We start from the raw sequence: 862,729 nt of genomic DNA on the forward strand, positions 1-862,729 counted from the left end.
TTCAGCCGCGCTCCAGTTACAGCGGTGATAGCGATCGAGATGGTTATCGCAATAAGCTGTTCTGGGGGGGCGTTGAGCACAAATTTAACGATCAATTCGATGGCTACTTCCGTGGCTACGGTTATGCCAGTAATGCCGACTATGACCAGGGGAACTGGGGTTATGACGGCGGAAATGACGAGCATCAGAATTACACCCAGTCGTGGGATACGGGGCTGCGCTTCAATTCCGGTATCTACTCTTCACAACTGGTCGCCAATTACCAGCGTATTAAGGACTACAACTACAGCAGTCTGAATGGACGCTATGCGACAGGTTACAGCCTTGATGACATGGAGCAACGCTATGTTCAGTGGGGCAACAACGTTATTGTCGGGCACGGTGCTGTCAGCGCAGGCGTCGACTGGAAGCAAGAAAAGCTGATGTCCTTTGGCGAGTATGGGACAGACAACTATAAGCGTGATAACACGGGCCTCTATTTGACCGGGCAACAGCAGATTGACAGCGTGACGCTGGAAGCCTCTGGTCGTGAAGACCATGACGATCAGTTTGGTTGGCATGGCACCTGGCAAACGGCGGCGGGTTGGCAGTTTGTTGATGACTATAAAGTGACGCTCTCTTATGGCACCGGCTTCCTTGCGCCTTCACTGGGGCAACAGTTTGGTGCGGAGCGTTTTGGCATTGCCTCTAACCCTAATCTGAAGCCTGAAGAGTCGAAGCAATGGGAAGCCGGACTGGAAGGGCTGACCGGTCCGCTTGACTGGCGCTTGTCGACCTATCGCTACAAAATCCAGAATCTGATCGACTACAACAACAATACCTACTTCAACGTCAAATCTGCGACTATCAAAGGGCTGGAATGGACGGGAAACCTGACAACAGGTCCGGTCGATCACCGCTTAACGTTGCAGTATGTTGATCCGCGCGATGATGAAACCGATCAACAACTTTATCGCCGCGCCAAGCAGCAGGTGAAGTATGAGCTGAGCGGGCAGGTCTACGAACTGGGCTGGGATGTGACCTATCAGTACATCGGCGAGCGCTACGATTACGACTATGACAATTCCCGTAAGGTGAAAATGGGCGGGCTGAGCGTGTGGGATATCGGACTTTCATATCCGGTCACCTCACATCTCACAGTTCGTGGTAAAATAGCCAACCTGTTCGATAAAGATTACGAGACAGTTTATGGCTACCAAACTGCAGGACGGGAATACACCTTGTCTGGCAGCTACACCTTCTGATCCACGCCCCACCGTGCTGGTATTTGATTCCGGTGTCGGTGGGTTGTCGGTCTATGATGAGATCCGGCATCTCCTGCCGGATCTCCACTATATCTACGCTTTCGATAACGTGGCTTTTCCTTATGGGGAAAAGAGCGAGGCATTTATCGTTGAGCGCGTTGTTGAGATCGTGACGGCGGTACAGCAGCGTTATCCTCTCTCTCTGGCGGTTATCGCCTGTAACACGGCCAGTACGGTCTCTCTTCCGGCTTTGCGTGAGAAGTTTGCTTTCCCGGTCGTGGGCGTGGTGCCGGCGATCAAACCGGCGGCGCGACTGACGGCGAATGGTATTGTTGGGTTACTGGCAACTCGCGGGACGGTGAAACGTCCTTATACGCATGAGCTGATTGCGCGCTTTGCGAATGAGTGCCAGATAGCCATGCTGGGGTCAGCGGAACTGGTGGAGTTGGCGGAAGCGAAGTTGCACGGTGAGCCAGTGCCGCTGGAAGAGTTGCAACGGATTCTGCGTCCGTGGCTGCGGATGCCGGAACCGCCTGATACGGTGGTGCTCGGGTGCACCCATTTTCCACTGTTACAGGAAGAACTCTTACAGGTCCTGCCTGAAGGGACGCGGCTGGTGGATTCCGGCGCGGCCATCGCACGTCGCACGGCCTGGTTACTGGAACATGAAGCGCCGGATGCGAAATCAACGGATGCCAATATTGCCTATTGCATGGCGATGACGCCGGAAACTGAGCAATTATTGCCCGTTTTGCAGCGCTACGGCTTTGAATCGCTCGAAAAACTGGCGGTTTAAACCTGTTTTGGGTAAATATTACGCACTCGGAAAATTATTTTAAATTTCCCCTTGTCAGCCCGAAATAACTCCCTATAATGCGCCTCCACTGACACGGAACAACGGCACGCAAGCCGCCGGGTCAGCAGGGTTCTCCGGTGAAAATCAGTGATGAACACCGACAGAGAAAAGCAAAAATAAATGCTTGACTCTGAAAGAGGAAAGCGTAATATACGCCACCTCGCGACAGAACGCTAAAGCGCGTCGCAACTGCTCTTTAACAATTTATCAGACAATCTGTGTGGGCACTCAAAGTGACATGGATTCTTAACGTCTTCGGACGATAAATGAATACCAAGTCTCAAGAGTGAACACGTAATTCATTACGAAGTTTAATTCTATGAGCATCAAACTTAAATTGAAGAGTTTGATCATGGCTCAGATTGAACGCTGGCGGCAGGCCTAACACATGCAAGTCGAACGGTAACAGGAAGCAGCTTGCTGCTTTGCTGACGAGTGGCGGACGGGTGAGTAATGTCTGGGAAACTGCCCGATGGAGGGGGATAACTACTGGAAACGGTAGCTAATACCGCATAACGTCGCAAGACCAAAGAGGGGGACCTTCGGGCCTCTTGCCATCGGATGTGCCCAGATGGGATTAGCTAGTTGGTGAGGTAACGGCTCACCAAGGCGACGATCCCTAGCTGGTCTGAGAGGATGACCAGCCACACTGGAACTGAGACACGGTCCAGACTCCTACGGGAGGCAGCAGTGGGGAATATTGCACAATGGGCGCAAGCCTGATGCAGCCATGCCGCGTGTATGAAGAAGGCCTTCGGGTTGTAAAGTACTTTCAGCGGGGAGGAAGGGGATGTGGTTAATAACCGCATTCATTGACGTTACCCGCAGAAGAAGCACCGGCTAACTCCGTGCCAGCAGCCGCGGTAATACGGAGGGTGCAAGCGTTAATCGGAATTACTGGGCGTAAAGCGCACGCAGGCGGTCTGTCAAGTCGGATGTGAAATCCCCGGGCTCAACCTGGGAACTGCATTCGAAACTGGCAGGCTTGAGTCTCGTAGAGGGGGTAGAATTCCAGGTGTAGCGGTGAAATGCGTAGAGATCTGGAGGAATACCGGTGGCGAAGGCGGCCCCCTGGACGAAGACTGACGCTCAGGTGCGAAAGCGTGGGGAGCAAACAGGATTAGATACCCTGGTAGTCCACGCCGTAAACGATGTCTATTTGGAGGTTGTTCCCTTGAGGAGTGGCTTCCGGAGCTAACGCGTTAAATAGACCGCCTGGGGAGTACGGCCGCAAGGTTAAAACTCAAATGAATTGACGGGGGCCCGCACAAGCGGTGGAGCATGTGGTTTAATTCGATGCAACGCGAAGAACCTTACCTGGTCTTGACATCCACAGAACTTGGCAGAGATGCCTTGGTGCCTTCGGGAACTGTGAGACAGGTGCTGCATGGCTGTCGTCAGCTCGTGTTGTGAAATGTTGGGTTAAGTCCCGCAACGAGCGCAACCCTTATCCTTTGTTGCCAGCGGTCCGGCCGGGAACTCAAAGGAGACTGCCAGTGATAAACTGGAGGAAGGTGGGGATGACGTCAAGTCATCATGGCCCTTACGACCAGGGCTACACACGTGCTACAATGGCATATACAAAGAGAAGCGACCTCGCGAGAGTAAGCGGACCTCATAAAGTATGTCGTAGTCCGGATTGGAGTCTGCAACTCGACTCCATGAAGTCGGAATCGCTAGTAATCGTGGATCAGAATGCCACGGTGAATACGTTCCCGGGCCTTGTACACACCGCCCGTCACACCATGGGAGTGGGTTGCAAAAGAAGTAGGTAGCTTAACCTTCGGGAGGGCGCTTACCACTTTGTGATTCATGACTGGGGTGAAGTCGTAACAAGGTAACCGTAGGGGAACCTGCGGTTGGATCACCTCCTTACCTGAAAGAACCTTTCCTTTGCAGTGTCCACACAGATTGTCTGATGAAAAACGAGCAGTAAAACCTCTACAGGCTTGTAGCTCAGGTGGTTAGAGCGCACCCCTGATAAGGGTGAGGTCGGTGGTTCAAGTCCACTCAGGCCTACCAGATTTTCCCTGAATACTGCGTTGTGAAACGACTCGCATACTTTAGTATGCTTCGCCATTCCACGCCTTGTCTCAGGAAAAATTATCGGTACAGAGGTTCTGACTACACTGTATGGGGCTATAGCTCAGCTGGGAGAGCGCCTGCTTTGCACGCAGGAGGTCTGCGGTTCGATCCCGCATAGCTCCACCATACTGTAGAACGTAATCAAGAAAACTTCAGAGTGTACCTGAAAAGGTGCACTGCGAAGTTTTGCTCTTTAAAAATCTGGATCAAGCTGAAAATTGAAACGACACACAGTCAATGTGTGTTCGAGTCTCTCAAATTTTCGCAACACTGACGGTGTTTTACGAAACATCTTCGGGTTGTGAGGTTAAGCGACTAAGCGTACACGGTGGATGCCCTGGCAGTCAGAGGCGATGAAGGACGTGCTAATCTGCGAAAAGCGTCGGTAAGGTGATATGAACCGTTATAGCCGGCGATGTCCGAATGGGGAAACCCAGTGCAATTCGTTGCACTATCGTTAAGTGAATACATAGCTTAACGAGGCGAACCGGGGGAACTGAAACATCTAAGTACCCCGAGGAAAAGAAATCAACCGAGATTCCCCCAGTAGCGGCGAGCGAACGGGGAGCAGCCCAGAGCCTGAATCAGCATGTGTGTTAGTGGAACGGTCTGGAAAGGCCGGCGATACAGGGTGACAGCCCCGTACACAAAAGTGCATGTGTTGTGAGCTCGATGAGTAGGGCGGGACACGTGGTATCCTGTCTGAATATGGGGGACCATCCTCCAAGGCTAAATACTCCTGACTGACCGATAGTGAACCAGTACCGTGAGGGAAAGGCGAAAAGAACCCCGGCGAGGGGAGTGAAAAAGAACCTGAAACCGTGTACGTACAAGCAGTGGGAGCCTCTTTTATGGGGTGACTGCGTACCTTTTGTATAATGGGTCAGCGACTTATATTCTGTAGCAAGGTTAACCGAATAGGGGAGCCGAAGGGAAACCGAGTCTTAACTGGGCGTTAAGTTGCAGGGTATAGACCCGAAACCCGGTGATCTAGCCATGGGCAGGTTGAAGGTTGGGTAACACTAACTGGAGGACCGAACCGACTAATGTTGAAAAATTAGCGGATGACTTGTGGCTGGGGGTGAAAGGCCAATCAAACCGGGAGATAGCTGGTTCTCCCCGAAAGCTATTTAGGTAGCGCCTCGTGAACTCATCTTCGGGGGTAGAGCACTGTTTCGGCTAGGGGGTCATCCCGACTTACCAACCCGATGCAAACTGCGAATACCGAAGAATGTTATCACGGGAGACACACGGCGGGTGCTAACGTCCGTCGTGAAGAGGGAAACAACCCAGACCGCCAGCTAAGGTCCCAAAGTCATGGTTAAGTGGGAAACGATGTGGGAAGGCTCAGACAGCCAGGATGTTGGCTTAGAAGCAGCCATCATTTAAAGAAAGCGTAATAGCTCACTGGTCGAGTCGGCCTGCGCGGAAGATGTAACGGGGCTAAACCATGCACCGAAGCTGCGGCAGCGACACTATGTGTTGTTGGGTAGGGGAGCGTTCTGTAAGCCTGCGAAGGTGTGCTGTGAGGCATGCTGGAGGTATCAGAAGTGCGAATGCTGACATAAGTAACGATAAAGCGGGTGAAAAGCCCGCTCGCCGGAAGACCAAGGGTTCCTGTCCAACGTTAATCGGGGCAGGGTGAGTCGACCCCTAAGGCGAGGCCGAAAGGCGTAGTCGATGGGAAACAGGTTAATATTCCTGTACTTGGTGTTACTGCGAAGGGGGGACGGAGAAGGCTATGTTGGCCGGGCGACGGTTGTCCCGGTTTAAGCGTGTAGGTGTGTGTTCCAGGTAAATCCGGTTCACTTTAACACTGAGGCGTGATGACGAGGCACTACGGTGCTGAAGTAACAAATGCCCTGCTTCCAGGAAAAGCCTCTAAGCATCAGGTAACATCAAATCGTACCCCAAACCGACACAGGTGGTCAGGTAGAGAATACCAAGGCGCTTGAGAGAACTCGGGTGAAGGAACTAGGCAAAATGGTGCCGTAACTTCGGGAGAAGGCACGCTGATGGTAGGTGAAGCGACTTGCTCGTGGAGCTGAAATCAGTCGAAGATACCAGCTGGCTGCAACTGTTTATTAAAAACACAGCACTGTGCAAACACGAAAGTGGACGTATACGGTGTGACGCCTGCCCGGTGCCGGAAGGTTAATTGATGGGGTTATCCTTAGGGAGAAGCTCTTGATCGAAGCCCCGGTAAACGGCGGCCGTAACTATAACGGTCCTAAGGTAGCGAAATTCCTTGTCGGGTAAGTTCCGACCTGCACGAATGGCGTAATGATGGCCAGGCTGTCTCCACCCGAGACTCAGTGAAATTGAACTCGCTGTGAAGATGCAGTGTACCCGCGGCAAGACGGAAAGACCCCGTGAACCTTTACTATAGCTTGACACTGAACACTGGTCCTTGATGTGTAGGATAGGTGGGAGGCTTTGAAGTGTGGACGCCAGTCTGCATGGAGCCAACCTTGAAATACCACCCTTTAATGGCTGGTGTTCTAACGTGGGCCCCTAATCGGGGTTGCGGACAGTGTCTGGTGGGTAGTTTGACTGGGGCGGTCTCCTCCTAAAGAGTAACGGAGGAGCACGAAGGTTAGCTAATCCTGGTCGGACATCAGGAGGTTAGTGCAAAGGCATAAGCTAGCTTGACTGCGAGCGTGACGGCGCGAGCAGGTGCGAAAGCAGGTCTTAGTGATCCGGTGGTTCTGAATGGAAGGGCCATCGCTCAACGGATAAAAGGTACTCCGGGGATAACAGGCTGATACCGCCCAAGAGTTCATATCGACGGCGGTGTTTGGCACCTCGATGTCGGCTCATCACATCCTGGGGCTGAAGTAGGTCCCAAGGGTATGGCTGTTCGCCATTTAAAGTGGTACGCGAGCTGGGTTTAGAACGTCGTGAGACAGTTCGGTCCCTATCTGCCGTGGGCGCTGGAGAATTGAGGGGGGGCTGCTCCTAGTACGAGAGGACCGGAGTGGACGCATCACTGGTGTTCGGGTTGTCATGCCAATGGCACTGCCCGGTAGCTAAATGCGGAAAAGATAAGTGCTGAAAGCATCTAAGCACGAAACTTGCCCCGAGATGAGTTCTCCCTGACCCTTTAAGGGTCCTGAAGGAACGTTGAAGACGACGACGTTGATAGGCCGGGTGTGTAAGCGCAGCGATGCGTTGAGCTAACCGGTACTAATGAACCGTGAGGCTTAACCTTACAACGCCGAAGCTGTTTTGGCGGATTTGAGAGAATATTTTCAGCTTAGATTCAGACGCAAGTGCGCAATAGTTTGCACAGCAGCAAGGCGGCAAGCGAAGTAAAGGAAGGAGCATACAAAGGTATGTGACTGAGTTTACGAGAGCAGCCAACGCGGCTGATGTGATAAATTATTGCGTACAGAGCACCAAGAATTTGCCTGGCGGCTGTAGCGCGGTGGTCCCACCTGACCCCATGCCGAACTCAGAAGTGAAACGCCGTAGCGCCGATGGTAGTGTGGGGTCTCCCCATGTGAGAGTAGGGAACTGCCAGGCATCAAACAGTGAAGAAGCCCATCCTGACGGATGGGCTTTTTTGCGTCTGTGCACCACGGAAAATGCCGGATGGCGGCCTCGCCTTATCCGGCCTACGGCAAGGGGGAACCCTCTGTATAACGCTATCCCGCCATAATACAAGCCATACTGCGGCAGATGCGGTAAACTAACCGCGATTTTGCATCAGGAAAGCGTCTATGAATCACTCCCTTAAATCCTGGAATACCTTTGGCATCGATCAACATGCCAATAAGATTGTTTGCGCCGAAAATGAACAACAGCTACTCAGTGCCTGGCAATCCGCAAATGCGTTGCAACAACCGGTACTGATACTGGGTGAAGGGAGTAACGTTCTGTTTCTTGATACCTTCCGTGGAACGGTAATCGTCAACCGTATCAAAGGCATTGAGGTGACAGAGCAACCCGATGCATGGCTTCTGCATGTCGGTGCGGGTGAAAACTGGCATCACCTGGTACAGCACACGCTACAGCTTGGCATGCCGGGTCTGGAAAACCTGGCGCTGATCCCCGGCTGTGTAGGTTCTTCACCGATCCAGAATATTGGTGCTTACGGCGTGGAGCTCCAGCGAGTTTGTGATTACGTTGACTGTGTTGAGCTGGCGACAGGAAAATCGCAGCGCGTCAGTGCGGCAGAGTGTCGATTTGGCTATCGTGACAGTATCTTCAAACATGAATACCAGGATCACTTCGCGATCGTTGCAGTGGGTCTGCGTCTGACTAAGCAATGGCAGCCAGTGTTGACCTATGGTGACCTGACGCGTCTGGATCCGGTCACGGTAACGCCTCAGCAGGTGTTTGATTCGGTTTGCCATATGCGCATGACGAAACTGCCCGATCCAAAAGTGAATGGTAATGCAGGCAGCTTTTTTAAAAACCCCGTGGTGGTGGCTGATGCGGCACGGGCATTATTGTCCCAATTCCCGAATGCGCCTCATTATCCTCAGCCTGATGGTTCAGTAAAGCTGGCGGCAGGTTGGCTCATAGACCAGTGTCAGTTGAAAGGTCGTGGGATCGGGGGGGCTGCAGTGCATCGTCAACAGGCACTGGTGCTGATCAATGCGGATAATGCGACAAGCGAAGATGTTGTCCAGCTTGCACACCTGGTTCGTACAAAAGTGGGTGAAAAATTTAACGTCTGGCTGGAGCCTGAAGTGCGCTTCATCGGGCAAACAGGTGAAGTCAATGCTGTGGAGATCATTGCATGAAGGATAATACCGTTCCTCTGACGCTTATCTCCTTGCTGGTCGATGGCGAGTTTCATTCCGGCGAGCAGCTGGGTGAACAGTTGGGGATGAGTCGGGCTGCCATCAATAAACATATCCAGACCTTACGTGACTGGGGCGTTGACGTCTTTACCGTGCCGGGCAAAGGATACAGTTTGCCGGAGCCGATTCAGTTACTGGATGCCGACCGTATATACAGCCAGTTGGATAGCGGTACGGTGGCTGTGCTTCCGGTTATCGATTCCACCAACCAGTACCTGCTGGACCGTATCGATTTGCTACAGTCAGGCGATGCCTGCGTGGCGGAATATCAACAGGCAGGCCGTGGGCGTCGTGGACGTAAGTGGTTCTCCCCCTTTGGCGCAAACCTTTATCTTTCGATGTTCTGGCGTCTGGAGCAGGGACCGGCCGCAGCGATCGGCTTAAGCCTGGTGATCGGTATCGTGATGGCCGAGGTGCTGCGCGATCTGGGCGCTGATAAAGTGCGGGTGAAGTGGCCTAACGATCTCTATCTGCTGGATCGTAAACTGGCTGGGATCCTGGTCGAGTTAACGGGTAAGACGGGCGATGCTGCGCAGATCGTCATTGGTGCTGGCATTAACATGGCGATGCGTCGTGTGGAAGAAAACGTGGTGAATCAGGGATGGATTACGCTGCAGGAAGCCGGGATTACGCTCGATCGCAACACGCTGGCCGCGAGGCTCATTCGCGAATTGCGTACCGCGTTGGAATTATTTGAGCAGGAAGGACTGGCGCCTTATCTTTCCCGTTGGGAAAAACTGGATAACTTTATCAATCGTCAGGTAAAACTGATTATCGGCGAAAAAGAGATATACGGTATTTCGCGAGGGATTGACGCGCAGGGTGCATTACTCCTGGAACAGGATGGCATTATAAAACCATGGGTTGGGGGAGAAATCTCCCTGAGAAGCGCAGAATAATGAAAAGGGAGCTTTTGCTCCCTTTTTTAATTATTTCCGCAGGCGAACCTGTTCGACGGCATGATTCGCGCTCTTGGTCATGATGAGACTTGCGCGCTCACGCGTGGGTAAAATGTTCTGCTTTAAATTCAGCCAGTTAATTTCTTTCCATAATGAGGTGGCGGTATTGATTGCCTCCTCTTCCGTCAGTTTCGCATAGTTATGGAAATAAGAGTCGGGGTCGGTAAACGCCCCCTCGCGGAATTTAAGAAAACGATTGATATACCATGTCTGCAGTAACTCTTCCGGCGCATCAACATAAATAGAAAAATCGACGAAGTCCGAAACAAATACATGATGTGGGTCGTGCGGATAGTCCATCCCGCTCTGCAAAACATTGAGTCCTTCGAGAATTAATATATCGGGCTGGGCAACGGTTTTATCCCCGTCAGGGATCACATCATAAATCAGATGCGAATAAACCGGAGCGGTGACGTTTGGTACACCAGATTTGAGATCGGAGACAAACTTGACCAGACGGTGCATGTCATACGATTCCGGAAAGCCTTTCTTCTTCATTAACCCGCGGTCTTTTAATACCTGGTTTGGATGAAGAAAGCCATCGGTGGTGATGAGCTCAACGCGGCGATGTTCTGGCCAACGACTCAGTAACGCCTGTAATACACGCGCGGTGGTGCTTTTTCCTACCGCCACGCTGCCAGCAATACTGATGATATAAGGAATGCGCTCACCGTTAGTGCCCAGGAACTGTTCGAGAACAGCCTGACGGCGCAGGTTCGAGCTGATATAGAAGTTAAGCAAACGCGACAGGGGTAAATAGATCTCTGCAACTTCTTCCAGCGATAAATCTTCATTAATCCCTTTTAACCGCGCGATCTCTTCTTCAGTGAGGGTCATCGGCACGGAATCACGAAGCGCAGCCCACTGGTTGCGGTTAAACTGTAGGTAAGGCGTCATTAACGTTTGCTCTTTTATACTCATAAGCATGTTTCTGGCTGTCATTACACCATCAGGGCGGTGATAAAAAGCGCATCATCCCCGGCATGCAATGGCACGTCACATTTCAGTTAATTTGGACAATGGGCAGGAGGGTAACACCAGATGGAAGGGAATAATAAGAAAAAATCTCTTCCTCGTGCCATTACCTGAAAAGTAATGTGACCCATATTCCAGATGTACAGGCGATGGTTTGACGCGTGAGAAGTGCCAACTGGCACAGGTGGGAGGAAATGGGCAGCCGAGTAATGTCGAAATTTTATGCTAAGCTGACTGAAAATACGTCATTTATTGGCCGTATAGCGCAAAATGTGAGCAATAGAACATTTTATGCAATTTTTTAGTTGCATGAGTTCGCAGGTCTCCATAGAATGCGCGCTACTTGATGCCGACTTAGCTCAGTAGGTAGAGCAACTGACTTGTAATCAGTAGGTCACCAGTTCGATTCCGGTAGTCGGCACCATCAAGTCCGGTGGGGTTCCCGAGCGGCCAAAGGGAGCAGACTGTAAATCTGCCGTCACAGACTTCGAAGGTTCGAATCCTTCCCCCACCACCACTTTCTGGCAGCGATTGCTGTCTGAGCTGGTTAAGAAAATAATCGGCTCGAATGAGAAAAGAGACTTGTCTCTTTTTTTGTTACAGAAAGAACTGGGTAGCCGAGTTCCAGGATGCGGGCATCGTATAATGGCTATTACCTCAGCCTTCCAAGCTGATGATGCGGGTTCGATTCCCGCTGCCCGCTCCAGACGTGCTGATATGGCTCAGTTGGTAGAGCGCACCCTTGGTAAGGGTGAGGTCCCCAGTTCGACTCTGGGTATCAGCACCACTTCACTTCTCCTCCCCGTGTTTTCTCTGTAACGACTCAGTGATTCAACAGTCAGGCATATCGCCTGGTTGATGTGGTGATATCACCGATTTATCCGTGTCTTAGAGGGACAATCGATGTCTAAAGAAAAGTTTGAACGTACAAAACCGCACGTTAACGTCGGTACTATCGGCCACGTTGACCATGGTAAAACAACGCTGACCGCTGCCATCACTACCGTACTGGCTAAAACCTACGGCGGTGCTGCTCGCGCATTCGATCAGATCGATAACGCGCCGGAAGAAAAAGCTCGTGGTATCACCATCAACACGTCTCACGTTGAGTATGACACCCCGACTCGCCACTACGCACACGTAGACTGCCCGGGCCACGCCGACTATGTTAAAAACATGATCACCGGTGCTGCGCAGATGGACGGCGCGATCCTGGTTGTTGCTGCGACTGACGGCCCGATGCCGCAGACTCGTGAGCACATCCTGCTGGGTCGTCAGGTAGGCGTTCCGTACATCATCGTGTTCCTGAACAAATGCGACATGGTTGATGACGAAGAGCTGCTGGAACTGGTAGAGATGGAAGTTCGTGAACTGCTGTCTCAGTACGATTTCCCGGGCGACGACACCCCAATCATCCGTGGTTCTGCTCTGAAAGCGCTGGAAGGCGACGCAGAGTGGGAAGCGAAAATCATCGAACTGGCTGGTTTCCTGGATTCTTACATTCCGGAACCAGAGCGTGCGATTGACAAGCCGTTCCTGCTGCCAATCGAAGACGTATTCTCCATCTCCGGTCGTGGTACCGTTGTTACCGGTCGTGTAGAGCGCGGTATCATCAAAGTTGGCGAAGAAGTTGAAATCGTTGGTATCAAAGAGACTGCGAAGTCTACTTGTACTGGCGTTGAAATGTTCCGCAAACTGCTGGACGAAGGCCGCGCGGGTGAGAACGTAGGTGTTCTGCTGCGTGGTATCAAACGTGAAGAAATCGAACGTGGTCAGGTACTGGCTAAGCCGGGTTCCATCAAGCCGCACACCAAGTTCGAATCTGAAGTGTACATTCTGTCCAAAGACGAAGGCGGCCGTCATACTCCGTTCTTCAAAGGCTACCGTCCGCAGTTCTACTTCCGTACGACTGACGTGACGGGTACCATCGAACTGCCGGAAGGCGTAGAGATGGTCATGCCGGGCGACAACATCAAAATGGTTGTTACCCTGATCCACCCGATCGCGATGGACGACGGTCTGCGTTTCGCAATCCGTGAAGGTGGCCGTACTGTAGGTGCGGGCGTTGTTGCTAAAGTAATGAGCTAATCGCTGATAACATTTGACGCAATGCGCATTAAAAGGGCATCATTTGATGCCCTTTTTGCACGCTTTCGAACCAGAACCTGGCTCATCAGTGATTTTATTTGTCATAATCATTGCTGAGACAGGCTCTGAAGAGGGCGTAGAGCACGGAATGCCCAAATGCATTTCGGCACAAGGTTGACTGGTTAGCCTCGCATTCGCGGGGTGAAATTATTTGTAGAATACTTCTGACAGGTTGGTTTATGAGTGCGAATACCGAAGCTCAAGGGAGCGGGCGTGGCCTGGAAGCGATAAAGTGGATCGTGGTTGTGGCATTGCTGATCGTGGCAATTGTTGGCAACTATCTTTATCGTGACATGATGCTGCCGCTGCGTGCGCTGGCCGTAGTAATTCTGATTGCTGCAGCGGGTGGTGTCGCGCTGTTGACAACAAAAGGTAAAGCCACCGTTGCTTTTGCCCGCGAAGCGCGTACTGAAGTACGTAAGGTCATTTGGCCGACTCGCCAGGAAACATTGCACACCACGCTGATTGTGGCTGCGGTTACCGCAGTAATGTCACTGATCCTGTGGGGACTGGATGGTATTCTGGTTCGCCTGGTTTCCTTTATCACTGGCCTGAGGTTCTGAGATGTCTGAAGCTCCTAAAAAGCGCTGGTACGTCGTTCAGGCGTTTTCCGGTTTTGAAGGCCGCGTAGCCACATCGCTGCGTGAGCATATCAAATTACACAATATGGAAGAGTTGTTTGGTGAAGTTATGGTTCCAACCGAAGAAGTGGTTGAGATCCGTGGCGGCCAGCGTCGCAAGAGCGAGCGCAAATTCTTCCCGGGTTACGTGCTGGTACAGATGGTGATGAATGACGCCAGCTGGCACCTGGTGCGTAGCGTACCGCGCGTAATGGGCTTCATCGGTGGTACTTCCGATCGTCCGGCGCCGATCAGCGATAAAGAAGTCGATGCGATCATGAACCGCCTGCAGCAGGTGGGTGATAAGCCGCGTCCGAAAACGCTGTTTGAACCGGGTGAAATGGTACGTGTCAACGATGGTCCGTTTGCTGACTTCAACGGCGTTGTTGAAGAAGTTGACTACGAGAAGTCCCGCCTGAAAGTGTCCGTCTCTATCTTCGGTCGTGCGACCCCGGTAGAACTGGACTTTGCTCAGGTCGAAAAAGCCTAAGTAGCGATCAAAAAAGCGGCGATTTAATCGTTGCACAAGGCGTGAGATTGGAATACAATTTCGCGCCTTTTGTTTTTATGGGCCTGGCCCGTAGAACGAATTTTTATATCACGGGGAGCCTCGCTGAGGCGTTATCACCCAACAGAGGAAATTGAGAATGGCTAAGAAAGTCCAAGCCTACGTCAAGCTGCAGGTTGCAGCTGGTATGGCAAACCCGAGTCCGCCGGTTGGTCCTGCTCTGGGTCAACAGGGTGTTAACATCATGGAATTCTGCAAAGCGTTCAACGCGAAGACTGATTCCATCGAAAAAGGCCTGCCGATCCCGGTTGTTATCACCGTTTACGCTGACCGTTCTTTCACCTTCGTTACCAAAACGCCTCCGGCAGCAGTTCTGCTGAAGAAAGCGGCTGGTATTAAGTCTGGTTCCGGTAAACCGAACAAAGACAAAGTAGGTAAAATTTCCCGCGCTCAGCTGCAGGAAATCGCGCAGACCAAAGCTGCCGACATGACTGGTGCCGACATTGAAGCGATGACTCGCTCCATTGAAGGTACTGCACGTTCCATGGGCCTGGTAGTGGAGGACTAAGAAATGGCTAAACTGACCAAGCGCATGCGTGTGATCCGTGAGAAAATTGATGCGACCAAACAGTACGACATCAATGAAGCTATCTCTCTACTGAAAGAACTGGCTACCGCTAAGTTCGTAGAAAGCGTAGACGTTGCCGTTAACCTCGGCATTGACGCGCGTAAATCTGACCAGAACGTACGTGGTGCAACTGTACTGCCGCACGGTACTGGCCGTTCCGTTCGCGTAGCCGTATTTACCCAGGGTGCAAACGCTGAAGCTGCTAAAGCGGCTGGCGCTGAACTGGTAGGTATGGAAGATCTGGCTGACCAGATCAAGAAAGGCGAAATGAACTTTGACGTAGTTATTGCTTCCCCGGATGCAATGCGCGTTGTTGGCCAGCTGGGCCAGGTTCTGGGTCCGCGCGGCCTGATGCCAAACCCGAAAGTCGGTACTGTAACCCCTAACGTTGCTGAAGCGGTTAAGAACGCTAAAGCGGGTCAGGTTCGTTACCGTAACGACAAAAACGGCATCATCCACACCACCATCGGTAAAGTGGATTTTGACGCTGACAAACTGAAAGAAAACCTGGAAGCTCTGCTGGTTGCGCTGAAGAAAGCAAAACCGACTCAGGCGAAAGGCGTGTACATCAAGAAAATCAGCATCTCCACCACCATGGGTGCTGGTGTTGCCGTTGATCAGGCTGGTCTGAGCGCATCTGCGAACTAAGATTAGCTTTACGTGGGCGGTGGATTTGTCTACAATTCTACCCCCACGATTCTGTTGAAAGAGACAGACACTATGTGAATCGTTTGAATTGCCGCTAACGTGGCTGAGATTCAAATGACGAAGGCATAGAAAGATTTGTTCGTTGGAGCCTGGCCTATCCAGGCCTCCGTCGAAGACCGCAGGTGTTTCGTAAGAGACTTAATCCCCTGCGTAGACGGTGACAGAACGCTAAGATTATTTTTGGATACTCTGGCTTGTTTCTGCTCACCGTATTAAGACGCTCTTTTCGTTGGAAAGAGTGAAGTGAGTTCCGGAACATGAGTTCCGGCAAACATCCAGGAGCAAAGCTAATGGCTTTAAATCTTCAAGACAAACAAGCGATTGTTGCTGAAGTCAGCGAAGTAGCCAAAGGCGCGCTGTCTGCAGTAGTTGCGGATTCCCGTGGCGTAACTGTAGATAAAATGACTGAACTGCGTAAAGCAGGTCGTGAAGCTGGCGTTTACATGCGTGTTGTTCGTAACACCCTGCTGCGCCGCGTCGTTGAAGGTACTCAGTTCGAGTGCCTGAAAGACACGTTTGTTGGTCCGACCCTGATTGCATACTCTATGGAACACCCGGGCGCTGCTGCTCGTCTGTTCAAAGAGTTCGCGAAAGCGAATGCAAAATTTGAGGTCAAAGCCGCTGCCTTTGAAGGCGAGCTGATCCCGGCGTCTCAGATCGACCGCCTGGCAACTCTGCCGACCTACGAAGAAGCAATTGCACGCCTGATGGCAACCATGAAAGAAGCTTCGGCTGGCAAACTGGTTCGTACTCTGGCTGCTGTACGCGATGCGAAAGAAGCTGCTTAATTGCAGTTATCTTTTTAAAGCATCTGCTTACGTATAAACTTATTCTGATATTCAGGAACAATTTAAATGTCTATCACTAAAGATCAAATCATTGAAGCAGTATCCGCTATGTCCGTAATGGACGTTGTAGAACTGATCTCTGCAATGGAAGAAAAATTCGGTGTTTCCGCTGCTGCTGCTGTAGCTGTAGCTGCTGGCCCGGTTGAAGCTGCTGAAGAAAAAACTGAATTCGACGTAATTCTGAAAGCTGCTGGCGCTAACAAAGTTGCTGTAATCAAAGCAGTACGTGGCGCAACTGGCCTGGGTCTGAAAGAAGCTAAAGACCTGGTAGAATCTGCTCCGGCCGCTCTGAAAGAAGGCGTGAGCAAAGATGACGCTGAAGCACTGAAAAAATCTCTGGAAGAAGCTGGCGCTGAAGTTGAAGTTAAATAAGCCAACCCTTCCGGTTGCAGCCTGAGAAATTAGGCTGATGGCTGGTGACTTTTTGGTCACCAGCCTTTTTGCGCTGTAAGGCGCCAGTAGCATTTCACACTGTTTGACTACTGCTGTGCCTTTCAATGCTTGTTTCTATCGACGACTTAATATACTGCGACAGAACGTCCGTTCTGGGTAAATCGCAATGAAATGGTTTAAGCGTGATAGCAACAGGCATTGCGGAAAGTATTCGATTTTCCGGTCAACAAAATAGTGTTGCACAAACTGTCCGCTCAATGGACAGATGGGTCGACTTGTCAGCGAGCTGAGGAACCCTATGGTTTACTCCTATACCGAGAAAAAACGTATTCGTAAGGATTTTGGTAAACGTCCGCAAGTACTGGACATACCTTATCTCCTTTCTATCCAGCTTGACTCGTTTCAGAAGTTTATCGAGCAAGATCCTGAAGGGCAGTATGGTCTGGAAGCTGCCTTCCGTTCCGTATTCCCAATTCAGAGCTACAGCGGTAATTCCGAGCTGCAATACGTCAGCTACCGCCTTGGCGAACCGGTGTTTGACGTTCAGGAATGTCAGATCCGTGGCGTGACCTATTCCGCACCGCTGCGCGTAAAATTGCGTCTGGTGATCTACGAGCGCGAAGCGCCGGAAGGCACCGTTAAAGACATTAAAGAACAAGAAGTCTACATGGGCGAAATTCCGCTCATGACTGACAACGGTACCTTTGTTATCAACGGTACTGAGCGTGTTATCGTTTCACAGTTGCACCGTAGTCCGGGCGTCTTCTTTGACTCCGACAAAGGTAAAACCCACTCTTCGGGTAAAGTGCTGTATAACGCGCGCATCATTCCTTACCGTGGTTCCTGGCTGGACTTCGAATTCGATCCGAAGGACAACCTGTTCGTACGTATCGACCGTCGCCGTAAACTGCCTGCGACCATCATTCTGCGTGCGCTGAACTACACCACCGAGCAGATCCTGGATCTGTTCTTCGAAAAAGTTATTTTCGAGATTCGCGACAACAAGCTGCAGATGGAGCTTGTGCCGGAACGCCTGCGTGGTGAAACCGCCTCCTTCGATATCGAAGCTGACGGTAAAGTGTACGTTGAGAAAGGCCGCCGCATTACGGCGCGTCACATTCGCCAACTGGAAAAAGATGATATCAAACACATCGAAGTTCCGGTTGAGTACATTGCAGGAAAAGTATCCGCAAAAGATTACGTTGATGCTTCCACTGGCGAGCTGATCTGCCCGGCGAACATGGAGCTGAGCCTGGATCTGCTGGCGAAACTGAGCCAGTCTGGTCACAAACGTATCGAAACCCTGTTCACCAACGATCTGGACCACGGCCCGTACATTTCTGAAACCGTACGCGTCGACCCAACCAACGATCGTCTGAGCGCGCTGGTAGAAATCTACCGCATGATGCGCCCGGGTGAACCGCCGACACGTGAAGCGGCTGAAAGCCTGTTTGAGAATCTGTTCTTCTCTGAAGACCGTTATGACCTGTCTGCGGTCGGTCGTATGAAGTTCAACCGTTCTCTGCTGCGCGACGAAATCGAAGGTTCCGGTATCCTGAGCAAAGACGACATCATTGAAGTGATGAAGAAGCTCATTGATATCCGTAACGGTAAAGGCGAAGTCGATGATATCGACCACCTCGGCAACCGTCGTATCCGTTCCGTAGGCGAAATGGCGGAAAACCAATTCCGCGTTGGCCTGGTGCGTGTTGAGCGTGCGGTGAAAGAGCGTCTGTCTCTGGGCGATCTGGATACCCTGATGCCTCAGGACATGATCAACGCCAAACCGATTTCTGCCGCAGTGAAAGAGTTCTTCGGTTCCAGCCAGCTGTCTCAGTTTATGGACCAGAACAACCCGCTGTCTGAGATTACGCACAAACGTCGTATCTCTGCACTCGGCCCAGGCGGTCTGACTCGTGAACGTGCCGGCTTTGAAGTTCGAGACGTACACCCGACTCACTACGGTCGCGTATGTCCTATCGAAACACCTGAAGGCCCGAACATCGGTCTTATCAACTCCCTGTCCGTGTACGCACAGACTAACGAATATGGTTTCCTTGAGACGCCGTACCGTCGCGTTGTTGATGGCGTGGTGACTGATGAGATTCATTACCTGTCTGCTATTGAAGAAGGTAACTTCGTTATCGCTCAGGCGAACTCCAACCTGGATGACGATGGCCACTTCGTAGAAGATCTGGTTACCTGCCGTAGTAAAGGCGAATCCAGCTTGTTCAGCCGTGATCAGGTTGACTACATGGACGTTTCCACCCAGCAGGTGGTTTCCGTCGGTGCGTCCCTGATCCCGTTCCTGGAACACGATGACGCCAACCGTGCATTGATGGGTGCGAACATGCAACGTCAGGCGGTTCCGACTCTGCGCGCTGATAAGCCGCTGGTTGGTACCGGCATGGAACGTGCTGTTGCCGTTGACTCCGGTGTAACCGCGGTGGCTAAACGTGGCGGTACCGTTCAGTACGTGGATGCGTCCCGTATCGTTATCAAAGTTAACGAAGACGAGATGTACCCGGGCGAAGCAGGTATCGACATCTACAACCTGACCAAATACACCCGTTCTAACCAGAACACCTGTATCAACCAGATGCCGTGTGTGTCTCTGGGTGAGCCGGTTGAACGTGGCGACGTGCTGGCTGACGGTCCGTCTACCGACCTCGGTGAACTGGCGCTGGGTCAGAACATGCGCGTGGCGTTCATGCCGTGGAACGGTTACAACTTCGAAGACTCCATCCTCGTCTCCGAGCGTGTTGTCCAGGAAGATCGTTTCACCACCATCCACATTCAGGAACTGGCGTGCGTGTCCCGTGACACCAAGCTGGGGCCAGAAGAGATCACCGCTGACATCCCGAACGTGGGTGAAGCTGCGCTCTCCAAACTGGATGAATCCGGTATCGTTTATATCGGTGCGGAAGTGACCGGCGGTGACATTCTGGTCGGTAAGGTAACGCCGAAAGGTGAAACCCAGCTGACGCCGGAAGAGAAACTGCTGCGTGCGATCTTCGGTGAGAAAGCGTCTGACGTTAAAGACTCTTCTCTGCGCGTACCAAACGGTGTTTCCGGTACGGTTATCGACGTTCAGGTCTTTACGCGTGATGGCGTAGAAAAAGACAAACGTGCGCTGGAAATCGAAGAGATGCAACTGAAGCAGGCGAAGAAAGACCTGTCTGAAGAACTGCAGATCCTCGAAGCTGGCCTGTTCAGCCGTATCTACGCTGTGCTGGTTTCCGGTGGTGTTGAAGCTGAGAAGCTCGACAAACTGCCGCGTGACCGCTGGCTGGAACTCGGTCTGACCGACGAAGAGAAACAAAATCAGCTGGAACAACTGGCTGAGCAGTACGACGAACTGAAACACGAGTTCGAGAAAAAACTCGAAGCGAAACGCCGCAAAATCACTCAGGGCGACGATCTGGCACCGGGCGTGCTGAAGATCGTTAAGGTATACCTGGCCGTTAAACGCCGTATCCAGCCTGGTGACAAGATGGCAGGTCGTCACGGTAACAAGGGTGTAATTTCTAAGATCAACCCGATCGAAGATATGCCGCACGATGCTAACGGTACGCCGGTAGACATCGTACTGAACCCGCTGGGCGTACCGTCTCGTATGAACATCGGTCAGATTCTGGAAACCCACCTGGGTATGGCTGCGAAAGGTATCGGCGATAAGATCAACGCCATGCTGAAACAGCAGCAGGAAGTCGCGAAACTGCGCGAGTTCATCCAGCGTGCGTACGATCTGGGCGCTGACGTTCGTCAGAAAGTTGACCTGAATACCTTCAGCGATGAAGAAGTTCTGCGTCTGGCTGAAAACCTGCGCAAAGGTATGCCAATCGCAACGCCGGTGTTTGACGGTGCGAAAGAAGCGGAAATCAAAGAGTTGCTGAAGCTGGGTGACCTGCCGACTTCCGGTCAGATCACGCTGTTCGACGGCCGTACGGGTGAGCAGTTCGAGCGTCCGGTAACCGTAGGTTACATGTACATGCTGAAACTGAACCACCTGGTCGACGATAAGATGCATGCGCGTTCTACCGGTTCTTATAGCCTGGTTACTCAGCAGCCGCTGGGTGGTAAGGCTCAGTTCGGTGGTCAGCGCTTCGGGGAGATGGAAGTGTGGGCGCTGGAAGCTTATGGCGCGGCATACACCCTGCAGGAAATGCTCACCGTTAAGTCTGATGACGTGAACGGTCGTACCAAGATGTATAAGAACATCGTGGACGGCAACCATCAGATGGAACCGGGCATGCCGGAATCCTTCAACGTACTGTTGAAAGAGATTCGTTCGCTGGGTATCAACATCGAGCTGGAAGACGAGTAACTCTCGCTCAAACAGGTCACTGGTGCTGGCGTAACCGCCAGCACCAGATTGTGCTAACTCCGACGGGAGCAAATCCGTGAAAGATTTATTAAAGTTTCTGAAAGCGCAGACTAAAACCGAAGAGTTTGATGCGATCAAAATTGCTCTGGCCTCGCCAGACATGATCCGTTCATGGTCTTTCGGTGAAGTTAAGAAGCCGGAAACCATCAACTACCGTACGTTCAAACCAGAGCGTGACGGCCTTTTCTGCGCCCGTATCTTTGGGCCGGTAAAAGACTACGAGTGCCTGTGCGGTAAGTACAAGCGCCTGAAACACCGTGGTGTGATCTGTGAGAAGTGCGGCGTTGAAGTGACCCAGACTAAAGTACGCCGTGAGCGTATGGGCCACATCGAGCTGGCATCCCCGACAGCTCACATCTGGTTCCTGAAATCACTGCCGTCCCGTATCGGTCTGCTGCTCGATATGCCGCTGCGCGATATCGAACGTGTTCTGTACTTCGAATCCTATGTGGTTATCGAAGGCGGCATGACAAATCTGGAACGCCAGCAGATCCTGACTGAAGAACAGTATCTGGATGCGCTGGAAGAGTTCGGTGACGAATTTGACGCGAAGATGGGTGCGGAAGCTATTCAGGCCCTGCTGAAGAGCATGGATCTGGAGCAAGAGTGTGAAACTCTGCGCGAAGAGCTGAACGAAACCAACTCAGAAACCAAGCGTAAGAAGCTGACCAAGCGTATCAAACTGCTGGAAGCGTTCGTACAGTCTGGCAACAAGCCAGAGTGGATGATCCTGACCGTTCTGCCGGTTCTGCCGCCAGATCTGCGTCCGCTGGTTCCGCTGGATGGTGGTCGTTTCGCAACGTCCGATCTGAACGATCTGTATCGTCGCGTGATCAACCGTAACAACCGTCTGAAACGTCTGCTGGATCTGGCGGCGCCGGACATCATCGTACGTAACGAAAAACGTATGCTGCAGGAAGCGGTTGACGCCCTGCTGGATAACGGTCGTCGCGGTCGTGCGATCACCGGTTCTAACAAGCGTCCTCTGAAATCTTTGGCCGATATGATCAAAGGTAAACAGGGTCGTTTCCGTCAGAACCTGCTCGGTAAGCGTGTTGACTACTCCGGTCGTTCTGTAATCACCGTAGGTCCATACCTGCGTCTGCATCAGTGCGGTCTGCCGAAGAAAATGGCACTGGAACTGTTCAAACCGTTCATTTACGGCAAGCTGGAACTGCGTGGCCTCGCCACCACCATCAAAGCCGCGAAGAAAATGGTTGAGCGTGAAGAAGCTGTCGTTTGGGATATCCTGGACGAAGTTATCCGCGAACACCCGGTACTGCTGAACCGTGCGCCAACCCTGCACCGTTTGGGTATCCAGGCGTTTGAACCGGTTCTGATCGAAGGTAAAGCTATCCAGCTGCACCCGCTGGTTTGTGCGGCATATAACGCCGACTTCGATGGTGACCAGATGGCTGTTCACGTACCGCTGACGCTGGAAGCCCAGCTCGAAGCGCGTGCGCTGATGATGTCTACCAACAACATCCTGTCTCCTGCGAACGGTGAGCCAATCATCGTTCCTTCTCAGGACGTTGTATTGGGTCTGTACTACATGACCCGTGACTGTGTTAACGCCAAAGGCGAAGGCATGGTGCTGACTGGCCCGAAAGAAGCTGAGCGTATTTATCGCGCTGGCCTGGCCTCTCTGCATGCGCGCGTTAAAGTGCGTATCACCGAATACGAAAAAGATGCTAACGGCGAGTTCGTTGCGCACACCAGCCTGAAAGACACGACCGTTGGCCGTGCCATTCTGTGGATGATCGTACCGAAAGGTCTGCCTTTCTCCATCGTCAACCAGGCGTTGGGCAAGAAAGCGATCTCCAAAATGCTGAACACTTGCTACCGTATTCTGGGTCTGAAACCGACCGTTATTTTTGCGGACCAGACGATGTACACCGGCTTTGCTTATGCAGCGCGTTCAGGTGCATCCGTTGGTATCGATGACATGGTCATCCCGGAGAAAAAACACGAGATCATCTCTGAAGCGGAAGCGGAAGTTGCTGAGATCCAGGAGCAGTTCCAGTCTGGTCTGGTAACCGCTGGCGAACGCTACAACAAAGTTATCGATATCTGGGCCGCGGCGAACGATCGTGTATCCAAAGCGATGATGGACAACCTGCAAACCGAAACCGTGATTAACCGTGACGGCGTAGAAGAGCAGCAGGTTTCCTTCAACAGCATTTACATGATGGCCGACTCCGGTGCGCGTGGTTCTGCTGCACAGATTCGTCAGCTTGCCGGTATGCGTGGTCTGATGGCGAAGCCAGATGGCTCCATCATCGAAACGCCAATCACCGCGAACTTCCGTGAAGGTCTGAACGTACTCCAGTACTTCATCTCCACGCACGGTGCGCGTAAAGGTCTGGCGGATACCGCACTGAAAACAGCGAACTCCGGTTACCTGACGCGTCGTCTGGTTGACGTTGCACAGGACCTGGTCGTCACTGAAGACGACTGCGGTACCCTGGAAGGCATCACCATGACGCCGGTTATCGAAGGTGGCGACGTGAAAGAGCCGCTGCGCGATCGCGTTCTGGGTCGTGTGACTGCGGAAGACATTCTGAAGCCGGGTACGGCGGACATTCTGGTTCCACGCAATACGCTGCTGCACGAACAGTGGTGTGACCTGCTGGAAGCGAACTCCGTTGACTCTGTGAAAGTCCGCTCTGTTGTATCCTGTGACACCGACTTTGGTGTATGTGCGCACTGCTATGGTCGTGACCTGGCGCGTGGCCACATCATCAACAAAGGTGAAGCCATCGGCGTTATCGCGGCACAGTCCATCGGTGAGCCGGGTACACAGCTGACGATGCGTACGTTCCACATCGGTGGTGCGGCATCTCGTGCGGCTGCTGAATCCAGCATCCAGGTGAAAAATAAAGGTAGCATCCGTCTGAGCAATGCGAAGTCGGTTGTGAACTCCAGCGGTAAACTGGTTATCACCTCCCGTAACACTGAGCTGAAACTGATCGACGAATTCGGTCGTACCAAAGAAAGCTATAAAGTGCCTTACGGCTCTGTGATGGCGAAAGGTGATGGTGAGCAGGTTGCTGGCGGTGAAACCGTAGCAAACTGGGATCCGCACACCATGCCGGTTATCACGGAAGTGAGTGGTTTTGTCCGCTTCACTGACATGATCGACGGTCAGACCATTACGCGTCAGACCGACGAACTGACCGGTCTGTCTTCTCTGGTGGTTCTGGATTCCGCAGAACGTACTGCGGGTGGTAAAGACCTGCGTCCTGCGCTGAAAATCGTTGATGCTCAGGGTAACGACGTTCTGATCCCGGGTACCGATATGCCTGCGCAGTACTTCCTGCCAGGTAAAGCGATTGTTCAGCTGGAAGATGGCGTACAGATCAGTTCTGGTGACACCCTGGCGCGTGTGCCGCAGGAATCCGGCGGTACCAAGGATATCACCGGTGGTCTGCCGCGCGTTGCGGACCTGTTCGAAGCACGTCGTCCGAAAGAGCCGGCAATCCTGGCTGAAATCAGCGGTATCATTTCCTTCGGTAAAGAAACCAAAGGGAAACGTCGTCTGGTTATCACCCCGGTAGACGGTAGCGATCCGTACGAAGAGATGATTCCGAAATGGCGTCAGCTCAACGTATTCGAAGGTGAACGTGTAGAACGTGGTGACGTGGTTTCCGACGGTCCGGAAGCGCCGCACGACATTCTGCGTCTGCGTGGTGTTCATGCTGTAACTCGTTACATCGTTAACGAAGTTCAGGACGTATACCGTCTGCAGGGCGTTAAGATTAACGATAAACACATCGAAGTTATCGTTCGTCAGATGCTGCGTAAAGCCACCATCGAAAGCGCAGGTAGCTCCGACTTCCTGGAAGGCGAACAGGTTGAATACTCTCGCGTCAAGATCGCTAACCGCGAACTGGAAGCGAATGGCAAAGTGGGCGCAACGTTCTCCCGCGATCTGCTGGGTATCACCAAAGCGTCTCTGGCAACCGAATCGTTCATCTCTGCCGCATCGTTCCAGGAGACCACGCGTGTCCTGACCGAAGCAGCCGTTGCGGGTAAACGCGACGAACTGCGTGGCCTGAAAGAGAACGTTATCGTAGGTCGTCTGATCCCGGCGGGTACCGGTTATGCGTACCATCAGGACAGGATGCGTCGCCGTGCTGCGGGTGAACTCCCGGCCGCACCGCAGGTGACTGCAGAAGATGCCTCCGCCAGCCTGGCAGAACTGCTGAACGCAGGTCTGGGTGGTTCTGACAACGACTAATCGTTGACTGCCCGGCGGTGAAAATTGCCGGGCAAAGGAAGCGTAGGTCGGGTAAGCGTAGCGCCACCCGACAACAAAAAACCCGCCTTGGCGGGTTTTTTTACGTCTGCATTATTTTAGTTTGTAGGCCGGATAAGTCGCTTGTGACGCCATCCGGCAAAACATGATGCGTATTAATTTACCGGCGGCAAGCGGCGATACAGCTCAATCATGTCGCCCGCCAGATCCTGAATCACCATCGCGTTCATCAGATGGTCCTGCGAGTGGACGGTGATCAGATTCACCGGAAGCTTACCGGTTCCTTCATCAATACCGATCAGCTGCGTCTGGATTTTATGCGCCAGCCTGACGAAATCGCGCGACTCTTCCATCGCCTGTTCTGCACCGGCAAAGTCGCCCTTGCGGGCCAGTTGCAGGGCAGTCAACGCCTGACTACGCGCCGAACCGGCATTAACCAGCAGCTCCATAATGATGGTTTCTAACTCTTCCATGTTATGACTCCATCAGCTTCAGGGCTTTTTCCAGAACGGCATCGCCTTTCATCATGCCGTAATCCATCATGTCGATCACCGCGACCTTCTTACCAAGCGGATCGGCCAGTGCCTGCAATTTCGCCTGTTCGTACTTGACCTGCGGACCCAGCAGGACGATATCCGCCGTGGCAATAATCTCTTTAAATTCAGCGACGGGCACGGCTTTGATTGTCACCTCGACCCCTTTCTTTTGAGCGGCGTCTTTCATTCGTTGTACCAGCATGCTGGTGGACATACCGGCGGCACAGCATAAAACGATATTCTTCATAGTTCGCTCTCACGGTTCGTTGATACCTCATCTTTAGTCTGAGGCTGTGATGAGAACAACCGCCTTACCGTGAATGTGTGTAAAGCATCACAAAGAAATCGCACAAATAATGAAACCGGTTGCGGTTTTTCTCAAATTGGAAAAAGCCCATCGTAACGGGTGTTGCAGAGAAGGAGAAAGACTAGCGATTCGCGATGATGATCCGGTTTTTTCCTTCCTGCTTGGCTTTGTATAGCGCTTCATCAACGCGCATGATCAGTTGTTCCTGAGCCTCCAGATTCCATTCCCCGAGTCCGGCGCTAAAGGTGACGTGCAGACCCTCTTCACGCCAGGAGCGCTTCTCGACCTCAATACGCCAGCGCTCCACCAGGGTATGTGCGTTGTTCAGTGGCTCACCCGAGAACAGCACGGCAAACTCCTCGCCGCCATAACGATAAACGGAAACGGCGGCAGGTTGCATGATCTGAATCCCTTCGCGCGCGACGTTGCGCAGGACGATGTCACCATTCAGATGGCCCCAGGTATCGTTGATAGACTTAAAGTTATCAATATCCACCAGTGCCAGGGCGAACGGTTGATGATCGTTCATCAGCGCGGCGATATCGCTGTCGAATGCGCGGCGGTTTTTGCAACCGGTCAGGGCATCAATGGTCGCTTGTCGAACGTAAGCCAGTTCGCGCTCTTTATTGGACTCGATAGCTTTGCTCAACATCGCTTCAAGGCGTGGTGCGCGTTTAACATCGCCGGTCTTGATCGCGTTGATGATGTTCATCAGCACCGTGCGTGAAGCGTGGCGTAGATAGAGACCAAACAGCGCAATGATGATCGCCGCGAGGGCAAATCCCCAGACCACAATGTTGGTCTCGTGGCGTGTCAGGTCGACGAGGGTTGTCTCTGAAACCCGATAAATCACAAACCAGTCCGGGTTGGTGAACGAATAATAGTAGTACCAGTCCTCGGTGTCCGGGTCGTAGAGGTGTCCTTCACCGCTGGTCATCCGGCTCATGATTTTTTTACTGACATACTGTTTAAACAGCGCGCCCGTATCCGGATGCAGCACCACTTTTCCATCACGGTCGACCACAAAAAATTCGCCCTGGACGGGAGCCACCATCTGACGCAGCGCGTAACCCATCGACGTCAGATCAAGGTGAAACGCAATCGTACCTTTCATTTTCCCTTCGGGAGAGATGACCGGTTTGAAGATCGTGACCGTTGGGTGGTGCGTGAAATAATCAATATAGGGCGCGGTATAATTGCTGAACGTACTGGCTTCAGCCTGATCCATAAACCAGGGGCGCGATTTCACATCGAACGTTTTACTGCGTTCGGTGTTCTGCACCTGGGGGGCGCGCAGATAATGACCTTCGGTATCCACCAGTGAGATCGAGGAGACTGACGGCATCAGCGTCTGCAATTGCATGATGGTTTTCAACCCCTCTTCCGGATCGAGGCTCACCGTGTCGTTCAGGTGGTCATTGCGAGAAAAGTAAGTCGCCGCACGACCCAGAATATAATCATTTTCGCGCAGCAAAGACTCGGTATAGTTCACCGCCAGGTTATGAGTGAAGTTCCGATTAATGCCATGATAATCTTCAAGAAAATCACTCTTCTGCGTAAAGGTAATGAATATGGCGATCAGTACAAAGCTGAGTATGATTCCCGTAAAGCTCACCAATATAGGCGTCGTGAATGAAAGTTTTCTGTTATGACCAGCCATTACGTTAACGTATCCAGAAAGTGTAAATCCTGAAGAGAAGTGCGAAGTGAAACCAGCAACGTGGCTCTGCATATCAGGAAAGAATGTAGGCAATTATAATATCGTGAAGATAAGTCGAGATGATTTATCTTAAGATGTGTCCCTCTCTGTGGCCATTTAGGGCTGAAATTGGTGTTTAATATTGCTGATTTCGGCGAAGGCAGGGCGAAACGAGGAAGAAGCTTTTCGCCCTGGACAGCGCTACGGCTGACGGTGATACGTTAAAAAAGTGAGAGGCTGACGACAACCTCTCGTTTTCTCTTTTTCGTCGCGGCTCGTAAAAGGGTTACCCGTTTGCATGACGGTTCATAGCCTTTGCGAAGCGCGCCCCAGATACGCATCCCAGTCCTTCCACACCGGTTGTAGCCCCTGCGCGGAGAGCGCGTTGGCGACGGTTTCTGGGCGACGGTTGTCATGTGGCGCAAACTGTTCCAGTTCGGGATGATCGTCCGCATACCCGCCGGGCTGGGTTTTCGAGAACGCGCTGACATTGTTAATCGCCAGCGGGATCACGTGGTCGCGAAACCAGGGCGATTCCCGTGTAGACAGCGACAACTCAATCTCCGGAGCCAGCAGACGGAACGCGCAAATGGTTTGCACCAGTTGGCGCTCATCCATGAGTGAGGCGGGTTCAATACCGCCAGCGCATGGACGCAGGCGCGGAAACGAAATCGAGTAGCGACTCTGCCAGTAGTGCTGCTGAAGCCACAACAGATGCTCAGCAACCATGTAGCAATCCACCCGCCAGTTGTCGGAAAGGCCAATCAGCGCACCGAGTCCGATCTTGTCGATACCTGCGCGTCCCAGTCGGTCCGGGGTTTCCAGACGCCAGAAGAAATCCTGTTTTCTCCCTTTCAGATGGTGCTGCGCATACATCGCTTCGTGATAGGTCTCCTGATAGACCATCACCCCGTCGAGCCCCAGCGTTTTCAGTTCGGCATATTCTGCCTCGGCTAACGGCTGCACTTCCATGTGCAGCGACGAAAACTGCTGGCGAATGGTAGGCACGTGGCGACGAAAATAGTCCATCCCGACCTTTGCCTGATGCTCGCCGGTGACCAGCAGGAGATGTTCGAAACCCAACTCGCGGATCGCCGCGCACTCCCGGACAATTTCCGCCTCATCCAGCGTTTTGCGCTTGATGCGGTTGCTCATCGAAAAACCGCAGTAGCTACAGTCGTTAGCACACAGATTGGAGAGATACAGCGGGACGTAAAAGCTCACCGTATTGCCAAAGCGCTGGCGGGTGAGCGTCTGTGCCCGCTGCGCCAGCGGTTCGAGGTATGTGCTCGCGGCAGGAGACAGCAGCGCCATCATATCGTCGCGACTGGGGCGGGACGCATTTAGCGCTCGTTCGACATCAGCAGACGTTTTGCTATTGATGCGCAGGCGGATGTCGTCCCAGTCGAGTTGTCGCCAGCGGTCAGTGAACGTTTTCATGCCGAAGCCTCCAGGAAACCGGTCAGCGGGCTGGTGGCCTGCGCCTGGCGGCTGCGACGACCCGGTCCGGCCTGCCGCGCCAGAAGACCCGCTTCCACCGCCAGACGGAAGGCGCGGGCCATCATCACCGGATCGTCTGCTACGGCAATCGCTGTATTCACCAGCACCGCATCTGCGCCCATTTCCAGCGCCTGCGTGGCATGGCTGGGTACGCCAATTCCTGCATCCACTACCACCGGAACGGTGGACTGCTGGATAATGATCTCCAGCATGGCCCGGGTTTCCAGGCCCTGATTAGAGCCAATCGGCGCGCCGAGCGGCATCACCGCTGCGCATCCCACCTCTTCCAGCCGTTTGCACAGCACCGGATCCGCACCGCAATAGGGAAGCACCACAAATCCTTGTTTTACCAGCGCGTCGGCGGCTTTCAGCGTTTCAATCGGGTCCGGCAGCAACCAGCGCGCATCGGGATGAATTTCCAGCTTCAGCCAGTGGGTACCGAGCGCCTCGCGCGCGAGTTGTGCGGCAAAGATCGCCTCTTCCGCCGTTTTCGCCCCGGACGTGTTGGGTAGCAGGGTGACGCCCGCGTCGAGAAGCGGGGCCAGAATGGCGTCATTGTGTTGGCGTAAGTCCACACGCTTCATGGCCAGCGTCACCAGTTGACTGCCAGAGGCGCGGATCGCGTCAATCATTAAGGCCGGTGACGCAAATTTACCCGTGCCTGTGAACAAATGTGAATCAAACGTTTTGTCTGCAATACGTAACATTTCAGCCCCCTGCGATAACCTGAAAAAGCAGGATCTGGTCGCCTTCCTGCACGATGTGCTGCTCCCACTGTTCGCGGGGCAGGATCTGTTGATTCAGCGCCAGCGCGGCACCGGGTTTTAACTGCTTCAACTGAGTCAGTAGCGTATGTACAGAGAGTCCGTCTGCGCACTGCATCGGCTCATCATTGAACTGGATTCGCATGTCGTCCTCCACATACCGGACACCCGCTGGCGCGGCGTAATGCCAGACTGCGCCACTGGCTGGTTTTACCGTCAAACAGACGCAACTCGCCAGCGGGCGTGTCCATACCGCTGAGGAGTTTGATCGCCTCCAGCGCCTGTAACGTCCCCATCACACCGACGACGGGACCGACAATGCCCGCCGTACGGCAGTTGCGTTCGGGCTCTGCGGCGTCCGGCCACAAACAGCGGTAGCAGCCTTGCGTCCAGGGTGGCGTCAGTACCATCAACTGGCCGCCAAAACCGACCGCGCTGGCGGTGATAAGCGGGGTATCAAGCGCCACGCATGCGGCGTTAATCTCCTGACGCGTTGCCATGTTGTCGGTACAGTCGAGTACCACATCCGCTTGCGCCACCGCATGGCTGAGCGCCTCGCCACTCAGACGTTGCGGTAGCGAGAGCAGGTTGATATCCGGATTGAGTCGCGCCAGTCGCTGCTGTGCGACCTGCGATTTCGCGCGGGCAATGTCATCCGTGGTGAACAGGATCTGCCGTTGCAGATTACTGAGATGAACGTCATCGTCGTCAGCCAGCACCAGCGTACCGACACCGGCACCCGCCAGATACAGCGCGGCCGGGGAGCCTAATCCCCCCAGCCCGACGATCAGTACGCGGCTGGCGAGCAGCTTTTGTTGTCCGTCGATGGCGATATCGTCCAGCAGGATCTGACGGCTATAGCGCATAAAGTCACGGTCATTCATCGCCTGCTCCTGCTATCGCCAGCAACTGCGCGGTTGCCGCGCGCCAGTCCGCCGCCTGGGTAATGGCGCTGACCACCGCAATGCTTCCTACGCCAGTCGCCAGTACCGCCGGTGCGCGCTCCAGACTGATCCCGCCAATGGCGACGGTTGGGTAATCGTGCAGACGGTCGATATGCCGTGCGAGTTGTTCCAGTCCCTGCGGCGCAGATGGCATCTGCTTGGTCTGTGTCGGGAAGACATGGCCCAGTGCGATGTAGGAGGGACGTGCCGCCAGCGCCACGTCGATCTCCATGTCGTCGTGCGTCGAGACGCCAAGGCGTAATCCCGCCGCCTGGATCGCGTTCAGATCGGTGGTTTCCAGGTCTTCCTGACCCAGGTGCACGCCATACGCACGGTGTTTGATCGCCAGTCGCCAGTAATCGTTAATAAACAGGCGGGCATTAGCGTTCCGCCCCAGTTCGATGGCGGCCATCACGTCGGCTTCCACGTCTTCATCGCGCTTATCTTTGATGCGCAACTGAAGCGTGCGCACGCCAGCGTCGAGCAGACGTGCGATCCACGCCACGCTGTCGACAACCGGATAGAGGCCAAGACAAAACGGAACCGTTGGGAAATCAGGCTGAACCATCAGGCTTCCTCCCGTTTGAGGTAGATTTCACCGCCTTTGGCGCGGAAGTTTTCTGACATATCCGCCATGCCCACTTCGATGGTTTGCGCTGCCGCGTAGTCGCGGACCTCCTGGCTGATTTTCATTGAGCAGAATTTCGGGCCACACATGGAGCAGAAGTGCGCCACTTTGCCGGACTCCTGTGGCAATGTTTCATCGTGGTAGGCGCGGGCGGTGAACGGATCGAGCGCCAGGTTGAACTGATCCTCCCAGCGGAATTCGAAGCGCGCTTTCGACATCGCGTTATCACGAATTTGCGCACCCGGATGCCCCTTCGCGAGGTCGGCGGCATGAGCAGCAATCTTGTAGGTAATCAGCCCCTGTTTTACATCCTCTTTGTTCGGCAGACCGAGGTGCTCTTTTGGCGTGACGTAACAGAGCATCGCGCAGCCAAACCAGCCGATCATCGCCGCGCCAATCCCCGAGGTGAAATGGTCGTAACCCGGTGCGATATCGGTGGTCAGCGGCCCGAGTGTATAGAACGGCGCTTCGTGGCAGTGCTCCAGCTCTTCGGTCATGTTGCGACGGATCATCTGCATTGGCACATGACCAGGGCCTTCAATCATCACCTGCACATCATATTCCCAGGCGATCTTCGTCAGTTCACCCAGCGTATGCAGTTCCGAGAACTGCGCCTCGTCGTTGGCGTCCTGAATGGAACCGGGGCGCAGGCCGTCACCGAGCGACAGCGCAACGTCATACGCGGCGCAGATTTCGCAAATCTCGCGGAAGTGCTCATACAGGAAGTTTTCTTTGTGATGAGAGAGACACCATTTCGCCATGATCGAACCGCCGCGCGAGACAATCCCCGTCAGGCGTTTTGCGGTCATCGGCACATAGCGCAGCAGCACACCGGCATGGATGGTGAAGTAGTCTACGCCCTGTTCAGCCTGCTCCAGCAGCGTATCGCGGAAGGCTTCCCAGGTCAGATCTTCGGCGATCCCGTTAACCTTCTCCAGCGCCTGGTAGATCGGTACGGTGCCGATCGGCACCGGGCTGTTACGCAGGATCCACTCGCGGGTTTCGTGAATGTAGCGGCCAGTGGAGAGATCCATCACGGTGTCCGCTCCCCAGCGTGTTGACCACACCAGTTTCTCCACTTCTTCTTCGATAGAGGAGGTGACGGCAGAGTTACCGATGTTGGCATTCACTTTCACCAGGAAGTTACGGCCAATAATCATCGGCTCAGATTCCGGGTGGTTGATGTTGGCGGGAATGATCGCCCGTCCGGCGGCCACTTCGTCACGCACAAATTCCGGCGTGATGTTTTCCGGTAGTCGCGCGCCGAATCCCTCGCCCGGATGCTGCTGGCGTAACACTTCGCTGCGGATACGCTCACGGCCCATGTTTTCACGGATGGCGATAAACTCCATTTCCGGGGTCACGACGCCCTGGCGGGCGTAGTGCAACTGGGTTACGCACTTGCCCGCTTTGGCGCGTTTTGGCGTCAGTAGTCCGGTGAAGCGAAGTTTATCAAGGCCATCATCGGCCAGGCGTTCTTTGGTGTACGCCGAGCTGCGGTCGGTCAGTTCCTCGCTGTCATGGCGAGCATCAATCCACGGTTGACGCAGCTTCGCCAGACCCTGCTGAACGTTAATCGCCACTTCCGGATCGCCATACGGGCCGGAGGTGTCGTACACAGGCACCGCTTCGTTCTCTTCAAACTGCGGATTCTCTTTGCTGCCGCCGATGAGCGTCGGGCTAAGCTGGATCTCACGCATCGGAATGCGGATATCCGCTTGTGAACCCGTGATATAGATTCGTTTTGAGTTCGGGAAAGCGGTGCCTTCCAGGGTATCGATGAAGTGTTGTGCTTGCGCGCGTTGTTCGCGGCGGGACAATTTAGGTGTAGTTGCAGACATAGCTCATTCCAAAAAGTAAGGAGATGGCTTGTCAGACGACGGAGGAGTAATAGATGTGCGCCGCCCATAAAGGCTTACGCATAAAGCAGAATTACTCTTGTTCCCTTCGCAGGTTTTAACCTGATCAGGTTCCGCGGATCCCGAATTAACGGTCTCAGCCTTTTCCACTTCATCTTTCGCGCTGCCTCTTCGTTGGCTTTGCCCGCTTACTCCCGTCACTTACTGATGTAAGCTCCAGGAGGTTCACTGACGTGCCGCCTTGACGCATCACGAATGCTATTGTGGAAAATAAGCACTCCGACAAGATAACGCCCCTCCGAAGAGGGGGACGTTTGTAAATTACGCGCTAAACGCGCAGAACTCAAGCAGGACGTTTGATGACGGCGTTGTCGTGCATGGCGTCAAATACCAGCATGATAAGCTTATCTTCAAGGGCAAACCGGGCTTCCAGCGCTTCGCCAAGATCGGACAGAACCTGTTGAAACTCCAGGCAGTTATCGTGATCTATCGCCGTTTCCAGGCTGGAGTCATAATAGTCCATGATGCGTTGTGTGTTAGCTTCCAGTAGCGGCCAAATTTTTGTCGCTTTTAAAAGCTGCCCGTTGCCTTCCAATTTATGAAGAATACGTTCATAAATACTGAAGTGTCCGGTGGAGAGATAATCGACCAGGCTCTGACAAAAATCATCCAGCGCTTTTTCATTCAGCTGCATGTACGATTCTTTGCCAGGCTTAATGCCAACCAGATTGTAGTAAGCCACGAGCAGGTGCTTACGTATATGTAGCCAGCGATCAACCAGTTTGTTACTTCCTCTGACGCGCTCTGTCAGGTCTTCCAGCTGGTTTAGCATGATTGACTCCGCAAGTGTAGATTTTAAAACTGCTCACGCAGGAATTGTAAAAATAATGTTATCAACATGCCAGTGAAGCAAAGGTAGTGCAAGAGCTATGGATCGTATTATTGAAAAATTAGACAGCGGCTGGTGGATAGTCAGCCATGAGCAAAAATTATGGTTGCCTCACGGCGAATTGCCACATGGCGATGCGACAAATTTCGATCTTGTCGGGCAGCCTGCGCTGCGTATCGGAGAGTGGGAAGGCGAGCCCGTCTGGCTGGTACAACAGCACCGGCGGCACGAAATGGGATCGGTTCGCCAGGTACTCGATCAGGATGTGGGCCTGTTTCAACTGGCGGGGCGCGGTGTGCAGCTGGCCGAGTTTTATCGATCGCATAAGTTCTGCGGTTACTGCGGACACCCCATGCATCCCAGTAAAACCGAATGGGCGATGCTCTGTACCCACTGCCGCGAACGTTACTATCCGCAAATCGCCCCCTGCATTATTGTCGCGATTCGCCGTGATGATTCCATCCTGCTTGCCCAGCACGTACGCCACCGTAACGGCGTGCATACCGTGCTCGCCGGATTCGTTGAGGTGGGCGAAACCCTGGAGCAGGCGGTAGCGCGTGAGGTAATGGAAGAGAGCGGCATCAAAGTGAAAAACCTGCGCTATGTGACCTCGCAGCCGTGGCCTTTCCCGATGTCGCTAATGACCGCATTTATGGCGGAGTATGACAGCGGCGAGATAGTCATCGACCCGAAAGAGCTGCTGGAGGCTAACTGGTATCGTTACGATGATTTACCGCTCCTGCCGCCGCCAGGCACCGTTGCACGGCGTCTGATCGAGGATACCGTGGCAATCTGTCGGGCTGAGTATGAATGAATCACGTGATACACTTCATCCTTCAAAGTGGCCCTTCGTTGACTGCCTTCAATCACCCCAGTCACTTATCTGAGTAAGCTCCTGGGGATTCATTCAGTTGTCGCCTTGCTCCACTCTGAATGATTTTGTGTATACACTGACGGCCTGACGCAATAAGGAACTGCAAAAATGACCGAACTGAAAAACGATCGTTATCTGCGTGCGCTGCTGCGCCAGCCCGTTGATGTTACCCCGGTATGGATGATGCGCCAGGCGGGCCGCTATTTACCGGAATATAAAGCCACCCGTACTGAGGCGGGTGATTTTATGTCGCTGTGCAAAAATGCTGAGCTGGCCTGCGAAGTGACACTCCAGCCGCTGCGCCGTTATCCGCTTGATGCGGCGATCCTCTTCTCCGATATCCTGACCATTCCGGATGCAATGGGGCTGGGCCTCTATTTTGAAGCCGGCGAAGGCCCGCGTTTCACTGAACCCGTGGCCTGCAAAGCCGACGTCGATAAATTGCCAATTCCTGATCCGGAAGATGAACTCGGCTACGTGATGAACGCGGTACGCACGATTCGTCGCGAACTGAAAGGCGACGTGCCGCTGATTGGTTTCTCCGGCAGTCCGTGGACGCTGGCGACCTACATGGTCGAAGGCGGAAGCAGCAAAGCCTTTACCGTGATTAAAAAGATGATGTACGCCGACCCGAAAACGCTGCATGCGCTGCTCGATAAGCTGGCGAAGAGCGTCACGCTGTATCTCAATGCTCAAATCAAAGCGGGTGCGCAGTCGGTGATGATTTTTGACACCTGGGGTGGCGTGCTGACCGGGCGCGATTATCAGCAGTTCTCGCTCTATTACATGCACAAAATTGTCGATGGCCTGCTGCGTGAGAATGAAGGGCGTCGTGTGCCCGTCACGCTGTTTACCAAAGGCGGCGGACAATGGCTGGAGGCGATGGCGGAAACCGGCTGCGATGCGCTCGGACTCGACTGGACCACCGACATTGCCGATGCGCGTCGTCGTGTCGGGCACAAAGTGGCTTTGCAGGGCAATATGGACCCGTCGATGCTCTATGCGCCTGCGGCGCGTATCGAAGAAGAGGTGGCGACGATCCTCTCCGGTTTCGGTCAGGGCGAGGGCCACGTTTTTAACCTCGGCCACGGCATTCATCAGGACGTGCCGCCAGAACATGCTGGCGTTTTTGTGGAGGCGGTGCACCGCTTATCTGCGCAGTATCATAAATAGGGCGTCAGTATGGATCTCGCGTCGCTACGTGCTCAGCAGCTTGAACTGGCCTCATCGGTGATCCGTACGGATCGTTTCGATAGCTCGCCACCGGATCTGATAGCCGGCGCCGACGTGGGGTTTGAGCAGGGCGGAGAGGTGACGCGAGCCGCGATTGTGTTGCTGAAATATCCCTCGCTGGAACTGCTCGAATACCAGGTGGCGCGCATCGCCACCACCATGCCCTATATTCCTGGCTTTCTCTCCTTTCGCGAAACTCCCGCGCTGCTGGTTGCGTGGGAACAGTTGTCGCAAAAACCGGATTTGGTGTTTGTGGATGGGCACGGCATCTCCCACCCGCGCCGCCTCGGCGTGGCCAGCCACTTTGGGCTGCTGGTGGATGTACCGACCATTGGCGTGGCGAAAAAGCGGCTGTGCGGCACATTTGATCCCCTCGGCGCTGAACCTGGCGCACTGGCGCCGCTGATGGATAAAGGCGAACCGCTGGCGTGGGTCTGGCGCAGCAAAGCGCGCTGTAATCCTCTGTTTATTTCTACCGGCCATCGCGTGGGGCTGGACAGCGCTCTGGCGTGGGTACAGCGCTGCATGAACGGCTATCGTCTACCCGAGCCGACCCGCTGGGCGGATGCCGTGGCATCAGAACGTCCGGCGTTTATGCGATGGCAGGAAATTCAACCCTGATTGATGTACACTGCCGCTAATTTCTGATTTGAGAATTCATCATGTTACAAAACCCGATTCATCTGCGTCTGGAACGTCTGGAAAGCTGGCAGCATGTCACTTTTATGGCCTGTCTGTGTGAGCGCATGTACCCGAACTATGCCATGTTCTGCCAACAGACCGGGTTTGGCGATGGGCAGGTGTACCGTCGTATTCTGGACCTGATCTGGGAGACGCTGACGGTCAAAGACGCGAAAGTGAATTTCGACAGCCAACTGGAGAAGTTTGAAGAAGCGATCCCGACGGCTGATGATTATGACCTGTACGGAGTTTATCCGGCCATTGATGCCTGCGTGGCGTTAAGCGAATTGGTGCATTCTCGTCTGAGCGGTGAGACGCTGGAACACGCCATTGAAGTCAGTAAGACCTCCATTACCACGGTTGCGATGCTGGAAATGACCCAGGCTGGTCGAGAAATGAGCGATGAAGAGCTCAACGGTAACCCGGCGGTGGAGCAGGAGTGGGATATTCAGTGGGAAATATTCCGACTTTTAGCAGACTGCGAAGAACGCGACATTGAGCTGATAAAAGGGCTTAGAGCAGACCTGCGTGAGGCTGGTGAGAGCAATATCGGTATAAATTTGCAGCAGTAAGACACGAAAACGTGATTTAACTTCTGAATTGTCGTACCTGGAGGCTTCCCTTCCGCCCCCCGTCTGGTCTACATTTGGAGGGCGAAAAAAAGTGGCTATCGGTGCGTGTATGCAGGAGAGTGCTTTTCTGGCATTTCCGTCGCACTCGATGCTTAGCAAGCGATAAACACATTGTAAGGATAACTTATGAACAAGACTCAACTGATTGATGTAATTGCAGACAAAGCAGAACTGTCCAAAACCCAGGCTAAAGCCGCTCTGGAATCCACTCTGGCTGCTATTACTGAGTCTCTGAAAGAAGGCGATGCTGTACAACTGGTTGGTTTCGGTACCTTCAAAGTGAACCACCGTGCTGAGCGCACTGGCCGCAACCCGCAGACCGGTAAAGAAATCAAAATCGCCGCAGCTAACGTACCGGCGTTTGTTTCTGGTAAAGCACTGAAAGACGCAGTTAAGTAAGACCGCGTGGCTGTGAACAGTTTTAATGAAGGGGCGGTTTCGCCCCTTTCGTCTGTCTGGCGTCGCATGTTGACGTTAGCGGGCGTGCTGTTGCTGACGGCCTGTAGCCATAACAGCTCTCTTCCACCGTTTACCGCCAGTGGGTTTGCTGATAACCAGGGCGCGGTGCGTATCTGGCGCAAAGATGCCGCAGATGGCGTCCATTTGCTTTCCGTCTTTAGCCCGTGGCGTAATGGCAGTACCACAACCAGCGAGTACCGCTGGCAGGGTGATTCCCTTTCACTGATAGAACTCAATATTTATAGCGAACCGCCGGAACATATCCGCGTGCGTTTTGACGATCGTGGCGAGCTGAGCTTTATGCAGCGCGAAGTCGATGGCCATAAACAGCAGTTGTCGAACGATCAAATCGAATTATACCGTTATCGTGCCGAGCAGATCCGCCAGACCAGCGATGCATTGCGTCAGGGGCGGGTGGTATTGCGTCAGGGACGCTGGCATGCCGCTGAACATGCGGTTACCACCTGCGAAGGCGAGACGATTAAGCCGGATTTAGACGCCAGGGCGATGAGTCATATTGAGCGCCGCCAGAGCCGTTCATCTGTTGATGTCAGCGTGGCGTGGCTGGAGGCGCCCGAAGGGGCACAGCTTCTGCTGGTGGCGAATTCCGACTTCTGCCACTGGCAGCCGAAAGAAAAAACGTTTTGAATGCCTGATGGCGCTACGCTTATCAGGCCTACAGCGTGTCTGACGTAGGCCGGATAAGGCAAAGCCGCCATCCGGCCATCAGCGATTTACCAGTGTCCCATTCCCATGTGGCCGCCACGACCACCGCATCCGCCGTAACCCATCCCCATATCGCCAGAGACACCGGCCTGAGCCATGGCGACGTCCCGTTTCACTCGCTGTTCATCCAGTGACTGTCTTAAGGATTCCATTTCTTTCGCCACCGCATTGATTTTGGCGGTATCCGGCGGATTCGTCGCTAACAGCGCGTTGTACTCATAGCGTTTGGACATCAGTTGTTGGCGCAGGGCGTTAGTCTGGTTGTAAAAATCATTGTGGATTTTCTGCGCGGTAGCCTGCTGCTCCGCGCTCAGCCCACTGCCATTCTGTTGCCACATGCCGCCGCCGTTCCCCCAGTGGTGCCGCGCCAGTGCGGGGCTGGAGCCCAGTACCATCAGAGACAGGGCGATCAGTGCCAGGCCTGCTTTCGTGTTCCGTTTCATCATTTATCCTCCTGTGGGTGGTCTTATCTTCCGTATTGCATCTTCCGTGCCAGGCCGATTTTTCCCACCCGGCGCGGGTTCTGGCGACGCGCGGCGCAGTAAGTCGAGTAAAAATGACTCGCCAGAAAGATGAATCGGGTCATTTTTACCCGGTGGTGTCGGCAGTTTGTGTCACAAGACCGGGATACGGGCCGCGAAAAGTGGCATGATTTCTGCTGAAACAAGGAAGGGATTGAACCACTGAGAGCAGATGAGAATTATGCGAGGACATAAGGATACGGTCGCCCGATGGTTGAGCGGGGTGCTACCCGCCGTCATCCTGATTCTGGTTGGGCTATTTGCCGTGATGGTGATCCGCGATTACGGGCGTGAAAGTGACGCGGCGCGTCAGACGCTGCTGGAAAAGGGCAGCGTGCTAATCCGCGCGCTGGAGTCGGGGACACGCGTCGGGATGGGCATGCGGATGCATCATGCCCAGCAGCAAACGCTGCTCGAAGAGATGGCGGGGCAGCCTGGCGTACTGTGGTTTGCCGTGACGGATGCGCAGGGCAACGTGATAATGCACAGCGATCCCGCCCAGGTCGGGAGAACGCTCTACACGCCAGCAGAAATGCAAACATTACATCCGGGAGAAGAGGCGCGCTGGCGTCCGGTTGACGCGACGGATGCGCAAGGGGAACCCGTTCCGGCGCTGGAGATCTATCGTCAGTTCCAGCCGTTGTTTTTCCCGGGGCGGCACGGCATGCGCGGGATGTCGCGTGGTAATGGCGGAATGTCTGACGCTGTCCATCAATCTATTTTTATCGCCTTTGATGCCAGCGATTTGGCCGTGACGCAGGCGCGTGAGTGGCGCAATACGCTGATCATGCTTTTCGCGCTGACCACCGTGCTACTGGCGACCCTCCTGACGTTTTTCTGGTATCGACGATACCTGCGTTCTCGCCAGCTTTTGCAGGATGAGATGAACCGTAAAGAGAAGCTGGTGGCGCTCGGACATCTGGCGGCAGGCGTCGCGCATGAGATTCGTAATCCACTGTCGTCCATCAAAGGGCTGGCAAAGTACTTTGCTGAGCGCGCGCCGGCGGGCGGTGAAGCACATGAACTGGCGCAGGTAATGGCAAAAGAGGCTGACCGTTTAAATCGGGTGGTAAGCGAACTACTGGAACTGGTGAAGCCCGCACATTTATCCCTGCAGTCGGTGGATCTCAATGCGGTGATTGGTCATTCTCTGCAACTGGTCAGCCAGGATGCGCAGAATCGGGCGATCGATCTGCAATTTGTGCCTGACCCTGCGCTACCGCTCATTCAGGCCGACCCGGACCGGCTGACGCAGGTACTGCTGAATCTTTATCTGAATGCAATTCAAGCCATCGATAGTCAGGGGACCATTCGCGTGGAGGCCAGCACAAGCGGAGCCGATCGCGTTAAAATCACCGTTGCCGACAGCGGGAAAGGGATTGCGCCGGAACAACTGGCCGCCATTTTTACCCCTTACTTCACGACCAAAGCGGACGGTACGGGGCTGGGACTGGCGGTGGTACAGAACATCATTGAACAGCATGGCGGGACGATTCAGGCCGACAGCCTGCCAGGCAAGGGCGCAACGTTCACCCTTTGGCTCCCGGTGACGTTAACACGTAAGGATTCGCAAGGATGATTCGCGCAAAGATCGACATTCTGGTGGTGGATGACGACGTCAGCCACTGCACCATTTTACAGGCATTACTACGAGGATGGGGCTATGACGTCGCGCTGGCCTACAGTGGACGAGCCGCACTCGAGCTGGTGCGTGAGCACGTCTTTGACCTCGTGCTGTGCGATGTACGCATGGCGGAGATGGACGGCATCGAGACGCTGAAAGAGATCAAAGCGCTGAACCCGGCCATTCCGGTGCTGATCATGACGGCGTTTTCCAGCGTGGAGACGGCGGTAGAGGCGCTGAAAACCGGCGCGCTGGATTACTTAATCAAACCGCTGGATTTTGATCATCTACAAACGACGCTGGAAAACGCGCTGGCGCATACGCGAGAGTCCGCCAGCGAGCTGCCCTCCGTTTCCGCCTCGCAGTTTGGGATGGTTGGCAAAAGCCCGGCGATGCAGCAACTGTTGAGCGAGATTGCGATGGTCGCCCCTTCGGATGCGACAGTGCTGATTCATGGCGACTCCGGCACCGGGAAAGAGCTGGTGGCGCGCGCGTTGCATGCCAGTAGCGCGCGGAGCGACAAACCGCTGGTGACGCTGAACTGCGCGGCACTCAACGAGTCGCTGCTGGAATCGGAGCTGTTCGGCCATGAAAAAGGGGCGTTTACCGGTGCCGACAAACGCCGGGAAGGACGTTTTGTCGAAGCCAACGGCGGCACGTTATTTCTTGATGAGATTGGCGATATCTCGCCGATGATGCAGGTGCGGTTACTGCGGGCGATTCAGGAACGCGAAGTTCAGCGCGTGGGCAGCAATCAGACGCTCTCGGTTGATGTCCGTCTGATTGCCGCGACCCACCGTGACCTGGCGCAAGAGGTGCAGGCCGGGCGCTTTCGTCAGGATCTCTACTACCGCCTGAACGTGGTGACGATTGAAACGCCAGCGCTGCGTCAGCGGCAGGAAGATATCCCCCTGCTGGCTGACCACTTTCTCCAGCGGTTTGCTAAACGCAACCGTAAGGCGGTGAAAGGGTTTACCCCGCGAGCCATGGATCTACTGATTCACTACGACTGGCCGGGGAATATTCGCGAACTGGAAAATGCGATTGAACGTTCGGTGGTCCTGCTGACCGGCGAATATATCTCTGAGCGCGAGTTGCCGCTGGCGATTGCGAGTCAGCCGCTGCCGCTTGTGACGGATCAGGCCATTCAGCCGTTGGTCGAAGTCGAAAAAGAGGTGATTCTGGCGGCGCTGGAGAAAACGGGCGGCAACAAAACGGAAGCCGCCCGTCAGTTAGGGATTACGCGAAAGACGCTGTTGGCGAAACTCTTGCGTTAGTGCTGTTCACGTTCGATGGCGCGCCAGCCGATATCTTTACGGCAGAAACAGTCGTCCCAGTGGATAGCGGTCATTAAGGCATAGGCACGTTTCTGCGCGTCGGCCACGGTGTCACCCAGCGCGGTAACGCACAGCACGCGACCCCCGCTGGTGACGACCTGATCGTCATCGGCAAGTTTGGTCCCTGCGTGGAACACTTTACCGTCTGCCACATCTTCCAGCGGCAGACCGTGGATCACGTCGCCGGTGCGATAATCACCAGGATAGCCGCCTGCCGCCATCACGACGCCGAGCGAGGCGCGTTCATCCCACTCGGATTTTTGCTCATCCAGTTTGCCTTCGCAGGCGGCCAGGCAGAGTTCAACCAGATCGGACTTCATGCGCAGCATGATAGGCTGCGTTTCCGGGTCACCAAAGCGGCAGTTGAATTCAATCACCTTCGGATTGCCCTGTTGGTCGATCATCAGACCGGCATACAGGAAACCGGTATAGGTGTTGCCTTCTGCCGCCATGCCTTTCACGGTAGGCCAGATGATGCGTTCCATCGTGCGCTGGTGGACGATATCCGTGACCACCGGAGCTGGGGAGTAAGCACCCATCCCGCCGGTGTTCAGGCCGGTATCGCCATCGCCGACGCGTTTATGATCCTGACTGGTCGCCATCGGCAAGACGTGCTCGCCGTCGACCATTACGATGAAACTCGCTTCTTCGCCGTCGAGGAACTCTTCAATTACGATGCGATGACCCGCATCGCCAAACGCGTTGCCTGCCAGCATGTCATGCACGGCGGCTTCGGCTTCTTCCAGCGTCATTGCGACAATCACGCCTTTACCGGCAGCCAGACCGTCAGCCTTAATGACGATCGGCGCGCCTTTCTCACGCAGATAAGCCAGCGCTGGCTCGATCTCCGTAAAGTTCTGGTATTCAGCCGTCGGGATCTGGTGACGTGCAAGGAAATCCTTGGTGAACGCTTTGGAGCCTTCCAGTTGTGCCGCGCCTGCGGTTGGACCGAAGATGTTCAGGCCCGCCGCACGGAAGGTATCGACCACGCCTTTCACCAGCGGCGCTTCCGGGCCGACGATCGTCAGGTCGATCTTTTCACTCTGAGCAAAACTCAGCAGCGCCGGAATGTCGGTTGCGCTGATGGCGACGTTTTGCAGCGTCGGTTCCAGCGCGGTACCGGCATTACCTGGTGCGACAAACACGGTGGCCACTTTTGGTGACTGAGCGGCTTTCCACGCCAGAGCGTGCTCGCGCCCGCCGTTTCCGATAACTAATACTTTCATGTCTCGCTCCATTAATGGCGGAAGTGGCGCATGTCGGTGAAGATCATTGCAATGCCGTGTTCGTCAGCGGCGGCAATGACTTCATCATCACGGATGGAACCGCCAGGCTGGATAACACAGCTCACGCCAACGGCGGCGGCGGCATCAATACCATCGCGGAACGGGAAGAAGGCGTCGGAGGCCATGGCGGAGCCTTTCACTTCCAGACCTTCATCAGCGGCTTTGATCCCGGCAATTTTGGCCGAGTAGACGCGGCTCATCTGGCCTGCGCCAATGCCGATGGTCATGTTCTCTTTGGCGTAAACAATGGCGTTGGATTTAACGAACTTCGCGACTTTCCAGCAGAACAGCGCGTCACGCAGTTCCTGTTCGGTCGGCTGGCGCTTCGTCACCACGCGCAGTTCACCGGCAGTGACCATGCCCAGGTCGCGGTCCTGAACCAGCAGACCGCCGTTAACACGTTTGAAATCCAGGCCCGGCACGCGTTCAGCCCACTGGCCGCAGGTCAGGACGCGAACGTTCTGCTTGGCGGCGGTGATTTTCAGCGCATCTTCGGTGGCGGACGGGGCGATGATCACTTCAACAAACTGACGGGAGATGATGGCCTGCGCGGTTTCAGCATCCAGTTCGCGGTTAAAGGCGATGATACCGCCGAAGGCAGAGGTCGGGTCCGTTTTATACGCGCGATCGTAAGCATCCAGAATTGAGGTGCTGACCGCGACGCCGCAGGGGTTGGCGTGCTTGACGATCACGCAGGCCGGCTCGCTAAACTCTTTTACACACTCCAGCGCCGCGTCAGTATCGGCGATGTTGTTATAGGAAAGCGCTTTTCCCTGAACCTGCTGAGCGGTCGCGACGGAGGCCTCTTTCACATTCTCTTCTATATAGAAGGCTGCCTGCTGGTGGCTGTTTTCGCCATAGCGCATGTCCTGCTTCTTAATAAAGTTCAGGTTCAGCGTACGCGGGAAGCGCCCCGCGGCGTCTTTGCTTTCACCGTGATAGGCCGGAACCATTCTGCCGAAGTAATTGGCAATCATGCTGTCGTAGGCGGCGGTGTGTTCGAAGGCTTTAATCGCGAGGTCGAAACGGGTGTCGAGGGTCAGAGAGCCGTCGTTGGCATCCATCTCGCTAATAATGGTGTCGTAGTCGCTGCTCTTCACAACGATAGCGACATCTTTATGGTTCTTCGCGGCGGAGCGCACCATCGTCGGCCCGCCGATATCGATGTTCTCTACCGCATCTTCCAGTGAGCAGCCTTCACGGGCAACGGTTTGGGCGAACGGATAAAGGTTAACAACCACCATATCGATGGGGGCGATGCCGTGCTGTTCCATAATCCCGTCATCCTGACCGCGACGACCGAGAATGCCGCCGTGTACTTTTGGATGCAGGGTCTTCACACGTCCATCCATCATTTCCGGGAAACCGGTGTAATCGGAAACTTCGGTCACCGGCAGACCTTTCTCTGCTAACAGACGGGCAGTGCCCCCTGTCGACAGCAGCTCCACACCACGTGTGGAAAGTGCCTGGGCGAATTCGACGATACCGGCTTTGTCAGAAACACTGAGCAGAGCGCGGCGGACTGGACGACGTTGTTGCATGGTAAATCCCCTGGATTTGACGATTACAGAGAGCGTTAGCTGAATTTTTCGTAAAAAACTCAGCTAACGCCCCTTACGGGGCATCCTTGTTTTGCGGTGGCATTGTAACGAAAACGTTTGCGCAACGCTCGCGAATTTTTCTTTTTCAATTCTGGCGCTAATTTTCTCTCTATAACGATCCCATACGACAGGGAAGATCCGGCAAATGATCCCTGTGATTGTGGATAAGTCTGTGTGTAAAAGGGTATAAAGCGGGGTTTTGCTGGGGAATGCAGCAGTCAGTCATTTTTCTGACATTTTTCTATTGCGGATGCTCGGGAACTCCCTATAATGCGCCTCCATCGACACGGCGGATGTGAATCACTTCACAGAAAAACGCCAGTGAGATTGAAGAGAAAAATCCTGAAAAAAGATTGACTCTGAAAGAGGAAAACGTATTATACGGGACCTCGCGACAGAGCGCTAAAGCGCGTCGCAACTGCTCTTTAACAATTTATCAGACAATCTGTGTGGGCACTCAAAGTGACATGGATTCTTAACGTCCTCGGACGAAAAATGAATACCAAGTCTCAAGAGTGAACACGTAATTCATTACGAAGTTTAATTCTTTGAGCATCAAACTTAAATTGAAGAGTTTGATCATGGCTCAGATTGAACGCTGGCGGCAGGCCTAACACATGCAAGTCGAACGGTAACAGGAAGCAGCTTGCTGCTTCGCTGACGAGTGGCGGACGGGTGAGTAATGTCTGGGAAACTGCCCGATGGAGGGGGATAACTACTGGAAACGGTAGCTAATACCGCATAACGTCGCAAGACCAAAGAGGGGGACCTTCGGGCCTCTTACCATCGGATGTGCCCAGATGGGATTAGCTAGTTGGTGAGGTAACGGCTCACCAAGGCGACGATCCCTAGCTGGTCTGAGAGGATGACCAGCCACACTGGAACTGAGACACGGTCCAGACTCCTACGGGAGGCAGCAGTGGGGAATATTGCACAATGGGCGCAAGCCTGATGCAGCCATGCCGCGTGTATGAAGAAGGCCTTCGGGTTGTAAAGTACTTTCAGCGGGGAGGAAGGGGATGTGGTTAATAACCGCGTTCATTGACGTTACCCGCAGAAGAAGCACCGGCTAACTCCGTGCCAGCAGCCGCGGTAATACGGAGGGTGCAAGCGTTAATCGGAATTACTGGGCGTAAAGCGCACGCAGGCGGTCTGTCAAGTCGGATGTGAAATCCCCGGGCTCAACCTGGGAACTGCATTCGAAACTGGCAGGCTTGAGTCTCGTAGAGGGGGGTAGAATTCCAGGTGTAGCGGTGAAATGCGTAGAGATCTGGAGGAATACCGGTGGCGAAGGCGGCCCCCTGGACGAAGACTGACGCTCAGGTGCGAAAGCGTGGGGAGCAAACAGGATTAGATACCCTGGTAGTCCACGCCGTAAACGATGTCTATTTGGAGGTTGTTCCCTTGAGGAGTGGCTTCCGGAGCTAACGCGTTAAATAGACCGCCTGGGGAGTACGGCCGCAAGGTTAAAACTCAAATGAATTGACGGGGGCCCGCACAAGCGGTGGAGCATGTGGTTTAATTCGATGCAACGCGAAGAACCTTACCTGGTCTTGACATCCACAGAACTTGGCAGAGATGCCTTGGTGCCTTCGGGAACTGTGAGACAGGTGCTGCATGGCTGTCGTCAGCTCGTGTTGTGAAATGTTGGGTTAAGTCCCGCAACGAGCGCAACCCTTATCCTTTGTTGCCAGCGGTCCGGCCGGGAACTCAAAGGAGACTGCCAGTGATAAACTGGAGGAAGGTGGGGATGACGTCAAGTCATCATGGCCCTTACGACCAGGGCTACACACGTGCTACAATGGCATATACAAAGAGAAGCGACCTCGCGAGAGTAAGCGGACCTCATAAAGTATGTCGTAGTCCGGATTGGAGTCTGCAACTCGACTCCATGAAGTCGGAATCGCTAGTAATCGTGGATCAGAATGCCACGGTGAATACGTTCCCGGGCCTTGTACACACCGCCCGTCACACCATGGGAGTGGGTTGCAAAAGAAGTAGGTAGCTTAACCTTCGGGAGGGCGCTTACCACTTTGTGATTCATGACTGGGGTGAAGTCGTAACAAGGTAACCGTAGGGGAACCTGCGGTTGGATCACCTCCTTACCTGAAAGAACCTTTCCTTTGCAGTGTCCACACAGATTGTCTGATGAAAAGTGAATAGCAAGGCGTCTTGCGATTGAGACTTTGTGTCCCCTTCGTCTAGAGGCCCAGGACACCGCCCTTTCACGGCGGTAACAGGGGTTCGAATCCCCTAGGGGACGCCACTTGCTGGTATGTGAGTGAAAGACGCGTGCCTTAATATCTCAAAACTGACTTGTGAGTCATGTTTGAGATATTTGCTCTTTAAAAATCTGGATCAAGCTGAAAATTGAAACGACACATCTTTAATGATGTGTTCGAGTCTCTCAAATTTTCGCAACACTGAAGTGTTTTACGAAACATCTTCGGGTTGTGAGGTTAAGCGACTAAGCGTACACGGTGGATGCCCTGGCAGTCAGAGGCGATGAAGGACGTGCTAATCTGCGAAAAGCGTCGGTAAGGTGATATGAACCGTTATAGCCGGCGATGTCCGAATGGGGAAACCCAGTGCAATTCGTTGCACTATCGTTAAGTGAATACATAGCTTAACGAGGCGAACCGGGGGAACTGAAACATCTAAGTACCCCGAGGAAAAGAAATCAACCGAGATTCCCCCAGTAGCGGCGAGCGAACGGGGAGCAGCCCAGAGCCTGAATCAGCATGTGTGTTAGTGGAACGGTCTGGAAAGGCCGGCGATACAGGGTGACAGCCCCGTACACAAAAGTGCATGTGTTGTGAGCTCGATGAGTAGGGCGGGACACGTGGTATCCTGTCTGAATATGGGGGGACCATCCTCCAAGGCTAAATACTCCTGACTGACCGATAGTGAACCAGTACCGTGAGGGAAAGGCGAAAAGAACCCCGGCGAGGGGAGTGAAAAAGAACCTGAAACCGTGTACGTACAAGCAGTGGGAGCCTCTTTTATGGGGTGACTGCGTACCTTTTGTATAATGGGTCAGCGACTTATATTCTGTAGCAAGGTTAACCGAATAGGGGAGCCGAAGGGAAACCGAGTCTTAACTGGGCGTTAAGTTGCAGGGTATAGACCCGAAACCCGGTGATCTAGCCATGGGCAGGTTGAAGGTTGGGTAACACTAACTGGAGGACCGAACCGACTAATGTTGAAAAATTAGCGGATGACTTGTGGCTGGGGGTGAAAGGCCAATCAAACCGGGAGATAGCTGGTTCTCCCCGAAAGCTATTTAGGTAGCGCCTCGTGAACTCATCTTCGGGGGTAGAGCACTGTTTCGGCTAGGGGGTCATCCCGACTTACCAACCCGATGCAAACTGCGAATACCGAAGAATGTTATCACGGGAGACACACGGCGGGTGCTAACGTCCGTCGTGAAGAGGGAAACAACCCAGACCGCCAGCTAAGGTCCCAAAGTCATGGTTAAGTGGGAAACGATGTGGGAAGGCTCAGACAGCCAGGATGTTGGCTTAGAAGCAGCCATCATTTAAAGAAAGCGTAATAGCTCACTGGTCGAGTCGGCCTGCGCGGAAGATGTAACGGGGCTAAACCATGCACCGAAGCTGCGGCAGCGACACTATGTGTTGTTGGGTAGGGGAGCGTTCTGTAAGCCTGCGAAGGTGTGCTGTGAGGCATGCTGGAGGTATCAGAAGTGCGAATGCTGACATAAGTAACGATAAAGCGGGTGAAAAGCCCGCTCGCCGGAAGACCAAGGGTTCCTGTCCAACGTTAATCGGGGCAGGGTGAGTCGACCCCTAAGGCGAGGCCGAAAGGCGTAGTCGATGGGAAACAGGTTAATATTCCTGTACTTGGTGTTACTGCGAAGGGGGGACGGAGAAGGCTATGTTGGCCGGGCGACGGTTGTCCCGGTTTAAGCGTGTAGGTGTGTGTTCCAGGTAAATCCGGTTCACTTTAACACTGAGGCGTGATGACGAGGCACTACGGTGCTGAAGTAACAAATGCCCTGCTTCCAGGAAAAGCCTCTAAGCATCAGGTAACATCAAATCGTACCCCAAACCGACACAGGTGGTCAGGTAGAGAATACCAAGGCGCTTGAGAGAACTCGGGTGAAGGAACTAGGCAAAATGGTGCCGTAACTTCGGGAGAAGGCACGCTGATGGTAGGTGAAGCGACTTGCTCGTGGAGCTGAAATCAGTCGAAGATACCAGCTGGCTGCAACTGTTTATTAAAAACACAGCACTGTGCAAACACGAAAGTGGACGTATACGGTGTGACGCCTGCCCGGTGCCGGAAGGTTAATTGATGGGGTTATCCTTAGGGAGAAGCTCTTGATCGAAGCCCCGGTAAACGGCGGCCGTAACTATAACGGTCCTAAGGTAGCGAAATTCCTTGTCGGGTAAGTTCCGACCTGCACGAATGGCGTAATGATGGCCAGGCTGTCTCCACCCGAGACTCAGTGAAATTGAACTCGCTGTGAAGATGCAGTGTACCCGCGGCAAGACGGAAAGACCCCGTGAACCTTTACTATAGCTTGACACTGAACACTGGTCCTTGATGTGTAGGATAGGTGGGAGGCTTTGAAGTGTGGACGCCAGTCTGCATGGAGCCAACCTTGAAATACCACCCTTTAATGGCTGGTGTTCTAACGTGGGCCCCTAATCGGGGTTGCGGACAGTGTCTGGTGGGTAGTTTGACTGGGGCGGTCTCCTCCTAAAGAGTAACGGAGGAGCACGAAGGTTAGCTAATCCTGGTCGGACATCAGGAGGTTAGTGCAAAGGCATAAGCTAGCTTGACTGCGAGCGTGACGGCGCGAGCAGGTGCGAAAGCAGGTCTTAGTGATCCGGTGGTTCTGAATGGAAGGGCCATCGCTCAACGGATAAAAGGTACTCCGGGGATAACAGGCTGATACCGCCCAAGAGTTCATATCGACGGCGGTGTTTGGCACCTCGATGTCGGCTCATCACATCCTGGGGCTGAAGTAGGTCCCAAGGGTATGGCTGTTCGCCATTTAAAGTGGTACGCGAGCTGGGTTTAGAACGTCGTGAGACAGTTCGGTCCCTATCTGCCGTGGGCGCTGGAGAATTGAGGGGGGCTGCTCCTAGTACGAGAGGACCGGAGTGGACGCATCACTGGTGTTCGGGTTGTCATGCCAATGGCACTGCCCGGTAGCTAAATGCGGAAAAGATAAGTGCTGAAAGCATCTAAGCACGAAACTTGCCCCGAGATGAGTTCTCCCTGACCCTTTAAGGGTCCTGAAGGAACGTTGAAGACGACGACGTTGATAGGCCGGGTGTGTAAGCGCAGCGATGCGTTGAGCTAACCGGTACTAATGAACCGTGAGGCTTAACCTTACAACGCCGAAGCTGTTTTGGCGGATTTGAGAGAATATTTTCAGCTTAGATTCAGACGCAAGTGCGCAATAGTTTGCACAGCAGCAAGGCGGCAAGCGAAGTAAAGGAAGGAGCATACAAAGGTATGTGACTGAGTTTACGAGAGCAGCCAACGCGGCTGATGTGATAAATTATTGCGTACAGAGCACCAAGAATTTGCCTGGCGGCTGTAGCGCGGTGGTCCCACCTGACCCCATGCCGAACTCAGAAGTGAAACGCCGTAGCGCCGATGGTAGTGTGGGGTCTCCCCATGTGAGAGTAGGGAACTGCCAGGCATCAAATAAAACGAAAGGCTCAGTCGAAAGACTGGGCCTTTTGTTTTATCTGTTGTTTGTCGGTGAGCGACTACTCTGAGAGCAGGACAAAATCGTCGGGAACGATTTTGCACAGCACGGAGTGCTGCCCGGAGGGTGACGGGCAGGAAGCCCGGCATACAACTGCCAGGCATCAAACAGTGAAGAAGCCCATCCTGACGGATGGGCTTTTTTGCGTCTGTGTGCACCATGGAAAATGCCGGATGGCGGCCTCGCCTTATCCGGCCTACATGAATCCTTACCAGTCCACATTTCGTCGTGAAACTTTCTCACCTTTAACATGCAAGCTCGACATTGGCGTGATTTCTGGGTATCTTCAGCTATCTGGATGTCTAAACGTTTAAACGTATGTAATGAGGTTATCAGGTTATGCCGATTCGCGTGCTGGACGAGCTACCCGCCGTCAATTTCTTGCGTGAGGAAAACGTCTTTGTCATGACGACTTCCCGCGCTTCAGGTCAGGAAATTCGTCCACTAAAGGTGCTTATCCTCAACCTGATGCCAAAGAAAATCGAAACGGAAAATCAGTTTTTGCGCCTGCTGTCGAACTCTCCACTACAGGTAGATGTTCAGTTACTGCGCATTGATGCCCGTGAGTCGCGTAATACGCCAGCCGAGCATCTGAACAACTTTTACTGTAATTTTGAGGATATCTGCGATCAGAACTTCGATGGGCTGATCGTCACCGGTGCGCCGTTGGGTCTGGTGGAGTTCAATGATGTTGCCTACTGGCCACAGATCAAACAGGTGCTGGAATGGGCGAAAGATCATGTCACCTCAACGCTGTTTGTCTGTTGGGCGGTACAAGCCGCACTCAATATCCTCTACGGTATTCCGAAGCAGACCCGCACCGATAAACTCTCTGGCGTTTATGAGCATCATATCCTTCACCCTCATGCCCTACTGACGCGGGGTTTTGATGATTCATTCCTGGCCCCGCATTCGCGCTATGCTGACTTCCCGGCGGTGCTGATCCGTGATTACACCGATCTTGAGATCCTCGCCGAGACTGAAGATGGTGATGCCTATCTGTTTGCCAGCAAAGATAAACGCATTGCGTTTGTCACCGGCCATCCGGAATATGACGCCAACACGTTGGGCAGCGAATATTTCCGTGATGTGGAAGCCGGGTTAAGCCCCGACGTTCCGTACAACTATTTCCCGAAAAACGATCCCCAAAACAAACCTCGCGCCACCTGGCGAAGCCACGGTAATTTGCTGTTCATCAACTGGCTCAACTATTACGTCTATCAGATCACGCCATATGATCTGCGTCACATGAATCCAACGCTGGATTAATCGTCTGCCGCTGACGATCCTAAAGCGTTTCAGCATATTGAATCAGGCACCTTCGGGTGCCTTTTTTATTTCCGAAATGCACCTCATCTTGTAATTAAACTTTATTTTTATTGTTATCAATAGGTTAATTGATAATTTAATTAAAAATGGAAATTGTTTTTGATTTTGATTTTGAAATGAGTAGTCTTAGTTGTGCTGAACGAAAAGCGCACAACGATCCTTCGTTCGCATTGGGAATGCTGTGTTATCAATGACGAGGAGTTACAGAATGAATCAACAGGCAACGACGACCGATGAGTTGATCTTCACCAAGCCTTATGGTGAGTCAGAGAGGCAGATCCTGACTGCTGAAGCGGTCGAATTTCTCACTGAACTGGTGGCACGCTTTACGGCAAAGCGTAACAAGTTGCTCGCGGCTCGTATTCAGCAGCAACAGGATATCGACAACGGTATATTGCCTGATTTCATTTCGGAAACCGTTTCCATTAGAAATGACAACTGGAAGATTCGCGGTATTCCGGAGGATTTACAGGATCGTCGGGTCGAAATTACCGGGCCGGTTGAGCGCAAGATGGTTATCAATGCGCTGAACGCGAATGTGAAGGTTTTTATGGCCGATTTTGAAGATTCGCTGGCGCCGGAATGGAGCAAAGTGATCGACGGACATATTAACCTGCGCGACGCGGTAAATGGCACCATCAGCTACACCAATGAAGCCGGTAAAATCTACCAATTGAAGCCCGATCCGGCATTACTGATTTGTCGCGTGCGCGGCCTGCACCTGCCGGAAAAACATGTGACCTGGCGCGGTGAAGCGATCCCCGGCAGCTTGTTCGACTTTGCCCTCTATTTCTTCCATAACTACAAAGCGTTGCTGGCCAAAGGCAGCGGTCCCTATTTCTACCTGCCAAAAACGCAGGCGTGGCAGGAAGCGGCCTGGTGGAGTGAAGTCTTCAGCTATACCGAAGATCGTTTCAATCTGTCTCGCGGCACAATTAAAGCCACATTGTTGATTGAAACCCTGCCGGCAGTGTTCCAGATGGATGAGATCCTGCACGCGCTGCGCGATCATATTGTCGGTCTGAACTGCGGTCGCTGGGATTACATTTTCAGCTATATCAAGACGCTGAAGAATCACCCGGATCGCGTTCTGCCGGACCGTCAGGTGGTGACGATGGATAAGCCCTTCCTCAGCGCCTATTCGCGTCTGCTGATTAAAACCTGCCACAAGCGTGGCGCCTTCGCGATGGGCGGTATGGCGGCATTCATCCCGAGCAAAGACGTTGAACGCAACAATCAGGTGCTCAGCAAAGTGAAAGCGGATAAATCGCTGGAAGCCAATAACGGTCACGATGGTACGTGGATTGCGCATCCTGGTCTGGCGGATACCGCGATGGCGGTCTTCAACGAGGTGCTGGGCGAGAACAAAAACCAACTGTTTGTGACCCGTGATGAAGACGCGCCGATTACCGCAGAACAGTTGCTGGCGCCGTGTGAGGGCGAGCGCACCGAAGAGGGGATGCGCGCCAATATTCGCGTTGCGGTGCAGTACATCGAAGCGTGGATTTCCGGCAACGGTTGCGTACCGATTTATGGCCTGATGGAAGATGCGGCGACGGCGGAAATCTCCCGTACGTCAATCTGGCAATGGATCCATCACGAGAAAACTCTGAGCAATGGTAAACCGGTCACTAAGGCGCTGTTCCGCCAGATGTTGGCTGAAGAGATGCGGGTCATCCAGGACGAACTGGGTGAACACCGCTACAGCAGTGGCCGTTTTGATGATGCCGCGCGCCTGATGGAACAAATCACCACCTCTGATGAATTAATCGATTTCCTGACGTTGCCAGGCTACCGCCTGTTGGCTTAATTGCCCAGGCTATTTTGTTCGCCATTTTGGCCCCGGGCTGTGTTCAAAATCCTCATGTCGGTTTTTGTGCGCAGGCCGTGACCAAACTGCCTTCACCGATAACGCCTGGGAAGCCAGGAAGATAATATGGAGCATCTGCACATGAAAACCCGTACCCAACAGATCGAAGCGTTACAGAAAGAATGGACACAACCGCGCTGGGAAGGCATTTGTCGCCCGTACAGCGCGGAGGACGTGGTGAAATTACGCGGCTCGGTTAACCCGGAATGCACGCTGGCACAGCTGGGCGCAGCCAAAATGTGGCGCCTGCTGCACGGTGAATCAAAAAAAGGCTACATCAATAGTCTCGGCGCGCTGACCGGCGGCCAGGCGTTGCAGCAGGCGAAAGCAGGTATCGAGGCGGTGTATCTGTCGGGCTGGCAGGTGGCGGCGGATGCTAACCTGGCATCCAGCATGTACCCGGACCAATCGCTCTACCCTGCAAACTCTGTTCCGGCAGTGGTGGATCGGATCAACAACACCTTCCGTCGTGCGGATCAGATTCAGTGGTCCAGCGGTATTGAACCCAACGATCCGCGCTATGTGGATTACTTTCTGCCGATCGTGGCCGATGCGGAAGCCGGGTTTGGTGGCGTATTGAATGCCTTTGAGCTGATGAAATCGATGATTGAGGCCGGTGCAGCGGCTGTTCACTTCGAAGATCAGCTGGCTTCGGTGAAGAAGTGCGGCCATATGGGCGGCAAAGTGCTGGTGCCGACTCAGGAAGCGATTCAGAAACTGGTGGCTGCGCGTCTGGCGGCTGACGTCATGGGCGTACCGACGCTGGTGATCGCCCGTACCGATGCGGATGCGGCGGATCTGATCACCTCCGACTGCGACCCGTACGACAGCGAATTTATTACCGGTGAGCGTACCAGTGAAGGGTTTTTCCGTACGCATGCCGGCATTGAGCAGGCGATCAGCCGTGGTCTGGCCTATGCCCCGTATGCCGACCTGGTCTGGTGTGAAACGTCCACGCCGGATCTGGAACTGGCGAAGCGCTTTGCCGATGCCATTCACGCCAAATATCCGGGCAAACTGCTGGCCTACAACTGCTCGCCGTCGTTCAACTGGCAGAAGAATCTGGACGACAAGACCATCGCCAGCTTCCAGCAACAGTTGTCTGATATGGGCTACAAGTACCAGTTCATCACCCTGGCGGGTATCCACAGCATGTGGTTCAACATGTTCGACCTCGCGCACTCCTATGCGCAAGGTGAAGGTATGCGCCACTATGTTGAGAAGGTTCAGCAACCAGAATTTGCGGCGGCTAAAGACGGTTATACCTTCGTCTCTCACCAACAGGAAGTGGGCACCGGTTACTTCGATAAAGTCACCACCATTATTCAGGGTGGCGCATCATCGGTGACCGCGCTGACCGGTTCGACCGAAGAATCGCAGTTTTGATTAATGCCCGGTGGCGCTGCGCTTACCGGGCCTACGAAGGGATGTAGGCCGGATAAGCGAATGCGCCATCCGGCATGACGTTGTGCCGGATGGGGAGAAGCGATGACGCGTGGCCTGGAGTTACTGATTGCTCAGACGATTTTGCAAGGCTTCGACGCCCAGTATGGTCGATTTCTGGAAGTGACCTCCGGCGCGCAGCAGCGCTTTGAACAGGCCGACTGGCATGCCGTGCAGCAGGCGATGAAAAGCCGTATTCACCTCTACGATCACCATGTGGGTCTGGTGGTGGAACAACTGCGCTGCATTACTGGCGGCAAAAGTACCGACGCCGCATTTTTGCTGCGTGTAAAAGAGCATTACACCGGGCTCCTGCCGGATTACCCGCGCTTCGAGATTGCGGAGAGTTTTTTTAACTCCGTATATTGTCGGTTATTTGACCACCGCTCGCTCACCCCCGAGCGGCTCTTTATTTTTAGCTCCCAGCCGGAACGCCGTTTTCGGACGATCCCGCGCCCGCTGGCGAAAGATTTCTTCCCCGATCATGGATGGGAACCGCTGCTCACCCGCATTCTCAGCGATCTGCCGCTGCGTCTGCCCTGGCAGAACAAAGGGCGCGATATTCGCTACATCATCATGCATCTGCGCGAAACCTTTGGCGAAGAAACGTTGCAGCACTGTCATCTGCAGGTGGCTAACGAACTGTTTTATCGCAACAAAGCGGCATGGCTGGTTGGTAAACTCATCACGCCGACGGCGACGTTGCCTTTTTTACTGCCGATCCATCGCACCGATGAGGGTGAACTGTTTGTGGATACCTGTCTGACCACCACGGCAGAAGCCAGTATCGTGTTCGGCTTCGCTCGCTCCTATTTTATGGTGTATGCGCCGCTGCCCGCCGCACTGGTGGAATGGCTGCGCGAGATCCTGCCGGGAAAAACCACCGCTGAGTTATACATGGCGATTGGCTGTCAGAAACATGCGAAGACCGAGAGCTATCGCGAGTATCTGTTGTACCTGCGCAACTGCGATGAGCAGTTTATTGAAGCACCGGGCATACGCGGCATGGTGATGCTGGTCTTTACGCTGCCGGGCTTCGACCGGGTATTTAAAATTATCAAAGATAAGTTCGCGCCGCAGAAAGAGATGTCCGCCGCTCACGTTCGCGCCTGCTATCAACTGGTTAAAGAGCACGATCGCGTGGGGCGCATGGCGGATACCCAGGAGTTCGAAAACTTCGTGCTGGATAAACGCCAGATCGATCCAGCGCTGATGGCGCTGTTACTTAAGGAAGTGCCGGAAAAGATTACCGATCTTGGCGAGCAGATTGTCATCCGTCATCTCTATATTGAGCGGCGGATGGTGCCGCTCAATATCTGGCTTGAGCAGGTGGAAGGCCAGCAGTTGCGGGATGCGATAGAGGAGTACGGCAACGCGATCCGCCAGCTTGCCGCCGCCAATATTTTTCCCGGCGACATGCTGTTCAAAAACTTCGGCGTCACCCGTCATGGTCGCGTGGTGTTCTACGATTACGACGAAATCTGCTACATGACGGAAGTGAATTTCCGCCATGTCCCACCGCCACGCTATCCGGAAGATGAGCTGTCGGGTGAGCCGTGGTACAGCGTGTCGCCGGGCGATGTGTTTCCTGAAGAGTTTCGTCACTGGCTGTGCGCCGACCCGCGAATCCGGCCGCTGTTTGAAGAGATGCACGCCGATCTGTTCAGCGCCGACTATTGGCGCGGCCTGCAGACGCGGATTCGCGAAGGGCATGTGGAAGATGTTTACGCCTATCGCCGTCGCCAGCGATTCAGCGTACGGTTTGCCTGATTCCTGTAGGCCGGATAAGGCGCTTACACCGCCATCCGGCAATATGCGCCGATCTGCCTGATGGCGCTACGCTTATCAGGCCTACCATACTCCAACCGTAGGCCGGATAAGACGTTTACGTCGTCATCCGGCAATATGCGCCGATCTGCCTGATGGCGCTATGCTTATCAGGCCTACCATACTCCAACCGTAGGCCGGATAAGACGTTTACGTCGTCATCCGGCTGGATGCTTGCCTGATGGCGCTACGCTTATCAGGTCTACTGAAAATGCCTCTCAGGGGTATTTTGCTTACCGGATCCCGCCGTATGCCAGCGTCACCTCTTTCGCCGCCTTGATAACCATCGCGCCAAACTCGGTAACGCGGTCGTCGGTGATGCGTGAAATCGGGCCGGAGATGGAGATCGCCGCGAACGGCTCGCGATGCTCGTCATAAATACACGAGGCCACGCAGCGCAGGCCGAGCGCATGCTCCTCATCATCAAAGGAATAGCCGCGCTTGCGCGTCTGGGCGAGGTCGTCCTTCAGATGAACCGGGGAGACCAGCGTCGCGTGGGTGTACGCATGCAGCCCTTTGCGGTGCAGTAATTGAGTCACCTGATCTTCACTCAACTGCGCTAAAAACGCTTTACCTGCGCCCGAGGCGTGCATTGGCAGCTTACCGCCAATCGGTGCAGACATGCGCATCAGTTGGGTGCATTGCACCTGGTCAATGATAATCGCCTGATGGTCACTCTGATCCAGTACCGCCAGGTTCACCGTCTCGCCGGAGTCTTCCATCAGTTTGCGCAGAATCGGATGGACGATTGCCAGCAGATTGCGGCTCTGTAAAAAGCTGCTGCCGACGATGAACGCGTGCGGGCCTATCGCCCAGTGCCCAAGATCGCCCACCTGACGCACAAAGCCCTGCTGTTGCATGGTGCTCAGTAAACGGTGGGTGGTCGAGTTCGGCAAGCCAGCCTGCTGTGCCAGTTCGGTCAACGCCACGCTGCCGTTGGATTCCGCGATCCATTCCAGTAGTTTCAGGCCACGGGTCAGTGACTGAACCTGTCCGGCGGCGGGGACGGTCGTCGCGGCGGGTTTTCTGCCGCGTTTGGCGGGAACGGGTGCAACCATAGCGGACTCCTTTTCTGTATCGTGGAAATCATTTTCGTTTTATTCAATTATAATGCAAGAAGTCTTGTACTGATCGGATGAGTGAAGCTGAACATGTCTCATGTTGCCCGTTGTTTGCTTTTCGGTTACGACGGTTTATGCCAGTATGGCTTGTTGAGCTTTTTTCGGTCTGGTTGAGCGTTGTCGGGAGCAAGTGTGAGCAGCAAAGTTGAACAACTGCGTGCGCAGTTAAATGAACGTATTCTGGTGCTGGACGGCGGCATGGGCACGATGATCCAGAGCTACCGCCTGAGTGAAGAGGATTTCCGTGGTGAACGCTTTGCCGACTGGCCGTGCGACCTGAAAGGCAACAATGACCTGCTGGTGCTGAGTAAGCCAGAGGTGATCGCCGCTATTCACAACGCGTACTTTGACGCGGGCGCGGACATCATTGAAACCAACACCTTCAACTCCACTCCTATCGCGATGGCGGATTACCAGATGGAATCCCTGTCGGCGGAGATCAACTTTGCCGCCGCGAAACTGGCGCGCGCTTGCGCCGATGAGTGGACCGCTCGTACCCCGGAAAAACCGCGCTATGTGGCGGGTGTTCTCGGCCCAACCAACCGCACCGCGTCGATCTCGCCGGATGTGAATGACCCGGCATTTCGTAATATCACTTTTGACCAGTTGGTGTCCGCTTATCGCGAATCCACCAAAGCGCTGGTGGAAGGCGGCAGTGACCTGATTCTAATTGAAACCGTCTTTGATACGCTGAACGCGAAAGCCGCGATTTTTGCCGTTAAAGAAGAGCTGGAAGCGCTGGGCGTCGACCTGCCGATCATGATTTCCGGCACCATCACCGATGCTTCAGGCCGGACGCTTTCCGGTCAGACAACGGAGGCGTTTTATAACTCCCTGCGCCATGCCGAACCTCTTACCTTCGGTCTCAACTGTGCGCTGGGACCGGATGAACTGCGCCAGTATGTGCAGGAGCTTTCACGCATTGCTGAATGCTACGTGACGGCGCACCCGAACGCCGGGTTGCCCAACGCTTTCGGTGAATACGATCTGGATGCCGATACGATGGCGGGTCAGATCCGCGAGTGGGCCGAAGCAGGATTCCTGAACATCGTCGGCGGCTGCTGCGGCACCACGCCGGAACACATTGCGGCGATGAGCCGCGCCGTCGAGGGATTGGCGCCGCGTCAGTTGCCGGAGATCCCCGTTGCCTGCCGCCTGTCCGGTCTCGAGCCGCTGAATATTGGCGATGACAGCCTGTTTGTGAACGTCGGTGAACGTACCAACGTCACCGGTTCCGCTAAATTTAAGCGCCTGATCAAAGAAGAAAAATACAACGAAGCGCTGGATGTTGCCCGTCAGCAGGTAGAAAGCGGTGCGCAGATTATCGATATCAATATGGATGAGGGGATGCTCGACGCCGAAGCGGCGATGGTGCGCTTCCTCAACCTGATCGCCGGTGAGCCGGACATTGCTCGTGTGCCGATCATGATTGACTCCTCAAAATGGGAAGTCATCGAGAAAGGGCTGAAGTGTATTCAGGGGAAAGGCATCGTTAACTCCATCTCCATGAAAGAGGGGGTTGAGATCTTCACCCACCACGCGAAGCTGCTGCGTCGCTACGGTGCGGCGGTGGTGGTGATGGCTTTTGATGAACAGGGCCAGGCGGATACCCGCGCGCGTAAAATCGAGATTTGCCGCCGGGCGTACAAGATCCTCACCGAAGAGGTGGGTTTCCCGCCGGAAGACATTATTTTCGACCCGAATATTTTCGCGGTAGCGACCGGGATTGAAGAGCACAACAACTACGCGCAGGACTTTATCGGCGCGTGTGAAGACATCAAACGCGAGCTGCCGCATGCGCTGATCTCCGGCGGCGTGTCCAACGTGTCGTTCTCGTTTCGCGGTAACGATCCGGTGCGCGAAGCCATTCACGCGGTGTTCCTCTACTACGCCATCCGCAACGGTATGGACATGGGGATTGTGAACGCCGGACAACTGGCGATTTACGACGATTTGCCTGCTGACCTGCGCGACGCGGTCGAGGACGTGATCCTCAACCGTCGTGATGACGGCACTGAGCGACTGCTGGAACTGGCGGAGAAATACCGTGGCAGCAAGAGCGATGAGACGGCCAACGCCCAGCTGGCGGAATGGCGCACCTGGGAAGTTAAAAAACGCCTCGAATACTCGCTGGTTAAAGGCATCACCGAATTTATCGAGCAGGACACCGAAGAGGCGCGTCAGCAGGCCGCCCGTCCGATTGAAGTGATTGAAGGGCCGCTGATGGACGGTATGAACGTCGTCGGCGACCTGTTCGGCGAGGGTAAGATGTTCCTGCCGCAGGTGGTGAAATCCGCCCGCGTCATGAAACAGGCGGTGGCGTATCTCGAACCGTTTATCGAAGCCAGCAAAGAGAAAGGCTCCAGCAACGGCAAGATGGTGATCGCCACCGTGAAAGGCGACGTTCACGATATCGGCAAGAACATTGTTGGCGTGGTCCTGCAATGTAACAACTACGAAATTGTCGATCTTGGCGTGATGGTGCCGGCAGAGAAGATCCTCAGAACCGCGAAAGAGGTGAATGCGGATCTGATCGGCCTCTCCGGGCTGATTACCCCGTCGCTGGACGAAATGGTCAACGTGGCGAAAGAGATGGAGCGTCAGGGATTCACTATTCCGCTGCTGATTGGCGGGGCGACGACCTCGAAAGCGCATACGGCGGTGAAAATCGAGCAGAACTACAGTGGTCCCACGGTTTATGTGCAGAACGCCTCGCGCACCGTCGGCGTGGTCGCCGCGCTGCTTTCCGATACCCAGCGCGATGACTTTGTCGCCCGTACCCGCAAAGAGTATGAAACTGTGCGCATCCAGCATGGGCGTAAGAAACCCCGCACGCCGCCGGTGACACTGGCGGCAGCGCGTGAAAACGATCTGGCGTTCGACTGGGAAAACTACACCCCGCCGGTGGCGCATCGTCTGGGCGTGCAGGAGGTCGAAGCCAGCATCGAAACGCTGCGTAACTACATCGACTGGACCCCGTTCTTTATGACCTGGTCGCTGGCCGGGAAATATCCACGCATTCTGGAAGATGAGGTGGTAGGCGTTGAGGCGAAGCGCCTGTTTAACGATGCCAACGACATGCTGGATAAACTGAGCGCGGAAAAGTCGCTGAATCCGCGCGGCGTGGTGGGGCTGTTTCCGGCAAACCGCGTGGGCGATGATATCGAAATCTATCGCGATGAAACGCGTACTCACGTGCTGACAGTCAGTCATCATCTGCGTCAGCAGACTGAAAAAGTCGGTTTTGCCAACTACTGCCTGTCTGACTTCGTGGCGCCGAAGCTGTCCGGCAAAGCGGACTACATCGGTGCCTTTGCGGTAACCGGAGGTCTGGAGGAGGATGCGCTGGCAGAGGCGTTTGAAGCCCAGCACGATGATTACAACAAGATCATGGTGAAAGCGCTTGCTGACCGTCTGGCGGAAGCCTTCGCGGAATACCTGCATGAGCGCGTGCGTAAGGTCTACTGGGGCTATGCGGCCAACGAGAACCTCAGTAATGAGGAGTTGATTCGCGAAAACTACCAGGGGATTCGTCCTGCGCCGGGGTATCCGGCTTGTCCGGAGCACACTGAGAAAGGCACCATCTGGCAGTTGCTGGATGTGGAAAAACATACCGGTATGAAGCTCACTGAATCCTTCGCCATGTGGCCTGGCGCATCGGTCTCTGGCTGGTACTTCAGCCATCCGGACAGCAAGTACTACGCGGTCGCGCAGATTCAGCGCGATCAGGTGGAGGACTATGCTTTCCGTAAAGGGATGAGCGTCTCTGAAGTTGAACGCTGGCTGGCCCCTAACCTGGGCTATGACGCCGACTAATCGGTCCGGGAGTCTCCCGCCAGCTTCAGCCCGTCGGCGGCGCTGGTGGGAAACGTAATGGCAGCGGAGGCCATGTAACATGTTTAGCCAGCTCAAAGCCCGCAATAAAATTCTCTTATTCTGGGGACTGATGGATCTGCTGGCGCTGGGCGTCTATTTCTGGCAGTCCTCGCTTCAGGGTAACGTTCCCTTTTATTCGGATGTGGTCAATTTCACTCGCACCTTTTCCGCTTATGGGGCGAGTGAAGGACCCGGCGCGGCGATCCAGATCGTCTTCCTCGTAGGCCTGTTGATGAAGATTTCGCTCATCTACACCGCCTATCTGTTTCTGTTTAAAGATAAATTGAATTATATCCTGCTGGGCATTCAGGAGGTTTTACGCTTTGCGTCACTGACCTGCTCGGTCTCACTGTTTCCGCTGTTTTTCTCGCTCATCGGGAGCCATTCGGCAGCGCTGGCGCTGTCCGGATTTCTGTTATCCGAATGCGCCAAAGTGGGGTCGCTATGGTGGTATCACTCGCGTTCGGCATGACGTGAGCGGGGAAATCCCGACAGGATGTCACGAAACTGTCATCTTTCCTTACAACTAACAGGGTGCTCGCCGGGCACCCTGTCTCTTTCTTGCGTTTAAACCCTTATACTGGAAGAAGGCTCATGAGCGTTGCTTGACGGATGGCGACGTATACGCCTTATCCGGCCTACCGGGCTTATTTGTAGGCCTGATAAGCGCAGCGTCATCAGGCATGATGCTGGCGCCATGAGTCCCGGAAACCTATAACAATAAGGAGTACCTGATTCCGTGTTAACTCTGCTTCACCTGCTTTCTGCTGTCGCCCTGCTGGTCTGGGGTACCCATATTGTGCGTACTGGCGTCATGCGGGTGTTCGGCGCTCGCTTACGTACCGTTCTGAGCCGTAGCGTTGAAAAGAAACCGCTCGCTTTCTGCGCGGGGATTGGCGTGACTGCGCTGGTGCAAAGCAGTAACGCCACCACCATGCTGGTGACCTCGTTTGTCGCTCAGGATCTTGTCGCGCTGACGCCTGCGCTGGTGATTGTGCTTGGCGCTGACGTGGGGACTGCGCTGATGGCGCGTATCCTCACCTTCGATTTATCATGGCTGTCGCCGCTGTTGATCTTTATCGGCGTGATCTTCTTCCTCGGACGTAAACAGTCACGCGCCGGACAACTGGGGCGCGTGGGGATCGGCCTTGGCCTGATCCTGCTGGCGCTGGAGCTGATTGTCCAGGCCGTCACGCCCATGACGCAGGCCAACGGCGTACAGGTGATTTTCGCCTCGCTGACCGGCGATATCATGCTGGATGCGTTAATTGGCGCGATGTTCGCGATCATCAGTTACTCCAGCCTGGCGGCGGTATTGTTGACCGCCACCCTGACGGCGGCGGGGATCATCTCCTTCCCGGTGGCGCTGTGTCTGGTGATTGGTGCCAACCTTGGCTCCGGCCTGCTGGCGATGCTCAACAACAGCGCGGCCAATGCCGCTGCCCGCCGCGTGGCGCTCGGCAGTCTGCTGTTTAAGCTGGTGGGCAGCCTGATTATTCTGCCGTTTGTTCATCCACTGGCGAATCTGATGGATCAACTGCCGCTGCCGAAAGCAGAGCTGGTTATCTATTTCCACGTCTTCTACAACCTGGTGCGCTGCCTGGCGATGATTCCTTTTGCCGAGCCGATGGCGCGCTTTTGTAAGCGCATCATCCGCGACGAACCGGAACTGGATGCACACCTCAAACCGAAGCACCTGGACGTCAGCGCGCTGGATACGCCGACCCTTGCGCTGGCCAATGCCGCCCGTGAAGCGCTGCGCATCGGCGATGCGATGGAACAGATGATGGAAGGGCTGAAAAGGGTGATGCACGGCGAGCCGCGCGAAGAGAAAGAACTGCGCAAAATGGCGGATGACATTAACGTACTCTACACCGCCATTAAGCTCTACCTGGCGCGGATGCCGAAAGAGGAACTGGCGGAGGAGGAGTCGCGCCGCTGGGCGGAGATCATCGAGATGTCGCTCAACCTTGAACAGGCGTCGGATATTGTGGAGCGCATGGGCAGTGAAATTGCCGACAAGTCGCTGGCGGCGCGTCGGGCGTTTTCGATTGAGGGCTTAAAAGAGCTGGATGCGCTCTATGACCAACTGCTCAGCAATCTGCAACTGGCGATGTCGGTGTTCTTCTCCGGCGACGTGACCAGCGCCCGCCGGTTGCGTCGTAGCAAACATCGTTTCCGGATCCTGAACCGTCGTTACTCGCATGCCCACGTAGACCGTCTGCATCAGCAGAACGTACAAAGCATCGAGACCAGTTCCCTGCACCTGGGGTTACTGGGCGATATGCAGCGTCTGAACTCGCTGTTCTGTTCTGTGGCTTACAGCGTGCTGGAACAGCCGGACGAAGACGACGAGCGGGATGATTATTAACCGGCGGTAATGCCGAATGGTGTGGCGATTACCCGGCCTACAATGAGCACAATCTGTAGGCCGGATAAGGCGTTTACGCCGCCATCCGGCAACGTCGATTAAAAGCAGTGACCAGCCTCAACGGCAACCGCGTCTTCACCTGCGTTAAAAATATACGTGGTGTTCGGGCCACCAAGCACCGCCTGGCCTTTGCTCACGTTAATCCAGTTCCCTTCCGGCAAACCGATCACCGTCAGTTCTGGCGCGACAACCAGTAGTTCGCGAATACGCTGTTCACGCGTTTCGCCCTTATGACCTTCCGGCAGCGCGTTGGTGAAATGTGGGTTAATCTGTAGCGGGAACAGGCCCAGTGCATCGAAACCTTGCGGATCGACAATCGGCATGTCGTTGGTGGTGCGGATGGTCTGGCAGGCGAGGTTCGCACCTGCGCTCCAGCCGATGTACAGCGCACCGCGTTTAACCACGTCAACAATTGGCGCCAGCAACCCGCGTTCGCGGCTCTCTTTCAGCAACTGGAAAGTATTCCCTCCGCCGACGATCACCACTTCCGCATTTTCAATCGCCGCCAGCGGATCGGCTACGTTGTGAATGCCCACCACCCTGACGCCCATCGGGGCGAAGATCGCTGCCGTTTTTTCCGTGTACTCATCCCAGGTCTGGGTCACGCCTGCGAAGGGAATAAACACCGCCGAGCGGCGACCATTCAACTGTTCCGCAATCAGCGGCAGCGCGTGTTCCATCCAGCCTTTGCCTGGCAGCGTCGAGTTACTCAATAAAAGCAGTTCCATCATTTCTCCGTGAAATCAGAAAATTACAAACCGCGATAATGTACCACTGACAGTGTAGCGTCTTACTGACATGGCTCACGATGTTGGCTGGGGAGAGTGGACAAAACAACGTGAGATAAGAAAGAGCCGTGAGGAGAGAAATCAATGGCTGGATGAATAGAAAAGTGGCTCGAATTATTCTGTATAGGCCTCCAGAATATTGTTAAATTGACAGAGTAACGAAACCGCCTGGTCATTTTTTCGATAGCGAGTATGAGAATGCCTGTATCGGTGGTTATAATTGCAGGAATATCGAGCCTGCAGCGGTAGTTGCTAAGTGGCAAACGGTTTTAAATTGTTCTCGTGAAAGACTTTATAACCGAGTTATTTAAGGTAAATTTAATTTAAGAATGCGTTTTTACAAGGAATTTGATATGAGTAAAAATAAAAAGCCTCAACGTCCCGTCTCGTTTAACGTTAATTCTTTATCAAATAATGTGTTTCGTTATAGTTGGTACGAGAATGACAGTCCGTCTACTCCTGCAGGAGAGCCATTGCCGCATAAGGGAAAGGAGACTCAGATTATGAATTCTTTTGCACCGCCAACAAGACCAGGAAAAGGTGGAGACAATGGATCAGGTAACTCTGGAAAGTAACTGGGAAGGCTTGCTTTTCGATATCCGCCGTTCCGTCCGCTACCATAACAGACGTAGAGCTTTTTATGACAGATTAGATCAGTTCACAAATGTTATTTCACTGATTTTTGGTTCAACGGCTATTTATAGCGTTCTTGGGGAACATAATAAGATGTGGGCTGTTCTCAGTGGCGCAGTTGTGAGTGTTTTTGCGGCTATTAATCTTGTTATTGGTTCATCACAGCGCTCACGTAACCATTTTGATTTATCCAAAAGTTTTGTCGATCTTGAATCTAAAATGATTAAAGAATCCGAGCCCACTGAACAACTTTTGCGTGAAGCAACCTCCTTGCGTCTCTCGATTGAGAAAGATGAACCCCCAGTGCTTCGCGTTTTGGATAGCATTTGCTACAACGAACAGTTGTTGGCGATGGATTATCCTGTAAACCAAATGATTAAAATCAGTTTCTGTCAAAATCTGTTTGCTCAGTTTTTTGACTGGCGAGCCAGTACGCTACGGAAAATGCCAACATAAGCTAAGCGTATGTCTGGGTTGCACTATTCATGTCCGTTGTGTGTATGCTGCGTAACTGCAAAATAGTAAAGAGCGCCCATTGGCGCTCTTTTTACCCCTTCTTACCCGGCCCGGGCAAATTCAGCGGCTTCAACGATCAGCGCGTCATCCGGGCGCACGCCGGTGTACATCGCGAACTGTTCGACAGCCTGCAACGCAATCACTTCTGCGCCGCTGATGGTCTTTTTACCCAGCTTTTGCGCCAGCTTAATCATCGGGGTTTCCGGCGGCAGGGCGACGACATCGAACACCACGCTGGCGTTGGCGACCATGGGTTCACTGTACGCCAGTTCATCGCTCTCTTTGCCACCGGCCATGCCGACGGGCGTGACGTTGACCAGAATGTCACAGGCAATACCTTCCGGCAGCGGCTGCCACTGAAAACCATACTGTTTTGCCAGCGCCGGACCGCTGTCCCGGTTGCGAGCGGCGATGATTACATCGCGAAAACCGGCGTCGCGAAAGGCGGCAATTACCGCTTTGCCCATCCCGCCGCTGCCGCGAATCATCACCCGCGCAGCGGTGTCGAGCTGGTGGCTGGCAATCAGGCTTTTGACCGCGATGTAGTCGGTGTTGTAGCCCGTCAGCCTGCCGTCGTCATTGACGATGGTATTGACGGAATCAATCACTTTCGCCGACGGATCGACGGCGTCAAGAAACGGCATGCAGCTCTCTTTGAACGGCATCGAGACCGCGCAGCCACGAATGCCTAACGCGCGAACCCCTTTCACCGCCGCTTCAATGTCCTGGGTGGTGAACGCCTTGTAGATGAAATTTAAACCCAGCTTTTCATAGAGATAATTATGAAAGCGGGTCCCAAAGTTGCCGGGCCGACCGGCAAGCGACATGCACAACTGGGTGTCGCGGTTAATCATGTTAAATCTCCTCGGCATGCGACAGTAAATACTGTTCGGCTTCCTTAGACCAAATCCCGTGATGGCGTTCCAGAATAGCGCACAGTGCGGGGTCGTCAATCTGGTTGAGGGCGGTTAACGGTAACGCTTTCCCGGTATAGACCAGCTTTTTACCGCCGCCCACTTTCGGCAGCTCCAGCGTGGTCTCCCCTGCGGCATTCAGCCCAAGAATGTGTGTCACCACTTTGGCCGCCTGCACTTTTTTCTCTTCAATCAGCTTGACCGCCGCGCGCATGTCGTCAGTATTCCCGCCCGAGGTGCCTACATAGTGGGTGAAGGCGTAATGTACGTCGTAGAAGTTGATCGGGGCGCTGAACTGCTTATCCTGCGGGCCGGCAAAGAAGTTCATGCAGCCGTCGGGGGCGAGCAGGGAAGAGGCCAGGGTAACCAGTTGTTCATTCGGCACGAAGACAAAAATATCATCAAAACCGTGACCACCACTCAGCGTCATCAGCGTGTCGTACGCCGCATCCTGCGCGTGCAGATAGTGGATCAGCGTCTGCGGCTCAGAAGGATAATGTTTACGGGCATAGCTCAGCTTGTCGTGGTTGGTATCGGTGACCACCAGTAGCGCCGGATTGACGGGACCATGCAGCGCGTAGTCGATCGCCAGCAGCCCCATCGGTCCCGTTCCGCCGAGGATCAGCGTGCGACCCTGCGGGCGAATCCCCATGTTGTGGTTATAGGTGCCTTCCTGCAGGTGATAGTTAGCGTTGAATGCGCCGATCACGCAGGAGAGCGGTTCGACCAACGATCCTTCAAAGTAGGTCTCGCCTTCGTAAGCCAGCAGACAGTCCTGCTCCATCACCACATTGGGGATCACGACGTGCGTGGCTTCGCCGCCCACCCACGGGAAGGAGTAGCCGGGGCAATCCGGGCGATCCGCCAGTTGCAGGTTCGCCTGAATCACATAGCGCTGGCCGGGCTGAAACTTGTGCTGCCACTTTTTCCCCACGGCAATAATATCGCCGCAGAACTCGTGGCCGATGATGATCGGGTGGGTCGCCACATCGTCTGGCACCTTTTTATGACTCTCACCCTGATTGGCCTCTTTCCAGGAAGAGAGGCACAGGCTGTCGGTGACCACCGTTGCCAGAATTTCATCGTCCTGCATCTCGGGAAGTTCAAACGTTTCCAGGCGCAGATCGCGTTTGCCATAAAGGCGCAGAGCTGTCGTTAACATATATACCACCTCATGTTGAGCGAGAGCCCCGGCTTATCACCGGGGCGAAAAAATCAGGACAGGAAGCCCAGTGCGTTACCGATAATCCCCAGACCAAACAGGGCGAAAATCAGCCATACTGGGTTAATTTTTTTGTTGAGCAAACGCACCATCAGCATCGTCAGGCCCAGCGCCAGCAGGCCGGGGCAGAGCTGGTCGAGGATATTTTGTACGGTCATCGTGACGGTGCCGCCGTCTGCGCCAGGGGTTTGCGATACCACCAGTGGCACGTTGATGCTGGTCCACTTGGTGACCAGTACCCCCATCACGAACAGGCCGAGAATCGATGCGCCTTCGGTCAGTTTTTGCAGCAGGTTACCGCCCATGTCGCTGACGATGTTGACCCCTTTGTTGAAGCCAATCTGCAAGCCGTACCACTTCATCGCCAGACGAACCGCGTTGAAAATAAAGAAGAACAGCAGCGGACCGAGCACATTGCCGGACAACGCCAGCGACGCGCCGAGCGCAGCGGTGATCGGTCGCAATGTGCCCCAGACCAGCGGGTCGCCAACGCCCGCCAGTGGGCCCATCAGGCCCACTTTGATGCCGTTGATGGCGCCATCGTCAATTTCCGCCCCATTTGCACGCGCCTCTTCCATGGCGGCGGTTACGCCAATCACCGGGCCGCACACTGCGGGCGTGGTGTTGAAGAACACCAGATGACGCTTGAGTGCCGCCACCTGATCTTCTTTCAGCGGGTACAGGCGCTTGATGGCGGGGATCATGTCGTAGCAAAAGCCCAGCCCATGAATACGTTCAAAGTTGAAAGACGCCTGCTGCAGGTTGGAGCGAACAAACATGCTAAACAGGTCAGATTTGGTCAGTTTTTTCTGTTCCATGATGGGCTCCGTTAGTCATCAAGCTGGTCAAGGGCGGTGGAGGCGGTGGCCTGCGCCTGCGGTTCGGCTTTACGCCACTGCGGATTCAACTGGATGTAGACCAGCGCAATAATCGCGCCGACGCCACCAAAGGCCAGCAGGCTCAGGTCGAGGTAACCACCGGCGATAAAACCGAGGAAGAAGAAAGGCATCAGGTACTTCACGCCCATCATGCGCAGCACCATGGCGTAACCAACCACCACGATAAAGCCACCGGCAATTTGCAGGCCGCGAGTGACAAATTCCGGGATGGCGTTCAGCATGTTGCTGACCATATCGGCACTGACAAACAGCGAGACAATCAACGCCGGGATGGCGACGCGTAGCGCCTGTACGCCCAGCGCGGAGACGTGGAGGATGTCGATAGTGCGAAAACGTGCGTCTTCTGCGGCCTTATCCGCCGCATGCTGGAACACCACGGTGATAGTACGGGCGAAGACGGTCAGGACCTGGCCTGCCGCCGCCACTGGCAGCGCGATAGCAATACCGGTCGCGATGCTCTGCTGGCCGACGATAACCAGAATGGCGGAGATAATACTGGCGAGCGCGGAGTCCGGAGACTGCGCGGCACCGACGTTCATCCAGCCAAGCGCGATCAACTCCAGCGTCCCGCCGAGCATCACCCCGGTTTTTAAATCACCGAGGATCAGGCCGATAACCGTACAGGCAATGAGCGGGCGGTGGGTCTGAAATTCATCCAGCACGCTGCCCATCCCGGCAATACAGGAAAATATAAATATGGCGATAATTTGTAGGGTACTGATTTCCATAATGGGTCACCTTAAAGTGTGAACATCCCTGCCTGTTAAAGCATACGTACACAGGCGCTTTTATTTATTCAGCGAACGACTGTTCTTTTATTTTTTCGAGAATATTAATAGATGGATCGGAGGCGACCACGCGCAAATCCAGGGTGACGCCAAATTTATCCAGTTCGCGAAACGCATTAATATCATCGTCATCTAAGGACACGGCTTTGGTTAATTGTTTTTTACCCGGTCGCCAGGCCATGCCGCCAATATTTAAGGTGGCAATTTTCACGCCTTGTTTGACCATCGCCAACGCATCCTGTGGGCGGGTAAATAAATAAAATACCGTTTCGTCCTGGTACTGCGGATTATGATAAACCGCGACGGCTTTTTCGATATTCACCACATTGACCTTCATCCCCGGCGGGGCGGCCTGACGTAATAATGTCCGGCGCACTTCATCGTGATAAACCTCGTCATTACAGATAATAATCCGCTGGGCATTCGCCACCTTCGACCAGACGGTGGTGACCTGACCGTGGATCAGGCGGTCATCAATACGGGCAAGGGTAATATTCATCAGAAATCCTCTTCGGTCGTTTCCAGATGCTGCCAGACCACGCAGGTTTGTTGTGCAATGGTCGTCAGGTGTTCGCACAGTTCATCCACATTCATACTGCTCTGGTTATCCACCAGTTCCAGCGCCAGCGGCAGGGAAAGTCCGCTAATCACCCGAATGTTCGGATTGCGCATCGCAAGCGTTGCCGCGGCGTTCCACGGACTGCCGCACTGCAGGTCAACGGCTATCAGCCATTCACTATCAGTGTGAGTACTCACCAACTTTTCCAGCTTGCTAATGATGTCGTTGGCGTTCTCGCCGGGGACAAAGGCCACCGCTTCAACGTTGGCGTCACCGTAAACCATCTGCACCGATTCCAGCATGGCGCAGGCCAGTTTGCCGTGAGCACAGAAGATTGCATTAACCATAACGCCTCCTTAGCCGCGCGTTTTTCCGCCCGCAATGTTAGTGGTTACTCCGGTAATGTAGCTGGCGCGTTCGGACAGGAGATAACAAACGAAATCAGCAACTTCGGTCAGACGTCCTGAGCGACCAATGGGGATGGCGTTCTTGCTATAGCCTTCGCGCAGCTGATCAACGGTGATATTGCGGGTCCATGCCAGCGCCTCTTCATATTCCGGCGTGCGCAGTCCGGTTTTTTCCAGAATCCCGGGAGCAATACCGACCACGCGAATGCCGTGTTTGCCCAGCTCTTTTGACCAGGAACGGGTGAAGCTATTCAGTGCCGCTTTCGTTGCGGCATAGCAACTCTGGCCTTCTGACCCTTCCAGCCCGCTTTCAGAAGAGACGTTGACGATGACGCCGTTACGTTGTTTCACCATCTGGCGCGCCGCCGCTTGTGACATTAAGAACACGCCTTTCTGGTTGATATTGACCATTTTTTCAAACGCGGCTTCGTTTAATTCATATTTTCCCGCCGGGGCTTTTTCATCAACCAGCAGGCGAGGAAAGTTAACGCCGGCGTTATTGACCAGACCGTCAATTCGGCCGAAGCGCTGGATAATTTCATCCACGGTGTGATTAACCTCTGTGGCGCTGGAAATATCCGTCGGCCAGAAGTGATAACCATTATTGCCTTCATGTTTTGCTTCACCGCCGTGAATATCCGCCATCTGGACATTCGCGCCTTGTGCTAATAATTCTTCGACAATCGCTAAGCCAATTCCGGATGCGCCGCCGGTAACAATAATGACTTTATCCTGTAGATTTAACCACGTTTGCATAATTAACTCCCAGTTTCAGAGAAGGGGATCCTGCATAAAATAAATTACGTCAGGATCAAGATGAATATATTTACTTCAACAACAATTCAGCGGTATGGCTGTTAGTGACTAAACCATTAATATATTTTCCACGTAATGCGCCGAGAATACCGCTTAGCTTTGCTTCACCCATTGCGATGCCGATGGAATAACGCGCCTGCTTTAATTTGTTGGTTTCGATGGAGAGCGTTTTTTCGCTCATATTGGTTTCCACCGTCACGCCGTTGATATCGTAAAAGCGCGAACAAATGTCTCCGGCAACCTGGCGGGCGTGCAGGTCGTCACTCTCTTCGCTGCCGTAAAAGGCATGCCAGTTTGCGCCGTCGCGAATCGCCGGAGAGCCGATCCCCACCAGTGCGACATCCAGATTCTCCCAGTAGGCAGAAATCGACTTAAAGTGCTGGGACTGCATAATGCCGTTACGAATTAATGGGTTTTCCAGCAGCGCCGGAAAATCGGCCAGGTGTGACTCTCCTTTCAGCTTTGCCGCCGCGCCGTAGGTCAGCGTATTGACGTGATAGCGGCTTTCAAGCTTGCCGGACGGCCCGCCGATGATCGGCACACAAATCAACTGACGTGACTGGCTGGCTGGCGACAACCCTTCGACCAGCGCACAAACCGCGCGTCCCCAGGAAAAACCGATGATGTCGCCGGGTTCCAGCAAACGTTCCAGCAACTGCGCGCCATGCACGCCCATCATCGCAAGTTGTTCCTCTTCCTGCTCGCTGTCGCAGGTGATCACCACCGCCTCTTTAAGACCGAATCGTTGTTTGAGTTGCTGTTCCAGCCACAGGTTTTCGTTGTAGTCGTAGTTGATGGCAATGGTGACGATACCCTGTTCGCGACCGCGTTTGAGCAGGCGACTGATAGTAGTGCGATAAATCCCCAGTTCACGGGCGATCTGTGCTTGCGTCATATCCTGTTCGTAATAGAGCTGCGCTATTTTTACGATCAGGCGAATGTCATCACTGTTTTCCGTCGCCATCTGTAGACTCCTGCACATTTGTGCAAATCACGAACTTGCCTTCCTGATCTGATATAACCTCATAAAAGCGGGAGTTCAAAGCGATTTTCTCTTCTTTCCGCGCCCTGAACTGGCGGTTTGTGTTGCACATATGATGCGCGGGTCGATCGTTGTTGGCACAGATGTGCACACAATCCTAATGTCTTGATTCTGCTGATTTTCATTCAACAAAATTGCAGACAAAGATCGGCGACACTTTTGTGTCGAAAGGTGTGGCGGATCACAAATAGCGCAGAGGCCATTGTGCACGATTATTTTTTATCGCCAGCAAGGTAGGGTATATTTCGCATTCAAAGGAGAAATTATGCTGCCCGACTCATCATCCATACGACTCAACAAATACATCAGTGAAAGCGGAATCTGCTCGCGTCGCGAAGCGGATCGCTTCATCGAGCAAGGAAACGTTTTCATCAATGGCAAGCGCGCTACCATTGGCGACCAGGTGATGCCTGGTGACGTCGTGAAGGTGAATGGTCGGCTGATTGAGCCGCGTGAAGCGGAAGATTTGGTCTTTATCGCGCTGAACAAGCCGGTGGGGATCGTGAGCACCACCGAAGACAGCGAACGTGACAACATTGTTGATTTCGTTAACCACAGCAAGCGCGTGTTTCCGATTGGCCGTCTGGATAAAGACTCCCAGGGACTGATCTTTCTGACCAACCATGGCGATCTGGTAAATAAGATCCTGCGGGCCGGTAACGATCACGAAAAAGAGTATCTGGTCACGGTCGACAAACCGGTTACGGATGAATTTATTCGTGGGATGAGTGCGGGCGTGCCGATTCTGGGCACCGTCACCAAAAAATGTAAGGTGAAGAAAGAGGCGCCGTTTGTCTTTCGCATTACCCTGGTTCAGGGGCTGAACCGTCAGATCCGGCGCATGTGCGAACATTTCGGTTATGAAGTGATGAAGCTTGAACGTACGCGCATCATGAACGTTGGCCTCTCCGGCCTGCCGCTGGGTGAATGGCGTGACCTGACGGATGATGAGCTGATTACGCTGTTTAAGCTTATCGAAAATTCCTCTTCGGAAGCGAAACCGAAGGCGAAAGCAAAGCCGAAAACGGCGGGAATCAAGCGCCCGGTGGTGAAAATCGAAAAGGCGGCGGAGAAAGAAAAATCACGCCCGGCGGCAAACGGTAAACGCTTTACCTCGCCGGGGCGTAAGAAGAAAGGGCGTTAACGTCTGCCGCGCGTTGGCGTATTTGCGGACCAGGAAAAAGAGGCTTCCGCATCCGGTTTATAAGCCTGTTTTTTCTTCAACTGACGGGCTTTTTTTGCCTCGGCCTCACGCAAGACCATCAGCTTGTCAATGTACTCTTTCTTCACGTTGTTGGTCTCAGCGTTGGTCAACTGACGACCATGCGCGATACGGGCGCGATCAAGCAGCGTTTTTAGTTCGCGCTGTTCGCGCTCGGTCATCTCTTTTTGGGTAATGCGGGGGAGTGCCATACGGGTGCCCTCTGTCTGCCAGGTGATTTCAGTGTACGGCAATACGCCACGGGCGGATAGCGTTCAGTCAGCAATACGCAGTTTTCCTGCGAAATCCTGTTGTGTATAACCCGTTGTTTTAAATCCCTTATCCGTAATGATGTGATCAATCTCTTTGAGCGTGGCGATACACATCACGCCGTCCTGACCAAATTTAGTGTGGTCGGCGAGAATCACGGATTTTTTACTCATCGCAATCATCGCTTTGGCAACGTACGCCTCATCAAAGCTCTTCACGAGTATGCCATGCTGTGGCGAAATGCCGCCCGCACCAATAAAACAGATATCGGCGTGAATCGCATTAATCTGCTGGCATACCGAGACGCCCAGATTGGCGCGGAAATGGTAATCGTATTCGCCGCCTAAGACATAGACACGCGCCTGGAGATTATGCTCTTTTATTTTATCGGCAATGAGTGCGGAATTGGTAATAACGGAAAATGCGAGAGGGGGTAAGTGTTCGGCAAGAATAAGATTCGTGGTACATGAATCAATAAACAGCGTATCGTGCTCGCTGACCATTCCCGCAGCGACTTTGCCAATCGCCATTTTTTCTTCGCGATGCGCATCGATTCTTGCGCCAAATGCGTCTTCCTGGACAACCTGTTTTTTGACGGCGCCACCGTGAATTTTGGTGATCTGACCTTCAGACTCCAGTAAAGAGAGATCGCGGCGAATAGTTTCTGAGGTCACATTTAACGTTTCTGATAATTTAATAACGGTCACTTCACCGAATTTGTTTAATTCATCAAGAATATGTTTTCTTCTTTTAATCGGGTTCATTATTTTCCGCCTGGGTCGAGCTTTGCCGCATGGTAACTGGATGCGCAGAGCAACGCAACCACTCCAGCGCGCAGACGATGCCCTCATCATCATTCGTGGTTGTCACATAGCGGGCCTGACGTTTCACGCTGTCTGGCGCGTTGCCCATCGCGATGCCGAACCCGGCAACGGCAAACATACTGATGTCGTTCTGCTGATCGCCAATGGCGGCAATCTCAGCGGTTGGTCGATTTAATTGCCGGGCGATCTCATTTATCGCATAGCCTTTATTAATCTCGCCACGCTGAATATCAATATAATTCCCGCCAGTGATTGTCGCTTTATAGTCAGCAGGCAACAGGCTGTTTATTTCCCTGCACAGAGAGTCGATCCTTGCGTGTTCTGCCACCAGCGTGATTTTAAATATATCGCGACGATTAAAGATATTCCCTGGTGCGGCGTTAATAAGCGGTAACTCAAATAAGCTGGCCTCATACGATGTCCACGGAGCAATAAGGCTGTCGTAACGGTGATAAATCGCCTGTGCGGTGAAAAAATGGTGAGGATAGCGGGACAGCGAAATATGCCGATCAATCTCTCTGAGATCCATTCGGGTGAGTGCGGCAGAATGCAAAATGCGCTGTTGCGTCATTTCAAGGATTTGTCCGCCGTTGAAGCCAGCACACCAGCCAAACAGCGTCTCAACCTGCTGCTGTTGTAACAGGCGCGCCATTGAGGAGACCGGTCTGGCGGAACAGGCGGCCAGCAGACCGCCGCGCTGGCGAAATTCAACCAGCGCCTGATGTGTGCGTGGACTGATAGTCTTCTGCGACGTCAGTAATGTTCCATCCAGATCGGTAACCAGTAGCATTATTGTTCTCTGTCGTTATGCATGCGCGATAAACGGTGTCACGGCCTCTTTGGCGGCATTGCAGACCATATTGTCGATTGCCGTGCCGACGACCAGAATATTGACCCCGGTGTCCTTAAACGCTTTGGCATTGGCGAGGTTAATACCGCCTTCTGCCAGCGTCGGGACGTCCACCGCGCTAACCAGCGCCCGAAGACGGTCTTTAATCATCTGCGGGATATCGCCTGCCGCCACGCCTTCATAGCTCATCCCGGTCATCAGGCCGATCATATCGACCCCAATCTCCTGCATGCGCTTCGCCACGCTGGCGACCTCTTCCGGGGTGCGTGCCGGAATGCCGAAGGTATGCAGATCATCGGGATGGCCAATGTAGGCATCAACGGTCAGGCCATATTCATGGGCGAGGTTGACGATGTCCTGTAGGTCGTCCCAGTCAGATTTGTGAGTGTGTAAACCGTCGGCCCCGGCGCGGGCAATCTCCAGAATCTCCGTTTCACTGAGCGGCACGGGCAGCGTTTCGGTAAACCCACCCGCAATCCCCACAGTGATGAAGATGTCGTCCGGTACCACATTACGCACACCGTGTACCGCTTCAGCCATCTGACCGTTGGTGATTTCGTGGCGGATTTGCTCCGCCGCGTGCATGTTGCTCACCCCCTTGTGTCCGCGAGCCAGCGCCAGCGCAGGATGGTTCGGCTCGAGCAGTTTCACGCCAGCTTCACACACCGCTTTTGCCAGGCGCGCATCGTCGCCGGTGATCCCTGTGCTGAGGATGGTTTGCCCGCCGTGCAGCGCGATGGCATCCTTCACTTTCTGTAACGCTTTGGCGCGTTTTTTATTCATATCGCCTTTAAACATGGTGTACCTCTGGTGTTGGTGCATTTATTAACGGGCAGACGCTACAGATTCACTCTGTACGACAGCCTTAAAACGGTTCGCAATAATTGTGGTAATGCAGGTCATAATCATGACGATGGCCATCACGATCGCCATTTGCAGCGCATTGCTGGATAAGAACGGCGAGGCGAAAGCCGGAACGTAGGCCACCCCTTTGACGTTAAAGAAGCCGAGCATCATGCCGCCCATCCCCGCCCAGAAAATGGCGGAGCCAAAGACGATTTTGTTGGCGAACATGAAGGGGTAGGCGGATTCCACGAAGGTCCCGAAGCCCAGGTTGATAAGCAGGCCCGGTGTGGCAACGGCCGCTTCGCTTTTTTCGCGTGGCGCGATGACGTTCGCCAGGTTGATGCCGGCTGCGACCATGACCAGACCGACCATGTCCACGGCGCCGAGGAAACTGACGCCCGATTTTTCCATCTCCAGCAGCACCAGCGGCAGGATGACCGCGTGATAGACGCCGCCCAGAATGGCTGGCCAGATAACCAAACCGGCCAGCAGCCCGGCAAGAATCGGACTGAATGCCAGCGTGCTTTCGATAGCCAGTTTGATGTAGTTACCTGCGGAGAGCGCCAGTGGGCTCAGCAGATAGTGCATGATCAAGCCGGCAGCCAGACCCGAAATCCCGCCAGCGACGATGTTGACGGTGGTCATCGGGAAGCGCCAGTTCAGGCACAGTTCAAACAACCAGCGCACAAAAATCCCGGCCATCACACCGCCGATAATCCCGCCGATCAGGCCGCCTTCAACGGAAAGCACCCCGGCGACGACCCCGGCCACAATCGAAACTTCATCGAGTTCGGAAATCTGTTTTGCCGCCAGCACGGCAACCAGCACCGGAAGCCCTTTCAGCAGGATTTCAAAGATATCGTTGAGTTTTTCCAGCCCGGGAATGTGGCTCAGGGCGAGTACGATCGCCATTGCGATAAAGCCCGGCAGCGCTGGGATCATGATGCTGCGGATGTTAAAGCGCTTGAGCAGACTTTTTCCGGAACCGCCCTGTGAAGGCGACGCGCTGCCCAACTGGGGTTTGTACTTGATACCCCAGTGTTTACACAGTGAGGCCACGAAGGAGACTGCGCGGGTGCGGCTGGTGGTGCCGGTTGTACCTGAAGTCGCAACCACATTGGCACCTTTTGCGGCGACCAGCGCCATCGAGGTGCCGCCGGTGCCGACGATAGGGGTTTTCATCTCCACGGCGGCATCAAAAACGGCCTGGTTTGCTTTTACCGGATCGGCGCTCATCACCACGATCCCGTCGATCTCACCGCTACGGATCATCCCGGCTATCTGACGATCGCTCTCGACGACGGAGGCATTCACCTCGGCGAGTTTTCCCTGAAAGATGCGTTGTGGTTTTGTGTTGTTTTCTGCGGTTAAGGCATAGACGGATGCGGGAGTGTCAGGTTTAGCGACATCCATCGAGGCGTCTGCCGCGATGAACTGCACGGCGGCGACTGTAACACCCGCGGCTTCGCACTGCTGATAAATCTCCTGGAGTAACTTCTCTGGCTCGGCGCCACCCAGGTTGTAGAGGTTGCCTCCACTGCTTCCAATAATCGCAATTTTTTTCATAGCGGCCTCAAAGGTAGGGTAAGGGGTTATCTGTGTTGTAGTGGAATCATATTCCCAATCAAAACAAAATAAAGCAACATCTAGAGATCGTGGAAAACTGTCGATAAAATACGATCGCTTATTTAACTAATTGAATATAATCAATAAAATATTATTTTTGTTTTGTGTTGATATTTGTTGTTTTGTGATGTGGTTCAAACAAGAGGGAAGAAGAGGAACAGGGGGAATCCCCCTGTTCTGAGGAGATCAGTTTTCTTTGACCAGTTTACGCGGCTCATTATCAATCGGCTTACCGGACCAGTAGCCAGCCAGCAGGGAACCGGAAAGGTTGTGCCAGACGGAGAACAGCGCGCCAGGCAGTGCGGCGAGCGGTCCGAAGTAGATTTTACCCAGCGCGGCGGCGAGACCTGAGTTTTGCATTCCCACTTCGATTGCCAGTGTGCGGCAGGTTGACTCGTCAAAACCAAACAGACGCCCGCCCCAGTAACCGCCGAGCAGGCCGATGGTGTTGTGCAGGATAACGGCGATAATCACCACAAAGCCGACGGACGCGATATGCGCGGCGGAACCCGCGACCACTGCGCTGATAATCGCCAGAATGCAGACCATCGAAAACGCGGGCAGGTAAGGCTCGACCGCCTTCACCACGCGCGGGAACAGGTGGTGGATCACCAGGCCCAGAGCAATCGGGATCACTACAATCTGCAGAATACTGAGCAGCATGCCCATCACATCAACCTGAATATGCGCATCGACATACAGACGCGTCAGCAGCGGCGTGGCAACCACACCCACCAGCGTGGAAACGGATGAGATCGTCACCGAGAGCGCCACATCCCCTTTCGCCAGATAGATCATGACGTTAGATGCCGTGCCGCTGGCCACGCTGCCCACCAACACCATTCCGGCGGAGAGTTCCGGCGGCATGTTAAACGCCAGCGCCAGTATCCATGCCGCCAGCGGCATGACCAGATAGTGCAGGAAGATCCCCGCCGCAACCGGCGCGGGGCGCGAAAGCACGCGTTTGAAATCATCCACCTTCAGGTGGACGCCCATGCCGAACATAATCAGCATCAGCAGTGTCGTTACCCACGGGCCGACAGGGATGAAGGTGGATGGCGTGTAATAGGCAATAACCGAGAGCAGCAGCGCCCATAACGGGAACAGCCTGGTGAGAGTGGCGAGCATGTTGTTTTCCTTGCACGTATGTTGTGTTTGCTTGTTATAAACCGGTCAGGATCGAGCCAAACCATAGTTAGGTTTTATATTGTGAAGGTATATTATTCAAACAAATTATACACTTTATCCTTCAAGCTGCCTCAGCGTTGGCTGTCTTCGTTCACCCCTGTCACTTACTTATGTAAGCTCCAGGGGATTCTCTCAGTTGCCGCCTTGATGCAACTCGAATGATTTTGTGTATATGTTCAAGTTCTGACTTTGAGATTTTCCCAACTCAGGCCGAATCGTGCCAGATACTTACGCAGACGGTCGGCATCGTTGGGATTGGCTTTCTTTTGTCGGGAGACGGCGAAGAGTTCACGTCCGGCTTCGGACAACGATGCGCTGCGGCGACAGACGTCGAGCACGGTTTCCAGCTGGCGGCGATCAAAGAGGTCGAGTTCCATCTCCAGTTCCGGTTGTGACGACGCGTCCCCCCAGCTTTCCTGCAACAGCGCAATCTCTTCTTCGACGAGGGCAAGCGTAATACGCCCTTTCTCGGCCAGCGTCGCCATTCGCGCGACGGAGGAGCTCAGCTCGCGGAAATTGCCGCGCCACTGCGCCTGCGGCGAACAGGCAAACGCCAGATAGCGTTCGCGCGCCTCTTTATCAAAGCGGATCTGACTCTGTCGACTGCGGGAGAAACGTTGCAACTCATACTCCACGTTAGGAGCGATATCTTCACGTCGCTGCGCAAGGCCGGGCAGGGGAAAGCGCCACATGTTAATTCGTGCGTAGAGATCTTCACGAAAACGTCCTTCGGCGACCCACTGCGGCATATCGCGATGGGTTCCGGCAATCAACTGGAAGTCGCTGTGCACCTCTTTATCGGAGCCAAACGGGAAGAAGGTTTTCTCCTCGATCGCTTTCAGCAGCATGGCCTGTTCATCCAGCCCCAGTTCAGCGATCTCATCCAGAAACAGCACGCCGCCATCGGCTTCGCGCAACAGCCCGGTTCGCGACGACAGTGCGCCCGTAAAAGCACCTTTCACATGACCAAACAGTGTCGACATGGCGTTATCACCGCGCAGCGTCGCGCAGTTCACTGCCACCAGTTTTCCACCCACCAGATGTCGCGACTGGCGAAGCTGAAAAATCCGTGTGGTGAGGAAGGATTTCCCCGCGCCAGTAGGGCCGGTGAGCAGGATAGGATCGCCAGAGCGCAAGGCAACGCGCTCAATGCGGTCAATCAGTTTGTTGAACGTCGCATTGCGCGTCTCGATACCGGCTTTGAGGAAGGAGACCGACTGCTGCTGCTCACGCTGAAAGCGACTGGTGAGCGTGGCATAGCGGCTTAAATCGAGATCGATAACCGAACAACTGCCAGCGGCAACGTCCTCTTGCGGCGCACCCTTCGGCGCGGGACAGGTTTGCAGCAGGCTGGCGGGCAGATAACGGGCTTCCGTCAGCAGGAACCAGCAAATTTGCGCCACGTGGGTGCCGGTGGTGATGTGTACCAGATACTCTTCGTTCTCGGTATCAAAAGTGTAGTGAGTAGCAAAGTCGAGGAACGCGGCATAGACCTCTTCGAAATCCCACGGATCGGCAATGGTAATCGCATGCGGGCGGACCTGGGTATGCGGGGAGAGCAGGTTGATATCCTCTGCCAACTGCTGGCACATCCCGGTGTCGTGTGGCTGGTGGATAAGCTCCAGCCGATCAACCGGGAAATCTGGCTGTTGACACAGTCCGACGGTAGGTCGCCATTTCTTGAGGCGGTTTGCCCGCTTACCGCGTTTGTCCAGCACCGTGCCCAGTACGCCAATCACCACCCGCCGTTTTTTCATGTTTTATCCAAAAAGATAAATATCGATATTGAAAGATAAAAAATAAGGAAGGCATCTGCAATCACCATTATTAGCGATAAAAATTAATTCCTTATTAATCAGTTAACTAAAAAATAATTTCATCTTTTTTCCGTTCTGGCACGCTTCTGGCAATAACTCTCTCGTCAATACGTTGAAAGCGCAGGGGGTTAAACCCCGCCGGCACGTCAGGAACGGCAGCGGCTGTTTTCCGGAGGTGTTCCGTCAACCAATGACACCTGAACAATGGGTTCGATTCCCGATTCATTCTCCCAATGAAACTGGTTGTTAATCATAGAAATAAAACGGGCACTGCGCAGTCAGCAGGCCCCAGAACAGGTCGCCGGTTTTGATGCCGCGCCGCAGGCAAAAGGGAATTCCCCTGCAGCTTCGCCTCCGCACCCGCACCTGACTTTGATAAGGAAAAGCGAAAAATGATGAAGAAAATCACTATCCGCAAAGGACAATTAGGTCTGTTAGCGAAAAACGGCGACTACTATCAGGTTCTGGAGGCGGGAGAACACCGTCTGCCATGGTTCAATACGCCAGAGGTGCTGGTGGTTAATCTGGATGGCAGCGAAGTGCCGGAAGCGTTGGCGAATTATTTACGCCGCTTTCAGCCGGACTGGGTGACGCGTTACGGTCTGGCCGTTGATCTGAGCGACAGCGAAGCGGGCGCGTTGTACATGAACGAGGTGTTGCAGGAGATCCTGCCGCCGTCAACGCGCCGTTTGTACTGGCGAGCCGATGAGGCGTTGAAACTGGTACGTATGGATACGCGTCAGGTTCAGGTGCCCGCAGAGGTCATGAATGCGGTTCTGCAACCGCGACGTAACGGTGCGGTAAAAGGTCGAGAAGCGATGCTCACCGTGCAAGTTCCGGCCTGGCATGCGGGGGTGCTGAAAATTGACGGTGAGACGCAGGCGCTGTTACCGCCGGGTCTGACGGCGTACTGGAAAGTGAATCATCTGGTTGACGCTGAAGTGGTGGATACCCGTTTGCAGGTACTGGAAGTGGGTGGTCAGGAAATTTTGACCAAAGATAAGGTCAACCTGCGCCTGAATCTGGCGGCAAACTGGCGTTACCGCGACGTGCTGCAGGCTTTTGCGCAGCTCACTAAACCGCTCGATCATCTGTACCGCGAACTGCAGTTTGCACTGCGTGAAGCCGTCGGGACGCGTACGCTGGATGAGTTGCTGGAAGATAAGCAGGTCATTGACGATGTGGTCAGCGCGCAGGTGAAAGACCGTATGGCGCCCTATGGCATCGATGTGGCCTCGCTGGGCGTGAAGGACATCGTGTTGCCGGGGGACATGAAAACGATTCTGTCTCGTCTGGTTGAAGCGGAAAAATCGGCGCAGGCCAACGTAATCCGCCGTCGTGAAGAAACGGCAGCGACGCGCTCGCTGTTGAATACGGCGAAAGTGATGGAAAACAACCCGGTGGCGCTGCGCTTAAAAGAGCTGGAAACCCTCGAAAGAGTGGCGGAGCGTATCGATAAAATCTCGGTATTCGGTGGCCTGGACCAGGTTCTGCATGGCTTAGTGAACATTAAAGGATGAGAAACATGGCGCATAACGACTATGAGCTATTGGCGTCGCAAAACGCGGCGCCGGTGAAAATGTGGACGCACGGCGTCCCGGTGGAGCCCGAGGCGCGCCAGCAACTGCTGAATACGGCGAAGATGCCGTTCATTTTTAAACACCTGGCGGTGATGCCGGATGTGCATCTGGGGAAAGGGTCAACCATCGGCAGCGTGATCCCAACCAAAGGGGCGATCATTCCGGCGGCGGTGGGGGTGGATATCGGCTGTGGGATGATTGCGGTGCAGACCTCGCTGCTGGCCGGCGATCTGCCGGATAACCTCAGCGGGTTGCGAAGCGCGATTGAGCAGGCCGTTCCACACGGGCGTACCAATACCCGTTCCCGTCGCGATAAAGGGGCGTGGGACACGCCGCCAGAGGAGGTGAGTACTCACTGGGGGACGCTGGCGCCGCGTTTTAAGCGCTTGACTGATAAATATCCTTCGCTGCTGAAAACCAATAATCATCAGCATCTGGGAACGCTGGGAACCGGTAATCACTTCATTGAGGTTTGTCTGGATGAGCAGCAGCGCGTCTGGGTGATGTTGCACAGCGGCTCGCGTGGCGTGGGGAATGCCATCGGCAACGTCTTTATCACGCTGGCGCAGCAGGATATGCAGCAGCATATCGCGAATCTCCCTGACCGAAACCTGGCGTATTTCCAGGAAGGGAGCCAGCACTACAACGACTACATCGACGCGGTGGAATGGGCGCAGGATTTTGCCCGGCAAAACCGGGAGGTGATGATGTCCCGCGTGCTGGCCGCGCTGTCGCGCATCGTGAGTAAACCGTTTATCACGCAGCAGGAAGCGGTGAATTGCCACCATAACTACGTGCAAAAAGAGCGTCACTTTGGTGAAGAAGTACTGGTAACGCGTAAAGGTGCTGTTTCCGCGCAGAAGGGCCAGATGGGGATTATTCCGGGGTCGATGGGGGCGAAAAGCTTCATCGTACGCGGGCTGGGGAATGAAGAGAGCTTCTGTTCCTGCAGCCATGGGGCGGGCAGAACCATGAGCCGAACGGCGGCCAAAAAACGCTTTACCGTAGAGGATCAGATCCGCGCGACGGCCCACGTTGAATGCCGTAAAGACAGCGAAGTGATCGATGAAATTCCAATGGCCTACAAAGACATTGATGCCGTGATGGCGGCGCAGTCTTCGCTGGTGGAGATCGTGCATACGCTGCGGCAGGTGGTGTGTGTAAAAGGATAAAAGAAGATGACGAAAAATGCAGTGAGTGTCGCGATGCGCGAACGGGTCAGGCGGCAACTCAAAGACGTGGAAACGCGCTACGGCGTCAGGGTGCTGTATGCCTGCGAATCGGGGAGTCGCGGCTGGGGATTTGCCTCACCGGATAGCGATTACGATGTGCGGTTTTTGTATGTTCATCCGCCACAGTGGTATCTGCGGGTCGACGCACCGCGGGACGTGATCGAACTGCCGATAGACGATGAACTGGACGTGTGCGGCTGGGAGTGGCGTAAAGCGCTGGGACTGCTGAAGGGCGCTAACCCGACGCTAATCGAGTGGCTGGATTCCCCGGTGGTTTATCAGCAGGATGATGCCACGGTCAGCGCACTTAAAACGATGATACCGCAATGGTTTTCTCCGCTTCGCGCCCGCTGGCACTATTACTCGATGGCGCGAAAAAACTTTCGCGGCTATTTGCAGGGAGAAGACGTGCGGCTGAAAAAATACTTCTACGTCCTGCGTCCACTGCTGGCGGTGCGTTGGGTCGAAGCAGGTAAAGGCGTTCCGCCCATGCGCTTTGCCGAACTGCTGGCGGGAAGCGAGCTGGATGCGCCGTTACGTCAGGAGATAGACGAACTGCTGGCGCGTAAACAGCGTGCGGGAGAGGCGGAGTATGGTCCGCGCCGTCCGTTGCTGCATGCGTTTATCCACACTGAACTGGCACGAGGCGAAATCTCGCCCACGTTGCCGGATAGTCGTGAAGGTGACGTGAAGGCACTGGATAGGCTGCTTTATGAGACGGTGATGGTATGACAACGTTGCCCGATGGCGCTGCGCTTATCGGGCCTACGTGGGCTAAATTTGTAGGCCGGATAAGGCGCGGAGCGCCGCTATCCGGCATTGACGCTATATTACTCAAATAAATTCTGGTGCAGTTTTTGCACCACTTGCTCGGCTTCGGTGCCAGGCACCAGGAAACAGAGGTTATGGCTGGAGGCACCATAGCAAATCATACGGATATTGAACGGTTCCAGCACGCCGAACACCTCTTTGCCGACGCCGCAGGCTTTCGACAGATCGTTACCAATCAGCGCGACCAGCGCGAGACCCTCTTCAACCTCCACCCGACACAAGGCAGACAGTTCCATCAGCAGCGACTGCGTCAGCAGCGTATCGCCGGTGGAGGTGGAGCCGGTGGTATCCAGCGTCAGCGCCACGCTCACTTCGGAGGTGGTGATCAGATCGACCGAGATATTGTGGCGCGCCAGGATACCGAACACTTCGGCCAGGAAGCCACGGGAGTGCAGCATATTCAGGCTGTGCAGTGTTAACAGGGTTTGTTTACGACGCAGTGCCAGCGCGCGGAACAGCGGGGGATTCTGGGTTTTGTTGCAGACCAGCGTACCGCCCGCTTTCGGATCTTTACTGGAGCCAACGAAGACCGGAATATCGCTGCGCACGGCGGGCAACAGGGTGGCCGGGTGCAGCACTTTCGCACCAAAGGTGGCCATTTCCGCCGCCTCTTCAAAGGCGATTTCATCAATGCGCTGCGCCGCAGGCACCACGCGCGGATCGGTGGTGTAGATACCCGGAACGTCCGTCCAGATATCGACGCGCGCGGCATGGAGCGCTTCGGCCAACAGGGCCGCCGTGTAGTCGCTGCCGCCGCGTCCGAGGGTGGTTGTGCGCCCTTTGCCTTCACTGCCGATGAAGCCCTGAGTGATCACCAACCCTTCGTTCAGACGTGGGGTCAGTTGCAGCGTGGCCAGTTCTGCCAGCGCCGCGACGTCAGGTTCGGCACGACCAAAGCGATCGTTGGTACGCATCACTTTACGCACATCGAACCACTGCGCCTGAACGTGACGCTCGCGCAGGATTTCAACAAACAACAGGGTGGACATCAGTTCGCCGTGGCTGACCAGTTCATCCGTCAGCGCGGTGGAGGTGGCGAGTGAGGCCGCTTCCGCCAGCGTGGTGATATTTTCCAGCAGACGTTCGATCTCTTCACGAATAACGTTTGGATAACGCAGACGTTCCAGGATATCGAACTGAATTTTGCGGATGGCGTCGAGTTTCTCAAAGCGTTCGGTGGGTTCCAGACCTTCAGCCAGTGCAACCAGCAGATTGGTGATGCCTGCGGAAGCGGAGAGCACCACTAAGCGCACGTTGGCATCGGAAAGCACCACGTCGGCGCTGCGGTTCATGGCATCAAAATCGGCGACGCTGGTACCGCCAAATTTGGAAACAACGATTTCTGTCATAACAACCTCGTGTCAGGGAGTGAGAAAGCGACCTGGGCACAAAGGCAGAACAGAAACCGGTGCAGGCGCAAATACCGTATTACATTTCGTCCTTCAGTCTGCCTCTTCGTTGGCTGCACCTGGGATATTCGGCCCATCCCTGGGCCTTACCCCTACGGGGCCGCAGTAAACTGCGTTCAAATCTGTTCCTGACAGATTTGTCACCACAGTCACTTACTTCTGTAAGCTCCTGTGGATTCACAGGTTTGCCGCCTTGAAGCATACTGAATGACGTTATGTATATAAATAAAAGGCATGGCCTGGACTGTCAACGCCGGGATTATGCGGATTTTTCATGCTGGCAAGTGGCTGAGTAACCGTACTTATAACAACCCTGTTTTTTCACGGCATTTGACCGTGACCAGGCAACGGCACTAAAACAATCACACTTTTCTGTGACTGGCGTTACAATCGATCCCAGTCACAATTCTCAAATCAGAAGAGTATTGCTAATGAAAAACATCAATCCAACGCAGACCTCTGCCTGGCAGGCACTACAAAAACACTTTGACGACATGAAGGACGTTACCATCGCGGATCTGTTCGCGAAGGATAGCGACCGCTTCAGCAAATTCTCCGCCACGTTTGACGATCTGATGCTGGTGGATTACTCCAAAAACCGCATCACCGAAGAGACGCTGGCGAAATTGCAGGATCTGGCGAAAGAGACCGATCTGGCGGGTGCTATCAAGTCCATGTTCTCCGGCGAGAAAATCAACCGTACTGAAGATCGTGCCGTGCTGCACGTGGCGCTGCGTAACCGTAGCAATACCCCGATTATCGTTGACGGCAAAGATGTGATGCCGGAAGTCAACGCGGTGCTGGAGAAGATGAAATCCTTCTCTGAAGCCATTATTTCCGGTCAGTGGAAGGGGTATACCGGTAAAGCGATCACCGACGTGGTTAACATCGGTATCGGCGGCTCCGACCTCGGCCCGTTCATGGTGACCGAAGCGCTGCGTCCGTACAAAAACCACCTGAATATGCACTTCGTGTCTAACGTCGACGGTACCCATATCGCCGAAGTGCTGAAGAAAGTGAACCCGGAAACCACGCTGTTCCTGGTCGCCTCCAAAACCTTCACCACCCAGGAAACCATGACCAACGCCCACAGCGCGCGTGACTGGTTCCTGAAAACCGCCGGTGATGAAAAACATGTGGCGAAACACTTCGCCGCGCTGTCGACTAATGCCAAAGCGGTCGGTGAATTCGGTATCGATACCGCCAATATGTTCGAGTTCTGGGACTGGGTGGGCGGTCGTTACTCGTTGTGGTCCGCGATTGGTCTGTCGATCATCCTGTCCGTCGGTTACGACAACTTTGTGCAGCTGCTGTCCGGCGCGCATGCGATGGATAAGCACTTCTCGACCACGCCTCTGGAGAACAACCTGCCGGTGCTGCTGGCGTTGATTGGTATCTGGTACAACAATTTCTTTGGTGCCGAGACCGAAGCGATCCTGCCGTACGACCAGTATATGCACCGTTTCGCGGCTTACTTCCAGCAGGGCAACATGGAGTCCAACGGGAAATACGTTGACCGTAACGGCAACCCGGTGGATTACCAGACGGGTCCGATCATCTGGGGTGAGCCGGGAACCAACGGTCAGCACGCGTTCTATCAGCTGATTCACCAGGGAACCAAAATGGTGCCTTGTGATTTCATCGCCCCGGCGATTACCCATAACCCGCTGTCCGATCACCATCCGAAGCTGCTGTCTAACTTCTTCGCCCAGACGGAAGCGCTGGCGTTCGGGAAATCGCGTGAAGTGGTTGAGCAGGAATACCGTGACCAGGGTAAAGATCCGGCCACGCTGGACCACGTGGTGCCGTTCAAAGTGTTCGAAGGCAACCGCCCGACCAACTCCATCCTGCTGCGTGAAATCACCCCGTTCAGCCTGGGTGCGCTGATCGCGCTCTATGAGCACAAAATCTTTACTCAGGGCATCATCCTGAACATCTTCACCTTCGACCAGTGGGGCGTTGAGCTGGGTAAACAGCTGGCGAACCGCATTCTGCCGGAGCTGAAAGATGATAACGCGATTGAAAGCCACGACAGCTCGACTAACGGATTGATTAATCGTTATAAAAACTGGCGTTAATCTGGCGCAGTGCCGGATGGCGACGCTAATGCGTCTTATCCGGCCTACTTTCTACCGTAGGCCTGATAAGCGAAGCGCCATCAGGCATTGAAGTGCCGATGGCGTATCCGGCCCGGTCCATACCGTAGGCCTGATAAGCGAAGCGCCATCAGGCATTAAAGTGCCGATAGTGTATCCGGCCCGATCCATACCGTAGGCCTGATAAGCGAAGCGCCATCAGGCATTGAAGTGCCGATGATGTATCCGACCCGGTCCATACCGTAGGCCTGATAAGCGTAGCGTCATCAGGAAAATTAATAATGAAATGAGCCGATATTATTATCGGCTTTTTTTATAAGATAATTCCGGTTGTCCGTGTTGTTTCCCACAATTCTATATTGAGCATAATCCTAAAATAATAAATAACCGCAAAATAACTCCGTGTTATTTTAGGATAATACGGATCCTTTAGCTAAATATATTTAATGTTAACATGTTGTTTTTAATGGTTATTATTATTTTTATAAAAATGAATTGTTCAGCAAAAGTCCAATTATCCTAAAACCCTCTTGCTATTTCCCCCTGCCGTAATTCGCATGCTTTAGTTGTGTATACTCGATCCCGCCCGAAACGCTTTTGGGTAAATCTCCATTCATTCAATGAAGGGAAATTGTTATGAAAAAAGTTCTGTATGGCATTTTTGCCATATCTGCGCTTGCGGCGAGTTCTGTCTATGCAGCCCCCGTTCAGGTGGGTGAAGCGGCAGGGTCGGCAGCAACGTCGGTGTCGGCGGGTAGCTCCTCCGCATCCAGCGTGAGCACCGTAAGTTCGGCGGTGGGTGTCGCTCTCGCGGCAACCGGCGGCGGTGATGGTTCCAATACCGGGACCACCACCACAACCACCACCAGTACCCAGTAAGATCGGTACATTTAATCCTAACCACACTTCGGTGTGGTTATTTTGCCCCTCTGGAGAAGAGTCGTGAAGCGACCTGCACTCATACTACTTTGCCTGCTGTTACAGGCATGCTCAGCCACCACAAAGCAACTGGGCAACTCACTGTGGGACAGTCTGTTTGGCACGCCCGGCGTACAGCTAACGGATGATGACATTCAAAACATGCCCTACGCCAGCCAGTACATGCAGCTTAACGGCGGGCCGCAGCTGTTTGTGGTGCTCGCTTTCGCAGAGAACGGGCAGCAGAAATGGGTGACGCAGGATCAGGCCACTCTCGTGACTCAGCACGGTCGTCTGGTGAAGACGCTGCTTGGCGGCGACAACCTTATCGACGTGAATAACCTCGCGAATGACCCGCTGAATAAACCGAATCAGATAGTCGACGGCGCCACCTGGACCCGCACGATGGGCTGGACCGAATACCAGCAGGTGCGCTATGCCACCGCGCGTTCGGTCTTTAGATGGGATGGCAACGACACGGTAAACGTCGGCAGCGAAAAGACCCCGGTTCGCGTGCTGGATGAAGCCGTCACGACCGATCAAGCACGCTGGCATAACCGTTACTGGGTTGATGACGAAGGGCAAATCCGCCAGTCGGAGCAGTATTTGGGCGCGAACTATTTCCCGGTGAAAACCACGCTGATTAAGGCGGCAAAATCATGATGAAACGGACTATTGCGGCGCTGATCTTCAGTTTGAGCGCGTCATCTGTTTTTGCTGCGGGAACCGTTAAGGTCTTTAGCACCGGTAGCGCGGAACCGAAAACGCTTACCGGCGCTGAACATCTTATCGACCTGGTGGGACAACCCAGGCTGGCGAACAGCTGGTGGCCAGGCGCGGTGATCGCGGAAGAGAACGCGACCGTGACAGCGCAGAGTCAGCAGCAGGCGTTGCTGGGGCGTCTGGCGACGTTAAGCGGCGAAGAGAGCGCAGAGGATGCCGCCGCCATTAACGCGCTGCGCCAGCAGATTCAGGCGCTGAAGGTGACCGGTCGACAGTCGGTAAACCTCGATCCGGACATAGTGCGGGTCAGCGAGCGCGGCAATCCGCCATTGCAGGGCAACTACACGCTGTGGGTGGGCGAGCAGCCGACTGAGGTCATGCTCTTTGGTCTGATAAGCCGTCCCGGAAAGCAGCCGTTTATGCCGGGACGCGACGTCGTCAGCTATCTCGAGGGACAAGAGCGGCTCAGCGGCGCCGATCGCAGCTATGCATGGGTGGTTTATCCCGATGGACGAACGCAGAAAGTGCCGGTTGCGTACTGGAATAAGCGTCACGTTGAGCCGATGCCCGGCAGCATCATTTTTGTCGGGCTGGATGATTCGCTCTGGAGCCGCGAACCGGACGCGCTGAACGCCGATATTCTTCACACCCTGACGCAGCGGATACCCGAATAATGAAAAAAACACATCTGCTTAGCTTACTGGCGCTGGGCATCAGCGCCGCCTGCCATGCCGAAACGTATCCGTCGCCGATTGGGCCCTCCCAGTCGGATTTTGGCGGCGTGGGATTATTACAGACCCCAACCGCGCGCATGGCGCGTGAAGGGGAATTGAGTCTTAACTATCGCGATAACGATCAGTACCGTTACTACTCCGCGTCCGTGCAGCTTTTCCCCTGGCTGGAAACCACGCTGCGCTACACCGACGTGCGGACCAAAAAGTACAGCAGCGTCGAGTCGTTCTCCGGCGATCAGACCTACAAAGATAAGGCGTTCGATCTGAAGTTGCGGCTGTGGGAAGAGAGTTACTGGACGCCGCAGGTGTCGGTCGGCGCGCGGGATATCGGCGGGACCGGCCTGTTCGATGCGGAATACCTCGTGGCGAATAAAGCCTGGGGACCGTTTGATTTCTCGCTTGGCCTCGGCTGGGGGTATCTGGGAACCAGCGGTAACGTTAGCAATCCGCTCTGTTCGTACAGCGATAAATATTGCTACCGTGATAACAGTTATAAACAGGCTGGCTCCATTGACGGCAGTCAGATGTTCCACGGTCCGGCGTCGCTGTTTGGCGGTGTTGAGTACCAGACGCCGTGGCAACCGCTGCGACTGAAGCTGGAATATGAGGGCAACAACTACCAGCAGGATTTTGCGGGCAAGCTGGAACAGAAAAGCAAGTTTAACGTCGGCGCCATTTACCGCGTCACCGATTGGGCCGACGTTAACCTCAGCTACGAACGCGGCAATACCTTTATGTTTGGGGTGACGCTGCGAACCAACTTCAACGACTTACGACCGTCGTATAACGATAACGCGCGGCCGAAATACCAGCCGCAGCCGCAGGACTCGATCCTGCAACACTCGGTGGTGGCAAACCAACTGACGCTGCTGAAATACAACGCCGGACTGGCTGACCCGCAGATTCAGGTGAAGGGCGACACGCTGTATGTGACCGGCGAGCAGGTGAAATACCGCGACTCACGTGAAGGGATCGAACGGGCAAATCGGATCGTCATGAACGATCTCCCGGAGGGGATCCGCACGATCCGCGTGACGGAAAACCGCCTCAACCTGCCGCAGGTGACCACTGAAACGGACGTCAGCAGCCTGAAACGCCATCTGGAAGGCGAACCGCTGGGGCAGGAAACGCCGCTGGCGCAAAAACGCCTTGAGCCGATAGTGCCGGAAAGTACCGAACAGGGCTGGTATATCGACAAATCGCGCTTCGATTTCCATCTCGATCCGGTGCTGAACCAGTCCGTGGGCGGGCCGGAAAACTTCTACATGTACCAGTTGGGCGTAATGGCGACGGCGGATCTGTGGGTCACCGACCACCTGCTGACCACCGGCAGCCTGTTTGGCAACCTCGCCAATAACTACGATAAATTTAACTACACCAACCCGCCGAACGATTCGAAGTTGCCGCGCGTACGTACCCGCGTGCGTGAATATGTGCAGAACGACGTTTACGTGAATAACCTGCAGGCCAACTACTTCCAGTACTTCGGTAATGGTTTCTATGGTCAGGCCTACGGCGGCTATCTTGAAACCATGTACGGCGGGGCGGGAGCGGAAGTGTTGTACCGTCCGGTCGACAGCAACTGGGCGTTTGGGCTGGATGCCAACTACGTGAAGCAGCGTGACTGGCGCAGCGCGCAGGACATGATGAAATTCACCGACTACAGCGTGAAGACCGGACACCTGACGGCCTACTGGACGCCGTCATTTGCCCAGGACGTGCTGGTGAAAGCGAGCGTGGGTCAGTACCTGGCAGGCGATAAGGGCGGCACGCTGGATATCTCTAAACGTTTCGACAGCGGCGTGGTGGTCGGTGGTTACGCCACCCTCACTAACGTCTCGCCGGATGAGTACGGCGAAGGGGATTTCACCAAAGGCGTTTATGTGTCGATTCCGCTGGATCTCTTCTCTACCGGCCCGACCCGCAGCCGTGCGGCAGTGGGCTGGACGCCGCTGACGCGTGACGGGGGCCAGCCGCTCGGACGTAAGTTCCAGCTGTATGACATGACCAGCGATAAAAGCGTGAATTTCCGCTGAGGTTGTTTTGCCGGATGGCGCTGCGCTTATCCGGCCTACATTCCCGTAGGCCCGGTAAGCGAAGCGCCACCGGGCGATTCTTCTGGTTTGCATAAAACATAAACAAAAAATATAGATCCCCGTCACATTTTTGCGTTATACAGGAACCTCACTACTGAGAACGAGGTGCTGTTATGACGTCACTCTCTCGTCCGCGCGTGGAGTTTATCTCCACGATCCTACAGACCGTGTTGAACCTTGGGCTGTTGAGTCTGGGCATGATCCTGGTCGTATTCCTCGGTAAAGAGACGCTGCATCTGGCAGATGTGCTCTTCGCGCCTGAACAGGCCAGCAAGTACGAGCTGGTGGAAGGGCTGGTTGTTTACTTTCTCTATTTCGAATTTATTGCGCTGATTGTGAAGTACTTTCAGTCAGGCTTTCACTTTCCGCTGCGCTATTTTATTTATATCGGGATCACCGCGATTGTCCGGCTGATTATTGTCGATCACAAGTCCCCTCTCGATGTGCTGATCTATTCGGCGGCAATCCTGCTACTGGTGATCACACTCTGGATGTGTAATTCAAAACGCTTAAAGCGCGAGTAGGTCGGATAAGGCAATGTGTGTCGTGGTTGCCTGATGGCGCTGCGCTTATCAGGCCTACTATGGGCTGGAGCGCGAGAAAAAAGTGAGTAGGTCGGATAAGGCAATGTGTGTTGTGGTTGCCTGATGGCGCTGCGCTTATCAGGCCTACTATGGGCTGGAGCGCGAGAAAAAAGTGAGTAGGTCGGATAAGGCAACGCTGCCATCCGGCAGATAAAAAAAAGGCGCTCCGAGGAGCGCCGAATTACAGTCACAAGTTGGATAAAACAAGTTGAGGGTGCAGTGGCATTACAGGGACTTCGATGAAACTTAACCTTTGACTCCGCCCGCCGTCAGGCCGTTGACCAGCCAGCGCTGCGCCAGCAGGAAGACCAGGGTGATCGGAATCGCAGACAGCACGGCCGCAGCGGCAAAATCGCCCCACAGGTAGTTTTGCGGGTTGAGGTATTGCTGCATCCCGACGGCCAGGGTGTAACTGTCCACATCACGTAGCAACAGTGAGGCAACCGGCACTTCGGTAATGGCGGCAATGAACGACAAAATAAAGACCACCGCCAGAATCGGCACCGACAGCGGCAACAGCACCAGGCGGAACGCCTGCCACGGGGTTGCGCCATCCAGTGCGGCCGCTTCTTCAAGCGACCCGTCGATGGTTTCGAAATAGCCTTTGATGGTCCACACATGCAGTGCGATACCGCCGAGATAGGCGAAGATCACCCCGCCGTGGGTGTTCAGACCGATAAACGGAATGTACTGACCAAGGCGATCAAACAACGCGTACAACGCGACCAGCGACAGCACCGCCGGGAACATCTGGAAAATCAGCATCCCTTTGAGCAACGTGGCTTTACCGGGGAAACGCATACGGGCAAAGGCGTAGGCGCAGGTCGTAGACAGCGCCACGATGCCAATCGCGGTGATCCCGGCGATTTTCACCGAGTTCCACAGCCATAACAGAACCGGGAAGGGGGGCGGCGTGATGCGGCCATCAGCATGTTCAACGCTGAAGCCCAGCGCCAGCCGCCAGTGCTCCCAGGAGATGGTTTCCGGGATCAGGCTGCCGGTGGCAAAGTTACCTTCGCGCAGTGAGATGGCGATAACCATCAGCAGCGGAAACATGATCGCCGCGATAAAAATCAGGAGTAACAGGTGCGTCGTGAAGAGACGCAGCTTTTGAGATTTCGGTTGTACCATAGCCATAATTTTTTTACTCCTTAACATCGCTCCAGGCTATTTCACTTGCCATTCTGAACGCTGGCAGTGCTCAGAATCCTCACGTACTGCGTGTACGCTCCGGTTCTTCCGCGCTGGCAGCATCCAGACTGGCTGCGCCAATTACGCCTGGTAATTCTGATTAATCAAACTTCATGCGTGTGGCTTTCAGGTTCACGATGGCAAGCGCACCGACCAGCAGGAAGATCAGCGTGGCGATTGCCGCCGCCAGGCCGAAGTCCTGGCCACCGCCGCCTTCAAAGGCGATGCGGTAGGTGTAGCTCACTAACAGGTCGGTATACCCGGCTGGCGTGGTCGTTCCGAGACGATCCGGACCGCCGTTGGTCAACAGCTGAATCAGCACGAAGTTGTTAAAGTTAAAGGCAAAGCTGGCGATCATCAGCGGCGTCAGCGGCTTAATCAACAGCGGGAGCGTAATCTTAAAGAAGTTCTGGAACGGACCGGCACCATCCATTGCCGATGCCTCGTACAGGTCGTCCGGTATCGCTTTCAGCAGACCCATGCACAGGATCATCATGTACGGGTAGCCCAGCCAGGTATTGACGATAATAATCATCGAACGCGCGGTGGTCGGGTCGCTGAACCACGCTGGCTTGATGCCAAACAGCGCGCTTAGCATCATGTTGATTTCACCAAAGCTCTGGTTGAACAGCCCTTTGAAAATCAGAATCGAGATAAACGACGGTACGGCGTACGGCAGAATCAGCAGGACGCGGTAAATCGCTTTACCTTTTAGCGACTCCCACTGCACGAGACACGCCAGCACCATCCCGACCGCCACGGTCAGGATGACGGTGAGCACCGAGAACACCACGGTCCAGACGAAGATGGCGAAAAACGGCTTCTGGATCCCTTCGTCAGTGAAGACGCGGGTAAAGTTATCCCAGCCGATGGTCACGGTGTAGCCCGGACTGAGCTTTTCGTCACCCCAGTTACCGTCTGCATTGATGGACTGGTAGTAGCCAATGTCGTTATTGGGACGGTACTTCACGCCGCTCTGGTTGTTGGTCAACATGCCGTCATCGGCGAGTGTGTACAGCGGCTGCGTGCCGGAGAACTGGCGCAGCGAGCTCATGATCACTTTGCTGTCATCGGGCAGCACGGCGGTAATCTGGTTCAGCGCCTGGCGATTCTGGGTGATGATGCGCAGCGTCGCGCGCTCGCCTTCTGGCAGGGCGTCTGTTTCTTTCAGCGCCAGCTTTTGTTCGCTGCCAAATTTAAAGGCGTCGGAGAGGTAATTCTTGCCGGTTTCGCCGTCGGTGAGGGCCAGTTGCCACTCTTCACCGGCCGGATAGAGCCCGAAGTTATAGGATTTACCCGCCTGATACGAGCGGTCCATTAGCACCTGTTGGGCGCGTTCAAAAGTCAGCTGGTTGGTGCTGCTGTAGTTGGTAAAGGCAATGGCGATGGTGCAAATCAGCGGGAACAGCACGAACAGCCCCATGCCCGCCATGCCAGGATAAACGTAGCGCCAGGCGTAGGTCTTACGGTTGGCGAAAATGTACAGGCCAGCAGAGCTTAAAATCAGCGTCATGATGGCGAACAGATATTCCCCTTGTGCATACATTAAAACAACAAGGTAACCCACCAGCAGGCCCAGCAGACCAATTACGGACCACTTCAGCGTGTCGCTTTGCCACCAGTGACTCTTTTTAACGGCATCCATGGGGATCTTCCTCTACAACGGTGAAATCTTGTCGTAAATGTGCCGGATGGCGGCATAAATGCCTTATCAGGCCTACAGGCGTTTGTAGGCCTGATAAGCGTAGCGCCATCAGGCACATCGACAGCATTACTTGGTGATACGGCCCTGCGCGTCTTTCAGTGCAGCATCAACCGTCTGACGACCGCTGGCGGCATTGATGACCGCTGTACGCACGGCATACCAGAACGCAGACATCTGCGGGATGTTCGGCATGATTTCGCCTTTCTGGGCGTTATCCATGGTGGCCGCGATGCGCGGGTCTTTCGCTAACTGCTCCTGATAGGATTTCAGCGCCACGGCACCCAGCGGTTTATCCTTGTTCACTTCTTCCAGACCCTGATCGGTCAGCAGGTAGTTTTCAAGGAACTCTTTCGCCAGTTCTTTGTTCGGGCTGGCGGCGTTAATACCGGCACTCAGCACACCGACGAACGGTTTAGACGGTTTGCCTTTGAAGGTCGGCAGCAGGGTAACGCCGTAGTTCACTTTGCTCTTGTCGATATTCGACCAGGCCCACGGACCGTTGATGGTCATCGCCGTATCGCCTTTGTTAAAGGCCGCTTCTGCGATGGAGTAATCGGTGTCCGCGTTCATGTGTTTGTTCTTGATGAGGTCAACCAGGAAACCCAGGCCTGCTTTTGCGCCTGCGCTGTCGACGCCCACATCTTTCACATCGTACTTGCCGTTTTCAAACTTAAAGGCGTAACCGCCATCGGCAGCAATCAGCGGCCAGGTGAAGTACGGTTCTTGCAGGTTGAACATCAGGGCGCTCTTACCTTTCGCCTTCAGCGCTTTATCCAGCGCGGGGATCTCTTCCCAGGTCTTCGGCGGGGTTGGCACCAGGTCTTTGTTGTAAATCAGCGACAGCGCTTCTACCGCGATGGGGTAGGCGATCAGTTTGCCGTTGTAACGCACAGCATCCCAGGTGAACGGATAGAGTTTGTCCTGGAACGTTTTTTCCGGGGTGATTTCAGCCAGCAGGCCAGACTGTGCGTAACCGCCAAAACGATCGTGCGCCCAGAAGATGATGTCCGGACCGTCACCGGTTGCCGCGACCTGCGGGAATTTCTCTTCCAGCTTGTCCGGGTGTTCGATGGTCACTTTGATGCCGGTGTCTTTCTCGAATTTTTTCCCGACTTCGGCCAGGCCGTTATAGCCTTTATCGCCGTTAATCCAGATAACCAGTTTACCTTCTTCGATTTTGGCCAGAGCCGGTGCGGAAATCATCATTGCTGCAAGGGCGGACAACGCGAAAGCGCATGCGCCAGTCTTGATCTTCATATCTGCCATCCTTTTGGTGATGTGCTCGTGGTATGACTTCAGTGATTCAACGTGACTCAGTCTCCTTATTTGACATCCTCTTTCCATCCTCCTTACCCCTACGCCCCACCCGCTCTTTATGTGATCTGTGTTGCATAAATGTGAGTAATGCGTACTGGCGCACATAAAAACAGACTCATTTTTGCGAGGGATATCACGAAATTACCCGATCTCCCCCGGCCAGGGTCTCAGACTTCCTTCCCTCATCCTCCCGACTCCTCCCCCATGAAAAAGCCGGGGGTGGAGGATTCACGCAGGCAGTGAATCCCGCATAGTCAGGCCATCATGAATGTTGCTGTCAATGACAGGTTGTAACGAAGGGAGAAGGCATGGCGAGCGTACAGCTGCGAAATGTAACGAAAGCCTGGGGTGACGTGGTGGTATCGAAAGATATCAATCTCGACATTCACGAAGGGGAATTCGTGGTGTTTGTTGGACCGTCAGGCTGCGGCAAATCGACCCTGCTCCGTATGATTGCCGGACTTGAAACGATTACCAGCGGAGACCTCTATATTGGGGAAACCCGCATGAACGATATCCCACCTGCGGAACGTGGCGTCGGTATGGTCTTCCAGTCCTACGCGCTCTATCCCCATTTATCCGTTGCCGAAAATATGTCGTTTGGCCTGAAACTGGCGGGCGCGAAAAAAGAGGTGATGAATCAGCGTGTTAACCAGGTTGCGGAAGTACTGCAACTGGCGCACCTGCTGGAGCGTAAACCGAAAGCCCTCTCGGGGGGGCAGCGCCAGCGTGTGGCGATTGGCCGTACGCTGGTGGCGGAACCGCGCGTGTTCCTGCTCGATGAACCTCTCTCTAACCTCGATGCCGCGCTGCGTGTGCAGATGCGTATCGAGATCTCCCGTCTGCATAAGCGCCTTGGGCGCACGATGATCTACGTCACCCACGATCAGGTCGAAGCGATGACGCTGGCCGACAAAATCGTGGTGCTGGACGCCGGTCGCGTTGCGCAGATCGGTAAACCGCTGGAACTGTATCACTACCCGGCAGATCGCTTCGTCGCGGGCTTTATTGGTTCGCCGAAGATGAATTTCCTGCCGGTGAAAGTCACCGCGACCGCCATCGATCAGGTGCAGGTGGAACTGCCGAACCGTCAGCACGTCTGGCTGCCGGTCGACAGCCGCGATGTGCAGGTGGGCGTAAACATGTCGCTAGGTATTCGTCCGGAACACCTGCTGCCCAGTGAAATCGCCGATGTCACGCTGGAAGGCGAGGTTCAGGTCGTCGAACAGCTTGGTCACGAAACACAGATTCATATCCAGATCCCCGCCATTCGTCAAAACCTGGTGTATCGCCAGAGCGACGTGGTGTTGGTAGAAGAGGGCGCCACATTCGCTATTGGCCTGCCACCAGAGCGTTGTCATCTGTTCCGTGAAGATGGCACTGCATGTCGTCGGTTGCATAAAGAGCCAGGCGTTTAAGGCGTCCCATTAAAAAAAAGCGCAAAGCCCTACGGTGAAGCGTTCAAAGAAAAGCAATGATCTCAGGAGATAGAATGATGATTACTCTGCGCAAACTCCCCCTGGCGGTTGCCGTCGCAGCAGGCATTATGTCTGTTCAGGCAATGGCAGTGGATTTCCATGGTTATGCTCGTTCCGGTATCGGCTGGACGGGTAGTGGCGGCGAACAACAATGTTTCCAGGCAACCGGTGCTCAAAGTAAATACCGTCTTGGTAACGAATGTGAAACCTATGCGGAACTGAAACTGGGTCAGGAAGTCTGGAAAGAGGGTGATAAGAGCTTCTATTTTGACACCAACGTTGCCTACTCTGTGGCTCAACAGAATGACTGGGAAGCTACTGACCCGGCGTTCCGTGAAGCTAACGTACAGGGTAAAAACCTGATCGACTGGCTGCCAGGCTCCACCATCTGGGCGGGTAAGCGCTTCTATCAGCGTCATGACGTTCACATGATCGACTTCTACTACTGGGATATCTCGGGTCCTGGTGCCGGTCTTGAAAACATCGACCTGGGCTTCGGTAAGCTGTCTCTGGCTGCCACCCGCTCTCAGGAAGCTGGCGGCTCGTACATCTTTAGCAGCAACGATGTCTACCGCGATTACAAAGACACTGCCAACGACGTGTTCGACGTGCGTTTAGCCGGTCTGGAAACCAACCCGGACGGCGTGCTGGAACTGGGTGTTGACTACGGTCGCGCGAACAAAACTGACGGTTACCACTACGTTGACGGCGCAACCAAAGACGGCTGGATGTTCACCGCTGAACATACCCAGAGCATGCTGAAAGGCTACAACAAGTTTGTCGTTCAGTACGCGACTGACGCGATGACCACTCAGGGTAAAGGGATCCCACAGGGTACCTACACTATCAATGACAGCGATAACATCACGACCAACAACAACGGTTCTCTGGTGCGTATCCTCGACCACGGCGCGATCTCCCTGGGCGACCGTTGGGATCTGATGTACGTCGGTATGTATCAGGATATCGATCGTGACGATAAAAACGGTACAACCTGGTACACCGTGGGTGTGCGTCCGATGTTCAAATGGACACCGATCATGAGCACCCTGATGGAAGTCGGCTACGACAACGTGAAATCTCAGCGTACCGACGACACCAACAACCAGTACAAAATCACCCTGGCGCAACAATGGCAGGCTGGCGACAGCATCTGGTCTCGCCCGGCTATCCGTGTCTTCGCAACCTACGCGAAGTGGGATGAAAAATGGGGTTACGACAACGGCATCGCTTACAGCGATACCAGCGCGCATACCTTCAGCCGTGGTGACAACGATGAGTGGTCCTTCGGTGCCCAGATGGAAATCTGGTGGTAATCCAGCACTAACCTGACGTAACGAGGGGCGAAAGCCCCTCCCAAACTGCTGCAATGCCGAATGGCGCAAGCTTATCGGGTCTACGGCACCAGTTTGTAGGCTGGATAAGGCGTCCGCCGCCATCCGGCATCATCTGGTTTAGCGCGCTATTGCCTGGCCACCGCTGAACCCACGCTTTCTGAGGTGATAACAATGAAAATGAAGAAAAGTCTCGTCGCCCTTTGTTTATCCGCAGGGTTATTTGCCAGTGTGCCGGGCATCAGCCTGGCTGATGTTAACTATGTGCCGCAAAATACCAGCGCTGCGCCGACAATTCCGACGGCGGCGCTCCAGCAGTTAACCTGGACGCCGGTTGACCAGTCTAAGACGCAAACGACGCAGCTTTCGACTGGCGGTCAGCGTCTTGACGTGGCCGGCATTTCCGGCCCGGTTGCCGCGTACAGCGTGCCAGCGAACATCGGTGAGTTAAACATCACGCTCTCCAGCGAAGTGAACAAACAAACCAGCGTGTTTGCACCCAACGTCCTGATTCTCGATCAGAACATGACGCCTTCTGCATTCTTCCCAAGCAGCTATTTCACCTACCAGGAGCCTGGCGTGATGAGCGCGGATCGTCTGGAAGGCGTTATGCGCCTGACGCCAGCGCTGGGCCAGCAGAAACTTTATGTTCTGGTCTTTACGACCGAGCAAGATCTCCAGCAGTCCACCAAACTGCTCGACCCGGCGAAAGCTTATGCCAAAGGCGTGGGTAACTCTGTTCCGGATATTCCGGACCCGGTTGCCCGTCATACCACCGACGGCTTGCTGAAGCTGAAAGTAAAAACCAACAGCAGCTCCAGCGTGCTGGTGGGGCCATTGTTTGGTTCTTCCGGCCCTGGCCCGGTGACGGTCGGTAACACCGCTGCGCCTGCGCCGACCTATGCTGCACCTGTTGCCGCGCCGGTGGTTGCACCTGCGCCCGCGAAGAAAAGCGAGCCGATGTTGAATGACACCGAAAGCTACTTTAACAAAGCGATTAAAGACGCCGTCGCCAAAGGCGACGTTGATAAAGCGCTGAAACTGCTTGATGAAGCTGAACGTCTGGGATCGACATCTGCCCGTTCCACCTTTATCAGCAGTGTAAAAGGCAAGGGGTAATGTTCTCCCCACATTGCTGATTTGCAACAACTGGTGCGTCATCTGGCGCACCTTTTTTTTAGCATTTCCTGCGACTTGTTACGCTTCTGTTGCGCAACAGATCACTTAATTATGTTTCCATCTCCCGTAAGCTCTTTTCTGCGATACAATGCCTTTCAGTTATGAAACGGAGAGTCAGGCATGTCACACCCCGCGTTAACGCAACTGCGTGCGCTGCGCTATTTTGAAGAGATCCCCGCCCTGGACCCAGAACAGCTCGACTGGCTGCTACTGGAAGATTCCATGACAAAACGTTTTGAGCAGCAGGGAAAACGGGTCACTGTGACATTGATCAGGGAAGGATTTGTGGGTCAAAACGAGGTGGTGGAAGAGCTAACCCGACTGCCAAAAGAAACCCGCTACTGGCTGCGTGAAATCCTGTTATGTGCCGATGATGAACCCTGGCTGGCCGGACGAACCGTGGTGCCTGAATCCACGCTGTCTGGCCCCGAACTGGCCTTACAAAATTTGGGCAAGACCCCGCTGGGGCGTTATCTGTTTACATCATCGACGTTGACCCGAGATTTTATTGAAATTGGTTGTGATGCCGGGCTGTGGGGACGCCGTTCCCGACTGCGACTGAGCGGTAAGCCGCTGATGTTGACCGAACTGTTTTTACCCGCATCACCGTTGTACTAAGAGGAAAATAAAATGGAGTGGAGTCTGACGCAGAATAAGCTGCTGGCGTTTCACCGCTTAATGCGTACGGATAAGCCCATCGGCGCCTTACTGCTGCTCTGGCCGACGCTGTGGGCGCTGTGGGTGGCGACCCCTGGGGTTCCTCAATTGTGGATCCTGGCGGTGTTTGTCGCCGGGGTCTGGCTGATGCGCGCCGCCGGATGCGTGGTGAATGACTATGCCGATCGGAAATTCGACGGGCACGTTAAACGCACGGCGAACCGCCCGTTGCCCAGCGGCGCGGTGACGGAGAAAGAGGCCAGGACGCTGTTTGTCGTGCTGGTGGTGCTCTCCTTCTTGTTGGTGCTGACGCTCAATACCATGACTATTCTGCTGTCGATTGCGGCGCTGGCATTGGCGTGGGTCTATCCGTTTATGAAGCGCTACACCCACCTGCCGCAGGTCGTGCTGGGGGCGGCGTTTGGCTGGTCGATTCCGATGGCCTTCGCGGCGGTGAGTGAATCGGTGCCGTTGAGCTGCTGGCTGATGTTCCTGGCTAACATTCTGTGGGCGGTGGCCTACGACACGCAGTACGCGATGGTTGATCGCGATGACGATCTGAAAATCGGTATTAAATCGACGGCCATTCTGTTTGGCGAATATGACAAGCTGATTATCGGTATCTTGCAGGTGGCGGTGCTGGCGCTGATGGCGCTGATTGGTTGGCTAAATGGCCTGGGGCTGGGCTATTACTGGTCTGTACTGGTCGCTGGCGCGCTGTTTGTCTGGCAGCAGAAGCTGATTGCCAACCGTGACCGCGAAGCCTGCTTTAAAGCGTTCATGAACAATAACTACGTGGGACTGGTACTGTTTATCGGTCTGGCGATGAGTTACTGGCATTTATAAAACATCTTGCCTGATGGCGCTGCGCTTGTCGGGCCTACCAGACCGTAAGCCGCTGTAGGCCAGATAAGGCGGAACGCCGCCATCCGGCAATCTGATATAAAAAAAGCCGGTCATCTCGACCGGCTTTTCTATGTATTACTCGCCTTGTGTTGCGCTCTCGATGGTGAGGCGTACATCCGAAGTAATTAACTCCGCCAGCATCTGATACACCTTCATCGTTTCGCCCGGTTCCGCATCGCCGGTATCGCTGATGTAACCCTCGTCACGCAGAGTCAGCACCAGTGAGCTGAATACCGCCTTGTCGAAGAATTCCGGCGCGTTGATACCGTGCAGCACGGACAGTCGCTGCGCCACGGTGCGGCTCTCTTTCTCCAGCGTCCCGCGGTTGATAGACGGGTTGGCGCTCAGCAGCCAGAAGGTGATGGCATAGCGTTGCAGCGTTTCGCGCGCGCCCGCCGCCAGCAGTTGCAGCGTGCGGGAGTGGGCCGGGTTGATATGCAACTCGTCGTCCTGAACGGTGATCAGCCCCTGACGCTGCATTTCAGCCGTCAGCGCATCAATCACGCCCGCCAGCTCATCGCGCTCCCAGCGCAGGAACAGCTCAGCTTTCAGCATCGGGTAGAGCACGTCAACGTGTTGCAGCAGCGCTTCGCGGGAAATATGACGATGCTGGGTGACGATCGCCGCCATCAGCGACGGCAGCACCAGCATATGCGCGATATTATTGCGATAATAGGTCATCAGCACCGCCTGTTCGCGCGGCAGAATGATGATATCGCCAATGGTATCCTTCTCGACTTCGAACTTGTTCATCTGCAACGCGTGATCGATAAGATCGCTGGCGCTGACGGACGGTACGGTCGAATCAGAGGAATACGGCACATTACGCATCAGATCCAGATAACAGTTGAGCTGCTCGGTCAGTTGCTCGCGGGTCAGCGAACGCTGACGAGAGGCTAACAGCGCGGTGCAGCACAGGTTCATGGCGTTAGCCGCCCCCGCGTTGTTAATACGCACCATCAGCTCTGCCGCCATCCTGTTCACCGTTGGCGTCAGCCAGGCCGGACGCACGGCTTCGATAGGATCGATAGACTCGCGCCACTCCGGTACGTGGTGATTCAGGTACGTCATCAACGGCATTGGCTCGCCAAAGTTCACGTAGCCCTGACCAAGATTACGCAGCTTGCTCAAGCCACGCAGCATCTGCGGCAGACTCTCTTTCTCTTTGGTTGCCCCGCGCAGCTCTTTGGCATAGGTTCCCACTTCCATCACGTGCTCGTAACCGATGTAAATCGGCACCAGGGTGATCGGACGGGTGCCGCCGCGCAGCATCGCCTGGATGGTCATCGACAGCGTGCCGGTTTTCGGGTCCAGCAAACGGCCGGTACGGGAACGACCGCCTTCGACAAAGTATTCAACCGAGTAGCCGCGGCTGAACAGTTCGCCCAGATACTCACGGAAAACGGTGGAATAGAGCTTGTTGCCCTTAAAGGTACGACGAATAAAGAACGCGCCCAGGCGGCGGAAGATCGGGCCTGCCGGCCAGAAGTTCAGGTTGATACCCGCGGCAATGTGTGGTGGCACCAGCCCCTGGTGATAGAGCACGTAAGAGAGCAACAGATAGTCCATGTGGCTGCGGTGGCAGGGAACATAGACAATTTCGTGACCGTCGTGCGCCAGTTGGCGGACGCGTTCCGCGTTGTGAACGTTAATCCCCTGATAGAGCCGGTTCCAGGTGAAGCCCAGAATACGGTCGGTCAGGCGAATCATCTCGTATGAGAAATTGGCGGCGATCTCTTCCATCAGCGCAATCGCATTTTGTTGCGCCTTTTCATGAGAGATTTTCTTGCTGCGCGCCTCATCTTCTACCGCACGGGCAATCGCTTTGGACGCCAGCAGCTTGTTGAAGAGATCCTGACGCGCAGGCAGACGTGGCCCCACAGCAGCCAGACGCTGACGGGCAAAGTGCATACGCGCCACGCGAGCCAGTTTTTGCGCAATGATTTTATCCGTACCGTGCTCATCAGCCATTCGGCGCAGGGAGACGGAAGGAGAGAAGCGGACAAAGCTGTCGCGCCCCAGCCAGGAGACGGCAAAGAATTTCTGGATGCCGTTAAGCATGCGCAGCGGCGGGTTAACCTCACCCTTCTCACGACCCGGTGAGCGTCCAAACATCACCGACACTGGCACCATTTGCACATCCAGGTCCGGATTGCTGCGATGCAGGTCGAGATAGTTATGGAACAGCTTGATGGACTCTTCCTTCGGCGTGTAATAGGTGAACACCCGCGGTCCGCCGTGAATGAACACATAGCGCGGCAACTGCGTGCCATCGATCTCCAGCGGCACTAACGGGTCGGGGAGATCGTGCGCCAGACATTGCGCGCGCAGCGTCATCAAGTCCGCTTTGGAGTTGTACGGTAAAACGTACATAATTGGACGAGAGGTATCGAGTCCCAACTCCGGGGCAGGATCTGCCGGAATAGACTTGCTTTTTACCAGTATGCTTAATGGTAAATTCAGGATTTTGTAGTAAATTCGTGGCCAGCCGGACATAAACGATGTAAAGCCTCTGGTTAATAATGCAATTGCGTTGCAAGGATATCAGAAAGTCATGTGAATTTCTGGTGTATCCCGTCATACTTCGCGCCGCGTTGCCCTGACTCGAATCACATGAGTTAACAAGACAATGTCATTGACGCCAATAATGTAAAAAGGTTCTTTTAATGGCTAATAATACCACTGGATTCACCCGAATTATCAAAGCTGCAGGCTATTCCTGGAAAGGTTTTCGCGCCGCGTGGATTAACGAGGCCGCGTTCCGTCAGGAGAGTGTGGCGGTTCTGCTGGCCGTGGCTATCGCCTGCTGGCTGGATGTGGATGCCATTACGCGCGTGCTGTTGATTGGCTCCGTCATGCTGGTCATGATCGTTGAAATCCTGAACAGCGCCATCGAGGCCGTGGTGGACCGTATCGGCTCTGATTATCACGAACTCTCCGGTCGCGCAAAAGATATGGGATCGGCGGCGGTGCTGCTCTCTATCATTGTGGCGCTGATCACCTGGGGCCTCCTGCTGTGGACACATTTTCGCTAAGGTTTTTTCGACCCTGATTCCATAACAAGTTAAATCTGTTGTTGAATGTGCAGTTTGTGGTTCCAAAATCACCTTTAGCTGTATATACTCACAGCATAACTGTATATACACCCAGGGGGCGGAATGAAAGCGTTAACGGCCAGGCAACAAGAGGTGTTTGATCTCATTCGGGATCACATCAGCCAGACAGGTATGCCACCGACGCGTGCGGAGATTGCACAGCGTTTGGGGTTCCGTTCCCCAAACGCGGCTGAAGAACACCTGAAAGCGCTGGCGCGTAAAGGGGCGATTGAAATCGTCTCCGGCGCTTCTCGCGGCATTCGACTGCTGCAGGAAGAAGAAGAGGGTTTACCGCTCATTGGTCGCGTTGCGGCGGGCGAACCTTTGCTGGCGCAGCAGCACATCGAAGGCCATTATCAGGTGGATCCGTCTCTGTTTAAGCCGAATGCCGATTTCCTGCTGCGCGTCAGCGGAATGTCGATGAAAGATATCGGCATTATGGATGGCGATCTGTTGGCAGTACACAAAACCCAGGATGTGCGTAACGGCCAGGTGGTTGTGGCGCGTATCGATGACGAAGTGACGGTCAAACGCCTGAAAAAACAGGGCAACAAAGTTGAGTTGCTGCCTGAAAACAGCGAATTTAAACCTATCCTGGTTGACCTTCGTGAACAAAATTTCACCATCGAAGGATTGGCCGTTGGCGTCATCCGTAACGGTGAATGGCTGTAGTATTCCTGTAGGCCGGATAAGGCGGTTACACCGCCATCCGGCACTCTCACCACTCTCGTTATAATCTCTTCTCAGGCTCGTCCCATGCCGTTTTTTTCTTCTGCTGACAAAGCGCTCTGGCGTCTCGCCTTACCGATGATTTTCTCCAATATCACCGTTCCGCTGCTGGGACTGGTGGACACGGCGGTCATTGGTCACCTGGACAGCCCCGTGTATCTCGGTGGCGTGGCGGTGGGGGCGACGGCAACGAGTTTTCTGTTCATGCTCCTGCTCTTTTTACGCATGAGCACGACCGGGCTGACGGCGCAGGCGTTCGGCGCGAAGAATCCTCAGGCGCTGGCGCGGGCTCTGGTGCAACCGCTGATCCTGGCGTTGGGCGCAGGGGCCGCGATTGCACTCTTTCGCACACCGATTATCGATCTGGCGCTGCACATTGTGGGTGGTAGCGAAGCGGTGCTGGAACAGGCAAGACGGTTTCTGGCCATTCGCTGGCTGAGCGCCCCGGCGTCGCTGGCGAATCTGGTACTGCTCGGTTGGCTACTGGGCGTACAGTACGCGCGTGCGCCGGTGATCCTGCTGATTGTCGGCAATATCCTGAACATTGTGCTCGACCTCTGGCTGGTGATGGGACTGCACATGAACGTGCAGGGTGCCGCGCTGGCGACGGTGATCGCGGAATACTCGACGCTGCTGATCGGTTTGTTGATGGTGCGTAAAGTGCTGCACCTGCGCGGCGTCTCCCTCGCCATGCTCAAACAGGCCTGGCGGGGAAACGTTCGTCGCCTTCTGGCGCTCAATCGCGACATCATGCTGCGTTCATTGCTGCTGCAACTTTGCTTTGGCGCTATCACCGCGCTGGGGGCCAGGCTGGGCAGCGATATCATCGCCGTTAACGCCGTGTTGATGACGCTGCTGACGTTTACGGCCTATGCGCTGGATGGCTTCGCCTACGCCGTGGAGGCGCATTCCGGTCAGGCCTATGGCGCCCGCGACGGCAGTCAGCTACTGGAAGTCTGGCGCGCAGCGTGCCGCCAGTCAGGTATCGTCGCGCTGCTGTTTTCACTGGTCTATTTGCTCGCAGGCGAATCGATCGTTGCGCTGCTGACATCACTCCCACAAATCCAACAACTGGCCGACCGCTACCTGCTCTGGCAGGCGATTTTGCCTCTGGTCGGTGTCTGGTGCTATCTGCTGGATGGCATGTTTATCGGCGCAACGCGGGCGGCTGAAATGCGTAACAGCATGGCGGTGGCGGCCGCCGGGTTTGCACTGACGCTGTTGGCGCTCCCCGTGTTGGGTAATCACGGTTTGTGGCTGGCGCTGGCCGTTTTCCTTGCATTGCGCGGGCTGTCATTAGCCTGGATCTGGCGGCGACACTGGCGAAACGGGACCTGGTTTGCCACTTCATGATGGTTAAAGATTCTGAATAGTGAATTTAACCCAGAATCTATGACTACACTTAATCTCACGTCCAGCAGAAAATGAACGCGGTTGGGCGGTTTACTCTCACTATTCACAGCCTAATAAAGAGGACTTTATGATGAATAAAGACGAAGTCGGCGGTAACTGGAAACAGTTCAAAGGTAAGGTGAAAGAGCAGTGGGGCAAACTGACCGATGACGATATGACCGTCATTGAAGGTAAGCGTGATCAACTGGTTGGTAAGATTCAGGAACGTTATGGTTACGCGAAAGACCAGGCGGAGAAAGAGGTCGATAGCTGGGAAAAACGCAACGACTATCGCTGGTAACCCCTACTCTTACCCGTGAGTACAAGGATGTACACCCCTCTGTTTGCTTCGGGCGGCATAGCGTGCCGCCCACGCCCTTAACGGGGTTTCTTCTTAACCTGAATCGAATGATCGTGCTGGCACTCGCCAGGATGACGACAGGCTTCTACTTCCACGCAGGCTGAACATAATCCGTGTGCTTCAATGACATTGTGGCGCAGGGCAAATCCCATCTTTGCCGCCAGCGTATGCATAATGTCTTCCACGCCTTCCGCACACTCTTCCTTTACCGCGCCGCAGCGGTCGCAGATAAACATCGCGGAAGTATGGGTTGGCTGATCGAACAGGTAGCACAACACATAGCTGTTGGTGGATTCGACCTTATGCACAAACCCTTGTTCAAGCAGAAAATCGAGTGCGCGATAGACCGTTGGCGGCTTGGCCTGCGGTTCGGATTCACGCAGCAGGTCGAGCAGGTCGTAAGCGCTAATTGCGCCTTCCTGCAGGCTCATCAGACGCAACACTTCGAGGCGCTGTGGGGTCAGGCGCACATTGCGTTGCGCGCACAGTTTTTCAGCTTGCGCCAGCAACTCTTGCGTTGTGGTCTTTTCCATTGGGCACCTCGGATCGCGTGGAGTAAGAAAACCCTCACTTTACCATGTTCTGGGAGAAACGCCGAGTTCCTGGCCGGAACGCTAATTCGCTCGCTAATCTTTCCCTGATTTACAAACTCTTCTATATATATTGAGGCATGTCACAAAAATAAACGCCCCGGCGAGAGAAGGACAGGGGCAAAACAGACGACTTTTTCCTTGTTAATCACAGCAATGCTCCAGCTCTGACCGGTTGATACTGGCAGAGACGATTTTCACCTGCGAATAAAATGGGCTTACTGTGAATAAAAATTTGAATCTTTTGGTGGTGGCGATAACGGGCTCGCTGTTGGCGTCTCAAACGGCGAGTGCTGCGAATTCCTGGACAGAGGCGCGTAATGACGCGATGGGCGGAACGGGCGTGGCGTCGGCAAACTATGGCAGCGGCGTACTCATCAACCCGGCATTATTGGCGAAGTCACAGCCGGATGATGACATTACGGTGATCTTCCCGGCTATCGGTGGGCAGATGTCCGACAAGGATAATCTGCGCGATAAGATTGATGATGTTACCGACGACGTGAACAACTACCGCCGTTCTCTGGACAATATCAATCCACTCGATCTCTTTGTTCCCGGCAGCGCAGGCTACCGGCAGGTGTCTAATGCCGCAGGCGATCTGGCTGACCAGCTTGAATCTCTGAAAGGGAAAACGGCCAGTGCAAAAGCCGGCGGCGGGCTTGCGGTCAGCATTCCGAACGATGTGTTAGCCGTGGCCTTTGTGGCGAAAGCCAACGCCCGCGCCCGCGTGAGTTCGTCTATCGATCAGGGCGACATCGACACGCTGCGCGGCGTTGAAGCCGTGCCTTCCAGCATCCTGGCGGTGGATCCCGATAACCTGAAGTCAAAAGGGTTTGGCCGCGCCGCCATTGTCTCTGATTACGGTGTGGCGGTGGCGCGACAGTTCGACCTGGGCGGCGTACCGGTTTCGGTTGGCGTGACGCCGAAACTGCAAAAAACCTGGCTCTACAACTACACGGTCTCGATTTACGATTTCAACAGTGACGATATCAACAGCAGTCGCTATCGCAACGATGATACCGGCTTTAACGTTGATGCGGGTCTGGCCGCCGACTTTGGCGAACACTGGACGGTTGGTCTGAGCGGGCAAAACCTGTTCTCTCGTGATATCGATACAAAAGAGGTGGCGGGCGTTCGCGATACTTACCAGATTCGTCCGTTGGTCACCGCCGGTGTGGCGTGGCAGAACGATCTGCTGACGCTGAGCGCAGACGGTGATTTAACCGAAACCAAGGGCTTCAAAAGCGAGGAAAACTCACAGTATGTGGGTGTCGGTGCCGAAGTCCGACCGCTCGACTGGCTGGCCGTCCGCGCCGGTTATCGGGCTGACGTGAAAAACAATGACAGCAATGTCTTCACCGGCGGTGTCGGGTTTGCCCCGTTCAACCGGGTACATCTTGATTTGATGGGGCTGTACGGCGAGGACGAAACCTGGGGCGCAGGCGCGCAGGTCAGCGTGACGTTCTGACCGGATGGCGGGGCAGTATGCCCCGTCTTTCAGCCATGAGCTGCTTTAGTCAGCGTATCGTTAATCCATTGATTTACACTTTTCCCGGAGACTTCGGCGGCGATGTTAATCGCCGAATGCACCTCCGGAGAAATACGCAGACTGATCTTTCCACTTGCCGGGCGCAGAGGTTCTCTGCCTTGTTCAGCACAGTAAGAAAGGTAATCATCGACCGCTTCTTCGAAGGCATTGCGAAGATCGGAAACGTTGTCGGCATGGAAACCAATCACATCACGTATACCGGCAACATGCCCGACGAAGCACAAATCTTCGTCACTGTAATCAATTTTGGCGGCATAGCCTTTATAAGTCATGGTGTTCATGGGATCACTCCTACTGCGATAAGAAAGGCCATAGCATCCTTTTTATGATATCATTTTTTGATATCACATCAAGGTGAATCGTATCCCTTTCCTGCCTGTGCTATAGTAGCGCCCCCAATTCACCGGATGCTCAAAAAATAACCATGTCACCAGAATCACAATCCGCCTTTCCGGCCCGCCGTTTTTCCATCGCGCCTATGCTCGACTGGACGGACAGACACTGCCGCTACTTTCTGCGCTTGCTGTCTCGCCAGACGCTGCTCTACACCGAGATGGTGACGACAGGGGCGATTATTCATGGCAAAGGGGATTACCTGGCGTACAGCGAAGAAGAGCATCCGGTCGCTCTGCAACTGGGCGGCAGCGATCCGGCAGCGCTGGCGCACTGTGCGAAGCTGGCGCAGGCGCGCGGCTACGACGAAATCAACCTCAATGTCGGCTGTCCGTCCGATCGCGTGCAGAACGGCATGTTTGGCGCCTGTCTGATGGGCAATGCGCAACTGGTGGCGGATTGCGTAAAGGCGATGCGTGATGCGGTGTCGATTCCGGTGACGGTGAAAACCCGTATTGGTATTGATGACCAGGATAGCTATGAATTTCTCTGCGATTTCATCAGCACGGTGTCCGGTCGCGGTGAGTGCGACATGTTCATTATTCACGCCCGCAAAGCCTGGCTCTCCGGGTTAAGTCCGAAGGAAAACCGTGAGATCCCGCCGCTGGATTATCCGCGCGTTTATCAACTGAAACGCGACTTCCCGCACCTGACGATGTCCATCAACGGCGGTATTAAGTCGCTGGATGAGGTGAAGGCGCATCTCGAACATATGGACGGCGTGATGGTGGGGCGCGAGGCTTATCAGAACCCGGGTATTTTGGCTTCTGTCGACCGCGAAATTTTTGGCTCCCCGACGGCTGATGCCGATCCGGTTGCGGTGGTGCGGGCCATGTATCCCTATATCGAGCGCGAATTGAGTCAGGGTACGTATCTCGGCCACATTACACGCCATATGTTGGGTCTGTTTCAGGGGATACCGGGGGCGCGCCAGTGGCGGCGTTACCTGAGCGAAAACGCCCATAAAGCCGGTGCCGATATCAATGTGCTGGAGCACGCGCTGAAGCTGGTGGCCGATAAGCGTTAGATTTTCACTAAAAGTTAGTCAATTTCACCACGCCCTGCAAAAGTTTGCGGGGCGTTTTGTTGATAAATCAACAAATTAAGTTTGGCATGATTTTTGTAATGGTTTGAGCAGGAATTCATTATGGGAGAACATCATGCTGGAACTACTTTTTGTGCTTGGCTTCTTTATCATGCTGATGGTCACCGGCGTCTCGCTGTTGGGTATTCTGGCTGCGCTGGTTGTTGCCGCGTTCGTGATGTTCCTTGGCGGCATGTTTGCACTGATGATCAAACTGCTGCCGTGGCTACTGCTGGCTGTTGCGGTGGTGTGGGTGATCAAAGCGATTAAGTCGCCAAAAGTCCCGCAATATCAGCGCAATAACCGTTGGCGTTACTAAAGATGTGAGGGGTGCGTCACAACCTGTGATTTTGGCGTCAGAACCAAATAGGAATTGATCATCAAATCTGTCAGTATTGCGCGACTAACAGATTCATCGAGCTGTACCCTACATACAGCCGAACAAAAAAAGAAAGGGCTTCCCAATGGGAAGCCCAATTTCTTTCTCCCCGTCATAAGTAAAACCGCAGGTGTGTTGGCTGCTGTCACTCACCCCAGTCATTGACTTCAGAGGATTCGTTCCATTGCCGTCTTCCTGCAACTTGAATGATTTAGGGGCGCCGGACAGTCAAGGAATCAGCAAACTGGAACCCTGCGTCGCCCGACTCTCCAGCACTTCATGTGCGCGCTGCGCCTCTTTCAACGCATATTTCTGACTGTCTGCCACATCCACTTTGATCACACCGCTGGCAATCAGCGAAAACAGTTCGTTGCTGGCTTCGGTCAGTTCTTCCGCGGTGGTGATATAGCCCTGAAGAGAAGGGCGCGTGGCGTACAGGGAGCCTTTCTGATTCAGAATCCCCAGGTTCACGCCGGTCACCGGACCCGATGCGTTGCCAAAGCTGACCATCAGCCCACGACGTTGCAGACAGTCCAGCGAGGCTTCCCAGGTATCCTTGCCGACAGAGTCATACACCACGCGGACTTTTTTGCCGCCAGTTATCTCTTTTACCCGCTCAACAATGTTTTCTTCGCGATAGTTAATCACCTGCCATGCACCAGCATCCAGCGCCCGCTGCGCCTTTTGTGCGCTACCGACGGTGCCAATCAGTTTCGCACCCAGTGCTTTCGCCCACTGACAGGCAATCAGCCCAACACCGCCTGCGGCCGCGTGGAACAGGAACGGTTCGTCGGGCTTGATTTCGTAAGTTTTGCGCAGCAGATAATAAACGGTCAGTCCCTTCAGGAAAGAGGCGGCGGCCTGCTCATACGAGATGGCATCAGGCAGGATAGCAGCCTTATCGGCCGGGACGTTGTGGACCGAACTGTAGGCGCCGAGCGCGGATTGCGCATACACCACGCGATCGCCTGCTTTAATATGACTGACGGCGCTGCCGACTTTGCTGACGACGCCAGCCGCTTCGGTCCCTAAACCGCTGGGCAGCGCGGGAGGCGGATAAAGCCCGCTGCGAATATAGGTGTCGATAAAGTTAATACCGATCGCTTTGTTTTCGACCTGGATTTCGTTCGCCGCCGGATCGGCGGGGGTAAAGTCCACAGCCTGAAGCACGTCAGGGCCGCCATGCTTGTGAAATTCAATTCGTGTTGCCATGATTTCTCCAGTATCATCGGAAGATTAGCGTCAACTCACTTTTATCTCGGTAACTCCATTCACTATGGCAGGAAATAAACCCTTCAACAAACAACAGACTGATGTCCGTGACCGCGACCTACAGGTTGCCGGACTGAAAGTACCGCCGCACTCGATTGAAGCGGAACAGTCGGTGTTGGGCGGTTTAATGCTGGATAACGAGCGCTGGGACGATGTCGCCGAGCGCGTGGTGGCGGAAGATTTTTATACCCGTCCACACCGTCACATCTTCACCGAAATGGGACGATTGCAGGAAACCGGCAGTCCGATTGACCTGATTACGCTCGCGGAATCGCTGGAGCGACAAGGGCAACTGGACAGCGTCGGCGGTTTTGCTTATCTGGCTGAACTCTCCAAAAATACGCCAAGTGCGGCGAACATCAGCGCATATGCTGATATTGTGCGCGAACGTGCGGTGGTGCGCGACATGATCGCCGTCGCCCATGAAATTGCCGATGCGGGGTTTGATCCGCAGGGGCGCACCAGTGAGGACTTGCTCGATCTCGCCGAGTCCCGCGTATTTAAAATCGCGGAAAGCCGCGCCAATAAAGACGAAGGCCCGAAAAACATTGCCGATGTACTCGACGCCACCGTCGCGCGTATCGAACAACTGTTCCAGCAACCGCACGACGGGGTGACGGGCGTTAACACCGGCTATGACGATCTCAATAAAAAGACCGCTGGCCTGCAGCCGTCAGATCTGATTATCGTTGCGGCACGTCCGTCGATGGGTAAAACCACGTTTGCGATGAACCTCGTCGAAAACGCCGCGATGTTGCAGGATAAACCGGTTCTTATCTTCAGTCTCGAGATGCCCTCTGAGCAGATTATGATGCGTTCTCTGGCATCACTGTCCCGCGTGGATCAGACCCGTATTCGTACCGGACAACTGGACGATGAGGACTGGGCGCGGATTTCTGGCACGATGGGCATTCTGCTGGAAAAACGTAACATTTATATTGATGATTCCTCCGGTCTGACGCCAACGGAAGTGCGCTCCCGCGCGCGCCGTATCGCCCGCGAACACGGCGGCATCGGGTTGATTATGATCGACTACCTGCAACTTATGCGCGTGCCGTCGCTGTCCGACAACCGTACGCTGGAAATCGCTGAAATTTCCCGCTCGCTGAAAGCGCTGGCGAAAGAACTGCATGTGCCGGTTGTGGCGCTGTCGCAGCTCAACCGCTCGCTGGAACAACGCGCCGATAAGCGCCCGGTCAACTCCGACCTGCGTGAATCCGGTTCCATCGAACAGGATGCCGACTTGATCATGTTCATCTACCGCGATGAGGTTTATCACGAGAACAGCGATCTGAAAGGTATTGCGGAAATCATCATTGGTAAGCAGCGTAACGGCCCCATCGGCACGGTGCGACTGACCTTTAACGGACAATGGTCGCGCTTTGATAATTATGCGGGCCCTCAATACGACGACGAATAAATTTCCTTCACCCTTCACGCCGCAGGTGCGTTGACTGCGCTCGCTCACCCCGGTCACTTAGTTAACTAAGCTCCCGGGGATTCGCGGGCTTGTCGCCTTCCTGCAACGCGAATGGTTTTGGAAATTCTTTTTTTAATGAAGGAATACAAATGCAAGCGGCAACTGTAGTGATTAACCGCCGCGCTCTGCGACACAATCTGCAACGTCTGCGTGAACTGGCACCTGCCAGCAAGCTGGTTGCGGTCGTGAAAGCGAACGCTTACGGACACGGTCTGTTAGAGACCGCGCGAACGCTCCCCGATGCTGACGCCTTTGGCGTGGCGCGTCTTGAAGAAGCTTTGCGTCTGCGAGCGGGTGGGATCACGCAGCCCATCCTGCTGCTGGAAGGCTTTTTTGAGGCGACCGATCTGCCCACCATTTCCGCGCAGCGCCTGCATACGGCTGTTCATAATCAGGAACAACTGGCTGCACTGGAAGCCGCCGAACTGGATGAACCGGTAACCGTGTGGATGAAGCTCGACACCGGCATGCATCGTCTGGGTGTCCTTCCCGAGGAGGCCGACGCCTTCTGGCAGCGCCTGACGCAATGTAAAAACGTGCGCCAGCCGGTCAATATCGTCAGCCATTTTGCCCGTGCGGATGAGCCGGAATGTGGTGCGACCGAACGGCAGCTTGATGTGTTTAATACCTTTTGTGAAGGCAAAGCGGGCCAACGCTCAATTGCCGCGTCCGGCGGGATTTTACTCTGGCCGCAGTCGCATTTTGACTGGGTGCGACCGGGCATCATTCTCTACGGCGTGTCGCCGCTGGAAAACCAGTCCACAGGGGCTGATTTCGGTTGCCAGCCGGTAATGTCGCTGACCTCCAGCCTGATTGCCGTGCGCGAGCATAAAGCGGGTGAGCCGGTCGGCTATGGCGGAACGTGGATCAGTGAACGTGATACGCGCCTGGGCGTCGTGGCGATGGGCTATGGCGATGGTTACCCGCGCGCTGCGCCATCCGGTACGCTGGTGCTGGTGAACGGTCGCGAAGTGCCGATTGTGGGCCGCGTGGCGATGGACATGATTTGCGTTGATCTCGGGCCGCAGGCGACAGACCAGGCCGGTGACCCGGTGATTTTATGGGGAGATGGCCTCCCGGTTGAACGCATTGCGGCAATGACGAAAGTCAGTGCTTACGAACTGATCACCCGCCTGACCTCACGGGTGGCGATGAAATACGTGGATTAAGTACACCGGTTCCTGCCGGATGGCGCTAACGCTTATCCGGCCTACAAGCGTTTCCCGTATATCGCGCACGGACTGTAGGCCGGATAAGGCTATTACGCCGCCATCCGGCAATATTCCCACCAGATGCTCGATCTTCCACTCCATCCGGTTTATTGTGTCTTAACCCCTGCCTGTAAACCTGGAGAACCATCGCGTGTTTCAAAAAGTTGACGCCTACGCTGGCGACCCGATTCTGTCGCTCATGGAGCGGTTCAAAGAAGACCCGCGTAGTGACAAAGTGAATCTGAGTATCGGTCTGTATTACAACGAAGACGGAATTATCCCGCAGCTGAAGGCCGTGGCGGAAGCCGAAGCGCGCCTTAACGCGCAACCGCACGGTGCCTCGCTGTATCTGCCGATGGAAGGGCTAAATACCTATCGTCATACTATCGCGCCATTGCTGTTTGGGGCTGACCATCCGGTTCTCCAGCAACAGCGAGTAGCGACAATCCAGACATTGGGCGGCTCTGGCGCGCTGAAAGTGGGGGCCGATTTCCTCAAGCGCTATTTCCCGGATTCCGGCGTGTGGGTCAGCGACCCGACGTGGGAAAACCATATTGCCATTTTTGAAGGGGCTGGATTTAACGTCAGTACTTACCCCTGGTATGACAATGCGACCAACGGCGTGCGTTTTAACGATCTGCTGGCGACCCTGAAAACACTGCCTGCGCGCAGTATCGTCCTGCTGCATCCTTGCTGCCACAACCCGACCGGTGCGGATTTAACGCATGCGCAGTGGGATGCGGTTATCGAGATCCTGAAAGCAGGCGATCTGATCCCGTTCCTCGACATTGCTTACCAGGGCTTTGGCGCTGGAATGGACGACGATGCTTATGCTATTCGCGCAATTGCCAGTGCAGGACTGCCCGCGCTGGTCAGCAATTCCTTCTCGAAAATCTTCTCTCTGTACGGCGAGCGCGTCGGCGGGCTTTCTGTCGTCTGTGAAGATGCGGCTACCGCAGGCCGTGTGCTGGGGCAACTGAAGGCGACCGTACGCCGTAATTACTCCAGTCCGCCGAACTTTGGTGCGCAGGTGGTCGCGACGGTACTCGGTGATGACGTGCTGAAAGCCAGTTGGCTGGCGGAAGTGGAGGCGATGCGAACCCGTATTCTGGCCATGCGTCAGGAACTGGTGAACGTGCTGACCACCACGATTCCGGGACGCAATTTCGACTATCTGCTGCAACAGCGTGGTATGTTCAGCTACACCGGACTGAGTGCGGCTCAGGTCGATCGCCTGCGCGACGAGTTTGGCGTCTATCTGATCGCCAGCGGGCGCATGTGCGTGGCCGGTCTGAACGTGACGAATGTGCAGCGCGTGGCGAAGGCTTTTGCTGCGGTGATGTAATCTGTAGGCCAGATAAGCGCAGCGTAATCTGGCAAAACGCCACTGCCGGATGACGGAAAATCGCCTTATCCGGCCTGGTGATGGTCTCTTCCCTACTTATGTGATCCTCCTCCTTTTCCGGGACAAAACCGCAGAAAATCCTTCCTTTCACTTGTCGCCGGGGTTATGGTCAGAGAGTTTTTTGAACAATCGGTCTAATAAAATGATAACTAAATGACTTAACAGGGAAAAATATGCGAAGGCTCACACTGGCGCTGAGCGCCCTCTGCTTGTTATTCACGTTAAACCATTCCGCCAGCGCGCTGGCCTCTTCTCCTTCTCCGCTGAATCCAGGTACAAACGTTGCGAAACTCGCGGAACAAGCCCCCATTCACTGGGTTTCCGTGGCGCAGATCGAAAACAGCCTGGCTGGTCGTCCGCCGATGGCCGTTGGTTTTGACATTGATGACACCGTGCTGTTTTCCAGTCCCGGCTTCTGGCGCGGTAAGAAAACCTGGTCCCCGGACAGCGAAGCGTATCTGAAGAACCCGGCATTCTGGGAGAAAATGAACAACGGCTGGGATGAGTTCAGTATTCCCAAAGAGGCCGCGCGTCTGCTGATCGATATGCACGTCCGTCGCGGCGACAGCATCTTTTTTATCACCGGACGTTCGCCGACAAAAACCGAAACCGTGTCGAAAACGCTGGCCGATAACTTCCACATTCCAGCGACAAATATGAATCCGGTGATTTTTGCCGGAGATAAGCCCGGTCAGAACACCAAAACGCAGTGGTTGCAGGATAAAAATATCCGCATGTTCTATGGCGATTCGGACAACGACATCACCGCCGCGCGCGATGCGGGCATTCGTGGGATCCGAATCCTGCGCGCCTCAAACTCGACCTACAGACCGTTGCCGCAGGCTGGCGCGTACGGTGAAGAAGTTATCGTAAACTCGGAGTATTAAAAAACGGGGCGATTGCTGTTTTTTTAAACAAAATTGATCTGCCAGCTTTTACCTTTTGCTGTCTTGCTGCACACTGAGTATACCCGTCATACTTCAAGCTGCTTATACGTTGGCTGCACCCGCTCACCCCGGTCACTTACTCAAGTAAGCTCCCGGGGACTCACAGGTTTGCCGCCTTTAAGCAACTCGAATTATTTTGGGTATAGATGACATTTCAGTGGAGCATCACGCTTGCAAGGGGAATAACGATGACCAATTCAGAGTTACTGCAATACTGCATGGCGAAAAGCGGCGCGGAGCAGAGTGTGCACAGTGACTGGAAAGCCACGCAAATCAAAGTTGAAGATGTGCTTTTTGCCATGGTGAAAGAGGTGGAAGATCGCCCGGCGGTATCTCTGAAAACCAGTCCCGAACTCGCGGAACTGTTACGCCAGCAGCACAGTGATGTGCGTCCGAGCCGACATCTCAATAAGGCGCACTGGAGCACAGTCTACCTCGACGGCTCGCTGCCGGATTCACAAATCTATTATCTGGTGGATGCGTCGTATCAACAGGCGGTCAATACGCTACCGGAAGAGAAACGCAAACAGTTGCAATGAACAACGCCGTTCACATCTTACATGAACGGCGTTTTGCGTTTTACAGCATCGGTTTGAGGAAGCGGGCTGTATGCGACGCTTCACATTCTGCCACGGTTTCAGGCGTACCGGAGACGAGGATTTCTCCACCGCCGCTACCGCCTTCCGGTCCCAGGTCGACGATCCAGTCCGCCGTTTTGATGACGTCCAGGTTGTGCTCAATCACCACGATAGTGTTGCCCTGATCGCGTAACTGATGGAGCACGTCCAGCAGTTGCTGAATATCAGCAAAGTGCAGACCGGTGGTCGGTTCATCCAGAATATAGAGTGTCTGACCCGTACCGCGTTTTGACAGTTCACGCGCTAACTTCACGCGCTGGGCTTCACCGCCGGAAAGCGTCGTTGCCGACTGGCCGAGACGAATGTAGGTCAGCCCCACATCCATCAGGGTTTGCAGCTTACGCGCCAGCGCCGGGACGGCATCAAAGAACTCACGGGCTTCTTCGATAGTCATATCCAGCACTTCGTGGATGGTTTTGCCCTTGTACTTAATCTCCAGCGTTTCGCGGTTATAGCGTTTGCCTTTGCACTGGTCGCATGACACGTAAATATCCGGCAGGAAGTGCATCTCGACTTTAATCACGCCATCGCCCTGACAGGCTTCGCAACGCCCACCGCGAACGTTAAAGCTGAAACGTCCTGGCGTATAGCCGCGTGAGCGCGACTCCGGCACCCCGGCAAACAGTTCGCGCACCGGCGTAAACACTCCGGTGTAGGTCGCCGGGTTAGAGCGCGGCGTCCGTCCAATCGGACTCTGGTCGATGTCGATAACCTTGTCGAAATGCTCCAGCCCCTGCACGTCGCGGTACGGCGCCGGTTCGGCGATCGTTGCGCCGTTCAACTGGCGCTGAGCAATCGGGAACAGCGTATCGTTGATCAACGTCGATTTACCGGAGCCCGACACGCCGGTGATGCAGGTGAACAGCCCCACTGGCAGCGTCAGCGTCACGTCTTTCAGGTTGTTGCCGCGCGCGCCGGTCAGTTTCAGCACTTTTTCCGGATTCGCCGGCACGCGCTGTTTCGGCACTTCAATCTTGCGCTTGCCACTCATGTACTGGCCGGTCAGGGATTCCGGTACCGCCATAATGGCTTCCAGCGGACCTTCGGCAACCACTTCGCCACCGTGGACGCCGGCTCCAGGACCGATATCAATCACGTGGTCGGCGGCGCGAATCGCATCTTCATCGTGCTCCACCACAATCACGGTATTGCCAAGATTACGCAGGTGGATCAGCGTCCCCAGCAGACGTTCGTTATCGCGCTGGTGAAGACCGATGGACGGTTCATCCAGCACGTACATCACGCCGACCAGTCCGGCACCAATCTGGCTTGCCAGACGAATACGCTGGGCCTCGCCGCCGGAGAGCGTTTCCGCAGAGCGGGACAGCGTCAGATAGTTAAGGCCGACGTTGACCAGGAACTTGAGGCGATCGCCAATCTCTTTGAGGATTTTCTCTGCAATCTGTGCCCGCTGACCCGCGAGTTTGAGATTGTTGAAGAAGTCCATCGCATGGCCGATGCTCATGTCGGAGATGGTCGGCAGCGGTGTATTCTCAACGAAGACGTGGCGCGCTTCGCGACGCAGACGGGTTCCTTCACAGCTGGCGCACGGGCGGTTGCTGATGAACTTGGCTAACTCTTCACGTACCGCACTGGATTCCGTCTCTTTATAGCGGCGTTCCATGTTGTGCAGCACGCCTTCAAACGGATGGCGGCGCACGGAGGTATCGCCACGATCGTTCATGTACTTAAATTCAATATTCTCTTTGCCGGAACCGTACAGCACCACTTTGTGCACGTTTGCGTTCAGGCTGCCCCACGGGGCTTCAACGTCGAACTTATAGTGCTCCGCCAGCGATTTCAGCATCTGGAAGTAATAGAAGTTCCGACGATCCCAGCCGCGGATGGCGCCGCCCGCCAGCGACAGCTCAGGATTCTGGATCACGCGATCGGGATCGAAATACTGCTGTACGCCGAGGCCATCGCAGGTTGGACAAGCCCCCGCCGGGTTGTTAAAGGAGAACAGGCGCGGTTCCAGTTCGCGCATGCTGTAGCCACAAATTGGGCAGGCGAAGTTGGCGGAAAAGAGCAGCTCTTCTGCTTTTTCGTCGTCCATATCGGCAACCACCGCCGTCCCGCCGGAAAGTTCCAGCGCGGTCTCAAACGATTCCGCCAGACGGGTACTGAGATCGTCACGCACTTTGAAACGGTCGATCACCACTTCGATGGTGTGTTTCTTCTGTAGTTCCAGCTTGGGCGGATCGGAGAGGTCACACACTTCGCCATCAATACGGGCGCGGATATAACCCTGGCTTGCCAGGTTTTCCAGCGTTTTAGTGTGCTCGCCCTTACGCTCTTTAATGACCGGCGCCAGCAGCATCAGACGCTTGCCTTCCGGCTGCGACAGGACGTTATCCACCATCTGGCTCACGGTCTGCGCCGCCAGCGGGACATCGTGATCCGGACAGCGCGGTTCGCCAACGCGGGCAAACAGCAGACGCAGGTAGTCGTGGATCTCGGTGATGGTACCGACCGTGGAGCGCGGGTTATGAGACGTCGACTTCTGTTCAATTGAGATGGCGGGCGACAGCCCCTCAATATGATCGACATCCGGCTTTTCCATCAGCGACAGAAACTGACGCGCGTAGGCAGAAAGGGATTCAACGTAACGACGCTGCCCTTCGGCATACAAGGTGTCGAAAGCGAGCGAGGATTTGCCTGACCCCGAAAGCCCGGTCACGACAATCAGTTTGTCGCGGGGGATGACGAGGTTGATGTTTTTGAGATTATGGGTGCGGGCGCCCCGAACTTCGATCTTATCCATTCACCTTTCCCGGATTAAACGCTTTTTTGCCCGGCGCAGCAGGGTGCCACCGGCGATCACAAACGGTTAATTATGACACAATAAAACCTGAATGGATATACAGTATTGGAATGCAAAACGCAGAGTCCTGTGTAACAATGTCCGGCTGAAGTTGTTTCGCGGAATCCGCGTCGCAACGTAGTAAAATCGCTATTGGTAATGCTACAATCGCGCGTTTACACTTATTAAGAAACGTTTTCAGGAGATTCAATCATGGCCAGCAGAGGCGTAAATAAGGTTATTCTCGTGGGTAATCTGGGCCAGGACCCGGAAGTACGCTACATGCCGAATGGTGGCGCTGTCGCCAACATCACGCTGGCTACTTCCGAATCCTGGCGTGACAAGCAGACCGGCGAGATGAAAGAGCAGACGGAATGGCACCGCGTTGTGCTGTTCGGCAAACTGGCGGAAGTGGCCAGCGAATATCTGCGTAAAGGTTCTCAGGTCTACATTGAAGGTCAGCTGCGTACCCGCAAATGGACCGATCAGTCCGGCGTTGAAAAATACACCACGGAAGTGGTGGTGAACGTGGGCGGCACCATGCAAATGCTGGGTGGCCGTCAGGGTGGCGGCGCACCGGCTGGTGGTCAGCAGCAGCAGGGCAGTTGGGGTCAGCCTCAGCAGCCACAGGGCGGTAACCAGTTCAGCGGCGGCGCGCAGTCTCGCCCGCAGCAGCAGTCTGCACCGGCAGCGCCGTCCAATGAACCGCCGATGGATTTTGACGACGATATCCCGTTCTGATCCTCGTTGATTGCCTACTGATGTATTCAGTTAAAGAGCCCCGTCAATGCGGGGCTTTTTTTGTCAGTTTTTCTCTCGCCTTGTAAATAAAACAACATACTTTTCAATAAGATAATTAAATTTCCTGTGATCAAATCGTAGGTGGGATTATTGTAGCGCGGCGATTTTTTTTGCACCAAAACGCGATAAATTTTGCACTGCCAGAAGGTGCCAAAAAGACACATTCTGCACAGTGCAAAAATGAACGCAAAGAGTGTTTAGTGATGCTCTTGCTGAGCCGGATAACGTTTGTAGAGAGTCGACAGGCCGACCCCATATTTGAGAGCTATATCACGATGTGAGCAGCCGGACTTAATTTCCCGTTCAAACGCATCCCAGTGCTCATCAGTATACTTAGGCTTACGTCCGCCAATCCTCCCCTTAGCGCGGGCAACCGCTAACCCTGCCAGAGTGCGTTCACTATTCAGATCAGACTCATATTGTGCCGCAGAGAGAATATTACGGAAGTTATAGCGCCCACTGGCAGTGCTCAGGTCAACGCCATCTGTAATAGAACGAATATTAACATTGCGTTCTGCGAGGCTCTGAAAGGTCAATAATGCGTGCAGTACATTGCGACCGATACGATCTAACTTCCAGATGACCAATTCGTCACCGGGTTCAAGCATCTCAACCACTTTCTTCAAGATTGGTCGATTCGTCTTACGGCCAGAAGCCTTTTCCTCAAAAATTAACTTACAGCCAGCAGCTCTGAGCGCCTGCATCTGAAGCTCGGTGTCCTGATGGTTACTTGATACTCGTGCATACCCAATAATCATAAAGCGATCTCCTGCTCATCCTTCTGTTCGTCAGTAGAACCAGGTTATCAGAGTTTCACTTTTGACAAAGAGCTACGCGAGCATTACAAGCCAACACCATAAAAATTTATTTATATTCAAGGGGATTTCTAGAGCCTCATTACATACATAACCAAGGATTCGTGTAGATTAGCACCTTCCAGCAACAGATAATTGAAGGATTTTCATGAACGACTTTACTAAAGAGCCAAAAATCGAGTGTCTCGAAGACGGAACTCAAATTATTTATCACATGGGGCAAAAGATTACGATGAGCCCTGATGGAAAAGTCACAACCCAGCATAAGGCCGGTCATGTGATAACGATGCAAAAGGATAACGTGGACATCAGCCTTAACTGGGATGCGATAAAGCACATTAATGTTCAGGATATCAATTTGATAAAATCAATAGACTCTAAGGTCGTTGAAGGTGGGACTGTAACAGAAATCACCTTTATAAATGATTCAAGATTCTTGTGTATCTATGATCAGCTAGGTCTACCAAAAGGCGCTAAATCAGAAGGAAGTAATACCATTAAGATCTCAGCCGAAGGCGATGAATTGACAGTGGCAATGGCAGAGTCCAGCTCAACTACAACGCTGCATTAACCCGAATGGTCACCTATATAGGTGACCATTTTCAAAGGTTGGTTTAAAAGAGGCTGCAAAACGAGACGTCGGCACCGGGGCGAATCAGATTCCGGATATGAACTCTTTTGCTTCGGGTTCTTCTGGCGCTGGGCAATGGTTCCGGCTTCCCAGTGGGGTGCTGGTTCAATGGGGCGTTATTGCCAATACCCTAACAACAGGGGGCTATAACGTTACCTACCCAACGCCATTTAGTGAGTCACCTTCATTTTCACTTGCGGTAACTGCATCAACGCCGATTCTTGCCACCGCAGTTAATACGACCACTACAGTGTTAAATGGTGTGAGCACATGGAATTTATCCGGTGCGAGACAGACAAACAGTGTGCTCTGGATTGCCATAGGAAAATAAGATGACAACTAAATACTCCTTCTCTCCTTCACAATCTCTCTTTTATGCCAACGCACTAAAGGAAAGCGTCTACGACCCTGCAGGGATATGGCCAGAAGATGCATTTGAAGTTAGCGATAGCGTCATGATGGAATTCACCAGCGCGCCGCCAGTGGGTAAAAAATTAGGGGCGGCAGATGGCATGCCAGTCTGGATAGATGAGCCACCACCTTCAGCCGAGGAACTGAAGGAGACGGCAGAACAGAAAAAATCTGCATTGAAGAAAATTGCTGATTCCGAAATATCCTGGCGGCAGGATGCGGTTGATGCCGGGATCGCGACGGAAGAAGAAACCGCCGCGCTGGGTGACTGGAAAAAATACCGGGTTCTGCTGATGCGCGTTGACACAGTAAAACCCGACTGGCCTACGCTTCCGGGGGAACAGGCCAGTTAATGTCCGGTGCGGTTGCTGTATCGGTTGCAGTAACCGCATCAATATAATCAAGCGTCGCATTGAGTTTATTTTTTTCTGCGTCACTCAACGCTCGCCCTGCCTGCAATTTCAACTGAATGATACTGATAGACTGCATCGCAGAACTTATTAATTGTTGACGCTGTAGTTCCGCTTCGGCTTTAGCAGCGGCCTGCTGCGCCTCAGTATCTGTTACCCACTTTTTCCCGTCCCATTTATCAAATGCTGACACTGGCGCGGCAGTGGTGAATCCCTCTTTGACTGGCCCGATGTAATCCACGACTGACCCTTGTTTATTCTCAACCGAATAGACTGTATCCCCACGGTGATCTTCTTCCTGTCTCCAGTCAGTGCCGGTGAATAGGGAGACCTTTTCTGCAACTGTTTCACCCGGATCAATATCGGTGGAGTTACCTGGCATGCTCACGCCAACATTAATAAACTCATCTGACCAGCCAGTATATTCCCCTGTTAATTCATCGTAATAAAAACAGCGAATATCACCGGCCTGTGTCGCCAGGCCATTTTCATCAAATACAGGTTTCATTATTTAGCCCTTACCAGAAAGTTAAATGCAATGTTACGTGAACGGTTTTCACTGGCAGTAGGAACCTGTCTGCTTACATCGAGCGTCATAGTTACAGGTCTTGTCGCCGATCCAATAACAGAACCATTAGTTGGGGTTACTAAACTAGTGCCATTCGCAAATACACCAACACCCTGGCCAAGGACGGAGCAGGTGTCATTGTTTGTTGTCCCACCAAAACTACCTGTGATGTTTCTTATGGCATCACCTTGCGCAGACAACAGGGCTCGACCACTATCCACTCCCCTTCCGTCATCCCATGTGCGCAAAAACTCTCCCCTAGCCTCTGGAATAACTAAAGATGGGAAAACCAAAGCTAACTGTGGATATGTTGTTGCTGAAAATGATGCCCCATTAAATTTCATGAAAACCATATCAGCCCATTCAGGCATCACGGTGTTCGGCATGGCTGCCGAAGGCCAGAAAAACGGAATTCCTATGGGCGGTGCGCCTGCTCCCAAACCAAGGTATGTGAGAAGGTTTGCTATAGAGGACTGACCGATAACACTGCGTCCAATATCTGAAATATCAGTAAGCGCTGCAGCATTAGCGCCAGTAAAATAGGGCAACTTATTATTGGCACCGACCAGGCTGGCCAACGCACCTAAAGTGTCATTCTTTGCTGCAAAGAGTAGTTGAAGTGCGGCAAGCAATTGCCCGGCGCTTGAATCAGGTGCATTACCCGCAGCAGCAAGCACAGCGATAAGCTCTTCCTGCGTATCACGAACCGCATCCTGCACATTGTTGAGATGTGCCGCAGTAACGATTGTCCCCAGCTCACCGGTCAGCGGATTGCCATCATGAAATGTGTTATCCGGTGTATCGACCGGAGGCATTAGCGAATGCATTATTCGTTCTCCTGATATGCAAAATAGCAAAAGGTATGGGCAGGTTTGAGGTCGCGAAAAACGTCCTCAATGACCGGATCGCCAAATGCCGTCAACCTTTCACCGGCAGCAGAACTGCCAGCACGGAAATGGTAAACCTGTGTGCCCGAGTTCTGGACGTTCACACGCCACACCCAGATAATGTCTTCCACCCAGAGACGATCACCTGCCCGGTTCACGCCAGCCCGGAATGGTTGTGGCTCGTCAATCGTGATGGAGTAACCCAGGCTTGCAGCCAGCTGGATGAAATAAGGGATACTGAGGCCACCCACCTCTGCCAGCTTTGCCAGTACACGTTGCTGGCGCTGCTGGTAGGTCGCACCTTCTGGTGGAATAAGGGCAAGAACCCTTTCCCAGTCAGCGATAAGGCTGCGGGCGTAAAAGGGAGTAATCCCTCCCTCAGCGAGGTCGGCACTGGTATCAAGGCCGCGAAACATAGCCGCCTCAGAACGCAGGGAAGCATCAAGAAATGGCTCCCCCGGACTGTAAGAGACTTGGGGTAAAAGCAGATTCAGGAGGTTGTAATAGCTCATAGCAGCTCAACCTCCACATTTCCCAGACGAAACCATTCAACCTGTTCTTCGTCAATCACGGGCTGGATATTCGCGGCGGGTGTGACAATTTCATAATCCGAAATACCCGGAACAAGCGAAATCAGCGTACCCGCCTGGCTTCGGATAAATGCCACACCGGGCTCGCGCCTGGAGTCGTCATCCTGCAAAACGGAGGTAATGGCCGTGGTCGCATCGGCGAGGGTAATACCGTCCAGGGCCACCTTAACCAGTACGTTAAATGTGTGGATGGCTGGCATGATAACCTGCGTATTTTTGGCGGTGACCGGTCGAAGGTCATCGATATAGGCCTGCGTTCTGTCAATCACGTCCTGTGACGGTAAGCCGCCCGCAGAGGTGACAACCACATCCACCGTACCAAGCCCGCGCCGCAGGGGGTACACATATGCCGCTGAGACACCGCTAACCTCCAGCGCCCAGCGTTTGTAATCGTATTTATTGCCGCCTGCGGGCGGTCGACGGATAATTTCAAGCAGGCGGCTAAGCAGCTCGGCATCGCTTTCCTCATCGGTTCCACCACTCATCACCCCCACGCTGACCGTACTGTCAAACCCGTCCGGTGTGGTGGTCAGGGTTGCGGTGGTGGTCGCTGTGGTATTCCCTGACGCACCAGCCAGGGACGAAACCGCGTTGACGGTGGCGGTGCCGCCTGCACCGATGGTGATATCCTGCGTGGTTGTCCATGACACACTGTCACGTTTAAACACCAGCCCCGCAGCTGCCGTGGAGCCGGAATCACCGGTAAAAACGGCTGTCCCGGAGGCGCTGTTCGCGGCCTTTTTGGTCAGGCCACGCGTGCGGGCATGAAGATACAGATATTCGGCGTCTGCCGTGTCGGGGAAAATCTGGCGGACAATCCAGCCCTGGTGCTGATACAGTCCTTCGGCCACGCTGGCCACTGAGGATGCCCGCACATACCAGTCGCTGTCCGGGCCCAGCTTTTCGTCGGACAACTGCAGGAGGTTTTTGATATCCCGCAGGAGGTCATCACGAATTTGTGCGGCAGTTTTGGTGATAAATGGCATCAGCTGACCTTAACCGGAAGTTTCCAGGTCTGCGGCGTTCCGCTCGCAGCCGTGACGGTAACCAGCAACAGCACCCAGCCTGACCGGTAATGCTCTGCGCTGATATCAATGGACGTGGCGCGACCATCATCAATGATGGGTTGCAGCGCCTGCTGTGCATACTGAACGGCCAGCTTTCTGACGCGCGAAACATCTTTCTCGCGCCGGAGTGTGTGCAACAGAGAACCCAGGGACGGGTCAGCCCACCATGAGCCAAGCGGCGTCATCAGCCGCAGATAAACAGCGTTAGCAAGGGTGTCGGTGGTTTCCCCGGAGTAATCACCGGTGGTCGGATCAATAAGCATTTCCATGCCGCTATACTGGCGGCACGGGAAGATAAATTCGCGGTGAAGGGGTTCAGTGGGATGGATACCCGGACGGGGAAAACAACGTTACCACAAATTACATCGGCTGGTCAGGTTTCTCCGTGGTTCCCGCATCACCACCATGATGATGAGTGTGGTTATCATAAATATCCCGCATTCCGGTCATCGTCGATTTGCCGTCAGAGATTTCATCACTGCCTTTTAACAGGGGTGTTTCAAACTTCGCCTGATTCGTTGCCGTTATATCGAAATCAACCGTATTAACCTGGAATTTATTTTTCGCGTTCACAATAAATTCATCGCAGCTCACTTCGATAATTTTGCCGCGCTTTAAAATAATATGGCTGCCCTCATCGGTATAGATAGCCAGCTCACCGCTTTTGAGGTTCTTCAGCCGGTACTGTGCATGCTCGGTGGCAATCACGATACTGTGACTTGTTTTGCCGTTAAGCGGCAGCATGATGGCTTTGGTGCCTTTAGGCGGGTTCGAGGTGAAGCCGTATTGCTGGAACATTTCCACATCCTGCAGGGTTTCGGTTGCCAGTGCCTTGCCCTGAACAGTCTGAATATCCCCACCGCTGTTAACGCGGATTAAAACGCCCCTGAAGGCCATTCTTATACGGTTTAACGCCCCGTTAATACGGGCATCAATTCTGTTCCACATCGATAATCTCCAGGTCTTTATTCACTTTGGCGCGGCGTTTGCGGGACTTACGTTTTTTCGGGTAAGCGTCCGGTATCCAGATGCCATCCTCTTTCAGGCGCAGTGTGGTGACGGTGTTATCCGGACGACCGCCGGAAAACTCACGCCCCATCAGGAAATAGATCGCATCAATGCTGTGCGGCTCACTGCGCACACGGATACGCTGGCCGGGCTCCCAGAGCTGGCCGCTCTCCATGCGGTGGCCTTTTACAATGGCGGTGAGGTCGTACCCGCTCAGGCGGGCGTCGGCTATAGCCTTGCGGGCGCGGTAGTCCACCTGCGCCTGATTGTCCGCATCACCGGCAACCATAATCTGGGGCCGGTAATAAGGCACAGTACCGTCACGAACAACAGTGCGCAGCCCGTGAAACCCGTTCTCTGCCGAACCGGTGTTGTTAAATATTTCATCCAGATCGTCGCTGCCATCGTCGTCTTCAGCGGCAGTCTCCGCACCGTCCACGTCAATTACTTCCAGTTGGCTGGACTTTTTCCCCTGGCCGTGCCCCTGTGCCAGTACCGTAAGCTCAGAGAAAGAGCCGGTAATGGATGACCGGTCACTCAGATCAAGCACGTTATTTCCGCGCCCGTCACGGTTGAGTATCAGCGTGGCAACCGGATCTTTTGTATAGTCCGGGCCACCGATGACCAGCGTGCCATCCGGTTCAAACCATGGCCACAGCCCCCGCGCAGCAGCGGCACGCTCCAGCGTATCCCAGGCCCGTTCGCCGGGTTCAACACTGACCTTGTCATTACGTGTGGAGGACTCCGCTTCAAGGCGAATATTTGTTATGCCCAGCGGCCTGACGACCTGTGCGATCACCTCTTCTAGGCTGAGCTGTCGGGACGTGAAGACTGGCGAGGCGCAGTCAACCAGAATCGCCGCACCATCGCGCCCGGAGAGGGACAATGATACCTGCTGGCGGGACACGCGCCGCTGGATGGTATCCACGCGCCCGGACATGACCACATCGTTACCCACCCTGACCAGCACCGGTACGCCGCGCGTAATGGCAGACGGAAACACGCCATCAGGAAGGCCCAGCGTCACACTCCAGGCATCGGACGGCACCAGAAAATCAGAATCAATCTGGTATCGGCTCCAGGCGCTGTGGATTTTACCGTCGATGACCAGACTCACGGTGTTCTGCGTATCCTTATCTTGAGTAGGCATTGAGCACATCCCCCGTTTTCAAACTGTTGGGGTCACGCAGCGACGGATTCAGGCGCAGCAGCTCGGCGGCACGGGTGTAATCCTCATACCAGAGATGGGCGAGCAGATGCAGGTTGGTGTCAGCCTGAACCGTCCGGGTGGTCAGCGGCGGTCGGCTGGTGATTACTGCGGCCCCCAGTTCCTGAACCGCCAGGGCAATATCTTTCAGGCTGCCGACAACCGGCTGCCATGCAATCCCGCTGGCGGTTTCACCGGCGCTGACATTCTGAGTGTCATCGGCGAACGCTGTACGGGTCTGCTCTATGGCCTCCTGCAGTGCTGTGCGGGTATCACTGGTGATTTGCTCAATATCGATCGGCGACAAAATATCGCTGATGCTCTCATCGCTGAGAATATCCGAGGCATCGAGCGCGAGCTGCAGGGCAACCTGGATTTTGACAGCACTAACCAGTTCAGTGATATCCGCCGTGGATGAACCTGACGGGATAGTGACAGGGGCGGTGGTCTGCCCCGTCACCAGTTGTTCAGGCATGGCGGCCACATCCTTAAGCTGTGCATGACCATTTTTCCAGTCGGCCATCACGATACCCGCCGTTCCTGCCACATCCGAGGACTGCGCGTAGCTTCCCGGATTGTTACTGACAGATGATTTTGACGTGAGCGAGGTCAGGCTCAAAGCGCTCTGCAGATCGCTCATAAAGGCTTTGGGATAGTTCACAAAATCTGTGGTGGTACTGACGAAACCGGTCAGATCTCCCTTAAGAACGGTCACCATGTTCAGTGCGGTGGTGGCCAGTGACTTCGCCCGCTTCATCCACTTTTTAGCCGTTCTCAGCGGAGAAAGCAGGTCATCAATGGCGGTCTGCGCCTGGCCAAGTGCAGATTGTACCTGGTTAAAAATGATATCAGCTTTGGAGAGCGGGAAATCGCTGCCAAAAAAGGCGACGTTGAGACCACCCTGCAGGAAGGCCACCTCCACGGTACAGTAATCCACGTTCTCCGCGTCATGCGATGCCTGATACTCAATACACTGCATGCCCGGCATGGAGCCAAAGACCGGGTGGATAAGCTCCGCGCTGCCGCGTGTATCGAGAGCGGCCAGAAACGCCTGCAGCCGGGTGTCATAATCATCGCCCCAGAAAAGGGCTGTTACCCGGAGGTTGCGTGGCTTTCGCCCTAAATCATCTACATCGCCGCCATCCACATACGGATACTCGTAAGTGGAAATATCCCGGCTGGCGCTGTCACGGGTGTTGATTACATCAAAACGGACGCCCCGGAAGGACGCATCCTGCATCGAGTCTTCCCAGCTCACTGTGGGCCTCCCGTGGAACCACGAACGGACTGTTCGCCGTTATACTCGTTGACTGCCTGCGCAACCGTCCGCCCGTCCAGCATCAGATTGGTGGTGATGGTCACAGGCTGGGGTTTCTGCTGGGCTGGCAGCAGATAAGAAGGAACGCCAGTTGTTGCCGGAGTTTGTCCTATAGATGACGGTGGATTCCACCATGAACCGGCATCAACCTGGGAAGCGCCCTTGTCAGGCACTGTCCCTTTCGTTTCATCCTGAGCCAGTTGGTTTAACCACTCTTCGTTTTCAGTGGCATACCCTCGACCGAACTGATACCAGGGCTGATAGAGCTTACGGGCTTTATCTATCCGTTCCTGGCTGTATTTCGCCCTAATCTGTGCCCATTTTGCAGGCCCGTTGATGAGTTCATCATCCTCATCAGGTGTCGTCATTGTTGCAACGGTTGTGGCGGTCATGCCCAAACCCAGCATCTTAAATACACCGCCAAGAATACCGGAGCCACCGGCACCAGGGGGAACGGGCGGGACGGGGATATTTTTAGGTAATTTGTTAGCCCCACCCGTTAGTAAATTAAGACCAGCAAAAGTAACCGCTGCCGCTGTCATGCCCTTAATTGCAGTGGTTGCTCCTGAAACAGCCGTTGTTAACTCTGGATATTCCTTCGCATAATCCGCAAGTTTTGTTGCGAGATCGCCATATAAATCAGCGACCGGTTTCATGGCATCCTGCTCGGCAAACATTTTTTCGGATTCAAACTGTTGGGATTTATATTGATTACCCGAAGACATTACATCAAATGAAGCATCACCTGCGCCTGCAGAATTTTCAGTACCTGCAATCTGTTCTTTTATAAAGTCCTTTTTCATCAGACTTGTTTTTAATGCTGTTGATGCTTGCTGGTCAGCGATTATTTTCGATGTTATTGAAGCGACGACAATATCAAGAGACGCAAGAATGTCTTTTTCCTTATCTGTTCCTTTATATTTTTCAGCCTGTACACGTAATTTTTTAACTCGTGGGTCAGCTGATACTATGCCAGATACAGCATTGGTAAATGCATCGTAAGTTGTTACCCCCTGAAGTCGTTGTTGTGCTAAATAATCAGTATATTTTAATTTCTCGCCATTCTTACCCCTGAATCGATAATTCTTCATGGCATTTTGAGTATCAGCGCTCGTATATTTATCAAGGAAGTTATTTACGTTTGTAGATGCTGCACTATTATCACCGGCAGTCTCGGAATTAGCTTGCAGTAATGCAAGAACGATATCTAAATCCTTGAGGCCTGACATACCAATTCCTTTGGCTTTTGTCAGCGTCAGGGCAAGAGAACCCGCCATATCACTTAATTCATATTTCCCATTTTCACCAGACCTAATCGCTTTATCAAATACCGCAGGCAGGTCCTCCATCTTAATGTCAAAGTTTTTAACCGCTGCAATGGCGATGTCGGAAAGTGCTTTTGGATCTGCTCCTGATGCACTGGCGTAACGGGCTATGACAGGTAATGCAGTCATAACTTGATCTTCTTTCAGACCGCCAGCAAACAAGTTAGACATTGTGTTCTGCGCCGCCTCCGGAGTGCCGCCGCCTTTCCGCACAGCATTGCGAATAGCATCATTGATCTCTGGTACTTTCTTCAGGCGTTCCGGGGCAGAGAGATTGTTATACGCCGTATTTGCAATCTCCAGGTTACGGCTTTCATAAGCCATCTGCCGCTGTACCGGGTCTTTAATAATCATACCCGCAGCGGTCAAACCACCCGCAACAGCCGCCACCGTTGAGCCTGCGGCCTTCATGCGCTGCATGCGCGTCATGGAGTCATTAACGCCGACCAGTTCGGTACGCAGGTTTTTTACACGGTCTGTCATGGCACGAAATGCACGGCTCTGCTCGTTGGCTGACAGCATACCTGTGCGGGTCAGGCGGTTATATGCCGCCATGGTCTGCTGAATTTCCCGCTGGATCTCACGCTCGGAACGAATGCCCAGCGTAGACCGGGCCGAACTGGCGCGGCGGTACTCATCCTGCAGGGTACGGGAAGCTCGAATCGCGCTGGTGGTGTTCTGCTGCCGGGATTTTGCCAGTTCATCATCTGCTTTTTGCGCCGCTCTGGTATCGCGGGTGATGCTTTGCAGCGCCTGTTTCAGAACCTTAGAGCCAGTATCGCGGGCAAGCAGCTGCAGCGCCAGTTGTAGATTACGCGCCATGGATTATCTCCGTTTACCGCCTTTTTTCCGGCGTTGCGATTTGAATGAGCGGGTGGTGCGGGTGGTGGTTTGCCCGGTTTTATGTCCATGTAACCGGGCAAGCGCATCGGTGTAACCGTCGAGTTCCGTGCGGGTCATTCCGCCGATTTGCTGCTCGCTGATGCCGTACCGTCCGAGGGCGAGGACGAGGGTTCGGTAACCGCTGAGCTGCTGTTCGAATCCATCCGCTTTTTTTTAATGGCTTCAATCTGCGCATCAATAATGTCGAAATCGTCATCATTGAGTTCATCCAGCAACAGCTCCGGGGTGATAGCCTCTTTCGGCAAATCACCGAGCGCCGTTATGGCCTGCGCCATGACAGCGACGCGGTAATACATTCCGGCTGCAGCACCTTCCGTGGTGCCACAGGCCTCATCCGTGAGGCGCAGTGCTTCGATGGTATCCCTGACCACCGGTATACGCACCATAAAGTCCGTATGTACTTTGTCGCCGACCTTAACGCCGTACAGCAATGCGTGCTTTTCCATTTACTCCTCCACGCGGCGCAGCGAATTCATGGTGATATCACGCTTCGCTTCGTTATCCACGGTGTACTGCGCACCCACCTGCGTGCTGAAACAGTCCAGGTACGATACCCGCTTACCGCTGCTGTTGAGCGGGTACTGCGTGATTTTCGCGCCTTCGATTGCGCCCCAGTCGAGATCGCCGGACTCAGGGATAACCACGGTGACGGTCAGCTGGATCTCTTCGATGCCACGGGAAAAGCCTTTTGCCCGCCCGGTTTTGTTCATCGTTTTGACCAGCTTACGTCCGGTGGTCACATCTTCCTTGAGGTCAGTGACTTCGATTTCCTGACCGTCAACTTCCATGACGATTGCGCCAACATATTCTTCAAGTGCCATTCTGTATCACTCCTTACAGCAGCAGGTCGATGCGACCGGCGAAGACGTGGAGACCATTCACCACATCAGACGGGATGCGGGCATTCAGCTGGTTCACGTCCTGTGAATCGCGCTCGACGATAAGACCGTCTTTATTGGCATCAACTTCTTCGATGATCTCCAGCTCTTCCAGCTTATAGAGCACATCCAGCAGCTCACTGCGCACCTTGGGAGGCGTCCTTGCGCTGAGCTTGTCGCGAGGGAAGCGCAATGCAATGCGCTCACGGCAGGCCTTGCGTACATAATCCAGCGTGCGGATGGTGGTGATATCCAGCAGCGCCACATCGTCCACGCCCTGGGCGTTTCTGGTGTAGGTGCTGATGGCACGCACGATCTGCACTTTATCTCCGGGGCCAATCTCAAACGGGGTAAGGCCGTTATGTAGGGCACTTTCCTGTTCAGTGCGTCCCGGTCGGCTTTCCAGTGCGGTGACGTCCAGCGTGCTCATGGCCAGCGTATTCAGCGGACGGGCCGGGTCTTCTTCGCTGGCGATGACGGCTGCATAAGCTGCCGCAATCTGCGCCGGTGTTTTCACCGAACCGTTGTGCCAGCCCAGGGTGATGCGCCCCTCATTCAGGGATTCCGCGAGAGCAATACCGGTGGAGAGCGATTTACGCCAGCCCCCGACACCAATCGCGCCACGCTGTTCCATTGCATTACTGACATTGGTCAGATGGTTACGCAGCACCGTCATTGCATCCTGCGTGGCGAATGGGCAGACCACGATGTTATGACCTGCCGTAAACGCAGCGGCCAGCGCCGGTGCGATATCCGGATCAACATTCCCGCTGCTCATTGCCGTGGTGGCTGCGGTCACACCGGGTGCGGTGACACTGGCCGATAATGCAATGTCATTGCCGATGGTACCTTTGTGGCGACTCGTCAGCGTGACCACACCATCTGCCGCCTCCGCAGTGACGGGAAGCCCGTCTTTCTGGGTAATCAGCCCGACAAGCGCTGTGGCAATGGCCGCTGCAGTATCAGCAGCGGAAATACCCACATCAATACGGGTGCCGTTGATGATGACGCTCAGCGTACCGTTGCCGGAGGCCGGGCCAGTAATGGTGACTTTGCCCGTTGCGGATGTCGCTGTGGCTGCATCCGCGACCCCAATCATCTGCAACTGCAGGTAGGGATTGGCTCCGATTGCATCTGTCGCCATCAGGTGTCCCAGTGAGCCACGGCCAAAGTACGTTGCCGCCTGATCATCAGAGAAAATATCCTGGATGGTCAGCGGTGCGGCTGTGCCACTGCCGAGCATCTGCACCACCATCAGCACCTTCTGGGTGTTACCCGGCAGGGTGCGCACCGCAAGGCGCGTGTTGAATTCAATGTACTGCCCTGGCTTACGGTTTGAGCCGATGGTGTCAAAACTGATATTAGGACTGGACACTGCTCACCTCCGTGGTGACTGTCGGCGCTTTGGCCTTGTTTTTACCGGTGGCCGTCACCTCAATAAGATCTCCGGCCATCAGCTGACGCTGGTAGTAGGCGGAGTTATCCACCTCCAGGGGGGCCGCGTCGGTGATATAGCGGCGCGGGTTATCTTCGCGCGGCACCTTCAACCCCGGAGCGGCTGTAACGTTAATCTTGCTCATGGTTAATCATGTCCTCAGCTGCATTATCTTTGTCCGGCTTTTTCAGGTCATAACTCAGTCGCGTACTCAGCCACTGAGGATCGTCCTCTGAGGTCGTACCGCCGTAGTCGCGAAAGAGACTGTCCGGATGGCCATCAGGTGCATTCGTCAGCGGGAATTTCCCGTTCTCCAGTGAGGACTCAATCCATTTGGTGTCGAACTCACAGGCAAAAACGGACAATGCCTGGCGCTCAACCTCCGTGTTGAAGAGCGTGCGCACACGACCTGGCTGTAACGGTGCAATCCGTATACCTGTATCAGCCATATCCTGGCCGGAGAGCAGACGACGCACGGCTTCAACCATCCGGTATGTTCCGACTTCACTCTCATTCACGCCCCCTGTACGGGCAGCTTCCTCGCTGCGAACATTGCGTTCACCGACAATCACAGCAAAACGCCCGTGGGTGACGAACTTCTGCTTTGATGTGCTGTAAGGCTCAGTTTTTTGCACACCGCCAAATGTCACCCAGATGGCGGGCAACTGGCGCAGTACCTCTGCAGGTTCGCCATCCATTTCACCCCCATACGAGCGAACATGTCTGGCCATACGGCCCATCCCTGCCTGCAGTCGGTCGACGATGGCGCGTTCAATATCGGCGATCACCATCAGAAACCGCCTCCACGAGTCTGGTCACGACCAAAGACGCGGCCACCTGATACCACCCGTGCTCCGGTGCCACTTTTCACCACATCCCCGCTGGCTGTACGCCCCAGGTTGATTTTGCCGCCTGCAATTTTCTCCAGATAGCGGATGGTGTCCTCATACCGCTCCCGGATTTCGACCGTCATCTGGGTATCAGAACCGCACAGCAGATAACGGGCGATATTGCAGCAGCGGATGACCAGAACACGGGGTTCATCCGCCCATGGCACCGGGTAACGGCCGCAGAGATAACCGTCAATTTCAGCGCTGGCCTGTTCAAGGGCACCATTCAGCACGTCATCATTGATAGTCCCGGTATAGTTGCGGTCAGTAAGTGAAATACACTCGCGCTCACCAAACGCCCGTACCATGTCCTCGCGGTTCGCATACATGGCTTACCCCTTTTTCTTGCCCGCAGAGACGGTCTCGTCAGAGGTCGCGTTATCATTCACACTGTCTGACGCTGGCCCGGCATCTGAAACAGGCGCGGGGGCCGCATCCAGTTTCACCTGCAGAGCATCACGCTCGGCGGTGATCGCCGTGATGGTGCAGTTGGCTGCATCAAGTTGCTGTTTAAACGACTCAATATCTTTGTTGAGCTGGATATTCCCGGTCTCCAGCTCACTGACGCGCGACTGCAGGGCATCCCGTTCTGCGGTCAGCTGAATGGTGCCGGAAGTATCCTGCTCCGGAACGTCTGGCACCCGCACCACGATGAGGTTGGGATCGCTTTCCAGCACGGCGAGTTCTTTCGCCGTGAACTGGTCATCCGGCCAGGTGCGACCGGCGGCGCTGTGGGCGATACCGAGACGGCGGAAACCGTCACGGCGGGCTGTGATTTGAATAGGCATTATGCATCCACCCCTGTTGAGCCATACGCCATCTGCCAGAAACCGTAGCCACCGTTGGCGCGGGCTTCTGCACCGAAGATGAATTTCTTGCGCATGAAGACGTTGTCGGCGGTGTAGTCGGTCTGCTCGACAAAGACCGGCTTTTTACGCTCCTGATAAACCAGCGGTTTCACCGGTTTGCTGGTATCCAGCAGGAACCAGGCGGTGTCAGAGGTCAGTTCCGGCACGACCAGCACTTCCGCCGTCCCCTTGTACGGGTTCGAGGTGTTGTCCGGTAAGCGTTCAGCTGTCATGAGGTAATTCGCGTCATCTTCCAGCGCGGGCGGGACGACCAGAATAGTCGGGCGAATTTTCAGCGACGCGCCTTCATCATCCTTGAGACTGCGCATGGCAACTCTTGCCGCACCGTAACTGGCCTTGGCTGCGGCAAGTGACGTCACGCTCAACTTCTTCGTGCCTTTATTGGACACAGACTGCCCGCCAACGAGGTGATCGGTATCAAAGAAGGGCTGACCGTCATAACAGAGGTTTACGAAGCCGCCACTCAGCAGGGCAAACACGATATCTGATGGCAGCTCTGCCGCAGACTGACCCGCCGATTTGGCCTGCAGGCCATACCCCATAATCTGGTCGTCTTCAATATCGTTGCGATCAACTTCAACCGTCGCTTCCCAGTCCTTGTTGCGAATGGTGTAGTTGAACGCGGCCAGTGATTTGACCACTTTATCGCCAATCCACTCGCGCATTTTCGGGAAACGGCTCAGCCAGCTATAGTCGTTTTCCTTTCCGGTGGACGGCACCAGCATGGCCACCTTTTTCCAGTCCGAAGGGGTCTGATCGAACGCCCCCTGGAAGGTGGCTTTCAGATTAATGAAAATCTGACGTACATTTTTTACGTTAATTAACACGGTCTTCTCCTTTAAATCAGAACCCAGACGCCATCACCTTCAAGACCCAGCACCTTGCCAGCCACAGGGCGGGCATTGGTATCGCTGGTTTTCGCCACGGTCTGGCTGTCCACCACATAGCAATCCCTGCCAACCTGCGCCTGCGTCACCGCGTCAGCAGTGCTGTTTGCAAGAAACCAGGCTTTACCACGGCGTACCAGCACACTGGCATCGCCTGCCAGACCGGCGCTGTTATCCACCCATCCATCGCAGATACCCAGCGTCACGTTGGCGGCTGTCGCACTCCCCGGCACGGCAAAACCGGCAGCGTTGGCTGACACAATGTGCCCGCCGAAATGTTCAGTCGCCGCAGCGACCGGGACGGCAAACAGCTGGCCGTCGCGATAAGGTGTTTGACGATCCATTACGGGCTCCTTTATTTGGTGTATTTCGCCACTTCGTCCGGGTCATTACCGAACATCGAGCAAATGGCCGGGTCGATAGCGTCATCGTCTGTCTCGTTCTGACGTGGTGGCAGTCCTGCCGGGGGCAGGCCCAGCGTCTGACTGGTGGTCAGGGCGGCAATCTTCGGCGCTTTCTCAATAAACGCTTTCAGGCTGGCCGGGTTGGAGCTGGCCAGGGATTCCGCCCATGCCTGCTGCGCCGGTAACAAACGGCCATCACTGAGCGCAACGGTAATCAGCGCATTCGCTTCCTGCGTGGCCAGTGCCGCCGTGTTCGGGGCGCTGGCGCGTTCCGCTGCCTGCTGAACGGCTGCGTTCATGGTTTCCACTGACACGAACTTCGCCGGGTCTGGGGTGGCAACCTGTGCCGTGAGGGTGGCAATGGTCTGTGTGTTCTGGTTCAGAATATCCAGCAGACTGACGGAGGCAGCGGCTGTACCTTTCCCTTCGGAGAGCTGGTCAATGAGCTTGTTCAGCTCGGCAATAATGTCCTCCTGGGTGGCAGTAATCGGAAGATTCAGCATCCAGCGCAGACGTTCGAGAAGTTCATCCATTTCGGTATTACCCTCAGTGGTCAGATGGGTGCTCATCAGGGAGGCGGCGGCGAGTAACACTTCCTCCATCCCGTCAAGAGCCGGAGTATTGGTCAGGGCGGCATTAAGGATCTCCAGCACCTGACCGGTTTTGTCATAGGAAAAAACGGGGGAAATAAAACGATACTCTCCGGCCTCCACCATCGCGGCAGCGGTGGCTGTCCATTCCACGTCGACGGCAAAGAGACCTTCGCCATCACGCCACTCCAGCTTTTTGAAAAATGCGGAAGCCGGTGCAGGCTGACCATTTTTGGCCGCGCGAAGCGTCTGGTGCTCGTAGTCCAGAACATACGGGGTGTCACGCGCGTCAGCTGCAGCAATCAGACGCTCAGCTATCTCCCGCGTCATGAGCCACGTCGCGCATTCGGTCGGTCTACCGTCACGGGCACGGAACTCTCCAGCCGGAAACAGCTGGATGACGCCTGGCGTGGCGGTATTGATTTCCTGGGTGAGTGAAGCAATGAGTGTCTTTTTCATGGTGCCGACGATACGGCACCCGTGAGGTGTGGATCAGATGAAGGGGTTCAGTGGATTTGCCACCTGGCCGGATGATAATGAAGGGAATTAATGAGAGTAGCGGCGCATCAGACGCCAGGGCTTTTTAAACCGCTTTTAAAAACGCGTAAACACGGTTGAGGCGAATCACTCTACCACAATCGTATTGAACGCGTCAGGGAGGCTTACAGCGCGAATCTGCCCTCAGTCAAAAATCAGTTTAAGATACTGCTCAGCGGTATTCTCCATGCGCTCCACATCGTCCTCGGTCAGATGCAGAAACGGACGGGCGGGCATCTTAATTTTATATGCCCCGATGGTGTTCCACTGCTCGAAGTTAGCCCGTGATTTTTTTGCAAAGCGATTGTTCAGCGAACCATCTTTGTTCTGTCGGTAATACGCTTTCTGGCTGCGGGCGGCAATACTGATTTCGCCACCCTCCTGGTGGATAGGGGCATATTTAACATTGGTGCCGACCGTTGCCTCATCATTGGTGCTGTACTGCGTGATGCTGGCGGCCAGCCGCCCCGACTTCTGCAGAATTTTACCGCCATGCCGCTTGCGGGCATAGGCAGGGCTCCATCCCATCCACGCAGGCCGCCCCTGCTGCGCAAAGTTTTCCTCGACCGCATCACCCATGGCGGCGGCCATCTCGCGCATCAGCGGTTCGCGGTGCTCCAGCTTTTTAATCAGATCGCCGAGCGACCGCTCAAAGTCACCGATATCGTACTGAATGGCATAACTCATGGCATCTGCTCCAGCAGCTGCGTCGCGCGGTCTGACAAAATATCGTCCGCTTTGACCGTGGCACCACCATTAACCAGCGACAACCGCCACCCATCAACGGCAGGAATTCCCCGTACCGCACGGGTGGCATTCTGCCCGGCCAGCAGCCACACCAGTGACTCATCATCCAGCCAGACACCGGCAGGCTGACGCAACAGTGACGGAAGCTCTGACCACATCGGCCCCGGAGACTGCCGCACATCCTCTTCATGAATACTGAGCGTCACAGGATGACTGACGCCATGCTCTTCAAGGCGGTTCAGTAATGCAGGCGGAACGCCGCCGACGCGTTTCAGGTCGCCACGGGAATTCTCCCGCACGCTGACCGCATCCACCCAGCGGCGAACGTCATCGCTGACGGCATCAAGAACCGCCGGTTCAGACAATGTTTCCTGAATAGCCTGTGCGGCAATACGTGGCGTGGTCGTGGCGGATTTGTCCATCAGACGCTGACCGAGGGAGGACAACCAGCCCTGGCCGGGGTTGTGGCCGAAGCCCGCATCGGGCGTGTAAAGCTCACCGTTAAAGCGAAGCGCCTGCACTTCGCGGGTATCGTTCGGCCCCCATGCCTGCTGTACGGTGACAATATCCTGCGACCAGGATTTCACCTCTATACCCAGCCTGTCGGCATCGGCCTGTGTCCGGGCACGTATGCGGCAGCGGCAGTGATAACCATCCGGCGGATACATAAACTGCCAGACCGGATCATCATAGCGGGCAGTAAAACCATTGAGCGCGGCGTGACGTGGACGTGTGCGCATGTCCATCACGGCCACGCGCTCCCAGATGGGGCGGAATTCCGCATTCGCCATCTGTTCGGCGTACCGGCCTGCACCGTAAGCAGCCTGCATGTTGGTTTCGAAGATGGTACGCAGGCGGCGGGGTGTCAGTTGTTTACCCTCCAGCACGCCATCCTCATCCGCCACCAGTTTAGCGCGGTCGGCCAGCCACCCCTTACGGGCCAGCACCGGCGTAAGCTGGCGTTCAAAATCCCGCAGTGTGCCGCCGTTGCTGATGTGGTCTCGCATCGCCTGATGCACATCTTCCAGCACATCCTGTTTGAGCACGCCTGCCACCGTGAACGCCGTTGCATGAGCGCGCGCTTCCACATCGTGCCAGTTAAAGCCGGTGGTGTAGCCCTTTGACTCGAAATAGGCAATCGCCTCTTCCGGCTTAAGACCGATGGCATAGCCCAGATCAACATCAGCTGTCGGCATTGAGTCGTCCCCATACCTCGCTGACAAACAGCGCCTGGCTAATCAGTTGCTGCAGGTGCGCGTCATCAAGCTGCGGGTAGCTGGCGGCGATAATATCCAGCGCCTCATCCGGGGTCTGTCCCTGCTGCAGCGCAGCCACCAGAGGCGCAATCAGCTTCTCCATCGCCTGGCTGATAGCGGCTCCGGGACTGCTGGCATTATCCAGTGCATCCTGTGCCGGGTCAGTGATTTCACCCGTGGTGCTGAGTGCCGTGAAATGCCGGAATACCGGCGCATGACTCAGCGCCACAGGTGCCATCGGGGAAGATGGTGCTGTCGGGGTCAGTACTTCCTCGTTATCTTTCGGCTCCGGAATGCCCACTTTCTTGCGTACCCAGGACACAGGAATGCTGTTCATCCCGGCCTGAACCAGGGTGGAGACACCGGTTGCAAAGGTCTCAATGCTCTCCAGTTCACGGGTATCGAACACCAGACGAGGCTGGCGGCGCGTGCTGACGTCATAGCCATTGATGGCGAGCAACATCCGGATCACGCCCCGGTAAAAGCCTTCAATCTGTTTCGCATCGGCGGTCAGCAGGTCATGGCGCACCTCGTTATGTACGTTACCCAGCGCGTTGGTTGATGTTTTACCATCCGCCTGCGTGGTCAGCGTCCCCCCCAGAATGACTTTGGATACCGTGCGTTCCGCCCAGTTAATCATCGCCATAAACGGATCAGACTGTCCCTTCGCGGCTTCCTTGAATTCAATTCTGGTGCCTTCCGGAATAATGCCCGAAGCGTTATGGCCGATACTGACCAGCGCCTGCATCAGCCTGTCCTGCTCATCCTGTGAGGCACCCGACATATACGTACCGATTCGGGGAGGGAGACCGTAAATCTCCAGAAACTCCGCCATATCGCGGACACTGTAGTTTTTAAAGAGATACGGCCAGACCAGTACGCGATAGAGACCGGACTGCGCGATGTATCCCGATTTGGCGTTGTGGGTATGTACCAGCCAGCCGAACGGCCACAGTTCTTCCCCGTCCACGGAACCGGTGTTAAGGCGGATTTCATCCCCCGCTGCGGGTGTGGTACGGAACCAGCGATGCGGGCGCAGTTTGATTCTGGTGGGCAGCCAGACGTTGCCGTCACGTTCCCACTTCTCAATCTCCTGCGCTGCAAAACCATGTCCGATGGCCTCGGCAGCGTTCAGGGTAACGTCTTCCATCTCCGGCAGGTCAGCGAACCAGCTGCCCACCATGGCGGTCAGCTCTTTTTCTTCAGCAGTGGCGTTCGGTGGTGGCTCAATACTCCAGTCCAGCGTCAGCAGCGCGTTTTTTCGCTTGGCCATCTCGGAGAAAATGTGGCCGTCACGCTCTACCATATCTTCAAAAAGGTCAGCCTGTGCCGACAGGTCGCCCTGTTCGGCGGCTTCCAGAAGACGCGGCAGGCGTGCCAGCGTCATTCCGCGTGAGGGATGTGTCGGCCAGTCCCTTTGCAGTTCGAAGGTACGGGATGACTGAGGGGCTTTGAGCACCTCTTTATTTAGCGGGCGACCAAACTGATCGACTATCTGAACCATTCTTTACCATCCTCCGGATGAGCCGAACCTGTCACCGCGATGACCGTGGCGCGGGACAGCTTTAAAATCAAAATGACCAGCCCCTGATACGGCCAGCGCCCACAACATATGCAGGGCATCAGGCCCGTCATCATGGTCAGCTTTGGGAAAGTGCCGGAGCTGGTCAATAAGGGTGGTCTGCGAGGCATGCAGACGAATAAGGCCATTCGCCATATGCGGTTGCAGGGATTCGATGCGCAGAATTTTGTCCGTACCGGGTATGACGGCACGGGCCGGAACCGGAATACCAAGCGCGGCGGAGCGCTTCACCAGTTCGGTGCGCAGGAACTCCTGGAACTGAACGGACTCCACCGCCCAGACCAGGCACCCGTATTCACGCTGCAACTCGATAACGTCAGAGATAATTTTATCCGGCACCCGCTTGCGGATACGGGCTTCCACCACATCGAGAATACCGGTGAAGCGGTTGAAGCCTCCGACCAGCAGGGCGGAAGGATCGCGACGGTTGTTACCGAGCTTACCCAGACTAGGGTCACACGCACCATAAAAACGCCACTCGGCCAGACGATTCACCCAGAAGGTGATGCACCCGTTAAACGGCGCATCTTCACCGCTGACCGGGTCATTCTGGTATTCCGCATCAAAGGTGCTGTGGCCGTCACGGGCACGAATGAGCATCAGCGCATACAACGGGCGGGCGGCCCATGACACCACCGCACCTTCGTCCATTTCAGCCTGATGCTCGCGATAGTACGCCAGCGCCAGCATCTCACCGTCTTCGTCGTTGTTGCGTAATATCTCTTCCCACTTATCCCATAGCTCCATGTTATGCGGCCAGCTGATAAGCGCTTTGAAACGGGCCCGCTTCCAAAGCGGGTTTTTCAGCGTGCGGGACAGCACGGAATCGTAGTGGAGGATCGTGCCGATATAGACCACATCGAATTTTGCACCGGCACCACCCAGCGGCAGCACGGTTTTTTTCAGCCAGTTATCCAGCTTGTCGCGCTGCTCAGGATTACGTACCAGCTCATCGTTCTCGATATCATCCAGCACGGCTAGGTCAGGGCGGTACGGGCCATGGCGCAGGCCACGCAGTTTTTTACCGCTGCCCGCCACCTGCACCTTGATATCGTTGCGGGTCAGAATGGTGCCCGCCTGCCACACACGACCGCCGCCGGTCGCCTCCGGAAAGTCCATCAGCAGGCGCGGGTTAAACTGCAGCTCCGCTTTGATAGCCTCCAGCATGGGATAGGCTTGGTCAATGGAGTCCATAATGATGACCGGGTAATGCTTGAGAGACAGCACAATGCACCAGATAACAAAGAGCTGGCTCACGATAGTGGATTTGGCTTCGCCACGCGGAGCGGCAATGGCATCGTTCTGGCCGCCAGTCGCCTGAACAATCTCCGGCAGGCGCTTATAAAGGTATTTATGCAGCTCGCTGCGGGCAGCGTGGCGGACATAGTGCGGAAAATAATGCTGCACAAAGTATTCAAACCCCGCCACCGGATCTGCAACGAGGGCACGGCGCTCAGCAATCGCAGTGGCAGACGGATCAAACCCCACGTCCTCCGCTTCAATGGTGCGACGCAGACTGGCGGAAAGCTCCGCCAGTTCGGCGAGGAAATCTTTGCTGGATAATTTGCTGGTTCTGGCCACAGGGTTACTCCTGAACTGCCTGTTCTGTAATCTTTTTTTCCTGCTTTGCCGAAAACTCCGCTTTGAGTACCGTTGTCAGACCATAGATTGCCGCGAGAACCCACCAGCCTGACCAGGCCGCAAACACCACCATCGCGATATCAGTCAGCAGATCGTAAGCGCGGCGAAATAAGGTGCGATGGACATAATCCTGAGCGGCCTTTTCCACGGCAGACGGAATAAGAAAGCCGATGAGGTTCACCACACCAAAAAACCAGAGTGCGAAGCAGGCAATGTTAATCAGTCGCTCTTCACCGAGGTACACACCGAAGAACAGTGAGAGAAGAACAATCGCATCGAGCAGAAGACTAATCAGGAATTTCATTGGGCGTTTTCTCCCTGTGTGTTAATGCCGCTTAAAGCGTCGTTAACAGCCTGTTCAAACCTGTCTTTTGCGCGCCACCGGTTGTTACGCATGGAAAATTCGAGATTTTCGACCCGGCCATCAACAAGATGGACTCTTACTTCATCGCGAAACTCAGGGGCTTCCACACATGCTACCTGGCTTGCCATCACGCTTACGCGTGAGTTAACGCGGATCAATCTGTCAGCCATAATTTTTCTCCATCTCTTTACCAAAGGGTTCAAGGATTTCAACGAACGCCCCAAGGTGCTTCGGATAATGCTCAGCCACAAAGGCACTCAGCTTCTGAATCACATCCAGCGCCACGGCCAGTTGACTGACTTCCGGCAGAATTTTCTTGTTCGCGGCCACCGCCTTGTTAAAGGCATCCGCCAGGCTTGCCAGCAGCTCCACGCGTTTATCGGCAGGTAACTGTGAGTCGGTGGTCAGCAGTTCCAGCGTTGCCTGATACTGCGTCATCAGACCCGTCAGGATAGCCCGGCCAATATCTTCAAGGCCGTTGCCCGCCATGAGGTGAGCGGCCCGCAGTTTGTCCCAGTCATCGCCTGCGTCCTGGGCTTCCTTTTTCCAGCGCCGCGCGGTGGCAAAAGCCACGCCAGCCTGTGCGGAAGCAATCTCCAGCGACATCTGGCCGAAGATGTAAGATCGTCGCAGCCTTTCCCGTGTTTCCTGCGGATGCGCCATATCAGAGCTCCAGTTTTGCGCGAATAAGCAGGATCGCGACGGCAATCAACCCACCGGCAAGCCCGCCTGTCATTGCTCCGGCAGTGGCTCCACGCCGGGCCGCATCGTCACTGATGGTGGTCAGACGCACGTCGATGCGACTGAGCTTGTCATTAATACCGCTGAGAATGTCCGGATTCACCGGAGCCTGCAGCCTGTCGAGCTGTGCTGAGATGTGGTTCAGTGTGTCCTGCTCGCCCTGGCTAATGGTGATGCGACGGCTGCGGCGCTTTTGTCTGGCTTTCATTTGTCCTGTTTCCTGTCCAGTTTGTTATCGATGCGCTCAATAGCCGCGCGAAGTTCCCTCATCTGATCCATAAGGGCGGTGTAATTACTCCGGGCATCCTCACGCCGCTGGTATTCATCCCGGATACGATCAACCGCCTTTTCAAGGTCGGCGATATCCTTCTGAAGACGACGTATCCAGATGGTGCCGAACGTCGCAGCCAGCGCCAGCGCTATCTGAAATGCCATATCAAGCGTCATGATGGTCTTCACTCCCTGTAATACTCATTAATCGCCTGGAGCCTGTCCTCAAGAAGCTGGCACCACTGGCCGTACTCCGTTGAAAACGTGATTATTCCGCCAGCGGAGAGTCCGCCACCGGTGCGGCCGGTCGTTCCGGGATAAGCAGCAGCGCTGCCGGAGGTTTCGGACAGGTGCTGACCAGCGGTGATGCCACCGGTTGCGGGGTAGCCGAGGGCTTCCCGGAAGAGCTGCAGGCCATCAGGGCCAATGCCGGTATAACCAGGGCCATCATTTTTAAGTGCATCACTCAGTCTCCTGTTCAGATCGCGGACGGTCTTATCGTGGGCCTTTTGTTTTTCATCCAGTTGCAGGGTCAGCGTATCCGCTTTCTTGTGCCACGCATTTTCAGCGGCCCGCGCCGAGCTGAGGTCTGCGGCGTACTGATTTGCTGCACTCAGACGCTCCTGATCCCACTGGCGCTGTTTTTCGTTGAACCCATCGGTAAGAGTTTGCTTTTCCTGGCTGAAGGCCAGCGCCTGAGTGGCGAGCTCGCTGTGGGTAATGAAGGTGCCGAACCAGACACCGCCGCCCGCCAGCACCAGGACTACCAGCAGGGATTTCCAGTTATCCTTAAGGATTGTCAGTGCCGTTTCCCACATGGGGCACCTCCCTGGCTCGTTTGATGGACATATGCTTTGACGCCTGGCTCTGGGCAACCCATGCACCGAGATAGGTGAGATAAAGCTCACCAGGCACATCCGGACGGGTGACTGTGAGCCAGATCAGAACGAAGGAACTCACCAGAAAAGCGCCGATGACAATAGTGTCGGACGTTGAAAGCCGCCCCGACGAGGGATTAGTAATAAGATCGCGAACTCTCATAATGCCGCCCTGGCCACTTCCAGCCGCGCAAGCCTGTCGGCCTGACCTTCAGCGGGGGGATTGATGCGGCGGGTGACAGCCAGAAAATCGCCTTTGTCGGCCAGCTCGTTGCAGCCGTTCGTCTGCCAGTACCACGCCGCACTCCGGGCAGCATTGACATAATCCAGCAGCAAATCGGGGGTCGCGATGAGATCAAGCCCCAGCGCTTTGCCACAACGGAAATAGTTGTCGCGGAATGTCACCTGAATCAGCCCACGACCACGATAACGCCAGCCGTCGCCGGAGGCTTCATCGCCGTTACCACCGCGCCCGGCATAAGCACGGTTCGCCAGCTTCTCCGGGTTACGGGTGTAAGCACGCGCGAAAGCAACCTCAGCCGGTTCGATGACGCCGTTTTTGTTGGTGTCAAAACCACTGCGGAAGATTCGCGCCACGCGCTCTGCATCGGTGTAGTAGAGGTTTTCGCTCAGGCGGCTGAAACAAGTGCTCTCATGCCCGGTCTGGGCGATAAAGGCAGCGAGCCGCGCCGGTGTATTAATCTGGAATTCAGCAGCGGCATTACTAAACGGCTCAAACCAGCGCTGCGCCATAACTGGTGACAGACCAGCGGCCAGCTGAAATTGGGGGAGTGTTAAAAGCATAACGCCATCCGGGTAATAAGGGATGGCGTCAGTATTTCATCGGGTTAGGAGAGGAATCAGGTGAAGGGGTTCAGTGGCTTATTTTGTTACATCTATTATTTCTAGCTCACCAGGTTCAGACTCATCCTCTTTTTTTACCATGTACTCGCCTTTTGACTTGGCAGCCTCAATCATAGGGAGATACTTATATACTATTTTCCATACCTCTTCATCCTGCTTAAAGTCGAGGTTTCGGCAAGAAAATCGTTCATTCATAGGATCTGATGAATCAGTCTTGTCTGGATTTGCAATTAATAAAATTTTCCTCCAGGCACATGATTTAGTCTCATTTTTCGCAATAAAATTATATCCGCCCGATTTAGCGCTACCAGTCTGATACCCAAAAGCTAAATTCCTTTGAACCTGATAACCATCCTTAATTGCTGCGTTTATAAATTCATCTTCACTATGGAAACGATCGGATGCATTAACCCCTTTTAAGACCTGTTTAATTGATTCACCATCATCTTTCTGGGGGCTATTGTTCGCTATCGCGCTAAAACTGAATAAAATAATCCCAGAAATAATAATATTCTTCATATGTATGTATTCCTAAAAGAGAGAATCCTGTACCGAAGTGCTGTTATTCTTTTGCGCCGCCAGTAACTGCCACCCAAAGCGATCACTGAAACCATACTTGGGACACAGCAAAGTCATGGCCATCAGGGATGACGTACCCTGATCGCGAACGTCGGAGAACTCAGTCAGAAAGCGACGGTTGCGTAGTTCACGAAGGGCGCGATCACAGCGCGGGAGATAAAGGACTTCACCGCCGAAGTTTTTGATAAGCAACTGTGTTTTCTCATCGCCGATGGTATCGCGTAATAACGCTGCGCGGTTTGCGCCCATCGCACGCAGGCCTTTGCCAATGGGAAACGTGGTGCCACCAAACGCAGACAATAACTGCTCGGTGGCGGGGAACCCTATCAGGTCAGCTATCTGTACCACTGCTGGCGGCAGCAGCTCCGTCACCTGTTCCAGATTCATTATTACTCTCCCGTTTTTTGCGGCGGCTGGCATCAATAATCAGGGCCTGCATTAATTTGGTTAACTGCTCAGTGGTTAACCATTCAATGCGTTTGACCTGAAACATATGATCGCACATTTTCTCGGCATAATTCCACGGACGATTTGCATCTGCAAGCAACGCATGAATTTTAGCGAGAATGGTTTCACGGGATTTTGCCACTTTCGGTCGGCGACCGTGTTTTGCTGACTGACGGGGAAAACCCTGCTCATGCATATATTCGCGCACGGCCTGCAGCTCGTCGAGCGTGCATTTTGTTGAAGATGTTTTACCGCCACATAAACGCGCCAGAACACTGCGGTATGTAACATCATCCCATCCCAGATGAGCCTGACCTGCTTTGATGGCTCCGATAAGACCTTTTTTTGCCGGAGTGGACATATTGCCTCCTGTTGGTTGCCATTATCGCAGGCACTTTGCAAAGTACCTGCTGTAATGACTCACTCGGTGGGCTCCAGCCTGCTGACTGAAACACCACCAATTTTCCCTTCAACCCTGACGACCAGCCGCCCGTTTCGCATATGCCATGCCGCTGAGCGGGTCGTTACTGACTCCCGTTCCGGCATCCCCGGTGTTGGGTGGTAGACGAAACGGGAACCGACAGGGAAACGCTCGTTAAACCTCTTCGCGGATAGATTCCTCAGTAGCTTGTTCATCGTTTTCCTCCAGTCCGGCATCAGTGATGATGAGACTCACAGGCCACAGGAGGATCACCATAAAGTACCGGCAACCTCTCAGTGGCTTCGAGCAAAAGTGCGAGAGAATATCCGCCCAGCACCAGCCGAGGTGCAGCCATAAAAGCAGCAGTAACACAACAACGGCAGCGCTCATCATTTGATTCCCCGCAGTTTCTTGAACGACTCAATAGCTTTTTTCATATCGGCCTGCTCACCTTTGTCCCGAACGGTACGGTTGCTGGCGTCGTAGTATTTAAAGCGGAGCTTAAGAGGCACAGACATAAGCTCCACCACCTGGCTGTTATCTCGGAAGAACCACACGCGGCGGGTGCCGTTATCGTGGAGCTGACAACCCGACACGCTATGCATGGTTCACCTCCACAACAGGGTTGCGCTTGCGCAGAACGGCAATCGACACGCTTTCCCAGTCCTGATACAGAAACAACAGGCCAAGCTCATCGGCGCGATCAAACTCTCTGGTAGCACCAACGCTGTTTTCCCAGCCATTCAGCAGGAATACGGCGTCCGCCTGCGCCAGCATGGCCAGCGTGATTTGCAGATACTGGTCATGCCGAAGACCATCAGGAAGAATGGCCGGATTGAGCACTGTGAAGCCACGATCTTCCAGAATTCTGGCCTCGGCATTGAACTCTTCACGGTTAAAGTTGTGATACCCGGTCATCGGCCCGGCGATGAAAACAACGGGTTTACGTTGTTGTTCGCTCATGCTGCCCCTCCCTTCACCTGCACGGACTGGCGGTCGATGCGCTCAATCTCTGCCGCGATAAGCGCACCAGCTTTCACCAGGTCGCGGCGCGGGGTTGTTGGCTTCCACCACGATGGTGACCATGGCCACTCCCCTGGCTCAACCTCAGACTGATAAACGCCGGGGTTTGAGGGGAAAACCCATCCACGGGCATTTACATGCATTGCGTAACAGGCTGCAGCACCTGCAATCTCTCCACTTGTATGATGGTCATCATGTTCCGGCGTCCAGCCCTCTACCGATTGCTGGCGCTGGCGTTCAGCGATGATGTCGTTGATCGCCGATGACGCAGTTAATTGCCGTACCATAGCTGACTGCACATCCAGCTCGGTAGCCAGGCGACTGACCAATTTTGCTATCTCAATAATTGGCGTGTCATTGCCCATCGCGGCGGCAAACTCATGACCGGCGCGAACCAGCTCTTTGATAGCTGACTTGTCCTGCTGAGGTGAGTTTTTCATTTGGTTCCTCCGATGAGATCGATATTAGCTTTTGAACCATTCACCGCGTGGTGCAGCTGTGCGTTGCGACCGGCCTTGTACCCCTGATATGCCGCATCGTCCGTGCCTCTGGCCTTTCCGGGCTTGCGGGCTTCAAGTGTTTTCATTCCCGAACTGAATTTTCTTTCGCGCCAGGCCTCCATCAGCGTGGTTTCCGCCTCGGTCACTATAAAATCACTGACAACGGCATAGGCTCCGTTGACCCAGGCAGAGCAGAACGTGTCAGCGCGGGCAACCTTCGTCGCGGGCTTGATGTTTTTACGGAGTGTGGCGATGTATTCACGGCGGGCCTTCACCAGTTGTTTGCCGAGTACCTCAAAGGAATAGGCAGCAACCTGCGGGCGTTCATCCGGGCCGTAATAGGTGATGGTGCGTTTTGCTGGTTCGCCCCAGTTGTAACGTCCGTGGGAAGTGTAGAAGCGGACACCAAAGACCCGCGCAATCATTTCTGCCAGAAATGCCATGTATTCCGGCATTTTTTCGGCATGGGTCGGGACTTTCTGCGTTGAGGCTTCACTGATATCAGTGAATTCAGCATCAGACTCAGACAGCCTGTGCGTCTCCATCAGGCGCTGCGCACGACTCATGGCCAGCGCCGCTTCTTCCGGGCTGGAATTATTGCGGGCCATTGCCAGGAGCTTTTTAATACGCTGGAGGTGTTTCTCTTTATTGTTTTCCATGTCATTAGCCCTCAGCCTTTTCCGTTACCGGAAGTTTGCCAAGTAAACTCAGTGCCAGAATAATTCCCATCCGGACACCTCTATGTTCCTTCGTTCCTGCCTTGATGGTTACTTCCGGGGAAATAACCAGATCGGTGTCTTTGTGTTTAATAACCAGGTTCAGTTCTTCGACCTTTTCCTCGTGCCATGCCATGAGTACCTGTAATACATCTGTATCATCATCGTGGCTCGCCACTGCCACGGGAATAAGGTGTGTAATATCCACGCCGCCGCTGATACCGTTGACCATCACCACCGTTGCGCCGTGGCCCAGTTCCCATGCTTCAGAGCGTGTCATGGTGAAATGGGCGGCATCCGGTTTACCTTTGACTGAGTGATAAGTAAAAGAAGAACCCAAGGGAAAGGCTGCATTAAATTGAGCTGCGCTCATTTGTTTCAGATATTCAGACATCATTATTCTCCTGAATTTGGCGTAAGCCAGCCCCTGCGGGTTTACGCCATTTTTAAAAGGATTTTAAATTACGGTTATTTTCAGTTAACGGGTTTCAGCGATTTAATATTCGCGAAATAGGGCTCCAGATTAATTTCAACAACCGTTACTGACTTCATATCACGTGCAACATCCACCGTTCTCACCAGGCGGCCACCGCGAAGAAACGGTGACGGCTGGTAGATAAAGGTGCTGCCAACAGGGTTTAACCCGTTAAACTGTTTCGCTTTCATCCGGAACACCCCAGCCGCGATGCACGGCGTTAGAACAGAATTCAATGCGTGAACCCGCCCACTGGCGATTAACAGCATTGTGGGCAAATACCAGCGCTTTACTCCATACCTCCGCCGCTTTCTGAAAATCGCCGCGTTGCTCGGCGAGAACCGCACCCGATGCATACGACATAAACGGGGAACACGGTTTACCGATATCGCTGGCGCGAACAATGGTCACCATCTCACACCCCCACGCCAGCGATATCGAGGGGGATAGTGCGGTACTGATCGCTTTCACCCACACGCTCGTAAACACGAATGTAGGCGCGACTGCCCACTACCTGCACGGCTTCGCCGATGGCTTCCATCGCCTTAATCCAGCGCTCATCCTTGATATCCAGACGGCGGAGCGCCAGCACCGCGCCAGTATTCACTTCACCTTCTTTCTCTGTCTGGAAGGCGCGGGAGATGATGGCCCGGATTTCATCACGGGCACCTTCAGTCCAGTCGGCCAGACACTCATCAATCAGTGCTTTTGCCGCCTGCAGGCGTTCATCAAAAGCAATGCGATCCTGCATGGCCCGTTGCACCTTATAGCGGCCATCATAGCTGTACAGCGTGACATTGCCTTTTTTGCCGCCAAGGCTGACGCCATACTGACTGGCAGAGATATCTACGAACGCGCCAATATCGGAAAAACCGCTGAGTTTGAATTCGGTCAGGGCCGAGTTCAGAGCAAGTGCTTTTTCAACGATGCCACGTACCAGATCGTCACGCATCTGGTCGGTATCCCTGATGATGCTGACCGGGGTCAGAACGCCCTTGGCGTCAATCCAGTAACCCTCTGGCGCGGTTTTGTCAGTGAACTGTTTGTTTTCAGTGGACATTCTTTTTCTCCTTGCTGGTTTTGTTTAATGCATTACGGATTTTTTCATTCACATGCCCTGCGAGACCGTAGCCAACAGCTGCTGCGACTGCCTGCAGGCGATCACTGTCATTACTGTCCGGCTCAACACGGCACTGCACATCAAGCCCTTTTCCTAAATCGGTGAGGGTGATAATTACTTTGGCCATCTCACTGCTCCTGCGGCATCGCCTCTGTGGTGACGCTGTTGTGGGTGACGTATTTAACAAACATGGCATCGCAGAACGGACAGGTAGTGGTGCTGTCCCATACATCGCCCTGCGGTGCAGCCGGTGTTTCAATCCCTTCCTGACAATGCGGGCACGAAAACATCAGCACTTTCCCGCCACGCTCTTTCACCCTGGCGATAAACGCCTGATATTGCTGTTTCACGGCTTACCTCCTAATGAATGGACTCAGACCAGACGACACGGCATCCGCTTTCGTCCTGATACATGCCCTGGCGAAACCGTCCGTGACGGTCGTTGCCGGTGATATCGAAACGCGCCAGCCCCTTTTTCTTCACCTGCTCACACCAGGCATGGCGGGCAATGCGAATGACTGGCTGCGCATTGCGAAGGGAGACGCTTTTTACCTGAACGCCCTGCGAAGAAAGAAAAAGAATCAACGCCTCTGCCCGCATCAGTGCAGAGATGACGCCCGCATTGGTGATGTTGTCTGAAAGCCTGACCATGGTTGAATCCTCAGTTAATCAGCATTTCTGCAAATTTACGGACAGCACCTGCACTGACCGCCTGACCACTGATTTCGCTGTGACGGCTGACACCGCGAACCAGCTTGAAAAGACGGCGGGCGTTGCCGTGGCTCGCCTTAAACAGCGCCGCGCTTACATCTGTTCCGGCAGCATCAGGCAACATGCTGACGGCGATATCACAGATATCTTCCTGCGGCAGTGAATCGCCGATATTGAGTGCCAGGCCGACGCGGCTATACAACTGCTGGTATTCACCACGCTTCCCCTTGAGGTTAATGATGAGGCGCGGCATACCTGCCAGAATCAGACCGATACCGGACTTATCATGGATACGGCGCAGGGTTTCCAGCGCCCGGTATGGCAGATTCTCCGCCTCATCGACCATCAGCAGACGACCAGATTCACGCAGTGCGGAGATGCAGGATTCGCTGAGTTCGTGCATATTCCCGCGCTTACTCAGCCCCAGCAGGCTGCAGAGTTCCTCCAGCACCACACGGGCGGTGTAGCCGGGGTCGGCCTCAATCAGCAGTGCGTCGCGATGCTGCGCGGCGTACTCGCGCAGGATCATGGTTTTGCCTAACCCTGCGGCACCGTAAATGACGTTCAGGTCACCATCCAGATGCGCCAGGCGGATCACTTCAATCCCTTTGCGCGAGGTCACGGTGGAGATAAAGCGGGACGTGATACGGCGGGATTTTTCTTTATCCGCCTCACGGGCAATGAAGCTGCGGGCCAGCTCATCAATACTGCGTACATCACCTGCATATTTCCCCTGCAGGTACTGGTTAATGACTGCCGGACTTTTGCCCATTGCGCGGGCTACCTGTGTCTGGCTGTAGCCCTTACGCCCCATCAGGTCATTCAGTTCTGCTTGTATGCTCATTTGTCTCTCACTTACCGGTATTGCCGGTTTTTCTCAGGTATTCATCACGGTCTGTTTCGAGGAAGAAATAATGTTCTTCTTCTGTGATGCGGCTGTATTCCGCAGGGATAAAACTGGTCAGGTCATCAAACCGCTGCCCCGGCAGGACAGAGCGGCCCTCGGCCTCAATCTCCTGACGTTTGTCCTCAACGCGGTTAAGGCGGCGCTGGCGACGTTTTTCAACGGCCACGTCCATCGCGCTGACCGGAATGGCGGCGCGTTTGTTGCCGTTCCAGATGGCCGTGCAGACATAAGAGCCATCCATCCGCCGGACAATGACCGACTGAGGATCGTGAATATCAAAGGCCACGCGAACCTCTTCGCTGTCGACCTGAATCAGCTCTTCGGAGAAATAGTCGTTGTTGAACAGGCGCAGCCAGCCACGCTGGGCGGTGCGTACCATCTCCGGCATGAAGGCTTCGCGCAGCTCAACATCGGTCAGATACTCGATCTCGTCTCCCTCAGCTTCCAGAACGGCGCGGCGGTAAGCCGCAGGTGTCATGTGCCGCCCGTTGCGCTTTGGCAACTCACGGTGTTCATGGCCGTTGTTGTAGGCGTCGACTTCTTCGGCGATGGCGTCAAGCAGCTGCTGCCATGACGGCAGTTTGCCGAGCGCTGCACGCTGTACCGGCGTCAGTTCGCGACCGTTCTCCTGCGCCTTAACAGCAGACTGGATGGCGCGGGACGTGATGCGGGCATGTTCACGGTCAGCACTGTCACCGCTGAAGGTGTCGAACTGCATGGCCACGCGGCGGGGAACACCTTTGTTAAGCCGTTCGATGATGCCGCGCGACTGTGGACGCCCCGGAATACTGGTCGGGTGATCAATACCCAGGCGGCTGAAAATACCCGTCACATCAGCATCAAGCGTTTTGTTGGTTTCACCGCCGCCGTTATCGGAATACACAAACAACGGTTTGCCAAAATGGCGCATGGCGTAGCGGTAAGCATCGGCCACCGCGATGACACTTTCGGACAGCGCCAGACTCCAGCCCGTAATGAAGCGGGTGCGGCCATCAATAATGAGTGTCAGTTCCGGTGTGAACGGGCGACCATGGTCAGGGTGCGCGACCTTCATTTCCAGTGACTTACCATCCGCAATCCAGCAGCCATTAACCGGCATCTGTGACCAGTCACGTTTCTGGAAGCATTCATAAGCCAGTGCAGCAGAGCCGCTGACACGACCACGTGCTTTTTCGCGGCGCGGTAATTTCTCCATAGCTCGACGAACGGTGTCATAAGAAGGACATGCAGCAGCCATTGCAGGCTGGTCTGCATAGACAATGCTCCATTCAGCTTTAAAGCTGCGGTACGCTTCGCGCAGGTTCGGGCCTTTGCGGTTACGCCAGTGCGCCAGAAAATCCGGGAGCCACTTAATCTGCTCTGGTTTCTTCGCTTTGAGGTGGCCGGGAGCCAGCATGGCCATCCGTTCAACACCAGGTTTTGTGGTTTCAAAAATGGTCAGCCATTCCTGCAGTGCTCTGGTTCCAACACCAGCACGGTTTGAACCCTTGCGGGCGTTGGCCATTTCCGCCGCTTTCAGCAGGTGTGCGGGCAGAGTGCCCTTGCGGGACTCCATTGATACGTAACTGACTGCATCAGTACGGGACATGCCCGCGTCACGCAGCTTTTCGATCTCCATGGCCAGCGTGGCGCGGGCATCGGCGATCTCTTTTTGCTTTGCTGTCAGCGAGCCCACTTCACGCTCAAGCAATGCTGGGCACTGGCGAATCAGTTCCAGTTCGTCGCGCTGTCTGACAGTGGATGTTTTGCGCGGACGGACTGGGTTTGAATCGAGTTTGTTTCCCAGAATGCTTTGATACATCTGCTCGCGTATTGCCTGCTGAGCTTCGTGGGGAAGGTTGTCAATGGGATAGATGAGACCGCCACCGACGCCTTTCCTCTTTTGAGACGCCCACCCCTCTTTTTTAGCTCGTTCACGTATGTTCCGAGATGTGCCAGGCAACCCTGGCAAACTCATCTGAGCAAGTTCCTCAGCGCTAAAGTGAGTTTTTATACTCATAAGAAAATTCCCTTACTCGAAATTACTTATGTACATGAACAAAAGAGTCGTTAAAATCATTCTGGTAACGACTAGGCCAGATGATTTGTGGCGCGACACCAATCGCTTGCGCGATGATTAGCTGTCCTTTCGGCCATTTTCTGTCCAGAGCGTTATTAAGGGCAGTTGGGGTTTTATAACCGTGATGCTTTGAAAGCCCACGGAGTGACCAGCCACGTTTGTGCAAAGCCGCGACAATATCAGCTCGATGCCAGTCGTGATCCTGATGTGTTTGCGGATTTTTTTGCGTCATCTTTTTTGCTCATTTAGTGAAATCATGAACAAAGACTAAGCGCAAATAAGATGAAAATCAACTCGGACGAGCTGATTAATTTACTCATCCGAGTTGGTCATCCAACTTAAACGAGAGTATTTATTGTGAAAAAAGAAGAAAATCAGAAAGTTAAATCAAACTTGGATGCGATAGGAAATGAGTTATCAACGCATCCAAGTAAGGGGAATCAACTCGGATGCGATGGTTTTCATGAGCGATTGCGAGAGCTGTTGGCAAAATTCAAGAGCACTAACGCGTTTGCGGTTGCTGCAGGTGTGTCTCCATCAGGCATTAACCGCTTGCTGGATGGTGGCTTCCCCACGTTGCCAATCCTTTTAGCATTAGCGAAAGCAGGTAATGTCAGTGTGGAATGGTTATCGACTGGGCAGGAGGTTCAAAGCAATAAACAAGAACTAGTGACACCTCCTAGTAACATGGCAGTAGATGTTAAAGGTAACGATGTGGATTTGAGCGAGTTTGTTTTTGTCCCTCGCTATAATGTCTCTGCCGCTGCAGGGTACGGTGCATGGAACGATGAAGAGACACCAATGTTTACAGTCAGTTTCCGCCGATATTGGGTCATCAATCACTTGAAGGCAGATCCATCAATGCTTTCTGTTATCGGGGTGTATGGAGATTCTATGGAAGGTGTCCTAAATGATAAGGATATTATCCTTGTTAATCATGGAGACAGAGACCCACGAGAGGGGATTTACGTTCTGCGTATCGATGGGCAGCTTATTGTTAAGCGGGTTCAACGCATCCCAGGATCGATGCTACGTGTGAGCAGCACTAATCCAGCGTATGAGCCCTTTACAATCAATCTCGACAATGTTCCTACTGATTTTGACATTGTAGGAAAAGTCGTCTGGTATGGAAGGGTGATTTAAAACTGTCTTAAAAAGCAGTTAATAACGATCAGCCTGATGTCAAAGCAGTGCAGAATTATCCGCGTTTTTTAACATAAACTCTCATTTTTCGGCGAGCCGTGCAAAATCATCATTGCGCCTCGCACCCCGCGCAGTTCAAGGCCTCAGCTTGTTTTCCGTCACTCGCTCCCTCTATGCAGAAACGATCACTCCCCCACATTATCGGCTCGCGCAAGCCGGAGATTGCCACCCATCTTCTGGGTTCGGCAGCCGTCAATATTTTACGCTACGCAAAGGTGCCGTGGTCGTTCGTTAATCCGTCATCGTATAACCAAAAGGCCTCCACATAGCGGGAGGCCTTTTTGTTAGCGGATTCCGCCGGTTACTTGCGGCGGAACTTACGGGTGAGCGGTTTCTCAATTTCAACAATGAAGAACAGGACGATGCCGATGGCAAAGGTGATGCCCCAGTAACGCAGCGGCAGTGCTTCGGTACCAAACAGCATCTGCAGGAACGGCACGTAGATAATCGCCAACTGCAGCAGCAACAGAATACCGCTGACCAGCCAGATGCCTTTATTCATCAGCAGACCGCGACCCAGTGAGAAGCCGTCGGAGACGCGGCAGTTAAGCATGTATACCCACTGCGCCGTCACCAGCGTCTGCAACAGAACCGTACGGATGAATTCCGGGCTGTGGCCGCGCGGCTGCAGCCAGGCTTCCAGCATAAAGGCACAGGCGGCAATCAGCGTACCGACAAAACCGACGCGCCAGATAGCAAAGCCATCCATCACGTTCTCGTTACTTTGACGCGGTGGGCGGCGCATGATGTTGCGCTCACCGGCCTCAAACGCCAGACCGAATGACAGCGTGGCGGAGGTCGCCATGTTCATCCACAGGATCAGCACCGGGGTCAGGGGGATCAGATTGCCCGCCAGCAGCGCGACGATGATAAGCAAACCCTGCGCCAGGTTAGTGGGCATGATAAACAGAATGGTTTTCTTCAGGTTATCGTAGACGCGACGCCCCTCCTGTACCGCGCTGGCGATGGTCGCGAAGTTATCGTCCGTCAGCACCATGTCGGCGGCTTCTTTCGTCACTTCGGTGCCTTTAATGCCCATCGCGATCCCCACGTCGGCCTGCTTCAGCGCCGGGGCATCGTTCACGCCATCGCCGGTCATGCCGACGATCTCGCCTTTATCTTGCAGGGCTTTTACCAGACGCAGTTTATGTTCCGGACTGGTACGGGCAAAGATATCGTAAGTGACGGCGGCTTCAGCGAGTTCAGCATCATCCATCTGCTCGAGCTCATAGCCCGTCACGGCGTGGTGGCTGTTATGGATGCCCAACATGCCACCGATGCTCATGGCGGTTTGTGGGTGATCGCCGGTGATCATTTTGACGCGGATCCCGGCCTGCTGACAGGCGCCGATCGCCGCAATGGCTTCCGGGCGCGGCGGATCCATCATTCCGGCGATACCGAGGAAAATAAGTCCCTCGCTCAGACAGTCATGGGTCAGCGCATTGGCATCGGCACGCGTGGGTTTCCAGGCGGCGGCCACCATCCGCAGGCCTTCTTTGGCATAGCGGGCAATTTCGGCCTCCCAGTACGGCTGGGTAAACGCTTCCGTACCGTTCGCGGTTTGCTGCAACCGGCAGAGTGTAAACAGCACATCCGGTGCCCCGGTCACCAGCACGCGCTCGTCGTTGCCGATGCGATAGTGCGTCGCCATATATTTGTACTGGGAATCGAACGGGATTTTACTGCGCAGTTCGCTCTCGACGGCGGGCAGCATGGCCTTGGCGGCCAGCACTTTCAGCGCCCCTTCAGTGGGGCCACCGGTGATCCCCCAGTGACCCTGATCGTCGCGAATTAGCTGGCTGTCGTTACACAGGTCAATGGTACGCAGATAATTTTCAAGCAGACTGCCTGGCGCAATCTCTGCCAGCGCGTCGTTCTCCTCGACGTGGATCTCACCCGTTGGCTCGTAGCTGTTGCCCTGCACGCGGTAATTTTTATCCGCCGTGATGATGGCTTTGACCGTCATCTCATTCATGGTCAGGGTGCCGGTCTTATCGGAACAGATAACCGACATGGCTCCCAGCGTTTCAACGGTAGGCAGCTTGCGGATGATTGCGTGTTTGCGGGCCATGGTCTGTACGCCCAGCGACAGGATGATCGAGATAATCGCCGGTAAACCTTCCGGTACGGCCGCAACAGCAAGGCTGATTAACGAAAGCAGCAGTTCGCCCATCGGCATATCGCGCAGCAGCAGGCTGAAGATAAACAGCCCGACCATCATGGTGAGAATGAGGGAGAAAATCGCTTTGCCGAGTTTATCCATCTGCACCAGTAGCGGCGTGCGGTGCTTCTCGATCCCGGTCATCATCTGGTTGATATGACCCAGTTCCGTCGCTTCCCCGGAGGCGATCACCACGCCAAGCCCGGCACCGGCGCTAATGGTGGTACCAGAGAACAGCAGGTTTTTGCGATCGCCCAGCGGCAGTTCGCCTGTCAGCGCGTCTGCCGTTTTATCCACAACGGTAGATTCACCGGTCAGGATGGCCTCTTCAACCCGCAGGTTATGGGCCTCCATGACGCGAAGATCGGCGGGGATGCGGTCGCCCGCGCGCAGTACTACGATATCGCCAACAACCAGATCGGTGGTCGCGACCGTCTCATGTTGCCCGTTTCGCACCACCACGGCAGAAGCGGAGAGCATATTGCGGATACTTTTCAGTGACTTTTCCGCGTTGTTTTCCTGAATGTGACCGATCAGGGCGTTGATCACTGCGACGCCGAGGATGACGGCTGTATCCACCCAGTGCCCCATCACGGCGGTGAGCGCCGCTGCAGCGATCAGGACGTAGATCAGGACATCGTGAAAATGGGCCAGAAAGCGTAACCAGGCGGGTTTACCGGCTTTTTCAGGCAGTGCGTTAAGGCCATCCCTGGCGAGGCGTGTGCTGGCTTCATCATGAGTTAATCCGGAAGGTTGGCTCTGTTGATTTTTCAGAACCTCCTCAACGGTCAGCTGGTACGGCTTTTTTCCAGCGCATGGCGCAGAATGGAGACGATTGCTGTTCGGCATTCTGGTCAAAGTAAAATTCCTCGAAGTATTAAATTTTAATATTTTGAAACACACGCATACTATTTTAATAATGTCTGTAGATGTTTGACATTAATCAATGGTCTTTCTGTAATTATTATTTTATCTTTGAGTGAAGATGATGTTTTCCCATTCAACTCATGGGGTTAAATGGAAGTGTAAATTTAAGAAAGGAGGTTTTATGTTTGGAATTTATAATGCCAAGAAATTGATTTTATTGATTATTTTTGCAATTGTCGTGGCGGCAATTAGCGGTATTTCAACCTATGCCTTTGTAAAATATCTGGGGTAAGAATAATAAAAACAGTCTTCCTTACATAACTTTTAAATCCTGAATAATAATGACAATAGGAAAGTTAAAATAACAGAGGAATATATTTTAAGCCGCAGTATGATAAATAAATAGATCGCGCCAGATAAACGCATCACAGATGCGGACTTGTTGAAATCGGAGTGGGAGGCGCTTGTTCCGCAAGAGACAGGGGCGGGATTTTCTGGAAACAATAAAAAAGCCTCCGTCAGGGAGGCTCAGGTGAAATCAGGTCAATACCATCGGCCATTCCGGCGGAGTTTGACTCATCACTTCGACCATCACGGATTCAATGTTGTTCCAGATGGCGGAGAGATCCATCAGGGTGATGCCGAGTAACCCTGTCGCAAACCAGCAGGCGGCAACAACCCCGAGTCCACTGCTGATCACCGCCAGACCGATGTAATCTGAGCGACGAAAACGAATATTCAATGTGCTGGCTAAAAACATGAGCACAGCGCTCAGCAGTTGCCAGCGGAGAAGAACCACGCCAGTGGTTAGGGTAGCCATGAAACATTTCCTCTGAGAGTAGCAGGTGCCCTGGACAGCGCGGCGTTTTCACGGGAGGCGTGGAACACTCTGGCTATCGACGGGCAATCACATCAATACCAAATGAAACGTTGTTTTTGTTTCATAATATTTGTGAACTATATCACGGTTGGCCGTTCATCTTCCAGTCTGCGCGCCTCTTTTTTGCTTGTTTTTTAACCACACTATAATTGTTGTTATTGGTCGACAATGAACACGCTTTGATCGTGGTGTAACCAGACGGATGTGATTTAAAAAAGATGTATTGATTCTACCTTTTCTGTTTTGTCCTAAATAAGCATTTAGAGAAATTTAGCTTAATTTCATTTTGTGTATGAACCGACAAAACTTTCATAAAACACTACCTCTTTCGGAGAATGGATTACCCTTAATAAAATTAATCGGCACTGTAGGTTTGCTTTACGGTCGAATATTATCACCATCCTGCAATATCAGACTTTTGCTAATAAAAGTCTGTTGCTAATATTGATAGATTCATGCAACGTAACCACCTGTGTGATTTAGCATCCTGCCTTGATGATAACAGGCACATAAAATGCAGGGATATAGGGCTTAAATGAATCATCGGGCGCGACGCAAGGTGCTGAGGTTTCTCGGGATAATCATGGTGGTTTTGCTCCCCGTGATGCTGGCGCTATGGTTTTCCCACCTGCAAGCCACCTCTCAAACCAGTAAACAACTGAGCACCTTTGCCCGTCTGGCGTTAGATAAAACGGAGCTGGTTGTTTTGCAGGCGGATTTAGCGCGTGATGCCGCTGAACAGTACCAGGGACAAGCCTGTACGCCAGCGCATCAACAACGGATGTTGAATATTATCCGTGGGCGCCTGTATATCAACGAGTTAATTTATGCGCAAGGCGATCATTTTTTATGCTCGACGATAATGGCACCATCGGCACCCTATATTATGCCGACGGCAGACTATAAACGAAAACCCAACATCTCCATTTATTACTTTCGCGATACGCCTTTTTTTACCGGTTATAAAATGACGTATATGCAACGCGGAAACTATGTCGCGGTGATCAATCCACTGTCATATAGCGAAGTGATGTCCGAAGACCCCGAACTGGCCTGGGGGGTATATGACACCGTGACCAATACTTTTTTCTCCGTTAGCGAGCAGGCCTGGGTGGCCCAATTGTTGCCACTGCTCCAGCGTCATCAATCTGTCTTCCAGCAGGATGACCGTTTTTACACCGTCACCCACTCGGATAAACGACCCATTGCCGTGATTGTATCGACCTCGATGCAGCGGTTTTATCAGAACCTGTATCAGCAGTTGCTGGTCACTCTTCCGCTGGCGATCATCTGCAGCATTCTGCTGTTAATGTTCTGGTCGCGGGCGCGCCAGCAATACTACTCCCCGCGTCGTATGCTCCAGCGGGCGCTTAAGCAGCGCCAGCTCTGTCTGCACTATCAGCCGATCATTGATATTAAGAATGAGAAATGCGTGGGGGCGGAAGCGCTGCTGCGCTGGCCGGGCTGCAAGGGTCAGGTCATGAGTCCGGCCGAGTTCATCCCGCTGGCGGAAAAAGAGGGGATGATCGCGCAAATTACCGACTACGTGGTGGAAGAAGTGTTCAGCGATATGGGGACGTTCCTGGCGGCCAACCCACAGTTGTATATCTCTATTAACCTTTCCGCATCGGATTTCCACTCTTCGCGACTGATTGCCATGATTGCGGATAAAGCGCGCGAACACGCCGTGCTTGCGCAACAAATTAAAGTGGAAGTGACAGAACGAGGATTCATCGATGTGCCGAAAACCACGCCGGTGATCCAGGCATTTCGTCAGGCAGGTTATGAAGTGGCGATTGATGATTTCGGCACCGGCTACTCTAACCTGCACAACCTCTATTCACTCAACGTCGATATTCTTAAAATCGACAAATCCTTTATCGATACGCTGACCACCAACAGTACCAGCCATCTGATTGCGGAACATATCATTGAGATGGCGCAAAGCCTGCGTCTTAAAACCATCGCGGAAGGCGTGGAAACGGCGGATCAGGTGAGCTGGTTGCTTAAACGCGGGGTGCAGTACTGTCAGGGGTGGCATTTCGCGAAGGCGCTGCCACCGCAGGACTTCATTCATTGGTTGCAGCAACCGCCCGCACTCCTGATGCAGCGCGGACAGTAACACTACAGGCTGTGACGGTAGTCGCTGGGGGTGCGATCAAATTCCCGGCGAAACACGCGGGAAAACGTCTGCTGCGACACATAGCCTAAATCCATCGCAATATCGAATATTGGTCGTTCGGTGTTGCGCAGTTCGACGGCGGCTAACAGAAGTCGGCGCTGGCGGATGTAGTCACCCAGCGTCTGGCGCATCACCGTACGGAACATCCTCTGTAAATACCACTTTGAATAACCTGATTTTTTCGCGACCACATCAATATTCAGCGGTTGGTCGATATGTTCATCAATCCATTCAATAAGGGTCTGAATTATTTGCTGATGGGACATATTGCTGCCTCCTTCTCAGTGTTCGATTCGTCTTTTGTCTGCGGGCGAGTATAATTCCTCAAGTTAACTTGAGGTAAAGCGATTTATGGAAAATAAATTACCCCGCATAAAAGCGATGCTCACGCCGGGCGAAGTGGCAAAGCGCAGCGGCGTGGCGGTTTCCGCCCTGCATTTCTATGAAAGCAAAGGGCTGATCAGCAGTATCCGCAACAGCGGCAATCAGCGCAGATATCGACGTGATGTGCTGCGTTATGTCGCGATTATCAAGATTGCCCAGCGGATAGGCATCCCGCTGGCGACCATCAGCGAAGCGTTGGGCGTGCTGCCGGAAGGTCATACGCTCAGCGCCAAAGAGTGGAAGCAACTCTCTTCGCAATGGCGCGAAGAACTGGACCGCCGCATTCATACGCTGGTGGCGTTGCGTGACGAACTGGATGGCTGCATCGGCTGTGGTTGTTTATCGCGTAAAGACTGTCCGTTGCGTAACCCCGGAGATCGATTGGGTGAAGAGGGCACGGGCGCGCGCCTGCTGGAGGATGAACAAAACTAAAGCGCCGCAAGGACGCTTTAGTTTGTTTTCCGGTCTTTGTCTTTCTCTCTATCCCGCTGGTACACGGGAGGGTTTCCCCCGACGTCAACACCCCTCATTCGAGCACGTGGTGGAGGTTCCGGTTTGTGTTGATACTGTAAGTGTAAGCCGTATCATCTCGTTTGCCAGTTAATCTGGCGATTTTTTAGGCGAATTTTTTTCGTCATCTCCCATAATTTACTAGAGTGAGTAAGAGGAAATGACGGGAGAACACCATGCTGACGGTGCATCATTTAAACCAGTCCCGCTCACAGCGCATTCTCTGGGCGCTGGAGGAGTTGTCGCTGCCTTACGAGATTGTTCGTTATCAGCGAGAGAAGAACATGCTCGCCCCGCCTGCCCTGAAGAAAATCCATCCGCTGGGTAAATCTCCGGTAGTGGAAGATAACGGTGCAATCATTGCGGAATCGGGGGCCATTCTCGACTATTTGCAGGACACTTATGACCGCGAAGGGCGGTTTAAACCGGATGACCCGGAGTCAACGCGCCAGTACCGCTTCTGGCTGCACTATGCCGAGGGATCACTGATGCCGTTGCTGTTAATGAAGCTGGTCTTCGTCAGCCTGGGTAAACCGCCGATGCCCTTTGGTTTGCGCACGCTGGGCGGCGCGCTGGGGCAGGGCGTACAAAAAGCGTATCTCAACCCACAACTGGAAACCCACGCGCGCTTTATTGACGCGCATCTCGCCGGGCGGCCATGGTTTGCCGGGGAGCATCTCAGCATGGCGGATATCCAGATGAGTTTTCCCCTGTTTGCACTGCTGGCGCGCGGCGGTATTGCCGAGCTCCCCCACATCCGCGCGTGGAAAGAACGCGTAGAGATGCGTCCCGCCTGGCAACGTGCCATTCAGCAGGGTGGACCTTTTGACATTCCCGGCGGCTGATGGCGGTTTTTTTAGCCGTTTTCTGCCCTGCATCTGCGACGCGACCCGGCAAATTATGTTGCCGGATTGCGCATTGACGATAACGTTTGCGCATCAGTTGGTGATTTCTTCAGCGTTAGCGCAAGAAATGAGTAAAAAGCGGCAAAGTTCAGTTGAAAATCCCCGTATGATCGCTGGATAATCGTTTGCTTTTTTTTACTACCCGTTTTTTTATGCGCGGAGCTAAACGTTTGCTTTTTGCGACACCCCTTTTTGTCGCGATCAGAGCACAGGGAGTTGACGTTGCGCTGGCAGTGGATTGTCCACCACGCATAAGAACGAATAATAAACTCTCAGGGGATGTTTTCTATGTCTACGCCTTCAGCGCGTACCGGCGGTTCGCTCGACGCCTGGTTTAAAATTTCACAACGTGGAAGCACTGTCCGTCAGGAAGTGGTGGCAGGTTTAACAACGTTTCTGGCGATGGTGTACTCCGTTATCGTCGTGCCTGGCATGCTGGGCAAAGCGGGATTCCCGCCCGCGGCGGTGTTCGTCGCGACCTGTCTGGTGGCCGGTCTGGGTTCTATCGTCATGGGGCTGTGGGCAAACCTGCCGCTGGCGATTGGTTGCGCCATCTCTCTGACCGCCTTCACGGCGTTCAGCCTGGTACTGGGTCAGCAGATCAGCGTTCCGGTCGCACTGGGCGCGGTGTTCCTGATGGGTGTGCTGTTTACCATTATCTCCGCGACCGGGATCCGCAGCTGGATCCTGCGCAATTTGCCGCAGGGCATCGCGCACGGCACCGGCATCGGTATCGGTCTGTTTTTACTGCTGATCGCAGCGAACGGCGTGGGTCTGGTTATCAAGAACCCGCTGGACGGTCTGCCGGTAGCGCTCGGTCACTTCGCTACTTTTCCGGTTATCATGTCGCTGATTGGTCTGGCGGTGATTATCGGTCTGGAGAAACTAAAAGTGCCGGGTGGCATTCTGCTGACCATTATCGGCATTTCTATCGTCGGCCTGCTTTTCGATCCAGCCGTGAAATTCTCCGGCATTTTTGCCATGCCGTCGCTGAGCGATGAAAACGGCAAATCGTTGATTGGCAGCCTGGATATCATGGGCGCGTTGAATCCGGTTGTTCTGCCAAGCGTCCTGGCGCTGGTGATGACCGCCGTGTTTGATGCCACCGGCACCATCCGCGCCGTAGCGGGTCAGGCGAATTTGCTGGATAAAGACGGGCAGATTATCGACGGCGGTAAAGCGCTGACCACGGACTCCCTGAGCAGCGTGTTCTCCGGTTTGGTGGGCGCAGCGCCGGCAGCGGTCTATATCGAGTCAGCGGCTGGTACGGCAGCGGGCGGTAAAACCGGTCTGACCGCCATCACCGTCGGCGTGCTATTCCTGTTGATCCTGTTCCTCTCTCCGCTCTCTTATCTCGTTCCGGTGTATGCAACGGCGCCTGCGCTGATGTACGTCGGTCTGCTGATGCTGAGCAACGTGGCGAAAATCGATTTCGCTGACTTCGTGGATGCAATGGCGGGTCTGGTGACAGCCGTATTCATCGTACTGACCTGTAACATCGTGACCGGTATCATGATTGGTTTCGCCACCCTGGTGATTGGCCGCGTGGTTTCGGGTGAGTGGCGCAAGCTGAACATCGGCACCGTGGTGATTGCCGTGGCGCTGGTGGCGTTCTATGCCGGCGGCTGGGCCATCTGATTGTGAAATGTACGCCGAAAATGGGTGGCTTTTGCCGCCCATTTTTATTTTCAGCACACACTCGTTGTCTTTTGCGATACTCTGAAAAAGGTAAAATCAAGGCACGACGCCTCTCAAACACATAAGAAACATCGCAAACAGGGAACGCATGGAAATCTTCTTCACAATACTCATCATGACCCTTGTGGTCTCGCTGTCCGGGGTATTTACGCGCGTATTGCCCTTCCAGCTCCCTTTACCCCTCATGCAGATTGCGATCGGCGCGCTGTTGGCGTGGCCCACGTTTGGTCTGCACGTCGAGTTTGACCCCGAACTGTTTCTGGTTCTGTTTATCCCGCCGCTGCTGTTTGCTGATGGCTGGAAGACGCCAACGCGAGAATTTCTTGAACATGGGCGAGAGATTTTCGGTCTGGCGCTGGCGCTGGTCGTCGTCACGGTGGTCGGGATTGGTTTCCTGATTTACTGGGTGGTGCCGGGTATTCCGCTGATACCCGCCTTTGCGCTGGCCGCCGTGCTGTCGCCAACCGATGCGGTGGCCCTTTCCGGTATTGTCGGCGAAGGTCGCATACCGAAGAAAATCATGGGCATCCTGCAGGGCGAGGCGCTGATGAACGACGCCTCCGGCCTGGTGGCGTTGAAATTCGCCGTTGCCGTGGCGATGGGGACGATGATTTTTACCATCGGCGGCGCGACCGTAGAATTCTTCAAAGTCGCGATCGGCGGCATCCTGGCGGGGTTTGTGGTGAGCTGGCTGTACGGTCGCTCGCTCGGCTTCCTCAGCCGCTGGGGCGGTGACGAACCCGCCACGCAGATAGTCCTGCTGTTCCTGCTGCCGTTTGCTTCTTATTTGATTGCCGAACATATTGGCGTGTCGGGCATCCTGGCCGCCGTCGCGGCGGGGATGACCATCACCCGTGCGGGCGTGATGCGCCGTGCGCCGCTGGCGATGCGTCTGCGCGCCAACAGCACCTGGGCGATGCTCGAGTTTGTCTTTAACGGCATGGTGTTCCTGCTGTTGGGCCTGCAGTTGCCGGGCATTCTGGAGTCCTCCCTGGTGGCGGCAGAAGCCGACCCGAACGTCGAAACCTGGATGCTGTTTACCGATATCGTGCTGATTTATGTGGCGCTGATGCTGGTGCGCTTCGGCTGGCTGTGGACGATGAAAAAATTCAGCGTGCGTTTTCTGAAAAAGAAACCGATGGAGTTTGGCTCCTGGTCCACGCGCGAGTTGCTGATCGCCTCCTTTGCAGGGGTTCGCGGGGCCATCACCCTGGCGGGTGTCCTGTCTATCCCGCTGCTGCTGCCGGATGGCAACGTTTTCCCGGCGCGTTACGAACTGGTTTTCCTGGCCGCTGGCGTGATTCTGTTCTCGCTGTTTGTCGGCGTCGTGATGCTGCCGATTCTGCTGCAACATCTGGAAGTGGCCGATCATTCTCAGCAACTGAAAGAAGAGCGGATTGCCCGCGCGGCGACGGCGGAAGTGGCGATTGTCGCTATCCAGAAAATGGAAGAGCGTCTGGCGGCGGATACCGAGGAGAACATCGATAATCAGCTCCTGACCGAGGTGAGTTCCCGCGTCATCGGTAACCTGCGTCGTCGTGCTGACGGGCGAAACGATGTCGATAGCTCGCTTCAGGAAGAGAACCTGGAACGCCGATTCCGCCTCGCGGCGCTGCGTTCAGAGCGGGCGGAGTTGTATCACCTGCGCGCCACCCGTGAAATCAGCAATGAGACCCTGCAAAAATTGCTGCACGATCTCGACCTGCTGGAAGCGTTGCTGATCGAGAATCAGTAAACCCAGCGTGTTGCCTGATGGCGCTATGCTTACCGGGCCTACGGTTCGTGCATTTCGTAGGCCGGATAGGGCGTTGGTCCGATGCCTGATGGCGCAGCGCTTATCAGGCCTACGGCTCGTGTATTTTGTAGGCCGGATAAGGCGTTAGCCGTCATCCGGCAATTTAGTTTGCGAGCCGTATTCCTGAATGAGTTTGTCACTCTTGCCGACTCTCTCAACACCTCCTATTTTTGCGAAAAAAGGAGGGGAGATGTCTGATTATCGGCGTAACTACATTAACGGCGGGACATGGTTTTTTACCGTTAATTTGCGTAATCGCAGAAGTGATCTTTTAACAACACAAATTACGGTGCTCAGAGAGGCTATCTGGAGGGTTAAAAGGAGCAAACCATTTCAGATCAACGCCTGGGTCGTTCTGCCCGAGCATATGCACTGTATCTGGACTCTGCCTGACAACGAGTATGATTTTTCAGCACGTTGGCGGGCTATTAAAAAGACTTTTTCAAAGTCGCTTGCGTTGCGGCAGGCCTGGCAGCCCCGTTTCTGGGAACACACTATACGGGACCAAAATGATTACCAAAGACATGTTGATTATATTTATATCAATCCCGTTAAACATGGTTGGGTAACGCAGGTAAAAAATTGGCCGTACTCCACGTTTCACCGCGATGTGAAGCGAGGTTTATACCCGCAGGAGTGGGCAAATGACATGGCGTCGTTACAGGCGGGTGAACGAGTGTAGGTGTTATGCCTGATGCCTGATGGCGCTGCGCTTATCAGGCCTACGGTTCGTGCTTTTCGTAGGCCGGATAGGGCGTTGGTCCGATGCCTGATGACGCTGCGCTTATCAGGCCTACGGCTCGTGCTTTTCGTAGGCCGGATAAGGCGTTAGCCGTCATCCGGCGGTACGATGCTTATCGGTCAACAGAGGTTAACCAAAACCCTTCGCAACAGGACAGCCAGGCTTTGGCGCTGTGTGAGAGATACACCCCTTCGCGCCAAATCATCCCGAGTTGCCAGCGTAACTCACTTTCCAGCGGGATCCAGCGCAGCGTATTTTTATCCAGCCGTTCGCAAATGGGTTCCGGCAGAATGGCGATCCCCACTCCCGCCTGCACCATCGCCGCAAGAAAGTCCCACTGTCCGCTGCGCACCGCGATACGCGGCTTCACCTCATGCTCACTGAACAACTGCATCAGTTGGCGGCTCAGCGCGAAATCCTCGTTGTAGATCAACAGAGGATGCTCGGCCAGCGCTTCGGGCGATATGGACTGGCAGGTGGTCCACTGACCGGAGCGTGGCACCAGCACGCAAAGGGGATGGTTGAATACCGGTAACGTCGCCAGACCGCTCTCTTCTTCCACGGGTAGCGCGGTCATCGCGACATCCAGTTCCCCGTTCATCACCGCCTGCTGCACCGTCAGGCCGCCAAACTCAGAAACCTTAAGCTCCACGCCGGGGTAGCGCTGGCGAAACAAGCCGATCGGTCCGGCCATCAGCATACCAACCATCGGCGGGATGCCGAGACGTAGCAGTCCTTTATTGAGGTGGTTGATGTCGCTCAGTTCGGCTTCCAGTTGGCGAAACTCGGCCAGAATCGCCAGTCCGCGTTCGAACACGACGCGACCGGTGTCGGTGAGCAACAGTTTGCGACCATCGCGGATCAGCAGCGTACAGTTCAACTCATCTTCCAGGTTTTTCAGCATTTTACTGATGGTCGGTTGGGTGACAAAAAGCTTCTCCGCTGCGCGGGTGAAGCTCTGTTGGCGCACCACTTCAACAAAATAACGCAGCGTTCTGATATCCATGAGTATTCCTTCCGACTATGCCTGTAATGATTTTAATTCATTTCAGTCATCGGCGGGGTCTCTCTATACTGGCGTTCCGTATTATTTTTCAGGATGTTCCCTCATGGCTGTGGCGATAAGCCGCGTTACGCCTGCCGTTATGCAACGACTCCAGGTTCCGGTTCAGGTACTGCTGTATGCAGGTTTATTTATCGTTGCGCAATATCTTGTCTCCTGGCTGCATCTGCCGCTACCGGCCAATCTGGTGGGGATGGTGCTGATGCTGGCGCTGATTGTCTGTCGCATCCTGCCGTTGAGCTGGGTTCGCGCCGGGGCGCGCTGGCTGCTGGCGGAGATGCTGCTGTTCTTTGTTCCGGCGGTGGTGGCGGTAGTGAACTATGCCCATCTGCTGCTGGTGGACGGTTGGCGGATTTTTTCGGTCATTGCGATCAGCACGTTGATGGTGCTCGGTGCAACGGCGTGGGTGGTGGATAAGGTCTATCGCTATGAGATAAGCAGGATAAACCGTGACTAATCTCCAGCTCAGCGTGCTTTGTCTGGCGATCACGTTGATTATCTATTTCGCCAATAAACGCCTGTACCGTCGTTTTCGTAAGCTGCCGTTGATGCCGCTGGTACTCACGCCCGCGCTGCTGGTGTTGATGCTGGTATTGGGTCATATCTCATGGCAAAGCTACATCGGCGAATCCCACTGGCTGCTGTGGCTGCTTGGTCCGGCAACGATCGCCTTTGCTGTGCCGGTTTACGACAATTTTGCCATTATCAAACGTCACTGGATGTCGCTTACCGCAGGCGTGGTGACGGCAACGGTGGTTGCGGTCACCAGTTCCGTCTGGCTGGCACGTTTATTCACCCTGCCGGATGAAATTCAACGCAGTCTGGCGGTGCGTTCGGTGACCACGCCATTTGCCCTGGCGGCGGCCGAACCGCTGGGCGGGCAGCCAGATTTAGTAGCGCTGTTCGTGGTGGTGACCGGCGTCTTTGGCATGGCGGTCGGCGATGCGCTGTTTTTACGTCTGTCAATTCGTGAAGGGATGGCGAAAGGCGCGGGATTTGGCGCAGCGTCGCACGGGGCCGGGACGGCGCGCTCGTATGAGCTTGGTCAGCAGGAGGGCGTGGTTGCCAGTCTGGTGATGATGCTTTCCGGGGTGGTGATGGTACTGGTTGCCCCGCTGGTGGCGAGGCTGATGTTCTGAGACATCGGGTAGCGAAGCGCTACCCGATGTAGAGTAAGTACCTACTTTTGCCTCTCGTACAATTCATGACCATGAATCGCTAGTGTTGGGACAATGTGGCGGCATGCGCTCTGGCCGCGCTAATCGCATTATCGTCAAAGATGTTTTGCTCAAACCCGTTGGAAACATCTACCACCCGGTAGATTTTCCAGTTGCCGTCTTCCTGACGTAAATAGTCGCGAAGTTTGAGTTTTTTCCCATCCTGAATACCCAGCCAGACATCCAGCACTTTACCTCCCGCATCATCCCTGGCCGTTCCGACGTCGAGAGCGGGTATCCATTCGGCAGCATAATCCTGGCAGTAGGTGAAATAGTCCGCGTCTACGATCTCTTGTTCCTCGATATCCTGAATGGTTTTAAGTCGGGTCAGTGTCTCTTTTGCGACGTATTGCTGCATTTTGGCGGAATTCAACGGATTTTCGTGATTATCAGCGACAAAATCTGTCAGGTAAAAATGATAGAAATCTCTGACGGTTGCTTCAGGTGTCTGTGCATGAGTGATGCAACTCATCAGCAGGAGTGATACCAGTAATAGTGCGCGCATTTTGGCGTGATCGACCGCTGTATTGATATTCCATTCCATCGTGATTTCCGTTTTTAGTATGGTGAAAACCACAAATAATCCACTGATTAAAAATGATTTTATTGCAAAAGATGCCATAGATGAAAAGTATGCAAATTGTTAGCGCGTCGGGAATATGGATGACGTTAAGAAGGGTGATTAACGTGTTGATAGTAAAAGAGGGCTTCTTTCAGCGTCGCTTAACGCAGGGTCAGCCATTGAAATATCCCCTCCAGATATGAAGGGGATAAGGTTGATTAATGGGCGCGGCCTTGTTCGACCCCGAAGCCCGTCTGGGAACGGATAAACTGAGCACGGAACTGCTCGCGTTCGCGATTCCCTTCTGCCGAGTTATCGGTCGCAGAGAAGAACCAGATCCCAAGGAATGCCACGGAAATGGAGAACAGCGCCGGGTATTCATACGGGAAGATAGCTTTTTCGTGGCCGAGGATTTGTACCCAAATGGTGGGGCCAAGCACCATCAGCACCACGGCAGTCAGCAGGCCTAACCAGCCGCCCAGCATTGCGCCACGCGTAGTCAGTTTCGACCAGTACATGGAAAGCAGGATGATCGGGAAGTTACAGCTGGCGGCGATGGCAAACGCCAGACCGACCATGAAGGCGATGTTCTGATTCTCGAACAGCACGCCGAGAATAATGGCGATGACGCCCAGCACCAGTACGGTGATTTTCGACACCCGCAACTCTTCACGCTCGGTCGCCCCTTTGCGGAACACGTTCGCGTACAGATCGTGAGAAACCGCGGATGCGCCCGCCAGCGTCAGGCCAGCGACGACTGCCAGAATGGTGGCGAAGGCTACCGCTGAGATAAAGCCGAGGAACAGGTTGCCGCCCACCGCATTCGCCAGGTGTACCGCCGCCATGTTGTTCCCGCCAATCAGCGCGCCCGCCGCATCTTTATACGCCGGATTCGCACCGACCAGCATAATGGCGCCAAAGCCGATGATGAAGGTCAGGATGTAGAAGTAACCCATAAAGCCGGTGGCATAGAACACGCTCTTACGCGCTTCGCGGGCATCACTGACCGTAAAGAAACGCATCAGAATGTGCGGTAAGCCCGCCGTACCAAACATCAGACCGAGGCCCAGCGAGAGCGCGGAGATCGGGTCTTTCACCAGCCCGCCCGGACTCATAATCGCAGAGCCTTTCGGGTGGACCGCCATCGCTTCGGTGAACAGGTTATTGAAGCTAAAGCCGACGTGTTTCATGACCATAAAGGCCATAAAGCTGGCGCCGAACAGCAACAGCACGGCTTTGATGATCTGCACCCACGTGGTCGCCAGCATGCCGCCAAACAGCACGTACATCATCATCAGTACGCCGACCAGCACCACCGCGATGTGGTAGTTCAGGCCGAACAGCAGCTCAATCAGTTTGCCCGCGCCGACCATCTGCGCAATCAGATAAAGGGCAACCACCACCAGCGAGCCACAGGCCGACAGAATACGGATTGGGCCTTGCTTGAGGCGATAGGAGGCCACATCGGCAAAGGTGTAGCGACCGAGGTTACGCAGACGTTCAGCGATCAGGAACAGAATGATCGGCCAGCCCACGAGGAAGCCCAGCGAGTAGATCAATCCGTCATAGCCAGACGTAAACACCAGCGCGGAGATCCCAAGGAACGACGCTGCCGACATGTAATCGCCGGCAATCGCCAGTCCGTTCTGGAAGCCGGTGATATTCCCGCCCGCCGTATAATAGTCGCTGCGTGAACGTACGCGTTTAGAGGCCCAGTACGTAATACCCAGCGTAAACACGACGAAAATCAGGAACATAATAATCGCCTGCCAGTTAGTTGGCTGGCGTTGTACCGCACCGCTAATGGCATCCGCCGCGTTGGCCGCGAAGGGTAGTGTGGCGGCAAGCGCCGTCAGGACTCTCTTCATGATGCGTTAACCTCGCGCAGTACTGCATTGTTCAGACGGTCGAATTCGCCGTTCGCCCGCCAGATATAGATACCGGTCAGAACGAAGGAGATCAGAATCACTCCCACACCAATCGGAATACCCCGGGTGACGCTGGTTCCCTCGTGAAGCGGGGTTCCCAGCCAGCCAGGCGCAAAGGCAATCAGTAGAATAAAGCTGATATAGACCACCAGCATGATGATCGACAGTATCGTGGCAAACCGTTGCCTTTTTTCAACTAACTCCCTGAAACGCGCATTGTCTTCTATCCGCTGATAAATGGTGTCATTCATCACAGAGTCTCCAGAGGTTCCCCTCGTCTTTCGCGCAGCAGGCATGACCTGACTGCTGTCGCAGTCCTGCAACGCGAAATCCTTTGGGGAGGTTTTATCATTTCCCTCTCTCATGTAGAGAAAGGGTAGGGGGTATTGTTTATTTTGCCGGATGGCGGCTAAAGCTTTATCCGGCCTACAAAGGTTGCTGAACCTGTAGGCCCGATAAGCTTTGCGCCATCGGGCATTTCACCGTGGTGGTTATGATGGCATCGCGATAGCCTGCTTTTCTTCGAGCAATTTCTCTACCACGCCAGGATCGGCGAGGGTCGAGGTATCGCCCAGATTGCTGGTATCGCCCGCCGCAATCTTGCGCAAAATACGGCGCATGATTTTGCCGGAGCGGGTTTTCGGCAGTGAGTCGGTCCAGTGCAGCACGTCTGGCGTCGCCAGCGGGCCAATCTCTTTACGTACCCAGTTGCGCACTTCGGCGTACAGCTCAGGGGACGGCTCTTCGCCGTGATTCAGCGTCACATAGGCATAAATCGCCTGCCCCTTGATGTTGTGCGGGATGCCGACTACCGCCGCTTCGGCGATCTTCGGATGTGCGACCAGCGCGGATTCAATCTCCGCCGTGCCCAGACGGTGACCGGAGACGTTCAGCACGTCGTCGACGCGGCCGGTGATCCAGTAGTAACCGTCTTCGTCACGACGCGCGCCGTCGCCGCTGAAGTACATGTTTTTAAAGGTTGAGAAGTAGGTTTGCTCAAAGCGTTCGTGATCGCCAAACAGCGTACGCGCCTGCCCCGGCCAGGAGTCGGTGATCACTAGGTTGCCTTCGGCGGCCCCTTCTTGCGGATGGCCTTCGTTATCCACCAGCGCCGGTTGCACGCCGAAGAACGGACGCGTGGCAGAACCGGCTTTCAGTTCGGTCGCGCCGGGCAGCGGGGTGATCATGAAGCCACCGGTTTCGGTCTGCCACCAGGTATCCACCACCGGGCATTTTTCGTTACCGATCTTCTTCCAGTACCACTCCCACGCTTCCGGGTTGATGGGCTCGCCAACCGATCCCAGAATGCGCAGCGATGAGCGGTCAGTGCCCTCGATCGCCTTATCGCCTTCCGCCATCAGGGCGCGGATCGCCGTCGGCGCGGTATAGAGAATGTTGACCTTATGCTTATCCACCACCTGACTCATACGCGCCGGGGTTGGCCAGTTTGGCACTCCTTCAAACATCAGCGTGGTAGCGCCGCAGGCTAGCGGGCCATACAAGAGGTAACTGTGTCCGGTGACCCAACCCACGTCGGCGGTACACCAGTAGATATCGCCCGGATGGTAGTCAAACACATACTTAAAGGTCGTTGCGGCATACACCAGATAGCCGCCGGTAGTGTGCAGCACGCCCTTCGGTTTACCGGTGGAGCCAGAGGTATAGAGGATGAACAGCGGATCTTCGGCGTTCATCTCGGCGGGTTGATGCTCAGCACTGGCTTTTTCAATCAGATCGCTCCACCACAGGTCGCGACCTTCCTGCCACTCAATGTTGCCGCCGGTGCGCTTGAGGACAACCACATGTTCGATGGTTTTCACGTTCGGGTTTTTCAGCGCATCGTCGACGTTTTTCTTCAACGGAATGCTGCGACCGGCACGTACGCCTTCGTCGGCGGTGATCACCAGCTTCGAACTGGAATCAATGATGCGCCCGGCAACAGCTTCCGGTGAGAAGCCACCGAAGATTACGGAATGTACGGCACCAATGCGGGCGCAGGCCAGCATCGCGACTGCGGCTTCTGGCACCATCGGCATGTAGATAGCAACCACATCGCCTTTTTTAATGCCCAGATCCTGCAACGTATTGGCGAAACGGCAGACATCGCGATGCAGTTCGCGATAGCTAATCTGTTTGCTCTGCGAGGCGTCATCGCCTTCCCAGATGATGGCGGTGCGCTCGCCATTTTCCTGCAGGTGACGATCGAGACAGTTTGCCGCCAGGTTCAGCGTACCGTCTTCGTACCATTTAATGGACACATTGCCCGGCGCGAAAGAGGTGTTCTTCACTTTCTGGTACGGCTTGATCCAGTCGAGAATTTTTCCCTGCTCGCCCCAGAAGGTATCTGGTTCGTTAATAGATTGTTGGTACTTCGCTTCGTACTGCTCCGGATTTATCAGGCAACGATCCGCAATGTTTGCGGGAATAGCGTGTTTGTGAATCTGGCTCATGGCTTTTGTTCTCCTTGTAGGATGTTAATAATATGTCTCACAAACGTTAAATGTAGGGGCTTTGGCAGTTTTGTTTAGCTTTTGCGCGACAGATCACGCAATACAGGAATAGTGCAAATTAGCGGCAATACGTTTTTTGAAGGAAACCAACAAAAGTTGCTAAAATCTTTCTGTTACAGAGGGTTATGTTAATTTTTCAAGAAAGGCGATCGAGGTCATAAAAGGAGAAAGGCGTAGAGAAAAAACGGCTTGACTAACTCTAAAGTGGTATTTTACATACACTTACAATTGATTAAAGACAACATTTTGTGTGTGGTTTTTTGTTACATCTAGATTAGGGCAATGTCATGGCGGTGTGTGTGGTTATCGTCATGGATAGAATAAAAAAAGAACCGTCATTGAACACAATGGCGCAATCTGGATGAGACCTCTATGGCAAGGATTACACTACGCGCACGCCGTTTCTTCAGCCTGATCGTACCGCTGTTTTTCATTTCTGCGGTTTATGCTGAGCAAACGCCCGAACCCGCAAAGACCGTTACCGTTGAAGCGAAGAATGAAGTCTTCGCCCCTCAGCATCCCGATCAATACCTCTCATGGAAAGCGACCTCTGAACAATCAAAGCGTGAAGACGCCTTAGCAGAAGATCCCCGTCTGGTGATTTTGTGGGCGGGATATCCGTTCTCCCGTGATTACAACAAACCGCGTGGGCACGCCTATGCGGTGACCGACGTGCGTGAAACGTTACGTACCGGTGCGCCAAAGACCGCTGAAGACGGCCCATTACCGATGGCCTGCTGGAGCTGCAAAAGCCCGGACGTGGCGCGTCTGATCCAGAAAGACGGTGAAGACGGCTACTTCCACGGCATGTGGGCGCGCGGCGGCCCGGAAGTCGTTAACAACCTGGGCTGCGGCGATTGCCACAACACGGCGTCACCCGACTTCGCAAAAGGCAAACCTGAGCTGACGTTGTCTCGTCCGTACGCCGAACGCGCGATGGAGACCATCGGCAAACCGTTCGATAAAGCCGGTCGTTTCGACCAGCAGTCGATGGTTTGCGCACAGTGCCATGTGGAATACCACTTTGACGGTAAAAACAAAGCCGTTAAGTTCCCGTGGGATGACGGCATGAAGGTCGAGGACATGGAGAAATACTATGACGCCATTACCTTCGCAGACTGGACCAATCCACTGTCAAAAACGCCGATGCTGAAAGCGCAGCATCCGGAATATGAAACCTGGAGCGTCGGCATTCACGGTAAAAACAATGTGACCTGTATCGACTGTCACATGCCGAAAGTGCAGAACGCCGAAGGCAAACTCTATACCGATCATAAGATTGGCAATCCGTTCGACAACTTCCCGCAAACCTGTGCGAACTGCCATACCCAGGACAAAGCTGCCCTGCAAAATATCGTTGCTGAGCGTAAGAAGGCGATTAATGGGCTGAAAATCAAGGTCGAAGATCAACTGGTCCGTGCTCACTTCGAAGCGAAAGCGGCCTGGGATGCGGGTGCAACGGAAGCGGAAATGAAGCCGATTCTGAGCGATATCCGTCACGCGCAGTGGCGCTGGGATCTGGCCATTGCCTCTCACGGTATCCATATGCACGCTCCGGAAGAAGGTCTGCGGATGTTAGGTATCGCGATGGACAAAGCCGCCGATGCCAGGACGAAACTGGCGCGTCTGCTGGCAACCAAAGGCATTACCCATGAAATCGCCATACCGGATATCTCCACCAAAGAGAAAGCCCAGGCGGCCATTGGTCTGAACATGCAGCAGATTAACGCCGATAAACAGGACTTTATCAAAACGGTGATCCCGCAGTGGGAAGAACAGGCACGTAAAAACGGTTTGTTAAGCCAATAACCTCAATTTGCCGGATGACAGCGCAAGCGCTTTATCCGGCCTACAGAAGTCTTGTAGGCCTGATAAGCGTAGCGCCATCAGGCATTATGCAACGGAGTGAATATGAGCGTATTCCGTTCGTTATTAACTGCTGGGGTGCTGGCGTCAGGTCTGTTATGGAGCCTGAGTGGGATAACCGCCACGCCAACGCCGCAGGAGTCTGAACGCTGGACGGTCACCCAACAGCGTAGCCCGGATGCCGCGTGTCTGGACTGTCACAAGCCGGATACCGAGGGGATGCATGGTAAACATGCGTCCGTGACCAATCCGAACAATAAACTGCCGGTCACCTGTACCAACTGTCATGGCAAGCCATCGCCTCAGCACCGTGAAGGGGCGAAGGATGTGATGCGCTTTAACGAGCCGATGTACAACGTGGAACAGCAGAACAGCGTTTGTCTGTCCTGCCACTTGCCTGAGCAGTTGCAAAAAGCGTTCTGGCCGCACGATGTCCACGTGACCAAAGTGGCCTGCGCCAGTTGTCACTCACTGCATCCGAAGCAAGACACGATGCAGACGTTAAGCGATAAAGGACGGGTTAAGATTTGCGTCGATTGCCACAGCGATCAGCGTAACAATCCGAACTTCAATCCGGCGTCTGTTCCTTTGCTTAAGGAGCATCCATGAGTTGCTCTCGTCGCCAGTTCATCACCGGCGTCGGCGCGCTGGTGGCCGTCAGCGGTACAGCAGGACGCGTGGTGGCGAAAACGTTGAATATCAACGGCGTGCGATACGGCATGGTGCATGATGAATCATTATGCATCGGCTGTACCGCCTGTATGGATGCCTGTCGGGAAGTCAACAACGTGCCGGAAGGGGTGTCGCGACTCACCATCATTCGCAGCGAACCGCTGGGCACGTTTCCGGATGTGAAGTACCGCTTCTTCCGCCATTCGTGCCAGCACTGCGATCATGCGCCGTGTGTTGACGTCTGCCCGACCGGGGCATCGTATCGCGATGCCGCGAATGGCATCGTGGACGTGAACCCGGATCTCTGCGTCGGCTGCCAGTACTGCATCGCGGCGTGTCCGTACCGTGTGCGCTTTATCCATCCGGTCACGAAAACGGCGGATAAATGCGATTTCTGCCGCAAAACTAACCTGAAAGCGGGCAAACTGCCGGCCTGCGTCGAGTCCTGCCCGACGAAGGCGCTGACGTTTGGCAATCTGGACGATCCTGACAGCGATATTTCCCGACTGCTGCGGCAGAAAACGACGTATCGCTACAAGCTGGCGCTGGGTACCAAACCGAAGGTCTACCGCGTTCCCTTTAAATATGGGGAGGTGAGCCAATGACAAACGCATCTGCTTTCCATTTTGAATCGCTGGTGTGGGACTGGCCCATCGCCATCTATCTGTTTCTGATCGGTATCTCTGCCGGACTGGTGACGCTGTCTATCCTGCTGCGCCGTTACCATCCGGAGGCGGGCGGAGCGGACAGTACGCTGCTGCGCACCACGCTGGTGGTGGGGCCGGGGGCGATTATTCTCGGTCTGCTGATTCTGATCTTCCACCTGACGCGCCCCTGGACCTTCTGGAAGCTGATGTTCCACTACAGCTTTACGTCGGTGATGTCGATGGGGGTTCTGCTGTTCCAGTTGTATATGGTCGTGCTGATTGTGTGGCTGGCTATCATCTTTCAAAAAGAGGTCATTGCCCTGCAACAGCGTTGGTTCCCTCGTCTGGGACTGGTGCAAAAGGGGCTGACGCTGTTGACGCCGTTCAACCGTGGACTCGAAACGCTGATGCTGGTGCTGGCCGTGCTGCTGGGCGCCTACACCGGTTTCCTGCTTTCGGTGCTGAAATCCTATCCGTTCCTGAATAACCCGATCCTGCCGGTGCTGTTCCTGTTCTCCGGGATCTCTTCCGGGGCGGCGGTGGCGCTGATTGCGATGGCGTTACGCCAGCGTGGTAACCCGCACAGTGCCGAGGCGCACTTTATTCACCGCGTGGAGACCCCGGTGGTGTGGCTGGAGATCTTCCTGTTGGCGGCCTTCTTCGTGGGGCTGGCTCTGGGGGATGACGGCAAAATGCGCGCGCTGTCGGCGGCGCTGGGCGGAGGCTTCTGGACCTGGTGGTTCTGGATCGGCGTTGCGGGGCTGGGACTGCTCGTTCCGATGCTACTGAAACCCTGGGCCAGTCGTGGTTCAACGTTTCACGGTGTGCTGGCGGTATGTGGCGCCAGCCTGACGGGCGTACTGTTGCTGCGCTTTTTCATTCTTTATGCTGGACAGCTCACGGTTGCATAGGCCTGGCTGTGAGGGAAAGGTGATTTCTGGACGTACTCCTTCCTGAAGCCGGTTTTCTGGCGCTGCTGGTCAGTCTCGGGGTCAATGTGTTGACCCCGCTTGCCGTACTGGCAGGTGTTCGCCTGCGCTGGCAGGGGGTAATGCGTCTGGCGAGCGCAGGCGTCTGGGCGCAATTTGCGTGCCTGCTGCTCGCCTTCTCGATTCTGGTATTCTGCTTTCTGACCAGCGATTTCTCGGTTCTCTATGTGGCGCAACACAGCCACAGCCTGTTGTCGTGGGGGCTCAAACTGGCGGCGGTATGGGGTGGTCATGAAGGATCGCTGCTGCTGTGGGTGCTATTCCTGTCCGGCTGGAGCGCGCTGTTTGCCTGGTGTTATCGTCGCGAATCGGATCCCCTGTTCCCGCTGACGCTCGGCGTGCTCTGTGCGATCACCGCCTTTCTGCTGCTGTTTATCGTGTTCTGGTCCGATCCGTTTGTCCGCATTTTTCCGCCAGCGATAGAAGGGCGCGATCTCAACCCGATGCTGCAACATCTGGGGTTAATCCTTCACCCGCCGTTGCTGTACCTCGGTTACGGCGGTCTGATGGTCGCCGCCGGTGTGGCGCTGGCGTCGCTGCTGCGTGGGGATTTCACGAAGATGACGGCCTGGGTGTGCTGGCGCTGGGCGCTGCCTGGCTGGTGTGCGCTGACGCTTGGCATCATTCTCGGCTCCTGGTGGGCGTATTGCGAACTGGGGTGGGGCGGCTGGTGGTTCTGGGACCCGGTGGAAAACGCCTCTTTATTACCCTGGCTTTCCGCCAGTGCGCTGTTGCACAGCCTGTCTGTGTCGCGCGAACGCGGCCATTTCCGCCACTGGTCGCTGCTGCTGGCGATCATCACGCTGATCCTCTCTTTGCTGGGAACGCTGATAGTTCGCTCCGGCATACTCGTTTCTGTACACGCCTTTGCGCTGGATAACGTGCGCGCCGTGCCGTTGTTTGCCCTTTTTGCCATTCTGAGTCTGGCCTCGCTCGGCTTGTACGGCTGGCGGGCACGGGCTAACCAACAGACAGTCCGTTTAGGCGTCTGGTCACGCGAGATGCTGATTCTGGCGGCGCTGCTGCTCTTTTGCGCGGTGCTGCTGATCGTGCTGATTGGTACGCTTTACCCGATGATTTATGGCTTGCTGGGGTGGGGACGACTCTCTGTGGGCGCACCGTATTTTAACCGTGCTACCTTGCCGTTTGGCCTGTTGATGCTGGTCGTGATCGCTATCACGATGGTCAGAAGCCGGAAGGGGTCCGTACGCCGCCAGCTTCCGGCGCTGCTGGCGCACGCTGGCGTGCTGGTTTTTGCCGCGGGGATTCTCTTTTCCAGCGGTAGCCGCCAGGAGATAAGCCTTAACCTGAGTCCGGGTCAGCAGGTTGAACTGGCGGGTTACACCTTCCGCTTTGAACGGCTGGATCTGGCCGCGAAAGGGAACTACACCACCGAAAAGGCGCTTATTACGCTGTGGCAGGGCGACAAACGAACAGGCAGTCTGACACCTGAGCGGCGCTTTTATTCCGCCCGCCGCCAGCAGATGATGGAGCCTGGCATCCGCTGGGATTTGCTTCACGACTGGTATGCGGTGATGGGCGAAAAAACCGGCGAGGATCGTTATGCCATGCGTCTGTACGTGCAGAGCGGTGTGCGCTGGATCTGGGGCGGCGGGCTGTTGATGATTGCCGGGGCGCTGCTCAGCGGCTGGCGGGGGAGAAAGCGCGATGCGTAGTCTTATCTGTAATGTGCCGGATGGCGGCGCTCACGCCTTATCCGGCCTACGATTTACGCGCTGCGCAGGTCTGATAAGCACAGCGTCATCAGGTACTCTCATGGCGTTTATCCTACTGTTGGTTATCTCCTTTTCCGCTCATGCTCAGGTGGTTGATACCTGGGCTTTTGATAACCCGCAGCAGCAGGAAAAGGCGCTGTCGATCGCCAGCCAGCTACGCTGCCCGCAGTGTCAGAACCAAAACTTGCTGGAATCCAATGCGCCGGTTGCCGTCAGCATGCGTCATCAGGTCTATACGATGGTGGCAGAAGGGAAAAATGAAGCCGAAATCACCGCCTGGATGACTGAGCGCTATGGTGATTTTGTCCGCTATAACCCGCCGCTCACCGGACAAACATTGCTGCTGTGGGCGCTGCCGTGCCTGCTGTTGCTGCTGGTGGGCGGGGTGCTCTGGCGGGTCAGCACGCGTCAGCGTAAAGAGGAGGACGAACCATGAGTTTGCCCGAACGTTCAGACGCGCCTTTTCGTCCGCTGCCGCTGAAGTGGCTGGCGCTGGCCGTTGGGCTGATGATCATCGTTTGTCTCAGTGGCTACCTGCTGTCGCCAAAATGGCAGGCCGTGCGTGACGAACAACGACGGCTGGCCGATCCGCTGCATGAATTTGCTGAAACATCGACACCGGAAGTCCAGTTGTTAGCCCTGCAAAAACAGATTCGTGCCAACCCGCAGGACAGCGAAAAGTGGGCGCTGCTCGGCGAGTATTATTTGTGGCGTAATGACTACGATAATGCGTTGCTGGCTTATCGTCAGGCGCTGCGTAGCCGTGGGGAGAATGCGGAGATCTATTCGGCGCTGGCGACCGTGCTCTACTACCAGGCCGGGCAACACATGACGGCGGCAGCCCGTGAGATGATTGACAAGGCGCTGGCGCTCGATGCTTCGGAAGTCACCGCGCTCATGCTGCTGGCGTCGGATGCATTCATGCAGGCGGATTACAAACAGGCGATTTCGCAGTGGCAAAAAGTCCTGGATTTGAATTCGCCGCGGGTAAATCGCGCACAGCTGATAGACTCGATTAATATGGCGAAGTTGTTACAGAATCGGCAGAAATAGTTTTGTGATTTACGTCATTTATCTGTTTAAAAAACAGGCAAATGAACCTCGCAGCTAAAATAATTGATAACGGTTATAATTCAAAAATGCAGATTTAAAAACCTTTCCATAACAAATAGTTATGCAATGCAAACCCGATAAATTCGCGTTATTATGCATTATCCCAGTGAAAAGCCCTGTTCTTAAAGGGTTGCGTAAGATGCCCTGCAAATGGTACTGATTATGCGCGTTAAAAAACTCTACAAACCAACGCAACACAATTCATACCCTTTCAGTATGTAACCATTCCTGTTTTTTTGTACCGGAGTGGCGCTCCATTGAGGAAGTCCGTCGTTATGAAAAGTTTTAAATTCAGCCTGGCCTGGCAGATCCTGATTGCCATGGTGCTGGGCATCTTACTCGGCAGTTATCTGCATTATCACAGCGACAGCCGCGAATGGCTGATTGCAAACCTGCTCTCTCCGGCAGGGGATATCTTTATCCATCTGATTAAAATGATCGTTGTGCCGATTGTGATCTCTACGCTGATTGTCGGGATTGCCGGTGTCGGTGATGCGAAACAACTGGGACGTATCGGCGCAAAAACCATTCTCTATTTCGAAGTGATCACGACTGTCGCCATTATCCTCGGGATTACGCTGGCGAATGTATTTCAGCCGGGATCCGGCATTGATATGTCGCAACTGGCGACCGTGGACATTTCGAAATACCAGAGCACAACGGCAGAGGTGCAGAGCCACGCGCATGGCCTGATGGGCACGATTCTGTCGCTGGTTCCGACGAACATTGTTGCCTCGATGGCGAAAGGCGACATGCTGCCGATTATCTTTTTCTCGGTGCTGTTTGGTCTGGGGCTCTCCTCACTGCCAGCAACGCATCGTGAGCCGCTGGTAACGGTGTTCCGTTCGATTTCCGAAACCATGTTTAAAGTAACACACATGGTGATGCGCTATGCGCCGGTCGGGGTATTCGCGCTGATCGCCGTGACCGTGGCGAACTTCGGTTTTGCCTCACTGTGGCCGCTGGCGAAGCTGGTGCTGTTGGTGCATTTCGCGATCCTGTTCTTCGCGCTGGTGGTGCTGGGTATCGTCGCGCGCATTTGCGGGCTGAGCATCTGGATCCTGATCCGCATTCTGAAAGATGAGTTGATTCTGGCGTACTCTACCGCCAGTTCCGAAAGCGTTCTGCCGCGGATTATCGAGAAGATGGAAGCCTATGGCGCGCCAGCCTCGATCACCAGTTTCGTGGTGCCGACCGGTTACTCGTTTAACCTCGACGGCTCGACCCTGTACCAGAGTATTGCCGCGATCTTCATTGCGCAGTTGTACGGTATCGACCTGTCGCTGTGGCAGGAAATCGTGCTGGTGCTGACGCTGATGGTGACATCGAAAGGGATTGCCGGCGTACCGGGCGTCTCCTTCGTGGTACTGCTGGCAACGCTTGGCAGCGTGGGGATCCCGCTGGAAGGCCTGGCCTTTATCGCGGGTGTGGACCGTATTCTCGACATGGCGCGTACGGCGCTGAACGTGGTGGGGAATGCGCTGGCGGTGCTGGTTATCGCCAAGTGGGAACACAAGTTTGACCGCAAAAAAGCGCTGGCGTATGAGCGCGAAGTGCTGGGCAAATTCGATAAGACCGCCCAGTAACGGTTAGCGGATTGCCGGATGGCGCTTCGCTTATCCGGCCTACAAAGGATGTGTAGGCCTGATAAGACGCGTGAGCGTCGTCATCAGGCAATCCGCCATCCGGCAATTCGATTCATCCGTTCGTCAACTTCTCAAACTCTTCGCAGCCGGTATCAAACCCTTCGGTGCAGCTCAGATTTAACCAGTGCAACGCCTTCTGTTTATTCTTCTCAATAAAGCCCTGTTCGCCGTTCAGAAACATCATTCCCGCCCAGTATTCGGAATATCCGGTGCGGGAGATGGCGGAGCTGCGTTTGAAGTACCAGGTTGCTTTATCATCGTCAGCCTGAATCCCGACGCCGTTGGCGTAGATCAGACCGAGCAACATCTGCGCATCAACGGCAACATCGCTCTCCAGATTTTCAGAGGCGTTTTGCAGCAGGGAGATGGCTTTCGGGTAATCGGGTTTACCGGCCTGAGTATTGACCAGAATTCGCGCCAGCGTAATTTCGCCCGCTTTACTACCCGCCCGGGCGGCCTTTTCCGCCAGCATTTTCGCTTCCGGGTAATCCAGACTGACCGGGTTAGTGATTTTAATTTGCGCCAGCAGCGCACAGGCATCCGCATCGCCATTGTCCGCGGATTTCTGTGCCCAGTATTCGGCTTTGCTCAAATCGCCGAAGCTAAACCAGCTGTCAGCAAGGTAGTATTGCGCGCGTTTGTCACCTGCCTCTGCGGCCTGCAAATACTGGCTTCCAGGCTCAGGATCGGCAGCACGGGCAAAGAATGTCATCAATAACATCAATGCAAGAAGTGGTTTCATTAGTAAGTTTTAATTAGGGTACGGAATCGACAGTATAAAGAGATCGTATGGATAAAAAAACAGCCTCCGGGAGGAGGCTGTTGAGATGCATCAACGTTGGGGTTAACCCATTGCGGTTTCGCGCAGACGGGCCTTCAGCTTGTTGTATTCATCAATCACGTACTGCTCGGCGGCGGATTGATCGGCAATCGGCTCCACGCGCACGGCGCAATACTTGTACTCCGGCGTTTTGGTAATCGGGCTTAAGTTCTCGGTCACCAACTCGTTACAGGCGCCAATCCACCACTGGTAGGTCATATAAATCGCCCCTTTGTTCGGGCGTTCGCTGACCTGCGCGCGGGTGATGATTTTGCCTTTGCGCGAGTGAACCCAGACCAGCGCTTCATCTTCGATGCCCAGACGCGCTGCGTCGGCGGCGTTGATTTGCGCATAGCCCGGTTCGTCCGCCAGCGCGGCCAGGGCCGCACAGTTACCGGTCATCGAACGACAGGAGTAGTGGCCGACTTCACGCACCGTTGACAGTACCATCGGGTACTCGTCGGTGAGTTTATCGATAGGCGCCACCCAGTCGCAGGTGAAGAACTGTGCCATGCCGTTCGGGGTATCAAACTTCTCTTTAAAGAGGTAAGACGTCCCCTGGTCGGCGTCCGACGTATCGCGGCAAGGCCACTGGATGTAACCCAGTTCACCCATCTTCTCATAAGTGGCACCGTAGAAATCCGGGCACAGATGACGCAACTCATCCCAGATCTCCTGGGTGTTGTTGTAGTGCATCGGATAGCTCATCCGGGTGGCAATTTCACTGATGATTTGCCAGTCCGTTTTCAGGTCCCACTTCGGCTCAACGGCTTTAAAGAAGCGCTGGAAACCACGGTCAGCGGCGGTAAAGACCCCTTCATGCTCGCCCCACGACGTCGACGGTAAAATAACATCCGCCGCCGAGGCGGTTTTGGTCATAAAGATGTCCTGCACGATGACCAGTTCCAGATCCTCAAAGCCTTTGCGCACCGCAGAGAGTTCCGCATCGGTTTGCAGCGGATCTTCACCCATGATGTATGCCGCACGCACTTCGCCATGCGCCGCACGGTGCGGCAGCTCGCTGATGCGATAGCCAGTGTGCGCAGGCAGACTGTCCACGCCCCAGGCTTTGGCGAATTTCTCGCGGTTGGCCGGTTCTTTCACATACTGATAGCCCGGATAGGTATCCGGCAGCGCACCCATATCGCACGCGCCCTGAACGTTGTTCTGGCCACGTACCGGGTTAACGCCCACGCTGGGCTTACCGAGGTTGCCGGTCAGCATCGCGAGGCTGGTCAGCGAGCGCACGGTTTCCACGCCCTGATAGAACTGGGTTACACCCATGCCCCACAGGATGGTCGCGTTTTTCGCCCCGGCATACATCCGCGCCGCCTGACGAATCTCACTCGCGCTGACGCCGGTTATCTCCTCGACGGACTCTGGCGTATAGCCTTCGACAATCTTGCGGTATTCTTCAAAGCCTTCCGTACGCGAGGCCACAAACGCCTGGTCGTACAGGTTTTCTTCAATAATGACATGGCCTATTGCATTCAACAGCGCGATATTCGAGCCGTTTCGCAGTGCGATGTGCATGTCGGCAATGCGCGCGGTTTCAATTTTGCGCGGATCGCAGACGATAATTTTCGCCCCGTTACGTTTCGCGTTAATCACATGATTCGCCACAATAGGGTGGGAATCCGCCGGGTTATACCCGAAGATAAACACTAAATCGGTGTTATCAATTTCGTTAATTGCATTACTCATTGCGCCGTTACCGACCGACTGGTGCAGACCTGCAACCGATGGGCCGTGTCAGACGCGAGCGCAGCAGTCAACGTTATTGGTACCAATAACGGCGCGCGCAAATTTTTGCATGATGTAGTTGGTTTCATTCCCGGTACCACGAGACGAGCCGGTCGTCTGGATGGCATCAGGGCCGTATTTCGCTTTGATGGCGCTCAGGCGCTCGGCGACGTAGTTCAGCGCTTCATCCCAGGAAACAGATTCCAGTTTGCCGCCACGCTGGCGACGAATCATTGGGGTTTTCAGGCGCGGGGTCAGGATCTGGGTATCGTTAATAAAATCCCAGCCGTAATAGCCCTTCAGACACAGGGTACCCTGATTGGTTTTCCCCTGCGCCGCCTCAGCCCGGACGATTTTGCCGTTATCGACCACCAGGTTTATCTTGCAACCTGATGCGCAATACGGGCAAACCGTGACGACTTTTTTCATCGGTCTCGCTCCAGTTAATCAAATCGCGCATACACGCTTGTCGCCCTGAGTATGCATCTTTTATGCCACATTTAAATTGGGGGCTTTCCCTGATATTACGGGTAATTTTTGGTCAAAACCCTGACGAAAAACAGGCTGTCGTCATATTTGACGTGACGAATCTGCGCGAATGACAACGGAGAGCGTGGCGGTTTGTCCGGGGGGGGTATGTTTCCCGCATAATTCGATGCGCATTTCCTGTGACTCAGTCCGGAGATAGCGTTACGGCTTGACGTTGGGTTGGGGAGTTCCACCCGGTTGTAGATGAGCAAGTGGGCCACTTACGATCTTAGCCGTGCGCACTGTGACATTGATTTATCGAACATAATGCCTGAGCCTGCTGTGATTACTCACTCATGAAGACACCGCGAATATCGCGGTTTTTTTTGATGAGGCAGGCGGTGCGTAGAGTCGATATTATCCGTAACGATAGGCTGTCTCTTTTATCTGAACTCAGCTACTGGCCCGTAACACCAGCTGTACTGGTAACAGAATATTTTCCACTCCGCAGGGGGCGACAAGTTGTTCCACTGCGCGTTTTCCCAGTGCCTCTTTGTCAATAGACAGTGTCGTTAATGCCGGTGTGATATGGCTGGATAACTCAATATCATCAAATCCGACAACAGCGATGTCTTCTGGCACGTTGAGTCCATTTTTCTGACAGTAATTCAGGGTCACCATGGCTGCTGCATCATTGTAACAAAACACGGCATCCGGAGGTTCTGGAAGGGACATCAGTTCATCCAGCGCATATTCGAGCGAGAGAGTCAGTTCTGTCAGGGCCGGTGCCGTAACCTCGTACTGAGGAGAGATCAACATACCGGCATCAAATAAGGCCTGACGGTATCCTCGCTCACGTTGTCGGATACTATAATGCGCCAGACTACCGGCCAGAAAAGCTATCCGTCGTCGCCCCTGTTTAATCAGGTGGTGTGTCAGCATCATACTGCCCTGATAATTATCCGGGTTAATACTGCACATACCAGGAATTGCATGATCTATCAGCACTATTGGCAGGGGCATTTTCCGTAACTCAGCCATGATTTCCGGCTCAATAAAACCCACACACAGCAGGGCATCAGGTGAATGCTGGATAACCTGTTGGGTCACATTATCGGTTGGCCCCATAGCAAGAAAACTGAGCGCAATATTACGTTCGCGACAGGCATCTTCCACAGCCAGCAGGACAGGGGAATAAAAATTCATTGCACTTGTTGTATTATGCTGTCGATGGAGAATGAAGAGGACCTTTTTAATTTTCTCGTCATGAAGACGTGAAAAATCATATCCCAGATCCTGAGCTGCCTGCAGTATACGCCGTCGGGTTTCCTCCCCCAGTCCGGGGCGGTGATTCAGCGCACGCGATACGGCCCCTGCCGAAACTCCCGCATGTTGTGCAATATCCCTTACTCTGACACTCTTCGACATTCCTGATCTTTCCTTGTTTGTGTATTCAAAATAATGTTCTGTTACCGGTTAACGCAGCCCTGTGCATATCACGTCCTAGCCAGGCTGCACCCCGTACGCCACTGCTGTCACCGTGCATGGCCGGAACAATGGGCGTTGAGCAGGAGGTGTTGAAAATATACTGGCTCACCTCATCGGTCAGTTCATTGAAGATGGCCGGCACCCGGGATAAACCGCCACCGACCACGATAATTTCCGGATCGTAAATGTTTATCACTGAGGCAAATGATCGGGCCAGTTGATCCCTGAACAATCTGAACAGAGATTTGGCTGTCGGGTCGCCTTGCGCAATGTGCGTAAATACACCCTGAGCATCCACCGGATACTGATTGCGCTGGTTAAACTGTCGGGCCAGGCCAGTACCGGAGATAAACGATTCTGTGCAGTTTAGCTGACCACAATAACATTTTACTGCCGCACCATCCCGTTGCGCATCATAATGCGGCAGGGGATTATGTCCCCATTCTCCGGCGTTGCCATTTCTTCCCCGCCAGAGTGTTTTCTTCATCGAAAGCCCACCTCCACATCCCGTCCCCAGAATGGCCCCGAAGACAATATCAGCCTGCGCCCCTGCACCGTCTATTGACTCCGATAAGGTGAAACAGTTGGCATCATTGTCCCAGGCAACTGACTGCTGGAGGGCGCGTTCCAGGTCTCGTATCAGTGGCTGTTGATTCAGAACCACAATATTGGAGTTCTTGATGAGTCTGGTTCCCGCATCCTCAGTGCCGGGCAAGCACAAACCAATGCTGACGGGATCCATGTAATCGTTTCGCAGGGTCTGAATAAAATCAACCAGCGAGGTCAGAAAGGCACGGTAGTCCGTTTTCACTGTGCTTATCCGCTGAGTGATGAGTGCCTTTCCTGTGGTATCCAGGATCACCGCTTCGGTTTTGGTTCCACCAATATCCAGTCCCATGCTTAACATTTGTCGTCTCCGGCTTTTAACATTTTACTAAACAAAAATATTTTTAACTATCCTATGTGCAATTACGTCAATTAAAAGCCAAAAAATGTACACAGGTGATGGTAATCACATAAATAGAATAACTAAAATTAAATGTTTTACTAAACAAGTTATCGAAGCATATCATCGATTAGAAAGCTAATGATTAATGCAGGAAGCAATATGAACGCTAATAATTTTGATTATGAACAGACAGTGATGTGCATCATTATCAACGCTGGCGCGTGTCGGAGTTACGCCATGCAGGCGCTTGCGCTGGCAAAGGCGGGGAACGCTGATGAGGCAATGCTCATGATGGAACAGGCAAATGATGCCCTGAAACAGGCACATGAGGTTCAGACGCAATTGATTGGTCTGGATGAAGGCGCAGGAAAAGTTCCGGTTCATCTGATTATGGTGCATGCCCAGGATCATCTGATGAATGCGATTTTGCTTAAAGACCTGTCCACTGAATTTATCGATATCTACCAGAAACTGTCAGCCCAGGAGGCGCGATGAAGATTCAAGCCCAGTTTATGGCGTTCCCGGATGATTTCTGGTGGGGTAGCGCCTGGTCTGCAGAGCAAGCGGAAGGCCGCGGCAATACCGGTAAAGGCCGTACCCAGTGGGATATGTCATGGGACAAATACTCACACCGCTTTTATCAGGGAATTAATACCGATACCACGACCGATTTTTTCCATCGTTACATCGATGATATCCAGCTCATGAAGCAAACCGGTCATAATTCATTCCGCCTGTCGATATCGTGGGCACGATTGTTCCCGCAGGGCATCGGAGATATCTGCCAGGAAGCTGTAACATTTTACCGGGCAATGTTAAGTGAGATGATGGCAAACGGTATTAAACCCTTTGCCAACCTGTATCACTTCGATATGCCGGAAGCCATGATGTTGATGGGCGGCTGGGAAAGCCGCGCCGTGATGGATGCTTATGTTCATTTCTGCGACACCTGTTTCAGGGAGTTTGGCGATCTGGTCTACCACTGGTTTACCTTTAACGAACCCCTTGGTCCCGTGCTGGGCGGTTATATGGAAGATTTCCATTATCCAAACGTTATCGACTTTAAACGCGGTGTACAGGTTGGCTTTAACACAATTCTGGCCAGTGCTCTCGCCATCAAAGCCTTTAAATGCCATCAGCTCAACAGCAAAATTGGCATTATTCTCAATCTCAGTCCGACTTACCCGCGAAGTGAAAATCCACTCGATGTGGAAGCGGCTGAATATGCTGATTTATTCTATAACCGCAGTTTTCTTGACCCGTCGATCAAAGGTTCGTTCCCGGGTAAGCTGGTCGAAACGCTACGAGAACACAATCTTCTGCCACTGTTTACCGAACAGGATCTGAACGATATTCGTGAAAACACCGTTCAGATCTTAGGCCTCAATTATTACGAACCTCGCCGGGTCAAGGCTCGTACCTCAGCAGTAAATCCCCGCTCTCCTTTTATGCCGGAATGGTATTTCGAAAGCTATGTCATGCCGGGCAGAAAATTTAACCCGCACAGGGGATGGGAAATTTACGAACAGGGGATTTATGACCTGTGTATCGATATCCGTGACAATTACGGCAATATCGAAGCCTTTATCTCTGAAAATGGAATGGGTGTCGCCAATGAAGAACGATTCACCCATGCGGGCCAGGTTCAAGACGACTATCGCATAGGGTTCATACAGAACCATCTGGCGTATCTGCATCAGGCAATAGCCGATGGATGCAATATTAAAGGTTACCACCTGTGGACCTTTATTGACTGCTGGTCATGGCTTAACGCCTACAAAAACCGTTATGGGCTGGTCAGCCTCAATATCAACACGCAGCAACGTACCATCAAAAAGAGCGGCGAGTTCTATCAGGCACTGAGCCAGCAGAATGGATTCTTTTTTAACGGGTTGTATGTGGATTTTTGAGGTCATAAGCTATGAAACTCCTTGATCAAGCTGTGAACATTGCCCAGCGAATAGGTGGGCAGGTGCACTTACGTTCATTACGTGATGCTTTTGCCACTCTGATGCCATTTTTTGTGCTGGCAGGTCTGATGGTGTTGATGAACAACACACTTATCAAACCGGATGGTATTTTGTCGGGATTCATCAGTAATGCACATCTTTTACACTGGCAGCAGGTGGGCAATTCCATCGTCAATGGCTCGCTGAACTTCATTTCGGTCCTGATTGCTGGAGCGATTGCTTACCATCTTTGTCAGAATAAGGGGTACGCCGATCCCATCGCTCCCGTTCTCCTTTCCATTGCTACCGTTGTGATTTTCATGCCAGAAAGCGTTCAGTTGACAGACACGCTGACACATAAAAGCGTCACGGTAACGGGCGGGATATCTTTTGCTTCCACTGGCTCTGCCGGGATGTTCGTCGGGATTTTAACGGGGCTGGTCGTGACGTCACTCTTTATTCGTCTGGCCGGAGCAAAAAAACTCCAGGTAAATATCAGTGGCAGTGCTATTCCGCCTGCGGTTATGCGCTCATTCAATACTCTCATTCCCATCATGCTCACCATGATTATCTTTGCACTGTTCTCCTTTGCGGTTCAAAGTCTCAGTGGGTTAGATGTTAACACCCTGATTGCCACGCTAATTCAAGAACCTCTGAAATCTGTCACGACCAGTCTGCCAGGATTTCTGCTGATAACGACGATAGCGAATCTGTTTTTTTCAGTGGGTATTCATCAGGGCGTGATTTCCGGCGCTTTGCTGGATCCCTTCCTGCTTAACAACATGCAGGAGAACACGCTGGCGTTTGCACAACATCAGGATATTCCGAATATTATCTGTATGGCATTTAAAGACACGTTCGGTGTTATGGGGGGATCCGGGAATACCATTGCGCTGTTGATTGCGATATACCTGTTCAGTCGCAAAGCTGATTATCGTGATATTGCCAAACTATCGACCGCTCCGTGTCTTTTTAATATCAGCGAGCCAATTATTTTTGGTCTGCCTATTGTGTTTAACCCAGCGTTAATTATTCCCTTCGTCCTGTCTCCGGTTATCAGCCTGACCACGGCCTATTATGCGACGGCATGGGGATTGATTAACCACGTTACGGTACAGATCCCCTGGACCACACCGCCGGTTATTTCCGGTTTTCTGGCCACAGGTGGCGACTGGAGAGCATCGGTCCTTCAGGTTCTGCTGATTGCCGTCACTATTTGCATCTATCTTCCTTTCCTTAAATTTGCTGAGCGCGTCGCGCAGGCGCAGGTAACATTATCCTGAGGGTAAAATTATGATTCACATTATGCTTGTTTGTAACGCCGGTATGTCGACCAGTATGCTGATGAATAAAATGATTGAGGCCGCGAAGCTTCAGGATGTTGACGCAGAAATATGGGCTATCCCTGACGCCAGACTGAATGAAGAGTGGAAAAAAGCGGATGTCATTCTGCTGGGGCCGCAGGTCAGTTATCTGAAGTCCCGGGTGGAGACGATCACGGCCGGGAATGTTCCTGTGGAAGCGATCCCGATGCTGGATTATGGCCGTATGAACGGTCCAGGGGTACTGACCATGGCGTTGCAGATGAAGCAATAACACCCGCCTCATCCAGCATGCAGGATACGCAGGTCTCCTGCATGCTCCTTCCATTCGTGTGGAGATTGCACCGGCACTTCGTCAGGCGTGAATTTGAGATTCCTCCGCTGGTTGCATCAGGTTGCGGTGACTAACGTAGAATCCGTCCCCTTTTGAGGCTGGTTTTATGAAACGCACCCCGACGCTCTTTTTATTCAGCCTGCTGTCGCTGGCGACCGTGCCGGCGCAGGCCGATATTATTGATGATGCCATCGGCAACATTCAGCAGGCGATCAACGATGCCTATAAGCCTGACAGCGGGCGGGATTACGAGGATTCGCGTGATGACAGTTGGCAGAACGACATGAGCGACGATCGCCGCAGACAGTATGACGACCGTCGCCGCCAGTTTGAGGACAGACGGCGTCAACTGGATGAACGCCAGCGCCAGCTCGATCGCGAGCGCCGCCAACTGGAAGATGAAGAGCGCCGAATGGAAGAGGACTATGAGCGTTAACACAGCCGTGCACTGGCGTATTTTGGCTGAATGGCCTTATCCATAAGGCCGGTTAACCCGTCTGATCGTGTGTGTATTTAGCGGCTGACCCCTAACTTTTCCGGGACGATCTCTTCCAGTAGCTGTACCAGTGCTGGATCCATATAACGGTAATCATCCGGGATATCGAGTACGTGAAGGCGTTTGTTTTCGAGGATACGGTGATATTCCGCCATCAACCGATTCTTGTGTTTCTGCTCCATCACACAGATGACATCGGCCCAGCGCAGTAAGTCTTGAGAGACCGTTTTTTTTGCATTTCGGCTGGTGCCCGCGGAACGAACATTAAGCGTGGAATAACGGCGGAACACCTGTTCCGCCGTGGGGCTTCGCCATTGATTACGACTGCATATGAAAAGAACGTTCATCGGCAAGCTGATACTCTTCCAGACCGCGTTTCGCTAACTGCCGGTTGGTGATACGTGGATACTCAATGCCCAATTGTGCGGCACGCAAGACTTTGTCAGAACGCGTGTAGAGCATCTTCCAGTTTTTTTCGCCACGAAAACGTAATTGCGCGGTGTGAACATCACGGGACTTATTGCGTCGCTTTTGCGCAATACGCCAGTCCCGTTTACGGGGTATTTCCATTGTTTTATCTCTCTCAGATTGATCGGGTTCAGCAGCCGCGATAATACGGAGAGAGCGAACGGTATGATTTTAGAGCATTTTCAGGACATTAATCCACCACAATCTGCATCCCGTCATAGCCCGCTTCAAATCCGGCCGGGAGCGGGTTATCCATCAGCCAGACGTCGAACTGGTGGCTGATATGGGTGAGGATCACCTGCGGGCAGCGAATCACCTCATTGAGCGCCATCACCGTGGTTAAATCACTGTGGTTGCGAGGGGGCTGGGGACGTGGCGGATGGCTACAGTCGATGACGATCGCCTGCGGCTGATTGTTGAGCAGAAAGGTGAGCGTTTTATCGGGCAGTCCGGCGGTGTCCGACAGCCACGCCACGCGGCTGTGCGCCGTCTCCAGCAGATAACCCAACGTCAGCTTTGAGTGATTCAGCGGCAGCGGTGTGACCTGTAATCCCTGTAACTCAAACACCACAAACGGCTCGACGGTGTGGCTAAAGTCCAGAATGCCGGGGTGCTTAAACAGATCGTCGCAACCCTGTTCGTCCGGCGGGCCGTACACCGGGATGGACGCCCCAACGCCCCAGCGCAGTGGAAACAATCCCTGTACGTGGTCCATGTGGTAGTGGGTGAGTAAAAACTGTCGAAAGCTGCCCGCCGGCCAGTCATCCATCAGGTGCGGTATGCCGGCATCCAGCAGTGTCACCGTATCGTTGAATTTGACCACGCCGCTACACGGGCGTCGGCGATACTGTTCCTGCAAACGTGCGCGACGACAGGCGGCGCAGTCGCAGCCAAACGCCGGCACCCCTTGCGCGCCGCCCGTGCCGCTTAGTGTAATGGTCAAACTCATCGTGACTCCCCTTGTCGTATCGTGCCGGATGGCGACGCGAGCACAACGTATCTCACAATACTTTCGTGAAACGAAAATGGCTCTGTTCGTAGCCTTCGCGCAGATAAAAACGGTGAGCGTCATGACGTTTCACGCTGGTGGAGAGTTCCGTCATCTCCGCTCCCGCCTCGCGGGCTTCCTGTTCCGCCCATGCCAGTAACTGGCTGCCGATTTTTAGCCCCCGCGCCTGCGGCATCACCACCAGTTCCTGAATCTCGCCAATCCAGTTGGCGTGATGTAAATGATACTGCAAATGCAGGCCAATCAACCCAACCGCCTGACCGTCAAGCAGCGCCAGCTGATAGCGCAGTCGGGCATCCTGCAGGTTCGCGATGAACCCGGCGCGAAAGGCCGGGTAATCAAACGTGGTTTGTTTCAGTTCGCAGATGAGCGCGTACACGGCCTCGGTGTCTTGCGCCGTGGCGCGACGAAGTTCACAGGCAGACATGGCGTGGCTCCTTGCGTCCCATTAACGTTAGCAGTGTATCGACGGACTGGCGCAAACTGCCGTCGTTATTTAACGTATGGCAGTCAAACGGGGCATAGCGGGCGGCGCGTTCAAGACGGGCGGCGATCTCCGTTTCGCTTTCTCGTCCTCGCGCCTGTAAGCGCTGGCGTAAAATGGTGGGGGAGACCTGCAAACAGACCGGCAGCAGCGCCGTTCCGTAGCGCGCCTGCGCCTGTGGGAGGTGCGCGCGCGAGCCGTTGACCACGACGTCGAAGCCGCCGTTGAGCCAGAGATCGATCTCCACGCCGACACCATAGTAAAAGCCGTTAGCATGCCAGCTTAGCGCCAGCAGGTTATGCCCGGCGCGGGTGAAAAACTCCTGTTCGCTCAGGGCAACATGATTCTCGTTCCCGGCGTTAGCCGCGCGGGTGATGTAACGATGCGCCACCAGCAGTTGCGCATGTTCCTGCTGACGGAGTGCCGTCAGCAAACTGTCCTTTCCGGAGCCGGACGGCCCCATCAGCCAGATCAGTTTTCCCATACTCAGAACACCCTCTTTCCCTGACGCCAGACGTGGTCGATGTGGACGTGATCGCCCTTGCGGTGCGCCAGTACCAGATCGGCGCGTTTACCTTCGGCGATCACCCCGCGATCGCTGAGACTGAGCGCCCGTGCCGGGTTGGCACTCACCAGGCGGATCGCCTGCGGCAGGGTAAAGCGGTTGGTCGCATCGTCCGCGACGCGAAACGCCGCATCCAGCAGGCTGGCAGGGTAGTAATCTGACGAGAGAATATCTAGCAGGCCCAACTCCGCCAGCGTATGCGCCGCGACGTTGCCGGAGTGAGAACCGCCGCGCACGATGTTCGGCGCGCCCATCAGCACGTTCATGCCGTGCTGGCGTGAGGCTTCTGCGGCTTCGAAGGTGGTGGGAAATTCGGCGATCACGCTGCCAAGCTGATGTGACTCAAGCACATGTCCGGGGGTGGCGTCATCGTGGCTTGCCAGCGCAATGTTGCGCTCGCGGCACAACTGCGCGATGGCGGTCCGGTTGGGCTGTGACCAGCGTTCGGCAAGCTGAAGCTGTTCCTCTTCGTAACGCGCCATCTGTTCATCAGTCAGCGAATACTTGCCCTGATAATACTCACGGTACTTCTCGCGGTTGGCGAACTGGCGCTGGCCTGGCGAGTGATCCATCAGCGAAACCAGCGTGACCGGTTCACGACCCACCAGTTTCTCAAACAGCGGTAACGTGGTGTGATGCGGCAGTTCGCAACGCAGATGCAGGCGGTGTTCGGCACGATTCACCCCACGCTTTTGCGTCTCCTCCACGGCGTTGATCATTTTCTCCAGGTTTTCCAGCCGATCGCCGCCGTCGCGGACATCGCCAATCGCTACCGCGTCCAGTACGGTGGTGATACCACTGGCGACCATCAGCGCGTCGTGGCTGCTCATCGCCGAATGTGCGGGCCAGTCCACCTTCGGGCGTGGGGTGAAAAATTTGTCGAGATTGTCAGTGTGAAGCTCAATCAGCCCCGGCAGCAGCCAGCCGCCTTCGCCGTCGAGCGCCTGTGGAAGACGGCTCTGACTTTGCGCAAACGCGCGAATCACACCATCCTGCATTTCCAGCGATCCCTGCACCACTTCATCTTCCAGCACCAGCTTTACATTGTTGATAATCATGGTGTTGTTCCCATCAGGTGCAAACGATCCGCCACGCGGTCGCGCACTGTTTGATCGTGAAAAATGCCGACAATGGCCGCACCGCGCGCTTTTGCCTCTTCAATCAGCGCCACTACGGCGGCACTGTTTTTGGCATCCAGCGACGCGGTCGGTTCGTCGAGTAACAGAATCGGGTAATCGACGATGAAACCCCGCGCAATGTTGACGCGCTGTTGTTCACCGCCGGAAAAGGTTGACGGAGCGAGGTGCCACAGGCGTTCCGGCACGTTCAGACGGGTCAGCAGGTTTGCGGCTTTGGCGGCGCACTCTTCGCGCGGTACGCCGAGATCCAGCAGTGGCTGCATAACGACATCCAGCGTGCAGACGCGTGGGATCACCCGCAGAAACTGGCTCACCCAGCCGATCGTCGCGCGGCGCACTTCCAGCACTTTACGCGCCGGAGCCTGCACCAGATCCACCCACTCGTCGCGATGGCGAATATGGATGTGCCCTTCGTCGGGCAGATAGTTGGCATACAGCGAACGCAGCAGCGTGGACTTCCCGCTGCCGGAGTGACCGTGCAGTACGACGCATTCCCCGTTTTTTACCTCCAGCGAGGCGTTTTGCAGCACCGGCAGGCGCACGCCGTTTTGCTGGTGGAGCACAAAGGTTTTACTGACGTTTTCAACGCGGATCGCGTTCATTTTTAGCCTCTTTAAGCATTTGTGCATTCAATTGCCTGATGGCGCTTTGCTTATCAGGCCTACGAAATGTGTAGGCCGGATAAGACGCGTTAGCGTCGCCATCCGGCAAAACAGCGACATCAATTCTGTAAAACCGATGACACCAGCAACTGGGTATACGGATGATGTGGATCGTCGAGCACGCGGTCGGTTAATCCACTTTCCACCACCTGACCCTGTTTCATCACCAGCAGACGATCCGCCAGCAGTCGCGCCACGCCTAAATCGTGGGTGACAATCACCACCGCCAGATCCAGTTCCACCACCAGGCCGCGCAGCAGGTCCAGTAGCTTCGCCTGTACGGAGACGTCCAGGCCGCCGGTCGGTTCATCCATAAACACCAGCTTCGGATGCGTGACGAGGTTGCGAGCGATTTGCAGACGTTGCTGCATACCGCCGGAAAAGGTGGTCGGTAGGTCGTCGATACGCGAGGCCGGAATTTCGACCTCCTCCAGCCAGCGCTGAGCCGTGGCGCGGATCTCACCGTAGTGGCGCGCACCGGTCGCCATCAGGCGTTCGCCGATATTGCCGCCCGCCGAGACCTGGCGGCGCAGGCCGTCCAGCGGGTGCTGATGCACCACGCCCCATTCGGTGCGCAGCAGGCGACGACGGTCGGCCTCGCTCATGGCGTACAGCGAACGGTTCTGGTACTGAATCTCGCCCGACTGCGGCGTCAGGCGTGAAGAGATCGATTTCAGCAGGGTGGTTTTGCCGGAACCGGACTCCCCGACAATGCCCAGCACTTCACCAGGCCACAGGTCAAAAGAGACATCGCTGAAGCCTTTGCCCGGCGCGTAGAGATGGGTCAGGTGATTAACCGAAAGCAGCGGTTGCGTCATTGGCTGAGTGCCTCGCTCTGTTGGCGGCAGTAGTCGGTGTCGGAGCAGACAAACATGCGTTTGCCGGTGTCATCGAGCACCACTTCGTCAAGATAACTGTGCGTCGAACCGCAGATGGCGCAGGGTTCGTCCCAGGTCTGTACGGTGAACGGATGATCGTCGAAGTCGAGGCTTTCCACGCGGGTATACGGCGGCACGGCATAAATGCGTTTTTCGCGTCCCGCGCCAAACAGCTGGAGGGCGGGCATCATGTCCATCTTCGGGTTATCGAATTTCGGGATCGGCGACGGGTCCATCACATAGCGGCCATTCACCTTCACCGGGTAGGCGTAGGTGGTCGCGATGTGGCCGAAGCGGGCGATATCTTCATACAGTTTTACCTGCATGATCCCGTACTCTTCCAGCGCATGCATGGTGCGGGTCTCTGTCTCGCGCGGCTCGATAAAACGCAGCGGTTCGGGGATGGGCACCTGAAAGATAATGATCTGATCTTCTTCCAGCGGCGTTTCCGGGATCCGGTGGCGAGTCTGAATCAGGGTGGCATCTTCTGTGCGCTCGGTGGTACTAACGCCGGTGACGCGTTTGAAGAAGTTGCGGATCGACACGGCATTGGTGGTGTCATCTGCACCCTGATCGATGACTTTCAGCACGTCCGGTTCGCCAATCACGCTGGCGGTAATCTGGATCCCGCCGGTTCCCCAGCCATAGGGCATCGGCATTTCGCGGCCGCCGAACGGCACCTGGTAGCCTGGGATCGCCACCGCTTTGAGTATCGCGCGGCGGATCATGCGTTTGGTCTGCTCGTCCAGATAAGCAAAATTGTAGCCGGAGAGATTAGTGGTCACGGGCGGCCTCCTGTTGCAAGCGTTTGAGCAGTTCCAGCTCGGCCTGAAAATCGACGTAATGGGGGAGTTTGAGGTGCGAAACAAAACCCGCCGCCTCGACGTTATCCGCGTGCGCCAGCACGAACTCTTCGTCCTGCGCCGGTCCCGTGACCGTTTCATCGTAGTCGGGTGCCTGTAGGGCGCGGTCCACCAGCGCCATTGCCATCGCTTTGCGTTCGCTCATGCCGAACACCAGTCCGTAGCCGCGGGTAAAGTGAGGCGCGTCGTGTTCCGGGGCGACAAAGCCGTTGACCATTTCGCATTCAGTCATCAGCAGTTCGCCGACGTTGACCGCAAATCCCAGCTCTTCCGGCACCGTTTCCAGCGCAACGTAACCGCTCCGGATCTCAGCCGCGAACGGGTGATTGCGCCCGTAACCGCGCTGGGTAGAGTAGGCCAGCGCCAGCAGATAGCCCTCATCGCCGCGCATCAGTTGTTGCAGGCGCGAGGCACGAGAGCAGGGATAAACCGGCGGCGTACGGGTGATATCGTCCGGCGCGGCGCCGTTATCTTCTTCCGGCTTCGCCAGCCCCTGATTCGCCAGCAACGAAAAGACGTGCGGGGCGGCGTCCTGCGTACTCTCTGCCGTCCGCAGCGGCGGCGTTTCGCCATTCGCCAGCAGCGTAAAATCAAGCAGACGATGGGTGTAGTCGTAGGTTGGCCCTAACAGTTGCCCGCCCGGAATATCTTTATAGACGGCGGAGATACGGCGTTCCAGGCGCATTTCCGCGCTGTTCAGCGGCTCACTCACCGCCAGCTTCGCCAGCGTAGTGCGATAAGCGCGCAGCAGAAAGATGGCTTCGACGTTATCGCCGCTGGCCTGCTTGAGCGCCAGCGCCGCCAGTTCACGATCGGCAATACCGCCTTCGGTCATTACCCTGTCGACAGCCAGATTCATCTGCTGTTCGATCTGCGCCACGCTCAGTTCGACCACCGCATCGTCGCCCCGGCGTCGGTGCTCCTGTAACGCATGGGCGTTGGCGATGGCCTTCTCGCCCCCTTTGACGGCTACGTACATCAGCACACCTCCACATGGGTGGTTCGCGGAATGGCCAGCAGCCGTTCGCCGCAGGTGAGGATAAGATCGATGCCCAGCGGGAACGGATGCGGGCGCTCGGTGAGTTCGTGAATCAGGCACTCTGGCAACTGCGGCGCAATCATCCGCTCTTCGGCGATCCCCGCGCCGGTCAGGCGTAGCATCCGCCCGCCGCTCAGGCTGGAGACCTGCACGATCAGCGTGGCGCTGGTCTCCGGTGCAACGGCGGAACCGGCGGAGAGGGCATTAAGCTGTTCGCTGCTGATCTGCTCGTCGGCCACGGCAAAGGTTGCCAGTTGCGGTTGTTCGACCATTGGCGCGTTGGTGTGAAAACGCAGGTTCTGGCTGGCGATGTCATTATTAAGCGCAGGCGACAGCCAGACCGGCGTATCGCCATCGACCAACGTCAGCAGGACGCTGGTGGTCGCCAGATTCAACGGTTGCCAGCCGTGTTTCAGTTGATGCAGGGCAACAATCACCCCCGGTTCGCTCATCGCTTTCAGCAGGCGGCGAAAGCTTTGTTGGGCGTCCTGGACGGGCAGGGTAAAGGCGGTCTGTAGGGTCATTCGTTATCTCCGCGTACCAGCGTAAAGAAGTCGACCCGGCTGGCGTTGACTTCGGCGCGACGTGCGGTAATTTCCGCCTCGCGTTCTGCTTCCAGCGGGCTAATTAAGGTTTCCATCAGGTTCTGGAAATGTGTCTGTTCCTGCAGTAAGGCGTCGATGACGGCGCACTGCTCGGCGTGATGTTTGTTGCGTCCCAGCAGGTAGCTGTAGCCCAGCGTGCCGCTTTTCAGGCGTACCACTGCGCGGGTCAGCGTGGTGTCTCCGGCAAAGAAACGGTTGCCGGTGCCGCCCATGCGCGCCTGAATTTGCATCAGCCCGGTTTCCGGGGCGCGAATCAGTTCATATTCCGGCGCCAGCTTTAACGCGTGGAGCCGCGCATTCAGGGTATCGGCCTTGCTGAAAGCCAGCGCGCGCATCCAGCGCTGGCGGGTGGCGGTATCGAAATGCATTCAGTGCTCCATAGTGAATTCGATCATGTCGGCGCGGGTCAGGCTGACGGAGTATTCCATCGCACGTTCTTCGCCTTCACGGTGGTTCAGGGTGCGCACGCAGAGCAGCGGCGCCATGTTGGGGATTTCCAGGACCTTGCTCTCTTTCGCCTGTGCACGGCGGGCGCTGATGCGTGTCTGCGTGCGTTTGAGCGTGAGGCCAGACTGCTCGCGCAGATAGTCGTGCAGCGAGCCGTGGTTAAAGCCTTGTAGCAGCGGCCAGAGGGTGAGGTCGGAAAAGTAATGGTCAATCAGACACAGGGCAATGCCGTTCACCCGTCGCAGGGTACGCAGGTGGATGACGTTGGCGCCTTCCTGCGTGCTGAGCGCATCGGCAACGTGACGGGAGGCCGGGCGCAGCACCGCCAGCAGTTTTTCGCTGGTGGGATGGCTACCCTGATCCAACAGGTTCTGGCTGAAACGGGCCTGGGCGTTAAGCGGATAGTCGAACGGGCGCATCAGCACCAGCACGCCGACGCCCTGACGACGCTGTACCCAGCCGCGCTCAACCAACTGGTCGATGGCGCGGCGCAGGGTGTGACGATTAACCTCATAACGCGCGGCAAGCTGATGCTCGGCGGGCAGGTAATCGCCGCAGCGATAATGTTGACGTAGCTCCTGCTCAAGTCTCGCGGCAATCTCCTGATAACGCGTCGGATAACTGGTCGGATGTGTAGACAAGTGCATAGCAATCAATGCCTCGCTAATCAGATAAAGTGCTTACGTAAACGCTGGGAGAGAAAATCCAGCAGGCTGACGGTCACGATGATCAACACCATCAGGGCGCAGGTTTGCGGGAACTGGAAACCGCGAATCGCCTCCCACAACGTGACGCCAATGCCGCCAGCGCCCACCATCCCCACGACGGTTGCCGAGCGGACGTTGGATTCAAAGCGGTACAGTGAGTAGGAGATCAGCAGCGGCATCACCTGGGGCAGCACGCCGTAAAGAATCTCTTCGATTTTGTTGGCGCCGGTGGCGCGAATGCCTTCAACCGGACCGGGTTCAATGGCTTCCACCGCTTCGGACAACAGTTTGGAAAGTACGCCGGTGGTGTGGATAAACAGCGCCATGACGCCTGCAAAGGGACCGAGACCGACGGCGACCACAAACAGCATGGCAAACACCATTTCGTTGATGGCGCGGCAGGCGTCCATCAGACGACGCATCGGCTGGTAGACCCACCAGGGCACGAGGTTGTCGGCGCACATCAGGCCGAAGGGAATAGAGAGGAGCACGGCCAGCGCGGTGCCCCAGACGGCGATTTGCAGGGTTACGGCCATTTCGCCGAGGTAGTCCCGCCACTGGCTGAAGTCCGGTGGGAAGAAATCGGCGGCGAATGTCGCCATGTTGCCGGAGTCCTGAATCAGCGTGAGCGGGGCCATTTCGGCACCTTTCCACGACACGACCAGCACGGCGAGCAGAATGGCCCAACTCACGAGCGAGAACCAGCTGCGTTTCGGAGGTGGGACGGTGATGGTTTGCATGAAGTTCTCCGTGGTCTGTCATTGCCGGATGACGCTACGCTTATCCGGCCTACAGGTGGAACGTAGGCCCGGTAAGCTGCATAGTTGCTTCCTGTAAATGTGTGTTGGCACCAGGCCGGATAAGACGCGTTTGCGTCGCCATCCGGCATTCACGCCTTTGCCGGATGGCGGCGTTGCCTTATCCGGCCTACACATTACTGTCATTGCCGGATGACGCTACGCTTATCCGGTCTACAGGTGGAACGTAGGCCCGGTAAGCGCAGCGCCACCGGGCATAGCATTACTGCACCGCTTTGTTCACGCTGGTCATGGCGCTCAGCGCGGCGGTCAGACGGTCGAGATCGTCCAGTTGCGCTTTAATCGTGGAAGATTTGCTGGTCTTCTCTTCAGCGCTCAGGCCTTTGTTGTCCTGCACGTTCTGCATCTCTTTAAACAGCGCGAGCTGGCGAATCGGTACCAGTTGCAGATCGCTGGAGGCGCGGAACGGTGCCCAGCCCAGACGTTCCAGTACGATTTTTTCTTCCGGCGTTTTGCCGTAGTTCATGAAGAAGTCGTACACCTTGTCCTTGGTGGTTTCAGAGAGGTTCTTACGCCAGACGATCGGATCGCCCGGGATCAGCGGCGACGTCCAGATCACCTTCAGTTCTTTCAGCTTGTCCGGCGCGGAGGTTTTCAGCTTATCGAGGTTCTCGGTATTGTTAGTGGCGACATCCACCTGCTTGTTGGCGACCGCGAGGGCGTTGGTTTCATGACCGGCGTTGACGGTGCGTTTGAAGTCACTGGCGGCGATATTGTTTTTGGCAAAGACGTAATAGCCAGGGACGAGATAACCGGAGGTAGAGTTAGGATCGCCGTTACCGAAAGTGAGATCTTTACGTTTAGCGATCAATTCATCGAGGTTGTTGATCGGGCTGTCTTTGTTCACGATCAGCACGCTCCAGTAACCCGGAGAGCCATCGGCGGCGACGGTCTGAGCGAAGACCTGGCCGTTGGCGCGATCCACGGCTTCCATTGCCGAGAGGTTGCCGTACCAGGCGATATCGACTTTATTAAAGCGCATACCCTGGATGATCCCGGCATAGTCCGGCGCGAAGAAGGCGTTCACTTTTACGCCCAGCGTCTTCTCCATGTCCTTCAGGAACGGGTCCCATTGGGGTTTCAGGTTTTGCTGTGATTCGGTCGAAATAATGCCAAAGTTCAACGCTTTTTCCTGCTCTTCAGCAAAGGCGGGACTGAGCAGAGTACTGAGGCTGAACATGCTGGTGAACGCCAGCGCGGCTACCGTTTTATAGCTCATCTATCATCCTTATTTAGCATTGTTCCAGGCTATTTCACCTGCCAGCCTGGTCTTTTTGAATTACGCAGCCTGCGCGTTCTGTTCGACGCGGTTCATGCTGCGGTAGAGATGGTCAAACCGTTCGTTATCAAAGAGCTGGCTGCTGCCGTCATAGAAGACGTGTCCCTGACGCAGTGCGACAATGCGTTCGCAGTAGCGCAGGGCGTAATCCACCTGATGCAGCGTGACGACGACGGTAATGCCGTCGGTCTGGTTGATGTCGCGCAGGGTATCCATCACGATGCGCGCAGATTCCGGGTCCAGTGAGGCAATCGGCTCGTCGGCGAGGATCACTTTGGCCTGTTGCATCAGCGCCCGGGCAATGGCCACGCGCTGCTGCTGGCCGCCGGAGAGCGTTGAGACGCGCTGGTGCGCAAAATGTGCCATCCCGACGCGGGTCAGTGCCTGAAGCGCGCGCTGTTTCTGCTCTGCGCTAAACCAGCTAAAGCAGGTGCGCCAGAACGGCGTACTGCCGAGCGCGCCAATCAGCACGTTCTCCAGCACCGTCAGGCGATTCACCAGATTGAATTGTTGGAAGATGTAACCGGTATGCGCGCGGCTCTTGCGGATATCGCGCGCCAGTCGGCCTTCATGCTGAACGGTGCGACCGAGCAGTTCGACGTGGCTACCTGGCGATTTATCGCCGGTAATTAAGCCGCTCAGATGACGTAAAAGGGTGGATTTGCCGGAACCTGACGGCCCAAGCAGAGCCACCATCTCACCGGAACCGATGTTCAGATCAACCGCATGCAGCGCCTGATGCTGATTAAACGTTTTGGAGAGTTTCTCGACGCGAATGATCGTTTCCATGATGCGGCCTCTCTATAAAAAGTGGCCCCATCGTGGCGGATCAATATGACGTTTGGGTTAAGGGGACGTGACTTGCCGATGAAGAGTTAAGGTGAGTTTGATGACAAGACGGGAGGCACGCCTCCCGCGGTGTTACTCGGTTGGCTGGGGTTGTTTAACGACATTGATCATCCACGGTATGCCGTAGCGATCGCTGACTTTGCCAAAGCCATGTGCCCAGAAGGTTTCCTGCCAGTCCATTTCGATTTGACCCTCAGCGGCGAGATGGTCAAACCAGCGCTTCCCTTCATCGACATTTTGCGTGTCGAGGACCAGCGTGAATCCAGAATAGTGGGCGTTGTCCGATGAAATGGCATCACTCATCATGATGTCGCTATTGGCGATACGCAGGTTGGCATGGGCGATAGCGGTATCGGGGAATGTCATTGCGGACGGGCAACCGTCTTCGCTGTCCTGCGCCGATTTGGGCATTTCACCGAAGCTGATTTTATAAAGGAGTTCTGCACCCAACGTCTTTTGATAATACGCGATGGCGTCAGCACAGTTTCCGGCAAAAGAGATGTAGGGACTTAACGGCATAATCTTTACCTCAGGTAAGAGAAGCCACTTAAGTGTAGTTACCCAGGGCCCGGTAAGCGAAGCGCCACCGGGCAATTTACATCAGTTCTTTTTCACGAATTCTGATTTCAGTTTCATCGGGCCAAATCCATCAATTTTGCAATCGATGTTGTGGTCGCCTTCCACCAGACGAATGTTTTTCACTTTCGTGCCGATTTTCAGCATCGAGGAGCTGCCTTTCACTTTCAGATCTTTCACGACGGTGACGCTGTCGCCATCAGCCAGCAGATTGCCGTTGGCATCTTTCACGATCGGTGCGTCGTCTTCGTGCGCCGGTTCCGCATCGTTCCATTCGTGGGCACATTCCGGGCAGATGTACATGCCGTTATCTTCGTAAGTGTATTCGGAGTTGCATTGTGGGCAGTGGGGTAATGACATGTCGATTTCCTCAAAAGTCAGCAAGGGCAAAAGCGCCCAAAAAAGGCAGATTGCCGAAAAAGGACGCAATTATACACAAAATCCTTAACGTTGTCGGGACTACTCTGTTTTTAAGGTAAATGCCGGACTGTGACCGTAAGCCGACGACCAGGCAAAAAAATCGAGGTAATATTTTTAAGGGAAATTGCTACCGTTTGTTATTTGAGATAAGGTGACAAGAAATATTTGAAATAATTGGTTGGTTGATTTTCAGTTTAGGCTCTTTCACGTCTTTACCCCTTATTTCTGGTAGGTGTCGTTAACCTAAACTGGCCTGGTTTTTTATAAAACTGAACTACGCTTTTTTACTTCCTTACGTCACTGAGCGTTATTCAAAAGACAGTAATTAAAATAATAATTTTATATTTATCAGTAAATTAACTAATAAATTCATTTTCCATACGTAATTATTAAAGCCGAATATTCACTAATAAAACGAAACGGCTAAATAAAAGCAATAAAATTTGCGTTAAGGAAACACTTTTTATGTACACACAGACAATATATGAATTAAGCCAGGAAGCGGAGCGCTTGCTGATGCTCTCTTTAGAGCATCTTAAGACCGTAAAAAAAATGCCAATGGCAACTCTGGAGGGCGCTTCCTCATTAAAGCGTGAGGATGACCTTAACGTTCAGCCCATGCATTTCAGCTCCCGTGGGGTTGATATCCAGCAGTCCACGCTGAACAATGAGTTGCGAAAAATCTCGCGACTGGAAATGGTGCTGGCGATCGTCGGTACCATGAAAGCGGGAAAATCGACAACGATCAATGCCATTGTCGGGACGGAAGTCCTGCCCAATCGCAATCGTCCGATGACGGCGTTGCCGACGTTGATCCGCCATACACCCGGTCAGAAAGAACCGGTGCTGCATTTTTCCCACGTTGCGCCCATCGAAGCGCTGATGAAGAGCCTGCAAGAGAGCATGCATGCCTGCGATCGGCAGAATCTGACGCAGGTGCTGGAAATTGATAAAGACATGAACGGCCTCATGCAGCGCATCGAAAGAGGGGAAGCGTTTGAGCGCCACTATCTCGGTGCGCAACCGATCTTTCACTTTCTGAAAAGCCTCAACGATCTGGTGCGCTTATCGAAAGCGCTGGAGGTCGATTTTCCTTTTTCTGCCTATGCGGCGATTGAGCATATTCCAGTGATTGAGGTGGAATTTGTGCATCTGGCGGGACTGGAGAACTCTCCGGGCCAACTGACGTTACTGGATACGCCGGGGCCAAACGAAGCCGGGCAGCCGCACCTGCAAAAAATGCTCAATGAGCAACTGGCTCGCGCCTCCGCCGTGCTGGCGGTGATGGACTATACGCAGCTGAAATCGATTTCCGATGAAGAGGTACGCCAGGCCATCGCCGCGGTAGGAAAATCGGTGCCGCTGTATGCGCTGGTGAATAAATTTGACCAGAAAGATCGCAACAGTGATGACGAAGAGCAGGTGAGGGCGTTGATTTCCGGCACCCTGATGAAGGGCTGTATTAACCCGGCGCAGATTTATCCGGTCTCTTCGATGTGGGGATATCTGGCCAACCGGGCGCGTCATGAGCTGGCAAACCACGGCCGTCTGCCGGATCACGAGGAGCAGCGCTGGGTGCAGGACTTTGCCGAAGCGGCGCTCGGTCGGCGCTGGCGAAGCACCGATCTGGATGATATCGAACACCTTCGCCACGCTGCGGACTTGCTGTGGGAAGATTCGCTGTTCGAACAGCCGATCCGAACCTTAATTCATGCCGCTTATGCCAATGCCTCGCTGTATGCGTTGCGTTCCGCCTCGCATAAATTACTGAATTACGCCCACAGCGCTCGCGAATATCTGGATTTCCGCTATCACTGTCTGACGGTGGCTTTTGACACGCTGCAACAAAATATCGTGCGTCTGGAAGAGGACATGCAGCAACTGAAGGTGAGTCAGGACAGCGTCAGTGATGAGATCCACCATGAGGTCGAACTGGCGTTAACGTCGGCCAACAGCTTTCTCAACCAGCAACAGGCCACGATTTTGCGCAACATCGAGACCTTTTTCAGCCGTGAGCAGATTCTGCAACTGTCGAGCGGCGATAGCTGGTCGCCACTGCCGCAGGCGGAGCTTGACGGGGAGATGCTGGTGCTGCACGACGAAACGCAGGCGCAGGTGATCCTCAGTAAGTTGCGTGCCGCCTGTGAGGGCGTCCTGCTGGCGGCGCAGGAAAATATCAGCCGCGATCTGGCAATACGTTTTGAACAACTGGAAGCAACCCTCAGCCGCTCACTGAATGAGGCGATGCGCCCCATCGAAATGCGGGTGAAAGAGGAGTTGAGTCATGCGGGATTTCGCCCCAGAATCAGCTTCCCGGCCTTTCATGCCTCGATGTTTAACTTCACGACGCGACAGTTGTTCAACGATGCGATCGCCCAGCAGGACCACGTCGAAAGTGACGAATCCCGCGTGGGTGGGGTGCGTGAGACCTTCTCCCGCTGGCTGAATCAGCCGAACTGGCGCTGGAATGACTATGTTGACGCGAAAACACGCTATCTGATTGATATCAATGCGCTGCACCAGAGCCTGGTGGAGTACGTCAGCCACTTCTGCCAACAAATTCGTAAAGCTTTAGCCGCGCAGGTCGATGTTTCCGTTACGGCAGGTATGGCAACCTTTTTTGCCGATTTCTCATTGTGCCTGGCGGGATTGCAGGAGAGCCTGCGCGAGAGCTTGCTGGTTCGCCAGCAAAATGAATCGGCTGTTCAGAATCTGAGTCAGCAGTTGCAGCACAGTATTGCCGCCAGCGCCTGGATTTATGAAGACTCTCGCCTGCTCCGTGACGACATTCAAACCCTTTTTGTGGCCGAACACACATGACAAACGCGTTACTGGAAGGCCCCGGACGGACGCTGGAGTGTATCCACCCGAAGTTTATGGTCGATCTGGTTCAGGGAGAAGAACCGAAACGGGCAGGCGGTACGCTGCAACAGCAGCAGTTCCGCGAACGCCTGACGCAGGAGATCCTCTCCCGGACGCAGTTACGGGCGTGGGCCATGGCCGGAATGTTCAGCGAACATCCGATGATGCGCCTGAAACTGGTGGAAAAACTGGCGGGCATGCTCGATCCGGGCCACCTGGCGCTGACGCGAATCTCTGCGCGATTGCAGGTTTTGCAACAGACGGACCTCTCTCGCGGGCCGACCATTCCCGGACTGGCTCAACAGCTTACGTCGCTGAGCGAATGGTTTCGCCAGCGCAGCGCCTGGAAGGAGAAGGCGCTGAGCCTGCGTGGTCTCACGGTACAGGCCGGGGAACACAGCGAGCAGGTGTTTACCCGCTGGCTGGCGGGGGCGTATGAGGGGTGGTCGTTACCGGGCCGCTGCTTTATTGCGCTGGAAGAGTTGCGCTGGGGGCCGTTTGGCGATGCCTGTCGTCTGGCGAATCCGGACGTGGCGGCGATGCTGAAAGACAATCTCCGGGCGATGGCGGCAAACTATCTGGCCCACAGCATCAATGCCGCGCCCACGACGCGTCACTACTATCACCAGTGGCTAAATACCACTGCGACCGCCGGTTCAGGCGAGTACAGCGATATGCTGAGCTGGCTGGGAGACTGGTGTGAGGCGGATAAACATCCGGTGTGCTGGTCGGTGACGCAGCGCTGGCAGACGGTTGCGCTGGGTATGCCGCGACTCTGTTCGGCAAAACGGCTGGTGGATGCGATGGTTGAAGAGGTATTTCCCCCCTCTCCCCTCATGCTTTGAGAGGAGAGGGGGGTAATGATTAGTGGTTTGCGGATTCCGCTGTCGCTTCTTCCGCCGCTGCTGGCGCCGGAAGTCTGGCGAAGCGTTTGGCGTAGAGCGCGGTAATAATCGGCACCAGAATCGCCGTGACCACGACGCTTGCTGCAACCAGCGCCGTCGCAGAGGCGGCGACCGGTTCAAACGCCGGGTTGATTTGCGCGATAATCACCGGGTTGGCGACGGCGGCACCTGCCGCAGAGGACGCCGCGACACCCGCAGTACCATTACCACCACCGATCACGCGGTCAGCAATAATCAGCGGAATACCAGTGATGATAATGACCGCCACGCCCAGCAGGATACCCAGCAGACCGGTATCAACAATCACGCCCAGGTTGATGGTGTTACCCAGCGCAAAGCCGAAGAACGGAATCAGTACCGGCGTTGCTTTGCTGAAGAACGCACGCAGATCGTGGTCAAGGTTGCCCAGCGTGAAGCCTACCAGGAATGGCAGCACCGCGCCGATGAAGTGATGCGGTTCAAAGGAGCCCAGACCCGCCGCGCCCAGAATCACCATCGTCATCAACGGACCGGATTCCAGAGACATCAGGACGAACGCACCGGACTCTTCTTTCGTACCGTACTGGTTCATCAGACTGGCATACAGACCGCCGTTGGTCATATCCATCGCGGAAACAATCGCCAGTACGGAAAGACCGGCAAAGAAACCGGTCTGAATACCGGTATCCGGAATAAACGAGGCAGCAATCATAGCCACTGCCCACGCCACGGCAATTTTGGTAATTACCAGCGTGCCGGATTTACGCAGGACCGTACCGGTCGCGCGTAAATCAATTGATGCCCCAATACAGAAGAACCACACCGCAAGAATCGGTACCGTGCCGGTAATCATGCCTTTTGTAAAGGAACCAAAATAAGCACCGGTATTCGGTGCCAGGGTATTTACAACCGCACCCAGTAGCAATGGAATCAACATCATCCCACCAGGGATGCGTTCAATGGTGGCTTTAATTCTCATAAATGTCCTCACTTCTTGCCCGTGGAACAAACGGGTAAGGTGGCAAAAAAATATTAAAATTCAGATTGTTGTATCTAACCAGAAAGCAGGTTGAACCTGCTTTCTCTTTATGTTGTATGCAGCGATTGCGCCTGGTACCGGCGTTTTTCGCTTCCCGGTGGTATTACATCGGCTATTATCTTGCATTCATCGGAATGCTGATTCAATCAAAACGAAACAGTGTTTTAGTTATCTTTGTCACATAATCAATCTAAACATTCCAGTGTGGTCTGAATATTTAAAATTACCGTAAAGAATTTGTGAAAAATGAGATGAAATTACCTGGCAGAATAATAATAACGACAGTGACTTTTTATTAAGGAAGCGAAATAAAATAGAGATTGAAATTGTAAAAAAGAACAACACTGCGCTTTAAAAAAAGAGACTCAGGATCACCTTATTTACCTCCGTTGACGAAACCTAAACATATATGTGAAGTTGATCACAATTTTAAACACTGGTAGGGTAGATAGGTCATTAACCGCCCAAGTCAGGCGTCAACAGGTTCGGTTGTACAGGCCTTAACCAGTCCGTGTAAGTAAACCTGCTACGCTTGTTACAGGGGTTGCACCTGAGCAACCCCGCGCTCGACGGTGACGTTCGCGCTTACTGCGCTAATGGAATCAGTATGCCGCGAGACAGGGCTTAGTCTACGAGGACAGCTATGCTGAAAAGGAAAAAAGTAAAACCGATTACGCTTCGCGACGTCACGATTATCGATGACGGTAAATTGCGAAAGGCGATTACCGCAGCGTCGCTGGGTAACGCGATGGAGTGGTTTGATTTTGGGGTTTATGGGTTTGTTGCCTACGCATTAGGTAAAGTGTTCTTCCCGGGGGCCGACCCCAGCGTGCAGATGATTGCCGCCCTTGCTACCTTCTCTGTTCCCTTTCTGATTCGTCCGCTTGGCGGTTTGTTCTTCGGTATGCTTGGCGATAAATATGGTCGCCAGAAGATTCTTGCCATCACTATTGTGATTATGTCGATCAGTACCTTCTGTATCGGCCTGATCCCGTCCTACGCCTCGATAGGCATCTGGGCACCTGTCCTGCTGCTGTTGTGTAAGATGGCACAGGGCTTCTCTGTCGGCGGTGAGTACACCGGCGCGTCTATATTTGTGGCCGAGTATTCCCCGGACCGTAAACGCGGCTTTATGGGAAGCTGGCTGGATTTCGGCTCCATTGCCGGGTTCGTGCTGGGTGCGGGCGTGGTGGTACTGATTTCGACGGTGGTCGGGGAAGAGAACTTCCTGGAATGGGGCTGGCGTATTCCGTTCTTTATCGCCCTGCCGTTAGGGATTATCGGACTCTACCTGCGTCATGCGCTGGAAGAGACGCCGGCATTCCAGCAGCACGTTGAAAAACTGGAACAGGGCGATCGTGAAGGCTTGCAGGACGGACCGAAAGTCTCCTTTAAAGAGATTGCCACTAAGCACTGGCGCAGCCTGCTGGCCTGTATTGGCCTGGTGATTGCCACCAACGTCACCTACTACATGCTGCTGACCTATATGCCGAGCTACCTGTCGCATAACCTGCATTACTCTGAAGATCACGGCGTGCTGATTATCATCGCGATTATGATCGGGATGCTGTTTGTCCAGCCAGTGATGGGGTTGCTGAGTGACCGCTTTGGCCGTCGTCCGTTCGTGATCATGGGCAGTATCGCGCTGTTTGCGCTGGCGATTCCGGCCTTTATCCTGATTAACAGCAATATCATCGGCCTGATTTTTGCCGGTCTGCTGATGCTGGCGGTGATCCTCAACTGCTTTACCGGGGTGATGGCTTCTTCGCTGCCGGCCATGTTCCCAACGCACATTCGTTACAGCGCGCTAGCGGCGGCATTTAATATTTCGGTACTGATTGCCGGTCTGACGCCAACGCTGGCGGCCTGGCTGGTGGAAAGTTCGCAGAATCTGATGATGCCAGCTTACTACCTGATGGTGATTGCCGTGATTGGTTTCATTACCGGTATCACTATGAAAGAGACCGCGAACCAGCCGCTGAAAGGGGCAACGCCTGCCGCCTCGGATATTCAGGAAGCGAAAGAAATTCTCGGTGAGCACTACGATAACATTGAGCAGAAAATTGAGGATATCGATCAGGAGATTGCTGACCTGCAGGTGAAGCGTACGCGCCTGGTGCAGCAACATCCGCGGATTGACGAGTAAGCCTTAAGGTTTGCTTAATCTCTGACTGGCACACTCTCTTCCATACCCTGGAGGAGAGTGTGATGAAACAGCGTATTTATGAAAGTGTAACGACCGTATTCAGCGTACTGATTGTCAGTAGCTTCCTGTACATTTGGGTCTCAACCTACTAAACCTTCTTCAATATCACCGACGCGCGGGTTCCGGTTGTTCCACTGCGATTTTGCAGGAAAAACTGGCCGTGATGCAGCTGCGTAATGCGGCTGACAATGCTTAACCCCAATCCGATTCCGCCGTAACGGCTGTCCATGCGTACGAAGGCTTTGCTGAGTTCGCCGCACTTGCTCTCGTCGATCCCCGGCCCTTCATCTTCTACCGCCATGGTTGCCTCATCATCGGCATTCAGCGTAATGGCGATGGTGGTTCCTTCCGGGCTGTAGCGATGGGCGTTTTCCACCAGATTGCGCAGCAGCATCCGCAGTAATGTCGCGTCGCCCTGCACGATGACATCGCCGTGGCTGTCGGGCAACAGTAGCGTCTGTTCGCGCTGTTCCAGCATGGTGCTCAGCTCATCGTAAGACGGCAGGATCACATCTTCCAGCAGCCTGACCTGCTGATAATTTCCCGATGAAAAGGACTGGCCCACGCGGGCGAGTTGTAAGAGCTGCGAGACGCTGTCCATCATTTGATCAAGACGACCAAGCAGCGGTGCGACATCCACGTTATGCGCTTTTGACAGCAGCTCCAGATGCAGACGGACACCCGATAACGGCGTTCGCAGCTCATGCGCAACGTCGGCGGTAAACAGGCGTTCGTTCTCGATGGTCGCGGTCAGTCGATTCACCAGTTGGTTGAGTGCGGAAACAACCGCTTCAATTTCGACCGTCGAGCTGTGAATTTCGATGGGGGAGAGATTATCCGCCGTGCGGGTCTCTAACTCCTGTTGCAGATTGGCGAGCGGGCGGGTGATGCGGCGAACGGCCTGATAGCAAATGAACAGCGTTAACCCCACCATAAACACGCTGGGGACGATCAGACTGGCGACCGCCTCGCGGATTTCATGCATGATGTGGCGATCGTTATTACGGTTATCCCGCAGCGCCTGTTCAAACAACTGGATCTGCTCGGTGCTTTCGTGCCAGAGCCAGAAGGTGCTGATAAGCTGGAAAACCAGCAAAATCATGCCGATGGTTATCATCAACCGCCGACGCAGGGTCATTGGCTGGCGCAGAAAACGCTTCAGATTCAATTAGCTTTCCTCAGTCGCGGTCGTCACCAACATGTAGCCAAAGCCGCGCACGGTACGAATACGGGATTTTCCTACTTTATCGCGCAGGTTGTGAATATGCACTTCCAGGGTGTTGGTCGACGGTTCGTTATCCCAGTTATAGATGTCGTTATAGAGAATTTCCCGGTGCACCGGACTTCCCGCTTTCAACATCAGGCGTGACAGCAGCGCGTACTCTTTGGGGGTGAGGATTAACTCTTCTCCCGCTTTCCACACCTGCCGACGGCCCATGTTCAGCGTCAGGTCGCCGACGATCAGCTCACTCTCGCCCTGGTTATTGTGACGACGCAGCAGCGCGCGAATACGGGCGTGCAACTCTTCCAGCGCAAAAGGCTTCACCAGATAATCATCCGCCCCGACGTCCAGTCCGGAAATCTTATCGCCGAGCGTGTCACGCGCGGTGAGGATCAGCACCGGCAGGGTATATTTTTTCTGCCGGATGCGGGTAAGAAAATGCAGGCCATCTTCGTCAGGCAGACCGAGGTCCAGCACCACCAGACTGTAATGACCGGTCTCCAGGCATTGCTCAGCCGCGCGGGCGGTCGACACACCATCGCAGGCGTATCCTTCAGTTTGCGCCGCCAGAATCAAGCCCTGCAAAAGCAGCGTATCGTCTTCAACAATCAGTATTTTCATTCAGCGGTTCTCCTGCAAGGCTGCAGAATATCATCTGCGGCCTGATATTGCGTGGTCTGTACGCCGGTCAGTCCCAGCATGGTTGAGAAAAGATTGTCCTGCGAGTAATCCTGAGTACGCGCCTGTTTTTGCAGGCAGTTTGCATCAACCTGGTAGCGCTGCTGATAATCCTCTGACAGCCACAGCAGCATCGGCACATGCTTCTGTGCATCTGGCGCAATGGCATACGGCAGACCGTGCAGATACACGCCGTTTTCGCCCAGCGACTCGCCGTGGTCGGAAAGATAGACCAGACTGGTGGTGAATTTGTCCTGATGCGCTTTCAGAATATTAATTGTTTTATCAACAATATAGTCGACATACAGCACGGTATTATCGTATGTGTTCACTAATTGTTCCTGTGAACAGGTCTGGATTTCATTGGTATCGCAGGTCGGGGTAAATTTCCTGAACTGCGGCGGGTAACGGTTGTAATAGGTGGGGCCGTGGCTACCGATGGTATGCAGCACGATCACCCCGTCGCCCGGCAGGTTGTTGATGTACTCCTCCAGACCGTGGAACAGCACCTCGTCATAGCATTCGCCGTCGATGCATTCCCCTTTCAGGTTTAGCGCCGTCATATTCTGATGCGGTACGCGATCGCAGGCGCCTTTACAGCCGCCGTCGTTGTCGTTCCACAGCACGTTAATCCCCGCGCGCTGGATGATATCGAGCATGCCTTCCTGATGCTGCGCCAGCTCTTCGTCGTAATGCTTGCGCGGCATGTCGGAGAACATGCAAGGCACAGACACCGCGGTGGCGGTGCCGCACGACGTGGTGCGCGGGAAGTAGACTACATTATCTTTTGCCAACAGAGGGTTGGTTTCACGCGAGTAACCGCCGAGCGAGAAGTTTTCGCCACGTGAGGTTTCACCGACGATCAGGATGGTCAGATTTTTGCGCCCCTCCTGCTGCATCTGTGGATTGCGATGTGCGTCTTCACCGATGCGTACCAGCGGCAGGTGCGCGAGGCGTTGATGGGAGTACCAGGAGGAACTGGCGACAATGCCGTTTGACGGGCTGAGGGCTTTGACCAGTTCCTTATTGTTGCGAAACAGTGAGGCGTAATCTTTATAGAAAAAGGCCGCCACCAGGACAATCAATAACACCGACACCAGTACGTTGGCGGCGCGATACAATACGCTGCGCAGGGCAGGCGTGGTCGGTTTGATTTTGATCCAGCAGACGACGAGCGCCGCCACAATGCCGCTAAGACCGAGAGTGAGCACCATTCGCGGCGTCATCAGGGCGAACGTTTCGGCAGGCGTGGTATCCATCATATTGGCAATCATCGAGCGGTCGATGATGATGCCGTAGGTCATGATGAAGTACTGCGCCGACGCGGCCATCAGAATAAACAGGCAGGCCAGCAGGCGGTTTAGCCACAGGAAAGAGGCCAGCGTGAGGACAATATTGATGACGCTGAACGCCACCACCGGCATCGACAAGAAGACCAGGATGTTACGCAGGGAATCCAGCGGCAGGGCCTGCACAACCTGCTTGTAGAACGCGATGTTCAGACAAACAGACAAATAGAATGAAACCAGTAGTAACCAGGCCAACAGGCTGAGAGTGGGTCTTTTGATAATGCGCTTTAACATGGTGGAGCTTCCGTAGACTAAGTAGCGCCGATCCTCGCAAAGTAAAGTTAAGCCAACCTTAAGAACTTAAGGTTGGCTTAATGAGGGAAAAATGACGGGTTAGTTACGGTTAACCGGCGCATCCAGCGGGAAGGGATTTTTATGGATCCGGTTGTAGTTCAGGGCGTACAGCGCAGTGATGATCATCAGGGTCACAAACGACCACATCACCTCTTTCGCGCCGGAACCGACCACTGCCCAGATGCAGTATATAAAGGCGACAAAGGTCACCAGCAGATAGAGCGGACGCGCTTTGCCGAAGTGTCCGTGGCCGAGCAACAGCAGTGCGGCGCAGGTGTACAGATACGGCACCAGCGTAAAGATAACGGACACCGAGGAGACGAGCCCAAACTCTTTCGCGGCGTTGGGCGACATGCTGCTGAACTGGAAGACCGTCATCAGGATACCGACGATAATCAGCCCGGCAACCGGCGTACCGGCCTTATTCACGCGGGCAAAAATGGGTGGGAAAAGACCGTCATCGGCAGCGGCTTTTGCGGTCTGTCCGGCCAGCAGCGTCCAGCCGCCCAGTGAGCCTAAACAACCCGCGGCCGCGCAGAAGGAGACAATCGCGCCAGCGGTGTTACCCAGCGCCATGCGTGCCGCGTCACCGAATGGTGACGCCGAGACGCGCAGCGCGGCGTTGGGGATCATCCCCATGATGGCGGTCGTGGAGAGCACATAGCACACGGCAGCAATCAACACGCCGCCAATGGTGGCAATCGGCACATTGCGTTTCGGGTTTTTGACCACGCCTGCCGCGACCGAGGCGCTTTCGACCCCGATGAACGACCACAGCGTGACGTTAAGGGTGCTCTGAATCGCGCCGAAGGTGTTCATACCGCTCACGTTCCAGGCGGCCATATAGGTTTCGCCACGGAACCAGAACCAGCCAAACACTGCGATACCGACGATGGGCACCAGCGCCAGCACGGTGGCGACGGCCTGAACGCGGGTGATCATTTTCGGACCGACAATATTGAGCAGAACGAAGATCCACAATACCACCACGCAGGTCAGCGTCAGCACCAGCGGATCTTTCAGGATCGGGAAGAAGTAGCTCAGGTAACCTACGCCGATAACTACCATCGCGATGTTACCGATCCAGCAGGCCAGCCAGTACAGCACGTTGGTCTGGTAACCGAGGAACGGCCCAAAGCAGCGGCGTGCGTAAGCGTAAGAACCGCCGGGACTGGGATCTAAGGACGACATTTTCGCGTAGACCATCGACAGCGCCAGCGCGCCGATAATCGTGACTAACCATCCGTAGATTGCAATCCCGCCGGTGGCGGCCAGGTTAGCAGGCAGCAGGAAAACCCCTGAACCCATGATATTCCCCGACACCATTAAGGTGACGGGGATTAAGCCCACTTTGTGAGCATCAGCATCCGAGGACATAAATAAACTCCTGAAAGGAACAATAAATGATGTCCTATAATACCCCTTCAGATGTCGGTTGAATTATGTCCGGTACGGCTTATCGCTAATGCTGATATTATCGTGGCTCATTGTAAAGTGATCAAAAATCACGCTACGGCACGGTCTTTAAACTGGCTGACATAATGCAGCGGGGTCATGCCGTAATACTCTTTGAACACAGAGATAAAGTAAGATGTACTGTTATAACCGCACAGTTCAGAGACCTGGGATATATTCTTTCCATCCATCAAGAGCTGATTAACGGCGTAGCGCATGCGGCAAGTGGTGATGATTTGACTGTAGCTGGTATTTTCGCTTTTGAGTTTCTTCTTTAGCAAACTCGGACTAAGACAGAGACATCGGGCGACCTGATTAAGATTCCAGGCTTTATGAATATCACTCTCAATAATATGGTAAACGCTGTCGCTGACGCGACTTCGCAGCATATGCATGAGCAGGGGTATGAACTTCTTACTGTCGAGGAAACGTGACAACACGGTGAACAGTAGGGCGCGCGTGCGTTCCTCTTCACCAGGACTGTCGGTATGGGCAATGCTGTGTTGCGCCGCTACCCGAAAGACATCGGGAGTCAGGCAATCGGCAGTTAATACCGGGGAGGAACTCCGTTGCCAAAGTGGAATAGCTGTGAGATCTTTATTTAAGAAACGTAAGTAATCTTTAATGATATCGCGACTAATATGTGCGACCAGTGCGTTATTAATTGCTGAGATATCGATGATGTTATTTTCACAGGCGATGAGTGCCATATGATTCGCTTTTAAATTGATAGCCTCTTTACCATTTACACGTAGCCAGACGTCTTTTTCGGTTAACACAACGATGCAAGGATTATTGCTGAAAATTCTCATACCCCAACTCCTGAAATATGAACATAAAATACCCTTTCTCGCCAAAGGGGAGAGATAAAGCAGATATTTTGATTTGTATGACGAATGAAGTCCACAATAAAATAATGGTTTTAGTTAAAATTACAATAGGCACCCGATAATTGCGATGTACAGAAATTTTTACGCGATGGAAACCATGCATTATGGATAAAAAAGCGCGGGGGGCACCCGCGCAAAAAGGTATGACAATGTTAGTTTTTTTCAGCAATACTCAGGAAACGCTCGTCATCACCTTGTGGCCAAAACCAGGCTGCGTCAGGGTGGCCATGTCATGACGCAGTCGTCGGAACAGACTTACGCCTTCACGCACATCACGTGGTAAACGCCCTCAATGATTTCAGTGCCTTCGGTTTCGTGCTCGAAGCCAGGGAAGTGACTATCCCAGGATTGCAGAGCGCGGAGATAAGCAACCTGTGGACTGTTTTCATCACCAAAGTTCTCGCCGGAGAGCAGCATCGGAATGCCCGGCGGATAAGGGATGACGGAGTTCGCCGCGATACGTCCCGGCAAATTCTCAATGGCAACCATTTCGATATTGTCATTAACGATGGCGTTATAAGCCTCACGCGGCGTGATCTCAGCAACTGGCAGGCCGGAATAAGCAGCGTTCAGTTGCGCGCCAGGGTTGTTCTCACGCAGCCAGGCAAACATCTGGTCACCCAGATCGTGAATCCCCATGTTGGCATAAGTTTGGGGATGTTCCTCCACCAGTTCCGGCATGACCTGCGCCAGTGGGGTGTTGGCATCGTAGTGATGTTTGAAGGAACACAGCGTGTTGATCAGCGTCCCCCATTTCCCCCGGGTGATACCCATCGAGAACAGGAACATAATCTGAAAATCGGTGGTGCGGGTTGGCACGATACCGTGACGTCCAAGCCAGGCAGTGACCAGCGCAGCAGGTACACCCGTCTCTTCCAGTTCGCCATCGTCGCCCATCCCCGGCGCGAGAATGCTGACTTTGATCGGGTCGAGCATGCTCCAGTTATCGGGTAAGTCCTTAAAACCGTGCCAGGATTCGCCTGGACGCATCACCCAGCAGTTCTGGTCAGTGGCCAGCAATTTTGCCGGAGCGTCAGCAAAATCGAATGTTTCACCGGTCTGTGGATCGGTAACCACCTCTTTGTTCCACGGTTTGAAGAACCAGTCGCCGTCGGCGCTGAACGCTTTATACAGACGCGCCATGGCCTGGCGGAAGTCGATGGCTTCATCGATCACTTCCTGAGTCAGCGACAGGCCGCTGTTGCCGTCCATCATCGAGACCGCGACGTCGTTGGATGCGCAAATGGCATACAGCGGCGAGGTGGTGGCATGCATCATGTACGCCTGATTGAAGCGGGAGAAATTCACCGCGCCACGACCTTCCCGCACATGAATATAAGAGGCCTGAGAAAGCGCGTTCAGCAGTTTGTGCGTGGAGTGGGTGGCAAAAACGGTAGGGCCGCTGTGATCGCCCGGTTCGCCGCGCATCGCATAGTGATCGGCGTAAATCGGATTGAAGCGAGCATACCCGTACCAGGCTTCATCGAAGTGGATTCGGTCGGTGGTTTGCGCCAGTAACGCCTGCGCGGATTTGGCGTTATAGCAGACACCGTCGTAAGTGCAGTTGGTCACCACGCTGTAAGAGGGCTTTTGCCCCACTTTATCGTTGGTCAGCGGGCTTTCGCTGATTTTTTTCTGTAGCGTTTCCGGCTGCATTTCCTGCGGGTAGATAGGGCCGATGATGCCGTAGCGGTTACGACTCGGCACCATATACACCGGTTTCGCCCCGGTCAGGATCAGCCCCTGTTCAATCGATTTATGGCAGTTACGGTCCAGTACCACCACGTCATTATCGGTCATACAGGCCTGCATAATGGTGCGGTTAGAACCGGAGGTCCCGACCACCACGGACCAGGAGCGGTCTGCGCCAAATACCCGAGCGGCGTACTTTTCACTTTCGCCAAAGGCACCGGTGTGATCGAGCAGGGAGCCCAGCGATGCGCGTTCAATCCCCATGTCGCTGCGGAACAGGTTTTCGCCGTAATAGTCATGATAGAAGCGACCGGCAGGCGTTTTGGTAAAACCTACGCCGCCCTGGTGGCCCGGCGCGGCCCAGGAGTATTCGTGGATATCGCTGTACTTCATCAGCGCGTTGAACAGCGGCGGTAACAGTTGCTGGCGATAACGGGTCATTGCCGCAATGGCGCGGCCGGCGATAAAGTCAGCGGTGTCTTCGAGGATCCAGGCGAACTCATCGACAAGCTCCAGCATATCGCGGTCCAGCGAGGCGGTGGCTTTCTCTCTGTCGCCTAACAGAAAGACCGGCACGTTTTGCTGGCGCTCATGAAGCTTACCGATCAGTTCTCTGACGCTCTGATGTTCATCAGGATGTTCCATTTGATAGCTGAACATCAGGCAATCAATGGCTTCGTTTGCCGACAGGATGGCGTAGCCGTCGTCGAAAGACGTGGACTTAATGACGGTAATGTTTTGCCGACTTAAGGCGTCTGCCAGACGTTCCACGGCCTTGCCGACCCAGGTGTCCTGATGCAGAAATTCACTTTCAACAATTAATACTTTCATCATCTTTTACCCGGTTGTGGAGGAATCTGTGATGCGGGCAAGTATTATCCTGACAAAAAAAGGTGTAAAGAGGGCGTAAAACGACGGGTTTACGAAATTAATTGTTTATAAACAACGAATTAAAATGATTTTTCTGCTGTTTTTTGCAGCGGTTTATCGACAGCTGAACTATTTTTTGAGCTGATAGTGATATTACGCATTACGTCCGCATCGCAGAGCAGGGCGCGGACGTAATGAATACACAGGGGAGAGCGCACATTGTCGCAGGGCGTTGTGACTTATCCGGCAATTAACCGGTAGCGCTTGAGTTGTCGGTAATGCACGCGCGCCAGCAACATCACCGAGGTTAACGCGCCCAACAGCGCGTAGAACATGTCTGACTGGGTATCCCACGGGTCGCCCTGGGTGCCAAGAAAATCATCCGCGCCTTGCCCCATCGCCAGTGCCGCCCACCACTCAATCAGCTCGTAAGTGGCGCTGATTGCCAGCGCCACGCAGCAAACCAGAAATGCCAGCATCTTGTTGCCGCGAATGATTTTTCCACGCACCAGAATTTCGCGCGCCACCAGTGCCGGCACCAGCCCCTGGAAGAAATGGCCCAGTTTGTCGTACGGATTGCGGCTTAAGCCCAGCCACTCCTGCACCTCAAAACCGATGGGCACTTTGGCGTAGGTATACATCCCGCCCACCATCAGGATGATGGCGTGGAAGAAAATCAGCGTATAAAGCAGCGGGGTAAGCGGATAGCGCGTTGCGGTTGCCAGCAGCAGCGGTACCACAATGATCACCGGCGTAACTTCCATCAGCCAGGTGATTTTGTCACCCGCCGAGATGCCGGTGTAGATCAGAATAAGCGTCAGTATCAGAGCAGCAACAGTGAGCAGGCCAGGATTCAGTGTGCGGATCATCGTGATTCTCTAAGTCAGGGAAAAGACGACTATTCACCGATGCCGATAAAAATTCAACGCCTGTAATAGGGGAAAATAGGTGGCCCGGGGGGATCACCGGACTGCACTCAAACGTTGAGAACAGTCCGGTGCCGGGCCGAAGAGGTTATTTCGCGCAGTTAGCGCACTGCTTGCTGACTATCTGCTGGAAGAAATCGTTGCCTTTGTCATCCACCAGGATGAACGCCGGGAAATCTTCCACTTCAATTTTCCAGATAGCTTCCATACCCAGTTCCGGATACTCCACGCATTCCAGATGCTTGATACTCTGCTGCGCCAGGACCGCTGCCGGGCCGCCAATGCTGCCCAGATAGAAGCCACCGTGTTTCTGGCAGGCATCGGTCACCTGCTGACTGCGGTTGCCTTTCGCCAGCATGATCATGCTGCCGCCGTGTGATTGCAGCAGATCAACATAGGAATCCATGCGGCCTGCGGTGGTCGGTCCTAATGAACCTGACGGATAGCCCGCCGGTGTTTTCGCCGGACCCGCGTAGTAGATAGGGTGATCTTTAATGTACTGCGGCAACCCTTCGCCAGAATCGATACGCTCTTTCAGCTTCGCATGCGCAATATCGCGACCGACGATAATGGTTCCGGTCAGCGACAGGCGGGTTGAAACCGGGTACTGCGAAAGCTGCGCCAGGATCTCTTTCATCGGGCGGTTAAGGTCAACTTTCACCGCTTCACCTTCGCCAGCCTGACGCAGGGCTTCCGGAATGTACTGGGCAGGGTTGTGCTCCAGTTTTTCGATCCAGATCCCTTCGCGGTTGATTTTGGCCTTGATGTTACGGTCCGCCGAGCAGGAGACGCCCATACCGACCGGGCAGGAGGCACCGTGACGCGGCAGGCGGATCACGCGGATATCATGGGCGAAATATTTGCCGCCGAACTGCGCGCCGAGACCGAGTTTTTGCGCCTCTTCCAGCAGTTCCTGTTCCAGCTGCGTGTCGCGGAACGCCTGACCGTGTTCGTTACCGGTGACAGGCAGCTCATCGTAGTAGTGCGTGCTGGCGAGCTTCACGGTTTTCAGCGTGCTTTCTGCGGACGTGCCGCCAATCACAAAGGCGATATGGTACGGCGGACAGGCTGCGGTGCCGAGGGTACGCATCTTCTCAACGAGGAAATTTTTCAGCTTGCCCGGGGTGAGCAGCGCTTTGGTTTCCTGATACAGATAGGTTTTGTTGGCAGAACCGCCGCCTTTTGCTACGCACAGGAACTTATATTCATCGCCATCAACGGCGTAGAGATCAATCTGTGCCGGCAGGTTAGTACCGGTGTTCACCTCTTTGTACATATCCAGCGCGGCGTTCTGTGAATAGCGCAGATTGTCTTCGATATAGGTGTTGTACACCCCTTTCGACAGCGCTGCTTCATCACCGCCACCGGTCCAGACACGCTGGCCTTTTTTCCCCATGATAATGGCCGTGCCGGTATCCTGACAGGTCGGCAGAATCCCTTTGGCGGCGATTTCGGAGTTTCTCAGGAATTGCAGCGCGACGTATTTATCGTTTTCGCTGGCTTCGGGGTCATGGAGAATGGAGGCGACTTGTTGCTGATGTTCGGGGCGGAGCATGAAGGAGGCATCGTGGAAGGCTTGTTGCGCCAGCAGCGTCAGGGCTTGCGGCTCAACCTTCAGTATGGACTCTCCTTCAAACTCACCCACGCTGACATAATCGGAAGTGAGCAGGTAGTACTCTGTTTTGTCTTTCCCCATCGGGAAAGGTGCCTGATAGAAGAACGCTTTATTTGACATGTGCTTCCAGCCTGTTGATTTCTTTTAATAGCATAAGTGACGCGCCGCCCGGTGAAGAGCGACGCGCGGGAGACCTTTACAGGAATCCGTACATGGCAGCAAAGATCCAGCCAAAGACGCAGGAGACGCTCACGCCAATCAAACCTGGCAGAATAAAGCTGTGGTTGATGACGAAGCGGCCAATGCGGGTGGTACCGGAACGGTCAAACTGAATCGCCGCCAGATCGCTTGGGTAGGTCGGCAGAATGTAGTAGCCGTAGCACGCCGGGGCAGATGCCACGATGTAGGCCGGGTCAACGCCGATCGCCAGCGCGACAGGAACGATAGCCGCCAGCGCCGCTGCCTGGGAGTTAACGAACTTGGAGACCAGCAGCAGAACAATCGCATAGGCCCACGGATACTCTTTCACCATCTCGCCCAGCACGCCCTGGATTTCATCCATATGCGCGCCGAACATGGTTTCTGCCATCCAGGCGATACCGTATACCGCCACAATCGCGATCATACCTGAACGGAAGACTTCGTTTTTAGAGATTGAAGCGGGATTGGTTTTGGTCAGGATAATAATCAGCGCGCCGGTCAGCAGCATGAACATCTGGATAACCAGCACCATTGACAGCGCTTTGCCGCCAAAGGAAGGACGCAGCTCGGAGAAGGCACCCAGAATGGCCACAATCGCGATAGAACCCAGGAAGATCCACATCGCCAGCCAGTTGCTTTTCGGCAGCTTTTTGTCCAGCAGCGTTGCGGTGTCACCATACACGTAGTGATGGTTTTCCGGTACGGAGATGAATTTCTGGAAGTCTTCGTCTTTATCCAGATCTTTACCACGGAACCAGCTGAAAATACCGATTGCCAGGATACCCAACAGCGTGGACGGGATGGTGATCGCCAGCAGGTCAAGGAATTCCAGGTGCTTGCCTTCAAACGTCACATTACCCAGCATGGCAACCAGAGAAACCACCGCGACCGATACTGGGCTGGCGATAATCCCCATTTGTGCGCCGATGGAGCTGGCGGCCATTGGACGTTCCGGGCGGATGTTGTTTTTAATCGCCACGTCGTAAATGATAGGCAGGATCGTGTAAACCACGTGGCCGGTACCGCAGAGAATAGTCAGGGTACAGGTTACGAACGGCGCAACGATAGAGACATATTTTGGGTTGCGGCGCAGCAGTTTCTCTGCGATCTGCAACATGACATCCAGGCCACCGGAGGCCTGTAGGGTGGCCGAGGCTGCGACCACGGCGATGATCACCAGCATTACGTCAACCGGTGGTTTACCCGGCTGGAGGTGGAAAACGAAGACCAGAATGACCAGGCCGATACCGCCTAACAAACCCAGCGCGATACCGCCCTTTCTGGCACCATAAAACAAACATATTAATATTATGAGAAGTTGTATACTAAATAGCATTTATTTACCCTCGCGATAAAACCAGTCAATTTTGATAAATGGATCACAGCCATGTTCTGTTTTTTGTGTAGTGGGCGCAGAGCCTGGCTAATATTCGTTTCGTCTGAAAGTGTGATGAGTTTCTAAACATTGAATAAAAGTTTTTCATAAGGAACATGGAAACTCTTATCGTTTTTTTCAGGCTGTTTTCAGAGAGCAAAACTCTCTGGCGATGGGCAGTGTTGAAAAAGGAGAGCAGAAGCAGGTCCGGGATCTTTTTTGTATCTTTATGAAAAACATGAACATATCATCTGCTCACAGAGTGTGCTTATCCCTAAGATGTAGCATGATCTCCATTGCTACCGTTTATCGTTTTTGTTAATCCGTCTGGTTATTTCCAGACTACTCCTTTGTGGTTAAAAATACACACTCTGTGCGGTGGATAATACTTTATTAACTTTTGTTAGTGTTTTTGAAATTAAAAACAACGCGATGTCGGGTAATAATAACGCATTGAAAAATGTGAGATGATGCAATTATATTTGATCTGGCACAATTTCTGAATTTTCAGGCAGTAACCTTAACCTTTTTATTTTTTCATTATTGTAATAATTGTTACCAATATATAACGAAATAACACAAGGCTAAGATTTATCTTCTACTGGCAATATTGCTTAAGTAAAGAATAATGCTCTGCCTGAATCCGGTAGCGATAAACCGGTCTACCCGTGACGCCATAATGGATACTGGTGACCAGAATATGGCAGTTAACCAGCCAGATGAGGTATTTGCGGCAGGAGACGCGGGAGATATTCACCGCATTTGCCAGTTCATCGGTTGAAAACTCATAATCCTGATGCGCATCGATCCACTGACACAGCGTGCGCAGCGTTTGCGGCGTTAAGCCTTTCGGCAGACGGCGGGTGTCCTGCTCATTGGACGCGCTGCCGTGGATCAGTTGATCCAGCTCTGACTGCTCATAATACTGGTGCTTGTCCATGTCCCTTTTCTTTTGCAACCAGCTGGTGAGCGCTTCCTCAAAACGTGAGGCCTGAAACGGCTTGATTAAGTAATCAACGACGCCATAGTGCAGCGAGTCCTTAATCGTCATGGCATCGGCGGCAGAAGAGATGACAATGACATCGATTTTGCAGCCGGCGGCATGCAGAAGGGGAAGCAGGTCCAGCCCATTCTCTTTCTGCATGTAAATATCCAGCAAAATCAGGTCTATCTGAACGTCGCTATGAAAGATAACCTCTTTGGCTTTCTCCAGCGTTGAGGCGGTTCCGCAGCACTGAAAACCGGGGATCTGTGCGACATAGCGGCGGTTTAACTCCGCGACCATGGCGTCGTCATCGATAATAAAGACATTGATCATGTGCTGGCCCTCTCCCCATCCCAGGGTATTTGTACAAAAAATTGTGTGAAAACGCCAGGTTCGGATTCCACAAAAATATTGCCGCCAAGACTTTCAACTTGTTGTTTAACAAGCGCTAAACCGACGCCGCGTTCAGTTCCTTTCGACGAGACGCCTTTCTCAAAAATCGCGTCGAGGCGGTGCGGTTCGATGCCGGGACCATCGTCACTCACTTCACAATGCAACCAGCCATTGCGATAGTATAAGGAGACGTTGATTTCACCTCCTGACTGCTGTGCTAACGCGTCGATTGCGTTTTCAATCAGATTTCCGAGCGCGGTAATCAATACCGCAATTTGATCTTCATTGCCGCTGTCCGGTAATTGGCTGTCATGGCTAATCACCAGTTTGTGCCCTGAATCGGATGTGCGATTAATCTTACTGAGTAAAAAGCCCGCAATGACCGGCGATCTAATTTTGCCTAACAGTGAGCCGATCTCTTCCTGATAGTTATTAGCCGTTCTAATAATATAGTCTTCCAGTTGCTTATAACTCTTCAGATGTAACAATCCCAGAATCACATGTAATTTATTCATGAATTCGTGGGATCGTTCACGGAGTGAGTCGGCATAGTTCACCATGCCATCGAGTCGCTGCATCAACTGGCGAACTTCCGTTTTATCCCTGAAGGTGGAGATCGCGCCAATAATCTTGCCGCCGCTGCGAACCGGAACGGTATTAATGAGCAGCAACCGGTCTTTGATGTTGATCTCTTCATCGCGGTGCGGCGTACCGTCGCGCAAAACTTCGCTGAGATCCACCACCTGCGACCAGGCGTGGCTGAGCGTGGAAAACTGGGGATCGTCCTGTGACTTACGGTAGTTCAGCAACTCCTGGGCGGCATCGTTGATTAACGTCACTTCGCCTTTGTCGTCAACGGCGATCACCCCTTCCTTGATCGACTGTAGCATCGCCTGGCGCTGTTCAAACAGGGTGGAAATCTCATACGGCTCCAGACCAAACAGGATGCGCTTGAGCACTTTCACCAGCCCCCAGGTACCCAGCAGGCCAACCAGTACGCCAAAAAGTACGGACCAGATAATACTGCCACGGCTGTTGTTAATCTGTTCGGTGACCCGACTCAGTTCCTGACCGATCGCGACCACTCCAATCTGGCGGTGATTGTCGTCATAAATGGGGGTGAAAACGCGCAGCGCCTGGGCGAGAAAGCCCCGGTTGATGGCGATATTCTCTTTGCCATCTAACGCCCGCAAAATATCGTCACCTTTAAATGGCTGCCCGATGCGCTGGGCTTCCGGGTGGGAATAACGCAGGCTTTTCATGTCGGTAACGACAATAAACAGCATATCGTTACGCTTGCGCACCGCTTCGGCAATCGCCTGAATCCCGCTATCCTCAGGTTTTTTCATCAACCCTTCGCGGATCTCCGGCGAATCGGCCAGCGTTCGGGCAACGGCCAGCGCCTTGTTAGCCAGGGCATCACGCGTCATGTGGCTGATTTGTGAGAAGTAGAACAGGTGTACGACCAGCAAGACAGAAAACAACACGGCGCTGACCATCAATATTACCGTCGTACCGAGTTTCATCGGCCGTGTACGTAGCGTGCGGCAAGGCAGAGAGTGTCTCATTGTGGTCCCAGGTTCACTGTTCGTGTGGGTATTATCCCTATTGGGACGCGTAATTCAAAGGTGGCAGGGAAATTCACCGCAGCAGGAGCGCTAATATCAGACAATTATTGCGCATGTCGTCAGCAACCTGCGGCAATATAATCGCCATTGGCGCTAATCGGGATCACCGTTAAGAACAGGATTGTGGCAAAAAGAATCAGCACCACGCCCCCGACAATTCTGGCTGCAGGTGCCAGCCATTTCAGGGCCGGATGTCCTGTGCCGAACCATGAGAGCGTCTGATTTCGGGCATAGCGCACCGCCAGGGACAGCCCCATGATTGACAGCGCGGTGCCAAAGGACATGGTCATCACCGCCGCAATGCCCCAGGTGACGATGCCGAGGGCGTTGGAAAATAACAGGATCATGATCGCCCCACTGCATGGCCGGGCGCCGATGGCGAGAATCACCCCCAGTCGGGTTTTCCAGTTGCCGTCCACCAGCGTCTGCCCGACGCCGTGATGCCCGCAGCCGCACTTCTCATCATGGCTATGCAGGGGCGTAAACCGGGTGAAGGTGATGGGACGCAGGGATTTTAAAGCATGATAGATCATAAAAGCGCCAAACCCGGCGATCAGCAGCGCACTGATTTTCTCAACGTACCACCGGCTGGTGCTCAAATCACCAGATGCCAGGTTAAAGCCAATCGCGAGGATAAACACAAACAGAATCGCGCTGACGCCTTGCATCAGGCTGCCAACAAAAGGCACGACCCGCGCAGCCAGCAGGCTCTCCTTATTGGTGCTCAGATAAGTCGTCACGATGAACTTTCCATGTCCCGGCCCGACGGCATGCAGCACGCCGTACAGAAAAGCCCCCGTCAGTAACCAGAAACCACCGCTGTATTGATGATTATTCAACTGCAACAGGTACATCACCAGGTAACGATGCAGCGTGATTTGCGTCGCCAGACACCATTGGATGAATGCCCCCCAGTGAAGATGCAGAGTATAGCCTACCCCGAACAGTGTCAGGGTCAGGAGTCCTGCCAGCGAAAGGCGCAGAGAGTGATGGCGTCCGGATGCGATCATGATTCAGTCTGGCGATAGGTATGATTACACAGTATAGCCTGGTTAAGGGGTGAACCCCGCTGCACCGTGCAGACTTTCTCCTTTTTGCATAATAAATAATTATATTATTGATTGGTTTTCATAAAAAGTTTATATGATGTCAGCATGCAGGAGATAACGTCTGTCCTGGAATAATCGTGTTTTATCTCGCCACAAAAATAAGACGTTCAGGACGCTTGCCTGACGGGATATATAATCGTAGTATACTGTTGTATACAGCGAATAATCGACTGTTGTTCCAATTTTATATATTGTATGTGTATAAAAAGTTCACCTTCAGTTAAATCACTGCTTTTTATCAGGTCGAAAATGATAAGCCTGTCATAATTTCCTCACTTTATTTCGTCATAAAAATTCGCTTGATCATAATCAACCATCAGTCACGTTTAGGGAAGGTGCGAACAAGTCCCTGATATGAGATCATGTTTGTCATCTGGAGCCATGGAACAGGGTTCATCATGAGTCATCAACTCACCTTCGCCGACAGTGAATTCAGCAGTAAGCGCCGTCAGACCAGAAAAGAGATTTTCTTGTCCCGCATGGAGCAGATTCTGCCATGGCAAAACATGGTGGAAGTCATCGAGCCGTTTTACCCCAAGGCTGGTAATGGCCGGCGACCTTATCCGCTGGAAACCATGCTACGCATTCACTGCATGCAGCATTGGTACAACCTGAGCGATGGCGCGATGGAAGATGCTCTGTACGAAATCGCCTCCATGCGTCTGTTTGCCCGGTTATCCCTGGATAGCGCCCTGCCGGACCGCACCACCATCATGAATTTCCGCCACCTGCTGGAGCAGCATCAACTGGCCCGCCAATTGTTCAAGACCATCAATCGCTGGCTGGCCGAAGCAGGCGTCATGATGACCCAAGGCACCTTGGTCGATGCCACCATCATTGAGGCACCCAGCTCGACCAAGAACAAAGAGCAGCAACGCGATCCGGAGATGCATCAGACCAAGAAAGGCAATCAGTGGCACTTTGGCATGAAGGCCCACATTGGTGTCGATGCCAAGAGTGGCCTGACCCACAGCCTAGTCACCACCGCGGCCAACGAGCATGACCTCAATCAGCTGGGTAATCTGCTGCATGGAGAGGAGCAATTTGTCTCAGCCGATGCCGGCTACCAAGGGGCGCCACAGCGCGAGGAGCTGGCCGAGGTGGATGTGGACTGGCTGATCGCCGAGCGCCCCGGCAAGGTAAGAACCTTGAAACAGCATCCACGCAAGAACAAAACGGCCATCAACATCGAATACATGAAAGCCAGCATCCGGGCCAAGGTGGAGCACCCATTTCGCATCATCAAGCGACAGTTCGGCTTCGTGAAAGCCAGATACAAGGGGTTGCTGAAAAACGATAACCAACTGGCGATGTTATTCACGCTGGCCAACCTGTTTCGGGCGGACCAAATGATACGTCAGTGGGAGAGATCTCACTAAAAACTGGGGATAACGCCTTAAATGGCGAAGAAACGGTCTAAATAGGCTGATTCAAGGCATTTACGGGAGAAAAAATCGGCTCAAACATGAAGAAATGAAATGACTGAGTCAGCCGAGAAGAATTTCCCCGCTTATTCGCACCTTCCTTAGCCCTTTATGATGACTTATTAATAATAACTATGGATGACATGTGAGAAATAAAGATGGAAATAAAAAAGTGGCTTAACACAACACTATCCCGACGGGATGCGGTGACCGGCACCGCAAAAATAGGTGCCGCCGTTGCGCTCAGTAACGCAATTACGTTGCCTTTCTCTGCCAGCGCACAGGCCGAAACGACCACGACATCAACGCAAGGCGGTACTGGTGAAACCGTTCGCCACAGCGCCTGTCTGGTTAACTGCGGCAGTCGTTGCCCGCTGAAAGTGATCGTTAAAGATGATCGCATTGTCCGTATTGAACCGGAAGACGCAAAAGACGACGCGGTATTTGGCGAGCACCAGATTCGTCCGTGTTTGCGCGGACGTTCCAGTCGCTGGCGGGTATATAGTCCGGACCGGATTAAATATCCGATGAAACGCGTCGGTAAACGCGGCGAAGGGAAATTCAAACGTATTTCCTGGGATGAAGCGACCGCATTTATCGCGGCAGAATTAAAACGCGTGACGGAAAAATATGGCCGTGAAGCCATTTATTATAATTATCAGTCAGGCGCGTATTACCATACCCAGGGAACACCTGCCTGGAAACGCCTGTTGAATCTCACTGGCGGCTATTTAAATTACCATAACACCTATTCCACCGCGCAAATTGCCACCGCCACGCCATACACCCATGGCGTTTATGTCGGGAGCCACTTTACCCAAATTGCCCATTCCGATCTGGTCGTGCTGTTTGGTCTGAATTTGTCTGAAACGCGCATGTCCGGTGGCGGACAGGTGGAAGAGTTACGCCGTGCGCTGGAAGCCTCAAAGGCGCGGGTGATTATTATCGATCCGCGCTATACCGACTCGGTGATTACCGAGCATGCCGAGTGGCTGCCGATTCACCCGACGACCGATGCTGCGCTGGTGGCCGGTATCGCGCACACGCTGATTACCGAACAGTTAATTAATGAAGCTGAGGTGAATAAGTACTGCGTGGGTTATGACAGCAGCACGCTGCCCGAAGGCGCTGCGCCGAATGCCAGTTATAAAGACTACGTAACCGGTAAGGGCGATGACGGTATCGCTAAAACCCCAGAATGGGCGGCGGATATCACCGGTATTCCGGCAACGCGCATTCGCCAACTGGCGCGCGAGATCGCCTCGGCCCGCGCCTGCTACATTTGTCAGGGCTGGGGGCCGCAGCGTCATGCCAACGGCGAGCAAACCGTGCGCGCCATTCAGACACTGCCTGCGCTGACGGGCCACTTTGGCCTGCCGGGAACCAACAACGGCAACTGGCCTTATGGTACCCCGTATGGCGTGCCGCTGTTACCGATTTTGACCAACCCAATCAAAACCTCTATCCCGTGCTATCTCTGGACGGATGCGATTCAACGTCCGGAAGTCATGACGGCCACCACGATGGGCGTGAAAGGGGCGGACAAACTGAAAACCGGCATCAAGCTGTTCTTCAACCAGGCCGGTAATACGTTGTTGAACCAGCACGGTGAAACCAACCGTACGCGTAAAATTCTCGCGGATGAAAGCTTGTGCGAAACCATTATCGTCATTGAAAACCACATGACGCCGAGCGCGAAGTACGCCGATCTCCTGCTGCCGGAAACCAGCTATCTCGAAGCGGAAGATCTGGTGGACAGCTCTTATGCCGCGGGTTCTCACAACTACATGATCGCCCTACAAAAAACGGTCACGCCGATGTGGGAGGTGCGTAGCACTTACGATATCTGTGCCGATATCGCCGGGCATCTGGGCTTGCGCGAGCAGTACACCGAAGGACGTACGCAGGCGCAGTGGGCAGAAATGCACTATCAGCAGATCCGCGAAAAACGTCCGTACCTGCCGGAATGGCCGGTAGCAAAAACGATGGGGGTTATCGACCAGCGCACCGCGACGGACAAACAGAGCCTGGCGTTTGCTGATTTTCGCGCCGATGCCGTGGCGAATCCACTGACTACGCCATCCGGTAAGATTGAGATCTACTCGCAGGCGCTGGCCGATCTCGCCAAAGCGTGGACGTTGCCGGAAGGCGATCGCATCCCGGCGGTGCCGGAGTTCTGCGAAGTGAAAGAGTCGCACCTGAACAAAGTGCTGACCGCGAAATATCCGCTTCAACTGAGCGGTTTTCATACTAAAGGCCATACCCACTCAACCTATACCAACGTGCTGATGCTGCATGAAGCGGTACCGGATGAAGTGTGGATCAACCCGATAGATGCCAGCGCGCGTCAACTGAACTCAGGCGATCTGGTGCATGTGTTCAACGATCGCGGCGTGGTGGCGATCCCTTGCAAGGTGACTCAGCGTATTCTCCCGGGCGTGGTGGCGATGCCGCAGGGGGCGTGGACCCGTCTGGACAGCAACGGTGTGGACGTTGGCGGGTGCATCAACACCCTGACCAGTCATCTGCCGTCGCCGCTGGCGAAAGGGAATCCGCAGCATACCAACCTGGTTGAAATCAAACGCGCTTAAGGAGTGATCTGCAATGAAACAGTATGGCTTTTATGTTGACTCCTCGCGCTGCTCAGGCTGTAAAACCTGCCAGGTCAGCTGTAAGGATAATAAAGATCTGGATGTCGGTCCGAAATTCCGTCGGGTCTATGAATACGGCGGCGGAAGCTGGGTGAAAGAGGGGGAAAGCTGGCACAACGACACCTTTACCTACTATCTCTCTATCGCCTGCAACCACTGTGATGAGCCGGTCTGCGTATCCGGTTGTCCGACCGGGGCGATGCACAAACGTGAAGAGGACGGTCTGGTGCTGGTCGATGACAGCATCTGTGTCGGTTGCCGCTATTGCGAAATGCGCTGCCCGTATGGCGCGCCGCAGTTTGATGCTAAGGCCAAAGTGATGCGCAAATGCGATGGCTGCCTCGACCGACTGGAGCAAAATCTGCGTCCAATCTGTGTGGACTCCTGTCCGCAGCGGGCGCTGGATTTCGGCCCCATTGACGAACTGCGGGCGAAGTACGGCACCGAGAACGAGATTGCGCCGCTGCCCGCCGCGTCGTTTACCCATCCCAACCTCATTATTAAGCCGCACCCGAAGGCCAAACCGACGGGCGACAAGGAAGGGGCCATTGTGAACATGGGGGAGGTGCGCCATGCATGAGTTACCGCTGGTCTTTTTTACCGTCTTTACCCAAAGTGCGGTCGGCGCATTTATTCTGCTGCTGATTGGCGGCACGCTGGGGCAGATTGACGCGCGGCGGATGGCCATTGGCCTGTTCTCCGTCATGTGTCTGTTTGGCGTAGGGGTACTGCTGGGGATCATCCACGTCGGGCAACCGCTGCGTGCATTGAATATGCTGCTGCGCGTAGGGCATTCGCCGATGAGCAACGAAATTGTGCTGTCGGCGGTGTTTGCCACGCTCGGCGGACTGGGTTCCCTCGGTCTGCTGCTCAACCGTGGCGCGACCGCAGTGTGTAAAGCGCTGGTGTGGCTGGCTGCAGTAGTGGGCGTGGCCTTTATTCTGGCGATCCCGCAAATCTACCAGTTACCGACAGTGGTCACCTGGCGCACTTCGTATACAACGGCGATGATGGTGCTGACGCCGCTGATTGGCGGCGGCATTCTGGCCGGACTGTTTGGGCTGCGTCTGGGTCTGCTGGTCAGCGTGTTGGCAATACTCGCCAGCTTCTGCCTGCGACCAGGCTATGTTTCGACGCTGATGAGTGCGGATGGCGCCTTAACGGCGGCGCAAACCAGCTGGTTTACCGCACAGGCGGTGCTGCTGGCCGTGGGTATTGTTGGCGTGGTGGCCTGGGCGCGACTGAAGTCCAGTGTTACCGTTCTGGCGATGACCGCACTGATTGTCATCGTGGCGGAGTTAGTGGGCAGGATTGCGTTCTACAATTTGTGGACGCTGCCGATGTAACCTGTGAGCGGCCTCGGCCGCTCTTTTTCTGTAGGCCTGATAAGGTGTCAGCCGTCATCAGGCACGTTCAGGAGTATTTAGAGATGTCTTCTCTTGCCGTATTACCCCGTATCCTTGGTGCACTGTTTTACTATTCTCCAGGGCGACCGGAGGTGAAAGCGCTGTTCGATAGTCTGCCCACGCTTCCCGATCTCTACCCGTGGCGCGATCCGGCGCAGATTGCCAGGCTCTGTGCCGACTGGCCGTTGCCGGACGATGATGAACTGGCGTGGCAATTTTCCGTGCTGTTTGAAGGGCAGGGCGATATGCCCGCGCCGCCCTGGGGTTCCGTCTGGCTGGAGCGCGATAATCTGCTGATGGGCGATACCACCGCGGAATACCGTGCGTTTTTACAGTCTCAGGGAATGGCGTTTGACGCGCGTCAGAGTGAGCCAGAAGATCAGTTTGGCCTGATGCTGTTAGCCAGCAGCGCGCTGCTGGAAGCAGGCAAAGATGCGGCGGTTAATCAGCTATTCGAGGTGCATCTGCTGCCGTGGGGATATCGCTATCTGGAACGGTTGCAGGACAGCGCTGTGAGCCCGTTCTATGCCCGCCTTGCCGCCGTAACCGCGCGTTATCTGCAGGATATGGAGCAGCAACGGGCGCTGCAACCAGTAGTGAAACGGTTGTACTTCGGATGAACAAATCAGAGAAATATTATCAGGCGCTGATGACGCATCGGCACGTCAGTCGGCGCGGGTTGTTTCGCGCGTTTGTCAGTGCGGCAAAACACACTGCACCCCAGGCGGCGGTGTCTCAACTGGCGCATCCGCTGCCGCCAGGTGCCGTGCCTGATGCGCAGTTCGTCGCGCAATGTACCCGCTGTAACCAGTGCATTAATGCTTGCCCGATGGGGATTCTGAACCGGCATGAAGACGGCTATCCGCAACTGGCGATTGAGTATGCCAGTTGCGATGGCTGTGGCTTGTGTATCGCCGCATGCCCGAGCGACGCGCTGTGCGTACAGGCTCGTTTTGATACCGGCCTGCGCCCGACGTTCAGCGCTGCCTGTGTTAATCCGTTACGCTCGTGCAATCAGTGTATCGAGGCATGCCCGGAACAGGCCTGTGCTATCGGCGCGGCGGGGATCCCAGTGCTGGACAGCGAGCGCTGTACCGGATGCGGCGAATGCCGGGTGCAATGTAACGCTGATGCCATCAGCCTGAGATAACCTTTCCGCCTGGATTTGCGAGGCGGCTTCCCGTTTTGATATTAATGCACACCCTGCCTGCTCACTCTCTTGTTTTTACTCACTGTTTAGACGTACTTTGCGTCAACGACAACTCAGGTGCAGAGCCTGCAACCGGTAAGAGTTGATGTAATGACATTGACGTTACGGAGGTGTATGATTATTGCTCAATTCTGTCCCGGAGAGACTCTCATGCCCCCAAAAACTCACGTCCCGGTGAAGCGCGAAACGCTGAATTTGCGCATTAGCCCCGTGGAACGCGAACTCATTGATCGTGCCGCGAAGGTCAGAGGCAAAAATCGCACTGACTTTGTCTTAGATGCTGCACGCGCAGCAGCAGAGGAAGCGTTGCTTGAACATCGCATTATCATGGTTGATCCTGCCCGCTATCAGGATTTTTTGGCGCGACTTGATGCGTCCCCAGTGCCGAATGCAGCTTTACGTGAGACGATGCAAACTCCTGCACCATGGGAAAAGACGAAATGATCTCTGCGCCACAACCGCTTGAGATGAAACATCAACTGGCGACATTTCGTTGTGGTATTGCCTCCATGGATAACTGGCTTAAACAACGGGCAATGAAAAACCAGACGACCGGAGCTTCGCGAACGTTTGTTTGCTGCGAAAATGATTCTGTCTGTGCCTATTATTCGCTGGCTTCCAGTGCGGTGATGATGGTCGATGCGCCAGTCGGGTTCCGACGTAACATGCCCGATCCCATTCCTGTCGTGATATTAGGTCGTCTGGCCGTTGATACCTCGCTTCAAGGACAAGGAATTGGCCGAGCGTTGGTCCGTGATGCCGGAATGCGGATTATCCATGTTGCCGAAACAATAGGTATTCGTGGGTTGTTAGTTCATGCCTTGTCGAATGAAGCCAGAGAGTTCTATCTTCGTGTCGGTTTTGAACCCTCACCAATGGACCCGATGATGTTACTGGCGACGTTAAAAGATTTGCAGGCAAGTCTTTCATACTGACCGTAGAGCTAAATATCCAATAATTTCCTGAATGACTATTTTGTTTCCGGTGTTATCGGGAATTATCTTAATCTCCTTTCTATTTTTATATCTTATATCCGTTAAAGAACCATCATGTATTTAAGATTAATCGCACTGATTTGCGAGATATAAAACCACCTTTCCTCTCCTTGCGAGTTAACAATGCGTATGTATTCCACAGCAAATGTAGTGCTTTGTGCGTAAATTTGTATTTGGTAGCATTTTCATCAGTTCAAAGGAGTGGTGATAATTAATATTATTGCATATTTAATTATCACTGAAACAATTCCAGAACAAAACCAAGAGTTGATTACAGCAGAACGAAATAGTGATTGCGACGTGATGACTCTTTATTTCTCAGGATATTGGTACAAACAGGATATTGTTATGAAAATGAATAAAGTTGCTATGGCTGTTGCTTTCACCGCTGCTCTGGGTTCTATGTCTGTGTTAGCTGACACGACGAACGGTGTGATTGAATTCCAGGGTGAACTGGTGAATACCGCCTGTGGTCTGGCACCTGGTTCAAGCCCGGTGACCGTTGATTTTGGTCAGATTCCTGTTTCTGCGCTGGCTAACGGTGCACGCGCCGGGAACGTACACCAGAATATCGAACTGCAGCACTGTGACATCACTGTGGCGCAAACTGCAGAAGTCACTTACACCCCGACCAGCTTAAACCTGGCTGATGGTTCTCTGGCGGCATTCACCTCTGGCACCGCCTCTGGCGCGGGTATCGGTCTGCGTGACAGCGCCAGCCAGGATGTCGTGTGGGGTACGGCAACCACGCCTGTTCAACTGGTTAACGGTACTAACACCATTCCGTTTGTCGCTTATTTGAAAGCAGAAAGCGCAAGCGCAACTGTGGCTGCGGGTTCTTTCCAGTCCACGGTTAACTTCGAAATTGCATACCAGTAATTAGCCTGACGTTTAGCGTGCGGGACGCGTTCCCGCACTTTCTTCATCGTCGATGATTGTACCAGGGAGGGACAGAGTGAAAATTAACAATACGCTCCTCATCGCATTCTCTTTTTGCGCTCTGGTCGGGTCGGCTTCGGTTTTAGCATCCACCGTCACGCCAGGTAAATTAGCGATGAGCGGTGAGTTGATTGAGGCGGCATGCAGTCTTGATCCGAACAGTCGGGATATTGAAGTTGAGTTTGGCGATGTTTCTGCCAGCCTGATTAATCGCAATGATGAAGGCAATATTACGCGGCCAGTACTGGTCCGCCTGACCGGTTGTTCCGTGGTGAAACGGGGCAACGATGGTTCACTTTATCCTTATGCCTCGGTCACCTTTATAGGTAATGCGGCGGCATCCGATCCCACCACGCTATTAGTCAGTGGTGAAGCCGATGGTTTTGGCATTCGTCTACGTGACAATCAGGGTGAAATATTAACGCTGGGTCAGCCCTCACCGGGATATGAACTGAGCGAGACTGATAACGTTTTAAAATTTTCCGCATCGCTGGTACCGGTTCAAAAATATATAAGAGCGGGCGAGTTTACTGCCGTTGCGCAGTTTTTTATGGATTACCACTAACAGCATAAGAATAACGTCGCGGGACGCAGAACGTATTTAACGGATTTATTCGGGACGAAAATCATGTCGGTAAAATTAAAAACCCCTATAACGATGATTGCTCTTCTGGTGATGAATAGTTGCTACGCGGCGACGGCCAGTGCCGAGGAGAGCGTTGAGTTTAATACCGATGTCCTGGATGCTGCAGAGCGTACCCAGATTGATTTGTCGCGTTTTGCGACCGACAACTATGTCACCCCTGGCGATTATTTGCTGGATATCCGTATTAACGGTCAGCCGGTCGGCCAGGAGAAAATTCGTTACATTGATGCTCCCGAAGGCAAGCGTACGTTGCCGTGCATCAGCGGCGACCTGCTGGATAAGCTGGCGCTAAAGGATGAGGCCCGCGCGCAGGTCACTCAACTCTATGAGAATTGCTACTCACTGCAAAGTCTGCCGGGGGCGAAGTTAAGCAACTATGCCGGCGTGCTTGAAATTACCGTACCGCAGGCGTGGATGAAGTATAACGATCCGAACTGGACGCCGCCTGAACGCTGGGATGAAGGGATCGCGGGCCTCTTGTTCGACTACAGCCTCAACGGGCAACTCACCCGCCAGTTCAACGACCAGGAAAACTACAGTGCGATCTCAGGCTATGGCCAGGCGGGGGCGAACATCGGCGGATGGCGTCTGCGCGGTGAGTATCAGACCAGCTACTACAGCCAGAACCATCAATTCGATTTCGACTGGAACCAGATCTACGCCTACCGCCCCTTGCCGATGATCGCGGCGAAACTGACGCTGGGTGAGATCTACCTGAATTCGCAGGTTTTCGATACCGTGCGTTTTACCGGGATCAACCTTGCCAGTGATGAGCGGATGCTGCCACCGGCGTTACAGGGCTATGCCCCTGAAATTCACGGTATCGCCCGCACTAACGCCAAAGTGACCGTCAGCCAGAGCGGGCGCGTCATCTATGAAACCACCGTGCCCGCCGGACCGTTCAACATTCAGGATTTACGCAGTTCGGTGCGCGGTACGCTTGATGTGCGCGTTGAAGAGCAGGACGGCTCGGTGTCTACCTTCCAGGTGAACACCGCCAACATTCCGTATCTCACGCGTCCGGGCTACGTTCGTTACAACATCTCAGGCGGTACGCCGTCCCGCTACAACCATAAAATGCAGGGCCCGACGTTCCTCTCCGGCGATTTCTCCTGGGGGGTCAGCAACGCCTGGTCGCTGTACGGCGGCTTACAGTCTTCCGGTGAAGAATACACCGCAGCTTCGTTGGGGATCGGGCGCGATCTCTACGCATTTGGCGCCATCTCCGTTGATGCCACCGAATCATGGAGTCGCGAGTCTGACGGCAAACGGCTGAAAGGAACTTCTTACAAGCTGAGTTACGCCAAAACTTTCGACGAATACAACAGCTCCATTACCTTCGCGGGTTACCGTTTCTCGCAGGAAGACTTCCGCTCCATGTCGCAATACCTCGATGAACGTTACCAGGGATACGACCATCTGGGACGCGAAAAAGAGCTCTATACCATCACCGGGAATAAAACGTTCTGGGCTGGCGAAGCGGGGAAGGCGACGACCGTCTTTCTTACCTGGACGCACCAGAACTACTGGGATAAGCGCAGCCAGGATCGCTACGGCATGTCTGTGGGACGCTCTTTCCGGATTGGCGAGATCAACGGCATCTCCGCCAACCTTTCCGCTTACCGTACCGATTACAAAGGGCGCAAAGACGACTCGATCTCCTTCTCGCTGTCGGTGCCGATTGGCGACAACAAATGGGCGGGACTGGATATCCAGACTAACAACGGCAAAACCAGTCCGATGGCGTCTTACACCGACAACAGTGATTACAACAATTTGTGGCGTATTCGTGCCGGCGCCAGCCAGAGCGGTAACGCCAGCGTTGACGGTTATTACCAGCATCGTTCGCAACTGGCGGAAATTAATACCAACGCCAGCTATCAGCAGAACCAGTACATGGCGCTGAGCACCACCTTGCGCGGCGGCTTCACGGCAACCCGTCACGGCGCGGCGATGCATAACAGCGGCGCAACGATCAATACGGCACGCGTCATGGTGGATACCAACGGCATTGGCGGCGTTCCGCTCAACGGCAAGAAGTCGAGGACTAACCGCTACGGCATTGCCGTGGTGCCGGATGTGGTGAGCTACAACAGTTTTGACACCCGCGTGGACGTAGATGCGATGGACAGCGATGTCGAACCGGCAAAAGCCATCAGTACAACGACCCTGACGGAAGGCGCGATTGGCTATCAGGCCTTCGGCATGGCGAAGGGGATGAAGATGATGGGAACGTTGCGCCTCGCGGATGGCAGCGTACCGCCATTCGGCGCGGAAGTTTACAACACCGATGGGGTGAGCGTTGCGATGGTGCTGGAAGACGGGCAAGCCTGGCTTGCCGGGGTCAATGCTAACGAAACGCTGAACGTGATGTGGGGCGGCAAACAGCAATGTCAAATCACGATCCCGCCAGCTGCAAACGACGGGCGAGCGAATGGGCTGCTGCCGTGTCGTTAATCCCAACGCAACGAGTTATCTCACTGTAATAAAAGGCCAAAAATGAGCAAGAAAAGACATAACGGATATCTGATGGCAGCGTGGGTGCTGAGCATGATTGGCGGCTACGCGCAGGCAGGAGTCTCTCTGGATCGGACCCGCGTCATTATTACGGAGAAAGAGGCCTCGTCGAGTGCCAATCTGTCCAACACCAGCCCGGATATTCCCTTCCTGGCCCAGTCGTGGGTTGAGGATGAAAAAGGCAACAAGATCACGTCGCCGCTGATTGTGTTACCTCCGCTACAGCGGATCAACGGAGGCCAGAAAGGCATCGCACGCGTCACCAAAACCGCCGGGATCGAAAAACTGCCGCAGGACAGAGAGAGTCTGTTTTACCTCAACGTCAGAGAGATCCCGCCGAAGCCCGATAAGCCGAACACGCTGCAACTGGCCATGCAGTCGCGCATCAAGCTGTTTTACCGCCCGGCGGCGGTGATCCCGAAGACCCGGAGTGAGGTCTGGCAGGACCAGGTGGTGTTCCATAAAAACGGCAGCCAGATGACGGTACAGAACCCAACGCCTTACTACGTCACGATCCTTGGGCTGTCCAAAGGGGCCGGACAGAAGATCACCCAATTTCCAGGGATCATGATCGCGCCCAAATCGAGCCAGCAGTTTGCGGTGACGGACGGGAATGTCAGCCAGTTTTCCATGATGTACGTGAACGATTATGGCGGACACCCGGAGCTGAAGTTTCGTTGTGATGGCAACACCTGCAAAGCGCTCCCACCCGCGCAGCAGGGCTAACCAGGAGGAACCTGACAATGCAACATCCTTTATCTACTGTGGCCCTCCTCGCGATGGGCGTGGCGTTTCAGTGCGGGGCGGATGTACTGGCGCAGCCACAACATAACGCTCAGGAACATGTCAGCGAAGATAGCGGCATTGTCCGGTTTCACGGCTCTGTATTTGCTTCCCCCTGCGTACTGATGACACAAGGGCGCATTCAGGACGTCGAGATGGGCGAGATCAGCGCGCAGAATTTTCGCCAGGCGGGCGATCGCAGCGAGCCGGTACGTTTCAAATTGCATTTGAAGGATTGCCTGAAAGGGGCATCGCAGTCGCGAGGGAGTCTGGCTTCCAGAACCACCGGGAATGACTGGCGTGCTTACAGCACCGGAGAGCAGGCGGTGCAACTGACGTTTGTCGGCGAGTCCGACCTTAATAACGGGCAGCTATTACGCACCAGCGGTACGACCCAGGGCGCGGGCGTGCGCCTGCTTGATAAGGACGGGAATGCGCTGGATGTCGGTCAGACCCATGCTCCCTGGTTAGTTAACGCCGGTGACAGTGAACTGAATTTTATGGCGGCGCTGGAATCCACCGGTTTGCATGTAAGCGCGGGCGACTTTAGCAGCCTGGTTCGCCTGAAGATGGAGTACTTGTAATGAAACTGTCAGGTCTGTTCCGCCGCAAATTGCCGGTCTTACTGGCGCTCAGTACGCTCAGTTTGCCGGGCGTAGCGTGGTCCGTGGTGGACGGTGAAATCGAACCGGTGAATGGGACCTACGACTATCTGATTAATATTAATAATCATGACATTACCAACAACCAGGCTGGCGCGATCGTGACCGATGAATTTGACCTCGCCGGGATGTTCAGTGGGCGCGCTTACTGCTCACAGTCGATGAGTAATCAGCCGGTCTATTTCATGGCGCAAGCGACGTTAACGCAGTCCGGCATGACGCCGGGATACCTCAAGCTTAATGACTATATGGACGTTAAAATTGAAATCTATATCGGTGGTAATCTGCGACAGTTTTTAACCGTGCCATTTGATAACGTCTCAAACGAGGTTAATCAGAACTTCTGCAACGTTCCCAGCACCATTTTGCAAGATCAATTCGCTTCCGGTGCGAGGGGGAAAGTGACCTTTATGATCACCAAACCGATTATCAACGGGGTGAACCTGCAAGGCTCTGAAATCGCAAAACTCTTTGGTCGCCTGGGGCCAGGCGCCATGGGGCAAACCCCGCTGTCGCGCATTACCATCGCCTCCGGGGTTATCACCGTACCGGATAAATGCATCGTCAATCAGGGGACGCCGATCGTTGTCGACTTCGGCAACATTCCGGGGAACGGTAACCGGCTGAACGGCACCAATTACAGCCAGAACGTGCCGATTCATGTGAAGTGCGAGGGCGGCAGTTTTGCCCAGGGCGCACTGAATATCAAGTTGGGGATCCAGCAGGCTAATCCGGCGTTTGATGACGGCAAATACCTGAGTACGCAGGGGACAACGGACCGTTCCGAGTTGGGTATTGCGCTGCGTGACCGTCAGGGTAATCCGGTGGCACCCAACACCTTCTATAACGTGCCGGGGTTTGCCAATAACGAAGGCGACTGGAACCTGACTGCCGCACCGGTGGCGAAATACGTCACCTCAGTCATTCCGGAAGGCGAGTTCCATGCATCTGCAACGGTTGTGGCTGAATTCCAGTAGGAGGGAATATGCATCGCATAACAATGATCTTTGCCTGTTTATTGACGACGTTCGCTCCGGCTCCGGTATGGGCGCTGGGGGAGTTGCTTGGCGGCGATCTCAGTTTCACCGGCGTGGTGATGGCCTACCCGTGCAGCATTGCGCCCGAGTCAGAGCGGGTGCCGGTCGATTTCGGGAAAATATCGACAAAGTCATTGTATATCAACGGAAAAACAGTACCCATTCCGTTCACGATCAAATTAGAGGATTGCTCGCCAAACGTCTTTAACACTGTGACGGTGACGTTCAGCGGTATTCCCAACGGCAACCTGGCGGACCGCCTGGCGATCAGCGCGACGTCACCGGGGAATGCGGGCGGTGTCGGGATCGGCCTGCTGGAGGAGGATGACACGCCGGTGAGCCTGAATGTGGCGACCCGACCGACTGCGATCAGCGACACCGTTTTGCGGCTTAACTTCCAGGCGTTTGTGGAAGCCGAGCCGGCGGCCTTAGCAAACGGCACCCTGACCACAGGACCCTTTACCGCCACGGCGAATTACACATTGAACTATCAGTAACGTCATCAACAGGGAATTGAGGCATGGAGTATCAGTGTTTTCTTTACAATAAAGATCTCTATTTTTCGCAAGGAATAAAAACGGTGATTGCCAGTTTGCTCGCGGAGCAGACGGACGTTTTATACTCCTTAACGGATGACTATACGCAGCTTATTAAGCAGTTACAGACTCGCGTTAATGATGACTGCTGCCTGTGGATCCTGTGCGATCTGGACAGCCTGCCGCGTGAACGGATTCGTGCGCTGCAACTTATGAATAATTTCTATCAGCGTGAAAATAAGAATCTGATCATTTTATTAAGCGAGCACAACATGCCGCTGTTTTTCACGCTTTATGCGCTCTTGCCAAACGCCCACTGGTTATTGAAAAGCGAGAATCTCGCCAATACCACCCCTTTTTTTCAGGATTTATTAGATCAACGACGCCAGGGATGCTGCTTTAGCTATTCATTGGTGAATTACACGCGCAGAAGACTGCACCACCGGGACGTGAATTATACGATTTCCGGCAATGAATGGTGGCTGATGGAAGAGATATTCAAAGGAAAATCGTTGTCGCAGATTTCCTGCGAAGTGAATATCGATGTCCGACGCCTGAGCTATATCAAGCGGCACTTAATGAAACGACTGAATATCAGAAACAACATTGCGTTATTTACGGTGTTCAAGGGAATTATGCCGTGACCCCGTGATAAGTCTTTTCGGCAGTGATATACGCCGAACTATCGGTGCAAGTGATTGCACTAATTTAAACCCTAAGTAAGGAAAACAGAGATGAAAAAATTAACTGCGATCGAAGTGGCAAACGTTGTGGGCGGAACCTGTAAAACCTGCGAAACAACGTATCAGAACGTCACCATTGGTGGTGTGACCTCCTGTAAGGAACTGACAACCTGCAAGGATAAGCACGGTACTACCACTTCAATGAAGGATGCAAATGCCAGCAAGTGTGGTGGGATTCCAAACCGCTACTAATAGGCTATAGCCTGGAGGTACCCGCGCCTCCAGGTTTATTTTTTCCGCTGCGAGAAGACTATGGCGACTCCATTTAAACGTATCACCATTATTAGCTATTCACTGTTTCTGGTAGTTATCTCTTCGCTGATAACGGTGCTTTGCTATCACATTTTTGTCTTTAATACCTTTGCCACGGATGATTCACAAACGCAGGCTTTTCGTGAAGTCAGCGCGGCGCAAATTGCGAATAGTCCGATCAAAGACGCACACAGTATTATCGAAGTGATGTCTTACGGTTGCCATTATTGTGCGGCAAACGAAGAGAATCTGGCGGAATTTACCCGCACGCTGCCGCCGGGCAGTTCGTTTACCTCGATTCATATTACCAGTGAAAATAGTGGTCTTGCCGCTTATGCGCCGATTTTTGCCACCCTGGAAGAGATGGGGATTGAAAAGAACGTTCGTGATAGCGCCTATAACGCCGTAATTACGCGCAATGTCGATCTCGCTGATGAGAAGGCGCTGAATGCCTGGCTGGAAAAAAACAATATTGATACGGCTAAATTTAACACCTTGCGCCAGAGTGACGCGGTAAAAAATCGTCTCAGCACAATGGCGGCCATTACCGCACACTATGACATTAACGCGACGCCGATGTTTATTATCAATAAACGCTATGTGGTGGCTCAGGACAGCGAATTTCCTCAATTTGCGCAGCGCATGCTGCAATTGCTGAAAGAGGATAAATAACCCCCGTGGTCAGATTTTTTATTATCTGGAGCGTGTTTAGTTTTAAAAACAGCGCGGGATGGCTGTATGACGCGAAACGTGATTTTTCTCAGGGAAGGCTGCTTCTGCTGCGAAAAATGGTGCGTTACCTGCCGCTGCCTGTGTTGCTGACCGTGGCGAAAGGACTCTGTGCGCTACGGTTGCTGGGGCGTTCATTCCGTCTACGCAATGCCGTGGCAAACGAAAACACTCGCTGCCTGATCGGGCAAACCGGCCGGGTGGACGCGGCCTGGGTCGCCGTGCGTCGCCGCCTGCTGGAAGAAGCCGCGACCTGGGGACAAAACCCGGTGCTGTTACAGCAAGTCCGCGCCTGCGCGGCTGAACTCGATGCCGTTGTCGCGCCACTGCATCAGCAGAACATACCTTACATTCTGGCACCGTTACATACGGTGTCGGACGTACTGGCGGCGATGGTCGGCGCCTGCGTTACGCCAGGCAAAGCCAGCGTGGTGGTCTCTTCCAGCGCTGAACTCTATAACGCGCAGACCCGCGCGCTTGGCGGTATCGACCTTACTTACTGCTCCATCCATCAGCAGAACAAAACGCTGGCTGGCAGCCTGATGGGGCTCATCACCGAGGTCGCCACCGGGCAGCAGAACATGATTATTTTTCCCGATATTTCGCCGGACTACACCTTACAGGCCGAAGGGGCGCTGGCAGCGAAATTGCCGTGTCGTTTATTTGGTCGCAGCGCGAAGTTACACAATGGCGTGGTTCGCCTTTCCGGGGTGATTGCGGCGCAGGTGGTGTTTTATCACCTCAGTTACGACAACGGCCTGCACATCCACATTCATCCGCCGGTGAGCAGTCAGAACGTCACCCACGCGCTGCCTGACATTATTGAATCCACTCTGCGTGAATATCCGCAGGAGTGGCTCCTTTGGCACAGCCATTCTCTCTTCTTTATTAATCATTAATGATAAAAATGACAACCACGATCCCGAATCAGATCTTTCAGGAAGAGACCAACGAATGCGGCCTGGCGTGCGTGGCGATGCTGGCACAGACGCAGGGGCAGCCCGTTTCGCTGGCAACATTGCGCGAGCTGTTTCCGGCTTCCGATCATGGTACTTCGCTGGATACGCTGATGAGCATCCTGGCGCGACTGGGCATTGCGACGACGCCGGTGCTGTTTGAGCACGATGAGCTGAGCAGTCTGCCGCTGCCGGCCATTTTGCACTACGGCGCGAGCCACTATGTCCTGCTGGCCTGGCGCAAAGGCAACCATGTCTGCGTGATGAACCCGGCGATTGGCGAGCAGTGGCTGCCGTTTGCCGCGCTTAAGCAGGAGATCAGCGGCTATGCCCTGATTGTCGAACCTGAGCAGGCGGCTGTCGCCGACCCGGATTTACCGTTGCCGACAACCGCGCAGAGCGCGCCGCGGGCGATGAGTATGCAGGAGACCGCGGCGGTGCCGGGGATCTATCGGCTGATGCTGTTAACCTTCCTCGTCTCGCTAACGCTGTTTCTGATGCCAACGATGGTGAGCAACGCCATCAACCAGGCCTTCTCCAGCGTGGAGAGCAGCAGCTTCCCCTACGGCTGGTTTATCCTGGCGTTTGTCGTCTCTTCACTGATGGCGCTTGGAGTGCGGGTGGTTAGCGAACGCTTTATCAAACGCTTTGTGCTGATCCACAGCGGCGTGGGATTTTCCCGCCTGCTCCGCAACCCGCTGCGCTTTTTCGAAAAACGGGCGCCGGGGGAGATCTTCAGCCGCTTCACGGCCTGGCAGATTGGCCTGCTGCAAAAAATTGAACTGGATAACGGCCTGCGCTCCGACTGGGTGATCTGCGCGATCGCACTGGCGGTCATGTTCTGGATTGCGCCCGTGCTGGCGGCGATCTCCGCCGTCGGCGTCACGGTGATGGGGATCATCAGCATCTGGGCGGTGATCCGCGACCGCTGGTTCACCCAGCAACTGCAGTTGAAAAGCGCCACCCTGAACGATTTTTTCATGGAGACCATTCAGGGCATTTTGACCGTCAAAACCGCCGGACTGGAAGGTCAGCGACAGGGGCAGTTTGCCAACTTCAGCCGCGATCTATTTTCGTGTCTGCAACGCCAGAAGGTCTATCAGCAGGTGAAGGAAGGGTTGTATCAGCTCACCGGGAGTCTGGAGATGGTGGTGTTCATGCTGGTGGTCCTGCCGATGGTGAACAGCAAAATGATCTCACTGGGCGATTTTTTTGCCTATAGCTTCCTGCGGCAAATATTCACCTCCTACGTTACGCGGATTTTCTACAGCATCATTCAGAAATCTCAGTTGAATGTGATAGACACCCGCGCCCATGCGCTGTTTGCGCCGCGAGACGAAGATGCACCCGCACCGCTGGCGGCACAACCTCCCGCCGATACGGTGCCGGACCTGACGTTTGAGTCGCTGTGCTACGGCTACGATCCCGCAAGACCGGTGCTGTCGTCGGTTTCGCTGTCGCTGCGCGCGGGCGAGCAGATTGCCATTGTCGGTGAGTCCGGCGCAGGCAAGAGCACCTTACTGCGGCTGATTGCCGGACTGTTTTCTCCTCAGGCGGGAGGTTGTTATGCCGCCGGGACGACGCTCCCGGCGCAACAACTGGCGCAGTTTGTCTGCCTGCAAAGTCAGGAGGACATTCTGTTTAATGCCTCGGTTCGCGAAAACATTACCCTGTTCGATGCGCATTATCGTGAACGCGACCGTGGGCGGATTGAGGCACTGCTGGAGTCCCTCGCGCTGGGCGAGGTGGTGCGTGGATTACCAGGCGGTATCGACGCCCTGATCCGTGAAAGCCATGCGGCGCTTTCGCTCGGTCAACGTCAGCGGTTATTGCTGGCGCGTGCGCTGTACAGTTCACGTCCGATTTTGTTGCTCGACGAACCGACCGCCAATCTTGACGACGACACGGCAGCCATTGTGATGGAGACGATTCACGCGCATTGCCAGAAAGCTGGTAAGTCACTGATTGTGGTCACTCACAGCGACGCGATTCTGTCGCGGTTCCAGCGGGTTTATCAACTCACTGAAGGCAAACTCAGCCCGCTGGAGGTCAACGTATGACGCTGAAATCCCGTTGGTTGCCGATCGTCTGTGGTCTGGCGCTGGCCGTCGCGATCGGTGGAACGTGGATGACGATGGCCTCGACCTCGCCGCAAGAGAATTTACCGCTGGAGACCATTGGCACTGGCGATATCGAAAAGGTGGTGCTGGTGACGGGGGTTCTGAAACCGGCGGTACAGGTTAACGTCGGCGCGCAGGTCAATGGACAACTGCGCAAACTGTACGTGCGCCAGGGCGAGAAGGTACAAAAAGGGCAACTGCTGGCGGAAATTGACCCCACTTTGCAGGAGTCAGATCTGAACAACACGCGCGCACAGTTGGCCAGCGCCAAAGCGCAAAAGCTGTCGGCGCAGGCGACGCTGTTACGTTATCGCCAGGAGCTGAACCGCCAGAGCATGATGCTGCGCGACGGTTCCGGCGTACGCAGTGAATATGAGCAGGCCAGGGCGCAATACGATGCGCAGGTGCAGCAAATTGACGTGAGCGACGCGCAGATTGTGCAGGCGGAGATGGCGGTAAAAACGGCGCAGGCCAACCTCAGCTATACCCGCATTGTGGCGCCTATCGACGGCGAAGTGCTGGGTATCGTCACCCGGGAAGGGCAGACCATCGTCTCCTCACAAACGGCACCGACCATTCTGGTACTGGCGGATCTCGATACCATGCAGGTGCAAACGCGCATCTCTGAAGCTGACGTGCAAAAAATCCGTCCCGGTCAGCCGCTGCGTTTCTACGTCATCGCCAATCCGGATAAACGCTACACCAGTACGATGGGCTTCGTGCAGCCAGCGCCGCAGGAAGCGCTGGAAGCGCCCGGCGAGGGCGGAATGGGCGGCAATCAACAGGCGATGGCGGTGTACTACACCGGCACCTTTGAAGTGCCTAACGCTGAGCGCGAGCTCAAAACGTCGATGACGGCACAGGTATTTATTCAAATCGCCGAAGCAAAGAACGTCTTGCGCGTGCCGGTCGCCGCGCTCGGGCAGGCGCTGGACACCGAGCGATACACCATCACCACCGTGGAAGAGGGGGAAACGCGCACCCGCACGATCCGCATCGGGATCAACGATCGGCAGTACGCCGAAGTGCTGGAGGGATTGCAGGCCGGCGATCGCGTGGTGCTGGCGCAGGACACGGTGCGAGGGTAGCGGATGGAACCGATTATCGTCTTACGCCAGGTCTGCCGGACATTCAGCGCGGGGAGCGAAACGCTCGCCGTGCTGAGCGATATTTCACTGACCATCCACGGCGGTGAGATGGTGGCGATTGTGGGCGCCTCTGGTTCGGGGAAGTCGACGTTGATGAACATCATTGGCTGTCTGGACAAGCCTTCTTCCGGCGAGGTGTTGATCAATGGAACGCCGGTGCATGATGCCGACAGTTTGCATCTGGCCGATCTGCGCAGCCGCTATCTGGGGTTTATTTTTCAGCGCTATCACCTGATGCCGTATCTGACGGCGGAAGAGAACATCGCCATTCCCGCGCTGTACACCGCGATGTCAGAAACCGAACGCAACGCGCGCACCCAGCGGCTTGCGTGCCAGCTCGGCCTGGAAAACCGGCTCCAGCATCGTCCCGCCCAACTTTCGGGTGGGCAACAGCAGCGCGTGAGTATCTGCCGGGCGCTGATCAACGGTGCGCATATCATTCTGGCGGATGAACCCACCGGCGCGCTCGACAGCGTCAGCGGCAAGGCGCTGATGGACGTGCTGCATCAGTTACATGCGGCGGGACACACGGTTATCATCGTCACCCACGATCGCGACGTCGCCCGACAGGCGCAGCGAATTATTGAGATCAGCGACGGGCGGATGATTAGCGATGTTCAGCACGTCGCCGCCCGCCCCCCGATTGCGCTGCCGGAGCAGGATAACGGACGCGCCTCGCTGGGACGCCGCCTTCGTGAGTCGGTCCGCATGGCCTGGCGTTCGCTGCTCGGGCACCGGATGCGCGCGTTTCTGTCCATGCTGGGGATCATCATCGGCATCGCGTCGGTGGTGTCATCGATGGCGGTAGGCGAAGGCGCACGACAGGCGATCATGAGTGAAATAGGCAAGCTGGGAAGCACCACGCTGGAGATCCATCCCGGAACGGGGTGGGGCAGTAAGCGCCCGGATATGGAGCGCGCGCTGTCGATGGATGATGTGCGCAGCTTACAGGCGCTGCCGTGGATCATGGGCGTCTCGCCGGTGGTCAGCAGCACAACGCTCGCGGTACGCAAGGGACTTGACTCCTCCATGATGCTCTCCGGCGTTTCTCAGGATTTTTTCGCTCTGCAAGGACTGCGTTTTGTGCAGGGAAATGGCTTCACCGCGCGCGACGTCGCGGAAGGCGAACCGGTGTTGATCCTTGATGAAACCGGGCGCGATACGCTGTTTCCCGGTGGTGAAAACCCGCTTGATGAGATAGTCCAGATTGGCGGCGCGCCGTGGCGGGTAATCGGCGTGGCGACACGACCCGGCCCGAAGGTGGTGGGGGGATTTATGACCGCCTGGGTTCCGCATACGTCATTACAGCAGCGGCTCACCGGCGAAAAACCACTGGAATCGTTGATTCTGCGTTTTCAACCGCCGCTGGAGCCGCATGAGGCGGCACAACGAGCGGAGCGTCATCTGCTGCGGGAACATGGCCAGAAAGATTTCTTTATCCAGACCGACGATCAACTGGCGAACGCACTGCAAAAAACCTCTGACTCTCTGTCGCTGTTGATCACCGCCATTGCGGCGATCTCCTTGCTGGTGGGGGGCGTCGGGGTGATGAACATCATGCTGGTGTCGGTGACTGAGCGGACCCATGAAATTGGTATCCGCTTATCGGTTGGCGCGCGCCCTTCGGACATCATGAACCAGTTTCTGATTGAGGCGGTGATGATCTGCGCCCTCGGCGGCCTGCTGGGGGTTTTTGGATCGTGGGTGGCAGGGCATCTTTTCGCTTTTGCGACCGATGCGTTCTCGATGGTGTTCACCGTGTTCCCGGTGTTGATGGCCTGTGGGTTTTCCGCCCTGATTGGTCTGACGTTTGGCTATTTTCCGGCGCGCAGAGCGGCTCGCCTCAATCCAACCGAGGCGCTGGCTCGCGAATGAAAAGACTCCTTTTGTTACCCGCATTTTTGTTGCTGGCAGGTTGTAGTTCGCTGACCCGCAGCGACTACCAGCGTCCGCTGCTGTCATTGCCCACCCAGTGGCAACCCGCTACCGACATGGTGTCGGAATACGGCTGGCAGCGTTTTGGCGATCCCCGGCTATCGCGGGTGATTGAACAGGTGCTGGAGAGCAATAACGACCTGGCTGCGGCGGCCATCACCGTGCAGCAGGCGCGCGTTGCTGCGGGGTTAACCGACACCAATATGACCCCCGACGTGTCGGTCAGCGGTTCCGCCAGCAACAGCAAAAACGTGCGCCGCGGGGCATCGTCACAGGAAAGCTACAGCAGCGGCATGACCATCTCCTGGGAACTGGACCTGTGGGGAAAACTGGCGCGAACCCGTGAACAAAGCGAATGGGAAGCGGTGGCGAGCGAGCAGGATTACCATGCGACGGTGCTCACCACGATGGGTACCACCGCCCAGCTTTACTGGCTTATCGCGCTGTATAACCAGCAGATTCGCAATCAGCGTGACGGTCTGGCTATCTCGCAACAGACCGTGCAGCAGGAGCTGTCATGGTTTAACGCCGGGAAGGTCGGTCAGCTCGATGTGTTGCAGTCGCAGCAGGCCCTGCTGGAACGAGAGAATCAGTTGCGAACGCTGGTTCAGCAGCGTCAGAACACGCGCAATGCGCTGGCGCTGTTGCTCAACAGACCGGCGGAACAGCATACCGATGAAGCGCCCGCGCTGGATGCCAGGCAGCAGGTGCCGATCGTGCAAAAAACACCGCTGCGGGTCATCGCGCAGCGGCCTGACATTCAGGCGGCGGAGTCACGCCTGCGTGCGGCGCTTGCGGGTTACGACGCCTCGCGACTGCAGTTTTATCCCGCACTTTCTCTTGATGCCTCGCTGAATGCGGGCAGCCAAGTCTTCAGTCAATGGTTCAGCGACCCGATCCGCTCGATTGGCGGCGCGCTGACGCTGCCGTTTATCCAGTGGAATACCCAACAGCTCACCGTGAAGCAGGCGGATCTCGCGGTAAAACAGGCGGCAATAACCTTTCGCTCGACGGCCTATGCGGCGCTCGCCGAAGTGGATGAGGCGATGGAGAACCGCCTGAGCGCCGATGAACAACGCGCGCGACTTCACCAGTCGCTGGCCCTCAGCCAGCGGCGTTTAACCCTGACGGAAAGCCGCTACCGCGCGGGCGCCGTGGATTTTCAGACGTTGTTGAACGCGCAGGACGATCTGTTGACGTTAGAGAACGCCCTCGCACAAACCCAATACGACTACCTCTACGCCACGCTGCAGCTCTGGCTGGCGCAAGGGGGTGGCGAAACGCAATACAGGATAATGAAACATGAAGCTGAATAATGAATTTAAGCGGGTCGTCGTTACCGGGTATGGCGCCGTGACCCCACTTGGCGCGACGGCGGATGAGAGCTGGCAGGCGATGATGGATAACCGTCTGGGCTATCGCTATGTCGATAAAACGGCGCTGAATATCAAAACCCATTTTCTCGGGCTGGTGGATAACGAACCGAGCCTGGCGGGTATTCCTGCGGTTATTCGGCGTCGGCTACCGCGCTTTGCCCGGCTGACCGTCGGCGCGGCGCGTCAGGCGATGACGATGGCTTTTGGCGTCAGGCCGCCGCAGGAGTATTACAGCACGCTCGACTGCGGCGTGATCATGGGAACCGGCTGGGCAGGGCTGGACGAAAGCTACGATGCGCAAAGTGAATTTGCGACCACGGGCGTTGCTTCACCGTTTAACTGTTTTTACTCGATGCCCAGCGTCACTACCGCTGCCTGTAGTCAGTTCTGGGGGCTCAATGGTTATCAGAACACGGTCATTGCCGCCTGCGCGACGGGGACGATCGCCATTGGCGATGCTTACGAGGTGATCCGCAGCGGCAGGGCGAAGATGATGCTGGCCGGTGCCGGGGAGTCTCTCACCAGCCATTGCGCAGTGTGGAACATCGACGTGCTGGGCGCACTGAGCAAGGAAGCGTCGGATCCCCGGCGCGCCAGCTGCCCGTTCAGCGCGCATCGTAGCGGCTTTGTGCTGTCGGAAGGGGCAGCGGTGCTGTGTCTGGAAGAGCGCGAAGGGGCGCTGGCGCGTGGCGCGACGATTCTCGGCGAGATTACGGGCTACGCCAACTTCTCTGACGCCTGGGATTTCACCTCGCCAGCGGAAGACTGTCTTGCTCGCGTACAAACCATCACCCATGCGCTGCAACAGGCGGAGCTGAAGCCGGATCAACTCGACTACATCAACGCCCACGGCACCTCGACGCCGCTGAACGATGTCAATGAAACCCAGTCGCTAAAAATGGCGCTGGGTGATGCCGTATGGTCCATTCCGGTTTCCAGCACGAAATCGTATTCCGGACACTTAATTTCCGCAGCGGGCACTTTCGAGAGCATTGTCTGCCTGCAGACTATTGCCAATGGCATCATCCCTGCGACGGCCAATTTCCAGCAGGCGGATGAATGCTGCGATCTCGATTATGTGGTTGAGGGTCATCGTGCAGGCAATATCCGCCGCACGCTGAACCTGAGCTTCGGTTTTGGTGGCGCGAATGCGGCGTTGATTCTGGAGAAGCACGAATGATGCCACTTCATTATGGTCAACAGGATGCCCGGCGCTGGGCCGCGTTTTCGGGTGACTACAATCCGGTGCATTTTGACGAGGCGTGGGTGAGAGCGCGAGGGGGAAGTGGGCTTAGCGTGCATGGTATGCGCGCCTTGCTGGACGTAAAGCGGTTTATCAGCCCACCGGCCGACGACGCCCCGTATCTGAAATGTACTGTACGTTTACGCCGACCGCTGTGGCGGGATACCGCCTATCGCCTGACGCGTGATGTGAATAAACGTGTTGCGGCATCGGTGCGCGAGTTTTCTGCCGAAGAGGCCTGCCTTTCCTGCCAGCTCACACCAGAGAACCACCTGCCGTTAGTCGATGGCGAAAGCCAGCGGGTGCTGGATACCTCGGCGCTGGCCGCGCTGCATCAGACATTCATGCCGCTGCTTCCCGACGCTCAGCAGTGGCATTTTCTCGATGCCTTGCTGTTTCGTCATCTTCTTCAGGATCCCGCGCTGTTACGCCAGCAGGCCATTGCCGCCATTCTGCCGACGTGTCAGACGATGGATGCGCTGTTTTCTCACTTTCCCGTCGTACAGACCCATCAGGAAGTCATTTTCGACAGCCATCTGCTGGCCCCCTGGCAAGCAGAGTCGCTGCCGGAAAACCTTGAGATCGACACGTTGCCCGCCCTGGTGGTTGGCGACCTTGCGAGTGGCGCGGTGGTGGTGCGAATCGCCGCGCGAACCTGTTATCAACATCACTACATTAGCAATGCCGTGACGCTTAAAGTCGGCGCGCTGACAAAAGGAAAATCGAATGAGCCAGCATGAAATGATCTACGACAAAATCAGTGAAATGATCTGCGACGCAAAAGACCTGTCGCCGGAGGCGCTGACGCCCGAGACGACGCTGCCGGAACTGGAACTGGACAGTCTCGACTACGTTGAGCTGATGGTGCTGGCGAAGCGTGAATTTAACGTCACGCTTAATCCCGAAATGTTTATGAAAAATCCAACCATGACGCTTCGCGAACTCAGCCAGCGCATTGCGCAGGAAATGGCAGGTTGATATGGCAAAGAAATGGATGCTCATCACTGGCGGTAGTCGGGGAATCGGTCAGGCGCTGGTGAGCCACCTGTTGCCCGAATGGAACATTGTCTTTACCGGCCGTAACGAGGCGGGTATCGCCCGCACGCTGGACATCGCGAAAAGCCAGAGTACATCGACCTGGGTGAAAGGATGTCGCTGCGACGGCGGCGACGAAGCCAGCGTTGCGCAGTTAGCCACGTCGCTGCTTGAAGCGTATGGCGCGCCCGCCGCCATCATCCATAACGCTGGCATGACGAATGATGCGCTGCACATCCACCAGAAAGCGAGCGACTGGCAGGAGGTGCTGGGAAATAATCTGGTCGCGGTGGTCAACTGGAATCGTATCCTGCTGCCCGCCATGATGACCCAGGGCAGTGGATCAATCGTGTTTATGTCGTCTGTGACGGCCATTAAAGGCAACAGCGGGCAGACGGCCTATGCAGCCAGCAAGGCGGCGATGATTGGCCTGACGCATTCGCTGGCGCGTGAAGTGGGGCGCTTTGGCATTCGGGTTAACTGTCTGGCGCCGGGATTGATTGAAGGCGAAATGGTTCAGGCCATTCCGGAAGCCCGATTGAAAGCGATGCGGCAGAATATTCCGCTGCGCCGTCTCGGGCGCACGCAGGATGTCGCCCGCGCGGTCGCGTTTCTGGCCGGGGAAGGGAGTAGCTATCTCACCGGTCAGACACTGGTGCTGGATGGCGGTTTGTCTACCTGAGAAAGGGAAACCGCGAGAACGATGTCTCGCGGTTCAGGGCAGGCTGAGTTGATTTATTCTCTGAACCAGGGCGCGTCGCTCTTTGACGGACTCCTGAAAGATCTGCAACAAAGCCCCACTATTTTGCTGCACAATGCCCGCCAGTTCGGGGGCGATTTCTGCGGTTTCCCCAACGCGCGCTTTAAATTCTGACGACAGCGTGACGCCCTGTAACAACGACGCCAGCCAGATACTGGCTTTCAGAATCCTCACCTCCGGAGGATGCGCGGCTTTTGCCATCACCGTCTTTTGGATTTGACACCAGCGGGCAATATCCCGAATGGCTTCAATAGGATCGAGTTCATCCCAGACCGCATTTTCTTCCCCGGTATGTGCCGGTGCGGCACACAGCGCCAGAGACGTCAGGTTGTGCAACAAGCCACCTATTTCAATTTTCAGGCACTGGACTGGGGGAATCCCCATTTCTCTTGCCAGGAAACCAGATATACGGCCGACGACCAGGGAGTGCTGGACGCCGTTCTGGCTGAACCCATCAATAATAAACGCCAGCATGGTGGCGATATCGCGAAAGTTATGCAAAGAGATGGCGTCGTTATGGATGCGGGGAATGTCCTCGATGTAATCATCGAATTCTGTGGATTTAATTTTTAACCAGAAGTGTTCGCAGATTGCTATTTTTCTGAATGCGTTAATAAATTCGGGGTTATACAGGATGTGTTCGCCGCCCACAATGATATTAATAATCTCATCTTTTGCCGATATTATATCGCTGGCGCGGTAATGGGCGATTAAAACATCCAGACGATCCGCCAGATAAACGACATGACTCTCCTTGGGCACTTTTTCACCGTTAACGTGGTCGCCTTTCCCGTCATCCCAACGGGTGTGGTGATAGCGAACAATGGGACTTAACGGGGTCAGCAAAGGGACGCTGGCCAGTAATTCAGCGCCGACTGCCGCGTGGTTATTGAGTTCATTGTCGTAATAGCTCAGGGGCTGAAGGCGTGACTCTTCGTTCAACCCTCCAATATCATGAAGCAGGGCCGCCAGCAGGGTTTTCCTGCACTGTGCAGGCGTGAACCGGGATTCCCGGGCCAGGTGCCAGGCGATAAATGCCGTTCTGACATGATGCAGGTTAAGCCTGGGGTTAATCATGTCTATTATTTTTGAGATGCAAGCCAGTGATTCTATTAATTTTATATTCATATAATGAGAAACTTAACTTTCGCTGTGCTTCGTGAAAGAAAACCACGCAGATTAATCTCGTTTGCAACCATATTGCGGGAAGGCGTGGTTACCAAATAGTATGACATTTTTATTGAGTTTTTTTAGAAAAATTATTTTATCGTTCGGGCCTTTGCCAAATAACAAATTATTAGCAATCTCATCATCAACATTGTCAGTATTATCATGTATAGTTTTAACACTCATTATCTTATACAGATGCGCATTGGCATTGTACGTTTCATATTTCATTTTGAGCGTCCGCGATATTAAATACTTTTTTTCGTTATGTGTGAGAAGACCATCAATATTGATAAGAAGTTGTTCGTCCGTCATGTGTGCAAAAATTAACCCTTCGGCCCGAATGCTGTCGCCGTTGATACTCTGAATGACAGAAAACTGTGACTCGCAAGAGAAAACCGGAGACCGGGTTAAACAGTAAACGGTGCCGATCAATAAGAGACCGACACAGCTCAAAAGCAAGATGGCTTGTTTAGGCATTATTTTTTTCTCTGTAATAAAAACTCATGCAACTGTCTTTATCACATTTGATCAGGAGCAATTGCACAGTATCGCCCAGGGCACCTTTTACCTGCTGCCTGTAAATGTACAACTCCTTTTGCTGTGAACAATCGAACGGTTGCGGGACAAAATCAAAACTTTTTGTCACTTCTTGCAACGAGAGTGAGGGAGGCATAAAAATGACGCACTGGCCCTTAATGACTTTTTGTATATCGGTGTCGGCTCTGAATGACTCGGGATTTATTATGAGAAGGAGAAAGGCGATCGCCAGGGCGATAATACGGGTAAACCGCTTAAGACAGGTTTTTTGCGGTTCAACGGGTTGTGTCTCCGGCTCCTTTTCTTCGAGGAAGGGGGTTCGATACTCACGATCGTTATTGATAATGGCATCTTCCGCTATTTTGAAACCAATACGGGGAACCGTGACAATGATTTCTTTTGCGACACCCAGATCGCTCAGGTTTCTGCGTAATGTTGAGATATATTGATTTAGATTACTATTTGACGCTCTGGCACCATATTTATCAAAAACGGCCTGAAAGATTTCATTTCTCGAAAGGATATCGCCGTGGTGATTGAGCAATTCTGCCAGCAGGCGCGTAGAGGTTTGGGATAATTCAACGCAATCCCCAGTCAACAGGTTAACGAGAGACGCATCCTCCGTGTCAAAAGTGATAAATCCCTCAATGTCGAACCTCATGCTCATCTCCACCCTAAACCTTGCTTTTTTCTAACATGCAGTTTTATTTTAATAAAACAGCATAAATGTTAGATAAAAATTCTGAATTTGCATTCATCTTAAGCTAATGTTGCTGGTTGACACAGGAGAACACATACTGCTAACACCTTCAAAATCCAGGAGTCTGCAATGAAACTCTCGCTGTGTTCATATAACCCGGGTGCAGCACATCCAGGCTACAACGTATCTCATGACAATCTGCAGATGTTAGCGGCGGAAATGGGAATAAGTGACCTGGCGATGATCAGGGGGCCGGAACAATTTTTTATTCTCAATCTATTAAAAGATCACAGTACTCAAGGCCTGTCGACCAGGGAGCTTGCCGATCTGTGTGGCGTCTCAATTTATAAAGTCAGACACTTACTTCTTCCGCTGGAGAAATATGGTCAAGTTATAAGAGATAAAATGCAAAAACACCATCAGTGGTTTTTGTCAAAGGATTCCGCAGATATTGATTGGCATTCTAACAAGCGGTATTTTCATTTGCAACAATGACCAGGAAGTCAATTAGATAACTCTGATGGCAGGAAAAATCCTGATTATTATCTCGCAGAATGTTAGGAAAAATCCCAATAAAATTTTAATATTCTCACGCTAGCACTATTGCCTTTTGTCCATTTTGTTTATGTATTGTACATACCACGCGTGCGGTCCGTATTTTACCGGTAAAGACAAGAGTAACGCTTAACTTTTTTTAACGGTGTATTACATTTTTTGAATGGCTTGCTTGTCAGATACCCGTGAAACAGAGTGTCAACGGGCAGTCACTTTTAATCCCAAATACGGTGACATCGCAATAATAAACAGGGGGGGAACAGTATTGAGACAATTTTTACTCACGCGAATACACCTTCCAGAAGGAAGTTATCACTGCTGTTGAGTCCTTTATGCCGTAAGGGTTAGCGTTGAGGTCTGGTGATGAGCATCAACGCGGCGAGTCAGAGACTTATAATATGACGATTCCAGACCACAATAAAAAGGCACTGTTGAATACAGTAAAGAGAATTACGGTGAGGAAGGCGTATTTTATCTCTTGGTCTGGCAGACGGCAGATTATCGAACGGAGTGCGATGGAGAGTCCGTTTCGCCAAAAGCAAAAAACCAGCCCATAGGCTGGTTTTTCTAAATAATGGTGCCCGGACTCGGAATCGAACCAAGGACACGGGGATTTTCAATCCCTGTGACAAAATGTTAAATTCCATAGAAGAATGATCGGTATTTGTTGAATCGCATCCTGATTAATTTTCAGGTGCTAAAATGCATTTACAATCAATCGATTATCCAACGTTGGGTGTTAAGCCTCGTATTATACCTGTTGTTTCCACTAAGGGTGGCGAGGGTAAGTCTACTCAGTCAGCTAATCTTGCAGGATTTCTGGCCGATGCAGGTATCAAAACACTTCTGATTGATGGCGACCATGCTCAGCCAACGGCCAGCAGTATATTCCCGCTTGAATATGAAGCCCCTGGTGGTTTGTACGAACTGTTGATGCAGACAGTTGATCTCTCAAATCCCGATAATCTGATCTCCCGTACGTCGATCAATAATCTGGACATTATCGTTTCCAACGATCCTCGTAATTTTCTCCCAACTGCAATGCTGAATGCGCCTGATGGGCGAGTTCGCCTCCGAAATGCTCTTTCACATCCCCTTTTTAATTCATATGGCGTGATTATTGTCGATTCACAAGGCTCACGGTCAGTGATGTCTGAGTTAATTATCCTGGCCTCCACCGGAACCATGGTGGGTATTGCCAAACCGATTCTTCCTGATGTCAGGGAGTTCATGCGCGGAACAGTCGCGCTGATGGAAGAATTGCTGCCTTATTGTGCGTTTGGCATTCAGCTTCCAGTCACAAAATTGCTCATCAACTGTATGGAATACGACAATCTGTCTGTTGAGACCCTCGCTGAAGTCAAAGCGATCGTTGAAGATAAACGCTACAGCGCCCATGCAGACAAAATTCATATCGACCTGCTGGAGACATGTATCTATGACCTGACTGTCTATGTCCTTGGGCATGTTAAGGGCGTACCGGTACATCGTCTTGAAAAAAATACCCGGCGTAAAAGCGACTCAGCGTTTACGTCAATGTATCAATTGGCTTGTGAACTTTTCCCAGAGTGGAAAACGAATTTTGATGCGTTAGCTAATGCGGGGGGCGAGGAATGACCTCTAATAACCGCAGAAATGTTTCGGGGCTGTTTTCTCAGGATGCTGAGCAGAGCGTCATTGGTGGCCTGATGCTGGATAACGACTGCTGGGATGAAGTGGCGCTCCGTCTCGATTCCGATGATTTTTATTTCAAGGTTCACCAGGTCATCTTTCATGAAATGACGCGTCTGGTTGCAGCAGGGCGTCCGATTGACCTGATCACACTTGCTGAGAGCATTGAAAACCGTGGTAAGGATGCGCTTGAGCAACTTGGCGGATTCGCCTATCTGGCCGAACTTTCAAAAAATACTCCGAGTGCGGCCAATATCGTCGCTTACTGTGACATTGTTGCCAGGTACAGCCAGGGGCGACAGTTGGTCGCCATTGGTGCTGAGATAACCGAAACTGTTAAGGCATCCGGTGCTGATATCGGGGCGGTGATGGAAACCGCAGAGCAAAAAATTACCCGGCTGGCAGAACGTTCAGAACCACAGCAGGCCGTGACGCTGCTTGACGGCATGGAAAAACTCCTTACAGAGCTGGAACGTCGTTGCAATGTGCCTGATGGTATTACTGGTACGCCTACGGGATTTGAAGATTTTGATGCCATGACCAGCGGGCTGCAGGCAGCTGACCTGATACTTATAGCAGCAAGGCCTTCAATGGGGAAAACTGCCTTTCTGATCAGCCTGATTTTGAATTCACTTCTGAAAAAAGCCGATACACATGCGCAGTTTTACAGCCTTGAGCAGCCCACCGAGCAGATCCTCATGCGTATGGTCGCTTCACTTGGCAGTGTAGATCTAACACATTTAAAAAATGGCCAGATGGATGATGAGGAATGGGCGCGCGTTTCAAACGCGTCTTCACTATTGATGGGTGACCTTAAAGACCGCCTCATCATAGATGACACAGGCTCATTGACCCCCGCCATGCTCAGAATTCGCGCCCGTCGTAACGCCCGCCGTTATGGTCACCCTTCAGTCATCGGTCTTGATTACCTGCAACTGATGCGTTGTCCGGATCAGGAGAACCGCACACAGGAAATTGCTGAAATCTCGCGGTCACTCAAAGCGCTGGCGAAAGAAATGGGTTGTCCGGTTGTTGCCCTTTCGCAGTTGAATCGTCAACTAGAGAGTCGTGCTGATAAACGGCCGAACAATGGCGATCTTCGTGATTCCGGTGCACTGGAACAGGATGCTGATGTTATTGTCTTTATCTATCGTGATGAGGTCTATCACGAAAACACTGAAGACAAGGGGGTTGCTGAAATTATTGTCAGCAAACAGCGTCAGGGACCGATTGGTACGATCCGACTGCAATACGAAGGCCGTTATACGCGTTTTTCTGCTAACCCTGGTCATACCGGGAGGTTTGCATGAGCAACGTCCGTAGTCTTAACCTTGGCGACGCCATGTTGCAGCGTGGAAAATCACCGGCTCAGGCTGCTGATAATAATACTCCCACCGTTACCCAGCCAGTAAATGAAATGGCAATGGTTCTTACCCTTGACCAGCTTCGCCCGAATCCGGATAACCCGCGCAAAGGACGCAATCCTCGTTTTGAGGAAATTAAAGCTTCCGTCCGTGCACGAGGATTGGATTCGATTCCAAAAGTGACCCGTGATCCGGATGGTGATGATGTTTATATCTTTAGTGACGGGGGAAATACCCGGTATCAGATACTCTGCGATCTCTGGCAAGAGACTGGTGATGAACGTTTTTATCGCGTTCACACGATCTTCAAACCCTGGCCTGGACGTCTAAAATGTCTGGTTGGTCACCTGGCTGAGAATGAGGTCAGGGGAGATCTTACCTATATAGAAAAGGCATTCGGTGTTCATAAAGCGCGGGTAATTTATGAAGAGCAACTGGGCCGGAGTGTTACCTTACGAGAACTTTCGGATCTGTTGGGTAAGGAAGGTTATCCTATTGATAACTCCAGCGTAAGCCGGATGGAAGATACGCTTAATTACCTTTATCCACATATGCCCCAGTTGCTTGAGAGTGGCATGAGCCGTGGTCAGGCAACACCACTCCTGAGCCTTCGTTCTTCAGCTATGAAGGTCTGGAAATCTTTCAGCGGTGACGTAAACCCAGAATGTTCTCTTGATGATGTGTTTGGTGCAGTTTGCCGGTGTTTTGATGAACCTGAAAGCTATGCCCTTGATATTTTCAGGGATGAGTTTATCGGTCAACTGGTTAAGGCTCTTCCCCATCCAAGCCTGAATTATGACCGCTGGTTAATTGAACTTGATCCTCGTGAACAAAAACGCAGGGAACAGTTTGGCGAGCCGCCTCCACTGCCAGCACCTACACCTGCGTCTGAACAGTCAGGTGGTCGGGAACGCACATCACCACCAATTACGACTCTGCCAGCAGATACTTCATCCCAGCCCCCTGTTACTGGTCTGCGTAGCGGTACGCTGACTACTCCAGGGCGTCCGGAAGCTGTACCAGAACTTCAGGACAATACTGCACTTCCCGGCGGTATGTCTGTTGGAAGTGAGCCGCGTCGTGAAGTTCAGAATGACCTGTTTGGCGGAAATCCTGTGATTACCGGTCAGACAGAGAATCCTGATAACGATGGAGAGTGGCAATTTAAGTCAGATGTTAATGCCAACTCGCTCGTTTCTGCTTTTGGCGAACAGGATGAAACTTCCACACCTTCAGTTAGCTCAGTGGCCTTCGCCGCAACCGGGTTGGAACCGGTCAATGATATCTGGCACATCTCCGCTTTACAGGACGACATCGAGCACCTGCAGGATATGGCTTATCGGCTTACTTTCGAAATTGCCGAAGCGATGGGCTGCGCGGACTGTGTTCGGGAGGATAAAGACCATCATTCAGCTGGTTTCTCCATTTCAGAGAACGCCAGTGAGTTTACTCTTTTCCTCGCCGGGCTATCAGGTTCACTGCCTAACAAACAGTTCAATATGTTCATGTTCTGCCTGAATTTTTTTGGCTCTCAGGAACCTGCAGATACTGCCGTTTTCGATGATGTCACTGTTGTAAAAACAATGCGCCTTATCCGCGTTATACGGCGTCTGCGTGAGCTGCAGCGTCTGGTTGTGAAGGGAGGGGAAAATGTCTGAGGACCTGAATGATGAAATGGCTCAGGCCAGTACCGCTATTTTCACCCAGCGCGGCATCGATGCTGTCAGGGCAAAAGTGCACTCGTTACGCCCGTCAAAAGAAATCTGTGAGTGCTGCGGCGCGGACATTCCCGCTGCCCGTCAGCTGGCAGTGCCGGGCGTAGAGTTGTGTGCCGCTTGTCAGGATGTGAAGGAGAAGCAGGATGTTCACCGTGCTGCCGGCTGCAGGGGGCTACACCATGTCTGAAAATACAAAAGTGATTGCACGTATCCGGCGACTGATGGCGCTGGGTACCCGGAACAGTAATCCACACGAGGCGGCCCGTGCAGTGGCTCTGGCTCAACGGCTGATGCAGCGTCATGGCCTGACCCCTGACATGCTTTCTCTTCATGATATCCAGGAATCCGTCTGTCAGAACCTGACCAGTAATGCTGAAAAAGTGCCAGCCTGGCTAAGTTCACTCGCAACAGTGGTATGCATGGCCACGGGCTGCCGTTGCTGGTTTGGCTGGCATATTCACACTAGTTGCAGTGGTGTAAAAAGCGTCCGCCGATCTCTGCACTTTTATGGTTTCAGCGGGAGAGCCGAAGTTGCGCTCTATATCTATACCGTTTTACAGCGGCAACTTCGTGCAGACACTGACGGTCAGATTGCCGGATACCGGAAGCGCCGTATTCTTAAGAACACGCTTCGTCGCAGAGCCGATCAGTTTCGTGAAGGGTGGGTATCTGGCGTCTGGCAGGTACTGCAGTCATTTGCGCCTTCAGAATGTGAGAATTCCATGCTTCAGCGCTGGCTTGCCCAGCGTCACACCGGCGACACCTTGGGGACTGTAAACGTCAGGGCGGCCGGTAAATGCCGTGGCGACAGAGCAGCACGCGTAGCGGGCTGGCTCGCGGGGCGGGATACTGAAGTTCATCAAGGCCTGACTGGTGCGAAGGCTCAACAGCAGATTACGGCGGGAGGCTGTACACATGAGTAACATTATTTTATGGAGTGCCTGCCTGTCGGGCTGGCTTTTTGATGTTCTGCTTGTTGCCGATCAGATGATATCAGGAGGGGCCCTATGAGCCAGCACAACCTTTCACAGGCCACCACGGCCATCCTTTCATCACTGCTGATGGATGTTAAAAACGGCAATATCCGCCGCTGTGAGTCGCTGGGAATGTCACTCGAGGAGATACGCGCACTGAGTCAGCTGAGCCTTGATGAGCTGCATTATTTGAGCCAGTCACACGTTTCTGTGCTTGATGTTAGCCTGAATCACGAAAATTTTTGGCTGATGCTCAACCAGGCACGTAATGAGCAGAAACGAATGCTGATGATAGACCGGGCGCTTGAGCTTGGCGGTTCAATGGAACTGATTGATAAATACTTCGGCCTGTCTCCATCAGAGGTTAGCGCACGGCGTCGTCTGATGGGGATAGAGTCTCGCCAGGGCCGCACACAGTCTCTGACGGAGCCACAGGATTCGGCACTATGGATCGAGTGGAAGGCTGCCGGGCTATCATCCCCGGACTCTCATCAGGCTCTGGAAGCGATGATGCTTGCCGCTGAGCAGCATGGCCTGTCACTGACCGCAGTCTGGAGCAGGGTCTGCCAGTGGTGCCGGGAGACAACTCCATCCCGCAAGAGTGAATCACAACAGCGCAAGGAAGCATGATGCAGATGACCGACTTTTCTTCACGTCAGTACGTTTCCCCCTCGGTTCGTCGCAGGGCGCAACGGCTGTTCAGCGCAGTGTGCTGCGGTGAGAAGGTGTTCCGTCGGTTGACGATGAACGGCTATCTCAAGATAGATGTTGGGCCGTTCTGGCGCATCCTCAGTAAGGATGGAGGTAAACACTGGTGGCTGATGGATCATGAGACCTATAACCGTGAAATACGGCGGTAACGGAATGCCGCTGCTGACCGTACAGTGCCGGGTTTATCCCGGCATTGTGCTGTCTCAGGTTGAAGAGGAGAGCAGAAAATGACCATTCCGGCAGACAGCATAGTTGCTCATACACTGTCCAGGATGCAGCGTAGTCTCGAACGGCGTACAGACACTGGTGATGTCGGTCAGGAGCGCAGCGGGCTTCTTTTTATGGGAAATGTACATGATGCGTTTCCCCGACAGCTGTTTCTGGATACCCGTCTTTCGCCACTGGATAAAACCGCCTGGGTGATGATCCGGTTGTATGCACAGCAGAATGAAGGTGCTGTTTTCCCGACTTATGATGAGCTCCAGGTTCAACTGGCGTCGGCACATTCAGAGAAGGCCTCCAGAGATACGGTCAGCCGCGTTCTGCTGATGCTGCGTCTTACAGGCTGGCTCAGCCTGTGTAAGCGTGTTCGCGACGACCATGGTCGTGTGCGAGGCAATATCTATGCACAGCATGATGAGCCGCTGGGCTACCGTGATGCTGAGACTTTTGATCCGGGCTGGCTGACCCTTGTTGAAGAGAGTTGCCTGAGCAGGAATAAAGCCGTCCGTATGACGGCGCTGGCTGTAGTCAATGACATCCTTCATGATCCGGGAATGCGCCACCGTCACAGCCGCCTGGCCATTATTGAGAGCCGACTAAGTGCACCTGCCACACCAGAACAAATGGCTCGTCAGCGACAGGCTGTGCAATCGAGTCCGAAATCAGGACTCAGTAAAAAACGCATAAAAAACAGCCCGAATTCACTGAGTCCGGAAAACGGACTCAGTTCCCTTAAACCTGATAATTCACAGAGTCCGGAAAATGGACTCAGTAAAAAATCAAGGAGTTACGCCGGAGTCCGAAATTCGGACTGTAACGTACGTTCTTTCACACACAGTGTGAATAAAAAAACGTACGTACCGTGTGGTGAGCAATTCCTGCCAGATGATTTTCTGAACGCTCTGAACAGTGAAGACAGGCAGATGCTGAGTACGCAGATGGCTTCGCTTCCGGAGACAATGGCAAAAGCCCTTGCTGACATGCTGCGTGAACAACAGGCCCTTGGAAGGCTCAACAATCCGGTGGGCTGGATGTTCTCTATGCTTCGCAGGGCGCGAAGTGGTGAGCTGAAAATTTCAGAGGATACGGCGACTGCCAGTTCTGGTGGAACAATTTCCCGCCCGGTTGAATCACGTACTGTACCCACAGCCGACGTCCCTGTTCAACCTGCGAAACGCCCGTCTCAGGGGCAGGTAAGGGCGATGATTGCGGCTATTCGGCAACAGGTCCAGAAATGATTATGGCATCAAAAATCTGTTTTTGATTAAAAAGTGAGCTTGCTGCGGGGCGCAGCAAGTACAAAAAATGAGCAGAACTACTGGGCGCAATAGTGGTTAAAAAATGACCTTGTTGCGGGGCGCAACAAGTACAAAAAAGAATCATGTTTCGATGTGTTGTGGTTGAGGTCTTGCGGGAAAGTATTGCAGCTGGTTAAAAAATGAGCTTGCTGCGGGGCGCAGCAAGTACAAATTTTAACCAACTTACAATTTCGTTCTTGGAATTATGAGTTTCGCGTTGTTGGAGATACCGGTGTTTCAGGACTATGCCTGCTCATCTTAACTGAGCACAGGTGACAACGATGGCAGAAAAAAATGAGAAAAGAACTGGTGCGCTGCAGTCTGAAATGACGATCGCACTGCATACGAATTACGCAATCGGGCTATGGCAAGGGCGTCAGCCTGAAAAACAGGACGGTGAAAAGCCTGCAAGGCATGGAATTATCGGTATGCCTCAGTTTTTCCACCGTGCGACTCTGATTAACCAGGATTCCCTGCGCAATAATCCATGGGCTGATGTTGCTATGTTTAACCTGGAAGAAAAGATCAAGGTTGCATCAGATTCTATGACTGCTTTGATTCAGCAACTTGATGCTGAGATGTCAATGTTGCCGCCTGGTATTACATTGACAGAAGTTGCATCTGTTGAGCCACTCGATATCCAGGTATTTACACGAACCCCTCTGGGTTACAGGTGTGTGTTTCTGTTAGTAGGATTCGATCAGTTTGCGAAAAAGGCACTACAGGCATCGCATTATGGATTAATTACACGTTCTCGCCGTGATCATCATCTTAGCGAAGGTGGCAGATTAATTCGTCAGGTCTATGGCTCTGTTTTATCTTATCGCCGTATTGATGCTACCCGGTTTGATGCTGTGGAAAACAACGAAACATGGAAACAAGCATGCGAGGTGGCGGGAGAGCCAGATTTGTCTGTTCTTCTTGGTGAAAAGCGCTCAGCTTTCTCACCGCCGGTTAATGAATCGAGCGTAAACCTGCTTCGTATGCGATATCGGGCTGCCTGACCGGGGAACCACCATGCGGTTGTTTATCTGCGAAAAGCCCTCACAGGGGCGAGATCTTGCGAATGTTTTGGGTGCCACCCGACGTGGCGACGGTTTTCTAACTGGCCCTGGCGTCACTGTTACCTGGGCAGTAGGGCATTTGCTGGAGACCGCACCGCCTGAAGCATACGGTCAACAGTATGGCAAACCATGGTCGCTCTCTGCTCTGCCGATCCTGCCTTCCCCATGGCAGGTGGTGGTAAAAAAGGAGACGCAGTCTCAGTTCAAGGTTATTGAGCGGCTGCTGCGCCAGGTCGATGATGTGGTTATCTCCACTGATGCGGACCGGGAAGGAGAAGTAATTGCCCGTGAATTGCTGGAATACTGCCGCTGGGACGGTCCTGTACAGCGGCTTTGGCTTTCTGCCCTTGATGAAATGAGCATCCGTGCAGCTCTCCAGGATCTGCGACCGGGTGCCGAAACTCTTGGAATGTATCATGCTGGACTTGGTCGCGCTCGTGCCGACTGGCTCATTGGAATGAATCTGTCCCGTCTGTATACACTGCTTGCAGTACAGTCAGGATTCGACGGTGTGATTTCTGTCGGGCGGGTGCAAACTCCCACTCTGGCACTGGTTGTCCGACGTGATCGGGAGATAGCGACATTCATCCCTAAACCTTTCTGGCAGGTTAAGGCGCTTCTGAGTGCGGGAGGGAGAACTTTTCCGGCGCAATGGGTACCTGCAAAGGTTTATACCGACGAAGAAAAACGCTGTGTACACCAAAATATAGCGCAGCAGGTAGCGCATCTTTGCCGGCAGGCTGGAGCAGCGACCGTAACAGAATGTGAGACGAAGCGTGAAAAAGCGGCAGCACCGCTGGCTTTTTCGCTCGGCACTTTACAACAGGCCTGTGGCCTGCTCTGGGATATGTCACCCCAGCAGGTGCTTGACACTGCACAGAGCCTCTATGAGAAACACAAGGCAACCACTTATCCACGAACTGATTGTGGATACCTTCCTGAGTCTATGCGTGAGGAAATCCCCTCGGTTCTTTCCGCTATTGGTCTGTCTGATCCAGAGTGTAGTTCTCTTCTTTCAGGTCTAAATACTTCGTTTGTTTCGCGTATATGGAACGACAAAAAAATCACAGCTCACCATGGCATTATCCCTACCCGAAACGCGTTTAAGTTTTCTGCGTTAAGTGAGGCAGAGCGAAGGGTATACACCCTTATCCGCCGAAATTATCTGGCACAATTTCTTCCCCTGCACGAATCTGATATTACTCGTCTGCAGTTTGACATTGGCGGGCAACTGTTCCGCACAACAGGAAGGACGGAGATTGTAATGGGCTGGAAGGTCCTTTTCAGTAAGGAGGAAGAGGATAGTCCAGGGGATGATGATCTCAGTATTGAACTTCCTCCTCTCAGGAAGGGTGACCGTTGCGGAGTAAACGGTGCAGAGGTCGTGCAGCAAATGACTCGTCCGCCGGCTCACTATACTTTCGCAACACTCATCGGCGCTATGATGAACGCGTCAGCGTTTGTTACCGATATTGCTCTTCGTAAGGTACTGAAGGACAACGCCGGATTAGGCACGGAAGCCACCCGTGCTGGTATCGTTGAGCAACTGCTGAACCGCAGATTTATTGTGCGCAAAGGTAAGCAGCTTCGCGCGACTGATCTTGGTGCTGATGTCATTGATGCTCTGCCCTCGCAGTTAACCGACCCGGGAATGACTGCACTTTGGGAACAGGCTCTGGATGAAGTAGCAGAAGGACGCCTTACCCTGAATGATTTTTTGCAGCGACAGGTCGGATGGACCCGTAACCTTGTCAGCATGGGAGGACAGCAGCGGGTGAGCATTAGAATACCACCCACACCATCGTGCCCTTTATGTGGGGGGAAAACTCGCCTAAAAAAAGGACAGAAAGGAGATTTTTGGGGGTGTACTCGTTATCCTGATTGCAAAGGAATCATCAACAACGACACCCAGAAACGTAAAAGCGCGCGTAGCTCTAAGGCTGTAAAACCAAAGAATAATTAATTCCTTGTCTCTCATTGCGGGGACAGGATGCCTTTGCTATTGTTGCGACGGCTCTGAAGCCGCACCCCGTGACTGCGGGTCCTGTGAGCATCAAATGCAGTGCTTGCAGGATACAGTCTTGTTGGCCGCGTCCACACCTGAACGTGAGTCAAAAAGGCACAAAACTCCGTGAAACCGTGCCGGGTCCTGAACACACCCCCGGAGCAACTGCGTAAGCAGGTCAACATCAGGTCTAATGGTGCAGACCTCACAGGCGGTGCCGAAAGGTGCCGCTTTTTTTATTTTTTGGCATTGATGATTTTTTACGCACACCGGCGTTGACATCTGCTGCGTCTGAATAAATGATAAAGAGGCTAATCGTTGTCATCGACAACTGCCAATGCCCTGGTGATTTGAGAAGGGCGCCTTCGGGTAATCACATGCCAATGCCACATAAAACCTGAGAGTGGCGCCTTCGGGTGGTAAACCTGTTTAACCTCTGAGAACAGGTACTCCTGGCGAGTTGAGGTCCATTTCACAAATACAGCCAGTCGGCAAAAATTTGCTGACTTCCCTGCGGGAAACGTTATCCCGCAAGGGATAGATGTTTCTCCGCAACCAGTTTAGTTTTCACTCCGGAGATAACATCATGACTGCTACTACAACTGCATCTTCTTCCACCACCTCTTCCTCTGCCAGCCAGAAAAAAGAGTATTTCAATCTTAACGTAAGCGGTATCGGCTACCTGAGCTCGATTCGTCGTGTACAGGGCCAAAACGGTGAATTTACCTGCGCTGTCATTAATGCCCTGACTGGTCCTACCGACAATGCGTCATACACTCGTTTCGATGTCACTGTTGCGGGCCCAGAGGCTACAAAACTCATCAACCGCTGCCAGAAGGCCGTGGATGAAGAGGAAAAAGTATTGCTGGGGTTTGTGCTGAGCGGCCTGAAAGCTGACGTGTTTACCCTTCAGTCGGGTGAACATTCCGGTGAATCCAGACCTTCTCTGAAGGCTCGCCTGATTAAGGTCGAGTTCATTAAGAAAGGCCAGGAAGTCGTTTACACAGCGCCAAATGCATCTCAAACCCCGGAACAAGGTTCTGCGGCTCCTAAAGACTACGATCCGAACTCGTTTTAATTCTTTTTTCTTACATCCGGTAAATCTCTTTCGGGAGATTTACCTCTCTCGATAACGTAACGGAGCTCTCGCATGGGAAATCCTTTCGGTTTACTGGCTTCAGAAGCTGGGTATCAATTACAGATCCAGGTTCTGTCCAGTCAGCGCGGTTTTTATATCGGAACCGCGAACGAAATGGGACCCGTGTCCCGTGAGTCAGTCGAATACTACAAAACCAGTCTGCAGGCCGATATTGCTCTTGAAAAAGGGGAATGGACGCAGCGTGAATATGATTAGGTACAGGAGATTACATCATGGCAAGTCGCGGAATTAACAAAGTTATTCTCGTTGGCCATCTCGGTCAGGACCCCGAAGTACGTTATATGCCCAATAGCACAGCTGTTACAGGGTTCAGTATTGCAACGTCGGAGTCATGGCGTGATAAACAAAGCGGTGAAATGAAGGAAAACACTGAGTGGCATCGCGTTGTGTTGTTTGGCAAACTCGCCGAAATAGCCGGTGAATATCTGAAAAAAGGTTCACAGGTATACATTGAAGGCCATCTGCGGACCCGCAAATGGACTGATAATGGCGGGGTTGAACGCTGGACAACAGAAGTTGTGGTTGGTGTGAACGGTACGATGCAGATGCTGGGTAGTCGTAATGCTCCAGCAGGTACCGGTAATGCTCAGCAGCCTGGGTCGGCGCAAGGAGGTTGGGGGCAGCCTCAGCAGCCTCAGCCTCAGCAGTCAGCTGCGCCACACAATCCTGCTAATGAACCTCCGATGGATTTTGATGATGACATACCGTTTCTGGGGCATGGTTATGGGATCTGCCGAAAAGCGATCTACGCCATTTCCTGATTGGATTTTACAGAGGCGCCAGTTTGACTGGCGCTTTTTTATTCAAGATAATCATGGCAGGAGCGGGGTACTTTTTTAATGCCAGTTATACTGAGAATTAACGGATTCAAATTTTTCTTTTACTCGAACGAGGGAAATCCTCTAGAACCCGCTCATATTCATGTCCGTAACGCTGATGGTGAAGCGAAATTCTGGCTTGAAGATGAAGTTAAACTGAGCAGGAACGATGGCTTCGATGCCCGGACTCTTAAAGAGTTGACTAAGATGGTTCAACATAACCAGACGATGTTTGTGGAGGCCTGGAATGACTATTTCAGCTAAAAATGTACGATTTGATGAGACCACCATGTGGGTCGAATTAAACGATGGCAGGGTGATGGGCGTACCAATCGCCTGGTTTCCTCGTCTGCTGAATGCCACAGACAAAGAACGTAATGACTATGAACTGAGTAAACGTGGTATTCACTGGGATAATCTCGATGAGGATATCTCAGTCGATGGCTTGCTCGCTGGCCGTGGTGACGTGACCCATGTTCCACATCGCGTAGCCTGATAATGACTAAGTTGCAGACTAAGGCGCCGGATTTCCCGGCGCTTTTCTTTTTAAATGTATTAGCTCAGGCTTGACCTGACAGTTTTCTCCGTACTCCGCCAGCACACAATCAAATCTGACAGTCTGCTTTGAGCGAAAAGCGGACATTTCATCTTTGCCCACGAACAGCTGAAATCAGCTTTAACAAGCTCTTGTAGAATCTAAGTTGAGATGTCCGTCCCGGGGATGCGGATAATAATCCTGAACGAAGAGCTGTACTGGCACGTCTCCGTTCAGGCGCCACACAGAGTGATCCCTGGCTTAAATCGTTACTTCATACTGTCAGCGATGGTATCAACATTATGTCTGAACGCTTTCGTATAAGTATCCGCCGGGCCACCTTTTGGTGAGAGCGCTTCAGGGTACAACTCACCACCAGGCTTCGCACCGGTTGCCCTGGCGATTTGTTTGACCAGACGCGGGTCGAGCTGATTTTCCATGAACCAGGTTGTAACATGATCCGCTTTAATCTGTTCAATTAACTCGGCAACATCTTTTGCACTGGCTTCGCTTTCAGAGGAAAGGCCTTGCGCCGAGAGGAAACGGACGTTATATGCGCGGCTAAAGTAACCAAACGTGTCGTGGCTGGTCAGGACAATGCGTTTTGCTTCAGGAATACCACTGAAACGGTTTTTCGCCCAGTCATCAAGTGCTTTCAACTGCGCAATATAGTCCTCACCGGATTTTCTCAACGCCTCCTTATCTTCAGGATCTGCACTGATAAGCCCATTCACGATGTTCTGTGCATACTGTGCGCCATTCGCCGCGCTGTTCCAGGCATGAGGATCAACCACGGTTTCACCATCCTCATCCATAGTATGCGTTTTAACACCCTCAGAGGCGACGATCAGTGTGCCTTTGAAGCCTGACGCCTTAATGAGTCTGTCCAGCCTGCCTTCCAGCCCCAGACCGTTGACTACTACAATATCCGCGCTGGCGATAGCGGCGCTATCCTGCGGTGATGGTTCAAAGGTATGCGGATCGCCGTCAGGCCCGACAAGCGCTTTCACGCTAACGTGCTCTCCTCCCACTTGTTGCACCATATCGCCAAGAATGGAAAAGCTGGTGACCACATTAATGGTTTTCGCGCTGGCGCTGTGCGCCATGAACCCCATACTGAGTGCCAGAAAAAGTGCTGTACGTTTCATTATCACTCCTTACCAAAAAAATGGCGCAACAGAGTGACAACCAGTCTGCTACGCCCGCCAAATAAAATAGAAAAAAAGAAAAAGATACTGGCACAGAGCACGACAGATGGCCCTGCGGGTAACGCGATAGCCCAGGAAATACTGAGCCCAAGCCACGAGCACAGGACACCCACCACACCTGCCAGCAGTAGAATTCCTGGTAAAGTTTGCATCCAGCATCGTGCAGCAACCGCTGGCAGCATCATCACACCGACAACCATCAGCGTGCCGAGCACCTGAAAACCCGCCACCAGATTGAGAACCAGAAGACCCAGAAACAGCGTGTGAAACAGAGTGGGCAGGCGCTTTTTATTGACCTCAAGCCACGTACTGTCAAATACCTCGCTCACCAGTCCCCGGTAGCATACCGCCAGACTAAGCAGGGTTAGTGTCGCTACCGCAGCGACGAAAATTAGGGACGCCCGGTCGACCGCCAGAATCGAGCCGAAGAGAAGATGCAGCAGGTCCACGCTGGATCCGTGTAACGACACCAGCGTGACACCGAGCGCCAGCGAGCCAAGATATAATCCGGCAAAGCTGGCATCTTCCTTAAGCGGCGTTTGCCTGCTGACCCATCCGGCTACCAGTGCAACAACAATACCGGCGATAAATCCCCCTGTCGCCATTGCAAACAGCGACATGCCACTGAGCAGATAACCAATGGCTACGCCGGGCAAAATAGCGTGTGACAACGCATCACCCACCAGGCTCATTCGCCGGAGAAATAAGAAAACGCCCAGTGTGGTAGTGCTAAGCGACAGCGCCAGACACGCCACAAGCGCCCGACGCATAAAGCCATATTCAATAAAAGGCTGAATAAGGAAATGTAACGTCATGACACACACTCCTTGTGCACTTGCGTTTGCCAGTAGCTGCGCTCACTTTCCAGACGCAATACAGAAGGAAAATAGCGCTGCACCCGCGTGGTATCGTGCAGAACGGCCAGAATCGTTTGTCCCCGTTGATGCATTTCTTCGATCAATGACATCAGGACATGACTGGTGTTTTCATCTACCCCGGTCAACGGTTCATCCAGCATGATCAATGGAGCCTGCTGTAACCAGACTCTGGCAAAAAGCATTCTCTGAAATTGCCCACCTGAAAGCGTCTCAATAGGGCTTTTTGCGAGATGCAGCAACCCCACACGCTCAAGTGCGGCCGCAATTCGCAAGCGCTCGCTGCGGCGGATACTGCGAAAAAGTGACACTCGCGGCCAGAGCCCCATGCTCACTACATCCTGGACGACTATCGGGAAATCGGACTCCAGGGTATTTCGCTGGGCAAGCCATCCCGTGTCCGGACGCCCGTGTGGCCAGATAATATGGCCATTCACAGGAGGGAGAAAACCGGCCAGAGTTTTGAGTAACGTCGATTTGCCGCACCCATTTTCACCGACGATTGCAGTCATGCTGCCAACTGCAATATGTCCACTGATGATGGATGTCACGGGAGAATGGTTATAACCGACGCTGAGTTCCTGAAGCTCAATCATGGCAGTGCGATCGCCCACTGAACGGCAGCCCATAAAACACTTAAAATGAGTATGCCCACGCCCAGTCGCAGGAGAAGAGAGAGTGAAAAAAGCGTTGGAGAAAGCATACGAGCCCCTGGAATGTATGTTATAACATAACATTAAATCAGCACAGCAATGATTGTAAAGAAGGGCCAGCGCGGAAATGTGTGACGGAATGTTACAATCTTCTTTCGTTTTCTCCGATTCGTCCCGCTTATTTATTCTACGACCTGCACAAGATAGTCAAGGTCCGAGTGTCAAAGCGTCAATGATTCAATGCCCGGAAAAACTCACGTTTGCCACGAGCGAATAACACATTGATGTCAGGTTACAGTGAAGGATTGTCGTATGTTGTTCATTCAGGATAACTCAAATGAAAATTCATAAAATTATCGTTGCATCCCTGGCAGTGACCTCATTCAGTGCGCTGGCATTTAAATCTGAACTCTCCCCGACGACCACGATCTCCACGAATAAACTCACTGCGATTGAAGCCAGTATTTTTAGCAGTTTTAACCTCAGCCACTCAGGCCCATCGCTCGCCGGAACCTGTAATGCCTCTCCGGTCACAGGTTACGGTTGCGCATTCTGCACTATGCTTCGAAGCCATCTGAATTAAGAGGGCAGAGAGCAAGCTACCTGCAATTACATTACAGATTGCGAAACTGAAAAAAGTGCAAAAACAACCATTCTAAATAAAGTTTGAGCGCGATTTGAGAAGTGGTCAGAACAATTTAACGTCCGCTCCTGGCACAGAGCTGCCTGTCAGATTAGGTTTGGCTCTGTGCCATAGCTGTATCAGGTCAAATCTAAGCGAATACATTTTAAAATATTGCCAACTGGCTGGATAAATCGGTCTCGTGTAGCTCCTTTCCCTGCGCCCGAAAACGGTGAAAGCCCTTGAAACTGGTTATCCTGGTCTTTCGCGGTTGCCCCACCGAGGAAATTTTCTTCAGTTCTCAGTAATAGTTTTGCATTGTCCGAAAAGGCATCCCCGCCAGAATATCCGACTTGTTTCGGACAACTCCTGGGGATTCCTGATGGTAAAAATAAACCTGCAGACACGTTATCGGCTTGGGGCCATCACGCTATGTCTGCTTGCCGCTGGCTGCACAGACTTTAGTTCTCGCTCTGGACCCATGAGCAGGCTTCAGGGCTCTCCCCGTGTTCAGGATCTTTATCAAAACCGTTCCCCTGAAGTTGTTCGTTACGATCGTTACACACTTGCCAGTACGCTACCTGTAGATGCTCAGCGTGACCCACTGAATCAGATTATCGATATCAGGATGCCTTTGCAGATGGTGAATACGATTGGGGAAGGTATGCGATACGTGATGCTTGAATCAGGTTATTCACTGTGTTCAGGCGAACCGGGTGTATTCTCTGAATTGTTCGTTAAACCATTACCGGCTGTGCAGCGTTCAATAGGACCTGTGAAGCTTGGAGATGCTTTACAAATCCTGGCCGGGCCTGCCTGGCGTATGCGCGTAGATGACCTGAATCGAGAAATTTGTTTCGTTCTGCGTGATGAATACCGACATCTTGCCCTCTCAACAACAGGTCCCTTGCAGGCGAGTGTAGCAAGTCAGGGAACAGGGAAATCGGCTTCTACAGGTACACTACTTAACAGTTCTAAGGGACTTTCTGGTACTGGAAATAACAGCTATCCGTTGCCCCCGGCTCGGCCGGAAAGTTCCATTTTGTCACCAGGGACACCAAAAGTTACCTCTCAAGCTGTTTCTCCTTTATCTGTTGCAACGACAGCAAAAACACCTCGTAACCCGTTCTCTGCCAGCGAGCCTGGGGAAAAATCTAAGGTTCCGGTGCAGAAAACACAGGCAAGTCCCGCAGCTAAGTTAACATCTGGCAAGGTAAAACCATCAACAGAGTTGGCTCCTGCGCCTGCGCCTGCGCCGTCAGCATTGTCAGTTGCGTCAACACCTCTGAATAAAGCTGCTCTTGGTGTGCCTTTAACTCCATCTGGTGCAGTGAAACCAGGTGGAACAGTTCAGAACAGTAATCCACCTTCCACTGTTATCTCTCCTACTGCTCCGGTCAGCGGAAAAACTGTTTTCACTCCGGGAGCATTGCTTTCCTCGTTACCAGACGGACAGGCCTGGACCGCGCAGGCAGGCACTACGTTAAAAGAGACTCTGATCCAATGGGCTACATCGGTTCGCTGTGAGAGTGGCAGTAGTCCTACCTGGGTAGTTATCTGGCCAACGCCTGTGAACTACCGCATCGATGTACCATTTACGCTGCGCGGTAATTTCGAGTCGGTTATCGTGCAGCTGTTTAGGTTATATCGCCCTGCAGAAAAACCCCTCTATGCAGCACCAAATCGTCTTCAGTGCCTGGTATTCGTGGACGATAAGCCGATTCAGGACGGGAAATGATATGGGATATGCGCTGCCAGTTTTCGCGCTTTGTCTTGTCATCATCTTGATAGCCGGTGATGCACAGCACCACTCATCAGAGCATGTACGGCTTGCGCTGCAGCAGACTCAGCCTGAACAGCTTGCAGCAGACATGCTTCGGACTGCTGATGTCGTAAATAACTGGCGTCACGGGCGGTCCATAACAGATGGCCCCGTATCAACCGCACTGACTGGAATGGTGCCGTTACCAGACAGTCGTATCAAAAGCATTATTCAGAACGGTCGCCTGTGGATCTGGGTACCTGAAACAGACGGTGTTTATGCCGCGTTGCGCGCCCGCTCAGTGACTTCTGCGCTTGCCCTGACCGTCAGAGGCGGTCGTCTGCGGATGGCGGATGGCACTGATATGAACCTGTCTCTGCCGTCCGGTGTGACGGAAGGCAGCATTGTTTATCTTAACTAACAGAATCAGGGAGCTGCGGATGCCGCGTATACCTTTCTGCCTGACAGTACTTACCGCTGCGTTTGTGCTGTCATCATGTTCGCTGAATGAAATCAGCAAAATAGACAAGGAAGCCGTTGGGCAGGCCGATACGGCTCAGCGAGTGTTGCAGAGTCGTCAGTCCATATCACAACCAACTGTTGTCTGGATGGATAAGCCCTGGGTAAACCTGCAGCCAGTCACGCCGGTGGTCTCCACTCCGGACGAAAAGAATCTGCCTCCCTGTCAGATAACGATTAATCGTCCTGACGGCATTTCACTGCCTGAGCTGGGACAGCGCATCACTGCGCTATGTGGTATACGAGTCTCCATCACACCAGATGCATTTGCTGCGCTGAGCAACGTGAGTACCGGCAGCGTGGTAACTTCTCAGATGAGTGGTCAACTGCCGGCGCCGGATGACAATGGTCGGGTTCCCCTGGCACAGATGGGGGCTACGTCAGCTCAGCCCGTCTCCGTTCAGCCATCACCGGCGCTCATGCGTGGCCTTAAATTCCAGGGAGATGTTCGTGATCTGCTCGATGTCGAAGCCAGCGGGTACGGGCTGTCATGGCGCAGTGACGGAAACGGAGTTTATTTTTATCGACAGGATACCCGCACTTTTCAGCTCGTTATCCTGAATACGAAAGTAAACAGTAGCGCATCAATTAACTCCGGCTCTGGCAATCAGCTGGGCAGCGGTGGCGGCACATCGGGGGGGACTAGCGGAGACATTAGCTCTAATCAGAAGACCGATTATGGCATGAACAGCGACCTGTACGACGACATTCGTAAAACCATCGAGCAGATGCTGACGCCAAAATCTGGTCGTTTCTGGCTTTCAGCAGCTACTGGCACGTTGAGTGTTACTGACACACCGGACGTTCTGGAGCGTATTGGTCGTTACATTGAGTATCAGAATAAGGTTCTAAGCAGGCAGGTCCAGCTCAACATACAGATTGTCAGCGTCAACCAGACGCGTAATGAGCAACTGGGTCTTGACTGGGGGCTCGTATACAAATCCCTGCACAATTTTGGCGCCACTCTGACCGGTTCAATGGCCAATGCTTCGACTTCAGCAGGCAGTGCCGGCATTTCGATTCTCGACACGGCAACAGGCAATGCCGCCAAATTTTCCGGCTCCAGCCTGCTGATTAAAGCGCTTTCCGAGCAGGGCAACGTCAGCATGGCGCTGAACCAGACCGACCCAACAGCAAATTTGACGCCGGTAGCTTATCAGCTCTCAAACCAACAGGGCGTTCTGACAAGTTCCAGTTCAACTGCAACAGCTAATGTCGGGGTTACTTCCTCACAGACCGTAACCACAATCACCACCGGTTTGTTCATGACCATGCTGCCGTTCATCCAGGAAAACGGTGACGTGCAACTGCAGTTCGCTTTTAGCTATACCAGTCCACCGCAGATAGAGAAATTTATCAGTAGGGACGGGAATACCCGTAACGATATACCGAATACCTCGACACAGGGGCTGGCACGTAAAGTTAACCTGCGCTCAGGCCAGACACTGGTATTAACCGGATCTGAGCAACAGAACCTTTCTGCAAACAAGCAGGGAACATTCACACCCGACAACTTTATCCTGGGCGGTGGCCAGAACGGTACGCGCGGTCGTAACACGCTCGTGATTATGATCACCCCTGTTCTGCTGAGGTAATCCATGTCATCAAAGAAAAAATCTTCACTCCGTAGCGGCATTCGCGTCACCCACAACCGTCGCGACTGGATGGCAGGACTTCATTGGGAGCAGCAGCGGAGCGCACTGTTAACGCGATTCCGGGGAAAAGCCTCACCTGACACGCATGTAGTAGTTGCCGGCAGGCGTAACGCATCAATGATGGGGGTCGTTTCCCCCGGGCGTGTGCGACGTAGCCCTTACTCTCTTGCAGTAGCATTCCTGCTGTCTGAAGGGGGAAATACATGGGGGATATACCGCCTCAGCCGCAACGAAGATCTCTGGGTTTTCTTTGCAGCCAGCGGTGGGCAGCTTTCTGTCATGGGTGATGTGACCGGTTCACGCGCGAAGATAGAATCAGCAGCAGAAAACTTCCTGCGTTTTAACGATGCTGATACACCGGGTCTGCGCTGTGCTGCAACCGCAGATGATAATTGTGATGCAACCTCGCTCACTGACAGGCTGAACCGTTCGCAACTGAAGCGTTGCCGCCTGGGTAAGCGCCTGACGACGATGTCGCTTATTATGCCTGCTGCGCTTATTACACTCGTGGCAGCAGCAGGAATTTACTGGTACGACGACGTTCAGCAAAAAGCGGAACAGGCTGCTGCAATGGCAGAGTTTCGCGCCCGAATGGCGATGTCTGCTGATAAGCCAGCTGCGCCAGCCCGAGCGCCACATCCATGGGCCTCTCAGCCACCAGTTTCGCTTTTACTTGGTAATTGCTGGCTGACACGCGAACCACTTTTCGCCTCGGTGGCTGGCTGGCGCTTTACGGACGGTGAATGTGTCCCTGAAGGCCTGCGCTTGCGTTACCTCGCCACACCTGGTGCTACGGTGGAGGATTTCTCCCACCGCGCGAGGGTGCTTCTTGGGCATTCTGCTGTTTTCAACCTTCAGGAGGGAGGTAAAAACGGCGACGTATTCATTCCCTTCCGGAAATACAGCGTAAGTGAGTATACCGACGAGGCCTTGCCTGGCGCGGATGCCCAACTGATGCGTTTCATTTCGCACCTGCAGCGCCGCAACCTGGAAGTCAAGTTCAGTGAAGTGAAACCGCCAGCGGTCGCGCCAGGACAAGAGAAAACCATGCCCGTACAGGACTGGCGCGAATTCACTTTTACTGTCAGCTCGCGTTTGCAGCCTGAACGTCTGCTGCAGGATTTTGATGCGACCGGGCTCCGCCTGAACAGCGTGTCAATCACCATGAGCCCGCAGGGGCAGTTCGACTACACCATGAAGGGGAGCATTTATGCGCAGAATTAATCCCGCGGGAACGGGCCTGCTGCTGTCCGCTCTGTTCTGCGGGCAGGCAGTGGCAACCGTAACCAGTGATGCGCTTCCGCCGAACGTTACGCTTGGCGAACTTGAAGCAGCTCAGGCGCGCAACCTCATTCTGGAGCAGAAAGTGCAGACGGCGCGTCTGGAGCAGCAGCTGCGTGAAAGCCAGTCCGGACAGAGTACTGACAGGAATTATCTGTCTACTGCCGCCCAGCCTGCCATGCCGCTTATGGCGCAGCCAGCTCCTTCACAACAGACTGCCAGTGCAGTCGGTGAAAAGCGGACCGGTGGTGTGCGCCTTCAGGAGATTTACGGCCGTGGCTCGCAGTTGCGTGCACGCATTGTTCTGCCTGATGGCGGAGTCACAGAAGTAGCAAAAGGCGATCAGCTTCCCGGAACCTCAAAGCGGGTCACGGAGGTTACGTCCACGATCGTACGCCTCAGCGACAATTCTGAACTTTCATTCTGAGGTGATGATGTCTCCTGATAAAGAAATCATGGATTTTGTCTTTGCCGAGCAGCATCCGTCTGGAGGGGTTACGCTACTCATCGACGGCAACCGGCGAAAAGACCCTGACATACAGCGCTGGGTTATGGATGTCACCCGGACATGGGCTGATGCAAAAACTGAGTTTGTTACACTCAGCGAACTGAACCGGCGGCGTGAAGTGGCAGAACGTCAGGGCCGTGGGCTTAACCAGGGTGTGAGCGAGGCGGATCTAAGTAACCGTGACGTCAGTGTGTCGCAGGATAAGGTCATCAGCTATATGAGGCTGGGTAACGACTTTAATGCCTCTGATATTCATATGGAAATAAGCGGTGATCGCAAGATTTGCATCGTTCAGTTGCGTATTCACGGCGAGCTGGAGGTGGTGGATGAAGTGAAAGATGTGGAGGGTATGACGCTGGCCTCCACATCTTATCTTTCCATGTGCGACGTGCGCGAGCAGTCATTCTTTGCCGGTCGTGAGCAGTCAGGGCGCATCGATGCAAAGTTCGCCCGCCGCGCCGGCCTCTATGGCGCCCGCTACGAACACCGTCCTACTCCGGATGGGCTGATAGTGGTCATGCGTCTGATCCCGGATGACGGGGACAATATACCGACGCTGCCGCAACTGGGTTTTTTGCCTGAGCAGATTAAGCTCATCATGCAGATCCTGCGTATGCCGGAAGGCATGACGCTGCTGACCGGGCCTACTGGTTCAGGGAAGAGCGCCACGCTGCGCGTGTTCAGTGATATCTGGCTGAAACTGACCGGCGGTAAAAAGCGCCTGCTCACGCTGGAAAACCCGCCCGAGGGGCGTATTCCGGGTGGTATTCAGACCCCCGTTATGCCTGAAGACAATTCACCGGAGGCCATCAGCCGCGCCTGGAGTAACGGAAACGCCTCTGCACTTCGTCTCGATCCGGATGCCATCCTGAACGGTGAGATCCGTGACCTGTATTCCCTTCTCGCCGCCATTTTCGCCAGTGAAACCGGCCACCTGGTGCTGTCGACCCTGCACACCCAGAGCCCTATCGGCTCCCTGCGTCGTATGGAGCATTTCGGTATTGATCGCCACCTTCTGGCGGATGCTGCACTCATCACCGGCCTGATTGGCCAGCGTCTGGTGCCGCTGTTGTGTGAACACTGCCGGGTACCGTGGGAAGTCAAAGTCCCTGAGCTTGATGAAGAAACCCGCGCGCGTCTCGAAAAATATTGTTCTGTCGCGGGCTTGTGCGAACCGAAAAATCTCTTCTTCCGCAACTATGAGGGATGTGAACACTGCCGGAAAACGGTACCACTGACCGGACGCATTATCAGTCGTGGCGTTACAGGGCGAACAGCTATTGCCGAAGTTGTCCGGACAGATGCTCGCCTGATGCAACTTTGGCTTTCACATGGGCCTTCAGTTGCCAGAAAGTACTGGATAAACCAGGGGGGGATTACTCGCCGCATGCATCTGTTGCGTTATCTGGCAGAGGGTCTTGTTGATCCGCTGGAAGGCGATCTCATCTGTCCGCTGGATGAGGATGACATCATGGATTGTGAGGTGCCTGATGGAAAGTGACAGCCATTTTTATCCATCCCGGGAAATGTCGTTCCCTGAAAGGATTCGCTACCGGCTTGTCAGAGCCACTTTTACTGGGAAATACCGCCAGCCATTTTACGAAACGCTGCGCTTTCTTCTTGAAAACCGTAAGGCCCTGAAAGACGCGCTGACCATGATCGGCGATGTACATACTGATTTTGGCAGGCGCTGGCATCCTTATTATGAACTTGTTCAGGACTGCATCGAGGGTGTGAACGACAACCGTCCTGGCCGCGCGCTGCAGGATGTTCTGGCTGCCTGGGCACCTTACGAAGAGGCCGCGCTTATCAGCGCCGGAATGGAAACCGGTAATATTCCTGCCGCGCTGATGCAGGCTGATAAGTTGATTGTTGCCCGTCGGCGAATTCTTGGGCAGGTAATTTTTGCGTCAGTATTTCCTGCCGCGCTTGCCATCCTGAGTACGGGGCTACTACTGGCCAACAATCTCGCACTTGTTCCCACCATGAGCAAAATGTCCGATCCAGCTCGCTGGACCGGTGCACTCGGGTTTATGAATGGAGTAGCGAAGTGGAGTTCCGAGTGGGGTGTTGCTTCTGCCGCTACAGCCGCAGGGCTTGTGCTGCTGTCTTTCTGGTCGTTGCCCCGCTGGCGCGGCCGTCTCAGGCGCTGTGCTGACTGGTTACTACCATGGTCTGTTTATAAAGACCTGCAGGGAGCTGTATTCCTTATGAATATTGGCGCGCTTCTTGGTTCGGGTGTCCAGGAACTCAAAGCTTTGCAGATCCTTAACGGTTTTGCACCGCCCTGGCTGCAGGAACGCATCGAGGCAGCGATGGAGTGCATGAGTGAAGGCGATTCACTTGGCAGAGCTCTGCGTAACAGCGGATATGATTTTCCGAGCCGTGAGGCTGTGAACTATCTCTCTCTTCTGGATAAGGGGGATGGTGCTGCTTCGCTCATCACCAATTATGCGGACCGCTGGCTGGAACAGGCGCTCGCGCGCGTCGCGCGTCGGGCGAATGCCACCAAACTCTTTTCTCTCGTTCTGATTATGAGTTTCTTCTTACTCATCCTGATGATGGTGATGCAGATTCAGGACATGAACACTTTCAACTTACACTAAGGAACCGCCATGTCAGCTCAGACATTACCACATCGCCAACATCAGCCTGACCGGGGCTGGGGCATTCTTGAACACGGTACCATTGCGATCGGGACGATTATCGTACTGGCTATAGTTGGTGCTCTGGTCTGGAGTCTTTGGGGGAAAAAGTCCGTTGCCGTTGAGGTTTCAAATCTCCAGACCGTCGTGACAAACGCGCAGCAGCTTAAGCAGGCGCAGGGGGGATATAACTTTACGAGCGGTACAACTATGACGGGAACGCTTATCCAGCAGGGGGGCGCACCAAAGGCTGGCTGGACTATCCAGGGAACAGCCAGTTCCGGTACCGCTACGATGTGGAACGGTTATGGTGGTCAGGTCGTTCTGGCACCTGTGGCATCGAATGGATTTAACAATGGATTTTCAGTTACATCGCAGAAAGTTCCGCAGGCAGACTGCATCTCTATCACTACTCAACTCGGTTCCGGTGGAGCATTCAGTGCTATCACCATTAACAGTACCGATTACAGTGACGGTCTGGTCAGTGCAGAAGAGGCAGGCAAATCCTGCTCATCAGACAGCGGAATGACAGGTAACAATACACTGGTCTTCACCCATAACGGCTGATGACATGCTGCGCCTGTCCGCTTTTCTGCTGCTGATTTTGGTTTGCCCACGGGTGGATGCATTCTGCTTTGAATCGGCGGGCGCTAAATACCACATTGACCCGCTACTGGTTAAGGCAATAGCCATAGGTGAAAGCAGCCTGCGACCGGATGTCACAAATATTAATCGTGACAAAAAGACCGGGCAGGCACTCAGTACCGATTATGGACTGATGCAGGTTAATTCATCGCATATCGCTTCGCTGATAGCGCAGGGTTACATTCGCAGCTCACAGGACCTCCTGAACCGTCCGTGCCTCAACGTTCAGATAGGTACCTGGATACTGGCGAAGCATTTTCAGGTATGCGGCATAAGCTGGAACTGTCTTGGCTCTTATAACGCAGGTTTTCGTAAGGACCGGCACGAAACTCGCGAGTCCTATGCCAACCGGATTTATGCCATTTATCGTCGGCTTTTACTTAATGAACGGGGAATAAAACTGTGACACTGCTGACGCTGAGTATGCCCTGGGCAACTGTCATTATCATTTTTCCTCTATGCCTCAGCTTATTCAGTTTTATGAGGAGCCTGGTTCGTCTCAGCCTGATGATATTGGATGATGATCAGGAATGGTTTGCTGTTTTTTTCGCCCCTGCATCCACCGGCTTCATCTGGCTTTACGCTACAGCGGCAACTGGCATGATGCTGTCCCCTGTGCCGCTACTGGAGCGACTGATGTCTCTGTTGTTCTGCCTCTTTCTTTTCAGGTTGACGCTTACCGATGCGTTCACAGGATTTCTGCCTCGAGAATTGACGATAAGGTGTCTTATTGCCGGTCTTGTTTCCGCTCTTATCGCTCCCGGCTTTATAGGGCACTTCCTCACAGCTACCACTGCGCTGGTGATTTTTGGCGTCTGGCGTTATGTCACCTTTAGGATTCATGCCCGTGAGTGTCTGGGGCTTGGCGATGTCTGGTTGGCCGGTGCTATTGCGGCCTGGTTGGGAGGGCGAGAGGGGCTTAATGCTCTGCTGATCGGCGTGGTGCTCTTTGTGCTCTGGCAGATATCTGTTCGTCGCATAACTGAAGGAGGGCCGATGGGACCCTGGCTGTGCGCCGGCGCGATTTCTGTGACCCTGTTTAAATTGTATCAACCGCTTATTACATGGTGATGCCTGTGTTCACATATAAAACGACTGACCGGGGCTGGGCTATCCTCAGCACTGGTGCTTCATTGATTATTCTCCTGGTGGTCAGCGTCTGGGGCTTTACCCTTATCAGTGACTGGATGCAAAAACGGACCTGGCTGAATACCGCGTCACAGGTATCTCGCTTTACACAAGCTGTGAAGAGCTACACTGGCCGTTATTACGATACTTTGCTTTCAAGTGCCACCACCACGACCCCGGTTACGGTTACACCCGCTATGCTGAAAAACACCGGATTTCTGGAGCAGGGGTTCAGCGAGACGACAGTAGACGGACAGGCTTATCTGGCTGCTGTTGTTCGTAATGCCACTAATACAGATCAGCTGCAGGCACTGGTTTACACTCAAAACGGCGCGGCACTGCCTTTTCTCGCACTGCGCCAGATATCAATGGATATCACCTCGGGTATGGGCGGCTATATATGGACATCAGGTACTGCTACCGGCGCTATGGGCAGCTGGACTATTCCTCTTTCACAGTTTGGGATAAGTACAACTCAGGGACATATTGCGGCTTTACTGACCACAGATGAACTGGGCGCTGCTCGCGGTGAAAATGATCGCCTTTATCGTTTTTCGGTAACCGGCAAGCCAGACCTCAACACGATGCATACCAGTATTGATATGGGAGGTAACAATCTTAATAACGCAGGCACGATTAATGCCGTAACGGGTAATTTCAGTGGCGATGTGGCGGCCACTGGAAATATAACTGCGAATGGAACTGTTACAGGACAGAATGTTACTGCCGGTTCAAACGTCACCGCAGGAAATACAATAACGGCTAACAACGACATACGTTCAAATAATGGCTGGTTCATAACTCGAGGGAGTAAGGGATGGCTAAATGAAACGTATGGCGGCGGTTTTTATATGTCAGATAATGACTGGGTTCGAGTCATAAATAATAAGAATATTTACACAAGCGGTCAGGTTCGTGGCGGAAGTGTGCGGGCTGATGGAAGACTTTCTACAGGAGAAGTTTTGCAGCTCGACGGAGTCAATACTGCTGGCGCAGTTTGTTCACCAAACGGCCTTGTAAGCCGCGACGCCACTGGAGCCATACTTTCCTGTCAATCCGGTGCGTGGAAATCATCCCAAAACAAGTTCTCGATACAGGCTTTCGATGTGGGGAAAAATGTCACTAACAGTGATATTGGAATCCATGCTTATTGCTCATGGACGAACTTAAATGGTTCACCTTTTGGTGGATTTCAGAAGGTATATGCAGATAGTTCAAATCGCTGGTTTGTTACCAATACGCGATGGGGTGATTACGAATCAGGAGGGACAATCACTGTCACTTGCTTAAATCTACCTGGTGCCGGAATTTGACTGTCAATCCGGTGTGTGGAAATCTCAAGATTCTGGTCATTACACTGATGTCGCAATGTGGGAAACCACCTCAACAAAAGGAGTTACATATCAGGTCCCAGGTGTTCATAAATACTGCTTTATTTCTGGATTAATGTCGGCAGGTGACAATGGTACATGCCGTGTATATCCGTCCGGTTCTTCGTGGTGGCTTGACCTGATCGGTTACAACGGAAGCAGCACTCAAAGATGTTGGGTAAGCTGTATCGATTGAACTGTCAATCCGGTGTGTGGCAAGGAAATGAAATTTCTACTGTTTACCCAGGATTTATTGACTATGGATCACATGTAGAAATGTTCGGAACCATATACGGTATTGGCGACGATAGCTGTGTCAACAGCGGATTTCCGGTACTGGTAAGCCAGGTTCTATCGCTTACAGGAAGTGTATCTGATCTTAGTTCTCTGGCTAATGCTGGAGTAACCTCTGCTTACTTTACAGTCATAAATGGAAGCCAATTTCGCGTTTGCGTAAAAAACAAAGATTCAAGCCGCAGCAACAACATTGCGTGGCGTGCATTAGCAATTAAATAAACCTGTCAATCCGGTGTGTGGACAGCCGCATCAAAAATCAAAATGCAAACCGTTTTTGGCGAAACCACCTGCGCCAACAAAGCGGTTGCATCTGCTTATTGTCCGTCAGGTACAGTGGCAATAGGTGGTTCTTATGCTTTAAAAAGTTGGTCTGATGGTTCCAACCATAACTCACCCGACTCAATGGTTCTTGATCCTGTAAATGACCGGTTTTACATCGTTTTACCGAACAATTCGAAAGGTGCAGCGTGCTTCCAGGCTATAGCAAACTGCGCCACTAATTAGACGCCAAATCAGTTGTCAGAAACAGACGGCAACGCAATTCGCTTGCCCATTACCAACCTTTGGAGCCGACAAGGTCCATGTGCCATTTGAGTTTCTTACCAAAACGCAGGCACGGTAATTGTTGTAATCGAATCGTGTCTGAGACAATGCACAATATTTATGTTGCCCAATATTACGTGATTGACCGGAGCCGATATCAGGAGAGAAGAACAAATCACCGATTTCAGCATTGTTTTTCCACACACCGGATTGACAGTAGTATGTGATATATTTCTAATCTTTTTAGGAATATGCGATGCAACTCAGACAGCGAATTAAGAAAATGGAGCTGGGTGTAGCTCTTGATAAATATTACGGTTGTGCATCTGTGCAAAAGCGGGGCCATCTGCAGGAGTTTTATCGGATAAATGTTATAAAGCGTTCAGCTCTTGCCAGGCGATACATGCATGAGATTACTTCGGTTGATATTGCAGAATACCGTGATCAGCGACTCTCTGAAGTAAGTGGTAAAACGGGGCGAACTAATAGCCCTGCAAGTGTCCGACTTGAACTTGCGTTGCTATCTGCCCTTTATAACCTTGCTCGAATTGAATGGGGAACATGTACTCATAACCCTGTTGAGCATGTACGAAAACCACCGGCCTCCAAAGGGCGAACCCGAAGATTGACATCTCAGGAGGAGCGAAAGATTGGCAGGGCGCTGGCAAAACGAAATATCGAGTTGGCAGCCATTTTTCATTTGGCCCTTGAAACGGCTATGCGTCAGGGGGAGATCCTCTCACTTCGCTGGGAGAATATCGACCTGCACATTGGCATCGCTCATTTGCCTCTCACTAAAAATGGGAGCGTAAGGGATGTTCCGTTGTCTTTTAAAGCCAGAAAGGTATTAAGAGAGTATTCCGGCCCTCTATCCGGACCTGTTTTCAGTTATACATCCAATGGGTTTAAAAGCGCCTGGCGAGAAGTTATACAGGCTTTAGGCATTGTCGATTTGCATTTTCATGATCTACGACACGAAGCTATAAGCCGTCTCTTTGAGCTCGGAACACTGAATGTTATGGAAATTGCAGCGATATCAGGACACAAGAGCCTGACGATGCTAAAACGCTATACCCACCTTCGTGCGACGCAGCTGGTTAGTAAACTCGATATACGTAAACGACAGGCGCAGAAACTGGCGGCGATCTTTGTTCCGTATCCTGCTGAACTTGAGAGCAGCAATAACGGTATTGTTTTACGCTTCCCTGATCTTGAACATCCTTCACTTGAAGCGCAAACAAAGGAAGACGTTATCCAGAAAGCCTCTTTTGAGCTTCTCAGAATTCAGGCTCTTGCTGCTCGTTCTGGAGAACGACTCCCCCCACCAGGCAATATCAAAGCCAATGACCCAACTCGTGTGCTTATTAATCCGCTCTGAAATTCTGTGAACCCCTGGATTCAAACACATCATAAACAAGGACGTTTTTGGCTGCGCTGTTATGAAAGTGGCCTTTCCAGATGATCCCCTCCGACCTGGTTTCCCCGCCGAAAAAAACTTCAGAAATGGCAGATGAGTTAATCATCGCCATAGAATGACGTTTTTTGCACCTTATGGCTGTTCTGCGCAGCTATAAGGATTTTGAAATGTCAGTCAGTCAAGTCGTCCCGGAAGAAGTTATACCTGAAAATCCAGAGGTTACTTCTTCGAAAGTTGTGCCTGCTGAGCCAGAGGCTCGCCGGTTGGTTCCCATTAACCTGAAAAAAATAGTCCGGATTGGAGGTCTGGGATTCCTCATTGTTTCTCTTGTTGGTTCTGTGGCCACGATTGTGATCATGGCACAGCAAATCTCTGATCTGAGTATTCGGGTGAACTCCCTGGATGCCGCTTTTCGCAGCGGTCAGATGAGCCAGTTGTCTGGTTCGGTTACTTCGCTCGAAGCTCAAAGCCGGAAACACGAGAAGCAGCTCGAGTCTGTCTCATCAGGGCTTGAATCAGTACAAAACCAGTTAGCTGATTTCCAGGAGGAACATTCAAAATTAACAGGAAGCATTAACAAACTTTCCTCAGAAGCCCTGGCGCGGCGTACCGCGATAGACGAACACTCTGAACGTATTGATGACATTAACTCACGGTTGTCACAGGTTGAATCGCGAGTTGCCGGGCTGAGCAAAGCTGAAAGCAACACTTCTCAGAAAGAATCGAAGCAGAACCAGCAACCAGTCACTAAGAGCAAAACATCTTCAAAATCCGGGACAGGCCAGATCGTAAAAAAGCCTGAGCGGTCAGTCAGGCGCGCAGCTGTTGAAGCACCGTTTGTACTGACCGGCATTGAGCGGCGCGGCGGGCAGATGTTCGCAGTCGTCATCCCCCGTGGAAATTCCCAAATATCAGATATGCGGTTGCTTTCACCGGGAGACGGGATGCTGGGGTGGACGCTTCGTTCTATCCAGGACAGTGGTACCGCTGTTTTCAGCGTGAACGGTGCCCAACAGAGTTTACAGGTTCAATAAGAGACCAGACATATGAAGCATCAGATGAGAAGAATTTTGATGGCAGGTGTACTTTCCTTGCCGCTGTGTGTGGCGGCATCAACAGTTACCACTCAATCGAATCAGAGTCAGCAAACATCCCTGCAGGCATCATCAGCAAACCAGGTTCAGACGCAGCAACAGGGTCAACAATGGGGGCTTTCAGATGAGGACTGGAGTCGCTATCAGTCGTTGATGAAAGGAGCCAGAGGCATTATGTCCCCTGGTCTTGATCCTCTCACTGCCCTGGGCGTCGAGACAGATAATTCATCTGAGCGCCGTCGGCTGGCTGAATTGTGGGTAAAACACGAATACGCCCGTACCGAGAAAGAACTCGCATTTCAACGAGAAATAAACACTGCCTGGCTTCGTCTTTATCCTGAAACATTGGCCGTGAATATGGGGAATGCCGCGGGTATCGCTCATGACACACAAGGAAGACTGGCGTTATTTGTCAAAGAGTCATGTTCACGCTGTGATGCTCGGCTTGCTGCTGTTATCGCCGACAACAGACCGGTAGATATTTACCTTGTCGGAAATGACGTGAGCGACGAAAAAATCAGATCATGGGCAATAAGCCATGGCATACCAGTCGAAAAAGTGCGTAATCGGCAAATTACCCTAAATCATGATCGCGGTTTGTGGCAGCGCTATGGGCAAGGTCAGATGCCAGTTATTTTGCAGCAGGGAGAAGAGGGATGGCAAATTGCCGCATTCTGAAACTGGCTTGCTGTTTATGGTTTGTCAGCACTGGTTGCCTGGCGGTCGTGAATGTAAATAGCAGTGTTCAGGTAGTTCCGCAGGCTTATCGGGTCATTGCTGCTGCCGAGCGCGTTCCGGCAGAATCGCTTTACTCGCTGGCGATGGCCGAAAGCACCCGTAAAACCGCATGGGGGTCTAAACCATGGCCCTGGACTATTAATGTAGCAGGGAAAGGATACCACTTTGAAACCCGCGAGGAGGCCTTTGCGGCACTTCTTGGATTTATGCAGCGCTACCCTCTCAAGCGTATCGATGTCGGTGTAGCCCAGGTCAATCTTGGGTGGAACGGGCATCTTTTCCCATCCTTTCGTGATGCTTTTGATCCCTACACAAATCTTCGTGCAGCGGCCCGAATTCTCCGTGCCTGCTATGACGCTCAGCCTGGAAGCTGGATTAAAGCTGCTGGCTGTTATCACCACCCGGCCGGTGGTAAGCCGGCAGCAAAATATATGGCTATCGTACGCCGCAAGCTAAGTCAGATCGCACCTGATATTAAGGTCCCTGAAGGGGGGCCGGTTGCTCTGGCCAGTCACTCATTAACCTGGGTTGAACCTCAATGAAAAAAAATATCGATAAATATTTCAATGGCATCTTTTGTGTATCACTGCTTACAGCAGCGTTTAGTTGTTTTGCTTCGCTGACAGTGGTCGGGGATCTGGGCGGGGAGTCAACCAGACCATTATTCGAGGCGATTAATTCAGGTGAGGAGTCGCATTTGTCCGATGTTTCTTCCTTGCCTGAACCACCGTCATCGCTGTCTATTTCCGATATGTTGCCCGTTAATACACCGGAAATGACACCCGGAAAGGTGACGTCTCGCCCTCTGCAGTTACCCGGTTTGCCCCCTGTTTTTGTGATTGGCGATGATGATATTTCCCGAGCCTGGCTGCGGCAGCGTGGTGCTGAACTGAAAGGGATGGGCGCCACAGGAATGGTAGTGAATGTTACGACTGAAAGTGCGCTCAACACGCTTAGAGGACTCTTGCCAGGTACTGAGATGGTCCCTGTTCGCGGCGGTGATTTGGCACAGCGATTGAAACTGACGCATTACCCTGTCCTGATTACCGCTGATGGATTAGCGCAATGACCACAGTGGTTTTCATATTATTGGCTTTCATTTCACTCACAGCTTTTTGGCTGCGGTGTAATACAAGAAGTGCCCGTGTCCGCAGACATCAGCGTAATCGACAGACGGCTAACAGGGTGTTGCTAAAACTGCCTGAGCTGAAAGCGGGGCAGCAGGTTTTATATTTACGGAAGATTAATCCCTATGTTTTCGAGGAGATGATTCTGACCGCCATAGAGCGGCGAGGAATACCGGTCAGGCGTAATCCGAGTTACAGCGGTGATGGTGGTATTGATGGTCAGTTCTGGATTGGTCAGGAAAGGTGGCTTGTCCAGGCTAAACGATTTGCCAGTGCTGTTCGTCCTGAACATGTCCGCCAGTTTGGTGAGTTAGTCCGACAAGAAAAATGCAGAGGTCTGTTTGTACACACAGGACGAACAGGTTTTATCAGTTTTAAGTATTTCAGTGATTACCCGGAAATTTTGCTCATAAGCGGGTCTTCCCTTTTGCTACTGCTGTCTGGTGAATCCGTTGAACATGTTCTCCGGCCATTAAAAAAGAGGTAATACAGATGAATTTTTCCACATCAACATTACCGTTTATTGGTTCGGTGTGGCTTTTGGTTTCTTTCCGGATTTTCATATTCCGGTCTGTATTGATTTCTTTGCTGATGTTTGGGTTATTTCTTTTCTTTTATTTATTTCTAGCCGTATTCCGCAAGGCCACAGATTCTGCTCATTTATTCCTCAAACTCAATGATAAAACTTTTGCTCTGTTCCAGGGGAGGGCTTTTATATGAGCGACAAGTACGTGATGGAATCCCTCCTTCGCCCGGCGGTTGAACTGTATTCCGCTGCGGCGGCGGGTAGCGCAACCTTTATTTGCCTTACGGCCCCTTGGGCTGTCGCGCTCGCACCATCGGTCAGTTGGGTGACCGCCGCGGGGTTTGGTGTACTGGCGCTGAAGCGTACATCTGAGGGGATGAAAATACTCCGTTACCGCCAAAACATTCGCCGTTTGCCCCGATATGTACTGACCAGCGAGCAGATCCCCGTCAGCCAGCGGCACTTGTTCCTTGGCAAGGGCTTCCAGTGGTCTCCCCGCCATACGCAGCGTCTTCTGGAAGCGAGGCGTCCGGAGTGTGAGGTCTACGTACAACCTTCTGTTATTTATCGCCTGGCACGCGATCTGGAAAAAAAGATGGAGTACAGCTTGCCGTGGTTGTGCAGGCTGACACGAACTGATTCGGCGCTCAACCCGTTTCGCCCGTTGCCTCCTGTAGGAGGAAGCCCCATTTACCATGGTGTGGAACTGGATGAAACTACGGTCACCTATGATCTCGGAGAACGTGTAGGGCATACACTGGTTATCGGCACCACACGAGTCGGTAAAACCCGGCTTGCTGAGTTACTTATCACACAGGATATTCGCCGTAAAAACGCTGCAGGCGAGCATGAAGTTGTCATCGTGTTTGACCCGAAAGGAGATGCCGATCTGTTGAGGCGAATGTATGCCGAGGCACACCGTGCTGGTCGTCAGGATAACTTCTGGGTGTTCCACCTCGGATGGCCAGATATAAGCGCTCGCTACAATGCCGTTGGACGGTTCAGCCGTATCTCGGAAGTAGCATCACGTGTTGCAGGACAGCTCTCCGGAGAGGGCAATTCTGCTGCATTTCGGGAATTTGCCTGGCGATTTGTCAATATTATTACCCGCGCGCTGGTCGCACTTGGCCAGCGTCCTGATTACGGTCTCATACTGCGTTACGTGACAAACATAGGTGAACTGTACGAAACCTATGTTGAGAATATGCTGAGTGAAAAGGCACCACAGTTGCTGAGTACAGTCGAAGCGCTGTTAGGTAGCGGTATAAGCGAGAAGGATCTGCCGCGTCACATGCAGGGCAGGCCTAATGGCATGAATATCTGGGCTATTGAGCAGGTACTGGCCAGCGAAGAAGGAAAAAAACTGTGGGACCCGGTGCTGGATGGGCTACGTAGCGCTGTGCAATATGATCGAACGTATTTCGACAAAATTGTTGCGTCACTGCTGCCGCTGCTTGAAAAGCTTACAACTGGTAAAACGGCCGCATTGCTGGCACCTGACTATACGGACCTGAACGATCCGAGACCGATCCTGGACTGGCATAACATTATAAAATCGCGCGGCGTGGTTTATATCGGCCTCGATGCACTATCCGACCCTGTTGTCGCAGCAGCAGTCGGCAACAGCATGTTCGCTGATCTCGTTTCCGAAGGTGGACACATCTATAAATTCGGTCTCGGTGATGAGGATGGCAGAAAAAGTTCGAAAGTGGCGATAAATCTTCACTGTGACGAGTTTAACGAGTTAATGGGTGATGAGTTTATTCCTCTCATCAACAAAGGGGGTGGTGCGGGCTTCCAGGTGACTGCATATACGCAGACTCTTTCGGACATCGAGGCCCGTATAGGCAGCAGTGCTAAAGCGAATCAGGTAGTGGGGAACTTCAACTCATTGATAATGCTCCGTGTGCGTGAAAAAAACACTGCCATGCTCCTGACCGACCAATTACCGGAAGTTGACGTCTACCAGAAAACCCTTACATCGGGTGTCACTGACGTATCCCGGCCGGGAGAGGGTACTGATTTTAACAGTAACGTTCAGGACCAGGTCAGTCTGGTTAAAGTCCCGATGCTCAACCCTTCAGACGTTATCAACCTGCCGAAAGGGCAGGCATTTGCCCTGCTTGAAGGAGGGCGCCTGTGGAAAATCAGGATGCCGTTGCCGGCTGATAACGACGATCCTTACATGCCCGCGAGCCTGAAGCAGCTGGCTGACAACATGGAGCAGAATTACCGAACTGGAGAATCCTGGTGGACAGGCGGTGATGCGGCATATTCGGGGGGGCAAAATGTCTCAGCATGACAGAGATACTGCCAATCGCAGTTCGCCATCCCGACAGAAACAATCCGGACCATTCGGCATGTTGCTCTGGGATTTGCCTGTCAGTTTAATTGGCATTCTGCTGGGGTCGCTTCTGGTTAGCCTGCTGATCGAATATGCCTGCATTGCCTTACTCTGGCCTGACGAAGGTGCTTCACACAGCTACCGGGTGATGGTTGCAGAAAGCCACTGGTTGTCGGAAGGGTACACGCGGAGTTTACTGATGGCAGCGCCGGTTGAGACGATTTCGCGGTGGGTACATACCGCCTGGAACTGGTTGTTTGTCGATAGCGGATTCAGCCATTGGCTTCAATCATTCAGGGAAACTGGTCAGAAGGGGACTGGAGTTATCCCAACGATTAACCGGTTCGGTGACTCACTAATCGGCTGGCTTGGGGAGTACCTGCAAGCTACGCTCTGGGTAACTCTGATTTTCTTCATCAGGGTGATGATCCTTTTCCTGAGTCTGCCTCTGTTCGGCCTGGTGATTATCACCGGCATAGTTGAAGGGCTGGTCCGTCGAGATTTGCGTCGTTATGGAGCTGGATATGAATCGAGCTTTGTCTACCATCACGCCAAACGTTTTATTAAACCCGCACTTTACGGCCCCTGCATGTTGTATCTGGCCTGGCCGACTGCTGTCTGGCCAAATCTCCTGTTGCTGCCATCAGCATTATTACTTGGCGGTGTTCTGGCCATCGTCACGGCGTCCTTTAAAAAATACCTATAGCCCAGGAAGTAGCTGTTTCGGGAATTCCCCGGAGCCCGCTTGATGTCGCGGGCTTTTTTTTTGAAGGTTCATCTGTATTAACTGGCTCACTTTGTGGCATTTAATTTTCTGACCTTCATAAATATTTTCCTGCTGCCAGCATGTCCTGTTTGCGTCAATCTCCCGACGACAAGTTATTAGGGAGAGTCGCAAATGCGTCACACCACAATCATCCTGGCAATGTTATTGCCCGTTCTGCCGGTGCTGACCTGCCAGGCGTCAGAAAAAGATGAGCTGGCACTCGTGATGCGCCAGCTGGATCAGGTTCAGGCTGGCCTTGATCGCGCCCGCGTCGTAGCCAATCAGAATCAGGACGCTCGCTTTTATTTCGACTATCAGCAGGCAACCCGTGACATCTCAACGATGAGGCAGGGCATATCCACTTATCTCGAGCCGTCGCGCGCGCAGCCAACAGCACCCTCCACTTTAGTCACCGGGCAGTACCGTGCTGAGGAGCCCTCATGGCGATGAATGGCTCTCAGCTAAATGGATGGAGTGCGGGCACCGGAAGCAGCCTCACGCCCGGGCAACTGAACCTCTTGATCCTCGGTACGCTCGCCATCGTCGTTCTCCTTTTCAGCGCATGGGCACTGGTGCAGGCCTACCGTGGCCTGGTCAGTAAATCAGTGACGTTCAGGCAGTTCAATGAGCTGCTAATTCGACTGATTGTGCTTTATCTGCTGACCCTGTTTCTGTTTTTCCACTGAAAGGATGACTCAATGAAATTCACTTTCTTCAGGCATTTTCGTTCTGCCTATTCCCGTGCGGGATATTTGTTGCTTACCGGTCTCTTAACTGCAAGTCAGGCTATGGCAGACTTGCCAGCTGTTGAACAGCCAACATCTGGAGGCGGTGGCGGAACCTACAACACCGTTATGGGCTACATCAAAATGGGGGCACTTGCGATAGGGCTTCTCGTATGTGTCGGTGCTTTTTTTGCCGTAGCGCATGCCGTGATTACCGCATTTCACGATATCCGTCGTGGTAAGGGGGAATGGACTCAGTTCCTGGTCTATCTGGTTGTCGGCATCATCCTCATCCTTTTGGTTATTTACCTCGCAACTAAAGCTTCAGATATCCTGTAAGGAGCCCATATGGCCGTCATTGATTTCCTCCCTGACAGACTGAACAACCCCCCCGTGGTCTGGAAAGGGTTCACATCCGGGGAGTTTGTGCTGGCGGCCGTCATCGGTGTTATTGCCGGTATCCCTCTGGCAATACCGTTAGCTCTGGTTCCTTTTGTCGGATGGCTGGCTTTTCCGACGTGCATGCTGCTGATGCCTCTGTTGGTCATTTTTTTTGGCGGCAACTGGATTGCCAGCTACAAGCGCGGTAAGCCAGAAAATTATATCTGGCAACGTCTGGAGGAATTGCGCTGCCGTGCACGTATGTCCCGAACCATGATTCTGGATAGCAGGGCGTGGGAACTTAAACGAACGAAACCTGTTCCGTTGATGCGCGGAGGGAAAGTATGAGTCGTTTTCGTAACGGTATAACCGCCCGCGATAATCATATTATTTCGCTACGTATCGCTTGTGTTTTGCTGGCTTTGGGACTGTTCGTCACCAGTCTGGGATGGATGCGAGCACCCTCGGAGCTGACAATTCACAACCCACCTGACCTGCGTTCCGGCAGTACCCGAAAATGGTGGGAGGTCCCGCCATCTACGGTTTACAGTTTTGCTTTTTACATTTTTCAGCAACTGAATTCCTGGCCGAAAAATGGGGAAGCTGACTACACAGCCAAAATTGCCCAAATGAGCCCGTATTTGACGCCGTCCTGTCAGGATTTTCTCAATAAGGACGCCGAGATGCGCAAGAATAATGACGAGCTGCGCGATCGTGTACGCGTGGTATACGAAATCCCCCGTCGTGGTTACAGTAACCGCAGCGTGACCATCATTGATGAAGATCATTGGGTGGTACGGCTGGACCTGGTAGCTGACGAATATTTCCATACCGAACCCGTTAAGCGTGCCCTGGCGCGTTATCCAATGAAAGTGGTTCGCTGGGAAGGTGACCCAGAGCGAAATCCGTTTGGACTGGCACTGGATTGCTATGACAGCGCGCCACAAAGACTTGAGGCGATCTCCTTGCCTGAGCCAGAACAAAAGTCGGGAGCATTCAATTGAAAAAATTCTCAGTGATCCTGCTGACCCTGGTACTGGTCTCAGCCGGAGCTCGTGCTGTTGAGCTTATGAAATGGGAACGGATACCTTTGCAGATTCCCCTGACTGTAGGGCAGGAGCGAATCGTTTTTGTAAACAAAAACGTGCGAGTGGGGTTTCCGCCCACACTCAACGACAAGCTGCGTATTCAAAGCTCCGGAGGTGTAGTTTATCTCGATGCGAAAGAAGCCTTTCCGGTGACGAGACTGGAACTTCAGAACAAGGAAAACGGGGAAATACTTCTACTTGATGTTTCTGCTGCCCCCGGTAAAACCACGCGGGAACCTGTCAAAATTGTCTACGACGGAGAAGTGGCTACCGCTTCGGCGACCGATAAACAGACGGTCAGCAGTGATGGGGACAGTGCCGGCCGTCAGTCGTCGGCAGAGGCAAATGCAGAAAGCCGGAGGCCCGCAAAACTCAATGCGCCGCTGCCCGTTGTCCTGACTCGTTATGCCGCACAGAACATGTATGGACCGTTGAGAACGGTAGAGCCCGTACCGGGAGTAAGTCAGGTTTCACTGAAGCTTCCTCCCCGGATCACCACACTTATGCCCTCTGAGTCCGTCAGCGTCACGCCGATGGCTGCCTGGAGTCTGCAGGGCAGCAGTGTAATTGCGCTGCAGGTGCGTAACCGATCAGCAGTAAAGGTCATCCTCGATCCTCGTTCGCTGCAAGGTCAGTTTACTACTGCGACTTTCCAGCACCGTTGGCTGGGGCGTGCCGGTACACCGGAAGACACGACAGTTCTATATCTGGTTACTACAGGACGTCCCGAAAGTGCCTTTATTGCTGAACAGCGTTTACCCGAATCTGAAGGAAAGGAGAGTAAGCGGAGTAACCGAGGAGCACATAAATGAAAAAGCCTGCTTCAAACCTGCTTGTGAAAATTGCTGTTCCCGTCGTAGTGGTGGGCGCCATCATGATTGGGGTTAAATCCTGTACAGATAAAAACGATAAAAATGAAGCAGGCCAGAAAACCTCTAATGTCGCCCTGAAGGACCTTACACCAGAAGATCTCAAAGCGCTGGGTGTGGAAGGTGACACCGCGCAGGATACTTTGCGTACCCTGGTTGGTAGTTACCGTAAGGTTCAGGGGCGCCTTGACAGCCTTGAAAGCGATAATAAAACGCTTGCTGATGAAAATAAGGAGCTGAAAAAAAATAGCACCAATGTTGATCAGCAAATCAGCCAGGCTGTGGGGCAAGTTCGTTCCGAAGAGGCTCAAAAACGTGCACAACTGAGTTCTCAGGTTACTGATCTGAGTTCGCAGGTGAACCAACTTCTTGACCAACTCAAAAATGGCTCCTCCGGCTTAACGGCAGGAAATAAAGGTAACGTTGCAGGCAGCGATATTCCAGTGGGACTGGGTTATGACAATGGACTGACCGGAGGCACGGGAAATCTATCTCAAACAGATGGCAACGGGTTGCAATGGGTTGAGCCGAAAGATGGTATTGCCACGGATGCGAATGGTCGACCTGTCTCAGATAAAAACAGTAATAACGCGACTGGTTTTTCTTTTGCCACCTCCTTTGGCGCTGCAGGTGATGCAGCCAGGCAGGCAACGTCAGCAGTAAGTACAACGGTCCAGAACAACATTCCCGGATCTGAAAAAAATGCTGCCCCTGTTTATACCCTTCCGGAAAACTCCACGCTTGTGGGTAGTCGGGCCATGACCGCGCTGTTGGGACGTATTCCCATTGATGGCAAGGTGACTGACCCTTACCCGTTCAAAGTGATGATCGGAAAAGACAACCTGACGGCAAATGGCATTGAATTGCCTGATGTACAGGGGGCGATCGTTTCGGGAACCGCTACGGGGGACTGGACGCTTTCCTGCGTACGCGGCGCCATAACAAGCATCACTTTTGTTTTTACTGATGGCACCGTTCGTACGCTTCCTTCACTTGAGGGGCAAGGCAGTAATGGTGGTAATCAGAACAGCCAGGGTGGGAATAACAGCAGTATTGGCTGGTTATCAGATGACAATGGCATTCCATGCATTTCAGGTACCCGAAAATCAAACGCTTCTACTTATCTGCCAACCATTGCCGCACTTGCAGCTGCCAGCGCAGCTGGGGACGCCGTGGCTGAAAACCAGAATACCAGCCAGACCAATGGCTATGGTGGTGTGACGTCTACGCTGACGGGGGATGCCGGTCAGGCCGTGTTGGGTAAGGCGTTATCCGGCGGTATGCGTGAGACCGTTGACTGGGTTAAAGCGCGATATGGTCAGACTTTTGACGCGATCTATGTACCGCCTGGACAGAAAGTGGCTTTACATATCACTCGTCAGTTGGCGATTGATTATGAAGAAAAAGGCCGCAAGGTGAAATATGACGATTTCAGCCTCGCTGGTAGCAGCACGGGCATGGACTGATGGGGATAAAGATGCAGAACAATAAAAACCTCGAGTATCGGGTGGACTATACGCCACTGGGTGGCCGTCTCTTTGCCGGTTTTGTCAGGTGTGATAATGGCAAATGGGAAGGTAGCAGGCATGAAGTCACCGAACAGGCCCTGCTCGCTGTCGGAAAGAAGCTTCTGAGCGAGGGAAATGGAATGCAGATGCAGCTGCCTGATGGACGAGTGATTCGTCTGTCAGCTGTCATCAGTGATTCGGATGAAGCGGAGGTGCATGTTGCTCAGTTTTAATCATCTGGCCACCGTTATGTTGGTCGTTGTATCGCTTGCCCTCTCGGGTTGCAGTACGTCAAAAGAGGAAATGTTGCCGCCTGGCGACAGCACCATGCTTGAATTATGGAACGATGGTGCATCGTCAACTCATGCTACCAACGAGAGCAGAACAACACTTCGCCGGCCAGTTACAGACAGCGAACGTGAGATCAGTCAGCAGGTCAGTAACAGCTACAGCCGCACCCAGGAAAATGAAATTCAGCAGACGTTTCCGCGTCTGCCAAATCCTGACATGGTCATGTATGTTTTTCCGCATCTGGCTGGCGGGAACACGCCGGTTCCAGGCTACAGCACCGTCTTTCCTTTCTACAGCCAGGTACAGTATGCGTTGCCTGGTGAGCGAACGGAGGATCTCTGATGGCTTTCCCTTTATTTAGCCGACGTCGAGCGTCTCAGGATGCTCATCAGTACGGTAACGGTCCGTTTTCCGTCAGTGGGTATGAACCGCTTACCCGGGAAGGGCAACTGACTCATTCAGATGAAGCGCGTCTGTATTCCACGGCACCTTCCATTATCGATCATGTTCCCTGGGGTGAGTATTTGCCAGAGCATGAATGTATTCTGCTTGACGATGGCGTATCCGTTGGGGCCGTGTATGAGATTATCCCTGTGGGCACTGAAGGGCGCCCGGAAACACGTCTGGACGAGATCTGCAATATCGCTGAGAACGCCCTACAGGACAGTCTCCCTGAACTGGATGATCACCAATGGGTGGTACAGTTTTTCTGCCAGGATGACTCTGATCTCTCTACTTATATGGATACTATCAGAGGCTATGTCAGGCCAAGAGCTCAGGGAACTGCATTCACGAAAGCCTGGCTGGCTGAACAGGAGCGCCACCTAGAAAATGTGGCGGTGGAACAGGGGCTTTTTGTAGACGAGGCTGTCACAGGGGCCGCCTGGAGAGGGCAAATTCGCAGAACGCGCATGGTGGTTTACCGTTGGGTTGAGACACCTTATCGTGACCCCATGCCACCGGAGGTGCTGCTGAAACAGGTCTGCGATCGCCTGACTGCAGCACTGAGCGGTGCCGGTATCCGGTGCGAAAAGCAGAACGGCGAGCAAATCCATAGTTGGCTGTTGCGCTGGTTCAACCCGGCGCCGGCGTGGGTCGATAAGAAAACATTGTATCGTTGCGCAAAACACTCCGATCATGCACCGGGCGATTTGCCTCTTCTGAATGATTTCAGCGAAAGCCTCTGGTTTACCCGCCCGCGAAGTGATGCCGAAAGCGGTGTGTGGTGGTTTGATGATGTGGCACATAAAGCTGTTCCGGTTGCCCGCCTGCGTACTGCACCTTCTACCGGTCATCTGACGGGGGAGGTAAAACGTGGTGATAATGTGAATGCCATTATGGATCTGCTTCCGGAAGGGACAGTTCTGGCCATGACCCTGGTGGTTCAGCCTCAGGACAAGCTTGAAGAAAGTTTTGCGAGCCTTAGCCGCAATTCAATGGGGGAGAATGTTGATTCCCTGCGTGCTCGCGAAGACGCTGCTACAGCGCGTAATTTCCTGGGAAACAAACACAAGCTTTACCGTGCGGCCATCACACTGCTTATCAAGGCTCAGGACAAGGAAACACTCGATAAACGGTATCTTGATCTCAGCAGTAAATTACTGAACTGTGGGATGGAACCGATAAATCCAGAACACGATATTGGTCCTCTCAGCAGTTATATGCGTGCGTTACCTATGTGCTTTAACCCTCAAATGGATAAACACAACTGGTACACGCGCCTTATGTTTGTACAGCATTTTGCATGTCTCGCCCCTATTTATGGTCGCGACACCGGTACTGGTCACCCGGGGGTTACGTTCTGGAATCGTGGTGGTGGCCCCCTGTCCGTAGATCCACTTAATAAAAATGACCGTACCCAGAATGCGCACCTGCTGCTTTTCGGGCCGACAGGTGCCGGTAAATCTGCCACTGCGCTCGATAAACTGGCTCAGATGGTGGCAATCTACCGCCCCCGTATATTTTTGCTGGAAGCGGGTAACAGCTTCGGTCTGTTTGGAGATTACTGTAATTCGCTGGGGCTCTCAGTGCACCGTGTCAGTATCAAGCCTGGTAAGGTTATTTCACTTGCTCCGTTTGGCGATTCACATCTGCTCATGCAGGCGAAACCTGAGACGTTAGTGACAAGCGAAGAGGCCCTCCCTGACATTGATGAAGATGATGAGGACAAGGACGAAGAACGTGACATTCTGGGTGAAATGGAGATTGCAGCGCGGTTGATGATCACCGGTGGTGAAGCAGCAGAAGAGGAGCGAATGACACGCGCCGACCGCGGTATGATTCGTGAGGCGATACTCATTGCGGCTCGTAAAGCGTTTGACGAAAACCGCCAGATGCTACCGGAAGATTTAATGTTCTCGCTTGAGAACATTGCCCGCGATGTCAGCATGGGAGAAGACGGCCGCGAGAAACGCACGCCAGCGCGACGTGCGCGAGCTGAAGAGATGGCAGAAGCATTACGCATGTTTACCGAAGGTTTTGAAGGGGAGTTGTTTAACCGTCCGGGCGCGCAATGGCCAGAGGCAGACGTGACTATTGTTGATTTAGGTACGCTGGCGCGTGAAGGCTATGAAGCTCAGATGGCCGTTGCTGTCATCTCGCTGCTTAATACGATTAACAACATCGCAGAAAGGGAACAGTTCAGCGATCGGGATATCATTGTGCCAATCGACGAAGCGCATATTGTAACTGCTAACCCGCTGTTGGGCCCGTATGCAACCAAAATTGTCAAAATGTGGCGTAAGCTCGGATCATGGCTGTGGTTGTTCACACAGAACCTGGAGGATTTCCCTGACACTGCGAAAAAAATGCTCAATATGGCGGAGTGGTGGATCTGCCTCGTTATGCCACCTGATGAAGTTGAACAAATAGCGCGATTTAAGACGCTCACAGAAGAGCAGAAGGCGATGCTGTTGTCCGCGACAAAACTTCCGAGAAAATACACAGAGGGAGTTATTTTGTCCCGTAAGGTACAGGCGTTGTTTCGTGCGGTCCCCCCCAGTTTGTACCTGGCGCTGGGAATGACTGAAAAAGAGGAAAAAGCCGAAAGACGGGCCATTATGAATGAATTAAATTGCTCGGAGCTTGAGGCCGCATTTCACGTTGCGCGCCGCCTCGATGAGAAACGTGGCATTGGCACTATTCAGGGGACAATATGAAAAAACTGATTATGGCGACGCCGATCGTTGTACCGGACAAGGCATTTATTGCCTCTGTTATTTTTACCGTTCCGCCACAGGGTTCTGCCTCAGTCGGTGTGGCTGACAGTGAGTCGATTAAGCATCTGCAAGGGGAGATCGTTAAGAGACTGGAGCAGCCTGTATTGCTGTCGGTCTATCCTCACCGGGTTGGCCGGCGCAGCTGCGTTGCAGTCCACCTCAGCGACGTGCATGAGAAAACCCTGGATATCCTGATAACTGTTACCGGCAATACACTCTGGCCAGCAGAACAGGAGTACCGGTCGGGTATCCGATGGAATATCTGTGTACCCGATGCAACCGATATGCTCTGGGTTCTTAAGGAAATCGACAGGGTGACCTGTGACACCGGATGTGACTTATAACCCTCCGACCTTGCCAGACAGCGGTGTGTTTTCCGCTGTCTGGTAAGGGGGGAGGCTGCGGGTGCGGGCGGCAAAGAGCCCGCGTGTATTAAAGTTCCTGCATTTAAAAAATGACATTTCCAGCGATCTGAGATTTATGCTGACGTACAGATAATGAATTACCAGGGCAAGATTAATTATCATTTTTCACGTCAGAATTAATTACTGACCCCTCCTTAAAGAGAACGCACCCTGAATAGGTTTTTCACACTCAGGGAGTGTTTTTCATGAAAATGCCATTTTGCTGCCTGGCAGCACTGTTCCTTTCCGTCGGTGCCAGTGCCGGCACAGTGATATATACCGACTCCTCTCATACCATAGCAGCAAATCCTGGTCCGGATGTCTCCGTTGTTGAGCTCGATGCGCCCGAACGTGCACAGGCGGACATTTTCGGTCAGTTATCTGCCGATCCCGTTCTTGCAGAACAACGTGCCCGGGCAGTGATCTCTTCCCCGAATTTCCGGCAGCAGCAACAACAACTGGCGGAAGCTTATGCGGGTGTCACTCATGCCTGGTCCCTCGGCCTGGAAAAATACCCGGCTGTGGTTTTTGATGACGTCTTTGTTGTCTACGGTACGACTGATGTCAACGAGGCAACCCGTCAGCTCGCTGCCTGGAAGGAGAAGAACCGATGAAATCTTTCTCCTTCCGCCCACGTCGACTGGCGATCGCCACATTGCTGGTTTGTTCCGGCACCATGGCCAGCGTCAATACAGCGAATCTTCTGGCCAGCGCGGCAAGTACAGACTGTATCAGCTGGCGTGTCAGTGGTATCTGCTACTGGTTATTGTGTACCCCATTTGGTTGCACGGTGAAAACCTCGGTGAAAGTGACACATTTCATTCCGGAGGCTGTGGTATCGGCTTACCTCAACCCCGGAGATAACCCCTGGACTGAAATGTCCACAGTTAGTAACGCCGCCAGCGGTGCTGAAGGTTCTCTGCTGGAAAGTATGACGGGTGTGAGTACGGGGGGCGGTCGTCAGGAGATGAAAGCTCCCGGGGAACGTAAGCAGAACCTGCATTTCTATTACGGCGACGCCTATGGCCATCCAGCAACAAAAGTCATTGGCGGTATGGTGCCGGGCTATTCATGCGACAGTGCTGCCACTCCTTTCATGCCCTATTTCAACAGCTCACTGGATGCTCTGGTCTGGCGAACGGGTGTCCCGGAGACCCTTTATCCCGAAGCACTCATCCCCGGGCAACGAGAAATCGGGGAAACCACATCCGGCAATATGTGGGGGAACGTTTATCCACGTAGCGGGTTTGTCACCCAGACAGACAGTTACAAATCAGCAGCGGTTGTAGTTCAGCGTGTCGCTGACGTCATTACCCGCTCCGGCCAGCTCCACGTCTACAACCCCCTTACGGGACAGAAGTCCCCGGGTTACTGGCCACCCGAGCCGGTAAAAGAAAATACCGGCACCAAAAACCACAAATGGCAGCGACTTTCGCCTCAGTTGTCCCAGACCTGTGCAGTGTTTCCCGACACCAATGGCCAGATTGCCCAGGACGGTAACTATGCCTGGGCATTGTGGCAACCGTACAGCTGCTGCAAACGTCGCGGCCAGACGTTCCTTTCCAGCACCGATTTCTCATAAAGGTTCAGAACATGAAAAAAGCAGGACTTTTACTGATTTTTGCCTCGCTGCCGGCAATGGCAACTGATATCTCTTTGTCTTCATCGGGGGCGTCAGTTAGCGGTAACGCTATCAGCGATGGGCTCTTTTATTCTATTGGTGGCGGTTCGGTTATTTCACCCCCGCCCAGTCGTAACAATATGTCCAGGATAGGCATTAATGGTGGCCTTAGCAGTGATCTGATGTGTGGCAATTTCGACATCAAAACAACCGTTGGCAACCAGCTGAATGGTATTACCAGCGGGTTTAAGGATCTGATGGGGAATGTGATTCAGGGGGCGACTGGTGCTGTCATGAGTATGCCGGCAATGGCTATTCAGCGCGCAAACCCCGGGCTGTATGAAATGCTCACCAATGGCGTTCTGCAGGCCGGTTTGAGCTTTGATAAAGCGATGTTGAACTGTCAGAGCATGTCGAAGAAGCTGGCTGATTATACCATTGGCAATAAATGGCAGCAGGTAGCTGTCTCTGAAGAGTACAAAGATATTGTGGCCACAAGTGGCGGCGATGCGGTTTCCAGCGACCAGAAACTGCAAAAAGCAACTGGAGAGGAAGGCGTGACGTGGGTTGGTGGGCAGAAAAGAGGCGGCAAGGGGCAGCCCGCAATTCAGCCCACTCGGGATCTGGCCAAAGCTGGTTATAACATGATGAATAATTTGCCAGTGACCAGTAACAGCAGCGTCGGCTCCTCGAGCTGCAATGGTACCGCATGCCAACGTTATAAATCTTCTGAAGAGGCCGCTGCGGCCGTTGTTAAAGTGCTTGGTGATCGCTCCATCAGGACTTGCCGGGAAACCAGTGAATGTACCAGTGGTGGAACCGATAACCAGCCGGGCAGTGCTGTCGCTGGTACTGGCTTTTCTCCCATCCTTGAGGATGCCACGAAAGAGAATCTGGAGCAGCTTAGTAAGCTGGTTAGTGGTGAGCTGCAGCCCACCACTGATAACCTTTCCGCACTGAAAACCGGCAGTCTGGTTGTCACCCGCGGGGTAATTCAGGCATTACGTGACGATCCGGACAAAGCGGCCCTGGTTCAGCGGCTTGCCGGCGAACTGGCGATGTCCGATACCGTTGAAACCGCGCTAACAATGCGCAGGATGCTCACCACTGGTGAATCCGAACCTAATGCTGCAGAGCAGCCGGAAGCCATTGCTGAGGGTGATCGCCGCATCGATGCCCTCGATCGCGAGCTGACGGCGCTGCGTAATGAGATGGAGTTACGCAAATCTATAAGCAATAACAGCCTGCTGACGGCACTGGAGCGGCAGGGGACAAGGAATCAGGATAACCGTCTGCAGCAGAAAGCCGGTAACGAGGACCAGGGCTTCAGCCAGATGGGCCAGTCTCAGTCTTCCGGAGCAAACTGATATGAGACTTTACCCGTTCAGCGGCCATATTGGCCGCATTCTCCTTATGGTGCTGCTCATTCTGTTGATGACGGCCAGCATGTTTGCTATCGCAGCGGTATTTATGGCTTACGACCCTGATGGCCACATCACACGGCGCTGGTTGCATGACAGCCGATGGGGACTGTTTGCCTGGCGACTGGTTCTTTATGGCTGCCCTATTACCGCCTGGATATTGAAGGTACGCCCACAGGCATTAATCCGCTGGCCGGATGGGCGTCCGCGTCTTGTGCGTATGGAACTGATGGGGGTGTTGTTCCTGGTAGCCACGGAATATGTGGCCTGGACAAGCGCTGTGTAAGGAGAGGACGATGACCGCAAACAGTTTTCTGGAATATTTTCTCGTTCTCTTTGGCTGGGTAATGAACAATGCCATGTGGAGCATTCTCAGCAGTACAGGCCTTTTTGCATTGCCACTGGTGGTCAGGGTTCTTGGCGTCTGGCTGAAAGTGAGGGAGGAGGGGGCTGACGAGGGGAACAAAGGGCTTCTTGCCCTTCCGCGAATCGAACATGCACTGTATGTGTCTTATCTTGTGATGCTCTTTTGCTGTATTCCGCTGTTGCCGGTTGATATCAGCACAATCAAGTTCGACAGCTCGCGCGCTAAACAGTGCGGCGTCAGTGTGCCGACGCCACAGAATTCTGGCTACAAGGGACTCGTTAACGATTTTGACGGTCGTACGGCCGAGGTTCCAGTTTGGTGGTATCTCCTGCATATGATGTCGAAGGGCACAACGCAGGCAATGATTGCGTCAATCCCATGCGGTACGAATTTGCGACAGATGCGTTTTGACGTTCAGAACACGAAACTGCGTGATCCTGTGTTGTTGCAGGAGGTCCAGGAATTTGCAGATCAATGTTACTCGAGAGCATATTTCAGACTGAAAAACAGCAACAGCCAGCTCAGTGATGCCACCATCAACTCCGTGGGCTGGATAGGTAGCAGCTACTTCCTGAATACTTCCGGATATTATGACTACTACACGGCTATGACGCCACGTAGCCAGTGGCCTTACAACAGCAGCCGGGACAGTGGCTATCCGGATACTGGTGCAGGTGGATATCCAACATGTAAGACGTGGTGGTCCGATGGTACTTCCGGGCTTCGCAAACGAGTTCTGGCCAGTTTTAGTGATAACACACGTAAGGAGATGCAGCGTCAGTTCCCCGGAAAGCAGTGGGAAGAAATTGCGTTACGCTGGCTTGTCAGCCCACGCAACGCAGATCTCTCCGGCGCCGGTACCACTTATGCTGTTGGCAGTAGCGACACAACCACCGGAGTAGTTGGTAATCTTACACGCCTTACCTCGTCTATTGGTCTTGGACTGAAACAGGCCGAGGCGTTACCTGGTTTTGATGCAATGAAGCAGGCACTGCCGATGATCCAGGCATTATTGCTGATGATGATAATCACGGTCATTCCTGCGTTAATGATGTTCAGCGCCTACGATCCGAAAACCATTTTTACCATCTCCTTCGCGTTATTCGCTCTTCAGTTCATTACGTTCTGGTGGGAACTGGCAGGTTGGCTTGATGACAGATTGATCACCATCCTCTATGACAATATGGCTGAGCAGGGGATTGCAAACAGCTCGGTGCCTTTCGCGGCTTTCTTTAGCTCAACGGCTGATGGATGGATTATGAACCTGGTACTGGGGATGATGTACCTGGTCTTTCCGATGTTCTGGGTTGGTATGCTGAGTTGGGCTGGAGTTCGAATTGGTAATATGGCTAACAACTTTAGTGATGCTTCTAAAATGCCTACGGATGCTGGCTCGGAAGCAGGTAAAAAAGCTCAAGGGGTGGCGATTGATGCAGCTTCAGGCGGGATTAAATCAGGATTAAGCAAAGGATAACTGATGGCTATATGAAGCGGTGGTTATGCCATCGCTTCATAAGATTAAAAATTGTTAGAACCACCGTTAATACCTTTTTTCTCCCAGCTGTAACGGATAGGAGATTTATATTGGTCCTGTTTGTCTTTTGTGACGTCCGCTTTAGAGGTAGAGGCGAGCACAGATGAAATCACACAACCAATTTCTTGTGTTGCACTCGAAAGTTTTACCGGCTCAGGTTTTTTCCGCTTCAGCTTGGATTCATCACAAACGATATTGCGACGTTTTGTGGTGAAACGCGCAAAGGTGCTGCTCAGGTCATCTTTATTGAAACCGTCCTCGCTCATGGTAATGACTCCTCATTTTGTCTAATAAATAAGCTACTAAAAATCCCCTATACACGCAAATTATTAAGCACTATAGGGGAGGGCACCGGCTCACAGGCGCGTTCCTTGGCGGCGAGCTACAGTGCGCGGCGGAAGGCCTTAGGCCTTCACACGGGCCTGTATTTCCACTTTCATTTCTTCGCCTTCCCGTCGTGGCGTGCCAGGGCCAGCAGCTCTGCCTGCAGCGCACGGCCATCCTCCCGGGTTTCCTTCAGCTCCGCTTTGGTGTCCTGCAGCTGCGCCGCCAGGTGTTCGCCGGTGGCGGTCAGACGGGCTACCTGCTCGCGCAGCGGCAGCGCCTCCGCGCGCAGCCCGCGTACCTCATCGAGCAACCGGTCACGTTCGGTCACCACCTCCCGAAGCACCGCCAGTTCACTTTCCAGTGCGGTCACTTTCGCCAGCGCCTCGTCGCGCTCCTGGTCGGCCCGGGCGATATCGGTGTCGGCCTGTTCCCGGGCCGCCAGTGTCCCGGCTTCTGCCTGTTTCACCGCGGCCTGCCACAACAGGGCCAACTGGCCGGTGAGCAGCTGCGCCAGCTCTGGCGGCAGAGCCGGCGTCTGTTCGCTGGCCAGTGCGCGCTGGCGTGCCCGAAATTCCCGCATCACCGGGGAAATGTGGGACAGGGAGCCGCCACCGAGGTGCTGGCGGACCTGTTCGTTGGTCGGGTTCGGGTTGCCGGCGGCAATGAGTGCGGCGGCGGCGTCCTCGATCCGACGGACGGTGTCAGCAGGCAGGTTAGTCATGAAATACTCCGTTAAGAAGGTATGCATACATTTTAACCTGACTGTAGTTTGTACACAATACAAATAATACATACAATACAAGACCAACGTGCACCATCTCTACTTTCGTGGTCAGATCCGAAAACTCACTTAATAGGAAATGCTGTACCTGAGCCGTCAGGCTGGCCGGATGATATAGTGGATTTTCGAACCGGAACGGGAGGGTTAAATGGGAAATTATTCAGATTTTGAAACCGATTTTGTTCAGCGAACACTGGCGCTTATCGATCATTATAACGAAATGATTGAGGTGCTGGGCAAACCATTCAGGGAGCAGTACAACTACACGTTGACCCTGAATTGCCTTCTGGGTCTTATCGTGTTACCGAAAGAGAGGGCGCTCTCTTTCCTGCCTGCCGACCGTTTAACGCGGCAACTTAAAGCAGAAATGGGATTACGTGAGTCACAGCTGCCCGGACCGGAAATGAACCTGCGGGAGTTGATCCATAAGATGCGGAATTCAGTTGCTCATTTCTGTGTCCAGGTAGAGTCAGCCAGCGATGCACACCTTGTAGACTGGATTGTTTTCAGGGAATCCCAGGGAGATGGAGAAGTCTACGCCAGCTTCAGCGCTCCGGAGCTTTTACCCTTTCTGAAATATTATGCGACCCTGCTGCTCGACAATATGGCTCGGCGTCGAGCCCCCGCTGTTAACATATTGGATTTGTGAGGGATTTACACCATGTTGATTCTCGATTGCTCCTCACGAACTCAGGCGTTGCATACATTATCTGCCGGGTTTGCCTGTCCCCCTGAAAAGCTGAAAAAAGTGCTGCTTTCGCTCGATCTTGAAAGTATCTACGAGCTTAATCCTCGCCAGTTGGTTGATGCACCTCAGTATCTGAGAGACTACGTCTGTGCGGAACTGGGCGAACCGGGACCATTCACCCGGGCTCTGTGGTTTCATGGCACCCGGACTTTCGCCGGTAATACTTTTCCGGCGGGGTTACTGGCGCTAAATCAGTCAGAATCCCTCGCCATGAAAATGCTGCTCAACCTGGCCCCGAATGAGATGGTCCGTAAACACCTGCAGGAATGGGATGTTCCGGGGGGCGTCCCGGATGAGATGTTTCAGCTCAGAACCGGCGATAAAATTCACTGGGGACCTTATGGCCATTTAGTCCGGGAATTACATTTTAACGCCAGTGAAAATGGACTGCATGATTACCTCTGGCTGCCGGAGCTGGTAGAGGATGTCTGTAAGGCCTACCAGAAGAAATACGGCCACGATCTTAAACCGCATTATCTCAGCGTGCTTCATCCCTGTATTGTCTGGTTCGAGGCGGATATTGTTTATGAAAAAGGGGTTCTTGAAACGGCTCTGGCATATGCCTATACATCAGTCCGTGACCTCCCGCCGGACGGAAACGCAACTTTCGGCATAGACTGTGACGGGAAATCTGTGTCCAGGTCGGCCATTGCCAGAATCGAGTTTCTGCAGCCCGGGCAGATGTAATCTCTAAAAAACGGGTCTGTGATCCGGCCCGTTTGTTCGTTGCCGTGAACCCAGTATTGAGGTCATTAAAGCCTTAAGCGGATCACTTGCAGCTGGCTGCAGAAAGGTTTTACATTGACCAGGATTATGCCGTTTCCCTTCCTACTGCCTGGTAAAGGATCTCTGAATGCACTTTTATGTGGATGAAACAGGCCAGACTGGCCGAAACCTTTTTGACAAAACCCAGCCAGTCCTCTCCTACGGAGTGCTGTCGTCTGATGCTAATCTGGATAAGGTTGCTGAAGCGGATCTTGCCGTATTACGCAAAACGCTTGGCGTGCAGCGCCTGCACGCTGCGGAACTGGGCTTGCACCGCCTTTCTGACCTTGTGGATACGCTGCTGGTTCTGCAGAAAAAGCACCGGATACGGTTTGACATCTGGCAGGTAGTAAAGCGCGATCATGCCATTATTTCGTTCTTCGACCAGGTATTTGATCAGGGAATGAATCCAGCCGTTCCCTGGTCTGCATACTGGACCCCTCTGCGCTACCCCCTGCTGCTGAATCTGGCCAGCCTGTTTGATGATGAACTTGCTTCAAACGCATGGACGGCAAGGCTGGAGGCGCATGATGAGCGGGCGTCGGAACTTTTTTGTACCGTCAGTGATGAACTGATCAGCAGGACGGCAGCCAGCGCGCTGGACCACCGGTCGAAGCAGCTGATCACCGATGCCCTGAACTGGGCGTCAGCCAATTTTGAACAGCTGGGCTATAACTGTAAAACCAACAAGGAAAGGCTGCGGATTATGCCCAATATGATTGGCTTTCAGTCCGTATTGCACGGGATCTGTTCCCGCCTGGGGGCACCAGAAAGAAAGGCCAGTATCATTGTTGACCAGCAGTCACAGTTCAACACCACCCAGCGTGAACTTAACGAGTTTTACTACCAGATACGGGAGATGCCCTGGGAACTGGGGCCCGGATTACCTGTTATGAACATGAAAAATATGCCGGCTGAACCACTTGTATTCCAGTCCGGTACCAAGAGTGCAGGTCTGGAGCTGGTAGATATTTATCTCTGGACATTCAAGCGATTCATGGAAGACAAGGCGCTGACAAAGCCACTTTCCCGCCTTGTTTATACCAATCTGAAAACAGCCAGGACCAACAGCGTGTCAATCCAGTCGGTTGCCAGTCGATTTATGGAACTCCTGGGTAAACTCCCGGTACCAAGCGCAGAGATCATGAGGCAGGCGCAGGAACTGCGGGACTTTGATGAAGCCAGACGCATGCCATATGTGGTGTCGGGATCACCCGACTGATGCCGGATAGTTATCTGCTTTCAACTGCCCCCTCTCAGGGGCAGGTTTTCAGGTTAACCGGCAGCTGTGATCCACGACGCCGCTTACAGTCATGCTGCGATGCCAGAATGTCAGCAACCTGATAATCGGTCCCCATCGCCACATCGTGCAATAGCAGGATAAAGTCCCCGTCACTGCCGCCCCTGCGCGAATCCAGATACCGCTGCAGCCATCGGGCATGATAAAGAACGTGGCGCTGTTCGCGCTGCAGCCATTTCAGCGGCAGACGGGACGTCATATCGTCAAGGCTGCGCATTTCCTGATGAAGCGGCGCAATAACAGCGGAAAATTCCTCTCTCAGTATCCGGGCAGGTTTCTTCTGTCCGAACAGCGCGGCCATATTGCTCAGGACATCCTCGATCGTCCGGCTGACTTTCTGGGCCTGATCACGGGAGGCCTGATAACGCGTAAACCAAAACTTACAGTAGAACCCCGCAGCGGCAAGCAGCGCCGTAAGGATCGGTCCAATCAGACTTGTGTCCACAATATTCTCCTTAAAGATGGTCATGAGGCCACCCGAAGCAGCCGATGACGCAAATATACCTCGTTTTAGCAATTAGTGCTATCCGTGAGTGCAAAAAGTGCTATTCGTTGTTTTTGGTATTGATATTTTAATTGATATATGCATTTGGATTTCCCTTCAGTTTTCTCCCCTGAGATCCGAAAAAAGTATAAGTCGGATCTCCAGACTACTGCTGCGTTGTTTTGACTAAAATGGCGGAGGTGGAACCAGGAGAGTAAAATAATCTACTGATGTAAGAATAAATCTTACATTGAAAAACGGAGGGGTTATGGCCCGTACGATGACCGTGGACGTGGGTGATGAGCTGCGTGAATTCATCGATTCCCAGGTTAAGGCCGGTGATTACCGAATCCAGAGCGAGGTTATGCGTGACGCGCTGCGTCTGCTGCGCGATCTGCTGGCCGAAGGGATCAGCAGCGGCGAGGCGAAACCATGGAACAAGGATGCATTCCTGAAAAACGCCAGTGCCAGGGCGGAAAATGAAAGGGATCGAGCTGATGCGAAAAGAGAAGAAGACCTGTAAGTTATCTGGGACTACAGCTTTAGACAGTTCGGAGTTGTCCAGGCGGATGCATATATAAAAAAACGCTCCCGGACGGGAGCGTAAGCCAGTGACTTCGGCGTCAAATGAGGGTCTGACAAGTGGAGCTGCGGGTTAATTCTGGGTGATCTGGCTGCGATGCTTTTCCGCCTGTTGCTGATGAATAACGGAAGACTGGCCATTATTCGCCTTCTCATGCACAACAGCGGCTTTCTCATGCTCGCTCATTTCGGAAAATGGCTTAGCAGTTTCTTGGGTGTTCTCAGGTTTGGCTTTCATCATTTTTTTATGCATTTCAGCCATGTCCTGATGGGCGGCAGAATTGCCGTTTTGCATCATTTCATGGGACATAGCGGCCTGATCGTGACCGCTCATATCCATCATTTTCATGCTCTCCCCCTGAACTGCACTTTTTTCAGCGGATGACTGCATCTGATGGGCAGGCGCCTGGGCATTATTTACATGGTCATGCATGTTCATTGTCTCTGCAGCCCAGGCAGATGAAGCGACAGCCATCATGGCAATAAAGGATACAAGAATTTTTTTCATGGTTGGGTCTCCGGTGTTTTCATACCCGAACAATCAATGCTTATAACAGAGAAAGCATTTGATCTCAGGGCTGGTTAATCATCACGCCAGGAACCGGGCGATTGAATTATCACGTTGCTCCTGATTTATGACTGATTATAAAAAACCGCCTCTGTTTATCGCGTGACTAAATGATGACATTTTTGTCACCTTCCGGATTTTTCCTGAATAACAGTATTAATCCGTTAACAGACGCACACTGAACACAATTTCCCGCCCCTGCTGTTCTGCTGACAGCTCGCCGCCGTGAGCATGAATGATCGACCTTGTAATTGATAATCCCAGCCCCGCGCCTTCCGTGTTGTGGACCCTAGATGAGTCTGCGCGATAGAACCGGTCAAACAGGCGTTCCAGATTAGCGGGAACCGGGCCAGACATCGTATTCGTAATCATCACGTTCACACAGTCACTGTCACGCTCAAGGTGTATCGCTGTACAGGTGTTATCGGGAGAATACTTGATTGCATTGGAAAGCAGGTTACTGAAAGCTCGTCGCAGCATATCGCTGTCTCCGGCAACAACGCCCTCTCCTTCAACCGTGATTGTCTTTCCTGTTTCGTCTGCCAGGGGCTCGAATAACTCACGTAATTCATTCAGTTCGGCTGCCAGATCTACATCATGTTTATCCAGCTGCAGCAGACCATGCTCTGAACGTGCCAGAAAAAGCATGTCACTGGTCATTCGTGACAACCTTTTCAGTTCTTCCAGGTTAGCGAATAAAATTTCGCGGTAATGCGAAACATCCCTTTCCTTAGCCAGTGCAAACTGCGTCTGCATCATCAGATTACTGACTGGTGTGCGCAGCTCATGCGCGATGTCAGACGAGAAATCTGACAGTTTCCGAAATGACCCCTCCAGGCGATCGAACATGTTATTGAATTCCTGCATGGTCTCAGAGATTTCCGGTGGGGCCAGATCGGGATTAAGACGCTGATCAAGGCTGTGTACGGTCATGGAGGAAGCCAGACTGGTCATTTCCCGTAACGGTTTCAGACCAATACGTGTGGTCAGCCAGCCCAGAAAAACAGAAATAAAGACCAGACCGATATTGAACCAGAACAGCCAGGTACTGAGTTTGTCCATAAACAGGGTGTGATACCCAGTATCCGTGGCAACCGTAATGATGACATGTTTGCTTTTACCCTGTTCCGGCGTCACGGCAACCCGCCGCGAGATACTGCGGTACACGGTGTTATTTTCTTCCGTCTGGATCATATAGTCGAGAATATCACCCGACTTATTAAGCAGGACCGCTGGAACAACAGAATTTTTGGCATAGAGTTCAACAATTTTTTCATTTTCCATGTTTTTTATAGAAATGAATAAGCCATTGTGCCCCACCATCGCATCGTTTATTTTTTCTGATAATGACTTAATATCCGTTTTGTTCCTGAACGTCTCTGTTTTAAGAAACTCTTCGGTGAGCTGAAGTTTACCTGTCAGAAAATCGCGGTCCTGATTATCGAAATAGCCATTAAGGGTGCTAATCAGGATAAAACTTGATAACCACCATACCGTAAGCATCACCGCAGAAAAAATCAGGCTCAGGCGTGTGGTCAGGGAAATTTTGAACCTCACTCTTCTCTGATCTCCAGGACATATCCGGCACCGCGAACGGTATGGATCAGTTTTGGCTCAAAGTCATCATCAATTTTACTTCTCAGACGTCTCACGGCGACATCAATCACATTCGTATCACTGTCAAAATTCATGTTCCAGACCAGGGACGAGATAAGACTCCTGGGTAACACTTCTCCGGTGCGTTGCAGCAGCAACTCAAGCAGAACGTATTCTTTACCGGTGAGATGGATCTTCTTCCCCGAACGGATCACGGTCCGGCGCACCATATCAACGGTCATATCGGCGATGGTGCAGACTGTTGCGGCCTGCGAGCGTGCCCGGCGCAGTAGGGTTCTTACACGTGCAACCAGCTCCGTAAAATCAAAGGGCTTAATCAGGTAGTCATCTGCGCCAAGCTCCAGTCCTTTCACTTTGTCCCGCACGTTGTCCTTTGCGGTTAAAAACAGGACCGGTTCTTCGTGCCCGGACTCCCTCAGTGCGCTGATGATTTGCCACCCGTCGAGGAAAGGCAGCATCACGTCCAGTATTATCAAATCATACTGTCCCTTCGACGCGGCCCCGAGACCATCGCGGCCATTATTAAAGAGATCGGCCTGATAGCCTTCCTCAACCAGTCCCTGCTGCAGGTAACGACCTGTTTTTTGTTCGTCTTCAACGATTAAAATACGCTGCATGGTCAACTCGCTGATATGAAAGTAAAAATCTCACGCATGAGCTTTGGCTGTCCCCTAGCTGACCTGAGACGGAGCAAGCATTCCGAGCCACGCTACGGCGCCCAGAATGATAATCGCAACAACGAATTCTGTCAGGATGCTGTTTCGCATCAGGGCAACGCTGCGATCATAATTCCCTTCCCTGACCATAACTTCAAGCCGGGGACCCAGGTGAAACCGGTTTGCTGCAGCCAGAAGAAGCATCAGAACAAACAGAGCCGTCTTGGCAAGCAATATCCTCCCCCAGGAACTGTTGAATAAGGGAGTTAAGTTACCCTCAGCAATATACAGATAGTTGACCAGCGCACTCAGGATCAGGGCTACAACAATCACCGTTCCTGCCGTGGCAAATTTTGCCAGGGAGTCAGATATCACAATGACGCTCTGTGCATTATGCTCGTTTCTGCGCATCAGCAGGATAGCAAATGCAACCAGAGCACCTGTCCAGGCACCTGCAGCGCCGAGATGGGTCAGATCGCTCAGTAAATGGAGATAGTAATGCAGACCGTCATGCATAACGGCGTGTCCTCCCCAGGCAAGTGTAGCCAGCGCCACGCCCCCACTCATCGTCATCAGCAGGCAGGACAATACTCTCTTATTAGTGTAAAGGAACAAAGCACCGAGTGTGGTAAACAGGGCACAGAGCCTGACAATCCAGCTAATACCCACATCAGTTTCTTCTATCACCATCTCGATAACATGGATGGATAATTCTCTGAGGTCAGTTACTCCACTCATGGCATTAGATACCAGGAGCATATTAATGCCAGTAAGAATGATGCCTGTAACAACAGCAAAGGTTATAAACGACCTGAAATTAGTCAGGTTATAGGTTTCATGTCTGACACCGCTTATTCCATATATCTGAAAAAATGGCAATCCAAATATTACCATCAAATCCAGATAAAGAAGAAAACGAATAACAATCATAATCAGGTCGTTCATAATATTACTTCACTGTAAAGGTGTAATTACCGGTAATAGGGTGCGTATCTGAAGAAACCGCGCGCCAGTCAACACGATAAGTGCCAGCGGGTAAAGGCTCTCGCGGAATAATGACCATCGATTTAGGGTCAGCGCCTGGCGCCACTTTTGCCGCGACCGGCATCGGAGAATGTGATGACATGCCTTTCATACCCGTCATCGTTAATTTTGCACCTGAGAATTTCACGGTCAGATTTTCCGAGAAATTAAGCTGAATCTTTTCCGGGGCCGCTACGGCTGAATCAGCCTGTGGCACAGAGCTTTTTAATTCCGGATGGGCCATAGCAGAGAAAGCAACGCCCATAACGAGGCCACCTGTAAGAATGGCTTTATTTAAAATCGACATTTTATTTACCTGTTTAGTTGAGTGTTTTATATCAGTGCGTTAAAACCAGATTCTGGCTCCCGCCAGGAATACTACCTGATGGTCTTTCTCACCTTCTCTTTTCGCCATATCGGATGTTTTCCCGTAAAGTTGATTCCAGGAAACGCCTATATAGGGTGCAAACTCACGGCGTATTTCATAGCGCAGCCGGAGCCCCAGCTCTGTGTCAGTCAGTCCCCTGCCGCGACCCCGCGATTCATCATCCTGACTGTAGAAATTCACCTCATAGGATGGCTGGAGTATGAGCCGGTTAGTCAGTAAAACGTCGTATTCTCCTCCCAGACGAAGGGCTGCTTTTCCGCCATTACTGACAAAACCCGTAATTTCAGACTCAAAATTATAGAGTGCCAGCCCCTGAAAACCGACAGCAGCCCAGGTCCGGGCAGAAGCAGGTCTGAAATCCTGCCTGACACCCGCAACCAAATCCCACCATGGGCCAACCGCATGTCCCCAGAGTAACTGCGCTTCAGCCGCCTCCGTTTCCCCATTGCTTCGTTCACCTTCACTCTTTAGCCAAATCCGATCTGTGTCGCCTCCAATCCAGCTGTTAACACTCCAGCTGAAATTGTTGGTGTTATCCGACCGTTGCCATTCCAGTTGATCCAGCAGAACCAGATAATTAATCGCACTGTCGTGAATCGCATGCCCCTGTAAATTGCCGAATGCAGCCTTCCGGTCGGCATCGGTAACAGGCGGAATTGGCGTTCTGCTCTCAGTTACAATGGGCTCCATTGACGTCATCTCAGTGAAATTCTCATCTGCTGGCATCTGCATGGCAGACATGTCGTGCCCGGCGTGGGGATCTGCAGAGACGGAGCCCGCCGCAATAGAAAGCTGTGAGGTAAACAAACCGGCGACCAGAACAGGTATGGCCTTCAAATTTCTCTTCATTCGCATCATTCCTCCACCCGGACTTCACGAAACATTCCCATTTCCATGTGATAGAGCAAATGGCAGTGATACGCCCAGCGGCCAAGCGCATCTGCTGTCACTCTGTAACTGCGTTTTGTACCAGGGGGAACATCTATTGTGTGTTTACGAACCATGAAATTACCGTTTTCATCTTCCAGATCGCTCCACATACCATGCAGGTGAATGGGGTGAGTCATCATGGTATCGTTGATCAGCGTGATCCTGAGCCGCTCACCGTATTTCAGCAGCACCGGTGCGGCATCTGAAAACTTGATTCCGTTAAATGACCAGGCAAACTTTTCCATGTGGCCGGTTAAATGCAGTTCTATGGTACGGCCAGGTTCACGTCCGTCAGGATCCTCAAAGCGGCTTTTCAAATCCGCGTACGTGAGAACCTTTCTTCCGTTATTTCGAAGACCAATACCCGGATCATTTAATTTCGGAGAGACGCTCATCGCCTGCATATCAACCAGTGGGTTATCCGTTTCTGACGCAGGATGACTTTGCATACCCGGCATTCCGGCCATCCGGGAATGATCCATACCGGCCATGCTGCTGTGATCCATGGGCGCGGAGGATGTCCCGCTATCCGGAAGGTCAGCACCGTCCATAGACATCATCTCTCCGCTGTTATCCATGCCTCCCATCTGGCTGTGGTCCATTCCTGCCATATCATGTCCCATTCCCCCCATACCCATATCTTCCATGGTCAACAGAGGACGGGGATCGAGGGGGGGAACGGCAGCACTTAACCCCTCTCTCGTGGCCAGTGTCCCTCGAGCGTAACCGGTCCTGTCCATGGATTGTGCGAAGATGGTATAGGCCTCACCCTGAGGCTCCACAATGACATCATAGGTTTCGGCAACGGCAATCCTGAATTCGTCAACGGTAACCGGGTTTACATACTGGCCATCTGCAGCCACGACCGTCATTTTCAGCCCGGGGATACGGATATCGAAATAGGTCATTGCCGAGCCGTTGATAAACCGTAAGCGTATCTTTTCACCGGGACGGAACAGTCCGGTCCAGTTTTTCAGCGGGGCCTGCCCGTTCATGAGATAGGTGTAGGTGTAGCCACTGACATCCGCGAGGTCAGTCGGATTCATTTTCATTTCAGCCCACATTTTCCGATCGGCAATGGTGGCTGACAGCCCCCTGGTATTCACGTCGCGGAAAAAAGAGCCAACGGTTGGTTTATTGAAATTGTAGTAATCCGACTGTTTTTTTAATTTTTTCAGCAGGCTGTGAGGATTTTCATCGGTCCAGTCAGACAACATGACCACATGCTCACGATCGTAAGCAAACGGTTCTGGCTCCCTGGCATCGATGATAATGGCACCGTATACCCCCTCCTGTTCCTGCAGACCGGAATGGCTGTGGTACCAGTAAGTCCCGTTCTGCTTAACCTTAAAGGTGTAAACGTAGGTATCATCAGGCTCTATGCCCATAAAACTCAGCCCCGGAACACCATCCATATTGGCCGGAAGAATAATGCCGTGCCAGTGAATGGACGTCTGTTCATTAAGACGGTTTTTGACCTTCAGGGTAATGGTGTCACCTTCTTTCCAGCGAAGAACGGGCCCCGGCAGGCCTCCATTGATTGTTTTGGCCTGACGCTCACTGCCCGTGATATTGACGGCCGTTTCACCAATGGTCAGGTCAAACTGAGTACCCTGCAGGGATGCGGCAACTGGCAGGCTCAGACTGGAACGCGCATTGAAACTCCATACGCCAAGACTTCCGGCTACGCCAGAGAGGGTTAACCCCTTCAGGAAAGTTCGTCGAGACGTTTTCAACAGCATGCGCATTCCCTTATTTAAAGTATGGTTACTGACAGAATTCGAGAACCGATTTAAATTAAATTACTGGTTCATCCACTTACAATGAAATGAATCTAGCACACCTTAAGAAACAAATTCATTACAATCGTGTAATGTACATAGCTGTATTACATTTACGTCATCTTCCCCACAGGTTGATTATTTTTATATATGATCATAAGGACATCTTTTATGTACCTCAGAAGGTAATTACACATGAATATATTAATCACGACCACTGCGTTTACAGCTTTATTTTGTGGGGCAGCTTTTGCTCAGTCCAGTGATATTGCCCATGAAGCACATCGATTTGTTAATAATGCCTCAGCCGTCAGTCATGTGAATTCCTCGACGCATGAAAACTTACCGGACAGGGTTAATAAAAACAACACGCCCTCATTCTCTGAAATGAATGAACATGAAAGGGCCATTGTTGCTCATTCATTTATGAACAACAGCGCGTCCTATGCGCATCAGAAAATGATTGAGGAACATAAAAAAATGCTGTCCGGCAGTGATGCAAATTCAAAGACCTCGTCTTCTTCTTTTAACGAACTGAATGCCGGAGAAAAAGCCGCTCTCGTGCATGAGCAGGTCAATAATGCCGGTGCGGAAGCACATCAGACGCAGGCAAGAAAGCTTCGCGGGCTGTATTCGACCAGGTAACTGCAGGCGGGTTAGTGCTTAGCGTCAGGTGCGCAGCAGGGCTTTACTGACGGGTTACGTAGCAGGACATGAGCCCCATATTGCTCTGCCGTAACCTGTTTCAGTCCCGTTAATCATCACCGTCGGGCTGGTCATACAGTTCCCAGAGCTTCAGGAGCAAACGGGAAACAAGATATGTTACAAAAATGACGACCATCAACGGTGCTCCCGATTAACTGACAGATGACACGCCTCCTGAAAACCCCTAGCATACGCCGCAGTGTTCATGCTAACGGCGAATTCCAGTAAATGTATTCTACCGATGTCGTAAAAGAAAATGCCTACCTTTCAGCCACCCGCTCGGGGCTGGAATCGAACGAGATCGCTACTCTTCAGCGCTCCTTGCCTTCCCGGTTTAATCTGCGGCATTTGAAAAAAAATGAATCATTAAAACTCGTACTGCAAAAGAAAGCGGGAAAATCACGTGTCGTGGCCTATAAATTTACGTCCGGTTCATTTAATTACACGGCGTATCGTATATCAGATAAAAAGTTCTATAACCTTTCCGATACTTCCGGGAAAGGCAGTCTCGATTATCCGTTACCGGCCACAGCAAGACTCAGTTCGCCTTTCAATCCTGCAAGACTTAACCCGGTATCGGGAAAAGTGAGTCCCCATAATGGCATTGATTATTCCATGCCCATGAACACGAAAATAGTCAGCGTCATCGACGGAAAAATCACCCGGGCCGAATACAACAGTACCATGGGATATTTTGTTGAAGTAACGGGAAAAGCCGGTGTTAAAACTCGCTATCTCCACCTCAATAAAATACTCGTTACTAAAGGGGCCAGGGTTACCCGGGGAGACGCTATTGCGTTATCCGGTAACAGCGGACGTTCATCCGGTCCTCATCTGCATTACGAGCTGGTCATCAATAACAATCCTGTTAACTCACTGGCGTTCCGGGCAGCGGCACCCGCTGATAACAAACTTGAACAGCATGCCTTTGCGCATGCCAGAGACTACGAACGATACCTGGACTGATAACGGGGCCGCGACGCGGCCCCGTCTGCCGGATTAATTTTTTTTATCGTTTTCACTTCCTTGATGTTGATGATCTCCATGCCCTCCGTGGCCGTGGAAAAGATGCATTAGCGGGCAGACCAGCAATAACAGATATGGCCAGTAACCTGCCACATGTGACCAGTGTTCGCGCAGGAGGGCAAATGCCGCGATCGCGGCGACAGCAATAAGCGCATAGGTGGTACTTTTCATACTGGACTCCTTCTGTTCGTAACAGCCCCTTCACTCAGTGTTATTTCCCGAGCCTGACACTTTTCAGACGCAACGCATTCACAATGACGCTGACGGAGGAAAGAGCCATGGCCGCCGCCGCAATAACTGGCGACAGCAGTATTCCATACACAGGATAAAGCAGACCTGCAGCCACAGGCACGCCAAGTGCGTTGTAGATAAATGCAAAAAACAGATTCTGTCGGATATTTTTCATGGTGATTTCTGACAGATGACGGGCCCTGTTCAGTATCATCAAGTCGCCTTTGAGAAGGGTGACTCCGGCACTTTCAATTGCCACATCTGTACCCGTTCCCATGGCTATACCCACGTCAGCCGCTGCCAGCGCCGGGGCATCATTCACACCGTCTCCGGCCATCGCAACCACATGGCCAGACGCTTTCAGTCGGGTTATCACTGCTTTTTTGCCATCCGGCAGAATCCCGGCTTCAACCTCATCTATTCCCAGTTTCCGTGCGACTGCTTCAGCGGTAAGCTGGTTATCCCCGGTGAGCATAACGATGCGGATCCCCGCCTGACGCAAAGCTTTAAGCGCATCCGGCGTGGTTGCTTTCACGGGATCCGAGATAGCTATCAGGCCTGCAAGGTGCCCGTCTGTGGCCACATAGATAACGGTAGCGCCTTCCATCCGCAACGTATCCGCAACGGCCTTTTGATTATCAATAACGATACTGTTTTCCTGCATAGCCAGTTCATTACCAATAACAACCCGTTGACCTTCGACATCGCCTGAGACACCTTTACCCGACGGCGCATTGAAATGAGTGACTGCGGGTATTGCGATCCCCTTTTCCTGTGCTGCTTTAACTACTGCCATACCCAGCGGATGCTGCGAGCCTTTTTCCACTGCGGCCGTTACACGCAAAAGAGATGTTTCCCCACCCGGATTGAGACTGATAATCCCTGTCACCGTCGGCGAACCTTCCGTGAGCGTGCCTGTTTTGTCGACAACCAGCGTGTCCACTTTTTCAAGACGCTCAAGGGCTTCGGCATTCTTGATTAACACCCCGGCCTGGGCTCCTTTGCCCACCCCCACCATTATCGACATCGGCGTGGCCAGCCCCAGCGCGCAGGGACAGGCAATAATCAGGACCGACACAGCCGCAATGAGACCGTGCGCCATCCTGGGCTCGGGCCCCCAGACAGACCAGATCATGAAAGCAACAACCGCGATAAGTATCACCAGAGGAACAAACCAGCCTGAAACGCTGTCAGCCATTCTCTGGATGGGGGCCCGCGAACGCTGTGCATCAGCGACCATCTGAACAATTCGTGAGAGCATCGTTTCATCACCGACTTTCTCTGCACGGATGATAAGACTACCTGTCTGATTAATGGTCCCCCCGATGACAGGGTCACCCTCCGTTTTGGTAACAGGCATAGATTCCCCGGTCACCATCGATTCATCAACGGTTGTTTTGCCTTCGACCACGATACCGTCGACCGGAATACTCTCTCCAGGTCTGATGCGGAGCTTATCGCCAGGCAGGACATCTTCCGCATTAATATCCGTTTCATGACCGTCTTGATCCAGCCGCCTGGCGGTTTTGGGGGCAAGGTTAAGAAGCGCAGTAATGGCACCTGAGGTTTGTTCCCTTGCCCGCAATTCAAGGACCTGTCCCAGCAGAACAAGCACCGTAATAACAGCTGCGGCTTCAAAATAAATGGCCACCAGGCCATCCATGTTTCTGAACGATGCAGGAAACCAGGAGGGGAAGACGGTTGCAATGACGCTGTAAACCCAGGCTACGCCGGTCCCCATTGCAACAAGGGTAAACATATTCAGGGAGCGGTTACGTAACGACATTCCGGCCCGGGCGAAGAATGGCCAGCCACACCACAAAACGACAGGAGAGGCCAGAAGTAACTGCAGCCATGTGTTGTACTGTGGCGGTACTGTATTCCTCAAAGCGGGAAACAGATGAGAACCCATTTCGAGTATCAGAACCGGAAACGCCAGCAACAACCCCAGCCAGAAGCGTCTTGTCATGTCGCGAAGTTCATCACTCGTCCCCGTGGATGCCGTAGCTACGAGCGGCTCCAGTGCCATTCCACAGACAGGACAGCTTCCGGGACCACTACGGCGTATCTCCGGATGCATCGGACATGTCCACACACCTTCAGAAATCTCTTTCTCCGCCTGGCGGTGAGACTGTTTTATCTTATCAGGGCTGACTTCATGGTGGTCGTGGTGATGGTGATGTTCACTGGCATCTTCGGTAAAATAATGATCGGGATGGGCTTTAAATTTGCTCTCACAGCTGGCGGAGCAGAAATAAAGCTGATGGTCCTGGTATCGAATGCTGCTGTGCGCCTTGTCAGGCAGGATGACCATCCCGCACACGGGATCTCTCACCTTATGCAATGCGTGACTCTCGTCCGGGGATGATGTCTGCTCAGAAGCAGTCTGGTTGTTATGTTCCACTGCATTGTCATTTTTCACAGTAACTCTCCTTATGCATATCTGAAGCATTTTCTGTCTTCAGGATATGTCATGGATGCGATTACCACGAATGCCGCCGGCATAAGAGTGCCTGCTGCCGGCGTCCCGTTATCAGCCGTTCCGCTGACTATTCGATTCGCTGGAAGACTTTTTTACTGCCCTCCGGTGAGAATGCGATAACATCGTAAGCCTCTTTTCGGGCCCCCATCTCCATTCCCGGACTTCCTGCTGGCATACCGGGGGTGGCGAGACCGTATATACCCGAACCAGACTGCATGGCCTTATGTATCGTTGCCGCAGGCACATGGCCTTCAATGATCAAATTACCTACAACCGCGGTATGACAACTTCGTAGTCCAGCAGGAACAGCATGCTTTTCTTTCAGGGCTGACAGCGCCTGATCATTCATGACGTGAGTTCGCACTTCGAACCCGTCTTTTTCCATCGCTTTGCCCCACAGGGAACAACAGCCACAGTTTTCAGATTTGTACATATCAATGACTTTTTCACTCGCCATTGCAGGCAGTGACAGGCCGAGAGCCAGGGCCATTAGAACCACTTTTTTCATACTCACCTCTGTATATTATCGATATAAACCCTGACGTCAGGGTGAATCAGTGCAGAAGGACGCCCACTGGGGGCGCCCTTTCAGGGTTATGACACGCTTTTTTTATGTCTGCGCAGCCAGATTAATTTGTAGGCGGCAGGAATAATGAACAGGGACAGCAGCGGAGCCGTGATCATCCCACCAATCATTGGCGCAGCAATACGGCTCATGACTTCTGAACCTGCGCCGGTTCCCCAGAGTATTGGCAGCAGACCCGCAATGATCACCGCCACGGTCATGGCTTTCGGCCGGACACGCAGTACGGCACCATGATAGAGGGCTTCATCAAGACCTTCCGGTGTGAACGTCTCTTTACGGGACAATTCCGGGTGCGCTTCAATGGCATGACGCAGATACATCAGCATGACCACGCCAAACTCTGCTGCCACCCCGGCCAGGGCGATAAACCCGGTTCCGGTCGCCACTGACATATGGAAGCCCTGCCAGTACAGGAACCATATTCCGCCAACCAGGGCGAACGGCAGGCTCATCAGGATCAGCAGGGCTTCGTCAACCCGGCGGAATGCCAGATACAACAGGATGAAAATGATCATCACCGTCATCGGCACCATCAGCTTCAGTTTCTTGTTGGCATGCTCAAGCAGTTCAAACTGTCCGGAGAATGCCACACTGGTTCCCGGTCTCAGTTTCACTTTCTCGCTGATGGCCGTCTTAATGTCGTTAACCACCGACACCATGTCCCTGCCGCGGGCATCAACATAAATCCAGCTGGCTGGCCGGGCATTTTCGGTTTTCAGCATGGTTGGTCCAGAAACGACGTTAATATCCGCGACATCGCCCAGCGTGATCTGCTGCTTCATCGGGGTCAGGATCGGCATCTGTTTCAGCGCCTGCGGACTGTTCCGGTAATCCTGCGGGTAGCGAATGTTAATAGGGTACCGGGCCACCCCTTCAACCGTCTCACCCACCATAGCACCTCCGATTGCTGAAGAGACGAACAGCTGGACATCACCTACCGTCATCCCGTAGCGGGAGGCTTTCTCCCGGTTGATATCGATATCGATGTAGCGCCCGCCCTCAAGTCGCTCAGCCAGGACAGACACCACGCCAGGCACGGTTTTGGCTACCGCCTCGATACTCTGCGCCGTCGCGTCGATATCGGACAGAACAGTCCCGGACACTTTGATACCTATCGGGCTTTTGATCCCGGTTGAGAGCATATCAATACGGTTACGGATAGGCGGCACCCAGAGGTTTGCCAGACCCGGTAAACGGACTGTCCTGTCGAGTTCATCAATAATCTTGTCAATTGTCATGCCGGGACGCCACTGATCCTCAGGTTTGAGCTGGATCGTGGTTTCCACCATTTCGAGCGGCGCGGAATCCGTTGCGGTCTCTGCTTTACCGGTCTTGCCAAATACAGAAGCCACTTCAGGAACGCTTTTGATTAACTTGTCTGTTGTCTGCAGGAGCGCTGCAGCTTCTGCCGGAGAGACGCCAGGCAAGGTCGACGGCATATACAGCAGATCGCCCTCGTTAATCTTCGGCAGAAATTCACCGCCCACCTGACTCAGTGGCCAGATAACCGTGAAAATGGACAAGGCCGCAACCAGCAGGGTTGTTTTTGGCCAGTGGAGGACCCGCAGCAGCAAAGGATGATACGCTTTGATCAGCACCCGGTTCAGGGGGTTACTTGTCTCGGCAGGAATTTTCCCCCGGATCCAGAATCCCATCAGAATAGGAATGACGATGATGGCCAGTGCGGCCGCTCCCGCCATGGAGTACGTTTTCGTGAATGCCAGCGGGCCAAACAGACGACCTTCCTGCCCTTCCAGGGTAAAGATAGGAATAAAGGACAGGGTGATGATCAGCAGGCTAATGAACAACGCGGGTCCCACTTCCACGGAGGCGTCGGTAATCACCTTCCAGCGGGTGGCGTTGTCAATCTGCTCACCCGGATGCTGATGATTCCACTCCTCAAGCCGTTTGTGCGCATTTTCAATCATCACAATGGCGGCATCCACCATCGCACCGACGGCAATCGCTATCCCTCCCAGCGACATGATATTGGCGTTCAGTCCCTGGAAGTGCATGACGATAAAGGCGATACACAGGCCAAGCGGCAGAGAGATAATCGCCACCAGGGCAGAACGTACGTGCCACAGGAACAGAGCACAGACGATGGCCACCACGATAAACTCTTCCAGAAGTTTGGAACTGAGGTTATCAATCGCCCGGTCGATTAACTGGCTGCGATCGTAGGTGGTCACGATTTCAACGCCTTCCGGCAGGCTGGCCTTCAGCGTCTCCAGTTTATCCCTCACTGCCGTGATAACGTCGCGCGCATTTTTACCCGACCGCAGGATCACCACGCCGCCAGCGACTTCTCCCTGGCCGTTCAGCTCGGCAATACCACGCCTCATTTCGGGCCCGGTCTGCACGCGGGCAACATCCCGCAGATAAACCGGCACGCCGTTCTCACCTGTTTTCAGGACGATGTTATTAAAATCATCAATGCTCTGAAGATAACCGCTGGCACGGACCATATACTCCGCTTCGGCCATTTCAACGGATGAGCCACCGGCCTCCTGGTTAGACGATTCAAGTGCCTGTTTCACTTCGGGCAGGCTGATACCGTACTGGGACAGTTTTACCGGATTGACCTGAATCTGGTACTGTTTCACCACGCCGCCAACCGAAGCGACCTCAGCCACGTTCGGGATGGTTTTCAGCTCAAATTTCAGGAACCAGTCCTGCAGAGAGCGCAGTTCTGAAAGGTCGTGTTTTCCGTTGCGATCGACAAGGGCATATTCAAAAATCCAGCCCACACCCGTGGCATCAGGACCGATTTCAGAACTCACACCGGCAGGCAGTTTTCCCTGAACCTGATTCAGATATTCCAGCACGCGGGAACGGGCCCAGTACAGATCGGTGCCGTCTTCAAAAATGACATACACATACGAATCCCCGAACTGTGAAAAACCACGCACGGTTTTTGCGCCAGGTACGGACAGCATGGTGGTGGTAAGTGGATAGGTGACCTGGTTTTCTACAATCTGCGGGGCCTGGCCGGGATAGCTGGTTTTGATAATGACCTGCACATCTGACAGGTCAGGCAAGGCATCGACCGGCGTGTTAATAATCGTCCATGTACCCCAGATGCTGAGAAACAGGGCCCCCATCATGACCAGGAAACGGTTGGCGACAGAGCGCCGGATAATCCATTCAATCATCGTCGTCTCCTCAGTGCCCTGAATGCATATTTACAGGCTGGTCAGACATTGCTGGCATACTGCTTTCTGTTTTTTCAGGGTGGCGCATACGTTCCAGCGCGCCCGTAATATTGGCTTCGGAGTCAATGAGGAACAGGCCACTGACCACCACGGTATCGCCTTCATTCAGGCCGGAACCGATGCCGGACTGTTGCTGTGATTCATGCAGAACGTGGATCTGTTTCGGCACAAACTTGCCTTCATCATCAACAGTAATCACGCGCTGTTCTTTGCCGGTATCGATAACGGCCTGGCTTGGTATCAGCAGCATCTCCTGGCTCTTGGTATTCAGTTTCAGATAGGCATTCATGCCCGGCTTGAGAAACTCATCCTTATTAGAAACCTGGAGACGGACCTGAAGCGTACGGGTTGTCTGATCCACGCTGGGAAGAATGTTCCATTTTTCGACATGGAATGTTTTATCCGGATAAGCCGGTACCGAAATTTCAAACTGCGACGTATCTTTCAGCAGATATGCGATAGATTCTGGCACTGCAGCGCTGATCCAGACCGGGTCCATTCCCTGAATCTGAGCCACCACCTTATCTTTCGAAATATTCATGCCGGTGCGCAGGTCAAATGCAGTAATGACACCATCAATAGGTGCTTTAATGGTAAAACGGGTCTGAATGCTCCGGGTAGAACGCAGTCTCTGAATATCCTCTTCCGGCATACCTGCCAGGCGAAGCCGTTCCAGAACGCCTTTAATTTGCGTGGAAGTACCACCGGTGCTGGATAACAGAAGGAATTCGCTCTGTGCTTCCACCCAGTCCGGAATGGTAATATCGATAAGTGGCGTCCCCTTCTTCACATGATCGCCAATCGTCATGGGGTAGACTTTTTCGACAAACCCGTCAGAACGCGCCTGCACAATAACAAACTGATACTCGTTATAGCTGACATTAGCCGGGATTGTCTGAGAATAATTCAGCATTCCTCGCGTGACTTTTTGCGTTTTTAATCCCAGATTCTGAACCTGGGTTGGGTCGATACGGATCCCGCCACTGCTTTTATCGCCACTGTCATCAGCATATTTTGGCACCAGGTCCATATCCATAAAGGGCGATTTTCCGGGTTTATCAAATTTGGTATCCGGTTTCATAGGGTCATACCAGAAAAGTACCTTTTTCTCCGGTGCCTTTTGTTCTGCTGGTACTGTTTTTTGTGATGAGTTTAAATACTGCCAGGCAGTAACCGATATCAGCCCCCCTGCTATGAGGCTGCTGATAATTATTGCAGCATATTTTATCTTTAAAGAAGCCATACAATTTCTCGCTGAAAAATCAAAACACCTGGCATATGCGCACGATCATTCATTCACAGTAATCCCATAATGAATGTTCAGGCGCACTGGATGTATTCGCTCCGGACTGTTAATCAGGATTGCGTAACGTTAATGCTTTTGAGTAAGGAGATATTGCCCTGCTGAATAAACGAGAAATCGACATGGTTGCCGGTTTTCAGGGCATTGATAGCGTCGTCTGCATTAACAAAAGTGAAGCGCATGGTCATTGCAGGCCAGCCCACCGCCGGGATTGCTTCGTGCGAAATGGTGATTTTTTTACTATTCATATCAATGTCTTTAACGATACCGGTGCCCTTGATAACCTGCTGTACCGAAGCATCACTGGCAGCATTCATATCGCCATGCTGATGTGTTTCAGCATGAAGACCGGCAGAAAACATGACAGAGAAGGCACCAAATAAAACGGCTTTAAGTGAATTACGCATTTTAATTTCCTGATTAATTGAATAAATTTACTCTACCCAACCGCCACCCAGCGCGGTAAACAGATTAATTTCGTTAACCTGTCGGGAATAGGTAAGATCGAGAATGGTTTGCTGCGTCGCGAAGAGGGAACGTTCTGCATCCAGCACTTCGATGTAACTGACAGCACCACTTGCATACAATCCTCTGGCACGCTGTAGAGTTATCTGAAGTGAATCAAGATAACGCTGCTGTGACTCAAGTTGCTGGCTAAGGCTGTCGCGCAGCGCAAGCGTGTCGGAAACATCCTTAAAGGCTGACTGAATTTTTTGTTCGTAATTAACCACGGACTGTTGCTGGCGAATTTCAGCCAGCTTCAGATTGGCTTTGTTCCTGCCAGCATTAAATATAGGAATTTCAATTTTAGGAATAAAATTCCACATTCCACTTCCTGACGTAAAGAGGCTGGACAGCTCCGTACTGCTTGAGGAGAGACCACTGGTCAGGGTAATGGACGGGAAAAAAGCCGCTCGCGCTGCGCCAATATTGGCATCAGCCGCTTTCAACTGGTATTCCGCTTCCATAATATCCGGACGCTGCAGCAATATTTGTGACGACAGATTTGGTGGCAATTTTACTGGTGCGATCTCCCCACCTTTAATCCCTTTTTCTGACGGAACTGCGCGGTACGTTCCCAGCACCAGTTGCAGGGCATTGTTTGCCTGAGCCAGATCGCCTTCTCGTTTGGCTATTTCGGCGCGGGTACTTTCGATTTGCCCCCTGGCTTGTTCAAGCGCCAGAACGTTCGTACTCCCGGTCACCAGTTGTTGCTCAACGAATGCATAAGACTGTTCATAATTTTTCAGCGTTTCCCGCGCAATACGGAGTTGTTCGTACGCCAGTTGCTGGCTGAAATAGCTCTGTGAAACGTTGGAGACCAGCAGGATGTGTACGGCACGACGGGCTTCTTCGCTGGCAAAGTAGTTCTGGCGATCAGCCTCACTCATGTTCTTAAGTTTGCCAAAAAAATCGAGCTCATAGCTGAGCTCCAGACCCGCGTCGTACTCCTGTGTGGTCGGCTTGTCACCTTTCAGACCACCGTTGTATGTGATCCCGGATGAGGCATTCAGTTGGGGATAACGATCTGCATCCGTGACGTTGAACTGGGCCCGGGCCTCTTCAACCTTCAGGGCAGCCATTCTCAAATCACGGTTATTATTCAGGGCTTCACCGATCAGCCTGCTGACCTGGGGATCGACAAAAAAGTTTCGCCAGCCCGTATCCTGATAGCTGTTTACCGCAGGCGTCAGACTGTTTTTAGACAATGAAAACTGCTGGGGAACCGGAGCTGGCGGACGCTGATATTCAGGTGCCAGAGAAACACAACCAGCCAGGATGAATATGGTACTGATGCTGAGTAATTTTAATTTGAACATAACGCTTCTCGTACAGGCAGACCTGGTAAATGGTTCAAACGAAGTCCAGAGTATTGATAGGGGTACTTTACCTAACGCTCTCTGTTTGCCGGGTGACAGGATAATGACAATGTTGTCATTTTTGCTGTAATCCGTTGATAACGATCGTGGGCGCAATAGAATGACATTAGCAGCCAGCCGGGGAGCAAGATGAAAATATTGATCGTCGAAGACGAAATTAAAACAGGTGAATATCTCAGCAAAGGGCTTACAGAGGCAGGGTTCGTAGTGGATCACGCTGATAATGGTCTTACCGGATATCATCTCGCCATGACAGCCGAGTATGATTTAGTCATTCTGGATATCATGCTACCTGATGTGAACGGCTGGGATATCATCCGCATGCTGCGCACTGCCGGAAAGGGTATGCCGGTCTTACTGCTGACAGCCCTCGGCACGATCGAACATAGGGTCAAAGGACTGGAACTGGGTGCGGACGATTATCTGGTTAAACCCTTTGCGTTTGCCGAACTGCTCGCCCGGGTGAGAACCCTTCTGAGGCGGGGAAACACGATGATCACGGAAAGCCAGTTTAAGGTGGCTGACCTCTCGATTGATCTCGTATCCAGAAAAGTCAGTCGCGCCGGAAACCGCATTGTGCTCACCAGTAAAGAGTTTAGCCTGCTGGAATTCTTCATTCGCCATCAGGGAGAGGTTCTTCCCCGCTCCCTGATTGCCTCTCAGGTCTGGGACATGAATTTTGACAGCGACACTAATGCGATCGATGTCGCAGTAAAGCGACTCCGCGCTAAAATAGACAACGATTACGAGACAAAGCTGATCCAGACAGTCCGGGGCGTGGGCTACATGCTGGAGGTCCCGGATGCATAGCAAACCTTCCAGACGCCCTTTCTCACTCGCTCTGCGGCTGACCTTTTTTATCAGCCTGTCCACGATACTGGCTTTTATCGCCTTCACCTGGTTTATGCTGCATTCTGTTGAAAATCATTTTGCCGAGCAGGATGTCAGCGATCTTCAACAAATCAGCACCACACTGAACCGTATACTGCAGTCCCCGGTGGATCCGGATGATAAAAAAATAAGCAAAATAAAGGAATCAATTGCCAGCTACCGCAACGTTGCCCTTTTGCTCCTCAATCCCAGGGGTGAAGTGCTCTTTAGCTCAGCTCAGGGGGCGGCACTACGCCCGGCAGTGAATTCAGCAGATTTTAGCGAGCACAGCCGCGCACGGGATGTCTTTCTCTGGACGGTGGAGGATCCTGCGGGACCGATGGATACCGGGTCCGAAATGAAGATGGAAACATACAGGATTATCGCCTCCTCTGGTCAGGCGATATTTCAGGGCAAACAGCAGAACTATGTCATGCTGACTGGCCTATCCATTAATTTCCATCTCCATTACCTCGATGCGCTGAAAAAGAACCTGATTGCGATTGCCGTCGTGATAAGCCTGTTGATTGTTCTGATCATTCGAATCGCTGTCCGTCAGGGGCACCTGCCCCTTCGTAATGTCAGCAATGCCATTAAAAACATCACCTCCGAGAATCTTGATGCGCGACTGGAACCGACACGCGTTCCCATTGAGCTGGAGCAACTGGTTATCTCGTTCAATCATATGATTGGAAAGATTGAGGATGTCTTTACCCGCCAGGCCAATTTCTCTGCCGATATCGCGCATGAGATCAGAACGCCCATCACCAATCTGGTGACGCAGACTGAAATCGCACTGAGTCAGGATCGAACACAGAGGGAACTTGAGGATGTCCTCTATTCCAGTCTTGAAGAGTATAACCGGATGACCAAAATGGTCAGCGATATGCTGTTCCTGGCACAGGCAGATAATAATCAGCTGATACCTGACAGGGTCATGTTTGACCTCAGAGCGGAAGTCATGAAAGTCTTCGAGTTTTTCGAAGCCTGGGCCGAAGAACGCAATATCACGCTCAAATTTAACGGGATGCCCTGCCTGGTTGAGGGAGATCCACAAATGTTCAGAAGGGCGATCAATAATCTGTTATCCAATGCCCTGCGTTATACCCCGGAGGGACAGGCAATCACCGTCTCAATAAGAGAGCAGGAGAGCTTTTTTGACCTTGTGATTGAAAATCCGGGGAAACCAATCCCTGAAGAGCATTTATCAAGGCTGTTTGACCGTTTTTATCGGGTAGATCCGTCCAGACAACGAAAAGGAGAAGGCAGCGGCATCGGCCTTGCGATTGTGAAGTCCATCGTGGAAGCACATCACGGAAGAGTGCAGGTGGAATCGGACGTACGTTCAACTCGTTTTATCCTATCCGTGCCCAGACTGGAGAAAATGATTCCGGAAACCCAGTACTGAGAATAAAGATTTAAATGACAAAGATGTCATTAGCCTGTCATGCAGCAAACAGAAGCCATTCGATATAATTAGTGCAACTTATCAGGAAGGCATTATTACTTCATCCATACACGGCATCAGCACAAGCCAGGAGTTGTATTAAAGCCTCATCCTGGCGGAATAAGGTCTGTAGAGTTGTCAGTTGTACTACTGAGGACACAGATCGAAATTCACGGACATCACTAATTCAGAAATGGAGAGTTACCATGAAAAATATCGTCTTAGCATCAGTGTTAGGTTTGAGCTTAATTTCTACGGCCTGGGCCACTGAAACTGTAAATATCCATGAGCGTGTCAATAATGCTCAGGCTCCGGCCCATCAGATGCAGTCTTCTTCAACTCCAGCCGCCATCCAGGGGGCAGCTCCACGGATGGCCGGTATGGATCAGCATGAACAGGCTATTATTGTTCATGAAACCATGAACAATGGTTCAGCAGATGCACATAAAAAAATGGCGGAAAGTCATCAGAAGATGATGGGAACTGGCACCGTTAACGCTTCCCGTCCGGCGACTTCGTTTGCGGCGATGAATGAACATGAAAGAGCAGCTGTTGCCCATGAATTTACGAATAACGGTCAGTCCGGCCCCCATCAGGCTATGGCTGATGCACACCGCCGCATGATCAATGCGGGCTGATGACAACTGAAGTTTCCGTGCGGTTACCCTTTCCTTGATAGATTGTCCCTTATACGGATATGTTGTTATTTTTTGCCCCCTTCAGGGGGCTTTTTTGTCTGACTCAGCTAAACTTATCCGGTAACCATCTGAAAGGGTTTATTATATGAAAATCACAAATTCGCTTTTTGTTATACTGATGTTATCCCTGCCAGCGATTTCCGCAGAACATTCAGAAATGAAAATGTCAGATATATCCTCATCGGCATCGTCACAGGAATATATGTCCGGCATGAAAGGTATGCATGACAAAATGATGGCCGCTGTAAAAGAGTCCGATCCCGACAAGGCTTTTGCGAAAGGCATGGTAGCACACCATGAAGGGGCAATAGCAATGGCTGAGACCGAGCTAAAATACGGAAAAGATCCGGAAATGAGAAAGCTCGCGCAGGACATCATTAAAGCTCAAAAAGGTGAAATTGAGCAGATGAATACATGGCTTGGTAATCAAAAATAATGATTGCGGAAATAATATATTGCGCGTACAGTCAGAGTGTTCCCGGGCACGGGAACCTGTTAATCGTTAATTAATCAAAACCCGATTCATTTCGGGTTTTTCCTTTTACCCCCCCCAACGCATGCACTGCACCGAGTGAAATTCACCTGAGCCAATTCTGCTTGCTTATTATTTCGATGGGAATTGCTGATTTTAATTAAGTCTATGTTTTAAAGGTGTTTCTCATGCCTGGGTTTGGCAGGGGTTCGTCCTGTTCTCTGGTCATGCGCAATGGCAATTCGCAGTCAGGGCTCAAGACTACTTTTACCTCTTTTTTAACAGAAAGTTTCTGGACCCGATACTTGCCGGAAACATCATCTGCTGTTCATCCCGACCAATAAAACGAAGGTATCACTCTCGTTTGAATCTCACTTACTTTCCATTTTGTAATAAAGAATCAAGTTTTCCAGTGATATATCAATACCAACTTTTTTTAATAACCTTTTTCGCGCAGTGTATATTTCTTTCAGCATATCTTCATAACCCTGACCAAGGTGAATTTGTTTATGGCAATTGCAACACAGAGATATGATATTTTCTTCAACATCAAGAGATGTGTCAAAAGCATCTTGCCTGGACATAGGTACAATGTGATGAGGTTCTGTGTAATTTAAGGATGAATTTCGCCTTCTGAATGTTGGGTGGTCACTATCGACTTCACATCTGTAACCTGCTTTATTCAGCGCATTTTGGGATACGCCTTTACTCCTGGGATACGAGAGGCCATTTTTTACTTCTATTGCATTTTTCTTTGGTTTGGCTTCCCCTGTATATTCAAACGTCTGAACGTTGTCAAAGATATTACTTTTCTCTATGGCATTGATCAACTCATCGTCAGAGTAATACTCACTGCTGGCCATTTCTGTTGTACCAAAAAAATCCAGTTCGTTAATTGCCTGAACAAGTTCCTCACGAATTGTCCATAAGTTTCTTTTGGGTTTTCCGCCGATTTCTTTACTCTTCATTACGGTAATGAATTTTGTACCGGATGCGATATTTCCGACACCTTTAACCTCGAATCTACCAAGTTCTTTTTGAACTCTGCCACCCAGTCCGTTTATGACTCCATTAGCACTCATGCTGTGCAGGTCGTACTTCTTACCAATATCGAAGCATGTGCAGGAATGATTTGGCTCAATAAACCATTTTTTTAACGCTGCAATACTTTTTGTGTCAAAAACTTTATCATTTGTTAATAAAGTTTTCCATTCTTCCACACTGATATCAATGTCACAGACATACTCTCCATCAATCACTTCGCATATTTTTTTAATCACATTCATTCCCCTGTTATACAGATAGTCATAATGAAAATATAAAGCTCGCTAACCGGTATGGTTGCGTAAGGACCGTAGTCTCTCAGAGACCGTGCTTTCTTTTTTTTCAGGCCTGGACACTAAAGGGTCTGTTGCACCCCGAAAAAATTTGTTGCGGGGATTGCTCATTGAGATGAGCCTCTGCTCGATCATACCAGGGGTCGTCTCAGAATTCGGAAAATAAAGCACGCTAAGGCGTAGTCACCCCGTGACTCCCCCGCGCCGATGCAGCGAGCTTCGTTCCGTCTTGCAGTGACGCAATCAGCGGGCAGGAAACGTTCCCTTTCCGCGCATGGCAGGCGCACACCAGTTCAGACAGCACGGCCTCCATGCGTGCCAAGTCGGCCATCTTCTCGCGCACATCCTTGAGCTTGTGCTCGGCCAGGCCGCTGGCTTCCTCGCAATGGGTGCCATCCTCCAGCCGCAGTAGCTCGGCGATTTCGTCCAGGCTAAAGCCCAGCCGCTGGGCCGATTTCACGAACCGCACTCGTGTTACATCCGCCTCGCCATAGCGGCGAATGCTGCCATAGGGCTTGTCTGGCTCCGGCAGCAGGCCCTTGCGCTGGTAGAACCGGATGGTCTCCACATTGACCCCGGCCGCCTTGGCAAAAACGCCAATGGTCAGATTCTCAAAATTAATTTGCATATCGCTTGACTCCGTACATAACTACGGAAGTAAGCTTAAGCTATCCAAACCAAATTTGAAAGGACAAGCGTATGTCTGAACCACAAAACGGGCGCGGCGCGCTCTTCGCCGGTGGGCTGGCCGCCATTCTTGCGTCGGCCTGCTGCCTGGGGCCGCTGGTTTTGATCGCCTTGGGGTTCAGCGGGGCATGGATCGGCAACCTGACGGTGCTGGAACCCTATCGCCCGATCTTCATCGGCGCAGCGCTGGTCGCGCTGTTTTTCGCCTGGCGGCGCATCTACCGCCCGGCGCAAGCCTGCAAACCGGGTGAGGTCTGCGCGATTCCCCAAGTGCGAGCTACTTACAAGCTCATTTTCTGGATCGTGGCCGCGCTGGTCCTGGTCGCGCTCGGATTTCCCTACGTCATGCCATTTTTCTATTAATCACAGGAGTTCATCATGAAAAAACTGTTTGCCGCCCTCGCCCTCGCTGCCGTTGTTGCCCCCGTGTGGGCCGCCACCCAGACCGTCACGCTGTCCGTACCGGGCATGACCTGCTCCACCTGCCCGATCACCGTCAAGAAGGCGATTTCCAAGGTCGAAGGCGTCAGCAAAATTGACGTGACCTTCGAGACACGCGAAGCGGTTGTCACGTTCGATGATGCCAAGACCAGCGTGCAGAAGCTGACCAAGGCAACCGGAGACGCGGGCTATCCGTCCAGCGTCAAGCAGTGAGCCACTGAACCCGAACCTGGGGCGATCATGGGACTGATTACACGCATTGCCGACAAGGCTGGCGCGCTTGGCAGCGTTGTTTCCGCGATGGGATGCGCTGCCTGTTTCCCGGCTATCGCCAGCCTGGGCGCGGCCATCGGCCTTGGCTTTCTACAGGAATACGAAGGGTTGTTTATCTCCAAGCTGCTGCCGCTGTTCGCAGTCGTGGCTTTGCTGGCGAATGCACTGGGCTGGCTGAGTCATCGGCAATGGTACCGCAGCCTGCTCGGGATGGTCGGCCCAGCCATCGTGCTGGCGGCCATGCTCTTGTTTTTTGGCAATTGGTGGACGGCGAACCTCCTCTATGTCGGTCTGGCCTTGATGATCGGGGTGTCGATCTGGGATCTGCTCTCACCGGCCAACCGCCGCTGCGAACTACCACCCAAACACGGCTAACTGCATTGGCAGTTGCCGAAACGAAAAGGAACGATGCAATGTATTTGAATATCACCGGAATGACCTGCGACTCGTGCGCGACACATGTCAAGGACGCCCTGGAGAAAGTGCCGGGCGTGCTGTCGGCGCTCGTGTCCTACCCGAAAGGCTCCGCGCAACTCGCCACCGATCCCGGCACCTCGCCAGAGGCGCTGACCGCCGCTGTGGCCGGCCTCGGCTACAAGGCCACACCCGCCGATGCCCCATCCACTTCAGCGCGGGGCAGACTGCTTGGCAAGGCGCTGGGATGGCTGGGCGGTGGCGACAAGGCTGGTGGTGATGGGGACGGACTGCACGTCGCCGTTATTGGCAGCGGCGGAGCCGCGATGGCGGCGGCGCTGAAGGCCGTCGAGCAAGGTGCGAACGTCACGCTGATCGAGCGCGGCACCATCGGCGGTACTTGCGTCAATGTCGGCTGCGTGCCGTCCAAGATCATGATCCGCGCTGCCCATATCGCCCATTTGCGCCGTGAAAGCCCATTCGACAGTGGCATCGCGGCGACTGTGCCTGCGATTGATCGCAGCAAACTACTGGCCCAGCAGCAGGCGCGCGTCGATGAGCTGCGCCACGCCAAGTACGAAGGCATCCTGGACAGCAACCCGGCCATCACCGTGCTGCATGGTGAAGCGCGTTTCAAGGACGACCAGAGCCTTGCCGTCCGTTTAAACGATGGCGGCGAGCGTGTGGTGGCGTTCGACCGCTGCCTGGTCGCCACGGGTGCCAGCCCGGCCGTGCCGCCGATTCCGGGCCTGAAAGAGTCACCCTACTGGACTTCCACCGAGGCCCTGGTCAGCGACACCATTCCCGAGCGCCTGGCCGTGATCGGCTCGTCTGTGGTGGCGCTGGAACTGGCGCAAGCCTTTGCCCGGCTGGGCAGCAAAGTGACGATCCTGGCACGCAGCACGCTGTTCTTCCGCGAAGACCCGGCCATCGGCGAGGCCGTTACAGCCGCGTTCCGTGCCGAAGGGATCAAGGTATTGGAATACACGCAAGCCAGCCAGGTCGCGCATGTGGACGGCGAATTCGTGCTGACCACCGGGTACGGTGAAATACGCGCCGACCAGCTGCTGGTCGCCACTGGCAGGGCACCGAACACGCGCAGCCTGGCATTGGAAGCGGCGGGAGTCGCTGCCAATGCGCAGGGGGCCATCGTCATCGACAAGGGCATGCGCACCAGTACGCCACACATTTATGCGGCTGGCGACTGCACCGACCAGCCTCAGTTCGTCTATGTGGCGGCAGCGGCCGGCACCCGTGCTGCGATCAACATGACTGGCGGCGATGCGGCCCTGGACCTGACCGCAATGCCGGCCGTGGTGTTCACCGACCCGCAGGTCGCCACCGTGGGCTACAGCGAGGCGGAAGCACATCACGACGGGATCGAGACCGACAGTCGCACCTTGACCTTGGACAACGTGCCGCGTGCGCTTGCCAACTTCGACACACGCGGCTTCATCAAGCTGGTCATCGAGGAAGGTAGCGGACGGCTCATCGGCGTGCAAGCGGTGGCCCCGGAAGCGGGTGAACTGATCCAGACGGCGGTGCTCGCCATTCGCAACCGTATGACCGTGCAGGAACTGGCCGACCAATTGTTCCCCTACCTGACCATGGTCGAAGGGCTGAAGCTCGCGGCGCAGACCTTCAGCAAGGACGTGAAGCAGCTTTCGTGCTGCGCCGGATGAGGAAAAGGAGGTGTTCAATGAGCGCCTACACAGTGTCCCGGCTGGCCCTTGATGCCGGGGTGAGCGTGCATATCGTGCGCGACTACCTGCTGCGCGGATTGCTACGGCCGGTCGCGTGCACCACGGGCGGCTACGGCTTGTTCGATGACACCGCGTTGCAACGGCTGCGCTTTGTACGGGCTGCCTTCGAAGCGGGTATCGGCCTGGACGCACTGGCGCGGCTGTGCCGGGCGCTGGATGCTGCGGACGGTGACGGTGCGTCTGCGCAGCTTGCCGTGTTGCGGCAACTCGTCGAGCGTCGGCGCGAGGCCCTGGCCAGCCTCGAAATGCAACTGGCCGCCATGCCAACCGAACCGGCACAGCACGCGGAGAGTCTGCCATGAACAGCCCAGAGCACTTGCCGTCTGAGACGCACAAACCGATCACCGGCTACTTGTGGGGCGCGCTGGCCGTGCTCACCTGTCCCTGCCATTTGCCGATTCTCGCCATTGTGCTAGCCGGCACGACGGCCGGCGCGTTCATCGGGGAGCACTGGGGTATTGCAGCCCTCACGCTGACCGGCTTGTTTGTCCTGTCTGTGACGCGGCTGCTGCGGGCCTTCAAGGGAAGATCATGACCGCTTCCCAGCCAGCCGAGAGTGGGCAGCTTTGAGCTTCGCTACCAATCTGGAGGAGTACCACCATGAACGCAAACGCCCCGAACACTGCCAGTTGCACCACCTGCTGCGTATGCTGCAAAGAAATTCCGCTCGATGCCGCCTTCACCCCGGAAGGCGCGGAATACGTCGAACATTTCTGCGGGCTGGATTGCTATGAACGCTTCCAGGCACGCGCCAAGGCCGCGACAGAATCTGACATTGCGCCTGTCCCTGGCGGTTCGCAGCCGTCAGATTGAGGCATACCCTTCACATACTGGAGATAACGTCCTCTATGAACAGCCTCTTCCAATTTCCAGTGTCGCGGTCGCTAAAAATCTCTTTCGGCTCATCGATGCCAAAACCGGAGAAGCCTTTGACATCGAAGAAGAACTGTGGGCCTATGAGCGTCTGACGGCCGCAGTAGTGAACGACATTATTCACGAACATAATTTTTCTCGACTTCGTCTGGCTAAGCCCGGCGATTTCCCGTTCGAGACACTGACCAGCTTTGCAGTAATGCAGCTGCTTTTAAATTTACATAATCCCCAGAATAAGAATCCCTACAAGCAGGATCTTCTTGACCACTTTCATCATGACATTGAAATGCATTTTGAAGAATATATAAAAAGCATTCAGTCACTGCCTGGCACCCAGCCCGCACTAATGAACGACAGTTTTTATCAAAAATTGCTTCGCGTAGCCAACGCGTCCTCATCCAGAGAGGATAAATGTCGGGCGATTTTTACTTTGTTCAGCCTGCTGGCTATTCTCAATAAACCCACGCCTTATGACATGATCAATGTCTTCCGGAATAAAATATTCAGTCGGACGAGCGTGATTGAAATAATACACACCGGCCACGCTTTTGACAGTACTAACCCCAGGCCAGTCTTTGCGATAGCCCCGAATATATTTTGTTTATACACAAAACAGAATAGAATATATCTGCCGTTGTCTCATAATTTCACTTTGTGTTTTATTATTGGCTCACCATTAACATTCCGTCCCCGGATAGACGTTTTTTCACCACGACCCGAACTGCTAAAGTGTTGTGACGATCGCCACTTAAATTTCTACAAAGTTTCTTTTGATTACATTGATAATGTCATGAGCACCATCGATATGTACAATGTAGGAAATTCAAGCACTTTCTATTCTGCTTATCAGCTCAGCGACGTTGAAAAATACCTCGATTTGCAGGAAAAAGATCACCAATATTACTATACGCCTGCAGACCCCGTGCGATGGCTCCCTCAGCAGCCGGATTCATTATGAACCCAGAAAACCAGCAACGTATACGGGAGATGATTGAATCCGGAGAATTTAACGGGTATACGCTGGTCAGCGGAGAAGACTGGCAGCTCCCCACGGCACGCGAAACTACCTTCGTTCGGGGGCTGATCCCCCTGACTGACATCCAGCTGGCCAACCGGCTGAATGTGGACGAACGTACCGTCCGCAAGTGGAAATCCGGCCAGACCCGGATGGTGTTCACCACATGGTGTTGCCTGTGCTGGCTGGCCGGGCTGGGGATGCTGCTGGATAACCTTCTCAGCGATTAAAGAGACGCTTCCAGATACGTCTGAGAATGAAGCGTCTCTGGTATCGCCAGCGGGAACGGTAGATATGGGGCAGGTCGTCATAGTTTTTCCAGAATAGGGTCCAGCCCTGATACCCTTTGTCCACTAAAAGGATGTAGCCGCCGGTACTGACGATGCCATATGCGATGGCGGTGAGGATGAGAAATACAGTCATACGATGTTCCTTATGTAAAACTGTATTTAGGAAATCTGATGCGGCCTTTAAGGCCGGTCTGTAAAAAAACTGAAAAAAGTTTCTCTTTCCTTATAGTTGCCATTTAAGCCTCAGTCAGCCGTAAAATTTGCACTCCATGCAATAATCCCCAAATCACAACAATCCGCCTCTTTTCTTGATTCTGCTGCAATAATCCTTCTTTCTTTCTCCGCAGATCCGATTTCTGTTAGAAGCGGATCATGGCTATTATTTGCACATTTTTTGGGACAAAATCAGAAAATGTGATATAATTTAATTAATTAGATAGTAAGCCACCCTCCGCACTTCAAACCGACCTAACGGGTCATTCCAGATAATCTCTCCCTCAGCATTTCCGAAAAACAAGCCATTATGGATTTTTCGGAAGTGTGGGAAAGGTGCGTCCGGTAATTGCGGTTGGTGACTGTTATCTGGCTAATCACTTCAGGCGGGCAACGGAATGTCCTGCGGGTGATGATAAATAAAGTAATTAGTAGAAAGCTTACGATAAGGAAATCAATTATGAGCAACACAACGACATACGCTAATCAGTGCAACAGCTTTTCCCCTTCATCAATTGTGGAAATGCTTTCAGGTTATGGCTGTAAAAAAATGTGGTTATACCGCACGACGAATACGCAGGGGGAAACACTTCTTGTGCTTCTCGATGAGGAGAACGGGATATACGAGGAAATGGCCAGCCGCCTTGATGCTCCAGATATGAAAGAGTGGTCCATTCAGTATTCTGACGGCGGTTATAAATCCCGTACGCTTCCTGAAGGGGCGTTTGAGATCGATTTGGGTTGTCCTGACGAAGCGGCATGGTATATGGATCTTTTATAGTCACCAGGTCATAAGGTGAACTCCTGACAGGCGGGATTTCTCAATAGAGCAGCGTAACAACTAAGGAGTTAAGGATGGGGCGTTCCACTAAGGGGATTATCAAGGGAAGGGAGTTTCCTTCCAAAAAAGCAGCTGTGGGGCATTTCATGGATCAGCGTGAAACAGTCAAAGAAGCGGGCCCGCTGAAAGAGGGAGAATTGTTTGATGAATTACGCGAGCTTTATCTGCGTTACTGCGAAGTGACCAGCTTTGATCTGAATGGCAGGATTATCTATGCCTTCAGTGTGGATTATGAGCCGCGACAGAACGGTCAGACCTGGGCATCTCACCTGTGCTACTGGGTACATTTCTCGCCGAAGCAGAGTTTGTCCTTTTCGGTCAGAGAAGCGGTGGATGAAATTGCAAAAACTGCTGCTGAACAAATTTAATGGCGGGCGGGATTTATGATTAAAGGAATTCCATTGCATTCTTTTGAATACCTGCATTACATCGTTGATAGTCTTGGATGGATGCTGCCAGTTTATTTATATCTCTTCAGTTTTCTTTACGCATTTATTCATGAATCCGGACATGCCCTTATGGCCATGTGCCTGGGAACTCGGGTAACCCGCTTTCAAGTGGGGAAACCTGTGTTGTTCCGGTTCAAAAGGGGCAGACTTATCCTGAAGTTTGGATTGCTTTTTCCAGACGGAGGTGTCAGTTACCACTATGCGAATGATGCCCCCAGGTGGAAAGTTATGGCGGCGGCGCTGGCCGGTCCATTATTGCCCGTGATTCTGTCAGTACCAGTTTTTACTCTTACCGGTATTCAGCCACTAACGGTCATTGCTGGGTTAATTGTGATGATGCTGACTCTGGTTAACCTAAATCCCTTCATGATGGAAACAGATGGCCAGAAAGTTCTCAAGCATCTGCATGCCATAGTTCAGGGGCGGAAAGTCCTGGATTCCTGAGCAACTGTTACACGAGTTCCATCTACTTAGTTGAAAGGAATGCTGATGAAGATGTCTCTTCCTGGTCTGCCGGGCGAATATGTTGCCCAGTCACAGCAGCTTCCTGTGGCTATCGACTAGGCCACAACAATTTCTTGGCTGTTCTTCACTTCATTCCCAACCAGATACATTGAATATTGAATGTAAAATTCATTTCTATTATTCTAGAAATATAGAAATAACAATCATGAGAACGAATATGGAACTGAACTTTGCGGCGTCGGTGCTGAAAGAGCTTGGCCATGTGACAAGGCTCGGGATTTATAAAAGACTAATCAAAGCCGGACCTCAGGGCGTGGCCGTGGGTGATCTACAGAAGCAACTCGAAATCCCTGCATCCACACTGAGTCACCATCTTTCATCTCTGATATCTGTATCTCTGGTTCGTCAGGAGCGGCAAGGAAGAATACTGTACTGTCACGCCTGCTATGAAAACCTTGGCGCGCTGATTGCTTTTCTGACAGAAGAATGCTGCTCAGGGGCAGATGGACTGTACGATACCAATGGCGATCTTGGAGGAAAAAATGAGCACTGAACTTAAGAATGTTAATGCAAGCCTGTTCGATACCTCAATTACAGAGGCAAGATTCGGCATTCCTTCTGTTCCACACCCTCCCCGTATCCTCATGCTGTACGGCTCTGTACGTGAACGTTCATACAGCAGACTGGCAACTGAAGAAGCGGCAAGGTTGTTGACTGCCATGGGCGCAGAAGTTCGGATCTTCAATCCTTCTGGCTTGCCTCTTCCTGATGATGCGCCTGATTCGCATCCCAAAGTCATGGAATTGCGTGAGCTGGTTCGTTGGTCCGAAGGGATGGTGTGGTGTTCACCTGAACGCCATGGTGCAATGACCGGCATAATGAAGGCTCAAATCGACTGGATACCTCTATCGGAAGGGGCAGTTCGCCCGTCGCAGGGGAAGACGCTTGCCGTCATGCAGGTCTGCGGTGGCTCTCAGTCTTTCAATGCCGTAAACCAGATGCGCATTCTTGGCCGCTGGATGCGGATGATCACCATCCCAAATCAGTCCTCCGTGGCAAAAGCCTGGCAGGAGTTTGATGAAGATGGACGGATGAAACAGTCGTCTTATTACGACCGCATTGTGGATGTGATGGAAGAGCTGGTGAAATTCACGCTGCTGACAAGAGGTAATTCAGCCTATCTCGTTGATCGCTACAGCGAACGAAAAGAGTCAGCAGAAGAACTTTCTCGCCGAGTAAATCAGAGCAAAATTTGAGGGCTGGTATGAGTGATGTAACGGCATTCAACAACTGCATGAGTGTGTTCTGGCGGCAACATGAAGCCGAACTCTCTCGCTTTCTGACATCGAAGACAGGTGATAGCGAAAAAGCAGCAGATCTTCTGCAAGAGCTATTCCTGCGTGCCCGTGCTCATTCAGACAATTTCTGCGAAATGGAGAATCCGCGAGCCTGGCTGTATCGGGCGGCGAGGAATCTGCTGATTGATGAGTACCGCACCACCAGGGAATTCGTTGAGCTGGAAGAAGAGGCCCCACTGCCTGATGTATCCCATGATGCGATCTCAACGCTGGATATTTGCCTGCCTGAAACATTACAGGCGTTACCCGAAGATGAGCGGTGGCTGATTGAAGAGTCCGATCTTAACCGGCGTCCCCAGCAGTCCCTGGCCGATGAACTGGGAATCACGCTTACGGCGTTTAAATCCCGTTTACTACGGGCCAGAAAGCACCTGAAAGAAGCGATGACAGAACTTTGCCAGATTGAGGCAGATGACACTTCTCCCGTCTGCTGCCACAAAAAAATGAATTAATCGCGCATCTTTTTCCCACCATCTTCGTTTACCTCAGTGTAAAGCCAAATGACTAAACACTGAGGTAAACAGTCCATGTCAAAAATTGAGATCTTTGAAGCAGCAGGTTGCTGTGCAACCAGCAGCGTTGTGGTCAGCGACGAAGCCGTCAAATGGAACGCCAGCGCCGAATGGGCGAAAAAGAATGGTGTTGATATTCAGCGCTACAGCCTTGCGAAAAACCCGCAGCAGTTCCTGAATACACCTGTGATCAAAGAGTTTCTGAACACTTCAGGGATGGAGTCCCTCCCTGTTACCTTGCTCGACGGCAAGCTGGTGATGGCAGGCAAACTGCCGACTCGTGAAGATATCGCCCGTTGGGCCGGTATTCCGCTTACTCAGGACTGGAGTGAAGACAGCACCCAACCACGTTGCTGCAGCATTCCACGTATGCCTTAATTCCAGAGGAGCTATTGCTGATGAATATGCCATTTTTAAAAGACATCCCCCCGTTCATCTTCTTCACCGGTAAAGGTGGAGTGGGTAAAACATCCCTCGCTTGTGCTACTGCGGTATGGCTGGCCGATCAGGGTAAGAGAACGCTTCTGGTGAGTACCGATCCGGCTTCCAATGTCGGCCAGGTATTTAGCCAGACTATCGGCCACCGAATTACAGATATCAGTACCGTACAAAATCTTGCTGCGATGGAAGTTGACCCTATGGCTGCGGCACAGGCTTATCGTGACCGTGTGCTTGACCCCGTTCGTGAGCTGATGCCAGCCGATGTGGTCAGCAGCATTGAAGAGCAGCTTTCAGGTTCATGCACCACGGAAATTGCTGCGTTTGATGAGTTTACCGGTCTTCTGACCAATCATCAGTTGCGGGAAAAATATGACCATATCGTATTTGATACCGCGCCAACCGGTCACACTATCCGCATGCTTGAGCTACCGGGAGCCTGGAGCGGTTATCTGGAAGCGAACCCCGATGCCGCTGCAAACCTCGGGCCTCTGGTGGGGCTTGAGAAACAACAGCACCAGTACTCAGATGCGGTTAAAGCGCTGTCTGATGCAGCTCTCACACGATTAGTGCTGGTTGCCCGCGCCCAGGCTTCGACACTGAAAGAGGTTTCCCATACCCACGATGAGCTGTCTGCTATCGGTTTGCAACATCAGCACCTTGCCATTAATGGTGTACTACCGCCGTTTGCGGGTGAGGATGATCCACTGGCGCAAAGTATTCTGGCTCGGGAAGAAAAAGCATTACAGGCAATGCCTGATAATCTGGCTAATCTTCCCCGCTCACAGCTGTATCTGAAGCCATTTAACCTGGTCGGTCTGGAAGCATTGCGGGAGTTATTTACAGAGAGCAAAGCCGCACCGGCTCTCCCTGCTACTACGCTGAATACTCTGGATTTGCCGAAACTTGCTTCACTAGTTGGTGAACTGAGCCAGACTGGCAAAGGGCTGGTCATGACGATGGGGAAAGGCGGCGTGGGCAAAACGACCGTTGCGGCATCAGTCGCGGTATCGCTGGCGAAACGTGGCCACAAAGTCCACCTGACCACATCCGATCCGGCAGCACATCTGTCTTACACGTTGGATGGCTCGCTGCCCAATCTTCAGGTCAGCCGTATCGACCCGAAGGTAGAGACAGAACGTTATCGCCGCTTTGTCCTGGAAAATCAGGGCAAAGGATTAGATGCAGAAGGGCTGGCGGTGCTGGAGGAAGACCTCCGCTCGCCATGCACTGAAGAGATCGCCGTCTTCCAGGCATTCTCCCGAATCATCAAAGAGGCAGACGACCATTTTGTCATTATGGACACCGCGCCAACGGGCCATACGCTCCTGCTACTGGATGCGACTGGAGCCTATCACCGGGAAATGGTGCGTCAGATGGGGCAAACACATGACCACGTCATCACTCCAATGATGCAATTGCAGGATCCGGAGAAGACGAAGGTGATTATCGTGACGCTTGCCGAAACGACACCTGTACTGGAAGCTGCAAACCTGCAGTCCGATCTGCGCCGGGCCGGGATCGAGCCGTGGGCATGGGTTGTTAATAACAGCCTGGCAGCTGCTGAACCGTCTTCACCTTTCCTGAAGACCAGGGCTAACCGCGAGCTGCCTCTCATCTCTGATGTGGAAGAGCAGTATGCAGAGCGTATTGCATTAACAGCGCTACAGAGCGAAGAGCCGGTTGGTATTGACCTGCTGGAAGAAATGGCGAAGTAACAATGAAGGGGGCGTTTGCCCCCTTCATGCTTTGCTGTCGTTCTATTTCCCCGATGGATAACAAAGTCCTCTGTCATTTTCCAAAAAGAATCTTTTCGAGTTCGATTAACTGTTGCTGAGATTGCTCATTGAGATGGGCCTCAGCCTGGTCATATAAAAAATATGGGTACAGGAAGCACATATTTGTCTCCCTGCATGAATGAAAACAAAAGATGGTATGGAAGATTAGCCTGCTTGTTGGGTCATAAGCTTTTGTATTTACCTTTCCTTTAGCTTTTCAAGTAACCTTAAAAAAGATGCCAACGGGAACAGAGCAATGAAAATCGTTAACGCAGAAGAAAAGCACATCCCCGCCATATGCGATATCTACGCCCATCATGTTATTCATGGTACCGCCAGCTTTGAAACTGAACCACCGGATACCCATGAGATGCTTGCCCGCCTGAAAAAGATCCGCAATCAGGCGCTGCCGTGGGTTGTCGCGTTAGAGGAAGAAAAGGTCATCGGGTATTGTTATCTCACTCGTTACCGTGAACGCTACGCCTATCGCCACACCCTCGAAGATTCAATTTATATTCACCCGGATGCGCAGCGTCAGGGGACAGGAAAAGCGTTGCTGCGCCACGTCATTGCCTGGGCAGAAACACACGGCTACCGGCAGATGATAGCCATTATCGGCGACAGCAATAATGAGGGTTCGCTGAAAGTCCATCAGCAGGTCGGATTTACAGAAAAAGGCACGCTGAAAGACATTGGTTTCAAGCATGGTCGCTGGCTGGACACGGTTTTGCTGCAACGAAATCTGGGGGAAGGGAACAGCTCGCTGCCATAAGATTCAGGCCTTATGCTCTGAAACAGGAAAAAGGGGGCATTCGCCCTCCTTCATATTTATTTCCGTCTTTAACTATTTCTGACGCCGATATTGAGAGAGTTTTCTTCTACCTACCGGAAATATCATCCGTTTTTCTCTTTCTGAAACCAATGCTTAACAGTTGAAAGGTAAGTTTGTATTCGAGCACATAGGTTGCTGGAGGGGAATAAATCCCGTCTCCCCGAACTAAATTGTGACGTTTGCAACCGGGATACCGGAACCTGAGGAGATGCAAAAACGGTGAACACACCTCCACTTCTACTTAGCAGCAAGATTACCTGGTGCGTTGGTTTGGCCCAGTTAATTAACTGGGGGATTACCTACTACCTGTTGGGTGCTTTTGGTAGCGCCATTGCTAATGACACGTCGTGGGGGCAACCTCTTATCTTCTCAGGGTTGACGCTGGCTATGGGCATCATGGGGCTCATTTCACCGATATCCGGGCGATTATTAGCATCGATGGGGGGAAGAAAAGTCCTGCAGCTTGGTGCTCTCCTGAACGGCCTTGGATGCCTGCTCCTGGCAACGAGTCACTCCCTATACATTTACTTAATGGCCTGGCTGGTGATGGGCATAGGTATGCGCCTTTCACTTTATGATGCAGCTTTCGCTGTTCTCGTAAATCTTGCAGGGCCGACAGCCAGAAAATCTATTACACAGGTGACCCTGCTCGGAGGTCTGGCTTCTGTTGCCTTTTGGCCAATTGGCGAGGGCTTACTGAGCCTGCTGGGCTGGCGATGGGGTGTTGGCTGTTACAGCCTGTTCGCCCTGATAAGCATTTTGCTTTGTATTTCTTTGCCAGATAACAAAAGAGAACGAGGTGTAGCCCCCCGCGAATCGACGGAACAGGGCATCCAGCATCTTGAGCGGGACTATCTGAAATGCGGGTTGTATGCAGCATTGATGGCATTGCTCAGTTTCCTGTCCACAGGAATTTCAACCCATTTACCTCTGATTCTGGCCAGTGCTGGTGTCCCGGTACTTGTTGGTTCCTTATGGGGGGTGGGACAGGTCAGTGCACGTCTTGGCGATATAGCGATGGGGAGTCGAGGATCTGCTCTGGGGCTGAACCTGATAGTGGGGATTTTGCTTCCTTGTTGTTTCATGATCAGCCTGCTGGGACAGACATCCATCGTGGGGACCGGCTTGTTCGTTCTTGGATATGGTGCCGTCAACGGTCTATCTACTCTGGTGAGAGCAACATTACCATTAACTCTGTTTGACCCGCGCCTGTACGCCAGTCGCATGGGAACATTGCTCATGCCGAGTTTTTTTCTGTCGGCACTGGCCCCTTCACTCTATGCCAGCTTTCGCGAACGATTTGGGGATACTGGCATGCTGATCATTTCACTGGTATTTGCGTGTGTGGCAGCAATCATAGCCATATGGATCTATTTGATTGGAAAAGATAAACAGGCACTACAAAGAGTGCCTGTTGATATAACATCGAACGTTAATGAGTAGGCAAGCGCGTACGAGTCTCACAACTGCACTACACGCCTTTATCCAGTTGTTCCAGTTGCTGTTGTAAAGAAAGGCGATCTAGCTTCTCAAACGGCAAACTCAGAAACAGTCTGATGCGACTGGCTATTTGCTTCTCGACGTCCACAAATGCCTGGTACATTGCTTCCGAATCGCCCTCTGCGAGTGCGGGATCTTTGAATCCCCAATGGGCCGTCAGCGGTTGGCCTGGAAATACCGGGCATCCTTCTCCAGCCATTTTGTCACACAAGGTGAAAATGAAATCCATTTTTGGTGAGTCGACTTGCTGATACTGCAGGAGACTTTTACTTGAAAGGCTGGAGATGTCAAACCCCTGACTTTTCAATACTTTTAGCGTCAAAGGGTGCGGTGATGAAGCGGGATGGCTGCCGGCGCTAAACGCCTTGAAAATCCCACCACCGAGCTGATTCATTAAAGCCTCAGCAAAAATACTTCTGGCAGAGTTGCCTGTGCACAGGAAAAGGACATGGTACGTTTTATCCATCATTTCAGCCTCTGAGTAAAAATCGCATAAGCTCTGTCACCAGGCAGCAATAAATAGAGCTGCCTGGTGAAATGGAACTACTTGATTACACGCTGCCCATGTGCGTCGATCACCTTTTCACCGTCTTCTTTAGTAAATTCACCTCTCTGTGCATCAGGCAAAATATCCAGTACCACTTCCGATGGGCGGCACAGTCGGGTTCCCAGTGGTGATACAACAATGGGTCGGTTAATCAGGATCGGATGCTGCAACATAAAGTCGATTAACTGATCATCAGTAAATTTATCTTCGGCGAGTCCCAATTCTTCATAAGGCTCAACGTTTTTACGAAGCAGGGCTCGTACTGAAATACCCATATCTGCAATGAGTTTGACCAGCTCATCGCGTGAAGGTGGATTCTCAAGATAGAGAATTACGGTCGGCTCAGTACCGCTGTTTCGGATCATCTCCAGCGTATTACGCGATGTGCCGCAGGCCGGGTTGTGATAAATGGTGATGTTGCTCATATCAGTATCTCATTACAAAGTGAAAGAGAGACGTAGCGCCAGCGCGGCCAGCGTTACAAACAGCACAGGCAGAGTCATGACGATCCCGGTGCGGAAATAGTATCCCCAGGTGATGGTCATATTCTTCTGTGAAAGCACATGCAGCCAGAGTAGCGTTGCCAGGCTGCCGATAGGTGTTATTTTCGGTCCCAGATCGCAGCCAATCACGTTGGCATAAATCATCGCCTCTTTGATAACGCCTGTTGCGGTGCTGCCATCAATAGAGAGAGCGCCAACCAGCACGGTAGGCATGTTATTCATGATGGAAGACAGGAATGCAGTCAGGAAGCCAGTACCTAAGGTAGCAGCCCAAAGACCTTTATCAGCAAGTACGTTCAGCACGTTAGACAAGTATTCTGTCAGCCCTGCGTTGCGTAATCCGTAGACCACCAGATACATCCCCAGTGAGAAGATCACGATCTGCCAGGGCGCACCGCGCAGCACTTTACCGGTGTTAATCCCATGACCTTTTTTGGCCACCGCAAACAGGATTGCGGCTCCCACTGCCGCGATTGCACTCACAGGAATTCCGAGTGGCTCGAGTACAAAAAAACCGACTAACAAAAGGACTAAAACAATCCAGCCCGTTTTGAATGTTGCTGGATCTTTGATGGCTTTTGCGGGTTCTTTCAGTCGCGCCAGCTCATAAGTGGGCGGGATATCTTTGCGGAAAAAAAGATGCAGCATCACCAGCGTGGCGACAATGGCGGCGATATCCACTGGCACCATCACCGACGCATATTCTGTGAATCCCAGACGGAAGAAATCAGCCGAAACGATATTGACCAGGTTCGATACGATAAGTGGCAAGCTGGCGGTATCGGCAATAAACCCTGCGGCCATTACAAACGCCAGCGTGGTGCTTTTACTGAACCCCAGCGCTAGTAACATGGCGATAACGATCGGCGTCAGAATTAACGCCGCGCCATCGTTGGCAAACAATGCCGCCACCGCCGCGCCGAGCAGAACAATATAGGTAAATAGCAGACGTCCACGCCCATTGCCCCAGCGGGAAACGTGCAGGGCAGCCCATTCAAAAAAGCCGGACTCATCCAGCAACAGACTGATGATAATGACGGCAATAAAGGTGGCCGTGGCGTTCCAGACGATATTCCACACCACCGGAATATCGGCGATATGAATCACACCCGATGCCAGAGCCAGTACGGCACCCAGCGTGGCGCTCCAGCCAATGCCTAATCCCTTTGGCTGCCAGATAACCAACACGATGGTCAGGATAAAAATGGCTCCTGCCAGTAACATATAACCTCCCGAAAGGGCAGCAAAGCTGCCCCGAATAATGACAATAATTAACCAGCGAGTTGTTTGAGTTTGTCGATGCCGGTCGGTTCTGACGCCAGTACAGGAACAAGAGCTACGCGACTGGCATGCTGGAATTTAACGCTCTCGATCTGCGGAAGTTCCTGTTGTGCCCGCAGACGAAGCAGCGGTGAACGGGTATCGGCAATGGAAAGGCTGTTATTGATAATCCAGCCCCAGGGATGAATCCCTGCGCGTTCAAGGTCGGCCTGCAAATTTGCCGCCTCAAGCACAGGCGTGGTTTCCGGCAGCGTGACCAGTAACACTTTGGTTCGCTCCGGGTCCTGAAGCTGCATCATTGGCGTGGTGAAATGGCCTTTATCGCCCATTTTCTTAGCAATTTCGCGGTGATACGCCCCGGTGGCATCCAGCAGTAGTAGCGTATGCCCGGTGGGTGCCGTATCCATGACCACGAAGCGCTTACCCGCTTCACGAATCACCCGTGAAAAGGCCTGGAAGACCGCAATCTCTTCGGTGCAAGGAGAGCGTAAATCTTCTTCCAGCAGGCGTTTTCCTGCTTCGTCCAGTTCGCCTCCCTTAGTGTCAAGAACATGCTGACGGTAGCGTTCCGTTTCCTCGTGAGGATCGATCCTGCTGACCTGCAGATTCTTAAGGCTGCCATTGAGGGTTGTGCTGAGATGCGCCGCAGGATCAGACGTTGTCAGATGGACATCAAATCCCATTTCGGCCAGTCTGACGGCAATGGCAGCAGCCATCGTGGTTTTCCCCACGCCACCTTTGCCCATCAGCATGATCAAACCATGTTCATTACGGGCAATGTCATCAACTAGCGCAGAGAGCGATGGAATATCAGGACGTTGCTGAATGTAGTCTGCAGAAGATAATACTGCTTCTGGCTGAGTGGAGAGAAGCCCGCTGAGTGCAGATACACCGACCATATTAACCGGTTGAAGGAATAGCGTGTCAGTTGGAAGGCCAGAAAGATCAGAGGGAAGATGAGCTAGCGCTTCCTGTTCACGTTCCCATATTGCTGCAGCCAGTGTATCGGTAGCGGCTTCAGTTTTTGGAAGAACGCCATTAATGACCAGATACTGATTTTTAAGACCGATGGCGGCAAGTTCCAGATGAGTTCTGGCGACTTCCAGTAGCGTTGATTTCTGCAACCGCGCGACTAAAACCAGTCGGGTGCGTGTTGGGTCAGACAACGCTTCAACGGCATGAGCATATTGTTCACGCTGTTTTTCCAGTCCCGCCATTGGGCCCAGACAAGATGCGCCATCTGGATTACTCTCTATAAAACTGCTCCATGCACCAGGCAACTGGAGAAGGCGGATAGTATGGCCAGTAGGTGCTGTATCAAAAATGATATGATCAAAGCGGGTCAGCAGAGAGGCGTCAGTCAGCAATCCAGTAAACTCATCAAATGCAGCAATCTCGGTTGTGCATGCACCCGACAGTTGTTCGTTGATGCTGCTAACGACGTCATAAGGCAGGACGCCTTTAATTGGGTCAACGATTCTGGCCCGGTACTGCTGTGCAGCTGCCTGAGGATCAATCTCAAGAGCCGATAATCCCGGAACAGAGGCTATTGGTTGAATGGTGTTGCCTATCGTCTGGCCAAACACCTGGCCAACGTTTGAGGCCGGGTCGGTACTGACCAGCAATACTCGTTTACCCTGTTCTGCAAGACGGATCGCTGTGGCGCAGGAAATAGAGGTTTTACCTACACCACCTTTACCAGTAAAAAACAGATAAGGGGGTATATTTTCTAAAAATTTCATTTGTCCTCCTGGCATACTTAACAACAAGAAGTATTACCACCGCAGCAGCCTGAAGGCGCTAATCCTACTTTCTCCAGCGGAATCCCAAACCACCGTGCAAGTTCAGCCCGTTTCGGATAACGTCCGGCCATCACTGTTTCGCCATCCAGTAACAGTAGTGGCAGTCCTTCCGCACCGGAAGCCTCAATGAATGCTTTAACTTTCTCGTTCTGGACAAAGCTCATCGGTTGCTGTGCCAGATTGTAACGATCTACCTGAACACCTCGTTGTTTAAGCCATTGTACATCCGCAGAAAAATCAACCAGAGCCTGATCGACATCAGTACCGCAGACACCGGTGCTACAACACATCGCTGGGTCGAATACCGTTAGCGTTTTCATCCTTAACACCTCACATGTGGAAAATCATATATATTCAGGCAAATTTTTAAATACAAATAGCCTTACTGCTGTTAGTGCAGTTGACTGAAGCCAGTTTACGGGCGATGGCCTGAAGATCGTCCTGTTGGCTTAACCTGGCCTGCTCAATAATCTGCGCAGCCCATGAAGGAATGTGTGGGGATAAGCGGTAATGAACCCATTTTCCGTGCTTACTATCAAGCAAAATCCCGCTTTCCCGCAACATTGCCAGATGCCGGGAGATCTTAGGCTGTGATTGATCAAGTGCAGTGCAAAGATCACAGACGCACAACTCCCCCATGGTTCTGAGTATGAGAACAATACCCAGACGTGTTTCATCAGACAGATTCTTAAAGAGTTGTAGGGAAGTAAGCGACATCATTCCTCCTGTTCGTTTGGGTAACGATATCTCCAGCGGAGATGAAAATCAACAACATATACGCATAAGCGAATGTATTTGATAAATGTCAAAACAATGACAAGTTCGTACACCCATACTACCTCTGTTTTCTTTTGTTATGTCTTTTTATTCATATTTATGTAAACAATAAATTGAAGGGTAACTATGAATACCGATGATGACGACTATCCAAAAGATTCCCAAAAACGGAAACTTATATCTACATTAGCCATTGTGACTGGAGCTGCGCTTGTTATAGCTCCTATGACCTGCCCCCAGAGTTAGATACAACCTTCAGTTAGTAATGTCGGTTGGTTTTTCTTCATATTTCCCGTTTCGCCAGCCCGCTGCAAATTCAGCCGGCGTCAGGTAATTCAGTGATGAATGTGGTCGACACTCGTTATAATCCAGTCGCCAGTCATTAATGATCTTCCTGGCGTGAACAATATCGCTGAACCAGTGCTCATTCAGGCATTCATCACGAAAGCGTCCGTTAAAACTCTCAATAAATCCGTTCTGCGTTGGCTTGCCGGGCTGGATAAGTCGCAGCTCCACACCATGCTCAAAAGCCCACTGATCGAGTGCGCGGCAGGTAAACTCCGGGCCCTGATCGGTTCTTATCGTAGCCGGATAGCCGCGAAACAGCGCAATGCTGTCCAGAATACGCGTGACCTGCACGCCTGAAATCCCGAAGGCAACAGTGACCGTCAGGCATTCCTTTGTGAAATCATCCACGCAGGTCAGGCACTTGATCCTGCGACCTGTGGCCAGTGCGTCCATGACGAAATCCATTGACCAGGTCAGATTGGGCGCCATCGGGCGGAGCAGCGGCAGACGTTCTGTTGCCAGCCCTTTACGACGTCGTCTGCGTTTTACACTCAGGCCATTAAGTTGATAGATGCGGTAAACCCGCTTGTGGTTAACGCAAAGACCTTCACGTCGCAGAAGCTGCCAGATACGCCGGTAACCAAAACGGCGGCGTTCAAGTGCCAGCTCTGTGATGCGTAGAGACAGCTGCGCGTCAGCAGCCGGACGCTGAGCCGAATATCGGCAGGTTGACAGGGACAGACCTGCCAGCCCGCAGGCACGACGTTGCGACAGACCCTTAGCCTCGCACATGACTTCCACGGCTTCCCGCTTCTGGTCTGTCGTCAGTACTTTCGCCCAAGAGCCACCTGAAGCGCCTCCTTATCCAGCATGGCTTCAGCAAGCAGCTTCTTGAGTCTGGCGTTCTCTTCCTCAAGCGACTTCAGGCGCTTAACCTCAGGCACCTCCATACCGCCATACTTCTTACGCCATGTGTAAAAGGTGGCGTCGGAAATGGCGTGCTTACGGCAGAGCTCACGGGCAGAAACGCCGGCTTCGGCCTCGCGGAGAATACATATGATCTGTTCGTCGGAAAAACGCTTCTTCATGGGGATGTCCTCATGTGGCTTATGAAGACATTACTAACATCACGGTGTATTAATCAACGGGGAGCAGGTCACCTACTCAGGCAGCCCCCAGACTTACTGAAAAAAAACAGCACTGGTGTATGGTCATAGATCTGCGTAAATGCGTGGGTTGTCAGGCATGTACTGTCAGTTGCAAAATCGAGAATCACGCACCGCCGGGGCAATTCAGAACCTGGGTCGCCGATATTGAAGTTGGTCAATATCCAAAAACCAAAAGACAGTTTCTTCCGCGTCTATGTAACCATTGTGAAAACCCTAGCTGTGTCCCTGTTTGTCCAACAGGTGCTACGTTTAAACGCAATGATGGCATTGTTCTTATCAATCAGGATATTTGTTGGGGCTGTGGTGCCTGTGTTACTGCCTGCCCTTATGATGCTCGTTTTATTAATACTGAAACCAAAACAGCTGATAAATGTACCTTTTGCGCGCATCGCATAGAACAGGGGCTCGTCCCAGCCTGTGTCGAAACTTGTGTCGGTGCAGCAAGGGTTTTTGGTGATCTGAATGACAAAGAAAGTGAAGTGCATAAATTATATTCAGAGCATATAACAAATGTTTTGAATCCAGCAACGGGTAACAAGCCTCAGGTATTTTATATTGGGTTAAACAATGAAATGACTGTAGGAGAAGAAATAAAAAGTAAGACTTGGACGAAAGAGTTTTCTGATGTTTTCGATCAGGAACTCCCCTGGGTAAATCAGGAGTAAATCATGATGACGACCATTTTAAATATTGCACATCAATCTCCATTTGGCTTGCTTTTTATTAATTACTCGCTATTGTTAGGTGCATCAGGAGGTCTCGCTGTTATCTGGTCCTTCCTTAACTGGGGGAGTCAGTCAAAGACTAACCTTTTACCTGTGGCATTGGCTTTTGCATTAGCATTTGGAGGCATATTAAATGTATTAGCAGAGGTACAGCAACCCGGCCGGTTAATTTATGGATTTATATATGGTTGGGAACACTGGTACGGTTCAATAATAAAATATGGTGTACTGATTTTACCCCTGTTTTGCCTGTTACTAATCCTGCAACTCACGCCATTAAAGCTGTCTGTTTTCGTTGATAAATTAACGAAAATCCTTCTTATAGGAACTGGGATATTTTTAGGGATGTACTCTGGAATATTCATGACTAATGAGCATGGTATTGCACTCTGGAATACCCCACTGTCTGCAGTCTTAATGTTACTTAGTGGACTTTATACTGGATTCATAGCCTACAGTTTAGTTTCTAAACATACTAATGAACAACCGGCAGTAATTTCATCTTATTGCGGGCTTGGTGTGATGCTTATTACTATGTTTATTTTATTGCTATTCACATGGTGGGGGCATGTCTTTGCGGGAGAAACTATCAGCACCTCCTTTGGTTTACTTGATTCTAACTATTTAGCAACGCAGATAATTACTGTGGGAGCGTTGGTTTTAGCTTGCGTTATGATTGCTGTAATTAGATCTAAAAATAAAATCCACTACATAATTATCATTATTCTATCTGCTATCTCTGCCTGGGGTGTTCGTTTTCTTTTGTTGGTTGGGGGGCAGGGAACGAGTCGTAGCAGCGCCGGAGTCTTTACTTATCACCCTGAACCAAAAGAATATTTATATTCTTTTGGTAGTATATTTTTCATGGCAGGTATTCTTGCTTTAGTCATATTGTTTTATGAGAATTTCCAACACAAATATCCGGCACATACAGGAGGAGAAATTAAATGAACAGACGTCATTTTCTTACAGGTTGTGCCGCGCTAGGTGTAGGTGTTGGTGCCAGTATTTATGGAAAAGTATTTTACCGTGCAGGTACATTCTTAGATGCAGGAGAGCAAGCAAAATCAACCTTTTATGGTCAGTCAACTGAACCTGAATGGCTGCTTGATAAAGAAACTGGCCAGCATGTTATAAATCCCAATTATATGGTACGTCATTCTGTATGTCTTCAGTGTCATGGAGAGTGTGGACTGAGAGCCAAAGTGAACCGTAAAACCGGAAAACTGGAACGCTTACAGGGTAATCCATATCATCCGAACACATTGATTGATTATAAGGATATGAATATCCCGGTGGTGGACACTGCCAATACTCCGGGTACACTATGTGCCCGAGGGAACGCGGGTCTACAAACTGCTTACGACCCATATCGACTGACAGTTCCCCTGAAGCGCTCTGGCCCGAGAGGAAGTAATAAATGGGTGCCTATTGAGTGGGAAAAACTGATCGATGAAGTGGTCAATGGTGGAAAGATTTTCGCTGATACAGGTGATGAGGCTAGTCAAAACCTTGAGATAAAAGGATTCCGGGCATTATATGAAAAACGTGATGAATGGATTGATGATAACAATCATGACTTAGGGCGAGTATCTAATAAGCTTGTTATACAAAGCGGACGTATTGTTAAAACGCGAAAAGATTTTCAGACTCGTTTCGCGAAATCCTTTGGCACAGTTAATAATTACGAACACACTAATATATGCGAATTAAGCCATCACATTGCTACGAGTGCTGTATATACTGAGCATAATAATTTTAAAGCAGATCTTTGTGAGTCAGAGTTTGTTTTATATTGGGGAACCGCGCCTGGAGAAGCTAATTTCCCTATGCAGACATTAGGGAAATACTCAGCAGAGGCGCGTTCAAAGGGCTGTAAAATTGCTGTTATTGATCCAGTATTACCCCGAACTATAACGGATGACCCAAATATGTTCTGGCTTGCTCCGCGACCAGGTACTGATGGTGCTATCGCAATGGGGATGATAAGCTGGATTATAGATCATAATCGCCATAATACGGATTTTTTAAGTTACCCTAATCAGTCTTCTGCCAAAAATGCTGGTGAAACTTGTTTCACGGATGCCAGTTATCTGATTATTACCGATGAAACACATCCTAATTTTGGGAAATTTATTACTTCTAGTGAAGCTGCCTTGGGGGACAGTAACGACAGTGTCGTAATTAATCTCACTGGTATTCCAGAATTAGCGGAAAAATGTGTTAAAGCAATACTGGATTATAGCGGGAGTGTTAATGGTATAGGGGTTGCTACAGCATTTCATTTATTAAAGACATCAGCGAATGATTATTCTCTAGAGTATTATGCCGATATCAGTGGTGTTCGCATTGACGATATTGTCAATTTAGCTGACGAGTTCACTAAGCATGGACGAAAAGCATCCACAGAGTTTTATCGTGGAATTGCACAGCACCCGAACGGTTATTATACAGGTTTTGCAATAAATCAGTTGAACGTCTTAATCGGTAATTTGAACTGGAGTGGTGGTGGTTCCCTCGGGGGAGGTGGATTCCCTTATGACAAAGGGGTATATGACCTGACTGCTATTCCTTCTCTGGTGCCAGCTCAATTTGGTATTAAAATTACCCGTGAAGATGGCTTTCGCTATGAAGATTCTACTGAATTTAAGACAAAGGTTGCTCGTGGCGAAGCCCCCTACCCAGCTAAAAGGCCGTGGTTCCCTTTCACTAAAGATATTTTCAGTGATATCTTGCCTTCAGCACTGGAAGGTTATCCGTATACAGCCGACATTCTGTTGTGGCATATGTGTACGCCTTTATACAGCGCTCCAGGCATGGGTAAAGAAGATATTATTCGAGGGGTTTGTGATCCAACAAAAATACCATTAATTATTGCCAGTGATATTGTCGTTAGTGATACCAGCATGTATGCAGATTATATTATCCCTGACATTACATATCTGGAACGTTATGTCCAGCATCCGATGCTTGAAGCAACTATGGTCAAGGGGACTGCTGTACGTTATCCCGTTATCGAGCCGCTGACTGGAAAAAACCAGGCGGGACAACATTTTTGTCTTGAGACTTTCTTTATTGATATAGCTTCGAAATTAAACATGGCTGGGTTTGGGAAAAATGCTATCCCTGACAGTAATGGAACTCTATGGCCTCTCGAAAAAATGGAGGATTACTATCTGAAAGGTACTGCAAACGTTGCTTATAGTGGAACACCAGTATCGGATGCTACTGATGATGATATAAAAATTGCCGGTCTTGAAGATTACCAGAAGAAGTATTTCAGTAGTCTTAAGTCTGATGAATGGAGAAAAGTACTTTTTTTAATGTCACGCGGTGGTCGTTTTGAGCCAGTTACTACCAGACGGAATGGTACGCAATTGAAAAATCAATTCAATAATCGTATCAGAATGTACAATGAAAAAATTGCTCAGGGTCTAAATAGTTTTACCGGTGAACGTTTTTCAGGAACTGCACTTTGGCAACCATCTCTCACTATGATGGGGAAAAAAGTGGATGAGCTCGATCAGGGCAAAGGTATGGATTTTACAATATTGACCCGAAAAAGTGCACTTCAGACCCAGTCCCGACTGTCTTCCAACAGTTTTATCCGAGAGATACAGCCGACAAACTGGGCTGAAATTAATACCGAGGATGGGAAAGCTCTCGGTTTGAAAACCGGTGATAGTGTATGGGTCGAAACTGTTGAAGGGCGTAGGCGTTGTGAAGTAAAACTCAGAGATGGGGTTGCACCCGGAGTGATCAGCTTTATCGTTGGCTATGGCCATTGGGGTTACGGAGCAACCGATATTGATATTGGTGGGAAGCGAATTAAAGGCAGTAAAATCCGGGCTGCGGGGATAAATTTAAATCCAATAATGCGACTGGATCCAGATGTATGGGGGATGCCGCTTATGGATCCAATTGGTGGCAGTAGCAGTTTCTTTAATACACGAGCTAAAATTATCAAAGCGTAGGGGGCAAGTATGTGTGAAGTGGAAGAGTTGAGAAGAACCTGTGATATTGCTGGATCCTTACTACTCAAAAGCCCTGAACAAGAGCTTATTGACTGGATAAAGCAATGTACAGGGCAAAACCTTGCGATTAAAGAATGTCAGCAGGCGTTTTATGACTATTTCTGCTTCCCACAATCTGGTTTGTTTTGTCCACCCTATAATCATGTCTTTAGTAATGGCTTACGTCATGGAGACATCTGGCAATTTCCTGCAGCAAGCTTTGATGGGGGAGCAGAAGAAGAGGATTTCTATCAAAAATTCAATTTTGCTCCCTCTATGCTTAACATCAAATTGCCGATGGTACATAAACATGTTCCTGGTGACCATTTTGGTGTGGAATTGCTTTTTATAAGTTGTGTGCTGACAAATGAAAATTTAAACACCCCCGAGACCTGGAGTATTTTAAAGGGATTTATATGTGCACACTTACCTGCTCTACAGGGGTATACCCATTTATTAGGCAGCCAAACTGAACCCTATATTAAAGTCGTAGCTGAATGTCTGGAGGAGTGCTTGTCAGGACTTGATTATTTACTTTCGATTGATTCTTGAACCAAAATGTAACTACATAGATATTCTCAGAAACAGAGCCAGATTAAAATATTAATCTGGCTCTCAGTGCTTACCAGGTTGGCGCATTACTTGGTATTCTGTGGCGATTCAATCCTTAATGGTTAGGGGCAGTGTCTGGAACAAGTGCTGAAGCGCCTGAGCCAATCAGTATATTGATATTGGATAAATCATTCCGACATTCTGATCTTAAGGTTTCTGTAGTTAAGGCAAATAATGTATCTTTTGAGAACGCTGAGAAACTTGAAGAAAAACATTCCAGGTTGTATGTCGGATTTATATTAAGCTATACATCTACGGTTAATGGTGTATCTTTTACAAAATACGAAGTTTGCGAGTTTCAGAGATGGAATTATGATAAATGTCGTGGTTATTTAAGATTCATTTTTTATTTTCTGGGTTCTGTCAGAACGAAAATAAACTGCCAGGGCGTATCATTCAATGAGGATATTATTGATGGTTTGATGACATGTAGGTTATTTCCATCAACAATTAAAGGCATGTTATCAGAAACTTGGTTTATTGCTGATCGAATAGGTCATATAGAAAGTAATTACGATGTAGAGATAAATTCAGTTGAGTATTTAAACAGATTTAACAGACTTATACGTTTATTGTGTTTCGGTAGTTCTGTGACAATTTTAGATATTGAATATACAACGAAAGACTTTTCATATGGATGGATTATAAAGTACTCATGTAATGGGGAATATCATACGGAGTTTTACCATAGTCTGGCCACTGGTCTGGACGATATTTATGATAAGTTCATCGTCGAGAATCCATCATAAAGGTGACTATTGATTACATGTAAATCATTAAAGGTACCCTTCAAATTTTGGAGGGTTTCCTGCAGACTCGTCTTCCATGTCACAGATAAAAACTTGATAAAGGATCACGCTCCGATCTAATATCTTGCTCGTTGTACCGTTGCGTTGTATGCAACATGCCAATGCCTCGGCGATCTGAGAGAGGCGCCTTCGGGTGATCGCCATGCCAATGCCACCGTGACCTGAGAGGTGGCGCCTTCGGGCGGTAACTTCGTTTACCCTTTGAAAACGAAGATCGCATACAGTTTGAATCTGGCGATGAAGGTCCCTTTCACTTCTGTATCTGTTTTTCAGATACGTCTTGCAGCCGTTGTCTGGCCGCAATTTTCTTATCGTTTTCACTCTTTATGACGCTGCTGGCCGTTGCGAACTTTGCGGCGTGGGTATGACCATTTGGAACATTTGGGCATCTTCCACGACTGCATTGAGAGCAGAGGAGCGCGGCGTCACTTGTGCACGAGTGAAACGAGTACCAAGTGACGCGCGCAGCGCATAACAGGCAGAGCTGACGCACTGCCATTTCGACAACTTTTTTACCAACTGACCAACACGTACTTAAAGGTTTTAAGGGCCTTAAAAACGTACTTCATTCACTTCTTGTTCATTTATCAACCAAACGTCTTTCTCGTAAAAACGGGTAAGGACTTCATTCTGAAAGGAGAAAATCGACACGATATCGATGGCGACACCAGTCAACATACTGGTGTGTGGAAGCAGACTGATTAATTTCAGCCCGGTGCAAACCGCGAACAGGTCAGAGACCTGGGGAGCTTCGCAATAACTCAACATTTCGCCGCCCCGATGCACAGATATCTGTCGAGACGCAGGAAGCACAACCATAAACCGTGCCGTCGGGGTGAAATTCATCGTCTGTAGCTGTGGCGCAGCCGGTGTCAGTGCTTTTCCGTTCACGCAGACGGAAAAGCACTGACACCTGTTTAAATGGAGGGTTGTTTATGGCAAAACTGAATAAAAATCTTAAAACGCTTGCCAGGCAGGCAGGGGGAAGTTTTAAAACCGTTTCTGACCGAATGAAAATTGCGGACAGGTTTGCCGAACGTTTATTAAAACTTAATGTTCAAATCAGAGATATTAAAAATATCAAGACGGGGCATATCGAGTTGTATATGAAGAGCCGCCTTTCTGAAGATATTTCCAGACGCACACTTCAGAACGAAATGGCAGCTATCCGGGCTTTGTTACGTGTTGCGGGGAAAACATTCATGGCAAATCCTTCTCATGATAAACTGAGCAATCAGGCTCTGGGTATTTCGGAAACGAGCCGGGATGGAACTAAGGTTGCTATTCCCGATGCTTATTTTCGGCAGGTATTGACGAGTGTAGAGCAAAAGGATGATGGCGTTGCATGTGCAATGAGATTATCCAGATTACTCGGGTTAAGAACAGAAGAAACAGTACAGTCTGCTAAATCGTTGCGTACCTGGAAAAAAGCTTTACTCAATGGTGACGAAAAAATACGTGTTGTATTTGGGACAAAAGGAGGACGACCAAGAGATACAACGGTATTAGATCGTGAATCAACTCTGGCTGCAATCAATGCGGCCCTTAAACACTTGAATGAAAATAATGGAAAGTTGATTGATAAGCCATCATTACATACGGCTATTGAACGTTATCGCAATGTTGTCCGTGAGTCCGGATTAACAGGAAAATATGCGCCTCATAGTTTACGCTATGCCTACTCTGTTGATGTCATGAATTATCATATGAAAAGAGGTTTCACTAAAGAAGAGGCACAGGCTCTGGCATCAATGGATTTGGGACATGGCGATGGCAGGGGACAATACGTGGCTCGTGTTTATAATAAGGTAGAGGGTAATGAGTAAAAGCATTTTTGTTTCTGGTGAGGATTTGGTTATTGGTCGTGTGTTTTTGGGATGGAAGGAAAGGATTTCACGTATTATCGATAGGGGGCATTACGAGGTGGCTTGTTCACAGGAGGTTCATGCGCATTACGGAGACAAATTTACCCGTACTGATGCCTGTCTGTATTTCATCCGTGGCGCACTGTCTGAAACTTTCAGGAAATCACTGAGAGAAAAAGAAAACGCTCATGAAATGTAAAAATATGATCCTTTTTTCTGGTCAATTTAAACATGACACATTTTCTCAGGATATTCTCAGCAGTAGTGACTTTCCGTTAAGGGCTTCATCGTCCTGGTTCAAACCACAATGTGGGAAGATCTTTGCGTTGACACTATTGCCTGAGGTGCGGGAATTGTGTACGCTTAATTTGCTAACGTTGTCTCTGACAACTGCCAATGCCTGAGTGATTTGAGACAGGCGCCTTCGGGTAATCACATGCCAATGCCATCATAACCTGAGAGATGGCGCTTTCGGGCGGTTCAAACCTGTTTAACCTTTGCAAACAGGAACCTGATTACAGGTTAAGGTCCTTTTCTACATCACTTCACACTACCAAACACCTGATTTACTCATCCGGCATTTTTGGCCTGATTCTCACCCTGAGGGATACTTTCCCTTTGGGACGGTTCCCTTTTTTCATAAGGAATCGTACCCATGCATTACACCAGAATGATCAATCCGCTCGCGTTACTGAGTTGTGACTCACCCGCTTCTGCAAAAATCATTGTGGATTACGTAAAAACTCAGCTTAACGTTCGTCTGGATAACAAACTCATGGTCGACGCAGATCCTCAGGTTCCTGCTGACGGCCTTCCTGATTACCTGACTTTTCTCAGACATGTCGCGCATACAGTTGGTTTTGCAACTGAGCATGGCTTCATAAAACATACCTTTGTCGAAGAAGCAGTGAGCGAGCTTACGCTTCTGGGGACAGATGTTCACAGTTTTCACTGGAGTACAGCTTTTCTTCAGGGCGTTACCAGGTCTCGCGAGGAAAAAGAGCTGGACGAAGCTACAGAGCAATTGCGCGAAATGTTTTATCAGAGCGCCCATTTCTCAGACATCGCCTGACGGCCTTATTAGTCGAAGATTTTCTCACCCTAACGGGACTTCTGTCCCGGTCAGGGACAGGATTCCACAACTCTTTAAGGAATCCTTTATGAACGAGTTAATTCTCACCGAAGATTTTCACATCCGTGCCAGCGAGCGTAATGCTCACAAAGTTGCACTGGCTAAAGCGGAAGGCGAGCTGCTGAGTATCGCAGCGCTTCGCCGCCTTGACCTAAATACCGGGACAGATGAAGACGGCTTTCCGTATTATGTCTGGGATATGGCTTCTGTTGCCCGGGAACTGGCTGAACTGTATGTTCGAAAACTTATACCGGGATCATGGGAGGCATTCTTTAACGACCTCTGCCGCATGGCAGAAGGTATTGATAAAGAAGCCTGGATATATTTCTACAAAAGCGCAGTCAAAGACGAAGAGGCCTTTCTGTCTATGGAACGCAGCGATGCTGATTTCTGACGTGATGCACTGAACCCTATGGGGACTTTCTCCATACGGAGGTGGTTGTGTTTTCTGAATGAAGCCAGCTTATAACTGATGTACCAACCCATGCGGGGACAACCTCCCTGCATCTGCGGTGATGGTTTTCTCCGCATTAACTAAGGAGAAAACCATGAGCAGTATAATACTGTTGTTTATCACCCATACCACGCGCGTCCTCAGCCGCATTTCAGAAGCAATGCGGCAGCAGCAGGCCGAATGGTTCACCAACCGTAGCGGTCACAGCAGTTTCCGCGCCGAGGTCGTTCAGTCTGAAGGGGGTTTTACCGCCATCATTTCACGCAGAACGGGCTACAGTTCGCGTGACTGGCAGTATCAGCAACTGGCCAGCGCCGGTCAGTTTGCCTCCGCACGTAAGGCTTTACGGGCGGGACGGCAGATGGCGCAGCAGATGGCCTGGCTGCGTTACCGTTTCGACTGAATCAGTTCTGACTGATTAACACTTCCCGGAGGGACCTTCCCTCCAGGGGAAGTCTCCTCCTTATTAATTTAAGGAGTCCTGATGATTCGCTTTACCTCAACCGAATTACGCCCTCTTTTATCACAGCAGGGCGGTATGCAAAGGCCACTGCTGCTTGAAAAGAACCTTGGTATATACATCCGGGTTCCGGATGACCGAAACCCCGGCGAATGGCTCAGGGCATGGGCGGAAGGTTGTAATCCCTCGAAAGATGCAAACTGGTCGGAAAATGCAGACCTGTTAATTCCCGGGAAGGAATACGCTTTTCAGACCTTTATGGAGCAGAGCAAATTCGACGCCGTTCTGACCGAACACCACGATCTTTTTATGATGCCATCGGCCGGTCCACTGGGGACTGGTATGACAATTCGTAAAGAGACCCGTCCGCCAGAAAAGGTGTATGTCCTGGTGGAGGAATATCGCAGCAATATTCGTTGGCTCTACGATCAGTCTCTCCGGCATTTACCTGCCTGTGTGGGGAATGCGGAACGTCTGAGCTGGCGCTCGCAGGCGCTGTATGTGCTTGACAGGGTAATCCGTCTCGACTGTAAACGGGCAAAACCTGCTGATCGCGCGATATTTGAGAGTGCGGTTCGCAGCGTGCGCAGCAGCGTCAGCGAGGTGATGTCTGATGGCTCTTTCCGTTACGCGGCAACCCGCCGTTAGGTTGTATTACTGACTATCTCTGACTTTTTTCCACTCCCGGTGGCGCATTCTTCCGCCCCCGGGGAGGATGCGCCCTTTTTTACAGGTTGCATCCTTATGAACAAATCCATTCGCGGCCGTAAGGCCGCGCCGGCTCAGAAAGCCGATCTTTACCAGCAGGTCACCGACAAAATCATTGCTGCCCTGGGAAAAGGGGTTCCACCGTGGCGCCGGCCGTGGCGTTCTGCACAGAACGTACATGGCAGCGCGTTACCGGTGAATGCCACAACCGGCCGCCATTACAGCGGAGTGAATATACCCTTGCTGTGGATGTCTGCTGAAGAGCGGGGATTTCCATCCGATCGATGGCTGACATACCAGCAGGCGAAAGCCGTGGGTGGTCAGGTGCGCAAGGGTGAAACCAGCTCGATGGCCATTATCTACAAACCGTTTGAGAAACAGGCGACGGATGGCAACGATAACAAGCTGTTCGATAAAGACGGTAATCCCGTCATGGAGTCGCTTGCGATGCTGAAGCCGCTGCAACTTTTCAATGTCGCCCAGTGTGATGGACTGCCGGATGCTGTTGCCGGCATGCCGCCAACAGAGGCAGAAGAGGAGCGGCATTCCATACTCAGTGAACAACAACAGGGGCAGGTACTGTCAGTACTGAATGCAACCGGTGTGGTTTGCACATCGTACCGACAAAACCGGGCGTATTATCAGCCATCAACCGATCGAATTGTGATGCCTACGACTTCGCAGTTTAATTCTGAAGCTGATTACTGGTCCACGCTACTGCATGAACTGGTTCATGCAACCGGCCACAGCCGCCGCCTTAGCCGTGAAGGGATAACATCTTCTTCGCGAAAATTCGGTGATCCGGTTTACGCCTTTGAGGAGCTTATTGCCGAAACCGGCAGTGCTTTTCTTTGTGCAGAGCTGGGTATTTACGGTGATGTTCAACATGAAAGCTATCTGGCCAGTTGGCTGAAGGTACTTCGTGACGATAAAAAAGCCTTTTTCCGCGCCTGCCGGTTTGCCCGGGAAGCGTCGGAATTTTTACTGCAGCCACTGAACCGACAACCGGAACAGAACAAGGCTGCTTAACAATAAACTTGATGGCCCTGGTCATCAGCATCCCCTGAGGGTATCTCCTCAGGGAGATGCCCTCTGTCTAAACTAAAGAGGAGTAATAACTATGTTTTCATGGTGCAAAAACCGTCTGGAAATCACTGCGAAATCTGTTTGTATTGACGTGATGCAGTCCTGGATTGCCGGCACTGAAACTCCGCGTTATCGACATGCCATACGGCAGGCCATAAAGCTGTTTCTTGCTGGATGTGCCGGGATACTTAAGCCAACAAAAGCGACAGAGTTTACTGCTTATCCGATGCTTACGGCCGCCGGTACGGGGGCTTCTACTTCGGCAAACCAGGCGTTCCAGCATTTCCTGGAATTAATGGAAAAGGATGCGTGGCTCGACAGCGCTACTATTGCACGTATGGAGAAGATCTGGGTTCAGTCCGGCCTGGAAACACTTAAATGGGAGAGTATTCCAGTTTCATCGCGCCAGATAATGTCCCAGTTGATGGCTGTTCACTATGCTGACTGGTTTGGTGTTGCCAGCTTCGGGGAACAGTTCGATCCGCAGGAGCGTTGGGAATGGCTCAGTATAATGCCGGCCGCGAGTTGTCCCTGCGATATGCTGATGATAATGCCGTCACGTCTTGCAACTGAGTTGAACGGTAACAGTGGTTTGTTCCGGGGCTTAACACAACTGCAGATCTTTACACGCAGCTGTATGGTGTGGAGTTCCCGGCTGGTCATAAAGCCAACTGGAGCCGTGAATCACTGGGCACGATATTACTGACGTTCGATACCCCCTGGTACCCGCCATCTGGAGAGGTTATGGGTGAGATGTCAGAGCTGTTTGACTGTGAGATCCGTCATTACTGGAAATCAGTGGATGAAGGTTTTTCCGGATATAACTGTTTTGACCGCGGTGATCACGTTGACAGTGGCCCCTGGCCGGAAGAAATGCAGCAACTGAGCAACGGTGAAACAGCAAGAATGTACCTTGTCTCTACGGAAACCACAGCGGTAACGCCATATGCGGCGCCAGCGGCACAATACGGGAGCATTCGGGCCTGACACTAAACCAGGATAACCCGGGCTAACCGGTTCAACATACTGGCCACAACACTTGTTGTGGCTTTTTTTCACCCTGACGGGAAACACTGTTTCCCTGTCAGGGGCGTGTTTCCCGTTAAAGGAGACATGCATGAAAAATCTAATAAACCATGAAAAGGCGTTCATTTCGCTTTTCAACCAGACTGCTCGTTATCACCATCGACATCAGGTTTTTGAAGACTTCATCAGTTGCAGCGTTATTGCTCTTCAGAATGCCCTCAGTTTCTGCGAAAAGCGGGAGCAGAAATATCTGCGCATAGTTGCACGTTATGAAAAGAAGGATGTAGTCCGTATGGCAGAATTGCTGGCCCATGTTGTCAATGGGCTGGATGATTCACCGGGGGATTTTCTTGGACAGGTTTTCATGCAGCTTGAACTGGGTGATAAATATCGTGGTCAGTTTTTTACCCCATGGGATGTGGGCATCATGATGGCGCGCATGCAGCTCGGCAACGTTGCTGATAATTTTGCGGACAAGCCTTTTATTACCCTGGCGGAGCCAGCCTGTGGCGCGGGATGTATGGCGCTCGCATTTGCCACTGTGCTGCGCGATGCCGGTTATTCACCACACCGGTATTTGTGGGTTTCAGCTACTGATATCGATCCGCTGGCTGCGGGGATGGCTTATATTCAGTTAACGCTGTGTGGAGTGCCAGGTGAAGTGGTTATTGGCAACTCTCTTTGCGATGAACGCCGTCGTGTGTTGCATACGTTTGCGCATTACCAGGGCAACTGGCCCGGTCGTTTACGTCATGTCCTGAATCAGGCCGCCTGAATAATAAAAAGCTCCCTCCCGGGGGCTTTTTTATTGGGTATAGAGATTGAATGGTTGATGAGGCAGCATCTTGCTACTGGCCGTTATAGTAGTCTTATCTGAGTTGGCATTTCTCCGCGAACGAATTTAATGGTGAGCGGAGCATCAGTTCTGACCTGCAAAAGTGCTTTTACTTCCTCTTCAATTTCAGGCCAGTACAGGCCTGTTTTCTTATATGCAGGGAAAAAGAAAAACCTGATAACGGCAACGATCCTGTTCATCCAGTTTGCCTTCACGGACTTGTGGATGTCTTCAAACTCATCCAGTGTCATAGCGCCAATTTCCTTCCCGTTGGCTTCGACTACCCAGTACACATCTTTCATTCCGTCACCTCATCGTTCAGGCTTTTCCGTTTATCTACATCGTCTATTAAGGTGTTTGCCTGGAGATGACGAAGTGCGAATTCCAGTGAGGGAAACTCCATCGTTTCCTGACGTGACATAAAGCGATCTGTGGCGATGCCATATGTACCTGTTTCGATATTAAAAACGAAGCTGTGGCAGCAGTCCACCGCGGGGTAGTTATAAATCATTAATGATTTTTCTTTTCGCTCATCAGCAATAAGGTACGGCAGAACAAACTCCACCATCCGGATTGTTTGCTCCAGTTCTTCTTCAGACTTTGTTGTGAAACCGATCCCGTAAACTGACTGTCCGGTATAAATATTGCCGAAGGCAGTCAGACGCAGACCTGCGATCGTACCGACCCATTTATCACGGTATGCTCGCATGGTGGTTGAGGCATCCTCACTCATACTAAATATTCCATGCCAGTTGGGAGCATCTCCCCAGCTCGCTATGACGAGTTCATCTCTCTGATTTTCCAGGTCTGCAAGGTGGTCTTCGGCTATTTCCAGATTTCGTTCTGCACGTCTGACTGAGCGCTCTCGCTTTGCAATAACCTCTGAGGCATCGCTAATTAGCTTTTCAATGGCTTTGATATTTTCACCAGTTGGTAAACTGGACATATCAGTCTCCTGCGGCCGTGGAGAAGGTGACTTGCTCATTGCCCGACCTCCCGACTAACCTTCGTACCGCGTGCGACTTCCGGAATTTGTTTCCACAGGCGCGCGGTCCATTCAGGTTTAAGATGCTCCGGATTGGAGGAACGATAAATTGCGGTCACGTTGCTGCGTTTAGCATCGCCTGTGACTTCTATTGTCAGACGATCATTAGCTGCCCAGTTCCGGCTCATGCGATAATAAGACCCAGGTTGGGCTGACCAACTGGCACCTTCTGAAATTGCCGATGCTGACCAGCCAGCATTTCCCTGACCATTGTTTCTTGCGGCTGAAACGTCTTCATCAGAAGGAAAACCATAATGCTGCTTCAGGCGTAGTGCAGCAGTATCTACGCCGACTGGCAGGCTGAATGCCTGGGCAATCTCATTACGTTCAGCCTCTTTTTCAGAAGGATGCTGCTCACCAGGTGATATCATCGTGCTGACATCTGACAGTTGCCGCTGAAACTGATTGAGCTGGTTCTGGCTACACCCAGCAAGAGCCATAAGTACAAAAGAGATACCTGAGCAAAGAATGAGTTTTTTCATAGTGTTCTCCTGAGGACTTCCAGGGCTGTCAGTAAACAGCCCCTTCATTTTGCTGGATCAGAAAGTGAATTGAAGTTGTGCAACCGCCCCGTAGGTACGATCAGTGCCTGCGATGCCCGTGATATCCAGGTGAACCACATCAAACGGAGAGAACCCCAGGCCGGCAGTGAAAGCATTGCCTTCTCCGGAAGCCATGTTCTGGCGGTATCCCGCGCGCACCTGCATCCAGTTCCAGGCATTAATCTCGGCACCCAGACTTGCAAACTGACGCTTATTATCACTGGTGAAACCACTCGCCTCAGTCAGGTCGACATCGAGCGCGGTTGTGATGAAGCTGTTGTGCCATGAGGCGCCGGCAGTGGCCTGCGGTTTAATCCTGAACGTTCCCTTTTCACCATTTACTTCTTTGGTATCGATTGAGCGGGGGATGATATTTTGTACGGCCAGACCAAGAGTCCAGTTGTCGTTCAGGTTTGTGGACAGACCGACGTCGGCGTTAAAACCGGTTTTGGTATTGCGGTACTCGCTGGAGTCAATGTCGTTTTTGTCAAAATTACTGACGGAAACGTTGTAGTTAAACAGGTCAACGCGCTGGTATTTTGGTGTGATACCAAAGGACCAGGCATGTCCTGCAGTTTCGAACTCATGCGCCATGGCCACTCCGACATCGGTGATCACAGCCGCACGACCGTAGGCTCTTGACGTAAGTGAGTCAGTATCCACTGCAGAAGGGGGGATTGTGCCATCGGCGACCTTGTCGAGGTATTCCAGGTCGTGATCGCTGACCTTACCATCGACAGAGACAGTACCCCATGATTTCACCACAACGGCGAACGGTAGTGTCTGGTTCGGCACAGTTGCAATAACTGAAGCCCCGACCTGGCCGTTCGCATGTGTGTTTTTCAAATCCTGAAGCTTACTCTTGAGTGCCGCGGCGCTTTCGCTGACACCGGACTGATTAGCGACGGCGCTGTCGAAACGATCCCAGAGGTCCTTAACATCATCCGCTTTATCCACGGTTTTATCCGGGTCAGAGACCTGGGCGCCCACCGATGGCAGCACCAGGCTGAAATCATCGGTTGGTCCGGACGTAGTTAACAGAGCAGGGTTAGACAGAGCCGCAGTACCGTAGTGCGCGGATGCCACGCCGGTGCCACCCATAGCATCACCGCGTGCCTCCATCCAGTTCGTCGCAGCATTAACCGACGGCGCTGCGGAAACCAGAAGAGCAAGGGAAACGCAGCGTGTAATCATTGAAATTGAAGCTTTCATCATTTATATCCTTTGTCGTTTATGGTGTTTAAGGCAAAAAAATCCCCTGGCGCTGGTGCACCAATAAAACAATGTGTCTGACTGATTATTTCACTTAATATTGAGGGCTGTTATTTGGCTAACAAATTTACTCCATTCTGGTGTTATAAATTCCTCAGGGAAAAGAAAAGGTTCTCTTTCCTCTTCGGTCCATATATTTTGAGAAAACTTACCTGACTCTGTTTGTTGAAGTTTCTGAATTTCCCACAGTGCAGCGGCCGGAAGTATCTTTCCTTCTCTCAGCGCATCCAGTAAATAACCGGATGCATAAAATGTGTCGAAACTGTTGAGAATATGCGCTCTGAAGAGAATGTTGCTCATACTCAGGAATGAATTAAGTTGTGTTTTATAAGTACCTGAAGATGGACAATGCCCGATACATTCAACTACACGAATTGTTGTGTTATTAACGGTTTTATAGCGCCGAATAAAAATGAAAACATGTCCGGATTCGTCTTTGATATCTCCTGAGGTGTATTGATTCTCTCTGACCAGGAATATGTCAGGACGGGTCAGGTTGTCGTCAGATGTATATTCCTGAATTCTTTTTTTAATTATCATGGCAACCTGAATCCATTCGCTGAAAGCGGTCAGGTACACTGGCCGGGGATCACTTCCTTCCAGCCATCTGGTACTTACACAGAACCAGTCAGATAGCTGTTTCAGCAAAGGTGCAGTTAAGTAATCCATCGTTCTTTCACGGCTTTCCAGAACGCTCAGACCGATATTCCAGTCCGAGAGCAGGCGAGCCACGTCCAGTACCGACAGGCGGTGCTCATCCATCAGCAGCCAGAACCGTTCGTGGATATGTGTGATCACAGCCTGTCGGGGGATAAGCGTCTCGCGCATGATACCCTCGACGAGAATATTGACCAGTTCAGCTGATGAAATACCCAGGCGTCCTGATACCAGTGTGACGAAATCCCTGACAGCTGGTTTAAAACGTATTGCAATAGGGCTGCCAGACGTTTTCTTTCCGTCCGAAAGCTGGGCTACCAGCTGCTGCATATTTTCATCCCGTTCAGTGATGATACTGGCAAGGATGGAGGTGACGTTCAGACGGTTCATATAATTTCCCGGTGTTGGCTAATACATTAATTCGACTTAAGTTATTAATTATTGTATCCACTGTGGATACGTTACCGCGCACCAGAGTGGATGTATAACGATGAAAATCGATCGTTCAGATCGACTACATTGATGTAGCCAGTGTGACAACGGGTGAAAAATCAAAACAGGGGAAATTATTTTTCCGGATTGAAAGTTTTTCGTATGACAAGAACGGGCCATAACGTTCTGGACGGTACACGCCAGCGCCACTGTGCAAGAAGAATTTCCAGTTGCATAACTGCACGCGCAGCGGGTGTGAAGGGGACATGTATGACATGGCTTCGGTAATGTCCGGCCTGAATCTGAAGATGCCTTCTGATACGTTTAATTCGATAAGAGGTGAGGAGATGGGAGGCAATCACGATGGTGTTCTCTCTGCCACTGAGAGCGTCCTCTATACTGGTTAGCACTCCATTCCAGAACCAGGCCACACGTTCGGATGAAATACTGACGGTTGGCTGGTTTGGCGACAGATGCACGAATATCCTTGAGCTGCGCTTATGGTAGCTCAGGATGCAGGGCTGGCTGATGAGTCTGCGCTGCATCCAGTTCACCACTCTCAGAGAAAAAGGGGATATCAATACAAGCCCCCAGAGATACACCATCCCATCCTGATACCCCGTAATTAAAGCGATGAGCCCGTAACTCGCAAGACCCCAGCAGAGGATAATTCCAGAGACCACTAATCTTTGCATTCCTGTAGCTTCCCTCAGATTTCTGATGGCGCTTAAGGAAGCATGCTGATTAATTCTCTTCATCTGAAAACTGTGAACCGGCCTTTAAGGATTAATGCAAGTTCGTTTTGTTTAATCAGGAACTAAGGCTTTTGACTTGCAAAATACAACCGTCTCCATAGCGTAGCGTCAATTCGGTATTTGGTTATGGGGTGCTTATGCGTGGACTGAAATGGTTAACAGGCCTTGGGCTGGCAGTCGGAACGGAATACTCAGTAAGGCCATCCGTGCAGCCGGCACAAGCGGGAGGGTTCCGGAACGTACTGTCCGGTCAGTTGTTACTGGGAACTGCGGAGCGACAGAAGAACGTCCGGATGTTGCGGGAAAATTGCCCACTGTCACAGTCAGCCTTTGACGAATTCTGGCTAAAACCCTTAGAGCAAATGGCTGCTCGCGTTCAGGAAGTACCGGCAGCCTGGGCGGGGCCGTTCGCCACACCAGGGAGCTTTACTGACCTCAGTTTATCCGTGGCCGCAAGTGCCGTGAGGCTGGTACGCGGTATGATGTTACCTCCGGGAGCGACGCCTGAGGAGCAGGCAGAGCAGGGGCCTGCCTGGATATGCGCAGTGTTCTGGGCTGGGCTTTTTCATCATCTTGACTGGTTGTCGCAGATTGAAGGGAGCCTGGCGAACGGAAAAGCCTGGTGTCCGGGGATGGAAATACCCGGTGCAAACTGGCGGGTGCGTCCCCGGCAGGGGAGAACGGCTTCAATGAACGGCATGTACATTGCCAGTAAACTCATCCCGGATGCTGCGGCTATCTGGCTTCAACGCTGGCCGGCGATTTCAGGTGCGCTATTTTTGTACCTCAGCGGACAAAAAGCTCAGTCTGGAATTCTCAACAGCATCATCAGCGATGCGCTTGCCAGCGTTGCCAATAAATCAGGAACCGTTTCTGGTACAGCAAGCCCCTCTGAAAGCGATAAGGTGATCACCTCAGGGGAGGAAGGGGAGGAAGGATCCAGAACAAACAATATCCCAAATTTAATAGACGACGATATGCATCAAACGTCCAGTCACAAAAATATAACACCGGTTCCAGAGCCAATTAACAATGCTTCAATAGGTTACGATACTAACCAGACAGGTGATTATGCTGCTAAGGATGTTACCGGTCAGGTTACGTTGCTTTCGGCATTTGATAATCATGATACACAGTCATCCGATGAACGAACAGGTGATGAAACTGTCCCGGATGAGTCGGTATCAACCGCAGAATTTCTTAGCGTGCTTGACCAGATGTCGGGCTCTGGTGCTCCTGTTGTTGAAGAGAAGGTTGAAACTACTTCTTCTGAAGAGCCTTCGCTGGTCGGGATGGAATCTGGCACTCCAGGAGAAAAGTTTCTGGACTGGCTGAAATCCTCAATCCTTGACGGTACGGCTAGTGTCAATGAGGGCGAGAGTTTTGCACATATTCTGGCTCAGTTTGTATTCATTGTTTCACCTGAGTGTTTTTTTAAATATTTATCGCTGAATACAAACGAGTCACTGGATAAATCAGAGTTACAAAAAAGCTTTGAAGCTCTGAACGTTCATTATTCACGAAATGGTAAAGGCCTCTGGCATTACCATAAATACGATACGCCGGACAAAAGCGGTCGTTACACCAAAATGTCAGGATACATGCTGAGTGCTGACATTATTTACAGAAAAGGAACCTGTCCACCGGACAGCGTATGGCTTGCACGAAGAAATTAATACTATTGTTTAAGTCAGAATAACAATATACGAGGTGAATATGAACAATGCATTTGAAGAAGTGCTGGATGATTATTTTTTCAGTAAATCTTTGCGCCCGGCTACGGAGTGGAGCTACAGGAAGGTAGTCAGATCATTCATTTCCTTTAGCGGGAAAGGTATTTCACCTGAGCAGGTTGATAAAACGCTGGTTTTAACGTGGCGCCGAAAAATTATCCATGAGGAAGGACTGAGCAGAACGACATGGAATAATAAAGTGACTCATATGCGCGCTATATTTAATCACGCCATCGTTAATGGGCTTGTAACGATGAGGGAAAACCCTTTCAACGGCGTAATCACCCGACCCGATGTCAAACGCAAAAAAACACTGACTGATGTGCAGATGAATAAAATTTATCTGCACATGCTGGCAAGGGAAGAGGATGAACGGACTGGTATGATGGAGTTAAGAAAAAGCGCCTTACGGCCAGCATGGTTCTGGCTAACGGTACTGGATGCATTGCGGAGGACAGGAATGCGCCAGAACCAGTTGCTGCACATTCGCCTGGAGGATGTAAATTTTGAGCACCGCTGGATTAATCTCCGGCCTGAGGGTTCCAAGAACCATAAGGAGCACCGGGTTCCGATTACTGAAAACCTCCGTCCCAGACTTGAAAGGCTCTATAACCTCTCCCTTGAGCGTGGCGCGAAGATGCAGGACCAGTTGTTTAATCTTTCTCGCTTTGATGGCCGGAAGAATGAAATCAGCAGCAACATGGATTATCCGCCGTTGCGTGCGTTTTTCAGACGGCTTTCACGAGAATGCGGTTTTACAGTCAGTCCGCACAGGTTCCGACACACCATCGCGACTAACCTGATGCGTTTGCCGGATCGTAACCTGAAGATGGCACAGGACCTGCTGGGTCATTCAACACCGGCGGTCACGCTGGAGTATGTTGAAAGTGACCTGGATAAGGTACGGGACATGCTGGAGGAGCTGGATGCTGCATAAGACTAATCTTAAGTTAAATCTAAGTTGATGAAATTAAAAATGGAAAAAAAAGGGATGTTTGCTTTACAAAAGATTGACACAGGGAAGATCTGAGGGTAAATACGTTCGTGAAGTAAATTGTGGACGTGAGAAATCCAGAGGATGGTACCAACATCCTCTGGATTTAAGTCCCGTGTTCAACTGATGCGGTAACACAAGTACCATCATCATGCCGTCTGGGGACTGCTGTCTTGCCCGTTAAGGATCTCATCTCTTAACGAACAGGCTCTGAAGAAGTGGTGCCCGGACTCGGAATCGAACCAAGGACACGGGGATTTTCAATCCCCTGCTCTACCGACTGAGCTATCCGGGCAACGGGGCGCATTAAACCGTAATCATGCCCGACAGTCAACCAAATTTAGGGAAAAGCTGTTCAACTGCTTAAGTTTGCGGCAATCTGTGCGTTTTCAGCGCCAGGCGGCGCTGTGCCTGATGGTTTCAGCGTGGGCGGGGTTGCTGGTTTAGGTCAGCGCGCCTCCCTGACGACACTGGGCAAAGCGCAGAATATCTTCTGCCAGACGATGCGCCGTCTCTACATCCGCATGGCTGCGATTGACCAGCATGCGGCTCAGACAGCCTTCCAGCACCAGTTCCATCTGTTTGGCCACCATCGCCGGATCGTCAATCTCCAGCGTGGTCAGCAGTTCGTGGGTAAAGTCGTGCGCCGCGCTTTTCTGCTGATCCGCCAGTTGGTGAATCGGGTGCGACGGATCGGGATAAAACGTACAGGCGGCGATGAACAGGCAGCCCGGGTAGCGGTTATTACTCACGCATTCAGCCAGCGCATTGTAGCGGGCCAGTAGCTTTTGTTCGGCACTCAGGGAGTCATCCAGCAGCAGCTGGCGACGCCAGATATCCACCTGCTGGCTGAGATAGCGCAGCGCGTCATACAGAATGGCCTCTTTGTCCGGCCAGAAACGCTGCATTTCGTCGAGCGGATAATCAACGCGCTCAGCCACCATCTCCAGCGTGGTGTTCGCAATCCCATGGATCTCTACTAATTTTAGGGCTTCTCCCAGGACATCTTCACGTTGCACGGTCATTCCTCCGTCTTTACCTCTGAAAGTGTCGCTCACGGTTGGCGATCGCGCAAATGCGCGCTAAACGTTGCCGCATCCATAAAGCCCGTTACCCGTGCTTGCGGGTGTTCCTGGCCTTGCGCATCAAAGAACAGGATGGTTGGCAATCCTAACACCTGCAAATGCTTCAGCAGCGCCACATCCTGCGCGTTATTGGCGGTGACGTTAGCCTGTAACAGCACCGTATCGCCCAGCGCCTGCTTTACCTGCGGATGGCTGAAGGTGTACTTTTCAAACTCTTTACAGGCGACACACCAGTCGGCGTACAGGTCCAGCATCACCGGTTTGCCTTTCGCCTCGGCCAGTGCCTGATTGAGTTCCTCAACGCTTGCCACCGGTCTGAAGTCCAGATGCGCCTGCGCCTGAGTCACCGTTGTGCCAAACGCCCAGTCCTGGAGTGGACGTACGCTGACCAGCGCTGCCGCCAACAGGATTATCTGTACAATGCGCATCCAGCCACGCGTTGCTTGCAGACTGGTGATAAACGCCCAGCCAAAGAAGGCTACGCCCAATAGCGACCACAGGCGTAAGCCCCACGTATCGCCGACGATTCGCTCCAGCAAAAAGACCGGCAGCGCGAGGATAACAAAGCCAAATGCTGTTTTGACCTGCTCCATCCATGGCCCGCTTTTCGGCAGCAGACGGTTACCAAAGACGGTGACCAGCATCAGCGGCAGCCCCATCCCCAGTGCGTAAAGGTACAACGTACCGCCGCCGAGCCACAGATTTCCACTCTGGGCGATGTACAGCAAGATGGCGCTGAGCGGCGCGGTCGTACACGGCGAACAAATCAACCCGGCAATTGCGCCCATAGCAAAAACGCCGCCCGCAGAACCGCCCTGCTGACGGTTACTCATCAGCGTGAGGCGCGTTTGCAGCGATGAGGGCAGTTGCAGGGTGAACAGACCAAACATCGACAGGGCAAGCAGGGTAAAGACCGCCGCCAGACCGATTAAGACAAAGGGATGCTGAAGGGCTGCCTGGAATTGCAATCCGGCGGCGGCCACCACCAGACCCAGAGCGGTATAGGTCAGCGCCATCCCCTGCACATAGATGAACGTCAGTAGCAGCGCACGTCCGGTAGAAAGACGTTGTTTACCGCCAAGTACGATGCCGGAAATCAACGGATACATCGGCAGTACGCAAGGGGTAAAGGCGATTCCAATGCCGATCAGCAGCGCCCACAGGGCGGAGAAGGGAAGTTGTGCGGGCGCGTTTTCCGGTTGCGGCGACTGTGCCGCAGCTGGTGTAGCCGGTTTCGGCTCTGCGCTGGCGACGACCTCGCTTAACGGCAGGATTTTGCTTTCCGGCGGATAGCAAAATCCTGCGTCGGCGCAGCCCTGATATGTGACCGTCAGCGTCGCGCCTGGCTGTGCCTGGTTGATGGTCACCGGGATCGTGAGCGTATCACGGTAGATTTCGCTTTTGCCGTAGAACTCATCTTCATGCCAGACGCCCGCCGGCAGAGTGACTTCCGCGATTTCTGCCTGAGCAGGGGTAATACTGATCTGCTTGCGGTACAGGTAATACCCATCTTTCACCTGCCAGGTGAGATTCAGATCGTGTTGATTTTGCTGAAAATCAAAGGCAAAGGCCTGGTCAGCAGGGACAAAATTTGAGCGACCCGGCGCGTCGAACAGTCCGGCAAAAGTCGATGTGCTGCAAAGAAGCAGGATCAGCGTAAGGATGCGTTGAGCCATGAGAGGTAATCACTGTCTCCATGAGTAACGGGTAAAACCAGAAGTTCGGGCGTTTGATACGGGTGATGAGACTTCAGGCAGTCGAGTAAGGCGCTCTGGTGTATCACCGAGGTTTTTAAGATCATCTGGACTTCGTATTCCTGCTCCAGTTTCCCCTCCCAGTAATACAGCGAGGTAGCGCCGGGAATAATCGTGGCACAGGCCGCCAGCTTTTCTGCCAGCACTTTGGCCGCCAGATCCTGGGCAGTGGCTTCATCCGGCGCGGTGCAGAGCACAACAACGGCATCGGGGAGGGAGATATCCTGACGACTCACATCATGCATAAACACCTCGAATGAACAGAATGACCCGCAAAGAGTGGTCACTATACAACGGACGAGGAAAGGATGTTAGACAAAGGGGAGGGAAATGCGGGGCGCGAACACGCCCCGCAGGTAACACTTACAGCATGAAACTGCCCAGCAGGAAGCCAAAGCAGACCGCCAGTACCACACCCAGCGTACCAGGGATGAAGAACGGGTGGTTAAAGACGAATTTACCGATACGCGTTGTCCCGGTGTCATCCATCTGTACCGCCGCAACCAGCGTTGGGTAAGTTGGCAGAATGAACAGACCAGAAACCGCAGCGAAAGAGGCAACGGCAGTCAGCGGAGAAACGTTCAGCGCCAGCGCCATCGGCATCAGTGCTTTAGCGGTTGCTGCCTGAGAGTACAGCAGTGCGGAAGCAAAGAAGAAGATCACCGCCAGCAGCCACGGATGGCCCTGAATCACTTCACCTGCAGTGTCTTTGATCCAGTCAATGTTGTGGGATACGAAAGTGTCACCCAGCCATGCAACACCCAGGATACAAATACAGGCGCTCATACCGGCTTTGAAGGTGCTGGAGTTGAGGATAGCGTCAGTTTCCACTTTGCACAGGATAGTGGTCAGCGTCGCGACGCTCAGCATGATGATAAGGATTGCGTTAGTGGTGTTCATCAGCGGTTTCTCAACCAGACCGAGGCTCGGGCTGTTGACGATCGCATAAACGACGACGCACACTACGCCCAGCAGGAACATCCAGACGGAGTTCTTCGCCATCGGTTTGATTTCGACCTGCTTCTCACCGCGCAGTTCAACCAAACCTTCTTCCAGACGCTTGCGGTACACCGGATCGTCAGAGAGTTTGGAGTTGAACAGCATGGTCACCAGGAAAGACATCACCAATACCGCCAGCAGCGTGGACGGAATGACCACGGACAGCAGGTGGATGTAGCTAATGCCATGACCTTCCATCACAGAAGACATGTAAACGACCGCTGCGGAGATTGGCGATGCGGTGATCGCAATCTGAGCGGACACCACGGCGGTGGAGAGCGGACGGCAAGGCTTGATGCCCTGTTCCTTCGCTACTTCAGCGATAACCGGCAGTGTTGCCAGGGAGATGTTCCCGGTACCGGCAAAGATAGTCAGGAAATAGGTCACGATCGGTGCAAGGATCGTGATGTATTTCGGGTTCCGACGCAGCAGTTTTTCTGTCTGGTTAACCAGATAGTCCAGACCGCCCGCAACCTGCATCGCGGAGATAGCAGCAATAACCGCCATGATGATGGAAATGACATCGAACGGGATGTTACCCGGTTTCACGCCGATAGCGGCAAGAACCAGAACACCCAGTCCACCTGCAAATCCAATCCCGATGCCCCCAAGTCTGGCGCCCAAAAAGATTGCCAGCAAAACAATGATAAGTTCGACAACTATCATATTAGCCTTCCTTGTTGTTTAACAAGTTGATATTAAATTGTTGTTATTAAGTAACTTCTAATAAGAAAAAAGGCACGTCATCTGACGTGCCCTCCTTGGTACTACCCTGTACGATTACTGTTCGCTTTCATCAGTATAACGTTTTGCTTTGTAAGCCGGGTGCATCAGGTTCTGTGCGGAGAAAATATCGTCCAGCTCAGCTTCAGTCAACAGACCGCGCTCCAGCACCACTTCACGTACGCTCTTACCGGTCTCGGCGCAAATCTTACCAACGATGTCGCCGTTGTGGTGGCCGATGAACGGGTTGAGGTAGGTGACGATGCCGATAGAGTTGTAGACATACCCTTCGCACACTTCTTTGTTAGCGGTAATACCGTTAACACATTTCTCCAGCAGGTTGTAGCAGGCGTTGCTGAGGATGTGAATGGATTCAAACATCGCCTGACCAATCACGGGCTCCATCACGTTTAACTGCAACTGACCGGCTTCAGACGCCATGGTGACGGTGATGTCGTTACCGATGACTTTGAAGCACACCTGGTTGACGACTTCCGGTACGACCGGGTTAACTTTCGCCGGCATGATAGAAGAGCCCGCCTGCAGTTCCGGCAGGTTGATCTCGTTCAGGCCAGCACGCGGGCCAGAGGAGAGCAAGCGCAGGTCGTTACAGATTTTGGACATCTTCACAGCCAGGCGTTTCAGGGCGCCGTGTACCATAACGTAAGCACCGCAGTCAGAGGTCGCTTCGATCAGGTCTTCAGCGGGAACGCAGGCAAAGCCGGTCACTTCCGCCAGTTTCTGTACGGCCAGCGGAGAGTACTCTTTCGGCGTATTCAGACCGGTACCGATAGCCGTTGCGCCGAGGTTAACTTCCAGCAGCAGTTCAGCGGTACGTTCGATGTTTTTCACTTCTTCTTTCAGCAGCACGCTGAAAGCGCGGAATTCCTGACCCAGGGTCATCGGAACCGCATCCTGCAACTGGGTACGACCCATTTTCAGGATGTCCTGGAACTCGACAGCTTTACGCTCGAAGCCTTCACGCAGTTGGTTGATGGCGTCGACCAGTTTTACGATAGAAGCGTAAACGGCGATGCGGAAACCGGTTGGGTAGGCGTCGTTAGTAGACTGACATTTGTTCACGTGGTCGTTCGGGTTCAGGTACTGATATTCACCTTTCTGGTGACCCATCAGCTCCAGCCCGATATTGGCCAGCACTTCGTTGGTATTCATGTTGACGGAGGTGCCTGCACCGCCCTGGTAAACGTCTACCGGGAACTGGTCCATGCATTTGCCGTTATTCAGGACTTCATCACATGCGGCAATGATAGCATTCGCTACACTCTTAGGAATGGTCTGCAACTCTTTGTTTGCCAGCGCTGCTGCCTTCTTAACCATTACCATGCCGCGCACAAATTCAGGGATGTCACTGATTTTGTTATTGCTGATGTAGAAGTTTTCAATCGCTCTCAGAGTGTGAACACCATAATAGGCTTCGGCTGGAACTTCCCTGGTACCCAACAGATCTTCTTCGATACGAATGTTGTTTAACATGTGAACCTTCTTTATTTAAAGCTGCCAATGAATGCACTAAACACACAGAATATATGTGGTTTCGATTGTTTCTTGACCGACGATTATCCCCTACATCGGTCTGGTCAACGAGATCATATTCTGCTCCAGAAATTGTGCCGTAATCTGGATCACTTTAAGTGTGGTAAATTACTCCTTAATTATTATTTTGTGAAATAGGTCACCGCTTTAGGATTAACTCTAAAAATAAGTGCGTAAACAGCTTGAAATTTTGTGAACTACCCCTATATCCGACTAATGCAAATCGCAACTATTTTCGGGCCGACGTGCGTATCACGGCGGTCGTTTGAGGAGAACCCTTTTGCGCTGGATACCGTTACTTGCAGTCTTTCTCTATGTTTATATTGAGATTTCTATCTTCATTCAGGTTGCCCATGTGATGGGTGTGCTGATGACGCTCATCCTGGTAATCTTTACCTCGGTCATCGGGATGTCGCTGGTACGCAACCAGGGATTTAAGAACTTTTTGTTGATGCAGCAGAAAATGGCGGCAGGAGAGAGCCCTGCTGAAGAGATGATTAAGAGTGTTTCGCTGATCATCGCGGGTCTGTTGCTGTTGTTGCCAGGCTTTTTCACCGACTTCCTCGGTCTTCTTCTTTTATTACCTCCCGTGCAGAAACACCTGACGATGAAGCTGCTGCCGCATTTGCGTTTTTCCCGGATGCCGGGTGGCGGTTTTAGCGCCGGAACGGGCGGTGGCGACACCTTTGACGGCGAGTTCCAGCGCAAAGACGATGAGCGTGACCGTATCGAACATAAAGACGACCGTCGCGACTGATGACATGGTAGATTTGTCGGCCCGGCAGGCGTAAAGGCCTCCCGGGCACATTTATCTGAGGGGGAACATGCGCATCCGGCCTATCCCTGCTGTTCAGCCATCTTCCGTTTCGGCAATAACAGCCACAGTATTGCCAGCATAATCAGCGCATACAGACTCTTCCAGCCAACCATTGCCAGTAAAAGAAGGCATAATAATCCCCCCACCATCGCCAGCGCGCGATACCGACCTTTCAACAAGCGGCATCCTGCCAGCATGCACAACAGATAGATCATGATAAAGATGCCATTGGCGTAGACGATGAGCGCATCGAGATTGATCTCTAACGCATAAATGCACAACGTACTGACCACGCAGCAGCCCAGCACGGCATTGAGCGCGTTGCGCGGAATATGACGGGGAGAGAGGCGGGCAAGGTAATGGCCCGGTTTATACTGTGCCTGTGACCACACCAGACGGGCAAAACTCTGTATATAGATGTTGAGACTGGCAAAGCAGGCCAGATAGCCGATCACACAGGCCACCCACAGCGCCTGAACGCCAAACAGTTTCACCACGATTTTCGGCAACGAGGCCGCCGCCGCCATCGTTTCACCATAGGCGTCAAAATGCAGAACAACAACGGTGCAGGCCCAGTAGACCGAACCGGCCAGCAGCAGGCCAATCATTAGCGCACGCGGGAAATCCCGTTCGGGATCCTTGAATTCAGAAGCCAGATGAGCGAACGCTTCCAGACCAACGAAGCACCAGAACATCACCGACAGCGCGGAGAACAGCCCTGACATCTCAATATCACCTGGCGCAGGGAAAGGAATTTCTGTTGGTTTGAGGTCACCGGCCCACCAGATGGCGACAATCAATGCCACAATCAGACCCGCAATCACCGTTTGCAGGTTTGCACTGGAGCTGGCACCGCGTGAACCGATGAACCACACCAGCGCCAGGGTGCCGAGTTCCGCCAGCAACAGTTGCCAGCCGTGCCAGCCAAACATCGCTTGTCCAAACCCGGCAGCAATGTGCAGCGCAGCAGGAAGACCCACAGGGATGACGGACAGAAACAGCCAGCCGGTGACCCGTTCAAGATGCGGGCCAAATGCCATGCCGACGAAATGGGCGACGCCGCCTGCGCTGGGGTAATGGCGACCTAGCAGGGCAAAAACAATCGCAACGGGAAACACCAAAACAATCAAAACGGGCCAGGCCCACAGGCTGTTATTGCCTGCCACCAGCGCGGCCAGGGCCGGGACGGCAAACACGCCTGTTCCTAATAATGATGTCGACAACAGGCCAATACCCTGAGCCAGTCCAAGCTCTTGTTTCAGTCCACTCATGAGTTGTTATCCGTTTGCGCCTGAATTCCAGGCAACTGCGCAGGTTTTCGATGTTATCACAATCAGATTTGCTTATGATGCCAGCGATTAAATAGGCGAGAAATGTGAGGTAAGTAGTGTTTTTGCAGGATTTTTGCCTGAAGAAAATTTTTTTTCACATTGCCCCTTGAAGGGGCAAAACCCCATCCCCATCTCTCTGGTCACTAGCCGGGAACCTTAGCGGACCGGCGTCACCCATAACTGATAAAGACTTTCTCAAAGGAGAGCTATCAATGAGTATTCGTCCGTTACATGATCGCGTGATCGTTAAACGTAAAGAAGTTGAGTCCAAATCTGCTGGCGGCATCGTTCTGACCGGTTCCGCAGCGGGTAAATCAACTCGTGGCGAAATCATCGCTGTCGGTAAGGGTCGCATCCTGGAAAACGGGACCGTGCAACCGCTGGACGTGAAAGTCGGCGACATCGTGATTTTCAACGATGGTTACGGTGTGAAATCTGAGAAGATCGACAATGAAGAAGTGTTGATCATGTCTGAAAGCGACATTCTGGCAATTGTTGAAGCGTAATCCGCGAACGACACTGAACATACGAATTTAAGGGAAAGAGAAAATGGCAGCTAAAGACGTAAAATTCGGTAACGACGCTCGTGTGAAAATGCTGCGCGGCGTAAACGTACTGGCAGACGCAGTGAAAGTGACTCTCGGCCCGAAAGGCCGTAACGTGGTTCTGGATAAATCCTTCGGCGCACCAGCCATCACCAAAGATGGTGTTTCTGTTGCACGTGAAATCGAACTGGAAGATAAGTTCGAAAACATGGGCGCGCAGATGGTGAAAGAAGTGGCCTCTAAAGCGAATGACGCAGCAGGCGACGGTACCACCACCGCAACTGTACTGGCGCAGTCCATCATCACTGAAGGTCTGAAAGCCGTTGCTGCGGGTATGAACCCGATGGATCTGAAGCGTGGTATCGACAAAGCGGTTGCGGCTGCAGTTGAAGAACTGAAAACGCTGTCCGTACCGTGCTCTGACTCTAAAGCCATTGCTCAGGTGGGTACCATCTCCGCTAACTCCGACGAAACCGTGGGTAAACTGATCGCTGAAGCGATGGATAAAGTCGGTAAAGAAGGTGTTATCACCGTTGAAGACGGTACCGGTCTGCAGGACGAACTGGACGTGGTTGAAGGTATGCAGTTCGACCGTGGCTACCTGTCCCCGTACTTCATCAACAAGCCGGAAACTGGCGCAGTAGAACTGGAAAGCCCGTTCATCCTGCTGGCTGACAAGAAAATCTCCAACATCCGCGAAATGCTGCCGGTTCTGGAAGCCGTTGCGAAAGCAGGCAAACCGCTGCTGATCATCGCTGAAGATGTAGAAGGCGAAGCGCTGGCGACCCTGGTGGTTAACACCATGCGCGGCATCGTGAAAGTAGCTGCGGTTAAAGCTCCAGGCTTTGGCGATCGTCGTAAAGCGATGCTGCAGGATATCGCGACGCTGACTGGCGGTACCGTTATCTCTGAAGAGATCGGTATGGAACTGGAAAAAGCGACTCTGGAAGACCTGGGTCAGGCAAAACGCGTTGTGATCAACAAAGACACCACTACCATCATCGATGGCGTGGGTGACGAAGCGGCAATCCAGGGTCGTGTGACTCAGATTCGTCAGCAGATCGAAGAAGCAACTTCTGACTACGACCGTGAAAAACTGCAGGAACGCGTAGCGAAACTGGCTGGCGGCGTGGCAGTTATCAAAGTCGGTGCAGCGACCGAAGTTGAAATGAAAGAGAAGAAAGCCCGCGTTGAAGATGCCCTGCACGCAACCCGTGCTGCGGTAGAAGAAGGTGTGGTTGCCGGTGGTGGTGTTGCGCTGATTCGCGTAGCGTCCAAACTCGCGGACCTGAAAGGTCAGAACGAAGATCAGAACGTCGGTATCAAAGTTGCGCTGCGCGCAATGGAGTCTCCGCTGCGTCAGATCGTTCTGAACTGCGGCGAAGAACCGTCTGTTGTGGCGAACACCGTGAAAGCGGGTGACGGCAACTACGGTTACAACGCAGCGACCGAAGAATACGGCAACATGATCGACATGGGTATCCTGGATCCGACCAAAGTGACCCGTTCTGCTCTGCAGTACGCGGCATCTGTGGCTGGCCTGATGATCACCACCGAGTGCATGGTGACCGACCTGCCGAAAGGCGACGCGCCTGACTTAGGTGCTGCTGGTGGTATGGGCGGTATGGGTGGTATGGGCGGCATGATGTAATTTAATCTTCATACTTCAAGCCGCAGGTGCGTTGGCTGCGTTTATTCACCCCGGTCACTTACTAATGTAAGCTCCCGGGGAATCATAAACTTGCCGCCTGCCTGCAACCTGAATTATTCGATTAAATCAGCATCTCGCGAAAAATGAGAAACCCTCGGGCAGAAATGTTCGGGGGTTTTTCTTTTGGTCATCTTTTTAGTATAAGATTCAGTGACGGACAAAACGTCCAGCTCATTGATTATGGGGAATAACATGCACGCGAAATATTTTGCAGGGATTGTCGGTGCCGCGCTACTGATGGCGGGTTGTAGCTCCAGCAGCGAACTGAGTTCCGCAGGACAAAGCGTTCGCTTTGTTGAAGATAAGCCCGGCGCTGAATGTCAGCTGATTGGCACGGCAACCGGTAAGCAGAGCAACTGGCTTTCAGGTCAGCACGGTGAAGAAGGCGGCTCTATGCGTGGCGCGGCAAATGACCTGCGCAACCAGGCGGCGGCCATGGGCGGCAACGTGATTTATGGCGTCAGCAGTCCGAGTCAGAGCATGTTATCCAGCTTTGTCCCAACGGCCAGTGAGATGATTGGTCAGGTTTATAAGTGCCCTAACTGATTACACTTCATCCTTCAACCAGCCTCTTTGTTGGCTGCGCTGTGAAACCCCAGTCACATAGTTATCTATGCTCCTGGGGATTTCTTCGCTTGCCGCCGCGATGCTGATTGAATGATTTTGTGTAATGACTCGAAGTTATGTCGTAGGCCTGATAAGCGTAGCGCCATCAGGCGTGTTGTGCTGTCGTGTTAACGGACTGAACGCGTAAATGATGCAGCGCGCGCAGGCATTGTTCCTGGGTCAGCGTTTGCGCTTTATCCGCCGTCAGCGTTCTGACAAAGACCTGACACGGTTTCCCTGCCAGCGTTTTCAGTCTCGGGCTAAAGTCGAGTAAACGCCGGGAAATGGCTTCCGCCTCTTTGCTACCAGACGGAACGCGGGTTTTCACGACGGCGCCGCTAAACTGCACCTTTCCTGCTTCATCCGTAAAACGGTAAAGCATCGCAAGATAATGCGTGAAAAGCGAGTGCTTCCACTCTGGCTGCGCATAGGCATCGTATTCCAGTCGCTCATGGTCCAGGTAGTCCGCATCATACAGCGGCAAAAAGTCCAGCAGCGAGGAGATTCGCAGCGCCAGTTCCCGCATGCCGGCGTTCTCTATCGCTCGAATAATGGCATACACCAGAACGTCAATCTGCAATTCGTTCACCCGCAGAATGCAGGTATTGCCGTCGTGAAGCGTGAATGTCAGTGTTAAGTCGTCGCCACTTCCGTCGGTTAACGCGACGGCGGTAACGCGGCGTTGAACATCCGCATGTCGAAGTTCGTCTTCCACCATCGCAGGGATGTTTTCCTGCATTTTCTTGCTGATACTGTCGCGCATTTTTTCGTAGTGCTGACGTTCGGCTGCATCCAGTTGCTGTTTCTGATACAGACGACTCTCCACGGCGATCAGCAGATCGCGTAATTCCAGTGCGGACAGAAAAAACAACGACTCCTTGTTCCTCGGTTCTTTAATTTTCAGTGCCAGTGCTATGAATTCGTTAGCTTTACGGATAACGCCCGTATTAATCCCTTTGATACTGATAGCCATAATGGTTCTCCCTCACCAATGATAAATTCAGCGATTGGTTGTGACTTATTGATATGATTTCTAAATATATGCTTCGCAAGGCGTCGCTAAAATAGCATACGGGAAGGAGGGCGCCGGGAGTTTTGGTGTCAGGTGTCCGGAAACGGACACCTGCTTGAAGGGTTATTGCTGACGCAGTTGTAAATCCAGTGGCGTTTTACTGGGCTCGCCGCCAATTTCCCTCGCCAGTTTGGGCACCATATAGCCCGATATCAGCGTGAGCAGTTCGCGCATAATCTGGCGGGCTTCGTCGTCGGTCACCATAAAATGCGCTGCGCCCTGAACCTTATCCAGCACATGCAGATAATAGGGCATGACGCCCGCATCAAACAGCGCATTACTGAGGTTCGCCAGCGTCCTGGCGTTATCATTGACGCCGCGTAGCAGAACGCTCTGATTGAGCAGCGTAACGCCTGCGGTGCGCAGTTTCGCCATCGCCTGCCGGAAGGTCTCATCTACCTCGTTGGCGTGGTTGATGTGATTCACCAGCAGGATTTGCAGCGAAGAGCGTGTGAAGCGGGCAACCAGTTCCCCGGTAATGCGCGCAGGGATGACAATGGGCAGACGACTATGAATACGCAGACGCCTGATGTGGGGAATGGCTTCCAGTTGTGTGAGCAACCAGTCCAGTTCATGATCTTTGGCCATCAGCGGGTCACCGCCGGAGAAAATGATCTCGTCCAGTTCACTATGCGCGTGAATGTACTCCAGCGCTGCCTGCCAGTTTCGTTTATTGCCCTGATTTTCCGCGTACGGGAAGTGTCGACGGAAGCAATAGCGGCAATTTACCGCACAACCGCCTTTCACCAACAGCAGCGCCCGATTACGGTATTTATGCAGCAGTCCCGGTACGACGCTGTGTTGTTCTTCCAGCGGGTCGGTGGAGAAACCCGGCGCGGCAATAAACTCATCCTCGGAGGTAAGCACTTGACGTAAAAGCGGATCGTCAGGGTTGCCTTTTTCCATTCGCGCGATAAATGCACGTGGCACGCGCAGGGCGAACAGACGTCTGGCGTCACGCCCGGCCAACAGTTTTTCATCTGCGTCTATATTCAAAAGACGCAGGAGTTCATCGGGATTGGTCACAACATCGGCAAGTTGCGATAACCAATCTTCTCTGGATGGGGTATTTAGGGTTACAATATGCGCCATTTTGTGGCTTAGCTACCAGTTAACAATTTTCAGAGGGCCTTATGGCAACGTACTATAGCAACGATTTTCGTGCTGGTCTTAAAATCATGATGGACGGCGAACCGTATGCGGTTGAAGCCAGCGAATTCGTTAAACCAGGTAAAGGCCAGGCATTCGCGCGCGTTAAGCTGCGTCGCCTGCTGACCGGCACCCGCGTTGAGAAAACCTTCAAATCCACCGACTCCGCCGAAGGCGCAGACGTGGTCGATATGAACCTGACCTTCCTGTACAACGACGGTGAGTTCTATCACTTCATGAACAACGAAACTTTCGAACAGCTGGCTGCTGATGAGAAAGCGGTAGGTGATAACGCGAAATGGCTGCTGGATCAGGCTGAGTGCATCGTGACCCTGTGGAACGGTCAGCCTATCTCTGTGACCCCGCCGAACTTTGTTGAACTGGAAATCGTTGATACCGATCCGGGTCTGAAAGGCGATACCGCCGGTACGGGTGGTAAGCCGGCAACGCTGTCTACTGGCGCAGTGGTGAAAGTGCCTCTGTTCGTTCAGATTGGCGAAGTGATTAAAGTGGATACGCGTTCAGGCGAGTACGTCTCCCGCGTGAAATAATCCGCGCGTTTAGCGCATTATGGTGCAGCATTTTGCTGCGCCATTATTTCTCCAGGGCAGGAATGATGAAACATCTTCTCGGTCTTGTAACACTGCTCCTTCTCACCACTTCGTTGCTGGCGGGCTGCAATACCGCGCGCGGCTTTGGTGAGGATATTAAGCACCTCGGTAATTCCATTTCCCACGCGGCCAGCTAATTTTCTTCTTGTCGTCCTAAAAAGCGTCTATCTCCCGCCATTTTTCGGGATCTTGTCTATGATTAAGTGGCACGACACAAACAACATAGGCTAGAAAAGGAAGACGTTATGGTTAAAAAGACAATTGCAGCGATCTTATCTGTGTTGGTACTTTCCTCCGTGTTAACTGCCTGTAATACCACGCGCGGCATGGGTGAGGATATCTCCGACGGCGGCAACGCCATTTCGGGCGCCGCAACCAAAGCTCAGCAGTAGCCGCGTAAACGGTACGGCGAGTTTTGTCGTGCCGTTAATTTTTCAGCTCAGACGGCGCAAGAAACGGCGAAAAGCGATTATCCATGTGTAATTTCATGCGGATATTGCGTTTGTAGGTATACACCGTTTTACCATGAATGCTGAGCGCACAGGCAATCGCGTTGTTACTCGCCCCTTCCATCCACATCGTCAGCACTTTCTCTTCCTGTGGCGTAAGCAGCGTCGAGGCATTGCCGGGCGCTTCAGATACCGAACCCGTCAGCAGGGCGTTGTGAATATTTTCAGCCAGCTCCGGCAGAGAGACCTGCTTGGTTAACGATGCGCAGACAGGATAGCGCCGCGTCTCAGCCATCACGCCCCCGGATTCCAGTAATATCAACGGACTGCCACCGCAGGCGAGAAAAAACGGGGCAATATACTGGGCCGACTGGGTGTCGTTGAGAAAACCGTACAAGTCCGCGATCACCAGGTGAGGTTTCCACTGCTGGATGTGCTCTTTAACCAGTAAGAGATTATTGAGCCCAGAGACCAGAAACGACGTATTAAAGAGTTCGGAATGATTAAGCCATGCCTCGATCCCTGTGCGGGTGAAGTGGCAACGGTCAATCACTAATATTTTCAACATAGCGTTTTCGCATTCAGAAGTAGGGCAAATGGCTTCCTGACTTCAGAAAGCGTCCCATCATAGAGAAGTCGGATGAGTGCTGAATGCGCAAAATGCGCTGCGAAATGCGCCTAATTCAACCTTTTAGGCGCAGAAAGATAAAAATATTGAAAATCACCGCCGCTCGGGCAAGAATGTTCCTTCCACCTTCAGCGTAGCAGGACGACCTGCTAACGCTTCTTTCACCGGGGACGGCCCCATTTCTCTGGAGCCTGATATGTCCTGGATAATCTTGTTAATTGCGGGTCTGCTTGAAGTAGTTTGGGCGGTGGGTCTGAAATATACCCACGGTTTTAGTCGCCTGACGCCGAGTATCATCACCATTGCCGCGATGATCGTCAGTATGGCGCTCCTTGCCTGGGCGATGAAAACGCTCCCCGTGGGCACCGCGTACGCCGTGTGGACGGGGATTGGCGCGGTCGGTGCTGCCATCACCGGCATTCTGTTACTGGGTGAATCAGCCAATCCCATGCGTCTGGCCAGTCTGGCGTTAATCGTTGTCGGTATTATTGGTCTGAAATTAAGCACCCACTAAGCACCGGGCTGCTTTACCCAGATTAGCTTACTGACATCAAACCCTTCCCGGGTCGCGACGGCCAGCATCTGCTGCTTCATTTCGTCAGAAAGAGTCGGCGTGCGAGAGAGTATCCACAGGTAGTCGCGATCCGGGCCGCAAACCAGCGCGTGCCGGTACTCTCTGTCGAGCGCGATAACGTTGTAGCCACCGTAGAACGGACCGAAGAAGGAGACTTTCAGCGCGGCGCGACTAGGGTCGCCGGTGAAAAAGGCTTTCCCCTCGCTTTTCTGCCACATCTCTCTGTCCGGGTTCCAGCCTTTATTGACTACGTTGAGACCGCCGTCATCGCGCGGACTGTAGGTCGCCGTGACCTTTTCCAGTCCCCGTTCGAAGCGATGATCAAAACGGGCAATCTCGTACCAGGTCCCGAGATAGCGTTTGGCATCGAAGTTATTCACCACGGTGACGCCCTGGGGTGGCGTGGGGGTACTACAGGAGACAACCAGAAACGCAGTCGTCACAGCGGCAACGATAGGGAGCAGGCGCATAGGTTTATCCTTAGGGTGTTTTTCCTAAGTGTAGAACCTGGTGGGGAAAATAATGGTGGGAATGAAAAAACGCCCTCTCATCGGCAGACAAGAGGGCGGATTGCTTTAGACAGACAGAATACCAATCGCCGTTACGACGGTCAGGATCGCTGCCAGACCGTAGAACACCCATTTGCCAGCAGGCACATGGATTTTCAGGTCATGCATCGCGTGGTGCATACGGTGTAAGCCACACCATAGCGGCAGGACAATCATCAGGAACAGGAAAGCGCGGCCGATAAAGCTCTGAGCAAACGCCAGTACGCGCTCATAGCTCAGGGCATCGCCCGGGAACAGGCCCAGCGGCAGCAGAATCCCCACCAGCAGGATCATCACTGGCGCAATGATTGCGCTCCACATACCGCCTGCGCCAAACAGGCCCCAGAATACGGGTTCGTCAGAACGTTTTGGATTTGGATTAATCATCCCGGACTCCTTACCAGAACAGGGCAACAAACAGTATGACTACGGTCGCTACCACAGTAACCGCCCAGAGACCTTTGATGATCGGCTCTGGCCCCATTTTTTCGCTTTTTACGATGATGTTGGCTGCTTTCGGCGCCAGCTCAAACCAGGTTTTGGTGTGCAGCAATGCTGCCGCCAGGGCGATCACGTTGAGGATCACCACCACCGGGTTTTGCAGAAAACCAACGAAGCCTGCCCAGGATTCCACACCGTGCTTCAGTGCGAACAGGCCGAAAATCAGCTCAATGCTAAACCAGACTGCCGGAACGGCTGTGCCTTCGCGCAGCATGTAAAAGCGATAAAACGGCAATTTTTTCCACCAGGTGGACGTCATCGGCCGCACATAGGCTTTGCGTTTAGTCGTCATGTTGCACTCCTTAGCGTGGTTTCAGGGTGGCGATAAGAAAGTCTTTCGAGCTTTCCACTTTACCCTGCTGAATGGCAGCCGCCGGATCGACGTGCTTCGGACAAACTTCGGAGCAGTAGCCCACGAAAGTACAGGTCCATACGCCGTTCGGGCTGTTCAACTGCGCCATACGCTCCTTCTTACCGTGGTCGCGGCTGTCTTCGTTGTAACGATGCGCCAGGGTAATCGCAGCCGGTCCGATGAACTCAGGGTTCAGGCCGAACTGCGGGCATGCGGCATAGCACAGACCACAGTTAATGCAACCAGAGAACTGGTGATACTTCGCCATCTGCGCCGGGGTCTGGGTGTTTGGCCCCTGATCCGGCGTACGCGGGTTACCGATGATGTACGGCTTAATCGCTTCCAGACTTTCGATAAAGTGCGTCATATCGACGACCAGATCGCGCTCAATCGGGAAGTTGCCCAGCGCTTCAACCTTAAGACCGTTGGTGTATTCACGCAGGAAGGTTTTGCACGCCAGTTTCGGTACGTTGTTGACCATCATGCCGCAGGAGCCGCAGATCGCCATACGGCAGGACCAGCGATAGCTCAGGTCTGGCGCCAGGTTATCTTTGATGTAGCCCAACGCATCCAGCAGTGACGTTGTTTCATCATAAGGCACTTCATAGAAAGCACTGTGCGGCGCGGTGTCGGTCTCAGGGTTATAGCGCACCACCTCAACTTTCAGGTTTTTCATCTCAGCCATTACGCCTTCTCCTTCTTATCGGCTGCTTCCGCTTCCGCACCGTAAACACGTTTTGCAGGCGGCAGCGTGGTGATTTTCACGTCGCTATAGTCGAGGCGAGTCGTGCCATCAGCATCGCGGAAGGCGAGAGTATGTTTGAGGAAGTTGACGTCGTCACGCTCGGTGCAACCTTCGTCCAGACGTTGGTGTGCGCCACGTGATTCCTTACGCGCCAGCGCGGAATGCGCCATACATTCAGCGACGTTCAGGCCATGACCCAGCTCAATGGTGTACAGCAGGTCGGTGTTGAATACGCTGGAGGTATCGGTGATGCGAACGCGCTTGAAGCGCTCCTGCAATTCAGCCAGTTTATCCACGGTTTTCTGCATGAGTTCCGGCGTACGGTAGATACCGCAACCTTCTTCCATAGAGAGCCCCATTTCGTCGCGAATCTTCGACCAGTTCTCGTTACCTTCCTGGTTAACCAGGTTTTTCAGTCGTTGTTCAACGCCCGCAACCTGTGCGTCGAGCGCAGCGTCGTTAGCGGTGCCCGTTGTCGATGCGCGCTCCATCGCCTGCTCACCCGCCAGACGACCAAAGACTACCAGTTCAGCCAGTGAGTTGGAACCCAGACGGTTCGCGCCGTGCAGACCCACAGAAGAACATTCGCCGACGGCAAACAGACCTTTGATGCGGGTTTCGCAATTCTGATCGGTTTCGATACCGCCCATGGTGTAGTGCGCAGTCGGACGAACCGGAATCGGCTCTTTCACCGGATCGACGCCCACGTAAGCTTTTGCCAGTTCACAAATGAACGGCAGACGTTCCAGCAGTTTCTTCTCACCCAGATGACGCAGGTCGAGGTAAACCACATCGCCACGCGGCGTGGAGATGGTGTTGCCTTTACGCCATTCGTGCCAGAAAGCCTGAGAAACTTTGTCGCGCGGACCCAGTTCCATGTATTTGTTTTTCGGCTCGCCCAGCGGAGTTTCCGGACCCATGCCGTAATCCTGCAGATAACGGTAGCCGTTTTTGTTGACCAGGATACCGCCTTCACCACGGCAACCTTCGGTCATCAGGATACCGGAACCCGGCAGGCCGGTCGGGTGATACTGAACAAATTCCATATCACGCAGCGGAACGCCGTGGCTCAGCGCCATGCCCATGCCGTCACCGGTAACGATGCCGCCGTTGGTGTTATAGCGATACACACGGCCTGCGCCGCCTGTTGCCATCACCACCGCGTTAGCACGGATCTGCACCAGCGTGCCTTCCATCATGTTCATCGCCACCAGGCCGCGAGCATGACCATCATCGACCAGGATATCCAGTACAAAGTGTTCGTCAAAGCGTTGGATCTGTGGGAACTGCAGAGAGGTCTGGAACAGGGTATGCAGCATATGGAAGCCGGTTTTATCCGCGGCAAACCAGGTGCGCTCAATTTTCATCCCACCAAAGCGACGAACGTTGACGCTACCGTCTTCGCGGCGACTCCACGGGCAGCCCCATTGTTCCAGTTGGGTCATCTCGGTAGGACAGTGGTGGACAAAATAATCCACGACATCCTGTTCACACAGCCAGTCTCCGCCCGCTACCGTATCGTGAAAATGGTAGTCGAAGCTGTCATGATCCTGGGCGACAGCGGCTGAGCCCCCTTCGGCAGCAACGGTGTGACTGCGCATGGGGTACACTTTTGAAATCAGTGCGATTTTCGCATTAGGATTTGCCTGCGCTGCGGCAATCGCAGCACGTAATCCCGCGCCACCGGCGCCTATAATGGCAAGATCGGCTTGAAAGGTTTGCACGACATTCCTCCAGATTATTGTAATTTCGCCACCACATATCTCGTAAAAGAGCCTGAAAAAGGTGGGTAGCGAACGTGTTTCCACTGCTCCTTTATAGGTACAACAGTATAGTCTCTGCCATGTGCAGGAAATTTGACGTGTTCGATTTTTTTGGCGTGTCAGAGGGGCGAATTATCATTGATTTTGATTAATTTAATTACTAAACCATCCTTCTACGGTTTTTTAACTCGTTAGCCGCGCTTGAGTATTCCTGAGCAAAATTTGTTTCATTGCTGCGTTACGAGTAGACTTCGTGCCCTTGTCTTAAACTGGAGAAAGAACCATGAGCGAAACGGCAACCTGGCAGCCGAGCGCGTCCATACCTAACCTGTTAAAACGCGCGGCAATTATGACGGAAATTCGTCGTTTCTTTGCCGATCGTGGAGTGCTGGAGGTTGAGACGCCCTGCATGAGTCAGGCGACGGTCACAGACATTAATCTGTTCCCGTTCGAAACGCGTTTCGTCGGCCCCGGCCATTCGCAGGGGATGAACCTCTATTTAATGACCAGCCCGGAATACCACATGAAACGTCTGCTGGTGGCAGGGTGTGGTCCGGTCTTTCAGTTGTGCCGTAGTTTCCGTAATGAAGAGATGGGGCGTCATCACAATCCTGAATTCACCATGCTCGAGTGGTATCGTCCGCATTACGACATGTACCGGTTGATGAACGAAGTGGATGATCTGTTGCAGCAGGTGCTGGAATGCCCGGCGGCGGAGAGTCTCTCTTATCAGCAGGCGTTCCAGCGTCATCTGGAAATCGACCCACTCTCTGCGGATAAAACGCAACTGCGCGACGTCGCCGCGAAGCTGGACTTAAGCAACATTGCCGATACTGAAGAAGATCGCGATACCTTACTGCAACTGCTGTTTGCGATGGGCGTTGAGCCACATATTGGTAAGGATAAGCCGACGTTTGTTTATCACTTCCCGGCAAGCCAGGCATCACTGGCGCAGATCAGTACGGAAGATCACCGCGTGGCGGAACGTTTCGAGGTCTACTTCAAAGGTATTGAACTGGCGAATGGTTTCCATGAATTGACGGATGCGCGGGAACAGCAGCAGCGTTTTGAACAGGACAATCGCAAGCGCGCCGCGCGCGGATTACCGCAGCAGCCTATCGATAACCATCTGATCGAGGCGCTAAAGGTCGGCATGCCGGACTGCTCGGGTGTTGCGTTGGGTGTCGATCGTCTGGTGATGCTGGCGCTGGGCGCGGAAAGCCTCGCGGAAGTGATTGCTTTTACAGTTGATCGCGCATAACGCGTTCTGAAGTGATGAAAAGCGGTGCGTTGTGCACCACTTTTCATCTCTGCGCGACCGCCCGGGCACAACGAAGGCTTACAAACTCCCCGCCGGACGACTTCTTCTGCCGGCAGAACTGAGCGTTTTCCCCGTTTGTCTGCCATTCAAACTCTCCAGACGCATCTGGAACGGTGGGAACGGCATATCGATACCGTGCTCGCGGAAGCCCGCCAGAATCAACTGGTGGATTTCATGACGCAGCGGCATACGGTGGCCCATCTCGGCGGCATAGATACGTAGTTCGAAGATCTGGATCCCTTGCTGGAGATCGACCAGGAAGACTTCCGGTGCCGGGTTGTCGATCACCAGTGAGCAGCGGTGTGCGGCGGTCAGCAGGATCTGCGTCACCTCTTCGCTGTTTACATCGGACGGCGCCGGAATCGTCAGCACCACACGTGTTACGGAATCGGACAGCGACCAGTTGATGAACTGCTCGGTGATAAACGCTTTGTTCGGCACGATGATCTCTTTGCGGTCCCAGTCGCTGATGGTGGTTGCGCGGGTATTGATCTTCGTTACGCTGCCGGTCAGATCGCGAATGGTCACCGTATCGCCAATACGAATCGGTTTTTCAAACAGGATGATCAGGCCGGAGATAAAGTTGGCGAAGATTTCCTGCAAGCCAAAGCCCAGACCAACACCGAGTGCCGCCACCAGCCATTGCAGTTTTGCCCACTCAATCCCAATCATCGAGAAGCCCACCAGACCGCCAATCAGCATCAGCAGGTACTTGGTGATGGTCGTGATGGCGTAGCCGGTACCCGGCGTGAGATCGAGGTGTTGCAGCAACGCCAGTTCGAGAAGCGCAGGTAGATTACGCACCAGTTGGGTGGTGATGATGAACACCAGAATCGCGATCAGCACCGCACCCAGCGTAATCGGTTCCAGGCTTTCGACTCCCTGTACCGTGGAGGTGACGTCCCACAGTGAGATGTTTTCGAGGAAGCCGAATGCGGAATGAATTTCCGACCACAGCACAATGACCGACAGCAGGGCGATCAGCATCAGGATGGAGCGTACCAGACGGAGCGACTGGGCGCTGATGGCATCAAGGTCGACTTCGCTCTCGTCAACGTCAATGGTTCCTTCCAGGCTGGTTGAATGGGCCGATTCCTCTTCGCCACGCGCGCGCTGGGCCAGCATTTCTGCGCGACGGTGCTTGGCGCGGTCAAAGGCCAGCCTGCGGCGCTGAATGAGCATCCAGCGGCGAATAACGTGGTAAATCACCAGCAGCAGGAACCAGATGGCGACGGAGGTCTCCAGTCGCGCCAGCAGCGCCTGCGATGTCGCCAGATAACCTACGGCCGCCGCCAGTATCGCGACCACCGGTGCGCCAATCATCAGGTTCCACAACATGCTGTTCACGATATTATCGCCGCTACCCTCTTTATCGAGATAGAGCGGAATACCGGCTTTTTTCAGGCTCAGAGTGACCAGCGCCAGCGCACCGCAAATCAGAATAAAGCACAGACGACCGAGTGAACCGGAGAACTCCCGATCGTTCAGGTTATCGAACATGATGAGCGCCATGATCAGCGGCACGATAAGCCCGATGCTCATCAGGTAATAACGCATTGCGCGCAATACGCGTTCGCGCGGCCAACCGAAGTGGGCGATAAACAGGCCATTTGACCGGGCAAACGCTGCACAAATCATCACGACCCACAGCAGTGGCACTGTCGCCGTGACGCCATCGCCTATCGCAACGGCCAGCGGATACGGCCAGGCCTCGCGCAGTCCGTACCCCAGCGTCATCCACAGTACCGGCAACGGCGAGGCCACCAGTATTGACCAGAACACGGTACGCAGGGTGAGCCAGAAGTGATCCTGCGTCACCTTGCCCACTCTGGCGGCGGAACGTTCCAGAAAACGGGTGAAGTGGCGACGCGAGTAAATGCTGAAACCGACCAGAATCAGCGCGCCAAACAGCGGCAGCAGGGTTTCTCTGCTGGTCAGCATCATCATGCTGGCCTGGCCTAACTGGCTGACGGTGTCGAGTGAAATCAGCCGACGCAGATCCTGCACGATATCTATCGGCCACGAGAAAGACATCGGGCGCACGTCAGAGGTCCAGAACAGATAGCGGTGAGTCGCTTCATTCACCTCTTTTAGCGCATCTTCAAGCTGGCTATTGGAGACTTTCAGTTTAGTCAGCTCGAGGATCAGCGTGTCGCCGCCCTGTAACAGCGAATTCAGCAGCTCACGTTGGGTGCGCAGTTGCGCTTCAAGAATACGGTTTTGTTCCGCAGTGAGCGGTTGCCCGTCCGCCTGATGGAGCTGGCGCAACTGAGGCTGCTTGTTGAGCTGGTCTTCATAGCGCAGACGCTGGACGCGCAGTTGCGCCATTTCGGTATCCAGTTGCTGGGGTTTAGGCATTTCCGGCAGACGCGCCACCTGGGCGCGTAATGCTTCGCCCAACAGGTTAGACGAGCCTAACCACTGCGACTGTTCGCGCAGTGTCGTTAACGCCTGACGTACCTGCTGAGTCTGACTGGCGGCCTGACGTTGCTGAGAGGCGACGAGATCCATGCGCTGGGCCTGCTGATTCAGCGCGGCAGACAGTTCCCGGTTCACTTTGAACTGGGCAACAATGTCCGGCGGTAAATCAGCGCTGTTCTCTGCCAGTAGCTCGGTGCTTTCCAGCGCCCGCTCGGCTTCACGCTGGCGCTGGTTATTGAGCTGATTGCGCAGTGCCTGTAAATACGCATCCAGTTGCTGGCTCTGTTTTTCCGCCAGTTCGGCGCGCATACGCGCCAGTTCCTGACGATTATTGGCCGAAAGCTGCGCCAACTCCAGCTCATCAACCAACGCTTTCAGACGGGCGGATTCAGCCTGCATGCTGAAATTTTGCGCCTGGTTGAGTGGCGTGTTACCGGTGGCGGTACCGATGCGGCGTTCAATCTCATTAAGCTGTCGACGGGCATCGGTTTGCTGCTGAGGCAGTTGGCTCAGCGAGTCGGCAATCTCACGGGCGCGCTCTTGCTCCTGCTGGGCCTGACGGCTTTTTTCCAGCAACTGACTGCTGACCTGAAGGATTTCCTGATTCAGCGCATCGGTCGTCATGCCCGGCGAAACACTGCGGGGTTCATCGCGCAGGTTGGTTAACTGCGCGCGCAGGCTGGCGGACATTTTCGGGAAGTTATCGATAACCTGCTGATATTGCTGAACGCGCTCGAGGGAACCTTTACGTTCTTCAAGCGCGTTCAATGCAGACTGAAGGGCTTCGACGACATCGGGCTGGGCAGGCTTTGCAGATTTAGCCTGCTCCAGTTCCTGGGTGATTTGTTTGGCGTCGGGGGCGGTTGCAGCGTACGCCCCCAGGCTGAGGCACCAGGCCATCAGAAACGTTATAATCAGGCGCACAGCAGCTTCCCTCTATACGTCATCATTTAAGCGGCCTTGATGCTTCTTGCATGATGCTATGTATGTATTAAGTTTCGTCTTTCTTATCGTCGACCTGCGGACTGGCGTCGTGCCCGGCGTTAATTTCTTCTTCCGGTAACGGTGCAGGTTCCGCTTCTGGCATCACAAACGTTTCGGTAGATATCGCCAGCGGCTGACCAATTTTGGTCACGGAAAGGCTTTCAAGCTGCTCGACCAGATTTACTTTGTCCGGTGCGAACAGGTTGATCACGGTGGAACCCAGCTTGAAGCGGCCCATTTCCTGACCTTTCAGCAGTGCAACCGAACCTTCGCTTTCGCCTGCAGGCCAGGTCCAGCGTTTGATTACGCCTTCGCGCGGCGGCGTGATGGTTCCCGCCCAGACGGTTTCGATACTGCCAACAATCGTAGCACCGACCAGAATTTGCGCCATTGGGCCAAACTCAGTATCGAACAGGCAGATAACACGCTCATTACGGGCAAACAGGTTCGGGACGTTCTGGGCGGTCAGATGGTTGACCGAGAACAAATCGCCCGGGACATAGATCATCTCACGCAGAATACCGTTGCACGGCATATGCACGCGGTGGTAGTCGCGCGGTGACAGATAGGTGGTCACAAACGACCCGTTGCGGAAAAGATCCGCCATCAGGTAGTTGCCTGCCAGCAGGGCTTCCAGGCTGTAGTTGTGGCCTTTGGCTTGCAGGAGCTTGTCTTCTTCGATAGCGCCTAACTGACTGATAACGCCGTCAGCCGGCATGACCAGTACGTTTGGATCGGTATTCAGCGGGCGAACGTCGTCACGCAGTGGACGGACAAAGAAATCATTGAATGAGCGGTAGCTGGCGGTATCCGGCTTCTGCGCTTCTTTCATATCGACCTTGTAGTACTTCACGAACAGATCGATAACCAGTTTAGTCAGCCATCCCGCTCGTTTGCTCGCGCCCCAGCCCGCCAGGCGAGTGAGCCATAGTTTCGGCAGAATGTATTGTAGCGAAAGTTTAAATGAGTTTAACAAGGTAGCCTCCAGGCCATTGTTTTATCGTTCCTGATCCGGCGTTCGCACCGGATCCTGAAAAAGGGGGACGATTCTAGCGATGCTTAGCTTAGTTGTCAGTCATCGGTATCAGAAAAGTTTTTACGCGTTTTTACCTGCGACATACTTTCAAGAATACGGTGATAATTTTCGAAACGGGTTTCCGCAATTTTCCCGTCTTCGACGGCGGCACGGATGGCGCAGCCTGGGTCTGCGTCGTGCTTACAGTCACGATATTTACACCGTCCCAGATAGTCATGAAATTCGACAAAGCCGTGGGTGATTTGTTCCGGTTCCAGGTGCCACAGACCGAACTCGCGCACGCCAGGAGAATCAATGACATCGCCGCCATGCGGGAAGTGATAAAGTCGGGCCGCGGTGGTGGTGTGCTGCCCCAGACCGGAGTTGTCGGAAACATCGTTGGTAAGAATGGCTTCCTGCAGCCCCAGCAACGCGTTAAGCAGGCTGGATTTGCCGACGCCGGACTGACCAGCAAAGATGCTGATACGCCCGGTCAACGCGTCTTCCAACGGTTTCAGGCCATCCTGGGTGTGGCTGGAGACCATCAGCACGCGATAGCCGATATGACGATAGATATCCATCTGCTCATTCACAAAAGCCAGGCTTTCGTCATCCAGCAGATCGATTTTGTTGAGCACGATGATCGGTTCAACCTGCAATGTCTCGCAGGCCACCAGATACCTGTCGATAATATTGAGTGACAGCTCCGGTAAGATCGCGGAGACAATGACAATCTGGTCGATGTTGGCGGCAATGGGTTTTACGCCATCGTAAAAGTCCGGGCGCGTCAGTACCGAGGTACGGTCATGTACCGCCTCGACGATGCCTTTGACGTTGACGCCTTCCGCCGCCGTTTTGCCGGGACGCCAGACCACGCGGTCGCCGGTTACCAGCGAGCGGATTGTCCGACGAATATTGCAGCGGTGAATTTCACCATCGGCAGATTCGACGTCGGCATGCATGCCAAAACGGCTAATGACGATACCTTCAGCGGTCTCGCCAAACAGGTTGTCATCGTAGTCTGGCTTCTCCTTAGACGTTTTGAGGCGACGCTGGTGATTAGCGTTCACACGGCGCTGTTGGCCTTTGGAGAGTTTATTTTTACTCAATCGTACTGGCTCCTGGTCGCCCATGTTGGGCAAAACATCTATGATACACACAATTCTAGATGAGAGTAGTCACACTGAATGTGACGCATGAGGGGTGGAAAATAGCATGAGTGCCAATGAAAACAACCTGATTTGGATTGATCTTGAGATGACCGGTCTGGATCCCGAGCGCGATCGCATAATTGAAATCGCCACGCTGGTCACCGATGCCAACCTGAATATTCTGGCAGAAGGGCCAACCATCGCTGTCCATCAGTCCGATGAACAACTGGCGCTGATGGATGACTGGAACGTGCGTACCCATACTGGCAGCGGGCTGGTGGAGCGCGTGAAGGCGAGTACGATGGGCGATCGCGAAGCGGAACTGGCGACGCTTGAATTTCTGAAAGCGTGGGTGCCGGCGGGTAAGTCACCGATCTGCGGGAACAGCATTGGGCAGGATCGCCGCTTTTTGTTTAAGTACATGCCGGAACTGGAAGCGTATTTCCATTACCGCTATCTGGATGTGAGCACGCTGAAAGAGTTGGCGCGTCGCTGGAAACCGGAAATTCTGGATGGTTTGAGCAAGGAAGGAACGCACAAGGCGATGGACGATATCCGCGAGTCGGTGGCGGAACTGGCTTACTACCGCGAGAACTTTATAAAGTTGTAAGTTTGCTACCCGACAGGCTTGCACTGTCGGGTTTTTGTCGCTAAATTGTGCAGCCTGCCGATTAATTAATCACTTGAACCTGATTTCAAAAAAATCGCTTTTAGAGGGGTTGCAGGCGGGAATATTTCTCGTATAATGCGCCTCCCGTAACGACAGAGAATTACGCGTTACGACAGCAACAAATTTGCGGGAATAGCTCAGTTGGTAGAGCACGACCTTGCCAAGGTCGGGGTCGCGAGTTCGAGTCTCGTTTCCCGCTCCAAAATTTGAAAGTGCTTGTTTAGCACGGAACCACCCAATCGCAGGATTTCGAATTGCGACAAGGCGAGCAACGCCGTAGCGGTTCGAAAGACGAAGATTATGCGGGAATAGCTCAGTTGGTAGAGCACGACCTTGCCAAGGTCGGGGTCGCGAGTTCGAGTCTCGTTTCCCGCTCCAAAATTTGAAAGTGCTTCATAGCACGGACCACCCAAGCGGGAATAGCTCAGTTGGTAGAGCACGACCTTGCCAAGGTCGGGGTCGCGAGTTCGAGTCTCGTTTCCCGCTCCAAATTCTTATCTCCAGAAAATCAACCACAGTACATTTTTGTATTGGGGTCATTTTGTTTTGCATCTGTCACACTCTTGTGAACAGAGTTATCCACAGCGTAAGATTTTTCTTTGAGATATTCAGATACTTCGCCAGGTGAATAGTTTTACTATAACTATCTGAAATCACATTCAAAAATAAGATTGCAAATTGTTAATGCGATCACTTGACGATTTTCTCGTTCTTGAATAGCAATGTGTTTTTATTTTTATTCACAGCCTGTGGAAGATTCAGGCGTCCCGCGGAAGTCCCTTCTCGATCGCGTTAACCAGTCGCCTTTGCTTCGGTGATTGCACGTCAATCACGCAGGCATTTCGCTTCGCGATCTGCTGCGCGACTGCCCATTCGATATGCTCATCAAGAAGTGAGTGCTCACCCCGACGACTTTCCAGCGCAGAAAGCGCGGCGTCATTCCAGGGCGCATTGCCAAGGGCTACTGCAATATTACGCAGCCAGCGCAGATGACCAATACGACGAATAGCTGATCCTTCGGTCATTTTTAAAAACGTGGCCTCACTCCAGGCGAACAGCTCAACCAACTCGGGCGCATGAAGGGCCTTGCGTGGGCTAAAGTCGTCTTCACTGGTCAGGTGTGAATAGCGGTTCCATGGACAGATCAACTGGCAGTCATCGCAACCGTAGATTCGGTTGCCCATGAGTGGCCGCAGCGACTCAGGGATTGCGCCTTCCAGTTCGATGGTGAGGTAAGAGATGCAGCGACGCGCATCCACCGTATAAGGGGCGACAATCGCACCGGTCGGGCAGGTGGTGATGCAGGCGACGCATTTCCCGCATTCTTCCGCCACGGGAGCGTCAACCGGCAGGGGCAAATCAATCAGTAACTCACCGAGAAAGAAAAACGACCCCGCTTCGCGGTTCAGGATAAGTGAGTGCTTACCTGTCCATCCAAGACCGGCTTTTTCCGCCAACGGGCGCTCAAGTATGGGCGCAGAGTCGACAAAAGGTCTAAAATTCAGCGTGACACAATGCTGCTGAATCCTCTCGCCCAGCTTTTTGAGGCGATTACGTAAAAGCTTATGGTAGTCGCGGCCCAGGGCATAGCGACTAATGTAGCCCAGGGCTGGGTTTTTCAGCGTACTGGCAAACGCGGCGTGGGCGGGAAGATAGTTCATGCGCACGCTGATGACGCGAAGCGTGCCGGGCAACAGCTCATGGGGACGCGCGCGCATCATGCCGTGGCGCGCCATCCAGTCCATTTCGCCGTGGTATTGTTTGTCCAGCCATGCCTGCAGTTTGGGTTCGGACTCGCTCAGGTCGGTATCGGTAATACCGACCTGCTGAAAGCCCAGTTCCAGCCCCCACTGCTTAATTTTTTGCGCTAACTGATTGAGATCGAGGGGCTCTGACATGACGGACCATACAATGAAGAAAAACCCCATCAGTATACCACACTCCATCTGGCCCGCCGATGACATCAAACGGCTGGAGCGAGAAGCCGCTGATACGCTTGGACTCACGCTATTCGAATTGATGCTGCGGGCGGGTGAAGCGGTGTTTGATGTGGCGCGCGAGTCTCGGCCTTATGCCCGGCGCTGGTTGGTGCTCTGCGGTCACGGAAATAACGGTGGCGATGGCTATGTCGTGGCGAGACTGGCGAAGGCTGCCGGGATTCTGGTCACCTTAATAGCGCAGGAGAGCGATAAACCGCTTCCCGAAGAGGCCGCTCAGGCGCGAGAAGCCTGGCTGAATGCAGGGGGCGTTATTCATTCCCCGGCGATTGCCTGGCCAGAAAACATCGACCTGATTATTGATGCGCTGCTCGGAACCGGGTTAACCCAGGCACCGCGCGAACCGCTGTCGACGTTAATCGAACGGGCAAATGCCCATCCTGCGCCTGTTGTCTCAATAGATATTCCTTCCGGGTTGCTGGCCCAAACGGGAGCAACGCCCGGTGCGGTCATCAGGGCTGAACGCACGGTCACCTTTATCGTCCTGAAACCGGGTCTGTTGACGGGGAAAGCCCGTGATGTCACCGGGCGCGTCCATTTTAATTCGCTGGGACTGGACGACTGGCTGGCGGGACAGGATGCGCCGATTCAACGCTTCGACGCCTCGCAACTTGCGCACTGGCTCTCTCCGCGCTGTGCAACGTCGCATAAAGGCGATCACGGTCGGCTGGTGGTGATCGGCGGCGATCACGGTACGGCGGGCGCGATTCGGCTGGCCGGCGAAGCGGCGCTGCGGGCCGGGGCGGGACTGGTGCGCGTACTGACGCGCAGCGAGAATATCGCCCCGCTGTTGACCGCTCGTCCCGAACTGATGGTGCATGAACTGACGTCGCAATCCCTTGATGAAAGCCTCGAATGGGCGGATGTCATCATTATTGGTCCGGGGCTTGGGCAGGCGGAGTGGGGCAAGAAAGCGCTGCAAAAAGTCGAGAATTTTCGTAAACCGATGCTCTGGGACGCGGATGCGTTGAACCTGCTGGCAATCAACCCCGATAAACGTCACAATCGCGTCATCACACCGCATCCGGGAGAAGCCGCGCGGTTACTGGGGTGTTCTGTCGCAGAAATTGAAAGCGATCGCTTACATTCTGCACAGCGTCTGGTAAAACGTTACGGAGGCGTTGCGGTGTTGAAAGGGGCAGGAACGGTGGTTGCCGCACAACCGGAGGCATTGGGAATTGTCGATGTCGGGAACGCGGGCATGGCCAGCGGCGGCATGGGCGATGTGCTCTCCGGTATTATTGGCGCATTGCTCGGACAGAAGCTTACCCCGTATGATGCAGCCTGTGCTGGCTGCGTGGCCCACGGTGCGGCGGCAGATGTTCTGGCGGCGCGCGCAGGTATGCGCGGCTTGTTGGCAACCGATCTTTTTTCCACGCTACAGCGTATTGTTAACCCTGATGTGATTGACGTTTATCATGATGAATCGAGTAATTCCGCTACCTGACGAACAGGCAACATTAGACCTGGGACAACGGGTAGCCAATGCCTGCGATGGCGCGACAGTTATCTATCTCTACGGTGATTTAGGTGCGGGTAAAACCACCTTCAGTCGGGGATTCCTGCAGGCGTTAGGCCATTCCGGTAATGTAAAAAGTCCAACCTATACGCTGGTCGAACCCTATTCTCTCGATAACCTGATGGTCTATCACTTCGATCTGTATCGTCTTGCCGATCCCGAGGAGCTCGAATTTATGGGGATCCGCGATTATTTTGCCAACGATGCCATTTGCCTGGTGGAATGGCCACAACAGGGTAAAGGTGTACTCCCGGACCCGGATGTCGAAATACACATAGATTACCAGGCGCAAGGTCGTGAGGCGCGCATCAGTGCTGTCTCCTCATCAGGTGATTCGTTGCTGGCGCGTTTGGCCGGTTAACCTTAAAGGTGGCGGGATGATTTATCGCATCAGAAATGGGTTGGTGGCCATGCTGGTTCTGCTGTGCGCGCAGGCCGGGGCTGCCAGCCTCTCCGATATACAGGTCTCTAATGGCGATCGGCAAGCGCGTATTACGCTCAGCTTTATTGGCGATCCCGATTATGCCTTTTCCCATGAAGGCAAACGTACCGTTGCCCTGGATATTAAGCAGACGGGGGTCATTCAGGGGCTCCCGCTGATGTTTAGCGGTAACAACCTGGTGAAGACCATTCGTTCCGGTACGGCGAAAGATCCGCAGTCGCTACGACTGATGGTGGATTTAACCGAAAACGGGAAGACGGAGGCGGTAAAACGGCAGAATGGCGGAAATTACACGGTGGTCTTTACCATTAACGCCGATACGCCTCCACCGCCCCCACCTGCGCCTGTCGTCGCTAAACGCGTGGAGACGCCGGTGGTGGCGACGCCGCGTCCGAGTGAACCTGCGCGCAATCCGTTTAAAGCCAGTGACGATCGGACTACCGCCGTAACCAGCAGCAATACAGCGACGCGTCCTGCGGCCAGGGCGACATCCAGCAGTGGTGACAAAGTGGTGATCGCCATCGATGCCGGGCACGGTGGGCAGGATCCCGGCGCGATCGGTCCCGGCGGCACACGTGAGAAAAATGTCACTATCGCGGTGGCCCGTAAGTTGCGCACACTGCTCAATGCCGATCCGATGTTTAAAGGCGTGTTAACCCGCGACGGGGATTATTTTATCTCCGTGATGGGGCGCTCCGACGTGGCGCGAAAGCAAAACGCCAATTTCCTGGTGTCGATTCACGCCGATGCCGCGCCCAACCGAAGCGCCACCGGTGCCTCCGTATGGGTGCTGTCGAACCGGCGCGCCAACAGCGAAATGGCGAACTGGCTGGAAGAACATGAAAAACAGTCGGAGCTATTGGGCGGTGCGGGGGATGTGCTGGCAAACAGCCAGGCCGATCCGTACTTAAGCCAGGCGGTGCTGGATTTGCAGTTCGGCCATTCCCAACGCGTAGGGTATGATGTCGCAACCAACATGTTAGGCCAGCTCGAACGGATTGGGTCACTGCACAAACGGCGTCCTGAGCATGCCAGCCTGGGCGTTCTGCGCTCGCCGGATATTCCATCGGTGCTGGTGGAGACCGGCTTTATCAGTAATCACAGTGAAGAACGTCTGTTGGCGAGCGATGCGTATCAGCAGCAGCTGGCCGACGCGATTTATAAAGGACTGCGTAACTACTTCCAGGCGCATCCGATGCAGTCGGCTCCGCAGGGTAATGCGGCGCAAACCGCGAGTGCCGCGACGCCGGGTGAGTCGTTGATCAACTAAGGAATTTGCATGCCGATTCAGGTGTTACCGCCACAACTGGCGAACCAGATTGCCGCAGGTGAGGTGGTTGAACGACCTGCATCGGTAGTCAAAGAGCTGGTGGAAAACAGCCTTGATGCCGGGGCGACGCGGATCGATATTGATATCGAGCGCGGTGGGGCGAAGCTGATCCGTATCCGGGATAACGGCTGCGGAATCAAGAAAGACGAACTGGCGCTGGCGCTGGCGCGTCATGCCACCAGTAAAATCGCGTCGCTTGACGATCTGGAAGCGATCATCAGCCTCGGTTTTCGCGGCGAAGCGCTGGCGAGTATCAGTTCGGTGTCTCGCCTGACGCTTACGTCGCGCACTGAAGAGCAGCAGGAAGCCTGGCAAGCCTACGCCGAAGGGCGCGATATGGATGTGACGGTCAAACCGGCCGCGCATCCGGTGGGGACCACGCTGGAAGTGCTCGATCTGTTCTATAACACCCCCGCCCGGCGCAAATTCATGCGCACCGAGAAAACCGAATTTAACCATATTGACGAGATCATCCGGCGCATTGCGCTGGCGCGTTTTGATGTGACGATCAACTTGTCGCACAACGGCAAAATGGTGCGTCAGTACCGCGCGGTGGCGAAAGACGGGCCGCAAGAGCGTCGTCTGGGCGCCATTTGCGGTACGCCGTTTCTTGAGCACGCGCTGGCGATTGAGTGGCAGCATGGCGATCTGACCTTACGCGGCTGGGTTGCCGATCCCAATCACACCACGACGGCGCTGGCGGAAATTCAGTACTGCTACGTTAACGGACGGATGATGCGCGACAGGCTGATCAACCACGCGATTCGTCAGGCGTGTGAAGATAAGCTGGGTGCCGATCAGCAGCCCGCGTTTGTGCTGTACCTCGAGATTGACCCGCATCAGGTGGATGTCAACGTGCATCCGGCCAAGCACGAAGTGCGTTTTCATCAGTCGCGCCTGGTGCATGACTTTATCTACCAGGGGGTGCTGAGCGTGCTGCAACAGCAGCTTGAATCGCCCTTGCCGCTGGAGGCCGAAGGTGAGCCCGCGCCCCGACACGTTCCGGAAAACCGCGTGGCCGCCGGGCGTAATCATTTTGCTGAGCCAGCGCAGGCGCGAGAACCCACGGCACCGCGCTACGCTTCCACACCGTCAGCGGGCAGCAGCGCGCCGCGCCCGACAGCGGCAAGCTGGCCGCATGCCCAACCGGGCTACCAGAAACAGCAGGGCGAGGTGTATCGCCAGCTCCTGCAAACGCCGACACCTGCGACAACATCGCCTGCGGCGGAATCTGCTGTGTCAGCACTGGCGGGACACAGTCAGAGCTTTGGTCGCGTACTCACTATCGTTGGCAACGACTGCGCGCTGCTGGAACGCGAGGGGAACATTCACCTGTTGGCGTTGCCCGTCGCAGAGCGCTGGTTGCGTCAGGCGCAGCTTTCGCCGGAAGGGGGACAGGTCTGCGCCCAGCCGTTGTTGATTCCGCTACGGCTAAAAGTCTCTGCGGATGAAAAGGCCGCACTGGAAAACGCGCAGGGCGCGCTGGCGGAATTGGGGGTTGAATTTCAGGCTGATGCCCAGCATGTGACCATTCGGGCGGTGCCTTTACCCTTACGCCAACAAAATTTACAAATCTTGATTCCTGAACTGATAGGCTACCTGACGCAGCAGCCAGCATGTGAATCTGGCAATCTGGCGCAGTGGATTGCGCGTAATCTGATGAGTGAGCATGCACAGTGGACAATGGCTCAGGCCATTACCCTGTTAGCTGATGTGGAGCGGCTTTGTCCGCAGCTCGTGAAGGCGCCGCCGGGTGGTCTGTTGCAACCTGTTGATTTACATACGGCGATGAATGCCCTGAAACATGAGTGATATCAGTAAGGCGAGCCTGCCAAAGGCAATTTTTTTGATGGGGCCAACGGCCTCGGGAAAAACAGCGTTAGCGATTGAATTGCGTAAAGTTTTGCCAGTAGAGTTGATAAGCGTCGATTCCGCCCTTATTTACAAAGGGATGGATATCGGGACGGCGAAGCCGGACGCTGAAGAGTTAAAAGCGGCCCCGCACCGATTGCTGGATATTCGCGATCCGTCGCAAGCGTATTCAGCCGCGGATTTCCGCCGCGATGCGCTAACGGAGATGAGTGAGATCACTGCGGCGGGGCGTATTCCGCTGTTAGTGGGCGGTACGATGTTGTATTTCAAGGCATTGCTGGAAGGTCTTTCGCCATTACCGTCGGCAGACCCGCAAGTCAGGGCCAGAATTGAGCAACAGGCGGCTGAGCGTGGGTGGGATGCGTTGCATCAGGAGTTGCAGACAATCGATCCGGTTGCTGCTGCGCGTATTCATCCAAATGATCCGCAAAGACTTTCCCGGGCACTGGAAGTTTTTTTCATTTCGGGTAAAACTTTAACGGAACTGACGCAAACGTCAGGTGATGCTTTACCGTACCAGGTGCATCAGTTTGCTATCGCCCCAGCGAGCCGTGAGCTATTGCATCAACGCATCGAGCAGCGTTTTCATCAGATGTTGGCTTCAGGATTTGAAGCAGAAGTTCGGGCGCTCTTTGCCCGTGGAGATTTGCATACGGACTTGCCTTCCATTCGTTGTGTGGGATACCGCCAGATGTGGTCATATCTTGAAGGCGAAATTTCATACGATGAAATGGTTTATAGAGGTGTTTGCGCCACGAGGCAGTTGGCAAAGCGCCAGGTAACCTGGTTGCGCGGTTGGGAGGGGGTGCACTGGCTTGACAGTGAGAAACCTGAGCAGGCGCGAAACGAAGTATTACAGGTTGTTGGTGCTATCGCGAACTGAATGTGTACAATTAAGGCGTATCGTGCGCAATTTTCAGAATCGAAAGATTCAAAGTACAAATAAGCATATAAGGAAAAGAGAGAATGGCTAAGGGGCAATCTTTACAAGATCCGTTCCTGAACGCACTGCGTCGGGAACGTGTTCCAGTTTCTATTTATTTGGTGAATGGTATTAAGCTGCAAGGTCAAATCGAGTCTTTTGATCAGTTTGTGATCCTGTTGAAAAACACGGTCAGCCAGATGGTTTATAAGCACGCGATTTCTACTGTTGTCCCGTCTCGCCCGGTTTCTCATCACAGTAACAATGCCGGTGGCGGTACCAGCAGTAACTATCATCACGGTAGCAGCGCGCAGGGTTCTACTGCGCAACAGGACAGCGAAGAGACCGAATAAGGTTTTTGACTGTTTTACACACGGGGAGCCAGAATTTCTGCGTTCCCCGCTGATCTATATCGAGGGGTTGACGCTTGTTTGACCGTTATGACGCCGGTGAGCAGGCGGTACTGGTACACATCTATTTTTCGCAAGACAAAGATATGGAAGATCTCCAGGAGTTTGAGTCTCTGGTCTCTTCCGCCGGTGTCGAAGCAATGCAGGTGATTACCGGTAGCCGTAAAGCACCGCACCCGAAGTACTTTGTTGGTGAAGGTAAAGCCGTTGAAATTGCGGAAGCCGTAAAAGCGACAGGCGCTGCCGTCGTATTATTCGATCATGCATTGAGCCCGGCCCAGGAACGTAACCTGGAGCGCCTGTGTGAGTGTCGTGTTATCGACCGTACCGGCCTTATCTTAGATATTTTTGCGCAGCGTGCACGTACCCATGAAGGGAAATTGCAGGTTGAGCTGGCGCAGTTGCGCCATCTGGCTACGCGTCTTGTCCGTGGCTGGACCCACCTCGAAAGACAGAAAGGCGGGATTGGTTTGCGCGGTCCGGGTGAAACCCAGCTCGAAACCGACCGTCGTTTATTGCGAAACCGTATATTGCAGATCCAGTCGCGCCTGGAAAAAGTTGAAAAGCAACGTGAGCAGGGGCGACAGTCGCGCATTAAGGCGGATGTCCCAACCGTCTCGCTGGTGGGATATACCAACGCCGGAAAATCCACCCTTTTCAATCAGATAACCGAAGCCAGGGTCTATGCGGCAGATCAACTGTTTGCAACCCTGGATCCGACGCTGCGACGGATTGACGTGGCAGATGTCGGGGAAACCGTGCTGGCGGATACCGTTGGGTTTATCCGCCATCTTCCGCACGATCTGGTGGCGGCGTTTAAAGCGACCCTCCAGGAAACGCGTCAGGCGACGCTGTTGCTGCATGTGGTTGATGCCGCAGATGTGCGTGTGCAGGAAAACATCGACGCAGTGGATACGGTTCTCGAAGAGATCGATGCTCACGAGATCCCGTCCCTGATGGTGATGAACAAGATCGATATGCTGGATGACTTTGAGCCGCGTATCGACCGGGATGAAGAGAACAAACCGATCCGTGTCTGGCTTTCCGCGCAGACAGGGGTTGGGATACCACAGCTTTTTCAGGCTTTGACGGAGCGACTTTCCGGCGAGGTGGCGCAGCACACGTTGCGTTTGCCGCCGCAGGAAGGGCGCCTGAGAAGCCGTTTTTATCAGCTTCAGGCAATAGAAAAAGAGTGGATGGAGGATGACGGTAGCGTAAGTCTGCAAGTTCGCCTGCCGATCGTTGACTGGCGTCGCCTCTGTAAACAAGAACCGGCACTGGAAGACTATGTTGTCTGACCTGACGGATATGGCCTGAAGATTTTTTCGCCTCTGTACCTTGTGGGTTTTGTGCGACAGGAAGGCGGCAAGTCCTGAAAGCCCCTGGAATATAGTCAACTATGTGACTGGGGTTGAGGGACGTAGCCAACGCATCTGTAGCGCAAAAGACACAGGTATAGCATCGCATAACAAATATGGAGCACAAACATGGCGTGGAATCAGCCCGGTAATAACGGACAAGACCGCGACCCGTGGGGAAGCAGCAAACCAGGCGGCAACTCTGAGGGAAATGGAAACAAAGGTGGTCGCGAGCAGGGCCCACCTGATCTCGATGACATCTTTCGCAAACTGAGTAAAAAACTCGGTGGTCTGGGGGGCGGTAAAGGTACCGGCTCTGGCGGCGGAAGTTCATCGCAAGGCCCGCGTCCGCATCTGGGCGGACGTGTTGTCACCATCGCGGCGGCAGCTATCGTCATTATTTGGGCGGCAAGCGGTTTCTACACCATCAAAGAAGCAGAACGCGGCGTGGTGACACGCTTCGGTAAGTTCAGCCATCTGGTTGAACCGGGCCTGAACTGGAAGCCGACGTTTATCGACGAGGTAACGCCGGTGAACGTGGAAGCCGTCCGCGAACTGGCCGCTTCCGGTGTGATGCTGACCTCGGATGAGAACGTCGTGCGCGTTGAGATGAACGTGCAGTACCGTATCACCGATCCGCAGAAATACCTGTTTAGCGTGACCAGTGCGGATGACAGCCTGCGTCAGGCGACCGACAGCGCACTGCGTGGCGTGATCGGTAAATACACCATGGACCGTATCCTGACCGAAGGGCGTACCGTTATTCGTAGCGATACCCAGCGTGAACTGGAAGAGACTATTCGTCCGTACAACATGGGTATTACCCTGCTGGACGTCAACTTCCAGGCTGCGCGTCCGCCGGAAGAGGTGAAAGCGGCGTTTGACGATGCGATTGCTGCACGTGAGAACGAACAGCAGTACATCCGTGAAGCAGAAGCGTATACCAACGAAGTTCAGCCGCGTGCGAACGGTCAGGCACAGCGTATCCTTGAAGAGGCGCGCGCCTACAGAACGCAAACTATCCTGGAAGCACAGGGGGAAGTGGCGCGCTTTGCTAAGATCCTGCCGGAATATAAAGCCGCACCGCAGATTACTCGCGAGCGTCTGTATATCGAGACGATGGAAAAAGTGTTGAGCCATACCCGTAAAGTGTTGGTTAACGATAAAGGTGGCAATCTGATGGTTCTGCCATTGGATCAGATGCTGAAAGGCGGGAGCACGCCAGCGGCAAAGAGCGATAGCGGTTCAAACCTGCTGCGCCTGCCTTCCACGTCTTCTTCCAGCAGCACCGGAGCAAGCAACACCTCGTCCACCAGTCAGGGCGATATTATGGACCAACGCCGCGCCAACGCGCAGCGTAACGACTACCAGCGTCAGGGGGAATAACGATGCGTAAGTCAGTTATTGCGATTATCATCATCGTGCTGGTAGTGCTGTACACCTCAATCTTCGTGGTGAAAGAAGGTGAGCGCGGAATTAAGTTCCAGTTCAGCAGTGTCGTGCGCGATGCTGACAAAAAACCGTTGATTTATGAGCCAGGTCTGCACTTTAAGGTTCCCTTTATTCAGTCGGTGAAAATGCTCGACGCGCGTATCCAGACGATGGATAACCAGGCCGATCGCTTTGTCACCAAAGAGAAGAAAGACCTGATTGTCGACTCTTACATCAAGTGGCGCATCAGCGATTTCAGCCGTTACTTCCTGGCGACGGGCGGCGGCGATATTTCTCAGGCCGAAGTGTTGTTGAAACGTAAGTTCTCTGACCGTTTGCGTTCTGAGATTGGTCGTCTGGATGTGAAAGACATCGTGACCGACTCCCGTGGTCGTCTGACCCTGGAAGTTCGTGACGCGCTGAACTCTGGTTCTGCCGGAACGGAAGACGAAGTGGCGACGCCGGCTGCGGATAACGCGATTGCAGAAGCCGCTGAGCGCGTGACCGCAGAAACCAATGGTAAAGTGCCGGTGATCAACCCGAACAGTATGGCGGCGCTGGGGATCGAAGTTGTCGACGTACGGATCAAGCAGATCAACCTGCCGACCGAAGTGTCTGAAGCGATCTACAACCGTATGCGCGCTGAGCGTGAAGCGGTAGCGCGTCGTCACCGTTCGCAAGGTCAGGAAGAAGCGGAAAAACTGCGCGCGACAGCCGACTATGAAGTGACCAAAACGCTGGCGGAAGCTGAGCGTCAGGGTCGTATCATGCGCGGTGAAGGGGATGCTGAAGCGGCGAAACTGTTTGCCGATGCGTTCAGCCAGGATCCTGACTTCTACGCCTTTATTCGTAGCCTGCGCGCTTACGAGAAGAGCTTCGAAGGCAATCAGGATGTCATGATCATGAGCCCGGACAGCGATTTCTTCCGCTACATGAAGACACCGAGCACCGCAACGCGATAATATCGCGCCAACGGTTTTAGGTTAGACGCATAAAACCACCAGCATCTTCAGGGATGCGGTGGTTTTCTTTTTTATAAGGACGTCCAATGAACTCAACAATCTGGCTGGCGCTTGCCCTGGTGTTAGTGCTTGAAGGGTTAGGCCCGATGCTCTATCCGCGAGCATGGAAGAAGATGATTTCTGCCATGACGCAGTTGCCCGAAAATACTTTGCGTCGTTTTGGCGGCGGACTTGTGGTTGCGGGCGTTGTGGTCTACTACATGTTGAGGAAAACGATTGGCTGATCAAAAAGTGTGCGAAATTAGCTGATTTTTGCATGCAAAAAGTGCTGTATATCTGAAAAAGCGATGGTAGAATCCATTTTTAAGCAAACGGTGATTTTGAAAAATGGGTAACAACGTCGTCGTACTGGGCACCCAATGGGGTGACGAAGGTAAAGGAAAGATCGTCGATCTTCTGACTGAACGGGCTAAATATGTTGTACGCTACCAGGGCGGTCACAACGCAGGCCATACTCTCGTAATCAACGGTGAAAAAACCGTCCTCCATCTTATTCCATCAGGTATTCTCCGCGAGAACGTCATCAGCATCATCGGTAACGGTGTTGTGCTGTCTCCGGCTGCGCTGATGAAAGAGATGAAAGGACTGGAAGATCGTGGCGTCCCTGTTCGCGAGCGTCTGCTGCTGTCTGAAGCATGCCCGCTGATTCTGGACTACCACGTCGCGCTGGATAACGCGCGTGAGAAAGCACGTGGCGCGAAAGCGATCGGCACTACTGGTCGTGGTATCGGGCCGGCTTACGAAGACAAAGTCGCACGTCGCGGTCTGCGCGTTGGTGATCTGTTCGACAAAGCCACCTTCGCTGAAAAACTGAAAGAAGTGATGGAATATCACAACTTCCAGCTGGTTAACTTCTACAAAGTTGACGCAGTTGACTACCAGACAGTGCTGGATGATGTGATGGCGGTTGCCGACATCCTGACTTCAATGGTGGTTGATGTTTCCGATCTGCTAGACCAGGCGCGCAAGCGTGGCGATTTCGTCATGTTCGAAGGTGCGCAGGGTACGTTGCTGGATGTCGACCACGGTACCTATCCGTACGTAACCTCCTCTAACACCACTGCGGGTGGCGTAGCGACCGGCTCAGGCCTGGGGCCGCGTTATGTGGATTACGTTCTGGGTATCATCAAAGCTTACTCCACTCGTGTGGGCGCGGGTCCGTTCCCGACTGAGCTGTTTGATGATGTCGGTGAGTTCCTGTGCAAGCAAGGTAATGAATATGGCGCCACTACCGGTCGTCGTCGTCGTACCGGCTGGCTGGACTCCGTTGCTGTGCGTCGTGCGGTACAGATCAACTCCCTGTCGGGCTTCTGCCTGACCAAACTGGACGTACTGGACGGTTTGAAAGAGGTGAAAATCTGTGTCGCTTATCGTATGCCGGATGGCCGTGAAGTGACCACGACACCGCTGGCGGCTGACGATTGGGAAGGTATCGAGCCGATTTATGAAACCATGCCGGGCTGGTCTGAATCCACCTTCGGCGTGAAAACGCGTAGCGGTTTGCCACAGGCAGCGCTGAACTACATTAAGCGTATCGAAGAACTGACCGGTGTGCCGATTGATATTATCTCTACCGGCCCGGATCGTACTGAGACCATGATTCTGCGTGACCCGTTCGACGCATAATTTTGGTTCGTGGCGCAGTGCCTGAGGGTGCTGCGCTTATCAGGTCTACAGAGTGTAGTGGGCCGGATAAAACGCAAAGCGTTGCCATCCGGCTTAATCGTGCGTTAAACCCTCGCTTTTTCCTTCCCGAACTGAAATAAATTAGCGGCCTGGCTAGTGGCTGGTTTATCATCAATATAAATAAGATGTATCCCGTTTCCCCTTTTCCCTGAGGTTGATGTGCAGTTAACGAGTTTCACCGATTACGGACTACGAGCGCTAATCTATATGGCATCGCTCCCGGAGGGTCGCATGACCAGTATTTCGGAAGTGACGGACGTCTATGGCGTTTCCCGTAATCATATGGTCAAAATAATCAATCAACTTAGCCGGGCGGGCTTTGTGACTGCAATTCGGGGGAAAAATGGTGGGATCCGCTTAGGCAAAGCCGCGAATACCATTCGGATCGGCGATGTCGTGCGCGAGCTCGAACCGCTGTCGTTGGTGAACTGTAGCAGCGAGTTTTGCCACATTACCCCTGCCTGTAGACTTAAACAGGCACTTTCTAAGGCCGTGCAAAGTTTTCTTACGGAACTGGATAACTACACGCTTGCCGATTTGGTTGAAGAGAATCAACCGCTTTATAAATTATTGCTGGTGGAATAATGAAGTCCAACGTGTTTCGCGTCGTATCGCGGCGGCCACTGAGCGAATCCCCAGGAGCTTACAAAAGTAAGTGACTGGAGAGAGCAAAGGCAGCCGACAAAGAGATGGCGTGAAAGATGACGGAATTCCACCGGAGCTGACAATGGAGGAACCTCAATGTCACAAGATCCTTTCCAGGAACGCGAAGCTGAAAAGTACGAAAATCCTATCCCAAGCCGGGAATTTATCCTCGAACATTTAACAAAACGTGAAAAACCAGCCAACCGCGATGAGCTGGCTGCGGAACTGAACATTGAAGGCGAAGAGCAGCAGGAAGCCCTGCGCCGTCGTCTGCGCGCGATGGAGCGTGACGGACAACTGGTCTTCACCCGTCGCCAGTGCTATGCGCTGCCGGAACGTCTCGATCTGCTGAAAGGTACCGTTATTGGCCACCGTGATGGCTACGGCTTTCTGCGTGTCGAAGGACGTAAAGACGATTTATATCTTTCCAGCGAGCAGATGAAAACCTGTATCCATGGCGATCAGGTGTTGGCGCAACCGTTGGGTGCGGATCGTAAAGGTCGCCGCGAAGCGCGTATCGTGCGCGTGCTGGTGCCGAAAACCAGCCAGATTGTCGGTCGTTACTTCACCGACGCGGGTGTGGGTTTTGTCGTTCCGGATGACAGTCGTCTGAGCTTCGATATCCTGATCCCACCGGATGAGGTGATGGGCGCCCGCATGGGCTTTGTGGTGGTGGTTGAACTCACCCAGCGTCCGACGCGCCGTACCAAAGCGGTAGGTAAAATCGTCGAAGTGCTGGGCGATAACATGGGGACCGGCATGGCTGTCGATATGGCGCTACGCACCCATGAAATCCCGTACATCTGGCCTGCCGCCGTTGAAAAACAGGTTGCCGGTCTGAAAGAAGAGGTGCCTGAAGAGGCAAAAGTCGGTCGTGTGGATTTACGCGATTTGCCGCTGGTCACCATCGACGGCGAAGATGCCCGCGACTTTGACGATGCGGTCTATTGCGAGAAGAAACGCGGCGGCGGCTGGCGTTTGTGGGTGGCGATTGCCGACGTGAGTTATTACGTGCGTCCACCGACGCCGCTGGACCAGGAAGCGCGTAATCGCGGGACGTCCGTGTACTTCCCGTCGCAGGTAGTACCGATGCTGCCGGAAGTGCTCTCCAACGGCCTGTGCTCACTGAACCCGCAGGTTGACCGCCTGTGCATGGTCTGCGAAATGACAGTGTCGACCAAAGGCCGTCTGACAGGGTATAGATTCTACGAAGCGGTGATGAGCTCGCATGCGCGTCTGACCTATACCAAGGTCTGGCATATGTTGCAGGGTGATCAGGATCTGCGCGAGCAGTATGCGCCGCTGGTTAAGCATATCGAAGAGCTGCACAACCTCTACAAAGTGCTGGATAAAGCCCGCGAAGAACGTGGCGGTATCTCGTTTGAAAGTGAAGAAGCGAAGTTCATTTTCAACGCGGAACGCCGTATTGAGCGAATTGAGCAGACCCAGCGTAACGATGCGCACAAGCTGATTGAAGAGTGCATGATTCTGGCGAACATCTCGGCGGCGCGTTTCGTTGAGAAGGCCCAGGAGCCTGCGCTGTTCCGTATTCACGACAAGCCGACCACCGAGGCGATCACCTCCTTCCGTTCCGTTCTGGCGGAACTGGGGCTGGAGCTGCCGGGCGGTAACAAACCGGAACCGCGTGACTATGCGGAATTGCTGGAATCGGTTGCCGATCGTCCCGATGCCGAAATGCTGCAAACGATGCTGCTGCGCTCAATGAAGCAGGCGATTTACGATCCGGAAAACCGCGGTCACTTCGGCCTGGCGTTGCAACAATATGCGCACTTTACGTCGCCAATCCGTCGTTACCCGGATCTCTCGCTGCACCGCGCCATTAAGTATCTGTTGGCGAAAGAGCAGGGCCATAAGGGCAACACCACCGAGACGGGCGGTTACCACTATTCGATGGAAGAGATGTTGCAACTGGGCCAGCACTGTTCGATGACCGAACGTCGTGCGGATGAAGCAACCCGTGACGTCGCTGACTGGCTGAAGTGCGACTTCATGCTGGATCAGGTCGGCAATGTCTTTAAAGGTGTGATTGCCAGCGTCACCGGCTTTGGCTTCTTTGTGCGTCTGGACGAGCTGTTCATTGATGGTCTGGTGCATGTTTCCTCGCTTGATAACGACTACTACCGTTTTGACCAGGTAGGGCAGCGTCTGACCGGCGAATCCAGCGGCCAGACTTACCGTCTTGGCGATCGCGTGGAAGTGCGCGTGGAAGCGGTCAATATGGATGAGCGCAAGATCGACTTCAGCCTGATCTCCAGCGAACGTGCGCCGCGTAACGAAGGTAAAACGGCGCGCGAAAGAGCGAAAAAAGGCGATGCGGGTAAAAAAACCGGACGTCGTCGTCAGGTCGGCAAAAAAGCGAACTTTGAGCCTGACAGCGCTTTCCGTGGCGAGAAGAAAGGCAAGGCCGGGGCTAAGCCCGCGGCTGAGAAAAAAGGCGATAGAAAAGCGAAAAAGCCTTCTGAGAAAACGCAAAAAATAGCGGCAGCGACAAAAGCAAAGCGCGCCGCTAAAAAGAAACCCGCGCAGTAATTGTTTCTGATAACCCCTTCCCTGCGAAGGGGTTATTCTTTTTTGCCGTAAGTCATTCCGCAATAGAATATACACTACCGCTATTACTCCTTTTTCCCTACTTATTCATTTTTCAGTAATCGTTATTTATTCTTTTTGATTAGCCATCTTTAGCAGATGTGTATAGTGAATTTCACTTTTTAAAATCCTTAATAGCAAGGAGCACTTATGCATCTGGCTCGTTTTCCAAGAGTTTCTCTTGGCCATTTTCCAACGCCACTGGAGCCGCTGAATAATTTAAGCGAATTATTAGGCGGACCAAAAATATGGATTAAACGCGACGACGCGACTGGCCTGGCCAGCGGCGGGAATAAAACCCGCAAGCTGGAATTCCTTTTGGCAGATGCACTGGAGAAAAAAGCGGATGTGGTCATCACCCAGGGGGCGACGCAGTCAAACCATGTCCGTCAGACAATCGCAGGTGCCGCAAGGCTTGGGCTAAAAGCGAAAGCGCTGTTGGAAAAACGGGTGACGGATTTTGGCGAAGATTATCAGCGTTCGGGCAACGTGTTACTCGATAACCTGCTGGGAGGAGAGATAGTTGCTCACCTGCCAGGCGGCACGGATATGCAGCAGGCGATGGAAGAGTACGCTGCAACGTTGCGTGAACAAGGGTACAACCCGTATGTCATTCCGGGAGGCGGTTCGAACCCGACGGGGGCACTGGGTTATGTCGCCTGTGCGGAAGAGCTGTTGTATCAGTCATCCGAACGCCGACTGCGTATTGATCACGTCGTTCATGCTACGGGCAGTACCGGCACGCAAGCCGGATTAGTCGCCGGTTTTACCGCGACCAACAGCCATATTCCCGTGCTGGGCATCAGCGTACGTGCGCCTAAAGCAAAACAGGAAGAAAACGTGTGGAATCTGGCTTCCCGCACGCTGGAACGGCTTGGCGTACCGGGTGAGTTGTCGCGTCACGCGGTAGTGGCGAACAGTGATTATGTTGGCGAAGGGTACGGCTTGCCGACGGAAGGGACACTGGAGGCGCTGACGTTGCTGGCTCGCCATGAAGGTATTTTGCTTGATCCCGTTTACTCCGCAAAAGGGATGGCTGGGCTGATTGACCTGATTCGGAAAGGTCATTTCCGCCGGGATGAGAACATTGTCTTTATCCATACCGGGGGATCGGCGGGGCTGTTTGGTTACCGGCAGGTGCTGGAACATGGCTAAGCCCTTCCTGCTTGGCGTACTGGGCGGAATGGGACCGCTGGCGACGCTGGATTTCCAGCGCCGACTGCTTGACGCCACGCCTGCACAATGCGACCAGCAGCAGATCCCCATGGTTGTCTGGAATGTGCCGCAAATCGCGGATCGCCAGCACGCGTTGGCGGGAACGGGACCGTCACCGCTTCCCCAACTGCTATACGGTATCAGGATGCTAAATCAGGCGGGAGCAAGCCATATTGCGCTCCCTTGTAATACGGCACACCACTGGTATGACGCGCTCAGTGAAGCGAGCGACGCGCCCATTCTGCATATCGTTGACGCCACGCTGGAGGCAATAGCGCAGTCTGCTGACAAACCTTCACGAGTGGGCATTATCGCGACAAAAGGCACGCTGGAGGCGGGCTGGTATCAGCAGAGGCTGGCTGCGCAGGGCATTGAGGCGCTGGAGCCAACTGCAGAGGAACTGACGCAGTGGTTCGTACCAGGTTGTTATGCCGTCAAACGTGGCGCGCTGGTTGAAGGGGGGACGTTGCTGGCGCGACAGGCTGACGCCCTGTTTGAGCGTGGGGCGCAAAAGCTGGTGCTGGCCTGTACTGAAGTGCCTGTCGCGCTTGAGGCTGTCAATACGCCGTTCCACCCTTTGACGTATGACCCGGCTCAGGCACTGGCAGAGCGATGTTCGCAGTTATGGCAAATAAAGAGATAAGCGGTCCGATTCGATATCGGACGAAATAATCGGTTTCATCAAAGGATAAATAAAATGAAAAAAAGTCTCGGTTTATTCATCGCCGCGGGTAGCCTGTGGGCAAATATGAGCTTTGCTGATACGCCAACGGAGGTGCGAGTGGCATATAGCGGCGGCTCTCAGGTATTAATGCTGGCAAAAGCCGACGGTTCTCTGGATAAAGCGTTAAACAGTAAAGTTAAATGGGTGCAATTTGCCTCTGGCGCCGATGCGCTTAATTATTTTGCCAGCAATGCGATTGATATCGCTAATTTCGGTTCCAGTCCGGCGACGGCAGGTATTGTGCGTAAATTACCGGTCGAGATTATTGGCGTTTCAGGGGTTATTGCCAGCTATGAGCGACTGATCGGCAAAGACGGCATTGTGAAAATCAATGACATCGAAGGCAAGCGCGTGGCGTATCCGCCAAACTCGACGGCACAATACGCTCTCGAAGCCGCAATCCGCGTGAACAAGCTGGATCGCAGCAAAATCACGCTGCTGCCGCTGCGCCCGGCGGAGATGGTGGCGGCCTGGAAACGTGGTGATATTGATGCTGGTTATGTCTGGGCGCCGTTTGCTCAGGAACTGGAGGCCTCGGGCGGGCATCAGGTTTTTGCGACCAAAGATCTGCAAAAAGATGGCTATCTGATTTACAACAACTATGTCGTGCGTAAAGCCTTTGCCGAACAGTATCCGGAAGCGGTGACCGCTTTCCTGCGTGTGCATCAGCAGAAAGTGGATGAATTCAAAAACGATCCAGAGCGTGCCGCCGGGATTGTCGCCAAAGAGGTGGGGGCGCCAGTCACCACCGCCGCCAATACCCTGGGCGGTCTGGAATATCCCACGCTGGCCCAGCAAGGAACCGCTGACTGGCTGGGGAACGGCACCCAAACCACTGACAGTGGTATTGGTAAAGCGTTAACGAAAACGTCAGGTTTCCTCGCCAGTATCGGTGAAATACGCAAGCGTGATATTCCGGCTAACTGGGATACGGCGATTGAGTCCCGCTACATTCGTGATGCGGCGGTGGCGGCGCAATGAGATTAAGTCAGCATATCGCCATCAGCGTGTTGTCGGTGGCGATTTTCTTTATCGTCTGGCAGGTGGCGGCGACGCGGCAGTGGGTCGACCCCCTGCTGCTGCCGTCGCTCACCGACATCGGCCTGACTACCGAAGAGCTGCTGGCGGATGGCTACCGTCAGGTACCGCTCTGGGAGCATATTGCGGTAAGCCTGGCGCGTGCCCTCAGTGCGTTTTCCGTCGCGATACTCATCGGTATCCCGCTGGGTCTGCTGATGGGGCTGTCGGACGGTCTGGCGGCAGTGCTTAACCCCTTTGTGCAGTTTCTGCGTCCTCTGCCGAAAATCGCTCTCATCCCGCTGGCTGTCGTCTGGCTGGGAATTGGCGAAGCATCAAAATTCTTCCTGATTTTTATCGCCACGTTTTTGAGCGTGGTGGTCGGGGCGTCGGCGGCCGTTGAACGTATTGGGCGTTCGCGGATTCGCGTGGCACAAACGCTCGGCGCTTCACGCAGGCAAATCTTTATGCGCGTGGTGTTACCCGACGCGTTACCGGATCTCTTCACGACCGTCAGGCTTTCTATTGGTATTGGCTGGACATCGCTGATTGCTGCAGAGATGGTCGCCGCCAGTTCTGGTCTGGGCTGGATGGTGATCAACGCCAGCTCCTATTTACGCACGGATATCGTCATGCTGGGTATTTTGCTTCTGGGCGGTATTGGTTACTTGCTGGATCTGTTGCTGCTGGGGCTACAGCGTCTGACTGTGCCCTGGGCGGGGAAAGAATAATGAGTACGATTACCCTGGAAAATGTCTCGCTCTCCTTTGCGGCAAAACCGCAGCCGTTTACGGTGCTGGAAGACATTAATCTGTCGCTAAACAGCGGTGAGTTTGTGGTACTGCTTGGGCCATCTGGCTGTGGGAAATCGACCATCCTGAACCTGGTCGCCGGATTTAATCGACCAGATCGGGGACGGGTGGTTGCGGGGGGAAAAACGGTAAAACAACCCGGTCCGGATCGCGGAATGATCTTCCAGCAGCCCAATCTTTTCCCGTGGCTCTCCGTGCTGGAAAACGTCACCTTTGGCCCTCGGTTGGGCAAACATCGTAAAGACGAAACCAACGCCCAGGCGCAGACATGGCTGGAACGTGTAGGGTTAAAAGGTTTTGAACATCATGCGCCCTGGCAGCTTTCTGGTGGTATGAAGCAGCGCGTGGCGCTGGCCCGCGCCTGGCTTCCTGGCCCGGAAGTACTGCTGCTTGATGAACCCTTTGGTGCGCTGGATGCGCAAACCCGACTGATGATGCAAGAGTTATTGCGTGAGGCCTGGCTGTCCACGGGCACCACGTTACTGTTTGTCACCCACGACGTGGAGGAGGCGCTCTTTCTGGCAGACCGCATTCTGATCATGTCAGCAAAACCGGGGAAAATTGTCGACGAGATCCGTCTGCCTTTTGGCCGGGAACGGGATATCGAAACCCTTGCCGAACACCCCTCATACCGCGAGATAAAGCATCGCGTTCTGCACCGGGTCCGTCAGGAGGCGAAGCGACACTTACGTTAATAAGCGTTTGAATGACGGTGCCTGCCAGCGGTTAAGTCTGAGAGGGTCGATTTGAACGCCGGGTCGGTTATAATGGGGACAAGTGAGCGCTCTCACGGCTCAATTTAACCCGGCGCAAACCGCCCAAAACGAGTAAGTTCAATGAGTGAAATGATTTACGGCATCCATGCGGTGCAGGCCCTGCTGGAGCGTGCTCCTGAACGTTTTCAGGATGTCTTTATTCTCAAAGGCCGTGAAGATAAGCGCCTGCTGCCGCTGATCCACGCCCTCGAAGCGCAGGGCGTGGTCATCCAACTGGCGAACCGTCAGTTTCTGGATGAGAAAAGCGAAGGGGCCGTACATCAGGGGATCATCGCCCGCGTGAAGCCGGGCCGTCAGTATCAGGAAAACGATCTGCCGGATCTGATAGCCTCACTGGATAAACCTTTCCTGCTGATCCTGGATGGCGTGACCGATCCCCATAACCTCGGCGCCTGTTTGCGTAGCGCCGATGCCGCTGGCGTCAATGCGGTGATCGTGCCGAAAGATCGTTCCGCCCAACTGAATGCCACAGCGAAGAAAGTCGCCTGCGGCGCAGCGGAAAACGTTCCGTTGATCCGGGTGACTAACCTGGCGCGCACCATGCGTATGTTGCAGGAAGAGAATATCTGGATTGTCGGTACGGCGGGTGAAGCTGACCATACCCTTTATCAAAGCAAAATGACGGGGCGTATGGCGCTGGTGATGGGGGCCGAAGGTGAGGGGATGCGTCGCCTGACGCGTGAACATTGTGACGAACTGATCAGCATTCCGATGGCCGGTAGCGTCTCATCACTTAACGTGTCTGTCGCCACCGGCATCTGTCTGTTCGAGGCCGTTCGCCAGCGCAGCTAATGTCGTATCCCTGAAGCCATCCCACAGGATGGCTTTTTTGTACCCCTCTTTCCAGGCATTCTCGGCTCAGACTGACCATACTTACTGAGATGCCATTGAAGGAGGGAAACATAATGCATTGGCAAACTCACACCGTTTTTAATCAGCCGTTACCCCTGAATAACAGTAATCTGTTCCTGTCTGATGGCGCGCTCTGCGAGGCGGTGGCGCGCGAAGGGGCGGGCTGGGACAGCGAGCTTCTCGCCAGTATTGGTCAACAACTTGGCACCGCAGAATCTCTTGAACTGGGGCGGCTGGCAAACGCCTGGCCGCCGGAACAGCTGCGTTACGACCCCCGGGGGCAGCGGCTGGACGATGTTCGCTTCCATCCCGCGTGGCATCTGCTAATGCAGGGGCTGTGCACCAACCGTGTACATAATCTGCCCTGGGAGGAGGAGGCGCGCGCCGGATCGTTTGTTGCCCGGGCCGCGCGCTTTATCTTGCATGCGCAGGTGGAGGCCGGAACGCTCTGCCCCATCACCATGACCTTCGCCGCCACGCCGCTGTTGCAGCAGATGTTGCCCGCGGCGTTTGCTGACTGGCAAACGCCTCTGCAAAGCGATCGCTATGATTCGCACCTCGCGCCAGGTGGGCAAAAGCGTGGCCTGCTGATTGGTATGGGGATGACGGAAAAGCAGGGCGGTTCTGATGTGCTGAGCAACACCACCCGCGCCGAACGTCTGGAGGATGGGTCGTACCGGTTGGTGGGACATAAATGGTTTTTCTCTGTGCCGCAAAGTGATGCCCATCTGGTGCTGGCGCAGGCAAAAGGCGGTCTCTCTTGCTTCTTCGTCCCGCGCTTTTTACCTGACGGCCAGCGCAATGCGGTTCGCCTCGAACGGTTGAAAGACAAGCTGGGAAATCGTTCCAATGCCAGTGCGGAAGTTGAGTTTCAGGATGCCATCGGCTGGCTGCTGGGAGACGAGGGCGAAGGCGTTCGTCATATTCTGAAGATGGGCGGCCTGACGCGTTTTGACTGCGCGCTTGGCAGTCACGGACTGATGCGTCGCGCCTTCTCGGTTGCTGTCTACCACGCGCACCAGCGTATGGTGTCTGGCAAGCCGCTGATCGAACAACCGATGATGCGCCAGGTGCTCAGCCGTATGGCGTTACAACTGGAAGGGCAAACCGCGCTGCTGTTTCGTCTGGCTCGCGCCTGGGATCGGCGTAGCCATGCCAGTGAACGGCTCTGGGCGCGGCTGTTTACTCCCGCTGCGAAATTCGTCGTCTGTCAAAGCGGTATCCCGTTTGTGGCGGAGGCGATGGAGGTCCTCGGCGGGATTGGATATTGCGAAGAGAGCGAACTGCCGCGGCTGTACCGGGAAATGCCGGTCAATAGCATCTGGGAAGGCTCCGGCAATGTTATGTGCCTCGATGTTCTGCGGGTCATCAGTAAACAAACGGGTGTCGAGGAGATGCTGAGCGAGGCGTTCTCTGACGTCAGGGGCCAGGACAGACACTTTGATCGCGCGGTACGTCAGCTTTTGCAGCGACTGCGCAAGCCTTCTGAAGAAATGGGCCGCGATATCACTCAGCAGATTTTCCTGTTGGGATGCGGAACGGAAATGCTGCGGCATGCGTCGCCGCCTGTTGCCCAAGCCTGGTGCCAGATGATGCTGGATACGCGCGGTGGGATGTTGCTATCAGAACGGGTACAGGACGCGCTGTTGTTGCGGGCGACGGGGGGATTACGCTGATACGTTGCCGGATGCGCTTGTGCCATCCGGCAATCTGTTACGCGTAGAGAATGGCTTGTACGCGCCAGTTATCGGGCTGCTGATCTTCGTACATCTGAACGATGCGATACCATGATGCACCTTGTTCATCAGCTTTTAACGCCACGATACGCTCCACATCCTGTGGGTTTCCGGAAATATTACTGACAGAGATCAGGCCAATTTCATTGAGGCCAGTCACGCAATCCGCACTCGCGAATTCGGCAGACTGCGCCGTCGTACTCACCAGTCCGGCAGTTAACAGCAGTGAGGATAAGGCAAGAGATTGTTTCATCGTCAGCTCCATTTTATGTTTCCCCGCAATGCGCAGGGCATTCCATCGCCGAAATAAACGTCCAGCCTCCTGCTGTCGGTTTATTGTGCACAGGTAAACGTATAGAGGCGTAAAGCTACGTGAAATTGGCTTAAATTCCATGAATGACTATTTACGATATAAGATGGCCTGTGAATACCACTGACCCGTCACGATGGTTTCATCAACCAGGACAATAACGTAATAATCGGCTTTCGCTGCGGCGGCTTTCGCTTTGACTTCATCGACGGCATCATCCGGAGAACCTCTGACCAGAGAGGTCACCGTCCCCATCCGTTGCAACCCTTGTGTTTGATCGCGACGAATTTCCTGCGGATGATCAGCGACTGGCGGTGCAGGCTGCGGCGTTCCCTGAAGAATGCTACATCCACTTAACAGCATCACCAATATCAAAGAGGTAAACCGACGCATCACTCTATCTCGTTTCCTGATAGCCATAGTGTAGTGCCTTATTAATTTCCCTTTGGGGGAATGTTCCCAAAATGTTATCTTCCGCGCGATTTTCGAATGAAAATATCGCGAAAGCGTAATCCAGTTCTCAACATTATGAATCGTTGTTGAACACGCCACCTTGTTTAATAATGTGACCCGTGGCATACCAGAGCCAAAAGGGGGCGCAAATGATTGAAATTGAAACACGTCAGTTGGCGGAACATCACCTGCTTCACGCCTTTCCTTCAGGGCAACGCAATACACCGTTGCCGTGTATTGTTTTCTACCACGGATTTACCTCTTCCAGCCTGGTCTACAGCTACTTTGCCGTTGCGCTGGCGCAGGCCGGATTTCGGGTCATTATGCCAGATGCCGCCGAGCATGGAGCGCGTTTCAACGGTGATGCACAAGCGAGAATGGGGCATTTCTGGCAGATTTTGCAACAAAACATGCAGGAATTTACCGCGTTACGTGCGGCTCTGCGTGCAGAAAACTGGCTGCTGGATGACCGCCTCGCGGTCGGGGGTGCATCGATGGGGGCAATGACGGCGCTGGGGATTATGACTCAGCATCCGGAGGTCAACTGTGTCGCCAGCCTGATGGGATCGGGCTATTTTACCCGCCTGGCGCGAACGCTGTTTCCCCCTTTTACCCTGGACACGCCCGCCCGGCAGGAGGCGTTCGACTGCATCATTGCGCCGTTGGCGACGTGGGACGTGTCGCAGCAGCTTGCCCGACTGGCCGACAGACCGCTGCTGTTATGGCATGGTCAGGACGATGACGTCGTTCCGGCGGCGGAAAGTTTCCGTTTGCAGCAGGCGATGATTCAGGCCGGGCTGGACCAGAATCTGACCTGTCAGTGGCAAGCGGGCGTGCGTCATCGCATCACGCCCGAAGCCCTGCGCGCAACGGTGTCGTTTTTCCGTCAGCATCTCTAGACGCGCAGAATGCTAACGCCTTGTGCCTCAAGCTGTTTCAGGATCTCAGGGTTGGCATTTTTGCCGGTGATGAGCATATCTATCTGATCCGCGCGGCTGAACAGCATCCCCGCCCGCTCGCCGACTTTACTGCTGTCGACCAGTACCACCAGCTTACCGACTACGCTCAGCATTTTCTGTTCCGCCATCGCTGTGAGCATATCGGTTTTATACAGTCCGTCGGTTGTCAGCCCTTTACCACTGGTAAACATCCAGTGCCCGGCATAGAGACTGTTTTCACTGCCCTGCGGGCTGAGGGTGATCGACTGGCTCTTATTGTACTGCCCCCCCATGATGATCACGCTTTCATGCTCCTGATCGATCAGGTAATTGGCCAGCGGCAGATAGTTGGTGATGATCTGTACAGGCTTTCCGCACATTTCACGCCCCAGGAGAAACGCGGTAGAACCGCAGTTGATTACCACGCTTTCTCCCGGATTGACCAGTTGAGACGCCGCTTTTGCGATACGCACCTTTTCGTCGTGATTCTGCGCCTGATGCAGGTTCATCGGCGTCCAGCGGGGGCGTGGTAGAGAAATGGCTTCGGCCCCATTACGGACTTTCTTAAGCTTGCCGCTCTCATCAAGTTTGTTGATATCCCGTCGCGCCGTGGCGGGGGAAATCTCCAGGCGTTCGACGACATTCTCTACGGTGACAAATCCCAACTGCGCCAGCATATCCAGTAAGATTTGATGTCTCTGTGCTTCAGTCATGAGCTATTCCGATACAAAATGATTTCAAAAGATGATATTTGAAATAGCCTGAAAATACTAAAGTAAATATGAATAAATGCCGGGAAAATCCCGGCATTTTGCGCATTACAGGAAGGATTTAAACGGCAGATCGGGTTCGATAGTAAAGCAATCATCAAAGCCGCGCGGATAGTGATATTCAAGGTTATCTTTATCCAGAGGCCAGGTAAATTTACCGCCAACCTGCCAGATGAAGGGCTTGAAGCCGTACTTCAGCCTGTCTTTTTTCATTTCCCACAGCACACGGATTTCCTGCGGATCGGCCTGGAAATTTGACCAGATGTCATGATGAAACGGGATCACGACGTTGGTGTTTAATGCTTCCGCCATGCGCAGGATATCGGCACTGGTCATTTTATCGGTAATGCCGCGCGGGTTTTCACCATAAGAACCCAGCGCCACGTCGATCTGATACTCGTTTCCGTGCTTAGCGTAATAGTTGGAGTAGTGCGAATCACCGCTGTGATACAGCGTACCGCCCGGTGTTTTGAACAGATAGTTGACGGCGCGTTCGTCCATGCCATCCGGCAGTACGCCAGCGGCTTTTTGACCGGCAGGCAGGGTAATCAGCGCGGTGCGATCAAAGGCGTCCAGCGCGTGAATCTCAATATCTTTCACTTTCACCACGTCGCCCGGTTTGACCACGATGCAACGTTCTTTCGGCACACCCCAGCCGATCCATAAGTCGACGCAGGTTTTCGGCCCGATAAACGGCACGTCATCCGCGCAGTTCTGTATCACGGCGGCAGCGACGTTTACATCAATATGATCGTTATGATCGTGGGTAGCCAGGACGGCGTCGATCTGACGAATCGCAAACGGATCAAGGACAAATGGCGTGGTGCGCAGGTTAGGCTGCAGTTTTTTTACACCCGCCATGCGTTGCATCTGGTGGCCCTGCTTCATCAGCGGGTTGCTATGGCTCTGTTTGCCTGTACCGCACCAGAAGTCCACGCAAATGTTGGTTGCGCCCTGCGATTTCAGCCAGATACCGGTGCAGCCCAGCCACCACATGGCAAAGGTTCCCGGAGCGACCTGCTCCTGTTCGATCTCTTCATTCAGCCAGCTACCCCACTCCGGGAAGGTGTTCAGAACCCATGACTCACGGGTGATGGTGTTTACTTTACTCATCGTTTTGACTCCTGATTAAATCAAAAGTAATCATAAAATGATTTGATGTGATTTATGTTGGCATCATTTTGATCGCGTTGCAACGAATAAATAAAGGGGGGTTAACCTCATGACATCACTGTAAGTTTCAAATTTCATTGATTTTTTATAGAGTGACTCATGTTAACTAAATGAATTGTAAGAAGTAAATTGTTATTTTGATGACACGCTAAGGTTCATTGCTCATCCCCGGGAAATAATTTGCGTGATAGGTCACAAATAATCAAATTCAATCTTGTTGTGATTATTTTTGATTACTAAAGTGATGGCGCTAACCTCGCAGGGATTATCCCTCATGTTCCCATTTTCTGGAGAGAGTTATGGAGATCCTCTACAACGTCTTTACCGTTTTCTTTAATCAGGTAATGACGAATGCTCCGCTGCTGCTGGGTATTGTGACGTGCCTGGGCTACATCCTGTTGCGCAAAAGCGTCAGTGTAATTATCAAAGGCACCATTAAAACGATTATCGGTTTTATGCTGTTGCAGGCCGGTTCCGGCATTCTGACCAGCACGTTCAAACCGGTGGTGGCGAAAATGTCCGAGGTATACGGTATTAACGGTGCTATCTCTGACACCTACGCATCCATGATGGCGACTATCGAGCGCATGGGGGATGCCTATAGCTGGGTGGGGTATGCGGTGCTGCTGGCTTTGGCTCTGAACATTTGCTACGTGTTGCTACGCCGTATCACCGGCATTCGCACCATCATGCTTACGGGCCACATTATGTTCCAGCAGGCAGGGTTGATTGCCGTTACGCTGTTCATCTTTGGTTATTCGATGTGGACCACCATTATTTGCACTGCAATCATGGTTTCACTGTACTGGGGCATCACCTCCAACATGATGTACAAGCCGACCCAGGAAGTGACCGATGGCTGTGGTTTCTCCATTGGCCACCAACAGCAGTTTGCGTCGTGGATTGCTTATAAAATCGCGCCATATCTGGGTAAAAAAGAGGAGAGCGTGGAAGACCTCAAACTGCCCGGTTGGCTGAATATCTTCCACGACAACATCGTCTCTACGGCGATTGTTATGACCCTCTTCTTCGGTGCGATTTTGCTCTCCTTCGGTATTGATACTGTGCAGGCTATGGCCGGCAAAGTGCACTGGACTATCTACATCCTGCAAACTGGCTTTGCTTTTGCGGTGGCGATTTTCATTATCACCCAGGGCGTGCGCATGTTCGTTGCGGAACTCTCTGAAGCATTCAACGGTATCTCCCAACGCCTGATTCCGGGGGCGGTTCTGGCAATTGACTGTGCAGCTATCTACAGCTTTGCACCGAATGCCGTGGTTTGGGGTTTTATGTGGGGCACCGTAGGTCAACTGATTGCGGTGGGTATTCTGGTGGGCTGTGGTTCCTCCATTCTGATTATTCCTGGTTTTATCCCGATGTTCTTCTCCAACGCCACTATCGGTGTGTTCGCGAACCACTTTGGCGGTTGGCGTGCGGCACTCAAAATTTGTCTGGTGATGGGAATGATTGAAATCTTTGGCTGCGTCTGGGCGGTGAAACTGACCGGTATGAGCGCCTGGATGGGTATGGCGGACTGGTCGATTCTGGCACCGCCGATGATGCAGGGGTTCTGGTCCATCGGTATCGCGTTTATGGCCGTCATCATCGTTATTGCACTGGTTTATATGGTCTTCGCCGGGCGTACGCTGCGTGCTGAAGAAGACGCGGAAAAACAACTGGCAGAGGCTTCTGCCAAATAAGGAGTCTTGATTATGACCGTACGTATTCTGGCTGTATGTGGTAACGGGCAGGGCAGCTCCATGATCATGAAGATGAAAGTGGACCAGTTTTTAACCCAGTCAAACATTGACCACACGGTAAACAGTTGTGCAGTGGGTGAATACAAAAGTGAACTGAGCGGCGCGGATATCATCATTGCTTCCACCCATATTGCCGGCGAGATCAGCGTGACGGGTAATAAATATGTGGTGGGTGTGCGCAACATGCTTTCGCCCGCTGATTTCGGGCCGAAACTGCTGGAGGTGATCAACGCGCATTTCCCGCACGAGATGAAGTAAGGGCACAACATGAAACTACGTGATTCGCTGGCGGAGAATAAATCTATCCGTTTACAGGCTGAGGCTAATACCTGGCAGGAAGCCGTGAAAATCGGTGTCGATCTGCTGGTGGCCGCAGACGTGGTCGAGCCTCGCTACTACCAGGCCATTCTGGATGGCGTGGCACAGTTTGGCCCCTATTTTGTTATTGCCCCCGGTCTGGCAATGCCGCATGGTCGCCCGGAAGAGGGCGTCAAGAAAACAGGGTTCTCACTGGTGACGCTGAAAACGCCGTTGTCGTTCAACCATGAAGATAACGATCCGGTCGATATCCTGATCACCATGGCGGCGGTGGACGCCAACACGCATCAGGAGGTGGGCATCATGCAGATCGTCAATCTGTTTGAAGATGAAGCGAATTTTGACCGTTTGCGGGCCTGCCGTACCGAGCAGGCCGTGCTGGAGTTAATTGACCGCACCAACGCGGCCTCCATTTAAGAGGGGAAACACGATGTCCTTACCTATGTTACAGGTCGCGCTGGATAACCAAACGCTCTCCAGTGCCTACGAAACCACTCGTTTAATCGCCGAAGAGGTCGATATCATCGAAGTCGGCACCATTTTGTGTGTTGGTGAAGGCGTACGTGCGGTTCGAGACCTGAAAGCACTCTATCCGCACAAAATCGTATTGGCAGATGCAAAAATTGCCGATGCCGGAAAAATCCTCTCTCGCATGTGTTTTGAAGCCAATGCCGATTGGGTGACGGTGATTTGCTGTGCGGATATCAACACCGCCAAAGGCGCGCTGGATGTGGCGAAGGAGTTCAATGGTGACGTTCAAATCGAACTGACCGGCTACTGGACCTGGGAACAGGCGCAGGCGTGGCGCAATGCAGGTATTCAACAGGTGGTTTATCACCGCAGTCGCGACGCGCAAGCCGCAGGCGTGGCGTGGGGCGACGCTGATATCAGCGCTATCCAGCGTCTGTCTGATATGGGCTTTAACGTTACCGTCACAGGCGGCCTGGCGCTGGAAGATCTGCCATTGTTCGCCGGTATTCCGATCCACGTTTTTATCGCGGGTCGTAGCATTCGTGATGCGGCATCTCCGGTTGAAGCCGCGCGTCAGTTCAAACGCGCCATCGCGGAACTGTGGGGCTAAGGAGCGGCTATGTTGTTGAAACATAACCTGCCTCGTATTGATGAGAAAAATGGCTCAGGTTATGGCGTCGTTAAGGCAAAAAAAGCCCCCTGAACAGGGGGCAAGTCAAACTATGGCTTTCTTTTCGTTGGACTTTCCTGGTGCTAGCGATAAATATCCGCGCTGGCGTGGATGTTGCCGTTGCTACCGGGTTCCCGCATCAGGATAACGTGGTAGTACGTTGCGCCTTGCGCGTCGGTTTCTTCATTCAGGGCCTGACCTGCTTCACTTTCAGTGGCGAAGTTATGATTGATGTAAATCACGCCTAAGCTCTGCACATCATCCATGTTTCTGGCTTGCTGGTGGTCTATTTCAATGGCGGCGAGTGTATTTGCACTGAGCAACAGTCCCGCCAGAAGGGTGACAAAACGGATTCGCATACCTACCTCCTCGACAGCTGACTCTGATTAGCGATTTCTCCTGTAAGTCGATAACGTCTGATTTAATTTTAATCGCTACTTTGTCGGTCGATAGTGACCATTTCTGATGCAGTTGTTCAAAAAAATACCGCAACCCGCTCTTCTTGTGAGTTAACAATCGGCTAACCCGTTTCGCTGCGGCTAAAAATACCTGTTTTTCTGGCAAGAACACTTACCGAATCGTCAATATCGCTACCGGCCATCGCCGCTTATAGTGAGCCGAAACATAAAGTTAACTTTATGATAATAAGGCAAAAAGATATGGATACTTCATTCATGGATTTCAGCTACTTCGCCATCATGTTTATGGTGTCGCTGATAGCGGGTTTTATTAATGTGGTTTCAGGCGGCGGAGGGTTTTTATCGATTGGGGCGCTGTTGATCTCAGGATTACCGCCGGCCAATGCGCTGGCGACCAATAAGATTCAGGCTCTGGGCAGCTCACTGACGTCGGGGATCTACTTTCTGCGTCGTGGGCATATCAACGTACAGCAGCATAAGTATGTCTTTTTAGCGGCATTTGTGGGATCGGCGCTGGGGACGACACTGATCCAGTTCATTGAGCCGGAACTGCTGAGAAAGCTGTTGCCGGTACTCATCATTGCGGTGGCGCTCTACTTTATTTTTGCCCCCAATCTCACCGAACCGAAAAAGAAGCAGCAGGTGTCGCTGTTTCTTTTTTCCCTGGTAGGGGGAGGGTGTGTCGGTTTTTATGACGGATTCCTTGGCGCTGGCGCCGGTTCCTTTTATACCCTGAGCTACATCCTGCTGTGGGGTTACAGTATCGATAAGGCGCAAATTCACTCTAATTTCATCAACCTTGCGTCTAACATCGCTTCTATTCTGTTCTTCATTTTTGGCGGCAAGATGATTTGGTCGCTGGGCCTGGTGATGTTCGTCGGGCAGGCGCTTGGCGCTCGTCTGGGGGCGACGGTCGTACTCACGCGCGGCAAGAAAGTCATCAGGCCGATGATCGTGATTGTCTCCATCTGCATCAGCGGCAAGATGCTGTTGGATATGTATTGAGGGCGTCCTGACAAATATTCCTGGAATCACCTTGAGTTTGCGGCCTGACACCAGTATTATGACGCGTCAATTTTTCAGCCGACCTTTAACACGTTCCTTGCCTCCATGGGCCGCGGCTGACCCAGACAGGAGGCTGAATAATCCGTAAGGAGCAATTCGATGCGTCATTACGAAATCGTTTTTATGGTCCATCCTGACCAGAGCGAACAGGTTCCGGGTATGATCGAGCGTTACTCTGCTGCCATCACTGGTGCAGAAGGCAAGATCCACCGTCTGGAAGACTGGGGCCGCCGTCAGCTGGCTTACCCGATCAACAAACTGCACAAAGCACACTACGTTCTGCTGAACGTTGAAGCTCCGCAGGAAGTGATCGATGAGCTGGAAACAACTTTCCGCTTCAACGACGCCGTTATCCGCAGCATGGTAATGCGTACTAAGCACGCTGTTACCGAAGCATCTCCGATGGTTAAAGCGAAAGACGAGCGCCGTGAGCGTCGCGATGATTTCGCAAACGAAACCGCAGATGATGCTGAAGCTGGGGATTCTGAAGAGTAATTTCTGATGACCAACCGTCTGGTGTTGTCCGGCACCGTGTGCAGGCCCCCCCTTCGAAAGGTCAGTCCATCAGGAATTCCGCACTGCCAGTTCGTGCTTGAGCATCGTTCTGTGCAGGAGGAAGCCGGATTTCACCGGCAGGCGTGGTGCCAAATGCCCGTTATTGTTAGCGGACACGAAAACCAGGCCATTACTCACAGTATAACGGTCGGTAGCGCAGTGACCGTTCAGGGGTTCATCTCTTGCCACAAGGCAAAGAACGGCCTGAGCAAAATGGTTCTGCATGCCGAGCAGATTGAATTGATAGATTCTGGAGACTAGCCATATGGCACGTTATTTCCGTCGTCGCAAGTTCTGCCGTTTCACCGCGGAAGGCGTTCAAGAGATCGACTATAAAGATATCGCTACGCTGAAAAACTACATCACCGAAAGCGGTAAGATTGTCCCAAGCCGTATCACCGGTACCCGTGCAAAATACCAGCGTCAGCTGGCTCGCGCTATCAAACGCGCTCGCTACCTGTCTCTGCTGCCGTACACTGATCGTCATCAGTAATCGGTCACGGTCCATTAATACGACTTTGAGAGGATAAGGTAATGCAAGTTATTCTGCTTGATAAAGTAGCAAACCTGGGTAGCCTGGGTGATCAGGTTAACGTTAAAGCGGGTTATGCTCGTAACTTCCTGGTACCACAGGGTAAAGCTGTTCCTGCTACCAAGAAAAACGTTGAATACTTCGAAGCACGTCGCGCTGAACTGGAAGCCAAACTGGCTGACGTTCTGGCTGCTGCAAATGCACGCGCAGAGAAAATCAACGCACTGGAAACCGTTACCATCACGTCTAAAGCAGGCGACGAAGGTAAACTGTTCGGTTCCATCGGTACCCGCGACATCGCTGATGCAGTGACTGCAGCTGGCGTTGAAGTGGCTAAGAGCGAAGTTCGTCTGCCGAACGGCGTTCTGCGTACCACTGGTGAGCATGAAGTGGACTTCCAGGTTCACAGCGAAGTATTCGCTAAGCTGACCATTAACGTGGTTGCAGAATAAGTTTTTATTCTGACAATTGCGTAAGAAACGCCGACCTTGTGTCGGCGTTTTGCTTTTCTGCCCCCTCATTATTCGCGCTGGCTATTCTTTATCCTTTTCGGGATAATCACTGAAAATAAAACATAATTTCAATATGGTGATGAATGGACACTCCGCACCCACAACCTCTGTTTGCGCGTAAGAATGTCGTCTGGCTGAGTGCGGCGTTTTGTTGTCTGCTCTGGGGCAGCGCCTATCCGGCCATAAAGAGCGGTTATGAGATCTTCCAGATAGCGACTGATGATATCCCCTCCAAAATTGTTTTCGCCGGATACCGCTTCTTGTTCGCTGGCCTGCTGTTACTCCTGCTGGCGATGGCGCAGCGTAAGCCGATAGGCCGCCTGAGTTCCCGGCAGTTTGGGCAACTGACGCTGTTGGGGGTAACACAGACCTCGCTGCAATACATCTTCTTTTATATCGGCCTGGCGTTCACTACCGGCGTGAAAGGGTCAATCATGAACGCCACGGGCACCTTCTTCAGCGTGCTGCTGGCGCATTTCATCTACCAGAACGATAAGCTGAGCTACAACAAAACGCTGGGCTGCATTCTCGGTTTTGCCGGTGTGATGGTGGTGAACTTCAACAGCGGGCTGCTGGATTTTAGTTTTACTCTGGCGGGCGATGGCTCGATTGTGCTGGCGGCATTTATTCTCTCCGCTGCGACGCTTTACGGTAAGCGACTCTCACAAACCGTGGATCCGACGGTGATGACGGGCTACCAGCTAGGGATTGGCGGGCTGGTGCTGATGATCGGTGGTTATGCGTTTGGCGGCACGCTGAACGTCCACGGACTCGCGTCGGTGGCGATTCTCGGTTACCTGACGTTGCTCTCTTCGGTAGCGTTTGCGCTGTGGAGCATCCTGCTCAAGTACAACCGCGTGGGGATGATTGCGCCGTTTAACTTCCTGATCCCGGTCTCTGGTGCGGTGCTGTCCGCGATTTTCCTTGGCGAGAATATCCTGGAGTGGAAATACGCAATTGCACTGCTGCTGGTGTGCTCGGGGATATGGTGGGTCAATAAGGTGAAGCGGTAACAGTGAAGTTGCAGGCCGGATAAGCCAAAGTCGCCATCCGGCACTGCGCTGACATGCCTGATGGCGCTGCGCATCAGGCTACGGCAACAGGCGTTAACGTGCGCGGATAAAGCTGCCGTCGGGCTGACGGGTAAACAATACCTGCTGATTGTTTCCGGTATCGATGGTCAACCCGGTTACCACACCATTCGCATTCTGACGAATTTGCACCATCTGCCCATTTTGCAGACTGCTGAGCGGCTTGCCCGCACCTTCAACCTGCGCCATTGCGTACACGTCCGTTGGCGGCAGTCCGTGATCGCGGAACAGTTGCGCCATCGTTTTACCTGCCTCGACGCGATAAGAGCGCCACTGCTGGTCAATGCCGCTGTTTTGCTGGAAAGGCTGGGTTTGCGGTTGCTGTGCCTGAGGCTGCTCTTCTGGCTGGCCTTCCTGAATGGGTTCCGGCGCGACGGGGGCGACTTGCCCTGGATCGTTTTGCGGGGCGACAAGCTGGGCCTGAAGTTGTGCTTCGGTCGGCGGTTGAGGCTGTGACTGAGACTGGAGATCCAACTGCGCGTTGCGGGGTACCGCTGGCGCATCGTTCGTGTCGCCTGAGGGGAGCAGGAAACCGACGACCAGCACAATCGCCGCAATGATAATGCCGCGGCGATGCATAGACGGAAGCGGATCCATAATGCGAAAATTGTCCGGTGCATGCCAGATTTTCGCCAGGGTTGATTTTAATTCAAAGCGCCCGGGCATGGCTTTCCTCCTGCTCCGCGTCTCGTTCCTCAATCATAGAGTATAGACAGCTAACGCTATGATGTTCGTGATATTCCCCGTTTTTGGCACATCTCCAGGGCGATATCCCTATTGTTTCTTTTTCGTCGTGATTTGTCATCCTCTCCGAGACAACATTTTACCGGGAGAAGCCTGGCTGTTATGCTGCCCGCTACTTTTTATATCCGATGAAAGGAAATACGATGGCAACCCCGACTTTTGACACTATCGAAGCGCAAGCAAGCTACGGCATTGGTTTGCAGGTAGGACAGCAACTGAGCGAATCCGGACTGGAAGGGCTGTTGCCTGAAGCGCTGGTTGCCGGTATTGCTGACGCGCTGGAAGGCAAGCAGCCAGCCGTGCCGGTTGATGTAGTACATCGCGCGCTGCGTGAGATTCATGAACGTGCGGATGCCGTACGTCGTGAACGCTTCCAGGCGATGGCTGCCGATGGCGTGAAGTATCTGGAACAAAACCGTGAGAAAGACGGTGTGAACAGCACGGAGTCGGGTTTGCAATTCCGCGTGCTGACCCAGGGCGAAGGCGCTATCCCGGCCCGTACTGACCGCGTTCGCGTTCACTACACCGGTAAACTGATCGATGGTACTGTCTTTGACAGCTCCGTTGCGCGCGGCGAACCGGCTGAATTCCCGGTAAACGGCGTTATTCCTGGCTGGATTGAAGCCCTGACCCTGATGCCGGTTGGCTCTAAATGGGAACTGACCATTCCTCAGGAACTGGCTTACGGCGAACGTGGCGCCGGTGCCTCGATCCCGCCGTTCAGCACCCTGGTGTTTGACGTAGAGCTGCTGGAAATCCTGTAAGCAGTCACTTCTGTTCCCCTCCACGTCGGAGGGGAACGAAAAAGATGTCATCACGCTGCCTGAACGCCAGATATCGGAATTTTATCTTGCAAATGCATCAGTTGCGTGTATTTTTGTGAGCTAATTCGCGTTACCAGAGTGATATGACACTCACTTTAAACATATAATTAACATAATATCTAAATCTTAGTATTCATCCCGCCGATTCTTACCTAATATCGATGAGTCCTGAAAACAGGATCGTCGTATCATAGTGATACACAACAGACGCATTAAAGGCCGTAGAGCCCGCACAACACTGACAGGTACAGGAAGAATAAAACATGGTAGATCAGGTAAAAGTCGCTGCCGACGAACAGGCTCCGACTGAACAGTCGTTACGGCGCAATCTCACAAACCGACACATCCAGCTTATTGCCATCGGCGGCGCCATTGGTACAGGCCTGTTTATGGGCTCGGGTAAAACCATCAGCCTCGCCGGGCCGTCGATCATTTTTGTTTATATGATCATCGGCTTTATGCTCTTTTTCGTGATGCGTGCAATGGGAGAATTGCTGCTCTCGAATCTGGAATACAAATCGTTTAGCGACTTTGCTTCGGACCTGCTGGGACCGTGGGCAGGTTATTTCACCGGCTGGACCTACTGGTTCTGCTGGGTGGTCACCGGGATGGCGGATGTTGTCGCCATTACCGCCTACGCGCAGTTCTGGTTCCCCGGCCTTTCCGACTGGGTCGCCTCACTGGCGGTGGTGGTCCTGCTGCTGAGCCTCAATCTTGCCACCGTGAAAATGTTCGGTGAGATGGAGTTCTGGTTCGCGATGATCAAAATCGTCGCCATCGTGTCGCTGATCATTGTCGGCCTGGTGATGATTGCCATGCACTTCCAGTCGCCAACCGGTGTGGAAGCCTCGTTTGCGCATCTGTGGAATGACGGCGGCTGGTTCCCGAAAGGCATTAGCGGCTTCTTTGCCGGTTTCCAGATTGCGGTATTCGCCTTTGTGGGGATCGAACTGGTTGGGACGACGGCAGCGGAAACTAAAGATCCGGAGAAATCCCTGCCGCGCGCCATCAACTCGATTCCGATTCGTATCATCATGTTCTACGTCTTTGCGCTGATCGTCATTATGTCCGTGACGCCGTGGAGTTCCGTGGTGCCGGATAAGAGCCCATTCGTTGAGCTGTTCGTGCTGGTGGGCCTGCCTGCCGCCGCGAGCGTGATTAACTTCGTGGTCCTGACGTCTGCCGCTTCTTCAGCAAACAGTGGCGTGTTCTCCACCAGCCGTATGCTGTTTGGTCTGGCGCAGGAAGGCGTGGCACCGAAAGCGTTCGCTAAGCTGTCTAAACGCGCGGTACCGGCAAAAGGGCTGACCTTCTCCTGTATCTGCCTGCTGGGCGGCGTGGTCATGCTGTATGTCAATCCGAGCGTGATTGGCGCGTTCACCATGATCACCACCGTATCGGCGATCCTGTTTATGTTCGTCTGGACCATCATCCTGTGCTCATATCTGGTGTATCGCAAACAGCGTCCGCATCTGCATGAGAAGTCGATCTACAAAATGCCGCTGGGTAAAGTGATGTGCTGGGTCTGCATGGCGTTCTTCGCCTTCGTTCTGGTGCTGCTGACCCTTGAGGACGACACCCGTCAGGCGCTGATCGTCACGCCGCTGTGGTTCATCGCGCTGGGTCTGGGTTGGTGGCTGATTGGTAAGAAGCGGATGGCAGGGGTTCGTTAATCGGATTGCCGGATGGCGCTGCGCTCATCCGGCCTACAAAACGTCTATACGGTGAGTTCCCATAGGCCCGGTAAGCGCTAGCGCCACCGGGCATTTTATTTACTCCCCCGCCAGTGCGCGCGGGAACAGCACATTATTTTCCAGGCTGATGTGTTCCATCAGGTCATCAATCATCTCGTTGATACCGTTGTACATCGCTTTCCAGGTGGTGCACGCTTCTGGCGGGATCGTCACATTCTGGGTGGTGTGTTTAATCACTTCCAGCAGTTCTCCCGCGTCATCATGCTCGCTTTCCATGACGCTGATCGGCCCCATCGCCTGGCTGCCCATGCCCTGTTTGATCATCGGGAACAGAATCTGCTCCTCTTTCATCATGTGGCTGGAAAGCTCCTGATGCAGCATGGTCAGATACTTCGCCAGACCTTTCGGTACATTGGGCTTATCGGCATGAACGCGTTCAACTTTGGTGGCCTGCAGGATCAGTTCCGGCAGTTGCTCGCGGTGTCTGTCGTGATAACGAACAATGATGTGGTCGATAATGTCGGTCAGCGGCGCGGTGCGCCAGTCTTTATCGATCGGCTGTTGTGCCAGTTGTGCCAACTGCGCTTCGATGGCATCAACATCCAGCTCTTTACGGGCGGCAGCACGCGCCAGCGTCTGCTTACCGCCACAGCAGTAATCCATATCGTACTTACGAAACAGTGCCGAAGCGCGAGGGATAGAGAGCGCCAGTTCACCTAAAGGTTGATCGCGATAAGCCATAGCCGTTACCTCATTCTCAATAATATAAAGTGCATTTTAAATACATCTTTAATCGGACGCCATAACTCTTTCGGGGCAGAACCTTTTGTGATGGCGCAACAACGAACGAGAATACGGGGGGCGGGTTAACTGCCCGGCTCTGAAAGTGGAATGACGCGCGGTTTTTCCGGTTTCGCTCTGACCGCTACCACCACGCCGACCATCAGCAAGGCGATACCGCTAAGGGTCAGAACAGGGGGAAGGGCCTGGCGCAAGAGGAAGGTGTACAGCAAGCCCGCCAGCGTTTCGAACACGATCAACGGGCCGAGGATCACCGTCGGTAATCGCTGGCTGGCAATATTCCAGCACAGTGCGCCTACCCATGAACACAGCACCGCAATCGCCACCATCAGTCCGACAAACACCGCCGGGCGCGGGCCGAACGGTAGTGCGAAATCGGGTGTTTGTCCGTGCAGCCAGAGGCAGGCGATGAGGTAGCCCAGCAGCGACACGGGCAGTGTCACCAGCGCCTGCGCGGTCGCCCACATCATCGGGTGTTTATCCGGATTCTCCCGCAGCCAGCGGGCATTGCGCAGCGCATACCAGGCCCAGCACACGACCGACACCAGCGCCAGCGCAATACCGGAACCGTAACGCCAGCCGCTAAAATCAGGCAAACCCTGATTGAGTTCCGCAATGTTCACGCACAACAGTCCGATGCCAATCAGCACCAGCGCGGGTGCCAGTCGTCGCCAGGAGAGCCTGCCGTCGCGATGGCTGTACAGCAGGTTGGCAAACACCGGAATGACGACCGGCAGCGTGCCGATGATCATCGTTGAGACAGGCGCGCCGGTGCGCTGAATGGCGCTGGCAAGGCAGACGTAGTAAATCAGGTTGCCCATCATGGTCAGCGCCAGCGCGGTCAGCCAGTCTTTCGCTGAAAGTTGTCGCAGGCGCCCGCGTCCGAGCCACGCCAGCGGCAGCGCAATCAGGCCTAACGCCAGGTAGCGCCCCATCGACTGCAACACCGCCGGATATTCCGGCACGATCAACGGCCCGACAAAAATCAGTCCCCACATCAACCCTGCCAGCAGGGCGTACAACACACCGCTAATCATGCTTCACATCCACAGCGTTAAACATGACGAAAAGTGTAGGCAGGGAACCGGTGCGCGTATTGTATGAGCTTGCGCATTAGCGCGAATAAACCTGCTTTTGATAGCGTACGGGAGTAATGCCATAGCGATGGGTAAAGGCGCGAGTGAGGTGAGACTGATCGGTGAGGCCGGTCGCGGCGGCAACGTCCGCAGCGGGCATGCCGAGTGTCAGAAACCCTTTCGCTCGCCACAGGCGGATCGCCATCAGCATCTGATGCGGCGTCACGTGGAAATGGGCCTTGAACTGACGCTGAAAATGCCAGGGGCTGAGTGAGACAACGCGCGCCAGTTCGTCGAGAGTGATCGGGCGCATGTAGTTGTCATGCAAGTAGTCGCGCACGCGCTCAAAGCGATGCGCGCCTTCCTGCGACACCGGGGCATGACGCGCCAGTGGCTGGAAGGTGTTGATCAGCTCCAACAGCAGCCCTTTTTGTGCCAAGGGATCGTCGGTGTGCCACAGGCCGTGGATTAACGAACAGATCTGACGCGAGCGGAGCGGATCGTGACGCGTGACGTCATGAAACCACCAGTGACGGATGCCGGTCACCTCTTCCAGCAGATCGGGCTCCAGATAGATCATCCGGTAACGCCAGCCGTCGGCGGTTTCGGCCTCGCCGGTATGCAACTCATCCGGATTCATCGTCACGACCGAGTGGGCAGGGGCAACGTATTGCGTGCCGCGATAGCGGAAGCGCTCGGCGCCAGCTTCTATCGCGCCAATGCCGAACGCTTCGTGGGTGTGGGGTTCAAAGGCGTAGCGTGAAATGTGCGCATGATACAACTCCACGCCCGGTACCTGCGCCAGATGGCGAAAGCGGGCGCTGTCTTTTTCATCGCTGAACTGCTCTGGTACACCTTGCACGTTGTCTCTCCCCACGCATCATCCTGTCATTATCAGAGAGGATGCGCGGGGATGCCACCATAATTAACCGATTTTTAACACTTACAGGATGCCTTTGACGCTTTCAGCCAGCGGAGTGGTTGGGCGACCGATCAGTTTGCTCAGCGTGTGGCTGTCATCGAACAGACCGCCTTTGGATGCCCCGGTGTCTGAATCGGCCAGCATATCCGCCAGACCCGCTGGCAGGCCTGCGCCCTTCAACGCGGCGGCGAAATCCGCTTCGCTCAGGTTCTGATAGACGACCTGTTTACCGCTTTGTTTGCTCAGTTCAGCAGCCAGTTGGCTCAGCGTCCAGGAGTCATCGCCTGCCAGTTCATACACTTTCCCGGCATGGCCTTCTGTACTGATAACCTGTGCGGCTGCAGCGGCGTAGTCAGCGCGGGTTGCGGAAGCAATTCTGCCCTCGCCAGCAGCACCGATAAACACGCCATGCTCAAGCGCTGGGGGGGCGCTGGCAAGATAGTTTTCGGTATACCAACCGTTACGCAGCAGCGCGTAAGCAATACCTGAGTCCGCCAGCATCTTCTCGGTTTCGACGTGTTCGACGTGCAGGCCCAGCGGGGAACGGTCGGCATGCAACAGGCTGGTGTAAGCGATAAATTTCACTTTCGCCGCCTTCGCTGCATTAATGACATTACGGTGCTGAGCGGCACGCTGTCCCACTTCGCTGGAGGAAATCAACAGCAGCTTGTCGACACCCTGCAACGCCTGGGTGAATGCGGTTTCGTCGCGGTAATCCGCCTGACGTACGGTGATCCCCTGTTGGCTTAATGCGGTGGCTTTCGCCGGGTTACGAACGATCGCGACAATCTGGCTGGCAGGAACGGTTTTCAGCAGATTCTCAATAACGTGTTGGCCCAGTTGGCCCGTTGCGCCGGTAATAGCAATCATAGGGTGACTCCTTAATGTGTCGCTTGTGTTTTATAAAGCTAGCACTTAAACTTACTTTTAGTAAGTACGTACAAAAAGGTAAGTATAAAGATGAGTGCATCGACCCTTTCTCAACAACTCCGTGACGGCAATTTGTTTGCCGAGCAGTGTCCGTCGCGTGAGGTGTTAAAGCATGTAACCAGTCGCTGGGGCGTGTTGATTCTGGTGGCGCTGCGTGACGGTACTCACCGTTTCAGCGATCTGCGCCGTAAAATGGGCGGCGTGAGCGAGAAGATGCTGGCACAGTCGCTGCAGGCGCTGGAACAGGATGGGTTTATCAACCGGGTGTCGTATCCGGTGGTGCCGCCGCACGTGGAGTACAGCCTGACTCCGCTGGGCGAGCAGGTCAGTGATAAAGTCGCCGCACTGGCGGACTGGATTGAGTTAAATTTGCCGCAGGTGTTAGCACAACGGGAAGAACGGGCGGCGTAAAACGTGGCCGGATGGCGGCGTGCCATCCGGCATTAACGTAACGTTACTTGCTTAAATCCATCTGATAAATCGCGAAACCGATATCATCGGTGGCGACGTGTTGCAGGGGGTATTGGCCTTTCTCTTTGATAAACGCGGCGGCTTTATCACTCGGTGACGTTTCGAAGCGGATATCCAGTTTCGTCTCGCTGTGAATCGGCGCCAGACGCCAGTTGTTATCGGCGGCCGGATGAATTTCCCCGACACGTTTAGATTCCGCGCCAATCCATGCCGCCAGCACCGAGCGGTTCTCATCCGGTGACGCAAAGGCAATATGGCTGTCACCGGTTCCGGCAAACTTACCGCCATAGGCGCGATAGTTATTGGTGGCGACCAGGAAGGTGGCATTGGGATCAATCGGCTTGCCGTTGAAGGTCAGATTTTTAATCCTTTCCGCTGTTGGATTGACCGTCTGGCATTCGCCGTCATAACGTGCGGGCTGCGAGACATCAATCTGGTATTCCACACCATCGATCACATCGAAGTTATAGGTGCGAAAACCATCCCAGTTAATGAGCGACTGCGGCTTGCTGCTGGTGCTGTCTATTTGATTAAACTGTCCGGCTGAGCACTCAAGCCACTCTTTCACCTCTTTGCCACTGGCTTTAACAACCACCAGCGTGTTCGGGTACAGATAGAGGTCAGCGGCATTACGGAAGGTCAACTGGCCTTTTTCGACCTCGACAAAACTGGCCGGATCGTTCTTGCGCCCGCCGACTTTAAACGGCGCAGCGGCGGAAAGCACCGGCAGTTTCGCCAGGTCCGGGTCGCCCTGAATGAAATGTTCGACATAGGCTTTCTGCGCATTGTTGACCACCTGAACGGTCGGATCGTCCTGCACCAGCGCCAGATAGCTGTACATGTTATCAGCGGATTTACCGATAGGCTTACTGACGAATTCACGGGTCGCATCGTGGTCGGCTTTCAGAATATCCACCAGTTTGCTGTCTTCGGCAGCGAGCGATTTCTTCGCGGCGGCGTCGTAAATGGGGCGCGCTTCGGCTTTCGCCTGTGTCACCTGCCATTTACCGCTGTCGTTATTGAGCACCAGATCTACCACGCCGAGATGATCGCCCCACATGCCTGGCATCACCGCCGGTACGCCGTTCAGCGTCCCTTTCGCGATATCAGCGCCTTTGATGCTGGCAAAGTCTTTACCGGGGAAGACCGCGTGGGCATGACCAAACATGATGGCGTCCACGCCGGGCACGTCGCTGAGATAATAAACGGAGTTCTCCGCCATGCTCTGGTACGGATCAGCAGAGAGTCCTGAATGCGCAATCACCACCACCACATCGGCCCCTTTTTCGCGCATTTCCGGGACATACTGGCGCGCGGTGGCGGTAATGTCGTTAACCGTCACTTTACCGCTCAGGTTCGCTTTATCCCAGGTCATGATCTGCGGAGGGACAAACCCGATATAGCCTATTTTCAGCGTCTGCTTGTGGCCTTCCTGATCGACGACGTCAGTTTCTTTAATGAGGTAGGGGGTAAATAACGGCTTTTGGGTCTTAACGTCGATGATATTGGCGTTAACGTAGGGGAACTTCGCACCAGCCAGCGCCTTTTGCAGATACTCCAGGCCGTAGTTAAATTCATGATTCCCGAGGTTACCCACCGCGTAATCCAGCGTATTCAGCGCCTTGTAGACCGGATGGATATCCCCCTCTTTCAACCCTTTGGCCGCCATATAGTCGCCCAGTGGACTGCCCTGAATCAGATCGCCATTGTCGACCAGCACGCTATTTTTAGCTTCACTGCGCGCGGCGTTAATCAAACTTGCGGTACGTACCAGTCCGAATTTTTCGGTTGCGGTATCTTTGTAATAATCGAAATCCATCATGTTGCTATGTAAATCAGTGGTTTCCATTATCCGCAGATCGACGGTCGCGGCATTCACGCTGGCCGCGATCAGCGTGGCCAGCAGCGTTGCACTAAACTTAATCATCAGGGGGCATCCTTTTCAGATCTAAGCCACAAAAGAAAATGTATATAAATCTTCTTGCTTACAGAACTGTGAATCATGCATCAGTTTAGCAAGCAAAACCGCAGGCGCTATCACAGTTGGCGGATTCGCCTCTGATCGGGTATAAGTAAAACAATGAGTTAACGCCACGGCCACAAACGAGGTGGAGAATGTTAGAACACGTATGCCAGCTTGCACGGAACGCGGGCGATGCCATTATGCAGGTCTATGATGGAGTCAAACCGATGGAGATTGCCAGCAAACAGGACGATTCTCCGGTAACCGCGGCGGATATCGCCGCGCACGCAGTGATCCTCGAAGGCTTAACGACGCTGACGCCGGACATTCCGGTACTCTCTGAAGAGGACCCGCAGGCCTGGGAAGTGCGCCAGCACTGGCAGCGTTACTGGTTAGTCGACCCGCTGGATGGCACCAAAGAGTTCATCAAACGTAACGGTGAGTTCACCGTGAACATTGCGCTTATCGAGAAGGGCAAACCGATACTGGGCGTGGTCTACGCGCCGGTCATGAAGGTGATGTACAGCGCGGCAGAAGGCAAAGCCTGGAAAGAAGAGTGTAACGTGCGCAAGCAAATTCAGGTCCGCGACGCGCGTCCGCCGCTTGTCGTTATTAGCCGCTCCCATGCAGACAACGAACTGAAAGAGTATTTACAGCAACTTGGTGAGCACCAGACGACGTCGATTGGTTCGTCGCTGAAGTTCTGCCTGGTGGCGGAGGGGCAGGCGCAACTGTATCCGCGCTTTGGACCGACCAACGTCTGGGACACCGCCGCAGGCCACGCCGTCGCGGCAGCCGCCGGGGCGCACGTCCACGACTGGCAGGGTAAGCCGCTGGACTACACCCCGCGTGAATCGTTCCTTAACCCCGGCTTCCGGGTTTCTATTTATTGAGCAGCTTATGCAGCAGGGCAATCACCTGCTGCACCTCTTCCTGGGTTAGCGCCCCGTCCTTCGCCCACTGTACGCGACCGTCTTTATCAAGCACCGCGATAGCTGAACTCTCTTCATCCAGTTGCCAGGCCTTACGGGCCACGCCGTCACTGTCGACGATAAACTGCGACCACGGGTAGAGCTTCTTATTGCTCTCGAGGCTGCTGCGTACAAACATACCGGAACCTGGAATTGCGTCGTCGGTGTTGACGATTGTCGTGGTCTGGTAAACGTCATGGGGCAGTTTTGCCGCTTTGATGGCTTCAATCAGCGTCGCATTTTTTTCTTTGGCGGAGGTGCGTCCGGCGATGTGCTGAAGGATACGCACCTTTCCGGGCAACTGCGCGCTGTTCCAGCTTTTATAGCTGAACTTATCATTTTCAAGAATCAATTCGCCGCGATCGGCGATCCCTACCGGCGGGACGCGCTGGCCCGTTTCAAAGCTATGCGCGGAGGCCATCATGGGCGCTAACAGGCACGCCAGCGCCAGAATCTTACGTAAGGTCATGGTGTTTCCTTCTTATTGTTTGCAGGTGATCCGACCACTTGGGTCCGATTTTTAATCATATGTGCGAATGATGCTTTTTCCCGCAAGAGCGATGCCAGTTTGCGGACGGGCGCACAAATACTGCGAAAAACGAAGGCTTATACTGAGGACAGCGCCGTGATTCAGAGATGATTCTGATTAACTGTAATGGAAAGGTAAATAAACTTATACGCGCTGGAAACATCGTACAGATAGTCTATAGTCAAATGGCATTAAATTTTGCGCCTTAGAACGGTTGGACCGATTGTGGAACCACAAGGGCGTGACTTAAGCAGGAGATAACAATGAAAATTTTCCAACGGTACAACCCACTGCAAGTGGCGAAGTACGTGAAGATCCTGTTCCGTGGACGGTTATATATCAAGGATGTTGGCGCTTTTGAGTTTGATAAGGGCAAGATTCTTATCCCAAAAGTGAAGGATAAACAGCATTTGTCTGTGATGTCCGAAGTCAACCGTCAGGTTTTGCGTCTGCAAACTGAGATGGCTTAACCAAAGTGCTATGCAGTAGTTTAAAAAACGGCTCCCATTGGGAGCCGTTGATGTTTCTGACGCAGGCCTGACAGGCGCAAACTACGCTTTAACGTCTTCCTGCGCGTCCGGCAGTTTCGGCACCAGCACGCTCGGTTTACTGTCAAGACGGGTCACCAGCAACTGATCGATACGGTAGTTATCAATGTCCACCACTTCGAATTTGTAGCCCGAGAACTTCACGGAATCGGTACGTTTGGGGATTTTACGCAGCATGAACATCATAAAGCCGCCAATCGTCTCGTAGTTGCCCGACTGCGGGAATTCGTCAATATCCAGTACGCGCATCACATCATCGATCGGCGTACCGCCGTCAATCAGCCAGGAGTTCTCGTCGCGCGCCACAATCTGCTCTTCCAGACCCTGGCCGACCAGATCGCCCATCAGCGTCGTCATCACGTCATTCAGGGTGATGATACCCACGACCAGCGCGTATTCGTTCATGATCACCGCGAAGTCTTCACCGGCGGTTTTGAAGCTTTCCAGCGCTTCTGAAAGGGTCAGCGTATCCGGAACAATCAGGGTGTTACGGATCTGCACGCCGCTGTTCAGCGCCATGCTCTGATTCGCCAGGACGCGATTCAGTAAATCTTTCGAGTCGACATAACCAATGATGTGGTCAATATCTTCGTTACAGACGAGGAACTTGGAGTGCGGATGCTCCGCCACTTTGTTCTTCAGGCTTTGCTCGTCTTCATGCAGATCGAACCAGATCACGTTTTCACGCGACGTCATGGATGACGGCACGGTACGCGATTCCAGCTCGAACACGTTTTCAATCAGCTCATGTTCCTGTTTACGCAACACGCCTGCGAGCGCGCCAGCTTCCACCACGGCATAGATATCATCAGACGTGATGTCATCTTTGCGCACCATCGGTAGCTTGAAGATGCGGAAGATCACGTTTGCTAACCCGTTGAAGAACCACACCAGCGGTGTGAAAACAAACAGACAGAAGCGCATCGGGTTGATGATACGCAAAGCCACAGCTTCTGGCGCAATCATACCGATGCGTTTCGGGGTTAAGTCCGCGAAGAGGATAAACATACCGGTGACCAGCGAGAAGGAGAGAATAAAACTCAACTGCTCAGAGAGCTCTGGCGATATGTAGCGAGAGAATAAGGCGTTGAAGGCGGGGGAAAATGCGGCGTCGCCCACGATACCGCCAAGAATAGCGACCGCGTTCAGACCGATTTGCACCACCGTGAAGAACATCCCAGGGTTTTCCTGCATTTTCAACACGCGTTGCGCATTGAGATTGCCTTCGTCGGCAAGCAGTTTGAGTTTAATTTTACGTGAAGCGGCAAGTGAGATCTCGGATATCGAGAAGAACGCACTCACGGCTATCAGGCAAAGAATAATGAAAATACTGTTTAACATATTTTATCTAACCGTTCAGGTCAGATCCTCGGAAGGGAAATTGATAAATCCATGTGGTAATGCTTATTGAAAACCGGCTCGTAGAGGTGAGCCGGTAAGTTCAGGGGCTAGTATAGCGTAAGGGACTGTAAAGCCGCCAGAGGGTTAATGTTGAGCGACAATGTATCGATTAGTGTTGTGTTTGGGATTTGATGGGAACTATTCTCATTTAAAGAGGGTTTTCATGCAATCTTTACCGGATCTTTATCCAATCTTTATACAGCAAAATGTGCATTTTTTAGACAGAACAGCTTCCTCTGAACGCTCCTTTATATGGCAGCGTCGATTAGCAGGGAAACTTCTGCGGGTCAGCCTGCGGACGCAGGACAAAACGGTGGCTCAGTACCGTGCCATAAAGCTCACAGAAGCATTTATAAGGCTCTCTCAGCTAATGGGGCATTCAAATCTACACTTGATTCGTGAAACTCTTCTTAAGGCCAGAGATAAGCAAATAGAGGATGATTTTTTATCTGCCGTCACAACATGTCATGTCTTGCCTTACTCGACAATGCAAGAAAAAAACTTTGCACCGCTATTATCTTCAGTACTTAAAGAGTGGCTTGACGAGATGAGTTCTGATTGGGCGAAAAGTACCAAAGTACTTAATGAGAGAACGGTAAATGGTTTTCTGGAATGGTGCGGGGATATACCAGTAGGTTCAGTTACGAAGAAGACAGTGAGCACTTATAAAAAGTTTCTGGATAATTCGGGTAAGTCACCTCGGTCCAGACAAGATGCCATCATTAAGGTTTCTGCGATGTTCAATTTCGCTATGAAACAACGTGATTACATCGAGAAGAATCCTTTTTTGGGGATGAATTATAAAAATGTTGAAAATGTGAGTATTAAAACGGGGGTTTCCCTAATGGAACATCAAAAAATTATTGCATCTCAACATGTTGCAGATTCCAGAACCTTATGGTGGTTGCTAAACCTACTTTATTACACAGGCGTTCGTATTGGTGAGGCGATCCAAATCACTTCAAACGATTATATTGAGAAAGAAGATCAAGGAAAGCTAATCAAATGCATCAGTATTAATGATATTGGTACTAAAACCGTTAAGAACTGCGAATCTATTCGTGATATACCTTTAAGTGATAATCTTCTAAAAGCTGGTATATGGGAAGAGAAACCAATATATCATTGGGTTAATAATTCATCTGCAAGCAATGCCATAAGCAAGGCGTTCAAAAAAATAGGTATGAAGCATACGGCACATGACTATAGATATGGCTTATCAGATCGATTGCGAGACCTTCAGGAAGTTCCAGATCATATAAGATGCTCAATACTTGGACATGCTCATCAAACAATGACGGATAGAACATACAGGAGTAAACAACCACTTTGGCAAATGAAACAAGTCATTGATCGTGTCTAACCAACAAAATTTATATGATGGTGATTAAAATACGGGACAAATGAAATCTATATGATATAGTTTAAGTTCAAATCTTGAGTGTTTAATCACACCGTTTCATATCTCCGAAGCGGTGGTGATGTTTTTTATAGCTAAGTAATAGTAATGTTTAATAATAACTTATTCAAGTTATGGCTATTACTACAATGCCAGTTCCGAAAGATAACTATTTTAGGATTTATATTTTGGTATTACTGGTGGAGTTATATATGCAATATGTTTATAAAAAATAATAGTTCAATGCATTCATAGTATAGTTCACTAAAATAGTAGACTATTGATAAAGTGTATTAGACTGAAAATATGAGTATTGTAATGGCTAATGAAAAGCATAAACTTCATTATAATTAAAACTACAACACCTAAATACTAATAACTAAAACGACGAAAGGCCGACTCACTGTAACGAATCGGCCTTTCTAAATTAATCAATATGGAGCGTGTACAAATGATTAATTCTACATCTATTTATAACAAGTTTAAGTATGTATCTGCTGAGTGTGGTTCAGGTAAAACATATCAATTATGTAAGAATATCAATAAAGTGCTTAACACTAAAGGCAGTACTGAAAAGTTTATTATCGTACAAAATACACAGAAACTCGCTACAGATACAGCTAAAAACTTTAATAACTGCAAATTACTGATTAGCGATTTAATGCCCAGGAGTAAAAATGTCATTAATGAAGTTCTTGATTTCCTCAAAACACCTGTTGAGCGAGTTCTCATTATTAGTGATAAAACATTTTTTAGAATTCCTACAGATATGTTAGATGGGTGGCAAATCTGGCTTGATGATGTGACTAATTTCCATTCATTCAAAAATGTTAATGATGGTAATCAGAGAATCAAAGATATTATATATCATGATATTATGCAAGAACATGAGATTGTCGATGAAGAAAATAAAGAGTACTTAACGGCGAAAAAGAAAGCAGTCAAAGGAAGTTTAATAAACAAAATTACACAGGATCTTTCGGTTGTCAGTGAGAACGATATTTTCATTATGAATAGTGATTACTTTAATGACCCTGAGAAAGTTCAGTTAAGTATTCTTGGATGGAAAGAGCTTCGAAAGTATATTGGGTTGCCAGTAACCTTTATGGGAGCAAACTTCGAAAATTCATTGATTTATAAGGCAAGACCTAAATTATTTGAACAAATCAGTCTGGATGATCTACAACAACGAAAAGTATCTTTAAATGAACGCCTCAAAGTATACTATTTTTCAGAAAATATAAAATTATCAAAGACATGGAAGGATAGGAACCCCGACCAACTCCAGCGTGTTTATGATTACCTCTCTGAAGTACTCGACGGTCAGAACTACTACTGGACGAACAACAATACCGATAAACAGAAGCTGCATGAGGCTTACAGAATTAGCCCTGATGCGAGGGGGCATAACGACTACAAAGATCGACATACATGCGTCTGGTTAGCCTGTATGCGTCCTGACGACACAGAAGCGAAGCTGTGTGAGTTGCTATTAAAGATTACAGGTGAAGATATCCATCAGGCGAGAGAATACGAGAGCCTTCATCAGTTCGTTTTGAGAGGGATATCACGTCAGTTTAATAGTACCGAAACTCAGATTGTCTATGTGTTCGATAAATGGCAGGCTGAATCATTGAGTACGAATATTGAGCATGTTCCAGGGGTGCTAGATAGTGCTGCTGCTGGTGTACCCGGCAGACCGAAGGGAGCCAAAAACGTTAACAGACTGCCTGCACTGGACGGTAAAAAATCAAAACGTTTCAGCCGCTGGAAAATGGATAATCCGGGGCTTGAAATGGATTCGTTCCGTGAATTTCTGAACAGTGATACTAACCGCGATCTCAGTACTGAAGATAAAGCAGCCATGTTGAGGCGATTCGAAAAGGCTGTACAAAAAAGAGACGTAAACTCAGTCCGAAACACCGACATGAAAAGCAACAGTTTGTCCAAAAATAACCCCTTATAATATATACTTAAGAGAAAAAACGGACATCCATCAAGGAGCGAAAGCGAGTTAACTGCCTGAAATCAGGAGCGGCGAGAGCAAGCGAACTGTTTCGGGTAGTTAGTGAGAGTGCTCACGCAGTGAGTACTTGATAGCTATCCCATTGTTTATATAGGTAAAACAATTAAACAGCACCCGCGTTGCGTGTACTGTTCGCTGGATTCGGTTCTACTGCTGCGTTCCCTTCGGTCACTGGCAGAGCGAACCCAATCGCGTTTTTTTGTTCTGTCAGTAAGCACATAACTACCTGTTATTTCATTACTTATTTTACAAATAATTCCTTTGTGTACTTGGTGGGGTATCTGCTGTTTCAGGTACTGGAGAAGCACTATCCGTACTGCTCAGAGCGAAGCGACCCCGATCCTATCAATCCCCATTCATGATGGTGTTTCGGACAAAACGCACAGGAAGCCCCTTAACGCGATTTGCATCACTAACACATCTGAACCTACAAAGTCCCGTAAAACGCCTTAGAGACGCTTTAAGAGCGTCTGCGTGATGGAATCGCGAGTAGTCATAGTATTGAAATCAGATAGATAACCCACTCCCGGATTAGGAATCCACTTGATCGATTTCGCCTATCGATTTGTATTGAATTAATAGATATTGATAGTTTATAACGATCGATACATGTACTATCGATCGTTTATATCGATCGTTGTTGGGTGTTCATGTTATTCTTAAGTACCTGAACACGGATGGTTTCAAGTCCGTACTTTTTGGTCTGAAGGAAGCTAACGGGGTTACAAAACTATGAGAGTTGTACAACTGGTAATTTATGGATTCTGGGGTATCTGTCTTTTCGTTGCTGCAATGGGAAAGTTTGGTGATTTCTTCACTGCTGGTACTGGCTTCTGGTCGGTCGTTATGCTTTTCGTCGCTGGATTGTGCCAGCTACTGGCAAGTATTGCCTCGATCGTATGGGCATTTTATGGTACCGGTAATCTCAGAGCTAAATACTTGCCCTATAAGTTCGTGAATAATTATACCGTGCCAGTACTGGTCATTATGCTTGCTTTAATGGCAAATGCTGCCCGCTCTTCAAGCGATGAAGCCAGAGCACATAAACTTGGTTTTAAAGACGGCAAAGAGTTTACTATCGCTCGCGAAAATAATATTTCGAATGTTATTGATTACGCCAAATTTGCCGAAGAACAACGTATTAAAGTAGCCGAAAAGGATGAACAGGATAAGATTTCTAAGATGGTCGCAGAGTATGCAGTCATATTTTCTGATTCTGATGAAAAAGTACCAGAGTTAATCAAGAAAGATTTAAAAGAAAATCCAGAATTAACGCAGCAGATACTCAAAGAAATCACATCATACACTGATTCAGTAGACCGAACAGTATCGAAATTGGATTATATTAAATATGGCGTCAGTCATAGACAATACATGTCAGCGATTGAACACTCAGATTGTCGTATAAATTATAGTAATTCAATGTTTTCTATTGATGAATATTATAAAACACAACGTAAAATGAGAGAGGAAATGTATATAAACACTAACTGGGATATGATGCCGCCTATTGAAAGGAAGAAATTTCTCTATGACGGGGAACGTCTCACTTTGGCATATTTAAAAGAGCAAGCACCAATAAAAGAAAAATTTAATGCTTGTGTATTTAATCTTTTAAAAACAATACCACAACTTTCTCGCCCTAACGCAAGACCCAATATTGTATCTGAAGTTATTCCCGCTAAAATTAAATGTGTCAGAGAAAATGGTGGTAATGTAGATATGTGTTATTGATATAAGGTTATCTAAATGAAATATGTTTTAGTCATAGGATTGTTCTTGCTAATTTTTTCATTTTATTCATGGGCAACAGTTTCAGGTAGTAAAGAACAGAATGCATTCATCATTAATAGTGAAGTTATTTGTTTAAATGAGATACAGCAGAAAATGACACCTTTCTTTAAACAGTTTGAGCAAGAAAAGGGGGTTAAATACAAGTACGTTGTTAAATCAGGTCTGTCATATAACGATATGATAGGTCTACGGTTACAGATCAACCGAGTGGATTCGGGGCTGAATGTGCGTGTAGCCGATCTTGATTACTACTGGTTACAGGAACGTGGAAGCATGTGTCAGCCAGCGTACATGGTACTTAACCGCGATTGGTAATAGTCTTCCACTACTCGCGATTTGTTCTTAAAACTATCGCGAGTAGTGGAAACCATAACTTCTTATTTGTTGATTTTTTGAAAACCAATTTCTTTAGAAATTGTATCGTACTTTATACCCACGGCTGCACAAATTTTTTGTACTTGATTTTCTGGGCGTTCAAACATATACAAGTAATTAACGACGAAAGCTTTAACCAACAATTTTGATAGATTGTTTTTACTTAAACTTAAATTAAGTTGTCTTAGCTCTTCAGTTGGAATTGTCTGACCAACTTCTAAAACACTTGCAAGTTTAATTAATTTCCCCGCGTCACTGTTTTTGCTCTCACAAACTTTATCAATAACTGGCTGTAAATGGGTACTACCTATTGAAGATGCAATTTTTGATACAATCGAATAAGTTACCGTGAACAACATTTTGAAAAGGATTTTACGAGCTAATGCTCGAATATCTATCGATGCTAGATTCTTATTGCCAGAAAGGACCTCATTTATTTTTTGTTCAAGAGTATCAATTGTCTTCTCTGGCTCATCACGAGCAGAGCTTAACAAAAAATTCAAGGATCTCAATGGAGCATTTATTGCTTCATCTAAGAGCAATTCTTTTTGGGAAATTTTCAGTGACCCATAATAATTCCTTGAGAGCTGCCCTAATAATTCTAAAGATTTTACAGTTAAATTCAACTCAAGATTTAAATCAATACCTTTATACAATTGCTTTTTATCATTATGCTCATCTTTAGTAAGATTTTCATCAGCATCTTCAGCATCTTCAGCTTCATCGCTCCCATCCCTAATATCTTTTGAGTCTTCAACTTCTCTTCTGAATTCAAGTCTGTCTTTTTGAATAAATGATACTTCTGGAAGATTATCCACAATGCTATTAATGAAATCTGTATCTAAATCAATTGTAGCAGGTTCAAATTGATTGAATAATAGCTTGGTTTGCTCCGTAATAAGATCTAAAATAAACTGGTCCTTAGAATGATGAGTAAGGAACATTAAAATATTCATACTTTGCTTGAGATGTAGGGATGATGCTAATTTCTTAATTTCATCAACTACTTCAGCATCTCTAAGATGATCTGAGAAATACTTGGCTATGAAGAAATAGTAAACATAGTTATATTTAAATCTATAATAGTCTGGCTCAATAACCTCTATCACTTTGGCTTTTTCCAAAAGATCGAAACGGTCTCCAAAATCTAGTTGAACACCGTACTCAGAACAAAATGAATTATTGAAATTCCAAAGATGCTCTTTACTTTCCTCGGGTTTATTTTTTTGTAGAAATAATATGATAACTCTGTTATATAATTAAAAACTTCATCCAGCTGCTCTTTACGGACGTACGCACTTGCCAAACTGCTGGTGATCAAGAATTGGTAATAATATCCATATGAACTTGTCTTTAAATCTGTTGATTGCTCATTATCAATAGACTGAAGCATAGTTAATAGGAAGAAAGGTGTTGAGGGTATGTAATTCTTTCCAATAATAGTATTAATCATCTTGGTTGAGGAATCATTGGCATGAATGAGAGTAGACCTCTCTTCGGCACAAGTCGATTTTAGTGTATTCCAGCGATTTGCTAATTCATACCTGAGTCTAAAGCCAAATTTCAACATCTGATATTGCTTGTAATCTGAGGTGAACGGACTTGATTCGATTATATCGGCACCAGCAAATTTGCAGCTATCACTAAGTGTAATGATTATTTTATCAAATATTTTTTCTAAAGGGGACAAAAACGCTCTAAGGGAATTGGAGCTACCCTTTATATCTTGGAAGTCATCAATTAGTAATGTTTTTTCAGCTCCATACGTAGCGAATTCAGCTAATGATCTATTGTTGTATTGTGAAGTCACTGCATCAGTGAGTACTTTCTGTATGGTTTTACTGGATTTTTTAATTGTATTCCCATCTAAAAATAACACGAGCTTTTCTTTCTTTATCGTGTCTAAATAGTATTTCTTTAGAATCGTTGTCTTTCCACAAAACTCATCTCCAATTAGAATTATTCGGCTTTCATTATTATTAAGTAATTTTCTCGAAGATATTTTTCGTGTTTGTTCTTTCTCATCCGAGAGATCCCTAATGTTCGGATAAACAAAAACATCATCCAATGTTAATTTTTTGGCGGTTGGATGGATGTACTCAGCACCAAGGGTTTGCAAAAAACCATGAAATTGCTTACTAACTTCGAAATTGTTGGATACGAGTCCTTTTTTTGACTCAATAACATCACTTTTAAGGAAGTTTTGACCTTCATTATAAGTGCTGCCATCCCAAATATATGTACTTACCAGTATATCACTACCCTCGATTTCAAAAGTCATAAAACCATTTTCTAAAACGTGATAATCATCAATGGGCAGAGACTCTATCATTAATGTAGTAGAGGACTCGGTGTCTATTTTAAAAGAGTCACTAACATGTTCATGTCCGGTAAGAGCGATTGAGTAATTATTCCTTATTATATTTCTAATGGCTTTCCCATTGTTCGGCTCAAACCATGATAAGGGGTGGTGAAACATTATTATGCTATTGTAAGGCTCAGGACATTTTAGTACTTTACTCTCCGGGTAAGTTATATCGCCACCACGCTCATGTATTTTTGAGCACCAGGCAGTGTTTAACGTCAGAACTGAGAATTTTTCAGATGACAAATTTATTTCATAAAGCTTACTGAGATTGGTTTTTTCAACAGGTTCAAAACTACTAAATTCTTCTTCGAATTTATTGTAATCTTGCATCCCGGAGCTAACAAAAGAGATTGCTGCATCGTCTATTTTATCAATTGGGATTGACAGCATAGTATTCCGTGCAATTTCGGAATAATCTCCAAAGTTATGATCATGATTGCCAGGACACATTATAAGATAATATTTTTCTTTCATCACTTTGAACAACGATGAAATAGAGTCATATTCCTCTTTTTTACCACTGAATGCTATATCTCCAGAAATCAATATAATAACATATTCTTTTCTTTTTAATATTTTTTGAATATCTATGATTTCTATAAGTGATTTGATTTTTTTCTCGATATTTGCTTTGTTTTTTATAGAAAGATGTACATCACTGAAATTTACAAATAAAATATTATCCATAACCTCTCCAAGTATTGTAGCTTACATTTTTGATATATAGATGTTATGATGCATCAGATATACATGATATGCTTTATTTTAAAAAAATCCACTTGAACTTTTGTACTAATGAATTTAATGCAAATTATTCATTGTTGAAACTGAGTTAATCCATTTAGCTAAGCACGAGTGGTATTGTTATCTCGATTTGTAGTAGTTTTTAACTTTTTTTAAGCACAACTAAAGTACTGGTCTTTAGTTCGCAAAATAATTAAATCCCAGGCATCCCGATTTCTGACAAAAAAGTTAAAGGGATCGTTTACTTAGATAAAAGTACAGTCAGTTTTTTTCTGCACGATTTGAAATCTCGTTCGTCTGATCAGGTTCAATCCCCCCGACCAAATGCCTTGTACTCAGATCTCAGTACCGAACTTTTCACTAATCCTGTATTGGCTAAAAGATGAACGATCTAAAATCTCTTTTGAGTACTCCCTTGTGATACTCCTCTTTTGCGTCTCGTTTAGTATCATTTAGATGTTGAATGAATTTAAATGATACTGTATCATTCAATTAATTCAAATGATACAATCGGTAGTGAGGGCAGGAAAATGATTTTTGGTTATGCAAGAGTCTCAACGAAGGATCAGAATCTTGAGCGTCAGTTGGCAGTACTGGAACCTGTTTGCGATAAAATTATTACAGAAAAAGAATCAGGAAAGTCCACCAGCGAACGGCCTGAATTGTTGAACCTCCTTTCTCACCTCCGCGAAGGTGATACCCTCATTACCCATTCTATTGATCGCCTTGCACGTAATACCCGCGATTTGCTTGAGATGATTGATAACCTCGTGGCTCGAGGGATCACTGTTCAGTTCCTTGCAAACTCTATGAGTTTTGATAACTCCCCGCAATCCCGCCTGATCTTAACTATGATGGGAGCAGTTGCAGAATTTGAGCGAGGTATGATCGCATCACGACGCAACGAGGGGATAGCTCTTGCTAAAGAGGCGAAGAAGTACAAGGGTAAGCAAAAGAATAAGGAATTACACAATAAAATCATTGATATGCTTCAAGCCGGGAAGAACACACCAGACGAGATCGCAAAGCTGTGCGATTGTGGCAGGGCTACAGTGTTTCGCGTGAAGAAAGAAATGCTCTCCAGTACCAATGATGTTGAACACTGATATAGTGACAGTAGTATGTGTACAAATCATTTTTCTTGGAATCCTTTCGATACTTTGGCTCCAGTACGATAAAATTATTCGCGATGCTTACATTAAAATATACCGCTACACATCAAATACGGATATTTCCTTTAAAAATGTGATTTCCATAACGCAATATCTTTATTTTAACTTTTATAATTAAAAGTTTAATCATCTTGGATGTAATAATCCCCATAGTATGATGTTACTGATTAGTGACTTGTTTTTAGTGAGTTTTATCGGACACAGTAGTAAAGTATTCGAAACATAACTATCAAATAGGAAGTCGCATGTTTTTGTGGAAATGTATTAAGCCTCATTCTGTCCAGACAACAAGCTCTACCTATCAAGAGACCAGTGATGTTGACCCCTACCATCAAGAATATATTGACCAGAATAGAATCTACTTTAACAAACTATTAGGTTCCCGATTAAGTGGAAAATCAAGAGTAACGTTATCTGATATTACCATTCTTAAGGAAGCGTATGATAAAGCTCATTCGATAAGAAACTTTGAAATAGAACTCTTTTGGAAGAGGGCAAGTTATTGCTTCACTATAATTGCGGCGTTAATAACACTTTGCGGTGTACTTGCATCAACATATTTTAAACCAGATATAAGTGAACGTGATCACAATCTTCTGTTACTCATAGCTTTTATATCTTTCCTTGGTGTGGTTTTTACTATAATGTCACATTTAATGACGGTTAGTGGTGAGTATTGGAAAAGAAATTGGGAACTTCATATCTCAATGCTGGAACCACTTTTTTCAGGAAGAATATATTCTACACATCTGGTCTCATCCGAAAATAGAACATCCATTTCAAGAATGTTACTTCTTTTCTTCATGGCTATATATGTATGCTGGTTAGTTATTCTAGGTTTTGTGCTAAAAGAAAATGAAAACTTTATCATCCCATTGTTCATTATTTTGGTGGCATCCGTAGTATATATAGTGATTTTTACTTTCTCTAAAAATAAAACTCAAGATGTGTTTGTTACATCTTATTTTGTTCGTATAATACATAAAGACAATTTAAGTGGTTCTCTCAATAAATTCATAAATAAATTTCTCGTTATTTCCTTCTTCATCTCTACTTACGGTTTAATAATATTCTTAAGCATTATGTATTATAATTTTGGTAACAAGATTTTTAACGTCGATTTTTTACTTTCATTATTCTAAAAGAGATTATGATATGGAATTAAAGTATTGGAATCGTGGTTTGTTAGGGTTAACTGTAGCCATCTTATCTTTGGCCGGATTAGTATTGTTGAAGGTACTGTTTATAGGTGAAAGAGAAATAGAGTGGGGATCAATTAGTGATTGGGTTAGTGCTATATGCAATATAGGGCTTTTATGTGCTGCCACTTGGGCCGGGAATATAACAAATAATTGGTTAAAACAGAAGAAAAGAATGAATACCCTTGACTCAGCACATCAAATTGCAATTCAATTTGATAAGAAGTTGTGGTCTATAAATAATCGCCTTTATGCTGATGTATTGTTTCGAAAAAAGATAGTCAATGACATTGTTAATAAAATGTCAAATGTGGATATAAATGAAAAAATAATCTCTGAGATCGCCAGGATTACTACTTCTGACCTTACTGAGTTAAGTGAGATATATAATGACAGAACCCTCTTAGGGCGGTTTAATGTCACAGTAAATGATACCTTTAATAAGGTGATTACGGAAATATTATCATTGCGTAGTGATTATTTAAATTCACATTATGAATACTTATTATTACTTGCAAAAAATATAGATTTTATAGAGTGTGATGAGGTAAAGAAAGCTGAATCAAAAGTAATTAAACTACAGAAACAAATAGCCACTATTTTTGAAAAGAAATTGGGGTTGAGAAATATTGATAGTGATTATTCATTTGGTGAAGATTTATAATGCAGCATATCGGTGCTTACATAAGATCTAAGAATGTCTGGATTTTTAACATTTATTGCATAACTTGTGTTGATTTATGTGTTTTATATAAAACTATATTTTGACTGTAATAATAAAGTCCATTTTACATGGCTCTTTTTATTTAGTCCTTTTTAAGTCGTAAAATCGATTTAATGAATCAGTACACAATGGAAAAAGGTAGGTTCGCTTTGTGTATACTTATTTGAGATCGTTTGTGTGTTAGAAAACCATGCTCACAATACTCTCATAATTACTGTGTCTTTTTTAGGCATCTATGATGTAAACAGCATGGTAAATTTCTTATATTTGTCACATTAGTAATGTTGCTTGATAAAATACTTAATGATTTTTATGTCCAAAACGGGTTAACATTCTGACAGACTGATAAGGAGATCTTATTGTGAAAAATGGTAAAACAAAAAATATAAGACAATACAAGAGAATTATCAATGTCATTTTAAAATACATGGTGGCATTTTTTTTAGGTGGTTTTGTTTGGATGTTTATCGATGTAAATGTTACAAAAGGAATTGATGCATCATTTGTTTCAGCCGTGATGGATACGTTTGTTGTGATAATTGCATTTTCGGCTTTAATCAAAGCACAACAGTTTTGGTTGGATAAGACAAAGCAGGAAGGGCATCATATTGCGTTAAAATTATTAAATGATAGCTTACTTCAATCTACGCTTTCTCATAAGCTGGGAATTCCAATTTCAAAAATGGAAGCATTTTTTAGAGGGTATATAAATGTAATTCAAAATTTGGAAAAAACGCCTAATGATTTTCGGAAGCAAAAAGAATTAAGCTTTGTAACGGAACTTTCGAAACTTCATGATGATCTTAATGATATTTTATATCAAACGCTTTTTCCTTATAATCAAGAGATTCAGTTTAATATTTTTAGAATGAGAAATACGGGCATAAATTTTAGCGAGAATAGGTATGGGGCGTTATTGTCAGGGCACTTTGAAACTCATAAAGAATTAACAATTGGGTTGGAAAGCCTTATATATGAGCTCAGGCAGTTTCTCTCTCACTTCTATGGCGGTGAGTTCTTATCTTCTTATGAAAATAAAGATATTCTTTACCCAGAGAATAGCAGTGAATTTATGGTATATTTGATGTCATTATCACAAAATACAAAAGCATTAATGAAAAAGATAAATCTTCTCAGAGAGAATTTAAATGAAGTGACAAATAGCAAGCAAAACTTGATATCCTATTTTGATTTTAGTTGATGTTTTTTATAGAGGACACACTACCCCTTTAATTATTAATTAAGGTTGGCTTTTTTCAAATCATAAATTGATAAATTGTCACTAAAATATCTTATATTAGCAAAAATAAACAAAAGTATTTGTAGTACCCCAAGGTATATGTTTGGTTTTAGTGCCATTAAAATATAAATTACTATGTTTGAAGTAAGTCCAAAAACAATTCTTTTGGTAACATAGTATTCTAATCCATGATCTGCAACTTTTTTTAAACTGATACTATTTGCGGTTATTTGACTAATTAATTGGCCATAAATTATAAATGAAGCTATTGACCAATCAGACACCAAAAGTACGTCAATAAGACTCATAGAATAAAGCTTTATGAATATAAGAACGGCAAAAGGTAATAATATAAAGTACCACGCGGAAACAAGCCTTTTCAAAAAAATTGTTTTATCGGTATCACCTTTGGCTAAATTAGAAATGAAGCGGTTCATTTTTCATTTCCTTATTATATTCAATTATGTCAATCACCTCAGATATTTCTGCATGCATTACCTTGTTAAATTTGTTGTCTTTTTTATTCTTTATAACTAAATTCATTCTTGCAAGCATTATATCACTTGGCCCAATTGGCGGCACTAATCCTGATTGGTAACGTTCCAGCCAAATTTTATCCATCATTACAGCATCAAATCTTTGGTTCATATTTAAACTTTTACAATCCCAACGTGAATTTCCGTCATTAACTGGTTTGACTATGAATAACTTGTCTGTAATGCCATTTTTAATAATTTTATCGTCAATGTATAAATCATCCAAGTTTGCTGAGAATTTAAAATGAGTGTTTACTTTCACTGCATCTTCTTTTTTTAAAATTAAATCTACAGTTTCATCCTGCCTTAAGTTTAAATTGGCATCAGCCAAACGCTTTAATATTTTTGCTAAAGTTTTTTTCTCAATTTGAGGCTGAGCTATTGTAAATATCTCAGGAAAAGACTCTGTTAGGTTCTCATCAACTTTTTCGGCAATTTCATCTATTTGTTCTTCATTCTCAATATTTGAAATTCCCTTTAATACTTTGGTTGTTTCACTTGCCTCTTTCAAAAGTTTAGCAGTAACTAAATCGATAGCTTGATCATGTCTTTTTTTCAAAAAAGTGATTAATGAACCTTTTTCAACTGTATCAAGGACGAAATTGAATTCATTTTTACAGCCTACTGTTTGTGACAATAATTGTATGAGATCTTCATAGGCACTAATGTACATTGCCATTGCTTCAAATACTTTCTCTGGCCTATTCCTACCAATTTTGTAATCAATTCTAATTCCAAAGGTATCTGCCATTTCAAAACCCTTTTTCACTGAGTTAAGGCAATATACTTCATTTAAGGACACTCGCAAATTTATATCTATTATAGCTGTGTTTTTATACAGGTAAAGCATTTTTAACTATCGAATCGTACTACAGCATTTCGATGAGGATAAGTGCATCATACTATGGGGGGTAACCTGCTAAAACATATATAATTTCATTTGTGGGTGAAATGCTAAGCGATTGATTTTAAAGAGAACATGTTTGTTCAATTCTTTCGGAAGATACAGGTACTAATGTTCAGGTGATACTATAAATTAACTTCAATTATCACGATCAGTTTAATCATATTAAAAGACATTACTTAAGCTAAACAAAACCTACCAACTTGATCCCTTCTGTTCTCTGTCGTATGGTCCAATACTCTTAATCACCATCAAACCCGCACTAACACTGACATTCTGCTCCAGTAAAGTAGATTCAAAATGGCTGTTTAACATATTTTATCTAACCGTTCAGGTCAGATCCTCGGAAGGGAAATTGATAAATCCATGTGGTAATGCTTATTGAAAACCGGCTCGTAGAGGTGAGCCGGTAAGTTCAGGGGCTAGTATAGCGTAAGGGACTGTAAAGCCGCCAGAGGGTTAATTTTCAGCGGTAGCCGTTCGGCTCTTATTTCTTGCGTCTGGCGCGGCATCCCATATTTCATCGTAGGCGAAGCCGGTGAGTGACTTAATGACAGCGCGGGTCTCTTCGTCGCAGTCTTCACATTTACCGCCGAGCTTGCGGCGCGCCACCTCTTTGATCAGGATTTTGTGCGTCTTTTGCGTCAGCTTAAACCGGAACGTGGTGTAAAAGCTGACGGCCAGCAGGGCGGCGGTCGCAAATATCATCAGACCAATAATGGCGTGTAGTGCGCCGATGGGCTGCGAACCACCGCCTTTGACAAAACCGCTCTCTTCCAGCACCACGCCAATCAACATAATCGCCAGCGCAACGGTGCTTTTGCGGGTCAGCACCATCACCCCGGCAAAAATACCTTCCCGACGCTGGCGGGTGACTATCTCATCCACATCCGGAATAAAACTGTAGATATTCCACGGGATGTAATACAACCCGGCTTTTGCCAGGCCGAACAGGACAAATATTGCGGAAAAGAGCAGGGCCGGGAGATGGATATCGCCCAGGTAAAGGGTAAAAAGACAGGCAAGGACGAAGAAAATGCTGCCATAGGAGAGGCGCAGTGCCGCAGAAGGCGTCATGTTGAGCTTATTCATCAGCAGCATAAAGCCGAACGTACCGGGGACCGAAACAAACGCTGCGATACTTAACAGTCCGGAAACCGTGGCCGCATCCTGTTTTAATCCATAGATCACGTAATAAGTGAAAACGGAACCAAAGACATCCAGGGCGGTAAATGAACAAATATAGATAAGAATATGCTGGCGAAAAATACGCAGCTTAAAGGCGGAAAAAAGATCCACAACCAAATACTTCAGATGGTTAAATAATCCTGTACTACGCTGGGTGTCCGGTGTGAATTCATATTCTTCCCGCACATCTTTTGCTTCCCAGGTCGTCGCCCAGGTTGTGAATACGGCGACACAATAAATAATCGCAAATACGATCCCGGTCAGAGTATAGGTCAATGAATTATCTTTACCTGTATATTGCATAATAATGCCAGGTACGGAAACCGCTAAAAAGCCGCCCAGTTGTGAACACATCATGCGCACGCCAGAGAGGCGAGTACGTTCGCTGAAGCGGTTGGTCATCTCTGCCGACAGCGTCTCCCAGGGCACCAGCACCATCGCCGAGAGCAGTTCGATGGAAAGATAGGTTCCCAGGTAATACCAGTAACTCATGTCGGTAATCCACACCAGCGCGTAGAGAAACATGAGCGGAGCACTTATCAATAAAAAGAAACGACGGCGGCCAAATTTTTTGCCAGCCCAGGTATTGCCAAAGTTGTCGGTAATATAACCCATCACCGGACTTAATATTGCATCAATGATACGTGCAATTGCGAATATAGATCCGGCTTCCAGTACAGACAGTCCACAATAGGTGGTGTAAAAAAATAACAGCCAGGTGCCAATAACTGCGAATGCACCGCCACCAAATAAATCGGTTACGCCGTAGCCAATTGCTACGCCGTAACCTACTCTACGTTCAGTAGGTTTCGCCATATGATTATTCCTGTAGTATGACTTGATTGCCGGACGAGCCTTATCCGGCCTGAATTCACTTTCTGCGGATTTATTTCTCCAGGTTTATCCAGGTGCGTAATTGCGACGAACGATAAATGGCATCAACGATTTGCAATGACTTAGCCGCTTCGTGAATGCTGCATACGCTTCCGGTGGTGGGATGGTGTAGGGCGTAATAGAACTGACGGATCGCTTCACGATGGCCGATGCCCCAGTAGCTTTTGCCGCTGCCGTCAGGGGCTGCGTCGGTTGCCCGCTTTTGCCGCGTCTCCCCGTTGATATGCCACAACTCGCTCCCCTCAAGGAGCAACGTGCCTTTTTCGCCGTGTATTTCCAACTGGAGCGGTGAGTTGGTGGTGTGGCAGTTGCTGGCATAAAACAGTCCACGCGCGCCGTTGCGAAAGGCAAAGGTCGCCATGGCGCTGTCTTCACCGTCGATGGTACTGGCAAGCCAGGTGCTGTCGACCACCCCCTTGACCCGCGTCACGCCCTCGGCAAACCATTGCATCAGATCGAGCGTGTGGATAGCCTGGTTGATCAGCAGGCAGCCACCTTCGGTGTCCGCTTTTCCACGCCAGGGACTGGCGGTGTAATAACTGCCGTCACGCGACCAGGTTAGCACTGCTTTAATCGCGAGCATCTTGCCGATCGCGCCCTCCTGCAATTGCTGTTTAATGGCGAGACTGGTGGGATTGAGCCGGTTCTGATAACAGATCCCAAGCATGCCCCGCGCATGGGCGAGGGCCGTCTCGACTTCAGCCACGTCCAGCGCGCGCATCACGACCGGCTTTTCGCAAAACACATGTTTCCCTGCCGCCAGCGCGGCGATGATCATCGGTTTATGCAGATAGTGCGGGGTGCAAATATGCACAACGTCGATCGCGTCATCCCAGAGCATTTCGCGGTAGTCATGATAAAAATGGCAATCATAAAGCGCTGCCAGCTGTCGTCCTTTGTTGATGTCCGTTTCGGCAATCGCGCGCAGCCTGACGTTGGGCAACTGTTGTAGCGCCTCAGCGTGGACGGCATGGATAGCGCCACCGCCGATAATGGCGGCATTCACTGTGTTCATGGTGCCTCCCGTCATGCGCTCGCGTTTGCCCGCATCTGTGCCTTAACGCACAGCTCCGCCGCTTTAAAGGCATGTTCCTGCGTCATGGCGTTTTCAGTACGCCGGATACAGTCGAGGATAAGCTGGCCAAAGTACGGAAAGCCCACCTTGCCGGCTACGGGATAACGAAATTCCCCCTCTTTGTTGACCAGATAAACCACATCCTGCTCGCCGCGAGTGAGATCGACATATTTGCGGATTTCGATATAGCCCTCGGTGCCGAGCAGCGTCAGGCGGCCATCGCCCCAGGTCGAGAGGCCGCCTGGTGTGAACCAGTCGCAGCGAAAGTAGCCCGTTGCGCCGTTGTCGCCCGCCAGCATGGCGTCGCCAAAATCTTCAAACTGTGGATACTGCGGGTGATTCACGTTGCGTACCTGGCTTGCCACAATATGCGCGTCGCGGTTGCCGGTATAGAACAGAAACTGTTCTATCTGATGGCTGCCGATGTCGCAGAGAATGCCGCCGAAATAGCGACGCTCATAAAACCAGTCCGGGCGACCGCTGCCTTCACGGTGTGGGCCGGTGCCGAGAGTTTGGATAACCCGGCCAATCGCCCCCTGTTTGATCAGATCACCTACAAAGACAGCGCTTTCCACATGCAGACGTTCGCTGTAGTAGACGGCGTATTTACGTCCGGTTTTTGCCACCATCGCTTTGGCGTCTTCCAGTTGCTCCAGCGTAGTCAACGGCGCTTTGTCGGTGAAATAGTCTTTCCCTGCGGCCATCACCTTCAGCCCTAGCGGGCAGCGTTCGGAAGGGATCGCCGCGCCAGCGACCAGGTTTACCGTGGCGTCGTTAAGGATCGTTGCCAGCGAATCCGCGACCTGCGCCTGTGGGTACTGCTGTAAAAAGCTCGCCACTTTTGCCGGGTCCGGGTCGTATACCCATTTCAGCGTCGCACCCGCCTCAATCAACCCGTTGCACATGCCATAGATATGGCCGTGATCGAGGGCCGCTGCGGCAATGATAAATTCGCCGGGCTTGACGACCGGCTGTGGTTTGCCGGTTGGGGCATAGTTCATTCCGTCATGCTTATTCATTCTTCCACTCCTGAATCTAAGTCTTTACCCAGCGGGATCGCGCCTACCTCGGCAAAATTGCTCACCGAGGCGGATTTCTCATAAAAATGTGGAGCCTTTTGGAGCAGGCCGCCCGTGCGATAAAACGCGTCGTCGCGTTGAACAGGCAGGGTCACCACCGAACGGACGATCGCCGATTTATAGATAGCGGTGATCAGTTCCAGCGAGCGTTTGCCCTGTTCGCCATCCACCAGCGGTTCGATCTCCTTTTCAATGGCGGTTAACACGTTGTCAATTTGCCCGGTATGCAGCGTCCATTTCAGGGCCGGGGTGGCGTGAAACCGCGTCGTCAGGCTGTCTTCTCGTGCAGAATCGTTTTCAGCCTGCGGGAAACCATTGTCTGCGGACTGGCTGGCGAACACTTTCCACGGCGCGGAAATGCGCGCCTTCTCGCCCTGAATCACAATTTTCTGGTCTTCACCGTGATGCACCACCGAAGCAGTCAGTTGGGTCAGCGCGCCATTGGGATAGCGGAAGATGGCGGCGCTGAGATCTTCCACTTCCGCATTGTCGTGGGCGACGTTGGCCATCATCGCCACCACTTCGCTGGGAAAGCCGAGCATCCACTGGATGGCGTCAATATGGTGCACTGCGTGGTTGAGCGTGCAGCCACCGCCTTCTTTCTCCCACGTACCGCGCCACCACAGGTCGTAGTAGCAGTGTCCGCGCCACCAGAAGGAATCCACCTGAGCGTGACAAATCTTGCCCGCAAGGCCGGAATCCACCGCCGTTTTCAAACGCCAGAAGGCGTCGGTAAAACGGTTTTGCGCGATGACCGACAGGGTTTTGCCGCTCGCCCGTTGTGCGGCAATCATCGCGTCGCACTCTTCCAGCGACGCCGCCATCGGTTTTTCGCAGAGGACATGTTTGCCGCGACTCAGGGCATTGATGGCGATTTCCGCATGGACGTAGGGCGGTGTGCAGACATCCACCAGGTCAACCGCCGTCCCAGCTTCCAGCATTGCCTGATGGCTGGCGTAAACTCGTGCGTCGTGCAGTCCGTAACGCGCTTTTTTCTCTTCGGCCTTTTCGGGAAAAATATCCACCAGGGCGACAATTCGACAGCGCTCAGGAAACGTCAGATAGCCCTGAATGTGCTGATGCGAGATATTCCCCGTTCCGACAATCGCGATGTTCAGCATAATCACTCCCCGCCGTTACCAGGTTCCGGAGGCGTCCAGCGTGCGGCTGGCAACCGTTTTTTCGACCGATGACGCAATATGTTCCTGCAACAGCTGGTAGTAGCGCTGCTCGTCAATGGGCAGCGTGACCCAGTCGTCCGTCCAGGTGGAGAGGTGCATCGCATTGGAAAGCGTCAGGCCGTGAATGCCCTCCTGACCGGGGGCGATGAGCGGTTCGCCATGCAGGATGGCGGCGGTGAAATTGCGGGTAATCACAACGTGTTCGCTACACTCCGGGGCGGTGGGGATGGAGACTTCCCAGCACTCCGGCTCGCCGAAGCCGTTTTGCCAGCGGGCGTTAAATTCCGTTTCGGATTCGCGTAACCGCCAGAAGCGCAGGCGGCCCTCTTCGACGACCACTTTGCCGCGATCGCCGACAATCTCCAGGCGGTTGGTGCCCGGCGCTTCGGCGGTCGTGGTGATGAAGACCCCCGTTGCTCCATTCGCGTACTCGGCATACGCCGTCACCTCGTTTTCGACTTCAATCTGCCGATGTTTACCGAACTTGCAGAAAGCGCGCATCCGCACGGGCATACCGACCAGCCACTGCCAGAGATCGAGCTGGTGCGGATCCTGGTTTAGCAACACGCCGCCCCCTTCACCCTTCCAGGTGGCGCGCCAGCCGCCGGAGTTGTAGTAACTCTGCGAGCGATACCAGTTGGTGATTATCCAGTTGGAGCGGCGCAGTTCGCCCAGTTCACCGCTGTCGATCAGGTCTTTCACCTTCTGATACAGCGGGTTAGGGCGCTGGTTGTACATCATGCTGAAGACCACGTCGCACTCGCGGGCGCAGGCGTTCATCTCCTTAACCTGAGCGGTGTAGACGCCGGCGGGTTTCTCACAGAGCGTGTGGATCCCCTGACGCATGGCCATGATGGACAGCCCTGGATGATCGTAGTGCGGCGTCGCGACAATGACGGCGTCGATCAGTCCGCTCTCCAGCATGTCGCGCGCGTCGCTGAACAGCGTCACGGAATCGCCCACCAACTGGCGGATGGCGGCATGCTTAGCGGCGTTGTTGTCGCACACGGCGGTCAGGCAGGCGTCATTCACGGTTCCCGCCAGCAGATAACGGGCATGGACGGTACCGATGTTGCCCACGCCAATAATGCCAAAACGTACTTTTTTCATGTCATGCCTTATTCAGGAACAAGGAGGGATAAGCGGAACATAAGAAACGCCTGGAAGGTCGACAACGGGATTTTGTGAGAGCGCTTGCAGGACGCAAAAGAAGTTAGCGAGCTAATTAAAAAGGTGTTTTAGAATCAACGAAGTATGTCTGCAAAAATTTGCAAAGATACATTGCGAGCGAGGTCACAGAATGCCGGGCAAGCTGAAAATGGATGAAATTGCCGCCTTAACGGGCTTCTCAGTGAGTACCGTTTCGCGGGTGCTAAGCGGGAAGTCCTACACCAGCGACAAGGCGCGTGAGGCAATAGTGAAATGTGCGCGACAACTGGGTGTCCTCGACTCACTCGCCAGCGGACGACTGTTGATTAACGGTATCGCCGTCTTTGCCCCGCAGCGCACGTTCACGGCGCAGGGTGACGCTTTCTACCTTGAAGTGACGCGCGGTATTGCTGAGGCAGTCGCTGCACACGATGTCTGGGTGAGCTATTGCGGGCTGGATGAGCAGCGTGCGGATATCAAAGCTTTTCTGGAAAAGGCTAACCATAAGAACATCAATGCCATCATTTTGATTGGCATTGATGATCCGACAATCCACAAGCTGGCACTGTCGCTGGAGAAGCCCTGTGTGTTGATCAACACGCAGGACAGGGAGGGACTGCTGGATTCGGTGTCGCCGGACCATCGGGCGATTGGCAACCGGGCGACGCAGTATCTGTTCGATCAAGGGCACCGGCGCATTCTCAACGTCACCAGTCTGCGGCGGGAGACGATGTACTGGCGGCTGGAAGGTATCAAGGAAGTCTATCGTCAGTACCAGATCCCATTTGATACCCATTGCGATCTGCTGGTGACGGAAGGGTTCAGTGCGGAGGAGTCGGAGCAGGCGATGGGCGAATGGCTGCGCGATACGCCGCGTCACGACTGGCCGGAAGTGATTTTCTGCGCTGGCGCGTCGATGTCCACCGGCATCCTGCGCGTATTGAACGCCCACGGGGTGCGCGTTCCGCAAGAGATGTCGCTGATGACCACGGGCGTACAGGAACTGGATGCCCGCATCGTGGCGACAGTGAGCAGCATGACCATTCCCTGCCGGGCGCTGGGCGTGGAGGCAGTGCATCTGCTGCAACACCGCCTGAACCGACCCGGTGCGCCGGTGTTTAATCTGTTGCTGAAAGGGATGCTTTCACAGAAAGGGACTGTTGCCAGCGCCACGCGGCATGCGGCCCGCGTGACGGTGGAACGCTAATCTTACGCGTCAGGGGGTAAACAGACGCCAATCCCGCCGATCCCGCAGTAGCCGTACGGATTTTTGTGCAGATACTGCTGGTGGTCGTCTTCAGCGTAATAAAACGGTGTCGCGTTGCTGATTTCGGTGGTGATGTGGCGCTCGTCGCCTGCCGCGTGCATGGCGGCCTGGAAGCGCTCAACGCTGGCGCGAGCGGCGCTGTCCTGCTCCGGTGTCAGCGGATAAATGGCCGAACGATACTGGGTGCCGTGGTCGTTACCCTGTTGCATGCCCTGTGCCGGATCGTGGTTTTCCCAGAAAACCTGTAGCAACTGTTCGTAGCTGATGACCGCCGGATCGTACACCACGCGCACCGCTTCGGCGTGGCCCGTTTCGCCGGAACAGACTTCCCGGTAGGTGGGATTCGGCGTGTAGCCGCCGGTGTACCCCGCTGCCGTGCTGTAAACGCCGGGCAACTGCCAGAACAACCGTTCTACGCCCCAGAAACAGCCCATCGCGAAAATCGCGATTTCCATCCCTTCGGGGACGTTCGTCATCGAATGTTCGTTGACGGCATGCAGCGTCGCCACGGGCATCGGGGTATTGCGCCCAGGTAATGCATCCGACGGTGAAATCAGGTGCTTTTTATCAAATAGACTCATGGTGCGGTTCTCCCGAAAATCAGTAATTGGGGTTAAGGTTGTAACAAGACGCGTATTTGCACACAATAACCGTTAGGAATGCGTCTACAGTAAACATAAGAAATATTTGGGTAGTCGTCTGTTTTTCAATCCCAGTTGTTGGGTTTTTGTTAAGCCGTGGATCGGCGTTATGATTTTTTCCAGGGGTGGAAATAAGGGATATTCAGGAGAAAAAGTGCCACATATTCGTCAGTTATGCTGGGTGAGCCTGTTGTGTTTAAGCAGTTCTGCCTTTGCCGCGAACGTCCGTCTACAGGTCGAAGGGCTATCGGGAGAACTGGAGAAAAACGTCCGGGCACAACTCTCAACCATCCAGGGTGATGAAGTCACGCCGGACCGACGTTTTCGTGCGCGCGTGGATGACGCCATCCGCGAAGGGTTAAAGGCACTCGGCTATTACGAACCAACCATTGATTTCGATCTGCGTCCGCCTCCGGCGAAAGGGCGTCAGGTGCTGGTGGCCAAAGTGACGCCCGGTGAACCGGTGCGCATTGGCGGAACAGAAGTCATTTTACGCGGCGGCGCGCGTACCGACAGAGATTATCTGGATCTGCTGAAAACGCGTCCGGCGATCGGTACGGTGCTCGATCATGGGGACTATGACAGCTTCAAAAAGTCATTAACCAGCGTGGCGCTACGTAAAGGGTATTTCGACAGCGAATTTAATAAGAGCCAGTTGGGTATTGCGCTCGATCGCCATCAGGCGTTCTGGGATATCGATTACAACAGCGGCGAACGTTATCGCTTTGGTCACGTCTCCTTTGAAGGCTCGCAGATCCGCGAGGAGTACCTGCAAAACCTGGTGCCGTTTAAAGAAGGGGATGCGTACGAGTCGAAAGATCTCGGCGAACTGAACCGCCGACTCTCGGCGACCGGCTGGTTTAACTCCGTGGTTGTCGCGCCCGAATTCGATAAAGCGCGGAAAACCAAAGTGTTGCCGCTGAAGGGGGTGGTGTCGCCGCGAACGGAAAACACCATTGAGACCGGGGGGGGCTATTCCACCGACGTGGGGCCGCGTGTGAAGACTACGTGGAAAAAGCCGTGGATGAACGCTTACGGCCACAGCCTGACGACCAGCGCCAGTATCTCGTCACCTGAACAGCAGCTGGATTTCAGCTATAAAATGCCGCTGCTGAAGAACCCGCTGGAGCAATACTATCTGGTGCAGGGCGGTTTTAAGCGTACCGATCTTAACGATACCGAACAGGACTCCACCACGCTTGCGGTTTCCCGCTACTGGGATCTTTCCAGCGGCTGGCAGCGCGCCATTAACCTGCGCTGGAGTCTCGACCACTTTACGCAGGGGGAGGTGACGAACACCACCATGCTGCTTTATCCCGGCGTGATGATCAGCCGTACCCGCTCGCGCGGCGGCCTGATGCCCACCTGGGGCGACTCCCAGCGTTACTCCATTGATTACTCCAACACCGCCTGGGGCTCTGACGTCGACTTCTCGGTCTTTCAGGCGCAAAACGTCTGGATCCGTTCCCTGTACGATCGCCATCGTTTCGTGATGCGCGGCAACCTAGGCTGGATTGAAACCGGCGATTTCGACAAAGTGCCGCCAGACCTGCGTTTCTTCGCCGGGGGCGACCGCAGTATTCGCGGCTATAAATACAAATCCATTTCGCCAGAATACAGCAATGGTGACCTGAAAGGGGCCTCGAAACTGGCGACCGGGTCGCTGGAGTACCAGTACAACGTCACCGGAAAATGGTGGGGGGCGATGTTTGTCGATAGCGGTGAAGCGGTCAGCGATATCCGTAAGAGTGATTTCAAAACCGGCGCCGGGGTGGGCGTACGCTGGCAGTCTCCGGTCGGGCCAATTAAGCTCGATTTTGCCGTTCCGGTCGGCGACAAAGATGAACACGGTTTACAGTTTTACATCGGTCTGGGGCCTGAATTATGAGTTTATGGAAGAAGATAAGCCTCGGCGTACTGATTTTTATCCTGCTGTTGCTGGGCACGGTGGCGTTTCTGGTTGGAACAACAACCGGCCTGCATCTGATCTTCAATGCGGCGAATCGCTGGGTGCCGGGGCTGGAAATCGGCCAGGTCACCGGCGGCTGGCGCGATTTGTCACTGAAAAATATCCGTTTTGACCAGCCCGGCGTGGCGGTTAATGCGGGTGAAGTGCATCTGGCCGTGGGACTGGATTGCCTGTGGAACAGCAGTTTGTGTGTGAACGATTTGTCGCTCAAAGACATCAATGTGGCAATCGACAGTAAAAAAATGCCGCCGTCCGCGCCGGTCGAAGAAGAAGAGAGCGGGCCGCTGAATCTCTCCACGCCGTATCCGGTCACGCTTTCCCGTGTGGCGCTGAATAACGTCAATATTAAAATTGATGACACAACCGTGTCGGTGATGGCGTTTACCTCCGGTCTGCACTGGCAGGAGAAGGACCTGACCCTGAAGCCCACGTCGTTACAGGGATTGCTGATAGCGCTGCCGAAAGTGGCGGAGGTCGCTCAGGAAGAAGTGGTCGAGCCGAAGATCCAGAACCCGCAGCCGGATGAAAAACCGCTCGGCGAAACGCTGAAAGATCTGTTCTCGAAGCCGGTTCTGCCGGAGATGACGGACGTGCACCTGCCGCTCAATCTCAATATTGAAACGTTCAAAGGCGAGCAACTGCGCATCACCGGTGATACTGACCTGACGGTGCATAACCTGCTGCTGAAGGTGAGTAGCATTGATGGCAACATGAAGCTCGATGCGTTGGACGTTGACTCTAACCAGGGCACGGTGAACGCCAGCGGGACGGCCCAGTTAACCGACAACTGGCCGGTAGACATCACCCTGAACAGCACGCTGAACATGGACCCGCTGAAAGGCGAGAAGGTGAAGCTGAAAGTGGGCGGGGCGCTACGTGAACAACTGGAAGTGGGCGTGAACCTCTCCGGGCCGGTGGCGTTGGATCTGCGTGCCCAGACGCGTCTGGCGGAAGCCGGGCTGCCGCTGAATCTGGAGGTGGTCAGTCAGCAGGTTTACTGGCCGTTTACCGGCGACAAGCAGTTCCAGGCCGACGATATCAAACTCAAGCTCACCGGCAAGATGACGGACTATACGTTGTCGATGCGTGCGGCGGTGAAAGGACAGGATATCCCGCCAGCGACCATCACGCTCGATGCGAAGGGCAACGAACAGCAGATTAATCTCGACAAGCTCAGCGTGGCTGCGCTGGAAGGGAAAACCGAACTGAAGGCGCTGGTGGACTGGCAGCAGGCGATCAGCTGGCGAGGCGAATTGACGCTGGACGGTATCAATACGGCGAAAGAGGTGCCCGACTGGCCGTCGAAGCTCAATGGGTTGATTAAAACCCGGGGCAGTCTGTACGGCGGAACCTGGCAGATGGACGTGCCAGAACTCAAGCTGACCGGTAACGTTAAGCAGAACAAGGTTAACGTTAATGGGTCGCTGAAAGGCAACAGCTATATGCAGTGGACCATTCCGGGGCTGCATCTGGAACTGGGGCCAAACAGCGCCGACGTGAAAGGCGAGCTGGGCGTGAAAGATCTCAATCTGGATGCGACCATCGACGCGCCGGGACTGGACAACGCATTGCCGGGACTCGGCGGTACGGCAAAAGGGCTGGTCAACGTCCGTGGTACGGTTGACGCTCCGCAACTGCTGGCGGATATCACTGCCCGTGGGCTGCGCTGGCAGGAACTGTCCGTTGCCCAGGTGCGCGTGGAAGGCGACATTAAATCGACCGACCAGATTGCCGGTAACCTCAACGTGCGGGTTGAACGCATTTCGCAGCCTGACATAAACATCAGCCTCGTGACGCTGAACGCCAAAGGGAGCGAGAAGCAACATGAACTGCAACTGCGCGTTCAGGGCGAGCCGGTCTCCGGTCAGCTTGATCTGACCGGGAGCTTTGATCGTAAAGAAGAACGCTGGAAAGGCTCGTTGAGCAATACGCGCTTCCAGACGCCGGTTGGGCCATTAACCCTGACCCGCGCCATCGCGCTCGACTACCGTAACCAGGAGCAGAAAATCAGCATCGGGCCACACTGCTGGACAAACCCGAATGCTGAACTGTGCGTGCCGCAAACTATTGATGCCGGTGCCGAAGGGCGGGCGGTGGTGAATCTCAACCGCTTTGACCTGGCGATGCTGAAACCGTTTATGCCGGAGGCGACTCAGGCCAGCGGCGTATTCACCGGCAAAGCGGACGTGTCGTGGGACACTACCAAAGAAGGGTTGCCGCAGGGCAACGTCACGCTCTCCGGGCGTAACGTGAAGGTGACGCAGACGGTCAACGACGCGCCGCTGCCGCTGGCGTTCGATACCCTGAACGTGACGGCCGACTTGCGCAACAATCGTGCGGAACTGGGCTGGTTGATTCGCCTGACCAATAACGGTCAGCTTGATGGCCAGGTGCAGGTAACCGATCCGCAGGGGCGTCGCAATCTGGGCGGCAACGTCAATATTCGCAACGTCAATCTTGCGATGGTAAACCCGATCTTCGCGCGTGGTGAGAAGGCCGCAGGTATGCTGAGCGCCAATCTGCGTCTGGGCGGTGATGTGCAGAGCCCGCAGATGTTTGGGCAATTGCAACTGAGCGGGTTGGATATCGACGGCAACTTTATGCCGTTTGATATGCAGCCGAGCCAACTGGCGATGAACTTCAACGGTACGCGATCGACGCTTGCCGGAGTGATACGAACCCAGCAGGGGCAGATCAACCTGAGCGGCGACGCCGACTGGAGCCAGATCGATAACTGGCGCGCGCGCGTGGCGGCGAAAGGTAGCCGGGTACGCATCACCGTGCCGCCGATGGTGCGCCTCGATGTGTCTCCGGATGTGGTATTCGAGGCGACGCCGAATCTGTTTACGCTGGACGGACGGGTGGACGTGCCGTGGGCGCGTATTGTGGTACACGACCTGCCAGAGAGCGCCGTGGGCGTTTCGAGCGACGAAGTGATGCTCAATAATGACCTGCAGCCTGAGAAGCCGCAGAGTGCCGGGATCCCTATCAACAGCAATCTGATTGTCCACGTCGGTAACAACGTGCGGATGGATGCGTTTGGTCTGAAAGCCCGTCTGACGGGCGATCTGAATGTGGTGCAGGATAAGCAAGGGCTGGGACTTAACGGACAGATCAACATTCCGGACGGTCGCTTCCACGCCTACGGTCAGGATCTGATTGTGCGTAAAGGCGAACTGTTGTTCTCGGGGCCGCCGGACCAACCGTTGCTGAATATTGAGGCTATTCGTAACCCGGAGGCGACAGAGGATGAGGTGATCGCCGGCGTTCGCGTCACCGGAACGGCTGATGAACCGAAGGCTGAGATCTTCTCTGACCCGGCGATGTCGCAGCAGGAAGCGCTCTCTTATCTGCTGCGCGGCCAGGGGTTGAGCAGCGATCAGAGCGACAGTGCGGCAATGACCTCAATGCTTATTGGCCTGGGGGTTGCACAAAGTGGTCAGGTTGTGGGTAAAATCGGGGAGACATTTGGCGTAAGCAATCTGGCACTGGACACGCAGGGGGTGGGCGACTCCTCCCAGGTCGTGGTCAGCGGATACGTACTGCCTGGTCTGCAGGTGAAATATGGTGTGGGTATATTTGACTCGCTGGCGACACTCACGTTACGTTATCGCCTGATGCCTAAGCTATATCTGGAAGCTGTGTCTGGCGTAGATCAGGCACTGGATTTGCTCTATCAGTTTGAGTTTTAGCAATGCGAATATTTGTCTACGGCAGTTTACGAACCAAACAAGGCAACAGCCACTGGATGACCAACGCCCAGTTGCTGGGAAATTACAGTATCGATAACTACCAGTTGTACAGTCTGGGCCACTATCCAGGCGCAGTTCCGGGAGACGGAACGGTACACGGTGAGGTTTATCGTATTGATAATGCGACTCTGGCCGAGCTGGATGCTTTGCGCACCCGCGGCGGTGAATACGCACGCCAGTTGATCCAGACGCCGTACGGCAGTGCATGGATGTACGTGTACCAGCGCCCGGTGGACGGATTAACGCTGATCGACAGCGGTAACTGGTTAGACCGAGACCAGTACTGATACCCCACGCCACCTTCGGGTGGCGTTGTTTTTTGCGAGGTCGCTCGCATTCCCGATTGCCAGCCTTTCGGTGTTCTTTCCCGCCCTTTTGCCAAAACGCAGGCATAAAAAAACCCTTACTGACCGGAACCCGGCGTTCAGGGTTTTCAGCGTTCAGCGAACTTATTTCTTCGCGGCGCGCTCGAAGGAGGCAATGATTTCAGCTTTAGCGGCTTCTGCGTTGTCCCAACCGTCCACTTTCACCCACTTGCCTTTTTCGAGATCTTTGTAGTGCTCGAAGAAGTGCGTGATCTGTGCTTTCAGCAGTTCCGGCAGGTCGTTCACATCGTTAATGTGATCGTACTCTTTGCTCAGTTTGGTGTGCGGCACGGCAACCAGTTTCGCATCTTCACCGGATTCGTCGGTCATTTTCAGTACGCCAACCGGACGGCAGCGGATCACGGAGCCCGGTTCCAGCGGATACGGGGTCGGGACCAGAACGTCAACCGGGTCACCGTCCAGAGACAGGGTGTGGTTGATGTAACCGTAGTTGCACGGATAGAACATCGCAGTGGACATGAAGCGGTCAACGAACAGTGCGCCGCTCTCTTTGTCGACTTCGTATTTGATCGGATCTGCGTTAGCCGGGATCTCGATAACAACGTAGATATCTTCCGGCAGGTCTTTACCGGCCGGGACGTTGAGTAAGCTCATGTCTGTTTCCTTTAACTGTGTCGTAAACAAGTGGCGAGTATTATAGCGATCTCGCGCCGAATGTCTTCGCCTGATTTTGTTTTCACTCGCCTCGTACCGGTCTTTTCAGACCACTCGCATGACAGGAATATCCATAACCACAGCCGCATTTTTCATAGGTAAATGGAAGCGATTACAAACTTGTGATTAACGTTCTATTTACTTTTTTGAAGTGTGATGTAACGCAATCCGTTACATGCTCGATTGTCTATAGTTTTTTCGCGACTGTTTCTTAACCAACAATAACCTACCCTACGAGGACACAGTTATGTGGAAGCGCTTACTTATCGTCACAGCAGTTTCGGCAGCCATGTCGTCTATGGCCATGGCCGCCCCATTAACCGTAGGATTTTCGCAGGTCGGCTCTGAGTCCGGCTGGCGCGCCGCAGAGACCAACGTGGCGAAAAGCGAGGCCGAGAAGCGCGGCATTACGCTGAAAATCGCTGACGGTCAGCAAAAGCAGGAAAACCAGATTAAAGCCGTGCGTTCATTTGTCGCTCAGGGCGTTGATGCCATCTTCATTGCGCCGGTGGTCGCGACAGGATGGGAGCCAGTGCTGAAGGAAGCGAAAGATGCCGAGATCCCGGTCTTCCTGCTTGACCGTTCCATCGATGTAAAAGACAAATCTCTCTATATGACCACCGTTACCGCCAACAACGTGCTGGAAGGCCAACTGATCGGTGACTGGCTGATCAAAGAGGTGAATGGCAAGCCGTGTAATGTGGTTGAGTTGCAGGGCACCGTCGGCGCCAGCGTGGCCATTGACCGTAAGAAAGGGTTTGCTGAGGCCATCGCCAAAGCGCCAAACATCAAAATCATCCGTTCCCAGTCCGGTGACTTCACCCGCAGTAAAGGTAAAGAGGTCATGGAAAGCTTTATCAAAGCGGAGAACAACGGCAAGAACATCTGCATGGTTTATGCCCATAACGATGACATGGTGATCGGGGCTATCCAGGCTATCAAAGAAGCGGGGCTGAAACCGGGCAAAGATATTCTGACCGGTTCTATCGACGGCGTACCGGACATCTATAAAGCGATGATTGACGGTGAAGCGAACGCCAGCGTTGAACTGACGCCGAACATGGCAGGCCCAGCCTTCGACGCACTCGAGAAATTCAAGAAAGATGGCACGATGCCTGAGAAGGTCACTATCACCAAATCGACGCTGTACCTGCCGGATACCGCGAAAGAAGAGTTAGAGAAGAAGAAAAACATGGGTTACTAAGTCCGGGCTAGCACGGGCGGCGTACCTTATACCGTAGGCCTGATAAGCGAAGCGCCATCAGGCAATGTTCTGCCGGATGGCGGCGTAACCGCCTTATCCGGCCTACGGATCTACGGGGCCACACTCTTGTCGCGGAGGGCAATTATGATCGCGGAACAACACCAGGAGATCCTCCGTACAGAGGGATTAAGTAAATTCTTTCCTGGCGTCAAGGCGCTGGATAATGTCGATTTCAGCCTGCGTCGCGGGGAAATCATGGCGCTGCTCGGCGAGAACGGCGCCGGAAAATCCACGCTCATCAAAGCACTGACCGGCGTCTATCACGCCGATCGCGGTACCATCTGGCTGGAAGGCAGTGCCATCTCCCCCAGAAATACTGCTCATGCTCAACAACTGGGCATTGGCACGGTGTACCAGGAAGTGAACCTGCTGCCAAATATGTCGGTGGCGGATAATCTGTTTATTGGTCGTGAGCCGCGTCGTTTTGGCCTGCTGCGGCGCAAAGAGATGGAAAAGCGCGCCACGGAACTGATGGCGTCTTACGGTTTTTCCCTCGATGTGCGCGAACCGCTGAACCGCTATTCGGTGGCGATGCAGCAGATCGTGGCGATCTGCCGGGCGATCGATCTTTCCGCCAAAGTCCTGATCCTCGATGAACCCACCGCCAGCCTCGATACACAAGAGGTTGAGATGCTGTTCGGCCTGATGCGTCATCTGCGCGATCGCGGCGTGAGTCTGATCTTCGTTACCCATTTTCTCGATCAGGTCTACCAGGTCAGCGATCGGATCACCGTCCTGCGTAACGGTGGTTTTGTCGGCTGCCGTGAAACCCGTGAGCTGCCGCAGATAGAACTGGTCAAAATGATGCTGGGACGCGAGCTGGACACCCATGCGCTACAGCGCGCGGGACGCACCTTGCTGAGCGACAAACCGGTTGCCGCGTTCAAAAATTTCGGCAAGAAGGGGATTATCTCCCCGTTCGATCTCGACGTCCGTCCCGGTGAGATAGTCGGTCTGGCTGGACTGCTCGGTTCCGGACGTACCGAAACGGCTGAGGTGATCTTCGGCATCAAACCGGCGGACAGCGGCAGCGCGCAGATCAAAGGCAAAACGCAGACGCTGCGATCTCCTCATCAGGCGTCATGTCTGGGGATCGGTTTTTGCCCGGAGGACAGGAAAACGGACGGTATTATTGCCGCTGCCTCGGTGCGGGAAAACATTATCCTGGCGCTACAGGCCCAGCGGGGCTGGCTACGGCCGATTGCGCGCAAAGAACAAAACGACATTGCCGAGCGGTTTATCCGCCAGCTTGGCATTCGCACCCCCAGCGCAGAACAGCCGATCGAGTTTCTCTCCGGCGGCAACCAGCAAAAAGTGCTGCTGTCGCGCTGGCTGCTGACCAAACCGCAGTTTCTGATCCTCGATGAGCCGACGCGCGGGATTGACGTAGGGGCGCATGCCGAGATCATCCGCCTGATCGAAACCCTGTGCGCTGATGGTCTGGCGCTACTGGTGATCTCCTCGGAACTGGAGGAACTGGTGGGCTATGCGGATCGGGTGATCATCATGCGTGACCGCAAACAGGTGGCGGAGATCCCGCTGGCTGAACTGTCCGTTCCGGCGATCATGAACGCCATCGCGGCGTAAGGAGACTTTTGTGATGCCCCAATCTCTCCCGCAGACCACACCGCCGAAGCGACGCTTTCGCTGGCCGACCGGCATGCCGCAACTGATTGCGCTGCTGCTGGTGCTGCTGGTGGACAGTCTGGTCGCCCCTCATTTTTATCAGATTGTGTTGCAGGATGGGCGTCTGTTCGGCAGTCCCATCGATATCCTGAATCGTGCCGCCCCCGTCGCCTTGCTGGCAATAGGGATGACGCTGGTGATTGCCACGGGCGGCATTGACCTTTCCGTTGGCGCGGTGATGGCGATTGCCGGAGCCACGACCGCCGCGATGACCGTCGCGGGGCATAGTTTGCCGGTGGTGCTGCTCGCCGCACTGGGGACTGGCGTGCTGGCTGGCCTGTGGAACGGCGTCCTGGTCGCTATCCTCAAAATCCAGCCGTTTGTCGCCACGCTGATCCTGATGGTGGCTGGTCGCGGCGTGGCGCAACTGATCACCTCCGGACAGATTGTCACCTTCGATTCGCCCATGCTCTCCTGGTTCGGTAGCGGTTCGCTGCTGCTGTTTCCCACGCCGGTCATTATCGCGCTGATCACGCTGGTGCTGTTCTGGCTGCTGACCCGGCGAACGGCGCTCGGGATGTTTATTGAAGCGGTGGGGATTAACATCCGGGCGGCGAAAAATGCCGGGGTGAACACGCGGGTGATCGTCATGCTCACCTACGTGCTGAGCGGACTGTGCGCGGCGATTGCCGGGATTATCGTCACGGCGGATATTCGCGGTGCCGATGCCAACAACGCCGGATTGTGGCTGGAGCTGGACGCCATTCTGGCGGTGGTGATCGGCGGCGGTTCCCTGATGGGCGGGCGTTTTAATTTGCTGCTGTCGGTCGTGGGCGCGCTGATCATCCAGGGGATGAACACCGGGATCCTGTTGTCCGGATTCCCGCCGGAGATGAACCAGGTGGTCAAAGCCATCGTGGTGCTGTGCGTACTGATCGTGCAGTCACAGCGCTTTATCAGTCTGCTAAAAGGAGTGCGTGGTCGTGATAAAACGTAATTTACCGTTAATGATCACCCTCGGGGTTTTCGTGCTGGGCTATCTCTACTGCCTGACCCAGTTTCCCGGCTTTGCCTCCACGCGGGTTATCTGCAACATCCTGACCGATAACGCCTTTCTGGGGATCATCGCCGTGGGGATGACCTTCGTGATCCTCTCCGGCGGGATCGATCTCTCCGTTGGATCGGTTATCGCCTTCACCGGCGTATTCCTGGCGAAGGCCATCGGCTATTGGGGGATCTCGCCGCTGCTGGCGTTTCCGCTGGTACTGGCGATGGGCTGTGCGTTTGGCGCGTTCATGGGGTTATTGATTGATGCGCTAAAGATCCCGGCCTTTATCATCACGCTTGCCGGTATGTTCTTCCTGCGCGGGGTCAGTTACCTGGTGTCGGAAGAGTCGATCCCGATTAACCATCCCATTTACGACACGCTTTCCAGTCTGGCGTGGAAAATCCCCGGCGGCGGTCGCCTGAGCGCGATGGGGCTGCTGATGCTGGCGGTGGTCGTGATAGGTATTTTCCTTGCGCACCGCACCCGGTTTGGCAATCAGGTGTATGCCATTGGCGGGAATGCGATATCGGCGAACCTGATGGGGATTTCCACCCGCAGCACGACGATTCGCATCTATATGCTGTCGACCGGGCTGGCGACGCTGGCCGGGATTGTCTTTTCAATCTACACCCAGGCCGGCTACGCGCTGGCGGGGGTCGGCGTGGAGCTGGACGCCATCGCGTCGGTGGTGATCGGCGGCACGTTGCTGAGTGGTGGGGTGGGTACGGTTCTTGGAACGCTGTTTGGCGTGGCGATTCAGGGACTGATCCAGACCTACATTAACTTCGATGGCACGCTCAGTTCATGGTGGACGAAAATTGCCATTGGCGTTTTGTTATTTATTTTCATTGCGTTGCAGCGTGGCCTGACGGTGCTCTGGGAAAATCGACAGAGTTCGCCGGTGACGCGGGTCGCCCCGACGGCGACGCCGAAGTGAGACGCAGATTTTACTTAAACACCTAAACTTTTTCCGGTTGTTGTCGATAGTTTCTGTATATCTTACAACCGGAAAATAACGATGCCAAAATCCCTCTCCCTACGAAATACCCTGTTGGTTTTATTGTCGCTTATTACCCTGTTACTACTGCTAACAGGCGGCATGGGGATTTACGCCTCAACGCGTATCATTACCTCATGGATCTATTACGGGGTGATGACCGCGACGACGCTGACGGCCATCGCCCTGTTGGCGGTGGTCTGGCTGTTACTGCGCAATAAGCTCCTGAAACCGCTCGATAATGTGGTTGAACAACTCGAACGCCTGGCGACAGGGGATTTGTCGGCGGCGGAAAGCCGCTATGCCAGTGCCGAGTTTAATCGCCTGCAGGCCGCGCTCGAAGGGATGCGCGTGGCGCTGAGCGAGTCCGTCAAACGCGTACGCGATGCCAGTTCGCAGATCGATACCGGCAGTCGTGAACTGACGGCGGGCAACATTCATCTGGCGACACGCACCGAATCGACCGCGACCTCGCTGGAACAAACCGCCGCCAGCATGGAAGAGCTCACCGCGACGGTGAAACAGAATGCGGAAAACGCCGATCAGGCGCATCAACTGGCGAAATCGGTCTCTGATACCGCCGATCGCGGCAGTGAAATGGTGTGCTATGTCATTGAAAAAATGCGCGACATCTCCGGCAGTTCTAACCGTATTGCCGATATTCTTGGCGTGATCGACGGGATTGCGTTCCAGACTAATATTCTGGCGCTGAACGCCTCGGTGGAAGCGGCGCGCGCGGGAGAGCAGGGACGCGGTTTTGCCGTGGTGGCAGGCGAAGTGCGCAATCTGGCCAGCCGCAGCGCAGAGGCCGCGAAAGAGATCCGCACGCTCATCGGCGATTCGCAGTCGCAGGTCGGTGAGGGCAGCGATCTGGCGATGCAGGCGGGTGAAACAATGGATGAGATTGCCAGCGAAGTGATGCGGATGACCAAACTGATGCGGGAAATTGCCAGCGCGTCGCAGGAGCAGAGTCGCGGTATCGAACAGGTGAATATTGCGGTGAGCCAGATGGATGAAACGGCGCAGCAGAATGCGGCCCTGGTGCAACAATCCTCGGCGGCAACGCGATCGCTTGAAGAGCAGTCGCACGCGCTTATTGAAGCGATGGCGTCGTTTAAATTGCAGACCGCCTGATGTGAAATGCCGGATGACGACGTTGACACGTCTTATCCGGCCTACGCAGCTATTGTAGGCCGGATAAGCGCTAGCGCCATCCGAAGAGCAGTCGCACGCGCTTATTGAAGCGATGGTGTCGTTTAAATTGCAGACCGCCTGATGTGAAATGCCGGATGACGACGTTGACACGTCTTATCCGGCCTATGCAGCTATTGTAGGCCGGATAAGCGCTAGCGCCATCCGGCAAGGGTTTTACGCGTCCGGGAACTCCCGGATAAAGCGTTCCACATCTTCAACCATATGGTTGTTGCCAACGAAGAACGAACGGCGCTGGTGCAGGCTTTCCGGGGTAATATCCAGAATACGCTCTTTTCCGTCGCTCGCTTTACCGCCGGCTTGCTCTGCGAGGAATGCCATCGGGTTGCACTCATACAGCAGACGCAGTTTTCCTTCCGGGTGGCTGGCGGTGCTTGGGTAGAGATAAATCCCGCCTTTCAGCAGGTTACGGTGGAAGTCAGCAACCAGTGAGCCGATGTAGCGCGAGGTGTACGGGCGCTGTGTGGATTTATCCTCTTCCTGGCAGAATTTGATGTACTTCTTCACACCGTTCGGGAATTTAATGTAGTTGCCTTCGTTGATGGAGTAGGTGTTGCCTTTCTCCGGGAAGCGCATACGCTCCTGACACAGGCAGAACACGCCCAGCGACGGATCGTAGGTAAAAGCGTGAACACCGCAGCCGGTAGTGTAAACCAGCATGGTGGAGGAGCCGTAAACCACGTAACCCGCAGCAACCTGTTTGTTGCCCGGTTGCAGGAAATCTTCTTCTGTGACCGGTGTGCCGACAGGCGTCACGCGGCGGTAGATAGAGAAAATGGTCCCCACAGAGACGTTAACATCGATGTTGGACGATCCATCCAGCGGATCCATCAGCACCACGTATTTCGCGTGTTCACAGCCTTCGAAAACGACGATTTCATCTTCTTCTTCAGAGGCAATACCCGCGACGATATCACGCGCCTTGAGTGCAGCTTTCAGTTTTTCGTTCGCGAACAGGTCGAGTTTCTGCTGAACCTCGCCCTGTACGTTCTCAGCACCGCTGGCACCCAGGATATCGACCAGACCGGCCTTGTTGATATCGCGGTGGATGATCTTGGCGCCCAGCTTTATTGCCGACAACAACGCAGTGAGCTCACCTGTAGCATGAGAGAACTCGTGCTGCTTCTCGACAATAAATTCACCTAACGTTTTCATAACACTTTCCCTGCAATTAATATGGAGTAAAGCGACCGTAACAATCTTAACAAATATTTCAGTGGCTGCGCTCAGGTGAATCGCGCCAGCAAACTACGGATTATCCTGAAATGCGTTTCTCACTTGCCTGACATATGCGTAAAATGCCCCCTGGGTTAATTTAGGATAGTGACGTATGCGCATTCATATTTTGGGAATTTGTGGCACGTTCATGGGCGGTCTGGCGATGCTGGCGCGCTCGCTCGGTCATGAAGTAACGGGTTCGGACGCCAATGTGTATCCGCCGATGAGCACCTTACTTGAGAACCAGGGCATCTCCCTGATTCAGGGTTATGACCCCAGTCAGCTTGTTCCGCAACCGGACCTGGTGATCATTGGCAATGCCATGACCCGTGGAAATCCGTGCGTTGAGGCGGTGCTGGAAAAAAACATTCCGTTCATGTCCGGTCCGCAGTGGCTGCATGACTTTGTGTTGCGCGATCGTTGGGTGCTGGCCGTCGCGGGAACGCACGGTAAAACCACCACCGCGGGCATGGCGACCTGGATTCTGGACGTCTGCGGTTATAAGCCAGGTTTTGTGATTGGCGGTGTGCCGGGGAATTTTGACGTTTCTGCGCGTCTGGGCGAAAGCGACTTCTTCGTGATTGAAGCGGATGAGTACGACTGCGCCTTCTTCGATAAACGCTCTAAATTCGTACATTACTGCCCGCGCACGCTGATCCTCAACAACCTTGAGTTTGATCATGCGGATATCTTTGACGATCTGAAAGCGATCCAGAAGCAGTTCCACCACCTGGTCCGTATCGTGCCGGGTCAGGGACGGATCATCTACCCGGAACACGACATCAATCTGAAACAGACGATGGCGATGGGATGCTGGAGCGAACAGGAACTGGTGGGCGATCAGGGCCACTGGCAGGCGAAAAAGCTGAACGTCGATGCCTCGGAATGGGAAGTGTGGCTGGACGGTGAGAAGGTCGGTGAAGTGAAGTGGTCGCTGGTTGGCGAACACAACATGCACAACGGTCTGATGGCCATTGCCGCGGCCCGTCACGTTGGCGTGCAGCCGGGCGATGCGGCCAATGCGCTGGGATCGTTCATCAACGCCCGTCGTCGTCTTGAACTGCGCGGCGAAGCGAACGGCGTCACGGTCTATGATGATTTCGCACATCACCCGACGGCGATTCTGGCAACGCTTGCGGCGCTGCGCGGCAAAGTAGGCGGCACGGCACGCATTATCGCCGTACTGGAGCCGCGTTCTAACACCATGAAGATGGGGCTGTCCAAAGACGATCTTGCACCGTCATTAGGTCGTGCGGATGAAGTGTATCTGCTACAGCCGCCGCATATTCCGTGGCAGGTAGCGGAAGTGGCGGAAGCCTGCGTCCAGCCAGCTCACTGGAGTGGTGATGTGGATACGCTGGCAGAGATGATCGTGAAAACGGCGCAACCTGGCGATCACATTCTGGTGATGAGTAACGGCGGGTTTGGTGGTATTCACCAAAAACTGCTGGATGGTCTGGCGAAAAAAGCCGAAGCGCAGGCCGAAGAGTAAGAAAAATGCCCGGTGGCGCTGACGCTTACCGGGCCTACGAGCTTGTAGGCCGGATAAGACGTTCGCGTCGCTATCCGGCATGCACGCCGGGTTAAATTACGCGTCGTTTTCTGCCAGTTCGCGCAGATACTGGAAGATCTGACGCGCGGATTTCGGCGGTTTATTCCCTTCTTTCTCTTTCTTCGCATTGCGGATCAGCGAGCGAAGCTGCTGGCGGTCGGCATTTGGCCACAGGTTCAGCACTTCCTCTACCGCGTCATCCCCTTCGTCAATCAGACGATCGCGCAGATGCTCAAGCTTGTGAAACAGCACCACCTGCTGGTTGTGGCGGTTTTTCAGCTTGTCCAGCGCCTGGCGAATAGGATCAACCTCACGTTGGCGCAGCATTTTACCAATCAACTGCAACTGGCGGCGGCGACCTTCCATTTTGATCCGCTGGGCCAGCTCAATGGCGGCGCGCAGGTCCGCATCAAGCGGGATTTTATCCAGCGCGTTTTTCCCCAGATCCACCAGTTCCGCGCCCAGGCGTTTGAGCTCCTCGGCGTCGCGTTTAATTTCACTTTTACTGACCCAGATAATTTCATCGTCTTCGTCTTCGATGTCATCACCGGGAACGTCGTCGAGCCAGTCTTCGGGCTGCTTAGTCATGTCAGGCTCCTTAAAAAAAGAGGCTAATGTTACCAGTTAAGATGCGCACTGAAAAACGGTTCTCTGTTAGACTTCAGAGAAACTCTCTACATTATGGCATTTGCGATGAAAGTAATCTCACAAGTTGAAGCGCAGCGTAAGATTCTGGAAGAAGCGGTCTCGACGGCGCTGGAGTTAGCCTCAGGCAAATCGGACGGGGCGGAAGTCGCCGTAAGCAAAACGACCGGCATCAGTGTCAGCACCCGTTATGGTGAAGTGGAGAATGTCGAATTCAATAGCGATGGCGCGCTGGGGATTACCGTCTACCATCAAAACCGTAAAGGCAGTGCTTCATCGACTGATTTAAGTCCGCAGGCGATTGCCCGCACCGTTCAGGCGGCGCTGGATATCGCGCGCTACACCTCGCCGGACCCGTGTGCTGGCGTGGCCGATAAAGAATTGCTGGCCTTTGACGCGCCGGATCTGGACCTGTTTCACCCGGCTGAGGTTTCTCCGGATGAAGCCATCGAACTGGCAGCGCGTGCCGAGCAAGCTTCTTTGCAGGCCGATAAACGTATCACCAATACGGAAGGTGGCAGCTTTAACAGCCACTATGGCATTAAAGTGTTCGGCAACAGCCACGGCATGTTGCAGGGCTATTGTTCCACCCGTCATTCGCTTTCCAGCTGCGTGATTGCCGAAGAAAACGGCGATATGGAGCGCGATTACGCCTACACGATTGGCCGTGCGATGGGCGATCTGCAAACGCCGGAATGGGTTGGCGCAGACTGTGCTCGCCGCACGTTATCCCGCCTGTCGCCGCGTAAACTCTCGACGATGAAAGCACCGGTCATTTTTGCCAACGAAGTGGCGACCGGGCTGTTTGGTCACCTGGTCGGCGCGATTGCAGGGGGCTCGGTGTATCGCAAATCCACTTTCCTGCTGGATTCGCTGGGAAAACAAATTCTGCCCGAATGGTTAACCATTGAGGAGCATCCGCATCTGCTAAAAGGACTGGCCTCCTCACCGTTCGACAGCGAAGGCGTGCGTACGGAACGTCGCGATATCGTGAAAGACGGTGTGCTGACCCAGTGGCTGCTAACCAACTATTCCGCACGTAAGCTGGGGCTGAAAAGCACCGGTCATGCAGGCGGCATTCATAACTGGCGCATTGCCGGACAGGGGCTGAGCTTTGAGCAGATGCTTAAAGAGATGGGCACTGGACTGGTGGTCACCGAACTGATGGGCCAGGGCGTGAGCGGCATTACCGGGGATTACTCCCGTGGCGCGGCGGGTTTCTGGGTCGAAAACGGGGAAATTCAATACCCTGTAAGCGAAATTACCATCGCCGGAAATTTAAAAGAGATGTGGCGCAATATTGTCACCGTCGGTAACGATATTGAAACACGTAGCAATATACAGTGTGGTTCAGTTCTGTTGCCGGAGATGAAAATCGCCGGACAATAATCCCTAATGGCGCGACCTGCCGCGCTAAAACAATAAAAAAGAGGAAGTGAGCAATGCGAAAAAAACTACTGGCGATGCTGGCGGTCTCCACTCTGGTATTGAGTTCGGCAACGGCGTTCGCCGCTGAACTCGAAGACAATATGGAAACCCTTAACGATAACCTGAAGGTGATTGAAAAGGCGGATAACGCGACACAAGTGACTGATGCGTTAACCAAAATGCGCGTCGCCGCGCTGGATGCCCAGAAAGCCACACCGCCAAAGCTGGAAAGCAAAGCCTCCGACAGCCCGGAAATGAAAGATTTTCGTCATGGTTTTGACGTCCTGGTCGGTCAGATCGACGGCGCGCTGAAGCTGGCGAACGAAGGGAAAGTTAAAGAGGCACAGGCCGCGGCGGAAGCGTTCAAAACCACCCGCAACGCCTACCACAAGAAGTATCGTTAATCGTCTTGCTCACCTGATGTCTCATGTGGACATCAGGTGAATCATCACAGGATAATTTGCGGATGTTTAATTCCGCAGGCTCTGGCGTAACGGACAATCGTTTCCAGACTGGCCTTGATAATATTTGCTTCCATTCTGGATACGGTCGGCGGCGTTACTCCCATTCTTTCTGCAACCTGGGCACGAGTTAATCCTGCATGCTTACGCCACTCTGCGAGCATAGCTTGTAGACGGACTTTCCGCTCTTCCGCTTCCATTGCGGCTTGTACTTCAGGATCGGACATCAGGTCTGCTCTGACGTCGTCCCAGGCGACACTTTTAGTTTTCTTGGTCATTGAGCATCTCCTCCAGCCTTTTGAAGGCTAACATCATTTCTTGCTTGGGCGTTTTCTGCGTTTTCTTAATGAACACGCGTAACAGATAGATGGTTTTGCCTTTCTGATAGACATACAGACCACGACCTATCTCGGTTCCCATTGTGCGAATCTCAAACAGACCTGCACCGAGAGGTTTGCTGTCGGGTTCCCGTAGTGCTGTTGCATTGATTTGTAACTTATCAATTAAGCGAATCATTTTTGCCCTGACGGTGGGCGGCAAACCGGTCAGTTCGCTGGCAACGTCGACATGCAACAGGATGGTAAACACGGCATCTCTCCCTGATTAAATATTAGCATAAAAGCTAAATTAGCTTTTATGCTAATTTAGGTGTTTCCTCTTTATAAAGGGGAGGTATAACAATCACCGTATCTTCCTGTAATGACGACTTCCGCGCCAGAGTAAGGCTTAGCCCCTGCGTAGTACCTCGCAGAGATTCGTCATAAGTCTTTTGGATACTACCGTCGAAAATCGTTCTTTGCTCACAGTTTCAGACTTTCTTCTCTGCTGGAGTCGCAATGAAACACCCTCGATATCTGTGAAAGAAATCACACTTTCCCAGCGATAAATCATCAAAACCGCCTTTTCTGTGGAACAGATCACTATTGCCACTCGCCTTTCCACTTCGAAGTGGAAAACAACTCGCTACAAACTTTTTACCCCCACCGCTAGTTTTAACTCAGAGCCATTAACGGGGTAAGACGAGTGAATAACGGAGCAGTAATGAACGACATGGGGGACCAGGTGGCGCAGATTGGTGAACTGGCCGATCGCATGCTGGCGCAAGTGTATGCCTTGCTGCGTGAACATCACATCATTCCCAACGCCGTACAGGAACAAATGCTGACGTCTCACGTTCGCGCCATGGCGCACCGGTCAGTGACCGGAGAGCCTTTGCCGGAAGTGGAAGCCAGTTTGTTTGATGAAATTTCAGCCGATTCAATGGCGCTTGCCCGCGACGTGGTCGCAGCGTTTGGCAACCTTCCCGAGGAAGAGGCCTGGCTGCTGTCCGTCCACTTTGAAGTCGCGAAAGACAACCTTTAAGGAGTAACAACATGGAACAGATTACAGTCGTGATTGGCGATCGTCTGGGGAAAGGCCAGAAAGTGGCGGCAGGCGTCGAGAAAGCCGGTGGTCGTGCAGTGGTAGTACCGGGCGTCGCCGCGGATATGAAACTGGGGGACGTGATGAAAGCGGAAAACGCCACGTTCGGCATCTCTTTTTGCGGCAGCGGCGGCGCGGGCGCTATCACCGCACAGAACAAATACGGCTACAAAGCCAAATACGGGATGCGCTCTGTGGATGAAGGCGTAACGGCGATTAACGAAGGCTGCAACGTGCTGGGCTTCGGCTTTATGGATAAAGAAGAGCTCGGTGAGCGTCTGGTTCAGGCCTGGCAGAAAAAATACGGCGCGTAAGTATGAAAGAACAATTCACCACAACGGTGAGAGTCACCGGTAAAGGCGAAGCCAAAACGCGCGCCTTTGCCGATGCCCTGAACCACGTTCAGGCCGCGGTCATGAAGGCATCGCCGCATATTTTACTGCGTATTGAGCCACAGGATGTGCAGGTTGTTCAAGCGCGGGAAGCGGTGCGCAAAGAAGCGTTTTTGTTCTTCTTTCTGCGCCGGGAACGACGCACTTACAGCGTGGAGCTGGATGTGACCGTCAACGTGACAGCCATCAATCTGGACAAGGTGGATTTTGTCTCGCAACGCTGATTCTTGTTAAGAAGGCATAATTATGTTCCTGATAATTTTAATAAAATCGCTCATCATCGGTGCCCTCGTCGGCGTGGGTGTGGGGGCCGGGGCTGCACGCATGTTTCATGCGCCTACTACACAGGGGATGGGGGCATTTCGAACTCTGGGGGAACTGAACTCCTGCGAAGGGGATCCGGCTTCTCACTTCTCGTTTGGTCTGGGCTTTTTCTTTAACGCCTGGGCCTCATCCGTTGCGGCGGGCTCGTTCACACAGGACGTGGATCACCGCATTATTCCTAACTGGGGCGCGGCAGCGCTGATGATCAAAAACCGCAACGTCGGTGAAACGCTGCATGACCCGAAAAAGATGGCGATTGCCTGCGGCATCATCGGCATGATCGTCGTGACCTTCCTGAACCTCACCGCCTCTTCCGTACCGGAAGCGTTGCAGGTGACCGCCGTTAAGGTACTGGTTCCTGCGGCAAACCTGCTGGTCAACACCGTGATGCCGGTGATCTTCTGGCTGGCGGCAATCGACGCCGGTAAGAAATCGGGCTTCTGGGCAACCGTTTTCGGCGGCGCGGCGCAGTTGATCATGGGTAACGCCGTACCGGGTCTGGTGCTGGGCATCCTGATCGGTAAAGGCGTTGAAGAGAGCGGCTGGAACCATGTGACCAAAGTGATGATGGCGGCGATTGTTCTGCTGTTCGTCCTGAGCGGCTTCTTCCGTGGCTTCGACATGAAGATGATCGAATCCTTCCACATGACCGTGCCGAACTGGCTCGAACTGATCCACAACTCGCTTAGCGGCAAATAACGGAGGCCACAATGGAACAGAATAAAGGTTTTTGGTTTGCCGACTGGTCGTTCCCGATCTTCGTTGGCTTGCTCTCCTCCGGCGTGTTTGCCGGGACGCACATGTACTACCTGTACGGGATTGGCGCGTTCAACGAAGTGGCTTTCGTGGCCATGCTGAAAGCGGGAATTGATACCGGATCGTACGGCGCGGTGGCGGCGTTTGGCGCCAGCTTCCTGTTCGCCCGTATTATCGAAGGTTCTCTGGTGGGGATTCTGGATATCGGCGGCGCGATTCAGACCGGCGTGGGTCTGGGGGTTCCGGCGCTGCTGCTGGGCGCGGGCATTATGTTCCCGGTTGAGAACTTTATCGCTTCTCTGGCTACGGGGCTGGCGATTGGTCTGGCGATCGGTTACGTCATCATTCTGGCGCGTAAGTTCACCATCAATCAAAGTGATTCGACCTACGGGGCGGACGTGATGATGGGGGCCGGTAACGCCTCGGGGCGTTTCCTTGGCCCATTGATCATCCTCAGTGCGATGACGGCGTCGATCCCTATCGGTGTGGGTTCTTTGGTTGGCGCACTGCTGTTTTACATCTGGCAGAAACCGATCACCGGCGGCGCGATCCTTGGCGCAATGATTTTAGGTTCAATCTTCCCGATTGCCATTAGCTAACCCCCCGGCGGGCGTGAAAACGCCCGCACTAACAGGAGAGAGACATGTTTGATTTACTCCTGCGCCGTGCGCGTCTGGTTGACGATACGGTTTGTGACATCGCCCTGAAGGACGGCAAAATCGCCGCGTTAGGCGAGATAAACGACCCGGCGGTGAAAACCGTTGAGCTCAACGGCGAGTGTTACGTCAGCGCCGGATGGATTGATTCCCACGTTCACTGCTATCCAAACTCCCCGATTTATCACGACGAACCGGACAGCGTAGGCATTGCCACCGGCGTGACCACCGTTGTGGATGCGGGCAGCACCGGTGCCGACGATATTGATGATTTCTATACCCTTACGCGCGAAGCTGCGACGGAAGTCTATGCGCTACTGAATATCTCCCGTGTCGGATTGATTGCACAAAACGAGCTGGCGAACATGGCCAACATCGACGCCGACGCGGTGAAGCAGGCGGTAAAACGTTACCCCGATTTTATCGTTGGCCTGAAGGCGCGAATGAGCAGCAGCGTGGTGGGTGAAAATGGCATTACACCGCTGGATCGCGCGAAAGCGATGCAGCAAGAGAACGGTGATTTTCCCCTGATGGTCCACATCGGCAATAACCCGCCGGATTTGGATGAGATTGCGGAGCGCCTGACGGCGGGCGATATCATCACCCACTGCTACAACGGAAAACCCAATCGTATCCTGACGCCGGAAGGCGAACTGCGCGCCTCGGTCACCCGGGCGATTCAACGCGGTGTGCGTCTGGATGTTGGGCACGGCACTGCCAGCCTGAGTTTCGCGGTGGCGAAACGCGCCATCAGCTTAGGCATTCTGCCGCAGACCATCAGCTCTGATATCTATTGCCGCAACCGCATCAGCGGCCCGGTGTATTCACTGGCGAACGTGATGTCGAAATTCCTCGCCATCGGAATGTCGCTGCCGCAGGTCATCGACTGCGTGACCGCCAATGCCGCCGATGGCTTGCGTCTGAAATCCAAAGGTCGCCTCCAGCCAGGTCTGGACGCTGACTTAACCCTCTTTACGCTAAAGCGTCAGCCAACCGTGCTGATGGATGCCGAAAATGACAGTTTGCAGGCTGAGAATCTGCTGGTGCCGCTTGCCGCAATACGTGCGGGCAAGGGCTATATGACCGAACAAGGGAGCGCGGAACATGCCTTCGATTTTTGAGAAATACCATTTAAAGCAGGTTATTAATACCTCCGGACGTATGACGGCGCTGGGCGTTTCTACGCCGCGCCCGGAAGTGGTGGAAGCGGCGATGGCCGGCATGAACCAGTACTTTGAAATGAAAGATCTGGTGAATAAAACCGGGGAATACATCGCGACGCTGCTGGATGTGGAAGGGGCGACAGTGGTCTCCTGTGCGTCGGCGGGTATCGCCCAGTCGGTGGCTGCCGTGCTGGTTCAGGACAGCGACTGGCTGTTGGAAAACCTGCACGTCACGCCGATTGAAAATAACGAAATCGTGCTGCCGAGAGGCCATAACGTCAACTTTGGTGCGCCGGTCGGCACGATGGTGGCGCTGGGCGGCGGCAAGCTGGTGGAAGCGGGTTATGCCAATGAATGTTCTGCTGCACAGCTGGCTGCGGCGATCACCCCGCGTACGGCGGCGATCCTGTACATCAAATCCCACCACTGCGTGCAGAAAAGCATGCTCAGCGTTGAGCAGGCTGTCGTGGTGGCGCGTAAACATAATCTGCCGCTGATTGTCGATGCGGCAGCGGAAGAAGATCTGCAGTGCTACTACCGTTCCGGCGCGGATCTGGTGATCTACAGCGGTGCGAAGGCCATTGAAGGGCCAACCAGCGGACTGGTCATCGGTAAAACGCAGTATGTCGAGTGGGTGAAACGCCAGACTGCGGGCATTGGCCGGGCGATGAAGGTCGGCAAAGAGGGGATTCTTGGCCTGACCTGCGCCATTGAACTCTATCTGCATGCGCAGAAAGAGAGCGGCGCGGAGATGGTGGAAAAAATGACGCCGTTTATTGACGCGCTGAATGCGCTCAACGGGGTGACCGCTCGCGTGGTGTGGGACAGCGCCGGACGGGATATCGCCCGTGCAGAAATTAAGTTCGATGAAGCCGTTACCGGCATCGCGACGGGTGAACTGGTGGACGCGCTCAAGCAGGGCGAATACGCAATTTACTTCCGTGGCTACAAAGCCAACGAAGGGATTATTGAAGCGGATGTGCGCAGCGTAGACCGCGCACAGCTGGACATTGTGGCGCGCCGTATCGGTGACGTGATTAATCAGGAGAAACAAGCATGAAACTGACCCCGAACTTTTACCGCGATCGCGTCTGCCTGAATGTACTGGCCGGCTCGAAAGAGAACGCTCGTGATATTTACGACGCGGCGGAAGGTCATGTGCTGGTCGGCGTGCTCTCCAAAAATTACCCGGATGTCGAAAGCGCCGTGGCGGATATGCGTGACTACGCGACGCTTATCAACAACGCGCTCTCTGTCGGGCTGGGCGCGGGCGATCCGAACCAGTCGGCGATGGTCAGTGAAATCTCCCGCCAGGTTCAGCCGCAGCACGTCAACCAGGTGTTCACCGGCGTGGCAACCAGTCGCGCCCTGCTCGGGCAGAGTGAGACGGTGGTTAACGGTCTGGTATCGCCAACCGGTACGCCGGGTCTGGTGAAAATTTCCACCGGACCGTTGAGCTGCAAAGCGGCGGACGGCATTGTCCCGGTCGAAACGGCTATCGCATTGCTGAAAGATATGGGCGGTAGTTCGATCAAATACTTCCCGATGGGCGGTCTGAAATGCCGTGACGAATATAAAGCGGTGGCTGAGGCCTGTGCGCGTCATGATTTCTGGCTGGAACCGACCGGTGGGATCGATCTGGAAAACTATGCTGAGATTTTGCAAATTGCCCTCGACGCGGGCGTCAGTAAAATCATTCCTCACATTTATAGTTCTATTATTGATAAGGTAAATGGGAACACCCGTCCGGATGATGTGCGCCAGCTGCTTGCGCTGACCCGGGCGTGTGTAGGTTAAAAAAACGAGGAGAGTGATGTGCGATTCCCCAACCAACGTTTGGCGCAACTGTTTACTATGTTGCAAAACGAGACGCTGCCACAGGATGAGCTGGCGCAGCGGTTGTCGGTTTCCACACGTACTGTTCGTGCCGATATTACTGCGCTCAACGCCCTGCTGACTCAGCACGGCGCGCAGTTTATCCTCAGCCGGGGCAACGGTTATCAGCTCAGGATCGATGACCCGGCAAGCTATCAGTCCCTGCAATCGCAGCAGCCCAGCGCGCTGCGAATTCCGCGAACCAGTCATGAACGCGTGCACTATCTGATGGTGCGCTTTCTGACATCCGCCTTTTCTCTCAAACTCGAAGATTTAGCTGATGAATGGTTTGTCAGTCGGGCGACGTTACAGAACGACATGGCGGAAGTGCGCGAATGGCTGCAACGCTATCATCTGACGCTGGAAACGCGCCCGCGCCACGGTATGAAACTGTTCGGCAGCGAGATGGCGATCCGCGCCTGTCTGACCGATCTGCTCTGGACCCTGGCGCAGCAGGATCCTGCTAATCCGCTGGTGACCGAAGAGGCGCTGTATGCCGGTGTGCCGTCGCAGCTTCAACCTCTCCTTGAGGAGATCTTCAACCGCTTCCATATTCGCCTTACCGACGAAGGCGAGCTGTTTTTGCGTCTGTACTGCGCGGTCGCGGTACGCCGCATCAGCGAAGGGTATCCGCTGTCGGAGTTCACCACCGAAGAGGTGGAAGAGAACGTGTGCCTGGCGGCGCGTGAGATTGCTGCTGTGGTGCAGCATCTGGCAAATCATCCGCTTTCGGTGTCAGAAGAGAACTGGCTGAAGGTGCATATCGCGGCGCGGCAGGTGCAGGAGATTGCCCCCAGCGCGATCAATGCCGACGACGAGGAAGCGCTGGTCAATTACATCCTGCGGTTTATCAACAGCCAGTACAACTATAACCTGTTGAATGATAAACAGCTTCATGCGGATTTACTCACTCACATCAAAACGATGATCACCCGGGTGCGCTATCAGATAATGATCCCGAACCCGCTGCTGGAGAACATCAAGCAGCACTATCCAATGGCATGGGATATGACCCTGGCGGCGGTTTCCAGTTGGGGCAAATACACCCCTTACGCCATCAGCGAAAATGAGATCGGCTTTCTGGTGTTGCACATCGGCGTTGGGCTTGAACGTAGTTACAACATCGGTTACCAACGGCAGCCAAAAGTCCTGCTGGTTTGTGACGCGGGAAATGCGATGGTGCGGATGATTGAAGCGGTACTGGCGCGTAAATATCCGCAGATTGAAATTGTGCATACGCTGACGCTGCGCGATTATGAACAGCGCGAGAGTATCGCGGAGGACTTTGTGATCGCCACTGCGCGGATCGGTGAGAAAGACAAACCGGTCGTGCAAATAGCCCCGTTCCCCACCGATTATCAGCTGGAACAGATTGGTAAATTGGTGCTGGTGGACAGAACCCGTCCGTGGATGCTGAACAAATACTTTGATGCCGCGCATTTTCGTATTATCGACGGCGAAATGGACCAGCAGACGCTGTTTAAAACCTTGTGCGATCAGTTGCAGAGTGAAGGGTTTGTCGATGCGGAATTCCTCGACTCGGTGGTCGAGCGTGAGGCGATCGTCAGCACAATGCTCGGTGACAGCATTGCGCTGCCGCACGCCCTCGGACTGCTGGCGAAAAAAACGGTGGTCTATACGGTGCTCGCCCCACAGGGCATCGCCTGGGGTGACGAAACCGCACACGTGATCTTTTTACTCGCGATCAGTAAAAGCGAGTACGAAGAGGCAATGGCTATCTACGATATCTTCGTCACTTTCCTGCGTGAACGCGCGATGACGCGACTGTGCGGTAGCCAAAACTTCGCCGAGTTTAAAGCGGTAGCGATGGAGTGCGTGAGTCGTTTTTGAGAGCCATTATCCAGATATGAATGTAATGCAGATGTAATGCTATAATGCATTACATTTCTTTTTTCTCTGGAGGCATAATGGCCACACTTAACGTCCGTCTGGATGACAAACTCAAAAACGAGGCGTATGCCGTGCTGGAAAAACTCAATATTACGCCTACTGAAGCGGTAAGACTGCTGTTTCAGTATGTGGCTGAAAATGGACGCATGCCGATAAAGACACTCACTGTCAGTGATAGCGAAGAAGCGTTATTGCGTACTGTCAGGGAGCGACTGGCCGATCCGCAAGAGGCCATTAAGGTCAGACTGGATGCGCTATGAACTGGCGTTTGATCCGCGAGCGCTGAAGGAATGGCAAAAGTTGGGTGAAACGGTGAAAAACCAGTTCAGGAAGAAACTGGCTGAGGTGCTTTTACATCCACGGCTCCCCTCCGCCCGGCTTCATGACTTTCCTGATTGCTACAAGATAAAACTCAAGGCGTCAGGCTTCAGGCTGGTTTATCAGGTGAAGGACGCACAGATTCTGGTATTGGTGATTGCGATCGGTAATCGGTAAACGGGAAAAATCGGCCGTTTATCAGGAAGCTGACAAACGGCTTTGACGGGGACGTTACCGCAAATGGTGCACAACCTGGTTGCTGCTGCCGCGCCAGATCAGCGCCGGGTCTTTCAGATCCTGCACATACTTACCGTCGACCAGCACGTTGATGAGATCCACAACCTGCATTTGCGCGGCATTGAGTTCATCTAGCTTATAGCCGGTCCACACCCAGATATCTTTGCCCGCACATTCAGCGTGAATGCGTTGCACCAGTTTCAGAATATCCGGTACGTTCTGCGGATGAAGCGGATCGCCGCCGGAAAGGGAGATCCCCTGGCGGTGGATCCGTGTATCGTTCAGATCGTTAATGATCTGGTCTTCCATTTCTTTCGTGAACGGTTGGCCTGAATTGAGTCGCCAGGTGCTTTTGTTGTAGCAGCCAGGACATTCGTGCACGCACCCTGAAACAAACAGGGTGCAGCGAGTTCCGGGGCCATTAACGATGTCGACAGGATAATATTGATGGTAATTCATTTTTCCTCGTTGCATTTGGCGCTGTAGCGGTGCTGGCCGCTCTCACTCTCCCGGGTCACTTACTTATGTAAGCTCCCCTGGATTCGTTCGTTTGCCGCCTTGCTACAACACCAACTGCTTAGAGGAAAACCACGACATTGGAACTATAGCGAGCGGTAGTAGGCCGGATAAGGTGCTTGCACCGCCATCCGGCAACATTGTGATACCTGATGGCGACGCGATTGCGTCTTATCAGGCCTACGGCCTTTGCAAACGAAAATTACCCGATCTGTCCATTTCCTAAATGCTTAACGCGACGCTTCACTTCTTCCTGTTTACCGGCGTTAAACGGACGCGCGTCCGGGCTACCTAAATAACCACATACGCGGCGGGTAACCGACACGCGTGCGGCGTCGTGGTTACCGCACTTCGGACAGGTGAAGCCTTTACTGGTGCACTCGAACTCGCCGGTAAAGCCGCACTCGTAGCATTCATCGATTGGTGTGTTGGTGCCGTAATACGGCACATGCTGATAGCTGTAATCCCAGACGTCTTCCAGCGCTTTCAGGTTGTGCTGGATGTTCGGGTACTCGCCGTAGCAAATGAAGCCACCGCTCGCCAGCGGCGGGTAAGGCGCTTCGAAATCGATTTTGTCGTACGGATTCACCTTCTTCTCTACGTCGAGGTGGAAACTGTTGGTGTAGTAGCCTTTATCGGTGACGCCCGGCACAACGCCAAACTCGGCGGTATCCAGACGGCAGAAGCGGTCACACAGGTTTTCACTCGGCGTGCTGTACAGGCTGAAACCGTAGCCCGTCTCTTCCTTCCACTTATCGACGGCCTGACGCAGATGCTCAACAATGGCAACAGCTTTCGCGCGCAGTACGTCGCTGTCATACAGATGCGTATCGCCAAACAGGGCGTTGATGGTTTCGTGGATACCGATGTAGCCTAGTGAAATCGATGCGCGACCGTTTTTAAAGATTTCCGCAATGTCATCATCGGCTTTCAGACGTACGCCACAGGCCCCTTCCATATACAGGATCGGTGCGACGCGGGCTTTAACGCCTTCCAGACGGGCGATACGGGTCATCAGCGCTTTACGCGCCAGCGTCAAACGATCGTCCAGCAACTTCCAGAACGTCTGCTCATCACCACCCGCTTCCAGTGCGATTCGCGGCAGGTTGAGGCTGATCACGCCGAGGTTATTACGCCCATCGTGAACCTGTTCGCCCTTTTCGTTTTCCCACACGCCGAGGAAGCTGCGGCAGCCCATCGGGGTTTTGAACGAACCGGTGACTTTCACCACCTGATCGTAGTTCAGGATGTCCGGATACATACGTTTGCTGGCACACTCCAGCGCCAGTTGTTTGATGTCGTAGTTCGGGTCGCCAAACTTGTGGTTCAGGCCGTCACGAATTGCAAACACCAGTTTCGGGAACACGGCGGTTTTGCGATTTTTACCCAGACCAGCGATACGGTTACGCAGAATGGACTGCTGAATCAGGCGCGATTCCCAACTGGTGCCCAGACCGAAACCAAAGGTGACGAACGGCGTCTGGCCGTTGGCGGTATGCAGCGTATTGACCTCATACTCCAGAGACTGGAATGCGTCGTAGCACTCTTTCTCGGTACGGGAATGCGCGTAGCCGTCGGCATCCGGAATTTGCCACTCTTCCGCCGTTTTACGGTGCTTTTTGAAGCTGGCGGTCACGAACGGCGCGAGCACTTCATCAATACGGTTAATGGTGGTGCCGCCGTAAATATGGCTGGCAACCTGAGCGATGATTTGCGCGGTCACGGCGGTGGCGGTAGAGATCGATTTTGGCGGTTCGATCTCCGCATTCCCCATCTTAAAGCCCTGCGTCAGCATCCCTTTCAGATCGATCAACATACAGTTGAACATCGGGAAGAACGGGGAATAGTCGAGATCGTGATAGTGAATGTCACCGCGCTCGTGCGCCTGCACCACATCACGCGGCAGCAGATGCTGACGAGCGTAGTGTTTGGCCACGATACCGGCCAGCAGGTCGCGCTGGGTCGGGATGACTTTACTGTCTTTGTTGGCGTTCTCATTGAGCAACGCAGAGTTGGTTTGCTCCACCAGGCCGCGAATTTCCTGGTTCAGGCGACCGCGTTTCTCACGCTGAATATCACGGTCATGACGATATTCAATGTAGGCGCGCGCGAGTTGCTTGTAAGGACCCGACATCAGTTGGTTCTCAACCGCGGTCTGGATCTCATTAATATCGACCTGGCTACGCGCATCCATCTGGCTGCTTACGACTTCTGCGACGGTGGCGCAGTAATCTGCGTCATCGACTCCCGCTGCTTTAGCTGCACGCAGAATGGCTTCTTTGATGCGCTCTGATTTAAACGGCACTTTACAGCCATCTCGTTTCATCACATGCGGTGTCATGATCACTCCATAATTTGTAAGAACAGGTTATCCACAGAGGCTCGGGAAGCATTGATATGATTATTCATCTCTCTATCCAATCACTTCCCGCAATCCAGTCCCATGTTATCCACAATGTCACCCTGACTGTGGACATCATCGTTGTTGTAAATGTAGTTGATTAATACAACATGTTGGGGCGGATTGCATTCTAAGTTCTATATATAGTGATTTGCATCAAAAGTGTTTGCGATTTTTTTGATATAGCGCAAGGTAAAAAGCAGAGCGTACAGTTGGCGCGCGTTATAGCGATTGTAAATTGTGATAGAGAAAAATCTGATTATTTATTCAGCAAAAACAGTTAGCTAAGGCAAACCAGGAATTCTGCCCGGAAAGACGTCCTTCTCCGGGCATGAGGGGGTCAGCCGGTTACTTCTGAAGCCACCAGATGGCTTCGAAAGGACGCAGCGTCATTGCCGTCGGCTGTGGTGAAACTTCATCATAGTTGTGCATCAGTACCTGCCAGCTACCCCGGCACGATTCCGGTCGCCAGGCCTGACATTCACCGCTCAGGTTGGCAATGACCAGCAGCGTTTGCCCCTGCCATTCGCGGCGATAGCACCAGAGATACGGGCTGTCCGGCAACAGATCCTGATAGTCGCCCCAGGCGAGTACCGGTTCAGATTTGCGTAACGCAATCAGCCGTTGGTAGGTGTAAAACACTGACGCGTTATCGCCGAGCGCGCGCTCCACGTTGATGTCCGCGTAGTTATCGCACAGAGGGATCCACGGTTCGCCCTGGCTGAAACCTGCGTTTTTTCGGCCATCCCATTGCATTGGCGTACGACTGTTGTCGCGGGATTTACTGGCCAGGATTGCCAGAAGCTCATTGGCATCACGACCTTCAGCCCGCAACTCAGCGAACATGTTATGGCTTTCCACATCACGGTAGTCGGTGATTCGGGTGAAGTGCGGATTGGTCATGCCGATCTCTTCACCCTGGTAGATATACGGCGTCCCCTGCATGCCGTGCAGCACCATCGCCAGCATTTTTGCCGCTGGCACCCGATATTCACCTTCGTCGCCGAAACGTGACACGATGCGCGGCTGATCGTGGTTACACCAGAACAGCGCATTCCATGCGACGTTATGCATCCCTTGCTGCCAGTGGCGGAACAGGGTTTTCAACGCGACAAAATCGGGCTTCGCCAGTGTCCATTTCTCTCCATCAGGATAATCAACCTTCAGGTGATGAAAATTGAAGGTCATCGACAGTTCGCTACCGTCCAGCGCGGCATAGCGCTGGCAATGTTCCAGCGTGGTGGAGGACATCTCGCCGACCGTCATCAGCTTGCGCGGCGTAAAGACGTCACGGTTCATCTCATGCAGAAATTCATGCGCCCGCGGCCCATCGGTGTAAAAGCGGCGACCGTCTCCGTCAAGGTCGTTGGGGAAGCTCTGATCTTTAGAAATCAGATTGACGACGTCCAGGCGCAGGCCATCCACGCCGCGATCGGCCCAGAATTCGCAGACTTTTTTCAGCTCGGCGCGAACGGCAGGGTTTTCCCAGTTCAGGTCCGCCTGTTCCGGGGCGAAGAGGTGCAGGTAATACTGTTCGCTCTGCGCATGCCATTGCCAGGCGTTGCCGCCAAACTTAGAACGCCAGTTGTTGGGGAGCGTATCGGGCGTGCCGTCGCGCCAGATGTAAAACTCGCGATACGGGCTGTCCTTGTCGAGCGCCTCACGAAACCAGGCGTGCTGCGTGGAGGTGTGATTAAACACCATATCGAGAATGATGCGGATACCGCGCGCTTTTGCCTGGGCGACCAGTTCGTCGAAATCATCCAGCGTACCGTAGGCGGGATCGATTGCCGTGTAGTTGGCGACATCGTAGCCATTATCCACCTGCGGCGAGATATAGAACGGCGTCAGCCAGATGGCATCCACGCCCAGTTTATGCAGATAGTCGAGGCGCTGGGTCACGCCACGTAAATCGCCAGTGCCGCTGCCGGTCGTATCCTGAAAGCTCCTGGGATAAATCTGGTAGATGACGCCGTTTTGCCACCAGTGGGGAAGGGTATTCATAGTCATTTCCTGGTTATGCGAGGGGCGCAAGTGCGCCCCGAATAAAATCAGACAATCTGTAACGTGCCCTGACGGTATTTACGCTGGTAGACCACGGAGGTCAGCACGATCGGGATGACAATGGCGATCGCCATCGCGACGGCGTAAACCTGCCAGTAAGTCGGTTGGATGGAGAGGATGCCCGGTAAGCCGCCGACGCCGATGCCGTTGGCCATCACCCCGTACAGACCACAGAGCAGCCCGGCAAGGCCGGAGCCGATCATCGCGCAGAGCATCGGGAAGCGGTATTTCAGGTTGATACCGTACATTGCCGGCTCGGTGACCCCCAGATAGGCGGAGATCGCGGCAGGAACGGAGATCTCGCGTTCGTTCTGTTTACGGCTGGCGATAATAATGCCCACCACCGCAGAAGCCTGCGCGATGTTGGAAAGGGCAATCAGCGGCCATACCGGGGTTCCCCCCATGCTCTGGATCATCTGCATATCAATGGCGAGCGTGGTCTGATGCACGCCGGTAATCACCAACGGGGCGTACAGGAAGCCGAACAGCGCCGCGCCAATCGGGGCGAAGCTGCCGGTCATCAGATGGCGAACCGCAAACGCCACGCCGTCGCCAATCAAGCGGCCAAACGGGCCGATCAGCGCATGAGCGAGGAAGACCGCGAGGATCAATGAACAGACCGGCACCACAACGAGGTAGAGGTAATCCGGCACCATGCGTTTCAGGCGCGTTTCAATCATGCCCAGCGCCAGACCGGCCAGCAGTGCCGGAATGACCTGTGCCTGATAGCCCACTTTCGCGATGGTGAACAGGCCGAAGTTCCACACCTCCGGTACCTGTTGCCCCAGCAGATACGCGTTCATCAACTGTGGCGATACCAGCGTGACGCCAAGCACGATGCCGAGGATCGGCGTGCCGCCCATTTTTTTCACCGCTGACCAGCAGATGCCCACCGGCAGATAGAAGAAGATGGCTTCGCCAATTAGCCACAGGAAGTCATAAATCGTTTTCAGCGCCGGATACATCTGCGCCAGCGTCTGGCCGTTGCTCATCGGCAGGTCGCCAATGACGTTACGAAAACCTAAAATCAAGCCCCCGCTGATCAGCGCCGGCAGCAGCGGGAAGAAGATTTCAGCGAAGTGGGAAATGAGCTGTTCATGCCATTTCATGTTCTGGCGAGCCGCTTTTTTCGCCTGCTCTTTATCGGCGTGCGCCTGTCCGGTGGTCGCCAGCAGCGCCTTGTAGTAATCGCCGACCTCGGTGCCAATCACCACCTGGAACTGACCGGCGTTGGTAAAGCAGCCTTTGACCATCGGCAACTCTTCGATTTCCTTCGGTCTGGCGTTTGCTGGCTGATTCAGCACAAAGCGCAGGCGCGTAATACAGTGACTCACTGTGGCGATATTCTCTCGCCCGCCTACCAGCGCTATCAGCCGGTCAATATCCGCTTGTTTAACTTTGCTCATCATGAAGCCTCGTGGCGATGACTGTGAAAAGGGGGTTGTTATGCGATGGGCTCAGAGTATATCCGGGATAAAAAATTAAAAATGGGAACGTTCCCGAAACGCAGCGAAGATCACAAATTATCGTTCAGAAAGCGATCAGCAATGATTCAGGAAAGGGTGGAAGGAATGACTATCTGGCGCAGATCGCTGCGTCCGTTGATCTGCTCTACCAGTTGGGCAGCCGCCTGGCGCCCGGCTTCGGCATAACCGGGATCGACCGTGACGATCTCCGGATGCAGGAATTTCATCAGCGGCGTATTACCAACGCTCGCCAGTTGCAGGTTATCGACTCGCTGTTCCTGCAAATACTTACTGGCGCCGAGCGCGAGGGTATCCGTGGCGCATACCAGCGCGGAAGTGTCCGGCGTAATGACGCTCGCGGCATGCTCATAGCCTTGCTTCATCGCCAGACCTGGCAGGGCAGCAACGGGATGTAACTTATGTTGTTTGCAAAAGGCGAGATAGGCGTCATGGCGGCGCTGTCCGGTGGTGACGTCACTGTGCGGAACGCCGAGGAAACTGATGTTGCGATGTCCCTGATCGTACAGGCGCTGCATCAGGATTTTAATCGCCCCGTCGTCGTCGTAGCAGACGGAAGCAAAGCCTTTTGCATCACGAGCCAGCAATACCAGTGATGCCTGCCACGGGGCGATCATCGCGTCGGTGATGCCGGTAAAGCCAAACAGCACCACGCCGTCGATGTTGCGGCGTTTCAGCATTCCCAGGTGCTCTTCCACTTTCTCCGGGGAAAACTGGCTTTCCATCATAATAGGATCGTAACCCTGCTCATAAAACACCGGCAGCATCGTCTGTACGGCAAGATTTTCCGACAGTGAATCGAGACGAGTCACAATGATGGCGACCACTTTATCGCTTTGACCACGCATGGCGCGGGCAGAACGAGAAGGGGAAAATCCGTGCTGATTCATCACGGCTTCGACACGCTCGCGAGTCCGTTCACTGACGCCACTTTCGTTGTTCAGCACACGGGAAACGGTGGATTTCCCCACACCGCTTAAGCGGGCGATGTCTTTGATAGTCAGCCGATTTTGCATCCTGTTTTCCCGTGGTACGCTGCAAAAGATGATAAGAGGGTAACTTTACTCGTAGAAACCTCAATGGGCAAAGTCTGGTTTATACACGTCATCCTTCACGCTGCCTCAGTCCTGGCGTCGTTCATTCACTTGCCTCAGGATGCACCCGAATGATTTTGTGTATACGTTTTGTTTAATTGCCGGGGGTTATTATAACGCCATAGATGCCACAAATATTATGATCTACAACTTATAATCTGCGGGCTAAATCATTCACTTACCGGAGGCTTTATGGATCCCGATCCCACCCCTCTCCCGACATGGAGAACACGCGCTTTCCGGTAAGTCTGCCCTTCGCTGTCTTACCGGTGATGTAAGACAGTGACGCGTTAACGTCCCTGTTAAGAAAATCATGTTACCTGTCAGGTAAGGCTTTGCCACGCCTGAAGGATATTTCTGCGCCCGTCTTGTTGGCGCGGAGGGACTGCCTATGTTTAAAAATATCACTCGCCAGCTGTTTGCCCGGCTTGGCCGCCATCTGCCCGATCGCCTGGTGCATCGCGATCCGTTACCGAATGCACAGTCAATTGCCAGCACCCCGATTCCGTCTTCACTGAGTGAACACTGCCTGAAAGTGGCCGTGATGGATGAAAAGACGTTGTGGAAGACGTTTAATGCGCATCCGGAAGGACTCACTGCGACTGAGGTGAACGCCGCCCGCGAACAACACGGAGAAAACCTTCTGCCCACCCAGAAACCGTCGCCGTGGTGGAAGCATCTGTGGGTCTGTTATCGTAATCCGTTCAATATCTTACTGACCCTTCTGGGGGCTATCTCGTATGCCACCGAGGATCTATTCGCCGCCGGGGTGATCGCCCTGATGGTGGCAATCTCCACGCTGCTTAACTTTGTCCAGGAAGCGCGTTCCACCAAAGCGGCAGATGCGCTGAAAGCGATGGTCAGCAATACCGCGACGGTGCTGCGGGTCATCAATGATAAAGGGGAAAACGGCTGGGTTGAGCTGCCTATCGATCAACTGGTGCCAGGTGACATCATCAAGCTGTCGGCGGGGGATATGATCCCGGCCGATCTGCGGGTGATTCAGGCGCGGGATCTGTTTGTCGCCCAGGCGTCGCTAACCGGCGAATCGTTGCCGGTGGAGAAAGTGGCGCGCACTCGCGACGTCGCTCAAAGCAACCCGCTTGAGTGCGACACCCTCTGCTTTATGGGGACCAACGTGGTGAGCGGCACGGCGCAGGCGATGGTGATCGCCACCGGCGCCCATACCTGGTTTGGTCAACTGGCAGGGCGCGTCAGCGAACAGGAAAGCGAGCAGAACGCCTTTCAGAAAGGGATCAGCCGCGTCAGTATGTTGTTGATTCGCTTTATGCTGGTGATGGCGCCGGTGGTATTGCTCATTAATGGTTATACCAAAGGCGACTGGTGGGAAGCGGCGCTGTTTGCGCTCTCTGTCGCCGTGGGACTGACGCCGGAAATGTTGCCGATGATTGTCACCTCGACGCTGGCGCGCGGCGCGGTGAAACTGTCGAAGCAAAAAGTGATCGTCAAGCATCTGGATGCGATTCAGAACTTCGGCGCGATGGACGTTCTGTGTACCGATAAAACCGGCACGCTGACCCAGGACAAAATAGTGCTGGAGAATCATACGGATATCTCCGGCAAGCCCAGTGAACGCGTCCTGCATGCCGCGTGGCTGAACAGCCATTACCAGACCGGGCTGAAAAACCTGCTGGATACCGCCGTGCTGGAAGGTGTTGATGAAGGGGCCGCGCGCGCGTTGTCTACCCGCTGGCAGAAAATTGATGAGATCCCGTTTGATTTTGAGCGCCGTCGGATGTCGGTGGTGGTAGCAGAAGAGACGGAGGTACATCAACTGGTGTGTAAAGGCGCGTTGCAGGAGATCCTCAGCGTCTGTACGCAGGTGCGTCATAACGGCGAAATTGTCCCGCTGGATGACAACATGCTGCGCCGGGTGAAACGCGTGACCGACACGTTGAACCGTCAGGGGCTGCGCGTCGTTGCCGTGGCAACGAAATATTTGCCGGCACGGGAAGGAGATTATCAGCGCATTGATGAAGCCGATCTGATCCTTGAAGGCTACATTGCCTTCCTCGATCCGCCGAAGGAAACTACCGCCCCCGCCCTGAAGGCGCTTAACGCCAGTGGTATCACCGTGAAGATCCTGACTGGCGACAGCGAACTGGTGGCTGCGAAGGTGTGCCGTGAGGTGGGCCTGGACGCCGGAGAGGTGATTGTCGGAAACGAGATTGAAAGCATGAGTGACGATGCGCTCGCCGCATTGGCCCAGCGTACCACGCTGTTTGCACGCCTGACGCCGATGCATAAAGAACGGATTGTCCGGTTGCTCAAACGCGAAGGGCACGTGGTGGGTTTTATGGGCGACGGCATCAACGACGCGCCAGCGCTGCGTGCGGCGGATATCGGCATCTCGGTTGACGGTGCGGTCGATATCGCCCGTGAAGCGGCCGATATCATCCTGCTGGAAAAGAGCCTGATGGTACTGGAAGAAGGAGTGATTGAAGGGCGCCGTACGTTCTCCAATATGCTGAAGTACATCAAGATGACCGCCAGTTCTAACTTTGGCAACGTCTTTAGCGTGCTGGTGGCGAGCGCCTTTTTGCCGTTCTTGCCTATGCTGCCGCTACACTTGCTGATTCAGAACCTGCTGTACGATGTCTCCCAGGTGGCGATCCCGTTTGATAACGTTGACGATGAGCAGATCCAGAAACCACAGCGCTGGAATCCGGCGGATTTGGGTCGCTTCATGCTCTTCTTTGGCCCGATCAGCTCCATCTTCGACATTCTGACGTTTTGCCTGATGTGGTGGGTATTCCACGCCAACGTGCCGGAAGCGCAAACGCTGTTCCAGTCAGGCTGGTTTGTGGTGGGACTGCTGTCGCAAACGCTGATTGTGCATATGATTCGTACGCGCCGTGTGCCATTCATTCAAAGTCGCGCTGCCTGGCCGCTGCTGTTGATGACGCTGGTGGTGATGGTCGTGGGAATTGCGCTGCCATTTTCGCCGCTGGCAGGTTATCTGCAATTGCAGGCGTTACCGCTCAGTTATTTCCCCTGGCTGGTGGCGATCCTGGTGGGTTATATGACGTTAACGCAACTGGTGAAAGGCTTCTATAGCCGCCGCTACGGCTGGCAGTAAACAAAAATAATGGCTGCTTCGGCAGCCATTCTCTTTTTTTTACCGTGCAAGAATATATTCTTTCCCTCCGTCGTGTTTTATTTTTTTTGAAAAACAAAAGTGGTGTGGTTGATCACAATTTAAGCCCTCTTCAGAACATCTTTTTTCCAGGAAAAAGACCTTCATTGCAAAAATGAAACAGCGTGCTAAAAAAAATTCCATCCTGCGTCATTTTATGAACATAATCATCGTAATAATTTGTTACACCGACTCGTCTGCGTGGGCAATGTCATTCCTTACTGTCCCTTTTAATTAAGGCGGCCCTCTATCCTGCAAGTCGTTTGTATTTATGAAAATTATAAACCTCTGGAGATGGAAAAATGAAACTGACCAAAACCTTGTTGAACCTGTGTATGGGGTCTGCCTTGCTGCTGGCCGCTCAGGCGGCGTCTGCACAAACGTTGCGTGCGGCAGATGTCCATCCGGCGGATTATCCGAACGTGGTCGCTGTGAAGCATATGGGTGAAAAACTCAGCGCCGCTACCGACGGGCGTCTGGATATTAAAACCTTCCCGGGCGGTGTGCTGGGCGATGAAAAGCAGATGATTGAACAGGCGCAACTGGGCGCGATTGATATTATCCGCGTGTCGATGTCTCCGGTTGCCGCCATATTGCCAGAGATTAACGTCTTTACGCTGCCCTATATCTTCCGTGATGAAGATCACCTGCACAAAGTGCTGGACGGGGCGATTGGTCAGGAAATTGGCGACAGACTCACCGCCAACAGCCAGTCCCGACTGGTGTTTCTTGGCTGGATGGATGCAGGTACGCGTAACCTGATTACCAAGGATCCGGTCGTGAAACCGGAAGACCTGAAGGGGATGAAAATCCGCGTTCAGACCAGCCCGGTATCGCTCGATACCTTAAAAGCGATGGGCGCGAATGCGATCGCCATGGGGACCAGCGAGGTGTTCAGCGGGATGCAGACCGGGGTCATTGATGGCACAGAAAATAACCCACCAACCTTTGTCGCGCATAACTATCTGCCGGTTGCCAAAAATTACACCTGGAGTAAGCATTTCATTATTCCTGAGCTGTTCCTGTTTTCAAAAGCCAAGTGGGATAAGTTGAAAAAAGAAGATCAGGATTTAATTATTAAACTGGCGAGAGAAGCACAAATGGAGCAGCGCCAACTCTGGGAAGCATATAACGCGAAATCGCTGGAAACGATGAAAGCGAATGGTGTGAATTTTCATGATATCGATACGAACTATTTCTATAAAGCCACACAGCCCGTCCGGGAGCAATATGGTAAAGACCACCAGGATTTGATCAAGCGAATTCAGGATGTGAAGTAATTCATCAGGCGGGTGACGGAGGTCATCCGCCTGAATCGGTTATTCGTTCGAGGTGATGATTATGGGTGAATGTTATTCATCGGTAATGGATGTGCTGTATCGAATTTCAATGTGGATTGCCGGGCTGGCTTTATTGGTAATGGTCGCGGTTATTCCTGTAGGAATATTCGCGCGCTATGTGATGAATAGCGCGCTGTCCTGGCCTGAACCGGTCGCCATATTATGCATGGTGACATTCACCTTTGTCGGTGCGGCGGTCAGTTACCGTGCGGGTTCGCATATTGCTGTCAGCATGGTGACCGATCGTCTTGGCGAAATGGGACGCCGGATCTGCTTTATCGGTGCCGATCTGATGCTGCTGGCGATCAGTATTTTTATTCTTTGGTACGGTTCGACGCTCTGTTACGAGTTGTGGCAACAACCCGTGGCGGAATTTCCCATTTTGACTGCCGGGGAAAACTATCTTCCGCTCCCTATCGGTTCTGCGATCACGCTGCTTTTCATCATCGAAAAGATCTGTCGTGGCGATCAGTATCAACGTCCCGTCGTCATGCTGGGTTCAACCAGTTGATGACCGAACCGACTTCATAGGGGAAAGCAAATGGATGCATTTATTCTCGTTTTTACGCTCGGCATCATGCTGGCGATTGGGGTGCCGGTGGCGTACGCGGTGGGGATCAGCGCGATCGTCGGGGCGTGGTATATCGATATCCCGCTGGAAGCGGTGATGATCCAGTTGACCAACGGCGTGAACAAATTCTCGCTGCTGGCGATCCCATTCTTTATTCTGGCCGGTGCGATTATGGCGGAAGGGGGGATCGCGCGGCGGTTAGTGAACTTCGCCTACATCTTTGTTGGCTTCATCCGTGGCGGTCTGTCGCTGGTGAACATTGTGGCGTCGACCTTCTTTGGCGCGATCTCAGGATCGTCGGTGGCGGATACCGCGTCCATCGGTTCGGTGATGATCCCTGAAATGGATAAGAAAGGGTATCCGCGCGACTTCGCCGCAGCGGTTACCGCCAGCGGTTCGGTGCAGGCAATCCTGACGCCGCCCAGCCATAACTCGGTTATCTACTCGCTGGCGACGGGCGGTACGGTGTCGATTGCCGCGCTGTTCATTGCCGGGATCCTGCCGGGGCTGTTGCTGAGCTTTGCCCTGATGGTGATGTGCGTGGGCTTTGCCCATAAGCGCGGCTACCCGAAAGGGGAGCGCGTACCGTTCCGACAGGCGCTGAAGATCTTTCTCGATACGCTGTGGGGACTGATGACGGTCGTCATCATCATGGGCGGGATCCTTTCCGGTATCTTTACCGCAACGGAATCGGCGGCGATCGCCTGCCTGTGGGCGTTCTTCGTGACCATGTTTATCTACCGCGACTACAAATGGTCTGAACTGCCGAAGCTGATGTATCGCACGGTGAAGACCGTAACCATCGTGATGATCCTGATTGGTTTCGCCGCGGCATTTGGCGCCATTATGACGTACATGCAGTTGCCGATGCGCATTACCGAAGCCTTCACCAGCATCTCGGATAACAAGTATGTCATCCTGATGTGCATTAACATCATGCTGCTGCTGATCGGTACGCTGATGGACATGGCGCCGCTGATCCTGATCCTGACGCCCGTGCTGCTGCCGGTCACCAACGCTCTCGGCATTGATCCGGTACACTTCGGGATGATTATGCTGGTGAACCTGGGGATTGGCCTGATCACGCCGCCGGTGGGCTCGGTGCTGTTTGTCGCCAGTGCGGTGAGTAAACAGAAGATAGAGCAGGTGGTGAAGGCGATGCTACCGTTCTATGCGGTGCTTTTCCTGGTGCTGATGCTGGTGACCTATATCCCGGCGATTTCGCTGTTCCTGCCGAAATTCTTTGGCGTGATGTGAGGGGACGGCAGTGACAAAAATCCGGGCATTTATGCCCGGATTTTTGTTTATCGCTTAGCGACGAACGGCGATCGCTTCGATCTCGATCTTCACGTCTTTTGGCAGACGCGCGACTTCCACGCAGGAACGTGCCGGGAAGGTGGCGTTGTGCTCGGTGAAGAACGCTTCGTAGGTGGCGTTGACGGTCGCGAAATCGTTCAGATCTTTGACAAACACGGTCGTTTTCACGATGTCGCCCACTTTCAGGCCAGCGGCTTCAACGATAGCTTTCACGTTTTCCAGTGACTGACGCGCCTGTGCAGAGACGTCGTCCGCCACGCTGCCGGTTTTCGGATCAACCGGGATCTGACCGGAAGTGATGATCATGCTGCCCAGATCAACGCCCTGAACATATGGACCGATTGCTGCGGGTGCATTTTCCGTCGCGATAGTTTTGCTCATGATTTCTCCTGAAGTACAGCGGTAAAAGAATTTTCCCAGGTATTATAGGTAGCCAGGAATTTATAACCAACCCCAATTAGTTGGCCAGCACCACATAATGAGAAAACTCTTTTTCACAGTATTTGCATTTGAGAGCAATGTCATCTACGCGTTTTTTCACTGCGAAGCTGGATGAAACCGGCTCGGCGTGGCTGATGCAGTTACTGTTCGGGCAGACCAGCACGCTGTCGATGCGATCCGGCAGGCTTGGGCGAGATTTCCCTACCACTTCGTAGTTGTCGATACGGTTAACGGTGGCCTGCGGCGCGTACAGTGACAGTTGGTTAACCTGTTCGGCGGTCAGGAAGGTATTCTCGATTTTTATCAGGTCTTTACGCCCCATTTCACCAGAAGGCAGGTTAAGACCGATGGTGATGCGCTGATCGGTTTCGGTCAACTTAAACAGGGTCAGCAATTTAAAGCCAACCTGCGCGGGAATATGGTCGATTACGGTGCCGCATTTGATCGCTTCAACCTGCAGTTTATTATCGTGTGTCATCTCGTTATCTCCCCTTACAGTGCCAGATCGCTAGTCAGAACCAGTGCCAGTAACGCCTGGCGCGCGAAAATCCCGTTGCCTGCCTGCTGGAAATACCAGGCGTGTGGCGTTTTATCCACGTCCGTGGCGATTTCATCAATACGCGGCAGCGGATGCAGTACCTTCATGTTTTCCCGTGCACCCGCCAGGTCGCTGGCGCGCAGAACAAACTGGGCCTTCACGTTGGCGTATTCTGAAGGGTCCAGACGTTCTTTCTGCACGCGGGTCATGTACAGAATGTCCACCTCCGCCATCACCTCTTCGATAGAGGAGTGCAGGCTCCAGGCAATGCCTTTATCGTCGAGCATATCGAGAATGTACTGCGGCATCGCCAGCGCATCCGGGGCGATGAAGTAGAAGCGGTTGCCGTCAAACTTCGCCAGCGCCTGCGTCAGCGAGTGTACGGTACGGCCATATTTCAGGTCGCCGACCATCGCCACATGCAGATTGTTCAGACGACCCTGCGTTTCCTGAATGGTGAACAGATCCAGCAGCGTCTGGGTCGGATGCTGGTTCGAGCCGTCGCCCGCGTTCAGTACCGGCACCTTGCCGGAGAATTCCGTCGCCAGACGTGCCGCGCCTTCCTGTGGGTGGCGCATCACGATCGCGTCAACGTAGGTGCTGATAACCGAGATGGTATCCGCCAGCGTCTCGCCTTTCTTGCCCAGCGACGTGTTGGCGCTGTCGGAGAAGCCGACCACGCTGGCGCCCAGGCGGTGCATTGAGGTTTCAAACGACAAGCGGGTACGGGTAGAGGCTTCAAAGAAGCAACTGGCAATCACCTTGTGCTTGAGCAGTTCCGGTTGTGGGTTAGCTTTTAATTTCGCCGCGGTCGCCAGCACCAGATTGAGGTCGTCGCGACTGAGGTCGTTTATGGAAATGATGTGTTTTTGATATAGCGGGTTAGCCATGTTTATCTCCTGACGCCCGGGCAAAAAAAAAGCCCCTCATTTGAGGGGCTGGGAATAGGTTAGCAACGGAAAGAAAAACGGCAGGCCAGCGTCTGTTTTCAGACGCGGTAAGACAGAATGTCGTACACACTGGACCATACTTCCTCCCGGCAAATTGTCCGCGATTATACTCAGCTCCGTTTGCGGATCAAGCAAATAATGCCATTTTTATTCAACGCAAACGGTTTTAATGAATATTAATTCATTTTTAGTAAGTAGTTAATCTGTTTGTGGACAAGGCCTGTCCGCTGCACAACCCGTGGGGCAACCCAGACAATACTGCTACCCGCGATCACTCCCAGGATCTCCGGCAGGGCATGATAATCGAGGATCCTGGCAACGGCGCGACCATAACCGGCGGCGGTATGGATAAGGATAAATTCGCTGTTGTGCTCCACGCTCACCACCATTTCAGCAATCGAACGGGCGGCATCGGGGGCAGGGCGCAATTGCGGATTTACGGAATAAATTTTTTGTCCTTTCGTATTTCTAATTTTTATGACGCCAAGAATTTTCAGCAGGCGGGAAACCGTCGACTGGCTGATGGTTTCAAAGCCGTAGTTTTGCAGATCGCGGCGGATCTCCTCCTGCGAGAGATAACTTTTTTCGCCAATCAGGCGCTGACAAACAGAGAGCTGCAGTTCTTCTTTTTCTGAAGCGGGTTGGTAAAGTTTCATCATCAGTTAGTCCAGTGTAATCAGCCGAAGATAACAACCAATAGATCTGCCCAATGTTTCTATTTTTAATTGATGACGCACTAAGCAAACGTTCTCCATTTCAACCGGGATGTGTTTGATCGGCTTATTGAAATTTTACTGGAGCGCGCTTCAGCATCCTGACGGATGGCATCTTCATGAGAAAATATTCCACTTAGTCGTCTAAGGGAAGACGGAGTTTTGCCGCTTCGTCTTCCCTGTGTTGACGTGCATCAACTGAGCGTGAGCACGCCTGTCGCCAACAGGTAAACCGCGTAGATCCCCGCCGCCACCACCATAATAGCCAGAACGATCTCTATTGGATTGAAAAGTCTTCCATTTTTCTCTTTCCGCGCCCAGACATAAAAAATGATGCCAAGGGCGTAGAGGATCATCGACATCAACAGATATTCCATCCCGGCGGCGTAGACCAGCCAGGCGCCATAGAGCGTTGCCAGCGCGCCGATGATGATGTCGCGGGTAATGGAACGCTGTTCATCACTGTTGTAACCGTCCCGCTGCCACGCCACTTTCAGGGCATACAGACCGCTGAGAAAATAGGGGATCAGGATCATTGAGGTGGCAAGCAACAGCAGCGCAAGATAACCCGCCTGTTGGAAATGGGCGATGATCAGGAACAGTTGCGTCAGACCATTGGTCAGCAGCAGCGCGTTGACCGGCGCTTTGTTGGCGTTTTCCTTACCCAAAAATTTAGGCATGGTGCCGTCTTTACCGGCCATGTACGCCGTTTCCGCAGACAATAACGTCCAGGCCAGCAGCGCGGCACCGACGGAAACGATAAGGCCGATATTCATCAGGGCGGCACCCCACGGTCCTACTGCCGCCGCCAGAACGCCTGCGGTAGAAGGGTTCTTCAGTTGCGCGAGCTCCGGCTGGGAAAGAACGCCCAGCGACAGAACCGAAACGGCGACGAACAGCAGGATCGAGATGAAAAATCCAATCATGGTGGCTTTACCCACGTCTGATTTTTTCATCGCCCGCCCCGAGTACATGGCCGCGCCTTCAATGCCGATGAAAACCCAGGTGGTGACCAGCATGATGTTTTTCACCTGGTCCATAACGGAGCCGAGCTGTTCATTACCCCAGAATTCGATCTTAAAGGTGCGAACCTGAAAGGCGACGCTGACCAGTACGACAAACATGATCAGAGGAACCACTTTCGCGACCGTGCCGATCAGATTGAGCAGGGCAGCACCCTGCACACCGCGACAGATCAGGAAATGCAGGCCCCAGAGCAGAATTGAACCCACAATCAATGCAGAAAGGGTGGTGCCATCGCCAAAGAAGCCGAGCGCGCTGAATGAGCCGAGGGCGGAGCAGATCACCACATAGTACGAAACGTTGCCGATCCATGCCGAGATCCAGTAACCCCAGGCGGAGTTAAAACCGATGTACTCGCCAAAGCCCGCGCGGGCATAGCCATACACACCGCCTTCAACGTCGCTTTTACGATGCGCCAGGGTCTGGAAAACAAAGGCGAGGGTTAACATCCCAATAAAGGTGATCCCCCAGCCGATCAGGATCGCGCCTGCACCTGCTTTGGCCGCCATGTTCTGCGGCAGGGAAAATACCCCGGCGGCGATCAGCGCACTGACCACAAGCGCCGTCAGCGCCGGGAGTTTGAGCTTACCTTCGGACAGGGAGGCCGAAGCATCCGCAGCCGGTTTGCTGGTATCAAGAGTAGTCATGAAGAGAGTCCTCAATCTGACAGAGAGTGATTTTTTAGAAGTAGCTGTATTGTTTGCCGACGTATTCGGAGGTCATGCACTGCAAGACGCCGCTGTATCCCAGGGAGAAATAGACGATGTCGCCCACCTGATATCCCGATGCGGTGTGGGTGACATCGAGGATCAGGTGATCGGAACTGGCGCCGAGCACTTTGACGCCGGGGTCAAATGGCCGGAGCTGGGAGAAGGAGACATCCTGTTCGCCGAGGGCGGCGAGCGCCCGGTGGTGTACGCCAAGATCTTCGAATACCGGCTTTCTCCCCATGGCATCCAGCGCCGTGGAGTGTCGCGGAACGGAGGGCTTATCTTTCAGCTCGATGATCTCCACGCCGAGCTTGATGGCATCCTGGCGGGTATCAGGGATCGGCTCGTCATTCAGGCCGAATCCCATAATCAGCGATGCGCCAAGCCGCAACTGGTTAACGCCCGTCGGTAGTCCCCCGTTGATCAGCAGGAACAGGGCAGAGGAACTGGCGCCGGAAATGGTGCGCAGTTCAATACCCAGCTCGTCTTCTATCTCATGGGCGAGATCGACCAGCGCCTGCTGGTTTTCGGTAGTCGGCTCCACCCCGCCGTAGCAGGCGAGATTGGCGCCAAGGCCTTCCAGCGTTAGTCCCGGCAGTTCCCTGTGCACCAGGCGCGCAAGGCGTCGTGTCTCCTGCGGATCCACGCAGCCTTCGCGCAGATCGCCCAGGTCATGCATCAAAATGACCCGATGCGTTTTGTTCTGCGCGATAGCTGCCGCAGAGAGCGCCTGCAACGTATGTTCTTCGGAATTCAGCGAGATATCCGCATAGGCGACTATGTCGTGCGCCAGGCTTATCTGCGGCAGACGTAACAGCAGTTTGTCGACGGGCAGGTCGGCTATTTTTTTGAGATTCTGGATCCGGGAATCCGCAATCGTGCTGATACCCGCATCAATCATGGCTCTGGCGACATTCGCAGCTTCGCAGCTCAGCTTATTGACGCCGACAGGCTCTACGCCGTGCTGGCGGCACAGCGCGATCAGCGTGCGGGTGTTGTCACGAATGACCGAAAGATTAACGAAGAGGCATGGAAAATCCTGGTTTCGCATAATGGGTCTCCTTACGTGAGACGCGGGTCAGGGGGCACCCGCGCCCGGTTCGTTCGGTCCAGTAGCTACCGTGGAGGAAGACGCCGTCCCGGACGGCGCTTTCCGAGTGGGTTAGTCGCCGAGCGTCGCCACCATCACTGCTTTGATGGTGTGCATGCGGTTTTCCGCTTCGTCGAACACGATGGAGTGAGCGGATTCGAAAACCTCTTCCGTGACTTCCAGCCCTTTCAGGCCGTAGGCCGCTTCGATTTCACGTCCCACTTTGGTCTGTTCGTTATGAAAGGCGGGCAGGCAGTGCATGAACTTCACGTCGGGATTGCCGGTGGCGTCGATAACCTTTTGGTTGATCTGGTACGGCGTCATCAGGCTGACGCGCTCTGCCCAGGCGTCTTTCGGCTCACCCATGGAGACCCAGACGTCGGTGTAGAGAAAATCGACGTCATAGACGCCTTCTTCCACATCGTCCGTCAGCGTAATGCGCGCCCCGGTGGTGCTGGCGATGTCGCGGCACTGGGCGACCAGTGCTTCATCTGGCCAGAAGGATTTTGGCGCGACGAGGCGAATATCCATGCCCATCTTTGCAGCGCCAACCATCAGTGAATTGCCCATGTTGTTGCGCGCATCGCCAAGGTAAGCGAAGCTCAGTTCGGGCAGCGTTTTCCCTGGCGCGTGCTCCAGCATGGTCATCAGATCCGCGAGGATCTGCGTGGGATGGAATTCGTCGGTCAGGCCGTTCCACACCGGCACCCCAGCGTATTGCCCCAGTTCCTCAACGATCGGTTGGCCGAACCCGCGGTATTCGATGCCGTCATACATCCGGCCCAGTACACGAGCGGTATCTTTCATCGACTCTTTATGCCCAATCTGCGAGCCGCTTGGGCCGAGGTAAGTGACCTGCGCGCCCTGGTCGAATGCCCCGACTTCAAAGGCACAGCGGGTGCGGGTAGAGGTTTTTTCGAATATCAGCGCGATGTTTTTCCCGGTCAGCGTTTGCTTTTCGCGTCCGGCTTTCTTCGCCGCTTTCAGTTCAATCGCCAGATCGATCAGGAACTGGATCTCCGCCGGGGTAAAGTCGAGAAGTTTCAAAAAATTGCGATTTTTCAGTGAAATAGCCATCAATATATCCTTGTTAAAATGTACTGCCTGATGACGCTGCGCTTATCAGGCCTACGGACGTGAATCGGTGTAGGCCGGATAAGGCGAGGCCGCCATCCGGCAAAAAAGCCTTACGCGTCAACATCGGCGGTTTCGCGCCGAATCAGGGTGCCTTTATCTCCGGCGAGAATGGCCGGGCCATCGGCCAGCGAACCGATGCCCGCAATGCCGTGGCAGCGGCTGACAAAGTCGGCGCAGGCGCTGACTTTTGGCCCCATCGAACCGGCATCAAACGCCATGTCGCTCAAAAGCTCGGGGGTTACCTGCGCCAGCGGACGTTGGGTGGGTTTGCCCCAGTCGAGATACACCGCGTCGGCATCGGTCAGGATCAGCAGTGCGTCGGCGTGGATCTGGCTGGCGAGCAGTGCGGCGGAGAGGTCTTTGTCGATCACCGCTTCGAGGCCGTGGTAACCGTCCGCTTTCTCGACGACCGGCACACCGCCGCCACCGTTACAGATGACCAGGTGATCGCGGGCGATCAGCGCCTGGATGGCGTCACTCTCAACAATGCGTTTCGGCTGTGGTGAGGGCACTACGCGGCGGAAGGCTTTGCCGTCTGCTTTGAAAACCCAGCCTTTTTCCGTCTGTAACGCATCGGCCTGCGCGCGGTCATAAACCGGACCGATATACTTGGTGGGGTTGCGAAAGGCCGGATCGTTTGCGTCCACTTCCACCTGCGTGAGCAGAACGCTAATTTCCCGCTGCGGCAGTTGATTCTTCAGCGCCTGTTGCAACATGTAGCCGATCATCCCCTGGCTTTCCGCCCCGAGAATGTCCAGCGGGTAGGGGGTGACGCGGTCATAGGCGCTGTTTTGCAATGCCAGCAGGCCCACCTGCGGCCCGTTGCCGTGAACCAGCACCACCCGCCACTGCTGTGTGAGTTGGGCGATCGTTTTCGCCGCCAGGATGATGTTCTTGCGCTGGATATCGGCTTCCAGCGGTTCGCCGCGCTTGAGCAACGCATTGCCGCCCAGGGCGACAACCAGAGTCGGTTTGTTTTGCATGGTGGGTTCCTTAAATGCCATCGCGTTCCAGTGGGCAACTCATGCAGCGCGCGCCGCCGCGTCCACGCCCCAGTTCGTCGCCGGGGATAGGCAGCACGGTGATGCCGGCTTTGTCGTATTTCTCGTTGGTCCAGATGTTGCGCTCGTAGCCCACGACCACGCCGGGGCGCAGCGTGAGGACGTTGTTGGCGTCATTCCACTGTTCGCGTTCGGCTTCAAAGGCGTCGCCGCCGGTGGTAATTAAGCGCACGTGATCGATGCCGAGCGCTTTCTCAATGGCGTTAACCAGCGTGCGTTCTTCGGTACGCTTCAGGCCGCCGCGGCCGTCTGGCGTCAGGGTCCAGCACTGCACGTCCTGGCGCACCACTTCCGGGTAAACGGAGAAGGTGTCGATATCGATGTGGGTCATGACGGTATCGAGATGCATACAAGAGCGGTGTTTGGGAAGCTCAACGGCGATCACCCGTTCGGCCTGACGATGTTTAAACAGCGACTGGGCAAGAAACTCGATCCCCTGCGGAGTTGTGCGTTCAGACATCCCGATCAGCACGGCACCGCGCCCGATCACCAGCACATCGCCGCCTTCTAAGGTGGCATGGTCGTAATTGATATTCTCGTCGCCGAAATATTTAATAAAATCGCCGTCGGCAAATTGTGGATGCCAACGATAGATGGCTCGCAAATTATTGGTTTCGCGCTGGCGAGCCGGTTTAGCCATTGGGTTAATAGAGACGCCGTTATATATCCAGCAGGAGGTATCACGGGTAAATAAATGGTTCGGCAATGGCTTCATAATAAAGTCATTAATATCGTGGGTATCGACCACCATATTTTTAATTGAGGCGGGAATTTCACCATAGGTGAGTCCGCCACTTAAATGACGGGCCAGTTCCCGATGCGACATATCGGCAAGCCAGGCGCGGATGTCGGTGGCGAAAGTCGGGCCAAGGCGGTAATCCGAGATTTGCGTTTCCAGCAGCCAGCTTTTGGCATCCGCGATGTCCAGCGTTTGTGTCAGTAAATCAGTCAGTAACAGAACTTCGATACCCTGCTCGCGCAACGTGTTGGCGAAAATATCATGCTCTTCACCTGCGCGTTCGACTGACAGTACGTCATCAAACAGCAGCTCCTGGCAGTTAGACGGCGTGAGGCGTTTCAGGCTGAGATTAGGGCGATGCAACATCACACTGCGTAGTTGGCCGATTTCAGAACCGACATAATGTTTTTCCATTACGATACCTTTCACTCTATTTCAGGAATAAAAAGGGGGTGGCTGCGAATAATGAAAATGCTCGCAGTCATAATTGTTCCGATATTTTTCGAGAGGCATCATTGAATTATTTAGCGGTCGGAAATGTGATGAGTTTCACATCCAATCGGTTATTTGTTTTTTCTTAATTAATATATGACAGAGGTCTGAGAAATAACAAAAATAAAAACTCTTAACCTGAATTACTACGCAGTTATACGTCAGATTATTCTTTAGTGTTAATTATTTGTTGGCGGCGGTAAATAATGAATGCAATGTAACACCATGATTTACATAGAGTAATAATAATTTGATGCATAGATATGCGTATTGTGAATTATATTATTTTTACCATAAAGTAAATTGTGCAATAACTATGGCGATTATCATTGATTAATCAGTGGAAATGAATTGTGATCGACTAACGGTTTTTCCTGTAACTCTTGTTATAACAATATGTTGTGAATTTTTTCAGTTTGGTGTGTTTGCATTTTATGCATTAAATATGCATAGATCACTGTTTGCTGTTAACAGACAGTCAACAACTTCAGCGATAAACATGCGCTGACGCAAAACTTTGCAAGATAGCGATGGCACGACCAGGCTTTTTTTCGTATAACAACTAAAATTGAAACGCTGTTTTGAATGAGGGGTATGAGATGATCGTTGGTAATATTCACCATCTGCAATCCTGGCTTCCTGAAGAACTTCGCCAGGCGATTGAGTACATTAAGGCAAACGTCACTGAAACGACGGAGAAGGGAAAACATGAGATCGACGGTAGCCGTCTGTTCTATCTGATTTCTGAAGATATGACCGAGCCGTTCGAGAAGCGTCGGGCGGAGTATCACGCGCGCTATCTGGATATTCAGATCGTGTTGAAAGGGCAGGAAGGGATGACCTTCAGCGTGCTGCCTGCCGGTAAGCCGGATACCGACTGGCTGGCTGATAAAGACATCGCGTTTTTAGCGGAAGGCGAGCAAGAGAAAACGCTGATCCTGAATGAAGGCGACTTTGTCGTTTTTTACCCGCAAGAAGTACACAAACCGCTGTGTGCCGTCGGCGCGCCCGCGCCGGTGCGTAAAGCGGTGGTTAAACTGCTGGTTGCTTAAAATAGCAAAGACCTGGCTGAGCAGCCGCTCCCTGATCCGGAGTGGCTGTCCCTTTTATCACTTATCCTGAATTCTGCCGTAAAGCCCCTCGCGCCTGCGAAAGCGATAAAAATAGTAAACGACATCTGCATTCATTAAAAACTTAACCGAACGGTAAAAGATGGTTTATTTCAGCCATTAATAGCGCACCGCGATAGGATTATTTCCTTATGTATTTAAATATATAACGGTGGCTTGATTTTAGTTAGTCGTTGTATATTTAATTTTATATCGCTATCGCCATAACTTCAGTTACAACATACAGTTAGCGGCAACCTTTTCGGTTAACTTCCAAAAACTCGATCAATAGCACGTTTAACTCTTTCTGGTTAATAACACTTTTGTGTTACATCAATTCTTGTTTAAAAATCATCCCGCAAAATATATCCCACAAAATTAAATATTAACTTTTGAATTAATTTCAGGGCAAGGTATGAATAAAAAATGGAAGTGGATAGCGGGTCTTGTTTTCGTGGGCATTCTACTGGGGGGAACACTCGCGCTGTCATCCATGTGGATGATGCATAAAACGTCAGAGACCTCGTTTTGTCTCTCCTGCCACACGATGCAAGCGCCCTATGAAGAGTACCAGGGGTCTGCGCACTTTATGAACCAAAAAGGTATCCGCGCCGAGTGCCAGGATTGCCACATTCCGCAATCGGGTATGGATTACCTGATCACGAAAGTTCGGGCCAGCAAGGATGTCTGGCATGAGTTTGTCACCGGCAAAATTGATACACCGGAAAAATATGAGGCGCATCGCCTTGAGATGGCGGAGACCGTCTGGGATCAGATGAAGGCCAACGATTCGGCGACCTGCCGTTCATGCCACCAGTTTGATGCCATGGATCTGCAAAAGCAGAGCGCTGACGCGCAGAAAATGCATGCGCTGGGCATCAAAGAAAAACAAACCTGTATTGACTGTCATAAAGGTATTGCGCACTTCCCGCCCGAAATCACGATTGACTCCAAAGCCCATGATGCGCTGATGGAAAACGCGCGCCAGACGCCGGTGGATGCAAAAGAAGTGTACCCCGTCGCACCTGCCGCGCTGGGCAATCTGGGCACGGTTTATCCGGCCACCAAACTGAACGTGGTGGGTCGCTCCGGCGATGCGCGTGAAGTGGAGATTACCGGTAGCCAAATGCAGGGAGCCGAGCAGGTGATTTACTTCGCGGCGGGCCAGCGTTTAGTCCTTGCCACGCTTACCGATGAAGGTCAAAAAGCACTCAAAATCTCCAGCGACTGGGAAAAAGATCCCTACGGAAACGCGTGGCGCACTGTTTCTCTACGCGCACCTCTGGCTGAACCCGCACTGGGTAAACCCGACGTAATCTGGGACTACGCCAAAACACTCGACAAGACGTATTGCTCCGGATGCCATGCGCCGATTTCTTCCGAACATTACACCTTAAATGCCTGGCCTTCCGTTGCAAAAGGGATGGGCGCGAGAACGGACATCAGCGCCGAGGATTTAGACATCCTGACTCGCTGGTTCCAGTATCACGCCAAAGATTTTACCTCTAAGGAATAACTGATAATTACGATTAAAGGAAAACCTATGAACCTTACACGACGTAACTTTATAAAATATGCCGGCGGTTCCGCTGGCGCGATGATCATTACCTCGGCAATCCCGATGCCAGCGTGGGCCGCCGACGCGCCGGGTAACGCCATCCTGACCGCGGGTCGTTGGGGGGCGATGTACATCGAGGTTAAAGACGGCAAAATTGTGTCGTCTCGCGGCGCGCTGGCGAAAACGATTCCCAACGATCTGCAAACGACCGCACCGGATCAGGCGCATACCCCATGCCGTATTCAATCTCCGATGGTACGTAAAGGCTTCCTGAATGCGCCGGGCAAGCCGGACGGCAACCGTGGTAAAGACGAATTCGTCAAAGTGTCATGGGAAGACGCCATGAAGCTCATCCACGAGCAGCACGCCCGTATCCGTGCCGAGCATGGCCCATCTTCCGTGTTTGCGGGTTCTTATGGCTGGCGCTCCAGTGGCGTGCTGCACAAAGCTCAGACGCTGCTTCAGCGCTACATGAGCATGGCGGGCGGCTACACCGGGCATACCGGTGACTACTCCACAGGCGCGGCGCAGGTGATCATGCCGCACGTAGTCGGTTCGGTAGAAGTTTACGAACAACAGACGGCATGGCCGCTGATCCTCGAACATAGTCAGGTAGTGGTCCTGTGGGGCCTTAACCCGCTGAACACCCTGAAAATTGCCTGGACCAGTACTGATGAGCAAGGCCTGGAGTACTTCAATAAACTGAAAGCCTCCGGCAAAACCGTTATCGCCATCGATCCACAGCGTTCAGAAACTATCGATTTCTTCGGTGATAAAGCGCAGTGGATTGCACCGAATATGGGTACCGACGTGGCGATGATGTTGGGTATTGCGTCCGCGCTGGTCGAAAAAGGGCTGCATGACAAAGCCTTCCTCGATAAATACACCACCGGCTATGGCGAATTTGAAGCTTATCTAACGGGTAAGAACGACAACACGCCGAAAAATCCAGCCTGGGCCGAGAAGATTTGCGGCGTTCCGGCGAAGCAAATGGAAATCCTCGCGGAAATCTTTGCGAAGAATAAAACCATGCTGATGGCGGGCTGGGGGATTCAACGTCAGCAGTACGGTGAACAGCGCCACTGGATGCTGGTTACCCTGGCGGCGATGCTTGGCCAGATTGGTACCGAGGGCGGCGGTTTCGGCTTCTCTTACCATTACTCAAACGGCGGCAACCCAACCCGTAGCGGCGGTGTGCTGTCGGCGATTTCTGCGACAATCGCAGGCGGTTCTTCTGCGGGCAACGACTGGGCGACGTCCGATGCGGTTGCAGCGTTCCCGGTTGCACGTATTGTTGAAGCTCTGGAAAACCCCGGCGGCAAATATCAACATAATGGCAAAGAACAAACCTTCCCTGATTTGCGCATGATCTGGTGGGCCGGTGGTGGCAACTTCACTCAGCATCAGGACACAAACCGCCTGGTGAAAGCCTGGCAAAAACCGGAGCTGGTGGTGATCTCCGAGTGCTACTGGACGGCAGCCGCCAAGCACGCTGATATTGTTCTGCCGATCACCACCTCGTTTGAACGTAACGATCTGACCATGACCGGCGACTACAGCAACCAGCATCTGGTGCCGATGAAACAAGCCATCCCACCGCAATTCGAAGCCCGCAACGATTTTGACGTATTCGCCGATATGGCTGAGTTGCTCAAGCCAGGCGGTAAAGCCGCTTATACCGAGGGCAAGAGCGAAATGGACTGGCTGCGCGAGTTCTACGACGTGGCGCAGAAAGGCGCGCGTCAGCAGCGCGTCAATATGCCGCAGTTCACCGCCTTCTGGGACGCGAACAAGCTGATCGAAATGCGTAAGAACCCGAAAGAAGAAGCGTTTGTGCGCTATGCCGATTTCCGTAAGGACCCGGTGATGAACCCGCTGGGTACGCCGAGCGGTAAAATCGAGATTTACTCGAAAACCATCGAAGGCTTCAACTATAAGGATTGTCCGGCGCATCCGACCTGGCTGGAACCTGACGAATGGGCTGGTAACGCCAAAGAGGGTGAGCTGCAACTGCTGACCGCGCACCCGGCGCATCGTTTACACAGCCAGCTTAACTATGCGTCGCTGCGTAAACAGTATGCGGTGGCCAACCGCGAGCCGTTCTACATCCATCCGGAAGACGCGAAAAAACGCGGCATTGCCGACGGTGATTTGGTGCGCGTCTGGAACGCGCGCGGCCAGGTACTGACCGGCGCGAAAGTGACCGATGGCATCAAGCAGGGCGTGGTGTGTATTCATGAAGGCGCATGGCCGGATCTGGACTATGCAGGCACCGGGATTTGTAAAAATGGCGGGGCGAACGTGCTCACCAAAGATATTCCGACCTCAAGTCTGGCGAATGGCTGTTCCGCCAATACCGCACTGGTGATGGCAGAAAAATACACCGGACCGGCGCTGGAACTCACCGCGTTTACGCCACCCATGGGCGCGTAACTCACGGTTGTAATACTGGGCGGAAACGGTGATTTTCGTCTCAGGTTGCTGATGAACCCCACATTTTTATGTGGGGTTTTTCTTTGCGGATAATATTATTGCGCCAGTGTCGCCACCATCACGGCTTTAATGGTGTGCATCCGGTTCTCGGCCTGGTCGAACACAATGCTGGCCGGGGATTCAAACACCTCATCGGTGACTTCCATCCCGCCATGCAGACCAAATTCCTCTGCCATCTTTTTACCGAGCGTGGTCTGGTCGTCATGAAACGCGGGCAGGCAGTGCAGGAACTTCACCTGTGGATTCCCGGAAAGCGCCATCATCTGGCTGTTGACCTGATAGTCACGCAGCATGGCGATACGCTCCGCCCATTTCTCTTTTGGTTCGCCCATCGATACCCAGACGTCGGTGTAGATAAAGTCCGCGCCTTTTACGCCAGCCGCGATATCTTCGGTGAGCGTGATGTTGCCGCCGTTTTTCTTCGCCATGGCGCTACATTCAGCGACCAGCGAGGCGTCTGGCCAGCAGGCTTTTGGCGCTACCAGACGCAGATCCAGCCCGGTGAGTGCGGCGGCTTCCAGCATTGAGTTACCCATGTTATTGCGCGCATCACCGGCGTAAACCAGCGTCATGTCGTTAAACGCCTTGCCCGGTAAATGTTCCTGCATTGTCAGCAGGTCGGCCAGCAACTGGGTGGGATGAAACTCATTGGTCAACCCATTCCATACCGGTACACCGGCATAGTCGGCCAGCGTTTCAACCACTTCCTGACCGTAGCCACGATACTGAATGCCGTCATACATCCTGCCCAGCACGCGCGCGGTGTCCTTAATTGACTCTTTATGCCCAATCTGGCTCCCGCTGGAACCGAGATAAGTGACGCGAGCCCCCTGGTCGTAAGCGGCAACTTCGAAAGAGCATCGTGTACGGGTCGAGTCTTTTTCGAAGATGAGCGCGATATTTTTTCCTGTAAGCTTTTGTTCTTCTATGCCGTTTTTCTTATCGGCTTTCAGTTTTGCGGCAAGCTGGATGAGCGCGGTAAGTTCAGCAGAGGTGAAATCGAGTAACTTTAAAAAATGCTTCTGATAAAAACCTGACATAGTTCCCTCCCATGGCCAATGCCATTTTATTGAATTAAAATTCAATTTATATGGATGATTATGCATTTGCAACCCCGTTTAACAAATCTTTTCTGGAAAGGTGGAGGCAACGACGGTGGTATGTGACAATAAGAGTATCGGCAGGACATTATGAGGAACGAGCCATGGCAAACCCGGAACAACTGGAAGAGCAGCGTGAAGAAACGCGCCTGATTATTGAAGAATTACTGGATGATGGCAGCGACCCGGACGCGCTGTATACCATCGAGCACCACCTTTCCGCAGACGATTTCGAAACCCTGGAAAAAGCTGCGGTTGAAGCGTTTAAGCTTGGCTACGAAGTGACCGAGCCGGAAGAGCTGGAAGTGGAAGAAGGCGACACCGTCATTTGCTGCGATATCCTCAGTGAATGTGCGCTGAAAGCCGATCTTATCGACGCGCAGGTTGAACAACTGATGAACCTGGCCGAGAAGTATGACGTCGAATACGACGGCTGGGGCACCTACTTTGAAGATCCGAACGGTGAAGAAGGTGAAGAGGGCGACGACGAAGACTACGTCGACGAAGATGACGACGGCGTGCGTCACTAAGATCCCCGCGCGTTAAAAAGTACGGCAGTTTTCTGCCGTACTCTTTCGACAGGTTACACATGGACTATCCGCAAATTCTCTCCCCGGTACGCCAGTTTCTGCACTGTCCTACCCCGCAGGCCTGGATTGACCAGGCGCGCGATCCGCAAAACCTTCCTCTGCTGCTCACCGATCATCTGATTTGCGAACTTAAGGCGGCGCAAACGGCGATGCTGCTGGTGCGTAAGTACGTGGCGGATAAACCGGGTGCGGATGCGCTGCTCGCCTGGCTACAGCCGTATGAAGCCTTTGCCTTCCGGGAAGGGCCGGAACCGGACTTTGTCGCGCTCCATAAACAGATTGGTAAAAGCGTGATGCCGGAAACGGACGATCCGTGGGGCCGCCAGCTTATCGACAGCATGGTGCTGTTGATAAAAGAAGAACTGCACCACTTCTGGCAGGTGCGCGAAGCGATGCAGGCCAGAAATATTCCTTACGTGAAGATCACCGCCAGTCGCTACGCAAAAGGGATGCTGAAAGCGGTGCGTACGCACGAACCGCTGACGCTGATTGATAAGCTGATTTGTGGGGCTTACATCGAAGCACGCTCCTGCGAACGCTTTGCTGTACTGGCTCCGTTTCTCGATGACGATCTGCAAAAATTTTATCTGTCGCTGTTGCGCTCTGAAGCGCGTCACTTCCAGGACTATCTGGCGCTGGCGCAACAGGTCTCGCAAGACGATATTTCTCCCCGCGTCCGTCATTTTGGCGAAGTGGAAGCCGCACTGATTACCTCGCCGGACAACGAGTTTCGCTTTCACAGCGGTGTCCCCGTCGCCTCTTAATTTCGGTAGTTCTGCCAGCAGTAAGGTGACATCCCGTCGCGAGCAGTGAAAAATGTGTCCTTTTCAGGGCAAGGAAAACCGATGAACTGGACACATGTACTTCTCGCCGGCTACGTCGGCGCGGTTATCGCCGCCGTGATTGGGCTGATGCGTAAAAAAGGCTGGGTGGGAAAAGTCTCCGGCGCGGTGCTGATGATTGTGGCGATCGTCGCGTGGAATCTCTTTGACGTGCACTACCTGATCCCGCGAGAAAAAGCGGCGTCCGGTCAAACGGAGGAGCAGAAGTTTGATGCCGCGCTACTGCAAATGCCGACGTTTCAGGTACTGAAAGAACAGGAGCCGACATTCTGGATCCATCTCCGTACGCAGGCGCTGCAACTGAAAAATGAAGGCAAAACCGAGCAGCAAATTATCGATACCATTCAACCGCAGGTGCTGCAAATTCAGATGTCGCGTTTACAGCAGGCGCCTGACAGCAATGTCGTTGACTACATGAAGATCAATCTCGAACAGATTGCCGCGGTGCAGAAAAAAGGCGACGACGAGTGTTTCCGCTTTCTCTTCCCACAGGTCAAAGGTGGTATTAACCCGACGCGTTTGATCTCGCAGGATATTCTGAAACGGCGTATGGAGGGCGATGCCACGATGATGCGCGCGGCGTACGGTGTCAATAAACATACGGTGACAGACGCTGAGAAACAGCAGGCCATGCAGGATCTGCAAAACGTCGTACCGGTACTGGTGCAGCGCTACGGAGAGGATGTACAGCTTATGGCTGAGCCGCAGAAGGGGGTTGGGAAAGAGAAGGTTGTCTGCGATCTGGTGCAGGATATGTGGGTGGAAGTGCTGAAATTGCCAGCCGCACAGGCCGCTGGCGTGATTCGACTTTCGGTATCGCCTGAGATGCAATGACCGGTCTTACAGGGGTTTGAGCATGCGCACTTCGCAATCGACGTGCCCGGTGCAGCCCAGCGGTTCGCTGATATGCTCAAACCCTAAATGTTCGTACAGGCCAATCGCCTCGCGTAAAAAGGCGGTGGTTTCCAGATAGCAGTGTTTAAACCCCTGCGCGCGGGCGTGGTCCATCGCTATCAGCGCCAGCTTTTTCGCCATGCCTTGTCCGCGTGCCGTGGGCAAAAAGTACATTTTTTGCAGTTCGCAAATATCGGGTTCGCTACACGATAAAGGGGCAATTCCGCCGCCACCCACAATTTCCCCATTACGCTCCACCACCCAATACGCATGTCCAGGCTGAGAGTAGAGCTGATACAGTTCGTCCAGATTCGGATCGGCAACGGTATAGCCTTTGTCAGCGGTGAGACCATATTCGGCGGACACCTGGCGGATAACCGCCGCGATGACAGGATTATCCTGCGCGCAAAGGGGACGGAGGGTGAGGGGCTGATGTTGTTGATTACTCATATTTTCGTTTAATTAATTCTACATATATATAATTGTAATTGATATCACTGTCTGTGAAAGCATGCAAGCAGTACGTAAAAAAACAAGCGTTTCTTCACTGGACAGGTTATTCTGCGTTTGCTGATATTGATATTATTTAATGATTTTCATTTTTATATTTTGCAAACAAAGGAATTGTTATGGAATCAGTAGTAAAAAACGGGCAGAAGTCTCGTTGGCAGTTTGACTTTCATGGCCGCGCCGGACAATATTTTATAATCTGCCTGACTAATGTCATTCTATGTATCATTACTCTTGGTATCTATATGCCGTGGGCGATGGTGCGCAGTCGCCGTTATGTTTATGAAAATATGGAACTGAATGGTGCACGGTTTGGTTATCATGCGACAGGGCTGGCAATTTTCTTAAGCTGGTTGTTCCTGGTTTGTGTTTTTATTGTGATCTCTTTCCTGGCATTCATGCCCGCGCTTGAACTGGTGTTGCTGTTGGTATTTTTCCTGGCATTACCCATCTTTATGGTCAAAAGCATAAAATATAATGCCATGATGACCACGCTGAATAATGTACGCTTTAACTTTCACAGCTCATTGGGACGCGCATGGTGGATAATGATGGGTTTACCCGTTGTGCTTTATATTCTGCTGACGGTGATCATTCTCTTAGTGGTGAATATTCCTGGTGATGGCGTTACGGCTATTATTACAAAAGTCCTGTTAGCATTCGTTATTTTCCTGGCGGGTGCCGGCGTTATTGCCGGTGTCGTGTATGCGAAATGGATTACGCTGCTTGGTGAGGGCGGTCAGTTCGGTATTCATCGTTTCGCTGTCGCTGTAAGCGTAAAACAGTGCATCAAAGTGTGTTTCCTGTCGATGCTGATCGTTGTGCCTTTTTTGGCGATGATTGCCTGGCTCTTTTCCGGCATTTTCAGCGCCATTATGATGGCCAGCATGATGGGCGGGATGAGTGAGGAAGCGCAGCTTGCACTGATCCTTGAGAACCAGGGACAAATCATCGCCTGCTACCTGCTCTATTTCGCGGCCATTCTGCTTTCCTCCGGGTATATGTGGATGGGCTTGCGTAATCATTTCATGAACAATCTGACGCTCGCGAACGGCGGTATCCGTTTTCATTCCGGTATTGCATTTCATGCGCTGGTGGTGCAGTGGGTGCTGATTGCCGTGGTATCGTCCATTACGCTGGGGCTGGCCTATCCGTTAATGAAGATGCGCTATCTGCGTTTCCTGGCGGCGAATACCTGGGTTGATGGCGATCTGGATACCCTGGAACTGACTGACCATGATGAACAACCCGAGACAGGGCCGATTGCGGTGCTTTCTCGCGGTATGATGCCGCAGATACCCTTTGTCTGATACAAAGAGGCTGACACAATAAGGCCGGAGCATGCTCCGGCCTTATTACATAACTGCCATCCGATTATTCGATTACAGCGCGGCGATGACCGCCTGTTGCTCAATCAGCTTCGCTTTCGCTTCGGCGTAGCCTTCCAGCTTCTCACGCTCTTTGGCGATCACCGCTTCCGGCGCGCGCGCCACGAAACCTTCATTAGACAGTTTGTTTTCGATGCGGCTGATTTCACCCTCGATTTTTGCCACTTCTTTCGCCAGACGCGCCAGCTCATCTTCTTTGTTGATGAGACCGGCCATCGGGATCAGCAGTTCGGCACCATCGATGATTTTGGCGACCGAGACCGGCCCCTTGTCATCGGCAGGCAGCACGGTGATGCTTTCCAGACGCGCCAGATTCAGCAGGAAGCTGCGGTTGTCGTTCACACGACGAATCGCGTCATCGCTGCAACCACGCAGCAACAGCTCCAGCGGTTTACCCGGCGCGATGTTCATTTCCGCACGGATATTACGCACAGCGGTGATCGCCTGCTTCAGCCATTCGGTATCGGCAAGGGCGGCTTCATCAACCTGAGACGCGTCATAGACCGGGAACGGCTGCAACATGATGGTGTCAGCGGTAATTCCACAAATCACTTTCACACGCTGCCAGATGGTTTCGGTAATAAACGGAATGATCGGGTGCGCCAGGCGCAGCAAACCTTCCAGAACGGTAACCAGCGTGTGGCGAGTGCCGCGCAGTTCGGCTTCCGTTCCACCGTTCATCACCGGCTTCGTCAGTTCCAGATACCAGTCGCAGAACTGGTTCCAGGTGAACTCGTACAGAATGCCTGCGGCGATATCGAAGCGGAAGTTGTCCAGCGCTTCACGGTACGCTTTCACGGTCTGGTTGAATTCGGCGAGGATCCAGCGGTCTGCCAGCGACAGGGTCATTTCGCCGCCGTTGAAGCCGCAATCCTGGTCTTCCGTGTTCATCAGTACAAAGCGGCTGGCGTTCCACAGCTTGTTACAGAAGTTACGGTAACCTTCCAGACGCTTCATATCCCAGTTGATGTCGCGACCGGTAGACGCGAGTGCCGCCAGGGTGAAGCGCAGGGCGTCGGTGCCGTGCGGTTCGATACCTTCCGGGAACTGTTTCTCGGTACGTTTGGCAATCTTCTCTGCCAGCTGCGGCTGCATCATGTTGCCGGTACGTTTTTCCAGCAGTTCTGGTAACGAAATACCATCGACCATATCCAGCGGGTCAATCACGTTGCCCTTGGATTTGGACATCTTCTGGCCTTCATCATCGCGAATCAGACCGGTCATGTAGACGGTGTGGAACGGCACCTGCGGCTTGCCGTTTTCATCTTTGATGAAGTGCATGGTCATCATGATCATGCGGGCAATCCAGAAGAAGATGATGTCGAAGCCGGAGACCATCACGCTGGTGGGGTGGAACTGACGCAGCGCGTCGGTGTTTTCCGGCCAGCCGAGCGTAGAGAACGTCCACAGCGCGGAGGAGAACCAGGTGTCGAGCACGTCTTCATCCTGACGAAGCGCAACGTCCGCGCCCAGGTTGTTTTCCTTGCGCACGTCGTGTTCGTTGCGGCCCACATAGACGTTGCCGTCGTTGTCGTACCATGCCGGAATACGGTGACCCCACCACAGCTGACGGGAGATACACCAGTCCTGAATATCACGCATCCAGGAGAAGTACATGTTTTCGTACTGCTTCGGTACGAACTGAATGTCGCCATTCTCAACCGCTTCAACGGCGGGTTTTGCCAGCACGTCGGCACGGACGTACCACTGGTCGGTCAGCATCGGTTCGATAACCACGCCGCCACGGTCGCCGTACGGGACGGTCAGGTCGTGCGGTTTGATTTCTTCCAGCAGTCCGAGCGCGTCGATGGCGGCAACCACCGCTTTACGTGCGGCAAAGCGCTCCAGTTTCTGGAACTGTGCCGGGATCTCGCTTGAGTAAACGTCAGACTCTTCGCCTTTGGTGTCATACACTTCCGCTGTTTCGCGGATATCGCCATCAAAGGTGAAGATGTTGATCATTGGCAGGGCATGACGACGACCGACTTCATAGTCGTTAAAGTCGTGCGCCGGGGTGATTTTTACGCAGCCGGTGCCTTTTTCCATGTCGGCATGCTCGTCACCGACAATCGGAATGCGGCGGTTTACCAGCGGCAGCACCACGAATTTACCAATCAGATCTTTATAGCGTGGATCTTCCGGGTTGACGGCCACGCCGGTATCGCCCAGCAGGGTTTCCGGACGGGTAGTGGCGACGACAAGATAATCTTTACCGTCAGCCGTTTTTGCACCGTCGGCCAACGGATAGCGGATGTGCCACATCGAGCCTTTCGACTCGCGGTTTTCCACTTCCAGGTCAGAAATAGCGGTGCGCAGTTTGGGATCCCAGTTCACCAGGCGTTTGCCACGGTAAATCAAGTCTTCTTTGTACAGGCGGACGAACACTTCTTTCACGGCATTGGAAAGGCCTTCGTCCATGGTGAAGCGCTCGCGCTCCCAGTCAACGGAGTTACCGAGACGGCGCATCTGACGGGTAATGGTGCCGCCGGATTCCGCTTTCCACTGCCAGATTTTGTCGATGAAGGCATCGCGACCATAGTCGTGACGGGTTTTCCCTTCTTCAGCGGCAATTTTACGCTCCACCACCATCTGGGTCGCGATACCGGCGTGGTCGGTACCGACCTGCCACAGGGTATTTTTCCCCTGCATGCGCTGGTAGCGGATCAGCGTGTCCATGATGGTTTGCTGGAAAGCATGACCCATATGCAAACTGCCGGTGACGTTCGGCGGCGGGATCATGATGCAGAAGGACTCTTTGCTTTCATCGCCGTTAGGCTTGAAATAGCCCTGCTTTTCCCAGTGCTCGTAAAGCGGCTGTTCGATATCTTGGGGGTTGTATGTCTTTTCCATTATTTCCAGGTTGCCGTATTCAGGTTAAAACCAGCCACGCGGTAGGCTTTGTAGCGTTCACGCGCCGATTGTTTCAGAGAATCTTCGTAAGGAACGAAGTCTATCACTTCTGTGAAAGCGGTGGCAAAATCTGCAAAGCCAACGCGCAGACTGATGAGCAGATCGCGCGGGCTGCTGTTGCGTTTTTCCGGCCAGGCGATTTCCACCGGCGAACCGCCACGCGGTCCTTCACCCGCCAGATTGTGTGGGACGAAACTGTCAGCCGGTCTGGCCCACAGTGCTTCATCCAGGCGAATGGCCTGTTTTTCGTCTTCGCAGGCAATCAACACGCGTTTACCACTGCGCCAACGTTCTGCGGCAATCTCACACACCAGTTGCTCGACAGCGCTTAAGCCATCGACGGTGTTTTCGTTGTCCAGAAGGTAGAACGTTGCATTCTTCATATATGGGGCTTCTTGTGGTGGATTTAAACGCAAGGCCATGTTGCACACCGTAGGCCGGATAAGCGTAGCGCCATCCGGCAAAATGCCTGATGACGGCGCTAATGCGCCTTATCAGGCCTACGGGGCAATCTCAAACTTACTCTTCGCCGGAAAAACCCGCACGATTGAGCAGGAACTGTGACAGCAGCGCCACCGGACGACCGGTTGCGCCTTTGGCTTTCCCGGAGCGCCAGGCGGTGCCGGCGATATCGAGGTGCGCCCAGTTGTACTTGCGGGTAAAGCGCGACAGGAAGCAGCCTGCGGTGATCGCACCGCCAGGACGGCCGCCAATATTCGCCATATCCGCGAAGTTGGACTCCAGCTGTTCCTGATACTCATCACCGAGCGGCAGACGCCATGCGCGGTCACCCGCCTGTTCGGACGCGCCGATCAGCTCGTGCGCCAGCGGGTTATGGTTCGACATCAGACCGGTGATGTGATGGCCCAGCGCAATCACGCAGGCACCCGTCAGGGTCGCCACGTCGATCACCGCTTCCGGCTCAAAACGCTCAACGTAAGTTAAGACGTCGCAGAGCACCAGACGGCCTTCGGCATCGGTGTTCAGTACTTCAACGGTCTGGCCGGACATCGTCGTCAGCACATCGCCCGGACGATAGGCGCGACCGCCAGGCATGTTTTCACAGCCCGCCAGCACGCCGATGACGTTGATCGGCAACTGAAGCTCCGCCACCATGCGCATCACGCCGTAAACGGCCGCTGCACCGCACATGTCGTACTTCATCTCGTCCATGCCTTCGGCAGGTTTGATGGAGATACCGCCGGAGTCAAAGGTGAGCCCTTTACCGACCAGCACGATCGGACGGACATCTTCGGACGGGTTGCCTTTGTACTCGATCACCGACATCAGCGATTCGTTCTGCGAACCGTGACCGACGGCGAGGTAAGAGTGCATTCCCAGCTCTTTCATCTGCTGTTCGCCGATGACGCGGGTGACCACATTCTGACTGTAGCTGTCAGCCAACTGGCGCGCCTGAGAGGCCAGATACGCGGCGTTACAGATGTTCGGCGGCATGTTGCCGAGATCTTTCGCGGCCTTAATTCCGGCGGCAATGGCCAGACCGTGCTGGATCGCACGCTCGCCGCTGGTCAGTTCACGGCGCGTTGGCACGTTAAAGACCATTTTACGCAGCGGGCGACGCGGCTCGCTTTTGGTGGTCTTCAACTGATCGAAGCTGTACAGCGTCTCTTTGGCCGTCTCAACAGCCTGACGTACTTTCCAGTAGTTGTTGCGGCCTTTGACGTGCAGTTCAGTCAGGAAGCAGACGGCTTCCATCGAGCCGGTATCATTCAGAGTGTTGATCGTTTTCTGAATTACCTGCTTATACTGACGTTCATCCAGCTCGCGCTCTTTGCCACACCCGATGAGGAGGATACGCTCGGACAGCACGTTAGGAACATGGTGCAGCAACAAGGTCTGACCTGGTTTGCCTTCCAGTTCGCCACGGCGCAGCAGGGCACTGATGTACCCGTCGCTAATTTTATCGAGCTGTTCTGCAATCGGAGAAAGGCGGCGTGGTTCAAAGACGCCCACGACGATGCAGGCACTCCGCTGTTTCTCCGGGCTACCGCTTTTTACACTAAACTCCATGCACTACGCTCCTGAATCTTAAAGACAACGGCGGCGCCTGCGGTTAGAATTGCAAGCTTTCGTAACTCATGTCCGCAGTTGCGGTGACTTCGTGTTAATCTTAACGTTATTACGGCATTGGCACATCAGAACGCGTTCTGAGTAGCGAATCCGCTGAGTATAATAATTTTAGCGACGATTTCGACGACTCAAGAGAATAAATGACGTTTAAGCCATGAAACAAGCTAAATTCCTGCAAAAGACGAGTTTTTACGGGCGTATTTAAAGTGATAATCATAAGATATCTGGTGCGGGAGACGCTCAAAAGCCAGCTTGCCATCCTCTTCATCCTGCTTTTGATCTTCTTTTGTCAAAAGTTAGTGAGGATCCTCGGCGCGGCGGTTGACGGTGATATTCCGGCAAATCTGGTGCTCTCGCTGCTGGGCCTCGGCGTGCCTGAAATGGCGCAGCTCATCCTGCCGCTCAGCCTGTTCCTCGGACTGTTGATGACACTGGGCAAACTGTATACCGAAAGTGAAATTACGGTGATGCATGCCTGCGGTCTGAGCAAGTCCGTGCTGGTGAAAGCCGCCATGATCCTGGCGCTGTTCACCGGCATCATTGCCGCCGTTAACGTCATGTGGGCGGGACCGTGGTCGTCAAAGCATCAGGATGAGGTCCTCGCCGAGGCGAAAGCCAACCCCGGTATGGCCGCACTGGCGCAGGGGCAGTTCCAGCAGGCCACCAACGGCGGCTCGGTACTGTTCATTGAAAGCGTTGACGGTAGCGATTTTAAAGATGTGTTCCTCGCGCAGATTCGCCCGAAAGGTAACGCCCGTCCTTCCGTGGTGGTCGCCGATTCCGGACATTTATCGCAACTGCGCGACGGTACGCAGGTGGTTACGCTGAACAAAGGCACCCGCTTTGAAGGCACCGCACTGCTGCGTGATTTCCGCATCACTGACTTCCAGGACTATCAGGCGATTATCGGTCACCAGGCGGTGGCGCTGGATCCGAACGATACCGACCAGATGGACATGCGCACGCTGTGGTCCACCGATACCGATCGGGCCCGTGCGGAACTGCACTGGCGTATCACGCTGATCTTCACCGTATTTATGATGGCGCTGATGGTCGTGCCGTTGAGCGTGGTGAACCCACGTCAGGGTCGCGTGCTGTCGATGCTGCCCGCGATGCTGTTGTATCTGATGTTCTTCCTGATCCAGACCTCCCTGAAATCCAACGGCGGAAAAGGCAAGCTGGATCCGGTTATCTGGATGTGGGTCGTCAACCTGCTGTACCTGGCACTGGCGGTGGGACTGAACCTGTGGGATACAGTGCCGGTGCGCCGTCTGCGCGCCCGTTTTTCGCGTAAAGGAGCGGTGTGATGCAGCCATTTGGTGTCCTTGACCGCTATATCGGTAAAACCATTTTCACCACCATCATGATGACGTTGTTCATGCTGGTGTCGCTTTCCGGCATCATCAAGTTCGTTGACCAGCTGAAAAAAGCCGGGCAGGGAAGCTACGATGCGCTGGGGGCGGGGATGTACACCCTGCTCAGCGTGCCGAAAGATGTGCAGATTTTCTTCCCGATGGCGGCGCTGCTTGGCGCGCTGTTGGGGCTTGGGATGCTGGCTCAGCGCAGCGAACTGGTCGTGATGCAGGCGTCGGGTTTTACCCGTATGCAGGTGGCGCTCTCGGTGATGAAAACCGCGATCCCACTGGTGCTGCTGACCATGGCCATCGGCGAGTGGGTTGCGCCGCAGGGCGAGCAAATGGCGCGTAACTACCGTGCGCAGGCGATGTATGGCGGTTCGCTGCTTTCCACCCAGCAGGGGCTGTGGGCGAAAGATGGCAATAACTTTGTTTACATCGAACGGGTGAAAGGCGATGAAGAGTTAGGGGGGATCAGTATTTATGCTTTTAACGATCAGCGTCGTCTGCAGTCCGTGCGCTATGCCGCGTCTGCGAAGTTTGATCCGGAACAGAAGGTCTGGCGTTTGTCGCAGGTGGATGAGTCAAATTTGACCGACCCGAAGCAGGTAACCGGTTCGCAAATCGTGAGCAGTACCTGGAAAACCAATCTCACGCCGGACAAGCTGGGTGTGGTGGCGCTGGACCCGGATGCGCTCTCCATCAGCGGTTTGCATAATTACGTGAAGTACCTGAAGTCGAGCGGACAGGAGGCCGGACGCTACCAGCTTAATATGTGGAGCAAAGTCTTCCAGCCGCTGTCCGTTGCGGTGATGATGCTGATGGCGCTGTCGTTCATCTTTGGTCCGCTGCGTAGCGTGCCGATGGGTGTGCGTGTGGTGACGGGGATAAGCTTTGGTTTTGTCTTCTACGTGCTGGACCAGATCTTCGGCCCGCTGACGCTGGTGTACGGTATCCCGCCAATTATCGGCGCGCTGCTGCCGAGCGGCTCGTTCTTCTTAATCAGCCTCTGGCTAATGATGCGTAAATCATGATATCGAGCCCCTCCAACCGGAGGGGCTTTTGTTTGCAGGATCATCAGAAAAAAGTGCTGATTACTGCTTTTTGAAAAAGTCGTTATACAACATATACAAGTGTGCTGCGCTCCAGGAGAAGTTTGGCGCGCCCTGCTGTGCGCCAGTCAGTGGATTATAGTTTTCCTGAATCGGCCCGTCGGTCGTCAGCCCTTTGGCGTGTTTAAAGAACGTATCCGCCAGTTTGAGCGCCTCCTCACGATATCCGTAGCGCTCCATTCCTTTCAGACCAAACCAGAACTGATCTACCCAGACTCGGCCGCGCCAATAGATATCTGCCCCGAATGCCGGATTGGTGAGCGCAGCGGTTCCGAGCGGAACAAAGGTATTGAACTCATTCGGATCCAGCATCACTTTCACCACCTCATCGGCGTAGGCCTGAGTCGCCGCGCCGTTAAATAAGGGCGACCAGCCTTCCGGACCTTTACCGCGCTCGACAATGGGCTTTCCGGCGCAGCCGTTTGCCAACGGCGTTTCTTCGATGCGCACGTCATAGTAGAAACCGTTGGCGGGATCAAACATACAGGTGTTGATGTAATCGGCCAGTTTTTTTGCCAGCGTCTGGTAGCGTTTAGCATCGTCGGTTTTGCCGAGAAGAGTAGCCATTTCTGCCAGGTAATGGTTGTCGCTGTACATATAACTGGCCTGATCGACCGACTCCTGCAACAGCGAGTAGCCTAATAACGTGCCGTCCTGATTCCGGTTTTCCGCGAATTTCACCGCCCAGTCACTGCGTTTTCCGCCCTTAGCAACATATTTATCCAGTTGATCTTTATCGATGAAACCGAATACGGCTGCATCGTCGCGACCCGATTCCCATGATGCGGCGACCTGTGCCGGAATATCCAGACTCTCATACTGGCCTTTCTCAACTTCGCGGGTATAGTTTTTCAGGCCGGAGAGCGTCTCTTCTTTGCCGTTCTTTTTCACTGTAAACAGCATCTCGCCGCTGGGGGTATTGTGGGCTTTATCGCGCGTAGCGCCATATTCCGGCACGCCGTTGCCGTTATGGTCGCGATTACGTAACCACCAGTCGTGATAGGCCACCAGTTTGGGATACATCTCTTCAAGCCAGGCTTTATCTTTGGTGACATTGTAGACTTCCATCACTGACCAGGCAGCCAGACTCGGCTTGGTGTTACGTTCGTTCCAGTTGCCGCCATCACCGCCGCGCTCGGGGCTGAGGTTCCAGGCAATTAAGTCGGGAATAAAGCCGGCATCCTGTGGGCGCACCTTATCGTCAGGTTGAATCTGCCACGAAAAGACGGCGCGAATATTTTCTTTGGCGATTTCCGGGTTGAAATGCGCCATGGCGAAGGCTTGCTTCCAGGTATCCCAGGGCCAGGTTTGATTACCGGAAAACCAGCGGCCCGTCACCGACGGGGTGACGGTATGGTATTTCACCGCGCCCCCCGGCGATCGCCAGTTGCCGTTCAGTGTCTCAATCGCCTTCACCGCTACGCGCGTTTGCTCTGGTGTGGCGTGCGGATTGGTTAATCCTTTTTGCAGATACCCTTCCCAGCGTTTTTCTGAGGCGGTCAGGTAGAATGCCGGACGTGCCAGAATATCGCGGATCTGCATCTGCTCCTTCGTCACTTCCCCGGCGGTGAGCAGATGGGAATAGGTGGTGTAAATCGTTGTTGAACCGCTGATATGCGCTTTACTGGTAAATCGGTGTCCGTCGACAACGGTATGGGTGGGTAATGAACGATGTACCTGATATTCCGATTCACCTGAGGTCAGCAGATCCCATGTCGAACGCACTTTGCCGAAGGTGACCTTCAGGCCGTCACGCGTTGCGCTGATTTTGCGCTGATAATCCGGGTATTCACTCTCGATAGTCTTATCCGAGCGCGCTTTTCCTGCTTTCGCCTCCAGTTTTTCCAGCAGCTGGCCGTCCCACACCAGATCCAACGGCTTCGCGCTGATGATTCGGGTTTCCAGCAGCGACGTTCGCGGTGTGGCAAAGCGCAGGGTCATCTCTATCTGAATGTCCTTAGCCGACAATTTCTGCACCAGAGCGCCAGGAATGCTGTACGCCTCAAGGGTGAAACTGACTTTTTTACCGTTCTGGTACACGCTCAGGCGATCGAAATTCGCCGCCATAAAATTGATGTACTCTTCTGTCAGCAGGGCGACGCCAGGAAACCCTCCCATTGTCGCAGGCCCCTCCGGCAACAGATGTCCGTGCCAGGCGCCCATGTCGAAAAAGGGGTTGAATCGCTGATGGTCGTCAGCGTCATAATCGTGCATATAGCCCGGTGTGCCGCTGCGGTTAATGACATTTTTAAACGCATCCGCAGGAGTGGCGCAGGCAGAAAAACTCAGCAACAGCGTACAGGCCAACGGGGTGAGTCGTGTCGTGATTTTCATGGTATCGCTGTCCTTATTACCAGTAGAAATATTGCATCAGGAAGATCTGGTCGCTCGGATCGCCAGAGGCGTTCTGCATGTAGAGGCGACTGTCGAATGCAGTGGCAAAACGTCCTCCGCCGTATTCGTACCAGATACCGAACTGCATAAAGGAGGTTGTTTCATCATCGGCGTGGTCCGGGCGATGCTTAGCCCAGGTATACGCCGTGGAGAGGTAGACGCCTTTTAGCGCCTCATACATGGCGCTGACCATGGTGCCCGTTTCACTGCCCGGTTCGTCCAGGCCGTTGGCGCGTCCCGTATGATGCCAGGCGCGTGCGGCAAAGTTTGGCGTCAGAATACCGGTCAAAAAGAGCTGACCCGTCCCTTCCGTCAACTCCAGGCCGTTCATCCAGGTGACGCCTTTGGCAAGGTCGTACTGAACGTAGCCGTTCATCATCGCCGGATAGGTGTATTTATCGTCATAGCGATCGTACTTGCCGAAGTGCAGCAAGGCTTTACTTTCGTCATGATGACCCGCTGGAGTGGCGGTGACGCTATAGCGTAGCGCGCCAGTCAGATTCTGTACCTTCACTGCCGTCATAATGTCGCGGGTATTCGGTATGACGTAGCCAAGGTCCGGCGTAAAGTCTCCCCACCATTGCAGATCGTCCAGCGAGGAGTCCTGGCGCAGGCTGAGCATCAGTTCTGTCCCGCTGTCGGTACGATAACCACCGTAAAAACGGTTGATGCCGCCTTCAAATCCGCCCCAACTGTGATCGGGTACCCATGCGTTACCCTCATGATCGGCCTGGACCGTCCAGCCTTCACCATAGATCAGGCCGAACCAGTGGCCATACTTCATCTCCAGCCCACCTTCAATATAGGTGCCATCGCTGTATTTATGTTTATTCTCTCCCTGCAGATCCATATATCCACCTACGCCCAGTTCGCCATAAAAACGAAATGACGGAGAAGAGACTGCGGGCGTTCGGGTATCATCATGTTCGGCTGGGCGAATATCTTCTGCCAGTACGGAGAAGGCGCAGCAGAAGAGCAGGGCAATGAATGCCCTGCAATACGGTATGGGTTGTTCCATTAAAATTTTCCCTGCGTTAAAAAGTAAACAAATTTTTATTGTCTTATTATTATTGAATATGTGAAGCCGGAGACGCTTCAATATCTTTTTCTTGTTGCGTTAACCCTTTCAGATATTTGCTGTATTTCCACCAGGCAAAACCGAGGAAAATAACAATCCCGCCGACGTTATAAAATATAATCGTCATAATATTGCCGCCAGTGGGGAACGTTGAGGCAATGAAGCCGATGGTAAAAATCGTAATCAGCATGGAGACAACAGTAATACCGGTACGCTGTGAACCCATTCGGAAATCACGAGGCAAATGATCCAGTTTTATACGCAGATTGAGATAGGCCAGCATGATGAAGAGCGGCGGCAACATTGAGGCTGCGGCAGTCATATTGATGATGGTATTCATCAGATCCTGCACGGTACTGGAGCCCAGCATAGGGATAATCATCAGCGGAATGACAATGAGAAACTGGAACCATGCCGCACGGGCCGGTACGCCATTTTCATTCAGCTCAACGGTTTTCTTACCGAAAATACCTTCCGGAATTTCAGAGAAGAAGATTTTCACCGGCGTGGCTGTCCACATTAACAGGGAACCAAACATCGCGGTGAAGGAGACCAGACCGACAAAGCGATTCATGAGCACCTCAGGCAGACCGAAATACGCCGCCAGACCGTGGAAAACCTGGACTGAACCGCCGGTAAACTTCAGCTCTTTACTGCTGACAAAAACGTTAATCAGCACCGACGAGATGGAATAGAGCACGCCGATAAAGATCCCCGCCAGGATAATCACTTTAACAAATGATTTTGAACCGCCCTTCACGTCGTTAACATAAACTGCGACCGATTCGGCGCCCCCTGCGGCCATAAAGATCCAGGTGGTGATACCGAGGAACGCCCAGTTAAAATTCGGGATCATCGCCTCAACAGAAATGGGATCCGCAGGTTGCACGCCACCCAGCAGCGCAGTACCGGCCAGCAGAATATAGGAAAGCGTCAACAGCAGCATCAATGTTGAGGTCACCGACGTGATGGGTCCCAGCATCTTCGCCCCGTTGGTCGAAACCCACGTTGAGAAAGCGAACAGCACCATGCTCAGTATTGTTGTCGCAACCGGCGTCAGCATATATTCGTAGCCAAGGAAGGCATAAGAGGCGTAAGCGATAACGCGCGGCAGCAGAGAGGTAAAAAAGAACAGGTTCACGAACCAGTAGGTATAGGCGGTGATAAATGCCCAGCGCCCACCAAGTGAGCTTTTGACCCACGCATAAACGCCAGCTTCAGAATTTTTATTTAATGATACAAATTCTGCGATAATTAAGCAGAAGGGAATAAAATAAAAAAGGGTGGCGAGGAAAAACATGGGCGCTGAGGCCAGCCCAAGTTCGATATTGTTATTGATGACGTTATTAAAACTGTATACGGCGGCAAAGGTCAGCGAGAGTAAGCCGAATTTTCCGATGGTATTGCGTTTAGTATCAGACATAACACATCTCCGTCTCCGGATGAATATAGGGTACTGGCGACGCACTATTGGCGTCGCCTGTGTTTTTATTTGTTATGAAAATAACCATCTTCGATGGTGACTTTGAGTACGACTTTTTTAACGGCTTGTTGACTAATAAAACGGTAAGCTTCGTGGTTATCGCAAATAACCATTTGTCCTTCATGGACTTCAACGGTCTCACCACAACCTTTCAGGTATTCGCGGTCGGTTTCATCACGATAAAACTCCACGACTTGTAGGTTCTCTTTGGCCGCAAACTCAATTTTTTGCTGACCTTGCAGGTAGTAATGCACCTCGAAATAGCGGCGATGACCGGTAAACAGCGCATCCGTGGCGGAATCGACCGCCACACGATAAGTTAATGAATCGCCGATGGAGTGGGCGATGCCGGGCTGGATGTTGTCGATATTTTCAATTGCTTCGATACACCGCTGCCATTTCTTGCCTGACGAATAGATTTCGCGGAATTGTTCCAGATTATTGAGGACTCTCATTTTTGATTCTCGCTGTGCAAACTCGTGGAAAAGAAATCCGCGCCAAAGGCGTGACGAGCGACTGTCTGGGCGGTAGTCGCACCACCAGAAACCGGCAATAAGGTGAAGCCGTAGTCGAATGCACGAAACCAGACGCGCCAGCTATCCAGTACTTCACTTCCCCAGGAATTGGAGCCCAGCCCTGATAACTGATGATCCAGATTGAGGGTAATGTCATCGCTGCGTTGCAGTTCGTTGCTGTGCTGTGCGGCGAACAGGTTTTCGGGGGTATAGCGCCATGCGCTCAGGTTGATCGGTTGCTGCGGTACAACCAGCAGACCGTTGCCGTGACGGTTGGTTAGTGCCGCCCAGCGCACATGCTGGCGATTGCCGTTGTTTTGCGGGAAAGGGTAATTCTCGAACATCGCATCCACGTTGCTCTGCCACAGATCGATGATGTTGGCCTGCTGGCTGTCGGGGTAGTTTTCACCAGGACCACGCCCGTAATAGGCGACCTGGTCAAGCTCGCCATTGATCCCCATAGTGAAACCCACGCACGGAATCATATGCGGATAGTCACCATAACGTTCACCGGAAAGCGCGACATTAACCTGTCCATCCTGCGCAATTCGCCAGCGGTAGGTGCAACGCATGCCAAAATCAAACACCGGTGGAGCGATAATTGTGCGACTGGTAATCAGGACCGCATCATCGGTCTGTTCGACGCTAAACTCGCGTAAATGCTCCTGCATAATGTGCAGATGATTAGGTTGCCAGAGCCCTTCAAATTCCTGCTTGTGGTTATCAATCGTCGGCTTGAAGAAGTTGATCTTCGGCTCACGTGTGAGCAGCGCTTCGCCATCGACCTGCCAGTCGGTCGGCTTGCCGCTCAGTTTAGAGAAAGTGAGATGGAAGTTGGCGCCGCGTACCGTGCAGTTCAGGCGATCGACTTCCAGCGTCAGCGGATACGCCTGTGGCTGACAGAATGGGCGCGGTGTAGCCGTACAGGATTTTAGTGAGAACTGATATGTCGCGACAGGATGCCCCGCCTCGCTGTACAACGTGCGCGAATCTTTGGTGACTCTCACGTTGAGGAAGGCTTCCCGTGTATCCAGTTCCGGTAGCGCGCAGCGTACCAGGGTTTCACTGTTGGGGGCGACATCGCGCAGTTTGATCTGCTGGGTGCTGAGCGTTTCCCCTTCGGCGCGGACTTCAACGTGCAGGGTGTAGTCATCGAGAGAGGTGAACCACAGCTTATTTTCAACGCGTAGTTCGCCACGCGCCAGATCCTGCGCGTACACTTTTACTGGCGCAATAACCTGTTTGTACTCTTTCAGCCCCGGTCCTGGCGTCTGGTCAGAGTAAATCAGCCCGTCGAGGCAGAAGTTGTAGTTATTCGGGTAATCGCCGTAGTCGCCACCGTAGTTATACCAGACGTTGCCGTTGTCATCTTTCGCCTGAACCCCGTGATCGCACCACTCCCAGACATAATGCCCCTGAAGACAATCATGCTGGTAAAAGACATTCTGATACTCCGTCAGCCCGCCTGGGCCATTGCCCATCGCATGAGCGTACTCGCAGATAATGCGCGGTTTCGGATGCGGATATTCGCCGAATTCATTCATCAGCGGTACGCGGGTGTACATCGTGGAAATGATATCCACCACCTCCGCATCGCGGTCTTCCTCGTAGTGAATCAGACGCGTGTCATCCAGTGCTTTGGCGGCATGGCACATTGCGCGAATGTTACACCCGTAGCCAGACTCATTGCCGAGTGACCAGATGATGATAGAAGGATGGTTTTTCTGTGCATGGATATGGCGCACAATGCGCTCCACATAAACCGGTTCCCATTGCGGGTCGTCCGTTATCCGACTGATGTCGCCAACGTTGGCGAAGCCGTGTGATTCAACGTCGGTTTCCGCCATGACAAACAGGCCGTAGATATCGCACAGTTCGTAGAAGCGAGGATCGTTAGGGTAATGTGCGGTACGTACCGAATTGATATTGTGCTGCTTCATCAATTGCAGATCTTTTTCTACGCGATCCATTCCGACCGCACGACCTTTCAGATGGTCGTTATCGTGGCGGTTCACGCCATGCAGCATCACATATCGATTGTTGATATAAAACAGACCATTACGCACCTTGATATCGCGAAAGCCCACACGCTGCGGCACAACTTCCAGAATGTTTCCCTCCGCATCTTTGAGGGTGATGACCAGGTGATAGAGATACGGTGATTCGGCAGACCACTGCTGTGGCGCGGTGACCGGAAAAGCAAAATGCGTATTGTCGCGCTGATGGAGAGTCAGATTGTCGACCCCACCGTGATGGACGACGGATTCTCCGTCAAATAGCGTGTACTCCAGAGCGATGAGCGCCGGGGAAGCGGCGAGGTTTTCCAGATCAACCGTGCAGGAAAGGGTGGCGTCACGATAGTCGCTATCGAAATCGGTACGAACGGTAATATCCTGAATATGCGTCTTATGTTTACCCACAAGGTAGACGTCACGGAATATTCCAGCCGTCCACCACATATCCTGATCTTCAACATAGGTGGAATCCGCCCACTGCATTACCCGCACACAAAGCAGGTTGTCACCCGTTTTGACGACCGCGCTGATATCAAACTCTGCCGTCAGACGACTGCCTTTGCTGAAGCCAACATAGTGACCGTTTACATACACTTCAAAATAGGTTTCAACCCCATCAAATTTAATCAGCGTCTGTTTATCCTGCCAGCCTTCACTCAGGGAGAAAATGCGCTGATAGGCGCCGGTCGGGTTATCACTGGGGACATACGGCACATCGATAGGGAATGGGAAGCCTTCATCGGTGTATTGCAGCTTGCCATAGCCCTCCATCTGCCACATGGCCGGCACCGCGATCGTTTCCCAGTCCGGCATATATTCAGAGATAAAGGCCTCGGGGACGCGCAAAGGGTGCTCAAAGAACTGGAAGTTCCATTGACCGCTCAACAGCATAAAATCGCTGCTGGTTTCACGGGCAAACGTGCGAGCCTGGGCTACCGAGTCATAAGAGAAAAAATAGGCTCGTGGCGCCAGTCTATTTTCGTGGGTGAGCTGAATATTTTCCCAGCGATTCATAAGGCCTCCCGGTGGAGAAAAATCGGAACCATTCAGGACAATGGTGAGTAAGCGTATTGCAAAGCATTTTAGTAAAAGTTTTACTAAAATATAGGGGGTAAAGTGATTTACTTTAACTGGATCACGAAAAACCGTGGCAGGGAGAGAATCGAGGTATCAGATTGCGAATCCGGCGCAAAGCCGGATAGGCGGGAAAATTAGCGAGTCGTACCGCGCAGTTTCAGCTTACTGGGAACGAAGACAAGCAGCGGAAGCGCTCGCCCGTCGCGGGCTTTTTCAAACAGCAGGTTCACCCCCTGGCTGCCCATCATTTCAGAATGAATGCGCACGGTTGAGAGCGGAGGAAAGGTAAAGCGCGCCGTGGGAATGTCGTTTACGCTTATCAGCGAGATATCGTCGGGAATGGTCAGGCCACGTTCGTGGATCGCACGTAAAACGCCAATGGCGATGGAGTCTGACGCCACAAACAGCGCTTGGGGGTAATCCGTTGTTGCCAGCATCTGTTTTGCCAGTTCGTAACCTGAGGAGCTGGAAAAACCGCCGCGCCAGATATCTTCCTCACGGACGACCTGCTTCAGGCGACCATATTCCACAAAGGCCGCTTCACGGATATCGGCTTTTCCCGGTTCATCTTCGCCACCAATAAAGCCGATTCGCGTCACGCCCTGGGTGAGATAGAAATCAATAATCTCTTTGCTGATGCGCACCAGGTCGATATCGACAGCATCATAGTCGCTGCCTGGCTCGTGAAAGTCGATAAAACAGATATTATCGGTTAACGCGGCTGCGCTGGCGCGCAGGCCCGGTGAGGGTTTTCCGACGATTAAAATCCCGGTGATGTTTTTGAGTTCCGGCAGTCCGTTGTGCCCATAGCAGTTGGTCAACTCAATTCCCAGCTTCTCACACTGTGTTTCAATGCCGTGGCGAATTGCCAGATAGTAAGGATCGTTGATTTCCAGATCCTGCTGGTAGCTGTAGATAGCGAGAATATGTTGCAGGCTGACCGAGCTAGTCTGGATTTTACGCGCGCTACTGGTCCTGTATTCGAGTTTTTCCGCGATCTCCAGGATGCGGTGTTTGGTCTCTTCCTTGACGTTCAGCGTGGGATCGTCGTTCAGGACCCGGGATACTGTCGCCAGGGAAACACGCGCTTCAGCTGCAATATCTTTAAGTGTGGCCATGGTTACCTTATTTCGACGTTGTCCTGAGATGCTTTCTTATTGTAAAGGAAGCGCTTTTCTCTGCATCTTTTTTCAGTAAATAACGCGCGATTATTTGACGTATTCAGGGTAAAACCAGGTGCGCTGAATGTGATCTGTACACCATTTTCTTCTTTTCTCGTGCTGCGACAGGAAAAAATTTTGCTATGATTTAGTAAAGTTTTACTTGATGGAGGAAGCATGGAGACGGTCGCGTTTGCAGAGTTCGCCCGAATGGAGATTCGGGTCGGGAAGATTATTGAAGTCAGGCGACATGAAAATGCCGACAAGTTGTATATCGTGCAGGTGGATGTAGGTGAAAAGACGCTGCAAACCGTCACCAGTCTGGTGCCTTATTACACAGAGTCTGCGCTGCTGGGGAAAACGGTGGTTGTACTGTGTAATCTACAAAAAGCGAAAATGCGCGGGGAAACCTCCGAGTGCATGTTGCTGTGTGCGGAAACCGATGACGGTAACGAGAGCGTACTGCTGACTCCAGAGCGCGCGATGCCTGCAGGCGTGCGAATCGTATAGTACTGCCAGCAAAGAAAAATAATGCCGGGTAACGCGCAACTGCCTCCCGGCATCTTACGATTTACCCGGCACTCAGCTTAGACTGCTTCTATGCTCACCCGCAGTGCCGCCAGCGCTTTATGTGCGGCTTTCAATACCAGCTCACACTGCTCAATGGTCAGCGTTAACGGTGGTTCGATGCGGATCGTTTTCGAGTTATTGAGCGTTCCGGCAACCAGTACTCGCTGGCGGAACATCTCGCTGGCGAAACGGTAGCCCGTTTCATTGTCGACAAACTCGATTGCCATCAGCATCCCTTTCCCGCGCGCATCCTGCACCAGATCGGGGTACTCCCGCGCCAGTTGGCGGAAACCGTCCAGCAGGATATCGCCTTTCTGTTCCGCTTGTGCCGGCAGGTTCTGCTCCAGCAGGACATTGATGGTCGCCAGCGCGGCCGCACAGGCCAGCGGGTTACCGCCAAAGGTGGTGGTATGCAGGAACGGATTATCGAACAGTACCGAAAAGACCTCTTCGGTGGCGATCGTTGCGCCAATCGGCATCACGCCGCCTCCCAGCGCTTTTGCCAGGCAGAGAATGTCAGGCTGCACGTTCTCATGCTCGCAGGCAAACATCTTGCCGGTTCGCCCCATGCCGGTCTGGACCTCATCGAGGATCATCAGCGCGCCAAACTCATCGCAGAGTTTACGCACGGCGGTGAGATAGCCCTGCGGTGGCAGGATCACGCCGCCTTCACCCTGGATAGGTTCCAGAATCACCGCCGCCACATCATCTCCGGTTTTTTTGCACTCGCTGAGCGCGGTACGCATAGCCTCAACATTACCGAACGGCACATGACGGAAGCCCGGCAGCAACGGCATAAACGGCTTGCGAAATGTGGATTTGGCGGTAGCGGACAGTGCGCCCAGCGACTTACCGTGGAACGCGCCGCTGGTGGCGATAAAGGTGAATTTGCCGCGTGGCGACTGGTAAGCTTTCGCCAGTTTCAGCGCCGCTTCGACCGATTCCGTACCACTGTTGCAAAAGAAGCTGTATTTCAGTTTTCCGGGTGCCAGGGCGGCAAGGGTTTTTGCCAGCATGGCCCGCAGTGGGTCAAGCAGCTCCTGGCTATGCAGAGGTTGTTTCGCGAGTTGATTCTGTACGGCGGAAACCACAACTGGATTACGGTGCCCCACGTTGAAAATTCCAAAACCTCCCAGGCAGTCGACAAACTCCTGTCCCTGGGTGTCGACAAGCGTATTCAGACCTCCCGCTTGCCACTCTACGGCTCCGTAATCCCCGCCGGCGGTAACAGATTTGCGATACTCTAAAAATCCCGGATTGACATGCTCTTTGAAGTAATCAATCACCTCTCGGTTAAGTGCTTTCATCTCCTCATGATCAAGCGTTCGCTTCTCAATGAGATTCAGTGCGTGCGCGCTACAGGCCAAAGCCGATGCGCTGGAAGGTAACCTGTTCAAAATATGCTCCCGGGGCTCGCGTATCACATGATACCGATTTAAGTATTGCAGGGATTGCGCCATCCCGGCGGCGCTGACGAAAATCGGGATAAACACCAGGGAGAAGAGTTGTTGCGCAACATTTAATCTCATTTGTTAACAATTGCTGCGTTTTTGTGCAGAGTGAAGACCGTGCGAGAGTGGCTTGAGAAGGGGCGGTTGCGCGGAAATAGTGCAAAAATTGTGCAGTAACAGTGCGTATCCCTCAGGGCGATTTTATAGTTTCAAACTGAAAGTATTTTAAATCAATCAATTAGAATTCGTACAAATCGTGAGGTTTAATCGCAAATTGCGATCTAAATCAAATTTAACATCTAAAGATAAATCTGTTAGCGCCGAAATAACATCTGACAAAAAGTTAACAACCAGATAACTAGCACAGGACGCGACTATGTCTTCTCAGCTCTACGTCACCCAGCAAAATACACCGCTGGATGACGATACGACCCTCATGTCGACTACCGATCTCCACAGTTACATCACGCACGCCAACGATACCTTCGTTAATATCAGCGGTTACTCGATCAATGAATTGTTGGCGCAACCTCACAACCTGGTGCGTCACCCGGATATGCCGAAAGCGGCCTTTGCCGACATGTGGTACACCCTGAAGCAGGGCGAGCCGTGGAGTGGCATCGTCAAGAACCGCCGTAAAAATGGCGATCATTACTGGGTTCGGGCGAACGCGGTACCGATGGTACGTGAGGGGAACGTGACGGGATACATGTCGATCCGTACCCGCGCGACAGACGCAGAGATCGCCGCCGTTGAGCCTTTATATCAGGCACTCAATGAAGGCCGTTGTTCGCGTCGGATCCACAAGGGACTGGTGGTGCGTAAAGGATGGCTCGGGAAACTGCCGGCAATGCCGGTGCGTTGGCGGGTTCGTAGTGTGATGGTGCTCATTTATGGCGTGCTGGCGGCGACGCTGCAACTGTCCGGTGCGCTATGGCTCGCGCAACTGATGTGTGCGCTGGTGATGCTGCTGGGGTCGGCGGCATTTGAGTGGCAGATTGTGCGTCCAATTGAGAACGTAGCGAAACAGGCGCTGAAGGTGGCGACCGGTGAGCGAAACAGCGTGTCGCATCTGAACCGCAGCGACGAACTGGGATTGATGCTACGCGCCGTCGGGCAGCTTGGTCTGATGTGTCGCTGGCTCATCAACGATGTGTCGAGCCAGGTGTCGAGCGTCAGAAACGGCAGCGAAACGCTGGCAAAAGGGAATGACGATCTGAATAAACACACCCGCCAGACGGTCGATAACGTGCAGCAGACGGTGACCACCATGAATCAAATGGCGGCGTCGGTTAAACAAAACTCAGAAACCGCGTCCGCTGCCGATAAGCTGTCGATTGCTGCCAGTAACGCGGCGACGCAGGGCGGCGAGGCGATGGACACGGTGATTAAAACCATGGATGACATCGCCAACAGCACGCAGCGCATCGGTACTATCACCACGCTTATCAACGACATCGCTTTCCAGACGAATATCCTTGCGCTGAACGCCGCGGTTGAAGCGGCAAGGGCGGGTGAGCAGGGGAAAGGGTTTGCCGTCGTGGCGGGTGAAGTGCGTCATCTGGCCAGTCGCAGCGCCAGCGCCGCGAACGATATTCGCAAGCTTATCGATGCCAGCGCGGATAAAGTGCAGTCGGGTTCCCAGCAGGTCCATGCAGCGGGGCGCACGATGGATGATATTGTCTCTCAGGTGCAAAATGTCACCCAGTTGATTGCGCAGATCAGCCATTCCACACTGGAGCAGTCCGATGGCTTGACCAGCCTGACGCGTGCGGTGGACGAACTTAACCACATTACACAGAAGAACGCCGAACTGGTTGAAGAGAGCGCCCAGGTATCCGCCATGGTTAAACACCGCGCCAGCCGTCTGGAAGATGCCGTGACGGTGCTGCACTAATCCTTTCCTTCATCCTCATCAACGCTTACCTGTAACGGTAAGCGTTATTGTAATAATAATGTTAATAACATATTAAATATTACCACCTGCGGGTTATTTTTCTATTTAATTAACCTCTTTCAGTTTTCCTCTTTAGTCTATTTAGGCACGATAAAAAATCGTTTATATAACGATCGGTCTGCCTCTATTCATCGTCAAAAACTATTTACGGGAAATTGTTGATAATAAAAAGCGATCAATATCATAAAGTTAGTGAGATTGTTACCGATAAAGGAATCTGTCTGAAGAAAACTATCTCCAGGGAGAATATATGTTTTTTCGTAACATGAAGATTCGCTCAAAATTACTTATCGCGTTTGGATTGTTTATTGTACTGATGATGGTGAGTTCGGGCCTTTCATTATTTAGCCTGGACCGCGCCAACAGCGGTATGCAAAACATCATTACCAATAATTATCCCATCACGGTAAAAGCCAACACGCTCATCGATCATTTCCAGGAGTTTGTCAGCACGCAGCAACTGATGCTGATGGACGAAGAGGGGCGATGGGCCCAGACGTCACAGAAAAAACTCGACACCATAAGCCAGCAGGTTACGGTGCTACTGGATGAACTGAGCGCCGCGCCGTTGAATGCCGAAGCGAAAAATGTCATCGCTGGGATCCGCGACGTGCGCGAGCAGTATCTCGCCTCCCGATTCCGCATCCTGCAGGAATTGCAAAATAATAACCGACAGGCGGCGATGCAGGAGATGATGACCACGACGGTCAATATACAGCAGGCCTATAAAGAGAAAGTTCAGGCGCTGATCGCCATTGAAGACAGGCAGATGCTGCACGCTGGCACACAGGTGGAAAGCGACTTCAACACCAACCGGGCGCTGCTTAGCGCACTGGCGCTCATCGGTATTGCCGCGGGCTGTATCATGGGTTGGTATATCGTGCGGTCCATCACCCGACCGCTGAATGAAGCGGTGCAGTTTGCTGAAGCGATTGCTGAGGGTGACCTGACCCGCAATATTATGACCACGCAGAAAGATGAGACCGGCGAACTGCTGCACGCGCTAATGGTCATGAAAACTCGCCTGCTGGAGATTGTCCAGGAAGTTCAGAACGGCTCGGAGAATATCTCCAGCGCGGCGGCGCAGATTGTCGCCGGAAACCAGGATTTGGCTGCGCGTACCGAAGAACAGGCGAGCTCCGTCGAGGAGACCGCTGCGTCGATGGAACAGATCACTGCCACGGTCAAAAACACGGCTGAACATACCGGCGAAGCGACGAAACTCTCTGCGGGGGCGGCGACCGTCGTGAAGAACAATGGCGAGATGATGAATCAGGTGACGCAGAAAATGCGCGTGATTAATGAAACGTCTAACCGGATGTCAGACATCATCAACCTGATTGACTCGATTGCCTTCCAGACCAATATTCTGGCGCTGAATGCGGCGGTTGAAGCGGCGCGAGCCGGTGAGCATGGCCGCGGATTTGCCGTGGTGGCAGGCGAGGTTCGCCAACTGGCGCAGAAGAGCGCGTCTTCTGCCAGCGAGATCCGTCATCTGATTGAGGATTCTACCGGTCAGACCCAGGAAGGGATGCAACTGGTCGAGAAGGCTAACGCCCTGATTAACGGCATGGTAAACAACGTTGAGGAGATGGATGTGATCCTGCGAGAGATAGGCGAGGCCAGTCGTGAACAGACCGAGGGAATTTCGCAGATCAACAGTGCGATTGGCCTGATTGACGCCACCACGCAACAGAACTCCTGTCTGGTCGAGGAATCCGTTGCGGCGGCGGCGTCACTGAACGAGCAGGCGTTGCACTTAAAAGAGATGGTGAAAGTGTTCCGCGTTCGTGAAGGTGACGCCTTGCCTGCTTAATCAAGCTGAGTGATTTCCAGCGCCGCGCGGTCGATCACGCCAATGATCTTTTTAAGCTGTGCGTCGCTGATGTCACCCTGATTTACCCTCAGATCCAGCACCGCCTTGAAGTTTTCCAGTGCTCGCTTCATCTGCGGGTTCTTACGCAATTCAAAGCCGACATTGCGCGCGTTAACGCGTTCCTGGATGTGGTCGAGATGTTCACGATTCTCCTCCAGCCACTGTGCGCCGGTGTCAGTGAGAGTGATTTTTTTACGCCCGCCATCTTCTTCGCTGATCGTAATAAAGGCCTGATCCTGGAGAAAATCCAGCGTTGGATAGATTACGCCAGGGCTTGGCGTATAGTTGCCCTGCGTCAGATTCTCGATGGCTTTGATCAGCTCATAGCCGTGACTGGCCTCGCGGGAGAGAATGTCCAGAATCACCAGACGCAGCTCCCCGTGACCAAAAAAGCGCTGACGCCGTCCACCGCCGCCGCCTCTACCGTGACGATGCTCGCAACCGTCGTGATGATGCCCCTCGCCTTTACAACAACCTTCATGATGATGTCGCATGATAATCTCCTGATGCGTTTTAGATATATCTAATTTATATCTAAATAATAATTTTTGACAAGTTCAATGTTGATATTTTCATTAACAATATGAATTTTAAAGATAAATATTTTATGATGTGATTTTCAGCAAGCTATCAAAAAATGACTTGCAATCCTGGGGATTAACAATCATTATCATTTGAAAATTTATTTAGATATATCGGATTATCACACGAAGGCCAAAAGATGATGGATAAAACTTCACGTTACCCTCAGCGCGTGCGCAATGAACTGCGCTTTCGCGAACTTACTGTTTTACGCGTAGAACGTATCGGCACGGGTTTTCAGCGCATTGTTCTCGGCGGCGATGCGCTGGAAGGCTTTAGCTCGCGCGGTTTTGACGATCACAGCAAGGTATTTTTCCCGCAACCCGGCAGCCATTTTGTTCCGCCAACCGTGACGGAAGAGGGCATTGTCTGGGGTGAGGGCGTACGTCCAGCTTCTCGCGACTATACGCCGCTGTACGATGAAGCCCGTCATGAACTGGCGTTGGATTTCTTTATTCACGACGGTGGTGTGGCAAGTTCCTGGGCGTTGCAGGCGCGCGCAGGCGATACGTTGACGATCGGCGGGCCACGCGGTTCGCTGGTGGTGCCGGAAGATTACGCGTACCAGGTCTATGTCTGTGATGAGTCAGGCATGCCGGCGTTGCGTCGTCGTCTTGAGGCGCTGAGTCGCTTACCGGTAAAACCGACGGTGACCGCGCTGGTGAGTGTCGCCGATCCGGCATATCAGGATTACCTCGCGCACCTGGATGCGTTTGCCATTGAATGGCTGGGGCACGATGAGCAGGCGGTTGCCGCGCGACTGGCGCAGATTGAAGTGCCGGAAGACGATTACTTCATCTGGATAACCGGGGAAGGGAAAGTGGTGAAAAAACTCAGCCAGCGCTTTGAACAGGAACCGTTTGATCAGCAGTTAGTCCGTGCAGCGGCTTACTGGCACAACAAGTAAAGTGAGCGCCGTCGGGACAATGAAATTTAATGATTTCTTTGACGCTAAAATCGGTTTAAGGTCATAGGGTAGTCTTGTGTTTTACATGGTAAATTTTAAGGATAAAAGTATGCCTGCAGTCATTGATAAAGCATTAGATTTCATTAACGGTATGAACACCTCGGCCTCTTCACCTGAACCTATGGATGAAAGCACGGCGAAAGGAATTTTAAAGTATCTGAAAGAACTGGGATTCCCGGCTAGCGCAGCAGACGTCACGGCCCGGGGGGAACAGGAGGGGTGGAACCCTGGTTTTACGCAGAAACTAGCCGGATGGGCTGAAAAGTTTGAGTCCGGAGAGCGGGTATTGATTAAAAACCCTGAGTATTTTTCGATGTATATGCGTGAGCAGCTTCAGGAGCTGGTGTAGACTGAACATACTTCAATAGATCTACTTTCCCCGGTGCTCTCGCCTCCGATGCGGGAGCATCTGTCTCTGTTATAAAAGATGTCGAAAACAGCCCGTCTCAGCATTAAATTTCTTACCTGTTCCTTCGGTGAAAACAATCTCTGGTCCAACGTGATCATGCATCACGCCCCTCGCAACCTTGCCTTTTCCATGCCTCCTGAATGCGTTCGTCTATGATTTTGTTGGCGACCCTGATTTGATTTTCGCGCTGGTGGCTGCATGGCAAACGAAGACGTATAAACGAAGAACGTTGCTCGGGTTAGAGAGAATGATTAGATGATCGTGTAGGAAAGGAGCTAATAGTGACTTTGTTTATTAGGCAATATGGATTCGATATCAGAATAACGGTGAGCACGAAAGCACTATCTATGCCTTGTAAGTCATTCGCAGGTTGAGTTCCCTAATATTTCTACTACCTGGCACCTCGACTAAGAAAGGACGTTTTTTTTCATTATTATATAATCCAGAATTATCATTATTAGGTGTTGGTAATGATTTTAATGATGTGTCACATCCGGTTTTGGACTGATATTGAGAAGCGAATATTATGCTTTGCTATACAATTGACGGGTTTCACTTATCGATTAATATCATTTTTGCAAGAGAAGGGTTTATGAGAAATACACTTTTGTTAGGTTTTACGATGTCTATGATGTTTGGTGCTGCTACAGTTCATGCAGAGGCAAATTCAAATGATGTGTCTGCTAACTTAGCGGTAACCGGTACAGTATCGTCACAGGCATCGGCTTGCACCGTCCATCTGAGCCGGGATTCTATTGAGTTGTACTCCAAGATTTCTCATCTGCCAGCCCAGAGTGCGAGTGAAATTGTTACGAATTTCGTTCATCTGAGTGTGACGGGGGGCGAGGATTGCAACATGGCGGGCAGAATAGCCTACAAATTCCTGGGAACTGCTGATAACGCAGATGGTACTTCACTTGAGAACAGTGATACGCGTGACGGCGCGGCAAAAGGGGTAGGCATCGCCTTATATCAGTCAGGGGGTAGCATGGTGCCTATTAATAGCGGCATGATTCTTGCCAATACTGATGGTGGGAACCTGGGGGTTGGCCTGGTACAATTGACTGGTCAGGCGCCTGTTGCGGGTACTGTAGCAGGTTCTTTAACGATTCAAATTGAACGCCTTTAATATTATATAAATTAGCTACGTTGTTATATTTAAGTGGTTACGGCTGATGTTACTTATTATTTTTCAGCTTTCGTTACGTTGATCTAATCGCAAGGCAGTATGATTTTTCTACATAGATACAATCGTTATTCTCAGAAAGTATTTATTACACGTTTCGCCGGTAAATTGTCGTTTCACCCCTTATAACACGCCGCTTTATTGCCGCTGGCCTTGCCCGGCGGCAGTTTTTTCGCATGAATACGTTAAATTCCCTTCAGGATATCGCGCGCGCGATCCACAACCTTATCCACCCCCGTACTGTGACGGACATGACCTCGATTTCGATGAAGGGGGTTACAGTCGCTTGGATTGCAGGAAAACAAAAGGGTCTAGCCAGTTTCCAGGCTAAACCCTTGTTTTATTTGGTGGCCCCTGCTGGACTTGAACCAGCGACCAAGCGATTATGAGTCATAAAATTGGCATGTTTTTAATCGTTCGGATTTGGCTCTGTTTGTATTTTTAATTGTCTATAATCAATCAGTTATGATGTTAATTTTGTTTCTGTTTGGTTGCCTGATATCCTCATTGTATCATCCTTACCTGACCCATTACCTGACCCAAAATGGGCATTGGGTCAGGTAACGCTTATCCTCAGAAAGGTAACCTCATGGCCGCTAATCTTACCGAGACTGCTATACGTGGATTGAAGACAAAAAGTACGTCGTACTACGTGTGGAGCAACAGCGCTCAACGTGGTACTGGCAGGCTTGGCGTTAAGGTTCAGCCTTCAGGCAGCAAAGTTTTTTATTTCCGTTATTACGTTGAGAAAGGGAAGAAAGAAAAGTTCATCCAGTTGGGTATCTGGCCTGAGATGAAACTGGTGACGGCCAATGAACTGGCGAAAAAGTACGGAGCCTGGCTTGTCGAAGGAAAAGAGCCCCAGCAAGAGCTTGAGCAACAGCGCCTGGCCGAACAGCACATCATGCAGCTCCATCGTTCTCAGGGATCGTTTGAAGAGTTAGTGCATGGCTACGTTAACAAGATGAAGCTCGATAATAAGCGTACCTGGGCTGATGTATTGAAGCGCATGGAGCGAGAGTGCTACACCGTCATTCCTCGTGATACTAAAGCGAAGGACGTGACGCCTCTGCAGATCAAAACCATCCTCTCGGGTATTATCCAGCGTAATGCAGTGGTCCATGCGAACCGAGTTCGTTCTTATCTGATGGCGGCATTCAACTACGGCCTGAAAGCCGATAACGATCCGATGAATACCAGCGTGGGCATTACTTTCGGGCTTGAAGTTAACCCGGTATCGGCCATACCGAAGCAGTCCTCGGCGGAGAAAGTGGGTGATACATGGTTAACGCTGGCGGAGCTACGTTTTGTCATGGAACAGTTTGCCGAGGCCACCAACGTTGGGCCGTTGATGCAGCATCTTATTCGCTTCTGTGTTTATGCTGGCGGGCAGCGTCCGTTTGAAATGATTGCCAGCCAGTGGAGCGCGATTGACTGGCAGCAAAAGACGTTGCTGGTCATTGCCGATGTATCGAAAAACAAGCGTGAGCACCTGATCCCGCTGACTGAATCGGCACAACAGGAATTAGCCTCAGTGAAAGAACTGACTAAGGAAAGTAACAGTCCCTATATATTCCCGCTATCAACCAACGGTGAGCGCCCGGTGCGTACTGATAGCCTGGCGCGTTCGATCATGTATTTTCGGGCTTTTAATCCTGAGTTTAAAGTTTTCACAGCGCGAGATTTACGTCGCACTTGTAAAACGCTGATGGGGGAGGCGGGGATCAGCAAAGAGATCCGCGACCGTATCCAGAATCACGCTTTAAATGACGTCAGCTCGAAACACTATGATCGTTATGATTACCTGACTGAAAAGCGCAGGGCGCTTGAAATCTGGGAGGATAGGGTTAACAACTATCAGCGGCAGCAGGAAAACAACGTTGTGAACTTGTTTGGGCGGAGGTAATAGCTTGTCAAAATATGAGCTTAATTCTGCAGAAGAGCGCTATCAGCCTGGTTCTGGTGACCTGGTACTTGCCAATAAGCTGGGGATTATTGATGAGCAGGAAATGGATGCGCTGGAGTCTGGCCTGCTGCTGATGCTGTATGAACAGCTATTTATCGAAGGCCAGCCGCCTGCGGCGCTGGCTTTTGAGCACATCAGTGGGTGGCATCGCCAATGGCTGGGGAATGTGTATGACTGGGCGGGGAGGCTGCGTAATGCCAACCTGACTAAGGATGGCTTTCAGTTTGCGGCTGCCGACAGGATTCCGCTTCTTCTTGATGGTTTTGAGAAGCAGTTTCTCGCTCGGTCGGGTGAGCTTAAATCTCTGGCTCGTTCGGGGCTGGTTAGTTATCTGGCTGAATGCCACGTGGAATTTATTTTGATCCACCCATTCAGAGAAGGTAACGGGCGTCTGTCGCGGCTGCTTTGCGATGTGCTCTCGGTTCTTGCGGGAAAAGGCTTGCTGGATTACAGCTTATGGGATGAACACAAGACGTTTTACTTCAAGGCAATACAGGCAGGCGTATCAGGGAACTACAGCCCTATGATGCAACTGGTGAGCGACATCTTGCCAGATTAACGGGCGAGGCCAACGGCCTTCGCCTGTGCCTGATTTTTTTTGAGTTGCTGCTCAATTTTTTGCACAGAAACACCGGTTTCTATCGCGGTCGAGCTGGCAACGGCGCGGAGGATTTTTGCTTTGGTCACTTGAGATGATGTATGTTTTCTCATGAAAAATTTCCTTATAGCTGCTGCTAGAATTGTAGGTGTTTGGGGATAGATTAGTCCAGTTAATTTCACATTGTGTATCGTAATTTATTTTGGTGGTAAGCTATTTATTGATTCTATAAGGATAAAAAATGTTTGATAAGCCTGATTTTACAAGAGAAAATTTTGAAGAGCTACTGAGGATAAATAATGATTTAAGAAGGGAAAACAATAATCTTTTAGGTGATATAAAAAATTATCATAAAGATAAGGAAAACTTCCTTGTTGATAAAGAAAATTTTATCAAAGACATTGAAATGTTTAGAACCGAAAATAACGAACTAAAAAAAGAGTTATCAAATAATGAAAAAAAATTTAAAAATAACAATGGTGATACTAAAATCAGATCGCCAGCATTAAATGCAATTTATCTTCTTAGCAAAGAGTGTTATCCAGAATACAAATTTACTGCAAAGGATTTTGTTAAAAAATTAGACTCTCTCGCAAAGTCACATGATATTGTCTACTCCTTCCAGTTAAAGACTGTTGAGGGCTGGTGTACAGAATTCAAAAAAATGGATACTAAACAGTAAACTCTTTTTATCTGAGAGTTATTTATATACTCGTAATTCTCAGATCATATGTGAGAGTTTTATTTTATGAAGGGTGTTTTAAGCTATCCCCCTTCAATGATTCTCTTATTCTCCAGCATGAATCCCTCAAATATCACTTTTGTAATATATGGTTTTCTGAGTACACACTCCCTCAGTCATAGCAAGATATCCCTTAATAAGGGAAAAGTAATAATTTATTAAGTAGCTGATGATTATGTGTTTTTTGACCGCAATCCTTAATGAGCATCGTGGATGTTGCGCATGCTTCCTGGCACGAGCATGATAATTTCACGCTATCAACAAGGAAACTCAAATGATGCCTTTTAAGTTAACTAATGAACAACGTATCAAAGTCTTAAGAGATTATGGTGAAACTTGCGATCGATTAGTACGAGAAAAAGAACGGCAATATATTACCTCTATTTCTCGCTCAACAGCGTGGAAACTGGAACAGTCTGGTAAGTTTCCACCGCGTAAGTCCATTGGTCTGAAATCCTGTGGGTGGTTGCTTAGTGACCTGCTCTATTGGATCAATGAGCGTTAGTATCGATGTGTTTTTTACATTTATTTTTTTGTTTTTTTTGAGTGCCCCGTGTTCATCCTGCTATTTCTGCCATTAATAGCGGCATAGCGATGTGAGGGGAATCATTTTAAACGTTAATGAATAAGAGGTATCTATGCTGTGTGGTCGTCCTTTCCCTGTACATGTGTTCCCGCAGATCATCAGAAATGCGGTTTATGAAGTGGAACAGCATACGCAGGCTCCCCAGGCTTTGATTGCTGCATCGGTATTGGGGGTTATTTCGCTAGCCTGCCAGAACCGGATTGATGTGTGCCGACTGAATAATCTGCGCAGCCCGGTATCACTTTTTTTACTGACACTGGCGGAATCTGGAGAACGCAAAAGCACGGTGGACAAACTGCTGATGAAACCATTATATCAACTGGAAGAAGAATGGTTTGAAAAATATACCCAGGACATGATTATCTGGCGGAATGAGGAAATGGCTTTTAATGTTGAAAAGAAAGCCCTGATGTCGAAACTGAAATCAGATATTCGTCGTAATAAAGATCACTCTGCAACGAGCGAACGTCTGAAAGCGCTACTGGTGGCGTCCCCGAAAGCACCGGTCAGGTTCAGGCAGATATACAACGATGCCACACCTGCGGCGATGAAAGACTCTCTCTGTGGACGCTGGCGGTCCATCGGGCTTATGTCTGATGAAGCTGGCACCATTTTTAACGGCTACGCGCTAAATGAACTGCCTTTCATCAATAAAATGTGGGATGGTGCAATGTTTCCCGTGGAAAGAAAAAGCGAGCCAGGTAAATTAATCAAAGATGCCAGAATGACGCTGGGGCTGATGATTCAGCCTGATGTGTTTAAAAAAGGGTATTTGGAACGAAAAGGCGATGCCGCGAAAGGGATCGGATTCTTCGCCCGATGTCTGATATGTCAACCTGGTTCAACACAGGGCTACAGGCAAATTACCAGTCCGGTTGTCTCAAGTGAGCATCTACCGGTATTTCATCAACGACTTATAGACATTGTTAACGAGAGCATTGCCAGAAATGAGGAAAATGAGCGTCAGTGTCTGCGTTTCTCTCCCGAAGCAGAAAAACGCTGGCTCGAATTTTATAACAAAGTCGAGTCAGAAATGGGGCTGATTGGCCTCCTGTCTGATTTTAAGGATTATGCTTCTAAAATGGCGGAGAATATGGCGAGGATCGCTGCACTGCTGCATTACTTTAACGGTGATGAAGGAGATATATCCCTTACTGCCGTGGAAGCCGCAGTAGATATAATCGCCTGGTATGTGGATGAGTATGTGAGAATTTTCTCTAAACCCCAGACGTTACTGCTGGTAAGTTCAGAAGCAGACGAGCTTTACTCGTGGATAAAAGATTATTGCTACAGGTGTGTGGTGCCGTATATCAGGAAGACAACCATCCTGCAATATGGTCCGAACCGGTTCAGGAACCGGAGTAAAGTGAATGAACTGCTCAGTACACTTTATTCGCAAAACAAAATACGGGCAGAGAAAAGAGGGAAAACTATTTTCATACAACCTGTCGATGGTTTTATATAACGAACAGAGAAAAGACAAGACGGAATAATCACTTTATTAAAGAGTCATTACTGTAACTAATTACAGAGTAACTTTTAATCAGTCATCACAGGCTGGGGCTGCCTTCGTCTCAATTTTAGATGTTGGATAGGTATTATAATGGCATTACATCCCCTTACTACTGTATTAACCAGTAAGAGTAGTAATCAGATCAGTATGTCCGTACTAAGATCTGATACCAGTATATATCTTCCTCACTGAGTGAGGATAGCACTGCCTGTGTGGCAATAATCAATACGGTCTGGAAAAGACCGTAGGACTAAACGCATAGGAATATGAAGATGAAAACGTATAAAGGCTCACATGGGGATCATGTTCTGCAGTATTGGGTCAAGATTAACCAATTAATCTGTCGCTTGACTGACTGTTATCCCAGGCTAACGGCAGTACGAGTTGATCTCCATTATCCAAAGATAGTCGATAACGGAGACAATATCTGCTGTTTCCCTAATCTTGAACCAGGTGTGATATCCCGAATGCGTGAGTCCCTTAAAGCTAAGCTGGATGCTGATCGCATCCGTAAGAAGCGTGAAGGTAAGCGTATTTACCGTTGTCCATTATTTATTATGTGGGCTAAAGAATATTCCGAATCGGGTAAATGCCACTACCACATTTGTCTGCTGTTCAACAAAGACGCTTACTACCACCTTGGGGATTACGAACGAGAAGACAACCTGAGAGGGATGATTACAGGTGCATGGTACAGCGCTCTAGCGTTGCAACGGGATGATTGCCCTGACCTGGTGACATTCCCTGATAACTGTCGTTACGTACTAGATAACGAAGACCCTGACTTTGAGGATCATTACCAGGCACTGCTAACCCGGCTGGACTACCTGACCAAAGTTGAGTCTAAAGTGTTTGGTGAAGGGGATCGTAACTTCGGCTGTAGCCAAATCGATCTGTAAGTCGGCAATGGCCTTCTCAGTGAGAAGGCCATATTTGTATTGCCTCAACTAATTACTGAAATGCAGTTTCGTTACGCAATTTTCTATAGATTACTGATAGTCATCAGCAAGTCCGCTACTAAATAACGTTTCTGCATTTTCAGCATTAGCAACAGCATCCTGCACATCCTGCCGTTTCAAATCTAACACCCGTAATTTACCTTTTACTTCGGCGACGGATTCGATTCGCCTGTAAGCATCAGGATGGTGTTCGGCATATAGCGCCAGTCCTTTCAGTTTAGGCAAGGCATCAGCCAGATGCAGGCCATGTGGATCTACCAGGTCCACAATCATTTCGCCATCCTGTTCGGCAAAGAATAGGAAATCGGGACGAACAATCTTGTACTGTTCAGCTTCAACATAAGCGATTCCCAGTGACGACTGCCCTGTGTACTGTGGATTACGATACCAGAAAGCAAATCCTTCACGTTTGGTTTCGATCTCAAAAACCTTGGTTTCCCAATGGTTCAACAGAGCCGGATAGATCCCGTTTTCGTCACACAACAAATGGTGTTTCCAGACTGGAAGGTCAGCTTCCTTTTCACCTTCACGCACCCTGGTCATTTCAAACTTGTTCGCCGGCCTGACCAGATCCACATCCTGCGGTTCGGTACTCATTTCGACGATTTGACGATAGGCCTCTTTACGCTCATCTTTCAACGACTTGATTTGCGGTGTGTACTCGGCCAGCCACGCCTTCGCCAGTCTATCGGCCTCGCCATCGAAGTAATCCTGCACCTCCATCACCAGCCCCATGCCAGCAACGGTCACACGAGCTTCCATGATTGCTTCCAAATACTCCTCAGCATCCTCTTCTCGATCCGCGACCTTATCGGCCAGATATTCGACATAGGTACGTGAAACATCCGGGCTGAAAATTCGGGCTGCACGCCGGTAGGCGTCATCAATCACCGTTACGTCCGCCTCCTCCCAGAATTCGTTGAAGGTCATTGCTTTGTTCTTGAGGCTGGCAACCACAGCCTTACCATCTACGACGAGCACTGCATTGCGTTTGTTTTTGATTTTCTCGGCATTTTCTATCTGGAACTTGTCCAGAACAGCGTGCAAAGCAGCATGGGCTTTCCTGACTGCCCCATCAAGAATGCCGTCATCAACCAGTTCCTGTGCCAGCGCGGTCAGACGTCTGGCGGGTCTGGCTCCTTTCTGTGGTCGGGTTTGCGAAGGTAGCGCTTCAAATGCTTCCCATACGGCAGTTGAAGCAGCCGGGTTAGGTTTCATCTCCACAGGGTTAACCAGGATGCGTCCGCTTGGAGGAGAGGTATCATCGCCCTTAAACAAGGTATTGACGACATCTCTCACGGTATTGGTATTAAACTTGGGCAACAGGCATTCTACAGAGTTTAAACGCTCATTACCCGGAATACGTCTCGCCAATGGGGTACGCACCATACGCCCCAACAATTGCGTAATATGCGTCCTGTGGCTGGCTGCGCGGAAGGAAACCATCACTTCGGCACGTGGGCAATCCCAGCCAGTGCTGATGGCATCTTTAGCAATCAGTACTCGCATCCAGGTTGATTCCTGCACCCGCTGCGGTTCAATATAAGGCACCTGATGTTGGCCGAAACGTTGTGTGGTGTGTTCACCGAAGACATGAGCAACACTGTCAATGGAAAATTCAGGATAACGGGAGAATAACGTATCCAGCCAACGCCCCACCTCATTCGGGTCAGGCGTATTAGGTACCTGGAATACCATTAGCGGCACTACTTCGCGCACGGTTTCCTGCTGTCTTGCGTACTCTGCCCAGGCATCGGTCACTTCCCATCCTTTAGTAGGTATTTTTTCAATACGTTCGCCGCGCGCACCCGCGCGTAGCCATAGCAACGGCGCAATGCGAACAAAGGCCAAGTTGTGGCTAACCGACTTCTCAGCTTCGTAGGTCAGAGTGAAAAACTCGGCATTTTCCTCAAAACCGTCAGACATTGGGAACTCGTCTGTAAACCTATAATTGCCCTTAATCGGTTGTTCATTCGGCGTTTTGCCTGTGATAGCAGCTTGTACACGTGGTTTGGTGATATAATCACAGATCCCCCACTTTTCCCAATCAGGATCTCCAGGCCTTAAGCCCTGTTCGCGCAATTTTTTCTGTTCGTCGGCAGCGACTTCGTTGTTAGTGACGGAGATGCACTGGCGACGACCACCACCTCCGCCGCGACCGTGGCGGCGTCCGCACCCTGTTCGTGGTGATGTTCCTGGTGACAGCCTGCGTGGCGATGCTCTTCACTTTTGCAGCAGCCTGCATGGTGCTCACTGTGGCGGCTTTCGTGGTGATGTCCTTCACCCTTGCAGCAGCCTTCGTGTTGGTGCTCTGTATGTTTACAGCAACCTTCATGATGGTTTTGCATCATCGTCTCCTGATGTTATTTAGATATATCTAATTTATATCTAAAGTTTATCGACTTGCAAGTCTATAAAATAATTTTTGTTTAATTTGATGATTATTAATGGTTTTTATGGATTGCTGATAGCTGTTTAATCTCAAGCTGACTATATCAAAAAAGTGCTTGCAATCTTTTTGATTAGCAATCATTATCATTTAAAAATAAATTTAGATATATCGTATTATCTTCACGAAGGCGAAAAAATGACAAAAAACACCTCACGCTACCCACAGCGCGTGCGTAACGAACTACGTTTTCGCGAATTAACCGTGCTGCGCGTTGAGCGTATCGGCCAGGCGTTCCAGCGGATCGTGCTGGGGGGCGAGGCGCTGGATGGCTTTGTTTCACAAGGTTTTGACGACCACACCAAACTGTTTTTCCCGCAGGCGGGCAGCGTATTTACGCCGCCGGAAGTGACCGACGAAGGCATTAACTGGGGCGAGGGCGTGCGCCCGGCGACCCGCGACTACACGCCGCTGTACGATGCCGAACGCCACGAGCTGGCTTACGATTTTTATATCCACGATGGCGGTATTGCCAGCCGCTGGGCGCTGGAAGCCAACATCGGCGATAAGCTGGTGATCGGCGGGCCGCGCGGCTCGCTGGTGGTGCCGGAAGATTACGCCTGGCAGCTTTATGTCTGTGACGAGTCGGGCATGCCGGCGCTGCGCCGTAGCCTGCTGGGATTACGTCAGCTGCCGGTGACGCCGCAGGTGACGGCCATCGTCACCGTCGCGGATGCTTCGTATAAAGATTATCTGGCGGATCTCGACGGCTTTAATATCGAATGGGTGGTAGGCCACAACCCGGCGTTCGTCGCCGAGCGGCTGGCTCAGGTCAAGGTGCCGTCAGAAGATTATTTTATCTGGCTGACCGGAGAAGGCGGCGTGGTGAAATCGCTGCTGGCGCGCTTTGAGGAGCCGAGTATCGATCAGCAACTGGTGCGTTCGCAGGCGTACTGGCATAGCAAATAATCGGCAGTGTGGTAAACCCGGATGGCGGCGCGTTGCGCCTTCTCCGGGCTACCTTTCAATGGTGTTATGTCGCCCCGGTAAGCGCAGCGCCACCGGGTGAGGCTTAGCGTTCCGCCAGCGCCTTAAACACCATCGCCACCGCGTGGGCGCCGGGGTCCATATTGCCGAGCAGGCTCTCGCTATTGAGATAGGAGGCGCGTCCGGCGCCGGCTTTGCTCGACTGGCAGGTGCGATCCGCGCCGGCCTGCGCCGCGGCGAAAGCGGCCTGCAGATTATCCGGTTCGGCCAGCAGCGCCGCCAGCGCCGGCTGTAGAGCGTCAATCATCGTCCGGTCGCCCTCATCGGCGCCGCCGTAAAATTTCATCTGCCCCAGACCGGCGTTCAGCGCTTCCGCCATGCTGGCGCCTTGCTCCAGCTTCTGCCCGGCGGCGGTGAAGAAAATCGACATCAATACGCCGCTGGAGCCGCCCATCACCACCGTCAGGCGTTCGCCAATTAGCGCGAACAGCGTGGGTAAATCATTGAGCGGCAGTTGCTGGCGTTGCAATAGAGCGGCAATCTCACGCGCGCCAGCGGCGAAAGTGGAGCCGGTATCGCCGTCGCCCACTTTGGCGTCAAGCGCGTTGAGATGGGTTTCGAGGCCGGAGAGGGTGCTGGTCACCTGCGCCACGTAATCGCCCACCTGCGGGTTGGCCGATGGCGTAAAGGCGACGCGTGCGCTGGCGAGCGCGGACGGCATGATATTAACAGCCCGCGGCTGCACCGGCTTCTGCCAACTGGCGGTTTCGACATCCGACAGCAGCGCCTTTTCAATGCTCTCTTCCAGCACGATAGTGGTCAGCGAGAAGCCTTTCATATCCAGCGCCGTTACCAGCGAAGCCGGGCCAATCAACCAGTCAACGCGCGCATGGAGTGGGGTGTTGGCCAGCTCGCGGGTCAGAATCGCCATCTCGGCCACCGACACGCCGCCGAGATTATTGAGCATCACCGCCAGGCGGCCGGTTTCAGGTAGGGCGGCGGTCAGCTTCTCTACCATAATCTGCATGATTTCCGCGCTGTTATGGGTCGCGATCGTCGAGGCTCCCGGTTCGCCGTGGATGCCCATCCCCAGCTCGGCGTGGCCGGGCTGATGGCGCGGCGCGCTTTCCGCTTCCTGCGGCAGGTGACAGCTGGCCAGCGCCACCCCGATGCTGGCGGTATGGTTGGCGGCGTATTGCGCTTCACGCAGGACGGTGGCGAGGTTGAAGCCGCGCTCGGCGAAATAGCCCGCCACCTTATGCACAAGAATAGTCCCGGCGATACCGCGCGGCTGTTTGTTATCCGGCAGCGAAATATCGTCGCCGACGATCAGCATCTCTACGTTATAGCCAAGACGGCGCGCTTTCTCCGCCGCGAGGCCGAAGTTAAGCCGATCGCCGGTGTAGTTTTTAACGATCAGCAGACAGCCCGCCTCGCCGGTCACCGCCTGAATCGCGGTGAGTACCGCATCGACGCTCGGCGAGGCGAACAGATCGCCGCAGACCGCGGCGGTCAGCATGCCTTTACCAATAAAGCCGACGTGCGCCGGTTCGTGTCCTGAACCGCCGCCGGAAATCACCGCCACGTTGTTTTTATTCAGATCGCGGCGTACCACTACACGGATCGCCGGGTCGCTCTCCAGGCGGGCGAGGTTGTTCCACGGGCTGGCAATAATGGTTCCCTCGATCACGTCGTTAACGAGGCTGGCGCGCTGGTTAAAAAAGAATTGAGACATAGTGGTTCCTGATCAGTAAGCGAAAACTCACCCTCCGGAGGCGGGCCCCCGGAGTGGTAACGGTCAAAGTGGATTTAGCGACGAATAAGACGTTGCAGACGCATATCGAGCGTGATGGCTTCGCCAGGCTGAATATCATTCAGCGCTTCGCCCTGCTGGCATAGCCAGGCGATCCCCGCCGCGCGGGCGATAATCGCGCCGTGGGCCTGTTCGCTGCCGTCGCGCAGGCACAGGCCGGTGACCTTGCTGGCATCCAGTTGGAGTACAGTCGAGGGATAAATATTGTCGGCGATAATAATCGTCGGCTCACTGGCGAATGGCAGCGTCTCCTTAATACCCTGCAGATGGCGCAGCGTGCGCTGCAGAATATCGTCGACATCGATATAACGGGCCTGCAGATAGGCGTCATCCAGCTGACGATACTGCTGGCTGAGCTCCATCAGCACTTGATGCCACGCCCATTCCGCCGAGCACTGTTCGGTGAGCAGGCGATCGTTGGCGGCATCAAACAGATCTTCATCGTCGAGCAAGGTGTGATGACCGGCGAAGATCGCCGCGATATCGGCGTTAAATTTGTGTTCCGCCAGCTCGGTGAGCGCATTGAGATCGGCCAGCGTCTGGTCGATCGCCTGGCGCAGGCGCTGCTGCTCGCGGGCGATGTCGGCGGCGGCGGGGAGCGCCGGTTGGATCGGCGCCTGCGGATAAAGCATCGCGGCGCCTTCAACACGCGCAGGTATGGCGGGTTCCGCTGTCGGCTGCGCCTCCGGCGACTCGCCGAAGTTATCGGCGGCCAGCGCCTGAAACGCCGCCAGCGCCGCATCGGCGTCCGGACCGCGGGCCAGCAGGCGCAGCTTATCGTGGCGGCGCACCTGTAGCAGAGCGATTTGATTCAGACTGTCCGGGGTGACGCATTTGCCGTTTTTCTCCAGCACCAGGTCGGCGTTAAAACCCGCCAGCGCGGCGACCAGCTTTGATGCCGGACGCACGTGCAGGCCGTTGTGATTGTTAATAATGACTGAAACCGATTTAGCATCGCCGTCGTCAGCAAGCGTTGGGGCGGCGGCGTCAGGCGTGTGCGAAGGTAAACCCAGCTGAACCCGCTTGGCTTCCAGGGCGTTCATGGCATCGGCGATAACTTTGTCGATCCCGGCGCCGGAGGCGGCGCTGACGGTGGCCGCCAGCGTCCCTTCGACCAGCGGCGCGGCGCACAGCCGCACCTTTGCCGCCATCGCCGGATCGAGCAGATCGAGGGCGGTTTCGGCGCTGAGCAGGGCGCTGCCGATATCCATCATCACCAGAACATGGTCGGTATCGGCGACGGATTCGATCGCCTCCATGACTTTAATCGGATCGGTGCCGATCGGGCTGTCGGGATCGTCGATCCCGGCGGCGATCGCCAGCTTACAGCCATCGTTCATTAACATCTGCCGGGCCAGTTCTCCGACACCTTCGCCCAGCCGGGCGCTATGAGAAACAATAACCAGGTTTACCATCGCGATTTCCTTACTCTTTGGCGGCGGCAGCCAGCATCTGAACCATAAACAGCACCGAGGTCGCGCCGGGATCCTGATGCCCGATGCTGCGCTCGCCGAGATAGCTGGCGCGGCCTTTACGCGCCTGCATGGTGATGGTGGCGTGGGCGGCGCGCTCGGCCACTTCGCAGGCGGCATCCAGCGCGGCAGGGATAGACAGATGTTGCTCGCTGGAATGACGCAGGGATTCCACCACCGGCAGCCAGACGTCGCACATCGTCTTATCGCCCGGCTCCGCTTTACCACGGTTGACGACGCCGTCCGCGCCTTCGCGGATCATCTGATAAAGCTCGTCGAGGGTCAGGCTCTGATGCGCCTGGGTGACCTGGGCGGCGCGGATAAAGAAGGTGCCGAACAGCGGGCCGCTGGCGCCGCCGACGTTGGAAAGCAGCGTCATCCCGGTATTCTTGAGAATAAAACCGATGTCTTTATCGGCGATCGACGGCAGCTTTTCGACCACTTTGCTGAAGCCGCGATGCATATTGAGGCCGTGGTCGGCGTCGCCGATCTCTTTATCAAGGCCGGTGAGAAAATCGCTCTGTTTGGTGAAAATGTCGCCACAGCGGTACAGCCAGTCGACGATTTGCGTTCTGTTCAGTGACATGTCGTGCTCCTTATTTTCCCCAGTTCAGCGCTGGGGTATGGACCGGGGCGTCCCATAACGCCAGCGTGTCATCATCCGCTTTCAGCAGGGTGATGGAGAAACCCGCCATATCCAGCGAGGTGCAGTAGCTGCCGATGAGGTTGCGTTCAATCACAATGCCGGACGCTTCGCAGCGCTGGGCAAGGCGGTTGTAAACGCCGTACAGTTCGGAAAGCGGGGTGGCGCCGAGGTTATTGACCAGCGCGATAACCCGATCGCCGTTTTGCAGCGCGGTTTTGCTCTGTTTCACTTCCTGCCACGCTCCCTTGACGTTATCCCACTGGCGCAGCGTGCGGCTGTATGCGCCGTTTTCCAGCAGGGTATCGAACATCTCATCGACGGTTTGGTCGAGCGAGCTGAAGCGGCGGCGGTCGATACCCGGCTCGCCATGGATGCCGACGCCGAACTCCATCTCATCATCTTTCAGGGTAAAGGAGGGCTGTCCGGCGGCCGGTACGGTGCAGGCGCCCAGCGCGATGCCAATCGAGTGACCAAGGTTATTTAAACGGCGGCCCAGTTCAGCGCAGGCTTCCAGCGAGTCGCCGCGTTCGGCGGCGGCGCCGACCAGTTTTTCAATCAGCACGGTATTGGCGACGCCGCGGCGTCCGGCGGTATAGAGGCTGTCTTTTACCGCCACGTCGTCATCCACCACGACGGTGGTAACCTTAACGCCACTTTCGTGCAGCAGCTCGGTGGCGGTCTCAAAATTCAGGATGTCGCCGGTATAGTTTTTGATAATCAGCAGGACGCCTTCGCCGCCGTCAATCTGCATCGCGCATTCGAACATTTTGTCCGGCGTCGGCGAGGTGAAAATTTCCCCCGGACAGGCGCCGGAGAGCATGCCCTGGCCGATGTAGCCGCAGTGCATCGGTTCGTGTCCGCTGCCGCCGCCGGAGAGCAGCGCCACTTTGCCGGCGACCGGTGCATCAGCGCGGGTGACATAGACCGGGTCCTGGTGCAGCGTCAGTTCAGGATGCGCCTTCGCCAGGCCGATAAGCTGTTCACTCAGTACATCTTCCACACGGTTAATCAGTTTTTTCATTGTTTATGCTCCGTAGGGTAGGGGGAGGTCGCCTGTCTATAAGGGTAGCCCGGCGATGTAGTGATTCTGGCTGAGCGGGCGCAAAATAAAATGCCGTCAAAATTGATTCCATAACGGAACGTAGAAAAGAATTTTTGTTCCTTTATGGAACATTAATTGCCGATAAACAGGAGAAATGCGAGCCAGCGCTAATAATTTGTCCGTTTTTTTCTGCTATCAGAAATGGGGCAAGGATGATTTTTTTCGCCATTGTGCCGCATTGAGGCAATTTTCTGCGTTAAAGAGGGGAGACGATAGCGGCTTTTTTGCCAAAATGATCCGATCGCGATCGCAATCCCATCGCTTTCTCAGTCACATTGTTTCAATGTGAAACGCATTATTTTTTTATCTGTTTCAGAACAGAACAAAAAAGGGAAAAATTTTTTTCGCCGCGGCTCGCCCTAAAGTGGATGCATCGCTCCGGCAGCGTGGCTGTAAGCGCCATTGATATCAGGCGCCGCGGCATGACGGCCTGGGCTCACGTGTCAACATACGCACTTATTTGAGGGTGAAAGGAATGCTAAAAGTTATTCAATCTCCAGCCAAATATCTCCAGGGACCTGATGCCGCCATGCTGTTTGGCGAATACGCTAAAAACCTGGCCGACAGCTTTTTTGTTATCGCCGATGACTTCGTGATGAAGTTGGCGGGCGACAAAGTATTGAACGGCCTGCATAGCCACAATATTAGCTGCCATGCGGAACGGTTTAACGGCGAGTGCAGCCATGCGGAAATCAACCGCCTGATCGCCATTCTTAAGGGAAGGTGCGAACAAGTCCCTGATATGAGATCATGTTTGTCATCTGGAGCCATGGAACAGGGTTCATCATGAGTCATCAACTCACCTTCGCCGACAGTGAATTCAGCAGTAAGCGCCGTCAGACCAGAAAAGAGATTTTCTTGTCCCGCATGGAGCAGATTCTGCCATGGCAAAACATGGTGGAAGTCATCGAGCCGTTTTACCCCAAGGCTGGTAATGGCCGGCGACCTTATCCGCTGGAAACCATGCTACGCATTCACTGCATGCAGCATTGGTACAACCTGAGCGATGGCGCGATGGAAGATGCTCTGTACGAAATCGCCTCCATGCGTCTGTTTGCCCGGTTATCCCTGGATAGCGCCCTGCCGGACCGCACCACCATCATGAATTTCCGCCACCTGCTGGAGCAGCATCAACTGGCCCGCCAATTGTTCAAGACCATCAATCGCTGGCTGGCCGAAGCAGGCGTCATGATGACCCAAGGCACCTTGGTCGATGCCACCATCATTGAGGCACCCAGCTCGACCAAGAACAAAGAGCAGCAACGCGATCCGGAGATGCATCAGACCAAGAAAGGCAATCAGTGGCACTTTGGCATGAAGGCCCACATTGGTGTCGATGCCAAGAGTGGCCTGACCCACAGCCTAGTCACCACCGCGGCCAACGAGCATGACCTCAATCAGCTGGGTAATCTGCTGCATGGAGAGGAGCAATTTGTCTCAGCCGATGCCGGCTACCAAGGGGCGCCACAGCGCGAGGAGCTGGCCGAGGTGGATGTGGACTGGCTGATCGCCGAGCGCCCCGGCAAGGTAAGAACCTTGAAACAGCATCCACGCAAGAACAAAACGGCCATCAACATCGAATACATGAAAGCCAGCATCCGGGCCAAGGTGGAGCACCCATTTCGCATCATCAAGCGACAGTTCGGCTTCGTGAAAGCCAGATACAAGGGGTTGCTGAAAAACGATAACCAACTGGCGATGTTATTCACGCTGGCCAACCTGTTTCGGGCGGACCAAATGATACGTCAGTGGGAGAGATCTCACTAAAAACTGGGGATAACGCCTTAAATGGCGAAGAAACGGTCTAAATAGGCTGATTCAAGGCATTTACGGGAGAAAAAATCGGCTCAAACATGAAGAAATGAAATGACTGAGTCAGCCGAGAAGAATTTCCCCGCTTATTCGCACCTTCCCTAACTGGGCAACGAAATTACTTTCCCCAAATATTTCGTCCAGTACTTTCCTGATGTTTTGTGATTCGCAGTCATCAATGCTGGCAAAAATGACGCCATCTTCCCTGAGAAGAGTTCTCGCAAGGCGCAGTCGGGAGTAGATCATCGACAACCAATCTGAATGAAATCGGCCGTTAGATGCAGGATTGGCGACTAGCTTGTTTCCCTCTGCATCCTTTTGATTTGAGCGACGCAGAAAGTCCTCCGCAGACTCGGAAAAATCATCTTCGTAGATAAAATCATTCCCCGTGTTGTACGGCGGGTCGATGTAAATCATCTTGACCTTGCCAAGGTAGTTCTCCTGCAGCAGCTTCAATGCATCAAGGTTGTCACCCTCAATGAAGATGTTCTTGGTATCATCGAAATCCACGCTTTCTTCGCGGCAAGGACGCAGCGTCTTGGCAATCGGCGCGTTGGCCGCAAGCAAGGCTTCGCGCTTTCCTGGCCAGTTCAGGTGGTAGCGTTCCTGCGGCCCTTCTACAATCGATTCGGCAAGCTCTTGCCGCAACTGGTCGAAATCCACCGCCAGCTTCACGCTGCCGTCCTTGCCCTTGGCTTCGGTGACGCAGCCAGGAAACAGATCGCGAATGTGGACGATGTTGTCCTGCGTGAGATTGGGTGAATGCATTTTTAGCTTTTCCATGTTCTTTTCCTCTGGACGTCGCACTGTTGCGCGGCGTCCTAATTCTTTCTGGGCTGGTTTTATTCGGCGTCAGAATTGTTTTGGTGTTTGAGCTCGGCAAATTTGGCGGCCATTGTTGGGTTGCCGCGGGTGAGCCGCTTGACCGTCAGGTCTTCAGCTTTGTCGTTGGCAAGCCGTAGATTGTTGGCAGACTTGTGCAGGGCTTCTTTGGTCTTTTCAAGATCCTTAATGGCTTCGTCGATGCGTTTGACCGCTTCTTCAAACCCATCTGAAGCCAAACGCCAGTTGCGACCGAATGCGGTCTTGAAGTCATCGAGCTGGGTTTCAAATTGGGTGATGTCGATGTTCTGCGCCTTCACCAGCGCCAACTCGGACTTGTATTGAAGTGACTTCATCGCCGCATTGCGTAGCAGCGTGATGATGGGGATGAAGAACTGCGGCCGGACGACGTACATCTTCGGGTAGCGGTGAAACACGTCAACGATCCCAGCGTTGTAAAGCTCACTGTCGGGCTCCAGCAGGGATACCAGCACGGCGTATTCGCAACCTTTTTCGGTGCGGTCCTTGTCGAGCTCCTTGAAGAAGTCTTCGTTTTTCTTCTTGGTGGCTGTTTCGTCACCTTCGTTCTTCATCTCGAACATGATCGAGACGATCTCGGTGCCTGTATCATCCATGTCCCGGAAGATATAGTCGCCCTTGCTGCCGGTGCGCACGTCGTTGTCTTTTTCGAAGTAGGCCTTTGGGAATGCGGTGGCCCGGAGACGGTTAAACTCAATCTCGCAATGCTGCTCCAGGGTTTCCCCAATCATCTTGGTCGACAGCCGTGCCTTCATGTCCCGCAGACGTACGATCTCACCATCGCGATCCTTGAGCTGTGTTTCGTATTTATCCTTGAGCGCAGTCTCGGCAAGTTGCTTCTCCAGAGCCGCTCGATCTAGTCCGCTTTTGAGTTCGTCACGTTCCTTAGTAACCACGCTGACAGCTTCGGTGAGCGCGAGCTTTTGCGCTACTTCGCCTGCTGCAAGCTTGGCCTGCAGACGCTGAATCTCCGCATCCTTGGTGGCCTCGGCTTGCTGTAGCTCACTTAATCGCTTCGCCTCGGCCAGTTGAGCTTTAGTTTCATTCTCTTGCTTTGCTTTTTCCAGCGCGTTCGCCAGCGCATCGCGATCTTTTTCTACCGCGCTCAGCGCCTCACTGACAGCAAGCTTTTGCGCCACCTCTCCTGCATCCAGCCTAGCCTTTAATGCCTGGATTTCGGCATCCTTTGCAGAAGCAGCCTTCTGCAATTCACTGGTAATCTTGGCTTGAGCCAGCTCGACCGCATTTTGCTTGTCCGTCTCGGCCAGCTCAAGGCGTTCATGTAGCTGCTTCTCAAAGTCAGCATCGCGAACCTGTTTCAGAATGTCTGCGTAACCAGTTTCATCAATCTTGAAAGCCTTGCCGCAATGGGGGCAGATGATTTCATGCATGGTCATTCTCCTTTTGCCTTGGCTAAGATTTGCTGGAGCATCTCTGGCACCGCCCCTGCGGCTTTGAGTGTCGCCGTGCGGTATGCTAGTTGATTCTTCGAGAGACTGATACCTGTGGCAGCCTCGATTTCACTGCAGGCGGTTAGCCACTCAGTCCAGTTGGCTACGAGAAATGATTCCAGATGGTCTTCAAAAATGGCGACTGTGTCGCCGACGACAGCGTCTGGAAAATCCTCTTCAGCAATGCCGAAGTATCTCAATGTTGTCCGGTTTTCTCGGGCGTTTTTTGCAATTTCTTCATCGATCTTGTTTTGCTGTTTTCCTTTGGCTTTTGCTCGTGCCTCACATGCTCTGTCAGCATCGAAAAGCGCATAAACCGGGATGCCGAGCGCGGACAGGATGGCATGGACAAGAGGGATCGACGTCTTGCCTCCAACGGGGACAATGGAAATGCCAGCGGCTTCAAGCGCACCAAAAGATATTTTGTCGCCTATACCGTGGAACACCGATGACTCGGTGGTACCCTCCACCAGAAAAGCGCGATGGGCAAAGAGCGCTACAGCCAGTTGATCTGAAACGATGCCATCTAACTGACGTTCGACAACATCAGCGTTCACTATCTGGAGCAGTCTGGTCTTCACATCATCAACGGAGGCAAAGTGGATAGTCACAGTTGGAGTCTCTCCAGATGATCGTGTCAATCGCCTAACTTGATCAAAATGGCGGGCCTCAAGGAAATAAGGGCTATGTGTCGCATACGTCACCTGGATGCACTTGTCGGGGTCTTCGACAAGTGAGCGGAGCACTTTTGCAAACGCCTGTGCCTGAATCGGGTGCTGAAAGAGTTCTGGCTCCTCGATTGCTAAGCAGATGACTCCGTCGGCTGATGCAGAGCCGGACTGTGCCAAGAGCTGGAGCGCCGAGATCAAAATCGTCCGTTGAAAACCATGCCCCTGTCGTTCTACCGCAGTTTCGGTTGTGCCATCGAGCACGGCTACTTCGAACGTGGTTTTGGGGGCTTTGAGCTCCACATCTGCCGGGGAAACAGTGACTGCCCGACCCGGTGAGTAGGACGCAACGACGGCATTAAGCTGAGTCGTCATAACATCAAGTTGCGCTTTGAATTTCTCGTCGTACACTTTTTGCTGCTGTGTTCGTGATTCCTCGACGATCTTCGCAATCTCTTCATCAGCCGAAGCACGATCAACCGAACGCTCAAGAATACGTCCAATGATGCTCGACTTTCCGTCGATTGATTCTTCACTTGCGCGAAGGTCTGCAGTCACCAACACAAAATCGAAAAGGCCGCTCATCTTGCCGCTGCTGTTGAAACCGAAAAAGTTGGTCTGAAGTGATTCGGGGGCGTCTACAAGTTGTTCTGTATGTGCCGCTTCCCAAGTAGTCATTGCATGTTCAATAGCAGTGCCGGTTGTGGCTGTCGGGAGTTCCAGCTCTGGGCGACTAGCTCTAAGATTGGCATAAAGCTCCCTCTTTGCGGCTACGCTATTTGCAGTTTTGATGGCGTTGAACTCTGGGAATCCCTTTGCGTTTGCAGAAAGCACATCAGTCCCGTCAGGTGAATGGCGCCTCCACGCAGTGAATTTGGTGGCACCCTCTGGAGTGTACTTACCAAGCGCCTCCCGATCCTTTTCGGTGAGATCTGCGAACGTGACTTGCACCTCGATGTCTTCGTCAGTCTCTCCAAAAAAGCAGTCTTTTTCTGTAAGCGAACCGGGCTTGCCGTTGAAGAACCAATCGAGTGCCCGTAGCACTGTCGACTTGCCAGCTCCGTTCGGCCCAATGAATGTCGTGACGGAGTCGAAGGGGATCGTGACGTCTTTGAGTGCACGGAAGTTCTTGATGCGAACGGATTGAATTTTCATTTCAGTTTTATTCCCTTACACCTGTTGTGATCTATCAATGTTTGAGCTCTTCCAGTTCAATTTTCAATATCCGCAGTTTGGCGTTGATCTCTACCTTGCGGTTGAATTGTTTTTCTTTGGCAAGTCTGCTGGCGGCTTTTTCAACCTCACGCTGCTTGGCTGCAATCAGTTCGACACGTGCGACCAAGTCCGCGAGACTTTCTTGTGGGCGCACAGGGGGGGGATCAGGCGGTGAAGCATATGTTCATACAAACCGCCCAAGTCGAGAGCCAGGGGCATGGCGGCGCGCTCATAGTCACTCGGCAACCAGGCTGTCGCAAAGTAGTCACTCAAGACCCAACGGCTGCCGTCTGACTCATTCGGTCGTTTGTATGCAGCGATCACCTTTGTTCGGCCATCAAAGCTCAGCTCGAAGATGATGGGAAACTGCACCGCACCATCGATGCAACGTAAAACGTCCATATTCAGCTCCAATGTCTTGAGCTGAATTGAGAAAATCTGAAGCTCTGGTACTCCCGGCCTGGCGGGCAGGTTGATCGTTTCCGGAGCCAACTTGTATTGCCAGACGATTTGCTCCACCTGCTCGACGAACAAGTCCTTCAGCCTTGTATTAGCGCCGCTGTGTTCGTAGATCTTATTCTTTGGCAGGGTACGACCAAAGACAGCCTGCTTCGGATAGTTAATGAAGGCGGTATTCGACTCAAATCGCGCAGACTGACTCATCCGGCCTCCTGAATCACGAGGAAGGTAATCAGTTCGAAGTCGTCCAGTCCGACGATAGTATTGACCAACGCGGTGGTCTTTCCGCTGCAGAAGAGGCTGTCCAGATCCTTCTCTTCCTTCACCTCGATCATTGAGCGGATGGCCTTGCCAAGCAGGTCCGAATACATATGCATCTTGCGGCCATCGGCCGTTTCCTTATTGAACAAGAGACAGGCATCTGTAATAGGCTGGGCTTGTCCCTTACAGCATGTGCGAACCAGATCCAGCAAACGTTTGACTTCGGTGTGATCGTGAATGACTTCCCCCTCGCGATTAATGTAGACGAGGTAATAAGGGTGCAGGCGGTTGTGTTGACTGACGTTGACGCTTGGATTCCGGTTGCGTAGCGTGAAGATCACACCCGGGCGTAGGCCCATCTCCGGCTTGGCAGGCACTACGGCGTGCATCCCGCTTGGCACGTTGCTCAATTCGCCATTGACCTTCACATAGTTGAGCAAGTCCATTCGGAAGTCATTGAGCCCGAGATCAGTAATCGACACTCCGGTTTTCAGGTCTTCCAGCTCAATCACTTCCTCTTGCAAACGTCGCAATTGCTCTTTGCGATAAGACACATCGTTGGCTTGGGCGCTCAGCACATTGTCATCACCAGTGGCTGTAACATCGGCAATCATCATTCGGCTCTCAACCCGTTCCTTCAGGTTGATGTATTCGTCGAGAGAGATGTCTGGCCAGTAGTTAACCAGTTGGATGCAGCTGTTGGGTGAGCCGATGCGATCCACACGGCCGAAGCGCTGGATGATGCGCACGGGGTTCCAGTGGATATCGTAGTTGATGAGGTAGTCGCAGTCCTGCAGGTTCTGGCCTTCAGAGATACAATCGGTGCCGATCAACACATCTATCTCTGCCTCCTCATTTGGCAGCACGATGGCTTTCTCCTTCGAGTGCGGAGAGAAGAGGGTGAGCAGTTCCTGGAAGTCATAGCTCTTCTTGAGCGTGCTCTTCGGTACCCCTTTGCCGGTGACTTTTGCACTGTGCAAGGCCTGTGTAGCCAGCAATTCCTGAGCCAAATTGGCATACAGATAGTCAGCGGTGTCGGCGAAGGCGGTGAAGATCAGCACCTTCTTGTTGCCGGGATTCAGCGGTGCGGCGATCTTCTCCAGAACCAGTGTCTTGAGATGCTGTAGTTTGGCATCATCGGCAGCCGTGATCTTGTTCATCGACGTCAGCAAGGCATCAATGATTTCCAGATCGACCTTCAGTTCGTGCTCCCATGAAGGTAAGTCCATATCGGCGAGGCTGATCTTGACCTTGCCGCCAATCTCGCTGTCGCCAATATCAGGCAAGTCGTCGTCCGCATCGAGGTTTTCTAACTGGTCGGTCAGGTCATTTATTCTGCTGTCAATGCCACTGAGGTCGCCAGTCTGATTGAAAGTGCTGATCTTGCCTAGCGTATTCGAGTGGTTCGCGCGCAGGGACTGGAGCGTCAAGCGGAAAGACTCAATCGAGCTTTCTAGGCGCTTGAGCAGGTTGGTCGTCATCAATGCCTGCAGGCTCTTTTCGCGGTCGACTTGCTTAAGCTTGCCTTTGCCTGCAACCTGAGTGTCATACATCTCCTCGTACTTCTTGAGCCGACTGGGCAGGATGTAGCTGATCGGCGCGTAAACAGCGAGCTTGAGTAAAGACAGCTGCTCGAAAATTTCGTTGAAGCTCATCACATCCGTTCGCTGCGTGAGCGGGCTATGGAACGACAAGGGTTTGCGGCGCTCAGGGAATTGGCCGATTTCCTTGGTATCGTAGAAGGTTTGAATATGCTTGCGCGAACGTGCGATGGTGACGCTGTCGAGCAATTCGAAAAAGTCAAAGTCCAGCGAATCCAGGATGGCCCGCGCTGTGCGCTCTTCGGATGGAAGCTTTGCCCATGCATTGAAGCTGGCCTGTGCACCACGGAAAATCTCCTCTACCGTCTTGCCGGTACGCAGCTTCTTGCTGAGGTTTTCGGAATCACCTTCGTAGGCCAGTGCCAGTTGGTTGCGTAGGTCATTGAAGCGGTTGTTCACCGGGGTGGCCGAAAGCATCAGCACCTTGGTTTTCACGCCCTCCTTGATAACGTTGTTCATCAGCTTCTGGTAGCGGGTTTCCTTGTCCTTGTAGACGTCATTGTTGCGGAAGTTGTGCGACTCGTCGATGACGACGAGGTCGTAGTTGCCCCAGTTGATGCGGTTCAGCGGTGTACCGAACGACTCACCGCTTGTACGGCTGAGGTCGGTATGGCAAAGCACGTCGTAGTTGAACCGGTCGCGAGCAAATATGTTGGTCTTGAGGTTGCGGCTGTAGTTCAACCAGTTGTCCGCCAGCTTCTTAGGGCATAACACCAAAACTGACTTGTTGCGCAGTTCGTAATACTTTACCACGGCCAGCGCGGTAAAAGTCTTGCCCAAACCCACGCTGTCGGCCAGGATGCAGCCGCTGTAGCTCTCAAGTTTGTTGATGATCCCAGTGGCAGCATCTTTCTGGTAATTGAAGAGTTTGTTCCAGATGAGCGTGTCTTGATAGCCAGTGCGGTCATTCGGCAGGACATCCTCGTTGATGTCGTCCAGAAACTCATTGAAGATATTGTAGAGCATCAGGAAGTAGATGCTCTCGGGTGAGTTTTCCTGGTAGACGGATGCAATGTGGTCGCAGATCTGCGCCGTTACATCCTCCAGCTTCTCGGGGTCGTGCCAGATCTGGTTAAACAGACTGAGGTAGGTCGCCGTAAACGTCGGTTCGTCCATCTTGTTGACAAAGTTGGAGACAGCGTTGCCCTGCTGATAGCCGAGATCGACGGCGGTAAAACCGTGCAATGGCATATAGGCAGCCTCTGCGGCGGCGGCCTGAACACAAGCAAACTGCTGCATCGGTGCCTTACTGCGATTGGACTTGAATGTTGCCTTGCGTCGCATCCAGTCCGCGCACTCTTTTGCAATTGCGCGCTGGGTCAGTTTATTGCGTAGCTGAATTTCGAACTCACTTCCGTACAGACTCTGTTCGCGGTCAACCTTCGGTATGTGGAATTCTTTACGTACCTTACGAATCTTATCGGTAACCTCGTTGGCGGTGAACGTCGGCGAGGTAAAGATGAATTGCAGCTCGTCGATTTTTTCCAGCTCTGCTTTGAGCGCTTCGAAGGCGTACATCGAAAAGCAGGAGGCAGCGATCTTCAGGCGGGTACCTGGTTTGAGCGTCTGCTTTAGGTCGTCTCCGAGCAGGCGGTTGATATTGTCGATCAGTTCCATTAATAGTCAGCCTTCTTAGTGGCGCTATAGCTTGGTGCTAGTGTAAATAGTTATTGTATAGGCTGATGCTTCTATATCGTTATATTTACGCCATCCAACTATAAAACCTTGCTGCCCAATGCCCTATAGCCGCCTCAGGCGATTTGCCCTTATCCACTGTACTGGTCTGGGGATAAGGGATACCAGAACAACCTAACGACTCAGGGGCCGGGATCACTAGCGGCAGTGGCTCGTTACTTACTTTAATTCAAATTATTTTCAGATATATATCATTCTTCTGAACATACCCTATTGACGGCAGAATCTCACGACTCTGCCGTTTTTGTATTATTTTTCAGAGGAGTAGTAATGAACAATTCTGAAGGTTTGAAGTCGTTTCAGCAACCGCTTTCTGGTCTGCCACAATGGGCATCAGAGCGTATTCTACAGCAAATAAACCAGTTAACAGACTACGAGCCAGTGATCGGTATTCTGGGTAAAACTGGGGCGGGAAAGAGTAGCCTTTGCAATGCCTTATTTGTCGGCGAAGTATCGCCGGTCAGCGATGTGGCAGCCTGTACCCGTGAACCTTTGCAATTTCGTCTGCAAGTCGGTGAGCGGTTTATGACCATCGTGGACCTGCCCGGCGTGGGCGAAAGCGGCGCTCGCGATACCGAGTATGCTGCGCTGTACCGTGAACAACTTCCCCGACTTGACCTGGTGTTGTGGCTGATTAAGGCTGATGACCGGGCGCTGGCAGTGGATGAGCTCTTTTATCATCAGGTTATTGGGGAGGCTTACCGCCATAAGGTGCTGTTTATTATCAGCCAGTCAGATAAGACTGAACCCACCAGCGGTAGTGGTCAATTGTCCACGGCGCAGAAGCAGAATATCAGCCGTAAAATCTGTCTGCTGCATGAGCTGTTCCAACCTGTAAACCCTGTCTGCGCGGTATCGGTACGTTTGCAGTGGGGGCTGCGGGTGATGGCTGAACGGATGATTCGTTGCCTGCCACGAGAGGCCAGTAGTCCAGTGGCTGTACAACTTAGTGCTCCACTTCGTACCGATGCCGTTAATAAAAAAGCCCGTGACGATTTTGGTGAAACGGTCGGCTCGGCACTGGACGCAGTAAGTTCCCTGCCCCTGATACCGGCCCCGGTGCGGACAGTAATCCAGGCTGTACGCGATACCGTGGTATCGGTCGCCCGTGCCGTCTGGAATTTCTTCTTCTGAAAACTTAACTCTCCTGATCCATAGTTTCCTCAGCCCTGTCGCGATTTTGCGGCAGGGCTTTCTTTTATTTGTTTTTCCCGTAATGAGGAGTCTGTTTATGACCCGTCTGGCTTCGCGCTTTGGCGCAGCAAATCTTATTCGTCGTGACCGTCCGCTAACCCGCGAAGAACTTTTTCGTGTGGTGCCCAGTGTCTTCAGTGAGGAGAAGCATGAGTCACGAAGCGCACGGTATACCTGGATACCAACAATTACTGTACTTGAAAAACTGCAGCGCGAAGGCTTTCAGCCTTTCTTTGCCTGTCAGACCCGGGTGCGCGACCCTGGGCGTCGCGAGCATACAAAGCATATGCTGCGCCTGCGTAGGGAGGGGCAAATTACCGGCAAGCAGGTCCCGGAAATTATTCTGCTCAACTCCCATGATGGCACCAGCTCGTATCAGATGCTGCCGGGATTATTTCGTGCGGTATGCCAGAACGGACTCGTCTGCGGTGAGTCGTTTGGCGAGGTGCGGGTGCCGCACAAAGGGGATGTGGTGAGTCAGGTGATTGAGGGGGCTTATGAAGTCCTGGGGATTTTTGACCGTGTGGAAGAGAAGCGGGATGCCATGCAGTCTCTGATGCTGTCGCCACCGGCACAACAGGCTCTGGCTCAGGCTGCACTGACGTACCGTTTCGGTGAGGACCACCAGCCGGTGACAGCACCTCAGGTGCTTTCCCCCCGGCGCTGGCAGGATGAGAGCAATGACCTGTGGACTACATACCAGCGTATTCAGGAGAACCTGATTAAGGGTGGGCTCAGTGGCCGGAGTGCAAAAGGCGGGCGAACGCATACCCGTGCCGTGCGCGGCATTGACGGCGACGTTAAGCTCAACCGGGCGCTATGGGTGATGGCGGAAGCTATGCTCTCCAGATTTGAGGCAAACGGATGTTAGCTCCGGCAGCATACGGACACCTCCTGTCCGTTCGTTGATCGATTTCCAGGCATTTTTTCCTCAAAAAGACGATGAAGCCGCATTCTGATTGCATTCATCCTGCAGAAAAAATACCGCTTCCGCTGTCCGTATCCTGTCCGACCCTCTCGTTACACTAATCACTTAATTTTCAGTCCATTAACAGGGTGGAGAACGCCTCTCATGTCTCAGTCTGAGCGCCGCCATGAGCGCCTCGCGGTCCGGCTGTCGCTGATTATCAGCCGTCTTGTGGCGGGAGAAACGCTGATCATACAGACACTGGCCGCCGAATTTGGCGTGTCAGTGCGCACATTGCGTCGGGATTTTCGCGAGCGTCTGGCCTATCTCGATCTGGAATTCCGTAACGGGCAATGTCGTCTGCTGTCCGGCAGCCGTCAGAGGGAGCTGACGGTGCAGACCTTTGTCCGTCAGTCCGGTGTGGAGGCGCTTTTTCCGGATATAGACAACCAACTGGTCAACTCTCTGTTGAGCGCCAGCGAGTCTCCTTGCCTTATCTGGCACAGCACCAACGTCAGGACGCAAGCACGGCCTGAAGTGTTTACGCGACTTATTCGCGCCATCACAGAACACCGTCGGGTAACGCTACTGGCAGAGGGTCATCGTTGCACTGGTCTGGCTCCCTATCGACTGGTGTGCAGCGACGGCTGCTGGTACCTGACCGGTGAACATGAGGGACATATAACGGTTTTCACGCTGGGTGATATTCACACGGTCACATTCAACCCTGCGCTTTTTGTCCCGGATACACAGGTACGTAACCTGTTGTCACACCCAGATTTTCTTCGGGTTTTACCTCACTTTCAAACTTTCCATTCACTTTTCGTTGTCGGTGACGACGGTTTTTCACCCTTTAAGGAGCAAAAATGAAATTACTCACTGCCACCACGCTGGCGCTCAGCCTGTGCGTCGGAACAGTTTTACCAGTAGCCGCTGAAAATATCGTGGGTACGGTTAAGGCCTGGCAGTACATGCAGGCAGATGGCTGGAAATCAGCTGATGGTCTGGACAACCATACCCTTAGCAACGCGCTGTATGGTGCCAGAGTGATCGATAATTATCCCTGGACCCGGCAATTCCTGCTACGTCAGGGATACAATGGAGGCTATTTTCTGGCCGATAAAAATACTAAAACGGTACGCAAACTGGCGCTCAAAACAGCCAGTGGTTCTTCCTCCGATTTGACATCTGTCTACCAGGGTGAGGGAAAGGCATGTGGTTTCGTTCTGATTGATACACAGGCTGCATTGCTTGACGAGGCGCAGCAGCGAGCGAGTGGAACTGATGACCCGGCAGAGACAGTGCGACTAGCCCGGACAAAATTTAAACCAAACACCCTGATGGTCGTGCCTGATAACTGCGTCAATCCCAAACAACAGGCCGCGCTGGAGGCTAAGCGTTCTCAAAAAGATAGGGAGCTGCAGCAATGGGTGGCAAAGCAGAGTATGGCTGAACTCTGCCGCCGAACCGGTAACTGTTGAGGATCTGGTTACAGATGTTTTAACCGCGCCAGATGGCTTGCAGGTATATCTGGCGCAATCCGGTTCGCATTTATTCAGGAAGAAGACCATGCTAAAAATAGTGACCTCTGTTATCCCGGCTTTAATTCTCTCGCTCGCGGCTTTCAGCGCCGGTGCCGCGCAACTTCCGGAAAGTCTGATGGATAAAGACAATCCCGGCCAGGAATACTGGTGCCAGGGTAATGACATCAACACTACAGTCTGCTCAATGGCCGATGTCAGTGATGACCGTAAGTTTGCCCTGATTCAGGACATGCCCGGTCCAGCCTGTGAAGATTTAAGTTTCGGGCTTATTGACCTGGTATTTAACACCGGACTTAACATCCCTTTTGACGGCGGCGACTGCAAAGGGGATGTGAAGGCCGGGTTTGTGCGTGGCACAAAAGATAATGCCCTGTATGTAAAGATTGTCCGGGGCAGCAAAACTTTGCGCTTGTATAAGGTGCAAACGGGTTTCTGACTGAATCCGCACAACAACACTCTCTCAAAGCCCCTGACGCGTCTGCGTCAGGGGCTTTGTCTTTAAAGGTTATCAGAATGTCTGAACTTCAATTACTGCCAACGGGACCTTTCACCCGACAGCAGGCCGAAGCTGTTACCAGCCGGTATCAAAACATCTCTATTGAAGATGACCAGCGCAGTCACTTCCGCCTGGTGGTTCGTGACGCTGAAGGTCGAATGGTCTGGCGGGCGTGGTGTTTTGAACCTGATGCCGGTGAAGGACTTAACCGCTATATCCGGCAGTATGGCATCCTCAGAGCATCCTCCTGCTGACCACACCCATTCATCATTCCTGCATACCCCCATACGCCAGCCATCGTCGCTGGCGTTTTTTATTGACGGAGAATATCCATGACGACAGAAACTCAATGCGAATTGATATCCGCTAATGAACCTCAATTAGACCTTACTGCAACACCAGTACCTGACGAACAACGCATCCGCTTCTGGCCACTGCACTTTGGCGCTATCCCGCAGTGGATAACGCTGGAACCCCGTATTTTCGCCTGGATGGATCGCTTCTGTTCGACCTACAGCGGTGGTATCTGGTCCTTTTACACCCTCAGCAATGGCGGGGCGTTTATGGCTCCCGAGTCTGACAATGATGAGATATGGCGTCTGTTTAATTGCCTGAACGGCAACGATGCCCAAATGAGTGCAGAAGCCGCAGGTATTGCTGTCTGCCTGATTGCGTACAGCCATCACGCCTGTCGCACCCAATGCGATGCCATGACTGAACACTATTACCGCCTGCGGGACTACGCCCTGCAGCATCCAGAGGCCCACGCCATTCTGCGTATTATCGACTGACCGAAGGAGCAACAGATGAAACAGCTTTCCTTTTTACCCGGCGAGATGACGCCACAGGACCGGCGTCTCATTCAGCGGGCGCTCAGGGCTCTGGACCGCCACCTGCATGAGCCCGGCGTGGCCTTCACCTCTACCCACGCCGTACGTGAATGGCTGCGACTGCATATGGCCGCGCTTGAGCGGGAAGAGTTCCGTGTGTTGTATCTGGACAACCAGAATCAGTTGATTGCCCATGAGACGCTCTTCACAGGCACGATTAACCGTACCGAGGTGCATCCCCGGGAAGTGGTAAAACGTGCCCTATACTTCAACGCGGCGGCGGTGATACTCGCGCACAACCATCCCTCTGGTGAGACAACACCCAGCCAGGCTGACAAAACCCTCACGCAGCGACTGGTGCAGGTGCTTCAGCTGGTGGATATCCGCGTCCCTGACCACTTGATTGTCGGCGGCAGGCAAATCTATTCGTTCGCAGAACACGGTCTGCTGTGAGGTATGACATGAAAATTATCAGTAAACGCCGGGCAATGACGATATACCGCCAGCATCCTGAGTCCCGAATCTTTCGCTACTGCACCGGAAAATATCAGTGGCACGGTAGCGTCTGCCATTACACCGGCAGGGACGTTCCGGATATCACAGGAGTCCTGGCTGTGTACGCCGAACGCCGCCAGGACCGCAACGGGCCTTATGCCTGCCTGATGAGCATCACCCTAAACTGACAATAGTGGAGAACTGTAATGAGCAACATCACTTGGGGCTTGCAGCGCGATATCACGCCGCGCCTGGGAACACGTCTGGTGCAGGAGGGCAACCGGCTGCACTACCTAGCTGACCGGGCCAGTATCACCGGTAAGTTCAGTGACGCCGAATGCCAGAAGCTGGATGAAACATTCCCGCACTTTATCAGCCAGATGGAATCGATGCTGACCTCCGGTGAACTGAATCCCCTACACGTTCATTGCGTCACCCTGTACCACACCGGTTTTACCTGCGAAGCCGACACCCTCGGCAGTTGCGGCTACGTATACATCGCCATTTACCCCACTAAGCGCTAATTACTTTCACGAGAGCAAGCATGAAACCTCAATCTGCAGCAACTTCGCGGGCGGTAAAACCCTGCCTGTCACCCGTGGCTATCTGGCAAATTCTACTGACACGCCTGCTGGAACAACACTACGGCCTGACCCTGAACGACACGCCGTTCAGGGATGAATCCGTTATACAGGAACATATCGATGCAGGTATCACGCTGGCCAATGCCGTTAACTTTCTGGTGGAAAAATACGAGCTTGTTCGTATCGATCGCAGAAGGTTTAGTTGGCAGGAACAATCACCTTATCTTCGGGCAGCAGATATTCTGCGAGCACGGCAGGCAACTGGCTTGTTGCGGCAAAGCCGTAACAACGTAGTACGGTGAATATTGCGTACAACCTTCCTGATTTAAATTTCTGAGCTTTCTCCCTTGTTTACATATTGCATAATGCGCCTGCCATTACCCGGCGGGCGCGTTTGCTTTTTAAGGACAAAATGTCATGCAAACTAAAGCTGAAGTATTAACCGATCATAGCGAGCTGATTTGCTCGACCAGTATTGAACGCATAGTGACTGGCCGCGATGCCGCACTGAAACAGATAGAACAACTCATTCAGCAGCTTGATGCCATTTCACGGCTAACCTCAGAAATTGGCGGTGGCACAGCGCAAGACTGGGCGATGAAGGCCGGGCACCGTTACGATAGCTGGATGACCGAAAAGGTAGACAAAGCGCTGCCTTCCGTTACCCGCAATATTGACCGTAGTATCTGGCGAGACTTGATGTTGAAGTCTGGCATGATGGCCTTGATGGATGCTCAGGCCCGTGACCAGTGGCATAAGAACCTGGAGGAGGGGGATCTGCCCGCCATCAGCGAGGCAAATATCCTCAGTACTTTTGAGCAGCTACATCTGAACAAAATGGATGTGTTTGAGCGTGGCATTATCAATGTCTTCAAAGGGCTGTCGTGGGATTACAAAACCAATAGTCCCTGCAGCTTTGGTAAAAAGATCATCGTCAACAATCTGGTGACGCATAGCCGCTGGGGATTTAGTTTGAACTGGGGATGGCGGCGGGATCAATTAGCGGACCTGGAACGAATGTTATTTCTGCTGGATGGTAAACCGATACCCGATAACCGTGGCGATGTTACTACTCGATTGATGGAACATATTCGGGATAACCCTTCGAAGGATATTTACGAAGATGATTTTTTCAGTATACGTTACTTCCAGAAAGGAACCGCGCACATCACTTTTAAACGTATCGACCTGACAGAAAAGATGAATGATATCGTGGCGAAGCACTATCCGGGGATGCTGGCAGCGAGATGAAGAGGGCAGGGAGGCAATTCCTTACCTGACCCATTACCTGACCCGATTCGTATAAAACGAAAAAGGAGTCAGATGATTTCTCATCTAACTCCTTGTTTTATTTGGTGGCCCCTGCTGGACTTGAACCAGCGACCAAGCGATTATGAGAATGATGTAAACCACCTACCTTAAGATACTTTGTCATAATAAATCAATATGTTAACAAACTTATTGACACTGTATAAATAACCAGAAATACTCTATTTTACCTGTTTATAGCACCCCCACGGGACCCCCAGGATAGAACCCCCGTGACCAAACGATCTTTTTTGCGCAACGAGTATGACTGAAAAAACGTTCAGATTTACCAAATCGAAAATCGAGGGGTTGCCTCCGGCACTGAAAGGTTTCCGGGTGGAATACCGTGATACTGAGGTGCCCGGTCTTATCCTGCGCGTTACCGCTGGTGGCGTGAAGACGTTCAGTGTCTCGCGTAAAAAGCACGGTGAGCACTTTCGGGTGACGCTGGGACGGTTCCCGGATCTAAGCGTCGAAAATGCCAGAGTGATGGCCATAAGGTCGCTGGGTGAAATGAGCATGACACGGAAGAACCCAAACGACCTGCGGAAGCAGGATGAAAAACGCCTGATAACGTTGCTGGATGCTTTCGAAGAGCGCCTGAAGGTGAGAGGGCACCGGATTAGCCAGACCACAGCTGATCAATACCGAGGGCTACTCACCAATTATTCCGGTGACTGGATGAATCAGCCAATGCTGCATATCACCCGTGAACGAGTTGAGAAGCGACACAAAGCCATTTCGGAAGGTACTGTGTGGTTTGGTGAGGATCGTTCAAAGTTTCGCGCAGGTGTCGGAATGGGAAGCAAATCACAGGCCGATGCCTGGGGACGAGCTATCCGGGCTGTATTCCGTTTTGCATGGGATCATTATCGGGACGATGAGGGCCGTAGTCTGTTACCTGAACCGCCGACTATGGTGCTGAGCACTAAAGGGCATTGGCACGGACTGGTGCGTAAAACTGAGCGTGTCAGGAATACCGATCTGGGGCGCTGGTTCGCAGCTATTGAACAGGTGCGCGTGCAGGCCGCTGAAAATCGCGATGACTTCGCACAAGCAGCGTGTGATGCTATCTATATGGCGATGTTTACGGGGCTGCGTAAGTCTGAAATTCTTCAACTTGAGTGGAGTCGGGTTAATATTCCGGCCCTTTATTTCTGGATTGATAAGACGAAGAACGGCGATCCGCTGGAACTTCCAATTATCCCATCGTTATTGAAAATGTTCCGTCGCCGGTTATCACTCCGAAAAGGTGATGAGCCATATGTATTCCCCGGAAAAGATGGTGGTGTTATCCGTGAGTCGAGAAAAGTTATAAACAGGATTGTCGCTGCAACTGTTCCTGTACCTAACCCTGATGCTTTGCCGCCAGTTAGTTTCAAATACCACGATGCTCGCCGCACGTTCGGCTCGGCTGCAGCTCTTTCCGGGTTAGGCCATGATCTGATTAAGCGCCTGCTGAACCACAGAACGTTGCGCAGTGCTGACGTTACTGAGGGGTATTTGCATTTCGGCGCTGACGAGTTGCAGGAGCATGCTGAGAAGGTGGAGCGCTACTTACTGGAAAAGGCCGGGCTGGTGGAGAGTAAAAAAAGTATTGATGCTTACCTTCTTGCCATGCTTGATACGTTGAGTGATTCAGAGAAAAGAGCACTTTTATTCAGTATTTCTAATTCTCATGGTGATGTAAATGTCAAATAGAAAATTGGAAGTTGGCATTGAGTTTGATGTAGAGCACATAAAGGATTTAAATAAACTTGTTGACCTTATAAGAGACAAGGTTTCTGATTCATTTATTAAAAAAACCGTGAGTGAATTACTCGGTATTACTCCATCAAAAATGTCGCTAGAGGAGCGTCTGTCTTTCGCTTCTGATATTGAGAATGAAAAAATTGTAGTGGCATCAAATATCGTTCTTGAGAGCGAAGAAGTAGCGCAGGAAATCGGTTATAAAGAGTATGGTTTGTCAGACTTACTGAAAGCCGCAGCTATCCTTGAGGTTATGGGGTTTGAACGCCTTTCAACTCAAATCAGAAGACGCTATGCTGAGTTATTTGTTGAAACCCTAATGTCATCAGTAAGAGACGAGGCACATGCTAAAAAGGTTATTAGCGAAGACAGAAGCAAAGCTAAAAAAGGTAAAACCAATAAGCACCACCAAGCAGTATTAATGATAGCGAAGGATACATGGGAGGAATATCCTAAAGCGAGTTTGGAGGGATTGTCAGAAGAAATATATGCGCATCTACGCCAAAAATGGAATGATTTGCCAGTCGCTGGGACGATAAAGAAATGGTTGAAAGATTCTGACATGGCACCTTCTGTTAAACCAAAAGACAGGAACAGAAAATTTAAATTAGTTATTAAGGGGTAGTAAATCCAGTTTTACCTATGTAAATCTTGATGACTGCACGCTCAACCAGATATAAGTATTTGTATCTGGTTCCTCTATCTACATAAGAATATCCAACAATCATAAGTTATCACCATTATTAAGCAAGTAAGGTGATATTTATGAATTTAATCGATACCAGCTCTGATAAAAAACTAACCCGCGGCGAAGCTGCTGATCACCTCGGCGTGCTTCCGCAGACGCTGGCGAACTGGGCGCACACTGGCCGGGTAAAAATCCCCTTTCACAAGGTCGGTCGCAAGGTCATTTACTTCAAGTCAGATCTTGATGCTTATCTCGAATCCACCCGCAGAACGCAGACAGTTTAGGGGGGGATATGACACATAAAACAAAGGCGACCATGCCGGGCCGCCAGTGTAGTACCGAAAACAGAGAACAGAATCAGCATACCAGGCCAGTTGCTGGTGGTCAAAGGTCGGGCAATGCAATTTTTATTGCATCGGGAACCGCGCCAACGGCGCAGTTAAATCACAACATACTGATATCCAAGCAAAGCTCAAATTTGAGTCTGGTTAGCTTAAAGATAGTCGGTTGTATTCTCAGTGTTGGGGGTACTGCATTGCAGCATACCCAATACTTCCCCCAATGGGGGGAGTGTGAGCCGGTAGCGGGTACATTGATTTTGCGCACCTCATTTAGAGTTGCACAAATGCAACTCGGTACATCCCCCCAGAGTTGGGGAAACCAATATTTTGGGTACTGCGAAAGTTTCGTAATAGAGCCTACTCAACTTTTTGGGGAGCTGACCTACACAAAAAATGCAGGTCAAACTCCAGATCTGGCGTTTGCTCAGCCTTTTGGTTCGATTCCTTGCCGACGCAATTCAGCCCTAGCTAATTCCTTCAACCAGTTCCCTAAACTTACGCCTTCCCGTTCTGCTGCATCGTTTAGTTGCTGGCGTAGCTCCGGGTTTATTCTTATCTGGAAAGTTGGAGACCAACCCTCACCTTTAGGCGTTTTATCTCGCTTTATAGTTGACACGTACGTACGTAACCTCTTAACATGGATTTTATTATGTACGTACGTTAACACGTCGGGCATAAAAAAGACAACGCCCCAGCACTGCTACAACAGTCTGGGGCGTCTAACCAAACCGTTAATTGGAGTAACAGTTATGGCTGATCAACAGCATACCCAAACTCACCCTAAATTTACATGGCTCTTTCTGGCAACCCCTAAGAGCCATCCAGACTGTTCGCCGGTAGTTATCCGCACTACCGCCGACACGGAAGAAGAAGCCCGCGCATGGTATCCGCGCTGGGATTTGACGTTCGCCGCGAAGATTCGCTCTGAATGTTCTTTGTACCAGTACCGCAACGGTGCTTTCGAATTAACCGTGTCAGGGCTGGAGGTACGCCATGCCTAATCTGAGCATGCTGGATATGGGCGACAAATTTCGCTCTCTGGAAGTCCTGTTAGCTGCGGCGCTGGAAATGAACTGGAGTAAAGACGATGAGAGCGATATCGCCGTTGAGTTGATTGATATTGCTCTCCAGCGTTGCCGTGAATTGCGTCAGCAGGTGGATTTACCGGGGGTGAAGCATGTGTGATATCTACCATCAACTTGTAAAGCACGCGCCAGATTTCAGAAGACATTCTGATGATGATTTATCTGAGGTTTCTGACGTCTGTGGCGAGGCAGCACGCGCTGTCAGCAATACCCTTACCCTGATTGGAAACCTGATGCTTGAGGCATCGCTGAGTGAGGAATACAGCAACGAAAACGCACGCCGCGACATGATGTTGTTGGGTGACACGCTGCGAAATCTTCCCCGGTTAGCTGAGGCTCTGGAGCAGAACAGTTGCACGGCCAATTTCGTGCTCAGGCAGCGTCAGGGGGTGTTCAAATGATCAGTAACGTAAAATTTAACGATCTGGAAAAGCGCCTCGATTTGCTGGTGGAAAAGGTACTGAACCTCGAGCTGCAGATCAAATCACTCACAGATAGCCAGGGGGGTGAAATACCCCCGGGTATGAGTCCGGTTACTACGCTGGCGGCGGAGTTTGGCATTTCAACCAAGAAGGCCGAAGAACTGGCGAAAAATACGGGGGTAATGCTGGTACGGCTAAAGTCAGGCGGGTTCGTTGCTCCTGATGAGAAATTCAGGGAGACGGCACGGCTGGTGCTGCGTAGTGCAAAACGTAAATACGGATCGGCGTACTGGTATCACCCGCTGATAGGCAAATTTCAGATGAGCGGAGGGATCCCAAAATGAAGAACGCTCCGAACCTTAAACATCTGCCAAAGGAAAAATTTACTGAGGCAATCATTTTTGCCGGGACTGATGCCTATGCTCATGCAAAGGGATGGGAAGAAGGTATGGGTAAACAAATTGCCGAAGATACAACGCCCCCTATCTATCTTGGGCCAAAGCAACTGGCAGAGCTGGATAACCTGCAAATTGTTGATAAAGGGCGCCGTAGTGCCCGTGTGTATCTGGCCGGAAACATCGAGCCGATACTGATTAACGTCATTGGTGAGAAGCTGGCGCGGGCCGGAGTGCAGGATGCCAAATTGTATAAGGGCATTCCCGATCGCCAGCCAGAGGACTGGCATGATTATCTGGAGAGAATCAGGGCGGATAGTGTTGTTGTCGATCTCCCGGTCACGAAACGCGAACCAGCCCATAGCGGAGTAGCACCGGCATTGAATCAGATGGGGGCCAGCCAGCGCGGAGAAGTGTTACTGGCTCATTATGATGGCGACCTGGCAATTCATGCCGACTCGGACACGGTGCACCACTATAACGGCGTGGTGTGGAACCCGCTCCCTGACAAAGAACTGCAGCGCGAAATGGCGCAAATCTACATTGATGCAGAAGTGGCCTATTCGCAGAACGCCATTAAATCGGCGGTGGAAACCATGAAACTGAGCCTTCCAGTCATGGGTGTTACAGCCCGTAACCTGATTGGCTTTAGTAATGGGGTATTTGATACCAGAACGGGGCAATTCAGGCAGCACAGTAAAACAGACTGGTTACTGATCGCCAGTGAATTACCATTCAGCCCACCAGCAGAAGGCGAGACGCTGGCCAGCCACGCGCCGAACTTCTGGAAATGGCTTCGTCGTTCCGTGGCCAATAACGACCGCAAGACAGATCGTGTACTGGCAGCGCTGTTTATGGTGCTTGCGAACCGGTACGACTGGCAGCTTTTTCTTGAGGTAACGGGGCCGGGTGGAAGTGGTAAAAGTGTTATGGCGGAAATCTGCACGATGCTGGCAGGTAAGGCGAACACGGTATCAGCCAGTATGAAAGCGCTGGAGGATGCAAGGGACAGGGCGCTGGTGGTTGGTTACTCGTTGATCATTATGCCTGATATGACCCGGTACGCTGGCGATGGTGCCGGGATAAAGGCTATTACCGGCGGTGATAAGGTTTCTATCGACCCAAAACACAAAGCGCCGTATTCGACCCGGATACAGGCTGTCGTGCTGGCCGTCAATAACAACGCCATGACGTTCAGCGACCGTAGCGGCGGTATCTCACGCCGGCGGGTGATATTCAACTTCTCGGAGGTAGTGCCAGAAAACGAACGCGACTCGATGCTGGCAGAGAAAATAGAAGGGGAGCTGGCTGTAGTTATCCGTCATCTGCTTACACGTTTTGCAGACCAGGACGAAGCCAGACGCCTATTGTATGAACAGCAGAAATCAGAAGAGGCTCTGGCAATCAAACGTGAAGGTGATTCGCTGGTGGACTTCTGCGGCTACCTGATGGCGTCGGTAGTGTGTGACGGGATGTTTATCGGCAATGCCGAGATAGTGCCATTCAGCCCGCGCAAGTACCTGTATCACGCCTACCTGGCATACATGCGAGCCAATGGCCTGAGTAAGCCTGTCTCATTGATGCGGTTCGGCACAGATATGCCTGGCGCAATGGCTGAGTATGGGAAGGAATACCAGAAGCGGAAAACCAAACATGGCATACGCTCTAACGTAACCCTGCATGATGATTCTGGCGACTGGATGCCATCATGTGCAACCACTACTGAGAATGAAGGGGTAGAGTAAAGTTATAGATAAAGTGTTCACCAGTATTCACCCTGTTTAAAATTCTATTAATAACAGAGCGTTAAGGGGTGAACACTTATTTATTAAGTATTCACCAAGTATTCACCTGTTCACCTTTTGATTGTTTTTTGCCCTAAAGGGTGAAGGGTAGGGTGAACACTAGTGAATACCTGAAAGAGTAGTGTTCACCATCTAACTGACTGAATTTAATTAATAAAATTGCAAAGGTGAAGGGGTGAACACTTAAAAGCATATTTTTTAATTTTATATTTATGCGATGGGCTGCAATGTTGCGAAAGGCGAAAAAAAAGCGGGCTGCAACCAGACCCGCTTGGGAAAACATGGATTTTTAACGAACGATGTTATTTGGAGGAAATAACAGTGAGGACATTAACAGATATTTAGTGGGCCATATCACCGTGAATTAACTTTATACATTATTGCACTCTATTGCACATCATTGCATTCAATCATTCTGTGTTTGTCAGTGTTAACATTATTTTTGTGATGAACGCTCTATTTATTTTACTGAGGTAATATATGCCAGATTTATATTCACCTGCGGCGCTGGTTCGGGTTGTTAGCGCTGAGGATATTCAGAAGCAACTAAAAACCCTGTTCACTGATTTATTCTTTACCCGCGCAGTTACTTTTGAAACGCGCGATATCATCCTGGACACTATCGACGACCCAAATATTCCGATCGCGGCGTTCTGTTCGCCAATGGTTGGCAGTAAGGTGGCGCGTGATGAGGGCTATGAGTCCAAGTCTATCCGTCCTGGCTACATGAAACCAAAGAGCAGCATTGACCCTAACAAACTGGCTGTTCGTCCTGCTGGTGTTACTCCTGAGCAATACAGCACGCTTGATACCCGCAATATCAAGGTAAAACAGTCAATCCTCAAACAGTCTATTGCTATTCGTGCGCGTATTGAATGGCTGGCTGTTCAGGCTGTCACTACCGGGAAAAATATTATTGAGGGGGAAGGGATCGAGCGTTATGAGCTGGACTGGAATATCAAATCCCAGAATATAATCACTCAGGCTGGTGGCGCTGCCTGGTCAGGTAAAGATAAAACGACGTTTGATCCAAATGACGATATTGAAACCTATTCAGAGCTGAGTGAAGGCGTAACCAATATCATCATTATGGGCGGGAACGTCTGGAAAAAATATCGTTCTTTCAAAGCGATTAAAGATGTACTCGACACGCGCCGCGGCTCCAACGCACAGCTTGAAACAGCACTTAAAGACCTGGGCGATTCAGTGAGCTTTAAAGGCTATATGGGCGATGTGGCTATTGTGGTTTATAGCGGTCGCTATACCGACGAAGACGGCACCGAAAAGCACTTCCTCGATCCTGATTTGATGGTGCTGGGAAACACCGCCCTGCAGGGCATTGTGGCCTACGGCGGAATTCAGGATCCAGAGCTCATCCGTATGGGTATTACCAAAGCTGAGCTGGCGCCAAAGAACTACATTGTTCCTGGCGACCCAGCTATTGAGTACGTTCAGACCCACTCCGCACCGCAGCCTATCCCGGCCCGTATCAACCGTTTTGTCACCGTTCGCGTGGCCTAAGGAGTAATCATGACGACGCATTACACTGAACTGGCGGCCGGTACTGAGGCGCTGGTGACAACTCTGGGTATCTTCGCTGGAGCAAAGGGCGTTATTCCCGCGCTGACTCCACTTATGCAGGATGCTACCAATGGGGCTTTGGTGGTCTGGGATGGGGCGCATGCCGGGCAGGCTGTCTATGTATCTTGCTTTGCTGTTGATACCGCAAGCCAGACACATGCTCAGGTCTACAAAGCTGGCGTGCTGAATGTTGATGCCCTTAACTGGCCTGATGATGTAACCACGCTTTCTGCAAAAGTAGCAGCGTTCGTTGGCTCTGGTATTTCTGTTCAGCCACTGGCACTGGTGTAAGGAGATTATGATGCAAGATAAAAATAACAGCCTGATGGCCACCGCCAATGCTCTCTATCCGGATCCAGTGGTGGGTGAACTGCTGGAGATGGCAGACAAAATGAACGTCAGTGAGCGCCTGGTTGATATGAATCAGGTCATAGAACTCACCACGCTGAGCCGCCGTACATTGCTGAATCTCGAAGCGCGAGGTGAGTTTCCAGTACGCGTCCAGGTCACTGAGGGGCGCAAGGCGTGGTATCTGAGTGAAGTTATTGAATGGATCAATAACATTCCCCGGACCTCTGAAACCTGCCATGTCCCTGTACCTGCTAAGCCTGAAGCATCTCTTTGCCTTAAGGCCGAGCGTGTGCGTCAGCAGGCTCGCGGCGGGAAAGGCACGTTGATTGGCTGACCGACAGGCCCGAATGACCCGGCGGATCGGCGCGGGTCCTTTCGGGCAATTCGGCCTGCTACGGGGCGGCGACCTCGCAGATTCTTGCTATTTATGACAATTTTCTGCGATTTGCCGTTTCTGTTCTTCTTCGTTGTAACTATTTGTTTTTAATGAAAACACCACCCAAAAAGAAAGGAAATGGTAAGCGCTATTTTGAGCTAAAAACAGCTTAACCGTTTCCTTTCTCCATAATTTACTGAGGCGGCTATGAATCCATGTGAAGAAGTAATGACAACCATCAGGCTGGGAGGCGCTCTTGGAAAACAGTTTGGGAAAATACACCATCGAGTCATTCGGGATACGAGAGAAGCTATCAGAGCTTTAAATGCCACCCTCCCGGGGTTCGAAAAATACCTTAACAGTAGCAAATCCAGAGGACTCACCTATGCGCTTTATGTAGGGGAGCGGAACATCGGAGAGCAGGATCTCAGTTTCCCGAATATAGGGAGAGAGATTCGAATTGTTCCTGTTGTGATTGGGAGTAAGAAAGCGGGTCTGGTACAGACAATCCTGGGGGCGGTGCTGGTGATTGCTTCTATCTGGATGCCGGGATTGAGCATAGCAGCCAGTAACCTAATGTTTTCGGCCGGTGCAGCAATGACATTAGGAGGTGTGGCCCAGATGCTTTCTCCACAACCGGCTGGACTATCCAGTAAGCAGGATGCAGCCAATCAGGCCAGCTACGCTTTCGGTGGTGTGACGAATACCGCTGCACAGGGTTATCCCGTTCCTCTCTTATACGGAAAGCGCCGTATCGGTGGAGCGATTATTTCCGCCGGGATTTATGTCGAGGATCAGCAGTAATTTTACGGGCTAGCTCGGGTTGAAACTGAAGGATTTATCCCCAAATACACTACGGGAACCTCATGGGGAAATAATAAATGGCCGGACAATTAGATGAAGCAGCAAAACAGATTTTGGGTACCTTACTGGCAGATTTTTCAGATAGGGGATTGACCGCTCAGGATTTAAAAAATGGTTATGAAGGTCCGAATATCAATGCGCTAGCGACTGCAGTATGCAACGTCGCTGATTTTACATCTGTAGATTTTGAAGTTGCCTTTGGCGATCTCGAAAAAAGCAAACTCATCAAAACGGGCCCAATGAAAATGTTCGATAATGATCACAATAGCTCTGTGGTCATTATTGGCTCTTATAGTCTACGTGAATATGTTTATTTGACGGAGGCTGGATACAAGGAGTCCAGGAAAGTACCAAATCGCCCACAACGTGTTCAGCGCATTGTCAATAATCTAACGATCACCGGCGGTCATTTCAGCAATACGCAATTAGGGCAGGGAGAGGTTGTTTCCCAAGCCCAAAACATCACAAGTAGTTCCGATTCTGAAATAGTTACTAAGCTGATTTCCATCCTTGAAGAACAGGGGCAAGTAGTTAACAGCGATCAGCGCTCTGATATTGAAGCAGCTGTCGCAGCTGCTAACGATGGTGATGGCAAAGAAGCCAAATCTTTGCTGGCTAAGGTTTGTGGCCCCGTATGGGAATCAGTACAACCGGTTATGTGGCCGATCGTTGGCGAGTTAGTGAAAAGAAGTCTTGGTCTCTAAAATCGTCAGATTTATTTAAGCCGCGTTTGCGGCTTTTTTTGGTTTAGGTTCCATGGTGTTGCCATAGTGACCAGGCGACTTATACCTAGCCATACCTATAGATGGCACCCCCATGGCACCCCCAAGAAAAGCAAAAAGGCCGGCGATTTCTCGCCAGCCCTTGCTGTGTCTGGTGGCCCCTGCTGGACTTGAACCAGCGACCAAGCGATTATGAGTCGCCTGCTCTAACCACTGAGCTAAGGGGCCGTGGCGGTGAATTATAAAGTAACTCTGGCGTGCAATCCAGCCATAACCGTACGTATGCTGTTTTATTAAACAACGTATTTTCAATCCGTTATACTTTTCTTACGATGTTATGTAGTGGAGTCGTTATGGTTAAGGACATTTTAGCGCCGGGGTTGCGGGTCGTGTTCTGTGGCATCAATCCTGGGCTTTCTTCTGCCGGGACGGGGTTTCCGTTTGCACATCCAGCGAACCGTTTCTGGAAGGTGATTCATCAGGCCGGTTTTACCGACCGCCAGCTCAAACCCGAAGAGGCTGAACACCTGCTGGATTTTCGCTGCGGCGTCACCAAACTGGTCGACAGACCTACGGTGCAGGCCAATGAAGTCTCGCGTCAGGAGTTGCACGAGGGCGGACGTAGTCTGATTGCTAAAATTGAGCAATACCAACCGCATGCTCTGGCGATTCTGGGTAAGCAGGCATTTGAGCAGGGTTTCAGCCAACGCGGCGTGCAGTGGGGAAAACAGAGCATAACGATTGGCGCAACGCAGGTGTGGGTGTTGCCGAATACCAGCGGGTTGAGCCGCATTACGCTGGATAAACTGGTGGACGCATTCAGGGAACTGGATGAGGCACTGATCGTGCGGGGGAGATGATCCCGACAGTGGCTGTCCGGATCATCTATTCCATTACATCGGGTCAACCTGAGCAATCATCGCCTGACCCAGCGCGCTCTCAATGCGGTAGCACAATGTTTTCATTCTGGATTCGTAGGCGTTAATGACAAGATCGTTCAACTGAGGGTTCAGATCCTCCTTCACTGAAAGGAACAGACTATTTTTCTTATTCAGCTCCGCCATCGCGCCTCTGTATTTATCCCAGTTTTTCGGGCTGTAGGAGCGAAGGGCGTTTAATGAGCGTACGCAGGTTTCGTTGGCAGTCAGAGAACGGTTTTTCATCCCGTCTTCATTCGCCGTAGCCTGAGGTTGTTGTACAACCGGCTCTGCTGCGGGAGTGACCAGCGATTTAGGCGCGTTTTGCTGTTTATTGACACAACCAGCCAGCACGATGCATACCATCAGAAGCCATGTTTTTTTCATTTTATTATCAGTTCCTGCAGAAGAGTAGGGCATACTCATTTATTTGCTTGAGAATTATCTTAAGCGTTGATTATAAGAGGAAACAGAACAATAGCAATGCGGGTTTATTACTGTTGGGATGATTTTCACACGTTGGAATTCAGGGAATAAAAAAGGCCACAGCAAGCTGTGGCCTTAAATCTTAATCCAGTGCGATGAGCGATTAATCGTCCAGGAAGCTACGCAGTACTTCAGAACGGCTCGGGTGACGCAGTTTACGCAGCGCCTTCGCTTCGATCTGACGGATACGTTCGCGGGTAACGTCAAACTGTTTACCCACTTCTTCCAGCGTGTGGTCGGTGTTCATGTCGATACCGAAACGCATACGCAGGACTTTCGCTTCACGCGCGGTCAGGCCCGCCAGCACGTCGTGCGTTGCCGCACGCAGGCTTTCCGTTGTGGCAGAATCCAGCGGCAGCTCGAGGGTGGTATCCTCGATGAAATCACCCAGATGCGAATCTTCATCGTCACCGATCGGGGTTTCCATGGAGATCGGCTCTTTGGCGATCTTCAGCACTTTACGGATCTTGTCTTCCGGCATCAGCATGCGCTCAGCCAGTTCTTCCGGCGTCGGCTCGCGGCCCATCTCTTGCAGCATCTGGCGGGAGATACGGTTGAGTTTGTTGATCGTCTCAATCATATGCACCGGAATACGGATGGTGCGCGCCTGATCCGCGATAGAGCGGGTGATCGCCTGACGGATCCACCAGGTAGCGTAGGTGGAGAACTTGTAACCACGACGGTATTCAAACTTATCAACCGCTTTCATCAAACCGATGTTGCCTTCCTGAATCAGATCCAGGAACTGCAGACCACGGTTGGTGTATTTCTTGGCGATAGAGATAACCAGACGTAAGTTTGCTTCAACCATCTCTTTCTTCGCACGACGCGCTTTCGCTTCGCCGATGGACATGCGACGGTTGATGTCTTTGACCTGTTCGATGGTCAGACCGGTTTCTTCTTCAATCTGACGCAGTTTCTGCAGACCACGATGAACGTCATCGGCCACATCGTGCAGTTTTTCGGACCATGGCTTGTTCATCGCGATAGCCGCGTTGAACCAGGTTTCGCTGGTTTCATTGCCGGTGAACAGGGTGATGAAGTTCTTCTTCGGCATTTTGCACTGCTCGACGCAGAGCTTCATGATCAGACGTTCCTGGGTACGAACCCTGTCCATCATGACGCGCATGCTGTTCACGAGGTAGTCAAACTGCTTCGGTACCAGACGGAACTGCTTGAAAACTTCAGACAGCTTCAGGATCTCAGTCTGGGCATCGGCATGGCTACGACCCTTCGCTTTGATGGTGTCACGCGTCACTTCGTACTGCGTACGCAGTTCGCCGAACTTCTCGCGTGCCAGCTCAGGATCGATGCTGTTGTCGTCATCGCTGCTGTCGTCGTCGCTATCTTCTTCGTCTTCGTCCTCATCGTCATCCATGTCTTCCTGAGATAACTCAGAGCCGACGTGAGTGGCGGTAGGGGCCAGATCTTCTTCCGCGTTCGGATCGACAAAACCGGTGATCAGATCGGACAGACGGGCTTCTTCAGCTTCAACGCGATCGTATTGCTCAAGCAGATAGGTAATGGCTTCTGGATATTCAGCAACGGAGCACTGAACCTGGTTGATCCCGTCTTCGATGCGTTTCGCAATATCGATTTCGCCTTCGCGGGTCAACAGTTCAACGGTACCCATTTCACGCATGTACATGCGAACCGGGTCAGTGGTACGACCGATTTCAGACTCTACGCTGGACAGAACTTGCGCAGCCGCTTCTTCCGCGTCTTCGTCGGTACTGGTGGTGTTTTCAGCAAGCAGCAGATCATCGGCATCCGGTGCTTCTTCCATCACCTGAATACCCATGTCGTTGATCATTTGGATGATATCTTCAATTTGATCTGAATCGACGATATCTTCCGGCAGATGGTCATTGACCTCGGCATAGGTCAGATAGCCTTGCTCCTTACCACGGGTGACAAGAAGCTTCAGCTGTGACTGCGGGTTTTGCTCCATAAGACGGTATCCACACTTAATTCGTTTGATTTGAGTCAGCAAGCCGTTGCTGCCAACATTTAAAGCGAGGGCGTACTTATATTAGTGGCCGCTGCCTCTCAGTGCGGCTGTCGGGGGCTTCCCGATCGCTATTCGGCACTTAAGCCGTTAAATTCTTTTGTCTTTCGTTTATTTCTTCGCCAGTTCCTGGTTCAGTGTCCAGAGCTCCCGGCGTTCTTCGCTGCTTAAACCGTGTGTGCGCTCGCGGGCAATTAGCTCTTCCTGGCGCAGCTCAAGCATCGAATCAAACATATGGTTGAGTGAGTCGGTGAAGGTTTTTTCAGCAATATCCTTATCTGCTATATCGTCCCACATCGACAATTTTTCAAGGGTGGCCGCATCATTTGTGCCACGATAGTGTTCTAAAAGCTGTCCGGTAGTTAGCCCTGGCTGGGACAAACAAGTGTTGACCAGTTCTGCGAATAAGCCAAGTCCGGGTAGCTTATTCTGATCCAGACCGTTTAACGGTGGCACCAGCGGCGCCAGTTCCGGATTTTGCACCAGCAGTCCTATCAGTATACGCATGGTCGTGCGTTTTAGCTGCGGGGCGGGTCGGGAAGTCCCACTTTCGGACAATTTTGGCATTAATCGTTCAAGCTGGCTGTCATCCAGAATGCCAAGCTTATTACCCAATTCCTGTCGCAGATAAATGCGCAACGTTTCACCCGGTACCTGAGTGATAAGCGGTAGCGCCAGCGTACTCAGCTGCGCGCGCCCGTCAGGCGTGCTCAGGTCCACCTGCGGCAGCAGGCTATTAAACAAAAACGCGGAGAGCGGCAGGGCCTGCTCCATCCGGGCTTCGAATGCCTCTTTCCCCTCTTTACGCACCAGCGTATCGGGGTCTTCGCCATCAGGTAAAAACATAAAGCGTAGCTGACGACCATCCGTCATGTACGGCAGTGCGGTTTCCAGCGCGCGCCAGGCGGCGTCTCGTCCTGCACGGTCACCGTCATAACAGCAAATGACGTTGTTCGTGGCGCGGAACAGGAGCTGGATGTGATCGGCTGTGGTCGAGGTGCCCAGCGAAGCCACGGCATAGTTAATGCCATACTGCGCCAGCGCCACCACATCCATATAACCTTCCACCACTAACAGCCGCTGCGGATCGGCGTTATCCTGCTGCGCTTCATAAAGGCCATACAGCTGGCGGCCCTTATGGAAAATATCGGTTTCCGGGGAGTTGAGGTACTTCGGTAGCGCATCACCCAGAACGCGTCCACCAAAACCCATCACCCGGCCACGCTTATCGCGGATGGGGAACATCACCCGTTCGCGGAAGCGATCGTAACTGCGTCCCTGATCGCTGGTGACCAACATGCCTGCATCCACCAGTGACTGGCGATTTTCGCTATTGCCGCCAAACCGTTTCAGGACGTTGTCCCAACCGGGGGGCGCAAAGCCAATAGCAAAACGCGCGATCACTTCACTACTGAGTCCTCGCTTTTCCAGATACTGGCGCGCAGGGGTAGCGGCGGGTTGCATCAGAGATTGCTGATAAAACGTGTTCAGGCCATCCATCAGTTGATACAGGCTTTGCCGTTGATGGCGCTCTATCTGACTGGGGCCTGTGCCTGCTTCAAACGGGACGTCAAGGTTATGCATAGCCGCCAGTTCTTCGACGGTTTCCACGAACTCGAGCTTGTCGTAGTTCATCAGGAAGTCGATAGCGTTGCCGTGCGCGCCGCATCCAAAGCAGTGATAAAACTGTTTCTCACCGTTTACGGTGAAAGAGGGGGTTTTTTCGTTATGGAACGGACAACACGCGTGATAATTCTTGCCCTGTTTTTTCAGCTTTACCCGCGCGTCGATGAGATCGACGATGTCGGTTCTTGCCAGCAGGTCATTGATAAATACACGTGGGATTCGTCCAGCCATATGCCCCTTTTATACACGTCATCCTTCAAGCTGCCTCGGCGTTGGCTACGCTCGTTCACCCCTGTCACTTACTTAAGTAAGCTCCGGGGATTCACTCCCTTGCCGCATCATGAATGATTTTGTGTATATGCTAATGCATAAACGAAAATAAGCCGCGCTTTCCTTTCGGAAGCACGGCCTTACAACTACAACTCGGTCTGAATCGAGAGCCTTGGCCCCCGACAGAGATTAGTACAGACGAGTGCGGCGTGCGTTTTCGCGAGCCAGTTTCTTCGCGTGACGTTTCACAGCAGAAGCTTTAGCGCGTTTGCGTTCGGTAGTCGGTTTTTCATAGAACTCACGACGACGAACTTCCGCCAGAACGCCTGCTTTCTCGCAGGAACGCTTGAAGCGACGCAGTGCTACGTCGAACGGCTCGTTTTCACGTACTTTAATTACCGGCATGTAACTCTCACCTTTGATAAATTCGGTTTGCCGCTGGCATCAGCGCCAGCTTATTTCAAAATGGTGCGGAATTTTACTGCAATTGCTGCTGCTTTGTAAAGCACCGATGCGATTTTGAAAGGGACTTTTATAAGGGGGAAGAGTATACACGAAATCGGGAGTGAGGGTATACATCTACCCGCATTCGACCTACACTGCGCGGTAATAAAGTGAGGTAGAAACAAGTCATGCGTGTACTGGGAATTGAAACATCCTGCGATGAAACCGGCATCGCCATTTACGACGACGAAAAAGGTCTGTTAGCCAACCAATTGTATAGTCAGGTGAAATTACATGCTGACTACGGCGGAGTCGTGCCTGAACTGGCCTCCCGCGATCATGTCCGCAAAACGGTGCCGTTGATCCAGGCGGCGCTGAAAGAAGCAGGACTGAGTGCAAAAGAGATTGATGCGGTGGCGTATACCGCAGGACCGGGTCTGGTTGGCGCGCTGCTGGTCGGCGCCACCGTCGGCCGTTCGCTGGCGTTTGCGTGGAACGTGCCCGCTATCCCTGTACACCATATGGAAGGCCATCTGCTGGCGCCGATGCTGGAAGATAACCCGCCAGAATTCCCCTTTGTGGCGCTGTTGGTCTCGGGGGGACATACCCAACTTATCAGCGTGACGGGGGTCGGCAAGTACGAACTGTTGGGCGAATCGATTGACGACGCTGCCGGTGAAGCGTTCGATAAAACCGCCAAGCTGCTGGGGCTCGATTATCCTGGCGGCCCGATGCTGTCGAAAATGGCGTCGCAGGGCACCGCCGGGCGTTTTGTCTTTCCGCGCCCCATGACCGATCGTCCGGGGCTGGATTTCAGTTTCTCCGGACTGAAAACCTTTGCGGCGAATACTATCCGTAATAATGGCGACGATGATCAAACTCGTGCCGATATCGCCCGGGCGTTTGAAGACGCGGTGGTGGATACGCTAATGATCAAATGCAAGCGCGCGCTGGATCAGACCGGCTTTACGCGTCTGGTGATGGCGGGCGGCGTCAGCGCCAACCGCACGCTGCGGGCGAAGCTGGCGGAGATGATGCAAAAACGCCGTGGCGACGTGTTCTATGCCCGTCCGGAGTTTTGTACCGATAACGGGGCGATGATTGCCTATGCCGGTATGGTGTGCTTCAAAGCGGGTGCCACGGCAGATCTCGGCGTGACCGTACGTCCGCGCTGGCCGTTGGCGGAGCTGCCCGCAGCATAAGCGCTTTCTGTCCTGCCCGGTGGCGCTGCGCTTACCGGGCCTACGAATCTATTCTCTGCGTTTACCTGATCGACAAGACCGTAGGCCGGGTCAGGCGAAGCCACCACCCGGCAATACACCCGCACTACACCCGCAACATTCCTCTGTCTTCCAGAAACGCGATAATGGTCGCCAGACCGTCACCCGATTTTAAATTGGTAAACGTCCACGGGCGTTCGCCGCGCATGCGCAGCGTGTCGCGTTCCATGACCTCCAGCGATGCGCCGACATAGGGGGCGAGATCGGTTTTGTTGATCACCAGAAAATCGGATTTGGTGATCCCCGGTCCGCCTTTTCGCGGGATCTTTTCCCCTTCGGCCACGTCGATCACGTAGATAGTCAGATCCGCCAGCTCCGGGCTGAAGGTGGCGCTCAGGTTGTCGCCGCCGCTCTCAACAAAAATCAGATCCAGATTGCCGAATTTTTCGCTTAACGCTTCCACCGCGGCCAGATTCATCGACGCATCTTCGCGGATGGCGGTGTGCGGACAGCCGCCGGTTTCCACACCGACAATGCGTTCCGGCGCCAGAGCGCCCGCTTCGGTGAGAATACGCTGGTCCTCTTTGGTGTAAATATCGTTGGTGACCACCGCCAGCTGCCAGCGGTCGCGCATCGCTTTGCACAGCGCTTCCAGCAGGGCGGTTTTACCGGAACCGACCGGGCCGCCTACGCCAACGCGCAGGGGATGTTTGTACTCACTCATTGTCTCTCCTCAGGAGCGAAATAAACGGCAATATTGCGTTTCATGGCGTGCAGAGGCGATCGCTGCCAGCGGCGTGGCGGAACCCAGACCGTCGTCCGGACATGCCAGCGCCTGCGCCATTCCTTCGGCATATTGCGAACAAAGCGCAATAATCAGCCGCTGGGCCGCCTGCTGACCAAACGGCACCAGCTTGACCCCGGCCATTACCGCGCTCTCAATCCAGCTGTATCCGAGTGTTAAGGCCAGGTCGTGTAGCGGAATACGCCACTGCACGCCCAGCCAGGCCATACCGCAGAGCTGGCTGTCGGCAAAAAGCGTGCGCCATGGCGGCGGGCATTCAGGCTGCCAGTCGACCACCAGTCGGGTGAACGCCGCGCCCCGGCTGCGCTCTTCTTCCCGCAGCTCACGGGTTTCCCGACAGGCCAGCAGATACGCCGTCCAGCGGCGCGCGGCGTCAATGTCATCCTGCTCGCAGGCGTGATACAGCCGGGCGAACAGCGGCAGATCGACGGTAAAAACGTTATTTTCCATCTGCCGGGTTTGCCAGCGCGCGAAGGTGTCCACGCCGTTCACCCAGCCGGTTTCAACTACCCACTCCAGCCCCTGGGACCAGGTAAACGATCCCACCGGCAGGCTGCTGCTGGCGAGTTGCAGTAAACGCAACTGCTGTTGGGCATCACGCATCAGTGCGCATGGCTGTGGTGATGAGCGTGGGATTCACTGGCATACGCCCCGGCCTCAGGTTCAAACGGCAGATGTGCAAACGTCACCTGCAAATCGAACTGGTGCAGCATCGTATCCAGCACGTGATCGTGGTGATAGCGCAGTTCATCCGGCAGGATTTGCAGTGGGACGTGGCGGTTGCCAAGGTGATAGCAGGCTTTCGCAAGCAGAAAAGGATCGGCACAGCGCACCACCGACACCGCCTCGCTGGCGGCGATAATTTCCACCACTTCAGCGCCGTCCTCAGTGCTCAGGCAATCGCCGCCGCGCAGCAGCAGACCACGGGGCAGCATCAGCCCCGCCTCGCGACCGTCATTGAGTTGTACTTTCGCCCGGCTTTTTACGCGGATATCAATCGGTAGCGTCAGCGTGGCGGTGATGTGCGCTGGGGTGTCAACGCGTTGCGTCAATAACAGCATCTCGGCTCCTCAAAATAAAAAGTAACGCTGCGCCATCGGCAGAATGTCAGCGGGTTCGCTGGTGATGAGTTCGCCGTCGATGCGGACCTCATAGGTCTGGGCATCCACGGTGATATTGGGTTGCAGGCTGTTGTGGATCATGTCGGCTTTTTTCACCGTCCGGCAGCCTTTCACCACGGCGGTTTGGCTTTGCAAATTAAGTTGCTGCGCGACGCCGTTTTCCACTGCCGCCTGCGACAGAAAGGTCAGCCGGGAATGATGACGTGCTGCGCCGAGCGCGCCAAACATCATGCGGTAATGCACCGGCTGCGGCGTGGGAATGGAGGCATTGATGTCTCCCATCGGCGCGCAGGCGATCATGCCGCCTTTCACCACTGTGGCCGGTTTCACGCCGAAAAAGGCGGGTGACCAGAGCACCAGGTCCGCCAGTTTTCCGGCCTCAATCGACCCCACTTCGTGGGCGATGCCGTGAGTCAGCGCCGGGTTAATGGTGTACTTGGCGATGTAACGCTTCACGCGCAGGTTATCGTTCTCACCCGTTTCTTCCGCTAACGGGCCACGTTGCACCTTCATCCGGTGCGCCACCTGCCAGGTGCGCAGGATCACTTCCCCCACGCGACCCATCGCCTGAGAATCCGACGAGGTCAGGGAAAACGCGCCAATGTCATGCAACACGTCTTCGGCGGCGATGGTCTCCCGACGGATCCGGGATTCGGCAAAGGCGACATCCTCGGCAATATCCGGATCCAGATGGTGGCAGACCATCAGCATGTCGAGATGCTCATCAATGGTGTTGACGGTATAGGGCAGCGTCGGGTTGGTGGAAGAGGGGAGAATATTGGCATGCGCGCAGGCGGTGATGATATCCGGTGCATGCCCGCCACCAGCTCCTTCGGTGTGAAACGTGTGGATGGTGCGATCGCCAATTGCTGCCAGCGTATCTTCGACAAAGCCCGATTCGTTCAGGGTATCGCTGTGCAGTGCTACCTGAATGTCCATCTCATCGGCCACGGTCAGCGCGCAGTCGATAGCCGCGGGCGTCGCGCCCCAGTCTTCGTGGATTTTCAGGCCGATGGCGCCAGCGGTAACCTGCTCGCGCAGCGCATCGGGACGGGAACCATTGCCTTTGCCCAGCAGGCCGATATTGACGGGCAGCGTATCCGCCGCCTGTAGCATCCGGGCGATATACCACGGCCCCGGCGTGCAGGTGGTGGCGTTAGTACCGGCAGCCGGTCCGGTACCGCCGCCAATCATGGTCGTCACGCCGGAGACCAGCGCCTCTTCCGCCTGCTGCGGACAGATCCAGTGAATGTGGGTATCCACGCCGCCCGCCGTCACGATCTTGCCTTCACCAGCGATCGCTTCAGTGGCGACGCCGATTGGGATCGTTATGTCAGGCTGAATATCCGGATTCCCGGCTTTACCAATCGCAAAGATCCTGCCGTCCTTAATGCCGATATCCGCTTTGACGATCCCCCAGTGATCGACGATCAGCGCATTGGTGATCACCAGATCCACGCATTCCTGAGACGGCATCTGCCCCTGGCCCATGCCGTCGCGGATCACTTTGCCACCGCCGAATTTCACCTCTTCGCCATAGGTGGTGAGATCGTTTTCCACTTCGATCCACAGATCGGTGTCCGCCAGACGCACTTTATCGCCGGTGGTCGGGCCGAACATGTCGGCGTAAGCCTGCCGGGAGATTTCAGCCATGCTTCACCTCCAGTGCACCCATGACGTCGCCGCGAAAGCCAAAAATACGCTGTGCGCCCGCCACGCGTACCAGCTCGACCTCCCGCTTTTGTCCCGGCTCAAAGCGTACCGCCGTTCCTGCCGGAATATTCAGACGAAAACCCAGCGCGGATTCGCGGGCAAAGCGGAGCGCCGGGTTGACCTCGTAAAAGTGGTAGTGCGATCCCACCTGAATGGGGCGATCGCCATGGTTCTCCACCACGATCGTGCACGTTTCGCGCCCTGCGTTGATCGGGATATTTCCCGTCGCGATCCGGTATTCACCTGGAATCATGGTGTCTCCTTAAACGATCGGACTGTGGACGGTGACCAGCTTCGAACCGTCCGGAAAGGTCGCTTCGACCTGGATGTCCGGGATCATCTCCGGAACGCCTTCCATCACCTGCTCACGGTTCAGAACATGGCGACCCTCTTCCATCAGTGCGGCGACGCTTTTGCCGTCGCGCGCCCCTTCCATAATGAAGGCGCTGATGAGCGCCACCGATTCCGGGTAATTCAGCTTCAGCCCGCGCGCCAGTCGGCGCTCCGCGACCAGCGCGGCGGTAAAGAGCAACAGCTTGTCTTTTTCTCTGGGAGTCAGTTCCATAGGGAGTCTCTTAGGTTTGCCAGATGCGCGGCAGGTGCGGTGGCTTTTGGGTTAACAGCGGGCGCAAAAACTGCCAGATTTCGCGCATGACGCGCTGAACGATCAGATTGTCGTCTGCCAGAAAACGGACGGTCAGCAGCGAATCGACGAGCGTCGCCCCGGCGTAATCACCGAGCGGAGCCAGACGCTCACGCACGCCCTCCAGCATCTGTTCCGTGCCCGGATAACAGAGCAGGGTGCCGCACCACGGTTGACTGGCGATGACCGCGAGATCCCCATCACGCAGCGTCAGGCGTTCAATGAGCAGTGGCTGCCCGTCACGCCAGACTTCCAGGCGGTTGTGTAGTGCGCCGTGGCTGAACCTCTCATGCATGACCGGTCGCCCGAAGCAGAGCAGATCCCAGCCCAGCAGGCGGCTTTCGGCGGTGAGATGAAATACGGAGCGGAGGCTGGCGTTAGCGCCAGGGAACAGGATCGTATCCTGCGGTAGCCATTCCAGCGTCGCGTGCGGGGCCAGCGTAAACGTCTGGTACAGGCGCGCCTGCGGCCCTGCGCTGCGATAAAACTTGCCCGCGCCGGGCATGGTGATTAACACGTGGCTGTTTTCGTCCAGCGTGACGGAAATTTGTAGCTCATCGCCGCCGACAATGCCGCCGGGTGGATGGAGTAAATAGAGGTGGCAAACATCGTCTTGTGGATAAAACGGCCGTTGAACCGTCAGGGGACCGACGTGGTGTGCGCGGGTGAGCACCGTTTTGTGCGCGGTATGGCTAAACCGCAGGTCGAGTTCGGCCTGCCAGCCCCGTGTCGGTGTCTTGTGCGCAACGGTATCCAGAGCGTTTCCCTTCTCAGCGTGAGGGTGTTTGCATAACAAAAAGTATGCCTCAGCACGGCGGGAAAACGGTCATATGAGACGCTTATGGAAAAAGGGGGCGACAGCCCTGCCGCCCCAACGAGGTTAAAGCAAAACGAGAGGCATCCAGATAAGCCCGGTCGCCAGCAGCAGCACCAGGAAAATCAGGCCGAAAATTGCCCCCAGCCGCCAGTAGTCCACTGTCGGCAGATAACCGCTACCATAGTAGATAGGGCTTGGACCGGTCGCATACGGGGTGAGAATGCTGCCCAGACCAATAGCCGCACCGACCATCAGGCAGAATACCGGTAATGGAATTTCCGGCATCGCCAGCGCGGCAGCGATCATCATGGGTGCCAGCGCGGAAGTGTAGGCGGTTGCACTGGCAAAGAAGTAACGTAACAGCCAGAACACGACGATCAGCGCGATCATCACCATCACCGGTGAGTAGCCGCTTAACCCGCTGGCCAGCAGTTTGCCAAACCAGGTGATAAAGCCGGTGTTGTTCAGTCCGGTTGCGAGGGTGATGAGCGAGGCCAGCCAGAAGAAGACGTTCCACGCCGATTTATTACTGACGATGTCATCCCAGGTGATGATGCGCAGTACCAGCATCAGGGCGACGACGCTGTAACCGACCATGGCCGCGTCGATATAGTCTCCGCCGAAGATCCACAGCACCAGTGCGCCGACCATCAGCACCAGCATCTTTTTCTCACGCGAACAGAGCGGCCCCATCTCCTTCAGTTCCGACTCCGCCCAGCGCGGCACCTGATCGCCCGACTTCAGCACGGGTGGATACAGCACATAGGCGAGCCACGGCACCAGCAGAACCAGCAAAATGCTTAGCGGCAGCATGCCTAAGAACCAGTCGCCCCAGCTGAGCGCCGTATGGGAGGCGGTCTTCATCAGGCCAATCAGCAGCAGGTTTGGTGCCATTGCCGTCAGGAAAATAGCGCTGGTCACACAGTCGGCGGTGATCCCCATCCACATAATGTAAGAGCCGATGGAACGGGCGCTGGGATCGTTGGGTTGTGAGTTATAGAGCGGCGGCAGGTTGCGGATAATCGGGTAGATGATCCCAGCGCCGCGTGCGGAGTTAGACGGTGTAACAGGGGCGAGGATCAGTTCGGAGAACATCACCGCGTAGCCGAGAAACAGCGTGCGATGCCCCATTTTTTTCACCAGCATCAGCGCGATACGCCGACCAAGGCCGGTTTTTTCATACCCGGTGCCAAACATAAAGGCGGCGAAAATCAGCCAGATAACCGAGTTAGAAAAACCAGAAACCGCCCACGAAAGTGCTTTAGAGGTAAATTTGAAGCCGTCCTGGGCGAGCTGTTCCGGGCTGAACAACAGCCACGGCGAGAGGACTGCGATGATCGATATCCCAATCATTGCCACAACTGCGCCGGGTACAGGTTCCAGAATGAGTCCCACGATGACGCCGGTAAAGACCGCAAAGTAGAGCCAGGTGTGGCTCTCAAGACCGGTGGGGACGGGCAAAACAGCAATAATGGCGATGACCACCAGCGGAGCCAGATATCGCCACCAACCAGATAAAGGTGCCATTGTCGTATCCCTGCGAAAAAGGGAGAGGCACAGGCCTCTCCGGAAGGGTTATTTGATGTAATGCACGTGTTCGCAGATTTCGTCGACGATGGGACCGCGACGTTCGGCGAACTGTTTTTTGTTTTCGGCGATCAGGTTGTTGCCGTGGGTGTCGATAGAGACAATCAGCGGACCGAACTCTTTCACCCGGCAAACCCAGAGGGATTCCGGCATGCCGAGTTCCATCCAGTGCACTTCTTCAATCTCTTCGACCTGGGTCGCAGCAACAACTGCGCAGCCCGCCGGGAAGATCACATGTAGCGCTTTAAATTTCTGGCAGCCTTCTTCCGTCAGCGGCCCCATGCCGCCTTTACCTACCACCAGTTTGACGCCCGTCTGCTCAATGAACTCTTTTTCAAAGGCTTCCATACGCATACTGGTGGTCGGACCGACGGAGACCATTTCCCATTTTTCACCGTTCTTACGCACAATGGGGCCGGCATGGAAAATCGCTTTGCCATTGAGGTCGTAGGGGATCGGGCGCTTCAGTTCGATCAGTCGGCGGTGGCAGACGTCGCGGCAGGTCACCAGCGTACCGGTCAGATAGATCACATCGCCAACGCGGATGTCTTCCAGGTCTTCGGCTTTGATCGGGGTTGTGAGGATCTTTTTCATAACGCGCTCCGGGTGTGAGACAGGTTTTCGAAGGAGAGGTCAGAATGGACCAGCAGCGTACCGCGACGGTGCGCCCAGCAGCCGGTGGAGACGGCGACGCCAATGGTTGACGGGTGACGCGCGGCGGATTCGATATGCACGCCCATCACGGAACTGTTGCCGGTGAGCCCTTGCGGACCAATGCCCAGCCGGTTTAGTCCCTCTTCCAGACGCAACTCAAGCTCTGCCGCTTTTGGATTTGGATGGCGAGAGCCAATCGGGCGCAATACTGCTTTGCGCGACAGTACGGCGGCGGTTTCAACGGAGGTGGCGATACCCACGCCGACCAGCACTGGCGGGCAGGCGTTGACGGCCAGCGTCGAGATGTTTTCAAAGACGAATTTCACTACGCCTTCATAACCTTCGGAAGGCATCAGTACTTTGGAGCGCCCCGGCAGCGTGCAACCGCCACCGGCCATGTAGACTTCAATTTCCGCGTCATCGCCGTCGGGCACAATATCCCAGGTTACCCACGGTACGCCGCTACCGGTGTTTTTACCGGTATTCACTTCGTCAAAAATTTCTACGGCGTTGTGGCGCAGCGGCGCTTTCACTGTGGCATCTTCCACCGCTTGCTTGAGAATGCTTTGTAACTCACCCAGCAGCGGGAAACGGGAACCAACCTTCACGAAGAACATGATCTCACCGGTGTCCTGGCAGGCCGGACGGTTAAGATCAATCGCCTTTTGCATGTTGTCGAACATCGTGTGGTAGATGATTTGCCCCATCTTTGATGTTTCGGCATCCCGTAGCTGTTTTAATTTGTCCACCACATCGTCGGGCATACGAGTGGAAATCATGGCGGTAAAGTTGGCGACTATTTCCGTCAGCGTATTAACCGCATTTTGATTATTTTGATTGCTCATCATGTCAACTCCAGTTCTTTTATTTTTCTGGAAATAAATTCTCCTTCACAAACTACCATTAAATGTGTGGTTTTATATTATTTGCCACTGTGTATATGCAATTAACAGTTCGTGAATGATGCTGAAGAAAGATGATGAAAATTGAGCAAAGGCAGAGATTAACCGTAGATTGCGAATTACACTTCAGGTATCAATTTCATGGATAACCCGAAAATGCTTAAAAACTGGCCCTTAGCCAAAGACCTTCAGGTGCTGGTGGAAATTGTCCATACGGGTAGCTTTAGCGCAGCGGCATGCGCCCTCGGACAAACGCCTGCCTTTGTGACGAAGCGGATTCAGATCCTGGAAACCACGCTCGACACCACGCTGCTTAACCGCTCGGCGCGCGGTGTGGCGCTGACGGAAAGTGGTCAGCGCTGTTACGAACAGGCGCTGGCGATCCTCACGCAATATCAACGCCTGATTGACGAGGTGACGCAAATCAAAACGCGTCCGGAAGGGATGATTCGTATCGGCTGTAGCTTCGGGTTTGGCCGCAGTCACATTGCGCCCGCGATTACCGAACTGATGCGCAATTATCCTGAGTTACAGGTTCATTTTGAACTCTTCGATCGGCAAATTGATTTGGTTCAGGATAATATCGATCTTGATATTCGTATTAACGATGAAATTCCGGATTATTATATTGCGCATTTGTTAACAAAGAATAAAAGAATATTGTGTGCCTCCCCCGGATATTTACAAAAATATCCTGAGCCAAAAACCTTGCAGGAATTAATTCACCACGATTGTCTGGTGACAAAAGAGCGTGACATGACTCACGGAATATGGGAACTGGGAAATGGCACGACGAAAAAATCGGTCAAAGTGAGCGGGCATCTCTCTTCCAACAGCGGTGAGGTCGTTCTGCAATGGGCGCTGGAAGGGAAAGGCATCATGTTGCGTTCAGAGTGGGATGTGCAACCGTTTCTGGCGAGCGGCAAACTGGTGCGAGTGTTGCCGGAGTACGCGCAGAGCGCCAACATCTGGGCGGTTTATCAGGAGCCGCTGTATCGCAGCGTGAAGCTCAGAGTCTGCGTGGAGTTTCTGGCAGCATGGTGTCAGCAGCGATTAGGCAAACCGGACGAAGGTTATCAGGTGCTGTAGGCCGGGCTGGACAATGCCATTTTCCGGCCAACCTTATTCGGGATCTTTCTCGCGTCTCTTGCGCAGTTTGGTCCAGATTTTTGTCTCCTGGCGGCGCCACAGACGCTGGATGTTGTCATGATGACGCAGCAAAATCAGGCACGACAGCATGGAGACCGGGAAGGTGAACTGCGGTTTGAACCACCAGACATAGAACGGCGCAATCAGTGCGCTGACAATCGCCCCCAGCGATGAATAACCGCTCAACAGAACGGTGAGCAACCAGGTGCCCGCCATCACGCCGGTGAGATCCCAGCCGATAGGGGCGATAGCGCCAAAGGCCGTCGCCACACCTTTCCCACCTTTGAAACCGAAGAATACTGGCCAGATATGCCCCAGACAGGCGGCGATGGCGATAAGACCCAGCCAGAACGGGCTGACACCCAGCGCATACGCGCCCCAGACGGGCAACATCCCTTTCAGGACGTCGAAAATCAGGACCGCTACGGCTGCTCCCTTGCCACCGATTCGTAACACGTTGGTCGCGCCTGGGTTACCGGAGCCGCTGCTACGCGGGTCGGGCAAGCCAGCAATGCGGCAGACCAGAATGGCACTGGAAATGGAGCCGCAGAGGTACGCGAAGAGGATCATTCCAGGCGCGATTGCACTCATAAGCTGTTCCGTTTTGAAAATGTCGTGTAAAACGCTACTTCTGTGGATAATACGCATATTTCGCCGGAAGTGGTATCCGGGTTAGCCAAAAAGCAGGCAGGTCGTGATGGATATTGTATTTATAGAGCAACTTTCGGTAATCACCACTATTGGTGTTTACGACTGGGAACAGACGATTGAACAGAAGCTGGTGTTCGATATCGAAATGGCGTGGGATAACCGAAAATCAGCAAAAAGTGACGATGTCGCCGACTGCCTGAGCTACGCGGATATCGCTGAGACGATCGTGAGCCATGTTGAAGGTGGGCGTTTTGCGCTGGTGGAACGTGTTGCCGAAGAGGTGGCCGAGCTATTGCTTACGCGCTTTAACTCGCCGTGGGTGCGCATCAAGCTCAGTAAGCCTGGCGCGGTGGCGCGCGCGGCCAATGTGGGCGTAATCATTGAGCGTAGCAATAATCTGAAAGAAAAATAATTGTCTTCATATTTGTTAAACCAAACGGATATAAAAGAGTCCTATACCCGTCATACTTCAGGTTGTATGTGCGTTGGCTGCTCGCGTTCATCCCAGTGCTTACTCAGGGAAGCTCCCGGGGATTGCTGTTCAAAGCCCTTTGGGCTTTGTCCTGCAACTTGAATTATTTAAGGTATAAGACTGGATCTTTTTGTGCAGTAGATTTTTCTATTTAGGGGTTTATTGATGAGCGATATGCACTCGCTGCTGATTGCGGCAATTTTGGGTGTGGTCGAAGGATTGACGGAGTTTTTGCCAGTTTCCAGTACCGGGCACATGATCATTGTGGGCCATCTGCTGGGATTTGAGGGGGATACGGCAAAGACGTTTGAAGTGGTGATCCAGTTGGGATCCATTCTTGCGGTGGTGGTGATGTTCTGGCGGCGTCTGTTTGGCCTGATCGGCATTCACTTTGGTCGTCCGCTACAGCGCGAAGGGGAAAGTAAAGGTCGTCTAACGCTGATCCACATTCTGCTGGGGATGATCCCGGCCGTGGTACTGGGACTGGTCTTCCACGATACGATTAAATCGCTGTTTAACCCGATTAATGTGATGTATGCGCTGGTGGTAGGGGGGTTACTGCTGATCGCCGCAGAGTGTCTGAAGCCGAAAGAACCGCGCGCACCGGGTCTGGATGACATGACTTACCGTCAGGCGTTCATGATTGGTTGCTTCCAGTGTCTGGCGCTGTGGCCGGGTTTCTCCCGCTCCGGGGCGACTATTTCCGGTGGGATGCTGATGGGCGTGAGCCGTTACGCGGCGTCTGAATTTTCATTCCTGCTGGCAGTACCGATGATGATGGGGGCTACCGCGCTGGATCTCTACAAAAGCTGGTCGTTCCTGACGGTGGCGGATATCCCGATGTTTGCCGTCGGTTTTGTCACTGCCTTCGTGGTCGCGCTGGTTGCCATCAAAACCTTCCTGCAGTTGATTAAGCGGATCTCGTTCATTCCGTTCGCAATCTATCGCTTTATCGTCGCCGCGGCGGTTTACGTGGTGTTCTTCTGACCGATCTCTCATGCCGGATGGTGGCGTAAACACCTTATCCGGCCTACGCGTTGAGATGCGATACCGTAGGCCGGATAAGCGCAGCGCCATCCGGCATTCACACCTTAACTGATCGCCTTCGGGAAACGGGTCTCTTTCCAGTGGGCCAGCGCCGCAATCCGACGCCGGGTCAGCTCTTCACGAATCTCAATGCCTTTAAATCCGGCCTCGACAACGTCTTTGGTGGGGACAGACTGTGCGACTTCCCACGCTTCGCGCAGTAAACGTCCCTGCGGATAATCCGCGGCTTCAAACCCCGTCCGTCCGCGTACGTCGGCTTCGCTGGTGAGCGCAATCTGCTCCACACGCTGCGGTTTACGCCAGGCGTCGATCGAATCAAACAGTTTCACGATGGTTTTAGGTTGCAGTATCGGGAAGGTGTGGATGAGATCGTGGAACTCCGCCACCAGTTTGGCTAAGTCGCGAATTTCATTCGGTACGCGCAGGCGCTGGCACAACTGCTCAACCAGCCTGACGCCCGCCGGGCCGTGCCCGTGGTGGCGCGGCCAGAGCTCCGGCGGCGTCAGGCCTTTGCCGAGGTCGTGACACAGCGTGGCGAAACGCACGTCAACCGCGGGGCTGAGCAGCGCCGCCATCGACAGCGTCATCAGGGTATGAATCCCGGTATCGATTTCCGGGTGCCATTTCGCCGGGGCCGGGACGCCAAACAGCGCATCGACCTCCGGGAACAACACGCGTAGCGCGCCGCAGTCGCGTAAGACCTGGAAATAGACCTGCGGGTTGCGCGTGGTTAACGCGTTCTCGGTCTCTTTCCAGACGCGTTCTGCCGTCAGATGCTCCAGCTCACCGGCGTGCGTCATTTCGCGCATCAGCGCCATGGTTTCGTCAGCAATACGGAAGCTCAGATGCGCATAGCGCGCAGCAAAGCGCGCCACGCGCAGTACGCGCAACGGATCTTCATTAAAGGCAGGTGAAACATGGCGCAACAGGCGTTTGTCCAGATCGCGGCGTCCCTGATACGGATCGACAATCTGACCGTCATCATCTTGCGCCAGAGCGTTAATGGTCAGGTCACGGCGCTGGAGATCGTCTTCCAGCGTAACGTCCGGTGCGGCATAGCAGGTGAATCCGGTATACCCCAACCCGGACTTACGTTCGGTACGCGCAAGGGCATACTCTTCATGGGTTTGCGGATGGAGAAAAACAGGAAAATCGCGACCTACCTGCTGGTAGCCCGCGTCGAGCATTTGTTGCGGTGTAGCGCCAACCACCACCCAATCTTTATCTTTAACCGGTAGCCCTAACAGCGTATCCCGAACCGCACCACCGACCAGATAAATCTTCACGCCACACCACCTCTCCAGGGAAATACAATCCCTTAATCATATGACAGTGCGGCGGAGAAGGCGATTTAGTTCATCCAGCGGTCTTTGCGTTTCCGGCTTGGGATCATGTGCGGCAGGATCAAACCAAGAAGCAGGCCGAGGCCCAGCACGCCGCCGCCATACATAAACCACTGCATGATGATGGTGCGTTGCTTATCATCAAGCTGCAGATTTGCGGCGCTGACCTTTTTCTGCGCCACAATCAGCTCGTTCTTCAGCTTCTGGTTCTCTTCTTTCAGCCCGTTGATCACGCTGTCGCTCTGCGACACCTTCTGCTGCATTTCAGCGGTACGTTGATTCCAGGTGGTGTCGATATTGTTGAGCTTATCGGTCAGCGTTTTGACCTGATTTTCCAGATCCGGCACGCGGGTACGCAGGCTTGGCGTGCTGTTCAGCTCTTTCATCGGGATCCAGGCTGTCCGCCCGGTGCTGTCTTTGACCTGCGCATAGTTCGTGCTGGCGTCAGTTTGTAACAGTATGACTTCTTCGCCCGCGTTGACCGTGCCGACGAGGCGATAATTATCCCCCGGACCGCTGCGGACCCAGGTGTTCAGTTCATCAGAGACATAGCGCTTTTCTTCGGCGTGTGACACGGCAGTAGCGCTAAGTGCGAGTAACATAAATCCAATCAGGCGTAATTTTGGCATCAGGCTGTCGTTATTGTCATAGAAAGTGGAACGATAGTAGTGGTATCAGTGTCTCTACGCAAAGCATTCGACATCAATCGGAATCATCTGTGTCCGCTTTACCGCTACTTCAAAACTTTTACGCCCGTCAAATTGCTCGTTGCATGGCAATTTGGCGCAAAATACTATCTACTGACAAAAAAGATCACTGTAAGTTCGTCGTGATTCTCTCTTATGTGACATAACCGGTAAGTACAAGGCCATGGCTCAGGAAATTGAATTAAAATTTATCGTTAATCACGAGGCGGTGAACGCGCTGCGTGACCATCTGAATACGCTCGGAGGCGAGCATCATGCGCCCAGCCCGTTGTTGAATATTTACTACGAGACCGAGGACAAGTGGCTGCGTGGTCACGACATGGGGTTGCGTATTCGTGGGGAGAAGGGACGCTACGAGATGACCATGAAAATTGCCGGGCGAGTGACCGGCGGTTTACACCAGCGACCGGAATACAATGTTCCCCTGAACGAACCTGTGCTGGATTTAACGCAATTTCCGCCACAAGTGTGGCCAAACGGCGAGCTACCTGTCGATCTCGTCTCCCGCGTACAGCCGCTGTTCAGCACCGATTTTGAACGTGAAAAATGGCTGCTGACGGTGGATGGCAGCCAGATTGAGATAGCCCTTGATTTAGGCGAAGTAAAAGCGGGCGAACTGGCGGAGCCGATTTGCGAGCTGGAGCTTGAACTGCTGAGCGGCGACACCCAGGCGGTGCTGAAGCTGGCAAATCAGCTGGTGAACCAGGCGGGTCTGCGCCAGGGCAGCCTGAGTAAAGCGGCGCGCGGCTATCATCTGGCGCAGGGGAATCCTCCACGCGAGAGTAAACCGACCGCAGTGCTGAAAGCGCCCGCGAAAGCCAGCGTGGAACACGGGCTGGAAGCCGCTCTGGAGCTGGCGCTGGCACAGTGGCAGTACCATGAAGAACTCTGGGTTCGCGGCAATAAGGCGGCAAAGGCGGATGTGTTGGCCGCAATGGGCCTGGTGCGTCACACGCTGATGCTCTTTGGCGGTATTGTTCCACGTAAAGCGAGCGCTCACTTACGTGATCTGTTAACCCAGTCGGAAGCCACCATCGCGTCGGCGGTTTCTGCCGTGACGGCGGTTTACACCACCCAAACGGCAATGGCGAAACTGGCGCTGACCGAGTGGCTGGTGACCAAAGCCTGGCAGCCGTTTCTGGACGCAAAGGCGCAGGCCAAAATGGCAGACTCTTTCAAGCGCTTCGCCGACATCCATCTTTCGCGTACCGCCGCTGAGCTGAAAAGCGTATTTGGGCAGCCGCTGGGCGACCAGTATCGCGATCAACTGCCGCGTTTACGCCGCGATATTGATACCGTTTTGCTGCTGGCGGGGTATTACGATGCGGCAGTGGTTCAGGCCTGGCTGGAGAACTGGCAAGGACTGCTTCACGCTATTGCCACCGGTCAACATATTGAAATTGAACATTTCCGCAATGAGGCGAACAACCAGGAACCGTTCTGGCTGCACAGCGGGAAACGATAACTGGAGTGCCTGATGGCGCTGCGCTTATCAGGCCTACGGATCGACATGTTTTGTAGGCCGGATAAGGCGGAATGCCGCCATCCGGCAACGTTACAAGGAATCTTTTAATGAAGCCGCTCTCTTCACTGTTACAGCAGCACTGGCAAACCATAGCAGAGCAGTTGCCTGAATCACCATCTGGCGTACAAGCGAAGTCAGTACTTACATTCAGTGATTTTGTGCAGGACAGCGTGATTGCGCATCCACACTGGCTGGCGGAACTGGAAAGCGCCCCACCGCAGGCCGATGAATGGCAACAGTACGGCGAATGGTTACAGGCGGCATTGGCAACGGTGAACGATGAAGCGGCACTGATGCATGAACTGCGTCTGTTTCGCCGCCGCGTGATGGTACGCATTGCCTGGGCGCAGGCGCTGTCGCTGGTGGACGATACCGACATTCTGCAACAGTTAAGCCATCTGGCCGAAACGCTGATTGTTGGTGCGCGTGACTGGCTGTACGACGCTTGCTGTCGCGAATGGGGAACGCCATGCAGTCAGGAAGGCATCCCACAACCGCTGTTGATTTTAGGCATGGGCAAACTGGGCGGCGGCGAGCTGAACTTTTCCTCGGATATCGATCTGATCTTTGCCTGGCCGGAACACGGTTCCACCCAGGGCGGGCGTCGCGAACTGGATAACGCGCAGTTTTTTACCCGCATGGGGCAACGGCTGATCAAGGTGCTGGATCAGCCCACCCAGGATGGCTTTGTTTATCGGGTGGATATGCGTCTGCGTCCGTTTGGCGACAGCGGCCCGCTGGTATTGAGCTTTGCGGCGCTGGAGGATTACTACCAGGAGCAGGGGCGCGACTGGGAGCGCTACGCGATGGTCAAGGCGCGGATTATGGGCGATACCGACGGTCGCTATGTCGAGGAACTGCGCGCCATGCTGCGCCCGTTCGTCTTTCGTCGCTACATCGACTTCAGCGTGATCCAGTCGCTGCGCAATATGAAGGGGATGATCGCGCGTGAAGTGCGTCGCCGGGGGTTGAAAGATAACATCAAGCTCGGGGCGGGCGGTATTCGCGAAATCGAGTTTATCGTGCAGGTGTTTCAACTGATTCGCGGCGGGCGCGAGCCGTCGCTGCAATCCCGTTCATTGCTGCCGACTTTAAGCGCGATCGCCGCACTGCATCTGCTGCCAGAGAACGATGCAGATCAGCTGCGACAGGCCTATCTCTTCCTGCGTCGTCTGGAAAACCTGCTGCAAAGCATTAACGATGAACAAACCCAGACGCTGCCGGGCGATGAACTTAACCGGGCGCGACTGGCCTGGGGAATGAATGCTGATGACTGGCAGCAACTGACCGAAACGCTTGAGGGGCACATGGCGAACGTCCGCCGCGTGTTTAACGAGCTGATCGGCGATGACGAAACCGACACGCAGGAAGATGCGCTTTCGGAACAGTGGCGCGAGCTGTGGCAGGACGCCTTGCAGGAGGATGATACGCCGCCGGTGCTGTCGCATCTCACGGATGACGATCGTATGCGCGTGCTGGCGTTGATTGCCGATTTCCGTAAAGAGCTGGATAAACGCACCATCGGTCCGCGAGGGCGTCAGGTGCTCGACCACCTGATGCCGCACCTGCTCAGCGATGTCTGTACGCGCCAGGATGCTTCTCTCCCGCTGTCGCGCATTACGCCGCTACTGGTGGGGATTGTCACCCGCACCACCTATCTTGAGTTGCTGAGTGAATTTCCCGGTGCCCTGAAGCATCTGATTTCGCTCTGTGCGGCGTCGCCGATGGTCGCCAGCCAGCTTGCGCGTTATCCGCTGCTGCTCGATGAACTGCTCGACCCGAACACGCTCTATCAGCCAACGGCAACCGACGCTTATCGCGACGAGCTGCGTCAGTATTTACTGCGCGTACCGGAAGATGACGAAGAGCAACAACTGGAAGCGCTGCGTCAGTTTAAGCAAACGCAACTGCTGCGTATTGCCGCTGCGGATATCGCCGGCACGCTGCCGGTGATGAAAGTCAGCGATCACCTGACCTGGCTTGCGGAAGCGATGATTGATGCCGTTGTGCAGCAGGCGTGGCTGCAAATGGTGGCGCGCTACGGGCAGCCGACGCATCTCGCCGAGCGGGAAGGGCGCGGCTTTGCGGTGGTGGGCTACGGCAAACTGGGCGGCTGGGAGCTGGGCTACAGCTCCGATCTCGATTTGATCTTCCTGCATGACTGCCCCATTGACGTGATGACCGACGGCGAGCGCGAAATTGACGGGCGGCAGTTCTACCTGCGGCTGGCGCAGCGCATTATGCATCTCTTCAGTACCCGCACCTCCTCAGGCATTCTGTATGAAGTGGATGCCCGACTGCGTCCGTCAGGCGCGGCGGGGATGCTGGTGACCTCTATCGAATCCTTTGCGGATTATCAGAAAAATGAGGCCTGGACGTGGGAGCATCAGGCGCTGGTGCGCGCACGCGTCGTTTACGGCGACCCGCAGCTGACCTTGCAGTTTGATACGGTGCGCCGCGATATCATCACGCAGCCTCGTGACGGCAAAACGTTGCAGACCGAGGTGCGTGAAATGCGCGAAAAAATGCGCGCCCATCTGGGCAATAAGCATCGCGATCGCTTTGATATTAAAGCCGACGAAGGCGGTATTACGGATATCGAATTTATCACGCAATATCTGGTGCTACGTTATGCCCATGACAAACCCAAACTGACCCGCTGGTCGGATAATGTGCGCATTCTGGAACTGTTAGCGCAAAACGACATTATGGACGAGCAAGAGGCGATGGCATTGACCCACGCCTATACCACGCTGCGCGATGAACTGCATCACCTGGCGTTGCAGGAACAGCCGGGCCATGTGGCGCAAACATGTTTTGAGGCGGAACGTACGCAGGTCGGGGCAAGCTGGCAGAAGTGGCTGGTTGACTGATGAAGTGTGCTATTATCGCGCGCAAAATTTTGAATCTCTCAGGAGACAGGAATGAAAGTAACGCTGCCAGAGTTTGAACGTGCAGGAGTCTTGGTTGTCGGTGATGTGATGCTGGATCGCTACTGGTACGGACCCACCAGCCGTATTTCACCCGAAGCGCCGGTCCCGGTGGTGAAAGTGGATACCATCGAAGAACGTCCGGGCGGTGCGGCGAACGTGGCGATGAACATTGCCTCTCTGGGAGCGAATTCGCGTCTGGTTGGACTGACCGGTATTGACGATGCCGCGCGAGCGCTCAGTAAAACGCTGGCGGACGTGAACGTGAAATGCGACTTCGTTTCTGTGCCGACCCATCCGACCATCACCAAACTGCGTGTGCTTTCACGTAACCAGCAGTTGATTCGTCTGGACTTCGAAGAAGGCTTCGAAGGCGTGGATCCGCAGCCGCTGCATGAGCGCATCAACCAGGCACTGAGCTCGATTGGGGCGTTGGTGCTGTCTGACTACGCGAAAGGCGCGCTGGCCAGCGTCCAGCAGATGATTGCCCTGGCGCGTAAAGCCGGTGTGCCGGTGCTGATCGACCCGAAAGGGACCGATTTTGCGCGTTATCGCGGTGCGACGCTGCTGACGCCAAACTTGTCTGAATTTGAGGCGGTAGCGGGAAAATGCAAAAGCGAAGAAGAGATTGTTGAACGCGGCATGAAGCTGATTGCCGATTTCGAGCTTTCCGCTCTGCTGGTCACCCGTTCCGAGCAGGGGATGACGCTGCTGCAACCAGGAAAAGCCCCGCTGCATATGCCGACGCAGGCGCAGGAAGTGTATGACGTGACCGGTGCGGGCGATACGGTCATTGGCGTGTTGGCGGCGACGCTAGCGGCGGGCAATTCGCTGGAAGAAGCCTGCTTCTTTGCCAATGCGGCAGCGGGTGTAGTGGTTGGCAAGCTGGGTACGTCCACGGTTTCGCCTATCGAACTGGAAAACGCGGTACGTGGCCGTGCGGAAACAGGCTTTGGCGTGATGACCGAAGACGAGCTGAAACAGGCCGTTGCCAGCGCACGTAAGCGCGGTGAGAAAGTAGTGATGACGAACGGGGTGTTTGACATTCTGCATGCCGGTCACGTCTCCTATCTCGCAAACGCGCGTAAGCTGGGCGATCGCTTGATCGTCGCGGTCAATAGCGATGCCTCGACGAAACGCCTGAAAGGAGAAACACGTCCGGTGAATCCGCTTGAGCAGCGGATGATCGTGCTGGGGGCGCTGGAAGCCGTTGACTGGGTGGTCTCTTTTGAAGAAGACACGCCACAGCGCCTGATCTCGGGCGTATTGCCGGATCTGCTGGTCAAAGGCGGTGACTATAAGCCGGAAGACATTGCGGGCAGTAAAGAGGTGTGGGCCAACGGCGGTGAAGTGCTGGTGCTTAACTTTGAAGACGGTTGCTCAACCACCAATATCATCAAGAAAATCCAGAAAGACAGCGATAAATAACCGCTGCAGGTGATGCCTGGAAATCGGGCATCACCTGTGTTCCTAAAGTGTGAACTCAGGCAGCTGATTTGCGCACAATATGTACAAACCTGCTACGTCTCCCGGTAAATACTGGTATCAGAAAAAAGCATATGACCTTAACAGAGATTCACCGACTGGAGGATATGCTAATGAACAACAGTGTTTATTCGATGAACAATTTCGATTTCCTGGCGCGGAGTTTTGCCAGAATGCAGGCTGAAGGTCGCCCTGTTGATATCCAGGCCGTTACCGGCAATATGGATGAGGAGCACCGCAGCTGGTTTTGCAAACGCTACGCGCACTACTGTCAACAGGCCATGAACGCCAGAAAGTTAGAAGTGGAACATTGATATGTCAACGGGCCTTGCGGCCCGTTGCTGTTTTTACGCTTGCGGTTCTACCGGCGGGATGGCGGGCGCAGGTTTGACTTCTTCCGTGGTCTGACGCGCTTCCAGCTCACTCAAACGTTGCTCCAGCAGCGCCAGCTTTTCACGGGTGCGCAGCAGCACCTGGGTCTGAACATCAAACTCTTCGCGGCTCACCAGATCGAGACGCGTCAGCTGAGATTGCAGCGTTTGACGGATCTTCTTCTCGACATCGTCCCCGAACTCCCGGATCCCTTTCGGCATCGACTCGTGAACCTGGCGAGCGATCTGCTCAATTTTTTTCGGGTCAATCATAGTGGTTTCCCTGAACTGGTAAGTGTTAGCGTCCATTGTAGTGCGATCTGCGTAAGGCATAAACCAGAATTGTGTGATGTTAATGCGGGTAAAGGCGTTGATGAAGGTAATCAATAGCGTTATAGTTAACCCGCTTATTCTCAGGGCGGGGCGAAATTCCCCACCGGCGGTAAATCAACTCAGGTTGAAAGCCCGCGAGCGCTTTGGGTGCAAACCCAAAGGTCAGCAGATCCGGTGTAATTCCGGGGCCGACGGTTAGAGTCCGGATGGGAGAGAGTAACGATCCAGTCGGGCATGGACCCGCTCACGTTATTTTTTTGCCGCTTGTCGGTACTCCTAAGACTGCCCTGATTCTGGTAACCATAATTTTAGTGAGGTTTTTTTACCATGAATCAGACGCTACTTTCCTCTTTTGGTACGCCTTTTGAACGTGTCGAACACGCTCTGTCTGCGCTGCGCGAAGGCCGCGGTGTGATGGTGCTGGACGACGAAGATCGTGAAAACGAAGGCGATATGATTTTCCCGGCAGAGACCATGACCGTTGAGCAGATGGCGCTGACCATCCGTCACGGTAGCGGTATTGTGTGCCTGTGCATCACCGAAGATCGTCGTAAACAACTCGATCTGCCGATGATGGTGGAAAATAACACCAGCGCTTATGGCACCGGTTTTACCGTGACCATTGAAGCCGCGACAGGTGTCACAACCGGCGTTTCTGCTGCCGATCGCGTGACCACCGTTCGTGCGGCAATTGCTGACGGCGCAAAACCTTCCGATCTGAACCGTCCGGGACACGTCTTCCCGCTGCGCGCTCAGCCGGGTGGTGTATTGACCCGCGGTGGCCACACCGAAGCGACCATCGATCTGGTGACGCTGGCCGGGTACAAACCTGCAGGTGTATTGTGTGAACTGACCAATGATGATGGCAGCATGGCGCGCGCGCCGGAGTGCATCGAATTTGCGGGCAAACACAATATGGCTGTAGTAACGATCGAAGACCTGGTGGCTTACCGTCAGGCTCACGAACGTAAGGCCAGCTAATCCTGCCTTGCCGGATAGCGGTGCAAGCACCTTATCCGGCAAATTCCGCTTTTTCAAACATCCTGTCGGTTAATAAACATCCAATCTTTTTCTCTATGATCGAAATCATCTTTTCGATTTGATACTGTGCCAGTATATAATCCTACCTACTAATAGGTATGTTAAATTTAAACGCTAAATATCTGTTAATGTTAAATTTAAAGGGTAAAAGGATGTTTATCGCCTGGTACTGGATTGTCTTAATTGTTCTGGTGGTCGTGGGGTATTTTTGCCACATGAAGCGCTACTGTAAAGCGTTTCGGCAGGACCGCGATGCGCTACTGGAAATCCGCAATAAATTACTGCGTCGTGATGATGAACAACGCGTTATGACGAAAGAGCAGGAATAATCGCTTCCTGCCCTCTCCGTTATCCTATCCCCATCGCCTGAAGTACCACCAGACTCAGCCCCATCACGGACATTCCACACAGAACGCCATAGCTGGGGTTGTTATTGGGATCGATCTCTTTTGCCAGCGGCATCAGTTCATCCACCGACAACGCAACCATAATGCCGGCGACAGCGGCCATAATGGCGGCCATGACGACGGGTGAGACCAGGTTGCCAAGAATCAGCCATGCCAGCACGCCGCCCAGTATTTCCGCCATCCCGGAAATGCCTGCCCAGAAAATCGCGGTGCGTTTAGAACCGGTAGCCGCGTAAACGGGCCCGGCGACGGCCAGACCTTCCGGAATATTATGCAGGGCAACTGCCAGCGCGATGCCGAATCCCAACTCCAGGTTGCTGCTTGCGGTCACGTAGGTGGCAATCCCTTCCGGGAAGTTGTGCAAACTGATCCCCAGCGTGAGCAGAATGGCAGTGCGTTTGATTGAGCCGGGAATTGGCTGCGTTCTTTTTTGCACCAGATCCTGCGGGTGGGCGTGCGGAAGAAGACGATCCAGACCAAAGTAACCCAGCAAGCCGATGATAAACATGCCGTAGCCCAGAACGGGCGGCATTCCGGTTGTCCCCAGGGCGGCGGGCAGCATCTCCATTAAGGAGATCAGCAACATGATCCCGGCGGCAAACCCGAGCGAAAACGCCAGCAGGCGATTGGAGGGTTTTTGCCCCAGCACGCCAAGAAACGCGCCAATAAACGTGGCAGCCCCCGCCAGTAAGGTCAGAATTAAAGGTACTGACATCAATGACTCCTTATACATCTCACTGACCTTCAAAATAACTGATGATCATCATCATGGTTATCAGAGTTCTTCATTCACCGAAAGAGGGTATGGTAAGACCATCAAAATGACTCCCTGAGTAAGGATATCATCATGTCTTCAATTCGTATGCCAGCATTGTTTTTGGGACACGGCAGCCCGATGAACGTTCTGGAAGATAATCTGTATACCCGTGCCTGGCAGCAGCTTGGGGAGACTTTGCCACGTCCAAAAGCGATTGTGGTGGTGTCTGCCCACTGGTACACCCGAGGTACCGGCGTCACTGCGATGGAAGCGCCAAAGACTATTCATGATTTTGGCGGTTTCCCGCAGGCGTTGTACGACACGCACTACCCGGCGCCTGGCTCCCCTGAACTGGCGCAGCACCTGGTTGATTTGCTTTCACCGGTGCCGGTCGCGCTCGACAAAGAGGCCTGGGGGTTTGATCACGGTTCCTGGGGCGTGCTGATCAAGATGTACCCGGATGCCGATATTCCGATGGTGCAGTTGAGCATCGACAGCACGAAACCGGCGGCCTGGCACTTTGAGATTGGATGCAAACTGGCGACGCTGCGTGATGAAGGCATCATGCTGGTGGCCAGTGGTAACGTGGTGCATAACCTGCGCACGGCGCGCTGGCACGGCGATAATACGCCGTATCCGTGGGCAACCTCGTTCAATGATTTTGTCAAAGCGAACCTGAGCTGGCAGGGACCGGTTGAACAGCATCCGCTGGTGAATTACCTCGATCACGAAGGCGGTTCACTGTCGAACCCGACGCCGGATCACTATCTGCCGCTGCTGTACATGTTAGGCGCGTGGGATGGCAAAGAGCCGGTGACGATCCCGGTCGACGGGATTGAGATGGGAAGTCTGAGTATGTTGTCAGTGCAGGTAGGATGATGAATGCCCGATGGCGCAACGCTTATCGGGCCTACAATTTGTGTCCTGGGCCGGGTGAGGCGGAGTCGCCACCCGGCACAAGGAACTACTCAACAAAAATATGCGGGTAGAAGCGGGACAGATCCTGGGTGATCAGCGCTCTGTCTTCGCGAATGCCGATCCCGGCAGGTTGATCGTTGATCAACCAACTGCCGATCAGCATATAGCTGTCGCCAAACTTCGGCAGTTGATAGAACTGCTGCACGATCATGCCTTCTTCGCCATACGGTCCTTCCACCGCTTCGATCGTTTTACCGTTCTCAATAATGGAGACGTTCGCGCCTTCACGCGAGAAGATCGGTTTCACGACGAATTTTTCCATCTGCGGATAGTCGTCTTCGGCGAAATACGCGGGAAGCAGGTTCGGATGGTTCGGGAACATCTCCCACAGCAGGGGCAACAGCGCCTTATTGGAGATAATGCTCTTCCAGGCCGGCTCCAGCCAGCGCACGCCAGCGTCTTCCAGCTTGGTGGAGAACATCTCGCGCAGCATAAACTCCCACGGATAGAGCTTGAACAGGTTGGCAATCACCTGATCCTGTAGATCCGTGAACTGACCTTTTTCACCGAGCCCAATATCTTCGATATAGAGAAATTCGGTGGCGATCTCCGCCTCTGCTGCGCAATCTTGTAGATACTGAATGGTTCCGCGATCTTCAACGGTATCGCGACAGCAGGTTAAATGCAGAAGCTGGAAACCATACTGCTCACGCAACTCGGCGAAACGTTCGATGAGCTTTTCTTGCAGGCTGTTAAACTGGTCGCTGCCTTCCGGCAGATTGCCCGCGTTGATCTGATCTTCAAGCCAGATCCACTGGAAGAACGCCGCTTCATACAGCGAGGTCGGAGTATCGGCGTTGTTCTCCAGCAGCTTCGGTTCACCGGTGCCATCCCACGCCAGATCAAGACGCGAATAGAGCGACGGCTGATGCGTCTGCCAGGACTGACGCACAAAGCCCCAGGTGTGCTTAGGAATACGGAATTTGGTCATCAGCTCGTCGCTGGCGATCACTTTCTCGACCACCTTGAGGCACATCTGATGCAACTCGGCGGTCACATCTTCCAGCTTTTCAACCTGGGCTAGCGTGAGTTTGTAATAGGCGTCTTCACACCAGTACGGTTCGCCGTACATGGTGTGAAAATTGAAACCGTATTCGGTGGCTTTATCGCGCCAGTCCGGACGCTCGGTAATGCTGACTCTTTCCATGCGTATCAGCCGCCCATTGAACGCGTGGAGGTGCCGCTTGCGCTACGCTGCATGGTGCTCTGTTTGGCAACAGATTCGCCGAAGCCGCCGCGCGTCACGGTAGAGGTGGTCGCAGGTTTCGGCGCCATGGCGGTTTTCGGAACCGTCATCGTGCGGCCAGGCTGCGCTGCGCCGTAGTTTTTACCGCCCGCATCGGTGTATTTACCGTAAGCCGGGCTGGCCGGGTTTTTCGAACTGAACAGCGGCTGCTGTGCAAAGCCCGCGCCGCCGCCCATCATGCGGCCCATCATATAACCCGCCATCAGCGGCATCCAGAAACTGCCGCTGGACTGCTGGGCCTGCGCTTCTGGCGCCATGCCTGCCTGTGCAGGGGCTTGCTGGCACTGGCCTTCACCGAACTCGGCGACACAATCTTCGCGAGTGGCATATTTCGGGGCAGTACGTTCCGCTTCTTTCAACGCGTTATTGAACGCCGTGGTACATTCCGCGCTTTTGCCCGGATTGGCTGCCGAGCAGTCATCCGCATTCTGATACAGCGACACGGTTTCATCGCTTTTCTCACAGCCCGCCAGCATAAACACAGCGGTAACGGCTAACGCGACAGGCGTCAGATGGCGCGCGCTCCAGCTTTTGCGGAACGATGCGTGATGGATGGATTTTGTCCGTTTCATTTTTGTCTTTCCTGGACCCAGTGGTTATTACTGCTCAGGATAGAGGATGAGTGGTTGAAAATGAAGCGAGAAGAGGCTGGAATGCGGCCCAATGGCCCGATCTTTACGTTGCCTTACGTTCAGACGGGGCCGAAGCCCCGTCATCACGTTTAATGACGGAACGGATTGTTACCGTTGCTGCTGGAAGAACGTGCTGATGCCGGCTGCGCGGCGGGCGCTGCCGTGTTGGCGGTATAGCCATCGGCGTTAGCGTCCATCTGCGGGGTTTCAGGCGCGACGTGTTCCGGAGAGGTGGAAATCGGTTTGCCCAGCGTGTTGTTCAGCGCCACCAGATCCTGCTCGTTCAACGTCCCCAGTGCTGACTTAATATTCAGTTGGTTGATCAAGTAGTTATAACGCGCATTCGCCAGTTGTTGCTTGGCGTTGTACAGCGTGGTGGTCGCATCCAGCACATCAACGATGGTACGCGTACCCACGGAGTAGCCCGCTTCCATCGCATCTAATGAGCTCTGGGCGGAAACCACGGCTTGTTTGTACGCGTTAATGCTGCTGATTGACGCATTGATGTTGTTGAAGGATGAACGTACGGTCTGCACCACGCTGCGGTGGGCGCTTTCCAGTTGTTCGCTGGCGCCAACAAAGTTGTATTGCGCCTGTTTCACCTGCGAGTTAACCATCCCGCCCTGATAAATTGGCAGCGAGAAGCTCAGGCCGATTTTGTTCTGGCCCATGTTGCTGTCGTCATACTGGGAGCCTGTTGCGCCACGTGTTTTAGAACCGCTGTACGAGGTGTCAGAAACACCGGTAGAGGCGGTTAAATCCAGCGTTGGCAGATGACCATCTTGCGCCTGGCGGATTTGCTCACGTGCCAAATCCTGGCTCAGACGGGCCTGCAACAGGGTCAGGTTACGGTTTTCGGCTTCTTTCAGCAGGGCGTTCACCGCCTGCGGTTTGTCAGTTTTGAAGCTGTCAACGTTCAGCGACGCCAGTTCCGGGTAGTAGTTGCCGGTGACCTGACGCAGTTCTTCTACCGCATTGTCGAGATCGTTACGAGCCGTCACTTCGTTCGCCAGCACGGTATCGTATTGTGAACGGGCGTTTTGCACGTCAGTGATTGCCACCAGACCGACGTTGAAACGCTGGGTGGTTTGATCCAACTGACGATAAATCGCCTCTTTCTGCGCCTGGGTGTAAGAGAGAACGTCAATGGCGTTCAGCACTTTAAAATAGGCGCTCGCGGTGTTGAGGATCAGCGTCTGCTGGTCCGTCTGGAAGGTCACGTCCTGAATACCCGCAGATTTTTCCTGCAAGGTCAGCGCACGCCATTTCGACATATCGAAAAGGGTCTGCGTTAATTGCAGGGACGCGCTGGTGGCGTTCGAGTTCACGCCGTTCGCATCGCGGTAGCCATTGCTGTAGGTGTAATCGGCACCTAAGCCCAGTTGAGGCAGTAAAGGACTACGTGCTTCGTTAATTTTTTCGAATGCAGCATCGCGATCGGCGGCGGACTTACGCAATTCCGGGTTGCTCAGGCGTGCTTGCTGATAAACTTGCATCAGGTTCTCTGCCTGGCTCAGTGTGCTGAACCCCGACAGGCTCAGGCCGATAAGGATGGGGAGCAATTTCTTCATTTGCATTCCTTGTTGTGAAGCAGTATTTAGCGCTGATCAAATTTTAAAAAATAATTGCTGATTCTAGCAGAATCCGCCACTGCAAAAAGTTGGCGTTCTGTGCCATCAGGCGTTAATTTGCACCAATTTACCACAAGGTCGATGAAACGGCAGTCAAACGCCTATGATATTCACATTTAAATCATTATTGGTACAGGACGGCACAATGCGCAAATCAGGCAACTCGCCAGTAACTTTCTCCAAAAACGATGTAGAAATTATTGCACGAGAAACGCTATATCGCGGTTTTTTTTCGTTGGATCTTTATCGCTTCCGCCACCGTTTGTTCAACGGTGAAATGAGTCAGGAGGTGCGTAGAGAAATTTTTGAGCGCGGTCATGCGGCAGTCTTGCTACCCTTTGACCCTGAGCGGGACGAAGTGGTGCTGGTCGAACAGGTGCGCATCGCGGCGTATGACACCAGTGAAACCCCGTGGCTACTGGAAATGGTGGCAGGGATGATCGAAGAGGGGGAAAGCGTCGATGATGTGGCCCGCCGTGAAGCGATGGAAGAGGCCGGCATCGAGGTGAAACGGACGAAACCGGTACTCAGTTTTCTGGCAAGCCCGGGTGGCACCAGTGAGCGCTCGTCAATTATAGTGGGTGAAGTGGACGCCACGACCGCAAACGGGATTCACGGTCTGGCTGATGAAAACGAAGATATTCGGGTTCATGTGGTAAGCCGGGAACAGGCCTACCGTTGGGTTGAAGAGGGGAAAATTGATAACGCGTCTGCGGTCATCGCCCTGCAATGGCTGCAACTGCACTATAAAGAGTTAATAAACGAGTGGAAAAAATGAAGCGCTATACACCTGACTTCCCTGAAATGATGCGTCTTTGCGAAACGAACTTTTCGCAGCTGCGACGCCTGCTGCCGCGCAATGATGCGCCTGGCGAAACGGTAAGTTACCAGGTGGGCAACGCACAATATCGGTTAACGATTGTTGAATCGACCCGATACACGACGCTGGTGACGGTCGAGCAGACGGCGCCGACCATCACTTACTGGAGCCTGCCGTCACTGACCGTGCGGCTCTACCATGACGCCATGGTCGCCGAAGTGTGTTCAAGTCAGCAGATCTTTCGCTTCAAAGCACGGTATGATTATCCAAATAAAAAGTTGCATCAACGCGACGAAAAGCATCAAATTAATCAGTTTCTGGCCGACTGGCTGCGATACTGTTTAGCACATGGAGCGATGGCGATTCCGGTTTACTAGCGTCGTGAAACCTAAGGACACCATTTGGAAAGCCTGTTAAACCTTTCTCTGGCTGGTGAGGCCAGGGTCAGGATCTTACAAATTACTGATACTCACCTGTTTGCCGAAAAGCACGAAACGCTGTTGGGCGTAAACACCTGGGAAAGCTACCAGGCCGTGTTGGATGCCATTCATGCCGATGGGCAAGAATACGATCTGATCGTGGCGACAGGTGATTTAGCTCAGGATCAAACCGCTGCGGCCTATCAGCATTTTGCTGAAGGCATCGCAAGCTTTCGCGCGCCTTGCGTTTGGTTGCCCGGTAACCATGACTTTCAGCCCGCGATGTACAGTGCGTTACAGGAAGCGGGGATCTCCCCGGCAAAGTGCGTCATGATTGGCGACCAGTGGCAGATCCTGCTGCTGGACAGTCAGGTCTTCGGCGTGCCTCACGGCGAACTGAGTGAATTTCAGCTCGAGTGGCTGGAGCGCAAACTGGCTGAGGCGCCTGAACGCAACACTCTGCTGCTTCTGCATCATCACCCCATGCCTTCGGGATGCAGTTGGCTGGATCAACACAGCCTGCGTAACGCGGCAGAACTGGACAACGTGCTGGTGAATTACCCGCGCGTGAAGTATCTGCTTTGTGGGCATATTCATCAGGAACTGGATCTCGACTGGAATGGCCGCCGTCTGCTGGCGACGCCCTCAACCTGCGTCCAGTTTAAACCTCACTGCGCGAACTTTACCCTTGATAACATCGCTCCGGGCTGGCGTACGCTGGAGCTGTTTGCCGACGGTACGTTGAATACGGACGTCTGTCGTTTGCAGGGTACTGAGTTCCGACCTGATACCGCTTCTGAAGGCTACTGATGTCTACGCTTCTTTATTTGCACGGCTTCAATAGCTCGCCCCGGTCCGCGAAGGCCTGCCTGCTGAAAAACTGGCTGCGAGAACAGTATCCCCATGTTGAGATGATTGTGCCTCAGTTGCCGCCGTATCCGGCCGATGCCGCAGAGATGCTGGAGTCTATCGTGCTGGAACATGGCGGTGAAGCATTCGGCGTGGTGGGATCGTCGTTAGGCGGCTATTACGCCACCTGGTTGTCGCAGTGCTTTATGCTGCCCGCGGTTGTTGTCAACCCGGCAGTCCGGCCATTTGAACTGTTGATCGACTACCTCGGTCAGAACGAGAACCCCTACACGGGGCAGCAATATGTGCTAGAGTCACGCCATATTTACGATCTTAAAGTCATGCAGATCGACCCGCTGGAAGCGTCGGATTTAATCTGGCTGCTGCAACAGACGGGAGATGAAGTGCTGGACTACCGCCAGGCGGTGGCGTATTACGCCTCTTGCCGCCAGACTGTTATTGAAGGTGGAAACCATGCATTCACGGGCTTCGAAGATTATTTCAACCCGATTGTCGATTTCCTTGGACTGCACAGTTGCTGACAATCATTTCGAATTGCTATTAAAACCATGACGCAAACTTATAACGCTGATGCCATTGAGGTACTCACTGGGCTTGAGCCGGTACGCCGCCGCCCAGGGATGTATACCGATACGACCCGCCCCAACCATCTTGGGCAGGAAGTGATTGATAACAGTGTGGATGAAGCACTGGCGGGCCACGCAAAACGCGTGGATGTGATTTTACATGCCGATCAATCTCTGGAAGTTATCGATGACGGTCGCGGCATGCCCGTGGACATTCACCCGGAAGAGGGCGTTCCGGCGGTTGAACTGATCCTCTGTCGACTGCACGCGGGTGGGAAGTTCTCGAACAAGAACTATCAGTTCTCCGGCGGCCTGCACGGCGTAGGGATCTCCGTGGTTAACGCCCTGTCGAAGCGCGTGGAAGTGAACGTGCGTCGTGATGGTCAGGTGTATAACATTGCGTTTGAGAACGGTGATAAGGTTCAGGATTTGCAGGTTGTTGGCACCTGCGGTAAACGCAATACCGGCACCAGCGTTCATTTCTGGCCTGACGAAACCTTTTTTGATAGTCCGCGCTTTTCCGTCTCTCGCTTAACGCACGTGCTGAAAGCCAAAGCCGTGCTGTGTCCTGGCGTTGAAATCACCTTTAAAGATGAAGTCAATAACAGCGAACAGCGCTGGTGCTATCAGGATGGTCTGAACGACTATCTGGGCGAAGCGGTAAACGGCCTGCCTACGCTGCCGGAAAAACCGTTCATCGGCAATTTCTCCGGTGACACCGAAACGGTCGACTGGGCGCTGCTGTGGCTACCGGAAGGCGGTGAACTGCTGACCGAAAGCTACGTGAACCTGATCCCGACCATGCAGGGCGGCACGCACGTGAACGGTCTGCGTCAGGGGTTGCTCGATGCGATGCGTGAGTTCTGCGAATACCGCAACATTCTGCCGCGCGGCGTGAAGCTTTCGGCAGAAGATATCTGGGATCGCTGCGCCTATGTGCTGTCGGTGAAAATGCAGGATCCGCAGTTTGCCGGACAGACCAAAGAGCGTCTGTCGTCACGTCAGTGTGCGGCATTTGTTTCCGGCGTAGTGAAAGATGCCTTCAGCCTGTGGCTGAACCAGAACGTCCAGTCGGCCGAACTGCTGGCGGAGATGGTTATCTCCAGCGCCCAGCGTCGACTGCGTGCGGCGAAGAAAGTGGTGCGTAAAAAACTGACCAGTGGTCCGGCACTGCCGGGGAAGCTGGCGGACTGCACCGCGCAGGATCTGAATCGTACCGAACTGTTCCTGGTGGAAGGGGATTCGGCGGGCGGCTCTGCCAAACAGGCGCGCGATCGTGAATATCAGGCGATCATGCCGCTTAAGGGTAAGATCCTGAACACCTGGGAAGTCTCTTCTGATGAAGTGCTGGCCTCGCAGGAAGTACACGATATTTCTGTCGCGATCGGTATCGATCCGGACAGCGACGATCTGAGCCAGTTACGTTACGGCAAGATCTGTATCCTGGCGGATGCGGACTCCGATGGTCTGCACATCGCCACGCTGCTCTGCGCGCTGTTTGTGCGGCATTTCCGTACGCTGGTAAAACACGGCCACGTTTATGTCGCCCTGCCGCCGTTGTACCGTATCGACCTCGGCAAAGAGGTCTATTACGCGCTGACGGAAGAAGAGAAAGCGGGCGTGCTGGAACAGTTGAAGCGCAAGAAAGGCAAGCCGAACGTACAGCGCTTTAAAGGGTTGGGTGAAATGAACCCGATGCAGTTGCGCGAAACCACGCTGGATCCCAACACTCGTCGTCTGGTCCAGCTCATCATTGATGATGAGGACGATCAGCGTACCAACGCCATGATGGATATGCTGTTGGCGAAGAAACGCTCCGAAGATCGTCGTAACTGGTTGCAGGAAAAAGGCGACCTCGCGGAACTTGACGGGTAATTGTGTCGTTGTGCCGGGTGGCGTCATTCGCGCGCCCTCCGGTACGATCATTTATGCCGTTTACGGTACTGCAACGGCGTTTCGCCGATTCCCTTGCCAAACGTGCTGATAAAGTACGTCACTTCAGAAAATCCCACTTTGTTAGCAATCTCCCGCACGCTTGCGTCGCTGTGAAGTAGCGCTTCGCAGGCTTTCCTCAGACGTATTGTATTGAGATAGTCATGAATATTCTCTCCCGTTTCCGCATGGAAGCGCCGCGACACGTAGCTTTTCGATTTTCCCAGTTCATCTGCCAGCGCGCTCAGGTTGAATTTGTGCGTGTAATTTTCATCGAGCCAGAACATCACCTGGCTGGCGATGCCGGTGGCGATTTCCTGCATACTGCTTTTATCTTCGGGTAACAGGCTGAATAAGCTTAACAACAGGCAGGCAATGTGCTCGGTGTTGAGTGGCTTTAGCGCCGCGATTTTCTCGTAACGACTAAAGAGAAAATCGATGTGTGCATGGATCTCACAGGCGTCGATCACCCAGGCTTCACCGCCGCGCACCGTCAGGTTTTTCAGGCGTTGCTGATTGAGCGGGAAATCACGCAGCACCTTCAATACCGCATGTGGGTCGAGATGAATAATGGTACGTCGGTAGCTGTGCTGCGCTTGCTCATCGACCATGATTTTGTGCAGGGTAAACGGTGGAAAAAAGAACATCCGCCCTGGCCGCATGGTGTACTGCTTATGATCGACCGTAACCACACCGAAGCCGTCTTCCACGTACAGCATTTCCAGACATTGATGCCAGTGGTGGTAGCGGACCGTGTTGGCAAACAGGCGACTGAACGACGCAATAGCATCGTTCAGGGTGATAAGTTCCAGACGTTCTGAATAAAGCGGTGCGCTCATAGTGCAATAGAATTAAATTTTTACCGGGCTGATTACATTAATAAACTCTATTTTTAAATTTTCTCAATCCCTGTTTTAAAAGAATGTGTCTGGTGTGATTGAGGTAACATTTCTGCCGATACGCGATTCACTATGCTTTAGCCACTTTATTCAGAGGGGCAGAGTATGTGGTCGGCGACTGAAGAAAAATCAAATCCATTGTCATCCCGTGAAGATGTAACGCGTGCGGTTAACGCTATTCTGGGGGCGCTGGATACGCAGTTTCCCGCAGGACAAGCTCAGTTTTCACTGGGTAATACCTGCGCGCATTACAGTGTGGATATTGCCTGTATGGAAGGGCTTTCGAGAGCGCTGTGGGGGCTATTCCCACTGATGGCAGGAGGTGCTGAGGTTCCGTTTGCCGACAAGTACATTCAGGCGATCAGATTGGGGACCGATCCGCAGAGTCCACACTACTGGGGCGACACCGGGCCTTACGATCAGCGTCTGGTGGAGATGGCGGCGTATGGGCTGGGTCTGGCGCTATTACAAACCCGGTTAACGGCGGCGTTCAGCCCGTCGGAACAAGAAAACCTGCATCGCTGGCTGAATCAGATAACCGATGCGCAAATGCCGGACAGCAACTGGAACTACTTTGCCATCATCGTTCAGCTCGGTTTTAAGCGTGCCGGATTGCCGTTCGATCAGGCGGCTATCGATCGTCGCTTTGCGCTGATGGAGGCCTACTATCTGGGTGACGGCTGGTATTCCGATGGTCCCGGACGACCTCAGGATTACTACATTTCGATGGCCTTCCATTTTTATGGCCTGTTGTATGCCACGCTGAATCCGGAAGATGCCGCTCGCGCTGCAACGTTGCGCGAACGTGCCCGGCGGTTTGTTGAAGACTTTATCTATATGTCGGCGGCCGACGGAGCTTCGGTGCCGTTCGGTCGCAGCCTGACCTATCGATTTGCGATGGTCGCGTTCTGGAGCGCAGTGGCGTTTGCTGAGCTGGATGTGTTCACGCCGGGCATCATTAAAGGGGTGATCCTGCGCCATTTGCGCTGGTGGCAGCAGCAGCCCATTTTTGATCGCGACGGGATCCTGACGTTAGGCTTCGCTTACCCGAATCTGGCGATGTGCGAGGACTACAATTCGCCTGGTTCTCCTTACTGGGCGCTGAAGGTTTTTCTGATCCTCGCGCTACCGGAAAATCACCCGTTCTGGCTGGCTGAAGAGCAACCCCTGCCACAACTGGCGCAAATGCGCGCGATCCCTCATGCCGGACAAATTCTTCAGCACAGTGAGCATTCCGACCATGTCACAATGCTGACATCCGGCCAACTGGAGCTGAATAACTACGTTAATACCGAGGCGAAATACACGAAGTTTGCCTATTCCAGCCGTTTTGGTTTCACCATTGAACGCGGGCGTTACGGTCTAAAACACGCCGCCTGCGACTCGATGCTGCTGCTTTCTGACGGTGATAACTATTTTCGCGGGCGCCGTGACTGCGACGAGGTCCGCGTCGATGAGAGCTTCATTTTCTCGCGCTGGTCACCGTGGCATGACGTGCATATTGAGACCTGGCTGGTGCCGTTCGGCGAATGGCACATCCGTTTGCACCGCGTCAACAGCGCGCGGGTACTGCAAACGGTGGAAGGGGGCTTTGCGGTGATGAAAGCGGAGCACCAGTTGAACGGGCGTGGATGCGTGGTTGCCGCCAGCAACGGCAGCAGCACGATTGCGGACCTGTCTCCGGTAATTTCTCGCCACCCGGATAGCATTATCACGCCGCCGAACAGCAGCATTATGTTTGCCGAATGTGCCGCGATCCCGGTGCTCTCAACAGAGATAGCGCCAGGGGAAAGTTGGCTCTGCTGCGCGGTCAGCGCGTGCGGACAATACAAGGACTACACCGTCATTCCCCAGTTGCACATAAATACTCATCAGGTCGTTATTCGTGAACCTGAATCTACACGCCAGTTGTCGTTCTCTTTATAGCGAGGGTGGTATGAATATACGTTCTCCGGGTTACAGAACGGAATACTATAAAATCAGCAGTTTTATCTTTCTCTATTTCTTCACCTGGTCAGCCAGCATCGGTTTATTAGCGATCTGGCTGGGGCAGAAAGCACAGCTTAGCGGTACGGTAATAGGAACGGTCTTTGCCGTAAATGGTATTTTCTCGGTCATTCTGAAACCAATTTATGGCTATATTCTCGATAAAATAGGGATGAGTAAATATCTGCTCTATTTTGTCGTGGGCATGTCGGCATTAATGGCACCCTTCTTTATTTATGTTTACCAGCCATTATTACTTTCTCAAACCCTGCTGGGGATTATTGTTGGCGCGATTTACCTGAGTTTTGCCTGGTATGCCGGTGTGGCGGCCTGTGAGTCGTATTCCGATCGCTACAGTCGCCTTAACGGCATGGAGTTTGGTCAGATTCGGATGTGGGGTTCGCTCGGGTGGGCGGTGGCATCATCGTTCTCGGGACTGCTGTTTAACCTTTCTCCAGCCTATAACTTCATCATGGGCAGCGTGACGTCGGTGGTGATGCTGATGGTTTTGCTGAGTCTGAAGGTGAACGTCAACGCCGCCAATGCCGCTGACGTGCTGACCAAAGAGAAAATCGTCCCGGCAGATGTTTACGCCCTGCTGCGAAACCGTAAGTTCTGGGCATTCTGCCTGTATGTGGCGGGCGTCGCGTGGATGATGTTTATCGCCGAGCAGCAGTTCTCCCGCTACTTTGTGACTTTCTTTTCTGACATCCACAAAGGCAATGCGGTCTTTGGCTATCTGGGCACCGTGCAGTCGGGCATGGAATTTGTCATGTACATGGTGATCCCTTTATTTGTTAATGCGATTGGCGCCAAACGCGGACTGCTGATTGTCGGCGTACTGGTAGGGGCGCGACTGGTCATTTCCGGTCTCTGCGATTCTCACCTGTTAATTTCTGTGCTCAAACCGTTATATGGTCTGGAGATCTGTTTACTACTGGTCTCTGTCTTTAAATACATCGCTGAGCATTTTGATAAACGGGTCAATGCCACCATGTATTTACTGGGATATCAGGCGATGCTGTATGTCGGCAATGTGGTGGTCTCCTCACCTGCCGGATTAATGTATGACCGTATTGGTTTTGAGAAAACCTATATCATCATGGGGATTATCGCCCTGGTCTTTACGCTTATTTCGGCATTTACCTTATCGGCCTGCCAGAGTAAACGAAAAAATAATATTGTCCCTGATATCGCTGAAAATAACGCGGCAAGATAATTTACGTCATAAGGAACCGAAATATGTTAAATCATATCGTTGAGGAACGCCTGCGCGCTTTTCCTGGTCGCCCGATCGATGCCGGGATATTTCAGGATGAAATGCGCAGCGCACGTGAACATGTCCTCGAACTGATTCGTCGTCATTTAACGGAATTCGGTGAACATTTTCCTGCCGAAACCTGTGTGAAGGGGTATTACCCGTTAACGGATAATGTCGAGTGGACGACCAGCTTCTGGACCGGGCAGCTATGGCTGGCCTGGGAGATGAGCGGCGAAGCGGCATTTCGCGATATGGCGGAAAAGCACGTCCGCTCTTTTGGTCTGCGGATTGCCGGACGTCACGACACCAATACCCACGACCTGGGTTTCCTGTACACCCTTTCCTGCGTGGCGGCCTGGCGGTTGACGGGAAATCGCCAGGCGCGCGGGTTTTCGCTGCTGGCAGCAGAAGCGTTACTGGAGCGTTTTCACGAGAAAGCGCGGATCATTCAGGCGTGGGGCGATCTGAGCAACCCGGAACAGGCCGGGCGGATGATCATTGATTGCAATATGAATTTGCCCCTGTTGTTCTGGGCGAGCGAGCAGACCGGCGATCCGCGGTTTGCTGATGCGGCGAAGGCGCACGTTGCGCAGGCGGCGACGTATTTAATTCGTGAAGACGCGTCCACCTTCCATACCTATTACATGGATGTGCACAGCGGTGCGCCGCGCTACGGAAACACGCAGCAAGGCTATGCCGACGACTCGTGCTGGTCGCGCGGTCAGGCGTGGGGCATTTATGGCTTCCTGTTGAGCTATATCTACACCGGCGACCCACAGATGGTGGCGCTGTCGAAAAAGCTGGCCAACTACTTCCTCAACCGCCTGCCGGAAGACGCCGTCTGCCATTGGGATCTGGCACTGGTCGGTACCGATGCGCTGCGTGACTCCTCCTCGGCGGCCATTGCGGTCTGTGGCTTGCTGGAATTGAGTAAACATCTGCCCGTCACCGATCCGGATCGCGAACGTTATCAGCAGTGGGCGATGGCAATCATGTCGTCGCTGACAAAACACTATTTGATGGCGAAAGAGGAAAAGGGTAACGGGTTGCTGAAACACTCGGTCTATCACCTCTCGAGCGATAAAGGGGTGGATGAGTGCGCCAGTTGGGGGGATTACTTCTACGTGGAGGCGCTGGTGCGATTTACCCAGTGCTGGAAGCCGTACTGGTAAGCGAGAGTTTCACTGTTAATCAAAAGGGTAAGCCACGAAAGCTTACCCTTTTGTCATTATGATATCTGATTGATCTTGCCAGAGAGGTCTATTAGGCTCAATCGAGGCGAGAACGCGGATTTAGGATAAGGCAATGACCGGGGATGGACGCCAAAAATACATAATAAGGAAACAGGATGAACAACACACATCTGTCTAAGAGCGTCGACGCCCTTAAACCCTCCGCTATCAGGGAGTTACTCAAACATAGCAAAATGCCAGGCCTGATCTCGCTAGGCGGCGGCATTCCCAGCCCGGAACTGTTTGATAAAACAGGGCTGGAAATAGCCACCCGCAACATGATGGAAAATCAGTTTCTGAATGCGTTCCAGTACGGTCTGAGCGAAGGTTTTCCGCCGCTGCGGGAGGCGATTGCTCAGTTGTGCCAGAAGCGCGGTATTCAGGCGACGCCTGAAGCGATTCTGGTGACCAATGGTTCACAGCAGTCGCTGGATATTCTGGCGAGAACGCTGATCAATCCGGGCGATAAAGTGGTGCTCGAACGCCCAACGTATCTTGCTGCATTGCAGGTTCTGCAACTGTCTCAGGCGGATATGCTGTCTGTTGGCACCGATAAAGACGGCATGATCGTCGACGAGCTGGAAGTGTTACTACAGAGCAACACGATCAAGTTCGTGTATATCGTGCCGACGTTCGGTAACCCCGGCGGCGTGGTCCTGAGTGATTCCCGTCGTCAGAAGTTGGTGCAACTGGCGAAACAGCATGACTTTGCCATCATCGAGGATGATCCCTATGGCGAAATCAATTTCACCGATGAGACCTATAAAACGCTGTTCCAGCATGCCCGGGAGAGCGGATGCGCTGAGCAGGTGATTTATACCTCGACCTTTTCCAAGATTCTGGCCCCTGGCCTGCGGGTAGGTTGGGTGGTGCTGCCGGAATGGATCAGACAAAAAGCGACCATTGTTAAACAGGCGACCGATCTGCATACCAGCGCGCATTCGCAGGCGATGGCGGCAAGCTATTTGACGTTAGGCCGTCTGGACGATCAAATCCAGGTTATTCGTCAGGCGTATCGTGAGAAGTGCCATGTGCTGGCGGATGCGATGCGCCGCGAACTGGATGAGCATATTTCATTCCATATGCCGCAGGGGGGGATGTTCCTGTGGGGGACGTTCCGTTACGATTTCGATACCACGGCCTGGCTTTCCCGCACATTGCAGGAAAAAGTCGTGTTCGTGCCGGGAGAGTTTTTCTTCTGCGATAATCCGGACAAACGTACGCTACGTATGTCTTTTGCTACGTCAACGGCGGATGAGCTGGAAGAGGCGGTGCGGAGACTGAAAAAAGCGCTGCCCTGAGGCCGCTTTTGCCGGGTCTGACATTGATGGCTGACCCGGCGCAATGCGGTATGTTTAGATACCGGATTCCAGAATACGAATATTCATATCCAGCACGTCACCTTTAACGGCTTCGCTGTAGGCTTTCATGTGCGGGGTCTGCAGGTGCGCTTCAAGATGCGCGATGCTTTCCCACTGCTCTATCATGATGATTGAGTCAGGCGCCGTGGTCTGGAAACTCACGTTTGCCGCATGATCTACCATCGGCGCGTAGCCGTGGCAGCCCTCTTCCTTCAGTACGACAGGAACGATTTTCGCAAACTGATCCAGAACGGCCTGACGGTGATGTTGTCCCGGACGGGTACGGATTTCAGCAATGACTGTAAGCATGGTTAACTCCTTCTAATTCCAGGTTACTAGTTAACCAAAAATCGTCTGCAGATGCTCGCGATATTCTGCAACAGAACGTGGTACATCCGGCATTTTAATGACGTCATTGGTAATAAAGGTCGGCAGCGCTTCCATCCCAAGGAATTGATTCGCCTTATGGAATGGCAGATAAACACCATCGACGCCCACGCCGTGGAAGAACTGATCTTTATCGGTGAAGGCTTCCATCGGCGCGTTCCAGGTCAGGGAGAGCATGTATTTTTTGCCCTGAATCAGGCCGCCGGAACCGTATTTTTTCGAGGCATCTGAGCGGGTACGACCATCGCTGGCATACAGTGTGCCGTGACCTTCGGTGAACACATCATCAATGTATTTTTTCACGGTCCATGGCGCACCCATCCACCAACCCGGCATCTGCCAGATAACCACGTCAGCCCAGACGAAGTTCTGCACTTCTTCTTTCACGTCGTAATCGCCGTCAGCGCGGACGATTTTGACGCTATGCCCGAGGTCACGCAGGGTGCCGTCAGCGACTTCCGTCAGGGTGTCATTCAGTTGACCATTAGAGTGTGCGAATTTTTTCGCGCCGTTGATAATCAGGATGTTGCTCATTTTTAATCTCTCTCAGAAAGCGTTTGAGGCTAATTTTACGTCAACAGGCGGCACGGTGAAATTAGCAAAATGTGCAAAGTCTTTTGCATCAGGCGCAATAATCGACAATTACCACTTCACTGTCGCGATAAAACCGCCGTCTGGCGCATTGCCGAATGACACCGTCATTCCGTGCAGGGCAGCAATACGGCGGACAATCGACAGGCCCAGCCCGCTGCCGGTAACGTGCTGTCCGGGCGGGCGATAAAAGCGTTCACCAATGTGGGGCAGGGCGTCCGCCGTGATGCCGGGGCCGTTGTCTCTGACGGTAAACTGTCTGGCATCGAGCGTGACATCAACCACGCTGCCTTTTGGGCTGTAGCGGATGGCGTTATCCAGCAGATTGCGAACCAGTAGACTGAGCAGCAGCGGTTGCCCGGTGCGTGTCACATCGTGGGCATTGATCTGCAAACGCACATCGATATGCGCCTGCTGCGCGGGTTGCCAGATGTCCATCACCGCAGACTGAAGGAGTTCCTCAAAAGAGAGCGTGGCGACATCCTGCAGATTATCCAGCGAGTCGAGACGGGAAAGCGTCAGGAGCTGATCGACCAGGCGCGTGGCGCGATCGATGCCCGTATGAAGTTGCATCAGTGCTTTCTCCCGCGCCAGCGGATCATCATCAGAAAGTTGTGCCACCTCCGTCTGGACCTTCAGCGCCGCTAACGGGCTGCGCAGTTCGTGTGCGGCGTCTGATGTAAAGCGTCGTTCGCGCACCATCATATTGTGGGTGCGGGTAAAAAGCTGGTTGAGCGATTCGACCAGCGGGCGCACCTCACTCGGAACGCCGTGCAAACTGAGCGGTTCGCTGGACTCCGGATAGCGCAGGCGCAACGCCTGTGCCAGCTTTTTCAGCGGCATGAGTTCCCGATGCAGTAACATAATCAGCAACAGCAGCATCAGCGGCAGGGCGATAAGCCAGGGAACCAGTTGCGCCGTCACAATCTCCAGCGCCATATCTTCACGGTATTCCCACTCCTGACCGACCACGATGCGGTACTTACCATCGGCGGAGGTCAGCCAGATGAAACGCCATTTATCGTCATCGCCGTTGAGCTGGCCGTCATCAAACCCTTCCCGGCGGTAGCTATAGGGGATGTTCTGGCCATTGTCGCCATCGTGCAGCACCATCTTGCCGTCCGTGGTATAGATGGCAAAGGTCAGCACGTCATCATCAACATGACCGTGCTTGAATTTCTTCGGCGTATGCGCCATCCGTTCGGTGGCATGCAGTTCATTGATATCGAGCGTAACCAGGCGTTTGGCGAAGAGCATCAGCTGAGTATCAAACAGTTCATCGACGTTATCGGTCGTCTTCTTCCAGGCGACAAAACTCGATATCGCCCAGGTCATGGCTGCCAGAATCAGAAAGATGAGGGTAAGCCTGACGCGCAGGCTGAGTTGCCGGGTCACGATGATGCCTCGCCAAGCGTATAGCCAATGCCGTGAACGGTGCGAATGAAATCGCTGCCCAGTTTGCGCCGCAGATGGTGAACATGCACTTCAACGGCATTGCTGGTGACCTCTTCGTCCCAGTTATACAGCTTCTCTTCGATGAGCTTGCGTGGCAGCACGCGCCCGGCATTGCGCATCAGTAACTCCAGCAGCGCGAACTCCTTTGGCTTGAGTATCAGCGGCTCACCCGCCAGCGTCGCGACCCGATCGACGGGCGTTAAGGTCACCTGCCCGTGGCGCAGTTCGCTGCTGGCCTGACCGCTGGCGCGACGCATCAGCGCTTCCAGCCTGGCGGCGACTTCAATGAGCGCAAAGGGCTTACACAGATAATCATCTGCCCCGAGGCGAAGTCCTTCCACGCGATCGGACAGCGCATCGCGTGCGGTGAGGATCAGCACCGGTTCGCGCTTTCCTTGTTCACGCCAGTCGCGCAGGATATCGCGTCCGTCCATCCCCGGCAGCGTGAGATCGAGGATCACCGCATCGTAAGGCGCGCTGTAGAGCGCTTCTTTTCCCAGACGACCTTCAGTAAACCAGTCGACGCTAAAGCCCATTTTACTCAACCCTGTTTTGAGACCGTCGCCAATCAACGCATCATCTTCAACCAGTAAAATTCGCATGTTTCATCCCTGCATCCGCTGTAATAAAGGCAAATAAAGCCTGATGTCGCCTGTGATGTACAGCAAAAATGAGACTTTTTTTTACCTTAAGAACTCGTTAAGGATTAGCGTGTTTAATGGCTATCAAATGACATCAAAGGGAGAAATGATCATGAAAAAACTGGCTGCAATTGTTGCCGTTATGGCGCTCTGTTCCGCACCGGTTCTGGCCGCGCAGCAGGGTGGTTTTTCTGGCCCGTCCGCGACACAAACGCAGAGTGGCGGCTTCCAGGGACCTAACGGCAGTAGCACGACGGTAGAAAGTGCGAAATCCCTGCGTGATGACACCTGGGTGACGCTGCGTGGCAACATCGTTGAACGCATTTCCGATGACCTCTATCTGTTTAAAGACGCGACAGGCACCATCAATGTCGATATCGACCACAAACGCTGGAACGGCGTGACGGTCACCCCGCAGGATACCGTTGAAATTCAGGGTGAAGTGGACAAAGACTGGAATTCCGTTGAAATTGACGTGAAGCAAATCAGTAAAGTCAGCAAATAATCCCCGTCAGGGCCGCGTTCGCGGCCCTTTTCTTTGTGACTCAACGCGTCAGATAAGGTAGTATCTGCGGCAATATTGCCTGAAAAGATACCGGGTATCTGGCGGGCTTACAGTTGAGGAATCACGATTAATGAGCGATATGGCAGAGCGCCTTGCGCTGCATGAATTCACTGAAAACGCCTATCTGAATTACTCCATGTACGTCATCATGGACAGGGCGTTGCCGTTTATTGGTGATGGTCTGAAACCCGTTCAGCGCCGCATTGTCTATGCGATGTCAGAGCTGGGGTTGAACGCCAGCGCTAAATTTAAAAAATCCGCCCGTACCGTCGGCGACGTGTTGGGTAAATACCACCCGCACGGAGACAGCGCCTGCTATGAAGCGATGGTGCTGATGGCGCAGCCGTTCTCTTACCGTTATCCGCTGGTTGATGGTCAGGGGAACTGGGGGGCGCCAGACGATCCGAAATCCTTCGCGGCGATGCGTTATACCGAATCCCGCCTGTCAAAATACGCTGAACTGCTGCTGAGCGAACTCGGACAGGGAACCGCAGACTGGGTGCCAAACTTCGACGGGACGATGCAGGAGCCGAAAATGCTGCCCGCGCGTCTGCCGAACATCCTGCTTAACGGCACAACCGGTATCGCGGTCGGCATGGCGACGGATATTCCGCCGCACAACCTGCGTGAAGTGGCAAAAGCCGCAATCACCCTGATTGAACAGCCGAAAACGACGCTGGACGAGCTGCTGGATATTGTCCACGGCCCGGACTACCCGACCGAAGCGGAAATCATTACCCCACGCGCCGAAATTCGTAAGATTTATGAAAATGGCCGCGGCTCCGTGCGCATGCGCGCGGTGTGGAAGAAAGAAGACGGCGCGGTGGTGATTACTGCGCTGCCGCACCAGGTTTCCGGCGCGCGCGTGCTGGAGCAAATCGCGGCCCAGATGCGCAATAAAAAGTTGCCGATGGTTGACGATCTGCGCGATGAGTCAGATCACGAGAACCCGACTCGTCTGGTGGTGGTGCCGCGTTCCAATCGCGTGGATATGGATCAGGTGATGAACCATCTGTTTGCCACCACCGATCTGGAAAAGAGCTATCGCATTAACCTCAATATGATCGGTCTCGACGGGCGTCCGGCGGTGAAAAACCTGCTGGAGATCCTCACCGAATGGCTGGTGTTCCGTCGTGATACCGTGCGTCGGCGCCTGAACTATCGTCTGGAGAAAGTCCTTAAACGCCTGCATATCCTGGAAGGTTTGCTGGTGGCGTTTCTCAATATCGATGAAGTCATTGAGATCATCCGTACGGAAGATGAGCCGAAGCCGGCGCTGATGTCGCGTTTTGGTATCACCGAAACGCAGGCCGAAGCGATCCTCGAACTGAAATTGCGTCATCTCGCCAAACTGGAAGAGATAAAGATTCGCGGTGAGCAGGACGAGTTGGCGAAAGAGCGCGATCAGTTGCAGGCAATTCTCGCCTCTGAACGCAAAATGAATACCCTGCTGAAGAAAGAGTTGCAGGCGGATGCCGACGCCTATGGCGACGATCGTCGTTCACCGCTGCGCGAGCGTGAAGAAGCGAAAGCGATGAGCGAACACGACATGCAGCCGTCTGAACCGGTGACTATCGTACTGTCGCAGATGGGCTGGGTGCGTAGCGCCAAAGGTCACGACATCGATGCGCAGGGGCTGAACTACAAAGCGGGTGACAGCTTTAAAACGGCAGTGAAAGGCAAGAGCAACCAGCCGGTGGTGTTTATCGATACCACCGGGCGCAGTTACGCCGTTGACCCGATCACGCTGCCGTCGGCGCGCGGTCAGGGTGAGCCGTTGACCGGTAAACTGACGCTGCCGCCAGGTGCTACCGTTGAGCATATGCTGATGGAAGGCGATGAGCAGAAACTGCTGATGGCATCGAATGCGGGTTACGGTTTCGTCTGTACGTTCAACGATCTGGTGGCGCGGAACCGGGCCGGTAAGACGCTCATTACGCTCCCGGAAAATTCTCGCGTTATGCCGCCGGTGGTGATTGAGGATGAAACGGACATGCTGCTGGCGATTACTCAGGCCGGACGTATGCTGATGTTCCCGGTCAGCGATCTGCCGCAGTTGTCGAAAGGCAAAGGGAACAAGATAATCAACATTCCGTCCGCAGAAGCGGCGCGTGGTGATGACGCGCTGGCGCTGCTCTATGTTCTGCCGCCGCAAAGCACGCTGACCATTCACGTCGGGAAACGCAAAATTAAGCTGCGTCCTGAAGAGTTGCAGAAAGTGGCCGGCGAACGTGGTCGTCGCGGGACGTTGATGCGCGGCTTGCAGCGCATCGATCACATTGAGATTGATTCGCCGCGTCGTGCCGGCAGTGGTGACAGCGAAGAGTAATTTGCTTTTCTCTAGTCCCCTCCCGACCGGGAGGGGACATAAACAGTAAAATTTCCCGTAAAACCGTTGTTTATTCGTGAGTCGCGATTAACAATACAGTTTTCCAGAGAGCCACATTAACAATACCCTAACCTGATAGCAGGTGACGTAGAATCCCGGGCTCTTAGGCCTTCAGAGGTTGTTATGCTATTTATTTTTCGACTTATTATTACTGTTATCTATTCCATTCTGGTTTGTGTTTTCGGTTCTCTTTACTGCTTACTCAGCCCGCGTAACCCAAAACACGTCTCGACCTTCGGGCGTATGTTTGGTCGCCTGGCGCCGCTGTTCGGCCTGAAGGTCGAGTGCCGTAAACCCGCGGATGCGGAAAGCTACGGCAACGCTATCTATATCGCTAACCATCAGAATAACTACGATATGGTGACCGCCGCGAATATCGTGCAGCCGCCCACCGTGACCGTTGGGAAGAAAAGCCTGCTGTGGATCCCGTTTTTTGGTCAACTGTACTGGCTGACGGGAAACCTGCTGATCGACCGTAATAACCGTGCAAAAGCGCACGGCACGATTGCTGAAGTGGTGAACCATTTTAAAAAGCGTCGTATCTCCATCTGGATGTTTCCGGAAGGGACTCGCAGCCGGGGTCGTGGCCTGCTGCCGTTTAAAACCGGGGCTTTTCATGCCGCGATTGCGGCTGGCGTCCCGATTATTCCGGTGTGCGTTTCCAATACCTCGAATAAAATTAACCTCAATCGCCTGAAGAATGGTCTGGTGATCGTGGAGATGCTGCCGCCGGTGGATATCAGCCAGTATGGTAAAGATCAGGTTCGTGAACTGGCCGCGCACTGCCGTTCGTTGATGGAACAAAAGATTGCTGAACTTGATAAAGAAGTCGCCGAGCGCGAAGCCGCCGGGAAGGTTTGATTCAGCGATAAATGCATACTCATCCACGCTGCAAGCCAACGCACATGCAGCCTGGAGTATGACGAGTTTTAGCAGGAAACGAGTTCCTGCCCGTAATTTAGCCAGTTTTACATGGAGCTTATATGTCATTCAGTCGGCGTCAGTTCATTCAGGCATCGGGGATCGCGCTATGTGCCAGTGCTGTTCCGCTGAGGGCCAATGCTGCCGGTCAGCAACAGCCGCTGCCCGTTCCGCCGCTACTGGAGTCCCGCCGGGGCCAGCCGCTATTTATGACGCTGCAGCGTTCGCACTGGTCCTTTACCCAGGGCACGCGTGCGCCGGTCTGGGGCATTAACGGGCGTTACCTCGGCCCGACGATCCGCGTCTGGAAAGGGGATGACGTTAAGCTTATCTACAGTAACCGTCTGGCGGAAAACGTCTCTATGACGATCGCCGGTTTACAGGTACCGGGGCCGCTGATGGGCGGTCCGGCGCGCATGATGTCGCCAAACGCCGACTGGGCGCCCGTGCTGCCCATTCGTCAGAATGCCGCCACGCTGTGGTATCACGCCAATACGCCGAACCGTACCGCTCAGCAGGTTTACAACGGCCTGGCCGGGATGTGGCTGGTTGAAGATGAGGTGAGTAAATCGCTGCCGATCCCGAACCATTACGGCGTCGATGACTTCCCCATTATTATTCAGGACAAGCGACTGGATAACTTTGGCACGCCGGAATACAGCGAGCCCGGCAGCGGCGGTTTTGTCGGTGATACGCTGTTGGTCAATGGGGTGCAAAGTCCTTATGTGGAGGTATCCCGTGGTTGGGTGCGCCTGCGTCTGCTGAACGCCTCTAACTCCCGGCGTTACCAGTTGCAGATGAGCGACGGTCGCGCACTGCATGTCATCTCCGGCGATCAGGGATTTTTGCCCGCGCCGGTATCGGTAAAACAGCTGTCGCTGGCACCCGGCGAGCGCCGCGAAATTCTGGTCGATATGACCAATGGCGATGAAGTGTCGATTACCTGCGGTGAGGCGGCGAGCATTGTTGACCGGATCCGTGGTTTCTTTGAACCGTCGAGCATTCTGGTTTCCACGCTGGTGTTAACGCTGCGCCCAACCGGCCTGCTGCCGTTGGTGACCGACAGCCTGCCGATGCGTCTGCTGCCGACCGAGATCATGAGCGGTACGCCAATTCGCAGTCGTGATATCAGTCTGGGCGACGATCCGGGCATCAACGGCCAGTTATGGGACGTCAACCGCATTGATATCACCGCGCAGCAGGGCTCCTGGGAGCGCTGGACGGTGCGTGCCGATATGCCGCAGTCGTTCCACATCGAAGGGGTGTCGTTCCTCGTGCGTAACGTCAACGGCGCGATGCCGTTCCCGGAAGACAGGGGCTGGAAAGATACCGTCTGGGTGGATGGGCAGGTCGAGCTGCTGGTCTGGTACGGACAGCCGTCCTGGGCGCATTTCCCGTTCTACTTCAACAGCCAGACGCTGGAAATGGCGGACCGCGGTTCTATTGGGCAGATTCTGGTGAATCCGGTGGCGTAATCCTCTTCTCTCTCGCCGATATGCGAGAGAGATTATCCTTCGATTTCTCTTTCGTTCCGGCATATAATCGCCGGCCTTTGATTATTTTTTTACCATTTTTGGAAGCACTATGAGCGCAATATCCCTGATCCAGCCAGACAGAGATCTCTTCTCCTGGCCTCAGTACTGGGCGGCCTGTTTTGGTCCCGCTCCTTTTTTGCCGATGTCACGCGACGAAATGGATCAACTTGGCTGGGATAGCTGCGACATTATTTTGGTTACCGGTGACGCCTATGTCGATCACCCGAGTTTCGGTATGGCGATTTGCGGCCGTATGCTGGAAGCGCAGGGCTTCCGTGTCGGCATCATTGCGCAGCCGGACTGGAACAGCAAAGACGATTTCATGCGTCTGGGCAAACCGAACCTGTACTTCGGTGTAACCGCTGGCAACATGGACTCGATGATCAACCGCTACACCGCCGATCGCCGCCTGCGCCATGACGATGCGTATACCCCGGATAACGTGTCGGGCAAGCGCCCGGATCGCGCCACGCTGGTCTATACCCAGCGCTGTAAAGAGGCATGGAAAGATGTGCCGGTGATCCTTGGCGGCATTGAAGCGAGTCTGCGCCGTACTGCGCATTATGATTACTGGTCCGATACCGTGCGTCGTTCCGTGCTGGTGGATTCCAAAGCCGACATGCTGATGTTCGGCAACGGCGAGCGTCCGCTGGTGGAAGTGTCGCACCGTCTGGCGATGGGCGAAACCATCGACCAGATCCGCGATGTGCGTAACACCGCGATTATGGTGAAAGAAGCGCTGCCTGGCTGGAGCGGCGTCGATTCTACCCGTCTGGATACGCCGGGGAAAATCGATCCGATCCCGCATCCGTATGGTGAAGATTTGCCGTGTGCCGACAACAAACCTGTTGCGCCGAAAAAGCAGGAAGCAAAAGCCGTCACCGTGCAGCCAGCGCGTCCGAAGCCGTGGGAAAAGACCTACGTTCTGCTGCCGTCCTTTGAAAAAGTGAAGGGCGACAAAGTGCTGTATGCGCACGCTTCGCGGATCCTGCACCATGAAACCAACCCTGGCTGTGCGCGTGCGCTGATGCAAAAGCATGGCGATCGCTACATCTGGATCAACCCGCCGGCGATCCCGCTATCAACCGAAGAGATGGACAGCGTCTTTGCCCTGCCATATAAGCGCGTGCCGCACCCGGCATATGGCAGCAGCCGTATTCCGGCCTATGAGATGATCCGCTTCTCTGTCAACATCATGCGCGGCTGCTTTGGCGGCTGCTCCTTCTGTTCGATCACCGAGCACGAAGGGCGCATTATTCAAAGCCGCTCTGAAGATTCGATCATTAATGAGATCGAAGCGATCCGCGATACCGTCCCAGGATTTACCGGCGTGATCTCCGATCTCGGTGGTCCGACGGCCAACATGTACATGCTGCGCTGCAAGTCACCGCGTGCGGAGCAGACCTGCCGTCGCCTGTCGTGCGTCTATCCGGATATCTGTCCGCATATGGATACCAACCATGAGCCGACGATCAACCTCTATCGCCGTGCGCGCGATCTGAAAGGCATCAAGAAGATCTTGATCGCCTCCGGTGTGCGTTACGACATCGCGGTCGAAGACCCGCGCTATATCAAAGAGCTGGCAAGCCACCACGTCGGGGGTTATCTGAAGATTGCGCCTGAGCATACCGAAGAAGGGCCGTTGTCGAAGATGATGAAGCCGGGCATGGGCAGCTATGACCGCTTTAAGGAACTGTTCGATCTCTACTCGAAGCAGGCAGGGAAAGAGCAGTATCTGATCCCGTATTTCATCTCCGCGCATCCGGGGACGCGTGACGAAGATATGGTGAATCTGGCGCTGTGGCTGAAGAAACATCGTTTCCGTCTCGATCAGGTACAAAACTTCTATCCATCGCCGCTGGCGAACTCGACCACCATGTATTACACCGGCAAAAACCCGCTGGGTAAGATTGGCTATAAGAGTGAAGAGGTGGTGGTGCCGAAGGGTGATAAGCAGCGTCGTCTGCATAAAGCACTGCTGCGTTACCACGATCCGGCGAACTGGCCGATGATCCGTCAGGCGCTGGAAGAGATGGGTAAAAAGCATCTGATTGGTGGACGCCGTGAGTGCCTTGTGCCGTCGCCAACGCTGGAAGAGATGCGCGAAGCGCGTCGTCAGAACCGGAATACCCGTCCGGCATTGACCAAACACACGCCGGTGGCGCATCAGCGTCAGACGCCTGCCGCCAACAAAAAGCGGGTAAAAGTCGCCGGACGATAAAGTGGTTGCCCGGTAACATCAAACTTACCGGGTCGATTACATCGGTTTGATAAATGTGGCTGCTGATGCAGCCATTTTTTCATCCTCAGCAGGCAGACGAGTATCAGAATCAGGAGTCGGAGATGAAAGCAGGGATGATGGCAGGGGTGATAACGATCGCCCTGTTGCAAAGCGGTTGCGTGGTGCATCACCAGATACAACCTGAAGTGGCGGGACGGCTTGTCGGCAGCACCGGCAAACCGGTACAAGACGCGCAACTCACCCTGGTGAGCAGTGGGAAGTCCGCTCAGACACACTCTGATAGCGATGGCCGTTTTACCTTTCCGGCGGCCTATAAATGGACTTTCTTTGTGCCAATCGGTCCAGTGGACTGGTATTTTCGCTCTGCACTGCACGTGAGTGCCAATGGCAAGGACTATGAAACCGATCTGGGCGGTGCGTTTGGTGGGCCGTACGCGCTTGAGGGCAGGAAGTTCAACGTGACGTGTACGTTGCCGGACAAAACCGGCGAGGTGTCATGCCTGTAGCGAACAACATGAAAGCCCGACGCTAAGCCGGGCTGAAAAGAAGGGAATCAACCGCCGAACTGATCCGGGTCGGGGCCCAGGCGTTTGCCCTGATCGAGTTTCGCAATCTCGCCCAGTTCGTCTTTGTCGAGACGGAAATCCCAGACGTCGAAGTTCTCGGCAATACGCGACGGCGTGACGGATTTCGGGATCACCACCAGACCGTTATCCAGATGCCAGCGGATGACTATCTGTGCCGGGGTTTTACCGTATTTATCCGCCAGGGCGCGAATAATTTTTTGATCGAAAACGCCTTCACCGCCCTGCGCCAGCGGGCTCCAGGATTCCGTCTGGATTTTATGCGTCGCATTCCACGCATGCAGCTGACGCTGTTGCATCAGCGGATGCAGTTCTATCTGATTAATCACCGGTGTGACGCCCGTTTCGTCAATCAGTCGCTGGAGATGGTTGACCTGGAAGTTACACACGCCGATGCTCTTAATCAGCCCCTCTTTTTGCAGCTCGATCATGCCTTGCCAGGCGGCAACATAGTGATCGATTGCCGGAACCGGCCAGTGCATCAGATACAGATCGAGATAATCGAGCTGGAGTTTTTCCAGACTCTCCATCAACGCTTCGCGGGGGCGTTTCTGATCGTCATTCCACAGCTTGGTGGTGATGAATAACTCATCGCGGGGGAGACCTGCGCTGGCTAACGCTTTGCCGACGCCGTCTTCATTTTTGTATGCGGCGGCGGTATCTATGGACCGATAGCCGACTTCCAGTGCTTTATGAATGGCGGAGACGACCTCGTCGTTACCGGCTTTCCATACGCCTAGCCCCAGTTGGGGCATTACGTTGCCATCCTGAAGCTTAATTACGGTTTGGTTTGCCATTTTTCCTCCTTCATGTGCTCATCACCGGAGGGACGCTCCGGTGATGTAGGGTGACTTAAGTCTGGACGAAATGCCCGAAAACGAAAGCCAGAGGTGAAAAAAGCTTAGCGGGCTGCCTCGTAAATACGACGGCTGACATCCAGGGTAATGTCTTTATGTTCACCCAATTGTGTCATGCCGTGTTCTTCCAGTTTCGCCAGCAGGGCCGGGATTGAACTGCCATCCAGACCGTAGCCTGACAGGCGAGTCGGGACGCCCAGCTGTTCGAAGAAATTACGGGTGGCAGCAATCGCTGCATCAATACGCTCATCGTCAGAACCGTCGGTGATGTTCCATACGCGTTCAGCATATTGCAGCAGTTTGCCACGTTTGGTATCGCGCTTTTCATTCCACAGCGCAGGCAGAACCACCGCCAGCGTCTGGGCGTGATCCAGACCGTGCATCGCCGTCAGTTCGTGGCCCAGCATATGGGTTGCCCAGTCCTGTGGCACGCCTGCGCCAATCAGGCCGTTCAGCGCCTGGGTCGCTGCCCACATCACGTTTGCGCGAACATCGTAGTTTTCCGGATCTTTCAGCGCTTTCGGGCCGTCTTCCACCAGGGTCAGCAGAATGCCTTCCGCGAAACGGTCCTGAATTTTGGCATCAACCGGATACGTGACGTACTGCTCAACGGTATGCACAAACGCATCAACCACGCCGTTGGCCACCTGACGCGGCGGCAGGGTGTAGGTGTAAACCGGATCCAGTACCGCAAAGACCGGCTGCACATGTGCGGAATGGAAGGCCTGCTTGTCGCCTGTGGTTTTACGCGAGATGACCGCGCCTTTGTTGGACTCAGAACCGGTTGCTGGCAGCGTCAGCACGGAACCCATCGGGATCGCGCTTTTGATGTCGCTACCGCTGGTCTGCAGGATGTGCCACGGGTCAACGCCATCCGCATAGTGAGCGGCAGCGGCGATGAATTTCGTGCCATCGAGGACAGAACCCCCGCCGACGGCCAGCAGGAAAGTAATGTTCTCTTCACGGGCAATTTTTACGGCGTTCATCAGTGTTTCATACGACGGGTTAGGTTCGATACCGCCAAATTCACGGACATCCAGACCTTTCAGCGCGTCCTGTACCTGCGCCAGAACGCCGGTCTTTTTCACGCTGCCGCCGCCATAAGTGATCAGCACGCGTGCGTCCTGAGGGATTTGTGCGCGCAGTTCAGCAATCGCACCTTTACCAAACAGAATGCGAGTCGGGGTATGCAGATTAAAGTTGTTCATTGCTCGTTCCCTTATGTGGGTAAAAAAAAGAGGGCAGGCGGGGCTGCCGGATGGAGAACATTGTGGTCGTGCGCGGCTATCCTCTCAATGCTCATTCCTGCCAATGTCTTGCCCATTTCTCCAGAGTGCTGGAGAAAAACGATAAACTTGCGCACAATCAAGGCGTCGTCATCCGTTGAGAAAAATTCCTGTCATGAACCGCGAAGAGATCTGTTTGCTGCTGACGGATAAAGTTAAGCAGTTGAAAAATAATGAACATAAGCTCGGTGAACTGTTACCGGACATCCGTCTGCTGTATGGTACTGAACCGGGTTTGCGTACACCTGTGATGTATGACCCCGGCATCATATTTCTCTTTTCAGGCCATAAAATCGGTTATATCAATGAGCGGGTTTTCCGTTACGACGCCAGTGAATACCTGCTGCTGACAGTACCTTTACCCTTCGAATGTGAAACCTATGCGACACCGGACGTGCCGCTCGCCGGGTTTCGCATCAATGTCGATATTCTGCAATTGCAGGAGCTGTTGATGGACATTGGCGAGGACGAGCACTTTCAGCCGTCGATGGCGGCAAGCGGGATCAACTCCGCGATGCTCTCTGAGGAGATCCTCTGCGCGGCAGAACGTCTGCTCGACGTCATGGAGCGACCGCTGGACGCGCGGATCCTCGGTAAACAGATTATCCGTGAGATCCTCTATCACGTTCTGACCGGGCCACGCGGCGGCGCGCTGCTGGCGCTGGTGAGCCGTCAGACCCACTTCAGCCTGATTAGCCGCGTGCTCAAGCGCATTGAAAATAAGTACACCGAAAACCTCAACGTCGAGCAACTGGCGGCCGAAGCGAACATGAGCGTCTCTGCGTTCCATCATAATTTTAAGTCAGTTACCAGCACATCGCCGTTGCAGTATCTGAAAACGTATCGATTACATAAGGCGCGGATGATGATGATTCATGACGGCATGAAGGCCAGCGCGGCGGCGATGCAGGTGGGCTATGAAAGTGCGTCGCAGTTCAGTCGTGAATTTAAGCGCTATTTCGGGGTAACACCGGGAGAGGATGCGGCGCGGATCCGCACCATGCAGGGGAGTTGACGGACGGCGCAGGCCGGATAAGCAGAGCGCTATCCGGCAATCAACCTATCAGGCGCTACAGTATTTCTTCTTGATAACGACCACAACCGTGCCGATCAAACCCGCCGCCAGCAGGAAAATGGGCAGGATCATCAGGAAGGTCATGACCTGATCTTCATGGCGCTTCACAAACGGGATCATGCTGAGGGCATAGCCAAAGCTGGTGACCACGCCGACCCACAGCAGGCCGCTCAGCCAGTTGAAGAACTGGAAGCGACGGTTAGAGAGTCCGGAAATACCCGCCATGGTGGGTAGCAGGGTGCGCACGAACGCCAGAAAACGTCCTGCCAGCAGTGCCAGCAGACCGTGGCGGTCAAACATGCAGGTCGCGCGCTGGTGGTATTTCACTGGAAGTTGCGCCAGCCAACCTTTTACCGTTCGCGTATTACCCAGCCAGCGTCCCTGAATATAACTTAGCCAACAACCGAGGCTGGCTGCTGTCGTCAGGATCAAGAGGGTAGGGACAAAACTCATGACACCCTGCGCGACTAATGCGCCCGCTAATAGCAGCAGACTATCGCCGGGTAAAAATGAGGCCGGTAGCAAGCCATTCTCTAAAAACAGCGTGGCAAACATCACAAAGTAGACGACGCTAACAACATGTGGGTCCGCCAGCGCGGCAAAATCATGTTGCCAGAGCGCAGCGATAATATCTTGAATGACAGCCATGGACTTTCCTGTGGAACAGCGTTTACGCCTTAATGACCCTATTGTACTCCTGAACAGGCCCGGATGACTTGATCCCGGGCGCAACAAATGCAGACAATTTCGCTCGGAGTGTCTGCATAGCTGTCCATTAGCGTCAATTTTACACGAGGCGAGCAAAACCGGCGGCTAAATCTGCAATCAGATCGTCAACATTTTCTAAACCAATGTGAAGACGGATCAGGGTGCCGCTGAAATCCACACCCCCTTCCGGGCGAATTTCCGCAATCTGTTCAGGCTGATTGGCCAGAATCAGCGACTCAAACCCGCCCCATGAATAGGCCATGCTGAAAAGGCTGAAGTGATCCAGATAAGCGGACAGCTCGTCATTATTCAGCTTTTTATTCAGCACAAATGAAAACAGCCCACTGCTCCCCGTAAAGTCACGTTTCCAGAATTCGTGTCCTTTACTGCCCGGTAACGCCGGATGATTTACTCGTGCGACCTGCGGATGGGCAGCCAGCCATTCGGCGATCTTCAGACTGCTTTCATGATGCTGACGCAGACGCACGCCCAGAGTGCGCAGCCCGCGACTGGTCATATAAGCCGTATCAGCATCGACCATTTGCCCCATCAGATAGGCATTCTCACGCAACTGATCCCAGCAGCGGGCGTTCGAAACGGCGGTGCCGACCATCGCATCGGAATGACCAATCAGGTATTTGGTCCCCGCCTGAATCGAGATATCAATACCGAAATCGAGAGCGTTAAACAGCACGCCCGCCGCCCAGGTGTTGTCGATCATAATGATGGCGTCCGGCACAACGCGTCTGACGGCGGCGACAATCGCCGGTACGTCATGGACTTCCATGGTCACGGAACCGGGTGACTCGAGGAAAACCACTTTGGTGTTGGGCTGAAGATGCTTAACAATGTCAGCGCCGACCAGCGGATCGAACCAGCCGGTGGTCACCCCCAGTTTGCCGAGGATTTTGGTACAGAAATCCTGGCTCGGCTCATAGGCCGTGTTAGTCATCAGCACGTGGTCGCCTTGTTCGACAAAGGCCAGAATGGTGTTGGCGACAGCCGCGGCGCCGCAGGGGAAGAGCGCGCAGCCGGCACCGCCTTCAAGCTCGCACATCGCTTCCTGCAACGAGAAATGGGTCAACGTGCCGCGGCGTCCGTAAAAAAGTTCACCGTTGGCGCGGTTGCGGGTGGCGTGCTTTTTGGCTTCGACGGTTTCAAAAACCAGTGAAGAAGCGCGCTGAATCACACTATTCACCGAACCCAGCGTGTATTTTTTACTGCGCCCCGCGCCGACCAGTCTGGTGTCCAGTTGCTTATCTGCCATGTCGTGTTTCCTTTTTTTATACGTCTGGATGTCTAAACTACCACGAATGACAAAATGCGCATCCTGGGGAACAGGATAAAGCACAATATTTTATTAAAATTCCCTCCCGTAACGTTTTACTGCGTAAGCGCAAGGAAAAGAAACCAAAGGTGCGGCACTATGTAAATAGTAATGAGAACGACTATCAATTCGACGTCGTTTTGATATTATTACGCTCAGAATTTGTGATTTGCGTCCTGGAGATACAGAGTGGGTAATAATTTGATGCAGACGGATCTTTCCGTCTGGGGTATGTATCAGCACGCCGACATTGTGGTTAAGTGCGTGATGATTGGTCTGATTCTGGCGTCAGTGGTCACCTGGGCTATCTTCTTCAGTAAGAGTGTTGAGTTCTTCTCCCAGAAGCGTCGGCTTAAGCGCGAACAGCAGCTGTTGGCGGAAGCCCGCTCTCTGGATCAGGCCAGCGATATTGCAGCAAACTTTGGTGCCAAAAGCTTAAGCACTCTATTGCTCAATGAAGCGCAGAACGAACTGGAACTGTCTCAGGGCAGTGAGGACAACGAAGGGATTAAAGAGCGTACCGGTTTTCGTCTGGAGCGTCGCGTTGCGGCGGCGGGACGTCATATGGGGCGCGGAAATGGCTACCTGGCGACCATCGGGGCGATTTCACCGTTTGTCGGTCTGTTCGGTACGGTCTGGGGCATCATGAACAGCTTCATCGGGATTGCGCAAACGCAGACCACTAACCTCGCCGTCGTCGCGCCGGGTATCGCCGAAGCACTGCTGGCGACGGCCATCGGTCTGGTTGCCGCTATCCCCGCCGTGGTTATCTATAACATTTTTGCCCGTCAGATTGGCGGTCTTAAAGCGATGCTGGGCGATGTAGCAGCACAGGTGCTGTTACTGCAAAGCCGCGACCTGGATCTGGATGCAAGCGCATCCGCCCATCCGGTACGTACCGCGCAGAAATTACGTGTAGGGTAATGTTTCATGGCAATGCGTCTTAATGAAAATCTGGACGATAACGGTGAAATGCACGAAATCAACGTGACGCCGTTTATCGACGTCATGCTGGTACTGCTGATCATCTTTATGGTGGCCGCGCCGTTGGCGACTGTGGATGTGAAGGTAAACCTGCCAGCGTCTTCCAGTACGCCGCAACCGCGCCCGGAAAAACCCGTTTATCTGTCGGTCAAAGCAGACAACAGCATGTTTATTGGTAACGAGCCGGTGACGGACGAGACCATGGTGGCTGAACTGACTGCGCTGACTGAAGGGAAGAAAGACACCACGATCTTCTTCCGCGCGGATAAAACCGTCGACTATGAAACCCTGATGAAGGTGATGGACACGTTGCATCAGGCGGGTTATCTGAAGATTGGCCTGGTCGGCGAAGAGGTCGCGAAAGCGAAATAATCGTTGTCGCCACGGGTGCGATGAGAAGAAAGGCCGGGTAAGGCGTTATCGCTACCCGGCTTTTTTATTGCCTGTCGCTGCGGGGCTGTGCCAGGCGTTCATTGAGCGCGACGGTGGTGATGTCAATCGTGCGGGTGTTCCCTTCGGCCAGTTTGCGCGTCAGGCGTAATGTGGCGGTCTCTCGAGCCAGCAAATGCTGCCAGGTGCTCTCCAGCCGCGCCATGATTTTGTCATGTAGTTCCGGGTTCTGTTTGATGATCGCGTTGAGCGCTGCGCCATAAATCTCTTCCTTCACCTGAAACGCGTAAATTTCCCGCCGGTTTTGCCATTTCAGACGAACCAGCGCCGCCGGGATGGAGGTCACTTCTTGCGCCACACTTTCGAGGACTGCATTTTTATTGGCGATGAGCGCGGCAAGATTCTGCTTTAAGATAAATTTATCGCTTTTATGATTATCCAACGCTAAATAGACATTATTATCTTCAACATCTTTAATCATTGTTCGTCATCCAGAGAATAGAAAAGGGGCGAGTCTTTCTCTCGGGTAATTAAATTAAGCCAAATTTCATTGCCGTTTTCATTTATATGGTCGGTCATTTCAGCAATTATTTTACTTAAGGTCTGGGCATCAATATCGCCTTCAGCCTGTAACGCATTAATAACTCGGGCGAAAGTCTCAATTCTTGCCACCCGCTCAAGACGTTCTTTAAAATGACGATCATGTTCTTCGAGCAGGATATTTTTAGATTGCCCGGTGGCGGTTGCGCTAATTAAGATATCGGCTTCATAATCGCTAAGGGTTGTTTTGCCCTTAGTTAAATTATCATCGTTTTCTGCTGTTCCTTCCGTCTGACCTGCGGGTGACAGATGAAAACGCGGTGGCACAAGATGCTCGGGAAGCATGTCATAATTTCCTTTAATATCAAAAATATAGTTATTTTTATTTGGCAGGTCGCGTTGACAATAACATGGGGTAATTTTAGAATCAAAAAAAATGGAGTCATTCTATGAACAGTATTTTTTATTCTGTCATTACCTTGCTATTGCTGACCGGCGGCGTGCTGTTATTAATGCGTGAGTTTAATAAACCGCGCAACGCTGAAGAACTGGCCTCTGCGACTCAATCAATACCTCTGACCAAAGAAGAGGGCGAGGATCATTTTTCTGCGTTGATGAATGCTATTACACCGGTATGGTACTGGCGCGTCAATCACGAATATATTGATTTCCTTCACGCAACGATAAAACGCATGACGATGGCGCAGTTGAATGACACCCCAGGGCTGTTTGATGCCCAACGGCGTTGCAGCGATCTCAATTCAGCGGTGTATAAATACTACGACACGATTAAAAAACGCTGTCTCAACGGTGAAAAAGTCCCCCATTCCGATCTCGACGTGCTGAACTTACGTCAGTGCTTCCGTGAGTTTAGCGTTGAGGCGTACCCGTCACTGGTGGCGCTGGTGTGGCCTGAGTATCAGCGTCCGTGGATCAATCCAGACGACGTTTGAGGGGAATGTTGAGTTCGTCTTGTCGGCGTTTGTAACGGTCTATCTAGACAGGTTAACCCGCCATAAGCACTGACTGAACAGGCCGGGTAGCCGCTGTCGCTACCCGGCACTGCACGTTACTTATCGGACGATGCCTGCCAGAGGTTCAGCTCACCGTCAGCGACATGCTTATCAATCTGCGCAAGCTCTTCAGCAGTGAACGACAGATTTTTCAGCGCCTGAGCGTTTTCTTCCAGTTGCTCCGGGCGGCTTGCGCCAATCAGCACGGAAGTGACGCGATCGTCTTTTAACAGCCAACTGAGCGCCATTTGCGCCATTGATTGACCGCGCTGCTGCGCCATCTCATTCAGCAGACGCAGACTGTTGAGGTTAGCTTCCGTCAGCATATTCTCTGTCAGACCGCGTGCTTTCTTCCCTTCGCGCTGCATCCGTGAGCCGTCCGGGATACCGTTCAAGTACTTCCCGGTGAGCAGCCCCTGTGCCAGTGGCGTAAAGGCGATACAGCCCACGCCATTGGCTTTTAACGTATCCAGCAAACCGCTTTTATCCACCCAGCGGTTCAGCAGATTGTAAGACGGCTGATGGATAAGCAACGGGATCTTCCACTCGCGCAAAAGCTCAGCCATTTTTTGCGTCCGTTCCGGCGAGTAAGACGAAATGCCGACATACAGCGCTTTACCGCTTTGCACGGCGTGAGCCAGCGCGGAGGCCGTCTCTTCCATCGGCGTGTTTTCATCTACACGGTGAGAATAGAAAATATCGACGTAATCCAGTCCCATACGTTTCAGGCTCTGATCGAGACTGGCGAGCAGATATTTACGCGAGCCACCGGAACCATAGGGGCCTGGCCACATGTCGTAACCGGCTTTGGTCGAGATGATCAGTTCATCGCGCAAGGCGGCAAACTCTTCGCGCAGCAGGCGACCGAAGTTTTCTTCCGCGCTACCCGGAGGCGGCCCGTAGTTGTTGGCTAAGTCAAAGTGGGTGATGCCTAGATCAAAGGCTTTTCGCAGCAGCGCGCGCTGTGAGTCGAGGGCTTGAACGTGACCGAAGCTGTGCCACAGACCGAGCGATAGCGCGGGCAGTCGGAGGCCGCTTTTACCGCAATAGCGGTACTGCATATTCTCATAGCGGTCAGGGGAGGCGTTCCAGGACATGATGTCTCCTTTCTTGTGATGAATTTTCGAAACAGCGTTTTCATTCTATGCTTATAAAATCACAAATTCCGGAGATATGCGATGACGCGTCTGACAGCCAAAGATTTTCCGCAAGAATTGCTCGATTATTACGACTACTACGCACACGGGAAAATCTCGAAACGGGAGTTCCTCAATCTCGCGGCAAAGTACGCCGTTGGCGGGGTGACGGCGCTGGCGCTGTTCAACATGCTCAAGCCCAACTACGCGCTGGCGGAACAGGTAAAATTTACCGATCCCGATATTTTGCCTGAATATATTCACTATCCGTCGCCAAATGGTCATGGCAACGTGCGCGGTTATCTGGTGAAACCGGCCAACGTGACGGGCAATGTGCCTGCCGTGGTGGTGGTGCATGAGAACCGGGGGCTGAATCCCTATATTGAAGATGTCGCAAGGCGGGTCGCGAAAGCGGGCTACATTGCGCTGGCACCCGACGGTTTAAGCTCGGTGGGCGGCTATCCTGGAAACGATGAAGAAGGGAAAGTCTTACAGCAGAAAGTGGATCCGACGAAACTGATGAATGACTTTTTTGCCGCCGTCGAGTTTATGAAACAGCACCCTGAGGCCAGCGGGAAAGTGGGGATCACCGGATTTTGCTACGGTGGCGGAGTCTCGAATGCGGCGGCTGTAGCCTATCCTGAACTCGAGTGCGCGGTGCCGTTTTATGGCCGCCAGCCTGCCGCGGCAGATGTGCCGAAGATAAAAGCGCCGATACTGCTGCATTACGCGGAGCTGGATAAAAATATCAATGAAGGCTGGCCAGCGTATGAAGCTGCGTTGAAGGAGAATAAAAAAGTTTATGAAGCTTATATTTATCCCGGCGTGAATCATGGCTTTCATAATGACTCTACGCCGCGATATGACCAGGCCGCTGCTGAGCTGGCCTGGCAAAGAACGCTGGCATGGTTTGACAAATATTTGTCATAAATAACACGATAATCGTTAGTCAGGTAATATTCCCGATATTTTTCATTGTTAATTATAGGAATATAAGAAACGGGGATATTGTTTATGAAAGTAAAAAAACAAAAGTCAGTATATATTCTTCATTCTTTGCCGATAACGAGATTAAGACTCGCCTCTGGGCGACTTCTCCCTAACGGCAAGGAACATATATGTACATACTGCGTAATTTCACCATCCGGGTCGTCATGCTCGCGATCCTTGGTATTTTCTGTTTAATGTGGATGGGTGTGGGTTTGTACAGCACCTGGTCTCTTTCTCGTGTCGCTGATGGTAACGAAGTCGATCGCCATCTTGTTCGTCAAATGACGGTGCTCAGCCAGGGCAACGATCAGTATTTCCGCTTTGTTACCCGACTCAGCCGTGCGATGGAGTTGAAAGCCAGCGGCGGCACGCCGGATTTTGCTCCCGTACAGCAGGCGCTGGATAACATGAGCAAAAATCTGCAAGAGATGAAAACCCTTTCGCCAGGCCCGATGGATCCCGAGGTCTCCGCCGCAGTGCTGGCAAGCTGGCAGGATCTCCTCGACAAAGGCGTCACGCCGCAAATGCAACTGGCGCAGCAGGGGACTCAGAGCGCCTGGAGCGAGCAGGCAAACAACGTGACGCCGGTATTGAGCCGGGCGTTTGGTGCCAGTGCGGAACGCTTTAATAAAGCCGCGGGGGTGATGCTTGATCAAACCCGCGTGATGGTGGATAGCAAAACGTCGATCATCCGTACTCTGATCATCGGCGCAGTGATCCTGGGCATTGCGATCCTCTTCTTTACCGATCGCTATCTGGTGACCATGCTGGTGAAGCCGCTGGCGCGGATCCGTCAACAGTTTCGCCAGATTGCCCAGGGCGACCTCAGTCAGCCGATTGACGACATTGGCCGCAACTGCGTCGGTCAACTGGTGCCTTTATTACGCGCGATGCAGGACAGCCTGCGCGATGCGGTAAACACGATCCGTTCCGGCAGCGACAATATCTGGCGCGGGGCCACTGAAATCTCCAGCGGCAACAACGATCTTTCATCGCGAACGGAAGAGCAGGCTGCTGCGCTGGAAGAGACGGCCGCGAGCATGGAACAGCTTACCGCCACGGTGAAGCTGAATGCGGATAACGCGCGTCAGGCTAGCCTTCTGGCTGAGTCTGCATCACGCACGGCAGGAAAAGGGGGATCGCTGGTGTCGGAAGTGGTCGAGACAATGGACGGAATTTCCGCCAGCTCGAAGCAGATTGCTGAAATTACGACCGTCATCAATAGCATTGCCTTCCAGACCAACATTCTTGCATTAAACGCGGCGGTCGAAGCCGCGCGTGCGGGTGAGCAAGGGCGTGGGTTTGCCGTTGTCGCTGGCGAGGTGCGTAATCTGGCGAGTCGCAGCGCGAACGCGGCAAAAGAGATTGACACGTTGATTGCCGAATCCGCTCGCCGCGTCGACCACGGCGCGGCACTGGTGAAGGATACCGGTTCAACGATGGAGGCGATCCTGAGCGGCGTGACGGAGGTCAATACCATCATGAAACAAATCGCCTCGGCGTCGGAAGAACAGAGCAAAGGGATTTCTCAGGTTGGTGTTGCGATTACCCAGATGGATGGCGTCACGCAGCAAAACGCCGCGCTGGTGGAGCAGATCTCCGCCGCCGCTGCAGCGCTGGAAAGACAAACGGAAGATTTACAACGTTCTGTGCAGCAGTTCCGGTTATCGCAAAATGACACGCCCAATCTACCGGCCAAAAGTGCAGCCCCCGCCGGTCAGCGACGTCCGGCACCCGCTGCGCCAGGCGATGAGTGGGTGGCCTTCTAAGGAACAGTAAAAAAGTCGCTGAACCCTCTGGCCTTTGCTTAAAAGATCGCTATATAATTTATTATATAGCGATTAAGGAGGGGTCATGAATAATCATTTTGGCAAGGGCCTGATGGCCGGATTAAGCGCCACACAGGCTGACAGCGCCCGCAATGTGGCGGGTTTTTGTTCGGATTATAAACGCGGCTTCGTATTAGGATTCTCGCATCGCATGTTTGAAAAAACCGGCGACAGGCAACTCAGTGCCTGGGAAGCGGGGATCCTGACGCGCCGTTACGGCCTGGATAAAGAGATGGTGATGGACTTCTTTCGGGAAAATCAATCCAGCACCACAATTCGCTTTTTCATGGCTGGCTATCGACTCGAAGGTTGATCCAAAGGGGGTATTATCTTGCTTTAATTAATTACACTAGCCGCCACTCCCTTCGTTTTATTATTCCCGCGCAGTATTATAGGCTACATAACCATAACAAAAGTGTGGTAAATGGCGCAGCGATCGCAGTTACGGATTTGTGATTGTTGCAAAATAAGAGCCAGGTCTTCGTAACGGAATAACTATAAAATGACTGGAGATAACACTCTCATTAATTCCCATGGCGTAAACCGCCGTGACTTCATGAAGCTTTGTGCAGCACTCGCCGCCACGATGGGGCTCAGTAGCAAAGCCGCCGCCGAAATGGCTGAATCGGTATCCCGTCCGCAGCGCCCACCGGTTGTCTGGATTGGTGCTCAGGAGTGTACGGGGTGTACCGAATCCCTCCTTCGCGCGACCCACCCCACGGTAGAAAACCTCGTTCTGGAGACCATCTCTCTGGAATATCATGAGGTGCTTTCCGCCGCCTTCGGCCACCAGGTTGAAGAGAACAAACACAATGCGCTTGAGAAGTACAAAGGGCAGTATGTGTTGGTCGTTGATGGTTCTATCCCACTAAAAGATAACGGTATTTACTGTATGGTTGCCGGTGAGCCGATTGTGGATCATATCCGCAAAGCGGCAGAAGGCGCGGCAGCGATTATCGCTATCGGTTCCTGTGCTGCGTGGGGCGGTGTCGCCGCTGCCGGCGTGAACCCGACCGGTGCCGTTGGCCTGCAGGAAGTTCTGCCAGGTAAAACCATTATCAACATTCCTGGCTGCCCGCCGAACCCGCATAACTTCCTGGCGACAGTCGCCCATATCATCACCTGGGGTAAGCCGCCGAAGCTGGATGCGAAAAACCGTCCAACCTTCGCCTATGGCCGTCTGATTCACGAACACTGCGAACGACGCCCGCACTTCGATGCCGGTCGCTTTGCGAAAGAGTTCGGCGATGAAGGTCACCGTGAAGGCTGGTGCCTTTACCACCTCGGCTGTAAAGGACCAGAAACCTGGGGCAACTGCTCCACGCTGCAATTCTGCGACGTTGGCGGCGTATGGCCAGTGGCGATTGGTCACCCTTGTTATGGCTGTAACGAAGAAGGCGTTGGTTTCCATAAGGGCATTCACCAGCTTGCCCATGTGGAAAATCAGACCCCACGCTCCGAAAAACCTGATGTGAACGTGAAAGAGGGCGGCAACATCTCTGCTGGCGCTATCGGGTTGCTTGGCGGTGTTGTCGGTCTGGTGGCTGGCGTCAGCGTGATGGCAGTACGTGAACTGGGGCGTCAGCAAAAGAAAGATAACGCTGACTCACGGGGAGAATAACCGTGAACAGACGTAACTTTATCAAAGCAGCCTCCGGCGGGGCGTTGCTGTTAGGCGCTGCGCCGTCTATCAGCCACGCGGCTGCAGAAAATCGCCCGCCCATTCCCGGTTCTCTGGGCATGTTGTATGACTCGACGCTGTGCGTGGGCTGTCAGGCCTGTGTGACAAAGTGTCAGGATATCAACTTCCCGATGCGTAACCCGGAAGGGGAGCAGACCTGGTCGAACAACGACAAACTGTCGCCGTATACCAACAACATCATTCAGGTGTGGCGTAGCGGCACAGGCGTGAATAAAGATCAGGAAGAGAATGGCTATGCATACATCAAAAAACAGTGTATGCACTGCGTCGATCCCAACTGCGTCTCTGTCTGTCCGGTTTCCGCACTGAAAAAAGATCCGAAAACCGGCATCGTTCATTACAACAAAGACGTCTGTACTGGCTGCCGTTACTGCATGGTTGCCTGTCCGTACAACGTGCCGAAGTACGACTACAACAACCCGTTTGGTGCGCTTCACAAATGTGAACTGTGTAACCAGAAAGGCGTTGAGCGTCTTGATAAGGGCGGCTTGCCGGGTTGTGTTGAGGTCTGTCCTGCCGGTGCGGTCATTTTTGGTACCCGCGAAGAGTTGATGGCCGAGGCGCAAAAACGTCTGGCGCTGAAGCCTGGCAGCGAATACCACTATCCGCGTCAAACCGTGAAAACGGGCGATACCTACGTGCATACCGTGCCGAAGTACTATCCGCATCTTTACGGTGAGAAAGAGGGCGGCGGAACTCAGGTGCTGGTACTGACCGGGGTGCCTTATGAGAATCTGGATCTGCCAAAGCTGGATGAGATTTCAACCGGCGCGCGTTCCGAACATGTTCAACACACCCTGTATAAAGGCATGATGCTACCACTGGCCGTGCTGGCGGGCTTGACCGTGCTGGTTCGTCGTAATACCAAAAACGACCATCACGACGGAGGAGACGATCATGAGTCATGATCCTAAACCGCTGGGCGGCAAAATTATCAGCAAACCGGTCATCATCTTCGGGCCGTTAATCATCCTCTGCATGCTCCTTATCGTGAAGCGTCTGGTATTTGGATTGGGGTCTGTCTCCGATCTGAACGGCGGTTTCCCGTGGGGCGTCTGGATTGCCTTTGACCTGTTAATCGGCACCGGCTTTGCCTGTGGCGGTTGGGCGCTCGCGTGGGCGGTGTATGTCTTCAACCGGGGACAATACCATCCGCTGGTACGTCCGGCGCTGCTGGCGAGTCTGTTTGGTTATTCCCTGGGTGGCTTGTCTATCACCATTGACGTGGGTCGTTACTGGAACCTGCCGTACTTCTACATTCCGGGTCACTTCAACGTGAACTCGGTTCTGTTCGAGACGGCGGTCTGTATGACTATCTACATTGGGGTGATGGCGCTGGAGTTTGCCCCTGCGCTGTTTGAACGTATGGGCTGGAAGGTGTCGTTGAAGCGCCTGAACAAGCTGATGTTCTTCATCATTGCCCTCGGTGCGCTGCTGCCCACCATGCACCAGTCCTCAATGGGGTCGCTGATGATCTCGGCGGGCTACAAGGTGCATCCGCTGTGGCAAAGCTATGAAATGTTGCCGCTGTTCTCGGTGTTGACGGCCTTTATTATGGGCTTCTCAATCGTCATCTTTGAAGGCTCGTTGGTGCAGGTCGGTCTGAAAGGAAAAGGTCCGGATGAGAAAAGCCTGTTTATCAAGTTGACGAACACCATCAGCGTGATGCTGGCGATCTTTGTCGTGCTGCGCTTTGGTGAGCTGATTTACCGGGACAAGCTGTCGTATGCCTTTGCAGGTGATTTCTACTCAGCAATGTTCTGGCTTGAAGTCGTGCTGATGGTCTTCCCGATAGTGGTGCTGCGCGTGGCGAAACTGCGCAATGACTCTCGTATGCTGTACCTGTCTGCGCTCAGCGCGCTGCTGGGTTGTGCGGCATGGCGTCTGTCCTATTCGCTGGTGGCATTCAATCCAGGCGGTGGCTACCACTACTTCCCGACCTGGGAAGAACTGTTGATTTCTATTGGTTTTGTGGCTATTGAGATTTGCGCTTATATCGTACTCATTCGTCTACTGCCGATACTTCCTCCTTTAAAACAAAACGATCACAATCGTCATGAGGCGAGCAAAGCATGAGCCAGAGAATTACTATTGATCCTGTAACCCGTATTGAGGGGCACTTACGTATCGATTGCGAAATCGAAAACGGCGTTGTTTCAAAAGCGTGGGCTTCCGGCACCATGTGGCGCGGTATGGAAGAGATCGTGAAAAATCGCGATCCGCGTGATGCGTGGATGATTGTGCAGCGTATTTGCGGCGTTTGTACGACAACGCACGCGATCGCCTCGGTACGTGCGGCAGAAAGCGCGCTGAACATCGACGTTCCGGTCAACGCCCAGTATATCCGTAACATCATTCTGTCGGCGCATACCACCCATGACCATATTGTGCACTTCTATCAGCTCTCGGCGCTGGACTGGGTGGACATCACCTCAGCGCTGAAGGCCGATCCGGCAAAAGCGTCAGCGATGCTGAACGGCGTGTCGACCTGGCATCTGAACAGTGCGGAAGAGTTCACGAAGGTCCAGAATAAGATCAAGGACCTGGTTGCCAGCGGCCAGTTGGGGATTTTCGCCAACGGTTACTGGGGACACCCGGCGATGAAACTGCCGCCGGAAGTGAACCTGATCGCCGTTGCTCACTACCTGCAGGCGCTGGAATGTCAGCGTGATGCCAACCGCGTGGTGGCGTTGCTGGGCGGTAAAACGCCGCACATCCAGAACCTGGCCGTGGGCGGCGTTGCCAACCCGATCAACCTCGACGGCCTGGGCGTACTGAACCTGGAACGCCTGATGTACATCAAGTCCTTCATCGATAAACTGAGCGACTTCGTTGAACAGGTCTACAAGGTGGACACGGCGGTGATTGCCGCGTTCTATCCGGACTGGCTGGAGCATGGCAAAGGGGCGGTCAACTATCTGGCTGCGCCGGAATTCCCGACCGACGGTAAGAACGGCAGCTTCCTGTTCCCGGGCGGCTATATCGAAAATGCGGATCTGTCGAGCTATCGCCCGATCTCCTCTCACTCCGACGAATACCTGATCAAAGGGATTCAGGAGAGCGCCAAACACGCGTGGTATAAAGACGAAGCGCCGCAGGCACCGTGGGAAGGGACGACCATTCCGGAATATAACGGCTGGTCAGATGACGGCAAATATTCCTGGGTGAAATCCCCGACATTCTACGGTAAAACCGTCGAAGTAGGCCCGCTGGCGAATATGCTGGTGAAACTGGCCTCCGGCCGTGAGTCCACGAAGGCGAAGCTGAATGAAATCATTGCGATTTATCAGGCGCTGACCGGTAAAACACTGGAAGTGGCGCAGTTGCACTCCACGCTGGGTCGTATTATTGGTCGTACCGTTCACTGCTGTGAACTGCAGGGTATCCTGCAGAACCAGTACAATGCGCTGATCGCCAATATCGGTAAAGGTGACCACACCACGTTTGTGAAACCGAATATTCCGGCGACGGGCGAATTTAAAGGCGTCGGTTTCCTTGAAGCGCCGCGCGGAATGCTCTCTCACTGGATGGTGATTAAAGACGGCATCATCAGCAACTACCAGGCGGTGGTACCGTCAACCTGGAACTCCGGTCCGCGTAACTTCAACGATGACGTGGGTCCGTACGAACAGTCGCTGGTAGGTACGCCGATTGCCGATCCGGAAAAACCGCTGGAAGTGGTACGTACTATTCACTCTTTCGATCCTTGCATGGCGTGTGCAGTGCACGTTGTTGACGCTGACGGGAACGAAGTTGTCTCTGTGAAGGTTCTGTAATGCGGATTTTAGTATTAGGGGTCGGCAATATTTTGCTGACCGATGAAGCCATCGGCGTTCGTATCGTTGAAGCCTTAGCGCAGCGATACGAATTACCGGATTTCGTCGAAATCCTCGATGGCGGTACGGCGGGAATGGAGTTGCTCGGCGACATGGCGAACCGCGATCATCTGATCATCGCGGATGCCATTGTCTCGAGAAAAAACGCCCCGGGTACGTTGATGATCCTGCGGGATGATGAAGTACCGGCGCTGTTTACCAACAAGATCTCCCCGCATCAACTGGGCCTGGCCGACGTTCTGTCGGCCCTTCGCTTCACCGACGAATTTCCGAAAAAACTGACGCTAATTGGCGTCATTCCGGAATCGCTGGAGCCGAACATTGGCTTAACGCCAACGGTTGAAGCTATGATTGAACCTGCGCTTGCGCAGGTTCTGGCTGCGCTGCGTGAGTCGGGCGTTGAAGCGATCCCACGGGAGGCGGCTCATGTCTGAGGAGATTTCCGGGTTCCAGACTGCCCCGAAGGCGCAGGTTCAGGCCGCGTTTGAAGCGATTGCGCAGCGTTCAATGCACGATCTGTCTTTCCTGCATCCTGATATGCCGGTGTATGTCTCTGACTTTACCCTGTTTGAAGGACAGTGGACGGGATGTGTGATTACGCCGTGGATGCTGAGCGCGCTGATTTTCCCCGGGCCAGATCAGCTCTGGCCGGTACGCAAAGTCAGTGAAAAGCTTGGGCTGCGTCTACCGTATGGCACGATGACGTTCACCGTGGGGGAGCTGGATGGCGTATCGCAATACCTTTCCTGTTCTCTGATGTCGCCGCTTAATCGCAGCCTGTCGGCGCAAGAGGGTGTGCGTCTGGCTGATGACTGCGCGCGGATGCTGCTATCGCTGCCGGTCAGCGATCCGGATGCGCCGCAGACAAGCCGTCGCGCGTTGCTGTTCGGGCGTCGGGGCTTACAGAATGCATGAGCTGTCTCTTTGTCAGAGTGCGGTTGAAATCATTCAACAGCAGGCTGAACAGCATGGCGTAAAGCGCGTCACCGGCGTGTGGCTGGAGATTGGCGCGCTGTCCTGTGTCGAAGAGAGCGCGGTACGTTTTAGTTTTGACATTGTCTGCCAGGGGACGGTGGCGCAAGGCTGTGAATTGCACATTGACTACAAACCAGCGCAGGCATGGTGCTGGGATTGCAGCCAGGCAGTTGAAATCACTCAGCACGATGCACAATGTCCGCGTTGTCATGGCGACCGTCTGCGTGTTGATACCGGTGATTCGCTGAAAGTGAAAAGTATTGAAGTTGAATAACCCATGATGTGACATGGGGCGGAGTCAGATATGTGTATAGGCGTTCCGGGCCAGGTTCTGGCCGTCGGTGAAGATATTCACCAGCTTGCGCAGGTGGAAGTGTGCGGCATCAAACGTGATGTGAATATAGCGCTAATCTGTGAAGGCAGTCCTGCTGAACTGGTCGGGCAGTGGGTGTTAGTGCATGTGGGCTTTGCGATGAGCATTATTGATGAAGAAGAAGCCAAAGCCACGCTGGATGCGCTACGCCGTATGGAGTACGACGTGACCAGCGCCTGATAACTCCAGATGACAATCTGTTAAGTGTTCTCACATCGCTGTATACTTAATTATACATCGAATGCGAGGATACGCTCATGGTTAAATTCTTACGCCAGCTCCCCCTGCTGGCGTTACTTTTTTCTCTCCCCTTCATGGCGCAAGCCGACCGTACCTTTACCGATCAAATTGGCCGTCAGGTCACCGTGCCGGATAAGGTGGATCGCGTTGTGGTGCTCCAGCATCAGACGCTCAACCTGCTGGTACAGATGAATGCGACCGACAAAATTGTCGGCGTGATGGCGAACTGGAAGCAGCAACTGGGTGATGGCTATGCGCGACTGGCACCGGAACTGGCCCAGAAAACCGCGCTGGGCGATTTAACCCACGTGGATCCGGAACAGCTGGTGGCGCTGCACCCGCAGGTGGTGTTTGTCACGAACTACGCGCCGCAGGAGATGATCGACAAGATCAGCAGTCTCGGCATTCCGGTGGTGGCAGTCTCTCTGCGCCATGACGCGGCAGGGGAACAGGCCAAACTGAATCCGACCATGGCGGATGAGGAACAGGCTTACGACCAGGGCTTGCGGGAAGGGATCACGCTTATCGGCGATATTGTTAATAAACCGCAAGAGGCGAAAGCGCTGATCGACGCCACCGATAAGGGACGCAAGCTGGTGAGCGATCGTCTACAGGCGATCCCTGAAGATCAACGCGTTCGCGCTTATATGGCCAACCCGGATCTGACGACCTACGGTTCAGGAAAATATACCGGCCTGATGATGGCACACGCCGGGGCGCTGAACGTTGCGGCCTCAACCGTTAAGGGCTTCAAGCCGGTGGCGATGGAACAGGTGATTGCCTGGGATCCGCAGGTCATTTTTGTGCAGGATCGCTATCCAAAAGTGGTTGATGAGATCCTGCAAAGCCCGCAGTGGCAGGTAATTGATGCGGTGAAAAATCATCGTGTCTATCTGATGCCTGACTACGCGAAAGCCTGGGGTTATCCGATGCCGGAAGCGATGGGGATTGGCGAACTGTGGATGGCGAAAAAGCTCTATCCACAGAAGTTTACGGACATTGATATGCGTCGCGTGGCGAATGACTGGTATCAGCGTTTTTATCGCACCGACTATCAGGGCGTTGACTGATGCACATCCTCGCTGCGGGGAGTCTGCGTGCGGTATGGCAGTCGCTGATGGCCTGTTATCAGGACAAAGATGTGCTCTGCGATTTTGGTCCGGCGGGATTGCTGCGTGAGCGGATTGAAGCTGGCGAACCCTGTGATTTTTTTGCCTCGGCGAATATGGCGCATCCGCAAGCGCTGCTGGACGCCGGTCGAGCACAATCAGTGGCTCCCTTCGCGACCAATCGCCTGTGTCTTACCGTGCGGGCGGATGCAGTGCGAGAAGACGATGACTGGTTATCGCTGCTAACGCGTCCGGACCTGCGGATTGGCACGTCGACGGCGGGGTGCGATCCGTCCGGGGATTACACTCAGCAGCTCTTTTCACGGATGGGCGATGCCGGAACGCGCGCCCGGGGACGGGCGGTGGCGTTGGTCGGCGGCAGAGATACGCTCCCCCTTCCGGCGGGAAGTCTGGCTGCCGAGTGGTTAATCAGCAATGATTACACCGATGTCTTCATTGGATATGCCAGTTATGCGCCCAGGCTCAGACTGATTGAGACGCTGACGGTGGTGGAAATACCGGAGCCTTATAATCCGGTCGCGGAGTATGGATTTGCTTGTCTGAGTGACAAGGGAAAGCCGTTCGCCGATTTTTTGTTATCACCTGAGGCGAGATTAATTCTTTGTCAGCAGGGATTCGCCTGACTGTCAGAGGGTGGCATTAGCGTATGGTCAGGCCTACGGTTGGAGCAGGGTAGGCCTGATAAGCGTAGCGCCATCGGGCAAGCATCCAGCCGGATGGCGACGTAAACGTCTTATCCGGCCTACGGTTGGAGTAGGGTAGGTCGGATAAGCGTAGCGCCATCAGGCAAGCATCCAGCCGGATGGCGACGTAAACGTCTTATCCGGCCTACGGTTGGAATAGGGTAGGCCTGATAAGCGTAGCGCCATCAGGCAAGCATCCAGCCGGATGGCGACGTAAACGTCTTATCCGGCCTACGGTTGGAACAGGGTAGGCCTGATAAGCGTAGCGCCATCGGGCAAGCATCCAGCCGGATGGCGACGTAAACGTCTTATCCGGCCTACAGTTGGAGTAGGGTAGGCCTGATAAGCGTAGCATCATCGGGCAGCATTATGCCGGATGGCGTTTATCTTCGGTCTGGGTTTCAAAATCGCGGGCTTCATGACGCTCATGAAGCTGCTCATTCAGCGGCCCGTTGGTCCGATTCACAATCCGCCCGCGTTTAACGGCCGGACGTTCAGCGATCTCTTTCGCCCAGCGCTGCACATTTTTGTAGCTGTCCGCGTCAAGGAATTCTGCCGCATCGTACACATTGCCCAGCACGACGTTGCCAAACCACGGCCAGATGGCCATATCGGCAATGGTGTACTCATCACCCGCCACGAACGCGTTATTCGCCAGTTGCTTATCCAGCACGTCCAGCAGGCGTTTGGCTTCCATCGTAAAGCGGTTGATCGCGTACTCAATCTTCACCGGCGCATAGTGATAGAAGTGGCCGAAACCGCCGCCGAGGAAGGGGGCAGCGCCCTGGAGCCAGAACAGCCAGTTCAGGGTTTCTGTCCGTTTTGCGCGATCCTGCGGCAGGAAATAGCCAAACTTTTCCGCCAGATACAACAGGATCGATCCCGACTCAAACACGCGCACCGGTGGATTCTGCGAATGATCGCGCAATGCCGGGATCTTCGAGTTAGGGTTAACCTCCACAAAGCCGCTGGAGAACTGATCGCCGTCGCCAATGCGGATCAGCCAGGCATCATACTCTGCGCCACTCACTCCCTGCGCCAGCAGTTCTTCCAGCATGATGGTGACTTTCTGACCGTTCGGTGTGCCCAGTGAATAGAGCTGAAGCGGGTGCTTACCGACGGGCAGCGTTTTGTCGTGAGTTGGACCGGAGACTGGACGGTTGATATTGGCGAACGCACCGCCGTTGGATTTTTCCCACGTCCAGACTTTCGCGGGCTGATAAGTGTTATCTGACATGTTGACCTGCCTTCTGAGTGGTTGTGTTGAAGCAGTGTAGCAGGTCGCCACTCTTACCTTTAACAGATTGGCACATTTACGCCTGGCTATTTTTTGTTGTTGCGCACGCTCCCGCTGCGTTGAGGTGTATGATGGTCGGCGGTGTAGAGCAGGCAAGCAGAAGCTGCTCAGCGGTATAGTTTTGAGGTAAGGTGCATGAGCAAAGGAACGACCAGTCAGGATGCCCCGTTCGGGACATTATTGGGCTATGCCCCCGGTGGTGTAGCAATCTACTCTTCAGATTACAGCTCCCTCGACCCACGGGACTATGATGATGATGCCGCATTCCGCAGCTATATCGACAATGAATATATGGGCCACAAATGGCAGTGCGTTGAATTCGCGCGCCGTTTCCTCTTCCTGAATTATGGTGCAGTGTTCACCGATGTCGGCATGGCGTGGGAGATCTTCTCGCTGCGTTTCCTGCGCGAAGTGGTAAACGACAATATTCTGCCGTTGCAGGCGTTTCCTAACGGATCGCCCCGTGCGCCGGTCGCCGGGGCATTGCTTATCTGGCAGAAAGGCGGTGAATTTAAAGACACCGGACACGTCGCGATTATTACTCAACTGCTGGACAACAAAATCCGCATTGCCGAGCAGAACGTCATTCACACCCCGCTTCCTCCTGGACAGCAGTGGACACGTGAGCTGGAGGTGGTGGTGGAAAATGGCCGCTATACCCTGAAAGACACCTTTGACGACACCACCATTCTGGGCTGGATGATCCAGACCGACGATAGCAGGCACAGCCTGCCGCAGCCGGAGATCGCCAATGATTCGCTGACGATTGGTGCGGCAAGACTGGCAGAAAAGGGTCAGTTTGACGGCAAGTGGCTTAACGAACAGGATCCGCTGCAAAAAGCCTATGTGACAGCGAACGGTCACGTGATCAATCAGGATCCGTACCAGTATTTCACGATTACAGAGAGTGCCGAGCAGGAGTTGATCAAAGCGACCAACGAACTGCATCTGATGTATCTGCACGCCACTGACAAGGTGCTGAAAGATGACAACCTGCTGGCGCTGTTCGACATTCCCAAAATCCTCTGGCCGCGTTTGCGTCTCTCCTGGCAGCGTCGCCGCCACCATATGATCACCGGTCGTATGGATTTCTGCATGGATGAGCGTGGGCTGAAGGTGTACGAATACAACGCCGATTCCGCGTCGTGTCATACTGAGGCGGGGCTAATCCTCGAGCGCTGGGCGGAGCAGGGCTACAAAGGGCCGGGGCACAACCCGGCAGAAGGGCTGATTAACGAGCTGGCAGGAGCCTGGAAACACAGCCACGCGCGTCCTTTTGTACACATCATGCAGGATAAGGATATTGAGGAAAACTACCATGCCCAGTTTATGCAGCAGGCGCTGCATCAGGCCGGGTTTGAAAGTAAGATCCTGCGTGGGCTGGATGAACTGCGCTGGGACGATGCCGGTCAACTGATTGACGGTGACGGACGCCTGGTGAACTGCGTCTGGAAAACCTGGGCATGGGAAACGGCCATTGAGCAGGTGCGTGAAGTCAGCGAAACCGAGTATGCCGCTGTGCCGATTCGTACCGGGCATACCGATCAGGACGTACGGTTGATTGATGTGCTGCTGCGCCCGGAAGTGCTGGTCTTTGAGCCGCTGTGGACGGTGATCCCGGGTAACAAAGCGATTCTGCCGATCCTCTGGCAACTCTTCCCGCACCATCGCTACCTGCTGGATACCGATTTCATCGTCAACGATGAACTGGCGCAAACCGGGTATGCGGTAAAACCGATTGCCGGTCGCTGTGGTAGCAATATCGACCTGGTCAGCCATCAGGAAGAGTTGCTGGATAAAACCAGCGGTAAATTTGCTGAACAGAAAAACATATATCAGCAGCTATGGTGTCTGCCAAACGTTGCCGGTAAGTATATTCAGGTGTGCACCTTTACCGTCGGCGGAAACTACGGCGGCACCTGTTTGCGCGGCGATGAATCACTGGTGATCAAAAAAGAGAGCGATATTGAACCGCTGATTGTATTAAAGGGGTGATCCCCTCGGTCATTACGCGTAAGGAACGGAAGACCGCAATGCGTAGCGTTGCGGTTTCTTTTTACAGTGGCGTCTGACAGGACTCAGTGATGGCAGATTGATTCACGGAACATTTTACCTGATATAAGCTACGCTATTTTCCGTAGAATATTTATCGGCACCCATCCAATCTCATTATCTGCAAGCCGTCGGCACATAGCCAGCCATTCAACGATTTTATCGCCTGAAACTCATCACCGGCGTTCACATCAAGCTCTTTCGCAGAGGGTTAATTCTGTCTTGATTATGCTCAATCCTGTTTTTATTTCCTCACAGGAAAGATGCGCATAACCCAAAATAACTTTACTGTGATGTTTCCCTTTTAACAGAGCGTGTTTCTCTACAGGCACAACATAGACACCTGATTCCTGCAATCGCTGGATAATGTCTGGCGTAAAAACAATGCCATTAAATTCAGCAACAACATGCATGCCAGCCCGATCGCCGTGTATTTTAATATTGTCTCCAAAATATTGATGTAAGAGAGAGAGTAAATATTCCCGTCGTTTTCTATACTCTCTTTTCATTCGTCGGATATGACGTTCAAGTTCTTTACTTTCGATGAAATGCATCAGCGTCAGTTGGCTTATTGAGTTTGAATGATGATCCGCGAGTCGTTTAATTTCCCGAATCCTGCTGACAAGATGACGCGGGACCACAAGATAACCGAGGCGTATCGAAGGAAACAATACTTTACTAAACGTGCCAGAGTAAATCACATGTTGTGGGTCAAGTTCAAATAATGAGTTGGCAGGTGACCCCTCATACGTAAATTCGCTGTCATAGTCATCTTCTAGTATCAAACAGTTATTCTCTCTGGCAAATTTAATCACGTCCAGACGTCTTTTGATGGGCAATCGTCCTCCCATCGGAAATTGATGCGATGGCGTCATAAATATCAATGCGGGGCTATTCTTCCGGGGAAAGAGGCAAGGTTGAATGCCATCCTTATCGACATCAAAAGGCGTGATTTTATTCGTGTGATAAGAAAATATCTGTCTGACATTATCGTTAGTTGGATTTTCAATCCAGACTTCACTTTGTGCATCGAGCAGGCATTTTGCCACCAATGTTAAACCTTGTTTCGTTCCGTTGGTCACAATAATCTGGTCCGCATCACAGACGATGCCGCGTGTGTGTTGAAGATATTTTCTGAGTACGTCTCTGAACTCTGACCGGCCCTGGGGATCGTCGTAACCCAATGCAGAAATCGGCGCCTCTTTGAGCGCTTTTGTTGCCGCTTTACTCCATTTGCTCCTGGGAAATAAATCTAAGGCAGGGAGTCCACTGTCAAAGTTAATTGCATTCTTCGGTATGGAGGTATCCGATAACGATGCGGTAAGACTATCACTACACTGGAAGGGGAGTTTCTGAGCAATAATGTCTGAACTGATAAAAAAACCAGACCCAGGCTTACTTACGACAAGACCTTCTGAAATTAGCATTTCATAAGCCGTCAATATTGTATTTCGAGAAACAGACAGGTTTTTAGAACACTCACGTGTTGATGGCAGCTTTCCTTCAGCACTTAAGTTACCAGAAAGGATCTTTTCGCGTATATCCTTGTAAATCTGCTTTGAATAAGAATGACGATGAACTCTATCAAACGCAATGTATAGCATGTACGTTTACCCCAACTGGTTCAATTAAAAACGATTCAAACTGGTACTTCTTGAAAACGGTTGTCTGTGGTTAACTTTCACCAGGAATAGTCTAACGTTGTTAACTTTAAGTAAACGGTTATGGATAACACTGAGAAAATAGATCAACGCGCGTGGCACTATGTCAATCTGATATTCCTGATGCAGATAGTTGGCGCATCCTCTTCCCCAATTATCATTTCTTTAGGAGGCATGGTTGGCGCAAAGCTTTCAAGCACACCTTCTTTAGCGACATTACCCGTTTCACTTTATAGCATAGGGATGGCGCTAGCAACCTTGCCTGTTGGCTACTTAATTGCCCGTTTTGGACGGCAATCTACTTACCTGACGGGTGCGCTGATTGCCGCTATTGGCGGGCTTTTTGCGGCCTACGGCGTATACAGCGCGTCTTTTCTGAACTTCTGTATTGGGGCCGTCCTGGCGGGAGGCTACGGTGCCTGTGTGCAAAATTATCGTTTTGCCGCTATTGATTATCTTCCCCGATCGGCACATCCAAAAGCGATTTCCCGGGTGATGCAGGGGGGACTGATTGCTGCGGTAGTCGGGCCGCAGTTGGTTATTTTTGGGCAGGATATTTTAGATGTTCCTTTGGTAGGCAGTTTTCTCAGTCAGTCTGTGCTGGCACTCATCGCCATCATTTTGATTTTATCTGTGGGCCGGTTGACGACAGGGCTTGTAGTACCTGAAGAGGAGCAAATCACGGCACAAAACGGAAGACAGGAAGATAACACTCCCTGGCAACCAAGAACGATGTTACAGATTATAAAAAGTTTCCGCTTTATTGTCGCCGTGACCGCGGGATTAACATCTTATGGTTTGATGATGTTTATGATGACAGTAACGTCGATGGCAATTGTCGATGCCGGCCACTCAATCAATCATGCCACGTTGGGTGTGCAGTGGCATATTTTAGCCATGTATCTCCCCAGTTTTTTTACCGGTAAGCTGATGACCCGCTATGGTAAGTTGCCGGTAACCCTACTTGGTTTCCTCATTATTGCTCTCTCAAGCATTTGTTATTTTATCGGTAACAGTGTCTTCATTTTTTGGAGCGGATTTGCATTACTGGGGCTGGGCTGGAATTTCAGTTTCATTGGTGCGACCGCGTTGGTGACAGAGTGTTACCGGGCAAGTGAGCGGAGTAAAGTACAATCATTGAATGACCTGCTGGTTTTTGGTGCCTCAGCCATCGCCTCGCTGATATCCGGACAGTTGTATCATTCTCTCGGTTGGATAAACCTCAATTTGCTCACCTTTATTCCCATTGCGCTTACCGTATTGCTATTGTTGAGGCTTTCAAAGAAAGGATCCGAAGGTCAGGATTAACCTTTAGCAAATAGTGCTAAACAAAAAATAGGATTTTTTCCGCTCTAATTAGAATAATCCTGGTGGGATGATGAAATTTCTGGGATTAATGATTTGTTGTTTATGGTGAACGGCAATCGTGTGTTTTTTGTAAATAATACGTTTAAGAGTTTATCCAAAAAAGATAATTTAGCTGGGTGATTAATTCATTTATTTTCTCTTTTCCCCGTATTGACAGGTTTTTTGACGGGTGGGAAACTAAATTCGCAGTTATTGTAAATAGAGGTCAAAAATTATTATTTAAAGACGTTATTCTTCAGTGTTAATGCTGTGGGTTTCCTTTTTATATTATTCATGCAGTGTGTGGTGTCGTTTTTAACGTCATAATGTTAAAAGAGAAAATTTATCATCTTTATTTTTAAAATGATGGTTTAAATAACATATCAGAAGATTCATTTCCTCTGACGAATGCGGCACAAGACGTATCGTCAGTCGCGCGAGACGCATTATTAATACATTGCTCGAAGATTATATAGCCTGAATTCATCAGACCCTGAGGGATAGAGTATGCGCCGAGTTGCTATAAAGCATGACCGAAGTCCTGAATGGCGTTATTTAATTTGCAGCCAGTACTGGCACAGTGTGATGGAGTACTAATAATGAATAAAATCTATCGTGTTGTCTGGAATAGTGCATTGAAAGTATTTCAGGTCTGCTCTGAACTCTCAGGCAGAAAAAGTCATATGTCCTTATCAACCAACAACCCATCCCGATCTTCTGCGTTATCGCCGCTATTCATTTCCCTCTCTTCGCTCGGGAAAATCAGTTTACTTTCTTTCATGATTATGGCGGCTCTGTCCGCATCGACGCGCGCACAGACGGTGATCGACGGTAACCAGGATATTACGTTCGATACCAACCTCGATGACACGTATTACCAGGTTGGGCTGACGGGTGTCGGAAAGATGACCGTCACAGATGGTGCCGTGGTCACCGGAAGCGGCGGCTCACCGAGTATGATTGGTGTTAATAATGGGAGTCAGGGAACCGTCATTGTCGAGAACAACGGTAAATGGGATCTCAATGACTCAACATTATTAATTGGTAACACCGGCAGCGGAACGCTGAGTGTCCTGAGCGGCGGCAGCGTATCGGCAAACTCGACCAGGATAGGCTCTAATTCCGGTAGTAGCGGTATGGTCACGGTAGAGGGAACGGGCTCGATATTGAATACCCGCGATTTGAGGGTGGGCGATTACGGCGCGGGCACCCTGAATATCCGCGATTCCGCCGTGGTGAACACCGCTGGCGACACAATGATTGCGTTTGATGTCGCGAGTTCCGGGTTAGTTAATGTCACCAACAACGGACGCTGGAATCTGCTGGATGATGCCAATACTTATCGCGGCCTCAATATCGGCTATCACGCTGAGGCGATTCTGAACATTAATACCGGCGGTACGGTGATAGTGGGAACCACTACGCTGGGCAGTTTTGGTGATGGTCGCGGCACGGTGAATGTGGACGGTAGCGGTTCATCGTTCAATACAGGCGCGCTGAGGGTCGCGGATTACGGCTTTGGTGAGCTGAATATTTCTAACGCAGGCGCGGTTTACAGTGATGATGCCAGCATGATTTCGCGCTCGGCTGGCAGTACCGGTACTGTGACGTTAAGCGACGGCAGTCTCTGGGAGATGGTGAACAGCAGCTCGCTGTCGGTTGGCTACAGAGGTGTTGGGGAGCTGAATATCAATAGCGCCAGTACAGTGACCGCTGGCGCAACCCAGATTGGCAATGTCCAGGGGGCAGAGGGGACCGTCAATGTTAACGGAACCCACTCAACCCTGACCACAGGCACGCTGGCCGTCGGTGATGTCGGACAAGGCAAACTCAACATCACCAACACCGCCGTAGTCAAGAGTACGGGCGAGAGTCAGATTGGGCGGGTGGAAGAAAGTACGGGTCAGGTTGTGGTGAACAATGCCGTCTGGGATATCACTGATGCTGGCGGCACCGCCCTGAAACTGATGCTCGGCGGCGCGGGAACCGGAAGTCTGGACATTCTTCAGGGTGGGACGGTCACCTCGGGTGAAACGCGGGTGGGAGGATGGACAAGAGCAATCGGTACCCTCAACGTCGACGGGGCGAACTCGAAAATGACCACGGATTCGCTGATTGTCGGCGATTCCGGGAAAGGCGATCTCAGCATCACGAACAACGCCGTGGTCAAGAGTATCGGAGGGAGTGTGGTCGGGCGGGTCAATCAAAGCACTGGCTACGCCAACGTTGAGAGTGGCGGATACTGGGATAACAGCTCTGCAGCAGGCGTTCTCCAGTCGCTTGGCGTCGGCGTTGAGGGGCTGGGGACGCTGGATGTCCTTTCTGGCGGTACCGTGAATGCCGGGTTGGTGACGGTCGGTCGCTGGGTGCCTGCGTCGGGGACAATTAACGTTAGTGGTCTGAATGCAAAAATGTTCACCGGCGGGATGATCGTGGGGTATGCGGGAGCCGGAACGCTCAATATCAGCGATAACGGTGAAGTGAAAAGCACGGGTGCCGGTACGATTTCCAACGATGCGAACAGCAACGGTCAGGTCAACGTGACGACCGGAGGGCATTGGGAACTCAGCGATGACGCCGGCACATCGCTCCGCTCGCTCGTGGTGGGGCATCTGAGCGCGGGAACGCTGAATATCAACACGACGGGGACCGTGAACGCAGGGACGACAACGCTCGGTAACGGCGTGAGCGGTGAGGGAACGGTCACGGTAAATCATGCAGGCTCCCTGCTCAGCTCCAGCGAGACGATCGTGGGGGATAAAGGGAAAGGTACGCTGAACGTCAGTGATTCCGGTGAGGTGCGCAGTTCGCAGCGCGCCAGCATCGGGGATGAAGCAGGTGGCAGCGGAACCGCGAACGTCAATACCAACGGGCTCTGGGATATTACCTCTGACCTGACGGTGGGGATGGCCGGGAATGGGGCGCTAAACATCGAAACTGCCGGTCAGGTGAAGGCCGGGTCGATTGGCATCGGTGACAGTGCATCCGGGGTCGGTAACGTCAGGGTCGACGGGGCAGGTTCTCTGTTGCAGGGAAATGATGTTGATATTGGATCCAATGGCACCGGTACGCTGACGTTGAGTCGCAGCAGTACGCTGGCGCTGAATAACGGTAACATTTTCCTCGGCACCTACGGCGGAAGCCACGGTACCCTCAACATTGGCGCCGCCCATGGTGAAAATGCGGTCGACGCCGGTTTTATCACCGGTACGACCGGCATCATCTTTGGTAACGGTGATGGCACACTGGTCTTTAACCATACCAACAGCTCGGCGGTGGGTTATGTTGTCAACCCGTTGATTAGCGGCAATTTGGGTACGGTGATTCAGGATGCGGGACACACGGTCTTCACCGGCGAAAACACCTACAGCGGCCAGACACAGGTTAATGGCGGCACGCTTACCGTTGCATCGCATTCCAGCAGTGGCAGTACCGGTCTTGGCAGCAGCTCGGTGGCGATCGCTGAAGAGGGGATCCTCGAGATCCTCGGGGCCAGCAACAGCGCCGGCGACTATCGCCTCTCTAACGCTCTTTCCGGCAGTGGCCTATTGCGGGTTGATCTCGCTTCTACGACTAATGCTTTTGATTTTGCCGACACGACGGGAGCCGCATTCACCGGCGTGGTAGAGCTGAACAAAAGTACTTTTGCGCTCTCGGGGGATAATACCCAGGCGCTGACGCTGGCAACGCTGAAAAGCAATGCAGGCAATACCACCACGGTGGGCGATGGCGTGCAGCAGATCGGCGGGCTGAACTTCAATGGCGGTACTGTGATCTTCAACGCCTCCCTCCCCGCAGATAGTCAGGCTCCCGGCCAGATCCAGACCCAAACGCTGACGGCAGGCACCGGAAACGTCCGGGTGACGCTGCCCGATCCGTGGAACGATCCTGGCGCGGCGAATCCGGATACCACGCTCAATTTGCTGGAGCAGGATGACACCCATGTCGGCATGCAGTTGGTTGCGGCACAAACGGTGCAGGGCTCCGGTGGCGCGCTGGTATTACAGGATCAAAACGGTAATGCGATCGGTGAAGATGAGTCCGTGGCTATCGCGCAAAACGGAACCGTCGTGGCCGACGGTGAATATGGCATACGTCTGACCACCGCGCCTGATGACGGGCTGTATGTGAACTATGGTCTGAAAGCGCTGACTATCCATGCAGGCAAGACACTTGAGCTTGCTGAGCATTCCGGGGCCAGCGGGGCAGCGGCAGACATGTCGGCGAAGATCAGCGGTGATGGCGACCTCGCGGTGAACAGCACGGGTCTGGTTTCATTGTCGAATGCCCTGAACAGCTACAGTGGCGCGACACGGGTACTGGCCGGTACGCTGCGGACCGATGCCAGCGGCGCGCTGGGGAACACCTCTGAACTGTTTATTCACAGCGGCGCTACCGCAGATCTGAACGGTACGGCGCAGACGGTGGGTTTGTTCACCGGGCAGGACGGCTCTACGCTCGCCTTTAACGACGGCAGCCTGACGCTTGAAAATGGCGGAACCAGCCATGGCGTTCTGACCGGGGGCGGCGCGCTGAATGTGACCGGTGGGGTCTTTGCTGTTAACGGTGCCAACCGCAATCTGAGCGTAGTCACCACCATCAGCAACGGGGCAGAAGTCAGTATTAACGATGCGGCAGGGGCTGGTTCCGGCAATATTGTGAACGACGGGACACTGACACTGAACGGCATCAGCGGGGAAGTGGCGAACAGCATGAGCGGGACGGGGACAGTGCAGGTCAGTAATGTGTCTGACAGCACCCTCAGCGGTGATAACAGCGGCTTCAGCGGGCTATTCAGCATCGACGACAGCAGCGTGATGACCGTCAGTGAACTGCGGCACTTGGGCAGCGCAGAGATCGTCGACAATGGACAACTGACGATATCGTCCGACGCCGACTGGACGCTGACAAACGTGATAAGCGGCGATGGCGGGCTAAGCAAATTGGGAGGCGGTATTCTGACGCTGACTGCCGATTCTGCAGGCTATAGCGGGGTAACGGACATTAACGCTGGCGAAATCGCGCTGGGCGACGACGCGACGTCGTCAGTGGCGATGGCGAGTTCTCAGGTCAATATTCACAGCGGTGCGGTGCTCTCCGGCTTCGGCAGCACGGCTGGCGATGTCAATGTTATGCAGGACGGGACGCTGCAAGTGGCACATACCACGGTGGGGGGCGATCTGAACAACCGTGGCACGGTAATGATGAATCGTCCCGGCGCGCGGCCGGGTAATCAGTTGGCTGTTAACGGAAACTACAGCGGTAATAATGGCTTGATGGTGTTTAACACCACGTTAGGCGATGACAACTCGGCAACCGACAAAATGACCGTCTCTGGCAACACCAGCGGCAGTACGCGTGTGCAGGTGAATAATGTCGGCGGCACAGGCGCGCAGACGGTAAATGGTATTGAGTTGATTGACGTCGGCGGCTCATCGGCAGGCGAGTTTGCCCTGACCACCGGGACGGTTGAAGCTGGCGCCTATGCGTATACACTGGCGCGAGGGCAGGGCAGCGATGCCAGCAACTGGTATCTGACCAGCCAATGGAGCGGCCCGACCCCCGCATCGCCGCCGATTGTTGATCCGGGTGCCGCGCCAGCGTTGCGTCCAGAAGCCGGGAGCTATATCAACAACCTGGCCGTCGCCAGTTCGCTGTTCAACCACCGTCTGCACGATCGGCTGGGTGAACCTCAGTACGTTGACGCGCTGCGTGGTGAAGGTGTCGGCGCAGGCAGCCTGTGGATGCGCCATGTAGGTGGGCATATGCGTTCTGCGGCCGGTGAGGGTCAGCTTAAAACCCGCAGCAATCGCTATATGATGCAGATGGGCGGCGACATTGCGCAGTGGAGCGCTGACGGGGAGGATCGCTGGCATCTTGGCGTGATGTGGGGATATGCCAATGAACACAGCAACACCCGCAGCAATCGGGTGGGATATGGTTCCGACGGACGCATCAACGGCTACAGTGCCGGGCTTTACAGCACCTGGTACCAGAATGCTGCTGAGAAAACCGGGGCTTATCTCGACAGTTGGGTACTCTACAACTGGTTTAAAAACAGCGTGGAAGCGGACGAACGTGGGCATGATGATTATCGCTCACGCGGGGTAACCGCCTCGCTGGAAGGGGGATATACGCTGAAGGTAGGCGAGTTCAGCGGCAGCGAAGGGACAGTAAACCGCTGGTATATCCAGCCACAGGCGCAGGTGACGTGGATGGGCGTGAAGGACAATGCGCATTACCGACACGATGGAACCCGTATCGAAACAGAAGGCGACGGAAATATTCAGTCCCGACTGGGAGTCAAAACATACCTCAATAGCCACAATCAACGGGATGATGGTAAAGGACGGGAATTCCAGCCGTATCTGGAAGTGAACTGGTTGCACAACACCGAAACTTACTCCGTGAAGATGGATGGAGAACGGGTGAGCCGCGACGGGGCGCGTAACCTGGGGGAAATCCGCACCGGCGTGGAAGGTAAGCTGGGCAATGGGCTGAGCGTCTGGGGGAACGTGGGTGTGCAGGTGGGGGATAAGGGCTACAGCGACACCCAGGGAATGCTCGGGGTGAAATACAGCTGGTAGCAGACGGCGCGCTTTCAATGATTAAAAGGAGTCGCTAAAGCGACTCCTTTTTCTTTACAACGGTGCACGAGTGTTTTCTGACGAGCTTCGTGGGTATGTTGGTAGTGCCTGTTTTAGCTCCGGCAGGGCGTTGTCAGTTCCGCCAGTCTCCGCCAGATATTCATTATCCGGTCCATCACCGTTTCTGTTTTTCCTTCTCAGGCAATCCTGCATCCATATCGCAATACATATGATCCCAGCCGGTATAATTCTTCACTTCCGGAATTTTATTAGGGATATTTTGCCAGTTGGGTTTGAATGCGTTAGTTTTCCACGGCCTCGACGCATTGACCGAATTCCAGGAGGTATATTCCCAGCCCCAGTCCATACCTGAACTTCCCGGCTCCAGACGGTCATGCCGTAATATGCCTTTATAATCCTTATAGGTATAGGGGATACCCTCACCTCCCGGGTTAAGCCTAGGATCGTCAAAGGGTTTTGAACTGATATACAGATCCTCCCAGCGGGTAAGAATAAACGCCTGGTCATTTACCACCGTCATGGACACCACATCTTCTTTTATCGGACGAGTATCTTCACCTGCAACTATCTTTATCCTGCCATCCATCATTCTGGCAGGAATATATTTACCGTACGGATCGGCTCCCCCTCCAGGACTGAAACTGCCATCCCCCCAGGTTTGTCCATAATCTTTGGAAACGATAAATCCCGAGAAATCGCCCCACGGAATAGAAATATATCGCTCCGAGGGATGAACATATTTAAAAAACGAGATCCTGAAAATGGGCGTATCCCGTGCCACCACTTCGGAACGAATAGCCCTTTTTGTATCGACATACCAGAGTGCGCCTTCACAGCGAAAGCCTTCCAGTTCCAGATAGCGATGATCGTCAAAACGGTAAATCACCTGTTTTGGTAATTCACGCGGACGGGGATCATGCTGGTCGCAGCCGGCACATAAACAGCCACACGCCAGTAAAAACGCTCTCATTTTCATAGTAGCTCCGGCGGTACGGGATCTGGCTGATCCCACTGAGTTACGGACACCCACTCCCCATTATGCCAGTCTGTTTCTCTGCGTGGGACATAATCATTGACCACGCCATTTTCCCCGGTGGGCATCGGTTTTTCACCTGTTTCGGGTTTATTCATCATTTTTTTGAATTTATCAGGCAGTTTGCCGTCTGCATAATATTTCTTCGTATCCACATCCGGATTAATTCCAGTCCAGCGGTGGAGGCAATATTCCCGCGCGTGCCGGTGGTGCTTATTTCCGTTCCGCCAGTCTCCGTCAGAGATTCATTATCCGGTCCATCACTGTTTCTGTTTTTCTTTCTCAGGCAATCCTGCATCCATATCACAATACATATGATCCCAGCCGGTATAATTCTTCACTTCCGGAATTTTATTAGGGATATTTTGCCAGTTGGGCTTATACGCATCGGTTATCCAGCGATCAGGACCATCTACTGAATTCCAGGAGGTATATTCCCAGCCCCAGTCCATACCTGAACTTCCCGGCTCCAGACGGTCATGCCGTAATATGCCTTTATAGTCCTTATAGGTATAGGGGATACCCTCACCTCCCGGGTTAAGCCGAGGATCGTCAAAGGGTTTTGAACTGATATACAGATCGCCCCAGCGGGTAAGAATAAATGCCTGGTCATTTACTACCGTCATGGACACTACGTCCTTTCGTATCGGACTGGTATCTTCACCTGGTATAGCTGTCATTCCATAATCATCCTCCCTTGCAGGGATCCGTTTACCTTTACTGCCATAAGCATGCGGATCGGCTCCTCCTCCAGGACTGAATCGACCATCCCCCCAGGTTTGTCCATAATCTTTGGAAACGATAAATCCCGAGAAATCGCCCCACGGAATAGAAATATATCGCTCCGAGGGATGAACATATTTAAAAAATGAGATCCTGAAAATGGGCGTATCCCGTGCCACCACTTCGGAACGAATAGCCCTTTTTGTATCGACATACCAGAGTGCGCCTTCACAGCGAAAGCCTTCCAGTTCCAGATAGCGATGATCGTCAAAGCGGTAAACTATCTGTTTAGGTAATTCACGCGGGCGGGGATCATGCTGGTCGCAGCCGGCACATAAACAGCCACACGCCAGTAAAAACGTTCTTATTTTCATAGTAGCTCCGGCGGTACGGGATCTGGCTGAACCCACTGAGTGACGGACACCCACTCCCCATTACGCCAGTCTGTTTCTCTGCGTGGGCCATAATCATTGACCACGCCATTTTCCCCGGTGGGCATCGGTTTTTCACCTGTTTCGGGTTTATTCATCATTTTCTTGAACTCTTCAGGCAATTTACCTTCTGAATAATATCTCCTCGTATATGTATCTGGATTATCCGGCCGGCGCCAGTCCGCCTGTAATAATAAATCTCGCCAGAACTCTGTCTGCTCATACGCCTTACACTGCCCGATAGCCAGATCGTAGGTCATTGCCTTTTCCGGTACGTCGTCATTGCTGACAATGGATGAGTGCTGACTGTAGGTGGTTCCTTTCAGCAGTGCCGCCTCAATTTCATCTTCCTTCATCCGGCGCTGTATTTTCAGTTTTTCATGTCGGGCATAATAATCCCCATCATAAACGTCTACCTTCTGGCCGCTAATCGCCACTATATTATGGAGAGCGCTTACTTCAGACAGTTGCTCATTATTCAGGAACTGGTAAAGTGGCAGTGCATGGAATTCAGGCGTATTTGGAATGTCGATAACTTCTTCTACAAAAGCTTCTGCCATCATGGCTGCACGGGATATATTTACATCATTACCGCCTATCGCTGACCTATAGTTATTATCCTGGCCATTAAGTGTAAAGTTAAATGAAGTTGGGAGTAATGGTGCATTAATAATGACATCATTATATAAATAGATCACATCCTGAACGGGTTTATCCGGGTCCTTTATTTTGGGTTCTGGCACAGGAACCCTGTTCCTGTCTAATTTCCGGATATCCTTCGCAATATAGCGATACCCTGTTTTATCCCCGACCGCTTCATCCTTGCAAAATACGCGCTGCCGGATATTATCGCCCATGCTCCTGGATAACGGATCCGGGATACCACGCCAGCCCATTCCCTGTATCGGCATCATCGATACCACTTGATCTTCCGGGCAGAAATAGTTGTAGACCAACCCAAAATTATTACGGTTGTACGTTTCCGTCACCCAGGCGGTTTGTCCTTCATCCGTCAGGCAATTGTTATCATGCAACTGGCTAATATAATCAGCATTATGGGACGTGCCGCCATCATGTAATTTATTTTTCTTCATCGTATTACAGAAGTGTGCCAGAGTCTGTTGCCGTGCGTCATCTGTCTGCTGATTGCCCGGCTGACCATTTTCCTGCCAGCGATTTTCCAGTGAATAGGGGGAATGGCACAGGATAACGCAGTCTGCGGGATTTTGTTTTTCCGCTTTTACCCACATGTTCGCCAGCATGGTGATGATGGTTCCCTGACTGTGGGCCACGATGTTGATGGTGTCATTTTTTGCACCCGAATCTCTTCGGATTTTTAGAATCAAGTCGGCAAGGCGACGGGCAGCATACGCAATATAGATACGATGGGGGTTGCTGTATACAGGATGCGTCCAGTCGCCACCGTTCAGCCAGGAACGGGATGCTTCTCCAACCATCCACACAGACAGGCCGTTTGCCCCGGGACCAAAGATATCCGGAATGCTGGTGGTGGCATTGGCAAAGGTGCCACCGCCTCTTGCATTTGCATGTTGCTTATCCAGCCAGTTGTTCAGATTGTCGATATGTTCGCCGGCATGCGCAGCAATATTTTCCTCTTTAAACTCCTGATAAGTATCGTAGGGGAGATCCGCGTCATTTTTCTTTCCAGCATTTTTGAGGTTATTAACCGCTTGGGTGTATAGTTTCTGATCTTCCACCCATGCCGAATGATCCACTGGCTTATATCCCCAGTAAAAAGGAATAACTGGAGAATTGGCGACTTTGCCCTCCACATCCGAAATCATAAATTGTTCCGGTTGCCATGTATGTGGCTGAAAATCCTTCCGCCCCAGTCGCGTATTTAGCCCTCTGCAAATTCCGGTATCCTGATTCTGATAGGCTTCTCCGACGTCGTTCACACCATGCACCAGTATCACGATACAGGGCATGACCTTCTTGTGGTAAAGAATCCACTAGCCATGACACATGATGGGAATAGTATTGATCGGCAAATTGAAGTCTGGCAAACAACGCCACAGTGTCCAGAAGATTGCTTACTGCTTGAGAGAAATTCTCAGGCTGTATGGAAGAAGCAGGTCAATGACGCCAGCGGTCAAAACAACCAAAAATCTACGGAGTCACAAAAGCAAAAACCCAGCCATAAGGCTGGGTTTCCTGAAGAAGTGGTGCCCGGACTCGGAATCGAACCAAGGACACGGGGATTTTCAATCCCTGTGACAAAATGTTAAATTCCATAGAAGAATGATCGGTATTTGTTGAATCGCATCCTGATTAATTTTCAGGTGCTAAAATGCATTTACAATCAATCGATTATCCAACGTTGGGTGTTAAGCCTCGTATTATACCTGTTGTTTCCACTAAGGGGGGCGAGGGTAAGTCTACTCAGTCAGCTAATCTTGCAGGATTTCTGGCCGATGCAGGTATCAAAACACTTCTGATTGATGGCGACCATGCTCAGCCAACGGCCAGCAGTATATTCCCGCTTGAATATGAAGCCCCTGGTGGTTTGTACGAACTGTTGATGCAGACAGTTGATCTCTCAAATCCCGATAATCTGATCTCCCGTACGTCGATCAATAATCTGGACATTATCGTTTCCAACGATCCTCGTAATTTTCTCCCAACTGCAATGCTGAATGCGCCTGATGGGCGAGTTCGCCTCCGAAATGCTCTTTCACATCCCCTTTTTAATTCATATGGCGTGATTATTGTCGATTCACAAGGCTCACGGTCAGTGATGTCTGAGTTAATTATCCTGGCCTCCACCGGAACCATGGTGGGTATTGCCAAACCGATTCTTCCTGATGTCAGGGAGTTCATGCGCGGAACAGTCGCGCTGATGGAAGAATTGCTGCCTTATTGTGCGTTTGGCATTCAGCTTCCAGTCACAAAATTGCTCATCAACTGTATGGAATACGACAATCTGTCTGTTGAGACCCTCGCTGAAGTCAAAGCGATCGTTGAAGATAAACGCTACAGCGCCCATGCAGACAAAATTCATATCGACCTGCTGGAGACATGTATCTATGACCTGACTGTCTATGTTCTTGGGCATGTTAAGGGCGTACCGGTACATCGTCTTGAAAAAAATACCCGACGTAAAAGCGACTCAGCGTTTACGTCAATGTATCAATTGGCTTGTGAACTTTTCCCAGAGTGGAAAACGAATTTTGATGCGTTAGCTAATGCGGGGGGCGAGGAATGACCTCTAACAACCGCAGAAATGTTTCGGGGCTGTTTTCTCAGGATGCTGAGCAGAGCGTCATTGGTGGCCTGATGCTGGATAACGACTGCTGGGATGAAGTGGCGCTCCGTCTCGATACCGATGATTTTTATTTCAAGGTTCACCAGGTCATCTTTCATGAAATGGCGCGTCTGGTTGCAGCAGGGCGTCCGATTGACCTGATCACACTTGCTGAGAGCATTGAAAACCGTGGTAAGGATGCGCTTGAGCAACTTGGCGGATTCGCCTATCTGGCCGAACTTTCAAAAAATACTCCAAGTGCGGCCAATATCGTCGCTTACTGTGACATTGTTGCCAGGTACAGCCAGGGGCGACAGTTGGTCGCCATTGGTGCTGAGATAACCGAAACTGTTAAGGCATCCGGTGCTGATATCGGGGCGGTGATGGAAACCGCAGAGCAAAAAATTACCCGGCTGGCAGAACGTTCAGAACCACAGCAGGCCGTGACGCTGCTTGACGGCATGGAAAAACTCCTTACAGAGCTGGAACGTCGTTGCAATGTGCCCGATGGTATTACTGGTACGCCTACGGGATTTGAAGATTTTGATGCCATGACCAGCGGGCTGCAGGCAGCTGATCTGATACTTATAGCAGCAAGGCCTTCAATGGGGAAAACTGCCTTTCTGATCAGCCTGATTTTGAATTCACTTCTGAAAAAAGCCGATACACATGCGCAGTTTTACAGCCTTGAGCAGCCCACCGAGCAGATCCTCATGCGTATGGTCGCTTCACTTGGCAGTGTAGATTTAACACATTTAAAAAATGGCCAGATGGATGATGAGGACTGGGCGCGTGTTTCAAACGCGTCTTCACTATTGATGGGTGACCTTAAAGACCGCCTCATCATAGATGACACTGGCTCATTGACCCCCGCCATGCTCAGAATTCGCGCCCGTCGTAACGCCCGCCGTTATGGTCACCCTTCAGTCATCGGTCTTGATTACCTGCAACTGATGCGTTGTCCGGATCAGGAGAACCGCACACAGGAAATTGCTGAAATCTCGCGGTCACTCAAAGCGCTGGCGAAAGAAATGGGTTGTCCGGTTGTTGCCCTTTCGCAGTTGAATCGTCAACTAGAGAGTCGTGCTGATAAACGGCCGAACAATGGCGATCTTCGTGATTCCGGTGCCCTGGAACAGGATGCTGATGTAATTGTCTTTATCTATCGTGATGAGGTCTATCACGAAAACACTGAAGACAAGGGGGGTGCTGAAATTATTGTCAGCAAACAGCGTCAGGGACCGATTGGTACGATCCGACTGCAATACGAAGGCCGTTATACGCGTTTTTCTGCTAACCCTGGTCATACCGGGAGGTTTGCATGAGCAACGTCCGTAGTCTTAACCTTGGCGACGCCATGTTGCAGCGTGGAAAATCACCGGCTCAGGCTGCTGATAATAATACTCCCACCGTTACCCAGCCAGTAAACGAAATGGCAATGGTTCTTACCCTTGACCAGCTTCGCCCGAATCCGGATAACCCGCGCAAAGGACGCAATCCTCGTTTTGAGGAAATTAAAGCTTCCGTCCGTGCACGAGGATTGGATTCGATTCCAAAAGTGACCCGTGATCCGGATGGTGATGATGTTTATATCTTTAGTGACGGGGGAAATACCCGGTATCAGATACTCTGCGATCTCTGGCAGGAGACTGGTGATGAACGTTTTTATCGCGTTCACACGATCTTCAAACCCTGGCCTGGACGTCTAAAATGTCTGGTTGGTCACCTGGCTGAGAATGAGGTCAGGGGGGATCTTACCTATATAGAAAAGGCATTCGGTGTTCATAAAGCGCGTGTAATTTATGAAGAGCAACTGGGCCGGAGTGTTACCTTACGAGAACTTTCGGATCTGTTGGGTAAGGAAGGTTATCCTATTGATAACTCCAGCGTAAGCCGGATGGAAGATACGCTTAATTACCTGTATCCACATATGCCCCAGTTGCTTGAGAGTGGCATGAGCCGTGGTCAGGCAACACCACTCCTGAGCCTTCGTTCTTCAGCTATGAAGGTCTGGAAATCTTTCAGCGGTGACGTAAACCCAGAATGTTCTCTTGATGATGTGTTTGGTGCAGTTTGCCGGTGTTTTGATGAACCTGAAAGCTATGCCCTTGATATTTTTAGGGATGAGTTTATCGGTCAACTGGTTAAGGCTCTTCCCCATCCAAGCCTGAATTATGACCGCTGGTTAATTGAACTTGATCCTCGTGAGCAAAAACGCAGGGAACAGTTTGGCGAGCCGCCTCCACTGCCAGCACCTACACCCGCGTCTGAACAGTCAGGTGGTCGGGAACGCACAACACCACCAGTTACGACTCTGCCAGCAGATACTTCATCCCAGCCCCCTGTTACTGGTCTGCGTAGCGGTACGCTGACTACTCCAGGGCGTCCGGAAGCTGTACCAGAACTTCAGGACAATACTGCACTTCCCGGCGGTATGTCTGTTGGAAGTGAGCCGCGTCGTGAAGTTCAGAATGACCTGTTTGGCGGAAATCCTGTGATTACCGGTCAGACAGAGAATCCTGATAACGATGGAGAGTGGCAATTTAAGTCAGATGTTAATGCCAACGCGCTCGTTTCTGCTTTTGGCGAACAGGATGAAACTTCCACACCTTCAGTTAGCTCAGTGGCCTTCGCCGCAACCGGGTTGGAACCGGTCAATGATATCTGGCACATCTCCGCATTACAGGACGACATCGAGCACCTGCAGGATATGGCTTATCGGCTTACTTTCGAAATTGCCGAAGCGATGGGCTGCGCGGACTGTGTTCGGGAGGATAAAGACCATCATTCAGCTGGTTTCTCCATTTCAGAGAACGCCAGCGAGTTTACTCTTTTCCTCGCCGGGCTATCAGGTTCACTGCCTAACAAACAGTTCAATATGTTCATGTTCTGCCTGAATTTTTTTGGCTCTCAGGAACCTGCAGATACTGCCGTTTTCGATGATGTCACTGTTGTAAAAACAATGCGCCTTATCCGCGTTATACGGCGTCTGCGTGAGCTGCAGCGTCTGGCTGTGAAGGGAGGGGAAAATGTCTGAGGACCTGAATGATGAAATGGCTCAGGCCAGTACCGCTATTTTCACCCAGCGCGGCATCGATGCTATCAGGGCAAAAGTGCACTCGTTACGCCCGTCAAAAGAAATTTGTGAGTGCTGCGGCGCGGACATTCCCGCTGCCCGTCAGTTGGCAGTGCCGGGCGTAGAGTTGTGTGCTGCTTGTCAGGATGTGAAGGAGAAGCAGGATGTTCACCGTGCTGCCGGCTGCAGGGGGCTACACCATGTCTGAAACTACAAAAGTGATTGCACGTATCCGGCGACTGATGGCGCTGGGTACCCGGAACAGTAATCCACACGAGGCGGCCCGTGCAGTGGCTCTGGCTCAACGGCTGATGCAGCGTCATGGCCTGACCCCTGACATGCTTTCTCTTCATGATATCCAGGAATCCGTCTGTCAGAACCTGACCAGTAATGCAGAAAAAGTGCCAGCCTGGCTAAGTTCACTCGCAACAGTGGTATGCATGGCCACGGGCTGCCGTTGCTGGTTTGGCTGGCATATTCACACTAGTTGCAGTGGTGTAAAAAGCGTTCGCCGATCTCTGCACTTTTATGGTTTCAGCGGGAGAGCCGAAGTTGCGCTCTATATCTATACCGTTTTACAGCGGCAACTTCGTGCAGACACTGACGGTCAGATTGCCGGATACCGGAAGCGCCGTATTCTTAAGAACACGCTTCGTCGCAGAGCCGATCAGTTTCGTGAAGGGTGGGTATCTGGCGTCTGGCAGGTACTGCAGTCATTCGCGCCTTCAGAATGTGAGAATTCCATGCTTCAGCGCTGGCTTGCCCAGCGTCACACCGGCGACACCCTGGGGACTGTAAACGTCAGGGTGGCCGGTAAATGCCGTGGCGACAGAGCAGCACGCGTAGCGGGCTGGCTCGCGGGGCGGGATACCGAAGTTCATCAAGGCCTGACTGGTGCGCAGGCTCAACAGCAGATTACGGCGGGAGGCTGTACACATGAGTAACATTATTTTATGGAGTGCCTGCCTGTCGGGCTGGCTTTTTGATGTTCTGCTTGTTGCCGATCAGATGATATCAGGAGGGGCCCTATGAGCCAGCACAACCTTTCACAGGCCACCACGGCCATCCTTTCATCACTGCTGATGGATGTTAAAAACGGCAATATTCGCCGCTGTGAGTCGCTGGGAATGTCACTCGAGGAGATACGCGCACTGAGTCAGTTGAGCCTTGATGAGCTGCATTATTTGAGCCAGTCACACGTTTCTGTGCTTGATGTTAGCCTGAATCACGAAAATTTTTGGCTGATGCTCAACCAGGCACGTAATGAGCAGAAACGAATGCTGATGATAGACCGGGCGCTTGAGCTTGGCGGTTCAATGGAACTGATTGATAAATACTTCGGCCTGTCTCCATCAGAGGTTAGCGCACGGCGTCGTCTGATGGGGATAGAGTCTCGCCAGGGCCGCACACAGTCTCTGACGGAGCCACAGGATTCGGCACTATGGATCGAGTGGAAGGCTGCCGGGCTATCATCCCCGGACTCTCATCAGGCTCTGGAAGCGATGATGCTTGCCGCTGAGCAGCATGGCCTGTCACTGACCGCAGTCTGGAGCAGGGTCTGCCAGTGGTGCCGGGAGACAACTCCATCCCGCAAGAGTGAATCACAACAGCGCAAGGAAGCATGATGCAGATGACCGACTTTTCTTCACGTCAGTACGTTTCCCCCTCGGTTCGTCGCAGGGCGCAACGGCTGTTCAGCGCAGTGTGCTGCGGTGAGAAGGTGTTCCGTCGGTTGACGATGAACGGCTATCTCAAGATAGATGTTGGGCCGTTCTGGCGCATCCTCAGTAAGGATGGAGGTAAACACTGGTGGCTTATGGATCATGAGACCTATAACCGTGAAATACGGCGGTAACGGAATGCCGCTGCTGACCGTACAGTGCCGGGTTTGTCCCGGCATTGTGCTGTCTCAGGTTGAAGAGGAGAGCAGAAAATGACCATTCCGGCAGACAGCATAGTTGCTCATACACTGTCCAGGATGCAGCGTAGTCTCGAACGGCGTACAGACACTGGTGATGTCGGTCAGGAGCGCAGCGGGCTTCTTTTTATGGGAAATGTACATGATGCGTTTCCCCGACAGCTGTTTCTGGATACCCGTCTTTCGCCACTGGATAAAACCGCCTGGGTGATGATCCGGTTGTATGCACAGCAGAATGAAGGTGCTGTTTTCCCGACTTATGATGAGCTCCAGGTTCAACTGGCGTCGGCACATTCAGAGAAGGCCTCCAGAGATACGGTCAGCCGCGTTCTGCTGATGCTGCGTCTTACAGGCTGGCTCAGCCTGTGTAAGCGTGTTCGCGACGACCATGGTCGTGTGCGGGGCAATATCTATGCACAGCATGATGAGCCGCTGGGCTACCGTGATGCTGAGACTTTTGATCCGGGCTGGCTGACCCTTGTTGAAGAGAGTTGCCTGAGCAGGAATAAAGCCGTCCGTATGACGGCGCTGGCTGTAGTCAATGACATCCTTCATGATCCGGGAATGCGCCACCGTCACAGCCGCTTGGCCATTATTGAGAGCCGGCTAAGTGCACCTGCCACACCAGAACAAATGGCTCGTCAGCGACAGGCTGTGCAACCGAGTCCGAAATCAGGACTCAGTAAAAAACGCATAAAAAACAGCCCGAATTCACTGAGTCCGGAAAACGGACTCAGTTCCCTTAAACCTGATAATTCACAGAATCCGGAAAATGGACTCAGTAAAAAATCAAGGACTTACGCCGGAGTCCGAAATTCGGACTGTAACGTACGTTCTTTCACACACAGTGTGAATAAAAAAACGTACGTACCGTGTGGTGAGCAATTCCTGCCAGATGATTTTCTGAACGCTCTGAACAGTGAAGACAGGCAGATGCTGAGTACGCAGATGGCTTCGCTTCCGGAGACAATGGCAAAGGCCCTTGCTGACATGCTGCGTGAGCAACAGGCCCTTGGAAGGCTCAACAATCCGGTGGGCTGGATGTTCTCTATGCTTCGCAGGGCGCGAAGTGGTGAGCTGAAAATTTCAGAGGATACGGCGACTGCCAGTTCTGGTGGAACAATTTCCCACCCGGTTGAATCACGTACTGTACCCACAGCCAACGTCCCTGTTCAACCTGCGAAACGCCCGTCTCAGGGGCAGGTAAGGGCTATGATTGCGGCTATTCGGCAACAGGTCCAGAAATGATTATGGCATCAAAAATCTGTTTTTGATTAAAAAGTGAGCTTGCTGCGGGGCGCAGCAAGTACAAAAAATGAGCAGAACTACTGGGCGCAATAGTGGTTAAAAAATGACCTTGTTGCGGGGCGCAACAAGTACAAAAAAGAATCAGGTTTCGATGTGTTGTGGTTGGGGTCTTGCGGGAAAGTATTGCTGTTGGTTAAAAAACGAGCTTGCTGCGGGGCGCAGCAAGTACAAATTTTAACCAACTTACAATTTCGTTCTTGGAATTATGAGTTTCGCGTTGTTGGAGATACCGGTGTTTCAGGACTATGCCTGCTCATCTTAACTGAGCACAGGTGACAACGATGGCAGAAAAAAATGAGAAAAGAACTGGTGCGCTGCAGTCTGAAATGACGATCGCACTGCATACGAATTACGCAATCGGGCTATGGCAGGGGCGTCAGCCTGAAAAACAGGACGGTGAAAAGCCTGCAAGGCATGGAATTATCGGTATGCCTCAGTTTTTCCACCGTGCGACTCTGATTAACCAGGATTCCCTGCGAAATAATCCATGGGCTGATGTTGCTATGTTTAACCTGGAAGAAAAGATCAAGGTTGCATCAGATTCTATGACTGCTTTGATACAGCAACTTGATGCTGAGATGTCAATGTTGCCGCCTGGTATTACATTGACAGAAGTTGCATCTGTTGAGCCACTCGATATCCAGGTATTTACACGAACCCCTCTGGGTTACAGGTGTGTGTTTCTGTTAGTAGGATTCGATCAGTTTGCGAAAAAGGCACTACAAGCATCGCATTATGGATTAATTACACGTTCTCGCCGTGATCATCATCTTAGCGAAGGTGGCAGATTAATTCGTCAGATCTATGGCTCTGTTTTATCTTATCGCCGTATTGATGCTACCCGGTTTGATGCTGTGGAAAACAACGAAACATGGAAACAAGCATGCGAGGTGGCGGGAGAGCCAGATTTGTCTGTTCTTCTTGGTGAAAAGCGCTCAGCTTTCTCACCGCCGGTTAATGAATCGAGCGTAAACCTGCTTCGTATGCGATATCGGGCTGCCTGACCGGGGAACCACCATGCGGTTGTTTATCTGCGAAAAGCCATCACAGGGGCGAGATCTTGCGAATGTTTTGGGTGCCACCCGACGTGGCGACGGTTTTCTAACTGGCCCTGGCGTCACTGTTACCTGGGCAGTAGGGCATTTGCTGGAGACCGCACCGCCTGAAGCATACGGTCAACAGTATGGCAAACCATGGTCGCTCTCTGCTCTGCCGATCCTGCCTTCCCCATGGCAGGTGGTGGTAAAAAAGGAGACGCAGTCTCAGTTCAAGGTTATTGAGCGGCTGCTGCGCCAGGTCGATGATGTGGTTATCTCCACTGATGCGGACCGGGAAGGAGAAGTAATTGCCCGTGAATTGCTGGAATACTGCCGCTGGGACGGTCCTGTACAGCGGCTTTGGCTTTCTGCCCTTGATGAAATGAGCATCCGTGCAGCTCTCCAGGATCTGCGACCGGGTGCCGAAACTCTTGGAATGTATCATGCGGGACTTGGTCGCGCTCGTGCCGACTGGCTCATTGGAATGAATCTGTCCCGTCTGTATACACTGCTTGCAGTACAGTCAGGATTCGACTGTGTGATTTCTGTCGGGCGGGTGCAGACTCCCACCCTGGCACTGGTTGTCCGGCGTGATCGGGAGATAGCGACATTCGTCCCAAAACCTTTCTGGCAGGTTAAGGCGCTTCTGAGTGCGGGAGGGAGAACTTTTCCGGCGCAATGGGTACCTGCAAAGGTTTATACCGACGAAGAAAAACGCTGTGTACACCAAAATATAGCGCAGCAGGTAGCGCATCTTTGCCGGCAGGCTGGAGCAGCGACCGTAACAGAATGTGAGACGAAGCGTGAAAAAGCGGCAGCGCCGCTGGCTTTTTCGCTCGGCACTTTACAACAGGCCTGTGGCCTGCTCTGGGATATGTCACCCCAGCAGGTGCTTGACACTGCACAGAGCCTCTATGAGAAACACAAGGCAACCACTTATCCACGAACTGATTGTGGATACCTTCCTGAGTCTATGCGTGAGGAAATCCCCTCGGTTCTTTCCGCTATTGGTCTGTCTGATCCAGAGTGTAGTTCTCTTCTTTCAGGTCTAAATACTTCGTTTGTTTCGCGTATATGGAACGACAAAAAAATCACAGCTCACCATGGCATTATCCCTACCCGAAACGCGTTTAAGTTTTCTGCGTTAAGTGAGGCAGAGCGAAGGGTATACACCCTTATCCGCCGAAATTATCTGGCACAATTTCTTCCCCTGCACGAATCTGATATTACTCGTCTGCAGTTTGACATTGGCGGGCAACTGTTCCGCACAACAGGAAGGACGGAGATTGTAATGGGCTGGAAGGTCCTGTTCAGTAAGGAGGAAGAGGATAGTGCAGGGGATGATGATCTCAGTATTGAACTTCCTCCTCTCAGGAAGGGTGACCGTTGCGGAGTAAACGGTGCAGAGGTCGTGCAGCAAATGACTCGTCCGCCGGCTCACTATACTTTCGCAACACTCATCGGCGCTATGATGAACGCGTCAGCGTTTGTTACCGATATTGCTCTTCGTAAGGTACTGAAGGACAACGCCGGATTAGGCACGGAAGCCACCCGCGCTGGTATCGTTGAGCAACTGCTGAACCGCAGATTTATTGTGCGTAAAGGTAAGCAGCTTCGCGCGACTGATCTTGGTGCTGATGTCATTGATGCTCTGCCCTCGCAGTTAACCGACCCCGGAATGACTGCACTTTGGGAACAGGCTCTGGATGAAGTAGCAGAAGGACGCCTTACCCTGAATGATTTTTTGCAGCGACAGGTCGGATGGACCCGTAACCTTGTCAGCATGGGAGGACAGCAGCGGGTGAGCATTAGAATACCACCCACACCATCGTGCCCTTTATGTGGGGGGAAAACTCGCCTAAAAAAAGGACAGAAAGGAGAGTTTTGGGGGTGTACTCGTTATCCTGATTGCAAAGGAATCATCAACAACGACACCCAGAAACGTAAAAGCGCGCGTAGCTCTAAGGCTGTAAAACCAAAGAATAATTAATTCCTTGTCTCTCATTGCGGGGACAGGATGCCTTTGCTATTGTTGCGACGGCTCTGAAGCCGCACCTCGTGACTGCGGGTCCTGTGAGCATCAAATGCAGTGCTTGCAGGATACAGTCTTGTTGGCCGCGTCCACACCTGAACGTGAGTCAAAAAGGCACAAAACTCCGTGAAACCGTGCCGGGTCCTGAACACACCCCCGGAGCAACTGCGTAAGCAGGTCAACATCAGGTCTAATGGTGCAGACCTCACAGGCGGTGCCGAAAGGTGCCGCTTTTTTTATTTTTTGGCATTGATGATTTTTTACGCACACCGGCGTTGACATCTGCTGCGTCTGAATAAATGATAAAGAGGCTAATCGTTGTCATCGACAACTGCCAATGCCCTGGTGATTTGAGAAGGGCGCCTTCGGGTAATCACATGCCAATGCCACATAAAACCTGAGAGTGGCGCCTTCGGGTGGTAAACCTGTTTAACCTCTGAGAACAGGTACTCCTGGCGAGTTGAGGTCCATTTCACAAATACAGCCAGTCGGCAATAATTTGCTGACTTCCCTGCGGGAAACGTTATCCCGCAAGGGATAGATGTTTCTCCGCTACCAGTTTAGTTTTTACTCCGGAGATAACATCATGACTGCTACTACAACTGCATCTTCTTCCACCACCTCTTCCTCTGCCAGCCAGAAAAAAGAGTATTTCAATCTTAACGTAAGCGGTATCGGCTACCTGAGCTCGATTCGTCGTGTACAGGGCCAAAACGGTGAATTTACCTGCGCTGTCATTAATGCCCTGACTGGTCCTACCGACAATGCGTCATACACTCGTTTCGATGTCACTGTTGCGGGCCCAGAGGCTACAAAACTCATCAACCGCTGCCAGAAGGCCGTGGATGAAGAGGAAAAAGTATTGCTGGGGTTTGTGCTGAGCGGCCTGAAAGCTGACGTGTTTACCCTTCAGTCGGGTGAACATTCCGGTGAATCCAGACCTTCTCTGAAGGCTCGCCTGATTAAGGTCGAGTTCATTAAGAAAGGCCAGGAAGTCGTTTACACAGCGCCAAATGCATCTCAAACCCCGGAACAAGGTTCTGCGGCTCCTAAAGACTACGATCCGAACTCGTTTTAATTCTTTTTTCTTACATCCGGTAAATCTCTTTCGGGAGATTTACCTCTCTCGATAACGTAACGGAGCTCTCGCATGGGAAATCCATTCGGTTTACTGGCTTCAGAAGCTGGGTATCAATTACAGATCCAGGTTCTGTCCAGTCAGCGCGGTTTTTATATCGGAACCGCGAACGAAATGGGACCCGTGTCCCGTGAGTCAGTCGAATACTACAAAACCAGTCTGCAGGCCGATATTGCTCTTGAAAAAGGGGAATGGACGCAGCGTGAATATGATTAGGTACAGGAGATTACATCATGGCAAGTCGCGGAATTAACAAAGTTATTCTCGTTGGCCATCTCGGTCAGGACCCCGAAGTACGTTATATGCCCAATAGCACAGCTGTTACAGGGTTCAGTATTGCAACGTCGGAGTCATGGCGTGATAAACAAAGCGGTGAAATGAAGGAAAACACTGAGTGGCATCGCGTTGTGTTGTTTGGCAAACTCGCCGAAATAGCCGGTGAATATCTGAAAAAAGGTTCACAGGTATACATTGAAGGCCATCTGCGGACCCGCAAATGGACTGATAACGGCGGGGTTGAACGCTGGACAACAGAAGTTGTGGTTGGTGTGAACGGTACGATGCAGATGCTGGGTAGTCGTAATGCTCCAGCAGGTACCGGTAATGCTCAGCAGCCTGGGTCGGCGCAAGGAGGTTGGGGGCAGCCTCAGCAGCCTCAGCCTCAGCAGTCAGCTGCGCCACACAATCCTGCTAATGAACCTCCGATGGATTTTGATGATGACATACCGTTTCTGGGGCATGGTTATGGGATCTGCCGAAAAGCGATCTACGCCATTTCCTGATTGGATTTTACAGAGGCGCCAGTTTGACTGGCGCTTTTTTATTCAAGATAATCATGGCAGGAGCGGGGTACTTTTTTAATGCCAGTTATACTGAGAATTAACGGATTCAAATTTTTCTTTTACTCGAACGAGGGAAATCCTCTAGAACCCGCTCATATTCATGTCCGTAACGCTGATGGTGAAGCGAAATTCTGGCTTGAAAATGAAGTTAAACTGAGCAGGAACGATGGCTTCGATGCCCGGACTCTTAAAGAGTTGACTAAGATGGTTCAACATAACCAGACGATGTTTGTGGAGGCCTGGAATGACTATTTCAGCTAAAAATGTACGATTTGATGAGACCACCATGTGGGTCGAATTAAACGATGGCAGGGTGATGGGCGTACCAATCGCCTGGTTTCCTCGTCTGCTGAATGCCACAGACAAAGAACGTAATGACTATGAACTGAGTAAACGTGGTATTCACTGGGATAATCTCGATGAGGATATCTCAGTCGATGGCTTGCTCGCTGGCCGTGGTGACGTGACCCATGTTCCACATCGCGTAGCCTGATAATCATAAAGTCGCAGACTAAGGCGCCGGATTTTCCGGCGCTTTTCTTTTTAAGGTATTGCCAACTGGCTGGATAAATCGGTCTCGTGTAGCTCCTTTCCCTGCGCCCGAATACGGTGATAACCCTTGAAACTGGATATCCTGGTCTTTCGCGGTTGCCCCACCGAGGAAATTTTCTTCAGTTCGCAGTAATAGTTTTGCATTGTCCGAAAAGGCATCCCCGCCAGAATATCCGACTTGTTTCGGACAACTCCTGGGGATTCCTGATGGTAAAAATAAACCTGCAGACACGTTATCGGCTTGGGGCCATCACGCTTTGTCTGCTTGCCGCTGGCTGCACAGACTTTAGTTCTCGCTCTGAACCCATGAGCAGGCTTCAGGGCTCTCCCCGTGTTCAGGATCTTTATCAAAACCGTTCCCCTGAAGTTGTTCGATACGATCGTTACATACTTGCGAGTACGCGACCTGTAGATGCTCAGCGTGACCCACTGAATCAGATTATCGATATCAGGATGCCTTTGCAGATGGTGAATACCATTGGGGAAGGTATGCGATACGTGATGCTTGAATCAGGTTATTCACTGTGTTCAGGCGAACCGGGTGTATTCTCTGAATTGTTCGTTAAACCATTACCGGCTGTGCAGCGTTCAATAGGACCTGTGAAGCTTGGAGATGCTTTACAAATCCTCGCCGGGCCTGCCTGGCGTATGCGCGTAGATGACCTGAATCGAGAAATTTGTTTTGTTCTGCGTGATGAATATCGACATCTTGCCCTCTCAACAACAGGTCCCTTGCAGGCGAGTGTAGCAAGTCATGGAACAGGGAAATCTGCTTCTACAGGCACACTACTTAACAGTTCTAAGGGACTTTCTGGTACTGGAAATAATAGCTATCCGTTGCCTCCGGCTCGGCCAGAAAGTTCCATTTTGTCACCAGGGACACCAAAAGTTACCTCTCAAGCTGTTTCCCCTTTATCTGTTGCAACGACAGCAAAAACACCTCGTAACCCGTTCTCTGCCAGCGAGCCTGGGGAAAAATCTACGGTTCCGGTGCAGAAAACACAGGCAGGTCCCGCAGCTAAGTTAACATCTGGCAAGGTAAAACCATCAACAGAGTTGGCTCCTGCGCCTGCGCCGTCAGCATTGTCAGTTGCGTCAACACCTCTGAATAAAGCTGCACTTGGTGTGCCTTTAACTCCATCTGGTGCAGTGAAACCAGGTGGAACGGTTCAGAACAGTAATCCACCGTCCACTGTCATCTCTCCTACTGCTCCGGTCAGCGGAAAAACTGTTTTCACTCCGGGAGCATTGCTTTCCTCGTTACCAGACGGACAGGCCTGGACCGCGCAGGCAGGCACTACGTTAAAAGAGACTCTGATCCAATGGGCTACATCGGTTCGCTGTGAGAGTGGCAGTAGTCCTACCTGGGTAGTTATCTGGCCAACGCCTGTGAACTACCGCATCGATGTACCATTTACGCTGCGCGGTAATTTCGAGTCGATTATCGTGCAGCTGTTTAGGTTATATCGCCCTGCAGAAAAACCCCTCTATGCAGCACCAAATCGTCTTCAGTGCCTGGTATTCGTGGACGATAAGCCGATTCAGGACGGGAAATGATATGGGATATGCGCTGCCAGTTTTCGCGCTTTGTCTTGTCATCATCTTGATAGCCGGTGATGCACAGCACCACTCATCAGAGCATGTACGGCTTGCGCTGCAGCAGACTCAGCCTGAACAGCTTGCAGCAGACATGCTTCGGACTGCTGATGTCGTAAATAATTGGCGTCACGGGCGGTCCATAACAGATGGCCCCGTATCAACCGCACTGACTGGAATGCTGCCGTTACCAGACAGTCGCATCAAAAGCATTATTCAGAACGGTCGCCTGTGGATCTGGGTACCTGAAACAGACGGTGTTTATGCCGCGTTGCGCGCCCGCTCAGTGACTTCTGCGCTTGCCCTGACCGTAAGCGGCGGTCATCTGCGGATGGCGGATGGCACTGATATGAACCTGTCTCTGCCGTCCGGTGTGACGGAAGGCAGCATTGTTTATCTTAACTAACAGAATCAGGGAGCTGCGGATGCCGCGTATACCTTTCTGCCTGACAGTACTTACCGCTGCGTTTGTGCTGTCATCATGTTCGCTGAATGAAATCAGCAAAATAGACAAGGAAGCCGTTGGGCAGGCCGATACGGCTCAGCGAGTGTTGCAGAGTCGTCAGTCCATATCACAACCAACTGTTGTCTGGATGGATAAGCCCTGGGTAAACCTGCAGCCAGTCACGCCGGTGGTCTCCACTCCGGACGAAAAGAATCTGCCTCCCTGTCAGATAACGATTAATCGTCCTGACGGCATTTCACTGCCTGAGCTGGGACAGCGCATCACTGCGCTATGTGGTATACGAGTCTCCATCACACCAGATGCATTTGCTGCGCTGAGCAACGTGAGTACCGGCAGCGTGGTAACTTCTCAGATGAGTGGTCAACTGCCGGCGCCGGATGACAATGGTCGGGTTCCCCTGGCACAGATGGGGGCTACGTCAGCTCAGCCCGTCTCCGTTCAGCCATCACCGGCGCTCATGCGTGGCCTTAAATTCCAGGGAGATGTTCGTGATCTGCTCGATGTCGAAGCCAGCGGGTACGGGCTGTCATGGCGCAGTGACGGAAACGGAGTTTATTTTTATCGACAGGATACCCGCACTTTTCAGCTCGTTATCCTGAATACGAAAGTAAACAGTAGCGCATCAATTAACTCCGGCTCTGGCAATCAGCTGGGCAGCGGTGGCGGCACATCGGGGGGGACGAGCGGAGACATTAGCTCTAATCAGAAGACCGATTATGGCATGAACAGCGACCTGTACGACGACATTCGTAAAACCATCGAGCAGATGCTGACGCCAAAATCTGGTCGTTTCTGGCTTTCAGCAGCTACTGGCACGTTGAGTGTTACTGACACACCGGACGTTCTGGATCGTATTGGTCGTTACATTGAGTATCAGAATAAGGTTCTAAGCAGGCAGGTCCAGCTCAACATACAGATTGTCAGCGTCAACCAGACGCGTAATGAGCAACTGGGTCTTGACTGGGGGCTCGTATACAAATCCCTGCACAATTTTGGCGCCACTCTGACCGGTTCAATGGCCAATGCTTCGACTTCAGCAGGCAGTGCCGGCATTTCGATTCTCGACACGGCAACAGGCAATGCCGCCAAATTTTCCGGCTCCAGCCTGCTGATTAAAGCGCTTTCCGAGCAGGGCAACGTCAGCATGGCGCTGAACCAGACCGACCCAACAGCAAATCTGACGCCGGTAGCTTATCAGCTCTCAAACCAACAGGGCGTTCTGACAAGTTCCAGTTCAACTGCAACAGCTAACGTCGGGGTTACTTCCTCACAGACCGTAACCACAATCACCACCGGTTTGTTCATGACCATGCTGCCGTTCATCCAGGAAAACGGTGACGTGCAACTGCAGTTCGCTTTTAGCTATACCAGTCCACCGCAGATAGAGAAATTTATCAGTAGGGACGGGAATACCCGTAACGATATACCGAATACCTCGACACAGGGGCTGGCACGTAAAGTTAACCTGCGCTCAGGCCAGACACTGGTATTAACCGGATCTGAGCAACAGAACCTTTCTGCAAACAAGCAGGGAACATTCACACCCGACAACTTTATCCTGGGCGGTGGCCAGAACGGTACGCGCGGTCGTAACACGCTCGTGATTATGATCACCCCTGTTCTGCTGAGGTAATCCATGTCATCAAAGAAAAAATCTTCACTCCGTAGCGGCATTCGAGTCACCCACCACCGTCGCGACTGGATGGCAGGACTTCATTGGGAGCAGCAGCGGAGCGCACTGTTAACGCGATTCCGGGGAAAAGCCTCACCTGACACGCATGTAGTAGTTGCCGGCAGGCGTAACGCATCAATGATGGGGGTCGTTTCCCCCGGGCGTGTGCGACGGAGCCCTTACTCTCTTGCAGTAGCATTCCTGCTGTCTGAAGGGGGAAATACATGGGGGATATACCGTCTCAGCCACAACGAAGATCTCTGGGTTTTCTTTGCAGCCAGCGGTGGGCAACTTTCTGTCATGGGTGATGTGACCGGTTCACGCGCGAAGATAGAATCAGCAGCAGAAAACTTCCTGCGTTTTAACGATGCTGATACACCGGGTCTGCGCTGTGCTGCAACCGCAGATGATAATTGTGATGCAACCTCGCTCACTGACAGGCTGAACCGTTCGCAACTGAAGCGTTGCCGCCTGGGTAAGCGCCTGACGACGATGTCTCTCATTATGCCTGCTGCGCTTATTACACTCGTGGCAGCAGCAGGAATTTACTGGTACGACGACGTTCAGCAAAAAGCGGAACAGGCTGCTGCAATGGCAGAGTTTCGCGCCCGAATGGCGATGTCTGCTGATAAGCCAGCTGCGCCAGCCCGAGCGCCGCATCCGTGGGCCTCTCAGCCACCAGTTTCGCTTTTACTTGGTAATTGCTGGCTGACACGCGAACCACTTTTCGCCTCGGTGGCTGGCTGGCGCTTTACGGACGGTGAATGTGTCCCTGAAGGCCTGCGCTTGCGTTACCTCGCCACACCTGGTGCGACGGTGGAGGATTTCTCCCACCGCGCAAGGGTGCTTCTTGGGCATTCTGCTGTTTTCAACCTTCAGGAAGGAGGTAAAAACGGCGACGTATTCATTCCCTTCCGGAAATACAGCGTAAGTGAGTATACCGACGAGGCCTTGCCTGGCGCGGATGCCCAACTGATACGTTTCATTTCGCACCTGCAGCGCCGCAACCTGGAAGTCAAGTTCAGTGAAGTGAAACCGCCAGCGGTCGCGCCAGGACAAGAGAAAACCATGCCCGTACAGGACTGGCGCGAATTCACTTTTACTGTCAGCTCGCGTTTGCAGCCTGAACGTCTGCTGCAGGATTTTGATGCGACCGGGCTCCGCCTGAACAGCGTGTCAATCACCATGAGCCCGCAGGGGCAGTTCGACTACACCATGAAGGGGAGCATTTATGCGCAGAATTAATCCCGCGGGAACGGGCCTGCTGCTGTCCGCTCTGTTCTGCGGGCAGGCAGTGGCAACCGTAACCAGTGATGCGCTTCCGCCGAACGTTACGCTTGGCGAACTTGAAGCAGCTCAGGCGCGCAACCTCATTCTGGAGCAGAAAGTGCAGACGGCGCGTCTGGAGCAGCAGCTGCGTGAAAGCCAGTCCGGACAGAGTACTGACAGGAATTATCTGTCTACTGCCGCCCAGCCTGCCATGCCGCTTATGGCGCAGCCAGCTCCTTCACAACAGACTGCCAGTGCAGTCGGTGAAAAGCGGACCGGTGGTGTGCGCCTTCAGGAGATTTACGGCCGTGGCTCGCAGTTGCGTGCACGCATTGTTCTGCCGGATGGCGGAGTCACAGAAGTAGCAAAAGGCGATCAGCTTCCCGGAACCTCAAAGCGGGTCACGGAGGTTACCTCCACGATCGTACGCCTCAGCGACAATTCTGAACTTTCATTTTGAGGTGATGATGTCTTCTGATAAAGAAATCATGGATTTTGTCTTTGCCGAGCAGCATCCGTCTGGAGGGGTTACGCTACTCATCGACGGCAACCGGCGAAAAGACCCTGGCATACAGCGCTGGGTTATGGATGTCACCCGGACATGGGCTGATGCAAAAACTGAGTTTGTTACACTCAGCGAACTGAACCGGCGGCGTGAAGTGGCAGAACGTCAGGGCCGTGGGCTTAACCAGGGTGTGAGCGAGGCGGATCTAAGTAACCGTGACGTCAGTGTGTCGCAGGATAAGGTCATCAGCTATATGAGGCTGGGTAACGACTTTAATGCCTCTGATATTCATATGGAAATAAGCGGTGATCGCAAGATTTGCATCGTTCAGTTGCGTATTCACGGCGAGCTGGAGGTGGTGGATGAAGTGAAAGATGTGGAGGGTATGACGCTGGCCTCCACATCTTATCTTTCCATGTGCGACGTGCGCGAGCAGTCATTCTTTGCCGGTCGTGAGCAGTCAGGGCGCATCGATGCAAAGTTCGCCCGCCGCGCCGGCCTCTATGGCGCCCGCTACGAACACCGTCCTACTCCGGATGGGCTGATAGTGGTCATGCGTCTGATCCCGGATGACGGGGACAATATACCGACGCTGCCGCAACTGGGTTTTTTGCCTGAGCAGATTAAGCTCATCCTGCAGATCCTGCGTATGCCGGAAGGCATGACGCTGCTGACCGGGCCTACTGGTTCAGGGAAGAGCGCCACGTTGCGCGTGTTCAGTGATATCTGGCTGAAACTGACCGGCGGTAAAAAGCGCCTGCTCACGCTGGAAAACCCGCCCGAGGGGCGTATTCCGGGTGGTATTCAGACCCCCGTTATGCCGGAAGACAATTCACCGGAGGCCATCAGCCGCGCCTGGAGTAACGGAAACGCCTCTGCACTTCGTCTCGATCCGGATGCCATCCTGAACGGTGAGATCCGTGACCTGTATTCCCTTCTCGCCGCCATTTTCGCCAGTGAAACCGGCCACCTGGTGCTGTCGACCCTGCACACCCAGAGCCCTATCGGCTCCCTGCGTCGTATGGAGCATTTCGGTATTGATCGCCACCTTCTGGCGGATGCTGCACTCATCACTGGCCTGATTGGCCAGCGTCTGGTGCCGCTGTTGTGTGAACACTGCCGGGTACCGTGGGAAGTCAAAGTCCCTGAGCTTGATGAAGAAACCCGCGCGCGTCTCGAAAAATATTGTTCTGTCGCGGGCTTGTGCGAACCGAAAAATCTCTTCTTCCGCAACTATGAGGGATGTGAACACTGCCGGAAAACGGTACCACTGACCGGACGCATTATCAGTCGTGGCGTTACAGGGCGAACAGCTATTGCCGAAGTTGTCCGGACAGATGCTCGCCTGATGCAACTTTGGCTTTCACATGGGCCTTCAGTTGCCAGAAAGTACTGGGTAAACCAGGGTGGGATTACTCGCCGCATGCATCTGTTGCGTTATCTGGCAGAGGGTCTTGTTGATCCGCTGGAAGGCGATCTCATCTGTCCGCTGGATGAGGATGACATCATGGATTGTGAGGTGCCTGATGGAAAGTGACAGCCATTTTTATCCATCCCGGGAAATGTCGTTCCCTGAAAGGATTCGCTACCGGCTTGTCAGAGCCACTTTTACTGGGAAATACCGCCAGCCATTTTACGAAACGCTGCGCTTTCTTCTTGAAAACCGTAAGGCCCTGAAAGACGCGCTGACCATGATCGGCGATGTACATACTGATTTTGGCAGGCGCTGGCATCCTTATTATGAACTTGTTCAGGACTGCATCGAGGGTGTGAACGACAACCGTCCTGGCCGCGCGCTGCAGGATGTTCTGGCTGCCTGGGCACCTTACGAAGAGGCCGCGCTTATCAGCGCCGGGATGGAAACCGGTAATATTCCTGCCGCGCTGATGCAGGCTGATAAGTTGATTGTTGCCCGTCGGCGAATTCTTGGGCAGGTAATTTTTGCCTCAGTATTTCCTGCCGCGCTTGCCATCCTGAGTACGGGGCTACTACTGGCCAACAATCTCGCACTTGTTCCCACCATGAGCAAAATGTCCGATCCAGCTCGCTGGACCGGTGCACTCGGGTTTATGAATGGAGTAGCGAAGTGGAGTTCCGAGTGGGGTGTTGCTTCTGCCGCTACAGCCGCAGGGCTTGTGCTGCTGTCTTTCTGGTCGCTGCCCCGCTGGCGCGGCCGTCTCAGGGGCTGTGCTGACTGGTTACTACCATGGTCTGTTTATAAAGACCTGCAGGGAGCTGTATTTCTTATGAATATTGGCGCGCTTCTTGGTTCGGGTGTCCAGGAACTCAAAGCTTTGCAGATCCTTAACGGTTTTGCACCGCCCTGGCTGCAGGAACGCATCGAGGCCGCGATGGAGTGCATGAGTGAAGGCGATTCACTTGGCAGAGCTCTGCGTAACAGCGGATATGATTTTCCGAGCCGTGAGGCTGTGAACTATCTCTCTCTTCTGGATAAGGGGGATGGTGCTGCTTCGCTCATCACCAATTATGCGGACCGCTGGCTGGAGCAGGCGCTCGCGCGCGTCGCGCGTCGGGCGAATGCCACCAAACTCTTTTCTCTCGTTCTGATTATGAGTTTCTTCTTACTCATCCTGATGATGGTGATGCAGATTCAGGACATGAACACTTTCAACTTACATTAAGGAACCGCCATGTCAGCTCAGACATTACCACATCGCCAACATCAGCCTGACCGGGGCTGGGGCATTCTTGAACACGGTACCATTGCGATCGGGACGATTATCGTACTGGCTCTGGTTGGTGCTCTGGTCTGGAGTCTTTGGGGGAAAAAGTCCGTTGCCGTTGAGGTTTCAAATCTCCAGACCGTCGTGACAAACGCGCAGTCGCTTAAGCAGGCGCAGGGGGGATATAACTTTACGAGCGGTACAACTATGACGGGAACGCTTATCCAGCAGGGGGGCGCACCAAAGGCTGGCTGGACTATCCAGGGAACAGCCAGTTCCGGTACCGCTACGATGTGGAACGGTTATGGTGGTCAGGTCGTTCTGGCTCCTGTGGCATCGAATGGATTTAACAATGGATTTTCAGTTACAACGCAGAAAGTTCCGCAGGCAGACTGCATCTCTATCACTACACAGCTCGGTTCCGGTGGAGCATTCAGTGCTATCACCATTAACAGTACTGATTACAGTGACGGTCTGGTCAGTGCAGAAGAGGCAGGCAAAACCTGCTCATCAGACAGCGGAATGACAGGTAACAATACACTGGTCTTCACCCATAACGGCTGATGACATGCTGCGCCTGTCCGCTTTTCTGCTGCTGATTTTGGTTTGCCCACGGGTGGATGCATTCTGCTTTGAATCGGCGGGCGCTAAATACCACATTGACCCGCTACTGGTTAAGGCAATAGCCATAGGTGAAAGCAGCCTGCGACCGGATGTCACAAATATTAATCGTGACAAAAAGACCGGGCAGGCACTCAGTACCGATTATGGACTGATGCAGGTCAATTCATCGCATATCGCTTCGCTGATAGCGCAGGGTTACATTCGCAGCTCACAGGACCTCCTGAACCGTCCGTGCCTCAACGTTCAGATAGGTACCTGGATACTGGCGAAGCATTTTCAGGTATGCGGCATAAGCTGGAACTGTCTTGGCTCTTATAACGCAGGTTTTCGTAAGGACCGGCATGAAACTCGCGAGTCCTATGCCAACCGGATTTATGCCATTTATCGTCGGCTTTTACTTAATGAACGGGGAATAAAACTGTGACACTGCTGACGCTGAGTATGCCCTGGCCAACTGTCATTATCATTTTTCCTCTATGCCTCAGCTTATTCAGTTTTATGAGGAGCCTGGTTCGTCTCAGCCTGATGATATTGGATGATGATCAGGAATGGTTTGCTGTTTTTTTCGCCCCTGCATCCACCGGCTTCATCTGGCTTTACGCTACAGCGGCAACTGGCATGATGCTGTCCCCTGTGCCGCTACTGGAGCGACTGATGTCTCTGTTGTTCTGCCTCTTTCTTTTCAGGTTGACGCTTACCGATGCGTTCACAGGATTTCTGCCCCGAGAATTGACGATAAGGTGTCTTATTGCCGGTCTTGTTTCCGCTCTTATCGCTCCCGGCTTTATAGGGCACTTCCTCACAGCTACCACTGCGCTGGTGATTTTTGGCGTCTGGCGTTATGTCACCTTTAGGATTCATGCCCGTGAGTGTCTGGGGCTTGGCGATGTCTGGTTGGCCGGTGCTATTGCGGCCTGGTTGGGAGGGCGAGAGGGGCTTTATGCTCTGCTGATCGGCGTGGTGCTCTTTGTGCTCTGGCAGATATCTGTTCGTCGCATAACTGAAGGAGGGCCGATGGGACCCTGGCTGTGCGCCGGCGCGATTTCTGTGACCCTGTTTAAATTGTATCAACCGCTTATTACATGGTGATGCCTGTGTTCACATATAAAACGACTGACCGGGGCTGGGCTATCCTCAGCACTGGTGCTTCATTGATTATTCTCCTGGTGGTCAGCGTCTGGGGCTTTACCCTTATCAGTGACTGGATGCAAAAACGGACCTGGCTGAATACCGCGTCACAGGTATCTCGCTTCACACAAGCTGTGAAGAGCTACACTGGCCGTTATTACGATACTTTGCTTTCAAGTGCCACCACCACGACCCCGGTTACGGTTACACCCGCTATGCTGAAAAACACCGGATTTCTGGAGCAGGGGTTCAGCGAGACGACAGTAGACGGACAGGCTTACCTGGCTGCTGTTGTTCGTAATGCCACTAATACAGATCAGCTGCAGGCACTGGTTTACACTCAAAACGGCGCGGCACTGCCTTTTCTCGCACTGCGCCAGATATCAATGGATATCACCTCTGGTATGGGCGGCTATATATGGACATCAGGAACTGCTACCGGCGCTATGGGCAGCTGGACTATTCCTCTTTCACAGTTTGGGATAAGTACAACTCAGGGACATATTGCGGCTTTACTGACCACAGATGAACTGGGCGCTGCTCGCGGTGAAAATGATCGCCTTTATCGTTTTTCGGTAACCGGCAAGCCAGACCTCAACACGATGCATACCAGTATTGATATGGGAGGTAACAATCTTAATAACGCAGGCACGATTAATGCCGTAACGGGTAATTTCAGTGGCGATGTGGCGGCCACTGGAAATATAACTGCGAATGGAACTGTTACAGGACAGAATGTTACTGCCGGTTCAAACGTCACCGCAGGAAATACAATAACGGCTAACAACGACATACGTTCAAATAATGGCTGGTTCATAACTCGAGGGAGTAAGGGATGGCTAAATGAAACGTATGGCGGCGGTTTTTATATGTCAGATAATGACTGGGTTAGAGTCATAAATAATAAGAATATTTATACAAGCGGTCAGGTTCGTGGTGGAAGTGTGCGGGCTGATGGAAGACTTTCTACAGGAGAAGTTTTGCAGCTCGACGGAGTCAATACTGCTGGCGCAGTTTGTTCACCAAACGGCCTTGTAAGCCGCGACGCCACTGGAGCCATACTTTCCTGTCAATCCGGTGTGTGGCAAGGCAATGCTGAAATCGGTGATTTGTTCTTCTCTCCTGATATCAGCTCCGGTCAATCACGTAATATTGGGCAACATAAATATTGTGCATTGTCTCAGGCGCGATTCGATTACAACAATTACCGAGCGTGCGTTTTGGTTAGAAACGCAAATGGCACATGGACGTTGTCGGCTCCAAAGGTTGGTAATGGGCAAGCAAATTGCGTTGCCGTGTGTTTCTGACAACTGACTGTCAATCCGGTGCGTGGACTGGAGCTGGAAAAATCAATAATTCTTCCTGTAAATGGGTTTCCGCTCCAAATGCCAATGATAACATTGGCGGTTATAAAACGGCTTCATGCCCTGCGGGATGGATAGTTCAATCTGTCCGTTGGTTTCAGATTCCATCCTATGTTGATGATGAGCATGTCGATGCGTTTTGCTGCCCATTTAGCTAACTGTCAATCCGGTGTGTGGCAAGGAAATGAAATTTCTACTGTTTACCCAGGATATATTGACTATGGATCACATGTAGAAATGTTCGGAACCATATACGGTATTGGCGACGATAGCTGTGTCAACAGCGGATTTCCGGTACTGGTAAGCCAGGTTCTATCGCTTACAGGAAGTGTATCTGATCTTAGTTCTCTGGCTAATGCTGGAGTAACCTCTGCTTACTTTACAGTCATAAATGGAAGCCAATTTCGCGTTTGCGTAAAAAACAAAGATTCAAGCCGCAGCAACAACATTGCGTGGCGTGCATTAGCAATTAAATAAACCTGTCAATCCGGTGTGTGGAGATCGGGCCAAGTCAAGTTCACCACACAGGCCTATAACATCGGACAAAATGTTATTGATCAGTATATCGGAATACATGCGTACTGCTCCTGGACATATCTTTTCAGCGCCCCGTTGGGAGGAACTCAAAAGGTCTATAGCGACGGGAACAATGGCTGGAGAGTCACCAATACCCCTTATAATGGATACCAAACTGGCTCTTCGGTTTCGGTTACTTGTCTTAACCTTCCGGGGGCGGGAATTTGACTGTCAATCCGGTGTGTGGAAATCATTCCAAAACAAGTTCTCGATACAGGCTTTCGATGTGGGGAAAAATGTCACTAACAGTGATATTGGAATCCATGCTTATTGCTCATGGACGAACTTAAATGGTTCACCTTTTGGTGGATTTCAGAAGGTATATGCAGATAGTTCAAATCGCTGGTTTGTTACCAATACGCGATGGGGTGATTACGAATCAGGAGGGACAATCACTGTCACTTGCTTAAATCTACCTGGTGCCGGAATTTGACTGTCAATCCGGTGTGTGGGCAGCCGCATCAAAAATCAAAATGCAAACCGTTTTTGGCGAAACCACCTGTGCCAATAAAGCGGTTGCGTCTGCTTATTGTCCGTCCGGTACAGTGGCTATAGGTGGTTCTTACACTTTAAAAAGTTGGTCTGATGGTTCCAATCATAACTCACCCGATTCCATGGCTCTTGATCCTGTAAATGACCGGTTCTACATCGTCTTACCGAACAATTCAAAAGGTGCAGCGTGCTTCCAGGCTATAGCAAACTGCGCCACTAATTAGACGCCAAATCCTGTGTGTAGTGAACTCAAGGGCTTTGATGTGCCTGACTACACGCCGGATGGAATATCAGTCTACTGCGCATTTCTTCAGTACGATTCTGACGGTATAGCTCCCATAGATTATGAGTATATAGCAAGGCTAAAACTCCCTGGAGAGCATCCATAAGAGGGTAACGGGCTAGACATAACAGTGAAGGAAGAGCCTGCCGGTACGATAAAATTAATCGTACCCGACTTACTCCAGCTTGAATTAGCTGTACCCGCGGCGGTGATAACGCGCCCATCAACACTACCTGACAAAGCCCATGTGTTTCTGCAATTGTCACCATCCTCGACGTGCCGGTTCACTGTGGATACTCCCCCAGATGCATATACTGTCATGGGCTTACCGGTGGTATTGATAGCTGTGTAAGCTGACACAAATGAGCCAAGTGAAGAATAATTCCCGCTGTAGTTTCCGCCAGATACCCACACACCGGATTGACAGTTCAGTAGTCGAGTATGATTTTCATACAACTGCAATATCCGTTTGGTGTTTGACCTGGATTAATAACAGGGCAATTGTCATCGGTGCGAGGGGTATAACCTACGTAATCATCTGAACGTCCTTTATCGAAGGAAGTCCTTCTACAGTAATATCCTGACCGTCCTTTTCCTGGGCTAATCCACACACCGGATTGACAGTGGTATGTGATATATTTCTAATCTTTTTAGGAATATGCGATGCAACTCAGACAGCGAATTAAGAAAATGGAGCTGGGTGTAGCTCTTGATAAATATTACGGTTGTGCATCTGTGCAAAAGCGGGGCCATCTGCAGGAGTTTTATCGGATAAATGTTATAAAGCGTTCAGCTCTTGCCAGGCGATACATGCATGAGATTACTTCGGTTGATATTGCAGAATACCGTGATCAGCGACTCTCTGAAGTAAGTAGTAAAACGGGGCGAACTAATAGCCCTGCAAGTGTCCGACTTGAACTTGCGTTGCTATCTGCCCTTTATAACCTTGCTCGAATTGAATGGGGAACATGTACTCATAACCCTGTTGAGCATGTACGAAAACCACCGGCCTCCAAAGGGCGAACCCGAAGATTGACATCTCAGGAGGAGCGAAAGATTGGCAGGGCGCTGGCAAAACGAAATATCGAGTTGGCAGCCATTTTTCATTTGGCCCTTGAAACGGCTATGCGTCAGGGGGAGATCCTCTCACTTCGCTGGGAGAATATCGACCTGCACATTGGCATCGCTCATTTACCTCTCACTAAAAATGGGAGCGTACGGGATGTTCCGTTGTCGTTTAAAGCAAGAAAGGTATTAAGAGAGTATTCCGGCCCTCTATCCGGACCTGTTTTCAGTTATACATCCAATGGGTTTAAAAGCGCCTGGCGAGAAGTTATACAGGCTTTAGGCATTGTCGATTTGCATTTTCATGATCTACGACACGAAGCTATAAGCCGTCTTTTTGAGCTCGGAACACTGAATGTCATGGAAATTGCAGCGATATCAGGACACAAGAGCCTGACGATGCTAAAACGCTATACCCACCTTCGTGCGACGCAGCTGGTTAGTAAACTTGATATACGTAAACGACAGACGCAGAAACTGGCGGCGATCTTTGTTCCGTATCCTGCTGAACTTGAGAGCAGCAATAACGGTATTGTTTTACGCTTCTCTGATCTTGAACATCCTTCACTTGAAGCGCAAACAAAGGAAGACGTTATCCAGAAAGCCTCTTTTGAGCTTCTCAGAATTCAGGCTCTTGCTGCTCGTTCTGGAGAACGACTCCCTCCACCAGGCAATATCAAAGCTAATGACCCAACTCGTGTGCTCATTAATCCGCTCTGAAATTTTGCGAACCCCTGGATTCAAACACATCTAAAACAAGGACGTTTTTAGACAGCGCTATTATGATAGTGGCCTTTCCAGATGATCCCCTCCGACCTGGTTTCCCCGCCGAAAAAAACTTCAGAAATGGCAGATGAGTTAATCATCGCCATAGAATGACGTTTTTTGCACCTTATGGCTGTTCTGCGCAGCTATAAGGATTTTGAAATGTCAGTCAGTCAAGTCGTCCCGGAAGAAGTTATACCTGAAAATCCAGAGGTTACTTCTTCGAAAGTTGTGCCTGCTGAGCCAGAGGCTCGCCGGTTGGTTCCCATTAACCTGAAAAAAATAGTCCGGATTGGAGGTCTGGGATTCCTCATTGTTTCTCTTGTTGGTTCTGTGGCCACGATTGTGATCATGGCACAGCAAATCTCTGATCTGAGTATTCGGGTGAACTCCCTGGATGCCGCTTTTCGCAGCGGTCAGATGAGCCAGTTGTCTGGTTCGGTTACTTCGCTCGAAGCTCAAAGCCGGAAACACGAGAAGCAGCTCGAGTCTGTCTCATCAGGGCTTGAATCAGTACAAAACCAGTTAGCTGATTTTCAGGGGGAACATTCAAAATTAACAGGAAGCATTAACAAACTTTCCTCAGAAGCCCTGGCGCGGCGTACCGCGATAGACGAACACTCTGAACGTATTGATGACATTCACTCACGGTTGTCACAGGTTGAATCGCGAGTTGCCGGGCTGAGCAAAGCTGAAAGCAACACTTCTCAGAAAGAATCGAAGCAGAACCAGCAACCAGTCACTAAGAGCAAAACATCTTCAAAATCCGGGACAGGCCAGATCGTAAAAAAGCCTGAGCGGTCAGTCAGGCGCGCAGCTGTTGAAGCACCGTTTGTACTGACCGGCATTGAGCGGCGCGGCGGGCAGATGTTCGCAGTCGTCATCCCCCGTGGAAATTCCCAAATATCAGATATGCGGTTGCTTTCACCGGGAGACGGGATGCTGGGGTGGACGCTTCGTTCTATCCAGGACAGTGGTACTGCTGTTTTCAGCGTGAACGGTACCCAACATAGTTTACAGGTTCAATAAGAGACCAGACATATGAAGCATCAGATGAGAAGAATTTTGATGGCAGGTGTACTTTCCTTGCCGCTGTGTGTGGCGGCATCAACAGTTACCACTCAATCGAATCAGAGTCAGCAAACATCCCTGCAGGCATCATCAGCAAACCAGGTTCAGACGCAGCAACAGGGTCAACAATGGGGGCTTTCAGATGAGGACTGGAGTCGCTATCAGTCGTTGATGAAAGGAGCCAGAGGCATTATGTCCCCTGGTCTTGATCCTCTTACTGCCCTGGGCGTCGAGACAGATAATTCATCTGAGCGCCGTCGGCTGGCTGAATTGTGGGTAAAACACGAATACGCCCGTACCGAGAAAGAACTCGCATTTCAACGAGAAATAAACACTGCCTGGCTTCGTCTTTATCCTGAAACATTGGCCGTGAATATGGGGAATGCCGCGGGTATCGCTCATGACACACAAGGAAGACTGGCGTTATTTGTCAAAGAGTCATGTTCACGCTGTGATGCCCGGCTTGCTGCTGTTATCGCCGACAACAGACCGGTAGATATTTACCTTGTCGGAAATGACGTGAGCGACGAAAAAATCAGATCATGGGCAATAAGCCATGGCATACCAGTCGAAAAAGTGCGTAATCGGCAAATTACCCTAAATCATGATCGCGGTTTGTGGCAGCGCTATGGGCAAGGTCAGATGCCAGTTATTTTGCAGCAGGGAGAAGAGGGATGGCAAATTGCCGCATTCTGAAACTGGCTTGCTGTTTATGGTTTGTCAGCACTGGTTGCCTGGCGGTCGTGAATGTAAATAGCAGTGTTCAGGTAGTTCCGCAGGCTTATCGGGTCATTGCTGCTGCCGAGCGCGTTCCGGCAGAATCGCTTTACTCGCTGGCGATGGCCGAAAGCACCCGTAAAACCGCATGGGGGTCTAAACCATGGCCCTGGACTATTAATGTAGCAGGGAAAGGATACCACTTTGAAACCCGCGAGGAGGCCTTTGCGGCACTTCTTGGATTTATGCAGCGCTACCCTCTCAAGCGTATCGATGTCGGTGTAGCCCAGGTCAATCTTGGGTGGAACGGGCATCTTTTCCCATCCTTTCGTGATGCTTTTGATCCCTACACAAATCTTCGTGCAGCGGCCCGAATTCTCCGTGCCTGCTATGACGCTCAGCCTGGAAGCTGGATTAAAGCTGCTGGCTGTTATCACCACCCGGCCGGTGGTAAGCCGGCAGCAAAATATATGGCTATCGTACGCCGCAAGCTAAGTCAGATCGCACCTGATATTAAGGTCCCTGAAGGGGGGCCGGTTGCTCTGGCCAGTCACTCATTAACCTGGGTTGAACCTCAATGAAAAAAATATCGATAAATATTTCAATGGCATCTTTTGTGTATCACTGCTTACAGCAGCGTTTAGTTGTTTTGCTTCGCTGACAGTGGTCGGGGATCTGGGCGGGGAGTCAACCAGACCATTATTCGAGGCGATTAATTCAGGTGAGGAGTCGCATTTGTCCGATGTTTCTTCCTTGCCTGAACCACCGTCATCGCTGTCTATTTCCGATATGTTGCCCGTTAATACACCGGAAATGACACCCGGAAAGGTGACGTCTCGCCCTCTGCAGTTACCCGGTTTGCCCCCTGTTTTTGTGATTGGCGATGATGATATTTCCCGAGCCTGGCTGCGGCAGCGTGGTGCTGAACTGAAAGGGATGGGCGCCACAGGAATGGTAGTGAATGTTACGACTGAAAGTGCGCTCAACACGCTTAGAGGACTCTTGCCAGGTACTGAGATGGTCCCTGTTCGCGGCGGTGATTTGGCAAAGCGATTGAATCTGACGCATTACCCTGTCCTGATTACCGCTGATGGATTAGCGCAATGACCACAGTGGTTTTCATATTATTGGCTTTCATTTCACTCACAGCTTTTTGGCTGCGGTGTAATACAAGAAGTGCCCGTGTCCGCAGACATCAGCGTAATCGACAGACGGCTAACAGGGTGTTGCTAAAACTGCCTGAGCTGAAAGCGGGGCAGCAGGTTTTATATTTACGGAAGATTAATCCCTATGTTTTCGAGGAGATGATTCTGACCGCCATAGAGCGGCGAGGAATACCGGTCAGGCGTAATCCGAGTTACAGCGGTGATGGTGGTATTGATGGTCAGTTCTGGATTGGTCAGGAAAGGTGGCTTGTCCAGGCTAAACGATTTGCCAGTGCTGTTCGTCCTGAACATGTCCGCCAGTTTGGTGAGTTAGTCCGACAAGAAAAATGCAGAGGTCTGTTTGTACACACAGGACGAACAGGTTTTATCAGTTTTAAGTATTTCAGTGATTACCCGGAAATTTTGCTCATAAGCGGGTCTTCCCTTTTGCTACTGCTGTCTGGTGAATCCGTTGAACATGTTCTCCGGCCATTAAAAAAGAGGTAATACAGATGAATTTTTCCACATCAACATTACCGTTTATTGGTTCGGTGTGGCTTTTGGTTTCTTTCCGGATTTTCATATTCCGGTCTGTATTGATTTCTTTGCTGATGTTTGGGTTATTTCTTTTCTTTTATTTATTTCTAGCCGTATTCCGCAAGGCCACAGATTCTGCTCATTTATTCCTCAAACTCAATGATAAAACTTTTGCTCTGTTCCAGGGGAGGGCTTTTATATGAGCGACAAGTACGTGATGGAATCCCTCCTTCGCCCGGCGGTTGAACTGTATTCCGCTGCGGCGGCGGGTAGCGCAACCTTTATTTGCCTTACGGCCCCCTGGGCTGTCGCGCTCGCACCATCGGTCAGTTGGGTGACCGCCGCGGGGTTTGGTGTACTGGCGCTGAAGCGTACATCTGAGGGGATGAAAATACTCCGTTACCGCCAAAACATTCGCCGTTTGCCCCGATATGTACTGACCAGCGAGCAGATCCCCGTCAGCCAGCGGCACTTGTTCCTTGGCAAGGGCTTCCAGTGGTCTCCCCGCCATACGCAGCGTCTTCTGGAAGCGAGGCGTCCGGAGTGTGAGGTCTACGTACAACCTTCTGTTATTTATCGCCTGGCACGCGATCTGGAAAAAAAGATGGAGTACAGCTTGCCGTGGTTGTGCAGGCTGACACGAACTGATTCGGCGCTCAACCCGTTTCGCCCGTTGCCTCCTGTAGGAGGAAGCCCCATTTACCATGGTGTGGAACTGGATGAAACTACGGTCACCTATGATCTCGGAGAACGTGTAGGGCATACACTGGTTATCGGCACCACACGAGTCGGTAAAACCCGGCTTGCTGAGTTACTTATCACACAGGATATTCGCCGTAAAAACGCTGCAGGCGAGCATGAAGTTGTCATCGTGTTTGACCCGAAAGGAGATGCCGATCTGTTGAGGCGAATGTATGCCGAGGCACACCGTGCTGGTCGTCAGGATAACTTCTGGGTGTTCCACCTCGGATGGCCAGATATAAGCGCTCGCTACAATGCCGTTGGACGGTTCAGCCGTATCTCGGAAGTAGCATCACGTGTTGCAGGACAGCTCTCCGGAGAGGGCAATTCTGCTGCATTTCGGGAATTTGCCTGGCGATTTGTCAATATTATTACCCGTGCGCTGGTCGCACTTGGCCAGCGTCCTGATTACGGTCTCATACTGCGTTACGTGACAAACATAGGTGAACTGTACGAAACCTATGTTGAGAATATGCTGAGTGAAAAGGCACCACAGTTGCTGAGTACAGTCGAAGCGCTGTTAGGTAGCGGTATAAGCGAGAAGGATCTGCCGCGTCACATGCAGGGCAGGCCTAATGGCATGAATATCTGGGCTATTGAGCAGGTACTGGCCAGCGAAGAAGGAAAAAAACTGTGGGACCCGGTGCTGGATGGGCTACGTAGCGCTGTGCAATATGATCGAACGTATTTCGACAAAATTGTTGCGTCACTGCTGCCGCTGCTTGAAAAGCTTACAACTGGTAAAACGGCCGCATTGCTGGCACCTGACTATACGGACCTGAACGATCCGAGACCGATCCTGGACTGGCATAACATTATAAAATCGCGCGGCGTGGTTTATATCGGCCTCGATGCACTATCCGACCCTGTTGTCGCAGCAGCAGTCGGCAACAGCATGTTCGCTGATCTCGTTTCCGAAGGTGGACACATCTATAAATTCGGTCTCGGTGATGAGGATGGCAGAAAAAGTTCGAAAGTGGCGATAAATCTTCACTGTGACGAGTTTAACGAGTTAATGGGTGATGAGTTTATTCCTCTCATCAACAAAGGGGGTGGTGCGGGCTTCCAGGTGACTGCATATACGCAGACTCTTTCGGACATCGAGGCCCGTATAGGCAGCAGTGCTAAAGCGAATCAGGTAGTGGGGAACTTCAACTCATTGATAATGCTCCGTGTGCGTGAAAAAAACACTGCCATGCTCCTGACCGACCAATTACCGGAAGTTGACGTCTACCAGAAAACCCTTACATCGGGTGTCACTGACGTATCCCGGCCGGGAGAGGGTACTGATTTTAACAGTAACGTTCAGGACCAGGTCAGTCTGGTTAAAGTCCCGATGCTCAACCCTTCAGACGTTATCAACCTGCCGAAAGGGCAGGCATTTGCCCTGCTTGAAGGAGGGCGCCTGTGGAAAATCAGGATGCCGTTGCCGGCTGATAACGACGATCCTTACATGCCCGCGAGCCTGAAGCAGCTGGCTGACAACATGGAGCAGAATTACCGAACTGGAGTATCCTGGTGGACAGGCGGTGATGCGGCATATTCGGGGGGGCAAAATGTCTCAGCATGACAGAGATACTGCCAATCGCAGTTCGCCATCCCGACAGAAACAATCCGGACCATTCGGCATGTTGCTCTGGGATTTGCCTGTCAGTTTAATTGGCATTCTGCTGGGGTCGCTTCTGGTTAGCCTGCTGATCGAATATGCCTGCATTGCCATACTCTGGCCTGACGAAGGTGCTTCACACAGCTACCGGGTGATGGTTGCAGAAAGCCACTGGTTGTCGGAAGGGTACACGCGGAGTTTACTGATGGCAGCGCCGGTTGAGACGATTTCGCGGTGGGTACATACCGCCTGGAACTGGTTGTTTGTCGATAGCGGATTCAGCCATTGGCTTCAATCATTCAGGGAAACTGGTCAGAAGGGGACTGGAGTTATCCCAACGATAAACCGGTTCGGTGACTCACTAATCGGCTGGCTTGGGGAGTACCTGCAAGCTACGCTCTGGGTAACTCTGATTTTCTTCATCAGGGTGATGATCCTTTTTCTGAGTCTGCCGCTGTTCGGCCTGGTGATTATCACCGGCATAGTTGAAGGGCTGGTCCGTCGAGATTTGCGTCGTTACGGAGCTGGATATGAATCGAGCTTTGTCTACCATCACGCCAAACGTTTTATTAAACCCGCACTTTACGGCCCCTGCATGTTGTATCTGGCCTGGCCGACTGCTGTCTGGCCAAATCTCCTGTTGCTGCCATCAGCATTATTACTTGGCGGTGTTCTGGCCATCGTCACGGCGTCCTTTAAAAAATACCTATAGCCCAGGAAGTAGCTGTTTCGGGAATTCCCCGGAGCCCGCTCGATGTCGCGGGCTTTTTTTTTGAAGGTCCATCTGTATTAACCAGCTCACTTTGTGTCATTTAATTTTCTGACCTTCATAAATATTTTCCTGCTGCCAGCATGTCCTGTTTGCGTCAATCTCCCGACGACAAGTTATTAGGGAGAGTCGCAAATGCGTCACACCACAATCATCCTGGCAATGTTATTGCCCGTTCTGCCGGTGCTGACCTGCCAGGCGTCAGAAAAAGATGAGCTGGCACTCGTGATGCGCCAGCTGGATCAGGTTCAGGCTGGCCTTGATCGCGCCCGCGTCGTAGCCAATCAGAATCAGGACGCTCGCTTTTATTTCGACTATCAGCAGGCAACCCGTGACATCTCAACGATGAGGCAGGGCATATCCACTTATCTCGAGCCGTCGCGCGCGCAGCCAACAGCACCCTCCACTTTAGTCACCGGGCAGTACCGTGCTGAGGAGCCCTCATGGCGATGAATGGCTCTCAGCTAAATGGATGGAGTGCGGGCACCGGAAGCAGCCTCACGCCCGGGCAACTGAACCTCTTGATCCTCGGTACGCTCGCCATCGTCGTTCTCCTTTTCAGCGCATGGGCACTGGTGCAGGCCTACCGTGGCCTGGTCAGTAAATCAGTGACGTTCAGGCAGTTCAATGAGCTGCTAATTCGACTGATTGTGCTTTATCTGCTGACCCTGTTTCTGTTTTTCCACTGAAAGGATGACTCAATGAAATTCACTTTCTTCAGGCATTTTCGTTCTGCCTATTCCCGTGCGGGATATTTGTTGCTTACCGGTCTCTTAACTGCAAGTCAGGCTATGGCAGACTTGCCAGCTGTTGAACAGCCAACATCTGGAGGCGGTGGCGGAACCTACAACACCGTTATGGGCTACATCAAAATGGGGGCACTTGCGATAGGGCTTCTCGTATGTGTCGGTGCTTTTTTTGCCGTAGCGCATGCCGTGATTACCGCATTTCACGATATCCGTCGTGGTAAGGGGGAATGGACTCAGTTCCTGGTCTATCTGGTTGTCGGCATCATCCTCATCCTTTTGGTTATTTACCTCGCAACTAAAGCTTCAGATATCCTGTAAGGAGCCCATATGGCCGTCATTGATTTCCTCCCTGACAGACTGAACAACCCCCCCGTGGTCTGGAAAGGGTTCACATCCGGGGAGTTTGTGCTGGCGGCCGTCATCGGTGTTATTGCCGGTATCCCTCTGGCAATACCGTTAGCTCTGGTTCCTTTTGTCGGATGGCTGGCTTTTCCGACGTGCATGCTGCTGATGCCGCTGTTGGTTATTTTTTTTGGCGGCAACTGGATTGCCAGCTACAAGCGCGGTAAGCCAGAAAATTATATCTGGCAACGTCTGGAGGAATTGCGCTGCCGTGCACGTATGTCCCGAACCATGATTCTGGATAGCAGGGCGTGGGAACTTAAACGAACGAAACCTGTTCCGTTGATGCGCGGAGGGAAAGTATGAGTCGTTTTCGTAACGGTATAACCGCCCGCGATAATCATATTATTTCGTTACGTATCGCTTGTGTTTTGCTGGCTCTGGGGCTGTTCGTCACCAGTCTGGGATGGATGCGAGCGCCCTCGGAACTGACAATTCACAACCCACCCGACCTGCGTTCCGGCAGCACCCGAAAATGGTGGGAGGTCCCGCCATCTACGGTTTACAGTTTTGCTTTTTACATTTTTCAGCAACTGAATTCCTGGCCGAAAAATGGGGAAGCTGACTACACAGCCAAAATTGCCCAAATGAGCCCGTATTTGACGCCGTCCTGTCAGGATTTTCTCAATAAGGACGCCGAGATGCGCAAGAATAATGACGAGCTGCGCGATCGTGTACGCGTGGTATACGAAATCCCCCGTCGTGGTTACAGCAACCGCAGCGTGACCGTCATTGATGAAGATCATTGGGTGGTACGGCTGGACCTGGTAGCTGACGAATATTTCCATACCGAACCCGTTAAGCGTGCCCTGGCGCGTTATCCAATGAAAGTGGTTCGCTGGGAAGGTGACCCAGAGCGAAATCCGTTTGGACTGGCACTGGATTGCTATGACAGCGCGCCACAAAGACTTGAGGCGATCTCCTTGCCTGAGCCAGAACAAAAGTCGGGAGCATTCAATTGAAAAAATTCTCAGTGATCCTGCTGACCCTGGTACTGGTCTCAGCCGGAGCTCGTGCTGTTGAGCTTATGAAATGGGAACGGATACCGTTGCAGATTCCCCTGACTGTAGGGCAGGAGCGAATCGTTTTTGTAAACAAAAACGTGCGAGTGGGGTTTCCGCCCGCACTCAACGACAAGCTGCGTATTCAAAGCTCCGGAGGTGTAGTTTATCTCGATGCGAAAGAAGCCTTTCCGGTGACGAGACTGGAACTTCAGAACAAGGAAAACGGGGAAATACTTCTACTTGATGTTTCTGCTGCCCCCGGTAAAACCACGCGGGAACCTGTCAAAATTGTCTACGACGGAGAAGTGGCTACCGCTTCGGCGACCGATAAACAGACGGTCAGCAGTGATGGGGACAGTGCCGGCCGTCAGTCGTCGGCAGAGGCAAAGGCAGAAAGCCGGAGGCCCGCAAAACTCAATGCGCCGCTGCCCGTTGTCCTGACTCGTTATGCCGCACAGAACATTTATGGACCGTTGAGAACGGTAGAGCCCGTACCGGGAGTAAGTCCGGTTTCACTGAAGCTTCCCCCCCGGATCACCACACTTATGCCCTCTGAGTCCGTCAGCGTCACGCCGATGGCTGCCTGGAGTCTGCAGGGCAGCAGTGTAATTGCGCTGCAGGTGCGTAACCGATCAGCAGTAAAGGTCATCCTCGACCCTCGTTCGCTGCAAGGTCAGTTTACTACTGCGACTTTCCAGCACCGTTGGCTGGGGCGTGCCGGTACACCGGAAGACACGACAGTTCTATATCTGGTTACTACAGGACGTCCCGAAAGTGCCTTTATTGCTGAACAGCGTTTACCCGAATCTGAAGGAAAGGAGAGTAAGCGGAGTAACCGAGGAGCGCATAAATGAAAAAGCCTGCTTCAAACCTGCTTGTGAAAATTGCGGTTCCCGTCGTAGTGGTGGGCGCCATCATGATTGGGGTTAAATCCTGTACAGATAAAAACGATAAAAATGAAGCAGGCCAGAAAACCTCTAATGTCGCCCTTAAGGATCTGACACCAGAAGATCTCAAAGCGCTGGGTGTGGAAGGTGACACCGCGCAGGATACTTTGCGTACCCTGGTTGGTAGTTACCGTAAGGTTCAGGGGCGGCTTGACAGCCTTGAAAGCGATAATAAAACGCTTGCTGATGAAAATAAGGAGCTGAAAAAAAATAGCACCAATGTTGATCAGCAAATCAGCCAGGCTGTGGGGCAAGTTCGTTCCGAAGAGGCCCAAAAACGTGCACAACTGAGTTCTCAGGTTACTGATCTGAGCTCGCAGGTGAACCAACTTCTTGATCAACTCAAAAATGGGTCCTCCGGCTTAACGGCAGGAAATAAAGGTAACGCTGCAGGCAGCGATATTCCTGTGGGACTGGGTTATGACAATGGTCTGACCGGAGGCGCGGGAAATATATCTCAAACAGATGGAAACGGGTTGCAATGGGTTGAACCGAAAGATGGTATTGCCACGGATGCGAACGGTCGACCGGTCTCAGATAAAAACAGTAATAACGCGACTGGTTTTTCTTTTGCCACCTCCTTTGGCGCTGCAGGTGATGCAGCCAGGCAGGCTACGTCAGCAGTAAGTACAACGGTACAGAACAACATTCCCGGATCTGAAAAAAATGCCGCCCCTGTTTATACCCTTCCGGAAAACTCCACGCTTGTGGGTAGTCGGGCCATGACCGCGCTGTTGGGACGTATTCCCATTGATGGCAAGGTGACTGACCCTTACCCGTTCAAAGTGATGATCGGAAAAGACAACCTGACGGCAAATGGCATTGAATTGCCTGATGTACAGGGGGCGATCGTTTCGGGAACCGCTACGGGGGACTGGACGCTTTCCTGCGTGCGTGGCGCCATAACCAGCATCACTTTTGTTTTTACTGATGGCACTGTTCGTACGCTTCCTTCACCTGAGGGGCAAGGCAGTAATGGTGGTAATCAGAACAGCCAGGGTGGGAATAACAGCAGTATTGGCTGGTTGTCAGATGACAACGGCATTCCATGCATTTCGGGTACCCGAAAATCAAACGCTTCTACTTATCTGCCAACCATTGCCGTACTTGCAGCTGCCAGCGCAGCTGGTGATGCCGTGGCCGAAAACCAGAATACCAGCCAGACCAATGGCTATGGTGGTGTGACGTCAACGCTGACGGGGGATGCCGGTCAGGCAGTGTTGGGTAAGGCGTTATCCGGCGGTATGCGTGAGACCGTTGACTGGGTTAAAGCGCGATATGGTCAGACGTTTGACGCGATCTATGTACCGCCTGGACAAAAAGTGGCTTTACATATCACTCGTCAGCTGGCGATTGATTATGAAGAAAAAGGCCGCAAGGTGAAATATGACAATTTCAGCCTCGCTGGTAGCAGCACGGGCATGGACTGATGGGGATAAAGATGCAGAACAATAAAAACCTCGAATATCGGGTGGACTATATACCACTGGGTGGCCGTCTCTTTGCCGGTTTTGTCAGGTGTGATAATGGCAAATGGGAAGGTAGCAGGCATGAAGTCACCGAACAGGCCCTGCTCGCTGTCGGAAAGAAGCTTCTGAGCGAGGGTAATGGAATGCAGATGCAACTGCCTGATGGGCGAGTGTTTCGTCTGTCAGCTGTCATCAGTGATTCGGATGAAGCGGAGGTGCATGTTGCTCAGTTTTAATCATCTGGCCACCATTATGTTGGTCGTTGTACCGCTTGCCCTCTCGGGTTGCAGTACGTCAAAAGAGGAAATGTTGCCGCCTGGCGACAGCACCATGCTTGAATTATGGAACGATGGTGCATCGGCAACTCATGCTACCAACGAGAGCAGAACAACACTTCGCCGGCCAGTTACAGACAGCGAACGTGAGATCAATCAGCAGGTCAGTAACAGCTACAGCCGCACCCAGGAAAATGAAATTCAGCAGACGTTCCCGCGTCTGCCAAATCCTGACATGGTCATGTATGTTTTCCCGCATCTGGCTGGCGGGAACACGCCGGTTCCAGGCTACAGCACCGTCTTTCCTTTCTACAGCCAGGTACAGTATGCGTTGCCTGGTGAGCGAACGGAGGATCTCTGATGGCTTTCCCCCTATTTGGCCGACGTCGAGCGTCTCAGGATGCTCATCAGTACGGTAACGGTCCGTTTTCCGTCAGTGGGTATGAACCGCTTACCCGGGAAGGGCAACTGACTCATTCAGATGAAGCGCGTCTGTATTCCACTGCACCTTCCATTATCGATCATGTTCCATGGGGCGAGTATTTGCCAGAGCATGAATGCATTCTGCTTGACGATGGTGTATCCGTTGGGGCCGTATATGAGATTATCCCGGTGGGCACTGAAGGGCGCCCGGAAACACGTCTGGACGAGATCTGCAATATCGCTGAGAACGCCCTACAGGACAGTCTCCCTGAACTGGATGATCATCAATGGGTGGTACAGTTTTTCTGCCAGGATGACTCTGATCTCTCTACTTATATGGATACTATCAGAGGCTATGTCAGGCCAAGAGCTCAGGGAACCGCATTCACTAAAGCCTGGCTGGCTGAACAGGAGCGCCACCTTGAAAATGTGGCGGTGGAACAGGGGCTTTTTGTAGACGAGGCTGTCACAGGGGCCGCCTGGAGAGGGCAAATTCGCAGAACGCGCATGGTGGTTTACCGTTGGGTTGAGACACCGTATCGTGACCCCATGCCACCGGAGGTGCTGCTGAAACAGGTCTGCGATCGCCTGACAGCAGCTCTGAGCGGTGCCGGTATCCGGTGCGAAAAGCAGAACGGCGAGCAAATCCATAGTTGGCTGTTGCGCTGGTTCAACCCGGCGCCGGCGTGGGTCGATAAGAAAACATTGTATCGTTGCGCAAAACACTCCGATCATGCACCGGGCGATCTGCCTCTTCTGAATGATTTCAGCGAAAGCCTCTGGTTTACCCGCCCGCGAAGTGATGCCGAAAGCGGTGTGTGGTGGTTTGATGATGTGGCACATAAAGCTGTTCCGGTTGCCCGCCTGCGTACTGCACCTTCCACTGGTCATCTGACGGGGGAGGTAAAACGTGGTGATAATGTGAATGCCATTATGGATCTGCTTCCGGAAGGGACAGTTCTGGCCATGACCCTGGTGGTTCAGCCTCAGGACAAACTTGAAGAAAGTTTTGCGAGCCTGAGCCGCAATTCAATGGGGGAGAATGTTGATTCCCTGCGTGCTCGTGAAGACGCTGCTACAGCGCGTAATTTCCTGGGAAACAAACACAAACTTTACCGTGCGGCCATCACACTGCTTATCAAGGCTCAGGACAAGGAAACACTCGATAAACGGTATCTTGATCTCAGCAGTAAATTACTGAACTGTGGGATGGAACCGATAAATCCAGAACACGATATTGGCCCTCTCAGCAGTTATATGCGTGCGTTACCCATGTGCTTTAACCCTCAAATGGATAAACACAACTGGTACACGCGCCTTATGTTTGTACAGCATTTTGCATGTCTCGCCCCTATTTATGGTCGTGACACCGGTACTGGTCACCCGGGGCTTACGTTCTGGAATCGTGGTGGTGGCCCCCTGTCCGTAGATCCACTTAATAAAAATGACCGTACCCAGAATGCGCACCTGCTGCTTTTCGGGCCGACAGGTGCCGGTAAATCTGCCACTGCGCTCGATAAACTGGCTCAGATGGTGGCAATCTACCGCCCCCGTATATTTTTGCTGGAAGCGGGTAACAGCTTCGGTCTGTTTGGAGATTACTGTAATTCGCTGGGGCTCTCAGTGCACCGTGTCAGTATCAAGCCTGGTAAGGTTATTTCACTTGCTCCGTTTGGCGATTCACATCTGCTCATGCAGGCGAAACCTGAGACGCTAGTGACAAGCGAAGAGGCCCTCCCTGACATTGATGAAGATGATGAGGACAAGGACGAAGAACGTGACATTCTGGGTGAAATGGAGATTGCAGCGCGGTTGATGATCACCGGTGGTGAAGCAGCAGAAGAGGAGCGAATGACACGCGCCGACCGCGGTATGATTCGTGAGGCGATACTCATTGCGGCTCGTAAAGCGTTTGACGAAAACCGCCAGATGCTACCGGAAGATTTAATGTTCTCGCTTGAGAACATTGCCCGCGATGTCAGCATGGGAGAAGACGGCCGCGAGAAACGCACGCCAGCGCGACGTGCGCGAGCTGAAGAGATGGCAGAAGCATTACGCATGTTTACCGAAGGTTTTGAAGGGGAGTTGTTTAACCGTCCGGGCGCGCAATGGCCAGAGGCAGACGTGACTATTGTTGATTTAGGTACGCTGGCGCGTGAAGGCTATGAAGCTCAGATGGCCGTTGCTGTCATCTCGCTGCTTAATACGATTAACAACATCGCAGAAAGGGAACAGTTCAGCGATCGGGATATCATTGTGCCAATCGACGAAGCGCATATTGTAACTGCTAACCCGCTGTTGGGCCCGTATGCAACCAAAATTGTCAAAATGTGGCGTAAGCTCGGATCATGGCTGTGGTTGTTCACACAGAACCTGGAGGATTTCCCTGACACTGCGAAAAAAATGCTCAATATGGCGGAGTGGTGGATCTGCCTCGTTATGCCACCTGATGAAGTTGAACAAATAGCGCGATTTAAGACGCTCACAGAAGAGCAGAAGGCGATGCTGTTGTCCGCGACAAAACTTCCGAGAAAATACACAGAGGGAGTTATTTTGTCCCGTAAGGTACAGGCGTTGTTTCGTGCGGTCCCCCCCAGTTTGTACCTGGCGCTGGGAATGACTGAAAAAGAGGAAAAAGCCGAAAGACGGGCCATTATGAATGAATTAAATTGCCCGGAGCTTGAGGCCGCATTTCACGTTGCGCGCCGCCTCGATGAGAAACGTGGCATTGGTACTATTCAGGGGACAATATGAAAAAACTGATTATGGCGACGCCGATCGTTGTACCGGACAAGGCTTTTATTGCCTCTGTTATTTTTACCGTTCCGCCACAGGGTTCTGCCTCAGTCGGTGTGGCTGACAGTGAGTCGATTAAGCATCTGCAAGGGGAGATCGTTAAGAGACTGGAGCAGCCTGTATTGCTGTCGGTCTATCCTCACCGGGTTGGCCGGCGCAGCTGCGTTGCAGTGCACCTCAGCGACGTGCATGAGAAAACCCTGGATATCCTGATAACTGTTACCGGCAATACACTCTGGCCAGCAGAACAGGAGTACCGGTCGGGTATCCGATGGAATATCTGTGTACCCGATGCAACCGATATGCTCTGGGTTCTTAAGGAAATCGACAGGGTGACCTGTGACACCGGATGTGACTTATAACCCTCCGACCTTGCCAGACAGCGGTGTGTTTTCCGCTGTCTGGTAAGGGGGGAGGCTGCGGGTGCGGGCGGCAAAGAGCCCGCGTGTATTAAAGTTCCTGCATTTAAAAAATGACATTTCCAGCGATCTGAGATTTATGCTGACGTACAGATGATGAATTACCAGGGCAAGATTAATTATCATTTTTCACGTCAGAATTAATTACTGACCCCTCCTTAAAGAGAACGCACCCTGAATAGGTTTTTCACACTCAGGGAGTGTTTTTCATGAAAATGCCATTTTGCTGCCTGGCAGCACTGTTCCTTTCCGTCGGTGCCAGTGCCGGCACAGTGATATATACCGACTCCTCTCATGCCATAGCAGCAAATCCTGGTCCGGATGTCTCCGTTGTTGAGCTCGATGCGCCCGAACGTGCACAGGCTGACATTTTCGGTCAGTTATCTGCCGATCCCGTTCTTGCAGAACAACGTGCCCGGGCAGTGATCTCTTCCCCGAATTTCCGGCAGCAGCAACAACAACTGGCGGAAGCTTATGCGGGTGTCACTCATGCCTGGTCCCTCGGCCTGGAAAAATACCCGGCTGTGGTTTTTGATGACGTCTTTGTTGTCTACGGTACGACTGATGTCAACGAGGCGACCCGTCAGCTCGCTGCCTGGAAGGAGAAGAACCGATGAAATCTTTCTCCTTCCGCCCACGTCGACTGGCGATCGCCACATTGCTGGTTTGTTCCGGCACCATGGCCAGCGTCAATACAGCGAATCTTCTGGCCAGCGCGGCAAGTACAGACTGTATCAGCTGGCGTGTCAGTGGTATCTGCTACTGGTTATTGTGTACTCCATTTGGTTGCACGGTGAAAACCTCGGTAAAAGTGACGCATTTCATTCCGGAGGCTGTGGTATCGGCTTACCTCAATCCCGGAGATAACCCCTGGACTGAAATGGCCACAGTTAGTGACGCCGCCAGCGGTGCTGAAGGTTCCCTGCTGGAAAGTGTGACGGGCGTGAGTACGGGGGGCGGTCGTCAGGAGATGAAAGCTCCCGGGGAACGTAAGCAGAACCTGCATTTCTATTACGGCGACGCCTGGGGCCATCCAGCTACGAAAATCATTGGCGGTATGGTGCCGGGCTATTCATGCGACAGCGCTGCTACTCCTTTCATGCCCTATTTCAACAGCTCACTGGATGCTCTGGTCTGGCGAACGGGCGTCCCGGAGACCCTTTATCCCGAAGCACTCATCCCCGGGCAACGAGAAATCGGGGAAACCACATCCGGCAATATGTGGGGGAACGTTTATCCACGTAGCGGGTTTGTCACCCAGACAGACAGTTACAAATCAGCAGCGGTTGTAGTTCAGCGTGTCGCTGACGTCATTACCCGCTCCGGCCAGCTCCATGTCTACAACCCCCTTACGGGACAGAAGTCCCCGGGTTACTGGCCACCCGAGCCGGTAAAAGAAAATACCGGCACGAAAAACCACAAATGGCAGCGACTTTCGCCTCAGTTGTCCCAGACCTGTGCAGTGTTTCCCGACACCAATGGCCAGATTGCCCAGGACGGTAACTATGCCTGGGCATTGTGGCAACCGTACAGCTGCTGCAAACGTCGCGGCCAGACGTTCCTTTCCAGCACCGATTTCTCATAAAGGTTCAGAACATGAAAAAAGCAGGACTTTTACTGATTTTTGCCTCGCTGCCGGCAATGGCAGCTGATATCTCTTTGTCTTCATCGGGGGCGTCAGTTAGCGGTAACGCTATCAGCGATGGGCTCTTTTATTCTATTGGTGGTGGTTCGGTTATTTCACCCCCGCCCAGTCGTAACAATATGTCCAGGATAGGCATTAATGGTGGCCTTAGCAGTGATCTGATGTGTGGCAATTTCGACATCAAAACAACCGTTGGCAACCAGCTGAATGGTATTACCAGCGGGTTTAAGGATTTGATGGGGAATGTGATTCAGGGGGCGACCGGTGCTGTCATGAGTATGCCGGCAATGGCTATTCAGCGCGCAAACCCCGGGCTGTATGAAATGCTCACCAATGGCGTTCTGCAGGCCGGTTTGAGTTTTGATAAAGCGATGTTGAACTGTCAGAGCATGTCGAAGAAGCTGGCTGATTATACCATCGGCAATAAATGGCAGCAGGTAGCCGTCTCTGAAGAGTACAAAGATATTGTGGCCACAAGTGGTGGCGATGCGGTTTCCAGCGACCAGAAACTGCAAAAAGCAACCGGAGAGGAAGGCGTGACGTGGGTCGGTGGGCAGAAAAGGGGAGGTAAGGGGCAGCCCGCAATTCAACCCACTCGGGATCTGGCCAAAGCTGGTTATAACATGATGAATAATTTGCCAGTGACCAGTAACAGCAGCGTCGGCTCCTCGAGCTGCAATGGTACCGCATGCCAACGTTATAAATCTTCTGAAGAGGCCGCAGCGGCCGTTGTTAAAGTGCTTGGTGATCGCTCCATCAGGACTTGCCGGGAAACCAGTGAATGTACCAGTGGTGGAACCGATAACCAGCCGGGCAGTGCTGTCGCTGGTACTGGCTTTTCTCCCATCCTTGAGGATGCCACGAAAGAGAATCTGGAGCAGCTTAGTAAGCTGGTTAGTGGTGAACTGCAGCCCACCACTGATAACCTTTCCGCACTGAAAACCGGCAGTCTGGTTGTCACCCGCGGGGTAATTCAGGCATTACGTGACGATCCAGACAAAGCGGCCCTGGTTCAACGGCTTGCCGGCGAACTGGCGATGTCCGATACCGTTGAAACCGCGCTAACAATGCGCAGGATGCTCACCACCGGTGAATCCGAACCTAATGCTGCAGAGCAGCCGGAAGCTATTGCCGAGGGTGATCGCCGCATCGATGCCCTCGATCGCGAGCTGACGGCGCTGCGTAATGAGATGGAGTTACGCAAATCTATCAGCAATAACAGTCTGCTTACGGCACTGGAACGGCAGGGAACAAGGAATCAGGATAACCGTCTGCAGCAGAAAGCCGGTAACGAGGACCAGGGCTTCAGCCAGATGGGCCAGTCTCAGTCTTCCGGAGCAAACTGATATGAGACTTAACCCGCTCAGCGGCCATATTGGCCGCATTCTCCTTATGGTGCTGCTCATTCTGTTGATGACGGCCAGCATGTTTGCTATCGCAGCGGTATTTATGGCTTACGACCCTGATGGCCACATCACACGGCGCTGGTTGCATGACAGCCGATGGGGACTGTTTGCCTGGCGACTGGTTCTTTATGGCTGCCTTATTACCGCCTGGATACTGAAGGTACGCCCACAGGCATTAATCCGTTGGCCGGACGGACGTCCACGTCTTGTGCGTATGGAACTGATGGGGGTGTTGTTCCTGGTAGCCACAGAATATGTGGCCTGGACAAGCGCTGTGTAAGGAGAGGACGATGACAGCAAACAGTTTTCTGGAATATTTTCTCGTTCTCTTTGGCTGGGTAATGAACAATGCCATGTGGAGCATTCTCAGCAATACGGGACTTTTTGCATTGCCACTGGTGGTCAGGGTTCTTGGCGTCTGGCTGAAAGTGAGGGAGGAGGGGGCTGACGAGGGGAACAAAGGGCTCCTTGCCCTTCCGCGAATCGAACATGCACTGTATGTGTCTTATCTTGTGATGCTCTTTTGCTGTATTCCGCTGTTGCCGGTTGATATCAGCACAATCAAGTTCGACAGCTCGCGCGCTAAACAGTGTGGCGTCAGTGTGCCGACGCCACAGAATTCCGGCTACAAGGGACTCGTTAATGATTTTGACGGTCGTACGGCCGAGGTTCCAGTATGGTGGTATCTCCTGCATATGATGTCGAAGGGTACAACGCAGGCAATGATTGCATCAATCCCATGCGGTACGAATTTGCGGCAGATGCGTTTTGACGTTCAGAACACGAAGCTGCGTGATCCTGTGTTGCTGCAGGAGGTCCAGGAATTTGCAGATCAATGTTACTCGAGAGCATATTTCAGGTTGAAAAACAGCAACAGCCAGCTCAGTGATGCCACCATCAACTCTGTGGGCTGGATAGGTAGCAGCTACTTTCTGAATACTACCGGATATTATGACTACTACACGGCTATGACGCCACGTAGCCAGTGGCCTTACAACAGCAGCCGGGACAGTGGCTATCCAGATACTGGCGCAGGTGGATATCCAACATGTAAGACGTGGTGGTCCGATGGTACTTCCGGGCTTCGCAAAAGAGTTCTGGCCAGCTTTAGTGATAACACACGTAAGGAGATGCAACGCCAGTTCCCCGGACAGCAGTGGGAAGAAATCGCCCTACGCTGGCTTGTCAGCCCACGTAACGCAGATCTGTCCGGGGGCGGTACCACTTATGCTGTTGGCAGTAGCGATACAACCACCGGAGTAGTTGGTAATCTTACACGCCTTACCTCGTCTATTGGTCTTGGACTGAAACAGGCCGAAGCGTTACCTGGTTTTGATGCATTGAAACAGGCATTGCCAATGATTCAGGCATTATTGTTGATGATGGTAATCACGGTCATACCGGCATTACTGATGTTCAGCGCCTACGATCCGAAAACTATTTTTACTATCTCCTTCGCGTTATTCGCTCTTCAGTTCATCACGTTTTGGTGGGAGCTGGCAGGCTGGCTTGATGACAGATTGATCACCATCCTCTATGACAATATGGCTGAGCAGGGGATTGCAAACAGCTCGGTGCCTTTCGCGGCTTTCTTTAGTTCAACGGCTGATGGATGGATTATGAACCTGGTTCTGGGGATGATGTACTTGGTATTTCCCGCGTTTTGGGTAGGAATGCTTAGCTGGATTGGCGTTAATTTGGGAACAGCAATAACTACTGGATTAGAAAAAGGTGGTTCTCAACCACAGCAGGCGGGAGCCGAGGCTGGAAGAGGAGCTCAGCAGATTGTTACAGATAAAGTCGGGGGAGCTATAAAAGGAAGCTTCAAATAGTAGTATTCATTCCATAGAGGACTGCCCATAGAGGACTGCGCGATATTTGAAACGCGCAGTTCATCTATTATCAGTCCATTTCCTATCTTGATCTGCCCATTCAGCCCTTTCTTCTTCCCAACGTGCTCTCCATTCGTCATTTCGTTTTTTACGTTCGGGAGTTATGGTCAGAATATTTGCTATACCATCGAGTACGGAGGTTCCACATGCATTGGTTGCACTGGTTAGTGCAATTGGCTCAGGTTTTTTCCGCTTTAACTTGGACTCATCACAAACGATATTGCGGCGTTTTGTGGTGAAGCGCGCAAAGGTGCTGCTTAGGTCATCTTTATTGAAACCGTCTTCGCTCATGGCAACGACTCCTCATTTTGTCTTTTTGTCTAATAAATAAGCTACTAAAAATCCCCTTTACACGCAAATTATAAAGCGCTATTGGGGGAGGGTATCGGCTCACCTGCGCGTTCTTTGGCGGCGAGCTCCAGCCCGCAACCTAAGAATATATGACGAAATGTTTCTGGATTACTAGGTGAATGCTTCTATAGTGGGATGACTTCTGGCATCACATGGAAAAGAAACAATGACGGTAGGATCACGCTGGTTTAAATTTGATTTTCATAACCATACCCCGGCCTCAGATGACTACAGAGTACCGGATCTCCAGCCCCGGGAATGGCTGCTGGCTTACATGCGACAGCAGGTCGACTGTGTTGTCATTAGTGACCATAACAGTGGGGCCTGGATTGACGTTTTGAAAGCGGAACTGGCGAACATGTCCCGGGACGCCAGTTCCGGTGAACTGGCAGACTTCCGGCCGTTGACTCTGTTTCCGGGGGTGGAGCTCACGGCCACCGGCAACGTCCATATCCTCGCAGTGTTGCACACCCAGAGCACCAGTGCCGAGGTGGAACGGCTCCTGGCCCAGTGCAACAACAACTTCCCTATTCCGCGTGAAACCCCCAATCATCAGCTTGTGCTCCAGCTGGGACCTGCGGGCATCATCAGTAATATCCGTCGTAACCCGGAAGCGATTTGTATCCTCGCACACATTGATGCAGCGAAAGGCGTTCTGACAAGCCTTACTAATCAGGGGGAATTGGCTGCCGCTTTTCAGGCAAACCCTCATGCTGTGGAGATCAGACACAGGGAGGAGGATATTACGAACGGGACTCACCGGCGTCTGATTGCGGATTTGCCATGGCTCCGGGGATCAGATGCGCACCACCCTGAACAAGCGGGAGTGCGCACTTGCTGGCTGAAGATGTCCGCGCCTGATTTTGACGGTCTCAGGCATGCATTACTCGATCCGGAAAACTGCGTGTTGTTCGATGATAACCCTCCGGAGGCACCAGCTTCACATTTGCGAAGCCTGACATTCAGGACTCGACTTTGCCGGCCGGCGGACCAGAATGGGGCCTCCGTCGAGTTCAGTCCGTTTTACAACGCGGTGATCGGCTCCCGGGGCAGTGGTAAGTCCACGCTTATCGAAAGTATCCGTCTGGCCATGCGAAAAACCGAAGGACTGACTGTGTCTCAAAGCAACAAGTTGAGCCAGTTCAGTCAGACGGGGATGGGCATGGAGGCGGATTCTTTCATCGAATGTGTATTCCGCAAAGAAGGCACCGATTTCAGGCTCAGCTGGCGGCCCGGTGGTCGTCATGAATTGCATATCTTCAGCGAAGGTCAGTGGGTGCAGGACAATCACTGGTCAGCAGACCGTTTTCCCCTCTCGATATACAGCCAGAAAATGCTCTACGAGCTGGCGTCGGACACAGGGGCATTCCTGCGCGTCTGTGACGAGAGTCCGGTGGTCAACAAACGTGCCTGGAAAGAGCGCTGGGATCAACTGGAAAGAGAATATCTGAATGAGCAAATCACGCTGCGTGGTCACTTGGCCAGCCAGACGATCGCGGGCACACTGCAGGGGGAGCTGTCTGATGCTGAACGGGCCGTCAGTCAGTTGCGGTCCAGTGCGTACTATCCAGTTTGCACCCGTCTGGCCACGGCCCGGGCTGAACTGTCTGCGGCGACTCTTCCTCTGGAGCATCATGAACAGCGTGTCGCTGGCCTGAGGGCGCAGGCGGAAGAGTCAGTACAAGTCCCGGTTCTCCAGGTGGAGGCGTCTGCACCACTGACAGCATTTATGACGCGTCTTTCGGACGTACAGCAACAATATGAACAGCGTCTTGACACGCTGTTGTCAGACTATGCCGCGGAACTCGATGCCATCAGGCAGGAGCCCTCTCTTCTCGCACTGGAAGAGGTGGTCCGCAACCAGGAGGAAACCGTACAACGTGAGGCTATTGCGTTACGGGAGCAGGGGCTCAATCCGAATGTCCTCGATGAGCTGATGACACGTTGCGAGTCGCTGAAATCGGAGCTGAGAAATTACGCCGATCTTGACGGGACGATTGCTGCCTCCGCAGCGAAGTCCGCAGAATTGCTGGCTGAAATGCGTAACCACCGTATGGTACTGACCGAAAAGCGGAAGGCGTTTCTGTCCTCCCTGTCTCTCAGCGCGCTGGAAATAAAAATTCTGCCGCTCTGTGCCCCGTATGAAGACACTGTATCTGGCTATCAGGCGGTAACCGGCATAGGCAACTTTGCCGAACGTATCTATGATAATGGTGACGGAAGCGGGCTGCTTCACGGCTTTATCAGTCTGCGTCCGTACAGTCCGATGCCAGCGGCTACGGAAAGCAAATATCTTGAGCTGGATAAGCTTAAAGCGCTGCATCTTGCTATCAATCGCGAGGAGCCGGGCGCCGGGGCAGAGCTTCACGGTGCTTTCAGAAATCGCCTTAAAGGTCTGAATGAAGCGCAACTGGATGCCCTGCAATGCTGGTATCCGGATGACGGGATCCACATTCGTTACCAGACGCCCGGGGGAGGAATGGAAGACATTTCCTCTGCCTCACCAGGACAAAAAGGGGCGAGCATGTTGCAGTTCCTGTTGTCGTATGGCACCGATCCACTTCTGCTGGATCAACCAGAAGACGACCTGGACTGCCTGATGCTAAGCATGAGCGTTATCCCTGCCATCATGGCAAACAAGAAACGCCGGCAGCTGATTATCGTGTCGCATTCTGCCCCAATAGTCGTCAATGGTGATGCGGAATACGTTATCAGTATGCAACACGACCGCTCTGGCCTGTACCCGGGGCTTTGTGGAGCGCTTCAGGAGACGCCGGTGAAGGCGCTGATTTGCCGACAAATGGAGGGAGGGGAAAAAGCATTCCGTTCCCGTTATGAGCGGATACTAAGCTGAGAAACTGTACCATCCCTAGGGCAGACAGACGTGTCAGAAGAGTAGCACCTGCGTGCCATTGAGTGTTTGAAAACCCGAACATTGGCCCCCATCATGCTGTTGGAGGCAGCATGATGGGGGCCGATGAGGCCTGTGAGTTACCCTTTCCCCTGACAGCCGTCACCAGAGTGTCAGTGGTGAGCATTGAGCCATGCAATCAGAAGTGCATCGCTACGGGAAAGCGTCCCATTTTTCAGCTGATTATCAATGGCTGTGTACAGTTTTTTTTCAGTGATTCCGTGAAGGGGGTTCAGTTCCCTGAAAACTGACTCACTGGTAAACTGGCACCGGGTAAATGCTTCCTCAGCGGTACTGACGGTTGGGTGGATCACCACAATATTAAACAACGCGCTGATGGTTGCCCGCAGATAGTGTTCAAGGTTCACCGTCAGCAGGTCAATGTGCGGGCTGGTGCCTGCATTGTGCACGATGGTGTTTCTCAGCAGATACAGGCGGTGAAGATGCCGGGTGACTTTCTCTGCATGCTGCTGCAGTTTATCCGCCATTTTCTCGGGTGACGCACAGATCCCGGCAAGCTTACGCACTCGGTACATGACATACGGAAAGTGCTGTAAATCTGCCTGAAGCTCCCGGGCCCGGTCTGCATCTTTAAGAAGGGCATAGAGCTGCCCCAGTGGAAGTGAGGCAATGTCTGGTGTGCGTAAGGGGTGTCCCGGTTCTCGCAGGATGAAGCGAAGCACTTTTCTTAGTGAAAAAAGCTGTTTAACAATATAATCCAGCACCATGCAGGGAGCCACAACGCTGATGACATGCTGTTCATGTGATGGTGTGCCAGGGGCAACCCCTAGCGTTAATGATTCAAGTGCCGACCAGTAAGCGGTGAAACGACTCTCCTGAACCTGGCTTTCAATACCGTTACGGAAAAACCGAAATACGGAGCTGATTTTTTTACGGGACACATCCGGTGTATCTGTGAATAGCCGGTTCATCGCCACCATAAAGCGCGCAAACTCCTCGTCCGTTAACCGGTCCGAGTTTGCCTCGATTTCATTATCGAAGCGCGGCACTTCGGCTTCGTCTTCATCCCTGATTATCATGAACTGTTTCTGGACGGTGATATCTCCCTTACCCACCATGTAGGCAATGACATCCAGGGATTCACGAAGCATCTGACCGGCCATGTTACGGGCAGATGTGTCAGACATTGAGCAAACTGGTATATCGACAGAGAGGGAGAAGCGTTGTCGGGCTTCATCAAGTGGCCGGAACACACATCCGTTGAACTGCAGTGTGGGTCCTTGCGTGTTAAGCAGGGTGTGCAGTTTCTCACTGATAATAAACATCCGGACTGTTACGTCCCGGGTAGGTGTTACCAGTTTCTGCCGGAACGAGTGAAAGGCGGTCCGGAAAGCGTCCGGTTCAGTACTCACATTTCTGAAAATATTGATGTACAGCAAGTAACATTCCGTAAGCGTCATTCCCCGGGTGAGGAGCACACTCATGACCCCGTTCGTCAGTGCGTAAATATCCCGCGCACAGTTTTCATCCAGAGGGTGCTCTGTAAACAGCTCCTGTTCAAGCATCTCAAGAGCCTCAGTGATATAACTGGCCTCGGTGATATCCGCCAGTTGTACGCAGAGGCTACAGATAAGACGAGGACGCTTTTCCACCGGGCTGCGAGTGGGGTCAACCAGCAGATCTCTGTCCAGAAGACTCACCAGTTGAGCGGGGATGTCCTCAAATGCCTCTCTCCTGAGAACTTGATCGGTCTCGAGTAACTCGAGCAGTTCTGTGGCCACCCGGAGTCTTTTTTTATCGGCACTGAAACGATCTTCCATTTCGTAAAGAAACAGCAGTTCGCGGATTGTGTTGAGTGGATTGCTGTATCCGACACGGTCCGTATCCGGGCTGTTTTTATGGCAGAAGTTGGACCAGCATTCAGTAAAATAGAGCTGACGCTCGGTAAGCACGTCCCTGTTCAGACGTCGGTCGATACGCATAGGTCTGGAAATCTCTTGTACGGTGAGTTATGATTCATTCATACCATATTTAAATCATCTGCCGCCATGCGGGGGATGTCACCGAAAAAAACGGCTCTCCCTTCTGTCAGTGGCTCAGTCCCGGGAAGGCTCAGGGCCTCATCTTCAGAAAGCCACCCTTACTGGTGGCTTTTTTTTCAGCAGTCCGGGATCCTTGTTTCACCTTGGCACTCCTAGAAATTGCAGGTTGTAAAGCTCACAGTATTACATCATTGCTAAAATTGCATTGTATTCCGATTTTGTCTCTGATTATGCAATGTTCTGTTTCCCTTCGATCCGAAAAAAGCATAAATCGGATAATAGGGTGACGAACTTTGCATGAAGGGCATCAGGTGACATTTTCCAGAGAAAAAAAGCTCCCTACCGCTTATTATTCATGAAATTTCTTATGGAAAACGCAGGATATCTATGTTTGGAAAACTTCTAAAAAGTGTCTCATGGCAGGTCAGAGCTGAGCTCCGACGGAGCCTGAAGTCGAACCGGGATTACAAAAAACTACGCTGGAACCCGGTGGAGAGAATACTTATTGCCTGCACCACCCATTACATCCGGGCTATGCTGGTTCTCTGGTCCGCAGCCTTCGCGGCTGTTGGCGTGGTCGAATATTTTCGCCCTGTACTACTACCTTTCGCTCTGCAGCATTTCAAGGGTATTACCACGCTTTCAGGTTGGATGTCTAATTTACTGGGTAGCCAGTTGACTATTATCGGTATCGTTTTTCCACTTGTCGTGGGCCTTATAAGTGTTCTGTTTCAAAAAAAATCAGCAAGGATCCATATCCAATCAGCATATCAACTTCATTCCGGATATTTGTTTGCTGGTCTGAGTGGACTGTCACTTGCCGCATTTATTGTGTTGGGCGGTATGACGTTATCTGTTGGTGACAGATACCTTAATACAGCTTTCGCCGTTACTGCTTTTGTGTGGATGCTTTTCAATATTATTCTGTCTATCTGGTTCTTCGTCTCCAGTCTGAATGTCCTGGATGAGAGCAAGCGCGATCGACTAATGAATAAGTTTTTTTTGTCTCAGATAGTGGATGACTACATTCAAAAAGCATATATTCTGGCGTGGCTGCGCTACCCGGGGGCTAACGTAGGTGAAAATTACCTCGGTAATATTAAAACACTGCCTTACTCAATCTCTGAGAAAGACGACATGCTTCATGTTAAATCTAATATCAGTAAAGGTGATGTTGTTACAGATATTTATGTTAGGCCATTTTTATTTCTGCTGAGAAGGCTAGAGGCGGTAGATGGGCAGGATGCGGAAATTATCATTTTGCCCTCCTTTGGTGTTCGTTCTGGTGAACTGACTTTATTGTCATCGAGAAATATCAAGCCTGTTTCAGGATTGTGGCGGTGGTTATTTAGCCGTTGTATTGTAACAGGGCGCCCTGAGAACAAAAGGGATCTGGATGATATTACTTTTGATTTCTTTGGTGAGGCTTACGATGCACTTAACGATAAAAATATTAGCGTCTTCAGAACAGGGATTGAACGATTAACAGATACCTATACCTCTATCAAAAGAAGTTACAATTACGGGGTCGATAAAAATTATCTGGATGAAGTAAAAGAATCAGGTTTTAGCCATACTTTCAGTGATTCATTCCATTATGAATTGAGAAAGTTTTTTCGTGAATCCGTAAAATCAACGGAATATTCAGGCGAATATTTCCGTGAATCGATGGCCATTCCATTGCAAGTGTACAGAAAAACACAGAGCACGTGTTTTACCGATTTCAGACAGTTTTTACTTTCGCTTTTCAGGGTGTGGCATGTGTTAAACGAGTGGAAAGCGGGACTGGGGGGCCCCCTCTCGGCCAGCCAGGAGCTGACTCACCAGGCCCTTATCCGCGAGTATATCGGACTGTGGGAAGGCTGGAGTATGACCACGATCACTGGCAAACCCGGGAGTGAAGATTCTTCTGGCCGCCTGATGTATCATCTGCATAATACCGCCAGGCTTCTTATTCCGTCAGTGGTTGCCGATAATGCCTCTTCCGTGCGATATGCTCACGACGTTCTCTGCCTCTGGTTTAATCAGAGCCGGTTTACACGGTACTGGGAGGAAGAGTACCGCTGGCACAGTTTCTTCCTGACTCCGGATTATCTGTCCCAGAAGGAGACTGATCCGCAGTGGGATATGTTACTCAGGGGCAGCCTGTATAAAAAAGATGCGGCCTTGTCCATTATATTTTCAAATGCCTTATCTGATTTGCGGTTGTTAATGGCAGGGTATCTTATTGCGCATTTTGAACCGCAAAAAAATATAGACTTAGCCGATCTTGTGAATCATCTCATTATGTCTGAATTATATGAAGATAGAGATACACATGACACGCTGACGCCTGCATTCAGATGTTCTGTCGATATCATTGACATGATACTGAGAATTGAGCACTGTAATCTGCATACGAATACAAGCTGGTACAGTGGGTTATCCGAAACCATTGAGGTTATGAACTCATATAATGAAAGGCCTTACATTCCTGGGCGTATGTATACAGGAGTATATGAAGATTTAGGGAGTCTCTACGGGGCGTTTGCCTTGCTGGCTATAAAGCTCGCAAGGCCTGCGGAACAGGTTACACAGCGTGTTAATGAAGCCCTGGCGGGAGGGTTGTTTTCCTACTTCAGTAAACACAGAATAATTTCTATTCTTGAACGACTGAAGCGAGACCCTTCAGTCCCTTATGAAGGCTATATCATTTCAGAAGCAGATTATGTAACGAATGTGGTTTTTTTTAATGATGTTCTGGATAAATACATTGATGTTTTCAGTCGTAGTAAAATGGCAGATATCCTTGCTGCTGAAGTAGACCAGGAACGACTGCGGAATACCGATATTCGTCTTACAAAAGAATCCCCAGAAATATTGACTGAACATGCTCTACTTAAACATTTCAGCTTTTCTCAAGATACAGAGTGTAATCGCCACTGGCAGGTCAGATTTATCTCAGGCAATGTTTCCAAAGAGTATGTTTCCAGAGAGATAAATCGTAATTTCTACGGAGATTTTCCGTCTGTATCAGATGTAAGGTCAAATATTCTCAACGAACTGCATTATTTACTGTGGAAATCACAGGCCAAACTAACGATGAAAGTTAAAAGCCTGGATGTTCTTCTAAAACAAGTCGCGCGACGGTCCGCTGATCAAAAGAATTACATTCTGGTGATCTATGGTTCTTGCTTCAGTGAAGAATTGAGAGATCTGGCCTATCAGCGGGAAAGACATGCAGCTTTTGACATACATGCTGATGCGTCAGCCAGGGGTATCCACTCTCTGCCCTTCAGGGTAAATAACTGTATTATTTACCTTGTCCACAATTCCGAACAGGAGTATTCACTTATGGTCAGCACGGAATCCTTTGGTGAACTCAGGCTGTTCAGGTATCCGGATGGAACCCTTTTCAACACCTTCTACCGCAGCAGCGACGATCCACTTGAAGGTGTAATGAAAACGCTCTGGGAGATGGAGATGGAAATCACTGATACACCAGTGGCGCGGTTTGAACATCGCTGATCAAAATTACGGTGACCCCTGATGGGGTCGCTGTTTAATTGAATTAGAGTTATCAATCAATACAAATTTTGCTCCTCAGGGAATAATCACCAATTCGCAACAATCCTTCTCTTTTAGTGCTATTCATACAATAATCCCTTTTCCCCGCTCCTGAGATCCGAAAAAAGGTTGACCCGGATCTGCTTCCCCCCTCCGGGGCGCTGCGGCTATTTAACCCGACATGTGGGGGGAATGCCGCCACCGTCACGCTATATGCTGTATTTTCGCCATCTTTCGTGACCCGGCGAGCAGGGCGGAAAAAGGCCGCCCTGCTTCTTCACTGACCGTGGTACCCTTCCGGAAAGTCGTTATACGTAAGAAAATCGGATCCCGCCGGAACCGGCATCCGGTAATTTAATGGCGTGGTTATATGCCTGGTTATTATCAGGTGAGTGATTATCACAAAGCGCGATAATACAAAAGGCAGGGATGGCGTCAGGAAGATATGTTTTCATGGCGGGAACATTTTATGTGGAATGAGTGAGAGGCGTGATGACATTTAAAGAGTTAATCAGTGTACTGAGACTCATGCACTATAAACTGGAGTGGCTGTGGATCCTGAATTTTGGCACCGGTACACCAGAACTTATAACGGGTGGGCGTTCACTTGCTGGATTTGATGCCCAGAGCAAAACATGGCGTTTTAATGCTGCCGACCGGTGCATTAAAGAAAGCGATAAAGTCTGGCCACCCCTCAATCGCCAGTCAGTTATGCAGCTGGATATGGGAGCAGTTAATTATATAAATCGGATGTACGGTGGTGATTCTGACGATTGACGGGATTTCACAACAGTGCAGGGGCGCTGAGTAATGGCGGGCGGGATTTCACATTTACAAAAACACACAGGAGGATGGCGTTATGGGAAGCCTCAAAGACCAGTTGATGGATATTGAAGCTGAACGATTTGATGAATGGCTTGAGGATAATTACCCGGATGTAGTCCCCAATTCTGAAGAATGGGAGCAGGCCGCGAACCTGTACTACTGGGAACAGGAGGCGCTTGCAGACCAAGCACAATGGGATCATGAACACGGGCTGTTTGTGGCTTCCCTGAATAATATTCAGGAGCGCTACCAGCATGCAAAACAGGAACTGAAGAAGCTAGATGCCCTGCTCGATAAGGAGCAGTCTGAACTGGTGTACAGGATGTCTTTCGTGCATACAGTTACAGTGATGGAGGCATACCTGATGTACTGCGCCAGGGCGCTGCTTGAGCATGACTGGCCACTTTGTCGTTTTCTTGTGGAGTATTACCTGAAGTCCGAACGTGTCAAAAAAAACGAAAAGCAGTCAGCTCGTGAGATGGAACTTCATATGTTCAGACCTGCTGCGCGCAATTATGTTTCCCGAATGACGTTTCATAACGTTAAAACTATTGAGCGCTATTTCGGTGCCGTACTCCACATCCCGCCCGTCTGGCCTGTTAAGCCGCTGGGCATCATTGCAGACTGGCGAAACGATCTGGTACACCGCAACGGCGTGGATGAATACGATGTGCCACGAGTCATATCAGCGCAGCAACTGCAGAATGCCCTGCAGAAAGTATCTGACCTGATAGAGGCCGCTCATCTGTCCCTGCGTCTGGAACTGGATTATTTCGGTAACTGGCGCACCGAGGAAAACCGGGAAATCATTTCATCAGCACTGTACATCCCTCCAGCCGGAGAAGAATCCTGATGACCGGACTCGTTACCCCTGGGCAGCATCCGGCACCTTCAGCGCTGTTACCGGTAGCCATCGACTACCCGGCCGCGCTTGCGCTGCGCCAGATGGCTCTGGTGCACGACGAACTGCCGAAATACCTGCTGGCACCGGAAGTCAGCGCCCTGCTCCATTACGTGCCGGATCTGCACCGCAGGATGCTGCTGGCCACCCTCTGGAACACCGGCGCACGGATTAACGAGGCACTGGCGCTGACGCGGGGGGATTTTTCGCTGGCGCCGCCGTACCCGTTCGTGCAGCTGGCCACGCTGAAGCAGCGCGCGGAAAAAGCCGCCAGAACGGCAGGCCGTGCGCCCGCCGGCAGTCAGGCGCACCGTCTGGTTCCGCTGTCCGACAGCCAGTACGTCAGCCAGCTGGAGATGATGGTGGCCACCCTGAAAATTCCGCTGGAACGTAAAAATAAACATACCGGCAGAATGGAAAAGGCACGCATCTGGGAGATCACCGATCGGACGGTCAGGACCTGGCTGAATGAAGCGGTCGAAGCCGCTGCGGCCGATGACATTACATTCTCCGTACCAGTGACGCCGCACACGTTCCGTCACTCCTATGCCATGCACATGCTTTACGCCGGTATTCCGCTGAAGGTGCTGCAGAGCCTGATGGGCCATAAGTCAGTAAGCTCGACGGAGGTGTACACGAAGGTGTTTGCCCTTGATGTCGCTGCCAGGCACCGGGTTCAGTTTCAGATGCCTGCAGATGAAGCAGTAAGTTTGATGAAGCAGATTACTCAACATGCGCGGTAAACCGGTGCATATACAGAGCTACTAGAATTATCTAATCGAAGCGCAAGGGAGATCTGACCATTTCGTTGTATAAGAAGGTGAGAGCATTTCACGTTTCATTTGCCACTCCGGCGCTATCCCTCGTCCGGCAAACCATATTTTTCCCAGTCCGGAATGGTTGATCCCGTCCAGCACTTTCATCAGCTCATCGCTGTTTGCGCGCGGCTGTATCTCGTCAAACAGGTTTAGCTGAGAAACTCCGGTGGGTGTAAAGTCATTCAGCATCACACCGGCCTTTGCATAACGATGGCCATCTATAAAAATACGATCCAGAGCTTTTACTGCGGCGGTGATGATGTCCCGTGTATCGAGTGTGGGAAGGAGCAGCTTTTCACTGGCCACGTTGCCGTAATAAGTCTCCTTGACTGCAAATGGTGAGGTTTTGACGAAAACCGAGATGTGCCGGCAATACTGTCGTTCTCCCCGTAATTTCTCAGCTGCCCGTTCGGCGTACTGACAAACAGCCTGACGCAGCGCCTCATAGGTTGTGATCCTTTCCCCAAAGGAGCGGCTACAGACAATCTGCTGTTTCGACGGAGGAGCCTCTTCAAGCGATATGCATGCTTCCCCATTCAGTTCGCGTACCGTGCGTTCCAGTACTACCGTGAAATTCTTGCGCACAAAGGTCGGGTTCATGCGGGCCAACTGCAGAGCAGTGGTGATCCCGTAGGTATTCAGTTTTTTGCCGATGCGACTGCCAACACCCCAGATTTCTTCGACTGGCTGCAGGGACAGCAGTTTCTCCGTTCGCTTCAGGTTTCCTGGTGTCAGGGCCAGTACGCCCCCGAACTGGGCCCATTCTTTTGATGCCCACTGCGCAGATTTAGCGAGGGTTTTGGTTGGCCCCATCCCCACACCGATTGTTAACCCGGTCCCGTTCTGGACATACTCGCGTAGTTGCCGGCCGAAATCCTCAAAATTCATGCAGCTATCGATGCCACGGATGTCGAGGAACATTTCATCAATGCTGTACTGTTCCACGCGCGGTGCCAGTTCTTCCAGGTGGGACATTACACGGTTGCTCATGCTGGCATAGAGCTCATAATTACTGGAGAACGTGACGATGGGTTCTGGAAATGACATCGCTTTGAGCTGAAACCATGGTACGCCCATTTTTATACCCAGAATCTTGGCTTCCTTTGAGCGTGCGATCACACAGCCATCATTGTTGCTAAGCACTACTACTGGTTTGCCACGCAGGTCAGGACGAAAGACTTTCTCACAGCTCGCATAAAAGCTGTTCACGTCGGCTAAGGCGAACATCACTGTGCTCCGCGAGTTTTATGAACAAAAGCGGTAACAACTCCAAAAATCTGTAGCTGTTCTGGCTCTGGCCATAGCGTTGGATACGCAGGATTCATTGGTTGCAGCCCCGGACGTGGGGTGAGCAGCAGTCGTTTAACGGTAAATTCACCATCGATCTCCGCGATAATGATATCGCCATGCCGTGCTGGTTCGGCCTTATCAACAACCATTAAATCACCTGAATGAAGACCGATGTCTGTCATTGAATTACCAATAGCTCGTACAAAGTAAGTAGAGCCACGTCGCTGAATGCAGTATTCGTTCAGATCTAGTTCGGCTTCTACATAGTCTTGTGCCGGGCTGGGAAAACCTGCGGAACAGCTCTCGATAAACAATGGAATCGATACTTCTGGCGGCTCTGATGTTGGACTAAGGAAGGATAAAACACGCATGATCTCACCCATTGATTAACTGTATGCATATACAGTATTAATTGAGGGGGTGAAAGAATCAAGTACTGTTTTTTAACTTGTTGATAAAGCATCGTTTGATGTTATTGTCTTATCATTACGTAAAACAGCAGATAATGATAATTAGACAAATATTAGTGCACTAACGCATTGAAAAAAGGAAAAAATATGTGTGCAGAAGAGGTAATAAGCTCCGTAGGTGATTTTCTTAAGGTGGTGAAAAGATTCTCACCGGGAAATGAAAAAGTTTTTTATCGTGGGCAGGGAAATGCTATTCATGGAGTGAATTCCAGCCTTTATCGCTTGTTAGATAATACGAAATTAAAACCGTTTAATATAACACAGTATAATTTTATTACTCAACAAATGCAGACTGATGACATTTCAGAGTATGTGTTGGCACATAAGCTTTATGAGAATTTTAAAGATAATCATGTTGTGTATCCTGATGTGAATATAATCAGCGGATACACTATGAACGAAATTGATCTTCATGTGACAGCTCAACACTATGGTTTATCGACAAGGGTTATCGACTGGACAAAAAGCCCATTAGTTGCTCTGTATTTTGCTACAGAAAAAAGAAAAAATTCAGATGAGCTAACTGATGCTTCTGTTTTTATGATTTGGGATACTCCAGATAGTAAATTAGATGTAGTGCAAAGCTCGAAATTTCTCGCTGCAATAAAATCAGAGAAAGATGCTTACAAGGAAATTTACCGTCGAAGTTCTCAGTTTTATAAATCTAACCATGCTCTTTATATTTCGAACCCTTCTGATCCAGTTTTATTGAAAAATATAAAAGATTATCTGGATGATGTAAGTTCACTCTTAATTCATTATGAACCAGGGACAGGGATTAAATTATATTTGAATCAAAGCCTTCATCTTTTTGATTTAATGACTCTGAATTTCAGTTTTACTGGTCAAAATCTTGTCACCCGTTTGTTTGGGAGTTTGACACAATTCTTAGGGGATCTAGACTACAATTACAGTAGGAGTCACGATAACGTTGATATTTTTAATAAGCATCAGACTATAATAAAACCACTACCGATAAATCAACGGGTAAAAAACCAGCAGGGCGTATTGCTTTTTTCAAATAAAATAAATGAAGAAGTTTATGCGGCCTCCATGTTTGGTGCAAGTAATACGGTGTCGAAAATAGATGAGGAAAGTCTTTCCGGTTTACAATCAAACTCGGGGCTTTTGAAGATAGTCATTCCAAAAGAGAAAATTATTGAAATCAGGAAGGAACTGGATTTATATGGATTCACTAAAGAATTCATATATCCTGAGATAATGTCTTTCACAGAGTATATGCAAGAGAAAATAGTTTCAGAAAGTCAAAATTGAATATATACCGTTATTTCATGATTTAAATGCGGAGCATACCAGCTCCGCTTTTTATTGTCGTAACCATTGAAAATGGATCGAGCTCTGATCTAATATGACTCTGTTGTACCGTTGCGTTGTATGCAACATGCCAATGCCTCGGCGATCTGAGAGAGGCGCCTTCGGGTGATCGCCATGCCAATGCCACCGTGACCTGAGAGGTGGCGCCTTCGGGCGGTAACTTCGTTTACCCTTTGAAAACGAAGATCGCATACAGTTTGAATCTGGCGATGAAGGTCCCTTTCACTTCTGTATCTGTTTTTTAGGTACGTCTTGCAGCCGTTGTCTGGTCGCAATTTTCTTATCGTTTTCACTCTTTATGACGCTGCTGGCCGTTGCGAACTTTGCAGCGTGGATATGACCATTTGGAACATTTGGGCATCTTCCACGACTGCATTGAGAGCAGAGGAGCGCGGCGTCACTTGTGCACGAGTGAAACGAGTACCAAGTGACGCGCGCAGCGCATAACTGGCAGAGCTGACGCACTGCCATTTCGACAACTTTTTTACCAACTGACCAACACGTATTTAAAGGTTTAAGGGCCTTAAAAACGTACTTCATTCACTGTTTGTTCATTTATCAACCAAACGTCTTTCCCGTAAAAACGGGTAAGGACTTCATTCTGAAAGGAGAAAATCGACACGATATCGATGGCGACACCAGTCAACATACTGGTGTGTGGAAGCAGACTGATTAATTTCAGCCCGGTGTAAACCGCGAACAGGTCAGAGACCTGGGGAGCTTCGCAATAACTCAACATTTCGCCGCCCCGATGCACAGATATCTGTCGAGACGCAGGAAGGGCAACCATAAACCGTGCCGTCGGGGTGAAATTCATCGTCTGTAGCTGTGGCGCAGCCGGTGTCAGTGCTTTTCCGTTCACGCAGACGGAAAAGCACTGACACCTGTTTAAATGGAGGGTTGTTTATGGCAAAACTGAATAAAAATCTTAAAACACTTGCCAGGCAGGCAGGGGGAAGTTTTAAAACCGTTTCTGACCGAATGAAAATTGCGGACAGGTTTGCCGAACGTTTATTAAAACTTAATGTTCAAATCAGAGATATTAAAAATATCAAGACGGGGCATATCGAGTTGTATATGAAGAGCCGCCTTTCCGAAGATATTTCCAGACGCACACTTCAGAACGAAATGGCAGCTATCCGGGCTTTGTTACGTGTTGCGGGGAAAACATTCATGGCAAATCCTTCTCATGAAAAACTGAGCAATCAGGCTCTGGGTATTTCGGAAACGAGCCGGGATGGAACTAAGGTTGCTATTCCCGATGCTTATTTTCGGCAGGTATTGACGTGTGTAGAGCAAAAGGATGATGGCGTTGCATGTGCAATGAGATTATCCAGATTACTCGGGTTAAGAACAGAAGAAACAGTACAGTCTGCTAAATCGTTGCGTACCTGGCAAAAAGCTTTACTCAATGGTAACGAAAAAATACGTGTTGTATTTGGGACAAAAGGAGGACGACCAAGAGATACAACGGTATTAGATCGCGAGTCAACTCTGGCTGCAATCAATGCGTCCCTTAAACATTTGAATGAAAATAATGGAAAGTTGATTGATAAGCCATCATTACATACAGCGATTGAACGTTATCGCAATGTTGTCCGTGAGTCCGGATTAACAGGAAAATATGCGCCTCATAGTTTACGCTATGCCTACTCTGTTGATGTCATGAATTATCATATGAAAAGAGGTTTCACTAAAGAAGAGGCACAGGCTCTGACATCAATGGATCTGGGACATGGCGATGGCAGGGGACATTACGTGGCTCGTGTTTATAATATGGTAGAGGGTAATGAGTAAAAGAGTTTTTGTTTCTGGTGACGATTCGGTTATTGGGCGTGTGTTTTTGGGATGGGTGGAACGGGTTTTACGTATTGTATTATAGACAGGGGGCATTATGAGATTGCCTGTTCACAGGAGGCACATGCGTATTACGGCGACAAATTCACCCGTACTGATGTGTATTAGCTCAGACTTGACCTGACAGTTTTATCTGGCAGCACACAATCAAATCTGACAGTCTGCTTTGAGCTGTGAATTCAACTGACGAACTTCACATGCCCAGAAAAGTGCCGTTCGCCAGAATTGTGTTTTAGGGTTTGCTGATAACTGCAACGTCTAAAATTGTACTACCATTTTCATGGCTTACCTGGCCACTAACACGCACCAGATCCTGAGCGTCGAAATGTTGCCCGTTCCAGACCTTCTGCTGAATGCGCACTTTGATGGTGCCGGTAGGATCACGGAATGTGTACCATTCCTCCTGTTGCTGACTGATAACATTGCCTTCCAGCGTTACCCACGCCCCTTCGCGCATTGAAGGAACGGCCTGAATACGACTTTGACCATTCTCCTGCTGAACTTTATGACCGGCGTACATGCGCTCAGTGACGACAGGCTCTTTCTCAGCGGAGAAGCCGCCCTGCGCTGCCAGGGCAGGAATGGCGATGAATGAAGTGAGTAACATACCGGTGACGTTGAAGAACTGACGACGAATCTGACTGAAATATTGTTTTTGCATAGCAGGTTCCATTTATGATTTTACATCCTCCCAGGGGGGATGATTTGATGATAAATGAGCGCCTGTAAAAGCTCAATTGCTATCCCCGGTAGGGGGATAAAAATGTGATGGGCTTCAGAGATAAAAAACCCACCGGGGGGTGGGTTCAGAGAAGAGTCATGTAAGGCGAAATCAGCGGGTCACGCCGATCCAGCCGTGATAACCCATGTAGATGCCAACAAGGGCAATCAGTACGCTTGAGAAGTACGGGGCCCGACGTGCCAGCGTATCCAGGCCGCTCCAGCGTTTTGTTGCCTGACGAACGCTGAAAGCCGCTGCTGCGCCCACTGAAACCAGCGTAATCGCTAACCCAATGCTGAAACACAGTACCAGCGCGGCACCGAGCGTAAATTCTTTCACCTGGATGCAGAGCAGCAAAACGGTAATGGCTGCCGGGCAAGGAATGAGTCCTCCGGTCAGGCCGAACAGGATAATTTGCCCGGTGGTTACGCTGCGATTGGCAAAGCGTTTTTTGATGTCGTTCGCGTGCGCTTTCTCATGGGCGTCCTGATACTCGGGGGAATTAACATCCAGTCCCTCCAGCGCGGAGTGATCGTGGTCATGATCGTGACCGTGTTCATGCTCGCGGAATTCCACATCATAATCGTGTACATGGCCGCGATGACCCAAAGAGAGACGAACATCAAAACTGTGCGGCTCCGGGATCGCCAGGGCCGATTCCATAAACCCGTCTTTTTCGATGAAATCAAAGGCCTGTGAAAATGTTCCTGTGCCCCGGTTAGTGACCAGCGAGATATCGCGGGCTTCCCATTTCTTGCCGCTGAGCGTGCGTAAACGCCAGTGAGGCGGCTGGCCTTCCTCGAAAATTGAGAGTTCAATGCTGCCATGACCGGTATCGATGATGCGGGTTTCGTCGTGATCGTGATGACCGTGGCCGTGTTCCTCTTCCTGCTCCATCTTCCACAGTTTTTCGCCGCGCCAGGTGCGCCAGAACATCCATGCCGCCGTGGCAAGAATGATGATCGCTGAAATCAGCTGGAACCAGGGTTCAGCCGATTCGGCGGTGAATTTCTGACTGACATACATTCCGCCCATGGCAATCAGCCAGACAACTGACGTGTGCGAAATGGTCGCAGCAAGCCCTAATAATACGGCTTGTTTGACCGTTCCCCGGATAGCCACAATAAAGGCGGCCATCATTGTTTTGGAGTGCCCGGGCTCCAGGCCGTGAAGCGCACCCAGCAGGATCGCGCTGGGGATGAACAGCCAGGCATTCGCCACGCCTTGCTGTAAAAGAGCAGAAAAATCAGTCATATTTCGCTTGCCTTAAAGATACTTGGTTATCTCTTTAAATTCGCTAAGCGTGTTATCAGACTCAGTGTAGTCGGCATGAAGGGCGTCCTCCAGGCAGTGATCCAGATGGTCATGAATTAAGGTACGCTTCGCATTCGTTATCGCCTTTTCCACAGCGTGCAGCTGCTGGGCGATATCCAGACACGCTTTTTCATCTTCGAGCATCTGGATGGTACTTTTCAGGTGCCCTGCGGCACGCTTAAGTCTTTTAATAATGTCAGGGTGTGATGCGTGAACGGTCATGATTTATCCTCTCCAGGTGGAGGGGATAAGATAATGTGTATCAACGCCATGGTCACACGTTTTATCGGCTTATCCTCTCCTGCCCGTTTGTCTGTTTTACGGAAATTACTTCTCTTTCTTCGGCCATGAAGGGTGTTCATCATCAATGACGAAATCATGCTCATGGGTCGATTCGTTGTTTGTTTCTGGATCGGTGTGGCTGTGAACCTGGGCGTAAACTTCATGCTCAGGCCGCCAGATAAGAACGGCAGTAATCAGTGACAGTGCGGCCACAATGGTCAGGGCGATGAACGAAGCCTGTGTCCCCCATGTTGCACCGACCCACCCGGCCAGCGGATAAGTCACCAGCCAGCATGAATGCGACAGTGCAAACTGGGCGGCGAACAGTGCCGGTCTGTCTTCAGCCGTAGAAGAACGGCGCAGCAGGCGACCACTCGGCGTCTGAGAAAGCGAATAGCCCACGCCCAGCAGCGTCCAGAGCACAACCAGCGTGATGTAATCCTTGAGGAAAATGCCCAGCCCCAGGCCAACGACTAAGAGTACGGTGCCCACAAGCATCGGCATGCGGTCACTCATTTTGTCGAGAAGTCTGGGGAGAATCAGAGCCGATATCATGGATCCGACACCGAAGAAGGTCAGCGCAATGGCGGTGGAGCGCTGCGAGAGACCAAAGTCCGCCTGAACCAGAACCACGGTGTTGACGATAACCATCGCACTTGCTGCGGCCACGGCCATGTTGAGTGCCAGCAGGCCGCGCAGTCTTGGGGTTTTCAGGAAGATGCGCATGCCCCGTGTGGTTTTGTCATAGATGCTGCGGTTGACCGTTAACGCTTTCATCTTTGGCAACGTCACGGAAACAACCAGAGTCGCTGAGGCGAGGAACCCGACCGCCGTACCGGCAAACAGGTTGTGGAAGTTCATGACCGTCAGCAGCGCCGCCGCCAGCATGGGGCTGATTACACTTTCCAGATCGTAGGCCAGACGTGACAGAGACAGCGCCCGGGTATATTCGCGTTCGTCAGGAAGAATATCCGGGATTGTCGCCTGGAAGGTTGGCGTAAACGCCGCCGAGGCAGACTGAAGAATGAAGATCAGGATATAGATTTCCCAAATCTGGGTGACAAAAGGCAACGCGACAGCCACGAGGGCGCGAACCAGATCCAGCGTCACCAGCATGGTTCGACGCGGGAATTTGTCGGCAAAGGCCGCTGCCACAGGCGCAACCAGAATGTAGGCGCTCATCTTGATAGCCAGTGCGGTACCCAGAACCGCCCCGGCCCTGTCTCCGGCAAGATCGTAGGCTAACAGCCCCAGGGCAACGGTCGCCAGACCGGTGCCGATAAGGGCGATAACCTGTGCCATAAACAGGTGGCGGTAGGTACGATTAGAAAGAATATTGAGCATCAGGAAATCTCTTGGCTTGAATTTACATCCCCCCCAGGGGGATGTTGAAAGCATAGAGGGAGCTGAAAAAAATGACAAGCTTTATCCTGGTGGGGAGGATTAAAGAGACATTCGTCAGTAATTAACTTCAGTTTTTAAGCTCATTAAGTCTTCATCAGCGAGTCCACTCTATTCGCATTCATTGTAAATATGTAGCATATTCTTCATTCTGTTATATCATTAACAAAATCCCTCGAAGGAGGGGAGACAATAAACAGAGAGTGGTGAGTGAAAATGAAATATCTCCTTCTCATCCTGTCGCTTCCGACAGAAAACGCCGCCGTCCGGATGCGGATCTGGCGTGCACTCAAAGCGTCCGGAGCGGCAGTATTGCGGGATGGTGTCTATCTGATGCCTGAAACAGAATTATGCAGGATGACTCTGGATGCTCAGGCAAAGGATGTCTGTGATGCTGGAGGGATGGCTTTGGTACTCAATACTGAAGAGCCTGAAGGTTCCTGTTTCGCCAATCTTTTCGATCGTGGTGAAGATTTTGCGGTACTGCTTGTAGAGATCTCACGTGCACAGGGAGCCCTGACCGGGGGGAATGTCCAGGAAACACTCAGGCTGGTTCGCAAACTGCGAAAATCGTTTACCGGTCTTGCTGACATCGACTTCTTTCCGGGAGAGGCGCAGCGCCAGGCGGACAATGCACTACAGGAACTGGAGATGGCCTGCTCGCGGATATTGTCACCTGATGAACCTCATATGGTGATCGGTACCATCCCGAAGTTACGCATAAGTGACTATCAACAGCGAGTCTGGGCAACACGACGGCGTCCCTGGGTGGACAGACTGGCCTGTGCGTGGTTAATCCGGCGCTTTATTGATCCCCGGGCAAAATTTCTCTGGATGAGCAATCCGGCGGAATGTCCGGCCGGAGCTATCGGGTTTGACTTCGATGGGGCCACATTCAGTCATGTGGATAACAGGGTAACTTTTGAAGTGCTGCTGGCTGGTTTTTCTCTGGAACAGGAGGGGCTTTCACGCACCGGGATACTCGTGCATTACCTTGATGTCGGCGGTGCCCAGCCCCCGGAGGCTGCCGGGGTGGAAAGTATTCTGGCGGGATTACGTGAAACCTTTACCGACGATGAGCAACTGCTGAATGCGGCCTGTCCCATTTTTGACAGCCTTCTGCTGACCTACAGCAAAAGCGCCTCCAGCGACGATAAGCCGGGTCATTAAGCCTCCGGTGTGGATCCATCAACACAGGTCATCATAGTCATGGACATCAATAACAGCAGTTCTTCAGACCCGGTATTTCCCTCTCAGCAAACACCGGCATATGAACGGCACGGTGTGTCTTTTCGAGAAGCGTTGCTGGTATGGGTGCGGGTTGCCGCGCTGAGTTTTGGCGGACCGGCAGGCCAGATAGCCGTGATGCACAGGATACTGGTGGAAGAAAAAAACTGGATCAGTGAAACCCGTTTCCTGCACGCCCTCAACTATTGCACTCTTGTTCCTGGTCCGGAAGCACACAAACTGGCCGTCTATATCGGCTGGTTACTGCATCGCACCCGGGGAGGGCTTGCTGCCGGGATATTATTTATTCTGCCTGGCCTGCTGGCCCTGGGAACACTGAGCTGGATTTATGCCAGCTATGGCCAGATTGGCATTGTCCAGGCGCTCTTTTTTGGCCTCAAGGCTGCGGTGCTTGCCGTAGTGCTGGAAGCCGTAATGCGGGTCGGCCGGCGGGCACTAAAAAGCCAGGCCATGGTGGGTGTTGCCGTCTTGTCATTTATCGCGATATTTGTGTTTGCCATCCCTTTTCCGTTCATTATTGCGGCAGCTGCGCTGATCGGATTTATCGGGAGTAAAACCGGGATCAGCGCTTTTCAGCCCCGTTCAGGCTCTGACAAACCCGATGCGGCGGATGATTCCGGGGCAGCGATTGATGTCGCGTTTGCTCAGGAAATCCCTGAACACGTGCGACCTTCTCACAGAAGAGCCATAAAAGTGACGCTCCTGGGTTTACTGATATGGCTGGGACCGCTGATGGCTTTTGTGGTCACGATGGGGGTTGATAACGTCTATACCCATATTGCGGTATTTTTCAGTAAGATGTCCGTGCTCACGTTCGGCGGGGCTTACGCGATACTGTCTTATGTGGCGCAACAGGCTGTTGAACATTTTCACTGGCTTACCCCGGGGGAAATGTTAATCGGACTGGGGATGGCTGAAACCACTCCGGGTCCGCTGATTAGCGTTGTGCAGTTTGTAGGATTTATGGCGGCATTCCGCGATCCGGGAGTATTCAGCCCGGTGCTGGCCGGGACGCTGGGCGGTATTTTAGCCAAATGGGTGACCTTTACCCCTTCGTTTCTGTTTATTTTTATCGGTGCGCCCTATATCGAGGCATTGCGTAACAACAAGGCACTCAATGCCGTACTGTCTACCATCACCGCCGCTGTCGTGGGAGTGATACTCAACCTGTCCGTCTGGTTTGCCCTGCATACGTTGTTTGCGCAAATTAATGTTGTTCGCACTTTTGGCATGGTCCTGCAGGTACCGGTACTGTCCAGCCTGGAACCCTGGTCACTTGCGCTATCCTGTGTTGCCATGCTGGCGCTGTTCCGCCTGAAGCTGGGAATGATGACGACACTGGCCACTTGTTGCGCCGCCGGGATTGTTCTTCATCTACTCGGTACAGGACCCTGAGTGTTCTTTAGTCTGTAAACGATAAGGCAAGAGAAAAAACTGTCAGGTTTTGCCTGTTAACGCCCCCTGAAACCATTTATGCCGGATTCGCTGATTGCCGGCACTCACTGGAATCGTACATGGCGTAAAAAAGCTTCAGGTATCCCAGCGTTATACCTGAAGCAGCATAAAGAGTGTCGGAGGTGTTATCACCGCTTCCCTGCGCAGTCCCTCCTGACCAGAATGGTATTAACTCAATTGCCCAAGGCAGGTTTTCAGGCTCAAACGGGTGGCTTCAACATCGCTGTGGATGATGGTGCACCAGTCGTCACGGTTAGCCCGAATATCCTCCAGCCAGCTGTTCAGGGCCTGATTGAATGCCATGGTTTTCTCGCGCTGCGGCCAGCTCATCTGGTTCGCGCTGTAAATGTCCTGCCCGGGCTGCGGCATCTGTACAGTTTGCTGTGTCGACATCCGGGAAGTCACTGACCAGGTATCAGAGTTACCATCCCAGGAAGGCATCACAGGGAAGCCCGCACCGCGCAAAGCGATATCCCAGGTGGCATCAAACAGGAATGTTTTCCCGTCTAACTCAAAAGTCACGGTGTCATGAAACCCCTGTGTTTGCGGCAAAATGGCCAGTATTTCCGGAGGAATGGGTAAATCAGCCCAGTCAAACTGCACCAGTTTTCGCCTTGCCGTAATACCACCGGCAACCAGCAGTCGTTCGGCCGCGGCGGCTTTATGACGACAATCGCCAAAACCCTGCTCAAACAGGCTCATGCTTTGGTCATTCCATGAACCGAGCTGATAGGGCATTCGCCTGACCAGTTCAAAAATGGCTCTCCGCAATTCCGTTGAGCCACTCTGAAGCCCGAGAGACTGCAAGATCCAGCCCGGTGTTATCGTCTCCTGAGCAGAGCGACGAGTGATTATTTTTTGCCATGTATTACTGACTCTTTCCGCCAGAGAGGCTGCCAGGGTTTCCCCCGGCAGTAATGTTGTCATCAGCAATGCTCCTGTGGTGGTGAGGAAATGTCTACGCGTCAACATATCGGGCGTTACACCTCCACGCTGCGACGAAGCGCCGACATAACCAGTGATTCACAGACCACTTCTTCATCCTGCGCCCGATTCACGCCAGGGAAGACCATCTGGCTCATCGGGGACGAACGAAGCCGGTGATAGCGGGCAATCGCGCCATTCATGCCGCCCATTTGCTTGCGTCTGACCAGCCGCAGCCCGTGCTCCCAGGCGACTTCATCCATCGCACTTGCCAGGACAGGATCATGGTTGAAGATTAAGACGCCATCCCCTTTCAGCAGGCGTGCTGCGCTGCGAAGGAATGCCGCGTAATCCTGCTCGAAATAGGCCGCTGCCTGGGAGTAGATAATATCGACCTCACCGGCCTGAACGCCCCGGTTCTCCAGGGCACACAGCCCGGCAGCCGTCACGTAAGGGTGCTCAGTCACGCCTTTTGGTAGCGATTCATGCCATGGCGTGAGATTGGTGAAGTGCAGGAATGCACTCTCCCCGAGTTGCTCTCTGAAGCCCTCAGCAAGCCCGGAAATTGTCGCCTGATGGCTGGCCGCTTCTTCTGCACGAAAACCCGCCCAGGCAGCACCAATTTCGAGGAAGGTGACGGTGCCATTTTTGTGGTGAATGTTCTTCGCGTAGTGAACGATATCGAACCCAATTTCCCGCGCCAGACGAAACGAACCGCCGCTGGAGGTCCAGGGGCCGTCAAAGCCAAAGGCGAGGATCGCTTTAAGCATCGAGCCCGTTTCCTGATGCATCATTTTCAGGAACGGAATGACCTTCCGCCGTGAAGGAACCGGAACATTCGGACGCAATTTTTTGGCCTGAAGGTCGCGATTAACGCCCATGCAGAGCGTCTGCCAGTGCAGGGGATCAATACGATAATTGAGTGCAGTGAAATTCCGCGCAATCTCGCGACGCGCCTGGATAGAGTCTTTATACATAGCCTCTCCGCTAAATCTGAAGTTGATTAAAGCCGGGCAGGAAACAGCTGCCGGTAACAGCGATCAGATCTGGCGGGTGCTGGGAGGACGGTAGATGATGTCCGTGGCTTTAACCGGGCTACGGAGATCGGCAAGTGGCAACCATCTGTCTGCTACAGGGGAGAGGGAAATCTCCACAGAGGGCGGCTGTTCAGGGGTTTCATGGAAATGGTCTGTCTGATGATGACCTGCGTGACCAGACTGAGGGATATCCGAATCGTGAGAGTGATCCTGCATTGTCATGGTGACTTCTGCATCGTGCAGATTCATCTCGTAGCCTGTCAGGCCGTTTGTACCGTGCGACGCAAACGTCCCCATCGACGACATCATCATGCCAAAGGCCATGATGACAATCATCAGAACATAACGGGGTGAACGCTTAAACATCAGGTACATCGCTCAATGCTTCTCTCAATGGACAATGACAATGGTTTAAAAAGATTAGCATCCCCCCGGGGAGGATGTAAGGGCTGGAGTGTAAAGTCTTGTATTGCCGGGATGAATAAAATGGGCCCGCATCATGCGGGCCCGATCAATCAGATGACGCGCTTGATACTCATGTACTCCCCGTTGGTATCCAGTTGGATCGTGATCGTCTGCGAACCTCGATTTCGCCAGAACCAGCCGTGCTTCCCGTCAAAGGCGGCCTGCAATACCCCATCTCCGGAGGTTATCTGCCGGTCCTTGCCATAGCCGTGGTAAAACCCTTTCGGTGCGTTAACCGGATCGCCGTGCGCATCAACGTTTACAGGGCCGGAACTCATCCACTGAAAAGCCACCCGGGCGTCCTTACGCATTTCCATCTTCACTTCAGCCGCTTCATTCGGTTTCAGCGTAATCAGCAACTGATTGCGTTGAGAACCGGTTGTTGATACTTCCGGCGAACGGGTTGTCACTGGTGCGCTAAGTTCCGGGTAGTTGTTTTGTGTGATCGTCGGCGGATTATCCGGCACCGGGCGTTCATTTTCCGGGGTCGTTGACTGCCCCCATTGACCTATACTTGCTTGTTTATCTGCAACGGCTTCAGCAGCCAGTTGTGTTTTTATCTCTCCCATTTGCTTGAGACCCAGCAAACGTCCTACGCCTGTCGGATCGATACCATATTCGGAAGGCATGACGATAGTGATCAGCAGTGTCAGCGCAACAATCGCCGCCAGGATGGTTGATTGCATCAGTTTGAATGCCGACGGCAATTCTGCACGGGTAGGTAAATCAGTGTTATACATTCTCTTTTCTCCCTCAGGCTAAAATGTAGCCACAAATCTGGTAACTCATTAACAGGAAACCGGCGCTCATCATGACGACGTTGGCGGTGTAGGCATGGCGGAAAAAGCCCGCCGTCTGCCGCCAGTAGCTCATGATGATCAGGATGGCGCTGAGCGCCAGCAGCTGGCCTATCTCCACCCCGACATTGAAGGCAATCAGGTTGACGAAAAGGCCATCGGGAGAGATTTCGAACTCCTTGATTTTGGTCGCCAGACCAAAGCCGTGGAAGAAACCAAAGATGAGCGTGGCCAGCTTCGTGTTTGGCTGAAAACCAAACCAGCGCTGGAAAGCTCCAAGGTTATCAAGTGCTTTGTAGACCACTGACAGACCGATAATGGCATCAATAAGATAAGCGCTGACGCTGATATTGAAGAACGTGCCGATAAGCAGCGTCGTTGAGTGCCCGACAGCAAACAGGCTGACGTACAGCCCGATATCGCGCATTTTGTAGAGAAAGAAAATCACGCCAAACAGAAACAGCAGGTGATCGTAACCGGTCACCATGTGCTTCGCGCCAAGATAGATAAACGGAATGATGTTAATCCCGGTGATTTCCTGGATGTACCCTTTGTCGCCCTCCGCCACGCCGTGGGCAGACGCGCCCTGGCTGTAGAACAGCAATAACAACAAAAAAAACAGACAAGCTGAACGCGCCTGAGCAGAAAGCAGGCCACCGCTCAACCGGCCCTGCATATCAAGGCTGGTATTCATAAAAACCCTTACAGTTTGAATAATAACGAATTAAAGGAAGTTATTAGGCAATCAGGGATCTCGGAGGGCGTTCGGGGGCGGCCAGGGGCATCCGCAGGATTTGTTCTGAACTCAGCGCAAACATCGCCCGCATGCCTGCGTTCCAGGCCTGCAAAGCAGTCAGTGTGAAGAGTTTGTTCAGATCGTGGGAATGATCGGCATTGAGGTGATGCACGTTACCGTGCGAGTGGAACAGCAACGGATCGTGCTCATTCAGCGGTTCATCGCTGTCGTGCTGATGGTCACTGATGGACGTTGTATCCTGGACGTTGTAGACAGCCTGTGGTTTTGCCATAAGCGAACTGCTCAGCACGGCAACAGCCATGATGATAAGCACGATTCTGGAAATGACTTCACGGCTGATAAACACAGTCAACGGCATCCTGATGATACAAGGTAACAACGTGCGTAATGTATCCGCTATGCTGGCCTGATTTCAATAGCTGTTTTGAGTCTCGTTTTGTCTGAAATATTTCAATATTTCCTAGCTTCCATTTTTGGCACAGAGCTGTCTGTCAGATTAGGTTTGGCTCTGTGCCATAGATGTGTCAGGTCATATCTGAGCTAATACAACTGATGCCTGTCTGTATTTCATCCATGGCGCACTGTCTGAAACTTTCAGGAAATCACTGAGAGAAAAAGAAAACGCTCATAAAATGTAAAAATATGATCCTTTTTTCTGATCAATTTAAACATGACACATTTTCTCAGGATATTCTCAGCAGTAGTGACTTTCCCGTTAAGGGCTTCATCGTCCTGGTTCAAACCACAATGTGGGAAGATCTTTGCGTTGACACTATTGCCTGAGGTGCGGGAATTGTGTACGCTTAATTTGCTAACGTTGTCTCTGACAACTGCCAATGCCTGAGTGATTTGAGACAGGCGCCTTCGGGTAATCACATGCCAATGCCATCATAACCTGAGAGATGGTGCTTTCGGGCGGTTCAAACCTGTTTAACCTTTGCAAACAGGAACCTGATTACAGGTTAAGGTCCTTTTCTACTTAACTTCACACTACCAAACACCTGATTTACTCATCCGGCATTTTTGGCCTGATTCTCACCCTAAGGGATACTTTCCCTTTGGGACGGTTCCCTTTTTTCATAAGGAATCGTACCCATGCATTACACCAGCATGATCAATCCGCTCGCGTTACTGAGTTGTGACTCACCCGCTTCTGCAAAAATCATTGTGGATTACGTAAAAACTCAGCTTAACGTTCGTCTGGATAACAAACTCATAGTCGACGCAGATCCTCAGGTTCCTGCTGACGGCCTTCCTGATTACCTGACTTTTCTCAGACATGTCGCGTATACAGTTGGTTTTGCAACTGAGCATGGCTTCATAAAACATACCTTTGTCGAAGAAGCAGTGAGCGAGCTTACGCTTCTGGGGACAGATGTTCACAGTTTTCACTGGAGTACAGCTTTTCTTCAGGGCGTTACCAGGTCTCGCGAGGAAAAAGAGCTGGACGAAGCTACAGAGCAATTGCGCGAAATGTTTTATCAGAGCGCCCATTTCTCAGACATCGCCTGACGGCCTTATTAGTCGAAGATTTTCTCACCCTAACGGGACTTCTGTCCCGGTCAGGGACAGGATTCCACAACTCTTTAAGGAATCCTTTATGAACGAGTTAATTCTCACCGAAGATTTTCACATCCGTGCCAGCGAGCGTAATGCTCACAAAGTTGCACTGGCTAAAGCGGAAGGCGAACTGCTGAGTATCGCAGCGCTTCGCCGCCTTGACCTAAATACCGGGACAGATGAAGACGGCTTTCCGTATTACGTCTGGGATATGGCTTCTGTTGCCCGGGAACTGGCTGAACTGTATGTTCGAAAACTTATACCGGGATCATGGGAGGCATTCTTTAACGACCTCTGCCGCATGGCAGAAGGTATTGATAAAGAAGCCTGGACATATTTCTACAAAAGCGCAGTCAAAGACGAAGAGGCCTTTCTGTCTATGGAACGCAGCGATGCTGATTTCTGACGTGATGCACTGAACCCTATGGGGACTTTCTCCATACGGAGGTGGTTGTGTTTTCTGAATGAAGCCAGCTTATAACTGATGTACCAACCCATGCGGGGACAACCTCCCTGCATCTGCGGTGATGGTTTTCTCCGCATTAACTAAGGAGAAAACCATGAGCAGTATAATACTGTTGTTTATCACCCATACCACGCGCGTCCTCAGCCGCATTTCAGAAGCAATGCGGCAGCAGCAGGCCGAATGGTTCACCAACCGTAGCGGTCACAGCAGTTTCCGCGCCGAGGTCGTTCAGTCTGAAGGGGGTTTTACCGCCATCATTTCACGCAGAACGGGCTACAGTTCGCGTGACTGGCAGTATCAGCAACTGGCCAGCGCCGGTCAGTTTGCCTCCGCACGTAAGGCTTTACGGGCGGGACGGCAGATGGCGCAGCAGATGGCCTGGCTGCGTTACCGTTTCGACTGAATCAGTTCTGACTGATTAACACTTCCCGGAGGGACCTTCCCTCCAGGGGAGGTCTCCTCCTTATTAATTTAAGGAGTCCTGATGATTCGCTTTACCTCAACCGAATTACGCCCTCTTTTATCACAGCAGGGCGGTATGCAAAGGCCACTGCTGCTTGAAAAGAACCTTGGTATATACATCCGGGTTCCGGATGACCGAAACCCCGGCGAATGGCTCAGGGCATGGGCGGAAGGTTGTAATCCCTCGAAAGATGCAAACTGGTCGGAAAATGCAGACCTGTTAATTCCCGGGAAGGAATACGCTTTTCAGACCTTTATGGAGCAGAGCAAATTCGACGCCGTTCTGAACGAACACCACGATCTTTTTATGATGCCATCGGCCGGTCCACTGGGGACTGGTATGACAATTCGTAAGGAGACCTGCCCGCCAGAAAAGGTGTATGTCCTGGTGGAGGAATATCGCAGCAATATTCGCTGGCTCTACGATCAGTCTCTCCGGCATTTACCTGCCTGTGTAGGGAATGCGGAACGTCTGAGCTGGCGCTCACAGGCGCTGTCTGTGCTTGACAGGGTAATCCGTCTCGACTGTAAACGGGCAAAACCGGCTGATCGCACGATGTTTGAGAGTGCGGTTCGCAGCGTACGCAGCAGCGTCAGCGAGGTGATGTCTGATGGCTCTTTCCGTTACGCGGGAACCCGCCGCTAGGTTGTATTACTGACTATCTCTGACTTTTTTCCACTCCCGGTGGCGCATTCTTCCGCCCCGGGGAGGATGCGCCCTTTTTTACAGGTTGCATCCTTATGAACAAATCCATTCGCGGCCGTAAGGCCGCGCCGGCTCAGAAAGCCGATCTTTACCAGCAGGTCACCGACAAAATCATTGCCGCCCTGGAAAAAGGGGTTCCACCGTGGCGCCGGCCGTGGCGTTCTGCACAGAACGTACATGGCAGCGCGTTACCGGTGAATGCCACAACCGGCCGCCATTACAGCGGAGTGAATATACCCTTGCTGTGGATGTCTGCTGAAGAGCGGGGATTTTCATCCGATCGATGGCTGACATACCAGCAGGCGAAAGCCGTGGGTGGTCAGGTGCGCAAGGGTGAAACCAGCTCGATGGCCATCATCTACAAACCGTTTGAGAAACAGGCGACGGATGGCAACGATAACAAGCTGTTCGATAAAGACGGTAATCCCGTCATGGAGTCGCTTGCAATGCTGAAGCCGCTGCAACTTTTCAATGTCGCCCAGTGTGATGGACTGCCGGATGCTGTTGCCGGCATGCCGCCAATAGAGGCAGAAGAGGAGCGGCATTCCATACTCAGTGAACAACAACAGGGGCAGGTACTGTCAGTACTGAATGCAACCGGTGTGGTTTGCACATCGTACCGACAAAACCGGGCGTATTATCAGCCATCAACCGATCGAATTGTGATGCCTACGACTTCACAGTTTAATTCTGAAGCTGATTACTGGTCCACACTACTGCATGAACTGGTTCATGCAACCGGCCACAGCCGCCGTCTGAGCCGTGAAGGGATAACATCTTCTTCGCGAAAATTCGGTGATCCAGTTTACGCCTTTGAGGAGCTTATTGCCGAAACCGGCAGTGCTTTTCTTTGTGCAGAGCTGGGTATTTACGGTGATGTTCAACATGAAAGCTATCTGGCCAGTTGGTTGAAGGTACTTCGTGACGATAAAAAAGCCTTTTTCCGCGCCTGCCGGTTTGCCCGGGAAGCGTCGGATTTTTTACTGCAGCCACTGAACCGACAACCGGAACAGAACAAGGCTGCTTAACAATAAACTTGATGGCTCTGGTCATCAGCATCCCCTGAGGGTATCTCCTCAGGGAGATGCCCTCTGTCTAAACTAAAGAGGAGTAATAACTATGTTTTCATGGTGCAAAAACCGTCTGGAAATCACTGCGAAATCTGTTTGTATTGACGTGATGCAGTCCTGGATTGCCGGCACTGAAACTCCGCGTTATCGACATGCCATACGGCAGGCCATAAAGCTGTTTCTTGCTGGATGTGCCGGGATACTTAAGCCAACAAAAGCGACAGAGTTTACTGCTTATCCGATGCTTACGGCCGCCGGTACGGGGGCTTCTACTTCGGCAAACCAGGCGTTCCAGCATTTCCTGGAATTAATGGAAAAGGATGCGTGGCTCGACAGCGCTACTATTGCACGTATGGAGAAGATCTGGGTTCAGTCCGGCCTGGAAACACTTAAATGGGAGAGTATTCCAGTTTCATCGCGCCAGATAATGTCCCAGTTGATGGCTGTTCACTATGCTGACTGGTTTGGTGTTGCCAGCTTCGGGGAACAGTTCGATCCGCAGGAGCGTTGGGAATGGCTCAGTATAATGCCGGCCGCGAGTTGTCCCTGCGATATGCTGATGATAATGCCGTCACGTCTTGCAACTGAGCTGAACGGTAACAGTGGTTTGTTCCGGGGGCTTAACACAACTGCAGATCTTTACACGCAGCTGTATGGTGTGGAGTTCCCGGCTGGTCATAAAGCCAACTGGAGCCGTGAATCACTGGGCACGATATTACTGACGTTCGATACCCCCTGGTACCCGCCATCTGGAGAGGTTATGGGTGAGATGTCAGAGCTGTTTGACTGTGAGATCCGTCATTACTGGAAATCAGTGGATGAAGGTTTTTCCGGATATAACTGTTTTGACCGCGGTGATCACGTTGACAGTGGCCCCTGGCCGGAAGAAATGCAGCAACTGAGCAACGGTGAAACAGCAAGAATGTACCTTGTCTCTACGGAAACCACAGCGGTAACGCCATATGCGGCGCCAGCGGCACAATACGGGAGCATTCGGGCCTGACACTAAACCAGGATAACCCGGGCTAACCGGTTCAACATACTGGCCACAACACTTGTTGTGGCTTTTTTTCACCCTGACGGGAAACACTGTTTCCCCGTCAGGGGCGTGTTTCCCGTTAAAGGAGACATGCATGAAAAATCTTATAAACCATGAAAAGGCGTTCATTTCGCTTTTCAACCAGACTGCTCGTTATCACCATCGACATCAGGTTTTTGAAGACTTCATCAGTTGCAGCGTTATTGCTCTTCAGAATGCCCTCAGTTTCTGCGAAAAGCGGGAGCAGAAATATCTACACATAGTTGCACGTTATGAAAAGAAGGATGTAGTCCGTATGGCAGAATTGCTGGCCCATGTTGTCAATGGGCTGGATGATTCACCGGGGGATTTTCTTGGACAGGTTTTCATGCAGCTCGAACTGGGTGATAAATATCGTGGTCAGTTTTTTACCCCATGGGATGTGGGCATCATGATGGCGCGCATGCAACTCGGCAACGTTGCTGATAATTTTGCGGACAAGCCTTTTATTACCCTGGCGGAGCCAGCCTGTGGCGCAGGATGTATGGTGCTCGCATTTGCCACTGTGCTGCGCGATGCCGGTTATTCACCACACCGGTATTTGTGGGTTTCAGCTACTGATATCGATCCGCTGGCTGCGGGGATGGCTTATATTCAGTTAACGCTGTGTGGAGTGCCAGGTGAAGTGGTTATTGGCAACTCTCTTTGCGATGAACGCCGTCGTGTGTTGCATACGTTTGCGCATTACCAGGGCAACTGGCCCGGTCGTTTACGTCATGTCCTGAATCAGGCCGCCTGAATAATAAAAAGCTCCCTCCCGGGGGCTTTTTTATTGGGTATAGAGATTGAATGGTTGATGAGGCAGCATCTTGCTACTGGCCGTTATAGTAGTCTTATCTGAGATGGCATTTCTCCGCGAACGAATTTAATGGTTAGCGGAGCATCAGTTCTGACCTGCAAAAGTGCTTTTACTTCCTCTTCAATTTCAGGCAAATACAGGCCTGTTTTCTTATATGCAGGGAAAAAGAAAAACCTGATAACGGCAACGATCCTGTTCAACCAGTTTGCCTTCACGGACTTTTGGATGTCTTCAAACTCATCCAGTGTCATAGCGCCAATTTCCTTCCCGTTGGCTTCGACTACCCAGTACACATCTTTCATTCCGTCACCTCATCGTTCAGGCTTTTCCGTTTATCTACATCGTCTATTAAGGTGTTTGCCTGGAGATGACGAAGTGCGAATTCCAGTGAGGGAAACTCCATCGTTTCCTGACGTGACATAAAGCGATCTGTGGCGATGCCATATGTACCTGTTTCGATATTAAAAACGAAGCTGTGGTAGCAGTCCACCGCGGGGTAGTTATAAATCATTAATGATTTTTCTTTTCGCTCATCAGCAATAAGGTACGGCAGAACAAACTCCACCATCTGGACTGTTTGCTCCAGTTCTTCTTCAGACTTTGTTGTGAAACCGATCCCGTAAACTGACTGTCCGGTATAAATATTGCCGAAGGCAGTTAGACGCAGACCTGCGATCGTACCGACCCATTTATCACGGTATGCTCGCATGGTAGTTGAGGCATCCTCACTCATACTAAATATTCCATGCCAATTAGGAACATCTCCCCAGCTCGCTATGACGAGTTCATCTCTCTGATTTTCCAGGTCTGCAAGGTGGTCTTCGGCTATTTCCAGATTTCGTTCTGCACGTCTGACTGAGCGCTCGCGTTTTGCAATAACCTCTGAGGCATCGCTAATTAGCTTTTCAATGGCTTTGATATTTTCACCAGTTGGTAAACTGGACATATCAGTCTCCTGCGGCCGTGGAGAAGGTGACTTGCTCATTGCCCGACCTCCCGACTAACCTTCGTACCGCGTGCGACTTCCGGAATTTGTTTCCACAGGCGCGCGGTCCATTCAGGTTTAAGATGCTCCGGATTGGAGGAACGATAAATTGCGGTCACGTTGCTGCGTTTAGCATCGCCTGTGACTTCTATTGTCAGGCGATCATTAGCTGCCCAGTTCCGGCTCATGCGATAATAAGACCCAGGTTGGGCTGACCAACTGGCACCTTCTGAAATTGCCGATGCTGACCAGCCAGCATTTCCCTGGCCATTGTTTCTTGCTGCTGAAACATCTTCATCTGAGGGAAAACCATAATGTTGCTTCAGGCGTAGTGCAGCAGTATCTACGCCGACTGGCAGGCTGAATGCCTGGGTAATCTCATTACGTTCAGCCTGTTTGTCAGAAGTATGCTGCTCTCCAGGTGATATCATTGTGCTGACATCTGACAGTTGCTGCTGAAACTGATTGAGCTGGTTCTGGCTACACCCCGCAAGAGCCATAAGTACAAAAGAGATACCTGAGCAAAGAATGAGTTTTTTCATAGTGTTCTCCTGAGGACTTCCAGGGCTGTCAGTAAACAGCCCCTTCATTTTGCTGGATCAGAAAGTGAATTGAAGTTGTGCAACCGCCCCGTAGGTACGATCAGTGCCTGCGATGCCCGTGATATCCAGGTGAACCACATCAAACGGAGAGAACCCCAGGCCGGCAGTGAAAGCATTGCCTTCTCCGGAAGCCATGTTCTGGCGGTAACCCGCACGCACCTGCATCCAGTTCCAGGCATTAATCTCGGCACCCAGACTTGCAAACTGACGCTTATTATCACTGGTGAAACCACTCGCTTCAGTCAGGTCGACATCGAGCGCGGTTGTGATGAAGCTGTTGTGCCATGAGGCGCCGGCAGTGGCCTGCGGTTTAATCTTGAACGTTCCCTTTTCACCATTTACTTCTTTGGTATCGATTGAGCGGGGGATGATATTTTGTACGGCCAGACCGAGAGTCCAGTTATCGTTCAGGTTTGTGGACAGACCGACGTCGGCGTTAAAACCGGTTTTGGTATTGCGGTACTCGCTGGAGTCAATGTCGTTTTTGTCAAAATTACTGACGGAAACGTTGTAGTTAAACAGGTCAACGCGCTGGTATTTTGGTGTGATACCAAAGGACCAGGCATGTCCTGCAGTTTCGAACTCATGCGCCATGGCCACGCCGACATCGGTGATCACAGCCGCACGACCGTAGGCTCTTGACGTAAGTGAGTCAGTATCCACTGCAGAAGGGGGGATTGTGCCATCGGCGACCTTGTCGAGGTATTCCAGGTCGTGATCGCTGACCTTACCATCGACAGAGACAGTACCCCATGATTTCACCACAACGGCAAACGGTAGTGTCTGGTTCGGCACAGTTGCAATAACTGAAGCCCCGACCTGGCCGTTCGCATGTGTGTTTTTCAAATCCTGAAGCTTACTCTTGAGTGCCGCGGCGCTTTCGCTGACACCGGACTGATTAGCGACGGCGCTGTCGAAACGATCCCAGAGGTCCTTAACATCATCCGCTTTATCCACGGTTTTATCCGGGTCAGAGACCTGGGCGCCCATCGATGGCAGCACCAGGCTGAAATCATCGGTTGGTCCGGACGTAGTTAACAGAGCAGGGTTAGACAGAGCAGCTGTACCGTAGTGCGCGGATGCCACGCCGGTGCCACCCATAGCATCACCGCGTGCCTCCATCCAGTTCGTCGCAGCATTAACCGATGGCACTGCGGAAACCAGAAGAGCAAGGGAAACGCAGCGTGTAATCATTGAAATTGAAGCTTTCATCATTTATATCCTTTGTCGTTTATGGTGTTTAAGGCAAAAAAAACCCCTGGCGCTGGCGCACCAATAAAACAATGTGTCTGACTGGTTATTTCACTTAATATTGAGGGCTGTTATTTGGCTAACAAATTTACTCCATTCTGGTGTTATAAATTCCTCAGGGAAAAGAAAAGGTTCTCTTTCCTCTTCGGTCCAAATATTTTGAGAAAACTTACCTGACTCTGTTCGTTGAAGTTTCTGAATCTCCCACAGTGCAGCGGCCGGAAGTATCTTTCCTTCTCTCAGCGCATCCAGTAAATAACCGGATGCATAAAATGTGTCGAAACTGTTGAGAATATGCGCTCTGAAGAGAATGTTGCTCATGCTCAGAAATGAATTAAGTTGTGTTTTATAAGCACCTGAAGATGGACAGTGCCCGATACATTCAACTACACGAATTGTTGTGTTATTAACGGTTTTATAGCGCCGAATAAAAATGAAAACATGTCCGGATTCGTCTTTGATATCTCCTGAGGTGTATTGATTCTCTCTGACCAGGAATATGTCAGGACGGGTCAGGTTGTCGTCAGATGTATATTCCTGAATTCTTTTTTTAATTATCATGGCAACCTGCATCCATTCGCTGAAAGCGGTCAGGTACACTGGCCGGGGATCACTTCCTTCCAGCCATCTGGTACTTACACAGAACCAGTCAGATAGCTGTTTCAGCAAAGGTGCAGTTAAGTAATCCATCGTTCTTTCACGGCTTTCCAGAACGCTCAGACCGATATTCCAGTCCGAGAGCAGGCGAGCCACGTCCAGTACCGACAGGCGGTGCTCATCCATCAGCAGCCAGAACCGTTCGTGGATATGTGTGATCACAGCCTGTCGGGGGATAAGCGTCTCGCGCATGATACCCTCGACGAGAATATTGACCAGTTCAGCTGATGAAATACCCAGGCGTCCTGATACCAGTGTGACGAAATCCCTGACAGCTGGTTTAAAACGTATTGCAATAGGGCTGCCAGACGTTTTCTTTCCGTCCGAAAGCTGGGCTACCAGCTGCTGCATATTTTCATCCCGTTCAGTGATGATACTGGCAAGGATGGAGGTGATGTTCAGACGGTTCATATCATTTCCCGGTGTTGGCTAATACATTAATTCGACTTAAGTTATTAATTATTGTATCCACTGTGGATACGTTACCGCGCACCAGAGTGGATGTATAACGATGAAAATCGATCGTTCAGATCGACTACATTGATGTAGCCAGTGTGACAACAGGTGAAAAATCAAAACAGGGGAAATTATTTTTCCGGATTGAAAGTTTTTCGTATGACAAGAACGGGCCATAACGTTCTGGACGGTACACGCCAGCGCCACTGTGCAAGAAGAATTTCCAGTTGCATAACTGCACGCGCAGCGGGTGTGAAGGGGACATGTATGACATGGCTTCGGTAATGTCCGGCCTGAATCTGAAGATGCCTTCTGATACGTTTAATTCGATAAGAGGTGAGGAGATGGGAGGCAATCACGATGGTGTTTTCTCTGCCACTGAGAGCGTCCTCTATACTGGTTAGCACTCCATTCCAGAACCAGGCCACACGTTCGGATGAAATACTGACGGTTGGCTGGTTTGGCGACAGATGCACGAATATCCTTGAGCTGCGCTTATGGTAGCTCAGGATGCAGGGCTGGTTGATGAGTCTGCGCTGCATCCAGTTCACCACTCTCAGAGAAAAAGGGGATAGCAAAACAAGCCCCCAGAGATACACCATCCCATCCTGATACCCCGTAATCAGAGCGATGAGCCCGTAACTCACAAGACCCCAGCAGAGGATAATTCCAGAGACTACTAATCTTTGCATTTCTGTCGCTTCCCTCAGATTTCTGATGGCGCTTAAGGAAGCATGCTGATTAATTCTCTTCATCTGAAAACTGTGAACCGGCCTTTAAGGATTAATGCAAGTTCGTTTTGTTTAATCAGGAACTAAGGCTTTTGACTTGCAAAATACAACCGTCTCCATAGCGTAGCGTCAATTCGGAATCTGGTTATGGGGTGGTTATGCGTGGACTGAAATGGTTAACAGGCCTTGGGCTGGCAGTCGGAACGGAACACTCAGTAAGGCCATCCGTGCAGCCGGCGCAAGCGGGAGGGTTCCGGAACGTACTGTCCGGTCAGTTGTTACTGGGAACTGCGGAGCGACAGAAGTTCGTCCGGATGTTGCGGGAAAATTGCCCACTGTCACAGTCTGCCTTTGACGAATTCTGGCTAAAACCCTTAGAGCAAATGGCCGCTCGCGTTCAGGAAGTACCGGCAGCCTGGGCGGGGCCGTTCGCCACTCCAGGGGGCTTTACTGACCTCAGTTTATCCGTGGCCGCAAGTGCCGTGAGGCTGGTACGCGGTATGATGTTACCTCCGGGAGCGACGCCTGAGGAGCAGGCAGAGCAGGGGCCAGCCTGGATATGCGCAGTGTTCTGGGCTGGGCTTTTTCATCATCTTGACTGGTTGTCGCAGATTGAAGGGAGCCTGGCGAACGGAAAAGCCTGGTGTCCGGGGATGGAAATACCCGGTGCAAACTGGCGGGTGCGTCCCCGGCAGGGGAGAACGGCTTCAATGAACGGAATGTACATTGCCAGTAAACTCATCCCGGATGCTGCGGCTATCTGGCTTCAACGCTGGCCGGCGATTTCAGGTGCGCTATTTTTGTACCTCAGCGGACAAAAAGCTCAGTCTGGAATTCTCAACAGCATCATCAGCGATGCGCTTGCCAGCGTTGCCAATAAATCAGGAACCGTTTCTGGTACAGCAAGCCCCTCTGAAAGCGATAAGGTGATCACCACAGGGGAGGAAGGGGAGGAAGAATCCAGAACAAACAATATCCCAAATTTAATAGACGACGATATGCATCAAACGTCCAGTCACAAAAATATAACACCGGTTCCAGAGCCAATTAACAATGCATCAATAGGTTACGATACTAACCAGACAGGTGATTATGCTGCCAAGGATGTTACCGGTCAGGTTACGTTGCTTTCGGCATTTGATAATCATGATACGCAGTCATCCGATGAACGAACAGGTGATGACACTGTCCCGGATGAGTCGGTATCAACCGCAGAACTTCTTAGCGTGCTTGACCAGATGTCGGGCTCTGGTGCACCTGTTGTTGAAGCGAAGGTTGAAACTACTTCTTCTGAAGAGTTTTCGCTAGTCGGGATGGAATCTGGCACTCCAGGAGAAAAGTTTCTGGACTGGCTGAAATCCTCAATCCATGACGGTACGGTTAGTGTCAATGAGGGCGAGAGTTTTGCACATATTCTTGCTCAGTTTGTATTCATTGTTTCACCTGAGTGTTTTTTTAAATATTTATCGCTGAATACAAACGAGTCACTGGATAAATCAGCGTTACAAAAAAGCTTTGAAGCTCTGAACGTTCATTATTCACGAAATGGTAAAGGCCTCTGGCATTACCATAAATACGATACGCCGGACAAAAGCGGTCGTTACACCAAAATGTCAGGATACATGCTGAGCGCTGACATTATTTACAGAAAAGGAACCTGTCCACCGGACAGCGTATGGCTTGCACGAAGAAATTAATACTATTGCTTAAGTCAGAATAACAATATACGAGGTGAATATGAACAATGCATTTGAACAAGTGCTGGATGATTATTTTTTCAGTAAATCTTTGCGCCCGGCTACGGAGTGGAGCTACAGGAAGGTAGTCAGATCATTCATTTCCTTTAGCGGTGAAGGTATTTCACCTGAGCAGGTTGATAAAACGCTGGTTTTAACGTGGCGCCGAAAAATTATCCATGAGGAAGGACTGAGCAGAACGACCTGGAATAATAAAGTGACTCATATGCGCGCTATATTTAATCACGCCATCGTTAATGGGCTTGTAACGATGAGGGAAAATCCTTTCAACGGGGTAATTACCCGACCCGATGTCAAACGCAAAAAAACACTGACTGATGTGCAGATGAATAAAATTTATCTGCACATGCAGGCGAGGGAAGAGGATGAACGGACTGGTATGATGGAGTTAAGAAAAAGCGCCTTACGGCCAGCATGGTTCTGGTTAACGGTACTGGATGCATTGCGGAGAACAGGGATGCGCCAGAACCAGCTGCTGCACATTCGCCTGGAGGATGTAAATTTTGAGCACCGATGGATTAATCTCCGGCCTGAGGGTTCCAAGAACCATAAGGAACACCGGGTTCCGATTACTGAAAACCTACGACCCAGACTTGAAAGGCTCTATAACCTTTCCCTTGAGCGTGGCGCGAAGATGCAGGATCAGTTGTTTAATCTTTCTCGCTTTGATGGCCGGAAGAATGAAATCAGCAGCAACATGGATTATCCGCCGTTGCGCGCGTTTTTCAGACGACTTTCACGAGAATGCGGTTTTACAGTCAGCCCGCACAGATTCCGACACACCATCGCGACTAACCTGATGCGTTTGCCGGATCGTAATCTGAAGATGGCACAGGACCTGCTGGGTCATTCAACGCCGGCGGTCACGCTGGAGTATGTTGAAAGTGACCTGGATAAGGTCCGGGACATGCTGGAGGAGCTGGATGCGGCATAAGACTAATCTTAAGTTAAATCTAAGTTGATGAAATTAAAAATGGAAAAAAAAGGGATGTTTGCTTTACAAAAGATTGACACAGGGAAGATCTGAGGGTAAATACGTTCGTGAAGTAAATTGTGGACGTGAGAAATCCAGAGGATGGTTCGAACATCCTCTGGATTTAAGTCCCGTGTTCAACTGATGCGGTAACACAAGTACCATCATCATGCCGTCTGGGGACTACTGTCTTGCCCGTTAAGGATCTCATCTCTTAACGAACAGGCTCTGAAGAAGTGGTGCCCGGACTCGGAATCGAACCAAGGACACGGGGATTTTCAATCCCCTGCTCTACCGACTGAGCTATCCGGGCAACGGGGCGAATTAAAACCGATCCGCCTCGTTTCGTCAACGAAATTTCTTCAATTCGACGCAGACTGAACAATCTATCACCACTTTGCTGTTATTGCACACATTCTCAAGCGAAATACATAGTCCAGGCGGCGGAAAGCGGCATGGCGAGGATCAGCGCCGGGAGCATATTGACCACGGCAAACATTTTGATTCCGCAGATGCGTAAACCGGTGGCGACCAGCAGCAATCCCCCGACCGAACTGAAATCGGCCATCATCGCGGGGGTGGTGAGCGGCAAAATGAGCGCCGCGCAGGTGGCCAGTGAAAGCTGGATGAGCAGCATCGGGGCCGAGATAGCCGAAACGGCGATACCGAGCGAGCAGGCGAAAATCATGGCGGTAAAGAAATCGAGGAAGGATTTAGCAATCAGGATACTCGGATCGCCGGTCATCCCTTCGCGCATCGCCCCAAAAATCCCCGTACCACTGGCGCAGAAAAGAACAATAATGGCGACATAGTTCTGGATAAACGATTCATGGGGCTGCTTTTTACCCGGCCGCATAAAGAGCGTTTGCGCTTTCGCGACGGCGTTGTTGATCCCCTTTTCCAGATAGCAAAACTCACCAATTAACGCACCGACCAGCGTTGCCAGCACCATAACCGGAAGGTTGGCACATTTGACCACCAGTAAGATACCAATGCCAAGTGACGCAAGACCGAAAATAGAGGTCATTGAGACACGAATCCGTTCCGGTAAACGTTGGCTAAGAAGAGCACCAATAACGCCACCCACCAAAACGGCGCTGGCGTTAATAAAAGGTCCGATTACCACGTTAGCTCCTGCTAATTATTTTGTCAGATTGCATTATTATGACCTGATTCTCATTTTCAGTGTTGTTTAACCGCAACAAGTGTGCATAAGAATTAAATCTTGCCCCTCCTGGTCAAAGGTGCCATGATTGCGCGAATTTTCTCCAGTCCGTTTGGGGCAGCATGGGATGAACGCTACACCTTCACATCGCCTTTCGCATCGCCGTTTAGCGCGATGGTTGCCCTTTCTCGTTATTCCTTCCCTTCTACTCACCATGCGGTGAGGGCAACGTATGCTCACTGCAGGACAACAGTAAAATCAGAAGCGGTCTGCTTTTACTGATGTCTGGCGGTCGGAGCTGGTGACCAGTTTGACCCAAGCATCTCGTGGGGCAGGGCATTGAGCCTTGTCCGGGACTCTTATTCTCCCGAAACGGGTTTTTGCGCTTATGAAATCAATGAACATTGCCGCCAGTCGTGAGCTGGTCTCTCGTTTATCTACTCATCGCGGCGTTGTGGCGTTGGACAGTACCGATTTTACCGATGTCGCGGCGGTCGTCATGACCGTTGCCGATAGCCGTAGCGGCATTCTTGCTCTGCTCAAACGTACGGGCTTTCATCTGCCGGTCTTTATTCTTACTGAAGAGATAATGGATCTACCTTCAGGCGCGACGGCGCTCATTAGCGGAAATGCACAGGAGTGGCTGGAGCTGGAATCAGCCGCCTGTCTGTATGAGGAAGACCTTCTGCCGCCGTTTTACGACACGCTGACGCAGTATGTGGAAATGAAGAACAGCACGTTCGCTTGTCCAGGGCATCAGCACGGCGCGTTCTTTAAAAAGCACCCGGCCGGACGCCACTTCTATGATTTCTTTGGCGAAAATGTCTTTCGCGCGGATATGTGCAATGCCGACGTGAAGCTCGGCGATCTGCTGATTCACGAAGGTTCGGCCAAACATGCGCAGAAGTTTGCCGCAAAAGTCTTTCACGCCGATAAAACCTATTTCGTTCTGAACGGCACGTCGGCAGCGAATAAAGTAGTCACCAATGCGCTACTGACGCGTGGCGATCTGGTGCTGTTCGATCGCAACAACCACAAATCGAATCATCACGGTGCGCTGATTCAGGCAGGAGCGACCCCGGTCTATCTGGAGGCCGCTCGCAACCCGTTTGGTTTTATTGGCGGGATCGATGAGCGCTGCTTCGATGAAGCGTATCTGCGCGAACAGATCCGCGAAGTGGCAGCGGAAAAGGCGGAGCTGCCGCGCCCCTTCAGACTGGCAATCATCCAGTTGGGAACCTACGACGGAACAATCTACAACGCGCGTCAGGTGATCGACAAAATTGGTCATCTCTGTGACTACATCCTGTTTGATTCTGCCTGGGTTGGTTACGAGCAGTTTATCCCGATGATGGCAGACGGTTCGCCGCTGCTGCTGGAACTGAATGAAAACGATCCGGGTATTTTCGTCACCCAGTCGGTGCATAAGCAGCAGGCCGGGTTTTCGCAGACTTCGCAGATCCACAAGAAAGATAATCACATTCGCGGCCAGGCGCGTTTCTGCCCGCATAAGCGGCTGAACAATGCGTTCATGCTGCATGCCTCAACCAGTCCGTTTTACCCGCTGTTTGCCGCGCTGGACGTCAATGCCAAAATCCACGAAGGGGAAAGTGGCCGACGCCTGTGGGCAGAATGTGTGACGTTGGGGATTGAGGCACGTAAAGCGATCCTTGGCCGTTGTAAGCTGCTTCAACCGTTCATTCCACCGGTTGTTGACGGTCAAGCGTGGCAGTCGTATCCCACCGAGGTGATTGCCCGCGAACGGCGCTTCTTCAGCTTTGCGCCGGGCGCAAAATGGCACGGCTTTGAAGGGTATGCCGACGATCAGTATTTTGTCGATCCGTGCAAGTTGTTGCTCACCACGCCGGGCATTGATGCGCAGACAAGGCGTTATACCGATTTTGGTATTCCGGCGACCATTCTGGCCCACTACCTGCGCGAAAACGGTATTGTGCCGGAGAAATGCGATCTCAACTCGATTCTGTTCCTGCTGACGCCCGCCGAGAGCCCGGAAAAGATGGCGCATCTGACGGCGATGCTGGCGCAGTTCGAACAGCATATCGAAGACGATACTCCGCTTGCGCAGGTGCTCCCGACCATCTTCAATAAATATCCGGTGCGCTATCGCGATTACACCCTGCGCGAACTGTGCCAGGAGATGCACGATCTGTACGTCAGCTTTGACGTGAAGGACCTGCAAAAAGCGATGTTCCGTCAGGAGAGTTTCCCGGCGGTGGTGATGAACCCGCAGGATGCCCACAGCGCCTTTATTCGTGGTGATGTTGAACTGGTGCGCATTCGTGATGCCGAAGGCCGTATCGCGGCGGAAGGGGCGCTGCCGTATCCTCCTGGTGTGCTCTGCGTGGTGCCGGGCGAAGTCTGGGGCGGTGCGGTACAGCGTTATTTCCTGGCGCTGGAAGAAGGGGTCAACATGCTGCCGGGGTTCTCACCGGAGTTGCAGGGTGTTTACAGTGAAACCGATGCTGACGGCATTAAGCGGTTGTACGGGTATGTTTTGAAGTAATCGAAGGCGAATGCCGGATGGCGCTTGCGCTCATCCGGCCTGGTGCTCGGTGTAGGCCGGATAAGACGCGAAAGCGTCTTATCCGGCAGAGAGATTAATGTGCGACGGTCTGCGTGCCAGTCGGTACGCGAACGTGTTTGTACTTGAACAGCGCCACGAAGGCAAAGGCCAGAACCAGTGAGTAGCCGGCAAAAATCAGCCACACGGTCTGCCAGTCGGTAATGCCGTTCAGAGTGTAATACTCCACCACTTTCCCGCTCACCACGCCGCCGAGGATACAGCCGAAGCCGTTGGTCATCATCAGGAACATACCCTGCGCACTGGCGCGAATTTCCGGGCGAACTTCTTTCTCAACGAACACCGAACCGGAGATGTTGAAGAAGTCGAAGGCGCAGCCGTAAACAATCATCGACAGAACCAGCAGTACAGTACCAAACGGGCTTGGGTCGCCGTAGGCGAACAGGCCGAAGCGCAACATCCACGCTACGATACTGATAAGCATCACGTTCTTGATCCCGTAACGGCTCAGGAAGAACGGAATGGTCAGGATGAACAGGGTTTCGGAAATCTGCGAGATCGACATCATCACCGATGCGTGTTCAACGATAAAACTTCCAGAGAACAGTGGGTTGTTATCGAAGCTGTGCAGGAAGGTGTTCCCGAACATGTTGGTGATTTGCAGTTCCGCGCCGAGCATCATCGAGAAGATGAAGAAGATAGCCATACGCTTGTTCTTAAACAGCGCGAAGGCATCCAGACCCAGCATAGAGGTCCAGCTTTGATTCTTCTGCTGATTCGCCACCGGAATGTGCGGCAGGGTCAACGTAAACAGCACCAGTACCACAGAGAGCGCCGCGCCAATATACAATTGCATATGGCTCAGTTCGAAACCGGAGAAGCTCACGGCCCACATGGCGACGATGAAACCGATGGTGCCCCAGATACGAATCGGCGGGAAGTCGGTGATAATGTCCATGCCTGCGTTCTGCAAGCGATAATAGGAAATAGTGTTGATAAGCCCAAGCGTTGGCATATACGCCAGCGAGTTAAGCAGGATCACGAAGAACATCGCTCCCGGCGTCGTGACCTCAGCGGCGATGAACAGCGTTATCGCGCCCACCACGTGACAGATGGCGTAGACCCATTTTGCACTGAGCCATTTGTCCGCCACAATTCCCAACAGCGTCGGCATCAGTACCGCCGCGATCCCCAGTGAACTGTAGACTGCACCAATGGAAGCACCGTCAAATTTGAGGGTGACAAACATATAGGATCCGAGGGTTGTCAGCCAACTTCCCCACAGGCAGAACTGCAGAAAAGAGAGTATTTTCAGCTGCAGCTTAAGATTCATGTTAATTTCCTCACACCAGAAGGCGAATGGATGTTTCGATTGGCACAAATGCCGTTGCTGTATGATGTGATTCTATCAATGACTGCGGATGATTTTTTGTTACCTGTGGCAAATAATTGCAAAACAATTCCATTTTGCAATGCAAAAGAGTGATGGTTGTCACGATTTTTTAACTCACCCGCTCGCCGTTTTACCGGGAGCGGGGAAGAGAGGGGATCAGTTCCGGCGGTAGGTCTTTTGTGCGGAATTGACTTTATACAGGTAGCGGCGCGATTCAGAAGAGGGGTGACGCGTAGTTAACGTCTGGTACACATCCCCTGGCGTCATGCTGTTGATGATATTCGCGGCCTGCACTTTATCACTGGAGAAGACGCGCAGTACGCTGCCCGCCCCGCCGTTGTAAGCGGTAATTACCGCATAGCGTCGCGAGGTGGGGTTATCGATTCCGCCCAGATAGACATTATTGAGCATCGCCAGATACGCGGTGCCTGTATCAATATTGCTGGCCGGATCGAACAGTTCACTGCGGCTCGGCGTACCGGAGCGGCCCTGCGAACGATAAACGTCTTTGCCAGCGGTATGCTGAACGACCTGCATCAGACCCAGCGCATCGGAACGACTCACGGCGTACGGGTTGAATGACGATTCCGTCTGCATAATCGCCAGAATCAACGACTCATCAATGCCATATTTATGGGACGCCTTGCGCACCATGCCGAGGTATTTATGCGCACGTTTATCCAGGTGGTTCGGCACCAGGTTAATGGTCACGCTGAAAATCATGCGGATCCCGTTACTGCGGCTTTTCATCCGCGTTTGCAGCAGGTAATCGGCGAAGTTCGTCGCCCGGCCTTCCCAGCGGATCGGTTGCCCCGTGTGATCGAGCACCTGGCCGTACAGGAACGGTTCTCTGGAGATCTGAATGTCATCGACGTCAGAGTAGAGGTCGACGGTGGTGGGATCATCACCCATCAGCAGCGTTTTAATGATGGCGCGACGTAAATGCGCCGCAGGCTCCGTCCCGGCGATGGTCTCAACGGTAATGGTCCCGTCGTCAAAGTTGATATGGCTGCGGGTCTGATACTGATCGGTGTACTTCACGTAGTCTTTCGGACCGGCGATCAGCACTTCCTGATAACCCCACAGATTTTCAATGTTGTGGGCAAACTGCCCCATGAGAATGTCAAAACCGTTGGTATCCTTGACCCAGGCTTCGTTATAAGAATCGCCTTTTTTGGTCGAGCTGGAACAGGAGATGAGCAACGGCGCAATAACGGCAAGCGCGAGAAATTTTTTCATCATTCCGGGAGTGCGTGTTGTGTTTGTCGTTGTGCCATTTTGCCGGATAGCGTCATCATTGAGCGACCTACGAATCGTGCCCGCGTACGCCGCCTCCGGCTTCTTTGCATTGCCCGATGGAGCTGCGCTTATCGGGCCTACAAAATTAGCGCTATAGGTGTTATTTACCTTCCGGCGTATAACCTTCGATATGCACGTCTTTACCTTCAAACAGGAAGTTGATCATCTCCTGTTCCAGCAGTTTGCGGTGCTCGACGTTCATCATATTGAGTTTCTTTTCATTGATCAGCATGGTCTGCTTATGCTGCCACTGCGCCCACGCTTCTTTTGAAATCTCGTTATAAATGCGTTTCCCCAGGTCGCCCGGGTAAAGCTGGAAATCCTGTCCCTCTGCTTCACGCTGCAGGAAAGTGCAAAAAATCGTTCTGCTCATAACTCATCCTCTTTATCGTCCGGTGCGTTAAACGGGGGCACCGGTACGTAACTGCTGTAATAAACGCTCCACCGGAGCCGCCAGGCCAACGGATGGCGGTTGCGCTAAGTTATACCAGAGCGCGTTGCCTTCATCCATGCATGAACCGCATGAGGACACAGTAAGCCACATAGGCACAATATCCAGATGGAAATGGCTGAAGGTATGGCGAAACGCGTTAAGTTGGGTCAAATTATCAGCGTTAACATGCCGTTGCGCCAGCCATTCCCGTAATTCCTCTTCACTGGCAAACTGCGGAAAGCAAAATAAGCCGCCCCAGAGTCCGCTCGGCGGGCGCTGTGCCAGCAGGACGTCATCCAGATGTTGCAGCAGCAGAAAATAGCCTGTCCGCTCTGGCAGCGTCTGCTTTGGCTTCTTGCCGGGGTAAAGCGACCAACTGTCGTTCGCAAAGGCGATACAACCGTTTTGCAACGGGCACAGCGAGCATTTCGGTTTTGAGCGCGTACACACCATCGCGCCTAAATCCATCATTGCCTGGTTAAAACGCTCCACACCTTTCACTGGCGTAACCTGCTCGCTCAGATCCCAGAGCTTTTTCTCGACCTCTTTTTTGCCTGGCCAGCCGCTAACAGCATAGCAGCGCGCCAGCACGCGTTTAACGTTACCGTCAAGAATCGGAAAAGGTTTACCCAGCGAGAGTGACAGCACGGCGCCTGCGGTTGAACGTCCGACGCCGGGAAGCGCCGCCACCTCTTCAAAGGTTTCCGGGAAAACGCCCTTATGCCGTGTGGCAACCTGTTGCGCCGCCTTGTGCAGGTTGCGCGCCCGGGCGTAGTAGCCGAGCCCCGTCCACAGGTGGAGTACTTCGTCCAGCGGCGCGTTGGCGAGGTCGACTACTGTCGGAAAATGGGCCATAAACCGTTCAAAGTAAGGGATAACCGTCGTAACCTGGGTCTGTTGCAGCATCACTTCTGAGAGCCATACTTTGTAAGGCGTCTTATCAATTTGCCAGGGCAGGGTTTTTCGCCCGTATTTATCGTACCAGTCCAGAACCTGGGCTGAAAATTGAGACGCTTGCATGGTCACCGAATTCATTATGGTTGGGGGCAAGATTGCAGCACAGAGGCAACAGGGTGTAAACCGGAACTTTCCGCAGCGTGACCGCTTCCTTTACTTGCATCCGGCAACTAACTTTGGATAATGCCCGTTTTCAGACTTTAATCACAAGCAGACTTAACTTTTATGAAAAACGACGTCATCTCACCGGAATTTGATGAAAACGGCCGTCCACTGCGCCGGATTCGTAGTTTTGTTCGTCGCCAGGGGCGACTGACCAAAGGGCAGGAGCACGCGCTGGAAAACTACTGGCCGGTGATGGGCGTTGAGTTCAGCGAAGAACCTGTGGATTTCGCGACGTTGTTTGGCCGTGAAGCGCCGGTCACGCTTGAGATTGGCTTCGGTATGGGAGCCTCTCTGGTGGCAATGGCGAAAGCACGTGCAGAGCAAAATTTCCTCGGCATTGAAGTTCACTCGCCGGGTGTAGGCGCTTGTCTGGCGTCGGCCCATGAAGAGGGCGTTGAGAACCTGCGCGTGATGTGCCATGACGCGGTCGAAGTGCTGCATAAAATGATTCCTGACAATTCTTTATCGATGGTTCAGCTCTTTTTCCCTGACCCGTGGCACAAAGCGCGTCATAATAAACGCCGTATCGTTCAGGTGCCGTTTGCTGAGCTTGTCAAAAGCAAACTGAAGCTGGGCGGCGTGTTCCACATGGCGACCGACTGGGAAGCTTATGCGGAGCACATGCTTGAAGTGATGTCCTCCATTGACGGGTATAAAAACCTGTCAGAGAGCAACGATTATGTACCGCGCCCACCATCGCGCCCGGTAACCAAATTTGAACAACGTGGCCATCGTCTTGGCCACGGCGTATGGGACTTAATGTTCGAGAGGGTGAAATAATGGCAAAGAACCGTAGCCGTCGTCTGCGTAAAAAAATGCACATCGACGAATTCCAGGAATTAGGGTTTTCGGTTGCATGGCGTTTTCCGGAAGGCACATCTGAAGAGCAGGTTGATAAAATCGTTGATGACTTTATCAATGACGTTATTGAACCGAACAAGCTGGCCTTTGACGGCAGCGGTTATCTGGCCTGGGAAGGTCTGATCTGCATGCAGGAAATCGGCAAATGCACCGAAGAGCATCAGGCGATTGTGCGTAAGTGGCTGGAAGAGCAGAAACTTGAAGAAGTGCGTACCAGCGAACTTTTCGACGTTTGGTGGGACTAACAACGCATACGGGGCCAGCATTTGCTGGCCCGATTTGTCTTGAGGGAAAGTTATGATGCGCAAAACGCTGCTGGCGGCAGCCCTTTCTGTAACGGCGATGACCGCTCATGCAGACTACCAGTGCAGCGTCACACCGCGTGACGATGTGATTCTGAGCCCACAAACGGTGCAGGTGACGGGTGAAAATGGCAACCTGGTGATCACGCCGGATGGCAACGTGATGTTCAACGGCAAGCAATACACGCTGACCGCCGCACAGCGCGAGCAGGCGAAAGATTACCAGGCTGAACTGCGCAGCGCGCTGCCGTGGATTGACGAAGGCGCCAGAAATCGAGTCGAAAAAGGGCGCGTGGCGCTGGATAAAATTATCGCCAAAGAAGTCGGCGAGAGCAGCAACATGCGGGGGCGTCTGACGAAGCTGGATGCCCAGTTGAAAGCGCAAATGAACCGGATTATCGAGCATCGCACCGACGGCCTGACCTTCCACTACAAGGCTATCGATCAGGTTCGTGCTGACGGTCAGCAGTTGGTGAACCAGGCGATGGGCGGCATTTTACAGGACAGCATCAATGAAATGGGTGCGAAAGCCGTCCTGAAAGGCGGCGGCAATCCGCTGCAGGGCGTGCTTGGCAGCCTCGGCGGACTCCAGACGGCGATTCAGGACGAATGGAAGAATCAGGAAAAAGATTTCCAGCAGTTCGGTAAAGACGTGTGCAGCCGCGTGGTGACTCTGGAAGATAACCGCAAGGCGCTGGTCAGCACCCTTAAATAATTTTTTTATATAAAACAATGGTACAGATCGTCTCTGTACCATTTTCTTTTGCCTTTCTGCTTCGTTTTGATATCCACCTCTAAATTTAACAATCTGCCAGATACATTTATCTGGTTAATTGGATGAAATCACATTATTCGTCTCTGGCATTGGGATAATGCGGCAAATTCACGTAACTGGAGAAATAACATGGAGTTTTTCAGGAAAACGGTACTTGCTGCACTGGTTATGGGTTTCAGCGGTGCTGCGCTCGCCTTACCGAACGTTACTATTTTAGCGACCGGCGGGACCATTGCTGGCGGCGGTGACTCTGCAACCAAATCCAACTATACGGCGGGTAAGGTCGGCGTAGAGAATCTGGTCAGAGCCGTACCGCAGCTTAAGGATATCGCTAACGTTAAAGGCGAGCAGGTCGTCAATATTGGTTCACAGGATATGAACGACGACGTCTGGCTCACTCTCGCGAAGAAGATCAATACCGAGTGTGACAGCACCGACGGTTTCGTGATTACCCACGGTACTGACACGATGGAAGAGACCGCTTACTTCCTTGACCTGACCGTTAAATGCAACAAGCCGGTGGTGTTGGTCGGCGCGATGCGTCCGTCCACAGGAATGAGCGCGGACGGTCCGTTCAACCTCTATAACGCCGTGGTAACGGCGGCGGATAAAGCCTCTGCCAATCGTGGCGTGCTGGTGGTGATGAACGACACCGTGCTTGACGGTCGCGACGTGACCAAAACCAACACGACGGATGTGGCGACCTTCAAATCCGTAAACTACGGACCGCTGGGCTACATTCATAACGGCAAAATCGACTATCAGCGTATGCCTGCGCGTAAGCACACCACCTCCACGCCATTCGACGTTTCTAAACTGAACGCGCTGCCGAAAGTCGGTATCATCTATAACTACGCGAATGCGTCAGATCTTCCGGCAAAAGCGCTGGTGGATGCGGGTTATGATGGGATTGTGAGCGCCGGTGTGGGTAACGGCAACCTGTACAAAACCGTCTTCGATACGCTGGCGACCGCTGCGCATAAAGGGACGGTTGTGGTGCGCTCTTCCCGCGTACCGACCGGCTCAACCACTCAGGATGCTGAAATCGATGATGCGAAGTACGGTTTCGTTGCCTCTGGTTCTCTGAACCCGCAGAAGGCCCGCGTACTGCTGCAACTGGCGTTGACCCAGACCAAAGATCCGAAACAGATCCAGACGATGTTTAATCAGTATTAATCGCTGATGCCCCGGCCTGCCGGCTGGGGCAGTTTTCTGAAATACCTCCCAATACGTTATTTTATTAATCTGCTCATTATCTGCGGGATTATGATGATTGCAGGTAGCGTTTCTGGACGGGAGGTCCGCAGTGTTTCGACAATGGATAGCAGGTGTTGCACTTTTTACACTGGTTTCGGGTTGTTGCTGGGCGGACGTTGCCCAACCCACCGATCAAATCTTAAAAGAACAGTTTAGTAAGCAGTACCATGGCGTACTTAAACTGAACTCTGTTACGTTAAAAAATCTTGATTCCACGGGCAATCAGGCCACCTGGTCTGCTGAAGGCGATGTCTCTTCCAGTGACGATCTCTATACCGGCCTCGGGATGGCTGCGGATTATTATTTTGTTGAAAGAACCTGGACGAAAGATAACCCGGTTAAATTTTCCGCGATGTTGACCAGCAAAGGAACGCCAGCTTCCGGCTGGACGGTGAACTATTACTCTTTCCAGGCGGCGGCCAGTAATGAGGGGCGGGTCATTTCTGATATCAAAACCAACGATAAATATCTTGTCGTCAATGGCGATGATTTTAACTATCGGTTCAGTCAAATTGAGGCTTCATACCTTGCGCAGAAAAAGTCGATTGCCTCTCTCGAGGAACAGATAAAAACGCTGGATAAACAAATTGCTGCTGCGAAAAAAGCGGCTGATGCTTATTGGGGAAAAGGTCCTGACGGTAAAAATTTAAACCGCGAAGAGGCGTTCCATCAAATGTTTAAAACGCGCGATGACTTTGTAAAAAACAATGATAGCGCGGCGTTCGCGGATAAATATGAAAAAGAGGTTTATCAGCCCGCGATCGACGCGTGTCACAAAGAAGGGGACAAGTGTTATGAAACCCCTATTGTGCAGAAAAGAAATTTTGATATTGAGGAGCAGAGACGACAGGTATTTCTGAAATCCCAGGAGCTTAGCCGTAAAGCGCAAAACGACTGGATCGCGTTTGAAAAAGGGCAGTATCCGCTGTCTATGGCCGCAGCAACACTGGGCATGCAGCAGACGGAGCTTCACATTAAAATTGACGATATCAATGAAGGTTACGATCGCTGGAAGAAAGAGACTGATGAATTGCGCCGCAAAGGCATCATTAAGTAGCGGGGAGGATGCGCCCACGGGCGCATCCTGAATCATTCGGCGAGAAAAAGCTCAAGCAGCGAATTTAAAAACAGCTTGCCGTGCTGGGTGATTTGCCAGTACGTCTCGCTCTCAGTCAGATACCCCTGGGCAATGGCCTCATCAAGCGGCTGACGAATCACCGCTTCAGACAGCCCCGTATACTGCGTAAACTCAACGCGAGGCGCGGCTTCCAGCAGACGGAAGCGGTTCATAAAGAACTCAAACGGCTTATCCACCTGCTCCACGTCGCGCTGGCTTTCGAGATAACGCCCCTGCATATAACCGCGCGGATGGCGCGTTTTGGTGGTGCGCAGAATGCGCCCGTCAGGGAACGTAACTTTACCGTGTGCACCGCAACCAATACCCAGATAATCACCAAAGCGCCAGTAGTTCAGGTTGTGCTGACACTGGTAGCCCGGCCTGGCATAGGCTGAGGTTTCATACTGCTGATAACCTGCGGCAGTTAACAGCTGGTGGCCCTGCTCGAAGATGTCCCACAGCGCATCATCATCCGGTAATACCGGTGGGCGAGAACCAAACAGCGTGTTCGGTTCAATCGTCAGCTGATACCACGAGAGGTGCGGCGGATTCAGCGCAATCGCCTGGCGCAGGTCATCCAGCGCGTCGTCGAGCGACTGATCCGGCAGGCCGTGCATCAGGTCGAGGTTAAAGCTGCGCAGGCCTAACCCGCTGGCGAGATTCGCCGCACGGCAGGCTTCCTGTGGACCGTGAATGCGTCCCAGACGCTTCAGTTTCGGTTCACTAAAGCTCTGCACGCCGATGGAAATGCGGTTCACCCCGGCATGCTGGTAATCAATAAAGCGATCGGCTTCGACCGTGCCCGGATTCGCTTCCATCGTAATTTCCGCATCCGCTGCCAGGTTCAGGCGCGCACGCACGCCATCCAGCAGCGTTTGCATCGCCGGGCCGGAAAGCAGGCTCGGCGTACCGCCACCGATAAAAATCGTCTTCACTTCACGGCCCTGCGCATACGCAACGTCCGCATCGAGATCGTTCAGCAGATGCCGGACGTAATCATCGTGCGGGACTTCACCTTTTAACGCATGCGAATTGAAATCGCAGTACGGGCATTTTTGCACGCACCACGGGATGTGAATGTAAAGACTCAGCGGTGGCAACTTAACCATTACGTAAGGCTTCCAGCAGCAGTTTCAGCGCTTGCCCACGGTGGGAGATCGCGCTTTTCTCTTCACGCGTCAGTTCGGCGGCGGTTTTGCCTTCTGAAGGCACGAAGAAGACAGGATCATAGCCAAAGCCGCCGTTGCCTGCTGCCGTACGGGCGATCGTGCCCGGCCAACTGCCGTGGCACACCAGCGGTGTGGGATCGTCGGCGTGGTGCAGATAGACCAGCACGCAGTGAAAGCGAGCCTGACGGCGGTCGTCCGGTACATCTTTCAGGGTAAGCAGCAGCTTTTCCAGGTTCTGCTGGTCGGTCGCGTCTTCGCCGGCATAGCGCGCGGAGTAAATGCCCGGCGCGCCGCCCAGCGCGTCAACGGCCAGACCTGAGTCGTCGGCAATCGCCGGTAATCCGGTGATTTGCGCGGCATGGCGCGCTTTCAGGATCGCATTTTCAATAAAGGTCAGCCCGGTCTCTTCGGCCGAATCGACGCCGAGATCGGTTTGCGCTACCACATCAAGCCCGAAATCGCTGAGCAGCGACGCGAGCTCACGCACTTTACCGGCATTGCCGGTTGCGAGAACAACTTTTTGCATAGGATACCTAATCAGTTAACGCCGCGACTTCTGGCGGGATCTGTTGCGGATGAATGATTTTAACCTGTTTGTGGCGGCCAAGTTCGCCCTTTTCAATGACGACCTGGCTCTTTGCCACGCGGAACTGCTTGCCGAGAAACTTCACCAGGTGACTGTTCGCCTGGCCGTCCACCGGCGGGGCGGTAATGGCGACTTTCAGTTCGTCGCCATGTAAACCGACAATGCTGTCACGGCTGGCTTTCGGCTGAATATAGAGCCGCAAAACCAGTCCATCATCACAGCGTGTCACCGCACTCATAGCGCCATCCACAGCCCTGGTAGCAACATGTTACCGGTTGCCTGCAGAACCTCACCAATCCCCATGTTGATGACATACAACAGCAGGACGAGAACCATTGGCGAGAAATCGATGCCGCCCATCCCCGGGAGAATACGACGAATCGGGCGCAGCAGCGGATCGGCCAGTTGAATCAGCACATACTCAATCGGGCTACGCCCCTGGCTTACCCAGCTCATAATGGCCATCACCAGCAGCACCCAGAAGATCAGCAGGCCAATGGTTTTGAGCACGATCAGTACAGCGGCGATCCAGACGATCGGCAGGAAGGTCACCACTTTAAACAGCACTATCGCTTTGATAAAGCTGAGGATAAACGCAACCAGCAGCGATGCGCTGTCGACTGGCCCCATCGGGGGAATAATACGGCGCAGCGGCCCAATAATCGGTTGCGTCACTTTCACCACAAACTGGGAGAAAGGATTGTAAAAGTCACAGCGAGCCCATTGCATCCACACGCGCAATAACAGCACCATGGTGTACAGCTCAATTACCGTTGAGAGCAAGAAGGTCAACGTATTCATGGCGTTCCTCAGATTTCCTTAATTTTTTGTGTAATCACGTGCACCAAAAATGGCGGTGCCGATACGAACCATCGTGCTACCTGCCGCAATAGCGGCTTCCATATCATCCGACATACCCAGCGACAGGGTATCGACGTCAGGATAGCGCGTTTTCAGCCCGGCAAATGCTACAGCCATTTGGCGGGCAACTTCAAACTGCCTTACATAATCTGACTCTGGGGCAGGGATCGCCATCAGACCACGCAGACGGAGATTCGGTAATTCGGCGACCTCTGCGGCAAGCGCATCCAGCTCCTCCAGCGGAATGCCGGACTTGCTGTTCTCATCGCTGATGTTGATTTGAATCAGCACATTCAGCGGCGTCATTTCCGCCGGGCGCTGTTCACTCAGACGGGTCGCAATACGCAGGCGATCGAGGGTATGGCACCAGTCAAAGTGCTCAGCCACCAGACGGCTTTTGTTGGACTGTAACGGGCCAATAAAGTGCCATTGCAGGCCGGCGATCCCTTTTTCGCGAAAGTGGCGAATTTTCTCTACCCCTTCCTGCACGTAATTCTCACCAAAGGCCTGCTGACCGGCAGCGATGGCTTCTTCGATGGCGCTCGCAGGTTTGGTTTTACTCACTGCAAGTAACGTAACTTCCTCTGAAGCGCGCCCGCAACGCGATGCGGCGGCTGAGATTTTGTCCCGGACCTGTGCCAGGTTATGCGCGATATCGTTCATTTTCCGAGGATCTGTGTATGAATATGGAAGAAATTGTGGCCCTTAGTGTAAAGCATAACGTCTCGGATCTACACCTAAGCAATGCGTGGCCTGCACGCTGGCGAAAACGGGGGCACATGGAATGCGCGCCCTTCACCTCCGCCGACATTACCGGACTGCTGGCGGACTGGCTGGATGAAGGGCAACAGGCGGCGTTACAGAAAAACGGGCAACTGGATTTCGCCGTAACGCTTGTGGGAAACCTGCGGTTGCGGGCCAGTGCATTTCAGCAGCGGCAGGGAACGTCGCTGGCGCTGCGACTGTTGCCGACGCAATGCCCAACGCTGGAAAGGCTGGAGACACCCTCCGTGCTGCCGGAACTGCTTCGCAGCGAGAACGGTTTGATTCTGGTGACGGGGGCGACGGGCAGCGGGAAATCAACCACCCTGGCGGCGATGGTGGCGTGGCTGAATCAGCATGTCGATGGGCACATTCTGACGCTGGAAGATCCCATAGAGTATGTCTACACCAGCCAGCGCTGTCTGATCCAACAGCGTGAAGTGGGATTACACTGCACTTCGTTTGCCGCGGGGTTGCGCGCGGCGCTGCGTGAAGATCCGGATGTGATCCTGCTGGGGGAGTTACGTGACAGCGAAACCATTCGTCTGGCGCTGACGGCGGCGGAAACGGGGCATCTGGTGCTGGCGACACTGCATACGCGCGGAGCCGCGCAGGCGATCGAGCGGTTGATCGACACTTTCCCGGCGCAGGAAAAAGACCCGGTGCGCAGCCAACTGGCCGGTAGCCTGCGCGCCGTGCTGTCGCAAAAACTGGAGTCCGACAAGCAGGAGGGGCGCGTTGCGTTATTTGAACTGCTGATTAACACCCCGGCGGCGGGGAATTTGATTCGCGAAGGGAAGTCCCACCAGTTGCCCCACGTCATTCAGACCGGGCAGCAGGTGGGGATGATGACCTTTTCCCAGAGTCTGCAACAGCGACAGGCGCAGGGACGGCTTTGAGAAACGCGTGGCTTCAGTAGCCCTGCTCGAAGTAACTTTCGAGAATGATGACGGCGGAGGCGGAGTCAATCTTACCTTTGTTCAACGCGCGATAGCCGCCCTGCTCGAACAGGCCAGAGCGCGCCTCCACGGTGCTGAGTCGTTCATCGTGCAAGGTGACCGTGACGCCGAAACGACCGTGAATGCGGTTGGCGAATTTGCGCGCGCGGGCGGTGAGCGGTTGCTCTGTGCCGTCCATATTCAGCGGCAGACCAACGATTACCTCATTCGGTTGCCACTCTTTGAGCAGACGTTCGATCAGGTTCCAGTCCGGCGTACCGTCCTGCGCTTTAATCGCGGGCAGCGCGCGCGCCGTACCGGTTACCCGCTGACCAATCGCCACGCCGATACTTTTGGTGCCAAAATCAAAGGCCAGTAATGTTTCGCTCATCAGGCATGCCCTGCCACGCCGGGCATCGTCAGGATGTCGATGCCAATCAGCCGGGCCGCGTCACGCCAGCGATCGGCAATCGGTGTTTTGAACAGAATATTGAGATCGGCAGGGGCGGTCAGCCAGGCGTTATCCAGCAGCTCTTGTTCAAGCTGGCCTTTCTCCCAGGAGGAGTAACCGAGCGCGACCAGCACCTCGGCAGGCTGTTCGCTCGTGCCTAAGGTTTCGAGCACGTCGCGTGAAGTGGTGATCACGGTGTTATCCGAGATGCGGATACTGGAGGCAAAGCGCGACGGCGGCGTGTGCAGGATAAACCCGCGATCTTCCGCTAACGGGCCGCCAAGCATCACTGCTTTATCCAGACGGATCGCCGGATCGCGCGGTTCCGGCGCGATTTTCAGTTTTTCCAGAATCCCTTCAATCTGGAGATTTTCCAGAGGCTTATTCACAATGATCCCCATTGCGCCATCTTCGTTATGTTCGCAAATGTACACCACTGAACGGCGGAAAATCGGATCCTGGAGAGCAGGCATGGCAATAAGAAAGTGGTGCTGTAAATTCATTGTCAGAGGTTCTGTTTCCTGGTTCAAAAAAGCAACAGGGGTCAGTATGTGGGTAAAGCGCACGGATGTCACTACCGTAGGCCGGATAAGACGCTCGCGTCGCCATCCGGCATCGGTGTCTTAATGCCTGATGGCGCTGCGCTTATCAGGCCTACAGGGCTGCAAATGTGCTTCGAAAGCGTCCCGGTAAAGCGCACGGATGTCACTACCGTAGGCCGGATAAGACGCTCGCGTCGCCATCCGGCATCGGTGTCTTAATGCCTGATGGCGCGGCGCTTATCAGGCCTACAGGGCTTCGAAAGCGTCCATCAGCGTCCCTGTAAAGCGCACGGATGTCACTACCGTAGGTCGGATAAGACGTTCGCGTCGCCATCCGGCATCGGTGTCTTAATTCCTGATGGCGCTGCGCTTATCAGGCCTACAGGGCCGCAAACGCGCTTCGAAAGCGTCCCGGTAAAGTGCACGGATGTCACTACGGTAGGCCGGATAAGACGCTCGCGTCGCCATCCGGCATCGGTGCCTTAATGCCTGATGGCGCTGCGCTTATCAGGCCTACAGGGCCGCAAACGCGCTTCGAAAGCGTCCATCAGCGTCCCGGTAAAGCGCACGGATGTCACTATCGTAGGCCGGATAAGACGCTCGCGTCGCCATCCGGCATCGATGTCTTAATGCCTGATGGCGCGGCGCTAATCAGGCCTACAGGGCCGCAAACGCGCTTCGAAAGCGTCCCGGTAAAGCGCACGGATGTCACTACCGTAGGCCGGATAAGACGCTCGCGTCGCCATCCGGCATCGATGTTTTAATGCCTGATGGCGCTGCGCTTATCAGGCCTACAGGGATTATTTCTGCAAACGTGATTCGATGGCGTCCATCAGCATCCCGGTGATGGAGACAGGGAATTCGGCTTCAATCTCGCGGATGCAGGTCGGGCTGGTGACGTTAATCTCGGTCAGACGATCGCCAATGATGTCCAGACCGACAAAAATCAGCCCTTTGGCTTTCAGCGTGGGTCCGATACGGCGCGCGATTTCCCAGTCGCTGTCGGTTAACGGACGCGGTTCGCCACGACCGCCAGCGGCCAGATTGCCACGGGTTTCACCACCCTGCGGAATACGCGCCAGGCAGTACGGCACCGGTTCGCCATCGACGACCAGCACGCGCTTGTCACCATCTTTAATGGCGGGCAGATAGTTCTGCGCCATGCAGTAGCGGGTGCCATGTTCGGTCAGGGTTTCCGTAATCACGCCGAGGTTCGGGTCGCCTTCTTTAACGCGGAAGATTGACGCGCCGCCCATACCGTCCAGCGGCTTGAGAATAATATCGCTGTGCTTGTGCCAGAACGCCTTCAACTGTGCTTTGTTGCGGGTGACCAGCGTTTCCGGCGTCAGGTCTGAGAACCAGGCGGTGAACAGTTTTTCGTTACAGTCGCGCAGGCTCTGCGGTTTGTTGACGATAAGCGTTCCTTTCTCTTCCGCGCGTTCCAGAATATAGGTGGCGTAGATGAACTCGGTATCAAATGGCGGATCTTTACGCATCAAAATGACGTCGAGGGCGTCCAGCGGCAGATCCTGCTCGCCGGTAAACTCATACCATTTGTCGTAGTTCTGTTCGACGCTCAGAGTACGCGTGCGGGCGCGGGCTTCACCGTTAATCAGATAAAGATCGGCCATCTCCATATAATGAAGTTCGTAACCACGACGTTGCGCTTCCAGCAGCATAGCGAAGCTGGAATCTTTCTTGATATTGATGCTTGCGATGGGGTCCATCACGATGCCGAGCTTGATCATTATTCTTCTCCGTTAGCCCAGATCGCCAAATCGCACCTGAAGCGCGGTAATGGCGGTGAGCGCAGTTGTCTCAGTACGCAGAACGCGAGGTCCTAACAGAATATCAGTAAACTGATAGCGTGCGGTCATGGCAATTTCCTCTGCCGACAGCCCACCTTCCGGGCCAATCAACAGACGAACGCGCTCAACCGGCAGCGGCAATGTGTTTATGCTGTCGCTGGCGCGGGGATGGAGGTTTAGCTTCAACCCCTCGTCCTGTTCGGCACACCAGTCTTCCAGACTCATGGCCGGACGAATCTCCGGCACCCGGTTGCGACCACACTGTTCGCAGGCGGCAATGGCGATTTTCTGCCACTGCTGGAGCTTCTTGTTCAGACGTTCACTGTCCAGTTTAACGCCGCAGCGCTCAGAAAAAAGTGGCGTAATGAGGCTTACACCCAGTTCGATCGATTTCTGGATAGTGAACTCCATCTTCTCGCCGCGCGACATGACCTGACCAAGATGGATGTGCAGCGGTGATTCACGATCGTCAATCTCGCCACTGAGTACTTTCACGTCCACGCTTTTCTTGCTGGCGTGGGTGATTTCAGCAGCGAAAACCTGATTGCTGCCATCAAACAGTTGCAGTTCCTGGCCCGGCCCCATCCGCAGGACGCGTCCGATATGGTTGGCGGCATCTTCGCACAGGGAAATCTGGCTGCCGGCGGTGATGGGCTCTGGGTGATAAATGCGGGGAATGCGCATAGTTAAAAATCCGCGTCATCTCCCCACGCAGGCTCGCCGCGCGGGGTAAGGGGTTAATCAATTATCCCGCTAGTGTAGGTTAGCTCTTTTGCGCCTGGCAAGCGCGTTGCACGTAAGGGTTGTGGTTTCCCTGAATCTTCGCAATCCGGTCGTCGCGCTCACATTCCCAGTCGGTAACCGGATACCTCTTGTTCCAGGCGTTGAAAAGCTGGGTTTGCTGGCGGGAAAGCGTCAGGTTGTACTGGTCGCGCATATAAAAATAGGTCCGCGCAATCGCGCCGCGCGCGCGGGCTGGCGGCTCGGCGATCTTTTCTTTGAAATCGACTTTCATGGCGCACTGCCCGTACTGACCTTCGCCGCCGTTCCACTGGCTGTACATGAAGTTACCGCGATCGCCATTCACCTCACCCACGGCGGGTTGTAGGTTGTGCATGTCGCTTTCCATTTTGCGATAAACCGGATCTTTGGCGCAGTTTTTACGCCCACCGTCCTGCCAGCACTGGCGTTGATGACCAAACTGCCATGCCGGAACCACGTGTTCCCATTCGATTCGGCTGGCGCGGTTCTCGTTCTTTCGCACTTTATAGCCACAGGAGTCGAGATCGACGACCCCTTTCTTGCCCTGCCAGTTGATTTTGCATCCACAATAGAAGTCACCAGGAACATCGGCGTTAACCTTGACGCCTGCGGTCTTTGCCTGTGAAAAACTGTTAATGCCAGCGGCCAACGTCTGGCCTGAAAGAGCTACCGTAAAAAGGGCGGCAGCCAAAGAAAGATGACGGTACATCATGAACTCCGTATCAAAACGAGCCCGCAACGTAACGAAAGTTGATATGTGATGCAATCAGCCAGATCAGGAAAGTTCCTGATAGTTCTGATTATTTAAGCGGCACTAAGGGTTCGCCGCAGTGAACGCAGCGGTAGGTGGCTTCGCCACGCACAACACGATTATGGCGACGGATAGTTAACTGATGCTCCTGACACCGACAGCGGTAAGGGAAAGTGTTGCGGCGTACCGATTCGAGTTCGAACTGGTGCGTGCGGCGTGCGGGGACGCCGAGCACGCTTTCCATCATCCACTTCCACTCTTTACCGTGCGGCGCAACCCGGCCAAATCGCTTCCACACCAGTAAATGCGCCAGTTCGTGCGGTACCACTTCCTCGATAAACGCCTCGACGTTTTCCATCAATAGCACCGGATTGAGGCGAATTTCGTAACTCTCCAGCCAGGCGGTGCCGGCAGAGGTGCCGCGCTGCTGATACACCAGCTTTGGTTCGGGATAACTGCGGCCAAGCTTCAGGTTAGCCTGAGCGAGATTTTCCCGCAGGCTGCGCATAACGGCTTGCTGGACGGCGATAGGGAGACGGGCGGTTTTCATAACGGCAGAGAATAGTGCGACAGGGACGGGACTGCAAGAGGAAGACGTCCTCCCGTGGGGAGGACGCAAAGGGCGGATTAATCGTGCGCGCCGATTTCGCGCAGCTTACGACCTTTCATCAGGTTACGTTCGATGTGTTCCAGCGAGACGTGTTTGGTTTCCGGAACCAGCCACAGCGTCAGCAGGATAAACAGCACATTCAGACCCGCGTAGACCCAGAAGGTATTCGCGTTACCGAGGTTTTGCAGCATGGTCAGGAACGTCGCGCCGACAATCATGTTGGCAATCCAGTTGGTGGCGGTCGAGCAGGTGATACCGAAGTCGCGGCCTTTCAGCGGCTGGATTTCAGAACACAACACCCAAATCAGCGGACCGGCACTCATGGCGAAACCAATGATGAACATCAGCAGCATCGCGATAGCAAAGTACTGCGCGGACGGCGAGTGGATGCCGACATGCATCATCGTCCCGAGGATCCCCATTCCGGCCGCCATCACCAGGAAGCCCAGCGTCAGCGTCGGTTTACGACCCCAGCGGTCAACCAGGCCAATCGCGATAAAGGTGGCCAGCACGTTGGTCAGACCGACAATCACGGTGCCCCACATCTGCTCGGACGTATTGGTGTAACCCGCCATTTCAAAGATTTTTGGCGCGTAATACATGATGACGTTCATCCCGGTGAACTGCTGCATCACCTGCAACAGCACGCCAAGGAACACTGCACGACGGAAGTTGCTGTTCTCTTTGAACAGCGCCCAACCGCTTTGTTTCACCTGCAAACTTTCGCGGATCTCATCTAACTCGCGTTTGGCTTCCGCGCTGGTATCACGCAGACGTAGCAGCACGCGTTCGGCATCGACAAAGCGACGTTTCGCGGCAAACCAGCGCGGGCTGTCCGGCAGGAAGAAGACGCCGATCAGCAGCAGAATTGCCGGGATGATAATCACGCCCAGCATCCAGCGCCATGCGCCGCTGTAGCTGAAGGCGGTATCTGACAGATAGGCGCCGAGGATCCCGATGGTGATCATCAACTGGTACATAGAGATCATGCTGCCGCGAATTTTTTCCGGTGCGATCTCAGACAGGTACAGCGGGGCGGTGTACGAGGCTACGCCGACGGCCAGCCCCAGCAGAACGCGGGAGAGGATCAGCACTTCAACGTTCGGCGCCGCAGCGGAGAACAGGGACCCGGCAACAAACAGAATCGCGCCGATCATCAGGCTTTTCTTACGCCCGAGCCTGAAGGAGAGCCAGCCGCTGCCGACGGCACCGACCGCTGCGCCAAACATCATGGAGCTAACGACCCACTCCTGGGTGTGGGCGGAGATCTGGAATTCATCCGTGATAAACGGTAATGCGCCAGCGATAACGCCGATATCCAGGCCAAAAAGTAATCCTGCCAGGGCTGCAAGGAAGCAGACAAAAAAAGTCATCGCCTTATTGGAACGCCCCTGTTTTTTATTGTCAGGCATTATGCCCTCCGGTTGGGTTATCAGTTTTGTTGATAATTAGGGTAGGTGAGTACGACGTAAAAATATGTGACTGTTATCACGTTAGTGTAATCGGTTACACTGAGTGTGGACTGTCAGTTTTATTAACGCTCTGAAAATATAGTGTTAATTCTGTTGATGTGCATCCCGTTTGGCGCAGTTTCAGACTTAACTGAAATAAAATGTAACAGCAGATGAATGCAGAACATGAAAAGGGATTAATCTGAAAGCGAGGCTTTTCTAGGTTGGTGTAAGCGGTTTCATTTGGCGGGTTTTGCCGGATGGCGCTGCGCTTATCCGGCCTACGGATCAATGGGACTACGGTTTGTCGTTTTTTGCCGGGTGGCGGTTGCGCCTTACCCGGCCTATGAGTCCAGGGGTTGTAGGTCGGGTAAGGCGCAACCGCCACCCGACAGATGCCTCGCGCAGAAATGCAAAAGGCCAGCACGAGGCTGGCCTTAAGTTACGGATGTCGGTCGCTTATTTCAGACCGGCAGCCTCGCGCAGTACCTGCGCTTTGTCGGTTTTTTCCCACGGGAAATGTTCGCGACCAAAGTGACCGTAAGCGGCGGTCTCTTTGTAGATCGGGTGCAGCAGATCCAGCATCTGAATCAGGCCGTACGGACGCAGGTCGAAGAACTCGCGAACCAGCAGCGTCAGTTGCTCAGTAGGCACTTTCTCGGTACCGAAGGTTTCCACCATGATGGACGTTGGTTCTGCCACGCCGATCGCGTAGGAAACCTGAATTTCACAGCGATCGGCCAGACCTGCGGCAACGATGTTTTTCGCGACATAGCGTCCAGCGTAGGCCGCAGAGCGGTCAACTTTCGATGGATCTTTACCGGAGAATGCGCCGCCGCCGTGACGCGCCATGCCGCCGTAGGTATCAACGATGATCTTACGACCGGTCAGACCGCAGTCACCCATTGGCCCGCCGATAACAAAACGGCCGGTCGGGTTGATGAAGAATTTGGTGGCAGAGTTCAGCCATTCGGTCGGCAGAACCGGCTTGATGATCTCTTCCATCACCGCTTCTTTCAGTGAGGCCTGATCGATATCTTCCGCATGCTGGGTGGAGAGCACTACAGCATCGATGCCGACAATTTTGCCGTCGTCGTACTGGAACGTGACCTGGCTTTTCGCATCCGGACGCAGCCACGGCAGGGTACCGTTCTTACGCACTTCAGCCTGACGCTGCACCAGACGGTGTGCGTAGGTGATCGGCGCGGGCATCAGTACCTCGGTTTCGTTGGTGGCATAGCCAAACATCAGGCCCTGGTCGCCTGCGCCCTGTTCCAGCGGATCGGCACGGTCAACGCCCTGGTTGATATCCGGGGACTGCTTACCAATGGCGCTCAGGACAGCACACGAGTTGGCATCAAAGCCCATGTCGGAATGCACATAGCCAATTTCGCGCACGGTGTTACGTGTGATCTCTTCGATATCAACCCATGCGCTGGTGGTGATTTCACCGCCGACTAAAACCATGCCGGTTTTTACGTAGGTCTCACACGCGACGCGCGCTTTCGGATCCTGTTCCAGAATAGCATCCAGCACGGCATCAGAGATTTGGTCAGCGATTTTGTCAGGATGCCCTTCTGATACGGACTCGGACGTAAAAAGGTGTTTTGCCATGTTTTATTTCACCTAAGGAGAATTTGGTTAGCTCAAACTGTTGTGTGGAAAAGCCAAAGCAGAAGATTCTACCAAGGCCTGCAGGTTAGTGACACTGGCAGTCTGAGTGTTAATCAGTATGGATGGATTAACATCTGGATGGCTATTTTAGGTCACTTCTTCACCCGATTTCCACTATTTTTTGAATCAGGTCTCACTGTGTTGAAAACGCTGGTGGAAATTTTTGCAGACACTGCTGGCAATGTGCGCATTTATGTTTTGCTTTTTTACCGTGTTGTCGGTATAAAACGCGGCGCGCGGCTCATATCCGTCATACTTCAAGTTGCATGTGCGTTGGCTTCCTCGTTCGCCCCAGTCACTTACTCATGTAAGCTCCCGGGGACTCACTGCGTTGCCGCCTTCCTGCAACTCGAATTATTTTGGATAGACAAAAAGCACACGACGTTTTCTTCGTGTCGCCACTTCCAGCCGGGTTAAAACGTAGCTTTGGCTTGTGGGTTCGTTCCTGATGGAGCGACCGTGGAGGTGATAAGAGATAATGAACCGTTGTATTCTGCTGAATCTGTCGCACCGTTCTGGTGTGTGTCTGTCCCCCGCAATTTGCATCTCTGCTTTGCATACCTGCCGATGTTATACCCATCTCGGCGCTTCTCAGGACTCCAGAGCCGGTAACAGGCACTAAGGACTGAACAAGGGCGCTCTTGTGTAAACAAGAGTTTTCTCGTGGTTTCGCCGAACTGTCATACGTAAGTTCGGTTACGTGTTTTACAATGATATGAAAAAGAAACCGGTCGCTCAGGCGGAGTACCAGCACGTTATGCTGGGAAATCCGACTGTTTATGGGTTGTTATCGCCTCTTCGGATTGCGATAGTAGTCAACTGTTTTACACTTGTTACTAAAATTTGAGGTTCGCTATGTCTGACGACATGTCTTTGGGTTCGCCTTCGTCAGCAGGCGGACAGGGTGTACTACGCTCCATGCAGGAGGTTGCAATGAGCTCCCAGGAAGCCAGCAAGATGCTGCGTACTTACAATATTGCCTGGTGGGGCAATAACTACTATGACGTCAATGAGTTGGGTCACATTAGCGTGTGCCCGGACCCGGACGTACCGCACGCGTGCGTCGATCTCGCTAAGCTGGTGAAAGCGCGCGAAGCGCAGGGGCAACGCCTGCCTGCACTGTTTTGCTTCCCACAGATCCTGCAACACCGCCTGCGCTCCATTAACGCCGCGTTCAAACGCGCGCGCGAGTCGTACGGCTACAACGGTGACTATTTCCTGGTCTATCCGATCAAGGTTAACCAGCATCGTCGTGTAATCGAATCCCTCATCCACTCTGGCGAACCGCTGGGGCTGGAAGCCGGTTCCAAAGCTGAACTGATGGCGGTCCTGGCGCATGCCGGGATGACCCGTTCCGTGATCGTGTGTAACGGCTATAAGGACCGTGAATACATCCGTCTGGCGCTGATCGGCGAGAAGATGGGCCACAAGGTCTATCTGGTCATCGAGAAGATGTCTGAAATCGCGATTGTGCTGGATGAAGCCGAACGTCTGAATGTCATTCCGCGTCTGGGCGTGCGTGCGCGTCTGGCATCGCAGGGCTCCGGTAAATGGCAGTCCTCCGGCGGCGAAAAATCCAAATTCGGTCTGGCGGCAACGCAGGTACTACAACTGGTGGAAACCCTGCGCGAAGCCGGGCGTCTCGATAGCCTGCAACTGCTGCATTTCCATCTCGGTTCGCAGATGGCGAATATTCGCGACATCGCCACCGGCGTGCGTGAGTCCGCGCGGTTCTATGTTGAGCTGCATAAGCTGGGCGTCGATATTCAGTGTTTCGACGTCGGCGGCGGTCTGGGCGTGGACTACGAAGGTACCCGCTCGCAGTCTGACTGCTCGGTGAACTACGGCCTGAATGAGTACGCCAACAACATCATCTGGGCGATTGGCGATGCCTGTGAGGAAAATGGCCTGCCGCATCCGACGGTGATCACCGAGTCTGGTCGTGCGGTTACCGCGCACCACACGGTGCTGGTGTCCAACATCATCGGCGTTGAGCGTAACGAATATACCGTGCCTGTCGCCCCGGCTGACGATGCGCCACGTGCGCTGCAAAGCATGTGGGAAACCTGGCAGGAGATGCACGAACCGGGCACCCGTCGCTCGCTGCGTGAATGGTTGCACGACAGCCAGATGGATCTGCACGATATCCACATCGGCTACTCTTCCGGCACCTTCAGCCTGCAGGAGCGTGCGTGGGCGGAACAGCTTTACTTAAGCATGTGTCACGAAGTGCAGAAACAACTGGATCCGCAAAACCGCGCGCACCGTCCGATCATCGATGAACTGCAGGAGCGCATGGCGGACAAAATGTACGTCAACTTCTCGCTGTTCCAGTCGATGCCGGATGCGTGGGGTATCGATCAACTGTTCCCGGTCTTGCCGCTGGAAGGGCTGGATCAGGTGCCTGAACGTCGTGCGGTGCTGCTGGACATCACCTGTGATTCCGACGGCGCTATCGATCACTACATCGACGGCGACGGCATTGCGACCACCATGCCGATGCCGGAGTACGATCCGGATAACCCGCCAATGCTCGGTTTCTTCATGGTCGGTGCGTATCAGGAGATCCTCGGTAATATGCACAACCTGTTCGGTGATACAGAAGCGGTTGACGTGTTTGTCTTCCCGGACGGCAGCGTGGAAGTTGAGCTGTCGGATGAAGGGGATACCGTGGCGGACATGCTGCAATACGTGCAGTTGGATCCGAAAACGTTGCTGACGCACTTCCGCGATCAGGTGAAACAGACCGATCTGGATGATGCGTTGCAGCAGCAGTTCCTCGAAGAGTTCGAGGCGGGTCTGTACGGCTATACGTATCTCGAAGATGAATAATGGCTGATGCCCGGGTGACTTGAACCTGGGCAATTAAGCAGCGATAATTTAGCTAATTACTGTGTTTACGAATCAAACCCTTTCTCGTCGGGCCTAACGACGCGGGAGGGTTTTTTTATATCGACGAATATGAGGTTTTTGCCATGAGCACCTTAGGTCATCAGTACGATAACTCTCTGGTTTCTAACGCGTTTGGTTTTTTACGTCTTCCGATGAACTTCCAGCCGTACGACAGCGACGCTGACTGGGTGATCACTGGCGTGCCGTTTGACATGGCGACGTCCGGTCGCGCGGGTGGACGTCACGGCCCAGCGGCAATCCGTCAGGTGTCAACGAATCTGGCCTGGGAACACAACCGCTTCCCGTGGAACTTCGACATGCGTGAGCGTCTGAACGTTGTGGACTGCGGCGATCTGGTTTACGCCTTTGGCGACGCGCGTGAAATGAGCGAAAAACTGCAGGCGCACGCAGAGAAACTGCTGGCGGCCGGTAAACGTATGCTCTCTTTTGGTGGTGACCACTTTGTAACGCTGCCGCTGCTGCGTGCGCACGCAAAACACTTTGGCAAAATGGCGCTGGTGCATTTCGATGCCCACACCGACACCTATGCGAACGGCTGTGAGTTCGACCACGGCACGATGTTCTACACCGCGCCGAACGAAGGTCTGATCGACCCGAATCACTCTGTGCAGATCGGTATTCGTACGGAGTTTGACAAAGACAACGGCTTTACCGTGCTGGACGCGTGCCAGGTGAACGATCGCGGTGTTGATGACATCATCGCTCAGGTGAAGCAGATTGTCGGTGACATGCCGGTCTATCTGACCTTTGATATCGACTGCCTGGATCCGGCATTCGCGCCGGGGACCGGTACGCCGGTGATTGGCGGTCTGACCTCCGATCGCGCTATCAAGCTGGTACGTGGTCTGAAAGATCTGAACATCGTGGGGATGGACGTGGTGGAAGTGGCACCGGCTTACGACCAGTCCGAAATTACCGCCCTGGCGGCGGCCACGCTGGCGCTGGAGATGCTGTACATCCAGGCGGCGAAGAAAGGCGAGTAACGGGCTAAGTGCCGGATGGTGATGCTAACGCATCTTATCCGGCCTACCACACTGGCTTCGCCAATAACGCCCGATCACCGGACTAAATTTGTTGTTCTGTAGGCCGGATAAGGCGTTTACGCCGCCATCCGGCGCTGTTCAATGGTTACTTGATCCCGTCTGCGCTCATGCGATCGCGAATATGCTGCGCACGTTCTGCCGATGCCGGGTGATCGTCAAACATGGAACTCTGACGACCCGCTTCCAGTTTTGCCAGCTTTTCAAAGCTGGTGGCAAGACCCGCCGGATTGATACCACGTTTGCGCAACAAATCGTACGAGTAGTCGTCCGCTTCCGATTCCTGACGCTGGGAGAACTGCGAGTTCACCAGTTTTTCCCCCAGATCGCCGAGCTGTGATTGCGACAGGCTACCGACGATCCCACCCGCAGAGGCCGCGGCGGCGCGAACGGCGTTGGTGCCCAGCGCCACCTGCATGCCTTTCTTCACGTGTCCGAGCGCAACGTGTCCCATTTCATGGCCAATTACCGCTTCGACTTCGTTATCCGTCATCATGTCCATCAGGCCGCTATACACGCGAATACAGCCATTCGCCATCGCGAAGGCGTTTACGTCTTTCGCCATGTAGACCTTGTAATTGACCGCTTGTCCGTTGATGTTATCGCCGAGCGCCGTGGCGATTTTACTCAGGCGCTTCGCGTACTCGCTGCCGGCAGGCGCGATGGTCGCTTTACTATCCATTTCCGTACAGGCCTGATTGCTTAACGCGATAACCTGCGCGTCGCTCAGGCTGTAGGCCTGAAACGCCTCGGCTCCCGAGGAGAGCAGTCCATTAGAGTTCATATTCTGGCAGCCGGTCAGCACCGTCGCCATGCCCATAGCAAGCAGTAACGCGCGAATCTTCATGATTTTTCTTCCACACGAAATGAGGATTGTTCTAAAAGTGCGCTATTTGCAGATGAATCAGCGCTCACGCTAAGTATAAAGAAAAGAACAACAAGCGGGCGAGCAGATTGCGCAACATGCGAGTGTGATCCGGAGATTTCTGAAGCGGCAAAAGGATGCTCCATGTACATGACAGGCGGCTTGGGTTACATTGTTGGCACTTTTTTCCGGCGTAGCCCAAAACGCGCTGTCGTCAAGTCGTTGCGGGTATGGCCTTCATCATCCGATCTGGAGTCAAAATGTCCTCACGTAAAGAGCTTGCCAATGCTATTCGTGCGCTGAGCATGGACGCAGTACAGAAAGCCAAATCCGGTCACCCGGGTGCCCCGATGGGTATGGCTGACATTGCCGAAGTCCTGTGGCGTGATTTCCTGAACCACAACCCAAGCAACCCGTCCTGGGCCGATCGTGACCGCTTCGTCCTGTCCAACGGTCACGGCTCCATGTTGATTTACAGCCTGCTGCACCTCACCGGTTACGATCTGCCGATGTCTGAGCTGCAAAACTTCCGTCAGTTGCATTCCAAAACCCCGGGTCACCCGGAAGTGGGTTACACCGCCGGTGTTGAAACCACCACGGGTCCGCTGGGTCAGGGGATTGCTAACGCAGTCGGTATGGCTATCGCTGAAAAAACACTGGCGGCACAGTTCAACCGTCCGGGCCATGACATCGTTGACCATTACACCTATGCGTTCATGGGCGACGGCTGCATGATGGAAGGTATCTCTCACGAGGTATGTTCTCTGGCCGGTACCCTGAAACTGGGCAAGCTGGTGGCGTTCTATGATGACAACGGTATCTCCATCGATGGTCACGTTGAAGGCTGGTTCACTGACGATACCGCGAAGCGTTTCGAAGCCTACGGCTGGCACGTCGTTCGCGGCGTTGACGGTCATGATGCTGACGCTATCAAACGTGCGGTAGAAGAAGCGCGTAAAGTGACCGACAAACCGTCCCTGCTGATGTGCAAAACCATCATCGGTTTCGGTTCCCCGAACAAAGCCGGCACCCACGACTCCCACGGTGCGCCGCTGGGCGACGCCGAAATCGCACTGACCCGCGAACAGCTGGGCTGGAAATACGCGCCGTTCGAAATCCCGTCTGAAATCTATGCTCAGTGGGATGCGAAAGAAGCAGGCCAGGCGAAAGAATCCGCGTGGAACGAGAAGTTCGCTGCCTATGCGAAAGTCTTCCCGCAGGAAGCCGCTGAATTTACCCGTCGTATGAAAGGCGAAATGCCGTCTGATTTCGACGCGAAAGCGAACGAATTCATCGCGAAGCTGCAGGCCAACCCGGCGAAAATCGCCAGCCGTAAAGCCTCTCAGAATGCGATCGAAGCCTTCGGCCCGCTGCTTCCTGAGTTCCTCGGCGGCTCCGCTGACCTCGCGCCGTCTAACCTGACTATCTGGTCTGGTTCGAAAGCCATTAACGAAGATACCGCCGGTAACTACATCCATTATGGTGTGCGTGAATTCGGTATGACCGCGATTGCCAACGGTATCGCGCTGCACGGCGGTTTCCTGCCGTACACCTCCACCTTCCTGATGTTCGTGGAATATGCCCGTAACGCGGTGCGTATGGCTGCGCTGATGAAACAGCGTCAGGTGATGGTTTACACCCACGACTCCATCGGTCTGGGCGAAGATGGCCCGACTCACCAGCCGGTAGAGCAGGTGGCTTCTCTGCGCGTCACGCCGAACATGAGCACATGGCGTCCGTGTGACCAGGTTGAATCCGCGGTGGCGTGGAAGTACGGTGTTGAGCGTCAGGACGGTCCGACCGCGCTGATCCTCTCCCGTCAGAACCTAGCGCAGCAGGAGCGTACTGCAGAGCAACTGGCGAACATCGCGCGCGGTGGCTACGTACTGAAAGATTGCGCAGGCCAGCCAGAGCTTATCTTCATCGCGACCGGTTCTGAAGTTGAACTGGCGGTTGCCGCATGGGACAAACTGACCGCAGAAGGCGTGAAAGCGCGCGTGGTCTCCATGCCGTCTACCGACGCGTTCGACAAGCAGGATGCCGCTTACCGTGAATCCGTTCTGCCGAAAGCGGTTACCGCTCGCGTGGCAGTGGAAGCCGGTATCGCTGACTACTGGTTCAAATATGTGGGCCTGAACGGCGCGATTGTTGGCATGACCACCTTCGGTGAGTCTGCGCCGGCAGAGCTGCTGTTCGAAGAGTTTGGCTTCACCGTCGACAACGTGGTTGCGAAGGCAAAAGCGCTGCTGTAATCATTTCAACAGCCTCTAACGGGTCGCTTCGGCGGCCCGTTATCATCTAAAAAGAAAATTATTTTCACTCAGGCAAGTGCTTATTGTAGATATGCTTCACAAAATTGATATTTAGTGAGTTTGGTTATTTGCAATGTGCATCACATAACTGCTCTTGCTATTTTTATTTTTAATCATAACGATCTGTTTTTTAATGATTTGCATTATTGCCCCTTTTCTCTGCCTCTGTTTTCCCCTTGATTGATTTCATTTTGCCGCACGCGTATTTTGTTTTTAGCGATAAGTTGTACCCTAAAAATAAAATAAGGATAATTTATGCGGTTGATTGACTATTTTCCTGAAGCTTCTATTTCAATAAAACCGGTGGCAAAGAACTGGCAGGAAGCCATTGATTTTTCCATGTCATCATTGCTGGCGAATCATTATGTCAATGCGAACTATATTCAGGCTATAAAAGATTCGACGATAAACAATGGTCCTTATTATATTCTGGCTCCCGGTGTGGCTATGCCTCATGCTCGCCCGGAATGTGGTGCTTTAAAAACAGGCATGTCATTAACGTTACTTAAACAAGAAGTGCAGTTTGCCGAAGATGACGAACCCATAAAATTACTCATCGGGTTATCAGCGGCGAATGCCGATTCACATATCGGCGCTATCCAGGCTTTAAGCGAACTATTATGTGAAGAGGAAAACCTGGCAGCATTATTTGCTGCTAAATCAGAAAAACAGCTGGCGGATATTATCGCCAGCGCATAATCATTTTCTCCTCGACAGGATATTATCATGGAACACAAGTCTGCTCGTGCAAAGGTCCAGGCTTTTGGGGGATTTTTGACTGCAATGGTCATCCCTAATATCGGTGCTTTTATTGCCTGGGGTTTAATTACTGCCTTATTTATTCCGACCGGATGGATGCCCAATGAGCATTTCGCCAAAATAGTCGGCCCGATGATTACCTATTTGCTACCCGTGATGATTGGCTCCACCGGCGGACATCTGGTGGGCGGGAAGCGTGGGGCGGTGATGGGGGGAATCGGTACTATCGGCGTGATTATTGGCGCGGATATCCCGATGTTCCTCGGTTCAATGATCATGGGGCCATTGGGTGGTCTGGTGATTAAATACATCGATCGCCTGCTGGACCAGCGTATTCCCGCAGGTTTTGAGATGGTGATTAATAACTTCTCTTTAGGCATCGCCGGGATGTTGTTGTGCCTGCTGGGGTTTGAAGTCATTGGCCCGGCGGTACTCATTGCCAATAACTTTGTCAAAGAGTGCATTGAATCACTGGTGCATGCGGGTTATCTGCCACTGCTCTCATTGATTAACGAACCCGCGAAAATTCTTTTTCTGAATAATGCGATCGACCAGGGCGTTTATTATCCGCTGGGCATGCAGCAGGCCTCGGAGACGGGAAAATCCATCTTCTTCATGGTGGCGTCGAACCCTGGCCCCGGTTTAGGTTTACTGCTGGCGTTTGCCTTCTTTGGTAAAGGGATGGCGAAGAAATCTGCCCCCGGCGCTATGATTATCCATTTTCTGGGGGGTATCCACGAACTCTACTTCCCGTATGTGCTGATGAAGCCCCTGACCCTGATCGGCATGATTGCCGGGGGAATGAGCGGAACATGGGTCTTTAATCTGTTAGGTGGCGGCCTGGTTGCGGGGCCCAGTCCTGGATCGATTTTCGCTTATCTGGCATTGACGCCAAAAGGCGCTTTCCTTGCCACGATTGCGGGTGTCACGGCGGGAACAGTGGTGACCTTTGTCATTACCTCCTTCATTCTGAAAATGGAGAAAAATAGCGAAGTCGAAAGCAAAGATGCCTTCAGCGAATCCGCTGACGCCGTCAAAGCCATGAAGCAGGAAGGCAACTTTTCATATCGCAATGTCAAACGTATCGCCTTTGTCTGTGATGCAGGCATGGGGTCCAGTGCGATGGGGGCAACGACGTTTCGTAAGCGTCTGGAAAAAGCCGGGTTGTCTATCGATGTCAAACATTACGCCATCGAAAATGTTCCTGATGATGCCGATATTATCGTGACTCACGCCAGCCTTGAGGGGCGCGTTAAGCGAGTCAGTAATAAGCCCCTGGTGTTGATAAAAAATTATATTGGCGACCCGCTCCTTGACGATTTATTTAATCACTTAACGTCGAATTAGCATTTCTGGTTCCTGGAGTAAATATGAAAACGAAAGTTGCTGCAATATATGGCAAACAGGATGTCCGTATCCGTGAGTTTGAATTACCTGAAATTACGGAAAATGAACTGTTAGTCAGCGTGATTTCCGACAGCGTATGCTTATCCACCTGGAAGGCCGCAAAATTAGCCAGTGAACATAAGCGTGTTCCTGATGACCTGGAAAATCACCCGGTGATTACCGGTCATGAATGCGCCGGGATCATTGTCGAAGTGGGAAAAAACCTGACTGGGAAATATAAGAAAGGGCAGCGTTTTGTTTTACAACCCGCAATGGGATTGCCGAGTGGTTATTCTGCGGGATACAGCTACGAATATTTCGGTGGTAATGCCACGTATATGATTATTCCTGAAGTCGCGGTAAATCTGGGGTGTGTATTGCCGTACCACGGTTCTTATTTTGCGGCCGCGTCGCTGGCAGAACCGATGTGCTGCATTATTGGCGCCTATAAGGCGAATTATCATACAACGCCTTATGTTTATGAGCATCGCATGGGAATTAAGCCTGGTGGCAATGTTGCCCTTTTAGCCTGCGCCGGGCCAATGGGGATAGGGGCGATTGATTATGCCATTAACGGCGGGATCCAACCGTCGCGCGTAGTGGTCGTGGATATCGATGAGACGCGTCTGGATCAGGCTAAAAAGCTGCTCCCGGTCGAACTGGCCGCGGGTAAGGGAATCGAACTCATCTATGTAAATTCGTCTGGAATGGCTGACCCTGCAACGCAACTGCGTGAATTAACGGGCGGAGTCGGGTTCGATGATGTTTTTGTCTATGCCGCCGTGCCGGCCGTCGTGGAGATGGCTGACGATATTCTGGCAGAAGACGGTTGCCTGAACTTCTTCGCCGGTCCGACAGAGAGTCGCTTTAAAGTCCCCTTTAATTTTTACAACGTGCATTACAACAGTACACACGTGGTCGGAACCTCCGGCGGTTCTACTGATGATATGAAAGAGGCGATTGCGCTGAGCGCAACGGGCCAGCTTCAGCCGTCGTTTATGGTGACCCATATTGGCGGTCTCGATGCGGTGCCTGATACCGTGTTGAACTTGCCGGATATTCCGGGCGGCAAGAAGCTTATCTATAACGGTGTGACGATGCCGCTGACGGCCATTGCTGATTTCGCCGAGAAAGGCAAAACCGATCCGTTGTTCAGGGAACTGGCGCTGTTGGTTGCCCAGACGCACGGTATCTGGAACGAAAAGGCGGAAAGATACCTGCTGGCGCAGTTTGGCGTGGATATTGGGGAGGCGGCGGCATGAAGTCGTTGGCATGGCCGCTATTTCGCATCACGGAGCAGGCAGCGCTGGCTGCCTGGCCGCAAACCGGCTGCGGCGACAAGAACAAAATCGATGACCTGGCGGTCAGCGCGATGCGCTCGGCCCTGAATGATATTGCCATTCGCGGGCGCATCGTCATTGGTGAGGGCGAGATTGATCACGCGCCGATGTTGTGGATTGGCGAAGAAGTTGGCTGCGGCAGCGGACCGGAGGTTGATATCGCCGTCGATCCCATTGAAGGTACCCGGATGGTTGCGATGGGGCAGAGCAATGCGCTGGCGGTCATGGCGTTTGCGCCGCGGGGAAGTTTGTTACATGCCCCTGATATGTACATGAAAAAGCTGGTTGTTAACCGGCAGGCGAAAGGGGTGATTAATCTGGCGCGGCCACTGGCGGACAATCTGCGTCATGTGGCGAAAGCGCTGGGCAAACCGCTGGATCGACTGCGCATGGCCACGCTTGATAAACCGCGACTTCAGCCGGCGATTGCCGAAGCCACGCAGTTAGGGGTGAAAGTCTTTGCTCTGCCTGATGGCGATGTGGCGGCCAGTGTTCTGGCCTGTTTGCAGGATAACCCTTATGACCTGATGTATACCATTGGCGGTGCGCCAGAAGGCGTGATATCTGCCTGCGCGGTGAAAGCGTTGGGGGGCGATATGCAGGCCGAGCTGATCGATTTTTGTGAAGCAAAAGGAGACACCGCAGAGCATCGTCTGATTGCCGCCCGGGAGCGCCAGCGCTGCGCGGAAATGGGCGTCGAGGTCAATCGGGTCTATACGCTTGATGAGCTGGTGGCGGGGAATAACGTCCTCTTTAGCGCGACGGGGGTGACCCGCGGCGATCTTGTAAATGGGATCCAGCAGGTCGCGAAGGGAGTGCGCACGCAAACTTTACTGATCGGCGGCGCGGATCGAACGTGTAATATAATAGACTCTCTGCATTCATGGTGATTGATCGGGAAACAAATGACGACGCTGACAGAAGACGATGTGCTGGAGCAACTGGATGCTCAACATAACTTACTTTCGTTTATGACGACGGCACATTCCATTTTGCTACAGGGTATTAAGCGCTTTCTGCCGTCGCTATTTGTCGATAACGATGAAGAGATTGTGGAATATGCAGTAAAGCCGTTACTTGCCCAGAGTGGGCCGCTTGATGATATTGATGTTGCGCTACGCCTGATTTATGCGCTGGGAAAAATGGACAAATGGCTTTATGCCGACATTACGCATTTTTCTCAGTTTTATCAGTATGTCAGCGAACAGGATGAAAGCCCGGAATTTGCTGATGACATCACCTGGGATTTCATCAGCAACGTCAACAGTATCACCCGGAATACGACCTTATATAGCGCGCTGGAGTCGATGAAATTTGCTGACTTTGCGGCGTGGTCTGAGGTGCGTTTTACCGCAATGGTCAAGACGGCAATGACGCTGGCGGTGACGACAATTTTGAAGGAATTAACACCGTGAAAATCGGACTGATGGTCAACGGGTTGCGGGTTGAAGCCCATTATCATGATGATGAGATAGAGAACGTTCATAAACCGTTATTACAACGACTGGCAAACGTCCATTCCGTGAACGCCAGGCTACGCACGATTGTGTTTCTGAGCGCGCCGCCAGGGACCGGGAAATCCACACTGACCACGTTCTGGGAATGGCTTTCTCATCAGGATCCCTCTTTGCCGGAGATCCAGACGCTGCCGATGGATGGTTTCCATCATTACAATGACTGGCTGGACACTCACCATCTGCGTGCGTACAAAGGGGCGCCAGAGACGTTCGACGTTGAAAAACTGGCGCAGAATCTGCACCAGATTAGAGAAGGCGAAGGGACCTGGCCGCAATATGACCGGCAAAAGCACGATCCGGTCGAAGACGCGATTGTGGTGAGCGCGCCGATTGTCATTGTGGAAGGCAACTGGCTGCTACGGGATGATGAAAGATGGCGGGCGCTGGCGGCGTTCTGTGATTATTCCCTGTTCATTCGCGCGCCAGCGGAGGCTCTGCGTGCGCGGCTGGTGGGGCGCAAACTGGCCGGAGGATTATCGACCGCCGACGCCGAGGCGTTTTACACGCGTACAGACGGACCGAATGTGGAGCGTGTTCTGGAGAACAGTCGACCAGCCGATCTTACTCTGGAGATGACGGCGTCGGGAGCGTATCGGATTGCGTGAGCGTTTTATTATGGAGTCGAACAACCCGTGAGAAGTGACGCTGGATAAAAGCAGCGTCATGACTGATTGCAACTACGCTGGTGCCTCTGTTACGACAAACGGCAAGCCAGTGTTCAAACACGGCACCGAAAAGATCTTGCGATGCTTATTCGCGATTCTGGAATAAATTCCACGGCAGTGAGCCCTGAAATGTGATGTATGTCAGATAACTGTCTTCTTCGACTGGACAATCATTCCTTTTATTCCCCGTTTCGCTTATTCTAGCTGAAGCGTTTCAGTCGATTAAATGTTCGACAAATAATCAATCAGTCGCAGTTTGCGACAGGTAAGGTTTCCCTGAAGGATGCGCTGGATTACTCTGTCAGCCACATCTGAATCGGGATAGCCTTGCAGGAGATCTATGACCGTACGCGTAGCGATTAATGGCTTCGGTCGCATCGGACGTAATGTGGTTCGTGCTTTATATGAATCCGGACGTCGGGCGGAAATCACCGTGGTGGCAATCAATGAACTGGCGGATGCCTCGGGCATGGCGCATTTGTTGAAATATGACACCAGCCATGGACGTTTTGCATGGGACGTTCGCCAGGAGCGCGAGCAGCTCATGGTTGGCGACGACGCGATTCGCATTCTGCATGAGTCCTCGCTTGACGCGCTACCCTGGCGCGAGCTGGGCGTTGATATCGTGCTGGACTGTACGGGCGTCTACGGGAACCGCGAACACGGCGAGGCGCATATCGCCGCTGGCGCGAAGAAAGTGCTCTTTTCACATCCTGGCAGTAACGATCTCGACGCCACCGTGGTATTTGGTGTCAATCAGGATCAACTGCGTGCGGAGCACCGTATCGTCTCCAATGCTTCCTGCACCACGAATTGTATTATTCCCATTATCAAATTATTGGATGATGCCTATGGCATTGAATCCGGTACGGTGACGACCATTCACTCCGCGATGCACGATCAGCAGGTTATTGATGCATACCATCCTGACCTGCGTCGTACGCGCGCGGCGAGTCAGTCGATCATTCCGGTGGATACCAAACTGGCGGCTGGCATCACCCGTATTTTCCCGCAGTTTAACGATCGTTTTGAAGCGATTGCGGTGCGGGTACCGACGATAAACGTCACGGCAATCGACTTAAGCGTGACGGTGATGAAGCCCGTAAAAGCTAATGAAGTCAACCAGTTGCTGCAAAAAGCGGCACAAGGTGCATTTCATGATATAGTTGACTATACGGAATTACCGTTGGTCTCAGTCGATTTTAATCATGACCCGCATAGCGCCATTGTCGATGGCACACAAACCCGGGTCAGTGGCGCGCACCTTATTAAGACACTGGTCTGGTGTGACAATGAATGGGGCTTCGCTAACAGAATGCTCGACACCACGTTAGCGATGGCTGCAAAAGGTTTCAGGTAGGGCGCGAAGGCGTCTGCAAAACTTTATCAAGAATCAACGAGAGGATTCACCATGTCTGTAATCAAGATGACCGATTTGGATCTTGCTGGTAAACGTGTTTTTATCCGTGCGGATCTGAACGTACCAGTTAAAGAAGGGAAAGTGACCAGTGATGCACGTATCCGTGCTTCTCTGCCGACCATCGAACTGGCCCTGAAACAGGGTGCTAAAGTCATGGTAACTTCCCACCTGGGTCGTCCTACCGAAGGCGAGTACAACGAAGAATTCTCTCTGCTGCCGGTTGTTAATTACCTGAAAGACAAACTGTCTAACCCGGTTCGCCTGGTAAAAGATTACCTCGACGGCGTTGAAGTGGCTGCCGGTGAACTGGTGGTTCTGGAAAACGTTCGCTTTAACAAAGGCGAGAAGAAAGACGACGAAGCGCTGTCCAAAAAATACGCCGCGCTGTGCGACGTGTTCGTGATGGACGCCTTTGGTACGGCTCACCGTGCGCAGGCTTCCACCCATGGTATCGGCAAATTTGCTGACGTCGCGTGCGCCGGTCCGCTGCTGGCAGAAGAACTGGACGCGCTGGGTAAAGCGCTGAAAGAGCCGGCTCGTCCGATGGTGGCTATCGTGGGCGGTTCTAAAGTTTCTACCAAACTGACCGTTCTGGACTCTCTGTCCAAAATCGCTGACCAGCTGATCGTTGGCGGCGGCATCGCGAACACCTTCGTTGCCGCTCAGGGCCACAATGTGGGCAAATCCCTGTACGAAGCCGATCTGGTTGATGAAGCCAAACGTCTGCTGACCACTTGCGATATCCCGGTTCCGACTGACGTTCGCGTCGCGACCGAGTTCTCTGAAAGCGCTGCAGCCACGCTGAAATCTGTAAATGACGTAAAAGAAGACGAGCAGATCCTGGATATCGGCGACGCTTCTGCACATCAACTCGCTGAAATTCTGAAGAATGCAAAAACCATTCTGTGGAACGGCCCGGTTGGCGTGTTTGAATTCCCGAACTTCCGTAAAGGGACTGAAATCGTGGCTAACGCGATTGCAGACAGCGACGCGTTCTCTATCGCAGGCGGCGGCGACACTCTGGCAGCTATCGACCTGTTCGGTATTGCTGACAAAATCTCCTACATCTCCACTGGCGGCGGCGCATTCCTCGAATTCGTGGAAGGTAAAGTTCTGCCTGCAGTAGCGATGCTCGAAGAGCGCGCTAAGAAGTAAGACACTCATGGGCAGGGAAACCTGCCCAATTTTCAGCGCGCTTTAGTGGCACGCACCCCTTTCCAAGGCCGAAGATACAGGACTCGTAACATGTCTAAAATTTTTGATTTCGTAAAACCTGGCGTTATCACCGGTGATGACGTACAGAAAGTTTTCCAGGTAGCAAAAGAAAACAACTTCGCTCTGCCAGCCGTTAACTGTGTCGGTACCGACTCTATCAACGCCGTTCTGGAAACCGCTGCAAAAGTTAAAGCGCCGGTCATCGTGCAGTTCTCTAACGGTGGCGCTGCGTTCATCGCGGGTAAAGGCGTGAAAACTGACGTTCCTCAGGGCGCGGCAATCCTGGGCGCGATCTCTGGTGCGCATCACGTACATCAGATGGCTGAGCACTACGGTGTTCCGGTTATCCTGCACACTGACCACTGCGCGAAGAAACTGCTGCCGTGGATCGACGGTCTGCTGGACGCGGGCGAAAAACACTTCGCTGCAACCGGTAAACCACTGTTCTCTTCTCACATGATCGACCTGTCTGAAGAGTCACTGCACGAAAACATCGAAATCTGCTCTAAATACCTGGCGCGCATGTCCAAAATTGGCATGACCCTGGAAATCGAACTGGGTTGCACCGGTGGTGAAGAAGATGGTGTGGACAACAGCCACATGGATGCTTCTGCCCTGTACACCCAGCCGGAAGACGTTGATTACGCGTACACCGAGCTGAGCAAAATCAGCCCGCGTTTCACCATCGCCGCTTCCTTCGGTAACGTGCATGGCGTTTACAAGCCGGGTAACGTGGTTCTGACCCCGACCATTCTGCGCGACTCTCAGGACTATGTTTCTAAGAAACACAATCTGCCGCACAACAGCCTGAACTTCGTCTTCCACGGTGGTTCCGGTTCTACCGCTCAGGAAATCAAAGACTCCGTAAGCTACGGCGTAGTGAAAATGAACATCGATACCGATACCCAATGGGCGACCTGGGAAGGTGTTCTGAACTACTACAAAGCGAATGAAGCGTATCTGCAGGGTCAGTTGGGCAACCCGAAAGGTGAAGATCAGCCGAACAAGAAATACTACGATCCGCGCGTATGGCTGCGTGCTGGTCAGGCAACGATGATCACCCGTCTGGAGCAGGCTTTCAAAGAACTGAACGCGATCGACGTTCTGTAATTTATTTCTGTCACTAAAGCCCTGGTCAATTCGACCGGGGCTTTTTTTATCAATTTCATCGTCCCGTCTTTCCACAAGAACCTCAATAATTCCCTGTCTGATATCATATATTTTCCCCATGTCGTTATTCTTAATAAAACAATAAATTTTCACGTTATTATTATTCTATGGGATTCTTCAGGCATGAAAATAATTAAATTATCATGCCCAGAATTCCGTCCGTTGTCATGGTTTGCTTGTTAATATTTTTAATTAATCACCGGTTGATTGTGTGAATTTTTTACGTAATACCCATTTGTGATAATCATCAATATCAACGTCGCGTTAATACAGGAATATCCCCGCTGCAAGATAGACAGAATGTAGGGTGTTCAACACGATATAAAACCACAGCGAGTTCTTCGTATATCGCAAATGTTTATTGTTTGATCGGAGATTGTATGAGCAGAAAAACGGTTGGCATTTTTATTGCCATTGCCTTGTGCTGTCTTTTATCCTGGATTGCACAAGGTCAGCCCGGTACAGGGTTTTACAAAGTAGTAACAGTTATTCCACTGTTTCTTATTCTGGGTTTATTATTTTTACAGGTTGATATGTTGGTTGCCGCTTTAGCCGGTGGCGTGGCGGCAATGATATTAGGGCAAATCGGCCTTGCGGGTACCAGTAAAATGATGCTGGATACCGTGCCAAAAATGTTAGCTATCACCGTACCTATTCTAAATTCCGCGGTCGCGACGGCGGTGTTTAAAGCCGGGGGATATACCGCGGCATTGACTTTGGTTCGGCGTAAAATCGGTGGACGCATTGAGTTCATCGGCGCGTTCATCGTGATACTGCAGGCTGCCGCGACATATATGTCTGGTATTGGCGGCGGTAGCGCAATGGTCGTTGCGCCTTTAGCATTTGCTGCAGTGGGCGTAATTCCTCAGGTTATCGCAGGGATGTCTATTGCGACGGCTGCGTCGTTCACAACCTCTCCGGCTTCTCTGGAATCGAGTATTGTCTCCAGTTTATCGGGTACACCAGTAGGCGAATACGTGGCAGTCATGCGCCCATACTGGCTGCTGTTTTGCGTGATTGGCATCATCATTGCGTTTATTGGCACACGTCGTCGTAAAGCGCTGTTTACCACTGAAGAGTCTGATGAAATGAAGAGCATGAGTAATGCTCAGTTATGGCGTCTGACTATTCCTGCTATTTTCTTGCTGTTTGCGGTTATTGCCGGGCCAATGGTTAATGAACTTATCGGTACGCCGCTGTTTGGTCCTTTACTGTATACCATTGTGACGATTGCGCTGATTTACTTTTGCAGCAGTCTTGACCTGAATAAATCTGTTGCTGCGATGGTTGATGGTTCACAATATATTCTGACGCGTTTATTCTCTGTCGGTTTGTTCCTGACATTTATCAATATCATCGGTGAAACAGGTGCATTTACGACGATTGCGGGTGTAGTACAAAGTGCGCCATCAGGTATTGTTGTACCGGTTGCCGTTCTTGCCGGTTTTTTAATCGGTGTTCCGGCAGGCGCCTATGTTGGATCTATTTTGACTCTCGTTCTCCCCGTGACGGTTGCGTTGGGCTTCACCCCCATTCAGATTGGTATGGTCGCCATCGGGGTGGGTTTCGGTAGCCAGTTAAGTCTGGTCAATATCACGATGCAAGCGCTCTCCTATGGGTTCCAGATCCCCATTATTAACGTTTCACGCGGTAACCTGCCGTACGTGGGTAGTTGCACCATTTTACTCCTGCTTCTCTCATTCTTTGTTTAGAAGGAACACGTCATGGACTTAATTTTTCGTCAGGTCAATATTAAAGATGGCTCACCACGCGTTGATGTTGCGATTAAAAATGGCAAGATTGCGGAAATTGCGCCGTCAATTTCTGCTCCGGCAAAACAGGAGGTACAGGGGAATGGAAACGTGCTGCTTCCCGGATTTGTAGAAAGCCATTTGCATCTTGAAAAGGCTTTTATTATGAACCGTAAGGCCAATCGCTCCGGAACGTTGAAAGAAGCCATTGCCGTCACGGCGGCGCTGAAACCAACCTTTACGCGTGAAGATATTCTCGAACGTTCAACTCAGGTGTTGCGTGCGCTGGTTCAGGCAGGCAGCACGCATGTCAGAGCGCATGCGGAATTTGATCCTTCTCAGGGATTCACCGGTTTTGACGTGGTGTTAGAGCTGCGGGATAAGTTTAAAGATATTATTGATATTCAGGTTGTCGCCTTTCCTCAGGAAGGGATTTTAAAACTTGATGGCATGAAGGAAATGATGGTCGAGGCCATGAAGAAAGGGGCTGATGTTGTGGGAGGGATCCCTTATAACGATTTGCCCGCGAATGAGCATATTGACTACGTTTTTAAACTTGCGAAAGAATTCGATAAAGATCTCGATTTTCACCAGGATTTTGCCGACAACGCCGATAATATGACCATCGAATATCTGGCGCATAAAACCATTCAGGAAGGGTATCAGGGAAGAGTCAGCGTTGGACATTTAACCAGCCTGGCGGCGGTCGATCCGACAAAACGTGATGAGATTATTGAGTTAATTCGCAGCGCCGGTATTAGCGTAATGTGCCTGCCTGCCACCGATCTTCATATGGGTGCCCGCAATGATACTCATAATGTGCGTCGTGCGGTGACCCCGCTCAGGGCGTTGCGCGACGGTGGCGTTAACGTGTGCCTGGCGACGAATAATATCCGCAATGCCTTTACCCCTTATGGGTCAGGCGATCTGTTGGATATTGCCCAACTGGCGTTACCGGCCTGCCATTTGGGCGGCGCTGACGATCAGTCAACCGTTATCTCTATGCTCACAACGAATCCTGCCAGGGCACTGGGGTTAAAAAGTTATGGTCTTGAAGTGGGTAAAGATGCGGATTTAGTGCTGCTGGATACCCAGACAGTGGCTGACGTTATTCTCGATCGGCCAACAAGATTAATGGTGTTAAAACGAGGAAATGTGGTGGCGACAGCGACATGCCATAAGTCTGTTTTCTTCTGATTGATCTCTCCACCAACGCCGGCATGAAAGCGCCGGCTTTATTATTCACTGTTTTCAGAATATGCAGGGTTATGAGAATCAAAGAAACGGGCGCACGCGCCCGTTTTGATTGATTAACAATGCACTAGCGTCCCTTTTTCGCCAGCGAGTATCTGCGGGGCATCTTTTAGTGCGCCAATAAATGCCTTGCGTCCGGTTTGTTTGACAAACTGGATCACTGCCGCCGCCTTTGGACCCATCGCGCCGTCTGGTGCAGCGAATGGCGCCAGCTCTTCTGTCGTGACATGCCGCAATGCACGCGCCTGCGCAGTGCCCCAGTGTTCATAAACGGCATCGGCATCGGTCAGGATCAGCAGGTGATCGGCGTTGATGGCATGGGCCAGCACTGCCGCCGTCAGATCTTTATCGATCACCGCTTCAGTTCCCTGGTAGCCGCTCCCCTGCGCCACGACCGGAACGCCGCCGCCGCCACAGCAAATCACGGTGTGTCCTGCTGCCATTAGCGCCTGAATCGCCTCGCTGTCGAGGATAGCTTGCGGCATTGGGGAGGGAACTACCCGGCGAATGTACTGCCCATCCGCCTTCATCGTCCAGCCGTAACGTTTTTCCAGCTCAGCCTGTTGTTCTGGTTGATACACCGGCCCGATGTATTTGCCCGGTGTACAAAATGCTTCATCCTGTGGATCCACTTCCACACGTGTCATCAGGGTTGTCACCGGCGCGGCGCCTGCGTTTTGCGTCAGCGCCTGGGCGATGGCGACGCCAATCATTCCCTGGCTTTCCGCGACCAGAATATCCAGCGGCCAGGCAGGTGCTTCCGTGTACGCCGCGTTCTGTAACGCCAGTAACCCCACCTGAGGTCCATTGCCATGCACAATCACCAGTTGATAATCATGGGCCAGCGTCGTCACCATTTGTGCAAAAACCTGAATGCTTCGCTGTTGGTTTTCCGCGCTCAGTACTTCTCCACGCTGTAATAACGCATTACCGCCCAGCGCAATAACCAGTTTCTTTTTCATTATGACCTCAATTTGCAAAATATCTCGCGGCCAACATAACGCTACAGGTTTTTTATGATGTGACTTATTCGACAACTTATTTACCAGCAAAAATAACTCGTTAATTCTGATGTTTTTTAAATGCTTTGTTTAAATTATTTAAACAATGATTGTTAGATTTTTTTTATAATATCGAGGTTAGTTACCAGGAATTTATAACAATGGATTTTGTGTGACTTTGCTCAAATGAAATGGCTTCGTGGCCCGATATGGTGAGGGTAGTTAAAACATAAAGCCTCATCAATCGTCAGTTAAGCTGAGGTATTACACGGTAAATATCGCCGGGAGAATGATTATGTCTGAATCATGTGAAGTGACTGAGGTCACAAAGAAAAAAGGAATACCGGCCTGGTGGGTCACCATTTTCCTGTTCTGGCTGGGGTGGATTTTTATGTATGCCGACCGGACAATATTAAATCCGGTAATGGGGGAGCTGGAAAAAGAGTTTGGATTAAGTGGTACTCAATTAGGTATTCTTAATTCAGTATTCTATTTTTCTTATGCGTTATTACAGGTTCCGGCCGGAATTTTAGGCGACAAAATCGGTAAGAAAAAAGTGCTGGTGCCAGGATTTATTCTCTTTGGCGTTTTCACCGCGGTGACTGGTTGGGCGAAAACCTGGTACACGTTATTGTTTGCCCGCGTGGTGACAGGTGCAGGAGAAGGCACTTATTACGGCCCACAATACGGTTTGTCTTCTGAGCAAATCCCTAAAAAATACCGTTCTCTGGGCAGTGCGATTATCAACAGCGGTATGGCCTTTGGTATCGCACTGGGTCTCATGTCTTCAAGCTGGCTGGTTTACGATCAGGGCCATTCCTGGCGCATGCCGTTTTATGCGATGGCGGTTCCTTCCGTATTGATTGGCGTGGCCATCTGGCTGTTTGTTAAAGAGAAAAAACGCCCCGTCGAGGTTGATGGCGTTCAGGTTAAAAAAGGAAAGTTCAGCGATCTCCTGAAAAACCGTAACCTCATTCTGACTTATATTATGGTGTTCTGCAGCCTGTTTGGTTTCTTCGTGATCCTCACTTGGCTTCCCTATTATCTGCAAAGTGAGCGCGGTATTGCCGGAAGCGAAACCGGATTTATCTCTTCGCTGGTGGCGTGGATTTCAATTCCTGGCGCGCTGTTATTCTCCAGCCTGTCTGACAAATTAGGTAAGCGTAAACCGTTAATCATGTTCCTCGTGCCGGTGGCGATCATCAGCATGCTGTCCATTATCTGGATGCCGAATATGACAGGTGTGATTGTCGCCCTGTGTGTCTACGGACTCGTCGGCAAACTGGCGTTAGATCCCGTGCTGGTTGCGCTGGTTGCCGATAGCGTCGATGAAAATAACTACAGCACCGCGTTTGGCTTATTTAACTTTATCGGCATGAGTTCCTCCATTCTTGCTCCCATTATTGCCGGCGCGGCGCGTGATATCACCGGTAGCCTGGCATCCAGTTTTTATGTCTCCGCCACTCTGCTCGGTATCGGTCTGGTGGCAATGATGTTTTTAAAAGAAAAACGCACATAAGAGGTAGCGGTAATGATTTACGCCTTTATTAAAAAGGGAAGTTTTCAGGACTCCGTCAGCCTGATGATTATTTCCCGGAAATTAAGTGAACGGCCGGAAGTCGATCAGGTCTCCGTCATGATGGGAACGCCAGCAAATAAAGCGATGCTGAATTCTACCGGGTTCTGGCATGACGACTTTGCCGAGGCCACACCAAACGATATATGCGTGGCGGTACGCACCCATGATGAACAGTCTGGGATCCTCGATGTCATTCGTGAACAACTGGAAAAAGAGCTGAACGCGATTGCCAGCGCGTCGGGCAGTTCACAGCAATTGCTGAAAGCGCGTCGCTGGGAGAGCGCCTGCCAGAAACTGCCGCAGGCCAATCTTTTGCTGGTTTCGGTGGCCGGAGAATATGCAGCCTCCGTCGCCAAAGAAGGGCTGTTGGCCGGTAAGAATGTGATGATGTTCTCCGATAACGTGCCGCTGGCGCAGGAAGTGGAACTGAAAACGCTGGCGCGTGAGAAGGGGCTTATCGTGATGGGGCCGGACTGCGGCACGGCGATGATTGCCGGTAGCCCGCTGGCGTTCGCTAATGTTTTACCGGATGGCGGGATCGGCGTGGTTGGCGCGTCTGGTACCGGTATTCAGGAGATCACTTCGCAGATTGCACTGCACCAACAGGGGATCAGCCATGCGATTGGTCTGGGAGGCCGCGATCTGAGTGCCGATGTGGGGGGGATCAGCGCCCTGACGGCGCTGGAGATGCTGGCTGCCGATGATGCCACGCAGGTGATTGCGTTCGTCTCTAAGCCGCCGTCGCCGCAGGTGAGAACCCGAATTATTGACGCGATGCAGAAGGTTGGCAAACCGGTGGTTGCGCTCTTTCTGGGGAGTAAGCCGGAGCAGCGACGTGAGGGGAATGTCTGGCTGGCAAATTCGTTGTCGGATGCCGCGCAACTGGCGGTGCTGTTGATGCGCGTGGCGCAGCAGCGTGTGATTCAACCTGAAGTCGCAGGCAAAGGTATTTACGGTCTGTATGCCGGCGGCACCCTCGCGGCAGAAGCGGCGATGCTGCTCTCAGCCGGGCTTGGGGTTCCGGTGAGCGAAAGCCACGATGCTGGCGTCATGCTGGATGCGCAGGGTCATCGCATTGTCGATCTGGGGGATGACAGTTACACGCTGGGCCGGCCGCATCCGATGATCGACCCAACCACCCGCAGCATTGAAATCGAAAAACTGGCCGCGATGCCGGACGTCGGCGTGCTGTTGCTGGATGTGGTGCTGGGCTATGGCGCCTGCGCCGACCCGGCTGGCGCGGTTGTCGAGGCGGTTGAAAAGGTTCGCGCGCAGCGCGCAGCGCCGCTGGTGACCATCGCCACCATGACCGGAACCGATGCCGACCCACAGGGGCGCAGTGGACAAATTGACATCCTGCGCGAAGCGGGTATCGCCGTGGTGGAAACCCTCGAAGAGGCCGTACTGCTGGCTATCAGCCTGACGCGCCATCAGGATGCCACCCCTTCAGTCGAGCATAACGCTTTGCTGGATGGCATACAGGTTATCAATGCCGGGCTGCGCAGCTTCGCGCTGGATCTGCAAAGCAGCGGCACGCCGGTTGTGCATTATCAGTGGGCGCCGATTGCCGGTGGCAATGCGCGTCTCGCCAGTTTACTTAAGCAGTTACATTAATTCAGAGGTACCGATATGTATTCATCAATTGCACAGGCCAACGATGCCATTATTGAACGAATTAAAGCCGCGCGACCACACTGGGTTGCTGTCCGCCCTGCGAAAGAGGCGGTGGCGGAATTGTCCTCAGGACGTAAGTTGCTGCATGCTGGCCCGCCGATTGGTTGGGAAGAGATGACGGGGCCAATGCGCGGCGCGTGTATCGGCGCATCGCTGTTCGAAGGCTGGGCCGCCAGTGAAGAAGAGGCAGTAGGGTTGTTGAGCCGGGGTGAGGTCGAATTTATTCCCTGTCATCACGTAGGCGCAGTCGGCCCGATGGGGGGCATCACGTCCGCCAACATGCCGGTGCTGATTGTCCGTGATGTGATACATGGCAATCAGTCCTGCTGCAATCTGAACGAAGGTATTGGTAAGGTCATGCGTTTCGGCGCTTATGGCGAGGACGTGCAAACGCGTCTGCGCTGGATGCGCGATACCTTAGCGCCTGTGTTGCAGGATGCGCTGAGCAACATGGAAAACGGAATAGATCTCACGGCGCTGATGGCGCAGGCGATCACGATGGGTGATGAGTTCCATCAGCGTAACATCGCGGCCTCTTCGCTGTTGCTGCGTACGTTATCTCCTGTGATTGCGGGTCTGGATCGCCCGAAAGCCGAAATCACTGAGGTGCTGCAATTCCTGAGCGTGACCGATCAATTCTTCCTTAACCTGGCGATGGCCTACAGTAAAGCAGTCATGGATGCGGCGGCTGAGATAAAAGCAGGCTCAGTCGTGACGGCGATGACGCGTAATGGTCGAGAATTTGGTATCCGCGTTAGCGGCACGGGCGATCGTTGGTTTACCGCGCCAGTGAATACGCCGCAGGGGTTGTTTTTTACTGGCTACAGCCAGGCTGATGCCAACCCGGATATCGGCGATAGCGCCATCACGGAAACGCTGGGTATCGGCGGCGCGGCAATGATCGCCGCACCGGGGGTGACGCGTTTTGTCGGTACAGGCGGCATGGGCGCAGCACTGGAAACGTCGGAAGAGATGGCAGAGATCTATCTTGCCAGCAACCCTCTGTTCCAGATCCCCTCATGGGATTTCAAAGGCGCATGCCTGGGACTGGATATCCGTCGTGTTGTCGAAACGGGGATCACGCCGCTGATCAACACCGGTATCGCGCATCGTGACGCGGGGATCGGTCAGGTTGGTGCGGGAACCGTGCGTGCACCGCTGCTCTGTTTTGAAAAAGCGCTGGAAGCACTGGCGCAGGAGCATCACATCACGGCTTAAGCCTCAAGGGGGGCGGCAATGCCGCCCCGGAGCGCATCAATGAACACCTTTAATGCTTTGGCCTGTACCGGGCTTAATCGACTGCCAGACGGTGAATGGACGCTACACAGTCGTTTTTCACAGGCGATCAATTTTATCCACGCCAGCGGCGAGTTACTGACGCTATATCGCTACGGTAAAGGGATGGGGCCGACGGGCGTGTTGCTGGGTCGTGCGCCGTTTTCTTATTTAGCTACGGTTGCGCAATTGTATAAGTCGGGGAGTCAACTGAGCGGGCAGGGGATAACGCTTCGTGCTCGTCGCCAGCTCAGATTGCAACTCAATCCTGCTGATAGCGCCCCTGTCGGGCTCTCCCGTTGTAGGCAACAAAGTGGCCTGTGTGGGGCCTTGAATCAACCCCTTAATAGCATGCCATTTTATTCAGAAATCATGGAGGCACTTGCGTGCTGGCATCACGGAGGGGAACCGGACTGGCGCTGGCTTATCGGACGTGGCCCCGGACTCACGCCCAGCGGTGATGATATGCTGACAGGGATGCTGGCGGTTTTTATTGCGGCAGAGAAACCCATTCACCTTTTTTTACCCTCGATTGATCAACTGGCATTGCTGACAACGTCGGTAAGCTGTAGCTATCTTAATAGCGCCAGGCTGGGCGAATTTTCGACCCCCGTGCTGGGCGTTATGCGCAGTTTACAAACCGGACGTCATACAGACCGTGCGCTTGGCCGTCTGCTTGCGGTAGGACATACTTCCGGCACCGACACGGTATTGGGTATCGCGTTGGCGCAACACTGGTTACAGATGGCTGACTCAAGGGGAATGCATGCTCGATCAGGAAACAATACGTACCTTTATTTGGGTGGCTGAAACGGAGAGTTTTTCCCGTGCGGCCAACTCGTTACATAAAACGCCCGCGGCGATAAGTTACCGGATTAAAACGCTGGAAGAACAGGTGGGGACGCAGCTTTTTTTACGCACCACGCGTTCTGTCAGCCTGACGCTGGCCGGGCAGCATCTGCTCGAACATTGCCGACAATGGCTCAACTGGCTGGACGCCATGCCGGATGAGTTGCAGCAGATAAATGCGGGTGTGGAACGCCAGGTCAATATCGTGGTTAACAATTTACTGTATCAGCCGCAGACGACGGCCGATCTCCTGACGTGGTTACATCAGCAATTTCCCTTCACCCGCTTTCAGATTTCCCGCCAGGTCTATATGGGAGTGTGGGACTCTTTGCTGTATGACGACTATCAACTGGCGATTGGCGTAACCGGCTCGGAATCATTGTCGAACAACATTTCGCTGCTGCCGCTCGGGGACATTAGCTGGCAGTTTGTGGTGGCGCAGAATCATCCGTTGGCCAGCCACCCGGCAACGGTGTTATCGGACGACATGCTGCGTCGCTACCCCGCCATCAATATTGAAGATACTTCGCGCACGCTCACCCGTCGCGTGGCCTGGCTGCTGAGCGGACAAAAGGAAATTAAGGTTCCGGATCTAAGTACCAAGCTGGCTTGTCACTTAAGCGGCCTGGGCGTTGGCTTCTTACCCGAGCGTCTCTGTCGCCCTTATGTGGAGTCCGGTGCGCTGGTCGCTCGTTCGGTTGCCAACCCTCGGCAACCGTCGCCGTTATCTATCGCATGGAAGAATGCCGGAAGCGGAAAAGTGGTCAGCGAAATTGCCGAAATCTTTAAGCAAAAGCATTCGCTGGTGAGCGGGTTTTTACGAATGGTTGATAGTCCCGTAGAACAGAAAAAATAGCGCCGTCCAGAACTGGAACGTAACGAAAATGGCTTATTCACCCATTATTGTTTACCTTTAACAGGGTGTTTTCGTGAGATTGATCTCATTTGCTCTGATTTGTTATGACCAAGGAACATGTAATGGAAGATTTGAATGTTGTCGACAGCATCAACGGTGCGGGGACCTGGCTGGTCCGCAACCAGGAATTGCTGTTGAGCTATGCCGTCAACATCGTGGCGGCCGTTGCCATTGTTATTGTCGGGATGATTGTGGCGCGTCTGGTATCGAACACGGTTAACCGTCTGATGGTGGCGCGTCATATTGATGCCACTGTGGCCGACTTCCTCTCCGCGCTGGTGCGCTACGGGATTGTGGCTTTCACACTGATAGCCGCGCTGGGGCGCGTGGGCGTGCAGACGGCGTCTGTCATCGCTGTTCTCGGTGCGGCCGGTTTAGCCGTCGGTCTGGCGTTGCAGGGGTCACTCTCTAACCTTGCTGCAGGCGTGTTGCTGGTGATGTTTCGTCCGTTCCGTGCCGGTGAATATGTTGATTTGGGCGGTGTCGCCGGGACGGTGCTGAATGTGCAGATTTTCTCCACCACCATGCGTACCGTGGACGGTAAAATTGTCGTGATCCCGAACGGCAAAATCATTGCCGGCAATATCATTAACTTTTCCCGCGAGCCGGTACGCCGTAATGAATTCACTGTCAGCGTCGCCTACGACGCTGACATCGATAAGGTGAAACAGATCCTCACCGGGATCATCGAGTCAGATGACCGTATTCTCAAAGATCGCGAAATGACGGTGCGTCTGAATGAACTGGGCGCGTCATCGCTTAATTTCGTGGTGCGCGTCTGGAGCAACAGCGGCGATCTGCAAAATGTGTACTGGGACGTGCTGGAACGGATTAAGCGTGAGTTTGATGCCGCGGGTATTCGCTTCCCGTATCCGCAAATGGACGTCAATTTCAAGCGCGTGAAAGCAGGCGCAGCAGAGTAATGCCAGGCCGGATGAGCATCACGCCATCCGGCAAAATCCCCTCTACATTAATTTCCCTTATCTGCGATTAATATTATCCATTTCCGCTAATGATTATCCCGCGCTATAGTCTGCGCTATAGAGACAACGCTCAGGATAATTACCGTGATATCGTATTATTTTCAAGGTCTTGCACTCGGCGCGGCCATGATACTTCCGCTCGGCCCTCAAAACGCGTTTGTGATGAATCAGGGGATACGCCGCCAGTATCACATCATGATTGCGCTGCTGTGCGCCGTCAGCGATCTGTTGCTGATTTGCGCCGGAATTTTTGGCGGCAGCGCATTACTGATGCAATCGCCCTGGTTATTGGCGCTGGTCACCTGGGGTGGAGTAGCCTTTTTGCTGTGGTACGGCTTTGGCGCGTTGAAGACGGCGATGAGCAGCAATCTGGAACTGGCCAGCGCGGAAGTGATGAAACAAGGGCGCTGGAAGATTATCGCCACGATGCTGGCGGTGACATGGCTGAATCCACACGTTTATCTGGATACGTTCGTGGTGCTGGGTAGCCTGGGCGGACAACTGGACGTGGAGCCGAAACGCTGGTTCGCGCTCGGCACCGTCAGCGCGTCCTTCCTGTGGTTCTTCGGTCTGGCGCTTCTGGCAGCTTGGCTCGCGCCGCGACTGCGTACCGCAAAAGCGCAGCGGATCATCAATACGCTGGTTGGCCTAGTGATGTGGTTTATCGCTTTTCAACTGGCAAAAGAAGGCGTTGCGCATGTTCACGCCTTGCTCAACTAAGCGTTGTCTGATGGACAACGTATCATTTCGCGCTAAGCTTGCCTGCATGCGCCCTGAAATTTGGGGCAACTCACGTAACATGGAGGAGCAACAGTGAAGTTCAAAGTGATGGCCCTGGCGGCATTAGTGGGATTCAGTGCAATGTCGGTGCAGGCAGGCGAATTGCCTGATGGACCGCACATTGTGACCTCCGGAACGGCAAGCGTGGACGCTGTGCCTGATATTGCCACGCTGGCCATTGAGGTTAACGTGGCAGCGAAGGACGCAGCGACCGCGAAGAAACAGGCCGACGAGCGCGTTGCGCAATATCTTTCCTTCCTTGAGCAAAATCAGGTCGCGAAGAAAGACATCAGCTCTGCCAACCTGCGTACCCAACCGGATTACGACTATCAGAATGGGAAAAGCATTCTGAAAGGGTATCGGGCGGTGCGCACTGTCGAAGTGACGCTGCGTCAGTTAGATAAACTCAATCCGCTGCTGGATGGCGCGTTGAAGGCGGGGCTGAACGAAATTCGTTCCGTGTCGTTAGGCGTGGCGCAACCGGATGCTTACAAAGACAAAGCGCGTAAAGCGGCGATTGATAATGCGATACATCAGGCGCAGGAACTGGCTGCGGGCTTTAACAGCAAGCTGGGTCCGGTTTACAGCGTGCGCTACCATGTCTCGAACTATCAGCCAAGCCCGATGGTGCGGATGATGAAAGCGGATGCGGCACCGGTATCGGCTCAGGAAACCTACGAGCAGGCGGCGATTCAGTTTGATGATCAGGTCGATGTAGTGTTCCAACTGGAACCTGCGGCAGGCCAGCAACCGGCAACGGCGGCTAAAGCGCAATAATCGAAAATGCCGGATGGCGCTGCGCTTATCCGGCCTACAAATACGCGTCCTGTAGGCCAGCAACCGGCAACGGCTGCTAAAGCGCAATAATTGAAAATGCCGGATGGCGCTGCGCTTATCCAGCCTACAGATACGCGTCCTGTAGGCCGGATAAGGCGTTTTCGCCGCCATCCGGCATGACTCACAATTACTTCGCAATACGTTTGTACTTGATACGCTTCGGCTCCAGCGCGTCTGCGCCCAGCGTACGTTTCTTGTACTCTTCGTATTCGGTGAAGTTACCTTCAAAAAACTCCACTTTGCCTTCATCCTGGTAGTCCAGAATGTGAGTGGCGATACGGTCGAGGAACCAACGGTCGTGCGAGATAACCATCGCGCAACCCGGGAACTCCAACAGGGCGTTTTCCAGCGCACGCAGGGTTTCGATATCCAGGTCGTTGGTCGGTTCATCGAGCAGCAGCATGTTGCCGCCAACCTGTAACAGTTTCGCCAGATGCAGACGACCCCGCTCACCGCCGGACAGTTCGCCCACGCGTTTGCCCTGGTCAACACCCTTGAAGTTAAAGCGGCCAACGTAGGCGCGGCTTGGCATTTCGGTGTTGCCGATCTTCATGATATCCAGCCCGCCGGACACTTCTTCCCACACGGTTTTGCTGTTATCCATGGCATCACGGAACTGATCAACAGAGGCCAGCTTGACGGTTTCACCCAGCGTGATGGTGCCGCTGTCGGGCTGTTCCTGACCGGACATCATGCGGAACAGGGTTGATTTACCCGCGCCGTTCGGACCGATGATACCCACGATCGCGCCTTTCGGTACGGAGAAGCTCAGATCGTCAATCAGTACGCGGTCACCGTAGGATTTACGCAGGTGGCTGACTTCAACGACTTTATCGCCCAGACGCGGTCCAGGTGGAATAAACAGTTCGTTGGTTTCGTTACGCTTCTGGTATTCGGTGCTGTTCAGTTCTTCAAAACGCGCCAGACGGGCTTTGCCCTTAGACTGACGGCCTTTCGCGCCCTGACGAACCCACTCCAGCTCTTTCTCGATAGATTTACGACGCGCCGCTTCCTGAGAAGCTTCCTGCGCCAGACGCTGATCTTTCTGCTCCAGCCAGGAGGAGTAGTTACCTTCCCACGGAATCCCTTCGCCGCGGTCAAGTTCGAGGATCCAGCCCGCGACGTTGTCGAGGAAGTAACGGTCGTGGGTAATCGCCACCACGGTGCCTTCGAAGTCGTGCAGGAAGCGTTCCAGCCAGGCCACGGATTCCGCATCCAGGTGGTTGGTGGGTTCGTCGAGCAGCAGCATGTCTGGTTTTTCTAACAGCAGACGGCACAGTGCGACACGGCGACGTTCCCCCCCGGAAAGGGTCGCGACTTTGGCATCCCAGTCCGGCAGACGCAGGGCGTCGGCAGCGCGCTCAAGTTGCACATTCAGGTTATGACCGTCGTGCGCCTGAATGATCTCTTCAAACTTGCCCTGCTGGGCGGCCAGTTTATCGAAATCGGCATCCGGCTCGGCGTATTTCGCGTAAACCTCATCCAGACCTTTCAGCGCGTTGACCACTTCCGCTACGGCTTCTTCGACAGATTCGCGAACGGTATGTTCAGGATTGAGCTTAGGTTCCTGCGGCAGGTAACCAATTTTGATGCCAGGCTGCGGGCGGGCTTCGCCTTCGATATCGGTATCGATGCCCGCCATGATGCGCAGCAGGGTTGACTTACCGGCACCGTTAAGGCCCAGTACGCCGATTTTTGCGCCAGGGAAGAAGCTCAGCGAGATGTTTTTAAGAATATGACGTTTCGGCGGAACGACTTTGCCGACACGATGCATGGTATAAACGAATTGGGCCACGTTGGACTCGCCTCTGTATTTATCGTGATGAATAAGTATTTTCAAAGGCGAAGTGTAGCCTTTTTCCCCTCTCAATCCCAGCCAGCAGATCTCACTCGCAGTAAAAGTAAAAAAGTGTCCGCGACGTGGCGTAAATGCCAATGACTGGTTAGCATGAAATCATTAGGCGGCATGAGGCTGCAACGACGTATCATATTTAGAGGAAGAGCTTGTGGACAAAGCCCAACGATTTACCTGGCGTCTTATTGTCGCCGGTGTGTGCCTGCTGACCCTAAGCCAGGCTGCGCGAGCCGATTCACTGGATGAACAGCGTAACCGTTACGCACAAATTAAGCAGGCCTGGGATAACCGACAGATGGATGTCGTGGAACAGATGATGCCGGGCCTGAAGAATTACCCCCTGTACCCCTACCTGGAATATCGGCAAATCACCGATGACCTGATGAATCAGCCGACTGTCACGGTGACCAACTTTGTCCGTGCCAACCCGACCCTGCCGCCAGCACGCACGCTGGAATCGCGTTTTGTGAATGAACTGGCGCGGCGTGAAGACTGGCGCGGGTTATTAGCGTTTAGTCCACAGAAACCGAGAACCACCGAGGCGCAGTGCAATTACTACTACGCGAAGTGGAATACCGGACAAGCGGAAGAGGCCTGGCAGGGGGCGAAAGAGCTGTGGTTGACCGGTAAAAGTCAGCCCAATGCCTGTGACAAACTGTTTAGCGTCTGGCGTGCGTCCGGCACACAGGATCCGCTCTCTTACCTGGAGCGCATCCGCCTGGCGATGAAAGCGGGGAATACCGGACTGGTGACGGTACTGGCCGGGCAGATGCCCGCGGAGTACCAGACTATCGCGTCAGCGATTATCACACTGGCAAACGATCCGAACAGCGTTATGACCTTTGCGCGCACCACCGGCGCTACCGATTTTACCCGTCAGATGGCCGCTGTGGCTTTTGCCAGCGTCGCTCGTCAGGATGCGGAAAACGCGCGTCTGATGATCCCGTCACTGGTGCAGGCGCAGCAACTGAATGAGGATCAAACCCAGGAACTGCGCGATATCGTCGCCTGGCGATTAATGGGTAACGACGTTACCGACGAGCAGGCGAAATGGCGCGATGATGCGATTATGCGCTCGCAATCCACAACGCTTGTGGAGCGTCGGGTGCGGATGGCGCTCGGGACCGGCGATCGCCGTGGCCTGAACACCTGGCTGGCGCGTCTGCCGATGGAAGCGAAAGAGAAGGACGAATGGCGTTACTGGCAGGCCGATCTGCTGCTGGAGCGGGGACGCGAAAACGAAGCAAAAGAGATTTTGCATGCGCTGATGCAGCAGCGCGGTTTCTACCCGATGGTGGCGGCGCAGCGTCTGGGGGAAGAGTATGTCCTGAAAATTGATAAAGCGCCGGGCAATGTGGATAACGCACTAACTCAGGGGCCGGAAATGGCCCGTGTTCGCGAACTGATGTACTGGAATCTGGATAACACCGCCCGCAGCGAATGGGCGAACCTGGTCACCAGTCGTACGATGACGGAACAGGCTCAACTGGCGCGTTATGCCTTCAACAATCAATGGTGGGATCTGAGCGTGCAGGCGACGATCGCCGGTAAACTCTGGGATCATCTGGAGGAGCGTTTCCCGCTGGCGTATCAGGATATCTTTACCCGCTATACCCGCGGCAAAGACATTCCGCAAAGCTACGCGATGGCGATAGCGCGTCAGGAGAGCGCCTGGAACCCGAAGGTGAAATCTCCGGTCGGCGCCAGTGGGCTGATGCAGATTATGCCAGGCACGGCAACGCACACGGTGAAGATGTTCTCTATTCCGGGTTACAGCAGCCAGAATCAGTTACTGGATCCGGAAATGAATATCAACATCGGTACCAGTTACCTGCAGTACGTCTATCAGCAGTTCGGTAATAACCGGATCTTCTCATCTGCAGCCTACAACGCCGGACCGGGCCGCGTGCGTACCTGGCTTGGCAACAGCGCGGGACGGATTGATGCCGTGGCGTTTGTCGAGAGTATTCCCTTCTCGGAAACGCGCGGCTACGTGAAGAACGTGCTGGCCTACGATGCTTACTATCGTTATTTCATGGGACAGAAAGACACCCTGATGAGCGATTCTGAGTGGCAGAGACGTTATTAATCCGATGGGTTATGTTATGATTTGTACTCGTGTATGAGTACAACAGGGCGACATAACATGACCCAGCATTCCCCTTATTCATCGGCGATGGCCGAACAACGTAATCAGGAGTGGCTTCGTTTTGTGGAGTTGCTCCGCCAGTCTTATGCAGAGGATCTGCACTTACCGCTGTTGCAGTTGATGCTGACCCCGGATGAGCGCGAAGCGTTGGGGACGCGTGTACGCATTATCGAAGAGTTATTACGCGGCGAAATGAGCCAGCGCGAGCTTAAAAACGAACTGGGTGCGGGGATTGCTACCATCACCCGCGGCTCTAACAGCCTGAAATCTGCCCCTGTCGAACTGCGTCAGTGGCTTGAAGCCGTATTGTTGAAAAACGCCTGAAAAGCGTTTTCGTAGGCCTGATAAGCGTAGCGCCATCAGGCTCGCAACCGCACCATCGCCGGATGACGACGTCGTTTTATCCGGCCTACAATCTCACTGATAAATCGCGTTATGAAACGGGCTAAGCGCCAGAATCACCGCCTGGTGGTAAACGCTGGCGCGCGTCAGTTTCCCGGCGGTAAACACGCCAATTGCGCCTTCTTTTCGGCCAATCTTATCAATGCCCGTGTAGCGTGACATCACCGGGCCAAGCGCTTCGCCCTCGCGCACTTTTTCAAGGATCACCGCAGGCAGCGGCAGCGTGGCGGAACGCGCTTCACCGCGCTGGGTTGCATTCTCGACAACCACCCAACTGAAGGTCGCGTCTTCATCAATACCCGCTTCGATGGCCACCCAGAAGTCGGCATCTGGCCGTGCACGACGGGCATTTTCGACCCGATTCCGTGCGCCAGCACGCGTTTCAGAACTTCCGAAGGGTTGTTCCGGTACGCCACTATCGACGTCTACAGACTCAATATGGCAGGATCCTTCACCGAAGATCTCGTTAAATGCCTGCAGAATTGCCTGAATTTTGGCGGGATTGGTGGTCGCTGAGACAACATGGTGCATAATTAAGCTCGATTTTAAAGAAACTCATCGCAGTATACGGAAAAATAGCATGTTACAGGTATACCTTGTTCGCCACGGTGAAACGCAGTGGAACGCCGAGCGACGTATTCAAGGCCAGTCCGACAGTCCGCTGACCGCTAAAGGTGAGCAACAAGCAGTGCAGGTAGGTGAACGTGCGAAAAGCCTCGGTATCACCCACGTCATCAGTAGTGATTTGGGACGTACCCGGCGTACTGCTGAAATCATCGCCCAGGCGTGTGATTGTGATATCACCTTAGACGCCCGCCTGCGCGAGCTGCACATGGGAGTGCTGGAAAAACGTCATATTGATACCCTGACCGCCGAAGAAGAAAACTGGCGTCGCCAGTTAGTCAACGGCACCGTCGACGGGCGTATCCCCGAAGGGGAATCGATGCAGGAGTTGAACGATCGTGTCCATGGTGCGCTCGCCGCGTGCCTGGATTTACCGCAGGGGAGTCGTCCGCTGTTGGTCAGCCACGGTATCGCGCTGGGCTGTCTGGTCAGTACGATTCTGGGTCTTCCTGCGTATGCGGAACGCCGCTTACGCCTGCGTAACTGCTCGATTTCGCGGGTGGATTATCAGGAAAGCCTGTGGCTGGCGCCGGGATGGGTAGTGGAAACGGCAGGGGACATCTCGCATCTGGACGCCCCTGCGCTGGATGAGCTACAGCGTTAACGGCGAATTGGTATCAGGAATTCGCAGCGCAGGTTAATCGGGCGGTCACCGGCTTTGGCATCTTCAGCCGGGTAGTACCGTTCGATATCCTGCCCTTTGCGGCGCGTCAGGTTCAGCATCGGCATGCAGGTGCCATAAACGGTCAGAATAAACTCCTGAACGCCCGTTCCCAGCCCATCGTAGGTAAACATGACATATTCGCCGCCCTGTAACAGCACTGGCTGTGCCGATTGCACATAGCCATTGGCTTGCTCCTGAGGCAAAGCAGTGGTGTAAAACACTTCCTGCTCGTCATCTTTCTCAAGGCTTGGGCGCGTTTCGTTCAGGCCATACAGCACGGGCGGGATTGCGGGCGCATGGCCGAGAAAATTGTGCCAGAACTGGATACGCATTTCGTGGCGGAAATCGGAGATTTGCTCCAGCGAACAGGAGTAGCTCTGGGTGACGCCAAGCAGTGGCGTATCTTCCAGGGTGACAAACTTATGCTCAGGTATCGCAAATTCCCCCAGACGCAGAGGCGGGCGAATACCGAACGCGCTCCATTCCGGTGAACGACGATACAGCGCAGGCGTTTGGGAAAACTGTTTCTTAAAGGCGCGGGTGAACGTTTGTTGAGAGTCAAAGCGGTATTGCAGGGCGATATCCAGAATCGGACGAGCCGTCAGGCGAAGAGCAACAGCGGATTTCGATAAGCGGCGTGCGCGAATATACGCGCCAATCGCGTGGCCCGTCACGTCCTTAAACATTCTCTGCAGATGCCACTTGGAATAACCCGCTTTTGCCGCCACATTGTCAAGCGACAGGGGCTGATCCAGATGACCTTCCAGCCAGATTAATAGGTCGCGAATAATGCCGGCCTGATCCATAAAATATCCTCATCCTTTCAACTACAAACACCTGACATCAGATTATTGGATAATAGCATTTTTTGTTGTTTTAGCATTCAGTGTTTTTTTTGCGCATTAATGCTTTTTTTGGATCAAATAAAACGTGATTATTGTAATCCTGTGATCTGTAAACAGTTTCTTTTACAATGTCGAATAATTGCCCAGCGTAATTTTAAAGAATGGTAACAATATGAAATACAAGAGTTTAGTTCTTTCCGCCCTGTTATTCATGCTGGCGCCGCTGGCGTCTGCCGAGCAGATTGGTTCCGTCGATACGGTGTTCAAAATTTTTGGACCGGATCATAAGATTGTCGTGGAGGCGTTTGACGATCCCGATGTCAAAAACGTGACCTGCTACGTCAGCCGTGCCAAGACCGGGGGCATCAAAGGCGGTCTGGGGCTGGCCGAAGACACCTCCGATGCCGCCATCTCTTGTCAGCAGGTGGGACCGGTAGAACTGAGTGACAGAATCAAGAACGGCAAAGCGCAGGGTGAAGTGGTCTTTAAGAAACGCACCTCGCTGGTGTTCAAATCCTTACAGGTCGTGCGTTTTTATGATGCTAAACGCAACGCGCTGGCCTATCTGGCCTATTCCGACAAGGTTGTCGACGGGTCGCCGAAAAATGCCATTAGCGCAGTACCTATCATGCCGTGGCGCGAATAACAGGGAAGCATTATGCAGCAGGTGTCGGTCTGGCTGGTGGAAGATGAGCAGGGTATCGCGGATACCCTGATTTATATGCTCCAGCAGGAAGGGTTTAGCGTGGAAGCCTTTGAGCGCGGCCTGCCTGCGCTGGATAAAGCGCGTCATCAGTGCCCGGATGTGGCGATTCTCGATGTCGGGTTGCCGGATATCAGCGGCTTTGAACTGTGCCGACGCTTGCTGGAGCACCATCCGGCGTTACCGATCCTCTTTCTGACGGCGCGCAGTGACGAGGTGGATCGCCTGCTGGGGCTGGAAATTGGCGCTGACGATTACGTCGCTAAACCGTTTTCACCCCGGGAAGTGTGCGCGAGGGTTCGCACGCTGTTACGCCGGGTGAAGAAGTTTTCCACGCCGTCGCCCATCGTCAAAACCGGCCATTTTGAGCTGAATGAGCTCGCTGCCGAAGTAGCCTGGTTCGGTACGCCTCTGTCACTCACGCGCTATGAGTTTTTGCTGCTGAAAACGCTGCTGTTATCTCCAGGTCGTGTCTATTCGCGTCAGCAACTGATGGATATTGTCTGGGCTGACGCGCAGGATACTTTCGACCGGACGGTCGATACACACATCAAAACGCTGCGCGCCAAACTGCGTGCCGTCAATCCGACGCTCTCGCCAATCAACACGCATCGCGGGATGGGCTACAGCCTGAGGAGCCTTTGATGCGCATTGGCATGCGTTTGCTGTTGGGCTATTTCCTGATTGTCGCCGTTGCCGCGTGGTTTGTTCTCTCTATTTTTGTGCAGGAGATTAAACCTGGCGTACGGCGCGCAACGGAAGGGACGCTGATCGATACCGCCACGCTGCTGGCGGCGCTGGCCCGTGACGATCTGCTGTCCGGTAACCCGGAGCATGGCCAACTGGCGCAGGCGTTTACGCAACTGCATAACCGTCCCTTTCGCGCCAATATCAACGGAATCAATAAAGTCCGCAACGAGTACCATGTCTACATGACGGACGCGCAGGGCAACGTGGTGTTTGATTCCATCAATAAAGCGGTTGGGCAGGATTACTCCCGCTGGAACGATGTCTGGCTAACGCTACGTGGGCAGTATGGCGCACGCAGTACGCCACAGAACCCCGCAGATCCGGAAAGCTCGGTCATGTACGTTGCTGCGCCGATTGTCGACAATGGAAAGATCATCGGCGTGCTCAGCGTGGGGAAACCGAATGCCGCGATGGCACCGGTGATTAAACGCAGCGAGCGACGGATCCTCTGGGCCAGCGCGATTCTGCTTGGGATTGCGCTGGTGATTGGTGCCGGGATGGTCTGGTGGATTAACCGCTCGATCGCCCGTCTGACGCGTTATGCGGATTCAGTGACTGAAAACCAGCCGATGCCGCTGCCTGAACTGGGCAGCAGCGAATTGCGCAAGCTGGCGCAGGCGCTGGAGAGCATGCGCCTGAAGCTGGAAGGCAAGAATTACATCGAACAGTACGTGTACGCGCTTACCCATGAACTGAAGAGTCCGCTGGCGGCCATTCGCGGCGCGGCGGAAATCCTGCGAGAAAATCCGCCTCCGGACATTGTTAAGCGCTTTACCGACAATATTCTCAGCCAAAACGCGCGAATGCAGGCGCTGGTTGAAACCCTGCTGCGTCAGGCGCGGCTGGAGAACCGTCAGGATATTGCGCTCTCTGCGGTTGCCGTCGATGAACTGTTTGCGCAAATCAGCGATGCGCGCGCCATTCAACTGGCGTCGAAGGCAATATCGCTGGAGATAGTTCCCTCTGCGTTAAGCGTCTGTGCAGAGCCGGCGCTGCTGGAGCAGGCACTGGGCAACCTGCTGGACAATGCCATTGATTTCACCCCGGCAGGTGGGACGATTACCCTCAGTGCGCAGGCGCATGCAGAGAAGGTGACACTGACGGTGGCCGATACCGGCGCAGGCATTCCCGATTTTGCCTTACCGCGGATATTCGAGCGTTTTTACTCATTGCCGCGTGAAAATGGCCTCAAAAGCAGTGGCCTGGGCCTGGCGTTCGTGCGCGAAGTCGCGCGACTGCTGAAGGGGAGTGTGGAATTGCGTAACCGGCCGGAAGGCGGCGTCGAAGCCATGCTCACACTTCACCGTCACTTCACATAGCTTCAAATTCCCCCCACATAGCGTGCGTACTCTGCCGGTATTGCATAAGGAGAACGCTATGTTGAAATCCCCCCTGTTCTGGAAAATCGTCACCTTAGGTGGCGCGATTATGTTGCTGCTGATCCCACTGATGATGGTCCGGCAGATTATTGTGGAACGTGCTGATTATCGCGATGCGGTGGAGGATGCCATCCGGCAGAGTACCAGCGGATCGCAAAAAGTGGTCGGCCCACTGATTGCCGTGCCCGTGACCGAGTTATACACGGTGCTGGAAAACGAGAAAGAGGTACAGCACAAGCGCAGCTTTATCCACTTCTGGCTGCCGGAGTCACTCATGGTGGAAGGTAACCAGAATGTTGAGCCGAGAAAAGTGGGCATCTACGAGGGGCAGGTCTGGCATACCGATGTCACGCTGAAAGCGGAGTTTGATGTCGCCCGACTGAGTGAACTGAACCGGCCCAATGTGACCCTCGGAAAACCGTTTATTGTGGTTGGCGTGGGTGATGCGCGGGGCATTGGCGTAGTGAAAGCGCCGAAGGCGAATGGCGTGGCGCTTGCCGTCGAGCCGGGGACTGGATTAACGGGACGTGGAGAGGGGCTCCACATCCCGCTTCCCGACGAACAATGGGCGATGCGCGATGTGAACCTGGCGATGTCACTCAACTTAAGCGGAACCGGATCGTTCTCAGTAGTCCCGGTGGGGCGCAGCAGTCAAATGACGCTCACCAGTAACTGGCCGCACCCCAACTTCCTCGGTGATTTCCTGCCCGATAAGCGCGAAATCAGTGAGTCAGGATTTCAGGCGCAGTGGCAAAGCAGCTGGTTTGCCAATAACCTGGGCGATCGGTTTGTGGATGCGCAAAAAAACGGGTGGTATAACCTGCCGTCATTTAGCGTTGCGGTTGCTACTCCTGCCGATCAGTACCAACTGACGGATCGGGCGACTAAGTATGCCATTTTGTTGATTACGCTGACATTCATGGCTTTCTTTGTGTTCGAAACGTTAACGGGCAAAAGGCTACACCCAATGCAGTATCTGCTGGTGGGGCTGTCGCTGGTGATGTTTTATCTGCTGCTGCTGGCGCTCTCAGAACACATTGGCTTCACCCTGGCGTGGGTTGTCGCCAGTCTGGTCGGCGCGCTGATGAACGGGGTTTATCTCCAGGCGGTATTGCAGGGTTGGCGTAGTAGCGTGATCTTCACTCTGGCATTGCTGGTGCTGGATGGCGTGATGTGGGTTCTGCTGCGCTCGGAAGACAGCGCGCTGCTGCTGGGAACGAGCGTACTGCTGCTGGCCCTGGGGAGCGTGATGTTCCTGACGCGGCATCTGGACTGGTATGCGTTCTCGCGAACGAAACCGACACCGACAGCGCCGAAACCGACAGCACCGGTGGACGATGCGTTACGCGTGTGGAAGTAAATTCAGTTAACAGCAGATAAGAAAAACGGCGCATTGAGCGCCGTTTTTTTGACGGTAATAACCCGATTAATCCTGCAGATCGCCACAGAAACGGTAACCTTCACCGTGAATCGTCGCGATAATTTCCGGCGTGTCCGGCGTCGATTCGAAATGCTTACGAATACGACGGATGGTCACGTCAACGGTACGGTCATGCGGCTTCAGCTCACGACCGGTCATTTTCTTCAGCAGCTCAGCACGAGACTGGATCTTACCCGGGTTCTCGCAGAAGTGAAGCATGGCACGGAACTCGCTACGCGGCAGTTTGTACTGTTCACCATCAGGCCCGATCAGAGAACGGCTGTTGATGTCCAGTTCCCAACCGTTGAACTTGTAGCTTTCAACGCTACGACGTTCTTCACTGACGGTACCCAGATTCATGGTACGGGACAGAAGGTTACGGGCACGGATAGTCAGTTCGCGCGGGTTAAACGGTTTGGTGATGTAATCATCTGCACCGATTTCGAGGCCGAGGATTTTGTCAACTTCGTTATCGCGACCCGTCAGGAACATCAGCGCAACGTTAGCCTGCTCGCGCAGTTCACGCGCCAGCAGAAGACCGTTTTTGCCTGGCAGGTTGATATCCATGATCACCAGGTTGATGTCATATTCAGAGAGGATTTGATGCATTTCCGCGCCATCTGTCGCTTCGAATACATCATAGCCTTCCGCTTCGAAAATACTTTTTAACGTGTTGCGTGTTACCAACTCGTCTTCAACGATAAGAATGTGCGGGGTCTGCATGTTTGCTACCTAAATTGCCAACTAAATCGAAACAGGAAGTACAAAAGTCCCTGACCTGCCTGATGCATGTCGCAAATTAACATGATCGGCGTAACATGACTAAAGTACGTAATTGCGTTCTTGATGCACTTTCCATCAACGTCAACAACATCATTAGCTTGGTCGTGGGTAGTTTCCCTCTGGACCCGACAGTGTCAAAAACGGCTGTCATCCTAACCATTTTAACAGCAACATAACAGGCTAAGACGCACCGGACACCCAATAAAACTACGCTTCGTTGACATATATCAAGTTCAATTGTAGCACGTTAACAGTTTGATGAAATCATCGTATCCAAATGCTAGCTTTCATCACAAAATTGCAATAATCCAACTAGTTGCACAAGATAACTAATTAACACGGCGAATCCTATGAATGAGATTCATTTTAAATCAAATTATCTCTGATAAACAGAAGGATATACTGTTTCTGTTAACATAAAAAACATTAGTAAAGTAAGGAAATAGTTTAGCGTCTTTTATCAACGATGAAACGCTTTTTCACGGATTTCCGTTAAAATTTTGTAAATTCGCTCCGCGTAATATCTTGACACTGGTCACACAATTGTCTGCGGACAAACAGATAGAGAAGAAAAATGCGCATCACTATTATCCTTGTCGCTCCCGCCAGAGCGGAAAATATCGGCGCGGCAGCGCGCGCCATGAAGACCATGGGGTTTACTCAACTGCGTATCGTTGACAGTCAGGCTCATCTTGAACCCGCCACGCGCTGGGTAGCGCATGGCTCCGGCGATATTATTGATAATATTGCCGTTTTCCCGACCCTCGCGGATGCGCTTACCGATGTTGATTTTACCGTCGCCACCACGGCGCGCAGCCGGGCAAAATTTCATTACTACGCAACGCCAGCGGAACTGGTTCCGCTGCTGGAAGAAAAATCGGCCTGGATGAATCACGCCGCGCTGGTTTTTGGTCGTGAAGATTCCGGACTGACCAACGACGAACTGGCGCTGGCAGATGTTCTGACCGGAGTGCCGATGGTTTCAGATTATCCTTCACTGAATCTGGGGCAGGCGGTGATGGTCTACTGCTATCAATTAGCAAATTTAATGCAACAACCTGCTAAAGAAGTCGATGCTTCTGATGAATTTCAGTTACAGGCATTACGATCGCGGATAATGACACTACTGACCTCTCTGGAGGTCGCGGATGACGTCAAACTGGTCGACTGGCTGCAACAGCGTCTGGGACGATTAGGGCAGCGAGACACCGCAATGTTGCACCGGTTAGTCCATGATATCGAAAAAAATATCACAAAATAATAATTTGCCTTTAGTTTGATTTGTAGTGATAGGTGCTAATTTCAAGAG

At 52.8% G+C, this 862,729-nt stretch carries 840 protein-coding genes, 13 tRNA genes, 6 rRNA genes, 11 pseudogenes and 2 riboswitches (1 of these 872 only partly in view); of the genes and pseudogenes, 517 read left to right on the top strand and 353 right to left on the bottom strand.

What is annotated here, in order from left to right:
- The 9 genes from btuB to birA form a co-directional block, all read left to right on the top strand.
- A protein-coding gene (btuB, locus tag F384_RS21830; protein WP_046493538.1) for a TonB-dependent vitamin B12 receptor BtuB crosses the window boundary here: on the top strand, positions 1-1,244 show its 3' portion. The gene continues 595 nt to the left of window position 1, outside the view; the window shows 1,244 of its 1,839 coding nt (coding positions 596-1,839); its start codon lies beyond the left edge, outside the window; its stop codon occupies positions 1,242-1,244.
- The gene (gene murI, locus F384_RS21835; protein ID WP_046493542.1) at positions 1,189-2,040 is read left to right on the top strand and encodes a glutamate racemase; all 852 of its coding nucleotides are present in this window, start codon (positions 1,189-1,191) and stop codon (positions 2,038-2,040) included. Before btuB ends, murI begins: the two co-directional genes overlap by 56 nt.
- A 394-nt stretch (positions 2,041-2,434) precedes the next feature.
- Positions 2,435-3,975, top strand: a 16S ribosomal RNA gene (locus tag F384_RS21840).
- A gap of 70 nt (positions 3,976-4,045) precedes the next feature.
- A tRNA-Ile gene (locus F384_RS21845) sits at positions 4,046-4,122 on the top strand.
- Positions 4,123-4,235: 113 nt separating this feature from the next.
- Positions 4,236-4,311: transfer RNA gene (locus F384_RS21850), tRNA-Ala, on the top strand.
- A 179-nt stretch (positions 4,312-4,490) separates the two neighbouring features.
- Positions 4,491-7,396 (top strand): 23S ribosomal RNA (locus tag F384_RS21855).
- 198 nt (positions 7,397-7,594) lie between these two features.
- Positions 7,595-7,710 (top strand): 5S ribosomal RNA (gene rrf / locus F384_RS21860).
- The 16S, 23S and 5S rRNA genes sit together here with 2 tRNA genes alongside, the layout of an rRNA operon.
- Positions 7,711-7,907: 197 nt before the next feature.
- The gene (gene murB / locus F384_RS21865) at positions 7,908-8,936 is read left to right on the top strand and encodes a UDP-N-acetylmuramate dehydrogenase (RefSeq protein ID WP_046493544.1); all 1,029 of its coding nucleotides are present in this window, start codon (positions 7,908-7,910) and stop codon (positions 8,934-8,936) included.
- Positions 8,933-9,895 (top strand): bifunctional biotin--[acetyl-CoA-carboxylase] ligase/biotin operon repressor BirA, encoded by a 963-nt coding sequence (gene birA, locus F384_RS21870; RefSeq protein WP_046493546.1) that lies wholly within the window; start codon positions 8,933-8,935, stop codon positions 9,893-9,895. Before murB ends, birA begins: the two co-directional genes overlap by 4 nt.
- A gap of 30 nt (positions 9,896-9,925) precedes the next feature.
- Here the strand turns inward: birA and coaA are convergent, their stop codons facing one another.
- Together coaA and F384_RS30500 are read right to left on the bottom strand one after the other, a co-directional pair.
- A complete protein-coding gene (gene coaA / locus F384_RS21875; RefSeq protein ID WP_080950007.1) occupies positions 9,926-10,876 on the bottom strand; it encodes a type I pantothenate kinase in 951 nt (316 codons plus the stop codon).
- A gap of 302 nt (positions 10,877-11,178) precedes the next feature.
- Positions 11,179-11,259, bottom strand: a pseudogene (locus F384_RS30500) (hypothetical protein); the annotation flags it as partial.
- Positions 11,260-11,278: 19 nt separating this feature from the next.
- Here F384_RS30500 and F384_RS21880 point away from each other — a divergent pair.
- The 13 genes from F384_RS21880 (at position 11,279) to rpoC (ending at position 25,410) form a co-directional block, all read left to right on the top strand.
- Positions 11,279-11,354, top strand: a tRNA-Thr gene (locus tag F384_RS21880).
- A gap of 8 nt (positions 11,355-11,362) precedes the next feature.
- Positions 11,363-11,447 (top strand) — tRNA-Tyr (locus F384_RS21885).
- Positions 11,448-11,561: 114 nt separating this feature from the next.
- Positions 11,562-11,636 (top strand) — tRNA-Gly (locus tag F384_RS21890).
- Positions 11,637-11,641: 5 nt separating this feature from the next.
- Positions 11,642-11,717, top strand: a tRNA-Thr gene (locus F384_RS21895).
- 116 nt (positions 11,718-11,833) lie between these two features.
- Positions 11,834-13,018 carry an elongation factor Tu gene (tuf, locus tag F384_RS21900; protein WP_046493550.1) on the top strand — a complete coding sequence of 395 codons (1,185 nt, stop codon included), beginning with the start codon at positions 11,834-11,836 and terminating at the stop codon, positions 13,016-13,018.
- A gap of 239 nt (positions 13,019-13,257) precedes the next feature.
- Complete coding sequence (gene secE, locus F384_RS21905; RefSeq protein WP_046493551.1) at positions 13,258-13,641, top strand: preprotein translocase subunit SecE; 384 nt, start codon at positions 13,258-13,260, stop codon at positions 13,639-13,641.
- A gap of 1 nt (position 13,642) precedes the next feature.
- Entirely contained in the window at positions 13,643-14,188 is a 546-nt protein-coding gene (gene nusG, locus F384_RS21910; RefSeq protein WP_003862341.1) for a transcription termination/antitermination protein NusG, read from the top strand.
- 157 nt (positions 14,189-14,345) lie between these two features.
- Complete coding sequence (gene rplK / locus F384_RS21915; RefSeq protein WP_001085926.1) at positions 14,346-14,774, top strand: 50S ribosomal protein L11; 429 nt, start codon at positions 14,346-14,348, stop codon at positions 14,772-14,774.
- 3 nt (positions 14,775-14,777) lie between these two features.
- Positions 14,778-15,482, top strand: coding sequence for a 50S ribosomal protein L1 (rplA, locus tag F384_RS21920; protein WP_046493695.1), 705 nt, complete (start codon positions 14,778-14,780; stop codon positions 15,480-15,482).
- A gap of 350 nt (positions 15,483-15,832) precedes the next feature.
- Positions 15,833-16,330: a 50S ribosomal protein L10 gene (gene rplJ, locus F384_RS21925; RefSeq protein WP_001207203.1), complete on the top strand. Its 498-nt coding sequence runs from the start codon at positions 15,833-15,835 to the stop codon at positions 16,328-16,330.
- Positions 16,331-16,396: 66 nt separating this feature from the next.
- Positions 16,397-16,762 (top strand): 50S ribosomal protein L7/L12, encoded by a 366-nt coding sequence (gene rplL / locus F384_RS21930; RefSeq protein WP_012133812.1) that lies wholly within the window; start codon positions 16,397-16,399, stop codon positions 16,760-16,762.
- Positions 16,763-17,081: 319 nt separating this feature from the next.
- Positions 17,082-21,110, top strand: a complete 4,029-nt coding sequence (gene rpoB / locus F384_RS21935) for a DNA-directed RNA polymerase subunit beta (RefSeq protein ID WP_046493744.1) — start codon at positions 17,082-17,084, stop codon at positions 21,108-21,110.
- A gap of 76 nt (positions 21,111-21,186) precedes the next feature.
- Complete coding sequence (gene rpoC / locus F384_RS21940; RefSeq protein WP_046493747.1) at positions 21,187-25,410, top strand: DNA-directed RNA polymerase subunit beta'; 4,224 nt, start codon at positions 21,187-21,189, stop codon at positions 25,408-25,410.
- Between the two features lie 173 nt (positions 25,411-25,583).
- On the opposite strand, the gene F384_RS21945 is transcribed toward rpoC, so the two are convergent.
- The 10 genes from F384_RS21945 to F384_RS21990 all read right to left on the bottom strand — a co-directional run bounded on the left by F384_RS21945 (position 25,584) and on the right by F384_RS21990 (position 34,497).
- Positions 25,584-25,901, bottom strand: a complete 318-nt coding sequence (locus F384_RS21945) for a PTS lactose/cellobiose transporter subunit IIA (RefSeq protein ID WP_046493751.1) — start codon at positions 25,899-25,901, stop codon at positions 25,584-25,586.
- Between the two features lies 1 nt (position 25,902).
- A complete protein-coding gene (locus F384_RS21950; protein ID WP_046493755.1) occupies positions 25,903-26,211 on the bottom strand; it encodes a PTS sugar transporter subunit IIB in 309 nt (102 codons plus the stop codon).
- A gap of 181 nt (positions 26,212-26,392) precedes the next feature.
- Entirely contained in the window at positions 26,393-27,931 is a 1,539-nt protein-coding gene (locus tag F384_RS21955) for a sensor domain-containing diguanylate cyclase (protein ID WP_046493758.1), read from the bottom strand.
- 345 nt (positions 27,932-28,276) lie between these two features.
- Positions 28,277-29,410, bottom strand: a complete 1,134-nt coding sequence (gene thiH / locus F384_RS21960) for a 2-iminoacetate synthase ThiH (protein ID WP_046493761.1) — start codon at positions 29,408-29,410, stop codon at positions 28,277-28,279.
- On the bottom strand, positions 29,407-30,177 hold the full coding sequence (thiG, locus tag F384_RS21965; RefSeq protein WP_046493764.1) for a thiazole synthase: 771 nt from the start codon (positions 30,175-30,177) through the stop codon (positions 29,407-29,409). Before thiG ends, thiH begins: the two co-directional genes overlap by 4 nt.
- A 1-nt stretch (position 30,178) precedes the next feature.
- A complete protein-coding gene (thiS, locus tag F384_RS21970; protein WP_046493766.1) occupies positions 30,179-30,379 on the bottom strand; it encodes a sulfur carrier protein ThiS in 201 nt (66 codons plus the stop codon).
- Complete coding sequence (locus tag F384_RS21975; protein ID WP_046493768.1) at positions 30,360-31,118, bottom strand: HesA/MoeB/ThiF family protein; 759 nt, start codon at positions 31,116-31,118, stop codon at positions 30,360-30,362. Before F384_RS21975 ends, thiS begins: the two co-directional genes overlap by 20 nt.
- Positions 31,111-31,746 (bottom strand): thiamine phosphate synthase, encoded by a 636-nt coding sequence (gene thiE, locus F384_RS21980; RefSeq protein WP_046493770.1) that lies wholly within the window; start codon positions 31,744-31,746, stop codon positions 31,111-31,113. The genes F384_RS21975 and thiE overlap by 8 nt, the downstream gene beginning before the upstream one ends.
- The gene (thiC, locus tag F384_RS21985) at positions 31,746-33,647 is read right to left on the bottom strand and encodes a phosphomethylpyrimidine synthase ThiC (protein WP_046493772.1); all 1,902 of its coding nucleotides are present in this window, start codon (positions 33,645-33,647) and stop codon (positions 31,746-31,748) included. The genes thiE and thiC overlap by 1 nt, the downstream gene beginning before the upstream one ends.
- A gap of 84 nt (positions 33,648-33,731) precedes the next feature.
- A riboswitch (TPP riboswitch) is annotated at positions 33,732-33,957 on the bottom strand.
- Between the two features lie 51 nt (positions 33,958-34,008).
- Complete coding sequence (locus F384_RS21990) at positions 34,009-34,497, bottom strand: Rsd/AlgQ family anti-sigma factor (RefSeq protein ID WP_046493774.1); 489 nt, start codon at positions 34,495-34,497, stop codon at positions 34,009-34,011.
- 97 nt (positions 34,498-34,594) lie between these two features.
- Here F384_RS21990 and nudC point away from each other — a divergent pair, with 97 nt between their 5' ends.
- The 6 genes from nudC to F384_RS22020 all read left to right on the top strand — a co-directional run bounded on the left by nudC (position 34,595) and on the right by F384_RS22020 (position 39,081).
- Positions 34,595-35,368, top strand: a complete 774-nt coding sequence (gene nudC / locus F384_RS21995) for an NAD(+) diphosphatase (protein ID WP_046493776.1) — start codon at positions 34,595-34,597, stop codon at positions 35,366-35,368.
- A gap of 168 nt (positions 35,369-35,536) precedes the next feature.
- A complete protein-coding gene (gene hemE, locus F384_RS22000; RefSeq protein ID WP_046493778.1) occupies positions 35,537-36,601 on the top strand; it encodes a uroporphyrinogen decarboxylase in 1,065 nt (354 codons plus the stop codon).
- A gap of 9 nt (positions 36,602-36,610) precedes the next feature.
- Positions 36,611-37,282: a deoxyribonuclease V gene (nfi, locus tag F384_RS22005; protein WP_046493780.1), complete on the top strand. Its 672-nt coding sequence runs from the start codon at positions 36,611-36,613 to the stop codon at positions 37,280-37,282.
- 41 nt (positions 37,283-37,323) lie between these two features.
- Positions 37,324-37,914: a YjaG family protein gene (locus tag F384_RS22010; RefSeq protein WP_046493782.1), complete on the top strand. Its 591-nt coding sequence runs from the start codon at positions 37,324-37,326 to the stop codon at positions 37,912-37,914.
- A 186-nt stretch (positions 37,915-38,100) separates the two neighbouring features.
- Positions 38,101-38,373 (top strand): nucleoid-associated protein HU-alpha, encoded by a 273-nt coding sequence (gene hupA, locus F384_RS22015; protein WP_001044509.1) that lies wholly within the window; start codon positions 38,101-38,103, stop codon positions 38,371-38,373.
- A gap of 12 nt (positions 38,374-38,385) precedes the next feature.
- A complete protein-coding gene (locus F384_RS22020; RefSeq protein WP_046498498.1) occupies positions 38,386-39,081 on the top strand; it encodes a DUF1481 domain-containing protein in 696 nt (231 codons plus the stop codon).
- A gap of 86 nt (positions 39,082-39,167) precedes the next feature.
- On the opposite strand, the gene zraP is transcribed toward F384_RS22020, so the two are convergent.
- Positions 39,168-39,602, bottom strand: a complete 435-nt coding sequence (gene zraP / locus F384_RS22025; protein WP_046498501.1) for a zinc resistance sensor/chaperone ZraP — start codon at positions 39,600-39,602, stop codon at positions 39,168-39,170.
- A gap of 250 nt (positions 39,603-39,852) precedes the next feature.
- Here zraP and zraS point away from each other — a divergent pair, with 250 nt between their 5' ends.
- A complete protein-coding gene (gene zraS / locus F384_RS22030; RefSeq protein ID WP_046493799.1) occupies positions 39,853-41,259 on the top strand; it encodes a two-component system sensor histidine kinase ZraS in 1,407 nt (468 codons plus the stop codon).
- Positions 41,256-42,581, top strand: coding sequence for a sigma-54-dependent response regulator transcription factor ZraR (gene zraR, locus F384_RS22035; protein ID WP_046493801.1), 1,326 nt, complete (start codon positions 41,256-41,258; stop codon positions 42,579-42,581). The genes zraS and zraR overlap by 4 nt, the downstream gene beginning before the upstream one ends.
- Here the strand turns inward: zraR and purD are convergent.
- Both purD and purH read right to left on the bottom strand, forming a co-directional pair.
- Positions 42,578-43,867, bottom strand: a complete 1,290-nt coding sequence (gene purD / locus F384_RS22040) for a phosphoribosylamine--glycine ligase (RefSeq protein ID WP_046493804.1) — start codon at positions 43,865-43,867, stop codon at positions 42,578-42,580. The two genes, zraR and purD, sit on opposite strands and share 4 nt — an antisense overlap.
- 11 nt (positions 43,868-43,878) lie before the next feature.
- On the bottom strand, positions 43,879-45,468 hold the full coding sequence (purH, locus tag F384_RS22045; RefSeq protein ID WP_046493807.1) for a bifunctional phosphoribosylaminoimidazolecarboxamide formyltransferase/IMP cyclohydrolase: 1,590 nt from the start codon (positions 45,466-45,468) through the stop codon (positions 43,879-43,881).
- Positions 45,469-46,091: 623 nt separating this feature from the next.
- On the opposite strand from purH, the gene F384_RS22050 reads away from it, so the two are divergent.
- From F384_RS22050 to aceK, 8 genes are all read left to right on the top strand, one after another.
- Positions 46,092-47,633: ribosomal RNA gene (locus tag F384_RS22050) — 16S ribosomal RNA — on the top strand.
- 85 nt (positions 47,634-47,718) lie between these two features.
- Positions 47,719-47,794: transfer RNA gene (locus tag F384_RS22055), tRNA-Glu, on the top strand.
- Between the two features lie 191 nt (positions 47,795-47,985).
- Positions 47,986-50,891 (top strand): 23S ribosomal RNA (locus F384_RS22060).
- A gap of 198 nt (positions 50,892-51,089) precedes the next feature.
- Positions 51,090-51,205 (top strand): 5S ribosomal RNA (rrf, locus tag F384_RS22065).
- Positions 51,206-51,613: 408 nt separating this feature from the next.
- On the top strand, positions 51,614-52,543 hold the full coding sequence (metA, locus tag F384_RS22070) for a homoserine O-acetyltransferase MetA (RefSeq protein WP_046493810.1): 930 nt from the start codon (positions 51,614-51,616) through the stop codon (positions 52,541-52,543).
- A gap of 268 nt (positions 52,544-52,811) precedes the next feature.
- Entirely contained in the window at positions 52,812-54,413 is a 1,602-nt protein-coding gene (aceB, locus tag F384_RS22075) for a malate synthase A (RefSeq protein ID WP_046493813.1), read from the top strand.
- Between the two features lie 141 nt (positions 54,414-54,554).
- Complete coding sequence (gene aceA, locus F384_RS22080; RefSeq protein WP_046498505.1) at positions 54,555-55,859, top strand: isocitrate lyase; 1,305 nt, start codon at positions 54,555-54,557, stop codon at positions 55,857-55,859.
- Positions 55,860-55,961: 102 nt separating this feature from the next.
- Positions 55,962-57,686 (top strand): bifunctional isocitrate dehydrogenase kinase/phosphatase, encoded by a 1,725-nt coding sequence (gene aceK / locus F384_RS22085; protein ID WP_046493814.1) that lies wholly within the window; start codon positions 55,962-55,964, stop codon positions 57,684-57,686.
- A gap of 290 nt (positions 57,687-57,976) precedes the next feature.
- Here aceK and iclR read toward each other — a convergent pair whose 3' ends face one another.
- Positions 57,977-58,801, bottom strand: a complete 825-nt coding sequence (gene iclR / locus F384_RS22090) for a glyoxylate bypass operon transcriptional repressor IclR (protein ID WP_046493816.1) — start codon at positions 58,799-58,801, stop codon at positions 57,977-57,979.
- 195 nt (positions 58,802-58,996) lie between these two features.
- On the opposite strand from iclR, the gene metH reads away from it, so the two are divergent.
- The 3 genes from metH (at position 58,997) to F384_RS22105 (ending at position 65,111) form a co-directional block, all read left to right on the top strand.
- On the top strand, positions 58,997-62,680 hold the full coding sequence (gene metH, locus F384_RS22095) for a methionine synthase (protein WP_046493818.1): 3,684 nt from the start codon (positions 58,997-58,999) through the stop codon (positions 62,678-62,680).
- Positions 62,681-62,759: 79 nt separating this feature from the next.
- Positions 62,760-63,212, top strand: a complete 453-nt coding sequence (locus F384_RS22100) for a hypothetical protein (RefSeq protein WP_046493819.1) — start codon at positions 62,760-62,762, stop codon at positions 63,210-63,212.
- Between the two features lie 267 nt (positions 63,213-63,479).
- Positions 63,480-65,111, top strand: a complete 1,632-nt coding sequence (locus F384_RS22105; protein WP_046493821.1) for a Na/Pi cotransporter family protein — start codon at positions 63,480-63,482, stop codon at positions 65,109-65,111.
- Positions 65,112-65,209: 98 nt separating this feature from the next.
- On the opposite strand, the gene pepE is transcribed toward F384_RS22105, so the two are convergent.
- Positions 65,210-65,899, bottom strand: coding sequence for a dipeptidase PepE (pepE, locus tag F384_RS22110; protein ID WP_046493823.1), 690 nt, complete (start codon positions 65,897-65,899; stop codon positions 65,210-65,212).
- Between the two features lie 413 nt (positions 65,900-66,312).
- Between pepE and F384_RS30025 the strand changes: the two genes are divergently transcribed.
- Together F384_RS30025 and F384_RS22115 are read left to right on the top strand one after the other, a co-directional pair.
- On the top strand, positions 66,313-66,534 hold the full coding sequence (locus F384_RS30025; protein ID WP_155404028.1) for a hypothetical protein: 222 nt from the start codon (positions 66,313-66,315) through the stop codon (positions 66,532-66,534).
- Complete coding sequence (locus tag F384_RS22115) at positions 66,509-67,048, top strand: hypothetical protein (RefSeq protein WP_046493825.1); 540 nt, start codon at positions 66,509-66,511, stop codon at positions 67,046-67,048. Before F384_RS30025 ends, F384_RS22115 begins: the two co-directional genes overlap by 26 nt.
- Positions 67,049-67,149: 101 nt before the next feature.
- Here the strand turns inward: F384_RS22115 and F384_RS22120 are convergent, their stop codons facing one another.
- The 8 genes from F384_RS22120 to F384_RS22155 all read right to left on the bottom strand — a co-directional run bounded on the left by F384_RS22120 (position 67,150) and on the right by F384_RS22155 (position 73,677).
- The gene (locus F384_RS22120; protein ID WP_046493827.1) at positions 67,150-67,962 is read right to left on the bottom strand and encodes a shikimate 5-dehydrogenase; all 813 of its coding nucleotides are present in this window, start codon (positions 67,960-67,962) and stop codon (positions 67,150-67,152) included.
- Between the two features lies 1 nt (position 67,963).
- Complete coding sequence (gene sorE, locus F384_RS22125; RefSeq protein ID WP_046493829.1) at positions 67,964-69,184, bottom strand: L-sorbose 1-phosphate reductase; 1,221 nt, start codon at positions 69,182-69,184, stop codon at positions 67,964-67,966.
- 53 nt (positions 69,185-69,237) lie between these two features.
- Entirely contained in the window at positions 69,238-70,062 is an 825-nt protein-coding gene (locus F384_RS22130) for a PTS system mannose/fructose/sorbose family transporter subunit IID (RefSeq protein WP_046493831.1), read from the bottom strand.
- A gap of 11 nt (positions 70,063-70,073) precedes the next feature.
- Positions 70,074-70,871, bottom strand: a complete 798-nt coding sequence (locus F384_RS22135; protein ID WP_046493833.1) for a PTS mannose/fructose/sorbose transporter subunit IIC — start codon at positions 70,869-70,871, stop codon at positions 70,074-70,076.
- A gap of 64 nt (positions 70,872-70,935) precedes the next feature.
- Positions 70,936-71,430: a PTS system mannose/fructose/N-acetylgalactosamine-transporter subunit IIB gene (locus F384_RS22140; protein ID WP_046493835.1), complete on the bottom strand. Its 495-nt coding sequence runs from the start codon at positions 71,428-71,430 to the stop codon at positions 70,936-70,938.
- On the bottom strand, positions 71,430-71,837 hold the full coding sequence (locus tag F384_RS22145; RefSeq protein ID WP_046493837.1) for a mannose/fructose/sorbose PTS transporter subunit IIA: 408 nt from the start codon (positions 71,835-71,837) through the stop codon (positions 71,430-71,432). The genes F384_RS22140 and F384_RS22145 overlap by 1 nt, the downstream gene beginning before the upstream one ends.
- 9 nt (positions 71,838-71,846) lie before the next feature.
- Positions 71,847-72,653, bottom strand: coding sequence for an SDR family oxidoreductase (locus F384_RS22150; RefSeq protein ID WP_046493839.1), 807 nt, complete (start codon positions 72,651-72,653; stop codon positions 71,847-71,849).
- A 70-nt stretch (positions 72,654-72,723) separates the two neighbouring features.
- Complete coding sequence (locus tag F384_RS22155; protein WP_046493841.1) at positions 72,724-73,677, bottom strand: sugar-binding transcriptional regulator; 954 nt, start codon at positions 73,675-73,677, stop codon at positions 72,724-72,726.
- A gap of 343 nt (positions 73,678-74,020) precedes the next feature.
- On the opposite strand from F384_RS22155, the gene rluF reads away from it, so the two are divergent.
- The gene (gene rluF / locus F384_RS22160) at positions 74,021-74,899 is read left to right on the top strand and encodes a 23S rRNA pseudouridine(2604) synthase RluF (protein WP_046493843.1); all 879 of its coding nucleotides are present in this window, start codon (positions 74,021-74,023) and stop codon (positions 74,897-74,899) included.
- Here rluF and F384_RS22165 read toward each other — a convergent pair.
- The 7 genes from F384_RS22165 to rtcR form a co-directional block, all read right to left on the bottom strand.
- Positions 74,896-75,168, bottom strand: a complete 273-nt coding sequence (locus F384_RS22165) for a DUF3811 domain-containing protein (protein WP_046493846.1) — start codon at positions 75,166-75,168, stop codon at positions 74,896-74,898. The two genes, rluF and F384_RS22165, sit on opposite strands and share 4 nt — an antisense overlap.
- 63 nt (positions 75,169-75,231) lie before the next feature.
- Positions 75,232-75,990 (bottom strand): DeoR/GlpR family DNA-binding transcription regulator, encoded by a 759-nt coding sequence (locus F384_RS22170; protein WP_046493849.1) that lies wholly within the window; start codon positions 75,988-75,990, stop codon positions 75,232-75,234.
- Positions 75,977-76,840 carry a Cof-type HAD-IIB family hydrolase gene (locus tag F384_RS22175; protein WP_046493851.1) on the bottom strand — a complete coding sequence of 288 codons (864 nt, stop codon included), beginning with the start codon at positions 76,838-76,840 and terminating at the stop codon, positions 75,977-75,979. Before F384_RS22175 ends, F384_RS22170 begins: the two co-directional genes overlap by 14 nt.
- Before the next feature lie 15 nt (positions 76,841-76,855).
- Complete coding sequence (locus F384_RS22180) at positions 76,856-77,698, bottom strand: histidine biosynthesis protein (RefSeq protein ID WP_046493855.1); 843 nt, start codon at positions 77,696-77,698, stop codon at positions 76,856-76,858.
- A 27-nt stretch (positions 77,699-77,725) separates the two neighbouring features.
- A complete protein-coding gene (locus tag F384_RS22185) occupies positions 77,726-79,312 on the bottom strand; it encodes a PTS sugar transporter (protein WP_046493858.1) in 1,587 nt (528 codons plus the stop codon).
- Between the two features lie 246 nt (positions 79,313-79,558).
- Positions 79,559-80,500, bottom strand: coding sequence for a ketopantoate/pantoate/pantothenate transporter PanS (gene panS, locus F384_RS22190; RefSeq protein WP_046493860.1), 942 nt, complete (start codon positions 80,498-80,500; stop codon positions 79,559-79,561).
- A 236-nt stretch (positions 80,501-80,736) separates the two neighbouring features.
- Positions 80,737-82,317, bottom strand: a complete 1,581-nt coding sequence (gene rtcR / locus F384_RS22195; RefSeq protein WP_046493863.1) for an RNA repair transcriptional activator RtcR — start codon at positions 82,315-82,317, stop codon at positions 80,737-80,739.
- Between the two features lie 452 nt (positions 82,318-82,769).
- Here rtcR and F384_RS22200 point away from each other — a divergent pair, with 452 nt between their 5' ends.
- The 3 genes from F384_RS22200 to F384_RS22210 are packed head-to-tail and all read left to right on the top strand — an operon-like array spanning position 82,770 to position 85,921.
- Positions 82,770-83,897 carry a slipin family protein gene (locus tag F384_RS22200; RefSeq protein ID WP_046493866.1) on the top strand — a complete coding sequence of 376 codons (1,128 nt, stop codon included), beginning with the start codon at positions 82,770-82,772 and terminating at the stop codon, positions 83,895-83,897.
- 5 nt (positions 83,898-83,902) lie between these two features.
- Positions 83,903-85,129: an RtcB family protein gene (locus F384_RS22205; RefSeq protein ID WP_046493868.1), complete on the top strand. Its 1,227-nt coding sequence runs from the start codon at positions 83,903-83,905 to the stop codon at positions 85,127-85,129.
- Between the two features lie 6 nt (positions 85,130-85,135).
- A complete protein-coding gene (locus F384_RS22210) occupies positions 85,136-85,921 on the top strand; it encodes a DNA polymerase beta superfamily protein (RefSeq protein WP_046493871.1) in 786 nt (261 codons plus the stop codon).
- 98 nt (positions 85,922-86,019) lie between these two features.
- Here the strand turns inward: F384_RS22210 and lysC are convergent, their stop codons facing one another.
- Positions 86,020-87,369: a lysine-sensitive aspartokinase 3 gene (lysC, locus tag F384_RS22215; RefSeq protein ID WP_046493873.1), complete on the bottom strand. Its 1,350-nt coding sequence runs from the start codon at positions 87,367-87,369 to the stop codon at positions 86,020-86,022.
- A gap of 491 nt (positions 87,370-87,860) precedes the next feature.
- On the opposite strand from lysC, the gene pgi reads away from it, so the two are divergent.
- The 6 genes from pgi (at position 87,861) to psiE (ending at position 94,520) form a co-directional block, all read left to right on the top strand.
- Positions 87,861-89,507, top strand: a complete 1,647-nt coding sequence (pgi, locus tag F384_RS22220; RefSeq protein ID WP_046493875.1) for a glucose-6-phosphate isomerase — start codon at positions 87,861-87,863, stop codon at positions 89,505-89,507.
- Positions 89,508-90,161: 654 nt separating this feature from the next.
- Positions 90,162-90,404, top strand: a complete 243-nt coding sequence (gene yjbE / locus F384_RS22225; protein ID WP_042321038.1) for an exopolysaccharide production protein YjbE — start codon at positions 90,162-90,164, stop codon at positions 90,402-90,404.
- A 63-nt stretch (positions 90,405-90,467) separates the two neighbouring features.
- Positions 90,468-91,106, top strand: coding sequence for a YjbF family lipoprotein (locus tag F384_RS22230; RefSeq protein ID WP_046493877.1), 639 nt, complete (start codon positions 90,468-90,470; stop codon positions 91,104-91,106).
- Positions 91,103-91,840 (top strand): capsule biosynthesis GfcC family protein, encoded by a 738-nt coding sequence (locus tag F384_RS22235; RefSeq protein ID WP_046493879.1) that lies wholly within the window; start codon positions 91,103-91,105, stop codon positions 91,838-91,840. The genes F384_RS22230 and F384_RS22235 overlap by 4 nt, the downstream gene beginning before the upstream one ends.
- Positions 91,840-93,936, top strand: a complete 2,097-nt coding sequence (locus tag F384_RS22240; RefSeq protein WP_046493881.1) for a YjbH domain-containing protein — start codon at positions 91,840-91,842, stop codon at positions 93,934-93,936. Before F384_RS22235 ends, F384_RS22240 begins: the two co-directional genes overlap by 1 nt.
- Before the next feature lie 173 nt (positions 93,937-94,109).
- Positions 94,110-94,520: a phosphate-starvation-inducible protein PsiE gene (gene psiE / locus F384_RS22245; protein WP_046493883.1), complete on the top strand. Its 411-nt coding sequence runs from the start codon at positions 94,110-94,112 to the stop codon at positions 94,518-94,520.
- Positions 94,521-94,826: 306 nt separating this feature from the next.
- On the opposite strand, the gene malG is transcribed toward psiE, so the two are convergent.
- The 3 genes from malG to malE all read right to left on the bottom strand — a co-directional run bounded on the left by malG (position 94,827) and on the right by malE (position 98,733).
- Entirely contained in the window at positions 94,827-95,717 is an 891-nt protein-coding gene (gene malG, locus F384_RS22250) for a maltose ABC transporter permease MalG (RefSeq protein WP_046493885.1), read from the bottom strand.
- A gap of 154 nt (positions 95,718-95,871) precedes the next feature.
- Positions 95,872-97,416, bottom strand: coding sequence for a maltose ABC transporter permease MalF (gene malF / locus F384_RS22255; protein WP_046493887.1), 1,545 nt, complete (start codon positions 97,414-97,416; stop codon positions 95,872-95,874).
- Between the two features lie 126 nt (positions 97,417-97,542).
- A complete protein-coding gene (malE, locus tag F384_RS22260; protein ID WP_046493889.1) occupies positions 97,543-98,733 on the bottom strand; it encodes a maltose/maltodextrin ABC transporter substrate-binding protein MalE in 1,191 nt (396 codons plus the stop codon).
- 368 nt (positions 98,734-99,101) lie between these two features.
- Between malE and malK the strand changes: the two genes are divergently transcribed.
- The 5 genes from malK to ubiA all read left to right on the top strand — a co-directional run bounded on the left by malK (position 99,102) and on the right by ubiA (position 104,287).
- Positions 99,102-100,211: a maltose/maltodextrin ABC transporter ATP-binding protein MalK gene (gene malK, locus F384_RS22265; protein WP_046493891.1), complete on the top strand. Its 1,110-nt coding sequence runs from the start codon at positions 99,102-99,104 to the stop codon at positions 100,209-100,211.
- Between the two features lie 77 nt (positions 100,212-100,288).
- A complete protein-coding gene (locus F384_RS22270; protein ID WP_046498508.1) occupies positions 100,289-101,587 on the top strand; it encodes a maltoporin in 1,299 nt (432 codons plus the stop codon).
- A gap of 192 nt (positions 101,588-101,779) precedes the next feature.
- Positions 101,780-102,724, top strand: a complete 945-nt coding sequence (gene malM / locus F384_RS22275; protein ID WP_046493893.1) for a maltose operon protein MalM — start codon at positions 101,780-101,782, stop codon at positions 102,722-102,724.
- A 180-nt stretch (positions 102,725-102,904) separates the two neighbouring features.
- Positions 102,905-103,402 carry a chorismate lyase gene (ubiC, locus tag F384_RS22280; protein WP_046493895.1) on the top strand — a complete coding sequence of 166 codons (498 nt, stop codon included), beginning with the start codon at positions 102,905-102,907 and terminating at the stop codon, positions 103,400-103,402.
- A gap of 12 nt (positions 103,403-103,414) precedes the next feature.
- Positions 103,415-104,287 (top strand): 4-hydroxybenzoate octaprenyltransferase, encoded by an 873-nt coding sequence (gene ubiA, locus F384_RS22285; protein ID WP_046493897.1) that lies wholly within the window; start codon positions 103,415-103,417, stop codon positions 104,285-104,287.
- Between the two features lie 135 nt (positions 104,288-104,422).
- Here ubiA and plsB read toward each other — a convergent pair whose 3' ends face one another.
- Positions 104,423-106,843, bottom strand: a complete 2,421-nt coding sequence (plsB, locus tag F384_RS22290; RefSeq protein WP_046493899.1) for a glycerol-3-phosphate 1-O-acyltransferase PlsB — start codon at positions 106,841-106,843, stop codon at positions 104,423-104,425.
- A gap of 170 nt (positions 106,844-107,013) precedes the next feature.
- On the opposite strand from plsB, the gene F384_RS22295 reads away from it, so the two are divergent.
- The 4 genes from F384_RS22295 to F384_RS22310 all read left to right on the top strand — a co-directional run bounded on the left by F384_RS22295 (position 107,014) and on the right by F384_RS22310 (position 109,864).
- Positions 107,014-107,382: a diacylglycerol kinase gene (locus F384_RS22295; RefSeq protein ID WP_042321070.1), complete on the top strand. Its 369-nt coding sequence runs from the start codon at positions 107,014-107,016 to the stop codon at positions 107,380-107,382.
- Positions 107,383-107,505: 123 nt separating this feature from the next.
- The gene (lexA, locus tag F384_RS22300; RefSeq protein ID WP_042321072.1) at positions 107,506-108,114 is read left to right on the top strand and encodes a transcriptional repressor LexA; all 609 of its coding nucleotides are present in this window, start codon (positions 107,506-107,508) and stop codon (positions 108,112-108,114) included.
- Positions 108,115-108,198: 84 nt separating this feature from the next.
- A complete protein-coding gene (dinF, locus tag F384_RS22305; RefSeq protein ID WP_046493902.1) occupies positions 108,199-109,524 on the top strand; it encodes an MATE family efflux transporter DinF in 1,326 nt (441 codons plus the stop codon).
- A gap of 130 nt (positions 109,525-109,654) precedes the next feature.
- Positions 109,655-109,864: a CsbD family protein gene (locus F384_RS22310; protein ID WP_042321477.1), complete on the top strand. Its 210-nt coding sequence runs from the start codon at positions 109,655-109,657 to the stop codon at positions 109,862-109,864.
- Between the two features lie 77 nt (positions 109,865-109,941).
- On the opposite strand, the gene zur is transcribed toward F384_RS22310, so the two are convergent.
- On the bottom strand, positions 109,942-110,457 hold the full coding sequence (gene zur, locus F384_RS22315; protein ID WP_042321076.1) for a zinc uptake transcriptional repressor Zur: 516 nt from the start codon (positions 110,455-110,457) through the stop codon (positions 109,942-109,944).
- 292 nt (positions 110,458-110,749) lie between these two features.
- Here zur and traF point away from each other — a divergent pair, with 292 nt between their 5' ends.
- Positions 110,750-111,985, top strand: coding sequence for a conjugal transfer protein TraF (traF, locus tag F384_RS22320; RefSeq protein WP_226991671.1), 1,236 nt, complete (start codon positions 110,750-110,752; stop codon positions 111,983-111,985).
- A 29-nt stretch (positions 111,986-112,014) separates the two neighbouring features.
- Here the strand turns inward: traF and F384_RS22325 are convergent, their stop codons facing one another.
- A complete protein-coding gene (locus F384_RS22325) occupies positions 112,015-112,347 on the bottom strand; it encodes a type II toxin-antitoxin system HicB family antitoxin (protein WP_046493903.1) in 333 nt (110 codons plus the stop codon).
- Between the two features lie 143 nt (positions 112,348-112,490).
- On the opposite strand from F384_RS22325, the gene dusA reads away from it, so the two are divergent.
- Both dusA and pspG read left to right on the top strand, forming a co-directional pair.
- Entirely contained in the window at positions 112,491-113,486 is a 996-nt protein-coding gene (gene dusA / locus F384_RS22330; RefSeq protein WP_046493906.1) for a tRNA dihydrouridine(20/20a) synthase DusA, read from the top strand.
- 133 nt (positions 113,487-113,619) lie between these two features.
- Positions 113,620-113,862 carry an envelope stress response protein PspG gene (gene pspG / locus F384_RS22335; protein WP_046493907.1) on the top strand — a complete coding sequence of 81 codons (243 nt, stop codon included), beginning with the start codon at positions 113,620-113,622 and terminating at the stop codon, positions 113,860-113,862.
- 288 nt (positions 113,863-114,150) lie between these two features.
- Here pspG and F384_RS22340 read toward each other — a convergent pair whose 3' ends face one another.
- Positions 114,151-115,134: a quinone oxidoreductase gene (locus F384_RS22340; RefSeq protein WP_046493910.1), complete on the bottom strand. Its 984-nt coding sequence runs from the start codon at positions 115,132-115,134 to the stop codon at positions 114,151-114,153.
- 64 nt (positions 115,135-115,198) lie between these two features.
- Here F384_RS22340 and dnaB point away from each other — a divergent pair, with 64 nt between their 5' ends.
- From dnaB to F384_RS22365, 5 genes are all read left to right on the top strand, one after another.
- On the top strand, positions 115,199-116,614 hold the full coding sequence (gene dnaB / locus F384_RS22345) for a replicative DNA helicase (RefSeq protein WP_046493911.1): 1,416 nt from the start codon (positions 115,199-115,201) through the stop codon (positions 116,612-116,614).
- Between the two features lie 149 nt (positions 116,615-116,763).
- Positions 116,764-117,843 (top strand): alanine racemase, encoded by a 1,080-nt coding sequence (gene alr / locus F384_RS22350; RefSeq protein WP_046493915.1) that lies wholly within the window; start codon positions 116,764-116,766, stop codon positions 117,841-117,843.
- A 193-nt stretch (positions 117,844-118,036) separates the two neighbouring features.
- A complete protein-coding gene (gene tyrB / locus F384_RS22355; RefSeq protein WP_046493918.1) occupies positions 118,037-119,230 on the top strand; it encodes an aromatic amino acid transaminase in 1,194 nt (397 codons plus the stop codon).
- A gap of 233 nt (positions 119,231-119,463) precedes the next feature.
- Positions 119,464-120,177, top strand: coding sequence for an acid phosphatase AphA (gene aphA, locus F384_RS22360; RefSeq protein WP_046493920.1), 714 nt, complete (start codon positions 119,464-119,466; stop codon positions 120,175-120,177).
- A gap of 248 nt (positions 120,178-120,425) precedes the next feature.
- Entirely contained in the window at positions 120,426-120,776 is a 351-nt protein-coding gene (locus F384_RS22365; RefSeq protein ID WP_046493923.1) for an MmcQ/YjbR family DNA-binding protein, read from the top strand.
- 40 nt (positions 120,777-120,816) lie between these two features.
- On the opposite strand, the gene uvrA is transcribed toward F384_RS22365, so the two are convergent.
- On the bottom strand, positions 120,817-123,639 hold the full coding sequence (gene uvrA, locus F384_RS22370; RefSeq protein WP_046493924.1) for an excinuclease ABC subunit UvrA: 2,823 nt from the start codon (positions 123,637-123,639) through the stop codon (positions 120,817-120,819).
- A 252-nt stretch (positions 123,640-123,891) separates the two neighbouring features.
- Here uvrA and ssb1 point away from each other — a divergent pair, with 252 nt between their 5' ends.
- A complete protein-coding gene (gene ssb1, locus F384_RS22375) occupies positions 123,892-124,419 on the top strand; it encodes a single-stranded DNA-binding protein SSB1 (protein WP_046493925.1) in 528 nt (175 codons plus the stop codon).
- Positions 124,420-124,676: 257 nt separating this feature from the next.
- On the opposite strand, the gene F384_RS22380 is transcribed toward ssb1, so the two are convergent.
- Positions 124,677-125,237: a recombinase family protein gene (locus F384_RS22380; protein WP_003030312.1), complete on the bottom strand. Its 561-nt coding sequence runs from the start codon at positions 125,235-125,237 to the stop codon at positions 124,677-124,679.
- Positions 125,238-125,442: 205 nt separating this feature from the next.
- Between F384_RS22380 and F384_RS22385 the strand changes: the two genes are divergently transcribed.
- The 3 genes from F384_RS22385 to F384_RS22390 all read left to right on the top strand — a co-directional run bounded on the left by F384_RS22385 (position 125,443) and on the right by F384_RS22390 (position 126,689).
- Positions 125,443-125,865 carry a hypothetical protein gene (locus tag F384_RS22385; RefSeq protein WP_003030314.1) on the top strand — a complete coding sequence of 141 codons (423 nt, stop codon included), beginning with the start codon at positions 125,443-125,445 and terminating at the stop codon, positions 125,863-125,865.
- Between the two features lie 97 nt (positions 125,866-125,962).
- Positions 125,963-126,256, top strand: coding sequence for a hypothetical protein (locus F384_RS30505; protein WP_226991612.1), 294 nt, complete (start codon positions 125,963-125,965; stop codon positions 126,254-126,256).
- A 1-nt stretch (position 126,257) separates the two neighbouring features.
- Positions 126,258-126,689, top strand: coding sequence for a tail fiber assembly protein (locus F384_RS22390; protein ID WP_046493926.1), 432 nt, complete (start codon positions 126,258-126,260; stop codon positions 126,687-126,689).
- Here the strand turns inward: F384_RS22390 and F384_RS22395 are convergent.
- The 50 genes from F384_RS22395 to F384_RS22630 form a co-directional block, all read right to left on the bottom strand.
- Positions 126,661-127,254: a tail fiber assembly protein gene (locus F384_RS22395; protein WP_046493927.1), complete on the bottom strand. Its 594-nt coding sequence runs from the start codon at positions 127,252-127,254 to the stop codon at positions 126,661-126,663. The genes F384_RS22390 and F384_RS22395 overlap by 29 nt on opposite strands.
- Positions 127,254-128,141, bottom strand: coding sequence for a hypothetical protein (locus tag F384_RS28125; RefSeq protein ID WP_052746974.1), 888 nt, complete (start codon positions 128,139-128,141; stop codon positions 127,254-127,256). Before F384_RS28125 ends, F384_RS22395 begins: the two co-directional genes overlap by 1 nt.
- Entirely contained in the window at positions 128,141-128,713 is a 573-nt protein-coding gene (locus F384_RS22405) for a YmfQ family protein (protein WP_046493928.1), read from the bottom strand. The genes F384_RS28125 and F384_RS22405 overlap by 1 nt, the downstream gene beginning before the upstream one ends.
- Complete coding sequence (locus tag F384_RS22410; RefSeq protein ID WP_046493929.1) at positions 128,710-129,777, bottom strand: baseplate J/gp47 family protein; 1,068 nt, start codon at positions 129,775-129,777, stop codon at positions 128,710-128,712. The genes F384_RS22405 and F384_RS22410 overlap by 4 nt, the downstream gene beginning before the upstream one ends.
- The gene (locus tag F384_RS22415) at positions 129,777-130,127 is read right to left on the bottom strand and encodes a phage GP46 family protein (RefSeq protein WP_046493930.1); all 351 of its coding nucleotides are present in this window, start codon (positions 130,125-130,127) and stop codon (positions 129,777-129,779) included. The genes F384_RS22410 and F384_RS22415 overlap by 1 nt, the downstream gene beginning before the upstream one ends.
- A gap of 91 nt (positions 130,128-130,218) precedes the next feature.
- Positions 130,219-130,806, bottom strand: coding sequence for a phage baseplate assembly protein V (locus tag F384_RS22420; RefSeq protein ID WP_046493931.1), 588 nt, complete (start codon positions 130,804-130,806; stop codon positions 130,219-130,221).
- Entirely contained in the window at positions 130,790-132,016 is a 1,227-nt protein-coding gene (locus F384_RS22425; protein ID WP_046493932.1) for a phage baseplate assembly protein, read from the bottom strand. Before F384_RS22425 ends, F384_RS22420 begins: the two co-directional genes overlap by 17 nt.
- Positions 132,000-133,331, bottom strand: a complete 1,332-nt coding sequence (locus F384_RS22430) for a DNA circularization protein (RefSeq protein ID WP_046493933.1) — start codon at positions 133,329-133,331, stop codon at positions 132,000-132,002. Before F384_RS22430 ends, F384_RS22425 begins: the two co-directional genes overlap by 17 nt.
- Complete coding sequence (locus tag F384_RS22435; protein WP_046493934.1) at positions 133,328-135,538, bottom strand: phage tail tape measure protein; 2,211 nt, start codon at positions 135,536-135,538, stop codon at positions 133,328-133,330. Before F384_RS22435 ends, F384_RS22430 begins: the two co-directional genes overlap by 4 nt.
- Positions 135,539-135,541: 3 nt before the next feature.
- A complete protein-coding gene (locus F384_RS30645) occupies positions 135,542-135,676 on the bottom strand; it encodes a hypothetical protein (RefSeq protein ID WP_264371171.1) in 135 nt (44 codons plus the stop codon).
- Positions 135,673-136,065 (bottom strand): hypothetical protein, encoded by a 393-nt coding sequence (locus F384_RS22440; RefSeq protein ID WP_046493935.1) that lies wholly within the window; start codon positions 136,063-136,065, stop codon positions 135,673-135,675. The genes F384_RS30645 and F384_RS22440 overlap by 4 nt, the downstream gene beginning before the upstream one ends.
- Entirely contained in the window at positions 136,066-136,440 is a 375-nt protein-coding gene (locus F384_RS22445; protein WP_046493936.1) for a hypothetical protein, read from the bottom strand.
- A 13-nt stretch (positions 136,441-136,453) separates the two neighbouring features.
- Positions 136,454-137,872 (bottom strand): phage tail sheath C-terminal domain-containing protein, encoded by a 1,419-nt coding sequence (locus tag F384_RS22450; RefSeq protein ID WP_046493937.1) that lies wholly within the window; start codon positions 137,870-137,872, stop codon positions 136,454-136,456.
- The gene (locus F384_RS22455; RefSeq protein ID WP_046493938.1) at positions 137,859-138,077 is read right to left on the bottom strand and encodes a DUF2635 domain-containing protein; all 219 of its coding nucleotides are present in this window, start codon (positions 138,075-138,077) and stop codon (positions 137,859-137,861) included. The genes F384_RS22450 and F384_RS22455 overlap by 14 nt, the downstream gene beginning before the upstream one ends.
- A complete protein-coding gene (locus F384_RS22460; protein WP_046493939.1) occupies positions 138,064-138,723 on the bottom strand; it encodes a DUF1834 family protein in 660 nt (219 codons plus the stop codon). The genes F384_RS22455 and F384_RS22460 overlap by 14 nt, the downstream gene beginning before the upstream one ends.
- A complete protein-coding gene (locus F384_RS22465; RefSeq protein ID WP_046493940.1) occupies positions 138,723-139,151 on the bottom strand; it encodes a gp436 family protein in 429 nt (142 codons plus the stop codon). Before F384_RS22465 ends, F384_RS22460 begins: the two co-directional genes overlap by 1 nt.
- Positions 139,152-139,154: 3 nt before the next feature.
- A complete protein-coding gene (locus F384_RS22470; RefSeq protein ID WP_046493941.1) occupies positions 139,155-139,610 on the bottom strand; it encodes an HI1506-related protein in 456 nt (151 codons plus the stop codon).
- Positions 139,610-140,518: a Mu-like prophage major head subunit gpT family protein gene (locus tag F384_RS22475; protein ID WP_046493942.1), complete on the bottom strand. Its 909-nt coding sequence runs from the start codon at positions 140,516-140,518 to the stop codon at positions 139,610-139,612. The genes F384_RS22470 and F384_RS22475 overlap by 1 nt, the downstream gene beginning before the upstream one ends.
- Positions 140,519-140,529: 11 nt before the next feature.
- Positions 140,530-140,922 (bottom strand): hypothetical protein, encoded by a 393-nt coding sequence (locus F384_RS22480; protein WP_046493943.1) that lies wholly within the window; start codon positions 140,920-140,922, stop codon positions 140,530-140,532.
- An 11-nt stretch (positions 140,923-140,933) separates the two neighbouring features.
- A complete protein-coding gene (locus F384_RS22485) occupies positions 140,934-142,031 on the bottom strand; it encodes a phage protease (protein ID WP_046493944.1) in 1,098 nt (365 codons plus the stop codon).
- A gap of 222 nt (positions 142,032-142,253) precedes the next feature.
- The gene (locus tag F384_RS22490) at positions 142,254-142,796 is read right to left on the bottom strand and encodes a phage virion morphogenesis protein (protein ID WP_046493945.1); all 543 of its coding nucleotides are present in this window, start codon (positions 142,794-142,796) and stop codon (positions 142,254-142,256) included.
- Positions 142,793-144,052 (bottom strand): phage minor head protein, encoded by a 1,260-nt coding sequence (locus F384_RS22495; RefSeq protein ID WP_046493946.1) that lies wholly within the window; start codon positions 144,050-144,052, stop codon positions 142,793-142,795. Before F384_RS22495 ends, F384_RS22490 begins: the two co-directional genes overlap by 4 nt.
- Positions 144,039-145,616 (bottom strand): DUF935 domain-containing protein, encoded by a 1,578-nt coding sequence (locus F384_RS22500; RefSeq protein ID WP_046493947.1) that lies wholly within the window; start codon positions 145,614-145,616, stop codon positions 144,039-144,041. Before F384_RS22500 ends, F384_RS22495 begins: the two co-directional genes overlap by 14 nt.
- A 3-nt stretch (positions 145,617-145,619) precedes the next feature.
- Entirely contained in the window at positions 145,620-147,275 is a 1,656-nt protein-coding gene (gene terL, locus F384_RS22505) for a phage terminase large subunit (RefSeq protein WP_046493948.1), read from the bottom strand.
- A gap of 4 nt (positions 147,276-147,279) precedes the next feature.
- Entirely contained in the window at positions 147,280-147,639 is a 360-nt protein-coding gene (locus F384_RS22510) for a hypothetical protein (protein ID WP_046493949.1), read from the bottom strand.
- Positions 147,636-147,869 carry a hypothetical protein gene (locus F384_RS22515; RefSeq protein WP_046493950.1) on the bottom strand — a complete coding sequence of 78 codons (234 nt, stop codon included), beginning with the start codon at positions 147,867-147,869 and terminating at the stop codon, positions 147,636-147,638. Before F384_RS22515 ends, F384_RS22510 begins: the two co-directional genes overlap by 4 nt.
- A complete protein-coding gene (locus F384_RS22520; RefSeq protein ID WP_046493951.1) occupies positions 147,862-148,362 on the bottom strand; it encodes a DUF1804 family protein in 501 nt (166 codons plus the stop codon). Before F384_RS22520 ends, F384_RS22515 begins: the two co-directional genes overlap by 8 nt.
- A 1-nt stretch (position 148,363) precedes the next feature.
- Complete coding sequence (locus F384_RS22525) at positions 148,364-148,648, bottom strand: hypothetical protein (protein WP_046493952.1); 285 nt, start codon at positions 148,646-148,648, stop codon at positions 148,364-148,366.
- Positions 148,645-148,887 (bottom strand): hypothetical protein, encoded by a 243-nt coding sequence (locus F384_RS22530; protein ID WP_046493953.1) that lies wholly within the window; start codon positions 148,885-148,887, stop codon positions 148,645-148,647. The genes F384_RS22525 and F384_RS22530 overlap by 4 nt, the downstream gene beginning before the upstream one ends.
- Positions 148,888-148,895: 8 nt before the next feature.
- Positions 148,896-149,528 carry a hypothetical protein gene (locus tag F384_RS22535; protein ID WP_046493954.1) on the bottom strand — a complete coding sequence of 211 codons (633 nt, stop codon included), beginning with the start codon at positions 149,526-149,528 and terminating at the stop codon, positions 148,896-148,898.
- Positions 149,500-149,751 (bottom strand): DUF2644 domain-containing protein, encoded by a 252-nt coding sequence (locus F384_RS30140; protein WP_080950011.1) that lies wholly within the window; start codon positions 149,749-149,751, stop codon positions 149,500-149,502. Before F384_RS30140 ends, F384_RS22535 begins: the two co-directional genes overlap by 29 nt.
- Complete coding sequence (locus F384_RS22540; RefSeq protein WP_046493955.1) at positions 149,748-150,392, bottom strand: glycoside hydrolase family 19 protein; 645 nt, start codon at positions 150,390-150,392, stop codon at positions 149,748-149,750. Before F384_RS22540 ends, F384_RS30140 begins: the two co-directional genes overlap by 4 nt.
- Positions 150,393-150,470: 78 nt before the next feature.
- On the bottom strand, positions 150,471-150,971 hold the full coding sequence (locus tag F384_RS22545; RefSeq protein WP_046493956.1) for a hypothetical protein: 501 nt from the start codon (positions 150,969-150,971) through the stop codon (positions 150,471-150,473).
- 12 nt (positions 150,972-150,983) lie between these two features.
- Complete coding sequence (locus F384_RS22550) at positions 150,984-151,418, bottom strand: Mor transcription activator family protein (protein ID WP_046493957.1); 435 nt, start codon at positions 151,416-151,418, stop codon at positions 150,984-150,986.
- Entirely contained in the window at positions 151,363-151,839 is a 477-nt protein-coding gene (locus F384_RS22555) for a gp16 family protein (RefSeq protein WP_046493958.1), read from the bottom strand. Before F384_RS22555 ends, F384_RS22550 begins: the two co-directional genes overlap by 56 nt.
- Positions 151,840-152,073: 234 nt before the next feature.
- Positions 152,074-152,292 (bottom strand): hypothetical protein, encoded by a 219-nt coding sequence (locus F384_RS30035; protein ID WP_052746975.1) that lies wholly within the window; start codon positions 152,290-152,292, stop codon positions 152,074-152,076.
- A complete protein-coding gene (locus F384_RS22565; RefSeq protein WP_046493959.1) occupies positions 152,289-152,504 on the bottom strand; it encodes a hypothetical protein in 216 nt (71 codons plus the stop codon). The genes F384_RS30035 and F384_RS22565 overlap by 4 nt, the downstream gene beginning before the upstream one ends.
- On the bottom strand, positions 152,497-152,862 hold the full coding sequence (locus F384_RS22570) for a DUF4406 domain-containing protein (RefSeq protein WP_046493960.1): 366 nt from the start codon (positions 152,860-152,862) through the stop codon (positions 152,497-152,499). Before F384_RS22570 ends, F384_RS22565 begins: the two co-directional genes overlap by 8 nt.
- Positions 152,859-153,362: a hypothetical protein gene (locus F384_RS22575; protein WP_052746976.1), complete on the bottom strand. Its 504-nt coding sequence runs from the start codon at positions 153,360-153,362 to the stop codon at positions 152,859-152,861. Before F384_RS22575 ends, F384_RS22570 begins: the two co-directional genes overlap by 4 nt.
- Positions 153,359-154,081, bottom strand: coding sequence for a DUF2786 domain-containing protein (locus tag F384_RS22580; protein WP_046493961.1), 723 nt, complete (start codon positions 154,079-154,081; stop codon positions 153,359-153,361). The genes F384_RS22575 and F384_RS22580 overlap by 4 nt, the downstream gene beginning before the upstream one ends.
- A 4-nt stretch (positions 154,082-154,085) precedes the next feature.
- On the bottom strand, positions 154,086-154,535 hold the full coding sequence (locus F384_RS28130) for a hypothetical protein (RefSeq protein WP_155404029.1): 450 nt from the start codon (positions 154,533-154,535) through the stop codon (positions 154,086-154,088).
- A 77-nt stretch (positions 154,536-154,612) separates the two neighbouring features.
- The gene (locus F384_RS22590; protein WP_046493962.1) at positions 154,613-154,804 is read right to left on the bottom strand and encodes a hypothetical protein; all 192 of its coding nucleotides are present in this window, start codon (positions 154,802-154,804) and stop codon (positions 154,613-154,615) included.
- Positions 154,785-155,027 carry an ANR family transcriptional regulator gene (locus F384_RS22595; protein ID WP_046493963.1) on the bottom strand — a complete coding sequence of 81 codons (243 nt, stop codon included), beginning with the start codon at positions 155,025-155,027 and terminating at the stop codon, positions 154,785-154,787. Before F384_RS22595 ends, F384_RS22590 begins: the two co-directional genes overlap by 20 nt.
- Before the next feature lies 1 nt (position 155,028).
- Complete coding sequence (locus tag F384_RS22600) at positions 155,029-155,673, bottom strand: DUF3164 family protein (RefSeq protein ID WP_046493964.1); 645 nt, start codon at positions 155,671-155,673, stop codon at positions 155,029-155,031.
- Positions 155,663-155,860 carry a hypothetical protein gene (locus F384_RS22605; protein ID WP_046493965.1) on the bottom strand — a complete coding sequence of 66 codons (198 nt, stop codon included), beginning with the start codon at positions 155,858-155,860 and terminating at the stop codon, positions 155,663-155,665. Before F384_RS22605 ends, F384_RS22600 begins: the two co-directional genes overlap by 11 nt.
- Before the next feature lies 1 nt (position 155,861).
- Positions 155,862-156,083: a hypothetical protein gene (locus F384_RS22610; RefSeq protein WP_052746978.1), complete on the bottom strand. Its 222-nt coding sequence runs from the start codon at positions 156,081-156,083 to the stop codon at positions 155,862-155,864.
- 10 nt (positions 156,084-156,093) lie between these two features.
- On the bottom strand, positions 156,094-156,384 hold the full coding sequence (locus F384_RS22615) for a hypothetical protein (RefSeq protein ID WP_046493966.1): 291 nt from the start codon (positions 156,382-156,384) through the stop codon (positions 156,094-156,096).
- Between the two features lie 10 nt (positions 156,385-156,394).
- Entirely contained in the window at positions 156,395-157,288 is an 894-nt protein-coding gene (locus F384_RS22620; protein WP_046493967.1) for an AAA family ATPase, read from the bottom strand.
- A 7-nt stretch (positions 157,289-157,295) separates the two neighbouring features.
- Positions 157,296-159,350 carry a Mu transposase C-terminal domain-containing protein gene (locus tag F384_RS22625; protein WP_046493968.1) on the bottom strand — a complete coding sequence of 685 codons (2,055 nt, stop codon included), beginning with the start codon at positions 159,348-159,350 and terminating at the stop codon, positions 157,296-157,298.
- A gap of 22 nt (positions 159,351-159,372) precedes the next feature.
- A complete protein-coding gene (locus F384_RS22630; protein WP_046493969.1) occupies positions 159,373-159,642 on the bottom strand; it encodes a helix-turn-helix domain-containing protein in 270 nt (89 codons plus the stop codon).
- Between the two features lie 125 nt (positions 159,643-159,767).
- On the opposite strand from F384_RS22630, the gene F384_RS22635 reads away from it, so the two are divergent.
- The gene (locus tag F384_RS22635) at positions 159,768-160,553 is read left to right on the top strand and encodes a helix-turn-helix transcriptional regulator (RefSeq protein WP_226991613.1); all 786 of its coding nucleotides are present in this window, start codon (positions 159,768-159,770) and stop codon (positions 160,551-160,553) included.
- A 361-nt stretch (positions 160,554-160,914) separates the two neighbouring features.
- Here the strand turns inward: F384_RS22635 and F384_RS22640 are convergent, their stop codons facing one another.
- On the bottom strand, positions 160,915-163,632 hold the full coding sequence (locus F384_RS22640; protein WP_413541461.1) for a cation-transporting P-type ATPase: 2,718 nt from the start codon (positions 163,630-163,632) through the stop codon (positions 160,915-160,917).
- A 547-nt stretch (positions 163,633-164,179) separates the two neighbouring features.
- Entirely contained in the window at positions 164,180-164,461 is a 282-nt protein-coding gene (locus F384_RS22645) for a YjcB family protein (protein WP_042999048.1), read from the bottom strand.
- A 595-nt stretch (positions 164,462-165,056) separates the two neighbouring features.
- On the opposite strand from F384_RS22645, the gene F384_RS22650 reads away from it, so the two are divergent.
- The gene (locus tag F384_RS22650) at positions 165,057-166,643 is read left to right on the top strand and encodes an EAL domain-containing protein (protein WP_046493971.1); all 1,587 of its coding nucleotides are present in this window, start codon (positions 165,057-165,059) and stop codon (positions 166,641-166,643) included.
- Between the two features lie 2 nt (positions 166,644-166,645).
- On the opposite strand, the gene soxS is transcribed toward F384_RS22650, so the two are convergent.
- Entirely contained in the window at positions 166,646-166,969 is a 324-nt protein-coding gene (soxS, locus tag F384_RS22655; RefSeq protein WP_046493972.1) for a superoxide response transcriptional regulator SoxS, read from the bottom strand.
- 85 nt (positions 166,970-167,054) lie between these two features.
- Here soxS and soxR point away from each other — a divergent pair, with 85 nt between their 5' ends.
- From soxR to F384_RS22680, 5 genes are all read left to right on the top strand, one after another.
- Positions 167,055-167,519: a redox-sensitive transcriptional activator SoxR gene (gene soxR / locus F384_RS22660; protein WP_046493973.1), complete on the top strand. Its 465-nt coding sequence runs from the start codon at positions 167,055-167,057 to the stop codon at positions 167,517-167,519.
- 254 nt (positions 167,520-167,773) lie between these two features.
- Positions 167,774-168,442 carry a glutathione S-transferase family protein gene (locus tag F384_RS22665; RefSeq protein WP_046493974.1) on the top strand — a complete coding sequence of 223 codons (669 nt, stop codon included), beginning with the start codon at positions 167,774-167,776 and terminating at the stop codon, positions 168,440-168,442.
- Between the two features lie 348 nt (positions 168,443-168,790).
- Complete coding sequence (gene ghxP, locus F384_RS22670) at positions 168,791-170,140, top strand: guanine/hypoxanthine transporter GhxP (protein WP_046493975.1); 1,350 nt, start codon at positions 168,791-168,793, stop codon at positions 170,138-170,140.
- A gap of 148 nt (positions 170,141-170,288) precedes the next feature.
- Positions 170,289-171,935 (top strand): Na+/H+ antiporter, encoded by a 1,647-nt coding sequence (locus F384_RS22675; RefSeq protein ID WP_046493976.1) that lies wholly within the window; start codon positions 170,289-170,291, stop codon positions 171,933-171,935.
- Positions 171,936-172,185: 250 nt separating this feature from the next.
- A complete protein-coding gene (locus F384_RS22680) occupies positions 172,186-172,677 on the top strand; it encodes an REP-associated tyrosine transposase (protein WP_046493977.1) in 492 nt (163 codons plus the stop codon).
- 172 nt (positions 172,678-172,849) lie between these two features.
- Here F384_RS22680 and F384_RS22685 read toward each other — a convergent pair whose 3' ends face one another.
- Positions 172,850-173,743 carry a LysR family transcriptional regulator gene (locus F384_RS22685; RefSeq protein ID WP_046493978.1) on the bottom strand — a complete coding sequence of 298 codons (894 nt, stop codon included), beginning with the start codon at positions 173,741-173,743 and terminating at the stop codon, positions 172,850-172,852.
- 103 nt (positions 173,744-173,846) lie between these two features.
- Here F384_RS22685 and F384_RS22690 point away from each other — a divergent pair, with 103 nt between their 5' ends.
- Together F384_RS22690 and F384_RS22695 are read left to right on the top strand one after the other, a co-directional pair.
- Positions 173,847-174,257 carry a CidA/LrgA family protein gene (locus F384_RS22690; protein WP_046493979.1) on the top strand — a complete coding sequence of 137 codons (411 nt, stop codon included), beginning with the start codon at positions 173,847-173,849 and terminating at the stop codon, positions 174,255-174,257.
- Positions 174,250-174,939 carry an LrgB family protein gene (locus F384_RS22695; protein WP_046493980.1) on the top strand — a complete coding sequence of 230 codons (690 nt, stop codon included), beginning with the start codon at positions 174,250-174,252 and terminating at the stop codon, positions 174,937-174,939. Before F384_RS22690 ends, F384_RS22695 begins: the two co-directional genes overlap by 8 nt.
- Positions 174,940-175,018: 79 nt before the next feature.
- Here the strand turns inward: F384_RS22695 and F384_RS22700 are convergent, their stop codons facing one another.
- From F384_RS22700 to acs, 4 genes are all read right to left on the bottom strand, one after another.
- Positions 175,019-175,561 carry a YbjP/YqhG family protein gene (locus F384_RS22700; protein ID WP_162200253.1) on the bottom strand — a complete coding sequence of 181 codons (543 nt, stop codon included), beginning with the start codon at positions 175,559-175,561 and terminating at the stop codon, positions 175,019-175,021.
- 236 nt (positions 175,562-175,797) lie between these two features.
- Positions 175,798-177,447 (bottom strand): cation/acetate symporter ActP, encoded by a 1,650-nt coding sequence (actP, locus tag F384_RS22705; RefSeq protein ID WP_046493981.1) that lies wholly within the window; start codon positions 177,445-177,447, stop codon positions 175,798-175,800.
- Positions 177,444-177,758 (bottom strand): DUF485 domain-containing protein, encoded by a 315-nt coding sequence (locus tag F384_RS22710; protein WP_042321140.1) that lies wholly within the window; start codon positions 177,756-177,758, stop codon positions 177,444-177,446. Before F384_RS22710 ends, actP begins: the two co-directional genes overlap by 4 nt.
- 240 nt (positions 177,759-177,998) lie before the next feature.
- Entirely contained in the window at positions 177,999-179,957 is a 1,959-nt protein-coding gene (gene acs, locus F384_RS22715) for an acetate--CoA ligase (protein WP_046493982.1), read from the bottom strand.
- Between the two features lie 432 nt (positions 179,958-180,389).
- On the opposite strand from acs, the gene nrfA reads away from it, so the two are divergent.
- The 8 genes and pseudogenes from nrfA to gltP all read left to right on the top strand — a co-directional run bounded on the left by nrfA (position 180,390) and on the right by gltP (position 188,626).
- Positions 180,390-181,826 carry an ammonia-forming nitrite reductase cytochrome c552 subunit gene (gene nrfA, locus F384_RS22720; protein ID WP_046493983.1) on the top strand — a complete coding sequence of 479 codons (1,437 nt, stop codon included), beginning with the start codon at positions 180,390-180,392 and terminating at the stop codon, positions 181,824-181,826.
- 102 nt (positions 181,827-181,928) lie between these two features.
- Positions 181,929-182,492 carry a cytochrome c nitrite reductase pentaheme subunit gene (gene nrfB, locus F384_RS22725; RefSeq protein WP_046493984.1) on the top strand — a complete coding sequence of 188 codons (564 nt, stop codon included), beginning with the start codon at positions 181,929-181,931 and terminating at the stop codon, positions 182,490-182,492.
- Positions 182,489-183,160 carry a cytochrome c nitrite reductase Fe-S protein gene (nrfC, locus tag F384_RS22730; protein WP_042999063.1) on the top strand — a complete coding sequence of 224 codons (672 nt, stop codon included), beginning with the start codon at positions 182,489-182,491 and terminating at the stop codon, positions 183,158-183,160. Before nrfB ends, nrfC begins: the two co-directional genes overlap by 4 nt.
- A complete protein-coding gene (gene nrfD / locus F384_RS22735) occupies positions 183,157-184,113 on the top strand; it encodes a cytochrome c nitrite reductase subunit NrfD (RefSeq protein ID WP_046493985.1) in 957 nt (318 codons plus the stop codon). The genes nrfC and nrfD overlap by 4 nt, the downstream gene beginning before the upstream one ends.
- A gap of 26 nt (positions 184,114-184,139) precedes the next feature.
- Positions 184,140-185,899: pseudogene (locus tag F384_RS22740) on the top strand (heme lyase CcmF/NrfE family subunit); the annotation flags it as partial.
- Positions 185,881-186,363, top strand: a complete 483-nt coding sequence (gene nrfF, locus F384_RS30830) for a heme lyase NrfEFG subunit NrfF (protein WP_413541473.1) — start codon at positions 185,881-185,883, stop codon at positions 186,361-186,363. The pseudogene F384_RS22740 and the gene nrfF, both read left to right, overlap by 19 nt.
- The gene (nrfG, locus tag F384_RS22750; protein ID WP_046493988.1) at positions 186,360-186,980 is read left to right on the top strand and encodes a heme lyase NrfEFG subunit NrfG; all 621 of its coding nucleotides are present in this window, start codon (positions 186,360-186,362) and stop codon (positions 186,978-186,980) included. The genes nrfF and nrfG overlap by 4 nt, the downstream gene beginning before the upstream one ends.
- 335 nt (positions 186,981-187,315) lie before the next feature.
- The gene (gene gltP, locus F384_RS22755) at positions 187,316-188,626 is read left to right on the top strand and encodes a glutamate/aspartate:proton symporter GltP (protein WP_046493989.1); all 1,311 of its coding nucleotides are present in this window, start codon (positions 187,316-187,318) and stop codon (positions 188,624-188,626) included.
- Positions 188,627-188,738: 112 nt separating this feature from the next.
- Here gltP and yjcO read toward each other — a convergent pair whose 3' ends face one another.
- The 5 genes and pseudogenes from yjcO to F384_RS22780 all read right to left on the bottom strand — a co-directional run bounded on the left by yjcO (position 188,739) and on the right by F384_RS22780 (position 194,112).
- Complete coding sequence (gene yjcO, locus F384_RS22760) at positions 188,739-189,428, bottom strand: Sel1 family TPR-like repeat protein YjcO (protein ID WP_046493990.1); 690 nt, start codon at positions 189,426-189,428, stop codon at positions 188,739-188,741.
- A 102-nt stretch (positions 189,429-189,530) separates the two neighbouring features.
- Complete coding sequence (fdhF, locus tag F384_RS22765) at positions 189,531-191,678, bottom strand: formate dehydrogenase subunit alpha (RefSeq protein WP_080950017.1); 2,148 nt, start codon at positions 191,676-191,678, stop codon at positions 189,531-189,533.
- A 492-nt stretch (positions 191,679-192,170) separates the two neighbouring features.
- Complete coding sequence (locus tag F384_RS22775) at positions 192,171-192,923, bottom strand: LacI family DNA-binding transcriptional regulator (protein WP_226991672.1); 753 nt, start codon at positions 192,921-192,923, stop codon at positions 192,171-192,173.
- 90 nt (positions 192,924-193,013) lie between these two features.
- Positions 193,014-193,145: pseudogene (locus F384_RS30515) on the bottom strand (LacI family DNA-binding transcriptional regulator); the annotation flags it as partial.
- Positions 193,146-193,170: 25 nt separating this feature from the next.
- On the bottom strand, positions 193,171-194,112 hold the full coding sequence (locus F384_RS22780) for an ROK family protein (protein WP_046493993.1): 942 nt from the start codon (positions 194,110-194,112) through the stop codon (positions 193,171-193,173).
- A gap of 201 nt (positions 194,113-194,313) precedes the next feature.
- On the opposite strand from F384_RS22780, the gene F384_RS22785 reads away from it, so the two are divergent.
- The 5 genes from F384_RS22785 (at position 194,314) to yjdP (ending at position 198,195) form a co-directional block, all read left to right on the top strand.
- A complete protein-coding gene (locus F384_RS22785) occupies positions 194,314-194,649 on the top strand; it encodes a PTS lactose/cellobiose transporter subunit IIA (protein ID WP_046493994.1) in 336 nt (111 codons plus the stop codon).
- Positions 194,646-196,064 (top strand): glycoside hydrolase family 1 protein, encoded by a 1,419-nt coding sequence (locus tag F384_RS22790; protein WP_046493995.1) that lies wholly within the window; start codon positions 194,646-194,648, stop codon positions 196,062-196,064. Before F384_RS22785 ends, F384_RS22790 begins: the two co-directional genes overlap by 4 nt.
- Positions 196,065-196,075: 11 nt before the next feature.
- Complete coding sequence (locus F384_RS22795) at positions 196,076-197,386, top strand: PTS sugar transporter subunit IIC (protein ID WP_046493996.1); 1,311 nt, start codon at positions 196,076-196,078, stop codon at positions 197,384-197,386.
- A 10-nt stretch (positions 197,387-197,396) separates the two neighbouring features.
- Positions 197,397-197,699: a PTS sugar transporter subunit IIB gene (locus tag F384_RS22800; protein WP_046493997.1), complete on the top strand. Its 303-nt coding sequence runs from the start codon at positions 197,397-197,399 to the stop codon at positions 197,697-197,699.
- Positions 197,700-197,865: 166 nt separating this feature from the next.
- On the top strand, positions 197,866-198,195 hold the full coding sequence (gene yjdP / locus F384_RS22805; RefSeq protein ID WP_046493998.1) for a DDRRRQL repeat protein YjdP: 330 nt from the start codon (positions 197,866-197,868) through the stop codon (positions 198,193-198,195).
- Positions 198,196-198,272: 77 nt separating this feature from the next.
- Here the strand turns inward: yjdP and F384_RS22810 are convergent, their stop codons facing one another.
- From F384_RS22810 to F384_RS22895, 18 genes are all read right to left on the bottom strand, one after another.
- Entirely contained in the window at positions 198,273-198,602 is a 330-nt protein-coding gene (locus tag F384_RS22810) for a low molecular weight protein tyrosine phosphatase family protein (protein WP_046493999.1), read from the bottom strand.
- Positions 198,574-198,825, bottom strand: coding sequence for a hypothetical protein (locus tag F384_RS22815; RefSeq protein ID WP_046494000.1), 252 nt, complete (start codon positions 198,823-198,825; stop codon positions 198,574-198,576). Before F384_RS22815 ends, F384_RS22810 begins: the two co-directional genes overlap by 29 nt.
- An 88-nt stretch (positions 198,826-198,913) precedes the next feature.
- A complete protein-coding gene (gene phnP / locus F384_RS22820; RefSeq protein WP_046494001.1) occupies positions 198,914-199,672 on the bottom strand; it encodes a phosphonate metabolism protein PhnP in 759 nt (252 codons plus the stop codon).
- A gap of 52 nt (positions 199,673-199,724) precedes the next feature.
- Positions 199,725-200,159 (bottom strand): aminoalkylphosphonate N-acetyltransferase, encoded by a 435-nt coding sequence (gene phnO, locus F384_RS22825; protein ID WP_046494002.1) that lies wholly within the window; start codon positions 200,157-200,159, stop codon positions 199,725-199,727.
- A complete protein-coding gene (gene phnN / locus F384_RS22830) occupies positions 200,146-200,700 on the bottom strand; it encodes a ribose 1,5-bisphosphokinase (protein WP_046494003.1) in 555 nt (184 codons plus the stop codon). Before phnN ends, phnO begins: the two co-directional genes overlap by 14 nt.
- Before the next feature lie 2 nt (positions 200,701-200,702).
- Positions 200,703-201,839: an alpha-D-ribose 1-methylphosphonate 5-triphosphate diphosphatase gene (gene phnM / locus F384_RS22835; protein WP_046494004.1), complete on the bottom strand. Its 1,137-nt coding sequence runs from the start codon at positions 201,837-201,839 to the stop codon at positions 200,703-200,705.
- Complete coding sequence (gene phnL, locus F384_RS22840) at positions 201,836-202,522, bottom strand: phosphonate C-P lyase system protein PhnL (protein ID WP_046494005.1); 687 nt, start codon at positions 202,520-202,522, stop codon at positions 201,836-201,838. Before phnL ends, phnM begins: the two co-directional genes overlap by 4 nt.
- A 119-nt stretch (positions 202,523-202,641) precedes the next feature.
- Entirely contained in the window at positions 202,642-203,400 is a 759-nt protein-coding gene (phnK, locus tag F384_RS22845) for a phosphonate C-P lyase system protein PhnK (RefSeq protein WP_046494006.1), read from the bottom strand.
- A complete protein-coding gene (phnJ, locus tag F384_RS22850; protein WP_264371207.1) occupies positions 203,397-204,188 on the bottom strand; it encodes an alpha-D-ribose 1-methylphosphonate 5-phosphate C-P-lyase PhnJ in 792 nt (263 codons plus the stop codon). Before phnJ ends, phnK begins: the two co-directional genes overlap by 4 nt.
- Positions 204,189-204,234: 46 nt before the next feature.
- Positions 204,235-205,302, bottom strand: coding sequence for a carbon-phosphorus lyase complex subunit PhnI (locus F384_RS22855; RefSeq protein WP_046494008.1), 1,068 nt, complete (start codon positions 205,300-205,302; stop codon positions 204,235-204,237).
- Positions 205,302-205,886 carry a phosphonate C-P lyase system protein PhnH gene (gene phnH / locus F384_RS22860; RefSeq protein ID WP_046494009.1) on the bottom strand — a complete coding sequence of 195 codons (585 nt, stop codon included), beginning with the start codon at positions 205,884-205,886 and terminating at the stop codon, positions 205,302-205,304. The genes F384_RS22855 and phnH overlap by 1 nt, the downstream gene beginning before the upstream one ends.
- Complete coding sequence (gene phnG, locus F384_RS22865) at positions 205,883-206,335, bottom strand: phosphonate C-P lyase system protein PhnG (protein WP_046494010.1); 453 nt, start codon at positions 206,333-206,335, stop codon at positions 205,883-205,885. The genes phnH and phnG overlap by 4 nt, the downstream gene beginning before the upstream one ends.
- Positions 206,336-207,061 carry a phosphonate metabolism transcriptional regulator PhnF gene (phnF, locus tag F384_RS22870; protein WP_046494011.1) on the bottom strand — a complete coding sequence of 242 codons (726 nt, stop codon included), beginning with the start codon at positions 207,059-207,061 and terminating at the stop codon, positions 206,336-206,338.
- A 20-nt stretch (positions 207,062-207,081) separates the two neighbouring features.
- A complete protein-coding gene (phnE, locus tag F384_RS22875) occupies positions 207,082-207,861 on the bottom strand; it encodes a phosphonate ABC transporter, permease protein PhnE (RefSeq protein WP_046494012.1) in 780 nt (259 codons plus the stop codon).
- 280 nt (positions 207,862-208,141) lie between these two features.
- Positions 208,142-209,158 carry a phosphonate ABC transporter substrate-binding protein gene (gene phnD / locus F384_RS22880; RefSeq protein ID WP_046494013.1) on the bottom strand — a complete coding sequence of 339 codons (1,017 nt, stop codon included), beginning with the start codon at positions 209,156-209,158 and terminating at the stop codon, positions 208,142-208,144.
- 60 nt (positions 209,159-209,218) lie between these two features.
- Positions 209,219-210,007: a phosphonate ABC transporter ATP-binding protein gene (gene phnC / locus F384_RS22885; protein ID WP_046494014.1), complete on the bottom strand. Its 789-nt coding sequence runs from the start codon at positions 210,005-210,007 to the stop codon at positions 209,219-209,221.
- A gap of 132 nt (positions 210,008-210,139) precedes the next feature.
- Positions 210,140-210,586, bottom strand: a complete 447-nt coding sequence (gene yjdN / locus F384_RS22890; protein WP_046494015.1) for a VOC family metalloprotein YjdN — start codon at positions 210,584-210,586, stop codon at positions 210,140-210,142.
- Between the two features lie 81 nt (positions 210,587-210,667).
- Positions 210,668-211,003: a zinc ribbon domain-containing protein YjdM gene (locus F384_RS22895; protein ID WP_046494016.1), complete on the bottom strand. Its 336-nt coding sequence runs from the start codon at positions 211,001-211,003 to the stop codon at positions 210,668-210,670.
- A 525-nt stretch (positions 211,004-211,528) separates the two neighbouring features.
- Between F384_RS22895 and crfC the strand changes: the two genes are divergently transcribed.
- The gene (gene crfC, locus F384_RS22900; RefSeq protein WP_046494017.1) at positions 211,529-213,883 is read left to right on the top strand and encodes a clamp-binding protein CrfC; all 2,355 of its coding nucleotides are present in this window, start codon (positions 211,529-211,531) and stop codon (positions 213,881-213,883) included.
- The gene (locus F384_RS22905) at positions 213,880-214,770 is read left to right on the top strand and encodes a diguanylate cyclase regulator RdcB family protein (protein ID WP_046494018.1); all 891 of its coding nucleotides are present in this window, start codon (positions 213,880-213,882) and stop codon (positions 214,768-214,770) included. The genes crfC and F384_RS22905 overlap by 4 nt, the downstream gene beginning before the upstream one ends.
- A gap of 19 nt (positions 214,771-214,789) precedes the next feature.
- Here the strand turns inward: F384_RS22905 and kdgT are convergent, their stop codons facing one another.
- Positions 214,790-215,788 carry a 2-keto-3-deoxygluconate transporter gene (gene kdgT / locus F384_RS22910; RefSeq protein WP_046494020.1) on the bottom strand — a complete coding sequence of 333 codons (999 nt, stop codon included), beginning with the start codon at positions 215,786-215,788 and terminating at the stop codon, positions 214,790-214,792.
- A 703-nt stretch (positions 215,789-216,491) separates the two neighbouring features.
- On the opposite strand from kdgT, the gene proP reads away from it, so the two are divergent.
- Both proP and pmrR read left to right on the top strand, forming a co-directional pair.
- Positions 216,492-217,994 (top strand): glycine betaine/L-proline transporter ProP, encoded by a 1,503-nt coding sequence (gene proP / locus F384_RS22915; RefSeq protein WP_046494022.1) that lies wholly within the window; start codon positions 216,492-216,494, stop codon positions 217,992-217,994.
- Between the two features lie 62 nt (positions 217,995-218,056).
- Positions 218,057-218,146, top strand: a complete 90-nt coding sequence (gene pmrR, locus F384_RS22920; RefSeq protein ID WP_042999091.1) for an LpxT activity modulator PmrR — start codon at positions 218,057-218,059, stop codon at positions 218,144-218,146.
- On the opposite strand, the gene pmrB is transcribed toward pmrR, so the two are convergent.
- The 12 genes from pmrB to F384_RS22980 all read right to left on the bottom strand — a co-directional run bounded on the left by pmrB (position 218,143) and on the right by F384_RS22980 (position 234,637).
- Positions 218,143-219,222 carry a two-component system sensor histidine kinase PmrB gene (pmrB, locus tag F384_RS22925; RefSeq protein ID WP_046494024.1) on the bottom strand — a complete coding sequence of 360 codons (1,080 nt, stop codon included), beginning with the start codon at positions 219,220-219,222 and terminating at the stop codon, positions 218,143-218,145. The two genes, pmrR and pmrB, sit on opposite strands and share 4 nt — an antisense overlap.
- Positions 219,223-219,897, bottom strand: a complete 675-nt coding sequence (pmrA, locus tag F384_RS22930) for a two-component system response regulator PmrA (protein ID WP_046494026.1) — start codon at positions 219,895-219,897, stop codon at positions 219,223-219,225.
- Positions 219,894-221,537 carry a phosphoethanolamine transferase EptA gene (gene eptA, locus F384_RS22935; RefSeq protein WP_046494028.1) on the bottom strand — a complete coding sequence of 548 codons (1,644 nt, stop codon included), beginning with the start codon at positions 221,535-221,537 and terminating at the stop codon, positions 219,894-219,896. Before eptA ends, pmrA begins: the two co-directional genes overlap by 4 nt.
- Before the next feature lie 99 nt (positions 221,538-221,636).
- Positions 221,637-222,974: an arginine/agmatine antiporter gene (adiC, locus tag F384_RS22940; protein ID WP_046494030.1), complete on the bottom strand. Its 1,338-nt coding sequence runs from the start codon at positions 222,972-222,974 to the stop codon at positions 221,637-221,639.
- 128 nt (positions 222,975-223,102) lie between these two features.
- Positions 223,103-223,864, bottom strand: a complete 762-nt coding sequence (locus tag F384_RS22945; RefSeq protein ID WP_046494032.1) for an AraC family transcriptional regulator — start codon at positions 223,862-223,864, stop codon at positions 223,103-223,105.
- A gap of 333 nt (positions 223,865-224,197) precedes the next feature.
- Positions 224,198-226,465, bottom strand: a complete 2,268-nt coding sequence (gene adiA / locus F384_RS22950; protein ID WP_155404059.1) for an arginine decarboxylase — start codon at positions 226,463-226,465, stop codon at positions 224,198-224,200.
- 278 nt (positions 226,466-226,743) lie between these two features.
- Complete coding sequence (locus F384_RS22955) at positions 226,744-227,373, bottom strand: DUF2238 domain-containing protein (RefSeq protein ID WP_046494037.1); 630 nt, start codon at positions 227,371-227,373, stop codon at positions 226,744-226,746.
- 145 nt (positions 227,374-227,518) lie between these two features.
- Positions 227,519-229,165, bottom strand: coding sequence for a class I fumarate hydratase (gene fumB, locus F384_RS22960; protein WP_046494040.1), 1,647 nt, complete (start codon positions 229,163-229,165; stop codon positions 227,519-227,521).
- A 76-nt stretch (positions 229,166-229,241) separates the two neighbouring features.
- Positions 229,242-230,582 carry an anaerobic C4-dicarboxylate transporter DcuB gene (gene dcuB, locus F384_RS22965; RefSeq protein ID WP_046494043.1) on the bottom strand — a complete coding sequence of 447 codons (1,341 nt, stop codon included), beginning with the start codon at positions 230,580-230,582 and terminating at the stop codon, positions 229,242-229,244.
- A 637-nt stretch (positions 230,583-231,219) separates the two neighbouring features.
- The gene (dcuR, locus tag F384_RS22970) at positions 231,220-231,939 is read right to left on the bottom strand and encodes a two-component system response regulator DcuR (protein WP_046494046.1); all 720 of its coding nucleotides are present in this window, start codon (positions 231,937-231,939) and stop codon (positions 231,220-231,222) included.
- A complete protein-coding gene (locus F384_RS22975) occupies positions 231,936-233,567 on the bottom strand; it encodes a sensor histidine kinase (protein ID WP_046494050.1) in 1,632 nt (543 codons plus the stop codon). Before F384_RS22975 ends, dcuR begins: the two co-directional genes overlap by 4 nt.
- Positions 233,568-233,686: 119 nt before the next feature.
- Complete coding sequence (locus tag F384_RS22980) at positions 233,687-234,637, bottom strand: nickel/cobalt transporter (RefSeq protein ID WP_046494052.1); 951 nt, start codon at positions 234,635-234,637, stop codon at positions 233,687-233,689.
- A 497-nt stretch (positions 234,638-235,134) separates the two neighbouring features.
- Between F384_RS22980 and F384_RS22985 the strand changes: the two genes are divergently transcribed.
- From F384_RS22985 to F384_RS23115, 27 genes are all read left to right on the top strand, one after another.
- A complete protein-coding gene (locus tag F384_RS22985; protein WP_000019402.1) occupies positions 235,135-236,115 on the top strand; it encodes an IS5-like element IS5 family transposase in 981 nt (326 codons plus the stop codon).
- Between the two features lie 203 nt (positions 236,116-236,318).
- A complete protein-coding gene (locus F384_RS22990) occupies positions 236,319-238,751 on the top strand; it encodes a DMSO/selenate family reductase complex A subunit (RefSeq protein ID WP_046494054.1) in 2,433 nt (810 codons plus the stop codon).
- Between the two features lie 13 nt (positions 238,752-238,764).
- Positions 238,765-239,391: a DMSO/selenate family reductase complex B subunit gene (locus F384_RS22995; RefSeq protein ID WP_046494056.1), complete on the top strand. Its 627-nt coding sequence runs from the start codon at positions 238,765-238,767 to the stop codon at positions 239,389-239,391.
- The gene (locus F384_RS23000) at positions 239,384-240,157 is read left to right on the top strand and encodes a dimethyl sulfoxide reductase anchor subunit family protein (protein ID WP_046494058.1); all 774 of its coding nucleotides are present in this window, start codon (positions 239,384-239,386) and stop codon (positions 240,155-240,157) included. The genes F384_RS22995 and F384_RS23000 overlap by 8 nt, the downstream gene beginning before the upstream one ends.
- Before the next feature lie 83 nt (positions 240,158-240,240).
- Positions 240,241-240,837, top strand: coding sequence for a molecular chaperone (locus tag F384_RS23005; RefSeq protein ID WP_046494060.1), 597 nt, complete (start codon positions 240,241-240,243; stop codon positions 240,835-240,837).
- Positions 240,834-241,367 carry a ferredoxin-type protein NapF gene (napF, locus tag F384_RS23010; RefSeq protein WP_046494062.1) on the top strand — a complete coding sequence of 178 codons (534 nt, stop codon included), beginning with the start codon at positions 240,834-240,836 and terminating at the stop codon, positions 241,365-241,367. Before F384_RS23005 ends, napF begins: the two co-directional genes overlap by 4 nt.
- A 210-nt stretch (positions 241,368-241,577) precedes the next feature.
- A complete protein-coding gene (locus F384_RS23015) occupies positions 241,578-241,871 on the top strand; it encodes a DUF1778 domain-containing protein (protein ID WP_046494064.1) in 294 nt (97 codons plus the stop codon).
- Entirely contained in the window at positions 241,868-242,362 is a 495-nt protein-coding gene (locus tag F384_RS23020; protein ID WP_046494067.1) for a GNAT family N-acetyltransferase, read from the top strand. The genes F384_RS23015 and F384_RS23020 overlap by 4 nt, the downstream gene beginning before the upstream one ends.
- Positions 242,363-242,770: 408 nt before the next feature.
- Positions 242,771-243,301, top strand: a complete 531-nt coding sequence (locus tag F384_RS23025) for a fimbrial protein (RefSeq protein WP_046494070.1) — start codon at positions 242,771-242,773, stop codon at positions 243,299-243,301.
- A gap of 76 nt (positions 243,302-243,377) precedes the next feature.
- Entirely contained in the window at positions 243,378-243,926 is a 549-nt protein-coding gene (locus tag F384_RS23030; RefSeq protein WP_052746979.1) for a fimbrial protein, read from the top strand.
- A 63-nt stretch (positions 243,927-243,989) separates the two neighbouring features.
- On the top strand, positions 243,990-246,464 hold the full coding sequence (locus F384_RS23035; RefSeq protein ID WP_046494072.1) for a fimbria/pilus outer membrane usher protein: 2,475 nt from the start codon (positions 243,990-243,992) through the stop codon (positions 246,462-246,464).
- Between the two features lie 42 nt (positions 246,465-246,506).
- Positions 246,507-247,250: a molecular chaperone gene (locus tag F384_RS23040; RefSeq protein WP_046494074.1), complete on the top strand. Its 744-nt coding sequence runs from the start codon at positions 246,507-246,509 to the stop codon at positions 247,248-247,250.
- 17 nt (positions 247,251-247,267) lie between these two features.
- A complete protein-coding gene (locus F384_RS23045; RefSeq protein ID WP_052746980.1) occupies positions 247,268-247,891 on the top strand; it encodes a fimbrial protein in 624 nt (207 codons plus the stop codon).
- Positions 247,891-248,946, top strand: coding sequence for a fimbrial protein (locus F384_RS23050; protein ID WP_046494077.1), 1,056 nt, complete (start codon positions 247,891-247,893; stop codon positions 248,944-248,946). Before F384_RS23045 ends, F384_RS23050 begins: the two co-directional genes overlap by 1 nt.
- A gap of 8 nt (positions 248,947-248,954) precedes the next feature.
- Complete coding sequence (locus tag F384_RS23055) at positions 248,955-249,503, top strand: fimbrial protein (RefSeq protein ID WP_046494079.1); 549 nt, start codon at positions 248,955-248,957, stop codon at positions 249,501-249,503.
- 23 nt (positions 249,504-249,526) lie between these two features.
- Positions 249,527-250,186: a transcriptional regulator gene (locus tag F384_RS23060; protein ID WP_046494082.1), complete on the top strand. Its 660-nt coding sequence runs from the start codon at positions 249,527-249,529 to the stop codon at positions 250,184-250,186.
- 90 nt (positions 250,187-250,276) lie between these two features.
- Positions 250,277-250,477: a DUF4762 family protein gene (locus F384_RS23065; protein ID WP_046494085.1), complete on the top strand. Its 201-nt coding sequence runs from the start codon at positions 250,277-250,279 to the stop codon at positions 250,475-250,477.
- A gap of 60 nt (positions 250,478-250,537) precedes the next feature.
- On the top strand, positions 250,538-251,209 hold the full coding sequence (locus tag F384_RS23070) for a DsbA family protein (RefSeq protein ID WP_046494087.1): 672 nt from the start codon (positions 250,538-250,540) through the stop codon (positions 251,207-251,209).
- 5 nt (positions 251,210-251,214) lie between these two features.
- Entirely contained in the window at positions 251,215-252,165 is a 951-nt protein-coding gene (locus F384_RS23075; RefSeq protein WP_046494089.1) for an ABC transporter, read from the top strand.
- An 8-nt stretch (positions 252,166-252,173) separates the two neighbouring features.
- Positions 252,174-254,282 (top strand): peptidase domain-containing ABC transporter, encoded by a 2,109-nt coding sequence (locus F384_RS23080; RefSeq protein WP_046494091.1) that lies wholly within the window; start codon positions 252,174-252,176, stop codon positions 254,280-254,282.
- Positions 254,279-255,430 (top strand): efflux RND transporter periplasmic adaptor subunit, encoded by a 1,152-nt coding sequence (locus F384_RS23085; protein WP_046494093.1) that lies wholly within the window; start codon positions 254,279-254,281, stop codon positions 255,428-255,430. The genes F384_RS23080 and F384_RS23085 overlap by 4 nt, the downstream gene beginning before the upstream one ends.
- A gap of 3 nt (positions 255,431-255,433) precedes the next feature.
- A complete protein-coding gene (locus F384_RS23090) occupies positions 255,434-257,365 on the top strand; it encodes an ABC transporter permease (protein ID WP_046494095.1) in 1,932 nt (643 codons plus the stop codon).
- On the top strand, positions 257,362-258,741 hold the full coding sequence (locus F384_RS23095) for a TolC family protein (RefSeq protein ID WP_046494098.1): 1,380 nt from the start codon (positions 257,362-257,364) through the stop codon (positions 258,739-258,741). The genes F384_RS23090 and F384_RS23095 overlap by 4 nt, the downstream gene beginning before the upstream one ends.
- Positions 258,728-259,981: a beta-ketoacyl-[acyl-carrier-protein] synthase family protein gene (locus F384_RS23100; RefSeq protein ID WP_046494099.1), complete on the top strand. Its 1,254-nt coding sequence runs from the start codon at positions 258,728-258,730 to the stop codon at positions 259,979-259,981. The genes F384_RS23095 and F384_RS23100 overlap by 14 nt, the downstream gene beginning before the upstream one ends.
- Positions 259,978-260,784, top strand: a complete 807-nt coding sequence (locus tag F384_RS23105; RefSeq protein WP_046494101.1) for a MaoC/PaaZ C-terminal domain-containing protein — start codon at positions 259,978-259,980, stop codon at positions 260,782-260,784. Before F384_RS23100 ends, F384_RS23105 begins: the two co-directional genes overlap by 4 nt.
- Entirely contained in the window at positions 260,771-261,022 is a 252-nt protein-coding gene (locus F384_RS23110; RefSeq protein WP_046494103.1) for an acyl carrier protein, read from the top strand. The genes F384_RS23105 and F384_RS23110 overlap by 14 nt, the downstream gene beginning before the upstream one ends.
- Position 261,023: 1 nt before the next feature.
- Entirely contained in the window at positions 261,024-261,761 is a 738-nt protein-coding gene (locus F384_RS23115) for an SDR family NAD(P)-dependent oxidoreductase (protein WP_046494105.1), read from the top strand.
- Between the two features lie 33 nt (positions 261,762-261,794).
- On the opposite strand, the gene F384_RS23120 is transcribed toward F384_RS23115, so the two are convergent.
- From F384_RS23120 to F384_RS23130, 3 genes are all read right to left on the bottom strand, one after another.
- Positions 261,795-262,916 (bottom strand): HD-GYP domain-containing protein, encoded by a 1,122-nt coding sequence (locus F384_RS23120; RefSeq protein WP_226991614.1) that lies wholly within the window; start codon positions 262,914-262,916, stop codon positions 261,795-261,797.
- A gap of 102 nt (positions 262,917-263,018) precedes the next feature.
- Complete coding sequence (locus F384_RS23125) at positions 263,019-263,486, bottom strand: FidL-like protein (RefSeq protein ID WP_046494108.1); 468 nt, start codon at positions 263,484-263,486, stop codon at positions 263,019-263,021.
- Positions 263,479-264,207: a winged helix-turn-helix domain-containing protein gene (locus F384_RS23130; RefSeq protein WP_046494110.1), complete on the bottom strand. Its 729-nt coding sequence runs from the start codon at positions 264,205-264,207 to the stop codon at positions 263,479-263,481. Before F384_RS23130 ends, F384_RS23125 begins: the two co-directional genes overlap by 8 nt.
- Before the next feature lie 168 nt (positions 264,208-264,375).
- On the opposite strand from F384_RS23130, the gene F384_RS23135 reads away from it, so the two are divergent.
- From F384_RS23135 to F384_RS23210, 16 genes are all read left to right on the top strand, one after another.
- Positions 264,376-264,741: a FaeA/PapI family transcriptional regulator gene (locus F384_RS23135; protein ID WP_046494112.1), complete on the top strand. Its 366-nt coding sequence runs from the start codon at positions 264,376-264,378 to the stop codon at positions 264,739-264,741.
- 762 nt (positions 264,742-265,503) lie between these two features.
- Positions 265,504-266,418 (top strand): ParA family protein, encoded by a 915-nt coding sequence (locus F384_RS23140; protein WP_000550614.1) that lies wholly within the window; start codon positions 265,504-265,506, stop codon positions 266,416-266,418.
- Entirely contained in the window at positions 266,415-267,782 is a 1,368-nt protein-coding gene (gene dnaB-PI / locus F384_RS23145; RefSeq protein ID WP_032676543.1) for an SPI-7-type island replicative DNA helicase, read from the top strand. The genes F384_RS23140 and dnaB-PI (F384_RS23145) overlap by 4 nt, the downstream gene beginning before the upstream one ends.
- Complete coding sequence (locus F384_RS23150; protein WP_032676545.1) at positions 267,779-269,494, top strand: ParB family protein; 1,716 nt, start codon at positions 267,779-267,781, stop codon at positions 269,492-269,494. Before dnaB-PI (F384_RS23145) ends, F384_RS23150 begins: the two co-directional genes overlap by 4 nt.
- Complete coding sequence (locus F384_RS23155) at positions 269,487-269,741, top strand: TraR/DksA C4-type zinc finger protein (protein WP_032676546.1); 255 nt, start codon at positions 269,487-269,489, stop codon at positions 269,739-269,741. Before F384_RS23150 ends, F384_RS23155 begins: the two co-directional genes overlap by 8 nt.
- The gene (locus tag F384_RS23160) at positions 269,734-270,477 is read left to right on the top strand and encodes a DUF2786 domain-containing protein (protein ID WP_032676697.1); all 744 of its coding nucleotides are present in this window, start codon (positions 269,734-269,736) and stop codon (positions 270,475-270,477) included. The genes F384_RS23155 and F384_RS23160 overlap by 8 nt, the downstream gene beginning before the upstream one ends.
- Positions 270,478-270,561: 84 nt before the next feature.
- A complete protein-coding gene (locus tag F384_RS23165) occupies positions 270,562-271,158 on the top strand; it encodes a DUF2857 domain-containing protein (RefSeq protein WP_000077899.1) in 597 nt (198 codons plus the stop codon).
- Positions 271,158-271,388 carry a hypothetical protein gene (locus F384_RS23170; RefSeq protein WP_001178480.1) on the top strand — a complete coding sequence of 77 codons (231 nt, stop codon included), beginning with the start codon at positions 271,158-271,160 and terminating at the stop codon, positions 271,386-271,388. The genes F384_RS23165 and F384_RS23170 overlap by 1 nt, the downstream gene beginning before the upstream one ends.
- Before the next feature lie 78 nt (positions 271,389-271,466).
- A complete protein-coding gene (locus F384_RS23175) occupies positions 271,467-272,699 on the top strand; it encodes an STY4528 family pathogenicity island replication protein (RefSeq protein ID WP_032676549.1) in 1,233 nt (410 codons plus the stop codon).
- A 341-nt stretch (positions 272,700-273,040) separates the two neighbouring features.
- Positions 273,041-273,763, top strand: a complete 723-nt coding sequence (locus F384_RS23180) for a PFL_4669 family integrating conjugative element protein (RefSeq protein ID WP_000818555.1) — start codon at positions 273,041-273,043, stop codon at positions 273,761-273,763.
- 13 nt (positions 273,764-273,776) lie between these two features.
- A complete protein-coding gene (locus tag F384_RS23185) occupies positions 273,777-275,786 on the top strand; it encodes a DNA topoisomerase III (RefSeq protein ID WP_032676550.1) in 2,010 nt (669 codons plus the stop codon).
- Positions 275,787-276,414: 628 nt separating this feature from the next.
- Positions 276,415-276,906, top strand: a complete 492-nt coding sequence (locus tag F384_RS23190) for an STY4534 family ICE replication protein (protein WP_032676551.1) — start codon at positions 276,415-276,417, stop codon at positions 276,904-276,906.
- A gap of 72 nt (positions 276,907-276,978) precedes the next feature.
- Positions 276,979-277,182, top strand: coding sequence for a hypothetical protein (locus tag F384_RS23195; RefSeq protein ID WP_032676552.1), 204 nt, complete (start codon positions 276,979-276,981; stop codon positions 277,180-277,182).
- A 17-nt stretch (positions 277,183-277,199) separates the two neighbouring features.
- Positions 277,200-277,748: a single-stranded DNA-binding protein gene (locus F384_RS23200; protein WP_032676553.1), complete on the top strand. Its 549-nt coding sequence runs from the start codon at positions 277,200-277,202 to the stop codon at positions 277,746-277,748.
- Between the two features lie 78 nt (positions 277,749-277,826).
- Positions 277,827-278,069 carry a DUF4160 domain-containing protein gene (locus F384_RS23205; RefSeq protein WP_001144085.1) on the top strand — a complete coding sequence of 81 codons (243 nt, stop codon included), beginning with the start codon at positions 277,827-277,829 and terminating at the stop codon, positions 278,067-278,069.
- On the top strand, positions 278,053-278,301 hold the full coding sequence (locus F384_RS23210) for a DUF2442 domain-containing protein (RefSeq protein ID WP_000155614.1): 249 nt from the start codon (positions 278,053-278,055) through the stop codon (positions 278,299-278,301). The genes F384_RS23205 and F384_RS23210 overlap by 17 nt, the downstream gene beginning before the upstream one ends.
- A 308-nt stretch (positions 278,302-278,609) precedes the next feature.
- Here the strand turns inward: F384_RS23210 and F384_RS23215 are convergent, their stop codons facing one another.
- From F384_RS23215 to F384_RS23225, 3 genes are read right to left on the bottom strand one after another with little or no spacing between them, the layout of a single operon-like run.
- Positions 278,610-279,488 (bottom strand): metal ABC transporter substrate-binding protein, encoded by an 879-nt coding sequence (locus tag F384_RS23215; protein WP_032676556.1) that lies wholly within the window; start codon positions 279,486-279,488, stop codon positions 278,610-278,612.
- A 2-nt stretch (positions 279,489-279,490) separates the two neighbouring features.
- Positions 279,491-280,363: a metal ABC transporter permease gene (locus F384_RS23220; protein WP_032676557.1), complete on the bottom strand. Its 873-nt coding sequence runs from the start codon at positions 280,361-280,363 to the stop codon at positions 279,491-279,493.
- Positions 280,360-281,019 (bottom strand): metal ABC transporter ATP-binding protein, encoded by a 660-nt coding sequence (locus F384_RS23225; RefSeq protein WP_032676558.1) that lies wholly within the window; start codon positions 281,017-281,019, stop codon positions 280,360-280,362. The genes F384_RS23220 and F384_RS23225 overlap by 4 nt, the downstream gene beginning before the upstream one ends.
- 394 nt (positions 281,020-281,413) lie before the next feature.
- Between F384_RS23225 and F384_RS23230 the strand changes: the two genes are divergently transcribed.
- The 37 genes from F384_RS23230 to F384_RS23415 all read left to right on the top strand — a co-directional run bounded on the left by F384_RS23230 (position 281,414) and on the right by F384_RS23415 (position 315,430).
- Positions 281,414-281,659, top strand: coding sequence for a hypothetical protein (locus F384_RS23230; protein WP_032676559.1), 246 nt, complete (start codon positions 281,414-281,416; stop codon positions 281,657-281,659).
- Between the two features lie 421 nt (positions 281,660-282,080).
- The gene (locus F384_RS23235) at positions 282,081-283,436 is read left to right on the top strand and encodes a TcpQ domain-containing protein (protein WP_046092721.1); all 1,356 of its coding nucleotides are present in this window, start codon (positions 282,081-282,083) and stop codon (positions 283,434-283,436) included.
- 1 nt (position 283,437) lies between these two features.
- Positions 283,438-283,881, top strand: a complete 444-nt coding sequence (gene pilM, locus F384_RS23240; RefSeq protein WP_032676561.1) for a type IV pilus biogenesis protein PilM — start codon at positions 283,438-283,440, stop codon at positions 283,879-283,881.
- A gap of 19 nt (positions 283,882-283,900) precedes the next feature.
- Complete coding sequence (locus tag F384_RS23245) at positions 283,901-285,574, top strand: PilN family type IVB pilus formation outer membrane protein (protein WP_032676562.1); 1,674 nt, start codon at positions 283,901-283,903, stop codon at positions 285,572-285,574.
- A 3-nt stretch (positions 285,575-285,577) separates the two neighbouring features.
- Positions 285,578-286,858, top strand: coding sequence for a type 4b pilus protein PilO2 (pilO2, locus tag F384_RS23250; protein WP_071886859.1), 1,281 nt, complete (start codon positions 285,578-285,580; stop codon positions 286,856-286,858).
- The gene (gene pilP / locus F384_RS23255) at positions 286,845-287,342 is read left to right on the top strand and encodes a type IV pilus biogenesis protein PilP (protein ID WP_001252747.1); all 498 of its coding nucleotides are present in this window, start codon (positions 286,845-286,847) and stop codon (positions 287,340-287,342) included. The genes pilO2 (F384_RS23250) and pilP (F384_RS23255) overlap by 14 nt, the downstream gene beginning before the upstream one ends.
- A gap of 7 nt (positions 287,343-287,349) precedes the next feature.
- Positions 287,350-288,924 (top strand): GspE/PulE family protein, encoded by a 1,575-nt coding sequence (locus F384_RS23260; protein WP_032676564.1) that lies wholly within the window; start codon positions 287,350-287,352, stop codon positions 288,922-288,924.
- Positions 288,914-290,029 (top strand): type II secretion system F family protein, encoded by a 1,116-nt coding sequence (locus tag F384_RS23265; protein ID WP_032676566.1) that lies wholly within the window; start codon positions 288,914-288,916, stop codon positions 290,027-290,029. The genes F384_RS23260 and F384_RS23265 overlap by 11 nt, the downstream gene beginning before the upstream one ends.
- Positions 290,030-290,038: 9 nt before the next feature.
- The gene (locus F384_RS23270) at positions 290,039-290,635 is read left to right on the top strand and encodes a type 4 pilus major pilin (RefSeq protein WP_032676568.1); all 597 of its coding nucleotides are present in this window, start codon (positions 290,039-290,041) and stop codon (positions 290,633-290,635) included.
- 4 nt (positions 290,636-290,639) lie between these two features.
- The gene (locus tag F384_RS23275) at positions 290,640-291,119 is read left to right on the top strand and encodes a lytic transglycosylase domain-containing protein (RefSeq protein ID WP_032676569.1); all 480 of its coding nucleotides are present in this window, start codon (positions 290,640-290,642) and stop codon (positions 291,117-291,119) included.
- A complete protein-coding gene (locus F384_RS23280) occupies positions 291,116-291,784 on the top strand; it encodes an A24 family peptidase (protein ID WP_032676571.1) in 669 nt (222 codons plus the stop codon). The genes F384_RS23275 and F384_RS23280 overlap by 4 nt, the downstream gene beginning before the upstream one ends.
- A complete protein-coding gene (pilV, locus tag F384_RS23285) occupies positions 291,784-293,154 on the top strand; it encodes a shufflon system plasmid conjugative transfer pilus tip adhesin PilV (RefSeq protein ID WP_046494121.1) in 1,371 nt (456 codons plus the stop codon). Before F384_RS23280 ends, pilV (F384_RS23285) begins: the two co-directional genes overlap by 1 nt.
- 228 nt (positions 293,155-293,382) lie before the next feature.
- Complete coding sequence (locus F384_RS30040; protein ID WP_131820570.1) at positions 293,383-293,727, top strand: hypothetical protein; 345 nt, start codon at positions 293,383-293,385, stop codon at positions 293,725-293,727.
- A gap of 580 nt (positions 293,728-294,307) precedes the next feature.
- Positions 294,308-295,429, top strand: coding sequence for a site-specific integrase (locus tag F384_RS23290; RefSeq protein WP_032676573.1), 1,122 nt, complete (start codon positions 294,308-294,310; stop codon positions 295,427-295,429).
- Positions 295,430-295,635: 206 nt separating this feature from the next.
- Positions 295,636-296,502, top strand: coding sequence for a hypothetical protein (locus F384_RS23295; RefSeq protein ID WP_032676574.1), 867 nt, complete (start codon positions 295,636-295,638; stop codon positions 296,500-296,502).
- A gap of 24 nt (positions 296,503-296,526) precedes the next feature.
- Positions 296,527-297,240: a TIGR03759 family integrating conjugative element protein gene (locus F384_RS23300; RefSeq protein ID WP_032676698.1), complete on the top strand. Its 714-nt coding sequence runs from the start codon at positions 296,527-296,529 to the stop codon at positions 297,238-297,240.
- Complete coding sequence (locus F384_RS23305; protein WP_032676575.1) at positions 297,219-297,842, top strand: transglycosylase SLT domain-containing protein; 624 nt, start codon at positions 297,219-297,221, stop codon at positions 297,840-297,842. Before F384_RS23300 ends, F384_RS23305 begins: the two co-directional genes overlap by 22 nt.
- Complete coding sequence (locus F384_RS23310) at positions 297,839-298,369, top strand: integrating conjugative element protein (RefSeq protein ID WP_032676576.1); 531 nt, start codon at positions 297,839-297,841, stop codon at positions 298,367-298,369. Before F384_RS23305 ends, F384_RS23310 begins: the two co-directional genes overlap by 4 nt.
- The gene (locus F384_RS23315) at positions 298,366-298,914 is read left to right on the top strand and encodes a restriction endonuclease (protein ID WP_032676577.1); all 549 of its coding nucleotides are present in this window, start codon (positions 298,366-298,368) and stop codon (positions 298,912-298,914) included. Before F384_RS23310 ends, F384_RS23315 begins: the two co-directional genes overlap by 4 nt.
- Positions 298,915-299,143: 229 nt before the next feature.
- The gene (gene traD / locus F384_RS23325; protein WP_032676579.1) at positions 299,144-301,255 is read left to right on the top strand and encodes a type IV conjugative transfer system coupling protein TraD; all 2,112 of its coding nucleotides are present in this window, start codon (positions 299,144-299,146) and stop codon (positions 301,253-301,255) included.
- Positions 301,242-302,003 (top strand): TIGR03747 family integrating conjugative element membrane protein, encoded by a 762-nt coding sequence (locus F384_RS23330; protein WP_042999112.1) that lies wholly within the window; start codon positions 301,242-301,244, stop codon positions 302,001-302,003. Before traD (F384_RS23325) ends, F384_RS23330 begins: the two co-directional genes overlap by 14 nt.
- Positions 302,004-302,195: 192 nt before the next feature.
- Entirely contained in the window at positions 302,196-302,513 is a 318-nt protein-coding gene (locus F384_RS23335; RefSeq protein WP_001216596.1) for an RAQPRD family integrative conjugative element protein, read from the top strand.
- Positions 302,504-302,749, top strand: coding sequence for a TIGR03758 family integrating conjugative element protein (locus F384_RS23340; protein ID WP_001251235.1), 246 nt, complete (start codon positions 302,504-302,506; stop codon positions 302,747-302,749). Before F384_RS23335 ends, F384_RS23340 begins: the two co-directional genes overlap by 10 nt.
- A gap of 12 nt (positions 302,750-302,761) precedes the next feature.
- Positions 302,762-303,127, top strand: a complete 366-nt coding sequence (locus F384_RS23345) for a TIGR03745 family integrating conjugative element membrane protein (RefSeq protein ID WP_000673116.1) — start codon at positions 302,762-302,764, stop codon at positions 303,125-303,127.
- 9 nt (positions 303,128-303,136) lie between these two features.
- Entirely contained in the window at positions 303,137-303,517 is a 381-nt protein-coding gene (locus tag F384_RS23350) for a TIGR03750 family conjugal transfer protein (RefSeq protein ID WP_000268263.1), read from the top strand.
- Positions 303,514-304,173 carry a PFL_4703 family integrating conjugative element protein gene (locus tag F384_RS23355; protein ID WP_000086096.1) on the top strand — a complete coding sequence of 220 codons (660 nt, stop codon included), beginning with the start codon at positions 303,514-303,516 and terminating at the stop codon, positions 304,171-304,173. Before F384_RS23350 ends, F384_RS23355 begins: the two co-directional genes overlap by 4 nt.
- Positions 304,170-305,069, top strand: a complete 900-nt coding sequence (locus F384_RS23360; protein WP_046494127.1) for a TIGR03749 family integrating conjugative element protein — start codon at positions 304,170-304,172, stop codon at positions 305,067-305,069. The genes F384_RS23355 and F384_RS23360 overlap by 4 nt, the downstream gene beginning before the upstream one ends.
- Entirely contained in the window at positions 305,066-306,592 is a 1,527-nt protein-coding gene (locus F384_RS23365) for a TIGR03752 family integrating conjugative element protein (RefSeq protein ID WP_046494129.1), read from the top strand. Before F384_RS23360 ends, F384_RS23365 begins: the two co-directional genes overlap by 4 nt.
- 11 nt (positions 306,593-306,603) lie before the next feature.
- Positions 306,604-306,867: a hypothetical protein gene (locus F384_RS23370; RefSeq protein WP_306464055.1), complete on the top strand. Its 264-nt coding sequence runs from the start codon at positions 306,604-306,606 to the stop codon at positions 306,865-306,867.
- Positions 306,851-307,267 carry a TIGR03751 family conjugal transfer lipoprotein gene (locus F384_RS23375; RefSeq protein WP_115190217.1) on the top strand — a complete coding sequence of 139 codons (417 nt, stop codon included), beginning with the start codon at positions 306,851-306,853 and terminating at the stop codon, positions 307,265-307,267. The genes F384_RS23370 and F384_RS23375 overlap by 17 nt, the downstream gene beginning before the upstream one ends.
- A complete protein-coding gene (locus F384_RS23380; RefSeq protein WP_046494133.1) occupies positions 307,267-310,083 on the top strand; it encodes a conjugative transfer ATPase in 2,817 nt (938 codons plus the stop codon). Before F384_RS23375 ends, F384_RS23380 begins: the two co-directional genes overlap by 1 nt.
- Complete coding sequence (locus tag F384_RS23385; protein ID WP_032676588.1) at positions 310,080-310,487, top strand: hypothetical protein; 408 nt, start codon at positions 310,080-310,082, stop codon at positions 310,485-310,487. Before F384_RS23380 ends, F384_RS23385 begins: the two co-directional genes overlap by 4 nt.
- Before the next feature lie 266 nt (positions 310,488-310,753).
- Positions 310,754-311,161 carry a TIGR03757 family integrating conjugative element protein gene (locus tag F384_RS23395; protein ID WP_046494138.1) on the top strand — a complete coding sequence of 136 codons (408 nt, stop codon included), beginning with the start codon at positions 310,754-310,756 and terminating at the stop codon, positions 311,159-311,161.
- Positions 311,158-312,129 carry a TIGR03756 family integrating conjugative element protein gene (locus tag F384_RS23400; protein WP_046494140.1) on the top strand — a complete coding sequence of 324 codons (972 nt, stop codon included), beginning with the start codon at positions 311,158-311,160 and terminating at the stop codon, positions 312,127-312,129. The genes F384_RS23395 and F384_RS23400 overlap by 4 nt, the downstream gene beginning before the upstream one ends.
- Before the next feature lie 11 nt (positions 312,130-312,140).
- A complete protein-coding gene (locus F384_RS23405; protein ID WP_046494142.1) occupies positions 312,141-313,535 on the top strand; it encodes an integrating conjugative element protein in 1,395 nt (464 codons plus the stop codon).
- Position 313,536: 1 nt separating this feature from the next.
- A complete protein-coding gene (locus F384_RS23410) occupies positions 313,537-313,875 on the top strand; it encodes a hypothetical protein (RefSeq protein ID WP_046494144.1) in 339 nt (112 codons plus the stop codon).
- Between the two features lie 10 nt (positions 313,876-313,885).
- Positions 313,886-315,430 (top strand): conjugal transfer protein TraG N-terminal domain-containing protein, encoded by a 1,545-nt coding sequence (locus tag F384_RS23415; protein ID WP_046494146.1) that lies wholly within the window; start codon positions 313,886-313,888, stop codon positions 315,428-315,430.
- Between the two features lie 44 nt (positions 315,431-315,474).
- Here F384_RS23415 and F384_RS23420 read toward each other — a convergent pair whose 3' ends face one another.
- Positions 315,475-315,756, bottom strand: a complete 282-nt coding sequence (locus F384_RS23420) for a hypothetical protein (RefSeq protein ID WP_046494148.1) — start codon at positions 315,754-315,756, stop codon at positions 315,475-315,477.
- 170 nt (positions 315,757-315,926) lie between these two features.
- Entirely contained in the window at positions 315,927-316,538 is a 612-nt protein-coding gene (locus F384_RS23425; protein WP_046494150.1) for a DNA-binding protein, read from the bottom strand.
- A gap of 208 nt (positions 316,539-316,746) precedes the next feature.
- Here F384_RS23425 and F384_RS23430 point away from each other — a divergent pair, with 208 nt between their 5' ends.
- The 3 genes from F384_RS23430 to F384_RS23440 all read left to right on the top strand — a co-directional run bounded on the left by F384_RS23430 (position 316,747) and on the right by F384_RS23440 (position 319,333).
- Positions 316,747-317,247, top strand: a complete 501-nt coding sequence (locus tag F384_RS23430; protein ID WP_046494152.1) for a HEPN family nuclease — start codon at positions 316,747-316,749, stop codon at positions 317,245-317,247.
- Between the two features lie 12 nt (positions 317,248-317,259).
- The gene (locus F384_RS23435) at positions 317,260-318,033 is read left to right on the top strand and encodes a hypothetical protein (RefSeq protein ID WP_046494153.1); all 774 of its coding nucleotides are present in this window, start codon (positions 317,260-317,262) and stop codon (positions 318,031-318,033) included.
- 166 nt (positions 318,034-318,199) lie between these two features.
- The gene (locus tag F384_RS23440; RefSeq protein WP_046494155.1) at positions 318,200-319,333 is read left to right on the top strand and encodes a DUF3800 domain-containing protein; all 1,134 of its coding nucleotides are present in this window, start codon (positions 318,200-318,202) and stop codon (positions 319,331-319,333) included.
- A gap of 34 nt (positions 319,334-319,367) precedes the next feature.
- Here the strand turns inward: F384_RS23440 and F384_RS23445 are convergent, their stop codons facing one another.
- Positions 319,368-319,856, bottom strand: coding sequence for a hypothetical protein (locus tag F384_RS23445; protein ID WP_225622896.1), 489 nt, complete (start codon positions 319,854-319,856; stop codon positions 319,368-319,370).
- A 307-nt stretch (positions 319,857-320,163) separates the two neighbouring features.
- Between F384_RS23445 and F384_RS23450 the strand changes: the two genes are divergently transcribed.
- Positions 320,164-320,418 carry a type II toxin-antitoxin system ParD family antitoxin gene (locus tag F384_RS23450; RefSeq protein WP_046494160.1) on the top strand — a complete coding sequence of 85 codons (255 nt, stop codon included), beginning with the start codon at positions 320,164-320,166 and terminating at the stop codon, positions 320,416-320,418.
- A gap of 132 nt (positions 320,419-320,550) precedes the next feature.
- On the opposite strand, the gene F384_RS23455 is transcribed toward F384_RS23450, so the two are convergent.
- The 7 genes from F384_RS23455 to pcoA all read right to left on the bottom strand — a co-directional run bounded on the left by F384_RS23455 (position 320,551) and on the right by pcoA (position 327,401).
- Positions 320,551-320,985: a hypothetical protein gene (locus F384_RS23455; RefSeq protein WP_046494162.1), complete on the bottom strand. Its 435-nt coding sequence runs from the start codon at positions 320,983-320,985 to the stop codon at positions 320,551-320,553.
- Between the two features lie 216 nt (positions 320,986-321,201).
- Positions 321,202-322,602: a copper resistance membrane spanning protein PcoS gene (gene pcoS / locus F384_RS23460; protein WP_046494163.1), complete on the bottom strand. Its 1,401-nt coding sequence runs from the start codon at positions 322,600-322,602 to the stop codon at positions 321,202-321,204.
- Complete coding sequence (gene pcoR / locus F384_RS23465; RefSeq protein ID WP_001188930.1) at positions 322,599-323,279, bottom strand: copper response regulator transcription factor PcoR; 681 nt, start codon at positions 323,277-323,279, stop codon at positions 322,599-322,601. The genes pcoS and pcoR overlap by 4 nt, the downstream gene beginning before the upstream one ends.
- A gap of 54 nt (positions 323,280-323,333) precedes the next feature.
- Positions 323,334-324,212 (bottom strand): copper resistance inner membrane protein PcoD, encoded by an 879-nt coding sequence (gene pcoD, locus F384_RS23470; RefSeq protein ID WP_229692861.1) that lies wholly within the window; start codon positions 324,210-324,212, stop codon positions 323,334-323,336.
- Positions 324,213-324,267: 55 nt separating this feature from the next.
- The gene (gene pcoC / locus F384_RS23475; RefSeq protein ID WP_000025662.1) at positions 324,268-324,648 is read right to left on the bottom strand and encodes a copper resistance system metallochaperone PcoC; all 381 of its coding nucleotides are present in this window, start codon (positions 324,646-324,648) and stop codon (positions 324,268-324,270) included.
- 39 nt (positions 324,649-324,687) lie between these two features.
- Complete coding sequence (pcoB, locus tag F384_RS23480; protein ID WP_001378118.1) at positions 324,688-325,578, bottom strand: copper resistance outer membrane transporter PcoB; 891 nt, start codon at positions 325,576-325,578, stop codon at positions 324,688-324,690.
- A gap of 5 nt (positions 325,579-325,583) precedes the next feature.
- Entirely contained in the window at positions 325,584-327,401 is a 1,818-nt protein-coding gene (gene pcoA, locus F384_RS23485; RefSeq protein WP_000925242.1) for a multicopper oxidase PcoA, read from the bottom strand.
- Positions 327,402-327,635: 234 nt separating this feature from the next.
- Between pcoA and F384_RS23490 the strand changes: the two genes are divergently transcribed.
- Positions 327,636-328,085, top strand: coding sequence for a copper resistance protein (locus F384_RS23490; RefSeq protein ID WP_001023257.1), 450 nt, complete (start codon positions 327,636-327,638; stop codon positions 328,083-328,085).
- A gap of 288 nt (positions 328,086-328,373) precedes the next feature.
- A complete protein-coding gene (locus F384_RS23495) occupies positions 328,374-329,111 on the top strand; it encodes a peptidoglycan DD-metalloendopeptidase family protein (protein WP_004118669.1) in 738 nt (245 codons plus the stop codon).
- A 33-nt stretch (positions 329,112-329,144) separates the two neighbouring features.
- Here F384_RS23495 and F384_RS23500 read toward each other — a convergent pair whose 3' ends face one another.
- The 7 genes from F384_RS23500 to silC form a co-directional block, all read right to left on the bottom strand.
- On the bottom strand, positions 329,145-329,342 hold the full coding sequence (locus F384_RS23500) for a DUF2933 domain-containing protein (protein WP_000843497.1): 198 nt from the start codon (positions 329,340-329,342) through the stop codon (positions 329,145-329,147).
- A gap of 40 nt (positions 329,343-329,382) precedes the next feature.
- Positions 329,383-331,854 (bottom strand): Ag(+)-translocating P-type ATPase SilP, encoded by a 2,472-nt coding sequence (gene silP, locus F384_RS23505; RefSeq protein WP_129244003.1) that lies wholly within the window; start codon positions 331,852-331,854, stop codon positions 329,383-329,385.
- A gap of 97 nt (positions 331,855-331,951) precedes the next feature.
- Positions 331,952-332,392 (bottom strand): DUF411 domain-containing protein, encoded by a 441-nt coding sequence (locus tag F384_RS23510; RefSeq protein ID WP_002436620.1) that lies wholly within the window; start codon positions 332,390-332,392, stop codon positions 331,952-331,954.
- An 86-nt stretch (positions 332,393-332,478) separates the two neighbouring features.
- Positions 332,479-335,625: a Cu(+)/Ag(+) efflux RND transporter permease subunit SilA gene (gene silA, locus F384_RS23515; RefSeq protein WP_046494246.1), complete on the bottom strand. Its 3,147-nt coding sequence runs from the start codon at positions 335,623-335,625 to the stop codon at positions 332,479-332,481.
- A 10-nt stretch (positions 335,626-335,635) separates the two neighbouring features.
- Positions 335,636-336,928: a Cu(+)/Ag(+) efflux RND transporter periplasmic adaptor subunit SilB gene (gene silB, locus F384_RS23520; RefSeq protein WP_024562062.1), complete on the bottom strand. Its 1,293-nt coding sequence runs from the start codon at positions 336,926-336,928 to the stop codon at positions 335,636-335,638.
- A gap of 113 nt (positions 336,929-337,041) precedes the next feature.
- The gene (locus F384_RS23525; RefSeq protein WP_001246152.1) at positions 337,042-337,395 is read right to left on the bottom strand and encodes a Cu(+)/Ag(+) efflux RND transporter periplasmic metallochaperone SilF; all 354 of its coding nucleotides are present in this window, start codon (positions 337,393-337,395) and stop codon (positions 337,042-337,044) included.
- 27 nt (positions 337,396-337,422) lie between these two features.
- The gene (silC, locus tag F384_RS23530; protein ID WP_001507116.1) at positions 337,423-338,808 is read right to left on the bottom strand and encodes a Cu(+)/Ag(+) efflux RND transporter outer membrane channel SilC; all 1,386 of its coding nucleotides are present in this window, start codon (positions 338,806-338,808) and stop codon (positions 337,423-337,425) included.
- A 189-nt stretch (positions 338,809-338,997) separates the two neighbouring features.
- Here silC and silR point away from each other — a divergent pair, with 189 nt between their 5' ends.
- The 4 genes from silR to F384_RS23550 all read left to right on the top strand — a co-directional run bounded on the left by silR (position 338,998) and on the right by F384_RS23550 (position 342,319).
- The gene (gene silR, locus F384_RS23535; protein WP_000697968.1) at positions 338,998-339,678 is read left to right on the top strand and encodes a copper/silver response regulator transcription factor SilR; all 681 of its coding nucleotides are present in this window, start codon (positions 338,998-339,000) and stop codon (positions 339,676-339,678) included.
- Positions 339,671-341,146, top strand: a complete 1,476-nt coding sequence (silS, locus tag F384_RS23540; protein WP_007374412.1) for a copper/silver sensor histidine kinase SilS — start codon at positions 339,671-339,673, stop codon at positions 341,144-341,146. Before silR ends, silS begins: the two co-directional genes overlap by 8 nt.
- Positions 341,147-341,391: 245 nt before the next feature.
- Positions 341,392-341,823: a silver-binding protein SilE gene (gene silE / locus F384_RS23545; RefSeq protein WP_007374411.1), complete on the top strand. Its 432-nt coding sequence runs from the start codon at positions 341,392-341,394 to the stop codon at positions 341,821-341,823.
- 145 nt (positions 341,824-341,968) lie between these two features.
- The gene (locus F384_RS23550) at positions 341,969-342,319 is read left to right on the top strand and encodes a DUF305 domain-containing protein (protein WP_032752126.1); all 351 of its coding nucleotides are present in this window, start codon (positions 341,969-341,971) and stop codon (positions 342,317-342,319) included.
- Between the two features lie 407 nt (positions 342,320-342,726).
- On the opposite strand, the gene F384_RS23555 is transcribed toward F384_RS23550, so the two are convergent.
- Positions 342,727-343,635 carry an HNH endonuclease gene (locus F384_RS23555; protein ID WP_007374408.1) on the bottom strand — a complete coding sequence of 303 codons (909 nt, stop codon included), beginning with the start codon at positions 343,633-343,635 and terminating at the stop codon, positions 342,727-342,729.
- Between the two features lie 229 nt (positions 343,636-343,864).
- Positions 343,865-344,320 carry an Hg(II)-responsive transcriptional regulator gene (merR, locus tag F384_RS23560; protein WP_001166628.1) on the bottom strand — a complete coding sequence of 152 codons (456 nt, stop codon included), beginning with the start codon at positions 344,318-344,320 and terminating at the stop codon, positions 343,865-343,867.
- 71 nt (positions 344,321-344,391) lie between these two features.
- Here merR and F384_RS23565 point away from each other — a divergent pair, with 71 nt between their 5' ends.
- The 9 genes from F384_RS23565 (at position 344,392) to F384_RS23605 (ending at position 349,388) form a co-directional block, all read left to right on the top strand.
- Positions 344,392-344,742 (top strand): mercuric transport protein MerT, encoded by a 351-nt coding sequence (locus F384_RS23565; RefSeq protein WP_001294660.1) that lies wholly within the window; start codon positions 344,392-344,394, stop codon positions 344,740-344,742.
- A 15-nt stretch (positions 344,743-344,757) separates the two neighbouring features.
- Complete coding sequence (merP, locus tag F384_RS23570) at positions 344,758-345,033, top strand: mercury resistance system periplasmic binding protein MerP (protein ID WP_000732276.1); 276 nt, start codon at positions 344,758-344,760, stop codon at positions 345,031-345,033.
- A gap of 27 nt (positions 345,034-345,060) precedes the next feature.
- Positions 345,061-345,468 (top strand): organomercurial transporter MerC, encoded by a 408-nt coding sequence (merC, locus tag F384_RS23575; RefSeq protein WP_000522993.1) that lies wholly within the window; start codon positions 345,061-345,063, stop codon positions 345,466-345,468.
- Between the two features lie 38 nt (positions 345,469-345,506).
- Entirely contained in the window at positions 345,507-347,189 is a 1,683-nt protein-coding gene (merA, locus tag F384_RS23580; protein WP_000281123.1) for a mercury(II) reductase, read from the top strand.
- Between the two features lie 17 nt (positions 347,190-347,206).
- The gene (gene merD, locus F384_RS23585) at positions 347,207-347,572 is read left to right on the top strand and encodes a mercury resistance co-regulator MerD (protein WP_001277463.1); all 366 of its coding nucleotides are present in this window, start codon (positions 347,207-347,209) and stop codon (positions 347,570-347,572) included.
- The gene (gene merE / locus F384_RS23590; RefSeq protein WP_001087807.1) at positions 347,569-347,805 is read left to right on the top strand and encodes a broad-spectrum mercury transporter MerE; all 237 of its coding nucleotides are present in this window, start codon (positions 347,569-347,571) and stop codon (positions 347,803-347,805) included. Before merD ends, merE begins: the two co-directional genes overlap by 4 nt.
- 65 nt (positions 347,806-347,870) lie before the next feature.
- The gene (locus F384_RS23595) at positions 347,871-348,083 is read left to right on the top strand and encodes a DUF3330 domain-containing protein (RefSeq protein ID WP_000993245.1); all 213 of its coding nucleotides are present in this window, start codon (positions 347,871-347,873) and stop codon (positions 348,081-348,083) included.
- A complete protein-coding gene (locus tag F384_RS23600) occupies positions 348,046-349,101 on the top strand; it encodes a hypothetical protein (RefSeq protein ID WP_223526262.1) in 1,056 nt (351 codons plus the stop codon). The genes F384_RS23595 and F384_RS23600 overlap by 38 nt, the downstream gene beginning before the upstream one ends.
- On the top strand, positions 349,098-349,388 hold the full coding sequence (locus F384_RS23605; RefSeq protein ID WP_032752120.1) for a hypothetical protein: 291 nt from the start codon (positions 349,098-349,100) through the stop codon (positions 349,386-349,388). The genes F384_RS23600 and F384_RS23605 overlap by 4 nt, the downstream gene beginning before the upstream one ends.
- Here the strand turns inward: F384_RS23605 and F384_RS23610 are convergent.
- Positions 349,378-349,581 (bottom strand): hypothetical protein, encoded by a 204-nt coding sequence (locus tag F384_RS23610; RefSeq protein WP_013087123.1) that lies wholly within the window; start codon positions 349,579-349,581, stop codon positions 349,378-349,380. The two genes, F384_RS23605 and F384_RS23610, sit on opposite strands and share 11 nt — an antisense overlap.
- Positions 349,582-350,121: 540 nt before the next feature.
- Here F384_RS23610 and F384_RS23615 point away from each other — a divergent pair.
- From F384_RS23615 to F384_RS23660, 10 genes are all read left to right on the top strand, one after another.
- Positions 350,122-350,442 carry a hypothetical protein gene (locus tag F384_RS23615; protein ID WP_042999126.1) on the top strand — a complete coding sequence of 107 codons (321 nt, stop codon included), beginning with the start codon at positions 350,122-350,124 and terminating at the stop codon, positions 350,440-350,442.
- A 74-nt stretch (positions 350,443-350,516) separates the two neighbouring features.
- Positions 350,517-350,870 carry a hypothetical protein gene (locus F384_RS23620; RefSeq protein ID WP_042999127.1) on the top strand — a complete coding sequence of 118 codons (354 nt, stop codon included), beginning with the start codon at positions 350,517-350,519 and terminating at the stop codon, positions 350,868-350,870.
- A gap of 15 nt (positions 350,871-350,885) precedes the next feature.
- Positions 350,886-351,395 (top strand): M50 family metallopeptidase, encoded by a 510-nt coding sequence (locus tag F384_RS23625; RefSeq protein WP_046494304.1) that lies wholly within the window; start codon positions 350,886-350,888, stop codon positions 351,393-351,395.
- Positions 351,396-351,633: 238 nt separating this feature from the next.
- A complete protein-coding gene (locus F384_RS23630; RefSeq protein ID WP_046494305.1) occupies positions 351,634-351,969 on the top strand; it encodes an ArsR/SmtB family transcription factor in 336 nt (111 codons plus the stop codon).
- Positions 351,959-352,672 carry an arsenical resistance protein ArsH gene (arsH, locus tag F384_RS23635; RefSeq protein WP_046494306.1) on the top strand — a complete coding sequence of 238 codons (714 nt, stop codon included), beginning with the start codon at positions 351,959-351,961 and terminating at the stop codon, positions 352,670-352,672. The genes F384_RS23630 and arsH overlap by 11 nt, the downstream gene beginning before the upstream one ends.
- An 8-nt stretch (positions 352,673-352,680) precedes the next feature.
- The gene (locus F384_RS23640; RefSeq protein WP_046494307.1) at positions 352,681-353,226 is read left to right on the top strand and encodes a sigma-70 family RNA polymerase sigma factor; all 546 of its coding nucleotides are present in this window, start codon (positions 352,681-352,683) and stop codon (positions 353,224-353,226) included.
- A gap of 75 nt (positions 353,227-353,301) precedes the next feature.
- Positions 353,302-353,664, top strand: coding sequence for an arsenic metallochaperone ArsD family protein (locus tag F384_RS23645; protein ID WP_020839050.1), 363 nt, complete (start codon positions 353,302-353,304; stop codon positions 353,662-353,664).
- A 20-nt stretch (positions 353,665-353,684) separates the two neighbouring features.
- Positions 353,685-355,442: an arsenical pump-driving ATPase gene (arsA, locus tag F384_RS23650; protein WP_046494308.1), complete on the top strand. Its 1,758-nt coding sequence runs from the start codon at positions 353,685-353,687 to the stop codon at positions 355,440-355,442.
- Positions 355,443-355,758: 316 nt separating this feature from the next.
- Positions 355,759-356,274 (top strand): GNAT family N-acetyltransferase, encoded by a 516-nt coding sequence (locus tag F384_RS23655; protein WP_042999128.1) that lies wholly within the window; start codon positions 355,759-355,761, stop codon positions 356,272-356,274.
- 330 nt (positions 356,275-356,604) lie between these two features.
- Positions 356,605-357,777 (top strand): MFS transporter, encoded by a 1,173-nt coding sequence (locus F384_RS23660; RefSeq protein WP_152754617.1) that lies wholly within the window; start codon positions 356,605-356,607, stop codon positions 357,775-357,777.
- A gap of 28 nt (positions 357,778-357,805) precedes the next feature.
- Here F384_RS23660 and F384_RS23665 read toward each other — a convergent pair whose 3' ends face one another.
- From F384_RS23665 to F384_RS23695, 7 genes are all read right to left on the bottom strand, one after another.
- Positions 357,806-358,303: an arsenate reductase ArsC gene (locus F384_RS23665; protein WP_000968905.1), complete on the bottom strand. Its 498-nt coding sequence runs from the start codon at positions 358,301-358,303 to the stop codon at positions 357,806-357,808.
- Positions 358,304-358,377: 74 nt separating this feature from the next.
- Positions 358,378-358,806 (bottom strand): glutaredoxin-dependent arsenate reductase, encoded by a 429-nt coding sequence (arsC, locus tag F384_RS23670; RefSeq protein ID WP_042999130.1) that lies wholly within the window; start codon positions 358,804-358,806, stop codon positions 358,378-358,380.
- A 12-nt stretch (positions 358,807-358,818) separates the two neighbouring features.
- On the bottom strand, positions 358,819-360,108 hold the full coding sequence (gene arsB / locus F384_RS23675) for an arsenite efflux transporter membrane subunit ArsB (protein ID WP_042999131.1): 1,290 nt from the start codon (positions 360,106-360,108) through the stop codon (positions 358,819-358,821).
- A gap of 47 nt (positions 360,109-360,155) precedes the next feature.
- Positions 360,156-361,907 carry an arsenite efflux transporter ATPase subunit ArsA gene (gene arsA, locus F384_RS23680; RefSeq protein WP_046494309.1) on the bottom strand — a complete coding sequence of 584 codons (1,752 nt, stop codon included), beginning with the start codon at positions 361,905-361,907 and terminating at the stop codon, positions 360,156-360,158.
- Positions 361,908-361,924: 17 nt separating this feature from the next.
- Positions 361,925-362,287, bottom strand: coding sequence for an arsenite efflux transporter metallochaperone ArsD (gene arsD, locus F384_RS23685; protein WP_046494310.1), 363 nt, complete (start codon positions 362,285-362,287; stop codon positions 361,925-361,927).
- Positions 362,288-362,333: 46 nt separating this feature from the next.
- On the bottom strand, positions 362,334-362,684 hold the full coding sequence (locus F384_RS23690; RefSeq protein WP_042999134.1) for a transcriptional regulator: 351 nt from the start codon (positions 362,682-362,684) through the stop codon (positions 362,334-362,336).
- A gap of 315 nt (positions 362,685-362,999) precedes the next feature.
- Positions 363,000-364,120 (bottom strand): IS3-like element ISKpn34 family transposase gene (locus F384_RS23695; protein WP_100245182.1). Its coding sequence is split into 2 segments (ribosomal slippage): positions 363,000-363,862 and positions 363,862-364,120, totalling 1,122 coding nucleotides; the frame shifts between segments, so codons are not numbered across the junction.
- Between the two features lie 92 nt (positions 364,121-364,212).
- Here F384_RS23695 and dsrO point away from each other — a divergent pair.
- The 5 genes and pseudogenes from dsrO to F384_RS30045 form a co-directional block, all read left to right on the top strand.
- Positions 364,213-364,866 (top strand): annotated as a pseudogene (gene dsrO / locus F384_RS29485) (sulfate reduction electron transfer complex DsrMKJOP subunit DsrO); the annotation flags it as partial.
- Positions 364,867-364,869: 3 nt separating this feature from the next.
- A complete protein-coding gene (locus tag F384_RS23710; RefSeq protein ID WP_046494316.1) occupies positions 364,870-365,877 on the top strand; it encodes a hypothetical protein in 1,008 nt (335 codons plus the stop codon).
- Complete coding sequence (locus F384_RS23715; protein WP_042999137.1) at positions 365,874-368,900, top strand: molybdopterin-dependent oxidoreductase; 3,027 nt, start codon at positions 365,874-365,876, stop codon at positions 368,898-368,900. Before F384_RS23710 ends, F384_RS23715 begins: the two co-directional genes overlap by 4 nt.
- A 9-nt stretch (positions 368,901-368,909) precedes the next feature.
- Positions 368,910-369,491, top strand: a complete 582-nt coding sequence (locus F384_RS23720) for a hypothetical protein (RefSeq protein ID WP_042999138.1) — start codon at positions 368,910-368,912, stop codon at positions 369,489-369,491.
- A gap of 131 nt (positions 369,492-369,622) precedes the next feature.
- Complete coding sequence (locus F384_RS30045) at positions 369,623-370,300, top strand: hypothetical protein (protein WP_131351377.1); 678 nt, start codon at positions 369,623-369,625, stop codon at positions 370,298-370,300.
- A gap of 612 nt (positions 370,301-370,912) precedes the next feature.
- On the opposite strand, the gene F384_RS23725 is transcribed toward F384_RS30045, so the two are convergent.
- Positions 370,913-371,206, bottom strand: coding sequence for a hypothetical protein (locus tag F384_RS23725; RefSeq protein ID WP_155404032.1), 294 nt, complete (start codon positions 371,204-371,206; stop codon positions 370,913-370,915).
- A gap of 89 nt (positions 371,207-371,295) precedes the next feature.
- Here F384_RS23725 and F384_RS23730 point away from each other — a divergent pair, with 89 nt between their 5' ends.
- From F384_RS23730 to F384_RS23770, 9 genes and pseudogenes are all read left to right on the top strand, one after another.
- Complete coding sequence (locus tag F384_RS23730; RefSeq protein ID WP_046494321.1) at positions 371,296-372,186, top strand: integrase domain-containing protein; 891 nt, start codon at positions 371,296-371,298, stop codon at positions 372,184-372,186.
- On the top strand, positions 372,179-372,424 hold the full coding sequence (locus F384_RS23735; protein WP_042999141.1) for a hypothetical protein: 246 nt from the start codon (positions 372,179-372,181) through the stop codon (positions 372,422-372,424). The genes F384_RS23730 and F384_RS23735 overlap by 8 nt, the downstream gene beginning before the upstream one ends.
- A 456-nt stretch (positions 372,425-372,880) precedes the next feature.
- Complete coding sequence (locus F384_RS23740; protein WP_000559511.1) at positions 372,881-373,297, top strand: hypothetical protein; 417 nt, start codon at positions 372,881-372,883, stop codon at positions 373,295-373,297.
- A gap of 88 nt (positions 373,298-373,385) precedes the next feature.
- A complete protein-coding gene (locus F384_RS23745) occupies positions 373,386-373,751 on the top strand; it encodes a hypothetical protein (protein WP_042999142.1) in 366 nt (121 codons plus the stop codon).
- A 154-nt stretch (positions 373,752-373,905) separates the two neighbouring features.
- The gene (locus tag F384_RS23750; protein WP_032676630.1) at positions 373,906-374,214 is read left to right on the top strand and encodes a hypothetical protein; all 309 of its coding nucleotides are present in this window, start codon (positions 373,906-373,908) and stop codon (positions 374,212-374,214) included.
- Between the two features lie 81 nt (positions 374,215-374,295).
- Positions 374,296-374,919, top strand: coding sequence for a hypothetical protein (locus tag F384_RS23755; RefSeq protein ID WP_042999143.1), 624 nt, complete (start codon positions 374,296-374,298; stop codon positions 374,917-374,919).
- 96 nt (positions 374,920-375,015) lie between these two features.
- Positions 375,016-376,008, top strand: coding sequence for an ArdC family protein (locus F384_RS23760; RefSeq protein WP_042999144.1), 993 nt, complete (start codon positions 375,016-375,018; stop codon positions 376,006-376,008).
- Between the two features lie 91 nt (positions 376,009-376,099).
- Positions 376,100-377,052, top strand: a pseudogene (locus tag F384_RS23765) (DUF1281 domain-containing protein).
- Positions 377,053-377,182: 130 nt separating this feature from the next.
- The gene (locus tag F384_RS23770; RefSeq protein ID WP_000793034.1) at positions 377,183-377,866 is read left to right on the top strand and encodes a hypothetical protein; all 684 of its coding nucleotides are present in this window, start codon (positions 377,183-377,185) and stop codon (positions 377,864-377,866) included.
- An 83-nt stretch (positions 377,867-377,949) separates the two neighbouring features.
- Here F384_RS23770 and F384_RS23775 read toward each other — a convergent pair whose 3' ends face one another.
- From F384_RS23775 to F384_RS23800, 6 genes are all read right to left on the bottom strand, one after another.
- Positions 377,950-378,228 (bottom strand): hypothetical protein, encoded by a 279-nt coding sequence (locus F384_RS23775; RefSeq protein WP_032676634.1) that lies wholly within the window; start codon positions 378,226-378,228, stop codon positions 377,950-377,952.
- The gene (locus F384_RS23780) at positions 378,225-378,872 is read right to left on the bottom strand and encodes a hypothetical protein (RefSeq protein WP_032676635.1); all 648 of its coding nucleotides are present in this window, start codon (positions 378,870-378,872) and stop codon (positions 378,225-378,227) included. The genes F384_RS23775 and F384_RS23780 overlap by 4 nt, the downstream gene beginning before the upstream one ends.
- Before the next feature lie 35 nt (positions 378,873-378,907).
- The gene (locus tag F384_RS23785) at positions 378,908-379,453 is read right to left on the bottom strand and encodes a hypothetical protein (protein WP_032676637.1); all 546 of its coding nucleotides are present in this window, start codon (positions 379,451-379,453) and stop codon (positions 378,908-378,910) included.
- A 57-nt stretch (positions 379,454-379,510) separates the two neighbouring features.
- The gene (locus F384_RS23790; RefSeq protein WP_072268468.1) at positions 379,511-380,707 is read right to left on the bottom strand and encodes a conjugal transfer protein TraF; all 1,197 of its coding nucleotides are present in this window, start codon (positions 380,705-380,707) and stop codon (positions 379,511-379,513) included.
- 108 nt (positions 380,708-380,815) lie between these two features.
- Positions 380,816-381,832, bottom strand: coding sequence for a hypothetical protein (locus F384_RS23795; protein ID WP_032676639.1), 1,017 nt, complete (start codon positions 381,830-381,832; stop codon positions 380,816-380,818).
- 176 nt (positions 381,833-382,008) lie between these two features.
- Positions 382,009-382,569 (bottom strand): hypothetical protein, encoded by a 561-nt coding sequence (locus F384_RS23800; protein ID WP_032676640.1) that lies wholly within the window; start codon positions 382,567-382,569, stop codon positions 382,009-382,011.
- Positions 382,570-382,766: 197 nt separating this feature from the next.
- On the opposite strand from F384_RS23800, the gene F384_RS23805 reads away from it, so the two are divergent.
- Positions 382,767-384,305: a TraI domain-containing protein gene (locus F384_RS23805; RefSeq protein WP_032676641.1), complete on the top strand. Its 1,539-nt coding sequence runs from the start codon at positions 382,767-382,769 to the stop codon at positions 384,303-384,305.
- A 40-nt stretch (positions 384,306-384,345) separates the two neighbouring features.
- Positions 384,346-385,299, top strand: a complete 954-nt coding sequence (locus F384_RS23810; protein ID WP_032676642.1) for a tyrosine-type recombinase/integrase — start codon at positions 384,346-384,348, stop codon at positions 385,297-385,299.
- A gap of 276 nt (positions 385,300-385,575) precedes the next feature.
- Here the strand turns inward: F384_RS23810 and F384_RS23815 are convergent.
- From F384_RS23815 to aspA, 6 genes are all read right to left on the bottom strand, one after another.
- A tRNA-Phe gene (locus F384_RS23815) sits at positions 385,576-385,651 on the bottom strand.
- Between the two features lie 148 nt (positions 385,652-385,799).
- A complete protein-coding gene (locus tag F384_RS23820; RefSeq protein WP_046498564.1) occupies positions 385,800-386,375 on the bottom strand; it encodes a transcriptional regulator in 576 nt (191 codons plus the stop codon).
- Between the two features lie 35 nt (positions 386,376-386,410).
- Positions 386,411-388,117, bottom strand: a complete 1,707-nt coding sequence (locus F384_RS23825; RefSeq protein ID WP_046494332.1) for a protein-disulfide reductase DsbD — start codon at positions 388,115-388,117, stop codon at positions 386,411-386,413.
- Positions 388,093-388,440 carry a divalent cation tolerance protein CutA gene (gene cutA, locus F384_RS23830; protein WP_046494334.1) on the bottom strand — a complete coding sequence of 116 codons (348 nt, stop codon included), beginning with the start codon at positions 388,438-388,440 and terminating at the stop codon, positions 388,093-388,095. The genes F384_RS23825 and cutA overlap by 25 nt, the downstream gene beginning before the upstream one ends.
- Before the next feature lie 118 nt (positions 388,441-388,558).
- Positions 388,559-389,860: an anaerobic C4-dicarboxylate transporter DcuA gene (gene dcuA / locus F384_RS23835; protein WP_046494335.1), complete on the bottom strand. Its 1,302-nt coding sequence runs from the start codon at positions 389,858-389,860 to the stop codon at positions 388,559-388,561.
- A 114-nt stretch (positions 389,861-389,974) separates the two neighbouring features.
- Entirely contained in the window at positions 389,975-391,411 is a 1,437-nt protein-coding gene (aspA, locus tag F384_RS23840; RefSeq protein WP_042321348.1) for an aspartate ammonia-lyase, read from the bottom strand.
- A gap of 340 nt (positions 391,412-391,751) precedes the next feature.
- Between aspA and F384_RS23845 the strand changes: the two genes are divergently transcribed.
- Positions 391,752-392,228, top strand: a complete 477-nt coding sequence (locus tag F384_RS23845) for an FxsA family protein (protein ID WP_042321350.1) — start codon at positions 391,752-391,754, stop codon at positions 392,226-392,228.
- 80 nt (positions 392,229-392,308) lie between these two features.
- Here F384_RS23845 and yjeH read toward each other — a convergent pair whose 3' ends face one another.
- Positions 392,309-393,559, bottom strand: coding sequence for an L-methionine/branched-chain amino acid transporter (gene yjeH, locus F384_RS23850; protein ID WP_046494337.1), 1,251 nt, complete (start codon positions 393,557-393,559; stop codon positions 392,309-392,311).
- A gap of 272 nt (positions 393,560-393,831) precedes the next feature.
- Between yjeH and F384_RS23855 the strand changes: the two genes are divergently transcribed.
- The 3 genes from F384_RS23855 (at position 393,832) to F384_RS23865 (ending at position 396,421) form a co-directional block, all read left to right on the top strand.
- Positions 393,832-394,125 carry a co-chaperone GroES gene (locus tag F384_RS23855; protein WP_013367964.1) on the top strand — a complete coding sequence of 98 codons (294 nt, stop codon included), beginning with the start codon at positions 393,832-393,834 and terminating at the stop codon, positions 394,123-394,125.
- A 43-nt stretch (positions 394,126-394,168) separates the two neighbouring features.
- Positions 394,169-395,815 (top strand): chaperonin GroEL, encoded by a 1,647-nt coding sequence (gene groL / locus F384_RS23860; RefSeq protein WP_046494341.1) that lies wholly within the window; start codon positions 394,169-394,171, stop codon positions 395,813-395,815.
- A gap of 252 nt (positions 395,816-396,067) precedes the next feature.
- On the top strand, positions 396,068-396,421 hold the full coding sequence (locus F384_RS23865; protein WP_046494343.1) for a DUF4156 domain-containing protein: 354 nt from the start codon (positions 396,068-396,070) through the stop codon (positions 396,419-396,421).
- Positions 396,422-396,587: 166 nt separating this feature from the next.
- Here F384_RS23865 and yjeJ read toward each other — a convergent pair whose 3' ends face one another.
- Together yjeJ and epmB are read right to left on the bottom strand one after the other, a co-directional pair.
- Complete coding sequence (gene yjeJ, locus F384_RS23870) at positions 396,588-397,454, bottom strand: YjeJ family protein (protein ID WP_046494345.1); 867 nt, start codon at positions 397,452-397,454, stop codon at positions 396,588-396,590.
- A gap of 162 nt (positions 397,455-397,616) precedes the next feature.
- Positions 397,617-398,645 carry an EF-P beta-lysylation protein EpmB gene (gene epmB, locus F384_RS23875; RefSeq protein ID WP_046494348.1) on the bottom strand — a complete coding sequence of 343 codons (1,029 nt, stop codon included), beginning with the start codon at positions 398,643-398,645 and terminating at the stop codon, positions 397,617-397,619.
- 41 nt (positions 398,646-398,686) lie between these two features.
- On the opposite strand from epmB, the gene efp reads away from it, so the two are divergent.
- From efp to ecnB, 3 genes are all read left to right on the top strand, one after another.
- Complete coding sequence (efp, locus tag F384_RS23880) at positions 398,687-399,253, top strand: elongation factor P (RefSeq protein ID WP_046494350.1); 567 nt, start codon at positions 398,687-398,689, stop codon at positions 399,251-399,253.
- Positions 399,254-399,315: 62 nt separating this feature from the next.
- Positions 399,316-399,450 (top strand): entericidin A/B family lipoprotein, encoded by a 135-nt coding sequence (locus F384_RS23885; RefSeq protein WP_046494352.1) that lies wholly within the window; start codon positions 399,316-399,318, stop codon positions 399,448-399,450.
- A gap of 108 nt (positions 399,451-399,558) precedes the next feature.
- Positions 399,559-399,705 (top strand): lipoprotein toxin entericidin B, encoded by a 147-nt coding sequence (ecnB, locus tag F384_RS23890; protein WP_046494356.1) that lies wholly within the window; start codon positions 399,559-399,561, stop codon positions 399,703-399,705.
- Between the two features lie 34 nt (positions 399,706-399,739).
- Here the strand turns inward: ecnB and F384_RS23895 are convergent, their stop codons facing one another.
- The gene (locus tag F384_RS23895) at positions 399,740-400,330 is read right to left on the bottom strand and encodes a LuxR C-terminal-related transcriptional regulator (protein WP_046494359.1); all 591 of its coding nucleotides are present in this window, start codon (positions 400,328-400,330) and stop codon (positions 399,740-399,742) included.
- 256 nt (positions 400,331-400,586) lie between these two features.
- On the opposite strand from F384_RS23895, the gene sugE reads away from it, so the two are divergent.
- Complete coding sequence (gene sugE / locus F384_RS23900) at positions 400,587-400,904, top strand: quaternary ammonium compound efflux SMR transporter SugE (RefSeq protein ID WP_042321373.1); 318 nt, start codon at positions 400,587-400,589, stop codon at positions 400,902-400,904.
- On the opposite strand, the gene F384_RS23905 is transcribed toward sugE, so the two are convergent.
- The 5 genes from F384_RS23905 to frdA form a co-directional block, all read right to left on the bottom strand.
- Complete coding sequence (locus F384_RS23905; RefSeq protein WP_046494362.1) at positions 400,901-401,434, bottom strand: lipocalin family protein; 534 nt, start codon at positions 401,432-401,434, stop codon at positions 400,901-400,903. The genes sugE and F384_RS23905 overlap by 4 nt on opposite strands.
- Before the next feature lie 105 nt (positions 401,435-401,539).
- Positions 401,540-401,899: a fumarate reductase subunit FrdD gene (gene frdD, locus F384_RS23910; RefSeq protein ID WP_046494363.1), complete on the bottom strand. Its 360-nt coding sequence runs from the start codon at positions 401,897-401,899 to the stop codon at positions 401,540-401,542.
- Between the two features lie 10 nt (positions 401,900-401,909).
- Positions 401,910-402,305, bottom strand: a complete 396-nt coding sequence (gene frdC / locus F384_RS23915; RefSeq protein WP_046494366.1) for a fumarate reductase subunit FrdC — start codon at positions 402,303-402,305, stop codon at positions 401,910-401,912.
- 10 nt (positions 402,306-402,315) lie between these two features.
- A complete protein-coding gene (gene frdB / locus F384_RS23920; protein ID WP_046494369.1) occupies positions 402,316-403,050 on the bottom strand; it encodes a fumarate reductase iron-sulfur protein in 735 nt (244 codons plus the stop codon).
- A complete protein-coding gene (frdA, locus tag F384_RS23925) occupies positions 403,050-404,834 on the bottom strand; it encodes a fumarate reductase (quinol) flavoprotein subunit (RefSeq protein WP_046494372.1) in 1,785 nt (594 codons plus the stop codon). Before frdA ends, frdB begins: the two co-directional genes overlap by 1 nt.
- A 322-nt stretch (positions 404,835-405,156) precedes the next feature.
- On the opposite strand from frdA, the gene epmA reads away from it, so the two are divergent.
- Positions 405,157-406,134 carry an elongation factor P--(R)-beta-lysine ligase gene (epmA, locus tag F384_RS23930; RefSeq protein WP_046494375.1) on the top strand — a complete coding sequence of 326 codons (978 nt, stop codon included), beginning with the start codon at positions 405,157-405,159 and terminating at the stop codon, positions 406,132-406,134.
- Positions 406,135-406,212: 78 nt separating this feature from the next.
- On the opposite strand, the gene mscM is transcribed toward epmA, so the two are convergent.
- From mscM to rsgA, 3 genes are all read right to left on the bottom strand, one after another.
- Positions 406,213-409,539: a miniconductance mechanosensitive channel MscM gene (gene mscM, locus F384_RS23935; RefSeq protein WP_046494378.1), complete on the bottom strand. Its 3,327-nt coding sequence runs from the start codon at positions 409,537-409,539 to the stop codon at positions 406,213-406,215.
- 67 nt (positions 409,540-409,606) lie between these two features.
- On the bottom strand, positions 409,607-410,575 hold the full coding sequence (gene asd, locus F384_RS23940) for an archaetidylserine decarboxylase (protein WP_046494382.1): 969 nt from the start codon (positions 410,573-410,575) through the stop codon (positions 409,607-409,609).
- 95 nt (positions 410,576-410,670) lie between these two features.
- The gene (gene rsgA, locus F384_RS23945) at positions 410,671-411,723 is read right to left on the bottom strand and encodes a small ribosomal subunit biogenesis GTPase RsgA (RefSeq protein WP_046494385.1); all 1,053 of its coding nucleotides are present in this window, start codon (positions 411,721-411,723) and stop codon (positions 410,671-410,673) included.
- Positions 411,724-411,829: 106 nt separating this feature from the next.
- Between rsgA and orn the strand changes: the two genes are divergently transcribed.
- The 4 genes from orn (at position 411,830) to F384_RS23965 (ending at position 412,924) form a co-directional block, all read left to right on the top strand.
- Positions 411,830-412,375 (top strand): oligoribonuclease, encoded by a 546-nt coding sequence (gene orn, locus F384_RS23950; protein ID WP_046494387.1) that lies wholly within the window; start codon positions 411,830-411,832, stop codon positions 412,373-412,375.
- 186 nt (positions 412,376-412,561) lie between these two features.
- Positions 412,562-412,637: transfer RNA gene (locus tag F384_RS23955), tRNA-Gly, on the top strand.
- A 100-nt stretch (positions 412,638-412,737) separates the two neighbouring features.
- Positions 412,738-412,813, top strand: a tRNA-Gly gene (locus tag F384_RS23960).
- A 35-nt stretch (positions 412,814-412,848) separates the two neighbouring features.
- A tRNA-Gly gene (locus F384_RS23965) sits at positions 412,849-412,924 on the top strand.
- A gap of 269 nt (positions 412,925-413,193) precedes the next feature.
- Here the strand turns inward: F384_RS23965 and queG are convergent.
- A complete protein-coding gene (gene queG, locus F384_RS23970) occupies positions 413,194-414,333 on the bottom strand; it encodes a tRNA epoxyqueuosine(34) reductase QueG (RefSeq protein ID WP_046498568.1) in 1,140 nt (379 codons plus the stop codon).
- Here queG and nnr point away from each other — a divergent pair.
- The 20 genes from nnr (at position 414,332) to F384_RS24070 (ending at position 436,748) form a co-directional block, all read left to right on the top strand.
- Positions 414,332-415,879: a bifunctional ADP-dependent NAD(P)H-hydrate dehydratase/NAD(P)H-hydrate epimerase gene (nnr, locus tag F384_RS23975; RefSeq protein ID WP_080950021.1), complete on the top strand. Its 1,548-nt coding sequence runs from the start codon at positions 414,332-414,334 to the stop codon at positions 415,877-415,879. The two genes, queG and nnr, sit on opposite strands and share 2 nt — an antisense overlap.
- Positions 415,851-416,312: a tRNA (adenosine(37)-N6)-threonylcarbamoyltransferase complex ATPase subunit type 1 TsaE gene (gene tsaE / locus F384_RS23980; RefSeq protein WP_046494391.1), complete on the top strand. Its 462-nt coding sequence runs from the start codon at positions 415,851-415,853 to the stop codon at positions 416,310-416,312. The genes nnr and tsaE overlap by 29 nt, the downstream gene beginning before the upstream one ends.
- A 16-nt stretch (positions 416,313-416,328) precedes the next feature.
- On the top strand, positions 416,329-417,663 hold the full coding sequence (amiB, locus tag F384_RS23985) for an N-acetylmuramoyl-L-alanine amidase AmiB (RefSeq protein WP_046494392.1): 1,335 nt from the start codon (positions 416,329-416,331) through the stop codon (positions 417,661-417,663).
- Positions 417,664-417,672: 9 nt separating this feature from the next.
- Positions 417,673-419,535 (top strand): DNA mismatch repair endonuclease MutL, encoded by a 1,863-nt coding sequence (gene mutL, locus F384_RS23990; RefSeq protein ID WP_046494394.1) that lies wholly within the window; start codon positions 417,673-417,675, stop codon positions 419,533-419,535.
- The gene (gene miaA, locus F384_RS23995; protein WP_046494396.1) at positions 419,528-420,478 is read left to right on the top strand and encodes a tRNA (adenosine(37)-N6)-dimethylallyltransferase MiaA; all 951 of its coding nucleotides are present in this window, start codon (positions 419,528-419,530) and stop codon (positions 420,476-420,478) included. Before mutL ends, miaA begins: the two co-directional genes overlap by 8 nt.
- Before the next feature lie 83 nt (positions 420,479-420,561).
- Positions 420,562-420,870 carry an RNA chaperone Hfq gene (hfq, locus tag F384_RS24000; RefSeq protein ID WP_046494399.1) on the top strand — a complete coding sequence of 103 codons (309 nt, stop codon included), beginning with the start codon at positions 420,562-420,564 and terminating at the stop codon, positions 420,868-420,870.
- Positions 420,871-420,944: 74 nt separating this feature from the next.
- Positions 420,945-422,225: a ribosome rescue GTPase HflX gene (gene hflX, locus F384_RS24005; RefSeq protein ID WP_042321426.1), complete on the top strand. Its 1,281-nt coding sequence runs from the start codon at positions 420,945-420,947 to the stop codon at positions 422,223-422,225.
- Between the two features lie 189 nt (positions 422,226-422,414).
- Positions 422,415-423,671, top strand: a complete 1,257-nt coding sequence (gene hflK, locus F384_RS24010; RefSeq protein WP_046494401.1) for an FtsH protease activity modulator HflK — start codon at positions 422,415-422,417, stop codon at positions 423,669-423,671.
- 2 nt (positions 423,672-423,673) lie between these two features.
- Positions 423,674-424,678, top strand: coding sequence for a protease modulator HflC (hflC, locus tag F384_RS24015; protein WP_046494403.1), 1,005 nt, complete (start codon positions 423,674-423,676; stop codon positions 424,676-424,678).
- Between the two features lie 86 nt (positions 424,679-424,764).
- Positions 424,765-424,962: a DUF2065 domain-containing protein gene (locus tag F384_RS24020; protein WP_046494405.1), complete on the top strand. Its 198-nt coding sequence runs from the start codon at positions 424,765-424,767 to the stop codon at positions 424,960-424,962.
- A gap of 103 nt (positions 424,963-425,065) precedes the next feature.
- On the top strand, positions 425,066-426,364 hold the full coding sequence (locus F384_RS24025; RefSeq protein ID WP_046494408.1) for an adenylosuccinate synthase: 1,299 nt from the start codon (positions 425,066-425,068) through the stop codon (positions 426,362-426,364).
- A 219-nt stretch (positions 426,365-426,583) separates the two neighbouring features.
- Entirely contained in the window at positions 426,584-427,009 is a 426-nt protein-coding gene (gene nsrR / locus F384_RS24030) for a nitric oxide-sensing transcriptional repressor NsrR (RefSeq protein ID WP_042321442.1), read from the top strand.
- Between the two features lie 156 nt (positions 427,010-427,165).
- Positions 427,166-429,619, top strand: coding sequence for a ribonuclease R (gene rnr, locus F384_RS24035; RefSeq protein WP_046494410.1), 2,454 nt, complete (start codon positions 427,166-427,168; stop codon positions 429,617-429,619).
- Between the two features lie 207 nt (positions 429,620-429,826).
- Positions 429,827-430,831 (top strand): D-cysteine desulfhydrase, encoded by a 1,005-nt coding sequence (locus tag F384_RS24040; RefSeq protein WP_046494412.1) that lies wholly within the window; start codon positions 429,827-429,829, stop codon positions 430,829-430,831.
- Positions 430,824-431,534, top strand: a complete 711-nt coding sequence (locus F384_RS24045) for an aspartate/glutamate racemase family protein (protein WP_046494414.1) — start codon at positions 430,824-430,826, stop codon at positions 431,532-431,534. The genes F384_RS24040 and F384_RS24045 overlap by 8 nt, the downstream gene beginning before the upstream one ends.
- A 54-nt stretch (positions 431,535-431,588) precedes the next feature.
- Positions 431,589-432,596: a glycine betaine ABC transporter substrate-binding protein gene (locus F384_RS24050; protein ID WP_155404033.1), complete on the top strand. Its 1,008-nt coding sequence runs from the start codon at positions 431,589-431,591 to the stop codon at positions 432,594-432,596.
- On the top strand, positions 432,593-433,363 hold the full coding sequence (locus F384_RS24055; RefSeq protein ID WP_046494416.1) for an ABC transporter permease: 771 nt from the start codon (positions 432,593-432,595) through the stop codon (positions 433,361-433,363). Before F384_RS24050 ends, F384_RS24055 begins: the two co-directional genes overlap by 4 nt.
- Entirely contained in the window at positions 433,363-434,139 is a 777-nt protein-coding gene (locus tag F384_RS24060) for an ABC transporter ATP-binding protein (protein ID WP_046494418.1), read from the top strand. Before F384_RS24055 ends, F384_RS24060 begins: the two co-directional genes overlap by 1 nt.
- Positions 434,140-434,280: 141 nt before the next feature.
- Complete coding sequence (rlmB, locus tag F384_RS24065) at positions 434,281-435,012, top strand: 23S rRNA (guanosine(2251)-2'-O)-methyltransferase RlmB (protein WP_046494421.1); 732 nt, start codon at positions 434,281-434,283, stop codon at positions 435,010-435,012.
- A gap of 113 nt (positions 435,013-435,125) precedes the next feature.
- Complete coding sequence (locus tag F384_RS24070; protein ID WP_046494422.1) at positions 435,126-436,748, top strand: isovaleryl-CoA dehydrogenase; 1,623 nt, start codon at positions 435,126-435,128, stop codon at positions 436,746-436,748.
- Between the two features lie 37 nt (positions 436,749-436,785).
- On the opposite strand, the gene yjfN is transcribed toward F384_RS24070, so the two are convergent.
- On the bottom strand, positions 436,786-437,061 hold the full coding sequence (gene yjfN, locus F384_RS24075; RefSeq protein ID WP_080950102.1) for a DUF1471 family protease activator YjfN: 276 nt from the start codon (positions 437,059-437,061) through the stop codon (positions 436,786-436,788).
- Positions 437,062-437,208: 147 nt separating this feature from the next.
- The gene (gene bsmA / locus F384_RS24080; protein WP_046494428.1) at positions 437,209-437,538 is read right to left on the bottom strand and encodes a biofilm peroxide resistance protein BsmA; all 330 of its coding nucleotides are present in this window, start codon (positions 437,536-437,538) and stop codon (positions 437,209-437,211) included.
- Positions 437,539-437,720: 182 nt separating this feature from the next.
- Here bsmA and yjfP point away from each other — a divergent pair, with 182 nt between their 5' ends.
- Positions 437,721-438,470 carry an esterase gene (gene yjfP, locus F384_RS24085; RefSeq protein WP_046494432.1) on the top strand — a complete coding sequence of 250 codons (750 nt, stop codon included), beginning with the start codon at positions 437,721-437,723 and terminating at the stop codon, positions 438,468-438,470.
- Here the strand turns inward: yjfP and ulaR are convergent.
- Together ulaR and ulaG are read right to left on the bottom strand one after the other, a co-directional pair.
- On the bottom strand, positions 438,467-439,222 hold the full coding sequence (gene ulaR / locus F384_RS24090; RefSeq protein WP_046494435.1) for an HTH-type transcriptional regulator UlaR: 756 nt from the start codon (positions 439,220-439,222) through the stop codon (positions 438,467-438,469). The genes yjfP and ulaR overlap by 4 nt on opposite strands.
- 105 nt (positions 439,223-439,327) lie before the next feature.
- On the bottom strand, positions 439,328-440,392 hold the full coding sequence (gene ulaG / locus F384_RS24095; RefSeq protein ID WP_046494439.1) for an L-ascorbate 6-phosphate lactonase: 1,065 nt from the start codon (positions 440,390-440,392) through the stop codon (positions 439,328-439,330).
- A 359-nt stretch (positions 440,393-440,751) separates the two neighbouring features.
- Here ulaG and ulaA point away from each other — a divergent pair, with 359 nt between their 5' ends.
- Genes ulaA through ulaD form a run of 4 tightly spaced genes read left to right on the top strand, consistent with a single transcriptional unit; the run spans position 440,752 to position 443,611 of the window.
- Complete coding sequence (ulaA, locus tag F384_RS24100; protein WP_046494442.1) at positions 440,752-442,152, top strand: PTS ascorbate transporter subunit IIC; 1,401 nt, start codon at positions 440,752-440,754, stop codon at positions 442,150-442,152.
- A gap of 12 nt (positions 442,153-442,164) precedes the next feature.
- A complete protein-coding gene (gene ulaB, locus F384_RS24105) occupies positions 442,165-442,470 on the top strand; it encodes a PTS ascorbate transporter subunit IIB (RefSeq protein ID WP_046494444.1) in 306 nt (101 codons plus the stop codon).
- Positions 442,471-442,479: 9 nt separating this feature from the next.
- Positions 442,480-442,947, top strand: coding sequence for a PTS ascorbate transporter subunit IIA (gene ulaC / locus F384_RS24110; RefSeq protein ID WP_046494446.1), 468 nt, complete (start codon positions 442,480-442,482; stop codon positions 442,945-442,947).
- A gap of 13 nt (positions 442,948-442,960) precedes the next feature.
- Positions 442,961-443,611, top strand: coding sequence for a 3-keto-L-gulonate-6-phosphate decarboxylase UlaD (ulaD, locus tag F384_RS24115; protein WP_046494449.1), 651 nt, complete (start codon positions 442,961-442,963; stop codon positions 443,609-443,611).
- A gap of 143 nt (positions 443,612-443,754) precedes the next feature.
- Here ulaD and yjfY read toward each other — a convergent pair whose 3' ends face one another.
- Complete coding sequence (yjfY, locus tag F384_RS24120) at positions 443,755-444,030, bottom strand: DUF1471 family protein YjfY (protein ID WP_046494452.1); 276 nt, start codon at positions 444,028-444,030, stop codon at positions 443,755-443,757.
- Positions 444,031-444,330: 300 nt separating this feature from the next.
- Between yjfY and F384_RS24125 the strand changes: the two genes are divergently transcribed.
- The 6 genes from F384_RS24125 (at position 444,331) to F384_RS24150 (ending at position 447,767) form a co-directional block, all read left to right on the top strand.
- The gene (locus tag F384_RS24125) at positions 444,331-445,095 is read left to right on the top strand and encodes a TSUP family transporter (RefSeq protein ID WP_046494455.1); all 765 of its coding nucleotides are present in this window, start codon (positions 444,331-444,333) and stop codon (positions 445,093-445,095) included.
- A gap of 159 nt (positions 445,096-445,254) precedes the next feature.
- A complete protein-coding gene (gene rpsF / locus F384_RS24130) occupies positions 445,255-445,650 on the top strand; it encodes a 30S ribosomal protein S6 (RefSeq protein WP_042321529.1) in 396 nt (131 codons plus the stop codon).
- 6 nt (positions 445,651-445,656) lie between these two features.
- The gene (priB, locus tag F384_RS24135; RefSeq protein ID WP_046494457.1) at positions 445,657-445,971 is read left to right on the top strand and encodes a primosomal replication protein N; all 315 of its coding nucleotides are present in this window, start codon (positions 445,657-445,659) and stop codon (positions 445,969-445,971) included.
- 4 nt (positions 445,972-445,975) lie between these two features.
- A complete protein-coding gene (gene rpsR, locus F384_RS24140; RefSeq protein WP_000135199.1) occupies positions 445,976-446,203 on the top strand; it encodes a 30S ribosomal protein S18 in 228 nt (75 codons plus the stop codon).
- Positions 446,204-446,244: 41 nt separating this feature from the next.
- Entirely contained in the window at positions 446,245-446,694 is a 450-nt protein-coding gene (gene rplI, locus F384_RS24145; protein ID WP_042999192.1) for a 50S ribosomal protein L9, read from the top strand.
- A 143-nt stretch (positions 446,695-446,837) separates the two neighbouring features.
- Entirely contained in the window at positions 446,838-447,767 is a 930-nt protein-coding gene (locus F384_RS24150; protein ID WP_046495390.1) for a DMT family transporter, read from the top strand.
- Between the two features lie 93 nt (positions 447,768-447,860).
- Here the strand turns inward: F384_RS24150 and F384_RS24155 are convergent, their stop codons facing one another.
- Positions 447,861-448,511, bottom strand: a complete 651-nt coding sequence (locus F384_RS24155) for an OapA family protein (RefSeq protein WP_046495393.1) — start codon at positions 448,509-448,511, stop codon at positions 447,861-447,863.
- 221 nt (positions 448,512-448,732) lie between these two features.
- Between F384_RS24155 and fklB the strand changes: the two genes are divergently transcribed.
- Positions 448,733-449,353 carry an FKBP-type peptidyl-prolyl cis-trans isomerase gene (gene fklB / locus F384_RS24160; protein WP_042321539.1) on the top strand — a complete coding sequence of 207 codons (621 nt, stop codon included), beginning with the start codon at positions 448,733-448,735 and terminating at the stop codon, positions 449,351-449,353.
- Between the two features lie 323 nt (positions 449,354-449,676).
- Complete coding sequence (gene cycA, locus F384_RS24165; RefSeq protein WP_046495398.1) at positions 449,677-451,086, top strand: D-serine/D-alanine/glycine transporter; 1,410 nt, start codon at positions 449,677-449,679, stop codon at positions 451,084-451,086.
- Positions 451,087-451,185: 99 nt separating this feature from the next.
- On the opposite strand, the gene ytfE is transcribed toward cycA, so the two are convergent.
- From ytfE to F384_RS24185, 4 genes are all read right to left on the bottom strand, one after another.
- On the bottom strand, positions 451,186-451,848 hold the full coding sequence (gene ytfE / locus F384_RS24170) for an iron-sulfur cluster repair protein YtfE (protein WP_046495401.1): 663 nt from the start codon (positions 451,846-451,848) through the stop codon (positions 451,186-451,188).
- A 125-nt stretch (positions 451,849-451,973) separates the two neighbouring features.
- Entirely contained in the window at positions 451,974-452,945 is a 972-nt protein-coding gene (locus F384_RS24175; RefSeq protein ID WP_046495406.1) for a DMT family transporter, read from the bottom strand.
- Positions 452,946-453,021: 76 nt separating this feature from the next.
- The gene (locus F384_RS24180; RefSeq protein ID WP_046498575.1) at positions 453,022-453,846 is read right to left on the bottom strand and encodes an AraC family transcriptional regulator; all 825 of its coding nucleotides are present in this window, start codon (positions 453,844-453,846) and stop codon (positions 453,022-453,024) included.
- 81 nt (positions 453,847-453,927) lie between these two features.
- Positions 453,928-454,776 carry an SDR family oxidoreductase gene (locus F384_RS24185; protein ID WP_046495412.1) on the bottom strand — a complete coding sequence of 283 codons (849 nt, stop codon included), beginning with the start codon at positions 454,774-454,776 and terminating at the stop codon, positions 453,928-453,930.
- 90 nt (positions 454,777-454,866) lie between these two features.
- On the opposite strand from F384_RS24185, the gene F384_RS24190 reads away from it, so the two are divergent.
- On the top strand, positions 454,867-455,247 hold the full coding sequence (locus F384_RS24190) for a winged helix-turn-helix transcriptional regulator (RefSeq protein WP_042321550.1): 381 nt from the start codon (positions 454,867-454,869) through the stop codon (positions 455,245-455,247).
- A gap of 43 nt (positions 455,248-455,290) precedes the next feature.
- Here the strand turns inward: F384_RS24190 and cpdB are convergent, their stop codons facing one another.
- Positions 455,291-457,234: a 2',3'-cyclic-nucleotide 2'-phosphodiesterase gene (cpdB, locus tag F384_RS24195; protein ID WP_046495421.1), complete on the bottom strand. Its 1,944-nt coding sequence runs from the start codon at positions 457,232-457,234 to the stop codon at positions 455,291-455,293.
- Positions 457,235-457,422: 188 nt separating this feature from the next.
- On the opposite strand from cpdB, the gene cysQ reads away from it, so the two are divergent.
- Positions 457,423-458,163, top strand: coding sequence for a 3'(2'),5'-bisphosphate nucleotidase CysQ (gene cysQ / locus F384_RS24200; RefSeq protein ID WP_046495424.1), 741 nt, complete (start codon positions 457,423-457,425; stop codon positions 458,161-458,163).
- Here cysQ and F384_RS24205 read toward each other — a convergent pair.
- Entirely contained in the window at positions 458,153-458,710 is a 558-nt protein-coding gene (locus F384_RS24205; protein WP_046495431.1) for a YtfJ family protein, read from the bottom strand. The genes cysQ and F384_RS24205 overlap by 11 nt on opposite strands.
- Positions 458,711-459,033: 323 nt before the next feature.
- On the opposite strand from F384_RS24205, the gene F384_RS24210 reads away from it, so the two are divergent.
- Positions 459,034-459,240 (top strand): DUF1107 domain-containing protein, encoded by a 207-nt coding sequence (locus F384_RS24210; protein ID WP_004857160.1) that lies wholly within the window; start codon positions 459,034-459,036, stop codon positions 459,238-459,240.
- Positions 459,241-459,321: 81 nt separating this feature from the next.
- Here F384_RS24210 and F384_RS24215 read toward each other — a convergent pair whose 3' ends face one another.
- A complete protein-coding gene (locus F384_RS24215; RefSeq protein WP_046495436.1) occupies positions 459,322-460,659 on the bottom strand; it encodes a hemolysin family protein in 1,338 nt (445 codons plus the stop codon).
- Positions 460,660-460,882: 223 nt separating this feature from the next.
- On the opposite strand from F384_RS24215, the gene F384_RS24220 reads away from it, so the two are divergent.
- From F384_RS24220 to F384_RS24235, 4 genes are all read left to right on the top strand, one after another.
- On the top strand, positions 460,883-462,082 hold the full coding sequence (locus F384_RS24220; RefSeq protein WP_052746984.1) for a tyrosine-type recombinase/integrase: 1,200 nt from the start codon (positions 460,883-460,885) through the stop codon (positions 462,080-462,082).
- Positions 462,083-462,569: 487 nt separating this feature from the next.
- Positions 462,570-464,084 (top strand): type III restriction endonuclease subunit R, encoded by a 1,515-nt coding sequence (locus tag F384_RS24225; RefSeq protein WP_071162397.1) that lies wholly within the window; start codon positions 462,570-462,572, stop codon positions 464,082-464,084.
- A gap of 792 nt (positions 464,085-464,876) precedes the next feature.
- Entirely contained in the window at positions 464,877-465,878 is a 1,002-nt protein-coding gene (locus F384_RS24230; RefSeq protein ID WP_046495440.1) for a hypothetical protein, read from the top strand.
- Positions 465,879-465,893: 15 nt separating this feature from the next.
- Positions 465,894-466,253: a hypothetical protein gene (locus F384_RS24235; RefSeq protein WP_046495441.1), complete on the top strand. Its 360-nt coding sequence runs from the start codon at positions 465,894-465,896 to the stop codon at positions 466,251-466,253.
- A gap of 62 nt (positions 466,254-466,315) precedes the next feature.
- On the opposite strand, the gene F384_RS30520 is transcribed toward F384_RS24235, so the two are convergent.
- Both F384_RS30520 and F384_RS30525 read right to left on the bottom strand, forming a co-directional pair.
- Positions 466,316-467,437 carry a hypothetical protein gene (locus tag F384_RS30520; RefSeq protein WP_226991615.1) on the bottom strand — a complete coding sequence of 374 codons (1,122 nt, stop codon included), beginning with the start codon at positions 467,435-467,437 and terminating at the stop codon, positions 466,316-466,318.
- A gap of 23 nt (positions 467,438-467,460) precedes the next feature.
- Positions 467,461-469,368 (bottom strand): metallophosphoesterase, encoded by a 1,908-nt coding sequence (locus F384_RS30525; protein WP_226991616.1) that lies wholly within the window; start codon positions 469,366-469,368, stop codon positions 467,461-467,463.
- Between the two features lie 587 nt (positions 469,369-469,955).
- Between F384_RS30525 and F384_RS24245 the strand changes: the two genes are divergently transcribed.
- From F384_RS24245 to F384_RS24260, 4 genes are all read left to right on the top strand, one after another.
- Positions 469,956-470,531, top strand: coding sequence for a recombinase family protein (locus F384_RS24245; protein ID WP_046495444.1), 576 nt, complete (start codon positions 469,956-469,958; stop codon positions 470,529-470,531).
- A gap of 311 nt (positions 470,532-470,842) precedes the next feature.
- The gene (locus tag F384_RS24250; RefSeq protein ID WP_046495447.1) at positions 470,843-471,739 is read left to right on the top strand and encodes a hypothetical protein; all 897 of its coding nucleotides are present in this window, start codon (positions 470,843-470,845) and stop codon (positions 471,737-471,739) included.
- 13 nt (positions 471,740-471,752) lie between these two features.
- On the top strand, positions 471,753-472,460 hold the full coding sequence (locus tag F384_RS24255) for a hypothetical protein (RefSeq protein ID WP_046495450.1): 708 nt from the start codon (positions 471,753-471,755) through the stop codon (positions 472,458-472,460).
- Between the two features lie 421 nt (positions 472,461-472,881).
- Positions 472,882-473,721: a hypothetical protein gene (locus F384_RS24260; RefSeq protein WP_046495454.1), complete on the top strand. Its 840-nt coding sequence runs from the start codon at positions 472,882-472,884 to the stop codon at positions 473,719-473,721.
- Positions 473,722-473,756: 35 nt separating this feature from the next.
- Here the strand turns inward: F384_RS24260 and F384_RS24265 are convergent, their stop codons facing one another.
- The 7 genes from F384_RS24265 to F384_RS24295 form a co-directional block, all read right to left on the bottom strand.
- Entirely contained in the window at positions 473,757-474,197 is a 441-nt protein-coding gene (locus tag F384_RS24265; RefSeq protein ID WP_046495457.1) for a hypothetical protein, read from the bottom strand.
- The gene (locus tag F384_RS24270; protein ID WP_046495461.1) at positions 474,178-475,047 is read right to left on the bottom strand and encodes a hypothetical protein; all 870 of its coding nucleotides are present in this window, start codon (positions 475,045-475,047) and stop codon (positions 474,178-474,180) included. The genes F384_RS24265 and F384_RS24270 overlap by 20 nt, the downstream gene beginning before the upstream one ends.
- 612 nt (positions 475,048-475,659) lie before the next feature.
- On the bottom strand, positions 475,660-477,204 hold the full coding sequence (locus F384_RS24275) for an MFS transporter (protein WP_046495464.1): 1,545 nt from the start codon (positions 477,202-477,204) through the stop codon (positions 475,660-475,662).
- A 70-nt stretch (positions 477,205-477,274) separates the two neighbouring features.
- Positions 477,275-478,297 (bottom strand): Gfo/Idh/MocA family protein, encoded by a 1,023-nt coding sequence (locus F384_RS24280; protein ID WP_046495467.1) that lies wholly within the window; start codon positions 478,295-478,297, stop codon positions 477,275-477,277.
- A gap of 11 nt (positions 478,298-478,308) precedes the next feature.
- Positions 478,309-479,376: a Gfo/Idh/MocA family protein gene (locus F384_RS24285; RefSeq protein ID WP_046495471.1), complete on the bottom strand. Its 1,068-nt coding sequence runs from the start codon at positions 479,374-479,376 to the stop codon at positions 478,309-478,311.
- The gene (locus F384_RS24290; RefSeq protein ID WP_046495475.1) at positions 479,373-480,557 is read right to left on the bottom strand and encodes a Gfo/Idh/MocA family protein; all 1,185 of its coding nucleotides are present in this window, start codon (positions 480,555-480,557) and stop codon (positions 479,373-479,375) included. Before F384_RS24290 ends, F384_RS24285 begins: the two co-directional genes overlap by 4 nt.
- 15 nt (positions 480,558-480,572) lie before the next feature.
- Positions 480,573-481,727: a Gfo/Idh/MocA family protein gene (locus F384_RS24295; protein ID WP_046495479.1), complete on the bottom strand. Its 1,155-nt coding sequence runs from the start codon at positions 481,725-481,727 to the stop codon at positions 480,573-480,575.
- 190 nt (positions 481,728-481,917) lie between these two features.
- On the opposite strand from F384_RS24295, the gene F384_RS24300 reads away from it, so the two are divergent.
- On the top strand, positions 481,918-482,973 hold the full coding sequence (locus F384_RS24300; RefSeq protein ID WP_046495483.1) for a LacI family DNA-binding transcriptional regulator: 1,056 nt from the start codon (positions 481,918-481,920) through the stop codon (positions 482,971-482,973).
- Between the two features lie 2 nt (positions 482,974-482,975).
- Here the strand turns inward: F384_RS24300 and msrA are convergent, their stop codons facing one another.
- Positions 482,976-483,614, bottom strand: coding sequence for a peptide-methionine (S)-S-oxide reductase MsrA (gene msrA, locus F384_RS24305; RefSeq protein ID WP_046495485.1), 639 nt, complete (start codon positions 483,612-483,614; stop codon positions 482,976-482,978).
- 214 nt (positions 483,615-483,828) lie between these two features.
- On the opposite strand from msrA, the gene tamA reads away from it, so the two are divergent.
- The 3 genes from tamA to F384_RS24320 are packed head-to-tail and all read left to right on the top strand — an operon-like array spanning position 483,829 to position 489,682.
- On the top strand, positions 483,829-485,562 hold the full coding sequence (gene tamA, locus F384_RS24310; protein ID WP_046495491.1) for an autotransporter assembly complex protein TamA: 1,734 nt from the start codon (positions 483,829-483,831) through the stop codon (positions 485,560-485,562).
- Positions 485,559-489,335 (top strand): autotransporter assembly complex protein TamB, encoded by a 3,777-nt coding sequence (tamB, locus tag F384_RS24315; RefSeq protein WP_046495498.1) that lies wholly within the window; start codon positions 485,559-485,561, stop codon positions 489,333-489,335. Before tamA ends, tamB begins: the two co-directional genes overlap by 4 nt.
- Before the next feature lie 2 nt (positions 489,336-489,337).
- Entirely contained in the window at positions 489,338-489,682 is a 345-nt protein-coding gene (locus F384_RS24320; RefSeq protein WP_046495504.1) for a gamma-glutamylcyclotransferase, read from the top strand.
- A gap of 162 nt (positions 489,683-489,844) precedes the next feature.
- On the opposite strand, the gene ppa is transcribed toward F384_RS24320, so the two are convergent.
- On the bottom strand, positions 489,845-490,375 hold the full coding sequence (ppa, locus tag F384_RS24325) for an inorganic diphosphatase (RefSeq protein ID WP_046495507.1): 531 nt from the start codon (positions 490,373-490,375) through the stop codon (positions 489,845-489,847).
- Positions 490,376-490,682: 307 nt separating this feature from the next.
- On the opposite strand from ppa, the gene ytfQ reads away from it, so the two are divergent.
- The 5 genes from ytfQ (at position 490,683) to F384_RS24350 (ending at position 496,504) form a co-directional block, all read left to right on the top strand.
- A complete protein-coding gene (gene ytfQ, locus F384_RS24330; protein WP_042999211.1) occupies positions 490,683-491,639 on the top strand; it encodes a galactofuranose ABC transporter substrate-binding protein YtfQ in 957 nt (318 codons plus the stop codon).
- Positions 491,640-491,783: 144 nt separating this feature from the next.
- On the top strand, positions 491,784-493,286 hold the full coding sequence (gene ytfR / locus F384_RS24335) for a galactofuranose ABC transporter, ATP-binding protein YtfR (RefSeq protein WP_046495510.1): 1,503 nt from the start codon (positions 491,784-491,786) through the stop codon (positions 493,284-493,286).
- Between the two features lie 13 nt (positions 493,287-493,299).
- Positions 493,300-494,322, top strand: a complete 1,023-nt coding sequence (ytfT, locus tag F384_RS24340) for a galactofuranose ABC transporter, ATP-binding protein YtfT (RefSeq protein ID WP_046495514.1) — start codon at positions 493,300-493,302, stop codon at positions 494,320-494,322.
- Entirely contained in the window at positions 494,309-495,310 is a 1,002-nt protein-coding gene (yjfF, locus tag F384_RS24345) for a galactofuranose ABC transporter, permease protein YjfF (protein WP_046495520.1), read from the top strand. The genes ytfT and yjfF overlap by 14 nt, the downstream gene beginning before the upstream one ends.
- Positions 495,311-495,391: 81 nt before the next feature.
- Positions 495,392-496,504, top strand: a complete 1,113-nt coding sequence (locus F384_RS24350; RefSeq protein ID WP_080950022.1) for a methyl-accepting chemotaxis protein — start codon at positions 495,392-495,394, stop codon at positions 496,502-496,504.
- Between the two features lie 234 nt (positions 496,505-496,738).
- Here F384_RS24350 and fbp read toward each other — a convergent pair whose 3' ends face one another.
- Positions 496,739-497,737, bottom strand: coding sequence for a class 1 fructose-bisphosphatase (fbp, locus tag F384_RS24355; RefSeq protein ID WP_042321606.1), 999 nt, complete (start codon positions 497,735-497,737; stop codon positions 496,739-496,741).
- A gap of 175 nt (positions 497,738-497,912) precedes the next feature.
- Between fbp and mpl the strand changes: the two genes are divergently transcribed.
- A complete protein-coding gene (gene mpl, locus F384_RS24360; protein WP_046495525.1) occupies positions 497,913-499,292 on the top strand; it encodes a UDP-N-acetylmuramate:L-alanyl-gamma-D-glutamyl-meso-diaminopimelate ligase in 1,380 nt (459 codons plus the stop codon).
- A 96-nt stretch (positions 499,293-499,388) separates the two neighbouring features.
- Here the strand turns inward: mpl and yjgA are convergent, their stop codons facing one another.
- On the bottom strand, positions 499,389-499,940 hold the full coding sequence (gene yjgA / locus F384_RS24365) for a ribosome biogenesis factor YjgA (RefSeq protein WP_046495529.1): 552 nt from the start codon (positions 499,938-499,940) through the stop codon (positions 499,389-499,391).
- A gap of 93 nt (positions 499,941-500,033) precedes the next feature.
- Between yjgA and pmbA the strand changes: the two genes are divergently transcribed.
- On the top strand, positions 500,034-501,386 hold the full coding sequence (gene pmbA, locus F384_RS24370; RefSeq protein ID WP_046495531.1) for a metalloprotease PmbA: 1,353 nt from the start codon (positions 500,034-500,036) through the stop codon (positions 501,384-501,386).
- A gap of 53 nt (positions 501,387-501,439) precedes the next feature.
- Positions 501,440-501,829 carry a cytochrome b562 gene (gene cybC, locus F384_RS24375; RefSeq protein ID WP_046495534.1) on the top strand — a complete coding sequence of 130 codons (390 nt, stop codon included), beginning with the start codon at positions 501,440-501,442 and terminating at the stop codon, positions 501,827-501,829.
- Between the two features lie 44 nt (positions 501,830-501,873).
- Here the strand turns inward: cybC and F384_RS24380 are convergent, their stop codons facing one another.
- Together F384_RS24380 and F384_RS24385 are read right to left on the bottom strand one after the other, a co-directional pair.
- On the bottom strand, positions 501,874-502,164 hold the full coding sequence (locus tag F384_RS24380) for a helix-turn-helix domain-containing protein (RefSeq protein WP_193388310.1): 291 nt from the start codon (positions 502,162-502,164) through the stop codon (positions 501,874-501,876).
- On the bottom strand, positions 502,148-502,474 hold the full coding sequence (locus F384_RS24385; protein ID WP_046495537.1) for a type II toxin-antitoxin system RelE/ParE family toxin: 327 nt from the start codon (positions 502,472-502,474) through the stop codon (positions 502,148-502,150). Before F384_RS24385 ends, F384_RS24380 begins: the two co-directional genes overlap by 17 nt.
- A 435-nt stretch (positions 502,475-502,909) precedes the next feature.
- Here F384_RS24385 and F384_RS24390 point away from each other — a divergent pair, with 435 nt between their 5' ends.
- From F384_RS24390 to F384_RS24440, 11 genes and pseudogenes are all read left to right on the top strand, one after another.
- Positions 502,910-503,248, top strand: a complete 339-nt coding sequence (locus F384_RS24390; protein ID WP_162200254.1) for a glycine dehydrogenase — start codon at positions 502,910-502,912, stop codon at positions 503,246-503,248.
- Positions 503,249-503,259: 11 nt separating this feature from the next.
- Positions 503,260-503,622 carry an SFCGS family glycine-rich protein gene (locus tag F384_RS24395; RefSeq protein ID WP_012134368.1) on the top strand — a complete coding sequence of 121 codons (363 nt, stop codon included), beginning with the start codon at positions 503,260-503,262 and terminating at the stop codon, positions 503,620-503,622.
- A 2-nt stretch (positions 503,623-503,624) separates the two neighbouring features.
- A complete protein-coding gene (locus tag F384_RS24400; RefSeq protein ID WP_046495547.1) occupies positions 503,625-503,924 on the top strand; it encodes a DUF4312 family protein in 300 nt (99 codons plus the stop codon).
- Between the two features lie 22 nt (positions 503,925-503,946).
- On the top strand, positions 503,947-504,723 hold the full coding sequence (locus F384_RS24405) for a DUF4311 domain-containing protein (protein WP_042321636.1): 777 nt from the start codon (positions 503,947-503,949) through the stop codon (positions 504,721-504,723).
- An 11-nt stretch (positions 504,724-504,734) separates the two neighbouring features.
- Positions 504,735-505,379, top strand: coding sequence for a DUF4310 family protein (locus F384_RS24410; protein ID WP_042321639.1), 645 nt, complete (start codon positions 504,735-504,737; stop codon positions 505,377-505,379).
- A gap of 44 nt (positions 505,380-505,423) precedes the next feature.
- The gene (locus tag F384_RS24415; protein WP_046495555.1) at positions 505,424-506,557 is read left to right on the top strand and encodes an amidohydrolase/deacetylase family metallohydrolase; all 1,134 of its coding nucleotides are present in this window, start codon (positions 505,424-505,426) and stop codon (positions 506,555-506,557) included.
- Positions 506,541-507,659, top strand: a complete 1,119-nt coding sequence (locus F384_RS24420; RefSeq protein WP_046495560.1) for a DgaE family pyridoxal phosphate-dependent ammonia lyase — start codon at positions 506,541-506,543, stop codon at positions 507,657-507,659. Before F384_RS24415 ends, F384_RS24420 begins: the two co-directional genes overlap by 17 nt.
- Entirely contained in the window at positions 507,656-508,396 is a 741-nt protein-coding gene (dagF, locus tag F384_RS24425; protein ID WP_046495566.1) for a 2-dehydro-3-deoxy-phosphogluconate aldolase, read from the top strand. Before F384_RS24420 ends, dagF begins: the two co-directional genes overlap by 4 nt.
- Positions 508,397-508,414: 18 nt before the next feature.
- Positions 508,415-510,325: a BglG family transcription antiterminator gene (locus tag F384_RS24430; protein ID WP_046495572.1), complete on the top strand. Its 1,911-nt coding sequence runs from the start codon at positions 508,415-508,417 to the stop codon at positions 510,323-510,325.
- Positions 510,326-510,402: 77 nt separating this feature from the next.
- Positions 510,403-510,645, top strand: a complete 243-nt coding sequence (locus F384_RS24435; RefSeq protein WP_046495578.1) for a type II toxin-antitoxin system RelB/DinJ family antitoxin — start codon at positions 510,403-510,405, stop codon at positions 510,643-510,645.
- Positions 510,635-510,926 (top strand): annotated as a pseudogene (locus F384_RS24440) (type II toxin-antitoxin system RelE family toxin). The gene F384_RS24435 and the pseudogene F384_RS24440 overlap by 11 nt, the downstream one beginning before the upstream one ends.
- Before the next feature lie 8 nt (positions 510,927-510,934).
- On the opposite strand, the gene nrdG reads toward F384_RS24440, so the two are convergent.
- The 5 genes from nrdG to treR all read right to left on the bottom strand — a co-directional run bounded on the left by nrdG (position 510,935) and on the right by treR (position 518,421).
- Positions 510,935-511,399 carry an anaerobic ribonucleoside-triphosphate reductase-activating protein gene (gene nrdG / locus F384_RS24445; RefSeq protein ID WP_046495584.1) on the bottom strand — a complete coding sequence of 155 codons (465 nt, stop codon included), beginning with the start codon at positions 511,397-511,399 and terminating at the stop codon, positions 510,935-510,937.
- 259 nt (positions 511,400-511,658) lie between these two features.
- The gene (gene nrdD / locus F384_RS24450) at positions 511,659-513,797 is read right to left on the bottom strand and encodes an anaerobic ribonucleoside-triphosphate reductase (protein WP_046495588.1); all 2,139 of its coding nucleotides are present in this window, start codon (positions 513,795-513,797) and stop codon (positions 511,659-511,661) included.
- A 408-nt stretch (positions 513,798-514,205) separates the two neighbouring features.
- Positions 514,206-515,861, bottom strand: coding sequence for an alpha,alpha-phosphotrehalase (gene treC / locus F384_RS24455; RefSeq protein WP_046495591.1), 1,656 nt, complete (start codon positions 515,859-515,861; stop codon positions 514,206-514,208).
- Between the two features lie 47 nt (positions 515,862-515,908).
- Positions 515,909-517,327 (bottom strand): PTS trehalose transporter subunit IIBC, encoded by a 1,419-nt coding sequence (gene treB / locus F384_RS24460; protein ID WP_046495595.1) that lies wholly within the window; start codon positions 517,325-517,327, stop codon positions 515,909-515,911.
- A gap of 146 nt (positions 517,328-517,473) precedes the next feature.
- Positions 517,474-518,421 carry a trehalose operon repressor TreR gene (gene treR, locus F384_RS24465; RefSeq protein WP_046495598.1) on the bottom strand — a complete coding sequence of 316 codons (948 nt, stop codon included), beginning with the start codon at positions 518,419-518,421 and terminating at the stop codon, positions 517,474-517,476.
- A gap of 469 nt (positions 518,422-518,890) precedes the next feature.
- Between treR and mgtA the strand changes: the two genes are divergently transcribed.
- The 4 genes from mgtA to F384_RS24485 all read left to right on the top strand — a co-directional run bounded on the left by mgtA (position 518,891) and on the right by F384_RS24485 (position 524,824).
- Positions 518,891-521,599, top strand: a complete 2,709-nt coding sequence (gene mgtA / locus F384_RS24470) for a magnesium-translocating P-type ATPase (protein WP_046495603.1) — start codon at positions 518,891-518,893, stop codon at positions 521,597-521,599.
- A gap of 359 nt (positions 521,600-521,958) precedes the next feature.
- Positions 521,959-522,936, top strand: a complete 978-nt coding sequence (locus tag F384_RS24475; protein WP_046495608.1) for a TRAP transporter substrate-binding protein — start codon at positions 521,959-521,961, stop codon at positions 522,934-522,936.
- A 61-nt stretch (positions 522,937-522,997) separates the two neighbouring features.
- Positions 522,998-523,507 (top strand): TRAP transporter small permease, encoded by a 510-nt coding sequence (locus F384_RS24480; RefSeq protein ID WP_046498595.1) that lies wholly within the window; start codon positions 522,998-523,000, stop codon positions 523,505-523,507.
- Between the two features lie 30 nt (positions 523,508-523,537).
- Positions 523,538-524,824 carry a TRAP transporter large permease gene (locus F384_RS24485; protein ID WP_046495611.1) on the top strand — a complete coding sequence of 429 codons (1,287 nt, stop codon included), beginning with the start codon at positions 523,538-523,540 and terminating at the stop codon, positions 524,822-524,824.
- A gap of 54 nt (positions 524,825-524,878) precedes the next feature.
- Here the strand turns inward: F384_RS24485 and ridA are convergent, their stop codons facing one another.
- From ridA to arcA (F384_RS24530), 10 genes and pseudogenes are all read right to left on the bottom strand, one after another.
- Complete coding sequence (gene ridA, locus F384_RS24490) at positions 524,879-525,265, bottom strand: 2-iminobutanoate/2-iminopropanoate deaminase (RefSeq protein WP_046495614.1); 387 nt, start codon at positions 525,263-525,265, stop codon at positions 524,879-524,881.
- Positions 525,266-525,341: 76 nt separating this feature from the next.
- Positions 525,342-525,803, bottom strand: coding sequence for an aspartate carbamoyltransferase regulatory subunit (pyrI, locus tag F384_RS24495; RefSeq protein ID WP_046495617.1), 462 nt, complete (start codon positions 525,801-525,803; stop codon positions 525,342-525,344).
- 14 nt (positions 525,804-525,817) lie between these two features.
- Positions 525,818-526,753: an aspartate carbamoyltransferase gene (gene pyrB, locus F384_RS24500; RefSeq protein ID WP_046495619.1), complete on the bottom strand. Its 936-nt coding sequence runs from the start codon at positions 526,751-526,753 to the stop codon at positions 525,818-525,820.
- Positions 526,754-526,755: 2 nt separating this feature from the next.
- Positions 526,756-526,891 (bottom strand): annotated as a pseudogene (gene pyrL, locus F384_RS30835) (pyr operon leader peptide).
- Between the two features lie 98 nt (positions 526,892-526,989).
- Positions 526,990-527,469 (bottom strand): arginine repressor, encoded by a 480-nt coding sequence (locus F384_RS24505; RefSeq protein ID WP_042322699.1) that lies wholly within the window; start codon positions 527,467-527,469, stop codon positions 526,990-526,992.
- A gap of 251 nt (positions 527,470-527,720) precedes the next feature.
- On the bottom strand, positions 527,721-529,196 hold the full coding sequence (gene arcD / locus F384_RS24510) for an arginine-ornithine antiporter (protein ID WP_046495621.1): 1,476 nt from the start codon (positions 529,194-529,196) through the stop codon (positions 527,721-527,723).
- Between the two features lie 34 nt (positions 529,197-529,230).
- Positions 529,231-530,310 (bottom strand): alanine/ornithine racemase family PLP-dependent enzyme, encoded by a 1,080-nt coding sequence (locus F384_RS24515; protein ID WP_046495625.1) that lies wholly within the window; start codon positions 530,308-530,310, stop codon positions 529,231-529,233.
- A gap of 111 nt (positions 530,311-530,421) precedes the next feature.
- The gene (argF, locus tag F384_RS24520) at positions 530,422-531,426 is read right to left on the bottom strand and encodes an ornithine carbamoyltransferase (RefSeq protein WP_046495628.1); all 1,005 of its coding nucleotides are present in this window, start codon (positions 531,424-531,426) and stop codon (positions 530,422-530,424) included.
- Positions 531,427-531,536: 110 nt separating this feature from the next.
- Entirely contained in the window at positions 531,537-532,469 is a 933-nt protein-coding gene (arcC, locus tag F384_RS24525; protein WP_046495634.1) for a carbamate kinase, read from the bottom strand.
- A gap of 10 nt (positions 532,470-532,479) precedes the next feature.
- Positions 532,480-533,700, bottom strand: a complete 1,221-nt coding sequence (arcA, locus tag F384_RS24530; protein WP_046495638.1) for an arginine deiminase — start codon at positions 533,698-533,700, stop codon at positions 532,480-532,482.
- 677 nt (positions 533,701-534,377) lie between these two features.
- On the opposite strand from arcA (F384_RS24530), the gene F384_RS24535 reads away from it, so the two are divergent.
- The 3 genes from F384_RS24535 to F384_RS24545 all read left to right on the top strand — a co-directional run bounded on the left by F384_RS24535 (position 534,378) and on the right by F384_RS24545 (position 538,878).
- Positions 534,378-534,830, top strand: a complete 453-nt coding sequence (locus F384_RS24535) for a YhcH/YjgK/YiaL family protein (RefSeq protein WP_042321710.1) — start codon at positions 534,378-534,380, stop codon at positions 534,828-534,830.
- A gap of 472 nt (positions 534,831-535,302) precedes the next feature.
- A complete protein-coding gene (locus tag F384_RS24540; protein ID WP_046495647.1) occupies positions 535,303-536,403 on the top strand; it encodes a NapC/NirT family cytochrome c in 1,101 nt (366 codons plus the stop codon).
- Between the two features lie 27 nt (positions 536,404-536,430).
- Complete coding sequence (locus F384_RS24545) at positions 536,431-538,878, top strand: molybdopterin guanine dinucleotide-containing S/N-oxide reductase (protein WP_046495652.1); 2,448 nt, start codon at positions 536,431-536,433, stop codon at positions 538,876-538,878.
- Positions 538,879-538,973: 95 nt separating this feature from the next.
- On the opposite strand, the gene argF (F384_RS24550) is transcribed toward F384_RS24545, so the two are convergent.
- Positions 538,974-539,978: an ornithine carbamoyltransferase gene (argF, locus tag F384_RS24550; protein WP_046495657.1), complete on the bottom strand. Its 1,005-nt coding sequence runs from the start codon at positions 539,976-539,978 to the stop codon at positions 538,974-538,976.
- A 164-nt stretch (positions 539,979-540,142) separates the two neighbouring features.
- On the opposite strand from argF (F384_RS24550), the gene rraB reads away from it, so the two are divergent.
- From rraB to F384_RS24565, 3 genes are all read left to right on the top strand, one after another.
- Positions 540,143-540,568 carry a ribonuclease E inhibitor RraB gene (gene rraB / locus F384_RS24555; protein WP_042321721.1) on the top strand — a complete coding sequence of 142 codons (426 nt, stop codon included), beginning with the start codon at positions 540,143-540,145 and terminating at the stop codon, positions 540,566-540,568.
- Between the two features lie 59 nt (positions 540,569-540,627).
- Complete coding sequence (gene miaE / locus F384_RS24560; protein ID WP_046495665.1) at positions 540,628-541,392, top strand: tRNA isopentenyl-2-thiomethyl-A-37 hydroxylase MiaE; 765 nt, start codon at positions 540,628-540,630, stop codon at positions 541,390-541,392.
- 81 nt (positions 541,393-541,473) lie between these two features.
- Entirely contained in the window at positions 541,474-542,304 is an 831-nt protein-coding gene (locus F384_RS24565) for a hypothetical protein (protein WP_046495669.1), read from the top strand.
- 6 nt (positions 542,305-542,310) lie between these two features.
- On the opposite strand, the gene F384_RS24570 is transcribed toward F384_RS24565, so the two are convergent.
- Positions 542,311-542,814: a GNAT family N-acetyltransferase gene (locus F384_RS24570; RefSeq protein ID WP_046495673.1), complete on the bottom strand. Its 504-nt coding sequence runs from the start codon at positions 542,812-542,814 to the stop codon at positions 542,311-542,313.
- A gap of 179 nt (positions 542,815-542,993) precedes the next feature.
- On the opposite strand from F384_RS24570, the gene F384_RS24575 reads away from it, so the two are divergent.
- The gene (locus F384_RS24575) at positions 542,994-544,184 is read left to right on the top strand and encodes a YjgN family protein (protein ID WP_046495679.1); all 1,191 of its coding nucleotides are present in this window, start codon (positions 542,994-542,996) and stop codon (positions 544,182-544,184) included.
- 72 nt (positions 544,185-544,256) lie between these two features.
- Here the strand turns inward: F384_RS24575 and F384_RS24580 are convergent, their stop codons facing one another.
- From F384_RS24580 to pepA, 3 genes are all read right to left on the bottom strand, one after another.
- Positions 544,257-547,112 carry a valine--tRNA ligase gene (locus tag F384_RS24580; protein ID WP_046495681.1) on the bottom strand — a complete coding sequence of 952 codons (2,856 nt, stop codon included), beginning with the start codon at positions 547,110-547,112 and terminating at the stop codon, positions 544,257-544,259.
- Complete coding sequence (gene holC / locus F384_RS24585; RefSeq protein ID WP_046495682.1) at positions 547,112-547,555, bottom strand: DNA polymerase III subunit chi; 444 nt, start codon at positions 547,553-547,555, stop codon at positions 547,112-547,114. The genes F384_RS24580 and holC overlap by 1 nt, the downstream gene beginning before the upstream one ends.
- 136 nt (positions 547,556-547,691) lie before the next feature.
- Entirely contained in the window at positions 547,692-549,203 is a 1,512-nt protein-coding gene (gene pepA, locus F384_RS24590) for a leucyl aminopeptidase (protein ID WP_046495688.1), read from the bottom strand.
- A 153-nt stretch (positions 549,204-549,356) separates the two neighbouring features.
- Here pepA and ytgA point away from each other — a divergent pair, with 153 nt between their 5' ends.
- The 3 genes from ytgA to lptG all read left to right on the top strand — a co-directional run bounded on the left by ytgA (position 549,357) and on the right by lptG (position 551,652).
- Positions 549,357-549,407 carry a protein YtgA gene (gene ytgA, locus F384_RS30530; protein ID WP_211180521.1) on the top strand — a complete coding sequence of 17 codons (51 nt, stop codon included), beginning with the start codon at positions 549,357-549,359 and terminating at the stop codon, positions 549,405-549,407.
- 62 nt (positions 549,408-549,469) lie between these two features.
- Entirely contained in the window at positions 549,470-550,570 is a 1,101-nt protein-coding gene (lptF, locus tag F384_RS24595) for an LPS export ABC transporter permease LptF (RefSeq protein ID WP_046495691.1), read from the top strand.
- Positions 550,570-551,652, top strand: coding sequence for an LPS export ABC transporter permease LptG (lptG, locus tag F384_RS24600; RefSeq protein ID WP_046495694.1), 1,083 nt, complete (start codon positions 550,570-550,572; stop codon positions 551,650-551,652). Before lptF ends, lptG begins: the two co-directional genes overlap by 1 nt.
- A gap of 60 nt (positions 551,653-551,712) precedes the next feature.
- Here the strand turns inward: lptG and ygjK are convergent, their stop codons facing one another.
- From ygjK to ebgR, 6 genes are all read right to left on the bottom strand, one after another.
- Positions 551,713-554,064, bottom strand: a complete 2,352-nt coding sequence (ygjK, locus tag F384_RS24605) for an alpha-glucosidase (RefSeq protein ID WP_046495697.1) — start codon at positions 554,062-554,064, stop codon at positions 551,713-551,715.
- A 16-nt stretch (positions 554,065-554,080) separates the two neighbouring features.
- On the bottom strand, positions 554,081-555,142 hold the full coding sequence (ygjJ, locus tag F384_RS24610; RefSeq protein WP_046495699.1) for a protein YgjJ: 1,062 nt from the start codon (positions 555,140-555,142) through the stop codon (positions 554,081-554,083).
- 49 nt (positions 555,143-555,191) lie between these two features.
- On the bottom strand, positions 555,192-556,625 hold the full coding sequence (locus tag F384_RS24615) for an amino acid permease (RefSeq protein ID WP_046495703.1): 1,434 nt from the start codon (positions 556,623-556,625) through the stop codon (positions 555,192-555,194).
- A gap of 65 nt (positions 556,626-556,690) precedes the next feature.
- Positions 556,691-557,140 carry a beta-galactosidase subunit beta gene (locus F384_RS24620; protein WP_046495707.1) on the bottom strand — a complete coding sequence of 150 codons (450 nt, stop codon included), beginning with the start codon at positions 557,138-557,140 and terminating at the stop codon, positions 556,691-556,693.
- Positions 557,137-560,229, bottom strand: a complete 3,093-nt coding sequence (gene ebgA, locus F384_RS24625) for a beta-galactosidase subunit alpha (protein ID WP_046495709.1) — start codon at positions 560,227-560,229, stop codon at positions 557,137-557,139. The genes F384_RS24620 and ebgA overlap by 4 nt, the downstream gene beginning before the upstream one ends.
- 197 nt (positions 560,230-560,426) lie before the next feature.
- The gene (gene ebgR, locus F384_RS24630) at positions 560,427-561,410 is read right to left on the bottom strand and encodes a transcriptional regulator EbgR (protein ID WP_046495713.1); all 984 of its coding nucleotides are present in this window, start codon (positions 561,408-561,410) and stop codon (positions 560,427-560,429) included.
- 219 nt (positions 561,411-561,629) lie between these two features.
- Between ebgR and F384_RS24635 the strand changes: the two genes are divergently transcribed.
- The gene (locus F384_RS24635) at positions 561,630-561,962 is read left to right on the top strand and encodes a tRNA-binding protein (RefSeq protein WP_046495716.1); all 333 of its coding nucleotides are present in this window, start codon (positions 561,630-561,632) and stop codon (positions 561,960-561,962) included.
- A 77-nt stretch (positions 561,963-562,039) separates the two neighbouring features.
- Here the strand turns inward: F384_RS24635 and ygjG are convergent, their stop codons facing one another.
- A complete protein-coding gene (gene ygjG / locus F384_RS24640; protein ID WP_167337382.1) occupies positions 562,040-563,419 on the bottom strand; it encodes a putrescine aminotransferase in 1,380 nt (459 codons plus the stop codon).
- Between the two features lie 430 nt (positions 563,420-563,849).
- Between ygjG and F384_RS24645 the strand changes: the two genes are divergently transcribed.
- Both F384_RS24645 and F384_RS24650 read left to right on the top strand, forming a co-directional pair.
- Complete coding sequence (locus F384_RS24645) at positions 563,850-565,370, top strand: methyl-accepting chemotaxis protein (protein ID WP_046495720.1); 1,521 nt, start codon at positions 563,850-563,852, stop codon at positions 565,368-565,370.
- A gap of 310 nt (positions 565,371-565,680) precedes the next feature.
- Positions 565,681-567,246, top strand: coding sequence for a methyl-accepting chemotaxis protein (locus tag F384_RS24650; RefSeq protein ID WP_046495725.1), 1,566 nt, complete (start codon positions 565,681-565,683; stop codon positions 567,244-567,246).
- Here F384_RS24650 and F384_RS24655 read toward each other — a convergent pair.
- On the bottom strand, positions 567,243-567,803 hold the full coding sequence (locus F384_RS24655) for a PadR family transcriptional regulator (protein WP_162200270.1): 561 nt from the start codon (positions 567,801-567,803) through the stop codon (positions 567,243-567,245). The genes F384_RS24650 and F384_RS24655 overlap by 4 nt on opposite strands.
- 227 nt (positions 567,804-568,030) lie before the next feature.
- On the opposite strand from F384_RS24655, the gene F384_RS24660 reads away from it, so the two are divergent.
- The 5 genes from F384_RS24660 (at position 568,031) to F384_RS24685 (ending at position 572,975) form a co-directional block, all read left to right on the top strand.
- Entirely contained in the window at positions 568,031-568,795 is a 765-nt protein-coding gene (locus F384_RS24660) for a siderophore-interacting protein (protein WP_155404060.1), read from the top strand.
- Positions 568,796-568,880: 85 nt separating this feature from the next.
- Positions 568,881-569,204 carry a DUF1889 family protein gene (locus tag F384_RS24665; RefSeq protein WP_080950026.1) on the top strand — a complete coding sequence of 108 codons (324 nt, stop codon included), beginning with the start codon at positions 568,881-568,883 and terminating at the stop codon, positions 569,202-569,204.
- A gap of 652 nt (positions 569,205-569,856) precedes the next feature.
- Positions 569,857-570,393, top strand: coding sequence for a fimbrial protein (locus tag F384_RS24670; RefSeq protein WP_046498607.1), 537 nt, complete (start codon positions 569,857-569,859; stop codon positions 570,391-570,393).
- 646 nt (positions 570,394-571,039) lie between these two features.
- Positions 571,040-572,356, top strand: coding sequence for a tyrosine-type recombinase/integrase (locus F384_RS24680; protein ID WP_046495753.1), 1,317 nt, complete (start codon positions 571,040-571,042; stop codon positions 572,354-572,356).
- Positions 572,357-572,360: 4 nt separating this feature from the next.
- Positions 572,361-572,975 carry a Fic/DOC family protein gene (locus F384_RS24685; protein ID WP_046498612.1) on the top strand — a complete coding sequence of 205 codons (615 nt, stop codon included), beginning with the start codon at positions 572,361-572,363 and terminating at the stop codon, positions 572,973-572,975.
- Here the strand turns inward: F384_RS24685 and F384_RS30190 are convergent.
- Entirely contained in the window at positions 572,972-573,127 is a 156-nt protein-coding gene (locus F384_RS30190) for a hypothetical protein (RefSeq protein WP_100247371.1), read from the bottom strand. The genes F384_RS24685 and F384_RS30190 overlap by 4 nt on opposite strands.
- A gap of 128 nt (positions 573,128-573,255) precedes the next feature.
- Here F384_RS30190 and F384_RS24690 point away from each other — a divergent pair, with 128 nt between their 5' ends.
- From F384_RS24690 to F384_RS24700, 4 genes are all read left to right on the top strand, one after another.
- Positions 573,256-573,696, top strand: coding sequence for a hypothetical protein (locus F384_RS24690; RefSeq protein WP_046495757.1), 441 nt, complete (start codon positions 573,256-573,258; stop codon positions 573,694-573,696).
- Positions 573,697-574,030: 334 nt separating this feature from the next.
- Entirely contained in the window at positions 574,031-574,261 is a 231-nt protein-coding gene (locus tag F384_RS29520) for a helix-turn-helix transcriptional regulator (RefSeq protein WP_080950027.1), read from the top strand.
- A 133-nt stretch (positions 574,262-574,394) separates the two neighbouring features.
- Positions 574,395-575,807: a YfjI family protein gene (locus tag F384_RS24695; protein WP_046495760.1), complete on the top strand. Its 1,413-nt coding sequence runs from the start codon at positions 574,395-574,397 to the stop codon at positions 575,805-575,807.
- A gap of 320 nt (positions 575,808-576,127) precedes the next feature.
- Positions 576,128-576,754 carry an inovirus Gp2 family protein gene (locus F384_RS24700; protein ID WP_046498619.1) on the top strand — a complete coding sequence of 209 codons (627 nt, stop codon included), beginning with the start codon at positions 576,128-576,130 and terminating at the stop codon, positions 576,752-576,754.
- Positions 576,755-576,844: 90 nt separating this feature from the next.
- On the opposite strand, the gene F384_RS30535 is transcribed toward F384_RS24700, so the two are convergent.
- Entirely contained in the window at positions 576,845-578,740 is a 1,896-nt protein-coding gene (locus tag F384_RS30535) for a hypothetical protein (RefSeq protein ID WP_226991673.1), read from the bottom strand.
- A gap of 204 nt (positions 578,741-578,944) precedes the next feature.
- Positions 578,945-579,162, bottom strand: a pseudogene (locus F384_RS30540) (PadR family transcriptional regulator); the annotation flags it as partial.
- Between the two features lie 239 nt (positions 579,163-579,401).
- Between F384_RS30540 and F384_RS24715 the strand changes: the two are divergent.
- Positions 579,402-580,172 (top strand): siderophore-interacting protein, encoded by a 771-nt coding sequence (locus F384_RS24715; RefSeq protein ID WP_046495765.1) that lies wholly within the window; start codon positions 579,402-579,404, stop codon positions 580,170-580,172.
- A 103-nt stretch (positions 580,173-580,275) separates the two neighbouring features.
- Here F384_RS24715 and F384_RS24720 read toward each other — a convergent pair whose 3' ends face one another.
- The 4 genes from F384_RS24720 to dhaK all read right to left on the bottom strand — a co-directional run bounded on the left by F384_RS24720 (position 580,276) and on the right by dhaK (position 585,142).
- Positions 580,276-581,925, bottom strand: a complete 1,650-nt coding sequence (locus tag F384_RS24720; RefSeq protein ID WP_007372177.1) for a glycerone kinase — start codon at positions 581,923-581,925, stop codon at positions 580,276-580,278.
- Between the two features lie 74 nt (positions 581,926-581,999).
- Entirely contained in the window at positions 582,000-583,418 is a 1,419-nt protein-coding gene (gene dhaM / locus F384_RS24725) for a dihydroxyacetone kinase phosphoryl donor subunit DhaM (RefSeq protein ID WP_023336797.1), read from the bottom strand.
- Between the two features lie 10 nt (positions 583,419-583,428).
- Positions 583,429-584,061: a dihydroxyacetone kinase subunit DhaL gene (dhaL, locus tag F384_RS24730; RefSeq protein WP_007372179.1), complete on the bottom strand. Its 633-nt coding sequence runs from the start codon at positions 584,059-584,061 to the stop codon at positions 583,429-583,431.
- A 10-nt stretch (positions 584,062-584,071) separates the two neighbouring features.
- Positions 584,072-585,142 (bottom strand): dihydroxyacetone kinase subunit DhaK, encoded by a 1,071-nt coding sequence (gene dhaK, locus F384_RS24735; protein ID WP_020077889.1) that lies wholly within the window; start codon positions 585,140-585,142, stop codon positions 584,072-584,074.
- 556 nt (positions 585,143-585,698) lie between these two features.
- Between dhaK and F384_RS24740 the strand changes: the two are divergent.
- A pseudogene (locus tag F384_RS24740) lies at positions 585,699-585,941 on the top strand (iron-containing alcohol dehydrogenase); the annotation flags it as partial.
- Between the two features lie 68 nt (positions 585,942-586,009).
- Positions 586,010-586,990, top strand: coding sequence for an IS5-like element IS5 family transposase (locus tag F384_RS24745; RefSeq protein ID WP_000019402.1), 981 nt, complete (start codon positions 586,010-586,012; stop codon positions 586,988-586,990).
- Positions 586,991-587,098: 108 nt separating this feature from the next.
- On the opposite strand, the gene F384_RS24750 is transcribed toward F384_RS24745, so the two are convergent.
- Genes F384_RS24750 through F384_RS24770 form a run of 6 tightly spaced genes read right to left on the bottom strand, consistent with a single transcriptional unit; the run spans position 587,099 to position 595,168 of the window.
- On the bottom strand, positions 587,099-587,818 hold the full coding sequence (locus F384_RS24750) for a site-specific DNA-methyltransferase (RefSeq protein WP_226991617.1): 720 nt from the start codon (positions 587,816-587,818) through the stop codon (positions 587,099-587,101).
- Positions 587,819-587,877: 59 nt separating this feature from the next.
- A complete protein-coding gene (locus F384_RS24755) occupies positions 587,878-589,287 on the bottom strand; it encodes a DUF2130 domain-containing protein (protein WP_046495790.1) in 1,410 nt (469 codons plus the stop codon).
- A 2-nt stretch (positions 589,288-589,289) separates the two neighbouring features.
- Positions 589,290-591,170: an ATP-dependent nuclease gene (locus tag F384_RS24760; protein WP_046495793.1), complete on the bottom strand. Its 1,881-nt coding sequence runs from the start codon at positions 591,168-591,170 to the stop codon at positions 589,290-589,292.
- Positions 591,171-591,204: 34 nt separating this feature from the next.
- Positions 591,205-591,357, bottom strand: a complete 153-nt coding sequence (locus F384_RS30840) for a hypothetical protein (RefSeq protein WP_341477685.1) — start codon at positions 591,355-591,357, stop codon at positions 591,205-591,207.
- Entirely contained in the window at positions 591,336-591,893 is a 558-nt protein-coding gene (locus F384_RS24765) for a DUF4391 domain-containing protein (RefSeq protein WP_341535147.1), read from the bottom strand. The genes F384_RS30840 and F384_RS24765 overlap by 22 nt, the downstream gene beginning before the upstream one ends.
- Complete coding sequence (locus F384_RS24770) at positions 591,890-595,168, bottom strand: helicase-related protein (RefSeq protein WP_046495798.1); 3,279 nt, start codon at positions 595,166-595,168, stop codon at positions 591,890-591,892. Before F384_RS24770 ends, F384_RS24765 begins: the two co-directional genes overlap by 4 nt.
- A 348-nt stretch (positions 595,169-595,516) precedes the next feature.
- Here F384_RS24770 and F384_RS24775 point away from each other — a divergent pair, with 348 nt between their 5' ends.
- The 15 genes from F384_RS24775 to F384_RS24840 all read left to right on the top strand — a co-directional run bounded on the left by F384_RS24775 (position 595,517) and on the right by F384_RS24840 (position 605,325).
- Positions 595,517-596,380 carry a GTPase family protein gene (locus tag F384_RS24775; RefSeq protein ID WP_046495804.1) on the top strand — a complete coding sequence of 288 codons (864 nt, stop codon included), beginning with the start codon at positions 595,517-595,519 and terminating at the stop codon, positions 596,378-596,380.
- 97 nt (positions 596,381-596,477) lie between these two features.
- Positions 596,478-597,311 carry a DUF932 domain-containing protein gene (locus tag F384_RS24780; RefSeq protein ID WP_046495809.1) on the top strand — a complete coding sequence of 278 codons (834 nt, stop codon included), beginning with the start codon at positions 596,478-596,480 and terminating at the stop codon, positions 597,309-597,311.
- Between the two features lie 201 nt (positions 597,312-597,512).
- The gene (locus tag F384_RS24785) at positions 597,513-598,217 is read left to right on the top strand and encodes a WYL domain-containing protein (RefSeq protein ID WP_046495813.1); all 705 of its coding nucleotides are present in this window, start codon (positions 597,513-597,515) and stop codon (positions 598,215-598,217) included.
- Positions 598,214-598,828, top strand: a complete 615-nt coding sequence (locus F384_RS24790) for a hypothetical protein (protein WP_046495819.1) — start codon at positions 598,214-598,216, stop codon at positions 598,826-598,828. The genes F384_RS24785 and F384_RS24790 overlap by 4 nt, the downstream gene beginning before the upstream one ends.
- 88 nt (positions 598,829-598,916) lie before the next feature.
- The gene (locus tag F384_RS24795; protein ID WP_046495825.1) at positions 598,917-599,327 is read left to right on the top strand and encodes a hypothetical protein; all 411 of its coding nucleotides are present in this window, start codon (positions 598,917-598,919) and stop codon (positions 599,325-599,327) included.
- Positions 599,328-599,404: 77 nt separating this feature from the next.
- Complete coding sequence (locus tag F384_RS24800; RefSeq protein WP_046495830.1) at positions 599,405-599,641, top strand: DUF905 domain-containing protein; 237 nt, start codon at positions 599,405-599,407, stop codon at positions 599,639-599,641.
- A gap of 78 nt (positions 599,642-599,719) precedes the next feature.
- Positions 599,720-600,178 (top strand): antirestriction protein, encoded by a 459-nt coding sequence (locus F384_RS24805; protein ID WP_046495834.1) that lies wholly within the window; start codon positions 599,720-599,722, stop codon positions 600,176-600,178.
- A 15-nt stretch (positions 600,179-600,193) separates the two neighbouring features.
- Positions 600,194-600,670: a JAB domain-containing protein gene (locus F384_RS24810; RefSeq protein WP_046495838.1), complete on the top strand. Its 477-nt coding sequence runs from the start codon at positions 600,194-600,196 to the stop codon at positions 600,668-600,670.
- Between the two features lie 8 nt (positions 600,671-600,678).
- The gene (locus F384_RS29540) at positions 600,679-600,900 is read left to right on the top strand and encodes a DUF987 domain-containing protein (protein WP_000691995.1); all 222 of its coding nucleotides are present in this window, start codon (positions 600,679-600,681) and stop codon (positions 600,898-600,900) included.
- Positions 600,901-600,918: 18 nt separating this feature from the next.
- Complete coding sequence (locus tag F384_RS24815; protein ID WP_046495841.1) at positions 600,919-601,236, top strand: type IV toxin-antitoxin system YeeU family antitoxin; 318 nt, start codon at positions 600,919-600,921, stop codon at positions 601,234-601,236.
- 20 nt (positions 601,237-601,256) lie between these two features.
- Complete coding sequence (locus F384_RS29545) at positions 601,257-601,598, top strand: TA system toxin CbtA family protein (RefSeq protein ID WP_048215514.1); 342 nt, start codon at positions 601,257-601,259, stop codon at positions 601,596-601,598.
- Positions 601,599-601,713: 115 nt separating this feature from the next.
- Positions 601,714-602,547 (top strand): DUF4942 domain-containing protein, encoded by an 834-nt coding sequence (locus tag F384_RS24825; RefSeq protein WP_046495848.1) that lies wholly within the window; start codon positions 601,714-601,716, stop codon positions 602,545-602,547.
- Positions 602,548-602,868: 321 nt separating this feature from the next.
- Entirely contained in the window at positions 602,869-604,305 is a 1,437-nt protein-coding gene (locus F384_RS24830; RefSeq protein WP_046495851.1) for a tyrosine-type recombinase/integrase, read from the top strand.
- Complete coding sequence (locus F384_RS24835; protein WP_046495854.1) at positions 604,295-604,978, top strand: hypothetical protein; 684 nt, start codon at positions 604,295-604,297, stop codon at positions 604,976-604,978. Before F384_RS24830 ends, F384_RS24835 begins: the two co-directional genes overlap by 11 nt.
- Positions 604,979-605,118: 140 nt before the next feature.
- Positions 605,119-605,325, top strand: a complete 207-nt coding sequence (locus F384_RS24840; protein ID WP_046495857.1) for a helix-turn-helix domain-containing protein — start codon at positions 605,119-605,121, stop codon at positions 605,323-605,325.
- A gap of 481 nt (positions 605,326-605,806) precedes the next feature.
- On the opposite strand, the gene F384_RS29550 is transcribed toward F384_RS24840, so the two are convergent.
- Positions 605,807-605,998 (bottom strand): toxin-antitoxin system HicB family antitoxin, encoded by a 192-nt coding sequence (locus F384_RS29550; RefSeq protein ID WP_080950105.1) that lies wholly within the window; start codon positions 605,996-605,998, stop codon positions 605,807-605,809.
- A gap of 133 nt (positions 605,999-606,131) precedes the next feature.
- Here F384_RS29550 and F384_RS24845 point away from each other — a divergent pair, with 133 nt between their 5' ends.
- From F384_RS24845 to F384_RS24890, 10 genes are all read left to right on the top strand, one after another.
- On the top strand, positions 606,132-606,383 hold the full coding sequence (locus F384_RS24845) for a host cell division inhibitor Icd-like protein (RefSeq protein WP_046495862.1): 252 nt from the start codon (positions 606,132-606,134) through the stop codon (positions 606,381-606,383).
- Positions 606,376-606,567 (top strand): hypothetical protein, encoded by a 192-nt coding sequence (locus F384_RS24850; RefSeq protein WP_046495865.1) that lies wholly within the window; start codon positions 606,376-606,378, stop codon positions 606,565-606,567. Before F384_RS24845 ends, F384_RS24850 begins: the two co-directional genes overlap by 8 nt.
- On the top strand, positions 606,560-606,868 hold the full coding sequence (locus F384_RS24855) for a hypothetical protein (RefSeq protein ID WP_046275065.1): 309 nt from the start codon (positions 606,560-606,562) through the stop codon (positions 606,866-606,868). Before F384_RS24850 ends, F384_RS24855 begins: the two co-directional genes overlap by 8 nt.
- A complete protein-coding gene (locus F384_RS24860; protein ID WP_046275066.1) occupies positions 606,865-607,233 on the top strand; it encodes a hypothetical protein in 369 nt (122 codons plus the stop codon). The genes F384_RS24855 and F384_RS24860 overlap by 4 nt, the downstream gene beginning before the upstream one ends.
- Positions 607,230-609,029, top strand: coding sequence for a primase-like DNA-binding domain-containing protein (locus F384_RS24865; protein WP_046275067.1), 1,800 nt, complete (start codon positions 607,230-607,232; stop codon positions 609,027-609,029). Before F384_RS24860 ends, F384_RS24865 begins: the two co-directional genes overlap by 4 nt.
- 540 nt (positions 609,030-609,569) lie before the next feature.
- Positions 609,570-610,610 carry a major capsid protein gene (locus F384_RS24870; protein WP_046275068.1) on the top strand — a complete coding sequence of 347 codons (1,041 nt, stop codon included), beginning with the start codon at positions 609,570-609,572 and terminating at the stop codon, positions 610,608-610,610.
- 9 nt (positions 610,611-610,619) lie between these two features.
- A complete protein-coding gene (locus F384_RS24875) occupies positions 610,620-610,961 on the top strand; it encodes a head decoration protein (RefSeq protein WP_046275069.1) in 342 nt (113 codons plus the stop codon).
- Positions 610,962-610,971: 10 nt separating this feature from the next.
- Positions 610,972-611,355 carry a helix-turn-helix transcriptional regulator gene (locus tag F384_RS24880; protein WP_046495875.1) on the top strand — a complete coding sequence of 128 codons (384 nt, stop codon included), beginning with the start codon at positions 610,972-610,974 and terminating at the stop codon, positions 611,353-611,355.
- A gap of 249 nt (positions 611,356-611,604) precedes the next feature.
- Positions 611,605-612,201 (top strand): tail assembly protein, encoded by a 597-nt coding sequence (locus F384_RS24885; RefSeq protein WP_046495880.1) that lies wholly within the window; start codon positions 611,605-611,607, stop codon positions 612,199-612,201.
- Between the two features lie 77 nt (positions 612,202-612,278).
- The gene (locus F384_RS24890) at positions 612,279-612,965 is read left to right on the top strand and encodes a hypothetical protein (RefSeq protein ID WP_046495887.1); all 687 of its coding nucleotides are present in this window, start codon (positions 612,279-612,281) and stop codon (positions 612,963-612,965) included.
- A gap of 170 nt (positions 612,966-613,135) precedes the next feature.
- Here F384_RS24890 and F384_RS24895 read toward each other — a convergent pair.
- A tRNA-Ile gene (locus tag F384_RS24895) sits at positions 613,136-613,211 on the bottom strand.
- 125 nt (positions 613,212-613,336) lie between these two features.
- Between F384_RS24895 and mug the strand changes: the two genes are divergently transcribed.
- Entirely contained in the window at positions 613,337-613,843 is a 507-nt protein-coding gene (mug, locus tag F384_RS24900; protein ID WP_046495891.1) for a G/U mismatch-specific DNA glycosylase, read from the top strand.
- 33 nt (positions 613,844-613,876) lie between these two features.
- Here the strand turns inward: mug and F384_RS24905 are convergent, their stop codons facing one another.
- The 4 genes from F384_RS24905 to rpsU form a co-directional block, all read right to left on the bottom strand.
- On the bottom strand, positions 613,877-614,287 hold the full coding sequence (locus F384_RS24905; RefSeq protein WP_046495895.1) for a hypothetical protein: 411 nt from the start codon (positions 614,285-614,287) through the stop codon (positions 613,877-613,879).
- Between the two features lie 202 nt (positions 614,288-614,489).
- A complete protein-coding gene (gene rpoD / locus F384_RS24910; RefSeq protein ID WP_046495899.1) occupies positions 614,490-616,337 on the bottom strand; it encodes an RNA polymerase sigma factor RpoD in 1,848 nt (615 codons plus the stop codon).
- Between the two features lie 168 nt (positions 616,338-616,505).
- A complete protein-coding gene (dnaG, locus tag F384_RS24915; RefSeq protein WP_046495904.1) occupies positions 616,506-618,251 on the bottom strand; it encodes a DNA primase in 1,746 nt (581 codons plus the stop codon).
- Positions 618,252-618,479: 228 nt separating this feature from the next.
- Complete coding sequence (gene rpsU, locus F384_RS24920; RefSeq protein ID WP_001144069.1) at positions 618,480-618,695, bottom strand: 30S ribosomal protein S21; 216 nt, start codon at positions 618,693-618,695, stop codon at positions 618,480-618,482.
- A 227-nt stretch (positions 618,696-618,922) separates the two neighbouring features.
- Here rpsU and tsaD point away from each other — a divergent pair, with 227 nt between their 5' ends.
- Positions 618,923-619,936, top strand: coding sequence for a tRNA (adenosine(37)-N6)-threonylcarbamoyltransferase complex transferase subunit TsaD (gene tsaD / locus F384_RS24925; protein WP_046496796.1), 1,014 nt, complete (start codon positions 618,923-618,925; stop codon positions 619,934-619,936).
- Positions 619,937-620,060: 124 nt separating this feature from the next.
- Here tsaD and ureG read toward each other — a convergent pair whose 3' ends face one another.
- The 10 genes from ureG to ttdA form a co-directional block, all read right to left on the bottom strand.
- Positions 620,061-620,678, bottom strand: a complete 618-nt coding sequence (gene ureG, locus F384_RS24930) for an urease accessory protein UreG (protein ID WP_042324316.1) — start codon at positions 620,676-620,678, stop codon at positions 620,061-620,063.
- A gap of 9 nt (positions 620,679-620,687) precedes the next feature.
- Entirely contained in the window at positions 620,688-621,362 is a 675-nt protein-coding gene (locus F384_RS24935; RefSeq protein WP_046496804.1) for an urease accessory protein UreF, read from the bottom strand.
- On the bottom strand, positions 621,362-621,820 hold the full coding sequence (gene ureE, locus F384_RS24940; RefSeq protein ID WP_046496807.1) for an urease accessory protein UreE: 459 nt from the start codon (positions 621,818-621,820) through the stop codon (positions 621,362-621,364). Before ureE ends, F384_RS24935 begins: the two co-directional genes overlap by 1 nt.
- 9 nt (positions 621,821-621,829) lie before the next feature.
- Positions 621,830-623,533, bottom strand: coding sequence for an urease subunit alpha (ureC, locus tag F384_RS24945; RefSeq protein ID WP_046496810.1), 1,704 nt, complete (start codon positions 623,531-623,533; stop codon positions 621,830-621,832).
- Positions 623,526-623,846 carry an urease subunit beta gene (locus F384_RS24950; RefSeq protein WP_046496813.1) on the bottom strand — a complete coding sequence of 107 codons (321 nt, stop codon included), beginning with the start codon at positions 623,844-623,846 and terminating at the stop codon, positions 623,526-623,528. Before F384_RS24950 ends, ureC begins: the two co-directional genes overlap by 8 nt.
- 9 nt (positions 623,847-623,855) lie before the next feature.
- On the bottom strand, positions 623,856-624,158 hold the full coding sequence (locus F384_RS24955) for an urease subunit gamma (protein ID WP_046496816.1): 303 nt from the start codon (positions 624,156-624,158) through the stop codon (positions 623,856-623,858).
- Between the two features lie 10 nt (positions 624,159-624,168).
- A complete protein-coding gene (locus tag F384_RS24960; protein ID WP_226991674.1) occupies positions 624,169-624,993 on the bottom strand; it encodes an urease accessory protein UreD in 825 nt (274 codons plus the stop codon).
- A 123-nt stretch (positions 624,994-625,116) separates the two neighbouring features.
- Positions 625,117-626,580, bottom strand: coding sequence for an anion permease (locus F384_RS24965; RefSeq protein ID WP_046496819.1), 1,464 nt, complete (start codon positions 626,578-626,580; stop codon positions 625,117-625,119).
- Between the two features lie 48 nt (positions 626,581-626,628).
- Entirely contained in the window at positions 626,629-627,234 is a 606-nt protein-coding gene (ttdB, locus tag F384_RS24970; RefSeq protein WP_046496822.1) for a L(+)-tartrate dehydratase subunit beta, read from the bottom strand.
- Positions 627,231-628,142, bottom strand: coding sequence for a L(+)-tartrate dehydratase subunit alpha (ttdA, locus tag F384_RS24975; protein ID WP_094464815.1), 912 nt, complete (start codon positions 628,140-628,142; stop codon positions 627,231-627,233). The genes ttdB and ttdA overlap by 4 nt, the downstream gene beginning before the upstream one ends.
- A gap of 210 nt (positions 628,143-628,352) precedes the next feature.
- On the opposite strand from ttdA, the gene ttdR reads away from it, so the two are divergent.
- Entirely contained in the window at positions 628,353-629,285 is a 933-nt protein-coding gene (gene ttdR / locus F384_RS24980) for an L-tartrate utilization transcriptional activator TtdR (protein WP_046498638.1), read from the top strand.
- A 33-nt stretch (positions 629,286-629,318) separates the two neighbouring features.
- Here ttdR and plsY read toward each other — a convergent pair whose 3' ends face one another.
- Positions 629,319-629,936: a glycerol-3-phosphate 1-O-acyltransferase PlsY gene (gene plsY / locus F384_RS24985; protein ID WP_042324298.1), complete on the bottom strand. Its 618-nt coding sequence runs from the start codon at positions 629,934-629,936 to the stop codon at positions 629,319-629,321.
- A 106-nt stretch (positions 629,937-630,042) separates the two neighbouring features.
- Here plsY and folB point away from each other — a divergent pair, with 106 nt between their 5' ends.
- Entirely contained in the window at positions 630,043-630,408 is a 366-nt protein-coding gene (gene folB / locus F384_RS24990; protein WP_042324296.1) for a bifunctional dihydroneopterin aldolase/7,8-dihydroneopterin epimerase, read from the top strand.
- A 225-nt stretch (positions 630,409-630,633) separates the two neighbouring features.
- Positions 630,634-631,455 carry an undecaprenyl-diphosphate phosphatase gene (gene bacA / locus F384_RS24995; protein WP_046496827.1) on the top strand — a complete coding sequence of 274 codons (822 nt, stop codon included), beginning with the start codon at positions 630,634-630,636 and terminating at the stop codon, positions 631,453-631,455.
- Between the two features lie 104 nt (positions 631,456-631,559).
- Here bacA and F384_RS25000 read toward each other — a convergent pair whose 3' ends face one another.
- Positions 631,560-632,801, bottom strand: coding sequence for a multifunctional CCA addition/repair protein (locus F384_RS25000; RefSeq protein ID WP_046496831.1), 1,242 nt, complete (start codon positions 632,799-632,801; stop codon positions 631,560-631,562).
- A gap of 65 nt (positions 632,802-632,866) precedes the next feature.
- A complete protein-coding gene (locus tag F384_RS25005) occupies positions 632,867-633,487 on the bottom strand; it encodes a TIGR04211 family SH3 domain-containing protein (protein WP_046496834.1) in 621 nt (206 codons plus the stop codon).
- A gap of 241 nt (positions 633,488-633,728) precedes the next feature.
- Here F384_RS25005 and F384_RS25010 point away from each other — a divergent pair, with 241 nt between their 5' ends.
- From F384_RS25010 to glgS, 4 genes are all read left to right on the top strand, one after another.
- Positions 633,729-635,030, top strand: a complete 1,302-nt coding sequence (locus F384_RS25010; RefSeq protein ID WP_046496838.1) for an inorganic triphosphatase — start codon at positions 633,729-633,731, stop codon at positions 635,028-635,030.
- 107 nt (positions 635,031-635,137) lie between these two features.
- Entirely contained in the window at positions 635,138-637,963 is a 2,826-nt protein-coding gene (glnE, locus tag F384_RS25015; RefSeq protein WP_046496841.1) for a bifunctional [glutamate--ammonia ligase]-adenylyl-L-tyrosine phosphorylase/[glutamate--ammonia-ligase] adenylyltransferase, read from the top strand.
- Between the two features lie 51 nt (positions 637,964-638,014).
- Positions 638,015-639,448: a bifunctional D-glycero-beta-D-manno-heptose-7-phosphate kinase/D-glycero-beta-D-manno-heptose 1-phosphate adenylyltransferase HldE gene (gene hldE / locus F384_RS25020; protein WP_046496846.1), complete on the top strand. Its 1,434-nt coding sequence runs from the start codon at positions 638,015-638,017 to the stop codon at positions 639,446-639,448.
- 164 nt (positions 639,449-639,612) lie between these two features.
- Positions 639,613-639,819 (top strand): cell surface composition regulator GlgS, encoded by a 207-nt coding sequence (glgS, locus tag F384_RS25025; RefSeq protein ID WP_080343280.1) that lies wholly within the window; start codon positions 639,613-639,615, stop codon positions 639,817-639,819.
- A 33-nt stretch (positions 639,820-639,852) separates the two neighbouring features.
- Here the strand turns inward: glgS and ubiK are convergent, their stop codons facing one another.
- Positions 639,853-640,149, bottom strand: a complete 297-nt coding sequence (gene ubiK / locus F384_RS25030) for a ubiquinone biosynthesis accessory factor UbiK (RefSeq protein WP_046496849.1) — start codon at positions 640,147-640,149, stop codon at positions 639,853-639,855.
- A 132-nt stretch (positions 640,150-640,281) separates the two neighbouring features.
- Positions 640,282-640,431, top strand: a riboswitch (FMN riboswitch).
- A gap of 105 nt (positions 640,432-640,536) precedes the next feature.
- Between ubiK and ribB the strand changes: the two genes are divergently transcribed.
- Together ribB and F384_RS28155 are read left to right on the top strand one after the other, a co-directional pair.
- Positions 640,537-641,190 carry a 3,4-dihydroxy-2-butanone-4-phosphate synthase gene (ribB, locus tag F384_RS25040; protein WP_046496857.1) on the top strand — a complete coding sequence of 218 codons (654 nt, stop codon included), beginning with the start codon at positions 640,537-640,539 and terminating at the stop codon, positions 641,188-641,190.
- 212 nt (positions 641,191-641,402) lie between these two features.
- Positions 641,403-641,579 carry a hypothetical protein gene (locus tag F384_RS28155; protein ID WP_052746987.1) on the top strand — a complete coding sequence of 59 codons (177 nt, stop codon included), beginning with the start codon at positions 641,403-641,405 and terminating at the stop codon, positions 641,577-641,579.
- A 19-nt stretch (positions 641,580-641,598) separates the two neighbouring features.
- On the opposite strand, the gene zupT is transcribed toward F384_RS28155, so the two are convergent.
- Positions 641,599-642,372: a zinc transporter ZupT gene (zupT, locus tag F384_RS25045; RefSeq protein WP_046496864.1), complete on the bottom strand. Its 774-nt coding sequence runs from the start codon at positions 642,370-642,372 to the stop codon at positions 641,599-641,601.
- Between the two features lie 132 nt (positions 642,373-642,504).
- On the opposite strand from zupT, the gene ygiD reads away from it, so the two are divergent.
- Positions 642,505-643,293, top strand: a complete 789-nt coding sequence (gene ygiD / locus F384_RS25050) for a 4,5-DOPA dioxygenase extradiol (RefSeq protein WP_046496869.1) — start codon at positions 642,505-642,507, stop codon at positions 643,291-643,293.
- An 85-nt stretch (positions 643,294-643,378) separates the two neighbouring features.
- Here ygiD and F384_RS25055 read toward each other — a convergent pair whose 3' ends face one another.
- From F384_RS25055 to tolC, 3 genes are all read right to left on the bottom strand, one after another.
- A complete protein-coding gene (locus tag F384_RS25055; protein ID WP_046496874.1) occupies positions 643,379-644,539 on the bottom strand; it encodes a glutathionylspermidine synthase family protein in 1,161 nt (386 codons plus the stop codon).
- A gap of 5 nt (positions 644,540-644,544) precedes the next feature.
- Positions 644,545-645,210, bottom strand: a complete 666-nt coding sequence (locus F384_RS25060) for a DUF1190 family protein (RefSeq protein ID WP_046496880.1) — start codon at positions 645,208-645,210, stop codon at positions 644,545-644,547.
- A gap of 149 nt (positions 645,211-645,359) precedes the next feature.
- Positions 645,360-646,841, bottom strand: a complete 1,482-nt coding sequence (gene tolC / locus F384_RS25065) for an outer membrane channel protein TolC (RefSeq protein WP_046496884.1) — start codon at positions 646,839-646,841, stop codon at positions 645,360-645,362.
- 205 nt (positions 646,842-647,046) lie between these two features.
- On the opposite strand from tolC, the gene nudF reads away from it, so the two are divergent.
- From nudF to parE, 5 genes are read left to right on the top strand one after another with little or no spacing between them, the layout of a single operon-like run.
- The gene (gene nudF, locus F384_RS25070; RefSeq protein WP_046496890.1) at positions 647,047-647,679 is read left to right on the top strand and encodes an ADP-ribose diphosphatase; all 633 of its coding nucleotides are present in this window, start codon (positions 647,047-647,049) and stop codon (positions 647,677-647,679) included.
- Positions 647,676-648,098 carry a DUF1249 family protein gene (locus tag F384_RS25075; protein WP_046496895.1) on the top strand — a complete coding sequence of 141 codons (423 nt, stop codon included), beginning with the start codon at positions 647,676-647,678 and terminating at the stop codon, positions 648,096-648,098. The genes nudF and F384_RS25075 overlap by 4 nt, the downstream gene beginning before the upstream one ends.
- 24 nt (positions 648,099-648,122) lie before the next feature.
- Positions 648,123-648,950, top strand: a complete 828-nt coding sequence (cpdA, locus tag F384_RS25080) for a 3',5'-cyclic-AMP phosphodiesterase (RefSeq protein WP_046496900.1) — start codon at positions 648,123-648,125, stop codon at positions 648,948-648,950.
- Positions 648,950-649,531 (top strand): esterase YqiA, encoded by a 582-nt coding sequence (gene yqiA / locus F384_RS25085; RefSeq protein ID WP_046496904.1) that lies wholly within the window; start codon positions 648,950-648,952, stop codon positions 649,529-649,531. The genes cpdA and yqiA overlap by 1 nt, the downstream gene beginning before the upstream one ends.
- A gap of 27 nt (positions 649,532-649,558) precedes the next feature.
- Positions 649,559-651,451: a DNA topoisomerase IV subunit B gene (gene parE, locus F384_RS25090; RefSeq protein ID WP_046496908.1), complete on the top strand. Its 1,893-nt coding sequence runs from the start codon at positions 649,559-649,561 to the stop codon at positions 651,449-651,451.
- Between the two features lie 47 nt (positions 651,452-651,498).
- Here the strand turns inward: parE and F384_RS25095 are convergent, their stop codons facing one another.
- Complete coding sequence (locus tag F384_RS25095; RefSeq protein ID WP_046496911.1) at positions 651,499-652,347, bottom strand: helix-turn-helix transcriptional regulator; 849 nt, start codon at positions 652,345-652,347, stop codon at positions 651,499-651,501.
- A 165-nt stretch (positions 652,348-652,512) separates the two neighbouring features.
- Between F384_RS25095 and F384_RS25100 the strand changes: the two genes are divergently transcribed.
- The 4 genes from F384_RS25100 (at position 652,513) to F384_RS25115 (ending at position 658,187) form a co-directional block, all read left to right on the top strand.
- Complete coding sequence (locus F384_RS25100) at positions 652,513-654,333, top strand: DUF2264 domain-containing protein (RefSeq protein WP_046496914.1); 1,821 nt, start codon at positions 652,513-652,515, stop codon at positions 654,331-654,333.
- Positions 654,334-654,343: 10 nt separating this feature from the next.
- Positions 654,344-655,612 carry an oligosaccharide MFS transporter gene (locus tag F384_RS25105; RefSeq protein WP_046496917.1) on the top strand — a complete coding sequence of 423 codons (1,269 nt, stop codon included), beginning with the start codon at positions 654,344-654,346 and terminating at the stop codon, positions 655,610-655,612.
- Between the two features lie 23 nt (positions 655,613-655,635).
- Positions 655,636-656,826, top strand: coding sequence for a glycoside hydrolase family 88 protein (locus F384_RS25110; RefSeq protein WP_046496919.1), 1,191 nt, complete (start codon positions 655,636-655,638; stop codon positions 656,824-656,826).
- Between the two features lie 176 nt (positions 656,827-657,002).
- Positions 657,003-658,187, top strand: coding sequence for a PLP-dependent aminotransferase family protein (locus F384_RS25115; RefSeq protein WP_046496923.1), 1,185 nt, complete (start codon positions 657,003-657,005; stop codon positions 658,185-658,187).
- 54 nt (positions 658,188-658,241) lie between these two features.
- Here the strand turns inward: F384_RS25115 and F384_RS25120 are convergent, their stop codons facing one another.
- From F384_RS25120 to qseB, 4 genes are all read right to left on the bottom strand, one after another.
- Positions 658,242-658,556 (bottom strand): putative quinol monooxygenase, encoded by a 315-nt coding sequence (locus F384_RS25120; protein WP_046496927.1) that lies wholly within the window; start codon positions 658,554-658,556, stop codon positions 658,242-658,244.
- Between the two features lie 30 nt (positions 658,557-658,586).
- Positions 658,587-659,168, bottom strand: coding sequence for an NAD(P)H-dependent oxidoreductase (locus F384_RS25125; protein ID WP_046496933.1), 582 nt, complete (start codon positions 659,166-659,168; stop codon positions 658,587-658,589).
- A gap of 108 nt (positions 659,169-659,276) precedes the next feature.
- The gene (gene qseC, locus F384_RS25130; RefSeq protein ID WP_046496938.1) at positions 659,277-660,626 is read right to left on the bottom strand and encodes a quorum sensing histidine kinase QseC; all 1,350 of its coding nucleotides are present in this window, start codon (positions 660,624-660,626) and stop codon (positions 659,277-659,279) included.
- The gene (qseB, locus tag F384_RS25135) at positions 660,617-661,282 is read right to left on the bottom strand and encodes a quorum sensing response regulator transcription factor QseB (RefSeq protein WP_046496944.1); all 666 of its coding nucleotides are present in this window, start codon (positions 661,280-661,282) and stop codon (positions 660,617-660,619) included. The genes qseC and qseB overlap by 10 nt, the downstream gene beginning before the upstream one ends.
- Positions 661,283-661,433: 151 nt before the next feature.
- On the opposite strand from qseB, the gene F384_RS25140 reads away from it, so the two are divergent.
- The 6 genes from F384_RS25140 to F384_RS25165 all read left to right on the top strand — a co-directional run bounded on the left by F384_RS25140 (position 661,434) and on the right by F384_RS25165 (position 669,479).
- Positions 661,434-661,826 (top strand): YgiW/YdeI family stress tolerance OB fold protein, encoded by a 393-nt coding sequence (locus tag F384_RS25140; protein WP_042324346.1) that lies wholly within the window; start codon positions 661,434-661,436, stop codon positions 661,824-661,826.
- 130 nt (positions 661,827-661,956) lie between these two features.
- Entirely contained in the window at positions 661,957-664,215 is a 2,259-nt protein-coding gene (parC, locus tag F384_RS25145) for a DNA topoisomerase IV subunit A (protein WP_046496949.1), read from the top strand.
- A gap of 183 nt (positions 664,216-664,398) precedes the next feature.
- Positions 664,399-665,136, top strand: coding sequence for a 1-acylglycerol-3-phosphate O-acyltransferase (gene plsC, locus F384_RS25150; protein WP_046496954.1), 738 nt, complete (start codon positions 664,399-664,401; stop codon positions 665,134-665,136).
- Between the two features lie 122 nt (positions 665,137-665,258).
- Positions 665,259-666,671 carry a cell division protein FtsP gene (gene ftsP / locus F384_RS25155; protein ID WP_046496959.1) on the top strand — a complete coding sequence of 471 codons (1,413 nt, stop codon included), beginning with the start codon at positions 665,259-665,261 and terminating at the stop codon, positions 666,669-666,671.
- A gap of 109 nt (positions 666,672-666,780) precedes the next feature.
- The gene (locus F384_RS25160; protein WP_046496962.1) at positions 666,781-668,952 is read left to right on the top strand and encodes a YgiQ family radical SAM protein; all 2,172 of its coding nucleotides are present in this window, start codon (positions 666,781-666,783) and stop codon (positions 668,950-668,952) included.
- A gap of 65 nt (positions 668,953-669,017) precedes the next feature.
- Complete coding sequence (locus F384_RS25165; protein ID WP_226991618.1) at positions 669,018-669,479, top strand: carboxypeptidase-like regulatory domain-containing protein; 462 nt, start codon at positions 669,018-669,020, stop codon at positions 669,477-669,479.
- A 47-nt stretch (positions 669,480-669,526) separates the two neighbouring features.
- Here F384_RS25165 and dkgA read toward each other — a convergent pair whose 3' ends face one another.
- Both dkgA and yqhD read right to left on the bottom strand, forming a co-directional pair.
- Positions 669,527-670,354 carry a 2,5-didehydrogluconate reductase DkgA gene (gene dkgA, locus F384_RS25170; RefSeq protein WP_046496965.1) on the bottom strand — a complete coding sequence of 276 codons (828 nt, stop codon included), beginning with the start codon at positions 670,352-670,354 and terminating at the stop codon, positions 669,527-669,529.
- Positions 670,355-670,458: 104 nt separating this feature from the next.
- Positions 670,459-671,622, bottom strand: a complete 1,164-nt coding sequence (gene yqhD, locus F384_RS25175; RefSeq protein WP_046496967.1) for an alcohol dehydrogenase — start codon at positions 671,620-671,622, stop codon at positions 670,459-670,461.
- Between the two features lie 193 nt (positions 671,623-671,815).
- Between yqhD and F384_RS25180 the strand changes: the two genes are divergently transcribed.
- Positions 671,816-672,715 (top strand): AraC family transcriptional regulator, encoded by a 900-nt coding sequence (locus F384_RS25180; protein ID WP_046496970.1) that lies wholly within the window; start codon positions 671,816-671,818, stop codon positions 672,713-672,715.
- A 48-nt stretch (positions 672,716-672,763) separates the two neighbouring features.
- On the opposite strand, the gene yghB is transcribed toward F384_RS25180, so the two are convergent.
- Together yghB and metC are read right to left on the bottom strand one after the other, a co-directional pair.
- A complete protein-coding gene (gene yghB, locus F384_RS25185) occupies positions 672,764-673,423 on the bottom strand; it encodes a DedA family general envelope maintenance protein YghB (RefSeq protein WP_046496972.1) in 660 nt (219 codons plus the stop codon).
- Between the two features lie 139 nt (positions 673,424-673,562).
- Positions 673,563-674,750: a cystathionine beta-lyase gene (gene metC, locus F384_RS25190; protein WP_046496975.1), complete on the bottom strand. Its 1,188-nt coding sequence runs from the start codon at positions 674,748-674,750 to the stop codon at positions 673,563-673,565.
- A gap of 249 nt (positions 674,751-674,999) precedes the next feature.
- Here metC and exbB point away from each other — a divergent pair, with 249 nt between their 5' ends.
- Positions 675,000-675,734, top strand: coding sequence for a tol-pal system-associated acyl-CoA thioesterase (gene exbB / locus F384_RS25195; protein WP_046496978.1), 735 nt, complete (start codon positions 675,000-675,002; stop codon positions 675,732-675,734).
- A gap of 6 nt (positions 675,735-675,740) precedes the next feature.
- On the top strand, positions 675,741-676,166 hold the full coding sequence (gene exbD / locus F384_RS25200; protein WP_046496981.1) for a TonB system transport protein ExbD: 426 nt from the start codon (positions 675,741-675,743) through the stop codon (positions 676,164-676,166).
- Between the two features lie 64 nt (positions 676,167-676,230).
- On the opposite strand, the gene F384_RS25205 is transcribed toward exbD, so the two are convergent.
- Together F384_RS25205 and F384_RS25210 are read right to left on the bottom strand one after the other, a co-directional pair.
- Positions 676,231-676,662 carry a hypothetical protein gene (locus F384_RS25205; protein ID WP_046498646.1) on the bottom strand — a complete coding sequence of 144 codons (432 nt, stop codon included), beginning with the start codon at positions 676,660-676,662 and terminating at the stop codon, positions 676,231-676,233.
- Positions 676,662-677,069 carry a hypothetical protein gene (locus F384_RS25210; RefSeq protein ID WP_046496984.1) on the bottom strand — a complete coding sequence of 136 codons (408 nt, stop codon included), beginning with the start codon at positions 677,067-677,069 and terminating at the stop codon, positions 676,662-676,664. Before F384_RS25210 ends, F384_RS25205 begins: the two co-directional genes overlap by 1 nt.
- A 104-nt stretch (positions 677,070-677,173) precedes the next feature.
- Between F384_RS25210 and F384_RS25215 the strand changes: the two genes are divergently transcribed.
- On the top strand, positions 677,174-677,677 hold the full coding sequence (locus F384_RS25215) for an ESA_00282 family adhesion-associated protein (protein ID WP_046496987.1): 504 nt from the start codon (positions 677,174-677,176) through the stop codon (positions 677,675-677,677).
- Positions 677,678-677,793: 116 nt separating this feature from the next.
- Here F384_RS25215 and F384_RS25220 read toward each other — a convergent pair whose 3' ends face one another.
- On the bottom strand, positions 677,794-678,834 hold the full coding sequence (locus F384_RS25220; protein ID WP_046496990.1) for an aldo/keto reductase: 1,041 nt from the start codon (positions 678,832-678,834) through the stop codon (positions 677,794-677,796).
- 81 nt (positions 678,835-678,915) lie between these two features.
- Between F384_RS25220 and yghX the strand changes: the two genes are divergently transcribed.
- The 13 genes from yghX to F384_RS25285 all read left to right on the top strand — a co-directional run bounded on the left by yghX (position 678,916) and on the right by F384_RS25285 (position 690,571).
- Positions 678,916-679,803: a YghX family hydrolase gene (gene yghX, locus F384_RS25225; RefSeq protein WP_046496993.1), complete on the top strand. Its 888-nt coding sequence runs from the start codon at positions 678,916-678,918 to the stop codon at positions 679,801-679,803.
- Positions 679,804-679,991: 188 nt separating this feature from the next.
- Positions 679,992-681,632, top strand: coding sequence for a methyl-accepting chemotaxis protein (locus F384_RS25230; protein WP_046496996.1), 1,641 nt, complete (start codon positions 679,992-679,994; stop codon positions 681,630-681,632).
- Positions 681,633-681,717: 85 nt separating this feature from the next.
- Complete coding sequence (locus F384_RS25235) at positions 681,718-682,005, top strand: DUF2623 family protein (protein ID WP_046496999.1); 288 nt, start codon at positions 681,718-681,720, stop codon at positions 682,003-682,005.
- A gap of 189 nt (positions 682,006-682,194) precedes the next feature.
- Entirely contained in the window at positions 682,195-683,313 is a 1,119-nt protein-coding gene (gene hybO, locus F384_RS25240; protein ID WP_046497002.1) for a hydrogenase 2 small subunit, read from the top strand.
- A 2-nt stretch (positions 683,314-683,315) separates the two neighbouring features.
- The gene (hybA, locus tag F384_RS25245) at positions 683,316-684,302 is read left to right on the top strand and encodes a hydrogenase 2 operon protein HybA (protein ID WP_042324187.1); all 987 of its coding nucleotides are present in this window, start codon (positions 683,316-683,318) and stop codon (positions 684,300-684,302) included.
- Positions 684,292-685,470 (top strand): Ni/Fe-hydrogenase cytochrome b subunit, encoded by a 1,179-nt coding sequence (gene hybB, locus F384_RS25250; protein WP_046497007.1) that lies wholly within the window; start codon positions 684,292-684,294, stop codon positions 685,468-685,470. Before hybA ends, hybB begins: the two co-directional genes overlap by 11 nt.
- Positions 685,467-687,170 carry a hydrogenase 2 large subunit gene (gene hybC / locus F384_RS25255; protein ID WP_046497009.1) on the top strand — a complete coding sequence of 568 codons (1,704 nt, stop codon included), beginning with the start codon at positions 685,467-685,469 and terminating at the stop codon, positions 687,168-687,170. Before hybB ends, hybC begins: the two co-directional genes overlap by 4 nt.
- Entirely contained in the window at positions 687,170-687,664 is a 495-nt protein-coding gene (locus tag F384_RS25260) for a HyaD/HybD family hydrogenase maturation endopeptidase (RefSeq protein WP_046497012.1), read from the top strand. Before hybC ends, F384_RS25260 begins: the two co-directional genes overlap by 1 nt.
- The gene (gene hybE, locus F384_RS25265; protein ID WP_046497015.1) at positions 687,657-688,145 is read left to right on the top strand and encodes a hydrogenase-2 assembly chaperone; all 489 of its coding nucleotides are present in this window, start codon (positions 687,657-687,659) and stop codon (positions 688,143-688,145) included. The genes F384_RS25260 and hybE overlap by 8 nt, the downstream gene beginning before the upstream one ends.
- A complete protein-coding gene (gene hypA, locus F384_RS25270) occupies positions 688,138-688,479 on the top strand; it encodes a hydrogenase maturation nickel metallochaperone HypA (protein WP_042324177.1) in 342 nt (113 codons plus the stop codon). Before hybE ends, hypA begins: the two co-directional genes overlap by 8 nt.
- A 30-nt stretch (positions 688,480-688,509) precedes the next feature.
- A complete protein-coding gene (gene hybG, locus F384_RS25275) occupies positions 688,510-688,758 on the top strand; it encodes a hydrogenase maturation factor HybG (protein WP_042998137.1) in 249 nt (82 codons plus the stop codon).
- A gap of 77 nt (positions 688,759-688,835) precedes the next feature.
- Positions 688,836-689,888 carry an ABC transporter substrate-binding protein gene (locus F384_RS25280; protein ID WP_046497017.1) on the top strand — a complete coding sequence of 351 codons (1,053 nt, stop codon included), beginning with the start codon at positions 688,836-688,838 and terminating at the stop codon, positions 689,886-689,888.
- A complete protein-coding gene (locus F384_RS25285) occupies positions 689,888-690,571 on the top strand; it encodes a molybdate ABC transporter substrate-binding protein (protein WP_046497020.1) in 684 nt (227 codons plus the stop codon). Before F384_RS25280 ends, F384_RS25285 begins: the two co-directional genes overlap by 1 nt.
- A gap of 427 nt (positions 690,572-690,998) precedes the next feature.
- Here F384_RS25285 and yghU read toward each other — a convergent pair whose 3' ends face one another.
- A complete protein-coding gene (gene yghU, locus F384_RS25290; protein ID WP_046497024.1) occupies positions 690,999-691,868 on the bottom strand; it encodes a glutathione-dependent disulfide-bond oxidoreductase in 870 nt (289 codons plus the stop codon).
- A 195-nt stretch (positions 691,869-692,063) separates the two neighbouring features.
- Here yghU and gss point away from each other — a divergent pair, with 195 nt between their 5' ends.
- Positions 692,064-693,923 (top strand): bifunctional glutathionylspermidine amidase/synthase, encoded by a 1,860-nt coding sequence (gene gss, locus F384_RS25295; protein WP_046497028.1) that lies wholly within the window; start codon positions 692,064-692,066, stop codon positions 693,921-693,923.
- A 248-nt stretch (positions 693,924-694,171) separates the two neighbouring features.
- On the opposite strand, the gene F384_RS25300 is transcribed toward gss, so the two are convergent.
- Positions 694,172-695,584, bottom strand: coding sequence for a PLP-dependent aminotransferase family protein (locus tag F384_RS25300; protein WP_046497032.1), 1,413 nt, complete (start codon positions 695,582-695,584; stop codon positions 694,172-694,174).
- A gap of 120 nt (positions 695,585-695,704) precedes the next feature.
- Here F384_RS25300 and F384_RS25305 point away from each other — a divergent pair, with 120 nt between their 5' ends.
- On the top strand, positions 695,705-696,949 hold the full coding sequence (locus F384_RS25305) for an MFS transporter (RefSeq protein WP_046497036.1): 1,245 nt from the start codon (positions 695,705-695,707) through the stop codon (positions 696,947-696,949).
- A 638-nt stretch (positions 696,950-697,587) separates the two neighbouring features.
- Entirely contained in the window at positions 697,588-703,575 is a 5,988-nt protein-coding gene (locus F384_RS25310; protein ID WP_162200256.1) for an autotransporter outer membrane beta-barrel domain-containing protein, read from the top strand.
- A gap of 175 nt (positions 703,576-703,750) precedes the next feature.
- Here F384_RS25310 and F384_RS25315 read toward each other — a convergent pair whose 3' ends face one another.
- The 4 genes from F384_RS25315 to F384_RS25330 form a co-directional block, all read right to left on the bottom strand.
- On the bottom strand, positions 703,751-704,572 hold the full coding sequence (locus F384_RS25315; RefSeq protein WP_046497039.1) for a hypothetical protein: 822 nt from the start codon (positions 704,570-704,572) through the stop codon (positions 703,751-703,753).
- Positions 704,569-704,784 carry a hypothetical protein gene (locus F384_RS25320; protein ID WP_046497042.1) on the bottom strand — a complete coding sequence of 72 codons (216 nt, stop codon included), beginning with the start codon at positions 704,782-704,784 and terminating at the stop codon, positions 704,569-704,571. The genes F384_RS25315 and F384_RS25320 overlap by 4 nt, the downstream gene beginning before the upstream one ends.
- Before the next feature lie 105 nt (positions 704,785-704,889).
- Complete coding sequence (locus tag F384_RS25325; protein WP_046497047.1) at positions 704,890-705,726, bottom strand: hypothetical protein; 837 nt, start codon at positions 705,724-705,726, stop codon at positions 704,890-704,892.
- A complete protein-coding gene (locus F384_RS25330; RefSeq protein WP_226991619.1) occupies positions 705,723-707,702 on the bottom strand; it encodes a DUF3274 domain-containing protein in 1,980 nt (659 codons plus the stop codon). Before F384_RS25330 ends, F384_RS25325 begins: the two co-directional genes overlap by 4 nt.
- A 392-nt stretch (positions 707,703-708,094) precedes the next feature.
- Between F384_RS25330 and F384_RS25335 the strand changes: the two genes are divergently transcribed.
- The 51 genes from F384_RS25335 (at position 708,095) to F384_RS25590 (ending at position 755,393) form a co-directional block, all read left to right on the top strand.
- Positions 708,095-709,009 (top strand): ParA family protein, encoded by a 915-nt coding sequence (locus tag F384_RS25335; RefSeq protein WP_000550614.1) that lies wholly within the window; start codon positions 708,095-708,097, stop codon positions 709,007-709,009.
- The gene (gene dnaB-PI / locus F384_RS25340) at positions 709,006-710,373 is read left to right on the top strand and encodes an SPI-7-type island replicative DNA helicase (protein ID WP_046497059.1); all 1,368 of its coding nucleotides are present in this window, start codon (positions 709,006-709,008) and stop codon (positions 710,371-710,373) included. The genes F384_RS25335 and dnaB-PI (F384_RS25340) overlap by 4 nt, the downstream gene beginning before the upstream one ends.
- Positions 710,370-712,085 (top strand): ParB family protein, encoded by a 1,716-nt coding sequence (locus F384_RS25345; protein WP_046497064.1) that lies wholly within the window; start codon positions 710,370-710,372, stop codon positions 712,083-712,085. Before dnaB-PI (F384_RS25340) ends, F384_RS25345 begins: the two co-directional genes overlap by 4 nt.
- Entirely contained in the window at positions 712,078-712,332 is a 255-nt protein-coding gene (locus F384_RS25350; protein ID WP_046497070.1) for a TraR/DksA C4-type zinc finger protein, read from the top strand. The genes F384_RS25345 and F384_RS25350 overlap by 8 nt, the downstream gene beginning before the upstream one ends.
- A complete protein-coding gene (locus tag F384_RS25355) occupies positions 712,325-713,068 on the top strand; it encodes a DUF2786 domain-containing protein (protein ID WP_000005470.1) in 744 nt (247 codons plus the stop codon). The genes F384_RS25350 and F384_RS25355 overlap by 8 nt, the downstream gene beginning before the upstream one ends.
- An 84-nt stretch (positions 713,069-713,152) precedes the next feature.
- Positions 713,153-713,749, top strand: coding sequence for a DUF2857 domain-containing protein (locus F384_RS25360; RefSeq protein WP_000077899.1), 597 nt, complete (start codon positions 713,153-713,155; stop codon positions 713,747-713,749).
- Positions 713,749-713,979 carry a hypothetical protein gene (locus F384_RS25365; protein ID WP_001178480.1) on the top strand — a complete coding sequence of 77 codons (231 nt, stop codon included), beginning with the start codon at positions 713,749-713,751 and terminating at the stop codon, positions 713,977-713,979. The genes F384_RS25360 and F384_RS25365 overlap by 1 nt, the downstream gene beginning before the upstream one ends.
- 78 nt (positions 713,980-714,057) lie before the next feature.
- Positions 714,058-715,290, top strand: coding sequence for an STY4528 family pathogenicity island replication protein (locus tag F384_RS25370; protein ID WP_046497077.1), 1,233 nt, complete (start codon positions 714,058-714,060; stop codon positions 715,288-715,290).
- Between the two features lie 341 nt (positions 715,291-715,631).
- Positions 715,632-716,354 (top strand): PFL_4669 family integrating conjugative element protein, encoded by a 723-nt coding sequence (locus F384_RS25375; RefSeq protein WP_046497081.1) that lies wholly within the window; start codon positions 715,632-715,634, stop codon positions 716,352-716,354.
- Positions 716,355-716,367: 13 nt separating this feature from the next.
- On the top strand, positions 716,368-718,377 hold the full coding sequence (locus tag F384_RS25380; protein WP_046497084.1) for a DNA topoisomerase III: 2,010 nt from the start codon (positions 716,368-716,370) through the stop codon (positions 718,375-718,377).
- 628 nt (positions 718,378-719,005) lie between these two features.
- Positions 719,006-719,497, top strand: a complete 492-nt coding sequence (locus tag F384_RS25385) for an STY4534 family ICE replication protein (RefSeq protein WP_032676551.1) — start codon at positions 719,006-719,008, stop codon at positions 719,495-719,497.
- 72 nt (positions 719,498-719,569) lie between these two features.
- Complete coding sequence (locus F384_RS25390; protein ID WP_032676552.1) at positions 719,570-719,773, top strand: hypothetical protein; 204 nt, start codon at positions 719,570-719,572, stop codon at positions 719,771-719,773.
- 17 nt (positions 719,774-719,790) lie between these two features.
- The gene (locus F384_RS25395) at positions 719,791-720,339 is read left to right on the top strand and encodes a single-stranded DNA-binding protein (RefSeq protein ID WP_032676553.1); all 549 of its coding nucleotides are present in this window, start codon (positions 719,791-719,793) and stop codon (positions 720,337-720,339) included.
- Positions 720,340-720,417: 78 nt separating this feature from the next.
- Positions 720,418-720,660, top strand: a complete 243-nt coding sequence (locus tag F384_RS25400) for a DUF4160 domain-containing protein (protein WP_046497089.1) — start codon at positions 720,418-720,420, stop codon at positions 720,658-720,660.
- Positions 720,644-720,892, top strand: coding sequence for a DUF2442 domain-containing protein (locus tag F384_RS25405; protein ID WP_000155614.1), 249 nt, complete (start codon positions 720,644-720,646; stop codon positions 720,890-720,892). The genes F384_RS25400 and F384_RS25405 overlap by 17 nt, the downstream gene beginning before the upstream one ends.
- 266 nt (positions 720,893-721,158) lie before the next feature.
- Positions 721,159-722,508, top strand: coding sequence for a TcpQ domain-containing protein (locus F384_RS25410; RefSeq protein ID WP_046497092.1), 1,350 nt, complete (start codon positions 721,159-721,161; stop codon positions 722,506-722,508).
- A gap of 1 nt (position 722,509) precedes the next feature.
- Positions 722,510-722,953, top strand: coding sequence for a type IV pilus biogenesis protein PilM (gene pilM, locus F384_RS25415; RefSeq protein WP_046497095.1), 444 nt, complete (start codon positions 722,510-722,512; stop codon positions 722,951-722,953).
- 19 nt (positions 722,954-722,972) lie between these two features.
- Complete coding sequence (locus F384_RS25420; RefSeq protein ID WP_046497099.1) at positions 722,973-724,646, top strand: PilN family type IVB pilus formation outer membrane protein; 1,674 nt, start codon at positions 722,973-722,975, stop codon at positions 724,644-724,646.
- Positions 724,647-724,649: 3 nt separating this feature from the next.
- Positions 724,650-725,930 carry a type 4b pilus protein PilO2 gene (pilO2, locus tag F384_RS25425; protein WP_181899699.1) on the top strand — a complete coding sequence of 427 codons (1,281 nt, stop codon included), beginning with the start codon at positions 724,650-724,652 and terminating at the stop codon, positions 725,928-725,930.
- Positions 725,917-726,414 carry a type IV pilus biogenesis protein PilP gene (gene pilP / locus F384_RS25430; RefSeq protein ID WP_001252747.1) on the top strand — a complete coding sequence of 166 codons (498 nt, stop codon included), beginning with the start codon at positions 725,917-725,919 and terminating at the stop codon, positions 726,412-726,414. The genes pilO2 (F384_RS25425) and pilP (F384_RS25430) overlap by 14 nt, the downstream gene beginning before the upstream one ends.
- Positions 726,415-726,421: 7 nt before the next feature.
- Positions 726,422-727,996 carry a GspE/PulE family protein gene (locus F384_RS25435; RefSeq protein WP_046497107.1) on the top strand — a complete coding sequence of 525 codons (1,575 nt, stop codon included), beginning with the start codon at positions 726,422-726,424 and terminating at the stop codon, positions 727,994-727,996.
- Complete coding sequence (locus tag F384_RS25440) at positions 727,986-729,101, top strand: type II secretion system F family protein (protein WP_046497112.1); 1,116 nt, start codon at positions 727,986-727,988, stop codon at positions 729,099-729,101. The genes F384_RS25435 and F384_RS25440 overlap by 11 nt, the downstream gene beginning before the upstream one ends.
- Before the next feature lie 9 nt (positions 729,102-729,110).
- The gene (locus tag F384_RS25445; protein ID WP_038162015.1) at positions 729,111-729,707 is read left to right on the top strand and encodes a type 4 pilus major pilin; all 597 of its coding nucleotides are present in this window, start codon (positions 729,111-729,113) and stop codon (positions 729,705-729,707) included.
- Between the two features lie 4 nt (positions 729,708-729,711).
- Positions 729,712-730,191, top strand: a complete 480-nt coding sequence (locus F384_RS25450) for a lytic transglycosylase domain-containing protein (RefSeq protein WP_032676569.1) — start codon at positions 729,712-729,714, stop codon at positions 730,189-730,191.
- A complete protein-coding gene (locus F384_RS25455) occupies positions 730,188-730,856 on the top strand; it encodes an A24 family peptidase (RefSeq protein ID WP_000173819.1) in 669 nt (222 codons plus the stop codon). Before F384_RS25450 ends, F384_RS25455 begins: the two co-directional genes overlap by 4 nt.
- Positions 730,856-732,202, top strand: coding sequence for a shufflon system plasmid conjugative transfer pilus tip adhesin PilV (pilV, locus tag F384_RS25460; RefSeq protein ID WP_077267757.1), 1,347 nt, complete (start codon positions 730,856-730,858; stop codon positions 732,200-732,202). Before F384_RS25455 ends, pilV (F384_RS25460) begins: the two co-directional genes overlap by 1 nt.
- Before the next feature lie 168 nt (positions 732,203-732,370).
- The gene (locus tag F384_RS30060) at positions 732,371-732,736 is read left to right on the top strand and encodes a hypothetical protein (RefSeq protein ID WP_155404034.1); all 366 of its coding nucleotides are present in this window, start codon (positions 732,371-732,373) and stop codon (positions 732,734-732,736) included.
- A gap of 1,537 nt (positions 732,737-734,273) precedes the next feature.
- Positions 734,274-735,395, top strand: a complete 1,122-nt coding sequence (locus F384_RS25465; RefSeq protein ID WP_046497123.1) for a site-specific integrase — start codon at positions 734,274-734,276, stop codon at positions 735,393-735,395.
- 207 nt (positions 735,396-735,602) lie between these two features.
- Positions 735,603-736,469 carry a hypothetical protein gene (locus F384_RS25470; protein ID WP_046497129.1) on the top strand — a complete coding sequence of 289 codons (867 nt, stop codon included), beginning with the start codon at positions 735,603-735,605 and terminating at the stop codon, positions 736,467-736,469.
- A gap of 24 nt (positions 736,470-736,493) precedes the next feature.
- Positions 736,494-737,207, top strand: coding sequence for a TIGR03759 family integrating conjugative element protein (locus tag F384_RS25475; RefSeq protein ID WP_032676698.1), 714 nt, complete (start codon positions 736,494-736,496; stop codon positions 737,205-737,207).
- Positions 737,186-737,809, top strand: coding sequence for a transglycosylase SLT domain-containing protein (locus tag F384_RS25480; protein ID WP_032676575.1), 624 nt, complete (start codon positions 737,186-737,188; stop codon positions 737,807-737,809). The genes F384_RS25475 and F384_RS25480 overlap by 22 nt, the downstream gene beginning before the upstream one ends.
- Positions 737,796-738,335, top strand: a complete 540-nt coding sequence (locus F384_RS25485) for an integrating conjugative element protein (protein ID WP_052746989.1) — start codon at positions 737,796-737,798, stop codon at positions 738,333-738,335. Before F384_RS25480 ends, F384_RS25485 begins: the two co-directional genes overlap by 14 nt.
- A complete protein-coding gene (locus F384_RS25490) occupies positions 738,332-738,880 on the top strand; it encodes a restriction endonuclease (RefSeq protein ID WP_032676577.1) in 549 nt (182 codons plus the stop codon). Before F384_RS25485 ends, F384_RS25490 begins: the two co-directional genes overlap by 4 nt.
- A 229-nt stretch (positions 738,881-739,109) precedes the next feature.
- Entirely contained in the window at positions 739,110-741,221 is a 2,112-nt protein-coding gene (traD, locus tag F384_RS25500) for a type IV conjugative transfer system coupling protein TraD (RefSeq protein ID WP_046497134.1), read from the top strand.
- Positions 741,208-741,969 carry a TIGR03747 family integrating conjugative element membrane protein gene (locus F384_RS25505; RefSeq protein ID WP_024132198.1) on the top strand — a complete coding sequence of 254 codons (762 nt, stop codon included), beginning with the start codon at positions 741,208-741,210 and terminating at the stop codon, positions 741,967-741,969. The genes traD (F384_RS25500) and F384_RS25505 overlap by 14 nt, the downstream gene beginning before the upstream one ends.
- A 192-nt stretch (positions 741,970-742,161) precedes the next feature.
- Positions 742,162-742,479: an RAQPRD family integrative conjugative element protein gene (locus tag F384_RS25510; protein WP_001216596.1), complete on the top strand. Its 318-nt coding sequence runs from the start codon at positions 742,162-742,164 to the stop codon at positions 742,477-742,479.
- The gene (locus F384_RS25515; RefSeq protein WP_001251235.1) at positions 742,470-742,715 is read left to right on the top strand and encodes a TIGR03758 family integrating conjugative element protein; all 246 of its coding nucleotides are present in this window, start codon (positions 742,470-742,472) and stop codon (positions 742,713-742,715) included. Before F384_RS25510 ends, F384_RS25515 begins: the two co-directional genes overlap by 10 nt.
- 12 nt (positions 742,716-742,727) lie before the next feature.
- The gene (locus F384_RS25520; protein ID WP_000673116.1) at positions 742,728-743,093 is read left to right on the top strand and encodes a TIGR03745 family integrating conjugative element membrane protein; all 366 of its coding nucleotides are present in this window, start codon (positions 742,728-742,730) and stop codon (positions 743,091-743,093) included.
- 9 nt (positions 743,094-743,102) lie between these two features.
- Positions 743,103-743,483, top strand: a complete 381-nt coding sequence (locus F384_RS25525) for a TIGR03750 family conjugal transfer protein (RefSeq protein ID WP_000268263.1) — start codon at positions 743,103-743,105, stop codon at positions 743,481-743,483.
- Complete coding sequence (locus F384_RS25530) at positions 743,480-744,139, top strand: PFL_4703 family integrating conjugative element protein (RefSeq protein WP_032676581.1); 660 nt, start codon at positions 743,480-743,482, stop codon at positions 744,137-744,139. Before F384_RS25525 ends, F384_RS25530 begins: the two co-directional genes overlap by 4 nt.
- Positions 744,136-745,035: a TIGR03749 family integrating conjugative element protein gene (locus tag F384_RS25535; protein WP_032676582.1), complete on the top strand. Its 900-nt coding sequence runs from the start codon at positions 744,136-744,138 to the stop codon at positions 745,033-745,035. Before F384_RS25530 ends, F384_RS25535 begins: the two co-directional genes overlap by 4 nt.
- Positions 745,032-746,558 carry a TIGR03752 family integrating conjugative element protein gene (locus F384_RS25540; protein WP_032676583.1) on the top strand — a complete coding sequence of 509 codons (1,527 nt, stop codon included), beginning with the start codon at positions 745,032-745,034 and terminating at the stop codon, positions 746,556-746,558. Before F384_RS25535 ends, F384_RS25540 begins: the two co-directional genes overlap by 4 nt.
- 11 nt (positions 746,559-746,569) lie before the next feature.
- Positions 746,570-746,833, top strand: coding sequence for a hypothetical protein (locus tag F384_RS25545; protein ID WP_305955352.1), 264 nt, complete (start codon positions 746,570-746,572; stop codon positions 746,831-746,833).
- On the top strand, positions 746,817-747,233 hold the full coding sequence (locus F384_RS25550) for a TIGR03751 family conjugal transfer lipoprotein (RefSeq protein ID WP_000926982.1): 417 nt from the start codon (positions 746,817-746,819) through the stop codon (positions 747,231-747,233). Before F384_RS25545 ends, F384_RS25550 begins: the two co-directional genes overlap by 17 nt.
- Complete coding sequence (locus F384_RS25555; RefSeq protein WP_032676587.1) at positions 747,233-750,049, top strand: conjugative transfer ATPase; 2,817 nt, start codon at positions 747,233-747,235, stop codon at positions 750,047-750,049. The genes F384_RS25550 and F384_RS25555 overlap by 1 nt, the downstream gene beginning before the upstream one ends.
- Entirely contained in the window at positions 750,046-750,453 is a 408-nt protein-coding gene (locus F384_RS25560; protein ID WP_032676588.1) for a hypothetical protein, read from the top strand. The genes F384_RS25555 and F384_RS25560 overlap by 4 nt, the downstream gene beginning before the upstream one ends.
- A 266-nt stretch (positions 750,454-750,719) precedes the next feature.
- Positions 750,720-751,127 (top strand): TIGR03757 family integrating conjugative element protein, encoded by a 408-nt coding sequence (locus tag F384_RS25570; RefSeq protein ID WP_032676590.1) that lies wholly within the window; start codon positions 750,720-750,722, stop codon positions 751,125-751,127.
- Positions 751,124-752,095: a TIGR03756 family integrating conjugative element protein gene (locus F384_RS25575; RefSeq protein WP_032676591.1), complete on the top strand. Its 972-nt coding sequence runs from the start codon at positions 751,124-751,126 to the stop codon at positions 752,093-752,095. Before F384_RS25570 ends, F384_RS25575 begins: the two co-directional genes overlap by 4 nt.
- 11 nt (positions 752,096-752,106) lie before the next feature.
- Positions 752,107-753,501 (top strand): integrating conjugative element protein, encoded by a 1,395-nt coding sequence (locus F384_RS25580; protein ID WP_000709002.1) that lies wholly within the window; start codon positions 752,107-752,109, stop codon positions 753,499-753,501.
- 1 nt (position 753,502) lies between these two features.
- Positions 753,503-753,841, top strand: coding sequence for a hypothetical protein (locus tag F384_RS25585; protein ID WP_032676594.1), 339 nt, complete (start codon positions 753,503-753,505; stop codon positions 753,839-753,841).
- Positions 753,842-753,851: 10 nt separating this feature from the next.
- Complete coding sequence (locus F384_RS25590) at positions 753,852-755,393, top strand: conjugal transfer protein TraG N-terminal domain-containing protein (RefSeq protein ID WP_032676595.1); 1,542 nt, start codon at positions 753,852-753,854, stop codon at positions 755,391-755,393.
- A 60-nt stretch (positions 755,394-755,453) separates the two neighbouring features.
- Here F384_RS25590 and F384_RS25595 read toward each other — a convergent pair whose 3' ends face one another.
- Complete coding sequence (locus tag F384_RS25595; RefSeq protein ID WP_032676597.1) at positions 755,454-755,744, bottom strand: hypothetical protein; 291 nt, start codon at positions 755,742-755,744, stop codon at positions 755,454-755,456.
- Positions 755,745-755,970: 226 nt separating this feature from the next.
- On the opposite strand from F384_RS25595, the gene ppl reads away from it, so the two are divergent.
- On the top strand, positions 755,971-758,658 hold the full coding sequence (gene ppl / locus F384_RS25600; RefSeq protein ID WP_032676599.1) for an anti-phage protein Ppl: 2,688 nt from the start codon (positions 755,971-755,973) through the stop codon (positions 758,656-758,658).
- Between the two features lie 170 nt (positions 758,659-758,828).
- Here the strand turns inward: ppl and F384_RS25605 are convergent, their stop codons facing one another.
- A complete protein-coding gene (locus F384_RS25605) occupies positions 758,829-760,658 on the bottom strand; it encodes a hypothetical protein (RefSeq protein ID WP_032676600.1) in 1,830 nt (609 codons plus the stop codon).
- 447 nt (positions 760,659-761,105) lie between these two features.
- On the opposite strand from F384_RS25605, the gene F384_RS25610 reads away from it, so the two are divergent.
- The 4 genes from F384_RS25610 (at position 761,106) to F384_RS25625 (ending at position 766,733) form a co-directional block, all read left to right on the top strand.
- Positions 761,106-764,225, top strand: a complete 3,120-nt coding sequence (locus F384_RS25610) for a hypothetical protein (protein ID WP_032676602.1) — start codon at positions 761,106-761,108, stop codon at positions 764,223-764,225.
- A 528-nt stretch (positions 764,226-764,753) separates the two neighbouring features.
- Positions 764,754-765,041 carry a hypothetical protein gene (locus F384_RS25615; protein ID WP_123923331.1) on the top strand — a complete coding sequence of 96 codons (288 nt, stop codon included), beginning with the start codon at positions 764,754-764,756 and terminating at the stop codon, positions 765,039-765,041.
- Between the two features lie 82 nt (positions 765,042-765,123).
- Entirely contained in the window at positions 765,124-765,942 is an 819-nt protein-coding gene (locus tag F384_RS25620) for a hypothetical protein (RefSeq protein ID WP_032676604.1), read from the top strand.
- Positions 765,942-766,733 (top strand): site-specific integrase, encoded by a 792-nt coding sequence (locus F384_RS25625; RefSeq protein ID WP_032676605.1) that lies wholly within the window; start codon positions 765,942-765,944, stop codon positions 766,731-766,733. The genes F384_RS25620 and F384_RS25625 overlap by 1 nt, the downstream gene beginning before the upstream one ends.
- A 27-nt stretch (positions 766,734-766,760) precedes the next feature.
- Here the strand turns inward: F384_RS25625 and F384_RS25630 are convergent, their stop codons facing one another.
- Positions 766,761-768,035, bottom strand: a complete 1,275-nt coding sequence (locus tag F384_RS25630; protein WP_032676606.1) for a Y-family DNA polymerase — start codon at positions 768,033-768,035, stop codon at positions 766,761-766,763.
- A complete protein-coding gene (gene umuD, locus F384_RS25635; RefSeq protein ID WP_032676607.1) occupies positions 768,035-768,469 on the bottom strand; it encodes a translesion error-prone DNA polymerase V autoproteolytic subunit in 435 nt (144 codons plus the stop codon). The genes F384_RS25630 and umuD overlap by 1 nt, the downstream gene beginning before the upstream one ends.
- Positions 768,470-768,655: 186 nt before the next feature.
- Between umuD and F384_RS30065 the strand changes: the two genes are divergently transcribed.
- A complete protein-coding gene (locus F384_RS30065) occupies positions 768,656-769,843 on the top strand; it encodes an FRG domain-containing protein (RefSeq protein ID WP_032676608.1) in 1,188 nt (395 codons plus the stop codon).
- Positions 769,844-770,426: 583 nt separating this feature from the next.
- Here F384_RS30065 and F384_RS25645 read toward each other — a convergent pair.
- The gene (locus F384_RS25645; RefSeq protein ID WP_123923334.1) at positions 770,427-770,720 is read right to left on the bottom strand and encodes a hypothetical protein; all 294 of its coding nucleotides are present in this window, start codon (positions 770,718-770,720) and stop codon (positions 770,427-770,429) included.
- A gap of 89 nt (positions 770,721-770,809) precedes the next feature.
- Here F384_RS25645 and F384_RS25650 point away from each other — a divergent pair, with 89 nt between their 5' ends.
- Positions 770,810-771,700 carry an integrase domain-containing protein gene (locus tag F384_RS25650; protein WP_032676611.1) on the top strand — a complete coding sequence of 297 codons (891 nt, stop codon included), beginning with the start codon at positions 770,810-770,812 and terminating at the stop codon, positions 771,698-771,700.
- Between the two features lie 239 nt (positions 771,701-771,939).
- Here the strand turns inward: F384_RS25650 and nirD are convergent.
- From nirD to nirA, 4 genes and pseudogenes are all read right to left on the bottom strand, one after another.
- A pseudogene (gene nirD / locus F384_RS25655) lies at positions 771,940-772,433 on the bottom strand (nickel resistance OB fold protein NirD).
- Positions 772,434-772,592: 159 nt separating this feature from the next.
- On the bottom strand, positions 772,593-773,735 hold the full coding sequence (locus F384_RS25660) for a nickel/cobalt efflux protein RcnA (RefSeq protein WP_032676613.1): 1,143 nt from the start codon (positions 773,733-773,735) through the stop codon (positions 772,593-772,595).
- Between the two features lie 12 nt (positions 773,736-773,747).
- Positions 773,748-774,017: a nickel-sensing transcriptional repressor NirB gene (gene nirB, locus F384_RS25665; RefSeq protein ID WP_032676615.1), complete on the bottom strand. Its 270-nt coding sequence runs from the start codon at positions 774,015-774,017 to the stop codon at positions 773,748-773,750.
- A 105-nt stretch (positions 774,018-774,122) separates the two neighbouring features.
- Positions 774,123-775,421, bottom strand: coding sequence for an MFS transporter (gene nirA / locus F384_RS25670; RefSeq protein ID WP_032676616.1), 1,299 nt, complete (start codon positions 775,419-775,421; stop codon positions 774,123-774,125).
- Between the two features lie 273 nt (positions 775,422-775,694).
- Here nirA and F384_RS25675 point away from each other — a divergent pair, with 273 nt between their 5' ends.
- Both F384_RS25675 and chrA read left to right on the top strand, forming a co-directional pair.
- On the top strand, positions 775,695-776,648 hold the full coding sequence (locus F384_RS25675) for a chromate resistance protein ChrB domain-containing protein (protein ID WP_032676617.1): 954 nt from the start codon (positions 775,695-775,697) through the stop codon (positions 776,646-776,648).
- Between the two features lie 39 nt (positions 776,649-776,687).
- Positions 776,688-778,121 (top strand): chromate efflux transporter, encoded by a 1,434-nt coding sequence (gene chrA / locus F384_RS25680; protein ID WP_032676618.1) that lies wholly within the window; start codon positions 776,688-776,690, stop codon positions 778,119-778,121.
- A 228-nt stretch (positions 778,122-778,349) separates the two neighbouring features.
- On the opposite strand, the gene F384_RS25685 is transcribed toward chrA, so the two are convergent.
- From F384_RS25685 to F384_RS25710, 6 genes are all read right to left on the bottom strand, one after another.
- Positions 778,350-779,108 (bottom strand): hypothetical protein, encoded by a 759-nt coding sequence (locus F384_RS25685; protein ID WP_032676619.1) that lies wholly within the window; start codon positions 779,106-779,108, stop codon positions 778,350-778,352.
- A gap of 53 nt (positions 779,109-779,161) precedes the next feature.
- The gene (locus tag F384_RS25690; protein ID WP_032676620.1) at positions 779,162-780,082 is read right to left on the bottom strand and encodes a hypothetical protein; all 921 of its coding nucleotides are present in this window, start codon (positions 780,080-780,082) and stop codon (positions 779,162-779,164) included.
- A gap of 63 nt (positions 780,083-780,145) precedes the next feature.
- Positions 780,146-780,508, bottom strand: coding sequence for a hypothetical protein (locus tag F384_RS25695; RefSeq protein ID WP_226991620.1), 363 nt, complete (start codon positions 780,506-780,508; stop codon positions 780,146-780,148).
- Positions 780,509-780,657: 149 nt separating this feature from the next.
- Positions 780,658-781,347: a hypothetical protein gene (locus tag F384_RS25700; RefSeq protein ID WP_032676623.1), complete on the bottom strand. Its 690-nt coding sequence runs from the start codon at positions 781,345-781,347 to the stop codon at positions 780,658-780,660.
- A 13-nt stretch (positions 781,348-781,360) separates the two neighbouring features.
- Positions 781,361-782,098 (bottom strand): HupE/UreJ family protein, encoded by a 738-nt coding sequence (locus F384_RS25705; RefSeq protein WP_032676624.1) that lies wholly within the window; start codon positions 782,096-782,098, stop codon positions 781,361-781,363.
- A gap of 43 nt (positions 782,099-782,141) precedes the next feature.
- Positions 782,142-782,507, bottom strand: coding sequence for a hypothetical protein (locus F384_RS25710; RefSeq protein WP_032676625.1), 366 nt, complete (start codon positions 782,505-782,507; stop codon positions 782,142-782,144).
- Positions 782,508-783,256: 749 nt separating this feature from the next.
- Here F384_RS25710 and F384_RS25715 point away from each other — a divergent pair.
- From F384_RS25715 to F384_RS25745, 7 genes are all read left to right on the top strand, one after another.
- Positions 783,257-783,673 (top strand): hypothetical protein, encoded by a 417-nt coding sequence (locus F384_RS25715; protein WP_032676627.1) that lies wholly within the window; start codon positions 783,257-783,259, stop codon positions 783,671-783,673.
- Between the two features lie 88 nt (positions 783,674-783,761).
- Positions 783,762-784,127: a hypothetical protein gene (locus tag F384_RS25720; RefSeq protein WP_001003975.1), complete on the top strand. Its 366-nt coding sequence runs from the start codon at positions 783,762-783,764 to the stop codon at positions 784,125-784,127.
- 154 nt (positions 784,128-784,281) lie between these two features.
- Complete coding sequence (locus tag F384_RS25725; RefSeq protein WP_032676630.1) at positions 784,282-784,590, top strand: hypothetical protein; 309 nt, start codon at positions 784,282-784,284, stop codon at positions 784,588-784,590.
- A gap of 81 nt (positions 784,591-784,671) precedes the next feature.
- Entirely contained in the window at positions 784,672-785,295 is a 624-nt protein-coding gene (locus tag F384_RS25730; protein WP_032676632.1) for a hypothetical protein, read from the top strand.
- A 95-nt stretch (positions 785,296-785,390) separates the two neighbouring features.
- Complete coding sequence (locus F384_RS25735) at positions 785,391-786,383, top strand: ArdC family protein (RefSeq protein WP_032676633.1); 993 nt, start codon at positions 785,391-785,393, stop codon at positions 786,381-786,383.
- A 91-nt stretch (positions 786,384-786,474) separates the two neighbouring features.
- Positions 786,475-787,428, top strand: coding sequence for a DUF1281 domain-containing protein (locus tag F384_RS25740; RefSeq protein WP_000493293.1), 954 nt, complete (start codon positions 786,475-786,477; stop codon positions 787,426-787,428).
- Between the two features lie 130 nt (positions 787,429-787,558).
- Positions 787,559-788,242, top strand: a complete 684-nt coding sequence (locus F384_RS25745; protein ID WP_042999145.1) for a hypothetical protein — start codon at positions 787,559-787,561, stop codon at positions 788,240-788,242.
- A gap of 83 nt (positions 788,243-788,325) precedes the next feature.
- On the opposite strand, the gene F384_RS25750 is transcribed toward F384_RS25745, so the two are convergent.
- From F384_RS25750 to F384_RS25775, 6 genes are all read right to left on the bottom strand, one after another.
- Positions 788,326-788,604, bottom strand: coding sequence for a hypothetical protein (locus F384_RS25750; RefSeq protein WP_042999146.1), 279 nt, complete (start codon positions 788,602-788,604; stop codon positions 788,326-788,328).
- Positions 788,601-789,248, bottom strand: coding sequence for a hypothetical protein (locus F384_RS25755; protein ID WP_042999147.1), 648 nt, complete (start codon positions 789,246-789,248; stop codon positions 788,601-788,603). The genes F384_RS25750 and F384_RS25755 overlap by 4 nt, the downstream gene beginning before the upstream one ends.
- Positions 789,249-789,283: 35 nt before the next feature.
- Positions 789,284-789,829, bottom strand: coding sequence for a hypothetical protein (locus F384_RS25760; protein WP_042999148.1), 546 nt, complete (start codon positions 789,827-789,829; stop codon positions 789,284-789,286).
- A 57-nt stretch (positions 789,830-789,886) separates the two neighbouring features.
- Positions 789,887-791,083, bottom strand: coding sequence for a conjugal transfer protein TraF (locus F384_RS25765; RefSeq protein ID WP_077816025.1), 1,197 nt, complete (start codon positions 791,081-791,083; stop codon positions 789,887-789,889).
- A gap of 108 nt (positions 791,084-791,191) precedes the next feature.
- On the bottom strand, positions 791,192-792,208 hold the full coding sequence (locus F384_RS25770; RefSeq protein WP_042999150.1) for a hypothetical protein: 1,017 nt from the start codon (positions 792,206-792,208) through the stop codon (positions 791,192-791,194).
- Positions 792,209-792,384: 176 nt separating this feature from the next.
- Complete coding sequence (locus F384_RS25775) at positions 792,385-792,945, bottom strand: hypothetical protein (protein WP_043001809.1); 561 nt, start codon at positions 792,943-792,945, stop codon at positions 792,385-792,387.
- 197 nt (positions 792,946-793,142) lie between these two features.
- On the opposite strand from F384_RS25775, the gene F384_RS25780 reads away from it, so the two are divergent.
- Together F384_RS25780 and F384_RS25785 are read left to right on the top strand one after the other, a co-directional pair.
- Complete coding sequence (locus tag F384_RS25780) at positions 793,143-794,681, top strand: TraI domain-containing protein (RefSeq protein WP_042999151.1); 1,539 nt, start codon at positions 793,143-793,145, stop codon at positions 794,679-794,681.
- Positions 794,682-794,721: 40 nt separating this feature from the next.
- Positions 794,722-795,675 carry a tyrosine-type recombinase/integrase gene (locus F384_RS25785; RefSeq protein ID WP_042999152.1) on the top strand — a complete coding sequence of 318 codons (954 nt, stop codon included), beginning with the start codon at positions 794,722-794,724 and terminating at the stop codon, positions 795,673-795,675.
- A gap of 276 nt (positions 795,676-795,951) precedes the next feature.
- On the opposite strand, the gene F384_RS25790 is transcribed toward F384_RS25785, so the two are convergent.
- Together F384_RS25790 and F384_RS25795 are read right to left on the bottom strand one after the other, a co-directional pair.
- Positions 795,952-796,027: transfer RNA gene (locus F384_RS25790), tRNA-Phe, on the bottom strand.
- A 105-nt stretch (positions 796,028-796,132) separates the two neighbouring features.
- Positions 796,133-796,840: a DUF554 domain-containing protein gene (locus tag F384_RS25795; protein WP_046497187.1), complete on the bottom strand. Its 708-nt coding sequence runs from the start codon at positions 796,838-796,840 to the stop codon at positions 796,133-796,135.
- A 427-nt stretch (positions 796,841-797,267) separates the two neighbouring features.
- Between F384_RS25795 and F384_RS25800 the strand changes: the two genes are divergently transcribed.
- A complete protein-coding gene (locus F384_RS25800; RefSeq protein ID WP_046497192.1) occupies positions 797,268-799,403 on the top strand; it encodes an ornithine decarboxylase in 2,136 nt (711 codons plus the stop codon).
- Positions 799,404-799,497: 94 nt separating this feature from the next.
- On the opposite strand, the gene F384_RS25805 is transcribed toward F384_RS25800, so the two are convergent.
- The 4 genes from F384_RS25805 to mutY all read right to left on the bottom strand — a co-directional run bounded on the left by F384_RS25805 (position 799,498) and on the right by mutY (position 803,566).
- Positions 799,498-800,754 (bottom strand): nucleoside permease, encoded by a 1,257-nt coding sequence (locus F384_RS25805; RefSeq protein ID WP_046497197.1) that lies wholly within the window; start codon positions 800,752-800,754, stop codon positions 799,498-799,500.
- Between the two features lie 216 nt (positions 800,755-800,970).
- Complete coding sequence (gene mltC / locus F384_RS25810) at positions 800,971-802,053, bottom strand: membrane-bound lytic murein transglycosylase MltC (RefSeq protein WP_046497201.1); 1,083 nt, start codon at positions 802,051-802,053, stop codon at positions 800,971-800,973.
- 160 nt (positions 802,054-802,213) lie between these two features.
- A complete protein-coding gene (locus F384_RS25815; RefSeq protein WP_046497205.1) occupies positions 802,214-802,486 on the bottom strand; it encodes an oxidative damage protection protein in 273 nt (90 codons plus the stop codon).
- Between the two features lie 27 nt (positions 802,487-802,513).
- Positions 802,514-803,566 (bottom strand): A/G-specific adenine glycosylase, encoded by a 1,053-nt coding sequence (gene mutY / locus F384_RS25820; protein ID WP_046497210.1) that lies wholly within the window; start codon positions 803,564-803,566, stop codon positions 802,514-802,516.
- A gap of 162 nt (positions 803,567-803,728) precedes the next feature.
- Between mutY and trmB the strand changes: the two genes are divergently transcribed.
- The 5 genes from trmB (at position 803,729) to F384_RS25845 (ending at position 807,920) form a co-directional block, all read left to right on the top strand.
- Entirely contained in the window at positions 803,729-804,448 is a 720-nt protein-coding gene (gene trmB, locus F384_RS25825; protein WP_046497216.1) for a tRNA (guanosine(46)-N7)-methyltransferase TrmB, read from the top strand.
- Positions 804,448-804,774, top strand: coding sequence for a YggL family protein (locus F384_RS25830; RefSeq protein ID WP_046497219.1), 327 nt, complete (start codon positions 804,448-804,450; stop codon positions 804,772-804,774). The genes trmB and F384_RS25830 overlap by 1 nt, the downstream gene beginning before the upstream one ends.
- A gap of 52 nt (positions 804,775-804,826) precedes the next feature.
- Positions 804,827-805,546, top strand: coding sequence for a DUF2884 domain-containing protein (locus F384_RS25835; protein ID WP_046497222.1), 720 nt, complete (start codon positions 804,827-804,829; stop codon positions 805,544-805,546).
- Positions 805,547-805,735: 189 nt separating this feature from the next.
- Positions 805,736-806,782, top strand: coding sequence for an L-asparaginase 2 (gene ansB, locus F384_RS25840; protein ID WP_046497224.1), 1,047 nt, complete (start codon positions 805,736-805,738; stop codon positions 806,780-806,782).
- A 130-nt stretch (positions 806,783-806,912) separates the two neighbouring features.
- The gene (locus F384_RS25845; RefSeq protein WP_046497228.1) at positions 806,913-807,920 is read left to right on the top strand and encodes a DUF1202 family protein; all 1,008 of its coding nucleotides are present in this window, start codon (positions 806,913-806,915) and stop codon (positions 807,918-807,920) included.
- Between the two features lie 32 nt (positions 807,921-807,952).
- Here the strand turns inward: F384_RS25845 and hemW are convergent, their stop codons facing one another.
- The 5 genes from hemW to F384_RS25870 are packed head-to-tail and all read right to left on the bottom strand — an operon-like array spanning position 807,953 to position 811,259.
- The gene (hemW, locus tag F384_RS25850) at positions 807,953-809,089 is read right to left on the bottom strand and encodes a radical SAM family heme chaperone HemW (protein ID WP_046497230.1); all 1,137 of its coding nucleotides are present in this window, start codon (positions 809,087-809,089) and stop codon (positions 807,953-807,955) included.
- Positions 809,082-809,675, bottom strand: a complete 594-nt coding sequence (locus F384_RS25855; RefSeq protein WP_046497233.1) for an XTP/dITP diphosphatase — start codon at positions 809,673-809,675, stop codon at positions 809,082-809,084. Before F384_RS25855 ends, hemW begins: the two co-directional genes overlap by 8 nt.
- Before the next feature lie 7 nt (positions 809,676-809,682).
- Complete coding sequence (gene yggU / locus F384_RS25860; protein ID WP_044255664.1) at positions 809,683-809,973, bottom strand: DUF167 family protein YggU; 291 nt, start codon at positions 809,971-809,973, stop codon at positions 809,683-809,685.
- Positions 809,970-810,536, bottom strand: a complete 567-nt coding sequence (locus F384_RS25865; RefSeq protein ID WP_046497238.1) for a YggT family protein — start codon at positions 810,534-810,536, stop codon at positions 809,970-809,972. The genes yggU and F384_RS25865 overlap by 4 nt, the downstream gene beginning before the upstream one ends.
- Before the next feature lie 18 nt (positions 810,537-810,554).
- Complete coding sequence (locus tag F384_RS25870) at positions 810,555-811,259, bottom strand: YggS family pyridoxal phosphate-dependent enzyme (protein ID WP_046497242.1); 705 nt, start codon at positions 811,257-811,259, stop codon at positions 810,555-810,557.
- A 17-nt stretch (positions 811,260-811,276) separates the two neighbouring features.
- On the opposite strand from F384_RS25870, the gene F384_RS25875 reads away from it, so the two are divergent.
- A complete protein-coding gene (locus tag F384_RS25875; RefSeq protein WP_052746991.1) occupies positions 811,277-812,257 on the top strand; it encodes a type IV pilus twitching motility protein PilT in 981 nt (326 codons plus the stop codon).
- 13 nt (positions 812,258-812,270) lie between these two features.
- Here the strand turns inward: F384_RS25875 and ruvX are convergent, their stop codons facing one another.
- Positions 812,271-812,687: a Holliday junction resolvase RuvX gene (ruvX, locus tag F384_RS25880; protein WP_046497251.1), complete on the bottom strand. Its 417-nt coding sequence runs from the start codon at positions 812,685-812,687 to the stop codon at positions 812,271-812,273.
- A complete protein-coding gene (locus F384_RS25885) occupies positions 812,687-813,250 on the bottom strand; it encodes a YqgE/AlgH family protein (RefSeq protein ID WP_046497256.1) in 564 nt (187 codons plus the stop codon). The genes ruvX and F384_RS25885 overlap by 1 nt, the downstream gene beginning before the upstream one ends.
- A gap of 524 nt (positions 813,251-813,774) precedes the next feature.
- On the opposite strand from F384_RS25885, the gene F384_RS30070 reads away from it, so the two are divergent.
- A complete protein-coding gene (locus tag F384_RS30070) occupies positions 813,775-814,053 on the top strand; it encodes a hypothetical protein (RefSeq protein ID WP_155404035.1) in 279 nt (92 codons plus the stop codon).
- Between the two features lie 36 nt (positions 814,054-814,089).
- Here F384_RS30070 and gshB read toward each other — a convergent pair whose 3' ends face one another.
- From gshB to metK, 6 genes are all read right to left on the bottom strand, one after another.
- Positions 814,090-815,037, bottom strand: a complete 948-nt coding sequence (gene gshB / locus F384_RS25890; protein ID WP_046497260.1) for a glutathione synthase — start codon at positions 815,035-815,037, stop codon at positions 814,090-814,092.
- Positions 815,038-815,049: 12 nt separating this feature from the next.
- The gene (gene rsmE / locus F384_RS25895; RefSeq protein ID WP_046497263.1) at positions 815,050-815,781 is read right to left on the bottom strand and encodes a 16S rRNA (uracil(1498)-N(3))-methyltransferase; all 732 of its coding nucleotides are present in this window, start codon (positions 815,779-815,781) and stop codon (positions 815,050-815,052) included.
- Between the two features lie 79 nt (positions 815,782-815,860).
- Positions 815,861-816,568, bottom strand: a complete 708-nt coding sequence (gene endA / locus F384_RS25900) for a deoxyribonuclease I (protein WP_046497264.1) — start codon at positions 816,566-816,568, stop codon at positions 815,861-815,863.
- 91 nt (positions 816,569-816,659) lie between these two features.
- Positions 816,660-817,160: a SprT family zinc-dependent metalloprotease gene (locus tag F384_RS25905; protein ID WP_052746992.1), complete on the bottom strand. Its 501-nt coding sequence runs from the start codon at positions 817,158-817,160 to the stop codon at positions 816,660-816,662.
- 77 nt (positions 817,161-817,237) lie between these two features.
- Positions 817,238-818,632: a galactose/proton symporter gene (galP, locus tag F384_RS25910; protein WP_046497268.1), complete on the bottom strand. Its 1,395-nt coding sequence runs from the start codon at positions 818,630-818,632 to the stop codon at positions 817,238-817,240.
- 498 nt (positions 818,633-819,130) lie between these two features.
- Positions 819,131-820,285, bottom strand: a complete 1,155-nt coding sequence (gene metK / locus F384_RS25915; RefSeq protein WP_046497269.1) for a methionine adenosyltransferase — start codon at positions 820,283-820,285, stop codon at positions 819,131-819,133.
- Between the two features lie 138 nt (positions 820,286-820,423).
- Between metK and F384_RS30545 the strand changes: the two genes are divergently transcribed.
- The 5 genes from F384_RS30545 (at position 820,424) to speB (ending at position 824,241) form a co-directional block, all read left to right on the top strand.
- Positions 820,424-820,762 (top strand): hypothetical protein, encoded by a 339-nt coding sequence (locus F384_RS30545; protein WP_155404036.1) that lies wholly within the window; start codon positions 820,424-820,426, stop codon positions 820,760-820,762.
- 61 nt (positions 820,763-820,823) lie between these two features.
- Complete coding sequence (locus F384_RS30700; protein ID WP_319424429.1) at positions 820,824-820,967, top strand: hypothetical protein; 144 nt, start codon at positions 820,824-820,826, stop codon at positions 820,965-820,967.
- Between the two features lie 93 nt (positions 820,968-821,060).
- Entirely contained in the window at positions 821,061-821,192 is a 132-nt protein-coding gene (gene yqgB, locus F384_RS29620; RefSeq protein WP_052746993.1) for an acid stress response protein YqgB, read from the top strand.
- A gap of 8 nt (positions 821,193-821,200) precedes the next feature.
- Positions 821,201-823,177, top strand: coding sequence for a biosynthetic arginine decarboxylase (speA, locus tag F384_RS25925; RefSeq protein WP_052746994.1), 1,977 nt, complete (start codon positions 821,201-821,203; stop codon positions 823,175-823,177).
- Positions 823,178-823,320: 143 nt separating this feature from the next.
- Positions 823,321-824,241: an agmatinase gene (speB, locus tag F384_RS25930; protein WP_002434404.1), complete on the top strand. Its 921-nt coding sequence runs from the start codon at positions 823,321-823,323 to the stop codon at positions 824,239-824,241.
- A 145-nt stretch (positions 824,242-824,386) separates the two neighbouring features.
- Here speB and F384_RS25935 read toward each other — a convergent pair whose 3' ends face one another.
- Positions 824,387-825,145 carry a M48 family metallopeptidase gene (locus F384_RS25935; protein WP_046497275.1) on the bottom strand — a complete coding sequence of 253 codons (759 nt, stop codon included), beginning with the start codon at positions 825,143-825,145 and terminating at the stop codon, positions 824,387-824,389.
- Between the two features lie 278 nt (positions 825,146-825,423).
- Here F384_RS25935 and tkt point away from each other — a divergent pair, with 278 nt between their 5' ends.
- The 7 genes from tkt to F384_RS25970 all read left to right on the top strand — a co-directional run bounded on the left by tkt (position 825,424) and on the right by F384_RS25970 (position 833,082).
- Positions 825,424-827,415, top strand: a complete 1,992-nt coding sequence (gene tkt, locus F384_RS25940) for a transketolase (RefSeq protein WP_046497276.1) — start codon at positions 825,424-825,426, stop codon at positions 827,413-827,415.
- A 315-nt stretch (positions 827,416-827,730) separates the two neighbouring features.
- On the top strand, positions 827,731-828,174 hold the full coding sequence (gene cmtB, locus F384_RS25945; RefSeq protein WP_046497279.1) for a PTS mannitol transporter subunit IIA: 444 nt from the start codon (positions 827,731-827,733) through the stop codon (positions 828,172-828,174).
- A 27-nt stretch (positions 828,175-828,201) separates the two neighbouring features.
- Positions 828,202-829,581 carry a PTS mannitol transporter subunit IICB gene (locus tag F384_RS25950; protein WP_046497280.1) on the top strand — a complete coding sequence of 460 codons (1,380 nt, stop codon included), beginning with the start codon at positions 828,202-828,204 and terminating at the stop codon, positions 829,579-829,581.
- A gap of 23 nt (positions 829,582-829,604) precedes the next feature.
- Positions 829,605-830,882 carry a zinc-binding dehydrogenase gene (locus F384_RS25955; RefSeq protein ID WP_046497283.1) on the top strand — a complete coding sequence of 426 codons (1,278 nt, stop codon included), beginning with the start codon at positions 829,605-829,607 and terminating at the stop codon, positions 830,880-830,882.
- On the top strand, positions 830,879-831,850 hold the full coding sequence (gene glpX / locus F384_RS25960) for a class II fructose-bisphosphatase (RefSeq protein WP_046497286.1): 972 nt from the start codon (positions 830,879-830,881) through the stop codon (positions 831,848-831,850). The genes F384_RS25955 and glpX overlap by 4 nt, the downstream gene beginning before the upstream one ends.
- A 15-nt stretch (positions 831,851-831,865) precedes the next feature.
- Positions 831,866-832,375, top strand: coding sequence for an MltR family transcriptional regulator (locus F384_RS25965; protein ID WP_046497288.1), 510 nt, complete (start codon positions 831,866-831,868; stop codon positions 832,373-832,375).
- On the top strand, positions 832,372-833,082 hold the full coding sequence (locus F384_RS25970) for a nucleoside/nucleotide kinase family protein (RefSeq protein WP_046497299.1): 711 nt from the start codon (positions 832,372-832,374) through the stop codon (positions 833,080-833,082). The genes F384_RS25965 and F384_RS25970 overlap by 4 nt, the downstream gene beginning before the upstream one ends.
- Here the strand turns inward: F384_RS25970 and F384_RS29625 are convergent.
- Positions 833,039-833,203: pseudogene (locus F384_RS29625) on the bottom strand (ABC transporter ATP-binding protein); the annotation flags it as partial. The gene F384_RS25970 and the pseudogene F384_RS29625 sit on opposite strands and share 44 nt — an antisense overlap.
- 279 nt (positions 833,204-833,482) lie before the next feature.
- Between F384_RS29625 and epd the strand changes: the two are divergent.
- The 5 genes from epd to F384_RS25995 all read left to right on the top strand — a co-directional run bounded on the left by epd (position 833,483) and on the right by F384_RS25995 (position 839,895).
- Positions 833,483-834,502, top strand: coding sequence for an erythrose-4-phosphate dehydrogenase (gene epd / locus F384_RS25975; protein ID WP_046497303.1), 1,020 nt, complete (start codon positions 833,483-833,485; stop codon positions 834,500-834,502).
- A 51-nt stretch (positions 834,503-834,553) separates the two neighbouring features.
- A complete protein-coding gene (pgk, locus tag F384_RS25980; RefSeq protein WP_046497306.1) occupies positions 834,554-835,717 on the top strand; it encodes a phosphoglycerate kinase in 1,164 nt (387 codons plus the stop codon).
- A 90-nt stretch (positions 835,718-835,807) separates the two neighbouring features.
- Entirely contained in the window at positions 835,808-836,887 is a 1,080-nt protein-coding gene (gene fbaA / locus F384_RS25985; RefSeq protein ID WP_046497308.1) for a class II fructose-bisphosphate aldolase, read from the top strand.
- Positions 836,888-837,327: 440 nt separating this feature from the next.
- On the top strand, positions 837,328-838,659 hold the full coding sequence (locus F384_RS25990; protein ID WP_046497314.1) for a hypothetical protein: 1,332 nt from the start codon (positions 837,328-837,330) through the stop codon (positions 838,657-838,659).
- 12 nt (positions 838,660-838,671) lie between these two features.
- Complete coding sequence (locus F384_RS25995) at positions 838,672-839,895, top strand: amidohydrolase family protein (RefSeq protein ID WP_046497316.1); 1,224 nt, start codon at positions 838,672-838,674, stop codon at positions 839,893-839,895.
- A 113-nt stretch (positions 839,896-840,008) separates the two neighbouring features.
- Here the strand turns inward: F384_RS25995 and F384_RS26000 are convergent, their stop codons facing one another.
- Positions 840,009-840,914: a carbamate kinase gene (locus F384_RS26000; RefSeq protein ID WP_046497320.1), complete on the bottom strand. Its 906-nt coding sequence runs from the start codon at positions 840,912-840,914 to the stop codon at positions 840,009-840,011.
- Positions 840,915-841,248: 334 nt separating this feature from the next.
- Here F384_RS26000 and F384_RS26005 point away from each other — a divergent pair, with 334 nt between their 5' ends.
- The 8 genes from F384_RS26005 to F384_RS26040 all read left to right on the top strand — a co-directional run bounded on the left by F384_RS26005 (position 841,249) and on the right by F384_RS26040 (position 849,786).
- Positions 841,249-842,472, top strand: coding sequence for an MFS transporter (locus F384_RS26005; RefSeq protein WP_046497324.1), 1,224 nt, complete (start codon positions 841,249-841,251; stop codon positions 842,470-842,472).
- A gap of 12 nt (positions 842,473-842,484) precedes the next feature.
- Positions 842,485-844,146, top strand: coding sequence for an acyl-CoA synthetase FdrA (locus F384_RS26010; protein ID WP_046497328.1), 1,662 nt, complete (start codon positions 842,485-842,487; stop codon positions 844,144-844,146).
- 15 nt (positions 844,147-844,161) lie between these two features.
- Positions 844,162-845,424 (top strand): DUF1116 domain-containing protein, encoded by a 1,263-nt coding sequence (locus tag F384_RS26015; RefSeq protein ID WP_046497332.1) that lies wholly within the window; start codon positions 844,162-844,164, stop codon positions 845,422-845,424.
- 39 nt (positions 845,425-845,463) lie between these two features.
- Positions 845,464-846,291, top strand: coding sequence for a DUF2877 domain-containing protein (locus tag F384_RS26020; RefSeq protein WP_046497335.1), 828 nt, complete (start codon positions 845,464-845,466; stop codon positions 846,289-846,291).
- Positions 846,248-847,186 (top strand): HTH-type transcriptional activator AllS, encoded by a 939-nt coding sequence (gene allS / locus F384_RS26025; RefSeq protein WP_046497339.1) that lies wholly within the window; start codon positions 846,248-846,250, stop codon positions 847,184-847,186. The genes F384_RS26020 and allS overlap by 44 nt, the downstream gene beginning before the upstream one ends.
- A 122-nt stretch (positions 847,187-847,308) precedes the next feature.
- Complete coding sequence (locus F384_RS26030) at positions 847,309-848,169, top strand: small-conductance mechanosensitive channel MscS (RefSeq protein WP_046497341.1); 861 nt, start codon at positions 847,309-847,311, stop codon at positions 848,167-848,169.
- Positions 848,170-848,313: 144 nt separating this feature from the next.
- Positions 848,314-848,949, top strand: a complete 636-nt coding sequence (gene argO / locus F384_RS26035; RefSeq protein WP_046497343.1) for an arginine exporter ArgO — start codon at positions 848,314-848,316, stop codon at positions 848,947-848,949.
- A 93-nt stretch (positions 848,950-849,042) separates the two neighbouring features.
- Positions 849,043-849,786: an oxidative stress defense protein gene (locus F384_RS26040; RefSeq protein ID WP_046497347.1), complete on the top strand. Its 744-nt coding sequence runs from the start codon at positions 849,043-849,045 to the stop codon at positions 849,784-849,786.
- A gap of 187 nt (positions 849,787-849,973) precedes the next feature.
- Here F384_RS26040 and ettA read toward each other — a convergent pair whose 3' ends face one another.
- Complete coding sequence (gene ettA, locus F384_RS26045) at positions 849,974-851,641, bottom strand: energy-dependent translational throttle protein EttA (RefSeq protein ID WP_046497348.1); 1,668 nt, start codon at positions 851,639-851,641, stop codon at positions 849,974-849,976.
- Positions 851,642-851,852: 211 nt separating this feature from the next.
- On the opposite strand from ettA, the gene sltY reads away from it, so the two are divergent.
- Positions 851,853-853,790, top strand: a complete 1,938-nt coding sequence (gene sltY / locus F384_RS26050) for a murein transglycosylase (protein ID WP_046497352.1) — start codon at positions 851,853-851,855, stop codon at positions 853,788-853,790.
- Positions 853,791-853,847: 57 nt separating this feature from the next.
- Complete coding sequence (gene trpR / locus F384_RS26055) at positions 853,848-854,174, top strand: trp operon repressor (RefSeq protein ID WP_046497355.1); 327 nt, start codon at positions 853,848-853,850, stop codon at positions 854,172-854,174.
- Between the two features lie 93 nt (positions 854,175-854,267).
- On the opposite strand, the gene yjjX is transcribed toward trpR, so the two are convergent.
- The gene (gene yjjX, locus F384_RS26060; RefSeq protein ID WP_046497362.1) at positions 854,268-854,783 is read right to left on the bottom strand and encodes an inosine/xanthosine triphosphatase; all 516 of its coding nucleotides are present in this window, start codon (positions 854,781-854,783) and stop codon (positions 854,268-854,270) included.
- A gap of 49 nt (positions 854,784-854,832) precedes the next feature.
- Here yjjX and gpmB point away from each other — a divergent pair, with 49 nt between their 5' ends.
- Positions 854,833-855,480, top strand: a complete 648-nt coding sequence (gene gpmB, locus F384_RS26065) for a 2,3-diphosphoglycerate-dependent phosphoglycerate mutase GpmB (protein WP_046497373.1) — start codon at positions 854,833-854,835, stop codon at positions 855,478-855,480.
- Here gpmB and robA read toward each other — a convergent pair.
- Positions 855,477-856,346 (bottom strand): MDR efflux pump AcrAB transcriptional activator RobA, encoded by an 870-nt coding sequence (robA, locus tag F384_RS26070; RefSeq protein ID WP_046497376.1) that lies wholly within the window; start codon positions 856,344-856,346, stop codon positions 855,477-855,479. The two genes, gpmB and robA, sit on opposite strands and share 4 nt — an antisense overlap.
- A 211-nt stretch (positions 856,347-856,557) precedes the next feature.
- Between robA and creA the strand changes: the two genes are divergently transcribed.
- Genes creA through creD form a run of 4 tightly spaced genes read left to right on the top strand, consistent with a single transcriptional unit; the run spans position 856,558 to position 860,577 of the window.
- On the top strand, positions 856,558-857,031 hold the full coding sequence (creA, locus tag F384_RS26075) for a protein CreA (RefSeq protein ID WP_046497379.1): 474 nt from the start codon (positions 856,558-856,560) through the stop codon (positions 857,029-857,031).
- Between the two features lie 12 nt (positions 857,032-857,043).
- Positions 857,044-857,733 carry a two-component system response regulator CreB gene (gene creB, locus F384_RS26080; protein WP_046497382.1) on the top strand — a complete coding sequence of 230 codons (690 nt, stop codon included), beginning with the start codon at positions 857,044-857,046 and terminating at the stop codon, positions 857,731-857,733.
- Positions 857,733-859,157 carry a two-component system sensor histidine kinase CreC gene (gene creC, locus F384_RS26085; protein WP_046497385.1) on the top strand — a complete coding sequence of 475 codons (1,425 nt, stop codon included), beginning with the start codon at positions 857,733-857,735 and terminating at the stop codon, positions 859,155-859,157. Before creB ends, creC begins: the two co-directional genes overlap by 1 nt.
- Before the next feature lie 58 nt (positions 859,158-859,215).
- The gene (gene creD, locus F384_RS26090; RefSeq protein ID WP_046497392.1) at positions 859,216-860,577 is read left to right on the top strand and encodes a cell envelope integrity protein CreD; all 1,362 of its coding nucleotides are present in this window, start codon (positions 859,216-859,218) and stop codon (positions 860,575-860,577) included.
- Between the two features lie 66 nt (positions 860,578-860,643).
- Here the strand turns inward: creD and arcA (F384_RS26095) are convergent, their stop codons facing one another.
- Positions 860,644-861,360: a two-component system response regulator ArcA gene (gene arcA / locus F384_RS26095; protein ID WP_001194359.1), complete on the bottom strand. Its 717-nt coding sequence runs from the start codon at positions 861,358-861,360 to the stop codon at positions 860,644-860,646.
- A 95-nt stretch (positions 861,361-861,455) separates the two neighbouring features.
- Between arcA (F384_RS26095) and yjjY the strand changes: the two genes are divergently transcribed.
- Both yjjY and F384_RS26100 read left to right on the top strand, forming a co-directional pair.
- On the top strand, positions 861,456-861,596 hold the full coding sequence (gene yjjY / locus F384_RS29635) for a protein YjjY (protein WP_042998021.1): 141 nt from the start codon (positions 861,456-861,458) through the stop codon (positions 861,594-861,596).
- A 398-nt stretch (positions 861,597-861,994) separates the two neighbouring features.
- Positions 861,995-862,681, top strand: coding sequence for a tRNA/rRNA methyltransferase (locus F384_RS26100; protein WP_046497536.1), 687 nt, complete (start codon positions 861,995-861,997; stop codon positions 862,679-862,681).
- The last annotated feature ends 48 nt before the right edge of the window (positions 862,682-862,729 follow it).

The sequence above is a fragment of the Citrobacter amalonaticus Y19 genome (assembly GCF_000981805.1).
Classification (GTDB): domain Bacteria; phylum Pseudomonadota; class Gammaproteobacteria; order Enterobacterales; family Enterobacteriaceae; genus Citrobacter_A; species Citrobacter_A amalonaticus_C.

Bases quoted from the DNA above. Each gene is read 5' to 3' on its own strand.
- dcuB (WP_046494043.1), bottom strand. From the start codon at position 230,582: ATGCTATTTAGTATACAACTTCTCATAATATTAATATGTTTGTTTTAT.
- F384_RS24230 (WP_046495440.1), top strand. From the start codon at position 464,877: ATGAGAGTTGTACAACTGGTAATTTATGGATTCTGGGGTATCTGTCTT.
- F384_RS22555 (WP_046493958.1), bottom strand. From the start codon at position 151,839: ATGTCCACTCCGGCAAAAAAAGGTCTTATCGGAGCCATCAAAGCAGGT.
- F384_RS24215 (WP_046495436.1), bottom strand. From the start codon at position 460,659: ATGTTAAACAGTATTTTCATTATTCTTTGCCTGATAGCCGTGAGTGCG.
- F384_RS25475 (WP_032676698.1), top strand. From the start codon at position 736,494: ATGAGAAGAATTTTGATGGCAGGTGTACTTTCCTTGCCGCTGTGTGTG.
- F384_RS23905 (WP_046494362.1), bottom strand. From the start codon at position 401,434: ATGCGCCTGCTCCCTATCGTTGCCGCTGTGACGACTGCGTTTCTGGTT.
- orn (WP_046494387.1), top strand. From the start codon at position 411,830: ATGAGTGCCAATGAAAACAACCTGATTTGGATTGATCTTGAGATGACC.
- acs (WP_046493982.1), bottom strand. From the start codon at position 179,957: ATGAGCCAGATTCACAAACACGCTATTCCCGCAAACATTGCGGATCGT.
- speA (WP_052746994.1), top strand. From the start codon at position 821,201: ATGTCTGACGACATGTCTTTGGGTTCGCCTTCGTCAGCAGGCGGACAG.
- F384_RS24955 (WP_046496816.1), bottom strand. From the start codon at position 624,158: ATGGAACTGACTCCCAGAGAAAAAGACAAGCTGTTGCTCTTTACCGCC.
- F384_RS24850 (WP_046495865.1), top strand. From the start codon at position 606,376: ATGCCTAATCTGAGCATGCTGGATATGGGCGACAAATTTCGCTCTCTG.
- F384_RS23125 (WP_046494108.1), bottom strand. From the start codon at position 263,486: ATGCCTAAACAAGCCATCTTGCTTTTGAGCTGTGTCGGTCTCTTATTG.
- mltC (WP_046497201.1), bottom strand. From the start codon at position 802,053: ATGAAAAAATTTCTCGCGCTTGCCGTTATTGCGCCGTTGCTCATCTCC.
- F384_RS22410 (WP_046493929.1), bottom strand. From the start codon at position 129,777: ATGCCATTTATCACCAAAACTGCCGCACAAATTCGTGATGACCTCCTG.
- F384_RS22620 (WP_046493967.1), bottom strand. From the start codon at position 157,288: ATGAGCATACAAGCAGAACTGAATGACCTGATGGGGCGTAAGGGCTAC.
- F384_RS22495 (WP_046493946.1), bottom strand. From the start codon at position 144,052: ATGCCGACAGCTGATGTTGATCTGGGCTATGCCATCGGTCTTAAGCCG.
- F384_RS28130 (WP_155404029.1), bottom strand. From the start codon at position 154,535: ATGATGTCTGAATATCTGAAACAAATGAGCGCAGCTCAATTTAATGCA.
- F384_RS24825 (WP_046495848.1), top strand. From the start codon at position 601,714: ATGCAAACTAAAGCTGAAGTATTAACCGATCATAGCGAGCTGATTTGC.
- hybO (WP_046497002.1), top strand. From the start codon at position 682,195: ATGACTGGAGATAACACTCTCATTAATTCCCATGGCGTAAACCGCCGT.
- F384_RS22800 (WP_046493997.1), top strand. From the start codon at position 197,397: ATGATTCACATTATGCTTGTTTGTAACGCCGGTATGTCGACCAGTATG.
- F384_RS24565 (WP_046495669.1), top strand. From the start codon at position 541,474: ATGAACTGGACACATGTACTTCTCGCCGGCTACGTCGGCGCGGTTATC.
- F384_RS25060 (WP_046496880.1), bottom strand. From the start codon at position 645,210: ATGAAACGGACAAAATCCATCCATCACGCATCGTTCCGCAAAAGCTGG.
- F384_RS30070 (WP_155404035.1), top strand. From the start codon at position 813,775: ATGCCTGATGGCGCTGCGCTTATCAGGCCTACAGGGCCGCAAACGCGC.
- F384_RS22575 (WP_052746976.1), bottom strand. From the start codon at position 153,362: ATGAAAAACTCACCTCAGCAGGACAAGTCAGCTATCAAAGAGCTGGTT.
- F384_RS30535 (WP_226991673.1), bottom strand. From the start codon at position 578,740: ATGTCTGACGGTTTTGAGGAAAATGCCGAGTTTTTCACTCTGACCTAC.
- F384_RS22295 (WP_042321070.1), top strand. From the start codon at position 107,014: ATGGCTAATAATACCACTGGATTCACCCGAATTATCAAAGCTGCAGGC.
- F384_RS25410 (WP_046497092.1), top strand. From the start codon at position 721,159: ATGGTAAAAATAAACCTGCAGACACGTTATCGGCTTGGGGCCATCACG.
- F384_RS24695 (WP_046495760.1), top strand. From the start codon at position 574,395: ATGCTGTGTGGTCGTCCTTTCCCTGTACATGTGTTCCCGCAGATCATC.
- F384_RS22685 (WP_046493978.1), bottom strand. From the start codon at position 173,743: ATGGATATCAGAACGCTGCGTTATTTTGTTGAAGTGGTGCGCCAACAG.
- ytfQ (WP_042999211.1), top strand. From the start codon at position 490,683: ATGTGGAAGCGCTTACTTATCGTCACAGCAGTTTCGGCAGCCATGTCG.
- F384_RS23175 (WP_032676549.1), top strand. From the start codon at position 271,467: ATGACCATTCCGGCAGACAGCATAGTTGCTCATACACTGTCCAGGATG.
- F384_RS23645 (WP_020839050.1), top strand. From the start codon at position 353,302: ATGTCAAAAATTGAGATCTTTGAAGCAGCAGGTTGCTGTGCAACCAGC.
- F384_RS22240 (WP_046493881.1), top strand. From the start codon at position 91,840: ATGAAAAAAACACATCTGCTTAGCTTACTGGCGCTGGGCATCAGCGCC.
- lexA (WP_042321072.1), top strand. From the start codon at position 107,506: ATGAAAGCGTTAACGGCCAGGCAACAAGAGGTGTTTGATCTCATTCGG.
- hypA (WP_042324177.1), top strand. From the start codon at position 688,138: ATGCATGAGCTGTCTCTTTGTCAGAGTGCGGTTGAAATCATTCAACAG.
- F384_RS22650 (WP_046493971.1), top strand. From the start codon at position 165,057: ATGAATCATCGGGCGCGACGCAAGGTGCTGAGGTTTCTCGGGATAATC.
- F384_RS24020 (WP_046494405.1), top strand. From the start codon at position 424,765: ATGAACTCAACAATCTGGCTGGCGCTTGCCCTGGTGTTAGTGCTTGAA.
- pilV (WP_046494121.1), top strand. From the start codon at position 291,784: ATGCCTGTGTTCACATATAAAACGACTGACCGGGGCTGGGCTATCCTC.
- F384_RS30190 (WP_100247371.1), bottom strand. From the start codon at position 573,127: ATGAGAAAACATACATCATCTCAAGTGACCAAAGCAAAAATCCTCCGC.
- nfi (WP_046493780.1), top strand. From the start codon at position 36,611: ATGGATCTCGCGTCGCTACGTGCTCAGCAGCTTGAACTGGCCTCATCG.
- F384_RS23200 (WP_032676553.1), top strand. From the start codon at position 277,200: ATGGCAAGTCGCGGAATTAACAAAGTTATTCTCGTTGGCCATCTCGGT.
- ygjJ (WP_046495699.1), bottom strand. From the start codon at position 555,142: ATGGAACAACCCATACCGTATTGCAGGGCATTCATTGCCCTGCTCTTC.
- F384_RS30040 (WP_131820570.1), top strand. From the start codon at position 293,383: ATGTTGGGTAAGCTGTATCGATTGAACTGTCAATCCGGTGTGTGGCAA.
- F384_RS22385 (WP_003030314.1), top strand. From the start codon at position 125,443: ATGAACGACTTTACTAAAGAGCCAAAAATCGAGTGTCTCGAAGACGGA.
- F384_RS25220 (WP_046496990.1), bottom strand. From the start codon at position 678,834: ATGTCCTGGAACGCCTCCCCTGACCGCTATGAGAATATGCAGTACCGC.
- F384_RS25300 (WP_046497032.1), bottom strand. From the start codon at position 695,584: ATGCTATACATTGCGTTTGATAGAGTTCATCGTCATTCTTATTCAAAG.
- hflC (WP_046494403.1), top strand. From the start codon at position 423,674: ATGCGTAAGTCAGTTATTGCGATTATCATCATCGTGCTGGTAGTGCTG.
- yjfY (WP_046494452.1), bottom strand. From the start codon at position 444,030: ATGCGAATCCGTTTTGTCACCCTTCTGGCGGGACTGTTGCTCAGTGCA.
- parC (WP_046496949.1), top strand. From the start codon at position 661,957: ATGAGCGATATGGCAGAGCGCCTTGCGCTGCATGAATTCACTGAAAAC.
- silC (WP_001507116.1), bottom strand. From the start codon at position 338,808: ATGTTCAAATTAAAATTACTCAGCATCAGTACCATATTCATCCTGGCT.
- parE (WP_046496908.1), top strand. From the start codon at position 649,559: ATGACGCAAACTTATAACGCTGATGCCATTGAGGTACTCACTGGGCTT.
- F384_RS23810 (WP_032676642.1), top strand. From the start codon at position 384,346: ATGAACAATGCATTTGAAGAAGTGCTGGATGATTATTTTTTCAGTAAA.
- F384_RS22815 (WP_046494000.1), bottom strand. From the start codon at position 198,825: ATGGAAATACCCCGTAAACGGGACTGGCGTATTGCGCAAAAGCGACGC.
- ygiD (WP_046496869.1), top strand. From the start codon at position 642,505: ATGTCTTCAATTCGTATGCCAGCATTGTTTTTGGGACACGGCAGCCCG.
- phnM (WP_046494004.1), bottom strand. From the start codon at position 201,839: ATGATTATCAACAATGTAAAGCTGGTGCTGGAAGATGAAGTGGTGCAG.
- tkt (WP_046497276.1), top strand. From the start codon at position 825,424: ATGTCCTCACGTAAAGAGCTTGCCAATGCTATTCGTGCGCTGAGCATG.
- F384_RS23300 (WP_032676698.1), top strand. From the start codon at position 296,527: ATGAGAAGAATTTTGATGGCAGGTGTACTTTCCTTGCCGCTGTGTGTG.
- F384_RS23865 (WP_046494343.1), top strand. From the start codon at position 396,068: ATGCACGCGAAATATTTTGCAGGGATTGTCGGTGCCGCGCTACTGATG.
- F384_RS23140 (WP_000550614.1), top strand. From the start codon at position 265,504: ATGCATTTACAATCAATCGATTATCCAACGTTGGGTGTTAAGCCTCGT.
- plsC (WP_046496954.1), top strand. From the start codon at position 664,399: ATGCTATTTATTTTTCGACTTATTATTACTGTTATCTATTCCATTCTG.
- F384_RS22580 (WP_046493961.1), bottom strand. From the start codon at position 154,081: ATGGAAAACAATAAAGAGAAACACCTCCAGCGTATTAAAAAGCTCCTG.
- metK (WP_046497269.1), bottom strand. From the start codon at position 820,285: ATGGCAAAACACCTTTTTACGTCCGAGTCCGTATCAGAAGGGCATCCT.
- F384_RS23495 (WP_004118669.1), top strand. From the start codon at position 328,374: ATGTATTCTACCGATGTCGTAAAAGAAAATGCCTACCTTTCAGCCACC.
- F384_RS25590 (WP_032676595.1), top strand. From the start codon at position 753,852: ATGACAGCAAACAGTTTTCTGGAATATTTTCTCGTTCTCTTTGGCTGG.
- F384_RS23225 (WP_032676558.1), bottom strand. From the start codon at position 281,019: ATGATTGAGCTTCAGGAACTCAGCGTCGGTTATAACCATTCTCCCGTG.
- rpoB (WP_046493744.1), top strand. From the start codon at position 17,082: ATGGTTTACTCCTATACCGAGAAAAAACGTATTCGTAAGGATTTTGGT.
- yqhD (WP_046496967.1), bottom strand. From the start codon at position 671,622: ATGAACAACTTTAATCTGCATACCCCGACTCGCATTCTGTTTGGTAAA.
- phnC (WP_046494014.1), bottom strand. From the start codon at position 210,007: ATGGAAACGATCATTCGCGTCGAGAAACTCTCCAAAACGTTTAATCAG.
- ureC (WP_046496810.1), bottom strand. From the start codon at position 623,533: ATGGCTGAAATCTCCCGGCAGGCTTACGCCGACATGTTCGGCCCGACC.
- F384_RS30525 (WP_226991616.1), bottom strand. From the start codon at position 469,368: ATGGATAATATTTTATTTGTAAATTTCAGTGATGTACATCTTTCTATA.
- F384_RS23380 (WP_046494133.1), top strand. From the start codon at position 307,267: ATGGCTTTCCCTTTATTTAGCCGACGTCGAGCGTCTCAGGATGCTCAT.
- nrfD (WP_046493985.1), top strand. From the start codon at position 183,157: ATGACAAACGCATCTGCTTTCCATTTTGAATCGCTGGTGTGGGACTGG.
- F384_RS29540 (WP_000691995.1), top strand. From the start codon at position 600,679: ATGAAAATTATCAGTAAACGCCGGGCAATGACGATATACCGCCAGCAT.
- F384_RS24405 (WP_042321636.1), top strand. From the start codon at position 503,947: ATGTTCCTGATAATTTTAATAAAATCGCTCATCATCGGTGCCCTCGTC.
- F384_RS30060 (WP_155404034.1), top strand. From the start codon at position 732,371: ATGTTGATGATGAGCATGTCGATGCGTTTTGCTGCCCATTTAGCTAAC.
- F384_RS22135 (WP_046493833.1), bottom strand. From the start codon at position 70,871: ATGGAAATCAGTACCCTACAAATTATCGCCATATTTATATTTTCCTGT.
- arsH (WP_046494306.1), top strand. From the start codon at position 351,959: ATGAGCACTGAACTTAAGAATGTTAATGCAAGCCTGTTCGATACCTCA.
- ssb1 (WP_046493925.1), top strand. From the start codon at position 123,892: ATGGCCAGCAGAGGCGTAAATAAGGTTATTCTCGTGGGTAATCTGGGC.
- F384_RS22435 (WP_046493934.1), bottom strand. From the start codon at position 135,538: ATGGCGCGTAATCTACAACTGGCGCTGCAGCTGCTTGCCCGCGATACT.
- tsaD (WP_046496796.1), top strand. From the start codon at position 618,923: ATGCGTGTACTGGGAATTGAAACATCCTGCGATGAAACCGGCATCGCC.
- F384_RS25690 (WP_032676620.1), bottom strand. From the start codon at position 780,082: ATGTATAAAGACTCTATCCAGGCGCGTCGCGAGATTGCGCGGAATTTC.
- F384_RS22945 (WP_046494032.1), bottom strand. From the start codon at position 223,864: ATGAGAATTTTCAGCAATAATCCTTGCATCGTTGTGTTAACCGAAAAA.
- F384_RS25400 (WP_046497089.1), top strand. From the start codon at position 720,418: ATGCCAGTTATACTGAGAATTAACGGATTCAAATTTTTCTTTTACTCG.
- gss (WP_046497028.1), top strand. From the start codon at position 692,064: ATGAGCAAAGGAACGACCAGTCAGGATGCCCCGTTCGGGACATTATTG.
- F384_RS25995 (WP_046497316.1), top strand. From the start codon at position 838,672: ATGGACTTAATTTTTCGTCAGGTCAATATTAAAGATGGCTCACCACGC.
- rraB (WP_042321721.1), top strand. From the start codon at position 540,143: ATGGCAAACCCGGAACAACTGGAAGAGCAGCGTGAAGAAACGCGCCTG.
- F384_RS25555 (WP_032676587.1), top strand. From the start codon at position 747,233: ATGGCTTTCCCCCTATTTGGCCGACGTCGAGCGTCTCAGGATGCTCAT.
- F384_RS25075 (WP_046496895.1), top strand. From the start codon at position 647,676: ATGAAGCGCTATACACCTGACTTCCCTGAAATGATGCGTCTTTGCGAA.
- F384_RS30645 (WP_264371171.1), bottom strand. From the start codon at position 135,676: ATGACCCGCACGGAACTCGACGGTTACACCGATGCGCTTGCCCGGTTA.
- hybG (WP_042998137.1), top strand. From the start codon at position 688,510: ATGTGTATAGGCGTTCCGGGCCAGGTTCTGGCCGTCGGTGAAGATATT.
- F384_RS23025 (WP_046494070.1), top strand. From the start codon at position 242,771: ATGAAAATGAATAAAGTTGCTATGGCTGTTGCTTTCACCGCTGCTCTG.
- F384_RS23415 (WP_046494146.1), top strand. From the start codon at position 313,886: ATGACCGCAAACAGTTTTCTGGAATATTTTCTCGTTCTCTTTGGCTGG.
- F384_RS22115 (WP_046493825.1), top strand. From the start codon at position 66,509: ATGGATCAGGTAACTCTGGAAAGTAACTGGGAAGGCTTGCTTTTCGAT.
- arsA (WP_046494308.1), top strand. From the start codon at position 353,685: ATGAATATGCCATTTTTAAAAGACATCCCCCCGTTCATCTTCTTCACC.
- F384_RS23085 (WP_046494093.1), top strand. From the start codon at position 254,279: ATGACGCTGAAATCCCGTTGGTTGCCGATCGTCTGTGGTCTGGCGCTG.
- rluF (WP_046493843.1), top strand. From the start codon at position 74,021: ATGCTGCCCGACTCATCATCCATACGACTCAACAAATACATCAGTGAA.
- phnH (WP_046494009.1), bottom strand. From the start codon at position 205,886: ATGACCCTACAGACCGCCTTTACCCTGCCCGTCCAGGACGCCCAACAA.
- arcA (WP_046495638.1), bottom strand. From the start codon at position 533,700: ATGGAAAAACATTATGTCGGTTCTGAAATCGGCCAACTACGCAGTGTG.
- F384_RS23420 (WP_046494148.1), bottom strand. From the start codon at position 315,756: ATGAGCGAGGACGGTTTCAATAAAGATGACCTGAGCAGCACCTTTGCG.
- F384_RS23450 (WP_046494160.1), top strand. From the start codon at position 320,164: ATGGCCCGTACGATGACCGTGGACGTGGGTGATGAGCTGCGTGAATTC.
- F384_RS24185 (WP_046495412.1), bottom strand. From the start codon at position 454,776: ATGATTGCTATTACCGGCGCAACGGGCCAACTGGGCCAACACGTTATT.
- pmrA (WP_046494026.1), bottom strand. From the start codon at position 219,897: ATGAAAATACTGATTGTTGAAGACGATACGCTGCTTTTGCAGGGCTTG.
- F384_RS23365 (WP_046494129.1), top strand. From the start codon at position 305,066: ATGAAAAAGCCTGCTTCAAACCTGCTTGTGAAAATTGCTGTTCCCGTC.
- metC (WP_046496975.1), bottom strand. From the start codon at position 674,750: ATGGCAGATAAGCAACTGGACACCAGACTGGTCGGCGCGGGGCGCAGT.
- F384_RS23620 (WP_042999127.1), top strand. From the start codon at position 350,517: ATGGGGCGTTCCACTAAGGGGATTATCAAGGGAAGGGAGTTTCCTTCC.
- F384_RS25160 (WP_046496962.1), top strand. From the start codon at position 666,781: ATGAGCGCAATATCCCTGATCCAGCCAGACAGAGATCTCTTCTCCTGG.
- hldE (WP_046496846.1), top strand. From the start codon at position 638,015: ATGAAAGTAACGCTGCCAGAGTTTGAACGTGCAGGAGTCTTGGTTGTC.
- phnE (WP_046494012.1), bottom strand. From the start codon at position 207,861: ATGCAAACCATCACCGTCCCACCTCCGAAACGCAGCTGGTTCTCGCTC.
- F384_RS25100 (WP_046496914.1), top strand. From the start codon at position 652,513: ATGTGGTCGGCGACTGAAGAAAAATCAAATCCATTGTCATCCCGTGAA.
- F384_RS22325 (WP_046493903.1), bottom strand. From the start codon at position 112,347: ATGAACACCATGACTTATAAAGGCTATGCCGCCAAAATTGATTACAGT.
- F384_RS25965 (WP_046497288.1), top strand. From the start codon at position 831,866: ATGACGACGCTGACAGAAGACGATGTGCTGGAGCAACTGGATGCTCAA.
- dhaL (WP_007372179.1), bottom strand. From the start codon at position 584,061: ATGTCACTGAACAGAACGCAAATCGTCGACTGGCTGTACCGCTGTGGC.
- F384_RS25530 (WP_032676581.1), top strand. From the start codon at position 743,480: ATGAGTCGTTTTCGTAACGGTATAACCGCCCGCGATAATCATATTATT.
- F384_RS24070 (WP_046494422.1), top strand. From the start codon at position 435,126: ATGCATTGGCAAACTCACACCGTTTTTAATCAGCCGTTACCCCTGAAT.
- tamB (WP_046495498.1), top strand. From the start codon at position 485,559: ATGAGTTTATGGAAGAAGATAAGCCTCGGCGTACTGATTTTTATCCTG.
- ebgR (WP_046495713.1), bottom strand. From the start codon at position 561,410: ATGGCCACACTTAAAGATATTGCAGCTGAAGCGCGTGTTTCCCTGGCG.
- F384_RS25350 (WP_046497070.1), top strand. From the start codon at position 712,078: ATGTCTGAGGACCTGAATGATGAAATGGCTCAGGCCAGTACCGCTATT.
- F384_RS25335 (WP_000550614.1), top strand. From the start codon at position 708,095: ATGCATTTACAATCAATCGATTATCCAACGTTGGGTGTTAAGCCTCGT.
- yjfN (WP_080950102.1), bottom strand. From the start codon at position 437,061: ATGAAACAATCTCTTGCCTTATCCTCACTGCTGTTAACTGCCGGACTG.
- F384_RS25010 (WP_046496838.1), top strand. From the start codon at position 633,729: ATGGCTCAGGAAATTGAATTAAAATTTATCGTTAATCACGAGGCGGTG.
- sorE (WP_046493829.1), bottom strand. From the start codon at position 69,184: ATGTTAACGACAGCTCTGCGCCTTTATGGCAAACGCGATCTGCGCCTG.
- F384_RS24025 (WP_046494408.1), top strand. From the start codon at position 425,066: ATGGGTAACAACGTCGTCGTACTGGGCACCCAATGGGGTGACGAAGGT.
- F384_RS21975 (WP_046493768.1), bottom strand. From the start codon at position 31,118: ATGAATGACCGTGACTTTATGCGCTATAGCCGTCAGATCCTGCTGGAC.
- zur (WP_042321076.1), bottom strand. From the start codon at position 110,457: ATGGAAAAGACCACAACGCAAGAGTTGCTGGCGCAAGCTGAAAAACTG.
- F384_RS22205 (WP_046493868.1), top strand. From the start codon at position 83,903: ATGGCGCATAACGACTATGAGCTATTGGCGTCGCAAAACGCGGCGCCG.
- F384_RS28155 (WP_052746987.1), top strand. From the start codon at position 641,403: ATGTTTATCGCCTGGTACTGGATTGTCTTAATTGTTCTGGTGGTCGTG.
- F384_RS22995 (WP_046494056.1), top strand. From the start codon at position 238,765: ATGAAACAGTATGGCTTTTATGTTGACTCCTCGCGCTGCTCAGGCTGT.
- pgk (WP_046497306.1), top strand. From the start codon at position 834,554: ATGTCTGTAATCAAGATGACCGATTTGGATCTTGCTGGTAAACGTGTT.
- ridA (WP_046495614.1), bottom strand. From the start codon at position 525,265: ATGAGCAAAACTATCGCGACGGAAAATGCACCCGCAGCAATCGGTCCA.
- F384_RS25765 (WP_077816025.1), bottom strand. From the start codon at position 791,083: ATGATTACACGCTGCGTTTCCCTTGCTCTTCTGGTTTCCGCAGTGCCA.
- crfC (WP_046494017.1), top strand. From the start codon at position 211,529: ATGTACACACAGACAATATATGAATTAAGCCAGGAAGCGGAGCGCTTG.
- miaE (WP_046495665.1), top strand. From the start codon at position 540,628: ATGGACTATCCGCAAATTCTCTCCCCGGTACGCCAGTTTCTGCACTGT.
- F384_RS23070 (WP_046494087.1), top strand. From the start codon at position 250,538: ATGGCGACTCCATTTAAACGTATCACCATTATTAGCTATTCACTGTTT.
- F384_RS22525 (WP_046493952.1), bottom strand. From the start codon at position 148,648: ATGAAAGCCAGACAAAAGCGCCGCAGCCGTCGCATCACCATTAGCCAG.
- F384_RS23795 (WP_032676639.1), bottom strand. From the start codon at position 381,832: ATGAACCGTCTGAACGTCACCTCCATCCTTGCCAGTATCATCACTGAA.
- yjeJ (WP_046494345.1), bottom strand. From the start codon at position 397,454: ATGGCTATCAGTATCAAAGGGATTAATACGGGCGTTATCCGTAAAGCT.
- F384_RS24875 (WP_046275069.1), top strand. From the start codon at position 610,620: ATGACGACGCATTACACTGAACTGGCGGCCGGTACTGAGGCGCTGGTG.
- pcoR (WP_001188930.1), bottom strand. From the start codon at position 323,279: ATGCAGCGTATTTTAATCGTTGAAGACGAACAAAAAACAGGTCGTTAC.
- F384_RS24885 (WP_046495880.1), top strand. From the start codon at position 611,605: ATGAATCCATGTGAAGAAGTAATGACAACCATCAGGCTGGGAGGCGCT.
- F384_RS23690 (WP_042999134.1), bottom strand. From the start codon at position 362,684: ATGTCGCTTACTTCCCTACAACTCTTTAAGAATCTGTCTGATGAAACA.
- F384_RS25885 (WP_046497256.1), bottom strand. From the start codon at position 813,250: ATGAATTTACAGCACCACTTTCTTATTGCCATGCCTGCTCTCCAGGAT.
- fbp (WP_042321606.1), bottom strand. From the start codon at position 497,737: ATGAAAACGTTAGGTGAATTTATTGTCGAGAAGCAGCACGAGTTCTCT.
- F384_RS23035 (WP_046494072.1), top strand. From the start codon at position 243,990: ATGTCGGTAAAATTAAAAACCCCTATAACGATGATTGCTCTTCTGGTG.
- F384_RS23720 (WP_042999138.1), top strand. From the start codon at position 368,910: ATGTGTGAAGTGGAAGAGTTGAGAAGAACCTGTGATATTGCTGGATCC.
- F384_RS23265 (WP_032676566.1), top strand. From the start codon at position 288,914: ATGGAAAGTGACAGCCATTTTTATCCATCCCGGGAAATGTCGTTCCCT.
- F384_RS24890 (WP_046495887.1), top strand. From the start codon at position 612,279: ATGGCCGGACAATTAGATGAAGCAGCAAAACAGATTTTGGGTACCTTA.
- F384_RS22855 (WP_046494008.1), bottom strand. From the start codon at position 205,302: ATGTACGTAGCCGTCAAAGGGGGCGAGAAGGCCATCGCCAACGCCCAT.
- ulaG (WP_046494439.1), bottom strand. From the start codon at position 440,392: ATGAGTAAAGTAAACACCATCACCCGTGAGTCATGGGTTCTGAACACC.
- dcuR (WP_046494046.1), bottom strand. From the start codon at position 231,939: ATGATCAATGTCTTTATTATCGATGACGACGCCATGGTCGCGGAGTTA.
- F384_RS25375 (WP_046497081.1), top strand. From the start codon at position 715,632: ATGGCAGAAAAAAATGAGAAAAGAACTGGTGCGCTGCAGTCTGAAATG.
- F384_RS25280 (WP_046497017.1), top strand. From the start codon at position 688,836: ATGGTTAAATTCTTACGCCAGCTCCCCCTGCTGGCGTTACTTTTTTCT.
- uvrA (WP_046493924.1), bottom strand. From the start codon at position 123,639: ATGGATAAGATCGAAGTTCGGGGCGCCCGCACCCATAATCTCAAAAAC.
- nudF (WP_046496890.1), top strand. From the start codon at position 647,047: ATGCGCAAATCAGGCAACTCGCCAGTAACTTTCTCCAAAAACGATGTA.
- F384_RS23155 (WP_032676546.1), top strand. From the start codon at position 269,487: ATGTCTGAGGACCTGAATGATGAAATGGCTCAGGCCAGTACCGCTATT.
- F384_RS23435 (WP_046494153.1), top strand. From the start codon at position 317,260: ATGTTGATTCTCGATTGCTCCTCACGAACTCAGGCGTTGCATACATTA.
- F384_RS23665 (WP_000968905.1), bottom strand. From the start codon at position 358,303: ATGATGGATAAAACGTACCATGTCCTTTTCCTGTGCACAGGCAACTCT.
- F384_RS23640 (WP_046494307.1), top strand. From the start codon at position 352,681: ATGAGTGATGTAACGGCATTCAACAACTGCATGAGTGTGTTCTGGCGG.
- dnaB-PI (WP_046497059.1), top strand. From the start codon at position 709,006: ATGACCTCTAACAACCGCAGAAATGTTTCGGGGCTGTTTTCTCAGGAT.
- F384_RS22590 (WP_046493962.1), bottom strand. From the start codon at position 154,804: ATGAAAGCGAAACAGTTTAACGGGTTAAACCCTGTTGGCAGCACCTTT.
- F384_RS25935 (WP_046497275.1), bottom strand. From the start codon at position 825,145: ATGAAGATTCGCGCGTTACTGCTTGCTATGGGCATGGCGACGGTGCTG.
- yjeH (WP_046494337.1), bottom strand. From the start codon at position 393,559: ATGAGTGGACTGAAACAAGAGCTTGGACTGGCTCAGGGTATTGGCCTG.
- F384_RS22680 (WP_046493977.1), top strand. From the start codon at position 172,186: ATGTCTGATTATCGGCGTAACTACATTAACGGCGGGACATGGTTTTTT.
- F384_RS23110 (WP_046494103.1), top strand. From the start codon at position 260,771: ATGAGCCAGCATGAAATGATCTACGACAAAATCAGTGAAATGATCTGC.
- rpsR (WP_000135199.1), top strand. From the start codon at position 445,976: ATGGCACGTTATTTCCGTCGTCGCAAGTTCTGCCGTTTCACCGCGGAA.
- F384_RS23730 (WP_046494321.1), top strand. From the start codon at position 371,296: ATGGCAAAACTGAATAAAAATCTTAAAACGCTTGCCAGGCAGGCAGGG.
- actP (WP_046493981.1), bottom strand. From the start codon at position 177,447: ATGAAGAGAGTCCTGACGGCGCTTGCCGCCACACTACCCTTCGCGGCC.
- pcoB (WP_001378118.1), bottom strand. From the start codon at position 325,578: ATGAAGAGAAATTTGAAGGCCATACCTGTTCTGGTCGCCGGTTTGTTT.
- dinF (WP_046493902.1), top strand. From the start codon at position 108,199: ATGCCGTTTTTTTCTTCTGCTGACAAAGCGCTCTGGCGTCTCGCCTTA.
- nrfG (WP_046493988.1), top strand. From the start codon at position 186,360: ATGAGTTTGCCCGAACGTTCAGACGCGCCTTTTCGTCCGCTGCCGCTG.
- robA (WP_046497376.1), bottom strand. From the start codon at position 856,346: ATGGATCAGGCCGGCATTATTCGCGACCTATTAATCTGGCTGGAAGGT.
- cpdB (WP_046495421.1), bottom strand. From the start codon at position 457,234: ATGATTAAGTTTAGTGCAACGCTGCTGGCCACGCTGATCGCGGCCAGC.
- F384_RS25830 (WP_046497219.1), top strand. From the start codon at position 804,448: ATGGCAAAGAACCGTAGCCGTCGTCTGCGTAAAAAAATGCACATCGAC.
- F384_RS25365 (WP_001178480.1), top strand. From the start codon at position 713,749: ATGCAGATGACCGACTTTTCTTCACGTCAGTACGTTTCCCCCTCGGTT.
- F384_RS25870 (WP_046497242.1), bottom strand. From the start codon at position 811,259: ATGAACGATATCGCGCATAACCTGGCACAGGTCCGGGACAAAATCTCA.
- F384_RS23055 (WP_046494079.1), top strand. From the start codon at position 248,955: ATGCATCGCATAACAATGATCTTTGCCTGTTTATTGACGACGTTCGCT.
- F384_RS25580 (WP_000709002.1), top strand. From the start codon at position 752,107: ATGAAAAAAGCAGGACTTTTACTGATTTTTGCCTCGCTGCCGGCAATG.
- rplJ (WP_001207203.1), top strand. From the start codon at position 15,833: ATGGCTTTAAATCTTCAAGACAAACAAGCGATTGTTGCTGAAGTCAGC.
- pspG (WP_046493907.1), top strand. From the start codon at position 113,620: ATGCTGGAACTACTTTTTGTGCTTGGCTTCTTTATCATGCTGATGGTC.
- F384_RS25735 (WP_032676633.1), top strand. From the start codon at position 785,391: ATGAACAAATCCATTCGCGGCCGTAAGGCCGCGCCGGCTCAGAAAGCC.
- F384_RS23270 (WP_032676568.1), top strand. From the start codon at position 290,039: ATGTCAGCTCAGACATTACCACATCGCCAACATCAGCCTGACCGGGGC.
- F384_RS25115 (WP_046496923.1), top strand. From the start codon at position 657,003: ATGAACAACACACATCTGTCTAAGAGCGTCGACGCCCTTAAACCCTCC.
- F384_RS22955 (WP_046494037.1), bottom strand. From the start codon at position 227,373: ATGATCCGCACACTGAATCCTGGCCTGCTCACTGTTGCTGCTCTGATA.
- F384_RS26000 (WP_046497320.1), bottom strand. From the start codon at position 840,914: ATGAAAAAGAAACTGGTTATTGCGCTGGGCGGTAATGCGTTATTACAG.
- F384_RS24245 (WP_046495444.1), top strand. From the start codon at position 469,956: ATGATTTTTGGTTATGCAAGAGTCTCAACGAAGGATCAGAATCTTGAG.
- soxR (WP_046493973.1), top strand. From the start codon at position 167,055: ATGGAAAATAAATTACCCCGCATAAAAGCGATGCTCACGCCGGGCGAA.
- F384_RS26015 (WP_046497332.1), top strand. From the start codon at position 844,162: ATGTATTCATCAATTGCACAGGCCAACGATGCCATTATTGAACGAATT.
- silB (WP_024562062.1), bottom strand. From the start codon at position 336,928: ATGGCTTCTTTAAAGATAAAATATGCTGCAATAATTATCAGCAGCCTC.
- F384_RS23095 (WP_046494098.1), top strand. From the start codon at position 257,362: ATGAAAAGACTCCTTTTGTTACCCGCATTTTTGTTGCTGGCAGGTTGT.
- F384_RS22500 (WP_046493947.1), bottom strand. From the start codon at position 145,616: ATGGTTCAGATAGTCGATCAGTTTGGTCGCCCGCTAAATAAAGAGGTG.
- F384_RS24220 (WP_052746984.1), top strand. From the start codon at position 460,883: ATGCAATCTTTACCGGATCTTTATCCAATCTTTATACAGCAAAATGTG.
- malF (WP_046493887.1), bottom strand. From the start codon at position 97,416: ATGGATGCCGTTAAAAAGAGTCACTGGTGGCAAAGCGACACGCTGAAG.
- F384_RS23595 (WP_000993245.1), top strand. From the start codon at position 347,871: ATGAACGCAAACGCCCCGAACACTGCCAGTTGCACCACCTGCTGCGTA.
- silA (WP_046494246.1), bottom strand. From the start codon at position 335,625: ATGATTGAATGGATTATCCGGCGCTCTGTCGCCAACCGTTTCCTGGTC.
- F384_RS22485 (WP_046493944.1), bottom strand. From the start codon at position 142,031: ATGAAAAAGACACTCATTGCTTCACTCACCCAGGAAATCAATACCGCC.
- F384_RS25650 (WP_032676611.1), top strand. From the start codon at position 770,810: ATGGCAAAACTGAATAAAAATCTTAAAACACTTGCCAGGCAGGCAGGG.
- ubiC (WP_046493895.1), top strand. From the start codon at position 102,905: ATGTCACACCCCGCGTTAACGCAACTGCGTGCGCTGCGCTATTTTGAA.
- F384_RS24190 (WP_042321550.1), top strand. From the start codon at position 454,867: ATGAGTGCATCGACCCTTTCTCAACAACTCCGTGACGGCAATTTGTTT.
- F384_RS22615 (WP_046493966.1), bottom strand. From the start codon at position 156,384: ATGGTCAGGCTTTCAGACAACATCACCAATGCGGGCGTCATCTCTGCA.
- F384_RS23205 (WP_001144085.1), top strand. From the start codon at position 277,827: ATGCCAGTTATACTGAGAATTAACGGATTCAAATTTTTCTTTTACTCG.
- F384_RS30035 (WP_052746975.1), bottom strand. From the start codon at position 152,292: ATGATGAGCGCTGCCGTTGTTGTGTTACTGCTGCTTTTATGGCTGCAC.
- thiC (WP_046493772.1), bottom strand. From the start codon at position 33,647: ATGTCTGCAACTACACCTAAATTGTCCCGCCGCGAACAACGCGCGCAA.
- F384_RS25285 (WP_046497020.1), top strand. From the start codon at position 689,888: ATGCACATCCTCGCTGCGGGGAGTCTGCGTGCGGTATGGCAGTCGCTG.
- F384_RS22380 (WP_003030312.1), bottom strand. From the start codon at position 125,237: ATGATTATTGGGTATGCACGAGTATCAAGTAACCATCAGGACACCGAG.
- phnK (WP_046494006.1), bottom strand. From the start codon at position 203,400: ATGACGCAACCGCTGCTTTCGGTTAATCACCTGACCCATCTCTACGCG.
- aceA (WP_046498505.1), top strand. From the start codon at position 54,555: ATGAAAACCCGTACCCAACAGATCGAAGCGTTACAGAAAGAATGGACA.
- F384_RS25395 (WP_032676553.1), top strand. From the start codon at position 719,791: ATGGCAAGTCGCGGAATTAACAAAGTTATTCTCGTTGGCCATCTCGGT.
- F384_RS23885 (WP_046494352.1), top strand. From the start codon at position 399,316: ATGATGAAACATCTTCTCGGTCTTGTAACACTGCTCCTTCTCACCACT.
- F384_RS23160 (WP_032676697.1), top strand. From the start codon at position 269,734: ATGTCTGAAAATACAAAAGTGATTGCACGTATCCGGCGACTGATGGCG.
- F384_RS25755 (WP_042999147.1), bottom strand. From the start codon at position 789,248: ATGTCCAGTTTACCAACTGGTGAAAATATCAAAGCCATTGAAAAGCTA.
- merA (WP_000281123.1), top strand. From the start codon at position 345,507: ATGTATTTGAATATCACCGGAATGACCTGCGACTCGTGCGCGACACAT.
- ppa (WP_046495507.1), bottom strand. From the start codon at position 490,375: ATGAGCTTACTCAACGTCCCGGCCGGTAAAGACCTGCCGGAAGATATC.
- F384_RS23370 (WP_306464055.1), top strand. From the start codon at position 306,604: ATGCAGAACAATAAAAACCTCGAGTATCGGGTGGACTATACGCCACTG.
- F384_RS25645 (WP_123923334.1), bottom strand. From the start codon at position 770,720: ATGAATTTCACCCCGACGGCACGGTTTATGGTTGCCCTTCCTGCGTCT.
- F384_RS25390 (WP_032676552.1), top strand. From the start codon at position 719,570: ATGGGAAATCCATTCGGTTTACTGGCTTCAGAAGCTGGGTATCAATTA.
- F384_RS25740 (WP_000493293.1), top strand. From the start codon at position 786,475: ATGTTTTCATGGTGCAAAAACCGTCTGGAAATCACTGCGAAATCTGTT.
- F384_RS23100 (WP_046494099.1), top strand. From the start codon at position 258,728: ATGAAGCTGAATAATGAATTTAAGCGGGTCGTCGTTACCGGGTATGGC.
- nrdD (WP_046495588.1), bottom strand. From the start codon at position 513,797: ATGACACCGCATGTGATGAAACGAGATGGCTGTAAAGTGCCGTTTAAA.
- F384_RS23440 (WP_046494155.1), top strand. From the start codon at position 318,200: ATGCACTTTTATGTGGATGAAACAGGCCAGACTGGCCGAAACCTTTTT.
- F384_RS25540 (WP_032676583.1), top strand. From the start codon at position 745,032: ATGAAAAAGCCTGCTTCAAACCTGCTTGTGAAAATTGCGGTTCCCGTC.
- F384_RS22175 (WP_046493851.1), bottom strand. From the start codon at position 76,840: ATGCTACTGGTTACCGATCTGGATGGAACATTACTGACGTCGCAGAAG.
- F384_RS21945 (WP_046493751.1), bottom strand. From the start codon at position 25,901: ATGGAAGAGTTAGAAACCATCATTATGGAGCTGCTGGTTAATGCCGGT.
- F384_RS23105 (WP_046494101.1), top strand. From the start codon at position 259,978: ATGATGCCACTTCATTATGGTCAACAGGATGCCCGGCGCTGGGCCGCG.
- pmbA (WP_046495531.1), top strand. From the start codon at position 500,034: ATGGCATTTGCGATGAAAGTAATCTCACAAGTTGAAGCGCAGCGTAAG.
- F384_RS25435 (WP_046497107.1), top strand. From the start codon at position 726,422: ATGTCTTCTGATAAAGAAATCATGGATTTTGTCTTTGCCGAGCAGCAT.
- lysC (WP_046493873.1), bottom strand. From the start codon at position 87,369: ATGACAGAAATCGTTGTTTCCAAATTTGGCGGTACCAGCGTCGCCGAT.
- F384_RS25630 (WP_032676606.1), bottom strand. From the start codon at position 768,035: ATGTTCGCCTTAGCCGACGTGAACAGCTTTTATGCGAGCTGTGAGAAA.
- F384_RS23400 (WP_046494140.1), top strand. From the start codon at position 311,158: ATGAAATCTTTCTCCTTCCGCCCACGTCGACTGGCGATCGCCACATTG.
- yjdP (WP_046493998.1), top strand. From the start codon at position 197,866: ATGAAACGCACCCCGACGCTCTTTTTATTCAGCCTGCTGTCGCTGGCG.
- F384_RS22530 (WP_046493953.1), bottom strand. From the start codon at position 148,887: ATGACGCTTGATATGGCATTTCAGATAGCGCTGGCGCTGGCTGCGACG.
- F384_RS23615 (WP_042999126.1), top strand. From the start codon at position 350,122: ATGAGCAACACAACGACATACGCTAATCAGTGCAACAGCTTTTCCCCT.
- napF (WP_046494062.1), top strand. From the start codon at position 240,834: ATGAACAAATCAGAGAAATATTATCAGGCGCTGATGACGCATCGGCAC.
- pcoC (WP_000025662.1), bottom strand. From the start codon at position 324,648: ATGTCGATTTTAAATAAAGCCATTCTTACAGGTGGCCTCGTTATGGGC.
- F384_RS23725 (WP_155404032.1), bottom strand. From the start codon at position 371,206: ATGAATTTCACCCCGACGGCACGGTTTATGGTTGTGCTTCCTGCGTCT.
- phnD (WP_046494013.1), bottom strand. From the start codon at position 209,158: ATGAGCTATAAAACGGTAGCCGCGCTGGCGTTCACCAGCATGTTCAGC.
- creD (WP_046497392.1), top strand. From the start codon at position 859,216: ATGTTGAAATCCCCCCTGTTCTGGAAAATCGTCACCTTAGGTGGCGCG.
- F384_RS24320 (WP_046495504.1), top strand. From the start codon at position 489,338: ATGCGAATATTTGTCTACGGCAGTTTACGAACCAAACAAGGCAACAGC.
- F384_RS25585 (WP_032676594.1), top strand. From the start codon at position 753,503: ATGAGACTTAACCCGCTCAGCGGCCATATTGGCCGCATTCTCCTTATG.
- F384_RS24235 (WP_046495441.1), top strand. From the start codon at position 465,894: ATGAAATATGTTTTAGTCATAGGATTGTTCTTGCTAATTTTTTCATTT.
- F384_RS25730 (WP_032676632.1), top strand. From the start codon at position 784,672: ATGATTCGCTTTACCTCAACCGAATTACGCCCTCTTTTATCACAGCAG.
- F384_RS25815 (WP_046497205.1), bottom strand. From the start codon at position 802,486: ATGAGCAGAACGATTTTTTGCACTTTCCTGCAGCGTGAAGCAGAGGGA.
- zraR (WP_046493801.1), top strand. From the start codon at position 41,256: ATGATTCGCGCAAAGATCGACATTCTGGTGGTGGATGACGACGTCAGC.
- F384_RS23150 (WP_032676545.1), top strand. From the start codon at position 267,779: ATGAGCAACGTCCGTAGTCTTAACCTTGGCGACGCCATGTTGCAGCGT.
- F384_RS25305 (WP_046497036.1), top strand. From the start codon at position 695,705: ATGGATAACACTGAGAAAATAGATCAACGCGCGTGGCACTATGTCAAT.
- F384_RS23355 (WP_000086096.1), top strand. From the start codon at position 303,514: ATGAGTCGTTTTCGTAACGGTATAACCGCCCGCGATAATCATATTATT.
- F384_RS22990 (WP_046494054.1), top strand. From the start codon at position 236,319: ATGGAAATAAAAAAGTGGCTTAACACAACACTATCCCGACGGGATGCG.
- F384_RS23170 (WP_001178480.1), top strand. From the start codon at position 271,158: ATGCAGATGACCGACTTTTCTTCACGTCAGTACGTTTCCCCCTCGGTT.
- F384_RS25210 (WP_046496984.1), bottom strand. From the start codon at position 677,069: ATGCTTCCCGAGCATCTTGTGCCACCGCGTTTTCATCTGTCACCCGCA.
- F384_RS25180 (WP_046496970.1), top strand. From the start codon at position 671,816: ATGAACCGCGAAGAGATCTGTTTGCTGCTGACGGATAAAGTTAAGCAG.
- F384_RS22895 (WP_046494016.1), bottom strand. From the start codon at position 211,003: ATGTCATTACCCCACTGCCCACAATGCAACTCCGAATACACTTACGAA.
- F384_RS22165 (WP_046493846.1), bottom strand. From the start codon at position 75,168: ATGGCACTCCCCCGCATTACCCAAAAAGAGATGACCGAGCGCGAACAG.
- F384_RS24175 (WP_046495406.1), bottom strand. From the start codon at position 452,945: ATGATTAGCGGTGTGTTGTACGCCCTGCTGGCAGGGTTGATGTGGGGA.
- ebgA (WP_046495709.1), bottom strand. From the start codon at position 560,229: ATGAATCGCTGGGAAAATATTCAGCTCACCCACGAAAATAGACTGGCG.
- F384_RS24645 (WP_046495720.1), top strand. From the start codon at position 563,850: ATGTCTTCTCAGCTCTACGTCACCCAGCAAAATACACCGCTGGATGAC.
- F384_RS25095 (WP_046496911.1), bottom strand. From the start codon at position 652,347: ATGAGCGCACCGCTTTATTCAGAACGTCTGGAACTTATCACCCTGAAC.
- alr (WP_046493915.1), top strand. From the start codon at position 116,764: ATGCAAGCGGCAACTGTAGTGATTAACCGCCGCGCTCTGCGACACAAT.
- F384_RS23180 (WP_000818555.1), top strand. From the start codon at position 273,041: ATGGCAGAAAAAAATGAGAAAAGAACTGGTGCGCTGCAGTCTGAAATG.
- phnL (WP_046494005.1), bottom strand. From the start codon at position 202,522: ATGAACGCGATCCGCGTTGAAAACGTCAGTAAAACCTTTGTGCTCCAC.
- F384_RS25605 (WP_032676600.1), bottom strand. From the start codon at position 760,658: ATGCGTATCGACCGACGTCTGAACAGGGACGTGCTTACCGAGCGTCAG.
- F384_RS22010 (WP_046493782.1), top strand. From the start codon at position 37,324: ATGTTACAAAACCCGATTCATCTGCGTCTGGAACGTCTGGAAAGCTGG.
- F384_RS23565 (WP_001294660.1), top strand. From the start codon at position 344,392: ATGTCTGAACCACAAAACGGGCGCGGCGCGCTCTTCGCCGGTGGGCTG.
- F384_RS25745 (WP_042999145.1), top strand. From the start codon at position 787,559: ATGAAAAATCTTATAAACCATGAAAAGGCGTTCATTTCGCTTTTCAAC.
- F384_RS23490 (WP_001023257.1), top strand. From the start codon at position 327,636: ATGAATATATTAATCACGACCACTGCGTTTACAGCTTTATTTTGTGGG.
- pilM (WP_046497095.1), top strand. From the start codon at position 722,510: ATGGGATATGCGCTGCCAGTTTTCGCGCTTTGTCTTGTCATCATCTTG.
- gpmB (WP_046497373.1), top strand. From the start codon at position 854,833: ATGTTACAGGTATACCTTGTTCGCCACGGTGAAACGCAGTGGAACGCC.
- F384_RS23330 (WP_042999112.1), top strand. From the start codon at position 301,242: ATGTCTCAGCATGACAGAGATACTGCCAATCGCAGTTCGCCATCCCGA.
- F384_RS23710 (WP_046494316.1), top strand. From the start codon at position 364,870: ATGATGACGACCATTTTAAATATTGCACATCAATCTCCATTTGGCTTG.
- F384_RS23210 (WP_000155614.1), top strand. From the start codon at position 278,053: ATGACTATTTCAGCTAAAAATGTACGATTTGATGAGACCACCATGTGG.
- F384_RS22415 (WP_046493930.1), bottom strand. From the start codon at position 130,127: ATGGAAATGCTTATTGATCCGACCACCGGTGATTACTCCGGGGAAACC.
- F384_RS23340 (WP_001251235.1), top strand. From the start codon at position 302,504: ATGGCGATGAATGGCTCTCAGCTAAATGGATGGAGTGCGGGCACCGGA.
- F384_RS22630 (WP_046493969.1), bottom strand. From the start codon at position 159,642: ATGACGCAAAAAAATCCGCAAACACATCAGGATCACGACTGGCATCGA.
- treC (WP_046495591.1), bottom strand. From the start codon at position 515,861: ATGAATACCCTTCCCCACTGGTGGCAAAACGGCGTCATCTACCAGATT.
- holC (WP_046495682.1), bottom strand. From the start codon at position 547,555: ATGAAGAATGCAACGTTCTACCTTCTGGACAACGAAAACACCGTCGAT.
- F384_RS25235 (WP_046496999.1), top strand. From the start codon at position 681,718: ATGAATAATCATTTTGGCAAGGGCCTGATGGCCGGATTAAGCGCCACA.
- mpl (WP_046495525.1), top strand. From the start codon at position 497,913: ATGCGCATTCATATTTTGGGAATTTGTGGCACGTTCATGGGCGGTCTG.
- rlmB (WP_046494421.1), top strand. From the start codon at position 434,281: ATGAGTGAAATGATTTACGGCATCCATGCGGTGCAGGCCCTGCTGGAG.
- F384_RS23525 (WP_001246152.1), bottom strand. From the start codon at position 337,395: ATGCGTAATTCACTTAAAGCCGTTTTATTTGGTGCCTTCTCTGTCATG.
- F384_RS22490 (WP_046493945.1), bottom strand. From the start codon at position 142,796: ATGAGTTATGCCATTCAGTACGATATCGGTGACTTTGAGCGGTCGCTC.
- F384_RS23425 (WP_046494150.1), bottom strand. From the start codon at position 316,538: ATGACTAACCTGCCTGCTGACACCGTCCGTCGGATCGAGGACGCCGCC.
- F384_RS25660 (WP_032676613.1), bottom strand. From the start codon at position 773,735: ATGACTGATTTTTCTGCTCTTTTACAGCAAGGCGTGGCGAATGCCTGG.
- hybE (WP_046497015.1), top strand. From the start codon at position 687,657: ATGTCTGAGGAGATTTCCGGGTTCCAGACTGCCCCGAAGGCGCAGGTT.
- F384_RS24800 (WP_046495830.1), top strand. From the start codon at position 599,405: ATGTCTGAACTTCAATTACTGCCAACGGGACCTTTCACCCGACAGCAG.
- F384_RS25215 (WP_046496987.1), top strand. From the start codon at position 677,174: ATGAACAGTATTTTTTATTCTGTCATTACCTTGCTATTGCTGACCGGC.
- F384_RS23290 (WP_032676573.1), top strand. From the start codon at position 294,308: ATGCAACTCAGACAGCGAATTAAGAAAATGGAGCTGGGTGTAGCTCTT.
- F384_RS22510 (WP_046493949.1), bottom strand. From the start codon at position 147,639: ATGAAATTCCTGATTAGTCTTCTGCTCGATGCGATTGTTCTTCTCTCA.
- F384_RS24475 (WP_046495608.1), top strand. From the start codon at position 521,959: ATGAAACTGACCAAAACCTTGTTGAACCTGTGTATGGGGTCTGCCTTG.
- zraP (WP_046498501.1), bottom strand. From the start codon at position 39,602: ATGAAACGGAACACGAAAGCAGGCCTGGCACTGATCGCCCTGTCTCTG.
- pcoD (WP_229692861.1), bottom strand. From the start codon at position 324,212: ATGGTAATATTTGGATTGCCATTTTTTCAGATATATGGAATAAGCGGT.
- F384_RS22120 (WP_046493827.1), bottom strand. From the start codon at position 67,962: ATGATTAACCGCGACACCCAGTTGTGCATGTCGCTTGCCGGTCGGCCC.
- plsY (WP_042324298.1), bottom strand. From the start codon at position 629,936: ATGAGTGCAATCGCGCCTGGAATGATCCTCTTCGCGTACCTCTGCGGC.
- traD (WP_032676579.1), top strand. From the start codon at position 299,144: ATGAGCGACAAGTACGTGATGGAATCCCTCCTTCGCCCGGCGGTTGAA.
- F384_RS25140 (WP_042324346.1), top strand. From the start codon at position 661,434: ATGAAAAAACTGGCTGCAATTGTTGCCGTTATGGCGCTCTGTTCCGCA.
- F384_RS23345 (WP_000673116.1), top strand. From the start codon at position 302,762: ATGAAATTCACTTTCTTCAGGCATTTTCGTTCTGCCTATTCCCGTGCG.
- ulaC (WP_046494446.1), top strand. From the start codon at position 442,480: ATGAAACTACGTGATTCGCTGGCGGAGAATAAATCTATCCGTTTACAG.
- F384_RS25515 (WP_001251235.1), top strand. From the start codon at position 742,470: ATGGCGATGAATGGCTCTCAGCTAAATGGATGGAGTGCGGGCACCGGA.
- F384_RS25785 (WP_042999152.1), top strand. From the start codon at position 794,722: ATGAACAATGCATTTGAACAAGTGCTGGATGATTATTTTTTCAGTAAA.
- F384_RS22645 (WP_042999048.1), bottom strand. From the start codon at position 164,461: ATGGCTACCCTAACCACTGGCGTGGTTCTTCTCCGCTGGCAACTGCTG.
- yjfP (WP_046494432.1), top strand. From the start codon at position 437,721: ATGATTGAAATTGAAACACGTCAGTTGGCGGAACATCACCTGCTTCAC.
- F384_RS23090 (WP_046494095.1), top strand. From the start codon at position 255,434: ATGGAACCGATTATCGTCTTACGCCAGGTCTGCCGGACATTCAGCGCG.
- F384_RS25525 (WP_000268263.1), top strand. From the start codon at position 743,103: ATGGCCGTCATTGATTTCCTCCCTGACAGACTGAACAACCCCCCCGTG.
- nrdG (WP_046495584.1), bottom strand. From the start codon at position 511,399: ATGAATTACCATCAATATTATCCTGTCGACATCGTTAATGGCCCCGGA.
- nusG (WP_003862341.1), top strand. From the start codon at position 13,643: ATGTCTGAAGCTCCTAAAAAGCGCTGGTACGTCGTTCAGGCGTTTTCC.
- nrfC (WP_042999063.1), top strand. From the start codon at position 182,489: ATGAGTTGCTCTCGTCGCCAGTTCATCACCGGCGTCGGCGCGCTGGTG.
- tsaE (WP_046494391.1), top strand. From the start codon at position 415,851: ATGATGAATCGAGTAATTCCGCTACCTGACGAACAGGCAACATTAGAC.
- F384_RS25450 (WP_032676569.1), top strand. From the start codon at position 729,712: ATGCTGCGCCTGTCCGCTTTTCTGCTGCTGATTTTGGTTTGCCCACGG.
- F384_RS23385 (WP_032676588.1), top strand. From the start codon at position 310,080: ATGAAAAAACTGATTATGGCGACGCCGATCGTTGTACCGGACAAGGCA.
- F384_RS25905 (WP_052746992.1), bottom strand. From the start codon at position 817,160: ATGAAAACCGCCCGTCTCCCTATCGCCGTCCAGCAAGCCGTTATGCGC.
- groL (WP_046494341.1), top strand. From the start codon at position 394,169: ATGGCAGCTAAAGACGTAAAATTCGGTAACGACGCTCGTGTGAAAATG.
- F384_RS24060 (WP_046494418.1), top strand. From the start codon at position 433,363: ATGAGTACGATTACCCTGGAAAATGTCTCGCTCTCCTTTGCGGCAAAA.
- epmA (WP_046494375.1), top strand. From the start codon at position 405,157: ATGAGCGAAACGGCAACCTGGCAGCCGAGCGCGTCCATACCTAACCTG.
- F384_RS24745 (WP_000019402.1), top strand. From the start codon at position 586,010: ATGAGTCATCAACTCACCTTCGCCGACAGTGAATTCAGCAGTAAGCGC.
- F384_RS23855 (WP_013367964.1), top strand. From the start codon at position 393,832: ATGAGTATTCGTCCGTTACATGATCGCGTGATCGTTAAACGTAAAGAA.
- nrfA (WP_046493983.1), top strand. From the start codon at position 180,390: ATGGCAAGGATTACACTACGCGCACGCCGTTTCTTCAGCCTGATCGTA.
- F384_RS24620 (WP_046495707.1), bottom strand. From the start codon at position 557,140: ATGAGAGTCCTCAATAATCTGGAACAATTCCGCGAAATCTATTCGTCA.
- yjjY (WP_042998021.1), top strand. From the start codon at position 861,456: ATGACTAAAGTACGTAATTGCGTTCTTGATGCACTTTCCATCAACGTC.
- F384_RS23135 (WP_046494112.1), top strand. From the start codon at position 264,376: ATGAAACTCTCGCTGTGTTCATATAACCCGGGTGCAGCACATCCAGGC.
- F384_RS23310 (WP_032676576.1), top strand. From the start codon at position 297,839: ATGAAAAAAAATATCGATAAATATTTCAATGGCATCTTTTGTGTATCA.
- dnaB-PI (WP_032676543.1), top strand. From the start codon at position 266,415: ATGACCTCTAATAACCGCAGAAATGTTTCGGGGCTGTTTTCTCAGGAT.
- thiH (WP_046493761.1), bottom strand. From the start codon at position 29,410: ATGAAAACGTTCACTGACCGCTGGCGACAACTCGACTGGGACGACATC.
- pilP (WP_001252747.1), top strand. From the start codon at position 725,917: ATGCGCAGAATTAATCCCGCGGGAACGGGCCTGCTGCTGTCCGCTCTG.
- ecnB (WP_046494356.1), top strand. From the start codon at position 399,559: ATGGTTAAAAAGACAATTGCAGCGATCTTATCTGTGTTGGTACTTTCC.
- F384_RS24615 (WP_046495703.1), bottom strand. From the start codon at position 556,625: ATGTCTGATACTAAACGCAATACCATCGGAAAATTCGGCTTACTCTCG.
- rplA (WP_046493695.1), top strand. From the start codon at position 14,778: ATGGCTAAACTGACCAAGCGCATGCGTGTGATCCGTGAGAAAATTGAT.
- secE (WP_046493551.1), top strand. From the start codon at position 13,258: ATGAGTGCGAATACCGAAGCTCAAGGGAGCGGGCGTGGCCTGGAAGCG.
- yghU (WP_046497024.1), bottom strand. From the start codon at position 691,868: ATGTCAGATAACACTTATCAGCCCGCGAAAGTCTGGACGTGGGAAAAA.
- F384_RS26005 (WP_046497324.1), top strand. From the start codon at position 841,249: ATGTCTGAATCATGTGAAGTGACTGAGGTCACAAAGAAAAAAGGAATA.
- F384_RS23315 (WP_032676577.1), top strand. From the start codon at position 298,366: ATGACCACAGTGGTTTTCATATTATTGGCTTTCATTTCACTCACAGCT.
- cycA (WP_046495398.1), top strand. From the start codon at position 449,677: ATGGTAGATCAGGTAAAAGTCGCTGCCGACGAACAGGCTCCGACTGAA.
- F384_RS24395 (WP_012134368.1), top strand. From the start codon at position 503,260: ATGGAACAGATTACAGTCGTGATTGGCGATCGTCTGGGGAAAGGCCAG.
- hemE (WP_046493778.1), top strand. From the start codon at position 35,537: ATGACCGAACTGAAAAACGATCGTTATCTGCGTGCGCTGCTGCGCCAG.
- F384_RS26010 (WP_046497328.1), top strand. From the start codon at position 842,485: ATGATTTACGCCTTTATTAAAAAGGGAAGTTTTCAGGACTCCGTCAGC.
- F384_RS24870 (WP_046275068.1), top strand. From the start codon at position 609,570: ATGCCAGATTTATATTCACCTGCGGCGCTGGTTCGGGTTGTTAGCGCT.
- F384_RS24515 (WP_046495625.1), bottom strand. From the start codon at position 530,310: ATGCGAAACCAGGATTTTCCATGCCTCTTCGTTAATCTTTCGGTCATT.
- plsB (WP_046493899.1), bottom strand. From the start codon at position 106,843: ATGTCCGGCTGGCCACGAATTTACTACAAAATCCTGAATTTACCATTA.
- F384_RS23335 (WP_001216596.1), top strand. From the start codon at position 302,196: ATGCGTCACACCACAATCATCCTGGCAATGTTATTGCCCGTTCTGCCG.
- ttdB (WP_046496822.1), bottom strand. From the start codon at position 627,234: ATGAAAAAGATCCTCACAACCCCGATCAAAGCCGAAGACCTGGAAGAC.
- F384_RS22440 (WP_046493935.1), bottom strand. From the start codon at position 136,065: ATGGAAAAGCACGCATTGCTGTACGGCGTTAAGGTCGGCGACAAAGTA.
- F384_RS22145 (WP_046493837.1), bottom strand. From the start codon at position 71,837: ATGGTTAATGCAATCTTCTGTGCTCACGGCAAACTGGCCTGCGCCATG.
- arsC (WP_042999130.1), bottom strand. From the start codon at position 358,806: ATGAGCAACATCACCATTTATCACAACCCGGCCTGCGGCACATCGCGT.
- F384_RS24905 (WP_046495895.1), bottom strand. From the start codon at position 614,287: ATGAAAAAAACATGGCTTCTGATGGTATGCATCGTGCTGGCTGGTTGT.
- F384_RS25355 (WP_000005470.1), top strand. From the start codon at position 712,325: ATGTCTGAAACTACAAAAGTGATTGCACGTATCCGGCGACTGATGGCG.
- F384_RS22985 (WP_000019402.1), top strand. From the start codon at position 235,135: ATGAGTCATCAACTCACCTTCGCCGACAGTGAATTCAGCAGTAAGCGC.
- arcC (WP_046495634.1), bottom strand. From the start codon at position 532,469: ATGCAAAACAAACCGACTCTGGTTGTCGCCCTGGGCGGCAATGCGTTG.
- F384_RS22565 (WP_046493959.1), bottom strand. From the start codon at position 152,504: ATGCATAGCGTGTCGGGTTGTCAGCTCCACGATAACGGCACCCGCCGC.
- F384_RS22150 (WP_046493839.1), bottom strand. From the start codon at position 72,653: ATGCAAACGTGGTTAAATCTACAGGATAAAGTCATTATTGTTACCGGC.
- mutY (WP_046497210.1), bottom strand. From the start codon at position 803,566: ATGCAAGCGTCTCAATTTTCAGCCCAGGTTCTGGACTGGTACGATAAA.
- F384_RS24855 (WP_046275065.1), top strand. From the start codon at position 606,560: ATGTGTGATATCTACCATCAACTTGTAAAGCACGCGCCAGATTTCAGA.
- F384_RS25990 (WP_046497314.1), top strand. From the start codon at position 837,328: ATGAGCAGAAAAACGGTTGGCATTTTTATTGCCATTGCCTTGTGCTGT.
- F384_RS24755 (WP_046495790.1), bottom strand. From the start codon at position 589,287: ATGCATGAAATCATCTGCCCCCATTGCGGCAAGGCTTTCAAGATTGAT.
- F384_RS23770 (WP_000793034.1), top strand. From the start codon at position 377,183: ATGAAAAATCTAATAAACCATGAAAAGGCGTTCATTTCGCTTTTCAAC.
- F384_RS22775 (WP_226991672.1), bottom strand. From the start codon at position 192,923: ATGAATTTTTATTCCCCTGTCCTGCTGGCTGTGGAAGATGCCTGTCGC.
- pilO2 (WP_181899699.1), top strand. From the start codon at position 724,650: ATGTCATCAAAGAAAAAATCTTCACTCCGTAGCGGCATTCGAGTCACC.
- F384_RS22420 (WP_046493931.1), bottom strand. From the start codon at position 130,806: ATGTGGAACAGAATTGATGCCCGTATTAACGGGGCGTTAAACCGTATA.
- folB (WP_042324296.1), top strand. From the start codon at position 630,043: ATGGATATTGTATTTATAGAGCAACTTTCGGTAATCACCACTATTGGT.
- rpsF (WP_042321529.1), top strand. From the start codon at position 445,255: ATGCGTCATTACGAAATCGTTTTTATGGTCCATCCTGACCAGAGCGAA.
- F384_RS23295 (WP_032676574.1), top strand. From the start codon at position 295,636: ATGTCAGTCAGTCAAGTCGTCCCGGAAGAAGTTATACCTGAAAATCCA.
- F384_RS25855 (WP_046497233.1), bottom strand. From the start codon at position 809,675: ATGCAAAAAGTTGTTCTCGCAACCGGCAATGCCGGTAAAGTGCGTGAG.
- F384_RS23015 (WP_046494064.1), top strand. From the start codon at position 241,578: ATGCCCCCAAAAACTCACGTCCCGGTGAAGCGCGAAACGCTGAATTTG.
- F384_RS24485 (WP_046495611.1), top strand. From the start codon at position 523,538: ATGGATGCATTTATTCTCGTTTTTACGCTCGGCATCATGCTGGCGATT.
- F384_RS24790 (WP_046495819.1), top strand. From the start codon at position 598,214: ATGAAATTACTCACTGCCACCACGCTGGCGCTCAGCCTGTGCGTCGGA.
- ubiA (WP_046493897.1), top strand. From the start codon at position 103,415: ATGGAGTGGAGTCTGACGCAGAATAAGCTGCTGGCGTTTCACCGCTTA.
- ftsP (WP_046496959.1), top strand. From the start codon at position 665,259: ATGTCATTCAGTCGGCGTCAGTTCATTCAGGCATCGGGGATCGCGCTA.
- aceB (WP_046493813.1), top strand. From the start codon at position 52,812: ATGAATCAACAGGCAACGACGACCGATGAGTTGATCTTCACCAAGCCT.
- F384_RS23745 (WP_042999142.1), top strand. From the start codon at position 373,386: ATGAACGAGTTAATTCTCACCGAAGATTTTCACATCCGTGCCAGCGAG.
- F384_RS24380 (WP_193388310.1), bottom strand. From the start codon at position 502,164: ATGACCAAGAAAACTAAAAGTGTCGCCTGGGACGACGTCAGAGCAGAC.
- bsmA (WP_046494428.1), bottom strand. From the start codon at position 437,538: ATGGCTATCAGGAAACGAGATAGAGTGATGCGTCGGTTTACCTCTTTG.
- zraS (WP_046493799.1), top strand. From the start codon at position 39,853: ATGAGAATTATGCGAGGACATAAGGATACGGTCGCCCGATGGTTGAGC.
- dusA (WP_046493906.1), top strand. From the start codon at position 112,491: ATGTCACCAGAATCACAATCCGCCTTTCCGGCCCGCCGTTTTTCCATC.
- F384_RS23165 (WP_000077899.1), top strand. From the start codon at position 270,562: ATGAGCCAGCACAACCTTTCACAGGCCACCACGGCCATCCTTTCATCA.
- arsA (WP_046494309.1), bottom strand. From the start codon at position 361,907: ATGAAATTTTTAGAAAATATACCCCCTTATCTGTTTTTTACTGGTAAA.
- F384_RS22470 (WP_046493941.1), bottom strand. From the start codon at position 139,610: ATGCCTATTCAAATCACAGCCCGCCGTGACGGTTTCCGCCGTCTCGGT.
- thiE (WP_046493770.1), bottom strand. From the start codon at position 31,746: ATGGTTCAGCCTGATTTCCCAACGGTTCCGTTTTGTCTTGGCCTCTAT.
- pyrB (WP_046495619.1), bottom strand. From the start codon at position 526,753: ATGGCTAACCCGCTATATCAAAAACACATCATTTCCATAAACGACCTC.
- merD (WP_001277463.1), top strand. From the start codon at position 347,207: ATGAGCGCCTACACAGTGTCCCGGCTGGCCCTTGATGCCGGGGTGAGC.
- F384_RS23510 (WP_002436620.1), bottom strand. From the start codon at position 332,392: ATGAAAAAAGTGGTTCTAATGGCCCTGGCTCTCGGCCTGTCACTGCCT.
- F384_RS24580 (WP_046495681.1), bottom strand. From the start codon at position 547,112: ATGGAAAAGACATACAACCCCCAAGATATCGAACAGCCGCTTTACGAG.
- F384_RS23195 (WP_032676552.1), top strand. From the start codon at position 276,979: ATGGGAAATCCTTTCGGTTTACTGGCTTCAGAAGCTGGGTATCAATTA.
- F384_RS23020 (WP_046494067.1), top strand. From the start codon at position 241,868: ATGATCTCTGCGCCACAACCGCTTGAGATGAAACATCAACTGGCGACA.
- panS (WP_046493860.1), bottom strand. From the start codon at position 80,500: ATGCTCGCCACTCTCACCAGGCTGTTCCCGTTATGGGCGCTGCTGCTC.
- F384_RS25560 (WP_032676588.1), top strand. From the start codon at position 750,046: ATGAAAAAACTGATTATGGCGACGCCGATCGTTGTACCGGACAAGGCT.
- F384_RS23245 (WP_032676562.1), top strand. From the start codon at position 283,901: ATGCCGCGTATACCTTTCTGCCTGACAGTACTTACCGCTGCGTTTGTG.
- cybC (WP_046495534.1), top strand. From the start codon at position 501,440: ATGCGAAAAAAACTACTGGCGATGCTGGCGGTCTCCACTCTGGTATTG.
- queG (WP_046498568.1), bottom strand. From the start codon at position 414,333: ATGTCAGAGCCCCTCGATCTCAATCAGTTAGCGCAAAAAATTAAGCAG.
- F384_RS23790 (WP_072268468.1), bottom strand. From the start codon at position 380,707: ATGATTACACGCTGCGTTTCCCTTGCTCTTCTGGTTTCCGCAGCGCCG.
- F384_RS25465 (WP_046497123.1), top strand. From the start codon at position 734,274: ATGCAACTCAGACAGCGAATTAAGAAAATGGAGCTGGGTGTAGCTCTT.
- merP (WP_000732276.1), top strand. From the start codon at position 344,758: ATGAAAAAACTGTTTGCCGCCCTCGCCCTCGCTGCCGTTGTTGCCCCC.
- malM (WP_046493893.1), top strand. From the start codon at position 101,780: ATGAAAATGAAGAAAAGTCTCGTCGCCCTTTGTTTATCCGCAGGGTTA.
- bacA (WP_046496827.1), top strand. From the start codon at position 630,634: ATGAGCGATATGCACTCGCTGCTGATTGCGGCAATTTTGGGTGTGGTC.
- ulaR (WP_046494435.1), bottom strand. From the start codon at position 439,222: ATGACTGAAGCACAGAGACATCAAATCTTACTGGATATGCTGGCGCAG.
- yjbE (WP_042321038.1), top strand. From the start codon at position 90,162: ATGAAAAAAGTTCTGTATGGCATTTTTGCCATATCTGCGCTTGCGGCG.
- F384_RS25570 (WP_032676590.1), top strand. From the start codon at position 750,720: ATGAAAATGCCATTTTGCTGCCTGGCAGCACTGTTCCTTTCCGTCGGT.
- F384_RS25955 (WP_046497283.1), top strand. From the start codon at position 829,605: ATGAAAACGAAAGTTGCTGCAATATATGGCAAACAGGATGTCCGTATC.
- F384_RS25835 (WP_046497222.1), top strand. From the start codon at position 804,827: ATGATGCGCAAAACGCTGCTGGCGGCAGCCCTTTCTGTAACGGCGATG.
- adiA (WP_155404059.1), bottom strand. From the start codon at position 226,465: ATGAAAGTATTAATTGTTGAAAGTGAATTTCTGCATCAGGACACCTGG.
- ulaD (WP_046494449.1), top strand. From the start codon at position 442,961: ATGTCCTTACCTATGTTACAGGTCGCGCTGGATAACCAAACGCTCTCC.
- galP (WP_046497268.1), bottom strand. From the start codon at position 818,632: ATGCCTGACAATAAAAAACAGGGGCGTTCCAATAAGGCGATGACTTTT.
- F384_RS22235 (WP_046493879.1), top strand. From the start codon at position 91,103: ATGATGAAACGGACTATTGCGGCGCTGATCTTCAGTTTGAGCGCGTCA.
- nrfB (WP_046493984.1), top strand. From the start codon at position 181,929: ATGAGCGTATTCCGTTCGTTATTAACTGCTGGGGTGCTGGCGTCAGGT.
- F384_RS22210 (WP_046493871.1), top strand. From the start codon at position 85,136: ATGACGAAAAATGCAGTGAGTGTCGCGATGCGCGAACGGGTCAGGCGG.
- murI (WP_046493542.1), top strand. From the start codon at position 1,189: ATGGCTACCAAACTGCAGGACGGGAATACACCTTGTCTGGCAGCTACA.
- F384_RS24125 (WP_046494455.1), top strand. From the start codon at position 444,331: ATGGATACTTCATTCATGGATTTCAGCTACTTCGCCATCATGTTTATG.
- yggU (WP_044255664.1), bottom strand. From the start codon at position 809,973: ATGAGTGCGGTGACACGCTGTGATGATGGACTGGTTTTGCGGCTCTAT.
- F384_RS24480 (WP_046498595.1), top strand. From the start codon at position 522,998: ATGGGTGAATGTTATTCATCGGTAATGGATGTGCTGTATCGAATTTCA.
- F384_RS23130 (WP_046494110.1), bottom strand. From the start codon at position 264,207: ATGAGGTTCGACATTGAGGGATTTATCACTTTTGACACGGAGGATGCG.
- F384_RS23785 (WP_032676637.1), bottom strand. From the start codon at position 379,453: ATGAAAAAACTCATTCTTTGCTCAGGTATCTCTTTTGTACTTATGGCT.
- dnaG (WP_046495904.1), bottom strand. From the start codon at position 618,251: ATGGCTGGACGAATCCCACGTGTATTTATCAATGACCTGCTGGCAAGA.
- F384_RS22905 (WP_046494018.1), top strand. From the start codon at position 213,880: ATGACAAACGCGTTACTGGAAGGCCCCGGACGGACGCTGGAGTGTATC.
- F384_RS22975 (WP_046494050.1), bottom strand. From the start codon at position 233,567: ATGAGACACTCTCTGCCTTGCCGCACGCTACGTACACGGCCGATGAAA.
- F384_RS24225 (WP_071162397.1), top strand. From the start codon at position 462,570: ATGATTAATTCTACATCTATTTATAACAAGTTTAAGTATGTATCTGCT.
- F384_RS22785 (WP_046493994.1), top strand. From the start codon at position 194,314: ATGAACGCTAATAATTTTGATTATGAACAGACAGTGATGTGCATCATT.
- F384_RS24575 (WP_046495679.1), top strand. From the start codon at position 542,994: ATGGAATCAGTAGTAAAAAACGGGCAGAAGTCTCGTTGGCAGTTTGAC.
- F384_RS22780 (WP_046493993.1), bottom strand. From the start codon at position 194,112: ATGTTAAGCATGGGACTGGATATTGGTGGAACCAAAACCGAAGCGGTG.
- F384_RS23775 (WP_032676634.1), bottom strand. From the start codon at position 378,228: ATGAAAGATGTGTACTGGGTAGTCGAAGCCAACGGGAAGGAAATTGGC.
- F384_RS24545 (WP_046495652.1), top strand. From the start codon at position 536,431: ATGAACCTTACACGACGTAACTTTATAAAATATGCCGGCGGTTCCGCT.
- F384_RS23060 (WP_046494082.1), top strand. From the start codon at position 249,527: ATGGAGTATCAGTGTTTTCTTTACAATAAAGATCTCTATTTTTCGCAA.
- F384_RS26030 (WP_046497341.1), top strand. From the start codon at position 847,309: ATGGAAGATTTGAATGTTGTCGACAGCATCAACGGTGCGGGGACCTGG.
- mutL (WP_046494394.1), top strand. From the start codon at position 417,673: ATGCCGATTCAGGTGTTACCGCCACAACTGGCGAACCAGATTGCCGCA.
- F384_RS22100 (WP_046493819.1), top strand. From the start codon at position 62,760: ATGTTTAGCCAGCTCAAAGCCCGCAATAAAATTCTCTTATTCTGGGGA.
- hupA (WP_001044509.1), top strand. From the start codon at position 38,101: ATGAACAAGACTCAACTGATTGATGTAATTGCAGACAAAGCAGAACTG.
- F384_RS25725 (WP_032676630.1), top strand. From the start codon at position 784,282: ATGAGCAGTATAATACTGTTGTTTATCACCCATACCACGCGCGTCCTC.
- speB (WP_002434404.1), top strand. From the start codon at position 823,321: ATGAGCACCTTAGGTCATCAGTACGATAACTCTCTGGTTTCTAACGCG.
- traD (WP_046497134.1), top strand. From the start codon at position 739,110: ATGAGCGACAAGTACGTGATGGAATCCCTCCTTCGCCCGGCGGTTGAA.
- F384_RS22690 (WP_046493979.1), top strand. From the start codon at position 173,847: ATGGCTGTGGCGATAAGCCGCGTTACGCCTGCCGTTATGCAACGACTC.
- F384_RS24280 (WP_046495467.1), bottom strand. From the start codon at position 478,297: ATGAACACAGTGAATGCCGCCATTATCGGCGGTGGCGCTATCCATGCC.
- treB (WP_046495595.1), bottom strand. From the start codon at position 517,327: ATGAGCAAAGTTAAACAAGCGGATATTGACCGGCTGATAGCGCTGGTA.
- pepE (WP_046493823.1), bottom strand. From the start codon at position 65,899: ATGGAACTGCTTTTATTGAGTAACTCGACGCTGCCAGGCAAAGGCTGG.
- F384_RS30140 (WP_080950011.1), bottom strand. From the start codon at position 149,751: ATGAGAGTTCGCGATCTTATTACTAATCCCTCGTCGGGGCGGCTTTCA.
- F384_RS24275 (WP_046495464.1), bottom strand. From the start codon at position 477,204: ATGGCGAAACCTACTGAACGTAGAGTAGGTTACGGCGTAGCAATTGGC.
- F384_RS24965 (WP_046496819.1), bottom strand. From the start codon at position 626,580: ATGGCACCTTTATCTGGTTGGTGGCGATATCTGGCTCCGCTGGTGGTC.
- glpX (WP_046497286.1), top strand. From the start codon at position 830,879: ATGAAGTCGTTGGCATGGCCGCTATTTCGCATCACGGAGCAGGCAGCG.
- miaA (WP_046494396.1), top strand. From the start codon at position 419,528: ATGAGTGATATCAGTAAGGCGAGCCTGCCAAAGGCAATTTTTTTGATG.
- murB (WP_046493544.1), top strand. From the start codon at position 7,908: ATGAATCACTCCCTTAAATCCTGGAATACCTTTGGCATCGATCAACAT.
- F384_RS25780 (WP_042999151.1), top strand. From the start codon at position 793,143: ATGCGTGGACTGAAATGGTTAACAGGCCTTGGGCTGGCAGTCGGAACG.
- yjcO (WP_046493990.1), bottom strand. From the start codon at position 189,428: ATGAAACCACTTCTTGCATTGATGTTATTGATGACATTCTTTGCCCGT.
- F384_RS24690 (WP_046495757.1), top strand. From the start codon at position 573,256: ATGTTTGATAAGCCTGATTTTACAAGAGAAAATTTTGAAGAGCTACTG.
- F384_RS24635 (WP_046495716.1), top strand. From the start codon at position 561,630: ATGGAGACGGTCGCGTTTGCAGAGTTCGCCCGAATGGAGATTCGGGTC.
- cutA (WP_046494334.1), bottom strand. From the start codon at position 388,440: ATGCATGATGTGAGTCGTCAGGATATCTCCCTCCCCGATGCCGTTGTT.
- F384_RS24055 (WP_046494416.1), top strand. From the start codon at position 432,593: ATGAGATTAAGTCAGCATATCGCCATCAGCGTGTTGTCGGTGGCGATT.
- silR (WP_000697968.1), top strand. From the start codon at position 338,998: ATGAAAATATTGATCGTCGAAGACGAAATTAAAACAGGTGAATATCTC.
- F384_RS23605 (WP_032752120.1), top strand. From the start codon at position 349,098: ATGAACCCAGAAAACCAGCAACGTATACGGGAGATGATTGAATCCGGA.
- F384_RS24660 (WP_155404060.1), top strand. From the start codon at position 568,031: ATGGATAAAACTTCACGTTACCCTCAGCGCGTGCGCAATGAACTGCGC.
- F384_RS25770 (WP_042999150.1), bottom strand. From the start codon at position 792,208: ATGAACCGTCTGAACATCACCTCCATCCTTGCCAGTATCATCACTGAA.
- umuD (WP_032676607.1), bottom strand. From the start codon at position 768,469: ATGCGTGTTTTATCCTTCCTTAGTCCAACATCAGAGCCGCCAGAAGTA.
- allS (WP_046497339.1), top strand. From the start codon at position 846,248: ATGCTCGATCAGGAAACAATACGTACCTTTATTTGGGTGGCTGAAACG.
- purH (WP_046493807.1), bottom strand. From the start codon at position 45,468: ATGCAACAACGTCGTCCAGTCCGCCGCGCTCTGCTCAGTGTTTCTGAC.
- pepA (WP_046495688.1), bottom strand. From the start codon at position 549,203: ATGGAGTTTAGTGTAAAAAGCGGTAGCCCGGAGAAACAGCGGAGTGCC.
- aceK (WP_046493814.1), top strand. From the start codon at position 55,962: ATGACGCGTGGCCTGGAGTTACTGATTGCTCAGACGATTTTGCAAGGC.
- F384_RS24415 (WP_046495555.1), top strand. From the start codon at position 505,424: ATGTTTGATTTACTCCTGCGCCGTGCGCGTCTGGTTGACGATACGGTT.
- ansB (WP_046497224.1), top strand. From the start codon at position 805,736: ATGGAGTTTTTCAGGAAAACGGTACTTGCTGCACTGGTTATGGGTTTC.
- F384_RS23405 (WP_046494142.1), top strand. From the start codon at position 312,141: ATGAAAAAAGCAGGACTTTTACTGATTTTTGCCTCGCTGCCGGCAATG.
- creA (WP_046497379.1), top strand. From the start codon at position 856,558: ATGAAATACAAGAGTTTAGTTCTTTCCGCCCTGTTATTCATGCTGGCG.
- F384_RS25165 (WP_226991618.1), top strand. From the start codon at position 669,018: ATGCAGCCATTTTTTCATCCTCAGCAGGCAGACGAGTATCAGAATCAG.
- F384_RS22570 (WP_046493960.1), bottom strand. From the start codon at position 152,862: ATGAGCGAACAACAACGTAAACCCGTTGTTTTCATCGCCGGGCCGATG.
- F384_RS24295 (WP_046495479.1), bottom strand. From the start codon at position 481,727: ATGAAAAAAGTACGTTTTGGCATTATTGGCGTGGGCAACATCGGTACC.
- hemW (WP_046497230.1), bottom strand. From the start codon at position 809,089: ATGGTTAAGTTGCCACCGCTGAGTCTTTACATTCACATCCCGTGGTGC.
- F384_RS25055 (WP_046496874.1), bottom strand. From the start codon at position 644,539: ATGGAAAGAGTCAGCATTACCGAGCGTCCGGACTGGCGCGATAAAGCC.
- F384_RS25260 (WP_046497012.1), top strand. From the start codon at position 687,170: ATGCGGATTTTAGTATTAGGGGTCGGCAATATTTTGCTGACCGATGAA.
- cysQ (WP_046495424.1), top strand. From the start codon at position 457,423: ATGTTAGAACACGTATGCCAGCTTGCACGGAACGCGGGCGATGCCATT.
- F384_RS22600 (WP_046493964.1), bottom strand. From the start codon at position 155,673: ATGTCCACTGAAAACAAACAGTTCACTGACAAAACCGCGCCAGAGGGT.
- F384_RS23120 (WP_226991614.1), bottom strand. From the start codon at position 262,916: ATGATTAACCCCAGGCTTAACCTGCATCATGTCAGAACGGCATTTATC.
- F384_RS25760 (WP_042999148.1), bottom strand. From the start codon at position 789,829: ATGAAAAAACTCATTCTTTGCTCAGGTATCTCTTTTGTACTTATGGCT.
- F384_RS24860 (WP_046275066.1), top strand. From the start codon at position 606,865: ATGATCAGTAACGTAAAATTTAACGATCTGGAAAAGCGCCTCGATTTG.
- F384_RS24780 (WP_046495809.1), top strand. From the start codon at position 596,478: ATGACCCGTCTGGCTTCGCGCTTTGGCGCAGCAAATCTTATTCGTCGT.
- F384_RS24865 (WP_046275067.1), top strand. From the start codon at position 607,230: ATGAAGAACGCTCCGAACCTTAAACATCTGCCAAAGGAAAAATTTACT.
- epmB (WP_046494348.1), bottom strand. From the start codon at position 398,645: ATGGCGCATATTGTAACCCTAAATACCCCATCCAGAGAAGATTGGTTA.
- F384_RS25625 (WP_032676605.1), top strand. From the start codon at position 765,942: ATGACCGGACTCGTTACCCCTGGGCAGCATCCGGCACCTTCAGCGCTG.
- cmtB (WP_046497279.1), top strand. From the start codon at position 827,731: ATGCGGTTGATTGACTATTTTCCTGAAGCTTCTATTTCAATAAAACCG.
- F384_RS25440 (WP_046497112.1), top strand. From the start codon at position 727,986: ATGGAAAGTGACAGCCATTTTTATCCATCCCGGGAAATGTCGTTCCCT.
- F384_RS22270 (WP_046498508.1), top strand. From the start codon at position 100,289: ATGATTACTCTGCGCAAACTCCCCCTGGCGGTTGCCGTCGCAGCAGGC.
- kdgT (WP_046494020.1), bottom strand. From the start codon at position 215,788: ATGAGAATTAAAGCCACCATTGAACGCATCCCTGGTGGGATGATGTTG.
- F384_RS24835 (WP_046495854.1), top strand. From the start codon at position 604,295: ATGTCAAATAGAAAATTGGAAGTTGGCATTGAGTTTGATGTAGAGCAC.
- silS (WP_007374412.1), top strand. From the start codon at position 339,671: ATGCATAGCAAACCTTCCAGACGCCCTTTCTCACTCGCTCTGCGGCTG.
- F384_RS30065 (WP_032676608.1), top strand. From the start codon at position 768,656: ATGTGTGCAGAAGAGGTAATAAGCTCCGTAGGTGATTTTCTTAAGGTG.
- F384_RS23750 (WP_032676630.1), top strand. From the start codon at position 373,906: ATGAGCAGTATAATACTGTTGTTTATCACCCATACCACGCGCGTCCTC.
- F384_RS29545 (WP_048215514.1), top strand. From the start codon at position 601,257: ATGAAACCTCAATCTGCAGCAACTTCGCGGGCGGTAAAACCCTGCCTG.
- F384_RS22520 (WP_046493951.1), bottom strand. From the start codon at position 148,362: ATGGCGCATCCGCAGGAAACACGGGAAAGGCTGCGACGATCTTACATC.
- F384_RS22405 (WP_046493928.1), bottom strand. From the start codon at position 128,713: ATGAGCTATTACAACCTCCTGAATCTGCTTTTACCCCAAGTCTCTTAC.
- F384_RS22605 (WP_046493965.1), bottom strand. From the start codon at position 155,860: ATGGCCAAAGTAATTATCACCCTCACCGATTTAGGAAAAGGGCTTGAT.
- dagF (WP_046495566.1), top strand. From the start codon at position 507,656: ATGAAACTGACCCCGAACTTTTACCGCGATCGCGTCTGCCTGAATGTA.
- F384_RS25325 (WP_046497047.1), bottom strand. From the start codon at position 705,726: ATGAAAATAAGAACGTTTTTACTGGCGTGTGGCTGTTTATGTGCCGGC.
- F384_RS24150 (WP_046495390.1), top strand. From the start codon at position 446,838: ATGGACACTCCGCACCCACAACCTCTGTTTGCGCGTAAGAATGTCGTC.
- F384_RS23430 (WP_046494152.1), top strand. From the start codon at position 316,747: ATGGGAAATTATTCAGATTTTGAAACCGATTTTGTTCAGCGAACACTG.
- F384_RS24535 (WP_042321710.1), top strand. From the start codon at position 534,378: ATGATCGTTGGTAATATTCACCATCTGCAATCCTGGCTTCCTGAAGAA.
- ytfE (WP_046495401.1), bottom strand. From the start codon at position 451,848: ATGGCTTATCGCGATCAACCTTTAGGTGAACTGGCGCTCTCTATCCCT.
- F384_RS25675 (WP_032676617.1), top strand. From the start codon at position 775,695: ATGAAATATCTCCTTCTCATCCTGTCGCTTCCGACAGAAAACGCCGCC.
- birA (WP_046493546.1), top strand. From the start codon at position 8,933: ATGAAGGATAATACCGTTCCTCTGACGCTTATCTCCTTGCTGGTCGAT.
- F384_RS24050 (WP_155404033.1), top strand. From the start codon at position 431,589: ATGAAAAAAAGTCTCGGTTTATTCATCGCCGCGGGTAGCCTGTGGGCA.
- F384_RS23455 (WP_046494162.1), bottom strand. From the start codon at position 320,985: ATGAAAAAAATTCTTGTATCCTTTATTGCCATGATGGCTGTCGCTTCA.
- proP (WP_046494022.1), top strand. From the start codon at position 216,492: ATGCTGAAAAGGAAAAAAGTAAAACCGATTACGCTTCGCGACGTCACG.
- metA (WP_046493810.1), top strand. From the start codon at position 51,614: ATGCCGATTCGCGTGCTGGACGAGCTACCCGCCGTCAATTTCTTGCGT.
- argF (WP_046495628.1), bottom strand. From the start codon at position 531,426: ATGGCTATTTCACTGAAAAATCGCAATTTTTTGAAACTTCTCGACTTT.
- F384_RS23780 (WP_032676635.1), bottom strand. From the start codon at position 378,872: ATGTCCAGTTTACCAACTGGTGAAAATATCAAAGCCATTGAAAAGCTA.
- F384_RS22425 (WP_046493932.1), bottom strand. From the start codon at position 132,016: ATGCCTACTCAAGATAAGGATACGCAGAACACCGTGAGTCTGGTCATC.
- F384_RS22185 (WP_046493858.1), bottom strand. From the start codon at position 79,312: ATGAAAAAAATTGCGATTATTGGAAGCAGTGGAGGCAACCTCTACAAC.
- F384_RS22390 (WP_046493926.1), top strand. From the start codon at position 126,258: ATGACAACTAAATACTCCTTCTCTCCTTCACAATCTCTCTTTTATGCC.
- F384_RS25865 (WP_046497238.1), bottom strand. From the start codon at position 810,536: ATGAATACGTTGACCTTCTTGCTCTCAACGGTAATTGAGCTGTACACC.
- F384_RS24155 (WP_046495393.1), bottom strand. From the start codon at position 448,511: ATGCCCGGGCGCTTTGAATTAAAATCAACCCTGGCGAAAATCTGGCAT.
- rplI (WP_042999192.1), top strand. From the start codon at position 446,245: ATGCAAGTTATTCTGCTTGATAAAGTAGCAAACCTGGGTAGCCTGGGT.
- F384_RS25610 (WP_032676602.1), top strand. From the start codon at position 761,106: ATGTTTGGAAAACTTCTAAAAAGTGTCTCATGGCAGGTCAGAGCTGAG.
- pyrI (WP_046495617.1), bottom strand. From the start codon at position 525,803: ATGACACACGATAATAAACTGCAGGTTGAAGCGATCAAATGCGGCACC.
- F384_RS23350 (WP_000268263.1), top strand. From the start codon at position 303,137: ATGGCCGTCATTGATTTCCTCCCTGACAGACTGAACAACCCCCCCGTG.
- lptG (WP_046495694.1), top strand. From the start codon at position 550,570: ATGCAGCCATTTGGTGTCCTTGACCGCTATATCGGTAAAACCATTTTC.
- F384_RS22535 (WP_046493954.1), bottom strand. From the start codon at position 149,528: ATGTGGGAAACGGCACTGACAATCCTTAAGGATAACTGGAAATCCCTG.
- dkgA (WP_046496965.1), bottom strand. From the start codon at position 670,354: ATGGCAAACCAAACCGTAATTAAGCTTCAGGATGGCAACGTAATGCCC.
- F384_RS25490 (WP_032676577.1), top strand. From the start codon at position 738,332: ATGACCACAGTGGTTTTCATATTATTGGCTTTCATTTCACTCACAGCT.
- phnJ (WP_264371207.1), bottom strand. From the start codon at position 204,188: ATGATCCGCCGCGCGATACTCAAAGCGGTGGCGATCCCAGGCTACCAG.
- efp (WP_046494350.1), top strand. From the start codon at position 398,687: ATGGCAACGTACTATAGCAACGATTTTCGTGCTGGTCTTAAAATCATG.
- F384_RS24770 (WP_046495798.1), bottom strand. From the start codon at position 595,168: ATGGAACTGATCGACAATATCAACCGCCTGCTCGGAGACGACCTAAAG.
- F384_RS25230 (WP_046496996.1), top strand. From the start codon at position 679,992: ATGTACATACTGCGTAATTTCACCATCCGGGTCGTCATGCTCGCGATC.
- F384_RS25005 (WP_046496834.1), bottom strand. From the start codon at position 633,487: ATGCCAAAATTACGCCTGATTGGATTTATGTTACTCGCACTTAGCGCT.
- ytfR (WP_046495510.1), top strand. From the start codon at position 491,784: ATGATCGCGGAACAACACCAGGAGATCCTCCGTACAGAGGGATTAAGT.
- F384_RS24840 (WP_046495857.1), top strand. From the start codon at position 605,119: ATGAATTTAATCGATACCAGCTCTGATAAAAAACTAACCCGCGGCGAA.
- thiS (WP_046493766.1), bottom strand. From the start codon at position 30,379: ATGCGAATCCAGTTCAATGATGAGCCGATGCAGTGCGCAGACGGACTC.
- ureE (WP_046496807.1), bottom strand. From the start codon at position 621,820: ATGCTGTTATTGACGCAACGCGTTGACACCCCAGCGCACATCACCGCC.
- F384_RS23610 (WP_013087123.1), bottom strand. From the start codon at position 349,581: ATGACTGTATTTCTCATCCTCACCGCCATCGCATATGGCATCGTCAGT.
- F384_RS23190 (WP_032676551.1), top strand. From the start codon at position 276,415: ATGACTGCTACTACAACTGCATCTTCTTCCACCACCTCTTCCTCTGCC.
- ulaA (WP_046494442.1), top strand. From the start codon at position 440,752: ATGGAGATCCTCTACAACGTCTTTACCGTTTTCTTTAATCAGGTAATG.
- F384_RS22515 (WP_046493950.1), bottom strand. From the start codon at position 147,869: ATGGCTGACAGATTGATCCGCGTTAACTCACGCGTAAGCGTGATGGCA.
- F384_RS25800 (WP_046497192.1), top strand. From the start codon at position 797,268: ATGAAATCAATGAACATTGCCGCCAGTCGTGAGCTGGTCTCTCGTTTA.
- epd (WP_046497303.1), top strand. From the start codon at position 833,483: ATGACCGTACGCGTAGCGATTAATGGCTTCGGTCGCATCGGACGTAAT.
- F384_RS24300 (WP_046495483.1), top strand. From the start codon at position 481,918: ATGCCGGGCAAGCTGAAAATGGATGAAATTGCCGCCTTAACGGGCTTC.
- F384_RS23715 (WP_042999137.1), top strand. From the start codon at position 365,874: ATGAACAGACGTCATTTTCTTACAGGTTGTGCCGCGCTAGGTGTAGGT.
- F384_RS25705 (WP_032676624.1), bottom strand. From the start codon at position 782,098: ATGAATACCAGCCTTGATATGCAGGGCCGGTTGAGCGGTGGCCTGCTT.
- ttdR (WP_046498638.1), top strand. From the start codon at position 628,353: ATGCTTAAAAACTGGCCCTTAGCCAAAGACCTTCAGGTGCTGGTGGAA.
- hfq (WP_046494399.1), top strand. From the start codon at position 420,562: ATGGCTAAGGGGCAATCTTTACAAGATCCGTTCCTGAACGCACTGCGT.
- F384_RS25385 (WP_032676551.1), top strand. From the start codon at position 719,006: ATGACTGCTACTACAACTGCATCTTCTTCCACCACCTCTTCCTCTGCC.
- F384_RS24810 (WP_046495838.1), top strand. From the start codon at position 600,194: ATGAAACAGCTTTCCTTTTTACCCGGCGAGATGACGCCACAGGACCGG.
- F384_RS24045 (WP_046494414.1), top strand. From the start codon at position 430,824: ATGGCTAAGCCCTTCCTGCTTGGCGTACTGGGCGGAATGGGACCGCTG.
- exbD (WP_046496981.1), top strand. From the start codon at position 675,741: ATGGCAATGCGTCTTAATGAAAATCTGGACGATAACGGTGAAATGCAC.
- hybB (WP_046497007.1), top strand. From the start codon at position 684,292: ATGAGTCATGATCCTAAACCGCTGGGCGGCAAAATTATCAGCAAACCG.
- silP (WP_129244003.1), bottom strand. From the start codon at position 331,854: ATGCTTCAGATATGCATAAGGAGAGTTACTGTGAAAAATGACAATGCA.
- arsB (WP_042999131.1), bottom strand. From the start codon at position 360,108: ATGTTACTGGCAGGAGCCATTTTTATCCTGACCATCGTGTTGGTTATC.
- pmrR (WP_042999091.1), top strand. From the start codon at position 218,057: ATGAAACAGCGTATTTATGAAAGTGTAACGACCGTATTCAGCGTACTG.
- ubiK (WP_046496849.1), bottom strand. From the start codon at position 640,149: ATGATTGACCCGAAAAAAATTGAGCAGATCGCTCGCCAGGTTCACGAG.
- F384_RS22365 (WP_046493923.1), top strand. From the start codon at position 120,426: ATGACCAATTCAGAGTTACTGCAATACTGCATGGCGAAAAGCGGCGCG.
- F384_RS22170 (WP_046493849.1), bottom strand. From the start codon at position 75,990: ATGAACCCGATTAAAAGAAGAAAACATATTCTTGATGAATTAAACAAA.
- F384_RS24760 (WP_046495793.1), bottom strand. From the start codon at position 591,170: ATGAAAATTCAATCCGTTCGCATCAAGAACTTCCGTGCACTCAAAGAC.
- F384_RS24435 (WP_046495578.1), top strand. From the start codon at position 510,403: ATGGCCACACTTAACGTCCGTCTGGATGACAAACTCAAAAACGAGGCG.
- F384_RS24750 (WP_226991617.1), bottom strand. From the start codon at position 587,818: ATGGAAAAGCTAAAAATGCATTCACCCAATCTCACGCAGGACAACATC.
- F384_RS22540 (WP_046493955.1), bottom strand. From the start codon at position 150,392: ATGCTTTTAACACTCCCCCAATTTCAGCTGGCCGCTGGTCTGTCACCA.
- F384_RS23080 (WP_046494091.1), top strand. From the start codon at position 252,174: ATGACAACCACGATCCCGAATCAGATCTTTCAGGAAGAGACCAACGAA.
- F384_RS24950 (WP_046496813.1), bottom strand. From the start codon at position 623,846: ATGATTCCAGGTGAATACCGGATCGCGACGGGAAATATCCCGATCAAC.
- F384_RS25445 (WP_038162015.1), top strand. From the start codon at position 729,111: ATGTCAGCTCAGACATTACCACATCGCCAACATCAGCCTGACCGGGGC.
- mgtA (WP_046495603.1), top strand. From the start codon at position 518,891: ATGTTTAAAAATATCACTCGCCAGCTGTTTGCCCGGCTTGGCCGCCAT.
- rpsU (WP_001144069.1), bottom strand. From the start codon at position 618,695: ATGCCGGTAATTAAAGTACGTGAAAACGAGCCGTTCGACGTAGCACTG.
- F384_RS25120 (WP_046496927.1), bottom strand. From the start codon at position 658,556: ATGCTTACAGTCATTGCTGAAATCCGTACCCGTCCGGGACAACATCAC.
- pcoA (WP_000925242.1), bottom strand. From the start codon at position 327,401: ATGCTGTTGAAAACGTCTCGACGAACTTTCCTGAAGGGGTTAACCCTC.
- ghxP (WP_046493975.1), top strand. From the start codon at position 168,791: ATGTCTACGCCTTCAGCGCGTACCGGCGGTTCGCTCGACGCCTGGTTT.
- F384_RS25470 (WP_046497129.1), top strand. From the start codon at position 735,603: ATGTCAGTCAGTCAAGTCGTCCCGGAAGAAGTTATACCTGAAAATCCA.
- F384_RS22310 (WP_042321477.1), top strand. From the start codon at position 109,655: ATGAATAAAGACGAAGTCGGCGGTAACTGGAAACAGTTCAAAGGTAAG.
- silE (WP_007374411.1), top strand. From the start codon at position 341,392: ATGAAAAATATCGTCTTAGCATCAGTGTTAGGTTTGAGCTTAATTTCT.
- F384_RS25950 (WP_046497280.1), top strand. From the start codon at position 828,202: ATGGAACACAAGTCTGCTCGTGCAAAGGTCCAGGCTTTTGGGGGATTT.
- F384_RS24670 (WP_046498607.1), top strand. From the start codon at position 569,857: ATGAGAAATACACTTTTGTTAGGTTTTACGATGTCTATGATGTTTGGT.
- yjjX (WP_046497362.1), bottom strand. From the start codon at position 854,783: ATGCACCATGTTGTCTCAGCGACCACCAATCCCGCCAAAATTCAGGCA.
- glnE (WP_046496841.1), top strand. From the start codon at position 635,138: ATGAAGCCGCTCTCTTCACTGTTACAGCAGCACTGGCAAACCATAGCA.
- F384_RS26100 (WP_046497536.1), top strand. From the start codon at position 861,995: ATGCGCATCACTATTATCCTTGTCGCTCCCGCCAGAGCGGAAAATATC.
- F384_RS23735 (WP_042999141.1), top strand. From the start codon at position 372,179: ATGAGTAAAAGCATTTTTGTTTCTGGTGAGGATTTGGTTATTGGTCGT.
- F384_RS22130 (WP_046493831.1), bottom strand. From the start codon at position 70,062: ATGGAACAGAAAAAACTGACCAAATCTGACCTGTTTAGCATGTTTGTT.
- hflK (WP_046494401.1), top strand. From the start codon at position 422,415: ATGGCGTGGAATCAGCCCGGTAATAACGGACAAGACCGCGACCCGTGG.
- F384_RS30505 (WP_226991612.1), top strand. From the start codon at position 125,963: ATGAACTCTTTTGCTTCGGGTTCTTCTGGCGCTGGGCAATGGTTCCGG.
- F384_RS21955 (WP_046493758.1), bottom strand. From the start codon at position 27,931: ATGGCTGGTCATAACAGAAAACTTTCATTCACGACGCCTATATTGGTG.
- F384_RS24650 (WP_046495725.1), top strand. From the start codon at position 565,681: ATGTTTTTTCGTAACATGAAGATTCGCTCAAAATTACTTATCGCGTTT.
- yqgB (WP_052746993.1), top strand. From the start codon at position 821,061: ATGAAAAAGAAACCGGTCGCTCAGGCGGAGTACCAGCACGTTATGCTG.
- phnN (WP_046494003.1), bottom strand. From the start codon at position 200,700: ATGGGAAAACTGATCTGGCTGATGGGGCCGTCCGGCTCCGGAAAGGAC.
- F384_RS24255 (WP_046495450.1), top strand. From the start codon at position 471,753: ATGGAATTAAAGTATTGGAATCGTGGTTTGTTAGGGTTAACTGTAGCC.
- F384_RS30700 (WP_319424429.1), top strand. From the start codon at position 820,824: ATGAACCGTTGTATTCTGCTGAATCTGTCGCACCGTTCTGGTGTGTGT.
- amiB (WP_046494392.1), top strand. From the start codon at position 416,329: ATGATTTATCGCATCAGAAATGGGTTGGTGGCCATGCTGGTTCTGCTG.
- F384_RS23500 (WP_000843497.1), bottom strand. From the start codon at position 329,342: ATGAAAAGTACCACCTATGCGCTTATTGCTGTCGCCGCGATCGCGGCA.
- F384_RS24665 (WP_080950026.1), top strand. From the start codon at position 568,881: ATGGTAAATTTTAAGGATAAAAGTATGCCTGCAGTCATTGATAAAGCA.
- F384_RS23050 (WP_046494077.1), top strand. From the start codon at position 247,891: ATGAAACTGTCAGGTCTGTTCCGCCGCAAATTGCCGGTCTTACTGGCG.
- F384_RS25125 (WP_046496933.1), bottom strand. From the start codon at position 659,168: ATGAGCAACATCCTGATTATCAACGGCGCGAAAAAATTCGCACACTCT.
- dnaB (WP_046493911.1), top strand. From the start codon at position 115,199: ATGGCAGGAAATAAACCCTTCAACAAACAACAGACTGATGTCCGTGAC.
- F384_RS24270 (WP_046495461.1), bottom strand. From the start codon at position 475,047: ATGGCAGATACCTTTGGAATTAGAATTGATTACAAAATTGGTAGGAAT.
- hybC (WP_046497009.1), top strand. From the start codon at position 685,467: ATGAGCCAGAGAATTACTATTGATCCTGTAACCCGTATTGAGGGGCAC.
- rnr (WP_046494410.1), top strand. From the start codon at position 427,166: ATGTCACAAGATCCTTTCCAGGAACGCGAAGCTGAAAAGTACGAAAAT.
- endA (WP_046497264.1), bottom strand. From the start codon at position 816,568: ATGTACCGTCATCTTTCTTTGGCTGCCGCCCTTTTTACGGTAGCTCTT.
- dhaM (WP_023336797.1), bottom strand. From the start codon at position 583,418: ATGGTAAACCTGGTTATTGTTTCTCATAGCGCCCGGCTGGGCGAAGGT.
- F384_RS24570 (WP_046495673.1), bottom strand. From the start codon at position 542,814: ATGAGTAATCAACAACATCAGCCCCTCACCCTCCGTCCCCTTTGCGCG.
- malK (WP_046493891.1), top strand. From the start codon at position 99,102: ATGGCGAGCGTACAGCTGCGAAATGTAACGAAAGCCTGGGGTGACGTG.
- F384_RS23065 (WP_046494085.1), top strand. From the start codon at position 250,277: ATGAAAAAATTAACTGCGATCGAAGTGGCAAACGTTGTGGGCGGAACC.
- F384_RS22140 (WP_046493835.1), bottom strand. From the start codon at position 71,430: ATGAATATTACCCTTGCCCGTATTGATGACCGCCTGATCCACGGTCAG.
- coaA (WP_080950007.1), bottom strand. From the start codon at position 10,876: ATGAGTATAAAAGAGCAAACGTTAATGACGCCTTACCTACAGTTTAAC.
- F384_RS25345 (WP_046497064.1), top strand. From the start codon at position 710,370: ATGAGCAACGTCCGTAGTCTTAACCTTGGCGACGCCATGTTGCAGCGT.
- F384_RS23230 (WP_032676559.1), top strand. From the start codon at position 281,414: ATGAAAATTCATAAAATTATCGTTGCATCCCTGGCAGTGACCTCATTC.
- chrA (WP_032676618.1), top strand. From the start codon at position 776,688: ATGGACATCAATAACAGCAGTTCTTCAGACCCGGTATTTCCCTCTCAG.
- F384_RS22595 (WP_046493963.1), bottom strand. From the start codon at position 155,027: ATGGTGACCATTGTTCGCGCCAGCGATATCGGTAAACCGTGTTCCCCG.
- F384_RS23760 (WP_042999144.1), top strand. From the start codon at position 375,016: ATGAACAAATCCATTCGCGGCCGTAAGGCCGCGCCGGCTCAGAAAGCC.
- F384_RS24775 (WP_046495804.1), top strand. From the start codon at position 595,517: ATGAACAATTCTGAAGGTTTGAAGTCGTTTCAGCAACCGCTTTCTGGT.
- F384_RS23800 (WP_032676640.1), bottom strand. From the start codon at position 382,569: ATGCAAAGATTAGTGGTCTCTGGAATTATCCTCTGCTGGGGTCTTGCG.
- F384_RS25695 (WP_226991620.1), bottom strand. From the start codon at position 780,508: ATGTTTAAGCGTTCACCCCGTTATGTTCTGATGATTGTCATCATGGCC.
- msrA (WP_046495485.1), bottom strand. From the start codon at position 483,614: ATGAGTCTATTTGATAAAAAGCACCTGATTTCACCGTCGGATGCATTA.
- F384_RS25420 (WP_046497099.1), top strand. From the start codon at position 722,973: ATGCCGCGTATACCTTTCTGCCTGACAGTACTTACCGCTGCGTTTGTG.
- F384_RS22155 (WP_046493841.1), bottom strand. From the start codon at position 73,677: ATGGCGACGGAAAACAGTGATGACATTCGCCTGATCGTAAAAATAGCG.
- F384_RS29520 (WP_080950027.1), top strand. From the start codon at position 574,031: ATGATGCCTTTTAAGTTAACTAATGAACAACGTATCAAAGTCTTAAGA.
- F384_RS25315 (WP_046497039.1), bottom strand. From the start codon at position 704,572: ATGAAAATGAGAGCGTTTTTACTGGCGTGTGGCTGTTTATGTGCCGGC.
- F384_RS24715 (WP_046495765.1), top strand. From the start codon at position 579,402: ATGACAAAAAACACCTCACGCTACCCACAGCGCGTGCGTAACGAACTA.
- rpoD (WP_046495899.1), bottom strand. From the start codon at position 616,337: ATGGAGCAAAACCCGCAGTCACAGCTGAAGCTTCTTGTCACCCGTGGT.
- F384_RS25520 (WP_000673116.1), top strand. From the start codon at position 742,728: ATGAAATTCACTTTCTTCAGGCATTTTCGTTCTGCCTATTCCCGTGCG.
- F384_RS22455 (WP_046493938.1), bottom strand. From the start codon at position 138,077: ATGAGCAAGATTAACGTTACAGCCGCTCCGGGGTTGAAGGTGCCGCGC.
- F384_RS25550 (WP_000926982.1), top strand. From the start codon at position 746,817: ATGTTGCTCAGTTTTAATCATCTGGCCACCATTATGTTGGTCGTTGTA.
- yghB (WP_046496972.1), bottom strand. From the start codon at position 673,423: ATGGCTGTCATTCAAGATATTATCGCTGCGCTCTGGCAACATGATTTT.
- nnr (WP_080950021.1), top strand. From the start codon at position 414,332: ATGACGGACCATACAATGAAGAAAAACCCCATCAGTATACCACACTCC.
- F384_RS22445 (WP_046493936.1), bottom strand. From the start codon at position 136,440: ATGGCACTTGAAGAATATGTTGGCGCAATCGTCATGGAAGTTGACGGT.
- gshB (WP_046497260.1), bottom strand. From the start codon at position 815,037: ATGATCAAGCTCGGCATCGTGATGGACCCCATCGCAAGCATCAATATC.
- fumB (WP_046494040.1), bottom strand. From the start codon at position 229,165: ATGTCAAATAAAGCGTTCTTCTATCAGGCACCTTTCCCGATGGGGAAA.
- aphA (WP_046493920.1), top strand. From the start codon at position 119,464: ATGCGAAGGCTCACACTGGCGCTGAGCGCCCTCTGCTTGTTATTCACG.
- F384_RS24830 (WP_046495851.1), top strand. From the start codon at position 602,869: ATGACTGAAAAAACGTTCAGATTTACCAAATCGAAAATCGAGGGGTTG.
- soxS (WP_046493972.1), bottom strand. From the start codon at position 166,969: ATGTCCCATCAGCAAATAATTCAGACCCTTATTGAATGGATTGATGAA.
- F384_RS22460 (WP_046493939.1), bottom strand. From the start codon at position 138,723: ATGGTGATCGCCGATATTGAACGCGCCATCGTCGACCGACTGCAGGCA.
- gltP (WP_046493989.1), top strand. From the start codon at position 187,316: ATGAAAAGTTTTAAATTCAGCCTGGCCTGGCAGATCCTGATTGCCATG.
- ytfT (WP_046495514.1), top strand. From the start codon at position 493,300: ATGCCCCAATCTCTCCCGCAGACCACACCGCCGAAGCGACGCTTTCGC.
- F384_RS25510 (WP_001216596.1), top strand. From the start codon at position 742,162: ATGCGTCACACCACAATCATCCTGGCAATGTTATTGCCCGTTCTGCCG.
- F384_RS22790 (WP_046493995.1), top strand. From the start codon at position 194,646: ATGAAGATTCAAGCCCAGTTTATGGCGTTCCCGGATGATTTCTGGTGG.
- F384_RS22980 (WP_046494052.1), bottom strand. From the start codon at position 234,637: ATGATCGCATCCGGACGCCATCACTCTCTGCGCCTTTCGCTGGCAGGA.
- F384_RS24290 (WP_046495475.1), bottom strand. From the start codon at position 480,557: ATGCTGAACATCGCGATTGTCGGAACGGGGAATATCTCGCATCAGCAC.
- merE (WP_001087807.1), top strand. From the start codon at position 347,569: ATGAACAGCCCAGAGCACTTGCCGTCTGAGACGCACAAACCGATCACC.
- F384_RS24350 (WP_080950022.1), top strand. From the start codon at position 495,392: ATGCCAAAATCCCTCTCCCTACGAAATACCCTGTTGGTTTTATTGTCG.
- creB (WP_046497382.1), top strand. From the start codon at position 857,044: ATGCAGCAGGTGTCGGTCTGGCTGGTGGAAGATGAGCAGGGTATCGCG.
- eptA (WP_046494028.1), bottom strand. From the start codon at position 221,537: ATGTTAAAGCGCATTATCAAAAGACCCACTCTCAGCCTGTTGGCCTGG.
- F384_RS24720 (WP_007372177.1), bottom strand. From the start codon at position 581,925: ATGTCTCAATTCTTTTTTAACCAGCGCGCCAGCCTCGTTAACGACGTG.
- F384_RS25105 (WP_046496917.1), top strand. From the start codon at position 654,344: ATGAATATACGTTCTCCGGGTTACAGAACGGAATACTATAAAATCAGC.
- ureG (WP_042324316.1), bottom strand. From the start codon at position 620,678: ATGAGTGAGTACAAACATCCCCTGCGCGTTGGCGTAGGCGGCCCGGTC.
- dhaK (WP_020077889.1), bottom strand. From the start codon at position 585,142: ATGAAAAAACTGATTAACCGTGTGGAAGATGTACTGAGTGAACAGCTT.
- pilV (WP_077267757.1), top strand. From the start codon at position 730,856: ATGCCTGTGTTCACATATAAAACGACTGACCGGGGCTGGGCTATCCTC.
- pilO2 (WP_071886859.1), top strand. From the start codon at position 285,578: ATGTCATCAAAGAAAAAATCTTCACTCCGTAGCGGCATTCGCGTCACC.
- F384_RS25405 (WP_000155614.1), top strand. From the start codon at position 720,644: ATGACTATTTCAGCTAAAAATGTACGATTTGATGAGACCACCATGTGG.
- F384_RS30545 (WP_155404036.1), top strand. From the start codon at position 820,424: ATGGCTATTTTAGGTCACTTCTTCACCCGATTTCCACTATTTTTTGAA.
- frdB (WP_046494369.1), bottom strand. From the start codon at position 403,050: ATGGCTGAGATGAAAAACCTGAAAGTTGAGGTGGTGCGCTATAACCCT.
- F384_RS24040 (WP_046494412.1), top strand. From the start codon at position 429,827: ATGCATCTGGCTCGTTTTCCAAGAGTTTCTCTTGGCCATTTTCCAACG.
- phnO (WP_046494002.1), bottom strand. From the start codon at position 200,159: ATGTCTGCCTGTGAACTTCGTCGCGCCACGGCGCAAGACACCGAGGCC.
- ulaB (WP_046494444.1), top strand. From the start codon at position 442,165: ATGACCGTACGTATTCTGGCTGTATGTGGTAACGGGCAGGGCAGCTCC.
- treR (WP_046495598.1), bottom strand. From the start codon at position 518,421: ATGCAAAATCGGCTGACTATCAAAGACATCGCCCGCTTAAGCGGTGTG.
- F384_RS25545 (WP_305955352.1), top strand. From the start codon at position 746,570: ATGCAGAACAATAAAAACCTCGAATATCGGGTGGACTATATACCACTG.
- F384_RS22545 (WP_046493956.1), bottom strand. From the start codon at position 150,971: ATGAAGAATATTATTATTTCTGGGATTATTTTATTCAGTTTTAGCGCG.
- F384_RS22395 (WP_046493927.1), bottom strand. From the start codon at position 127,254: ATGAAACCTGTATTTGATGAAAATGGCCTGGCGACACAGGCCGGTGAT.
- argF (WP_046495657.1), bottom strand. From the start codon at position 539,978: ATGTCAGGTTTTTATCAGAAGCATTTTTTAAAGTTACTCGATTTCACC.
- F384_RS25360 (WP_000077899.1), top strand. From the start codon at position 713,153: ATGAGCCAGCACAACCTTTCACAGGCCACCACGGCCATCCTTTCATCA.
- phnP (WP_046494001.1), bottom strand. From the start codon at position 199,672: ATGAGTTTGACCATTACACTAAGCGGCACGGGCGGCGCGCAAGGGGTG.
- yjdN (WP_046494015.1), bottom strand. From the start codon at position 210,586: ATGCCGTTAAGTCCCTACATCTCTTTTGCCGGAAACTGTGCTGACGCC.
- F384_RS24795 (WP_046495825.1), top strand. From the start codon at position 598,917: ATGCTAAAAATAGTGACCTCTGTTATCCCGGCTTTAATTCTCTCGCTC.
- F384_RS25370 (WP_046497077.1), top strand. From the start codon at position 714,058: ATGACCATTCCGGCAGACAGCATAGTTGCTCATACACTGTCCAGGATG.
- psiE (WP_046493883.1), top strand. From the start codon at position 94,110: ATGACGTCACTCTCTCGTCCGCGCGTGGAGTTTATCTCCACGATCCTA.
- dcuA (WP_046494335.1), bottom strand. From the start codon at position 389,860: ATGATAGTTGTCGAACTTATCATTGTTTTGCTGGCAATCTTTTTGGGC.
- F384_RS25805 (WP_046497197.1), bottom strand. From the start codon at position 800,754: ATGAATCTTAAGCTGCAGCTGAAAATACTCTCTTTTCTGCAGTTCTGC.
- F384_RS22700 (WP_162200253.1), bottom strand. From the start codon at position 175,561: ATGGAATGGAATATCAATACAGCGGTCGATCACGCCAAAATGCGCGCA.
- F384_RS23260 (WP_032676564.1), top strand. From the start codon at position 287,350: ATGTCTCCTGATAAAGAAATCATGGATTTTGTCTTTGCCGAGCAGCAT.
- malE (WP_046493889.1), bottom strand. From the start codon at position 98,733: ATGAAGATCAAGACTGGCGCATGCGCTTTCGCGTTGTCCGCCCTTGCA.
- creC (WP_046497385.1), top strand. From the start codon at position 857,733: ATGCGCATTGGCATGCGTTTGCTGTTGGGCTATTTCCTGATTGTCGCC.
- rplL (WP_012133812.1), top strand. From the start codon at position 16,397: ATGTCTATCACTAAAGATCAAATCATTGAAGCAGTATCCGCTATGTCC.
- F384_RS24935 (WP_046496804.1), bottom strand. From the start codon at position 621,362: ATGCGTGATGCCCAACAGCAGTTGCGTTTACTGCAACTCGCCAGCAGC.
- F384_RS24845 (WP_046495862.1), top strand. From the start codon at position 606,132: ATGGCTGATCAACAGCATACCCAAACTCACCCTAAATTTACATGGCTC.
- F384_RS24210 (WP_004857160.1), top strand. From the start codon at position 459,034: ATGAAAATTTTCCAACGGTACAACCCACTGCAAGTGGCGAAGTACGTG.
- F384_RS23185 (WP_032676550.1), top strand. From the start codon at position 273,777: ATGCGGTTGTTTATCTGCGAAAAGCCCTCACAGGGGCGAGATCTTGCG.
- nirA (WP_032676616.1), bottom strand. From the start codon at position 775,421: ATGCTCAATATTCTTTCTAATCGTACCTACCGCCACCTGTTTATGGCA.
- F384_RS24680 (WP_046495753.1), top strand. From the start codon at position 571,040: ATGGCCGCTAATCTTACCGAGACTGCTATACGTGGATTGAAGACAAAA.
- fklB (WP_042321539.1), top strand. From the start codon at position 448,733: ATGGCAACCCCGACTTTTGACACTATCGAAGCGCAAGCAAGCTACGGC.
- F384_RS25775 (WP_043001809.1), bottom strand. From the start codon at position 792,945: ATGCAAAGATTAGTAGTCTCTGGAATTATCCTCTGCTGGGGTCTTGTG.
- zupT (WP_046496864.1), bottom strand. From the start codon at position 642,372: ATGTCAGTACCTTTAATTCTGACCTTACTGGCGGGGGCTGCCACGTTT.
- F384_RS24285 (WP_046495471.1), bottom strand. From the start codon at position 479,376: ATGAATAAGCATGACGGAATGAACTATGCCCCAACCGGCAAACCACAG.
- F384_RS25715 (WP_032676627.1), top strand. From the start codon at position 783,257: ATGCATTACACCAGCATGATCAATCCGCTCGCGTTACTGAGTTGTGAC.
- F384_RS24205 (WP_046495431.1), bottom strand. From the start codon at position 458,710: ATGACCTTACGTAAGATTCTGGCGCTGGCGTGCCTGTTAGCGCCCATG.
- F384_RS22710 (WP_042321140.1), bottom strand. From the start codon at position 177,758: ATGAATGACACCATTTATCAGCGGATAGAAGACAATGCGCGTTTCAGG.
- F384_RS25310 (WP_162200256.1), top strand. From the start codon at position 697,588: ATGAATAAAATCTATCGTGTTGTCTGGAATAGTGCATTGAAAGTATTT.
- F384_RS23625 (WP_046494304.1), top strand. From the start codon at position 350,886: ATGATTAAAGGAATTCCATTGCATTCTTTTGAATACCTGCATTACATC.
- F384_RS23825 (WP_046494332.1), bottom strand. From the start codon at position 388,117: ATGGCTCAACGCATCCTTACGCTGATCCTGCTTCTTTGCAGCACATCG.
- F384_RS24880 (WP_046495875.1), top strand. From the start codon at position 610,972: ATGCAAGATAAAAATAACAGCCTGATGGCCACCGCCAATGCTCTCTAT.
- F384_RS25720 (WP_001003975.1), top strand. From the start codon at position 783,762: ATGAACGAGTTAATTCTCACCGAAGATTTTCACATCCGTGCCAGCGAG.
- F384_RS22810 (WP_046493999.1), bottom strand. From the start codon at position 198,602: ATGAACGTTCTTTTCATATGCAGTCGTAATCAATGGCGAAGCCCCACG.
- F384_RS25110 (WP_046496919.1), top strand. From the start codon at position 655,636: ATGTTAAATCATATCGTTGAGGAACGCCTGCGCGCTTTTCCTGGTCGC.
- F384_RS24250 (WP_046495447.1), top strand. From the start codon at position 470,843: ATGTTTTTGTGGAAATGTATTAAGCCTCATTCTGTCCAGACAACAAGC.
- F384_RS22200 (WP_046493866.1), top strand. From the start codon at position 82,770: ATGATGAAGAAAATCACTATCCGCAAAGGACAATTAGGTCTGTTAGCG.
- merR (WP_001166628.1), bottom strand. From the start codon at position 344,320: ATGCAAATTAATTTTGAGAATCTGACCATTGGCGTTTTTGCCAAGGCG.
- F384_RS23275 (WP_032676569.1), top strand. From the start codon at position 290,640: ATGCTGCGCCTGTCCGCTTTTCTGCTGCTGATTTTGGTTTGCCCACGG.
- F384_RS22795 (WP_046493996.1), top strand. From the start codon at position 196,076: ATGAAACTCCTTGATCAAGCTGTGAACATTGCCCAGCGAATAGGTGGG.
- F384_RS25575 (WP_032676591.1), top strand. From the start codon at position 751,124: ATGAAATCTTTCTCCTTCCGCCCACGTCGACTGGCGATCGCCACATTG.
- fbaA (WP_046497308.1), top strand. From the start codon at position 835,808: ATGTCTAAAATTTTTGATTTCGTAAAACCTGGCGTTATCACCGGTGAT.
- nirB (WP_032676615.1), bottom strand. From the start codon at position 774,017: ATGACCGTTCACGCATCACACCCTGACATTATTAAAAGACTTAAGCGT.
- arcD (WP_046495621.1), bottom strand. From the start codon at position 529,196: ATGACTACTCTTGATACCAGCAAACCGGCTGCGGATGCTTCGGCCTCC.
- rtcR (WP_046493863.1), bottom strand. From the start codon at position 82,317: ATGAAAAAACGGCGGGTGGTGATTGGCGTACTGGGCACGGTGCTGGAC.
- F384_RS23375 (WP_115190217.1), top strand. From the start codon at position 306,851: ATGTTGCTCAGTTTTAATCATCTGGCCACCGTTATGTTGGTCGTTGTA.
- yghX (WP_046496993.1), top strand. From the start codon at position 678,916: ATGACGCGTCTGACAGCCAAAGATTTTCCGCAAGAATTGCTCGATTAT.
- F384_RS24410 (WP_042321639.1), top strand. From the start codon at position 504,735: ATGGAACAGAATAAAGGTTTTTGGTTTGCCGACTGGTCGTTCCCGATC.
- glgS (WP_080343280.1), top strand. From the start codon at position 639,613: ATGCTAATGAACAACAGTGTTTATTCGATGAACAATTTCGATTTCCTG.
- F384_RS24400 (WP_046495547.1), top strand. From the start codon at position 503,625: ATGAAAGAACAATTCACCACAACGGTGAGAGTCACCGGTAAAGGCGAA.
- F384_RS24265 (WP_046495457.1), bottom strand. From the start codon at position 474,197: ATGAACCGCTTCATTTCTAATTTAGCCAAAGGTGATACCGATAAAACA.
- frdD (WP_046494363.1), bottom strand. From the start codon at position 401,899: ATGATTAATCCAAATCCAAAACGTTCTGACGAACCCGTATTCTGGGGC.
- F384_RS25750 (WP_042999146.1), bottom strand. From the start codon at position 788,604: ATGAAAGATGTGTACTGGGTAGTCGAAGCCAACGGGAAGGAAATTGGC.
- F384_RS25595 (WP_032676597.1), bottom strand. From the start codon at position 755,744: ATGAGCGAAGACGGTTTCAATAAAGATGACCTAAGCAGCACCTTTGCG.
- F384_RS21990 (WP_046493774.1), bottom strand. From the start codon at position 34,497: ATGCTAAACCAGCTGGAAGACCTGACAGAGCGCGTCAGAGGAAGTAAC.
- F384_RS24540 (WP_046495647.1), top strand. From the start codon at position 535,303: ATGAATAAAAAATGGAAGTGGATAGCGGGTCTTGTTTTCGTGGGCATT.
- F384_RS25700 (WP_032676623.1), bottom strand. From the start codon at position 781,347: ATGTATAACACTGATTTACCTACCCGTGCAGAATTGCCGTCGGCATTC.
- F384_RS25380 (WP_046497084.1), top strand. From the start codon at position 716,368: ATGCGGTTGTTTATCTGCGAAAAGCCATCACAGGGGCGAGATCTTGCG.
- adiC (WP_046494030.1), bottom strand. From the start codon at position 222,974: ATGTCCTCGGATGCTGATGCTCACAAAGTGGGCTTAATCCCCGTCACC.
- F384_RS23740 (WP_000559511.1), top strand. From the start codon at position 372,881: ATGCATTACACCAGAATGATCAATCCGCTCGCGTTACTGAGTTGTGAC.
- F384_RS23115 (WP_046494105.1), top strand. From the start codon at position 261,024: ATGGCAAAGAAATGGATGCTCATCACTGGCGGTAGTCGGGGAATCGGT.
- F384_RS25685 (WP_032676619.1), bottom strand. From the start codon at position 779,108: ATGACAACATTACTGCCGGGGGAAACCCTGGCAGCCTCTCTGGCGGAA.
- F384_RS23550 (WP_032752126.1), top strand. From the start codon at position 341,969: ATGAAAATCACAAATTCGCTTTTTGTTATACTGATGTTATCCCTGCCA.
- F384_RS22675 (WP_046493976.1), top strand. From the start codon at position 170,289: ATGGAAATCTTCTTCACAATACTCATCATGACCCTTGTGGTCTCGCTG.
- F384_RS25480 (WP_032676575.1), top strand. From the start codon at position 737,186: ATGGCAAATTGCCGCATTCTGAAACTGGCTTGCTGTTTATGGTTTGTC.
- F384_RS24420 (WP_046495560.1), top strand. From the start codon at position 506,541: ATGCCTTCGATTTTTGAGAAATACCATTTAAAGCAGGTTATTAATACC.
- tuf (WP_046493550.1), top strand. From the start codon at position 11,834: ATGTCTAAAGAAAAGTTTGAACGTACAAAACCGCACGTTAACGTCGGT.
- arcA (WP_001194359.1), bottom strand. From the start codon at position 861,360: ATGCAGACCCCGCACATTCTTATCGTTGAAGACGAGTTGGTAACACGC.
- F384_RS23235 (WP_046092721.1), top strand. From the start codon at position 282,081: ATGGTAAAAATAAACCTGCAGACACGTTATCGGCTTGGGGCCATCACG.
- pilM (WP_032676561.1), top strand. From the start codon at position 283,438: ATGGGATATGCGCTGCCAGTTTTCGCGCTTTGTCTTGTCATCATCTTG.
- F384_RS25875 (WP_052746991.1), top strand. From the start codon at position 811,277: ATGAATATGGAAGAAATTGTGGCCCTTAGTGTAAAGCATAACGTCTCG.
- F384_RS24815 (WP_046495841.1), top strand. From the start codon at position 600,919: ATGAGCAACATCACTTGGGGCTTGCAGCGCGATATCACGCCGCGCCTG.
- frdC (WP_046494366.1), bottom strand. From the start codon at position 402,305: ATGACGACTAAACGCAAAGCCTATGTGCGGCCGATGACGTCCACCTGG.
- F384_RS30025 (WP_155404028.1), top strand. From the start codon at position 66,313: ATGAGTAAAAATAAAAAGCCTCAACGTCCCGTCTCGTTTAACGTTAAT.
- trpR (WP_046497355.1), top strand. From the start codon at position 853,848: ATGACCCAGCATTCCCCTTATTCATCGGCGATGGCCGAACAACGTAAT.
- rsmE (WP_046497263.1), bottom strand. From the start codon at position 815,781: ATGCGCATTCCCCGCATTTATCACCCAGAGCCCATCACCGCCGGCAGC.
- F384_RS23895 (WP_046494359.1), bottom strand. From the start codon at position 400,330: ATGTTGAAAATATTAGTGATTGACCGTTGCCACTTCACCCGCACAGGG.
- purD (WP_046493804.1), bottom strand. From the start codon at position 43,867: ATGAAAGTATTAGTTATCGGAAACGGCGGGCGCGAGCACGCTCTGGCG.
- aspA (WP_042321348.1), bottom strand. From the start codon at position 391,411: ATGTTAAACAACATTCGTATCGAAGAAGATCTGTTGGGTACCAGGGAA.
- phnG (WP_046494010.1), bottom strand. From the start codon at position 206,335: ATGCATTTCGATACCGCCACCCGCCAGCGCTGGATGCGCGCGCTGGCT.
- F384_RS28125 (WP_052746974.1), bottom strand. From the start codon at position 128,141: ATGCATTCGCTAATGCCTCCGGTCGATACACCGGATAACACATTTCAT.
- F384_RS23395 (WP_046494138.1), top strand. From the start codon at position 310,754: ATGAAAATGCCATTTTGCTGCCTGGCAGCACTGTTCCTTTCCGTCGGT.
- iclR (WP_046493816.1), bottom strand. From the start codon at position 58,801: ATGGTTGCACCCGTTCCCGCCAAACGCGGCAGAAAACCCGCCGCGACG.
- mug (WP_046495891.1), top strand. From the start codon at position 613,337: ATGGTTAAGGACATTTTAGCGCCGGGGTTGCGGGTCGTGTTCTGTGGC.
- sugE (WP_042321373.1), top strand. From the start codon at position 400,587: ATGTCCTGGATAATCTTGTTAATTGCGGGTCTGCTTGAAGTAGTTTGG.
- F384_RS25620 (WP_032676604.1), top strand. From the start codon at position 765,124: ATGGGAAGCCTCAAAGACCAGTTGATGGATATTGAAGCTGAACGATTT.
- F384_RS24785 (WP_046495813.1), top strand. From the start codon at position 597,513: ATGTCTCAGTCTGAGCGCCGCCATGAGCGCCTCGCGGTCCGGCTGTCG.
- pilP (WP_001252747.1), top strand. From the start codon at position 286,845: ATGCGCAGAATTAATCCCGCGGGAACGGGCCTGCTGCTGTCCGCTCTG.
- F384_RS22180 (WP_046493855.1), bottom strand. From the start codon at position 77,698: ATGTTTAAAGGCGATATGAATAAAAAACGCGCCAAAGCGTTACAGAAA.
- tolC (WP_046496884.1), bottom strand. From the start codon at position 646,841: ATGAAGAAATTGCTCCCCATCCTTATCGGCCTGAGCCTGTCGGGGTTC.
- ppl (WP_032676599.1), top strand. From the start codon at position 755,971: ATGACGGTAGGATCACGCTGGTTTAAATTTGATTTTCATAACCATACC.
- F384_RS22480 (WP_046493943.1), bottom strand. From the start codon at position 140,922: ATGGATCGTCAAACACCTTATCGCGACGGCCAGCTGTTTGCCGTCCCG.
- merC (WP_000522993.1), top strand. From the start codon at position 345,061: ATGGGACTGATTACACGCATTGCCGACAAGGCTGGCGCGCTTGGCAGC.
- malG (WP_046493885.1), bottom strand. From the start codon at position 95,717: ATGGCTATGGTACAACCGAAATCTCAAAAGCTGCGTCTCTTCACGACG.
- ygjK (WP_046495697.1), bottom strand. From the start codon at position 554,064: ATGAAAATCACGACACGACTCACCCCGTTGGCCTGTACGCTGTTGCTG.
- ribB (WP_046496857.1), top strand. From the start codon at position 640,537: ATGAATCAGACGCTACTTTCCTCTTTTGGTACGCCTTTTGAACGTGTC.
- ruvX (WP_046497251.1), bottom strand. From the start codon at position 812,687: ATGAGCGAAACATTACTGGCCTTTGATTTTGGCACCAAAAGTATCGGC.
- F384_RS22665 (WP_046493974.1), top strand. From the start codon at position 167,774: ATGCTGACGGTGCATCATTTAAACCAGTCCCGCTCACAGCGCATTCTC.
- F384_RS24765 (WP_341535147.1), bottom strand. From the start codon at position 591,893: ATGAGTCAGTCTGCGCGATTTGAGTCGAATACCGCCTTCATTAACTAT.
- F384_RS24700 (WP_046498619.1), top strand. From the start codon at position 576,128: ATGAAAACGTATAAAGGCTCACATGGGGATCATGTTCTGCAGTATTGG.
- F384_RS22465 (WP_046493940.1), bottom strand. From the start codon at position 139,151: ATGTATGCGAACCGCGAGGACATGGTACGGGCGTTTGGTGAGCGCGAG.
- F384_RS23220 (WP_032676557.1), bottom strand. From the start codon at position 280,363: ATGACGTTACATTTCCTTATTCAGCCTTTTATTGAATATGGCTTTATG.
- F384_RS22550 (WP_046493957.1), bottom strand. From the start codon at position 151,418: ATGAATCTGGAACAGGTGACGGAGCTGCTGCCGCCAGCAGTGGTACAG.
- F384_RS23630 (WP_046494305.1), top strand. From the start codon at position 351,634: ATGGAACTGAACTTTGCGGCGTCGGTGCTGAAAGAGCTTGGCCATGTG.
- F384_RS26020 (WP_046497335.1), top strand. From the start codon at position 845,464: ATGAACACCTTTAATGCTTTGGCCTGTACCGGGCTTAATCGACTGCCA.
- F384_RS23005 (WP_046494060.1), top strand. From the start codon at position 240,241: ATGTCTTCTCTTGCCGTATTACCCCGTATCCTTGGTGCACTGTTTTAC.
- F384_RS24505 (WP_042322699.1), bottom strand. From the start codon at position 527,469: ATGAAACTTTACCAACCCGCTTCAGAAAAAGAAGAACTGCAGCTCTCT.
- yqiA (WP_046496904.1), top strand. From the start codon at position 648,950: ATGTCTACGCTTCTTTATTTGCACGGCTTCAATAGCTCGCCCCGGTCC.
- F384_RS23040 (WP_046494074.1), top strand. From the start codon at position 246,507: ATGAGCAAGAAAAGACATAACGGATATCTGATGGCAGCGTGGGTGCTG.
- F384_RS23410 (WP_046494144.1), top strand. From the start codon at position 313,537: ATGAGACTTTACCCGTTCAGCGGCCATATTGGCCGCATTCTCCTTATG.
- thiG (WP_046493764.1), bottom strand. From the start codon at position 30,177: ATGTTACGTATTGCAGACAAAACGTTTGATTCACATTTGTTCACAGGC.
- trmB (WP_046497216.1), top strand. From the start codon at position 803,729: ATGAAAAACGACGTCATCTCACCGGAATTTGATGAAAACGGCCGTCCA.
- pgi (WP_046493875.1), top strand. From the start codon at position 87,861: ATGAAAAACATCAATCCAACGCAGACCTCTGCCTGGCAGGCACTACAA.
- qseB (WP_046496944.1), bottom strand. From the start codon at position 661,282: ATGCGAATTTTACTGGTTGAAGATGATGCGTTGATTGGCGACGGTCTC.
- F384_RS23305 (WP_032676575.1), top strand. From the start codon at position 297,219: ATGGCAAATTGCCGCATTCTGAAACTGGCTTGCTGTTTATGGTTTGTC.
- F384_RS23000 (WP_046494058.1), top strand. From the start codon at position 239,384: ATGCATGAGTTACCGCTGGTCTTTTTTACCGTCTTTACCCAAAGTGCG.
- F384_RS23805 (WP_032676641.1), top strand. From the start codon at position 382,767: ATGCGTGGACTGAAATGGTTAACAGGCCTTGGGCTGGCAGTCGGAACG.
- priB (WP_046494457.1), top strand. From the start codon at position 445,657: ATGACCAACCGTCTGGTGTTGTCCGGCACCGTGTGCAGGCCCCCCCTT.
- F384_RS24805 (WP_046495834.1), top strand. From the start codon at position 599,720: ATGACGACAGAAACTCAATGCGAATTGATATCCGCTAATGAACCTCAA.
- yjgA (WP_046495529.1), bottom strand. From the start codon at position 499,940: ATGACTAAGCAGCCCGAAGACTGGCTCGACGACGTTCCCGGTGATGAC.
- F384_RS23215 (WP_032676556.1), bottom strand. From the start codon at position 279,488: ATGAAACGTACAGCACTTTTTCTGGCACTCAGTATGGGGTTCATGGCG.
- F384_RS22340 (WP_046493910.1), bottom strand. From the start codon at position 115,134: ATGGCAACACGAATTGAATTTCACAAGCATGGCGGCCCTGACGTGCTT.
- F384_RS23755 (WP_042999143.1), top strand. From the start codon at position 374,296: ATGATTCGCTTTACCTCAACCGAATTACGCCCTCTTTTATCACAGCAG.
- nudC (WP_046493776.1), top strand. From the start codon at position 34,595: ATGGATCGTATTATTGAAAAATTAGACAGCGGCTGGTGGATAGTCAGC.
- F384_RS23045 (WP_052746980.1), top strand. From the start codon at position 247,268: ATGCAACATCCTTTATCTACTGTGGCCCTCCTCGCGATGGGCGTGGCG.
- phnF (WP_046494011.1), bottom strand. From the start codon at position 207,061: ATGCACTTGTCTACACATCCGACCAGTTATCCGACGCGTTATCAGGAG.
- F384_RS23655 (WP_042999128.1), top strand. From the start codon at position 355,759: ATGAAAATCGTTAACGCAGAAGAAAAGCACATCCCCGCCATATGCGAT.
- rplK (WP_001085926.1), top strand. From the start codon at position 14,346: ATGGCTAAGAAAGTCCAAGCCTACGTCAAGCTGCAGGTTGCAGCTGGT.
- ttdA (WP_094464815.1), bottom strand. From the start codon at position 628,142: ATGATGAGCAATCAAAATAATCAAAATGCGGTTAATACGCTGACGGAA.
- F384_RS22625 (WP_046493968.1), bottom strand. From the start codon at position 159,350: ATGAGTATAAAAACTCACTTTAGCGCTGAGGAACTTGCTCAGATGAGT.
- F384_RS21950 (WP_046493755.1), bottom strand. From the start codon at position 26,211: ATGAAGAATATCGTTTTATGCTGTGCCGCCGGTATGTCCACCAGCATG.
- arsD (WP_046494310.1), bottom strand. From the start codon at position 362,287: ATGAAAACGCTAACGGTATTCGACCCAGCGATGTGTTGTAGCACCGGT.
- F384_RS25505 (WP_024132198.1), top strand. From the start codon at position 741,208: ATGTCTCAGCATGACAGAGATACTGCCAATCGCAGTTCGCCATCCCGA.